The 896,653-nt window shown below is 64.1% G+C and carries 893 protein-coding genes, 13 tRNA genes, 16 pseudogenes and 1 riboswitch (2 of these 923 running past the window's edge); of the genes and pseudogenes, 544 read left to right on the top strand and 378 right to left on the bottom strand.

Annotation, left to right across the window (positions count from 1 at the left end; translation table 11 throughout):
• On the top strand, positions 1-201 hold the 3' portion of the coding sequence (locus tag MTX21_RS00305; RefSeq protein WP_280969968.1) for a hypothetical protein. Its footprint begins 84 nt before the window's first position; the window shows 201 of its 285 coding nt (coding positions 85-285); its start codon lies beyond the left edge, outside the window; its stop codon occupies positions 199-201.
• Between the two features lie 105 nt (positions 202-306).
• Complete coding sequence (locus MTX21_RS00310; RefSeq protein ID WP_280969969.1) at positions 307-561, top strand: hypothetical protein; 255 nt, start codon at positions 307-309, stop codon at positions 559-561.
• A gap of 13 nt (positions 562-574) precedes the next feature.
• Here MTX21_RS00310 and MTX21_RS00315 read toward each other — a convergent pair whose 3' ends face one another.
• Positions 575-808, bottom strand: a complete 234-nt coding sequence (locus MTX21_RS00315; RefSeq protein WP_280969970.1) for a hypothetical protein — start codon at positions 806-808, stop codon at positions 575-577.
• Positions 809-1,374: 566 nt separating this feature from the next.
• Here MTX21_RS00315 and MTX21_RS00320 point away from each other — a divergent pair.
• The 3 genes from MTX21_RS00320 (at position 1,375) to MTX21_RS00330 (ending at position 4,756) form a co-directional block, all read left to right on the top strand.
• Positions 1,375-1,614, top strand: a complete 240-nt coding sequence (locus MTX21_RS00320) for a DUF2798 domain-containing protein (protein WP_280969971.1) — start codon at positions 1,375-1,377, stop codon at positions 1,612-1,614.
• Between the two features lie 973 nt (positions 1,615-2,587).
• A complete protein-coding gene (gene recA, locus MTX21_RS00325; protein WP_280969972.1) occupies positions 2,588-3,676 on the top strand; it encodes a recombinase RecA in 1,089 nt (362 codons plus the stop codon).
• Positions 3,677-3,772: 96 nt separating this feature from the next.
• The gene (locus MTX21_RS00330; RefSeq protein WP_280969973.1) at positions 3,773-4,756 is read left to right on the top strand and encodes a DUF1835 domain-containing protein; all 984 of its coding nucleotides are present in this window, start codon (positions 3,773-3,775) and stop codon (positions 4,754-4,756) included.
• A 4-nt stretch (positions 4,757-4,760) separates the two neighbouring features.
• Here MTX21_RS00330 and gcvP read toward each other — a convergent pair whose 3' ends face one another.
• From gcvP to gcvT, 3 genes are all read right to left on the bottom strand, one after another.
• A complete protein-coding gene (gcvP, locus tag MTX21_RS00335; RefSeq protein WP_280970935.1) occupies positions 4,761-7,628 on the bottom strand; it encodes an aminomethyl-transferring glycine dehydrogenase in 2,868 nt (955 codons plus the stop codon).
• A 192-nt stretch (positions 7,629-7,820) separates the two neighbouring features.
• Entirely contained in the window at positions 7,821-8,189 is a 369-nt protein-coding gene (gene gcvH / locus MTX21_RS00340; protein WP_280969974.1) for a glycine cleavage system protein GcvH, read from the bottom strand.
• A 9-nt stretch (positions 8,190-8,198) separates the two neighbouring features.
• Positions 8,199-9,347, bottom strand: a complete 1,149-nt coding sequence (gene gcvT, locus MTX21_RS00345; RefSeq protein ID WP_280969975.1) for a glycine cleavage system aminomethyltransferase GcvT — start codon at positions 9,345-9,347, stop codon at positions 8,199-8,201.
• A 144-nt stretch (positions 9,348-9,491) separates the two neighbouring features.
• Positions 9,492-9,582: riboswitch (glycine riboswitch) on the bottom strand.
• A gap of 224 nt (positions 9,583-9,806) precedes the next feature.
• Between gcvT and alaS the strand changes: the two genes are divergently transcribed.
• Positions 9,807-12,485, top strand: coding sequence for an alanine--tRNA ligase (gene alaS / locus MTX21_RS00350; RefSeq protein ID WP_280969976.1), 2,679 nt, complete (start codon positions 9,807-9,809; stop codon positions 12,483-12,485).
• A gap of 5 nt (positions 12,486-12,490) precedes the next feature.
• Positions 12,491-13,717: a cyclic nucleotide-gated ion channel gene (locus MTX21_RS00355; RefSeq protein WP_280969977.1), complete on the top strand. Its 1,227-nt coding sequence runs from the start codon at positions 12,491-12,493 to the stop codon at positions 13,715-13,717.
• Between the two features lie 216 nt (positions 13,718-13,933).
• Here MTX21_RS00355 and MTX21_RS00360 read toward each other — a convergent pair whose 3' ends face one another.
• Entirely contained in the window at positions 13,934-15,148 is a 1,215-nt protein-coding gene (locus MTX21_RS00360) for an NADP-dependent isocitrate dehydrogenase (RefSeq protein WP_280969978.1), read from the bottom strand.
• A 335-nt stretch (positions 15,149-15,483) separates the two neighbouring features.
• Here MTX21_RS00360 and MTX21_RS00365 point away from each other — a divergent pair, with 335 nt between their 5' ends.
• Together MTX21_RS00365 and cynS are read left to right on the top strand one after the other, a co-directional pair.
• Positions 15,484-16,683, top strand: coding sequence for a TrmJ/YjtD family RNA methyltransferase (locus tag MTX21_RS00365; RefSeq protein WP_280969979.1), 1,200 nt, complete (start codon positions 15,484-15,486; stop codon positions 16,681-16,683).
• A 167-nt stretch (positions 16,684-16,850) separates the two neighbouring features.
• Positions 16,851-17,339, top strand: coding sequence for a cyanase (gene cynS, locus MTX21_RS00370; protein ID WP_280969980.1), 489 nt, complete (start codon positions 16,851-16,853; stop codon positions 17,337-17,339).
• Here the strand turns inward: cynS and MTX21_RS00375 are convergent.
• On the bottom strand, positions 17,326-18,153 hold the full coding sequence (locus MTX21_RS00375; RefSeq protein WP_280969981.1) for an isocitrate lyase/phosphoenolpyruvate mutase family protein: 828 nt from the start codon (positions 18,151-18,153) through the stop codon (positions 17,326-17,328). The genes cynS and MTX21_RS00375 overlap by 14 nt on opposite strands.
• 111 nt (positions 18,154-18,264) lie before the next feature.
• On the opposite strand from MTX21_RS00375, the gene MTX21_RS00380 reads away from it, so the two are divergent.
• Positions 18,265-19,239 carry a LysR family transcriptional regulator gene (locus MTX21_RS00380; protein WP_280969982.1) on the top strand — a complete coding sequence of 325 codons (975 nt, stop codon included), beginning with the start codon at positions 18,265-18,267 and terminating at the stop codon, positions 19,237-19,239.
• A 5-nt stretch (positions 19,240-19,244) separates the two neighbouring features.
• On the opposite strand, the gene MTX21_RS00385 is transcribed toward MTX21_RS00380, so the two are convergent.
• Complete coding sequence (locus tag MTX21_RS00385; RefSeq protein WP_280969983.1) at positions 19,245-19,568, bottom strand: DUF1476 domain-containing protein; 324 nt, start codon at positions 19,566-19,568, stop codon at positions 19,245-19,247.
• Positions 19,569-19,878: 310 nt separating this feature from the next.
• Here MTX21_RS00385 and purC point away from each other — a divergent pair, with 310 nt between their 5' ends.
• Together purC and purS are read left to right on the top strand one after the other, a co-directional pair.
• The gene (purC, locus tag MTX21_RS00390) at positions 19,879-20,646 is read left to right on the top strand and encodes a phosphoribosylaminoimidazolesuccinocarboxamide synthase (RefSeq protein ID WP_008974302.1); all 768 of its coding nucleotides are present in this window, start codon (positions 19,879-19,881) and stop codon (positions 20,644-20,646) included.
• 15 nt (positions 20,647-20,661) lie between these two features.
• A complete protein-coding gene (gene purS, locus MTX21_RS00395; RefSeq protein WP_280969984.1) occupies positions 20,662-20,901 on the top strand; it encodes a phosphoribosylformylglycinamidine synthase subunit PurS in 240 nt (79 codons plus the stop codon).
• Positions 20,902-20,923: 22 nt separating this feature from the next.
• Here purS and corA read toward each other — a convergent pair whose 3' ends face one another.
• The gene (gene corA / locus MTX21_RS00400) at positions 20,924-21,940 is read right to left on the bottom strand and encodes a magnesium/cobalt transporter CorA (protein WP_280969985.1); all 1,017 of its coding nucleotides are present in this window, start codon (positions 21,938-21,940) and stop codon (positions 20,924-20,926) included.
• Between the two features lie 165 nt (positions 21,941-22,105).
• Here corA and purQ point away from each other — a divergent pair, with 165 nt between their 5' ends.
• Both purQ and MTX21_RS00410 read left to right on the top strand, forming a co-directional pair.
• Positions 22,106-22,807: a phosphoribosylformylglycinamidine synthase subunit PurQ gene (purQ, locus tag MTX21_RS00405; protein WP_280969987.1), complete on the top strand. Its 702-nt coding sequence runs from the start codon at positions 22,106-22,108 to the stop codon at positions 22,805-22,807.
• Positions 22,804-23,778 carry a tripartite tricarboxylate transporter substrate binding protein BugD gene (locus MTX21_RS00410; protein WP_280969988.1) on the top strand — a complete coding sequence of 325 codons (975 nt, stop codon included), beginning with the start codon at positions 22,804-22,806 and terminating at the stop codon, positions 23,776-23,778. The genes purQ and MTX21_RS00410 overlap by 4 nt, the downstream gene beginning before the upstream one ends.
• Positions 23,779-23,787: 9 nt before the next feature.
• Here MTX21_RS00410 and MTX21_RS00415 read toward each other — a convergent pair whose 3' ends face one another.
• Complete coding sequence (locus MTX21_RS00415; protein WP_280969989.1) at positions 23,788-24,744, bottom strand: DMT family transporter; 957 nt, start codon at positions 24,742-24,744, stop codon at positions 23,788-23,790.
• A gap of 74 nt (positions 24,745-24,818) precedes the next feature.
• A complete protein-coding gene (locus MTX21_RS00420) occupies positions 24,819-25,298 on the bottom strand; it encodes a PaaI family thioesterase (RefSeq protein ID WP_280969990.1) in 480 nt (159 codons plus the stop codon).
• A gap of 183 nt (positions 25,299-25,481) precedes the next feature.
• Here MTX21_RS00420 and purL point away from each other — a divergent pair, with 183 nt between their 5' ends.
• On the top strand, positions 25,482-27,695 hold the full coding sequence (gene purL / locus MTX21_RS00425) for a phosphoribosylformylglycinamidine synthase subunit PurL (RefSeq protein WP_280969991.1): 2,214 nt from the start codon (positions 25,482-25,484) through the stop codon (positions 27,693-27,695).
• A gap of 103 nt (positions 27,696-27,798) precedes the next feature.
• Here the strand turns inward: purL and MTX21_RS00430 are convergent, their stop codons facing one another.
• Positions 27,799-28,989 carry an acyltransferase gene (locus tag MTX21_RS00430; protein ID WP_280969992.1) on the bottom strand — a complete coding sequence of 397 codons (1,191 nt, stop codon included), beginning with the start codon at positions 28,987-28,989 and terminating at the stop codon, positions 27,799-27,801.
• Positions 28,990-29,174: 185 nt separating this feature from the next.
• Between MTX21_RS00430 and MTX21_RS00435 the strand changes: the two genes are divergently transcribed.
• The gene (locus tag MTX21_RS00435) at positions 29,175-29,348 is read left to right on the top strand and encodes a DUF1328 domain-containing protein (RefSeq protein WP_027534540.1); all 174 of its coding nucleotides are present in this window, start codon (positions 29,175-29,177) and stop codon (positions 29,346-29,348) included.
• Between the two features lie 199 nt (positions 29,349-29,547).
• On the opposite strand, the gene MTX21_RS00440 is transcribed toward MTX21_RS00435, so the two are convergent.
• Positions 29,548-29,907, bottom strand: coding sequence for a DUF427 domain-containing protein (locus tag MTX21_RS00440; protein ID WP_280969993.1), 360 nt, complete (start codon positions 29,905-29,907; stop codon positions 29,548-29,550).
• A gap of 186 nt (positions 29,908-30,093) precedes the next feature.
• Between MTX21_RS00440 and MTX21_RS00445 the strand changes: the two genes are divergently transcribed.
• Complete coding sequence (locus tag MTX21_RS00445) at positions 30,094-30,330, top strand: BolA family transcriptional regulator (RefSeq protein ID WP_027552574.1); 237 nt, start codon at positions 30,094-30,096, stop codon at positions 30,328-30,330.
• Positions 30,331-30,356: 26 nt separating this feature from the next.
• Positions 30,357-31,550 (top strand): low temperature requirement protein A, encoded by a 1,194-nt coding sequence (locus MTX21_RS00450; protein WP_280969994.1) that lies wholly within the window; start codon positions 30,357-30,359, stop codon positions 31,548-31,550.
• Positions 31,551-31,650: 100 nt separating this feature from the next.
• Here the strand turns inward: MTX21_RS00450 and egtD are convergent, their stop codons facing one another.
• Positions 31,651-32,622 (bottom strand): L-histidine N(alpha)-methyltransferase, encoded by a 972-nt coding sequence (gene egtD, locus MTX21_RS00455; protein ID WP_280969995.1) that lies wholly within the window; start codon positions 32,620-32,622, stop codon positions 31,651-31,653.
• 51 nt (positions 32,623-32,673) lie between these two features.
• Positions 32,674-33,972 (bottom strand): ergothioneine biosynthesis protein EgtB, encoded by a 1,299-nt coding sequence (gene egtB, locus MTX21_RS00460; protein ID WP_280969996.1) that lies wholly within the window; start codon positions 33,970-33,972, stop codon positions 32,674-32,676.
• Between the two features lie 238 nt (positions 33,973-34,210).
• On the opposite strand from egtB, the gene grxD reads away from it, so the two are divergent.
• The 4 genes from grxD to MTX21_RS00480 are packed head-to-tail and all read left to right on the top strand — an operon-like array spanning position 34,211 to position 37,695.
• Positions 34,211-34,543, top strand: a complete 333-nt coding sequence (gene grxD, locus MTX21_RS00465) for a Grx4 family monothiol glutaredoxin (protein ID WP_280969997.1) — start codon at positions 34,211-34,213, stop codon at positions 34,541-34,543.
• A 3-nt stretch (positions 34,544-34,546) separates the two neighbouring features.
• A complete protein-coding gene (locus tag MTX21_RS00470; protein WP_280969998.1) occupies positions 34,547-35,101 on the top strand; it encodes an O-acetyl-ADP-ribose deacetylase in 555 nt (184 codons plus the stop codon).
• Positions 35,102-35,144: 43 nt separating this feature from the next.
• Positions 35,145-36,431: a serine hydrolase domain-containing protein gene (locus MTX21_RS00475; RefSeq protein WP_280969999.1), complete on the top strand. Its 1,287-nt coding sequence runs from the start codon at positions 35,145-35,147 to the stop codon at positions 36,429-36,431.
• Position 36,432: 1 nt separating this feature from the next.
• The gene (locus MTX21_RS00480; protein ID WP_280970000.1) at positions 36,433-37,695 is read left to right on the top strand and encodes a serine hydrolase domain-containing protein; all 1,263 of its coding nucleotides are present in this window, start codon (positions 36,433-36,435) and stop codon (positions 37,693-37,695) included.
• Between the two features lie 3 nt (positions 37,696-37,698).
• Here the strand turns inward: MTX21_RS00480 and MTX21_RS00485 are convergent, their stop codons facing one another.
• The 6 genes from MTX21_RS00485 to murI all read right to left on the bottom strand — a co-directional run bounded on the left by MTX21_RS00485 (position 37,699) and on the right by murI (position 42,734).
• Positions 37,699-38,766, bottom strand: a complete 1,068-nt coding sequence (locus tag MTX21_RS00485; RefSeq protein WP_280970001.1) for a threonine aldolase family protein — start codon at positions 38,764-38,766, stop codon at positions 37,699-37,701.
• 86 nt (positions 38,767-38,852) lie between these two features.
• Positions 38,853-39,470 carry a 30S ribosomal protein S4 gene (gene rpsD, locus MTX21_RS00490; protein WP_212407322.1) on the bottom strand — a complete coding sequence of 206 codons (618 nt, stop codon included), beginning with the start codon at positions 39,468-39,470 and terminating at the stop codon, positions 38,853-38,855.
• 204 nt (positions 39,471-39,674) lie between these two features.
• Positions 39,675-40,454 (bottom strand): acyltransferase, encoded by a 780-nt coding sequence (locus MTX21_RS00495; protein ID WP_280970002.1) that lies wholly within the window; start codon positions 40,452-40,454, stop codon positions 39,675-39,677.
• A gap of 106 nt (positions 40,455-40,560) precedes the next feature.
• Complete coding sequence (locus tag MTX21_RS00500) at positions 40,561-40,944, bottom strand: cupin domain-containing protein (RefSeq protein WP_280970003.1); 384 nt, start codon at positions 40,942-40,944, stop codon at positions 40,561-40,563.
• A gap of 67 nt (positions 40,945-41,011) precedes the next feature.
• Positions 41,012-41,785 (bottom strand): aldolase/citrate lyase family protein, encoded by a 774-nt coding sequence (locus MTX21_RS00505; RefSeq protein WP_280970004.1) that lies wholly within the window; start codon positions 41,783-41,785, stop codon positions 41,012-41,014.
• 151 nt (positions 41,786-41,936) lie between these two features.
• Complete coding sequence (gene murI / locus MTX21_RS00510) at positions 41,937-42,734, bottom strand: glutamate racemase (protein WP_280970005.1); 798 nt, start codon at positions 42,732-42,734, stop codon at positions 41,937-41,939.
• A 179-nt stretch (positions 42,735-42,913) separates the two neighbouring features.
• On the opposite strand from murI, the gene MTX21_RS00515 reads away from it, so the two are divergent.
• Positions 42,914-43,471, top strand: a complete 558-nt coding sequence (locus MTX21_RS00515) for a cytochrome b (protein ID WP_280970006.1) — start codon at positions 42,914-42,916, stop codon at positions 43,469-43,471.
• Between the two features lie 317 nt (positions 43,472-43,788).
• On the opposite strand, the gene MTX21_RS00520 is transcribed toward MTX21_RS00515, so the two are convergent.
• Entirely contained in the window at positions 43,789-44,595 is an 807-nt protein-coding gene (locus MTX21_RS00520; RefSeq protein ID WP_280970007.1) for a cyclic nucleotide-binding domain-containing protein, read from the bottom strand.
• A gap of 384 nt (positions 44,596-44,979) precedes the next feature.
• Between MTX21_RS00520 and MTX21_RS00525 the strand changes: the two genes are divergently transcribed.
• From MTX21_RS00525 to MTX21_RS00535, 3 genes are all read left to right on the top strand, one after another.
• Positions 44,980-46,887, top strand: a complete 1,908-nt coding sequence (locus MTX21_RS00525) for an acyl-CoA synthetase (protein ID WP_280970008.1) — start codon at positions 44,980-44,982, stop codon at positions 46,885-46,887.
• Between the two features lie 176 nt (positions 46,888-47,063).
• Positions 47,064-48,926 carry a caspase family protein gene (locus MTX21_RS00530; RefSeq protein ID WP_280970009.1) on the top strand — a complete coding sequence of 621 codons (1,863 nt, stop codon included), beginning with the start codon at positions 47,064-47,066 and terminating at the stop codon, positions 48,924-48,926.
• A 45-nt stretch (positions 48,927-48,971) separates the two neighbouring features.
• The gene (locus MTX21_RS00535) at positions 48,972-50,825 is read left to right on the top strand and encodes a caspase family protein (RefSeq protein ID WP_280970010.1); all 1,854 of its coding nucleotides are present in this window, start codon (positions 48,972-48,974) and stop codon (positions 50,823-50,825) included.
• Between the two features lie 116 nt (positions 50,826-50,941).
• Here MTX21_RS00535 and MTX21_RS00540 read toward each other — a convergent pair whose 3' ends face one another.
• Both MTX21_RS00540 and purB read right to left on the bottom strand, forming a co-directional pair.
• Positions 50,942-52,114, bottom strand: a complete 1,173-nt coding sequence (locus MTX21_RS00540; RefSeq protein WP_280970011.1) for a M20 aminoacylase family protein — start codon at positions 52,112-52,114, stop codon at positions 50,942-50,944.
• Between the two features lie 109 nt (positions 52,115-52,223).
• Positions 52,224-53,531 (bottom strand): adenylosuccinate lyase, encoded by a 1,308-nt coding sequence (gene purB / locus MTX21_RS00545; protein ID WP_280970012.1) that lies wholly within the window; start codon positions 53,529-53,531, stop codon positions 52,224-52,226.
• Positions 53,532-54,106: 575 nt separating this feature from the next.
• Here purB and MTX21_RS00550 point away from each other — a divergent pair.
• Positions 54,107-54,697 (top strand): TetR family transcriptional regulator, encoded by a 591-nt coding sequence (locus MTX21_RS00550; protein WP_280970013.1) that lies wholly within the window; start codon positions 54,107-54,109, stop codon positions 54,695-54,697.
• Positions 54,698-55,168: 471 nt separating this feature from the next.
• Here MTX21_RS00550 and MTX21_RS00555 read toward each other — a convergent pair whose 3' ends face one another.
• Positions 55,169-55,822: a response regulator transcription factor gene (locus MTX21_RS00555; RefSeq protein ID WP_280970014.1), complete on the bottom strand. Its 654-nt coding sequence runs from the start codon at positions 55,820-55,822 to the stop codon at positions 55,169-55,171.
• A 7-nt stretch (positions 55,823-55,829) separates the two neighbouring features.
• Complete coding sequence (locus tag MTX21_RS00560) at positions 55,830-57,200, bottom strand: histidine kinase (RefSeq protein WP_280970015.1); 1,371 nt, start codon at positions 57,198-57,200, stop codon at positions 55,830-55,832.
• A gap of 188 nt (positions 57,201-57,388) precedes the next feature.
• On the opposite strand from MTX21_RS00560, the gene MTX21_RS00565 reads away from it, so the two are divergent.
• The 5 genes from MTX21_RS00565 (at position 57,389) to MTX21_RS00585 (ending at position 61,715) form a co-directional block, all read left to right on the top strand.
• Positions 57,389-58,150 (top strand): MotA/TolQ/ExbB proton channel family protein, encoded by a 762-nt coding sequence (locus MTX21_RS00565; RefSeq protein WP_280970016.1) that lies wholly within the window; start codon positions 57,389-57,391, stop codon positions 58,148-58,150.
• A complete protein-coding gene (locus tag MTX21_RS00570) occupies positions 58,140-58,811 on the top strand; it encodes a hypothetical protein (RefSeq protein ID WP_280970017.1) in 672 nt (223 codons plus the stop codon). Before MTX21_RS00565 ends, MTX21_RS00570 begins: the two co-directional genes overlap by 11 nt.
• On the top strand, positions 58,804-59,409 hold the full coding sequence (locus MTX21_RS00575) for a hypothetical protein (RefSeq protein ID WP_280970018.1): 606 nt from the start codon (positions 58,804-58,806) through the stop codon (positions 59,407-59,409). Before MTX21_RS00570 ends, MTX21_RS00575 begins: the two co-directional genes overlap by 8 nt.
• 120 nt (positions 59,410-59,529) lie before the next feature.
• Positions 59,530-60,270 (top strand): metallophosphoesterase family protein, encoded by a 741-nt coding sequence (locus tag MTX21_RS00580; RefSeq protein ID WP_280970019.1) that lies wholly within the window; start codon positions 59,530-59,532, stop codon positions 60,268-60,270.
• A gap of 5 nt (positions 60,271-60,275) precedes the next feature.
• Positions 60,276-61,715, top strand: coding sequence for a bifunctional serine/threonine-protein kinase/universal stress protein (locus MTX21_RS00585; protein WP_280970020.1), 1,440 nt, complete (start codon positions 60,276-60,278; stop codon positions 61,713-61,715).
• A gap of 20 nt (positions 61,716-61,735) precedes the next feature.
• On the opposite strand, the gene MTX21_RS00590 is transcribed toward MTX21_RS00585, so the two are convergent.
• The 3 genes from MTX21_RS00590 to rpe all read right to left on the bottom strand — a co-directional run bounded on the left by MTX21_RS00590 (position 61,736) and on the right by rpe (position 62,922).
• Positions 61,736-61,927, bottom strand: coding sequence for a hypothetical protein (locus MTX21_RS00590; protein WP_280970021.1), 192 nt, complete (start codon positions 61,925-61,927; stop codon positions 61,736-61,738).
• Positions 61,928-61,930: 3 nt separating this feature from the next.
• Complete coding sequence (locus MTX21_RS00595; RefSeq protein ID WP_280970022.1) at positions 61,931-62,059, bottom strand: hypothetical protein; 129 nt, start codon at positions 62,057-62,059, stop codon at positions 61,931-61,933.
• A 161-nt stretch (positions 62,060-62,220) separates the two neighbouring features.
• Positions 62,221-62,922, bottom strand: a complete 702-nt coding sequence (rpe, locus tag MTX21_RS00600) for a ribulose-phosphate 3-epimerase (protein ID WP_280970023.1) — start codon at positions 62,920-62,922, stop codon at positions 62,221-62,223.
• Between the two features lie 254 nt (positions 62,923-63,176).
• Here rpe and MTX21_RS00605 point away from each other — a divergent pair, with 254 nt between their 5' ends.
• On the top strand, positions 63,177-63,926 hold the full coding sequence (locus MTX21_RS00605; RefSeq protein ID WP_280970024.1) for an EF-hand domain-containing protein: 750 nt from the start codon (positions 63,177-63,179) through the stop codon (positions 63,924-63,926).
• Between the two features lie 159 nt (positions 63,927-64,085).
• Here the strand turns inward: MTX21_RS00605 and MTX21_RS00610 are convergent, their stop codons facing one another.
• Together MTX21_RS00610 and MTX21_RS00615 are read right to left on the bottom strand one after the other, a co-directional pair.
• Positions 64,086-65,084: a P1 family peptidase gene (locus MTX21_RS00610; protein ID WP_280970025.1), complete on the bottom strand. Its 999-nt coding sequence runs from the start codon at positions 65,082-65,084 to the stop codon at positions 64,086-64,088.
• A 59-nt stretch (positions 65,085-65,143) separates the two neighbouring features.
• The gene (locus tag MTX21_RS00615) at positions 65,144-67,954 is read right to left on the bottom strand and encodes a PAS domain S-box protein (RefSeq protein ID WP_280970026.1); all 2,811 of its coding nucleotides are present in this window, start codon (positions 67,952-67,954) and stop codon (positions 65,144-65,146) included.
• Positions 67,955-68,194: 240 nt separating this feature from the next.
• On the opposite strand from MTX21_RS00615, the gene MTX21_RS00620 reads away from it, so the two are divergent.
• The gene (locus tag MTX21_RS00620; RefSeq protein ID WP_280970027.1) at positions 68,195-68,581 is read left to right on the top strand and encodes a response regulator; all 387 of its coding nucleotides are present in this window, start codon (positions 68,195-68,197) and stop codon (positions 68,579-68,581) included.
• 104 nt (positions 68,582-68,685) lie between these two features.
• On the opposite strand, the gene MTX21_RS00625 is transcribed toward MTX21_RS00620, so the two are convergent.
• From MTX21_RS00625 to MTX21_RS00645, 5 genes are all read right to left on the bottom strand, one after another.
• Positions 68,686-69,804, bottom strand: coding sequence for a branched-chain amino acid ABC transporter substrate-binding protein (locus tag MTX21_RS00625; RefSeq protein ID WP_280970028.1), 1,119 nt, complete (start codon positions 69,802-69,804; stop codon positions 68,686-68,688).
• A 159-nt stretch (positions 69,805-69,963) separates the two neighbouring features.
• Positions 69,964-70,698, bottom strand: coding sequence for an ABC transporter ATP-binding protein (locus MTX21_RS00630; protein ID WP_280970029.1), 735 nt, complete (start codon positions 70,696-70,698; stop codon positions 69,964-69,966).
• On the bottom strand, positions 70,695-71,528 hold the full coding sequence (locus MTX21_RS00635) for an ATP-binding cassette domain-containing protein (protein WP_280970030.1): 834 nt from the start codon (positions 71,526-71,528) through the stop codon (positions 70,695-70,697). The genes MTX21_RS00630 and MTX21_RS00635 overlap by 4 nt, the downstream gene beginning before the upstream one ends.
• Positions 71,525-72,826, bottom strand: a complete 1,302-nt coding sequence (livM, locus tag MTX21_RS00640) for a high-affinity branched-chain amino acid ABC transporter permease LivM (RefSeq protein WP_280970936.1) — start codon at positions 72,824-72,826, stop codon at positions 71,525-71,527. Before livM ends, MTX21_RS00635 begins: the two co-directional genes overlap by 4 nt.
• A 30-nt stretch (positions 72,827-72,856) precedes the next feature.
• A complete protein-coding gene (locus tag MTX21_RS00645) occupies positions 72,857-73,774 on the bottom strand; it encodes a branched-chain amino acid ABC transporter permease LivH (RefSeq protein WP_280970031.1) in 918 nt (305 codons plus the stop codon).
• Between the two features lie 269 nt (positions 73,775-74,043).
• On the opposite strand from MTX21_RS00645, the gene MTX21_RS00650 reads away from it, so the two are divergent.
• Both MTX21_RS00650 and MTX21_RS00655 read left to right on the top strand, forming a co-directional pair.
• Positions 74,044-74,211, top strand: coding sequence for a hypothetical protein (locus MTX21_RS00650; RefSeq protein ID WP_279376904.1), 168 nt, complete (start codon positions 74,044-74,046; stop codon positions 74,209-74,211).
• A gap of 298 nt (positions 74,212-74,509) precedes the next feature.
• Positions 74,510-75,031, top strand: a complete 522-nt coding sequence (locus tag MTX21_RS00655; protein ID WP_280970032.1) for a hypothetical protein — start codon at positions 74,510-74,512, stop codon at positions 75,029-75,031.
• Here MTX21_RS00655 and MTX21_RS00660 read toward each other — a convergent pair.
• The 3 genes from MTX21_RS00660 to MTX21_RS00670 form a co-directional block, all read right to left on the bottom strand.
• Positions 74,993-75,385 (bottom strand): carboxymuconolactone decarboxylase family protein, encoded by a 393-nt coding sequence (locus MTX21_RS00660; protein ID WP_280970033.1) that lies wholly within the window; start codon positions 75,383-75,385, stop codon positions 74,993-74,995. The two genes, MTX21_RS00655 and MTX21_RS00660, sit on opposite strands and share 39 nt — an antisense overlap.
• A 106-nt stretch (positions 75,386-75,491) precedes the next feature.
• Entirely contained in the window at positions 75,492-76,274 is a 783-nt protein-coding gene (gene pcaD, locus MTX21_RS00665; protein ID WP_280970034.1) for a 3-oxoadipate enol-lactonase, read from the bottom strand.
• A 15-nt stretch (positions 76,275-76,289) separates the two neighbouring features.
• Positions 76,290-77,645 carry a 3-carboxy-cis,cis-muconate cycloisomerase gene (locus MTX21_RS00670; protein WP_280970035.1) on the bottom strand — a complete coding sequence of 452 codons (1,356 nt, stop codon included), beginning with the start codon at positions 77,643-77,645 and terminating at the stop codon, positions 76,290-76,292.
• Between the two features lie 171 nt (positions 77,646-77,816).
• Between MTX21_RS00670 and MTX21_RS00675 the strand changes: the two genes are divergently transcribed.
• The 11 genes and pseudogenes from MTX21_RS00675 (at position 77,817) to MTX21_RS00725 (ending at position 87,465) form a co-directional block, all read left to right on the top strand.
• Positions 77,817-78,263, top strand: a complete 447-nt coding sequence (locus MTX21_RS00675) for a carbon monoxide dehydrogenase subunit G (RefSeq protein ID WP_280970036.1) — start codon at positions 77,817-77,819, stop codon at positions 78,261-78,263.
• 134 nt (positions 78,264-78,397) lie between these two features.
• Positions 78,398-78,883, top strand: a complete 486-nt coding sequence (locus MTX21_RS00680; RefSeq protein ID WP_280970037.1) for a (2Fe-2S)-binding protein — start codon at positions 78,398-78,400, stop codon at positions 78,881-78,883.
• Between the two features lie 39 nt (positions 78,884-78,922).
• Positions 78,923-79,729 (top strand): xanthine dehydrogenase family protein subunit M, encoded by an 807-nt coding sequence (locus MTX21_RS00685; RefSeq protein ID WP_280970038.1) that lies wholly within the window; start codon positions 78,923-78,925, stop codon positions 79,727-79,729.
• Positions 79,730-79,792: 63 nt separating this feature from the next.
• Positions 79,793-80,698: pseudogene (locus MTX21_RS00690) on the top strand (MoxR family ATPase); the annotation flags it as partial.
• Positions 80,699-80,706: 8 nt separating this feature from the next.
• Positions 80,707-81,909, top strand: a complete 1,203-nt coding sequence (locus MTX21_RS00695) for a VWA domain-containing protein (RefSeq protein ID WP_280970039.1) — start codon at positions 80,707-80,709, stop codon at positions 81,907-81,909.
• 10 nt (positions 81,910-81,919) lie between these two features.
• Complete coding sequence (locus tag MTX21_RS00700) at positions 81,920-82,243, top strand: XdhC family protein (RefSeq protein ID WP_008564652.1); 324 nt, start codon at positions 81,920-81,922, stop codon at positions 82,241-82,243.
• 2 nt (positions 82,244-82,245) lie between these two features.
• Positions 82,246-82,947, top strand: coding sequence for an XdhC family protein (locus tag MTX21_RS00705; RefSeq protein WP_280970040.1), 702 nt, complete (start codon positions 82,246-82,248; stop codon positions 82,945-82,947).
• Entirely contained in the window at positions 82,944-84,548 is a 1,605-nt protein-coding gene (locus tag MTX21_RS00710; protein ID WP_280970041.1) for a molybdopterin-binding/glycosyltransferase family 2 protein, read from the top strand. The genes MTX21_RS00705 and MTX21_RS00710 overlap by 4 nt, the downstream gene beginning before the upstream one ends.
• A 222-nt stretch (positions 84,549-84,770) precedes the next feature.
• Positions 84,771-85,160: a DUF4189 domain-containing protein gene (locus MTX21_RS00715; RefSeq protein ID WP_280970042.1), complete on the top strand. Its 390-nt coding sequence runs from the start codon at positions 84,771-84,773 to the stop codon at positions 85,158-85,160.
• A gap of 90 nt (positions 85,161-85,250) precedes the next feature.
• Positions 85,251-85,661 (top strand): DUF2000 family protein, encoded by a 411-nt coding sequence (locus tag MTX21_RS00720; RefSeq protein WP_280970043.1) that lies wholly within the window; start codon positions 85,251-85,253, stop codon positions 85,659-85,661.
• A 700-nt stretch (positions 85,662-86,361) separates the two neighbouring features.
• Entirely contained in the window at positions 86,362-87,465 is a 1,104-nt protein-coding gene (locus MTX21_RS00725; RefSeq protein ID WP_280970044.1) for a TIGR03118 family protein, read from the top strand.
• A 218-nt stretch (positions 87,466-87,683) separates the two neighbouring features.
• On the opposite strand, the gene MTX21_RS00730 is transcribed toward MTX21_RS00725, so the two are convergent.
• The 3 genes from MTX21_RS00730 to MTX21_RS00740 are packed head-to-tail and all read right to left on the bottom strand — an operon-like array spanning position 87,684 to position 88,918.
• Complete coding sequence (locus MTX21_RS00730; RefSeq protein ID WP_280970045.1) at positions 87,684-88,097, bottom strand: GFA family protein; 414 nt, start codon at positions 88,095-88,097, stop codon at positions 87,684-87,686.
• A gap of 15 nt (positions 88,098-88,112) precedes the next feature.
• Positions 88,113-88,586 (bottom strand): SRPBCC domain-containing protein, encoded by a 474-nt coding sequence (locus MTX21_RS00735; protein ID WP_280970046.1) that lies wholly within the window; start codon positions 88,584-88,586, stop codon positions 88,113-88,115.
• Positions 88,583-88,918 (bottom strand): metalloregulator ArsR/SmtB family transcription factor, encoded by a 336-nt coding sequence (locus MTX21_RS00740; RefSeq protein ID WP_280970047.1) that lies wholly within the window; start codon positions 88,916-88,918, stop codon positions 88,583-88,585. The genes MTX21_RS00735 and MTX21_RS00740 overlap by 4 nt, the downstream gene beginning before the upstream one ends.
• A gap of 90 nt (positions 88,919-89,008) precedes the next feature.
• Here MTX21_RS00740 and MTX21_RS00745 point away from each other — a divergent pair, with 90 nt between their 5' ends.
• The 6 genes from MTX21_RS00745 (at position 89,009) to MTX21_RS00775 (ending at position 95,463) form a co-directional block, all read left to right on the top strand.
• Entirely contained in the window at positions 89,009-89,710 is a 702-nt protein-coding gene (locus tag MTX21_RS00745; protein WP_280970048.1) for a TetR/AcrR family transcriptional regulator, read from the top strand.
• Between the two features lie 104 nt (positions 89,711-89,814).
• Complete coding sequence (locus tag MTX21_RS00750) at positions 89,815-90,576, top strand: efflux RND transporter periplasmic adaptor subunit (protein ID WP_280970049.1); 762 nt, start codon at positions 89,815-89,817, stop codon at positions 90,574-90,576.
• Entirely contained in the window at positions 90,573-91,511 is a 939-nt protein-coding gene (locus MTX21_RS00755) for an ABC transporter ATP-binding protein (protein ID WP_280970050.1), read from the top strand. Before MTX21_RS00750 ends, MTX21_RS00755 begins: the two co-directional genes overlap by 4 nt.
• Positions 91,508-92,671, top strand: coding sequence for an ABC transporter permease (locus tag MTX21_RS00760; RefSeq protein ID WP_280970051.1), 1,164 nt, complete (start codon positions 91,508-91,510; stop codon positions 92,669-92,671). Before MTX21_RS00755 ends, MTX21_RS00760 begins: the two co-directional genes overlap by 4 nt.
• Before the next feature lie 30 nt (positions 92,672-92,701).
• Positions 92,702-94,009, top strand: coding sequence for an adenylate/guanylate cyclase domain-containing protein (locus MTX21_RS00765; protein WP_280970052.1), 1,308 nt, complete (start codon positions 92,702-92,704; stop codon positions 94,007-94,009).
• A gap of 539 nt (positions 94,010-94,548) precedes the next feature.
• Positions 94,549-95,463 (top strand): PhzF family phenazine biosynthesis protein, encoded by a 915-nt coding sequence (locus MTX21_RS00775; RefSeq protein ID WP_280970054.1) that lies wholly within the window; start codon positions 94,549-94,551, stop codon positions 95,461-95,463.
• Between the two features lie 140 nt (positions 95,464-95,603).
• On the opposite strand, the gene MTX21_RS00780 is transcribed toward MTX21_RS00775, so the two are convergent.
• Together MTX21_RS00780 and MTX21_RS00785 are read right to left on the bottom strand one after the other, a co-directional pair.
• Positions 95,604-96,065, bottom strand: a complete 462-nt coding sequence (locus MTX21_RS00780; protein WP_280970055.1) for a DUF488 domain-containing protein — start codon at positions 96,063-96,065, stop codon at positions 95,604-95,606.
• Positions 96,066-96,074: 9 nt separating this feature from the next.
• The gene (locus MTX21_RS00785; protein WP_280970056.1) at positions 96,075-96,896 is read right to left on the bottom strand and encodes a DUF72 domain-containing protein; all 822 of its coding nucleotides are present in this window, start codon (positions 96,894-96,896) and stop codon (positions 96,075-96,077) included.
• A 117-nt stretch (positions 96,897-97,013) separates the two neighbouring features.
• On the opposite strand from MTX21_RS00785, the gene MTX21_RS00790 reads away from it, so the two are divergent.
• The 4 genes from MTX21_RS00790 (at position 97,014) to MTX21_RS00805 (ending at position 100,653) form a co-directional block, all read left to right on the top strand.
• Positions 97,014-97,391: a hypothetical protein gene (locus MTX21_RS00790; protein ID WP_280970058.1), complete on the top strand. Its 378-nt coding sequence runs from the start codon at positions 97,014-97,016 to the stop codon at positions 97,389-97,391.
• A gap of 149 nt (positions 97,392-97,540) precedes the next feature.
• Positions 97,541-97,744: a hypothetical protein gene (locus MTX21_RS00795; protein WP_280970059.1), complete on the top strand. Its 204-nt coding sequence runs from the start codon at positions 97,541-97,543 to the stop codon at positions 97,742-97,744.
• A 242-nt stretch (positions 97,745-97,986) separates the two neighbouring features.
• A complete protein-coding gene (locus MTX21_RS00800; protein ID WP_280970060.1) occupies positions 97,987-99,144 on the top strand; it encodes a glycosyltransferase family 2 protein in 1,158 nt (385 codons plus the stop codon).
• A 6-nt stretch (positions 99,145-99,150) separates the two neighbouring features.
• Positions 99,151-100,653, top strand: a complete 1,503-nt coding sequence (locus MTX21_RS00805; protein ID WP_280970061.1) for a glycosyltransferase family 39 protein — start codon at positions 99,151-99,153, stop codon at positions 100,651-100,653.
• A 12-nt stretch (positions 100,654-100,665) separates the two neighbouring features.
• Here the strand turns inward: MTX21_RS00805 and MTX21_RS00810 are convergent, their stop codons facing one another.
• The gene (locus tag MTX21_RS00810; protein WP_280970062.1) at positions 100,666-102,555 is read right to left on the bottom strand and encodes an adenylate/guanylate cyclase domain-containing protein; all 1,890 of its coding nucleotides are present in this window, start codon (positions 102,553-102,555) and stop codon (positions 100,666-100,668) included.
• 59 nt (positions 102,556-102,614) lie between these two features.
• Positions 102,615-103,085 (bottom strand): FecR domain-containing protein, encoded by a 471-nt coding sequence (locus MTX21_RS00815; RefSeq protein ID WP_280970937.1) that lies wholly within the window; start codon positions 103,083-103,085, stop codon positions 102,615-102,617.
• On the opposite strand from MTX21_RS00815, the gene MTX21_RS00820 reads away from it, so the two are divergent.
• Together MTX21_RS00820 and MTX21_RS00825 are read left to right on the top strand one after the other, a co-directional pair.
• Positions 102,985-103,353: a hypothetical protein gene (locus MTX21_RS00820; protein ID WP_280971200.1), complete on the top strand. Its 369-nt coding sequence runs from the start codon at positions 102,985-102,987 to the stop codon at positions 103,351-103,353. The two genes, MTX21_RS00815 and MTX21_RS00820, sit on opposite strands and share 101 nt — an antisense overlap.
• Positions 103,354-103,734: 381 nt before the next feature.
• The gene (locus tag MTX21_RS00825) at positions 103,735-104,895 is read left to right on the top strand and encodes a DUF2778 domain-containing protein (protein ID WP_280970063.1); all 1,161 of its coding nucleotides are present in this window, start codon (positions 103,735-103,737) and stop codon (positions 104,893-104,895) included.
• A gap of 7 nt (positions 104,896-104,902) precedes the next feature.
• Here MTX21_RS00825 and MTX21_RS00830 read toward each other — a convergent pair whose 3' ends face one another.
• Together MTX21_RS00830 and MTX21_RS00835 are read right to left on the bottom strand one after the other, a co-directional pair.
• Positions 104,903-105,532 carry a glutathione binding-like protein gene (locus tag MTX21_RS00830; protein WP_280970064.1) on the bottom strand — a complete coding sequence of 210 codons (630 nt, stop codon included), beginning with the start codon at positions 105,530-105,532 and terminating at the stop codon, positions 104,903-104,905.
• An 11-nt stretch (positions 105,533-105,543) separates the two neighbouring features.
• Positions 105,544-106,137 carry a cysteine hydrolase family protein gene (locus tag MTX21_RS00835; protein ID WP_280970065.1) on the bottom strand — a complete coding sequence of 198 codons (594 nt, stop codon included), beginning with the start codon at positions 106,135-106,137 and terminating at the stop codon, positions 105,544-105,546.
• A gap of 124 nt (positions 106,138-106,261) precedes the next feature.
• Between MTX21_RS00835 and MTX21_RS00840 the strand changes: the two genes are divergently transcribed.
• The gene (locus tag MTX21_RS00840; RefSeq protein WP_280970066.1) at positions 106,262-107,101 is read left to right on the top strand and encodes a LysR family transcriptional regulator; all 840 of its coding nucleotides are present in this window, start codon (positions 106,262-106,264) and stop codon (positions 107,099-107,101) included.
• Positions 107,102-107,498: 397 nt separating this feature from the next.
• Here MTX21_RS00840 and groL read toward each other — a convergent pair whose 3' ends face one another.
• Both groL and MTX21_RS00850 read right to left on the bottom strand, forming a co-directional pair.
• Positions 107,499-109,139 carry a chaperonin GroEL gene (groL, locus tag MTX21_RS00845; protein WP_280970067.1) on the bottom strand — a complete coding sequence of 547 codons (1,641 nt, stop codon included), beginning with the start codon at positions 109,137-109,139 and terminating at the stop codon, positions 107,499-107,501.
• Positions 109,140-109,184: 45 nt separating this feature from the next.
• Positions 109,185-109,499: a co-chaperone GroES gene (locus MTX21_RS00850; RefSeq protein WP_027552484.1), complete on the bottom strand. Its 315-nt coding sequence runs from the start codon at positions 109,497-109,499 to the stop codon at positions 109,185-109,187.
• 383 nt (positions 109,500-109,882) lie between these two features.
• Between MTX21_RS00850 and MTX21_RS00855 the strand changes: the two genes are divergently transcribed.
• Both MTX21_RS00855 and MTX21_RS00860 read left to right on the top strand, forming a co-directional pair.
• A complete protein-coding gene (locus MTX21_RS00855; RefSeq protein WP_280970068.1) occupies positions 109,883-110,170 on the top strand; it encodes an usg protein in 288 nt (95 codons plus the stop codon).
• A 168-nt stretch (positions 110,171-110,338) separates the two neighbouring features.
• Positions 110,339-110,884, top strand: a complete 546-nt coding sequence (locus MTX21_RS00860) for a cupin domain-containing protein (protein ID WP_280970069.1) — start codon at positions 110,339-110,341, stop codon at positions 110,882-110,884.
• A gap of 214 nt (positions 110,885-111,098) precedes the next feature.
• Here the strand turns inward: MTX21_RS00860 and MTX21_RS00865 are convergent, their stop codons facing one another.
• Positions 111,099-112,349 carry a nucleoside transporter C-terminal domain-containing protein gene (locus MTX21_RS00865; protein ID WP_280970070.1) on the bottom strand — a complete coding sequence of 417 codons (1,251 nt, stop codon included), beginning with the start codon at positions 112,347-112,349 and terminating at the stop codon, positions 111,099-111,101.
• A gap of 166 nt (positions 112,350-112,515) precedes the next feature.
• Between MTX21_RS00865 and MTX21_RS00870 the strand changes: the two genes are divergently transcribed.
• A complete protein-coding gene (locus MTX21_RS00870; RefSeq protein WP_280970938.1) occupies positions 112,516-113,766 on the top strand; it encodes an MFS transporter in 1,251 nt (416 codons plus the stop codon).
• 262 nt (positions 113,767-114,028) lie between these two features.
• Here MTX21_RS00870 and MTX21_RS00875 read toward each other — a convergent pair whose 3' ends face one another.
• The 5 genes from MTX21_RS00875 to MTX21_RS00895 all read right to left on the bottom strand — a co-directional run bounded on the left by MTX21_RS00875 (position 114,029) and on the right by MTX21_RS00895 (position 119,108).
• Positions 114,029-114,787, bottom strand: coding sequence for an SDR family oxidoreductase (locus MTX21_RS00875; protein WP_280970071.1), 759 nt, complete (start codon positions 114,785-114,787; stop codon positions 114,029-114,031).
• 23 nt (positions 114,788-114,810) lie between these two features.
• Complete coding sequence (locus MTX21_RS00880; RefSeq protein ID WP_280970072.1) at positions 114,811-115,569, bottom strand: proteasome-type protease; 759 nt, start codon at positions 115,567-115,569, stop codon at positions 114,811-114,813.
• 261 nt (positions 115,570-115,830) lie between these two features.
• On the bottom strand, positions 115,831-116,673 hold the full coding sequence (locus MTX21_RS00885) for a transglutaminase family protein (protein WP_280970073.1): 843 nt from the start codon (positions 116,671-116,673) through the stop codon (positions 115,831-115,833).
• A 67-nt stretch (positions 116,674-116,740) separates the two neighbouring features.
• Complete coding sequence (locus MTX21_RS00890; protein WP_280970074.1) at positions 116,741-117,685, bottom strand: alpha-E domain-containing protein; 945 nt, start codon at positions 117,683-117,685, stop codon at positions 116,741-116,743.
• Between the two features lie 4 nt (positions 117,686-117,689).
• Positions 117,690-119,108 carry a circularly permuted type 2 ATP-grasp protein gene (locus MTX21_RS00895; RefSeq protein WP_280970075.1) on the bottom strand — a complete coding sequence of 473 codons (1,419 nt, stop codon included), beginning with the start codon at positions 119,106-119,108 and terminating at the stop codon, positions 117,690-117,692.
• Positions 119,109-119,390: 282 nt separating this feature from the next.
• Here MTX21_RS00895 and MTX21_RS00900 point away from each other — a divergent pair, with 282 nt between their 5' ends.
• The 3 genes from MTX21_RS00900 to MTX21_RS00910 are packed head-to-tail and all read left to right on the top strand — an operon-like array spanning position 119,391 to position 121,393.
• Positions 119,391-120,128: a molybdopterin-binding protein gene (locus tag MTX21_RS00900; RefSeq protein ID WP_280970076.1), complete on the top strand. Its 738-nt coding sequence runs from the start codon at positions 119,391-119,393 to the stop codon at positions 120,126-120,128.
• 37 nt (positions 120,129-120,165) lie between these two features.
• Entirely contained in the window at positions 120,166-120,681 is a 516-nt protein-coding gene (gpt, locus tag MTX21_RS00905; protein WP_280970077.1) for a xanthine phosphoribosyltransferase, read from the top strand.
• A gap of 10 nt (positions 120,682-120,691) precedes the next feature.
• Positions 120,692-121,393 carry a hypothetical protein gene (locus MTX21_RS00910; RefSeq protein ID WP_280970078.1) on the top strand — a complete coding sequence of 234 codons (702 nt, stop codon included), beginning with the start codon at positions 120,692-120,694 and terminating at the stop codon, positions 121,391-121,393.
• 82 nt (positions 121,394-121,475) lie between these two features.
• On the opposite strand, the gene MTX21_RS00915 is transcribed toward MTX21_RS00910, so the two are convergent.
• Together MTX21_RS00915 and MTX21_RS00920 are read right to left on the bottom strand one after the other, a co-directional pair.
• A complete protein-coding gene (locus tag MTX21_RS00915) occupies positions 121,476-121,715 on the bottom strand; it encodes a hypothetical protein (RefSeq protein ID WP_280970079.1) in 240 nt (79 codons plus the stop codon).
• On the bottom strand, positions 121,712-122,734 hold the full coding sequence (locus tag MTX21_RS00920; protein WP_280970080.1) for a methionine synthase: 1,023 nt from the start codon (positions 122,732-122,734) through the stop codon (positions 121,712-121,714). Before MTX21_RS00920 ends, MTX21_RS00915 begins: the two co-directional genes overlap by 4 nt.
• Positions 122,735-122,945: 211 nt before the next feature.
• On the opposite strand from MTX21_RS00920, the gene MTX21_RS00925 reads away from it, so the two are divergent.
• From MTX21_RS00925 to MTX21_RS00935, 3 genes are all read left to right on the top strand, one after another.
• Positions 122,946-123,554: a 2-hydroxychromene-2-carboxylate isomerase gene (locus MTX21_RS00925; protein ID WP_280970081.1), complete on the top strand. Its 609-nt coding sequence runs from the start codon at positions 122,946-122,948 to the stop codon at positions 123,552-123,554.
• Positions 123,554-124,531, top strand: a complete 978-nt coding sequence (locus tag MTX21_RS00930) for an NADPH:quinone oxidoreductase family protein (protein ID WP_280970082.1) — start codon at positions 123,554-123,556, stop codon at positions 124,529-124,531. Before MTX21_RS00925 ends, MTX21_RS00930 begins: the two co-directional genes overlap by 1 nt.
• Before the next feature lie 110 nt (positions 124,532-124,641).
• A complete protein-coding gene (locus MTX21_RS00935) occupies positions 124,642-126,687 on the top strand; it encodes a nitrate- and nitrite sensing domain-containing protein (protein ID WP_280970083.1) in 2,046 nt (681 codons plus the stop codon).
• 131 nt (positions 126,688-126,818) lie between these two features.
• Here MTX21_RS00935 and MTX21_RS00940 read toward each other — a convergent pair whose 3' ends face one another.
• The 9 genes from MTX21_RS00940 to MTX21_RS00980 all read right to left on the bottom strand — a co-directional run bounded on the left by MTX21_RS00940 (position 126,819) and on the right by MTX21_RS00980 (position 138,275).
• Positions 126,819-127,709, bottom strand: a complete 891-nt coding sequence (locus tag MTX21_RS00940) for a crotonase/enoyl-CoA hydratase family protein (protein ID WP_280970084.1) — start codon at positions 127,707-127,709, stop codon at positions 126,819-126,821.
• Positions 127,710-127,834: 125 nt separating this feature from the next.
• On the bottom strand, positions 127,835-129,256 hold the full coding sequence (locus MTX21_RS00945) for an amidase (RefSeq protein ID WP_280970085.1): 1,422 nt from the start codon (positions 129,254-129,256) through the stop codon (positions 127,835-127,837).
• Positions 129,249-130,421 (bottom strand): M20 aminoacylase family protein, encoded by a 1,173-nt coding sequence (locus MTX21_RS00950; protein WP_280970086.1) that lies wholly within the window; start codon positions 130,419-130,421, stop codon positions 129,249-129,251. Before MTX21_RS00950 ends, MTX21_RS00945 begins: the two co-directional genes overlap by 8 nt.
• Before the next feature lie 13 nt (positions 130,422-130,434).
• Positions 130,435-131,940, bottom strand: coding sequence for a M81 family metallopeptidase (locus tag MTX21_RS00955; RefSeq protein WP_280970087.1), 1,506 nt, complete (start codon positions 131,938-131,940; stop codon positions 130,435-130,437).
• An 85-nt stretch (positions 131,941-132,025) separates the two neighbouring features.
• Positions 132,026-133,075, bottom strand: coding sequence for an IS30 family transposase (locus MTX21_RS00960; protein WP_280970088.1), 1,050 nt, complete (start codon positions 133,073-133,075; stop codon positions 132,026-132,028).
• A gap of 232 nt (positions 133,076-133,307) precedes the next feature.
• Positions 133,308-134,957, bottom strand: coding sequence for an ABC transporter ATP-binding protein (locus MTX21_RS00965; RefSeq protein ID WP_280970089.1), 1,650 nt, complete (start codon positions 134,955-134,957; stop codon positions 133,308-133,310).
• A gap of 113 nt (positions 134,958-135,070) precedes the next feature.
• Positions 135,071-135,958: an ABC transporter permease gene (locus tag MTX21_RS00970; protein ID WP_280970090.1), complete on the bottom strand. Its 888-nt coding sequence runs from the start codon at positions 135,956-135,958 to the stop codon at positions 135,071-135,073.
• A gap of 23 nt (positions 135,959-135,981) precedes the next feature.
• Positions 135,982-136,923, bottom strand: coding sequence for an ABC transporter permease (locus tag MTX21_RS00975; protein ID WP_280970091.1), 942 nt, complete (start codon positions 136,921-136,923; stop codon positions 135,982-135,984).
• A 221-nt stretch (positions 136,924-137,144) separates the two neighbouring features.
• Positions 137,145-138,275, bottom strand: a complete 1,131-nt coding sequence (locus MTX21_RS00980) for a M20/M25/M40 family metallo-hydrolase (protein ID WP_280970939.1) — start codon at positions 138,273-138,275, stop codon at positions 137,145-137,147.
• A gap of 271 nt (positions 138,276-138,546) precedes the next feature.
• Between MTX21_RS00980 and MTX21_RS00985 the strand changes: the two genes are divergently transcribed.
• From MTX21_RS00985 to MTX21_RS00995, 3 genes are all read left to right on the top strand, one after another.
• Positions 138,547-140,157, top strand: a complete 1,611-nt coding sequence (locus MTX21_RS00985) for an ABC transporter substrate-binding protein (protein ID WP_280970092.1) — start codon at positions 138,547-138,549, stop codon at positions 140,155-140,157.
• A 227-nt stretch (positions 140,158-140,384) separates the two neighbouring features.
• Positions 140,385-141,968 carry a glycosyltransferase family 39 protein gene (locus tag MTX21_RS00990; protein WP_280970940.1) on the top strand — a complete coding sequence of 528 codons (1,584 nt, stop codon included), beginning with the start codon at positions 140,385-140,387 and terminating at the stop codon, positions 141,966-141,968.
• Positions 141,969-142,390: 422 nt separating this feature from the next.
• A complete protein-coding gene (locus tag MTX21_RS00995) occupies positions 142,391-144,577 on the top strand; it encodes a phospholipase D-like domain-containing protein (RefSeq protein WP_280970093.1) in 2,187 nt (728 codons plus the stop codon).
• A gap of 105 nt (positions 144,578-144,682) precedes the next feature.
• Here MTX21_RS00995 and MTX21_RS01000 read toward each other — a convergent pair whose 3' ends face one another.
• From MTX21_RS01000 to MTX21_RS01020, 5 genes are all read right to left on the bottom strand, one after another.
• Positions 144,683-145,951, bottom strand: coding sequence for a multidrug effflux MFS transporter (locus tag MTX21_RS01000; protein ID WP_280970094.1), 1,269 nt, complete (start codon positions 145,949-145,951; stop codon positions 144,683-144,685).
• 395 nt (positions 145,952-146,346) lie between these two features.
• A complete protein-coding gene (locus tag MTX21_RS01005; protein WP_280970095.1) occupies positions 146,347-146,622 on the bottom strand; it encodes a hypothetical protein in 276 nt (91 codons plus the stop codon).
• Positions 146,623-146,661: 39 nt separating this feature from the next.
• On the bottom strand, positions 146,662-147,336 hold the full coding sequence (locus MTX21_RS01010; protein WP_280970096.1) for a hypothetical protein: 675 nt from the start codon (positions 147,334-147,336) through the stop codon (positions 146,662-146,664).
• A gap of 89 nt (positions 147,337-147,425) precedes the next feature.
• Positions 147,426-147,656, bottom strand: a complete 231-nt coding sequence (locus MTX21_RS01015; protein ID WP_280970097.1) for a hypothetical protein — start codon at positions 147,654-147,656, stop codon at positions 147,426-147,428.
• A tRNA-Leu gene (locus tag MTX21_RS01020) sits at positions 147,614-147,702 on the bottom strand. The genes MTX21_RS01015 and MTX21_RS01020 overlap by 43 nt, the downstream gene beginning before the upstream one ends.
• Before the next feature lie 173 nt (positions 147,703-147,875).
• Between MTX21_RS01020 and MTX21_RS01025 the strand changes: the two genes are divergently transcribed.
• Complete coding sequence (locus MTX21_RS01025) at positions 147,876-148,289, top strand: twin-arginine translocation pathway signal (RefSeq protein WP_280970098.1); 414 nt, start codon at positions 147,876-147,878, stop codon at positions 148,287-148,289.
• 38 nt (positions 148,290-148,327) lie between these two features.
• Here MTX21_RS01025 and MTX21_RS01030 read toward each other — a convergent pair whose 3' ends face one another.
• Positions 148,328-149,530: an FAD-dependent monooxygenase gene (locus tag MTX21_RS01030; protein ID WP_280970099.1), complete on the bottom strand. Its 1,203-nt coding sequence runs from the start codon at positions 149,528-149,530 to the stop codon at positions 148,328-148,330.
• A gap of 18 nt (positions 149,531-149,548) precedes the next feature.
• The gene (locus MTX21_RS01035; RefSeq protein WP_007602543.1) at positions 149,549-149,794 is read right to left on the bottom strand and encodes a zinc-finger domain-containing protein; all 246 of its coding nucleotides are present in this window, start codon (positions 149,792-149,794) and stop codon (positions 149,549-149,551) included.
• A 291-nt stretch (positions 149,795-150,085) separates the two neighbouring features.
• On the opposite strand from MTX21_RS01035, the gene MTX21_RS01040 reads away from it, so the two are divergent.
• Both MTX21_RS01040 and MTX21_RS01045 read left to right on the top strand, forming a co-directional pair.
• Positions 150,086-151,222, top strand: coding sequence for a hypothetical protein (locus MTX21_RS01040; RefSeq protein WP_280970100.1), 1,137 nt, complete (start codon positions 150,086-150,088; stop codon positions 151,220-151,222).
• Between the two features lie 34 nt (positions 151,223-151,256).
• The gene (locus MTX21_RS01045; RefSeq protein WP_280970101.1) at positions 151,257-152,012 is read left to right on the top strand and encodes an alpha/beta hydrolase; all 756 of its coding nucleotides are present in this window, start codon (positions 151,257-151,259) and stop codon (positions 152,010-152,012) included.
• On the opposite strand, the gene MTX21_RS01050 is transcribed toward MTX21_RS01045, so the two are convergent.
• Positions 151,998-153,374: a hypothetical protein gene (locus tag MTX21_RS01050; protein ID WP_280970102.1), complete on the bottom strand. Its 1,377-nt coding sequence runs from the start codon at positions 153,372-153,374 to the stop codon at positions 151,998-152,000. The two genes, MTX21_RS01045 and MTX21_RS01050, sit on opposite strands and share 15 nt — an antisense overlap.
• Positions 153,375-153,650: 276 nt before the next feature.
• Between MTX21_RS01050 and cysE the strand changes: the two genes are divergently transcribed.
• From cysE to MTX21_RS01065, 3 genes are all read left to right on the top strand, one after another.
• Positions 153,651-154,475, top strand: a complete 825-nt coding sequence (gene cysE, locus MTX21_RS01055) for a serine O-acetyltransferase (protein ID WP_280970103.1) — start codon at positions 153,651-153,653, stop codon at positions 154,473-154,475.
• A gap of 122 nt (positions 154,476-154,597) precedes the next feature.
• Complete coding sequence (locus MTX21_RS01060; protein ID WP_007602550.1) at positions 154,598-154,816, top strand: DUF3126 family protein; 219 nt, start codon at positions 154,598-154,600, stop codon at positions 154,814-154,816.
• A gap of 207 nt (positions 154,817-155,023) precedes the next feature.
• Positions 155,024-155,221, top strand: coding sequence for a helix-turn-helix transcriptional regulator (locus tag MTX21_RS01065; RefSeq protein ID WP_280970104.1), 198 nt, complete (start codon positions 155,024-155,026; stop codon positions 155,219-155,221).
• Between the two features lie 182 nt (positions 155,222-155,403).
• Here MTX21_RS01065 and MTX21_RS01070 read toward each other — a convergent pair whose 3' ends face one another.
• The gene (locus MTX21_RS01070) at positions 155,404-156,189 is read right to left on the bottom strand and encodes a hypothetical protein (protein ID WP_280970105.1); all 786 of its coding nucleotides are present in this window, start codon (positions 156,187-156,189) and stop codon (positions 155,404-155,406) included.
• 319 nt (positions 156,190-156,508) lie between these two features.
• Positions 156,509-157,216, bottom strand: coding sequence for a hypothetical protein (locus MTX21_RS01075; RefSeq protein ID WP_280970106.1), 708 nt, complete (start codon positions 157,214-157,216; stop codon positions 156,509-156,511).
• 227 nt (positions 157,217-157,443) lie between these two features.
• Here MTX21_RS01075 and MTX21_RS01080 point away from each other — a divergent pair, with 227 nt between their 5' ends.
• The 3 genes from MTX21_RS01080 to MTX21_RS01090 all read left to right on the top strand — a co-directional run bounded on the left by MTX21_RS01080 (position 157,444) and on the right by MTX21_RS01090 (position 160,230).
• The gene (locus MTX21_RS01080; protein ID WP_280970107.1) at positions 157,444-157,773 is read left to right on the top strand and encodes a hypothetical protein; all 330 of its coding nucleotides are present in this window, start codon (positions 157,444-157,446) and stop codon (positions 157,771-157,773) included.
• A 91-nt stretch (positions 157,774-157,864) separates the two neighbouring features.
• Complete coding sequence (locus MTX21_RS01085) at positions 157,865-158,395, top strand: gamma carbonic anhydrase family protein (protein WP_280970108.1); 531 nt, start codon at positions 157,865-157,867, stop codon at positions 158,393-158,395.
• Positions 158,396-158,535: 140 nt separating this feature from the next.
• Positions 158,536-160,230 (top strand): PAS-domain containing protein, encoded by a 1,695-nt coding sequence (locus MTX21_RS01090; RefSeq protein ID WP_280970109.1) that lies wholly within the window; start codon positions 158,536-158,538, stop codon positions 160,228-160,230.
• A gap of 33 nt (positions 160,231-160,263) precedes the next feature.
• Here MTX21_RS01090 and MTX21_RS01095 read toward each other — a convergent pair whose 3' ends face one another.
• Positions 160,264-160,428 carry a hypothetical protein gene (locus tag MTX21_RS01095; protein ID WP_280970110.1) on the bottom strand — a complete coding sequence of 55 codons (165 nt, stop codon included), beginning with the start codon at positions 160,426-160,428 and terminating at the stop codon, positions 160,264-160,266.
• Positions 160,425-160,655, bottom strand: coding sequence for a hypothetical protein (locus MTX21_RS01100; RefSeq protein ID WP_280970111.1), 231 nt, complete (start codon positions 160,653-160,655; stop codon positions 160,425-160,427). Before MTX21_RS01100 ends, MTX21_RS01095 begins: the two co-directional genes overlap by 4 nt.
• A gap of 95 nt (positions 160,656-160,750) precedes the next feature.
• On the opposite strand from MTX21_RS01100, the gene MTX21_RS01105 reads away from it, so the two are divergent.
• Together MTX21_RS01105 and MTX21_RS01110 are read left to right on the top strand one after the other, a co-directional pair.
• Positions 160,751-161,044: a hypothetical protein gene (locus MTX21_RS01105; RefSeq protein WP_280970112.1), complete on the top strand. Its 294-nt coding sequence runs from the start codon at positions 160,751-160,753 to the stop codon at positions 161,042-161,044.
• A 103-nt stretch (positions 161,045-161,147) separates the two neighbouring features.
• Positions 161,148-161,519, top strand: coding sequence for a hypothetical protein (locus MTX21_RS01110; protein ID WP_280970113.1), 372 nt, complete (start codon positions 161,148-161,150; stop codon positions 161,517-161,519).
• Between the two features lie 197 nt (positions 161,520-161,716).
• On the opposite strand, the gene MTX21_RS01115 is transcribed toward MTX21_RS01110, so the two are convergent.
• The 7 genes from MTX21_RS01115 to MTX21_RS01145 all read right to left on the bottom strand — a co-directional run bounded on the left by MTX21_RS01115 (position 161,717) and on the right by MTX21_RS01145 (position 167,696).
• Positions 161,717-162,211: a hypothetical protein gene (locus tag MTX21_RS01115; RefSeq protein ID WP_280970114.1), complete on the bottom strand. Its 495-nt coding sequence runs from the start codon at positions 162,209-162,211 to the stop codon at positions 161,717-161,719.
• A 283-nt stretch (positions 162,212-162,494) separates the two neighbouring features.
• Positions 162,495-162,686: a hypothetical protein gene (locus MTX21_RS01120; protein ID WP_280970115.1), complete on the bottom strand. Its 192-nt coding sequence runs from the start codon at positions 162,684-162,686 to the stop codon at positions 162,495-162,497.
• 114 nt (positions 162,687-162,800) lie between these two features.
• The gene (locus MTX21_RS01125) at positions 162,801-163,532 is read right to left on the bottom strand and encodes an aspartate/glutamate racemase family protein (RefSeq protein WP_280970116.1); all 732 of its coding nucleotides are present in this window, start codon (positions 163,530-163,532) and stop codon (positions 162,801-162,803) included.
• 4 nt (positions 163,533-163,536) lie between these two features.
• Entirely contained in the window at positions 163,537-164,415 is an 879-nt protein-coding gene (locus tag MTX21_RS01130) for an ABC transporter permease (protein WP_280970117.1), read from the bottom strand.
• 3 nt (positions 164,416-164,418) lie between these two features.
• Positions 164,419-165,378, bottom strand: a complete 960-nt coding sequence (locus tag MTX21_RS01135) for an ABC transporter permease (RefSeq protein WP_280970118.1) — start codon at positions 165,376-165,378, stop codon at positions 164,419-164,421.
• Positions 165,378-166,667, bottom strand: coding sequence for a PotD/PotF family extracellular solute-binding protein (locus MTX21_RS01140; protein ID WP_280970119.1), 1,290 nt, complete (start codon positions 166,665-166,667; stop codon positions 165,378-165,380). Before MTX21_RS01140 ends, MTX21_RS01135 begins: the two co-directional genes overlap by 1 nt.
• A gap of 42 nt (positions 166,668-166,709) precedes the next feature.
• Positions 166,710-167,696, bottom strand: a complete 987-nt coding sequence (locus MTX21_RS01145; RefSeq protein WP_280970120.1) for an ABC transporter ATP-binding protein — start codon at positions 167,694-167,696, stop codon at positions 166,710-166,712.
• A gap of 255 nt (positions 167,697-167,951) precedes the next feature.
• On the opposite strand from MTX21_RS01145, the gene MTX21_RS01150 reads away from it, so the two are divergent.
• The 3 genes from MTX21_RS01150 (at position 167,952) to MTX21_RS01160 (ending at position 172,421) form a co-directional block, all read left to right on the top strand.
• Positions 167,952-168,659: a GntR family transcriptional regulator gene (locus MTX21_RS01150; protein WP_280970121.1), complete on the top strand. Its 708-nt coding sequence runs from the start codon at positions 167,952-167,954 to the stop codon at positions 168,657-168,659.
• A gap of 220 nt (positions 168,660-168,879) precedes the next feature.
• Entirely contained in the window at positions 168,880-170,238 is a 1,359-nt protein-coding gene (locus MTX21_RS01155; protein WP_280970122.1) for an amidohydrolase family protein, read from the top strand.
• Between the two features lie 416 nt (positions 170,239-170,654).
• On the top strand, positions 170,655-172,421 hold the full coding sequence (locus MTX21_RS01160) for a CYTH and CHAD domain-containing protein (RefSeq protein ID WP_280970941.1): 1,767 nt from the start codon (positions 170,655-170,657) through the stop codon (positions 172,419-172,421).
• A 120-nt stretch (positions 172,422-172,541) separates the two neighbouring features.
• Here MTX21_RS01160 and MTX21_RS01165 read toward each other — a convergent pair whose 3' ends face one another.
• Positions 172,542-173,168 carry a transglutaminase-like cysteine peptidase gene (locus MTX21_RS01165; RefSeq protein ID WP_280970942.1) on the bottom strand — a complete coding sequence of 209 codons (627 nt, stop codon included), beginning with the start codon at positions 173,166-173,168 and terminating at the stop codon, positions 172,542-172,544.
• Positions 173,169-173,498: 330 nt separating this feature from the next.
• Positions 173,499-174,110, bottom strand: coding sequence for a PilZ domain-containing protein (locus tag MTX21_RS01170; protein ID WP_027554554.1), 612 nt, complete (start codon positions 174,108-174,110; stop codon positions 173,499-173,501).
• Between the two features lie 252 nt (positions 174,111-174,362).
• Between MTX21_RS01170 and MTX21_RS01175 the strand changes: the two genes are divergently transcribed.
• The 4 genes from MTX21_RS01175 to MTX21_RS01190 all read left to right on the top strand — a co-directional run bounded on the left by MTX21_RS01175 (position 174,363) and on the right by MTX21_RS01190 (position 177,907).
• Positions 174,363-175,037: an HAD family phosphatase gene (locus MTX21_RS01175; protein ID WP_280970123.1), complete on the top strand. Its 675-nt coding sequence runs from the start codon at positions 174,363-174,365 to the stop codon at positions 175,035-175,037.
• 115 nt (positions 175,038-175,152) lie between these two features.
• A complete protein-coding gene (locus tag MTX21_RS01180) occupies positions 175,153-175,914 on the top strand; it encodes a class I SAM-dependent methyltransferase (RefSeq protein WP_280970124.1) in 762 nt (253 codons plus the stop codon).
• 206 nt (positions 175,915-176,120) lie between these two features.
• Positions 176,121-177,272 (top strand): zinc-binding dehydrogenase, encoded by a 1,152-nt coding sequence (locus MTX21_RS01185; RefSeq protein WP_280970125.1) that lies wholly within the window; start codon positions 176,121-176,123, stop codon positions 177,270-177,272.
• A gap of 122 nt (positions 177,273-177,394) precedes the next feature.
• The gene (locus MTX21_RS01190; RefSeq protein WP_280970126.1) at positions 177,395-177,907 is read left to right on the top strand and encodes a hypothetical protein; all 513 of its coding nucleotides are present in this window, start codon (positions 177,395-177,397) and stop codon (positions 177,905-177,907) included.
• A 21-nt stretch (positions 177,908-177,928) separates the two neighbouring features.
• Here MTX21_RS01190 and MTX21_RS01195 read toward each other — a convergent pair whose 3' ends face one another.
• Positions 177,929-178,282 (bottom strand): cupin domain-containing protein, encoded by a 354-nt coding sequence (locus MTX21_RS01195; protein ID WP_280970127.1) that lies wholly within the window; start codon positions 178,280-178,282, stop codon positions 177,929-177,931.
• Between the two features lie 315 nt (positions 178,283-178,597).
• Between MTX21_RS01195 and MTX21_RS01200 the strand changes: the two genes are divergently transcribed.
• The gene (locus MTX21_RS01200) at positions 178,598-180,538 is read left to right on the top strand and encodes a DEAD/DEAH box helicase (RefSeq protein ID WP_280970943.1); all 1,941 of its coding nucleotides are present in this window, start codon (positions 178,598-178,600) and stop codon (positions 180,536-180,538) included.
• A 66-nt stretch (positions 180,539-180,604) separates the two neighbouring features.
• Here MTX21_RS01200 and MTX21_RS01205 read toward each other — a convergent pair whose 3' ends face one another.
• A complete protein-coding gene (locus MTX21_RS01205; protein WP_280970128.1) occupies positions 180,605-181,129 on the bottom strand; it encodes a GNAT family N-acetyltransferase in 525 nt (174 codons plus the stop codon).
• A 146-nt stretch (positions 181,130-181,275) separates the two neighbouring features.
• Here MTX21_RS01205 and MTX21_RS01210 point away from each other — a divergent pair, with 146 nt between their 5' ends.
• The 3 genes from MTX21_RS01210 to MTX21_RS01220 all read left to right on the top strand — a co-directional run bounded on the left by MTX21_RS01210 (position 181,276) and on the right by MTX21_RS01220 (position 182,994).
• Positions 181,276-181,665, top strand: a complete 390-nt coding sequence (locus tag MTX21_RS01210) for a hypothetical protein (RefSeq protein ID WP_280970129.1) — start codon at positions 181,276-181,278, stop codon at positions 181,663-181,665.
• Positions 181,666-182,157: 492 nt separating this feature from the next.
• Positions 182,158-182,649, top strand: a complete 492-nt coding sequence (locus MTX21_RS01215) for a phasin (RefSeq protein ID WP_280970130.1) — start codon at positions 182,158-182,160, stop codon at positions 182,647-182,649.
• A 117-nt stretch (positions 182,650-182,766) separates the two neighbouring features.
• Positions 182,767-182,994 carry a hypothetical protein gene (locus tag MTX21_RS01220; RefSeq protein ID WP_280970131.1) on the top strand — a complete coding sequence of 76 codons (228 nt, stop codon included), beginning with the start codon at positions 182,767-182,769 and terminating at the stop codon, positions 182,992-182,994.
• Here MTX21_RS01220 and MTX21_RS01225 read toward each other — a convergent pair.
• The 3 genes from MTX21_RS01225 to MTX21_RS01235 form a co-directional block, all read right to left on the bottom strand.
• Entirely contained in the window at positions 182,928-183,605 is a 678-nt protein-coding gene (locus tag MTX21_RS01225; RefSeq protein ID WP_280970944.1) for a Crp/Fnr family transcriptional regulator, read from the bottom strand. The genes MTX21_RS01220 and MTX21_RS01225 overlap by 67 nt on opposite strands.
• Before the next feature lie 269 nt (positions 183,606-183,874).
• Positions 183,875-185,008, bottom strand: a complete 1,134-nt coding sequence (locus tag MTX21_RS01230; protein ID WP_280970132.1) for a DJ-1/PfpI family protein — start codon at positions 185,006-185,008, stop codon at positions 183,875-183,877.
• A gap of 189 nt (positions 185,009-185,197) precedes the next feature.
• Positions 185,198-185,752: a PAS domain-containing protein gene (locus tag MTX21_RS01235; protein WP_280970133.1), complete on the bottom strand. Its 555-nt coding sequence runs from the start codon at positions 185,750-185,752 to the stop codon at positions 185,198-185,200.
• Positions 185,753-186,207: 455 nt separating this feature from the next.
• Between MTX21_RS01235 and MTX21_RS01240 the strand changes: the two genes are divergently transcribed.
• Both MTX21_RS01240 and MTX21_RS01245 read left to right on the top strand, forming a co-directional pair.
• Complete coding sequence (locus tag MTX21_RS01240) at positions 186,208-187,014, top strand: rhomboid family intramembrane serine protease (protein WP_280970134.1); 807 nt, start codon at positions 186,208-186,210, stop codon at positions 187,012-187,014.
• Between the two features lie 187 nt (positions 187,015-187,201).
• Positions 187,202-187,630 (top strand): CBS domain-containing protein, encoded by a 429-nt coding sequence (locus MTX21_RS01245; protein WP_280970135.1) that lies wholly within the window; start codon positions 187,202-187,204, stop codon positions 187,628-187,630.
• Positions 187,631-187,637: 7 nt separating this feature from the next.
• Here MTX21_RS01245 and MTX21_RS01250 read toward each other — a convergent pair whose 3' ends face one another.
• Complete coding sequence (locus MTX21_RS01250; RefSeq protein WP_280970136.1) at positions 187,638-188,666, bottom strand: patatin-like phospholipase family protein; 1,029 nt, start codon at positions 188,664-188,666, stop codon at positions 187,638-187,640.
• Positions 188,667-188,904: 238 nt separating this feature from the next.
• On the opposite strand from MTX21_RS01250, the gene MTX21_RS01255 reads away from it, so the two are divergent.
• The 3 genes from MTX21_RS01255 (at position 188,905) to MTX21_RS01265 (ending at position 194,402) form a co-directional block, all read left to right on the top strand.
• Positions 188,905-189,975, top strand: coding sequence for a hypothetical protein (locus MTX21_RS01255; protein ID WP_280970137.1), 1,071 nt, complete (start codon positions 188,905-188,907; stop codon positions 189,973-189,975).
• A gap of 62 nt (positions 189,976-190,037) precedes the next feature.
• Positions 190,038-190,652, top strand: coding sequence for a hypothetical protein (locus MTX21_RS01260; RefSeq protein ID WP_280970138.1), 615 nt, complete (start codon positions 190,038-190,040; stop codon positions 190,650-190,652).
• Between the two features lie 1,287 nt (positions 190,653-191,939).
• Positions 191,940-194,402 carry an EAL domain-containing protein gene (locus tag MTX21_RS01265; RefSeq protein ID WP_280970139.1) on the top strand — a complete coding sequence of 821 codons (2,463 nt, stop codon included), beginning with the start codon at positions 191,940-191,942 and terminating at the stop codon, positions 194,400-194,402.
• On the opposite strand, the gene MTX21_RS01270 is transcribed toward MTX21_RS01265, so the two are convergent.
• The 3 genes from MTX21_RS01270 to thrS all read right to left on the bottom strand — a co-directional run bounded on the left by MTX21_RS01270 (position 194,388) and on the right by thrS (position 198,420).
• Complete coding sequence (locus MTX21_RS01270) at positions 194,388-195,656, bottom strand: serine hydrolase domain-containing protein (protein ID WP_280970140.1); 1,269 nt, start codon at positions 195,654-195,656, stop codon at positions 194,388-194,390. The two genes, MTX21_RS01265 and MTX21_RS01270, sit on opposite strands and share 15 nt — an antisense overlap.
• A 63-nt stretch (positions 195,657-195,719) precedes the next feature.
• On the bottom strand, positions 195,720-196,283 hold the full coding sequence (locus MTX21_RS01275; protein ID WP_280970141.1) for a nitroreductase: 564 nt from the start codon (positions 196,281-196,283) through the stop codon (positions 195,720-195,722).
• Positions 196,284-196,377: 94 nt separating this feature from the next.
• The gene (thrS, locus tag MTX21_RS01280; RefSeq protein WP_280970142.1) at positions 196,378-198,420 is read right to left on the bottom strand and encodes a threonine--tRNA ligase; all 2,043 of its coding nucleotides are present in this window, start codon (positions 198,418-198,420) and stop codon (positions 196,378-196,380) included.
• A 186-nt stretch (positions 198,421-198,606) separates the two neighbouring features.
• On the opposite strand from thrS, the gene MTX21_RS01285 reads away from it, so the two are divergent.
• Together MTX21_RS01285 and MTX21_RS01290 are read left to right on the top strand one after the other, a co-directional pair.
• The gene (locus tag MTX21_RS01285; protein ID WP_280970143.1) at positions 198,607-199,779 is read left to right on the top strand and encodes an MFS transporter; all 1,173 of its coding nucleotides are present in this window, start codon (positions 198,607-198,609) and stop codon (positions 199,777-199,779) included.
• A 91-nt stretch (positions 199,780-199,870) separates the two neighbouring features.
• Entirely contained in the window at positions 199,871-200,245 is a 375-nt protein-coding gene (locus tag MTX21_RS01290; protein WP_280970144.1) for a hypothetical protein, read from the top strand.
• Between the two features lie 41 nt (positions 200,246-200,286).
• Here MTX21_RS01290 and MTX21_RS01295 read toward each other — a convergent pair whose 3' ends face one another.
• Positions 200,287-200,631 carry a GrlR family regulatory protein gene (locus MTX21_RS01295; RefSeq protein WP_280970145.1) on the bottom strand — a complete coding sequence of 115 codons (345 nt, stop codon included), beginning with the start codon at positions 200,629-200,631 and terminating at the stop codon, positions 200,287-200,289.
• Between the two features lie 153 nt (positions 200,632-200,784).
• Positions 200,785-202,098: an alpha/beta hydrolase gene (locus MTX21_RS01300; protein ID WP_280970146.1), complete on the bottom strand. Its 1,314-nt coding sequence runs from the start codon at positions 202,096-202,098 to the stop codon at positions 200,785-200,787.
• 308 nt (positions 202,099-202,406) lie between these two features.
• Between MTX21_RS01300 and MTX21_RS01305 the strand changes: the two genes are divergently transcribed.
• Positions 202,407-203,774, top strand: coding sequence for an amino acid permease (locus MTX21_RS01305; protein WP_280970147.1), 1,368 nt, complete (start codon positions 202,407-202,409; stop codon positions 203,772-203,774).
• A 2-nt stretch (positions 203,775-203,776) separates the two neighbouring features.
• Positions 203,777-204,988, top strand: a complete 1,212-nt coding sequence (locus MTX21_RS01310; protein ID WP_280970148.1) for a hypothetical protein — start codon at positions 203,777-203,779, stop codon at positions 204,986-204,988.
• 3 nt (positions 204,989-204,991) lie between these two features.
• Here MTX21_RS01310 and MTX21_RS01315 read toward each other — a convergent pair whose 3' ends face one another.
• The gene (locus MTX21_RS01315) at positions 204,992-205,204 is read right to left on the bottom strand and encodes a hypothetical protein (RefSeq protein ID WP_280970149.1); all 213 of its coding nucleotides are present in this window, start codon (positions 205,202-205,204) and stop codon (positions 204,992-204,994) included.
• A 91-nt stretch (positions 205,205-205,295) separates the two neighbouring features.
• Positions 205,296-205,634 carry a membrane protein insertion efficiency factor YidD gene (yidD, locus tag MTX21_RS01320; protein ID WP_280970150.1) on the bottom strand — a complete coding sequence of 113 codons (339 nt, stop codon included), beginning with the start codon at positions 205,632-205,634 and terminating at the stop codon, positions 205,296-205,298.
• Positions 205,635-205,889: 255 nt separating this feature from the next.
• Between yidD and MTX21_RS01325 the strand changes: the two genes are divergently transcribed.
• Positions 205,890-206,789 carry a hypothetical protein gene (locus MTX21_RS01325; RefSeq protein ID WP_280970151.1) on the top strand — a complete coding sequence of 300 codons (900 nt, stop codon included), beginning with the start codon at positions 205,890-205,892 and terminating at the stop codon, positions 206,787-206,789.
• Between the two features lie 112 nt (positions 206,790-206,901).
• On the opposite strand, the gene MTX21_RS01330 is transcribed toward MTX21_RS01325, so the two are convergent.
• Positions 206,902-207,357, bottom strand: coding sequence for an iron-sulfur cluster assembly scaffold protein (locus MTX21_RS01330; protein WP_063702939.1), 456 nt, complete (start codon positions 207,355-207,357; stop codon positions 206,902-206,904).
• A gap of 245 nt (positions 207,358-207,602) precedes the next feature.
• On the opposite strand from MTX21_RS01330, the gene folE reads away from it, so the two are divergent.
• The 4 genes from folE (at position 207,603) to MTX21_RS01350 (ending at position 211,384) form a co-directional block, all read left to right on the top strand.
• Positions 207,603-208,295, top strand: a complete 693-nt coding sequence (folE, locus tag MTX21_RS01335) for a GTP cyclohydrolase I FolE (RefSeq protein WP_280970152.1) — start codon at positions 207,603-207,605, stop codon at positions 208,293-208,295.
• Positions 208,296-208,322: 27 nt separating this feature from the next.
• Positions 208,323-208,745, top strand: a complete 423-nt coding sequence (gene hisI, locus MTX21_RS01340) for a phosphoribosyl-AMP cyclohydrolase (protein WP_280970153.1) — start codon at positions 208,323-208,325, stop codon at positions 208,743-208,745.
• Positions 208,746-208,965: 220 nt separating this feature from the next.
• A complete protein-coding gene (locus MTX21_RS01345; RefSeq protein WP_280970154.1) occupies positions 208,966-209,982 on the top strand; it encodes a lytic transglycosylase domain-containing protein in 1,017 nt (338 codons plus the stop codon).
• Positions 209,983-210,208: 226 nt separating this feature from the next.
• A complete protein-coding gene (locus MTX21_RS01350; RefSeq protein WP_280970155.1) occupies positions 210,209-211,384 on the top strand; it encodes a DUF2336 domain-containing protein in 1,176 nt (391 codons plus the stop codon).
• Between the two features lie 128 nt (positions 211,385-211,512).
• Here the strand turns inward: MTX21_RS01350 and MTX21_RS01355 are convergent, their stop codons facing one another.
• From MTX21_RS01355 to MTX21_RS01365, 3 genes are all read right to left on the bottom strand, one after another.
• Entirely contained in the window at positions 211,513-212,091 is a 579-nt protein-coding gene (locus tag MTX21_RS01355) for an Hpt domain-containing protein (protein ID WP_280970156.1), read from the bottom strand.
• Positions 212,092-212,118: 27 nt separating this feature from the next.
• Entirely contained in the window at positions 212,119-212,664 is a 546-nt protein-coding gene (locus tag MTX21_RS01360; protein WP_280970157.1) for a response regulator, read from the bottom strand.
• Positions 212,665-212,763: 99 nt separating this feature from the next.
• Positions 212,764-213,537: an NAD kinase gene (locus MTX21_RS01365; protein WP_280970158.1), complete on the bottom strand. Its 774-nt coding sequence runs from the start codon at positions 213,535-213,537 to the stop codon at positions 212,764-212,766.
• A 283-nt stretch (positions 213,538-213,820) separates the two neighbouring features.
• Here MTX21_RS01365 and MTX21_RS01370 point away from each other — a divergent pair, with 283 nt between their 5' ends.
• Entirely contained in the window at positions 213,821-215,389 is a 1,569-nt protein-coding gene (locus MTX21_RS01370) for a peptidase S10 (protein WP_280970159.1), read from the top strand.
• Here the strand turns inward: MTX21_RS01370 and MTX21_RS01375 are convergent.
• Together MTX21_RS01375 and MTX21_RS01380 are read right to left on the bottom strand one after the other, a co-directional pair.
• Positions 215,379-216,764: a serine hydrolase domain-containing protein gene (locus tag MTX21_RS01375; RefSeq protein ID WP_280970160.1), complete on the bottom strand. Its 1,386-nt coding sequence runs from the start codon at positions 216,762-216,764 to the stop codon at positions 215,379-215,381. The two genes, MTX21_RS01370 and MTX21_RS01375, sit on opposite strands and share 11 nt — an antisense overlap.
• A 115-nt stretch (positions 216,765-216,879) precedes the next feature.
• Positions 216,880-217,422, bottom strand: a complete 543-nt coding sequence (locus MTX21_RS01380) for a tetratricopeptide repeat protein (protein ID WP_280970161.1) — start codon at positions 217,420-217,422, stop codon at positions 216,880-216,882.
• 249 nt (positions 217,423-217,671) lie between these two features.
• Between MTX21_RS01380 and MTX21_RS01385 the strand changes: the two genes are divergently transcribed.
• The 4 genes from MTX21_RS01385 (at position 217,672) to MTX21_RS01400 (ending at position 220,127) form a co-directional block, all read left to right on the top strand.
• Positions 217,672-218,031, top strand: coding sequence for a hypothetical protein (locus MTX21_RS01385; RefSeq protein ID WP_280970162.1), 360 nt, complete (start codon positions 217,672-217,674; stop codon positions 218,029-218,031).
• A gap of 213 nt (positions 218,032-218,244) precedes the next feature.
• The gene (locus tag MTX21_RS01390) at positions 218,245-218,655 is read left to right on the top strand and encodes a hypothetical protein (RefSeq protein ID WP_280970163.1); all 411 of its coding nucleotides are present in this window, start codon (positions 218,245-218,247) and stop codon (positions 218,653-218,655) included.
• Positions 218,656-218,943: 288 nt separating this feature from the next.
• On the top strand, positions 218,944-219,654 hold the full coding sequence (locus MTX21_RS01395) for an outer membrane protein (RefSeq protein ID WP_280970164.1): 711 nt from the start codon (positions 218,944-218,946) through the stop codon (positions 219,652-219,654).
• Positions 219,655-219,887: 233 nt separating this feature from the next.
• A complete protein-coding gene (locus MTX21_RS01400; RefSeq protein ID WP_280970165.1) occupies positions 219,888-220,127 on the top strand; it encodes a DUF6719 family protein in 240 nt (79 codons plus the stop codon).
• 27 nt (positions 220,128-220,154) lie between these two features.
• Here MTX21_RS01400 and MTX21_RS01405 read toward each other — a convergent pair whose 3' ends face one another.
• Together MTX21_RS01405 and MTX21_RS01410 are read right to left on the bottom strand one after the other, a co-directional pair.
• Entirely contained in the window at positions 220,155-220,409 is a 255-nt protein-coding gene (locus MTX21_RS01405; RefSeq protein ID WP_280970166.1) for a hypothetical protein, read from the bottom strand.
• A gap of 301 nt (positions 220,410-220,710) precedes the next feature.
• Entirely contained in the window at positions 220,711-221,097 is a 387-nt protein-coding gene (locus MTX21_RS01410; RefSeq protein ID WP_280970167.1) for a hypothetical protein, read from the bottom strand.
• 120 nt (positions 221,098-221,217) lie between these two features.
• Here MTX21_RS01410 and MTX21_RS01415 point away from each other — a divergent pair, with 120 nt between their 5' ends.
• The 6 genes and pseudogenes from MTX21_RS01415 to MTX21_RS01440 all read left to right on the top strand — a co-directional run bounded on the left by MTX21_RS01415 (position 221,218) and on the right by MTX21_RS01440 (position 225,437).
• Positions 221,218-221,361, top strand: a complete 144-nt coding sequence (locus tag MTX21_RS01415; protein ID WP_280970168.1) for a hypothetical protein — start codon at positions 221,218-221,220, stop codon at positions 221,359-221,361.
• A gap of 11 nt (positions 221,362-221,372) precedes the next feature.
• A pseudogene (locus MTX21_RS01420) lies at positions 221,373-221,852 on the top strand (methyl-accepting chemotaxis protein); the annotation flags it as partial.
• An 84-nt stretch (positions 221,853-221,936) separates the two neighbouring features.
• Positions 221,937-222,656, top strand: coding sequence for a class I SAM-dependent methyltransferase (locus MTX21_RS01425; RefSeq protein WP_280970169.1), 720 nt, complete (start codon positions 221,937-221,939; stop codon positions 222,654-222,656).
• Between the two features lie 17 nt (positions 222,657-222,673).
• Positions 222,674-222,778: pseudogene (locus tag MTX21_RS01430) on the top strand (class I SAM-dependent methyltransferase); the annotation flags it as partial.
• A 102-nt stretch (positions 222,779-222,880) separates the two neighbouring features.
• Positions 222,881-224,719 (top strand): PQQ-binding-like beta-propeller repeat protein, encoded by a 1,839-nt coding sequence (locus MTX21_RS01435; protein ID WP_280970170.1) that lies wholly within the window; start codon positions 222,881-222,883, stop codon positions 224,717-224,719.
• Positions 224,720-225,017: 298 nt separating this feature from the next.
• Entirely contained in the window at positions 225,018-225,437 is a 420-nt protein-coding gene (locus MTX21_RS01440; protein ID WP_280970945.1) for a GFA family protein, read from the top strand.
• Positions 225,438-225,451: 14 nt separating this feature from the next.
• Here the strand turns inward: MTX21_RS01440 and MTX21_RS01445 are convergent.
• Positions 225,452-225,526, bottom strand: a tRNA-Thr gene (locus MTX21_RS01445).
• Between the two features lie 599 nt (positions 225,527-226,125).
• Here MTX21_RS01445 and MTX21_RS01450 point away from each other — a divergent pair.
• On the top strand, positions 226,126-226,611 hold the full coding sequence (locus tag MTX21_RS01450) for a hypothetical protein (RefSeq protein ID WP_280970171.1): 486 nt from the start codon (positions 226,126-226,128) through the stop codon (positions 226,609-226,611).
• A 58-nt stretch (positions 226,612-226,669) separates the two neighbouring features.
• Positions 226,670-227,158, top strand: coding sequence for a hypothetical protein (locus MTX21_RS01455; protein WP_280970172.1), 489 nt, complete (start codon positions 226,670-226,672; stop codon positions 227,156-227,158).
• A gap of 107 nt (positions 227,159-227,265) precedes the next feature.
• On the opposite strand, the gene rlmB is transcribed toward MTX21_RS01455, so the two are convergent.
• Positions 227,266-228,096, bottom strand: a complete 831-nt coding sequence (rlmB, locus tag MTX21_RS01460; RefSeq protein ID WP_280970173.1) for a 23S rRNA (guanosine(2251)-2'-O)-methyltransferase RlmB — start codon at positions 228,094-228,096, stop codon at positions 227,266-227,268.
• 211 nt (positions 228,097-228,307) lie between these two features.
• On the opposite strand from rlmB, the gene MTX21_RS01465 reads away from it, so the two are divergent.
• A tRNA-Tyr gene (locus tag MTX21_RS01465) sits at positions 228,308-228,393 on the top strand.
• On the opposite strand, the gene MTX21_RS01470 is transcribed toward MTX21_RS01465, so the two are convergent.
• The 23 genes from MTX21_RS01470 to MTX21_RS01580 all read right to left on the bottom strand — a co-directional run bounded on the left by MTX21_RS01470 (position 228,356) and on the right by MTX21_RS01580 (position 239,875).
• Complete coding sequence (locus tag MTX21_RS01470; protein ID WP_280970174.1) at positions 228,356-229,489, bottom strand: tyrosine-type recombinase/integrase; 1,134 nt, start codon at positions 229,487-229,489, stop codon at positions 228,356-228,358. The two genes, MTX21_RS01465 and MTX21_RS01470, sit on opposite strands and share 38 nt — an antisense overlap.
• Positions 229,490-229,667: 178 nt before the next feature.
• Entirely contained in the window at positions 229,668-230,147 is a 480-nt protein-coding gene (locus MTX21_RS01475) for a hypothetical protein (RefSeq protein WP_280970175.1), read from the bottom strand.
• 219 nt (positions 230,148-230,366) lie between these two features.
• Positions 230,367-231,089 carry a hypothetical protein gene (locus MTX21_RS01480; RefSeq protein ID WP_280970176.1) on the bottom strand — a complete coding sequence of 241 codons (723 nt, stop codon included), beginning with the start codon at positions 231,087-231,089 and terminating at the stop codon, positions 230,367-230,369.
• Entirely contained in the window at positions 231,086-231,322 is a 237-nt protein-coding gene (locus tag MTX21_RS01485) for a hypothetical protein (RefSeq protein WP_280970177.1), read from the bottom strand. The genes MTX21_RS01480 and MTX21_RS01485 overlap by 4 nt, the downstream gene beginning before the upstream one ends.
• Positions 231,319-231,693 carry a hypothetical protein gene (locus tag MTX21_RS01490; RefSeq protein ID WP_280970178.1) on the bottom strand — a complete coding sequence of 125 codons (375 nt, stop codon included), beginning with the start codon at positions 231,691-231,693 and terminating at the stop codon, positions 231,319-231,321. Before MTX21_RS01490 ends, MTX21_RS01485 begins: the two co-directional genes overlap by 4 nt.
• Before the next feature lie 4 nt (positions 231,694-231,697).
• Positions 231,698-231,982 carry a hypothetical protein gene (locus MTX21_RS01495; RefSeq protein WP_280970180.1) on the bottom strand — a complete coding sequence of 95 codons (285 nt, stop codon included), beginning with the start codon at positions 231,980-231,982 and terminating at the stop codon, positions 231,698-231,700.
• The gene (locus MTX21_RS01500; RefSeq protein WP_280970181.1) at positions 231,979-232,947 is read right to left on the bottom strand and encodes a hypothetical protein; all 969 of its coding nucleotides are present in this window, start codon (positions 232,945-232,947) and stop codon (positions 231,979-231,981) included. Before MTX21_RS01500 ends, MTX21_RS01495 begins: the two co-directional genes overlap by 4 nt.
• 108 nt (positions 232,948-233,055) lie before the next feature.
• Positions 233,056-233,637, bottom strand: a complete 582-nt coding sequence (locus tag MTX21_RS01505; RefSeq protein WP_280970182.1) for a hypothetical protein — start codon at positions 233,635-233,637, stop codon at positions 233,056-233,058.
• Between the two features lie 64 nt (positions 233,638-233,701).
• Positions 233,702-233,995: a hypothetical protein gene (locus MTX21_RS01510; protein ID WP_280970183.1), complete on the bottom strand. Its 294-nt coding sequence runs from the start codon at positions 233,993-233,995 to the stop codon at positions 233,702-233,704.
• Positions 233,996-234,089: 94 nt separating this feature from the next.
• Positions 234,090-234,218: a hypothetical protein gene (locus tag MTX21_RS01515; protein WP_280970184.1), complete on the bottom strand. Its 129-nt coding sequence runs from the start codon at positions 234,216-234,218 to the stop codon at positions 234,090-234,092.
• The gene (locus MTX21_RS01520) at positions 234,215-234,724 is read right to left on the bottom strand and encodes an HNH endonuclease signature motif containing protein (protein ID WP_280970185.1); all 510 of its coding nucleotides are present in this window, start codon (positions 234,722-234,724) and stop codon (positions 234,215-234,217) included. Before MTX21_RS01520 ends, MTX21_RS01515 begins: the two co-directional genes overlap by 4 nt.
• 2 nt (positions 234,725-234,726) lie before the next feature.
• Complete coding sequence (locus tag MTX21_RS01525; RefSeq protein WP_280970186.1) at positions 234,727-235,251, bottom strand: hypothetical protein; 525 nt, start codon at positions 235,249-235,251, stop codon at positions 234,727-234,729.
• Positions 235,252-235,283: 32 nt separating this feature from the next.
• Complete coding sequence (locus MTX21_RS01530; RefSeq protein WP_280970187.1) at positions 235,284-235,517, bottom strand: hypothetical protein; 234 nt, start codon at positions 235,515-235,517, stop codon at positions 235,284-235,286.
• A 48-nt stretch (positions 235,518-235,565) separates the two neighbouring features.
• A complete protein-coding gene (locus tag MTX21_RS01535; RefSeq protein ID WP_280970188.1) occupies positions 235,566-235,766 on the bottom strand; it encodes a hypothetical protein in 201 nt (66 codons plus the stop codon).
• The gene (locus MTX21_RS01540; protein ID WP_280970189.1) at positions 235,763-236,779 is read right to left on the bottom strand and encodes an AAA family ATPase; all 1,017 of its coding nucleotides are present in this window, start codon (positions 236,777-236,779) and stop codon (positions 235,763-235,765) included. Before MTX21_RS01540 ends, MTX21_RS01535 begins: the two co-directional genes overlap by 4 nt.
• A gap of 4 nt (positions 236,780-236,783) precedes the next feature.
• On the bottom strand, positions 236,784-237,704 hold the full coding sequence (locus tag MTX21_RS01545; RefSeq protein WP_280970190.1) for a PD-(D/E)XK nuclease-like domain-containing protein: 921 nt from the start codon (positions 237,702-237,704) through the stop codon (positions 236,784-236,786).
• Complete coding sequence (locus MTX21_RS01550; protein ID WP_280970191.1) at positions 237,701-237,943, bottom strand: hypothetical protein; 243 nt, start codon at positions 237,941-237,943, stop codon at positions 237,701-237,703. The genes MTX21_RS01545 and MTX21_RS01550 overlap by 4 nt, the downstream gene beginning before the upstream one ends.
• Positions 237,940-238,143: a hypothetical protein gene (locus tag MTX21_RS01555; RefSeq protein WP_280970192.1), complete on the bottom strand. Its 204-nt coding sequence runs from the start codon at positions 238,141-238,143 to the stop codon at positions 237,940-237,942. The genes MTX21_RS01550 and MTX21_RS01555 overlap by 4 nt, the downstream gene beginning before the upstream one ends.
• Position 238,144: 1 nt before the next feature.
• A complete protein-coding gene (locus tag MTX21_RS01560; RefSeq protein WP_280970193.1) occupies positions 238,145-238,546 on the bottom strand; it encodes a hypothetical protein in 402 nt (133 codons plus the stop codon).
• Positions 238,543-238,671: a hypothetical protein gene (locus MTX21_RS01565; protein WP_280970194.1), complete on the bottom strand. Its 129-nt coding sequence runs from the start codon at positions 238,669-238,671 to the stop codon at positions 238,543-238,545. The genes MTX21_RS01560 and MTX21_RS01565 overlap by 4 nt, the downstream gene beginning before the upstream one ends.
• Positions 238,658-238,822, bottom strand: coding sequence for a hypothetical protein (locus MTX21_RS01570; RefSeq protein WP_280970196.1), 165 nt, complete (start codon positions 238,820-238,822; stop codon positions 238,658-238,660). Before MTX21_RS01570 ends, MTX21_RS01565 begins: the two co-directional genes overlap by 14 nt.
• Complete coding sequence (locus MTX21_RS01575) at positions 238,819-239,055, bottom strand: hypothetical protein (protein ID WP_280970197.1); 237 nt, start codon at positions 239,053-239,055, stop codon at positions 238,819-238,821. The genes MTX21_RS01570 and MTX21_RS01575 overlap by 4 nt, the downstream gene beginning before the upstream one ends.
• A 91-nt stretch (positions 239,056-239,146) precedes the next feature.
• On the bottom strand, positions 239,147-239,875 hold the full coding sequence (locus MTX21_RS01580) for a S24 family peptidase (protein ID WP_280970198.1): 729 nt from the start codon (positions 239,873-239,875) through the stop codon (positions 239,147-239,149).
• Between the two features lie 87 nt (positions 239,876-239,962).
• Between MTX21_RS01580 and MTX21_RS01585 the strand changes: the two genes are divergently transcribed.
• The 14 genes from MTX21_RS01585 to MTX21_RS01650 all read left to right on the top strand — a co-directional run bounded on the left by MTX21_RS01585 (position 239,963) and on the right by MTX21_RS01650 (position 245,393).
• The gene (locus MTX21_RS01585; protein ID WP_280970199.1) at positions 239,963-240,181 is read left to right on the top strand and encodes a hypothetical protein; all 219 of its coding nucleotides are present in this window, start codon (positions 239,963-239,965) and stop codon (positions 240,179-240,181) included.
• A gap of 95 nt (positions 240,182-240,276) precedes the next feature.
• Positions 240,277-240,870: a hypothetical protein gene (locus MTX21_RS01590; RefSeq protein ID WP_280970200.1), complete on the top strand. Its 594-nt coding sequence runs from the start codon at positions 240,277-240,279 to the stop codon at positions 240,868-240,870.
• Positions 240,871-240,931: 61 nt separating this feature from the next.
• Entirely contained in the window at positions 240,932-241,492 is a 561-nt protein-coding gene (locus MTX21_RS01595; protein ID WP_280970201.1) for a hypothetical protein, read from the top strand.
• 10 nt (positions 241,493-241,502) lie between these two features.
• Complete coding sequence (locus tag MTX21_RS01600; protein ID WP_280970202.1) at positions 241,503-241,679, top strand: hypothetical protein; 177 nt, start codon at positions 241,503-241,505, stop codon at positions 241,677-241,679.
• Positions 241,679-242,131: a DUF1064 domain-containing protein gene (locus MTX21_RS01605; protein WP_280970203.1), complete on the top strand. Its 453-nt coding sequence runs from the start codon at positions 241,679-241,681 to the stop codon at positions 242,129-242,131. The genes MTX21_RS01600 and MTX21_RS01605 overlap by 1 nt, the downstream gene beginning before the upstream one ends.
• Positions 242,131-242,280, top strand: a complete 150-nt coding sequence (locus MTX21_RS01610; protein ID WP_280970204.1) for a hypothetical protein — start codon at positions 242,131-242,133, stop codon at positions 242,278-242,280. The genes MTX21_RS01605 and MTX21_RS01610 overlap by 1 nt, the downstream gene beginning before the upstream one ends.
• A complete protein-coding gene (locus MTX21_RS01615) occupies positions 242,281-242,976 on the top strand; it encodes a hypothetical protein (protein WP_280970205.1) in 696 nt (231 codons plus the stop codon).
• On the top strand, positions 242,976-243,812 hold the full coding sequence (locus MTX21_RS01620) for an AAA family ATPase (protein ID WP_280970206.1): 837 nt from the start codon (positions 242,976-242,978) through the stop codon (positions 243,810-243,812). Before MTX21_RS01615 ends, MTX21_RS01620 begins: the two co-directional genes overlap by 1 nt.
• Entirely contained in the window at positions 243,802-243,990 is a 189-nt protein-coding gene (locus MTX21_RS01625; RefSeq protein WP_280970207.1) for a hypothetical protein, read from the top strand. Before MTX21_RS01620 ends, MTX21_RS01625 begins: the two co-directional genes overlap by 11 nt.
• Before the next feature lie 115 nt (positions 243,991-244,105).
• A complete protein-coding gene (locus MTX21_RS01630; RefSeq protein WP_280970208.1) occupies positions 244,106-244,231 on the top strand; it encodes a hypothetical protein in 126 nt (41 codons plus the stop codon).
• Entirely contained in the window at positions 244,228-244,365 is a 138-nt protein-coding gene (locus tag MTX21_RS01635; RefSeq protein ID WP_280970209.1) for a hypothetical protein, read from the top strand. Before MTX21_RS01630 ends, MTX21_RS01635 begins: the two co-directional genes overlap by 4 nt.
• 91 nt (positions 244,366-244,456) lie before the next feature.
• Entirely contained in the window at positions 244,457-244,678 is a 222-nt protein-coding gene (locus MTX21_RS01640) for a helix-turn-helix transcriptional regulator (protein ID WP_280970210.1), read from the top strand.
• Positions 244,675-244,896 (top strand): hypothetical protein, encoded by a 222-nt coding sequence (locus tag MTX21_RS01645; RefSeq protein ID WP_280970211.1) that lies wholly within the window; start codon positions 244,675-244,677, stop codon positions 244,894-244,896. The genes MTX21_RS01640 and MTX21_RS01645 overlap by 4 nt, the downstream gene beginning before the upstream one ends.
• Positions 244,893-245,393 (top strand): hypothetical protein, encoded by a 501-nt coding sequence (locus MTX21_RS01650; protein ID WP_280970212.1) that lies wholly within the window; start codon positions 244,893-244,895, stop codon positions 245,391-245,393. Before MTX21_RS01645 ends, MTX21_RS01650 begins: the two co-directional genes overlap by 4 nt.
• A gap of 228 nt (positions 245,394-245,621) precedes the next feature.
• Here the strand turns inward: MTX21_RS01650 and MTX21_RS01655 are convergent, their stop codons facing one another.
• Positions 245,622-246,068: a hypothetical protein gene (locus MTX21_RS01655; RefSeq protein WP_280970213.1), complete on the bottom strand. Its 447-nt coding sequence runs from the start codon at positions 246,066-246,068 to the stop codon at positions 245,622-245,624.
• A 243-nt stretch (positions 246,069-246,311) separates the two neighbouring features.
• On the opposite strand from MTX21_RS01655, the gene MTX21_RS01660 reads away from it, so the two are divergent.
• The 19 genes from MTX21_RS01660 to MTX21_RS01750 all read left to right on the top strand — a co-directional run bounded on the left by MTX21_RS01660 (position 246,312) and on the right by MTX21_RS01750 (position 267,391).
• Positions 246,312-246,791 carry a hypothetical protein gene (locus MTX21_RS01660; protein ID WP_280970214.1) on the top strand — a complete coding sequence of 160 codons (480 nt, stop codon included), beginning with the start codon at positions 246,312-246,314 and terminating at the stop codon, positions 246,789-246,791.
• A 542-nt stretch (positions 246,792-247,333) separates the two neighbouring features.
• Positions 247,334-247,465: a hypothetical protein gene (locus MTX21_RS01665; RefSeq protein WP_280970215.1), complete on the top strand. Its 132-nt coding sequence runs from the start codon at positions 247,334-247,336 to the stop codon at positions 247,463-247,465.
• Positions 247,462-247,704 carry a hypothetical protein gene (locus MTX21_RS01670; protein ID WP_280970216.1) on the top strand — a complete coding sequence of 81 codons (243 nt, stop codon included), beginning with the start codon at positions 247,462-247,464 and terminating at the stop codon, positions 247,702-247,704. Before MTX21_RS01665 ends, MTX21_RS01670 begins: the two co-directional genes overlap by 4 nt.
• On the top strand, positions 247,704-249,194 hold the full coding sequence (locus tag MTX21_RS01675) for a hypothetical protein (protein WP_280970217.1): 1,491 nt from the start codon (positions 247,704-247,706) through the stop codon (positions 249,192-249,194). The genes MTX21_RS01670 and MTX21_RS01675 overlap by 1 nt, the downstream gene beginning before the upstream one ends.
• Positions 249,191-249,703 (top strand): hypothetical protein, encoded by a 513-nt coding sequence (locus tag MTX21_RS01680; RefSeq protein ID WP_280970218.1) that lies wholly within the window; start codon positions 249,191-249,193, stop codon positions 249,701-249,703. Before MTX21_RS01675 ends, MTX21_RS01680 begins: the two co-directional genes overlap by 4 nt.
• Positions 249,704-249,799: 96 nt before the next feature.
• Positions 249,800-251,380, top strand: a complete 1,581-nt coding sequence (locus MTX21_RS01685; RefSeq protein WP_280970219.1) for a portal protein — start codon at positions 249,800-249,802, stop codon at positions 251,378-251,380.
• Between the two features lie 273 nt (positions 251,381-251,653).
• Positions 251,654-252,430 carry a hypothetical protein gene (locus MTX21_RS01690; protein WP_280970220.1) on the top strand — a complete coding sequence of 259 codons (777 nt, stop codon included), beginning with the start codon at positions 251,654-251,656 and terminating at the stop codon, positions 252,428-252,430.
• A 16-nt stretch (positions 252,431-252,446) separates the two neighbouring features.
• Complete coding sequence (locus tag MTX21_RS01695; RefSeq protein ID WP_280970221.1) at positions 252,447-253,391, top strand: major capsid protein; 945 nt, start codon at positions 252,447-252,449, stop codon at positions 253,389-253,391.
• Positions 253,392-253,412: 21 nt separating this feature from the next.
• On the top strand, positions 253,413-253,895 hold the full coding sequence (locus MTX21_RS01700; protein WP_280970222.1) for a hypothetical protein: 483 nt from the start codon (positions 253,413-253,415) through the stop codon (positions 253,893-253,895).
• Positions 253,896-253,898: 3 nt separating this feature from the next.
• On the top strand, positions 253,899-254,141 hold the full coding sequence (locus MTX21_RS01705; protein WP_280970223.1) for a hypothetical protein: 243 nt from the start codon (positions 253,899-253,901) through the stop codon (positions 254,139-254,141).
• The gene (locus tag MTX21_RS01710; protein WP_280970224.1) at positions 254,138-254,584 is read left to right on the top strand and encodes a hypothetical protein; all 447 of its coding nucleotides are present in this window, start codon (positions 254,138-254,140) and stop codon (positions 254,582-254,584) included. The genes MTX21_RS01705 and MTX21_RS01710 overlap by 4 nt, the downstream gene beginning before the upstream one ends.
• Entirely contained in the window at positions 254,581-255,165 is a 585-nt protein-coding gene (locus MTX21_RS01715) for a hypothetical protein (protein ID WP_280970225.1), read from the top strand. The genes MTX21_RS01710 and MTX21_RS01715 overlap by 4 nt, the downstream gene beginning before the upstream one ends.
• Before the next feature lie 129 nt (positions 255,166-255,294).
• On the top strand, positions 255,295-255,681 hold the full coding sequence (locus MTX21_RS01720) for a hypothetical protein (protein ID WP_280970226.1): 387 nt from the start codon (positions 255,295-255,297) through the stop codon (positions 255,679-255,681).
• On the top strand, positions 255,678-256,994 hold the full coding sequence (locus MTX21_RS01725; protein ID WP_280970227.1) for a hypothetical protein: 1,317 nt from the start codon (positions 255,678-255,680) through the stop codon (positions 256,992-256,994). The genes MTX21_RS01720 and MTX21_RS01725 overlap by 4 nt, the downstream gene beginning before the upstream one ends.
• A gap of 12 nt (positions 256,995-257,006) precedes the next feature.
• Positions 257,007-257,690 carry a hypothetical protein gene (locus tag MTX21_RS01730; RefSeq protein WP_280970228.1) on the top strand — a complete coding sequence of 228 codons (684 nt, stop codon included), beginning with the start codon at positions 257,007-257,009 and terminating at the stop codon, positions 257,688-257,690.
• Positions 257,691-257,700: 10 nt separating this feature from the next.
• Positions 257,701-260,031, top strand: coding sequence for a hypothetical protein (locus MTX21_RS01735; RefSeq protein ID WP_280970229.1), 2,331 nt, complete (start codon positions 257,701-257,703; stop codon positions 260,029-260,031).
• Between the two features lie 12 nt (positions 260,032-260,043).
• Positions 260,044-260,502 carry a hypothetical protein gene (locus MTX21_RS01740; protein ID WP_280970230.1) on the top strand — a complete coding sequence of 153 codons (459 nt, stop codon included), beginning with the start codon at positions 260,044-260,046 and terminating at the stop codon, positions 260,500-260,502.
• A gap of 98 nt (positions 260,503-260,600) precedes the next feature.
• Complete coding sequence (locus MTX21_RS01745) at positions 260,601-263,699, top strand: hypothetical protein (protein WP_280970231.1); 3,099 nt, start codon at positions 260,601-260,603, stop codon at positions 263,697-263,699.
• Positions 263,696-267,391 carry a hypothetical protein gene (locus tag MTX21_RS01750; protein WP_280970232.1) on the top strand — a complete coding sequence of 1,232 codons (3,696 nt, stop codon included), beginning with the start codon at positions 263,696-263,698 and terminating at the stop codon, positions 267,389-267,391. The genes MTX21_RS01745 and MTX21_RS01750 overlap by 4 nt, the downstream gene beginning before the upstream one ends.
• A 2-nt stretch (positions 267,392-267,393) precedes the next feature.
• On the opposite strand, the gene MTX21_RS01755 is transcribed toward MTX21_RS01750, so the two are convergent.
• Positions 267,394-268,215 carry a methyltransferase domain-containing protein gene (locus tag MTX21_RS01755; RefSeq protein WP_280970233.1) on the bottom strand — a complete coding sequence of 274 codons (822 nt, stop codon included), beginning with the start codon at positions 268,213-268,215 and terminating at the stop codon, positions 267,394-267,396.
• 98 nt (positions 268,216-268,313) lie between these two features.
• Between MTX21_RS01755 and MTX21_RS01760 the strand changes: the two genes are divergently transcribed.
• From MTX21_RS01760 to MTX21_RS01780, 5 genes are all read left to right on the top strand, one after another.
• The gene (locus tag MTX21_RS01760; RefSeq protein ID WP_280970234.1) at positions 268,314-270,596 is read left to right on the top strand and encodes a hypothetical protein; all 2,283 of its coding nucleotides are present in this window, start codon (positions 268,314-268,316) and stop codon (positions 270,594-270,596) included.
• Between the two features lie 63 nt (positions 270,597-270,659).
• Positions 270,660-271,469, top strand: coding sequence for a glycoside hydrolase family 19 protein (locus MTX21_RS01765; RefSeq protein ID WP_280970235.1), 810 nt, complete (start codon positions 270,660-270,662; stop codon positions 271,467-271,469).
• Entirely contained in the window at positions 271,466-271,825 is a 360-nt protein-coding gene (locus tag MTX21_RS01770; protein WP_280970236.1) for a hypothetical protein, read from the top strand. The genes MTX21_RS01765 and MTX21_RS01770 overlap by 4 nt, the downstream gene beginning before the upstream one ends.
• A 2-nt stretch (positions 271,826-271,827) precedes the next feature.
• Complete coding sequence (locus MTX21_RS01775; protein ID WP_280970237.1) at positions 271,828-272,253, top strand: hypothetical protein; 426 nt, start codon at positions 271,828-271,830, stop codon at positions 272,251-272,253.
• A 9-nt stretch (positions 272,254-272,262) separates the two neighbouring features.
• Positions 272,263-272,577 (top strand): hypothetical protein, encoded by a 315-nt coding sequence (locus MTX21_RS01780; protein ID WP_280970238.1) that lies wholly within the window; start codon positions 272,263-272,265, stop codon positions 272,575-272,577.
• 4 nt (positions 272,578-272,581) lie between these two features.
• Here the strand turns inward: MTX21_RS01780 and MTX21_RS01785 are convergent, their stop codons facing one another.
• The 10 genes from MTX21_RS01785 to MTX21_RS01830 form a co-directional block, all read right to left on the bottom strand.
• Complete coding sequence (locus MTX21_RS01785) at positions 272,582-272,770, bottom strand: hypothetical protein (RefSeq protein WP_280970239.1); 189 nt, start codon at positions 272,768-272,770, stop codon at positions 272,582-272,584.
• Between the two features lie 58 nt (positions 272,771-272,828).
• Positions 272,829-273,008 (bottom strand): hypothetical protein, encoded by a 180-nt coding sequence (locus MTX21_RS01790; protein ID WP_280970240.1) that lies wholly within the window; start codon positions 273,006-273,008, stop codon positions 272,829-272,831.
• A complete protein-coding gene (locus MTX21_RS01795; RefSeq protein ID WP_280970241.1) occupies positions 272,995-273,354 on the bottom strand; it encodes a hypothetical protein in 360 nt (119 codons plus the stop codon). Before MTX21_RS01795 ends, MTX21_RS01790 begins: the two co-directional genes overlap by 14 nt.
• A 217-nt stretch (positions 273,355-273,571) precedes the next feature.
• Complete coding sequence (locus MTX21_RS01800) at positions 273,572-273,754, bottom strand: hypothetical protein (protein WP_280970242.1); 183 nt, start codon at positions 273,752-273,754, stop codon at positions 273,572-273,574.
• Positions 273,751-273,939 (bottom strand): hypothetical protein, encoded by a 189-nt coding sequence (locus tag MTX21_RS01805; RefSeq protein ID WP_280970243.1) that lies wholly within the window; start codon positions 273,937-273,939, stop codon positions 273,751-273,753. Before MTX21_RS01805 ends, MTX21_RS01800 begins: the two co-directional genes overlap by 4 nt.
• A 157-nt stretch (positions 273,940-274,096) precedes the next feature.
• Complete coding sequence (locus tag MTX21_RS01810) at positions 274,097-274,453, bottom strand: hypothetical protein (RefSeq protein ID WP_280970244.1); 357 nt, start codon at positions 274,451-274,453, stop codon at positions 274,097-274,099.
• Between the two features lie 25 nt (positions 274,454-274,478).
• Complete coding sequence (locus tag MTX21_RS01815; protein WP_280970245.1) at positions 274,479-274,682, bottom strand: hypothetical protein; 204 nt, start codon at positions 274,680-274,682, stop codon at positions 274,479-274,481.
• 14 nt (positions 274,683-274,696) lie between these two features.
• Positions 274,697-274,888, bottom strand: a complete 192-nt coding sequence (locus MTX21_RS01820; protein ID WP_280970246.1) for a hypothetical protein — start codon at positions 274,886-274,888, stop codon at positions 274,697-274,699.
• A gap of 291 nt (positions 274,889-275,179) precedes the next feature.
• Complete coding sequence (locus tag MTX21_RS01825) at positions 275,180-276,211, bottom strand: LLM class flavin-dependent oxidoreductase (RefSeq protein WP_280970247.1); 1,032 nt, start codon at positions 276,209-276,211, stop codon at positions 275,180-275,182.
• 99 nt (positions 276,212-276,310) lie between these two features.
• A complete protein-coding gene (locus tag MTX21_RS01830) occupies positions 276,311-278,368 on the bottom strand; it encodes an ATP-dependent helicase (protein WP_280970248.1) in 2,058 nt (685 codons plus the stop codon).
• Positions 278,369-278,497: 129 nt separating this feature from the next.
• On the opposite strand from MTX21_RS01830, the gene MTX21_RS01835 reads away from it, so the two are divergent.
• The gene (locus tag MTX21_RS01835; protein WP_280970249.1) at positions 278,498-279,088 is read left to right on the top strand and encodes a TMEM175 family protein; all 591 of its coding nucleotides are present in this window, start codon (positions 278,498-278,500) and stop codon (positions 279,086-279,088) included.
• 5 nt (positions 279,089-279,093) lie between these two features.
• Here the strand turns inward: MTX21_RS01835 and MTX21_RS01840 are convergent, their stop codons facing one another.
• Positions 279,094-279,480: a YciI family protein gene (locus MTX21_RS01840; protein ID WP_280970250.1), complete on the bottom strand. Its 387-nt coding sequence runs from the start codon at positions 279,478-279,480 to the stop codon at positions 279,094-279,096.
• Between the two features lie 202 nt (positions 279,481-279,682).
• On the opposite strand from MTX21_RS01840, the gene MTX21_RS01845 reads away from it, so the two are divergent.
• Positions 279,683-279,868 carry a hypothetical protein gene (locus MTX21_RS01845; protein WP_280970251.1) on the top strand — a complete coding sequence of 62 codons (186 nt, stop codon included), beginning with the start codon at positions 279,683-279,685 and terminating at the stop codon, positions 279,866-279,868.
• Positions 279,869-280,258: 390 nt separating this feature from the next.
• A tRNA-Gly gene (locus tag MTX21_RS01850) sits at positions 280,259-280,332 on the top strand.
• Between the two features lie 95 nt (positions 280,333-280,427).
• On the opposite strand, the gene MTX21_RS01855 is transcribed toward MTX21_RS01850, so the two are convergent.
• The 3 genes from MTX21_RS01855 to MTX21_RS01865 form a co-directional block, all read right to left on the bottom strand.
• Positions 280,428-280,757 (bottom strand): GcrA family cell cycle regulator, encoded by a 330-nt coding sequence (locus MTX21_RS01855; protein WP_280970252.1) that lies wholly within the window; start codon positions 280,755-280,757, stop codon positions 280,428-280,430.
• A 171-nt stretch (positions 280,758-280,928) separates the two neighbouring features.
• Positions 280,929-281,264, bottom strand: a complete 336-nt coding sequence (locus MTX21_RS01860; protein ID WP_280970253.1) for a hypothetical protein — start codon at positions 281,262-281,264, stop codon at positions 280,929-280,931.
• A 255-nt stretch (positions 281,265-281,519) separates the two neighbouring features.
• Positions 281,520-281,735, bottom strand: a complete 216-nt coding sequence (locus MTX21_RS01865; RefSeq protein WP_280970254.1) for a dodecin domain-containing protein — start codon at positions 281,733-281,735, stop codon at positions 281,520-281,522.
• 409 nt (positions 281,736-282,144) lie between these two features.
• On the opposite strand from MTX21_RS01865, the gene MTX21_RS01870 reads away from it, so the two are divergent.
• The 3 genes from MTX21_RS01870 to MTX21_RS01880 all read left to right on the top strand — a co-directional run bounded on the left by MTX21_RS01870 (position 282,145) and on the right by MTX21_RS01880 (position 286,215).
• Positions 282,145-283,545 carry an FAD-dependent oxidoreductase gene (locus tag MTX21_RS01870; RefSeq protein ID WP_280970255.1) on the top strand — a complete coding sequence of 467 codons (1,401 nt, stop codon included), beginning with the start codon at positions 282,145-282,147 and terminating at the stop codon, positions 283,543-283,545.
• Between the two features lie 397 nt (positions 283,546-283,942).
• Complete coding sequence (locus MTX21_RS01875; protein ID WP_280970256.1) at positions 283,943-285,340, top strand: MFS transporter; 1,398 nt, start codon at positions 283,943-283,945, stop codon at positions 285,338-285,340.
• A gap of 47 nt (positions 285,341-285,387) precedes the next feature.
• The gene (locus MTX21_RS01880) at positions 285,388-286,215 is read left to right on the top strand and encodes a 3-keto-5-aminohexanoate cleavage protein (protein WP_280970257.1); all 828 of its coding nucleotides are present in this window, start codon (positions 285,388-285,390) and stop codon (positions 286,213-286,215) included.
• Between the two features lie 127 nt (positions 286,216-286,342).
• On the opposite strand, the gene MTX21_RS01885 is transcribed toward MTX21_RS01880, so the two are convergent.
• From MTX21_RS01885 to MTX21_RS01910, 6 genes are read right to left on the bottom strand one after another with little or no spacing between them, the layout of a single operon-like run.
• Positions 286,343-287,320: a tripartite tricarboxylate transporter substrate binding protein gene (locus MTX21_RS01885; protein WP_280970258.1), complete on the bottom strand. Its 978-nt coding sequence runs from the start codon at positions 287,318-287,320 to the stop codon at positions 286,343-286,345.
• 47 nt (positions 287,321-287,367) lie between these two features.
• Positions 287,368-288,498, bottom strand: a complete 1,131-nt coding sequence (locus MTX21_RS01890) for an iron-containing alcohol dehydrogenase (protein ID WP_280970259.1) — start codon at positions 288,496-288,498, stop codon at positions 287,368-287,370.
• Between the two features lie 39 nt (positions 288,499-288,537).
• Positions 288,538-289,572 (bottom strand): 4-hydroxythreonine-4-phosphate dehydrogenase PdxA, encoded by a 1,035-nt coding sequence (gene pdxA / locus MTX21_RS01895; RefSeq protein WP_280970261.1) that lies wholly within the window; start codon positions 289,570-289,572, stop codon positions 288,538-288,540.
• The gene (locus tag MTX21_RS01900; protein WP_280970946.1) at positions 289,569-290,681 is read right to left on the bottom strand and encodes a four-carbon acid sugar kinase family protein; all 1,113 of its coding nucleotides are present in this window, start codon (positions 290,679-290,681) and stop codon (positions 289,569-289,571) included. The genes pdxA and MTX21_RS01900 overlap by 4 nt, the downstream gene beginning before the upstream one ends.
• A 34-nt stretch (positions 290,682-290,715) precedes the next feature.
• Positions 290,716-292,149: an FAD-binding oxidoreductase gene (locus MTX21_RS01905; protein WP_280970262.1), complete on the bottom strand. Its 1,434-nt coding sequence runs from the start codon at positions 292,147-292,149 to the stop codon at positions 290,716-290,718.
• Positions 292,149-293,054 (bottom strand): dihydrodipicolinate synthase family protein, encoded by a 906-nt coding sequence (locus MTX21_RS01910; protein ID WP_280970263.1) that lies wholly within the window; start codon positions 293,052-293,054, stop codon positions 292,149-292,151. Before MTX21_RS01910 ends, MTX21_RS01905 begins: the two co-directional genes overlap by 1 nt.
• 224 nt (positions 293,055-293,278) lie before the next feature.
• Here MTX21_RS01910 and MTX21_RS01915 point away from each other — a divergent pair, with 224 nt between their 5' ends.
• From MTX21_RS01915 to MTX21_RS01950, 8 genes are all read left to right on the top strand, one after another.
• A complete protein-coding gene (locus MTX21_RS01915) occupies positions 293,279-294,076 on the top strand; it encodes an IclR family transcriptional regulator (RefSeq protein ID WP_280970264.1) in 798 nt (265 codons plus the stop codon).
• Positions 294,077-294,285: 209 nt separating this feature from the next.
• Positions 294,286-295,356: a GDP-mannose 4,6-dehydratase gene (gene gmd, locus MTX21_RS01920; RefSeq protein WP_280970265.1), complete on the top strand. Its 1,071-nt coding sequence runs from the start codon at positions 294,286-294,288 to the stop codon at positions 295,354-295,356.
• The gene (locus tag MTX21_RS01925; RefSeq protein WP_280970266.1) at positions 295,337-296,293 is read left to right on the top strand and encodes a GDP-L-fucose synthase; all 957 of its coding nucleotides are present in this window, start codon (positions 295,337-295,339) and stop codon (positions 296,291-296,293) included. The genes gmd and MTX21_RS01925 overlap by 20 nt, the downstream gene beginning before the upstream one ends.
• A 176-nt stretch (positions 296,294-296,469) precedes the next feature.
• Positions 296,470-296,922: a DUF2231 domain-containing protein gene (locus tag MTX21_RS01930; RefSeq protein WP_280970267.1), complete on the top strand. Its 453-nt coding sequence runs from the start codon at positions 296,470-296,472 to the stop codon at positions 296,920-296,922.
• Positions 296,919-298,253, top strand: a complete 1,335-nt coding sequence (locus MTX21_RS01935; RefSeq protein WP_280970268.1) for a sorbosone dehydrogenase family protein — start codon at positions 296,919-296,921, stop codon at positions 298,251-298,253. The genes MTX21_RS01930 and MTX21_RS01935 overlap by 4 nt, the downstream gene beginning before the upstream one ends.
• Positions 298,254-298,310: 57 nt before the next feature.
• Positions 298,311-298,514 carry a DUF2188 domain-containing protein gene (locus tag MTX21_RS01940; RefSeq protein WP_280970269.1) on the top strand — a complete coding sequence of 68 codons (204 nt, stop codon included), beginning with the start codon at positions 298,311-298,313 and terminating at the stop codon, positions 298,512-298,514.
• A 42-nt stretch (positions 298,515-298,556) separates the two neighbouring features.
• A complete protein-coding gene (locus MTX21_RS01945) occupies positions 298,557-298,727 on the top strand; it encodes a hypothetical protein (protein WP_201724295.1) in 171 nt (56 codons plus the stop codon).
• Between the two features lie 149 nt (positions 298,728-298,876).
• A complete protein-coding gene (locus MTX21_RS01950) occupies positions 298,877-300,082 on the top strand; it encodes an MFS transporter (protein WP_280970270.1) in 1,206 nt (401 codons plus the stop codon).
• A 3-nt stretch (positions 300,083-300,085) separates the two neighbouring features.
• Here MTX21_RS01950 and MTX21_RS01955 read toward each other — a convergent pair whose 3' ends face one another.
• Positions 300,086-301,942: a hypothetical protein gene (locus MTX21_RS01955; RefSeq protein ID WP_280970271.1), complete on the bottom strand. Its 1,857-nt coding sequence runs from the start codon at positions 301,940-301,942 to the stop codon at positions 300,086-300,088.
• Positions 301,943-302,240: 298 nt separating this feature from the next.
• Between MTX21_RS01955 and MTX21_RS01960 the strand changes: the two genes are divergently transcribed.
• Both MTX21_RS01960 and MTX21_RS01965 read left to right on the top strand, forming a co-directional pair.
• Positions 302,241-303,470 carry a CaiB/BaiF CoA-transferase family protein gene (locus tag MTX21_RS01960; protein WP_280970272.1) on the top strand — a complete coding sequence of 410 codons (1,230 nt, stop codon included), beginning with the start codon at positions 302,241-302,243 and terminating at the stop codon, positions 303,468-303,470.
• Between the two features lie 120 nt (positions 303,471-303,590).
• On the top strand, positions 303,591-304,466 hold the full coding sequence (locus MTX21_RS01965) for a 3-keto-5-aminohexanoate cleavage protein (protein ID WP_280970947.1): 876 nt from the start codon (positions 303,591-303,593) through the stop codon (positions 304,464-304,466).
• Positions 304,467-304,471: 5 nt separating this feature from the next.
• Here the strand turns inward: MTX21_RS01965 and MTX21_RS01970 are convergent, their stop codons facing one another.
• Complete coding sequence (locus tag MTX21_RS01970) at positions 304,472-305,467, bottom strand: AraC family transcriptional regulator (protein ID WP_280970273.1); 996 nt, start codon at positions 305,465-305,467, stop codon at positions 304,472-304,474.
• A 283-nt stretch (positions 305,468-305,750) separates the two neighbouring features.
• Here MTX21_RS01970 and MTX21_RS01975 point away from each other — a divergent pair, with 283 nt between their 5' ends.
• The 3 genes from MTX21_RS01975 to MTX21_RS01985 all read left to right on the top strand — a co-directional run bounded on the left by MTX21_RS01975 (position 305,751) and on the right by MTX21_RS01985 (position 309,137).
• A complete protein-coding gene (locus MTX21_RS01975) occupies positions 305,751-308,270 on the top strand; it encodes an autotransporter outer membrane beta-barrel domain-containing protein (protein WP_280970274.1) in 2,520 nt (839 codons plus the stop codon).
• A 161-nt stretch (positions 308,271-308,431) separates the two neighbouring features.
• A complete protein-coding gene (locus MTX21_RS01980; protein ID WP_280970275.1) occupies positions 308,432-308,647 on the top strand; it encodes a hypothetical protein in 216 nt (71 codons plus the stop codon).
• 97 nt (positions 308,648-308,744) lie between these two features.
• The gene (locus MTX21_RS01985) at positions 308,745-309,137 is read left to right on the top strand and encodes a RidA family protein (RefSeq protein WP_280970276.1); all 393 of its coding nucleotides are present in this window, start codon (positions 308,745-308,747) and stop codon (positions 309,135-309,137) included.
• A 3-nt stretch (positions 309,138-309,140) separates the two neighbouring features.
• Here the strand turns inward: MTX21_RS01985 and MTX21_RS01990 are convergent, their stop codons facing one another.
• Positions 309,141-309,812, bottom strand: coding sequence for a TetR/AcrR family transcriptional regulator (locus MTX21_RS01990; RefSeq protein ID WP_280970277.1), 672 nt, complete (start codon positions 309,810-309,812; stop codon positions 309,141-309,143).
• Positions 309,813-310,028: 216 nt separating this feature from the next.
• On the opposite strand from MTX21_RS01990, the gene MTX21_RS01995 reads away from it, so the two are divergent.
• The 3 genes from MTX21_RS01995 (at position 310,029) to MTX21_RS02005 (ending at position 313,358) form a co-directional block, all read left to right on the top strand.
• Positions 310,029-311,264, top strand: coding sequence for an acyl-CoA dehydrogenase family protein (locus tag MTX21_RS01995; RefSeq protein WP_280970278.1), 1,236 nt, complete (start codon positions 310,029-310,031; stop codon positions 311,262-311,264).
• Positions 311,265-311,399: 135 nt separating this feature from the next.
• On the top strand, positions 311,400-312,458 hold the full coding sequence (locus MTX21_RS02000) for a phosphotransferase family protein (protein WP_280970279.1): 1,059 nt from the start codon (positions 311,400-311,402) through the stop codon (positions 312,456-312,458).
• A gap of 273 nt (positions 312,459-312,731) precedes the next feature.
• Complete coding sequence (locus MTX21_RS02005) at positions 312,732-313,358, top strand: LysE family translocator (protein ID WP_280970280.1); 627 nt, start codon at positions 312,732-312,734, stop codon at positions 313,356-313,358.
• Positions 313,359-313,756: 398 nt separating this feature from the next.
• Here the strand turns inward: MTX21_RS02005 and argE are convergent, their stop codons facing one another.
• Together argE and MTX21_RS02015 are read right to left on the bottom strand one after the other, a co-directional pair.
• Positions 313,757-314,929 carry an acetylornithine deacetylase gene (gene argE / locus MTX21_RS02010; protein WP_280970281.1) on the bottom strand — a complete coding sequence of 391 codons (1,173 nt, stop codon included), beginning with the start codon at positions 314,927-314,929 and terminating at the stop codon, positions 313,757-313,759.
• A 1,062-nt stretch (positions 314,930-315,991) separates the two neighbouring features.
• On the bottom strand, positions 315,992-316,777 hold the full coding sequence (locus tag MTX21_RS02015) for an SDR family oxidoreductase (protein WP_280970282.1): 786 nt from the start codon (positions 316,775-316,777) through the stop codon (positions 315,992-315,994).
• A 153-nt stretch (positions 316,778-316,930) separates the two neighbouring features.
• Between MTX21_RS02015 and MTX21_RS02020 the strand changes: the two genes are divergently transcribed.
• Positions 316,931-317,629 (top strand): histidine phosphatase family protein, encoded by a 699-nt coding sequence (locus MTX21_RS02020; protein ID WP_280970283.1) that lies wholly within the window; start codon positions 316,931-316,933, stop codon positions 317,627-317,629.
• A gap of 71 nt (positions 317,630-317,700) precedes the next feature.
• Entirely contained in the window at positions 317,701-318,468 is a 768-nt protein-coding gene (locus tag MTX21_RS02025; protein WP_280970284.1) for an SDR family oxidoreductase, read from the top strand.
• A gap of 194 nt (positions 318,469-318,662) precedes the next feature.
• Here MTX21_RS02025 and MTX21_RS02030 read toward each other — a convergent pair whose 3' ends face one another.
• A complete protein-coding gene (locus MTX21_RS02030) occupies positions 318,663-319,898 on the bottom strand; it encodes a serine hydrolase domain-containing protein (protein ID WP_280970285.1) in 1,236 nt (411 codons plus the stop codon).
• 156 nt (positions 319,899-320,054) lie between these two features.
• Between MTX21_RS02030 and MTX21_RS02035 the strand changes: the two genes are divergently transcribed.
• The 12 genes from MTX21_RS02035 to MTX21_RS02090 all read left to right on the top strand — a co-directional run bounded on the left by MTX21_RS02035 (position 320,055) and on the right by MTX21_RS02090 (position 338,405).
• Positions 320,055-320,130: transfer RNA gene (locus MTX21_RS02035), tRNA-Trp, on the top strand.
• Positions 320,131-320,473: 343 nt separating this feature from the next.
• On the top strand, positions 320,474-320,665 hold the full coding sequence (secE, locus tag MTX21_RS02040; RefSeq protein WP_027520978.1) for a preprotein translocase subunit SecE: 192 nt from the start codon (positions 320,474-320,476) through the stop codon (positions 320,663-320,665).
• Positions 320,665-321,222 carry a transcription termination/antitermination protein NusG gene (nusG, locus tag MTX21_RS02045; protein WP_280970286.1) on the top strand — a complete coding sequence of 186 codons (558 nt, stop codon included), beginning with the start codon at positions 320,665-320,667 and terminating at the stop codon, positions 321,220-321,222. The genes secE and nusG overlap by 1 nt, the downstream gene beginning before the upstream one ends.
• Positions 321,223-321,355: 133 nt before the next feature.
• On the top strand, positions 321,356-321,784 hold the full coding sequence (rplK, locus tag MTX21_RS02050) for a 50S ribosomal protein L11 (RefSeq protein ID WP_280970287.1): 429 nt from the start codon (positions 321,356-321,358) through the stop codon (positions 321,782-321,784).
• A gap of 6 nt (positions 321,785-321,790) precedes the next feature.
• Positions 321,791-322,483 carry a 50S ribosomal protein L1 gene (gene rplA / locus MTX21_RS02055; RefSeq protein WP_280970288.1) on the top strand — a complete coding sequence of 231 codons (693 nt, stop codon included), beginning with the start codon at positions 321,791-321,793 and terminating at the stop codon, positions 322,481-322,483.
• A 102-nt stretch (positions 322,484-322,585) separates the two neighbouring features.
• The gene (locus tag MTX21_RS02060; protein WP_280970289.1) at positions 322,586-323,539 is read left to right on the top strand and encodes a 2-hydroxyacid dehydrogenase; all 954 of its coding nucleotides are present in this window, start codon (positions 322,586-322,588) and stop codon (positions 323,537-323,539) included.
• Positions 323,540-324,118: 579 nt separating this feature from the next.
• Positions 324,119-324,637 (top strand): 50S ribosomal protein L10, encoded by a 519-nt coding sequence (gene rplJ, locus MTX21_RS02065; protein WP_280970290.1) that lies wholly within the window; start codon positions 324,119-324,121, stop codon positions 324,635-324,637.
• A 54-nt stretch (positions 324,638-324,691) separates the two neighbouring features.
• Positions 324,692-325,069 (top strand): 50S ribosomal protein L7/L12, encoded by a 378-nt coding sequence (gene rplL, locus MTX21_RS02070; protein ID WP_279377085.1) that lies wholly within the window; start codon positions 324,692-324,694, stop codon positions 325,067-325,069.
• A gap of 501 nt (positions 325,070-325,570) precedes the next feature.
• Positions 325,571-329,689 (top strand): DNA-directed RNA polymerase subunit beta, encoded by a 4,119-nt coding sequence (rpoB, locus tag MTX21_RS02075; protein ID WP_280970291.1) that lies wholly within the window; start codon positions 325,571-325,573, stop codon positions 329,687-329,689.
• 131 nt (positions 329,690-329,820) lie between these two features.
• Positions 329,821-334,017 carry a DNA-directed RNA polymerase subunit beta' gene (rpoC, locus tag MTX21_RS02080; RefSeq protein ID WP_280970292.1) on the top strand — a complete coding sequence of 1,399 codons (4,197 nt, stop codon included), beginning with the start codon at positions 329,821-329,823 and terminating at the stop codon, positions 334,015-334,017.
• 191 nt (positions 334,018-334,208) lie between these two features.
• On the top strand, positions 334,209-336,263 hold the full coding sequence (locus tag MTX21_RS02085) for an FAD-dependent oxidoreductase (RefSeq protein WP_280970293.1): 2,055 nt from the start codon (positions 334,209-334,211) through the stop codon (positions 336,261-336,263).
• Positions 336,264-336,389: 126 nt separating this feature from the next.
• Entirely contained in the window at positions 336,390-338,405 is a 2,016-nt protein-coding gene (locus MTX21_RS02090; protein ID WP_280970294.1) for an ABC transporter ATP-binding protein, read from the top strand.
• Between the two features lie 62 nt (positions 338,406-338,467).
• On the opposite strand, the pseudogene MTX21_RS40030 reads toward MTX21_RS02090, so the two are convergent.
• Positions 338,468-338,778 (bottom strand): annotated as a pseudogene (locus MTX21_RS40030) (FAD-dependent monooxygenase); the annotation flags it as partial.
• Between the two features lie 672 nt (positions 338,779-339,450).
• Here MTX21_RS40030 and rpsL point away from each other — a divergent pair.
• From rpsL to MTX21_RS02260, 34 genes are all read left to right on the top strand, one after another.
• Complete coding sequence (gene rpsL / locus MTX21_RS02095; RefSeq protein ID WP_007603006.1) at positions 339,451-339,822, top strand: 30S ribosomal protein S12; 372 nt, start codon at positions 339,451-339,453, stop codon at positions 339,820-339,822.
• A 15-nt stretch (positions 339,823-339,837) separates the two neighbouring features.
• Complete coding sequence (gene rpsG / locus MTX21_RS02100) at positions 339,838-340,308, top strand: 30S ribosomal protein S7 (RefSeq protein WP_063701818.1); 471 nt, start codon at positions 339,838-339,840, stop codon at positions 340,306-340,308.
• A gap of 33 nt (positions 340,309-340,341) precedes the next feature.
• Complete coding sequence (gene fusA, locus MTX21_RS02105) at positions 340,342-342,414, top strand: elongation factor G (protein ID WP_280970295.1); 2,073 nt, start codon at positions 340,342-340,344, stop codon at positions 342,412-342,414.
• A 40-nt stretch (positions 342,415-342,454) separates the two neighbouring features.
• Complete coding sequence (tuf, locus tag MTX21_RS02110; RefSeq protein ID WP_280970296.1) at positions 342,455-343,645, top strand: elongation factor Tu; 1,191 nt, start codon at positions 342,455-342,457, stop codon at positions 343,643-343,645.
• An 84-nt stretch (positions 343,646-343,729) separates the two neighbouring features.
• The gene (gene rpsJ, locus MTX21_RS02115) at positions 343,730-344,038 is read left to right on the top strand and encodes a 30S ribosomal protein S10 (RefSeq protein WP_002712302.1); all 309 of its coding nucleotides are present in this window, start codon (positions 343,730-343,732) and stop codon (positions 344,036-344,038) included.
• Positions 344,039-344,089: 51 nt separating this feature from the next.
• Positions 344,090-344,806: a 50S ribosomal protein L3 gene (gene rplC / locus MTX21_RS02120; protein WP_280970298.1), complete on the top strand. Its 717-nt coding sequence runs from the start codon at positions 344,090-344,092 to the stop codon at positions 344,804-344,806.
• A gap of 1 nt (position 344,807) precedes the next feature.
• A complete protein-coding gene (gene rplD / locus MTX21_RS02125; protein ID WP_280970299.1) occupies positions 344,808-345,428 on the top strand; it encodes a 50S ribosomal protein L4 in 621 nt (206 codons plus the stop codon).
• A complete protein-coding gene (locus MTX21_RS02130; RefSeq protein ID WP_018647244.1) occupies positions 345,425-345,727 on the top strand; it encodes a 50S ribosomal protein L23 in 303 nt (100 codons plus the stop codon). Before rplD ends, MTX21_RS02130 begins: the two co-directional genes overlap by 4 nt.
• Positions 345,728-345,739: 12 nt before the next feature.
• Positions 345,740-346,573 carry a 50S ribosomal protein L2 gene (gene rplB, locus MTX21_RS02135; RefSeq protein ID WP_280970300.1) on the top strand — a complete coding sequence of 278 codons (834 nt, stop codon included), beginning with the start codon at positions 345,740-345,742 and terminating at the stop codon, positions 346,571-346,573.
• Positions 346,574-346,585: 12 nt separating this feature from the next.
• Positions 346,586-346,864: a 30S ribosomal protein S19 gene (gene rpsS, locus MTX21_RS02140; protein ID WP_008136357.1), complete on the top strand. Its 279-nt coding sequence runs from the start codon at positions 346,586-346,588 to the stop codon at positions 346,862-346,864.
• A 10-nt stretch (positions 346,865-346,874) separates the two neighbouring features.
• Positions 346,875-347,261: a 50S ribosomal protein L22 gene (gene rplV / locus MTX21_RS02145; RefSeq protein WP_280970301.1), complete on the top strand. Its 387-nt coding sequence runs from the start codon at positions 346,875-346,877 to the stop codon at positions 347,259-347,261.
• 20 nt (positions 347,262-347,281) lie between these two features.
• The gene (rpsC, locus tag MTX21_RS02150) at positions 347,282-348,001 is read left to right on the top strand and encodes a 30S ribosomal protein S3 (protein ID WP_027554155.1); all 720 of its coding nucleotides are present in this window, start codon (positions 347,282-347,284) and stop codon (positions 347,999-348,001) included.
• 30 nt (positions 348,002-348,031) lie between these two features.
• Positions 348,032-348,445 carry a 50S ribosomal protein L16 gene (gene rplP, locus MTX21_RS02155; protein ID WP_008136349.1) on the top strand — a complete coding sequence of 138 codons (414 nt, stop codon included), beginning with the start codon at positions 348,032-348,034 and terminating at the stop codon, positions 348,443-348,445.
• Between the two features lie 5 nt (positions 348,446-348,450).
• On the top strand, positions 348,451-348,657 hold the full coding sequence (gene rpmC, locus MTX21_RS02160; protein ID WP_063701850.1) for a 50S ribosomal protein L29: 207 nt from the start codon (positions 348,451-348,453) through the stop codon (positions 348,655-348,657).
• Positions 348,658-348,670: 13 nt separating this feature from the next.
• Positions 348,671-348,919: a 30S ribosomal protein S17 gene (gene rpsQ, locus MTX21_RS02165; RefSeq protein ID WP_280970302.1), complete on the top strand. Its 249-nt coding sequence runs from the start codon at positions 348,671-348,673 to the stop codon at positions 348,917-348,919.
• An 86-nt stretch (positions 348,920-349,005) separates the two neighbouring features.
• Positions 349,006-349,374 (top strand): 50S ribosomal protein L14, encoded by a 369-nt coding sequence (gene rplN, locus MTX21_RS02170; RefSeq protein WP_008549246.1) that lies wholly within the window; start codon positions 349,006-349,008, stop codon positions 349,372-349,374.
• Positions 349,374-349,688 carry a 50S ribosomal protein L24 gene (gene rplX / locus MTX21_RS02175; protein ID WP_280970303.1) on the top strand — a complete coding sequence of 105 codons (315 nt, stop codon included), beginning with the start codon at positions 349,374-349,376 and terminating at the stop codon, positions 349,686-349,688. The genes rplN and rplX overlap by 1 nt, the downstream gene beginning before the upstream one ends.
• Positions 349,681-350,238, top strand: coding sequence for a 50S ribosomal protein L5 (gene rplE / locus MTX21_RS02180; protein WP_280970304.1), 558 nt, complete (start codon positions 349,681-349,683; stop codon positions 350,236-350,238). Before rplX ends, rplE begins: the two co-directional genes overlap by 8 nt.
• A gap of 46 nt (positions 350,239-350,284) precedes the next feature.
• Positions 350,285-350,590: a 30S ribosomal protein S14 gene (gene rpsN, locus MTX21_RS02185; protein ID WP_280970305.1), complete on the top strand. Its 306-nt coding sequence runs from the start codon at positions 350,285-350,287 to the stop codon at positions 350,588-350,590.
• Positions 350,591-350,604: 14 nt separating this feature from the next.
• On the top strand, positions 350,605-351,003 hold the full coding sequence (gene rpsH / locus MTX21_RS02190) for a 30S ribosomal protein S8 (RefSeq protein ID WP_280970306.1): 399 nt from the start codon (positions 350,605-350,607) through the stop codon (positions 351,001-351,003).
• A gap of 16 nt (positions 351,004-351,019) precedes the next feature.
• Positions 351,020-351,553 carry a 50S ribosomal protein L6 gene (gene rplF / locus MTX21_RS02195; RefSeq protein ID WP_280970307.1) on the top strand — a complete coding sequence of 178 codons (534 nt, stop codon included), beginning with the start codon at positions 351,020-351,022 and terminating at the stop codon, positions 351,551-351,553.
• A gap of 11 nt (positions 351,554-351,564) precedes the next feature.
• Positions 351,565-351,927 (top strand): 50S ribosomal protein L18, encoded by a 363-nt coding sequence (gene rplR / locus MTX21_RS02200; RefSeq protein WP_027554160.1) that lies wholly within the window; start codon positions 351,565-351,567, stop codon positions 351,925-351,927.
• Positions 351,928-351,974: 47 nt separating this feature from the next.
• A complete protein-coding gene (gene rpsE, locus MTX21_RS02205) occupies positions 351,975-352,553 on the top strand; it encodes a 30S ribosomal protein S5 (protein WP_063701840.1) in 579 nt (192 codons plus the stop codon).
• A 25-nt stretch (positions 352,554-352,578) separates the two neighbouring features.
• Complete coding sequence (gene rpmD, locus MTX21_RS02210; protein ID WP_063682061.1) at positions 352,579-352,773, top strand: 50S ribosomal protein L30; 195 nt, start codon at positions 352,579-352,581, stop codon at positions 352,771-352,773.
• Positions 352,774-352,789: 16 nt separating this feature from the next.
• Positions 352,790-353,275, top strand: coding sequence for a 50S ribosomal protein L15 (rplO, locus tag MTX21_RS02215; RefSeq protein WP_280970308.1), 486 nt, complete (start codon positions 352,790-352,792; stop codon positions 353,273-353,275).
• 149 nt (positions 353,276-353,424) lie between these two features.
• Positions 353,425-354,759 carry a preprotein translocase subunit SecY gene (secY, locus tag MTX21_RS02220; RefSeq protein ID WP_280970309.1) on the top strand — a complete coding sequence of 445 codons (1,335 nt, stop codon included), beginning with the start codon at positions 353,425-353,427 and terminating at the stop codon, positions 354,757-354,759.
• A gap of 278 nt (positions 354,760-355,037) precedes the next feature.
• A complete protein-coding gene (locus MTX21_RS02225; protein ID WP_280970310.1) occupies positions 355,038-355,895 on the top strand; it encodes an adenylate kinase in 858 nt (285 codons plus the stop codon).
• 187 nt (positions 355,896-356,082) lie between these two features.
• Entirely contained in the window at positions 356,083-356,451 is a 369-nt protein-coding gene (rpsM, locus tag MTX21_RS02230) for a 30S ribosomal protein S13 (protein WP_027574068.1), read from the top strand.
• Positions 356,452-356,581: 130 nt separating this feature from the next.
• Positions 356,582-356,971 carry a 30S ribosomal protein S11 gene (rpsK, locus tag MTX21_RS02235; RefSeq protein WP_280970311.1) on the top strand — a complete coding sequence of 130 codons (390 nt, stop codon included), beginning with the start codon at positions 356,582-356,584 and terminating at the stop codon, positions 356,969-356,971.
• Between the two features lie 111 nt (positions 356,972-357,082).
• Positions 357,083-358,114: a DNA-directed RNA polymerase subunit alpha gene (locus MTX21_RS02240; protein WP_280970312.1), complete on the top strand. Its 1,032-nt coding sequence runs from the start codon at positions 357,083-357,085 to the stop codon at positions 358,112-358,114.
• A gap of 123 nt (positions 358,115-358,237) precedes the next feature.
• Positions 358,238-358,654 carry a 50S ribosomal protein L17 gene (rplQ, locus tag MTX21_RS02245; protein WP_063682058.1) on the top strand — a complete coding sequence of 139 codons (417 nt, stop codon included), beginning with the start codon at positions 358,238-358,240 and terminating at the stop codon, positions 358,652-358,654.
• Positions 358,655-358,850: 196 nt separating this feature from the next.
• Positions 358,851-359,639, top strand: a complete 789-nt coding sequence (locus MTX21_RS02250; protein WP_280970313.1) for an SDR family oxidoreductase — start codon at positions 358,851-358,853, stop codon at positions 359,637-359,639.
• A gap of 10 nt (positions 359,640-359,649) precedes the next feature.
• Positions 359,650-359,946, top strand: a complete 297-nt coding sequence (locus MTX21_RS02255; protein WP_280970314.1) for a DUF1330 domain-containing protein — start codon at positions 359,650-359,652, stop codon at positions 359,944-359,946.
• 56 nt (positions 359,947-360,002) lie between these two features.
• The gene (locus MTX21_RS02260; protein ID WP_280970948.1) at positions 360,003-361,331 is read left to right on the top strand and encodes a chloride channel protein; all 1,329 of its coding nucleotides are present in this window, start codon (positions 360,003-360,005) and stop codon (positions 361,329-361,331) included.
• 3 nt (positions 361,332-361,334) lie between these two features.
• On the opposite strand, the gene MTX21_RS02265 is transcribed toward MTX21_RS02260, so the two are convergent.
• The gene (locus MTX21_RS02265; protein ID WP_280970315.1) at positions 361,335-362,348 is read right to left on the bottom strand and encodes a zinc-binding alcohol dehydrogenase family protein; all 1,014 of its coding nucleotides are present in this window, start codon (positions 362,346-362,348) and stop codon (positions 361,335-361,337) included.
• Positions 362,349-362,550: 202 nt separating this feature from the next.
• Positions 362,551-364,164 (bottom strand): OprO/OprP family phosphate-selective porin, encoded by a 1,614-nt coding sequence (locus MTX21_RS02270; protein WP_280970316.1) that lies wholly within the window; start codon positions 364,162-364,164, stop codon positions 362,551-362,553.
• Positions 364,165-364,482: 318 nt separating this feature from the next.
• Between MTX21_RS02270 and MTX21_RS02275 the strand changes: the two genes are divergently transcribed.
• The 7 genes from MTX21_RS02275 (at position 364,483) to blaOXA (ending at position 372,689) form a co-directional block, all read left to right on the top strand.
• Positions 364,483-365,889, top strand: coding sequence for a DegQ family serine endoprotease (locus tag MTX21_RS02275; protein WP_280970317.1), 1,407 nt, complete (start codon positions 364,483-364,485; stop codon positions 365,887-365,889).
• Positions 365,886-367,220 (top strand): replication-associated recombination protein A, encoded by a 1,335-nt coding sequence (locus tag MTX21_RS02280; protein ID WP_280970318.1) that lies wholly within the window; start codon positions 365,886-365,888, stop codon positions 367,218-367,220. Before MTX21_RS02275 ends, MTX21_RS02280 begins: the two co-directional genes overlap by 4 nt.
• A gap of 52 nt (positions 367,221-367,272) precedes the next feature.
• Positions 367,273-368,472, top strand: coding sequence for an RluA family pseudouridine synthase (locus MTX21_RS02285; RefSeq protein ID WP_280970319.1), 1,200 nt, complete (start codon positions 367,273-367,275; stop codon positions 368,470-368,472).
• Between the two features lie 436 nt (positions 368,473-368,908).
• Positions 368,909-369,703, top strand: a complete 795-nt coding sequence (locus MTX21_RS02295; RefSeq protein WP_280970321.1) for an ATP12 family protein — start codon at positions 368,909-368,911, stop codon at positions 369,701-369,703.
• 56 nt (positions 369,704-369,759) lie between these two features.
• Positions 369,760-371,391, top strand: coding sequence for a flagellar hook-length control protein FliK (locus MTX21_RS02300; protein WP_280970322.1), 1,632 nt, complete (start codon positions 369,760-369,762; stop codon positions 371,389-371,391).
• The gene (locus tag MTX21_RS02305; RefSeq protein ID WP_280970323.1) at positions 371,388-371,651 is read left to right on the top strand and encodes an EscU/YscU/HrcU family type III secretion system export apparatus switch protein; all 264 of its coding nucleotides are present in this window, start codon (positions 371,388-371,390) and stop codon (positions 371,649-371,651) included. The genes MTX21_RS02300 and MTX21_RS02305 overlap by 4 nt, the downstream gene beginning before the upstream one ends.
• 219 nt (positions 371,652-371,870) lie before the next feature.
• Positions 371,871-372,689 carry a class D beta-lactamase gene (blaOXA, locus tag MTX21_RS02310; protein ID WP_280970324.1) on the top strand — a complete coding sequence of 273 codons (819 nt, stop codon included), beginning with the start codon at positions 371,871-371,873 and terminating at the stop codon, positions 372,687-372,689.
• On the opposite strand, the gene MTX21_RS02315 is transcribed toward blaOXA, so the two are convergent.
• Complete coding sequence (locus MTX21_RS02315; RefSeq protein WP_280970325.1) at positions 372,686-373,171, bottom strand: hypothetical protein; 486 nt, start codon at positions 373,169-373,171, stop codon at positions 372,686-372,688. The genes blaOXA and MTX21_RS02315 overlap by 4 nt on opposite strands.
• Before the next feature lie 134 nt (positions 373,172-373,305).
• Here MTX21_RS02315 and MTX21_RS02320 point away from each other — a divergent pair, with 134 nt between their 5' ends.
• Positions 373,306-373,959 carry a carboxymuconolactone decarboxylase family protein gene (locus tag MTX21_RS02320; protein ID WP_280970326.1) on the top strand — a complete coding sequence of 218 codons (654 nt, stop codon included), beginning with the start codon at positions 373,306-373,308 and terminating at the stop codon, positions 373,957-373,959.
• A gap of 210 nt (positions 373,960-374,169) precedes the next feature.
• Here MTX21_RS02320 and MTX21_RS02325 read toward each other — a convergent pair whose 3' ends face one another.
• Complete coding sequence (locus MTX21_RS02325) at positions 374,170-374,574, bottom strand: DUF4260 domain-containing protein (protein WP_280970327.1); 405 nt, start codon at positions 374,572-374,574, stop codon at positions 374,170-374,172.
• 149 nt (positions 374,575-374,723) lie between these two features.
• Between MTX21_RS02325 and MTX21_RS02330 the strand changes: the two genes are divergently transcribed.
• The 4 genes from MTX21_RS02330 (at position 374,724) to MTX21_RS02345 (ending at position 378,030) form a co-directional block, all read left to right on the top strand.
• Positions 374,724-376,256 (top strand): acyl-CoA carboxylase subunit beta, encoded by a 1,533-nt coding sequence (locus MTX21_RS02330; protein WP_280970328.1) that lies wholly within the window; start codon positions 374,724-374,726, stop codon positions 376,254-376,256.
• Between the two features lie 48 nt (positions 376,257-376,304).
• Positions 376,305-376,652, top strand: coding sequence for a hypothetical protein (locus MTX21_RS02335; RefSeq protein WP_280970329.1), 348 nt, complete (start codon positions 376,305-376,307; stop codon positions 376,650-376,652).
• Between the two features lie 66 nt (positions 376,653-376,718).
• The gene (locus tag MTX21_RS02340; RefSeq protein ID WP_280970330.1) at positions 376,719-377,204 is read left to right on the top strand and encodes an adenosine-specific kinase; all 486 of its coding nucleotides are present in this window, start codon (positions 376,719-376,721) and stop codon (positions 377,202-377,204) included.
• 85 nt (positions 377,205-377,289) lie between these two features.
• Positions 377,290-378,030 (top strand): protein-L-isoaspartate(D-aspartate) O-methyltransferase, encoded by a 741-nt coding sequence (locus MTX21_RS02345; protein WP_280970331.1) that lies wholly within the window; start codon positions 377,290-377,292, stop codon positions 378,028-378,030.
• Between the two features lie 131 nt (positions 378,031-378,161).
• On the opposite strand, the gene MTX21_RS02350 is transcribed toward MTX21_RS02345, so the two are convergent.
• Both MTX21_RS02350 and MTX21_RS02355 read right to left on the bottom strand, forming a co-directional pair.
• A complete protein-coding gene (locus MTX21_RS02350) occupies positions 378,162-378,749 on the bottom strand; it encodes a VOC family protein (RefSeq protein WP_280971355.1) in 588 nt (195 codons plus the stop codon).
• A 156-nt stretch (positions 378,750-378,905) separates the two neighbouring features.
• A complete protein-coding gene (locus tag MTX21_RS02355) occupies positions 378,906-379,562 on the bottom strand; it encodes a glutathione S-transferase family protein (RefSeq protein ID WP_280970333.1) in 657 nt (218 codons plus the stop codon).
• Between the two features lie 187 nt (positions 379,563-379,749).
• On the opposite strand from MTX21_RS02355, the gene MTX21_RS02360 reads away from it, so the two are divergent.
• Entirely contained in the window at positions 379,750-380,064 is a 315-nt protein-coding gene (locus MTX21_RS02360; protein WP_280970334.1) for a hypothetical protein, read from the top strand.
• A 168-nt stretch (positions 380,065-380,232) separates the two neighbouring features.
• A complete protein-coding gene (locus MTX21_RS02365) occupies positions 380,233-380,535 on the top strand; it encodes a twin-arginine translocation signal domain-containing protein (protein ID WP_280970335.1) in 303 nt (100 codons plus the stop codon).
• A 128-nt stretch (positions 380,536-380,663) separates the two neighbouring features.
• Here the strand turns inward: MTX21_RS02365 and MTX21_RS02370 are convergent, their stop codons facing one another.
• The 3 genes from MTX21_RS02370 to MTX21_RS02380 all read right to left on the bottom strand — a co-directional run bounded on the left by MTX21_RS02370 (position 380,664) and on the right by MTX21_RS02380 (position 382,962).
• Positions 380,664-380,897, bottom strand: coding sequence for a hypothetical protein (locus MTX21_RS02370; RefSeq protein ID WP_280970336.1), 234 nt, complete (start codon positions 380,895-380,897; stop codon positions 380,664-380,666).
• 178 nt (positions 380,898-381,075) lie between these two features.
• A complete protein-coding gene (locus MTX21_RS02375) occupies positions 381,076-382,086 on the bottom strand; it encodes an alpha/beta hydrolase (RefSeq protein ID WP_280970337.1) in 1,011 nt (336 codons plus the stop codon).
• 177 nt (positions 382,087-382,263) lie between these two features.
• The gene (locus MTX21_RS02380; RefSeq protein ID WP_280970338.1) at positions 382,264-382,962 is read right to left on the bottom strand and encodes a metalloregulator ArsR/SmtB family transcription factor; all 699 of its coding nucleotides are present in this window, start codon (positions 382,960-382,962) and stop codon (positions 382,264-382,266) included.
• A gap of 199 nt (positions 382,963-383,161) precedes the next feature.
• Here MTX21_RS02380 and MTX21_RS02385 point away from each other — a divergent pair, with 199 nt between their 5' ends.
• Genes MTX21_RS02385 through MTX21_RS02395 form a run of 3 tightly spaced genes read left to right on the top strand, consistent with a single transcriptional unit; the run spans position 383,162 to position 384,713 of the window.
• Positions 383,162-383,470: an NIPSNAP family protein gene (locus tag MTX21_RS02385; protein ID WP_280970339.1), complete on the top strand. Its 309-nt coding sequence runs from the start codon at positions 383,162-383,164 to the stop codon at positions 383,468-383,470.
• A 31-nt stretch (positions 383,471-383,501) separates the two neighbouring features.
• Positions 383,502-383,852 carry an antibiotic biosynthesis monooxygenase gene (locus tag MTX21_RS02390; protein ID WP_280970340.1) on the top strand — a complete coding sequence of 117 codons (351 nt, stop codon included), beginning with the start codon at positions 383,502-383,504 and terminating at the stop codon, positions 383,850-383,852.
• A gap of 51 nt (positions 383,853-383,903) precedes the next feature.
• Entirely contained in the window at positions 383,904-384,713 is an 810-nt protein-coding gene (locus tag MTX21_RS02395) for an isocitrate lyase/phosphoenolpyruvate mutase family protein (RefSeq protein WP_280970341.1), read from the top strand.
• Positions 384,714-384,840: 127 nt separating this feature from the next.
• Here the strand turns inward: MTX21_RS02395 and MTX21_RS02400 are convergent, their stop codons facing one another.
• Positions 384,841-385,218 (bottom strand): hypothetical protein, encoded by a 378-nt coding sequence (locus MTX21_RS02400; RefSeq protein WP_280970342.1) that lies wholly within the window; start codon positions 385,216-385,218, stop codon positions 384,841-384,843.
• Positions 385,219-385,382: 164 nt separating this feature from the next.
• Between MTX21_RS02400 and MTX21_RS02405 the strand changes: the two genes are divergently transcribed.
• Positions 385,383-386,024, top strand: coding sequence for a trimeric intracellular cation channel family protein (locus MTX21_RS02405; protein WP_280970343.1), 642 nt, complete (start codon positions 385,383-385,385; stop codon positions 386,022-386,024).
• Positions 386,025-386,199: 175 nt separating this feature from the next.
• On the opposite strand, the gene MTX21_RS02410 is transcribed toward MTX21_RS02405, so the two are convergent.
• A complete protein-coding gene (locus tag MTX21_RS02410; protein ID WP_280970344.1) occupies positions 386,200-387,411 on the bottom strand; it encodes a c-type cytochrome in 1,212 nt (403 codons plus the stop codon).
• 295 nt (positions 387,412-387,706) lie between these two features.
• On the opposite strand from MTX21_RS02410, the gene MTX21_RS02415 reads away from it, so the two are divergent.
• The 9 genes from MTX21_RS02415 to MTX21_RS02455 all read left to right on the top strand — a co-directional run bounded on the left by MTX21_RS02415 (position 387,707) and on the right by MTX21_RS02455 (position 400,977).
• The gene (locus tag MTX21_RS02415) at positions 387,707-391,198 is read left to right on the top strand and encodes an indolepyruvate ferredoxin oxidoreductase family protein (RefSeq protein ID WP_280970345.1); all 3,492 of its coding nucleotides are present in this window, start codon (positions 387,707-387,709) and stop codon (positions 391,196-391,198) included.
• Positions 391,199-391,643: 445 nt separating this feature from the next.
• Complete coding sequence (locus MTX21_RS02420; protein WP_280970346.1) at positions 391,644-392,801, top strand: thiolase domain-containing protein; 1,158 nt, start codon at positions 391,644-391,646, stop codon at positions 392,799-392,801.
• On the top strand, positions 392,801-393,190 hold the full coding sequence (locus MTX21_RS02425; protein WP_280970347.1) for an OB-fold domain-containing protein: 390 nt from the start codon (positions 392,801-392,803) through the stop codon (positions 393,188-393,190). The genes MTX21_RS02420 and MTX21_RS02425 overlap by 1 nt, the downstream gene beginning before the upstream one ends.
• A gap of 207 nt (positions 393,191-393,397) precedes the next feature.
• Entirely contained in the window at positions 393,398-394,258 is an 861-nt protein-coding gene (locus MTX21_RS02430) for a MaoC family dehydratase (protein ID WP_280970348.1), read from the top strand.
• A 194-nt stretch (positions 394,259-394,452) separates the two neighbouring features.
• Positions 394,453-395,331, top strand: a complete 879-nt coding sequence (locus MTX21_RS02435; RefSeq protein ID WP_280970349.1) for an SDR family oxidoreductase — start codon at positions 394,453-394,455, stop codon at positions 395,329-395,331.
• A 73-nt stretch (positions 395,332-395,404) separates the two neighbouring features.
• A complete protein-coding gene (locus tag MTX21_RS02440) occupies positions 395,405-396,358 on the top strand; it encodes a dihydrodipicolinate synthase family protein (protein WP_280970350.1) in 954 nt (317 codons plus the stop codon).
• Between the two features lie 4 nt (positions 396,359-396,362).
• A complete protein-coding gene (locus tag MTX21_RS02445; protein WP_280970351.1) occupies positions 396,363-397,160 on the top strand; it encodes an NUDIX hydrolase in 798 nt (265 codons plus the stop codon).
• Between the two features lie 81 nt (positions 397,161-397,241).
• Positions 397,242-398,156, top strand: coding sequence for an EamA family transporter (locus MTX21_RS02450; RefSeq protein WP_280970352.1), 915 nt, complete (start codon positions 397,242-397,244; stop codon positions 398,154-398,156).
• Between the two features lie 133 nt (positions 398,157-398,289).
• Entirely contained in the window at positions 398,290-400,977 is a 2,688-nt protein-coding gene (locus MTX21_RS02455; protein WP_280970353.1) for a PAS domain S-box protein, read from the top strand.
• On the opposite strand, the gene MTX21_RS02460 is transcribed toward MTX21_RS02455, so the two are convergent.
• Complete coding sequence (locus MTX21_RS02460; protein WP_280970354.1) at positions 400,978-401,328, bottom strand: GrlR family regulatory protein; 351 nt, start codon at positions 401,326-401,328, stop codon at positions 400,978-400,980.
• A 255-nt stretch (positions 401,329-401,583) separates the two neighbouring features.
• Between MTX21_RS02460 and MTX21_RS02465 the strand changes: the two genes are divergently transcribed.
• Complete coding sequence (locus MTX21_RS02465; protein WP_280970949.1) at positions 401,584-402,078, top strand: hypothetical protein; 495 nt, start codon at positions 401,584-401,586, stop codon at positions 402,076-402,078.
• Between the two features lie 45 nt (positions 402,079-402,123).
• Here MTX21_RS02465 and MTX21_RS02470 read toward each other — a convergent pair whose 3' ends face one another.
• Positions 402,124-402,507: a VOC family protein gene (locus tag MTX21_RS02470; protein ID WP_280970355.1), complete on the bottom strand. Its 384-nt coding sequence runs from the start codon at positions 402,505-402,507 to the stop codon at positions 402,124-402,126.
• 167 nt (positions 402,508-402,674) lie between these two features.
• On the opposite strand from MTX21_RS02470, the gene MTX21_RS02475 reads away from it, so the two are divergent.
• The 5 genes from MTX21_RS02475 to MTX21_RS02495 all read left to right on the top strand — a co-directional run bounded on the left by MTX21_RS02475 (position 402,675) and on the right by MTX21_RS02495 (position 405,680).
• Positions 402,675-403,256, top strand: coding sequence for a hypothetical protein (locus MTX21_RS02475; RefSeq protein ID WP_280970356.1), 582 nt, complete (start codon positions 402,675-402,677; stop codon positions 403,254-403,256).
• 161 nt (positions 403,257-403,417) lie between these two features.
• Positions 403,418-403,906, top strand: coding sequence for a hypothetical protein (locus MTX21_RS02480; protein ID WP_280970357.1), 489 nt, complete (start codon positions 403,418-403,420; stop codon positions 403,904-403,906).
• A 148-nt stretch (positions 403,907-404,054) separates the two neighbouring features.
• Positions 404,055-404,131, top strand: a tRNA-Arg gene (locus MTX21_RS02485).
• Positions 404,132-404,329: 198 nt separating this feature from the next.
• On the top strand, positions 404,330-405,232 hold the full coding sequence (locus MTX21_RS02490; RefSeq protein ID WP_280970358.1) for a sigma-70 family RNA polymerase sigma factor: 903 nt from the start codon (positions 404,330-404,332) through the stop codon (positions 405,230-405,232).
• A 109-nt stretch (positions 405,233-405,341) separates the two neighbouring features.
• The gene (locus tag MTX21_RS02495) at positions 405,342-405,680 is read left to right on the top strand and encodes a YciI family protein (RefSeq protein ID WP_280970359.1); all 339 of its coding nucleotides are present in this window, start codon (positions 405,342-405,344) and stop codon (positions 405,678-405,680) included.
• A gap of 3 nt (positions 405,681-405,683) precedes the next feature.
• Here the strand turns inward: MTX21_RS02495 and MTX21_RS02500 are convergent, their stop codons facing one another.
• From MTX21_RS02500 to MTX21_RS02510, 3 genes are all read right to left on the bottom strand, one after another.
• Positions 405,684-406,652, bottom strand: a complete 969-nt coding sequence (locus tag MTX21_RS02500) for an AraC family transcriptional regulator (RefSeq protein WP_280970360.1) — start codon at positions 406,650-406,652, stop codon at positions 405,684-405,686.
• 150 nt (positions 406,653-406,802) lie between these two features.
• Complete coding sequence (locus tag MTX21_RS02505; protein WP_280971201.1) at positions 406,803-407,000, bottom strand: hypothetical protein; 198 nt, start codon at positions 406,998-407,000, stop codon at positions 406,803-406,805.
• Positions 407,001-407,107: 107 nt separating this feature from the next.
• A complete protein-coding gene (locus tag MTX21_RS02510) occupies positions 407,108-407,383 on the bottom strand; it encodes a hypothetical protein (RefSeq protein ID WP_280970361.1) in 276 nt (91 codons plus the stop codon).
• A gap of 304 nt (positions 407,384-407,687) precedes the next feature.
• On the opposite strand from MTX21_RS02510, the gene MTX21_RS02515 reads away from it, so the two are divergent.
• Complete coding sequence (locus tag MTX21_RS02515; RefSeq protein WP_280970362.1) at positions 407,688-408,149, top strand: host attachment protein; 462 nt, start codon at positions 407,688-407,690, stop codon at positions 408,147-408,149.
• Between the two features lie 39 nt (positions 408,150-408,188).
• On the opposite strand, the gene MTX21_RS02520 is transcribed toward MTX21_RS02515, so the two are convergent.
• Entirely contained in the window at positions 408,189-408,452 is a 264-nt protein-coding gene (locus MTX21_RS02520) for a hypothetical protein (protein WP_280970363.1), read from the bottom strand.
• Positions 408,453-408,744: 292 nt separating this feature from the next.
• On the opposite strand from MTX21_RS02520, the gene MTX21_RS02525 reads away from it, so the two are divergent.
• The 3 genes from MTX21_RS02525 (at position 408,745) to MTX21_RS02535 (ending at position 411,018) form a co-directional block, all read left to right on the top strand.
• Positions 408,745-409,191 (top strand): hypothetical protein, encoded by a 447-nt coding sequence (locus MTX21_RS02525; RefSeq protein ID WP_280970364.1) that lies wholly within the window; start codon positions 408,745-408,747, stop codon positions 409,189-409,191.
• Positions 409,192-409,295: 104 nt separating this feature from the next.
• The gene (locus MTX21_RS02530; protein ID WP_280970365.1) at positions 409,296-410,168 is read left to right on the top strand and encodes a DMT family transporter; all 873 of its coding nucleotides are present in this window, start codon (positions 409,296-409,298) and stop codon (positions 410,166-410,168) included.
• 106 nt (positions 410,169-410,274) lie between these two features.
• Complete coding sequence (locus tag MTX21_RS02535) at positions 410,275-411,018, top strand: hypothetical protein (RefSeq protein WP_280970366.1); 744 nt, start codon at positions 410,275-410,277, stop codon at positions 411,016-411,018.
• Positions 411,019-411,062: 44 nt separating this feature from the next.
• On the opposite strand, the gene MTX21_RS02540 is transcribed toward MTX21_RS02535, so the two are convergent.
• Together MTX21_RS02540 and MTX21_RS02545 are read right to left on the bottom strand one after the other, a co-directional pair.
• Positions 411,063-411,344, bottom strand: coding sequence for a histone (locus tag MTX21_RS02540; RefSeq protein WP_280970367.1), 282 nt, complete (start codon positions 411,342-411,344; stop codon positions 411,063-411,065).
• A gap of 354 nt (positions 411,345-411,698) precedes the next feature.
• Positions 411,699-412,358 (bottom strand): peroxiredoxin, encoded by a 660-nt coding sequence (locus MTX21_RS02545; RefSeq protein ID WP_280970368.1) that lies wholly within the window; start codon positions 412,356-412,358, stop codon positions 411,699-411,701.
• A 383-nt stretch (positions 412,359-412,741) separates the two neighbouring features.
• Here MTX21_RS02545 and MTX21_RS02550 point away from each other — a divergent pair, with 383 nt between their 5' ends.
• Positions 412,742-413,314, top strand: a complete 573-nt coding sequence (locus MTX21_RS02550) for a hypothetical protein (RefSeq protein ID WP_280970369.1) — start codon at positions 412,742-412,744, stop codon at positions 413,312-413,314.
• Between the two features lie 57 nt (positions 413,315-413,371).
• Here MTX21_RS02550 and MTX21_RS02555 read toward each other — a convergent pair whose 3' ends face one another.
• Together MTX21_RS02555 and MTX21_RS02560 are read right to left on the bottom strand one after the other, a co-directional pair.
• Entirely contained in the window at positions 413,372-415,225 is a 1,854-nt protein-coding gene (locus tag MTX21_RS02555) for an alkaline phosphatase family protein (protein WP_280970370.1), read from the bottom strand.
• A 683-nt stretch (positions 415,226-415,908) separates the two neighbouring features.
• Positions 415,909-416,190 (bottom strand): hypothetical protein, encoded by a 282-nt coding sequence (locus MTX21_RS02560; protein WP_280970371.1) that lies wholly within the window; start codon positions 416,188-416,190, stop codon positions 415,909-415,911.
• 280 nt (positions 416,191-416,470) lie between these two features.
• On the opposite strand from MTX21_RS02560, the gene MTX21_RS02565 reads away from it, so the two are divergent.
• Positions 416,471-416,908, top strand: coding sequence for a hypothetical protein (locus tag MTX21_RS02565; RefSeq protein ID WP_280970372.1), 438 nt, complete (start codon positions 416,471-416,473; stop codon positions 416,906-416,908).
• Positions 416,909-416,920: 12 nt separating this feature from the next.
• Here MTX21_RS02565 and MTX21_RS02570 read toward each other — a convergent pair whose 3' ends face one another.
• On the bottom strand, positions 416,921-417,763 hold the full coding sequence (locus MTX21_RS02570) for a GNAT family N-acetyltransferase (RefSeq protein WP_280970373.1): 843 nt from the start codon (positions 417,761-417,763) through the stop codon (positions 416,921-416,923).
• A 109-nt stretch (positions 417,764-417,872) separates the two neighbouring features.
• Here MTX21_RS02570 and MTX21_RS02575 point away from each other — a divergent pair, with 109 nt between their 5' ends.
• Positions 417,873-418,577 (top strand): SDR family oxidoreductase, encoded by a 705-nt coding sequence (locus MTX21_RS02575; RefSeq protein ID WP_280970374.1) that lies wholly within the window; start codon positions 417,873-417,875, stop codon positions 418,575-418,577.
• A 10-nt stretch (positions 418,578-418,587) separates the two neighbouring features.
• Here MTX21_RS02575 and MTX21_RS02580 read toward each other — a convergent pair whose 3' ends face one another.
• The gene (locus MTX21_RS02580; protein WP_280970375.1) at positions 418,588-419,643 is read right to left on the bottom strand and encodes a serine hydrolase; all 1,056 of its coding nucleotides are present in this window, start codon (positions 419,641-419,643) and stop codon (positions 418,588-418,590) included.
• A 348-nt stretch (positions 419,644-419,991) separates the two neighbouring features.
• On the opposite strand from MTX21_RS02580, the pseudogene MTX21_RS02585 reads away from it, so the two are divergent.
• Positions 419,992-420,282: pseudogene (locus MTX21_RS02585) on the top strand (metalloregulator ArsR/SmtB family transcription factor); the annotation flags it as partial.
• Here the strand turns inward: MTX21_RS02585 and MTX21_RS40035 are convergent.
• The 3 genes and pseudogenes from MTX21_RS40035 to MTX21_RS02595 form a co-directional block, all read right to left on the bottom strand.
• Positions 420,282-420,359: pseudogene (locus MTX21_RS40035) on the bottom strand (SRPBCC domain-containing protein); the annotation flags it as partial. The pseudogenes MTX21_RS02585 and MTX21_RS40035 sit on opposite strands and share 1 nt — an antisense overlap.
• A 193-nt stretch (positions 420,360-420,552) precedes the next feature.
• Positions 420,553-421,527 (bottom strand): tripartite tricarboxylate transporter substrate-binding protein, encoded by a 975-nt coding sequence (locus MTX21_RS02590; protein ID WP_280970376.1) that lies wholly within the window; start codon positions 421,525-421,527, stop codon positions 420,553-420,555.
• Positions 421,528-421,563: 36 nt separating this feature from the next.
• Positions 421,564-422,442: an IclR family transcriptional regulator gene (locus MTX21_RS02595; protein ID WP_280970377.1), complete on the bottom strand. Its 879-nt coding sequence runs from the start codon at positions 422,440-422,442 to the stop codon at positions 421,564-421,566.
• Positions 422,443-422,654: 212 nt separating this feature from the next.
• Between MTX21_RS02595 and MTX21_RS02600 the strand changes: the two genes are divergently transcribed.
• Positions 422,655-423,491, top strand: a complete 837-nt coding sequence (locus MTX21_RS02600) for a hypothetical protein (protein WP_280970378.1) — start codon at positions 422,655-422,657, stop codon at positions 423,489-423,491.
• A 5-nt stretch (positions 423,492-423,496) separates the two neighbouring features.
• Here the strand turns inward: MTX21_RS02600 and MTX21_RS02605 are convergent, their stop codons facing one another.
• From MTX21_RS02605 to MTX21_RS02620, 4 genes and pseudogenes are all read right to left on the bottom strand, one after another.
• Entirely contained in the window at positions 423,497-424,708 is a 1,212-nt protein-coding gene (locus MTX21_RS02605) for an ABC transporter substrate-binding protein (RefSeq protein WP_280970379.1), read from the bottom strand.
• A 45-nt stretch (positions 424,709-424,753) separates the two neighbouring features.
• Positions 424,754-425,610 (bottom strand): annotated as a pseudogene (locus tag MTX21_RS02610) (fumarylacetoacetate hydrolase family protein).
• Between the two features lie 24 nt (positions 425,611-425,634).
• Positions 425,635-427,149, bottom strand: a complete 1,515-nt coding sequence (locus MTX21_RS02615; protein WP_280970380.1) for a bifunctional 3-(3-hydroxy-phenyl)propionate/3-hydroxycinnamic acid hydroxylase — start codon at positions 427,147-427,149, stop codon at positions 425,635-425,637.
• 150 nt (positions 427,150-427,299) lie between these two features.
• A complete protein-coding gene (locus tag MTX21_RS02620; RefSeq protein WP_280970381.1) occupies positions 427,300-428,091 on the bottom strand; it encodes a DNA-binding transcriptional regulator in 792 nt (263 codons plus the stop codon).
• A 148-nt stretch (positions 428,092-428,239) separates the two neighbouring features.
• On the opposite strand from MTX21_RS02620, the gene MTX21_RS02625 reads away from it, so the two are divergent.
• Positions 428,240-429,223 carry a VOC family protein gene (locus MTX21_RS02625; protein ID WP_280970382.1) on the top strand — a complete coding sequence of 328 codons (984 nt, stop codon included), beginning with the start codon at positions 428,240-428,242 and terminating at the stop codon, positions 429,221-429,223.
• A 20-nt stretch (positions 429,224-429,243) separates the two neighbouring features.
• Here the strand turns inward: MTX21_RS02625 and MTX21_RS02630 are convergent, their stop codons facing one another.
• Positions 429,244-429,906, bottom strand: a complete 663-nt coding sequence (locus tag MTX21_RS02630; RefSeq protein WP_280970383.1) for a response regulator transcription factor — start codon at positions 429,904-429,906, stop codon at positions 429,244-429,246.
• The gene (locus tag MTX21_RS02635; RefSeq protein ID WP_280970384.1) at positions 429,903-431,303 is read right to left on the bottom strand and encodes a histidine kinase; all 1,401 of its coding nucleotides are present in this window, start codon (positions 431,301-431,303) and stop codon (positions 429,903-429,905) included. Before MTX21_RS02635 ends, MTX21_RS02630 begins: the two co-directional genes overlap by 4 nt.
• A gap of 179 nt (positions 431,304-431,482) precedes the next feature.
• Here MTX21_RS02635 and MTX21_RS02640 point away from each other — a divergent pair, with 179 nt between their 5' ends.
• Complete coding sequence (locus MTX21_RS02640) at positions 431,483-432,361, top strand: DUF3280 domain-containing protein (RefSeq protein ID WP_280970385.1); 879 nt, start codon at positions 431,483-431,485, stop codon at positions 432,359-432,361.
• Positions 432,362-432,376: 15 nt separating this feature from the next.
• Here the strand turns inward: MTX21_RS02640 and MTX21_RS02645 are convergent, their stop codons facing one another.
• Genes MTX21_RS02645 through MTX21_RS02655 form a run of 3 tightly spaced genes read right to left on the bottom strand, consistent with a single transcriptional unit; the run spans position 432,377 to position 435,415 of the window.
• On the bottom strand, positions 432,377-433,408 hold the full coding sequence (locus tag MTX21_RS02645; RefSeq protein WP_280970386.1) for an L-idonate 5-dehydrogenase: 1,032 nt from the start codon (positions 433,406-433,408) through the stop codon (positions 432,377-432,379).
• A gap of 28 nt (positions 433,409-433,436) precedes the next feature.
• A complete protein-coding gene (locus tag MTX21_RS02650) occupies positions 433,437-434,204 on the bottom strand; it encodes an SDR family oxidoreductase (protein WP_280970387.1) in 768 nt (255 codons plus the stop codon).
• An 11-nt stretch (positions 434,205-434,215) separates the two neighbouring features.
• Positions 434,216-435,415, bottom strand: coding sequence for a mandelate racemase/muconate lactonizing enzyme family protein (locus MTX21_RS02655; protein WP_280970388.1), 1,200 nt, complete (start codon positions 435,413-435,415; stop codon positions 434,216-434,218).
• Between the two features lie 183 nt (positions 435,416-435,598).
• Here MTX21_RS02655 and MTX21_RS02660 point away from each other — a divergent pair, with 183 nt between their 5' ends.
• A complete protein-coding gene (locus tag MTX21_RS02660; RefSeq protein ID WP_280970389.1) occupies positions 435,599-436,360 on the top strand; it encodes a GntR family transcriptional regulator in 762 nt (253 codons plus the stop codon).
• Positions 436,361-436,385: 25 nt separating this feature from the next.
• On the top strand, positions 436,386-437,750 hold the full coding sequence (locus MTX21_RS02665; RefSeq protein ID WP_280970390.1) for an MFS transporter: 1,365 nt from the start codon (positions 436,386-436,388) through the stop codon (positions 437,748-437,750).
• 92 nt (positions 437,751-437,842) lie between these two features.
• Here the strand turns inward: MTX21_RS02665 and MTX21_RS02670 are convergent, their stop codons facing one another.
• The 9 genes from MTX21_RS02670 to MTX21_RS02710 form a co-directional block, all read right to left on the bottom strand.
• A complete protein-coding gene (locus MTX21_RS02670; RefSeq protein WP_280970391.1) occupies positions 437,843-438,073 on the bottom strand; it encodes a hypothetical protein in 231 nt (76 codons plus the stop codon).
• Between the two features lie 113 nt (positions 438,074-438,186).
• Positions 438,187-439,446 (bottom strand): arsenic transporter, encoded by a 1,260-nt coding sequence (locus MTX21_RS02675; RefSeq protein WP_280970392.1) that lies wholly within the window; start codon positions 439,444-439,446, stop codon positions 438,187-438,189.
• Between the two features lie 20 nt (positions 439,447-439,466).
• Entirely contained in the window at positions 439,467-440,735 is a 1,269-nt protein-coding gene (locus tag MTX21_RS02680; protein ID WP_280970393.1) for an MFS transporter, read from the bottom strand.
• Between the two features lie 51 nt (positions 440,736-440,786).
• A complete protein-coding gene (locus tag MTX21_RS02685; RefSeq protein WP_280970394.1) occupies positions 440,787-441,398 on the bottom strand; it encodes a hypothetical protein in 612 nt (203 codons plus the stop codon).
• Positions 441,399-441,432: 34 nt separating this feature from the next.
• Complete coding sequence (locus MTX21_RS02690; RefSeq protein WP_280970395.1) at positions 441,433-442,170, bottom strand: hypothetical protein; 738 nt, start codon at positions 442,168-442,170, stop codon at positions 441,433-441,435.
• Between the two features lie 109 nt (positions 442,171-442,279).
• Positions 442,280-443,644: a sigma-54 dependent transcriptional regulator gene (locus MTX21_RS02695; protein ID WP_280970396.1), complete on the bottom strand. Its 1,365-nt coding sequence runs from the start codon at positions 443,642-443,644 to the stop codon at positions 442,280-442,282.
• Positions 443,629-445,083: a HAMP domain-containing sensor histidine kinase gene (locus tag MTX21_RS02700; protein ID WP_280970397.1), complete on the bottom strand. Its 1,455-nt coding sequence runs from the start codon at positions 445,081-445,083 to the stop codon at positions 443,629-443,631. The genes MTX21_RS02695 and MTX21_RS02700 overlap by 16 nt, the downstream gene beginning before the upstream one ends.
• Positions 445,084-445,118: 35 nt before the next feature.
• The gene (locus tag MTX21_RS02705; protein ID WP_280970398.1) at positions 445,119-445,559 is read right to left on the bottom strand and encodes an EamA family transporter; all 441 of its coding nucleotides are present in this window, start codon (positions 445,557-445,559) and stop codon (positions 445,119-445,121) included.
• Positions 445,560-445,775: 216 nt separating this feature from the next.
• Entirely contained in the window at positions 445,776-448,253 is a 2,478-nt protein-coding gene (locus MTX21_RS02710; RefSeq protein WP_280970399.1) for a PAS domain S-box protein, read from the bottom strand.
• A gap of 306 nt (positions 448,254-448,559) precedes the next feature.
• Here MTX21_RS02710 and MTX21_RS02715 point away from each other — a divergent pair.
• The 4 genes and pseudogenes from MTX21_RS02715 to MTX21_RS02730 form a co-directional block, all read left to right on the top strand.
• Positions 448,560-448,935, top strand: a pseudogene (locus MTX21_RS02715) (putative zinc-binding metallopeptidase); the annotation flags it as partial.
• A gap of 179 nt (positions 448,936-449,114) precedes the next feature.
• Positions 449,115-451,130 carry an acetyl/propionyl/methylcrotonyl-CoA carboxylase subunit alpha gene (locus MTX21_RS02720; protein WP_280970400.1) on the top strand — a complete coding sequence of 672 codons (2,016 nt, stop codon included), beginning with the start codon at positions 449,115-449,117 and terminating at the stop codon, positions 451,128-451,130.
• Between the two features lie 157 nt (positions 451,131-451,287).
• Positions 451,288-452,154 carry an isocitrate lyase/PEP mutase family protein gene (locus MTX21_RS02725; protein WP_280970401.1) on the top strand — a complete coding sequence of 289 codons (867 nt, stop codon included), beginning with the start codon at positions 451,288-451,290 and terminating at the stop codon, positions 452,152-452,154.
• Complete coding sequence (locus MTX21_RS02730; protein ID WP_280970402.1) at positions 452,151-452,450, top strand: acylphosphatase; 300 nt, start codon at positions 452,151-452,153, stop codon at positions 452,448-452,450. The genes MTX21_RS02725 and MTX21_RS02730 overlap by 4 nt, the downstream gene beginning before the upstream one ends.
• A 45-nt stretch (positions 452,451-452,495) precedes the next feature.
• On the opposite strand, the gene MTX21_RS02735 is transcribed toward MTX21_RS02730, so the two are convergent.
• Positions 452,496-454,016 (bottom strand): PAS domain-containing sensor histidine kinase, encoded by a 1,521-nt coding sequence (locus tag MTX21_RS02735; RefSeq protein ID WP_280970403.1) that lies wholly within the window; start codon positions 454,014-454,016, stop codon positions 452,496-452,498.
• A 110-nt stretch (positions 454,017-454,126) separates the two neighbouring features.
• Between MTX21_RS02735 and MTX21_RS02740 the strand changes: the two genes are divergently transcribed.
• Positions 454,127-454,225 carry a DUF1731 domain-containing protein gene (locus MTX21_RS02740; protein WP_280970404.1) on the top strand — a complete coding sequence of 33 codons (99 nt, stop codon included), beginning with the start codon at positions 454,127-454,129 and terminating at the stop codon, positions 454,223-454,225.
• 12 nt (positions 454,226-454,237) lie between these two features.
• Here MTX21_RS02740 and MTX21_RS02745 read toward each other — a convergent pair whose 3' ends face one another.
• Positions 454,238-455,092, bottom strand: a complete 855-nt coding sequence (locus tag MTX21_RS02745) for a LysR substrate-binding domain-containing protein (RefSeq protein ID WP_280970405.1) — start codon at positions 455,090-455,092, stop codon at positions 454,238-454,240.
• 115 nt (positions 455,093-455,207) lie between these two features.
• On the opposite strand from MTX21_RS02745, the gene MTX21_RS02750 reads away from it, so the two are divergent.
• A complete protein-coding gene (locus MTX21_RS02750; RefSeq protein WP_280970406.1) occupies positions 455,208-455,636 on the top strand; it encodes a 4-oxalocrotonate tautomerase family protein in 429 nt (142 codons plus the stop codon).
• Between the two features lie 110 nt (positions 455,637-455,746).
• Here MTX21_RS02750 and lipB read toward each other — a convergent pair whose 3' ends face one another.
• Positions 455,747-456,484, bottom strand: coding sequence for a lipoyl(octanoyl) transferase LipB (gene lipB, locus MTX21_RS02755; protein WP_280970407.1), 738 nt, complete (start codon positions 456,482-456,484; stop codon positions 455,747-455,749).
• Between the two features lie 67 nt (positions 456,485-456,551).
• Here lipB and MTX21_RS02760 point away from each other — a divergent pair, with 67 nt between their 5' ends.
• Positions 456,552-456,794 (top strand): FliM/FliN family flagellar motor switch protein, encoded by a 243-nt coding sequence (locus tag MTX21_RS02760; protein ID WP_018647371.1) that lies wholly within the window; start codon positions 456,552-456,554, stop codon positions 456,792-456,794.
• A 134-nt stretch (positions 456,795-456,928) separates the two neighbouring features.
• Positions 456,929-457,013: transfer RNA gene (locus MTX21_RS02765), tRNA-Leu, on the top strand.
• Positions 457,014-457,771: 758 nt separating this feature from the next.
• Here the strand turns inward: MTX21_RS02765 and MTX21_RS02770 are convergent.
• The 3 genes from MTX21_RS02770 to gspD form a co-directional block, all read right to left on the bottom strand.
• On the bottom strand, positions 457,772-459,619 hold the full coding sequence (locus MTX21_RS02770) for an alkaline phosphatase family protein (protein WP_280970408.1): 1,848 nt from the start codon (positions 459,617-459,619) through the stop codon (positions 457,772-457,774).
• Between the two features lie 257 nt (positions 459,620-459,876).
• Positions 459,877-460,404, bottom strand: coding sequence for a tetratricopeptide repeat protein (locus tag MTX21_RS02775; protein ID WP_280970409.1), 528 nt, complete (start codon positions 460,402-460,404; stop codon positions 459,877-459,879).
• Positions 460,385-462,700, bottom strand: coding sequence for a type II secretion system secretin GspD (gene gspD, locus MTX21_RS02780; protein WP_280970410.1), 2,316 nt, complete (start codon positions 462,698-462,700; stop codon positions 460,385-460,387). Before gspD ends, MTX21_RS02775 begins: the two co-directional genes overlap by 20 nt.
• Before the next feature lie 252 nt (positions 462,701-462,952).
• Here gspD and MTX21_RS02785 point away from each other — a divergent pair, with 252 nt between their 5' ends.
• From MTX21_RS02785 to MTX21_RS02830, 10 genes are all read left to right on the top strand, one after another.
• Complete coding sequence (locus MTX21_RS02785; RefSeq protein WP_280970950.1) at positions 462,953-464,608, top strand: GspE/PulE family protein; 1,656 nt, start codon at positions 462,953-462,955, stop codon at positions 464,606-464,608.
• 8 nt (positions 464,609-464,616) lie between these two features.
• Complete coding sequence (locus MTX21_RS02790) at positions 464,617-465,828, top strand: type II secretion system F family protein (protein WP_280970411.1); 1,212 nt, start codon at positions 464,617-464,619, stop codon at positions 465,826-465,828.
• A gap of 75 nt (positions 465,829-465,903) precedes the next feature.
• Positions 465,904-466,362 (top strand): type II secretion system major pseudopilin GspG, encoded by a 459-nt coding sequence (gene gspG / locus MTX21_RS02795; protein WP_280970412.1) that lies wholly within the window; start codon positions 465,904-465,906, stop codon positions 466,360-466,362.
• Positions 466,355-466,819 carry a prepilin-type N-terminal cleavage/methylation domain-containing protein gene (locus MTX21_RS02800; protein ID WP_280970413.1) on the top strand — a complete coding sequence of 155 codons (465 nt, stop codon included), beginning with the start codon at positions 466,355-466,357 and terminating at the stop codon, positions 466,817-466,819. The genes gspG and MTX21_RS02800 overlap by 8 nt, the downstream gene beginning before the upstream one ends.
• Positions 466,791-467,201, top strand: a complete 411-nt coding sequence (locus MTX21_RS02805; RefSeq protein ID WP_348637472.1) for a type II secretion system protein — start codon at positions 466,791-466,793, stop codon at positions 467,199-467,201. Before MTX21_RS02800 ends, MTX21_RS02805 begins: the two co-directional genes overlap by 29 nt.
• Before the next feature lie 164 nt (positions 467,202-467,365).
• The gene (locus MTX21_RS02810; RefSeq protein ID WP_280970414.1) at positions 467,366-467,923 is read left to right on the top strand and encodes a general secretion pathway protein GspJ; all 558 of its coding nucleotides are present in this window, start codon (positions 467,366-467,368) and stop codon (positions 467,921-467,923) included.
• A 59-nt stretch (positions 467,924-467,982) separates the two neighbouring features.
• Positions 467,983-468,861, top strand: a complete 879-nt coding sequence (locus MTX21_RS02815; protein ID WP_348637473.1) for a type II secretion system minor pseudopilin GspK — start codon at positions 467,983-467,985, stop codon at positions 468,859-468,861.
• Positions 468,858-469,925: a PilN domain-containing protein gene (locus tag MTX21_RS02820; RefSeq protein ID WP_280970416.1), complete on the top strand. Its 1,068-nt coding sequence runs from the start codon at positions 468,858-468,860 to the stop codon at positions 469,923-469,925. The genes MTX21_RS02815 and MTX21_RS02820 overlap by 4 nt, the downstream gene beginning before the upstream one ends.
• Positions 469,922-470,476, top strand: a complete 555-nt coding sequence (gene gspM, locus MTX21_RS02825; protein WP_280970417.1) for a type II secretion system protein GspM — start codon at positions 469,922-469,924, stop codon at positions 470,474-470,476. The genes MTX21_RS02820 and gspM overlap by 4 nt, the downstream gene beginning before the upstream one ends.
• Positions 470,473-471,135: a general secretion pathway protein GspN gene (locus tag MTX21_RS02830; RefSeq protein WP_280971356.1), complete on the top strand. Its 663-nt coding sequence runs from the start codon at positions 470,473-470,475 to the stop codon at positions 471,133-471,135. The genes gspM and MTX21_RS02830 overlap by 4 nt, the downstream gene beginning before the upstream one ends.
• Positions 471,136-471,153: 18 nt before the next feature.
• Here MTX21_RS02830 and MTX21_RS02835 read toward each other — a convergent pair whose 3' ends face one another.
• The 5 genes from MTX21_RS02835 to MTX21_RS02855 are packed head-to-tail and all read right to left on the bottom strand — an operon-like array spanning position 471,154 to position 474,691.
• Positions 471,154-471,639: an A24 family peptidase gene (locus MTX21_RS02835; RefSeq protein ID WP_280970419.1), complete on the bottom strand. Its 486-nt coding sequence runs from the start codon at positions 471,637-471,639 to the stop codon at positions 471,154-471,156.
• Positions 471,640-471,685: 46 nt separating this feature from the next.
• Complete coding sequence (locus MTX21_RS02840; RefSeq protein WP_280970420.1) at positions 471,686-472,300, bottom strand: HupE/UreJ family protein; 615 nt, start codon at positions 472,298-472,300, stop codon at positions 471,686-471,688.
• Positions 472,297-472,902: a HupE/UreJ family protein gene (locus tag MTX21_RS02845; protein ID WP_280970952.1), complete on the bottom strand. Its 606-nt coding sequence runs from the start codon at positions 472,900-472,902 to the stop codon at positions 472,297-472,299. The genes MTX21_RS02840 and MTX21_RS02845 overlap by 4 nt, the downstream gene beginning before the upstream one ends.
• Positions 472,903-472,919: 17 nt before the next feature.
• On the bottom strand, positions 472,920-473,897 hold the full coding sequence (locus MTX21_RS02850; protein WP_280970421.1) for a HupE/UreJ family protein: 978 nt from the start codon (positions 473,895-473,897) through the stop codon (positions 472,920-472,922).
• On the bottom strand, positions 473,894-474,691 hold the full coding sequence (locus MTX21_RS02855; RefSeq protein WP_280970422.1) for a peptidylprolyl isomerase: 798 nt from the start codon (positions 474,689-474,691) through the stop codon (positions 473,894-473,896). Before MTX21_RS02855 ends, MTX21_RS02850 begins: the two co-directional genes overlap by 4 nt.
• A 382-nt stretch (positions 474,692-475,073) precedes the next feature.
• Here MTX21_RS02855 and MTX21_RS02860 point away from each other — a divergent pair, with 382 nt between their 5' ends.
• The 3 genes from MTX21_RS02860 to MTX21_RS02870 all read left to right on the top strand — a co-directional run bounded on the left by MTX21_RS02860 (position 475,074) and on the right by MTX21_RS02870 (position 478,232).
• Complete coding sequence (locus tag MTX21_RS02860; protein WP_280970423.1) at positions 475,074-477,056, top strand: hypothetical protein; 1,983 nt, start codon at positions 475,074-475,076, stop codon at positions 477,054-477,056.
• Between the two features lie 146 nt (positions 477,057-477,202).
• Positions 477,203-477,493, top strand: coding sequence for a hypothetical protein (locus MTX21_RS02865; protein WP_280970424.1), 291 nt, complete (start codon positions 477,203-477,205; stop codon positions 477,491-477,493).
• Positions 477,494-477,608: 115 nt separating this feature from the next.
• The gene (locus MTX21_RS02870) at positions 477,609-478,232 is read left to right on the top strand and encodes a putative 2OG-Fe(II) oxygenase (protein ID WP_280970425.1); all 624 of its coding nucleotides are present in this window, start codon (positions 477,609-477,611) and stop codon (positions 478,230-478,232) included.
• Between the two features lie 25 nt (positions 478,233-478,257).
• Here the strand turns inward: MTX21_RS02870 and MTX21_RS02875 are convergent, their stop codons facing one another.
• Entirely contained in the window at positions 478,258-480,504 is a 2,247-nt protein-coding gene (locus tag MTX21_RS02875) for a spermidine synthase (RefSeq protein ID WP_280971357.1), read from the bottom strand.
• 1,056 nt (positions 480,505-481,560) lie between these two features.
• Between MTX21_RS02875 and MTX21_RS02880 the strand changes: the two genes are divergently transcribed.
• Entirely contained in the window at positions 481,561-483,588 is a 2,028-nt protein-coding gene (locus MTX21_RS02880) for a TonB-dependent receptor (RefSeq protein WP_280970427.1), read from the top strand.
• 481 nt (positions 483,589-484,069) lie between these two features.
• On the opposite strand, the gene MTX21_RS02885 is transcribed toward MTX21_RS02880, so the two are convergent.
• The 5 genes from MTX21_RS02885 to MTX21_RS02905 all read right to left on the bottom strand — a co-directional run bounded on the left by MTX21_RS02885 (position 484,070) and on the right by MTX21_RS02905 (position 486,406).
• Complete coding sequence (locus tag MTX21_RS02885) at positions 484,070-484,288, bottom strand: hypothetical protein (protein WP_280970428.1); 219 nt, start codon at positions 484,286-484,288, stop codon at positions 484,070-484,072.
• Positions 484,289-484,337: 49 nt separating this feature from the next.
• The gene (locus MTX21_RS02890) at positions 484,338-484,967 is read right to left on the bottom strand and encodes a DUF1326 domain-containing protein (RefSeq protein ID WP_280970429.1); all 630 of its coding nucleotides are present in this window, start codon (positions 484,965-484,967) and stop codon (positions 484,338-484,340) included.
• Positions 484,968-485,261: 294 nt separating this feature from the next.
• A complete protein-coding gene (locus MTX21_RS02895; protein ID WP_280971404.1) occupies positions 485,262-485,456 on the bottom strand; it encodes a redoxin domain-containing protein in 195 nt (64 codons plus the stop codon).
• Positions 485,457-485,485: 29 nt separating this feature from the next.
• A complete protein-coding gene (locus MTX21_RS02900) occupies positions 485,486-485,983 on the bottom strand; it encodes a hypothetical protein (protein WP_280970430.1) in 498 nt (165 codons plus the stop codon).
• A 165-nt stretch (positions 485,984-486,148) separates the two neighbouring features.
• Positions 486,149-486,406: a hypothetical protein gene (locus MTX21_RS02905; RefSeq protein WP_280970431.1), complete on the bottom strand. Its 258-nt coding sequence runs from the start codon at positions 486,404-486,406 to the stop codon at positions 486,149-486,151.
• Between the two features lie 294 nt (positions 486,407-486,700).
• Here MTX21_RS02905 and MTX21_RS02910 point away from each other — a divergent pair, with 294 nt between their 5' ends.
• Positions 486,701-487,075 carry a hypothetical protein gene (locus MTX21_RS02910; RefSeq protein WP_280970432.1) on the top strand — a complete coding sequence of 125 codons (375 nt, stop codon included), beginning with the start codon at positions 486,701-486,703 and terminating at the stop codon, positions 487,073-487,075.
• A 4-nt stretch (positions 487,076-487,079) separates the two neighbouring features.
• On the opposite strand, the gene MTX21_RS02915 is transcribed toward MTX21_RS02910, so the two are convergent.
• Positions 487,080-488,360 carry a polysaccharide deacetylase family protein gene (locus MTX21_RS02915; RefSeq protein ID WP_280970433.1) on the bottom strand — a complete coding sequence of 427 codons (1,281 nt, stop codon included), beginning with the start codon at positions 488,358-488,360 and terminating at the stop codon, positions 487,080-487,082.
• Between the two features lie 166 nt (positions 488,361-488,526).
• Positions 488,527-489,300: a polysaccharide deacetylase family protein gene (locus MTX21_RS02920; RefSeq protein ID WP_280970954.1), complete on the bottom strand. Its 774-nt coding sequence runs from the start codon at positions 489,298-489,300 to the stop codon at positions 488,527-488,529.
• A gap of 113 nt (positions 489,301-489,413) precedes the next feature.
• On the opposite strand from MTX21_RS02920, the gene mgtE reads away from it, so the two are divergent.
• The 4 genes from mgtE (at position 489,414) to MTX21_RS02940 (ending at position 493,255) form a co-directional block, all read left to right on the top strand.
• Positions 489,414-490,835 carry a magnesium transporter gene (mgtE, locus tag MTX21_RS02925; protein WP_280970434.1) on the top strand — a complete coding sequence of 474 codons (1,422 nt, stop codon included), beginning with the start codon at positions 489,414-489,416 and terminating at the stop codon, positions 490,833-490,835.
• A gap of 184 nt (positions 490,836-491,019) precedes the next feature.
• A complete protein-coding gene (locus MTX21_RS02930; RefSeq protein ID WP_280970435.1) occupies positions 491,020-491,337 on the top strand; it encodes a helix-turn-helix domain-containing protein in 318 nt (105 codons plus the stop codon).
• A gap of 129 nt (positions 491,338-491,466) precedes the next feature.
• Entirely contained in the window at positions 491,467-492,285 is an 819-nt protein-coding gene (locus MTX21_RS02935) for an aldo/keto reductase (RefSeq protein WP_280970436.1), read from the top strand.
• Positions 492,286-492,334: 49 nt separating this feature from the next.
• The gene (locus tag MTX21_RS02940) at positions 492,335-493,255 is read left to right on the top strand and encodes a hypothetical protein (protein ID WP_280970437.1); all 921 of its coding nucleotides are present in this window, start codon (positions 492,335-492,337) and stop codon (positions 493,253-493,255) included.
• Positions 493,256-493,278: 23 nt separating this feature from the next.
• Here the strand turns inward: MTX21_RS02940 and MTX21_RS02945 are convergent, their stop codons facing one another.
• The 4 genes from MTX21_RS02945 to MTX21_RS02960 all read right to left on the bottom strand — a co-directional run bounded on the left by MTX21_RS02945 (position 493,279) and on the right by MTX21_RS02960 (position 497,283).
• Positions 493,279-493,653, bottom strand: a complete 375-nt coding sequence (locus tag MTX21_RS02945; protein ID WP_280970438.1) for a hypothetical protein — start codon at positions 493,651-493,653, stop codon at positions 493,279-493,281.
• 18 nt (positions 493,654-493,671) lie between these two features.
• Positions 493,672-493,935 (bottom strand): hypothetical protein, encoded by a 264-nt coding sequence (locus MTX21_RS02950; protein ID WP_280970439.1) that lies wholly within the window; start codon positions 493,933-493,935, stop codon positions 493,672-493,674.
• Positions 493,936-494,288: 353 nt separating this feature from the next.
• Complete coding sequence (locus MTX21_RS02955; protein WP_280970440.1) at positions 494,289-494,657, bottom strand: hypothetical protein; 369 nt, start codon at positions 494,655-494,657, stop codon at positions 494,289-494,291.
• Positions 494,658-496,563: 1,906 nt separating this feature from the next.
• Complete coding sequence (locus MTX21_RS02960) at positions 496,564-497,283, bottom strand: DUF599 domain-containing protein (protein WP_280970441.1); 720 nt, start codon at positions 497,281-497,283, stop codon at positions 496,564-496,566.
• Positions 497,284-497,404: 121 nt separating this feature from the next.
• On the opposite strand from MTX21_RS02960, the gene MTX21_RS02965 reads away from it, so the two are divergent.
• The 5 genes from MTX21_RS02965 (at position 497,405) to MTX21_RS02985 (ending at position 500,538) form a co-directional block, all read left to right on the top strand.
• A complete protein-coding gene (locus MTX21_RS02965) occupies positions 497,405-498,067 on the top strand; it encodes a glutathione S-transferase family protein (RefSeq protein ID WP_280970442.1) in 663 nt (220 codons plus the stop codon).
• Between the two features lie 31 nt (positions 498,068-498,098).
• A complete protein-coding gene (locus MTX21_RS02970; protein WP_280971405.1) occupies positions 498,099-498,521 on the top strand; it encodes a YidB family protein in 423 nt (140 codons plus the stop codon).
• A gap of 199 nt (positions 498,522-498,720) precedes the next feature.
• Positions 498,721-498,912, top strand: a complete 192-nt coding sequence (locus tag MTX21_RS02975; protein ID WP_280970444.1) for a hypothetical protein — start codon at positions 498,721-498,723, stop codon at positions 498,910-498,912.
• Positions 498,913-499,059: 147 nt separating this feature from the next.
• A complete protein-coding gene (locus MTX21_RS02980) occupies positions 499,060-500,055 on the top strand; it encodes a hypothetical protein (protein WP_280970445.1) in 996 nt (331 codons plus the stop codon).
• A 42-nt stretch (positions 500,056-500,097) separates the two neighbouring features.
• Positions 500,098-500,538, top strand: coding sequence for a DUF1489 domain-containing protein (locus tag MTX21_RS02985; RefSeq protein WP_280970446.1), 441 nt, complete (start codon positions 500,098-500,100; stop codon positions 500,536-500,538).
• On the opposite strand, the gene panC is transcribed toward MTX21_RS02985, so the two are convergent.
• The gene (panC, locus tag MTX21_RS02990) at positions 500,535-501,386 is read right to left on the bottom strand and encodes a pantoate--beta-alanine ligase (protein WP_280970447.1); all 852 of its coding nucleotides are present in this window, start codon (positions 501,384-501,386) and stop codon (positions 500,535-500,537) included. The genes MTX21_RS02985 and panC overlap by 4 nt on opposite strands.
• Positions 501,387-501,666: 280 nt before the next feature.
• Between panC and MTX21_RS02995 the strand changes: the two genes are divergently transcribed.
• The 4 genes from MTX21_RS02995 to MTX21_RS03010 all read left to right on the top strand — a co-directional run bounded on the left by MTX21_RS02995 (position 501,667) and on the right by MTX21_RS03010 (position 505,526).
• On the top strand, positions 501,667-502,590 hold the full coding sequence (locus MTX21_RS02995; protein ID WP_280970448.1) for a division plane positioning ATPase MipZ: 924 nt from the start codon (positions 501,667-501,669) through the stop codon (positions 502,588-502,590).
• A gap of 356 nt (positions 502,591-502,946) precedes the next feature.
• Complete coding sequence (locus tag MTX21_RS03000; protein ID WP_280970449.1) at positions 502,947-503,807, top strand: alpha/beta fold hydrolase; 861 nt, start codon at positions 502,947-502,949, stop codon at positions 503,805-503,807.
• Between the two features lie 135 nt (positions 503,808-503,942).
• Positions 503,943-504,698: a VWA domain-containing protein gene (locus MTX21_RS03005; protein ID WP_280970450.1), complete on the top strand. Its 756-nt coding sequence runs from the start codon at positions 503,943-503,945 to the stop codon at positions 504,696-504,698.
• Between the two features lie 99 nt (positions 504,699-504,797).
• Positions 504,798-505,526, top strand: coding sequence for a DnaJ domain-containing protein (locus tag MTX21_RS03010; protein ID WP_280970451.1), 729 nt, complete (start codon positions 504,798-504,800; stop codon positions 505,524-505,526).
• A 223-nt stretch (positions 505,527-505,749) separates the two neighbouring features.
• Here MTX21_RS03010 and MTX21_RS03015 read toward each other — a convergent pair whose 3' ends face one another.
• Positions 505,750-507,564, bottom strand: coding sequence for a serine hydrolase (locus tag MTX21_RS03015; protein WP_280970452.1), 1,815 nt, complete (start codon positions 507,562-507,564; stop codon positions 505,750-505,752).
• A gap of 391 nt (positions 507,565-507,955) precedes the next feature.
• Here MTX21_RS03015 and MTX21_RS03020 point away from each other — a divergent pair, with 391 nt between their 5' ends.
• A complete protein-coding gene (locus tag MTX21_RS03020; RefSeq protein ID WP_280970453.1) occupies positions 507,956-508,294 on the top strand; it encodes a phasin family protein in 339 nt (112 codons plus the stop codon).
• A 100-nt stretch (positions 508,295-508,394) separates the two neighbouring features.
• Here the strand turns inward: MTX21_RS03020 and MTX21_RS03025 are convergent, their stop codons facing one another.
• The 3 genes from MTX21_RS03025 to MTX21_RS03035 are packed head-to-tail and all read right to left on the bottom strand — an operon-like array spanning position 508,395 to position 510,958.
• Positions 508,395-508,988 carry a TadE/TadG family type IV pilus assembly protein gene (locus MTX21_RS03025; RefSeq protein ID WP_280970454.1) on the bottom strand — a complete coding sequence of 198 codons (594 nt, stop codon included), beginning with the start codon at positions 508,986-508,988 and terminating at the stop codon, positions 508,395-508,397.
• Complete coding sequence (locus MTX21_RS03030; RefSeq protein WP_280970455.1) at positions 508,985-509,545, bottom strand: TadE/TadG family type IV pilus assembly protein; 561 nt, start codon at positions 509,543-509,545, stop codon at positions 508,985-508,987. The genes MTX21_RS03025 and MTX21_RS03030 overlap by 4 nt, the downstream gene beginning before the upstream one ends.
• A 9-nt stretch (positions 509,546-509,554) precedes the next feature.
• Positions 509,555-510,958, bottom strand: a complete 1,404-nt coding sequence (locus MTX21_RS03035; RefSeq protein WP_280970456.1) for a pilus assembly protein TadG-related protein — start codon at positions 510,956-510,958, stop codon at positions 509,555-509,557.
• 486 nt (positions 510,959-511,444) lie between these two features.
• On the opposite strand from MTX21_RS03035, the gene clpS reads away from it, so the two are divergent.
• From clpS to MTX21_RS03055, 4 genes are all read left to right on the top strand, one after another.
• Positions 511,445-511,777: an ATP-dependent Clp protease adapter ClpS gene (gene clpS / locus MTX21_RS03040; RefSeq protein ID WP_280970955.1), complete on the top strand. Its 333-nt coding sequence runs from the start codon at positions 511,445-511,447 to the stop codon at positions 511,775-511,777.
• A 280-nt stretch (positions 511,778-512,057) separates the two neighbouring features.
• Positions 512,058-514,466, top strand: a complete 2,409-nt coding sequence (clpA, locus tag MTX21_RS03045; protein WP_280970457.1) for an ATP-dependent Clp protease ATP-binding subunit ClpA — start codon at positions 512,058-512,060, stop codon at positions 514,464-514,466.
• A gap of 142 nt (positions 514,467-514,608) precedes the next feature.
• Positions 514,609-514,983: a hypothetical protein gene (locus MTX21_RS03050; RefSeq protein ID WP_280970458.1), complete on the top strand. Its 375-nt coding sequence runs from the start codon at positions 514,609-514,611 to the stop codon at positions 514,981-514,983.
• Between the two features lie 151 nt (positions 514,984-515,134).
• Entirely contained in the window at positions 515,135-515,776 is a 642-nt protein-coding gene (locus MTX21_RS03055) for a glutathione S-transferase family protein (protein WP_280970459.1), read from the top strand.
• Positions 515,777-515,949: 173 nt separating this feature from the next.
• Here the strand turns inward: MTX21_RS03055 and MTX21_RS03060 are convergent, their stop codons facing one another.
• Positions 515,950-516,186 carry a hypothetical protein gene (locus MTX21_RS03060; protein ID WP_280970460.1) on the bottom strand — a complete coding sequence of 79 codons (237 nt, stop codon included), beginning with the start codon at positions 516,184-516,186 and terminating at the stop codon, positions 515,950-515,952.
• Between the two features lie 95 nt (positions 516,187-516,281).
• Positions 516,282-517,238, bottom strand: a complete 957-nt coding sequence (locus MTX21_RS03065; protein WP_280970461.1) for a helix-turn-helix domain-containing protein — start codon at positions 517,236-517,238, stop codon at positions 516,282-516,284.
• A gap of 200 nt (positions 517,239-517,438) precedes the next feature.
• Between MTX21_RS03065 and MTX21_RS03070 the strand changes: the two are divergent.
• Positions 517,439-518,447, top strand: a pseudogene (locus tag MTX21_RS03070) (carbon-nitrogen hydrolase family protein).
• A 38-nt stretch (positions 518,448-518,485) separates the two neighbouring features.
• The gene (locus MTX21_RS03075) at positions 518,486-519,526 is read left to right on the top strand and encodes a phenylacetaldoxime dehydratase family protein (RefSeq protein ID WP_280970462.1); all 1,041 of its coding nucleotides are present in this window, start codon (positions 518,486-518,488) and stop codon (positions 519,524-519,526) included.
• Between the two features lie 3 nt (positions 519,527-519,529).
• Here the strand turns inward: MTX21_RS03075 and MTX21_RS03080 are convergent, their stop codons facing one another.
• Both MTX21_RS03080 and MTX21_RS03085 read right to left on the bottom strand, forming a co-directional pair.
• Positions 519,530-520,168 (bottom strand): HAD family hydrolase, encoded by a 639-nt coding sequence (locus tag MTX21_RS03080; RefSeq protein ID WP_280970463.1) that lies wholly within the window; start codon positions 520,166-520,168, stop codon positions 519,530-519,532.
• Between the two features lie 69 nt (positions 520,169-520,237).
• Positions 520,238-521,257, bottom strand: coding sequence for a TRAP transporter substrate-binding protein (locus MTX21_RS03085; RefSeq protein ID WP_348637474.1), 1,020 nt, complete (start codon positions 521,255-521,257; stop codon positions 520,238-520,240).
• Positions 521,258-521,417: 160 nt separating this feature from the next.
• On the opposite strand from MTX21_RS03085, the gene MTX21_RS03090 reads away from it, so the two are divergent.
• The 4 genes from MTX21_RS03090 (at position 521,418) to tsaA (ending at position 524,239) form a co-directional block, all read left to right on the top strand.
• Entirely contained in the window at positions 521,418-522,395 is a 978-nt protein-coding gene (locus tag MTX21_RS03090) for a lytic transglycosylase domain-containing protein (RefSeq protein ID WP_280970465.1), read from the top strand.
• 235 nt (positions 522,396-522,630) lie between these two features.
• Complete coding sequence (locus tag MTX21_RS03095; RefSeq protein WP_280970956.1) at positions 522,631-523,371, top strand: AzlC family ABC transporter permease; 741 nt, start codon at positions 522,631-522,633, stop codon at positions 523,369-523,371.
• Positions 523,368-523,718, top strand: a complete 351-nt coding sequence (locus MTX21_RS03100) for an AzlD domain-containing protein (protein ID WP_280970466.1) — start codon at positions 523,368-523,370, stop codon at positions 523,716-523,718. Before MTX21_RS03095 ends, MTX21_RS03100 begins: the two co-directional genes overlap by 4 nt.
• Positions 523,719-523,747: 29 nt before the next feature.
• On the top strand, positions 523,748-524,239 hold the full coding sequence (gene tsaA / locus MTX21_RS03105; RefSeq protein ID WP_280970467.1) for a tRNA (N6-threonylcarbamoyladenosine(37)-N6)-methyltransferase TrmO: 492 nt from the start codon (positions 523,748-523,750) through the stop codon (positions 524,237-524,239).
• Positions 524,240-524,356: 117 nt separating this feature from the next.
• Here tsaA and MTX21_RS03110 read toward each other — a convergent pair whose 3' ends face one another.
• The 4 genes from MTX21_RS03110 to MTX21_RS03125 form a co-directional block, all read right to left on the bottom strand.
• On the bottom strand, positions 524,357-524,785 hold the full coding sequence (locus MTX21_RS03110) for an HIT family protein (protein WP_280970468.1): 429 nt from the start codon (positions 524,783-524,785) through the stop codon (positions 524,357-524,359).
• Between the two features lie 50 nt (positions 524,786-524,835).
• Positions 524,836-526,077: a GNAT family N-acetyltransferase gene (locus tag MTX21_RS03115; RefSeq protein WP_280970469.1), complete on the bottom strand. Its 1,242-nt coding sequence runs from the start codon at positions 526,075-526,077 to the stop codon at positions 524,836-524,838.
• A gap of 176 nt (positions 526,078-526,253) precedes the next feature.
• Positions 526,254-527,000: a glycerophosphodiester phosphodiesterase gene (locus tag MTX21_RS03120; RefSeq protein ID WP_280970470.1), complete on the bottom strand. Its 747-nt coding sequence runs from the start codon at positions 526,998-527,000 to the stop codon at positions 526,254-526,256.
• 18 nt (positions 527,001-527,018) lie between these two features.
• A complete protein-coding gene (locus MTX21_RS03125; protein WP_280970471.1) occupies positions 527,019-527,486 on the bottom strand; it encodes a RidA family protein in 468 nt (155 codons plus the stop codon).
• Positions 527,487-527,735: 249 nt separating this feature from the next.
• Between MTX21_RS03125 and MTX21_RS03130 the strand changes: the two genes are divergently transcribed.
• Positions 527,736-528,581, top strand: a complete 846-nt coding sequence (locus MTX21_RS03130) for a cell envelope integrity EipB family protein (protein ID WP_280970472.1) — start codon at positions 527,736-527,738, stop codon at positions 528,579-528,581.
• A gap of 180 nt (positions 528,582-528,761) precedes the next feature.
• Positions 528,762-529,163: a RidA family protein gene (locus tag MTX21_RS03135; RefSeq protein WP_280970473.1), complete on the top strand. Its 402-nt coding sequence runs from the start codon at positions 528,762-528,764 to the stop codon at positions 529,161-529,163.
• Between the two features lie 8 nt (positions 529,164-529,171).
• Here MTX21_RS03135 and MTX21_RS03140 read toward each other — a convergent pair whose 3' ends face one another.
• The gene (locus MTX21_RS03140; RefSeq protein WP_280970957.1) at positions 529,172-529,573 is read right to left on the bottom strand and encodes an ACT domain-containing protein; all 402 of its coding nucleotides are present in this window, start codon (positions 529,571-529,573) and stop codon (positions 529,172-529,174) included.
• 305 nt (positions 529,574-529,878) lie between these two features.
• Here MTX21_RS03140 and MTX21_RS03145 point away from each other — a divergent pair, with 305 nt between their 5' ends.
• On the top strand, positions 529,879-530,034 hold the full coding sequence (locus MTX21_RS03145; protein WP_198024740.1) for a hypothetical protein: 156 nt from the start codon (positions 529,879-529,881) through the stop codon (positions 530,032-530,034).
• 17 nt (positions 530,035-530,051) lie between these two features.
• On the opposite strand, the gene MTX21_RS03150 is transcribed toward MTX21_RS03145, so the two are convergent.
• The gene (locus MTX21_RS03150; protein ID WP_280970474.1) at positions 530,052-531,341 is read right to left on the bottom strand and encodes a DNA polymerase IV; all 1,290 of its coding nucleotides are present in this window, start codon (positions 531,339-531,341) and stop codon (positions 530,052-530,054) included.
• Positions 531,338-531,649: a DUF3572 domain-containing protein gene (locus MTX21_RS03155; RefSeq protein WP_280970475.1), complete on the bottom strand. Its 312-nt coding sequence runs from the start codon at positions 531,647-531,649 to the stop codon at positions 531,338-531,340. The genes MTX21_RS03150 and MTX21_RS03155 overlap by 4 nt, the downstream gene beginning before the upstream one ends.
• Positions 531,650-531,890: 241 nt before the next feature.
• Between MTX21_RS03155 and MTX21_RS03160 the strand changes: the two genes are divergently transcribed.
• Positions 531,891-532,256: a response regulator gene (locus MTX21_RS03160; protein WP_280970476.1), complete on the top strand. Its 366-nt coding sequence runs from the start codon at positions 531,891-531,893 to the stop codon at positions 532,254-532,256.
• Positions 532,257-532,266: 10 nt separating this feature from the next.
• Positions 532,267-533,640, top strand: coding sequence for a PleD family two-component system response regulator (locus tag MTX21_RS03165; RefSeq protein WP_280970477.1), 1,374 nt, complete (start codon positions 532,267-532,269; stop codon positions 533,638-533,640).
• 319 nt (positions 533,641-533,959) lie between these two features.
• Here MTX21_RS03165 and MTX21_RS03170 read toward each other — a convergent pair whose 3' ends face one another.
• On the bottom strand, positions 533,960-534,571 hold the full coding sequence (locus tag MTX21_RS03170) for a TetR/AcrR family transcriptional regulator (RefSeq protein ID WP_280971358.1): 612 nt from the start codon (positions 534,569-534,571) through the stop codon (positions 533,960-533,962).
• Between the two features lie 131 nt (positions 534,572-534,702).
• Here MTX21_RS03170 and MTX21_RS03175 point away from each other — a divergent pair, with 131 nt between their 5' ends.
• The 3 genes from MTX21_RS03175 to MTX21_RS03185 all read left to right on the top strand — a co-directional run bounded on the left by MTX21_RS03175 (position 534,703) and on the right by MTX21_RS03185 (position 537,125).
• A complete protein-coding gene (locus tag MTX21_RS03175) occupies positions 534,703-535,935 on the top strand; it encodes an MFS transporter (protein WP_280970479.1) in 1,233 nt (410 codons plus the stop codon).
• A 179-nt stretch (positions 535,936-536,114) separates the two neighbouring features.
• On the top strand, positions 536,115-536,597 hold the full coding sequence (locus MTX21_RS03180; protein WP_280970480.1) for a hypothetical protein: 483 nt from the start codon (positions 536,115-536,117) through the stop codon (positions 536,595-536,597).
• 321 nt (positions 536,598-536,918) lie between these two features.
• Positions 536,919-537,125 carry a hypothetical protein gene (locus tag MTX21_RS03185; RefSeq protein ID WP_280970481.1) on the top strand — a complete coding sequence of 69 codons (207 nt, stop codon included), beginning with the start codon at positions 536,919-536,921 and terminating at the stop codon, positions 537,123-537,125.
• 248 nt (positions 537,126-537,373) lie between these two features.
• Here MTX21_RS03185 and rpmG read toward each other — a convergent pair whose 3' ends face one another.
• The 6 genes from rpmG to topA form a co-directional block, all read right to left on the bottom strand.
• Positions 537,374-537,541 (bottom strand): 50S ribosomal protein L33, encoded by a 168-nt coding sequence (gene rpmG / locus MTX21_RS03190; protein WP_057756569.1) that lies wholly within the window; start codon positions 537,539-537,541, stop codon positions 537,374-537,376.
• Between the two features lie 123 nt (positions 537,542-537,664).
• On the bottom strand, positions 537,665-538,990 hold the full coding sequence (locus MTX21_RS03195; RefSeq protein WP_280970482.1) for an LLM class flavin-dependent oxidoreductase: 1,326 nt from the start codon (positions 538,988-538,990) through the stop codon (positions 537,665-537,667).
• Positions 538,991-539,231: 241 nt separating this feature from the next.
• Positions 539,232-539,981 carry an NUDIX hydrolase gene (locus MTX21_RS03200; RefSeq protein WP_280970483.1) on the bottom strand — a complete coding sequence of 250 codons (750 nt, stop codon included), beginning with the start codon at positions 539,979-539,981 and terminating at the stop codon, positions 539,232-539,234.
• Between the two features lie 31 nt (positions 539,982-540,012).
• A complete protein-coding gene (locus tag MTX21_RS03205) occupies positions 540,013-540,453 on the bottom strand; it encodes a DUF983 domain-containing protein (RefSeq protein WP_280970484.1) in 441 nt (146 codons plus the stop codon).
• On the bottom strand, positions 540,441-542,780 hold the full coding sequence (gene rnr / locus MTX21_RS03210) for a ribonuclease R (protein ID WP_280970485.1): 2,340 nt from the start codon (positions 542,778-542,780) through the stop codon (positions 540,441-540,443). Before rnr ends, MTX21_RS03205 begins: the two co-directional genes overlap by 13 nt.
• 7 nt (positions 542,781-542,787) lie before the next feature.
• Entirely contained in the window at positions 542,788-545,556 is a 2,769-nt protein-coding gene (gene topA, locus MTX21_RS03215; protein WP_280970958.1) for a type I DNA topoisomerase, read from the bottom strand.
• 227 nt (positions 545,557-545,783) lie between these two features.
• Between topA and MTX21_RS03220 the strand changes: the two genes are divergently transcribed.
• Complete coding sequence (locus MTX21_RS03220; RefSeq protein WP_280970486.1) at positions 545,784-546,023, top strand: hypothetical protein; 240 nt, start codon at positions 545,784-545,786, stop codon at positions 546,021-546,023.
• 197 nt (positions 546,024-546,220) lie between these two features.
• Here the strand turns inward: MTX21_RS03220 and MTX21_RS03225 are convergent.
• A pseudogene (locus MTX21_RS03225) lies at positions 546,221-546,785 on the bottom strand (DUF5939 domain-containing protein); the annotation flags it as partial.
• A gap of 119 nt (positions 546,786-546,904) precedes the next feature.
• Entirely contained in the window at positions 546,905-547,372 is a 468-nt protein-coding gene (locus MTX21_RS03230; protein WP_280970487.1) for a helix-turn-helix domain-containing protein, read from the bottom strand.
• A gap of 120 nt (positions 547,373-547,492) precedes the next feature.
• Between MTX21_RS03230 and MTX21_RS03235 the strand changes: the two genes are divergently transcribed.
• The gene (locus tag MTX21_RS03235; protein WP_280970488.1) at positions 547,493-548,266 is read left to right on the top strand and encodes an SDR family oxidoreductase; all 774 of its coding nucleotides are present in this window, start codon (positions 547,493-547,495) and stop codon (positions 548,264-548,266) included.
• Positions 548,267-548,440: 174 nt separating this feature from the next.
• On the top strand, positions 548,441-548,623 hold the full coding sequence (locus MTX21_RS03240) for a hypothetical protein (RefSeq protein ID WP_280970489.1): 183 nt from the start codon (positions 548,441-548,443) through the stop codon (positions 548,621-548,623).
• Positions 548,624-548,693: 70 nt separating this feature from the next.
• Here the strand turns inward: MTX21_RS03240 and MTX21_RS03245 are convergent, their stop codons facing one another.
• Positions 548,694-549,302, bottom strand: coding sequence for an FMN-dependent NADH-azoreductase (locus MTX21_RS03245; RefSeq protein WP_280970490.1), 609 nt, complete (start codon positions 549,300-549,302; stop codon positions 548,694-548,696).
• An 83-nt stretch (positions 549,303-549,385) separates the two neighbouring features.
• Between MTX21_RS03245 and MTX21_RS03250 the strand changes: the two genes are divergently transcribed.
• The gene (locus MTX21_RS03250; RefSeq protein ID WP_280970491.1) at positions 549,386-549,796 is read left to right on the top strand and encodes a helix-turn-helix domain-containing protein; all 411 of its coding nucleotides are present in this window, start codon (positions 549,386-549,388) and stop codon (positions 549,794-549,796) included.
• Here MTX21_RS03250 and dprA read toward each other — a convergent pair.
• Positions 549,793-550,935 (bottom strand): DNA-processing protein DprA, encoded by a 1,143-nt coding sequence (dprA, locus tag MTX21_RS03255; RefSeq protein ID WP_280970492.1) that lies wholly within the window; start codon positions 550,933-550,935, stop codon positions 549,793-549,795. The two genes, MTX21_RS03250 and dprA, sit on opposite strands and share 4 nt — an antisense overlap.
• Before the next feature lie 90 nt (positions 550,936-551,025).
• Here dprA and MTX21_RS03260 point away from each other — a divergent pair, with 90 nt between their 5' ends.
• Entirely contained in the window at positions 551,026-552,270 is a 1,245-nt protein-coding gene (locus tag MTX21_RS03260) for an amidase (RefSeq protein ID WP_280970493.1), read from the top strand.
• Here the strand turns inward: MTX21_RS03260 and MTX21_RS03265 are convergent.
• The 4 genes from MTX21_RS03265 to MTX21_RS03280 all read right to left on the bottom strand — a co-directional run bounded on the left by MTX21_RS03265 (position 552,262) and on the right by MTX21_RS03280 (position 556,500).
• A complete protein-coding gene (locus tag MTX21_RS03265; RefSeq protein WP_280970494.1) occupies positions 552,262-553,479 on the bottom strand; it encodes a patatin-like phospholipase family protein in 1,218 nt (405 codons plus the stop codon). The two genes, MTX21_RS03260 and MTX21_RS03265, sit on opposite strands and share 9 nt — an antisense overlap.
• A 149-nt stretch (positions 553,480-553,628) precedes the next feature.
• On the bottom strand, positions 553,629-554,225 hold the full coding sequence (plsY, locus tag MTX21_RS03270; RefSeq protein WP_280970495.1) for a glycerol-3-phosphate 1-O-acyltransferase PlsY: 597 nt from the start codon (positions 554,223-554,225) through the stop codon (positions 553,629-553,631).
• Positions 554,226-554,245: 20 nt separating this feature from the next.
• Positions 554,246-555,547: a dihydroorotase gene (locus MTX21_RS03275; RefSeq protein WP_280970959.1), complete on the bottom strand. Its 1,302-nt coding sequence runs from the start codon at positions 555,545-555,547 to the stop codon at positions 554,246-554,248.
• Between the two features lie 5 nt (positions 555,548-555,552).
• The gene (locus MTX21_RS03280; RefSeq protein WP_280970496.1) at positions 555,553-556,500 is read right to left on the bottom strand and encodes an aspartate carbamoyltransferase catalytic subunit; all 948 of its coding nucleotides are present in this window, start codon (positions 556,498-556,500) and stop codon (positions 555,553-555,555) included.
• Between the two features lie 246 nt (positions 556,501-556,746).
• Here MTX21_RS03280 and MTX21_RS03285 point away from each other — a divergent pair, with 246 nt between their 5' ends.
• The 4 genes from MTX21_RS03285 (at position 556,747) to MTX21_RS03300 (ending at position 560,935) form a co-directional block, all read left to right on the top strand.
• Entirely contained in the window at positions 556,747-557,517 is a 771-nt protein-coding gene (locus MTX21_RS03285; protein WP_280970497.1) for a M15 family metallopeptidase, read from the top strand.
• A 20-nt stretch (positions 557,518-557,537) separates the two neighbouring features.
• Positions 557,538-559,181 (top strand): acyl-CoA dehydrogenase family protein, encoded by a 1,644-nt coding sequence (locus MTX21_RS03290; protein WP_280970498.1) that lies wholly within the window; start codon positions 557,538-557,540, stop codon positions 559,179-559,181.
• Between the two features lie 84 nt (positions 559,182-559,265).
• On the top strand, positions 559,266-560,036 hold the full coding sequence (locus tag MTX21_RS03295) for a type II CAAX endopeptidase family protein (RefSeq protein ID WP_280970499.1): 771 nt from the start codon (positions 559,266-559,268) through the stop codon (positions 560,034-560,036).
• A gap of 269 nt (positions 560,037-560,305) precedes the next feature.
• On the top strand, positions 560,306-560,935 hold the full coding sequence (locus MTX21_RS03300) for a type II CAAX endopeptidase family protein (RefSeq protein ID WP_280970500.1): 630 nt from the start codon (positions 560,306-560,308) through the stop codon (positions 560,933-560,935).
• On the opposite strand, the gene MTX21_RS03305 is transcribed toward MTX21_RS03300, so the two are convergent.
• Positions 560,932-561,861, bottom strand: coding sequence for an AEC family transporter (locus MTX21_RS03305; protein ID WP_280970501.1), 930 nt, complete (start codon positions 561,859-561,861; stop codon positions 560,932-560,934). The two genes, MTX21_RS03300 and MTX21_RS03305, sit on opposite strands and share 4 nt — an antisense overlap.
• Entirely contained in the window at positions 561,858-562,355 is a 498-nt protein-coding gene (ruvX, locus tag MTX21_RS03310; protein ID WP_280970502.1) for a Holliday junction resolvase RuvX, read from the bottom strand. The genes MTX21_RS03305 and ruvX overlap by 4 nt, the downstream gene beginning before the upstream one ends.
• 43 nt (positions 562,356-562,398) lie before the next feature.
• Between ruvX and MTX21_RS03315 the strand changes: the two genes are divergently transcribed.
• On the top strand, positions 562,399-562,611 hold the full coding sequence (locus MTX21_RS03315; RefSeq protein WP_280970503.1) for a hypothetical protein: 213 nt from the start codon (positions 562,399-562,401) through the stop codon (positions 562,609-562,611).
• On the opposite strand, the gene MTX21_RS03320 is transcribed toward MTX21_RS03315, so the two are convergent.
• Complete coding sequence (locus tag MTX21_RS03320) at positions 562,598-563,488, bottom strand: LysR family transcriptional regulator (protein WP_280970504.1); 891 nt, start codon at positions 563,486-563,488, stop codon at positions 562,598-562,600. The two genes, MTX21_RS03315 and MTX21_RS03320, sit on opposite strands and share 14 nt — an antisense overlap.
• A gap of 96 nt (positions 563,489-563,584) precedes the next feature.
• Here MTX21_RS03320 and MTX21_RS03325 point away from each other — a divergent pair, with 96 nt between their 5' ends.
• From MTX21_RS03325 to MTX21_RS03370, 10 genes are all read left to right on the top strand, one after another.
• Positions 563,585-564,613: a nitronate monooxygenase gene (locus MTX21_RS03325; protein ID WP_280970505.1), complete on the top strand. Its 1,029-nt coding sequence runs from the start codon at positions 563,585-563,587 to the stop codon at positions 564,611-564,613.
• A gap of 103 nt (positions 564,614-564,716) precedes the next feature.
• Positions 564,717-565,793 (top strand): nitronate monooxygenase family protein, encoded by a 1,077-nt coding sequence (locus MTX21_RS03330; protein WP_280970506.1) that lies wholly within the window; start codon positions 564,717-564,719, stop codon positions 565,791-565,793.
• A gap of 76 nt (positions 565,794-565,869) precedes the next feature.
• Positions 565,870-566,157, top strand: coding sequence for an Asp-tRNA(Asn)/Glu-tRNA(Gln) amidotransferase subunit GatC (gene gatC / locus MTX21_RS03335; RefSeq protein WP_280970507.1), 288 nt, complete (start codon positions 565,870-565,872; stop codon positions 566,155-566,157).
• Positions 566,158-566,236: 79 nt separating this feature from the next.
• Positions 566,237-566,449, top strand: coding sequence for a hypothetical protein (locus tag MTX21_RS03340; protein ID WP_280970508.1), 213 nt, complete (start codon positions 566,237-566,239; stop codon positions 566,447-566,449).
• Positions 566,446-567,921: an Asp-tRNA(Asn)/Glu-tRNA(Gln) amidotransferase subunit GatA gene (gatA, locus tag MTX21_RS03345; protein ID WP_280970509.1), complete on the top strand. Its 1,476-nt coding sequence runs from the start codon at positions 566,446-566,448 to the stop codon at positions 567,919-567,921. The genes MTX21_RS03340 and gatA overlap by 4 nt, the downstream gene beginning before the upstream one ends.
• Positions 567,912-568,214: a hypothetical protein gene (locus tag MTX21_RS03350; protein WP_280970510.1), complete on the top strand. Its 303-nt coding sequence runs from the start codon at positions 567,912-567,914 to the stop codon at positions 568,212-568,214. The genes gatA and MTX21_RS03350 overlap by 10 nt, the downstream gene beginning before the upstream one ends.
• Positions 568,211-569,689 carry an Asp-tRNA(Asn)/Glu-tRNA(Gln) amidotransferase subunit GatB gene (gene gatB / locus MTX21_RS03355; RefSeq protein ID WP_280970511.1) on the top strand — a complete coding sequence of 493 codons (1,479 nt, stop codon included), beginning with the start codon at positions 568,211-568,213 and terminating at the stop codon, positions 569,687-569,689. Before MTX21_RS03350 ends, gatB begins: the two co-directional genes overlap by 4 nt.
• 1,439 nt (positions 569,690-571,128) lie before the next feature.
• The gene (locus tag MTX21_RS03360; protein WP_280970512.1) at positions 571,129-571,395 is read left to right on the top strand and encodes a hypothetical protein; all 267 of its coding nucleotides are present in this window, start codon (positions 571,129-571,131) and stop codon (positions 571,393-571,395) included.
• A gap of 94 nt (positions 571,396-571,489) precedes the next feature.
• Complete coding sequence (locus tag MTX21_RS03365; RefSeq protein ID WP_280970513.1) at positions 571,490-571,699, top strand: hypothetical protein; 210 nt, start codon at positions 571,490-571,492, stop codon at positions 571,697-571,699.
• A gap of 153 nt (positions 571,700-571,852) precedes the next feature.
• Positions 571,853-571,946, top strand: a tRNA-Ser gene (locus tag MTX21_RS03370).
• Positions 571,947-572,133: 187 nt separating this feature from the next.
• Here MTX21_RS03370 and MTX21_RS03375 read toward each other — a convergent pair.
• Positions 572,134-574,545 carry a lytic transglycosylase domain-containing protein gene (locus tag MTX21_RS03375; RefSeq protein WP_280970514.1) on the bottom strand — a complete coding sequence of 804 codons (2,412 nt, stop codon included), beginning with the start codon at positions 574,543-574,545 and terminating at the stop codon, positions 572,134-572,136.
• A 281-nt stretch (positions 574,546-574,826) separates the two neighbouring features.
• Between MTX21_RS03375 and dapA the strand changes: the two genes are divergently transcribed.
• The 4 genes from dapA to MTX21_RS03395 are packed head-to-tail and all read left to right on the top strand — an operon-like array spanning position 574,827 to position 577,303.
• The gene (gene dapA, locus MTX21_RS03380; RefSeq protein WP_280970515.1) at positions 574,827-575,717 is read left to right on the top strand and encodes a 4-hydroxy-tetrahydrodipicolinate synthase; all 891 of its coding nucleotides are present in this window, start codon (positions 574,827-574,829) and stop codon (positions 575,715-575,717) included.
• Between the two features lie 50 nt (positions 575,718-575,767).
• A complete protein-coding gene (gene mscL / locus MTX21_RS03385) occupies positions 575,768-576,184 on the top strand; it encodes a large conductance mechanosensitive channel protein MscL (RefSeq protein WP_279377762.1) in 417 nt (138 codons plus the stop codon).
• 59 nt (positions 576,185-576,243) lie between these two features.
• The gene (smpB, locus tag MTX21_RS03390; protein ID WP_027553126.1) at positions 576,244-576,717 is read left to right on the top strand and encodes an SsrA-binding protein SmpB; all 474 of its coding nucleotides are present in this window, start codon (positions 576,244-576,246) and stop codon (positions 576,715-576,717) included.
• 4 nt (positions 576,718-576,721) lie between these two features.
• The gene (locus MTX21_RS03395) at positions 576,722-577,303 is read left to right on the top strand and encodes a peroxiredoxin (protein ID WP_280970516.1); all 582 of its coding nucleotides are present in this window, start codon (positions 576,722-576,724) and stop codon (positions 577,301-577,303) included.
• On the opposite strand, the gene MTX21_RS03400 is transcribed toward MTX21_RS03395, so the two are convergent.
• A complete protein-coding gene (locus MTX21_RS03400; protein ID WP_280970517.1) occupies positions 577,300-577,974 on the bottom strand; it encodes a uracil-DNA glycosylase in 675 nt (224 codons plus the stop codon). The genes MTX21_RS03395 and MTX21_RS03400 overlap by 4 nt on opposite strands.
• Positions 577,955-578,599, bottom strand: a complete 645-nt coding sequence (locus tag MTX21_RS03405; RefSeq protein WP_280970518.1) for an NYN domain-containing protein — start codon at positions 578,597-578,599, stop codon at positions 577,955-577,957. Before MTX21_RS03405 ends, MTX21_RS03400 begins: the two co-directional genes overlap by 20 nt.
• Positions 578,600-578,923: 324 nt before the next feature.
• Here MTX21_RS03405 and rpoZ point away from each other — a divergent pair, with 324 nt between their 5' ends.
• The 10 genes from rpoZ to parC all read left to right on the top strand — a co-directional run bounded on the left by rpoZ (position 578,924) and on the right by parC (position 589,572).
• The gene (gene rpoZ / locus MTX21_RS03410; RefSeq protein WP_027522935.1) at positions 578,924-579,316 is read left to right on the top strand and encodes a DNA-directed RNA polymerase subunit omega; all 393 of its coding nucleotides are present in this window, start codon (positions 578,924-578,926) and stop codon (positions 579,314-579,316) included.
• Between the two features lie 209 nt (positions 579,317-579,525).
• Positions 579,526-581,817: a bifunctional (p)ppGpp synthetase/guanosine-3',5'-bis(diphosphate) 3'-pyrophosphohydrolase gene (locus MTX21_RS03415; protein ID WP_280970519.1), complete on the top strand. Its 2,292-nt coding sequence runs from the start codon at positions 579,526-579,528 to the stop codon at positions 581,815-581,817.
• A gap of 101 nt (positions 581,818-581,918) precedes the next feature.
• On the top strand, positions 581,919-582,671 hold the full coding sequence (locus tag MTX21_RS03420; RefSeq protein ID WP_280970520.1) for a pyridoxine 5'-phosphate synthase: 753 nt from the start codon (positions 581,919-581,921) through the stop codon (positions 582,669-582,671).
• Positions 582,668-583,087 carry a holo-ACP synthase gene (acpS, locus tag MTX21_RS03425; RefSeq protein ID WP_280970521.1) on the top strand — a complete coding sequence of 140 codons (420 nt, stop codon included), beginning with the start codon at positions 582,668-582,670 and terminating at the stop codon, positions 583,085-583,087. Before MTX21_RS03420 ends, acpS begins: the two co-directional genes overlap by 4 nt.
• Positions 583,088-583,336: 249 nt before the next feature.
• Positions 583,337-584,098: a signal peptidase I gene (gene lepB / locus MTX21_RS03430; RefSeq protein ID WP_280970522.1), complete on the top strand. Its 762-nt coding sequence runs from the start codon at positions 583,337-583,339 to the stop codon at positions 584,096-584,098.
• On the top strand, positions 584,095-584,910 hold the full coding sequence (gene rnc, locus MTX21_RS03435; protein ID WP_280970523.1) for a ribonuclease III: 816 nt from the start codon (positions 584,095-584,097) through the stop codon (positions 584,908-584,910). The genes lepB and rnc overlap by 4 nt, the downstream gene beginning before the upstream one ends.
• Positions 584,900-585,826, top strand: a complete 927-nt coding sequence (gene era / locus MTX21_RS03440) for a GTPase Era (protein WP_280970524.1) — start codon at positions 584,900-584,902, stop codon at positions 585,824-585,826. The genes rnc and era overlap by 11 nt, the downstream gene beginning before the upstream one ends.
• Before the next feature lie 13 nt (positions 585,827-585,839).
• Positions 585,840-586,220, top strand: a complete 381-nt coding sequence (locus MTX21_RS03445; protein WP_280970525.1) for a hypothetical protein — start codon at positions 585,840-585,842, stop codon at positions 586,218-586,220.
• Positions 586,221-586,367: 147 nt separating this feature from the next.
• Positions 586,368-587,120, top strand: a complete 753-nt coding sequence (gene recO, locus MTX21_RS03450; RefSeq protein ID WP_280970526.1) for a DNA repair protein RecO — start codon at positions 586,368-586,370, stop codon at positions 587,118-587,120.
• Between the two features lie 193 nt (positions 587,121-587,313).
• Positions 587,314-589,572 carry a DNA topoisomerase IV subunit A gene (gene parC, locus MTX21_RS03455; RefSeq protein WP_280970527.1) on the top strand — a complete coding sequence of 753 codons (2,259 nt, stop codon included), beginning with the start codon at positions 587,314-587,316 and terminating at the stop codon, positions 589,570-589,572.
• Between the two features lie 221 nt (positions 589,573-589,793).
• On the opposite strand, the gene MTX21_RS03460 is transcribed toward parC, so the two are convergent.
• The 3 genes from MTX21_RS03460 to MTX21_RS03470 form a co-directional block, all read right to left on the bottom strand.
• Entirely contained in the window at positions 589,794-590,600 is an 807-nt protein-coding gene (locus MTX21_RS03460; RefSeq protein ID WP_280970528.1) for a hypothetical protein, read from the bottom strand.
• A gap of 69 nt (positions 590,601-590,669) precedes the next feature.
• Positions 590,670-592,055, bottom strand: a complete 1,386-nt coding sequence (gene chrA / locus MTX21_RS03465) for a chromate efflux transporter (RefSeq protein ID WP_280970529.1) — start codon at positions 592,053-592,055, stop codon at positions 590,670-590,672.
• Positions 592,055-592,873, bottom strand: coding sequence for a chromate resistance protein ChrB domain-containing protein (locus MTX21_RS03470; RefSeq protein ID WP_280970530.1), 819 nt, complete (start codon positions 592,871-592,873; stop codon positions 592,055-592,057). The genes chrA and MTX21_RS03470 overlap by 1 nt, the downstream gene beginning before the upstream one ends.
• Positions 592,874-593,073: 200 nt before the next feature.
• On the opposite strand from MTX21_RS03470, the gene dmeF reads away from it, so the two are divergent.
• The 3 genes from dmeF (at position 593,074) to MTX21_RS03485 (ending at position 595,966) form a co-directional block, all read left to right on the top strand.
• On the top strand, positions 593,074-594,051 hold the full coding sequence (gene dmeF / locus MTX21_RS03475) for a CDF family Co(II)/Ni(II) efflux transporter DmeF (RefSeq protein ID WP_280970531.1): 978 nt from the start codon (positions 593,074-593,076) through the stop codon (positions 594,049-594,051).
• Between the two features lie 95 nt (positions 594,052-594,146).
• Positions 594,147-594,974, top strand: coding sequence for an N-acyl homoserine lactonase family protein (locus tag MTX21_RS03480; protein WP_280970532.1), 828 nt, complete (start codon positions 594,147-594,149; stop codon positions 594,972-594,974).
• A gap of 104 nt (positions 594,975-595,078) precedes the next feature.
• Positions 595,079-595,966 (top strand): DMT family transporter, encoded by an 888-nt coding sequence (locus MTX21_RS03485; RefSeq protein ID WP_280970533.1) that lies wholly within the window; start codon positions 595,079-595,081, stop codon positions 595,964-595,966.
• Here the strand turns inward: MTX21_RS03485 and MTX21_RS03490 are convergent.
• A pseudogene (locus MTX21_RS03490) lies at positions 595,967-597,124 on the bottom strand (MFS transporter).
• Positions 597,125-597,305: 181 nt separating this feature from the next.
• On the opposite strand from MTX21_RS03490, the gene MTX21_RS03495 reads away from it, so the two are divergent.
• Positions 597,306-598,565, top strand: a complete 1,260-nt coding sequence (locus MTX21_RS03495) for an adenylate/guanylate cyclase domain-containing protein (RefSeq protein ID WP_280970534.1) — start codon at positions 597,306-597,308, stop codon at positions 598,563-598,565.
• Positions 598,566-598,676: 111 nt separating this feature from the next.
• Here the strand turns inward: MTX21_RS03495 and MTX21_RS03500 are convergent, their stop codons facing one another.
• Positions 598,677-599,918 (bottom strand): MFS transporter, encoded by a 1,242-nt coding sequence (locus MTX21_RS03500; RefSeq protein ID WP_280970535.1) that lies wholly within the window; start codon positions 599,916-599,918, stop codon positions 598,677-598,679.
• A gap of 148 nt (positions 599,919-600,066) precedes the next feature.
• Here MTX21_RS03500 and MTX21_RS03505 point away from each other — a divergent pair, with 148 nt between their 5' ends.
• Entirely contained in the window at positions 600,067-601,419 is a 1,353-nt protein-coding gene (locus MTX21_RS03505; RefSeq protein ID WP_280970536.1) for an Nramp family divalent metal transporter, read from the top strand.
• Positions 601,420-601,453: 34 nt separating this feature from the next.
• Here the strand turns inward: MTX21_RS03505 and MTX21_RS03510 are convergent, their stop codons facing one another.
• The 6 genes from MTX21_RS03510 to MTX21_RS03535 form a co-directional block, all read right to left on the bottom strand.
• Entirely contained in the window at positions 601,454-601,834 is a 381-nt protein-coding gene (locus MTX21_RS03510) for a hypothetical protein (protein ID WP_280970537.1), read from the bottom strand.
• Positions 601,835-601,904: 70 nt separating this feature from the next.
• A complete protein-coding gene (locus MTX21_RS03515) occupies positions 601,905-602,681 on the bottom strand; it encodes an arginyltransferase (RefSeq protein ID WP_280970538.1) in 777 nt (258 codons plus the stop codon).
• Positions 602,682-602,749: 68 nt separating this feature from the next.
• Entirely contained in the window at positions 602,750-603,289 is a 540-nt protein-coding gene (locus tag MTX21_RS03520; RefSeq protein ID WP_280970539.1) for an RDD family protein, read from the bottom strand.
• A 250-nt stretch (positions 603,290-603,539) separates the two neighbouring features.
• The gene (locus MTX21_RS03525) at positions 603,540-604,358 is read right to left on the bottom strand and encodes an enoyl-CoA hydratase/isomerase family protein (protein ID WP_280970540.1); all 819 of its coding nucleotides are present in this window, start codon (positions 604,356-604,358) and stop codon (positions 603,540-603,542) included.
• 40 nt (positions 604,359-604,398) lie between these two features.
• Entirely contained in the window at positions 604,399-605,559 is a 1,161-nt protein-coding gene (locus MTX21_RS03530) for an acyl-CoA dehydrogenase family protein (protein ID WP_280970541.1), read from the bottom strand.
• Between the two features lie 18 nt (positions 605,560-605,577).
• Positions 605,578-606,642 carry an acyl-CoA dehydrogenase family protein gene (locus tag MTX21_RS03535; RefSeq protein WP_280970542.1) on the bottom strand — a complete coding sequence of 355 codons (1,065 nt, stop codon included), beginning with the start codon at positions 606,640-606,642 and terminating at the stop codon, positions 605,578-605,580.
• 252 nt (positions 606,643-606,894) lie between these two features.
• Here MTX21_RS03535 and MTX21_RS03540 point away from each other — a divergent pair, with 252 nt between their 5' ends.
• Positions 606,895-607,680 carry an SDR family oxidoreductase gene (locus MTX21_RS03540; RefSeq protein ID WP_280970543.1) on the top strand — a complete coding sequence of 262 codons (786 nt, stop codon included), beginning with the start codon at positions 606,895-606,897 and terminating at the stop codon, positions 607,678-607,680.
• Positions 607,681-607,905: 225 nt separating this feature from the next.
• Here the strand turns inward: MTX21_RS03540 and MTX21_RS03545 are convergent, their stop codons facing one another.
• Positions 607,906-608,178 (bottom strand): GlsB/YeaQ/YmgE family stress response membrane protein, encoded by a 273-nt coding sequence (locus MTX21_RS03545; protein WP_280970544.1) that lies wholly within the window; start codon positions 608,176-608,178, stop codon positions 607,906-607,908.
• Between the two features lie 117 nt (positions 608,179-608,295).
• Entirely contained in the window at positions 608,296-608,862 is a 567-nt protein-coding gene (locus MTX21_RS03550) for a YidB family protein (RefSeq protein ID WP_280970545.1), read from the bottom strand.
• A 172-nt stretch (positions 608,863-609,034) separates the two neighbouring features.
• Between MTX21_RS03550 and MTX21_RS03555 the strand changes: the two genes are divergently transcribed.
• Positions 609,035-610,042, top strand: a complete 1,008-nt coding sequence (locus tag MTX21_RS03555) for a 2-dehydropantoate 2-reductase (protein WP_280970546.1) — start codon at positions 609,035-609,037, stop codon at positions 610,040-610,042.
• A 28-nt stretch (positions 610,043-610,070) separates the two neighbouring features.
• A complete protein-coding gene (locus MTX21_RS03560) occupies positions 610,071-610,280 on the top strand; it encodes a hypothetical protein (RefSeq protein ID WP_280970547.1) in 210 nt (69 codons plus the stop codon).
• A gap of 214 nt (positions 610,281-610,494) precedes the next feature.
• Here the strand turns inward: MTX21_RS03560 and MTX21_RS03565 are convergent, their stop codons facing one another.
• Positions 610,495-611,115 (bottom strand): hypothetical protein, encoded by a 621-nt coding sequence (locus MTX21_RS03565; RefSeq protein ID WP_280970548.1) that lies wholly within the window; start codon positions 611,113-611,115, stop codon positions 610,495-610,497.
• A 509-nt stretch (positions 611,116-611,624) separates the two neighbouring features.
• Here MTX21_RS03565 and MTX21_RS03570 point away from each other — a divergent pair.
• Genes MTX21_RS03570 through MTX21_RS03580 form a run of 3 tightly spaced genes read left to right on the top strand, consistent with a single transcriptional unit; the run spans position 611,625 to position 614,197 of the window.
• Positions 611,625-613,142 (top strand): AMP-binding protein, encoded by a 1,518-nt coding sequence (locus MTX21_RS03570; protein ID WP_280970549.1) that lies wholly within the window; start codon positions 611,625-611,627, stop codon positions 613,140-613,142.
• Positions 613,143-613,168: 26 nt separating this feature from the next.
• Positions 613,169-613,807, top strand: a complete 639-nt coding sequence (locus tag MTX21_RS03575) for an RraA family protein (RefSeq protein ID WP_280970550.1) — start codon at positions 613,169-613,171, stop codon at positions 613,805-613,807.
• Between the two features lie 18 nt (positions 613,808-613,825).
• Complete coding sequence (locus MTX21_RS03580) at positions 613,826-614,197, top strand: cupin domain-containing protein (RefSeq protein ID WP_280970551.1); 372 nt, start codon at positions 613,826-613,828, stop codon at positions 614,195-614,197.
• Between the two features lie 145 nt (positions 614,198-614,342).
• Here MTX21_RS03580 and MTX21_RS03585 read toward each other — a convergent pair whose 3' ends face one another.
• Both MTX21_RS03585 and MTX21_RS03590 read right to left on the bottom strand, forming a co-directional pair.
• Entirely contained in the window at positions 614,343-614,636 is a 294-nt protein-coding gene (locus tag MTX21_RS03585) for a GYD domain-containing protein (protein WP_280970552.1), read from the bottom strand.
• A gap of 116 nt (positions 614,637-614,752) precedes the next feature.
• On the bottom strand, positions 614,753-615,109 hold the full coding sequence (locus tag MTX21_RS03590) for a VOC family protein (protein WP_280970553.1): 357 nt from the start codon (positions 615,107-615,109) through the stop codon (positions 614,753-614,755).
• A 143-nt stretch (positions 615,110-615,252) separates the two neighbouring features.
• On the opposite strand from MTX21_RS03590, the gene MTX21_RS03595 reads away from it, so the two are divergent.
• Both MTX21_RS03595 and MTX21_RS03600 read left to right on the top strand, forming a co-directional pair.
• A tRNA-Arg gene (locus tag MTX21_RS03595) sits at positions 615,253-615,329 on the top strand.
• Between the two features lie 126 nt (positions 615,330-615,455).
• Positions 615,456-616,595 (top strand): amidohydrolase/deacetylase family metallohydrolase, encoded by a 1,140-nt coding sequence (locus MTX21_RS03600; protein WP_280970554.1) that lies wholly within the window; start codon positions 615,456-615,458, stop codon positions 616,593-616,595.
• 13 nt (positions 616,596-616,608) lie between these two features.
• On the opposite strand, the gene MTX21_RS03605 is transcribed toward MTX21_RS03600, so the two are convergent.
• The gene (locus tag MTX21_RS03605) at positions 616,609-617,754 is read right to left on the bottom strand and encodes an acyl-CoA dehydrogenase family protein (protein WP_280970555.1); all 1,146 of its coding nucleotides are present in this window, start codon (positions 617,752-617,754) and stop codon (positions 616,609-616,611) included.
• A gap of 125 nt (positions 617,755-617,879) precedes the next feature.
• Between MTX21_RS03605 and MTX21_RS03610 the strand changes: the two genes are divergently transcribed.
• The gene (locus MTX21_RS03610; RefSeq protein ID WP_280970556.1) at positions 617,880-618,557 is read left to right on the top strand and encodes an alpha/beta family hydrolase; all 678 of its coding nucleotides are present in this window, start codon (positions 617,880-617,882) and stop codon (positions 618,555-618,557) included.
• Between the two features lie 3 nt (positions 618,558-618,560).
• Here the strand turns inward: MTX21_RS03610 and MTX21_RS03615 are convergent, their stop codons facing one another.
• The gene (locus tag MTX21_RS03615) at positions 618,561-619,535 is read right to left on the bottom strand and encodes a ketopantoate reductase family protein (protein ID WP_280970557.1); all 975 of its coding nucleotides are present in this window, start codon (positions 619,533-619,535) and stop codon (positions 618,561-618,563) included.
• 161 nt (positions 619,536-619,696) lie between these two features.
• On the opposite strand from MTX21_RS03615, the gene MTX21_RS03620 reads away from it, so the two are divergent.
• Positions 619,697-620,500 carry an enoyl-CoA hydratase-related protein gene (locus tag MTX21_RS03620; protein ID WP_280970558.1) on the top strand — a complete coding sequence of 268 codons (804 nt, stop codon included), beginning with the start codon at positions 619,697-619,699 and terminating at the stop codon, positions 620,498-620,500.
• Positions 620,501-620,513: 13 nt separating this feature from the next.
• Here the strand turns inward: MTX21_RS03620 and MTX21_RS03625 are convergent, their stop codons facing one another.
• Together MTX21_RS03625 and MTX21_RS03630 are read right to left on the bottom strand one after the other, a co-directional pair.
• Complete coding sequence (locus MTX21_RS03625; RefSeq protein WP_280970559.1) at positions 620,514-620,771, bottom strand: hypothetical protein; 258 nt, start codon at positions 620,769-620,771, stop codon at positions 620,514-620,516.
• A 78-nt stretch (positions 620,772-620,849) separates the two neighbouring features.
• A complete protein-coding gene (locus tag MTX21_RS03630; RefSeq protein WP_280970560.1) occupies positions 620,850-621,734 on the bottom strand; it encodes a LysR family transcriptional regulator in 885 nt (294 codons plus the stop codon).
• A 112-nt stretch (positions 621,735-621,846) separates the two neighbouring features.
• Between MTX21_RS03630 and MTX21_RS03635 the strand changes: the two genes are divergently transcribed.
• The 4 genes from MTX21_RS03635 (at position 621,847) to MTX21_RS03650 (ending at position 626,004) form a co-directional block, all read left to right on the top strand.
• Positions 621,847-623,211, top strand: a complete 1,365-nt coding sequence (locus tag MTX21_RS03635) for an FAD-dependent oxidoreductase (RefSeq protein ID WP_280970561.1) — start codon at positions 621,847-621,849, stop codon at positions 623,209-623,211.
• Between the two features lie 20 nt (positions 623,212-623,231).
• Positions 623,232-624,233, top strand: a complete 1,002-nt coding sequence (locus tag MTX21_RS03640; RefSeq protein ID WP_280970562.1) for an ABC transporter substrate-binding protein — start codon at positions 623,232-623,234, stop codon at positions 624,231-624,233.
• A gap of 177 nt (positions 624,234-624,410) precedes the next feature.
• Positions 624,411-625,184, top strand: a complete 774-nt coding sequence (locus tag MTX21_RS03645; protein ID WP_280970563.1) for an ABC transporter ATP-binding protein — start codon at positions 624,411-624,413, stop codon at positions 625,182-625,184.
• Positions 625,177-626,004, top strand: a complete 828-nt coding sequence (locus tag MTX21_RS03650; RefSeq protein WP_280970564.1) for an ABC transporter permease — start codon at positions 625,177-625,179, stop codon at positions 626,002-626,004. Before MTX21_RS03645 ends, MTX21_RS03650 begins: the two co-directional genes overlap by 8 nt.
• Positions 626,005-626,058: 54 nt before the next feature.
• Here the strand turns inward: MTX21_RS03650 and hemB are convergent, their stop codons facing one another.
• Positions 626,059-627,120 carry a porphobilinogen synthase gene (gene hemB / locus MTX21_RS03655; protein ID WP_280970565.1) on the bottom strand — a complete coding sequence of 354 codons (1,062 nt, stop codon included), beginning with the start codon at positions 627,118-627,120 and terminating at the stop codon, positions 626,059-626,061.
• A gap of 123 nt (positions 627,121-627,243) precedes the next feature.
• On the opposite strand from hemB, the gene MTX21_RS03660 reads away from it, so the two are divergent.
• The 12 genes from MTX21_RS03660 to MTX21_RS03715 all read left to right on the top strand — a co-directional run bounded on the left by MTX21_RS03660 (position 627,244) and on the right by MTX21_RS03715 (position 637,857).
• Entirely contained in the window at positions 627,244-627,729 is a 486-nt protein-coding gene (locus tag MTX21_RS03660; RefSeq protein ID WP_280970566.1) for a DUF6163 family protein, read from the top strand.
• 506 nt (positions 627,730-628,235) lie between these two features.
• On the top strand, positions 628,236-628,754 hold the full coding sequence (locus tag MTX21_RS03665) for a MarR family winged helix-turn-helix transcriptional regulator (protein ID WP_279377351.1): 519 nt from the start codon (positions 628,236-628,238) through the stop codon (positions 628,752-628,754).
• Positions 628,755-628,955: 201 nt separating this feature from the next.
• The gene (locus MTX21_RS03670; protein WP_280970567.1) at positions 628,956-629,192 is read left to right on the top strand and encodes a hypothetical protein; all 237 of its coding nucleotides are present in this window, start codon (positions 628,956-628,958) and stop codon (positions 629,190-629,192) included.
• Positions 629,193-629,229: 37 nt separating this feature from the next.
• Positions 629,230-629,451, top strand: coding sequence for a hypothetical protein (locus MTX21_RS03675; protein WP_280970568.1), 222 nt, complete (start codon positions 629,230-629,232; stop codon positions 629,449-629,451).
• 268 nt (positions 629,452-629,719) lie between these two features.
• Positions 629,720-631,018: a serine hydroxymethyltransferase gene (gene glyA / locus MTX21_RS03680; protein ID WP_280970569.1), complete on the top strand. Its 1,299-nt coding sequence runs from the start codon at positions 629,720-629,722 to the stop codon at positions 631,016-631,018.
• 15 nt (positions 631,019-631,033) lie between these two features.
• Positions 631,034-631,516: a transcriptional regulator NrdR gene (nrdR, locus tag MTX21_RS03685; protein WP_011087793.1), complete on the top strand. Its 483-nt coding sequence runs from the start codon at positions 631,034-631,036 to the stop codon at positions 631,514-631,516.
• Positions 631,513-632,661 carry a bifunctional diaminohydroxyphosphoribosylaminopyrimidine deaminase/5-amino-6-(5-phosphoribosylamino)uracil reductase RibD gene (ribD, locus tag MTX21_RS03690; RefSeq protein WP_280970570.1) on the top strand — a complete coding sequence of 383 codons (1,149 nt, stop codon included), beginning with the start codon at positions 631,513-631,515 and terminating at the stop codon, positions 632,659-632,661. The genes nrdR and ribD overlap by 4 nt, the downstream gene beginning before the upstream one ends.
• Positions 632,661-633,269, top strand: coding sequence for a riboflavin synthase (locus MTX21_RS03695; RefSeq protein ID WP_280970571.1), 609 nt, complete (start codon positions 632,661-632,663; stop codon positions 633,267-633,269). Before ribD ends, MTX21_RS03695 begins: the two co-directional genes overlap by 1 nt.
• 111 nt (positions 633,270-633,380) lie before the next feature.
• Positions 633,381-633,872, top strand: coding sequence for a 6,7-dimethyl-8-ribityllumazine synthase (gene ribH, locus MTX21_RS03700; RefSeq protein ID WP_280970572.1), 492 nt, complete (start codon positions 633,381-633,383; stop codon positions 633,870-633,872).
• A 3-nt stretch (positions 633,873-633,875) separates the two neighbouring features.
• Positions 633,876-634,373 (top strand): transcription antitermination factor NusB, encoded by a 498-nt coding sequence (gene nusB / locus MTX21_RS03705; RefSeq protein ID WP_063708904.1) that lies wholly within the window; start codon positions 633,876-633,878, stop codon positions 634,371-634,373.
• Between the two features lie 139 nt (positions 634,374-634,512).
• Positions 634,513-635,511, top strand: coding sequence for a thiamine-phosphate kinase (gene thiL, locus MTX21_RS03710; protein ID WP_280970573.1), 999 nt, complete (start codon positions 634,513-634,515; stop codon positions 635,509-635,511).
• 225 nt (positions 635,512-635,736) lie between these two features.
• Entirely contained in the window at positions 635,737-637,857 is a 2,121-nt protein-coding gene (locus MTX21_RS03715) for a sodium-translocating pyrophosphatase (protein ID WP_280970574.1), read from the top strand.
• Between the two features lie 212 nt (positions 637,858-638,069).
• Here MTX21_RS03715 and MTX21_RS03720 read toward each other — a convergent pair whose 3' ends face one another.
• Positions 638,070-639,071, bottom strand: coding sequence for a tripartite tricarboxylate transporter substrate binding protein (locus tag MTX21_RS03720; protein ID WP_280970575.1), 1,002 nt, complete (start codon positions 639,069-639,071; stop codon positions 638,070-638,072).
• A gap of 130 nt (positions 639,072-639,201) precedes the next feature.
• Positions 639,202-639,687: an outer membrane protein assembly factor BamE gene (locus tag MTX21_RS03725; protein WP_280970576.1), complete on the bottom strand. Its 486-nt coding sequence runs from the start codon at positions 639,685-639,687 to the stop codon at positions 639,202-639,204.
• Between the two features lie 98 nt (positions 639,688-639,785).
• Between MTX21_RS03725 and MTX21_RS03730 the strand changes: the two genes are divergently transcribed.
• The 7 genes from MTX21_RS03730 (at position 639,786) to MTX21_RS03760 (ending at position 644,508) form a co-directional block, all read left to right on the top strand.
• A complete protein-coding gene (locus MTX21_RS03730; RefSeq protein ID WP_280970577.1) occupies positions 639,786-640,337 on the top strand; it encodes a ubiquinol-cytochrome C chaperone family protein in 552 nt (183 codons plus the stop codon).
• Positions 640,334-640,903, top strand: coding sequence for a DUF177 domain-containing protein (locus MTX21_RS03735; RefSeq protein ID WP_280970578.1), 570 nt, complete (start codon positions 640,334-640,336; stop codon positions 640,901-640,903). Before MTX21_RS03730 ends, MTX21_RS03735 begins: the two co-directional genes overlap by 4 nt.
• 298 nt (positions 640,904-641,201) lie before the next feature.
• Positions 641,202-642,263, top strand: a complete 1,062-nt coding sequence (plsX, locus tag MTX21_RS03740) for a phosphate acyltransferase PlsX (protein WP_280970579.1) — start codon at positions 641,202-641,204, stop codon at positions 642,261-642,263.
• Positions 642,260-643,240: a beta-ketoacyl-ACP synthase III gene (locus MTX21_RS03745; RefSeq protein ID WP_280970580.1), complete on the top strand. Its 981-nt coding sequence runs from the start codon at positions 642,260-642,262 to the stop codon at positions 643,238-643,240. Before plsX ends, MTX21_RS03745 begins: the two co-directional genes overlap by 4 nt.
• A gap of 132 nt (positions 643,241-643,372) precedes the next feature.
• A complete protein-coding gene (locus tag MTX21_RS03750) occupies positions 643,373-643,714 on the top strand; it encodes an integration host factor subunit alpha (protein WP_280970581.1) in 342 nt (113 codons plus the stop codon).
• Between the two features lie 24 nt (positions 643,715-643,738).
• Positions 643,739-644,311, top strand: coding sequence for a MerR family transcriptional regulator (locus MTX21_RS03755; RefSeq protein WP_280970582.1), 573 nt, complete (start codon positions 643,739-643,741; stop codon positions 644,309-644,311).
• A gap of 119 nt (positions 644,312-644,430) precedes the next feature.
• A tRNA-Pro gene (locus MTX21_RS03760) sits at positions 644,431-644,508 on the top strand.
• 452 nt (positions 644,509-644,960) lie between these two features.
• Here MTX21_RS03760 and MTX21_RS03765 read toward each other — a convergent pair.
• Positions 644,961-645,584, bottom strand: a complete 624-nt coding sequence (locus MTX21_RS03765; RefSeq protein WP_280970583.1) for a TetR/AcrR family transcriptional regulator — start codon at positions 645,582-645,584, stop codon at positions 644,961-644,963.
• Between the two features lie 117 nt (positions 645,585-645,701).
• On the opposite strand from MTX21_RS03765, the gene MTX21_RS03770 reads away from it, so the two are divergent.
• Positions 645,702-646,676, top strand: coding sequence for an alpha/beta hydrolase fold domain-containing protein (locus tag MTX21_RS03770; RefSeq protein ID WP_280970584.1), 975 nt, complete (start codon positions 645,702-645,704; stop codon positions 646,674-646,676).
• 158 nt (positions 646,677-646,834) lie between these two features.
• Here MTX21_RS03770 and MTX21_RS03775 read toward each other — a convergent pair whose 3' ends face one another.
• Complete coding sequence (locus MTX21_RS03775) at positions 646,835-647,002, bottom strand: hypothetical protein (protein ID WP_279377372.1); 168 nt, start codon at positions 647,000-647,002, stop codon at positions 646,835-646,837.
• 368 nt (positions 647,003-647,370) lie between these two features.
• Between MTX21_RS03775 and MTX21_RS03780 the strand changes: the two are divergent.
• From MTX21_RS03780 to MTX21_RS03790, 3 genes and pseudogenes are all read left to right on the top strand, one after another.
• Positions 647,371-647,463 (top strand): annotated as a pseudogene (locus tag MTX21_RS03780) (dihydrodipicolinate synthase family protein); the annotation flags it as partial.
• Positions 647,464-647,639: 176 nt separating this feature from the next.
• A complete protein-coding gene (locus MTX21_RS03785) occupies positions 647,640-648,611 on the top strand; it encodes an SDR family NAD(P)-dependent oxidoreductase (protein ID WP_280970586.1) in 972 nt (323 codons plus the stop codon).
• 250 nt (positions 648,612-648,861) lie between these two features.
• The gene (locus MTX21_RS03790) at positions 648,862-649,977 is read left to right on the top strand and encodes an alpha/beta hydrolase (RefSeq protein ID WP_280970587.1); all 1,116 of its coding nucleotides are present in this window, start codon (positions 648,862-648,864) and stop codon (positions 649,975-649,977) included.
• Positions 649,978-649,993: 16 nt separating this feature from the next.
• Here MTX21_RS03790 and MTX21_RS03795 read toward each other — a convergent pair whose 3' ends face one another.
• Positions 649,994-650,500 carry a MarR family transcriptional regulator gene (locus MTX21_RS03795; RefSeq protein ID WP_279377375.1) on the bottom strand — a complete coding sequence of 169 codons (507 nt, stop codon included), beginning with the start codon at positions 650,498-650,500 and terminating at the stop codon, positions 649,994-649,996.
• Between the two features lie 401 nt (positions 650,501-650,901).
• Here MTX21_RS03795 and MTX21_RS03800 point away from each other — a divergent pair, with 401 nt between their 5' ends.
• Positions 650,902-652,458 carry a porin gene (locus MTX21_RS03800; protein ID WP_280970588.1) on the top strand — a complete coding sequence of 519 codons (1,557 nt, stop codon included), beginning with the start codon at positions 650,902-650,904 and terminating at the stop codon, positions 652,456-652,458.
• Positions 652,459-652,739: 281 nt separating this feature from the next.
• On the opposite strand, the gene MTX21_RS03805 is transcribed toward MTX21_RS03800, so the two are convergent.
• The 3 genes from MTX21_RS03805 to MTX21_RS03815 all read right to left on the bottom strand — a co-directional run bounded on the left by MTX21_RS03805 (position 652,740) and on the right by MTX21_RS03815 (position 654,632).
• Positions 652,740-653,219 (bottom strand): GcrA family cell cycle regulator, encoded by a 480-nt coding sequence (locus MTX21_RS03805; protein WP_280970589.1) that lies wholly within the window; start codon positions 653,217-653,219, stop codon positions 652,740-652,742.
• Positions 653,220-653,292: 73 nt separating this feature from the next.
• Complete coding sequence (locus tag MTX21_RS03810) at positions 653,293-653,490, bottom strand: hypothetical protein (protein ID WP_007603456.1); 198 nt, start codon at positions 653,488-653,490, stop codon at positions 653,293-653,295.
• Positions 653,491-653,690: 200 nt separating this feature from the next.
• Positions 653,691-654,632 (bottom strand): acetamidase/formamidase family protein, encoded by a 942-nt coding sequence (locus tag MTX21_RS03815; RefSeq protein ID WP_280970590.1) that lies wholly within the window; start codon positions 654,630-654,632, stop codon positions 653,691-653,693.
• Positions 654,633-654,806: 174 nt separating this feature from the next.
• Between MTX21_RS03815 and MTX21_RS03820 the strand changes: the two genes are divergently transcribed.
• From MTX21_RS03820 to MTX21_RS03835, 4 genes are read left to right on the top strand one after another with little or no spacing between them, the layout of a single operon-like run.
• On the top strand, positions 654,807-655,574 hold the full coding sequence (locus tag MTX21_RS03820) for a YdcF family protein (protein WP_280970591.1): 768 nt from the start codon (positions 654,807-654,809) through the stop codon (positions 655,572-655,574).
• Between the two features lie 55 nt (positions 655,575-655,629).
• The gene (locus tag MTX21_RS03825; RefSeq protein WP_280970960.1) at positions 655,630-656,412 is read left to right on the top strand and encodes a DUF169 domain-containing protein; all 783 of its coding nucleotides are present in this window, start codon (positions 655,630-655,632) and stop codon (positions 656,410-656,412) included.
• A gap of 10 nt (positions 656,413-656,422) precedes the next feature.
• Positions 656,423-657,601, top strand: coding sequence for a saccharopine dehydrogenase NADP-binding domain-containing protein (locus MTX21_RS03830; RefSeq protein WP_280970592.1), 1,179 nt, complete (start codon positions 656,423-656,425; stop codon positions 657,599-657,601).
• A gap of 29 nt (positions 657,602-657,630) precedes the next feature.
• Positions 657,631-658,803: a saccharopine dehydrogenase NADP-binding domain-containing protein gene (locus MTX21_RS03835; protein WP_280970593.1), complete on the top strand. Its 1,173-nt coding sequence runs from the start codon at positions 657,631-657,633 to the stop codon at positions 658,801-658,803.
• A gap of 123 nt (positions 658,804-658,926) precedes the next feature.
• Here the strand turns inward: MTX21_RS03835 and MTX21_RS03840 are convergent, their stop codons facing one another.
• Positions 658,927-660,123: an FAD-dependent monooxygenase gene (locus MTX21_RS03840; protein WP_280970594.1), complete on the bottom strand. Its 1,197-nt coding sequence runs from the start codon at positions 660,121-660,123 to the stop codon at positions 658,927-658,929.
• A gap of 147 nt (positions 660,124-660,270) precedes the next feature.
• On the opposite strand from MTX21_RS03840, the gene MTX21_RS03845 reads away from it, so the two are divergent.
• Positions 660,271-660,747, top strand: a complete 477-nt coding sequence (locus tag MTX21_RS03845) for a MarR family transcriptional regulator (protein ID WP_280970961.1) — start codon at positions 660,271-660,273, stop codon at positions 660,745-660,747.
• Here the strand turns inward: MTX21_RS03845 and MTX21_RS03850 are convergent.
• From MTX21_RS03850 to MTX21_RS03860, 3 genes are all read right to left on the bottom strand, one after another.
• Positions 660,716-661,972 (bottom strand): O-antigen ligase family protein, encoded by a 1,257-nt coding sequence (locus MTX21_RS03850; protein ID WP_280970595.1) that lies wholly within the window; start codon positions 661,970-661,972, stop codon positions 660,716-660,718. The genes MTX21_RS03845 and MTX21_RS03850 overlap by 32 nt on opposite strands.
• Positions 661,973-662,139: 167 nt before the next feature.
• Entirely contained in the window at positions 662,140-663,687 is a 1,548-nt protein-coding gene (locus MTX21_RS03855; protein WP_280970596.1) for an undecaprenyl-phosphate glucose phosphotransferase, read from the bottom strand.
• A gap of 117 nt (positions 663,688-663,804) precedes the next feature.
• A complete protein-coding gene (locus MTX21_RS03860; protein ID WP_280970597.1) occupies positions 663,805-664,938 on the bottom strand; it encodes a glycosyltransferase family 4 protein in 1,134 nt (377 codons plus the stop codon).
• 195 nt (positions 664,939-665,133) lie between these two features.
• Here MTX21_RS03860 and MTX21_RS03865 point away from each other — a divergent pair, with 195 nt between their 5' ends.
• Entirely contained in the window at positions 665,134-667,383 is a 2,250-nt protein-coding gene (locus tag MTX21_RS03865) for an exopolysaccharide transport family protein (protein ID WP_280970598.1), read from the top strand.
• Positions 667,384-668,419: 1,036 nt separating this feature from the next.
• On the opposite strand, the gene MTX21_RS03875 is transcribed toward MTX21_RS03865, so the two are convergent.
• On the bottom strand, positions 668,420-669,601 hold the full coding sequence (locus MTX21_RS03875; protein ID WP_280970600.1) for a GNAT family N-acetyltransferase: 1,182 nt from the start codon (positions 669,599-669,601) through the stop codon (positions 668,420-668,422).
• 130 nt (positions 669,602-669,731) lie between these two features.
• Here MTX21_RS03875 and MTX21_RS03880 point away from each other — a divergent pair, with 130 nt between their 5' ends.
• Positions 669,732-670,778: a polysaccharide deacetylase family protein gene (locus MTX21_RS03880; RefSeq protein WP_280970601.1), complete on the top strand. Its 1,047-nt coding sequence runs from the start codon at positions 669,732-669,734 to the stop codon at positions 670,776-670,778.
• Here MTX21_RS03880 and MTX21_RS03885 read toward each other — a convergent pair.
• Positions 670,775-670,984 (bottom strand): DUF2842 domain-containing protein, encoded by a 210-nt coding sequence (locus tag MTX21_RS03885; RefSeq protein ID WP_280970602.1) that lies wholly within the window; start codon positions 670,982-670,984, stop codon positions 670,775-670,777. The two genes, MTX21_RS03880 and MTX21_RS03885, sit on opposite strands and share 4 nt — an antisense overlap.
• 97 nt (positions 670,985-671,081) lie before the next feature.
• Here MTX21_RS03885 and MTX21_RS03890 point away from each other — a divergent pair, with 97 nt between their 5' ends.
• Entirely contained in the window at positions 671,082-672,164 is a 1,083-nt protein-coding gene (locus MTX21_RS03890; RefSeq protein WP_280970603.1) for a COX15/CtaA family protein, read from the top strand.
• On the opposite strand, the gene MTX21_RS03895 is transcribed toward MTX21_RS03890, so the two are convergent.
• From MTX21_RS03895 to MTX21_RS03910, 4 genes are all read right to left on the bottom strand, one after another.
• Positions 672,161-672,499, bottom strand: a complete 339-nt coding sequence (locus tag MTX21_RS03895) for a hypothetical protein (protein WP_280970604.1) — start codon at positions 672,497-672,499, stop codon at positions 672,161-672,163. The genes MTX21_RS03890 and MTX21_RS03895 overlap by 4 nt on opposite strands.
• 169 nt (positions 672,500-672,668) lie before the next feature.
• Positions 672,669-673,949 (bottom strand): O-acetylhomoserine aminocarboxypropyltransferase, encoded by a 1,281-nt coding sequence (locus MTX21_RS03900; protein WP_280970605.1) that lies wholly within the window; start codon positions 673,947-673,949, stop codon positions 672,669-672,671.
• Between the two features lie 138 nt (positions 673,950-674,087).
• Positions 674,088-674,672 (bottom strand): CoA-binding protein, encoded by a 585-nt coding sequence (locus MTX21_RS03905; protein WP_280970606.1) that lies wholly within the window; start codon positions 674,670-674,672, stop codon positions 674,088-674,090.
• 134 nt (positions 674,673-674,806) lie between these two features.
• A complete protein-coding gene (locus tag MTX21_RS03910; protein ID WP_280970607.1) occupies positions 674,807-675,631 on the bottom strand; it encodes an enoyl-CoA hydratase in 825 nt (274 codons plus the stop codon).
• An 86-nt stretch (positions 675,632-675,717) separates the two neighbouring features.
• Between MTX21_RS03910 and MTX21_RS03915 the strand changes: the two genes are divergently transcribed.
• From MTX21_RS03915 to MTX21_RS03940, 6 genes are all read left to right on the top strand, one after another.
• Positions 675,718-676,146 carry a PaaI family thioesterase gene (locus tag MTX21_RS03915; RefSeq protein ID WP_280970608.1) on the top strand — a complete coding sequence of 143 codons (429 nt, stop codon included), beginning with the start codon at positions 675,718-675,720 and terminating at the stop codon, positions 676,144-676,146.
• Positions 676,147-676,303: 157 nt separating this feature from the next.
• Positions 676,304-676,768: a 50S ribosomal protein L13 gene (gene rplM / locus MTX21_RS03920; RefSeq protein WP_280970609.1), complete on the top strand. Its 465-nt coding sequence runs from the start codon at positions 676,304-676,306 to the stop codon at positions 676,766-676,768.
• 1 nt (position 676,769) lies between these two features.
• Complete coding sequence (gene rpsI, locus MTX21_RS03925; protein WP_280970610.1) at positions 676,770-677,246, top strand: 30S ribosomal protein S9; 477 nt, start codon at positions 676,770-676,772, stop codon at positions 677,244-677,246.
• 229 nt (positions 677,247-677,475) lie between these two features.
• Complete coding sequence (locus tag MTX21_RS03930) at positions 677,476-678,696, top strand: GGDEF domain-containing protein (protein ID WP_280970611.1); 1,221 nt, start codon at positions 677,476-677,478, stop codon at positions 678,694-678,696.
• Positions 678,697-678,754: 58 nt separating this feature from the next.
• A complete protein-coding gene (locus MTX21_RS03935; RefSeq protein WP_280970612.1) occupies positions 678,755-678,991 on the top strand; it encodes a hypothetical protein in 237 nt (78 codons plus the stop codon).
• Positions 678,992-679,091: 100 nt separating this feature from the next.
• A complete protein-coding gene (locus MTX21_RS03940) occupies positions 679,092-679,388 on the top strand; it encodes an antibiotic biosynthesis monooxygenase family protein (protein ID WP_280970613.1) in 297 nt (98 codons plus the stop codon).
• A 6-nt stretch (positions 679,389-679,394) separates the two neighbouring features.
• Here MTX21_RS03940 and MTX21_RS03945 read toward each other — a convergent pair whose 3' ends face one another.
• On the bottom strand, positions 679,395-680,537 hold the full coding sequence (locus MTX21_RS03945) for an AI-2E family transporter (protein WP_280970614.1): 1,143 nt from the start codon (positions 680,535-680,537) through the stop codon (positions 679,395-679,397).
• 286 nt (positions 680,538-680,823) lie between these two features.
• On the opposite strand from MTX21_RS03945, the gene MTX21_RS03950 reads away from it, so the two are divergent.
• The 6 genes from MTX21_RS03950 to MTX21_RS03975 all read left to right on the top strand — a co-directional run bounded on the left by MTX21_RS03950 (position 680,824) and on the right by MTX21_RS03975 (position 687,280).
• Complete coding sequence (locus MTX21_RS03950) at positions 680,824-681,597, top strand: gamma-glutamyl-gamma-aminobutyrate hydrolase family protein (protein ID WP_280970615.1); 774 nt, start codon at positions 680,824-680,826, stop codon at positions 681,595-681,597.
• A gap of 225 nt (positions 681,598-681,822) precedes the next feature.
• Entirely contained in the window at positions 681,823-682,869 is a 1,047-nt protein-coding gene (gene pdhA, locus MTX21_RS03955; RefSeq protein ID WP_280970962.1) for a pyruvate dehydrogenase (acetyl-transferring) E1 component subunit alpha, read from the top strand.
• Positions 682,862-683,842, top strand: a complete 981-nt coding sequence (locus tag MTX21_RS03960; RefSeq protein ID WP_280970616.1) for an alpha-ketoacid dehydrogenase subunit beta — start codon at positions 682,862-682,864, stop codon at positions 683,840-683,842. Before pdhA (MTX21_RS03955) ends, MTX21_RS03960 begins: the two co-directional genes overlap by 8 nt.
• A gap of 22 nt (positions 683,843-683,864) precedes the next feature.
• Positions 683,865-684,959: a dihydrolipoamide acetyltransferase family protein gene (locus MTX21_RS03965; RefSeq protein ID WP_280970617.1), complete on the top strand. Its 1,095-nt coding sequence runs from the start codon at positions 683,865-683,867 to the stop codon at positions 684,957-684,959.
• A gap of 150 nt (positions 684,960-685,109) precedes the next feature.
• On the top strand, positions 685,110-686,522 hold the full coding sequence (locus tag MTX21_RS03970; RefSeq protein ID WP_280970618.1) for a nodulation protein NfeD: 1,413 nt from the start codon (positions 685,110-685,112) through the stop codon (positions 686,520-686,522).
• A complete protein-coding gene (locus tag MTX21_RS03975) occupies positions 686,519-687,280 on the top strand; it encodes a slipin family protein (protein ID WP_280970619.1) in 762 nt (253 codons plus the stop codon). Before MTX21_RS03970 ends, MTX21_RS03975 begins: the two co-directional genes overlap by 4 nt.
• A gap of 105 nt (positions 687,281-687,385) precedes the next feature.
• On the opposite strand, the gene glnA (MTX21_RS03980) is transcribed toward MTX21_RS03975, so the two are convergent.
• Together glnA (MTX21_RS03980) and MTX21_RS03985 are read right to left on the bottom strand one after the other, a co-directional pair.
• The gene (glnA, locus tag MTX21_RS03980; RefSeq protein WP_280970620.1) at positions 687,386-688,795 is read right to left on the bottom strand and encodes a type I glutamate--ammonia ligase; all 1,410 of its coding nucleotides are present in this window, start codon (positions 688,793-688,795) and stop codon (positions 687,386-687,388) included.
• A gap of 151 nt (positions 688,796-688,946) precedes the next feature.
• On the bottom strand, positions 688,947-689,285 hold the full coding sequence (locus MTX21_RS03985; protein WP_007603495.1) for a P-II family nitrogen regulator: 339 nt from the start codon (positions 689,283-689,285) through the stop codon (positions 688,947-688,949).
• A gap of 377 nt (positions 689,286-689,662) precedes the next feature.
• On the opposite strand from MTX21_RS03985, the gene MTX21_RS03990 reads away from it, so the two are divergent.
• A complete protein-coding gene (locus MTX21_RS03990; protein ID WP_280970621.1) occupies positions 689,663-691,162 on the top strand; it encodes an NAD(P)H-hydrate dehydratase in 1,500 nt (499 codons plus the stop codon).
• Positions 691,163-691,166: 4 nt separating this feature from the next.
• Here the strand turns inward: MTX21_RS03990 and MTX21_RS03995 are convergent, their stop codons facing one another.
• A complete protein-coding gene (locus MTX21_RS03995; protein ID WP_280970622.1) occupies positions 691,167-692,480 on the bottom strand; it encodes a multicopper oxidase domain-containing protein in 1,314 nt (437 codons plus the stop codon).
• Positions 692,481-692,635: 155 nt separating this feature from the next.
• On the opposite strand from MTX21_RS03995, the gene MTX21_RS04000 reads away from it, so the two are divergent.
• From MTX21_RS04000 to MTX21_RS04040, 9 genes are all read left to right on the top strand, one after another.
• Positions 692,636-692,720, top strand: a tRNA-Leu gene (locus tag MTX21_RS04000).
• Positions 692,721-692,898: 178 nt separating this feature from the next.
• Positions 692,899-694,260, top strand: coding sequence for a trigger factor (gene tig, locus MTX21_RS04005; RefSeq protein ID WP_280970623.1), 1,362 nt, complete (start codon positions 692,899-692,901; stop codon positions 694,258-694,260).
• A 276-nt stretch (positions 694,261-694,536) separates the two neighbouring features.
• Positions 694,537-695,172 (top strand): ATP-dependent Clp protease proteolytic subunit, encoded by a 636-nt coding sequence (locus MTX21_RS04010; RefSeq protein WP_280970624.1) that lies wholly within the window; start codon positions 694,537-694,539, stop codon positions 695,170-695,172.
• 449 nt (positions 695,173-695,621) lie between these two features.
• Positions 695,622-696,893: an ATP-dependent Clp protease ATP-binding subunit ClpX gene (gene clpX, locus MTX21_RS04015; protein ID WP_008547851.1), complete on the top strand. Its 1,272-nt coding sequence runs from the start codon at positions 695,622-695,624 to the stop codon at positions 696,891-696,893.
• A gap of 321 nt (positions 696,894-697,214) precedes the next feature.
• Positions 697,215-699,638: an endopeptidase La gene (gene lon, locus MTX21_RS04020; protein ID WP_280970625.1), complete on the top strand. Its 2,424-nt coding sequence runs from the start codon at positions 697,215-697,217 to the stop codon at positions 699,636-699,638.
• Positions 699,639-699,717: 79 nt separating this feature from the next.
• A complete protein-coding gene (locus MTX21_RS04025) occupies positions 699,718-700,122 on the top strand; it encodes a GFA family protein (RefSeq protein WP_280970626.1) in 405 nt (134 codons plus the stop codon).
• 63 nt (positions 700,123-700,185) lie between these two features.
• Positions 700,186-700,262: transfer RNA gene (locus MTX21_RS04030), tRNA-Val, on the top strand.
• A 747-nt stretch (positions 700,263-701,009) separates the two neighbouring features.
• Complete coding sequence (locus MTX21_RS04035; RefSeq protein ID WP_280970627.1) at positions 701,010-701,201, top strand: hypothetical protein; 192 nt, start codon at positions 701,010-701,012, stop codon at positions 701,199-701,201.
• Positions 701,202-701,382: 181 nt separating this feature from the next.
• Positions 701,383-702,243, top strand: coding sequence for a methyltransferase domain-containing protein (locus tag MTX21_RS04040; protein ID WP_280970628.1), 861 nt, complete (start codon positions 701,383-701,385; stop codon positions 702,241-702,243).
• Between the two features lie 145 nt (positions 702,244-702,388).
• Here MTX21_RS04040 and MTX21_RS04045 read toward each other — a convergent pair whose 3' ends face one another.
• From MTX21_RS04045 to MTX21_RS04065, 5 genes are read right to left on the bottom strand one after another with little or no spacing between them, the layout of a single operon-like run.
• On the bottom strand, positions 702,389-703,366 hold the full coding sequence (locus MTX21_RS04045; RefSeq protein WP_280970629.1) for a cation diffusion facilitator family transporter: 978 nt from the start codon (positions 703,364-703,366) through the stop codon (positions 702,389-702,391).
• Between the two features lie 2 nt (positions 703,367-703,368).
• Positions 703,369-706,581, bottom strand: a complete 3,213-nt coding sequence (locus tag MTX21_RS04050; RefSeq protein WP_280970630.1) for a CusA/CzcA family heavy metal efflux RND transporter — start codon at positions 706,579-706,581, stop codon at positions 703,369-703,371.
• On the bottom strand, positions 706,574-707,551 hold the full coding sequence (ihpB, locus tag MTX21_RS04055) for a divalent metal ion exporter adaptor subunit IhpB (protein ID WP_280970631.1): 978 nt from the start codon (positions 707,549-707,551) through the stop codon (positions 706,574-706,576). The genes MTX21_RS04050 and ihpB overlap by 8 nt, the downstream gene beginning before the upstream one ends.
• Positions 707,548-708,822 (bottom strand): divalent metal ion exporter subunit IhpA, encoded by a 1,275-nt coding sequence (ihpA, locus tag MTX21_RS04060; protein WP_280970632.1) that lies wholly within the window; start codon positions 708,820-708,822, stop codon positions 707,548-707,550. The genes ihpB and ihpA overlap by 4 nt, the downstream gene beginning before the upstream one ends.
• A 54-nt stretch (positions 708,823-708,876) precedes the next feature.
• On the bottom strand, positions 708,877-709,185 hold the full coding sequence (locus tag MTX21_RS04065) for a hypothetical protein (protein WP_280970633.1): 309 nt from the start codon (positions 709,183-709,185) through the stop codon (positions 708,877-708,879).
• Positions 709,186-709,389: 204 nt separating this feature from the next.
• On the opposite strand from MTX21_RS04065, the gene MTX21_RS04070 reads away from it, so the two are divergent.
• A complete protein-coding gene (locus tag MTX21_RS04070; protein WP_280970634.1) occupies positions 709,390-710,019 on the top strand; it encodes a cation transporter in 630 nt (209 codons plus the stop codon).
• An 81-nt stretch (positions 710,020-710,100) separates the two neighbouring features.
• Here the strand turns inward: MTX21_RS04070 and MTX21_RS04075 are convergent, their stop codons facing one another.
• From MTX21_RS04075 to MTX21_RS04125, 11 genes are all read right to left on the bottom strand, one after another.
• Entirely contained in the window at positions 710,101-710,628 is a 528-nt protein-coding gene (locus MTX21_RS04075) for a hypothetical protein (RefSeq protein WP_280970635.1), read from the bottom strand.
• A 65-nt stretch (positions 710,629-710,693) separates the two neighbouring features.
• Entirely contained in the window at positions 710,694-711,146 is a 453-nt protein-coding gene (locus MTX21_RS04080; protein WP_280970636.1) for a hypothetical protein, read from the bottom strand.
• A gap of 266 nt (positions 711,147-711,412) precedes the next feature.
• A complete protein-coding gene (locus MTX21_RS04085; protein ID WP_280970637.1) occupies positions 711,413-711,541 on the bottom strand; it encodes a hypothetical protein in 129 nt (42 codons plus the stop codon).
• 9 nt (positions 711,542-711,550) lie between these two features.
• Positions 711,551-714,736: a CusA/CzcA family heavy metal efflux RND transporter gene (locus tag MTX21_RS04090; RefSeq protein WP_280970638.1), complete on the bottom strand. Its 3,186-nt coding sequence runs from the start codon at positions 714,734-714,736 to the stop codon at positions 711,551-711,553.
• Entirely contained in the window at positions 714,733-716,166 is a 1,434-nt protein-coding gene (locus MTX21_RS04095) for an efflux RND transporter periplasmic adaptor subunit (protein WP_280970639.1), read from the bottom strand. Before MTX21_RS04095 ends, MTX21_RS04090 begins: the two co-directional genes overlap by 4 nt.
• Complete coding sequence (locus MTX21_RS04100; protein ID WP_280970640.1) at positions 716,163-716,561, bottom strand: FixH family protein; 399 nt, start codon at positions 716,559-716,561, stop codon at positions 716,163-716,165. The genes MTX21_RS04095 and MTX21_RS04100 overlap by 4 nt, the downstream gene beginning before the upstream one ends.
• A 132-nt stretch (positions 716,562-716,693) precedes the next feature.
• Entirely contained in the window at positions 716,694-717,134 is a 441-nt protein-coding gene (locus tag MTX21_RS04105; protein ID WP_280970641.1) for a hypothetical protein, read from the bottom strand.
• A gap of 143 nt (positions 717,135-717,277) precedes the next feature.
• The gene (locus MTX21_RS04110; RefSeq protein ID WP_280970642.1) at positions 717,278-717,505 is read right to left on the bottom strand and encodes a hypothetical protein; all 228 of its coding nucleotides are present in this window, start codon (positions 717,503-717,505) and stop codon (positions 717,278-717,280) included.
• Positions 717,506-717,715: 210 nt separating this feature from the next.
• On the bottom strand, positions 717,716-718,333 hold the full coding sequence (locus MTX21_RS04115) for a class I SAM-dependent methyltransferase (RefSeq protein ID WP_280970643.1): 618 nt from the start codon (positions 718,331-718,333) through the stop codon (positions 717,716-717,718).
• 76 nt (positions 718,334-718,409) lie between these two features.
• A complete protein-coding gene (gene pepT, locus MTX21_RS04120; protein ID WP_280970644.1) occupies positions 718,410-719,660 on the bottom strand; it encodes a peptidase T in 1,251 nt (416 codons plus the stop codon).
• 114 nt (positions 719,661-719,774) lie between these two features.
• Positions 719,775-720,074: an HU family DNA-binding protein gene (locus tag MTX21_RS04125; protein ID WP_280970645.1), complete on the bottom strand. Its 300-nt coding sequence runs from the start codon at positions 720,072-720,074 to the stop codon at positions 719,775-719,777.
• Between the two features lie 239 nt (positions 720,075-720,313).
• Here MTX21_RS04125 and MTX21_RS04130 point away from each other — a divergent pair.
• Positions 720,314-720,390, top strand: a tRNA-Asp gene (locus MTX21_RS04130).
• A 248-nt stretch (positions 720,391-720,638) separates the two neighbouring features.
• On the opposite strand, the gene MTX21_RS04135 is transcribed toward MTX21_RS04130, so the two are convergent.
• The 3 genes from MTX21_RS04135 to MTX21_RS04145 form a co-directional block, all read right to left on the bottom strand.
• Positions 720,639-720,842 (bottom strand): hypothetical protein, encoded by a 204-nt coding sequence (locus MTX21_RS04135; RefSeq protein ID WP_280970646.1) that lies wholly within the window; start codon positions 720,840-720,842, stop codon positions 720,639-720,641.
• A 143-nt stretch (positions 720,843-720,985) separates the two neighbouring features.
• Positions 720,986-722,281, bottom strand: a complete 1,296-nt coding sequence (locus MTX21_RS04140; RefSeq protein WP_280970647.1) for an MFS transporter — start codon at positions 722,279-722,281, stop codon at positions 720,986-720,988.
• Between the two features lie 61 nt (positions 722,282-722,342).
• Positions 722,343-723,533: an aromatic ring-hydroxylating dioxygenase subunit alpha gene (locus MTX21_RS04145; protein ID WP_280970648.1), complete on the bottom strand. Its 1,191-nt coding sequence runs from the start codon at positions 723,531-723,533 to the stop codon at positions 722,343-722,345.
• A 172-nt stretch (positions 723,534-723,705) separates the two neighbouring features.
• On the opposite strand from MTX21_RS04145, the gene MTX21_RS04150 reads away from it, so the two are divergent.
• The 29 genes from MTX21_RS04150 to MTX21_RS04290 all read left to right on the top strand — a co-directional run bounded on the left by MTX21_RS04150 (position 723,706) and on the right by MTX21_RS04290 (position 752,216).
• Positions 723,706-724,221, top strand: a complete 516-nt coding sequence (locus tag MTX21_RS04150; protein ID WP_280970649.1) for a MarR family transcriptional regulator — start codon at positions 723,706-723,708, stop codon at positions 724,219-724,221.
• Positions 724,222-724,396: 175 nt separating this feature from the next.
• Entirely contained in the window at positions 724,397-726,646 is a 2,250-nt protein-coding gene (locus tag MTX21_RS04155; protein WP_280970963.1) for a TonB-dependent siderophore receptor, read from the top strand.
• A gap of 22 nt (positions 726,647-726,668) precedes the next feature.
• A complete protein-coding gene (locus MTX21_RS04160; protein ID WP_280970650.1) occupies positions 726,669-727,805 on the top strand; it encodes a PepSY-associated TM helix domain-containing protein in 1,137 nt (378 codons plus the stop codon).
• A complete protein-coding gene (locus MTX21_RS04165; protein ID WP_280970651.1) occupies positions 727,805-728,032 on the top strand; it encodes a hypothetical protein in 228 nt (75 codons plus the stop codon). Before MTX21_RS04160 ends, MTX21_RS04165 begins: the two co-directional genes overlap by 1 nt.
• Positions 728,033-728,272: 240 nt before the next feature.
• The gene (locus MTX21_RS04170) at positions 728,273-728,638 is read left to right on the top strand and encodes an NADH-quinone oxidoreductase subunit A (protein ID WP_008136158.1); all 366 of its coding nucleotides are present in this window, start codon (positions 728,273-728,275) and stop codon (positions 728,636-728,638) included.
• Complete coding sequence (locus MTX21_RS04175; protein WP_280970964.1) at positions 728,635-729,219, top strand: NADH-quinone oxidoreductase subunit B; 585 nt, start codon at positions 728,635-728,637, stop codon at positions 729,217-729,219. The genes MTX21_RS04170 and MTX21_RS04175 overlap by 4 nt, the downstream gene beginning before the upstream one ends.
• Positions 729,220-729,230: 11 nt before the next feature.
• Positions 729,231-729,842, top strand: coding sequence for an NADH-quinone oxidoreductase subunit C (locus MTX21_RS04180; RefSeq protein WP_280970652.1), 612 nt, complete (start codon positions 729,231-729,233; stop codon positions 729,840-729,842).
• A gap of 2 nt (positions 729,843-729,844) precedes the next feature.
• Positions 729,845-731,041, top strand: coding sequence for an NADH-quinone oxidoreductase subunit D (locus tag MTX21_RS04185; protein ID WP_280970653.1), 1,197 nt, complete (start codon positions 729,845-729,847; stop codon positions 731,039-731,041).
• Positions 731,038-732,003: an FkbM family methyltransferase gene (locus tag MTX21_RS04190; RefSeq protein WP_280970654.1), complete on the top strand. Its 966-nt coding sequence runs from the start codon at positions 731,038-731,040 to the stop codon at positions 732,001-732,003. The genes MTX21_RS04185 and MTX21_RS04190 overlap by 4 nt, the downstream gene beginning before the upstream one ends.
• A 12-nt stretch (positions 732,004-732,015) precedes the next feature.
• Positions 732,016-732,627: an NADH-quinone oxidoreductase subunit NuoE gene (gene nuoE, locus MTX21_RS04195; protein WP_280970655.1), complete on the top strand. Its 612-nt coding sequence runs from the start codon at positions 732,016-732,018 to the stop codon at positions 732,625-732,627.
• On the top strand, positions 732,627-732,833 hold the full coding sequence (locus MTX21_RS04200; RefSeq protein ID WP_280970656.1) for a hypothetical protein: 207 nt from the start codon (positions 732,627-732,629) through the stop codon (positions 732,831-732,833). Before nuoE ends, MTX21_RS04200 begins: the two co-directional genes overlap by 1 nt.
• Positions 732,834-732,848: 15 nt before the next feature.
• The gene (nuoF, locus tag MTX21_RS04205; protein WP_280970657.1) at positions 732,849-734,174 is read left to right on the top strand and encodes an NADH-quinone oxidoreductase subunit NuoF; all 1,326 of its coding nucleotides are present in this window, start codon (positions 732,849-732,851) and stop codon (positions 734,172-734,174) included.
• Between the two features lie 5 nt (positions 734,175-734,179).
• Positions 734,180-736,255, top strand: a complete 2,076-nt coding sequence (gene nuoG / locus MTX21_RS04210) for an NADH-quinone oxidoreductase subunit NuoG (protein ID WP_280970658.1) — start codon at positions 734,180-734,182, stop codon at positions 736,253-736,255.
• Between the two features lie 10 nt (positions 736,256-736,265).
• The gene (gene nuoH / locus MTX21_RS04215) at positions 736,266-737,333 is read left to right on the top strand and encodes an NADH-quinone oxidoreductase subunit NuoH (protein WP_145928006.1); all 1,068 of its coding nucleotides are present in this window, start codon (positions 736,266-736,268) and stop codon (positions 737,331-737,333) included.
• A gap of 14 nt (positions 737,334-737,347) precedes the next feature.
• On the top strand, positions 737,348-737,836 hold the full coding sequence (gene nuoI, locus MTX21_RS04220; protein WP_100232766.1) for an NADH-quinone oxidoreductase subunit NuoI: 489 nt from the start codon (positions 737,348-737,350) through the stop codon (positions 737,834-737,836).
• A 9-nt stretch (positions 737,837-737,845) separates the two neighbouring features.
• A complete protein-coding gene (locus MTX21_RS04225; protein ID WP_280970659.1) occupies positions 737,846-738,484 on the top strand; it encodes an NADH-quinone oxidoreductase subunit J in 639 nt (212 codons plus the stop codon).
• Positions 738,481-738,789 carry an NADH-quinone oxidoreductase subunit NuoK gene (nuoK, locus tag MTX21_RS04230; RefSeq protein WP_008547737.1) on the top strand — a complete coding sequence of 103 codons (309 nt, stop codon included), beginning with the start codon at positions 738,481-738,483 and terminating at the stop codon, positions 738,787-738,789. Before MTX21_RS04225 ends, nuoK begins: the two co-directional genes overlap by 4 nt.
• Before the next feature lie 8 nt (positions 738,790-738,797).
• Positions 738,798-740,891 (top strand): NADH-quinone oxidoreductase subunit L, encoded by a 2,094-nt coding sequence (nuoL, locus tag MTX21_RS04235; protein ID WP_280970660.1) that lies wholly within the window; start codon positions 738,798-738,800, stop codon positions 740,889-740,891.
• Positions 740,892-742,397: an NADH-quinone oxidoreductase subunit M gene (locus tag MTX21_RS04240; protein ID WP_280970661.1), complete on the top strand. Its 1,506-nt coding sequence runs from the start codon at positions 740,892-740,894 to the stop codon at positions 742,395-742,397.
• A 22-nt stretch (positions 742,398-742,419) separates the two neighbouring features.
• Positions 742,420-743,856, top strand: coding sequence for an NADH-quinone oxidoreductase subunit NuoN (gene nuoN, locus MTX21_RS04245; RefSeq protein WP_280970662.1), 1,437 nt, complete (start codon positions 742,420-742,422; stop codon positions 743,854-743,856).
• Position 743,857: 1 nt separating this feature from the next.
• On the top strand, positions 743,858-744,664 hold the full coding sequence (locus MTX21_RS04250) for a biotin--[acetyl-CoA-carboxylase] ligase (RefSeq protein WP_280970663.1): 807 nt from the start codon (positions 743,858-743,860) through the stop codon (positions 744,662-744,664).
• Positions 744,664-746,334 (top strand): ribonuclease J, encoded by a 1,671-nt coding sequence (locus MTX21_RS04255; protein ID WP_280970664.1) that lies wholly within the window; start codon positions 744,664-744,666, stop codon positions 746,332-746,334. Before MTX21_RS04250 ends, MTX21_RS04255 begins: the two co-directional genes overlap by 1 nt.
• A gap of 66 nt (positions 746,335-746,400) precedes the next feature.
• Positions 746,401-746,805, top strand: coding sequence for a methylmalonyl-CoA epimerase (gene mce / locus MTX21_RS04260; protein WP_280970665.1), 405 nt, complete (start codon positions 746,401-746,403; stop codon positions 746,803-746,805).
• 10 nt (positions 746,806-746,815) lie between these two features.
• A complete protein-coding gene (locus MTX21_RS04265) occupies positions 746,816-747,091 on the top strand; it encodes a DUF1467 family protein (RefSeq protein WP_280970666.1) in 276 nt (91 codons plus the stop codon).
• 34 nt (positions 747,092-747,125) lie between these two features.
• On the top strand, positions 747,126-747,473 hold the full coding sequence (locus tag MTX21_RS04270) for a hypothetical protein (RefSeq protein WP_280970667.1): 348 nt from the start codon (positions 747,126-747,128) through the stop codon (positions 747,471-747,473).
• Between the two features lie 35 nt (positions 747,474-747,508).
• Positions 747,509-748,801 (top strand): S-methyl-5-thioribose kinase, encoded by a 1,293-nt coding sequence (mtnK, locus tag MTX21_RS04275; protein WP_280970668.1) that lies wholly within the window; start codon positions 747,509-747,511, stop codon positions 748,799-748,801.
• A 256-nt stretch (positions 748,802-749,057) separates the two neighbouring features.
• A complete protein-coding gene (locus tag MTX21_RS04280; RefSeq protein WP_280970669.1) occupies positions 749,058-750,089 on the top strand; it encodes a catalase in 1,032 nt (343 codons plus the stop codon).
• The gene (locus MTX21_RS04285) at positions 750,079-750,798 is read left to right on the top strand and encodes a hypothetical protein (protein ID WP_280970670.1); all 720 of its coding nucleotides are present in this window, start codon (positions 750,079-750,081) and stop codon (positions 750,796-750,798) included. Before MTX21_RS04280 ends, MTX21_RS04285 begins: the two co-directional genes overlap by 11 nt.
• Before the next feature lie 5 nt (positions 750,799-750,803).
• Positions 750,804-752,216, top strand: a complete 1,413-nt coding sequence (locus MTX21_RS04290) for a hypothetical protein (RefSeq protein ID WP_280970671.1) — start codon at positions 750,804-750,806, stop codon at positions 752,214-752,216.
• Between the two features lie 54 nt (positions 752,217-752,270).
• On the opposite strand, the gene MTX21_RS04295 is transcribed toward MTX21_RS04290, so the two are convergent.
• Complete coding sequence (locus MTX21_RS04295; RefSeq protein ID WP_280970672.1) at positions 752,271-755,492, bottom strand: adenylate/guanylate cyclase domain-containing protein; 3,222 nt, start codon at positions 755,490-755,492, stop codon at positions 752,271-752,273.
• A gap of 280 nt (positions 755,493-755,772) precedes the next feature.
• On the opposite strand from MTX21_RS04295, the pseudogene MTX21_RS04300 reads away from it, so the two are divergent.
• From MTX21_RS04300 to MTX21_RS04310, 3 genes and pseudogenes are all read left to right on the top strand, one after another.
• Positions 755,773-756,111 (top strand): annotated as a pseudogene (locus MTX21_RS04300) (S-methyl-5-thioribose kinase); the annotation flags it as partial.
• Positions 756,112-756,517: 406 nt separating this feature from the next.
• Positions 756,518-758,365: a BamA/TamA family outer membrane protein gene (locus MTX21_RS04305; protein WP_280970673.1), complete on the top strand. Its 1,848-nt coding sequence runs from the start codon at positions 756,518-756,520 to the stop codon at positions 758,363-758,365.
• Positions 758,365-762,714 carry a translocation/assembly module TamB domain-containing protein gene (locus MTX21_RS04310; protein ID WP_280970674.1) on the top strand — a complete coding sequence of 1,450 codons (4,350 nt, stop codon included), beginning with the start codon at positions 758,365-758,367 and terminating at the stop codon, positions 762,712-762,714. Before MTX21_RS04305 ends, MTX21_RS04310 begins: the two co-directional genes overlap by 1 nt.
• Before the next feature lie 143 nt (positions 762,715-762,857).
• On the opposite strand, the gene MTX21_RS04315 is transcribed toward MTX21_RS04310, so the two are convergent.
• Both MTX21_RS04315 and MTX21_RS04320 read right to left on the bottom strand, forming a co-directional pair.
• Complete coding sequence (locus tag MTX21_RS04315; protein WP_280970675.1) at positions 762,858-765,647, bottom strand: UPF0182 family protein; 2,790 nt, start codon at positions 765,645-765,647, stop codon at positions 762,858-762,860.
• Between the two features lie 111 nt (positions 765,648-765,758).
• A complete protein-coding gene (locus tag MTX21_RS04320; protein ID WP_280970676.1) occupies positions 765,759-766,217 on the bottom strand; it encodes a class I SAM-dependent methyltransferase in 459 nt (152 codons plus the stop codon).
• A gap of 212 nt (positions 766,218-766,429) precedes the next feature.
• On the opposite strand from MTX21_RS04320, the gene MTX21_RS04325 reads away from it, so the two are divergent.
• The 4 genes from MTX21_RS04325 to MTX21_RS04340 all read left to right on the top strand — a co-directional run bounded on the left by MTX21_RS04325 (position 766,430) and on the right by MTX21_RS04340 (position 771,217).
• On the top strand, positions 766,430-767,305 hold the full coding sequence (locus MTX21_RS04325; protein ID WP_280970677.1) for a LysR substrate-binding domain-containing protein: 876 nt from the start codon (positions 766,430-766,432) through the stop codon (positions 767,303-767,305).
• Between the two features lie 182 nt (positions 767,306-767,487).
• Positions 767,488-768,129, top strand: coding sequence for a (2Fe-2S)-binding protein (locus tag MTX21_RS04330; protein WP_280970678.1), 642 nt, complete (start codon positions 767,488-767,490; stop codon positions 768,127-768,129).
• A gap of 2 nt (positions 768,130-768,131) precedes the next feature.
• Positions 768,132-769,109 (top strand): xanthine dehydrogenase family protein subunit M, encoded by a 978-nt coding sequence (locus MTX21_RS04335; protein WP_280970679.1) that lies wholly within the window; start codon positions 768,132-768,134, stop codon positions 769,107-769,109.
• On the top strand, positions 769,106-771,217 hold the full coding sequence (locus tag MTX21_RS04340) for a xanthine dehydrogenase family protein molybdopterin-binding subunit (RefSeq protein ID WP_280970680.1): 2,112 nt from the start codon (positions 769,106-769,108) through the stop codon (positions 771,215-771,217). The genes MTX21_RS04335 and MTX21_RS04340 overlap by 4 nt, the downstream gene beginning before the upstream one ends.
• Positions 771,218-771,472: 255 nt before the next feature.
• On the opposite strand, the gene MTX21_RS04345 is transcribed toward MTX21_RS04340, so the two are convergent.
• The 4 genes and pseudogenes from MTX21_RS04345 to MTX21_RS04360 all read right to left on the bottom strand — a co-directional run bounded on the left by MTX21_RS04345 (position 771,473) and on the right by MTX21_RS04360 (position 775,587).
• A complete protein-coding gene (locus MTX21_RS04345) occupies positions 771,473-772,501 on the bottom strand; it encodes an ABC transporter permease (protein ID WP_280970681.1) in 1,029 nt (342 codons plus the stop codon).
• A 12-nt stretch (positions 772,502-772,513) separates the two neighbouring features.
• A complete protein-coding gene (locus MTX21_RS04350) occupies positions 772,514-774,016 on the bottom strand; it encodes a sugar ABC transporter ATP-binding protein (protein ID WP_280970682.1) in 1,503 nt (500 codons plus the stop codon).
• A 6-nt stretch (positions 774,017-774,022) separates the two neighbouring features.
• On the bottom strand, positions 774,023-775,045 hold the full coding sequence (locus tag MTX21_RS04355; RefSeq protein ID WP_280970683.1) for a sugar ABC transporter substrate-binding protein: 1,023 nt from the start codon (positions 775,043-775,045) through the stop codon (positions 774,023-774,025).
• 141 nt (positions 775,046-775,186) lie between these two features.
• Positions 775,187-775,587 (bottom strand): annotated as a pseudogene (locus tag MTX21_RS04360) (globin).
• A gap of 470 nt (positions 775,588-776,057) precedes the next feature.
• Here MTX21_RS04360 and MTX21_RS04365 point away from each other — a divergent pair.
• The 8 genes from MTX21_RS04365 (at position 776,058) to MTX21_RS04400 (ending at position 785,222) form a co-directional block, all read left to right on the top strand.
• Entirely contained in the window at positions 776,058-776,447 is a 390-nt protein-coding gene (locus MTX21_RS04365; protein ID WP_280970684.1) for a DUF2946 domain-containing protein, read from the top strand.
• An 85-nt stretch (positions 776,448-776,532) separates the two neighbouring features.
• Positions 776,533-779,001 (top strand): TonB-dependent receptor, encoded by a 2,469-nt coding sequence (locus tag MTX21_RS04370; protein WP_280970685.1) that lies wholly within the window; start codon positions 776,533-776,535, stop codon positions 778,999-779,001.
• A gap of 41 nt (positions 779,002-779,042) precedes the next feature.
• Positions 779,043-779,576 carry a copper chaperone PCu(A)C gene (locus MTX21_RS04375; protein ID WP_280970686.1) on the top strand — a complete coding sequence of 178 codons (534 nt, stop codon included), beginning with the start codon at positions 779,043-779,045 and terminating at the stop codon, positions 779,574-779,576.
• A 38-nt stretch (positions 779,577-779,614) separates the two neighbouring features.
• On the top strand, positions 779,615-780,130 hold the full coding sequence (locus MTX21_RS04380) for a YcnI family protein (RefSeq protein ID WP_280970965.1): 516 nt from the start codon (positions 779,615-779,617) through the stop codon (positions 780,128-780,130).
• The gene (locus MTX21_RS04385) at positions 780,130-781,683 is read left to right on the top strand and encodes a CopD family protein (RefSeq protein WP_280970687.1); all 1,554 of its coding nucleotides are present in this window, start codon (positions 780,130-780,132) and stop codon (positions 781,681-781,683) included. The genes MTX21_RS04380 and MTX21_RS04385 overlap by 1 nt, the downstream gene beginning before the upstream one ends.
• A gap of 153 nt (positions 781,684-781,836) precedes the next feature.
• A complete protein-coding gene (proS, locus tag MTX21_RS04390) occupies positions 781,837-783,156 on the top strand; it encodes a proline--tRNA ligase (protein ID WP_280970688.1) in 1,320 nt (439 codons plus the stop codon).
• A gap of 73 nt (positions 783,157-783,229) precedes the next feature.
• Positions 783,230-784,510 carry a lipoprotein-releasing ABC transporter permease subunit gene (locus MTX21_RS04395; protein ID WP_027550658.1) on the top strand — a complete coding sequence of 427 codons (1,281 nt, stop codon included), beginning with the start codon at positions 783,230-783,232 and terminating at the stop codon, positions 784,508-784,510.
• Positions 784,511-784,517: 7 nt separating this feature from the next.
• A complete protein-coding gene (locus MTX21_RS04400) occupies positions 784,518-785,222 on the top strand; it encodes an ABC transporter ATP-binding protein (RefSeq protein ID WP_280970689.1) in 705 nt (234 codons plus the stop codon).
• A 117-nt stretch (positions 785,223-785,339) separates the two neighbouring features.
• Here the strand turns inward: MTX21_RS04400 and MTX21_RS04405 are convergent, their stop codons facing one another.
• Positions 785,340-786,419, bottom strand: coding sequence for a zinc-binding alcohol dehydrogenase family protein (locus tag MTX21_RS04405; protein ID WP_280970690.1), 1,080 nt, complete (start codon positions 786,417-786,419; stop codon positions 785,340-785,342).
• A gap of 120 nt (positions 786,420-786,539) precedes the next feature.
• On the opposite strand from MTX21_RS04405, the gene MTX21_RS04410 reads away from it, so the two are divergent.
• Both MTX21_RS04410 and MTX21_RS04415 read left to right on the top strand, forming a co-directional pair.
• Positions 786,540-787,313 carry a helix-turn-helix transcriptional regulator gene (locus MTX21_RS04410; protein WP_280970691.1) on the top strand — a complete coding sequence of 258 codons (774 nt, stop codon included), beginning with the start codon at positions 786,540-786,542 and terminating at the stop codon, positions 787,311-787,313.
• Positions 787,314-787,370: 57 nt separating this feature from the next.
• Positions 787,371-787,508: pseudogene (locus MTX21_RS04415) on the top strand (GDCCVxC domain-containing (seleno)protein); the annotation flags it as partial.
• A gap of 567 nt (positions 787,509-788,075) precedes the next feature.
• Here MTX21_RS04415 and MTX21_RS04420 read toward each other — a convergent pair.
• The 3 genes from MTX21_RS04420 to MTX21_RS04430 all read right to left on the bottom strand — a co-directional run bounded on the left by MTX21_RS04420 (position 788,076) and on the right by MTX21_RS04430 (position 789,918).
• Complete coding sequence (locus MTX21_RS04420; RefSeq protein WP_280970692.1) at positions 788,076-788,540, bottom strand: chromate resistance protein ChrB domain-containing protein; 465 nt, start codon at positions 788,538-788,540, stop codon at positions 788,076-788,078.
• Positions 788,541-788,947: 407 nt separating this feature from the next.
• Positions 788,948-789,640, bottom strand: coding sequence for a glutathione S-transferase family protein (locus tag MTX21_RS04425; RefSeq protein ID WP_280970693.1), 693 nt, complete (start codon positions 789,638-789,640; stop codon positions 788,948-788,950).
• Between the two features lie 41 nt (positions 789,641-789,681).
• A complete protein-coding gene (locus tag MTX21_RS04430) occupies positions 789,682-789,918 on the bottom strand; it encodes a hypothetical protein (RefSeq protein WP_280970694.1) in 237 nt (78 codons plus the stop codon).
• A gap of 129 nt (positions 789,919-790,047) precedes the next feature.
• On the opposite strand from MTX21_RS04430, the gene MTX21_RS04435 reads away from it, so the two are divergent.
• Positions 790,048-790,968 (top strand): transcriptional regulator GcvA, encoded by a 921-nt coding sequence (locus MTX21_RS04435; RefSeq protein WP_280971359.1) that lies wholly within the window; start codon positions 790,048-790,050, stop codon positions 790,966-790,968.
• Between the two features lie 215 nt (positions 790,969-791,183).
• Here MTX21_RS04435 and MTX21_RS04440 read toward each other — a convergent pair whose 3' ends face one another.
• Positions 791,184-791,435, bottom strand: a complete 252-nt coding sequence (locus tag MTX21_RS04440) for a DUF4399 domain-containing protein (protein WP_280970696.1) — start codon at positions 791,433-791,435, stop codon at positions 791,184-791,186.
• Positions 791,436-791,437: 2 nt separating this feature from the next.
• Here MTX21_RS04440 and MTX21_RS04445 point away from each other — a divergent pair, with 2 nt between their 5' ends.
• A complete protein-coding gene (locus MTX21_RS04445; RefSeq protein ID WP_280970697.1) occupies positions 791,438-791,710 on the top strand; it encodes an SUMF1/EgtB/PvdO family nonheme iron enzyme in 273 nt (90 codons plus the stop codon).
• An 82-nt stretch (positions 791,711-791,792) separates the two neighbouring features.
• Here the strand turns inward: MTX21_RS04445 and MTX21_RS04450 are convergent, their stop codons facing one another.
• Positions 791,793-792,563 carry a Crp/Fnr family transcriptional regulator gene (locus MTX21_RS04450; protein WP_280970966.1) on the bottom strand — a complete coding sequence of 257 codons (771 nt, stop codon included), beginning with the start codon at positions 792,561-792,563 and terminating at the stop codon, positions 791,793-791,795.
• A gap of 317 nt (positions 792,564-792,880) precedes the next feature.
• Here MTX21_RS04450 and MTX21_RS04455 point away from each other — a divergent pair, with 317 nt between their 5' ends.
• Entirely contained in the window at positions 792,881-793,465 is a 585-nt protein-coding gene (locus MTX21_RS04455; RefSeq protein ID WP_280970967.1) for a DUF1349 domain-containing protein, read from the top strand.
• Between the two features lie 48 nt (positions 793,466-793,513).
• Here MTX21_RS04455 and MTX21_RS04460 read toward each other — a convergent pair whose 3' ends face one another.
• The 3 genes from MTX21_RS04460 to MTX21_RS04470 form a co-directional block, all read right to left on the bottom strand.
• On the bottom strand, positions 793,514-795,043 hold the full coding sequence (locus tag MTX21_RS04460; RefSeq protein WP_280970698.1) for a hypothetical protein: 1,530 nt from the start codon (positions 795,041-795,043) through the stop codon (positions 793,514-793,516).
• Positions 795,044-795,202: 159 nt separating this feature from the next.
• A complete protein-coding gene (locus MTX21_RS04465) occupies positions 795,203-795,439 on the bottom strand; it encodes a DUF3551 domain-containing protein (protein ID WP_280970699.1) in 237 nt (78 codons plus the stop codon).
• 1 nt (position 795,440) lies between these two features.
• Positions 795,441-795,740, bottom strand: a complete 300-nt coding sequence (locus tag MTX21_RS04470) for a DUF3551 domain-containing protein (RefSeq protein ID WP_280970700.1) — start codon at positions 795,738-795,740, stop codon at positions 795,441-795,443.
• Positions 795,741-795,996: 256 nt separating this feature from the next.
• On the opposite strand from MTX21_RS04470, the gene MTX21_RS04475 reads away from it, so the two are divergent.
• The 25 genes from MTX21_RS04475 to MTX21_RS04595 all read left to right on the top strand — a co-directional run bounded on the left by MTX21_RS04475 (position 795,997) and on the right by MTX21_RS04595 (position 826,941).
• Positions 795,997-796,725: an outer membrane beta-barrel protein gene (locus MTX21_RS04475; protein ID WP_280970701.1), complete on the top strand. Its 729-nt coding sequence runs from the start codon at positions 795,997-795,999 to the stop codon at positions 796,723-796,725.
• 486 nt (positions 796,726-797,211) lie between these two features.
• Positions 797,212-800,715 carry a DNA polymerase III subunit alpha gene (gene dnaE / locus MTX21_RS04480; protein WP_280970702.1) on the top strand — a complete coding sequence of 1,168 codons (3,504 nt, stop codon included), beginning with the start codon at positions 797,212-797,214 and terminating at the stop codon, positions 800,713-800,715.
• A gap of 458 nt (positions 800,716-801,173) precedes the next feature.
• Positions 801,174-802,478 carry an MFS transporter gene (locus tag MTX21_RS04485; RefSeq protein ID WP_280970703.1) on the top strand — a complete coding sequence of 435 codons (1,305 nt, stop codon included), beginning with the start codon at positions 801,174-801,176 and terminating at the stop codon, positions 802,476-802,478.
• 65 nt (positions 802,479-802,543) lie between these two features.
• Positions 802,544-803,308: an aspartate/glutamate racemase family protein gene (locus MTX21_RS04490; RefSeq protein ID WP_280970704.1), complete on the top strand. Its 765-nt coding sequence runs from the start codon at positions 802,544-802,546 to the stop codon at positions 803,306-803,308.
• 99 nt (positions 803,309-803,407) lie between these two features.
• Complete coding sequence (locus MTX21_RS04495) at positions 803,408-804,199, top strand: GntR family transcriptional regulator (protein WP_280970705.1); 792 nt, start codon at positions 803,408-803,410, stop codon at positions 804,197-804,199.
• Positions 804,196-804,981, top strand: coding sequence for an aspartate/glutamate racemase family protein (locus tag MTX21_RS04500; RefSeq protein WP_280970706.1), 786 nt, complete (start codon positions 804,196-804,198; stop codon positions 804,979-804,981). Before MTX21_RS04495 ends, MTX21_RS04500 begins: the two co-directional genes overlap by 4 nt.
• Positions 804,978-806,402: a dihydropyrimidinase gene (hydA, locus tag MTX21_RS04505; RefSeq protein WP_280970707.1), complete on the top strand. Its 1,425-nt coding sequence runs from the start codon at positions 804,978-804,980 to the stop codon at positions 806,400-806,402. The genes MTX21_RS04500 and hydA overlap by 4 nt, the downstream gene beginning before the upstream one ends.
• 188 nt (positions 806,403-806,590) lie before the next feature.
• A complete protein-coding gene (locus MTX21_RS04510) occupies positions 806,591-807,205 on the top strand; it encodes a DUF1080 domain-containing protein (protein WP_280970708.1) in 615 nt (204 codons plus the stop codon).
• Between the two features lie 348 nt (positions 807,206-807,553).
• A complete protein-coding gene (locus tag MTX21_RS04515; protein WP_280970709.1) occupies positions 807,554-808,294 on the top strand; it encodes a carbonic anhydrase in 741 nt (246 codons plus the stop codon).
• 171 nt (positions 808,295-808,465) lie between these two features.
• On the top strand, positions 808,466-811,006 hold the full coding sequence (locus MTX21_RS04520) for a caspase domain-containing protein (RefSeq protein ID WP_280970710.1): 2,541 nt from the start codon (positions 808,466-808,468) through the stop codon (positions 811,004-811,006).
• A 209-nt stretch (positions 811,007-811,215) separates the two neighbouring features.
• The gene (locus MTX21_RS04525; protein ID WP_280970711.1) at positions 811,216-812,205 is read left to right on the top strand and encodes a 30S ribosomal protein S2; all 990 of its coding nucleotides are present in this window, start codon (positions 811,216-811,218) and stop codon (positions 812,203-812,205) included.
• Positions 812,206-812,339: 134 nt separating this feature from the next.
• On the top strand, positions 812,340-813,263 hold the full coding sequence (tsf, locus tag MTX21_RS04530) for a translation elongation factor Ts (RefSeq protein WP_280970712.1): 924 nt from the start codon (positions 812,340-812,342) through the stop codon (positions 813,261-813,263).
• Between the two features lie 64 nt (positions 813,264-813,327).
• Complete coding sequence (pyrH, locus tag MTX21_RS04535; RefSeq protein ID WP_280970713.1) at positions 813,328-814,044, top strand: UMP kinase; 717 nt, start codon at positions 813,328-813,330, stop codon at positions 814,042-814,044.
• 63 nt (positions 814,045-814,107) lie between these two features.
• Entirely contained in the window at positions 814,108-814,671 is a 564-nt protein-coding gene (frr, locus tag MTX21_RS04540; protein WP_280970714.1) for a ribosome recycling factor, read from the top strand.
• Between the two features lie 10 nt (positions 814,672-814,681).
• Positions 814,682-815,440 carry an isoprenyl transferase gene (locus MTX21_RS04545; protein WP_280970715.1) on the top strand — a complete coding sequence of 253 codons (759 nt, stop codon included), beginning with the start codon at positions 814,682-814,684 and terminating at the stop codon, positions 815,438-815,440.
• Positions 815,437-816,279, top strand: coding sequence for a phosphatidate cytidylyltransferase (locus MTX21_RS04550; protein ID WP_280970716.1), 843 nt, complete (start codon positions 815,437-815,439; stop codon positions 816,277-816,279). Before MTX21_RS04545 ends, MTX21_RS04550 begins: the two co-directional genes overlap by 4 nt.
• Before the next feature lie 5 nt (positions 816,280-816,284).
• The gene (gene dxr, locus MTX21_RS04555; RefSeq protein WP_280970717.1) at positions 816,285-817,508 is read left to right on the top strand and encodes a 1-deoxy-D-xylulose-5-phosphate reductoisomerase; all 1,224 of its coding nucleotides are present in this window, start codon (positions 816,285-816,287) and stop codon (positions 817,506-817,508) included.
• Positions 817,509-817,552: 44 nt separating this feature from the next.
• The gene (rseP, locus tag MTX21_RS04560) at positions 817,553-818,704 is read left to right on the top strand and encodes an RIP metalloprotease RseP (protein WP_280970718.1); all 1,152 of its coding nucleotides are present in this window, start codon (positions 817,553-817,555) and stop codon (positions 818,702-818,704) included.
• Between the two features lie 174 nt (positions 818,705-818,878).
• Entirely contained in the window at positions 818,879-821,434 is a 2,556-nt protein-coding gene (gene bamA, locus MTX21_RS04565; RefSeq protein WP_280970719.1) for an outer membrane protein assembly factor BamA, read from the top strand.
• 125 nt (positions 821,435-821,559) lie between these two features.
• Positions 821,560-822,627 carry a UDP-3-O-(3-hydroxymyristoyl)glucosamine N-acyltransferase gene (lpxD, locus tag MTX21_RS04570; RefSeq protein WP_280970720.1) on the top strand — a complete coding sequence of 356 codons (1,068 nt, stop codon included), beginning with the start codon at positions 821,560-821,562 and terminating at the stop codon, positions 822,625-822,627.
• Complete coding sequence (fabZ, locus tag MTX21_RS04575; protein ID WP_280970721.1) at positions 822,627-823,085, top strand: 3-hydroxyacyl-ACP dehydratase FabZ; 459 nt, start codon at positions 822,627-822,629, stop codon at positions 823,083-823,085. Before lpxD ends, fabZ begins: the two co-directional genes overlap by 1 nt.
• A gap of 301 nt (positions 823,086-823,386) precedes the next feature.
• A complete protein-coding gene (gene lpxA, locus MTX21_RS04580) occupies positions 823,387-824,178 on the top strand; it encodes an acyl-ACP--UDP-N-acetylglucosamine O-acyltransferase (RefSeq protein WP_280970722.1) in 792 nt (263 codons plus the stop codon).
• A 19-nt stretch (positions 824,179-824,197) separates the two neighbouring features.
• Positions 824,198-825,055 (top strand): UDP-2,3-diacylglucosamine diphosphatase LpxI, encoded by an 858-nt coding sequence (lpxI, locus tag MTX21_RS04585; protein ID WP_280970723.1) that lies wholly within the window; start codon positions 824,198-824,200, stop codon positions 825,053-825,055.
• Positions 825,052-826,236 carry a lipid-A-disaccharide synthase gene (lpxB, locus tag MTX21_RS04590; RefSeq protein ID WP_280970724.1) on the top strand — a complete coding sequence of 395 codons (1,185 nt, stop codon included), beginning with the start codon at positions 825,052-825,054 and terminating at the stop codon, positions 826,234-826,236. Before lpxI ends, lpxB begins: the two co-directional genes overlap by 4 nt.
• A gap of 96 nt (positions 826,237-826,332) precedes the next feature.
• A complete protein-coding gene (locus MTX21_RS04595) occupies positions 826,333-826,941 on the top strand; it encodes a glutathione S-transferase (protein WP_341510748.1) in 609 nt (202 codons plus the stop codon).
• A 233-nt stretch (positions 826,942-827,174) separates the two neighbouring features.
• Here MTX21_RS04595 and gltA read toward each other — a convergent pair whose 3' ends face one another.
• A complete protein-coding gene (gene gltA, locus MTX21_RS04600; RefSeq protein WP_280970725.1) occupies positions 827,175-828,476 on the bottom strand; it encodes a citrate synthase in 1,302 nt (433 codons plus the stop codon).
• A gap of 144 nt (positions 828,477-828,620) precedes the next feature.
• The gene (gene gltX / locus MTX21_RS04605; RefSeq protein WP_280970726.1) at positions 828,621-830,045 is read right to left on the bottom strand and encodes a glutamate--tRNA ligase; all 1,425 of its coding nucleotides are present in this window, start codon (positions 830,043-830,045) and stop codon (positions 828,621-828,623) included.
• Positions 830,046-830,188: 143 nt separating this feature from the next.
• Between gltX and MTX21_RS04610 the strand changes: the two genes are divergently transcribed.
• Entirely contained in the window at positions 830,189-831,868 is a 1,680-nt protein-coding gene (locus MTX21_RS04610; RefSeq protein ID WP_280970727.1) for a glutamine--tRNA ligase/YqeY domain fusion protein, read from the top strand.
• Between the two features lie 8 nt (positions 831,869-831,876).
• On the top strand, positions 831,877-832,263 hold the full coding sequence (locus MTX21_RS04615) for an SgcJ/EcaC family oxidoreductase (RefSeq protein ID WP_280970728.1): 387 nt from the start codon (positions 831,877-831,879) through the stop codon (positions 832,261-832,263).
• Positions 832,264-832,575: 312 nt separating this feature from the next.
• Here the strand turns inward: MTX21_RS04615 and MTX21_RS04620 are convergent, their stop codons facing one another.
• The 4 genes from MTX21_RS04620 to MTX21_RS04635 form a co-directional block, all read right to left on the bottom strand.
• Positions 832,576-833,304 carry an SAM-dependent chlorinase/fluorinase gene (locus MTX21_RS04620; protein WP_280970729.1) on the bottom strand — a complete coding sequence of 243 codons (729 nt, stop codon included), beginning with the start codon at positions 833,302-833,304 and terminating at the stop codon, positions 832,576-832,578.
• Positions 833,305-833,322: 18 nt separating this feature from the next.
• Positions 833,323-833,988 carry a phosphoribosylanthranilate isomerase gene (locus tag MTX21_RS04625; RefSeq protein WP_280970730.1) on the bottom strand — a complete coding sequence of 222 codons (666 nt, stop codon included), beginning with the start codon at positions 833,986-833,988 and terminating at the stop codon, positions 833,323-833,325.
• Between the two features lie 161 nt (positions 833,989-834,149).
• Positions 834,150-835,298: a CapA family protein gene (locus MTX21_RS04630; RefSeq protein WP_280971360.1), complete on the bottom strand. Its 1,149-nt coding sequence runs from the start codon at positions 835,296-835,298 to the stop codon at positions 834,150-834,152.
• 37 nt (positions 835,299-835,335) lie between these two features.
• Entirely contained in the window at positions 835,336-836,340 is a 1,005-nt protein-coding gene (locus MTX21_RS04635) for an MBL fold metallo-hydrolase (RefSeq protein WP_280970732.1), read from the bottom strand.
• A gap of 318 nt (positions 836,341-836,658) precedes the next feature.
• Here MTX21_RS04635 and MTX21_RS04640 point away from each other — a divergent pair, with 318 nt between their 5' ends.
• Positions 836,659-837,108, top strand: coding sequence for a YbhB/YbcL family Raf kinase inhibitor-like protein (locus tag MTX21_RS04640; RefSeq protein WP_280970733.1), 450 nt, complete (start codon positions 836,659-836,661; stop codon positions 837,106-837,108).
• Positions 837,109-837,269: 161 nt separating this feature from the next.
• Here the strand turns inward: MTX21_RS04640 and glnA (MTX21_RS04645) are convergent, their stop codons facing one another.
• Both glnA (MTX21_RS04645) and MTX21_RS04650 read right to left on the bottom strand, forming a co-directional pair.
• Complete coding sequence (glnA, locus tag MTX21_RS04645; protein WP_280970734.1) at positions 837,270-838,700, bottom strand: type I glutamate--ammonia ligase; 1,431 nt, start codon at positions 838,698-838,700, stop codon at positions 837,270-837,272.
• A gap of 169 nt (positions 838,701-838,869) precedes the next feature.
• The gene (locus tag MTX21_RS04650) at positions 838,870-839,052 is read right to left on the bottom strand and encodes a hypothetical protein (protein ID WP_280970735.1); all 183 of its coding nucleotides are present in this window, start codon (positions 839,050-839,052) and stop codon (positions 838,870-838,872) included.
• Positions 839,053-839,280: 228 nt separating this feature from the next.
• On the opposite strand from MTX21_RS04650, the gene MTX21_RS04655 reads away from it, so the two are divergent.
• Positions 839,281-839,643 carry an SPW repeat protein gene (locus MTX21_RS04655; protein WP_280970968.1) on the top strand — a complete coding sequence of 121 codons (363 nt, stop codon included), beginning with the start codon at positions 839,281-839,283 and terminating at the stop codon, positions 839,641-839,643.
• Positions 839,644-839,800: 157 nt separating this feature from the next.
• Here the strand turns inward: MTX21_RS04655 and MTX21_RS04660 are convergent, their stop codons facing one another.
• A complete protein-coding gene (locus tag MTX21_RS04660) occupies positions 839,801-841,123 on the bottom strand; it encodes an MFS transporter (RefSeq protein ID WP_280970736.1) in 1,323 nt (440 codons plus the stop codon).
• A gap of 381 nt (positions 841,124-841,504) precedes the next feature.
• Here MTX21_RS04660 and MTX21_RS04665 point away from each other — a divergent pair, with 381 nt between their 5' ends.
• On the top strand, positions 841,505-841,738 hold the full coding sequence (locus MTX21_RS04665; RefSeq protein WP_254095511.1) for a DUF2171 domain-containing protein: 234 nt from the start codon (positions 841,505-841,507) through the stop codon (positions 841,736-841,738).
• 96 nt (positions 841,739-841,834) lie between these two features.
• Complete coding sequence (locus MTX21_RS04670) at positions 841,835-844,117, top strand: ComEC/Rec2 family competence protein (protein WP_280970737.1); 2,283 nt, start codon at positions 841,835-841,837, stop codon at positions 844,115-844,117.
• Between the two features lie 88 nt (positions 844,118-844,205).
• Here the strand turns inward: MTX21_RS04670 and MTX21_RS04675 are convergent, their stop codons facing one another.
• The 6 genes from MTX21_RS04675 to MTX21_RS04700 all read right to left on the bottom strand — a co-directional run bounded on the left by MTX21_RS04675 (position 844,206) and on the right by MTX21_RS04700 (position 849,420).
• Positions 844,206-844,637: a hypothetical protein gene (locus tag MTX21_RS04675; protein ID WP_280970738.1), complete on the bottom strand. Its 432-nt coding sequence runs from the start codon at positions 844,635-844,637 to the stop codon at positions 844,206-844,208.
• Between the two features lie 294 nt (positions 844,638-844,931).
• Entirely contained in the window at positions 844,932-845,630 is a 699-nt protein-coding gene (lexA, locus tag MTX21_RS04680; RefSeq protein ID WP_280970739.1) for a transcriptional repressor LexA, read from the bottom strand.
• Between the two features lie 175 nt (positions 845,631-845,805).
• Positions 845,806-847,017: a gephyrin-like molybdotransferase Glp gene (glp, locus tag MTX21_RS04685; protein ID WP_280970740.1), complete on the bottom strand. Its 1,212-nt coding sequence runs from the start codon at positions 847,015-847,017 to the stop codon at positions 845,806-845,808.
• 236 nt (positions 847,018-847,253) lie between these two features.
• The gene (locus tag MTX21_RS04690) at positions 847,254-847,463 is read right to left on the bottom strand and encodes a hypothetical protein (RefSeq protein WP_280970741.1); all 210 of its coding nucleotides are present in this window, start codon (positions 847,461-847,463) and stop codon (positions 847,254-847,256) included.
• Between the two features lie 170 nt (positions 847,464-847,633).
• Positions 847,634-848,257, bottom strand: coding sequence for an HAD-IA family hydrolase (locus MTX21_RS04695; protein ID WP_280970742.1), 624 nt, complete (start codon positions 848,255-848,257; stop codon positions 847,634-847,636).
• 29 nt (positions 848,258-848,286) lie between these two features.
• Positions 848,287-849,420: an alpha-hydroxy acid oxidase gene (locus tag MTX21_RS04700; RefSeq protein ID WP_280970743.1), complete on the bottom strand. Its 1,134-nt coding sequence runs from the start codon at positions 849,418-849,420 to the stop codon at positions 848,287-848,289.
• Positions 849,421-849,713: 293 nt separating this feature from the next.
• Between MTX21_RS04700 and MTX21_RS04705 the strand changes: the two genes are divergently transcribed.
• Entirely contained in the window at positions 849,714-851,051 is a 1,338-nt protein-coding gene (locus MTX21_RS04705) for a S41 family peptidase (RefSeq protein ID WP_280970744.1), read from the top strand.
• Here the strand turns inward: MTX21_RS04705 and MTX21_RS04710 are convergent.
• The 3 genes and pseudogenes from MTX21_RS04710 to MTX21_RS04720 form a co-directional block, all read right to left on the bottom strand.
• Positions 851,048-853,764 (bottom strand): annotated as a pseudogene (locus MTX21_RS04710) (EAL domain-containing protein). The gene MTX21_RS04705 and the pseudogene MTX21_RS04710 sit on opposite strands and share 4 nt — an antisense overlap.
• Before the next feature lie 218 nt (positions 853,765-853,982).
• Entirely contained in the window at positions 853,983-855,239 is a 1,257-nt protein-coding gene (locus MTX21_RS04715; RefSeq protein WP_280970745.1) for an MFS transporter, read from the bottom strand.
• A complete protein-coding gene (locus MTX21_RS04720; protein ID WP_280970746.1) occupies positions 855,236-856,651 on the bottom strand; it encodes an amidase in 1,416 nt (471 codons plus the stop codon). The genes MTX21_RS04715 and MTX21_RS04720 overlap by 4 nt, the downstream gene beginning before the upstream one ends.
• Positions 856,652-856,787: 136 nt before the next feature.
• On the opposite strand from MTX21_RS04720, the gene MTX21_RS04725 reads away from it, so the two are divergent.
• Positions 856,788-857,381 carry a CGNR zinc finger domain-containing protein gene (locus MTX21_RS04725; protein ID WP_280970747.1) on the top strand — a complete coding sequence of 198 codons (594 nt, stop codon included), beginning with the start codon at positions 856,788-856,790 and terminating at the stop codon, positions 857,379-857,381.
• Between the two features lie 14 nt (positions 857,382-857,395).
• Here the strand turns inward: MTX21_RS04725 and moaC are convergent, their stop codons facing one another.
• Genes moaC through MTX21_RS04745 form a run of 4 tightly spaced genes read right to left on the bottom strand, consistent with a single transcriptional unit; the run spans position 857,396 to position 861,661 of the window.
• On the bottom strand, positions 857,396-857,899 hold the full coding sequence (gene moaC / locus MTX21_RS04730) for a cyclic pyranopterin monophosphate synthase MoaC (RefSeq protein ID WP_280970748.1): 504 nt from the start codon (positions 857,897-857,899) through the stop codon (positions 857,396-857,398).
• Position 857,900: 1 nt separating this feature from the next.
• Positions 857,901-858,725 carry an indole-3-glycerol phosphate synthase TrpC gene (gene trpC / locus MTX21_RS04735; protein ID WP_280970749.1) on the bottom strand — a complete coding sequence of 275 codons (825 nt, stop codon included), beginning with the start codon at positions 858,723-858,725 and terminating at the stop codon, positions 857,901-857,903.
• A gap of 7 nt (positions 858,726-858,732) precedes the next feature.
• Positions 858,733-859,746, bottom strand: a complete 1,014-nt coding sequence (gene trpD / locus MTX21_RS04740; protein WP_280970750.1) for an anthranilate phosphoribosyltransferase — start codon at positions 859,744-859,746, stop codon at positions 858,733-858,735.
• Between the two features lie 16 nt (positions 859,747-859,762).
• Complete coding sequence (locus tag MTX21_RS04745) at positions 859,763-861,661, bottom strand: SurA N-terminal domain-containing protein (RefSeq protein ID WP_280970751.1); 1,899 nt, start codon at positions 861,659-861,661, stop codon at positions 859,763-859,765.
• A gap of 212 nt (positions 861,662-861,873) precedes the next feature.
• Here MTX21_RS04745 and tpiA point away from each other — a divergent pair, with 212 nt between their 5' ends.
• From tpiA to MTX21_RS04760, 3 genes are all read left to right on the top strand, one after another.
• A complete protein-coding gene (tpiA, locus tag MTX21_RS04750) occupies positions 861,874-862,629 on the top strand; it encodes a triose-phosphate isomerase (protein WP_280970752.1) in 756 nt (251 codons plus the stop codon).
• A 150-nt stretch (positions 862,630-862,779) separates the two neighbouring features.
• A complete protein-coding gene (secG, locus tag MTX21_RS04755; RefSeq protein ID WP_280970753.1) occupies positions 862,780-863,166 on the top strand; it encodes a preprotein translocase subunit SecG in 387 nt (128 codons plus the stop codon).
• A 166-nt stretch (positions 863,167-863,332) separates the two neighbouring features.
• Positions 863,333-864,964, top strand: a complete 1,632-nt coding sequence (locus MTX21_RS04760) for a CTP synthase (RefSeq protein WP_280970754.1) — start codon at positions 863,333-863,335, stop codon at positions 864,962-864,964.
• Here MTX21_RS04760 and MTX21_RS04765 read toward each other — a convergent pair.
• From MTX21_RS04765 to MTX21_RS04775, 3 genes are all read right to left on the bottom strand, one after another.
• Positions 864,931-865,590 carry an rRNA adenine N-6-methyltransferase family protein gene (locus tag MTX21_RS04765; protein WP_280970755.1) on the bottom strand — a complete coding sequence of 220 codons (660 nt, stop codon included), beginning with the start codon at positions 865,588-865,590 and terminating at the stop codon, positions 864,931-864,933. The two genes, MTX21_RS04760 and MTX21_RS04765, sit on opposite strands and share 34 nt — an antisense overlap.
• Positions 865,591-865,697: 107 nt before the next feature.
• Positions 865,698-867,074 carry a HAMP domain-containing sensor histidine kinase gene (locus tag MTX21_RS04770; protein ID WP_280970756.1) on the bottom strand — a complete coding sequence of 459 codons (1,377 nt, stop codon included), beginning with the start codon at positions 867,072-867,074 and terminating at the stop codon, positions 865,698-865,700.
• The gene (locus MTX21_RS04775) at positions 867,071-867,745 is read right to left on the bottom strand and encodes a response regulator transcription factor (protein WP_280970757.1); all 675 of its coding nucleotides are present in this window, start codon (positions 867,743-867,745) and stop codon (positions 867,071-867,073) included. The genes MTX21_RS04770 and MTX21_RS04775 overlap by 4 nt, the downstream gene beginning before the upstream one ends.
• A gap of 197 nt (positions 867,746-867,942) precedes the next feature.
• Here MTX21_RS04775 and MTX21_RS04780 point away from each other — a divergent pair, with 197 nt between their 5' ends.
• The 3 genes from MTX21_RS04780 (at position 867,943) to MTX21_RS04790 (ending at position 870,448) form a co-directional block, all read left to right on the top strand.
• On the top strand, positions 867,943-868,269 hold the full coding sequence (locus MTX21_RS04780; protein ID WP_280970758.1) for an NIPSNAP family protein: 327 nt from the start codon (positions 867,943-867,945) through the stop codon (positions 868,267-868,269).
• A 122-nt stretch (positions 868,270-868,391) separates the two neighbouring features.
• Positions 868,392-869,240, top strand: coding sequence for a 3-deoxy-8-phosphooctulonate synthase (kdsA, locus tag MTX21_RS04785; RefSeq protein WP_280970759.1), 849 nt, complete (start codon positions 868,392-868,394; stop codon positions 869,238-869,240).
• Positions 869,240-870,448, top strand: coding sequence for an MFS transporter (locus tag MTX21_RS04790; protein WP_280970760.1), 1,209 nt, complete (start codon positions 869,240-869,242; stop codon positions 870,446-870,448). Before kdsA ends, MTX21_RS04790 begins: the two co-directional genes overlap by 1 nt.
• A 19-nt stretch (positions 870,449-870,467) precedes the next feature.
• Here MTX21_RS04790 and MTX21_RS04795 read toward each other — a convergent pair whose 3' ends face one another.
• The 5 genes from MTX21_RS04795 to MTX21_RS04815 are packed head-to-tail and all read right to left on the bottom strand — an operon-like array spanning position 870,468 to position 876,559.
• A complete protein-coding gene (locus tag MTX21_RS04795) occupies positions 870,468-871,373 on the bottom strand; it encodes a CoA ester lyase (protein ID WP_280970761.1) in 906 nt (301 codons plus the stop codon).
• A complete protein-coding gene (locus MTX21_RS04800; protein ID WP_280970762.1) occupies positions 871,370-872,632 on the bottom strand; it encodes a CoA transferase in 1,263 nt (420 codons plus the stop codon). Before MTX21_RS04800 ends, MTX21_RS04795 begins: the two co-directional genes overlap by 4 nt.
• On the bottom strand, positions 872,616-873,707 hold the full coding sequence (locus MTX21_RS04805) for an ABC transporter ATP-binding protein (RefSeq protein ID WP_280970763.1): 1,092 nt from the start codon (positions 873,705-873,707) through the stop codon (positions 872,616-872,618). The genes MTX21_RS04800 and MTX21_RS04805 overlap by 17 nt, the downstream gene beginning before the upstream one ends.
• A gap of 4 nt (positions 873,708-873,711) precedes the next feature.
• Positions 873,712-875,451 (bottom strand): iron ABC transporter permease, encoded by a 1,740-nt coding sequence (locus MTX21_RS04810; RefSeq protein WP_280970764.1) that lies wholly within the window; start codon positions 875,449-875,451, stop codon positions 873,712-873,714.
• A complete protein-coding gene (locus tag MTX21_RS04815; RefSeq protein WP_280970765.1) occupies positions 875,441-876,559 on the bottom strand; it encodes an extracellular solute-binding protein in 1,119 nt (372 codons plus the stop codon). The genes MTX21_RS04810 and MTX21_RS04815 overlap by 11 nt, the downstream gene beginning before the upstream one ends.
• A gap of 102 nt (positions 876,560-876,661) precedes the next feature.
• On the opposite strand from MTX21_RS04815, the gene MTX21_RS04820 reads away from it, so the two are divergent.
• Positions 876,662-877,321: a GntR family transcriptional regulator gene (locus MTX21_RS04820; protein WP_280970766.1), complete on the top strand. Its 660-nt coding sequence runs from the start codon at positions 876,662-876,664 to the stop codon at positions 877,319-877,321.
• Between the two features lie 103 nt (positions 877,322-877,424).
• On the opposite strand, the gene queF is transcribed toward MTX21_RS04820, so the two are convergent.
• Entirely contained in the window at positions 877,425-877,886 is a 462-nt protein-coding gene (queF, locus tag MTX21_RS04825) for a preQ(1) synthase (RefSeq protein WP_280970767.1), read from the bottom strand.
• A 40-nt stretch (positions 877,887-877,926) separates the two neighbouring features.
• Positions 877,927-878,904 (bottom strand): lyase, encoded by a 978-nt coding sequence (locus MTX21_RS04830; RefSeq protein ID WP_280970768.1) that lies wholly within the window; start codon positions 878,902-878,904, stop codon positions 877,927-877,929.
• Positions 878,905-879,081: 177 nt separating this feature from the next.
• Here MTX21_RS04830 and eno point away from each other — a divergent pair, with 177 nt between their 5' ends.
• The 15 genes from eno (at position 879,082) to MTX21_RS04905 (ending at position 895,973) form a co-directional block, all read left to right on the top strand.
• The gene (eno, locus tag MTX21_RS04835; RefSeq protein ID WP_280970769.1) at positions 879,082-880,365 is read left to right on the top strand and encodes a phosphopyruvate hydratase; all 1,284 of its coding nucleotides are present in this window, start codon (positions 879,082-879,084) and stop codon (positions 880,363-880,365) included.
• Positions 880,366-880,398: 33 nt separating this feature from the next.
• Positions 880,399-881,538 (top strand): zinc-binding dehydrogenase, encoded by a 1,140-nt coding sequence (locus MTX21_RS04840; protein ID WP_280970770.1) that lies wholly within the window; start codon positions 880,399-880,401, stop codon positions 881,536-881,538.
• Positions 881,539-881,646: 108 nt separating this feature from the next.
• Positions 881,647-882,642, top strand: a complete 996-nt coding sequence (locus tag MTX21_RS04845) for an MBL fold metallo-hydrolase (RefSeq protein ID WP_280970771.1) — start codon at positions 881,647-881,649, stop codon at positions 882,640-882,642.
• A 173-nt stretch (positions 882,643-882,815) separates the two neighbouring features.
• Entirely contained in the window at positions 882,816-883,367 is a 552-nt protein-coding gene (locus MTX21_RS04850; RefSeq protein ID WP_280970772.1) for an NADPH-dependent FMN reductase, read from the top strand.
• Between the two features lie 215 nt (positions 883,368-883,582).
• The gene (locus MTX21_RS04855; RefSeq protein WP_280970969.1) at positions 883,583-883,900 is read left to right on the top strand and encodes a septum formation initiator family protein; all 318 of its coding nucleotides are present in this window, start codon (positions 883,583-883,585) and stop codon (positions 883,898-883,900) included.
• A 211-nt stretch (positions 883,901-884,111) separates the two neighbouring features.
• Positions 884,112-885,071 (top strand): GAF domain-containing protein, encoded by a 960-nt coding sequence (locus MTX21_RS04860; protein ID WP_280970773.1) that lies wholly within the window; start codon positions 884,112-884,114, stop codon positions 885,069-885,071.
• Positions 885,072-885,378: 307 nt separating this feature from the next.
• Complete coding sequence (gene adh / locus MTX21_RS04865) at positions 885,379-886,896, top strand: aldehyde dehydrogenase (RefSeq protein WP_280970774.1); 1,518 nt, start codon at positions 885,379-885,381, stop codon at positions 886,894-886,896.
• 297 nt (positions 886,897-887,193) lie between these two features.
• Positions 887,194-888,216, top strand: coding sequence for a pyruvate dehydrogenase (acetyl-transferring) E1 component subunit alpha (gene pdhA, locus MTX21_RS04870; protein ID WP_280970775.1), 1,023 nt, complete (start codon positions 887,194-887,196; stop codon positions 888,214-888,216).
• 29 nt (positions 888,217-888,245) lie between these two features.
• Complete coding sequence (locus tag MTX21_RS04875) at positions 888,246-889,637, top strand: pyruvate dehydrogenase complex E1 component subunit beta (protein ID WP_280970776.1); 1,392 nt, start codon at positions 888,246-888,248, stop codon at positions 889,635-889,637.
• A gap of 3 nt (positions 889,638-889,640) precedes the next feature.
• Positions 889,641-889,946, top strand: a complete 306-nt coding sequence (locus MTX21_RS04880; protein WP_280970777.1) for a DUF5076 domain-containing protein — start codon at positions 889,641-889,643, stop codon at positions 889,944-889,946.
• 2 nt (positions 889,947-889,948) lie between these two features.
• Positions 889,949-890,401 (top strand): nucleoside deaminase, encoded by a 453-nt coding sequence (locus MTX21_RS04885; RefSeq protein ID WP_280970778.1) that lies wholly within the window; start codon positions 889,949-889,951, stop codon positions 890,399-890,401.
• Positions 890,402-890,462: 61 nt separating this feature from the next.
• Positions 890,463-891,821 (top strand): pyruvate dehydrogenase complex dihydrolipoamide acetyltransferase, encoded by a 1,359-nt coding sequence (locus tag MTX21_RS04890; RefSeq protein WP_280970779.1) that lies wholly within the window; start codon positions 890,463-890,465, stop codon positions 891,819-891,821.
• Positions 891,822-892,000: 179 nt separating this feature from the next.
• Positions 892,001-893,422, top strand: a complete 1,422-nt coding sequence (gene lpdA / locus MTX21_RS04895; protein ID WP_280970780.1) for a dihydrolipoyl dehydrogenase — start codon at positions 892,001-892,003, stop codon at positions 893,420-893,422.
• A gap of 213 nt (positions 893,423-893,635) precedes the next feature.
• Positions 893,636-894,877 carry a threonine synthase gene (locus MTX21_RS04900; protein WP_280970781.1) on the top strand — a complete coding sequence of 414 codons (1,242 nt, stop codon included), beginning with the start codon at positions 893,636-893,638 and terminating at the stop codon, positions 894,875-894,877.
• 124 nt (positions 894,878-895,001) lie between these two features.
• On the top strand, positions 895,002-895,973 hold the full coding sequence (locus tag MTX21_RS04905; protein WP_280970782.1) for a tripartite tricarboxylate transporter substrate binding protein BugD: 972 nt from the start codon (positions 895,002-895,004) through the stop codon (positions 895,971-895,973).
• A gap of 29 nt (positions 895,974-896,002) precedes the next feature.
• Here MTX21_RS04905 and MTX21_RS04910 read toward each other — a convergent pair whose 3' ends face one another.
• Positions 896,003-896,389: a response regulator gene (locus MTX21_RS04910; RefSeq protein WP_280970783.1), complete on the bottom strand. Its 387-nt coding sequence runs from the start codon at positions 896,387-896,389 to the stop codon at positions 896,003-896,005.
• A gap of 87 nt (positions 896,390-896,476) precedes the next feature.
• Positions 896,477-896,653, bottom strand: the end of a protein-coding gene (locus MTX21_RS04915; protein WP_280970784.1) for a response regulator transcription factor. Its footprint extends 495 nt past the window's final position; the window shows 177 of its 672 coding nt (coding positions 496-672); its start codon lies off the right edge, out of view; the stop codon is at positions 896,477-896,479.

Here is an 896,653-nt window from a genome sequence, read left to right on the forward strand (position 1 = left end):
GACGGCCCCAGCAAGACCGACGATGAAAAGGCTGCGGATGCCGAGCGCGAGCGGGCCTACAAGGACACGCTGAAGAAGATCCCCGACGCCAAGACGGCCAACGATCCCTGGGGCGGGATGCGTTCCGATCCGCCGAAGCCGGCCGCACCGAAGGCCGCGACCTCGACCAAGAAGACCAAGACCGGCACCGCCGCCAACTGACCGAACTCAGCCGGGAGGGCCGCGGTGATGCGGCTCCCGGCGGGACTCCCCTTCGTCAGCCCCCTCCCTACATCTTTGCCAAGGGTTGCGTCGAGGAGGTGAGACATGGCCGATCGTCCGCGGGATCTCGCCGAGCGGATGGCGCGCCGGCGCAGGGCGGCGGTCCGGTCGGCCGAAGTCGCGGGCGACGGCTATCTGCGCGAGACCTTCACCCTGCCGCGCGAGGCCGCACGCGCGCGAGCACGGGCCTTCTTCGCCCGGTACCCCAAGGCCGGCTATATGAGCGAAGTCGAGACCTGGCGCGAGCTGCCCGGCGGCGACATCGAATTCACCATGCGGCGGCTGCCCAGCGCCGACTAAGGCGTGGATCGCTTTAGTCGAAGGATTCGGCGACGATGCGGATGCGGAACACGGGCTCCTTGGATTCGTCCAGAAGCTCCATGTGCCACTCCGAGTTTTCGCGGAGCTTGCGGGCGATGCCGGATGCCATGTCGGCGCAAACGCTGGTCATCTCCTTCCAGGCTGCATCGCGATTAGCGAATTCCGTTGCTTGGTCCGCGCAGCCGGAATAGCGGCCGTTCCGGATTCGAAAGAAATATTGTGGCATGGCTGACACCGATCGCGTAAGGCTGCGCCCCCCGGGGCCATGAGGCGGCCAGTGCAATCCCAAACCGCAGGCAGATCAATTCCGGACCTCTACGGAATTGGCCCCCGCCGCGGCAGCCCGGACTGGCGGCCCGGAGCAAGCCAACATATTGCCGAGCAACGGGCACTTGGAGGCCGTCGCAATATTCCGCGGACAAGCCAAGCTTGCCGTCAAGTCGTGGAAAGTCCACGGCAATCTTGAAAGCGCGCTCCGGAACAAACGCGATCTGATTTCGAGGAAGCTCTGCGGTAAGTCAGGATGACTGACACAGGAACTCTGTTCATGGCCGGAGAACCACGGGCTATTCGATTGAGGTTCACGGAAAATTAGCCATATGGCGCACGTCCTCGCGGCGAGGACCATCGCGCTTAAGAGCCCCCTAAGTTCCGTGAGCACGTCGCTGAACGAACGGCCGCGGAATCGGGACGGTGACCTCGTGCGGGCGTGCATTCGGAAAGATCGAACCAGCATCGGGACGGCACGTGCCTTGCTTTGCCTGACGACGGTGCACAGCGAGGGCACGCGTCATGCTCGGCATTCCCCGACGCTTCAGTCATTTCGTCTTCGGCGTCATCCAGTCCGGTCTCACGTCGCTGATCGCCGCGGGCATTGCCAGCTTTCCGGCCGCAGAAGCGATGCTGTTCGTCAAGCACTGGCTGCTCTCGTGGATGGTCGCCTGGGCCGCGATGCTGCCCATCGTGCTGCTGGCGGCGCCGGCGATCCGCTCGTTCGCGCTGCGGCTCACGCGCGAGGAGGGGAACGCATGATTTGGCCGCAGCGGTCGAAAAAACCCCGCCAGGGGAGAGCCGGGCGGGGCAAAGGTTATTGGAGGCTGAGGTGCTGGGCTGCAACACCATAGCCACGTCACCCTAGCCGGCTCAGCTTACGGCAGCCTGACATGCCGACGGTCAGAATCAGGATCGGCGGCCGCCGCATCGTCGCTAGTGGACACCAAACCCCGCTCAGGGTAGAGCGGGGTCGACTGGGTATGGAGGCTCGATGTTGGTCCACCGGGCAGGATCACGCTAGAAGAGTCGGCTTACAGGCGCCTTACGGCTCGCAACCATAGCCGCGCCAGAGCGGCCGTATACTGCCTCGCGCCGGTCCCAATTTGGACACCCGATCGCAGAACTAGGGACACACAAGTCGGTGACATTCTGAATCGTTCGGCAAGGCCATGGGGGAAACGTGGCGTGCCGATATTGGGGTGGCATCATGGATAACGTAGAGCGGTCTTTCGCCGCCGCGACGGCGGCTGGCTTTGTGGTGCTGGTCGTCGGCATCATCCTGTTGGCGCTGATGTAGGCGACAGGCGCGACTTGGGGGCGGGCGGCGCGTGGCTCGCCTGATTGAAAGACTACCAGTGGCGCGAAGGATGAGTGAAAGAGCGAAACCAGCTAAGGTGCGCCGGGTTCGAGGAATTTTACCCGTCAGGAGCGGTCACGTCGTGGTCTGTGGCAATTGGAGGGGTGTTCACCCCTACTTTGCATGGGGTTGTTTTCCATAATTTTCGCGATGGCGAGGAGACCCGCCAATCGAAGCGGGCTTCACACGGGGTAGGTCGTCCGTAGGCACCGGCCTTGCCGAGCCTAGCTCATTCGCATTAAGGCATTCGAGGTACTACCCGCGAAAGAACATATTGCGAACCTAGAACAAATGGGGTACATTGCTCCTATCGCCGGCCCGCTTCGCCAACCGTTTGTCCATCTCGCGAATCCCCGCCATAAGGAGCACGACCCAATGTCCGCTACTGCCCTGCGTATCGTCGAAGGATCTTCCATGGACAAGAGTAAAGCCCTGGCCGCCGCGCTGTCCCAGATCGAGCGCCAATTCGGCAAGGGTTCGGTGATGAAGCTCGGCAAGAGCGACCGTTCGATGGACATCGAGGCGGTGTCCTCCGGCTCGCTCGGGCTCGATATCGCGCTCGGTATCGGCGGCCTGCCCAAGGGGCGCATCGTTGAGATTTACGGGCCGGAATCCTCGGGCAAGACGACCCTGGCGCTGCATACGGTCGCGGAGGCGCAAAAGAAGGGCGGCATCTGCGCCTTCATCGACGCCGAGCATGCGCTCGACCCGGTCTATGCCCGCAAGCTCGGCGTCAATATCGACGAGCTCCTGATCTCCCAGCCCGACACCGGCGAGCAGGCGCTGGAGATCTGCGACACGTTGGTGCGTTCGGGCGCGGTGGACGTGCTGGTGGTCGATTCGGTTGCGGCGCTGGTGCCGAAGGCCGAGCTCGAAGGCGAGATGGGGGATGCGCTGCCGGGTCTCCAGGCCCGTCTGATGAGCCAGGCGCTGCGCAAGCTGACGGCCTCCATCAACAAGTCCAACACCATGGTGATCTTCATCAACCAGATCCGCATGAAGATCGGCGTGATGTACGGTTCGCCTGAGACCACGACCGGTGGCAATGCGCTGAAGTTCTACGCCTCCGTCCGTCTCGACATCCGCCGCATCGGTGCGATCAAGGAGCGTGACGAGGTCGTCGGCAACACCACGCGCGTGAAGGTGGTGAAGAACAAGCTGGCGCCGCCGTTCAAGCAGGTCGAATTCGACATCATGTACGGTGAGGGCGTCTCCAAGATGGGCGAAATCCTCGATCTCGGCGTCAAGGCTGGCATCGTCGAAAAGTCCGGCGCCTGGTTCTCCTATGACAGCCAGCGCCTCGGCCAGGGCCGCGAGAACTCGAAAGCGTTCCTGAAGGCCAATCCCGACATCACCGCCAAGATCGAGACCTCGATCCGCCAGAACTCCGGCCTGATCGCCGAGCAGATTTTGGCCGGCGCCCCGGAGCGTGATGCCGACGGCGAAGAGCCGACCGAGGAGTAGGCTTAGAGGCAGATTTTCGCGAGGAGCGGGCGCTGAGGACGTTGAGTTGCCGACGTCTTCGGCGCCCGCTTCGTTTTGTGTGGGGTGCTGAGGCAAATGAAGCGCGTAATCCTGACCAGTTCGTCCGGCCTTTGCCTTATCCCTGCGAACCGCGCGGATGTGGTTGTTTCCCTCATCTTCCGGTTTGTCTGGGGACCATTGCCCTCACAGGATCACTTGGCCGGCCATCTCGCCTCACGCTCGCCCTATCTCGAAACCCACTGGTCGCAGTTTATCCGTGGGCCTTCGCGGGTCAGCCGCCTGCGCAAGAATCGGGCGTTGGTTCACTTCTGTGAGAACTTCGACGTTGTCGAGTTGTGGTTCGATCGGAATCCGAATGATCAATTGCAACTGATTTGGATCCTCGAATACCTGCGTTCTGATCCCGCCACCGCCTCGCGTTTGCGGTTGTGCCTGCCTGATATCGATCTGGCCGGATCGGACAGTCAAGGGCTTTGCACCCGTGCTGTGCGAGATGTCGACGTCACGGAAGACGAGCTTGAGACCGCAAGCATGGCCTGGGAGGCCTACCGAGCACCCACGCCTGAGGCCTGCTTCTATCTATCGGGGAGGAAGCTGAGCGCCCTGCCGCTGCTAAGCCCGACCTTGAGGGAACTGCTTGCAGAACTGCCGTCGTCGACGACGGGACTTGGCGCTACCGAAATGCGATTTCTCAAGCTGATTGCGAGCGGGTGTATCCGCACGAGGCGGCTGTTTGAACTGCGGGGACCCGCCGACGTACATGTATTCGATCAATGGGAATCGGAGGCGTTGCTCGAAGGGCTCGCGTTCGGTCCGATGCCGGCGGTCGCCGGTCTGGATGAGGAACTGGCTACACTTACCCCCGACCACGCGAGACATCGTTACGCCGCCTATCGCCGGAGCCGGCTGGCGCTGACGGAATTCGGCAAAGCGGTCCTTGCGGGTCGGGAAGATTTCCGCCGCCACAATCCGATCAAGCGCTGGTGGGGCGGCACCCTTCTGACCAACGAACGGCTCTGGCGCTGGGATGCACAAAGCGGCTCGCTGGTGGCACCGTGACGGCTTACTCCGCCGCCTGCGCGTAGTCGCTCACCGGCGGGCAGGAGCACACGAGGTTACGATCACCATAGACGTTGTCGACGCGGCCCACCGGGCACCAGTATTTGTCGGTGCGCGAGGTGCCGGCGGGGAAGCAGCCTTCAGCGCGGCTGTAGGCGCGCGTCCAATTGTCGTCGGCGATGTCGTGCACGGTGTGCGGCGCAAGGCGCAGCGGCGATGCCTCGATCTTGAAGCGGCCGGCCTCGACCTCGGCGATCTCCTTGCGGATCGCGATCATCGCATCGCAGAAGCGATCCAGCTCCGCTTTCGATTCCGACTCGGTCGGCTCGATCATCAGCGTGCCCGGCACCGGGAAGCTCATGGTCGGGGCGTGGAAGCCGTAATCGATCAGCCGCTTGGCGATGTCGTCGACGGTGACGCCGGACGTATTCTTCAGCGGCCGCGGGTCGACGATGCACTCATGCGCGACCCGACCCCTGGCATTCTTGTAGAGCACCGGGAAGTGCGGCGCGAGCCGTGCCGCGACGTAGTTTGCGTTGAGGATCGCGATCTCGGTCGCACGCTTCAAGCCTTCACCACCCATCATCAGGATGTAGATGTAGGAGATGGTCAGGATCGAGGCCGAGCCGAACGGCGCGGCCGAGACCGGACCGGTCGGCGCGTCGGCGTTCGTCGCAGGATGGCCGGGCAGGAACGGCGCGAGATGCGCCTTGACGCCGATCGGGCCCATGCCCGGACCGCCGCCGCCATGCGGGATGCAGAAGGTCTTGTGCAGGTTGAGATGGCTGACATCGGCGCCGTAGTCGCCCGGCCGCGACAGGCCGACCTGCGCATTGAGGTTGGCGCCGTCGAGATAGACCTGGCCGCCATGGCCGTGGACGATGTCGCAGATCTCGCGGATGTGCTCCTCGAACACGCCGTGCGTCGAGGGATAGGTGATCATGACAGCAGCGAGATCGTTCGAATGCTTCTCCGCTTTGGCGCGGAGATCGCTGACATCGACGTCGCCATTCTTCTCGCAGGCGACCACGACCACCTCCATGCCGACCATCGCCGCGGAGGCCGGGTTGGTGCCGTGAGCGGAGGAGGGAATCAGGCAGACCTTGCGGTGGCTCTCTCCGCGCGAGGTGTGATAGCCGCGGATCGCGAGCAGGCCGGCATATTCGCCCTGTGCCCCCGAATTCGGCTGCAGCGAGATCGCGTCATAGCCGGTGATGTCGCACAGCCACTTTTCCAGCCGCGCAAACAGCGCGTGATAGCCTTGTGCCTGCTCGCGCGGCGCGAAGGGATGCAGGGAGCCGAACTCCGGCCAGGTCAGCGGCATCATCTCGGTGGTCGCGTTCAGCTTCATCGTGCAGGAGCCGAGCGGGATCATCGCGCGGTCGAGCGCGAGGTCGCGATCGCTGAGCTTGCGCATGTAGCGCAGCATCTCGGTCTCCGAGCGATGCGCGTGGAACACCGGATGGGTGAGGAAGCCGGTCGTTCGCCTCAAGGCGTCCGGCAGCGCTTCGCGCGTCGCTGCGTCGATCTCGGCATAGGACAAGGTGCCGCCGAAGGCGCGCCAGACAGCTTCGACGGTGGCGGGCGTGGTGGTCTCGTCCAGCGCGATGCGCAAGGCCGCGCCACCGAGGCCGAGATTGATCTTTTCGGCGACGGCGCGGGCGACGATCGCGTCGCGCTGCGGGCCGGCATCCACCGTCACCGTGTCGAAGAAGGATTCGGACTGTGGCGCGAAGCCGAGCTTGCGCAGGCCGGTCGCCAGCACCGCGGTGCGGCGATGCGCGGTACGCGCGATCTGCGTCAAGCCTTCGGGGCCGTGATAGACCGCATACATCGACGCGATCACGGCGAGCAGCACCTGCGCCGTGCAGATGTTGGAGGTCGCCTTCTCGCGGCGGATGTGCTGCTCGCGGGTCTGCAACGCGAGGCGGTAGGCCGGCGCGCCGCGCGAGTCCACGGAAAGCCCGACGATGCGGCCGGGCAGCGAGCGCTTCAGCGCATCGCGCACCGCCATGTAGGCCGCATGCGGTCCGCCATAGCCCATCGGCACGCCGAAGCGCTGCGCCGAGCCGATCGCGATGTCGGCGCCGAGTTCGCTGGGTGAGGCGAGCAGCGTCAGTGCCAGCAGATCGGCGGCAACGATCGCGAGTGCGCCCTTGGCGCGCAGTGTCGCAATCGCGGGCCGCAGGTCGCGCACCGCGCCCGAACTGCCCGGATACTGCAGCAGCGCACCAAGCACGTCTGCCTTGTCGAGATCAGCGAGGGGATCGCCGACGATCAGGGTCCAGCCCAAGGGTTCTGCGCGGGTGCGCATCACTGCGAGCGTCTGCGGATGCACGTCCTTGTCGACGAAGAAGGCCTTCGCCTTCACCTGCGAGTGCCGCTCGGCGAGCGCCATGGCTTCCGCCGCCGCGGTCGCCTCGTCGAGCAGCGAGGCATTGGCGACGTCAAGCCCGGTGAGGTCGCAGATCATGGTCTGGAAGTTGAACAGCGCCTCCAGCCGGCCCTGGCTGATCTCGGGCTGGTAGGGCGTGTAGGCGGTGTACCAGGCGGGGTTCTCCAGGATGTTGCGCTGGATGACCGCGGGCAGGATCGTGCCGGAATAGCCCTGGCCGATCAGCGAGGTGAACACCTGGTTCTGCGCGGCGAGCTCGCCCATATGCGCGATCGCTTCGGTCTCGCTCAAGGGCTTGCCGAGATCGAGCGGGGCAATCTGCCGGATCGAGGCGGGCAGCGTCTCCGCCATCAGCGCGTCGACGCTTTTGGCGCCGACGGTGTCCAGCATCGCGGCGACATCGTACGCCGACGGGCCGATATGGCGGCGGACGAAGGTGGCGGCGATCTCGCCGATGGACTTGCGGTGCGCGGTCATCATGGGTCCTCGCATTAGATTTCTCGGTCATGCCCCGCGAAGGCGGGGCATCCAGTAAACGCAACCGTTCGAGCTTGAGCTGATAGGCCGCGGCGTACTGGATCGTCCGCCGGAGCCTGTCGTCCGGCCGGCCCAAGGCCGGACCGGATGGCGGACGATGCCACGGAGAGTTGGGTCAGAGTTCGCGTCATCTCACGCCGTGTGCGCCTTGTAGGCGGCTTCATCCATCAGGCCGCCGAGCTCGCTCTTGTCGGCAATTTTGATCTTGAAGAACCAGGCCTGACCCTGCGCGTCCGAGTTGACCAGCGCCGGCTCGCCGGCGAGGGCCTCGTTGATCTCGATCACCTCGCCCGAGATCGGCGCGTAGACGTCGGAGGCGGCCTTCACGGACTCTACGACTGCCGCGGCTTCCGTCTTCTTGAGCGTGCGGCCGATCTTGGGCAGTTCGACGAACACGACGTCGCCGAGTTGCTCCTGTGCATAGTTGGTGATGCCGACGGTGGCGACATCGCCGTCGATGGCCAGCCATTCATGGTCGGAGGTGTACAGCATCGTGGTCATTCTCGATCCTCAGCGTTTGTAGGTGTTCTTCACGAAAGGCATGGCGGCGACTTGCATGGCTAAGCGCTGGCCGCGCACCTCGGCGAAAAGCTGCGTGCCGAGCGCGCTCTGTGCGGTGGGCACGTAGCCCATCGCCACCGGCGCATTCAGGCTCGGGCCGAAGCCGCCCGAGGTGACCTTTCCGATCGGCTCGCTCGATGTCACGTCCGCAAACAGCAGCGCGCCCTCGCGCACCGGCGCGCGGCCCTCAGTGCGCAGGCCGACGCGGCGGCGGCTCGCGCCCTGATCGAAATGGGCGAGGATCTTTGCAGCACCGGGAAAACCGCCGGCGCGGGCGCCGCCGGTGCGGCGGCTTTTCTGCACCGACCATTCCAGTGCGGCCTCGACCGGCGTGGTCGTGGCGTCGATATCATGGCCGTAGAGGCAGAGCCCGGCCTCGAGCCGCAGGCTGTCGCGCGCGCCGAGCCCGACCGGCAGCACGTCGGAATTGTCGAGCAGAATTTTGGCAAGCCGCTCGGCATCGCCGCCGGGAACCGAGATCTCGAACCCGTCCTCGCCGGTGTAGCCTGAACGCGAGACGAAGCAATCGAGGCCGTCGACCTTGCGCGGCCCGGCATCCATGAACTTCATGGAAGGCGCCTCTGCACAAAGTTTCGCCAGCGCAGCTTCCGCCTTCGGGCCCTGCAGGGCGATCAGCGCGCGCTGGCTAAGCGAATCGATGATGCAGTCGTCCGAGAGGTGCGCGCGCAGATGCGCCTCGTCCTCAGCCTTGCAGGCGGCGTTGACGACCAGGAACAGGTGATCGCCGAAATTGGCGACCATCAGATCGTCTAGGATGCCGCCGTCCGGATTGGTGAATTGGGCGTAGCGCTGTCGGCCCGGGGCGAGCGCCACGATGTCCTGCGGTACCAGCTTTTCCAGCGCCTTTGCCGCATCCTCGACCTTGCCGGATTTCGGTCGTAGTGCGATTTGGCCCATGTGAGACACGTCGAACAAGCCGGCGGAAGCTCGGGTATGGAGGTGTTCCTTCAGGACGCCTGCGGGGTACTGCACCGGCATTTCATAGCCCGCAAACGGCACCATCTTGCCGCCGAGGGACACGTGCAGCCCGTAGAGGGGGGTACGTCTGAGGGAGTTTTGGTCTTCGCGCGCTAGCATCACAGGGGCCCTCGCGGTTCCCGGGGACGATTCCCCGATGGAAACCAGTCGAAGCCCCATCTGTCGCTGTGCCTGAGAGTATTATCCCGTCGGCGGGTGCCACCCGGGCTTCAAGCCCGTCGGCGCCTCTTTCCAGATGCTGTCAAAGCCACGCGGTCCTTTTGCCTGAGAGTTTCCGGGGCGGTTGCTCCTTCGGCGCCGGCTACCAAAAGCCGGTCTCTCCCGACGTGGCCGTACGATACAGGTAGGTACAGAACACGGCACGGCCAAGGCTGTCAACGCGTCCAGAACGCCTATCAACGGTCGATTGCGCGCCTGCGGCAACCCTCTGATCTGCCTGCACAGTTTCTGGACAGTGAAGCTGGCCTTGTCTAAAAGCGCATTCGCCCGCAGATATCAGCCTAAATCTTCCGGTTTGGATGGCGTGAAGCGGGTCCAAGCATACCCGATTGGATGAACATGAGCGGCGTTAACGAGATCAGATCGACCTTTCTGAACTTCTTTGCCAAGAACGGCCACGAGATCGTGCCGTCCTCGCCATTGGTGCCGCGCAACGACCCGACGTTGATGTTCACCAATGCCGGCATGGTGCAGTTCAAGAACGTCTTCACCGGCATGGAGAAGCGGCCCTATCAGCGCGCCACCACCTCGCAGAAATGCGTGCGCGCCGGCGGCAAGCACAATGACCTCGACAATGTCGGCTACACCGCGCGCCATCTCACCTTCTTCGAGATGCTCGGCAACTTCTCCTTCGGCGACTATTTCAAGGAGCGCGCGATCGAGCTCGCCTGGAATCTGATCACCAAGGATTTCGGGCTGAAGAAGGAGAAGCTGCTTGTCACCGTCTATCACACCGACGACGAGGCGGCCGGCTATTGGAAGAAGATCGCGGGCTTCTCCGATGACCGCATCATCCGCATCCCGACCTCGGACAATTTCTGGGCGATGGGCGATACGGGGCCGTGCGGTCCGTGCTCGGAGATCTTCATCGACCGCGGCGAGCACATCTGGGGCGGCCCTCCGGGCAGCCCGGAAGAGGACGGCGATCGCTTCCTCGAATTCTGGAATCTCGTCTTCATGCAGTTCGAGCAGGTGACGAAGGAGGAGCGCGTGCCGCTGCCGCGTCCCTCGATCGACACCGGCATGGGGCTCGAGCGCATGGCCTGCATCCTGCAGGGCGTCGAGAGCGTCTTCGAGACCGATCTTTTCCGCAACCTGATCGATGCGACGGCGTCCGCGCTTGGCAGCGGACCGAACGAGCAGACCGTCGCCTCGTTCCGCGTCATCGCCGACCACTTACGCTCCTCGGCCTTCCTCGTCTCTGACGGCGTGCTGCCCTCGAACGAGGGCCGCGGCTATGTGCTGCGCCGGATCATGCGCCGTGCGATGCGCCATGCGCAGCTCCTGGGCGCGAAAGAGCCGCTGATGCATCGCCTGGTCTGGGCGCTGGTCCGCGAGATGGGTCAGGCCTATCCGGAGCTGGTGCGCGCGGAGAAGCTGATCGAGGAAACGCTCCGGCTGGAAGAGACCCGCTTCCGCAAGACGCTGGTGCGCGGCCTTGCCATCCTCGACGAGAAGTCGGCCTCCTTGCAGAAGGGCGACATGTTCGACGGCGACGTCGCCTTCACCCTCTACGACACCTATGGTTTTCCGCTCGATCTGACGCAGGACGCGCTGAAGTCGCGCGGCATCGGCGTCGATCAAGCTGCCTTCTCTGACGCGATGGAGCGTCAGCGCGAGAAGGCGCGCGCGTCGTGGGCGGGCTCTGGCGAGGCGGCCAGCGAAGCGATCTGGTTCCCGCTGCGCGAACGGCTCGGAGCGACCGAATTCCTGGGATACGAGACCGAGAGTGCCGAGGGCGTCGTCGCGGCGCTGGTCAAGGACGGCAAGGAAACCGACAGCCTCAAGGCCGGCGAGACCGGCTCGATCGTGCTCAATCAGACGCCGTTCTATGCGGAGTCCGGCGGCCAGGTCGGCGATACCGGCGTGATGGTCGGCGAGGGCGGGATCAAATTCCGCGTCACCGAGACCCAGAAGAAGGTCGGCGATCTCTTCGTTCATACCGGCACGCTGGAGCAGGGTGCGTTGAAGATCGGCACTGCGCTGCAGCTCGACGTCGATCACGCGCGGCGCTCCTCGATCCGCGCCAACCATTCGGCGACGCATCTTCTCCACGAGGCGCTGCGCCAGGTGCTCGGCGACCACATCGCCCAGCGCGGCTCGCTGGTCGCGCCCGACCGCCTGCGCTTCGACTTCGTGCATCCGAAGCCGATTACGGCGGAGGAGCTTGCTCGCGTCGAGGACATCGCCAACGATGTGGTCCTGGAAAATGACGAGGTCACGACCCGCATCATGGGCGTCGACGAGGCCCGCGAGGCCGGCGCCCGCGCGCTGTTCGGTGAGAAATATGGCGACGAGGTTCGCGTCGTCTCGATGGGCAAGACCGCGCGCGAGCACGGCGCCAACGCGCTCGGCTGGTCGGTCGAGCTTTGCGGCGGCACTCACGTCAGGCGCACCGGCGATATCGGCCTGATCACGCTGACAAGCGAGAGCGCGGTTGCGTCCGGCGTCCGCCGCATCGAGGCGCTCACGGGGCGTTTCGCGCGTAAGCACGCCAACGACACCATCTCGCTGGCGAAGACCGCGGCGGCCGAGTTGCGCACCTCGATCGAGGACGTCCCGGCGCGCATCACCGCGCTGATGGACGAGCGCAAGAAGCTCGAGCGCGAGCTCTCGGACGCGCGCAGGAAGCTCGCGATGGGCGGCGGCGCGTCCGCCGGCAACGGCGCGGCAGCGGGCGTGCGCGAGGTCGGCGACGTCAAGCTGATGGCGCGCGCGGTCGAGGGCATCGAGATGAAGGATCTCAAGAGCCTCGCCGACGACGGCAAGAAGCAGATCGGCTCCGGCGTGGTCGCGATCGTCGGCGTCACCGAGGACGGCAAGGCCGGCGTGGTGGTCGGCGTCACGCCGGACCTCACCTCGCGTTTCAATGCCGTCAACCTGGTTCGCATCGCCTCCGAAGCGCTCGGCGGCAAGGGCGGCGGCGGCCGGCCCGACATGGCTCAGGCCGGCGGTCCGGATGGCGCCAATGCGGCGGCGGCGCTCTCGGCGATCGAAAAAGCCATGGTCGGCGCGTAGGCGCCGTGCGCCTCGTTCCGCGAGGACGTGGGCTTCGCGATCCCAATTTGAGGGATCGCCTCTACGAATTGCTGGAACATGATCCGTTGGCCTATTCGGCCGGGTCGCGCTTCATCCAGCTCATCATCGGCGTCATCGTGCTCGACGTAATCGCGATGACGCTCGCCTCGGTGCCGGACCTGGACGCGCAGTTCGGTCTGCTGTTTTCGGCGCTTGCCATCCTGTCCGTGATCGTGTTCGCGCTGGAATATGCCGCGCGGCTGTGGACGGTGGCGGGCCACACGCCGCGCACGGGCTCGGCGCTCGCGGACCGGCTCGGCTACGTCTTCTCCGCGCTCGGCATCATCGACCTCATGGCGTTCCTCCCCGCTGGAATCGTGCTGGCGACGGGGCGGCACGCGACGCTGGCCGCGCTCGGCGTGCTGCCGTTCTTCAAGCTGATCCGCTATTCGCCGGCGATGCGCTCGCTGCTTGCCGCTGTGCACGCCGAACGGCGGGCGCTGATCGGGTGCATCGTCATCCTGTTCGGTGTGGTGCTCACCTTCGCTTCGCTGCTCTATGCCATCGAGCGCGACGTGCAGCCGGACAAGCTCGGCACCATCCCGCAGGCGATGTGGTGGGCGATCGTGACGCTCGGCACCGTCGGCTATGGCGACGTCGTGCCGGTGACGCCGCTCGGAAAATTCGTTTCCGTCTTCGCCATCATCAGCGGCTTTGCCATGATCGCGCTGCCGGTCGCGATCATCTCCACCGCCTTTGCCGAAGAGGTGAAGCGGCGCGACTTCGTCGTCACCTGGGGCATGCTGGCGCGGGTGCCGCTGTTCTCGCATCTGTCGGCAGCGGAGATCGCCGACATCATGCGGCTCTTGCGGGCGCGCACCATCGAGCAGGGTGAGATCCTGGTCCGGCGGGGCGATGCCGCCACGTCGATGTATTTCATCACCGCCGGCGAGGTCGAGATCGAGCTGCCGAGCCAGCACGTGCGCCTTGCCGACGGCACCTTCTTCGGCGAGATCGCGCTGCTGCACAAAACCAAGCGCAGCGGCACGGTGACCGCGACGCGCAAGACCCGTCTCCTCGTGCTCGACGCCCAGGACTTTCATGCACTGATCGAACGCATGCCGACACTGGCCGCCCACGTCCGCAAGACCGCCGAGGCGCGGCTGGGGGAGACGGGCGATCTCGCGATGGCCGAGCTGGCGCAGGCGGAGCGCGAGGGCTCCGACCGATGATGCTGCGGCTACATCAACCCTTGCGCAGGAAGATGTACTGGGCCGAGTAGGGCGCGCTCCCGAACTCGCCGGTCCTCTCGCATGCGCCGTCGAGCTTGCCGAGCAAAGGTCTCGTCATTGCGGGGAGTCTTTGCGACGGAGCAATCCAGACTTGTCCCATGGAGGGATTCTGGATTGCTTCGCTGCGCTCGCAATGACGAGGTGGCGGATGGCAGCTTACGCCGCCAGCGCCTTGCCCAGGTTCTCGGCGACCTTGTCCAGGAAGCCGGTGGTCGAGAGCCAGCGCTGGTCGGCGCCGACGAGCAGCGCGAGGTCCTTGGTCATGTAGCCGTCTTCGACGGTGTCGACGCAGACCTTCTCCAGGGTGGTCGCGAACTTCGCGAGCTGCGGATTGTTGTCGAGCTTGGCGCGGTGGGCGAGACCACGGGTCCAGGCGAAGATCGACGCGATCGAGTTGGTCGAGGTCTCCTTGCCCTTCTGGTGCTCGCGGTAGTGGCGCGTCACGGTGCCGTGGGCGGCTTCGGCTTCCACCGTCTTGCCGTCGGGGGTGAGCAGCACCGAGGTCATCAGGCCGAGCGAGCCGTAGCCCTGCGCGACGGTGTCGGACTGCACGTCACCGTCGTAGTTCTTACAGGCCCAGACATAGCCGCCGGACCACTTCAGCGCCGAGGCGACCATGTCGTCGATCAGGCGGTGCTCGTAGGTCAGGCCCTTGGCGTCGAATTCCTTCTTGAACTCGCGGTCGAAGATGTCCTGGAAGATGTCCTTGAAGCGGCCGTCATAGACCTTGAGGATGGTGTTCTTGGTCGAGAGATAGACCGGATAATTGCGCATCAGGCCGTAGTTGAACGACGCGCGCGCGAAGTCGATGATGGAATCGTCGAGATTGTACATCTCCATGGCGACGCCGGCGCCGGGGGCCTTGAACACTTCCTTCTCGATCACGGTGCCGTCCTCGCCGACGAACTTCAGCGAGAGGGTGCCCTTGCCCGGGAACTTAATGTCGGTGGCGCGGTACTGGTCGCCATAGGCGTGGCGGCCGATGATGATCGGCTTGGTCCAGCCGGGAACGAGGCGCGGCACGTTCTTGCAGATGATCGGCTCGCGGAAGATGCAGCCGCCGAGGATGTTGCGGATGGTGCCGTTCGGCGACTTCCACATCTGCTTGAGGTTGAACTCCTTCACCCGGGCCTCGTCCGGGGTGATGGTAGCGCACTTGACGCCGACGCCGACCTTCTTGATCGCCTCGGCCGCATCGATGGTCACCTGATCGTTGGTCTTGTCGCGGTACTCCATCCCCAGGTCGAAATAGAGCAGTTCGACATCGAGGAACGGGTTGATCAGCTTGTCCTTGATGTACTGCCAGATGATCCGGGTCATCTCGTCGCCATCGAGTTCGACGACGGGGTTGGTCACCTTGATTTTTGCCATGATCGGGGAAGCCTCTTGGGAACGGCGCCTCGGGCGCCAACTGGAATGTCCGGCGCCTCATAGCACCGGGAAGCGGCGGGCGAAAGCCAAGTGATTATGCACTTTTAGCCCATCCAGCTTCCGCAGACGGGGAGCCGCGGGCGATCGCCGGCCGCCCCCGCGGATGAAGTTTCAGGCGAGATTCAAAAGTCGATTCTAACCCCGTTATTTCCCTTGAGAATTTTGTCAGGACAGGCAAACGACAGGCGGACGGGGCCGGCCCAAGGGCGCGGCTTGAATCAATTCTTTGGAACGCCTGCGCAAGGCCTTGAGAGATAGCGTGAAAGCAAAGCGAGATGTCGGGGACTGACAAGAGCAAAGCGGGCCTCGCCCTCGACGGTCCGATTGTGATCCTGGTCGAGCCGCAGCTCGGTGAGAACATCGGCATGGCGGCGCGCGCCATGGGCAATTTCGCCCTGAGCCGCTTACGCATCGTCAACCCCCGCGACGGTTGGCCCAACATCGCCGCTCAGCGCGCGGCCGCCGGCGCCGACCACATCCTGGAGCGGGTCGAGCTGTTCGATACGGTCGAGGAGGCGGTCGCCGATCTCGATCTGCTGTTCGCCGCCACCGCCCGCGCCCATGACCAGGCCAAGCCGGTGGTCGGGCCCGAGGCGGCCGCGGCCGAGATTTCGGGGCACATTGCGGCAGGGGGCGCGGCTGGCATCCTGTTCGGCCGCGAGCGCTGGGGGCTGACCAACGAGGAGGTGGGCCTCGCCAACCGCATCGTCACCTTCCCGGTCAATCCCGGCTTTGCGTCGCTGAACCTCGCCCAGGCGGTGCTGCTGGTCGGCTATGAATGGTTCAAGCAGGCGACATCCGGCGCGCTGCCGCACGGCATGCCGGAGCGCTCCGAGCGCGCCTCGCAACACCAGATGCAGGCCTTCTTCGATAACCTCGTGCGCGAGCTCGATCGGGTCGAGTTTTTACGTCCGCCCGAGAAGCGCGACACCATGCTGGTCAACCTGCGCAACATTTTCACGCGGATGGAGCCGACCAAGCAGGACATGCACACCCTGCACGGCGTGGTCATGGCGATCGCCGAGGGACGCAAGGGCCCGGCCAAGGGCGGCGTGCTCGACGGCGAGCAGGCGACGCGGCTGCGCGCGCTTCTGGCCGAGCACGGGCAGAGCGGGCTGCCCGACAGCGGCAGCACGGTGCGCGGGCTCGCGCGACTGCTCCGCCGCAACCCGACCGACGCCGAGCGCCTGCTCTGGCAGGCGCTCACCCGCGACCGCCGCTTCGCCGGCCAGTTCAAGCGCCAGACCCCGGTCGGCCGCCACATTCCGGACTTCGTCTCGTTTCCGCACCGGATCGCGATCGAGCTGGTGAACGTCGGCGAGGGCGAGACCATTGTCGCCGACCGCGCCGCAAGGCGGGCGTGGCTGGAGGCGCGGGACTACCGGGTCATCGAGATGCGGGCCACGGAGGTGGAGCACGATCTGGAAGCGGAGCTGGCGCGGCTGCAAGCTCTCGTGAGTGCAACGAGCGCCTAGAGCCGCCTTCGCGCTTCCTGCTTGCACTCACTCGTGGGGCAGCCTTGGCTCAATCCATTGGCACGTTTCGTGCAATCGAACGCGACACGAAACGACGTTGCTTCTATCCTGCTTCCCGGACGGGAACGGACTGGCGCGACAACTGGCTAGCCAAGGGAGACCCTGACATGAAGCGTTCCGACCTCACCGAAAAATTGCTCGACATCAAGCGCGAGAAGGGCTGGAGCTGGAAGTACATCTGCGAGAAGATCGGCGGCTATTCGGAGGTGCTGATCGTCGGCGCCATTCTCGGCCAGATGAAACTGACGAAGCCGCAAGCGGCCAATGCCGGCGAGCTGTTCGGCCTGTCGAAGACGGAAGTCGCGATGCTGAACGAGACGCCGATGCGCGGACAGGGCGTGCCGATGCCGCCGACCGACCCGCTGATCTATCGCTTCTACGAGCTCGTGATGATCAACGGCCCGGCCTGGAAAGCGCTGATCGAAGAGGAGTTCGGCGACGGCATCATGTCGGCGATCGATTTTGACATGGTGATGGAGCGCCTGCCGAACCCGAAGGGCGACCGCGTCAAGATCACCATGAGCGGCAAATTCCTGCCCTACAAATACTACGGTGCGAGCGGCAACGTGCCGGAGTACGGCTTCAAAGAGGGCTGACCGAAGCGAAGGCCTCGCGCAGCTCCTTGATCGGCGCCATCTCGCGAACAAAGGTGAAGGAGCCGTTCTCCTTCATCTCGCGTGCGCTCCGCAGGAACGCCGCCAGCGCATATCGCGACATGGCGCCGCCGACGCTGATGCGTTTGACGCCGGCTTCGGACAATTGCGCGAGCGTCAGCGTCGGATCGGCAAAGCCCATCACGAGGTTGAAGGGCTTGTTCACAGAAGCGATGACGGTCTTGATCGTGGCAAGGTCATGGACGCCCGGCGCGTAGAGGACGTCGGCGCCGGCAGCCTCGAACGCCTTCAGCCGCCGGATCGTGTCGTCGAGATCGTTGCGTCCGTGCAGAAGGTTCTCCGCGCGTGCCGTCAGCGTGAACGGGATAGACAGCGAGCGCGCCATCTCGACGGCCGCCTGCACGCGCTCGACTGCGAGCGAGAAGTCGTAGATCGGCCGCTCGCCGTCTCCGGTGGAGTCCTCGATCGAGCCGCCGACCGCGCCGGCCTCGGCGGCGCGCCGGATCGCTTCCGCCGCGCGCGTGGGATCATGCGCGCCGCAGTTTTCCAGGTCGACGCTGACCGGCAGGTCGGTGGCTGTCGCGATCGCGCGGCAATTGTCTAGGATGGCGTCGAGGCTGACCGTCGAAGTTCCCTGCAGGTTGGCAAGACCGAGGCTCGTGGTCGCGAGCGCCTCGAAGCCGGCCGCAGCGAGCAGTTTCGCGGTGCCGGCGTCGTAAGGGTTGGGAATGATGAAGGCGCCGGGGCGCTCGTGTAGGGCGCGAAACGCCTTCGCTTTCTCCAACTGGCTCGTCATGGCTCGTCTCCGCTTGACCTCGTCTGCTCGAGCCACCCTTAGGGGCATTCTCGTCATCCGCCAAATTTGTTATTTCTTTTTAGATCATCAGTTTTTTGCATGAGCTCCGCGATGGACAGCGACGCCCTCAACACCTTCCTGGCCGTTCACCGCAAGGGCGGGATCTCGAATGCCGCGAAATTCCTGCATCGTTCGCAGCCAGCGATTTCGCGACGTATCACACTGTTGGAGCAGGAACTCGGCGTGCCGCTGTTCGAGCGGGTGGCGGGCCGCACGAGGCTCAGCGACGCCGGGCGCGTGCTGATCCCCTATGCCGAGCGCGCGGTCGCGGCGGCGCAGGATGCCGAACAGGCGATACGCGCGCTGACTAGGCAGAATTCGGGGCCGGTTGCGCTGGCCGTGACCGGTACGCTTGCCGACGGCCGCCTGTCGGCCATCATGAAGCGATTTGCCAAGGAAAATCCCGATGTCACGCTTGCCTTGCGGACGGCGACCAGCGCGGAAGTGAGCGATCTCATCCGGCGCGGCGAGGCCACGATCGGCCTGCGCTACAACACCGATCGCGCCGGCGACCTCGCGTGCGAGCTGGTGCTCACCGAGGCGCTGCAGGTCGTCTGCGCGCCCGATCATCCGCTTGCGGGAAAGCGCGTGAAGCGCCTTGCCGAGCTTCGTGGCGAACGCTGGATCGCGTTCCCGGAGACGCGTGGGCGCCGCGAGATCGCGGCGGCTCACGTGTTCGCGCTGTTTCTCACGCAAGGGCTGGGCGAGGTGGAGTGGACCGCGGTGGACAGCCTCACTGCGCAGAAGCGGCTTGTGGAGTCCGGCTTCGGCCTTGCGCTATTGGCGCGAAGCCATGTGGCGGAGGAGCTGCGTGCAGGTTCGATCGCGACGATCGCGGTCGGCGATCTTGGCATGGAGCAGGATATCGTTCTTGTGACACGTAGCGGCGGCTTCCTGAGCGCGGCCGCTCAACGCCTGTTGGACACGATTCGCCGCGATTATGGCGCGCTCGATGTAGCGACCAAAAGGGGCGTCAAGAAGGGGTCGCCAGCGCGCAAGGTCATTGCACGCCGGCGCCGGGCCTGAACAGATTATTTCCCCGCCTTCACCTCCGCGGCCGCCACCGCGGTGAGCTCGTTCATCTTGGCGCGAATCGCCAGTTCGGTGATGGCGACATTCTTGGCGGCGAAATCTGTCACGACCTTGCGCAGCACGTCGCCGTCGCCGGCTTCCTCGAAGTCGGCAGCGACCACCTCCTTGGCGTAGGCCGTTGCCGCATCCCCGGTAATGCCCAGCTTTTCCGCCGCCCACAGGCCGAGCAGGCGGTTGCGGCGTGCCTCGGCCTTGAATTTCTGCTCCTCATCAAGGGCGAATTTCTTCTCGAAACCTTCCTCGCGCTTGTTGAACTCGCTCATGCCTCTTCCAATTCCCTGCTGAATCGACCTCCGGGCCCTCGTTGCGGGCGGCCCTTCGCTTGCCTAGATAGAGGGCACGAATCGGCAAAACAACGAGCCGTTAAGCCGCAGGCAAGACGGTATAAGTTGGCGCCAAACGGGCCGGATCGATTGTGCTGGGACAGCCAATCGGATAGGTTGCCTAAAGGCTTGGTTCCTGTTCTGTTTCCATGGGTTCCAGGCCGTTCACGGCAGCTCCGCTGTGGGTCCTAATCCTTGTCAACCGGAGCACACCAAATTCATGGATTTCAACAAAACACGGTACATCCCCATGAGCCGTCGGCGTCGCATTTATGAAGGCAAGGCGAAGGTCCTCTACGAAGGTCCGGAGCCGGGCACCCTGATCCAGCACTTCAAGGATGACGCCACCGCGTTCAATGCAAAAAAGCATCAGGTGATCGAGGGCAAGGGCGTCCTCAACAACCGGATCTCGGAGTACCTGTTTCAGCACCTCAACGACATCGGGGTGCCGACCCATTTCATCCGCCGCCTCAACATGCGCGAGCAGCTCATTCGCGAGGTCGAAATCGTGCCGCTGGAAGTGGTGGTGCGCAACGTCGCCGCCGGCTCGCTGTCGCAGCGGCTCGGCATCGAGGAGGGCACGCAGCTCCCGCGCTCGATCATCGAGTTCTACTACAAGAACGATCAGCTCAACGACCCCATGGTGTCGGAAGAGCACATCACTGCCTTCGGCTGGGCGACGCCGCAGGAGATCGACGACATCATGGCGCTCGCCATCCGCGTCAACGACTTCCTCACCGGCCTCTTCCTGGGCATCGGCATCCGCCTCGTCGACTTCAAGATGGAGTGCGGGCGGCTGTTCGAGAACGAAATGATGCGGATCATCGTCGCCGACGAGATCTCGCCGGATTCGTGCCGGCTCTGGGACATCAAGTCGAATGAGAAGCTCGACAAGGACCGCTTCCGCAGGGATCTCGGTGGGCTGCTCGAGGCCTACACTGAAGTGGCAAAGCGCCTCGGCATCCTCATGGAGAACGAGCGGCCGGCGGGCTCCGGCCCGGTGCTGGTGAAGAGCTAAAGAGGGAATTTTGACGTGAAGGCACGTGTTACCGTTACCTTGAAGACGGGCATCCTCGATCCGCAAGGCAAGGCCATCGAAGGCGCGCTGAAGTCGCTCGGCGTCGACGGCGTCGCCAGCGTGCGCCAGGGCAAGGTGTTCGACATCGAGCTCGCCGGCGCCGACAAGGCCAAGGCCGAAGTCGTGCTGAAAGAGGCCGCCGACAAGCTGCTCGCCAACACCGTGATCGAGAATTACCGCGTCGAGATCGTGTAGCTCTCGGAGCGCCGGCCGGGTGTCACAGCCAGCCGGCGCGGCGGAAGCGCACATAGAGCGCGGCGCATGAGATCGCCATCACGCTCAGCAGCACGTAATAGCCGTACTCCCATTGCAACTCCGGCATGTTCTTGAAGTTCATGCCGTAGATGCCGGCAAGCGCGGTCGGGATGGCGAGGATCGCAAGCCACGAGGCGAGCTTCTTCGAGACCGCGGTCTCCTGCGCCTGGCCGACCAGCAGGCTCGCTTCGAACGCGAAGGCCAGCACCTCGCGCATGGAATCGATGCGCTCCTGGATGTTGCGGACGTGGTCGGTGACGTCGCGGAAAAGCGGCTGCATGGTCGGGCGCACCATCGAAAGCTCATCATGCTCCAGCCGCCGGCACACCTCGACCAGCGGCCCGATTGCGTTGCGCAGTCGCAACAAGTCGCGACGCAGCATGTAGAGCCGCTCGATCTGCTCCTTGGTGATCGCGTGCGACAGCACGTAGTCCTCGATCTCCTCGACCTCCTCGTGAATGCTCTCGAGCACGGGCGAGTAGTTGTCGACGATGAAATCGAGGATCGCATAGAGGATGTAATCCTCGCCGCGGGCGAGCGCCCGCGGGCAGCTCTCACAGCGTTCGCGCACGGTCGTATAAGAGGTCGAGGCGCCGTGACGGACGGTGACGAGATAGCCGTCGCCGATGAAAATGTGGGTCTCGCCGAACGCGATCCGGCCCTCGGCCAGTTGCGCCGTTCGCGCCACGATGAACAGCGCCTCGCCATACTGCTCGATCTTCGGCCGCTGATGGGCGTGGTTGGCGTCCTCGATTGCGAGCTCATGCAGGTCGAACTGCTTCTGCACGGCGGTAAGCAGCGCCATGTCGGGCTCGTGCAGTCCGATCCAGACGACATGACCGGGCTTTGCCCGCCAGCTCGAGGCCTCGCTGATGGCGATATTGGCGACGCGCCGCCCGTCGACATAGGCACCGGCGGCGACGACGCCGTCGGCGGAAACCGGCTCGGCAGGAGATATCGGGCGTGGCGGGACATTCATGGCTTTCATCCCGGCAAATCGTTCGGCCAAATGGCAGGCTATGGCCTGTGCACAACGCTCTCCGGCGAGGCTAGCACTGGTAAAATCCGCGTCAAATGGTTATGTCTCCTGGCGAATTGGCCCCCGCGCCAGCCCGATTCCAATCCTCGCCCGGAACTTAAAACCATGAAAGCCGCCGTCCTCGTCTTTCCCGGAATCAACCGCGAGCGCGACATGGCGCGGGCGCTGAAGCTGATCTCCGGACACGCGCCCGCGATGGTCTGGCACGCCGAGACCTCGCTGCCGGCCGGAACGGATCTCGTCGTCGTGCCCGGCGGTTTCTCCTACGGCGACTATTTACGTTGTGGCGCCATCGCGGCGCGTGCGCCGGTAATGGATGCGGTGCGCGACTACGCGGACAAGGGCGGCCTCGTGCTCGGCGTCTGCAACGGTTTCCAGATCCTCTGCGAGTCCGGCCTGCTGCCGGGTGTCTTGATGCGCAATGCGCGGCTGAAATTCATCTGCCATGACGTGCATCTGCGCGTCGAGCGTTCCGACACGCCGTTCACGCGCGGCTACAATGCCGGCCAGGTGATCCGCGTGCCGGTCGCCCATGGCGAGGGCAATTACGAAGCGGATGAAGAGACCATCAAGCGCCTCGAAGGCGAGGGCCGGGTGCTCTATCGCTACTGCTCCGCCGACGGCGTGGTCGACGAGGCCCACAACATCAACGGCGCGGCGCATTCCATCGCCGGCATCGTCAACGACAAGGGCAACGTGCTCGGCATGATGCCCCACCCGGAGAACCACGTCGAAGAGATCATGGGCTGCACCGACGGGCGCGGCCTGTTTGCAGGGCTCGTCCAGCACCTGGAAAAGGCCGCGTGATTGCATTCGTGTTGAAGCGGCTCTCGGCCGCGATTGTGGTCGCTCTGCTTGCGAGCGCGGCGCTCGCGCAGGATTTTCCCAAGCGTCCGATCACGATGATCGTGCCGTTCGCGGCCGGCGGCACGTCGGACGTGATCGCGCGCACGGTCGCCGAGCAGATGAGCATCGCGCTCGGCCAGACCATCGTGATCGAGAACGTCGCCGGTGCCGGCGGCTCGACCGCACTGGCGCGCGCCTCGCGTGCCGAGCCAGACGGCTACACGATTGCGATCGGCAATGCCGGCACGAACGCCGCGACCTACACGATCTATCCAAAGCTGCCGTTCACGCCGGACTCCTTCGTGCCGATCGCGATGGTGGCGAAGACGTTCGGCATCATCGCCCTGCGCAAGGATTTTCCGGCGAAGGACGTGAAGGAGTTCATCGCCTACGCCAAGGCCAATCCCGGCAAGATCAATCTCGGCCATGCCGGCGTCGGTTCTTCGAACTACCTGATCTGCAAGAGCTTCGTGACGGCGGCCGGGATCGACGCGACGCTCGTCGGCTATCGTGGTGCGGCGCCCGCGCTCACCGACGCGGTCGGCAGCCAGATCGACGGCGTCTGCGATGCCGCCGCCTCCGTCTCGCAGTCGATCAACGAAAAGCTGGTGAACGGCCTCGTGGTCGGCTCCACCGTGCGCCTCGCCACGCTGCCCGATCTGCCCACTTCGGCCGAAGCGGGCCTGCCCGAATTCGAAGCACAAGGCTGGAATGGCCTGTTCGCGCCCAAGGGCACGCCGCCGGCCGTGATCGCCAAGCTGAATGCCGCCGCGCGCACGGCGGTGGAGACCGACGCGGTGAAGAAGCGCTTTGCCGATCTGTCGACCGTTGCGCCAGACGCGGACGAGCACGCGCCGCAGGTGCTCCAGCAACTCGTGACGCGTGACGTCGAGAAGTACCGTAAAATGCTGGCGGACGACGCCAAGCAATAGCGTTCTGCGCTATCGCAGCTTCAGCCGCTCGGCCGGCACCGTCATGGCGGCCACGCCTGCCATGACCAGCAGCAGTCCGAGCGCGAGGTTGGACGGCACGCTTTCGCCGAGCAGCACCACCGACAGCGCAACGCCGATCGGAATGCGCAAATAGCCCTGCGCATTCGTCGTCAGCGTGCCGAGCCGGCTGAGGCACATATAGAACAGCATCAGTCCCAGGGCGCTGGAGACGATCCCCATGACGATGGTGGCTGCGATCGCCTGCGGCGTCGGATGCAGCGTCCACGGCTGGTCGATGACGAGCGAGGGCGGCAGCAGCACGAGGCCGCCGAACAGGAGCGAGCCGGCTGCCACCACCATGGGATCGTAGTCGGACAGCCGCAGGCCGAAGATCGTCGCGCAGGCGAAGGAGATGGTGGCGAGCAGGATCGCGATCTCCGCCACGATCTCGCTGCCGAAGCCACGCAGCGCGTCAAGCCCGACGATAGCGACGGTGCCGACGAGGCCAAGGATCGCGCCTAGGAGCTTCAGGAGGGTTGCCGGCTCGTGCCGCGTGATCAGCGAGATGATCAGGAAGGCAAAGATCGGCGTCGTCGAGGCCAGCACCACCGTGTTCGAGGCCGGCACATATTGCTGCGACCAGGTGATGATCAGGAACGGGAAAGTCGAGTTGATCAATTGCTGGGTCGCGAACAGCTTCCAGGCCTTGGCGTCCGTGGGAATCCGGACGCCGCGCATCCGCAGGATGGCGAACAGGAACGCGGCGGCGATCAGCGAGCGCACCGAAATGAAGGTGATCGGTGGGATCGTATCGAGCGCGAGCTTGGCCAGCGGATAGGTGGAGCTCCAGCAGCAGGCCAGCGCCAGCAGCAGCGCATAATCGCGCCAGCCGCGCGCGGCACCTGCTGCAATGGTCGGTAAAGGCGTTGGCGCGGCGCGACCCGTCCTCGATGTGCTCTGCGGCACCTTTTGCTTGCTCCCCGGCGCGACAGCGCCTCGCGAAGTCTGGGCGAGGGCGCACCGAAAGGGAAGCCGTCGAGCTATGCGTTTGGCCGAGGTAGCGGCTTCCGCTTCACCCGCTTGATCGTGCCGGAGAAGGTGAACAGCGGCCGTCCGCCCGATGTCAGCTTGCCGCGCAGGAAGATCAGCGAGCCGCCGGCGCGGGACACTTCCCCGGTGCATTCGATCAGCTCGCCCTCGCGGGCCGCGTCGAGGAAGTCGCAGGCGAAATTGGTGGTCACGGCCGGCCCATCCAGCTCGTGTGTGGCGATCGCAAACAGGCAATAGTCGGCGAAGGCCATGAAGCATCCGCCATGGACGTTCCCAGCGCCATTGAGGTGCTTCTTCTCGACCCGGAAGGCGCAGCGGACGCCGCCGTCCTCCTCGACCTTGTGCCAGAACGGGCCGATGTGGCTCTCAAAACTGTCGCGAATCCAGGTCCTCCAGCCCGTGAATTCCCCTTCGGTCGCGATGTGCAGGTCGGGGCGGCGGGATAGGGGGGCTTTGGTGAGCTCGTGCAAGGAAATGGGGCCTTCAATTACGGGTCGTTTGCCCTTAAATCCGATCCGTGCGCGCGTTGCAATTCCTGTTCCTGCGGACCCCGGCTGCAAAACGTGGGACAGCGGGAAATTGCGTCATAAAGGGCTTTTCCCGGCCCCCCGATGTTCCTAAGAACGGCCAAACTCGCCGAAAGCCCCGAATCCATGTCGAAGAACGAACCCAAGATCACCCCCGAATTGATTGCCGCCCATGGGCTCAAGCCGGACGAGTATGAGCGCATCCTCAAGCTGATTGGGCGGGAGCCGACCTTTACCGAGCTCGGCATCTTCTCGGCGATGTGGAACGAGCACTGCTCGTACAAATCCTCGCGCATCCACCTACGAGGCTTGCCGACCAAGGCGCCCTGGGTGATCCAGGGGCCCGGCGAGAACGCCGGCGTGATCGACATCGGCGACGGCCAGGCGGTGGTCTTCAAGATGGAGAGCCACAACCACCCAAGCTACATCGAGCCCTACCAGGGCGCGACCACCGGCGTCGGCGGCATCCTGCGCGACGTCTTCACCATGGGTGCGCGGCCGATCGCCTGCCTCAATGCGCTGAGTTTTGGCGCGCCCGAACATGCCAAGACCCGACATCTCGTCTCCGGCGTCGTAGCTGGCGTCGGCGGCTACGGCAATTCGTTCGGCGTGCCGACCGTCGGCGGTCAGGTGCGCTTCCACACCCGCTATGACGGCAACATCCTCGTCAACGCGATGGCCGTCGGCCTCGCCGATGCCGATAAGATCTTCTACGCGGCCGCCTCCGGCGTGAACATGCCGATCGTCTATCTCGGCTCCAAGACCGGGCGCGACGGCATCCACGGCGCATCGATGGCCTCGGCCGAGTTCGATGAGAAGTCCGAGGAGAAGCGTCCCACCGTGCAGGTCGGCGATCCCTTCGCCGAGAAGCTTTTGCTCGAGGCCTGTCTCGAGATCATGGAAAAGGGCTGCGTCATCGCGATCCAGGACATGGGCGCGGCGGGATTGACCTGCTCGGCGGTCGAGATGGGCGCCAAGGGCGACCTCGGCGTCGACCTCGACCTCGACGCGGTGCCGACCCGCGAGACCGGCATGAGCGCCTACGAGATGATGCTCTCGGAGAGCCAGGAGCGCATGCTCATGGTGCTCAAGCCCGAGAAGGAGAAGGAAGCCGAGGCGATCTTCAAGAAGTGGGGGCTCGATTTCGCCGTGGTCGGCTACACCACGCCGAGCAAGCGTTTCGTGGTCAAGCACGGCGGCGATGTCATGGCCGATCTGCCGATCAAGGAGCTCGGCGACGAGGCGCCGGTCTACGACCGGCCGCATGTCGAGTCCGCAGCGCTACCGGTCGTGCACGCCCGCGACGTGCCAGCGCCGATGGGCACCGGCGCCGCGCTGGAGAAGCTGATCGGCACACCCGACCTGTGCAGCAAGCGCTGGGTCTGGGAGCAGTACGACCACGTCATTCTCGGCAACACCTTGCAGCGCCCCGGCGGCGATGCGGCCGTGGTGCGCGTGCAGGACGGGCCGAAGGGGCTCGCGCTGACCGTCGACGTCACGCCGCGCTATTGCGAGGCCGATCCGTTCGAGGGCGGCAAGCAGGCGGTGGCGGAAGCCTGGCGCAACATCACCGCCGTTGGCGGCAAGCCGCTCGCGATCACCGACAATCTCAATTTCGGCAATCCGGAGCGGCCCGAGATCATGGGCCAGTTCGTCGGCTGCCTGAAGGGCATCTCGGAAGCCTGCCGCGCGCTGGACTTCCCGGTCGTGTCCGGCAACGTCTCGCTCTACAACGAGACCAACGGCCGCGCGATCCTGCCGACACCCTCGATCGGCGGCGTCGGCCTGCTCGACGACTTCACCAAGTCCGCCTCGCTCGCCTTCAAGGCTGAGGGCGAGGCGATCCTGTTGATCGGCGAAACACATGGCTGGATCGGCCAATCGGTGTACCTGCGCGACATCTGCGGTCGCGAGGAGGGCGCACCACCGCCGGTCGATCTCGCTGCCGAGAAGCGCAATGGCGATTGTGTGCGTGGCATGATCCATGCGGGCACCGCGACCGCCGTGCACGACCTCTCCGATGGCGGCCTCCTGGTCGCGCTGGCAGAGATGGCGATGGCGAGCGGCATTGGTGCGCGCCTCCTGGCGGCGCCGACCGCGCTGATCCCGCAGGCCTATTGGTTCGGAGAGGACCAGGCGCGCTACATTGTCACCGTGCCGGAAGCGGAGGCCGGTCGCGTGCTCGCGAAAATGCGTGGCTGTGAAGTGCCCTGCGTGCGGATCGGCACCACCGGCGGCGATGCGATCGCGATCGCGGGCGAAGCGCCGGTTGCGATAGCCACGCTGCGCGCCTCGTTCGAGCGCTGGTTGCCGGAGTATATGAGCGGGAAGGCGGCGTAAGCCGCCGCCGCATTCTCAAGACCGTAATCCGGGACTGTTCCCAACGGCGAGAGACCCGGATTTCGCGGAGCCTGTCATCGTGCGGCGCTTTGCGCCGGACGCCTCACAGCACCCTCGTTGCCCCGGGGATCTGGCGCAAGGCGCGCGTCAGCGCCCAACTGAACGCGACTGTCAGCACGAATCCGATCGTCGCCTTGATGATCGCAGGCAGGTCATAGTCGAACAGCCAGTATTGCAGCCAAAGCGCGATCGGGTAGTGCACCAAAAACATGCCGTAGGCGTCCGCCTGCATCGGATCGAGTAGCTTGGCTGAGCCCGATTGTCTGAATCTCTGGAAAAGGGCCAGGATCAGAAACATGATAGCCACGCTGAAGACAGCGAAGCAGATGGCATAGAGCCCCTCATACCAGTTCGGCAGCGGCGACGGATTTCCCAGTATTTCGCGCTTGATGTAGATCAGCACCCAGAGCAGGCAATACGGAACGATCGCCAAGACCATCCAGTCCCAGCTAACCCTCGCCATCCGGCCGTCTGCCGCGAGCAGGCCGCGATCCATATTCGCGACGCCGATGCCGGCACCGAAAAAGAAGTAGCTCGCATAAAGCATCACGCGCCCGTGCTGCACCGAGAACGGCCCGAACTCGAACCAGCTACTTGGTCCATAATACATCAGCCCAGGAACATAGAACGCTGCGGTGACGGCAAGCATGACCGCGAAGAACATTTCGGGCCGACGGCGACCGTGCAGCGAGAGGCGGTTAATCGGATCGAGCAGGGTGGGTGACAGCCGATACAATATGCAGGCCACCACGTCGAAGCCGAGCAGGACCCAAAGGAACCAGATCGGTCCGCTCGGCCACGGGCCCTTCGTGACCATATTCCACCAGTATTCCGAAAAGCCGATCTCGGGATGGTGCCGGAGCGAGATGGCGTAATAGGCGAGCGGAATGACCGTGAACGCGCAGATCACGAACGGCAGGCCAAGCCGTAGCAGGCGATCTGCCAAATAGTTCAGCGGTCCCTTGCGGGCGATGCCCGACCACGCAAACAAGCCCGACAGGAAGAAGAACATCGCCATGAAGAAGCTGTCGGTGGCCAGCACGACCATGTCGAAGCCGAAGAAGAATTTCGGATCGGTGTGACCGAAGTAAGTATATGGGATCACCGCGTGATGCAGCAGCACCACCAGCGTCAGGAAGGTGCGGGCGCGATCGAGTGCCAGGTTGCGCGCCTTGCTCTTCGGCGCTGCGTCCGCCTCGACGCCGATCGTCGCAGACTGTGAGATCGTGATCATGGCCGCCCCGGTTTGCGTTCCTGCCCCGGTCCGACTGTGCCGCCGGGAACCGGATTCAGCAAGGGCAGTTTGCGCCATCGCCCCCGCGTCCCGACGGCCTCAGGAACCAGCGCGGTGTGGCGAAGTTAGGATTCACGAAAAGGTTGAGGCCGCCTGAAGCGGCCACCGACACGTCGGAGCTGGCGATGACCATCCTGAAATGGGCGCTGATCTTCCTGCTGATTTCGATCGTGGCCGGCGTACTCGGCTTCACCGGCATCTCGGCTGCCTCGGCCGACATCGCCCGCTTCCTGTTCTACATCTTCGTCGTGATCTTCCTGGTGCTGCTGATATTGGGTCTCACGATATTCAGGGCGTAGCGGGGCTGCTCCAGCATTCTCAGTCGTCATGCCCGGGCTTGTCCCGGGCATCCACGTGCTTTCGCGTCCGCGATGGCCAAGAAGGTGGATGGCCGGCACCCGGCTCCGCCGAGAGGCTTCGCCGGGCTACTCAGTATTGGGCCGGCGAAGCTTTAGCGAAGACGGCAAGCCCGGCCATGATGGCAGGCCTACGTGGATGTTACCCCACTTCCTCGATCTTCACCTTGTCCGGGTAGAAGGCGAGATGGCCGGAAATCTCGGTCATCGCGGGGTAGGGTGTCTCATAGGTCCAGATCGCGTTGTCGAGTGTCGTGCCGTCGGCCTTGACGCTGTAATAGCTCGCGTCGCCCTTATAGGGGCAGTGGGTAACGCGGTCGGTACGCTCGAGCAGCGCCATGTTGGTGTCCTCGCGCGGCACGTATTGCACGGCCGGATACTTGGCCTCCTTCAGCGTCAGGGCCTTGGCGGTATCCGCGATCACGATGTCGCCCGCCGTCACGCGGACGCGCCGGGGGTTCGGGGTGATGGTGATGGGGTGGTCGGGGCCTGGAAGCTTCATGATTTCACGCCTTTTCGATCAATCTGCCGCGCGCGGCACTTTGTCGTGCCTTTATCCTGGTCGGATCGCGGATATAGTGGCTGGGTGCGTGACCTTGAAGACCGTTCACGCTAAGTTTGGCCCTGCCGGGTAGGGGACCCCGGCAGTGATTCGAAGCCGAACGAGACCAGAAGGAGCGCGACTCGAATGCCAATGGACGCCCGCGATATCGAGGCGATGATCAAAGCAGCGATCCCCGATGCCGAGGTAACCATCCGTGATCTTGCCGGCGACGGCGACCACTATGCCGCGACCGTAATTTCGGAATCCTTCCGCGGTAAGTCCCGCGTCCAGCAGCACCAAATCGTCTATCAGTCGCTGCGTGGCCAGATGGGCGGCGTGCTGCACGCGCTGGCGCTGCAGACCGGAGTGCCCGGGACCTGATTTAATCGCGGGACCGGGGGACGAAAATGGCTGCGGAGAATCCTCGCGGCGCGATGTTTCGTGTCATCGTCCCGAACCAGCACAGCCGCGTGACCTATGCCGAGCTGTTCTTCGATCTCGTCTTCGTCTTCGCGGTTACGCAGGTATCGCACACGCTGCTGCACCATTTCACCCCGCTGGGCGCGGTGCACGTCACGTTGCTGTTTCTCGCGGTGTGGTGGGTCTGGGTCTACACCACCTGGGTTACCAACTGGCTCAATCCCGAGCTGACGCCAGTCCGCATTCTGCTCTTCCTGATGATGCTCGGCGGCCTCGTGCTGTCGACGACGATCCCGACGGCGTTCGAGGGACGTGGACTGTGGTTTGCGATCGCCTATGCGAGCATGCAGGTCGGACGCACGGCATTCTGGCTGTTTGCAACCCCGCCGCATCGCACGCCGGTACGGCACAACGCCATCCGCATTCTGGTCTGGCTCTCCGCCTCCGCGATCTTCTGGATCCTAGGCGGCTTTGCGGATGGCGAGACCCGGCTATGGCTTTGGATCGTCGCGCTGACGATCGAATACGTTTCACCCGCGGCCCGCTTCTGGGTTCCGAAGCTTGGTCTCTCGTCGATCGAGGCCTGGGCCGTTGAAGGCGGTCACATGGCCGAACGCTGCGCCGGGTTCATCATCATCGCGCTCGGCGAAGCCATTGTCGTCAATGGCGCGACCTTCGCCGAGCTGGACTGGACCACAGAGAACATTCTCGCCTTCGTCTCTGCCCTCGTCGGCAGCGTCGCGATGTGGTGGATCTACTTCCACAAGGGCGCCGAGGCCGGCTCCGAGCTGATCTCGAAGACCGCCGAATCCGGCCGGCTGGCACGGCTCGCCTATACCTATCTGCACCTGCCGATCGTCGCCGGCATCATCCTGACCGCGGTCTCGGACGAGCTGGTGCTGAAACATCCGACCGGCCACTCCGACATCCGGATCATCGTGAGTACGATCGGCGGGCCGCTGGTGTTCCTGGTCGGCACGATCCTGTTCAAGCATTCCATCCGCGGCTTCCTCCAACTCTCGCACGGCATCGGCATCGTCCTGCTGCTCGTGCTGAGCTGGTTTGCAGCCGATCTCTCGCCGTTATGGCTGTCGATCGCGACGAGCGTGATCATGATCGTGGTCGCCGTGTGGGAGTCGGTATCGCTGGGGTCGACACCGGCAGAGGCCGAGGAGCATTGAACCGCCGGCTGGCGGATCGACAATATCCGCACCAGGGAACCTGGATATCCTGACGCAACGGCTGACGGCGGCTCGAACCGGCGCGTTCGGCCGGAAGTGTTTACTCGGTGGCCTCCAATGCGTGCACCGAGAACATCTTTGCCGCATCCGTCCAGGTCTCGCGCAACCGCCAGCCGGCGCCCCGCGCCAGCGCAGCGAAGCGCTCGAGGCTGTATTTGTAGCTGCTCTCGGTGTGGATGCTTTCACCCGGCCGGAACGAGAAGCTCGTTCCCAGCATGCGCACGGTCTGGCTCTTCTTGCTGATCAGATGCATCTCGATGCGGTGCCGCTCGCGATTGTAGATCGCGCGATGGGTGAAGCCGGACAGATCGAAATTGCCGCCGAGCTCGCGGTTGATCCGCACCAGCACATTGAGATTGAAGCGGGCGGTGACGCCGGCGGCATCGTTGTAGGCGTCGTAGAGCACCCGCTCGTCTTTCTCGAGGTCGGCGCCGATGATCATCAGCGCGCCCTGACCGAGGATCTCGCGCGCGCTTCTGAGAAAGGCCTGGGCTTCCTGCGGCTCGAAATTGCCGATGGTTGAACCCGGGAAAAACCCGACCTTGGGCATCGATGCGACCGCCCTGGGCAGCTCGAATGGCGTGGTGAAGTCCGCGGCCACCGGATAGATGCTGAGCGAAGCAAAGTCCCGCTTGAGGCCGCTCGCTTGCGCCTTAAGGAAGTCGCCGGAAATGTCGACCGGCACATAGGCGGCGAACTTGCAGTGCTTGAGCAGCAGGCGGACTTTTGTGGTCGCACCTGCGCCGAACTCGACCAGTGCGGCATGCTCCGGAATGATCTTCGCAATCTCGCTGCCGCGCTCCTTCAGGATCGCAAGCTCGGTGCGCGTCGGATAGTACTCCGGCAGGCGTGTGATCGCCTCGAACAATTCCGATCCCGCCGCGTCGTAGAAATATTTCGGCGACAGTTTTTTCGGCTGCCGCGATAGGTCCTCGATGGCCTCGCGGGCGAACGCGGTGGTCTGCTCGTCGGGAAGATGGGCCTCGGCCAAAGCGCTGGCGTGCACATTCATGATACTCTCCTGAACGCGCTGTCCGGCGCGCGGTTGTCGTCGGATGAGAACTCAGTCGTAGTCGGCGAGCCGCAATCCCGTGAATTGCCAACGGTGGTGGGGATAGAAGAAATTGCGATAAGTAATACGGCTGTGCCCGCTCGGGGTTGCAAGCGAGGAGCCGCGCAGCACGAACTGGTTGACCATGAACTTGCCGTTATACTCGCCAAGCGCCCCTTCGATCGCGCGATAGCCGGGGTAGGGCGAATATGAGCTGCGCGTCCATTGCCAGACGATGCCGAAGGCGTCGTTGAGCTGGCCGGCGCGGGCGGCGACCTCCCATTCCATCTCGGTCGGCAGATGCTTTCCGGCCCAGCGCGCGAATGCATCCGCCTCGTAGTAGCTGACGTGGCAGACGGGCGCGTCGGGATCGACCGGCTTAAGGCCGGCCAGCGTCATCATATGCCACGCGCCATCGACCTCGCGCCAATGACCCGGGGCGTCCCAGCCCTCGTTGTTCACGGCGGCAAAGCCATCCATGAGCCATAGCGTCGCGGTCCGATAGCCGCCGTCGCGCATGAAGGCGAGCCATTCGCCGTTGGTCACGAGATTGCGCGCGATCCTGACCGGACCGACGAGCGCACGGTGCGCGGGCTTCTCGTTGTCGAAATGGAAGCTGTCGCCGGCATGCCCGATGCTGTGGATGCCCTCGTTGAGCGTCAGCCACGCCTCGCCCGCCCGTGTTGCAGCCGGGAAGCGCCACTCTGCATCGTAGGCCGGTAGCACCGGATTCTGCGCAAACGCGTGCAGGATGTCGGTGAACATCAATTCCTGATGCTGTTGCTCATGATTGAGGCCGACCTCGAGCAGCGGCGCGATTGAGCGGAGCTTGTCCGCATCGGCCTCGCGGAAGAATTTCACCACCGCTTCATCGACATATTTGCGATATGCGGTGATCTGATCGGCGCTCGGGCGCGTGATGTCGCCGCGGCGATGCCGGGCGTGACGGGGGCCGGCGCTGACGTAATAAGAATTGAACAGGAACGCGAAGTCGCGATGAAACGGCCGGTAGTCGGGACAATGTTCGCCGAGCAAAAACTGCTCGAAAAACCACGTCGTATGCGCCCGGTGCCATTTCGCAGGACTCGCATCCGGCATGGACTGGATCTGCTGGTCCTCGGGCGAAAGCGGCGCGGCACGGCGCTCGGTCTCGCTGCGGACGGCGAGAAACGCCTCCTCCAGTGTCTGGGCGAGGCCGCCCGGCACGGACGATGGTGACGAAAGCGGTGGCGTGGTCGTGGCGGAGGCTTGTTTCGTCACGTGTTTCTCCAGACAGGACAAGAGAACGTTGGTGGCGTAGTCCGGTTCCAAAATTCAGGTTCGTCCTAGATAGGGCCTCCGTTACGGGATAAAAGTCCTCCCCGGCGATGATATTGGCGTCATCAGCCCATCGCCCCGCCGGGCTCCCGAGGGGGCGCCGGGAGCCTCGTCGCCGCCATTTTACTTTGGATGCACAATAGTTTGGGCTACATATATAGGCAGGATCGGGTTAAATCGGCGGAGCCGCCCGAAGCGATTGTTGAGGGCTCCGCCCCAGAAGGACATGGATATGAGCATCGAGGAATTCATCGACAGCGAAGTGAAGTCGAACGACGTGGTTCTGTTCATGAAGGGCACGCCGCAGTTTCCGCAGTGCGGTTTTTCCGGCCAGGTCGTCCAGATCCTCGATCATCTCGGGGTCGGCTATAAGGGTCTCAACGTTCTCGAATCCGCCGAGCTGCGCAACGGCATCAAAGTCTATTCGAACTGGCCGACCATCCCGCAGCTCTATGTGAAGGGCGAGTTCGTCGGCGGCTGTGACATCGTCCGCGAAATGTTTCAGGCCGGCGAGTTGCAGCAGCTCTTCTCGGACAAGGGCGTCGCGGTCAACGCCGCGGTCTGACGCATGCCGGAGCTGACGTGCCGGATTGGCGGCGCCCAGCTCGAGATCATTGTTGCCGACATCACAACGCTGAGCGTTGACGCCATCGTCAACGCGGCCAACACGTCGCTCCTCGGCGGGGGCGGCGTGGATGGAGCGATCCATCGGGCAGCCGGTCCCGAACTCGTCGCCGAATGCCGCATGCTCCATGGCTGCAAGACAGGCGACGCCAAGATCACCAAGGGTTATCGGCTCAAGGCCGCCCACGTGATCCACACGGTGGGACCGGTGTGGAACGATGGTACAAGCGGCGAGGACGATCTGCTCGCCTCCTGCTATCGTCGATCTCTGGCGCTGTGCCGGAAGCATGAGCTGACTTCGGTGGCGTTTCCCGCAATTTCGACCGGCGTCTACCGCTTCCCCGCCGACCGGGCCGCCGATATTGCCGTCCGCACCACGATCGAAGCGCTGCCGGGGGCGCCTTCCGTCACCCGCGTCGTGTTTTGCTGCTTCTCGGAGCCGAGCGCCGCCCTCCATGCCGAGGCACTCAATCGGCACAGCGGCTCTTGTGCCGACTGAGCCGGTCAGTACACTCCGCCGGACCATGTTCCGGGGAGGGGATATGACTTCATATTTTGGGCTGCGCGCGCTGCTTTGCGGCGCCTTGATATCTTTTGGCACAATATCGCTGGCGCAGGCGGAGGGGACTTACGAAGTTCCGGCCGGCGCGCATTTCAATCAGGACAAGCTCGCCAAGATCAGTGAGTTCTTCAAGAACGAGGTTGCCACCGGCAAGATCGCCGGCGCGACGGTGCTGATCCGCCAGCACGGCAAGCCGGTCTATCACGAGGCGTTCGGCGTACAGGACGTCATCAGCAAGGCGCCGATCACGGACAAGACGATTTTCCGCCTGTTCTCAATGACCAAGGCGATCACATCGGTGGTCGCGATGCGATTGATCGAGGACGGCAAGATCAAGCTCGACGATCCCGTCTCGAAATACGTCCCCTCGTTTGCCAATGTGAAGGTCGGCGTCGAGAAGAAGGCCGAGGACGGCAGTAGGTCGCTCGAGCTGGTGCCGCCCAACCGGCCGCTGACGGTGCGCGACCTGATGACGCACACCTCCGGCGTCACCTATGGCTTTTATGGCGACAGCTTGGTCCGCAAGGCCTATCGCGACGCCAATATCTATGCGGGCGATTTCGATCTTGCCGAGTTCGCCGAGCGCATCGCCAAGTTGCCGCTGCACAACCAGCCGGGCGCGCTCTGGCAGTATGGCCATTCCACCGACATCCTGGCGCGCGTCATGGAAGTCGCCACCGGCAAGTCACTGCTCGAGATCGAGCGGGAAAAGCTGCTCGATCCGCTCGGCATGGTCGATACCGGCTTCTTCGTCACCGATCCGGCGAAGCAGAAGCTTCTGGCGCAGCCTGTGCCGAACGACAGCGATTTCCGGGTCGGCCGGATCAACGATCCGACCGTGGTCAAGAAGTGGCAGTCCGCCAGCGGCGGTATGGTCTCGACCATGGCGGATTACGAACGCTTTGCGCAGATGCTGCTCAACGGCGGCAGCCTCGACGGCAAGACCATTCTCAAGCCGGAGACGTTCAAGCTGATGGTGACCGACCAAGTCGGCCCGAACTCGGGCGTCGATCGCGATTACTTCTACTTCCCCGGCGATGGCTTCGGCTTCGGGCTCGGGCTTGCGGTTCGCACCGATCCCGGCAACGCCAAGCCGCCACCGCCCGGCGATCTCGGCGAATTGAAGTGGGATGGCGCCTCCGGCTGCTATTTCGTGATCGACCCCAAGCAGGACATGTTCTTCGTCCTCTTGGAGCAGACCCCGACCGAGCGCCAGCGCGTGCAGCGGACACTGAAGCAGTTGGTTTATGAAGCGATGGAGAAGTGACATGTGCGGGCGCCGCGCGCTCATCGCGGCGCTCGTCCTACTGTTCGGTGCAATCGGTGCGCAGGCGGGCTCCGAGCGACGCGTTGCGCACAATTTCTCGCCCGAAGGGCTGGCAAAGGTCTCCGACTACATCAGGAACGAGATCGCGACCGGCAAGATTCCCGGCGCCATTCTGCTGCTGCAGCAGCACGGCAAGCCGATCTACTACGAGAATTTCGGCGTCCGTGATGTCGCGACCGAGATTTCGATGAGCGCGGACACGATCTTCCGTCTCTATTCGATGTCGAAGCCGATCACCTCCGTTATGGTGATGATGCTGGTCGAGGAGGGCAAGCTCGCGCTCGACGATCCCGTCTCGAAATACATTCCGGCCTTTGCCGGCATGAAGGTCGGCGTCGAGACCGAGGCCGAGGACGGCAAGACCGCGCTGGTATTGGAGCCGCTCAATCGTCCGATCACGATCAAGGATCTGCTGCGTCACACTTCCGGGCTGCCCTATGGCTATTATGGCGGCGGCGCGGTGCACCAGCTCTATGCAGAGGCCAACCTCTTCAACGGCGATCTCACCAATGCCGACTTCGTCGCGAAGATCGCCACGCTGCCACTGGCCGAGCAGCCGGGCACGGTGTGGGACTACGGCTATTCCACCGACGTGCTCGGTCGTGTCGTCGAGGTGATCTCGGGGAAAACGCTGCTGCAGTTCGAGAAGGAGCGGTTGCTCGATCCGCTCGGGATGAGCGAGACTGCATTCTACGTTGCCGATCCCGCCAAATTTTCGCGCATTGCCGAGCCGATGCCGGATGACCGCAACATCAATCCGACGACGCAGGTCCGCGACATCAGGCGACCGCTGAAATGGCAATCGGGCGGCGGCGGCATGGTCGGCACAGTCGGCGACTACGCCCGTTTCGCGCAGATGCTGCTGAATGGCGGCACCTATGAAGGTCGGCGCTATCTGAAGCCCGAGACCATCGCATTGATGGCGTCGGATCATATCGGGCCTGAGACAAGGATCGCGCGCGACCAGAACTATTATCCGGGCGCAACCAGCGGTTTCGGCTTCGGCTTTGCGGTGCGCACCTCGGTGCCGCCGACCACCTCGTGGCCGCTCGGCGAGTATCGCTGGGACGGCGTGGGCGGCACCTTCTTCTTCATCGATCCCGAGGACGACCTGTTCGGGATCTTCATGGTGCAGACCCCATCGCAGCGCGGCCGGATTCAACTGGCGCTGAAGACGCTGATCTATCAGGCCATGGGGCGCTGAGCGCTACGCGCCGCGTACGATCTCGCGGACGTGGCCGATCGTCTCCTCGATCTGGCTCGCGGTGACGTCGAGATGCGTGCAGGCGCGGATGCGCCCATCCATCATCGCGAGCATCACGCCGCGCTGGCGTAACGCCGCAATCATCTTGTCGCCGGGAATGCCGGCGCCGTCCGGCTTGAAGAACACAAGGTTGGTCTCGGGCTCCTGCACGTCGATGCCTGCGATCTGCGACAGCCCGCGTGCCAGCGCGCGTGCATTGGCATGGTCGTCGGCAAGCCGCTCGACGTGATGGTCGAGCGCGTAGATGCAGGCGGCCGCACAGATGCCGGCCTGTCGCATCGAGCCGCCGAGGCGCTGCTTCCACTGCCAGACCGCGTCGATGAAGGCGCGCGAACCCGCGAGCGCGCCGCCGATCGGTGCGCCGAGGCCCTTGGAGAAGTCGATCCAGGCCGAGTCCCAGCCGGCGGTCATGTCGCGCGCGGAGATGCCGGTCGCGACCGTGGCGTTCAGGAGGCGCGCACCGTCCATGTGGGTGGCGAGGCCGTTTGCTTTCGCGATGGCGACGATCTCGTCCAGCGCCGCTTTCTTCCAGATCGTGCCGCCGCCGATATTGGCGGTCTGCTCGACGCTGACGATCGTCTGCGAGGGCTGGTAGCGGGTGCGCGGATGGAGCGCCTTGCGGAACGTCTCCGGCGTGAACTGGCCGTCGGGGCCCTTTAGTTGCGTAACCTGGAAGCCGCCGAGCGCGGCGTGGGCGCCGCCCTCGCGGGCGATGATATGCGCGGTCTCATGCGCGAGGATCTCGTCGCCGGGACGGCAGTGCACCAGCGTTGCCGTGACGTTGCACATCGTGCCCGACGGCATGAACACCGCGGCCTCCTTGCCTAGGAGATCGGCGACGCGTTCGCACAGCGCGTTCACGGTCGGATCATCGCCGACCTGCTCGTCGCCGACTTCGGCGCGCGCGATCGCCTCGCGCATGGCAGCGGTCGGCCGCGTCTGCGTGTCCGAGAGCAGGTTGACGCGCACCGGCGGCGCCTTGGGATCGACGGGGGGAGGGGTGTAGAGCATGGGGCGCCTCCTGACGGCGGGACGGCCACTGAGGTGGCTCTTAAGCAAAAAGGCCCCGGCGAACCGGGGCCTTTCGAATTTCGTTATTAGCGCGAATAGAATTCGACGACCAGATGGGGCTCCATCTGCACCGGGAACGGTACGTCGGAGAGGCCGGGGATGCGCGCGTATTTTGCGGTCATCTTACCGTGGTCGACTTCGAGATAGTCGGGCACGTCGCGCTCGGCGAGCTGGCTCGCCTCCAGCACGTGGGCGAGCTGCTTGGAGGCTTCCTTGACCTCGATCACGTCGCCGACCTTGAGCTGGTAGCTCGAGATGTTGACCTTGCGGCCGTTCACCTTGATGTGGCCGTGGTTGATGAACTGACGCGCGGCGAAGATCGTGGAGACGAACTTGGCGCGGTAGACGACCGCATCGAGACGGCGCTCGAGCAGGCCGATCAGGTTCTCGCCGGTGTCACCCTTGAGGCGGCTCGCCTCGACATAGATGCCGTGGAACTGGCGCTCGGAGATGTTGGCGTAGTAGCCCTTCAGCTTCTGCTTGGCGCGGAGCTGCACGCCGAAGTCGGAGAGCTTGCCCTTGCGGCGCTGGCCATGCTGGCCGGGGCCGTATTCGCGGCGGTTCACGGGGCTCTTCGGGCGGCCCCAGATGTTCTGGCCCATACGGCGATCGATCTTGTACTTCGCCTCACTGCGCTTAGTCATCGCGTCCTCTTAGGGTTCATGATTTGAGGAGACGCGCCCTCCTGTGTGACGGGCTAGCCCGGCACCGACAGGTCCAATCCCCAAAGCTTGGAAAGGAACAGGACCACGGGTCGCGAAACGCTTCGCGGGCCGAAATCGGCCCGCGAGCAGGGGGGCTTTTAGGGGAGTTTGGGCTGTCCTGTCAACGCGAATAGCCCGCCGCCGTCACGTCCTGACTGCCCGGACCGGCTTCGGCTCGGCCGCTGGCCGGGTCCCCCGTAATTCGGCAGCAATTTCAGTGTTCAGGACCTGTTCCAGCTTGGTCAGGACCCGGGCGATCGGGGCGGCATCGGTCACCCGGTGGTCCCAGCGGATCACGACATGGATGGTCTGGTCGCGCCCGACCACCCCATAGCTGACGATGAAGGGGCCGGGCGTGATGGCCTGGAGCTCGCCGCCGCCATAGGCGGCGACCGAGGTCACGGAGAAGCTGCCGAACCAGTTGCCCCGCTGGCGGCCGAAATTCAGCCCCACCGCCCAGGACAGCCGTCGCAGCGGCAGCGGCAGGCGGGTCGCCCGCATGATCTTGCGGAACATCGGCACATCCTGGATCGGCGCCGCCTTGGCATGCCTGATCTGGGCATCGATCTCGGCGAGCGGCAGGGCCTCCGGGGCCGCGACCCGCTGCGGCAGCACGCATTCCTCGCCGTCCTCGGTCCGCGCGATCGCAATCAGCGCCACGCTCTTGGGCAGCTCGTAAAGCGCCGGCCGGGGCCATTTGGCGTAGACCGTGCGCAGGATCGGCTCGTCCCGGGCAACGAGGGCGAAGGCCTTGACGAACATCGCGGCCCAACCGGCTGGCGCCAGCGCGGTGGCGCGCGCCTCGAGCAAGGGACGGATCTGAAGCGGTCGGGACAGGGAAACGAATGGCACGCTCATCGAGGCGCGCATGAGGTCGCAAATCAGACGGCGTGGCAGCGAAATGTGCTTTGGTGTACCGCGCATCGTTCTCCGGTTCCCGCGGATTGAAATGGGGTGCGGCGAGGGGCTCCCGCTCGCCGTCTGCACTAGCACGAACCAACCGGCTGGGGGCCGGTGTCGGTTCGGCCCATCATGGGGCTGGCGTCGCCAGCGGCTTGGTCTTGTCGACGATGTAGATCCCAAGGACTTTCAATGACTTGTCGCCATGGGTCTTGGCGTCATGCACGACGCCGGCCGGGATCTGGTAGGAATCGCCGGCTTTCAGATGCTTGTCCGGCTGACCCTCGATGACGAGGTCGGCCTCGCCCTCCAATACATAGCCCGTCTCGATCCCGGGATGAGTGTGGCGGCCGGCGGCGCCGCCCGGGGGCACTTCGGCGACGGCGGTCACCGTCGTGTAGCCTTCCGGAAAGTCGATCTTCTGGAGCGGGGTGCGCTTGATACCGGATTGCTGGGCGAAGGCCGAAAAAGCGAGGCCTGCGAAGGTCAGAGCGAGCAAAGTCTTCTTGATCATGAAAGTTCCTCCCTGGAGCGGCAGACCCTAGCAGCGCGGCCGTTCCCGGCAAGGCCAGCCCGCCCATTCAGCGCTTGATCCCTTCGAACGCGGCCATGATGCCACGCTGGAACAGCGACCAGTCGAAGCCGAGCGCGATGGCGCGGTAGCCGCGGTCGATCAGCCGGTTAGCCTGCTCGGCGGTGCGCGCGACGCCGCCGATCGGCACGCCACTTCTGAGGATGCCGGCCTCGGCGCGGGCGATCAGCTCGAGCAGCTCCGGATCATCCATCTGCCCGCGCTTGTTGATGGAGGTCGCGAGATCGCCGGGGCCGATCACAGCGACGTCGATGCCGGGCGTGGCCATGATCTCGTCGATGCGGTTGACCGCGTCGACATGCTCGATGGTGATCATGCAGATCATCTCGTCGTCGGCGCCGGCCATGTAATCCGGCATCGACTGGCCCCAGCGGAACGGCGCGTGGAAGGGGCCCCAGAGCCGGTCGCCGCGCGGCGGGTAGCGCACACTGCGCACCGCTTTCTCGGCATCTTCGCGGTTGGTGATCATCGGAAAATTGATGCCGAAGGCGCCGATGTCCATCGGCGCCTTTGCAAGCCACGGCTCGTTGGCCGCGATCCGCACCAGCGGCGTGCAGGGCGTCCCCGTGGTGGCGGCGATCATCGCGTGGGCTTCCGACAGACCGATCGGTCCGTGCTCGAGATCGACGATGATCCAGTCGAGCGAGCGCGCCATGATCTGCACGGTCTGCACGCTCGGGATCGTCGCGATCGCGCCGAAGGCGGGACGGCCCTCGCGCCAAAGCTGGCGGAGACGGTTGAGCGGCGTTGATGGGACCGACATGGGAAACCTGCGGCGGGATGACGACGGCAGAGGCTAGCAGCCCGCCGCGTGGGCCGAAAGTCGGCTCTAAAGCGCGCCGCGCTTTAAAGCCTTAGTTTTGTTGGAGCATGATCTGGTCGGAAAACCGCTGCACACTTTTCCGGATCATACTCTAAGCCGGCACGCGGCCGCCGAAGAACGGTGTCAGCGTGGGCCCAAGCCCATGCGCGCGGTTCGAGGTGAAGATCATCTCGGCGCCGGTCTGGACGAGATCGGCAGCTTTCGGCCCCAGCAGATCCGAGACGCGGCGGGCGATCGCAGGCGCCGGATCGATCCAGTCGACCGGCCAGGGCGCAAGCTTCTTCAATCGTTCGAGCAGCAGCGGATAGTGCGTGCAGGCGAGCACGACCGTGTCGGTGCGCGCAGTCGCGTCCTCGGGGTCACCGACGAAGCAGGGTTTCAGTTCGGCGAGGATGTCGCCGTCGCTGATCGGCTTGCCGCCAAGCGCGGCTTCGGCGAGCGAGGCGAGCTCGGGCGAGCCGACCAGCGTCACCTCGCAGCCTTGCGCGAAGTCGCGGATCAGCGCGCGCGTATATTCGCGCTTCACCGTGCCCTTGGTGCCGAGCACCGAGACGCGGCGGGTCTTCGACTGCGCGCAGGCCGGTTTGATCGCCGGCACCGTACCGACGAAGGGCACGGAATAAGCGGCGCGTAGCTGCGATAGGACCAGGGTGGAAGCCGTGTTGCAGGCGATGACGATGAGGTCAGGATCGTGCGTGCCAATCAGTTCCCCCATCAGCGGCACCACGCGGGCGACGATCTCGTCCTCGCTGTGGTGGCCGTAGGGAAAGAAGGCATCGTCGGCGACATAAACGTAATGCGCGTCGGGGCGCGCGGCCACGACCTCGCGCAACACCGTGAGCCCGCCAAGGCCGGAATCGAACACCAGGATGGTCGGAATATCGGTCACGTCGCTAGCTTAGCCCTCGCATGGTTACCATTCGGTTTTTGGGGCGCTTTTGCGGCCAAGCCGCCAGAATATTGATTTGGAACAATTCCAATTCGTAACTGCCGTCCTATCCCGCTATCAGGAAGCCGTGCTGCGGTGCGGGCGGCGACGACATACCCGCAAATTCCGGGGAAGCTGACATGATCAGAAATACGAATGCCGGCTGGGGCAGCGTCGCCCGATGGCTGCACTGGATCTTGGCGCTGGCGATCATCGGAATGATCGGCTTCGGCTGGTGGATGAACCACATCCCGGCGCGCCCCGACCGGTTCTTTTACCGTTCGATCCACGCCGACATCGGCTATGTGATCCTGCTGCTCACATTCATCCGCCTGGTCTGGCGCGCCATCAACCCCACGCCGGCGCTGCCGGCCGAGACCTCGCGCTGGCAGAAGATCGTCGCCCACGTCAGCCATGGCGCGCTCTATCTCGTCGTCATTCTGGTCGCGATGCTGGGCTGGGCGCATTCCGGTGCGCGTTCGCCCGACTACTCTGACTTCTTCGGCCTGTTTCACGTGCCGCAATTCACCTCTCCCGACCGCGCGGCAGCAGGCGCCTATGAGGACCGTCACATCTTCTTTGCCTATGTGCTGCTTGCGCTGATCGCGTTTCACCTGGTCGCCGCCCTCTGGCACCAGTTCATCCGCCGCGACCGTGTTGTGGCGCGGATGGTGACGGGCGAGGCCGAGGCGGGGTAGGGGCGTTTTCGCGAGGGCGTTGCGAGTGCTGTAGCCCCATACGCCGCTGTCGTGCCCCGGCTTGGCCGGGGCATCCAGTACGCCGCGGTTGCTCCGTATCCTCGCGCCGCCTCTGGAATACTGGATCGCCCGCCCCAGTGCGCAATTGCGCACAAGGCGGGCGATAACAGTGAGATTATGCGACGCGCGCACCCCAATCGCGTCATTGCGAGCGCACCGAAGCACTCCAGACTATCTCCGTGGAAAGATTCTGGATTGCTTCGCTGCGCTCGCAATGACGACACTATTAGTCCCGTCGTCGAACCAGACGGCGCCGATCACGCGATCCTGTTCGTGGTCGCCGCCCGCTCTGCCGCGAGCTGGTCCTGCAGGCGCTGGATGTTCTGCAGCAGGCGCTGGCTGGTGAGGACCAGGAAGTAGTAGCCGAATTGCGGATCCTGGAAGTAGATCTCGAGCAGCCGATCATAGGTGATGGTCAGCACCTGTCCGTCTTCGATGCACTCGACCGTGCCGGTTCGGCGGTTGTCCGGCGTCAGGAAGCCGAGCTCTCCCATCAGGGTTCCGGGCAGGATCTCGACATTGATCTCCTTGACCAGGAATTTTCCGGTGACCGTCAGGTACATTTCGTTCGCGGGATCGCGCAGCTTGAACAGGACATCGCCGCTGCGATATTTGCGCTCGGTCATGAACGGCTTGAGCCATTCGATCGACATGTCGCCTTCCGCTGCATGGCGCGCCTTCTTGACGAGCTTGAGCATCTGCCGCAGGCGCACGGCGTTGATCGGAAGCAGCAGCAGATACAGGAGGAACGTCGAGACGTTCGCGGAGAGCGCGCCGAAGGCGGCGAAGAACACGCAGCCGATCATGTTGACGACGCGCAACGGCACCATCGTCCGCATCAGCAAGGTGGCGACGAAGAAGCCGGCGCCGATGGCCGCGAGTAGATTGGCCAGCGTGATGTTGTGCAGAAAGATCTCCAGCAGCCGATTGAAGATCGCGTCGTAGGTGACGTCGTTGGGATCGAGGCCCATCTGGACCAAAATCTTCGCGATCCTGAGGTTGTCCGTTGCCGCATCGAGAATGCGGTCGAGGATCGTCGAAATGTCTGCGCTGCTGGACGCCATGATATGTCCCCGCGTAAGGCCTTCAGTCCTGATCGATGGTCTTAAGACGTATAGCCGAAATCGAATGACGACCGCTTGAATGGAGTTTCCGGCGGTCCTGCCGCAAGGGGCGAATTTTAACCCGAACGGGAGTTTCGGCAATTGCCCGTTCGTTGCGCCTGTGATCCGAACAGATCGTGATTCGGCAGCGGGAGGGTTGTGAGCCGCACCAAATTCTCCGATCCGGCGTCAGCAGATCTTGTCGCCGCAATGCCGAGGCAATGGACGAACGCCAGTTCATCCATCATTCTGTCCGCGCTCGACCCACAATCGGTCGAGACCTCGCCTGAACCAAAATGTCAACGACAAGGGGCGGGGAATGAACATGAGGGAGGACGGAATTCCATGGCGGGCATTCACGCGCTCGATCGGCTTATCGGCAACGACTATCCGGATCTTTTGACGGACGAGGAGGTCCGGGCCTTCGAGCAGGTCCCGTATGCCGATCGCGTTGCGGCCGAGAGCACCTATGACGCGATCCAGCTTGGAGCTGCGCGCAACCCCGATGGGGCAGCGATCCAGTTCCTGCAAAATGCCGATCCGGCCGACACGCCGCTCGTCGTCAGCTACCGCGACTTCATCGCCCGCGTGACGCAGGCCGCCAACATGTTTCACGCGCTCGGCGCGGGCAAGGACGACGTCATCAGCTTCATGCTGCCGCTGGTGCCCGACGCCTTCGTGACGTTGTTCGGCGCGGAGGCCGCGGGCATCGCCAACCCCGTCAATCCGCTGCTGGAGCCGTACCAGATCGCCGAGATTCTCGAGGCTGCGAACACCAGGATCCTGGTGGTGCTGGGGCCGATGCCGGGCACCGACGTCTGGCAGAAGGTCGAGCAGATCCGCCCGCAGCTCAAACATCTCAAGGCGATCGTGCAGGTGGCCGGCGGCGGCGATCCCGACAAGGGAATCTACGCATTCAGCGACCTGATCAAGCAGCAGCCGTCCGACCGGCTCGTCAGCGGTCGCAAGATTCATCGCGACGACATCGCCGCTTATTTCCACACCGGCGGCACCACCGGCACGCCGAAGCTGGTCCGCCACACCCATGCCAACCAGGTCTATCAGGCGTGGGCGCTCGGTCTGATGCTGAAGTCGAAGCCCGGCGGCAACATGCTGTTCGGCATGCCGCTATTTCATGTCGGTGGCTCGTTGACGCAGGTGCTGCTGACGCTGTCGAGCGGCGGATCGCTCGTCGTGCTGTCGCCGAGCGGATGGCGCAATCCGAATTCGGTGAAGAACATCTGGGGACTGGTCGAGCGCTTCAGGGTGGAGGCGCTGTCGAGCGTGCCGACGGTGCTCGCCGCCGCGCTCGCTGTGCCGCCGGGCAACGCCGACATCTCCAGCCTGAAATACGCCGCCGGCGGCGGCTCGGCGATACCCGTCGCCGTCGGCTCGGCGATCCAGGACAAGCTCAAGCTGCCGGTGGTCGAGGTCTACGGGATGACGGAGACGTCGAGCGTGCACACCCTGGCCTATCCGTCGCGGCCGATCCGGCTCGGCTCGGTCGGACTGCCGATGCCTTACGCACGCGTGCGCATCGTGCAGCTCGATGCCGACGGCCGCCTGATCCGCGACTGCGCGTCCGACGAGATCGGCGTCGTGATCATGGCCGGGCCCGGTGTGTTCGGCGGTTATCTCAACGACGAACACAACAAGGGCGCCTTCGTCGACGAGGTCTGGGTCAATTCCGGCGATCTCGGCCGGCTGGATCCCGACGGCTATCTCTGGATCACCGGCCGCGCCAAGGATCTCGTGATCCGCGGCGGCCACAACATCGATCCGGCACCGATCGAGGAGATCATGTTCCGCCATCCCGCCGTCGGCTTCGCCGCGGTGGTCGGGCAGCCCGACGCCTATGCCGGCGAGCTGCCCGTCGGCTACGTGCAGCTCAAGCCGGGCGCCAAGGTCGAGCCGGGCGAGCTGGAGGCGTGGGTGCGCGAGCGTACGCCGGAGCGAGCCGCCGTGCCCGTGCAGGTCATCCCGATCGATCCGATGCCGGTGACCGGTGTCGGCAAGGTGTTCAAGCCGCAGCTTCGCTGGGACGCTGCGCAGCGCGTGTTCACCAAGGTGCTGGCGCCGATCGCCGAGCGCGGCATCGACTGCAAGGTGCAGGTCGGCGCCCATGGCAGCCACGGCTCGATCGCCACGGTGACGCTCGCCGGGCTCCCGGAGGAAGAGCGCGAGCTGGTCGTCGGCGAGGTACACGCGCTGCTTGCACCGTTCGTGATGCGGCACGAGGTAGTGCACGCTTAGTGCAGGCGCCTCGGATCAGGCCTGGCCCCAGCTCTCGCCAAATTCAGGCGAGGGCGCTTGGGCGCATTATCCATCGGCCCGCTTGGATGACCTTGTGTGACGGATATCACATAGGACGATTTGGCATTCGGCCATGCTGCCACTAGTGTTGTGGAATTGCATCCGGGGGGACTGCAGTGATTCCGTTTCGGCTTTTTGGATTATTGATTTTTGCGACCTGGCTGATTAGCGGACCGGCTCACGCCGAGAAGCGGGTCGCGCTCGTCATTGGCAATTCGGCCTATAGAAGCGTGCCGCAGCTCGCCAATCCGGTGAGCGATGCCGGCCTGATCGGCGGCATGTTCAAGAGGGCCGGCTTCGACTCCGTCGAGGTCAAGCAGGACTTGAGCGGGTCCGAGATGCGCAAGGCGCTGCGCGAGTTCGGCACCCGCACGCGAGATGCCGACGTTGCGGTCGTCTACTACGCCGGTCACGGCATGGAGGTCGATGGCAACAACTACCTCATCCCGACCGACGCCGCCCTCGAAACCGATACCGATGTTTACGACGAAGCGTTCCCGCTTGATCGCGTGCTGGTCGCCATCGAGCCGGCGAAACAGCTTCGCCTGGTGATCCTTGATGCCTGCCGCGACAACCCCTTCGCCAAGACCATGAAGCGGACGGTGGCCTCGCGGGCGATCGGCCGCGGTCTCGCCAAGATCGAACCGACCAGCCCGAACACGATGATCGCCTTTGCGGCGAAGGCCGGCTCGACCGCCTCCGACGGCGATTCCAAAAACAGTCCCTTTGCAACGGCGCTTGGCGATCATCTGCTGAAGCCCGGCCTCGATCTGCGCAAGGCGTTCGGCTTCGTGCGCGATGACGTCCTGAAGGCGACCGGCTACAAGCAGGAGCCGTTCGTCTATGGCTCGCTGGGCGGCGATGACGTGGCGCTGGTCCCGGCAAAGCCGGTCGCCGCCGGCCCGCAGGCCAATCCGCAGGACAGCGTCCGCCGCGACTACGAGCTGGCGCTGCAGGCCGGCCTCCGCGAGGCCTGGGAAGCATTTCTGCAAGCCTATCCCGACGGATTCTACGCCAATCTGGCGCGTGTTCAGTTGAAGAAGATTGCGGCCGAAGAGGAGCGGGCTGCGGCGACCGAGAAGGCGCGCCTCGCCGAACAGGAGAAGACGAGGCTCGCCAGCGAGCGGGCCCAGAAGGCGGAGCTGGAAAAGGCCACTGCTGCGGCGAAGGCTGCAGAGGAGGCGCGCATCGCCGCCGAGAAGGCCAAGCAGGTCGAGCAGGCCAGAGCCGAAGCGGCCGAGCGGCAACGCAAGGCGGCCGAGGCTACCGCCGCGAAAGCGCTCGCGGAGAAGCAGGCGGCGGAGAAGGCCAAAGCCGAGCTCGCCGCCAAGCAGGCCGCCGAGAAGGCGTCAGCAGAGCAGAGCGCAAAGCAGTCGACGGATCGGCAGATGCCTGAGGGCGAGAACCAGAAAGTGGCCGCTCTCTCGCCTGCGCCGGCGTCGACGTTGTCGGCGGCTGATCTGACAAAATCCGTGCAGAGCGAACTGCGCCGCGTGGGCTGCCTGTCCGCTGCCGCCGACGGCGACTGGAGCGCCGCATCGCAGCGCTCGCTGACGATGTTCAACAAATACGCCGGCACCCAGTTCGACGTGAAGCTCGCCAGCGTCGACGCGCTCGATGCTCTGAAAGCGAAGCCGGGCCGGGTCTGCCCGCTCGTGTGCAATTTCGGTTTCAGGGCCGACGGCGATCAATGCGTCAAGATCACTTGCCGCGCCGGCTATCGCGTCAGCGACGACAACGAATGCGAGAAGGTGCAGGACAAGAAGCCGGTCGCAACGCGCGAGAATCCTTCGAGACGCGACGCGGAACGGAAGGCAACCGAATCCTCGCCGTCCAAACCTGAGGCGAGCGGGCAGATTATCTGCAGTTCGACCGGCTGTCGCCCGGTGCAAAAAGGGTGCCGGCTCGTGAGCGGGGTGATCCCCGGAAGGGTCAGTTCGAATGTCACGACTGGCGGGAATTACGAGGTGTGCAATTAGCCGACGGCGAACTAAGCAGTGGACCGGCATCCGCGGGTGATTTACGTGAATATCATTCGTTTTTTCTGTGCATTGATTTTCGCAGCTTTCTTCGCCTGCGCCCCCGCGCAAGCCGAAAAGCGCGTCGCGCCCGTCATCGGTAATTCCGCCTACAAGAGCGCGCCCAAGCTCGGCAATCCCGTGAACGATGCCACCCTGGTCGGCGGCATGTTCAGGAGGGCGGGCTTCGATTCCGTGGACATCAAGCTGGATCTCAACGCCAGCGAGATGCGGCGCATGTTGCGCGAGTTCGCCGGCAGGACCCGCGATGCCGATATGGCGGTGATCTATTACGCCGGCCACGGCATCGAGCTCGACGGCAACAACTATCTCATTCCGACCGATGCCGCGCTGGAGACGGATGGCGACGTTCTCGACGAGACCGTCCCGGTCGAGCGTGCGCTATTCGCGGTCGAGCCTGCCAAGCAGCTCCGCCTGATTATCCTGGACGCCTGCCGCGATAACCCATTCGCGAAGACGATGAAGCGTACGCTGGCTTCGCGCGCGATCGGGCGCGGGCTGGCGAAGGTTGAGCCAACCAGCCCCAATACCATGATTGCCTTCGCGGCAAAGGCGGGATCGACGGCATCGGACGGCGATTCCAAGAACAGCCCGTTCGCCACGGCGCTCGTCGAGCATCTGCCGAAGCCGGGCCTGGACCTGCGCAAGGCCTTCGGCTTCGTGCGCGACGATGTGCTCAAGAGTACGGGCTACAAGCAGGAGCCCTATGTCTACGGCTCGCTCGGCGGCGACGACGTGCCCCTGGTAGCGGCGAGGCCGGCACCGACCGGTCCGCAGGCCAATCCGCAGGAGGCCATTCGCAAGGATTATGAGCTCGCGCTCCAGCTCGCCACGCGCGACGCCTGGGAAGCGTTTTTGGGGCAATATCCGGAGGGTTTCTACGCCAATCTGGCCAAGGGCCAGTTGAACAAGATCGCCGCCGAAGAGGTGCGCGCGGCGGCCGAACAAAAGGCGAGGGCGGCCGAGCAGGAAAAGACAAGACTCGCCAACGAACGCGCCCAGAAGGCCGAGCAGGAGAAGGCGGCTACGGCTGCCAAGGCCGCCGAAGAGGCGCGGATCGCGGCGGAAAAGCAAAAGCAGATCGAACAGGCCAGAGCGGAAGCGGCCGAGCGGCAGCGCAAGGCGGCCGAAGCTGCTGCCGCAAAGGCGCTCGCGGAGAAGCAGGCGGCGGAGAAGGCCAAAGCCGAGCTCGCCGCCAAGCAGGCCGCCGAGAAGGCGTCAGCCGAGCAGACCGCAAAGCCGGTAGCCGATCGACACGTGCCTGAGGGCGAGCAGAAAGTCGCAGCCCTTTCGCCCGCGCCGACGTCCACATTGTCGGCGGCCGATCTCGCAAAGTCCGTGCAGAGTGAATTGCGCCGCGTCGGCTGCATGAAGGCCGAGCCCAACGGCGAGTGGAGCGAGCCAGCGCAACGCTCGCTGATGCTGTTCAACAAATACGCCGGCACCAAATTCGACGTTAAGCTGGTGAACGTGGATGCGCTCGATGCACTGAGAGGCAAGCCGGGACGCGTCTGCCCGCTGGTCTGCGATCATGGCTTCAGGGCCGACGGCGATCAATGCACCAAGATCACCTGCCGGGCCGGCTACCGTGTCAGCGACGATAACGAATGCGAGAAGATTCCGGAGAAGAAGCCGGTCGCGACGCGCGAGGAATCGAAGAAGCGGGATACGGACCGGAAGCAGGTTGAGGCGACGCCATCCAAGCCGCAAGCATCTGGCCAGATATTTTGCAATGCTGCTGGCTGCCGCCCTGTCGGCAGGGGATGCAGAATAGAGCGCGCCGGCACGTCTGATGCGAGCTCAGTGATGTCCGGCCGGACGAAAGAAGTCTGCGATTGAATAGGGTGGGTTAGGCCGTAGGGTGGGTTAGCGCAGCGTAACTCACCACTTCTGCAACCGCGGAAAAGGAAGAGGTGGGTTACGCCTTCGGCTAACCCACCCTACAAGACCGTGCTCTAGCCCGCCGGCATCCTCGTCTCGATCAAACGCACCCAATAGGAGGCGCCGTGGCCGAGGATGTTGTCGTTGAAGACGTAGGCCGGGTGGTGGCACTCGTTGCCGTCGCCCATGCCGACCAGGATCATCGCGCCGGGGCGCGCCTCCAGCATGAAGGAGAAGTCTTCCGCGCCCATCATCGGGATGAACTTGTCGTTGACGCGCTCGGCGCCGACGATGTCGCGGGCGACCTCCGCCGCGATGCCGGCCTCGCGCGGATGGTTCATCGTCACCGGATACATGCGCGTATATTTCGTCTCGGCCGAGCCGCCATAGGCGCGGGCGACGCTGTCGGCGACCTCGCCGATGCGGCGTTCGACGAGATCGCGCACTTCAGGATCGAGCGTGCGCACGGTGCCGCTGAGCTCGGCGACTTCCGGGATGATGTTGAAGGCTGTGCCGGCGTGGAATTGCGTGATCGAGATGACCGCCGATTTCAAGGGGTCGACGTTGCGCGCGACGATCGACTGCAACGCGTTGACGATCTGCGAGCCGATCAGCACGCTGTCGATCGCCTTGTGGGGGCCCGCGCCGGCGTGGCCGCCCTTGCCGTTGACGGTGATCCGGATGTTGTCGGAGGAGGCGAGCATCGGCCCGGGCGTGGTCGCGAAATGGCCTTCGGCGAGGCCCGGCATGTTGTGCATGCCGTAGACCTCCTGGATGTTCCAGCGCGTCATCAGCCCGTCCTCGACCATGGCCTTGCCGCCGCCGCCGCCTTCCTCGGCGGGCTGGAAGATGACAACCGCGGTGCCGTCGAAATTGCGCGTCTCGGCGAGATATTTGGCAGCGCCCAAGAGCATCGCGGTGTGGCCGTCATGGCCGCAGGCGTGCATCTTGCCGGGGATCTTGGAGGCGTAGGGCACGCCCGAGGTCTCCATGATCGGCAGTGCATCCATGTCGGCGCGCAGGCCAATGGTCTTGCCGGAGGCGGACTTGCGGCCGCGGATCACGCCGACGACGCCGGTGCGGCCGATGCCCGTCACCACCTCGTCGCAGCCGAACTCGCGCAACTTGTCCGCGACGATACCGGCGGTGCGGTGGACTTCGTAGAGCAATTCAGGGTTCTCGTGGAAGTCATGGCGCCAGGCGGCCATTTCGTCGGAGAGGGCGGCGATGCGGTTCACGATGGGCATGAGGGCTCCGTCTCTGTTGTTGTAGCCCGGATGAGCGAAGCGACATCCGGGATCTTTGTGCGTGGCTCCCCGGGGTATCGCCGCGCTCACCCGGGCTACGGACGCGCGCTCAGCTCTCGCCGAACACGCGCTTGAAGATCGTGTCGACGTGCTTGAGGTGATAGCCGAGGTCGAACTGCTCTTCGATTTCGGCGTCGGTGAGATACTTCTTCACCTCGGCGTCCTTCTTCAGGAGCTGGAGGAAGTCGCCTTCGCCGCGCCACACCGGCATGGCGTTGCGCTGCACGAGCTTGTAGGCGTCCTCTCGGCTCGCGCCCTTTTGGGTCAAGGCCAAGAGCACGCGCTGCGAATGCACGAGGCCGCCGAGGCGGTCGAGGTTCTTCTGCATGTTGGCGGGGTAGACCAGGAGCTTGTCGATCAGGCCGGCAAGGCGCACCAGCGCGAAGTCGAGCGTGACGGTCGCATCGGGGCCGATCATGCGCTCGGCGGATGAGTGCGAGATGTCGCGCTCGTGCCAGAGCACGACGTTCTCCAAGGCCGGCGTCACATAGGCCCGCACCATGCGCGAGAGGCCGGTGAGATTCTCCGACAGCACCGGGTTGCGCTTGTGCGGCATCGCGGAGGAGCCCTTCTGTCCTTCGGAGAAGAACTCTTCGGCCTCCAGCACCTCGGTGCGCTGGAGATGGCGGATTTCCACCGCGAGGCGCTCGACGGAAGAGGCGATCACGCCGAGGGTTGAAAAATACATCGCATGGCGGTCGCGCGGGATCACCTGCGTCGAGATCGGCTCCGGCGTCAGGCCCATGGCCTTTGCGACATGCTCTTCGACGCGCGGATCGATCTGCGCGAAGGTGCCGACGGCGCCGGAGATGGCGCAGGTCGCGACCTCCTTCCGCGCCGCGATCAGGCGCTCCTTGGCGCGCGAGAATTCGGCATAGGCATAAGCGAGCTTGAGGCCGAAGGTGACCGGCTCGGCATGGATGCCGTGACTGCGGCCGATGGTCGGCGTCATCTTGTGCTCGAAGGCGCGCTTCTTCAGCGCCGCCAGCACCTTGTCAAGGTCGGCGAGCAAGAGGTCGGCAGCGCGGGTGAGCTGGACATTGAGGCAGGTGTCGAGCACGTCGGAGGAGGTCATGCCCTGATGCACGAAGCGTGCCTCGGGGCCGACGATCTCGGCGAGGTGGGTGAGGAAGGCGATGACGTCGTGCTTGGTCTCACGCTCGATCTCGTCGATGCGGGCGACGTCGAAGGTGGCGTTCTTCGCCTTGTCCCAGACCGTCTTGGCGGCCTCTTTGGGGATCGTCCCGAGTTCGGCCAGTGCGTCCGCCGCATGCGCCTCGATCTCGAACCAGATCTTGAACCGCGTCTGCGGCTCCCAGATCGAGGCCATTTCCGGGCGGGTATAACGGGGGATCATCTGACGGCTCCAGGAAGGTGGGGCGGGGCGTCCCAAGGAGAACAAGGGGCGCGGCTCCGGCCAAAATGCTTTTTACGCCGCGATTTAGCAGAGCGGGGAGGGCGAAACAAACGGCTGGGACGAGGTAGCAGGGGATGACCGGCGGCCATGTGCGAAAGCGGCCAGTCCGGACGTAACGAGCCGGGCCAGAAATTAACTGTCAATCACGGATCATTGACTGACAGATATTGAAATCTGTCAGCGAGACGTGTATATCCGTTTCCGGACGCTCCGATTGGGCGTCCCGTGGCTATCTCCCGGGGGCGCCCGACATCCGAAACATCTGCGGATCGAGGGACGTAATTGAAGGGGCAGGAGCCGCGGACGAGTGGAGAACAAGAAAATGACGACCGAAATCCTCAATTTCACCGGGACGATTGGGCATTGGCTCAATTTGCTGGTGGCGCGCCAGATCGCGGCGCAGGCTGCAAAACTGCCTCATTAAGGCGAGAGCTTTCCGAAACGACCGGCAGGGGCGCTTCGGAAGCAGCTCCATCGCCGGATGAGTGAGCCCTTATCGGGAACATGGTGCTGGCATGAATGAAGCCGTTGTCTTGACGCCGGAGCGGATCCTCGAAGTCACTGAGGATGTGCTCAGGCGCTACGGACTTGCCAAGGCCACGGTGGTTGACGTTGCCCGTGCTCTCGATGTGAGCCACGGCAGCGTCTACCGGCATTTCCCGAGCAAGGCCTCGCTGCGCGAAGCCGTTGCAAAACGCTGGCTCGAGCGCATCGACGGACCGCTGCGCCAGATTGCCGAGGACAGCACTGGTCCCGCGCCGGAGCGGCTCGACCGCTGGCTGCGCACGCTGTTCGCCGCCAAGCGCGAGCGCGTCTGCGACGATCCCGAGATGTTCCAGACCTATCTGACGCTGGCGCGCGAAGCCTGCGCCGCGGTGAAGTGCCACAAGGACGGGCTGATCGACCAGATGTCGGCGATCCTCGTTGACGGCGTGAAGCAAGGCGTCTTCCGTGTCACCGACACCAAGGCCACCGCACGCGCGATCTTCGATGCCACCAGCCGCTTCCACCATCCGGCGCATGCCGACGAGTGGAAGGATGCCGATCTGCCGGCACGCGTCGATGCGACGCTGGCGCTGCTTCTGCGCGGTTTGCAGACCGCTTAGACCGACGCTCCCATTCCAAAGTTCGTAACGCCTACTTCACCCTCTCTCCTTGTGAAGAAGGTTTCCATCGCCGTGCGACGGCGAGGGGGCCGCGTGCTTCCGTGCGTGAAGTGCGGCGCCGGTCGATGGCACAACCGACGGGCTTTCCGGGTATACATTGACTGCGATTTCGACTGTGTCCTTTGAACGCTTTCGAAGGCGCGAGAATGTTAGCTCCTGATCGAGCATGGGGCAGCGGAAGTGGACAATGGCCGTATCCGGCAAGCGGCAAAGTTCGTCGATGAGCTCACCTACTGTAATGATCGGGGGACGTGGGACGGCCTTGTGATTAGCCTTACTCATGACATTACTCCTTCGACTCCAGTGCTAACCGGAGCTGAACGGTCTCTGTTCCATTTCGTATAGCAATCGGATGGGGAAGACAGACTTGAAAAGTTATGATGTCACTCAGAGAATCCGGCAGCCTTGCTGCTAGATCTTCGTCAGCCCGCACGTCGCGGCCAGCCGCACGAGTTGCGCGTCCGTGCGCGCGCCGGTCTTGGCCTTGATCAGATAGTGATAGTTCTGGACCGTCTTCACACTGAGATTGAGCTGTGAGGCGATCTGCTCGGTCGTAGCGCCGCCGGCGAACTGACGCAAAATCTCGATTTCCCGTTCACCCAATTGATCCAGCACCGAGCCGGTCGGCGCGAGGCTGTCCTCAGCCAGCACATGCGCGATGTCGTCGCTCATGGCGCGCTCGCCGCGGGCAACGCCCCGGATCGCGCTGACCACTGCGGACGGCTCGCTGCTCTTGGTGACGAAGCCGCTGGCGCCGGCGCTGAAGGCAGCTTTCACCAGCACCGCCTCGTTGTGCATGGTGAAGACCAGAATGCGCGCACGCGGGCTGCGGGCGCGGATGTTGCGGATCGCCTCCAGCCCGCTCGCGCCGGGCATCGAGATGTCCATCACCACGACGTCGGGATCATGCGCCTTGAAGGCGGCATAAGCGTCCGCGGCGTTGTCGGCTTCCGCCACGACACGGAGATCGCCCTGGCTCTCCAGCACGCGCCGATAACCCTGTCGCACGATCGGATGGTCGTCGACCAGCAGCACGGAGATGCCTGTTGTCGCAACCTCGGTCATGCCGGCCTCACGCCGCGAGCGGGATCGTGGCGGCCACGCTGAGGCCGCGCGTTGCGGGGAGGATCGACAGCGAGCCGCCGGCCGCCGCAACGCGCTCGCGAATGCCGGTGAGGCCAAAGCCCGCGGAGCGCGCCACCTGCTCGGCATCGCCGCCGCCGTCATCTTCCACCCGGATCACGAGCGCATCGTCTGCTCCCGAACGGCGCTCGATCCGCAACGAGATCTCGCGCGCCGCGCTGTGGCGCAGCGCGTTGGTCAGGCATTCCTGGGCGACGCGATAGGCGGTGGTTGCGGCCGGGCCGCTGATGTCGGCGAGGTCGCCCTTGAGATCGAGCTGGATCGTCGGCTGCGTCGCGCTCTGCGAGCGCCAGCGATCGACGAGATTGACGAGGCTCGCCTCCAGCCCGAGCTCCTCGGGCAGGGGATTGCGCAGACGCTTCAGCGTATCGCGCAGCGAGGCCATGATGCGGTGGGTGGCCTGCGAGATCATGCGCGCATCCTGCGCAATGCCGTTGTCCTTGCTCTCCTTTGCGCTCGCCGTCTCGATCGTGTTGGCGAAGGCCAGGATGGCCGACAGGTTCTGCCCGAATTCGTCGTGCAGCTCGCGGGCCAGCGCGCGACGTTCGTCGTCGCGGATCTCGATCAGGCGCCTTGTCAGGGCTGCGCGCTGCTCGGTCGCCTCTTCCAGCCGGCCGCCGAGCTCGCCCACGGCCTTGCCGATCATTGCGAGCTCCATCGAGCGGAAACGTGGCAATGGCGTGCGATACTGGCCGCGCGCCATGCGCTGCAGCGCGGTGACGATCGCGCGCGCCGGCGCCAGCGTGTGCGCGATCGCCAGCGAGGCGAGCAGCGCGATCGCCGCCGACATCAACAGCGCGACGTCAATCACGTTGAGGATGTACTCCCAGGCGAGCGAGATCGCGGCCGCTTCATCCGGGGTCGCAACAACCGTGCCGGCCGCGGCTGCGCGGGGACTAACGGGCCGCACCACCTCGGCATGGCTGCCGAGGAACGTGGGCACGATCGCTGCAAACCATCGCGGCGGCGCCTTGCCGATGCCCTGGTTCTGGCCACAGAGCGGCTTTTCGAACGCGGCCGCCGGCTGGAACTCGACGCAGACGCCAGGCGAGATCAGCTTCATCGTCTCCAGCGTGCGCCAATCGGGAACCGGCAGGAGGTGCTCGCGCATTCTGCTGCTGCGCAACAACAGCTCGCGCCAGTACAGTGCCTCCAACGCTTTCGCGACGCGCTGCGCGGATGTCGCGGTGGCGCGGTCGACGCTTCGATAGGCATCGAACGTCGCCCACACCGTCGCTGCCCCGAGGCAGAGCGCGACGATGAGAAGCAGGCGGGCGACGAGCTGGAGCACGAGACGCATGCGATCACCCCCGACGTTTGCTAAGCTCACAGTAACAACGCCGCCGCGCCTTGCCAATTGCAGGGAAGGGCAGGGATGAGGCTCGGGCAAATTTCCCAAGCCAGTTTGGGCATGGCTCTTTGGACCGGGGGCGGTAATTTTGATCTAATCCGCGACGAAAGATCGTTGCAGGCCGGGAGCAATGCAGCATGAGCTCGATCACGATTGGACCGACCGCACGGCAACCGGCCGACCCGTCGGAGCGGAGCGCGCTCCTGTTCTGGATGATCTTCACCGGCCTTTCCGTCTTCGCCGTCGTCCTGTTGTGGCGGTTCGGGCTGATCCATCTGATGCTGACCTCGGACCGGACCTACATTTCGAGCGTCATCGCGGTGCTCTACGTCGCCACCTGCGGTCACTGCTTCCTGCGGACGCGGGCGATCGCGCGTGAGGGGGCGGCGGCGCGGCGCTGCCGCACGGTGCTGGCGGCGGCCGGTGGCAGCAAGGCGCTCGAGGCCGGCGGGGCCTCGCTGCCACGCGGGCTGGTGCGGGATCACATCGAAAGCCTGGTGACGAAGGCCGCCGCGCAGGACTACCGGCCGGTCGACCAGACCCTGCTGCTGCGCACCCTGGCCGACCGCCTGCGCGGCTCCAATGGTTTCGGCGCCTTTGTCTCCGACACGCTGATGAAGCTCGGCCTGCTCGGCACCATCATCGGCTTCATCATCATGCTGGCGCCGATCGCCGGCCTGGACGCCGCCGACAAGGTCGCGATGCGGTCTTCGATGGGGCTGATGAGCGACGGCATGGCGGTTGCCATGTACACGACGCTTGCGGGCCTCGTCGGCTCGATCTTGGTCCGCATCCAATATTACATGCTCGATGCGGCGACCCAGCGGGTGTTCTCGGATGCCGTGGTGCTGACCGAGACCTATGTCACGCCGGCTCTGGAACGCCGTCATGCTGGATGATTTCGGTCTCTATCCGCGCGAGGAGCCGTTCGATCCGCTGGGCGTGATGCTGTTCAAGGCGCTCCAGGTGATCGCCTTCCTGTTCTTCCTCGCCCTGCTCGCGGTCTCCCCGGATTCCAAAGACGGCAAGATCGACTCCAAAGCCGAGTTCATGATCACGCTGGACTGGCCGGACAATCACCCCGACGATCTCGACCTGTTCGTGCAGGATCCCGCTGGCAACATCGCCTGGTACCGGCACCGCGAGGCCGGCTTCCTCACGCTCGACCGCGATGACCGTGGCGGCGCCAACGATTTCATCATGGTCAACGGCAAGAAGATCGCGTCGCCGATCCGCGAGGAGATCGTCACGGTGCGCGGCATCGTCGCCGGCGAATACACCGTCAACGTCTCCCACTTCGTGGCGACGACCGGCGAGCCTGTCCAAGCGAACGTGAAGGTGCAAAAGCTTAATCCGACCGCGCAGGTGATCTTCGACAACAAATTCACGCTCGATCACACCGGCGACGAGAAGACGGCGGTGCGGTTCCGGCTCGATGCCGAGGGCAAGGTGGTCAACGTCGACCAGCGGCCGAAATCGCTGCTGGAGACGTTCCGCAGCAGTTGGCGCAACGGCGGCGACGTCGATCCGAAGACCGGTGTGAGGATACGCCGTGAGTGATCTGCAACTGGTCATCCTGACGCTGTCGGTCGCCTACGCCGTGATCGGCGCGCTGCTGCTGGTCGTGCTGGTCTATGCGCGCCTGCACTGGTCGCTGAAGGCGGTCGCAGTGGTCGTGACCAGCGTGTTCTATGTCGTCAGCTTCGGGGGCATGCGCGGGCTGCTCGGCTGGGCCAGCGCCGAGCGGATGCCGACCTCCTTCAAGCTGCTCCAGGCGCGCATCGTCGAGCCGCATTCGCTCGAGGGCGACCCCGGCTCGATCTATTTCTGGGTCGAGGAGCTCGACGAGGACAATCGCCCGAGCGGCATCCCACGGGCCTTCCGCGTGCCCTACAACGATAGGCTGGCCGACAAGACCCACACGGCGCAGAACGAGATCGCGGCAGGGCATCCGCAAGGCGGCCGCGCCGCCGATTTCGGCGGTGGCGAGGGCAGCTTGATCGACATGGTCCGGGAATATGTGACGCCCAAGACCATCCTCGAGACCAGCGGGGGCGATTCTTCGACCGGCGAATTCAATGCTCCGCCCGCCGGTGCGCAGGGCGCCGTGTTCACACCGCTGCCGCCGCCCCGGATGCCGCCGAAGGACGAGCAATAGGCTCTCCACCGCTGCGACAGCAGGGCGCGCTGGAAAGCAGCCCCGCGCTGGCGCATCTTGTTGATGTCCCTCAAATTGGCTTTATCGGCTTCCAGATAGCCTTTCGAGGGTGGAGGGTGCGTGCTCCTAGCTGTCTTCTCGGATATCCACGGCAACCGGCAGGCTTTCGATGCCTGCCTGAAGGCCGCGCGGGCGCGCGGCGCCGAGCGGATTGTGCTGCTCGGCGATCTCGTCGGCTATGGCGCCGACCCCGAATGGGTGGTGGATACCGCGATGGAGCTGGTCGCCCATGGCGCCATCGCGGTGCGCGGCAATCACGACCAGGCAGTGAATTCGTCGGCCGAGACCATGAATGCCGCGGCGCAGATCGCGATCGAATGGACGCGGGGGCGGCTCGACACCGCGCAGCGCCGGTTCCTCGCTGAGCTGCCGATGCTCGTTGAGGACGGCGACCGTCTGTTCGTACACTCGGAAGCCTCGAGTCCCAAGCGCTGGAACTATATCCGCTCGACGGCGGACGCCGCCAAGAGCCTGATATCGACGCCCGCGCACGTCACCTTCTGCGGCCATATCCACCGGCCCGCGCTCTATTCGATGTCGGTGACGGCGAAGATGACGAGCCTCGTGCCAAAGACCGACGTCTCCGTGCCGCTGCTGCGCGGGCGGCAATGGCTCGCCGTGCTCGGCGCCGTCGGCCAGCCGCGCGACGGCGATCCGTCGGCGGCCTTCGTATTGTTCGACACGGTCTCGTGCGAGATCACCTATTGCCGCGCGCCCTATGACATCGCGAGCGCGGCGAACCGAATCCGCGAAAACGGCCTGCCGCCCTGGCTGGCCGACCGCCTGTCGGAAGGACGCTGACGGCGATGCCGAAACCTCTGGTCAAGCCCGGCGCGGAGATCGACGGCTACACCATCGGCGAGGGCGTCCATGCCGGCGGCATGGCGACGCTGTGGACCGTCACTCATCCCGGCATCGACGTGCCGCTGCTGATGAAGATCCCGCGGGTGTCCGAGGGCGAGGACCCCGCGGCGATCGTCTCCTTCGAGATGGAGATGATGATCCTGCCGAGGCTTGCGGGACGCCACGTGCCCACGTGTTTCGGCACCGGCGATTTCGCCCACCAGGCCTATGTCGTCATCGAGCGTATTCCGGGGACCACGCTTTACAAGCGGCTGCCCGACCTGCCGCTGCCCTACGACGAGGCGCGGCTGCTCGTTGCGAAAATCGCGACCGCGCTCGCCGACCTGCACCGGCAGAACGTGATCCATCACGACGTCAAGCCGAGCAGCATCATGTTCCGCGACAGTGGCGAGGCGGTGTTGATCGACTACGGCCTGTCGCACCACAATCATCTGCCGGACCTGTTGCAGGAGGAGTTCCGCCTGCCTTACGGCACCGCTCCCTACATGGCGCCGGAACGGCTCTTGGGCGTGCGCGACGATCCGCGCAGTGATCTGTTTTCGCTCGGCGTGCTGCTCTATTTCTTCACCACCGGCGAGCGGCCGTTCGGCGAGGGCGAGACGTTGCGCGCGATGCGGCGCCGGCTGTGGCGCGATCCGCATCCGCCGCGCAAGCTGCGCCCCGACTATCCGCCCTGGCTCCAGGAGGTGGTGCTGCGCTGTCTGGAGATCGAACCGGTCTGGCGCTATCCGACCGCGGCCCAGCTTGCCTTCGACCTTGCCCATCCCGACCAGATCAAGCTCACCGCGCGCTCGGAGCGGTTGAAGCGCGATCCCCTCGGCGTCGCCTGGCGGCGCCGCTTCAACCAGGGCGTCACGCAGCCGCGCGCGAAAGCCGATGTCGCGGCGCAGATTGCATCGAGCCCGATCCTCGCGGTCGCGCTCGACACCGCGGAAGGCGCGCCCGAGCTGAACGAAGCACTGCGTGTCACGACCGAACGCATTCTCGCGACGCTCCCGTCGGCGCGGCTTGCCTGCGTCAATGTGCTGAAACTCAACCGCATCGCCATCGACCGGACACTGGACGAGCAGGGCTCAAACAAGCATATCGATCGCCTGGTGGCGCTCAGACACTGGGCCACTCCGCTCAAGCTGGATGAGAGCCGGCTATCGGTTCACGTGCTGGAGGCCGTCGATCCCGCCGCGGCGCTTTTGGAGTTCGCCGAGGTCAACCAGGTCGATCATGTCATCATCGGCGCGCGGCAGGGCTCGTTCAGGCGCACGCTGCTCGGCAGCGTCTCGGCCAAGGTAGCTGCGGAAGCGACCTGTACCGTCACCGTGGTGCGGCCGCCGCGGATGGCTGCGGATGCGGCAGAGGCGGATGTGGGCGAGGCGGCGGGATAGCGCTTCGCCCACAGGCTGGGTCAGGCCGGGTGGCCCGCGTGAGGGGCGCGCTTGCGGCGGATGGGCCAGGAGAAGTGCGGACCGGCTTCGCTATGATCTGCGCTGCCGCCGAAGTACTGGATGATCTCGCGGCAGGGCTCGCAATTGAAGAGGCTGCGCGAAGCGGTCGCCTTGGTCATTTCCTTCAGGCAGTTCGGGCAGTGCGGTTGCATCAGTCAGTCCAAAAAAGTTCGATGCCGGATGCTGCGTGCGGCCTTCACCGGCCCGGCCGATGGGCCAAAAACGACAAATGCACTAAAACCAAGCCACAACGCCACGCCAGTCCATACCAGGGTTGTCGTCATGATGTGCTCCCGCCAAACAGGCAAGACCCACTTGAAGTGATTTGTGCGAATCAGGGAAGTCCGGAGGAGTACGGACTTAGGTTGTAATTTTAAGGATTGCGCGCTGCATCGCGGCTGGAGCCGCGGCTCTCTTGCATCGCGCATGTCGAGCTTGATGCGGCTCAGATCGCTTCGCCGCGCGCTCCGAGCGCGGCGTTACGGATCGCGGCGATGTTGGTCTTGTAGGCTTCCTGCGTGCCGCCCCTGAACACCGAGGTGCCGGCGACGAACGCGTTGGCGCCGGCGGCGGCCAGCGCGCCGGCGACGTCGGGGCCGACACCGCCATCAACCTCGATGTCGATCGGGCGGCCCGCGGTCATCGCGCGGATATCGCGGATCTTGCCGATCGCGGAGGGGATGAAGGCCTGGCCGCCGAAGCCGGGATTGACCGACATCACCAGCACGAGGTCGATCAGGTCGAGGACGTATTCGAGCGCGCTGATCGGTGTGCCCGGGTTGAGCGAGACGCCGGCCTTCTTGCCGAGCGCGCGGATCGCCTGCAGGGAGCGGTGCAGATGCGGACCTGCCTCGGCATGCACGGTGATGTGGTCGCAGCCCGCTTTCGCGAACGCTTCGAGATAGGGGTCGCAGGGCGAGATCATCAGATGCGCGTCGAAGATCTTCTTCGTATGCGGGCGCATCGCCTTGATGATGTCGGGGCCGTAGGAAATGTTGGGCACGAAATGCCCGTCCATCACGTCGAGATGGATCCAGTCCGCACCGGCCGCGTCCACCGCGCGGACCTCTTCGCCGAGCCTGGAGAAATCCGAGGCCAGGATGGAGGGCGCGATCGCCAGGGGGCGGGGGCTGAGGGCTTGGGTCATGGGCGTTGTTTCCCGTGGCGGCCGAAGGAGGTGAGGCCTCGCCTAACATGGGCATTTGCGCCGGGCAATGCAGGGCAGGCGTCGTTCCTGTGGGCGGAAATTTCTGCCCTCTGCGGCATGAATTGCCGATGTTCCCGGGGCTCCGAGGGCGCGGCCAAGCCGGATTTCATTGAGCTTTTCGTGCTGGCACGGTGCTTGCTGACACAAGCGTAAGAACATTGGCCGCGGCATGCCGCATCGGTTGGAGTAGTGCAATGTTGTTCGCCCTCGGTGCCGTCTCGACTGCGCTCGATGCGATCCAGTCGCTGACGAGCTCGAAATCCTCGTCGGCGCAGAAGACGGGCTTTTCGCAAGGCGCGACCAACCCGTTTGCGATCGACAGCGGCAACGGCACGAGCAGCACGGCGACCTCGTCAGTGAACTCGGGCAATTGTCCGCAGATCGCGCCGGAGACGATGAGCGCGCTGCTTGCTGCGCAAGGCCAGTCGTCGGACGGCACGAGCACGTCCGTCAGCTCGACCTCGTCGATGAGCAGGCAGGATGCGCTGAAGGATCTGTTCTCGCAGATCGATGCCGATGGCGACGGCAGTATCACCAAGTCGGAGTTCGAGAACGCACTGGGCGCGGGTGGTACCAATTTGGCGCAGGCCGATGACGTGTTCTCGAAGCTCGATGCAAATTCCGATGGCAACGTCAGCCTCGACGAGATGTCGAAGGCGCTGAAGAGCGGCCATCACGGCCACCATCACGCCCAGGGCGCGAGCAGCTCGGGCGATGCGTCCGGCAGCTCGCAGTCGGGCGGTTCGACCTCGACCACGACGACCAACGCCGATGGCTCGACCACCACCACGGTCACCTATGCCGACGGTTTCAAGGTGTCGACGACGGTTCCGGGCGTGTCGGGCGCCGGCAACGCAGCCTATAACTGGTTCGAGCAGATGATGCAGCGCCAGGGGCAGGCTTCGTCCGCGACCGCATCTTCATCGATGTCGATGAGCGTGTGAGCCTGGGCGTCTTCCGCCAATGACGGTGTCATGCCCCGCGCAGGCGGGGCATCCAGTACGCCGCGGCCTCTCGATTTCACACGACCGTCTCTCGCATACTGGATCGCCCGGTCTTCGCCGGGCGATGACGCGTGACGCGTGGGGAGAGGGGTGTCCCTACTATGCGCCGAACTTATCCCTCCACGCCGGCAGCGCGTCCGCGAACGGCAGCGCGGTGGCACTGTGGACGCCGCGTGCGATCGCGCGCGCGACCACGTTGGCAGCGACCATGCCGAGCTCGGTGAGCTCGACCAGCGGCTCGATCGGTTTCTCGCAGGTGGCCGCCGCAAACAGCACGTCGCCGTCGAGCGGGGCGTGGACGGGATAGATGGCGCGGGCAAATCCGGTCTGCGCGATCATCGCGAGCCGCTTGGCCTGCGCCTTGGTTAGAACAGCATCGGTGACGACGAGGCCGATCGTGGTGTTCTCGCGCGCGCTTGCGGCCGGGCCGCCCTTGATACGCATCGCCAGCATGTCCGGTGTGAACCCGGCCGGCAAGCCGCGCCCGCCGAACTCGCCGTTCTCCTCGAACGGCGAGGCCCAGAACCACGGCCCGTCACCAACTGTGACGCTGCCGACCGCATTGACCACCATGATCGCGGCGACCTTGACGCCGTTCGCCGTCATGGCCGATGCCGAGCCGAGCCCACCCTTGAAGGTCGCCGTGGTGGCGCCGAGGCCGGCGCCGACGCTGCCGAGAGCGAAGTCGGTGCCGGCAGAGGCGGCCGCGGCGTAGCCGAGATCGCGATAGGGCGAAAAGCGGCCCCAGGACTTGTCGCCGCCATTGAGCAGATCGAACACGATCGCGCCGGGCACGATGGGGATCACGGCTTCTCGGATCCTGAACCCGCGGCCCTGTTCGGCGAGCCAGGCCTGTACGCCGCCGCCGGCATCGAGCCCGAAGGCGGAGCCGCCCGACAGTGCGATCGCGTCGACGCGCTCGACCGTGTTGGCGACATCGAGCAGCGAGACCTCGCGCGTGCCGGGTCCTCCGCCGCGGACGTCGATCGCCGCCACCGCCGGGGAATCGAAGATGATCGCGGTCGTGCCGGAGGCGAGCTTGGCGTCGTCGGCGTGACCGACGCGAACGCCGGCAATATCGGTGAGAAGGTTTTTCAAGGACGGCACTCCTGGGGCAGGCGACCTGCCTGAAGCGATAGCGCAGGCGCCGGGCCCGCTCAACTGGCGAGCGCCGTCCTGATCATCCTGGCGAGCTCGGACTTGCGGTAGGGCTTTGCCAGGAGCAGCACGCCGGAATCGAGGCGGCCGTGATGGACGATGGCGTTCTCGGTGTAGCCCGAGGTGAACAGCGTCTTCAGGTCCGGACGCCGGCGTGCCGCCTCGTCGGCAAGCTGACGGCCGTTCATCGCGCCCGGCATGATGACGTCGGTGAAGAGCAGGTCGATGCCGGTATCAGCATCGATGACGGCGAGCGCCTCGGCCGCGTTGGCGGCTTCGAGCGCGGCATAACCGAGGCTCTTGATCTGGGTCACGACATACTGCCGCACCAGGGCGTCGTCCTCGACGATCAGGATCTTCTCGTCGCCGCCGGTGATCGGCACATTCTGCAGCGCCTCGTACTCGGTCTCCTGCACGCCGGTCGAACGCGGCAGGTAGATCTTCACGCTCGTGCCGTGGCCTTCCTCGCTGTAGATCTTGATGTGGCCGCCGGATTGTTTGACGAAGCCGAACACCATACTGAGCCCGAGGCCCGTTCCCTTGCCGACCTCCTTGGTGGTGAAGAAGGGATCGAATACCCGATCGATCAAGTCGGGCGCAATTCCGCTGCCGGTATCGCTGACCGCGATCATCACGTAGTTGCCGGGTGCGACGTCGGCGTTCATGCTGGCATAGCCGTCGTCGAGAAAGACGTTACGGGTCTCCAGTACGAGCGTGCCGCCGTCGGGCATGGCGTCGCGCGCATTCAAGGCGAGATTGAGGATCGCGGTGGTGAGCTGGTTCGGATCGATCAGCGCCGGCCAGGCATCTTCGGTGAGTTGCGGGGTGATGGTGATCTGCTCGCCAAGGGTCGGATGCAGCAGCTTGGCGGCTTCGAGCATCAGCCTGTTGACGTCGATTTCGCGCGGCTGAAGCGGCTGCTTGCGGGCGAAGGCGAGCAGATGCTTGGTGAGCTGCGCGCCGCGCTCGGCGGCATCGTCGATCAGCTTGGTGATGGCGGCAAGCTCGGGACGATCGGCGACGGCATCCGCCAGGATGCCGATCGTGCCGGTGATGACGGTCAACACGTTGTTGAAGTCGTGGGCGACGCCGCCGGTCAACTGGCCGATGGCATCCATCTTCTGGACCTGCCTGAACTGGGCCTCGGCAGCCTGTTTCTCGGTCAGGTCGCGCCCGATGAAGAAATGGCGCTTCACAGGCTCCGACCAGGTGCCCATCCAGTTCAGCGTAACCTCGTGACCATCGTAGTGGTAGTAGCGCGCCTCGAAGCTGCGCTTGATCTGGCCACGTCGCGCCGCGCGCATCTCGTTGCGCGTACTCTCGAGATCGTCGGGATGGATGAACTCGGTCGCGCTGTGCCCGATCATGTCCTCCGGTTTGAGGCCGAGGATGGTGGTCACGCTCGGGCTGACCTGGACGAAATTGCCGTAGCCGTCGGTGACTAGGATCAGGTCCTGCGACGTCTCGAAGATGCGCTGGCGTTCCTCGACCTCCCGGCGCAGCTTCTCCCTGGACTGCATCTCCTCGGTGATGTCATGCGCGATCTTGGAGATGCCGATGATCTCCCCGCCCGCCGCCCTCAGCGGCGAAATGTTGAGCACGACGTCGAGCTGACGGCCGTCCTTTCGCAGCCGCACCGTCTCGTGCTGAGCGATCGATTCGTTGCTGCTGATGCGGTTGAGAATGTTACGGACTTCCGGCTTGCGGTCCTTGGGCACGATGAGATCGATCGGCTTGCCGATAGCCTCGGTGGCGTAATGGCCGAATAGGCGCTCGGCGGCCCTGTTCCAGCCGGTGATGATGCCGTCGAGGGAAGTCGTGATGATGGCGTCATTGGAGGACTCGACGACGGCGCCGTACAGCGCGAGACGCTTGCCATAGAAGTCGCGATCCGAGGCCGACTGCTCGCGCAGCCTGCCGACGAGGTCGACCGTATGCGCCTGGAGACGGACATTCTCGATCAGCAGCGCCGCGAGCACGAAGATTGCAGCGCAGAGGCCGTAGAGACGACCGGCGTAGAAGCCGAGATCGAAACGGGCACTGTTGAAGATCCCCGACAGCGCGATATCGAACAGCCAGGCGCACATCACCGCCATAAGCCAGACGTCGATCACCGCATGCGGCCGCCTGAACCAGAGGCCAATCAGGGCGGCAAAGCTCAAAGACCACACGAACGAGATCACGCCTACCTGCGCCGTCGTGAAGCCGCCGCCTTCCTTCAATAGTGCCGGAAGCAGATCGTGGCGTGCGGTGACGATCCAGGTGACGGCCGCCACCGCGGCGCCGACACCGAGCACGCTGCCGATGATCGCGTTTCGCGTCGGGCCCGAGATTTCGACCCCTCCGTTCACCCCTTTCCACCAGACATAGGCCAGCACGAACAGCGGAAAGCCGCCGTGCCAGATCATATAGAGCCAAGCGGTTGTCTGCGGGCCGGAGCCAAATAGTCCACTCGGCGCGAAAAGGCCGGGAAAACTCAGCGCGTGGACTACAGCGGCTGCCGCTGTGAACAGATAGCCGCTCGAAAGCCACAGCAATGCACGGGTCCGCAACGCGGCGAATTGCGAGAACAAGAGGACTGCCGTGATGACGTCACAGACGGCGAGAGCGGATTGATAGCTCGCGATGAAGGCCGGCACGCGTTCAAGCGGCATACCGGCAAAGGGTACGGCCAGCGCGAACAGGATCGAGGAAACACCGACGATCACCAATGCTGCGGTGTGATCCTTCGATGTGGCCGGCACGGTCGAAAGAAATGTGCTTCGATCGATCGAAGGCACGGTCACCTCTTGCAGACCGGTTTTGCTCATTCCCGCAAAATCCATTCGAGCCGGCAGCCTTGACCTCCATGGTAGCGGGTTCCGGGCGCGCATTCCGAACCGATGCGGCCGCGGCTCAACCGAAGGTTACAGCTTGCTTAATTCTCGTGAGAACACGGAATAGGGTCAGGGTAAGATGCGCTTTACTGGACGGTGCCATAATGCCCATCCGCTGCGGCGGGTTCCAGCTTTGAATCATCCGATTTTGATTTCAGGATCCGGGGTGTTCCCATGACCCGAATTCTCATCATCGACGACCAGAAGGATGTCCGCGCGATGGTCGCGATCCTGCTGCGGGTCAATCGTTACGAGGTGGTGGAGGCCGGTAGCGGCGCCGCCGGGCTGAAAGCCTTCGAGGAAAACTCCTTCGACGCAGCGATCGTGGACATTTTCCTCGGCGATACCAGCGGCGTCGACGTCATTGCGACCCTCCGCGAGTGCGTACCGGCGCTGCCGATCGTCGCGGTATCCGGGATGACCGCGCTCGATTTCATGGAGCAGTCGCCCCACCTCGCCAACGTGGTCTGCCTGCAAAAGCCGTTTCGGCCGAACGACCTGCTGCAGGCGCTGCAGACCGCGCGGGCGGCCGTGCTTGGCGAGGTGCGTGCGGCGGTCTGACCGCACCGCAAAAAGAAACGCCCCGGCAAGCCGGGGCGCTGTCTCGATTGGATGGCGTGAGGGCACCGGCTAAGGCCGGCAGAGCCCTCCGCACGCTGTGTGCTTCAGGTGCCGCCGCCGACGATTTCGGCGTAGCCGCCCTTGGCATCCCACTTGTAGACGACATAGTCGATCTGCTTGATGTCGCCCTTGGCGTCGTACTCGATCGGCCCGATCACCGTGTCCCACTTGCCGGCTTTCATCGCCGCCATGACCTTCTTGGCGTCGGTGCTGCCCGCCTTCTTGGCCGCCTGCGACCAGACCTGCATCGCGGCGTAAGTGTAGAGGGTGTAGCCCTCGGGATCGATGCCCTTGGCTTTGAAGGCCTCGACGATCTTCTTCGCGGTCGGCTTGTTGCGCGGATCGGGACCGAAGGTGAACAGCGTACCTTCGCCGGCCGGGCCGGTGATGGAGGCGTACTCCTTGTCGGCGAGCGCGTCGCCGGCCATCAGCACCGTCTTGAGGCCCTGATCGCGCATCTGGCGCAGAATCAGGCCGCTCTCCTGGTGGTAGCCGCCGACATAGACGAGATCGATGTTGTCGCGCTTCAGGCGCGAGACGATCGCGTTAAAGTCCTTGTCGCCCTTGTTGTAGGACTCGTACATCTTCTCGGTGATGCCGGCCTTGTTGAGCGCCTTCTTGGTCTCATCGGCAAGACCCTTGCCGTAGGTGGTCTTGTCGTTGAGGATCGCGATGTTCTTGCCCTTGAAGTTCTTGGCGATGTACTGCGCTGCGATCAGGCCCTGCTGATCGTCGCGGCCGCAGACGCGCGCCACGTTCCAGAGCTTGCGCTCGGTGAACAGCGGGTTGGTCGAGGCGGGCGTGATCTGCAGTACGTTACCATCGGCATAGGCTTCCGAGGCCGGGATCGACGACGAGGAGCAATAGTGCCCGGCCACGAACGGCATCTTTGCGCTGGAGATCTTCTCGGCGACTGAGCGCGCCTGCTTCGGATCGCAGGCGTCGTCCTCGACGTCGAGCGCGAGCTTCTTGCCGTTGACGCCGCCGGCGGCGTTGATGTCGGCCACGGCCATCTCCGCGCCGTTCTTCATCTGACGGCCGAAGGCGGACTCGCCGCCGGTCATCGGGCCAGCGACTGCAATTGTGACATCCTGCGCGAACGCCGCGCTCGACAGCGCGATCGATGCGCCGAATGCCAGACCGATGAGCTTCAGTGATTTCATGAGATACCTCGCGGGGTGATCGCCTGTGGACGTTGCCGGGCAAGCCCGGCTCAAACCGGCGCCATTCTCGAATGATTTTCGGGAGAAGTCACCGGCAAAATACGGGCAGCGGCGGGGTATCTCGCCAGATTCGGCCGTACTCGGTCGGTCCCGGCGCCGTCAGCCGTGACGGCCGCCCTCCAGATAGGCGGCGCGAATCTCCGAGCGCTGCAGCAACTCGGCCCCGGTTCCGGCCAGCGTGATCAGGCCATTGACCATGACATAGCCGCGATGGGCGAGCTTGAGCGCATGGTTGGCGTTCTGCTCGACGATCAGCACCGTCAGGCCGTCCTGCCGGTTCAGGACGCGGATCGCGTCGAAGATCTGGCGCGCGATCAGCGGCGCGAGCCCGAGCGACGGCTCGTCGAGCAGGAGCAGGCGCGGGCGGCTCATCAGGGCGCGGCCGATCGCCAGCATCTGCTGCTCGCCGCCGGACAGCGTGCCGCCGCGCTGGGCGTAGCGTTCCTTTAGCCGCGGAAACAGCGTGAAGACGCGCTCGAGCGTAGCGTCCCGTTCCGCGTCCGTGCATCCGGTGGCATCCGCTCCCATCTGGAGGTTTTCCGCGACGCTCATGCGCGGGAAGATGCGCCGGCCCTCGGGCGATTGCGCGATGCGCAAATGCGCGATCTCGTGGGTCGGGACATCGGTGATGTCGCGGCCCTCGTACAGGATCTGGCCGGCGCGGGCGCGCGGCTTGCCGAAGATCGTCATCATCAGCGTCGACTTGCCGGCGCCGTTGGCGCCGATCAGCGCGACGATCTCGCCGGCATTGATCTCGATGTCGACGCCCTTCAGCGCCTCGATCTTGCCGTAGGCGGCGCGCAGGCCGCGGATCGCGAGCAGGGGCGCGGTCACGACCCGCTCTCCATCACGGCGATGGCCTCTTCCTCATCGGCGCCGAGATAGGCGGCGATCACCTTGGGATCGTCGCGGATCTCGCGGGGCGAGCCTTCCGCAATCTTCACGCCGTGGTCCATCACCACGATGTGGTCGGAGATCTCCATCACCACCGACATGTCGTGCTCGATCAGGAGGATCGAGGTGCCTTGCTCGTTGCGGATCGACAGCAGCAGCTCGCTCAGGGCGGCGCTCTCGCGCGCATTGAGGCCGGCGGCAGGCTCGTCCAGGCACAGCAGCGCGGGCTCGGTGCACATCGCACGCGCGATCTCGAGCCGGCGCTGGTCGCCATAGGCGAGGTTGCCGGCCGCATCGTCGGCGCGGTCGAGCAGGTTGACCCGTCGCAGCCATTCGGTGGCGAGCTCGATGGCGCTCGCTTCTGCGCTGCGGTAAGTGGGCACGCCGATAAGGCCGAGGAAGGTGAATCCGGAGGCGCGCATCAGCGTGTTGTGCTGCGCCACCATCAGGTTTTCCAGCGCCGTCATGCCGGGAAACAGGCGGATGTTCTGGAACGTGCGCGCGACCTTGGCCCGCTTGGCGATGCGGAAGTCGTTCAGCCGCTCCAGCGCGATCTCTCTGCCGTCGTCGTGGGTGAGACGGATGGTGCCGCCGGTGGGTCTGTAGAAGCCGGTGATGCAGTTGAACACGGTGGTCTTGCCGGCGCCGTTCGGCCCGATCAGCGCCGTGATCTTGCGCCGCTCGGCCGAGAGGGACAGGTCGTGCACGGCGACGATGCCGCCGAAGCGCATCGTGAGCCGGTCGACTTCCAGGATCGTCTCGCCGCTCATCCGTGACCTTCCTTGACGAGGTCAGAGGAGATCGCCTGCGCCTTGGTCAGGTATACCGTCGGCGCGCGGTGGCCGATCAGGCCGCGCGGCCGCCAGATCATGATCAGCACCATCGCCATGCCGAACACCAGCATGCGGTAGGTTTCGAGCCCGCGGAACAGCTCGAAGCCGCCGATCATGGTGAGCGCGGCGAGCGCGACGCCGAGCTGAGAGCCCATGCCGCCGAGCACGACGATGGCGAGTACCAGTGCCGATTCCTGGAAGGTGAAGGACTCCGGGCTGATGAAGCCCTGGCGCGTGGCGAAGAACGCGCCGGCAAAGCCGCCGAACATCGCGCCCGTCGCGAACGCCGTCAGCTTCGTGGTCGTGGTGTTGATGCCGAGCGCGCGGCAGGCGACCTCGTCCTCGCGCAGCGCTTCCCAGGCGCGGCCGATCGGCAGGCGGCGCAGGCGGATCGTCACCCAGTTGGTGAGGAGGGCGAGGGCTAGGATCACGTAGAACAGGAAGACGATGCGGTGCGTTGGCGAATACTCGATGCCGAGCTTGGCGGCGAGCCCGTCGTCGCTGCTGTCGAGCGGGATGCCGAACAGCGTAGGCCGCGGAATGCCGGAGACGCCGTTCGGTCCGCCGGTCAGGTCTTGCCAGTTGATGATGACGAGGCGAATGATCTCGCCGAAGGCGAGCGTCACGATCGCGAGATAGTCGCCGCGCAGCCGCAGCACCGGGAAGCCGAGCATCACGCCCCAGAGGGCCGCGAGCATGCCGGCAAGCGGCAGGCAGACCCAGAACGACCAGCCGAAATTGGTGGCGAGCAGCCCGTAGGAATAGGCGCCCACCGCGTAGAAGGCGACGTAGCCGAGGTCGAGCAGGCCGGCGAGCCCGACCACGACGTTGAGGCCCCAACCCAGCATCACATAGGTGAGGACGAGTATCCCGAGGTCGAGGATGTAACGCTGGTCATAGAAGATCACGGGCATCAGCAGGGCGAAGATCAGAAGCGCCGGCGCGAGAAAGCGGCCGAGGAATGTTATTCCGCTTTGCACCGCAGGCGGCACGAGCCGTTCGGCGCCGCTCGGACCGATCCATTGCCGCAACAGTTCGATCACGATCGAGCCGCCGAACACGACGGCGACGAGGGAGGCGAGCTCGCCGAAGCGCGTCCAGTAGGTGAGCTGGCCGTCGGAGCCGGCCTCGGTGCGGATGCCGACCATCAGCGAAAACAGCACCACCGCGACAGTTGCGTTGATGACGGCGGTTTTCAGGATGGAGAGGATGCCCGCTCTGGGTTTGGCCGGCATGGTGGGGGAGGTTGTCACGCGGCCGGTCCGTCAGACTTTTTCGACTTCGGGACGACCGAGCAGGCCAGTCGGCATGAAGATCAGGACCACGATCAGGATCGAGAATGCGGCGACGTCCTTGTACTCCACGGAGAAATAGGCCGACCAGAACGTCTCGATCAGGCCGATTGCGAGTCCGCCCAGCATCGCGCCCGGCAGCGAGCCGATGCCGCCGAGCACGGCCGCGGTGAACGCCTTGATGCCGGCGACGAAGCCCATGAAGAAATCCACCAGACCATAATAGAGCAGGTACATCAGGCCGGCGACAGCGGCGAGCGCCGCCCCGATCACGAAGGTCATTGAGATGGTGCGGTCGACGTTGACGCCGAGCAGGGCCGCCATGGTCTGGTCCTGCTCGCAGGCGCGCATGTCGCGCCCGAGCCGGGTGCGCGAGACCAGCCAGGTGAAGATCGCCAGCAGCACGATGGTGATGATGACCACCATGATCTGGATGTTCGAGAGCTGGATCACGAAGCCCTCGGGGCTCTCATGCAGCGTGTAGCCGCCGGTGATGAAGGGCGGGATCGGCTTGACACGGGCGCCTTGCGCAACTTGCGAGTAGTTGGTCAGCACGAACGACATGCCGATCGCCGACAGCATCGGGGCGAGGCGGAAGGAGTGGCGCAGCGGCCGGTAGGCGATGCGCTCGATGGTCCAACCATAGAGCGCGGTGATCGCCATCGACACCAGAAGCACCACGAGCAGGATCACCGGCACCGCCGTCACGCCGATCGAGATCAGGATCAGAAAGGTGATCAGGGCGATGAAGCCGCCGATCATGAAGATATCGCCATGGGCGAAATTGATCATGCCGACGATGCCGTAGACCATCGTGTAGCCGATCGCGATCAGGCCATAGATCGAGCCGAGCACGAGGCCGTTGATGAGCTGCTGGGCGAAGTAATCCATAGGCTGCCGTACCAAACCTGTCGCGGCTCAAAGGGAGCTCTTTAGAGAGTTCTTGGGCCCCGGCAGCCCTTGAGCGTTCGTTCGTTTGGTTTTTCTTAACAGGACGGAACTGGCCGCCGCAACAGGCCAGGCCTCAGCAGAAAGGCTTGTACAGAGGTCATTTTTCGCCGCTGGTTCCCAGATGCAGGGAGGAACCCGGTTCCGCGGGCAACCAAAATGCGGGGCGGCCGTTATTTCGCCTCTGACGTCCAACAAGGGAGTTCCCCCGAATGACGAAGCAGCAGAACCAGAATCCGGGCCAGCAGAGTCAGAACCCCGGCCAGCGCACCCCTCAGCAACAGCAGGGCGGCGGTCAGAAACCCGGACAGCAGCAGCAGGATCCGATGCGCCAGGGCGAGAAGCCCGGCCAGCAGGGCGGTCAGCAGGACAACAGGTAAGACTGATAGCCCAAGGATGAGTAAGAATAGGGTGGTCCCGTCGAAGGGCGGGGCCTTTTTTGTGGCTGCCGTCATTCCGGGGGCGCGCGTGGCGCGAACCCGGAATCCATCGGGCCGCAGGCGCTGTGGATGAATGGATTCCGGGCTCGCCGATCGCGCGGTGCCCGGGAATGACGGGAGCGGGGAACAGTTAAGGTAAACAAAGGGTTTAAATTGCCGCCTCAGTCTGATGCGAGTTAGCTCCCGGAAAGATCGCCGCCGTCCGTCGCGGGCCGCGGCAAACGAAGCGGGAAGCGGCATGTTCAGGAATTGGCGGATCGGCTCAGTCAACGGCGCGCTGCTGGCGGCCTATTTCATCCCGGCCTGGTCGCTCGTTGCCTTCAACATCATGGTGGCGCCGGTGCACGGCCTCTACGAGCGGCCGAGCGTCGCGGTCGCGCTGTTCCTCAGCGACCATCTCCAGTTGGCGGGGCTGAGCACGGTGCGTGCCGCCTGGCTCTTGGCACTCGGCCGGGCGACCGTGGTGGCGTTCTTTGCGATCTACCTCGCCCTTCTGTGCATTCCCCGCGCCCGCAAGACCGGCGGTAGCGACGAGGCGCTCGGCATCGCGCTTGCGATCGGCAGCCTGATCTCGTTCACCAGCATGGTGATGGCATCTAAGGTGGGCGAGATGGCCGCACTTCGGCTGCATGCCACCGAGCTGCTGCTGCTGCTCGGTGCTGCGATCGTGATGGTGATCGAACGGCCGGAGGCGCCGCAGGCCAATGAGGCCGCCGCACTGCTAGGTCTTGAGCAGGCCGAGCTCCTGCACAATCGCTGAGGCTTCCTTCACGGCGTGGTTCGCCGCCGGAACGCCGCAATAGATCGCCTGCTGCAACAGGATCTCCTTGATGTCGTCGGGCGTGAAGCCGCCCTCGGCAAGCGCAGCGCGCACGTGCAGGCGGAATTCGTCCCATTGCCCGAGCGCGACCATGGTGCCGATCACCAGCACCCGTCTCGTGCGTTCGTCGAAATGCGGCCGGGTCCAGATCTCGCCCCAGGCATAACGGGTGATCAGGTCCTGGAAGTCGGTGTTGAACGCGTTGCGGTTGGCGATCGACTTGTCGACCCAGGCATTGCCCAGCACCTTGCGGCGCACATTCAGTCCGGCATCGCGGCGCTTCTGGTCGTCCATCCTATCCTCCTCTCCGTCATTGCGAGCGCAGCGAAGCAATCCAGAAATGTGTCCGCGGAAACAGTCTGGATTGCTTCGTCGCTACGCTCCTCGACGCGTTGTGAGATCAGCGTTGCGTCAAGAATCCCACCACCGCGTCGGTGAAGGCGTGCGGCTGCTCGACGTTGGAAATGTGGGCGGCGTCTATGATCGTCATGCTCGCGCCGGGAATCTTGCTGCGGATCAGCTCGCCCGCCGAGATCGGCGTCGCCATGTCGTGGCGGCCGGCGATCACCAGCGTCGGGCTCTTGATCTTCGGCAAGAGCTCGCGCTGGTCGAGCGTCGACAGCGCCTCGCAGCAGGCGAGATAGCCCTCGACCGGGGAGGCGAGCAGCATCGACTTCATGTTCGCGGTGATCTGCGGTTCGCGCTCGCGGAAATCGGCCGTCAGCCAGCCGGCGAGCACGGCATCGGCGACCGCTGCGATGCCGCCTTGCTTCACCGCCTGGATGCGCTCCAGCCATTTGGTCGGCTCGGCATAGTAGCAGGAGGTGTTGGCAAGGACGATCTTGCCGACCCGCTCCGGCGCGTTGGCACCCAACCACTGGCCGACCATGCCGCCCATCGACAAGCCGCACCAATGCACCTTCTCGATGTTGAGATCGTCGAGGATCGCGATCACGTCGCGGCCAAAGCGCTCCATCGAATAGGGGCCCGGGGCTACGCCTGACTTGCCGTGGCCGCGGCGGTCGTAGCGGATGACGCGGAACACCTGCGTCAGGGCCTTCATCTGCGGCTCCCACATCTGCAGCGTGCAGCCGAGCGAATTGGAGAGCATCAGGGTCGGCCCGCCGTCGCGGCCTTCGACGGAGACGTTGAGCAGGCAACCGTCGGCATCGATCATGGGCATGGCGGCATCTCCGTTCTATTCGCGGTCGAGGCTGTCGAGCAGGCGGTCGATCAGGGCCTGCGACGCTCCTTGATAGGCCATCGGCTCGAACAATGCCGCAATTTTTTCCGGCGGCAGATGCGCGGTGACCTGCGAATCGGCTGACAGCACCTCGCGCAGATGCTTCTTCTCGGCGACCGCGCGCTTGCTCGCGGCCTCGACGAGATGATGCGCGTTGCTCTTGCCGACCTTCTCGGCCAGCGCCATCGACACCGCTTCCGCCATGATCAGGCCGTGTGTCGCATCGAGATTGCTGCGCATGCGGCTTGCGTCGACGTCGAGGCCCTCGGCGATGTCGACGATGGCGGCGAGCGCGCCTGAGGTAACCAGCATCAGTTGCGGCAGCGTCGGCCATTCCGCGTGCCACGGGCCGGCGCTGCGTTCGTGATCCTGCACCTGGGCGGCAAGGATCGTCGCGGCGAGCTGCGGCGCCATGGTCGCGGCGCCAAGGGCGCTTGCGGCCGCGACCGGGTTGCGCTTGTGCGGCATGGTGGAGGAGCCGCCCCGTCCTTCGCCGGCGGGCTCGAACGCTTCGGCGACATCGGTCTGCATCATCAGCGAGACGTCGCGGGCGATCTTGCCGCAGCTTCCGGCGAGAATCGCCAAGCTTGAAGCAGCCTCCGCGATCCGGTCGCGATGGGTGTGCCAGGGCGCTTCGGGCAAAGCGAGATTCAGCTCCTGTGCGAGCCGTTCGGCAACCGCGAGGCCTTTGTCGCCGAGCGCTGCGAGCGTGCCTGCGGCGCCGCCAAATTGCAGCGCGAGGCCCTCGCGGCGAAGCCGCCGCAGACGGCAGCGCGCGCGGGCGAGGCTTGCGGCGTATTCGGCGGCCTTCAGCCCGAACGGCATCGGCAGCGCGTGCTGGAGCCAGGTCCGTGCCACCATGGCGGTGTTGCGATGGCTGCGCGCCAACGCGGCAAAGCCCTTGATCGCGCGGCTGAGGTCGGCGTCCAGCGCGTCGCTGCCGGCACGAAGCGTGAGCATGGTCGCGGTGTCGATGACGTCCTGGCTGGTCGCGCCCCAATGCACGTAGCGCGCAGCCTCGCTGTCCGTCTTGGCGACATTGGCGGTCAGCGCCTTGACTAGTGGAATCGCCAGGTTGCCCGACCTGGTGGCGCCTTCGGCCAGGGCCGCGAGATCGAACGAGCCAGCCTTGCAGGCGGCTTCGATCGAAGCGACCGCGGCCGCGGGAATCACACCGATGGCAGCTTCGGCCCGCGCCAGGGCGGCCTCGAAATCGAGCATGTTCTGCAGGGTGGACCGATCATCGCAGACGGCCCGCATGGCGGCGCTCGACAGCATCGGCGCGAGCAGGGGAGAGAGGGATGTGCTCATGTTGCGCGGGACCTAACCATCATGGCCCGGCTCTGCCAATCCAAATCCGCTGGCGCAAGCATTTTGCGGTTGCGAATATGCATTGCACGTGACCGGGCGCCGCCCTTTCCTTTGCGGCGTCCGTGCGTTACTTGAGCAGCACGAGCAGTAATCCGATCCGGGAGGCGCCCCATGGCCATGACAATGAACGGCGAAGTCCAGCTTGCGGCGTCGCGCGAGGCCGTGTGGGCCAAGCTCAATGACCCCGAGGTGCTGAAGGTCTGCATCCCCGGCTGCGAGGAGATGGAGAAGACCGACGACGGCGGTTTTCGCGCGGTGGCCAAGATGAAGGTCGGCCCGGTATCGGCGCGCTTCAGGGGCAAGGTGATGCTGAGCGATCTCGACCCGCCGAACGGCTACAAGATCTCCGGCGAAGGCGAGGGCGGTGTGGCCGGCTTCGCCAAGGGCGGCGCGGCCGTGAAGCTGTCGGACAAGGACGGCGGCACGCTTCTGTCCTATGACGTCGAGGCGCAGATCGGCGGCAAGTTGGCGCAGCTCGGCCAGCGCCTGATCAACGGCGCCGCCAAGAAGCTCGCCGACGAATTTTTCGCGAACTTTGCCAAGGCGGTACAGGGCTAACGGCCCGTCGCCTTCGTCATGGCCGCCTGCGCTTTGGGCGATGTTGCCCGATGGTGGAATGGCCCATATGATGGGCTGGAATAATTATAAGAACCGCTTCGACGGGACCCGTCGGGGCGCTGATAGAGAGTCTTATGGCAAAAATCTCCCTCATCGTGAACGGCAATCCTGTCACGGCCAACATCGATCCCCGCACCCTGCTGGTGCAGTTTCTGCGCGAGAATCTGCATCTCACCGGGACCCATGTCGGCTGCGACACCTCGCAGTGCGGCGCCTGCGTCGTGCACCTCGACGGCAAGGCCGTGAAGTCCTGCACCACGCTCGCCGTGATGGCCGACGGCCACGAGGTCAAGACCATCGAGGGGCTGGCCGCCGATGGTGCGCCGCTGCATCCGATGCAGGAGGCCTTCCGCGAGCACCATGGCCTGCAGTGCGGCTTCTGCACGCCGGGCATGATCATGACCGCGATCGACATCGTCCACCGCAAGGGCCACGAGCTCGACGACCACACCATCCGCGAGGAGCTGGAAGGCAATCTCTGCCGCTGCACCGGCTATCAGAACATCGTCGCCTCGATCGCCGCCGGCGCCAAGGCGATGGCGAAATCCGATCTCGCCTAACTCCGATTCTCCCGCGCAGTCCGCGATCAGGAAGCCCTCATGTACGAATTCAAATATCACCGTCCCGGGACCGTGCGGCAGGCAGCCAATCTCCTGGTGAAGAACGAAGACGCCAAGGTGATCGCCGGCGGCCACACCTTGATTCCCGTCATGAAGCAGCGGCTCGCGAGCCCGCCGCATCTGGTCGACCTCTCCCATATCGAGGGGCTCGACACGATCGAGATGAAGGGCCGCTCGCTGGTGATCGGCGCCACAGCCAAGCATGCCGACGTCGCGAGCTCGGCCATTGTCGGCGAGGCGATCCCGGCGCTTGCGAACCTTGCCGGCGGCATCGGCGATCCGGCCGTGCGTCACAAGGGCACGATCGGCGGCTCGCTCGCCAACAATGACCCGACGGCGGACTATCCGGCCGCAGTCCTCGCGCTCGGCGCAACCATCGTCACCAACAAGCGCCGCCTCAAGGCCGAAGAGTATTTCCAGGGACTGTTCTCGACCGCATTGGAGGCCGACGAGATCATCACCAAGGTGATGTTCCCGCTGCCGAAGAAGGCGGCCTACGTCAAATTCCGCAACCAGGCTTCGCGCTACGCGTTGGTGGGCGTGTTCGTCGCGCGCCGTCCGTCCGACGTGCGCGTCGCGGTCACCGGCGCAGGCTCCGAAGGCGTGTTCCGCGTCACCGCGTTCGAGGAAGCGTTGAAGAAGCGCTTCTCCTCGAAGGTGCTGGACGGCATCAACGTGCCGGCAGAGGGTCTGAACAGCGACATCCACGGCAGCGCCGAATACCGCGCGCACCTGATCGGCGTGCTGACGCGGCGGGCCGTCGACGCGGCCAATGCCAAGGAGTGAGGCTTCCTCACTCCTCGGCTCCAACTTGTCCTCCGGTGAGGGCGTAGCGAGACTGGCTCTTTCATGACTTCAGCGGCCCTGCCGGCATCGGTCGATGCGATGCTCGAACTTCTGACTTCGCGCGGTTACCTCGCGGAGCGGTCGCTCGCCACAGTGACCTATCTCGCGCTGCGCCTGGGCCGGCCGCTGTTTCTCGAGGGCGAGGCCGGCGTCGGCAAGACCGAGATCGCGAAAGTGCTCTCGGTGGCGCTGGGCCGGAAGCTGATCCGCCTGCAGTGCTACGAGGGCCTCGACATCTCCTCGGCGGTCTACGAGTGGAACAGCGCCGCGCAGATGATCGCCATCCGGATGGCGGAAGCCGCCGGCGATACCGATCGCGAGCAACTCTCCAGCGACATCTTCGCCGACCGCTATTTGATCAAGCGGCCGCTGCTCCAGGCGCTGGAGCCGGATGTCGCAGGTCCCCCGGTGCTGCTGATCGACGAGCTCGACCGTGCCGATGAGGCATTCGAGGCCTACCTGCTCGAAATCCTCAGCGACTTCCAGGTGACCATTCCGGAATTCGGCACCGTGAAGGCGCCGCATCCGCCGATCGTCATCATCACCTCCAACCGCACGCGCGAGATTCACGATGCGCTGAAGCGGCGGTGTCTCTATCACTGGGTCGACTATCCCGCGGCCGAGCGTGAGCTCGCGATCGTCAAGACTCGCGTGCCCGGCATTTCCGCAAAACTGTCGCAGCAGGTCGTGCGCTTCGTGCAGGCACTGCGCAACCAGGACTTCTACAAGTCGCCGGGTGTTGCCGAGACCATCGACTGGGCCACTGCGCTGTCCGAGCTCGATGCCCGCTCGCTGACCCCGCAAGTGGTCGGTGACACGCTGGGTGCGCTGCTCAAGTACCAGGACGACATCGTGCGGATGCAGGGCGACACCCTGCAGAAGGTGTTGAAGGACGCGACGAGCGAGAGTGTTGGACCATGGCCATCAACCACCTTGCGCCTGACAAGACCGAGCAGTTCGCCGACAACATCGTCGGCTTTGCGCGCGCGCTGCGCGCGGCGGGCCTGCCGGTGGGGCCGGGCGCGGTCATCGATGCCATGAACGCGCTGCAGGTGATCGAGATCGGCAGTCGCGCCGATGTCTTCACCACGCTGGAGGCGATCTTCGTCAAGCGCCATGAGCATGCGCTGATCTTCAAGCAGGCCTTCAACCTGTTCTTCCGCGCCTCGGAAGAGTGGAAGCACATGCTGGATTCTGTGCCGCTGCCCGATCACGCCAAGAAGAAGCCGCCGCCGGCCTCGCGCCGGGTCCAGGAGGCGCTGTCGCAGCCGCACATGACCGAGACGCCGCAGCACCAGGAGCAGGATCTGCGCCTGTCGGTCTCCGACAAGGAAATCCTCCAGAAGAAGGATTTTGCGCAGATGAGCGCAGCGGAGATCACGGAGGCACTGCGCGCGATCGAGAAGATGCGGCTGCCGCAGGCCGAGCTTTTGACCCGCCGGCAACGGCCCGATCCACGCGGCTTGCGGCTCGACCTGCGCCGCACGCTGCGCGCGTCTTTACGCACCGGCGGCGACATCATCGACCTCCATCATCTCGGCCGGATCGAGAAGCCGGCGCCGATCGTGGCGCTACTCGACATCTCGGGCTCGATGAGCGAGTACACCCGCCTGTTCCTGCATTTCCTCCACGCCATCACGGATGCGCGCAAGCGCGTCTCGGTATTCCTGTTCGGCACCCGCCTCACCAACGTCACCCGTGCGCTGCGCCAGCGCGATCCCGACGAGGCGCTGGCGAGCTGCTCGGCCGCGGTCGAGGACTGGGCCGGCGGCACGCGCATTGCGACCTCGCTGCACAACTTCAACAAATTGTGGGCGCGGCGCGTGCTGAGCCAGGGCGCCATCGTGCTGCTGATCTCCGACGGGCTGGAGCGGGAGGCCGATTCCAAGCTCGCCTTCGAGATGGACCGGCTGCACCGATCCTGCCGGCGGCTGATCTGGCTGAACCCGCTGCTGCGGTTTGGCGGCTTCGAGGCCAAGGCGCAGGGCATCAAAATGATGCTCCCGCACGTTGACGAATTCCGCCCCGTGCATAATTTGAGTTCGATCCAGGAGCTGATCAAAACGCTCTCCCAGCCGCTGCCGCCGCATCACCGCAGCCTGATCCGCTCCGCAGCTTGAGAGGTGGCCTATGCTCGATCGCGACGAGGATATCCTGAAGGCGGCGGAGGACTGGCAGAAGGCCGGTCGTGGTGTTGCGCTCGCCACCGTGGTGGAGACCTGGGGCTCGGCGCCGCGGCCTGCGGGCTCGAGCCTCGTCATCAACGACGAAGGCACGTTCCTGGGCTCGGTCTCCGGCGGCTGCGTCGAGGGCGCCGTGGTCACCGAGGCGATGGACGTGATCGAGAGCGGCAAGCCCAAGATGCTGGAGTTCGGCGTCGCCGACGAGACCGCCTGGAATGTCGGCCTGTCCTGCGGCGGCACCATCCGCGTCTTCGTCGAGAAGGTCGGCTAGCCGTGAAGCTCGAGATCCTGCACGAACTCAATTCCGAGCGCGCCGCGCGGCGGCCGGTGATCCTGGTGACTGACACCGAGAGCGGCGAGCAGCGGCTGGTGAAGGCCAAGGACTTTGCCAGGGATTCCTTACGCGCCGAGCTTGAGAAGCAGCTTCGGATGGGCAAGAGCGCCAACGTCGAGGCCGGGGGCAAGAAGCTGTTCCTCAACGTCTACGCGCCGACCGCAAAGCTCGTCATCGTCGGTGCGGTCCATATCAGCCAGGCGCTCGCGCCATTGGCGCGCTCGCTCGGCTATGACGTCACCGTGGTCGATCCGCGCACGGCGTTTGCGAGCCCCGAGCGCTTCCCCGACGTTCCGCTGGTCGCCGAGTGGCCCGACACGGCGCTGCCGCCGCTCAATGTCGATGCCTACACGGCCTTTGTCGCGGTGACGCACGATCCGAAGATCGACGATCCCGCGCTGCTGCACGCCTTCGAGCGCGGTTGCTTCTATATCGGCGCGCTCGGCTCGCGGAAGACGCACGCCAAGCGCGGCGACCGGCTGCGGGCGCAGGGCGCGAAGGAGAGCGACATCGCGCGCATCCACGCGCCGATTGGCCTTGCGATCGGCGCGGTCTCGCCGTCCGAGATTGCGGTCGCGATCATGGCCGAGATCACGGCGGTGCTTCGGCTGCCTCCAAAAGAAAAAGAAGAAGCGGCATGAAATTCGGCCCGGCGAGCCCCAAGGATGCGATCGGCGGGGTGACCGTCCATACCCTGCGCCAGGGATCGCTGGTGCTGAAGAAGGGCACGACGATCGGCCCTGGCGAGGTCGAGACGCTGGAGCGCGCCGGCATCAAGGACATCGTGGTGGTGCGCATGGAGGAGGGCGACGTCTCCGAGGACGTCGCGGCCGCCAGCATCGCGCTCGCCGTCGGCGGCGATGGCATCCATGTCGAGCGCGCGTTCACCGGCCGCGCCAATTTGTTCGCGGCGCGCCCGGGCGTGCTGGTGATTGACCGCGCCGCGGTCGACCGCATCAACAACATCGACGAGGCCATCACCTTTGCCACGCTCTCCGCCTTCAAGCCGGTGGTCGAAGGCGAGATGGTCGGCACCGTCAAGATCATTCCTTTCGGTGTCGAGGAAAGCTTGCGCGATGCCGCGGTGAAGGCCGCGGGCAAGGACGTGATGACGGTCGCACCCTACGTGATCAAGCGCGTCGGCGTGGTCTCGACGCTGCTGCCGGGCTTGTCCTCCAAGGTGGTCGACAAGACGCTGCGCGTCACCGCCGAGCGGCTCGCGCCGGCTGGTGCCAGCATCATTGCAGAGCGGCGCGTCCCGCACGAGCAGCGGGAACTGTCGGCCGCGATCAATGAGCTGCTCGGGTTAGGTGCCGAGCTCGTGATCGTGTTCGGGGCCTCCGCGATCGCTGACCGTCGCGACGTGATCCCGGCGGCTGTTACGGGAATAGGCGGCGAGATCGAGCATTTCGGCATGCCGGTCGATCCCGGCAACCTCCTGTTGATTGCGCGCGCCGGCGGCGTGCCGGTGCTGGGTGCGCCGGGCTGCGCGCGCTCGCCGGTCGAGAACGGGTTCGACTGGGTGCTGATGCGGCTCTTGGCCGGCATCAAGGTGACGCGTGCCGAGCTGATGGGCATGGGCGTCGGCGGCCTGTTGATGGAGATCGTTACGCGGCCGCAGCCGCGCGCCAAGCCCGAGACTGAGGGCAACAGACAGGTCGCGGCTATCGTGCTCGCGGCGGGACGCTCGACCCGGATGGGCGGACCGAACAAGTTGCTTGCCGAACTCGACGGCAAGAAGCTGGTACGCCTCGCGACCGAGCAGGCGCTGGCGTCGAAGGCATCGGAGGTGATCGTCGTCACCGGCCATCAGGCCGAGCTGGTCGAGCAGGCCCTGCAAGGCCTGAAGGTGAAGTTCGTCCGCAATCCGGATTTCGCCGGCGGCATCGCAAGTTCGGTCAAGGCCGGCATCGCGGCCGTGCCAGAGGCTTGCGACGGCGTCCTGGTCTGCCTCGGCGACATGCCGCTGATCGATTCCGGCCTGATCGATCGCCTTATCGACGGCTTTGCGCCGGACCGCGGCAATCTCATCGTCGTTCCCGTGAGCGAAGGCCGTCGCGGCAATCCCGTGCTGTGGTCGCGCCGCTTCTTCAGCGAGCTGATGACGCTCGACGGCGACGTCGGCGCGCGCCATCTCATCGCAAAGCACGCCGAGGCTGTCGCCGAAGTGCCGGTCGACGGCGAGAGCGCCTTCCTCGACATCGACACGCCGCAGGCGCTTGAGGCGGCAAGACGCGGATAACGGTGCCGTAGGGTGAGTTAGCCCTGCGGCTGCGCGAAGCGCAGTCCACTAAGCGTAACCCACCATCTCACAGCGGAAAGAGAAGTGGTGGGTTACACTGCGCTAACCCACCCTACGAATTCATCCGCGCCTTTCGACTCCCGTTTTCAACCACTCGTTCACCATCTGGAAACGACCGCCGCTTACAGTCGCCGCCACCTGCCTGGGGGGAGGGGTTTTTCCATGGCTTCGAATGTCGTCGCGCGCCGTTGCGCGATGTTTTGCTTTGTCTTTTCGGTTGTTGTCACTGGCGCCCGTTACATCACCGAAGCCCACGCCGCCGGTGCGTTCGCGGTCGGCAAGTGCGGCGCCTACGGCCAGGCTTATGACTATGCCGGCGAGCACGAGGCGCGTGCGGCGGCGCAGAGGCAGTGCAAGGGCGAGTGCACGACGGTGACGATGAAGCGCGCCTGCGCTGCGATGTCGATCGATCTCAGCAATCCCTGCGGTGCCTATGGCTACGCCGTCAAGCCGAAGATCTCGGCCTCGCTGAATGCCGCCACGCGCGAATGCTACAAGTATGGCGGCAAGGAATGCGTGATCCGCGCCTGGGCCTGCGACGCGAAGGGGTGATTCCCCTTGCCGTCATGCCGGGGCGATGCGACGGTACCGCGCGAAGCGCGGCCCGGAGCATCGAACCCGGAATGACAGCGGAAGGAACCGATGCAATTCGACACCAAGATCGCGGTCGTGATCCGGACCGATCTGCAGGCCTGGCAGAAGCTCAACGTTGCATCCTTTCTCACCAGCGGCATTGCGGCGGCGTTTCCGGAATGCATCGGCGAGCCCTATGAAGACGCCTCGGGAACGAAGTATCTCTCGCTGATCGGTCAGCCGATCCTGATCTATGGCGCTGATGGTCCTGCGCTATCGCGTGCGCTCGATCGCGCGCTGTCGCGTGGCGTCACTCCGGCGGTCTACACCGAGGACATGTTCAAGACCACGCATGACGCCGCCAACCGCGAGGCGGTGAGGGCGGTTGCCCGCGCCGACCTCAATCTCGTCGGTATCGCCATGCGCGCCGAGCGCAAGGTGATCGACAAGATCGTCGACGGCTTGAAATTCCATAGCTGAAATCGGCACCGCGCGCGGCGCGTTGTCACTTGATTGTTATCGCGTGGCTTGCAGCAAACATGTGCTGCTTGACTCCAATCAAGGGCTCGCGCGGCCGTTAGCGACACAAAAGCCCAGTACAAAATCGCAAAATAAATCGTGAGTTAGTTTCTGACAGATAAGTCAAGCTGTCGTGGCGTCAAAATGAGATGCGGTCTATCTGCCGTCGACAGTGGTGCACACAAGATCGCTCGGCAAAGAGTGGCGCAAAAAAAATCGGACAGCGCGGGATAGTTTGTACCTTGCCGGGGTTTTATTGGCAGCGATCAGGACCTCACCGCTTGGACATGACAATGCGTGCGCTCGCATTGGCCAGTACGGTACTGCTCGCAAAATCGTCTTGAAGTAAAATCGTCTGGAAAGGGAGTGCAGCGATGAAACGCGTGTCATCAGCCTCTCTCGCAATCGGGCCCTGCCTGTTTGCTTCCGTCAGCATGCGCAGTGTTGAGTGCCGGCCCCTCAACAGGCCACGGCAGAATAGAGCATTTGGCCGGTGATTGCCGCCCATCATTTTACCTCTGCAGTCAAGCACCGAAGCCCTTTGCTGGAGCTGACGACTTCATCGCTATGAATCCGCCAGGCGGCATCGTTTCCGATGTTCTCGGATGAAAGACATCTGCTCGACCATCTCAGTCAGTCGTTGCATCATGGAGGAACAATCATGAAAGCGCCGTTCCACACTGACCCGACGTCCGCCGACGCCGCCGATGCGGCTATCTATGTTCAGACGAACCTGGTCTCGGATATCCCCGGACTCGCCACGGTAACCGATCCGAATTTGGTGAACCCTTGGGGCGTCTCGTTTCTCCCCGGCAGCCCCTTCTGGATCTCGGACCAGCAGACCAACTTGGCCACCGTCTACCCGGTGACCGACAGCACCGATGTCTCTCCCGCGGTTCTCACCGTGAGCATCCCAACCACCGCGACCGGACCCCAGGGCCCCACGGGACAGGTCTCCAATACGAACGCCTCGTCTTTCATCCTGGACGACGACGCGAGCGCCCGCTTCATCTTCGCCGATCTCAACGGGACGATCTCCGGCTGGAACCCCGGCCTCGGGACGACCGCGTCCGTCGAAGTGACGACGCCGGGCGCCGTCTATACCGGATTGGCAATCAACGAGGCTCATACGATGCTCTACGCCGCCAACACCAGCGCCGGGACCATCGACGTCTTCAACAGTAGCTTCGACCCGGTCGACCTAGGCGATCACGCGTTCAAGACCCCGGGCCAGATCGCGGCCCGGGGGCTCGTCCCCTTCAATGCGACGGACATCGGTGGCGAAGTGTATGTGACCTACGCGCCTTCCGGGCGCGATGCGCAGATAGTGGCCGACGAAGGCGACGGGGCGGTGGCCATTTTCAGCGAGAGCGGCAAACTCGAGCCGCATGGAGTGCTGCTCGGCGGCCCTCACACTCCTCTCGCCGCTCCGTGGGGCGTCGCTATCGCTCCGGACAATTTCGGCCAGTTCAGCGGCGACCTTCTGGTGGGCAATTTCAGCTTCCTGCATAGCGAAATCAACGCTTTCGATCCCCAGACCCACCACTTCGAAGGCACCATCCCGATCTCCGTCGGTTCGGGAAACACGCCGGGCGGTCTCTGGGCCCTGACTTTCGGGGGCAGCGGCAACGACGGCAGCCCGAACACCCTCTACTTCACCGACGGCATCGACGGCGAGACGCATGGTCTGTTCGGCGCAATCCAGAGCATGCCGCTAGCTGGGGCATCGACGCTGACGCATCATTCAGACGCGTTGTTGGTCTGATCGACGCAGCAGGGCCCTTCCGGCCCTGCTGGCACGATGCAGCTCACACCCCGAGGCAGCTCATGTCTCGCCGCAAAAGCGTGGTCGGCCGCGAACCGAATGGCAGGCCACAACGCGCGCGCGATCACCCGTCGAGCTCAAACGCCTGCTCGACGGGGCCGCCTCAGGCTTGAAAGACCAGTTCTGGGCACGATGCTGGGGCGCCTAATGTCGGCGCCTCACGCCGGCGGCATGCCCTCGAACTTCGGCAGGCTGGGATCGAGCTGATCCCAGCCATGTCCGCGCGCGGCGTAAGTGACCACCTGGGGCTTGTAGCGAGACGGCTCGTCGAGGCTCGCGGCGCGGATGGTGAAGATGTCGGGCATCGCCGCGAAGGTCATGTAGACCGGCAAGCCGCACACGGAGCAGAAGGCGCGCGTCTTCACATTGCCGCTGTCACCGACCATGTCCCATTGCTTGGCCTCACCTGTCACCGTGACGCCGGCGCGCGCGAAGGTCGCGTACGAGCCGTGACCGCTGCCACTTTCACGCTGGCAGTCCCGGCACTGGCAGTGGTTGGCGAAGAGAGGCTCACCGGAGATCGAATAGCGGATCGCGCCGCAGGCGCAGCCGCCGGTATAGGGCTTCTTCATCGCGATATCTCCCTCTCACTCTTCGCCGCTGACCGCGTCGAGCCTCTGCAGGACCTTGGTCCAGCCATCGCTCATGTTGCGGTAGGCGGTGTCGTTCCTGGGCGTCAGGAAGCCCGAATGCACGAGGCGCACGCGCGTACCGGCTTCGACCGGCGTGAGGGACCAGGTGACGACGGTATTGAGCGGCGAGCCGTAGCCGGTATTGCCTTCGTCGCCGCCCTTCCAGGCGTAGGCGAGGCGCCGGTTCGGCACGACTTCGAGAACGCGGCAATGGATCACGCCATCCCAGGCGCCGGCCGGGTTGGTCTTGAACGTGAAAGTGTTGCCTTCGGTTGCCTCGAAGCCGGTCGGCGGCATCAGCCAGCGCCCGATCAACTGGGCGGTCGTCAGCGCCTTCCAGATCGTCTCGGTGGAGTGAGGGAGGACCTCGTCGATGACGATGTCCTGTGTGTTTTCTTGGGGCTTGGCTTTCAACTCGGCAGCACTCACGGATCGATCTCCTTCAAGAGGGTACGCAGGTTTTGGAAGCGCTCGCGCCAGAACACGCCGTAATGGTCCATCCATTCGACCAGCGGCTCGAGCCCTTGAGGGGCGGCGCGATAGTAGACATTGCGGCCCTCGGCACGCTCGGCGACGAGGCCGGCCTGCCGGAGGGATTTCAGGTGCTGCGAAATCGCGCCTTGGGTCACACCGCTGCCGCGCGTCAGCTCGGCGACGCTGATCTCTTTGCTCTCGAAGACACGCTCGAACACGGCGCGCCGGGTCGGATCGGCCAGCGCGCGCATGACGGTCGTAACCAGGTTTGGGGCGGCTTCGCTCATGGCCAACCAATTAGTCCAGGCTAATGCATTAGTCAAGACTAATGTGTTGGTCCGATTGACTATGACTGACCGGTCAGTCATAATCTAAAAATGGCAAAGACCCCGATCCACATTTCCGCCCCGCCAGACGTCCGCACGATCGCAAAGGGCGGCGCATCCAAAGCAGGTGGCGACGCCGTTGCAGGCGCCTCGAACCGCGCCGCACGGGCGGCTGAGCGGCGCGCGGCGATCGTGGAGGCGGCGCTGGAGGAATTCATCGCGCGCGGCTTCGCGGCGACACGGCTCGACGACATCGCCAAGCGCGCGGGCGTCGCCAAGGGCACGATCTACCTGCATTTCAAGGACAAGGAATCGATGTTCGAGGAGCTGGTCCGCATCGTGATCGTACCGGTGGTGGAGAAGCTCACGACGCTGCCGCCGCCGACCGGCTCGGTGCGCGATCTCGTCGAGTCCTTTGCCAGCAATTTCCTCAAGGAGGTCGCGAACACCAGGCGCGGCGATCTCGTGCGCCTGATCGTGGCGGAGGGGCCGCGCTTCCCGGCGGTGGCCGATTTCTACTATCGCGAGGTCGTCTCGCGCGGGATCGCAGGCATGCGCGCGCTGATCGAGCTCGGCATCGCCCGCGGCGAGATCCAGCAGAAGAACCTCGCACGCTTCCCCCAGATCCTGGTCGCACCGGCGATGATCGCGGTGATCTGGCAGAGCCTGTTTGCGCGGCATGCGCCGCTCGATGCGCAGGAGATGCTGCGCGTCCATCTTGATTTGATTTTTGGTGAACGGAGGACGACATGACGTCGTCGCAAATTATTTCGCACTTCATCCTCATCCTGAGGAGCGCGGAACGCGTGTCTCGAAGGATGAAGGCCCGGCTTTCAGTACGCCAGGCGCGACTTCATATGATCGTGGCCGTCGTGCTCGCAACTGGGCTTGCCGGGTGCATGGAGAAGCGTGATCCCGGCTTCCAGGGCTGGGTCGAGGCCGACATGATTTTCGTCAGCCCCGACGAGGCCGGTCGCGTGATCAAGCTCAATGTCCGCGAAGGTGACGAGGTCAAGGTCGGCGATCACCTCTATTCCGTCGACGACGATCTCCAGCTTGCCGATCTCAACCAGAACAAGGCGACGCTCGCGAACGCGCAGCAGACCTATGATCGCGCGGCCTCGCTCAGCAAGACCGGCTCCGGCACGCAGGCCAATCTGGATTCCGCGGTCTCGGCCTTGCGGGTCGCGGAAGCACGCGTGGCGACATCGGAGACGCGGATGGCGCGGCGCAAGGGCTTTGCGCCGGTTGCCGGCACCATCCAGCAGATCTATTTCCGCGAAGGCGAGATGGTTGGCGCGCAGCGGCCGGTGCTATCCATCATGCCGCCCGGCAACATGAAGCTGCGCTTCTTCGTGCCGGAGGCGGAGCTGCCGAAGCTCGCGATCGGCGATCAGGTTCGCGTGTCCTGCGACAATTGCGCTGATGACCTCACCGCAAAGATCTATTTCATCGCGACTTCGGCCGAATACACCCCGCCGGTGATCTACAGCCTCGATGAGCGCAACAAGCTCGTCTACCTGATCCAGGCGCGGCCCGCGCGGCCGGATGCCTTGCGGGTGGGTCAGCCAATCAGCATCTATCTCAATCCAAAGACTCCAGTGGCGGACAAGCGATGAACGGGACATCCGGCAACGGCATCGCGATCGACGTCAAGGGCCTGACGAAATCGTTCGGCGGCCGCGAGGTCGTGCACGATCTGTCGATGCAGGTGAAGCGCGGCTCGATCTACGGCTTTCTCGGGCCCAACGGCTCGGGCAAGACCACGACCATTCGCATCCTCTGCGGCTTGCTCACGCCGGACAGCGGCGAGGGCACCTGTCTCGGCTACGACATCCGCCGCGACGCCGAACGCATCAAGCGCCAGGTCGGCTACATGACCCAGCGCTTCAGCCTGTATCAGGACCTCTCGGTGCGCGAGAACCTGGAGTTCGTAGCGCGGCTCTACGGCCTGCGCGATGCCCGCAGCGCGGCGCGCGACATGATCAGGCGGCTCGGGCTTTCGGGCCGCGAGGAGCAGCTCGCCGGCGAGCTCTCCGGCGGCTGGAAGCAGCGGCTGGCGCTCGGCGCCTGCACCTTGCCCAATCCTCAACTCTTGCTGCTCGACGAGCCGACCGCGGGCGTCGATCCCAAGGCGCGGCGCGATTTCTGGAACGAGATCCATGCGCTCGCGGCCGACGGCCTCACCGTGCTGGTGTCCACCCACTACATGGACGAAGCCGAGCGCTGTCACGAGATCGCCTACATCGCCTACGGCCATCTCCTGGCGCGCGGCACGGTGGACGAGGTGATCGCGAAATCCGCACTCACCACCTATACCGTGACGGGTGAGGATCTGAACGGCCTTGCGGCCGAGCTCACCGGAAAGCCTGGCGTCGACATGGTCGCGCCGTTCGGCACGTCGCTGCATGTCTCGGGACGCGATGTCGCGGCGCTGGAGGCGAGCATCGCGCCATGGCGCGACAGAAGCGGCCTGCGCTGGCAGAAATCGTCGCCTTCGCTCGAGGACGTGTTCATCGAACTGATGGGCCGCTCGAAGGACAATTTCCAATGACCGCCGTCGATCAGCCGTTCCCAACGCACGAAATCCGGGAGCGCTTCGGTTTCTGGAAGCGCTCCTATGCGATGCTGGTCAAGGAATTCATTCAGCTCAGGCGCGATCGCGTGTCCTTTGCGATGATCGTCATGCTGCCGGTGATGCAGCTCCTGCTGTTCGGCTACGCCATCAACACCACGCCGCACAACCTGCCGAGCGCGGTGCTGCTCCAGGAGGACAGCGATCTCGCCCGCTCGGTGCTGAAGGCGCTGGAGAACACCGCCTATTTCCGCTTCCTTTACGAAGTGCACGATGTCGACGATTTCGACAATCTGCTGAAATCCGGCAAGGTGCTGTTCGGCGTCGAGATCCCACGCGGCTTCGAGCGCGCGGTGCGGCGCGGCGACAAGCCGGCGCTGCTGGTCGCGGCCGATGCGACCGATCCGATCGCGGCGAGCGCCGCGCTCGGCTCGCTCGGCATGGTCGTGCAGACCGCGCTCGCGCACGATCTCTATATCGGCGATCCCCCGGAGATGCCGTTCGAGATCCGGGCACATGCCCGCTACAATCCGGCGGCCGCCTCGAGCCTTAACATCGTGCCGGGCCTCGTCGGCACCATCCTGACCATGACGATGCTGATCTTCACTGCGCTCTCGGTCACACGCGAGGTCGAGCGCGGCACCATGGAGAGCCTGTTGTCAATGCCGATCAAGCCGGTGGAGGTGATGTTCGGCAAGATCATTCCTTACGTGCTGGTCGGCTTCGTCCAGGCCTTCCTCATCATCGGCATCGGTGTCGGTCTGTTCGGCGTACCCGTGCTCGGCAACTTAGTCCTGCTGGCGCTGTTGTCGACGCTGTTCATCACCACCAACCTGTCGATCGGCTATACGATCTCGACGGTGGTGCAGAACCAGCTTCAGGCCATGCAGATGTCGATGATGTTCTTCCTGCCGAGTATCCTCTTGTCCGGATTCATGTTCCCGTTCGCGGGCATGCCGGCCTGGGCGCAATATGTCGGCGAATGCCTGCCGCTGACGCATTACCTGCGGATCGTGCGCGCCATCATGCTGAAGGGCGCGACCATGCAGAACCTGCGCTTCGATGCGCTGGCGCTGGCCGCCCTGATGCTGGTCGCCATGGTCATCGCCGTGACGCGCTTCCGCCGCACGCTGGATTGAGGCAAAATACCCCGGAATCGAGGGGGTGGAATGGTCAGCTTTGCGAGCAGAAGGAAACGGCATCATGCCGTGTTGTCGGAGGATTTCGAGCGCGAGCTGACGCGGGAAGTGCTGCGCACCGAACTCTTGCGGGTGAGGGCGCTGATCATGACGGGATGCGTCATGATCGTCTTCCTCACCGCGATCTACCTGATCGATCCGGCCGTCGTGAACCGGGTCTGGCGCGGAACGCGTGGACTCCTCGAAGAGTACGGCCTTCTGATCGGCTTCATCCTTCTCGAGGTCTGGATCTACACCCAGATCCGGCGCAACCTCAGGCTCAACCGCGATCTGCCGGTGGTCCGGCGCTATATCGGCGCCCTGATCGAGACGTCGCTGCCCACGGTCATCCTCATCCTGCAAATCCGGAGCATGGGCGCGAGCCAGGCGCTCGGCTTCGCCGTGCCGCTGATCTACTTCATCTTCGTCATCCTCTCGACCCTGCGGCTCGATTTCTGGCTCTCCACCTTCACGGGCTTCGTCGCCGCGGCCCAGCTCTTCGCGGTTGCGCTGATCTATGATCCCTCGAGCGGCATCGGCGAACCTCAGACCTATTTCCATGCGGTGCGCAGCATCATCATCCTGGTCTGCGGCGTGCTCGCGGGCACGGTCGGCGCGCAGCTCCGGCGACAATTTGCCGCGAGCATCGCGGCGGCCACCGCGCGCGACCGCGTGACCAACCTGTTCGGCCAGCACGTCTCGCCTCAGGTGGTGGATCGGCTGATGACGCAGGGAACGAGCGCCGGCGGTGACGTCCGCCGCGTTGCGGTGATGTTCGTCGATTTCCGCGGCTTCACCGCGGGCGCGCAGACGCGCTCTCCGCAGGAGGTGGTCGACCGGCTCGACGGCGCCTTCGCGGTGCTGGTCGACATTCTCGACCGCGAGGGCGGCATCGTGAACAAATTTCTCGGAGACGGCTTTCTGGCGCTGTTCGGCGCGCCGCTGGAGGCCTCCGACGCCGCTCATCGCGCGGTTGCCGCAGGCCGCGAGATGCTGACCGCGATGGATCACATCAACGCGCAGACGAGCTGGCCGCTTCGTATCGGCATCGGCATCCATTTCGGCGAGGTGGTTGCCGGCAATATCGGCTCGCCCCGGCGCAAGGAGTACACGGTGATCGGCGACACCGTGAACTTTGCCTCGCGGCTTGAAGCGTTGAACAAGGAGTTCGGCTCGCAGCTCCTGATCTCGGCATCCGTGCGCGAGGCGCTCGGGGACGACGGCGGCGATGCCGTTGCGCTCGGCGAAGTCGCGGTGCGTGGCTACGAGCAGCCGGTGGCGGTATTTCGGCTGGGGTGAGGGGCTTTCGACGGCTTCAGACGCAACTCGCGTTTGGTTGATGAGGCGTGATGAAATTTTTGCCGGAGCTTTCTGCTCCTGCACTCAGGAAGCCGAAACGTCCTCGGCTTTCGTCTGTCACGCGGAGAAAACCAATGACCCGATTGACCTTTGTCTCGGCGGCCTTGATCGCTGCCGCCGTCTATCAAATTCAGACCGCAGCCGCCCGTGACGTCGCCGCGCGGCGCGCCGCACCTCAAACAGCGGCGGATTGTGTGAGGGCTCCAGCGGTGGGCGCGTATGCCTCTGCCCCCTACAAGGAGCCACCTTGCATGCCGAAGCCGACGAACTGACGATGGAGGCAGACGAGGTCGGGCTGGCGAACTCCGCCAACCTGACCTCGCGATCCGCTGCGGCCGGCTCACTATGCCTGTAGTCGCGCCAACAATGATTGCTCCGAATGCTCCGAGTTTTGAGACATGACGAGTAATGCCGCCGGCTTATACAATGCCGGCGGTGCGGCCGGTTGTGGCCGCCATTTGCGTGAAGGGAAGCGAAAGATGCAGCGGCGCTACATCACCGTCGACGTGTTCACCGACCGTGCCTTCGGCGGTAACCAGCTCGCCGTCGTGCTCGACGCCGGCGGGCTTTCGACCACACAAATGCAGGCGATCGCGACCGAGTTCAACTATTCCGAGACAACCTTCGTGCTGCCGCCGCGCGATCGGGACAATGACGCGGAGGTGCGCATCTTCACGCCGGTCAGGGAGCTTCCTTTCGCGGGGCACCCCAACGTCGGCACCGCATTCGTGCTGGCCACGTTCGCGAAAGAGCCGAAGCCGCGCCTGCTGTTCGAGGAGAAGGCGGGGCTCGTGCCGGTCGACATCAGGAGAGAGCAGGGCCGGGTGGTCAACGCCGAGCTGACCGCGCCGCAGCCGCTGTCGCGCCTCGCGCAGCTTTCCGCCGCCGAGGTCGCGGCTTGCCTGTCGCTCACCACGGATGACATCAGGACCGATCGTCACGCGCCGCAGGTCGTCGGCGTCGGAACGCCCTTCGTGGTGGCGGAAGTGCGGTCGCGCCACGCCGTGCGCCGGGCCAAGCCCGATGCCGCAGCGTTCGGCCGGGTGTTGCCGCGTGACGGTGCTTTCGCCATCTATTTCTACACCCGTGATGTCCCTGCGCCGGAGTCGCCCTGTGAATTGCAGGCGCGGATGTTCTTCCCGGGTGCGAGTGGCCTGATCGAGGACCCCGCCACCGGCAGCGCCACGGTCGCCGCGGCGGCCTTGTTCGCCGATCTCGATTCCCTGCTCGAGGGCGAATTGCGGCACACGATCGGCCAGGGCTTCGACATGGGCCGCCCGAGCCTCCTCCTGACGCGCGTGCGCAAGCAGGATGGCAAGATCGTCTCCGCTCATGTCGGCGGAAGCTGCGTGCAGATGATGGAAGGCACGTTCAGCTTGGCGGGGGAGGGGTAACCCTCGCCGCCCGCGCGCGAATTCTCTCCACTTGTCATCCGGGGCGCGCGTAGCGCGAACCCGGAATCCATCGGGCCGCAGAGTTGGTGGGTAAATGGATTCCGGGCTCGCGCTCGCGCGCGCCCCGGAATGACGGGGATCTAGATCTGCCGCCCCGCCAAATTCTTCACCGTCACCCCATCCCGCTCCTCGATGATCTCCGCGATCATCTGCCGGTGGCAATGGGCGTGGTCGCGCTCGTAGCAGAGCAGGCAGACGGGGCCGGCCTTCTTCACCAGCGCAGAGAGCTCGTCGAGCTCTTCCTTCGCCTGCGGCGTCTTCAGGTGCTTTGAATAGATCGTTTCCAGCACGTCGTATTGGCCGCTGCGAGCGGCGAGGCGGCCTTCCCTGGGCGTGCCGAGCGCGGCGAGGTGGACATAGGCGATGCCGCGCTCATCGAGGCCGGCGGCGAGCTGCTTCTTGGAGAAGCCCGGCCGGCGCGAGGAGGTCACCGCGCGCACGTCGACCACGAGCTTGACACCGGCCTGTTCAAGTTCGTCGAGCACGGCCCTGGGCGGTGTCTGCTCATAGCCGATTGTGAAGAGCTTCTTCGCCTTTGCCATCGAGCAATCTCAGCCCACCCGCGCAATCAGTTCCATGGCGCCGGCCGGTGCGCGCACCTTGCCTTCATGGATCACGTAGGCGAACACATCGCGCGGCTCCTTCTTGGGCTTTGCCTTGTCAACCTTCGGCAGGTCGTCGGGTTCGCTTCCCTCGGCCCAAGCTTGAAACCGCTTGCTCCAGGCATCGAGCTCCTTGGGCGGGTAACAGGTCTTGATCTCGTCGTTGCCCTTCTGCAGCCGGGCATAGACGAAATCGCCGGCGACGTCGGCGATCGCCGGATACTTGCCGTGCTCCGCAAACACCACGGGCGTCTCGAATTCGCGGATCAGCGCGACGAAATCCGGCGTGCAGAAGCTGTCGTGGCGGACCTCCACGACATGGCGCAACACGCGCCCGTCGAGCTTGCGCGGCAGGAGCTCGAGGAATTTGCCGAAATCGGCGCCGTCGAATTTCTTGGTCGGCGCGAACTGCCAGAGCACAGGTCCGAGATGGTCGCCGAGTTCCAGCACGCCGGAATCATAGAACCGCTTGATGGAATCGCCGGCCTCCGCCAGCACGCGGCGATTGGTGGCGAAGCGCGGACCCTTGACCGAGAACACGAAACCCTCCGGCACCTCGCTTGCCCATTTGCGAAAGCTCTCCGGTTTCTGCGAGCCGTAATAGGTGCCATTGATCTCGATCGAGGTCAGCTTCGAGGCTGCGTAGGACAGCTCCTTCGCCTGCGCGAGCTTCTCCGGATAGAACACGCCGCGCCAGGGCTCGAAGGTCCAGCCGCCGATGCCGATGAAGATGTTGCCGGATTTTTTTGACGCGGTTTTTGCTTTGGCCACGGAAGGATCTCGGATGGACGGGGAGCGGGCCTTCATCCTAATCAAACGAGTTGTGATTGGCCAGTTGCCGCACGCCTTCTAAGCTTTGCGCGGGATCTGCGAAAAAAGGAGAACAAGATGCGGATGCTGATGGTGGGAGCGGCGCTCGTGATGATGACATCTGCTGCCACATCTACTGTCATGGCGGATGACGATGATGCGCGCGGCGCGCAGAAGCTCGCCATCCAGGGCCGCGACGATTACTGGCATTGCCTGGCGCGCGAGTATTCGCGCGACAGCAATCAGGGCCTGTCGGAGCAGGATTTCAGCCGCTCGGTCGCCAGCGCCTGTCCCTCGGAGCGGCAGTACTATCGTGTGGCGCTGCTCGACTATCTGACCACGCAATATCCGAACATCGATTCCGGCGCCCATCTCGCCACTGCGAACAAGGCGGTCGAGTCGGCGCAGAAGGACATCGTGACCGCGTTCGTCAAGCGCCGGCCGCCGGAGAAGTAGGGGAGTGGCGAATGGCCAGTAGCGAATAGGGCAGGAAAGCCAGCATTCATCATTCGCTACTCGCCATTCGCCCCTCCGCGGAGGGCTCTTCCGGCTCCGCGCTCATCCATGGTATCAGATGGGAACATCTGGAACAGGGATGGGGTCACATGTCGTCTGAGTCGGTGGGTGGCATTTGTGGTGCGATCGTTGCCGCGATCGTGCTGGCGGTCGCCGTCGTCTTCGGGCCGATCGGCCAGTTCGGCAAGCCGCCCAAGCCCGCGAAGGTCGAGCCGGCCCCTGGGGCCGCGCCAGCGGCACCAGCCGCACCTGCGCCGCGAGGTCCCGTGATCCGGGAAGTGCCTAACCAATAAGGGCATGAAAACGGGGGTTTTAGCCCCCTTGCGAAGAACTTTGTCGTTCCTATCTAGTTGACAACGGCGACGTCGAGCGAAGAGCTCCGGCGCCGGAACGACCTTGGAATAGCTTGGGCCTGCGCCGGATGTACGCGCGGTCCGCCGTTCCGGGGTCGTTGGCATTTTAGGGCCTCTTTCGGCCATTTCCCCAGAGAAACCCCGGCTTGGCAGCGCAGGACGTGGCGGATATACGCTCCGTCATGAATGAAGCGATCAGACCGAGCCCCGAAAGCCGGCCACAGGGCCAAAATCACGTCCAAGAGACGGTTTCGCGGTCGCCAGAGCTTTCGGTGGTCGTCCCGACCTTCAACGAACGCGACAATGTCACGGTACTGTACCGGCGGCTCGAGGCGACGCTCGCCGGCATCGCCTGGGAGGTCGTGTTCGTCGACGACAATTCGCCCGACGGCACCTGGGACGTCGTGCGGGCGCTTGCCCAGCACGACAGCCGGGTGCGCTGCATCCGCCGCATCGGCCGCCGCGGCCTGTCGGGCGCCTGTATCGAGGGCATCCTGGCCTCCAGCGCGCCTTACGCGGCGGTGATCGACGCCGATCTCCAGCACGACGAGACGCAACTGCCGAAGATGCTGTCGCTGCTGGTGAGCGGGCAGGCCGAGCTCGTCGTCGGCAGCCGCTACATCGAGGGCTACAAGAGCGAAGGTTTCAACAAGCAGCGCGCCGGCGCCAGCGCGCTCGCCACCGAGGTGGCCAAGCAGGTGCTGCGGGTCGAGATCGCCGATCCCATGAGCGGCTTCTTCATGATCCGCCGCGACCGTTTCGAGCAATTGGCACCAAAGCTTTCGGTGCACGGCTTCAAGATCCTGCTCGACGTCGTCGCGAGCGCACAGGGCAGCTTACGCGCCGTCGAGATTCCCTACACGTTCGGTGCGCGGCAGCATGGCGAGAGCAAGCTCGATTCCATGGTCGCGCTGGACTTTCTCGGCCTCGTGCTGGCGAAGCTGACCAACGACATCGTCTCGCTGCGCTTCATCCTGTTCGCGATGGTCGGCGGCATCGGCCTCGTCGTGCACCTCACCACGCTGTTCATCGCGCTCGAGTTGTTCAGGGTGCCGTTCGCGGAGGCGCAGGCCGCCGGCGCGCTCGTCGCCATGACCAGCAACTTCATCCTCAATAACTTCCTCACCTACCGTGATCAGCGGCTGAAGGGCTTTGCCATTGTGCGCGGCCTGATCGCCTTCTACATCGTCTGCAGCGTCGGCCTGCTCGCCAATGTCGGCGTCGCCTTCTCGGTTTACGACCAGGAGCCGATCTGGTGGCTGGCTGGTCTCGCCGGCGCGCTGATGGGCGTGGTGTGGAACTATGCGATGTCCGGACTGTTCGTCTGGCGCAAGAAATAGCCAGCGATGGGCGGGGCTGACGCGCGGATCGTCCGCAATACGGCGCTGGTGATCCTCGCGCTGATCGCGCTGCGGCTGGTGGCCGCCGCGTTCACGCCGATCACCTTCGACGAAGCCTATTACTGGATGTGGTCGAAGAACCTTGCGGGCGGCTATTACGACCACCCGCCGATGGTCGCCCTCGTGATCCGCGCCGGCACCATGATCGCCGGCGACACCGAGCTCGGCGTCCGGCTGGTCTCGATCCTGCTCGCGCTGCCGATGAGCTACGCGATCTACCGCTCGGCAGCGATCCTGTTCGGCGGCGCGCGCGTCGCCGCGACCAGCGCCATCCTGCTCAATGTGACACTGCTCGCCGCGGTCGGCACGATGATCGTCACGCCGGACGCGCCGCTGCTGGTTGCCTCGAGCTTCGTGCTGTTCTTCCTCGCAAAGGTGCTGGAGACCGGGCGCGGCGCCTGGTGGCTCGCGGTCGGCGCAGCCGTCGGCGCGGCGCTGCTATCGAAATACACCGCGCTGTTCTTCGGGCCGGCGATTCTGATCTGGCTCGCGGCCGTGCCGAAGCTCAGGCGCTGGTTTCTCTCGCCCTGGCCCTATCTCGGCGGCCTCGTTGCGTTCGCGCTGTTCCTGCCCGTGATTCTCTGGAATGCGGACCATCAATGGGTCTCGTTCGCAAAGCAGCTCGGCCGCGCGAGGATCGAGGACTTCCGTCCCGTCTTCATCGCCGAACTGATCCCGACCCAGATCGCCTTCGCCACGCCCCTCGTCTTCATCCTCGGTGCAATGGGGCTTCACGCGCTGACCTGGCGCAGGGCGGGCGCGCTCGCCTCGCGCGTGCTGATCGAGGCGATGTTCTGGACCATCGTTGCCTATTTCGTCTGGCATTCGCTACATGCCCGCGTCGAGGCCAACTGGTTCGCACCGGTCTATCCGCCCTTCGTCGTCGCCGCGGCCGCCGCTGCCAACCTCGTGCAGTGGAAGCCGGCCGAGCGCCGGCTGGTCGATTTCTGCCTGCGCTGGGCCGCGCCCGCAGGCATCGTGATGTTCGCCGCGCTCATCGTGCAGGCCAACACGGGCGTGCTGTCCGGCGATCGTCGCGATGCGACTGTGCGCAGCGTCGGCGTGGGTTGGCGCGAGCTTGCCGGGCAGATCGAGGCCGTACGCGCCCGCCATGGTGCAAGCTGCATCCTCGCACCGGACTACGGCACCACGGGCTGGCTTGCCTTCTATCTGCCGCGCGGCACCTGCGTGCTGCAACAGAGCCAGCGCATCCGCTGGGTCAATATGGGAGAGCCCGATCCGAAGCTGCTCGCGGGCAAGCTCATCTATGTCGATGAGTTGCATCCGGAGGGCCACCCGTTCCTCAACGAGTTGTTTGGAGAGGTGACGCGCGTTGCGGAATTGCAGCGCAAGCGGGGGCCGCTGGTGATCGAGACCTACGGCATCGATTTGCTGGAAGGCGCCAAAGGCGAGGTGCTGGACCGCTCTCCGCCGCCGGAAGCGCGGTAGCGGTTCGAGACTTCAGCCCGCCACGTCGGCTCCAGCCGCCGCCTGTCTCGGCTGTCGCTCATCGCGCCAGAACCAGACCGTCACCGTGCCGGAGCGGCCGCGAATCTGCGTGCGCAGCGGGCCTCTCAGCGTGTTGTCGCGATCGCCGAGGAAGTCGGCGGCGTCCAGCAGCGTATCGCTGAGCGCGAGCTTTGCATCGTGCTGGGCGGCGACTTCCATCAGCCGGCTCGCCACGTTGACGGTGTCGCCCGTCGCGGTGATGTGCTGGTGGCTGCCGCCTAGGCGCGAGGCGACGATGGGGCCGAAATGCGCGCCGATCTTGAAGCTGAGCCGATCCCCGATCGAAGGCGGCAGCGATGCGAGCCAGCCTTGGACGGCGCGATGCAGGTCGACTGAGCATGTGACCGCGCGGGCTGCGTCATCCGGCATCGCGCGCGGCAGGCCAAACAGGATCATGGCGCCGTCGCCGAGAAAGTCCGTGATGATCCCGCCGGAGGAGACTGCCGTCTTGTCGACCAGCGCGTGAAACGCCTTGAGCAGATCGCGGAGCGTATCCGGATCGATCCGTTCGCTCAGCGACGTGAAGCCGGAAAGATCGATGAAGACGACGGCGGCGTTCTGCCGGACCGGCTTTGCCAGGAAATCGGGATCGCGCGCCAGCCACTCCTGCACTGCCGGCGCCTGGAATTGCGCCAGCGATCGGCTCTTGGCGGCGAGATATTGCGTCCGGCGTCCTGTCGCCCACAATTGCACGCCGGCGAAGACTGCGACCGGAGGCACCGCGGCTGCAAGCGTGGTCGCGCCGTTGAGCCAGATGCCGTGTGTGAACGCGAACAGGTTCAGCGCGGCCCAGGCCGTCATCACCGCGGCGGCTGCAATGATGCCGATCGCGCTCCGCCGCCAGGCCAGTAGGCCCACCAGCAGCATCGGCAGCAGGATCGCAGCGAGTGCATCGGCGATGTGGACCCGGCGGTCGCGCACGATGCCGTCGCCGGCAACGAGGTGGGTGATGGCGGTCGAGACGACCTCGACGCCCGGCATCAGGGAATCGAATGGTGTCGGGAAGAAGTCGCCGCCGCCCGCGACGGAGGCGCCGATCACGACGATCCGATCTTCGATCGTCCCGCGATCGAGCGTGCCGTCGAATATGGTCTGCGCGCTCACCGTGCGGATGGTTCGGCGCGGTCCGTAATAGGTGATCGGCAGCGCGAAGTCGGTATCGGTCCGAACCGTGCGATCGCCGAGCATGAGATGGTCCGGTGCGATCGTCAGCGGCTTGTCGAGCGCACGGCTCGCCACCCGCAGCGGAAACGACAGCTCGACCTTGTCATGCGTCCTGAACAGCATCGGGACCGAGAGCGGTGATCCCGATTGTCCCGTCGCGACGTTGACGACCCCGACCTCGGCGTGATCGGTGAAGGCCGCTAGCGGCAGCAGGAAGCGTTCGGCCTGGGGCAGGGTGGCGAGTGGCCCCTCGCTGCTCGTCGCCACGGTATCGCTGGCGGTCGGGAAGATCGCCGCGGCGGCGAGGATGGTGGGACTGGCGGCGAGCGAACGCGCCAGCGTGGCATCGCCGAGCCCGCCGCCGCGATCGACCAGCAGGAGGTCGATGGCGACGACCTTCGGCTTGAACTGCGCGATGGCGTCGACGACGCGCGCAAGATCGGCGCGGGGCAGCGGGTAGCGGCCGCCGCGCTTCACGACGGTATCGTCGATCGCAACGATGGTGACGAGATCGGGAGGGCGCTGCGGGCCGCGCGCCAGCGTACGCAGGTCGGTCAGCGTTGCCTCAAGGCGATCGAGAAACCGCAAATGGCCGTTGGCGTGACCGGCATAGATGCTACCGCCCCACAGCGCAGTGAGGACGAGCGCAACCAGGATCTCAACGCGTTGGCTACTCATACGGCCGTTTCTGCAATCCGCTTTGTCCGAGCCTGTTGTTCCAAGTCGACTGTCCAAGTCTACTGTCCGAGCCTTGCCATCAGCGCGTCGATGCGAGGCTGGCCCCAGCGTTTGACCTCCAGCGTGCCGGTGCTCGTCTCGACGTCGACGCCTTCGCCCGGTTCGAGGACGACGCCGCGTCCGCGAGCCCTGCGGCTCACGCCGACACGTCCGTCGGCGACGAAGACGGACGTCTTCGCGTCGGCAACATCGACCGCCCATTTGGTGCCGCGCACCGCCGCGATCGCCTGCGGCGTCAGCACCTTGAAGGGATTGCCGCCGCGCTTCTTCGGAACCTCGATCAGCAGGGCCTTGCTGCTCAACTCGACGGAGTCAATACGTCCGTCGCGGTTGGCGTCCTTAAGTTCAAACCTGGCGCCATTTTCAGCAATGATCGTGATGCCGTTGTCGCAGCGCCACATCTGCGTGCCGGCGGCGGACGGCGATGATGTGCAACTTGCACTGGCGGGCTGCGCGGCAGCCTGCCCCATCAACAGAAACGACCACGCCAGAGCCAAGCATCCGGCGCGCGTGCCCCTTTTCATGTCAGCCTCCATTGGCGTGGTCGGCACATTTCAAGGCAATGTTGATACGGTACCGTATTACACGCCGAGGCTGCTGAAAAGTGCCGTGCTGGCAGCTATTTTGTCGATCGGCGTATTTCCAGATTGCACGCGATCAACTTTCGGTCAGGCCGGCGTGTCGCGGGAGCTTCCGATAAGCAGCATCGACGGCACGTCAGGTGCTGTTTGTAGATGATGCCCATCATATCGACGCAGCGAAGGGACGGCGGACTCGCCAGCCGCGCGCAACGCCTCGTCGCTATGTTTGGCGGTATTGCAGACCACGAAAACGGCGTAGTTGGATGCGCAATACGCCGCTGCTGGAGACGCCAGATGACCACGCCGAGAGGCATGAGAATTATGGTTAACAGCCCCGCCTAAGTCCGTAGTTCTGCGGGCTTTTCCCTAAATGGGACAGCATTAACGAGTTGCCCTATATCCGCCTGAACTTAATCCGCATTTAACTAAAAGTCGCCTTAATGACGCTCCGACCTCCTGCGAGATGCTGCGGTCTGAACGTGACCAGTAGCGGCACTTCGAAGGGGGACTGAGTGACACCGTCCTGGACGCAAGGCGAATGAGTACGAGTATCGCTGCGCAGAGTAACGCGGCACGGAAGTCCAAGAATTCTTTTCGGAAGTCTTCCCGGAAAAAGACCAGCCCAAACGTGCTTGGCGCCGCCGCGATCGGCTGCCTCGTGCTGGGAGCCGGCTGGACCGTCTACAGCAACATCCTTGCCGCGAGCGTCTATCCGACGGTCGGCAGCACCGGCTACGACGAGCCCGTGATCAAGCGCGCGCCGAAGGTCGCGCTGCGCGAGGCGGGTGAGGCGGTGAGGGAAGCTTTCGCGCTGCTGCCCGACCGGGTGCAGGTCGCCGCGCCGATCTCGCGCGAAATGTTCAACGAGCGCTTTGCCGCCGCCGCTACCCAGGGCGTGGAGTCGAACGCGGCGAGCGCGGCGCTTCAGGCTCCTGCAACCAAGACTGCCGAAGCCAAGGAGACTGCGAAGCCCGCCGCGCCTGTGAAGGTTGCGGAAGCGCCGAAGGCGCAGGGCCCGGCCAAGATCGCGGACGCCGCGAAGGCCAAGCGTGGTGCTGATGCGCCGGTGCAGGTCGCCTCGGCCGAGCCGGCCGAGACTGCGCACCTGCCCGAGGCGAAGCCGAAGTCCTTCGCCGATCGCGCCAAGGCTGCCGTGTTGTCGATCACCGGTCCCCGCCAGTCGATGGTGGAGAAGCTCTGGGGCAAGCGCGAGCCGTCCGGCGGGCTGCTGGCCTATGCGTCGGCCGATGCCAGCGTGACCGCGAGCATCGCGCCGAAGGAGCAGAATCCCATGCTCGGCGGTTCGCCGCCCTATGAGCGCGACACCGCGGTCTACGACATCACCGCAAAGACGGTTTATCTGCCCGACGGCACCAAGCTCGAGGCGCACTCCGGCCTCGGCTCCAATCTCGACGATCCACGCTCCTCGCGCGTCCGTATGCGCGGCGTGACGCCGCCGCACATCTACACGCTGAAGCCGCGCGAGGCGCTGTTCCACGGCGTCCCCGCGCTGCGGCTGACCCCGATCGGCGGCGAGAACGCGATCTATGGTCGCGACGGCCTGCTCGCGCACACCTTCATGCTCGGGCCGAACGGCGACTCCAACGGCTGCGTGTCGTTCAAGGACTACTACGCATTCCTCGACGCCTATCGCAACAAGGGCATCCGCAAGCTTGCGGTGCTGGCGCGGGTCGAGTGATCCGCGTCTAGGCCGCTAGCGTCTTGCGCAGCGCCATCTCGGTGGCAATTGCTTCCCTCACGGCGGGCCGCGCCTGCATGCGTTCGAGATAGCTGACCAGCGACGGCCATTGCGCGATATCGACGCCGGCGGGACGGAGCAGCAGCAACGCCCAGGTGAGATGCGCATCTGCTACGGTGAAGCGATCGCCGACCAGGAATTCGCGCTCAGTGAGATGCGTGGCCGGCACCGACAATATCTGTCCGATTCTTGCGCGCGGCTTGGCGAGCGACGCCTCGTCCTTGTACCAGAAGGTTGGAAACAGGAACCCCTTGTGGATCTCGGCGCCGGTGAAGCTGAGCCACTCCTGCAGGCGATAGCGATCCGGATCGCCGGGCCGCGGCGCAAGCCCGAGCTCAGGCTTCAAATCGGCGACATATTGCAGCACCGCCGCGCTCTCGGTGAGCCGTTCGCCGTTCTCCAGGATCAGCACCGGCACGGCGCCTTTCGGCGAAACGCCGCGGAAATCGCTGCCGTCGTCCACGACCTTCTTGGTCCAGATATGGACGAGGTGATAGCGCGCCTCGATGCCGGCCTCCATCAGCGCGATACGGCTGGCGAGCGAGCAGGCCATCGGAAAGAAATAGAGCTGCAGCATCGTGCGCTCCGTTACTTCAGCGCCTCGCCGCGCGCGATAATTGCGAAGCGATCCGACAGCTCGGCGAGCGCAACCTCGTGGATCGTCCGGGCATCCAGCGTCCCGCCGCGGCCATCGGGCAGGTCGCGAGTGGCGCAGGAATCGGCCGCGATCGTCGTGCGCAGGCCGAGGTCGAGTGCGGCGCGTGCGGTCGAACTCACGCACATGTGGGTCATGAAGCCCGCCAGCACGATGTTCGTGCGTCCGGTCGCGGCGAGCCGCGCCTGCAGGTCGGTGCCGGCGAAAGCGTTGGGCAGTCCCTTCTCGATCACGGGCTCGGTCGCAAGTGGTGCCAGGCTCTCGACGATCGCGCCGCGCTCGGCCTCGCGGTCGAACAGGCCGCCGGCGCGGCCCTTGTGCGCGATGTGGAAGATCGCAGCGCCGCTCTGGCGCGCGTGTGCGAGCAGGCGAGACGCGCGCACGATCGCGGCCTCTGCATCAGGCAGCGCGAGCGGGCCCGCGCGATATTCGTTCTGGATGTCGATCAGGACGAGACAGGTCTCGCCGAGCCGTGGCGGAGTAAGATCTGCGCCGGCGAGTTCGAGCAGGGTCTTTGGAGCGGTCATGGGAGCCTTTCCAGGAGGTCGGACCAGCGCAGCCTAGCGCGGCCGCGGCCCGCGTTCGTGCAGGACTATTGCAGCAGGTGGCTGCAAATTTGCAGGCAAGCGGGCAGCATGCTAATCGGTGCGGATGAACTGGGACGATTTGCGCATCATCGCGGCCGTGCGGGACGAGGGCACCTATGCCGGTGCGAGCGCGCGGCTGCGCATCGACGAGACCACGGTCGGGCGGCGCATCGCCCGCATCCAGCGCGACCTTGGCGTTCCCCTGTTCGAGGCCATGGACGGCGTGCGCCGGCCGACCCGCCACTGCGAGAAGGTGCTCGAACACATCGGTGCGATTGCCGGGCATGTCGCCGAGATCGGCCGCATCGGGGAGAGCCAGCCGGGTCCCGTCGGACGGCTGCGCATCGCCTCGACCAATTCGGTCGCGGAGGAGTTGCTCGCGCCACGCGCCGAGCCATTTTTGCGCGAGAACCCTGGCCTGACGCTGCAATTCCTGACGTCGAGCGAGAACGTCAAGTTCTCGCGCTGGCAGGCCGATCTCGCCATCCGGCTGCGCAAGCCGGAGAAGGGCGACTTCACGATCTCCAAGCTTGCCGAGGTGCGGCTGTATTTCTTCGAGCCGGCGGAGGCCGTCGATGCCGCACCGATCGTCTGTGCCTATCCGGACGAGTTAGATGCGATCCCGGAGCAGCAGTTCTTGCGCGCAAAGCGCCTCAGCGCGGCGCGCTGCGTCACCGACAATGTCCGCGTCATCCAGACGTTGATCAGGTCGCATCGCGCCATCGGTGTCCTGCCGGAGCACAACAGCGCAGCGCTGCTCGCCGATCGCGGCCTGCGCGCGACGCTGCTTCCCAGGCGTCGCGACGTCTGGCTGCTGGTGCAGAACCATCTCAGGCGCGATCCGGCGACGCGCTTGACCATCGACTGGCTGCGGCTGTGCTTCAGGGATCTCGCGCATCGTTGACTGCCGACGGGCGACCGACAGCCGCGTGATGACCGCGATAGGCTTCGTGCCGAAGCTCGAAGAGCGAAGGCGGAAGCGCGAGCCCGGAATCCATACCCCAGGCGGTTGGAATGGTCCACTACGTCTACATCTTCGCCAGCAGGAAGCACGGCACGCTCTACATTGGCTGAGCAGAATCCGAACTGGGATGATCTCTATCCCAGGTTAGCCAACTGACGTTCGTGGTTATGGATTCCGGGCTCGCGCCCAACGGGGCGCGCCCCGGAATGACGAGGGGGAGAGCCGGCAAAAACAAAAACCCCGGCATCGCTGCCGGGGTTCTGCATTTCGTGGAGCGAGATCCCGGCTCTGCGGTGCACCGCTGCGCGCTGCACCGCGTCCGGGACGACTTCGTCGATCAGAAGTCCATGCCGCCCATGCCGCCGCCCGGAGGCATCGCGGGGCCGGCGCCGCCCTTCTTGGGCAGCTCGGCGACCATGGCTTCCGTGGTGATCAGCAGAGCTGCAACCGAGGCTGCGTTCTGGATCGCGGTGCGCACGACCTTGGTGGGGTCGATGATGCCCTTGGTGACCAGGTTGCCGTATTCGCCGGTCTGGGAGTCGAAGCCGTAGTTGTAGGCCTTGTTCTCCAGGATCTTTCCGATGATCACCGAGCCGTCTTCACCGGCGTTGATCGCGATCTGGCGAGCCGGCGCGGACAGCGCCTTGCGCACGATCTCGACGCCGGTCTTCTGGTCGTCGTTCTTGGTGCGCAGGCCCTTGAGCTGCTCGGAGGCACGGAGCAGGGCGACGCCGCCGCCCGGGACGATGCCTTCCTCGACAGCCGCACGGGTCGCATGCATCGCGTCATCAACGCGATCCTTGCGCTCCTTCACCTCGACCTCGGTCGCGCCGCCGACGCGGATCACCGCGACGCCGCCTGCGAGCTTGGCGAGACGCTCCTGGAGCTTCTCGCGGTCGTAGTCCGAGGTGGTCTCCTCGATCTGCGCCTTGATCTGGGCCACGCGCGCCTCGATGTCGGCCTTCTTGCCGGCGCCGTTGACGATCGTGGTGTTCTCCTTGTCGATCATCACCTTCTTGGCGCGACCGAGCATGTTGAGCGTGACGTTCTCGAGCTTGATGCCGAGATCTTCCGAGATCGCCTGGCCGCCGGTCAGGATCGCGATGTCCTGGAGCATGGCCTTGCGGCGATCGCCGAAGCCCGGAGCCTTGACGGCCGCGACCTTCAGGCCGCCACGGAGACGGTTCACGACGAGGGTAGCGAGCGCTTCGCCCTCGACGTCCTCGGCGACGATGACCAGCGGCTTGCCGGTCTGCACCACGGCCTCGAGCAGCGGGAGCAGCTCGTTCAGCGAGGAGAGCTTCTTCTCGTTGATGAGGATGTAGGCGTCATCCATCTCGACGCGCATCTTGTCGGCGTTGGTGACGAAGTAGGGCGAGATGTAGCCGCGATCGAACTGCATGCCCTCGACGACGTCGAGCTCGGTCTCGAGCGACTTGGCTTCCTCGACGGTGATGACACCCTCGTTGCCGACCTTCTTCATGGCGTCGGAGAGGAACTTGCCGATCTCCGCGTCGCCGTTGGCCGAGATGGTGCCGACCTGGGCGATCTCGTCATTCGAGGTGACCTTCTTCGAGTTCTTCTCGAGGTCCGCAACCACGGCTTCGACCGCGAGGTCGATGCCGCGCTTGAGGTCCATCGGGTTCATGCCGGCGGCGACCGACTTGGCGCCTTCCTTCACGATCGCGGCCGCGAGCACGGTCGCGGTGGTGGTGCCGTCGCCGGCCGCATCAGCGGACTTGGAGGCGACTTCGCGCACCATCTGGGCGCCCATGTTCTCGAACTTGTCGTCGAGCTCGATCTCCTTGGCGACGGTGACGCCGTCCTTGGTGATGCGCGGAGCGCCGAACGATTTGTCGAGAACGACGTTGCGGCCCTTCGGGCCGAGGGTGACCTTCACTGCATTGGCGAGGATGTCGACGCCACGCAGCATCTTGTCGCGCGCCTCAACCGAGAATTTGACTTCTTTGGCTGCCATCTGGATTTTTCCTTAAGGGTTTGACTGAGGGAGAGAGAGGGGCTCTTAAGCCGCCTTCTTCTTGGAATCGCTGACCTCGAGGACGCCCATCACGTCGCTCTCCTTCATGATCAGCAGGTCCTGGCCGTCGATCTTGACTTCGGTGCCGGACCACTTGCCGAACAGCACGCGGTCGCCGACCTTCAGGTCGATCGGGATCAGCTTGCCAGCCTCGTCGCGGCCACCGGGGCCAACGGCGACGACTTCGCCCTGGGAGGGCTTTTCCTTGGCAGTGTCGGGAATGATGATGCCGCCAGCGGTCTTCTCTTCTGCGTCGATGCGCTTGACCACGACGCGGTCGTGAAGCGGACGGAATTTCATGCAGTCCTCCTAAGCAGTTGCACGAGTTGAGGATTTTCAGCTTGTTAGCAATCGTTACCAGCGAGTGCTAGCACAAGCGAGGTTGAAATAGGACAGGAATTTTGCGGGAGCAAGGGCTTGTAGCAGAAAAATCAGCACTCCCAAGCGCGCGTTGCCAGCTTCCCTTTTCCATCGTTAACCGACCTGCGGAGCCCGTATTAGCACGGGCGCGCATCTGCTGCTAACGCATTGAATTTCAACAGCTTGTTAAACTTTTGGGCTTGAGATGGATTGTCAGTTTGCGTCACATTTCTCTCATGTGAGCGCATCTCCACCGGGTGGCTCGTCGGGCACACGGGATCGAGCCAGCCCCCTGAATATGCGCTCCTGCAAAGGAGGTTGGCATGGGCTTGCCGGTTGGGGGTGTTTCCGAGGACTTCCGGAAACAGATGCTTGGTTACGGGCTGACGACGGCGCAAATTCTCTATCGGATGCCGGATCATCCCTCGCTGCTGCAGACTTACGTCTGGCAGAACTACGATGTCTTCCCGAAATTCCCGGCGCTGACCGACTTCCTGGCGTTCTGGGAGGAGAAGCTCGACGGTCCGCTGTTCTCGGTGACGGTGGCGCACTCCAAGCTGATCAAGCCCGCGGAGCTGCGCGCCGTGGACGGCGTGTTCAGGCTGAACTGACGCCGGGCTCGGACTCGTAGGGTGGGCAAAGGCGCGCTTGCGCGCGCCGTGCCCACCAACCTCTCCACGATCGCATCTCGCGCTGGTGGGCACGCTTCGCTTTGCCCACCCTACGATTTCCCCAATCTGTGCTAGCCTCTCGCCCATAACAACAACGGGAGGCAACTCATGGCCAAGACCAAGAAGCCGGCATCGCGCAGCGCCGCACAGCCTGCGGTGAAGAAGAGGAGCGGCAGCAAGGCCGCGGCGCGGTCCTCGGCGCGCAAGGCGGTGAAAGCGAAGGCGCGCACGACACCGGCCAAATCGTCCGCCAGGAAGGCTGCGCGGCCGAAGCAGCGCATCGCCGTCAGCCATCACCGCGAAGAAGACTTCAAGGCCGACGGCCTGCGCGCCTACGCCCAGTATCGCGACCTCGGCATCTCCGATGCAACCCATGGCCTCGCACAAGCGCATGTCATCCGCCTCTTGCCACCGTGCAATCCGGCCGAGGTCTCAAAGCTCCACTATCACGACGTCGAATTCCAGATGGTCTATGTGCTCAAGGGCTGGGTGAAGACCTATATGGACGGCCAGGGCGAGACGCTGATGACGCAAGGCAGCGCCTGGACCCAGCCGCCGAAGATCAAGCACATGATCCTCGACTATTCGGATGATGTCGAACTGCTGGAGGTGATCCTGCCGGCGGAATTCAAGACGGTGGAGTTGAAGGCGTAGCCGTTCTCTCGTCGTCATTGCGAGGAGCGCAGCGACGAAGCAATCCAGACCATTTCCGCGGATGAATTTCTGGATTGCTTCGCTTCGCTCGCAATGACGTTCTCTTACCTCAGCCTGTAGCCCGGATGGAGCGAAACGAAATCCGGGAAGGCCGCGAACACCGGAAGCGATGTCCCGGATTGCGCTGCGCTTCATCCGGGCTGCAGGTTCGGCCTCAGGTCATGACCCCCACCACCGCCCCCATCAAACACGTCGTCAGCGTCCCCGATACGATCGACTTCAGCCCGAGCGCATTGATCTCCTCGCGCCGCTCCGGCGCCATCACACCGAGGCCGCCGATCATGATGCCGAGGCTGGCGAAATTCGCAAAGCCACACATCGCGTAGAGCATGATCAGGCGCGAGCGTGCGTCGAGCGCGTCCGGCGCAAGTTTCGACAGATCGACATAGGCGATCAGTTCGTTGAGCACGGTCTTTGTGCCCATCAGACTGCCGGCCGTGACGGCCTGATCCCATGGCAAGCCCATCAGCCAGCACACCGGCGCCATCACGAGCCCGAGCAGGCGTTGCAGCGAGATCGCGGCGCCGCCAACGTTCGGCAGCAGGCCGAGGGTGGCGTTGACGAGATAGACCAGCGCCACCAGCACCAGCAGCATGGCGACGATGTTAAGCAGCAGCTCGAGGCCCGCGCTCGTGCCCTTCACGATGGCGTCCATCGTGCTGGAGACCTCCATCTCGGGATCCTCCAGCGCGCCGCCGGTGCGTTTGTCGCTGGTCTCCGGCACCATGATCAGGCTGACGAGGATCGCGGCCGGCGCGCCCAGCACCGAGGCGATGACGAAATGTGCCGCAGCATCGGGGATCAGCGGCGCCAGCAGCGTCGCATAGAGCACCAGCACCGTGCCGGCGATGCCGGCCATGCCGCCGGTCATCACCAGGAATAATTCGCTGCGCGTCATCTGCGCCAGATACGGCCGCACGAACAGCGGCGCCTCGACCATGCCGAGGAAGATGTTGGCGGCGGTCGACAGCCCGACCGCGCCGCCGACGCCGAGCGTGCGTTCGAGCAGCCACGCCATGCCGCGCACGATCGGCGGCAGCACCCGCCAATAGAACAAGAGCGTCGTCAGCACGCTCATGACCAGCACGATCGGCAGCGCCTGGAACGCCAGGATGAAATCGGCTCCGGGCACCTTGACGTCGAAGGGCGGGGTGCCGCCGCCGACATAGCCGAACACGAAGGACGAGCCGGCGCGCGAAGCCGATGAGATGGCGCCGACCGCGTCGTTGATGGCGCCGAAGGCATGCGCCACGACCGGCAGCTTCAACAGGACGACCGCGGTCACGAAGGTGACGACGAGCCCGATCGCCGCCTGGCGCGTTGAGACCGCGCGTCGGTTTTCGCCGAGCGCCCAGGCGATCAGCAGCAATGCGAAAATGCCGAGTGCCGATTGCAGCCGCAGCATGATGTTCCCAAACCCCCAATGATTATGGCCGCGCGTGCATTGCAAAGGCAATGCCGGAACATGGGCGCGGCCGCCCGCTGTTGACAAGCACGCCTGCGTCGGCCACGCGGAGCCTGTCAATATCGGGCGGATGGTCCAGAAGGTGAGCCAAGAGCTAAGTGAAGGGCTGAGTGAAGAGCTAAGCGAAGAGCGGCCGGTGTCAGCGAATCCGCCGGTCAGTGCCCGCGTGCTGTTCTCCCACCGCGCCTTCCTGTTCTTCCTGCTCTCGCGCAGCCTGTCGCGCTTTTCCAGCCAGATCGCGGCGGTCGCGATCGGCTGGCAGATCTACGATCTCACCGGCTCGGCGTTCGACCTCGGCATGGTCGGGCTCGTGCAGTTCCTGCCCACGGCGCTCCTGGTGTTCGTCGCCGGCCACGCCGCCGATCGCTACGAGCGCAAGCGCGTCGTCCAGCTCTGCCAGCTCGTTGAAGCGGCGACGGCGCTCTATCTCGCCATCAGCACCTATCTCGGTGCGGTCGGCGAGGTGCAGATCTTCGTCGCCACCTTCGTGCTCGGCATCGCCGGCGCCTTCGAGAGCCCGACCACTGCGGCCCTGCTGCCGCTGATCGCGCCGCAGGGGTCGCTCCAGCGCGCAACCGCGATCTCGAGCGGCGCGGCGCAGGTCGCGACCATCACGGGTCCCGCGCTCGGCGGCTTCGCCTATGCGATCGCGCCGCATCTGGCCTATGCCGTGATGGTGCTGTTCTGGATTTTCGGGATGATCCTGACCGGCTTCATCCGGCCGCGCCCGCAGGCGGTCGCCAAGGATATGGGCGCGGACAACATCTTTGCTGGCGTCCGTTTCATCCGCGGCAATCCGGCGATCCTCGGCACCATCTCGCTTGACCTGTTCGCCGTGCTATTCGGCGGCGTCACCGCGCTGCTGCCGATCTATGCCCGCGACATCCTGCAGACCGGCCCGGTCGGGCTCGGCGTCTTGCGTGCGGCGCCGGCCGTCGGCGCGCTGGTCATGACCATGGTGCTGGCGCGTCATGCCATCTCGCGGCATGTCGGCCTGCGCATGTTCCAGGCCGTGATCGTGTTCGGCATCGCCACCGTCGTGTTCGCGCTGTCGTCCTGGATGTGGCTGTCGGTGGTGTCGCTTGCGATTCTCGGCGCGGCCGACACGATCAGCGTCGTGATCCGCTTCTCGCTGGTGCAGTTGGCGACGCCCGACGAGATGCGCGGCCGCGTCGGTGCAGTGAACTTCCTCTTCATCAACGCCTCGAACCAGCTCGGCCAGTTCGAGAGCGGGCTGACGGCCGCGCTGTTTGGCGCCATGCCGGCCGCCGTGCTCGGCGGCGTCTGCACCATCGCGGTTGCGCTCTTGTGGATGAAGCTGTTTCCAAGCCTGCGGCAGGTGGAGCGGCTGGAGTAGGGGACACCTCTCCCCCCCGTCATTGCGAGCGAAGCGAAGCAATCCAGAATCTTTCCGCGGGGACAGTCCGGATTGCTTCGCTGCGCTCGCAATGACGATTGTGAAGGTGGCGCGTGGGTTTGCTTGACTTCACCCCGCTCGCCGGCAGCAGCCACAACCCCCTTGACGTCTACTGTGCATGGGGTTGTTTTTCAGTTTTTGAGTGGGGCGCAGAGTGCCAGCCCTCTCCCCGTAAGAACGAGGAGAGGGAGAGGAGAGACCTTTAGCCCCGTCCCACGAACGGCATCTTGGTCGCCATCACCGTCATGAACAGGACGTTGGCATCGAGCGGCAGGCCGGCCATGTAGGCGACGGCATCGCCGACCGCCTTGGCGTCCATGCGGGGCTCGTGCTTCGTCGTGCCGTCCGGCTGCAGCACGCCGGGGCCGTTGACCATGCGATCGGTCATGGGGGTAGCGGCATTGCCGATGTCGACCTGGCCGACCGCGATATCGTACATGCGGCCGTCGAGATTGCTCGCCCTGGTGAGGCCCGTGATGGCGTGCTTGGTCGAGGTGTAGGCTGCCGAGAACGGCCGTGGCGCGTGCGCCGAGATCGAGCCGTTGTTGATGATGCGGCCGCCGCGCGGGGTCTGGTCCTTCATGATGCGGAAGGCGTGCTGTGTGCACAGGAACGGGCCGGTGAGGTTGGTGTTCACCACCGCCTGCCACTGTTCGAGGCTGAGGTCCTCGAAATTCACGGCCGGTGCGCCCATGCCGGCATTGTTGAAGAGCACGTCGAGCCGGCCATAGGTCTGGCTCACCTTGGCGAACAGCGCGGCGATCGAGTCGGGTTTGGTCATGTCGGCGGTAACGCAAAGGCTCTTGCCGGCCGGACCAAGCTTCGCCGTCTCCTCGAGCATGTCGAGCCGGCGTCCGGTGAGCACCACGGTGAAGCCCGCGTTCATCAGCGCCAGCGCCGCCGCACGTCCGACACCAGTGCCGGCGCCGGTCACCACTGCGATCTTCTTTGCTTCACTCATTGTTTCCTGCCTTTTCTCTGGTGTCAGGTTTTGGGTTCTTTTTCGTTCTTGTAGGGCGGGCGCGGGATGTTCTGGTGCGCCGCGCGCAGCGCCGCGGACCAGCGCGAACGCAGGTCGTGGAAATAGGGCTCGCCCGCCTCGATGCGGTGATTGAGGTCGGCATCGCAGGCATCCGCGCGCACCACCAGCACGTCGATCGGAAGGCCGACGCCGAGATTGGAGCGCATGGTGGAGTCCATCGAGATCAGGCCGGTCTTCAGCGCCTCGTAGAGCTCGACGTCGTAGTGCATGGCGCGGTCGAGCACCGGCTTGCCGTATTTGTGCTCGCCGATCTGCAAATACGGCGTGTCGGTGGTGCATTCGATGAAGTTGCCGGCGGTGTAGACCATGAACAGGCGCATGCGCGCGCCCTTGATCTGGCCGCCGAACAGGAAGGAGACGTCGAACGAGACGTCCTCGGATTTCAGTGCCGGTCCTTCCGTGGCGTGCACGGCGCGGATCGCGCGGCCAATCCGCTGGGCGGCCTGGAACATGGTCGGCGCATTCATCAGCGTCTCGACCTCGCCCGTGTCGGGGTCTTCCAGGCCTTCGGTCAGGGTCGACAGCACCGACTGGCTGATGGCGAGGTTGCCGGCGCTGGCAATCGCCATGATGCGCTCGCCGGGCTTGGAGAAGATGTGGAGCTTGCGGAAGGTCGAGACGTTGTCGAGGCCGGCATTGGTGCGGGTGTCGGCAATCATGACGAGCCCGTCCCGAACCAGGATTCCGCAACAATAGGTCATTTCCGTCCCCGAACGCGTTTGCGCGGAATTACTAGCCAATTTCAAAGGCCGCTCCAACCCCAATTCCCGCGGGCGCTGGGTTGAAACCTTGCGGTAGATGAAGGCCGTAGGCGGCTGGGAGGCGTCCGCTCTCACCCCTCATGGAGAGGAGCGTGCGCAGCACGTGTCTCGAACCATGAAGGCCCCGATCTAGCCCGCGGCCCATCCTTCGAGACGGCGCTGCCGCGCCTCCTCAGGATGAGGGCGTGCGCGCGGCACGCGTCACCCCTGCCATTGCGATTGGGACTGGCCGCCGCGGCCGGCCTGCTCGACCTTGACCGCCACGGTCAGCGTCTCGATGCCGCCGCCATAACGGGTGCCGCGCACGGGCGCCGCGCCGAGATAGTCGAGCCCGATCGCGACGCGGACATGGGCGTCCGTCGAGCAGATGCAGTTGGCGGGATCGAAGCCGATCCAGCCGAGATCGGCTACGTACGCTTCCGCCCAGGCGTGGCCGGCATTCTGGTGGATGGTGCCGTCGGCGCGCAGGAAGTGGCCGGAGACGAAGCGCGCCGGCACGCCGCCGGTGCGGGCGCAGGCGATGAAGATATGCGCGTAGTCCTGGCAGACGCCGCGCTTGAGCGTGAATGCCTCCGCTGCCGAGGTGCCGCTGTTGGTCGGGTCCTCGTCGAAGGTCATGTGCTCGCTGATCTGCGTCATCAGCGTGTGCAGGAAGCCGAGCGTGTCGCTCTCGGCCTCCGCGCGCAACTGCCGCGCGACCGCGGCCATCGCCGGATTGACCTCGGTGAGCTGCGTCGTCCGCAGGAACATGCCGGGCGGAAAGCGTTCGTCGGTGCCGCGCAGCACGCCGCCGGTGTCGTGGGTCTCGATCAGGCCCTCGGCGCTGATCTTGATATCGCCGACGGGTCCGCAGGACAGGACATGGGTGACGTTGCCGAACGCATCCTCGTGGGTGTCGAGCTTGGTGTCGGCCGAGACGTCGATCTGCCATTCCGCCACATATTGCCCGTCGTGGCTGCCGGGCGTCATGCGCAGGACCTGGATCACGCTCGTCGCCGGCGGTTCGTAGCGATAGGTCGTGGTGTGCTGGATTCGCAGGCGCATGGTGGACCATAGTCTTGTGTCGTCGTTCCGGGTTCGCGCTTCGCGCGCCCCGGAATGACGGCATGTATCAGATCAAATACTGCCTCGTGATGATTTCGCCCAGCCTGGAATTGTCCGCGATGAATTCCTGAATGAATTCATGCACGCCATGCTGGAAGATGTCGTTCATGTTGGAGTGCTCCAGCCGGTTGCGGATGCCGCGGGCGTGGCGCTGGGCCGGGCCCTGGCGGCCATAGGCGACGCCGACCTGGTCGAGGTTGCGGACGAGATTGCCGTAGCAGCTCGCAAGCGAGCGCGGCAGCGTATCGTTGAGGATGAGCAGATCGGCGATCAGCCAGGGTTTCAGCGTCTCGCGGTAGACCCAGTGATAGGCGGTGAGTGCCGAGACCGAGCGCAGGATCGAGCTCCACTGATAGAAATCGAGCGGGCCGCCGACATGCTCCTCCTCGGGCAGCAGCACGTGGTACTTCACGTCGAGAATGCGCGCGGTGTTGTCGGCGCGCTCGAGATGCACGCCCATCCGCGAGAACCAGTAGGCGTCGTTGCGCAGCATGGTCCGGTAGGCGGAGCCGTCGAAGCGCAGGGACGTCTCCTGCACGAAGCGCAGGAACTTTGCCAGCTCCTCGCGCGTGGAGGTGCCCTTGCTCCAGACCGCCTGGAGCTCGATCCAGGCCGAGTTGATGGTATCCCACATCTCGCTGGTGAGCGCCGTGCGCACCGAGCGCGAGTTCAGCCGCGCCGCCTCGATGCAGTTCCTGATCGAGGACGGATTGTCCGGCGAGAAGGAGAGATAGTCGACGACGTTGGTTTCGTTGGCTTCCTGATATTGCTGATAGAAGCTCGCGGCGACGCCGGCGGTGAGCAGCGCCGAGTCCCATTCATTGGTCTTGCCGATATAGGCGGCGGGAAGTGCGGTGACGCGCAGCGTCGCATCGATGGTGCGCGCGAGATATTCGGCCCGTTCGACGTAGCGGGCGAGCCAGTAGAGGTTTTCGGCGGTACGCGACAGCATCTCTCTACTCGTCCAGAATCCAGGTGTCCTTGGTGCCGCCGCCCTGGCTCGAATTCACCACCAGCGAGCCTTCCTTCAGCGCGACGCGGGTGAGGCCGCCGGGCACGATGGTGGTGTGCTTGCTGCCGGTCAGCACGAAGGGGCGCAGGTCGACATGGCGCGGCGCGAGGCCTGACGCCGTGCAGGTCGGGCAGGTCGAGAGCGCCAGCGTCGGCTGGGCGATGAAACCTTCCGGCTCGCGCTTGAGCTTCTCGCGGAAGGCTTCGATCGTCGCCTTCGTCGCCGCCGGCCCGATCAGCATGCCGTAGCCGCCGGAGCCGTGCACCTCCTTCACCACGAGCTCGCTGAGATTGTCGAGCACATAGGCGAGGTCCTTCGGCTCGCGGCAGCGCCAGGTCGGCACGTTCTTCAGGATCGGCTCCTCGCCGAGATAGAATTTCACGATATCCGGCATGTAGGAGTAGATCGCTTTGTCGTCGGCAATGCCGGTGCCGACGGCATTCGCCAGCGTGATGTTGCCGGCCGCATAGGCCGACATCAGTCCCGGCACCCCGAGCACGGAGTCGGGGCGGAAGGTGAGGGGATCGAGGAAGTCGTCGTCGACGCGGCGATAGATCACGTCGACACGCTTCAGCCCCTCGGTCGTCCGCATGAACACTTCGTTGTTCTTGACGATGAGGTCGCGGCCTTCGACGAGCTCGATGCCGAGCTTGTCGGCGAGGAAGGAGTGCTCGTAGTAAGCCGAATTGTACACGCCGGGGGTGAGCAGCGCCACCGTCGGCTCGCTCGATGCGCCGTGCGGCGCGACCGAGCGCAGCGCGGCGAGCAGTTCGTCCGGATAGCGCTCGACCGGCGCTACCCTGTGGCGGGCGAACAGGTCCGGAAACAGCCGCATCATGATCTCGCGGTTTTCCAGCATGTAGGACACGCCCGACGGCGTGCGCGCATTGTCCTCCAGCACGATGAAGTCGTTGGCGTCGACCCGGACGATGTCGATGCCGGCGATGTGCACGTAGACGTCGTGCGGCACATGCTGGCCGTTCATCTCGGGACGGAACACCGGGTTCTGGAAGATCAGATCATCGGGCACGATCTCGGCGCGCAGGATGTCGCGGCCGTGATAGATGTCGCGCAGGAACATGTTGAGCGCACGCACGCGCTGCTTCAGGCCCTTTTCCAGCAGCGCCCATTCCTTGCCCGACATGATCCGCGGGATCACGTCGAACGGGATCAGGCGTTCGGTGGACTCGGCCTCGCCATAGACCGCGAAGGTGATGCCGATGCGGCGGAACAGGAGCTCGGCCTCCTGGCGGCGATATTCGAGCGCCTCGGGAGGCGTCTCCTTGAGCCAGCGTGCCAGCTCCTGATAGGCGGGGCGAAGCTCCCCGCCGGGGATATTCATTTCATCAAACGCGACTGCCATAGATCCCGACTGTTCTCCCCAGGCATTGCGCCATTGGACAGGTCGCGTAGGCCTTGGTGAAGACCGCAACGTCCTGTGGCCATGCATCAGAGAGTGCATGACTTCCCTGGGTGGTAGCAAGGGCCGGGCCAGCGCGATAAGCATGGACTGAAGGCATTTGCCGGGGACGACCGGGGGCTTGCCTGAAAAAATGGCTGAGGACTGCTTATTTCGGCAGCAAAAGCGCGTGACTTCAACGCGTTACCTCGGCAAAGTCGGCGCGACAGGTGAGGGACTTAAGTTATGAGCGAAATCGTCACGGCGGGCATACTGGTCATCGGGGATGAAATCCTGTCCGGCCGGACCAAGGACAAGAATATCGGCTTCATCGCCGAATACCTGACTAATATCGGCATCGACCTGAAGGAGGTCCGGGTTGTTGCCGACGACGAGGACGACATCATCGCCGCGTTGAACGCACTGCGGCAACGCTACACCTACGTCTTCACCACCGGCGGCATCGGGCCGACTCATGACGACATCACCGCCGATAGCGTCGCCAAGGCATTCGGTGTCGGCATCGATCACCATCCGGAGGTCGTCGCCCGTTTCCGCGAGCGCTGGAGCGAGCAGGACCTCAACGAGGCCCGGCTGCGCATGGCCCGCATCCCGGATGGCGCCGAGCTGATCCAGAGCGCGACCATCCTCGCCCCCGGCTTCAAGATCGGCAATGTCATCGTGATGGCGGGGGTGCCCTCGATCATGCAGGCGATGATGGATATCGTCTCGCCCAAGCTGAAATCGGGCGTCCGCATGCTCTCCGATTCGGTCCGCGCCAATGCGCGGGAGGGCGACATCGGCAGCCCGCTGCGGGCGATTGCCACGGCCCATCCGGACACGATCATCGGCAGCTATCCGTTCATGGACGAAGAGCAGAAGCCGAACACCAATCTGGTGGTGCGCTCGCGCGATCCGGAGAAGCTCGCGGCCGCGATGGCCGCAGTGAAGGAAATGCTGGCGGGATTGAACATCACCCGCTAGCAGCTAGCTGCCGGACGACGAATGGCAGGAGACGACAATGGCTGGTGAAGCACCGGAACTGAGCGCGCAGAAGGCCTTCCCGGTCTCGTGGGATCAGTTCCACCGAGATTGCCGGGCACTGACCTGGCGGCTCAACGAGGTCGGTCCATTCCACGCGGTGATCGCGATCACCCGCGGCGGCCTGGTGCCGGCCGCGATCGTCGCGCGCGAGCTCGGGGTGCGCGTCATCGATACGGTCTGCATCGCGAGCTACGACCACACCAAGCAGGGCGACCTGCAGGTCCTCAAGGGCATTTCCGAAGCGGCGATGAAGCTCGGCGGCGGCACCGGCAAGGGCCTGCTGATCGTCGACGACCTCGTCGACACCGGCAAGACCGGCAGGCTGGTGCGCGAGATGCTGCCTGACGCGCATTTCGCCACCGTCTACGCCAAGCCCAAGGGACGTCCGCTGGTCGACACTTTCATCACCGAAGTCTCCCAGGACACCTGGATCTTCTTCCCCTGGGACACCGCGCTCTCCTACCACCCGCCGCTGCGCGACGGCGCGGCGTGATGAGTAGCGAATGGCGAATAGCAGCTCGTCCACTCGCCATTCGCTATTTGCTACTCGCCCCCTGCAAAATCGCGTCACGCCGACCGGCGAGATCATCGCCACTCCGCACCGCGGCCTGTTCACCGGCAATCGCGGCATCATCCATGATCCCGCGACGAAGACGCTCCTCAAGAAGCGCTGGTCGACGCCGGCCTGGCTGACCTGCACGTGCGAATTCCGCGGGCACCGCCGCGAGGTGATGGCGACGCAAAGCTGGACCGAGCTGTTTTTCCTCGACGAGGCAACTGCGCTCGCCGCCGGACACCGTCCCTGCTTCTATTGCCGTCGCGACGATGCCAATCGGTTTCGCGCGGCGTGGGAGAAAGGCAATCGTGTGCACAATGTGCGCATGCACGACATCGATACGGTGCTGCACCACGAGCGGCTCGATCGCGGCAGGAAGCGGCTGCACGCGCTGTTGATGCCGCTCGAACAATTGCCTGACGGCGCGATGGTGCAGCAGGGCGAAGAGAGTTTTCTGGTGACGCAGGGCAGGGCACTGTTATGGTCACCGGCGGGCTACGTCGCCGGGACGCGCGAGCTGATTCAGCCGATGCTGCTGACGCCGCCATCGACGCTGCGCGCGTTGAATGCTGGTTATGAAGTTACGCTGCATCCGAGTGCACAGTCCGTTCCCTCCCCCCTTGCGGGGAAGGGCCAGGGAGGGGGGTAGCCCCAAGCGAGAGCGGAGTTCGAGGCTACCCCGCTCTCCAGCTCTCCCTCGAGAGGGCGCAATGTGCTCGTGGCGATACCTGTTACTTCAGCGGCCGCCCTTGCTCGTCGACCGTCATCCGCGCATCGCGCAGGGCCCATTCACGGATCACTTGGCGGCAGCGGGCGAGCTCAGCTTCGCTCGCGGCATTCGAATCCTTGGACGTGCGCTCGACCATTGCCTTGCAACTGAGAAGCACGGAGCGATCCTCCGCGTGCGCCGGCAGCGCAGCCGCCACTAGCAGCGCGAGGCTACATGCAATCCGAAGCAGCGCCGCCATCATCGCAATGTTTCGCGCGCCAGCGCGGCACCGGCGCCGAGCGCCATCAGCTTGGCCTCCGCGATCTCCCGTCGCATCGGCGCCATGCCGCAATTGGTGGTCGCGATGATGTTGTCCTTGGGCACGAATTTCGACACCGCGTCGATCACCTGCACGACGTCCTCAGCCGTCTCGACCGTATCGCTCGCGACATCGATCACACCGGCCTGCACGATCTTGTTCTTGAGCAGCGTAAGCAGGTCGAGCGGCACCTTCGAATTGCGGCACTCGATCGCGACCTGCTGGATCGAACTCGCATCGATCGCCGGAAAGATCTGCTCATACTGCCGCCACTGGCTGCCGAGCGTCTCCTTCCAGTCGGTGTTGGCCTTGATGCCATAACCGTAGCAGATATGCACGGCGGTGGCGCAGGTCAGCCCCTGCGCGGCGCGCTCCAGCGCCTTGATGCCCCAGTCATTGACCTCGTCCATGTAGACGTTGAAGGCGGGCTCGTCGAACTGCACGAGATCGACGCCGTCAGCCTGCAGCGCTTTGGCTTCCTCGTTCAGCAGCTCGGCGAAGGCAAAGGCCATCTTGACCCGGTCGCCGTAATAGCGGTCGGCGATGGTGTCGATGATGGTCATCGGCCCGGGCAGGGTGAACTTGAGCTTTCTCTTGGTATGCGTGCGCGCGACGCGCGCTTCGTCGGCGTGGACGCGGCCCTTGAGCCTGAGCTGTGCGACCACCTGCGGCACCATCGCCTTGTAGCGATCCTTGCGGATGCCCATCTCGACCTTGTGGGCGAAGTCGATGCCGTCGATCTTCTCCAGAAAGCCGTGCACGAAATGCTGCCGGGCCTGCTCGCCCTCGGTGACGATGTCGATGCCGGCGTCCTCCTGAACTTTTACCGCGAGCATCGTCGCGTCGCGCTTGGCGCGTGCAAGCTCGTCGCCCTTCGACTTCCAGGGCGCCCAGAGCATGTTGGGCTCGGCGAGCCATTCCGGCTTCGGCAAGGAGCCGGCGATCGTGGTTGGAAACAGCATGGCGGCCCTCCCGGCGGGTTGTGTTGCGCCCCTTCCTGCCATGTCTTAACGTCGAGGTACAGAACAACAAAAGTCGCCTAGTAACCGGCGGCGTCCATAGGGAAGGCGATGATCGATCTCTACTCGCGCCGACGCCGAGCGGCTGGAACCAGCCCCCACGGAGTACGGGGCAGTGCGACGAACAAAACCAACAACGCAACAAGGAAACGCCATGATCGAGTTCTTCTTCGACTGTTCCAGCCCCTGGACCTATCTCGCCTTCCACAACGTCCAGCCGCTCGCGAAAGAACTCGGTGCCGAGATCACCTGGCGGCCGATCCTGGTCGGCGGCATCTTCAACACGGTCAACCCGAGCGTCTACGCACAACGAGAAAAGCCGGTGCCGCTGAAGGCGCGCTACATGCTGAAGGACCTCGGCGACTGGGCGCGCGCGGCTGGGCTCGCGATCAAGATGCCGCCGACGGTGTTTCCCGTGAACAGCGTGAAGGCAATGCGCGGCTGCATCTGGGTTGGTAAGGACGTGGTACCGTTCGCGACCGCCGTGTTCGAGGCCTATTGGGGCGAGGACAAGGACATCTCGCAGGACGCGGTGCTCGCCGGCATCTGCAGGAAGATCGGTCTCGATGAGCAGAAGTTCTTGGCCGGCATCTCGGAGCAAGGGATCAAGGACCAGCTCAAGGCCAATACGGAAGAGGTCGTGGCCCGCGGCGGCTTCGGCTCGCCGACGATCTTCGTCGACAAGACCGACATGTATTTCGGCAACGATCGGCTGCCCTTGATCCGCGAGGCGCTGCTGCGCCGCAAGGCGAGCGCGGCCTGATGGTGCGGGCTGTCGTCTGTCGCCAACTCGGCGCGCCCGAGACGTTGCGGCTGGAGGAATGTCCGTCGCGGCCGCTGAAGCCAGGCGAGGTGCGCGTCACAATCCGCGCTGCCGGACTGAATTTTCCCGACGTGCTGATGGCCGCTGGCGAGTATCAGCTCAAGCCGGAACTGCCGTTCACACCGGGGATGGAAGCCGCAGGCGACGTGACCGAGTTTGGGGCGGAGGTGAGCGGCGTCGCCGTTGGCGACAAGGTCATCGTCAAGATGCGCCACGGCGCCTTCACGGATGAAGCGATCGTGACGCCCGCGCAGCTCACCCCAAAGCCGTCGACATTCGACTATGCGGAAGCCGCGACTTATCTCGCCGGTCACGGCACCGCCTATCACGCATTGATCGATCGCGGCAGGGTCGAGCCAGGCGAGGTGCTGCTGGTGCATGGCGCCGGCGGCGGCGTCGGCCTTGCCGCTGTCGAAATCGGCAAGCTTTTGGGCGCCACCGTGATTGCGACGGCGTCCAGCGACGAAAAGCTCGCGATCGCCAAGGCGCGGGGCGCGGATCATCTCATCCGCTACGACCGCGAGCCGTTCCGCGATGCCGTCAAACGCATCACTGACGGCCGTGGCGTGGACGTCGTCTTCGATCCCGTCGGCGGCGAAGTGTTCGAAAATTCGATGCGTTGCATCGCGTGGGGTGCGCGGCTTCTGGTGATCGGCTTCACCGGCGGCATCGGCTCGGCGAAGACCAATCTCCTGTTGATCAAGGGCGCGAGCGTGCTTGGCGTGCGCGCCGGCGAGGCCGTGCGCAAGAATCCGGCGCTGGGTGAGGTTCGGCTGAAGGCGCTGCTCAAGTGGGCGGAGGAGGGCAAGCTCCGCCCCAACGTCTCGCACCGCCTGCCTTTGGAGGACTACGCGAAGGCGATGCGATTGCTGCTCGACCGCAAGGCGATCGGCCGCGTCGCGCTGGTGATGGATTGACTTGGGTGCCGCATCCGTGAGCAGGCGTCGCCCATCTTTTGCTCACGCGCATCAAGTGCTTTCTTTACCAGTCCTATCCTATTACGAGCTCGCAAACGCGAACTCGATTGATGTTAAAGAACGCAAGAATTCTTCATCGCATAGCCTTGGCCGCGCTGCTGCCTCTCGCGGCGCTTGCCGCGCTCGCACTCTACGAAATCTCCGTCAAATGGTCCGCGCGCTCGGAAATGGCCGACATGCGGCCGGCCGTGGACGCCGTCGGCAAGCTGAGCCGCTTCGTCCATGAGCTCCAGCGCGAGCGCGGCCTGTCGTCGACCTTTCTAAGCAGCAAGGGCAGGCAACTGGGCGCAGAGCTCCTCCAGCAGCGTGGGCGCAGTGATGCCGAGAGGTCCATAGCGCTCGGCGCGCTCGCCGATCTTGACCGCGAAAGAAGCGGCCCACTTGCGTCCGCAAGCCGGACGGCGACGGAGGGCGTCGGCCGCCTCGATTCGTTGCGGGAGCAGATCGATAACCAGGTGGTTGCTCCGGTCGTGGCAGTTGGCCATCTGACCGATATCATTGCCCGTGTGATTACCGTGATGTCGGGCATTTCGAAGCTCGCCACCGACGACGATGTTTCGCGGTCGATTGCAGCGCATGCCAATCTGGTGGAAGCCAAGGAACGTGCCGGTCAGGAACGTGCCACCGTGGCCGGCGCGATTGCGGCGGGCCGTTTCGAGCCGCAGGCCTATATCCGGGCGATCGGCCTTGCGGCGGCGCAGGACAGTTTCTTGACTTCCTTTCGCGCAGTCGCCTCGTCGCAGGCCAAGGAGCTCGTCGGTTCGCAACTGTCGGGACCTGCAATCGACAAGTTCGAAGGCATGCGCAGGGTCGTCGAAAAGGGCGGACTTGCGGGAGATTTCGGCGGGCTCGACAGTAAATCATGGTTTGATGCGGCGACGGTTCGAATTGACCTCATGAAGAAGGTCGAGGATGGCCTGGTGACGCAGCTCGCCGGCCTGATGGCGAAGAAGGAGGCTGAAGCTACTGTGAGCCTTGGTCTGGTGATCGGTCTGACCGTACTTGTACTGCTGGCGAGCTTGGTGGCGGTCGCGATGATGGCGCGGAGCATCACGGTTCCGATCGGCCAGCTTGCCGACACCATGACGCGCCTGGCCGGCGGCGAGTTCGACCGGCAGGTCGATGCAACAGATCGGAGCGACGAGATCGGCGCGATGGCGCGCGCCGTTCAATTCTTCAAGGAAAACCTGATTCGCACCGTCGAGCTCAACGCGAGGGAGCGCGAAGCGACCGCGCAGCGCACGGCCCGCGCAACCCGCATCGACCAACTCACCGAGCGATTCAACGTCGATATCGCCGAGGTAATCGAGACGGTCATATCCGCCTCCTCGCAGCTCGAAGCCACGGCAGCCCGAATGAACAAGTCGGCCGGTCAGACCAGCGACGAAGCTGCGAGCGTGGCCGGGGCGACGGAGGTTGCTTCCGTCAACATGCAGACTGTCGCTGCGGCGACCGAGGAGCTGTCGAACTCAGTCACCGAAATCGGACGGCAGGTGACGCAATCGGCGCAGATCGCCCAAAAGGCCGCCGTCGAAAGCCGCCGGACCAACGAGACCGTGCAAGGTCTTTCATCCGCCGCGCAAGCAGTCGGCGACGTGCTCAGGCTGATCAATGAGATCGCGAGGCAGACGAACTTGCTGGCGCTGAACGCGGCGATCGAGGCGGCTCGGGCGGGACAGGCTGGCAGGGGATTTGCCGTCGTTGCGGGCGAAGTGAAGAGTCTCGCCGAACAGACCGCAAAGGCAACCGACGATATTCGCGGCCAGATCGAGGCGATCCAGACGACCTCCGGGGAGTCGGTCGCCGCAATCCACGACATTACGGTCACGATCGAGGAGATCAACGAGATTGCCTCTTCGATAGCGGCTGCGGTTGTCGAGCAGGATGCCGCCACGCGGGAGATTGCGCGCAACGTTCAGGAGGCCGCGCGAGGCACCGGCGAGATCTCGGCAAGCATCCGGGGAGTCAGGGTCGCATCGAACGAATCCAGCACGGCCGCGAGCGAGGTGTTTGACGCCTCGGAAGAGCTGACGCGTCAGTCGGAGAACATGCGCCGGTTTGTCGAGACGTTCATCCGCGGCATTAAGGCAGCGTAGCGCTGTCGAGTGGCCGGCCGAAGGCGTACAGCGCTTCTCCGGACGTTTGGATCGCAATGTGGTGGGTCACGCTTCCGCCTTCGCTCTTCGAGCTTCGGCGGACAAAGTCGTGAACCCACCCTGCGAGAGAGCTATTTATACTCCCGCTCCGTCCACCACGGGAAATAGTCCGGCATATCGGTCGACACCTTGTTCTTGAACTGCGCGGGGCGCTTCTCCAGGAACGACACCACGCCTTCCCTGACGTCGTCGGAGCGGCCGCGGGCATAGATGCCGCGGCTGTCGACCTTGTGGGCTTCCATCGGATCGTCCGCGCCCATCATGCGCCACATCATCTGGCGGATCAGCGCCACCGAGACCGGCGCGGTCTTGGCAGCGAATTCCTTGGCAAGCGCACGCGCGGTCGGCAAGAGGTCGTCCGGCGGCACGACCTTGCTGACGAGACGTCCGGCGAGCGCTTCCTGCGCCGGGAAGACGCGGCCCGAATAGCACCATTCCAGCGCCTGCGAGATACCGACGATGCGCGGCAGGAACCAGCTCGAGGCGGCCTCCGGCACGATGCCGCGCTGGGAGAACACGAAGCCGAACCGCGCGGCCTCTGACGCAATGCGGATATCCATCGCAAGCTGCATGGTGACGCCGATGCCGACCGCAGGGCCGTTCACCGCGGCGATCACCGGCTTCAGGCACTTGAAGATGCGCAGCGTCACCTGGCCGCCGCCGTCGCGCACCTGCGGATCGCTGTAGTCGACCTTGCCGTCGGCAAACCGCTTCACCGGCCCGCGCCGCGCATCGCGATCGAAGGTGTTGGCGCCGGAGGAGAGATCGGCGCCCGCGCAGAAACCGCGGCCGGCGCCGGTGACGATGATGGCGCGGATGTCGTCGTCCTTGTCGGCGGCGTCGAACGCGTCGATCAGCTCGGCTTGCATCTGCGCGTTAAAGGCGTTGAGCTTGTCGGGCCGGTTCAGCGTGATGGTGAGAATCTGCTCGGCGACCTCATAGTTGATCGTCTCATACGCCATCGAGTGTTTCCTCTCTTGGTATTCTTGAATCAATTCCGTCATTACCGGGCTTGACCCGGCAATCCATCTTTTTTGAGAAGGATGGCGCGCGGGTCGAGCCCGCGCTTGTGCTGAGACGCTAGATGCTATTTCGCCGGAGGACTCGGCCACGGCCGTTGTGCGCCACGCAGGCCCTCGAACGCCTTGGCCAGGCCGAGTACGCCGATGTCGTCGAAGCGGCGGCCGACAATCTGCACGCCGATCGGAAAACCCTTGGCGTCGAATCCGCCGTTGATGGAGACGGCAGGGTTCTCCGACATATTCCATGGCACGGTATAGCAGATGTGCTCGAACGGCTTCATCGGATCGTTGGTTGGCGATGCGAGCTCCGCCGGAAAGTTCACGTTCGGCGCGGTCGGCGAGATCACGTAGTCGAGCTCGCAGAACAGCTTTGCCGCGGCGGCGCGGATCGCCATGGTCTGGTTGAAGCCGCGGATCACCTCGACGCCCGACAGGCTTGCGCCGGACTCACCCCATTTGAAGATGTAGGGTAGTACTTTTGCTTGCGCGGCGGGCGTCAGCTTCGACAGATCGTCCCACATCCGCGCGCGCCAAAAGTTGTCGAGGCCATCGAGCATCTCGCGGGTCAGGATGCCATCGACTTCGGTGATAACAGCGCCCACGGATTCGAACGCCTTGGCGGCCTTCACCGCGACTTCACGCACCGGCTTTTCCAGCGGCAGCCCAACGCCGAGATCGAGCATCAAGCCGATGCGCAGCTTGCGCGGCGACTTGTCCAGCGTCTTCCAATTGAGGGGCTCGGCGGGCAGGCTCATGCCGTCGCGCCGGTCGGGCTTTGAGATCACGCTCATCATCAGGGCGCAATCGTCGACGGTGCGGGTCATGGGACCGGCGACGCGGCCGACATAGGGCGGATCGATCGGCACTCGGCCGAGGCTCGGCTTCAGGCCGACGAGGCCGCACCAGCCGGCGGGCAGGCGCACGGAGCCGCCGATGTCGGTGCCGAGATGAAGCGGGCCGTAGCCGGCGGCAGCGGCGGCGCCTGCGCCCGCGCTGGAGCCGCCGGGGTTCTTCGAAAGGTCCCAGGGATTGCGCGCGAGCGCATGGAAGCTGGAAAGTCCGGAGGAGAGCATGCCGTAATCGGGCATGGTGGTCTTTGCGAAAATGACCGCGCCGGCGTCGCGCAACCGCGCTGCGGGCGGCGCGTCCCTTTCGGCCGGCACGAGCTTCACGCTCGCTGCGCCCAGCGGCACCGGCACGCCCTTGGTCGCGATGTTATCCTTGATCGTCACCGGCACGCCGTCGAGCGCGCCGGCCGGCTCGCCGCCGGTCCAGCGCGCGGTCGAGGCCTTTGCCGCACCGCGCGCGGTGTCGGGATCGAACGCATACAGCGCCTTGAGGTGCGGCTCCCACGCAGCGACGTGCTCGAGCACGTCCTCCAGCACCTCGCTCGGCGAGAACTGTTTGGCGCGATAGCCCGCGATCAGGTCGACCGCCGAGAGATCGTGCAGCGAGGTGACCGGCTCGTCGGCGCTGTGCTTAGGCATTGCCACCTGCCGGCATGCGCGTCTCGATGATGCGGGCGAACATGCTGGCGCCGATCGGCAGGATCTTGTCGTCGAGCACGTAGCCGGGATTGTGCACCGGCACCGAGCCATCGTGGCCGACCCAGAAATAGGCGCCGGGAATGGTCTGCAGCATGTCGGCAAAATCCTCGCTGCCCATCTTCGGCTGGGTGCGGGTGATGACGTTGGCGGGATCGACGACGGTGCGCGCGACCTCCTCGACCACCTTGGACTGCTCGACCTGGTTGACCAGCACACCAAAAGTGTCGCGGATGTCGGCCTCGATCTCGACCTGGAACGCGCTAGCTACGCCGGCGCAGATCGCGCGCATGCGTTCGCGGATCAGCGCGCGAACCTCGTCGGAAAACGCACGCACGGTACCGCAGAGATGCGCTTCGCCGGGAATAACATTATAGGCCGAGCCCGCATGGATCTGGGTGATGGACACGACGGCGGCCTGGAGCGGCTCGACGTTACGGCTGACGATGGTCTGGATCGCCTGTGCCAGCGTGGTCGCGATCACCACGGCGTCCTTCGAACGCTCCGGCATCGCGCCATGCGCGCCATAGCCGTTGATCCGGAGATCGAAGAAGTCGGCGCCGGCCATCGCAGGTCCCGGCAGGATCGCGATCTCGCCGAGATTGAGGTCGGGCGCGTTGTGCAGGCCGTAGAGTTCGTCGCAGGGGAATTTTTCGAAAAGCCCGTCCTTGATCATGGCGCGGGCGCCGCCGAGGCCTTCCTCGGCCGGCTGGAAGATCAGATGCACAGTGCCGTCGAAGTTCCTGGTCTCGGCGAGGTAGCGCGCGGTGCCGAGCAGCATGGTGGTGTGGCCGTCATGACCGCAGCCGTGGAAGCGGCCGGGAATGGTCGAACGCCATTTCAGATTGGTGTTCTCTTCCATCGGCAGCGCATCCATGTCGGCGCGCAGGCCGATACGCTTGTTGCTCGAGCCCTTGCCCTTGATGACGCCGATCACGCCGGTGCCGCCGAGCCCGCGATGCACCTCGATGCCCCAGCTCTTCAGCTTGTCGGCAACGATGCCGGAGGTGCGCACCTCCTCGAAGCCGATCTCGGGATGAGCGTGCAGGTCGCGGCGGACGGCGGTGAGTTCATCGGCATAGCCGTCGATGCGGTCGATCGTGGGCATGTGTTCTGTCCGGTTAGCGTGAAGGGGGATTGAAGACGGGACCGTTGGGCTTGATGCGAACGCCGGGGCGCAGCTTCGTCCAGGGCAGGGAGGCCGTGTCCGCCGGCATCGCGCCCGGTGCGGCGCAGATCAGGAGTTTTGCCGCGATCGGCTCGAAATCGGCGCGGAAGTGCACGGAGCTCTTGTTGACGAGAATGGCCTGCTCGGTCGGCTCGATGCCGACGTAGCGGTACATCGCCTGGTCGGCGAGCTGCGCCTTGTGCGAGCTCACGACCACACGGACCTCGCCGATGCGAAGGCAGGCGGATGGACCCATCTCCATCTCGCGGCCGCCGTAATAGGGGCCGGGTGCGATGAAGCGGCCGTCCGAGAGCTTTTCGACGACAAAGGTCTCGCGATAGGGCTCGTCGCCGGGAATGCCCGACCTGCCGCCGAGCGAGAGCGTCACGGTCGCACCAGTGCCGGCTGCATGTGCGGCTTTGGCCGACTCCGGATCGTAGATCACGCCGGTCGCAGCGCTCGCCTTGTTGCGCACCAGCGCGCGCAGCATGCCGGTGGTGTCGGAATCGCCGCCGGCGCCTGGATTGTCCTGGGTGTCGGCGATGATGATCGGCTTGCTCGCGCCCTTCGCGAGTTCCATCGCATGGCGCACGCCTTCGTCTGGCGCATAGATCTTGCCGTCGAAATCGTCCTCGTGGCTTTCGATCAGCTTGACGATCGCGTCCGCTGCGCGATCAGCGTCATCTTGCGTCCTGCCATAGGCGAACACGCTCGGCCCGCAATCGCGGAAGTCGGCGGCAGGAAAGCCCGGCGCGAAGGACAGCGTTGGCACGGCCTCGCTTTCGAGCGCCGCAAGCCTTTCATAGATGCCTTTGGTGGGCTGGTCGCTGGTGCATTGCCAACTGATCGGAATCAGGAAGGGCAATTGCCGGAACGCCTTTGCAAAGCGCTGCTTTGTCTCCAGGAGCCGCGCCAAATGTCTTGCGGAGGCCCGGCCGGTGTCGGCCATGTCGACATGAGGATAGGTGCGGTAGGCAATCAGCGCGTCCGCATGCTCGACCATCTCGGGCGTGACGTTGGCGTGCAGGTCGAGGCTCGTGACGAGCGGAACATCCTTGCCGATGATGCGGCGCACGCGCGCCAGGATCTCGCCTTCGCCGTCGTCGAGATGCTCGGTCACCATCGCGCCGTGCAGGTCGAGATAGACCGCATCGAGCGGGCCGGCCGCTTTGATGCCATCGACCATGACCTTCACGATGCGCTCGAATGCGTCCTTGGTGACATGCGCCGAGGGGCTTGCGCCGCACGCAATTGTCGGAATGAGTTCCCATCCGTTGGCTTCGCCGCTCTCGACGAAACCGGCGAGGCCGACATTGATGCGGCGCATCACCTTCAGCACGTCGGCGCCTTGCGTCATCGCCGGCCAGCCGCCGCCATGCTGGAAGTCCTTAAACGTCGCCTTCGTCGGTGCGAAGGTATTGGTCTCGTGCAGGAAGCCGCCGACGGCGATACGGGTCATCAGTTAATTCCAATTGAAAGTGCGCGACGTTAGCCTCGGCCTTGCGGCGAGAGCAAGGTGCGAAGCAATTCGAAAGCGCATGGGGTCAAGCTGTTTTGGGAATGCTGCGGATGCGATCGGAGTTGGACGTAAAGATGCGGCCACACTCTCGGTATCGTCCCGGCGAAGGCCGGGAGGTGGATTCACACTCGAAGTGCAACAGTTGGGAGAAGGCCTCCGCCGGGGTTCTGAAGTCAAGACATTTGCGCGGCGTGTTGTTGTAGGCGGCGATGGACTGGCGGAGGCGTCGGGTTGGGAGTTTTGCGAGGTCGGTCTTGCGCGGGATGAAGCGGCGCATCCGGCCGATGGCGTTCTCGATACCGCCCTTTTGCCAGGGCGCGTGGGGGGCGCAGAAGAAGGTCTTGATCAAGAGGCTCTGCAAGGAAAGGTGACCGGCGAACTCGGTGCCGTTGTCGAAGGTGACGGTCCGCCGCAGCGGCCGTGGCAGGGCTTTGAACAGGCGCACAAGGTGGCCTGCGACACCGGAGGCGAGCTTGCTTTCGAGACGGACGCCGACCAGGAGGCGGGAGGTGCGCTCGTGGACGGCCAGGATCGCCTGACCGTATTTGGAGAACATCATCAGGTCGGCCTCCCAATGGCCGTGGGTCTTGCGATCGGCGGCCTCGATCGGGCGCTGATCCAAGGAAACACGGCCCTCGATGAAGCTTGCGGGGCTTCCGCCGCGCCTGCCACGACGGCCGCGCTTGCTCTTGCCGCGCGGCAGATAGCGCCGCCAGGCGAAGTCCGTGGTTCGAGCGATCTGGGCATAGATGAAGCGATAGATGCTCTCGTGAGAGATCACCTTGCGCCCCCGTTCGCGCGCGAGCCGGCCGGCGACCTGCTCGGGGGACCAGCCGCGGCTGAGGCCTGCCAAGACCGTGCCGCGCAGGCCGGCGTCGTGCTCGAGGCGAGAGCCTTTCCAGCGCCGCGCCCGCGTCTGTTGCTCGGCGTAGCCTGGCTTGTAGCCGACCTGAACGCCCCGGTTGCGCTTCAGCTCCCGAGAGATCGTTGATGGCGAGCGATCCAGAGCTGCCGCGATTTGCCGGATCGAGCTGCCATTGGCTGAAAGTCTGGCAATCTCGCATCGGTCGTCCAACGATAGCTGTCCGTAAGTCCGCCCCATGGCAACACCCCCTGCTGGAAGTGTTGCACTTCGTTTGTGAACTCAGGGGACCCATAACCCCAGGGAGAAGTTTGGCGAAGATTAGTCACCCGGGACTCGCACCGTGCGCAAGTCGATAGATTCCGCGGTATGGGTCCCGGCCTTCGCCGGGACGACGATGGGGAGGCAGGGCGCCTCCACACTTTCACCGTCGCGCGGCGAGACCTTACGCGCTCGCCGCAACACCTTCCGCCACCGGACGGAAATTCGCGAAATCCCAGCCGCGGCCGGGGGCCGCATCCAGCAGTGCCCTGGTGTAGGCCTCCTTCGGATGCATCAGCACCTCGCCTGCCGGGCCCTGTTCGACGACGCGGCCGTGCTGCATCACCACCACCTCGTCGCAGATTTGCGCTGCGACGCGCAAATCGTGGGTAATGAACAGGATGGCGATGCCGAGGCGCTTCTGGATCTCGCCGAGCAGTTCCAGAACCTGCGCCTGCACGGAGACGTCGAGAGCGGAGACCGCCTCGTCCGCGACCAGCACGTCAGGGTCGAGCGCGAGGGCGCGTGCAATGGCGATGCGCTGGCGCTGGCCGCCGGAAAACTGATGCGGATAGCGCGACACCGCGTCGGCCGGAAGACCGACCAGCTCGAGCAGCTCGCGCGCCCGCTTCATCGCATCGGCGCGCGCGACGCCGTAGTTGATCGGCCCCTCGGCGATGCTCTCGCCGACGGTGACGCGCGGGTTGAGCGAGCGGTAGGGATCCTGGAACACGATCTGGATTTTTTGCCGGTGCGGTTGCAGTAACCGGCGCGACAGATCGGAGATCTCGCGGCCGGCAAGACGCACGCCGCCGGAGGTTGGGTCGATCAGGCGGACGATGCAGCGCGCCACCGTCGACTTGCCCGATCCGCTCTCGCCGACGATGCCGAGCGTGCGACCCTTGCGAAGCGTGAGGGTGACCTTATCGGCGGCGACGACCTCGCGGCCTTTGCCGAAGAAGGACCGCTCGCGATAGACCTTGCCGAGGTCGTTGGCCTCCAGCACGATCGGTTCCTTGGTCTCCTCGCGCGCCGCCCGCGGCACCAGGCTCGGCACCGAGGCGAGCAGGTTGCGGGTGTATTCCATGGTCGGATTACGCAGGATGGTCTCGAGCGGGCCGGTCTCGACCAGCCGGCCCTGCCGCATCACCGCGACGCGGTCGGCGATCTCGGCCACCACGCCCATGTCGTGGGTGATGAACAAAACCGCGGTGCCGTGATCGCGCTGGAGGTCGCGGATCAGGGTCAGGATCTGCTTCTGCGTCGTCACGTCGAGCGCAGTGGTCGGCTCGTCCGCAATGAGCAGCTTCGGCTCCAGCACCAGCGCCATCGCGATCATGATGCGCTGGCGCTGGCCGCCGGAGAGGCGGTGCGGGTAGGAGGCGAAGATGCGTTCGACCTGCGGCAGGCGGACCTGCTCCATCATGTCGAGGATGCGCTTCTTCCGCGCCCTCGCGTCGAGATCGGTATGGGCGCGCAGCACCTCATCGATCTGGCGTCCGACCGGTACGACCGGGTTGAGCGCAGTCATCGGCTCCTGGAAGATCATCGCCATCTGCGTCGCGCGCAACTGCCGCAGGCGACGGTCGGTCGCGGTGAGCAGCTCTTCGCCGACCAGTTTGACGCTGCCGCCGGTCGGAACCAGCGAGCCCTTCTGCAACAGGCCCATCACGGTCAGCGAGGTCACCGATTTGCCCGAACCGCTTTCGCCGACCAGGCACAGCGTCTCGCGCTCGCGGACCTGGATCGAGATGCCGTCGATGATCTTCGGCCCGTTCGGTTTCCTGCCGACGGTGACGATGAGATTGTTGATGTCGAGAACGGTGTTGGTCATCAGGTCACTCCGTCGTCATTGCGAGGAGCGAAGCGACGAAGCAATCCGGATGCAGTCTGGATTGCTTCGCTTCGCTCGCAATGACGGAACAAGGGGCAGGGCCGGCGAGACAATCACTTCCCCTCTCGCTGCTTCATGCGCGGATCGAGTGCGTCGCGGGCGGCGTCGCCGATCAGGTTGATGCTGAGGATCGCGATCGACAGCAACAGGCCGGGCCAGAAGATCAGCGACGGCTTGAGCTGGAAGTACTGGCGCCCTTCGGCCATGATGTTGCCCCAGGTCGGCGTCTCCGGCGAAATGCCGGCGCCAAGGAAGGAGAGGATGGCCTCGGTGAGGATCGCGGATGCGCACACATACGTACCTTGCACGATCAGCGGCGCGATCGTGTTCGGCATCAGGTGGCGCCACATGATCTTCGGGAGCGAGGAGCCGACCGAGATCGCGGCTTCCACATAGGGCTCCTCGCGCGCCGACAGCACGACCGAGCGCACGAGGCGGGCCACGCGCGGGATCTCCGGAATCGTGATCGCCACCAGCACGGTCCAGATGCTGGCGCCCGACAGCGACACCACGGCGATCGCGAGCAGGATGCTCGGCATCGCCATCAGACCGTCCATGATACGCATCATCACGGAATCGATCAGCTTGAAGAAGCCGGAGACGAGGCCGATCACAAGTCCGATGACGACTGACAGGATCGCCGAGCCGATACCGATCAGCAGCGAGATGCGGCCGCCATAGATGACGCGGGACAGCAGGTCGCGGCCATAGGCGTCGGTGCCGAGCAGGAATTGTGCGGAGGCCGGCTTCAGCCGCTGCGACGGCGCGAGCTGGATCGGATCATGCGGCGCGATCAGCGGCGCCAGAATCGAGATCAGTACGATCAGCGCGAGACAGACCGTTGCTGCCGCGATGATCGGCGTCGACGTGAGGAAGCCGAACCGTGGCCTGAGCGGCGACGTGATCGGAATGGACGACTGGGGAAGGGTATCTACCGACATTCTTGACCTTGTTTATCCTTGCCTCAGTACCGGATCCGCGGATCGAGCAGGGTGTAGGCCACGTCGATCAAGAGATTGACGACGACGTAGATCAGCGACGTCAGCAGGATCATCGCCTGGATCACCGGATAGTCACGCGCCAGCACCGCATCCACGGTGAGGCGGCCGATGCCGGGGATGTTGAACACGCTCTCGGTGACGACGACCCCGGAGATCAGAAGCGCAAAGCCGGTGCCGATCACGGTGATCACCGGCACCGCGGCGTTGCGCAGCGCATGCCGCATCATGACCGCGACTTCGCTGATGCCTTTCGCGCGCGCAGTTCGCACGTAATCCTCGCCGAGCACATCGAGCATCGCAGCGCGCGTCATACGCGCGATCAGCGCGATGTAGATGAAGGACAGCGCGCAGGTCGGCAGGATGATGCGCTCGAAGAATGGCCCGAAGCCGGTGCTGATGCTCTTGAAGCCCTGCACAGGAACCCAGCGCAGGTCGATGGCGAAGATCTGGATCAGGATATAGCCAACCACGAACACCGGCACCGAGAAGCCGAGGACGGACAGTCCCATCACGAAGCGGTCAATCCAGGTGCCGTGCCTCCAGGCCGCAACCACTCCCAAGGGAACGGCAACGACGACGGCGAGGATGATGGTCGACAGCGCGATCGAGATCGACGGCTCGACGCGCTGACCGATCATCTTCAGGACGGGCAGGTTGGAGATCAGCGAGGTCCCGAGATCGCCGTGCAGCAGCTTGTTCACCCAGGTGATGAACTGCACGATCAGGGGCTCGTTGAGGCCAAGCGAGGTGCGGATGCGCTCCAGCCGCTCTGGCGTGGCGTTGTCGCCGGCGAGGATCGCGGCGGGATCGCCGGGGGTGAGCCGGAGCAGCAGGAAGACGAACAGCGCGACCACGCCCATCACGGGCACGGCGGCGAAAATTCTGCGAACGAGATATCCGAGCAAGTTGGATCCGTCAGATTAGAGGCAAACCGTGGCACCGCTTTTGGCAGGTTGCCACCAGCGTAACATTTGAGCAATTCCCGTGCCATCAGGGCCACAGTTTTTGCAGTGCGGCCAAGACGTCTCACGAACCGCGCCGCTCACACGCACAGTCATTCCGGGGCGATGCGCAAGCATCTCGAGATTCCGGGTTCGCGTCTTCGACACGCGCCGGAATGACGAAATCACTCCAGCGTCGCCAGCAGCCCCGCCATCAGGCGACCGCGTTCGACCAGGCTGTCGACCTCGATATACTCCTCCAGCGTGTGGCCGTTGCCACCACGCACGCCCAGGCCGTCGAGCGTGGGAATTCCCATGGCCCCGGTGAAGTTGCCATCGGAGCCGCCGCCGGCGCTCGCATGCGGCAATTCTGCCCCGAGCGCCTTTGCGATGCCGCGCGCTTTCTCATAGAGCGCCATGGTGCCGGCGTCCGGTTCCCAGACCGGCCGCGTCACGCCGCGCGTCACCTTGAAGGTGACATCATTGGTTGTACCCGAGAGCGCCAGCATCCTCTCGACGCCGCGGTCGAGATCAGCCTGGCGCTTGGCCATCGAGAGCGCTTCGCCGGTGCAGGTCGTGGCGACGCAGTTGACCCATTGTCCGCCATGCACGACGCCGACCGAATAGGTACAATCGTCCGTCGTCATCGCGTCGATGGCCAGGATCTGGCGCGCCATCTCGCGGATCGCCGAGCGCCCCGCCGACAGCGTCGCGCCGGCGTGACTGGGCCGGCCCGTTGCTTCCAGGTTAAAGCGCGCGATCGCATAGCGACCGGTGGTCACGCCGTTGTCGGCGCGGCCAGGCTCCGGCACCAGCACGTATTTGTTGCGGGCGGCCTCCGCCTCGATGATGTCGCGCGTCGAGGGCGTGCCGACTTCCTCGTCGGGCGTGAACAGCACGGTGATCGGCAGCGGGGTCGTGACGGAAGCGCGCAGTAGCTGCCGGATCGCCTCCAGCGACAGATAATTGCCGCCCTTCATGTCGTAGATGCCGGGGCCGTAGCACCTCGCCCCGTCGCGCCGCCACTTCAGCTTCTCGATGGTACCGACGGGATGGACGGTGTCCATGTGCCCGGCGATCAGGATGCCCGGCTGGCCCTGCTTGGGGTGCGGAAAACGGGCGCGGATGACGCCGCCGAAGCCCTGCCGGCCGGCGATGCGCTCGATCGTCGCACCCATGATCGCCATCTCCCGCGCTGCAAGATCGAGCATGCTATTCACGGCTTCCGCGTCCCAGGTCGGGCTTTCGCATTCCACCCAGCGGCGCAGACCCTGGAGCATGGCCTCGGAATCAAAGGGAAGATTGGCTGGATTCATCATCGGGATCTCTCAAGCTTCGAAAGATGGAACGCGCATTGCATCGGCGCAGGCGGGATGAGCGGTTAGAGTTGTAGAGCCAAACCGAAGTTTGTGGAGCCCGTGCGCGCGCCGCCATGGGCTGCAGCGAAACCGGATTGACGCGCTCAAGGCTGTCTGCAAGTCTCGAAAAGATAAAGGCAATTGCATGAGGTTCGTACGCTCAAAGAACGATCCGAATGCTCAACCAATAATCTGCCTTTGAACAGTTTCACGTCAGGAGAAACTTTCCATGTTCCACTTGATGCGCCGGGGGTGTCGCGCGTTCGCCTCCAAGCTTGCGTTGTCGGTCGTCGCGCTTTCGACGGCGCTGGCTTCGCCGGTGCTCGCGGCCGGCAAGACCATCACGGCGGTGATGCATTCCGACCTTCGCATCATCGATCCGATCTTCACCACCGCCTACATCACGCGCGACCATGGCTACATGGTCTACGACACGCTGATCGCGACGGATTCGAACTTCAAGATCCAGCCGCAGATGGCGGACTGGAAGATCTCCGACGACAAGCTCACCTACACCTTCACGCTGCGCGACGGTCTGAAGTGGCATGACGGAGCGCCGGTGACGGCGGAAGACTGCGTCGCCTCGCTGAAGCGCTGGGCCGCGGTCGACGGCATGGGCCAGAAACTCCTGGACTTCACCGCGAGCATCGAGGCGACCGATGCCAAGACCATCACGCTGAAGCTGAAGGAGCCCTACGGCCTGGTGCTCGATTCAATCGGCAAGCCGTCCTCGCGCGTGGCCTTCATGATGCCGAAGCGCCTCGCCGAGACGCCCCCGGACAAGCAGATTCCCGAACAGATCGGCTCCGGTCCCTTCAAGTTCGTGCAGGGCGAATTCCAGCCCGGCGTGAAGGCGGTCTATGTCAAAAACACCGATTACGTGCCGCGCAAGGAGCCGGCGAGTTGGACCGCCGGCGGCAAGGTGGTGAAGGTCGATCGCGTCGAGTGGATCACCATGCCGGACTCGCAGACCGCGGTGAACGCGCTGCAATCAGGCGATATCGACTTCATGGAAGTGCCGCCGTGGGACATGCTGCCGGTTCTTGAAGGCAATTCCGACCTCAAGGTCGAAGTGCTGAACAAGTTCGGCTACCAGACGCTCGGCCGCATGAACTTCCTCTATCCGCCCTTCGACAATCCGAAGATCCGTCGCGCGGCGCTGCTGGCGATGAACCAGAAGGACGTGCTCGACGCGCTCGTCGGCAATCCCAAGTACTACAAGATCTGCGGTGCTTTCTTCATCTGCGACACGCCGTTCGCGACCGACGTCGGCTCCGAAACGCTGGTCAAGGGCAACGGCATGGCGGAAGCCAAGAAGCTGCTCGCCGAGTCCGGCTATGACGGCACGCCCGTGGTGGTCATGGTGCCCGGCGACGTCGTGACGCTGAAGGCGCAGCCGACAGTCGGAGTCCAACTCCTCCGTGAGGCCGGCTTCAAGGTCGACGCGCAGGCGACCGACTGGCAGACGGTCGTGAGCCGCCGCGCCAGCCAAAAGCCGCCGAAGGAGGGCGGCTGGAACATGTTCTTCACCAACTGGGTCAGCGCCGACGTGTCCAACCCGATCGCCAATCTCTCGATCGGCGGTCAGGGCAAGAAGGGCGGCTGGTTCGGCTGGGCGGAAGATCTCAAAATCGAGCAGCTCAAGGACAAATTCGTCCGTGCCACCTCGCTCGACGATCAGAAGAAGATCGCGGCCGAGATCCAGAAGGAAGCCTATGACCAGGTGATCTACATCCCGCTTGGCCAGTATCTGGCGCCGAGCGCGTGGCGGAAATCGCTGACCGGCGTGCTCGACGGCGCGGCGACGCCAATCTTCTGGAACATCGACAAGACGGAATAGGCGCTTCCGCGTCTCTCATCCGCTCCTGGACTTCGAAGGCGCCGCTGTGGTCAGCGGCGCCTTCTCATTTGTCGTTCCCGCTTGGCTGAAAAGGCGTGGAGCTTTTAACCCTTCCAGTTTCCGATCATTGCTATTTGTTTCCATCCTGAAATAAATGTGCCGTCTTCGCGCATTACTTTCCTTGCCTCGATTTGATTCACGTGCCGGTCGATTTTGCATTCCAGGCGATGGCCGCACGGTCGGATCGCTCGCCGACGCGGTGGCGCCGGCCTTTCCTGCGCTGGCTCGATGCCGTCGAGACGGGTTGGGCCGTGCCGCTGCTCCTGGTCTGTTTCGTCGCGATCTGGACGCTGTATCTGGTCGTCGCTTATGCCGGCAGCGGCCTGCACCCCGATACGCTCGAGACATGGACGCAGGGGCGGCATTTCGCGTGGGGCTATCATAAGCATCCGCCGCTGATGGGCTGGGTTGCTGCGGCCTGGACTTCCGTCTTCCCGGTGAGCGACTGGTCGCTCCGATTGATGGCGATGGCGAATGCGGGGCTTGCGTTGTTCTTCGTCGACTTGGTCTCGCGGCAGTTCGTGACCGGGCACAAGCGTATCCTAGTGCTGCTGCTTCTGATGCTCACGCCGGCCTACCAATTCCACGCCCAGCGCTTCAACGCCAATGCGGTGCTGCTCGCGGTTTGGCCGCTGGCGACCTGGTGTTTCCTGCGCGCGTTCGAGACCCGTGCCGCGTTCTGGGCGATTGCCGTAGGCTGCACGACGGCGCTGGCGATGGTCGGCAAATATTATTCCGTCTTCCTCGTCGCGAGCTTTGCATTTGCAGCGCTGGCGCACCCGGCGCGACGAGCCTATTTCACCTCCGCTTCTCCATGGATATCGGTTGTCACCGGGCTCGCAGTCCTGTCGCCGCACATCTACTGGCTCGCGACGACCGGCGCTTCGACCTTCACCTATGCGTTGGCCCACGCCAATGGCAACGCCGCGACCTCGCTCGGCGAGGTCAGGAATTTTCTGCTGGGGCTGGCAGCGGCCATGAGCGTCTCGGCTGCGCTTTGGGTGTTCATCGCCGGCACGCGGCTGAGACAATTTCCAGCCGACTTCGCCGCGATGAGCCCGAGCCTGCGGCTTCTCTTCTACATCGCAATCGGCACCATCGTGCTGCCGGTCCTGACGTCGCTGGCGATGGGCACGGATCTTCCGTCGCTGTGGGCGCTGCAGGGGCTGTTCTTGTTTGCCGTGCTCGTGGTCTGCGGCACGCGCTACCCGATCGAGCGGTTCCATACTGTGAACCTCGCGATCGCCACGGCCGGTGTCGCGCTCGTTGCTGTTCTCGTCGCTGCGCCGATCCATGCCGTCTACCGCAACATTCATGGCTATGAGGAGGGGCGGAATTTCTACGCCCAGGCAGCGAATGAGCTGACGCGCCAATGGCGCGAACTGACCGGCGAGCCGCTCGGCGCCGTGAGCGGCGACGATGCGCTGGCCTTCGCGACGGCGTTCTACAGTCCGGACCATCCGTATTACGCGCGGCCCTTCCAATATCAGTACACCTGGGGTCTGCCGCGCAAGATGACGCTGGATCGCGGTTGGGCCGCGCTCTGCTTCCGCGGCCAAGCCAGTTGCGGCGCGTGGATGGACTGGGTGTCCGCGCGTGCCGGGCACTTCGTCAAGCGCGAATTCACTGTGCAGGCCACGGTATGGGGCGAAGCCGGCATCACGCGAGAGGTTGTCGTGCTCATGGTGCCGCGTACGGTGCCCGAAAGCGCGGCCGACGATTTCAGTGCCAGCAGACGCGGGGCCGAGTAGGGCCCTCGTTCAGCAGTGGCTGTCGCGTATCCGTTCGAGGCCATCGGTCGCGAAGGGTGGAACGAAAACGGTCTGCTCGGGACTGGACGACGAACGCTCCGCTTCCGTGCGTTCAGGAGCGCCGCGGTCTTCGTTGCGTTCCAGTTCCATTAAGCCGACCCTCTCGAATTGCTGCAACACAACATCGAGGGCGCGGGGAAGTTCCCTGCGTCTCGGTTTTACGCGACCGGAAGAACCGTTGTGTTCCACCCTATAATTGCGATCGCCACGAGCGTCGAGCTTGGCCGTGGAGTGTCAGAGGGACTGACGGATGCTCGATCACGTCATCGCCCGTTTCAACGTTTGATTGAAAACATCGGCCTGTCGCCGTAATATGCGAGTGCAATTGCTTTTTCGATATTCATTTTGATTGGGAGGTTGCGTTGAATTTGATTACGCGCGCCGGTGCCTGGTGCAACGGTGAGGTCGGATACATTGCGTGGGACAGCAAGGCGAAGATCGAAAACTGCGCCGGCTTCATGGTGACGCGCGTCCATGAGACAGGAGAGGACGCCGGCCAGCGCCGCATCCTGCCGACCTGGATCGCCTTCACCGATCAGAACAATCCCAACTGGAACGAGCAGGATTCCTCGGTCTGGCCGATCCAGCGCTTCGAGTGGCGCGACCTGACGCTGCGCAAGTCGCGCGACACGACGAAGGTGCGACCGATCGATTTCAGGGTTCACTACGAGATCGTGCCGGTCGGATTGACTGACGGTCCGGGTCGAAAGCCCGTCCCGCCGTCTCCCACCGCGCCCGCGACCGATGCGCACGGGCTGCCGAGCTTCGAGGGGCCCAAGCATCAGCTCTACCAGATCGGCGAACCGGCCAGGACCAATTCGATCGACGTGACGCACACCTATGGCGAGGGGATCTCCGCCACCTTCACCAACGGTATCCTCTCGACACAGAACCTGGTCCGGCAGCTCAGCTCCGTCGGCAAGGCCCCACCGAAGAAGGCCATGAGCGAGGCGGCCTCGCCGAACGCGAAGACGCGCGTTCAGGGTGAGAAGAAGAAGGAGGATCATCTGCTGGCGGTGCTGAAGCGGGAGATCGTCAATCCCAAATCGCAGATCCGCGCCTTTCTCACCGGTGACGTGTTCGCATTCGTAACGAAATTGCTCGACCGCGCCAGGAAGGAAGACGGCGAGGTCTATCTCGCCCTCTACGAGTTGCACGACAAGCCGCTGATCGACCTCCTTGTCGACGGCATGAAGAGCGGGCAGGTCCACATCATCCTCACGACCGCCGGAAACGAAAACCCGAACCCGAAGGGCACGCCGAAGGAGAAGCGCAAGCCTGTCGTCTGGGACACCGAGAACAATGATCCGAGAGCCAAACTGCACGCCGCGGCCGGCAAGAAGTACAGGGATCGCGTGATCGACCGCATGTTCAACTCGTCGGCGCGGATCGGCCACAACAAATTCGCGGTCTACGTCAAGGGCGGCAAGCCGCTCGCCGTCATGACCGGCAGCACGAACTGGACCGAGACCGGGCTCTGCACCCAGTCCAACAACACGATCATCGTCGAGGACGAGGGGATCGCCGCCGACTATTTCGCCAACTGGACTCGCATGAAGAACGAGAAGCTTGCTCCGCGAGAGGCACTCACGGTCAAGAAAGGCACCAAGACGATCGTCGGCGCCAAGCCGAACAACAACAAGCAGGGCGCCGGCATCAGGACACAGAACCAGGCGATACCGAAGCGGCGGCAGCTCCACGGTGGCGGAATCGGCAAGGTCTGGTTCTCGCCGAACACCGATCAGTCGGCCGTCCCCAAGAAGAATCCCGTGCGGCCGGTCGATCTGCAGGAGGTCTATCAGCGCATGGATGCCGCCAAAAAGGCGATCCTGTTCCTGACCTTCCTGCCGAGCCGCGGCGGGGTCAACAGCGTCGTCGGCGAAGCCGCGCAGCTCGCCGAGAAGGCCGGCGCGCTCGCCGACAAGGGGCTGTTCGTCATGGGTGCGATCAGCGATCCCACTGCGCTTCCAGGCTACACCGCCCCTGTAAAAGACGCGCCCAAGCCGAAGGGGATCAAGCTGCCGCCGCCGGCGATCTGGTGGCCGAAGGGCGACAAGAGCCGGATCGCGATGATCCGCGCGGCCGCCGTGCGCATTCCCTTCGGCAATCTTCGTCCCGAGCTGCTCACGGCCGGCCACGCCATCATCCACGACAAGATCATCGTCATCGATCCTCTCGATGAAGAGCACTGCACGGTGATCACGGGCAGCCACAACCTCGGCTACAAGGCCTCGTACTGCAATGACGAGAACCTGCTGATCATCGAGCGCAATCGCGAGCTTGCGATCTCCTACGCCGTGCACGTGATCGATCTCTACGACCACTACGTGATGCGGGCGCGGCTCGAGGAGAAGATCCGCAAGGACATCATCGCCGGCAAGCTGAAGTCCTATGAAGCAGCAGCAGCGGAAGCCGAGCCGCGTGGCTTGCTGACGCTCGGATCGGACTGGCAGGACCGGCATTTCGAGAAGCGGCCGATGTCGAGTCTCGACTACTTCCTCGACGGTACGAAGGCGGCCGCGCCTGCAAACAAGGCCACGGCGGCATAGAGCCAGTCCCAACTCGCCCCGCTTGCGGGGCGAGTCCCGAATGCGCAGCCAGGACGGTCGATGAGGCTACTGCGGGGCTGTTTGCGTCGGCCCCGCGGCAGCGGCTCAGATACCCTGGTCCTGTCCAGCAGCGTTCCGATGATGCGGCCTGAACAGCCGGCCCTTCTCGACGATCAGCACGATCGCCAATGCAAACAGCGTCGACAGGAAGAAGCCGGTCGAGAACGGCAGCAGCGTGCCGTCAAAGCTCTGGCCGATAATCATGCCGACGACGATGCCGATCAAGGTCGTGATCGAGCCGTAGAGCGAGGACGCGGTGCCGGCGATCTGGCCCTGCGGCTCCATCGCGAGCGCCGTGAAGTTGGCGATCATCATGCCGAAGGAGAACATCATCAGTGCCGACAGTGCCATGAACAACGGCAGCGGCAATGCATCGAGGCTCACCGTAAGCAGCATCACGCCCGCCACCGCCGCATAGAGCACCAGCGCGCCGTGCGAGATCACGCGCATGCCGAGGCTGCCGACCAGCCTGGCGTTGAGGAAGGCGGCAATGGCGGTGCCGGCCGCGATCGCGGCGAAGGCGAGGGGGAAGTAGTGGCCGAGATGATAGATGCCGGTGAAGACCTGCTGGGCCGAGAAGACAAAGGCGAACAGCGCGCCGATGACACTGCCGGCGGCGATCGCATAGCCGATGGTCTGACGGTTGGTGACGGTCTGGCCGAAGGCCGCGAGCACCTCGCTCGGTGCGAGCGATCTGCGCTCCGAGGCGGGCAGGGTCTCCGGCAGCCGCAGCACGCTCCAGGCCAGCGCGAGCAATCCGTAGAGCATCAGCACGACGAAGATGCCGCGCCATTCGGTCACCAGCAGCACCGCCTGTCCGAACGAGGGCGCGATCACGGGCACCGCGATGAACACCATCATGGCGAGCGACATCACGCTCGCCATGCGCCGCCCGACATAGCAGTCGCGCACGATCGAGGTCGCGATCACGCGCGTTGCCGAGGTGCCGAGACCCTGAAGCGCGCGCGCCAATAGCAGCGTCTCGAAGGAGGGCGCGGCGACCGCCAGCACGCTCGCCACCGCGTAGACGGCCATGCCGCCGAGCAACACCGGCCGCCGGCCGAAACGGTCGGACAGTGGCCCCATCACGAACTGTCCCGCGCCGAAGCCGATCAGGAAGGTCGACAGCACGAGCTGGAGATGGTTGGCGACGGGAATCTTGAAAGCTGCCCCGATATTGGGCAGCGCCGGCAGCATCATGTCCATCGCAAGCGGATTGAGCGCCATGATGGACGCGATCACGATGACGAATTCGGGAAAACCCATCGGGCGGTGTCCCGAGGACACCCAACTGTCGGCGTTGACGTCGGACAAGGAAGCTTACCTCTGATTTCAGAGGCGGTTGTACCGGGAATGCTGCGCTGCACAACCCATGTTTCGGGATGGGTGGTAGGCGTACGGACAAGAATTGGTGAGTAGGATCTCTCTCGATTGGCGTGGCCTGTCCGCACGCGCGAACCAGCGCAAACTCCATTAGCGACGAGTGCCGACCGTCCGGTCGCGCCATGGAAACCATGGATTCACCATGCTCGCCTAAAGGTAGACCTCTGGCGGAGTCTGTCCGCTGGGCAGGGTGAATCTGAAACGCATCCTCTTCACTGTGGCGGCCGACCGATAAGGCGACGCGCGTTGGCGGCGCCAGGAAACCAGGACAGGCAAGGCATCCGCAGGTGTCCGACGTCTCAAATGCAGCACGATGGTTGGAACCGTCAGCCGATCTCGGCTCGCCGCGGGCGACCTGGCTTGCCTGCCTGATCGCGCTGGTCGCGCTTCTGGTGTTCGGCAATCTCGCCAATGACGCGACGCTCGATGTGAAATACGGCTGGGATGTCCGCGTCAATTGCGCGGCGGTCGAGGCCCATGTCGACGGGCTCGATCCCTATTTCGTCCGGAACTTGAAGGGCACCAGGCTCTCCTATCCCTATCTGCCGGTGACGCTGGACGCCTTCCGCCCGCTCTGCGCGGGCGGCGTCCTCGCCGGTCACTACAGGAGCATCTATCTCGTCCTCGCCGTGCTCTGCGGCCTAGTGCTGCCGGGTCTCGCCGGAAGGCGCACAAGCCTGCGCGAGGTTGCGCTCAAAATTCTCTGCGCGCTCGGTGCGTTCGTCGGCTTCGAATGGGTTTCGGCCTCCGGCAATTTTGCGATCCTTGGCGGCCTGCTGAGCGCGGTTGCGCTGGCGCTGCTGCTTCGCCCCGGCGCGCCCGGCCGGCCCGACGATCAGCGCCTCGGCTCGCGCATCGCGGGCGCCGCGCTGCTCGGCGTCGTGATGTCGTTCAAGCTGGTGTTCTGTCCCGTGCTTGCGGCGCTCTATTTCGTGCCGCTGCCGCGCCGTCAAAAGTTCACTCTGATCGCGGGCGCGGGCCTCGGTTTCGTGTTGCCGATCCTGATCTCGATGCTGCTGTACCCGGATCTGTTTTCGAGCTGGCTGCTTGCGATCAAGGGACAGATCCCCAACCAGCACTCGGTCTATATCGAGGAAGCCAACCCGTCGCTGCTCTTGTTGGCGCGGAGCCTGATGGACCATGTCGGGCTCGCCGACAGCAAGCCGGCCGTGTTCGCGCTCTACGCTTTCGCCGCGGCCGCGCTCGTGCTCGCACCGTTCGCCCTTACGGTGCTGCGCACCGTTGCGAATGGACAGATATCCGGTGAGGAATCGTTTCTGGCACGCATGGACCGCTGGCTGATGGATCACCCGCAAGCGGCCGTGCGGATCACCGTGCTTGCCATGTACGCCTTGTATCTTTGCTCGCCGCGCCTCAAGGAATACGCCTTCTTCGAGCTGGCGCTCTATGCCGCTGTTCTCATCGTCGATCTTCCGGCCGCCGTGCTCGCCGCCGTGCTGACGGTCGCGATCGTCGCACCCACATTGGCCTCGATCTCCGGCAATGCCTTCATGGGCGGCTTCGGCCAGCTCGCGATCGCGCTGGTCTGCTTCTGGATCCTGCTTGCCCGGCAGCTCGTGCCGTCGGACCTCGTGGTGCGGGCAGCCGGGGTCGAACCGGCACAGCGCTTGCGCACCGAGGGATTTTAAGTCCCTTGCGTCTACCAATTCCGCCATGCCCGCTTGATCCAACGAGATCAAACACTTAAAGCCCCTTCAGCCGTCTGGAATTGGCGCTTCGTAAGGCCGGATGGGCGCTTCTTCCTTAAGCGAGCCGGCCGCGCAAGGCAAAGCCTCAATCCGGACATCTGTTGTTGCTTTAGGCATTCTCAATCCAAGGAGACTATTGATCCGGCATGCCTGCTTCGATCCTAAATTGCCTGCGCGCCTGCAGTGCGCTCGCCGCGCTGGTCGCGGCCGGCTTCGCGCTGTCCGGCTGCGCCGGCGTGAGCGACACGGTCTCTCCGGCCTTCGCCGATCCCGGCAAGTACGAATTGTACGATTGCAAGCAGCTCGAGACCGAACGCAAGACGCTCGCTAGCCGCACCGTCGCGTTGCAGAAGCTGATGGACAAGGCTGAGACGGGGGCCGGCGGCGCGGTCGTGTCCGAGCTTGCCTATCGCAATGATTACATCGCCGCGCGCGGGCAGGCGCATTTTGCGGAAGAGGCCTGGCGCCGCAACAAGTGCCGGGAAACGCCGCCGGACGCCACGCCGTCCGTGTCTACTCCGCAGCGACCGGTCATTAAGCCCACCCCCAAAATTCAATAGCGCGGTCCGCTGAGACGCGGCAACCCTGCGCGTTCGCCTCAGTGGCGCCAGCCGTAGATCCAGTCCTGCCGCGCCAGCATGCGCTCCGGCCCGAGCGCACGGATCGCAAGATCGCGCGCGATCGCGAGCGGGCCGGTGAAATGATAGATGCGACCCTGCTGCCGCGCGGTCCGCTGCACGCGGCGGACGCGGGCCTGCCGTGCCCGCCCGTATTGCTTCAGCGCGGCGGCGATGCCGGCCGCGCTCTCGGCAGCCTCGCCAGTCAGATGCTGGGCGAGCACGGCAGCATCCTCGATCGCCATGCCGGCGCCTTGGGCCGCAAATGGCAGCATCGCGTGCACGGCGTCGCCGAGCAGCGCAATCGGTCCTTTGCTCCAGCCACAGCCCTCGGGAAGAGTGAATAACGCCCATTTGCGCCAGCTATCGACCGCGCCGAGCATCATCCGCGCAGAGGGTGGCCAGCGCGGTGCGGCGAAGGCATCCATCACTTCGGACGGATCGCCCGGTGTACTCCAGCCGGGCCTGTTCCATGTTCCCGGCAGCACCGCGACCACATTGATCTGGCGTCCGCCCGCAATCGGATAGGCGACCAGATGGGCGTTCGGGCCCATCCAGAGCTGGACCCGGCGCGCGGTGTATTCCCTGGGGAGCTGCGTGGCCTCGAAAGTGCCGCGCCAGGCGATCAGTCCGGAGAAGCGCGGCTGGACGTCGGGAAAGAGCTGTTTGCGCACCGTCGACCAGACGCCGTCGGCGCCGATCAGCGCGCTCGCCAGATCGTTGCGACGAATCGTACCGCTGCGGTGGACGATGGTCAGCCCCTTGGCATGGGGCGCGACGTCCTCGAAGGTCGCGCCCAGCTTCAGCTCGATGTCCGGATGGTCGGAGACTGCTCCGGCGAGGGCCGATTGCAGATCGGCACGGTGCACCACCCAATAGGGGGCGCCGGCGCGCGTCGATGCGACTTCACCCAGCGGCATGCGCAGCAATTCGCCGCCGGCGCGCGCGCTCATCACGCAGACCGCATCCGGAGTCACGGCCCGCAGCTTCAGCCGGTCCTCAAGGCCGAGCTCGACCAGTACCCGGCTCGCATTGGGTGAGAGCTGCAGACCGGCGCCGACTTCCTCGAGCCGCTCAGCCTTTTCCAGTACGACGACGCGAAAGCCCCTGGCCGCGAGCGCGAGCGCAGCCGTCAACCCTCCGATTCCGGCGCCGGCGATGGCGATCGTTCGGGAGCGGGCCACCCCTGACCGATGAAACGGTCAGGCCACCTTGTCTTTCAGGACGCATTCCGGCGGCCGGGCCTCGCCGGCCTTCAGGTCGGCCGCGAAGCGATACAGCGTCGAGCAATAGGGGCAGATGATCTCATTGTCGTTGCCGAGGTCGAGGAAGACGTGCGGATGATCGAACGGCGGGTTGGCGCCCACGCACATGAACTCCTGCGAGCCGATCTCGATGACGGGGACACCGGCATCGTTATGGAAGTGCGGGACGACATGGTCGGACATCGTAGTTCATCCTGGAGTGGCAATGGCGGCGGACACAATCACTGGTCACACAGCGCTTTTTAACGCGGCGGACCATACTGGGGGGTGCAGATGATTGCTAGTCCAGCGGAACCGAAAGGTTCGCAACTGCCCCATGCTCATTTGCTCATGCAAATTCGACACAATCTTGTCGCCTCGGAGAAGCCCTTCTTTCGTCGGGGACGTTGTGTCGCAAATTTGGCATACTATTTCTGTGGACGGGCACATTTCCGACGAAAGACGAACGATCAGGCGAGCGACCAGGTTGTGCGCATGAGGTGGCTACGAATCAGCACTGCGTTGACCGGCATCGCGGCATGCAGCTTCATGCTCGTGCAGGTGGTGCCGCATGCCCGCGAGGCCGGCGCGATCTTGATCGCAAAGGACGATCCGGCGGTGCTGTCCGAGCTCAAGCTCAACGATGTTCTGCGACAGAATGAGCGTCTGGTTCAGGACAACATCGAGGCCGCGCTTGCAGCGAATGATGCCGATCTTGCCAATAGCTTCGTCGAGCTCGCGCGTGACCGCAACATCGCGCTTCCCGATGACCTCCTGAACCGGGTGAGCGACGCGGTCACGGATGAAAATTCCACCGCGCATTTCGCAAGGCGGTTCGCCACCGGCCTCGTCACCGGCAGCGCGGATGATGTCGCGAGCTTGTCGGGAACGGTCGCCGGCGATCTCTTCGTGATCGGCGACATCAGGGACGTGGTGCGCGAGGGCAAACATCTCGCCATGGGCGAGGATACCGATCGCCTCGTGCTCGGACTTGCTGCCGTGGGCCTTGCAGTGACTGCCGCGACCTACGTGTCGGTGGGCGGCGCAGCGCCGGTGCGCGCCGGGCTGACGCTGGTCAAGGACGCCCGCAAAGTCGGGCGGCTCAGCGAGGGCCTCGCGGCATGGGCCGGCCGGTCCGCGCGTGAGGTGGTCGACACGCCGATGCTCCAGAACGCGGTTGCCTCGGGCTCGGTGCTCCGGCCGCGCGAGACCGCGAGCGCGATCAGGGCCGCGTTCCGTGCCGAGAAGGCCGGCGCGCTGGTCCGGTTCGGCAAGGATGTCACGCGCGTTGCCGAAAAAACCGGCACGCGCGGCGCCATGGACACGCTGCGCATCGCTGAAGGCCCGAAGGATGTCGCGCGCGCAGCCCGGCTTGCCGAAGCGCAGGGCAGCAAGACGCGCGCGATCATCAAGCTCCTCGGCCGCGGCGCGCTGCTGCTCGCCGGCGGCGCGTTCGATCTTGCGCTGTGGCTGTTCGGCGCGGCGATGACGCTGTTCGGCCTGTTATCCTCGATCAAGGCGACGACCGAGCGCCTCACGCAAGGCTGGTGCGATCGCAGGCGGCGGCGGAGGTTACGCCAGGCACAGATCGCGGCTGGGGCCGCTCTGGCGGGCGCGGCCATCAAGGCCTAAGATCAATCTTTCCCCTCACAACGCGGAATATGTGATGCCGAGCTTCCACAACGGCGCTGTCGAAATTGCCTATCTCGACGAAGGCGAGGGCGATCCGATCTTCCTGCTGCACGGCTTTGCCTCCAGCAAGAACGTGAACTGGGTCTATCCGACCTGGGTCTCGGAATTGCGCAAGAACGGCCGTCGTGTGATCGCGCTCGACAATCGCGGCCATGGCGAAAGCTCAAAGCTCTACGAGCCCGCGCAGTATTCGATCCCGACCATGGCCGGGGACGTGCTCGCACTTATGGATCATCTCGGCATCCCGCAGGCCGACATCATGGGCTACTCGATGGGTGGGCGCATGACGGCCTGGCTCGGGCTCAACGAGCCGCAGCGCCTGCGCTCGGCGATCCTCGGCGGCATCGGCATCGGTGGCCTGATCGAGGGTACCGGGCCTGGGGAGAACGTGGCCAAGGCGCTGGAAGCGCCGTCGCTCGACGACGTCACCGATCCGGTCGGGCGCACCTTCCGCGCCTTCGCCGATCAGACCCGCTCCGACCACCGTGCGCTCGCAGCCTGCCTGCGCGGTACCCGTGAGCTCATGACGAGGGGTGAGGCTGGGCGCATCGACGTGCCTGTGCTGATTGCGGTCGGCAGCAATGACGAGGTCGCAGGCTCGGCCAGCGCGCTCGGCGCGATCATTCCCGGCTCGGAAGTGCTCGACATTCCTGGCCGCGATCACATGCGCGCGGTCGGCGACAAGGTGTACAAGACCGGCGTGCTCGACTTCCTCTCACGCCGCGGCTGACGTCCCCTCCGCCGGTTCCTCGTCGCCGAAGTGGCGCGCCAGCGCCATCAGCACCACGAAGGTCGCAAGCCACACCATCCGTGCGCCGTAGCGGTCGTGCGGGCCCGAGATCACGCCGCAGATGAAGGCGTTGCCGAGCAGCGCCAGCGTCGCCGTCGCTCCCAGCAGCGTCAGATCGTCGAGCCGGCGGTTCGCCAGCGCGTGCGCGAGCAGGCCGAGCAGTGCCAGCATCGAGGCCAGCGCAACCGGCACGTGCAACCAATTGACGTAGTCGAAATCGACGCCCCAATGCTGCTGGCGCGCGGCGCGCATCGGCTTGACCTGCGCCGGGATGTAGCGCTCGATGATGCCGTAGGTGTGCGGAATCCAGCCATTGGTGCCTTCGCCGGTCGCCACATGCAGCAATTGCTGGCCCATTGCCCTCAATGCCGCGCCGGCCTGCCAGGCCGGATAGTCGGCGAGCGAGTGCACGACGATATAGCCCATCTCGTCGTTCATCCCCTCGAACCGGCCGAGCGTGTTGAACATGCTCTTGCCCCACAAGAACTCGTCGGCGGTCGCCGGCAGCTCGTTGCGATAGGGACAGAGCTTGAAGCTTTCGCGCGGGCAGTGGTCGTTGAGATAGCGTGCGACGATGCCGTCCTGCATCATGCGGCCGAAGGCGACGCCATAGCCGCCGGGCGTCCACGCCCATTTGCCCGACAACGCATGATTCGCCGACACCAGCATCAGGCCGCCCACGATGATGGTGAGGCTCGCTTGAGCCAGTCCCGACCGCGGAAGACGGCACTTGAGGAACGGCCGCGCCATCCAGCCGACGGCGCAGAGCCCGAACAGCACGCCGAACGTGGCGCTGTGTGTCGCGGCGGCAAAAGCGGTGAAGCCGAACAGCGAGAGTCGTTCGAGGCCCGAGATCCGATCTCCTCCGACGATCAGAAGGAACAGCGACAGCACCGACAGTCCCGCGAAGATGTCGGTGAGCAACATGCTGGCGAGCCAGGGCAGCGCAGTCGACAGGATCAGGAGCAGGCTGATCGCGACGAAGCGGGACGTCTGCATCAGGCCGAGCACGCGCAGGGTAAGCTGCAACAGCCACAACGTTGCCAGCGACTGGAGGGCGAGATTGATCCAGAAGCCAAAGCCCTCGCCATAGTGCAGATACAGTCCGAACACCGTGGAGCGGCTGGGGACGAGGTAACCCTCGTACCAGCGCGCGAGGTAGCCGCCTGTATCCCATTGAAGCAGGGGATAGCCGTTCCAGAATGCCGGCGCGATCATGAGGAGGGGCAGCGCGACCGCGGCCAGCCGGAGCCAAAGCGATCCTGCGGCGCGGGCGCGCGATATTTCGGTGGTGATACTCAAGTCCGGTCCCCGTTCCGTCGGAGAATGCCCGCAATAACCGTTGAGGCGGAATTCACCAATAGTTTGACGCGGCCCGGCTTGAATTTGGCGAAACTCTGACCACCTTGAGCCGACACTGCTACCTGGGGGCGTCAGAATAAGTTGTTTTGATTCAAGGCTTTGGCGAGCTTTCGTGGGTCAAGGCGCTGTTCACTCTCAGGCAAGCCGGTCAGGACTTTGTCGCCTAAGCTGTGCTATAGACCCAGTAAAACGAGCCAATTCGAAAGAGCAGATCCCATGGCAGTGCATCAGGTCAATCCGGGTGGAAAGCTCGCATCCCTCGATCCGATCTGGGATCGGGTGCGGAGCGAAGCCGAGGACATCGTGCATCGCGAGCCGGAGCTTGCGACCTTCATCTATTCGACGGTGCTGCATCACAGCCGCCTGGAGGATTCGGTGGTGCACCGTCTCGCCGACCGGCTCGATCACTCCGCACTCTCGGGCGACCTCGTGCGCCAGACCTATGACGAAGCGCTGCGCGAGGATCCCGATCTCGGCAACGCCTTCCGCGCCGACCTCGTCGCCGTCTATGACCGCGATCCGGCGACCTCGCGCTTCATCGATCCCTTGCTCTACTTCAAGGGCTTCCATGCGATCCAGACCCATCGTCTCGCGCACTGGCTCTATCTGAAGGGCCGCAAGGATTTCGCTTTCTATCTCCAGAGCCGCGCCTCGGCGGTGTTCCAGACCGACATCAATCCCGCCGCGCGCATCGGCCGCGGCATCTTCCTCGACCACGCCACCGGCTTCGTCTGCGGCGAGACCGCTGTCATCGAGGACGACGTCTCGATCCTGCACGGCGTCACGCTTGGCGGCACCGGCAAGGAGAACGAGGACCGTCATCCAAAAATCCGCCACGGCGTCATGATCGGCGCGGGTGCAAAAATCCTCGGCAACATCGAGGTCGGGCATTGCGCGCGCATTGCTGCGGGCTCGGTCGTGGTGAAGCCGGTGCCGCACAACGTCACCGTCGCCGGCGTGCCCGCCAAGATCGTCGGCGAGGCCGGCTGCGCCGAGCCGTCGCGCACCATGGACCAGATGATCAACGCGATGGGGCTTTGATTTTCACAAGGGGCGGGATTTTCCGCCCCGATCGTCCCCAAAATTCTCGGGAATTCATGCTGGCGGTTCGTCGCGTCTCGTCCTAAAACCCCGCCAACTCAGATTTCGATTGGAGACTTGCCGTGGACGTTAAGGAAGTGAGGAAGCTCGACGCGTATTTGAAGCGCGTATTCGGCAATCCCAAGATCCGCGTCGTGCCGCGGCCGAAGAAGGACGACTCCGCCGAGGTCTATATCGGCGAGGAGTTCATCGGCGTGCTCTTCGTCGACGACGAGGACGACGACCGCTCGTTCCAGTTCCAGATGGCGATCCTCGAAGACGATCTCGTCGATCAGGAGTAGCGACGACCGCGTCGTTCAGTCGGGGCCGCGCGGCGCGCGACCCCGTCATTCTATTTCTTTGCAAGAATGCGAGCCGCTCGACGCCAAGCGGCTCTCGCTCGTGACGGAGTTCATCGACGCATCGGTCGAGCGCGATTTCACGGTCGAGGATCTGGCGTCCGTGGCGCGCATGAGGCCGGCGATTTCTCCCGCAGCTTCAAGGCGGCGATGGGCGCGGCGCCGCTCGAATATGTCAGCCGTCAGCGTCTCGATCTCGCCAAGCGGCTATTGTCCACCAGCGATCGCCCGCTGGTCGACATCGCCTATGCCGCGGGATTCTACTCGCAGGCCAATTTCAATCGCGCCTTCCGCAATGCCGTTGGAACGACGCCAAGCCCTTACCGCGCGCAGAAGCTTCGCGACTGACGCGCTGGGTTGGTGATCTGGGGCGCGTGCTCATAAGCTTCGGTCATGTCGGCTTTGCTCCGGTAGCGGCGACTTTTGTGCAGGCGCGGCAAATGACGCGATAGGCCACAAGGCAACATCTGCGAAAACCCAAACTACGGTGATTCGCCAGAAAACCCGACGGATCGCGTCCGGCGCTAGATCTAGACATCGCCCAGTGCGTCTAAAACGAACTTAGTTGGCTCGGGGCGGGGAGCGTGATCAGCCGCGAATGACTTCTTGATCCAGCCTTTCTCTCCATTCACCAGTATCGGCGGGAAGGCGGGAACGTCGAAATGCGCAGCTTCCCAGAATGAAACGAGCTGGTCGCCTTCCTCGGAAACGAGCCTAAGCTCAAGAGTGTCGCCGGCATATACCTTTCCGCCGCTTTGGTGATGGGACGGAGCGGCGGCATCGGTCAGCAAGCGCAAATGTGGCTCTGCGATTTGCGGCGTGGCAGCGAATCGCCGTCCGAGTTTCGTAGCGGAAACGCATGCGGTTGATTCGCGTGCTTCATCCTGTCGATGAAGCGAGAGCGCATCGTAATGAGGCTCAGCGCATACCGACCCCGGTATTCGTTCAAAAGAGTACCAATCGTCGCCAATCAAGCCGTAGGCTTTCTCAAAACGACCAAGTCCAACCAGCGTCTTTGCTATTGAGCCGCCGCTGTTTCCCAATGTCGTAATGAACGTACGAGGCTTGTTATCGCGAGTAATACGCATCCGTTGCCAAGATTCCACCTCGGCTTTACGCGCGATAGGAGCGACGAACCGCGCTTCCACAAACGAATAAAGGTAACTCCCAAACGGAAGAACGGCTATCGCCGCGAGGAAGAGCGCGAACAGATACTGACGACGGTTGATCGCGAGCCAAGAGCCGTAAGCGGCCCCAATGATGAGTCCATAGAGCGGAAGCTGAAAAAGTAGAATCTCGATATAGACATTCATCATCGGCGCGGATCGATCCACCTTTCGATGACCACCAAAACGTAACTTTCTTAATATGAAGCTATTCCAATAGAACGATTGATTGCATTGGGGTTTGAGATCGAAATTGTCCGCTATGGCTGATCCGGTGCGACAGGCCCGAGGTTCGCGATGATGCCATCTTGCCCCTGTTTTGCCCGACGCATCAAGTCTTATTCGAAAAATACGAAATGCATCGTGCCGGCGCCCGGCCACTTTGCATGGGGTTGTTTTCGATATTTTCGGCGGGCGGCTCCGCCCCGTCCTGCAAAGCTGATCTCACGGCAGGGCAGAGAGGCCGCGCTCAGCCCTTCGGCCCGCGGAGCTGCACCGTCAGCCTGTCCATAGCCGACGCCACCTCGCGCCATTGCGACAGCCAGCTCCGCGGAAAGCGGAAGGTGAGATCGGCGCCGTCGGCGCGGCGTTCCGCGAGACACATGCCCGGGGTTGCGGCATCGCGCGTGCAGCGCGCGGTCAAGGCCGGGTTCACGCCGGAAAACAGATCCTCGCTGCCATAGGGGGTCTCGCTGCGGAACATTCGCATCGTCAGCCCATCTTCGGGCATCGTCGTCGCCTGGTCGAGATAGCGCGGATAGATCGTGCTGACGCGCAGTTCAGGCGCCAGCGCATCGTGGTGCGCCGCGATCGACAGGAAGATGCGGTCGATCGGCTGCATCGCCTCGTCCACGGTGTCGGCCGTGACGTGCTTCGGTGCGCCCGGGGGCTCTAGCGAGGGATAGAGGAAGTCGAGATCGATGCGCTCCTGCGGTCCGGAGTGTCGCTGGATCTTCATCCGGATCGCGGCGATCGGCACGTTGAACAGCGTGCCGCCGACGCTCACCGGCAATTTGTCGGGCGCGTTCACCCCGCCAGCGCCCCAGGTCGGCCACAGGAGATAGGCGACCAGCGCGACCGCACTCGCCGCCACGGTGCCGCTGAGCACGATCGGGACGAGATGCGCCCGCGTGCGCATCCTGTGGGAGCGAGGGGAGGCTGCCGAAAACACCGTCATGAACTTGCGCGCGTGAGCCGGGGAAGTCGGCCGATGGCCGACGAATCAGTCGCGACTATGCCATGCGACAGCGGTTTCGCGGAGCATTCCCGGCTGCTGGCAGGCGCGAGGGGGCTCTGCGTACGCCGCCCGGCGCCGTTAACCGTCCCTTAAGGATAATGTAGCGTTAAGGCGCGCTTTTTGTCACAGGAAGGTGCCCGGCGTTGCGTAAGTGCGGAACCGTTCCGATGACACCTGAGACCCTGAATACGTTCTTCTCGATCTGCATCGGATTTGCGCTCGCGGGCGCGCTCGTCAACGGATACCAGGCGATCGCGCAGCGGCCCGCAGGTTTCGGGTTGCTGCAGGAGGGCGTAGCCCCGAAGACCTTCGCAGCGGTGCCGTTCCTGGTGTTCGCCGCCCCCTTCATCATTATGCGCAACACGCTGCGCGGGATGCGGGTGGAAAGCCGCCGCTTTGAATTCGTGATGATGGCGACCGTCATCGCCGGCTTCTGGAGCATGATGAGCGGCACCTTCTTCCTGATGACGCTGCGCGCGGCCGGTGTCCTGGCCTGATAGCCGCGTTCCAGGGGCTGCCGGCACGGCGGCCCTTTGCTTCAAGCCCGCCGTTTCGCTATGCCAGGGTCAGCGTGACAGGAGACCCTCAATGGCGATCTACGAGCTCGACGGGCAGGCGCCCGATCTTCCCGCCGACGGCAATTACTTCATCGCGGAGACCGCGACCGTGATCGGCCGCGTGCGCCTGAAGCCGGGCGCAAGCGTCTGGTTCGGCGCCGTGCTGCGCGGCGACAACGAGTGGATCGAGATTGGCGAGGGCTCCAACTTGCAGGACGGCTCGACCTGCCACACCGATCTCGGGTTTCCGCTCGTCATCGGCAAGAACTGCACCGTCGGTCATAACGTCATTCTGCACGGCTGCACGATCGAGGACGGCGCGCTTGTCGGCATGGGTTCGATCGTGATGAATGGCGCGAAGATCGGTCGCAACAGCATCGTCGGCGCGGGCTCCGTCATCACCGAGGGCAAGGAATTTGCCGAACGTTCGCTGATCATCGGCTCGCCCGCGCGCGCGATCCGCACGCTGGATGATGCCCAGGTCCAGAAAATGGGAAGTGCGGCGAAGTTCTACGTCGCCAACGGTCCGCGCTTCAACAAGGGGCTGAAGCGGATCGGCTGAGGCCCGGCGGTCGCCTTCGGAGCGCGAGCGTGACCACGCACCGCGCGGTTCCGGACCGTAAAAATACCGGTCGGAGTTTTAAGTTCTCACTAGCGTGATCGTGCCTACCCTGGAGCGTTTTCAACCAGGGGGGTGGCGCCATGGATGCTGCGGCGCTCGGATCCGGGATCGATGCCGGAACCAAACTATTGGGCAAGTTCGTTCGTTTCGCGCGCGGTGCAGACACGCTGAGCGTCGCGGAAAAGGTCTACAGCATCGCCGGTTTTCTCGCGATCGTCACCACCTTCCTGCTGGTGATGTCGATCCAGTCCGTGCGGTTGCAGACGACCTATCGACACATGCATGCGTCCTCGGCCGAAGCGGCCATCAACATCGGCCGCATCAACGCGCTGATCTATGCAGTCGTGATGGAATCGCGGGGCATCTACATGTCCGCCGATCGCGGGCGGGCGAAACCGTTCGCCGATGCGCTGCTGCAGCGCAATCGTGAGCTTGCCGAGGTGGTGAAAGGCATGGAGGCAACCATCGGCGACGACGACGCCGAACTGTTCTCCACTTTCCGGCAGCGCATCGCGCAGTTCATCGATTTCCGCCAGGAGCTGGTGCGACGCGGACTGGAGATCAGCACGGCCGCGGCACGCGAATGGGGTGACAACGACGCCAACCGGACGCTGCGCAGCAAACTCAACAGCGATATCGAGGCGCTCGCACGTATCTACAGGGAGCGCGCCCGCGAGGCGGACGAGCTCGCGAACGAGAACCGCTATGCTGCCGCCTATCTGTTCGCGCTTGGACTCGCGGCGCTGCTCCTCGCGGGGCTGAACGTCGTCGTCATGCGTGGCTCGGTGGTGGGCGCGCTGTCCGACATCACGCAGGCGACCGACCGGATCGCCGCCGGCGACGTCAAGAGCGAGGTGCCGCATCTGCGACGCCACGACGAGATCGGTCACCTCGCACGCGCGGTCCAGAACTTCCGCGACGCCGTCGCCCGTATCTTCGAGCTCGAGGAGCTCGAGCTCGGCACCGCGCAGGCGCGCGACGCGGCGATGACCGAGCGCGACAAGTTCAACGACAAGTACCAGGCCAAGAAATGGCAGCTCTCGGCCGCAATCACCAGTATGCCGCAGGGACTGATCATGCTCGACGGCAAGACCAGCGTGGTCGCGATGAACAGCAATTACCGGCGCATCTACAATCTGCCCGAGACGATCCAGGCCGGATCGACGCTCGAGGAGATTCTGCAGCATCGGGTTAGAAGCGGATTGTTCAGCGGCGACGTCACGAAATATGTTGCGGCGGTCCGCGACCGCATCGCCAGGCGCGAGCCGGCGGCCTATGAAATCAACCTGAACGACGGTCGCACCATCAAGATCTACGAGCGTCCGATGGACGGTGGCGGCTGGGTCTCGGTGCAGGAGGACGTCACCGAACAGCGGCAGCAGCAGCGTATCCTCGAGCGGATGGAGCGCTTCCTCGCCACCATCATCGAGAACGTCGCCGAAGGCATCATCGCCAAGGACGCGCGCAACCTGCGCTACGTCTTCGTCAACAGGGCCGCCGAGAAGATGATCGGCATGTCGCGGGCCGAGATCATCGGCAAGACCGCGCGGGAATTGTTCTCCGCGGAGGCAGCCGAATTGATCGAGCGGCGCGACCAGCAGCTTCTCGCGCAGAAGCAGCAGCTCGAGCCGATCGTCGACACCATCGACAATCCCGTTCGCGGGCGCCGCGTGATCTGCGCCCGCCGGATCCAGATCGGCGGGGCCGGCGAGGAGTCCCACATGTTCGTGACCATGGTCGAGGACCGGACCGAGAAGATGGTGGCGGCCGCATAGCGATCGGCGCCTTATCTGATCAGCGGTGACGTGTCAGCTTCCCTCGGACCCGGGTGTCTCTTTTGAGGTCGCCACCTTCTCGTGACCCGCGGCCCACAGCGCATGCTCGTCGCTGCCTTCCTGGTATGGGTTGGTTTCGGCTGGAATGTTTTCGCGCGCGGCGCGTTCGCCTTCCGCAAAGGGATCGCGATCTGTCATCGTGATTTCGCCTTTCTGGCTTTGGGGCGCGCGGTTAGCTTGCTCGATTCACTGTCGAGCCTGGCGCTCTTGCGCAATGCGTCCCTGAGGTCGATGGGAATGCCGTGCTTCTTCAACAGATCGGCAAAGGCTTCATCCGCGAGTTCCTGAAACGTCGCCATCCTGTCGCGCCCCAGTTGCTTCAGCTTGTCGAACGTATCCTCGTCGAACGCGATCAGTTTGCGCATGATCGTGGTTGCCTCCCTGCGTCAAGCGGACGTGACGGGATTTGTTCCGGAACGGGTCCGCGCCGGCATCGTTGACCGGCAAAGGAGAATTTCCGATGACCAGGTCGTCCGCAACCGTTTCAGGCAAAGCCTTGATCGTGATCTGCGGCATCGCTGCAATGCCGGTCGCGTCGCTCGCGCAGGGCACGGGCGGCACCGGATCGGGCGGCGGCGTTGCCAACGCACCGGCGCCGCCGCCCGGCACCAACAGTCTCGGCACAGCCCAATCCTCGGGCCCGAACGCAGCGCGCGGCGTCACGACGGGTACGGGCGAGGGTGCAGATGCTGCGGTCAAGACCGAGAACGAGAAGCTCGACAAGAAGATGAAGAGCATCTGCCGCGGCTGCTGACCCTCGCGTGGAAGTGAGCCAGTACGCCTGTCCCAAAGCTCCAAGGGACATTAGCTTGCCCTTGCTTTGAAGTGTGGACGGTTTCCACACGGAGGGTTGAGCGATGTTACGCAAGATGATCATGGCCGCCCTGGCCGTTGCGGCGGTCGGACTGTCGGCGCCTCAGGCGGCGCAGGCGCGGGGTGGTTTCGGGGGCTTCCATGGCGGCGCTTTCCACGGTGGCGGATTTCACGGCGGCGGCTGGGGCCATGGTTGGCACGGCGGCGGTTTCTGGCCCGGTGTCGCAATCGGTGCGGGTCTCGCCGGCGCAGGGTTTTACGGCGGCTATTACGGTTACGGCTACCCCTATTACGGCGATCCCTATTATTACGGCGCCGGCTATGACGACGGCGGGTACGGCGGCTGCTACGTCGCGCGGCAGCGCGTCATGACGCCCGCAGGATGGCGGATCCGCCGCGTCGATGTCTGCGATTAGGACAGGACGGCCCGTCGCGGCGTAAAAAATAAAAAACAAGGCCGTTGACGCAGTATACCGTCAACGACCTTGCCAGCCCCGGATATTGAAATTGGCTCACGCCATCCGGTACCGGCAAGCATGACGCGGAATCATACGGGCGAATGTGATCCAGTTCACAATTGGCGAAATTTAGGTCGGGGCATTCCGCCGCCGAATCAGCCGCGTGACCTGCGGGACCGGGCGCTCGCATGCGCCCGGCGGGCCGGCTTGCGCCGGGTGACCGTCGGCGTGTCGGCCTCGCTGGCCCGGGTGCTGGCGAAGGACTGCCGCAGCCCATCGACGGACTCGGTTAGGCCCGTGACCTGCTCCGACAGGCGCTTGGTCTCGGCCTGCTGCGCCGCCAGAAGCCGCTTCACGGTCTGGAGCTGATCCTGCACGACCTGTAGCTGATCGATCGACTCCTGCTGGGTGGCTTCCAGCCCCTTGGTTTTCTCGACGAGCTGTTCGGAGGCCTGTGCGGCGCGGGCCTGGAGCTGCCGGGACATCACCACCCGATCGGTCTCCGGCGCGTGGCCAGTGTAGACGCGCCAGATCGCGATCGAAGTGACACCGGCGATCAGCAGCAGAAGGGTTGCGGCAGTCAGCGCGATTGGCTGAGGGCCGAGACGAAGGAGGGGATTGGTCGGTCTATCCTCTGCGAGATCGATCATCGCTGACGACATCCAAATTGAAACTTGGAGGCGAAGACCGGCAACCTGTGGCCGCCGGGAGGTCCCGAAAACGTTACATTTCGGCAAGGAATGGGACGAAAAGGAGGCCGCAGGCCAAAAACGCAATTGTTCCAGTGCCGAAGGGATCGCCTGTTCTGAAAATCGAGACCGGCTTACCCAAAAAAGAACTCCCCGCCCATGCCGGATCCGGCGTAGACGAGGAGCAGGTCGTGTCGTGACGGGGCCAGATCCGGCCGTCACATGAAGCTTGTCACGTCGTCCGCTACGGGCGGGCGGCCTTCATCGAAGGCTGGATGGTCATGCGGTAGGCAATGAATGCTTGACCGTCGAACCTCTCCACGACCTCGTCGCAGGCCGGGCATCGATACTCGCCTTGGCTTGCCGGCGGCGTCGCCAGTTCAAGCCGGCGAAAACCGGCGCCACACGCGGAACACGTGACATCGTTCTTTTTCATAGAAACCCCGTAGAAATACTGGTGCGGCCTCTTAACACAGGTTAGGGCGAAACTTGGGTCGCTTGGTTGTCGCGTGTCAAAAAAGATTCATGAACCGGGTCGTCCGCACAGGCGTTACGGCTGAAACGGTGAAAACGGTCCGGAATAGGTCTTTACGCGCGGCGCCGCATAGGGTCCGAGTCGCGAGGTTTTGAGCCCGAGCCGGACCAGCGATTCCGCCAGCGTCACCGCTGCGGCAACGCCGTCGATCACGGGGAGGCCGTGTGCGCCGGCTAGCTCAGCCGCCAGGTCCGCCATGCCGGCACAGCCGAGCACGATCGCCTCCGCGCGATCGTCGCGGATCGCGGCCGTGATCTCCGCGGAGATTTTTGCGAGCGCGTCAGCATTGCGCTCCTCGAGCGCGAGCACCGGCACCTCCGCGGCGCGGACGCGGGCGCAGCGCGCGGCGAGGCCGTACTTCATCAGATTATGCTCGATCGGCACGATGGAGACACTGAGCGTCGTCACCACGGCAAAGCGTGCGGCGATCAGGCTCGCCATGTGGAAGCCTGCTTCGCCGATGCCGATCACCGGCGCACGTGCGGCCGCGCGCGCGGCATCGAGGCCGGTGTCGTCGAAGCAGGCGATGATGTGGGCGTCAGCGCCGTCGCGATCGGCCTCGCGGATGCAGCCGAGCATGCCGGGCACGGCGAAGGCCTCGTCGTAAAAGCCCTCGATCGAGGCTGGGCCCATCGTCGGCTGGCGTGCATCGATCACCGTATCGGGCAACGCGGAAGCGCGCGCGGCGGCGGCAATCTTCGCCGTCATCGTCGCCGTGGTGTTGGGATTGACGACGTGAAGTCGCATCAGATCAGACAAGTCCCTTGCCGGCGTCCGAACCCTTCGCCGCCTGCCGCTTGTTCAACATATGGATGGTGCCGAGCGCAAGCGTGATCACGGCAAAGGACACCGCCGAGATCACCGTGCCGAGCGCATAGATGTCGGGTTTCGTCACCGTCGTGGTGAGCCCCTGGAGATCGAGCGGCAGCGTGTTCACCGGCCCGATCGCCTGGCTGGAGCGTGCGAGTTCATCCCAAGACAGCGTGAAGCCGAACAGACCGATGCCGATCACCGAAGGCAGGATGATCGGCAGCACGACGTGGCGGAAGGTCTGCCAGGGCGTCGCGCCGAGATCGCGCGCGGCTTCCTCCAGCCTGGGATCGAAGCGGTTGAAGATCGCGAACATGATCAAGAGCCCGAACGGTAGCGTCCAGGTCAGGTGCGCGCCAAGGCCAGAGGTGAGCAGGCCCATCGAGGTCTCGAAATTCTCGTTGAAGTAGCGCTTGATCAGATCGTCGACGATGCGGAATTCGAGGGAGATGCCGAGCGAGGTGATGATCGAGGGAACGATGAGGCTCGCGATCGCCGAATAGAACAGAATGCTCTGCGCCCTGAACCTGCGGCGGAAGGCCATGCCGGCGGCGACCGACAGCACGACGGTGACGGCCATCACCACGAGGCCGAGCAGCAGCGAGCGGCGGAAGGCGGCGCCGAGATCGACGATGCCTGTGCCCTCGAACAGTTTTGCCAGCCAGAAGGTCGATATCCCGTTCATCGGAAAGGTGAGGCCGCCCTGCGGCCCCTGGAACGACAGGATGTAGATCGCGATCATCGGCCCGTACAGAAACAGCACATAGGCCGCGAAGAAGATCGCGAGAACATAGAAGCTGCGCGGACGTCCCTCCTTCATTGCTCACAGCTCCTTCCGGATGTCGACGATGCGCGACATCATGGTGATGATCAGGAAGGTGATCGCGAGCAGGATGACCGCGTTTGCGGCGGCTGCCGGGAATTGCAGCGCGTTCAGCCGCGTCTCGATGATCTTGCCGGCGGCGGCGATCTGCTGGCCGCCCATCACGCCGATGGTGATGAAATCGCCCATCACGATGGTGATGACGAAGATCGAGCCGATCACGATGCCGGGTTTGGCCAAGGGAATGACGACGTTGACGAGGGTCTGGAAGCCGGTGGCGCCGGCGTCATAGGCGGCCTCGATCAGCGACTTGTCGATGCGCACCATCGAATTGAAGATCGGCACCACCATGAAGAAGGTGAAGAGGTGGACGAGCGCCAGCACCACCGAGAATTCGGAATAGAGCAGCCATTCGACCGGCTGATTGATCAGCCCGGTCTTGACCAGTCCCGAATTGACCAGACCGTTGCGGCCGAGCAGCGGGATCCAGGCAATCATGCGGATGACGTTGGAGGTCCAGAACGGGATCGTGCAGAGCAGCGACAGTCCCATCTGCCAGGTCTTCGACTTGACGTGGAAGGCGAGGAAATAGGCGACCCAGAATCCGATGAAGAGCGTGATCGCCCAGACCAGGAAGCAGAGTTTCAGTGTCTTCAGATAAGTCTTGCCGATGGTGCAGAGATCGGGGAGTTGTGCGATGCAGCCCTCGAACGTGTCGGTGTAGCCGCGGCCCGAGAACGCCGGCAGGAGCTGGTATTCGTTGTAGTCCCAGAAGGAGACGATGACGACGAAGACCAGCGGGATCAGAAAGAAGGCGAGAAACACCAGCATCATCGGTCCGGCCTGGAGCCAGGAGATGAAGGACGGCGACAGGCGCGCCGCCTTCGCGGCACGTGCTGTGTCCGATCCCCGGGCAAAGCCCGGGGAAGCCTGCTGCAGGATGTTTTCGGAGGTGTCCATCACGCGGCGATGAACTCGTTCCACTTGCGGACCATGTAATCGTTCTCGTCCATCACCGCGTTCCAGCACGCGACCGCGCCCATGCGGTCCTCGTAGGAGCCGCCGTCACGCACGGCGCCGGCCTTCTCCAGCAGCGAGCCGTCGGGCGCCTTGATGTCCTTCTCGGCCGGCTTGCCTTCCATCCAGTACGCCCACTCGTAGGGCTCCATGTGCGCCTTCGCGGTGGAGAGCACGGCGGAGTAGTAGCCCTGGCGGTTGAGATAGGCGCCGGCATAGCCGGACAGGAACCAGTTGACGAACTCATAGGCCCAGTCGAGCTTTGCGCCCGATACGCCCTTGGACACGCAGAAGCCCGAGGCCCAGGAACGGTAGCCTTCCTTCAGCGGCTGGAAGGTGCAGGCGATGCCCATCGAGCGCACCTTCGTCACCGCCGGCGACCACATCGACTGGATCACGGTCTCGCCCGAGGCCATCAGGTTGACGCTCTCGTTGAAGTCTTTCCAGAACGCGCGGAACTGGCCGGCCTTCTTGGCTTCCGTCATCACCTTCATGGTGAGATCGATCTCCTCCTTGGTCATGTTGCCCTTGTCGGCATATTTGTACTTGCCGGTGGCCTCCACGACCATCGCGGCATCCATGATGCCGATCGAGGGGATGTTGAGGATCGAGGCCTTGCCCTTGAACTCGGGATTGAGCAGCTCGGACCACGAGCTGATCGGCCGCTTGATCAGGTCGGGCCGGATACCGAGCGTGTCGGCGTTGTAGACGGTCGGGATCAGCGTGACGAATTCGGTCGCGGTCTTGGCGAAGGTCTTGGAGTCCTTGCCTTCGAGATAGAGCACCTTCCAGGGCGCGGTGCCCTGATTGCCGATCTTCTTACCGCCGGGCGTCTCGCCCTTGGTGAAGACAGGCGTGATGTTGTCGAATTCCTTGATCTTCTTGGCATCGAGCGCAAGGATGTTGCCCGACGGCACGAGCTTCTTCAGCGAGAAATATTCGGTGTCCAGCACGTCGAACGAGTTCGGCTGGGTCATCACGCGCTTGGTGACGTCGTCGGTGGTGGCCGTGATGTATTCGATCTTGATGCCTGTGTCCTTCAGGCATTGTTTCGAAATGTCGTCGCCTTCGTTCACGGCGGTGCCGAGATAGCGCAGCACCTTCGGCTCGGCCGACATCACGTAGGGGAAACCGGTGATGGCGCCGGAGCCGGCGGCAAGGCCGGCAAGACCCGCGGTGCCCTTGAGTAGCGTGCGGCGGCTGACGCCGGTCGTCCTGGTGGTCTCGGTCATATCAGTCACTCCTCTGTTGCGCATTGTCACGAACGATTGGCGCTATTGCAGGCGCTGCGCCTTGGCGGGGTCCCAGGTGGCGAGCACGCGATCGCCCGGACGGAACGGGTGCACGTCGAAGGTGGCTTCGGGAATATGGGAGAACAGGGCGGTGCCATCGTCGAGCGTGAGCGAGACGGCGACATAGGAGCCCTGGTATTCGGTCTGGGTCAGCAGCGCCGGCGCGCCGAACGCGCCGTCGGCGAACGGCACGATGCCGAGCTGATCGGCGCGCACGGCGATCCTCCGGCCGGCGTCGCTGAGCACGTTGTGACCGCCGATGAAGCGTGCCACGAATTCGGTGTGGGGATGGTGGAAGATGTCGCGGGCCGTGCCCTGCTGCTCGATGCGGCCATGGTTCATCACCACGATGTGGTCGGCGAGCGCCATCGCCTCTTCCTGGCCGTGGGTGACCTGGATGAAGCTGATGCCGAGTTCGCGCTGCAGCCGCTTCAATTCGCCGCGCATCTTCACCCGCAGGAACGGGTCGAGCGCGGAGAGCGGCTCGTCGAGCAAAAGGATCTGCGGCTCGGTGATGAGCGCGCGGGCAAGCGCGACGCGCTGCTGCTGGCCGCCGGAGAGCTGCGCCGGGAGCCGGCCCGCATAGGGGCTCATTGCCACGAGCTCGAGCAACTCGCCGGCGCGTCTGTGCCGGTTCGCGCGGTCGACGCCGCGCATCTTCAGCGCAAAGGCGACGTTGTCGAGCACGGTCAGATGCGGAAACAGCGCGTAGGACTGGAACATCATCGCCGTGCCGCGCTTGGCGGGCGCGAGGTCCGTGACGTTCTGTGCGCCCAGGATGATGTCGCCCGCGCTGACCGCCTCATGGCCCGCGATCATGCGCAAGGTCGAGGTTTTGCCGCAGCCGGAGGGGCCGAGCAGGCAGCAATAGGTGCCCGCCGGGATCTTCAGGTTGACGTTGTCGACCGCCAGCGTCGTATCGTAGCGCTTGGTGACGGCGACCAGTTCGAGGGCTGCGGGAGTGGCCATGACGTGTCCGCGTGGAGAGGGCGATGCTCCGCCTCTCTCCGCAAGGTCCATGCCAACAGCCCTTGGCCGGCCGAATTGCAAAACTGTGCAGCAGAGTCAGATCGTTAGATCGAATCCTGTGCGCCGGGGCGGCGCGCCGCGTTTGCGGGCGTCTGCACACAAAAAGGGCGAAGATTGTATAAAGTTTCGCCTGTGATTGGATACAGCTCGTCGACTAACATTCGTCGTGACCTTTGCCGACCGAGCCTCTCGTCCATGGCTGCCAAAACCCGCTCCAAGCCTGACACGCCGGACGCGAGCGATCGCGTCAGCCGGATCCGGGAGGGCGTGACCGCGGCGATCCTCGAGCATCGTTTGCTGCCCGGCACGAAGCTCGGCGAGGACGAGATCGGCGAGATCTACGGCGCGAGCCGTACGCTGGTCCGCACCGCGCTGCAGCAGCTTGCGCATGAGGGCATCGTCAGCATCGAGAAGAACCGCGGCGCCTTCGTCGCGCGTCCGAGTCCCGCCGATGCGCGAGAAGTGTTCGAAGCGCGCCGCCTGATCGAGCCCACCATCGTCGATCACGCCATCGATGCAGTGTCACCGGCCTGGCTCGATCGGCTCGGTCGGCATCTCGCTGAAGAGCGCGAGGCGGAGCGGCGCGGCGATGCGCGCGCCTCGGTCCGACTCTCCGGCGAGTTTCATCGTCTCGTCGCCGAGATGTCCGGTCACAGCATCTATCTCGGATTCCTCAAGGAACTGATCGCGCGCTCCTCGCTCATCATCCTGCTCTACCGCCGTCACGATACGCCCGCCTGCGGCACCGATCATCACGCCGAAATCGTCACCGCGATCCGCAAGCGCGACAGGGAGGCGGCGCGCGCGCAGATGCTATCGCACCTTCGCAAGATCGAGGCCGAGCTGTTCTTGAAGGACCCCGCCGCCGACGAGCTGCGGCTCGCGGACGTGCTTGGTGCGTGAACGCCCCGCGTCTGCCAGCCTGACGTTACTCACGGCGACATCTCTTTGATTCAATTGCAGTCGATCGCTCCGACCTCTCATCAAAGCAGATGCCAGGACCGCACAATGCCGCCGCGGTTGTAAGTTGACGAAGGCTAAACGTCGGCGTCAACTGGCGGCCAGACGTTGCTTGCCTGTCATCACCCCTCGCGTAGTCCTCCACCTCTGCGGAAGACCGAATATGTTGGGTTTGAGGATGCCGGCCAGAGTGTCCGGAGTCGCCGCATTGCTTGCGGCGATTGGAATGGTTCTCGGCAACCTGTCTTCCGCGCAGGCCCAGCAGGACTCCATGGTCCTGTTCCGCAATGTCCGGATCTTCGACGGCAAATCCAGCACGCTCTCCGCACCGTCCAGCGTGCTCGTCAGGAACAAGACCATCGAGAAGATCTCGACCGGCGACATCGCGGTCACGGGTCAAACCGTCGATGGTGGCGGCCGCGTGCTGATGCCCGGGCTGATCGACGCGCATTGGCACGCGATGCTGGTGCGGCCGACGCCGGCGGCGGCACTCGCAGGCGATGTCGGCTACAACAATCTTCTGGCCGCAGCCGAAGCGACAGCCACGCTGATGCGCGGCTTCACCACCGTGCGCGATATGGGCGGGCCGAGCTTTGGCTTGAAGCAGGCCATCGACGAGGATCTCGTCGCAGGTCCCCGCATCTATCCGTCCGGCGCCATGATCACCATCACCGGCGGCCATGGCGACTTCCGGCAACTCTCCGATCTGCCGCGAACGATCGGAGGAATGCTGAGCCGTATGGAGCGGATTGGCGGTGCCATGGTCGCCGACAGTCCCGACGAGGTCCGCGTGCGTGCGCGCGAGCAGCTCATGCAGGGCGCTTCGCAGGTCAAGCTGACGGCGGGCGGCGGGGTGGCTTCGCCCTTCAGCCCGCTTGATGTCTCGACTTTCACCGAGCCCGAACTGCGCGCGGCGGTCGAAGCCGCTGAGAACTGGGGTACCTATGTCGCGACGCACGCCTACACCCCGGTCGCGATCCAGCGCTCGATCGCGGCCGGCGTCAAATGCATCGAGCATGGTCATCTCATGGACGAGGCGAGCGCCAAGTTGATGGCAGAGAAGGGGATCTGGTTGAGCACGCAGCCGTTCCTGGATCTCGGCGGCGCCGCTGCGCTCGGACCTGCCGAGCAGGACAAGAAGCGGCAGGTCGTCGCCGGAACGGATAGGGTCTATGCGTTGGCCAGGAAATACAAGATCAAGACCGCGTTCGGCACCGACGTTCTGTTCTCGAAAGCGCTGGCGGATCAGCAAGGCGCCATGCTGGCTGCGCTCGCGCACTGGTACACGCCGGCCGAAGCACTGACGATGGCGACATCGACCAACGCGGAACTATTGAGCCTATCGGGCGCGCGAAATCCCTATCCAGGTAAGCTCGGCGTGGTCAAGGAGGGCGCGTTCGCCGATCTCTTGCTGGTCGACGGCAATCCGCTCGACAACATCAGGCTCGTCGAGGATCCCGCGAAGAATTTTGTGGTGATCATGAAGGACGGGAAGATCTACAAGAACAGTCTTGCACACTGATAAAGGCGTGCATCGATTGCGTCCTGCACGCGCGCGAAGGCGTGATGCGCTGAAATTGTTGACCAATCCTAGTCCCGATCGTCCGCAATCGGCTTTCTACGCCGCAGCCTGGTTGCGAAATGAGCGATTGCGATGGTCCTTGAAGAACTTGTCACAATCTCGGGCCTGTCATCCAAGGCGTGACTTCTCAGCGTCTCCAGGACCAGGAAGAATTTTTCCGCTAGCATGAGTCAAGCTCGCTGACGAATTGATCTCCGTATTGAAGTGACCGGATTGTTGATGATTCAATCACTTGCGACGCTGAGCCGCAAACGAATTCAGCTCAGGAACCGTCCCGACTGTTTGATGCCGCTTTCCTAGCGAACGGTGACCGGTATATGTTATCGAACTGTCATTGAAACGTCATGTCACCGGAAATGTTGAAGCGCGACGCAACGTCGGCCCGTAAGAATCCGAACGGGCTGGAGGGGAGTCCTGTCCCGCAGGACAATAAGAGGGCGGCGCAATCCGCCGTCTTCTCCAGTCAACAACTTGCAGAACCCGGCGCCGCGCCGACGCTCATCGAAGACGTTGCGCTGCATGAGGCGCCGTCCCGCAGCGAGACGGCAACACCGGAGCGGCCTCTGCCAAACGGCGCCGCGCACGCCGGCGAAATCGAGCTCAAGCTTCTCGTCGATGCCGATCGCATGGCGCATTTCAATGCCGCTCCGATCATCGCAGCGAACGCGCGCAACAGGGGCGCACGCAAGCATCTCAAGTCCGTCTACTATGATACGCCGGAGCGGGCGCTTCGGCGTGGCGGCTTGAGCTTGCGCGTTCGTCAGAGTGGCGCGCGCTTCGTCCAGACGGTGAAGACCGAAGCCGCAGACGATCCGCTGCGCCGTGGCGAATGGGAGGCGAGCGTCCGGTCGCTTGCGCCCGATCTCACCCTGGCGATGCCCTTCATCCCGGCCAAGCTTCGCGATGAAGTCGAAAGCCAGCCGCTCGAAGCGGTCTTCACGGCCGACATCCATCGCCATGCACGCATCATTGACCTGCCGTCCGGGACGGTCGAGGTCGCCTTCGACCAGGGCATCTTGAAGGCGGGCGATCGATCGATGCCGGTGAGCGAAATCGAGCTGGAGTTCAAGAGCGGCAGCGCGAGCACGATCTACGAGGTCGCGCTGCGACTTGCGGAGCATGGGGCAGTGACACCCTCGATCCGCAGCAAATCGGCGCGGGGCTTCGACCTTGCCGCCGGCACGCCGCCACAGGCAAGACGGCCGCGAAAGCTTCGCCTCGACACGTCAGTTGCCCTCGACGACGCCTTCGCAACGATTCTGCGCTCCTGCTTCCATCATCTTCTTCAGTCGCTGCCGGCTGCCGAGGACGGTCGCAATCCGGAAGGCGTGCATCAGCTTCGCGTCTCGCTACGCCGCCTGCGATCGGCGCTGGACCTGATGCGATCGGTGGGTTCGCTCAGCAACCTCGACGCGCTGCGGTCGGAAGTAAAATGGCTGGCGCAAAGTCTTTCCGCCGCGCGCGACTGGGATGTCTTCCAGCTTCAGACATTGCCGGCGATCGCAGAGGCCTGTCCCTCGGTCGCCGGCTTCGATGCGCTGGAACAGGTCGCGGCCAGGCGCCAGTCGGACGCCTATCGAACGGCACACCAGGCGCTTGATGGCCGTCGCTGCGCGAACTTCGTGATCGGCCTCGGCGGCTGGATCGAGGCGCGCGGCTGGCGCAACGACGTCGTCGCGGAGGATCTCGGTCGCCTCGCCGAGCCCGCCGTCAGCTTTGCAGAGCGCATCCTGTCGGCGCAGCATGCGAAGGTGCTCAAGCGCGGCCGGCGCTTCAAGTTGCTCGAAGCGGAAGAACTGCACCGCTTGCGGCTGGCGACGAAGCGACTGCGTTATCTCAGCGAGTTCCTGCTGCCGCTGTTCGAGGACCGCAAGTCCGCGAGGCGTTTCTCGCGCAGGCTTGCCGATCTGCAGGAGGAACTCGGCGCCTTCAACGACATGGCGATCACCGCATCGCTGCTCGACGGCGTCGCTGCCGAGACGCCCGACAGCGGCACCGCGGTGGCCGCGATCGCCGGCTGGCAAGCCCGCGCGTCGATCGGCGTCGCGCCATCCTTGCGCAGCGCGTGGCGGGATTTCACGGCCGCGCGCGTGCCTTGGTCGCGGCAAGCCCGGCAGGACTGATCGCTCTCGCGTCCAAAAAGGTTGCGGCCAGGCTTTGGGGGAAGCCTGGCCGCGCGCGAACCGGTCTGGGACGGGGAGGGGTGGGGATGTGACCGGGTCGCGTAACTTGTCCTCTCGTAACTACTGGTCTTTGGCGCTGGCGGTGGAGACCGCCGGCCTGGTATCGCCGAGCGAGACCCAGACGTTGGGATCACTCTGCGACTGACGCTTGACGAAGCGGTAGCCGGTCTCCGTCCAGGCAACGACGTTCTCGTTCTGATTGTCGAGAACGAACTCGCCCTTGTCGGTCTTCACCGTCAGCACCGCGTGCCCTTCGCCCTTCTTGTCGCGCACGACGGTGATGAGCAGGGCCTCGCGCGGCCACCCGGCGTCGATCAGCATCTTGCGCTTCAACAGCACGTAGTCTTCACAGTCGCCGTAACCGTCAGTCGGCAGCGACCACTTCTCGATCACGCCCCAGTGCTCCTGGTCGGTCAAAGGCTTGACGGTCTCGTTGACCCAGCGATTGACCTTGACGAGGTCGCGCCACGCCGCCTGCGACATCACGATGTCGCGCGGCTGCGAAGGACCGCCTTGGCATTGGGCGGTATTCTCCGCACAGAACTCGACCCAGCCGATCGGCGCACGGGTGGTGTCGCCGAGGCTTGCGTAGAGCAGACGGCTTTCACCAGCCTGCACTGTCGCGCTGATCCCGAAGAGCATGGCGGCGAACGCTAGCCCTTTCCCCTGTCCCGTGAAGTCGAACATCATGGCCCCCGTTTCTTGTTGGGACCACGATTGCACCGAGCTTTTGAGTTGCCGCTAAGTCGTCCAAGTCAAGTCGAGACGAATACAAGTAAAACGCCCCGCGAATTCGATCTATACTTGAATAGAATTCGCATAAAATGCGAAATTACTGCAATTGATTCAAATTGTAGGGATTAACGTGGAAACGCTGGCGGAACCGGCGTTTCAGCGCGCTGAGGGACCGCGTGTTAACCGCTTTCTAGCGCCGCCCGCGGATACGAAAAAGGCGGCGTCCGCATCACGGAGGCCGCCTTCGAGGCTGGAAAACCAGGGTTTTAGCGCGACTGCGCTTTACCGTGCGGTAACGCTCTCTTCGAGTGTCTCGGCCGGCTGCTCGTGGATGAACTCCAGCGCGAAGCCGTCCTCGAGGTTTCGCACCACGCGGCCCTGGACCCGGCCGAGCATGACCATCGATTTCAGCGACGGCCGGTTTTCCGCGGCGATGGCGGCGCCGGACAGCGACAGGTCGATGATGCGGCAGGTCATCTTGGTGCCGTCCTCGAGCGTCAGCACCGCGATCGGGTTGCGCGGCACGATACGGTCGTGGCGGCGATCCTCCGGCAGGTTGAGGATGTCGCGGTTTGCGAGCCAGGTGAGTTGGGCGGCGAGCTTGTCCCGCTTGCGCGGCGTCGCCCCGATCGTCATGGCGAAGCCGTTGTCGATGATCCGGGTGATCTTGCCCTCGACGCGGCCGATATGGTCGAGATAGGCGACCACGCGGTCGCCGACATTGCCGATGCCCGGGGCCAAAAGCGCGAGCCCGCCCGGCGACATATTGATCACCTGGCAGGGGAATTCACGGCGGTCCGGCAGCATGTAGCGGCCGAGCAGGTGCACTTTCACCCGCTGGAATCGCCGACGCTCCTCGGCGGCCGGAAGAAATTTCTTGTTCGCCAACGCCATTTTCGCTACCCGACCCCCGCCCGGGCGGAGTCCGCACGACCCTAAAGCGCATAGGGTTAACGCGCCGTTATGATTAGCGTGCCGCTGCTGGATTGGTTGGGCCGGCCTGGCGTCGGAGCGCAGCGAAATCCGGGACCGCCGGCCCCGCATTCCGCCTCGCTGCCGCAGCGCGCATCGTAAGATTCGGAATCCAAACGTGAGTTGCGACTCCCATTGCCGGCTCCCACTCTGCGCCCGGCTGGGAAGGGCACAATGACCAGGGCGATCATTTTCGATTTTGACGGCGTCATCGCCGACAGCGAAGTGCTGTCCAACACCGTATTGGCCGAGATCGTGACCGAGCTGGGCGTGCCGACCACGCTCGAGGATGCCTATCGCGACTACATGGGCAAGCGATTTCACGAGGTGATCGCCGCTATCGAGACCGCGGTCGGTCGAACGCTGCCGCCGTCGTTCGGCGAGCACTACCAGGGTCGCACCCTGACGCGGTTCAGGCAGGAGCTTGCGCCGGTCGCGGGCGTGCGGGAGTTCATCACGCGATTCACTGGCCTGTCCCGCTGCATCGCCTCGTCCTCCTCGCCGGACCGCCTCGCCGTGTGTCTCGAGGTCCTGGACATGGCTTCGCTGTTCGAGGGGCGGGTGTTCAGCGCCTCCAATGTCGCGCGAGGCAAGCCGCATCCGGACATCTTCCTGCACGCCGCCGCCGGGATAGACGTACCGCCGCGCGACTGCATCGTCATCGAGGACAGCGCGAGCGGCGTCATCGCCGGGCGCGCGGCTGGTGCAACGGTGATCGGGCTGCTTGCTGCGGGACACATCCGTCAGGGCCACGCCGCCACGCTCAGGGACGCCGGCGCACACTACATTGCAGCGGACTATGTTGAGGTCGAACGGATCGTCGGATGTCTGCTCGCGAGCCAGAATTGACCCGCCGTAGCACGGATGCGCAGCGATATCCGGGTCTAGGTCCTTCCCGGATTCCGCTTCGATTCGTGCCACCTACGAACTTGCTTGGGACGCCTCCTCCAATACAATCGCTCTCATGGAACAGAACAGCCTCTACGATCGGCCCGACCTTTATGACCTAGTGGCTCCGCGAGACCTGACCCTGGAGCGCTTCTATGTCGAGACGGCCCGCGAACGAGGTGGCCGCGTTCTGGATCTTGCGTGTGGAAGCGGCCGCTTGACCATTCCACTGGCGCAGGCAGGCCTGCAGGTCATTGGAGGCGACATCTCTCCCGAGATGCTGGAGCGCGCGGGGAGCCATGCCAAAGCGCAGGCGGTCGAGCTCGATCTGGTTCAACTGGACATGCGCGACTTCGATCTCGGCGGGCGGACCTTCGACACCATCATTGTCGCCATGAACTCGGTTCTGCACCTTCATAGTCCGGACGATTTCAGCGGCTTTTTCCGTTCGGTCGCGCAACACCTTTCGCAGAATGGCAGGCTCGTGTTCGACGCGTTCATGCCGAACGTCGCCATGCTCAACTGCGATCCCGAGAAGCGTCAATTGGTCGGCACAGTGGTCCACGGCACGCTCGGCCCGGTCATTGTCGAGGAGACCGCGAGGTACGATCCGCTGACCCAAGTCCGTCACGTGGATTGGTATTGGTCGACGGAGGCAGAGAAGGATTTCTGGAAAGTCCCTTTGCAGATGCGCAACATCTTCCCGCAGGAGATGCCATTGCTCATCGCATCGGGTGGCCTGCGCCTCATCGAGCGCTTTGGTGATTTTGATCGCAGTCCCTTGGTTGCAGGAAGCCTTCGACAGATATGCGTGTGTGGTCCTAGACTAGCGTCTTGATGGAGACTGAGTGGGATAGTCACGCAGCATCGGCGTTGTTCCGACCGTAGCCCCGATGGAGCGCAGCGGGGGCAGCCGATCCCGCATTCCGCGTTGCTTGATGCGGGCTACGAACAACCGCGGCTTGGCACGATCGCGCATCTCACTTAGGCTTCACCTCAGCCCGCACCATCAATCATAACAAGCGGGCATCGAAGGAAACAGCCATGGAGCAAATCCGCGTCTGCACCCACGCCGGGCCGGGCACTGAACCCATCATTCGCACCGTGCCGTGGCCGAAGGTCGGCCGGAAGGGGGCGCTGATCAAGATCGGCGCCTGCGGCGTCTGCGGCACCGACCTGCACATCCTGAAAGGCCATTGGCCGAAGCCGTTGCCCTGGCCGTTCACGCTTGGACACGAGCTCGGCGGCGTCATCGTCGAATGCGGCGACGAGTTCACCGAAGACTTCATGAGCAGGCCGTTGAAGGTTGGGTCGAAGGTGATGATCCCGCCGCTGATGCCCTGCGGCCGCTGCTACTACTGCATCCACTATCCGCAGACCGCTAACAAATGCCTGACGCCGGTCTATTACGGCCGCTATCTCGGCTTCGACAAGGTGCCGCATCTGTGGGGCGGCTGGGCCGAATATGTCTATGTCGATCTCGACATGCTGCCGGGCACCAAGATCTACAAGCTGCCCGACGACATGTCGCTGCGCTTGGGCGCGCTGTCGGAGCCTCTCACCTCCTGCATCCGCGCCTTCAACCGCGCCGCGCGTGCCGGCGGCTTCACCTGGGGCGACACGGTGGTGATCCAGGGATCGGGCCCGATCGGCATTCTGGCCGTCGCCGCCGCGCAGGAGATGGGGGCAGGGCGGGTGATCTGCGTCGGCGCGCCCGAAGAGCCCAGGCTCAGGCTCGCGCGCGAATTCGGCGCGGAAGCGACCGTCAACATCGAAGAGTTCGGGACTACCGAGGCGCGCATCAGGGCGGTGCGCGATATCGTCGGCGGCTTCGGCGCCGATCTCGTGATGGATTGCTCGGGCCATCCCACCGCCGGCCCCGAAGGCATCGAGATGCTGCGCGACGGCGGCACCTATGTCGAGATGGGCCAGTTCACCGATGCGGGCTCGATCGAGACGTCCTGGCACCGCATCTGCACCAAGGACCTCAACGTGCTGGGATCCTGGGGTTTCACCGGCAACGACCTGCCGCTCGGCGTCGACATGCTCTACCGCACCCGCGACAAATATCCGTGGCTGAAGATGCAGACGATCTATCCGTTCACGGAAGCGGGCGTTGCGCAGGCGGTCAACGATGCAATGGCGATGAAGACGGTGAAGTCGACCATCGTGCCGTGGCCGGAGCTGGTGGGATGATGGCGGCCAAACGCGCAGAAGCGGGACGATGTCCAAAAAGTTCCATCGGGAATCCGCGAGTTATTCACGCTGAGGTGAAACTTAGGCCCAAGTTCCGGCTTTCACTTCGCGGGAGAGGTGCCGTGAAGCGAATTCTGAAACCCGTCACTTACATCCTGGCCGTTATCTACTTCCTGGTGGATGCGGTGTTCATGGCCGTGGCCCGGCCAATATCGCGCTGGCTTGGGCGGCATCTCGAATTCAAGCGATTGCGGGCCTGGATCAGATCACTGCCGCCTTATCCCTCGCTCGCCTTGTTTTCCGTGCCTGTGATTATCCTGGAGCCGATCAAGCCGGTGGCCGCATACCTCGCCGCTACGGGCCAGGTCCTGAGCGGCGCGGTGACTTTCATCATCGGCGAACTGCTCAAGCTCGTGCTGGTCGAGCGCCTGTTTCACCTCACGCGCGACAAGCTGATGAGGATTCCGGCTTTCGCCTGGGCCTATACGAAGTTCTCAGAGGCGAAAGCCTGGCTGCAAGCAACCGAGGCCTGGCGGGTCGTTCGCGCCTTGATCCGCACGGCACGGGACTGGGTTGCGCAGGCAAGAGCAAGGCTCATCGGCAGCTTCAGCAAGCTGGTGACCTCCAGGGATTAAGGACCGATAGAGTCCTACGCTTCAGACGAGCTTGCGTGCTGCGGCGGTTGCCTTGTCGCCGGTGTTCGGCGTGCCGGTCGGCTCGATCAGCAGAAGATGAACCTCCTCGCGTGCCACCGGGCGATGTTCAACACCTCTGGGCACGACGTAGAGCTCGCCCGGACCGAGCGTCACCGTGCGATCCCGCAATTCGATGTCCAAATTGCCTTTCAGGACGAGAAAGAAATCGTCAGTGTCCTCGTGCTTGTGCCAGGTGAACTCTCCCTTCACCTTCACCACCATCACGTCGCAATCGTTGAAGGTCGTGATCGTGCGCGGAGACCAGAGCTCCTGAAAGGTCGCGAGTTTGTCGGCAAGCGATATGCTGTCGCCCATGTGTCACCCGTATCTTACTCTCGTGAGGCACGATTTGGGATCAAATTGCCGACGCGACAAGGCTGGTATCGGTCAACCGGGCGATCTTTAGCCTCCTCACGATATCGGGTGAGCTCAACCTCCGCCGCCACCGCTGCCGACATCGCGCATTGGGCACACCATAGGCATGGTGATTTGTCTCCGCTTGGCGTAAAGCGACCGGATCAAATCGCCATATGCGGCTGGCCGCTTGCCGGGCACGCAGTTTCAGGCCCCCCGGCTCGCCGTTCTGCGCCTGAATTAACCAAGGTTTTCCATCTCGTGTCATTCCCGACCATGAGTCCGCCGCTCGCCCGAGCTTTGGCCGAGCGGAACTACGATCGTCCGACCCCCGTTCAACTGGCTGTGCTCGCCGGCGAAGCGGTCGACCGCGACCTTCTGGTTTCGGCCCAAACCGGCTCCGGCAAGACCGTTGCCTACGGACTGGCCATCGCCAAAGATCTGCTGGGCAGCGCCGAGCGGTTTGAGCCGGCCACCGCTCCGCTTGCCTTGATCGTGGCGCCGACCCGCGAGCTCGCCTTGCAGGTCCATCGCGAACTTGCCTGGCTTTATCAACATGCGGACGGGCGCGTCGTCTCCTGCGTGGGTGGCATGGATCCGCGCCGCGAGCAGCGCGAACTCGCCGCGGGCGCTCACATCGTCGTCGGTACGCCCGGCCGATTGTGCGATCATTTGCGGCGCGGCCGTCTCGACATCTCGGAATTGACGGCTGTCGTCCTCGACGAGGCCGACGAAATGCTCAATCTCGGTTTTCGCGAGGACATGGAATTCATCCTCGAGACCACGCCGGATACGCGCCGCACCTTGTTGTTCTCAGCGACGTTTCCGCGTGGCATCGTTGCACTGGCCAAGCAGTATCAACAGCAGGCCTTTCGGATCGAGGTCGCGGGCGATGAAGGTGGTCATGCCGATATCGAGTACCGCGTCATCCGGATCGCCCCCGGCGATGTCGAGCACGCGGTCGTCAACGTGCTGCGTTTTTTCGAGTCGCCGAGCGCTCTGGTGTTTTGCAGCACAAGGGATGCCGTCAGGCATTTGCAGGCAGCGCTCCTGGAGCGGGGCTTCTCCGTCGTCGCTCTGTCCGGCGAGTTGACGCAGAACGAGCGAGCCCTGGCGCTCCAGGCGTTGCGGGATGGACGTTCCCGCGTCTGCGTGGCGACCGATGTCGCGGCGCGCGGCATCGACCTGCCCAGCCTCGACCTCGTCATTCACGCGGATCTGCCCAAGGACGCTGAGGTCATGCAGCATCGCTCAGGGCGCACCGGACGTGCGGGGCGAAAGGGCGTCAGCGTCCTCTTGGTGCCGCCCGCGCGACGACGGCGTGCCGAACTGCTGCTGAATCTGTCCGGCATCGACGCTGTCTGGGGGACGGCACCCCAGGCGGATGAAATCCGCAAGCTCGATCATGAGCGCCTGCTGAGGGACGCCGTGTTCACGGAAGACGCAACCTCCGAGGATCTGATCCTGGCGCAGGCATTGTTGGCTGAGCGTTCGCCCGAGGATATCGCCGCGGCGCTGGCGCGGCTTTATCGCGCACGACTGCCGTCACCCGAGGACATCATCGATCCGGGCGAGCGCAGCGGCCGCCCGCGCGACGATCGCGGTCGTGACAAATTTCAAGCCGCGGATGGCGACGATCGCCCGGCAAGGGCCCGATCGAAATCGGGAAAATCATCGTCGCGTCACGGCATGGCGGAGGCCAGCGTCTGGTTCCGTGCCGCCATCGGGCGAAGAAAGAACGCGGAGGCACGCTGGCTGTTGCCGATGATCTGCCGTCGCGGCGGCATCGACAAACGTGACATCGGCACCATCCGGATCATGGACACGACCACCGAGTTCGAAATTTCCGAGCGGGTCGCGGAATCCTTCGCCGTCAAGATCCGGCGACCGGACAAGGAAGACAGCATCCGCATCGAGCCGATGGGGGACGCGCGCCAAGGGCAAGCGCATTCGGAGGAGCGGTCCCGCGCGCCTCGGCGCGAGGGCGGCGACAGTGATCATCGTGAACGTCGCGACGATCGCGCGCGCGACGCAGGTGGATTCAAACCACGCGGCAAGGCTCACGGCGAGCGCGGGCCGAAATTCGACCATGCTCCGACGTTCGGACAAAAAAAGAGGCATCGGAACAAGCCAGGCCACGCAGAGCCGCCTTCGGTCACACCGTGGCCCGTGAAGGGCGCGCCGGGAAAGAAGGCGAGGAAGAAGCGCCGAGGCTGAACTGCCGCCGTTCAGCGCAGACAGGTTCGGGGCGTGGCTTCACACCCGCGTGAGCAGTGGTGGAGATCACGTTCCGGCGCTGCCGGAGCGGGCGAGCTCGCGGAGCATGTAGGTCGCGCGCTCGCCGTAAGGCGCGAGCTTCCTGCGCAACGAGACATCGGCTGCGACCGCGCGGAAGCCGAGGCGCTCCCACAGCGATCGCGTGCGGTAGACCGAAACGAGCGCGAGCGTCGCGATGCCTGACGATCGCGCCAGGCTTTCGGTTGCCGCAACATAGGCGCGCGCCGCGCCACCGCCGCGATACGCAGGCAGCATGGCGACATCGTGTACATAGAGACAGTCCGCATCGTCGGGCAGCCTTTCCAGGAAGCCGTCGAGCGGCGGAATCAGGTGCTGCATCCAGGGGTGCGCGAGACCGTAGCCGACAATTTCGTCCTCCGCGACGAGCACCAGGCAGCCGTCCGGGCAGAGCCGCATTTTTTCTGCGAGCACCTCCGGCCGCTCGGGAAGATCGGGATGAATACGCGCGGCGATCGCGCTGATCGCCGGCAGGTCGGACGCGCGCGCGTAGCGCCAATGCGGCTTGTTCATGTTGATCGGTCGCCCCGTCTTGTCGATTCCAATTTATTCCGTTGTGCCGCCACACACAGCGAAAAAAATCCTTGCCGTCATCGCAGGAATACGACGCACCGTGCGGCGTCCTACTCATGCAAGCCATTTGCATGACAGGAGACACCATGACGACATCCTCGATCCGCCTCGCACTCACGCTCGCAGCATCGCTCGCGATTGCTCCCGCCGCGTTCGCTGCGCCGCCGACCAAGACCGGAAAGACGGACAAGGGCACCGTGCTCACCGATGCCAAGGGTATGACGCTCTACACCTTCGACAAGGACTCGGACGGCAAGTCGGCCTGCAACGGGCCGTGTGCGACAAATTGGCCGGTGCTGAAGGCGGGGGCGAGCGACACGCCGGGCGAAGGCTACACCATCATCACGCGCGACGACGGCTCCAAGCAATGGGCTTACAAGGGCAAGCCGCTCTATACCTTCGCCAAGGACCAGAAGCCCGGCGACATCACCGGCGACGGCTTCTTGAACGGCGCCTGGCATCTGGCGATGCCGTGAGCGCTCTGCTGCAAGACGCCAGAGGCACGGTGATGCCTGATCCTTGAGAGCGGACGCGTGCTGCTGGACGCAGCGCAGCGCCTTGCGATGCGAAGCATCGTCCAATGCGCTGCGCTGGTCCCTGCGGCCGGGTGCACACCTCGCACAATAATTCCGGATGGAGCTCAAACGGCGCCAAGGATTGACGCCTTTGCACCGCGCGCCGTCAGTAATCTGAAGTTGGTGCAAGCGATGACAGCAACTTCAAAGAAGCAAGATGTTTGTTTGCGCTGCGTCATCACATGATTCGAATAAAATCAAGCCGAGAGTCAGAAAGCGAACAGAAATCTCGAGTCTCCCTGCTCATAGTTGCTTCCGGCAGGGGGCGAGGGCGGCACATCCGCAGCAGCATCCCACCATCTTGAAAGTAGGGGCACTGGTTTCCCGGTGCGGCACGCACCTGGGAGCGTCGGGGAGCTTCAATCCACTATCTAGTTTCGCTTGAAAGGATGAATGCCCGTGAGTGATGCCAATGTGAAAGCCGAGACGAATGCCGCCCCGCTGAATGGGACGGCGAATGGAAGTGCAAAGCTCAACTTCGACTTACCTTTTTTCAACATCCGGACCATCTTCGGCGATCTCGCCGAGCAGAGCGCCACACGGGCCAAGGCAAATTTCGAGCAGATGAAGGCGGCTTCCGAGGAGATCACCGGAGCCCTCTGCGACGCCTGTTCGACCAATGCCAAGCGTGCCGCCGACTACAACACCAAGGTTATCGAAATATCCAATGCCAATACCACCTCCACGCTGGAATTCCTCTCCCAGCTTGCGGACGCGAGGTCGTTTGCGGATCTCGTGAACCTCTCCACCGCCCACAGCCGCAAGGCGTTTGACGCGGCTTCCGCTCAAAACCGGGAGCTTTGGGACCTCGCCCAGAAAGTCGCGACCGAGACGGCCGAGCCGATCAAGAAGAGCTTCAACCGGGTTCTGCGTAGGGCTGCTTGAATCGAAGCTACTGGCCGCGTGGGTCGGCTGGACGAGCGTCTTCGCAAAAAGAGACGCCGTCCAGCCGGTGCCGGCCTCCCTCACTGTTGAGGTGATGCCAAGCTGGAGGAAATCGGGATGGGTATGGTGATGATCAGGTGCCCGGAAACGGGAAACGCGATTCCGACGGGCATCGAGATGGATCGCGAAAGGTTTCGGTGCAGTGCGGTCTTCTTTTCGCGCACCTATTGCCGGATGTGCGCGGCGACGCACGAATGGTTCGCCAGAGAGGCCTGGGTCTACGAGTCGGTCTTGGCGAACGGGAAGTCCGGAGGCGGGCAGCCGTTCCGCGCCGGCGCGGCGTGAAGGAGCCTTGCGGCATCCTGCGAAACGATCCGATCGATCCGGCGGCTCATCACCTTGTAGCACTCGCAGGCGGCGACCTCGAGCCGTTGCCTGTCGATCTCGAGTTGGCCGCGCCGATTGGATTTCACGGCCCTTGATGCTCGAAGTGCGCGCACGACGTGCGTGACCGTGGTGCGCCGTACCCCGAGCAATTCCGACAATGTCTCTTGCGTCAGGTGCAGGACGTCGCCGCCGTCCGTCCGATCGTGAATGTGAAGCAGCCAGCGGGCGAGTCGCGCTTCGACGGAGTGCAGCGCATTGCAGGCCGCGACGTGCTGGACCTGCGTTAGCATCGCCCTGATGAGAATCTGGACCGCACCTGCGAGGGCGGGACTTCGCTCGAGCGCCGCCTGAAATCGCGCGGGCGAGATTTGCAGTGCGGTCCCCGCCACGCGGACGACCGCTGTCACCGGCGAGCGGAGGGGGCCGAGCGCCGTCATAAGTCCCACGGCGCCGTCGTTGCCGATCACGGCGGTTGCGGCGGTCTGTCCGTTCGGTAACTCCATGATGAGAGCGATTGCACCGCTGCAGGGGAAGTAGAGGTGGTCGATCCGATCACCCGCCCTAATCAGGACCTGATCGTGCTGGAGTGGTACTTTGCGCAAATGGGGTGCAAGCAACGCGAAGTCGGCAGGCGGCAACGCAGCTAACAAGCGATTACCAACTCTGGTCGCGTGCTCCATCATGGGAATCTTCCCTCGACGGAGGCCCGGCGGCTAACAAACGCATCCGGCCGAGCCGCGTTGCCGCATAGACGTTTGCCGCGGCAAACCGGCAACGTCCTCTAGCAGGTAAGGTTCCAGCAGAGGATCGCAAGCCGTCCGCGCCGACGCGGGAGCGGCTATCTCGGGTATTCGAGCTGCATCGCGACGAAATCGGCCGTGTGCTGTCCGTAGCGCGCGTCGATCGCCAGCAGCGTCTGGTCCAGCGCCTGTGCCGGCGGCAATGCGACGGCGGCCGGCGGTGTCTGCGTCGCCGGCCAGTCGGCTGCGATCTTGTCCGGCAGGATGCCGAGGCCGCCGCGGCTCGTCCGCGCGTCGGCCGTCGCCGCGAAGGTGAGGACGCGCGAGCGATAGGTCCGCGACCACGCGTCGGCGATCAGCGCGAGCGACACCTCGTCGATGCCGGGCGTCAGATTGATCCCGAGGTGCTCGCGCTTCCAGAATGTGAGCGCGTTGGCGATGGCGGTCAGAGCGAAGGGGCGCGTGAACTGGAACGCATCGCTGCGGTGACGTGCGTCCCATTCCGCAAGGCCGATGTCGCGGGCGACCGCCTCGGCCTTGCCGCGCCCGGCGATGGCCTCGATCAAGGTGAGCGCCATCGGCATGGATGCGGTGATTCCGGTCGTCGTCGCGACACCGTGGTCGACGACCAGCCTGCGGTCTGCCACATAGCGGATCGCAGAATGCTTTTGCAGGTCGCGCACGGAATACCAGTGGGTCGTGGCCCGCTTGCCGTCGAGTAGCCCGGTGTTGGCGACCACTTTGGCGCCGACGCAGACGCCGATGACGATTGCGCCCTTGCCGGCCTGGGCCCTGATCCATTGCAGAGCCACCGGATCATCCTCGCGCGTCATCGCGGGCACGATGACGTAGTCGGCGCCATCCGGGTGCGCGGCGTCGAATTCAGTGATCGTCGTGTGCGGCTGCACCTTCAGCGCAGGATAGAGCGTGACCGGCCCCGGCTGTGTTGCCAGCGTGAGCACATCGGCGACATCGGCACGCGCGAGGATGCCATACGGCATCAGGTAATCGGTGGTCTCGCTCATGTCGTTGATGCCCACGATGGCGATCAGGGGACGCCGCCGCTTCGGCGGCTTCAGCGCCGCAAGCGTCGCCTCGGATTCGTCCCTGGATATTACAGGCGCAGCTCCCCGCGCCGGCGAGCCGGGCAGCATGAACAGCCAGGTTCCGCCGATCGCCAGCAGCAACGCCGCGCAGCCGAGGCCGCTCCACGCCAGAATGCGCCAGCTCATGTTCACGCCAGAATGCGCCAGCTCATGTTGATGTCATCCGGTCTTCGCCGCTTCACGTGGCGCGGAAGCTACCCGGTCGGGGCGGCATCGGAAATGACGCAAATCCGGCAAAAACGGCCAAGCCGCAGGCGCGATCATTTGTCGCGCGGCGAGCTCTGCGCGAGATGTCTTGCGCCTAGCTTTCGAAGACTACCTCAGCCCCTCATACACCATCAGTCCGCGTGCGATTTGCAGCTTGCGGATGGCACGCGGCAGGAGTTTCTCCGGCTGGTGCAGATAGCGCCAGGAGGTGAGGGTGAACGCGCCGAGCGGGCCGCATTCGTCGTCGAACGGTGCGAGCACGCCGGTGATGCTCACCGGCGTGTGCGGGCGGGCGTTGAAGGGCAGGAGCAGAAGCTCGAGATGCGCTTTGCTGTCGTCCTCGCGCGCGGCGGTGAGGCCGGCGATCGCGCCGAGCGTCTCGTCGGCGACGACCGTAACGATCTCCTCGATCTCGCCGCGGCTTGCCGCGGTGAACCGTGCGGCAAAGCTCTGGTCCTTGAGGTCGCTGCCGGCGAGCGCGCAGACGCGGGTGCCGGCGACGCGGAACGGAAAGCCGAGATTCGGCTCGCAGGACAGGACGAAGATGTCCCCGAGCAGGCCGCGTACGGCGGCCGGATCGATATCGGCCCGGTCCGGCGCCCGGGCAGCGCCGCGCTTTTCGTTCCAATACGCGAAGAATTCGCGGCTCGACGGATGTTTCATGTTTGAACGCTTACCCCCGGGCGCGACCTCGCGGGACACACCTGTCCCGCTTCAGTGCACCCGCGATCCCTTTCGTTGTTGTGCAGGAGGGGATTTGCAGCGTCCATGCCGCGGGCACGTTTTCGGCCGCGTGGGGACCGGTTTTGCGTCGTTAACGTTAAATTAACGATGAGCTTTGCGCATCGGGCGCGGCTGGTATGGTGATCCCGATCGCAAGCCGCGCCGCTTTCAACCAGGTTCTCGGCGGGGCTGTACACAGGGCGTCAAACAGTTTGGTCACTGGCCGCGGGGAGGGGTGGGGATACTCCTTATTCCTCCAGGTGCCGGAAGGCCGACACGGACAGGGAGGGCTTTTCGCAGGGCCCTCCCTTTTCCTTTTGTGCACTTGCACCAGGTGGGCAAAGGCGACTATCTCCAAGCCTGTCGCTCCGTTCGCGCCTGAAAGCGAAGTACCCTTGGACTCCCCGCCAAATCTTCCACCAGACCAACCGGCTGCCATCGAGGAGGCTCCGCGCGAGCCGGTCCTGACGCTGCCGACGGCGCTGACCGTCTATATCGTCCTCTTGGCCTTCATCCATTTGCGGATGCTGCTGCCGGCGGACCTGGAGAACTGGACCATCGACGTCTTCGGCTTCATCCCGAAGCGCTACGATTCCTCGCTGCTCAACCTGCAGATCCCCGGCGGCACCGGGGCAAAGGTCTGGACCTTCGTCACCTATTCGCTGCTGCACGCCAATCTCACCCATCTTGGCTTCAACGTGCTGTGGCTGCTGCCGTTCGGCAGTGCGCTGGCACGGCGCTTTGGCGCGATCCGGTTCTTCATCTTCATGGCGGTGACCGCGGCGGCCGGCGCGCTCGCCCATCTCGTCACCCACGAGCATGCGGTGGCGCCGATGATCGGCGCCTCGGCCTCGGTGTCGGGCGCGATGGCGGCAGCGATCCGCTTTGCTTTCGCGCGCGGCAGCTTCCTGTCGTTCAACCGCGCGGATGCCGAAACTGCAGCAAAGGTTCCGGCGCTGCCGCTGTCGCGGGCGCTGCGCGATGGACGGGTGCTCGCGTTCCTCGCGGTGTGGTTCGGCGTCAACATCATCTTCGGCGTCGGGGCGCTCGGGATCGAGACCGAAGGCGCGAGCGTGGCCTGGCAGGCCCATATCGGCGGCTTCTTCACGGGGCTCTTGCTGTTTGCGCTGTTCGATCCTGTGCCGCGTGCGCGAAGCGATGCTGCGGATGCGTCATCACAGGACATTTCAAACCGTATTTGAAGCGGCGCTTGCGGCGCCGCCCGAATTCATCCATCATCGCAACGAAGAATGTTCCGAAGCAACAAGCCGCTAGCGGCGGTGCTTCGACAGGCGCCTGAAGCATGAACCGGCGCTGTAACTGTTAGTTGAAGACTCGCGAACAAGTCCGGGCCGCGCAAGCGGACGGACGGGATTCAGGGAGGCGACAATGACGGTACGTTCCATTCTTAGCGCCAAGGGCCATCAGATCATGAGCGTCGAGCCCGATGCCAAGCTCGCGACCGTGGTGAAACTGCTCGGCGAGAAGAAGATCGGCGCGGTGCTGGTGATGAATCAGAGCCGGCTGGAAGGCATCCTGTCCGAGCGTGACATCGTGCGCGTGCTCGGCGACCGAGGCGCAGGCGTGCTGGAGGAGCCCGTGAGCCAAGTCATGACCCGCAAGGTCGTGACCTGCAAGGAAACCGACACGGTGGCCGAGCTCATGGAGACGATGACCACCGGCAAGTTCCGCCATCTGCCCGTGGTCGACAACGGCAAGGTGGTCGGCATCATCTCGATCGGCGACATCGTCAAGCGCCGCGTGCAGGAATACGAAACCGAGCAGGAAGCCCTGCGCGACTACATCAAGACCGCCTGAACCGGGCTCAATCGCCGGCCTTCGGCGCGGTGCCGTCGGGCGCCGGCGCCAGAACTTGGATAGCCTCCTGAATCGAATCCAGCGCGCGCTCGGTGGCGCGCGTGCCGAACGCGATCAGATCGTCGGCGCGATGGAAGTCGAACCAGCCGATCTGGCCGACCCGCGGCGTGATCAGCATGTCCGGCGGGTCGCCGGCTAATCTGGCACGGGTGATGCGGTCTTGCATGATGTTGAAGGCATCCACCATCACCGCCGAGATGCCGGGCCGTCCGCCGCCGCCGAAGAACTCGCGCTTCACCGTGCGCTCCGGCGAGAAGAAGCGCGGAAAGCGCCGCTTCGTCGCGGGCTCTTCGGTCACAGGCGCGATCGGCTCGGGTACCGCACCATGCGAATAGATCGTCGTGGAATGGGTGAAAATGTCGCTTGAAAGGTTCGCCGCGATGACGATTTCCGCGCCGAGCGCCCGTGCGGCCGAGACCGGCACCGGGTTCACCAGCGCGCCGTCGACCAGCCAGCGGTCGCCAACCAGCACGGGCGAGAAGATGCCGGGCAGGGCGTAGGAGGCGCGCATCGCGTCGACCACACGGCCATGGGTCAGCCAGATCTCGTGACCGGTACGGACCTCGGTCGCAACGGACGCGAATTTCACGCCGAGGTCCTCGATCAGGGTCGGGCCGATCGATGCCTCGAGCCGGGTTGCGAGCTTCTCGCCCCCGATCAGGCCGGAGCCGTTGAGGCGGATGTCGAGATAGCCGAGGATGTTGCGCACGCCTTGCAGGCTGCGCGCCCAGTCCTCCAGCGTGTCGAGCTGCCCGGTCGCGTAGGCGCCGCCGACCACCGCGCCGATCGAGGTACCGACCACGACGTTGGGCACGATGCCGTTCGCGAGCAGCGTTCTCAGGATACCGATATGGGCAAATCCGCGGGCCGCCCCGCCGCCAAGGGCAAGGCCGATAACCGGTCGGCGAATGCTGCCGAGCCCGATCTTCTCGCCGTTCGAGACGCTTGCGCCCCGACCTTTCAACATGTCCAGCACCGAAACTCTCCTACGCCGGGGCCAGCCGCATCACCAGACTAGGCGCCACACTGCCGCGCCGCCAGAACCAGGACGAAGCATGGTTTATGCCGCTTTGGGAAGGGCACTGGGCAGGAGTATGGCGATGGGCTGTTGTCTTAAGTCTAATCACGCAGGCGTCAATCGGGTTCCAGATGACCGTATTTCCTGGGGTTCCTGAGGCTTGAATTTGCCGCGTTTTCGGTCAAAAGCAGGTGACATGATTAGTGGGGGTGACGGCATCATCAGATGGCGGCGCAGCGTTCGGCTGCTGCCGGCTGTAAGCCTTGCCGCATGCCTCTTGTTTTTCGGCCAAAACGCCGTGCAAGCGCAGCTTTTCTCCGATCGCCCGCCCCCGGTGCCACCGGCCTCGGTGCCAGACCCCGGCGGCGCGGTGAGCCTGGCGCCGCCTTCGGGACCGGGCGCCGCACCGCCCAGCCTGCCGCCGACCCTGACGCAGCCGACTTCCCCGACGATTCCGCCCGCGCTTACGACGGTGCCGCCGTCCGCGCCGCTCAACGTCGCCGCCCCCGGACAGGCCGTGCTCTCGCTGACCGCGAAATACGGCAAGGACCTGCCGGCGATCAGCAGCGGGCTGGTGTGGCGGGTGTTTGCCGACCGGCCGGACGAGAACGGCACCTTCAAGCTGATCCGCGAGGATCGCAACGCCACGCCCAATATCGTGCTGCCGCCCGGCAATTATGTCGTGCACGTCGCCTTCGGTCTCGTCAGCGCCGTGCGCACGGTCAGCCTGAAGGCGGAGACCGACCGTGAATCCTTCGTGCTGCCCGCGGGCGGCCTGCGCATCGAAGGCCGCGTCGGCACCAGCCGCATTCCGCAGAACCAGATCTCGTTCGCGATCTACAAGGGCAGCCAGTTCGAGTCCGGTGAGCGCGCCTCGCTGGTGCCGAACGTCGCGGCCGGCGACGTCGTGCTGCTGCCGGAGGGCACCTACTACATCATCTCCAACTACGGCGACGCCAACTCGGTGGTGCGCTCGGACATTCGCGTCCAGGCCGGCAAGCTCACCGACGTCACCATCACCCACCGCGCCGCCGTGATCACGCTCAAACTCGTCAGCGACAAGGGCGGCGAGGCGCTCGCCAATACCGCCTGGTCGGTGCTGACGCCAGGCGGCGACGTCATCAAGGAATCGATCGGCGCCTTCCCGCGCGTCGTGCTCTCCGAAGGCGAATACCGCGCCATCGCCAAGAACGAAGGCAAGGTCTACGAGCGCGGCTTCAACGTCGTGAACGGCGTCGACGGCGAGGTCGAAGTCGTCGCCCGCTAAGCTGAACGCGGGATACCGCCGGGCGCAACTCGCTGCGCACCCTTTTCCTGCTGATCGTCCGGATGGCCGTGACTGGGCTGATTCCGATCCTGCAGACTTCCGCAATATCGTACCGCACTTCTCATTCAGCGCACCAAATCCAGTTGTGGTGCGGCGAAGCGGCCGCGCAAGGCGATCACTGTTCCTTGTCGCCTGCTGACGCCCGTCATTCCCCGTCATTCATAGCGGTGAGCGGATGCTCACCATCATGTTTTTTGCGTTCTGATGTGAATACGAAACCGCGCGCAACACCTATCGCTGCAGCGCATTCCCAGAGCTGTGCATTCGTCACAGCCGGCCTGCGGCTACGCAATTTCGACAATCAATTTTATTCTCTTTCCGCTCCGCTGCGCTATATGTCGGGCATCGGTCCAAGGGAGCCCGGAGCGCAGAGCATCGACGCCTGCGCCGCCGGCAGTGAGCAGAAGGCCCAGCCCGTCGAGATGTTCGAAGTGGTCCTAACGAGGCGCAAGCGGTTTGGCTGGCGATGGCAAGTCAGCGACCAGTCCGGCAAGATATTTGCGGACGGGTTCGAGCGCACGCGTCCGGCCGCCAAGTATCATGGCGAGCGTGCGCTGTTCTTTCTCCTGTCACAGGCCTATCTGACCAACCGCTCCGCAGCCTCCAGCGAAGACTGATTGCGCGCCCTACGCTGTTCGGTGCGCGGCAGCAGCCGCTATCCCGCAGCCCGGATCGAGCGCATCGAAAGCCGGAATAGTCTCGTAGGGTGGGTTTGCCGACCGCGTCCGCCGTAGCTCAACCAGCGAAGGCGGAAGGCGTAACCCACCACGTCTCGCGACGGGAAGCTAAAGTGGTGGGTTACGCTTCGCTAACCCACCCTACAAGTCCTTGCGCTGCCCGTCGGGCAAAACACGCCAGCGATAGGTCAATTCGCTAGACGAAAATATTCGTCTTTACAGAAATTCTGTTTTGCCGTAGTTTTCGCTCACTCCGGCCCAAGGAAGAGGGGCGTATCGCGATCGTCACGACACGCGGGCCGGGCGGCGGTGGATGCAGGTCACGTCGGCGCGAAGGGCTTTGCAGGGCGGGCGACCGTGAGCGAAGGCATCGCGCACACGACCGGTGTGATCAGCGTACGGCAAAATCGTGTGGTCCTGGCGCCCGGAGTCTGTGCGTCAAGTCTTGCGGAGATGTGGCGGCCCGACCGGACCGCGCGCATCAGCCATCTGCAAGGCGACGGGGGCAATAGTGCATCGCTCCCCGGGGAGAGCGCGACATAAGCCGTTCCAACCACTGCGCAGGGAAGGCCGGGATGTTTTCCGGTTGCCCCGCGGTTTTTCCCGCTGTGCATTGTAGCGCAAACTACTCTTGCGCATGGCGGGCCATGGGAGCCAGCCGGCTCCCGGTCTTCCCTGCGCCCTCTTTCATTGGTGAGGGTGAAGCGACGAAGCAAGCTCGGGCGAAACAAGCCGCGAGAATGCGAAGCTATTTCCGAGACCGACATGCGAATTGAGAAAGCGATGCGTGTCCCCACACTTCGTCATTGCGAGCGCAGCGAAGCAATCCAGAATCCTTCCGCGGCGGCAGCCTGGATTGCTTCGCTGCGCTCGCAATGACGAGGTTGAGGCAGTTGCGTGCAATGCGCCCCACCGTCGTCCTGGCGAAAGCCAGGATCCATTACCCCGGTCAGCGTTATTGAAACGACGGCTGTGGCCACCATCGTGCCGAACAATAACCGCCTGTGGTTACGGGTCCTGGCTTTCGCCAGGACGACGAGGATGCGGCAACGTTTTCATCAGTCTCACAGCGCGTGAAAAGAAACTGTCATAGTCTCTAACGCGCACTAACCAACGCCTGACTTAAAACTGTCATAATCGCCCTTTGCGCGGAACGATCGCACGCTTTTTACATGCCGTTAAGTGGGCCTGCATTGGATGCGGCGGGAAGTTGCGTTGGGGACGATGATGAGTGCCGCAAAGAAAGCGCCGGGGAAATCGGCCACCGAGATGTTCGACGACATGCCGGTGCTTCAGCGCAAATGGCGTGCTGCGCTGCGCCCGGGCGAGCGGCTTCCGCGCTACGAGGATGTGATGCTCGGCAGCCTTGGGCGGCTCGCCGACCATATCGCACTCCTGAAGGGCGACGGCGCGCTCGAACTGTCGCGCAGCGGACGCTACGTGCAGAAATGGCTCGGCGACGAGCGCTGGGACATTCCGGTCACGGAGCTGGCGCCGGACTGCGCCACCGCACTGTCGGAAGCGGTGGCGAGCGCGCTCGAGAACGGGCGGCCGTATCAGGCAAGCGCGCATTGTGTCCGCGACGGCATGGTCAGGACCTACGACGTGCTGGCGCTGCCGACCGCCTCGCGCTGGGGCGCGACGTTGGTCGGTGCCTATGTCAACGAGCGCGGCGCTCAATACAATCTTCTCGACGCGATCTTCTCGTCGACCGACGACGCGGTGGTGTCGCTGGCGACGCTGCGCGACGCTCATGGCCAGCCGTTCGATCTGCAGGTCGTCCATCACAACAGGAGCGCGGAGCTGCTGCTGAACGTCGCGAACCGCGGCCTGTTGTGGCGCCGTATCAAGGAGAGCGGAACGCTGCTGGCCTCAAGCGAGATCATGGCAATCCTGTTTGCGGCGGTCTCCGGCGGCCGCAGCGAGCAGCTCGAGATCGAGGCGGATGGCCGCCATCTGCGCCTGAGCGCCACTGCCTTCGCCGATATCGTCTCGCTGACGATCTCCGACGTCACGGCGCTGAAGCGGCGCGACGCCTCGTTCCGCTTGCTGTTCGACAACAACCCGATGCCGATGTGGGTGTTCGACGCGGAGACGAAGAAATTTCTCGGCGTCAACGACGCCGCGGTCCAACACTACGGCTACAGCCGCGCCACCTTCCTGCGCATGACGCTGCCCGAGATCTGGCCGCAGGACGAGTGGGACAGCCACGCCGAAGCGCTCGAACGCATCGGCGATGCCTATCACTCCTCGCGCAACTGGCGGCATCTCCGCGCCGACGGCAGCGAGATCGAGGTCCTGACCTTCGGCCGCCGCGTCACCTTCAATGATCGCGATGGCTATCTGGTCGCGGTGGTCGATATCACCGAGCGGCGCAAGGCCGAGGCTCGCATCGCCCACATGGCGCACCATGACGGACTCACGGACCTGCCGAACCGCGAATATTTCCAGGACCGCTTGCGGCAGGCGCTCGACCAGTCCGGCGGCAAGCGGGTCGGCGTGCTCTGCATCGATCTCGACCTGTTCAAGAACGTCAACGATTCCTTCGGCCATCCCGTCGGCGACCGCCTGCTGAAGCAGGTCGCCGAGCGGCTCGCAACGGCGATCCGCGGCCCCAACCTTGCCGCGCGGCTCGGTGGTGACGAGTTCGCGGTGATCTTGGCGGCGGACGTCTCGCCGAACGAGGCCAGCGCCTGCGCCACGCTGCTGATCGAGATGCTGAGCGCGCCCTATGACGTCGACGGGCTCGAGACGGTGATCGGCGCGAGCATCGGCATCGCGTTGTCGCCGGGTGACGGCGCGACGTCGGAGGAATTGCTGCGCAATGCCGACATGGCGCTGTACCGCGCAAAGTCGGACGGCGGCGGCGTACACCATTTCTTCGAGCGGGAGATGGACCTCCAGGCGCAGAAGCGGCGAGATATGGAAGTCGATCTGCGCCGTGCCTTCGCCAATGGCGAGTTCGAGCTGCACTACCAGCCGCTGGTGTCGATCGCATCCGATCGCATCTCCGGCTTCGAGTCGCTCCTGCGCTGGCGCCATCCGGACAAGGGCATGATCTCGCCGGCGGAATTCATCCCCGTCGCCGAGGACATCGGCCTGATCACCCAGCTCGGCGAATGGGTGCTGCGCGAAGCCTGCGCCGAGGCGGTGAAATGGCCTGTTGACGTCAAGGTCGCCGTCAATCTGTCGCCCGCGCAATTCCGCAGCCGCAATCTGGTTCAGGTCGTGATCTCGGCCTTGGCGCAGTCCGGCCTGTCGCCGCGGCGGCTCGAGCTCGAGATCACCGAGTCGATCTTCCTCGCCGAGACCGATGCCAATCTCGCGATCCTGCACCAGTTGCGCGAGCTCGGCGTCGGCATCTCCATGGACGATTTCGGCACCGGCTATTCGAGCCTCAGCTACCTGCGCAGCTTCCCCTTCGACAAGATCAAGATCGACCGCTCCTTCGTCAAAGACCTCGCGCAGCGTCCCGATTGCGGTGCGATCGTGCGCGCCATCTCGGGACTCGGACGCAGCCTCAACATCACGACGACCGCCGAAGGCGTCGAGACCGAGGACCAGCTCGACTGGCTGCGCGCGGAAGGCTGCAACGAGGTGCAGGGTTTTCTGTTCAGCGCGGCGCGGCCTGCCGCCGAAATCGCCAAGCTGCTCACCGAGTTCGGCCAGCGCGCCTCACGGGCGGCGTAGTTCGGGAGGATAACAGTCGTAGACGAGGGCCTTGAAGGCAGGCGTGATGCGGCCGCGCTCGTTCTGGGTCTGCTGCATCATGATGTAGACCATGTCGAGCTTGGGATCGACGCCGAAATAGGTGCCGCTGCCCGAGTCCCACTTCAATTCGCCGATCGAGCCCGGCGGCGGCGGCTTCGCGTTGCCGGGATCGGTGCGCACCGCAAGGCCGTAGCCGTAGCCGAAACCGTCGCCCGGGAAATAGAAATAGTCGCGCCCGACGCCGGAGCCCGGCCCGATGTGATCGGTCGTCATGTCCTTGAACGCAGCCGGGCTCAGGTAGCGCTTGCTCTCGAACTCGCCGCCGTTGAGCAGCATCTGCGCGAAGCGCTGATAGTCGGTGATGGTCGAGAGCAGGCCGCCGCCGCCGGATTGCCATTCGGGATGGTCGAGGCGTTCGCGCTCGGCGGCGAGCAGGATGTGGTCGCTCGGCAGCGGACGCGCCATCCGCGCAAGCTCCTCCTCTGTCGCCAGCACGAACTTGGTGCTGCTCATGCCGAGCGGATCCAAGATGTGCTGCTTCAGGAAGTCGTAGAGCCTCTGTCCGGAAATCACCTCGATGACGCGGCCGAGCACGTCGGTCGAGTGACCGTAGCGCCACAGCGTCCCTGGCTGGCGCGCCAGCGGCAGGCGCGCGATGCGCTCGGCGAATTCCCTATTGTCGAACTGGCCCTCGAAGATATTGGCCGCCTTATAGGCCTGCTCGACCCATTTGCCGCCGATATAGTCGTAGCTGATCCCCGAGGTGTGCCGCATCAGATCCTGGATGCTCACGGGACGGTTCGGCGGCACGAGATCCAGCGCCAGCTTGCCGTCGGGCTTGGTGACCTCCAGCCCCACTTTGGTATCGGCAAAGGACGGGATGTATTTCGACACGGGATCGGCGAGCGCGAGCTTGCCGGCATCGATCAGCATCATCGCCCCGAGGCTCGTGATCGGCTTGGTCATCGAGTGGATGGCGAAGATCGTGTCGGTCGTCATGGCAAGACCGGTCCGGACATCGCGCACGCCAAATGTCTTCAGATAGACCGGCTTGCCATGCTGCTGGACCAGGATCACGGCGCCCGGCAGCCGGCCGCTCGTCACCTCATTGTCGAAGAACGCCGTGATACGGTCGAGCTGTTCGGGAGCAGGGGAGGGGACGCTGGAGGCGCGCCCGCGCGCCATCGTGCCGGCCAGCAGTGCCGCTCCGACGAGAAATTCACGCCGCTTCATCCGGGCTTCCTCCCTCGCCGGGATCAAAGCCGCAAGACGCTCAAGGCGTCAACAAGACATCGATTAGAATCGGGTCACGATCTCCGACAGGGCGGGGCGAGGGCGGTCCTCGCTCGGCTTGGTCGGCTTGCCGATATGCACGAAGCCGATGAGCTTTTCGTCCGGCTTGAGGCCAAGCCCGTCCATCACGTCGCGATCGAAGGCGAACCAGCCAGTCAGCCAGCAGGCGCCGTAGCCGAGCGCCGTCGCCGCCGTGAGAATGTTCATGGCGCTGGCGCCCGCTGACAATTCCTGCTCCCACCCCGGCACCTTCGGATGCGGCTTGGTGAAGCTGACGATGCCGATCACCAGCGGGGCGTCTGTGAGCCGCTTCCGCTCGATCTCGATGTCGGCCGCCGCCGCCCCGGGATTCTTCCGGGCGAAAACCTTGGCAATCACCTCGCCGGCGCGCGCACGTGCGTCGCCCTCGAAGATGATGAAGCGCCACGGCGCGAGCTTGCCGTGGTCGGGCACGCGCGCACCGATGGTCAAGATGGTCTCGAGCTCGGCCGGCGAGGGGCCGGGCCCTATCATCTCGCGCGGCTTGACCGAGCGGCGGGTCTTCAGGAGTTCGATGGCGTCCGGCACTTGCGGTATCCTCTTCGGCTGGTCGTCGGGCGTGCAATCCCGAGATAGGCATGCACGCCCGCAACCGAAAGCCGGTTTAGATCGATTAAAGGGATCAGACCGCACCCCGCGCCCGCCGGACGTCCGGCGGGGTCGCCTCGTCGAGGAGCGCGGCGAGCGCCTCCTGCGTCGTCATCACCTTCTGTCCCTCGCTGCCGAGCCGGCGGACGGAGACCGAGTGCGTCTCGGCCTCTTTCTTGCCGACCACGAGCAGCGCCGGGATCTTGGCCAGCGAGTGCTCGCGGACCTTGTAGTTGATCTTCTCGTTGCGCAGATCGATCTCGACCCGCAAGCCAGCGCGCCGCGCCTGTTCCACCACCTGCTTGGCGTATTCGTCGGCCTCGGAGGTGATGGTGGTGACCACCACCTGCACCGGCGACAGCCAGAGCGGGAAGTTGCCGGCATAGTGCTCGATCAGGATGCCGATGTAGCGCTCCATCGAGCCGCAGATCGCGCGATGCACCATCACCGGCGGTTTCTTGCCGCCGTCATGGTCGATGTAGAACGCGCCGAACCGCTCCGGCAGGTTGAAGTCGACCTGCGTGGTGCCGCACTGCCAGTCGCGGCCAATGGCGTCGCGCAGCACGTATTCGAACTTCGGCCCGTAGAAGGCGCCTTCGCCCGGATTGATCTCGGTCTTGATGTGGTTGTTCTGCGACTGGATCTCGCGCAGCACGGTGGCCATCACGCGCTCGGCGTGGTCCCACATCGCGTCCGTGCCGACGCGCTTGTCCGGCCGGGTCGACAGCTTGACGGTGAGATCGCCGGTGAAGCCGAAGTCCGCATAGGTCGACAGGATGAGATCGTTGATCTTCAGGCATTCGTCGGCGAGCTGATCCTCGGTGCAGAAGATGTGCGCGTCGTCCTGGGTGAAGCCGCGCACGCGCATCAACCCGTGCATGGCGCCCGACGGCTCGTAGCGGTGTACCACGCCGAACTCGGCGAGGCGCAGGGGCAGGTCGCGGTAGCTCTTCAGTCCATGCTTGAAGATCTGCACGTGGCCGGGACAGTTCATCGGCTTCAGCGCGAACCAGCGCTTGTCCTCGGCTTCGTCGCCGGCGGACTGCGCCGCGAACATGTTCTCGCGGTACCAGCCCCAGTGGCCGGAGGTCTCCCACAGGACCTTGTCGAGGATCTGCGGCGCGTTGACCTCGCTGTAGTCGCCGGTCAGGCGTCGGCGCATATAGGCGATGAGCTGCTGGAAGATGGTCCAGCCCTTGGGGTGCCAGAACACGACGCCCGGACCTTCCTCCTGGAAGTGGAAGAGATCGAGCTCGCGTCCGAGCTTGCGATGGTCGCGCTTCTCGGCCTCCTCGATCTGCCTGAGGTAGGCGTCGAGATCCTCCTGCTTGGCAAACGCCGTGCCGTAGATGCGGGTCAGCATCGGATTGTTGGAATCGCCGCGCCAATAAGCGCCGGCCACCTTCATCAATTTGAAGGCGTTTCCGATCTTGCCGGTCGAGGTCATGTGCGGGCCGCGACACAGATCGAACCAGTCGCCCTGGAAATAGATCTTGATCGGCTCGTCGCCGGGAATGGCGTCGACCAGCTCGACCTTGAAGGCCTCGCCCTTGTCGCGGAACACCTGCTTGGTCTTCTCGCGATCCCAGACCTCCTTGGTGAAGGGTTTGTCGCGCGCGATGATCTCGCGCATCTTCTTCTCGATCGCCGCGAAGTCTTCAGGAGTGAACGGCTCGTTGCGGAAGAAGTCGTAATAGAAGCCGTTCTCGATCACCGGGCCGATCGTGACCTGGGTGCCCGGCCACAGCGATTGCACGGCCTCCGCCAGCACGTGTGCGCAGTCGTGGCGGATCAGCTCGAGCGCGCGGGGATCCTCACGGCCGATCAGCTCGATCCTGGCATCCTCCTCGATTGGATCGTTGAGGTCGGCGAGCTCGCCGTCGAGCGCCATCGCCACCGTGCGCTTGGCCAGCGACGGCGAGATGCCCTTGGCGATATCGAGGCCGGTGATGCTCTTCTCGAATTGGCGCTGGGCGCCGTCAGGAAAGGTGAGGGTGACTTTGGCAGCGGGGGTCACGGGCTTCAGGTTGCTGAGGCTGTACTGGAAGCCGGATTCGGACTTGTGCTGGTCGGACATTGCTTTTCTCCTGAGGCTCACTCCTGCGAACGAGCGCAGGTAAGCGGGAACGAGCGATATATCAGGCGATTCGGCCCGTGCAATCGGGCATTTCCAAGAAAATGGACGCGTGAACCGTGGGTCTTGCACCAACTATTTCGCGGCACGCCCTTTAACTCGCTGCTGGCGTCCGCTACATGCACCTGCATGCAAAGTGCCCCCGCCGCCCGCCGTTTCGCGCCGACCGCCCTGATGCTTGGAAATATCGTCACCGGCTGCTCGGTGCTGGCGCCGGCGGGGATGCTGCCGGAATTGGCGGCGGGGCTTGACGTCAGTGTCCATGCGGCCGGCCTTCTGATCACCTTCGGTGCGATCACGCTGTGCATCGGCTCGCCGCTGACGGCCTGGCTGACCAGCCGCATCGAACGGCGAATGCTGCTCACCCTGACACTTGCGCTGCTTGCCGCGGGCAATCTGGCCTCGGCGTTTGCCTCCGACTATGCGAGCCTGCTCGCCATCCGCCTGGTGATGCTCGCGGTCGGCGCGCTCTATACGCCGCAGGCCGCCGGCACCGCCGCACTGATCGTGCCGGTCGAAAAGCGCGGCAGCACCATCGCATACGTCTTTCTCGGCTGGTCGCTTGCCGCCGCCGTTGGTCTGCCGCTGATCACCTTCATCGCCAGCCGCTACGGCTGGCGCGCGGCCTATGGCGAGATCGGCGTGCTCGGCTGTGTCAGCTTCCTGTTGTTGCTGCTGCGCCTGCCCGCAGGCTTAAGAGGCGCGCGGGTGGACCTGAAGACCTGGAGTGAGGTCGGCCGCAACCGGACGATCGTGCTGCTGCTTGCGATCACCATGCTGCAGATGTCCGGGCAGTTCGTAGTGTTCACCTTCATGGGACCGCTGCTCACAAAGCTGACCGGTGCAAGCCCTGATGCGATCGGCCTGGTGTTTGCTCTCTACGGCGTCTGCGGTTTCCTCGGTGTCGCCGTCGCCAGCCGGATTGTCGACACTTGGGGGCCCTATCGAACTTCGGTGTTGTTCACCTGCCTGCTGCTCACGGGCATTGCGGGATGGGCGTTGAGTGCCGGCAGCTATGTGATGATGGCCATTTCGGTCGCGATCTGGGGACTGGGCTTTGCCTCGACCAATTCGATGCAGCAGGTGCGGCTGGTTGCGGCAGCGCCGCCGCTCGCCTCGGCAACCGTCGCGCTCAACACCTCGGTCCTCTACATCGGCCAGGCCATCGGCTCCGCCGTCGGCGGGCTCCTGTTTGCCGGCGAACTGCTGCACACGCTCGGCTTCGTGGCCGTCGGCTTCGTCGGCCTGGCGCTGAGCCTGGTCGCGCTGACCCGGCCACGGCCCGCCGCTGCGCCGGCCTAGTCCTTGCGTTTTCGTGTGCGCAAGGCGCTTGGCAAACCGCGCGGGAGAGCGCTAGAAGGCGAGGCATGGGGACCAAAGAGGGTTGACTGAGATGAGGATGATTTTGGCGGTTGCCGCGGTGCTCTATTCAGCGTCCGCGTTTGCGCAAACCGACAAGCCACCGATGGTCGGGGACAAGCCACTGGTGCAGGTCCAGTCCAAGGGGACCAAGCCGGCGGCCACCACCGCGGCGGCGCCGAAGGGCAAGCCGCAGTCGGTCGCGGTGCGGCTCCAGGCCTGCCTCGACATCGACGACGGCACCAAGGACCGCCTCAACTGCTACGACGCGGTGATCCCGCCGGTGCCGAAGCCGAAGCCCGCGAAGGCCAAGGGCGTCGCCGATTGCCGCTTCCTCAAGGAAGAGGACGAGCGGCTGGCCTGCTTCAACGGTTTTGCCGAGAGCATTCCGAAGCTGCCCAAGACCTAAGGTTCACGAGACCTGAGTTTCAAGAGACCTGATGCCGGCGCTCAGTCGCTCAGCCGGCTCAGCACCGCCCGGAAGGCAACGCCCGGCACTTGCAGTGCGCTGCCTTCGAACTCGGCCGTGTCGCCGTCCTCACGGCCGGTGAGCGTCAGGGTGATCCTGTCGGTCCCGAACAGCGGCTTGAAAGACGGATCGTCGTTGTAGCGCTCGGTCGAGATCTTGACCTTGATGCCGTCGCCTTCGCCCGTATAGGTGCCGATGAAGGCGAAGGCGGAATTGCCGCCCCGCATCTTGCCGTCGCTTACATAGACTACGCCACAGCCGGTGCCGTGAACCGTATGGAAGTCGACCTTATAGAGCCCCTGACGCACTGTCCGTCCCCGCAGCATTCCAGTTCCGATTCCGGGCGCACGTTATGGCCGCCGTTGGCGGAAACAATCCGGAGAAGCGCTGATAGGTTCGCCCATCAACATCACACTTTGATCAACGCGTGGAGGAATCGAAGACAGCGCAGCAGGACACTGGCGCTGGCGCTGTGCGGCCTAGCGGCTCGATGCGGATGAATTGGTCGCTACAACACGTGTCAGCGCCAGCGATGGCGTTTCGGACATCTTGACCAGCACGTCCTTGAGCGGATTGCGTGTCCAGGCGTGGGTCACATAATCGCGATGGGTGATGCCGTCGCCGGTTTCGACGAATATCACGCTGCCGGGACGCAGCGGACCGTCCATGGCCTCGGAGACGCTGATGCCCTTCTGACGCAGCATGCTCATCAGCTCGCGGTCGCGCCGGGCGGTGTAATGGGTGTAGGAGCTGACGAAGAAGCCGGAGCGATGGCTCTCGATCCACGACGCGAACTTGTCGAGCTCGCCATAGACGGCATCGAGCAGCACGACGCCGCGAACGCGGTCGCTGATGCCGCCCACCTCGAGGCTCCAGGCGGTGGGCAGGAAGCCGCCGCTGTAGCCGACGATGACGATTGGCATGTTGGCGAAGGCGCGTGCGCTGCTGGGATCGCCGGTGAGGCGGGCAAGATGCTCGGCCGACTCCGCGATGAAGCGCTTGAGACCGCCGGGCTGCCAGAACTTGCCGGCGCTGGAGTCGGCGGCATCGACGGCCATCTGCGGTGCGAGGAGCACGGCGTTGGCGCCGGAATCGGTGATCTGCTGCGGCACAAGCTGCCGGTCGCGCACGTCGCGCGCCAACGTCGCGCCGTTGCCATGGAAGAACACCACGATCACGCCCGGCCTGCGCACGTCGAAATGCTCGGGGACATGCACCAGCACGCGGCTGTCGCTGTAGGTCTCGTCCTGCCAGTAGACCCGTCCCGAATAGCTGCGATGGCCGCGCCGGTCGCCCTTGGAGATGTTCAGGAACGGTGCGTCAGAGGCGGGGTTGTTGCCGAAATACGGAAAGGCCGACGATTTCATGCTGACCAGCGTCGTCAAGTCTTCGCGCTGTGGACGCTGATACGGAACCTGCGGCTCGAGCGACGCCACCTTGTAGGGCGGCTGCTCCGGCTCTTGCTGTACGGCGCGCTTGGGCGAGAAGTCCGACATCTGCCGCTGCAGGAAACTCTCGCTCACGGACGGGAAGCGATCCCTGAACTGCGGGCCAGGGAAGCGATCGTCGAACGTGTCGCCGCTTGCGACCTTGGTCTTGGCGACAACCTGTGGGTTGGCCTGCGAGTTCGCCGCGAGCGCCGCGGGATTGGGCGCGTTGCCGCATTGAACCAGCGTCAGCGAAAGCGTTGTCAAGGCTGAGATCAGGCCGATCCGGAGCGCACGAGCGTACACACCGGACGTCGTCCGGTGCGCACGCGCGTCAACTCTCAGTTTCGGAACGGCCCCGACCATCCACCCATGACCCCGATCCAGCGGCTTGAGGCTAATTGAGCCGACTGGCGTTTAGGTGACGTTAAGTGTCCGGAGAAACTTTCCCCACATCCGGAACGCCGCAAAGGACCATGCAATCGTGTCGTGATTGTGGGAGGGAAAGGCTGATTTGGCGGGCCTCAGGCGCGTTATTGCCCGGAAAGGTGCATGAAAGGTGGTTGGATACCGAGTTGGGCCGCCTCATTTAACCCTTGTTAACCCTGCTTGAATTGACTGGACCGGACTGCACGATGCGCCCACGAGGGCGACGCCTGAGGTTAAGAACCCCGATGACGGCATCAGATGCGGGAACTGCGCCCTGGACTGGCCGCCTGACTGAAGGTGGGGCCGGGGTGTCCGCGCTGGTCGCGACCGCCATCGTCGTTGCGGACATGGTCGGGGTCGGCGTCTTCACCAGTCTCGGCTTCCAGGTCAAGGACATCCCGTCCGGCTTCTCGATCCTGCTGCTGTGGACCGTCGGCGGCATCGTCGCGTTGTGTGGCGTATTCTCCTACAGCGAGCTCGGCGCGATGTTTCCGCGCTCGAGCGGCGAATACAACTTCCTCGGCCGCGCCTATCATCCCGCCTTCGGCTTTCTCGCGGGCTGGGTCTCGGCGACGGTGGGCTTTGCGGCACCGGTCGCGCTTGCGGCCATGGCCTTCGGCGAATATGCGAAATCGGTCTTCCCCGATCTGCCGCCGATGCCGCTCGCCATCGGCGTGGTTTGGCTGGTCTCGATCGTACAGCTCACCGGCGTCAGGCATTCCTCGACCTTTCAGTTGATCGCGACCATCCTGAAGGTCGTGCTGATCGTCGCGTTCCTGGTCGCCGGTTTCGTCATGGGCGCGCCGCAGCCGATCTCCTTCACGCCGCAAGCTGGCGACCTTGCCCACATCGTCAGCGCGCCCTTCGCGATCGGGCTCGTGTTCGTGATGTATTCGTTCTCGGGCTGGAATGCCGCGACCTACATCATCGGCGAGATGCGCACGCCGCAGCAGAGCCTGCCGCGTGCGCTGCTTGCTGGCACGCTGATCGTGTTGCTGCTGTATGTCGCGCTCAACGCGGTGTTTCTCTATTCAACGCCAATCGATGTGCTTGCGGGCCAGCTCGACGTCGCGAGCATTGCCGGCAGCGCCATCTTCGGCGGCATCGGCGGCCGGATCGTCGGCGCGATGATCTGCGTCGGCCTGATCTCCTCCATCAGCGCGATGATGTGGATCGGCCCGCGCGTGATGATGACGATGGGTGAGGACATCCCGGCCTTGCGCGTGTTCTCGCGGCGGTCGGCGAGCGGCGCACCGGCCTATGCCATCCTGTTTCAGCTCGCGGTCGCCAACCTGCTCCTGTTCACGCGCAGCTTCGAGGCCGTGCTGGACTTCATCCAGTTCGCGCTGCTGTTCTGTTCGTTCTTCACCGTCGCAGGCGTCATCAAGCTGCGCATCACCGATCCCGACCTGCCGCGCCCCTATCGCGCCTGGGGATACCCGTTCACGCCGCTGCTTTTCCTGCTCGTGACCGCCTTCATGATGTACTACCTGTCGATGGAGCGGCCGCTACAGTCGCTTTCGGGGATGCTCGTCATGCTCACGGGCCTGTTGATTTACGCTGTTTTCCGCAGGCGGCCGGCCGCCGCTGCCCCTTCATCACATCGCGAATAGACATGTTTCGATCCTTGAAGATTGCGGCCGTTGCTCTTGCTCTGTCGTTCGCGGGCGCTCCCTTCGCGCGCGCCGCCGACGTGACCTTTGACGACACGGCGCGTTTCCTCGCAGGCATGCAGCCTTCGGCGGACTCGCCCCTTCTGCCATTGACGAGGGATCCTGTCTGGCAGCACCACGCAAAATTCTTCGACGGTGCCTTCGCCCAGCTCGAGCAGCGGCAATTGTCGAGGATCCGCAACTGGGCCGAGGTCAATCTTGCCGCGCCGAGGCCGACCATGTTCTACATGTTCAGCGGCCCGGACTTCCTCTACGCCGACGCCTTCTATTCCAAGGCGAGCACCTATGTGCTCGGCGCGCTCGAGCCGGTCGGCGCGGTGCCCGATCTGGCGAAACTGCCGCGCGGTTCGGTCGGTGCCGCGCTCTACAGCGTCGAGCGCTCGCTGAGCTCGATCCTGAGCTTTTCCTTCTTCATCACCAAGCACATGAAGGTCGACCTGCACGCCAACCAGGTCCACGGCACCTTGCCGATCCTCTACGTCTTCCTCGCACGCTCGGGCAAGACCATTCGCAACGTCGAGATGGTGGTGCTCGACGACAAGGGCGGGATGCATACGGGCAACGACAATCCGGGACCTAAGGCCACCCGCGGCATCCGCATCACCTTCGTCGGCAGCGACGGCGAGGTCCGCACGCTCTATTATTTCTCGACCGATCTCTCCAATCCCAGCGCGCGCGCAACGGGATTCCTGAAATTCTGCCAGACGCTCGGGCCCGGCAACAGCCTGCTCAAGAGCGCGTCCTATCTCCTGCATTCCGGCAACTTCACCACGGTGCGCGACTGGCTGCTCGCCAACAGCGCGACCATCATCCAGGACGATTCCGGGATACCGCTTGCGAACTACAATGCGCGGCAATGGCGGTTCTTCCCGTTCGGCCGGTATCTCGGACCGATCGACGAATTTCCCGGCCGCTACCAGGAGCGCTACGCCGAATTGTTCACGCGCGCCCAGCCGATCGATTTCGGCATCGGCTATCGCTGGCGCACGCATGAATCAAACTTGCTGCTGTCGGTGAAGGTGCCGGGAGGTGAGGCCGTGCCGGCGGCGGAGGCGACGTCATCCGCAGAGCCGTCCCCGAAGCCGCCGCGCCCGAAGCGGCTGCGTCCACCCGAGCCGATCCCGCCGCCTGGTCGCTTCTTCTGGTTCCGTTAGTCGCTACCAGTGCACGCTCTGGCTCGGCACGATGAACGCCGTTGTGCTCGGCGGCATGGAAAAGCTCGTCGCCAAGTACCAGCCTGAGCCCAGCACGAGCACCAAAAGCGCGATGATGGCGAGCAGGTCGAGGGTTCTGGGATCGTGGCCCCTCGGGCTAATTCGAAGATGCGAACCAAGGTTGAAATGAAAATGAGGGCTGATTTTCCAGCGCATTGTTGTTTCCTCCCGTGGGAGTATCAAATCAACGCGAGCGGAAAGTTCCGGTTCCGGTCGGAGCAGCGATGCACAAAGCACCGCAATAAAATCAGGAGGCGTTGACGCCGCGCCAGCGGCCGTAGCGCCAGGGCAGGTACCAACGCGCGCCTTCGGGTGCGGTGAGCGGCACGCGATCGATGCCTGAAGTGCCGAAGGGATGACAGCGCAACAAACGCGCGATCGTCATCCAGCCACCGGCCCAGAGTCCGAAGCGTTCAATCGCCTCGTCGCCGTAGACGGAGCAGGTCGGCAGGTGCCGGCAATTGTAACCGACCAATGGCGACAGCGTGTGCCGGTAAAGCCAGATCAGCGCACGGCCAAAATTGCGTGGGAGTCGCAGGAGTGAACCGGCAATTGTGGAACCGACCTCTGATGCTGAATGCTTCATGATGATGTGCGCCCGGCCGCAAACCTATGCCTCGAGCTGCGCGGTTCCTACGCACGGAACAGCAACATGTTGCGCGCGTGCCATATTTTGCCTGTTTTTAGGGAGCAGTGCAGCAAGTCCATATGGACGATCTGTATTCCCCCGGATACCATTTTTGTGACAGCCGTGGGATAGGACATACGTCTGTATGATGGACTCATCGGGCGCGAAGCGGGGATAACTCGCGCAATATCGGGGCTTGGGGAAGGAACCATTTTGAGACTCCTGAAGTCGCTTGATCTTCGCGGTTGGTTGGTCGTGGGAACCGCTGCTTGTTGCGTTGCGCTGGCGGGCGCGGTCGCGACCTTCACCTCTACTGCAAACGCCGGCGCTGCGCTTGAAGAGCGCAAACTGCCGATGAAGTTCAATTGGGTCGCATGCGAGCCGAACTGTCGCGGCTGGGTCAGCGCGGTCGGCATCATCACGGCGGATACGCCGAAGGCCTTCGAGGATTTCGCGCGCGGGCGCCAGCTTGGCGGGATGACCGTCGTCCTCGACTCCAGCGGTGGTTCGGTCAATGACGCGATCACGCTCGGCCGACGTTTCCGCAACCTCGGCGTCATGACCACTGTCGGCATCACGCAGCAGAACCGTGGCGGGCAGGGGGCTCGTCCGGCGGTCGCGCCCGAGGCCTACTGCGAATCCATGTGCGTGTTCCTGCTGCTGGCCGGCAAGAAGCGTTACGTGCCCGAGACTGCGCATGTACGAGTCCATCAGATCTGGATGGGCGATCGCGCCGACGACGCCAAGGCGGCGAGCTACAGCGCGCAGGATCTTATGATCGTGGAGCGCGACATCGGCCGGCTCGCCAAATACACCTTCGACATGGGCGGCGCCGGCGATTTGCTGTCGCTCGCATTGAATGTGCCGCCGTGGGAAGACCTGCACGAGCTCGACGCTGGCGAGCTGAAGCTCACCAATCTCGTGACGACTGACCTGGTGGCCGACGTGCTGCCGAACGTCAACGTCTCGGCGCCCGCGATGGCCGACCTTGCACCAAAGTCGCAGGAGAGGTTCGGCGAGGAACCGGGGCAGCCGCATCCGGCCAAGTCGACCAAGACGGCGGAAGCGTCGGTGCCGACCGGTGCCGCGCCGGTGGCGGCGTCGCAGAAGTAAGATTCTCCTGGTCATTCCGGGGCGTCGCGAAGCGGCGAACCCGGAATCCGGAGATTGCGGCGCGAGATTCCGGGCGTCGCGCTGGTGCGCCCGGAATGACATCAAGAGAGACTCAGCCCTGCGCGGCGGCCGGCTGCTTGGCTTTGGCCTCGATCTGGCCGATGGCATCGACGACGGCATCGAAGGTCAGCAGCGTCGAAGCGTGACGCGCCTTGTAGTCGCGGACCGGCTCGAGGAACTTGATCTCGGCCCATTTTCCGTCCGGCGGCGCGCCGTTCTCCTTCAGCATCTTGCGAACGGTTTCGCGTAACTCACGGAGTTCGCTCGCAGTCGAGCCGACGACGTGACTTGCCATGATGGATGAGGAGGCTTGGCCGAGCGCGCAGGCCTTCACGTCGTGGGCGAAGTCGGTGACGGTGTCGCCATCCATCTTCAGGTCTACCTTGACGGTCGAGCCGCAAAGTTTGGAGTGCGCGGTGGCGGTCGCATCGGGGTCCGAAAGTCGCCCCAGGCGCGGAATATTTCCGGCCAGCTCGATGATCCGCTTGTTATAGATGTCGTTCAGCATGTGATGGAGTCCAGCACTTCCTCACCGGATCGGCCTTGGCGGGCGCCGTCCACGGTCCTATATAGGGGCGGAACTGGCGGAAAAACAGTCCAGCGGTTCGGCGGCGGTGATCCAGAATCCCGTGATCGACGTTAGGGCCGAGGACCTTTTGCGCCGAGATCGGTTGTTCTCTTCAGGCGTCCGGCGGTCCTGCCGCCCCGTCTGCCGGTGACACTCCGGCCGCAGGGCCGTCGAACGGAGTTGACATGGACGCATTGATCAAACCCATCCGCCCCAACAAGCCCGCCGACAAGCAGCCCGAGAGCCGCCCCGCGGAGCTCGATCCTTCCGAATTCCTTGCGGCCGCCGTCCGTGCCGACCAGCCGCGCCCCGCGCGCGCAGAGGCCGAGCAGGCGGTGAAGACGCTGCTCGCCTATATCGGCGAGAACACCCAACGCGAGGGTCTGCTGGACACGCCGCGACGCGTGGTCGAGGCCTTCGACGAGCTCTATCAGGGTTATCACCAGTGCCCGGCCGAGGTGCTCGACCGCACCTTCGGCGAGACCGCCGGCTATGACGACTTCGTGCTGGTGCGCGACATCGAGTTCACCTCGCAGTGTGAGCATCACATGATGCCGTTCTATGGCAAGGCGCACATCGCCTACACGCCGGTGGAGCGCGTCGTCGGCCTTTCGAAACTCGCGCGGCTCACCGACATCTTCGCGCGCCGGCTCCAGACCCAGGAGCACCTGACCGCCCAGATCGCGGCAGCGATCGACGAGATCCTCAAGCCCCGCGGCGTTGCCGTGCTGATCGAAGCCGAGCATACCTGCATGTCGGTGCGTGGCGTCGCCAAGCATGGCGCGATGACGTTCACCAGCCGCTTCACCGGCATGTTCCGCGACAATCCGGCGGAGCAGGCCCGCTTCCTATCCCTGGTGCGAGGCACGCAACGCTGAGCCTCGCGCGTAACTGGCGAGGGCTTCGTGTCCACCCACTCCCATGAGATTGAGGAAGGGCTCTCCTTCCAGCCCCGGTTCGACGCGGCCGGCCTCGTCACCTGTGTGGCGACGGACGCCGCGACCGGCGACGTGCTGATGGTCGCCCACATGAACGACGAGGCGCTCCGCAAGACGATAGCGACCGGCGAGGCCTGGTACTTCAGCCGCTCGCGCAACGCCTTATGGCGAAAAGGTGAGACATCGGGTCAGACCCAGCGCGTGGTCGAGATGCGGACCGATTGCGACCAGGACGCGGTTTGGCTTCGTGTCGAGCAGGTGGGCGCGGCCTGCCACACCGGCCGCAGGTCCTGCTTCTACCGCAAGGTCGAGGCCGAGCGGGCAGGCGCGAAGCTCGTCTTCGTTGAAGCCGAGCGGCTGTTCGATCCGAACGACGTCTATAAGAAATAGCTCTCCGGTCATTCCGAGGCGATGCGCCAGCATCGAACCCGGAATCCATCGCTAGACATTACGCGCGGCTGAGTGGATTCCGGGTTCATCGTTACGCGATGCCCCGGAATGACCGAGAGAGGTCTATTAACTCCGCATTAACCATACCTGTCCCACGGTGAGACGACAGGGCGCCGAATTGCCGGCGCTGCTCAACGCCGCGCGGAGCGGGCACTCCATCATGTCGGTCGACAACTCCAGTGCCATGCAGACGGCCGGTATCGATCCGTCGCGGGCGCGCGTCGCCGGCGCGATCAAGCAGGCCTCCAATCTCTCTGGCGTCAGCTTCGAATACATGCTGACCACCGCCAAGATGGAGTCGGATTTCAATCCGACCGCGGGCGCCACCACCTCGTCCGCGCACGGGCTCTATCAGTTCATCGACCAGACCTGGCTCGGCACGGTGAAGGAGGCTGGCGCCCAGCTCGGCTATGGCAGCTACGCCGACGCCATCACCAAGACCTTGTCCGGCAGCTACACCGTCGATGATCCCGTTCTGAAGCGGTCGATCATGGAGCTGCGCGATGATCCGGAGGCCGCTTCAAGCATGGCTGCGGCGCTGACGCAGTCCAACAGCTTCAAGCTCACCGGCCTGCTCGGGCGCCGGCCGTCCGACAGCGAACTCTACATGGCGCATTTCATGGGGGTCGGCGGTGCCGCCAAGCTGATCGCAAATGCCGAGGACAATCCGCAAGCGGTCGGCGCGCGCCTGTTCCCGAATGCGGCCGCCGCCAACCGCTCGATCTTCTACGCCCAAGACGGCCGCGCGCGCAGCATCTCCGAAGTCTATTCGGTGCTGAACTCGCGCTATGCGAGCGCGGCGAATTCAAAGGCGACGCGGAGCGCGATGGCGATGTATGGCGACACGCCGTCGATGACGCTGGTTGCGAGCACAAACGGTGTGCAGGCCACGCCCGTGATCGACAACGCTGCCTATCTCCAGACTTTCCCGGACACGCGCGCAGTGACGCCGGTCAGCGCAACATCGACAACGACGGTGGCTGACAATGCGCCGACCGCACCGGCGTTTCGCTCGATCTATCAGCCCGGCGACGCGACGCAGCCGGTCTCGACGACGGTGCAGAAATTGTGGGGCAACAATACCTCGCCGACCTCCGTTGCCTCGGCGATGCTGGAGGTGCGACCGCCGCAGCCGCTCGATCTCTTCAGCGATCGCAGCGGCACATTCTCAAGCTAGCATCTACTCTCATGTGCCGGACAAGGCGCAGCGCGCAAGCGATGCGCCGCCGAGCCGGACCCAGCTCGCGCGCGGAGAGTGGTGACAGGCGGTCTTTGTTCCCTTAACAAAACGTCAATAAAACCAGCCAGTTATGGTGAACGCTTTGTTAAGCGTCGTGGTTTATTTTGTCTTGCGGGTGACAAGCCGTCACCATTTTTCGTTGGTTGCGTAAGCCGGAAGGACCATGATCGTTCGGCAGTTCATCAGTTGGATCAGGACGGCGCCCGCTGGCGAGCGGGCAGAGGCAACGCGGGCCTTGGCCCGCGCCTGGTTGATTTCAGACCTTTCCCACGACGACCGCATTGCCGCCGAAGGCGCGCTGTTGATGCTGCTCGACGACCCGTCGCCCCTGGTACGCCGGGCGATGGCGGAAGCCTTCGCGCGCAGCGCCGAGGCGCCGGCGGCGATCGTGCGGGCGCTGTCGGCGGACCAACCGTCCGTCGCGCTGCCGGTGCTCGAACATTCCCCGCTGCTGATCGATGCCGATCTCGTCGACATCGTCGCCACCGGCAATGACGAGGTGCAATGCGCGATCGCGCGCCGCATCGCGCTGCCGGCCTCGGTCTGCGCCGCGATCGCCGAAGTCGGCTGCGCTGCCGCGGCCCTCGAGCTGATCGAAAACCCTTGTGCCGACCTCGCGCCGTTCTCCTGGGATCGCATCGTCGAGCGCCACGGCCATCTCGCCGCGATCCGCGAGGCGATGCTGGTGCTGGAGGATCTGCCGGCCGCGACGCGCGCAGCGCTCGTCGCAAAGCTGTCCGAGACGCTGGCGCAGTTCGTCGTGGCACGGAACTGGATCAGCGCCGACCGCGCCGGTCGCATGGCGACTGAGGCGCGCGACCGCTCCACCATGAACATCGCGGCGCGCTCGCGCGGCGAGGACATGCAGGGCCTGGTGCGGCATCTGCGCGTCACGGGGCAGCTTACGGCGGGCCTGATCCTGCGCGCGCTGTTGTCGAGCAATCTCGAACTGTTCGACGCGGCGCTCGCCGAATTGTCCGATCTGCCGCTGGCACGCGTCTCCGCGCTCCTGCACGACCGTCGCGGCAGCAGCCTGCACGCACTGCTCCGCCGCGCGGGCCTGCCGGAGGCGACCTTCGCGGCCTTCCATGCCGCGCTAGAGGCCTGCCACGAGAATGGCTTCGTCGATACCGACGCCGGAGCCGTGCGGCTCCGCCGGCGCATGGTCGAGCGCGTGCTCACCCATTGCGCGACGGATCGCGGTGCCACCGGGCCACTGCTGATCCTGCTGCGCCGCTTCGCAACCGAGTCGGCGCGCGAAGAAGCGCGGCTGTTCTGCGACGAGCTCGTCGCGGACGAGGCGATCGCGCCGATTTATGATGATCCGATCGCGGCGTAGTTCAACGCTGGCGATGGAGCCGGGCGGGACCCTCGAACTCCGTCATTGCGAGCGCAGCGAAGCAATCCAGACTGTTCCCGCGGAGGGTTCTGGATTGCTTCGCTGCGCTCGCAATGACGAGGGGAGAGTTAATCTCCCGGCACGATGCTCGGCGCCAGGATCGCTTCGAGATGCTCGGGACGATCGCGATTGACGTGGGTGAGATATTCGTCGGCGACCTTGCGCAGGCGGCGGCTGAGCTCGCCGGAGACGCTGAGGCTGTCGAGCCTGGTGTTCTCGTGCACGATCGCCGCGATGGCATTGATGTGGTGCGCGAACAGCTCCGCGGGGACCTTGGCGAGATCGGGCGCATGCTCGATGACCCGACACAGGCTCTCGGCGATTCCGGCCGCCGACGGGAAGCCGAACGTCGCGGCATCGCCCTTGATGTCGTGAGCAGCGCGGAACAGCTCTCCGCGCCGGGCGTCATCGAAGCCGTCTTGCTGGATGGCGGCCCAGGCGGCAGACAGCCGGTTGACCTCGCTCGTCATCCAGTCCTTGAACTCGCCGGAGAGGCCGGCCAGCGCCTGCTCGGCGCGCCCGACCGGATCGTCCATGTCCTTGGCCTCGACCCGACGCAGCACCTTGCGCAGCGGATTGGGCTGCGTGATCACGTGATGGGTGGCGAAGGCCTTGACCTCGATGTCCCTTGCGCTGTTCTTCGCCATGATCCCTGCCTCGCCTGAGACGTTGCGCTAGATGGAGGAGCGGGCCTTGTCGAGCAGCGAGGGCTGCTGGAGCACCTCGTGCTTCTCGCCGACGCGGCGCTCGGGACCCATATAGGCGGAGTTGATGTTGCGGCGGCGGTCGGGCCCGAAATAGGTCTTGGTCTTGATGAAGGGCCGGGGATTGGCGACCACGTTGAGGATGCGCTGATAGAGGGCCTTGGCCGAGATCGGCTTGGCAAGGAATTCGGTGACCCCGGCATCGCGCGCGACCGTGACCCGGCGCTTCTCTGAATGTCCCGTCAGCATGATGATCGGCGCGTAGGGGTTACCCTTGGATTCCGGCTGCCGGATCATCTGCGCAAGCTCGAGCCCGTCGAAGATCGGCATCGCCCAGTCGGTGATGACGATGTCGGGTACGTAATGGCTGTACATTTCGAGCGCGGTCGCGCCGTCCTCGGCCTCATAGACTTCACGCGCGCCGAAAGAATGCAGCAGCGTCCGCAGGATGCGGCGCATGTGCGGATTGTCGTCACAGACGAGGAAGCGCAGCTTGTTGAAGTCGATGCGGAACATGACGCCCGGGCCAAAGCGGTCAACCTTCGTTAACCATATCGTGCCGGGGGTTAACGAAGGGTTGCGACCGGAGCCGGGACGGGCTCTGGGCGAGGCGGCTTAGTAGCCGAACTGTTCGCGCAAAATGCGCTCTTCCAGGCTGTGGCCGGGATCGAACAGCATGCGCATCGAGATCGTCCTGTCGGCGAGCACCTCGACGCGGCGGACGTCGCGCACCTCGTCATGGTCGGCCACCGCCGCGACCGGGCGCTTCTCGCCTTCCAGCACCTCGATCACGACATAGGCCGTGTTGGGCAGGAGAGCTCCGCGCCAGCGGCGTGGGCGGAAGGCGCTGATCGGCGTCAGCGCCAGGAGCGCGGCATTGATCGGCAGGATCGGCCCCTGGGCGGAGAGATTGTAGGCGGTTGAACCCGCCGGCGTCGCCACCATGATGCCGTCGGCGATCAGCTCGGACATGCGCTCACGCTCGTCGATCAGGATGCGCAGGCGCGCCGCCTGGAAGGTCTGCCGGAACAGGGCGACCTCGTTGATGGCATGGTGGAGATGCACACGGTCGCGTACGTCGGTCGCGCGCATCAGGAGCGGATTGATTTCGGATTCATGCGCCGCCTCGAGCCGCGTGCGCAAATCATGTGTCGAATATTCGTTCATCAGGAAGCCGACCGTGCCGCGGTGCATGCCGTAGATCGGCTTTCCCGTATGCATGTTCTGGTGCAGCGTCTGGAGCATGAGCCCGTCGCCGCCGAGCGCGACCACGACGTCGGCATCCTTGGGATCGCAATTGCCGTAGCGTTCGGTGAGCTGGTTGAAGGCGGTCTGTGCCTCGCTGCTCGGGCTGGCGACGAAGGCGATCCGATCGTAGGGCTTGCTCATGATCTTCCGGGCGGATGCCGCTGGCTCGAGGGGGGTGCGCCAGGGTCGTCTATACGACCTGGGCCACCATTGTCGAGGATGACCACCTCGCAAGGCAAGTGGAGGGCGGCCGGCGCGGCGGCCCGTCGCGATTCAGGGTAAAGCCACCTGGATTTGCCCCCGGCCGGCACCCGCGGCGCCGCCGGAGCTCGTGATCCCCCAAACCGTCGCAATTCCTCGCTAGTATTGCGGCAGTCACCGGCACACGACCGATGGGCGCGTATTGCCGGGCAGGGAGACGATTATGGTCATGAGTTTGCCGGCGCTGCGCCGCACGGGGCTGGTGCTGGCGTTCTCGGTTTTCGCACTTGCAGGATCTGCACATGCGGACGATCCGCCGCAGCCGCGTCCCGAGGCGACCGCGCCCGCGGGACAGAAGGGCGGCCGTGGCGGCGGTGCGCAGTCCGCAGCACCGCCTTCGCCCTCCGCTGCCGAACAGCATCGCCTTCCCGCGGATGCGACGACGAAGCAGACGCTCGAGCTGCCCGGGCGAACGCTCGCCTTCACCGCGATCGCCGGCTCGATCCGTTTGTTCGACGACAAGCGCGAGCCGCAGGCCGATATCGCCTACACCTCCTATGAGCTCGACGGCGCCGACCGCGCTACGCGCCCGGTCACCTTCCTGTTCAATGGCGGGCCCGGCGCATCCTCGGCATGGCTCCAGTTCGGCAGCGCCGGGCCGTGGCGGCTGCCGTTCGATGGCGAAGCTCTCTCGCCGTCGGCCTCGCCCGAGGTGAGGCCGAACGCGGAGACCTGGCTCGACTTCACCGATCTCGTCTTCATCGATCCCGTCGGCACCGGCTACAGCCGCTTCGCCGCGAGCGGCGAGGATGCGCGCAAACGGTTCTATTCGATCGACGGCGACGTCAATTCGATCGCGCTGGTGATCCGCCGCTGGCTCGAGAAGCATGACCGGTTGCTCTCGCCGAAATACGTCGCCGGCGAAAGCTATGGCGGCATTCGCGGGCCGAAGGTCGTGCGTCAGTTGCAGCTCCAGTACGGAGTGGGCGTCAGAGGATTGATCCTGCTGTCGCCGCTGTTCGACTTCCGCGAGTTCACCGGCACGAGCCTTCTGCAATATGTCGCGACGCTGCCGAGCTATGCGGCGGTCGCGCGCGAAGCCAAGGCGCCCGTGACGCGCGCCGATCTCGCCGACGTCGAAGCCTATGCGCGCGGCGAGTTCCTGGCCGACCTCATCAAGGGCGAGGCGGACAAGGAGGCCACCAATCGTCTCGCCGACAGGGTCGCTGCCCTGACCGGCATCGATCAGGCGGTGAGCCGCAGGCTCGCGGGCCGCTTCGATGTCGGTGAATTTCGCCGCGAGTTCGACCGCAAGAACGGCAAGGTGACCGGCCGGTACGACGGATCCGTGCGCGGCTTCGATCCGTTTCCGGATTCGGGCAGCTCTCGTTTCGGCGATCCCTCCGGCGACGCGCTTCGAGCGCCGCTCACCAGCGCCGCGGTCGATGTCCTGACGCGCAAGCTCAACTGGCGCCCCGACGGCTCCTATGAAGTGCTGAACGGCTCGGTCGAGCGCGCCTGGGACTTCGGTCACGGCATCACCCCGCCGCAGTCGGTGTCGGAGCTGCGCCAGATCCTTGCGACCGATCCGAAGCTCAACGTGCTGGTCGGGCACGGGCTGTTCGATCTCGCCACGCCCTATTTCGGATCGCAGAGGGTGCTCGATCAGTTGCCGGCCTTCGCGACGTCGCGGATCAAGTTCGTCGTCTATCCCGGCGGCCACATGTTCTATTCCCGCGACGGCTCGCGGCAGGCGTTTCGCGGCGAGGTCGAGGCGCTGGTCAGACAGTAGGCCGACGTTTGCGCGGCGGATATCGGCGCGCGATCTCGCGCGCCACGACGGCCTGTGGTTTGACGTTGGCACCGGCGAGCCAGATGTCGCTGACCTTGCCGCGGCCATCGCGAATGCGGCGCACCGGCTCGCCATGGCTGGCATAGCCGGCGGCCGAGGCGAGTTTGCCGGTGTCGCGGCCGGTCACCTCGATCTCGGCGGCGTCCATGAACGGGTTGTTGAACTGCGGATTCGCGACGAGCACGCGGTTGCCCATCGGCACCAGATCGGTCGCGCCCCAGATCGTCCACCAGCGGCCGGTCCAGTCGCGCAGGCGCCGATGAGGGGCACCACGCGTCTGGAAGGTGCGCAGGATCTGCATCGCGCCATCCATCCAGATCGGCGCCGCGCCATCGATGGAGTTGCTCAAAATGCTGATCGCGACCTCGCACCCTGGGATCGAGCAGGTGCGGGAGATGTAGCCCTGGAAGGCGCCGCCATGGCCGAACCAGTCCCAGCCATCAGTCTTGCCGGCGTTGACGCCGAGACCGTAATAGCCTTCCAGGCTTTGCGGAATGCGCCAATGATGTCGCGTCATTTCGCGGCGGCTCGCAACCGACAGCACGCTCTTTCTGGCATTGGGCGCGAGCTGCGCGAAGAATCGTGCCGTGTCGGCTGCGGTGGCGACAAAGCCGGCGGCAGACGTCATCGCGTGGCCGGGATTGTCGCCTGGGATCACGCATCGCTCGCCCAGCGGCAGTTTTCGCGTGTGGCCGCGTGCAAACGGCGCGCTTTTCGGAAGCGGCGCGTTCGGCTCGGTCTCATGAAGACCCGCGGCCTCGATGATCTCACGCTTGATCCAGACGGGGTAGGGCTCCTTCGTCACCGACTCGACCACGAGACCGATCAGCCCAAAACCATGATTGGAATATTTGAAGCGCGTACCGGCTTCGATCGCGGTGGGCAGTTTCAGCTCTGCGCGCAGCTCCTTCTCGTTGAGGTAGGAGCGGCTGTCGATGAACTGGCCGGAATCGGCGCCGTCTCGCGTCAGCCCGGCGCTGTGCGACAGCACCTGCGCCAGCGTCGTCTCGGCGATTCGTGGATGCAGGCCGGTGACATATTGGCCGACGGGATCGTCGAGCCGCAATCGGCGCTGCTCGCGCAGCTTCAGGATGCCGGCTGAGGTAAAACTCTTCGAATGCGAGGCGATACGGAAGCGATGGCGCGGCGTGAGCTTCTCGCCGGTGTCGAGGTTGGCGCAGCCGAAGGCATGCTCGGCGACGACCTCACCGCGATGCGTGATGGCGATGATGACGCCCGGCTGTTGCGATCCAATCAGTTGAAATTCGATCCAGGAGCCGATGTAGTCGATCGCGGATCGTAGCCACGCGTCCATTGCACACCAATTGCGAGGGAGGGAGAATTGGTGCGCGAAAGCTAGCCGAAAAAGCAGAACCGGCACAACCCCGAGGGGTGTGCCGGTTCGTTTGCCTTCCGACGTCGGGAATATCTCAGTAGACGAGCGTCGTGCCGGTCGGCTTGTCCAGCGCGGCTGCGAGCGAGCGATACTCGCTGCTGTCGGTGCCGGCGAGCGAGGCGATCTTGTTCAGATGATACTGCGCCTGTTCGCGGTTGCCTTGCTCGAGCTGCCAGAGGCCGTAATACTGCCAGGTGCGGACGTGGTTCGGATCGTCCTTCAGCGCCAGCTCGTAATAGGTCTTCGACTGCTGGTAGTCGCCGAGCTTGCGGTAGGAGTAGCCGATCAGATTGGCGACATCGGCGACGTCCTCGCGCTTGAGCGACTTCAACTGGTCGATCGCGCTCGCATAATCGTGGCGGTCATAGATCGTGGCGTAGGCGGTGCGATAGGCGGCAAGGAATTTGGGATCGCTGATAGAGGAGCTCTTCCTCTTCGACTTCTTGCTCGACGAGTCCGACTTCGGCGGCGGCGAGGGGTCGTCGCTGCCCGCGGCGTAAGCGCTCGTCAGCACCGGTCCGGCCGCCAGCGCCATCGAGACGAGTCCCGGTACCAGAAGCATTGAAAGTCTGCGCATCTATCTTCTCCCGTATGGAACGAGGCGATCCTACACGAATGCCTGCTGACGGGAACACCCGGGTCGCGAAAACATTCCCGACCGCCCGGCTCCTCGCTCCGCCGAGCAGATGACAAACTTGTCATCCAGATGAACGGAAGCCTGCGATGCGCTTCAGGATGGGTTCAGCGCGCTCCGCCTAGGCTCTTTCCTACGATCGAAGGGTCGGCGAGAGGGCGCCGCCTCAAGATCCTTCCAAAGGAGACCACCATGCTGAAGACCATTTCCGCAGCTTTGCTCGCAGCCTCCGTGATCGCAGCCCCGGCCTTCGCCGCCGAAGCAGGCAAGACCACCACCCCCGCACCTGTGATCAAAGCGGACCAGACCCAGACCAAGGTGTCGAACACCGCCGCCAAGCCAAACGCCGGCAACAAGGCCGACACGAAGAAGGCCGCTGACGTCAAGGCGGATTCCAAGGCGAAGGCGATGAACGCCAACGCCGCGATCGCGCCCGCCGAGCACAAGTCCGTGCGCACGCATCGCCATCACCACAAGCAGGTGTCGGCGAAGAAGTCGCTGAAGACGCAGCCGGATGTCACCAAGCCGGCGGACACCGACAAGCGTAGCTGACGACTGATCCCGCGAGGCGGCATCCCCCGCATTGCCCGCCGCCTCGCGCGGAGTTCAGGCCGGCCCGTTTCGTCATGGCGTCCACGCGAAAGCGTGAACGCCGTCGCGGCGGGCCGGTGTGCTGTTCTAGCCGGCCGATAAGACCAGCGAATTCCCTTAGGCCAACCTTGGCGCTAGAACATCTCCGAGTCGGATTGGTCGGAGACGTGGATTGTGGGGCGATTGGCAAAACGTGCGGCGGTCCTCGTGCTGCCGCTGGCGCTTGCGGCATGTTTTGGCAGCGAAGGTGATCGCCCGTCGCTGATCGACGCGGGGCCGCAGCCGTTTCCCGACAATATCCGCAGCGACACGCTGGCGCTCATGCGCACCTACCTGAACAATCCGGTCGGCGTCCGCGACGCCAGCATGGCCGAGCCGGTGCTGCGGGAGGTCGGCGGCCGTCCGTTCTATGTGAGTTGCCTGCACTTTACGCCGCGCGAGACCGACGGCAGCTACAAGGCGATGCGCGAGCGGGCCGTCGTCTACGTCAACGGACGGGCGGACCGCGTCTTGGAGCGCGCCAACGAGCTCTGCGCCGGCGCGGTTTACACACCCTTTCCGGAACTGGAAAAGATGACGCGGTAGTGCAAAGCGCGCCTTCATCGCTACATGGTAGGACGAGAACCGCCGGAGCCGCTGGATCACATTTTGGCGAGCTTTGAACGGGCGGTTGGGCTTTGCGACAAACTGTTACGGCACTCCTTGCGCGGACGATAGAATCTGTCGGCCGCAAGGAAACGCGACGGAACAAAAAACGCATCGTTGCCGCCCCGCCATAGTAACGGACGATCAACGTTCCGGCATCGTCGCGAGGCAACCAAATTCACGCCACGTTGTTTGCTGAGGGTCGAATTTGAAAGAACGGGGATGATCATGAAGACGATTTTGCTCGGCGCGGCAGCTCTGCTCGCGCTGGCAACGCCAGTGGCGGCAGCCGACATCCCGGCGCGCACCTACACCAAGGCGCCGCCGCCGGTCACCGCACCGCAGGTAGTGTACAACTGGACTGGTTTTTACATCGGCGGCCATGTCGGCGGCGCGTTCGCCGGGGACAACAGCTTCCAGTCGAGCGACGCCCGCTTCCTGGGCGGCGTGCAGGGCGGCTTCGATTACCAGTTCGCGCCCAACTGGGTTGTGGGTGTCGAGGCCCAGTATTCTTGGCTGCCGACCAACAACAACGGCGTGCTATTCCCGGGCGGCACGCAGGTGACGTCCAACACCGACCAGATCGGCTCGGTGACCGGCCGTGTCGGCTACACTTGGGGTCCCACGCTGCTCTACGCCAAGGGTGGCTACGCCTGGCGTAACAACAACCTCGGTGTCAGCGTCGCCGGTGTGCCGCAAAGCTTTACCACCAGTGGCAACAGCAAGGACGGTTATACCGTCGGCGCCGGCCTGGAATACATGTTCGCGCCGAACTGGTCGGCCAAGGCCGAGTACCAGTACTATAACTTCGGCAGCACCACCTTCACCTCCGGCCCGGCCGACATCGCCGGCGTTCGCGGTCGGGAGGACGAGCATACCGTCAAGGTCGGCGTGAACTACCGCTTCGGCTGGGGCGGCCCGTCGGGTGCACGCTACTGATCTGCCAGCGGCAACTGCGTCTGAAAAAGGCCGGCTTTGCCGGCCTTTGGTTTGCGGGCCGCCCGTCTGGCGCGAGCCTTGCACGCGATCTTTCCGCCAAGCGACCTTTCGACGCGCGCCTTCTCACGCGCGTCATGGGGGTGCGGTAAAGCAAAAATAATTTTTGCGACTTACGGAACTCGCGCTCCGGAGCGCGTTAATATGAAAATTCCCGGGCTGGTGGGACAACGAACATGCGTATCTTGGCGTCGGTGGTGATCTCGTTCCTCGTCGCGTTGCCGTGCTCTGCGCAGACCGTCCTCAAGTCCGAACCTTTGATGCTGGCCCCCTACGAGGTGGCTTTTGTCCGGGACAGCTCCTGTCCCTCCGGCAAGGTGCTGAAGGTCACCGGCGCGATCCGCGGGCTGCATCGCCGCAAGGCCTGCGTGGCTCTGACGGGCGAGCAGGCGTCTCTGGCGACCGCGACGCCATGAGCTGCCGCTGGCCGGCCGCCGGATTCCTTACGTGTTGAACTCGAGCTCCATTCGCGATTGCTGCTCGGCGTCCGCCTTGTTTTTGGCGGGGTCTTCGCCTTGGGCGGGCCGGCAGGGCTTGATTTCGTAGTCATTGTCGAGCACCCGGCGCGGCCCGGGCCGCTCATCGTCGTTGGCCACGTCCACGACCAGCCCGCTGAGCTGTGCGAGCTTCCAGACGTCGGCTTCAGCCGGATAGACCTTGCTGATTTGGGCGTCGTTGCAGAACAGGGCGTAGGGCATTCTTCCCGCTCCAATAATGCCCATTAACGGCTTCGCCGGGGGCGGGGTTCCGAACCGGCTCCTGATCACGGCGCCGTGATCGGGACATGGGTGCCTGAGTCGTAAACGAGTCCTGAATCCCGGGAAAAAGAATCCCTGGGACTCTTCGCTCGGAATCAGCGGATGCTCCCGCCCATGACGACCGACCTGAAAACCTCCTGCGGGCACATGCTCCTGCCGCTGACGCTGGCACTGTTCGGCGCCTGCGCGGCCAATCTCGTCCTGGTGTGGTCGTGGCTGTGACCGGCTGAGGCGCCGCGTCTCACTTTCTGACCGGCGGGCGAGGTGGGACGTCGCGCATGGCCGCGCGGAGCTTGCTCAGGGTTGCCGCACAATATTCCTCGCGTTCGCGTTCGAACCGCTCTTGATGCCTGCGGAAATTGGCGATGCGGGCCTGCATTTCGCTACGGAAATCGCCGCTCGTCCGCGGTGGCGGCGTGACCTCGAGGGGTTGGGGCGGCAGGACAGGCGGTGGCGGCTCGATCTCGGGCGCGGCCACCGGCGGCTGGACGGAGACGATTTCGGTGGGAACGGGCGGCGCAACCGCCGGCGCGTCCGGCCGGCGGAGCCCAGCCGCCTTGCCGGTCACTGATTGGACGAAGGCCATTGTCTGCGCGATCAGGGCGTCGCGCTCCGCGATCCACTTCATGATCCACCTCAGCGAAGCCATTCCAGCAAAGCGGCTGTGACGAATCAAGCTCGTTCGGAAGGGATTGCATATTTTTCCCTATAGCCTGACACTATGCGAATGGTTGCTCAGGACGAACAGTTGGACGAAGCGCTGGGTTTGAGGCTCGTGCGTGCCTTTCTCTCGCTACCGCCCGAGAAGCGGGCCAAGGTGATCGCGTTCGTCGAGGCCTTGGTGCGCGCCCACGGCCGGCCCGAGGATGGTAAGGAAGTGTCCCCAACCTGAAGCGTTTCGCTCGCGCGGGCACCGCCACCGAGCGGGTCAGCGAGCCCTCGGTCGCGGCGACGCGGATCGGCGACGTCGTCAAGCTGATCAATACGATCGCCGGCCAGACCAATCTGCTCGCGCTCAACGCCATGATCGAGGCCGCGCGCGCCGGTGAGGCCGGCCGCGGCTTCGCGGTCGTCGCGTCCGAGGTGAGGACGCTCGCCGAGCAGACGGCGAAGGCGACCGGCGAAATCAGCCAGCAGATTGCCGGCATCCAGAATGCGACCCAGGACTCCGTGAACGCAATCCGGGACATCTCCGCGACGATCGAGCGGTTGTCCGAAGTTCGCGCGGCGGCGTTTCTCCGCCGCATTTCGGCCTATCGCGCCAGCAGAACACCAAGCGCGAGTGCGAACAGCACGGCCGTCATGACGACGGCCGCGACCGCGCCGGCGGCGATCCTGGCTTTCTCTCGGGCGGTGGCAGGGCGCATGCGACGCGCACGTTAGCTCATGTTGAACTTCGATCCAACGTGTGGTTAGTGGCCGTCCCCGCGATGCAAGCGGCCATCATCCATGTCCGAAGGTCGATCCATGAGCGACGATGTCAGCGACGGCTGGGCCGATTCCGCGTCTGCATGGATCCTGGAGCAGGGTGAGGATGGCGACTATGGCCGCCGCTTCGTGCTGGACGCGCCGATGCGGGCGCGGATCGAGGGACGCGGCTTCGGCCGCGCGCTTGATGTCGGCTGCGGTGAGGGGCGCTTCTGCCGCATCATGCAGCGCGCCGGCATCGCCACTACCGGCATCGATCCGACCGAGGCGCTGCTCGCCCGCGCCAGACAGATGGACCCGCATGGCGACTATCGTCAGGGGCGCGCCGAGACGATGGATGTCGATGCATCCTTCGATCTGGTCGTCAGCTATCTCAGTCTGATCGACATGCCGGATCTCAGGCCTGCGATCGCGAACATGGTGGCGGCGCTGCGCCCGGGCGGCACACTCCTGATCGCCAACCTGACGAGCTTCAACACCGCAGGTCAGCCGGACGGCTGGACGCGCGACGGCGAGGACGTCTTGCGCTTCTCGATCGATCACTACATGGACGAACGGCCGATCTGGGTCGCCTGGCGCGGCATCCGGATCCAGAACTGGCACCGTCCGCTCAGCACTTATATGACGCTGCTGCTCGATCACGGCCTCCAGTTGCGCCTGTTCATAGAGCCCGAGCCTACCGGCGGCGCGCCCGAGCAAATCGCCCGCCATCGCCGCGTACCGTACTTCCACATCATGGAGTGGCAGAAGCCGGTTTGAGTGACGTTATCGCGGCAAACGAGCGTTGCAAGGAGGACGGAGGCGGCCGGCGCGACAAGAGCCTCGGGCTCTGGCGGCTGGATGAACTGCCCGGTGAGAGCGGCATTGCGAAGTCCATGTGACAGATGCGGGCGGATCGCCCGTTGCTTCAATGGTCGGCCTCGCGCTACACTTTTGGTTGTGTGAAGCGGGCTCGCATTGCGGTGACGATGTCGGAGCAGGTCATGAGACTGATCGCTGTCGTGGCTGCCCTCCTGATCTGGTGTTGCGCAACCGCGCGCGCGCAACAGGACGGCGCGGCCCTCTACGTGAGGCACTGCGCGCAATGTCACGATGCCGCTGACCCCCAGAGCCGAGTGCCGGCGCGGAGCGCGATGCAGGCGATGTCGTTCGAGCACGTGCTGGGGACGCTTGCGACCGGCAGCATGGCAACAATCGCGAAGGAGCGCAGCGATGACGAGCGCCGCGCGATTGCCGCCTTCGTCACCGGCAAGACCGCAACGAACAGTGCCGCGACCAATGCGCAAGGCCGCTGCACGCAGCAGACCGCCGGCTTTCCGCAGGCGCTCGACGGTCCACGCTGGAACGGCTGGGGCGTCGATGCCAGCAACAGCCGCTTCCAGCCGGCGGAGATGGCGGGCCTCACCGCCGAGCAGGTGCCGCGCCTGCGGCTGAGATGGGCCTATGCCTTTCCCGGAGCTTCGCTGTCCTTTGCGCCGCCGACGGTCGTTGGTGGACTCCTGTTCATCGGTGGCACCGATCGCAAGGTGCATGCGCTCGACGCGAAGAGTGGCTGCACGCTGTGGACCTTTGCGACCGATGCCGCGGTACGCGCCGCCATCAGCTTCGCGCCGCTCGCAGGCACGGATCAGTTCGCGATCTTCTTCGGCGATCTCAAGGCCAACGCCTATGCCGTGAATGCCCTGACCGGCGCACAGATCTGGAAGGTGAAGGTCGAGGAGCATCCGGCAGCCCGGATCACGGGCGCGCCGACGCTTCATTCCGGCGTGCTCTATGTCCCGGTGTCCTCGATCGAGGAGGTGGCCGGATCGCAGCCGAGCTACGAATGCTGCACCTTCCGCGGCAGCGTGGTGGCGCTTGACGCTGCGACCGGCAAGACGGTGTGGCAGGCCTATACAATCCCCGAGGTGCCGCATCCGACCGAGAAGAATACCAGAGGCACGCAGCTCTATGGACCGTCTGGCGCTTCGGTCTGGTCAGCACCGACGATCGATGCGAAGCGCAACGCCGTCTATATCGCGACCAGCAATGCCTACTCGAACCCGCCGGCAACGACCGCCGATGCGATCCTCGCTCTCGATCTTGCGACGGGAAAGCTGCTCTGGAAGCAGCAGGCGACGCCGAAGGACGCCTACGTCGTAGCCTGCTACAGCGCCGACAAGACCAACTGTCCCGAGGATCACGGCCCCGACCACGATTTTGGCCAGTCGCCGATCCTGGTAAGCTTACAGGACGGCAAGCGCATGCTCGTCATCGCGCAAAAGTCGGGCGTGGTGCACGCGCTCGATCCCGATGATGGCGGCAAGATCCTGTGGCAGACGCGGATCGGGAAGGGCGGCCCGCTCGGCGGCAGCGAATGGGGCTCGGCCGCCGACGGAGCTCGCATCTATGTCGCCAACTCCGACGTGCGCTTCCTTCGCGATGGCACGCGGCGCCTCGACGCCACGCAGGGCGGCGGCCTGTTCGGACTCGATCTCGCCAGCGGCAAGATCGCGATGGAGGTGCCGCCGGTCCCTTGCGGCGATCGTGCGCAATGCAGCCCCGCGCTCTCGGCCGCCGTCAGCGTGATCCCCGGCGTCGTGTTCTCCGGCAGCGTCAGCGGTTTCCTGCGCGCCTACGCAACGGGCGACGGCAAGCTGCTGTGGGAATTCGACACCGCGCAAGACTACACCGCCGTGAACGGCGCCCCCGCCCACGGCGGCGCGATCGATGGCCCCGGTCCGGTCGTCGCTGATGGCATGCTCTACAGCAATTCCGGCTACGGCCAGTGGAGCGGCGTCCCCGGCAACGTGCTGCTGGCGTTCGATGTGGGGAAGGAGTGAAGGCGAGGGGCGCGATTGTATTGGGGGCAGGGAAGCACACTGCTGCAACGTTCTCGTCATTGCGAGCGCAGCGAAGCAATCCAGAATCCTTCCGCGGACGCATTTCTGGATTGCTTCGCTGCGCTCGCAATGACGGAGTGTCGTGATAGCCCTCATCCTGAGGAGCGCGGCACGCGCGTCTCGAAGGATGAAGGCCCGCCTGGTTGCCTCGCCCCTTCGAGACGCCGCTACGCGATTCCTCGGGGTGAGGATCGGCTGCGCTTACCCGCGCTACAAGACAGGAGGGGAAGTATCTCCGATGATAAATGCCAGATGCAGTTGCGGCGCTGTCGTGCTGTCGCTTCCGGGGCGATCCAGCCAGGTCGTTGCCTGTCACTGCATTGAGTGCCAGCGCCGGACCGGCGCGCCGTTTGGCGTAGGTGCCTTTTATTCCGCTGACCTCGTCACGATCTCAGGAGCCCCAAAAGGATACGTGCGCGCCGCCGCAAGCGGCGGCATGGTCCGCTCCTATTTTTGTCCCGACTGCGGCTCAACGGTCTATTGGAAGGCCGACAACATGCCTGCGATGATCGGAGTTGCCGTCGGAGCAATGGCGGACACAGAATATCCGGCGCCCTTCAAATCGGTCTTCGAGCAGTCGAAACATCGCTGGGTCGAAATCAATGCCGCTGCCGTTGAGCGCTTCCAACAAAGCAGCGTGCCGAAGAATTCAAACTGACGCGCGCCAAGCGCTGGTGCCGGCTGAGGGGATTGAACCCCCGACCTTCGGTTTACAAAACCGCTGCTCTACCGCTGAGCTAAGCCGGCTAGGCTGATGAAGCGGGGCAGGGCCCGACAATGCGCCGGAGCTGTCCGCCCGCCCGCGGGTCGCAATACCAGAGTTGGCCGGAAAGTGCCAGAACCCGCGCGGACATGAAACAGGCGGCCTTTGGGCCGCCTGTATGCCGCGCTCAACCTAGACTGGCTTACTGGCAGCGATGCCAGAGGCCGTGATCGCCCTTGAAGGAGGTGCCGGGCGTGCAGACGAAACCGTTGCGCTGGGCGTAGGTGCGGGTATCCCAGCCGCGATAGTCAGTTTCAGGCTCGTCATGGCATTTGCTCCATAGATCTGGGACCGTTGCTAAGCGTGGCCGCGACGGAGTCGTTCCGCGGTTTCGAGGGAGCAGGGTCACATCGACGTGATCCCGCAAGGGATGTGCTTTTGTGCCATGCAACCCGGCTGGTTCGGGCAGACTGGCGTGGCGCGTGGGCCCGTGCGCGGCGTTAACGCCTCGATACTGCGCTCGCTGGCATTTGCGCGACGCGCAATCCTTGCGCGTTAGGCTTACCGGAATTTGGCCGAATGGCCTTAACACTCTCTGCGCGGCGATCGGATAGGTTGCGGGCCGATAAACCGGGGCCCCTTCATGCGCGTTTTGGCGCTCGCAGCCTTTCTGATCGGATTGCCCGCGACGGCGCTTGCCGGCGAAGGCTTCGACGTCGTCATTCCCGGCCGTCCCGGTGTGCCCATCATCATCAACGGCATCGACGCGTCCTACGCCGTCGTCGAAGGGACCTGGGGCCTCGGCAAGAACGTCCAGGTGCAGCCGACGATCTATGGCGGACGCTATATCGGCGAGCGGCAGCCTTCCGACGTTGGCCATTATTATCCGACTCTGGGCTTGCGGCCGGGCTATGGCCGCCTCGAGGTCGAGCCGCCCGCCAATCGCAAGCTGCCGCGGCCGGCAGAGAGCTATCACCAGAGCTGGGGCGCGCAGTCCGCGCCACTACCGCCGCAGATGGATATTCCTGCTGATCCGCCGCCGGTGATCCTCGCACCGGAGATCAACGTCAATCCGCAGCACCGTCGACTTCCGCCTCACGCGGAAGGGCCCGGCAGGCCACTGAGGTAACGACCCAAGCAAACAAAGAACGTCAAATCCAACGAACGAAAATCGACAGGAGAGAGTAATGCGTCAAATGATTTCCGGACTGGTCGCGGCGGCTGCCGTGATGATTGCGGGGGCCGCGCCCGCCATGGCCTGCGGCTTTGCGACCTGCGCACCGGTTGCGCCGGTCTATACCGGCTGCAACACCGGCTGCGGTGGCTGGGGCTATGGCGCCGGCTTTGGCGGCTGGGGCTTTGAGTACCTCGCCGAGCCGACCACGCAGTACTACTACGTCAACCAGGGCCCGACCTATACCGGCCCCGGTGCGTTCGCGCCGTATCCGACCTATCGTGAGGACGCGGTCGTCGCGCCGGCCAACTACGGTTACGGCTATGGCTATCGCGCCGCTGCCTATCCCTATCAGCGTCCGTACTACCGTCCGTATCGCTACGGCTACGGTCCGCGCTACGGCTATCTGCCGCGCGTGCACTACGGCTACGGCCCGCGCTATGGCTATCGCCGCGCGCCGTATTACTACGGCGGCCACCGCGTGCTGCGTCGCTATTACTGATCGCTCGATCGGCTGAGTTAGCGAAACGCCCGTCCGCGTGATGCGGACGGGCGTTTTGTCTTTCGTGCGGAACGGGGCGAGGGAGAGCACCTTTGTGGTGGCGCAACTTACCCCTTCATCAATCCCAGCCGGCTCGCACCGACGTAGAGCGAGAGCACGGCGGCGTTGGAGACGTTGAGGCTCTTGATCTCGCCCGGCATGTCGAGCCGCGCCACGACGCTGCAGGTCTCGCGCGTCAACTGGCGCAGGCCCTTTCCTTCCGCGCCCAGCACGAGCGCGAGCGGCTCGCGCAAGCCAACCTCGCTGAGGTCCACGCTGCCCTGGCTGTCGAGACCGACGGTCTGGAAGCCACGCTCGTTCAGCGCAGTGAGCGCACGCGCGAGGTTTTGCACCGTGACCATCGGCACAAGCTCCAGCGCGCCGGAGGCGGCCTTCGCCAGCACGCCGGTCGCTTCCGGACTGTGGCGCGCGGTGGTGACGATCGCCTTCACCGCGAAGGCCGCGGCCGAGCGCAGGATCGCACCGACATTGTGGGGATCGGTGATCTGGTCGAGCACCAGCACCATGCCCTCTTGCGTCAAAGTCTCGATGTCAGGCGAGGGCAGGGGATCGGCCTCCGCAAGTAGGCCCTGATGCACGGCGTCGGGCGAAAGCAGGCGGTCGATCTCCTGGGGGCGGACGATCTCCGGCGCGACGCGGCTCTCGATGTTTTCCTCCGCCAGGCGCCGGGCGGCGTTCTCGGTCAGCGTCAGCTTGCGGATCCGCCGGCGGGGGTTTTGCAGCGCCATGGTGACGGTGTGCCAGCCATAGAGAATGACCGGCCCGTCGGGGTGCGAATCGCGGTCGCGCCAGGCCGGCCGGGGGGACGATTTACCCGGTCTGTTGAAGGGCTTAGCCCCGCCGCGGGGACCCTTGGGGACGAATTTTCGATCCTTCATGGGCTCGCTTGTGTCACGGGTTCCGGAATATGGCAATTTGGCCGTCCATCGGTGCGATTTTAGCTGTTCGCCTCGGTTGACTTTGCCCCACCGCATCGCCCATAAACGCGCCCGGCCGCTGCCCCGATACCGGGCTGTCCGCGGTCTTCACGTCTCCATGGCCGTATTCGGTCCGCCGGCAAGGTCCGGCCCGATTGTGCTGCCGTCGAGCGGGGGAGTGTCCCGAGTGGCAAAGGGAGCTGACTGTAAATCAGCCGCCTCATGGCTTCGAAGGTTCGAGTCCTTCCTCCCCCACCAGCGCTTTTGTATGGTGTTGGAATTGCTTATTATTCTGCTCTGACGCCCGCACTTTTACAAGCGGTGCGGGAATAGATTTCAACTTTTCCGCTGCTCTTTTCGCCAGTTTCGCCCGGTCCGCAGCGCGCGTGTAGTGCGCCGACATACGGCCGCCGGTCCATCCAAAGATGGCGTCGAGTTCGGCTTCCGTGGCGCCGTTCTCGGCCGCAATGGTCGCGGCAATCTTGCGAACACCGTGGGCGCTTTTCTTCACGCCGGCCGCACTGGCGGCCTCGGAGAAGGCGTTGCCGAAGGCTTCCTTGACGAAGGACTTGCCTCGCGGGCCGATGATCCAAGAATCCCGACCTCGAGGGCCGGCAAGCAGGCCGCGCTGAAGAACTGTCAGCATGGGGATGACGACGGGCGTTCCGGTCTTCTCCGTCACGATCGAGATAATGCCATCCTCATCAACGTGCTGATTGCCAACCCGCGCGGCGTCACCTCGGCGCAGGCCGGTATAGAGCAATACGTCGAGCCAGACCCGCTGCGGCGTGCCGAGCGGCCAACGCTTCTGATAGGCGTCCACGTCCTCATGCGTCCACGGCGCGAATCCTGCGTTCCGGCGCCGCTTGGGCGGCTTCACATCGGCAGTCGGATCTCGCCGCACATGGCCCCGTGCCTTGGCCCACTGGAACAGGCCGCGCATGGTGTCGAGGAAGTTGCGGGCGGCCGAAGGCGTGTCCGCGCGACGGTCGAGCCCGGCAACAATGTCCTCACTTCCGATCGCGCCGAAAGGCTCATCCCCTGCCGCCTTCAGAACGTGAAGCATGATGTTCTCGCGCTGTCGGCGGGTCGCAGGTGACAGCGCCTTCCACGGATCAGTCTTGCGGTAGGCATCCCAAAGCCAGCGCAGCGTTCCAGCCGCCGCCTGGCCGCGCTGTGGCAGCTTGCCTTGGATGGCGGCCTCGTATTGGGCGTTGAATTCGTGCGAGCCATACTCCCCCCGAAGCCGGAAGCGTGGTCCTTGGCCTTTGCGCACGTACCAGACATGCGCGCCATGGCGATTCCGCTCGCGATGCAGATGGGGCTTCCTAGGGCGGGGCATGGCGGCGATCAAAGATTGATCCTCCTCCTAGGCGCAAGTTCCTTTTCTTCCTGTTCCCGCTGTTTTGCCGGTTGCGGATCGATCGTGATTGTGCCGTCAGGCATGATCCGGACCCGGCCCGCGCCGCATTGCTGCGCAGCCCGAATGGCTCGGGCAACGTCGGCCTGGGTGACGCGGGCAGGAGTTCTGCTCATTCGGGTTGTCTCAAGTCGTGAAGGGGCGTCAGCCTGTGACGCAGCGCGCGGGCATCCCAAAGCGCGTTGTGCTGGGCGGCGCCGGGAAGGGTGGTCGGGTAAGCGTCAACCCGTTCGACCACGAACTTGATTGATCCCCTGCGGTCGTAGGGCACATCAACCATCTCGCCTGGGCCGGTGATCAGGCACTCGCAGAAGTAACGGATATCGTCCGGCCAATCGGCGACGATTACGGGAAAGGCATCCTCAGCCAGAAAACTTGCGATCTGGTGGCCGAACAAGTCCGTGCGCCAGATGACGGCATCATCAGCACCCGGCGCGAACAGGATTGGGATTACATTCTCCTTCACCCACGGGATAACGTCCGGAAGCTGGTGCGTCACCAGATAGAGCTCGCGGCCATCCTCTCGAACTAGCGCTAAGCTGATCAACTCGCCGCGGTAGCCATTGAACTCTGTGTCAAGGTAGTAGCGCATTAGTCTGCCTGTCGGTTCTGGGAAATGTGCTGCACGACGCCAGCCGTCCACTCCGCGACTCCATGCTGAGCCTGGAGCGGACCGTGGGTGTTCGTGCAGGCAACGCAACGGGTCGCCTCGTGATCTGGCGTCAATGGCCAGCCGGAATAGCGCATCGCGAAGCTTGATCCTGGGGCGCGGCTATTATGAAAGCGACCGCAGCGGTCGCAGCGCGGCATGTCATTCATTGGCCTGTAGCCCCTGTGGGATATGCTCGGGCCAGATGGGCGGATCGCTCATCTTGTCGAAAGCGTTGCGAGCGCGGAGAGCGGCGCAAGTCGCCTTGATGACCTCCCGGCCCTGAAGGAAGTCAACCAGATCGGAAACCAGCGCAAAGTGAACCGGACTCTTTGCCACCGCGATCTGATACCGCCTCGCGATCTCGACCAGCTCCGAGACGTGCAGCATGTCCAGCATCTGAGCGAGCCACGGCCTATTGGCGCGATACGGGCCGCCATCAGTGACCTCGATCTTGCCGGCCGTAACGCCTACGGTCCAGACCTCCACGCCGCCGACCTTGCGGATAATCTGCTGGGTCTCGGTATATTGTGGGGTATAGGACGTGCCGAATTCGAGCTTCTTCTCGATCATCGGAAGTTGTTGATTCCAACACGGAGCGAGCGCCGCGATGATGCGAGCGCTAATCGGCTGGAAGGCGCGCAGCTGGGCCTCCAGGCGATCCATCACGTCACGGCTTGATTTGATCTCGACCGAGATGATCTCGCTTTCCGTGACCGCCGCGAGGTCGATCCGGTTGGTCGAATAGCGCAGCGGTAGCTCGTGGATGATCCGTGCGCTCGGCCATCTCTTGCGCAGCTCGGGGACGATCAGAGCACGCATGTCCAGCTCCTCAGAGGAGCGGTTGAGGCGCTTCGTCGCCTCAATGGTATCGACGGCGGTCATTCAGGCGTTCTCTCTTGCGGAGCGTGAGCGGGCCTCTCGAACGCTTGCGCGTTGCGGACCAGGGCGAATTGGAGCATGTCGGCAAATCGCTTGTCTTCACCGAGCGGTATCAGCTTGTTGCCGAGCTTGAGGAAATACCAATCGCCTGGGCCGACATCTGCAAGCCGGCGCTCGCTGACAATCTCGCAATTGAGAAGCGCATCTTGCATGCGCGAGCCCCACCAATCGCTCATTTGGGCGCTCCCACGGTCGATGAGTTCGAGCGGCTAGCGAGCCAAGCCATCGCGCGCTCGCCGGAGCCGAGTTCGAGGCCGAGCAGATCGTTGATCAGGCCGGAAGCTTCCTCGACCTGATCGCGAAGCTGTTTCAGGTCTGCGCCGATCGTCTCCATCGCGTAGGACGTGATGCGATAGGCGGTCTCGTGGTCGTGCGTCACCAACCGTGCCGCACCCATGATGCCGTTGGCGATGGGGTCGGACAGATCAGGCTCGGACGGGCTTTCGGATGCTGCCGGAGAACCGTTCTTGACGTGGATCGTCGTTTCTCGCGCGACCTTGCCATCGATAGCATCGTTGAGCCCGTCGATAATCTTTTTTCCGCTCATACGGCTATTCTCCTTGCTGTTCAGTTGAATTGCGCGCCTTACAGCGCTCTATGTGCTTCTCAAGACCTGGCAGCGGCTTTATCTCACTGGTCTTAGATCGGCCGGCGGACAGGTTGGTCGAGAGCCTGATCTGGTTGTTGGGAAGCCACCACGGCTCTCCAGTGCTCTCGATAAAGCAGCACCACTGGACGTCGATCTCCAGCCCATGCTCCCAAAGGAACATGCAGACCGCAGAGCCAAGCGGCGTCTCGACGTAGATCGGCGGATTGAGTTGGAGGATACCGCTCATGGCGCACCGGCCTCCGTCGATGTGAGGGCGGCCCTGATCTGAGCAACGGTAAGCTCAGAGTTCATGTAGGGCTGAGCGTCAAGCAGTGCTGTCACACGCTCGACCTGAGCTTCAGCCTGTCGCCGCTTCTCCCGCTCCTCGATCCAGAAACGGTGATAGGAGGCGGATTCCTCTTTCTCGGCCGCAAGCTCAGCCTGAAGGCGTTCGATTTCGCCCGCGGCAGCCTCGTCAAGGAGCGTGCCGTTTTCCCGTAGACGGTTGACGATTCCGTTCGGCCGTTCTCTTCCTGCCGGAGTGCGAGAGGCGGGTGCGGGACAGGCGCCATCTCTAAGGTCGGCCATCAGTTGGTGCGCGGTAGTCAGTTCGGCGCGCAATTGATCGCGCTCCTTCATCAGCGCGATATCGAACTCGGACGGTGCAGGGGCCAAGCCAAAAGAGTTGACGGCCTTGACGATTAGATCGGCGTTCGCTTCGCCGGTTTCGTTGTCCTCTGTGCCGTCGTGGAAGAGTTGGCAAATCTCGATGTTCGGGTCTTTGGTCGAGTAGATCACCCAATCCCACGATCCCTGGCGCGTCGTTGCCGCCCATGGCAGCGGCGTGTGATGCTCGCTGACGGAATCACATTGGGCAGGCTCGACCGCTGCCGGTGAGCTTGAGGCTGGCCGCAGAGCTTCCCTCGCAGCGTCAAGCTTCTCCCGAACTACGGCGTAGTTGGTGTTGCTGATCTCGGCCCGCAGACCATATTCAAAGGCGTCCCAGAGACCCTCAACCTCCGTGATCAGGCTGAGGATTGCTCTGTTCGGCGCATCTTGGGCATGCTCTACCGCTGGCGGAGCGCGAAAGGCGGCAAGAGCATTGCGGATGTCGGCTATTGCCTGGCCGTTTGGAAACTCGCGTCCGATGATTTTCTCTGCCGTCTCCAGCGCTTTTACAAAGTGCGAGAAATAGGGCTTGTCATCGCTCATTTTGTTCTGTCTGCCATGAATGAAGTGAAAGCCAAGAGAGCAAGCGAAACGCCGAGGACGGTGTAGACTATCCAGCGCGGATAAAGCGTGTTGCCGATCCAGATGAGGTCAGTCATGGTCAGCCCCTCCCGCACGTGTGATTATCGAAATGATCTCGCGCAGGTCCCTGCGCACCACTTCGTCTGTGGTGCTCTCCATCGCGCGGGTGAGGCGTTCAGCGATCGGAGCTGCCAGAGTGCGACGATCAACGATCTCCAGATGAGCGCCATCAAGCGCATCCTGCAACTGCTTGTGTTGAAGGCTCCAGACATCCCAGCCAGCGGCAGCCAGGAAGCGCTGCATTACACTGCGCCCCTGAATATCTTGGAGGGGCTCGCCAGCCGCCGGAGTCCGGCTGTCTGCTCCGTTCAGGAAGGCAGCGATTTCGCAATGAAGGCTGTGCGGAACTTGGATGTAGTGGGCCTGGACGCGCTTCAGGAGTTCAAGAGCCGCGTTGCATTGCGCATCTTGGGCAGGCTCGACCGCTGCCGGAGAGCGAGAGGCTACTTCCAACTTATCCGCTATGTGGTGTGCTTCCCGGATCGTGTGGAATAGCTCGCTGCGCGAAGGCTCGCGGAGTTCGTGCGTATTGGCGGAATGGATGAGGGACCGCAACAAGCTAGCTGCTGTCTTTAATTCGGCAGGGGTCATCGAATGCCCCCGAGAACGACAAGAAGCATCAGGAAAAACCCACACAATTGGATTGTTGTGCTGCTCATTTCAGGCACTCCCGAAGCACGTCCAGTGACGGAACCTCGCCAACCTCATACGGTCCTTCGTCATAGGGATTGACGAAGTTATCGACGATTTCTTTAAGCGCGGCACGCGGGACCACCACGAACTCAGATGGACAGGCGTTCGCATCTTGGGCAGATGAGACGAGCCGAGGAGCCAGAACGTCGGCAATCTGCTTGCTATAGGACTCGCCTTTGAACGGACCGTTGAACACGTTCTCAAGCGCCGCCACAGTCGGGCTGTCGATAGCGTTGATCAATTCGTCGCGCGTCATATCATCCCCCAAGAATGCAATTGTCCGAGACCAGCGCCGATCAGGATCAGAAAGACCGTCCAGGCGATGAAGGCCATTGGCACGTTCTGGCTCATCAGCCCGGCCCCCACGGAAGAAGCCACTTGCCGGCCTTCCAGCTCTTGGGATCAACAATCCAGCGAGCGCGATGGGCGCCAACCAACACCGTGACCGCGCCGAGCAATGCGAGTGCGTAGAGAGTCATGGCGCATACGCCAGCGTCGGCGCTCCCTCATGTGCAAACTCGCCTTGGTATTGTTTCTCAGCTTCGCGGCGAGCTGCTATCGCGTCGTCCTTCTTGTCGAAATATCCAATCACGATGGCTTTTCCGGCGACCTGGATTTGAGCCTTCCACTTCTGCTGAGGCTTGAACCAATAGACGCCCTTAACGCCAGAGGTACTGTTCTTCTGCGCGCCTCGGTTGGCGTGGTTTTGCTGGTTGGTAGCCAGGCGAAGATTGTCAATACGATTGTCGGCCTTGTTGCCGTTCTTGTGGTCAACTTGGCGATCGGGCCACTCGCCATAGTGAAAGGCCCAAGCAAGCCTATGAGCGAGGTGCTGCTTGCGCTTAATCCCGATGGTCACGTATCCCTTGGCATGCGGCGTGCCTGCTATTGCGCCAACGCGCGACTTGCCGCTGACCTTCAGCCATGTGAATTGGCCGGTCTCGCTGTCGTAGCTCAGCCACGCTCTCAGTTCTGAAATGTTCATGATTATGGTCCGTAGGCTATGGTTGGCGGTCCTGAATGTTGCGAGTGCCAGATGTACCAACTGTGGTTGAAGCTCGGGCTTCCCTTGGAATCCTCAAACCACTTGATGCGCTTGGTCAGGACGACCTTTTTCGAAAAGACGGGGGAATTGGCGAACAGGTTGGCGCGCGTCTTCGCATGGTCGAAATCAGTTCGCAGCAGCATGGCGACGAAGCCGTTGCACGGCACCAGAGATAAGGCACGCTGGATGAACTCGGTTGCGAGTTCATATGGCGGGTTCGTGATGATCGCGCGGAATGGCCTGGGGCACCCGCGTTCAAGAAAGTCGTGCCCGGAGTCGATGTCCGATGCGGTAACATCGAATCCGATCTTGGAAAGCGCGGAAGACATCTTCCCGCCGCCGGCCGCCGGCTCCCAGACCACACAGTCAGTCGTGGGCAGGTGAGGCATAAGCGCCATCGTCACCCACTCCGGCGTCTCGTACAGATCCCGCTCTTTGCGCTCGTACCCACTATCGCGTTGCGACATTACCCCCTCCGTCAGCGTCCATGTGCTTCGATCTATTTCGGCTCGTAGTATTTGCAGGACGAGAACTCGCGATTGATGCAGTTGCCCTGCTTGCCGGTGAGCTGTTGGAATTTCTTGCAGCGATAAAGCGTTCGCCGGCCGCTCTGCTCGGCGAGAAACACGCACGAGGCGCACGTGGTGGCGAGAGGTCCGGTGCCGGAGAAATGCGCCATGCCAGGCTTCACAGAAGCGCGGGACGGGACACCTTCGATCTGCGTCAAGCTCATGTGAGTTCCCCTTTAAAAACCGGGCCTTAGCCCATCTGCTGTGTGCGACTAACTGCGAGCGCCCGAGTTGTAGAAGCACTCCTCGGCCGAAGTGCACTGACAGCTTCCACCGCGACGACCGCAGGAAATTGTCGCGCGCTGCTGATCTCGCTTGTCCATGCGCCGACCGATGAGAACCCAGAGGACGTAGAACGGCAGAACGAGCGCCAGGCCGAGGATGACGGCGATGGATTGGAGGAAGGGGGTCATGCCGGCGTCCTCATGCTGTCGATCGCGCGCTTGACCTTGCGCTGGAGGGTATTGAACTCGCCATCATTCCAAGCAATCGTCTTTCGCTCGTCGGCCTCGGCGTTCCAGGTCGCCGCGAGTTGATCAGCATCCGTTGCGCCTTTGATGATGTTGTCCCATCGGGAAATGTAGTCAGCCGCCCCGGAGCCGGGGCTGGACGCCTCCGGAGCGGCTGACATCGCCGTTTGCTCAGGCGGCGAAACTGGTGATCCGCCGCGGGCCCACTGAGCGAGCGCGCGGCCGATGGATTCGTCGAGCGGCTTCTGATCGGCGAATAGCTTCTCGAACTGGCAAGGCAACTTCATCATCATGCGTTCGCCGATTTGGTCGCTGCGCCACTGCGGGACGCCGTTGGACTTCGGCGGGAGCAGAGCGTTCACCGTCATTTCGAACAGCAATTCCTCTCCAGCGATCGGCATGAAGCCGAGCTCCTCGATGCCGCCGCCCTTCTTCGGTTTGCTCTTCTCCTTGGCGCGGAAGCAGAAGATGAAATTGACGTTCATCTGGAGGATGCCGGTGATCATCTGCTGGCGCAGGTTTGCCGGCTTGATCCATCCGGCCATCTTGACGCGCTCGCGCTTGGCGTAGTCGTCGCCGGCCATGCGGTTGACCTCGGCCTCCTGGGTGAGGAGATAGCCGCCGGGCCCAATGTGCTCGTGGCTCATCGAGTCCACGACGATGATCTTGGCGCCCTTGTTGACGCAGTGCCGCAGCGCGAGGAGGTAATCGAGCGAACCGAAGGGTGGATCGAACTGGATGTGCCGGAAATTGAACTGATCGGCATAGTGCAGCATCCGGCGGGCCTCGGTATCGATGCCGTAGATGTCGCCGCCGGTGACCTCCTGAATGCCCTTGGCTAGGCGCAATGCGGAATAGGTCTTCCCCGAGCCGGAAGGGCCCATGAGGCCGATCAGAAGAGGCACCTGCTCGCGGACGGCGGGACGGTCGTCGAAATTGCGGATATGCGCGTTCATAGTTCTAACCTGCAAAAATGAGATCGGGATCGTTCTCGGAAGCCTCGTCCATCTCGCGACCCAGCCACTGGCTTTCGGCCCAAGTCGGGAGTTCGGCGGTGTTGATGCGGTTGGGGTAGGCCGGCCAGGTGTTGCGGCGCAGGCAGTGCGTCCAGGTGTTGATCGCGTAGCTGACCTGCTTGCGGCCGATGGTTAGCGCGGCCTCGCCGATCTGGTTGACGGTGAGGGCGAACGGCCCCTCGTTCTCCTGCGCGACATAGAAGAACTTGCGGCGGCCGGCGCCCTTCGGGTCGATCGCGTCGAGGATACGCTCGTGGAAAGCTGCTTGGATGTGCCAGCCGGCATCAGCCATGCGCCGCGGCGTCGCGTAGGGCGATGCTGACACGCCTCCCGTCTTGTAGTCCCATACCTCGCGCAGGTCCGGCGTGATCCAGTCAATCATCGATCGCAGCCAGATGCCGTTCTCGCAATTGGCGATCACCACCTCGGCGTCGCCGTGGGTGAATGCATTCTGTGTGCCGGGGATGCGGGACAGTTGCTCGAGCGCGGCATCGACCATGGCGCCGGCGGCGTCGAAATGCTTGCGCAGGATCGGCTCTTTCCCTTCCTGGAGGGACGCCAGCTTGAATGCCTTGGCCGCGCCGGTGCGCCAGTCCTCGAACTCGCCGACGGACATGTCCTTGCCGCGGTCCAGCATCAGCTTGTGAGCCGCGTTGCCGATCGCGCGCGCCTTGTCGTACTTCTCGCCGTCGTCCTCATCGGCAGGCTTCACATTCAGCCGCGGGTGCTGCTGGAACGCGTGCAACGGGCTCTGCTCGATGAGGACCTTCGCGAGTGACTGCGTGAGGGAGGGCGTGGGTGTGGGGTCACCGAAGTACGCAGCCGTCGGGAAGTCTTTGAAAATGCCAGGACGATCGATAATCATGCGTTCACCTCGAAAACGTGGAGTTTGCGGCCGCGCCCGTTGGCGCTGCTGTTCGGCAGCCGGCGCGTTGTCCGGCGCAGTTCGCGCTGACGTATGAGAGCGGCGACGTAGCCGGAGCACTCGCGGACGGAGAGGCCGGTTTCGTCGGCGAGGTCGAGCGATGTGTTGCAGTAGCCCGACAGCGCGGCGGCGCGGACGAGTGCCTTCTTGCCGGTGCCCTTGGCGTTGACCCTGCTCATGCGGCCCTCGCGGTCACGAAAGGACGCCATCCGCCGGGCGGATAGATCATCCGCAGATGGCCGGTTTTCAGGAGCGATCCGACGGTGCGGTGATCGAAGAAGACTTCACCGCTCGGTCGGCCATAGCCTTTCGGGAAGCGCCGGAGAGGCTGGATTGTCGCCTCGATGATGCAGGCGCGCTGGGTGTCGGAGAGCCGCATGTCAGTCCCCCGAATCCACAGTCATATCGAGGCCGCACTTCTCGCAGTGGCCAGGATGCCAGCCGCGCGAATGGTTCGCGCCGGGACCGTCGACCTTCTTGTGCTGACAGATCGCGAACTTCAGGCCGGTCGCGACAGAGGCGCGCTTCTCATTGTCCCATTTGGTCCAAGCGACGATTCCAGATCCGTAGAGCTGTCCGCCTTGGCCGTGGTCGAGGAAGAAGCTGACGTTCCACTTCTTGGAAGTCTCGCCTGGCAGAAGCACAGAGCAGCCCGACTGCATCGAATTGTAGTGCAGTATGATCGCGCCGATGTCGGCCTCGATCGGCTCCGGATTTGGCAGCGGTACATCGCCCCGCATGATCGGCATCAGATCGGCGTCAAGGGTGTATCGCTTGCTCATGCGCCGGCCCTCAGCGCGGCCCACACGGCGATCATGCCGATGAACAGGGTGATGACGACGACTTCGACCAGCACTGGCAAAGAGACGGCCACAATCTCGACTGGGTCGACCTCAGGCTTTCGCATTGGCCCGCTCCAACTGCGCTTCGATTTCGATGCGGGCGCCGATCGCACGCTGCTTGGCGCCCCAAGTCTGGATCAGCCGCAGGGCGGTGATTTCGTCTGCCTGCCGGACAAGGCGGGCCATCTCGGCGGAATCGCTGGGATACTTGCTCATGCACCGGCTCCCGCGCGCACGGCATCGAGGCGGGCTTCGGAGGCTCTGCTGTCGGCGTACTGATCGATCAGCGCCGCGGCGTCCTCGATGTTGTCCATGCAGCGGCACAGCAGGGCGATGTCGATCGCGGTGCTGATCCTGCGGTCGAGGCGGTGGGGGAGGCTGTCGTGCTTGCGAAGATCGCGCCGGTGATCGTGCGTCTCGGCGCTGTATCGGCGATCGAAATAGGACATCGGGTCGCTCCGTTTGATGGAGCAAACCTATAGGCCTATTCCTCTTCGGTCAATAGGCAAATTCCTACGACAATCGAAATTTTTTTGAGGACTATGGGAAATGATTGCCTACCGTCTTGTGGACGATCTGCCAGTCGCTCTTCTTGAGCGTGAAATCCTTCGGCGGATTGTGCTGGCTGACCTTCCAATGAGTTTCGGTCTGCCCGCGGTAAACTTTGATCATTGCCAGGTTGGTGCCGTCCTCAGCGTGACTACGGAACACGCATGAGTCTCCGGCTCGAGGAGGGAGGTGCGGGTTAACGAGCGCGATGGATCCGTGCTTGTGCTCCGGCGCCATCGAGTCGCCGCTGACGATCATTCCGTAGCCGTCCCTGACCCTCAGAAGTACCGCAGGTCTGACATCCCAATCTACTGCCGCTTCTGACACGATTAGCGCCCCATCCTGCCCGCCTTGAGCGGTGCCAAATATGGGGAAGTCCATATGCGTTCCGAACAATTCAGAACTTGGCACAATCACGGCGGGGGATAGAGACTGTGACGAATGTGTGGTTGCGTCAACGAAACTTTCACGGGAACTCGCGGCTTTCTTCTCGTAGCTGCGAGCGGGCAACGGTGTCGAAGGCCCCCGTAGTTCATCGGGTGAAACTTGAATCAATTCTGCAAGGCGGATCCGGTCTCGCTCTTTCAGCTCAGCGGGAACGCCACGCCTGATGAATTGCTGCAGATAAGCGTGATTACGGCCGATCTTTTTCGATGCCTCGGACAAATCCAGGCCCAATTCCATCAGCCGATCGAGAATCAATTTGCGAACCACGTCCATGCCTCTTTTGTAGGACTTTACCTATATTTTAGGGAAGTAGGAATGAGCCTCTTGACAAAGAGGAATAGGCCTATAGTTTCCGCTTTCATGAAACACCCGGCGCAGACCTTCCTCGAGGAGATCGAGGAATTCCTGAACCGCACCAGCATGCCAGCCTACAAGTTCGGCAGGCTGGCGCTGAATGACCCAAATTTCGTGGGGGATCTGCGGGGAGGGCGCATGCCGAACCTCGGATTGGTCGCCCGCGTGCACAGCTTCATGTCTGACTACGAGAAGACCCGGGCCGACCAAGAGACGGCTGCCTGATCGATGGACGGTGCGCCATGAGCCACATCACGTTCCGCAGCAGCGCTTCCAGTTCGACCGACATTGTTCCCATCCAGTATCCGAGGGCCTGAGCGATGTCGCGAGCATCAGCGACGACGGCGGATTGTGCAAATGCGAGGGGTGCCGAAACGTGCACCGATTTTCCAGGATCGTGCACCGCTATCTCGGAACTTCAGGCAGCGATCACAAATATCATTCGTGCGAAAAACCCCTACAAAACCTGGGCTTTTGTCGCCGATCTGTTCGGCCTCAAGGAACGCTCAGCGAAGCATCGTCTCGCCAACTCGCGCGTTTACACGATCGAGGAACTTCAACTCCTCCTGCAATCGGAAGACGGCCTCGATTATCTCGCTGCGCTCATGGGCGAGGCCGAGCCGAAATGGTGGTGGTGGGCGAAGCAGGTCATGGCCGTCGCTGCGATCAAGCGCCGCCGCGCCGAAGATGAACAAGAAATTCTGAAATTGGAGACGAGCGCGCCGGCCGAGGTCGGAGCTCGCCGTCGCATCAAAGGTGCCCTCGATGCCAACCGATCTCTCAAAGCAAGCATCGACCGGGCCGAAACTGCCCTGGGCTTTCGGCGCCCGGACGTGGATCGCCGAGACGCTGATGCGACGCGCGGAAGCGCTGGCGCACCGCATCGCGCCGTGGCTCAAGCCCAAAGACGATAACGACCAGTAGCAGTGCGTCTCTGGCCCGGGAGTTTCGGGCGCGTCACACAGAGGCCAGATTATGGCAAAGAAGAACGGCGGATCGCCGGGACCGGGACACAATTCCACACTCACCGATGAAGAGAAGCGCGCGCTGACCTTCCATCACGCGAAAGCGTATGAGGTCGCAGATGCGCTGGTCGAGAAGGCCAAGAAGGATCGCTCGGCAGTCGTAGACCTCGCCAAAGCCGACCTCGGCCGCGGCGCCAAGGCTGATATCGTCGACCTGCTGACGGCGAACACACCGGCCAAGATGAAGGCTGTGGTCGAGCGCGTGCAGCGCCTGGCGCGCTGGGCTGGACTCCCGATCGGCTCGCAGCCGCAGCTCTTTGAGCCTGCGCCCGATCAGTTCGAGAACGGCAAGGTCGCCGGCATGCAGGGCGAGAAGTGCGAGCCGCCGCTGTCGCTGCCTCAGGATCAGTTCCAGATGTGGATCGCAGGCTGGCACGACGGCCAAACAATCCTCATGCGCGCCTTCGCCAAGAAGCGGAAGCCGGCCGAGCCTGAGCAGCAGCCCGCAACCGATCCGGCGCAGATGGATCTCAGCGAGCGCAAGGACCTCGACCAGAACGCCGTCCACTGAGGAGGCCGCGATGAACACGCCGCTTCCTCTTTCGCCGTTCGTCGATCCAGATCATCGTTTCGTCTTGGACGAGGACCGCTTCATGGCCGATCTGGCCGAGATGCCGGCATTTCTCGTCAATCCGAGCCCTGAATATCTCGCCGCCATCGACATCCTGCCGGTGTTGCGGGTGATCGCGGGGCATTGATGCGCTGGACCGAAGAACAGCTTGCACAGCATCTGGCTCGGCATGGGGTGCCGTCCAACGCAACCCATGTCGACACCAGCCAGCCGCCGTTCGCCGTCCCTCCGGACAAGCCGGGCGGCGGACGGCTGGCGCTGGGCAGGCTCAAGACCGGCGAGATGAACAAGACCGAGGCGAAGTATGCCGAGCACCTCAAGAGCATCGAGGGCACGGTGATCGCCTGGTCGAAGTTCGAAGCGGTCAAGCTGCGGCTCGCCGACAACACCTTCTACACCCCGGACTTCGCCGTGATGCTGCTCGACGGCACCATGGAGATGCACGAGGTCAAAGGCTTCTGGGAGGACGACGCGCGCGTGAAGATCAAGGTCGCAGCGTCGCTCTATCCCTTCCGGTTCAAGGCGCTCAAGCCGATCGCGGCGAAGCGCGGCGGCGGCTGGGAGGTCGAGGAATTCTGATGAAGAACCCGCTCTCGACCCCGACGACAAGGCTCAACCAGATCCTGCTCCAGGCCGCGATCCGCGCCGAGCGCGTGAACTCGGACAAGTTGTTCGAGCAGCGCGCCCGCGAGAACGCTCAGCGCCTCGACAAGGAGGAGGCCGAATAGATGGCCCGCATCCGTTCAATCAAACCCGATTTCTTCCGCCATGAAGCGCTCTACGAAGCGGAGAAGACAACCGGCATGCCGTTGCGAGTGGCGTTCGCCGGACTGTGGACCGCGGCCGATCGCGAGGGACGTTTCCGGTGGGCCCCGCGCGCGCTCAAGCTCGACTGCCTGCCATATGACGATGTCGACTTTTCACGCGTGCTCGACGCGTTGGCCACGCGTGGATTCATCGTCAAGTATCGCGTCGATGGGACCGATTACGGCCATATTCCGAGCTTCACCCAGCATCAGGTGATCAACAACCGCGAAAGCCAGTCCACTCTTCCGCAACCCACTGAAGAGAATGAGATATCGACGCGTGAGGCACGCGTGGAGCACGCGTCACCCACGCCTCTTGTGCAAGATCAAGGGGAAGGGAAGGGAAGGGAAGGGAAGGGAAATGCACCCGACGCTGACGCGTCGCATTCTCCTGAAGCTGAACTCTTCCGGCGAGGCCGCGAGGTTCTCGGCAAGCAAGCTGGCGGGCTGATCACCAAGCTCCTCGCCGCAAAGCAAAAGAACATCCCACTCGCCCGCGCGGCGATCGAGCAGGCGTCAACCAAGTCGGATCCGCGCGAGTACATCGGCGCGGTCATCCGCGGACTGAAATCCCCGAATGAGCCGAACTGGCTCGATGGAATTCCAGGAGTGCTTTGATGGGCGAGGTGATCGATCTTCCGGACCTTTCGGTGCCCCCCGGCCTGTACACGCTGGCCGACCTGCCGCAGCGCGGCTCGGTCGAGAAGCAGGCCTTCGGCGCCGGCTGGCACGAGCTCGACCAGATCCTGAAGTTTTACCTCGGTCAATTCCTCGTCGTCACCGGCATCGCCGGCCACGGCAAGTCGACGTTCATGCTGAACGTGATCCTCAAGATGGCCCTTGAGCAGAGCGTCGGATCGTTCCTGTACGTGCCTGAGAACGAGGGGCACCTGAAGGCCAAGCTGCGCAAGATTTGGACCGGCAGCCAGACCGCCTTCGATCACTTCTGCCGATCGCAGTGCACGGTGCAGTCAGCGGTGCCTCATCAGCAATACGAGCCCGCGCACACGATCGAATGGGTACTTGGAAAGGCGCAATGGGCCGTGGAGCACCGCGGCGCCGAGATCATCATGATCGACCCATGGAACGAGCTCGACCGCGCCCGCCAGCGCGACGAGATGATGACGGACTACATCGGCCGCTGCCTGATGCTGATCAAGGACTTCTGCCGCACGATGAACGCCATCGTGATCGTGGTGGCCCATCCGACCAAGGCGATCGTGAACAGCGGCAACAAGGTCGTGAGCCTGGCCGACATCGAAGGCTCGATGAATTGGTACAACAAATGCGACAACGGCCTGATCGTTGTGCGCGAAGCCGGCAACACCGCGAAGGTGATCAGCGCCAAGGTCCGCGAGATCGGCGCCGGCAAGATCGGAAGCTGCTCGTTCTACGTCGATCCTCTCACCGGACAATTCACCCCGCAATACGCGAGCGATCACGATGTCGCATGATCTGGAAGCGAAGAAGCGCGAGATTTCGGTGCTGGTCGATGAGATCAACGCCAAGGAACGAGCCCTCAAACTGCCGGTCATCGAGGGCCTCGACGACTACGACCGGATGGAAGCAATGGACATCCTCAACCGCATTGAGCGCCGAATGCGCGCCAACATGAAGGAACCTGCAGCATGACCGACGTCGTCAAGGAGTTCTACATCCGCCATTTCCGCATGCTCGTTGAGCAGGCCGTCCTGGCACTCGGCAAGGCCGAGGTACGCACGATCGTCGACGAGGCCGGGGAATAACGGTGGCCGAGTTCTGGCTGTTCGTCATCGCCGCGATGTGGGTGTCAGACCATCTGATCCAGCTATTCGCGGCGCTGATCCTCGCCTCGCTGTGCGGCGGGATCGCAATCGCGGCGGTGACGCAATGAACGGGGCATACGGCGAGGGGATGGTCGCGTTCGAAATGCTCCAGCAATGGGCAGACGCAGTATGGCCTGTTGCGGTGGGCATTCTGGCATTCATGGCCGGCTATATCGTCGGCGGCATCGTGCAGAGGGGGTAGCTATGGACGGGCAGGGGATGAGCAATCGCGCGGTGTACATCACCATCGCGCTCCAGGTCGTGGTGGTCATCAGCATGGGGATGCTGCTGTCATGAGCCAGCTCACACGACGGGAACGGGAAATCTGCGAGAAGCTGTGCCTCGGCTGGACGTCGAAGGAGATAGCCGAGCATTTCGGCCTCAGCCCGCGCACGGTCGAGGACCATCGATTCCAGGTCATGACCAAGTACAAGGTCCGGAACGCCGTCGAGCTCGTGCGCGCGGTCTACGGCATCAAGGAGTTTGGGCCGACGGCAATGGAAGCGGCGCAATGATCCCGCGCAACGCCGAGCCCACCAGCCACCGCCCGGTCTATCAGCGGATAGGCCGCACCGAGCCAGCGCGGACCGCCCAGCGCGACTTGCCGGAGCAGCCGCTGTCCTACAGCCCGACTGAGGCTGAGCGCGTCTGGCGACTTCTCAGGCAATCTGCCGAAGGATGCAACGCGGCATCCCAGCCCGAAGTCGACACCACCGGATGGGATGCCGCATGACCGATCAGCCGCTCGCCGTCGTCACAGACCACGAATCCCTCCGCGAGGCGTTCAGGGTCGCAAAGGCCCTGCGCAACCTCTCCAATGCGTTCTGTGACGATGCCGGGGACTTCGCGGAGGGGCACGTCGACAAGTGCCTCGGACCGACGGCAGCGCGCGGAATCGGCCCGACCACGTTTGACGAGTTTTGCAAGATGTTCGCAGTCAAGTTCGTGATGGTGCCCGATCTCGAATGCGAGGCAGCTATGCAAGGCGTATGGCAGGGGCGCGAGAATAGGAATGTTCGGGACAATGCTCACCGGATGAGCAAGGAACTCCTTGCGCGCGCCCAGCCCCTTATTTTCAAGGAAATGTCGCGCCGGGCGGCCGCGGCTCGCAAAATCAAGATTGCCGCGCCGTTGCGGGCGAAGATTGCGCGCCGGGCTGCTCGTGCTCGGTGGAAGAAGGCGAGAGCGAAGCTGGCTGCGAGCGACGCCGACACCATGTTCGCCGGCTGATTAGCGCGGCCGCAGTTGCCGCAGTGTGTATTCGTCGAGCTCGACCATGCAGGGGTCGTGAACGGCGCATCTAGGCGGATCGCGGGGTAGTCGAGATCCCAAGTCGACTACTGCTCGCCACGTCAGTAACTGACTGATGATCAGCAGCCCAAATAGGATCAGAAGCAGATTGCGGCGCAGGAAGTCTTTCATCCCGGCACGGTATCTGATTCCCGCGCTTTGGCGCATTCACTGCACTTCAGGTTGACCTGCCGCAGGCGCCTCAGCGTCATGTAGACCGTCCCCGTGTGCTCGCAGGCCGGGCATCTCACCTGCCACACCCTCGGCTCGTTCCACTTCCGATGCTGCGCTGCTTTTCGCTCGCGCTGATCCAGGCTCTTTCGCATTTGCCGCATTGAAGCGCCTCACCGACTTGAGCAAATCTCGCCGCTGTTGTGCCGCTGTGGGTCGCTTCATCCCGCTGCGGCCGGCGAGATAAAGCTCCTCTTGTGTGTGCATCTTCGCGATCAGGCGAAGCCTCATCTCACTCAAGTCGATTCCAGCCTCGCGCAGCCACCGGTTCGCCGTCTGCCGAGGGATCGAGGCGACCAGCATCATCTCGCGCACATTGGCGATCTCGCCCCGCCGAACCCGGGCAATGATGCGATCACGAAGCGGATGACGAGCGGCAACCATGCGTTCCCATATAGAGAACTCTTGGTTTTGGGCCGCAACGGACTGCGATCATTCGCACACCAACGATCGCGCCACCAACAGCCATTGAAATCATTGAATAATCAGGCAGTGCGTTGCGCCAACAGCGCCACATCAAGCATCCACATCGCGCGTCCCGCATCGCGCCCGCGCTTATCCTTCCACAGCGAGCTCTGCGAGCGAGGACCACGACGAAGGCGAATAGCCGAGGACGTACCATCCACCATGTCAGTCCCTGCAACAGTCGAGCAGCAGCCGAGCCACCAAGCCGTTACCGCTCGCGATCGCTCTGCACGAGGCAAGGTCACCGGTCGTCTGCGCAATGCTCTCACGTTCATGGTCTGGGACGGATTGAAGCGCGACGATGCCGCAACCAAGGCCGGTCTCAAGCCACACGCCCTCTACGTCGCCCTCCGAAAGCCTCATGTGAAGGCGTTCTATCTCGCTGAGTTGGACGTGTTGCGAACCAGCGAACGAGCCCGAAATATTCTCGCGCTGACCGAGGTTCGCGACCAAACAGACAACAAAATGGCCCGCGTGGCCGCTGTGAAGGCGCTCGAGCAGCTATCCGACGACGATAATGCAAGCGGATCAACGGCTTCGCACTCGCCAGGCGTGGTGATCCAGATCCTTGCTGCACCTGCGCGCCCCATGCCGGCGGTGCATATCGAGGCCTCGCATAATCACATCACAGAAAACGAATGAGCAATATCAATGACTTACCATTCGCATAGCACGCATTATGGAACATCTCTGTGTGATGAGGGCTGGAGGGGTGCTCGAATTCAGGACCCGCCTGGACGGCCACCCGGGGGGAAAATCGGCGACCGAACTCGAACGCTGGTGCACCGCTCACACACTTTCCCGCCAAATCATCGGGACGTCCATCTGAATTTTTTGGGCCGAAATTTTTCGGAGGTGAGCTGTGTTGACCGTGTTTGAGCGGATCCCGGAGCTGTTTGTGAAGCACTACGACGGGTCGTTTCAGGTTTGGGCGCGAGAGTTTGCGCGTCGGGGGCGGCGGTGTGCGATTCCGTTTGACCGGCCGCCCGGGTCGCCGCCGCCGGTGCTGGGGGCTGATGGGATGCCTGCGGTGCTTCTGGGAGCGTGGTTGGAGGCTGAGGTTGATCTGAGCGTTCCGGCTCGGCCGCGGGTTGTGATCCGGCCTGCGGATGATGCGGCGGAGGCGGCGATTGAGCGGCACACGCGCGAGATGGCGGTGCATTGGGCTTCATGAGGAGGGTGACATGCCGTTGAAGAAGGGTTCGAGCCGGAAGGTGATCTCGCAGAACATCCGGACGGAGATCAAGGCGGGTCGGCCGCGGAAGCAGGCGATCGCGATTGCGATGCGGAAAGCGGGCAAGGCGCGCAAGAAGTGAGCAACGTTGTCGGGCTGCGAGGCGGTGAAATCCGGGCGCCGGGCGAGCCTGATCCGCTTGTCGTTGAGGGGCTGGAGGAATTGCTTGAAGCGGCGCGGTCAGGCGAGATCAAGGGGATCGCGGTGGCGTCGCTGCACCATGACGGGGCGGTGAGCGGGCGCCGGCACGGATACCAGAATTACACGCTGATCGGGATCATGACGCGCATGATCAACGACATCTCTTCGGCGATAGGCTGATGCCGATCTTCAAATTCCACGAGGGGACGAAGAACGCGGCATTTGTGGCGTCGAACAATGATTTCGACGTCATTGAGGGGCCGCTGGGTAGCGGGAAGACGGTGGCGGCGTGCGCGCGGATCATGCGGCACGCGATGGAGCAGGTGAAGTCGCCGATCGACGGGTTGCGGAAGACGCGATGGGCGGTGGTGCGCAACACGCATCCGGACCTGAAGCGCACCACGATCAGGACGTGGCTGGACTGTTTCCCCGAGAACCTGCACGGCCGGTTCAATTGGGGTCAGGCGCTGGTGCACAAGATCGCGTTTGGCGATGTGCGCTGCGAAGTGGACTTCATGGCGCTGGACCGCGAGGAGGACGTGCGGCGCCTGCGGTCGGGTGAGTACACCGGGATTTACTTCAACGAGCTCCAGTACATCATCAAGACGCTGGTCGACGAGGCGACGTCGCGCTTGCGCTATCCGAAGCAGGAGGATGGCGGGCCGACCTGGCGCGGCGTGATCGCGGACATGAACGCGCCGGATGAGGATCACTGGACGGCGAAGATCACGGGCCGGGTTGAGGTGCCGTCTGGGCTGATGCCGGACGAGCGGAAGGAATACGAGTGGCCGGAGGGCTGGGGCTATTTCCTGCAGCCGCCGGCGCTGCTCGAGCACATGGACGAGCGCGGGCATGTGACGGGGTATTCGGTCAATCCGGCGGCTGAGAACCTCGAGAACCTGCCGGCGGACTACTACCAGAAGCAGATCCGGGGCAAGCGGAAGGACTGGATCGACTCGCGGCTGATGGTGCGGGTGGTGCTGGTGGTCGAGGGCTCGCCGGTGTGGCCGATGTTCCGGCGCGAGACGCATGTCGCGGCTGCCGTGGTCGACCCGGTGGATGGCGCCGAGGTTGTGGTCAGCCTCGATTTCGGCCGCTCGCCGGCGGCGACGTTCATCCAGCCTGTGAACAACCGCATCCTGATCCCGGACGAACTGATCGGCGAGAACGAGGGCGCGGTGACATTTGCGCCCAAGGTCAAGCGGCTGCTCGCCAAGAAATACCCGAACAGCAAATTCCGCCTCTACGGCGACCCGAAGGGCGCGGACAAGACGCAGACGGACGAGCGCTCGGCCTTCGATGTGTTCGAGGCGGTGCTTGGCGTGCGGCCGATGGCGCCGCCTGGCCTGAAGCAGAATTCGATCGCGATGCGGGTGGACACGGTCGCGCATGCGCTGAATGAGATGTACGACGGTTCGCCGCGGGTGCGGATATCGCCGAGCTGCCGGACGCTGATTGTCGGCATGGCGGGCCGGTACTTCAACGAGCGCGATGAGACCGGCGAGCTCAAGCCGTGCAAGAACCGCTTCTCGCATGTCTGCGACGCGCTGCAATACGGCATGATCGGCCTCGGGGAGGGGCGGCGCATGGTCGGCAAGCCGCCGATCGGTGACATCAAGCCGGTGCAGGTCTGGAATCGCCGCAAGACAATGCGCCGGGTGATGGCATGAGGGAGGCCGCCGACATCGCAGCCGAGCCCGCGAGCTGGCATGTGGTGTTTCATCGCAAGGCCGAGAACTGGTTCTTCGCGCTGATTGCGCTCGGCGAGTTCAAGCACGTCTCGGCCTTCGCCTGGGTGCCGGAGCTGTCGATCTGGCTATTCTACGACGTCGGCTTCCGGCGCACGCGGCTGTACGCCATGCCTGACGGGAAGGCCGCGCAGGACCTGATCGGGGCGCTGGCGCGCGGCAATTGCATCGTGACGGCAAACGTGCGCACCGACGGATTGCCGTGGATGCGGGCCGGCCTGCTCTGCACCACCGCGATCAAGCACCTCGTCGGAGCCCGCACGGGTGCGTTGCGGCCATCGGCCCTGTATCGCCATCTCGTCGCGTCAGGTGGAACAGTGCGCGATGCAGGCCGAAGCTCCGAAAATCGAGACCGACCCGAACCTTGCGGCCGAGCAAGCGGCGGCGCAGCGCTCGTTGATCGCTGGCCTGCAGACGCAAACGCAGATTGATACCGCGAACATCATGGCGCGTTACGGCACGCGCCTCGCGCTTGCCAATTCCGGCGGCGCCGCGATGGCGGCCGCTCCCCTGGCGAAGGGGGCCTGATGGCGGAAGAGCAGAATCCTCTTGAGCGTCAGGCTGTACAGCGGCTCGCCGCGGCGCGCGCCTGGAAGTCCTACTGGGAGCTCGACTTCAAGGAAGCCTATTTCTTCGCCGCGCCGCATCGCCAGCGCACCATCTCCTCGATGACCGAACCGGCGCAGCAGCGCTTGCTCGACGCGCCCGAACTCAACACCGACGAAGCGTTCATCCTGTGCGGCGATTTCATCACCGAGATCGTCAACGCCTTCATGCCGGAAGCCAAGCCGTGGTGCGAGCGCGGGCCTGGCATGGATCTTCCGAAGGACGTCTGGAAGCAGGTCGAGAAGGCAGTTCGCGAGGGCGATCAGGCGATCTTCGGCGCGATGAAAGCCTCGAACCTTTATTCAGAGGTTGCGAAGGCATTCAATCCGGACCTTGCGATCGGCACTGTCGGCATGTGGATTGACCGGCCGCATCCGGCCTTTCCGATCGTCAATTCCGCGATCCCGCTGCGCGAGCTCGAGATCAACATCGGGCCCTATGGCGACATCGACGACCGCTTCGCTGTCCGCTACACGCGCAATGCCTATGTGCGCGAGCTCGTCGGCGAGGAAATCTGGGGCAAGATCGACGAGAAGTTCAAGAAGGCGATCGAGGCCAAGCCGACCGTCCGCACGCAAGTCATCTGGGGTTTCTGGCGCAAGTGGCAGGAGCACAGCGACGAGTGCTGGCAACATGTCGTGCTAGTCGGCAGCACGCTCGTTCATGACGTCGAGATCAAGGGCGAGGGTTGCTGCCCGCTGTGGGTCGGGCGCTTCAATCCGTCGCCGGACTGGCCGTGGGGCTTGGGCCCGCTGATCCAGGGCCTGCCGACGCTTCGCCAGATCGACGAGATGGAGATGGCGCTGCAGGATCACTTCGACCTGTCGCTGCGCCCGCCGACCACCTTTCCGAGCGAGAGCTTTACGAACGTCGAGCAGGGGCTCGAACCCGGCTTCGCCTACCCGATCCAGCCCGGGCACGAAGGCGCCGTCAAGAAAATCTACGACGTGCCGCCGGCGCAGGAAGGCGTCTACACCTACCAGGACAAGCTGCAAAAGCTGCGCAAGCTGTTCTATGTCGACATGCCCGAGCAGACCGGCGACACGCCGCCGACGCTCGGCCAGTGGCTTGACGAAATGGCACGCGCGCAGCGTCGCATCGGCACGCCCGGCATGCCGTTCTGGCGTGACCTGTCGAACATCTTCCTGCGCTACAAATACCTCTTGGAGAAGGCCGGCGCGATCAAGCCGATCAAGGTCAATGGCACTGCGGTCGCGCTGATGCCGCGCAACCCGGCGCAGGCCGCGGCGGAGCAGCAGGAGCTCGCGGAAGCCGCGCGCACCGCGCAAATCCTCGGCGCAATGTTCCCCGAAGAGTTCAAGATGAACGTCGACGGCCGCAAGACCATCGAGGAATGGATCAAGAAATCGCGCACATCCGGCCTGCTTCAACTGCGGGGCAAGGAGGATATCGCGAATGCCGTCGACCAGATGGCGAAACTCGTCGGCGGCCGCCACACCGCAGGCGTCGATGAATCCGCTACGCCGGGACCGACTGCATGACGCCCGAACATCCGATCACCGATTCCCAGTTGAAGGCCGCGATCGACCGCCTCGCGCGCACCGAGGACGGCCGCACGCTCTACCTGTTTTTGCAGCGCCGTCTGCTCGCTTTGCCGACGGTCGAGAAATCCAGTGCGTTGCGGCTCGACCTTGGGGAACGCAGGTTCGCCGCCAAGTTGATGGCCCTCATGTCAAAGGGAATTGCGGAAAGTGGCGGGCGAACCAGTAGCGACACCTCAAGCAGCGGCGGCACCCGAGCCGGTGACCAGCCCATTGTCTTCGCCGTCGCCGGCCCCCGCCGCGTCGACGCCGGCCGCGGAGCCCGCCGCCGCATCACCTCAGACACCTTCGTCGCCGGATACGACGACCCCGCCCGCGACGCCGGCGAAGGCTGAGCGGCCGGCCTGGCTGACCAATGACAAGCATTGGGACGCCGACAAGAACGAGATCAAGGGCGAGGACTTCGCCAAGTATCTCTCGGAGATCGAAGGCCGGATCGCGGCCGACGACGTGCGCAAGGGTTCGCTGCCGCAGACCGCCGAGGGCTATCAGATCAAGCTGCCTGCCGACTTCACGCCGCCCGCTGGCAGCAAGTTCGAATTCGATGTCAACGATCCCATTCTGGCGCAGGCGCGCACCTGGGCTCACACGAACGGCCTGACGCAGGACCAGTTTTCGCAGGCGCTCGGCCTCTTCGCTGGTGCCAAGATCGGCGAGACGGCGCAGATCGAGGCGGCCCGCACCCGCGAGATCGAGAAGCTCGGCCCGACCGCAGGCCCGCGCGTCGACGCCGTCGTGCGCTGGATGACCAGCATGGACGGCTCGGCGGACAAGGCCGACGCGAAAGCGCTCGCCGGCATGCTCGTGACCGCGAAGCACGTCGAGGCATTCGAGCGCCTGATCACCCGGTTCAGCAACCAGGGCGGCGCTTCTTTCACGCAATCACACCGCGACGTCGACACCGGCAAGGTGAGCGACGAGGCATGGAACAAGATGAGCTACGGCGAGCGCAAGGCATACGCCGAGAAACACGGCGGAAAGGCCGCCTGACGAGGGGAACTGAGCAATGCCTGTCTCTAACCTGATCACGGTCGCCGAATACGCGAAGTCCTTCGCCAAGGAGGACATCCGCCGGCCAATCATCGAAATGTTCGCGAAGTCGACGGACGTGTTTGAGGCTCTGCCGTTCGAAGGGCTGAATGGCTCGGTGTTCGTCTACTACCGGCAGGCGGTGCTCCCGACGCCGCAGTTCCGCGGTATCAACGAGGCGAGCTCGTCCGGCCACGGCACGATCACGCCGCTGCAGGAATCGACCGCGATCATCGACCACGACATCGACGTCGACCGCGCGATCGTTGATCGTCACGGTCCGGAGCGCCGGAACTACGAAGAGCAGATGGGCATTACCGCCTTCGGCCAGCTCTGGGCGACCACCTTCGTCAAGGGCGACCAGTCGACCAACCCGCGCGTGTTCAACGGTCTTCAGGTCCGCGCCAACAAGTACAGCCGCGACATCAACAACTCGGCCGCAAACGGCGGCGCCGCGCTGTCGCTGGCGAACGTCGACAAGACGATCAATGCCGTGAACAACCCGACCCACATCATCGCGCCCTATCAGTCGCGCCCGCTGTGGATCCAGGCCGCACGCAACACATCGCTGTCAGGCTTCGTGATGCAGAACTGGGACGAGGTCGGCGGCCTCAAGCTGTCCTACGCCAACCTGCCTTTCCTGTGGGGCTACCCGAAGGACGATCACCCTTACATGCTCGACTTCAACGAGGTCGGCGCCGGCGGCGGCTCCGCGGTCACCGCATCGCTCTACGTGGTAAGCGTAGGCGAGGGCAAGCTCCGCGGCTTGCAGATCCGCCCGATCGAGGCACGCGACATCGGGCTTCTCCAGGACGGCAAGACCTACCGCACGCATCTGTCGTGGGACGTCGGTCTCGTCGACGAGCACAAATACTGCATGGCCCGGCTCGATAGCTGGACGAATGCGGCCATCGTGGCCTAAGCGCCGGAAGGGACAACGAACATGGCATTCCCCAGCGATCGCGTCTATTCCTTCGACATCAACCTGTTGCTGTCGGACAATACCGCGGCCTACACCTCGACCGGCTTTTCGCAGGTTGCCGGCGCCAACGCCATCCTTGACATGGGAGGCAACCAGGGCACCACGCCGCTTCAGCAGGCGCGCATCGATGCCGTCGCTGTGATCGACGTCACCGCGATCAAAATCTCGGCTGGCAACGAGAGCTATAAGCTGATGCTGCTCGGGTCGAACGATCCGAACTTCGGCGCCGGCAACGTCGACATGCTGGGCGAACTGATGCTCGGCAAGGGCGCGGCCCGTGATGGTGTCAACATGAAGGACAGCGTCGTCGGACGCTACGAACTGCCCTTCATGACCCAGCAGGGCGGCAACATCTATGAGTATGTCGCGCTCTACATCGTCGAAGCCGGCACCGCGCCGTCGATTAGCCTTTCGGCCTTCGTCGCCGTCCTCGTGGAGCCCTAAGCCATGGACAAGCGGTTTCTCTGGCACAAGATCGATCCTTGCGAGCAGTATCCGGAAGGCAAGGACTGGCATCGCGTTGAGCTTCACGCTACCGACGCCATGCACGCGCTGACCGTCGATCCAGATCACTGGAAGGACGAGAAGCCGGAAGGCGAGGCCGAGAGTTTCGGTCCGGCCGAGGAAGGCATCCGGCCGAATGACGGCAGCGACGATGAGACCAAGAACAACGAAGGGGACGCGGCGTGACCGTTCAGATCCATCCGAAGTACGTCAAGCGGAACGATCACGTTGATCTCTGGGATCTTGGGCCGGTGCGCCCGATGCCTCCGGAAGCTCCGGTCGAGCCCGACAAGTCGAAGCTCAAGGGCGCCGATCTGGCGCTTGCGCAGATCCATTATGAGGACTCGTTCGAGACCTACAAGACCGCTCTGCGTCACTACGGACGTCTGAAGGAAGAGCACGCGACCTGGCACAAGGTCAACGGCGGCCCGCTGAAAGTCGACTTCTGGTCGACCGACGCAGTCTCGGCGCTGACGCTCGACCCGGATCGCTACTGCCTCGAGCTGCCGAAGGGCATGAAGCCCGGCAAGGCACAGATCGAGGCCGATCGCCGCGCCGAGATGACCGAACAGGAATTGCAGGAAGCGCGGGAGAAGGACCCGCAGTTTGGAAAAGGAAACCAGCGATGAAGTCCGTCCGCAATCTCTTTTTCGCCGCGCTAGCGCTCGCTGCGGCGTTCGTCAGCGCCCCCGAGGCTCGGGCGTTCCAGAACGTGCTGTGCGCGCCGAATTCGATGACCAGCGTTGCGAAGCGCATGGTCAATCCGAACACCAACAACGCCTATGTTTTGAACGGGCAGGGTTGCGCGGTCATTGCGCAGGCCGACATCGGGTGGTTCGTTTCGCAAGGCTTCTCTGCCGGCCCTCCGTTCGGCCCGAACATCCTGTATGCGACGGGAACGCTTCCGGCCTCCGGCACGGGCGATATCGTCGTCGGTTCGATCCCGCCCGGCGCTTACTTGCAGCACATCGTCATCAACAACCTGACCGCCAACGCCGTCACCGGTGGGCTATCGTTCGGCACCACCGCAAACGGAACCGACATCGTGGCGGCCGCGACCTGCGCCGCGAACTGCCTCGTCACCGTGGCGGATTCGGCGCTGCTCAAGCGGGTCTTCTCGACCACGGCCGCGACGCCGATCCACATGGCGCCGGTCACCTCGTCGAACAGCGCCAGCCTGAACGTAACGTTGGTTTACGGCTACTTCTGAGTTAGTGCCTGGCGTATCCTCCCTAGACTTAATCCCCCTCCGACCTCGCGGCCGGAGGGGTTTTTCTTGGGTGCGTTGCGGGTAGAGGGGCCTCATCGCACGGTCGGGGATCAACAGGATGCCCGCCGCATGATCCGCCTCGCTCTTGCTCTCCTGCTAGTCATGTTTGCCGCGCCGGCTTTCTCGCAGCAGGTCCCCCCTTACGTCTATCCGCTGACGATCGGCACGAGCTCGACGTCGATCCTGCCGGCCAATCCGTCGCGCAAGAAGCTGATCTTTCACAATCCGAACGACACAGCGAAGGTCGCAGTCTGCCCTATCGGCCCGAGCCGCACTGGCTCGCCGAGCACGAATGTCGTCGCCGCTATCAACGGGGCCGGTTGCATCACGATCCTCCCCTATGACCGGGTCGAGATCAGCAGCGGCCTGCCGACCAGCCCGCAGTCGATGCCTTCCGCCTGGGTTGGGGTCGCTAGCGCCGGCGGCTCCGCGCTGACCATTATGGAATTTGAATGATGTTGCGCCGCCTCGCACTGGCCGCCATTGTCGCACTGTTCCCCGGTGTTGCCTTCGCGCAGTTTGCAATCATCGGCCCGACGCAGCCGACGACAGACAACGGCGATCGACTCGCCACGACGGCGTGGGTGAATAGTTTCTTCGCGACTGGACTGCCGCTCTCGCAAGGAAAGATTTTCATCGGCAATGCGAGCAACCTGGCCGCCCAGCAGACGCCATCCGGAGACTGCACGCTATCTGTGGCCGGCGTTATCACCTGCACGCAGTCCGCAGGCAATTTCACCGTCAATGGAAGTCTAACCGTCAACGGTATACTGGTCGACGGGCAGGGCGAGTTGATGACGAACATCGCGGCCCCCGCTACGCCAGCGGTTGGCACGACACGCATCTACGTCGATTCCACGCAGAAGAACCTGACGGCCAAGAACGATGCTGGCACGATCAGCGTGGCAGTGCAGCCGGTTTCCTGCACTGCTGCACAATGGGCATCGGCCATCGCCTCGAACGGCGCTGTTACTTGTTCGGCTATTCCCGCGAATTCTGTCACGCGCGCTATGGAAGCGCAGGGCGTAGCGCGGTCCGTGGTCGGCGTCACCGGAAACGCTACTGCTAACGTTGCGGACATCCAGGGGACCACCAATCAGGTTTTGCGGGTTGACTCTAGCGGAACGACGTTGGCGTTTGGTGCGGTTAATCTTGCATCGTCCGCAGCCGTCACCGGCAATCTTCCCGTCGCAAATCTGAATAGTGGGACGAGTGCGAGCGCGACGACCTTCTGGCGTGGCGACGCGACATGGAATGCGGCAGTTACCTCGGTAGCTTGTGGAAACGGACTATCAGGCGGAACGATTACCGGAACCGGCACCTGTGCGCTGTCACCGCCGATCTTCATGGGTTACCTGTCTGCAGATCAGACCGGCATCACCGATAGCTCCTTCACGAAAGTCGCTATCAACACGGTCATCAAAGACAGTAGCTCGTGGTTCAACACTTCGACAAATACCTACACGCCGTTGCTGGCCGGGACTTACCTTGTGACCGTGAAGATCCGTTGCGGCGTTGCCACATCCGTGACTGCATGCATCGGTGACATCTACAAGAACGGCGCAGACTATGCGCGCGGCGCGGCGGCTTTGCCTGCATCAGGAAACACGACAGCAGACGCTTCCACTACTGCGATCGTTACCATGAATGGTTCAACAGATGCGATCCAGGCATTTGGATTCGTTTCTGGCACCGGTGGCAGTGACAAGTTCGCCGGAGGCACGGCACCAATGTACACCTACATGGCAATTCAGTACATCGGGCCCTGAGAGGAGCTAGAAATGCCTGCTTTTCAGTGGCCCCTCGGCAAGCTCGAACTGATCAACTCGGCGCTCTCGCAGACCGGAGACAATCTCGTCAACGTCGCGGACGATGGCTCGGATGAGTGGAACACCTGCTCGCCTGCCTACGAACGCGGGCTGGCGTTCGTTTGCGAGGATCATTCGTGGTCCTGGCTGACGGCGGTGCGGACGCTGCAACCCGCCGTGAACGCGCCATCTGATGATCAGTTCGACACGGCCTACAATCTGCCGGCCGATCTCGTGCACCTGATCTGGGTGCGGGTCAACGATCAGCCGACTGTCTGGGATCTGCTCAACGATCAGCTTGTGGTCAACGCGCAAGGTGGTCCGCCGCCGCCGGCAACGCCGGCCACGCCTGCGACCGTGACAGTCAAAGGCATTTTCTCCACCAACTCAGACCCATCTTTTGCCACGCCGACTGCGGTCCTCGCGCTGCAACTGTTCGTCATGTCCGGCATCTATCGCGGCCTCCACGAGGACGGTAGCGAGAGCGACAAGATGTGGCAGGCCGGCATGGCGATGCTCGAGCGCGCAAAGTCGCGCCACGATATGCAGAAGCCGAAGCGGGCGCTGTTTAATGGCCGCGTCACTGCTGCGCGCCGCATCCGCCGTCCATGGCCGCCGGTGCCGGGCGGATGGAGCGGCACCGGGACTCCTGGGTGAGGGGTGAGGAATGATCCCCAAAATCACGGGAGCCCAGCGAGATTTTTCCTCCGGCGAGATCGATGTAGCGCTCAAGCGTTCGGATGACCATCCAGCGCGCAAGACCGGTTTGCGCCAGATGGCGAATTTTCGCATCCTCAATTCGGGTGCCATCCAAGACCGCCCCGGGAAGCGCGCTAGTCTCTATTTGCCGACGGCCGGACGCACCGAACGCATCGTCATGTCCCCGGACAATGTGTTCGACTTCGCGTTTGGCTGGAACGGTAACGGGGAAATCCGCATCTACGATGCCGTAACCGGCTTGCAGAAGGCGGCGTTCGGCAATCAAGGCAATGGCGCATTTCTGCCGTGGACGCTCGCGACCATGGGCCAGATCGTCTATGCGGTCTTGCGCAACCAGATTTTCTTCACATTCCCGGGAATGCGTCCGCAAGTCCTGACGTGGGACGGCACGCCGAGCGGATGGACGATCGCGGATTTCGCTGAGCAGATCGTCGGCGGACAGAGGCGAACCTTCTTCTACCGAATTTCTCCGCAGGGCATCACGATAGCACCGTCTGCGCAGACCGGACAAGTGACGGTCACGGCATCGCAGCCGTTCTTCACTGCGGCCCATCTCGGCACGCGAATTCGCTACATTAACCGGCAGTTGTTGATCAACGTCGTGAACGGGCCATATCCGAGCCTGACTTGCGGCGCGCTGGTCGAGGAGGCACTGCCGGGCCACCAGACGATCACGTCGACAGTTGATCCAACGACCATTTTCAGCGTCGGTGATGTGGTGCGAGGATCTGTAACCGGATCGGTCGGACAGGTCTTTCAGATGCAGGGAGCCCCGACCAACTCGATCACGATACAGCTTCTCAATACGAATTCGACGCCGGTAAGCGCGCTTGGATCGTTTCGCGACCCCGGCAGCGTCGGCGGAACATTGGCGTTCACGTCAGCCGATACAATCATCGGCCCCGGCGGTAGCATTCCAGCGACCAGTCCCGGCACGATAGACATTCCGGCTCCGACCACGATCTGGGACGAAGAGGTCATGAACAACATGCAGGGCTATCCTCGCTCTGTATTTGTTGATCAATACCGCCTTGGCTTCTGTGATTTCCCGACCATCCCGGAGGCGATCGGTTGGTCCGCGATCAATGCTCCGACTGACATGTATGTCGGCTCCGATCCATCGAATGCGATTTTCGAAGTCGTTCCGGACAAGTGCCGCGTCTACTATGTGGTGCCCGGCGCGGAGAGCTCGGAATTCGTCTTCTGCGACAAGAAGCTCTACTACATCAAGATCGATGCGCAGAATCCGTTAAAGCCCGGCAGCGTCGGTTTCCAGACCTTGTCGAGCGATGGCTGCGCCCAGGTGCAGCCACGCGCCGCGCAGGAGATGCTGGTCTACGTGAACGCCGGCCGCAACAGCGTGCGTGCGATCGAGGCGCTCGGTGCCTATTACCGGCCCTTCAATGTGCGCGCCCTGACAGACTTCGCCGCTCACCTTTTCAGCAACATTTCTGCACTTGCGGTCCCGACGGCGGATGGAACGTTCAATGAGCGCTATATCTACGTGCTCAACGGCGACAATTCTCTCGTTGTTGGAAAGTATACCGTGCAGGACGGCCAGATCGCTCCGCTTATTGGCTGGGGACCGTGGCCGGATGCAGGCACAATCTTTTGGGTCGCTGCGACGAACGCAGACGTATTGTTCACGACGAAATACTTCAACGCGACGATCTGTGAGATCCTGGACGACAGCAAATACCTCGACGGAGCGATCTTCGTGAATAGCTTGCCAGCGACCTTCACGGCGCCGTTTGGTCAGGGGCCTCTCTGGTGGATCGCCGGGCAGACCGTGTCGCTGATGGATCAGAGCACGCGCTCAATGGGCACGTACAACATCGATGCGAACGGCTTCATCGTGCCGCAGGGCAATGCCGGCGAGGATCTGACGCGCGCCGATCTGGTGGCGGGCCAGCCATGGACTTCGATCGCCGAGCCATTCTGTCCCGATGCTTCTCCAGGCCAGAGCGTGCATCAACGGATGTTCAAGCGCCGGGTGTCGCGCTTCGCCGCTTACGTGATCCAGTCGACTGGCTTCATGATGGCGCGGCTGTTTGCAGGTCCGGTGACCCCGACCTCGGCGGCGCTCGGCACGGTGATGAACGAACGGCGCTTCCCGCCTTATAACCAGGACGACGATCCGACCAAGCCGCCGCCATTGCGCGAGACAGTCGAGCGCACGCGCCCGATCGGCCGCGCTTTCGATCCGCGGGTGGCTGTGATCAAGGACACGCCGGGGCCGATGCAGATTGCCGAATTGGGTGTCGAATGTTCGATCTGATGGGGGCGGACCATGGGTAGCGCGGGAATGGCTGCGGGCGGGACGTCGCTGGCATCGGTCGGATTGTCGGCCTATGCCGATCTGCTGAAGGGCCAGAGCACGGCGACGGCCGACGAATACCAGGCGGCCCGGCTCGACAATGCGGCAGTCTACGGCGAACTGAAGGCCAAGCAGACCTCCGGCCAGATGTCGCGGAGCCTGAACACCACCCTCGGCAACATCGAGGCCGTGCGGGCGGCCGCGAAAGCCGATCCGCTATCACCGACCGGACAGGCGGTGCTCCAGAACCAGGAGGACATCGGCGACGAGCAGCGCGGCATTGTGGTCAACAGCATCCTTCAGCAGGCGCGCCAGGACCGTTCTGACGCGGCCTATTACCGTGATGCCGCCGGCAACGCGCTGACCATGGGCTACGTTTCGGCCGGCGCCGACGTCCTCAAGGGCGTCACGCCGCTGTTTAAGGGGCTGTAGACATGGTCGATCTTCCGCTCGCTTCCCAGCGCATCGTCACCTCCGAAGCCCCGCGACCCAACGTCTCGGCCGGCGAGATCATCCGGCAGGGCGATGCCATGGCCGGCGCGCTGACTAAGGTCGCCGACGCCACCATGGGCGTCGCCGAGCAGTTCGCGCGCGACCAGGCCGGCGAGGACCTGCAGAACCAGAAGGTGGTGCGCAACGCCGATGGCTCGGTGTCAACTGTCAATCCGGCGAGCGCGGTCATCTTCGGCCGGGCGGGTGAGCTCTACAACAAGACGGTGCAGGCCGGCACGCTGGCGCAGCATGAGAACGTGCTGACCAATGAGATGGCCGATCTGCACCGCAAGCATGTAGCGGACCCGGCAGGCTTCAAGGCGGCTAGCGATAGCTTCCTGGAGAACTACGATCACGGTCTCGGGGGCGAGGCCGGCGCCGCGCTGATGCAGCGCGGGCGCGAGTTGCAGACTCAGAACTTCAACGCGATTGCGAACCAGACCGCCAACCTCGACATCGCGAACCAGCAGAAGTCGATCAACGCCAGCATCACCGACCAGAAGAACACGCTGCAGGGACTGGCGCGGCAGCCGGGCGGCACCGACACGCCGGAATTCCGGGGCGCGCTGGAGCGGCTGCAAGCGTCATATCAGGCCCTCGGCACGAACCCGCTATTCAAGATGCCGCAGGACCAGATCGATCTGGAACTGAAGAACTTTCGGTCCTTGCTGCAGGGCGAGGCGCTCGTTGCCCATGTCGACGACACCTTCACCAAGAAGGGCAAGGGCGAAGCGCAGGCGGTGCTCAACCGCGAGATACTGCAGAACCCGAACCTGTCCGAGGCCGACCGGACCCGGCTGTTCAGCCACGGCATGGCCCGGCTGCAGTACCTGACCGCGGACGCCAAGGAGAAGATCGACGCCGGGCGCAAGGCGGTCTCCGAGCTCGAGACGAACATCGCCAACGGCACCATCAAGCCGACGGACCCGATCATCGGCATGGAGATCAAGCAGGCGCAGGACCGCGGCGACGCCGAGTCCGCGAATAGGATCCTCGCGGCCGCGCAGGTCCGGCAGTCCATGTCGGGCATTTCGACCCTGCCGCAGGCGGTGCAGGCGCAGGTGCTCGGCATCGCCAAGACCGGCGTTGTCAACCCGGCCATCCCGCCGGAGGGGCGCGCGCTGCTTGATCGGATCGCCGCAACGGAAAGCGCCGGCCGCTACAATGTCCGGTACGGCGGCGCGGCCGACAAGACGTTCGAGGGATTCGCCGACCATCCCCGTATCGCCGAGCCGATCACCTCGGGGCCAGATGTCGGCAAGACGTCGTCTGCGGCCGGTCGCTACCAGTTCATCGCGCCGACATGGGACGCGCAGGCGAAGAAGCTCGGGCTCAAGGACTTCTCGCCGGCGAACCAGGACGCGGCGGCGTGGGACCTCGCCCAGACCGAATACAAGGCGCGCACCGGCAAAGACCTGCTGGCCGTCCTGAAGTCTGGTGACCAGGCGGCGATCTCCGACGTGCCGCGCCAGCTTTCCGGCCAGTGGTCATCGCTCCCGGGCGGCCGTCAGCCGGCCGGCGAGCGAGTGCTGGCGCCGGCGGCGAACGGCGGCCCCGGCTTCACTGCGGCGGACCTGCAGCGCAACCCATTCCTCGGCTCGGCCTATGTGCGGACGCTGGCGGCCGACGAAAGCCTTCGGGTGCAGGCGGCGACGCAGGCCGCGGCGGGGATCGAGCAGGCCATCAACAACGGCCTGCTGCCGCGCGTCGAGGACGTGGCGATGGTTCGGCAGACCGCGGCCCAGTACCCGGAAAAGTTCGGGCCCGTCGCCGAGAAGATGGATGGCAAGATCCTCGGCGGCGCGCTGTCGCAGATGGAGAGGCCGGAGCGCGAACGCGTACTGGCGGCCTACCGCGACGCCACGAATGGGCAGGACCAGCACCACATGAACGTAGCCGCGGCTGCGCTGTCGCAGTACCAGCAGTCCGAGAAGAACCTTCAGGATAAGCCCTATCAGGAGGCCGCTACGCGGGGCTGGATCAAGCCGGTGTCGCCGATCGTGCCCGACCAGCCGCAGACCATCCCCGGGGCGCTCCAGGAGCGGCTGGCGGCCTCTGAGCGCATCGCCTCGATGGACCACACCCCGGCGCCGCCGGTGATCGCTAAGGATGAGATGCCGGCCTTTCAGGCGGCCATGGACGGCCCCTCCGGCGCCGGTGTGCTGTCGGCCGTGGCGACGACCCTCCGCCCCGACGATCTGAACCGGCTGCTCGACCAGAAAGGATTCGTCGACTCTGTCACCGGCATGATGTCGAGCAAGGACCCGGTGAAGATGTCCACGGCCATGTCGGTTGTGGATAAGCTGTGGCGGGATAATGCGGCCGAGGCTGAGGCGAAGCTTGGCAAGCCAGCGATCACCAAGTTGCAGGCGTGGCAGGGCCTGCGCGGCTCGTTCAACGCGGCCGAACTCGCCGAGCGGCTGAACGCTAGCGACGACCCTTCGACACTCAAGGCGCGCGAGGCGGCCCGGGATGCGGCCGAGAAGGAGACTGCGAACCTCGCGCCCTCCGACATGGCCTACAAACTGGGCTCCGGCCTGCCGCTGATCGGCCGGATCACCGGTGCGACGCCGTCGGCGCCGTTCGACAGCATCAAGGGCGGCGAGCTCGTGGCCGACTTCCGGAGCACCTATTCGGCGTTGCGCGCCTATGGCGTCGATGCAGACAAGGCATCCGACCTCGCCGTGCAGCGGTTGTCGTCGACCTGGGGCGTGTCGCAGGCCGGCGCCAATCAGGTCATGAAGAACCCGCCGGAGCGCTCCTATCCGGCTATCGGAGGCTCGCACGACTGGCTCGGCGAAGATCTGCGCGCGTGGGTGGCGGGGAAGGCTGGTCCGGAGTTCTCCGAGGCCGGGCGCTCGCTCGAGATGGGCAGCTTTGCTGGGTCCGACCGCCGCTGGTCGATCGAGGGCCTGATCTCCGACGGCCAGACCGCGGCCGAGATTGGGCAGGGGCGCCCTGCGTCCTATCAGGTGGCGATCCGGCGCGCCGACGGCACGACCGAAATTCTGGCCGCGCGTGTGGCCTTCGACCCCTCGAACCACGTCGCGAAGTACGGCTCGACGCTGGAGAAGCAGCGCCAGGCCGTCGACTATCTGCGCACCGGCCAGTTTGAAAACGCGATGCCCATGCCATGACCGCTCTCGACGTCGCCAACGATGCCAGTTTCGGCCTGCGGACCGAGCAGGGCGTCGCACCGCAGAACCCGCCGTCTCCCGAGGATGGCGGGGAAGCGCTTTTCCGTGCTGCGTTCCGGCAGACGAACAGCTTCGTCTCGGCCATGCAGTACATGCGCAACTCCGGCTCCTACCAGCCGGTGCCAGGCTACAATCCGCTGGATGAGATCAAGGGCTGGGGCGATCCGCGCTACTTCCTGGAGCACGGGCATTCCTTCGTCGGCTCGCAGTCACAGGCCGAGACGCAGGCCATCAAGAGCCAGATCGATACCGAGGAGGGCGACCGCCGGCTGCTCTCTTCCAACGGCAAGATCGGCTTCATCGCCTCGACCATGGCCGGCATGCTGGACCCCACCATGCTGCTGCCGGGCGGTGTCGGGATCGACGCGGCGCGCGGCGGACTGACCTTCACCAAGGCCGTGACCGACATGGGAAAGGCCGGATTGATGGCGACGGCCTCGCAGGAGGCGATCATGCAGGCCACGCAGCAGACCCGGCCGCTGTCCGAGTCCGCACTCAACGTCGCCAGCGGCACGCTTCTGACAGCACTCTTGGGCGGTGGCGCGGCGTCCCTGCTGGCTCCCGAGGAGCGCGCGGTGCTGGAGCGGGCGCTGTCGGTCGACCGGGCCGAGATGAACGCGCACGCAGGCAATCCGCCGGTGGAGATGCCGGTGGGGCAAATGGGTGGGGATTCTGCCCCAGAAACTGGCACGGGCTTTGCCGTTGCCGCCGGCGCCGCCGCCTCCGACACCCGCAAGCTGGAGTTGGTCGACTTCGGCTTGAACCAGATCCCCGGCGTTCGGCGGGTAGTCGAGAAGACCTCGCCCATGCAGCGGGTGTTCGGGTCCGATAGCGTGTCGGCCCGGCGCGCAGGCGCCGACCTCGCCGAGACGTCGCTGCTGTTCAAGGAGAACGTCGAGGAGGGCAAATCGACGGTCTTCGGCGGCGGCCCGGCGCTCGACCGTGAGGCGGGACTGAAGATCAAACAGGGTCAGGTCGCCGTCGGAGACGAACTAGATCGGCTTTTCACCGAGTATCGCTATGGCGATCAGCTGCCATCCGCTATCACGCGCACCTTCCGCAAGGGCATCGAAAACCTGACCGGCGCACCGGAGGGCAAGCTGTCCTTCGACCAGTTCAAGGAGGCCGTTTCCGACGCCATGCGGAACGGTGACCAGCACGACATCCCGCAGGTGACCGCGGCCGCGCAGCAAATCCGGAAGGTGTTCGATACCTGGAAGGAGCGGGCGATCAAGATCGGCCTCCTGCCCGAGGATGTGGATGTGAAGACCGCCGACAGCTACGTCCAGCGGCTCTACAACAAGCAGGCGATCGCGGCGCAGCGGCCGGAATTCGTCAACCGGGTGACCGACTGGCTGGCCGGGCAGCAGCAAGCCAAGGCCGACGCGCAGGGCAAGATCGGCGCGTATCACGGCGCGATGCAGGTCGCCGTTGACCAGATCGAGAAGCTGCAAGGCCGGATCGCCAAGCTGGAGACCGACGCCGACGTGATTGCGGCGCGCCAGGAGGAAACCACCCGGATCAACAAGGCGGCCAACCAGCGCTCGCGTAAGCTGCGGGAAGGGGCTGACCAGGAGAACCTGCCGCTCCAGAACGCCCGCGGCGGTGCAGTCTTCGAGACGCTCGCCCGCAACCGGGGCAACCTGCTGGCCGACCGCGCTTCGGCGAAGCTGGCCGAGATCGAGGGGCTCGAGCAGAAGCTGGCGTCCGAGGTCGCTAACCGGGACGCCATGCGGGCCAAGATCGAGGAGGAGATCGGCCGCTGGGAGGGCAAGTCGACCGCAGAGGCCAAGGCGGCGCTCAAGGCTCGCGCGGAGGCCGAGAAGGCCCGCCAGGCCAAGATCGAGGCAGGCGAGTCCAAGAGCACCGGCGAGCGCCTGTCGAGCGCCGACAAGGCCGTGGACCGGGCTGTGAAGCGCATCCTGGAGAGCGACCGCGACATGCCGCGGGACGAGCTCCGCGCGCGCGCCCAGGAGATCACCGATCGCATCCTCGGCTCGCCTGATGGCCGGCTGCCCTACGATCTCGGCATGGAGCACGGGACCGGCGGGTTTAGCGGCGGCGAACCGCCCCGCGGCGCGCTGGCGGCCCGGGAGTTCAACATCCCCGACGCCACGATCCGGGACTTCCTGGAGAACGACATCGAACACATCGTCGCCGCGCACCTCCGGACCATGGTGCCGGACGTACTGCTGACCGAGAAGTTCGGCGACGTCCGGATGACCGAGGCGTTCCGGAAGATCAACGACGAATACGCGGCGCTGGTCGATGGGGCAAAGTCCGAGAAGGAGCGGACCCGGATCGAGAAGGAACGGCAGGGCGTGATCGACGACCTCTCGGCGATCCGCGACCGCATCCGTGGGGTCTACGGCATCTCGCCGGACCTGCCAATGCGCAACGTCGCGCGCGCGGCGAACGTCCTGAAGCAGTACAATGTGCTGACCTCGATGGGCTCGGCCGCGCTCTCGTCGCTGCCCGACATGGCCGGGACGGTGCTGCGGCACGGCCTGACGACCACCTTCCGCGACGCATGGGGCCCGTTCTTCAACATGATGACCAGGCAGTCAGACGTGTGGAAGGAGGCCGGCCGGCAGTATCGGGCCATGGGGATCGCGGTGGAATCGGTGCTCGCATCCCGGCACCATGCCATCACCGACGTTCTGGACACCTACCATCCGCAGTCCCGCGTCGAGCGCACCATGCAGTGGGCGACCGGCAAATTCCAGTTCGCCAACATGCTGGCGCCGTGGACGGACTTCGCCAAGATCAACGCCTCGCTGGTCGCCGGCTCCGAGATCCTGCGCGCGGTCAAGGCGTCGGCCGAGGGCACCGCCAGCGCGCGTCAGATCCGCAATCTCGGCGAATCCGGCATCGAGCCGCACATGGCCGCGCGGATCGCCAAGGCATTCGAGGACGGCGGCGAAATCCGCGACGGCGTGCACCTGCCGAACACCGCCGACTGGACCGACAAGGAAGCCCGGCGCGTCTTTGAGGGCGCGGTCGCACGCGATGCTGACATTTCCGTGGTAACGCCGGGTCAGGAGAAGCCGCTGTGGATGTCTCACCCGATCCTGTCGGTGATCGGCCAGTTCAAGAGCTTCACTGCGGCCGCCACGGAGCGCGTGCTGATCTCGAACCTTCAGCGCCGTGACGCCCAGGTGCTGCAAGGCATGATCTTCTCCATGGGCCTCGGAATGCTCTCCTACAAGCTATCGAGCCTGACCGGGGGCCAGCCGACCAGCGACAAGCCGCAGGACTGGATCAAGGAGGCGATCAGCAAGGGCAACCTTCTCGGATGGTTCGAGGAAGGGAATGCACTGGCGTCCAAGGCGACGCGCGGCGGTGTCGACATCTACCGCCTGATCGGCGCCGACAAGCCCACGTCGCGCTATGTCTCGCGATCGGCGCTTGACCAGCTTCTCGGCCCCACCGCCGGCAAGATCGGCGGCATTCTATCGGCAACCTCGGCAGTATCAAAGCCGTCGGAGTGGAACGAGGGCGACACCAAGGCGATCCGCCGTCTGATTGCGGGGCAGAACTTGTTCTGGCTAAGAGGCGCGCTCAATCAGGTCGAGGCTGGCGCGAACAACGCCTTCGGAATCCCGATGAAGATCAAGCCGGAGGGGCATTGACCCTACCAGATGCGGCCGTTTTCTTCCCATTTTTCAAATTCGGCGTCGCTCAAAATTGGATTTGGTGTCCGATCACCACGCTTTTTATCGAGCCGCATTCTGACCGCCGTCTCCATCCATGGTTGCAGTTCGTTTGCCTTCACGACCGCAAATGCGAACTCGTTGCACTGCTTCGGTAGTAGCCGCGCGAACAGCCTGGATGCCGGCTCAATAGCTAGTGCGAACGCTCGCATCAAGCGGTTGCCAGCCTGAGTGAAGCGCTGAACCGGAATGCGCAGATCATAGAAGAAACTGACCGTTGGAGCGTGAGCAGGATCGAAGCTCGCGACTGCTTTTCGTACCTCATCCTCGGTCCATCGATAGATGAAATTCGGAACCGGCCCATTGGCGACGCCGCCGCCGAGACCGTTGTTCATCCTGATGGCGTGGGTCTCGTAATCCTCGGTCAGGCCGAACCGGACCGCGGTGCGGATCATCAGGCTGTCTCTTGCTTCAAAGGCCACCGCGCATTTTCGCGCGACGCGATACATCTCGAGCAGTGCCCGATGCGGCGAATAGCAGTGGTGCAAACCGGCATGCACCACGACAAGGTCAAAGCTGTCGTTCTGGTAGGTCAGATTTTCAGCGTCCTGGAAGTTGCTTGACATGGTGTCATCTAGATTTGTCACGGTCACTTGGCCGAAGCCGACCATTGCCATCACCTTCTCGTCGAGCGGGCCTCCGCAGACGACGAGGACGCTATCCGATTTCGAAACCACGCCTTTGTCGACGAGCCGCTCCAGCACATCGACATAAAACCCCGTCACCACGTCACGCATTTCCATGCCCCGTCTTCCAAAGGGCGGTCCTATAACACTGCAACCCCACGGTGAGCAAGCCTCGGTGCGTTGCGGCAACCTGTGGGTCCCGCACCCTCCGCGGCATGAACATCATCAGCCGCACCATCCTCGCTTTCGCTCTTGCCGCCGGGATTGCCCCGGCCTTCGCGCAAGCCCCGTCGCCCGTTCCTGCGCTGCCCGACACCGAGCGCAGGACCAGCTACACCATCTCGAACACGACCTGCGCATGCGCGGTCGGGTTTGCGCTGTATGGGGATAGCACCGACTACGGCAATTGGGTTGAGGTCTGGTTGAACGGGGCACTCGTCTCGTCGGCCAATTATACAATCACAAGCCCGTCCGGACCGCTGGCGACGCTGCCGCGCCCCATCACCGACGCCGTTCTGACCTTCACCTCTGTACAGACCGGAACCGTTCAAATCGTGGGCGCTCGCCGCCCGCGGCGGACCTCGCAATTCACGGAAAACCGGGGCGTCGCAGCGCGAGACCTCAATCAGGCGCTGACCGACATCGTCGCGCAGAACCGAGAGACCTGGGACCGAACCAATGACGTCGCAGGCCGCACGGTGCGCGTTCCGCCGGGCGAGACCATGGCGACCCTTCCCCCTCTCGCTGGTCGCGCCAATCTTGGAGCCGTGTTCGATGCCGGCGGCAATCTCGTCCCCGGTGCATCGGTGCCGTCCACGACTTTCACGGCGGGTAACGGCATCGCCTTCTCAGGGACCGGGCCGACGACCATCACGAACAACATCGCGGCCGGTGGTGGGATATCGATCACTGGGACGAACCCTCTGACGATCGCGGCAACGGCTGGAGCTTCAGCGCTTTACGTTCGGCCGCAGGACTTCGGAGCTGCATGCGACGGCAGCACCGACGACAAAGTTGCGCTGCAAGCAATGTTCACCGCCTCCGCCGGAAAGACGATCTTCATCCCGGCAGGATCAACCTGCGTCACGAGTGCACCGCTCAACCTGCCTTCCAACACGACCTTGGTAGGTGCAAATACCCAGAGTCCATCGATCAAGGGAATCGGCTCTGCTTGGCCGATTTTGCTCATCAGCAACAAGACAAGCATCTCGATTACCGGAGTGTGGTTTCAGGGATCGGACAACGTGACCTCTTGGACGAGTTCGACCGTCGGCGCCATCCAGTTCGGCCAAAACGGTAGCGCACCCCAGATCGGCTCGAACATATTTCTGAGGAATAACAAGTTCAGCGGCTTCAACAACAACTACTGGGTCAATTTCAACACGCAGGGCAGCACCCTTCCGGCCTCGAATATCATCATCGATGGAAACCAGTTCATCACCGCAACAGCCGACATTCCGACTGATCCCGTCCCTTCAAACAATTCAAACTCCTTGATTATCTTTTTCTCTGGGACTGCTGGCGGTGGGCGGTACGAAAACGTTCGGATCAGCAACAACTTCATGCAGGCAGATGCTGCATGCTTCGGGATCATTTTGTTCGGTGACACATACAAATATCAATTGATCGGGAACCACATTCTCCGCCCTGGGCAGACGAATAGCTCCCATTGCACTAATGGGTTCGGCGCGACCAATGCCTATGGCATCACTGTTTACGATTTGAATTCGGACGGCAACCCGTCGGCTGACGGCATCGTCTCAAACAATTACATCAATTCTCCTGTTGGATCGGGGATTTATTTTGCCGGCAATGGGGCCAGCACGCTTCGCAGCGCCAATTCTGCGCGGACAACAATCGAAAACAATCTCATTGTCGGTCAATCGAGTTTGGACAGCCTGCTTCCGCGTGGTGCTATTTCCATCAACGACACGACGGACATCTCCATCGTCGGAAACTCGATGTACAGCAACGGGACCTGCATAAACGTCGCCGCGCAAAATGCTGGGGACGTGTCGATCTTGTCCAATAACTGCACGTCGGATGCGGGGGGCAGCAATGGATTTCAGCTAACAGCCGGCACCAATGGATCGTCCAACACTGATAATCGGGTAATCAGAGGTAACCACGTCAATGTTATGGGCACCGCCTTGACGATGGCATCGACAGTGGGTGGACAGTTTGCCAACGTGGACATCGCTGGCAACACTCTATTCGGGGTTGGCGGATCGATCAACGCAGGCGGAAACTATTTCGCCGGCGCTCTTACTGTCGGGTCTAATAGACTCTCAGGAACCGCCAATTTCTCATCAATCACTGGCGGATTGGGGTTGTTGCTGAACTCTGGGCTTTCGTTCACTGCGTCGACATTACTAGGTATAGCTGCCGGTAATGGGAGCCAGGTGTTTGTCTCTGACGGGACGCCCGGCTCCGCCTGCACAGGCGGCAGCACCGGATCGATGGCGTTCCGTCAGAACAACGCATGGAAGTGCTTCTGATCCGGTGCGTTGCGGCACTGCCACACTTGAGGCGAGGTCGCCGGTATAGACCGGAGACCCGCCGTGGCTTTCATCAACACCCTGTACAATCTCTGGCCCAATGGGGACCAGAAGATCGACGGCCTTCGGGATGGCATCGCGGTCACTGCTCCTGCGGTCTTCGAAAGCTACAAGATCAACACGCCTCTGCTCGTTGCCCATGTCATGGCTCAAATCAGCCACGAATGCGGGGCAGGGCACGACGTTGTCGAGAGCCTGAACTACAGCGCGCAGCGGATGACCGAGGTCTGGCCTGGCCGCTTCCCGACGGTGGCCTCAGCGGCTCCCTACGCCCACAACGAGGTCGCGCTGGGCGTGAAAACCTACGGCGGCCGCATGGGCAATCGTCCCGGAACGAACGATGGCTATACCTATCGGGGCCGTGGTGGCTCGCAGGTGACCGGCCGGGATGGCTATGAGCAGCTTCAGAAAGCCACCGGGCTGCCGCTCCTCGATAACCCAGATCTCGTCCTCGATCCCAAGAATTTCATGCTGTGCGCAGTCGCGGACTTTGTCGCTTGCGGCTGCCTGCCATTTGCCCTCCAGGACGACATCGCCGGCGTCTCCTCGATGCTCAACGTCGGCCATCTCGTGACTGATACCCGCAAGATCGTCGGGTATCCCGAGCGGGTCGAATGGCTTCGCCAGTGGAAAGCCGCGCTCGGGACCGCGCCGGTCGATTTCTCGCTTCCGCCAGTCCTGTCACCCGCGCCCGGCCCGAAGCCATCCGTTCCGCCGCCGCCTGCGCCCATGCCTGCACCTCAGCCCAAGAAGACCACGATCTGGGATGCGCTCGCTGCATTATTCACCGCCATTTTCAAGAGGAAACAATGATCTGGACCGCCATTCTCGTCGCGCCCGGCCTGGTAGTCGCGTATCTCCTGTTCCTGCGGCCGCGGCTGGCCGCCTATCCGGCCTTCAAGACCTTCTATCAGGAGGCCGACGGCTTTTGGGCCAAGGTCTGGGCGCTCTGCGGCAAGTCGCTGACGATGGCCTGGTCCTACCTTATCGGCGCGATCGGCGCGCTGCTCAACCAGCTCGATACCATCGCCGCAACGCTTGGTGACCCGAACTTCAAGCAGCAGGTTTCCGACCTCCTGCACGCCGATCCAAAGTATCTCGGCTACTTCATGATGGTGGTTTCGGCCTTCACGATCGCCTCTCGGCTTCGCTCGATCGCCAAGGGCTGACCATGGGCTGGCTTTCCATCCTGCTCGGGCTGGCCGATCCGATCGAGAAGATCACCACGGCGATCGTGAAGGCGCGCGCCGACGCGCTTAATGCGACGACCGAGCAGGAGAAGATTGCCGCCGAGGAACGCGTCAAAACGCTCGAGGCTCAACGCGACCTTCAGATGTCTGAAGGGAAGACGTCACGCACCAACATGATCGTGCGCGCCTTCGCGGCGTCGCCTGTCATCATCGTCGTCTGGAAGCTGCTGGTCTGGGATAAGGTCATCGGTTCATTCCTTGGCTGCTCTCAGGCGCCGATCGGAACGTGCAAAATCTTCACCACCGATCCGCTCGACGACAACCAGTGGAAGATCATCGGCGTTGTGTATGGGTTTTACTTCATCTACGAGCTCGGGCTCGGGGTGACCAGGATCATCAAGCGCTGAGGATTGCCCGTGGGAATCACCTTCGAATGGACGATCAAGTTCGGTGACGTGCTGACAGTGGCCGGCGCGTTCATCGTCGCTGCCAGCATCATCTACAAGCGCGGGATCTCGGAGGCGACAAACAGCGCGATTCTGACCCGTCTCGTTGACGACTTCGACGAGATGAAAAAGGAGTTCAAGTCGTTCAGCGCAGCCATGAGCGAAGTCGCGACGCAGAAAATGCAGATCGGCATGCTCATGAAATGGTACGATGAACTGCGCCACGGGCAGGGGTTTGTGCGAGGGAGCCGTTCCAGCGTTGACGGCGAATATCCGCCCTCGTGATCGCTTAGGACTTCGACCGCGCGAACGTCCTAGCCGCCTCAAGCGCCTGTTCGCTGGTCATTGCATCAGGTTGCAGCCGGCGGCTCGGCTCATCGTCGTAATAGAAAAACATGGTCTTGCCGTCGTAGTCCACGCGGTAGCTGCCGGTGCCTGGCACGGCTTCCTTGGTCTTTCTGATGCGGACGCGGGACACGCTGAAACATCCTCAGGGTATCAGCGGGCCTGATTGCCCGCTCGGGGTCACATCCTGCTCAGGTGCGCCAATGTGGATAGGCGCGGTCAAGGTGCTCCTCGATAGCTCTATTGCGCTCGATCGTGTGCGGAACGCCGCCGGCCACCTGACCGCACCATTCGAGGAAATTGAGATAGGTGCAGACGTCGCATTCGCCGCATCCTTCCTCGCCGCAGTCGCTGACTTCAATCTTCGGCATTGAGCACACCATTCGAGACCGAAGGCCCATCGCTCTGTTCGCGAGCGGGCGATGGGGTATCGCACTGAGCAAGGCCGGGTGCGCTCTCAGAGCCGGTTCCAAGCTGTTCGGTTTCTTCGTCCTCAAACCAGAGGTTCACCATGTCGCGGATCGCCTTGCGCTGCTTGTTGGTCAGCGCTGGTCCATCAATCACGATCCAGATTTGGTGCTCCCTCGAAATCGGGGTGCTCAAATGGACGCGGGCGCCACGATAGGCGAGTTTGTCGATTAGGACGTGCTCAGAAGGTGGCATGTAGCCTCGATTCCATGCGTCGTAATCCACGACACTTAGCGGCCTATTCGTCATCAGTCGGTCCTTCATCTTTCATGTGCGACGGGCTATTTCCGCCGCGACCATGGCCGGGGGAATGCGGAAGTCTCTGCACAGATCATTGCGATACTCCGGCGCCGTGCTCGCGATGATCTTAACAAGTGCCTCGATAAACTCGCGATTAGTACGCGCATCGCTCCAGTGCGTATCTCGATAGGATATCATCGTTCGTTCCCTTCCAATGTGATTCAGGCTAGCGGCGCGGATCGTGCCCAACCAGGACTTGCAATTTCTGCTTAGGCTCCAGTTTCCACATCTCGTCGAGCGCCTGCGTCGCTAGCCCCTCGGGGTTGCGGTGGCCGCACTGGATTCGCTCAAGCGCCGCGCGGGCGATCTTGAGCGACTTCTGGAGCTCGATGATCCGGCTTTTGCTCATTCTCTCGCGCCCTTACTGAGGGTGACGATCGCGTACCTTGCGCCTGCGATGAAGGCATACTTCTGGGAATCTGTCATTGTCCCGGCAAGCGATGCCTTGAACTCATCAACTAGGCCGTAGATGAACTCTTCCTTTTCCTTTTCGGTGAAGCTGAAACTACCGGAATAATTGGTTCCCTCAGCCATTTGTATCCTCCTATCAGGTACTCTCGATATTCGATCTGTCCGCTGCACTCTGTCGACTGCAACAGTTCGTCAGAACGTGGGCGGCCACACGCCAAGCACACCTCCCGAACAATATCCCAAGCATGCTGCACGGCGCATTTCCTATAGATGCGAGTGGCTAAATCGCTCGGATGAGGCTACGCCGGCTGACGGGGCCGAATAGCTTCTCCGGTGGCGAATAGAAGCGGCGGCGATCGGCGGGAGCCTCGCGCCAAGCCGTGTCCAGATTGCGGAAGAACTGAGGATCGACCTCAAACGCCTCGGTGAGGCTGTCGAGCATGCTATCCCCGATCAGAAGCCCTTCGCGCTGGACGCTCAGCAAGAGCATCAGCGCCAGCATGTTGCGGGCGATCATGTTCTCGTTGCCTCCGATGCGGATGGCCAGGTCATCGGTATTCCAACCGCGTTCGATCATCTCCTCGCCCAAGAACTCGGCGAGCGGGAAGACTTCGGCCGGTATGCGTTCGTCGCTCATCGTCGCATCCCATTCCAGATGCGGGTTACTGGTCGCCGATCACGGGACCACTGATGCGCCAAGGCCCGCATCCAGCCTGCCAACTCGGCGCGGAAGCCCAATAAGCCCCGCCATCCTTTGCGCGGATCATGATCCGATAGATGTTCGCGTCGCGCTTGGGGCCTTCCAGAACCGTGTAGGGCTTGCGACTGATCATCACCGTGCCGCCCGGTCTTGGCTTCCTGCTCATCGTCTCATCTCCGGTTAGTGAGTCTGGCCGTCGTCGGCCGGCCTCAGCATCAGATCGACCTGGCGCTTCAGGAACGGCTCGACCGCTTCGCCGCCCTCCCGGATCTGGGCCATCAGCAACCCGATCTGCATCCGCTTGGTCGCATCCTTCTCGCGCCTCAGTTGGCAGTCGATCTGGTAGAGGTATTTTTCCTTGCTGCCGTTCATCTGGAAATCTCCGATTGGTGCGGGAGATGCACAAAATAACCTATTCGTTTCAAAGCTCGCTATTCGCCCGCACTTTCTTGTAAGTTATTGCCAAGGCTTGATGATTTGACTTCTTCCTCCCCCACCATCCTGCTTCGCGCTAACGCGCTGCGCAGGATTGCAGCCCGCCAAAGCGAGAAGCAGGATGCCCTCCGAAGCCTTGGCGAAGGAGGGCTGCGCCTTCGCGAAGAAGAGGCTTTGGTGATTGCTGGGCAGTGAAAGCGAAGACGGACTGGCCGCCGTCGCCAAGCGCTAACCCATCATCTCCCGCACCATCGGCACCACCTTGCTCCCGTAGAGCTCGATGCTCCGCATCAGCTTGTCGTGCGGCAAGGGACCCGCCGAATATTTCAACTGAAAGCGCGCGATGCCGAGGGCCTTTGCGGTCGCGGCGATTTTGCGCGCGACGGTCTCGGGCGAGCCGACATAGAGCGAGCCGTGCTCGGCCTCACTCACGAACTCATCGCGCCCCATCGGCGGCCAGCCACGCTCCCTGCCGATGCGGTCGCGCATGGCCTTGTAATCGGGCCACAGCTCCTCGCGCGCCTGCGCATCGGTTTCGGCGACATAGCCGGGCGAATGCACGCCGATCGGTTTTGCCGGGCGGCCGAATTCCTTGAAGGCGCGGTAATAGAGATCGACATAAGGCGCAAAGCGCGCGGGATCGCCGCCGATGATCGCCAGCATCAGGGGCAGGTCGTAATGTGCGGCGCGCAACACTGATTGCGGGCTGCCGCCGACGCCGATCCAGGTCTTGAGCTCGCCATTCTCGACCGGCGGATAGACGAGCTGGTCCCTCAGGGGCGGACGCAGCTTGCCTTCCCAGCTCACCGGTTTCTGCGACAACAGCGCGGCGAACAGGTCGAGCTTCTCCTCGAACAGCTCTTCATAGCGACGCAGGTCGAAGCCGAACAGCGGAAAGGATTCGGTGAACGAGCCGCGGCCGAGGATCACCTCGGCGCGCCCGCCTGAGAGCGCGTCCAACGTCGCAAAGCGCTGGAAGACGCGAATAGGATCGTCCGAGCTCAAGACCGTCACGGCCGAGCCGAGATGAATGCGCTTGGTGCGCGACGCGATCGCGGCCAGCACGGTTTCGGGCGAGGAGATCGCGAAGTCGCCGCGGTGATGCTCGCCAAGGCCAATGAAGTCGAGGCCGAGCTCGTCGGCCAGAACCGCCTCGTCGACGACGTTGCGGATCACCTGCGCATGCGCAAGCATGGCACCGGAGGCGTCCTTGGTGACGTCGCCAAAGGTATCCAGTCCGAATTCTAGCGGTGCGGTCATCGATCAGGTCTCTGTGGGGAGGATCGCCGAGACTTAAGGGATGGCCGCGACGTCACAAGGCCGCGTTTTGGAAATGCTCGGTTTCCGTTCTTTCGACGGCTACCGCCACATCCCCCGCATCCGCGCGCCGATGTCGATCTTCGGGCCTTGCGCGGCGGCGCGCGCTTGGCCTGTGGCAGCGCGCGGCCAGGCGGTGCGCTCAAACAGCGGGACCAGCGACTCCGGGATGAAGCGGGTGCGCGAGGCGTAGACGTGGCGGTCGCCCTTGGCGGCCTGGCCGTGGGTGAAGAAGCGCTGCGGCACGACGAGGTGCAGATCGTCCTTGGCACGCGTCATCGCGACGTAGAGCAGGCGGCGCTCTTCCTCGAGCTCGGCGCTGGTGCCAGCGCCGAGATCGGAGGGCATGCAGCCGTCGACGACGTTGAGCACGAACACCGATTTCCACTCCTGGCCCTTGGCGGAGTGGATGGTGGAGAGGATCAGATAGTCCTCGTCGCGCAGGGGTGGGCCGGATTTGTCACTGGTCGCATCCGGCGGATCGAGCGTGAGCTCGGTCAAAAATCTTTCGCGTGAGACATAGCCGCTCGCGATCTGCTCGAGCTGCATGAGGTCGGCGCGGCGGGTCTCGGAATCCTCGTGGATGCGGTCGAGATGCGGCTCGTACCAGAGCCGCACGCGTTCGAGATCAGCCGGCCATTCCGAATAGCGCAGGTTTTCGACGGTGCGGACGAAGTCGGTCCAGTCCTCACCGGTGCGCGGCGGCACAGGAAGCTGGCCGAGCGCGTGCAGCGGGTCGGTGCTCTCGGCCATCTGGTCGAGCACGCGCTGCGCGGTCGCCGGCCCCACGCCCGGGAGCAGATGCAGGATGCGGAAGCCCGCGACGCGGTCGCGCGGATTTTCGGCAAAGCGCAGCAGCGCCAGCACGTCCTTGACGTGCGCGGCATCGAGGAATTTCAGCCCGCCGAACTTGACGAAGGGAATGTTGCGGCGGGTCAGCTCGATCTCCAGCGGACCGGAGTGCGAGGAGGTGCGGAACAGGACCGCCTGATGCTTGAGCAGTGCGCCTTGCTCGCGGTTGGCCAGCACCTCTTCGACGATGTAGCGGGCCTGGTCGGCCTCGTCGTGCACGGTCACGAGCTGCGGCTTCTGCGCGGAGGTGCGGTCGGTCCAGAGATTCTTGGTGAAGCGCTCGCGGGCGAGGCCAATGACGCCGTTGGCCGCCGACAGCACCGCCTGCGTCGAGCGGTAGTTGCGGTCGAGCGTGATCATTTCCGCGCGGGGTGAGAAGCTCTGTGGAAACTCCAGGATGTTGCGTACGGTCGCCGCGCGGAACGAATAGATCGACTGGGCGTCGTCGCCGACGACGGTGAGCCCGCGGCCATCGGGCTTCAGCGCCAGCAGGATCGAGGATTGCAGGCGGTTGGTGTCCTGATATTCGTCGACCAGCACGTGATCGAAGCGGCCGCCGATTTCTTCGGCGATCAGTGCATCGCTCATCATCTGCGACCAGTAGAGCAGCAGGTCGTCGTAGTCGAGCACGTGCTGGGCCTGCTTGGCCTCGACATAGGCTGCGAACAGGCCTTTCAGCTCGGCGGCCCAGCCGGCGCACCAGGGATAGTGCTGGCCGAGCACCTTCTCGATCTCCATCTCCGCGTTGACGCAGCGGGAATAGATCGACAGGCACGTGCCCTTGGCCGGAAAGCGGCTCTCGGTCTTCGACAGGCCGCGCTCGTGCCGGACCAGGTTCATCAGGTCGGCGGAATCCTCGCGATCGTGGATAGTGAAGGCGGGATCGACGCCGATGCGTTCGGCATATTCGCGCAGCAGCCGCGCGCCGATGCCGTGGAAGGTGCCGGCCCAGGTCAACGCGTCGCGCATGATCGCGGCGTTGTTCTCGCCCAGCACCTTTCGGGCGATGCGCTCGACACGGCCGGCCATCTCGGCCGCGGCCCGGCGGGAGAACGTCATCAGCAGGATGCGGCGCGGATCGGCACCGGCGACGATCAGATGCGCGACGCGGTGGGCGAGCGTATTGGTCTTGCCGGAGCCCGCGCCGGCGATGACGAGCAGGGGGCCGCCCACGGTCGCGCCATCGGCCACGCCATGCTCGACGGCGCGGCGCTGCTCCGCATTGAGCGTGTCCAGATATGTCGCCACGAATCGCCCCGGTGAAAGCGCCAGACTCGGCGATCCCAACGCGAATCGCAATGCGGCTGGACGGAACCGGAATTAGGACCTAGGGACAAGGCAGGCAGAAGTTCCAGTCCCGAAAAAACGCGTGCTGGCATGACCGAGCTCAAGCCCGACCAGTTCGAGATGCGACGACTGGAGTCGCTCAGCAACACCATTTTCGGTGTCGCCATGACGCTATTGGCCTATGACCTGCCCAAGGCCGCGGTGTTCGCCAGCGCCCCTGGCTGGAGCGATCTCGCCCAGGCCTATTCCGGCAAGCTCGCCGGCTTTGTGCTCAGCTTCATCATCGCCGGCGTGTTCTGGATCAGCCATCAGCGGCGGCTTGCGCGCCAGCCCATCGGCAGCCGCGGCGTGGTGATCCTCAACCTGTTCTTCCTGCTCTCGATCGTGCTGCTGCCGGTGACCAACGGCCTCTACACCAATTACGGCATGAGCAGCGCGGTCGCCGTGCTCTACGGCCTGAACCTGACCGCGATCGCCGGCTTCAATGTCGGGCTGTGGTGGACGATTTTGGGCGGCTGGCACCGCGAAATCATGGCCTCGCTGTTTCCGCTGCTGGTGTTCGTGCCGGGCACGGCGGTTGCGGCGGTCGCGCCGCGGGCCGCGCAGTTCGTGTGGCTCATCGCCTTCGGCGGGCTGCTGATCCAGCGCTTCTACGCCGCGCCGGCGGACAAGGGGCCATAGCCGGCTCACCCGTCGGCCGCTGTCGCGCCAAACCCGTCTGCGGGAAGGAAAAGCTTGATCGGGCGGATCTCGTAGACCGCGCTCGGATTGGCCTTGCGCAGCTCGCGCGCCGCGGCGATCGCGCCGTCCTCGCTGTCGAATTCCATGATGTAGAAGCCGAGAAGCTGCTCCTTGGTCTCGGCGAAGGGCCCGTCGAGCACGAGTCCCGCGCCGGGCCCGCGCAGGGTGCGGGCCTTGCGGGTCTCATCGAGCCGGGCGGCCGGCCCGAAATGGCCCTTGGCCCGCAACGGCTCCTGGACGGCCTTCAAATTGGTCATGACGGTCGCGTCCTCTTCCGGCGTCCAGGACAGGACCTCGTCTTCCACGTGATAGGCCAGGATGGCGTAGAGCATCGTCACCTCGTCTGTTTTGGCTGCGCGCGGTTCAAAGGACGTATCACCGCGGCCGCTGCCGACAATCCCAATGCATAAAAATTGCGTCGGAGGCTTGCGGCGAAACCGTCCCGAAACCCGATTGCGGCCTTACGCGGTGAACGCCGCCGGAAGCGGTCGCGACTGATGACCACAAGGAACACGGTCAATGCTGGAGGCGGCAATGTCGGGTCAGACCATCAGGATCATCTGCGACGCGCGGCGGGCGGGACAATCGCAGCCTGCCGATTTGCACGACCAGACCGGCCATCACCGCTACTACGGCAGCTCCGCCGAAAATGGCGGCGAGCGCATCGTCGAAAGCCGCAGGGGAAAGCGCCCGCGCGGGCAGAACGTCTGCGGCTTCTAGACCTTCGCGACGCGCCGACGCACCACATGAGCGCCTTGCAAATATCGATCGCCGCGCCGCCGTTCGGCTGCGCATCCTCAAAAAGTAATAGGCGCGGCGGGAAGTAGCCCGTCGCGCCCGATTTCTTGTCTCGCTGGTCCAGGGCTGAAACCGCCCCGTGGCCAAGCTTCTCGTCAAAGCTCAGCGGGCGATCCCAGCGAGGTGACAGCGCTTGAGATAAGACACTGGATCACCTCCTTTCGTTGGTTTCGGGAGTCTCAGATATAGACAGCGAGCGCGCCGCTGTTAAGGGGCCGCCGGTCGGGTGGGAACAAGCCCTGTTCGCAACGCCGGAAAGCCGCCTTGAGAGCAGTTGAGACCGCCGCCCGGCCGTGTTAGGGAGCGACTTGCGCGGGTGTAGCTCAATGGTAGAGCAGCAGCCTTCCAAGCTGAATACGAGGGTTCGATTCCCTTCACCCGCTCCAATCATTTCGGGCGCTTGGCGCGTTCTCAGGTTTCCATTTGGACAAGCAGGCTGCGCCGTGTCGACGCGGAGCGCAACGACGGTCGCGCTGAGCTCTTAGCCGGTGTTCCTGACCGCCTCGGCTAGAATGGCGTAAAGCTGCCGCTTGCTGAATTCCTGAGGCTGCTGCTTCTCTGCTGTGTTACGCGACACCTTCTTTGCCACTGGGCGGGCACAGGCGGCCGACGACGCCGGCCTCAGCTTCGGGGCCGGCCTTATCTTGGGTCTTGCTGTTGGTGGCTTGTGGCCACGCTTCAGGCCCAAACGGGTGAGCATGCCGCAGACCGCGTTGCGGCTACACCCGAGACGGGGCGCGATCTGCGCCGCGCTCTGTCCTGCGGCCCAGAGCCCTTTGAGCCGTGCTACGTCTTTCGCATCCCAACCCATGGGAGATATTATAGCGCGGATTGCCAGACACGGGCCAGTCTAGTCTTCGTCCGGCTCGCGCACGACCGCCGGGTCGTCGGCGTCATCGAATATGCCTGACGAAGGACTGCGGATGCCCAGGGCACGATCGCTCCAACGCGACGGCGCGTCTGCATCGGCAAGGGGCGGCCCTCACGCAACTGGCGGCGTCTGCGAAGAGCTTATGCTCGGGGACGCATCACGTTCTATGTTCACCAAAACTTCGCCGGTAATGATTTCGGGATCTCCAAGATTGAGGTCAAGCAGGCTTGCTTGAACAAACTCCAGCACTTTGGCGTTTGCTGCAGTGGCGCTTTCGCAGTCCTCGAATATCATCACGGCGACACCAACGCCGTGACCCCCATCCAGCACATAGTAAGATCTAAATCCGGGTGATTGCCTCAGGATCTGACCGATCCCGCTCTTGGCGCGGCGAGCAGCGTCCGCAACCGAACGAACCTTGGTATACTTGCGAATGACCATGTACATGAGGCCACCACGCGTCGCAGTTTCCGGCCTCACGCATCAAAGCATATCGGGCCCCTGCTGGACTAGGGCCTACTTCCAGGAGGCGTCATGGCGCTGGGGGACGGCTGGTGTCCCGGTTCGGTTGTGGGGCGTTGACGGGGATCTCGCGGGGAGAGCAGGTCGTGGCGCAAAGCGGGCTCTTTCCAAATCGTGGTGTCCGTTGGCGGCCGCTCGGTGAGCCATCCTCGCCCCGCAAGCGGGGCGAGGTGTCGAGGCTCAGGAGCCCTCGAACTTGAACGATACGTTGAGCTTGGCGCGATAGGCCTCTACTTTTCCTTTGGCATCCAGTTGCATATCGAGTTTGACGACCTCTGCAACGCGAAGATCTCGGAGAGATTTTGCAGCTTGCTCGACCGCATTGGCGGCGGCCTTCTCCCAGGAGTCGTTGCTGGTACCGACCAGTTCAATGACCTTGTAGACGCTATCAGGCATGTCGTCCTCCTGTTCGGTATGAAGCAGGAAGCAGGTGCTCCCTGCCGTTGTGGAAGCTAGCATCAGGATATCGGCGCTGATACGACGCGATACGGTCTCAGGGACATCGCCCGGAGCCGGGAAGGGGCAGACTGCATTTGGCGGGGAAGGTGCCCCGCGGCCCTTAGCCGAAATCTGACCGGGCATCGGGTCGGGTCTGTCAGTGACGCATAACCGACCAATGGGACGTCACCCGTGGCAGCCGGGCTCTGAGGGCAAGCTGAGGAGACTTTTGAACCTCCGGTTCGCCGCATCGACCTATGTCTTGAGTCATTCGTGCACCGCCGTGAGTGGGTATCGTTTCGCCGGGAGGAGACGATAGCCACTCCGCGCCGCATCCGCGATCAGCCGAACTCCGGGAGGAGAAGGGATGAGCAAAGTCCTGATTTGCGGCGGAGGCGTGATCGGATTATGCGCAGCGACGATGCTTGGTCGCGACGGCCACCGCGTCACAGTGCTGGAGGTTGATCCGGCAGGTCACCCTACGGCGCCCGCCGAGGGATGGGATTCGTGGGAACGCCCCGGAGTTGCCCAATTCAGGCAACCTCATAACCTCAGTTCGCGATTTCGGATGATCAGCGATCAGGAGTTGCCGGGGCTGACGGCTGATCTACTTCGAGCCGGTTGCGTCTGGGTGGACTATCTCGACAGTCTTCCCCCAACCATAACGGACCGAACCCCACGTCCCGGCGACGAGGCCATACGCTTCGTCACTGGCCGCAGGCCCATCATAGAATGGGCCGTAGCTACAATGGCGCAAGCTGCGCCTAACGTGACCATCCGTCGGGGGACCAAGGTTCGCGAATTGATCACAGGTGCATCGGCAATTCCCGGCGTGCCGCACGTTGCAGGGGTACGCACGACATCCGGCGAGGAGATTCGCGCCGATCTGGTTATCGACGCGATGGGACGGCGAAGCGCGGCATGCGATTGGATCGTCAGCGCGGGTGCCCGCAGGCCGATCGAGGAAGCCGAAGATAGCAACTTCGCTTATTTTACGCGATATTTCGCCGGGCAACAGCGGCCTCGCAGGATGGGACGCGCGCTCACGCCAATGGGCTTGTTCTCGATCCTGACTCTGGATGGGGACAATGGCACTTGGTCGATCACCTTGTATACTTCGTCCAAGAACAAGGCGATGCGAGCCTTGCGTGATACGGCGACGTTCCATCACATTGTCTCCGCGTGCCCGCGGCAAGCCCATTGGCTCGATGGCGAGCCAATCACGCCCGTCCTTCTGATGGCGGGAGTTGTCGACCGGTACCGGCGGTTTGTCGTCGATGGTCAGCCCGTCATCACGGGGTTCGCCGCTGTAGGTGATGCATGGGCGTGCACCAACCCGTCCGCCGGACGGGGCTTGAGTGTCGGCCTTCTGCACGCCCAGGTGCTCCGCAATGTTGCCCGCCTGCACATCAACGATCCAGTAGCGTTCTCCCGGCAATACGACGCTGAGACAGAAAAACAGGTCGGCCCGTTTTATCGAAACCAGATCGCCGCGGACCGCGCGCGGATCGCTGAGATGAACGCTCTGGAAGAGGGCGTGCCGGTGCCCGCACCTAACCCGGTCATGGCTAAGCTTCTCGTTGCATCTTCCCAGGACGCAGACGTGCTCCGTGGCATGATTGAAATCGCGATGTGCCTTGCGCTGCCTCAGGATGTCATTGCCAGACCGCAGGTAGCTGCAAAACTTGCCGAATTGGACGGCTATGAATTGCCGCAAGACCCCAACATCATCGATCGACATCGGCTGGCAGCGCTACTGGATGGCTGACTTTGAGTAAGCCAGACCATCCTTCCCGCGTCGGCGCTGCGCGCTGCCAGCCTGCTCCGCTCAATCGATCTTGATCGCGGCTTTCTCGATCACGCTCTTCCAGCGCGTCGTCTCCGAGGCGACGTAGGCTGAGAGTTCCCGCGGGTCCTTCGCGGTCGCATCACGAGATGTCCTCCCTTGGCCTGCGGCAGCACGACCTAACATGATGTTAGGTTTCTCGCATAACAGGGTAATTGTGTTAGCTCGCGGAAAGCCTATTGTCGCGCCGAACCAGACAGGTCTCGGCAGTCGAACAGACGCGTGCGGAAAGTCCGCCGCGCGTTCCGACATTGCTGCCCAACATATCCATGAAGCCCGGTCACGGGACGCCAGCAAACAGGTTGGAGGAAACTTGCAGATGACCACGGCTCGGGCGATCCATGAGGTCGGTCAGTCCAAGAAAGCTGCTGCGAGCGGCTGGATCGGATCGGCGCTTGAATATTATGACTTCTTCATCTACGCGACCGCAGCGTCGCTGATCTTCCCGCAAATCTTCTTCCCGTCGGACAATCCCACCGTTGCCATCGTCGCATCACTGGCGACGTACGGTGTTGGATACGTGGCCCGGCCGATTGGTGCCTTCGTTCTCGGCCACTGGGGCGATACCCATGGCCGCAAAACAGTTCTTATCGTCTGCATGTTCCTGATGGGCATCTCGACGATGGCCGTCGGCATCCTGCCGACGTACCAACAGGTCGGCATCCTGGCGCCGACCCTTCTGGTCATCCTGCGTCTCGTGCAGGGCTTTGCCGTTGCCGGCGAAATCTCCGGCGCGAGCTCGATGATCCTGGAGCATGCGCCATTCGGGCGGCGCGGATTCTATGCAAGCTTCGCGCTTCAGGGCGTGCAGGCCGGACAGATCCTTGCGGCGGCGGTCTTCCTGCCGCTGGCAGCCTACATGCCCACCGAAGCGTTCAATAGCTGGGGCTGGCGGATTCCCTTCCTGCTCAGCTTCTTCGTCATCGTCGCGGGCTACATCATTCGCCGCGAAGTCGAAGAGACCCCCGCCTTTGCCAGGGAAGATGAGCGGGGAGAAACTCCGCGGGCTCCGATCATTCAGGCCATCAAGCTGAATTGGAAAGACATGCTCAGGGTTGTCTGCATGGCACTGATGAATGTCATTCCGGTCGTCGCGACGATCTTCGGCGCAGCTTATGCCGTCCAGTCTGCCTACGGCATCGGTTTCGCGAAGGACGTTTATTTGTGGATCCCGGTTCTCGGAAACATGCTGGCGGTATTCGTCATTCCCTTCGTCGGCAATCTGTCCGACAAGGTCGGTCGCAAGCCTCCGATCATCGTCGGTGCGCTCTGCTCCGGCTTGCTCGCATTCGGCTACCTCTATGCAATCAGCATCAAGAATGTGCCATTGGCGATCCTGTTGTCGCTCCTGATGTGGGGTGTCGTCTATCAGGGCTACAACGCGATCTTCCCGAGCTTCTATCCCGAGCTGTTTCCGACGCGAACCCGGGTTTCGGCGATGGCCATCTCGCAGAACATCGGAACGACTATCACGGCGCTGCTTCCCGCCCTGTTTGCGACTGTGGCGCCTCCCGGCTCGGCCAATATTCCGCTCACGGTGGGAGCGATCGCCTTCGGCATCACGGTCATTGCAGCCCTCGCAGCCGTAACTGCCAGGGAAACCTACCGGATCAGCATTGATGATCTCGGCGATCCGGGTGCAGTTCCGATGCCGAGGGCAGACTATGAGCGCAGGCGTGCGGAGACCGCAAACGCGACTGCCATTTCGCCGGCATGATCGCGATCGTCGCCCGGCTGCACATCGCTGACCCAAGGAGTTGAAGGATGAACCCTGTTGTTGTTGCTGTCGCGATTACCGGTTCCGTTCCGCGCAAGAAAGACAATCCGGCAGTGCCGATCGCGCCGTCCGAGCAGATCGAGTCGACGCACGAGGCCTTCGAGGCCGGCGCGACCCTCGCGCATATTCACGTTCGAAATGATGACGAAACGCCATCCTCGAATCCCCAGCGCTTTGCGGAGGTGCAGGAGGGTATCAAGAAGCATTGTCCGGGCATGATCGTTCAGTTCTCGACTGGAGGGCGCGGCCGCGATCCGTCGGCGCGCGGGTCGGCGCTCTATCTGAAGCCCGACATGGCGTCTCTGTCGACCGGATCGGTGAACTTTCCGACCATTGTCTACGAAAACAGCGCTGCCCTGGTCGAGCAGCTCGCCACCGGCATGAAGGCAGGCGGCATCCGTCCCGAGATCGAGATCTTCGATCTGTCGCACCTGCATGGCGCCCGCCGCCTGATCGAGGCGGGACTGATCGATGAGCATCCCCACGTGCAGTTCGTGATGGGCGTCAAGAACGCAATGCCGGCGGACGAGTATGTCCTCGACATCCTTCTGGGGGAGCTCAAGCGGCTGATGCCGAAATCGACCTGGACCGCGGCGGGGATCGGGCGCCACCAGGCTGAAGTCATGGGCTGGGCGTTGTCGCGGGGAGCCGATGCGGTTCGCACCGGGCTCGAGGACAATATCAGGATCGACAAGGATCGCCTGGCCAGAAGCAACGCGGAGCTCGTGGCCCTTGCTTGCGAGGCGGTCGCGCGTGACGGCCGACACGTCGCCACCCCGGCCGAGGCGCGATCGGCGCTCAGAATTGCAGGGTAGGGCGCGCGGCGAGGGCAACGATCAGGTTCGCTGTTCGCCGCCCGCGAGGGCTTGAGGCGCTCCAGTTGCGCATTGTCATGCGCACTGGCTGGAGGCTACGACAGCCGACGCTGCCGAGCACCTCCAATCAATCCAGTTTGATCGCAGCCTTCTCGATCACGCTCTTCCAGCGCGTCGTTTCCGACGCGATGTAGGCGGAGAATTCCTGCGGGTCCTTTGCGACCGCGATGGCGCCGAGCTCGGCCATCTTTGCCACCGTTTCCGGCTGCTTCATGAACGTGCGGATTTCCTCCGCGAGCTTGTCGACGACCGGCTTCGGCGTGCCTGCCGGCACCAGGAAGCCGTGCCAAGCCACCGCTTCGAAGCCCGGCAGGAATTCGCTCATTGCGGGTAGCTGTGGATCGAAGGCGGCGCGCTCCGGCGTTGCGGTCGCCAGCATCACGAGATGTCCTTCCTTGGCCTGCGGCAGTAGCAGCGGCACGTTGTCGAAGGCGAGGTCGATCTGGCCGCTCAAAAGATCGGTCAGCATCTGGCTCGATCCCTTGTAGGGCACGTGAACCATCTGCGTTCCCGTCATCTGCTGGAACAGCTCGCCGGCGAGATGCTGCGAGGTGCCGACGCCGGCCGAGCCGAACGAGACCTTGTTCGGATTGGCCTTGAGATAGGCGATCAATTCCGGCACCGACTTCACCTTGAGCTTGGCCGGATTGACGACGAGAACGTTGGGCACGACGCTGATCTGCGCGACCGGGATCAGGTCCTTGTCGGGCCGGTACGACAGCTTCTCGCCATAGAGCGTCGGGTTGATCGACAGCGCCGAGGTGCTGGCAAGGCCGATCGTCGCGCCGTCAGGCGCCGCACGCGCCAGCCGCGTCACGCCGAGGATGCTTCCGGCGCCGCCGACATTCTCGACTACGAACGTGCCGCCCCAGGTCTTTTGCAGATGCGATGACACCATGCGTGCGAAGATGTCGGCGGTCCCGCCCGCGGAAAACGGCACGATGACCGAAACGGGCTTGCTCGGATAGTTGTCCTGCGCCTGCACCGGTGCAATCGCCGTCACGGCGCATAGCGCGGCCGCCGCCAGAAATGCTCTGCGTTTCATAGTCTCTCCCTTGTCTTGATGGTTGGAAAACCTCGCGCGCGAGCCGTTCAGAACGCGGCTTCGTACATGGCTAGAATCTCGTCCTTGCCGAGATCGCGCGGATTGTTGTCGAGCAGGCGGCGAATGGCGTGCGCTTCGGTTGCCATCGACGTGAGGTCCTCGCGCGGCACGCCGACCGCGGAGAGCCGCATCTCGATGCCGAGGCCGGCGCAGTAGCGGTAGGTGGCATCGAACGCCGCACGCGGATCGTCGGTCGCTTCCAGCCCGAGCGCCTTCAGCACCTCGCACGTCTTGTCGCGCACCGCCGGCATGTTGAAGGCAAGCGTATGCGGAAAGATCAGCGCGCAGGCGAGGCCATGGGCGATGTGGTGGCGCGTGCCGAGCGGATAGGCGACCGCGTGCCCGGCCGTAGTGTTGACCGGACCGAGGCAGAAGCCGCCATAGAGCGAGGCCAGCGACAGGCCCGCGCGCGCCTCGCGGTCCGAACCGTCCGTGACGGCGCGGCGGAGAAAGCGGCCGACGAGACGGATGCCTTCGATGGCGTAGAGATCGATGGCGGGATGTGCCTTGCGGCTGGTGAAGGCCTCGACGCAATGCGCCAGCGCATCGACGCCGGTCGCCGCGGTGACCTGCGGCGGAACGGTCATGGTGAGATCCGGATCGACCACTGCGAGATCGGCAAGCATGAAGCGGCTTTGCACCGCGAGCTTGTTCTCGGTGGCGGGGTCGGTGACCAGCGCACGGATGCCGCCCTCGCTGCCGGTGCCCGACGTGGTCGGCACCTGCACCAGGAAGACGTCACGGGACGCGACCTTGTCGGGACCGACGACATCGACGAGCTTCTGCCGGCCGCCTCCGAGCACGGCGACGAGCTTGGCAACATCCATCGCACTGCCGCCGCCGAAGCCGACCACGAGATCAGGGCTGGCCGTCTTTGCGACCGCCAGCGCCTTCTCCAGGTTCGGAATGTCCGGCTCCGGCTTGACCTCGCCGAACACGCTGACCTCGCCGGGTAGGCCGAGCACGTCGACACGCGCGGCGTTGAAGGCGTCGGCGATGACGAGCGGGCGTCTCGCGCCGTTCTCACGCGCGAACTGCGCCACGCGCGCGATCGTTCCGGAGCCGAACGCGACGATCTCGGGCTGGATCAGCTCGATGGGGGCGGCAAGCGTGGTCATGGTGTCTCGTTCCAAAGCTGTGATGATGGCCGCGCGCGATCACGCTCGCACGGTGCCGGCGGCAAGCCGCTCGGCATATTCGATCGCCTCGATCAGGCTGCGCTCGTTGGCGATGCCCTTGCCGGCAATGTCGAAGGCGGTGCCGTGATCGACGGAGGTACGGATGATCGGCAGGCCGAGCGTGATGTTCACGCCGGAGAGTTCCTGCCAGCGGCCGGTGGCGGGATCGACTTCGAAGCCGAGCAGCTTGACCGGGATGTGGCCCTGGTCGTGGTACATCGCGATGACGGCATCATACTGGCCGGCGCGCAGCTTGACGAAGACGGTGTCGCCCGGAACCGGCCCGAGCACATTGAGCCCGTCGGCGACGGCCTTGGCGATGGTTGGCTCGGACACATCGATGTCCTGCCGGCCGAACAGCCCGCCTTCGCCGGCGTGCGGATTGAGCGCGGCCACCGCGATCTTCGGCTGCTTCAGGCCAAGCCCACGCAGCGCCTTGTCGGTGAGATCGATGACGTAGCGCAGCCGCTCCGGCGTCAGCCGCTTCGGCACGTCCTGCAATGCGACGTGGGTGGAGACATGGCTGACGCGCATGTTGCCGTGCGCCAGCATCATCACCGAGCCCTTCACGCCGGTCAACTCGGCCAGCATCTCGGTGTGACCGGGATAGTGATAGCCCGCCTTGTTGAGCGCTTCCTTGTTCAGCGGTGCAGTGACGATGCCGCCGATGCGGCCGGCCTGAGCAAAGCGCACGCCGTGCTCGACCGCCTTGAATGCGAAACGGCCGCCATCCGCCGATAGCACGCCCGGCCGGATCGGCTCACCCTCGGCGTCGGCCTGGAGAAAACAGAGATTGGGCCAATCGGCATCATCGGCACGAACCTCGGGAATGTCGATGTTGGCCTGCAGATGAAGAACCGCGTTCTTCAGCGCACCCCCGCTGCCGATGATGATGAGGCGCAGGTCGCCGGCATCGATGCGCGCGCGCAGGCGCTGGCAGGCCTTGATGATGATTTCCGGCCCGATCCCGGCGGGATCGCCCATGGTAATGGCAAGATGGCGAGCGGCGGTCATGAGGCGTGTCTCTCGATGAGCAGATGATTTTCCTGGAGCAGATGTCGCCAGAGGTCTGGCGCACCGAAGGCGCCCGACTTCGATATCACCTCGACGCCGTCCCAGCGCCCGCCTTGAAGCAGCGAGCGGGGCAGGCCGGGAACGATACGCCCGGTGACCTTGAGCGCGCCCGCGCCGAGCGCAAGGCAGACGGCCTTCAAGGTCTCGCCGCCCGCCACGATCAGCGTGCCCGGCGGGTCGAGCGCGGATGTCAGTGCGGTCAGTTCGCGCGCGATCCGCTTTGCCGCTTCGCCGCGGGACAGGTTTGGCGCGAGGTCGAAGCGCACCATGGCCACGCGATCATGCGCCAGCTTGCGGCGGACGATGTCGGCACTGTCGGTGTCCCGATCGCTGAGCGCCACGACGGCGGGACCGCAGGCGTCGAGCTGCGCTGCCGTCGCTCGCTGATCCGAGCCGAACAATCCCAGCACCGGCGTGCGCAATGTCTGCGATGCGACGGCGGAATGGCCGCGCGTGAGCGCGCCGGCAAGACCGCCGCTGCCGCACCAGAGGACCGGAAAGGGCGCCTGCCGGCCGATCGCGGCCACCCGGTCGAGATCGGCATCGCTCTCGGCGTCGAAGACATGGATGCCTTCCGTCAACGGCGCATCGCGCCGCCCGGTGCGGGCCTGCAAGCCTTGCGCCGCGAGCTGCGCCAGAAGGCTGTCGCCGACGGGAGACCAGCGGCCATCCGGCCCCAGTGCGAACTGCTGGCCGCCTTTCGTGCGCCGCCCCTGATAGGCGAAAGCGGGCGCAACGATGCAGGCTGTCCAGCTTCCAGCGCGCAATGTTGCGGCGAGCTCGGCCGCCCATGCGCCGCGCAACAGGCTGTCGACCTTCTTGTAGGCGATCCCGGCTCCGCCAAGGATCGGCGCTAGCCGCTCGACGATCGCAACGCTGTCGGCAAGGTTGCGCTCGCGGGTTCCGCTGTCGATCGCGAGGCATGAGGGCAGGGCGCTCGGCGGCGCATCGGCCCAGATCACATCGAACGGCCCGCACAGGCCGACGAACTCGGCGGCCGTATCCAGCGCGCCGGTAAGGTCGTCGGCAAGGAGGCGTAAGGATGTCATGTTGGACGACATGAGCGGTTCCGGCATCTGTAGTCTAACCGTCCGCGAAGATCTTGCCAGGGTTCATGATATCGGCGGGATCGAGCAGGGCCTTGATCTCTTTCATCAGCTCGATCTCGAGTGGATCGGTCACCCGCGCGAGCCGGCTGCGATTGGTGATGCCGATGCCGTGCTCGGCGCTGATCGCGCCGCCTTGCGCGGCGGTCTCGTCGTCGACGATTTCGTTGATCTCGCGCACCAGCGCCGCGGTCTGCTCGGCGTTTTCGCAGCGGGTGCGATCGAGGATCGCGATGATATGGATGTTGCCGTCGCCGATATGGCCGTGCATGACGACGCGGGCGTGCGGCACCGCCGCCACGATCCGCCGCTCGACATTGGTGGCAAACGCGGCCTGCCGTTCCAGCGGAACGGCGCTGTCATGCGACACCACGTAGCCGCTGCGCTTGTTGCCCTCGGAGACACTGTGCCGCACCGCCCAGATCGCCTTGGCCTGCGCTTCGCTGGATGCCACGATGGCGTCCTTGATCAGGCCGTCGTCGAACGCCTGCGCCAGGACGGCCTCCAGCGGCGTATGCAGGTCGACGCCGGCAAGCGAGTCCGTGAGCTCGATGATGAGATACCAGGGCGTGTCGAGCGCGAACGGGACGGTGACGTCAGGCACGGTCTCGGCGATCACCTCGATCTGACTGCGCGACATGATCTCGAGGCTGCCGAGCCGGTCGCCGACGGTGCCCCGCAGCCGTTGCATCACCTGCAACGCCTGCTCGACGTCCTGCAGCTTCAACAGCGCCAGCGCCGAGCTGCGCCGCGGCGCGAACAGTTTCAGCACGGCCGCGGTGATGATGCCGAGCGTGCCCTCCGCGCCGATGAAGAGCTGCTTGAGGTCGTAGCCGGTGTTGTCCTTGCGCAGCGCGCGCAAGCCGTTGAACACCCGGCCATCGGGCAGCACGGCCTCGAGCCCGAGCACCAGCTCGCGGGTCGGGCCATAGCGCAGCACCGCGGTGCCGCCGGCATTGGTCGAAATGTTGCCGCCGATCTGGCAGCTCCCTTCCGCGCCGAGGCTCAGGGGAAAGTAGCGGTCGGCCGCGGCGGCTGCAGCCTGAATCTCCGCAAGGATGCAGCCGGCTTCGACCGTGATGGAATTGGCGAGCGGGCTGACCTTGCGGATGCGGCGCATCCGGTCGAGCCTGATCACGACGTTTCGCGGGCTGGAATCCGGCGTCGCAGCGCCGCACATGCCGGTATTGCCGCCCTGCGGGACGATGGCGATACCGCGCTCGGCGCATAGTTTCACGACGCCGGCGACTTCCTGTGTCGAGCCCGGCTTGACCACGGCGAGGGCTTTGCCGCGATAGCGGCCGCGCCAATCGACGACATAGGGGTCCTGGTCGTGGCCGGGCGCGATGACGTGACGGTCGCCGACCACCGCTGCGAGATCATCCAGCAAGCGATCGTCGGTCACATCCATCAGACGGATTCCGTGAGCGCGGTGCCGGCCGCGAGCAGCTTGTCGATATTCTCCTGCGGCAGCGGCAACAGCGGCGGCCGAACCCTGCGCCAGCCGTCACGGCCGGTTCTCTGGGCGAGGAGCACCTTGAGCGAAGCGATCTGCGGAAACAGCGATGCACGCTCGCGCGCCTTGATGATGCGGTTTTGTGCGGCCTCCAGTGCCGCATCGCCGTCGTTGAAATGACGCAACACGTAGGCGAGATCGCGCGCGACCAGGTTAGAGGTCGCGGTGATGCAGCCCGCGCCGCCATTCCTGAGCAGCGGAAGCAGCAGCGGATCGGCACCGGCGAGGACGGCGAGGCCGGGGAATTTCTCGATCATCGCCGTCATGTTGGTGAAGTCGCCGGAGGAGTCCTTGATGCCGACGAAGACCGCCGGATACTGCGCGCGCAGCCGCGCGATCACGGCGTGCGAGATCGGTTGATGTGACATCTGCGGAATGTGATAGAGCACGACCTTGAGCCGCGGATCGGCGATACGCTGCACGATCTCGCTGTAGGAGGCATAGACGCCGTCGTCGGAAACGTCCTTGTAGTAGAAGGGTGGCAGCATCACGACGGTGCCGACCCCGAGCGACAAGGCGTGGCGGGTCAGATCGATGGTCTCGGTCAGCGCCGCAACGCCGGTCCCCGGCAGTAGTTGCGAGGGCGTAATGCCGGCCTTGACGGCGCTTTCGAGCAGCGCCCGCCGCTCCGCGCCCGAGAATGAATTGGCTTCCCCGGTGGTACCGAGCAGCGCAATGCCGTCGCAGCCTTCGTCGAGCAGATGGCGGCAATGACCGGCGAAAGCGCCGAGGTCCGGAGTCAGATCCGCATTGAGCGGCGTCAGCGCCGCGCAGAATACGCCTTTGGGCTGAAGGTCCACGGGGGCTCCTCCGATGCGCCGCTTCCGTTCTTGTGTTGATCGGAATGCGAACAATTGTTGCTGATTTCGCTTTTTGTAGGGCGATCGCCACCTTGCGTCAAGCGAGGGAGAATTCCATTTCGCAGGTATCGTTGCGTCTGCTACCAATGCCGGTCGCGGCGGGAGCGCGGGATCTGCCTCGCATCTACTCCAGCGCACCGTCCGAACAACGTGAGTTTGCAGAATTGGCCAAGACCGCGGCCCCGGCCGACAATCCCAAGAACTTCGTCAATTCGGTGGGCAAGGCCTTTGCGGTCCTCAAGAGCTTCACGCCCGAAGAATTCGAGCTGACCATCACCGAGATTGCATCGCGCGCTGGCATGGATCGCGGCACCACGTTCCGCCTGGTGCAGACGCTGGTCAAGCTCGGCTACCTCCATGCAATCGAAGAGACGCGCCGCTATCGGCTGAGCCTGGCCTGCCTCGATCTCGGCTACACTGCGCTCTCCGCCGGTAATCTGCGAGGGCAGGCGGAGCCGCTGCTGCGCGAGCTGGTGCCCGCCTTCGGCGATGCCGCTTCGCTGGGCGTGCTTGATGGCAGCGACGTCGTCTATCTTGCGCGCGTGACCGCCGGGCTCGACCGGCACAAGATCGATCGCCGGCCCGGCAGCCGGATCAAGGCCTATGCGTCGGCGTTGGGGCATGTGATGCTGGCCGGCCTGCCGAAGGAAGAGCAGATCAAGCGTCTGGAGGCCAGCGAACGGATCAAGCTGTCGGAGCGCACCTTGACCGGGTTGAAACCGCTGCTTGCGCGGCTGGAGCAAGTCCGCAAGCAGGGCTTTGCGGTCTCTGATGGCGAGAATGCCTATGGCTTGCGGACGATCGCTGCGCCGGTTTTTGACAAGGGCAGGTCGGTGGCCGCTGGCATCAGTTTGACCGTCGATGCCAATCGTATGGACATCAAGTCGTTCGAAAAGACCGGTCTGCCGGAGGTGCTGAAGATCGCGCGCGTGCTGAGCGAGACGGCCCTGAAGAGCGGTTAGAGCGAACCGCCGCCCCGGGATCATAAGCCGGCGGCCGATGGTCGCCGTCAGTCGCCTGATTCGCGTCATTGTTATGGGGCTTGGGAACAGACCCGATTGCTGCCGTATTGGGTTGACCCCGGCGGTCGATATGTCAAAGAAGGGCGGATCTTCAAGTGCAAGTGGAAGGCAGCGCCCGTCGGGGAGCTGTCGCGGGAGCAAGTGCAGACATGCGTGAGCGCATCGCTTTGATCACCGGCGTGACCGGCCAGGACGGCGCCTACCTCGCCGAACATCTGCTGTCGCTCGGCTATGTCGTGCACGGCATCAAGCGGCGGTCGTCGTCGTTCAACACCGCGCGGGTCGATCATCTGTATCAGGACCCGCATGTCGGCAATGTGCCGTTCATGATGCATTACGGCGACATGACCGACTCGACCAATCTGATCCGCCTGGTGCAGCAGATCCGGCCGACCGAGATCTACAATCTCGCCGCCCAGAGCCACGTCGCCGTCAGCTTCGAGAGCCCCGAATACACCGCCAATGCCGACGCCGTCGGCGTGCTGCGGCTGTTGGAGGCAATCCGCATCCTCGGCATGGAGAAGGAGACGCGGTTCTACCAGGCCTCGACCTCCGAGCTCTACGGCCTCGTGCAGGAGATCCCGCAGAAGGAGACCACGCCGTTCTATCCGCGCTCGCCTTACGGCGTCGCCAAGCTCTACGGCTACTGGATCACGGTGAACTACCGCGAGGCCTACGGCATGTTCGCCTCCAACGGCATCCTGTTCAACCACGAGAGCCCGATCCGCGGCGAGACCTTCGTCACCCGCAAGATCACCCGCGGCGTTGCCCGCATCGAGCTCGGGCTCGAGGACACGCTCTATCTCGGCAATCTCGAGGCCAAGCGCGACTGGGGCCATGCCAAGGATTACGTCGAGGGCATGCACATGATCCTGCAGGCCGATGCGCCCGACGACTTCGTGCTCGCCACCGGCGAGATGCGCTCGGTGCGCGAGATGGTCGAGCGTTGCTTCGCGCAGGTCGGCCGCCGCATCGAATGGCGCGGCAAGGGCGTGGAGGAGACCGGCGTCGATGCCAGGAGCGGCAAGACCGTGGTGCGGATCGATCCGACCTACTTCCGTCCCACCGAGGTCGAGCTCCTGATCGGCGATGCCAGCAAGGCCCGCGACAAGCTCGGCTGGAAGCCGAAGCGGACGTTTGCCCAGCTCGTCGAGGAGATGATGGCGAGCGATCTGGCCGAGGCCAAACGGGACGTCGCCAATGGCAAACGCAGCGTTTGAGCTGAAGGGCAAGAGCGTCTACGTCGCCGGCCATCGCGGCATGGTCGGCAGCGCGCTGGTGCGCCGGCTGGCGCGGGAGGACGTCGAGCTCGTCACGGTGGACCGGCGCGAGATCGATCTCTGCAACCAGGCCGCCGTGTTCGACTGGTTCGCGAAGGTGCGGCCGCAGGTGGTGTTCCTCGCCGCCGCCAAGGTCGGCGGCATCGCCGCCAACGACACGCTGCGCGCCGAGTTCATCTACGACAACATCGTGATCGCGGCCAACGTGATCCACGCCGCGCATCAAAGCGGCGCCGAGAAGCTGATGTTTTTGGGCTCCTCCTGCATCTATCCGAAGCTCGCGAGCCAGCCCTTGCGCGAGGACTCGATGCTGACCGGCCCGCTCGAGCCCACCAACGAGCCCTATGCGATTGCCAAGATCGCCGGCATCAAGATGGCGGAGGCCTATCGCAGCCAGTATGGCAGCGACTTCATCAGCGTGATGCCGACCAACCTCTACGGGCCCGGCGACAATTATCATCCCGAGTACAGCCACGTGGTCGCCGCCCTGATCCGGCGTTTCCACGAGGCCAAGGTCGCGGGCGCCAGATGCGTCACGGTCTGGGGCACCGGCACGCCGCGCCGCGAGTTCCTCCATGCCGACGACATGGCGGATGCCTGCGTGCATCTGATGAAGACTTATTCCGGGGCGGAGCTGATCAATATCGGCACCGGCGAGGACATCACCATCGCCGACTTCGCCCGCCTGGTCGCCGATGTCATCGGCTATCGCGGTGAGATCACGTTCGACACCTCGCGCCCCGATGGTACGCCGCGCAAGCTGCTCGACATCAGCCGTCTCGCGGCACTGGGCTGGCGCGCGACGACGTCGCTGGAGGATGGCTTGAAGCGGGCTTATGAGGCGTATCTGGCCGACGCGCTGGCTCCTGCACGATAGTGCTGCCAAGACGATGTCCTTGCAAAGGGCGGTCACAGCCTGTTGATTTCGGTTGATGCGCAACAGCCGCATTTTCCTGCGCTGTTCGCTTGATGACGGACAAATCCCCTTAGGAACCTTCACTGTAAGCACGAGTTGGCCGGTCGGGCAGGGCGAGACGTCACACGAGGCAGATCGTGCAGGAAGTTGTGCCCGTGCGCTCCACGGCGCAGATCGCAGGCCATCCCATTCATCCGATGCTGGTGCCGATCCCAATCGTGTGCTTCATCGGCGCGCTGCTGACGGACATCGCCTATAGCGTGACCGCCGAGATGATGTGGGCGAATTTCTCCGCCTGGCTCCTGCTCGTCGGCGTCATCTTCGGCGTGCTTGCGGCCATCGCGGGCCTGACTGATTTCCTGGGCAACCGTCTGGTCCGGGCGCAAACGCCGGCCTGGCCGCATCTGATCGGGAACGCCGTGGCGCTGATCCTGGCAATCATCAATGCGCTGATCCACACGCGCGACGCCTGGACATCGGTATGGCCTATCGGGCTGATCCTGTCGATCCTCACCGTCCTCATCCTGCCCGTCACCGGTTGGCTCGGCTGGGCGATGGTCTATCGTCATGGCGTGGGGGTTGCGCGATGACTGCCGCATTTGTCCGCTTGGTGTTGTGCGGTTCGCTGCTGTGTCTCACCGGCTGCAATGACGGCAGCGGCGATCCCAAGGCGCAAGTCGGCACCAATCCGTCCCTGCCGGACATCCAGCAATATCTTCTCCCGCCGATTCACATCGCTCGCATCGTCGGATGGAAGAAGGACGAGACGCCGACCGTTGCGCCGGGCCTGCAGGCCAAGGCGTTCGCGACGGGCCTGCAGCATCCGCGTGTGCCCTACGTTCTTCCCAATGGCGACGTGCTGGTGGTGGAATCCAAGGCGCCGAACGCCGCCGCGATCAAGCGGCCTAAGGAGATCGTGATGGGCCTCGTTGAGTCCTGGGCGACGTCCGGCGGCGATAACGGTGCGAGCAACCGCATCACGCTGCTTCGCGACAGCGATGGCGACGGCGTGCCGGAGACGCAGAGTGTGTTCCTCGATCACCTCAACTCGCCGTTCGGCGTCGCGCTCGTCGGCAATGATCTCTATGTCGCCAACACCGACGCCATCGTCAGATACCCCTACACCGAGGGCGATACCAAGATCACCGCGCCCGGGACGGTGCTGACGCCGCTTCCGGGCGGTCCGATCGATCATCACTGGACCAAGAGTCTCGTCGCGAGCCCGGATGGGGCAACCCTCTACGTCGGCGTTGGCTCCAACAGCAACATCACCGAGAACGGAATGGAGGCCGAGCACAATCGCGCCGCCATCCTCGAGGTCGACCGCGCCAGCGGCCGTTGGCGCGTCTTCGCAAGCGGCTTGCGCAATCCCAATGGCCTGAGCTTCGAGCCGCAGAGCGGCGCGCTTTGGACGGTGGTGAACGAGCGCGACGAGCTCGGCCCGGATCTTGTTCCGGACTACATGACGTCGGTGAAGGAAGGCGGCTTCTATGGCTGGCCCTACAGCTATTACGGCCAGCACGTCGATCCCCGCGTCAAGCCGGAGCGGCCCGATCTGGTCGCGAAAGCCATCGTGCCGGACTACGCGCTGAGCTCGCATGTCGCACCGCTGGGCCTTGCCTTCTACACCGGCACCAGCCTGCCTGACGCCTACCGTGGCGGCGCGTTCGTCGGCGAGCACGGCAGTTGGAACCGGCAGGTTCTGAACGGCTACAAGGTCGTGTTCGTGCCGTTCACCGACGGCAAGCCGAGCGGCCCGGCGCAGGACGTCGTCACCGGCTTCCTGAACAGCGATAATCAGGCGCGCGGACGCCCGGTCGGCGTCGCGGTCGACAAGACCGGTGCCCTGCTGGTCGCCGACGACAGCGGCAACACGGTCTGGCGCGTCACCTCCGCGCGGCCGCAGCTCACGCAACGTTAAGCTCAGCGCCGCGTTGAGAGTTCAGACGATCCAAAAGCCAAGCCGGGAGTTGGACCAATGGGCCTCGCTCAATACGCCGTCGTGCCGATCCAGGATGGATGGGGCGTGCTGCACGACGGCAACGTCAACAGCAAATACGAAACCAAGGAGTCTGCCTTCGAATCCGCGGTGGCAGCGGCGTCGCTGGCACTTCGTGAGGGCCATGAGGTTCATGTCAGCGTGCCCGGCCGCGAGGCGGGTGAGACCGCGCTCGGCGTCTAGTTCGGCCGGGCGTCTTCAAGCAAAGTTTGGATGGAGGCCGTGATGACCAAGCCTCGTGAGCAGAATGGCGTCGAGCCGTCGCGGTCCGAAGAGGACATCCAGCGAGATCAGCTCGGTCCGCGCGGCGTGCCCGGCGCGCCGGACCCGGCCAAGATGACCCCGCAGCGCGACAAGAAGACGCCCAAGCACATCGATCCCGGTCACACGTCCTGAGTGATCCCGAAGTAAGCGTCGCTTGCGGCGGAGCCGATCTGCGGCTGACGCCGCAGTGCCATTCGGAACTGATATTCCCGTTGCCTGCGACTGCGGGTAAGACAGGCCCATCGGCGTGATCTGCACCCTTGGGGCGGGCGACTGGCGGAATGCGGTTCTTGAAATCTGACGGCAGGCTCATCGGCATCCTGCTGGTGCTCGCGATCACCCAACTCATCGGGTGGGGGACGATCGGCCTTCCCGCGATCATAGGCCGCGATCTCGCGGCGGACCTCGGCATGAGCCTGCCGGCGGTGTTTGCCGGCACGTCGGTTCTTTACGTGACCATGGGGCTGTGCGCGCCCTGGCTGGCCAAGGCATTTGCGCGGCACGGTGCGCGCAAAGTCATGATGCTGGGCACGGTCATCGCCGTGCCGGGCTTCGTTGTTCTGTCCGTTGCGCGCGAGCCGATGCTGTATTTCGCCGCCTGGATCGTGCTCGGCATGGCGGGCAGCGCGTCGCTGTCGACCGGCACTTACATCATGCTGAATGAGGTGGCCGGGCGGCAGGCCAAGAGCGCCATCGGCGCGCTCATGCTGGTGACGGGGCTGTCTAGCAGCATCTTCTGGCCGACCACGTCATTCCTGAGCGGTCTCGTCGGCTGGCGCGGGACGTGTCTCGTCTATGCGGCCATGCTGACGCTCGTTTCACTTCCCCTCTATGCCTTCGCGGCCCCACGCCGAAGCGTCGCGAAGGACGATGGCGATGCGCCGGCAAAGCGTGCCGAAGCGCCTTCGATTCCCCGCAGCACATTCGGCCTTGTCGTCTCCGCGATCACCCTCAATGCCTTCGTCAATTTCGGCCTGAGTGCCGTTCTCATCGAGCTCCTGCGGGCGGAGGGGTTGGCACCGGCGCAGGCGATCGCCTTCGGCTCGATGCTCGGCGTGATCCAGGTCAGCGCCCGCGGGCTCGATTTCCTCGGCGGCGGGCGATGGGACGGAATCACGACGGGGCTCGTCGCGGGCACGGCGCTTCCGATCGCCATGCTGCTCCTGATGCTGAGCGAGGGCGCCACCTGGGCGGTCGCAATCTTCATCCTGCTCTACGGCGCCGGCAGCGGCGCGATGGCGGTCGCGCGGGCGACGATACCGCTGGTCTTCTACGACCAGGCCGAGTTCGCCAAGGCGATGTCGATGATTGCGCTGCCGCTCAATCTCGCCTCCGCCATCTCTCCGCCCGTGCTTGTAAGCCTGCTCACCCAGTTCGGCAGCCGCGGCGCGCTGAGCCTGACCTTGGTGTTTTCCTGCGCAACAGTGCTGATCCTGATCCTGCTCGGCCGCCGCCGCCCGCAAATCGCCGCGGCTGGCGCAGCCTGAGGCCTATTTTCCCGTCGCGCTCGCACTGAGGCGCGTCATCAGTTCGCGCTGCTTGCGGAACGCATCCGGAATCGCGCCGTATTTGAGCGACGCCGTGCAGTCGTCCAGCGCCGCCTTCAACTCGCCGAGTTGCATGTAGGCATAGCAGCGATTGTTGTAGCTCACCGCAATGTCCTGTTTGGATGTCACCGCGGTATCGTAGAGATATTTGTACCGGTTGAGGACATCCAAGGCGCTGCCGTTGTCGTTGCGGCGGAAATGGACCATCGACAGCGCGATTGCGGCCGAGCTCCGGAACTGATGCTCGGACTCGGCGACGACAGTCAGATCGCGCGCGGCCGGATCGGCATCGCCTTTGTCACTATGCGCCACGCCGCGCCAGTAATGCGCCGGCAGGTTGCCCGGCCATCGATCGATCGCCTGCGTGCAGGAGCGGATCGCGTTGTCGTAATCCTTGAGTTGGTAATAGGCGAAACAGACGGCATGATCCTGCCCGGTCTTGTTGCCGATGGCGATGGCCGCTTCCTCATAGGCGATCATATCGACGTAGCGATGGAGCTTGTTGGCGAGGTAGGCCATGTGCTCGTAGACGCCGGCAATGGCGAGGTATTTCTCCTCGTCGCCGGGGAACGACATGGCCTCGATGTCGCGCAGCGCTTCCTCGTCTTTTTGCAGGGCGTTGTCGTAGAAGCCCTTGCGGCTCCAGGACTCCGCGACGACCTTGTCGATGACGTAGTTGTTGCTGCCGGGCTTGTCCTGCTTGAGCTGGGTGTCGCTGTGCATACTGCTGGCAGCTAGCTCGAGCATGGCGCCGGTGTAATGCTCACCACCGCTGGTCTTCAGCATGTTGGAGAGCGGCTGCTCCAGCGTCGTGCTGAACTGATATTTGTCGAAGCGGTCGTAGAGGTTCAACGCGTCCACGACCTTGCGCTCGAGGTCCTTGGTAACGACCGCCTGCATGCTGGGAGCGGTGCACTCTGTCATCTTGTCGTTGTCCGGCCAGAAGCGGCTGCAGCCGGTAGCGGCGGTCTCCAGGAGATAGCGATAGAGCGCGACGTGGAGCAGCTTCAGCGGCGAGCCGTCGGCGGCTTCGCCGGCGTAGCGATCGACGAAAGCATACATCGCCTCGACGCTTCCGCCCCATTTCGGCTGGAGCACGACCAGCATGGCCGGATACAGCGGATAGTATCCGGGATATTTGGCGACGCCCGCCTCGAAAGCGCGCATCATCTCGTCGGAGAAGCCATAGCCACGCAGGATCTTCAGCCATAGCTGGAAGCTGTAGGGATTGCCGCCGTCGAGGTGGATCGAGGCTTCGATATCGGTCCGCGCCCGCTCGATCAGGACGCCATAGGCCTCCATGCGGGCGGCGGGCGTCTCGCTGACGAAGTTGCTGCCGCGTTCGAGCCAGGCCTTGTCATGAAGGTAGGCGGCACGGACCAGGAGCGGTATCGCATCATTCTTGTTCCGCGCGACCCAGGCGTCGAGATGTCCTTCGAAGTCCCGGTCGTTCAGATCCGGAATGGCGCCGATGAGATCGCCGAAGGGAAAGAAGCGCCAGGTTTCCACGCGGCTGCTCGCGAGGGCAGTGGCAACGATCTTGTCTACGGCGGGAAAATCCTCCTGCTTGATCGCATTGCGGGCCCGGAGCGCTTTTTCCGACGTCAGCTCAATGGTGCGGGGCTTGAGGTTCAGTGCCGCGATCCTGGCTTTGACCTCGTCGGTGAAGTCGCGGCCGGCTGCCTGTGCTGCGGGCCCACAGCCGAGGACAATGGCGAGCGACAGGACGCTGAGCGCGATGCGTGTCGGCGGCCGGCGGAGCAGGATGGAGAGAAGGCGGGCCATCTTCGAGCTCTTCATGAATGTCTCGTGCGAGAGGTCATAGGCGAGGAGGACGCGCGACGCGTTGTGCGTGGCGGCCCCAATGATGCGGTGAGGCTGTTAAGATTCGCCGGGGGTAGGGCCCCAAAATTTCACCAACATGTCACGGAGGTTGTCAGAAAGCGTTAGCTTTACCGGGGCGGGCGCCCCTGCGGTCGAGCGGGGATGGCCGTATGCCGCCAGTGCAGTGCTCAGCGCGCGAAAATGGTGTATCCGCAAAGAGCGCGGCCAAGGCCTGACGCCGCCGCGCCAAGATCAGTTCCCGGAGGAAACCTACATGTCGGCCTTGCCGCTTTCAGGCATCAAGATCCTTGACCTCACGCGCGTGCTTGCGGGTCCCTTGTCGGCCCAGATGCTGGGCGATTTGGGCGCGGAGGTGATCAAGATCGAACGGCCGGGCACCGGCGACGACGCACGCGCCTTCGGCCCGCCTTACCTGACCGACCCCGAGGGCAAGGCGAACAACAACAATTCGTTCTATCTTTGCGCCAATCGCAACAAGAAGTCCGTCACCGTCAACATCGCCAAGCCGGAAGGACAGGAGATCATCCGGCAGCTCGCGAAAGACGTCGACGTCTTCATGGAGAACTACAAGGTCGGCGATCTCAAGCGCTACGGGCTCGACTACGAGTCCATCAAGGCTATCAACCCCGGCATCATCTATTGCTCGGTGACCGGCTTCGGCCAGACCGGCCCGTACGCGCCGCGCGCCGGCTATGACGCCATCCTGCAGGCGATGGGCGGCCTGATGAGCGTCACCGGCCATATCGACGGCGAGCCAGGCGAGGGCCCGATGAAGGTCGGCCCGTCGATCGTCGACTACATGACTGGCATGAACACCTCGATCGGGCTTCTCTCGGCGCTCTACCATCGCGACGTCAATGGCGGGGAAGGGCAGCATCTCGACGTCTGCCTGTTCGATACCGTCATCGCGTCATTGTCGCACTGGCTGCAGATCTACCTCGTCAACGGCAAGACACCGCCGCGCCGCGGCACCTGGGGCAATGGTGGCATGCCGGCCGGCGTGTTCCGATGCACCGACGGCGAACTGATGCTGGTGGTCGGCAATGACGGCCAGTTCCAGCGTACCTGCGCCGTGCTCGGCGAGCCTGAGCTCGCCAACGACAAGCGCTTCATCAAGAACAACGACCGTGTCGTGCACGGCAAGGAGATCATGGCGATCTTCGCCGGCCTGTTCCTGACGAAGCCGGTGGCCTATTGGCTGGAGAAGCTGGAGGAGGCCGGGGTGCCGTCAGGTCCGATCAACAATTTCGAGCAGGTGTTTAGCGATCCGCACGTCCAGTCGCGTGGCATGCGGGTGAAGGCCAACCACCCCTTCGAGCCCGATCTGTCGCTGATCCGCAACGCGCTGACCTTCTCGGGGACGCCGATCAAGGACTACCGCGCCCCGCCGCTGCTGGGCGAGCACACCCAGGAGGTGCTCGGCGGCAAGCTCGGCTATGATGCCGGAAAGATCGAAGCGCTGAAGAAGCAGGGCATCATCTAGCGGCCCGGCGTGCTCAGGCGCGCAAGTGCGCTGCTGAGCGCGCCACCATCTCCCACAACGGGAGAAGGAAGAGGGCCGGTAATCGCGTTGAGTTACACCGACAAGGGGCGCCATCGCATGATCACCGGCAAGACCATCATCACCTGCGCGATCACCGGCAATCTCACCAAGCCCGAGCAGTCGCCTTACTTGCCGATCACGCCCGAGCAGATCGCGACATCTGCATTGGAGGCCGCAGAGGCGGGCGCAGCTATCGCGCACATCCATGTACGCGATCCCGCGACCGGCCGCCCCTCGATGTCGATCGAGCTCTACCGCGAGGTGATGGAGAGGATCCGCGCGCGCAACAAGAGCCTCATCATCAATCTCACCACCGGTCCGGGCGGGCGTTTCGTCCCCTCGATCGAAGATCCCCGCGTTGCCGGCCCCGGCACCACGCTGCTGCAGCCTGAAAAGCGCGTCGAGCATGTCGAATTGCTCAAGCCCGACATCTGCACGCTCGACCTCAACACCATGAATTCCGGCGGCGAGGTCGTGATCAACACCCCGCGCAACGTCCGCATCATGGCCGAGCGGATGACGGCGGCGGGCGTGCTGCCGGAGATTGAGCTGTTCGATTCCGGCGATTGCCATCTGGCACGCGACCTGTTCGCCGACGGCACGTTGAAGGGACCGGGCTTGTTCTCGCTTGTGCTCGGGGTGAAGTACGGCTTCTCCGCCACGCCTGAGACGATGTTCTATGCCCGCAGCCTATTGCCGCCGGGCGCCATCTGGTCCGGATTCGGCATCGGCCGCGCCGAGTTCCCGATGGTCGCACAGGCGTATTTGCTCGGCGGCCACGTCCGCGTCGGCATGGAGGACAACCTTTATATGTCGAAGGGCGTGCTGGCGAAGACCAACGCGGAGCTGGTCGCGCATGCAGCCGCGATCCTGAAGAGCCTCGGTGCGGCTGTCGCGACGGCCGCCGATGCGCGGGCGATGCTCGGGCTGGCCTGAACGCCTCACTCCTGCTGCTCGCGCCAGGCACACTTCGCGGCCTCGCGAAAATCCGAGGGCCGGCTGCCGAAATGGCGGCGGAAGGCGCGGTTGAAATAGGAGACGTCGCCAAAGCCGCTCTCGTGGGCGATCCGGGCGATGTTGAGATGTCCGAAGCGGCGGTCGACCAGCATGCGGTGGGCCCTTGCCAGCCGCTCGGCGAGCACGAAGGTCGAGAAAGACGAGCCGTCCTGCTCGAACAATTTGCGCACATAGCGCGGCGAGATGCCGTGGCGGGCGGCGATCGCTTCCGTCGACAGCTCGCTATCGCTGAGCGCGGCCAGGATGTCCGACTTGATCGCGCTCAGCCGCGCCGCGGTGCCACCGCGCTGCCGCGCGAGCTCGGCATAGTCGCCATGGGCGCCGAGCGCGAGTGCGGCGAGATCGATCAGGTGCTCGGATGCGCTACGCGCGACCGCCGGATCGGACGGCGGCGCGCCGTTGCCGAGCGCGTCGACATAGCGGGTCAGAAGACGCAGCGCGTCGTTGTCACTCGGGATCGAGCGGCCGAACGCCCGCGTGTAGTGCGGGGCGAGCCGCGCCAGCACCGGCAGCGAGAACAGCAGGGTGACGAAGCTTCCTTCGGTCAGCATGGTGCTGGTCGAGGGATCGAGCGGCGCGATCACGCTCGCGCTGCCGACGCCTGAGATCAGCTCCTTGCCGAACTGGGTCGCACTGGCGCGGCCCGAGCGCAGCACGCTGATGGCGAGGAGGTCCTTGCTCCGCGTCGCGAGCTCCTTGGAGACGCGATAATGCGCCGCCGAGCGCGAGCCGGCCGCGATGCTGACGTTGGGCAGCAGATTGAACGTCACGTCCGCATGAAACGGCTGGTCCCCGATCGGCTCGATGTCGACGCTGGCGATGCCGCGCCCGTAGACCTCCCGCCACATCTGAAGCCGTTTTGCTTCCGGAAAGTCGCGGGTCGAAATGTGTGCGCGCCGGAATGGTCCTGTGTCCTGCATGTGCCCCCCGGGAATCATCGGTACCGCAGCTTTGACGCAGGATGCCAGAGGGAAGTTCGAAGCTGGACCTGGCCGGCCGAAATGTCGGCTGCGCCCGGGTCGATGTCACGTTGAGACAAGCCGGCACGCGGATTTGGTGGCACGGGCGCCACACTGACCGCCGAACCGCCGTGATGTTCCGCCTGGGCCGATCGCGCGTTCCGCCAAGGCCAAGACAGTTGCGCGGCCCTCGGGTCAATTGCCGGCCGAACGGCTGCTTCGGCCGCAAGACTGGGAATGACTGATGACGATGGAAAGCCGCACCGCCGGAATCAAGACGGTGCACCGCCCGACCTCAATGCGCGACAGCACGGGACTGCTGCGGCGACTGGCCGCCCCGTTCTCGCTGTCGGCGGCCGCGGTGGTCGCCTTGCCGGGGGGGCCTGCGGCCGCCGCCTGCGTGCAGTCGGGCAGTGTCGTCACCTGCAGCGGCGCGAACAGTACCGGGTTCGGCTCCGGCCTCGAGAGCAATCTGTCGCTGACGGTGGTGTCCGGCGCCTCGATCACCGTTCCGTCCAACGTGATCGCGATCGACCTCGGCGCCGGCAACACGGCCGTCAACAACGGCGCCATTTCGGTCGGCGACAATGCGGCGGGCATGCAGGGGAGCGGCAACAACAACACATTCACCAACACCGGCACGATCGCCATCGGCTCAAATGCCGCGGGCATCTTCATGCTGGGCAACAACAATAAGGTGTCCAACACCGGCGCGATCACCGGATCGACGCTCATGGGCGTCGGCATCGATGTTCTCGGCACGGGCAACGCCGCAACCAATTCCGGCACTATCACGCTGACCGGCACGGCCTCGACCGGCATCTCCGCCAACGCGACCGGCAACACCATCCAGAATTCGGGGACCATCACGATCGGTGGCGGTAGCGGCACCAACGGCCAGGGCGTCTTTCTGCTCGACAGCAACACTTTCACCAACAGCGGCACGATCCATGCCGCCGGCGACGACAGCGTCGGTGTCAGCATCTGGGGCAACGGCAACACGATCACCAACACCGGCACGATCGTCGCGACCGGCGCCACCGGCATCGCGGTCGGCTTCGGCGGCACCGGCAACACGGTCGTCAATAACGGCACCATCAAGGGCGGCACCAACGGCTATTCGCTGTTCTCGTTCGGCACCACGGGCAATAGCATCACCAACAACGGTACGCTGGACGGAGCCATGTTCTTCATCGGCACCGGCAACAGTCTAACCAACAACGGCCTGGTCACCATCAGCGATCCGGCGACGGCGCTTGCGCCCGGCAACATCGACTTTGGCGGCACGTTCACCCAGTCGGCGCAGGGCACGCTGGCGCTGCGCGTTGACAGTGCCGGCCATGGCGACGGCCTCTATGCCCAGGACCAGGCCAAGCTCGGCGGTACCTTGCGAGCGGTCGTGCAGGCGGGCCTCTACCAGTCGACGACCACCTATACCGGCCTCGTGCAGAGCCCTGGAGCCGTCACCGGACAGTTCGGCGCCGTCACCTCGTCCTCGGCCTTCTTCAACGCGGTCGCGACCTACAACGCCAACTCCGTGGACCTGACCCTGACGCGCCAGGGATTTGGCGCGGTGGCAGGTGAGACGGCGAACCAGCGTGCGGTCGGCAATGCGCTGGAGGCCGGCTACACGCCTTCGCTCACGGGGGTTGCCGCGGCATTCTATTCGCAGCTTCTCGCCGCAGGTTCGGTGGGCGTGCTCGACAAGCTTTCGGGCGAGGGCACCAGCGGCACCCAGAACACGGCCTTTGCCGCCGCCAACATGTTCGGTCAGACCATCGATGGCCAGATGAATGCCTGGCGCGCCGGCACCCGTGGCAGCGCGACGGGATCGGGTGCGCTCGGCTATGCCGAGGCGCGGCCGGCGACCTCGGCGTTCAACGCGCTGAAGGCGCCGCCGTTCGCGCAACCGCAATGGCACGCCTGGGCGTCGGGCTTCGGCGCCGGACAGTCGCTGTCGGGCGATGCGGCGGTCGGCAGCGCAGGCTTCAGCGACCGTGTCGCGGGCGGCGCGGTTGGCGTGGATCATCTCGTTGGTCCGGATCTTCTGGTCGGCATCGCCGCCGGCGGCTCCAGCGCAACGTTCAATGTCGATGATCGCGCCACCTCCGGCCGGCTCGACGGGGCCCATCTCGGCGCCTATGCGATGCAGCGCTTCGGTGCGGCTTACGTCTCGGGGCAGCTCGCCTACAGCCACTTCAACAACTCGACCACGCGCATCATCACCGGCGTCGGTGCTGACGAGATCGCGAAGGGCTCGTTCGGCAGCGATCAATTCGGCGGAAGGCTCGAGGTCGGCCGCACCTATGATTTCGGCACGGTCGCGGTGACGCCGTTTGCCGCGCTCCAGGCGGCAAGGCTGTGGCAGGCGGGCTATACCGAGACCAGCATCACGGGCGCGGGGCCCGGCGTGCTCGGTCTGAGCTACGCGGCGCGGAGCGTGTCGTCGCTGCCGCTGTTCCTCGGTAGCAAATTCGATGCGCGGTTCGATCTCGGCAACGGCATGATGTGGATGCCGTTCGCAAGCCTTGCTTGGGTGCACGAATTCTCGCCGACCCGCGACGTTACCGCGACGCTCGTGTCGATGCCGGTTCCGGCCTTCACCGTCGAAGGCGCGCGGGCCGCCAGCGACGCCGGTCGCGTGGAACTCGGCTCGCGCCTGGTGTTGAACCGCTGGTCGGAACTTTCGGCGCGCTTCACCGGCGAATTCTCGAACGTGGGCCAGATTTATGCCGGCACCGGATCGTTGCGGATAAGCTGGTAGCGCGATGCAACCGCGCGGAACCCGCGTGACGCTCGGGCTTGCCTGGGGCTTGTCCACAATCCCCAGGTGAATCCGGTCCGTAGTCGACCCGGCTTCCTCTTTTCGCCCGACTCTGATTCGATCTTTGCCATCCGTCGCATCAGCGTTCGGGGGGAAGAAGAATGTCCTACACGATCGGGTTCCAGGCCAAGAACCAGAAGGCAATCCTGGCGACAGAAGCGGCCACGGCCAATCAGGCGGTTGCCGTCGTTGCAGCGCTGCAACAGAGCGCAAACGCCATCGAGTTCATCCGCTCGCCTCAGGAAGGCGACATGGGTATCGAGATGCTGCTGCTGCTCGCCAAGGAAGAGGCCGAGGAGATGCCGCAGCGGGTGTAGCCCGCGAGCGCGACCACAGTTCGAGCTCAAGCGAAGCATGCTGGCTGCATGATGATGTAGCCTGTTGCTACCTTGCTTGAACCGAAGGTGGCCGCCCATGAAGCGCGAGGCTCTGCGCGTCGAACCGATCTCGACCTATCTCGACCGCTGGAAGGCGCCGGTCTCGCCGGTGACGCGCGCCGGCGACATGATCTTCGTCTCCGGCCTGCCGCCGTTCGACCCCGAGACGGGCGAGATCGCGGTTGCGCCGATCGAGCGCCAAAGCGAATTGATCCTGGAGCAGATGAAGCTGTGCCTTCAGACGGCGGGCGCCTCGCTCGACAACGTCATGAAGTGCAATGTCTACTGCACCTCAGCCAGGCACTTCGCCGTCTTCAATGCGATCTATGCGCGCTATTTCCCGGAGCAGCCGCCGGCGCGGATCTTCGTCTGCATTCCCGAATGGACCGGGCCTTTCGACATCGAGATCGACTGCATCGCGATGGTCTGAGATTTAACGCGCATCGCGTGCCAGCGCACGCGCCGGGGCCTTGGTCTCGGCCTTGCCGGCGGTCAGCGCCATCGCCGCGACACTGACCACGCGCGCGATCACGTCCTCGACGTCGTCGAGGTCGCATTTGCCCTCCGACAGCTTCGTCAGCCGCTCGCTCTCGCGGATGGTGTGGTGCGCCATAGCGAGCGCAAAGTTGAGACCCCAATAGATATCGATGTCGCTGCGCTCGGGCAGGGACCGTCGCATCGCGGAGACGAATTTCCGCAAATGGTCGATCTCGCGGTTCTTGATGCGGCGGATCGGCGGCACGGACTCGATCGAGGCGCGGATCATGAAGCGCGCCGCGGTCGAGCGCTGGTTCTCCGGACCAAGGCAGCCGCGCAGCGTCGGGCCGACGAGGGCGCGCAAGATCACCTCGATCGGCGCGCGGCCGCCGCCTTCCTCCTCGGCCGCCTTCAATTCGCGCAACCGCTCGCGGTTGGTCGCGATCGACCGCGTCACGAACAGCTCTGCGATCAGCTCGTCCTTCGAGCCGAAATGATAGTTCACCGCAGCTAAGTTGACATTGGCATCCGCGACGATGTCGCGCAGCGTGACGTCGCCGAAGCCGCGATCGGCATAGAGCCGCTCGGCGGCAGCGAGGATTGCGGATCGGGTGTGATCGCTGGCCATGGAGTGCCCTCAGGCGAGGGAGTTGCAATTCAAACAGTTGTATGAAACTATCGTTTGAAGGTCGGAAAAAGTCAATCCGCTTGATGGAATTAGCCGCGCTTGCGGCGTTGGTTCCCTCTCGTATCCGCAACTTGCCGAATGGTGCTTGCGAGCTGCGCGCGGCGGGAGGACAGTCCGGCGCAAAACCGCTTTGTAGAAAGAGACGAGGAGCATCCCATGGATTTCGATCTGTCGCCCAAGCAGAAGGAATGGCTCGACCGCGTGCAGTCGTTCATGACCAAGCACGTGCGTCCGGCGGTGCCGGTCTACAACGAGCAGGACAAGAGCGGCGATCGCTGGAAGGTCATTCCGATCCTGGAAGACCTCAAGAAGAAGGCGAAGGCCGAAGGCCTCTGGAACATGTTCATGCCGCCGTCCGAGCATGAGGACGATGAATTCCGCGGCGCGGGATTGACCAATCTCGAATATGCGCTGCTGTCGGAGCAGATGGGCCACATCTCCTGGGCCTCTGAAGTGTTCAACTGCTCGGCGCCCGACACCGGCAACATGGAAGTGTTCATCCGTTACGGCACCAAGGAGCAAAAGCGCAAATGGCTGCGTCCGCTGATGGACGGCGAGATCCGCTCCGCCTTCCTGATGACTGAACCGGCGGTGGCGTCGTCCGATGCCACCAACATCGAGACCCGAATCGAGCGCGACGGCGACACTTACGTCATCAACGGCCGCAAATGGTGGTCGTCGGGCGTCGGCGATCCCCGCTGCAAGATCGCGATCCTGATGGGCAAGACTGACCCTTCGGCTGCAAAACATCAGCAGCAGTCGCAGATCCTGGTTCCGCTCGACACGCCCGGCATCAAGGTCGAGAAGATGCTGCCAGTGTTCGGCTTCGATGACGCGCCGCACGGTCATGCCCAGGTGCTGCTCGAGAACGTGCGCGTGCCCGCATCCAATATCCTGCTCGGCGAAGGCCGCGGCTTCGAGATCGCGCAGGGCCGCCTCGGTCCGGGCCGCATCCATCACTGCATGCGCACCATCGGCAAGGCCGAGGAGGCGCTGGAGAAGATGGTGAAGCGGCTGATGTCGCGCACCGCCTTCGGCAAGAAGATCGTCGAGCATTCGGTGTGGGAGCAGCGCATCGGCGAAGCCCGCACCAACATCGAGATGACGCGTCTGCTCTGCCTCAAGGCCGCCGACATGATGGACAAGGTCGGCAACAAGACGGCGCAGGCCGAGATCGCCATGATCAAGGTCGCAGCCCCCAACATGGCGCTGAAGATCATCGACGAGGCGATCCAGGCCTTCGGCGGCGGCGGCGTCTCGGACGAGGCGGGGCTTGCCAAGGACTACGCCCACATCCGCACGCTGCGGCTCGCCGACGGTCCGGACGAGGTGCACAATCGCGCCATTGCCAGACTTGAAATCCGGAAGTATGCAAACTCTCCCGGTCATTAAGAGGGAGCGCCCTTTGGTGCTCCCGACTTGAAGAAACGACAGGGCATGATCCGCAAAAGCCGGATGACCGCTTGACGCAAGTGCGTGCGCGGTGACCGGCTAGGATCATGCACCGACTGAAGAGGGAGCGTCATCGTGGCTGACGGCGTCAGGAAAGACGAAGAGTTCTCGGGCACCAAGCCGGTCGAGGAGCGGCATCGTTTCGACGAGCTGCGCCTGGACGCCTGGATGCGCGACAACGTCGAAGGCTATGAGGGGCCGCTGGTCGTCCTGCAGTTCAAGGGCGGCCAGTCGAATCCGACCTACCGGCTGAATACGCCGAGCCGCTCCTACGTGATGCGCCGAAAACCGTTCGGCAAATTGCTGCCGTCGGCGCACGCGGTCGATCGCGAATACCGGGTAATCGCAGCACTCGGCAAGCAGGGTTTTCCGGTTGCGCGTGCCTATGCGCTCTGCCAGGACGACAGCATCATCGGGGCGGCCTTCTACATCATGTCGATGGAGGAGGGCCGCGTGTTCTGGGATCCGACACTGCCGAGCCAGGATCCCGAAGCGCGGCGCAAGATCTTCACCAGCAAGATCGAGACGCTGGCCAAGCTCCATATGTTCGATCCCAACGCGATTGGCCTCGCCGACTTCGGCAAGCCCGGCAATTATTTCGCACGGCAGATCGACCGCTGGACCAAGCAGTATCGGGCGTCCGAGACCCAGCACATTCCTGAGTTCGAGAAGGTCGCCGAATGGCTGCCGAAGACCGTGCCCGAACAGGCACGCGTCTCGATCGTGCACGGCGACTATCGTCTCGACAACATGATTTTCCATGCGACGGAACCGCGCGTGCAGGCCGTGCTCGATTGGGAGCTGTCGACGCTCGGCGATCCCATGGCCGACTTCACCTATCTGTTGATGCAGTGGATCATGCCGGGCCTGCAGGGCGCCGACCTCAAGGCGCTGAACATTCCGAGCCTGGAAGAGGCTGCACAGATTTATTGCAACGTCACCAAGATGAACGTGCCGGACCTCAACTGGTACTTCTCTTACAATCTCTTCCGCCTCGCGGGCATCACGCAAGGTATCGCCGGCCGCATCCGCGACGGCACCGCTGCCAACGCCAAGGCGCTCGAATCCGCCAAGCGCACCGTGCCGCTGTCGAAGGCGTCATGGGAATACGCCCAGAAGGCGGGCGCGGTGTAAGGAACGAAGGCGCGGCCGGTGGCCGCGCCCTTTTGTTTTAGATTGTCGCTGTCGTCACACACTCCGCGTCATTGCCCGCGAAGGCGGGCAATCCAGTATTCCAGAGGCCATGCAGGGATACGGAGAAGCCGCAGCGTACTGGATGCCCCGCCTGCCGCCTTCGCTAAAGCTTCGGCGGCCCAGGACCGCAAGCCCGGCGAAGCCTAGGCGTAGCCGGGTCGCGGGGCATGACGGCGATGTTGCGGTGACGCATCCGCAAGAAGGGCTATCCGCATGATCGATTCATCGACCCTCATCACCTACATCCTCATTGTGCTCGGCTTCGTCTTCATCCCGGGGCCAGCCACACTGCTCACCATGGCGCGCGCCGCGAGTTCCGGCACGAAGGTCGGGATCGCGACGGGAGCGGGGGTCGCCGCGGGCGATCTAATTCACACGAGCATGGCAATCGTGGGCCTCTCGGCAATCATCGCCACCTCGGCGCTGCTTTTCAGCGCCGTCAAATATGCGGGCGCGGCCTTCCTGATCTACCCCGGCATCCGCGCCATGCTCGACAAGGCGCCGATCGATATTGCCGGCGGCGCTCCGCCCATCAGCGCGACGAATGCATTTCAGCAGGCCGTCCTGACCGAGGTGCTCAACCCCAAGACGGCCCTGTTCTTCCTCGCGTTCCTGCCGCAATTCGTCCGGCCGGAGCATGGATCGACCACGCTTCAGCTCGCCATCCTCGGTGTCGTGTTTGTGCTGCTCGGTCTTGTCAGCACGGTCGTGTTTGCCGTCGGCGCCGCCCGCCTCGGCTCTTTGCTACGCCGCCACCCGGCTGTCGTGAAGTGGCAGGGCAAGGTGGTCGGGACCATCTACTGTGCCGTCGGCGTGCGGCTGGCATTGCAGGAGCGTTGAGCCGGTAGGGCGGATTCGGCCCCGCAGCCGGGCCGAGCGCAGCGAGATCCAGGGAAAACTGTCCCGCATGTCGCTTCGCTCATGCGGGCTACACGCTGTCCCCACACTCTCCGCGTCATTGCCCGCGAAGGCGGGCAATCCAGTATTCCAGAGGCTGTGCAAGGATACGGAGAAGCCGCGGCGTACTGGATGCCCCGCCTGCCGCCTTCGCTAAAGCTTCGGCGGCCCAGGACCGCAAGCCTGGCGAAGCCTTGGCGTGCCGGGTCGCGGGGCATGACGCGATGATGAGGAGAGCTCGCACTTCGTCATTGCGAGCGAAGCGAAGCAATCCAGAATATCTCCGCGGCGACGGTCTGGATTGCTTCGTCGCTTCGCTCCTCGCAATGACGAGGGTGCGATTACGACGCCGCGCAATGCGCGATCAGCTTCTCCACAAACCCCGCGCACTTCTCCAGCTCCGCCATCTCCACGAACTCGTCGGGCGTATGCGCCTGCGCGATCGATCCCGGGCCGATCACCACTGATGGCACACCGGCCATGCTGACGAACAGGCCGGCCTCGGTGCCGAAGGCGACCTTGGCGTGGTCGTTGCGTCCGGCGAGCTGTTTTGCCAGCGTGACGATCGTGGCATCGGCGTCGGTGTCGAGGGCGGGATAGTCGAGGATCTCCTCGAAATCGATGCCGCACTCCGGATGCTTTGCCTTCATCGCCGGCTCAAGCTCGGCTTTCGCCCAGGCGATGATCGCGTCCGTCACCTGCTTGGATTCGGTGATGCCGATGCCGCGGCATTCGAACTCGACCGCACAATGATCCGGCACGATGTTGAGCGCAGCGCCGCCATGCACGATGCTGGTGAGGAGGGTGGTGTGCGGGACATCGTAGAGGTCGTCGCGCTCACCACTGCTTGCCAGCTTCACGGCACGGCGACGGATTTCGGTGATCAGCTCGGCCGCATATTCGATCGCGTTGACGCCGTCGGGCGCGATCGAGGAATGACGGGCGAGCCCGCGGAACGTTGCGCGCACGCCGTGCTTGCCCTTATGGCCGACGATGACCTGCATCTGGGTCGGCTCGCCGACGAAACAGCCGAGCGGCTTGACTTTTTTCTTCGCGACCTCGCCGAGCATCGGCCGGACGCCGACACAGCCGATCTCCTCGTCATAGGAGATCGCAAGATGGATCGGCGTCTTCAGCTTCGCCTCCAGCATCTCCGGCACCATCGCGAGACACACGGCGACGAATCCCTTCATATCGGTGGTGCCGCGGCCGTAAAGCCTGCCGTCGCGCTCGACCAATTTGAACGGATCGTGGCTCCAGTCCTGGCCGACGACCGGCACCACGTCGGTATGGCCTGACAGCACGAGGCCCGGTCGATCCTCCGGCCCGATCGTGACCCACAGCGAGGCCTTCTGTGCCGGCTCATCGACGATGCGCTCGGCTTTGACGCCGAGGGCGGCAAGGTAGCTCTCGATGTGGGCGATCAAGGGCAGGTTGGAGCGGTCGCTGACAGTGTCGAAGGCGACGAGGTCGGCGAGGAGCTTTCGGATACGATCGGTTCTTGAACTTGGCATTTCCAGAGTCTTGTCAGAGGTTGCGGAGATAGAAGCTGCTTGCATGAACCATACCAACGGAGCAGTCCGATGGGCAAATCAGACGGTGGTCCGTAGCCGCGATGGTCTCGTAGGGTGGCTAGCGAAGCGTAGCCCACCGCTTGTCTCACCACTGGGTGGAAAGGTGGTGGGTTACGCCCATCGGGCCGCGCTCGCGCGGACCGTTCGGGCTAACCCACCCTACAAGTCCTTGCGCTGCCCGTCGGGCAAAACACGCCAGCGGTGGGTCAATTCGCGAGACGAAAATATTCGTCTTTACAGAAATTCTGTTTTACCGTAGTTTTCGCTCACTCCGGCCCAAGGAAGAGGGGCGTATCGCGATCGTCACGACACGCGGGCCGGGCGGCGGTGGATGCAGGTCGCGTCGGCGCGAATGGCTTCGCAGGGCGGGCGACCGTGAGCGAAGGCATCGCGCACACGACCGGTGTGATCAGCGTACGGCAAAATCGTGTGGTCCTGGCGCCCGGAGTCTGTGCGTCAAGTCTTGCGGTGATGTGGCGGCCCGACCGGACCGCGCGCATCAGCCATCTGCAAGGCGACGGGGGCAATAGTGCATCGCTCCCCGGGGAGAGCACGACATAAGCCGTTCCAACCACTGCGCAGGGAAGGCCGGGATGTTTTCCGGTTGCCCCGCGGTTTTTCCCGCTGTGCATTGTAGCGCAAACTGCTCTTGCGCATGGCGGGCCATGGGAGCCAGCCGGCTCCCGGTCTTCCCTGCGCCCTCCTTCATTGGCGAGGGTGAAGCGATGAAACAAAGCTCGGGCGAAACAAGCCGCGAGGACGCGAAGGTGTGTCCGCAACGGAAATGCGAATTGAAAGAGCGCCGCCGTCACCCACACTCCGTCATTGCGAGCGCAGCGAAGCAATCCAGAATCCTTCCGCGGCAGCCTGGATTGCTTCGCTGCGCTCGCAATGACGAGGTTGAGGCAGTTGCGTGCAATGCGCCCCACCGCCGTCCCGGCCTTCGCCGGGACGACACCGAGGATGGGGCGGCGCCGTACAGGACGAAGGCGAGAACGCGTGTTAAACCGGCTTGCCCGTATACGGCATCGACGCCGTGAGGCCGCCATCGACTGGAAAGGCCTGGCCGTTCACATACGATGCTTCGTCGCTCGCAAGGAACAAGCCCATCGCCGCGAGCTCGTGCGGCTGGCCGGGGCGCTTCAAGGGGTTGAGCTGGCCGATCTTATCGGAGGTGCCGCGCTCCCTGGCGCGATCGAAGATCGGCTTTGTCATGCCGGTTTCAATCAGGCCGGGGCAGACCGCGTTGATGCGCACGCCAGTGCCGGAGAGCGAATAGGCGGTGGTCTGCACCAGGCTGATCACGCCGGCCTTGCTCGCAGCATAAGGATGTCCGCTGGCGCCAGCCTTGAGGCCCGCGACGGAGGCCGTCAGCACGATCGCGCCGGACTGCTGCTTGACCATGTGCGGCATGGCGTACTTCACGGCGAGGAACGGCCCGATCAGATTGACACGCAAGATCTCCTGCCAGTGCTCGACAGTCTGCTCGGGAATAGGAACGAGCCCGCCGGAGACGCCGGCATTGGCCCAGATCACGTCGAGCCGGCCGTGTGTCAGCACCGCCTTGTCGATGACGGCAACGACGTCCTTCTCGGAGCCCGCATCCGCCAGCATCGCTTCCGCGGTGCCGCCGGCCTTCCTGATCTCCTCGACGGTGTCCTTCACCGCTTCGGTCCGATCAACCGCGATCAGCTTTGCACCTTCCTTGGTGAACAACAGTGCAGCCGCGCGTCCGATGCCGCTGCCGGCGCCAGTGATGATGACAGATTTGCCTTGCAGGCGGCCCATGCGCTTCTCCCTTGTGGCTCCCGCGCGACGCTTGCCGCGCGACGGAATTTCAAACAGAATTTCAAACGGCCAAGAAATCTTAAAACGGCAAAGTGTCTTGAGACACGTTCGTTACTCACGTACAGCGACATCAAACGGGATGGAAGGGTTTCGATGGCAGGCGCAGACAAACCGAATGTGGTCACAACACGGTGGTGGTGGGTGCGTCATGCGCCGGTGCGCAATGACGGCGGCAACATCTACGGGCAGAGCGACATCGCCTGCGACACCAGCGATGCCTACGTCTTCGCTGCGGTCGCAAAGGTCCTGCCGCGCAACGCGGTGTGGTACTCGAGCAATTTGATGCGCACGCACCAGACTGCGGAAGCGATCTGGGCGGCGGGCTTTCCGAGGCCCGCGACCATGACATGGGAGGCGGATCTGGCCGAACAACATCTCGGCCAGTGGCAGGGCATGAACCGCGCCGCGTTCGTCGCGAGCCGTCCGGTCGGCTCGAGCTGGTTCGCCGATATCAACGAGCCCGCGCCGGGCGGCGAGAGTTTCATGGACCTTTACAACCGCACCCGCCGCACCATCGAGCGGATCAATGTCGAAGCCGCGGGCCGGGATGTGATCGCGGTCGCTCATGGCGGCACGATCAAGGCGGCGCTGGGACTCGCGCTCGGCGGCCAGCCGGAGCAGGGGCTCGGGTTCGATATCGACAATGTATCGGTGACGCGGCTCGATCATTACGCGAGCGCCGAGCGGGTGGTCTGGCGTCTGCCGATGGTCAACCAGCAGCCGTGGATCGCGGACGAAGCGCACGCCGGGATGCATCAGCCGGCCGGACCGGAAATCAAGAAGCTCGCCTAAGGCCGTTGTCGCTGCGCGCGAGCGCGGCGTAAGCTCCGAGCCAATTTCAAATCGTACTGTGGGAGAGAAACATGACCTTGTTCGACATGAAGGGAAAAGTCGCCGTCATCACCGGCTCGACGCGCGGCATCGGGCTTGCGATCGCCGAGCGCATGGCCGAGCACGGCGCAAAGGTCGTGATCTCCTCGCGCAAGGCCGATGTCTGCGACCAGGTCGCAAAGGACATCAACGGCAAGTTCGGCAAGCATACCGCGGTCGCGATCGCTGCGAACATCTCCTCGAAGGAGAACCTGCAAAACCTCGTCGACGAGAGCAATCGCGCCTTCGGCAAGATCGACGTGCTGGTCTGCAACGCAGCGTCCAACCCGTATTACGGTCCGCTCGCCGGCATCTCGGACGATCAGTTCCGAAAGATCCTCGATAACAACATCGTCGCCAACAACTGGCTGATCTCGATGGTGGTGCCGCAGATGATCGAGCGCAAGGACGGCTCGATCATCATCGTCTCCTCGATCGGCGGCCTGAAAGGCTCGACCATCCTAGGCGCCTACGCGATCTCCAAGGCCGCCGACATGCAGCTCGCGCGCAACCTCGCTTGCGAATACGGCAAGCACAACATCCGCGTGAACTGCATCGCGCCCGGCCTGATCAAGACCGACTTTGCGAAGGCATTGTGGGACAATCCGGAGAACCTGAAGGCCTCGACCTCGCGCTCGCCGCTCCTGCGCATCGGCATTCCCGACGAGATCGCGGGTGCGGCCGTGTTCCTGGGCTCGAAGGCCGGCGACTTCATGACCGGCCAGACCATGGTGATCGACGGCGGCGCGACGATTAGTTGACGCGTTAGCGCGTGGGAATGGGCAAGTATGCAGCCCCCACACCGGCGTCATCGCCCGACTTGATCGGGCGATCCAGTATTCCAGAGGCGGAAGTCGTGCGAACGAACGACCGCCGCGGAGTACTGGATGCCCCGGTCAAGCCGGGGCATGACAGATGAGAGCGGGGAGAGCGCCGCGCGTCCGACGAAGGGTCTTCAATCCACCGCCGCGTACACCAGATTCCGCACCAGCGTGCGGGTGTAGTCGCGCTGGCCCGGGCCCTGGCTCATGAACACCGCGAACGGATCCTCCTTCGGATCGATCCAGAAGAACGTGCCTGCAATGCCGCTCCAGAAATACTGGCCGACGCTGCCGGGGAACGGAGCGATGCCGGCGTCCCTGCGTACGGCGAAGCCGAGGCCAAAACCGTGGCCGGGAGCGAGCAGGGTGCCGTTGGTCGGAACGCCCGGTCCGAGGTGATCGGAGGCCATCAGCTCCAGCGTCTTGCGGCCGATGATCCTGTTGCCGTCGAGCGTGCCGCCATTGCGCAGCATCAGGCAGAAGCGGGCATAGTCCATCGTGGTCGACACGAGGCCGCCGCCGCCGGACTCCATCACCGGCTGTTCCAGCATGTTGAAGAGCGCGACCTTGTCGCCGCTCCAGGGATCGACCGGAAACGGCTCGGCGAGCCGGCGGGCATTGGCCTCAGGGGTCGAGAAGCCGGTTTCGGTCATCTGGAGCGGCGCGAGAATCCGCTCGGCCAGGAACGTACCGAGCGACTTGCCGCTGATGATCTCGACGATGCGACCGAGGATGTCGGTCGAGCGGCTGTAGTTGAATTCCGCGCCGGGATGGCAGACGAGCGGAAAGCTCGCGACAAGGGCGGCGTGCTCGGCGTTGGAGATCTTGCGGCTGCGCACCCGCGAGTCCTGGTAGATCTTGTGCACTGGCCCGTCGCCCTGGTGCTCATAGGTCAAACCAGAGGTGTGGCGGAGCAGGTCCTGCACCGTCATCGGCCGTTTGCTCGGAACCAGTTCCAGCTTGCCGCCGCTGACCACGCCGACCTTCTGGTCGGCGAACTCCGGAATGAATTTTGCGACGGCGTCGCCGAGCAGCAGATGCCCGTCCTCGACCAGCGCCATGATGGCGACGGACACGATCGGCTTGGTCATCGAGAAGATGCGGAAGATCGAATCACGCGCCATCGGCGCAGAACCCGCCGGGCTCTGCCGTCCCAACGCCTCGAACCAGCCGACCTGACCGCGGCGCGCCACCAGTACGGTGACGCCGGGCACGGTTCCCTTGTCGACCTCGCGCTTGAAGGCGTCCGACATGGCCTGGAGACGGGGACGCGACAGCCCAAGCGCTTCCGGCTTCGCCTCCGGCAAAGGCGGCGTTTTCGGCGTGATCGCGGCGTGAGGGGCGGCTTGAACAGTCGCTTGGGCGGTCATGTGGGCACTCCCGGTTGCTCTTTATAATTATCGGGAATGAACTCTGGCCCAGAAGCCGCGGCACAAACAAGCGAAGCCAGCGCGCTTCTCCCTTGCAATCCGGCCGTCCCCTGTGCTTGAAAGCGCGCCTGACCCTAAGGCGACGATAGGGTTCGTAGGAGTGTAGCTCAATTGGTAGAGCACCGGTCTCCAAAACCGGGGGTCGCAGGTTCGAGCCCTGCCACTCCTGCCAGCTAGTCCCGACAATCATCACCGGATCAGAGGCAGGGCGAAGCTCGGATCGCGCTTCATGCCGGCCCGGTAAGCCCTTGATCCGGATTGAGTCTGCGGAAGCCGGGCGTGGGCCGATGCCGTCGGGCGCGGCCTGCCGATATCTTGACCTTTGGCCCCGTCCGCAGTATCTACCCGACACCTGCAGCCGGCCCGTTAGACGCGGATTTCCGGCGCGGCTTTGAAATCCCGAACAAGCGAGCCCGGTTTCCGGCTCATCCTTCACGCGAGGGTTGGGCCAACGGCGGCTGTTCGGATCCCTGAAATCTTTATCTCGTCTCACGACGGACTTTGGACATCAAACGATGGCAGTCAGCCCGTTCAAGTTCTTGCAGGAAGTGCGCTCGGAGACCGCCAAGGTCACCTGGCCGACCCGTCGCGAGACGACGATCACCACCATCATGGTGTTCGTCATGGTCGCGCTGGCATCGATCTTCTTCTTCGCCGCCGACCAGATCATCCGTTATCTCGTCACCCTTCTTTTGGGCATTCACTGATGGCAACAGCCGCCGCAATTCAATCGTCCGACAAGCGCTGGTACATCGTCCACGCCTATTCGAACTTCGAGAAGAAAGTCGCCGAATCGATCCGCGAGCAGGCCAAGCAGCGCGGGCTCGAGGACCTGTTCGAGCAGGTCCTGGTGCCGATCGAGAAGGTCACGGAAGTGCGCCGCGGCCGCAAGATCGACGCCGAGCGCAAGTTCTTCCCGGGCTATGTGCTGGTGAAGATGAGGCTGACCGACGAGGCATTCCATCTGATCAAGAACACGCCCAAGGTGACCGGCTTCCTCGGCGCCGAGAACAAGCCGATGCCGATCTCGGAATCGGAGGCGATGCGCATCCTGAACCAGATGCAGGAAGGCGTGGAACGTCCGAAGGCGTCGGTATCGTTCGAGATCGGCGAGAATGTGCGCGTGGCCGACGGCCCGTTCGCCTCGTTCTCGGGTGTGGTCGAGGAAATCGACGAGGCGCGTTCGCGCGTGAAGGTCGCGGTGTCGATCTTCGGCCGTGCCACGCCGGTCGAACTGGAATTCGGTCAGGTCGAGAAGGTCTGACCGGGTAACGCGTGAAGCCAAAAGCTTCGCGCAAAAAGAGGCCGTGGGAGGGAGAGGGCGGTCGCCAGCCGCATCCGACCCAGACCACGAACCTGAAACCGCCGGCGGTCTGCCGGCACAACAGGAGTGATACATGGCAAAGAAAGTGACCGGATACCTGAAGCTTCAGGTCCCGGCCGGTGCGGCGAACCCTTCGCCCCCGATCGGTCCCGCGCTCGGTCAGCGCGGTCTCAACATCATGGAGTTCTGCAAGGCGTTCAACGCCCAGACCCAGAAGGAAGAGAAGAACACCCCGATCCCGGTGATCATCACCATCTATGCGGACCGTTCCTTCACCTTCGAGATGAAGACGCCGCCGATGTCCTTCTTCCTCAAGCAGGCCGCCAAGATCCAGTCCGGCTCGAAGGCGCCGGGCCGTGACAAGGCCGGCCAGGTGACCAAGGCGCAGGTGCGCGAGATCGCCGAGAAGAAGATGAAGGATCTCAATTGCGATACCATCGAAGCGGCCATGAAGATGGTCGAGGGCTCGGCCCGCTCGATGGGTCTGGAAGTTGCGGGGTAAGCGGTCATGGCAATCGGAAAGCGTTTGAACAAGGCCCGCGAGGGCGTTGACCGCGAAAAGCTTTACCCGCTCGCGGAAGCCATCAAGATGGTCAAGGAACGCGCCAAGGCGAAGTTCGACGAGACCATCGAGGTTGCGATCAATCTCGGCGTCGATCCGCGTCACGCTGACCAGATGGTCCGCGGCGTCGTGACCCTGCCGAACGGCACCGGCCGTACGCTCCGCGTCGGCGTGTTCGCCCGCGGCGCCAAGGCCGATGAGGCCAAGGCTGCGGGTGCCGACGTCGTCGGCGCCGAAGACCTCGTCGAGAGGGTGCAGAACGGCACGATCGATTTCGACCGCTGTATCGCCACCCCCGACATGATGCCGCTGGTCGGCCGTCTCGGTAAGGTGCTCGGCCCGCGCGGCCTGATGCCGAACCCGAAGATCGGCACCGTGACCATGGACGTCACCGGCGCGGTGAAGGGTGCCAAGGGCGGCTCGGTCGAGTTCCGGGTCGAGAAGGCCGGCATCGTGCAGGCCGGCGTCGGCAAGGCCTCGTTCTCCGAGGACAAGCTGGTCGAGAACGTCAAGGCGCTGGCCGATGCCGTCGCCAAGGCGAAGCCCGCCGGCTCCAAGGGCACCTACATCCAGCGCGTCGCGGTGTCCTCGACCATGGGCCCCGGCGTGAAGGTTGAGCCGGGCACTATCCTCGGCTGAGGCTCGCAGGATTAAGATTAAAGAGATGAGGCGAGGGGCGGAATTGGGCAACCGATTCCGCCCCTTCCATTTGTGGGGCGACGCTCAACGGAAACAAGAACAATGGCTGACAAGGTCCTGATCTACTCGCGCTTCCCGAGGACGATGATGACGCGCTTCGCCGAGCGTTTTGACCTGCTCGACACCGGCGGCAAGCCGGCGCAGGAGGTGTTTTCACCCCAGGAGCTCGGCGGCATCCGCGCACTGCTGACCGCCGGCGGCTCTCCGCTCGGCGCCGAAGCAATGGATCTCCTGCCGCAGCTAGGCGCAATCGTCTGCTACGGCACCGGCTATGACGGTGTCGACCTCGAGGCCGCTGCTGCCCGCAACATCGCGGTCGGCCACAGCCCGGGCGCCAATGCAGCCTCGGTTGCCGACATCGCGATGACCCTGATGTTAGCTGCGACCCGGCGGATCCTGGTCGCTGATCAGTATGTCCGCAGCGGCGACTGGGCTGCGTCAAAACAGTCGCCGATGATGCGGCCGCAAACGGGCCTGCCTGGCCGGCGCATCGGTGTCTACGGCATGGGCGAGATTGGCCGCAAGATCGCCGCGCGCTGCGCGGCATTCGAGGCGGAGGTCGGCTATTTCAGTCGCACCAAGCACAATCTGCCCTATCAATACTTTCCAACGCTGGAGGCGCTCGCCGATTGGTGCAGCGTGCTGATGATCGCGGTTCGCGCCGGCGCCGAGACCCAGCATGTCGTCAATGCCGACATCCTCAAGCGCCTGGGAGGGGACGGCTATGTCGTCAACGTCTCCCGCGGCTCGGTGATCGACGAGAAGGCCCTCGTTGCGGCCTTGAGCGACAAGACCATCGCCGGGGCGGGTCTGGACGTCTACGACAAGGAGCCGCACGCGCCCGATGCGCTGACGGCGCTCCCGAATGTCGTGCTCTCGCCCCATATCGGCGGCCACACCCTGGACTCCCACAGCGCCATGCAGAACTGCGTGCTGGCGAACCTGACCGCGTTTTTCACCGGCCAGCCGCTGCCGCATGCGGTCAAAACGGCCTGAATCGGTCCTTTCGGCGCGCGTCAAGGGCTCGGCGCAATCGATTGGAAGTGGTGTGAATTTTGCTCTTGGCAAGCGGGCCCGGAGCGGTTAAAGAACCGGCTCCGGACGCGCTGGCTCCAGCGAGCGCGTCCGTGCGCGCATGCCGAAAACCCGACACGACAGGAGATCATTCCTTTTCAGGACGTCCGTAAGGATTTGCCGGAAAAGGAAAGAGGATCCGTCGGTTGGAGGATGCGAGCAGAGGTCGGGCGGTTCGCCGGCTGACCTTGTCCTGTCCAAGACTGCAGGCGCCCGCGGGGAATTTCGATTTCTCAACGGCTTAATCGCATGGCCTGCATAGACGGGTGAAGACCGGATTTCACTTCGCATCCAGCTTCAGGCGGGTCGCGGAATGGGTTTGGTTCGGACCTCGACACCCCGTGGGCCTCAAAAGGGTTCCGGGAGGGCAGGCTTTGAATTGTCGTCTTGCCCGGCGTGTCCTTGGGGTTTTGGCCCGGAGGTTCAGGTTTGGGTGGGACGATGGGTGCAACCCGGCGGTCCCGCTCTTTTGCGACGACCGCCAACCGGAGAGAGCTTGCTGTGGAACGAGCGGCAAAGAAAGAAGCGGTCGAACAGCTCAATGAGGTCTTCAAGACCACGAGCGTCGCGATCGTTGCTCAATATTCCGGCCTGACCGTTGCCCAGATGCAGAACCTGCGCAAGCAGATGAAGCAGGCTGGTGCCTCGGTGAAGGTCTCGAAGAACCGTCTCGCCAAAATTGCTCTTGAAGGCACTGACGTCGTTGCTATCGGCCCCATGCTGAAGGGGCCGACCGTGATCGCGACTTCGAACGATCCGGTAGCGGCGCCAAAGGTCGCCATCGAATTCGCCAAGGCGAACGAAAAGTTCGTCATCGTCGGCGGCTCGATGGGAAAGACCGTCCTGAATGTCGATGGCGTGAAGGCGCTTGCCTCGCTGCCGTCGCTTGATGAACTGCGCGGCAAGATCGTCGGCCTCATCGTGGCCCCGGCGACCAAGCTCGCTCAGCTCGCCAATGCGCCCGCGGGCAAGCTCGCGCGCGTCATCCAGGCTCATGCCTCAAAGGGCGAAGCGGCCTGACGCCCTTCGCAAAACTCAAACCCGAACCAGACTTACACTCAAGGAAACTGAACAATGGCTGACTTGCAGAAGATCGTTGACGACCTCTCGAGCCTCACCGTGCTCGAAGCTGCCGAACTGGCGAAGCTCCTCGAAGAGAAGTGGGGCGTGTCCGCCGCTGCCGCCGTCGCGGTGGCTGGCCCGGCTGCCGGTGGCGCTGCTGCCGCTCCGGCGGAAGAGAAAACCGACTTCACGGTCGTTCTCGCCTCTGCCGGCGACAAGAAGATCGAGGTCATCAAGGAAGTCCGCGCCATCACCGGCCTCGGCCTGAAGGAAGCGAAGGACCTCGTCGAAGGCGCTCCGAAGCCGCTGAAGGAAGGCGTGAACAAGGAAGAGGCCGACAAGATCAAGGCCCAGCTCGAGAAGGCTGGCGCGAAGGTCGAGCTCAAGTAAGCGCAGCTTACTTGAGCGAGATCCCGGGCGAGCGTCAGCGAGACCCGGGATCTTGGCCCGCGATGCAGATGGCCTTTTTGGCCTCGGCGGACGGGCTGAATGCAAAAGGCGTGCGACGGCGCAGTCCGACGCAAGCCGAACACGAAAAAGTGTGGGGATTTGGGGGCTTACCCCTCGAATCTCCACTATTGTCGCCCCATATCGGGTCGACAGCACGAAAGCGCGGTGGGCAGGGACGCCGGATTTCCCTGTAAGCCGTTGGGAGAGCAGGCTATTTCGGGCTTTTGCAGTCCGTGAAGACTATCGTTGTGACGGGCGGGTGCGCATCTGCGCCCCGCGCGTCGTTTTGCGTTTTGAAGGTCTGAAGAACAGATTCAGGACATCGCGGCCTGAAACTGGGCTTCCGGACCCCAAAACGGGTTCGAAAAATTCAACCCGGGGGCGGTGGCAGCCGCGTCCTGGACGGCGCGCCCAGAGCGGGCGACGAAATGAGAGGCCACGATGGCGCAGCAGACATTCACCGGTCGCAAACGCGTTCGCAAGTTCTTCGGACACATCAAGGAAGTCGCCGAGATGCCGAACCTCATCGAGGTTCAGAAGGCGTCCTATGACCAGTTCCTGATGGTCGATGAACCCACGGGCGGGCGGCCGGATGAGGGCTTGCAGGCGGTGTTCCGCTCGGTGTTCCCGATCTCGGATTTCTCCGGCACCTCGATGCTGGAGTTCGTCCGCTACGAGTTCGAGCCGCCGAAGTACGACGTCGACGAGTGCCGCCAGCGCGGCATGACCTTCGCTGCGCCGCTCAAGGTGACGCTGCGCCTGATCGTGTTCGATATCGATGAGGAGACCGGCGCGAAGTCGGTGAAGGACATCAAGGAGCAGGACGTCTACATGGGCGACATCCCGCTCATGACGATGAACGGCACTTTCATTGTCAACGGCACCGAGCGTGTCATCGTCTCCCAGATGCACCGTTCACCCGGCGTGTTCTTCGACCACGACAAGGGCAAGACCCACTCCTCGGGCAAGCTGCTGTTCGCCGCCCGCGTGATCCCGTATCGCGGCTCCTGGCTCGACATCGAGTTCGACGCCAAGGACATCGTCTATGCGCGTATCGACCGTCGCCGCAAGATTCCGGTGACGTCGCTGATGTTCGCGCTCGGGCTCGACGGCGAGGCGATCCTCAACACCTTCTACAAGAAGATCCTCTACAAGCGGACCAAGGACGGCTGGCGCGTCCCGTTCGACGCCAACCGCTTCCGTGGCTACTCGACCATCAACGACCTGATCGATGCCGACACCGGCAAGGTCGTGCTTGAGGCCGGCAAGAAGCTCACCGTGCGCGCCGCCCGCCAGCTCCAGGAGAAGGGGCTGAAGGCTCTGCGCATGGCCGATGACGAGCTCGTCGGCAACTACGTCGCCGAAGACCTCGTCAATCCGAAGACCGGCGAAATCTACGCGGAAGCCGGCGAGGAGATCACCGACAAGCTCATGAAGGCCCTCAACGAGCAGGGCTACAAGGAGCTGCCGCTGCTCGACATCGACCACGTCAATGTCGGGGCCTACATCCGCAACACGCTCTCGGCCGACAAGAACATGACGCGCGAGGACGCGCTGTTCGACATCTACCGCGTGATGCGTCCGGGCGAGCCGCCGACGCTGGAATCGGCGCAGGCTATGTTCCAGTCGCTGTTCTTCGACGCCGAGCGTTATGACCTCTCCGCGGTTGGCCGCGTCAAGATGAATATGCGCCTCGACCTCGATGCGCCCGACACCCAGCGCACGCTGCGCAAGGAAGACATCCTCTCCGTCATCAAGACGCTGGTCGACCTGCGCGACGGCAAGGGCGAGATCGACGACATCGACCATCTCGGCAACCGCCGGGTGCGTTCGGTCGGCGAGCTCATGGAGAACCAGTACCGCATCGGCCTGCTCCGCATGGAGCGCGCGATCAAGGAGCGCATGTCCTCGGTCGACATCGACACGGTCATGCCGCAGGACCTGATCAACGCGAAGCCCGCGGCCGCCGCCGTGCGCGAGTTCTTCGGCTCCTCGCAGCTCTCGCAGTTCATGGACCAGACCAACCCGCTGTCGGAGATCACCCACAAGCGGCGCCTGTCGGCGCTCGGACCGGGCGGTCTGACCCGCGAGCGCGCCGGCTTCGAGGTGCGCGACGTGCACCCGACCCATTACGGCCGCATCTGCCCGATCGAGACGCCGGAAGGTCCGAACATCGGTCTGATCAACTCGCTTGCCACCTTCGCGCGCGTCAACAAGTACGGCTTCGTCGAGACGCCGTATCGTAAGGTGAAGGACGGCCGCGTCACCGACGAAGTCGTGTACCTCTCGGCGATGGAGGAGGGCCGCTACACGGTCGCGCAGGCCAACGTGCCGCTCGACCCGAAGGGCCGCTTCACCGAAGACCTCGTGGTCTGCCGTCACGCCGGCGAAGTCATGCCGGTGACGCCGGACAAGGTCGACTACATGGACGTGTCGCCGAAGCAGCTCGTTTCGGTCGCCGCGGCGCTGATCCCGTTCCTCGAGAACGACGACGCCAACCGCGCGCTGATGGGCTCGAACATGCAGCGCCAGGCGGTGCCGCTGGTTCGCGCCGAGGCGCCGTTCGTCGGCACCGGCATGGAAGGCGTGGTCGCCCGCGACTCCGGCGCCGCGATCGCGGCGCGCCGCTCGGGCGTGATCGACCAGATCGACGCCACCCGCGTCGTCATCCGCGCCACGGAAGATCTCGACCCGACCAAGTCGGGCGTCGATATCTACCGGCTGATGAAGTACCAGCGCTCCAACCAGTCGACCTGCATCAACCAGCGTCCGCTGGTGAAGGTCGGCGACATCGTCAAGAAGGGTGACATCATCGCGGACGGTCCGTCGACCGATCTCGGCGAGCTCGCGCTCGGCCGCAACGTGCTGGTCGCGTTCATGCCGTGGAACGGCTACAACTTCGAAGACTCGATCCTGCTCTCCGAGCGGATCGTGAAGGAAGACGTCTTCACCTCGATCCACATCGAGGAGTTCGAGGTGATGGCCCGCGACACCAAGCTGGGCCCCGAGGAAATCACCCGCGACATTCCGAACGTCTCGGAAGAAGCGCTGAAGAACCTCGACGAAGCCGGCATCGTCTACATCGGTGCGGAAGTGCGCGCCGGCGACATCCTGGTCGGCAAGATCACGCCGAAGGGCGAAAGCCCGATGACGCCGGAAGAGAAGCTTCTGCGCGCCATCTTCGGCGAAAAGGCCTCCGACGTCCGCGATACCTCGCTGCGCGTTCCTCCGGGCGTGCAGGGCACGATCGTCGAAGTGCGCGTGTTCAACCGCCACGGCGTCGACAAGGACGAGCGTGCGCTGGCGATCGAACGGGAAGAGATCGAGCGTCTCGCCAAGGACCGTGACGACGAGCAGGCGATCCTCGACCGCAACGTCTACAGCCGTCTCGCCGACCTCCTTGAGGGACGGCAGGGCATCGCGGGCCCCAAGGGCTTCAAGAAGGACACCAAGATCACCCGCGCGGTGCTCGAGGAGTATCCGAAGTCGCAGTGGTGGCTGTTCGCCTCGCCTAACGACAAGCTGATGGCCGAGATCGAGGCCATGCGGAAGCAGTACGACGAGTCGAAGAAGGGGCTCGAGCAGCGCTTCCTCGACAAGGTCGAGAAGCTGCAGCGCGGTGACGAGCTGCCGCCCGGTGTGATGAAGATGGTCAAGGTCTTCGTCGCGGTGAAGCGCAAGATCCAGCCCGGCGACAAGATGGCCGGCCGCCACGGCAACAAGGGCGTGGTGTCGAAGATCGTGCCGATCGAGGACATGCCGTTCCTCGAGGACGGCACGCATGCCGACATCGTGCTCAATCCGCTCGGCGTGCCCTCGCGCATGAACGTCGGACAGATTCTCGAGACCCATCTCGGCTGGGCCTGCGCCGGCCTCGGCAAGCGCATCGGCCAGACGGTCGATGCCTACCTGTCGAAGCAGGACGTGAAGCCGCTGAAGGAGACCTTGAAGAAGATCTACGGCGAGGACGAGACGATCAAGACGCTCAACGACGGCGAACTGATCGAACTCGGCCGCAACCTGAGCCACGGCGTGCCGATTGCGACGCCGGTGTTCGACGGCGCCAAGGAGTCCGACATCGAGGAGATGCTGAAGCTCGCCGGTCTCGACGCTTCGGGTCAGTCGACCGTCTATGACGGCCGCACCGGCGATCCGTTCGATCGCAAGGTGACGGTGGGCTACATCTACATGCTCAAGCTGCACCACCTCGTCGACGACAAGATCCATGCGCGTTCGATCGGTCCGTACTCGCTCGTCACCCAGCAGCCGCTGGGCGGCAAGGCGCAGTTCGGCGGCCAGCGCTTCGGCGAAATGGAGGTGTGGGCGCTCGAAGCTTACGGCGCGGCCTACACGCTTCAGGAAATGCTGACCGTGAAGTCGGACGACGTCGCCGGCCGTACCAAGGTGTACGAGGCGATCGTGCGCGGCGACGACACCTTCGAGGCCGGTATTCCGGAATCGTTCAACGTGCTGGTCAAGGAAATGCGCTCGCTCGGCCTCAACGTCGACCTGCACAATTCCAAGATGGGGCCGGCGCCGACGTCGGAAGCGGCCGAGTAACGCGACCATTCATGCCCGGCCGGCTCGGCCGGGCATCGGCGCCCGGTCCGGAGCCTTGAGGGCAGGGCGCCCCGCGAAGTGAGATTTTCGAATTTGCTGCCGGGAGGCGACCGGCACGCGAGGAGAAGACGATGAACCAAGAGATTATGAATCTTTTTAACCCGACGACGCCGGCTCAGGTCTTCGACCAGATCCGGATCTCGATCGCGTCTCCAGAGAAGATTCTGTCCTGGTCCTACGGCGAGATCAAGAAGCCGGAGACCATCAACTACCGTACCTTCAAGCCCGAGCGCGACGGCCTGTTCTGCGCGCGCATATTCGGGCCGATCAAGGACTACGAGTGCTTGTGCGGCAAGTACAAGCGCATGAAGTACAAGGGCATCATCTGCGAGAAGTGCTCGGTCGAGGTCACGCTGTCGCGCGTCCGGCGCGAGCGCATGGGCCATATCGAGCTCGCCGCACCCGTCGCCCACATCTGGTTTCTGAAGTCGCTGCCCTCGCGCATCGGCCTCCTGCTCGACATGACGTTGAAGGATCTCGAGCGGATCCTCTACTTCGAATACTACGTCGTGTTGGAGCCGGGCCTCACCGCGCTGAAGGACCGCCAGCTCCTGTCGGAAGACGAGTATCTGAAGGCGCAGGACGAGTACGGCCAGGATTCCTTCACCGCCATGATCGGTGCCGAGGCGATCCGCGAGCTGCTCAAGGGCATGGACCTCGAGAAGCTCGAGGCGTCCTTGCGCGTCGAGATGCAGGAGACCGACTCCGACATCAAGCACAAGAAGCTCGCCAAGCGCCTGAAGATCGTCGAAGCGTTCCGCCATTCCGGCAACAAGCCGGAATGGATGATCATGACCGTGATCCCGGTGATCCCGCCGGATCTGCGTCCGCTGGTGCCGCTGGACGGCGGCCGCTTCGCGACCTCGGACCTCAACGACCTCTACCGCCGCGTCATCAACCGCAACAACCGCTTGAAGCGGCTGATGGAGCTGCGTGCGCCGGACATCATCATCCGCAACGAGAAGCGCATGCTTCAGGAGGCCGTCGACGCGCTGTTCGACAACGGCCGCCGCGGCCGCGTCATCACTGGCGCCAACAAGCGCCCGCTAAAGTCGCTCGCCGACATGCTCAAGGGCAAGCAGGGCCGCTTCCGTCAGAACCTGCTCGGCAAGCGTGTCGACTATTCGGGCCGTTCGGTGATCGTGGTCGGTCCCGAGCTGCGCCTGCATCAGTGCGGCCTGCCGAAGAAGATGGCGCTCGAGCTGTTCAAGCCGTTCATCTACTCGCGGCTTGACGCCAAGGGCCTGTCCACCACCGTGAAGCAGGCGAAGAAGCTGGTCGAGAAGGAGCGGCCCGAAGTCTGGGACATCCTGGACGAGGTGATCCGCGAGCATCCGGTGCTGCTCAACCGCGCGCCGACGCTGCACCGCCTCGGCATCCAGGCGTTCGAGCCCGTGCTGATCGAGGGCAAGGCGATCCAGCTCCACCCGCTGGTCTGCGCCGCGTTCAACGCCGACTTCGACGGCGACCAGATGGCCGTGCACGTTCCGCTGTCGCTGGAAGCGCAGCTCGAAGCGCGCGTCCTGATGATGTCGACCAACAACATCCTGCATCCGGCGAACGGCCAGCCGATCATCGTGCCGTCGCAGGACATCGTGCTCGGTCTCTACTATCTCTCGATCCTGCGCGAAGGCATGCCCGGCGAGGGCAAGGTGTTCGGCGAGATGTCCGAGCTCGAGCACGCGCTGCATTCGAAGGTCATCCACCTCCACACCAAGATCAAGTATCGGTGGGAAGGCATCGGCGAGGACGGCAAGCCGGCCCGCCGCTGGATCGAGACCACGCCCGGCCGCATCATGCTCGGCAACGTGCTGCCGAAGCACCCCAAGATCTCGTACGACATCATCAACAAGCTGATGACCAAGCGCGAGATTTCGGGCGTGATCGACCAAGTCTACCGTCACTGCGGCCAGAAGGAGACTGTGATCTTCTGCGACCGCATCATGGCGCTCGGCTTCTACAACGCCTTCAAGGCCGGCATCTCGTTCGGCAAGGACGACATGGTCGTGCCGCACGGCAAGTGGAAGATCGTCGACACCACCCGTACGCTGGCGAAGGATTTCGAGCAGCAGTACAATGACGGTCTGATCACCCACGGCGAGAAGTACAACAAGGTCGTCGACGCCTGGTCGAAGGCGACCGAAGAAATCGCCAAGGCGATGATGAAGGAGATCTCCGCCACCAAGAAGACGTCGAGCGGAGCCGATGCCGACATCAACTCGATCTACATGATGGCTCACTCCGGTGCGCGTGGTTCGCCGGCGCAGATGCGCCAGCTCGCCGGCATGCGCGGCCTGATGGCCAAGCCGTCGGGCGAGATCATCGAGACGCCGATCATCTCGAACTTCAAGGAAGGCCTCTCGGTGCTCGAGTACTTCAACTCGACCCACGGCGCCCGCAAGGGCCTCGCGGACACCGCGTTGAAGACCGCGAACTCCGGTTACCTGACCCGTCGTCTGGTCGACGTGGCGCAGGACTGCATCATCACGCAGGACGATTGCGGCACCAAGCTCGGCATCAAGATGCGCGCCATCGTCGATGCCGGCACCGTGGTCGCCTCGCTCGGCTCGCGCATCCTCGGACGCGTGGCCTGCGATGACGTGCGCGACAGCACCGGCAAGGTGATCGTCAAGCGCGGCACGCTGATGGAAGAGAGCCACGTGGATGCCATCCACCAGGGCGGCGTCCAGGAGGTGAAGATCCGTTCGGCGCTGACCTGCGAGCTCGTCAACGGCATCTGCGGCAAGTGCTACGGCCGCGACCTCGCCCGCGGCACGCCGGTCAACCACGGCGAAGCGGTCGGCGTCATCGCGGCGCAGTCGATCGGTGAGCCGGGCACCCAGCTCACCATGCGCACCTTCCACATCGGCGGTGCGGCGCAGCTCAACGAGCAGTCGTTCGTCGAATCCAACTTCGACGGCAAGATCGTGATCAAGAACAAGGCCATCGCCCGCAACAGCGAAGGCCACTTGATCGCGATGGTGCGCAACATGGTGGTGGCAATCGTCGATGCCGACGGCACCGAGCGTGCAACGCACCGTATCCAGTACGGCTCGCGTCTGCACGTCGACGAGGGCGACATTGTCAAGCGCGGCCAGCGCATCGCCGAGTGGGATCCGTACACCCGTCCGGTTCTCACCGAGGTGGAAGGCACGATCGGCTTCGAGGATCTGGTGGAAGGTCAGTCGATCTCGGAAACGCTCGACGAATCCACCGGCATCGCCAAGCGCGTGGTCATCGACTGGCGCTCGACCCGCGGCGGCTCGGACCTGCGTCCGGCCATCGTGGTCAAGGGCAAGGACGGCAAGGTGCTCAAGCTCGCCCGTGGCGGCGATGCCCGCTACATGCTGTCGGTCGATGCGATCCTCTCGGTCGACATCGGAGCCAAGGTCCAGCCGGGCGACATCCTCGCCCGTATCTCGACCGAAAGCGCCAAGACGCGTGACATCACGGGCGGTCTGCCGCGCGTGGCGGAGCTGTTCGAGGCACGGCGTCCGAAGGACGCGGCGATCATCGCGGAAATCGCGGGCACCATCCGGTTCGGCCGCGACTACAAGAACAAGCGCCGCATCTCGATCGAGCCGATGGACAAGACGGAAGAGGCGCGCGAGTACCTGATCCCGAAGGGCAAGCACATCCACCTTCAGGACGGCGACGTCGTTGAAAAGGGCGACTTCATCGTCGAAGGCAACCCGGCGCCGCACGACATCCTGGCGATCAAGGGCATCGAGGAGCTCGCGGCCTATCTGGTCAACGAGATCCAGGAGGTCTACCGGCTCCAGGGCGTGCTCATCAACGACAAGCACATCGAGGTGATTGTCCGCCAGATGCTCCAGAAGGTGGAGGTCACCGACCAGGGCGACACGGACATGATCTCGGGCGAGCAGGTCGACAAGATCGAGTTCGACGCGCTCAACGAGAAGGCCAAGGAAGAGGGCAAGAAGCCCGCCACGGGTACGCCGGTTCTGCTCGGCATCACCAAGGCGAGCCTCCAGACCCGCTCGTTCTTCTCGGCGGCATCGTTCCAGGAGACCACCCGCGTCCTCACGGAGGCGGCGGTCAACGGCAAGATCGATCCGCTCGAGGGCCTCAAGGAGAACGTCATCGTCGGCCGGCTGATCCCGGCAGGCACCGGCGCCTCCATGGCCAAGATCCGCGAAGTCGCCATGAAGCGCGACAAGCTGATCCTCGACGAGCGCGAGAAGCAGGCTTCGATCGTCTCGCCGGCGCCGGAAGCGGAGCCGGTGGCGCTGCCACCCGCGGAATGATGCTTCATCCGTAAGAATACCGAGGACAATGAAAAGGCCGGCGTTTGCCGGCCTTTTTGCTGCTTTCTTTCCTTGTTGCGGTGCGGGGACCGCGTTTGTTCATCTTTCCTTCAGCCTGAAAAGCGCTTTTGCTAGGGCTACTTAGACCGGAGGTCCCGACACGGGGGGCGGCCGGAGACCACGGAACTCACATGCTTGATCTCGCAATCGTAGGCGGCGGCCCCGGCGGGCTGATGAGCGCCTGGTATCTGAAGCGCAAGCTCGGCGATCTCTGCCGCGTCACCATCTTCGAGGCCTCCGATCGGCTCGGCGGCAAGATCGTCACGCGCAAGTTCGATTCTGCCCCCGCGATGTACGAAGCCGGCGTCGCCGAGATCTACGACTACTCGATGACCGGACCCGACCCGCTACGCGAGCTGATCCAGCATTTCGGGTTGCAGACCATTCCGATGGATGCGGAGCAGGTCCAGCTCGGCGGCGAGCTCCTGAACGACGTGGCCGGCATGCGCCGCAAATACGGCGCCAAGACCGCGGCCGCAATCGAAGCGTTCCGCAAGCGTTGCGCCGAGATGATGTCGCCGATCGAGTATTACGAGGGCGTCGGCGCGCACGACAACGAGAACCCCTGGGCCTACAAGACGGCCGAGCAGGTGCTTGACGAGGAAGTCGAGGACGAAACCGCCAAGCGCTTTTTCAAGGTGATGGCGCGCTCCGACATCGCCACCGAAAGCCACAATACCAACGGGCTCAACGCGCTGAAGAACTACCTGATGGACGTGGACGGCTATATCGGCCTCTATTCCATCCAGAACGGCAACGAGCAGCTCGTCGACTGCCTGCAGTCGGAGGTCAGCGCCGACATCCAGCTCAATCATCGCGTGCTCACCGTCGGCAAGGCGTCGACCGGGCGCTATCAGCTCAAGATGATGAACGGCAAGGGGCCGGAGACGCGCGATTTCGATCTCGTGCTGGTCTGCCTGCCGCATTCATGGCTCGCGACCATGAGCTGGGAAGGCGAGCAGCTCCGCAAGTCGATGGTCAAGCACGTGTCTTACTTCGACCGTCCGGCGCATTATCTGCGCGTCTCGATCCTGTTCGATACCCCGTTCTGGGGGGAGAAGATCCCCGGCGCCTGGTTCATGTCGGAAGCCTTCGGTGGCTGCTGTGTCTACAATGAAGGCGCGCGCCACGACGTCGGCAAGCACGGCGTCTTGAACTGGCTGATTCCCGGTTCGGACGCGCTGGCCTTCGCCAACCTCTCGGACCAGGAGCTGATCGACGCCGCGCTGAAATCGCTGCCGGCATCCCTCGGAGATGCGCGCGCGCATTTCATGGAAGGCAAGATCCATCGCTGGCTGTCGTCGGTGAACGCGCTGCCGGGCGGTCTGCCCGTGCGCGACGTCATGACCAATCATCGGCCCGAGCCGAAGGAACATCCCGGCATCGTGCTGGTCGGCGACTATCTGTTCGACTCGACGCTGAACGGCCTGCTCGACTCCTCGGATGCGGCCACCGACATCATCCTGACCGAGATGATGCGCCTGCGCCGCGCGCGCGCGCAAAGCGGAGAGCGGGTCTCCGACAAGATCGACCGCGGCTATTTCGAGAACTATCGTGGGGTCGGCCCCTATCACGAGGTGTGGCGCCAGTTCACCGATCCTGATTATCTCGCCAGGCTGATCGGCATCGTCTGGGGCGGGGCGAAAGGCTCGAAGCTGCTCGTCGCCGGTTCCGCCAGCGGCGAGCTGGTCGGGGCGTTGCGCGAGCGCGGCATCGATGCCTGGGGCATCGAGAACAACCGCGCCATCCATGCCCGGACGCCGACGGCGCTGAAGAAGTACAACAAGCTCGGCTCGATCGTCGACATGCCGTTCAAGGACGACGCATTCGAATTCGTGTTCGAGACCAGCCTGTGCCACGTCTCCCCCAAGCAGGTCGTGCGCGCGATCCGCGAGCTCAATCGCGTGGTCAAGACCGGGCTCGTGTTCGGCTCGATCACCTCCGACATGGCCCCGGCGCTGATCGATCGCTACGACCTGCTCCGCGGCGTCAAGAAGCTCGGCACCTGGTGGGAATGGTCCGAACTGTTCTTCGGCAACGGCTTCGACCTGTCGATGCACCGTAACGATTGCGCTGATGCGCTCTGGGAGGCGACGCTCGCTGCCAACAAGGGGCCAGGCCAGTGGTACGCCGACGCCGACAGTTTGCGCTATTCCTTCTTCGACAAGGTCGAGGACGAGGACTAGTCCTCGCGAATTCGCCAATTGCTTTGCCGAATTCATCTTGATCGCATAGAATCGATGCAATAGCGGTTCGCCGCTTTTTTCCTGATTTCTCTGCGGTCATGCCGGCCGTCAGCACCGGTTGGTTTCATGGCATCCAGGCCTCTCTCGCCCGACAAACAGAAGCTCGCTGCGGAAGAAGCGGCCGAGCTCGAGGACAAGCTCGCATCCGCCACCAAGCCGGAACTCGAAGACGACGAGGGCGACGAAGACGAGGACGACGAGCTGGGGCTCGACGATGATGATGAGGACGAGGACCTCGTCGTCTTTACCGCGCGCGAGGCCGCCGGCGCGCTCGCGACCATCTGGGGTTTCGTCACCCCGTACCTGACGAACTACAAGCGCATCCTGGCGTTCGTGTCGTTCGGCGTCATCGTCGAGACGCTGTTCAACGTCATCATGCCACTCAGCCTGAAGTTCCTGATCGACGATGCGCTCGGCGAGGAGGACTTCCAGGCGCTCTACAAGATCCTCGGCGTGCTCGCAGCCGCCGGCATTTTCACCTCGATCGTCGCCGTCTGGTACGAGCGCTGGGATGCGCGGCTCGCGGCCTGCGTCATCTCCGACGTCCGCAGGCGGCTGTTCGAGCACGTCCAGGATCTGCCGGCGGCCTATTTCGGCCGCACCAAGCGCGGCGAGATCCTGTCGCGCTTCTCCGTCGACCTTTCGGCATTCGAAGGCGCGGTCAAGACCTTCACCAACAGCGCGGCGCTTCCGTTCCTGGAATTGATCGCCGGCATCATTCTGATGGTGTTCCTGAACTGGCAGCTCGCGGTGGTCGCGCTGCTGGTGTTTCCGATCACGCTGATCGGGCCGCGCATTCTCACCCCGAAGGCGGTGCAGGCGAATTACGAGCAGAAGCTCAACGAATCCGCGCTGCTCGGCATGGTGCAGGAGAACGTGGCGGCGCAGGCCGTGATCAAGGCGTTCAGCCTGCAGCGCAAGATGTTCGGCTTCTTCAGCCTCCGTAACGACGAAACGCGCAACAGGATCGCCTCAGCCGCGTTCCTGTCGACCATGGTGGAGCGGACGGTCACGATCTCGGTGCTGCTCCTGCATCTCGTCGTGCTCGCAATCGGCGCGTATCTCGCGACCAAGGGCCAGATCACAATCGGCACCTTCGTCACATTCGAGAGCGCATTCTGGGAGGTATCGTACAACATCGCCCATGTGATGCACTTCATCCCGGTGTCCATCTCCTCGGCTGCCGCCATCCGCCACATCCAGGAGCTGCTGGACGAGCCGACGCGTGGCGCCGATCGCCCGGGCGCACCCGACCTGCCGCGCATCACCCACGACATCACATTCGACCGCGTCACCTTCCAATACGAAGGCAGCCAGACGCCGGTCGTGGACAATCTCAGCCTCAAGCTCAACGTCGGCAAGAGCATCGCCGTCGTCGGCCCCAGCGGCTCCGGCAAGAGCACGCTGCTCAACCTGATCCTGCGCCTGTACGTGCCGGATGAGGGGCGGGTCACGATCGACGGGGTCGACATCCGCAAGGTCACGCTGGATTCGTTGCGCCGGAGCATGGCGGTCGTGTTCCAGGAGAACATGCTGTTCAACATGTCGATCCGCGAGAACATCCGGCTCGGCAAGGAGGGTGCGACCGACGAGGAGGTGGAGGACGCCGCCAAGAAGGCCGAGATCCACCGCTACATCATGAGCCTGCCGCAGCGATACGACACGCCGGTCGGCGAGCGCGGCGATACGCTCTCGGGCGGTCAGCGCCAGCGCATCGCGATCGCGCGCGCGATCATCCGCAATCCGTCGGTGCTGCTGCTGGACGAGGCGACCTCGGCGTTGGACCAGACCACGGAAGCCGCGATCAACCGCACGCTGCTGAAGGTCGCCAAGGGCCGTACCATGATCTGGTCGACGCACCGGCTGACCTCGGTGGTCGAGATGGACGAGATCATCGTGATCTCAGGGGGCAGGGCGATCGAGCGCGGCTCGCATGCCGAGCTGCTTGCCAGGAACGGGGCCTATCGCAAGCTGTGGAACGACCAGATGCACCAGCCCGATGGCGCCGCGGCTCACGCCGGCTTCGATGACGACGAAGACGACCTCGCCGAGGATGATGAGGACGAGGGCGACGAGGAGTGACCGAGGAAGTTCGGCTCCAGATCGAACGCACCTCCAAGCCGTCGCAGCAGTCCCTGAGCTGACAAGGCGATGATGCGCGCCTCGTGGAGGATGTTGAATTGCCGGCTCGGCGCCTTGTCGAGGAGATGGCCGCCGCGCGCGATTCAGTTCTCGCCGGCAAAGGTCGCACGGCGCAGCACTGATTCCCCAATTCCCGTCCGTAAGAAGCGCTCGAGCTGTACCGGGCCGCTGATTTTTTTCGGCCCGAAAATCGGTTGGATAGCTCCTATGCGGGTCGATCAGCGCCGCCGAAATCCCGGCGCGCCCAAGTATTGCGGCGGCGGTCGAGCCGGAAAGTCCCCCCGCCGATGACGGCGATGTCGGTGTAGCGTATGGCGCTCGTCTCTGCCGAAGGCGGCAGATTGACCATGAAGAGAAAAAAAGCCTTGGCGTTGGTTATAAAAGTATATTTTGCCCGGATATAATTTGTTCTGGGCTGGCGGAACGGGTGCCTCGTTCCCATATCCGGCAGACGCGGCGAGTGCGGCAAAGAGACGATTTCTGCAGGCGTCTGAGGCGCTTTGTAACTGTCGTTTCGCCTTGACTTGACCGATTCTCGCTTATAGAAAGCGCCTCACTTAACGACAGGCGGTGAGCATCGCCAACGTCGGAACGGGCCACCCGTTTGATCCTTTTGGGATCGCAAAGGCGGGCACCAACCTCGACGAATGCCGCTCAAACGCTGTCGATTATAGCTAGGCAATGCCAGGACGATTTTAGTTCTCTTGAGCACGTCCTCTTGAGATCGAACTCGGATGCATGACCTCGGTGTGCGGACCGCAGCTTTTCGCTGATCGGGCTAGATACTGCGGTCCTCTGTGGCGTCGAAGCGCTTTCCGCTCAGCAATGGAGCGGTTGGCGCAATTTCGCTTTGCGCGGAGTATTCCGGGCAGGGCGGCCCCGTCGGGCGGGCAGTCCGGCAGAAGAATTTGCGAATCCGGTAACGGTTCGCGGCAAGACAGCGGTCCCGGAAACGGGCCGCGGCAGAAAAAGGGTGAAGGCCAGGATGCCGACGATCAACCAACTGATCGCACAACCGCGTGAAGTGCAGAAGTCGCGCAAGAAGGTGCCGGCGCTGCAGCAGTCGCCGCAGAAGCGTGGGGTTTGCACGCGCGTCTACACCACGACCCCGAAGAAGCCGAACTCGGCGCTTCGTAAGGTCGCCAAGGTGCGCCTGACCAACGGCTTCGAGGTGATCGGCTACATCCCCGGTGAGGGCCATAACCTCCAGGAGCACTCGGTGGTCATGATCCGCGGCGGCCGCGTCAAGGACTTGCCCGGTGTGCGCTACCACATCCTCCGCGGCGTTCTGGATACCCAGGGCGTCAAGAACCGTAAGCAGCGTCGTTCGAAGTACGGCGCCAAGCGTCCGAAGTAAGCGGGAACCACGTCCATGTCTCGTCGCCACTCAGCGGAAAAGCGCGAAGTTCTGCCCGATCCGAAGTTCGGGAACATCGTGATTACGAAGTTCATGAACTCGGTGATGTATGCCGGCAAGAAGTCGGTCGCCGAAGGCATCGTCTACGGTGCACTCGGCATCATCGAAACCAAGACCAAGCAGAACCCGCTCGGCGTGTTCGAGCAGGCGCTCGAGAATGTGATGCCCACGATCGAAGTGCGTTCCCGCCGCGTCGGCGGCGCGACCTACCAGGTTCCGGTTGAGGTTCGCTCAACCCGCCGGCAGGCGCTGGGCATCCGCTGGCTGATCGCGGCTGCGCGCGAGCGCAATGAGAAGACGATGACCGAGCGGCTCTCGGCGGAGCTCTTGGACGCATCGAATAACCGGGGGAACGCCGTCAAGAAGCGTGAAGACGTGCACCGGATGGCGGAAGCCAACCGTGCCTTCTCGCACTATCGCTGGTAACGGCGAAACAATCGGACTCGCAAGGAACACCCCATGCCCCGCCAACATGCCATCGAAGACTATCGTAACTTCGGTATCATGGCGCATATCGACGCCGGCAAGACCACGACGACCGAGCGTATCCTCTACTACACCGGCAAGAGCCACAAGATCGGCGAAGTGCACGAGGGTGCCGCGACGATGGACTGGATGGAGCAGGAGCAGGAGCGTGGCATCACGATCACCTCGGCTGCGACCACCGCCTTCTGGGCCGGCAAGCGCCTGAACATCATCGACACCCCCGGCCACGTCGACTTCACCATCGAGGTCGAGCGTTCGCTGCGCGTGCTCGACGGCGCCGTGTGCGTGCTCGACTCCAACCAGGGCGTCGAGCCGCAGACCGAGACCGTCTGGCGCCAGGGTGACAAGTACAAGGTTCCGCGCATCGTCTTCGCCAACAAGATGGACAAGATCGGTGCGGACTTCTTCAAATGTCTGTCCGACATCGTCGATCGCCTCGGTGCCAAGCCCGTCGCGATCCAGCTTCCGATCGGCGCCGAGAACAACTTCAAGGGTCTCGTCGACCTCGTGAAGATGAAGGGCGTCGTCTGGAACGATGAAGCGCTCGGCGCGAAGTTCGACTACGTCGACATTCCGGAAGATCTCGTCGACCAGGCCAAGGAATACCGCGAGAAGATGGTGGAAGCCGCCGTCGAGCTCGACGACGACGCCATGGCCGCCTACCTCGACGGCAAGGAGCCGGACGAGGCGACGCTGAAGAGGCTGATCCGCAAGGCGGTGCTGACCGGGGCGTTCTATCCCGTGCTGTGTGGCTCGGCCTTCAAGAACAAGGGCGTGCAGCCGCTGCTCGACGCCGTCGTCGACTATCTGCCGTCGCCGCTCGACGTGCCCGCGATCAAGGGCACCGACGACAAGGGCAACGAAGTCGTGCGCAAGGCGGACGACAAGGAGCCCCTGGCGCTGCTCGCGTTCAAGATCATGGACGACCCGTTCGTCGGCACCATCACCTTCTGCCGCATCTATTCGGGCATTCTGGCGTCGGGCACCGGCGTCGTGAACTCGACCCGCGAGAAGAAGGAGCGGATCGGGCGCATGCTGTTGATGCATGCGAACAACCGCGAGGACATCAAGGAAGCCTACGCCGGCGACATCGTCGCGCTGGCCGGCCTGAAGGAAGCGCGCACCGGTGACACGCTGTGCGATCCCGACAAGCAGGTGATCCTGGAGAAGATGGAATTCCCCGAGCCGGTCATCGAGATCGCGATCGAGCCGAAGTCGAAGGCCGACCAGGAGAAGCTGGGCGTGGCGCTGGCCAAGCTCGCCGCGGAGGATCCGTCCTTCCGCGTGTCGACCGACCACGAGTCCGGTCAGACCATCCTGAAGGGCATGGGCGAACTCCATCTCGACATCAAGGTCGACATCCTCAAGCGCACCTACAAGGTCGACGCCAACATCGGCGCGCCGCAGGTGGCCTTCCGTGAGCGCGTCACCAAGCGCGTGGAGCACAGCTACACCCACAAGAAGCAGACCGGCGGTACCGGCCAGTTCGCGGCGGTGTCGTTCATCGTCGAGCCGAACGAGCCCGGCAAGGGCTACGAGTTCGAATCGAAGATCGTCGGCGGTGCGGTGCCGAAGGAATACATCCCCGGCGTCGAGAAGGGCCTGGAGAGCGTGCTGTCGTCCGGCGTGGTCGCGGGCTTCCCCGTGGTCGACGTCAAGGTGCAGCTCGTCGACGGCAAGTACCACGACGTCGACTCGTCGGCGCTCGCCTTCGAAATCGCCTCGCGCGCCTGCTTCCGCGAAGCGCTGCAGATGGGCAAGTCCGTCCTGCTCGAGCCGATCATGAAGGTCGAGGTGGTGACGCCGGAAGACTACACCGGTTCGGTCATCGGCGACCTGAATTCCCGGCGCGGTCAGATCCAGGGTCAGGACATGCGCGGCAACGCCAACGTCATCAACGCGATGGTGCCGCTCATGAACATGTTCGGTTACGTGAATAACCTGCGCTCGATGAGCCAGGGTCGCGCGACCTTCACCATGCAGTTCGACCACTACGCAGAAGCGCCGGCGAACGTGTCGGCAGAAGTCCAGAAGAAGTTTGCCTGATTGTCGTCGGTCTCAAGCTGACGATTGAACGGAGAGTCAAATGGCCAAAGCAAAGTTTGAACGTAACAAGCCGCACTGCAACATCGGCACCATCGGTCACGTCGACCATGGCAAGACGTCGCTGACCGCGGCGATCACGAAGATTCTCGCCGAGACCGGCGGTGCGACGTTCACGGCGTACGACCAGATCGACAAGGCGCCGGAAGAGAAGGCTCGCGGCATCACCATCTCGACCGCGCACGTCGAGTACGAGACGCAGAACCGTCACTACGCCCACGTCGACTGCCCCGGCCACGCCGACTACGTGAAGAACATGATCACCGGCGCCGCCCAGATGGACGGTGCGATTCTGGTCGTGTCGGCTGCTGACGGCCCGATGCCGCAGACCCGCGAGCACATCCTGCTTGCCCGCCAGGTCGGCGTGCCCGCGCTCGTCGTGTTCCTCAACAAGTGCGACATGGTCGACGATCCGGAGCTGCTCGAGCTCGTCGAGCTCGAGGTCCGCGAGCTGCTCTCGAAGTACGAGTTCCCGGGCGACAAGATCCCGATCATCAAGGGTTCGGCGCTCGCCGCTCTCGAAGACTCCGACAAGAAGCTCGGCCATGAGGCCATCCTCGAGCTGATGCGGAACGTCGACGAGTACATCCCGCAGCCGGAGCGTCCGATCGACCAGCCGTTCTTGATGCCGGTTGAAGACGTGTTCTCGATCTCGGGCCGCGGCACCGTCGTGACCGGCCGCGTCGAGCGCGGCGTGATCAAGGTCGGCGAGGAAATCGAGATCGTCGGTCTGCGTGCGACCCAGAAGACCACGGTCACCGGCGTGGAAATGTTCCGCAAGCTGCTCGACCAGGGCCAGGCCGGCGACAACATCGGCGCTCTGCTCCGCGGCACCAAGCGCGAGGAAGTCGAGCGCGGCCAGGTGCTCTGCAAGCCGGGTTCGGTCAAGCCGCACACCAAGTTCAAGGCTGAGGCCTACATCCTCACCAAGGAAGAGGGCGGCCGCCACACCCCGTTCTTCACCAACTACCGTCCGCAGTTCTACTTCCGCACCACCGACGTGACCGGTGTCGTGCACCTGCCGGAAGGCACCGAGATGGTGATGCCGGGCGACAACATCGCGATGGAAGTGCACCTGATCGTGCCGATCGCGATGGAAGAGAAGCTCCGCTTCGCGATCCGCGAAGGCGGCCGTACCGTCGGCGCCGGCGTCGTCGCCTCGATCATCGAGTAATTACGCGAATAAGGATTGGCGAGTAGCGAGTGGATACATTCGCTATTCGCTGCTCGCCACTCTGCTCAAAGAAAGACCACGGCAATGAACGGCCAAAATATTCGTATCCGTCTCAAAGCGTTCGACCATCGTATTCTCGATACGTCGACCCGCGAGATCGTGAACACGGCGAAGCGCACCGGAGCGCAGGTCCGCGGACCCATTCCGCTGCCCACCCGCATCGAGAAGTTCACCGTCAACCGTTCGCCGCACGTCGACAAGAAGAGCCGTGAACAGTTCGAGATGCGCACTCACAAGCGCCTGCTCGACATCGTCGATCCGACCCCGCAGACCGTCGATGCTTTGATGAAGCTCGACCTGGCTGCCGGTGTCGACGTCGAGATCAAGCTCTAAGATTTTGGATCCCGTTCGCGAAAGCGGACAGAAAGAACAGGAAGCAAGCCGATGCGCTCCGGAGTGATCGCACAAAAGGTCGGGATGACGCGGGTCTTCACGGAGACCGGCGAACATATCCCCGTGACCGTGCTGAAGCTCGGCAATTGCCAGGTCGTAGGCCACCGCACCGAAGAGAAGAACGGTTACGTCGCGCTGCAGCTCGGTTCTGGCAGCCGCAAGACCGTTTACATGCCCAAGGCCGAGCGCGGCCAGTTCGCGGTCGCTAAGGTCGAGCCGAAGCGCCGGGTCGAGGAATTCCGCGTCTCCGCGGACGCCATGATCCCGGTCGGTGCAGAGATCCAGGCCGACCACTTCGTCGTCGGCCAGTTCGTCGACGTCACCGGCACCTCGGTCGGTAAGGGCTTTGCGGGCGGTATGAAGCGCTGGAACTTCGGCGGTCTGCGCGCCACCCACGGCGTGTCGATCTCGCACCGCTCGATCGGTTCGACCGGTGGTCGTCAGGATCCCGGCAAGACCTGGAAGAACAAGAAGATGCCCGGCCACATGGGTGTCGACCGCATCACCACGCTCAACCTTCGCGTCGTCCAGACCGATGTCGAGCGCGGCCTGATCCTCGTCGAAGGCGCCGTTCCCGGCTCCAAGGGCGGCTGGATCCGCGTGCGCGACGCCGTCAAGAAGCCGCTGCCGAAGGAAGCTCCGAAGCCCGGCAAGTTCAAGGTTGCGGGCGGTGAAGCCGAGGCTGCGGCCCAGCAGGAGGGTGCGTGAGATGGAATTGAAGGTCACGACCCTTGAGGGCAAGGAAGCCGGCTCGGTCCAGCTCTCCGACGCCATTTTCGGCCTCGAGCCGCGCGAGGACATCATCGCGCGCTGCGTGCAGTGGCAGCTCAACAAGCGCCAGGCCGGCACGCACAAGGCCAAGGGGCGCGCCGAGATCTGGCGCACCGGCAAGAAGATGTACAAGCAGAAGGGCACCGGCGGTGCCCGTCACGGCTCGGCCCGCGTGCCGCAGTTCCGTGGCGGCGGCCGTGCTTTCGGTCCGGTGGTGCGTTCGCACGCCACCGACCTGCCGAAGAAGGTCCGCGCGCTGGCGCTGAAGCATGCGCTCTCGGCCAAGGCCAAGGACGGCGATCTCGTCGTGATCGAGAAGGCCGCGCTTGAGGCGCCGAAGACCAAGGCGCTGCTCGGCCACTTCTCGGGCCTGGGGCTCACCAACGCGCTGATCATCGATGGCGCCGAGCTCAACAACGGCTTCGCCGCGGCGGCCCGCAACATCCCGAACATGGACGTGCTGCCGATCCAGGGCATCAACGTCTACGACATCCTGCGCCGTCAGAAGCTCGTTCTGACCAAGGCCGCCATCGATGCGCTGGAGGCGCGCTTCAAATGACGAAGAACATCGAGCCTCGCCACTACGACGTGATCCTGTCGCCGGTCGTGACCGAAAAGGCGACGATCGCCTCGGAGCACAACAAGGTCCTGTTCAAGGTGGCCGCGAAAGCGACCAAGCCGCAGATCAAGGAAGCGATCGAGAAGCTGTTCGACGTCAAGGTCAAGAGCGTCAACACGCTGGTCCGCAAGGGCAAGGTCAAGGCCTTCCGCGGCAATCTCGGTTCGCAGTCGAACACCAAGCGCGCGATCGTGACCCTCGAAGAGGGCCACCGGATCGACGTCACCACCGGTCTGTAGGGTCGTACGACGATGGCACTGAAGACATTCAATCCCACGACGCCGGGCCAGCGCCAACTGGTCATGGTCGATCGTTCGGCCCTCTACAAGGGCAAGCCGGTCAAGACGCTCACCGAGGGCAAGCTGTCCAAGGGTGGCCGTAACAATACCGGTCGCATCACCGTGCGCTTCCGCGGCGGCGGTCACAAGAAGACGCTGCGCAACGTCGACTTCAAGCGCGAGAAGGTGGACGTTCCCGCCACCGTCGAGCGGCTGGAATACGATCCGAATCGCACCGGCTTCATCGCGCTGATCAAGTACCAGGACGGCGAGCAGGCCTACATCCTTGCGCCGCAGCGCCTGGCCGTGGGTGACACCATCGTCGCCGGCAACTATGTCGACGTGAAGCCGGGCAACGTCATGCCGCTGGGCAACATGCCGGTCGGCACGATCATCCACAACATCGAGACCAAGATCGGGAAGGGCGGCCAGCTCGCCCGTTCCGCTGGGACCTACGCCCAGCTCGTCGGTCGCGACCAGGACTACGTGATCATCCGCCTGAACTCGGGCGAGCAGCGCCTGGTCCACGGCCGTTGCCGCGGCACGATCGGTGCGGTGTCGAACCCGGATCACATGAACACCTCGATCGGCAAGGCCGGCCGCAAGCGTTGGATGGGCCGCCGCCCGCACAACCGCGGTGTCGCGATGAACCCGATCGACCATCCGCACGGCGGTGGTGAAGGTCGTACCTCGGGCGGTCGCCACCCGGTCACCCCGTGGGGCAAGCCGACCAAGGGCAAGAAGACCCGCACCAACAAGTCGACCAACAAATTCATTCTCCTAAGCCGCCACAAGCGGAAGAAGTAAGGAACGCCGGACATGGTTCGTTCAGTCTGGAAAGGCCCGTTCGTCGAGGGTTCTCTGCTCAAGAAGGCAGATGCCGCGCGCGCGTCCGGCCGTCACGACGTCATCAAGATCTGGAGCCGTCGTTCGACCATCCTGCCGCAGTTCGTCGGCCTGACCTTCGGCGTCTACAACGGCCAGAAGCACGTGCCGGTGGCGGTCAACGAGGAAATGGTCGGTCACAAGTTCGGCGAGTTCTCGCCGACCCGGACCTTCCACGGCCACTCCGGCGACAAGAAAGCCAAGAAGGCTTGAGGATTAAACGATGAGCAAAGCTAAGCGCGAACGGAGCCTCGCCGACAACGAGGCCAAGGCGGTCGCCCGGATGCTGCGGGTGAGCCCGCAGAAGCTCAATCTGGTCGCCCAGCTCATTCGCGGCCGGAAGGCGTCTGCCGCGCTCGCCGACCTGCAGTTCTCGCGCAAGCGGATCGCGGTCGACGTCAAGAAGTGCCTGGAGTCGGCGATCGCCAACGCCGAGAACAACCACGACCTCGACGTCGACGATCTCGTCGTGGCGCAGGCTTTCGTCGGCAACGGCCTCGTGATGAAGCGCTTTGCCGCCCGCGGCCGCGGCCGCTCGGGCCGTGTCTACAAACCATTTTCGCAACTGACGATCATCGTTCGTCAGGTCGAAGCCGAAGCGGCCGCCTAACGGGACGCGAGGAGAATACGATGGGTCAAAAGATCAATCCGATCGGTCTGCGTCTCGGCATCAACCGGACCTGGGATTCCCGCTGGTTCGCCGGCAAGCAGGAATACGGCAAGCTGCTGCACGAGGACGTCAAGATCCGCGAGATCCTGCACAAGGAGCTCAAGCAGGCGGCGGTCGCCCGCATCGTGATCGAGCGTCCGCACAAGAAGTGCCGCGTCACCATCCACTCGGCCCGTCCGGGCGTGGTGATCGGCAAGAAGGGCGCCGACATCGACAAGCTGCGCAAGAAGGTGGCGGACATCACCTCGTCCGACGTCGTCATCAACATCGTCGAGATCCGCAAGCCGGAGCTCGATGCGACGCTGGTGGCCGAGTCGATCGCCCAGCAGCTCGAGCGCCGCGTGGCGTTCCGCCGCGCGATGAAGCGCGCCGTGCAGTCGGCGATGCGTCTCGGCGCGGAGGGCATCCGTATCAACTGCTCGGGCCGTCTCGGCGGTGCCGAAATCGCGCGCATGGAGTGGTACCGCGAAGGCCGCGTGCCGCTGCACACGCTGCGCGCCGACATCGACTACGGCGTCGCGACCGCGTTCACGACCTTCGGCACCTGCGGCGTCAAGGTCTGGATCTTCAAGGGTGAGATCCTCGAGCACGATCCGATGGCCCAGGACAAGAGAATGGCCGAAGGTGAGGGTGGTGGTAGCGGTGGCGGCCGGCAGCGTCGCGACGCGGCCGCGGCCTGAAGCCAGACAGGAATTTGAGGGCTTAAAGCCATGATGCAACCTAAGAAAACGAAGTTCCGGAAGGCGCATAAGGGCCGCATCCACGGCGTTGCGTCTTCGGGCGCGACGTTGGCATTCGGCCAGTTCGGCCTGAAGGCGACCGAGCCTGAGCGCGTCACCGCGCGTCAGATCGAGGCCGCCCGCCGCGCGCTGACCCGCCACATGAAGCGCGCCGGCCGCGTCTGGATCCGCGTGTTCCCGGACGTTCCGGTGTCGAAGAAGCCGGCCGAAGTCCGCATGGGCTCCGGCAAGGGTTCGCCGGAGCTGTGGGTCGCCCGCGTCAAGCCGGGCCGGGTGCTGTTCGAGATCGACGGCGTCAACACCCAGACGGCGCGCGAGGCGCTGACCCTGGCGGCCGCCAAGCTGCCGATCAAGACGCGCTTCGTCGAGCGCATTGCGGAGTAGTGGCCATGGCCCAGATGAAGATCGAAGACATCCGCGCGATGAGCCCCGACCAGCAGGATGACGCCATCCTGAACCTGAAGAAGGAGCGCTTCAACCTGCGCTTCCAGCGTGCCACCGGGCAGCTCGAGAACACCTCGCGCCTGCGCGAGGCCCGCCGCGACATCGCCCGCATCAAGACCGTCGCCGCGCAGCAGCGCGCGAAGAAGAAGTAAGAGGCTTACGAAGATGCCGAAACGTACTCTGCAGGGCGTGGTCGTCAGCGACAAGCAGGCCAAGACCATCGTGGTGCGCGTCGATCGCCGCTTCACGCACCCGATCTACAAGAAGACGATCCGCCGTTCGAAGAACTATCACGCGCACGACGAGAACAACCAGTTCAAGCCGGGTGACGTGGTCTGGATCGAAGAATCGAAGCCGATTTCGAAGTTGAAGCGCTGGGTCGTGATCCGGGGCGAACAGAAGAAAAGCGCCTGAGCTGCCGGCATCTAGCCGACTGACTTCAGGGAAATGTTGAGCGCCGGCCAGGCTGGCGCAAAAGAGAAAGAGGACGAGGTGCATCAATGATTCAGATGCAGACCAACCTCGACGTGGCCGACAATTCTGGCGCACGCCGTGTCATGTGTATCAAGGTGCTCGGAGGTTCCAAGCGCCGCTACGCCACCATCGGCGACATCATCGTCGTCTCGATCAAGGAAGCGATTCCGCGTGGCAAGGTGAAGAAGGGCGACGTGATGAAGGCCGTGGTGGTGCGTGTCCGCAAGGACATCCGCCGCGCTGACGGTTCGGTCATCCGCTTCGACCGCAACGCCGCCGTCCTGATCAACAACCAGGCCGAGCCGGTCGGCACCCGTATCTTCGGGCCCGTGCCGCGCGAGCTGCGCGCCAAGAACCACATGAAGATCATTTCGCTCGCGCCGGAGGTGCTGTGATGGCTGCGAAGATCCGCAAGGGCGACAAGGTCGTCGTGCTGACCGGCCGTGACAAGGGCCGCACCGGCGAGGTGTTCGAGGTGCGCCCGGAGGCCGGCACGGCTCTCGTGCGCGGCATCAACATGGTCAAGCGTCACCAGAAGCAGACGCAGGCCCAGGAGGGCGGCATCATCTCGAAAGAGGCGCCGATCCAACTGTCCAACATCGCGTATCTCGGCAAGGACGGAAAGCCGACGCGCATCGGATTCAAGATTCTGGCGGACGGCAAGAAGGTCCGCATCGCCAAGAGCTCGGGAGCTGAGATCGATGGCTGACACCGCCTACGTGCCGCGCCTGCGCGCGGAATATGACGCGAAGATTCGCGGCGCGTTGACCGAGAAGTTCGGTTACGAGAACGTCATGCAGGTTCCGCGGCTGGACAAGGTCGTGCTGAACATGGGCGTCGGCGATTCCGTCAACGACCGCAAGAAGGCTGAGAACGCCGCCGCCGAACTGACCCAGATCGCCGGCCAGAAGGCGATCGTGACCTATTCGCGCATCGCGATCGCGACCTTCAAGCTGCGTGAGAACCAGCCGATCGGCTGCAAGGTCACGCTGCGCAAGGCCCGCATGTACGAGTTCATCGATCGCCTGGTGACGGTCGCGCTGCCGCGCGTCCGCGACTTCCGCGGTCTGAACCCGAAGAGCTTTGACGGCCGCGGCAACTATTCGCTCGGCATCAAGGAGCACATCATTTTCCCCGAGATCGACTTCGACAAGGTCACGGAAGCCCGCGGTATGGACATCACCGTCTGCACCACGGCCAAGACCGACGAAGAGGCGAGGGCCTTGTTGACCGCTTTCAATTTCCCGTTCCGGCAGTGAGACGCTGACCTAAAGCCTCTCAAACGCGGATACCCAGGAGCCAAGCATGGCAAAGAAGAGTTCAGTCGAGAAGAACAACCGGCGCAAGCGGATGGTGAAGAACGCCGCCGCCAAGCGCGAGCGGTTGAAGGCGATCATCGCCGACAAGAAGATCCCGATGGAGGAGCGGTTCGCCGCAACCCTGAAGCTCGCGGAAATGCCGCGCAATTCGTCGGCGACCCGCATCCGCATGCGTTGCGAGCTGTCGGGCCGTCCGCGCTCGAACTATCGCAAGAACAAGCTGTCCCGTATCGCGCTGCGCGAACTTGGCTCCAAGGGCATGGTCCCGGGCCTCGTGAAGTCGAGCTGGTAAGGAGGGTCGTTTAGATGTCTACGCACGATCCAATCAGCGATCTGATCACCCGCATCCGCAACGCGCAGATGCGCTCGAAGACCAAGGTCTCCACGCCCGGCTCCAAGATGCGCGAGAACGTGCTCGAGGTGCTGAAGTCCGAGGGCTACATCCGCGGCTACGCCACGGTCGAGCATTCCTCGGGTCGCAGCGAGATCGAGATCGAGCTGAAGTATTTCGACGGCGAGCCCGTCATCCGCGAGATCGAACGTGTTTCCAAGCCCGGGCGTCGCGTCTACGCCTCGGTGAAGAACCTGCCGCGGGTCAACAACGGGCTCGGCATTTCGGTGTTGTCGACGCCGAAGGGGATCATGGCCGACCACAGCGCGCGCGACGCGAATGTGGGCGGCGAAGTCCTCTTCACGGTGTTCTGAGAAGGATTTTCGATCCATGTCACGTGTTGGCAAAAAGCCTGTGACGGTGCCGTCGGGCGTTACCGCGACCGTCGATGGCCAGACCGTCAAGATGAAGGGGCCGAAGGGCCAGCTTCAGTTCATCGTCCATGACGACGTCGAGGTGAAGCTCGAGAACGGCCAGGTCAAGGTCAAGCCGCGGGTCGAGACCAACCGCGCGCGGGCGCTCTACGGCACCGCACGCGCCCAGGTCGCGAACCTCGTCGAGGGCGTCACCAAGGGTTTCGAGAAGAAGCTCGAAATCACCGGCGTCGGCTACCGTGCCGCGATGCAGGGCAAGAACCTGCAGCTCGCGCTCGGCTACAGCCACGACGTGATCTATCCGATCCCGGAAGGCATCACGATCGCCGTGCCGAAGCCGACTGAGATCATGGTGTCGGGCAGTGACGTCCAGCGCGTCGGCCAGGTCGCGGCTGAGATCCGCGCCTATCGTCCGCCGGAGCCCTACAAGGGCAAGGGCGTGAAGTACGCCGACGAATTCATCTTCCGCAAGGAAGGCAAGAAGAAGTAACGGAGCCGGTCATGTCGAAAGCCAAGGTTACGAATGCCCGGCGCAAGCGGAGTGTGCGGCTGAAGTTGCGCCGCTCCGGAGGCGGCCGTCCGCGCCTGTCGGTGTTCCGCTCGTCCAAGCACATCTACGCCCAGGTCATCGACGACCTGAAGGGCGAGACGCTGGCGTCTGCCTCTTCGCTCGAGAAGTCGATGCGCGACGGTGGCAAGACCGGCGCCGACATCGATGCGGCGAAGGCGGTCGGCAAGCTGCTGGCCCAGCGCGCCGCGGAGAAGGGCGTCAAGGAAGTCGTGTTCGATCGCGGCAGCTACCTCTATCACGGGCGCGTCAAGGCTCTTGCCGATGCGGCGCGTGAGAGCGGGCTGAGCTTCTAACAGAATTTGAGGATTGAGGCGTAAGCCTCTGAAGGATTGGAAAAACCATGGCAGCTGAACGCGAACACCGCGGCGGACGCGAACGGAGCAGGGAGCGCGAGGAGCGCGACAGCGAGTTCGTCGACAAGCTCGTCCACATCAACCGCGTGGCCAAGGTCGTCAAGGGCGGCAAGCGCTTCGGTTTCGCAGCGCTGGTCGTGATCGGCGATCAGAAGGGCCGCGCCGGCTTCGGTCACGGCAAGGCACGCGAAGTGCCTGAGGCGATCCGGAAGGCGACGGAAGCCGCCAAGCGCAATCTGACCCGTGTTTCGCTGCGCGAGGGCCGTACGCTCCATCACGACATCGCCGGCCGTCACGGTGCGGGCCGTGTGTACTTGCGTGCCGCTCCGGCCGGTACCGGGATCATCGCCGGCGGCCCGATGCGCGCCGTGTTCGAGACGCTCGGCGTCCAGGACGTGGTGGCGAAGTCGATCGGCTCGTCGAACCCCTACAACATGGTGCGCGCGACCTTCGACGCGCTGAAGCACCAGGATTCGCCGCGTTCGGTCGCAGCCCGCCGCAACATCAAGGTGTCCACCCTTCAGGCCCGTCGCATCGGCGGCGATGCCGAGGCGGCTGCGGACTAACGGAAGCTTTTCGGAGTAGACTCCCATGGCCAAGGCCGCAAAGACGATCAAGCTCGAGCAGACCGGCAGCGCGATCCGCCGCCATCACTCGCAGCGTTCGACGTTGATCGGACTCAAGCTCAACAAGATCGGCCGCGTGAGCGAACTGCCGGACACCCCGGCCGTCCGCGGTATGATCGAGAAGGTTCACCATCTCGTCCGCATCGTCGACGAGAAGTAAGACAAGGAGAAGGGCGATGAAGCTCAGCGATATCGCCGACAACGCCGGCTCGCGTAAGAAGCGCATGCGCGTCGGCCGCGGCATCGGTTCGGGCAAGGGCAAGCAGTCCGGCCGCGGCGGCAAGGGCCAGACCGCGCGTTCGGGCGTGCGCATCAAGGGTTTCGAAGGCGGCCAGATGCCGATGCATCGCCGTCTGCCCAAGCGCGGCTTCAACAACATCTTCCGCGTCGAGTTCGCCGAGATCAATCTCGACCGGCTTCAGGAAGCGGTCGATGCCAAGAAGATCGACGCCGGCAGCGTCGTGAACGCCGAGGCTTTGGTCAAGGCGGGCGTGCTGCGCCGCTCCAAGGCCGGCCTGCGGCTGCTCGGCCGCGGCGAGCTCAAGGCCAAGCTCAACATCGAAGTGCATGGCGCCTCGAAGTCCGCGATCGCGGCGGTCGAGAAGGCCGGCGGCTCGGTGAAGATCCTCGCGCCTGCCAAGGAAGAAGGCGAGGCAGCGTAACAACTGCGTCATTGGCCCGCGCCTGGCGGGCCTTTACGTATGCTGGACGTTGGACTTATCGAAGCCGAGCACCAGATAATGTCCGGCGTCCGCCCAAGTAGCCCGGCCGCGGGCATGACGGCGCAAAAAGCGGCGGGAGAAAGCCCAAGATGGTCTCAGCAGCGGAACAACTGGCAGCCAATCTGAATTTCGGCGCGTTTGCCAAAGCTGACGAGCTGAAGAAGCGCATCTGGTTCACCCTGGGTGCGATGCTGGTTTATCGGCTGGGCACCTACATCCCGCTGCCCGGCATCGATCCCAATATCTGGGAGCAGGTGTTCCGCTCCCAGGCGGGCGGCATCCTCGGCATGTTCAACATGTTCGCCGGCGGCGGCATTCACCGCATGGCGATCTTCGCGCTGAACATCATGCCGTACATCTCGGCCTCGATCATCATCCAGCTCCTCACCACCGTCTCGCCGCAGCTCGAGGCGCTGAAGAAGGAAGGCGAGGCGGGCCGCAAGACCCTGAACCAGTACACGCGCTACCTCACCGTGATCCTGGCCGCGTTCCAGTCCTACGGTATCGCGGTGGGCCTCGAGGGCGCGGGCAACGTCGTCAGCGACCCCGGCATGTTCTTCCGCCTCTCCACCACCATCACGCTGACCGGCGGCACCATGTTCCTGATGTGGCTGGGCGAGCAGGTGACTTCGCGCGGCATCGGCAACGGCATTTCGCTGATCATTCTGTCCGGCATCGTCGCCGAGCTGCCCTCGGCGCTCGCCAACATGCTGGAACTCGGCCGTCAGGGCGCGATGTCGACCGGCCTGATCCTGGTCGTGATCGTGATGGCGGTTGCCGTGATCGCCTTCATCGTGTTCATGGAGCGCGCCCAGCGCCGGCTGCTGATCCAGTATCCGAAGCGCCAGGTCGGCAACAAGATGTTCGAGGGCCAGTCCTCGCATCTGCCGCTCAAGCTCAACACTTCGGGCGTGATCCCGCCGATCTTCGCGTCCTCGCTGCTGCTGCTGCCGACGACGGTTGCGAACTTCAACGCCGGCAAGGGGCCGGAATGGTTCCAGTGGATCACCACCCAGCTCGGCCACGGCCGGCCGTTGTTCCTGTTCCTCTATCTCGCGCTGATCGTGTTCTTCGCCTTCTTCTACACCGCGATCGTGTTCAATCCGACCGAGACCGCGGACAACCTGAAGAAGCACGGCGGGTTCATTCCGGGCATTCGTCCGGGCGAGCGCACCGCGGAATATATCGACTACGTGCTGTCGCGCATCACCGTGGTCGGCGCGATCTATCTCGCGATCGTCTGTCTGATTCCGGAAATCCTGATTTCCTACGCCTCGGTGCCGTTCTATTTCGGCGGCACGTCGCTTCTGATCGTCGTTAGCGTCACCATGGACACGGTGGCGCAGGTGCAGGGCTATTTGCTCGCTCATCAATACGAGGGGCTGATTCGCAAGTCGAAGCTGCGCGGCGGACGCCGTCGCTGACGCACGGCGGCCCCTTCAGGCCGCCGATCGACGTGTCATCGATTCGCTGCGCGCACACGGCGCAGCGCCTATCGGGCCCGCGCTGAGCGCGCGATTGGCTCGGCCGAGCTGCTCTCACCGCCACGTCATCGCTGATTTCGCAGGCTTTCTTGGTGCCCCGCTGCTCGCTCCCCTATGATATGGGTGGCGGCGCAGCGCTGATTGTGGTTTGCACTGTTTGTTGATCTTCAAATGCAGGTGCGCGACGTATCGCTCACCAATCCGGGGGGCGTACGCCGATGAGAATTATACTTCTGGGACCGCCGGGGTCGGGCAAGGGGACCCAGGCGCAACTTCTGGTGCAGCGCTACGGCATCGTCCAGCTCTCGACCGGTGAGATGCTTCGCGCTGCGGTTGCGGCCGGCACGCCCATCGGCCTCAAGGCCAAGGAGATCATGGCCAATGGCGGCCTCGTCCCCGATGACGTGGTGGTTGGAATCATCTCCGACCGGATCGACCAGCCAGATGCCAAGCGCGGTTTCATCCTGGACGGCTTCCCCCGCACCGTGCCGCAGGCCGAGGCGCTCGACGAGCTCCTCAGGCACAAGCATCTCAAGCTCGACGCGGTGATCGAGCTGCGCGTCAACGAGAGCGCGCTGCTCCAGCGCGTCGAGACCCGTGTGGCGCAGATGCGGGAGCGCGGTGAGGAGGTCCGGGTCGACGACACTCCGGAAGTCCTGACCAAGCGGCTGGCCAGCTACCGCAGCCTGACGGAACCGCTGATTCACTACTATTCGGAGCGGCGGAAGCTCTCGACGGTCGATGGCATGATGGCCATCGACGAGGTCACCCGGGCCATCCATCGCCTCCTGCTAGCGCTCGGGGCCGTCGAGCCCAAGACGCACGCCAGAAGCGCGGCCAAGAGCACGGCCAGGAGCGCCGCCAAGGCAGGGGGCAAAAAGGCCGCCAAAACCGCTAAAAAGCCGGCGAAATCCGCCAAAAAGGCCAGCAAAGCCGCCGCAAAGGCCTCCAAGAAGGCTGCCAAGGGAGGCAGGAAGGCCGTGAAGAAGGCGGCCAAGAAAGCCGTCAAAAAAGCCGCGAAAAAGGCCTCGAAGAAGAGCCCAAAAAAGGTCACGAAAAAGCGAGCCAAACGCTAGCGGCGGTTGACGAAAGCCCCCTGAATCCCTTAATAAGCCCCGCATCCAAGTCGGATAGTTTCAGACGATGCCGGGCCCCAGGAAGACCGGGGGTGGGCGTCGTGTTCGCGTTTGTGAACACCTGCCCGAGAAAGCAAGCACTTAAAGCCCGATTCCTGACAAGGGATCGGCAACAGGAGAGAAGGCCGTGGCCCGTATTGCCGGCGTAAACATTCCCACCAACAAGCGCGTGCTCATCGCGCTGCAGTACATCCATGGCATCGGCCCCAAGATCGCCGGTGACATCATGGAGAAGGTGAAGATCCCCGAGGATCGTCGCGTCAATCAGCTCAGCGACGCCGAAGTGCTTCAGATCCGCGAAGTGATCGACCGCGACTATCTCGTCGAGGGCGACCTGCGTCGCGAGGTCGGCATCAACATCAAGCGTCTGATGGACCTCGGCTGCTATCGCGGCCTGCGGCATCGTCGCGGCCTGCCGGTGCGCGGTCAGCGTACCCACACCAATGCGCGCACGCGCAAGGGGCCGGCCAAGGCCATCGCCGGCAAGAAGAAGTAAATCTGCGGATAGGGAATGGCGAATGGCGAGTAGGGGTTTTCCCTATTCGCTATTCGCCGCTCACCATTCGCTTCCACAGGTGTAGCCGCTGGCATTACGGCGGCGTTTGAGATCTTCAGAAAGGGACTCAATGGGCAAGGAAGCCACCCGCGTTCGCCGTCGTGAGCGCAAGAACATCGCCTCCGGCGTCGCGCACGTGAACTCGTCGTTCAACAACACGACCATCACCATCACCGACGCGCAGGGCAACACGATCGCCTGGTCCTCCGCAGGCACGATGGGTTTCAAGGGCTCGCGCAAGTCGACCCCGTATGCGGCGCAGGTCGCGGCCGAAGACGTCGCCAAGAAGGCGCAGGAGCACGGCATGCGCACTCTCGAGGTGGAAGTTGCCGGTCCGGGTTCGGGCCGTGAGTCCGCGCTTCGCGCGCTGCAGGCGGCTGGCTTCACCGTCACCTCGATTCGTGACGTGACGACGATCCCGCACAATGGTTGCCGTCCGCGCAAGCGTCGGCGCGTTTGATGTGAAGACGCGGACGGTCTCGGCCCTCCGCGAAGACTTTTGCGAAGCCGCGGACGCGATCCGCGGCCTTCTTCAACGCCAGTATTTGAAGTGGCAAATTGACTGGCCTGTATGGGTGAAACAGTGACGATCCAGAAAAATTGGCAAGAACTGATTCGGCCGAACAAGCTCCAGGTAACGCCCGGCAGCGATCCGGCCCGTTTCGCGACCATCGTCGCCGAGCCGCTCGAGCGCGGCTTCGGCCAGACGCTCGGCAATGCGCTCCGCCGCATCCTTCTGTCCTCGCTCCAGGGCGCGGCGGTGCAGTCGGTGCACATCGACGGCGTGCTGCACGAGTTCTCCTCGATCGCTGGCGTCCGTGAGGACGTCACCGACATCGTGCTCAACATCAAGGACATCTCGATCAAGATGCAGGGCGAAGGCCCCAAGCGCATGGTCGTGAAGAAGCAGGGCCCGGGCGTAGTCACCGCCGGCGACATCCAGACGGTCGGCGACGTCACCGTGCTCAATCCCGACCTCCAGATCTGTACGCTCGACGAGGGCGCCGAGATCCGCATGGAGTTCACGGTCTCGACCGGCAAGGGCTACGTGCCCGCCGAACGCAACCGGCCCGAGGATGCGCCGATCGGCCTGATCCCGGTCGACAGCCTGTTCTCGCCGGTCCGCAAGGTCTCCTACAAGGTCGAAAACACCCGCGAGGGCCAGATCCTCGACTACGACAAGCTGACCATGACGATCGAGACCAACGGCGCGATCTCGCCGGATGACGCGGTGGCCTATGCGGCGCGCATCCTGCAGGATCAGCTCAACGTGTTCGTCAACTTCGAAGAGCCGCGCAAGGAAGTCGCCCAGGAGATCATCCCGGATCTCGCCTTCAACCCGGCCTTCCTCAAGAAGGTGGACGAGCTCGAGCTGTCGGTGCGTTCGGCCAACTGCCTGAAGAACGACAACATCGTCTACATCGGCGATCTCGTGCAGAAGAGCGAGGCGGAAATGCTCCGCACTCCGAACTTCGGCCGCAAGTCGCTGAACGAGATCAAGGAAGTGCTGGCCCAGATGGGTCTGCACCTCGGCATGGAAGTGCCGGGCTGGCCGCCGGAGAACATCGACGAGCTCGCCAAGCGCTTCGAGGATCACTACTGATCCGATTTCACCGTCGTGGCCGGAGATTTCCGGCCACGTTTCTTAATGGGCGAACGCAGGAAGCCCACCTGAGCAACTGGTCCGACGAACCGTCGCGGCAGTTCAAACGTAAGGAGTAGTCACATGCGTCACGGCAAGGTTCATCGGAAGCTCAACCGCACGGCCGAGCATCGCCGCGCGATGTTCGCCAACATGGCGGCCTCGCTGATCAAGCACGAGCAGATCGTCACCACGCTGCCCAAGGCCAAGGAGCTTCGCCCGATCGTCGAGAAGCTCGTCACCCTCGGCAAGAAGGGCGGCCTGTCGCTCCGCCGTCAGGCGATCGCCGAGCTGCGCGACGTCGACATGGTCAAGAAGCTCTTCGACACGCTCGCCACCCGCTACAAGGACCGCCAGGGCGGCTACACCCGCATCATCAAGGCCGGCTTCCGCTACGGCGATAACGCCGCGATGGCCGTGATCGAGTTCGTCGATCGCGACGTCGACGCCAAGGGCCAGGACTCCGGCCCGGTGCAGGAGAAGGAAGCCGAGGCGGCATAAGCCGGGCGGCATCAGGTTTCGAAAGCGGCGCCCTTGGGCGCCGCTTTTTTGTTGGCCGTTTGTCGAAGATCAATGGTGTCGTCCTGGCGAATGCCAGGACGACGAGGTGGAGCGTTCTGCTCACGCATCAGTGAGTGCGGATTGCGGCTGCTTGGGCCGCGTCCGATATCTCCATCGACATCAATGGAGATGAGACATGAAGCTCGACCTTTCCGGAAAGACTGCCCTCGTGACCGGCTCGACCGCCGGCATCGGCCAAGCCATCGCCAAGGGGCTTGCTGCCGCCGGCGCGAGTGTCGTGGTCAACGGGCGCGGCCAGGACAAGGTCGATGCCGCCGTCCGCAAGCTGGAAGGGACGGGCGCCAAAGTCCGCGGCATCGCCGCGGACGTGTCGACCGCAGCGGGTTGCAAGGCACTTGTTTCGGCGCTGCCGGAGGTCGACATCCTCATCAACAATGCCGGCATCTTCGAGCCGAAGGATTTTTTTGAAATTCCCGACGAGGACTGGAGCCGCTTCTTCGAGGTCAACGTCATGAGCGGCGTGCGGCTGTCGCGCGCCTACTTGAAGGGCATGCTCAAGCGCAATTGGGGCCGCATCGTCTTCATCTCCTCGGAGTCAGGGCTGAACATTCCCGTCGAGATGATCCATTACGGTATGACCAAGACGGCGCAGCTCTCGGTGGCGCGCGGGCTCGCGCAGCTCACGCGCGGCACCGGCGTCACCATCAACTCCGTGCTGCCGGGCCCCACCATGTCGGAGGGGGTCGAGACTTTCGTGAAGGATCTCGCGAGGCAGAACGGACAGTCGGTCGACGAGGCCGCGGCCAATTTCGTCAAACAGCACCGTCCAAGCTCGCTGCTGCAACGCTTCGCCAGCGTCGACGAGATCGCCAACATGGTTGTCTATGTCGCTTCGAAGGAGGCCTCCGCGACCAACGGCGCGGCGCTCCGCGCCGAGGGCGGCATCGTCAACACCATCGCCTGAGTCGATGCGCGTGGCCGCTTATGTGATCTCCGAAGTCGAGATGCGCGATGTCGCAAGCTTCGAGGCCCATCGCACGCTCGCCGCTAAAACCATCGCGCAATACGGCGGCCGTTACCTCGTCCGTGGCGGCGCTGCCGACGTGGTGGAGGGCGGCCCGCCACCGAGAACCATCATCATCGTGGAATTTCCGTCGATGGCGCGGGCACGCGAATGGTACGCCTCGCCGGAATATGCCGAGGCATTGAAGCTGCGGCGGACAGCGCTGGAGCGGCGGCTGCTGTTCGTGGAGGGCGTGGTTCCGGCCTAGCTGGTCTGCTCGCTTTTCAGCTTCAAATCGCGGCACGACCGGTTAAAGATCGATTGATGATCACGGCTCGGTCTATCCGCAACAAACGTCTCTTCAAGGTCACCTCTGCCCGATGGCAGCGGAGGGCGATCTTCCTGCTGGGCGGAATTGTCGTCGGCGCCGCGGCCGTGGCGCTGGCGCAGCTCGCCGACCTCGCCCAGGACGCCTTCAGGCTGCTGCTCGCGCAATCGCGCTACGCCGTCCTGCTGGTGACGCCGCTTGGCTTCATGCTGTCGGCTTTCCTCACCATCCGGCTGTTTCCCAACGCCCAAGGCAGCGGAATTCCGCAGGCCATCGCCGCGCGCCACCTGAACGATCAGACCGAGCGGGAGCGGCTCGTCTCCTTGCGGGTTGCCGCCGGCAAGATGCTTCTAACCTTGTTCGGCCTGTTGTGTGGCGGCTCCGTCGGACGGGAAGGGCCGACGGTGCAGGTCGGCGCATCTGTCATGTTCGCGCTCGGACGCGTGTCGCCGAGGCGTCAACCCGGATTGATTCTGGCTGGCGCGGCGGCGGGCGTCGCCGCCGCCTTCAACACCCCGTTGGCGGGCATCGTGTTTGGCATCGAGGAAATGAGCCGCGCCTTCGAGACGCGCACCAGCAGCCTCATCATCGCCGCCGTCATCGCAGCAGGCCTGACGTCCTTGGCACTGATGGGCAACTACACCTATTTCGGCAGTAGCGCGATGTCGCTGGCCCGCGGCGTCGACTGGCTGGCGGTCCCGGCCTGCGGCGTCGTTGGGGGCGTCGCCGGTGGACTTTTCAGCCGCATCGTTATCACCATGGCGCGGGGGCTCGCCAACCCGATCGGTCGTGCGATCAAGGCCCACCCGCTGTGGTTCGCGCTCGTTTGCGGGTTTGCGGTTGCGATCTGCGGCCTGGTGTCCGGCGACACCATCTACGGCACGGGCTACGCGCAGGTGAAGCAGGCGCTGGAGCATGGCTCGCCGCTGCCGCAGGACTTCGGCGGCCTTAAATTACTCGCGACGACCTTTGCGGCGGTCAGCGGCATACCCGGCGGCATCTTTTCGCCGTCACTGGCCGTCGGCGCCGGCCTCGGCAGCAACGTCGCGCTCCTTTTCCACGACGCGCCGATCGGCGCAATCATGCTGCTCGGCATGGTCTCCTATTTTGCCGGCGTGGTGCAGGCGCCGATCACGGCCTTCGTGATCGTCACCGAGATGACCGACAATCACGCCATGGTGGTACCGCTGATGACGGCGGCGTTGATCGCCCACTTCGTCTCGCGGATGATCTGTGAGGAGGGGATCTATCACGCGCTCGCCAAGGGCTTTGTCGAGCGGGCGACGCGTCCCCCCGAGGGGGCAGCGTCGCCCGCTTCGCAGTGAGGATTACCACCCCTCCAGCACGATCTTGCCGCGCGACTTGCCGCTTTCCAGCAGCGCATGCGCGCGCTTGAGGTTGGCGGCGTTGATCGTGCCAAAGGTCTGGTCGAGCGTGGTGCGCAGCACGCCCTTGTCGATGAGGTCGGAGACGTCGTTGAGCAGTTGATGCTGCGCGATCATATCCGGCGTCTGGAACGAGGAGCGCGTGAACATCGATTCCCAGTGAATCGAGATCGCCTTGCCCTTGAATGCGCTCACGTTGAATTCCGGTGGATCGTCGATCAGGCCGAACCGACCCTGCGGCGCCATGAACTCTGCGATCGCCTTGTAGTGCTGGTCAGTGAAGGTGAGGCTCGCCACCAGTGCGACCGGCGGCAGCCTCAAGCTCTCGATCTGCTCCTTCATCGGCTTGCCGTGGTCGACCACCGCATGCGCGCCGAGATCGAGGCACCATTTCTGTGACTCCGGCCGCGTCGCGGTCGCGAGCACCGTCAGCCCGGTGAGGCGGCGGGCGAGCTGGATCAGGATCGAGCCGACGCCGCCGGCGCCACCCGTGATCAGAAGCGTCCGGGGATCGACGCTTCTACCCGGCACGGCCCCGAGCCGGTCGAACAGCAGCTCCCATGCGGTGATGGAGGTGAGGGGAAGGGCCGCGGCCTGCGCGAAGGACAGGCTCTTCGGTTTGCGGCCGACGATGCGCTCGTCGACGAGGTGGAATTCCGCGTTGGTGCCCTGGCGAAGGATCGAGCCGGCGTAGAACACTTCATCGCCTACCTTGAACAGCGTGACGTCGGGCCCGACGGCATCGACTACGCCGGCCGCGTCATAGCCAAGGATCTTGATCTCGCCCTCGGGCGGGGCGGCGCGCTTGCGCACCTTGTAGTCGACCGGATTGGCCGAGATCGCCCTCACAGCGACACGGATGTCGCGCCCCTTCGGCTCGGGCGTTGTGGTCTCGAAATCGATCAGTGCCTCCGCATCCTCGATCGGAAGCGATTTTTTGTAGCCGACGGCCTTCATGGCTTGTCTCCATCAGATGGCGTGACGTTCTCGGTGTCGTCCCCGACTAGTGCGCCATTGCGCACGCGGAGGCGGGGCCCATAACCAGAGTTGTGTTGCTGCGAAAGCTCCAACTGCGAACCCTTCGGAACAACAACTCAGGCCTGTGGTTATGGATCCCGGGCTCGCGCTTTTCGCGCGCCCCGGGACGACGCGTGAGAGCCTAGAACGCGAACTGCGTGCGCATTGCGATCGCGTCGAACTTCGAGCCGACGTCCGCGGTCGAGACCGGCGAGGCCTGCTTGGAGACGGTGCCATGCAGGTAGTCCAGCATGAACCGCACGTTGCCGTTGACGTACCAGTTGAGCGCGAGCGTGTAGACGGTCTGCCGTCCGCCGGCGATGCCGGCCGGGGTTGCGAGCTGATTGTTGAGGTCGATCGTCGAGAAGCGCCCCGCGATCTCCCACGCGCCCCAGCCGCCGCCGTCGAGCGAGAACGGATGCGCCGGCTTGACACCGTTATAGGCCGCGTTCGCCGCATTGTAAGTCCGGCTCTCACCTGTCAGCACATAGCCGGCCTGGGCATAGCCGCCCTGGAATTTCAAGCTCGGCAAGCCGGTCGGTACCACTGATGTATTCGCGCCGCGATCGACATTGTACCAGAAATACTCTCCCTGCAGGATGAGAGGTCCATAGGTCGCCGCCGCTTCGAGGCTGTAGACCTGCGCACCTGACACATTGGCGATAGCGCCGGTCGAGACCAGCGTGGTCGGATCGAGGCGCAATTCCGGGCGGTCGCTCAGTGTGAGCGTCTGCGTATTGGCGATCAGATTGCGCGGCGGCTGGATCAGCCACTCCGCATCGGCGCCGAGGTGGATCGAGTAGTCCTTGCCGCTGACGACCTGGCCGGCAACGCGGGCGACAGCGCCATATTGCTCGGACGTGCCGGCCGGTGACGTGCTCGAGGCGGAGTGGATCGCGCCGGTCGACGGTCCCGTGACATAGCCGCCGATCCAGAGCACGTCGTTGTACCAGCGCGTGCCGGCCGCTGAGCGGAAGTCGCCGGCGGCGATGTTGGTGGCGATCACGCCCGGCGAGGCGCGTTCCATGAACATGATGTCGTTGGAGCTCGTGGCCTCATCCATCGTGTAGGGCAGGTCCATTATGCCGGCCTCGATCGCCATCTTGCCGCCGAACGGCTTGAGGCCGGTGTAGCTGAGATAGGCGTTCTCGACGCCGGACACGCCGCCGCCCGGCAGCGATCCCGGCGCCGCACCGCCAAATCCGTCGGACGAGCCGCCGAAATCGTAGATCAGCGCGAAATTCCAGTCGTTGAAGAATTTGCCGGTAACGCCGATGCGCGCACGGCGGACGTTCTCGCCGCTGTCGAGCTTCTGCGGCACCGTTGCCGCCGTATTGGGACGATAGTCATAGCCGCCGACGTCCCAATGCAGGCGGCCGGTGATCGCGACACAGTTCGCCTGGTCGGCGGTGCAGATCGTCGGGCGGTTGTTCGGCATCGTCACCACGACGCCCGACGCCGGCACCGTCGCCTTCACCGGTACCGCCGCATTGGCATTTGCGATCGCGGCTTTCGCCTCCGATCTTGCTTCGGCTTTGGCTTCGGCCTTCGCTTCGGCCTTGGCTTTCGCCGTGGCCGCCGTGTTCGCCGCGGTCTGACTTTGGAGCTTGTCGAGCTTCTGCTCCAGTATTTTCAATTGCTGCTTCAGGAGTGCGATCTCCTGTTCGCTGCTGCTTGCCGATTGGGCCTGGGCCTGCGAGGCCGCCAGCGCGCCGGCGAGACCAATCGCCGTGGCCGCAATTCTTGTCCTGCTCACGTCAGCACTCCATCGGTTGATGAACTTCCTTCCCCAAGTCGCAACGGGAGAGCCTAAGAATGATCGATGACTGCCCCGCGACGGCGCGCCAACGGCTGCGGTTCCCACTGATGCAAATTCGCCGCAACCGAATCCACCATCGGACAGCATGCAAGATGACGGATGTCATGCCAATCCGTGCCGCCAAGTAAAATGAGATGGCGCACGCAGAACTTGCAGGCCGCCTTGGGCGAGGGAGGGGGTGAATATTGCGGCGCGGCGCCCTTCTATTGGCGAGCGAACACGCCTATATTCCGGCGTCTTTTCCGAGAGGTAGGAATGTTTCGACCGATCTGTATCGCTGTCATCACGGGATTGTGCATCGCCCTTTCGGGCAGCCTTGATCCGGCCTCCGCGCAGGACCGCCGGGTGCCGTCCTCGATGGCGGAGCTGCGACTGTCCTATGCCCCGATCGTGCAGCGGGTACAGCCGGCGGTCGTCAACGTCTATGCGGCCAAGGTGGTGCAGAACCGCAACCCGCTGCTGGATGATCCGATCTTCCGCCGCTTCTTCGGCGTGCCGGGCCAGCAGCCCGAGCAGATGCAACGCTCGCTCGGCTCCGGCGTCATCGTCGACGCATCCGGCCTCGTCGTCACCAACGTCCACGTCATCGAGGGCGCCGACCAGGTGAAGGTGTCGCTGTCAGACAAGCGCGAATTCGAGGCCGATATCGTGCTGAAGGATTCCCGCAGCGATCTCGCCGTGCTGCGCATCAAGGACGCGAAGGAGAAATTCCCCACGCTCGACTTCACCAATTCGGATGAATTGATGGTCGGCGACGTCGTGCTCGCGATCGGCAATCCCTTCGGCGTCGGCCAGACCGTGACCCACGGCATCATTTCGGCGCTGGCGCGCACGCAGGTCGGCATCACCGACTACCAGTTCTTCATCCAGACCGACGCGGCGATCAATCCAGGCAATTCCGGCGGCGCGCTGGTCGACATGAACGGTAGGCTCGCCGGCATCAACACTGCGATCTATTCGCGCTCCGGCGGCTCGCAAGGTATCGGCTTTGCCATTCCCGCCAACATGGTGCGCGTCGTCGTCGCCTCCGCCAAGAGCGGGGGCAAGGCGGTGAAGCGGCCGTGGCTCGGCGCGCGGCTGCAGGCGGTGACGCCCGACATCGCCGACAGCCTCGGCCTGCGCTCGCCGACCGGAGCGCTGGTCGCAAGCGTTGTTCCGAACGGTCCCGCCGCAAAGGCAGGGCTGAAATCCTCCGATCTGATCGTCGCGATTGATGGTCAGAGCGTGGATGATCCCAACGCATTCGACTACCGGTTCGCTACGCGTCCGCTCGGTGGCACGGCACAGGTCGACGTGCAGCGCAACGGCAAGCCGCTCAAGCTCACGGTGGCGCTGGAGACGGCGCCCGACGCCGGCCGCAACGAGCTCGTCATCACCGCGCGGTCACCGTTCCAGGGCGCTAAGGTCTCGACCATCACGCCGGCTGTGGCCGATGAGCTACATCTGGACGCCGACACCGAAGGTGTCGTCGTCACCGATATCGGCGGCGATACCGCGGCCGCGAATGTCGGCTTCCAGAAGGGCGACATCATTCTGGCGGTGAACAACCAGAAGATCAGCAAGACCGGCGACCTGGAGAAGGCGGCCGGCGAACGCCAGCGGATCTGGCGCATCACGCTGGTGCGCGGCGGCCAGCAGATCAACGTCACGCTGGGCGGATGAGTCCGAAACGACCAGAGACGCCAACTCTCTTTGCCGCGGCGGGGCTCGATCAGGAAGCTCCTCGTCCGCTGCCGGACCGACTGCGTCCGCGCGCGCTGTCGGAGGTCGTCGGCCAGGACCACATTCTCGGGCCCGACGGCGCGCTGACGCGCATGCTGGAGACGCGCACGCTCGGCTCTCTGGTGTTCTGGGGCCCGCCCGGCACCGGCAAGACCACGGTGGCGCGGCTGCTTGCCGACGCGACCGACCTGCACTTCGAGCAGATTTCCGCGGTGTTCTCCGGCGTCGCCGACCTGAAGAAGGCGTTCGACGCCGCACGTGCCCGGCGCGAGATGGGCAAGGGCACGCTGCTGTTCGTCGACGAGGTGCACCGCTTCAACCGCGCGCAGCAGGACTCTTTCCTGCCCGTGATGGAAGACGGCACTGTGGTGATGGTTGGCGCCACCACCGAGAATCCGTCCTTCGAGCTCAACGCCGCGTTGCTCTCCCGCGCGCGCGTGCTGGTGTTTCATTCGCTTGACGCCGCCGCGATCGAAAAGCTGTTCGCGCATGCGGAAGCGATCGAGGGCAGAAAGCTGCCGCTGGATGCGGAGGCGCGTGCCGCACTGGCGCGCATGGCCGATGGCGACGGCCGGGCCGCGCTGACGCTGGTTGAAGAAGTCTGGCGTTCGGCGCGGGCAGGCGAGAGCTTCAATGCCGCGCAGTTGCAGGACATCCTGCAGCGCCGCGCCCCGATCTACGACAAGTCGGCCGACGGCCACTACAACCTGATCTCGGCGCTGCATAAATCGGTGCGCGGCTCCGATCCCGATGCCGCGCTCTATTACCTCGCCCGCATGCTCGATGCCGGCGAGGATCCGCTGTTCCTGGCGCGCCGTGTCGTGCGCATGGCGGTCGAGGACATCGGGCTTGCCGATCCGCAGGCGCTCGTCATCGCCAACGCGGCGAAGGACGCCTTCGATTTCCTCGGTCATCCCGAAGGCGAGCTCGCGATCGCGCAGGCGGTCGTCTATCTCGCCACCGCGCCGAAATCGAATGCCGTCTACACCGCCTTCGGCGCCGCCGTGCAGACCGCAAAGCAGGCCGGCTCGCTGCTGCCGCCAAAGCACATCCTCAACTCGCCGACCAAGCTGATGAAGTCGGAGGGCTACGGCACCGGCTATGAATACGACCACGACGCGCCTGACGCCTTCTCCGGCCAGGATTACTTCCCCGAGGCATTGGGACGCCAGACCTTCTACGACCCGCCGGAACGCGGCTTCGAGCGCGAGATCCGGAAACGGCTGGAATACTGGGCCAAACTGCGCAAGGAGCGGGGCGGCTCGCGCTGAAAACGGCCATTTCGTCGTGACGAAAGGCCGCTTTTAGGCTACGCAGGCACGCATGAGCCGCCGCATCAAGAGAGCCAACCCAAAACCCCGCGCCCGCGATGAGCGCAAGGAGGCGCGTCCGTTCAAGGCGCGCAGCGCGCAGAAGGCTGGGCCGCGTCCGGGCGGCAAGCCGGGCGCGAAGCCGCAGCGCTTTGCGGGTGAGCGCGCCGAACGGCGTGCGCCGGAGCCTATCCCCGCAAAGCCCGTCGAGGCTTTGCTGCCGACCAAGGTCCAGACCGTCACCGTCACGGCCGACGAGAACAACATGCGCGTCGACCGCTTTCTCGAGGCGCGCTTTCCCGGCCTGTCGTTCTCCCACATCCAACGCGTCGTCCGCAAAGGCGAGCTGCGCGTCGACGGCAAGCGCGTCGACAGCAAGGACCGTCTGGAGGAGGGGCAGAGCGTCCGCATTCCGCCATTGAAGCTTGACGCGCCCAAGCTGCCCGGCGCGCTGTCGGAAGCTGCGCAAAAGACCCTTCAGGCGCTGAAGGAGATGACGATCTACGAGGACGACGACGTCCTCGTCCTCAACAAGCCCGCTGGCCTTGCAGTGCAGGGCGGCTCAGGCATGACGCGGCACATCGACCAGATGCTGGAGGTGATGCGCGACGCCAAGGGTCAGAAGCCCCGCCTCGTGCACCGGATCGACAGGGAGACGTCGGGCTGTCTCCTGATTGCCAAGACACGCTTTGCTGCGAGCCATCTGACTGGCGCCTTCCGTTCGCGTTCGGCGCGGAAGATCTACTGGGCGTTGGTGCCGGGCGTGCCGAAACCGAAGCAGGGCCGCATCTCGACCTTCCTTGCCAAGGAGGAGGGCGAGGAGGACACCATCATGCGCATCGCCCAGCACGGTGACGAGGGCGCGAGCCACGCGGTGACCTACTATGCGATGGTCGAGACCGCCGGCAACAAGCTGACCTGGGTGTCGCTGAAGCCGGTCACCGGCCGCACCCATCAGCTACGCGCGCATATGGCTCATATCGGCCATGCCATCATCGGCGACCCTAAATACTTCAACAAGGAGAACTGGGAGCTGCCGGGCGGGCTGCAAAACCGGCTGCATCTGCTCGCGCGCCGCATCGTGATTCCGCATCCGCGCGGCGGCGTGATCGACGCGACCGCGCCGCTGCCGCCGCACATGCAGCAGTCGTGGAACCTGCTCGGGCTGGATGCAACCAGATTTGATCCGATCGAGAACGCGCCTGAAGAATAGTCAAGTTGACCGGGCGCTGGAGGAGCACAACATATCCTCCATGAAACGGCTCTCGATTTCTCTTCTTGTCTTGGCGTCGCTTTTGGCGGGTCAGATTGCCTCGGCGCAGTTGCTTCTGCCGGGGACCTCGCAATTCAATCCGCCGCCGCCTCCGCCACCCTCTCCGCCCCAGATCGAGGTGCCGAAAGTCCCGCAATTCGACGCGCCGCCGAGCTACAACTACCAGCCGATCCCGCGAACGTCGTTCGGCGACCGCATCTCGAAATGCTTGGAAGACGCCGCCGGCGCAGGGTTAGGGCCCGCCGCTCGGGCGGCCTATTCGCGGAGCTGCGCGAACCAGTAAGGCCCCCATGAGGTGGTGCCCGCGGCTCGCTTTATCGGCCACCGGTCTTATCTTAAAAGTCTGGCATTCAGGAAGCGGGACCGAAAACGTAAGATGCGTGAATTGTTCGATGAGGCTGCGGGGCAATCCCCGCTCGATCCGCATGAAGCGGCCCGCCAGGCCGCACGCGCGCCGCTGCGCAAGCGCTTCTACAAGGAGGTGGGCGTGGCCGAGGCCGAGGGCGGCTTCACTGTCACGCTCGACGGCAAGCCGATCCGCACGCCTTCGAGCCGCCAGGTGGTGATCCCTTCGCGGGGGCTGGCCGATGCCGTGGCCGCGGAATGGGAGGCGCAGAAGGAAGCGCTCGATCCCATGACCATGCCGCTGACGCGGCTTGCCAACAGCGTGATCGAGGGCGTCGTCGACCGCGTCGGTTCCGTCAGCGACGATCTGGCAAAATACTTCCAGTCGGATTTGCTGTTCTATCGCGCCGGCCATCCGAAGGGGTTGGTCGCCCGCGAGGCCGCGCATTGGGACCCCGTGCTGTTCTGGGCCGCCGAAACGCTGGGCGCGCATTTCATCCTGTCCGAGGGCATCATGCACGTGAAGCAGCCGGAGGAGGCGGTGCAAGCCGCGCGCGCCGCGTTGCCGGACGATCCTTGGGCCGTGGCGGCGCTGCATGTGATCACGACGCTGACCGGTTCGGCGCTGCTGGCGCTGGCGCTGGCGCACGGTGCGCGCGATGCCGACCAGGTCTGGGCGGCCGCCCATGTCGATGAGGACTGGAACGCCGACCAATGGGGTGTGGACGAAGAGGCCGCCGGCCGCCGTGCCGCCCGCCTGAGGGATTTTGAGGCCGCCGTGGCGGTGCTCGCGGCCGCGAAGCCGGCCGGGGCCGAAGGTCCTTAACGAGAGGTTTACGACGACGGCCCTAGGGTGGAGGCGCATTCCCCTGGGCCGCCTCTATGCCGACGCCGATAAGCTCGATCGTCCCCGTCAGTTCCGCCGGTCCCAGGGCCGATGCGGGAACGAGCGGGCTCGTGCTCCAGGACGGCAGCGTGGTTGACGCCAAGGTCGTCAGCGTGCTTGCCGATAACCTCGTTCGGATCGCAATCGCCAATCTCTCCCTTGACGTGGTGTCGGAAGTGGCGCTGTCGCCGGGACAGAACCTTCAGCTCGCGGTCTCCCAGAGTGACGGCACCATCCGGCTCGCCGTCGTCAACGGGACAGGCGAGGCGCTGACCGATCAGGTCACGCTGACGCCGGCCGGTGCATCACGGGTGGACAGCCCGCCGCTTGCGCCGTCGCTGAGCGCAATGCGCAATCCCCTGACGCTGGCCGAACAGGTCGCGGTGACCGTGGCCTCGGCCGAGGCCGTGACGAAACAGGGCAGCCAGGCGTCGCTGTTTGCTAACCTCACCGCAGTCGTGACCGGCAGCGATCTGCCGGCGGGTCTAAAGCAGGCGGTGCTGGACGTGCTCGCGCAGCAGACGCCGCTCAACAGTCAGCTCGACGGCGGCGATATCGAGTCCGCCTTCCAGAAGTCGGGTCTGTTTCTCGAGGCCTCGCTGGCGTCCGCCGCGACGCCGTCGTCCGGTACCATGCCGGATTTGAAGGCGGCGCTGCTGGTGCTACGCCAGACCTTGGCCGCGACCTCCGGCACGCTCGAAGCTGGCGCGTCGCAAGCGGCGGCGCAAGCAGCCGCGCCTTCGATGAACTCTGCCGCCCCGTCGCAGGCCTTGCCGGCTCAGGCTGCAGCCGAGGCGGTGCAGGCGGCATTGCCGTCCGCGGACGCGGATATCGCTCAATCGCCGCAAATGCCGCGCAGTGCCAATCTCGCAGCCGCCGTGCTGGCCGATATGGCTGGCGACGCTCCGCAAGCGACGACCGGGCGAACCATGACGGCGGGCCTTGCCACGAGCCTCCTGCAAGAAGTCACGCAAAATCTGCCGCGCATGACGGGCAACGTTCCGGGTTCGAACAAGGCCGTGCCGGACAGCCACGTGTTCGAGGCTGTGCGCACGGCCACGCCGCCGCCGTTCCGCGGCGCGCTGCCGTCGCCGCAATCGATCGTCGCACCGTCGCTCACGCCGGATACCCCGCTGGCTGCGACCGTGCATCGCCTGCTCGACGACACCGATGCCGCTATCGCGCGGCAGACCTTGTTGCAGGTCGCCTCGCTGCCCGATCGCGTCGACGCCAGCGGCCATCGCATCGATCCGACCGTGCCGCAGTGGAATTTCGAAATCCCGTTCGCGACGCCGCAGGGCACTGCGATGGCGCAATTCGAGATCTCGCGCGACGGCGGCAGCGAGTCAGCCGATCCCGCCAAGCGCACGTGGCGCGCGCGTTTTTCGCTCAATGTCGAGCCGGCTGGCCCGGTGCATGCGCTGATCACGCTCAATGGCGACAAGACTTTCGTGCGGATGTGGGCGGAGCGACCCACCACCGCGCAGCAATTGCGCGCCGGCGTCGGTGAACTCAGCCAGGCCCTGACGAAGGCTGAGCTCAAGCCCGGCGATATTATCGTGCGCGACGGCACCCCGCCGCAGCCGGCACCGGCCCGCGCCGGGCACTTCCTGGATCGCGCGACATGAGCAACGACACCAAGCTTGCGATCGCGCTTCACTACGAGAAGGGCAGCGGCGCGCCGGTGGTCGTCGCCAAGGGCAGGGGCACGATCGGCGAGAAGATCGTCGAGATCGCCAAGGCCCACGACATCCCGATCGAGGAGAACGAAGTCCTAGCCGGCGCGTTGTCCAAGGTCGAGCTCGGCGAGGAGATCCCGCCGGACCTTTACAAGGCCGTCGCCGAGGTGCTGGTGTTCGTGCTGCGGCTATCGGGCCGGGCGCGGTAGAGCATGATCCGGACCCGAAGGGCCGCGCTAGCGCAAAGTGGTAGCGGTTTTCCCTCGCGACAAACGCGGAAGGCGTTTGCGCGGGAGATCATGCTCAAACAACAACCTAAAGCGCGATGACGATTCATCCCAATCTCATCGCGCTTTAGCCTGTCATCGTTTCAACACGATAGCGGCTGCATGGTCGCGGCCACTTTCACCACTCAACGGACGTTTCGCTTGCCCACCCGCCGTTCCACCCTCGGCCTTCTTGCCGCAGCCGCCATCCTGCCGTCGCGCGCGCTTGCCAATGTCGCGCCGCCGCGCAACGAGATCCGCGAGAGCCTCGCAAAGCGCTTCACCGATCTAGGTACGGCCGGCACCTTCATCGGCTACAAGGTCGACGATTACCTGATCATCGCCAGCGACAGGGAGCGCTCGGGCGAGGGCAAGCTGCCGGCCTCGACCTTCAAGATCCCGAACTCGCTGATTGCGCTGGAAACCGGCGTGGTCGCCGATCCGGACAAGGATGTCTTCCCCTGGGACGGCGTCAAGCGCCCGATCGAGGCCTGGAACAAGGACCACACGCTGCGCAGCGCGATCGCGGTGAGCGCAGTGCCGGTCTATCAGGAGATCGCACGCCGCATCGGGCAGGAGCGGATGCAGAAATACGTCGATCTCCTCGACTACGGCAATCGGGACATCGGCGGCGGCATCGACCAGTTCTGGCTCACCGGAAATCTGCGCATCGATCCGATCGAGCAGATCGATTTCGTCGACCGGCTGCGCCGCCGCGCGCTGCCGATCTCGAAGCGCAGCCAGGATCTCGTCTGTGATATCCTGCCGGTGACCAAGGTCGGCGACGCCGTCATTCACGTGAAGTCCGGACTGCTGGGCGCCGAGCGCGGCGAGCCGTCGCTCGGCTGGATGGTGGGCTGGGCTGAGAAGGGCAGTGCGCAAACGGTGTTCGCGCTCAACATGGATTGTCGCGAGCAACGTCACATCGACGCCCGCATGACCCTGACGCAGGCCTGTCTCACCGATATCGAGGCGATCTAGCGCCGGTTGAGCGCCAACGAAACGCCGGTGACATTGGTGCCCTGCGGACGGATCGAGACGCTTTGTCGGCTGCCGCGCGTCGTTAGCGACAGATTGGCCGAGAAGTTATCGCCGCGCGCGGCTGCGTCGACATGGTCTGCCGTCGCGCGCCCCGAGATCGTGCCGGAAGCGTTGCGCGTGGCTTCGCTCCATGAGCCCGAAATGGCGCCGTCGCGATATTCGACATTGCCCGCGAGATCGAAATTATAGCTCTGGCTGGCGCATCGCAGATTGAGGCGAAGCTCGCCGCCGCCACCTGCGACGTTATAGGTCGCGCGGCAGCGCAGCCGTTCCTGTGCGCCGTCGGTTGTGCTCAGCGTGCCGCTGCCCGACCATGTGCCGGCCATCGCGGCAAACGGAGATGAAGCGGCGCCGGCTGCACCGTAGGGAAGGCACAGCGCGACGACGATCAAGCCTGCCCGCGCAATACCGGATCTGGACATTGCAGACCTCCATCTTGGGATTCATGGTCGTTCCAACGCGCGAACCGGAAAGCGGTTCTTGGAGTTCCACAATGTCTGGCGTCCCTTGGCGCGCTGGACTAGCCTGTTGGGAACAACCAAAGCGGGAGGAAAAGATGAATTCTGCCTTGTGGGCCTCGTCACTGGCATTGGCTGCCGCGGGCGGCTGGCTCGCCGCCACCACGTTTGCAGCGCCTGCCACCAGCAAGGAGCCGCGCTTTCCGCAGCTCACGATGAATCAGCTCGACGAGAAGCAGAAGCCGCTCGGCGAGCAGATCATGAAGGTCTCGAGCGTCGGCATCGGCGGGCCCTACAATCCGATGATCCGCAGCCCTGTGCTCGGCCAGCGCCTGTTCGACCTGTTTCACTATTTGCGCTGGGAAACTTCGGTTCCAACCAAGCTCAACGAGTTCGCGATCCTGGTGATCGCGCGCCAATGGCGCTCGCAGGTGGAATGGTTCGCCCATGCACCGCTCGCGGCCAAGGCGGGTCTGTCGCCGGATATCATCGCCGAGCTGAAGGCCAACAAGCGGCCGTCGAAGATGGGCGAGGACGAAGCGGTGGTCTATGACTTCGTCACCGAGCTCACCACCACCAAGAAGGTCTCGGACGAGACCTACGCGCGCGCCAAGAAGGTGTTTGGCGATCAGCAGATCGTCGATCTCACCGCGCTCGCCGGCAATTACGTGATGGTCGCGATGCTGCTGGCGATGGCCGGGGAAACCGTGCCGCCTGACAAGGAGGAGCCGTTCAAGGCGGGTGAGCCGTAACGTAAAGGCGAGCAGCTTCTTTGTGGTCACCCTTCGAGACGCCCGCCCTTTGGGCGGGCACCTCAGGATGAGGTATTTGCTTCGCGGCGAAGATGCTAGACCCTCATGGTAAGGAGCCCGCGCAGCGGGGCGTCTCGAACCATGAAGGCCGAGCAGCCAGTAGAATAACCACGACGCGCGCTGTCCCGGCCGCCGCCAAGGGACCGCAGATCAGGTCCCGTCCTGCCGCCCGATCCGCCCGAGATGGGTAAAGCCGAAGCCGGCGGAATATTTCAGGCCATAGCCGAGCGCCCGGTCGACGCCGATATGGGCGAGCCAGATCAAGGCTATGGACAGGGTAAGCGGCGAAGCTAGGCCGAAGCCCAGCGTCATCAGTGTCACCGGCGCCAGGTAGCTGTGGGCGGCGTTGTAGACCATCGCCCCGAACTTCGCGTCCGACAGGTAGGCGAGGAAGCTTAAGTCAGGCACCAGGAAGAGCAGGAGGTAGAGCGTCCAGGAGCCGCCCCAGGCGCCGTAGAGCAGCGTCATGCCCGCGAACAGCGTCAGCCCCTCCAGCCGCAAGAGAAGCCTGACGCCGCCGGTGGCCGCGCCGGTCTCGGTTACGCTCTGATCCATGGTCCGCCTCCCAAGGCAAAACTTTGTAATCGCTCACGCTTTCCGTACCGGCAGGGCAGCCCTGCGAGGCCGAAAGCCGCTTTCCGGCCCGCAAAATGCCGTGTTAGAACCCCCGGCAATCGCATTTAGCTAAGAACTGGCGGGAGCAAATGAAACATATCCTGGACGCCCTTGAAGAACGTCGTGCCGGCGCAAAGCTCGGCGGCGGGGAAAAGCGCATCGAGGCGCAGCACGCCCGCGGCAAGCTGACGGCGCGCGAGCGCATCGAGCTGCTGCTCGACAAGGGATCGTTCGAGGAGTTCGACATGTTCGTCGAGCACCGCTCCACCGAGTTCGGCATGGAGAAGACCAAGGTGCCGGGCGACGGCGTCGTCACCGGCTGGGGCACCGTCAACGGCCGCAAGACTTTTGTGTTCGCCAAGGACTTCACCGTATTCGGCGGTTCGCTGTCCGAGACCCACGCGCTGAAGATCACAAAGCTTCAGGACATGGCGATGAAGGCGAGGGCGCCCATCATCGGCCTCTATGACGCGGGCGGCGCGCGTATCCAGGAGGGCGTCGCGGCGCTCGCGGGCTACTCCTACGTCTTCCGCCGCAACGTGCTGGCTTCGGGCGTGATCCCGCAGATCTCGGTCATCATGGGGCCGTGCGCCGGCGGTGACGTCTATTCGCCCGCCATGACCGACTTCATCTTCATGGTGAAGAACACCAGCTACATGTTCGTCACCGGCCCTGACGTGGTGAAGACCGTCACCAACGAGGTCGTCACCGCCGAAGAGCTCGGAGGCGCTTCGGTTCACGCGACGCGCTCCTCGATCGCCGACGGCGCCTTCGAGAACGACGTCGAGACGCTCTTGCAGATGCGGCGCCTGATCGACTTCCTGCCGTCCAACAACACCGACGGCGTGCCGGAATGGCCGAGCTTCGACGACATCGGCCGCGTCGACATGTCGCTCGACACGCTGATCCCCGACAATCCGAACAAGCCCTATGACATGAAGGAGCTGATCCTGAAGGTCGTGGACGAGGGCGACTTCTTCGAGATCGCGGAGGCCTTCGCCAAGAACATCGTCACCGGCTTCGGCCGCATCGCGGGCCGCACCGTCGGCTTCGTTGCCAACCAGCCGATGGTGCTCGCCGGCGTGCTCGACTCCGACGCCTCGCGCAAGGCGGCACGCTTCGTCCGCTTCTGCGACGCCTTCAACATCCCGATCGTCACCTTCGTCGACGTTCCCGGCTTTTTGCCCGGAACCGCGCAAGAATATGGCGGCCTGATCAAGCACGGCGCGAAACTGCTGTTCGCCTATTCACAGTGCACCGTGCCGCTGGTGACGATCATCACCCGCAAGGCCTATGGCGGCGCCTTCGACGTCATGGCGTCCAAGGAGATCGGTGCCGACATGAACTACGCCTGGCCGACCGCCCAGATCGCGGTGATGGGCGCCAAGGGCGCGGTGGAGATCATTTTCCGTTCTGACATCGGCGACCCCGAGAAGATCGCGGCGCGCACCAAGGAATACGAAGACCGCTTCCTGTCCCCCTTCATCGCCGCCGAGCGCGGCTACATCGACGACGTCATCATGCCGCACTCGACCCGTCGCCGGATCGCAAGGGCGCTGGCGATGCTGAAGGACAAGAAGACGGAAATGCCGGCGAAGAAGCACGACAATTTACCGTTGTGAGGGGGCTACCGGCTGGAGCCAAAGCTCGCGAGGCACCTTGATCTTCCAATGACCGAAGACGATCCTCTCGACGAGATTTCCGAGATCGAAGCGCGGATCGAGGCGTTGGCCGAGATCGCGGAGCGATGCCGGAAGTTCATTCTGGCTTCCAAGATCGCGATCGGCGGCGGGGCCGCATTGCTGCTGATCACGATCCTCGGCCTGCTCGGAGCAGGTCAGGTCGCGGCGCTCGGATCGATCGCCTTGGTGCTCGGCGGGATCGTGTCGCTCGGCTCGAACATCAGCACGTTGCGGCAGACCGATGCCGCGATCAGCGCGGCGGAGATGCGCCGCCTGGAGTTGATCGGCAGGATCGACCTTCGTCTGGTCGCTGATACGCCCATGAAGCTGATGTGAAGCGGCTTGCAATCGTCTGCCGGGGGCCTACCATGACTGGCGTTGGACCCTTGCGGGAGCGCAGCCATGGAACTCGCCGTGGTGCCCATCGTCAAGCCGGACGCCACCAACTTCATCTTCGGCCAATCGCATTTCATCAAGACCGTGGAAGACCTCCACGAGGCGCTGGTCGGTGCGGTGCCGGGCATCCGCTTCGGACTGGCCTTCTGTGAAGCCTCCGGCAAGCGGCTGGTGCGCTGGTCGGGGAACGACGAACCTGCTCTCACCCTCGCGCGCGACAACGCATTGGCCATCGGCGCCGGACACACGTTCCTGATCTTCCTGGGTGACGGATTCTTTCCCGTCAACGTGCTGGCTGCGGTGCGCGCGGTGCCGGAGGTCTGCCGCATCTATTGTGCGACGGCCAATCCGACACAGGTGATCGTCGCGCAAACGGACCTCGGGCGCGGCGTGCTCGGCGTGGTGGATGGCAACTCGCCGCTAGGCATTGAGACCGACGCGGACATTGCGTGGCGGAAAGACCTGCTGCGAAAGATCGGCTACAAGCTGTAACGACTGGATGCCGGCATTGGCCGGCTCCACGCGTTGCGCTCAAGCGGTCGACGCCAATTGCGTATCTCGTGGAGAGCGCACGATCATGAAGGCCTTGCTGCACCTGTTTGCCATGGTTGTCGCGGCGTGGGAGGCGGCCGCACAGGATGCACCACCGGACGACCAATGCGTCCGTGAACGCGCCGCCATGGTCGAAACCATCCGGGCCTACGCCCGGTCCGCCGGAAGTAGCTTGGGACAGCAAGGCCTGTCGGAAAAGGTGCTCGAGGCCATGGCGCAAACCAAACGCCATCTGTTCATCCCCGAGCGATCCTGCGCGATCGCTTACGCCGACAGTCCAGTACCGATCGGCCTCGGCCAGACCATCTCGCAGCCCTCCATCGTGGCCTTGATGACCCATTTGGCCGAGGTCGCGCCCGATCACGTCGTGCTCGAGATCGGCACAGGTTCGGGCTACCAGGCCGCCATCCTTGCGCACCTGGCGCGAAAGGTCTGCACCATCGAGATCATGCCGCAATTGGCCGAGACCGCCACCAAGACTCTGAGAGACCTCGCGTATGACAATGTGAGCGTCAGGCTTGGCGACGGCTACGATGGCTGGCCCGAATGCGGTCCCTTTGACGCCATCGTCGTGACGGCCGCGCTGGAGCATCCGCCACCGCCGTTGATCGAGCAGCTCAAAGTGGGGGGTCGTCTCGTCATGCCGGTGGGAGCCGGTTACACCACGCAGGAGCTCACGGTCGTCGAAAAAGTCGCCCCCGGCAAGACGACGACGCGCAGCGTCGCTCTCGTGCGGTTTGTCCCCTTTACGCGTTCACAGAACTAGAAGCGCGCAACGGTCGAGCTCGAACGCGTAGGGCGGGAGAGGCGAAGCCGTAACCCGCCGCTTTTCTGACGACAGATTGGCGGACTATGTTAGCGCCAATCCGCCCTACGGCTGCGAAGCTTTCTCTTTGTCTACGCGGCCTTGTGCTGCTTCATGGCCTCCGCCGCGCGCTTCTTCAGTTCGGCCGGAGATACGTCCTCGATATGGGTGCCGATGTGCCAGCGGTTGCCGGCCGGATCCGTCACGCCGCCGCTTCGGTCGCCGTAAAATTGATCAGCGGGCTCCATCAACGATGTGCCGCCAGCCTTGAGCGCCTTCTGATAAACTGCGTCGACATTGGGTACGTAGAGATACAGCATCGTGGACGTTGCTTGTGCGCGGTCCGAGGAGTCGGAAATCATCACGACAGAATTTCCGATTTTGAACTCCGCATGCCCAACCTTGCCGTCGGGCCGCATCATCGGCTCGAAGACCGGTTGGGCTCCGAATGCGTCTTTCATGAAACGGATGATTTTCTCCGCGCCATCGACGACGAGATAGGGCGTGACGGTGTGGTATCCCTCGGGAACCGGCTTTACCTTGGTTGCCATGGCTGTCTCTTCTGGTTTGATGAATCCATGCAGGACGACCCAGCCCATGTCGTGTGCGGAATCTTCGACCCGGTCTTTGAATAAAGTATGACGGCTGGCACGCTGCGGTTCAGCGGATGGTCGCGTCAATGCTTGTCCGCTGCCAAGTTCCTCGTTGTCAGCGTTGTCGCCATGCCCGGTTGTGTAGGGTGGGTTAGTCCCGCGGCTGCGCGAAGCGCAAGCCGTTGGGCGTAACCCACCAAGGTCTGCTTCACCGGGATGGAGAAGTGGCGGATTACGCTTTCGCTAATCCGCCCTACGTGCCGCATCTGCCGCAGCGAAATGCGCCATCTGGTCTGCGTGGGCCTTGACGAACGCCGGGCGGGCCGTGGCGCGCGCGACGTAGGCGCGACAGGCCGGATGTCCCGCGAGCCCGTCGAAACGATCGACGGGGCGCAGCACGTCCGACATCAGGATATCGGCAACGGAGAAGGACCCCGCCAGCCATTCGCGACCCGCCAGCACCGGTTCGAGGTGTTTGAGGCGGAGCTTGAGGAAATCGTCCAGAAATTTCCATGCCGGCGTGTCGCCCGCATTGCCGGTGAACTTCAGGATGGACCAGGGCAGGCTGGCCATCTCCACTGAATTGAGCGCCGCGAACACCCACTTCATAGCCTCGCTGCGACCGCGCGGATCGGCCGGCATCAGTGCTGTGCTGCGCTCGCCAAGATGAAGCAGGATCGCGCCGCTTTCGAAGATCGAGATGTCGCCATCGGTCAGCCACGGCACCTGGCCGAAGGGCTGGTGCGCAAAATGCGCGGCGCCCCTTGCGTCGAACGGCACGCTCGCGACGCGATAAGGCAAGGAAGCCTCTTCCAGGGTCCAACGCACACGAAGGTCGCGCACAAAACCCCGCGGCATTTCGGGAACCCAATCGAAGGTGGTCAGCGTGAGGTCGGCCATTCGGCATCTCCATGTCCTGGTTCACCGCAAGGACGGACGAAGGGCCTGCGTTCCGACATCCGCGACGAATATTTTTCGCGGGGCTGCCTCAACTCACGGTCCTCGGGCAGAAGCCGTTCGGCAACCTGTCGTATGCTCTTCCATAAACGGCTATCCTGCGGCCAAACAACCATCGGGAGGACAACCAATGCCCGCCACCTTCTTCGTCGTCCGTGCCACCGTCGCCGATCCTGGCAAGCGTTCCGCCTTCGACAAATGGTACGAGACCGAACATCTGCCGGACGCGGTGAAAGCGTTCGGCGTGAGCAAGGCGTGGCGGTTTTGGAGTCTCGACGAGCCCTCGTTGCATCAGGCGATGTATCAGTTCGCTGACGAGGCGGCGCTCGAGGCCATGCTGAGGGGCGAGGCGCTGAAGCGGCTGACTGCGGACTTCAACCGCGACTGGCCCGAGGTCACGCGCACGCGCGAGACGTTGGTGCTCGCGCAGGAGTTTGGGACGTAGCCACGCATCCCGGAATGACGGCAGCGTTGGCTGTGCTGCGCTCGATACGGGCTACCAAGCTTCGTGCCAGCTTTTCCATGAATCTGAATGCGCGATTCAGCCGCAGTTCATGCTGTCACCCCGACACTTCGCTCTGCATCACTCGCCCGATAGCCCAGAGGACATGTCATGGAGCGCCGGAACTTTTTGAAACTTGCATTCGGTGTCGCGGCTGGAGCGGCCGCGTTCACGGCCACTGCACAGGCCGCGCCGTTGTCGCCGCAGCCGATCGATGACGGCGCTCGCATGTCGCAAGGCAATCCGGACGCCCATCCCGCAGTCACCACCAGCGAGGAAGCCGCTCACCTCAAGCCCGAGCAGGTCGGCTGGCACGGCCGCCATTGGGGCTGGCGTCATCGGCACTGGGGTTGGCGCCGCCGTCACTGGGGCTGGCGTCGGCGCTGGCATCGTCGCCATTGGCGTCATTGGTAAGGTCGCCGCCACCGCAGCCTGCCGACGACAAACGGGGACCGCTTTGCGGTCCCCGTTTTGTTCAGGCATCATCGACAAAAATGGCCGCGCCAGCCAATGCAGCGCGGCCACTTTGCAGTACGAACAGTTCAGAACGGGCGGCAGCGGCCGGCGTACCAGCGGAAGCCGTAGGGGCACACGCGCGGGCGCGGAGCGACCACGACCGGCGGCCGAGGAGCGACCACGACCGGGCCGCGCATCGGGCGGCAGCCGCCATAGGGGCCGCGATACCAGCCGGGGCCGCAGCCGCCGGCGGCGCTAGCCGCCTCGCTGAAGCCGACGACGGCGCTGGCGAGCATCACGGCTGCGAGCAGATATTTCATTTGATCTTCCTTCTCGTCCTTGGGGCAGGCGCTTGGGCGCACAATGAATCAAAAGACACGATTGGACACGTTAAACTTGGTGGAACGTGTCGACACGGCGCGATCCAACTTGGCAATCATGACCTGAATGCGACATGAATGCGCGCCTCGTTGTCGCGTCAGGCGATAGCGACTGGCGCTAGCGGCCGAGGAAGCCGAGCACCAATTCTTTGTACTTGTCGGGCGCTTCCAGGAAGACGAGGTGACCGGTGTCCGGAACCACCTCGGCCCGCGCGTTCGGCATCTTGGCGGCCAGCGTCTTTGCGAGATCGGCGTTGTGTCCCATCTTCGACCGTAGCGCCTCTGGTGCGTTCGGCCGGCCCGGGGCGTTGTGGTCGTCGGCGCCCATGATGAACAGCGTCGGCTCGGAAAGAAGCGGAATCTCGTGTGCCACAGGCTCGCGATAGATCATCTGGCCTGAGCTGACGAAGGCGCGCAGCCAGCGCGGATAGTCCGGGCTGCCCTTGACGTTGAAGCGCGCGTCGACGAACGGCGTGATCTGATCAGGCGGGAGCTTGATCGCATAGTTGCTCTCGAGCTGCTTGCGGTAGCCTTCCGCCGTGAGCTTGTCCTCGGTCTCGATGATCTTCTCGGTCGGCACGGGCGGCACGTAGAGGCGATAGTCTTCCAGCCCGATCGGCGCGGTCAGCACGAGGTGCACAACACGATCCGGATAGGCCCGCGCGATGCGCACCCCTAACATGCCGCCCATGGAATGGGCGACGATGTCGGCCTTGTCGATCTTGAGATGGTCGAGCAGCGCGATGGTGTTGCGCGCCAGCGTGTCGAAATGCAGTTCGCCCTGCGGCTTGGAGGATTTGCCGAAGCCGATCTGGTCCGGTACGACGACGCGATAGCCGGCCTCGCTCAGCATCCTGATCACCGGCGCCCAGTAGCTCGACGGAAAATTGCGCCCGTGCAGCAGCAGCACGGTGCGGCCATTCGGCTGCACTGGCGCCACGTCCATATAGGCCATGCGGACATTCTCGCCGTCGTTGACCAGCGGCAATAGGTTGACGGGATAGGGATAGGCAAAGCCCTCGAGCGCGATGCCATAGGGCTCGCGCGGTGTGGTGTCGGCGGCATGGGTGGAGGCGAGTGGAGAGGCGAGAAGGGCGGCGCAGAGCGTGGCCGACAGGATGCGGTTCATGGAGGTCTCTGATTGGAATTGATGCTGCGAGACACAGTCTCCGTCATGCCCGGGCAAAAGCGCGAAGCGCGTCTTCGCGCAGATGTCCTGGGCATCCACGTGCGAGCCGCAATAAACGCGTGGATGGCCGGGTCAAGCCCGGCCATGACGAGAGTCGCCGTTCACACGCAGTTGTGTTTATTCCCGCCCGTCGCCGAACAGTGCGGCGAACTGCTTTTCGCCGGTTCGGGTGAAGTTCACCACGCGGCTGCCGGGCGTCGCATCGCGTGCGGCCCACTTCAATTCGGTGAAGCGCTTCATCATGGCCGCGCCGAGCGTGCCGGCAAGATGATGGCGCCGCTCGCTCCAGTCGAGGCAGGCCTTGCAGATGGGGCGGCGCGGATGGGCGAGCATGTCGGGCGAGATCTGCAGATGCTTGGCGAGGAAGCGCTCGCCCTCCACCGTCAGTTCGATCTCCTGCTTCTTCTGTTTCACCAGGCGCCGCTCGCGCAAGGAGTCCAGCATCTGCACGCCGAGATCGCCGGCGAGATGGTCATAGCAGATCCGCGCCCGCCGCAGTGCCGGATCCTTCGGCCCCGTTCGCACGCGCATGTGGCCGGCCCGTGCCGCGAGGCCAGCGAGCCCTTCGAGCACACCGGCGACGTCGGGATCGGTGAGGCGATAGTAGCGGTGCCGACCCTGCTTCTCCGGCTCGACCAGCCCGCCGGCCTCGAGCTTGGCGAGATGCGAACTCGCGGTCTGCGGCGTGATGCCGGCTTCCTGCGCGAGTTCGCTCGCGGTGAGCGCGCGGCCGTTCATCAGCGCGGTGAGCATGTTGGCGCGGGCGGGGTCGCCGACGAGCGAAGCGACCATGGCGATGTCGGGTCCTGATTTCATGCTTCGATGATAGCCGAAGCATTGTAGCCGGGCAAGCGCGTAGGCTGTAACCAATTCGTCATTGCGAGGAGCAAAGCGACGAAGCAATCCAGGCTGCCTCCGCGGCCGCACTCTGGATTGCTTCGCGGAGCCTGTCATCGGGCCGCGCTTCGCGCGGACCCGTTGGCTCGCAATGACGGAGAAATGAGGAGAACCCCGCATGTCCGTCACCGTCTTCATCCGCTACCAGCTCGATCCGTTCAAGCGCGCGCAGTTCGAGGAGTATTCGAAGCGCTGGCTCACCATCATCCCGAAATGCGGCGGCGACCTGATCGGCTATTTCATGCCGCATGAGGGCACCAACAACATCGCCTTCGCGCTGATCACCTTCGAGAGTCTGGCGGCCTATGAGGCCTATCGCGCGCGGCTGCGCCAGGATGCGGAAGGCATGGCCAATTTCCGTTTCGCGGAGGAGAACAAGTTTATTCTTAGCGAGGAGCGGACCTTCCTGCGCAAGGTGGTATTATAGGCGGCACCAACACCATCTTGAGGAGATGCCCATGATCGCCGTGATCTTCGAAGTCTGGCCGAAGCCGGAACACCGCCAGGACTATTTCGATATCGCGGCCGATCTGAAGCCGCTCCTGCAAACCATCGACGGCTTCATCTCGGTCGAGCGCTTCGAGAGCCTGACGGAGAAGGGCAAGATCCTGTCGGTGTCGTTCTGGCGCGACGAGGCGGCGGTCGAGGCCTGGCGCAACACGATGGAGCACCGCCGCTCGCAGGCCAAGGGCCGCAGCAAGATCTTCGCCGACTATCGCCTGCGCATTGCCAGCGTGATCCGCGATTATGGCATGACCGACCGCGAACAGGCGCCGAAGGACAGCCGCGCCGTACACGACGCGCACTAGCGCGCGCGTCACTGCGTGCCTATGTCTGCGCGGCCAACAAGGGAGAGAAACATGCACGTCACGACCGCGGACAAGCGCGCGACATTCAGGAAGATGCACGAGAGCGGCTGCTTCATCCTGCCCAATCCGTTCGACGTCGGCAGCGCCAAAGCGCTGCAGCATCTCGGCTTCCAGGCGATCGCCTCGAGCAGCGCCGGCTTCGCCTGGACGATCGGGCACGCCGATAACCGCGTCGCGGTCGACGACGTCTGTCAGCATCTGGCAGCATTGTGTTCGGCCGTCGACATCCCCGTGAACGCGGATTTCGAGGGCGGCTTCGCGGTCGAACCCGACAAGGTTGCGGAAAATGTCGAGCGCGGCGTGCGGACCGGCGTGGCCGGCCTGTCGATCGAGGATTCCACCGGCGACAAGGACAAGCCGATCTATGAGCGTGCGCTCGCGGTCGAGCGCATGAAGGCGGCGCGCAAGGCGATCGGCGACAGCGGCACCATGCTGGTCGGTCGCTGCGAGGCGTATCTGTGGGGTGTGACCGACCTCGAGCTCGTGATCGACCGGCTCACCGCCTATGCCGACGCTGGTGCCGACTGCCTCTATGCGCCGGGCTTGAAGACGCGCGAGGACATCGCGGCAGTGGTGAAGGCCGTGCATCCCAAGCCGTTCAATCTGCTGATCGGCGGCTCCGGACTCTCGTTGCAGGAAGCCGCCGATCTCGGCGTACGCCGGATCAGTGTCGGCGGCTCGCTGGCGCGCGCGGCCTGGGGCGGCTTCATGCGCGCAGCGAAGGAGATGGCGGAGAAGGGGACGTTCGCAGAGCTGGCCGGCGGCTATTCCGGCGGCGAGCTCAACAAGATGTTTAGCTGACGCAAACGGTTTAGCTGACGCAAACGGTTTGGCTGACGCAAACGGTCAAACTAACGACACGCGGCGGGATGTCGGGTCCCGCCGTGTTCGTTCCTGTCGTCATGCCCGCGATGACAGCGTGATGGTGTTACTGCGCCTTGCCGCCGTCAGACGGCGCAGCCGGCTCCGCCGGCTTGTTCGGCGCCGCACCCGTGGTCACGCCCGGCGAGGCGTTGTTCTTCATGCCGGGAGGCGCGGCCGGATTGGCCGGTTGCGTCTGGGCGGTCTGCGCGGGTGGCGCATTGCTGGCCTGGTTGTTCGTGCTGGTGTTGTTCAGTCCGTAGAACACAGCGCCCAGCACCAGCGCGATCGCGACGGCGAACAACGCAATTTTGCCGCTGGAGGCGGGACCTTCGCCGAGCTCGGGATCGGCCTGCAGGTCGGCATCCCGGCGCGCTTGGCGAAGATACTCATCCTCGGCGAGATTCGGGCGGTACGGATCGTTTGGAAAACGGTCGTCAGCCATCGATTGGTCTCCTCGGTTATTGCGGCAGGTCAACCCGTAGCTGCGAGATTCTGTTCCGGATCCTTTATGCTTTCGTCGCAGGTTGCCCACCTCGCGGGAATCGGGAACCTGTTTCATCGGGGAACCCGGAGATGGTTCCGCCACGGACGGAAGGGAACAAAGCGATGTGGAGCCTGCCGCCGAGCGATAGCGTGCTGCATTTCCTTTCCCTGGTTGCGGTGGCCGCACAGGGCATGACCGCGGCGCTTGCGGCCGGCCGGCGCAGCATGGATTGGCTCGGCGTCTGCTTCCTCGGCTGCATCACCGCGCTCGGCGGCGGCACGCTGCGCGACCTCTTCCTCGGACATTATCCGCTGGCCTGGGTCGCTAACCCCATCTATCTCGCGCTGGCTGGCGGCGCGGCCTTCATTACAATCCTGTTCGCGCGCCTCGTGCACAGGCTCAAGGTCGCCTTCATCATGCTCGATGCCATCGGGCTCGTCGTCTTCACCATGGCCGGCTGCGACGTCGCTTGGCAGATGGATGCCTCGCTGCCGATCGTCATCGTCTCCGGCATGGTGACGGGCTCCGCCGGCGGCGTGTTGCGCGACATCCTCTGCAACGACGTGCCGCTGCTGTTCCGCTCCGAGCTCTATGCCAGCGTCTCGGTCGTCACCGGCCTGTTCTATGCCACGGCGTTCGGCCTCAAGCTCAACGCCGAGCTCTGGACCATTTTGATATTTGTGCTCGGCATCGGCTTCCGCCTGCTCGCGGTGGGCTACAAATGGGAGATGCCGAAGTTCGTCTTCACGGGAGATGAGCGGTAGATCTTCGCCTCTCCCCGCGCGCGGGGAGAGGCCGACGCGCGAAGCGCGGCGGGTGAGGGGGACTCTCCGCGCGTTCAAATGTCACCATCTTTGCGGAGGCTGCCCCTCACCCCAACCCTCTCCCCGTAAGAACGGGGAGAGGGAGTGCACTTTCGTCGCCCGGTACTTTCCGCCATCACGGCTCCTGCTTCCGCGCTTTCGCCACCTGTGCCGGCGTGACCAGCGGCGCGGCATTGCCCCAGGAGTTGCGGATGTAGTTCGTCACCGCGGCGATCTGCTCGTCGGAGAGTTGCTTGGCATAGCCCGGCATCTCGCCCGTGTTCGGGGCGCGGGGCGTCGTCACGGTGTGCGCGCCGTCGAGCATGATGCGCAAGGTGGAGGATGGATTGACCGATTGCAGCAGCGCATTGCCGGGCAAGGGCGGATAGATGCGCGGCGCGCCGGAGCCGTCGGCTTCATGGCAGGCGATGCAGAGCCGCGCGTAGACAGCCTGGCCGGCCTTCATCTCGGCATCATCAGGCGGCGTCACAATCGGCTCACGCCGCGCCGCCGGCAGACTCTTCAGATACACGGCCATCGCGCGCACGTCGGCATCGCTCATCTTCGAGGTCGAGCCGACGATGACCTCGGCCATCGGCCCGTCGGCGTGGCTCCTGGCGTTGCGGCCGCTTTGCAGATATTCGGCGAGGTCCTCGACGCTCCAGGACTTCAGCCCGCTGCGCGCCGCGCCATCGAGCCTTGGAGCGAACCAGCCGCCGATGTCGTTGCCGGACAACGCCAGCGCATCCTTGTCTGCGCCGAAGTAGTTCTTCGGCGTGTGGCAGGCGCCGCAATGGCCGAGCCCGGTGACGAGATAGCCGCCGCGATTCCATTCGGTGCTCTTGCCCTGATCCGGCTCGAACAAGCCGGGCTTGAAGTACAGGTAATTCCAGGCCCGCATCAGGCCGCGATAGCCGAACGGCCAGCGCAGCTCCGGCGGCTTGTTGCGGCTCACGACGGGCGGCAGCGTTGCGAGATAGGCGCGGATCGCCAGCGTGTCGTCCTTGGTCATCCGGGTGAAATAGGGGTAGGGGAAGGCCGGGTAGTACAGCGAGCCGTCCGGCGCGGTGCCGTAGCGCAAGGCGCGGGTGAAGTCGGCGTCGGTCCAGGCGCCGATCCCGGTGTCGCGATCGGGCGTCAGGTTCGGGGTGAAGATCGCGCCGAACGGCGTGTCGATGCGCGTTCCGCCGGCAAAAGGCTTTGCAGGATCGGCGGTGTGGCAGCCCGCGCAATCGCCAGCCACCACCAGCGCCTCGCCGCGGGCAATCATCTCCGGTGACGGCTCGCTGGCCGTCGCTGCGCCCACAATTGCACTGCACAAAACCAGGCCCGCCAGAATCGTCCGCATCCTCGGCCTTCTCCCGCGACCAAACGTCGTCATTCCAGATTATAGGGGCGTCACGTCATTTCGCGATGGCGGTGCATGATGACACAAATTGAAAATGCCCAATGCCTTTCCGGCCACGAAATTGCGATTTTTACTCGTCGCCGCTTCCGAGCCAGATTTGTGGTGCGAAGCGTTAAATATCCGACATAAAGTGGCGCAGGTGGTCGGCGCGCCCTAGCTGAAAACAACGGGCAGGCAACGGCTTAAGCGATCTTAAGTGAGCAAGACCTGAATAGGGCGGTGAAACGAGGACAGCATGGGCATCAACCAGGGGCCGATCAGTCTCGATCAGAAATACACCCAGGAAACCGGACACGTCTTCACTACGGGCATCCAGGCGCTGGTCCGCCTGCCCATGGCCCAGATCCGGCGCGACCGCGCGAGCGGCCTCAACACCGCGGGCTTCATCTCCGGCTATCGCGGCTCGCCGCTCGGCGGCTACGACCAACAGCTTTTTGCCGCGCGAAAACATCTCGAGCAGTACAACATCAAGTTCCAGCCCGGCGTGAACGAGGATCTCGCGGCCACCGCAATCTGGGGTTCGCAGCAGCTCAACCTCTCGCCCGGCGCCAAGTATGACGGTGTGGTCGGCATCTGGTACGGCAAGGGCCCCGGCGTCGACCGCTGCGGCGACGTCTTCCGCCACGGCAATGCCGCGGGCTCGGCCAAGAATGGCGGCGTGCTCTGCTTGGCCGGCGACGATCACGGCGCAAAGTCCTCGACCGTGCCGCATCAGTCCGACCACGCCTTCATCTCGGCGCTGATGCCCTATCTCTATCCCTCCAGCATCCACGAGATGATCGAGATGGGCCTGCTCGGCATCGCGATGTCGCGCTACTCGGGCTGCTGGGTCGGCATGAAGGTCATCACCGAGACGGTGGAGACCACCGCCGAGATCGACCTCACCGACGAGATGAAGCCCTTCATCATCCCGACTGATTTCGAGCTGCCGCCCGGCGGCCTCAATCTGCGCTGGCCGGATGACCGCTTCGAGCAGGACCGTCGCCTCCAGGACTACAAGGGCTTTGCCGCGATCGCCTTTGCGCGCGCCAACAAGGTCAACCGCATCACGATGGATTCCCCGAACGCCCGCTTCGGCATCATGGCGTCGGGCAAAAGCTATGAGGATGTACGGCAAGCGCTGCGCGAGCTCGGCATCACCGAGGAGGTCGCGGCTAGAATCGGCCTTCGCCTCTACAAGATCGGCATGCCCTGGCCGCTGGAGCCGGAAGGCGTGCGCCAGTTCGCGGTCGGCCTCGAAGAGATCTTCATCGTCGAGGAGCGCCGCGAGATCGTCGAGAACCAGGTCAAGCAGGAGCTGTTCAACTGGCGCGACGACGTCCGACCGCGCATCGTCGGCAAGATGGACGAGCACGACAAGCGATTCCTGACTTTCGCCGCCGAGCTCAGCGTCGCTTCGCTTGCGACCTCGCTCACCGAGCGGCTGCTTCGACTTAATCTGAACCCCGAGATCGCGGAGATGCTCCGCGCCAAGGCGGACTGGTTCAACGGTCGCCAAGCCACGCAAATGCAGGCAACTGCGCCTGTCTCCCGCACCCCGTATTTCTGCTCCGGCTGTCCCCACAACACATCGACAAAGGTCCCCGAAGGCAGCCGCGCGCTCGCCGGCATCGGCTGTCACTTCATGGCGCTGTGGATGGACCGCTCGACCGAGACGTTCACGCATATGGGCGGCGAGGGCGTGCCGTGGGTCGGCATCGCGCCCTTCACCAACGAAAACCACATTTTTGCGAACCTCGGCGACGGCACTTACTTCCACTCGGGAATTCTCGCCATCCGCCAGGCGATCGCCTCGAAAGCCAACATCACCTACAAGATCCTCTACAACGACGCCGTCGCCATGACCGGCGGCCAGCGCCATGACGGCGATCTGTCGCCGCAGCAGATCACCTCCCAGCTTCACGCCGAAGGCATCCGCGAGATCTATCTGGTCTCGGAGAATCCCGACGCCTATCCGGCCGACACCATCGCGCCCGGCGTGAAGAAATATCATCGCGACGAGCTGCAGGATGTCATGAAGATGTGCCGGGAATACAAGGGCACGTCGGCGATCGTGTTCGTGCAGACCTGCGCTGCCGAGAAGCGGCGGCGCCGCAAGCGCGGCCTGATGGAGGATCCGCCGCGCCGCGTCATGATCAACCCGGCCGTGTGCGAAGGCTGCGGCGACTGCTCGGTGCAGTCGAATTGCATCTCGGTCGAGCCCCTGGAGACCGAGTTCGGGCGCAAGCGCGCCATCAACCAGTCCTCCTGCAACAAGGACTATTCGTGCCTGAAGGGCTTCTGTCCGTCCTTCGTCACCATCGACGGCGGTGCGCCGCGTCACCGCGCCCCGGCAGAGCTCGCTGAGATCGGCGAACTGCCCGAGCCCGCTTCACGTCCGTCGCTGGACAAGCCCTACAACATCGCCATCGGCGGTGTCGGCGGCACCGGCGTTTTGACCATCGGTGCGCTGCTCGGCATGGCCGCGCACATCGAGGGCAAGGCCTCGATGATTCTCGACATGTCCGGTCTGGCGCAGAAGGGCGGGGCGGTGCTGAGCCACGTCCGCCTGTCGGATCATCCCGCCGAGGTGACCTGCTCGCGCATCGTCACCGGCACGGCCGATCTCGTGCTCGCGGCCGACGAGGTGGTCGCGGTCGCCAAGGACGCGATCACGCTCTGTGACTCCGGCCGCACCCGCGGCATCATCAACAGCCACGTCATCCCCACCGCCGATTTCATCCTCAACCGCGACTTCAACTTCCAGACCCGCAAGCTGAACGCGGTGCTGGAAACGGCGCTGCACAAGGACTCGGTGTTCTTCGATTTCACCAAGCCGGCCGAACAGCTTCTCGGCGACTCTATTGCCACCAACATGATGATGATGGGCTACGCCTACCAGAAGGGCCTACTGCCTCTCTCGGCGGAAGCGATCGAGCAGGCGATCGAGGTCAACGGCGTCTCGATCAAGATGAACAAGGAAGCCTTCCGCCTCGGCCGCCTCGCGGTCGCCGATCCCGCGCGCCTTGCGGACATGCTGAAGGGGACTGACGAGGTCGTTGCGCCTAAGACCTTGGACGCAATGACGTTAGACGAGGTCATCGAGCACCGCGCCAAGCATCTGACCGCCTATCAGAACAGCCGGCTGGCAAAACGCTACCGCAAGCTGGTCGACGAGGTCCGAGATGCTGCAGTGAAGGGCGGTTATGACGACGCACTGCCGCGCGCGGTCGCGGTGAACTACGCCAAGCTGCTGGCCTACAAGGATGAATACGAAGTCGCGCGCCTCTTCACCGACGGCGCCTTCGAGCAGCAGCTCCGCGACCAGTTCGAGGGCGACTTCAAGTTCAACTTCAATCTCGCGCCGCCGATTTTGGCAAGCGGCGTCGATGCGCTGGGACGCCCGAAGAAGCGCGCGTTTGGGCCGTGGATGCTCAGGGTGTTCCGCGTGCTGGCGAAGTTCAAGTTCCTGCGCGGCACACCACTCGACATCTTCGGTCGCAGCGCCGACCGCAAGCTCGAGCGCGATCTGATTGCAGGCTACGAGAAGGACGTCGCCACCGTGCTCGGCCTGTTGTCGCCGGTCACCATCGACACCGCGGTAGAACTGCTCTCGTTGCCCGATCGCATCCGCGGCTACGGCCCGGTGAAGGAGAAGGCGGTCCAGGACGCCAAGGCTCGCTACGCCCAACTCGCCGCCGACCTCGCCAGTCCACCGCCTGCGCCGCGTCAGATCGCGGCGGAGTAGGGCAGTCCCGTAGGGTGGGTTAGCGCAGCGTAACCCACCACTTCTTTCTCGATGTGGAAAGTAGAGAGGTGGGTTGCGCCCTCGGCTAACCCACGATTTCTGTTCGAAATCAACCACCGTTCTACTTTGCATGGGGTTGTTTTCGAAAAATGGAAAATCGCTTGTGCCGTCGGGCAAAACACCTTTACGACTTTGTCCGTCCGGGACGTCATTGCGAGCGTAGCGAAGCAATCCAGAAAATGCATCCGCGGAAAGACTCCTGGATTGCTTCGCTGCGCTCGCAATGACGATGCGAAAGACCTTCCCCTGCGCCTCTGGATGATGGAGTGGCGAGTTGCGCCAACCCGCTGCCCTCTCGCCCGACGGAATATTTCCGCGCTTGCCAACGGGGCATTCGCGGTTCAGAAAAACGGAGCAAGAAGAAACGCCAGCGGAGACCTAAGTTTTGACCATCAAGGGCAAGGCCTACATTGCCGGGATCTATGAACACCCGACCCGGCATGCGCCGGACAAATCCACAGCCCAGCTCCATGCCGAGGTCGCCAAAGGCGCGATCGAGGATGCCGGGCTCACCAAGGACGATGTCGACGGCTATTTCTGCGCCGGCGACGCCCCGGGCGGCGCCTGGCCGATGGTCGACTATCTCGGCCTCAACACCAAAAAACTCCGTCACGTCGATTCCACCGAAACCGGCGGCTGTTCCTATATCATCCACCTCGGCCACGCCGCTGAAGCCATCGCCGCGGGCAAGTGCTCGATCGCGCTGATCACGCTCGCCGGCAAGCCGCGCACCGGTCCGATGCCGCCGCGCGCGGCCGGTGCCGAGGTCGATTTCGAGTCCGCTTACGGTGCGACCACGCACAATGCCTATGGCATGTGTGCCATGCGCCACATGCACGACTATGGCACCACGAGCGAGCAACTCGCGTGGATCAAGGTCGCAGCCTCGCATCACGCGCAATACAATCCGCACGCGATGCTCAAGGACGTCGTCACCGTCGAGGATGTCCTGAACTCGCCGATGATTTCCGATCCCTTGCATCGCATGGATTGCTGTGTCGTCTCCGACGGCGGCGGCGCGCTCATCGTGACGACGCCCGAGATCGCCAAGAGCCTGAAGAAGCCGCAAGTGCGCCTGATCGGCCATGGCGAGGCGATGAAGGGCCCGCGCGGCGGCAAGGATCTCGACCTCACTTACTCCGCCGGCGTCTGGTCCGGTCCGCGCGCGTTTGATGAAGCGGGCATCGCGCCGAAGGACATCAAATACGCCTCGATCTACGACAGCTTCACCATCACGGTCTTGATGCAGCTCGAGGACCTCGGCTTCTGCAAGAAGGGCGAGGGCGGCAAGTTCGTCGCTGACGGCAATCTGATCTCCGGCGTCGGCAAGCTGCCGTTCAACACGGACGGTGGTGGCCTGTGCAGTAACCATCCCGTCAACCGCGGCGGCATGACCAAGATCATCGAGGCCGTCAGGCAGTTGCGCGGCGAGGCGCATCCGAAGGTGCAGGTCAAGAACTGCGATCTCGCCATCGCCCACGGCACCGGCGGCCTTTTGGGCGTCCGCCATGCCGCCTCGACCGCCATTCTGGAGCGCGTGTGATGAGCGAAGCAAAAAAGTATCCGGCTCCGGTGACGAACGCCGAGACCGCGCCGTTCTGGGAAGCGGCCAAAGAGAGCAAGTTCATGATCAAGCGCTGCACCGCATGCGGCGAAGCGCATTACTTTCCGCGCGCGATCTGCCCGTTCTGCTTCTCCGACAAAACGGTGTGGGAGGAGTCTTCGGGCGAGGCCACGATCTACACCTACAGCCTGATGCGGAAGTCGCCCACCGGTCCTTACGCGATCGGCTACGTTACGCTGAAGGAAGGCCCGTCGCTGCAGACCAACTTCGTCGATTGCGATCTGACGAAGTTGAAGATCGGCCAGAAGGTGAAGGTGGTGTTCAAGCCCACCGACGGCGCACCATTGCCGTTCTTTACACCCGCCTGACGCGAGCTGCTTTCCCTTCTCCCCTTGTGGGAGAAGGTGGCGCGAAGCGCCGGATGAGGGGTCTCTTTCCGCGGAATGACTCTCTGTGCGGAGCCAACCCCTCACCCAAGTGAGTTTGTTGCTGATATCTCGCTGCCCTCTCCCACAAGGGGGAGAGGGCACATCAACGAACAGCGGCGTCGAAAATCCGGGGAGGAAACCAGAAAAATGTCCGCCAGATACGAAGAACTCAAAGCTCTCAAGAACCTCGGCCAGAAATACGCCTACAGCGATCGCGAGGTGATGCTCTATGCCTATGGCATCGGGCTCGGGGCCGATCCGATGGACGAAAACGAGCTGGGCTTCGTCAACGAGGGCACGCTGACGCCGCGGCCGCTCAAGGTGGTGCCGACCTTCGCTTCCGTCGCGGCCTGGGGCTCGGGCCCCGGCGAGATGAACCTCAACCGCGTGATGGTTGTCGACGGCGAGCGCGACATCACGTTTCATCAGCCTTTGCCGACGGCCGCGCACATCACCGCCGATTCTTCCGTGCTCGAGGTCTATGACAAGGGCAAGGACAAGGGCGTGGTGATCAGCCACCAGACAGTGCTGAAGAACGAGAAGGGCGAGAAGCTGGCGACGCTGGTAGCCTCGCGCTTCGCCCGCGGCGACGGCGGCTTTGGTGGGCCGAACCTGACCCAGCCCGATCCGCACGCGATCCCGTCGCGCGCGCCTGACAGAACCATCGACATCACCACACGCCCCGACCAGGCGCTGGTCTATCGCCTCTGCGGCGATCGCAACCCGCTGCACTCCGATCCCGCATTCGCCAAGAAGGCCGGTTTCCCGCGCCCGATCCTGCATGGCATGTGCACCTACGGCATCACCTGCCGTGGCGTGCTCCAGACTTATGCCGACTACGATCCGTCCGCGTTCCGGCAGCACGTCGCGCGGTTCTCTTCGCCGGTCTATCCCGGCGAGACCGTGACCATGGACCTCTGGAAGGACGGCAACGTGATCTCGTTCGAAGCCAAGGTAAAGTCGCGCGGCGTCACCGTGATCAAGAACGGCAAGACGGTGCTGGGTTAGTAAGGCACTGGCGGCGCACTCCCTCGCCCCGCTTGCGGGCAGAGGGTGGGGTGAGGGGGAGTCTCCACGGGGACGCTGAGAGTTGAGTTCGCGGAGCCTCCCCCTCACCCGGAAATCAAGCTGCGCTTGATTTCCGGCCTCTCCCCGCACGCGGGGAGAGGCGAAGAAAGAAACAAAAACAGGGAGAAGCCACCATGGGACTACTCGACGGCAAGGTTGCGCTGATCACCGGCGCGGGCGGCGGGCTCGGTGAGGCCTACGCAAAACTGTTCGCGCGGGAAGGGGCGGCGGTCGTGGTCAACGACCTCGGCGGGCCGCGTGACGGCTCGGGCGCCGACAAGTCGATGGCGCAGCAGGTGGTCGACGCGATCAAGGCCGAGGGCGGCAAGGCAGTCGCCAACGGCGCCGACATCTCCACCATGGAGGGCGGCCAGTCGGTGTTCGACGACGCGATCAAGCATTTCGGCCGCGCCGATATCCTCGTCAACAACGCCGGCATCCTGCGTGACCAGACCTTTGCCAAGGCCTCCGAGGCCGACTGGGACAAGGTCATCAAGGTGCACCTGAAGGGCACCTTTTGTTGCACCATGCCGGTGTTTCGCTGGATGCGGGAAAACGGCGGCGGCGTCATCGTCAACACCTCCTCGACCTCCGGCTTGATCGGCAATTTCGGCCAGACCAATTACGGCGCGGCCAAGGGCGGCATCTGGGGTCTGTCCAATGTGCTGGCGATCGAGGGCCGCAAATACAACATCCGGATCTGGACCCTGGCCCCGGGCGCGCTGACCCGCATGACCGCAGACCTGCCCCGCTATAAGGAGAACCCCGGTGCGGCGTTGGGGCCGGACGGCATCGCACCGGCCGTGCTATACATGGTCAGCGATTTGTCGGGCGATCAGACCGGCAAGGTGCTGGGCGTGTCCGGACCCCGCGGCGTGCGCGAAATGCGGATGATGGAGATGGAAGGCTGGAAACCGCCGCACACGGGCTGGAAGGCTCAGGACATCGTCGATCACGCCAAGGAGATCTTCTTCTCCGAGGAGCAGATCAAGATGGGCGCGCGGCGGTTTTAGCCACACCGTCATTCCGGGCCTGGCCCTTCAGGCCATCCCGGAATGACGAAGGAAAGATGGACAAGGAAAGACGATGAAACTCACCGCCGACGCCAAGGGCACCTTCGCAATCGCGCCGACGCCGTTCCACGATGACGGCCGGATCGACGAGCGCTCGATCGACCGCCTGACCGATTTCTACGAGGAGGTCGGCTGCGACGGCGTCACGGTGCTCGGCATCCTTGGTGAGGCGCCGAAGCTCGATGCGGCCGAGGCCGAGCAGGTTGCGGTGCGCTTCGTCAAGCGCGCCAAGAAGATGCAGGTGATCGTCGGCGTCTCCGCCCCGGGTTTTGCGACCATGCGCTCGCTGGCGAAGGCCTCGATGGATGCGGGCGCCGCCGGCGTGATGATCGCCCCGCCGCCGTCCTTGCGCACCGACGACCAGATCATTGGCTATTTCAAGCAGGCTGCCGAAGCGATCGGTCCTGACGTGCCCTGGGTGCTCCAGGACTATCCGCTGACGCTGTCGGTGGTGTTCACCCCCGCAGTGATCCGCAAGATCGTCACCGACAATCCGAATTGCGTGATGCTCAAGCACGAGGACTGGCCGGGGCTGGAAAAGATCTCGACCTTGCGCAACTTCCAGAAGGACGGCTCGCTGCGGCCGCTCTCGATTCTTTGCGGCAATGGTGGCCTGTTCCTCGATTTCGAGATGGAGCGCGGTGCCGACGGCGCCATGACCGGCTATGCCTTCCCCGAGCTTCTGATCGACGTCGTCCGTCTCTCGAAGGATGGTAAGCGCGACGCCGCGCATGACCTGTTCGACGCGCATCTGCCGCTGATCCGCTATGAACAGCAGCCCGGTGCAGGGCTCGCCGTGCGCAAATACGTGCTGCAGAAGCGCGGCATCATCGCCTCCAGCGCACAGCGCAAGCCGGGCGCGACCATCACGCCGGCGGCGAAGGCCGAGGTCGATTATCTGCTGTCGCGCGTGGCCCGCGTCGACAAGCGCGCCAATCTCCAGCCGCAATCGAGCGCGGCAGGTTAGTTGCATGGCCGAGATCGCCGCATCACGCCCCGCGTCGACGATCCTGCTGCTGCGCGACGGCGCAGCACGGGAAATCGAGGTCTTTATGATGGTCCGCCATCATCAGATCGAGTTCAACTCGGGTGCGCTGGTGTTTCCCGGCGGCAGCGTCGATGCCGGCGACAAGGAGATCGTCGCCCGGTCCGAGCTGTATTCGGGCGGCGAAGGCCTGAGCGAAGCGGAGCGCGGCTTCCGCATCGCCGCGATCCGCGAGACCTTCGAAGAGAGCGGCATCCTGCTGGCGCGGCCGAAGGGCTCGGGTGTCCCGATCGATGCCAAGCGCGCCGGCGAGATCGCGGACGCGCACCGCGTCGCGCTGAACGAGCACAAGATCAGCTTCCTCAGCATCCTCGCCGACAACGGCCTCCAGCTCGCGCTCGACACGCTCGTGCCTTACGCGCACTGGATCACGCCGGAGGGCATGCCCAAGCGCTTCGACACCTGGTTTTTCCTCGCGGCAGCACCGCCCGATCAGCTCGGCGCGCATGACGGGCGCGAGTCGACGGACTCGATCTGGGTGTCGCCGCGCGAGGCGGTGGAGGGCGGTGAAAGTGGCCGCTTCAAGCTGCCGTTCCCGACCACGCGCAACCTGATCCGGCTGGCGAAGCAGGGCAGTGTGGCCGCGGCGCTCGACCATGCCCGCGGCATGTCCATCGTCACGGTGATGCCGGTCATGACCAAGACCGAAAGCGGCCGTCAGCTCCGTATCCCCCGCGAAGCCGGCTATGACGGTGAGGTGTTCGAGGTGGGCGCCCTCGGCTGACACACTTCGATATGTAGCGAATTATCGGTGATCGCGGCCGCGTTAAGTTCCGTCGCCTGAGAGCAGGACGGAACGCGTGACATGGATAGCCGGCAGGACACCAACATTGCCGTCGAGCTGGCGCTGCTGCTCGCGCTCGCCACGCTCTGGGGCGGCTCCTACACCTTCATCAAGCTCGGCATCGCCACCATTCCGCCGATCACGCTGATTGCCGCGCGCACCGCGATCGCCGGCCTGCTGCTGCTCGCCGTGATGCGGGCGCGCGGCATCGGGATGCCGACGGATGCCGCGACATGGCAGCGCTTCGCCTTCCAGGCCGTGCTCAACAGCGTGATCCCCTGGACGCTGATCGCGTGGGGCGAGCGCCATGTCGATGCCGCCCTTGCCACCATCCTCAACTCGGCGGCGCCGATCTTCACCTTCCTGTTCACCGCCATCGTAACCCGGCACGAAGCGACGACGCCCCGCAAGCTGATCGGCGTGGTCGCCGGTATGGCCGGCATCTGCCTGATCGTCGGGGTCGATGCCTTCCATGACATCGGTCGGGGTCTCATCGCGGAAGCGGCCATCGTCGCCGCGACCATCTGCTACGCCTGCGCTGCGATCTTCAGCCGTGGCTTCAAGGGCCTCGATCCGATGGCGCCGGCGGCCGGCTCGCTGCTTGCGGGGGCGGCGGCCTTGATCCCGGCCTCGCTCATGGTCGAGCAGCCCTGGACGCTGTCGCCCTCGCTGGTCTCGGTGCTGGCGCTGCTTGCGCTCACCGTGTTCTCGACCGCGGTGGCGTTCGCAATCTATTTCCGCCTGATCCAGACCCTCGGCTCCGTCGGGACCACCGCGCAGGCCTATCTCCGCGTGCCGATCGGGGTCGCCATCAGCGTCGCCTTCCTCGGCGAAAGCCTGAGCCGGACCGCCTGGATCGGGCTTGCCTGCGTCGTCATCGGCGTCGCCGCCATGACCATTCCGGCCAGGGGCCCGGCCAGCGTCAAAACGTCCTGATCGGAAGGGTTAACCGAAGACGGAGGGCGCTGCCCGGCCCGCGATGTTAAGGATATTCCGCGGCCCAAGGCATGTTCCCCCGAGGCCGCAATACGTCGTATATTGGGCTTCCCGTAGCCCGGTCCTCAACCCAATGTCCGCCGAATCGACGCCGAATCCCGAGAAGAAGCGAATATTCTCGCTCTCCATCGGCCAGCTCACGTTCGGCAGCTTCCTCCTGGTGCTGGCGGTGATCATCGTCACCTCGACCGCGAGCGTGATCGCGATCCGGCATATCGATTCGACCTTCGCCGAGCTGCAGCGGCTCCAGAGCGTCGGCGATCTCGCCGAGGACATTGACCGGCGCATGAACGAGTTGCGGCTCGCCGCGCGCGACTTCGTTACCGACCCCGGCGCCGGAATCCAGTTCCAGCAGGTCGGCGAGGCGGCCGCGACGCTGAGCGACATCCTGAAGAAGACCCGCATCGAGCTCGCGCCCGAGCAGCAGGACATGATCGACGGAGTCACCGAGCGGCTCGCGACCTACCGTAGCGGATTGGAGCGCATTTCGACGCTGATCGACCGCCGCGCCCAGTTGCTTGCCGGCCTGCCGCCGCTGCGCGAGAGGTTCGATGCTGCGGTCGCCGGAACCGCCGATCGCGAGCTGGCGTCCCGCCTGTCGGAGGCGCAGAGCCGGATCGCGCTGGGATTGCTGGCTCGCAATCCGTCGGCGGCCGAGCAGGCGGCACAGAGCATGCGGACGACGGACATCGCCGACACCAAGCTGAAGGCGGCCGTGAACGACTACGCCGAAGCCATCATCGCGGTGGCCGTCCGCGAACGGCAGATCGCCGATATCGATCGCGAGGTGCTGGGAACCGAGGGCCGGCTGATCGGACGTGTCACCGAGCTGCTGCGCGAGGTCAGCGCGCGGCGCGGTCATGTGCTGTCGCGCGACTTCGCCCGCACGCTGACGGAGGCCAGATGGCAGAGCATCGTGCTCGGTACGATTTGCGTGCTGATCGGCATCGTCGCGGCCGCCTTCGTGGTGCGGCGGACAGTCCGTCCGCTCGCCCAGATTGCAAGGTCGATCCGCGCGCTGGCCGCCGGCGAGAAGAGGACGTCGATCCCGTCCGCCGACCTCGACAACGAGATCGGCGACATCGCCCGCGCGGCCGAGGTGTTCCGCCGTGCGCTGGAGGAGGCCGACACGGCGCGCGAAGCGGCGGTGCGCGCGCTGACCGAGCAGCGCCTCGCCGAGGAGAGCTATCGCAAGCTGTTCGAGGGCTCGGTCGACGGCATCTATGTCACGACGCCGGCCGGTGACCTCCTCAACGCCAATCCCGCGCTGGCGCGGATGATGGGCTACGACAGCCCGCAGCACCTCATCGACAGCATCAGCGACATCGCCCATACCATCTACGTCCATCCTGAGGCACGCGCCGAATACCAGCGGTTGATGGAGCGCGACGGCATGGTGCGAGAGTTCGAGTACCAGGTGCGCCAGCGCAGCGGCAACATCTTGTGGCTCTCGGACAGCGCGAGCGGCGTGCGGGACGAGCAGGGCAAGATCGTTCGCTACGAGGGTACGCTGCGCGACATCACCGACCAGAAGCGCGCCGAAGACGCCATCGCCGAGGGCCGCCGCCTGTTGCAGCAGGTCATCGACACCGTGCCCGCGGTGATCAACGTCAAGAACCGCGATCTGCGCTACGTGCTGATGAACCGCTACATGGCCGGCATCTTCGGCATCGAGCCGAAGGATGCCATCGGCCGTACCACGGCCGACCTGATGTCGCGCTACGGCGCGGCCAAGACCGACGAGAACGACAAGCGGGTGCTGAAGTTCCGCAAAGGGCTCGGCTTCTACGAGGAGGAGTACAAGGATTCCTCCGGCAACATGCGGCAATGGCTCGTCAACAAGCTGCCACTGCTCGACGCCGAGGGCGAGATCGAGCGGATCGTCACGGTGGCGCTCGACATCGGCGAACGCAAGCGCGGCGAGCAGGAGATGCGCAAGGCGAAGGAAGCCGCCGAGACCGCGCTGCGCAATCTGCGCGAGACCCAGGCCTCGCTGATCGAGGCGGAGAAGTTAGCTGCGCTGGGGCGGCTGGTCGCGGGTGTTGCGCACGAGGTCAACAATCCCGTCGGCATCAGCCTGACGGTCGCCTCTGCGCTGGAGCGCAAGACTGCGATGTTCAGCGCCGAAGTCGAGCGCGGCGAGCTGCGCCGCTCGACGCTCAACGAATATCTCAACACCAGCCGCGACGCGTCCTCGCAGCTCGTGTCCAATCTCAACCGCGCTGCCGAGCTGATCCAGTCGTTCAAGCAGGTCGCGGCCGATCGCAACTATTCGGACCAGCGCACCTTCGACCTCGCCGACCTCACCGAGCAAGTCGTGCTGAGCCTGCGGCCGGGGCTGCGCAAGCACAATCTGACGCTCAACGTCGACTGTCAGCCCGATCTGACCATGAACAGCTATCCCGGCCCGTACGGCCAGGTGCTGACCAACCTGTTCCTCAATGCGGTGGCGCACGCCTTCCCCGACGGCCGGCCGGGAATCATCGACATCCAGGTGCGCGAGTCCGGCAAGGACAATGTCGAGATCATCTTCTCCGACAATGGCTGCGGCATGAGCCTCGACGTGCGCCGCCGCGCCTTCGATCCGTTTTTCACGACGCGGCGCGACCAGGGCGGGACGGGGCTCGGGCTGCACATCGTCTACAGCATCGTCACCAACCGGCTCGGCGGGCGTCTCGATCTCGACTCCGAGCCGGGCGGCGGGACGCGCATCCAGATGATCCTGCCGCGCACGGCGCCGCTCGAGCAAGCGGCGGAGTAGCTACTCCACGTCCGCCAGCTTGCGCAGCGTGGCGCCGAAGATCTGGCTCGCCTTGCCGACGAGCGCCGTTCCCGTCATCTCCGCACCTGTGTCCGTGAAGGTCCCGCTGACGCCGATGCCGACTGGGGCCGGGCCGCCGAACAGTGGATTGTCGTCGCCTCGCGGGGAGGTGTGCCGCTGCACCAGCACCTCGCCCTTGAAGGTGTTGTCCCTCACCGTGTAGCTGCCGGTGTAATAGAGATAGGCATCGCCGCCGAGGATCTTGCCGTCGCGAAAAAAGATCACACCGCTGCCCTTGCCGACTCGACCATCGAGCAGCGTCACGTGAATCGAATAGAGGCCGTTCTTCATAACGTCCCGCGGCCGGTCGCTTTCGCCCTTGGCGTACCGGTCCAGCTTTTATGCCAAAGCATGTTCGCCCGCGCAACGCGGCAGTTTGGCGGCCAACGGCGCTCGTCGATGGCGCGAGCCGTAGTTGTCCCGGCTTGTTTGTGACGGGGATATGACGGTCTCATGCTGACGTGGGACCAATCGTGCGAATCAAGTTGGCCCGCGAAATGCATGACCATCATTGCACCGGCCGCGGGGTGCTGGAGCAAGACGAACATGACCCACTGGATCGATTCCGGCGGCGATGAGCCGCGCCTGTACGGTACGCGTCCCACGAATTGCGAAGCAGACCAGGTTGGCAGCGCGGCGACACGCTGGAGAAGTGTGTGCAGGCTCGGCTGTGCGTTCCTGCTCGTCGCCCTCGCTGTCCCCTTGGCGCACGCGCGCGACCGCGGCCAATTCGTCAACACCAATGCCGAATTGAAGGCCTGGTTCGACGGACTGCGAAGCGGCAAGGGGCCATGCTGCTCCGATGCCGACGGTTCGGCGATCTCGGACTCCGACTGGGAGAGCAAGGACGGGCACTATCGTGTCCGCGTCCCGCGCTACGGCTATGTGACCGGCGGCCAGCCGCAGGAGCTCGTCTGGGTCGACGTACCCGAGGAAGCCGTGATCTCGGAGCCCAACCGGGTTGGGCGCACGATGGTCTGGCCGATCTACGGCTATACGGGCGTCACGATCCGCTGCTTCATGCCGGGAAGCATGACCTAGCTCGGCGCGCGACAGCTCTCGTGTCCGATACGCCGTGCGGCGTCGTCAGGCGTACTTCTTGTCGCGCTCGAGCAGCTCGATGGAGATGCCTTCCGGGCCGCGGATGAAGCAGATGCGGACGCCGGGCCGGATGGTCGTCGGCTCGCGCGTGAACTCAACGCCCTTGGCCTTGATCTCGGCGGCGACGGCGTCGATGTCTTTCACTGTGAGGCCGAAATGGTCGAGGCCCTGATGGGGATGCGGGGGCGGCGGGCTGACGGCGCCTTCAGCCTCCAGCGGTGCAATGAAGATCTTGGCGCCGCCAAGGTTCACGTCGATCCGTCCCGGAGCGCGCACGATCTCGCCACCGAGGACATCCCGCAGCCAGGCCGCCGTGGCCTCCGGATCGGGGCTGCGCAAATGGACGTGGTCCCAAGTGACGACTGGCATTTCATTTCCTCCCGACCGGGGCTTGCGATGTTGCAGTGCATGTTAGCGATCCCGGCCGATGATCGCCACCGTCCTTCCCGGAATCGCTTGTGCGCGGGAACCATAGTTCGTCTGCTGTATTAAGGTAAGGAGTGGCCGAATCCATTATCGCTATCGGTGACGCAGCCATGAACGCAGGGTTTGGCCGGGTCGGGTTGAGACGCTTCGCTGGGGTCGGTGATCGCTTGGCGCATGCGGCGACGATCGTGAGCGTCTCATTTGGCCGAAGCCTCCTATGGTTGCTGGCAGCACTTGTTGTCGGATGCGGTGTTTGGATGCTGATGCCGGCCAAAGGCAACGGCGCTCAAGGCGAGCCAGGAAAATCCGAGTTGGCGGCCGTCGATCCCGCGCCGGCCATATCGCCCTCGGCGAACCAGGATGCAACGTCCGCGACGGTTTCCGGCGTACAGGCGGCGGCGGAGCTCGATCGCCTTCGGATTTCGTCGCAGACCTGGCGACGCGGCGGGCTTGGCTCGAAGGCGCTGGTGACCTTCACCCTGCGAAACGACAATGATTATGCCGTAAGAGATCTTAAGATCGTCTGCGCCTTCACCCGGCGCGACGGCAGCCATCTGACCGATCGCAGCCGCCTGCTTCGCGAAACCGTGAGCATGAAGAGCCGCAGGACCTTTGTGCGCATTCCCATCGGCTTCATCAACGTTAATGCCGATCAGGCCACATGCTCGGTGATCGCAGCGCGGCGTGCGTGAAGGGGCGGATGTCCCGGTAGCGGAAAAGTTACCGCCATGTCCGTGCTCGTCAAAAAACCTGGCGTTGCCGTTGAACCGAACGGCCTATCTTGAAACCAAATTAAAGGATCGCCAGTTAAGGCGCAGTGCTCGCGCCTGGAAGCGCGCGCGGAGCGGTGCCAATGCCCATCTTTCGGTATTTCATGTTCGTCGGTGGAGCGTTGCTCGCACTGCTGTTGGCGGCGAATTTCATCTGGCCGACGCCGGCTGCGACGTCGGGCATCGCGAGCGCAAGCAACGACCCGCCGCTGATCCGTATCCGGTCGGATCGACATCTGCCGGAACGTGTCGTTCTCGATACCAGCAAGCCGACGATTGCCCCTCCTGTCGTGCAGGCGGCCGCGGTTGCCGCGCCGCAGCCAGCGCAGGCGAACGCGTCACCCGGCCTGAACGAAATGTCGGCGAAGGCGCGGGTACGCGAGACCTTCGCCCAGTTCATCCCGCCCGGGTCAAAGGCCGAGGCAACATCGGTCAAGAAGACCGACGCCAAGGCGCAGGCCTCGGTTCAGTCCAAGCGCAGGGTCGCCAGGGCCCGGCCGGCGCAGTTCGCCAGACCGATGATGCTGGTGGCGCAACAGCCGCATTTCGGCTTCTTCAACACGACTTGGTGAGCTCCTCCGCTGCCCCAGCGGGGGGCCGGCAGGGCTTTTTATTTTCAAACCTCTCTGCTAAGTCGAACGCATCCGAGCGACGCGCTCGGTGCTGGTCCGCTGGCACCGAACGAGCATGTCTCGGTTGTGGCCCGGCCATCGGGCCGAAGCGCTCGTAGCTCAGCTGGATAGAGCATCGGATTTCGATTCCGAGGGTCGGGAGTTCGAATCTCTCCGAGCGCGCCATTTCGGTCCGCAGTTCGCCGCGACACTCTCCACCCAACAAACCATCGCTCCGCGCCGGCGTGCGCCATCTCCGCCGATTATGAACATCGCCGGCATCCATCCCGGCTGAGCGCGTTGGAACCCGCCCTTCTGCGTTGTCACGCCGACCGGGGGCCATTCGTCATAGTTATGAGGAAGTGCGCCAAGGAAATGTGACCGATGAACGAACAGGAATGGCTCACCGAGCAGTTCGCAGCTCATCGCACTCAATTGCGGAAGGCCGCCTACCGGATTCTTGGCTCGATGGGTGAGGCCGACGACGCCCTGCAGGAATCCTGGCTTCGGATCAGCCGCGCCAACGCACATGGCGTGGAGAATATGGGTGGATGGCTGACGACGATCGTCGGGCGGGTGTGCCTGGACATGCTGCGCGCGCGAGTCCGCAAGTCCAGGCGTGAGGAGTCCTTGGACTCGTTCGGGCCGGACGCGGTGACGAGTGGTGGGAATGTGATCGATCTCGAGCAGGAGGCGATGCTCGCCGATTCCGTCGGGCTGGCATTGCTCGTCGTCCTGCAGAGATTGCCACCAGCGGAGCGGGTCGCCTACGTCCTGCATGACATGTTCGATCTGCCCTTCGACGAAATCGCGTCAATTGTCGGGCGGTCTGTCGAGGCGACTCGCCAGCTTGCGAGCCGTGCGCGCCGCCGTGTTCAGGGAGGCAGGGCAGTTCCAGAGGCCAATCAGGCTCGCCGGCGTCAGATTGTGGAAGCCTTCCTCACAGCGTCTCGCGCCGGCGACTTCGCTGCCCTGGTCGCCGTGCTCGATCCCGACGTGGTGCTCCGTGCGGACGAGACCGCTGCACGCAGCGGAGTCGCAATAGAAATTCGCGGTGCGTCAACGATTGCCAGACGGGCGCTTGCGTTCTCGGGGCGCGCGCCGGCGACACGCCTTCTGCTCGTGAACGGTGCCGTTGGAGCGGCGTGGTTTCAAGACGAAGAACCCGCCATCATCTTTGCCTTCACTGTCGACGATGCGAAGATCGTTGAGATCGAGCTCATCGCCAATCCCGAAAGGCTTCGCAGCATCGACCTGGCAAATCTCGATGAGCAGGGGTCTTCATAAAAGACCGGGCTCCTGACGCGTCCTGTCACGAAGTGGGAGCTCTCTTTCGTCAATAAGGTATGGGCTGATGCCGAAGCCCAGGTTCGAGCAAACCCTGGAGATCAGCGCTATGAAATATCTGATGCTTATCTATCAGCCGAAGGACTTCGACGCGAAGGCGCTCACTGAAAGCGAGTATAAGGCTGTGGCGGCGCAATACGCGGCCGTGACCGCGATGACCAACGTAACGCCGGGACTGCCGGCTGGTCTGCCGAAAGACGCTGTGACCGTTCGCGTGCAAAACGGTGAGACGGTGACAGCGCAAGGCCCCTACCAGGAACGCGCAGTGGGAGGTTACTTGGAATTCGAGGCCGACACGATTGACGCCGCGATCGAATTGGCCGCCCGCATCCCGGCTGCCCGTTTGGGGGGTGCCGTTGAGGTTCGTCCGGCCCAGAAATACTGGTAGGAGCTACGGGGTCTGAATCCTGGCCAACCGGCTGCGCGCCAGCGTCTCCGACGGCGCTTCGTTGAAGGTCGCGCGATAGATCGCGGCGAATTCGCCCATGTGGTGGAAGCCGTGGGCACGGGCGCAGCATGCGACGGTCAGGCTGCCGCCGCCTCTCAGGAGCCGGGCGCGGGCCGCCCACAGCCGCTTCAGCCGGATGTACTGGTGCAGGCTCATCCCGCGCAGCTTCGAAACGGCGCCGCCCAGTGTGCGCGTCGAGACGCCAAACTCGCTGGCGAGCCTCGCCGTGTAGATCGGGGCGGTCGGATGGGCGGCGACATAGTCGTCGAGCCGCTTGACGAGCCTTGACGACCGCGCGTGCGCGATCCGGTTATCGCCGATTGCGCGCGGATCCACATGAAACAGCTCATCGACAGCGAGCAGCAGCCCCTCCTGAATCTGCGCGGCAAGCTCGGGAATCGCGAACAGGCCCGGTTCCGCGCTGGCGGTCCGAAGGATGTCGAGAATGAGCTGGCGCACATGCATCAGGGCGGCGCGGTCCGGGACATAGGATTGGATCGTGTCGGCCCGGTCGAACCAGCCGCGGTCGGTCAGAGCGGGCGATAGGATGATCATCGCGTGAAGGTTGATTGCGGGCTCGATGAAATGGCAGTCATCGTTGCCGCGCAGTGCAACGAAGAAGCGCGAGTCCAGGTCTTCGCCGTTGAGAGTGGCGCGCACATCGTCTGTCAACGGCAGGATCACCATCCCGCCGGGCGCGCGATAGGCCGTATCCAGGATCCGCGCAAAGGATCTCATCACGATGATCCAGCACGCCGGCAGGCAAACGACCGCACGTGCCGCCGCGAAATGCGCGACGTCGAGCGGAATGCTCCTGGCATCCTCCATCAGCTCCGCCGGCCGGAACGCATCGACCTCAGTAAAGGTCGTCAGTTGCAGTGCGGAGGAGGGCGCAAGAGCACTGAACAACATTCGTCTGGCTCACAGCCGTTTCAATGACGCAAATCATATCAATGCTGAAGAGTCTTGATTCCGTAAACCGCGGGGCGGTGCCGTAGTATTGCGGTGTGTCCGAGGCGGGACGCGGGGACGAGGGGAGGCCCGATGGATCCGTCCCGCTCTCTAGCGCTCCCGGGCCATCGGCCGGCCGGAGGCGAGATCGATAAAATGGACGCGCGTGCAGGCGGGACAGGTGAATGCCTCGAAACTCCGCCCCTGCAGTTTCGGCTGCTTCTCCAGATGCGTTTGCACATTCATGCCCGTCTGGGGGCATTGGAAAACGATGAAATCCGCCATCGGCGCAAGCTGCCGCAGCGGCATTTTCTTGCTTTGATCTAGATCAGTTTTGGAATTGCTCTACGCGCAGAGGGCGCAGCCGGGATGGGTCTCCTCGCAAAAGCGAAGGGGCCCGAAGGCCCCTTCAAATCTCACCAGCGGCGATAGCCGCCGTAATAGCCGTAATATCTCGGACCATAGTATCTCGGGCCGTAGTAGGGCGCGTAATATCGCGGACCGTAATACGGGGCGTAATAGTTCGGCCGCCACCAGCAGCGTCCCCAGGCATTGCAGACCATGCGAACCTGCTCAATGTCAGAGACCTGCGGCGCTGGCGCAATCGGCGCAATGGGCATGGCGGACGCCGCCGGCGATGCCATGATGGCACCGAACAGGGACGCGGCAAAGAGGCCAATCTTAAGCTTCATGATGTCTTCCTCCGCAAACGCGATCCAAGATATCGGAGAGGGTTCTGATCAAATTGTGGCGGAACCGAAATGTAATGCTGATGAACAAAGCTTCAGCAATGTCGCCGCGGGCCTGATCAGGCGGCGCGGAAACCGTCCCAGGTCTGGGCTCATAGCCATCCTTGATCCCGCGCAAGTCCGAAGTCCGGCTTCGCTCGTAGTCTTGTCGCCGTGAGCAGTCCGTCGAGGACTTCGAAGGGCATCACGGGCGGTAGAGCCCACATGGACCAGTGGGCCACGCCGGCATGTTGTTTGGAGCAGTTCAATGAACAAGATGAGAATCGACAAAGGCGACTGGCTCGTCGTGTGCGACGGGCGCAAGGCACTCATCCTGGAAAATCTTGGCGACGAGATGTTTCCGAACCTGCGTACCCGCGAGGTGCATGAGCACGCCAACCCATCGACCAGTGCGCAGGGGACCGATACGCCGGGTAGACTCCATGCGTCAACGGGCGGTGCCCGCAGCGCGGTCGAGCAGACCGATTGGCACGACGAGGCCGAGCGTGCGTTCCTGCGGACGCTGGCCGAGCGGCTCGATATCGCAGTCAGTTCGGGCGAGACTTCGGCGCTGACCATGGTGGCCTCGCCGCGCGCGCTGGGCATGATCCGTGCCGACTACTCGGAGGCTGTCCGCAAGGCCCTTCAGGGCGAGGTCGGCAAGGACCTCGTCAAGCTGCCGGTCTACGAGATCGAGAAGCAGTTGCTGCTGTCGGGAGCCGCCAAATAAGGCATGAAGCGAGGCTTGCCGGCAGGAGACGGGTGCCCCTCAGAAGCAGGGGTGTCTCCGGCCATCCTGGCCGATATAGCCGGCCGAGCCCTGATAGCAGTGGTTGTTCGAGGGACCGTCGTAATAGGCGAACCTGCCTTGCGTGACGCCGGGGCCATAATTGTGCAGGTAGCTGATCGGATAGGGTAGCGGGTGGGTGTAATGGCGGTGGTGCCGGTGATGCACCCGGGCTTCCGAGAGGCTGGGGGCAAGGACTGCCGCCGACAGGACGGCGACCGCGGCAACAAGCTTCAACCTGCTCATCTCGATTCTCCGGAACCTGCGCTAACAGACCTGCCACTTATAGCCATTTTGGGCCGGCTGGGCACCATCCGGAGGTCGAAAATCGCCTCCGATCGCGGTTATTCCGGCCGGGTGTGACCCAAAAGCCGGGGAGCGTCCGCGGCCCTGCCCATTTTTGGCCTTTTCGAGATGCTTAACGAATTCCCCACACAAGTGTGACCAAAGAGAATTCCGTCAAGATTCCTTTCGCCGGCCCCTTGGGGGGGAGCTCTTCGAGGCCGGCTCATTGCAAGGCTGTCGCCGTCACTTTGCCATGCGCATCACGCCCTTAAGCCTGCTGTTGCTCTCCGTGATCGCCGCCACGCCTGCGCGGGCCGATCTGCACATCACCCGTGACCACGGCGGCTATGTCGAGGAGTACAAGGCCAAGTACAAGCGCGTCCGTGACAAGGGCGAGCGGGTCATCATCGACGGCATCTGCAATTCGGCCTGCACGCTGGTGCTGGGCATCGTGCCGATGAACAAGATCTGCGTGACGCCCCGTGCGAGCCTCGGCTTCCACCAAGCTTATTACGACAAGGCCTTCACCTTCGGCATCAAGGTCACCAGCGCCGAAGGGACGTCCGATCTGATGTCGTACTATCCCGACACGGTGAAGGACTGGATTCGCCGCAACGGTGGGCTCACCACCGACATGAAGAAGATCAAGAACGGCGTCGAACTCTGGAAGATCATCGACCCCTGTCCGACCGAATGGTGAGGGCCTGAGCCGCACCGCCGCTCTTGTCCGCCCTGCAGCGCAGCATCCCGCAAAGCTGAAATTCGCATTGCCGCACAGCCCCCGGTCGGGCAATGAGGGCGGCAATGAATCATAATCAAGACTCCCCGGCCGCACGTGCAGCGCCGATCCTGTTCGTCGTGCTCTGGAGCACCGGATTCATCGGCACCAAATACGTCGTCAACAACGCCGATCCATTGACCTATCTTGCCATCCGCATGGCTGTGGTCGTCGGCCTGATGGCGGTGATCGCCGCGATCGCCCGTCCAAAGTGGCCGGACCGCATCGGCATTGCCCACAGCGCCGTCGCCGGGATTTTGGTTCATGGCTTCTATCTCGGTGGCACCGCGATCGCTATCGCGCACTCGATTCCGGCTGGGCTCTCCGCGCTGATCCCGGGACTGCAACCGATCCTGACCTCGACCATCGCCAACCGCTGGCTTGGCGAGCGGGTCACGCCTTTGCAATGGGGCGGCCTGGTGCTCGGCCTGGGCGGCGTTGTTCTGATCCTGCACAACCGTCCCATGACGGGCGAAGCCGGTCTCGGCTGGCTCGCCTCGGTGGTCTCGCTGATCAGCATCACGCTCGGCACGCTTTATCAGCGGCGCTACTGCAACCACATCGACTGGCGCGCCGGCAACCTCGTGCAATACGCCGCCGTGACGATTTTCTTTGCGATCGGCGCCTTCCTGTTCGAGGACCGCGTGGTGCACTGGACGCGGGAATTCGTACTCGCACTCGCCTGGCTGGCCGTGGTGCTCTCGATTGGATCGATCGGGCTCCTGTACTGGTTGATCCGCCATGCCGCAGCGACCTCGGTTGCGAGCCTGTTCTATCTGGTACCGGCCGTCACCGCGCTGATGGCTTATGCGCTGTTCGGAGAGAGGCTGGACGCGCTCGCGATCGCTGGCGTCGCGATCTGCGCGGCGGCGGTGTTTCTGGTCAACCGGCGCTTCTAAGGTCCCGGGAGAGCCGGACCCCGGCAATACATCCCTGACGTGTACCGCCCATCCGTGCTAGGCTGGCGCGGCTTATTTCAGTTTCCCATTCAACTTGGTGATTTCCATGAAGAGAGCCAGGCGTGGACTGCTCGGCAGGTCCCTGAAGCCGGTTCGGATTGCCTGCATCAATTACGCGGAGAAGATGATCAGCGATCGGGCTATGGGCAAGCTCACCGCCGCGCTGCAGAAGTGCTACGACGAGCACTTCCTGCCGGTGTGGGGCTATCCGGTCGATCTCTACGTTACGTATAAACCGAAGCAGACGGATTGGCAGCTCGTCTATTTCGACGATGCCTCCCACAAGAACATGCTCGGACGCCACGAACTGACGCATCGCGGCCAGCCGATCTCAAAGATCTTCGTCAGGGCACTCGGCGATGAGCCAATCAGCATGGCGGCCTCGCACGAGCTGTTCGAGATGGTGCTCGATCCCATGGCCAATCTGTGGGCCGACGAGAGCAGGCACACCCAATATGCCTACGAGGTCTGCGATGCCGTCGAGGAGGAGTTCTTCATCGTCAGCGGCTTCCCGATGTCGAACTTCGTCTATCCGTCCTGGTTCGAGCCGTTCGAGCATCCGCGCGGTACCAAGTTCGATCACAAGGGAACGCTGAAGGCGCCGTTCTCGATGACTGAGGGCGGCTACGTGATCAAGAAGGTCAACGGCAGGCGGGTGATCAAGGCGTTCGGCTCAGCCGAAAAGCGGCGGCGCTTCGCCAAGGAGGATCGGCGCGGCCACAGGAGCGAGTTTCGTGATCCAAAAGGGAAGCACCACCCGGGCCGGCGCGCGTCCAAGCGACGCGGGTAGAGCGGAACCTCCGGGCGCGGCGCACCCGGAGGCCGAGGTTGCGATCAGCGCCTGGCTTTCCTGGCCTTCTTTTTCTTGGCAGCTTTTTTGCCGGCTTTCTTTGCCGTCTTCTTCGCGGTCTTCTTGGCCTTCTTCTTCTTCGAAAACTTCTTCGCAGCCTTCTTGGCTTTCTTCCTGGCGGCCTTCTTCGGCGCTACCTTTTTTGCAACCCTCTTGGCGGCCTTCCTGACTTTCTTGACGGCGGTGACAGCGGCGTCGTTGGTTGCCTCCACCGCGGTGGTGATCGTCTCCATCGCCTGTTCGGCTATCGGTTTCTCATCGTCCATATCGTCCCCCAGGGCTTGAACGGAGCGGTGACGATAGCGGGATTCGAAATTGTGTCAAAGCAACGCACAACCTTTGCGGATCTTCGCATAGGGCTAACGCGTGCTCGCGCAGCACCGGATTGAACGCGTGGAAGTAGGCGGCGATTTCACCGCACTGGCGCCGCTCAAGCACTGGAGCTGGCCGGTCGCGTTCGCCGACGTCGGCGCGCGGTGGTGACCGCGATCTCATCGACCGCTGGTCTGTCGGCGGCCGAGCTGGTCATTCCGGGCCGGTGCGCAACGCCCATCCCGGGTTCGCGCTTTGCGCGCCCCGGGATGACGATTGGCGGTTGCTTTTGCGCAAACCGCAGCCCGTCACTTCGGCTGCGGCACGATCCTGATGTAGGGCTTCGGCTCCTTCCAGCCCTGCGGATAGATCGTCTTGGCCTCGTCGTTGGAGACCGAGCCGGCGATGATGACATCCTCGCCCTGCTTCCAGTCGGCCGGCGTCGCGACGCGGTGCTTGGCGGTCATCTGGAGCGAGTCGATGGAGCGCAGGATCTCCTGGAAGTTACGTCCCGTGGTCATCGGATAGACCATCACCAGCTTGATCTTCTTGTCCGGGCCGATGACGAAGACGTTGCGGACGGTCTGGTTATCCGCCGGCGTCCGGGTGAGGGGATCGCCCGAGGTCGAGGCCGGCAGCATCTCGTAGAGCTTCGAGACGTTGAAGTCGGTGTCGCCGATCATCGGGTAGTTGGGGGCGGCGCCCTGCGTCTCCTTGATGTCTTCCGACCACTTCGCGTGGCGATCGACCGGATCGACCGAGAGGCCCATCAGCTTGACGCCGCGTTTGTCGAATTCGGGCTTCAACTTTGCGAGCGCGCCGAGTTCGGTCGTACAAACCGGCGTGAAGTCTTTCGGGTGCGAGAACAGCAAGGCCCAGCTATTGCCGATCCAGTCGTGGAATTTGATCTTCCCTTCGGTGGTCTCGGCTTCGAAGTCGGGGGCTGTGGTGCCGATTGGGAGTGGCATGGTTCTACCTCATCGCATTGAATTTACTGGTAAATTTTCTAAGGCCGTCAAGCTCAGTATATGAGCGTGAACGGTACAAGTGAACCGGCTCAAGTAAAATGTGAATTCCTTCTTTGAAAGACCGATTTTCTAGCATCTTTCTGATAGAGCCGCGCCTGTGGCGAAACAACCCTACCCGGAGGGACGCGGTCTAGATTGCCCCGATAATGCCCTTTATGACCAGCATTACGCGGGCCCTGACTTTTGCTGGAACCGAAATGGTCCTGACAGCGACTAATCGGCAACCATCGAGAAAAGTCGCGATCCTCCTATCGAATCGTTAACCACTCGTTCAGGTCCTGCATGGAAATGCTGGTCGATCAGAAGAAGTTTGGAAGTGAACTATGTCTGCCGTTGCGCCTAACTCCGTCGAGTCTCCCTCTCTCGAACCGTCTTGTCGCGATACCGCGGCCCATGCGCTGACCATCGTGCGCGACGGCGTGATCACGGGTGAGGGCCCGACCACCAAGGGCAGGGTGCATTTCTCCCGCTCGCTCGACGCCGATGACACCGCCTGGTGCACGCGCATCCTGACCGCTGCCGCGGTCAACGACCAGCCGATCAGCCGCGCTGAGGCCGAAGTCCTGTTCGAGATCAACGAAGCCGCGACCGAGCGCACTGATGGTGGCCGGTTCGACGACCTGCTTGCCAAGGCCGTCGCCCATTATGCAGCGAACGCCTCGGGCCTGCCGGTGCCGCCGCGCAGCGTTGCGCTGTCGCCGGACACCGACATCGAGAGCTGGGCACCATCCTACGCCTCCAAGGTCAACAGCGAGATGCTGGAATGGATCGCCGGCCAGATGCGCGGCAAGCGCCACAACAACCGTCGCTTGATGGCGATGGTGGCGACCTTCCTGGGCGCCACCGCGCTGCCCCTGGCGGGCCAATTGCCGAACGTGTTCGACATCGGCATGTAAAGCTTTGGGCGTGTGAGATTTTCGTGCCTCTCGTGAGGACGCGATGAAGCGGCGGGGTTATTTCCCCGCCGTTTTTTGTTTGCCGGCCTCCGGCTCGAGCCCGAGCGTGCGACCGGGGAAGCCGGCGGCGTCGAAATAGCGCTGGCTGCCGACGCGCTGGAAGTTGAGGACGGTCTGCAGTCCGTTCTCGGACATCTTCGACTTCTCCACGGCCTTGTACGCCTTGGGCACGATGCCGTTAGGCAGGGCCTCCGACATCACCCGGCCGACCAGGCCGCCGTTCTGCGACCTGCGCAGCCCCATGATCTGGGCGGCGGTCATGCCGACGTCGGCATTGCTGACCGGTAGCTCGTCGACGAAGCCGGCTTTGAAGTCCGGCCCAATCGCGGCCATGAAGTTCATGGTGTCGCCGCGGCTGAAGCTGCCATGCATGCCCTGGCCCTGGCGCAGCACGGTGTCGGCCACCTGCACCGAGCAGTTGGTTGGCGCCTCGCCGCAATCGCTGGCATAGGAGCGGAAGTTGACGACGATCGCCGGCGTCGGCGTCGCCGCCTTGCCGCGCAGGTTGATGCTCGACAGCGGCAGTGTGCCGGGGAAGCGGCCGAGGGAGTCGTCGACGAACAGGCCGGAGACGTAGTCCTGCTCGAGCAGCGCCTTGACGGTCTTGGCTGCTAGCTTCTTGTCCTTGTTCGGCAGATAAACCAGGTCCGAGCCGCCATTGGTGGCGACGACGAGATCGGGCTTGGTCGGGTCGTTGCCGAGCACGCCGTTACCGGCCTTCGGATGCTTGTTGCCCTCGACCTTCGCATTCTTGTCGTTGGGATCGAACAGCGGCAGATCGAGCGCCTTGGCGAGGTCGAGCGCCAAAAAGCCCATCGGCAAAAAGTCCTTCGGCGTGTCGTCATAGCTGACCTTGGCCGAGGGGCTGGTCTTGCTCTCCTTGGAGATGGTCGAGAAGCCGTGGTCGGCCTGGATCATAATGTTGGTGTTCGCGGCGAGCCCGAGCTCGTCCAGCGCCTTGCGGATCTGGGCGAGGTTGTTGTCGGCGTTCTTGATGCTCGCCATCGTGCTCGGGCCGTTGATGCCGGGCATGATCTGATTGAGGCTGTCGCCCTGGTTATGCTGGGTGCCGTCCGGATCGCGCGACCAGAACACCAGCACGAACGGCTTGTTGCGTGCCTTGAACATCGGCAGCACGGCCTTGGTCGCGACGTCGGCGAGGTAGGCCTGCTGCGCGACGTTGGCGACGGTGGTGCCGGGCGTCTTGGCGTCGCCGGCCTTGGCGTTGTCGCCGCGCGAGGGAGTGGCGAGGGGCAGACCGGCCTTGGTCAGGGCCTCTTTCATTTCGTCCGACAGCGCGACACTGTTCTTGCCGCCGGTGGCGTCGTCGATGACGATCGAATGATTACCCGGCTTGTCCGGATGATCGGTGTGGTCGAACTGATAGGTCGGACCGACCTTGCCGATCGCCGCCGTGCTCAGGCCCTTGTCGCGAGCCATCTTCAAAATGGTCTCCTCGTTGAGATAGTCGCCCTTGAAATGCTCGTCGATGTCGCCGAGAACCGCATCGTTCTCGATGAAGGGGACCACGGTATCGCCGGCGGGCACGGACGTGTAGTTGGTCCAGATCGTGTTGGAGAACACGCCGGTGTCGCCGAGATAATGGCCGGTCGATATCGCCGAGCCGTTGGCCATGGTGAAGGTCGGAAACAGCGAATGGGGATTCTTGAAGTTGACGCCCTTGTCGCGGACCTCCGCCATCGCCGGCGCCGTCTCGGGAGTGACCTTCAGCGCGCGCAGGCCGTCAGGGATGAACAGGATCAGGTTATGAGGCGTGTTGTTCTGCGCGGAGGCAAGTCCGGTGGACAGCACTGTCAATCCGGCGGACAGCAACACCAGTGAATGGCGCATAGATCTCTCCCAGCAGTGAGGCGGCTCGGCGACCGACCGCGGCCGCTGCCTTCGTTTAGTTTTGCTGCATGACAGTTTTGTTACAAGAGCGAAGAGGGATGCAAGGGGGTTGGGGAGGGCGCCGCGCGATGTCTGGCGGCGGAGTGAGGTATTGGCTGGGTGAGTGGCGGTGCTTTGTTAGGAGCACTTGATACGGCCATCCCCAGCTTCGGCGTCGTCCTCACTTTTCGACGATGCGCAAATAGCGCAATCCGCTTTCACGAGCATCGTCATTGCGAGCGCGGGAAGCAATCCAGACTGTCGCAGCGGGACGACTATGGATTGCTTCGCTGCGCTCGCAATGACGGAGTGTACGCAACAGCGTCGCTCTTTCAATTCTCATCGCCAACTGCGGACGTCTCCTTGCGGCTCGTTTCGCGTGATGATCGCGATATCCGTCTCTGCGGCGACCGGAGTGCACAATCAATAGCATAGTTTCAGAATTCGAATAATCAGTATTAGTTGTCGTCGACGTCTTGACGCCGGACTCGTGTTTTGGCCCGCCGTCACTCAGATCGGCAATTCAACGAACACTATCCTGGGAAACGCAGGACATGCTGGACTGGCTGCGCAAACAACAACATGGCCGCTGAAACGCGAGGGCCCACCGTCCGCTGGACGGTGGGCCTGGTGGCGCGCCGATCTTACCAGTAGCTATAGCGACCGCTCAGCGTGCCGTTGTTGTTGCCGCCGGGGCCGACGTCACCTTGCGTCGAACTCGGCGTCGGATGGTTGGTGCCGTTGAGCGAGCCGTACGGCGCCGCAGGCCCGGGGTAGTACATTGGGCCCGGCCGCACCGGTTCATAGGCGGGGCCGCTACGCTCCCATCCCACGCCGTTGCCGTTCCAATCGTAGGCCTGGGCCGACGCGGCGGTTGTACCCGCCATGAGCGATGCCGTGACCAGGCATGCAAGTTTACGTTGCATCGAGATGCTCCCTTGCTGTGTCGGGGCCAACGACCGCAATGCAGCAGCGTTCCGCCGCATCCGGTCAACTCGATCAACTCGCGATCAACAGGTTATGAGACGCGTTCACGGAACGACGTCTTGGCAACGCCCCGGCGGCGGGACGGGCGCGTCTTGCCCGCAGGGCTCGCTCTGTTAATCCCGTTCCTTAACCAATAATTAATTGTACGTTTGCGGGGGAGCTGCGGCCCGGCCTAGCGTGCAGTGGGGAGCTGCCGTAGCCAACGAGTTGGTGCGTATCATGACCTATAAATTGCATGGGGCGTTGCTCGCCTTGCTCAGCGCAACCGCGCTGCTCCTTAGTCCGAACGAGAGTGTTGCCAGGCCTGCGGTTGCCCCCGCCGCGCCCCCGGCGGTCGGCCGTCCAGCGTTCGTGCCGCCCGCAGCCCGGTTCCACCACCGGCGGAACAATCCATTTGTCTACTGGCCGGGCGGGGGCGGGTTCTACTACGACCCCGGCATGACCAACCAGCCCTTCGTCGATGCGGCGCAGCCGCCGCAGTCCACCGACGTGCGCTACACCTACACCTATGATGTCCCCTGGGACTGGGCGCATCGTTTCCCGCCGAACGTCGTGCCGTCCGACCGTCCGTATGTGCCGAGCTGCCCATCGGAGACGGTCACCGTGCCCGGCCGCGGCGGTGGCGAGCACACCGTCAACATCATGCGCTGCTACTGAGCGGCGGATTCTCTAGCCCAGCTCGAAGCTGGTCACGCCGAAGATGCGGTCGAGCTGCAGTGGGCGGATCGGTCCGGTATACATCCGCGCGGTCTCGAACACCGGCGTGAGGCCGAAGGACTCGGCCAATGCAACGGCCTCGCCGTTGATGGCGGGGACGTCGAGAAAGACCTCGCCGCTGCCGGCGCTTGCGAGCAGGGCCCGCAGGATCGTATCCGCGCCGGCGCGATCGTCGGCGACGAGGGGGCCGATCTTGCGGCCGGTCCGGCACGGACGGATCACACCCCATGCCGCAAGCCGGCCGTCGCGCATGAGCGCGCGACCGATATGGCCGGGTGCATCGATCCAGGCACGCAGGAACGCGCGGCGCGGAGCGGGGAAGACGGTGGCATCGTCGGCCTCCACCACTGCTAACGGGATGTTCTCGAGCGCGACGACACCAGCCGGCGGCGAAGGCGGGGCCGCGACGGTGCCGCCGTGGCGGATATTGGCGTAGGCAAGCCGGAAGCCGGATTTTTTGTAATTGTCCTGCTGCGCCACAACGCCGTCGAGCCCGATGACGCGGGATCCCGCATGCGCGATCGCCGCATTCCAGATGCGCAGGCCGTGGCCCGCACCGCGAAAGGCGGCGCGCACGATGTAGAAGCCGAGAAAGGCGAAGGTCTCGCCATAGTTCACGCAGGAGACGGTCGCGACCGGCTCGCCATCGATCTCGCCGAGGAAGAAGCCTTGCGCATCGGGGACGGCGAAACAGGCGGCGTCGGCGAGCCCCGGATTCCAGCCCTCTGCGGCGGCCCAATCGACCGCGAGGGAAGTCTCCCCGGGGCGCATGTTGCGGATCTGCAAGTCGCTCATGATGGTGGCCTGTTGCGATGGTGGACCTATCGGCAATTCTGCTTGTAGAAGAGCCGATGATAGGCCGGGCCGTCGGCTCGCCTCAACGGTATCGCAAGGGATGATCGTCATGGCAGCGGAAAAGGTCGCACTCGTCACCGCAGGCGGCAGTGGCATGGGGGCGGGGGCTGCGCGGCGGCTCGCCGGCGACGGTTTTCGCGTCGCGATCCTGTCGTCCTCCGGCAAGGGTGAGGCACTGGCGGCCGAGCTTGGCGGCTTCGGCGTCACCGGCTCGAACAAGTCGAGCGACGATCTGAAGCGGGTCGTCGACGGTGCGCTTGCCAAGTGGGGACGCATCGACGTGCTCGTCAACAGCGCCGGCCACGGACCGCGCGCGCCGATCACGGAGATCACCGACGAGCAGTGGCATGCCGGCCTCGATACTTATCTGCTGAACGTGGTCCGTCCGACACGGCTGGTCACGCCGGTCATGCAGGCGCAGAAGGGCGGCGCCATCATCAACATCTCGACCGCCTGGGCGTTCGAGCCGAGCGCGATGTTCCCGACCTCGGCAGTGTTTCGCGCAGGCCTGGCCGCCTTCACCAAGATCTTCACCGACACTCATGCGGCCGACAACATCCGGATGAACAACGTGCTGCCGGGCTGGATCGACAGCCTGCCGCAGACGGACGCGCGCCGCGACAGCGTGCCGCTGAAGCGCTACGGCAAGGTCGAGGAGATCGCGGCGACGATCTCGTTCCTGGCCTCGGACGGTGCGGCCTACATCACCGGACAGAACATCCGCGTCGATGGCGGACTGACGCGATCGGTCTGACGCCGTTGTCTCAATGTGACGCGACCAGCCGCGCCAGCGTAGGCAGGATCTTGTAGCGCGCGATCTCGTGCGGATAGTCGCCGCGGTTGGCCAGCAGCGCGATGCCGAGCCGTCGGGCCGGGACGAGGCCGATATAGCCAGAGGCGTTGTTGAGGCCGCCGGGCTTGTCCACGACCGTGAGACCGGGAAGATGCACCGTCTCCCAAGCCATGCCCTGTCCGAATTTCTCGTCGACGCGGAAGGCTTCGCGCTGCGTTATCTGGAGGGCCTCGCGCAGTTGCGGTTCGATCGATCGGCCGTCGACGCAGGCAGCCATGAGGCTCGCCAGATCCCGCGCCGAGGAAAACATCTGGCCGGTGCCGGGGACATCGAAATAGCTCTGCTGGTTGCCGGGCGGGCCGATCGCCATGCCCTGGTCCGAATAACCCTGGACGACGCGCCGCATCCGCGGCGCGTCCATGACGGCGCGATTGTCTGCACCGCGCTCCGGGATGGACGTCGCTTTCATGCCAATCGGCATCAGGACGCGGCGCTCGATGAGCTCGCGGATCGGCTTGCCGTAGCAGCGCTCGAGCACGAGCTGGAGCAGCACGTAGCCGGCATGGCTGTAGATGCGCTGTTTCTCGGGCGCCGCGTCCGCAGGTGGCGCGAAGGCGTCGAGCATGCCGATGAACTGCTCGCGCGTGTACGACTCGTTCGGCCACGGCGGATGGTCGGTCGGCAGCAGCAGGCCCGAGGTATGGGTGGCGAGCTCGCCGACGGTGACGCGGCGAATGTAATCGCCGGTGAGCTCAGGCAGGTATTTCGACACACGATCGTCGAGCCGCAACTCGCCGCGCAGCGCGCCGAGCGCCACCAGCGTCGCCTCGAAAGGCTTTCGCAAGGAGGCGAGATTGAACAGCGTATCCGACGTCACGGGGAGTCGGGTCGTGTCGTCGGCAAAGCCATAGTTGAAGAATTCGACGTGGCGTCCGGCATAGAGCGCGGCGGCGAGGCCGCCTGGATGGTCCGGCGTCGCGGTCGGTGCGAGCTCGGCCGCAACGATGTCGCGCATCAACGCAATCATGTCGGAATCCGCGGCTGCGCGGCGCGGCCGGGCGAGGCAGATCGCGAGCGGTACGAGTGCAGCCCGGGCGAAAGTTCGCCGGGTGAGACGTGTTGATGTGACAAAAGACGGCACGGTCCGAATGTACGATGCGATGCGCCCCCGCTTCGTCTTACAGGGAAGGGCCGCGCATCCCAATTCACGTTTGCGCGCTGTGGGTTCCGCATGACGGCCGTCGTTCAGCTTCGTCGCGCGAATGGAGCGGAGCGAAATCCGCGCTCCGAGTGGATTCGCGGCCGATAGAATTTTACTTAGCCGATAGGATAACAATTGTTGACGCTGCCCGGCGCATCGCCTATAGTTAGCTACATGGCTAACCAATTGACCGGACTGGATCAGATCTTTGCAGCACTCGCCGACCCGACCCGGCGGGCGATCGTGATGCGGCTGTGCGCGGGCGAGGCATCGGTCGGCGAGCTCGCCGATCCCTTCGACATGGCGCTGCCGAGCTTCATGAAACACATCCACGTGCTGGAGACGAGCGGCCTTGTGCAATCGGAGAAGGCAGGCCGCGTGCGCACCTGCCGTCTCAAACCGGATGCACTTCTCGGTGCGGAAGACTGGTTCCAGCAGCAGCGTGCGATCTGGGAGGCGCGGCTCGGGCCGAACCATTGCGGCAGATGTTTTGGATCGGACCACGCCTCGAACACCAGCGCACGCGGCGCGTCGATCGCTCGCGGCCCATGTGGCGACGATGAAGGGGTGATTGCGAACCCTGGAATCTCCAAGTTCGGCGTCCTCGCTCACAGACGATTCGCGGAAACAGATGCGGCCCCGGCGACAGGGAGGACCTCGCCGGGGCCGCGCTCGCGCGCGCATCCTGTCACGGCGCGCGACTGATGATCCGACTATCGCCGCGGGACGTTGAATTCACTCGCCCTTGAGGCCGGCGTCGCGGATCAGCGCGCTCCATTTGTGCGTCTCGGCGTCGATGAACCGGCTGAATTCGGTGGCCGTGGTCGCGTGCACCTCGAGGCCTTGCGCAGAGAGCTTTTGCTTGATGTCGGCGCTATCGAGCACGCGCAGGATTGCGGCTTGAATACGATCGACCACGGACTGCGGCGTCTTGGTCGGCACCATGAAGCCAAACCAGCCGGCGGCGATCACGTTGGAAAAGCCTTGCTCGCGTAGGGTCGGCGCCTGCGGGTAGAGGGCGCTGCGCTCGCTGGAAGCGACGCCGAGCACGGTGAACTTGCCGCTCTGGATATAGGGCAGAGCGGTCGGCAACGCTGTCAGCGTGGCATCGACGCGCCCGGCGAGCAGCTCGGTGTAGGACGCTGCGTCGCCGCGGAAGGGAATGTTGAGGCCTTTAACGCCGGCGTCCCTGAACAGGAGCTCGCCGGCGAGCTGTGGCTGCGAACCGGCGCCGGGCGAGGCGAAGGTCAGTCCGTCCGGCTTCGACTTGCCGTAGGCGATCAGCTCAGGCAACGTCTTGAACGGCGCGTCCGCGCTGATGATCAAGAACAGCGGCGCGATCACGGCCATGGCGACCGTCTGCAGGTCCTTGCGATCATAGGTCAGCTTGCCGAACAGCGCTTCGGCGGTGGCGTAGGGGGCTGCGACATAGAGGAGCGTGTAGCCGTCGCCCGGTGCGTGCGCGACCAGATCGTTGGCGATGCGCGTGCCGGCACCGGGCTTGTTCTCGACGATGAACTGCTGATGCAGGTTCCGGCCAAGCTCATCGGCGAAGAGGCGCAGCGAGATGTCGTTCGATCCGCCCGGCCCATAAGGCGAGATCAGCCGCACCAGTCGCGAGGGCCACGCATCTTCAGCGCGCGCGGACAATGAAACAGCGGGCAGCGAGACGGCGAGGGTGCCCAGCAATGTTCGGCGCGTCATGATCATGGTGGCCTCCCGGACGTGGAGTGCCAGTTGCGTCGTTCATGGCCTGGCCCTCTTCTTGTTTTGTTTACGTGCTTCGATCGACGGCTCCGCAGCGTTGACAATCGCACGGATGTTGTCGGCAAGGGCGGCGATCCGCGGACCGATCTCGCCCTCCAACTGGCCGGGCTGAAGCCGGAACGCGGGGATGCCGCAGTTGATGGAGAAGGACTGTTTCAGCTCGCGCGCATGAAACAGCGGCGCGGCGACGGCATGGATCGAGGCGATGTACTCGCCCCAGCAGGCGCAGAAGCCGCGGCTTGCGCATTGCGCGAGGCCCGCGCGGTAAGTGTCGCGGAACGCCGACCACAGCTCGGCGTCTTCGTTCTTGATACGCTCTTCCAGGAATGCGGCGTCGGCCGGCGGCAAGGTCGCCGCCGCGGCGCGGCCCATTGCCGTCATCACCACGGAAATCGGCATGCCGATGTCGGGGACGTGCGGTCCGACATCGCCTGAGCGCGCAGTCTCGACATAGATCATGGAGGTGCCGTCGAGCAGGCCGATCGACACGGTGCCGCGGACGCTTTGCGCGAGCTCCTGCATCATCGGGCGCGCGACCTGGCGGAATTGCATATCGGCCAGCAGCGGATGCGCCATCCGCAAGGCGCGCGCACCGACGCGGTATTTCGCGCGCTCGGCGTCGTAGCGGAGATAGCCGAGCTCGGCGAGCGTGTGGGTGAGGCGCGCGACAGTCGGCCGCGGAATGCCGGTCAGTGTCGACAGCTCCATGTTGCCGAGCAGCGTCGTTCCAGCCTTGAACGCCTCGAGCACCACGAGACCCTTTGCAAGAGTCGTGGCGAAAGCTGCGTCATCGGCACTCTCGGCCAGCACTGCGGCGGCGGATGAGCAGGTCTGTTTGGACCTGAGAGTTCGAGCCATATGGAATTAATGAACCCGCCAGGCCGATCTGTCCAATAATTTCGCCAATCAGCCAAAAATTGTCCAACATGTGGACGAACTTTCGCGACCGCCGCAGGCCGGGGAGACGGCCGCAAAGCAACGTCAACGCACAGATATTTGTCGTGATTCCATGACGTCCTGTGACAGGATTGTTACGACGATATGTCAAATCGATAACAGCGGAGCGGTTCATGCTGCAGTGGCAGGCGCGGTCAAATCCCCTCGCGTGGTGGTGGGGGGCCCTGACGCTGGTGAGTGCCGCCAACATCCTCGTCTGGTTCATGCTGTACCGCGAGTTCTACCCGACGCCTTCGGCCAGCGTGGGCGGCGGCTCCGACATCGGGCTGATGTTCCTGCTCTGCGCAGCCTATGTGTTCGGCTGCGCCTTCCGCTCCGTGCTGCCGCGCGCCGACGTGCAGCGGATCTGTTTGTTCGACACCTGGCTGTCGAGCGTCTTCGTCGGCCGCTCGGTCGCAACCGTCGCAGAGGTCTGTTTCGCCGCGCAATGGGCCATCATTCTGCACCAGCTCGGCGGCATGGCGGGCGCACAGACGACCATCAACATCGCGCTCGTGATCGTGCCTGTGATCATCATTGCGGAGTGTTTCTCCTGGTACGCGGTGCTGACCACCAACTATCTCTTCAACGCCATCGAGAACTCGCTATGGGCGGTGACCTTCTTCCTGGCCGGAATCGCGCTGTGCCGCTTGATGCCAGAGTTTCAGGGCCCGGTGCGCTGGGCGCTGATCGCCGGCATCGTCGGCATCGCGTGCTTCCTCGCCTTCCTCGTCACCGTCGACGTGCCGATGTATCTCAGCCGTTGGCGGGCAGGGCATGCCGAGGGCAACAAGTTCCTCGGCTTCCTCGAGGGCCTGCATGACGTCAGCACGCGCTGGGTGGTGACCCACGACATCGCGCACTGGAAGGGTGAGCTTGCCTGGATGGCGCTGTATTTCAGCGCCGCGGTGTGGTCGAGCCTTGCGCTCTGCGCACTCTATGCGATGGAAATCACGCGCTATCTCGCCTGATCGGCTTACTTGCCGACCAGGCTGCACTTGCTGCGGTCGAGCGGGCGGAAGGCCTGGTCGGGCGGGATCGTCGCGACCAGCTTGACGAAGTCCCAGGGGCCCTTGGATTCCTCGGGCGTCTTGACCTGCACCAGATAGAGATCATGGACCATGCGTTGGTCCTCGTGGATGCGGCCATTGGTGGTGTAGGCATCCGACACCGGCGTTGCCTTCATCTTCGCCATCACGGTCGCGCTGTCGTCGGAATCGCTGTCCTTCACGGCTTGCAGATAATGGCGCACCGCGGAATAGACGCCGGCCTGGATCTGTGACGGCATCGCCTTGCGGCGCGCATAGAACGCATCGGAGAAGCGCCGGGCGGCGGGCGAGACATCCTCGAAGAACGAGGTGACGATGAGGTCGCCGCGGGTCGCCTTCAACCCAACCGACTCGATGTCGACGTTCTGGAACGACATCGGCACGATCTTCATGCCTTGCGCGGCAAGCCCGAATTCTTCCGCTTGCTTGATCGCGGTGGCGTTGTCGCCGGCGACGTTGATCGCGAGAATCTTTGCGCCCGACGACTGCGCCCGGAGCAGGAACGAGCTGTAGTCGGGCGTGCCGAGCTGCGCCCTGACGCTGCCGGCGACCTTGCCGCCGAGCTCGGTGATGCGAGCGCGCGCGGTCGCCTCGATCGAGTGGCCGAAGGCGTAGTCGCCGGTGATGAAGAACCACGGCTCCTTGCTGGTCTGCATGATGCCGGAGACCACGGCGGTCGCGGTGGAATAGGCGTCCTGGGTCCACTGCACGCTGGTCGGCGTGCAGGCTTCATCGGTGAGCTGGTTGGCGCCGGCGCCCGAGACGAGGAAGATCCTGCCATTGCCGCGCACCAGCTCCTGCACGGCGAGCGCCGCCCCCGAACTGCCGCCGTCGGCGATCGCCTGAACGCCGTCGTTGAACCACTTTCGTGCGAGGGACGATGCGAGGTCAGGCTTGTTCTGGTGGTCGGCCTGCAAAATCTCGATCGGCTTGCCGTTGATCTTGCCGCCGAACTCTTCCGCCGCCATCCGCGCCGCCTCGACCGAGCCAGGGCCCATTGCGGTCGCGAATACGCCGTTCATGTCGGTGAGGACGCCGACGCGGATCGCGTCGCCCTTGATCTCGGCGCGGGCCGCGGAACCGGCGAGCGCGAGCGCGACCAGCAGGGTGGCGGCGGATGTCATGCGGATTGTGCCCATGTCGTTTCCTGATTTTGTCGTCCGTTGATTGATCGGCGTCGGTGGTCAGGCCGTCTCGGCGATGACCCTGTTGCGCAAGATCCCGATGCCGGAGATCTCGACCTCGACGGTGTCGCCGGGGCGCATCCACAGCGGCGGCGTACGCTTGGCGCCAACGCCGCCGGGCGTACCCGTGACGATGACGTCGCCGGGGACGAGCGGGCAGATCGTCGAGATGTAGGCGATCAGCTCCGGTATCGCCGTGATCAGAAGATCGGTGGTTGCGTTCTGCACGACGATGCCATTGAGCCGCGTCTGCAAAGAGAGTTTTGACGGATCGGGGATTTCGTCCGTTGTCACCAGCCACGGGCCAAAGCTGCCGCTTTCTGCGAAGGTCTTGCCGGAGAGGAACTGGCTGGTGTGCCGCTGCCAGTCGCGGATGCTGCCTTCGTTGTAGCAGGCATAGCCGGCGACGTGGTCGAGCGCACGGCTTGCCGGGATGCGGCGGCCTTCCTTGCCGATGACGAGCGCGAGCTCGCCTCATAGTCGAAATCGTCGCTGACATCAGGCTTCACGATCGATTGGAGATGTCCGACCTGGCTGCAGGCGAAGCGGGCAAACAACGCCGGCTTCTCGGTGACGCTGCGGCCGGTCTCGGCGACGTGGTCGCGATAGTTCAGGCCGACGCAGATGATCTTGCCGGGATCGGGGATGACGGGCGCAAAGGTGATCTTGTCGAGCGGATGATCGGGCGCCACCGACGCGGCGAGCTTTGCCGCGTCCGCAAGCCGGCCCGTTTCGAGCAGCCGGCGCAGCGTCGTGCAGCCGTCGGCGGCCATGCGCGCACCGAGATCGACGACGCCGTCGTCCTTGACGGCTCCGAAGGAGGTGCGGCCGTCGGCGATGAATGAGAGCAGTTTCATGAGATGTCCTTGAGAGAGGTTCGGTCAGGCCGCGGACGGCACATGGGTTGGAGGGATGATTGCGGCTATGAGCAGGTCGAGCTCGGCATCGTTGCGGGCTGTGCCCTGAACATAGCGATCGGGGCGAACGAGCGCGGCGGTGATGCCGTGCTCGTGGAGCCAGCGTCCGACGCCCTCGGCATCATCGCCGGAGAGAATCGCGATGCCCGCTTGCGATAGCCCGCTGCGAAGACGGGATGAGAGCGCGGCGGCGCTCTCGACCAGAACAACGTGGGCGTAACCGATCCGATCGTCGCTACGGCTGCCGTCGTTCAACGCGAACTGCGGCGCAAGCTGTCCGACCAATGGTAGATCGTTGAGAGTGAGTCCGGGGCCGAGCAGCGGCTTTTTCACCTCGAGCTTCACTGGCGCGTTCTCGCGCGCTTCGCCGGCGGCGAGGCCCGCTTCGATCGCCTTGGTGTTGATGACGCCGCCGAGGCGAATGGCAAGCTCTATGAACTCGCGCACGTGAGGCAGGCGCTCGCTTTGATACGTGTCGAGCAAAGCGGCGCCGGCGCGGCCGCGCAGGATGGCACCGAGCTTCCACGCAAGGTTCGCGGCATCGCGGATACCGGCGCACATGCCTTGTCCGAGGAACGGCGGGGTCTGGTGCGCAGAGTCGCCAGCGAGCAAGAGCCGTCCGCTCCGCCATTGCTGCGCGATGGTGGAGTGAAAGGTGTAGACCGCGGCACGCTCGATCTCGGCGTCGCCGGGTGCGATCCAGCGCGACAAGAGCTTCCAGACCATTGCCGGCTGTGCGACCTCTTGGGAGTCTTCGTCGGGACGGACCGTGATCTCCCAGCGCCGTCGTGTACCGGTGCCGCGGACATAGGTTGCGGGACGGCGCGGATCGCAATGCTGGATGCTGTAGTCGCCGAGGTCGTCGCGGTTGCGCTTGAGCAGGACGTCGACGACGAGCCAGCGCTCGTGAAAGCCGAGATCATCCATGCCGGACCCGATGAAGCGGCGCACCAGCGAGCGCGCGCCGTCGCAGCCGACGACGTAGCCGGCGCGGATTTCGCTGAGCTTGCCGTTGGAGAGATCTTCATAGCGGACGCGTACGCCGCGTTCGTCCTGATCCAGCGCGAACACGTCGCAGCGGTTGCGCAAGGTGACGTGCGGCCAGCGGTTCAGGCCGCCGATCAGCACGTCCTCCAGGTCAGGCTGGTGGAAACGGTAGCTGAGATTCCAGCCCATCGGCGTCGGCGTTTGCGGACGCGACCAGTCCAGAAGCATCCGGCCGTCGGCGTCGAGGAAGCGCATGCCGGGGCTGAGGATGACATGCGGCAGAATGGCGTCGGCGAGGCCGATGGTCTGGAACACGCGCATGCATTCGTCGTCGAAATGCACCGCGCGCGGCAAATGGTAAGTCCGCGCCTCGCGCTCCAGCACCAGCGTCCGCACGCCGCAGAGGCCGAGCAGGTTGGCGAGCGTCGCGCCGACCGGGCCGCGGCCGACGATCACGACGTCGAAGTGTTTGGGGGCGGATCTATCTTGCATGGGGCTATCTCTTCCCCAAGTTATGCCCCCGCTTCAACGCCACCGCGCCAAGTGTCCGCCCTGCGGACGGATGCCTGGCACTCGTCAAGCCTGGCATGACGGTGCGGAGGAGTCCGCGCGAGAGCGACGACATATGGCTTTGGGTGAGGTCTAAACCCCGACCGGAATCGCGGACGCCGTCTCCTGAAGCTGCGTCGCGAACTGCGCGATTGCCTCGTCGATCCCGAGCGCCGAGCGGATCCAGATGATGGAGATGCAGCCAAGCACCGCGCCGCTGCGGACGATGGGAACGGCGATCGAGGCAGTCTTGGGATTGTATTCGCCTTCGCTGCGGATGGCGTAGCCGCGCGCCCGGGTCTCGGCGATCATGCGGTTGAAGCGAACGGACTCGAGGAAGGGGCGGTCGTCGACCTCGTCGATTCGGCGCAGATGATTGACGATCAGGTCGCGCTCGCGCGCGGGGCAGGCGGCGAGATAGGCGCGCCCCGCAGAGGTGCGCAACATCGGCAGGCGCTTGCCGATCATGCCGCGATCGATCGAGAGCGGGCTGCGGGAATGGGTGGTCTCCTGTACCACCATCGCCGCGTTCTCGTAGGTGGAGAGGTCGACTGGCCAGACCAGGGCCTTGCTGAGCTCGGCGAGAAAAGGCGCCGCCGCCTGGCAGATCACCACGCCGGGGTCGTAGCCGTCGCCGAGGCTGAGGGCGCGGCGGGTGACGCGAAAGCGGTCGTCGCTGGCGCTACGCGCGACATAGCCGAGCTCCTCCAGCGTTTCGAGCAAGCGGTAGACGGTGGGGCGAGGCAGGTCGAGCGCGCGCGCGACGTCGCCGGCGCGGATGCCGCCGGAGCGGTTGACCTCGTGCAGCACGTCCAGTCCGCGCTTGAAGGCGCGGACGCCCTCCGACTGCCGTGGCCGGTCCGGCCGCGTCCGCTCCTTGGACACTTCGAATTTCCTTCCTTGTGCCGCTTCGCCCCGCGACTATCGTCCTTGCGAATGCGAAGCGATGACCGGGACGCCACCGTAGGATCGCGCGCGGCCGGTATCAAGTTCGTCGCAATGCGGCGAACGCGAGACGATCGGGAGGACGTCGATGGAAATCACCGCGCTCGGCTATATCGGGATCAGTTCATCGGAGCTCGACCAGTGGAGCCGAATGGCGACCGGCTTGCTCGGCATGCAGCAGATCGACCGCGGCGGCAAGATGCGCGCCTTCCGCATGGACGATCGCAAGCAGCGGCTGATCGTCGATGGTAGCAGCGATGCTGGCCTGGCGATGATGGGCTGGGAGGTTCCGTCCACCGCCGAGCTCGACCGGCTCGCCGACCGCCTCGAAAGGCACGGCGTGAAGGTGACGCGCGGATCGCGCGCGCTCGCGGACGAGCGGCACGTGACCGAGCTGATTGCGTTCGCCGATCCTGCCGGCAACCGGCTCGAAGCGTTCTGCAAGCCCGAGCTTGCGACCGAGCCGTTCAAGCCGGGCCGGCCGATCTCGGGCTTCCGCACCGGCGCGCTCGGCATGGGACACGTCGTGCTTAACGTGGAGAACGTTGAGCCGCTGTTGCCGTTCTACCGCGACGTGCTCGGCTTTCACGTCTCCGACTTCGGGCTGAAGCCCTATGGGCTCTACTTCTTCCACGTCAACGGCCGCCACCACAGCTTTGCGATGGTGGGTTCGGGGCGGAAGGCGCTGCACCATTTCATGGTCGAGCTCGGCAGCCTCGACGATGTCGGGCAGGGCTATGATCTCGCGCAGATGGACGAGGGCCGCGTCGCCTACACGCTGGGGCGGCACACCAACGACCACATGACCTCGTTCTACGTCAACACGCCATCAGGCTTCTTCATCGAATATGGCTGGGGCGGGCGGGTCATTGATCCCGAGACCTGGCAGCCGCACGAGACCTTCGACGGCCCATCGCTGTGGGGCCACGAGCGGCTCTACATGCCCGAAGAGCAGCGCAAGCGCCTGCGCGACATGCGATTGGATGCGGCCGCGCGCGGGGTCCGCGTGCCAGACCCAAGCGTGCCGCCGCTGAACTGCGCGTGGCTCGACTCGGTGATCTCCCGCGAATGATCCGCCGCCGCGCGCGGCGCTCAGGCTTCCCCCAGGTCGGCCTGCGTCAGCAGGCCCTGGCGCAGGGCCAGCCGGACCAGCTCGATGTCCGAGGCGACGCCGAGCTTGTCCTTGATCAGGGAGTGTAGGTTCGCCACCGTCTTCGGGCTGACGTGGAGCGTTTCGGCGATCTCCTCCGTGCTCCGTTCGGCGAGCAGCAAGCGCAGCACCTCGAACTCGCGTGCGGTGAGGACGTCGGCGGCGGAGCTCTCGCCGGCAAGCCGGCTCAGCGCCAGCTCGTGGTCGATGTCGGGGCTGATGGCGATCTTGCCGGCGAGAATGTCGGTCACGGCGCGCACCAGCGTCTCGGGCGGACTGGTCTTGGTGACATAGCCCCTAGCGCCGGCGCGGATCGCCTGCACGGCAAAACCTGCGTTCTGGTGCATGGTGAAGACGAGGATGCGCGCGCCCTTGTCCCATTGCCTGATCCGCCTGATCGCTTCGATCCCGCCGATGCCGGGCATGCTCAGATCCATGATCACGAGATCCGGTTTTGCCGATTTGAACAGGCGGTAGGCCTCCGCCCCGTCGGAGGCCTCGGCCACGACGCGGAAGCCCGGCTGCTTCTGCAACACCGAGCGATAGCCTTCGCGAACGACGGCATGATCGTCGACCAGCATGATGGCGCAGCCGGCTCCGTTCATGCGGCGCGCTCTATGATGATGGAATCGACCGGTGCGGGGATTACGACGCGCAGCGTCGCGCCGCGAGTCCCGCCCGTGTCGAAGCTGAGCTCGCCGCCGAGCGCGGTGACGCGTTCGCGCATTCCGAGCAGGCCCATGCCGGATTTGACTGCGGCATCGCCGGGGCGGCCATCGTCAGTGATGCAAAGTGCGATGACACGATCGTCGTTCTCCGCAGCCCCGCGTGCGGCTAGTTCGAGGCTGACGCGCGTGGCGCCGGCATGCTTTGCCGCATTGGTGAGCGCTTCCTGCACGATACGGTAGAGCCCGGCACCGACGGCGGCGGGCAGGTTCTCGAACGCGCCGTCGAAGCGGACGTCGAACTTTGGCCGCCCACGGCTGCGCCCGTTCCAGCCGGCGACCAGGCCCTCGAGGCTGGCGACGAGGCCGAGCTCGTCGACATCGGGCGGACGCAATCTGAACAGCGCGCCGCGCAACGTCTCCATCATGTCCGTTGCGGTGCGTGCGATACCGTCGCATTCGGCAAGCAGGGTGGGGCAGTCTTCCGCGGCGGTCTGACGCGCCGATGCGGCGAGGGCGCGGATCGCAGCGAGCGATTGCCCGAATTCGTCGTGCAATTCGCGCGCAAGATGACGGCGCTCCTCGTCCTGGAGGGCGATCAGCTTGCGCGTCAGTTCGCTGCGTTCCGCGAGTGTGGTGGCGAGAGTCTCGGCCAGGTGGTTGAACACCTCGCGAATGGCCGACAGCTCCGCCAGATCGAACGGCGGCAGCCGTGCCGTCAGGTCGTTGGCGGCGATCCGTTCGAGGCCGGCGCGAACCACCTGTGTCGGACGCAACGCGCGGGCCAACGCCGCATAGACGAGGGCACAGAGCAGCGGTAGCGCGATCGCGAGCGCGGTCGTCAGCCGGCCCGCCTCATGCCAGGCTTGCGCCGTGAGCACGGCCGGATCGATCCATGCGACGGCTTCGCCGATCTTCATCCCGCGCGCCTCGACCGTGCGGACGGCTTCGCGGCCCGGATCGAACAGGCTGCGATAGAAGGCGGCGAAGACCCGTGGCGGTTCACCGCCCGCATTGGGTGCACCGCCGCAGAAGCGCTGAACGACATCGCCGTTGCTGCCGCGAAAGGCGAGACAGAGGCCGGGCGCCATCACGGAGGCGGCGACATTGTCCAGGTCGGGAAATTCGGAGCGCGGGTTGTTGACCCATTGGATCTTGTTGCGCTGGAGCTCCAGCGTCTTCGCGGCGAGAGCTGCGATCGCATCGATCCTAGCGTGCACCGAACGGTCGGCCTCGACGAGGAAGTAGGCCGCGATCGCCGCGAAGCAGAGCGCGGAGATCGCCGCCACGCGGAGCGTCAGGCGGAGTTTTAGGTCGGGCTTGGAGCGGTTCCACATCGGCGGACACCCTGACTGGTCTTCGGCCATTTAACGGCAGAACGGAACCGCCGGAAAGCGCCGCTGACGATCCGGGACGACGTCGTGAAATTTTCCCGGGCCTTGCCGGGACATAGATGGCTGCGGGGGCGGGGGCTGCCGGCCTAGCGTCAAGGCCCGTCCATCCCGCGAGGCCGCCCATGCGTCGATCCCCGCCTGTGTTCGTTTCAATTCTCCTGCTCGTTCTGCGGGCCGCTGCTGCGTCCGCCGCTGAGCCTGGTAGCGTTGCCATCGATGATTTCAGCTATCTGGACACGTCGGGCGAGCCCGCCAACCAGACCGCCGCTCACGAGAAGCGGCTGGCCGCGTTCATGGCCGCGCTGCGACGGGACATCGCCGCCGGCGAGCGCTACCGGCTTGTTCCGACCGCGCAGGACGGGGCAGCGTTCAAGATCATCGGCGGCATCCAGAAGACGAGCACGTTGGTGCAATGGGCAAAGGTCGCGGTGATCGACGTCGCTGCCCGTAAGGTCGTGATGGACAAGCTTTACACCTTTCGTGGCGACAATGACGAGGCGTGGGAGCACGCCGAGCGCTTCGTCGCGCGCGAGATCCTGGCGGCGCTCGCTGCACCGGCGCCGATCGCACTTGCGGTGTTCGAGTTCGAACTCGACGACAACACGGCTGCACCCGCGGTGGGCCTCGCGGCCACAGATAGCTCCTATCTGACCGAGGTGACGACTGCGGTGCGCGATGCGCTCGGGCAATCGGGCCGCTATCGCATCGTCGACGTCAGCGGCGTGCGCGAGGACGCCGTAAGATCCCGCGCCTTGCGCGACTGCAACGGCTGCGATGCCGCCATCGCGGCAAAGCTCGGCGCGGATCAATCGCTGATCGGCGTGGTGCGGCGCGTCAGCCGCACCGAATATACGATCGGCTTCCAGGTGCGGGATGCCCGGACTGGCGCCGTGGTGTCGCGCGGCGACAGCGGGCTGCGCATGGGCGCCGACTATTCCTGGAAGCGCGGCGCGGTCCGGCTGGTCAGCGATCGGCTCATCGAAGGCGCCGCGCAGCCCTGAGGCTCGCGGCTGGCCTCAGAACGTCAACTGCACCTTCATCGATTGGGCGCGGTCGCTGGCGAGCTCGAACGCGGCGACCGCGTTCTCGAACGGCATGGTGGCCGTGATCAACGGCTTCACGTCGATCAGGCCTTCGCCCATCAGCCGCACCGCGAGCTCGAATTCGGGATCGAAGCGGAAGGTGCCGCGGAGCTGCAATTCCTTGGCGACGATGGTGTTGATCGGAAGCGTCATCTCGCCGCCGAGGCCGAGCTGCACGAGGCTGGCGCCCGGCCGCAGCAGGTCGAGCGCAGTGCGCAGCGCGGCCTGGTTGCCGGAGGCTTCGAACAGCGTGTCGAACACGCCCTTGCCGGCGCGCCAGGCATCGAGCGCCGCAGCATTGCCCGCGACGTTGATGGCGTGACTGGCGCCGAGCTTCTTGGCGACCGCTAGCGGCGCCTCGGCAACATCCGTCACCACGATCTCCGCGGCGCCGCCGAAGCGCGCAACCAAAATCATCAGCGCGCCGATCGGGCCACAGCCAGTGATCAGCACACGCTTGCCGAGCAGGGGACCCGCCTGCTTGCCGGCATGCAGGCACACCGCGAGTGGCTCGGCGACCGCAGCTTCCGCCAGCGATAGCCTGTCGGCGATCGGCACCGCCTGCGTGGCATCGACGGTCAGGAATTCGCGAAAGCCGCCCTGCACATGCGGAAAGCGCATCGCGCTGCCGAGAAAGCGCATGTCGAGGCACTGGTTGCGCATGCCTTCCTGGCAATGCAGACATTGGCCGCACGGTTTGCTCGGGTTGACGGCAACGCGCGTGCCCGGCTTCACATGGCTGACGCCGTCACCGACCGCCGCGACAACGCCGGCGATCTCGTGGCCCAGCGCCATCGGCTGTTGGATGCGCACGGTGCCGAAGCCGCCATGATGATAGTAATGCAGGTCCGAGCCGCAGATGCCGCCATTTGCGATCTTGACGCGGACCTCGCCTGCACCCGGCGCCGCATCGGGATAGCTGTCGATCCGCAGGTCCTTCGGTGCGTGGATGACGACGGCGCGCATGGCCTGTTCCCTTGTTTCTCGCTCGCGATCACATCGCGGCGATCATGCCACCATCGACATAGATGATCTGGCCGTTGACGTAGGTGGAGGCATCTGAAGCCAGGAAAATCGCGGCCCCAACCAGCTCATCCGGCTTGCCCCAGCGCTTCGAGGGAATGCGGCCCATCAGCCAGTTGTTGAAGTCGGGATTGTTGACCAGAGCTTCGTTCATGTCGGTGAGCATGTAGCCGGGGCCGATCGCATTGGCCTGAATGCCGTGCTGGGCCCATTCCACCGCCATGGAGCGGGTGAGGTTCTTGATGCCGCCTTTGGCGGCGGTGTAGGGCGCGATGGTGGGGCGCGCCAGCTCGCTGCCGAGCGAGCCAATATTGATGATCTTGCCGTGCTTGCGCGGGATCATGCGCTTGGCTGCCTCGCGGCCGATGACGAAGGCGCTGGTGAGGTTGGTCTCGATCACCTTGCGCCATTCATCCGTGGTGAATTCTACCAGCGGCTTTCGGTGCTGGATACCGGCATTGTTGACGACGATGTCGACGGCAAGGCCCTTCTTGTCGAACGCATCGAAGGCGGCGACGATGGCCGCCTCATCGGTGACGTTGAAGGCCGCGCCCTCGGCCTGGTGCCCCGCGGCGCGAAATTCGCCGACGGCTTGCTCGACGCGCTTGGGATCGACGCCGTTGACGATCATCTTGGCGCCGGCCTTGGCCATGCCCTCGGCGATGGCGCGGCCGAGGCCGCGGGAAGAGCCGGTCACGAGCGCGGTGCGGCCGGAAAGGTCGAAGAGGGAGGTGCTCATCTCGAAATTCCTCAGACGTTGGAGCGGCGCACGGTGAGATCGCTGCGGTCGAATACCGCGGGCAGGAGGTCGACGCCAAGGCCGGGTCCTTCCATCGGGAAGACGTAGCCGTCCTTGATCACCGGCATGGTGGTGACGAGCTCATTGTACCAGCCCTTGTAGAAGGCGCGCACCGATTCCTGGATCAGCGTGTTGGGCTGGCTGAAGGACATGTGGATGGCGGCGACGAAGCCGACCGGGCCGATGCAATCGTGAGGAGCAAAAGGCCGGTGATAGGTTTCGGCCATGGCGGCGATCTTGCGGCCCTCGGTGAGGCCGCCGGTCCAGCACAGGTCCGCCATCACCACATGCATGGCGTCGCGATCGAGCATGTCCTTGTAGGGGAAGCGCGACCCCAGCGTCTCGCTGGCGCAGACCCAGACATCGGTCGAGCGCGCATATTCGGCCAGCGCCTGCGGCGAGTTCATCCGGATCGGGTCTTCGTACCAGGTCGGCCTGTACGGCTCGAGCGCGCGGGCGATCTGCTTAGCCGTCGGCAGATTCCACAGCGAGTGGAGCTCGACCATGATCTCCATCTTGTCGCCGACGGCTTTGCGGATTTTCTCGAACGGCTCGATCGCCTGCTTCATCTGCGCCGCGGTGATGAACAGGCCCTTATTCTCCTGCGCCGCCGGATCGAACGGCCAGATCTTCATGGCGGAGATGCCGCTTTCGAGCAGGCTCTCGGCCAGCGCATCGGCGCGGGTCATGAAGGCGTCGAGATCCTCGTATGGTCCTTCGGACTCGCCGAGATTCCAGTTGGCGACCGGGCTGATATTGGTCGAGCGGACGTATTTGGTGCCGGCGCAGGTGTTGTAGATGCGCTGCTTGTCGCGGCAGAGACCGCCGAGCATCTGATGCACCGGCTGGCCGCAGACCTTGCCGAACAGATCCCACAGCGCGATGTCGATCGCCGAAGCCGCGCGATATTCGACGCCGGTCGAGGACTGCGCCATCGGCAGGTTGAGCATGTCGCGGTGGATCGCCTCGATGTGCAGCGGATTGCGGCCGAGCAGGCGGGCGGCAAAGGTGTCGTGGATCTGCGCTTCGATGGCGCCCGCGCCATAGAAGGTCTCGCCGAGACCGATCACGCCGGCGTCGGTGTGGATGCGTACCCAGATGACGTTGGAGAATTCCTCGGTGCGCAAGGTTTCGATCGACGTGATCTTCACGGCAACAGTCCTCCCGTCACGAACGCGTTGCGCCCGTTTGTTGTTGATTTCCGCGCCGCATGAAGCGGCGGTCTCGGCGGGCAGTCTTACGCCTGCTTGTAATATATCACAACATGTTTTAAGAGGGCCACAAACAAGGCGCCGCCCTGCAAGGACGACAATGCGGGCCGACGGGAGGACGACATGGCACGGCGCAAGCGCGCGCTCGAGGTGGTGAGAGACGACGGCGAGGGCCGGCCCAGCCGTCGCAATCGGATCAACTTCTTCGAGCTTGCCTATCAAAGAATTGAGGAGCTGCTCGTCCATTGCGAGCTCAAGCCCGGCCAGTTCATGACCATGCTGGAATTGCAGCAGATCACCGGCTTCGGCCGCACGCCGGTGCATCACGCCGTCAATCGCCTCTCCGCCGACACGTTGATCATCATCCGCCCGCGCCACGGGCTGCACATCGCCCCGATTGATCTGGCGCGCGAGCGCATGCTGCTTGGCCTGCGCCGCGACATGGAGCGCTTCGTGATCCGTCTTGCAGCCGACCGCGCCAGCCTCTCGCATCGCAACCAGGCCCTGCACATCGAGCGGCTGCTGCGCGAGCGGCGTGCGAGCCTCACTCTTGACGAATTCAATAGCATCGATCGCCGCATCGACGCGCTGGTGCTGGAGGCGGCCGGCGAGCCGTTCCTCGCCCACACGCTGCGGCCGCTGCATACGCTCTATCGCCGCATCGGCTTCATCCATCACCGCTTCATGCCGGGCCAGGCCGACCTGTCCGGTACGATCGATCATCATCTGGCTATTCTCAATGCGGTCGCCAGCCGCCGCGTCGATGATGCGGTGAAGGCCAGCGATGCACTGATCGACTACATGGACTTGATGTTCACGGGAATGGAGGCGGGGATCGACCCGCGACTGCTCGATTGCAGCATCGAGCCGCTACTGGGCACGTAACGAGTTTTCAGGAGGACCAGACAACATGTCAACGATGGCCATGCCACAACCGATCGCGAGCGAAGCCGCGGTCCGCTACCTCATCACCAACTACAGTCCGAAAGGCAACAAGGTTGGCTGGCTGATGATGGCTTCGATCCTGGTCGAGGCTTGGGATCTGTATTCGATCGCCTTCGTACTGATCTTCATCCGCGAGCAGTACAATCCCGATCCGTTGATGCTGGGCCTTGCCGCCGCCGGCACGCAGGGCGGCGCGCTGATCGGCGCGCTGCTCGGAGGCTGGCTGTCCGACAAGATCGGCCGCCGCGTGATGTTCCTGGTGACGATGGTGATGTTCATCGTGCTGGCGCTCGCACAGGCCTTCGTGCCCAGCGTCGGCTGGCTCGTCGTGATCCGCTTCCTGCTCGGCATTCCCCTCGGCTCCGACATCTCGACCGGCTACACCTACATCATGGAATCCATGGCCAAGGGCGAGCGGGAGGTCATGGGCAACCGCTGGCAGTTCATGTTCGCGATCGGCGAAGTCCTAACCATCGGCGTCATCGTCATCTTCCTCCTGATCGACATGCAGCACGAGTTGCTGTGGCGCGTGACGCTCGGTCTCGGTGCGGTGCCGGCGCTGATCATCCTGATCATGCGCCACGACGTGCCGGAGACGGCGGTGTGGCTGGTGCAGAAGGGACGCTTCCGCGAGGCCAAGCAGGTCGCGCGCGAGATGTTCAACGACAATCTCGACATGCTGCCGGACCGGGACGTCGAGGTGCCGAAGGTCTCTACCCGCGCGTTCCTCGCCGACCTCAAGAAGGATCCGATCCGCTGGCGCGCCACGATCTACGGCTGGATCGCCTGCTTCGCCCAGGGCAGCGAGTTCTCGACCTTCGCCTTCTACCTGCCAGTGCTGTTTGTCATGGTCGGCGTGTCGAGCGTGCTCGGCAACAACCTGGTGACGATGGGACTGTTCTGTCTTGCCGCGGTGTCGGGCTGGGTCGGTCCGCTGCTGACGCCGAAGATCGGCCATCGCGGCATCGCGATCGCCGGCTTCGGCATCGTGCTAGCCTCGCTCCTGGTCGCGGCCTTCGCGCTCTACACCGACAACAAGATGCTGCTGCCGTTCGCCGCGGCCGCGATGCTGTGGGGCCATTATTGGGATGCCTCGAACTGCATGACGATCCCGACCATGGTTGCGAAGCCAAAATATCGCGGCACCGCGAGCGGCTTTGCCTACATGTTCGTGAAGCTGCCGTCGTTCCTGGCGATCTTCCTGTTCCCGTCGCTGTTCGCGGCGATCGGACAGGCGAATGCCACGCTGTTCGTCGCGATCTTCCCGCTGATCGGATTGCTCGCCGCGATCTTCATCCTGCCGGAAGTCTACGGCTACGAGAACGACTGACCGTGCTCGCGGGCGGATTTGTCCGCCGGCATCGCAATAGTTGATCGCGGCGGTGTCGCCGCGATCAACCCGCTCGACGGGTCTTCGGCGCGTCAGGGGCTCATGAAGATCGGATCGATCGTCGCCGTATGACCGAGCAGGCCGATCGCTTCCAGTGCGGCGCTATGCTGGTCGATCGCCACGATGGCGAGCAGGAGCAGCAGCACCGCGGCCGTGAACGCGAGCAGAGCGTTGGCCTTCTCGGGCTGATGTTCGCCCGGGCGGGCCAAAGCCTGCATCTGGCGGCGCGGCGAGAAGTGCTTCGGCAATTCCTTATTCTGCATGATGGACCTCCTTGCCGCGCCGCATGAGCAGGCGCGACAAGCTGAATGATAGGTCCGTTCTTGCCGGCGATATTGATATGGCGCAAATAGCCGCGCTTAAGCCCAGTGTGCGGCTACCAGATTGCCGCAGCTAACGCCGCGATCAGGGCCGGCGGCGTCACGAGCAGGCCCAGCTTGAGGAATGGCCAGGCGCCGACCTCGATCTTTTCCCGCCGCAGCGCCACCAGCCAGAGGATGGTGGCGAGCGATCCGGTGATCGAAAAGTTCGGCCCGAGATCGACGCCGATCAGGATGGCGCTGACGACGGAGGCCGGCAGATGGTCGCTGGCGACGATCGATCCCGCCACGAGACCGACCGGCAGGTTGTTGGCGATATTGTCGGCGATCGCGGTTGCGATCCCGACGCTCCAGGCAGCTTTCGGCATCGACTGCGCGACGGCCTCGTGCAGCAACGCGGACAGATGGCCGATCACGCCGGTCTTCACCAACGCTTCCACCATGACGAAGAGGCCGCCGACCAGCGGCAGCACGCTCCATGACACGTGCTTCAGCACCGGCAGCGGCGACTGGCGGTTGAGCATGAGAACGAGGCCGGTCGTCACCACGCCGCAGACGAAGGTCGGCAGGCCTAGCTGCTTGTCGAGTGCCGAGGCCGTCAGCAGCACGGCGCCGATCGCAGCAATACCGACAGCCGTCAGCTTGCCGCCGCGGCTGAGCTTCCGGTGCGGCACACGGTGCTCGATGGTCTCCTCCTTCAGCGCCCGATGCTGGGTAAGGCGCAGGACGATGTAGGTCAGCACGATCGAGGCGAGCGAGGGCAGCGCGAACAGGCGCAGCCATTCGGTGAGGTGCGGCATGCGGGAGGCGAACACCACGAGATTGGCCGGGTTCGAGATCGGCAGCACGAAGCTCGCGGCATTGGCGATGAAGGCGCAGACGAAGAGATAGGGCAGCGGCTTTGCGCCGGCCGCGCGCGTCGCGGCATAGACGGCGGGCGTCAGCACGATCGCAGTGGCATCGTTGGAGAGCAGCACCGTCACCAGCGTACCGACGAGATAGATCAGCAGGAACAGCCGCTGCGGCGAGCCGCCGGCATATTCCACGGCAAGCGCAGCGAGATAGTCAAACAGGCCTTCGAGCCGCGCCAGCTCGGCGATCAGCATCATCCCTATCAGAAAGAGATAGACGTCGATACCCTTCGCGATACCGGTGAGCGCGTCGTCCCACGACAGGAAGCCGAACAGCACCAGGCTCCCAGCACCGGCCAGTGCCCAGACCGCCTCCGGCAGGCGAAAGGGGCGGATGATCACGCCTGCGGTCGCCGGCAGGATGATGCTCCAGGCCCAAAGATTGTCGTGCGGCGCGAGTGGCAATGTCGGTCCTCGTTCGATGGCTATTCGGCTGCAATGGTCGAAGCGGGCAGCACCGTCGTCCCCCGTTGCGGTGGTGCTGTATGGGCGATTTGGCGCGTCTCGGGAAGGGCAAAGACGCAGACGACGGCGCCGATCGCGGCGATTGCACCAAGCGTGAGGAATGCTGCGCTATAGCCCGCGCCGACCACGACCAGGCCGGCCAGTGTGGTCGACAGGGCTGCACCCAAGCTTTGCGCCGTGATGACCGCGCCCTGGGCGACGTTGAAGCGGCCGGTGTTGCGCATGAGGTCGGCGACGATCACGGGAAAGATCGCGCCAAAAATGCCGGCGCCGACGCCATCGAGGAGCTGTACGCCGACCAACCAGTACGGATTGTCGGAGAGCGTATAGAGTGCGCCGCGGATGGGCAGGATCAAGAGCGCGGCGAGGAAGAAGTGCTTGTGGCCCCAGCGGTCGGCACAGGCGCCGACCAGCATCGCGAACGGCACCATCACCACCTGCGCCGCGACGATGCAGGCCGACATCAGGCTGGTGCCCATGTTCTTGTCCTGAAGAGCGAGTTTTTGCCCGACCAGCGGCAGCATCGCCGCGTTGGAGAGGTGAAACAGCAGGACGCAGATCGCGAAGACGAGCAAGGGACGGCAGGTGAGGAGCACGCTGAAGCCCGACGGCTGCTCGCCTGCGCGACCGTCAGCCAAACCGCGGGCAAGGTCATGGTCGATGGCACGTTCGGGGACGAGCATGATACTGACGAGACTTGCCAGCGACATGAAGGCGAGCAGGTAGAACACGATGGTTGAACCGAATTGGTAGGCCCCGATGCCCGCAATCGCCGCAGCCGCGGCATTGCCCGCGTGGTTGAACGTCTCGTTGCGTCCGATCCGTGCGGTGAAGGCGCGATGGCCAGCCGTGCCGAGCGATACGGCGGCAAGCGCCGGCGGAAAAATCACGCCGGCGGCATGCGCAATACTTTGCGAGATGGCGACCGGCACGAAGCGCGGGAAGAGCGGCAGCGTCAGTGAGGCGACCGTCACCAGAGTGGCTGCGGCAGCCATCGCCAGGCGCTTGGCCCTGGTCGCATCGATCAGCGCGCCCGCCGGCGTCTGCGCGACAATTCCGGCGATCGCAGCGATCGACATCACAAGGCCGATCCGGGCTTCGTTCCATCGTTGCTCCGTGAGGAGATAGACCGCAAGATAGGGGCCGAGGCCATCGCGGACATCGGCGAGGAAGAAGTTGGCCGCATCCAGCGCGCGGCTGGCGCGTCTGCGATCTGCAGGTGTGGACACGATAGCCTCCAGACCAATGCGGTGCGTTTCGTCCTCGCCGTGAGCGCCCGCCTAGGCCGCACGGACCTCGGCGTGGGATTTGGTCTTGTCTTTGGGTTTGGGCGTCTTGACCGGCTTCAGTGCGTGCGGGCCGGGTCCGATCTCCAGCACATGGATCACCCGACCGTGCTGCGTCTCGGCTCCGTCACCGCGCGCGGCGACCTTTGCACCCGGCGCGAGCAGGGTCGCGACGCTCTCGGCCTCCTTGGGCCCGATGCGAAGAACGACGCCATCTGAAAGCAGTGCGCCGCGAAGCTCGCCCCTTGGGCCGAACAGAGACATCCGTACATTGCCTTCGGCGGCCATCGGCTGATGCTTGAGCTTTGGATGTTTGCGGTCGGGCTCCGGGCCCTCATCGATGATCTGTCGCCCACCGGATGAGGTGATGGCGACGGCGGCGACGAGGTCGGCCCCGCGCGGCCGCACACCCCGAACGCGGACCGTGTCGCCGGGGGAGAGGTGGCGGGTCAGTTCGCTCGCCAGGTGCGGTGGCGTGTGAACCAGGATTACAGTCCGTCCGTCAGGTTTCATGACGAAGCCATCGACCTCACCATGGGGATTGAGAATGAAGCGCTCGAAGGTGCCTTCGACTTCGGGCAGGTAGTCGGGATCGATCCAATGCATTGGTTTTTCTTTCTCGGTTGATTGAACGGACGCATTAGCTGCGCGGGGGCGGAGGAGGTGGAAGACCAGAGCCGGGCAGGGGCGGAGGCGGCGGCGGGCCGCGCCGGTCGGGACCATCCGCGGGACCGCGGGGCGGCCGCGGGCCGGCGAGTTCGCTCATCTGCTCGGGCGAGTTTCCGATCGCCTGCACGTCGACCACTCTGCCGAGTGGCGTGTCGAGGATGCCGCCGCGCACTGAGACGGGTTGACCCTGCCGCAGCCAGTCCTGCAGACGTTCAGCCTCCGGCGGTGGGAGGCGCAGCACTGTGCCGTCCTCCAGCAGCGCGCCGTTGACTTCGCCGCGCTTGCCATGCAGCGGCGCGGCGATCCTGCCGTTGATCATCTGGTCCTGACCGCGATCGCGCCGGTCAGGCGGGCCGCTGTCGACGACGCTGCGGCCGGTGGCGACATTGGTGATCGATGCGGCATCGACCAGGGCCACCGCGCGGGCCCGCAGGCCGCGGATCGAGACCTGATCGCCCGGGTGGATCGAGAAGACCGTTTGTGCTGTCAGATGCGGCGGCAGCTTCACCTCGGTGCCATCGGTCAGGATGATGCCATCGACGTCGCCGCGCGGTGTCAGCGTGTATTGCTTGACCGTGCCGCGCGACTCCGGAAGCTCTGAGGAATCCCATATCGGGCCTGTGGTCTGCGCGTAGGCGGCCGCATTGGCGCCGATCGCCGTGGTGGCGAGCAGCGCATATAACGGCCATCGCATGCGTGCTGTTTTCATGGAACAACTCCTTTCGATTTCGCGACGATGTCGCCTGGCCATGCTTGAGCAAGCGATATGCCAGTCGCGAGATCGTTGATTTCAAAGGAGTTGTTGCAAGGTGCCGGGGTTATTCGTCGTCTTTGCGGACACGGTCCGTCAGGTTTTCTGACGCCTCCGCCGCAATCCCGTAGCGCTGCATCTTGGTGTAGAGAAGCTGGCGGTTGATGCCGAGTCGGCGCGCAGCTTCCGTCCGGTTGCCATCGCACGCAGCCAGCGCGCGTAGGATCATCGTCTTCTCAAGCTGCGCGACTGCGGCCGGAAGGTCCGCATCGGGAGGGGAATCTGGCGGCTGCACGTCGGCGCGGCTGGTGTCGATGTCGCCGGGCCCGATCACGTCGGACCGGGTTAGGATGTAGGCACGCTCGATCACATTGCGAAGCTCGCGGACGTTGCCGGGCCAGCCATGCCGCTGCAACTTCTCGATCGCCGCGGCGTTGAGCCGCTTGTGCCGTCCGCTTGGCGTGGCAACACGGGCAAGGAAGTGCTCGGCGAGCGGGACGATATCCGCCGCGCGCTCGCGCAGCGGCGGAATCGCAATGGGCAGGACGTTGAGCCGGTAGTAGAGGTCTTCGCGAAACTCCTTCGCCGCGACGAGTTTGGCAAGATCGCGATGGGTGGCAGTGATGACGCGCGCGGTGGTGCGCACCGGCTTGCCACCCACGGGGGTAACGACCTGCTCTTGCAGGGCGCGCAGGATTTTCGCCTGCATGGCAAGCGGCATGTCGCCGATCTCGTCGAGGAACAGCGTGCCATTGCCGGCGTCGCGAAACGCGCCGGCCCGGTCTGCGGTCGCGCCTGTGAAGGAGCCCCTCACATGGCCGAACAATTCGCTCTCGAGCAGGTCTTCGGGAATGGCCGCGCAATTGACCGCGACGAACGGATCATCCTTGCGCTTGCCGTAGATGTGGAGTGCGCGAGCCACCAGCTCCTTGCCGGTGCCGGTTTCACCATGGATCAAGACGATCGCATCGCTGTCGGCAGCGAGCCCAATCGCCTTCTGGACGCTGCGCATCGCCTCGCTCGATCCGATCAAGCTGTCGCCGGCCTCGCGCGCGGGTACCAGGATCGAATGCGCGCGTTCGGGCAGGCGCTTCAGTAGCGCCTTCAGCTCCTCGCGGCCGATCGGCTTGCTGAGATGATCGAAGGCGCCGAGCCTCATGGCTTCGATCGTGTTCGCGGCGCTGGCAAACGCCGTCAGCACCACGACCGGCGGCGCATCGCGTTCCGACCGGATTCGACGCAGCACCTCGATGCCATCCATGCCGCCGGGCATGCGCAGATCGAGCAGCACGGCGTCGACGTCGTCGCTGAGCGCGGCAAGGCCCTCCCGGCCGGACGCCGCCAGGCGAGAGGTATGGCCAAGGTCGGTCAGCGCTTCGGCAAGACCCTCGCGCAGCGCCGCATCGTCATCGACAATCAGGATGATCGCCATGGCACCTCGATCTCGAACGTCGCGCCGCGTGGGGCCGGCACGAGCCGTGCTTCGCCGTCATGATTTCGCGCGATCTCGCGCACGATGGCAAGACCGAGCCCGGTGCCGTCCGGCCGTCCGGTGACGAACGGTTCGAACAGGTGTTCGCGCAGCTCGGCGGAAATGCCGGCACCGGTATCGGCAACCCGCAGCACCAGGCTGCCATCCCGGCGGCGGGCGTCGACCGCCACGATGCCTCCGGGCGGGCAGTTCTGGATGGCGTTGAGGATCAGATTGTCCAACGCGCGCTGCATCTGGAAGGGGTCGAACCGTGGCAACTCCCGGCACGCGCCTTCTGTTCCCGCCGTTATGATCAGGTCCTTGGCGGCCGCGAGCTCGCGATGGGCGTCCAACGTCCTTTGGATGAAGGACGCAAGATCGACGTCCGTGAGCTTCGGCTCGTGCACCTGGGTCATATCCAGCAAATCCCGCAACAGAAGATCGAGCCGGTCAACCTGTTGCAGGATGGTGCTGAGAGCCGCGTTGCTGCGTGAGCCGTCAGCGACGGCGAGCGCGTTCTCGGCCTTCAAGCGCATTGCTGCGATCGGATTGCGAATTTCATGCGCAAGGCCGGCCGATAGGCGGCCGAGCGCGGCGAGCCGCTCGGCGCTCGCGGCGCGCCGGCGCTCGAGCGAGAGACGCTCGCCGGTCGCATTCAAGGCATCCACCAGCCGATCGAGCTCGGGCGTGCCGGTACGCGCCAGCTTCGGCAGGTCGACCAGACCGTCCCGCCGGTGGTCAAGCTCGCTCTCGATCAGCGCGATGTTGCGCGACCACGTGTAGAGCAGTCGGGCGAGCCAGAGGGCCGATCCGAAGATCGTCAGGGCCAGAAGCATGAGGCCAGCCAGCAATTGCGTGTATGCGGGTCCCTGCGCGGTGAAGACCCGCGTCATGGTCCAGCCGGTGGCGCCTTGCAACGGGCCGCGCAGCGGGCACGCATGCACGATGAGGACCTGGGATCGGCCGGCTTGCTGGATCGATGCGGGGCGCCCGGAGCGCAAGGCCTCGGAGTTGACCTCGCGAATGGTGTACTGCTCGGCTGCCGGCAGATCGGTCTTCGGGCCGGTCCCTTCGTAGGTCGGAAATGCGTAGGCAAGCGAGCCGGCGTCGGCTTGCCAGATTCCGCCTTCCACACCGGCCGCGCCGGCGAGAGCGGTCTGGGTCACACCGGTCAGCTCGCCTTTGAGCCGATCGTCGATCGGCCCGCCAGACCAGCCCGCGACGAAGAATTGATAGCGGTCGGCGAGATCGCGGCAGGCGCGGGCGACGAGTTCCTCGGACCGCGCCAGGCGCGCATTGGCGGTCTGCTGAAATGACTCGAACAGCAGGTAACCGGTCGCAATGCCGGAGACGACCAGCATGATCCACAGAGCCAGCAGTCGGAAACGAAGAGAGCGCATTGCTGCGTCCTGTGACTTGTCGCCTGATCAATACCTCAAAATTTTATCGCCAGCAGCACCGCGCTGGCGCCGATCATGGCGATGCCGAGCCAGCCCTGCGAGGTCGGGCGCTCGCCGAGAAAGGCGAAGGCGAAGAGGGCAACCAGGACGACGCTGAGTTTGTCGATCGGCGCCACCAGCGTCGCGGGACCGAGCTTCAGCGCACGGAAATAGCAGAGCCAGGACGCGCCGGTCGCAAGTCCCGACAGCACCAGGAATAGCCAGGTCTTCGACGAGATCGCCGAGGGCACGGCAAACTGGCTGGTGAGGAACAGCAGCACGGAGAAGGCGAGCAGCACCACGATGGTGCGGATGAAGGTCGCCAGATCCGGATTGATGTTCTCGACGCCGACTTTGGCAAAGATCGCGGTCAACGCGGCAAAGCAGGCCGACAGAAACGCCCAGGTCTGCCAGGCGGAGAGGAGGGCGGGTTTCACGGGTGGGTATCCGATGCGGTGGCTGTTCAGCGGTCGTTATGCGGATGACTGCAGCCTAAACTCAGGTGTCGTCCCGGCGAAGGCCGGGACCCATACCGCGGAATCTCCCTTGAGGCACGCGCGTCGTCGTTTTCGCCAAACACAATCCTGTGGTTATGGGGTCCCCGGCCCCCGTGCGCAATTGCGCACTAGGCCGGGACGACATTGGGGCTGCACTCACCGCACAACCGACAGCTTCTCCGTGATCGCCTTGCGCAGGATCCGCGACAGCGCTTCCACCGAATACGGCTTCTGGATCAGCTCGAAACCGCGGTGGGCGTTTTCGGCGAGCACATTGCTGTAGCCGCTCGTGAGCACGACGGGCAGGCCCGGATAGCGCTCGCGGATGATGCCGGCGAGCTCGACGCCGTTCATCCCGGGCATGATGACGTCGGAGAAGACGAGGTCGACGGCGAATTCGTTCTCGTTGAGGATTGCCAGCGCCGCATTGGCGTTGGCGACGCGGCGTACGACATAGCCGAGGTCTTCGAGGAGCTCGGTGGAGAAACGGCCGACATCGTCATTGTCCTCGACCACGAGCACGCGGTAACCGCGCCCAGTGGTTGCGGCCTCGCTGGTCAGTGCTGCGGCTTCCCTCTCCCCGGCAGGGCTCTGCGCCTGCGGCAGATAGATGGTGAAGGTCGCGCCGTGGCCTTGCGTGCTCGTCACCTCGATGTCGCCTTCGGACTGCTTTGCGAAGCCGAAGGCCTGGCTCAGGCCAAGCCCGGTGCCCTTGCCGACCTCCTTGGTGGTGAAGAACGGCTCGAAGATGGCGTCGATGTTTTCCGGCGCGATGCCGCTGCCGGTGTCCGACACCGAGATCGCGACGTAGTCCCCGCCGCGCGCCGATTGCGCGCGCAGGCTCGGAATGCCCAAGACCTTCCGGACCGCGATGGTGAGGCGGCCTTCGTCATCCATTGCATCGCGGGCATTGATCGCAAGGTTGATCAGTGCGATCTCGAACTGGGCGATGTCGGCCACGGTGAAGCAGTCGGCGTCCGTGATCTCCACCGCGATCTCGATGCGGCCGCCGACCAGCGGCCGGACAAGCTGCGCCACGCTCTCGACCTGGCTGCCGACATTGAAGATCTGCGGCTTCAGCGGCTGCCGGCGGGCAAAGGCCAGGAGCTGGGCGGTCAGCTTGGAGGCGCGCTCGACGGTCTCGGAGATCGCATCGACATAGCGGCGGCGGCGCTCCTCCGGCAGCTCGCGGCGGCGCAGGAAGTCGGTCGCGGATCGGATAATGGTGAGGAGGTTGTTGAAGTCGTGCGCGACGCCGCCGGTGAGCTGGCCGATTGCCTCCATCTTCTGCGACTGTCGCAGCGCCTCCTCGCCGCGCCGCCGCTCGGTGATGTCGACGGCTTCCGGCACCGCACCGGAAATGTTGCCGTGGCGGTCGAGCACGGGGCGCATGCCGAACTCGAAATCGCGCTCGCCGACGGGAAGACGCAGGCGCATCTCCAGTCGTACGGCTTCGCCTTTGAGCACGGTGTCGAAGGCCTCGCGCACGATGGTGCTCATGCCCTCCGTGGCGGTGAACCAGGGCGTCTCCCAGAACGGCTTGCCGATCATATCGCGTACCTCGGCGCGGATGCCGTCGAGCGCAGTCCGGTTGGCGTAAACCAGCTCGCCTTTGAGATTGACCAGCCCCTGATACTGGTTGCTCGTCTCCAGGATCGCGCGCAGCCGCGCCTCGTTGGACTCGAGCTCTGCGGTGCGCTCGGTGATGCGCTCTTCGAGCGTCTCGTTCAGCCGCCTCAGCTCGATCTCGGCCTGCTTGGCCGCGGTGATGTCGTGGGCGACGCCGATGAAGCCGATGTGCTTGCCGGTCGGATCCCAGCGCGGCTGGGATTCCGAGCGCAGCCAGCGCCACTCGCCATTGGCATTCTTGTAGCGCGCTTCCAGCACGAAGGGCTTGAGCGACGCCTCGCCCTGGACCGATTGCTGCAGCACGCGCGGCAGGTCGTCCGGATGCAGCACCTTGCGCCAGTCGAAATCAATGGCTTGGTCGTAGGGCAGGCCGACGAAATCGACATAGGCCTGGTTCGCGAAGGAGCGCTTGCGGTCGAGCTTGGTCACCCAGATCGGCACCGGCGCGCTGTCGGCGATCAGCCGAAAGCGCTCCTCGCTCTCGCGCAATGTGGCCTGGGCCAGCATTTGGTCGGTGACGTCGAGGTCGGCGCCGACCAGCCGCACCGCGCGGCCGCTCGCATCGCGGTCGATCTTGCCGACAACACGGATCCAGCGCACCTCGCCGTCGTTGGGGCGGATGATGCGGTACGTGTCGGAATAATCGTCGCTCTCGCTCTTGAGGGTGCCGAACAGCCGCTTGATCGTGCGCTCGCGATCGTCGGGATGGATTCGCTGCTTCCAGTCGCCATAGGTCTCGTTGGCTGACTCGGGCGGCAGACCGTGGATCAGGAGATATTCGGGCGTACGCCGGTTCTTGACGCCGTCGCGGAAGTCAATCTCAAGCCCGCCGACGCCGGCGATGCGCTGGATCCGCGCGAGCTCCGCCTCGCGCTCCTGGAGCGCACGATAGGCGTTGTCGCGCTCGCGCGCGATCTCCTCCAGGTGCTGGCGCAGCCTTTCGGCGGCGATGGTCTCGGGCAAGGTGTCGTTCAAGGCGTTGGCCGTTGTGATGCGGGTGCGCACGTGCCGGGCCGATCTTCACACAGACGGGGCGGGATGACCATTGCTCAATGGGAGAGTGCTTAAGGAAAGGATCCGTCGCTGTCGGCGTATCGTGACGTCAGATGGGGAAGGCATGAACGGCCGGCAACGCCGTGTTTGGCAATTTGTTCCGGAGACCGGAACGATCGGGCCTTCGGATGCGTCGTCGCGGGACGCAACAAGCGCGCTCTCGCAAGACTTCGTTTCAGGAGAGGCTAAATCTTGAAGCTCTCTGTCAGGCCTGCGGCAACATCCTCTATTTCGAGAACCGGCCATCGGGGTCGCCTTGGCGCGCCGCCGGACGGGCAGCAGACCCATGTGTCGGCCTACGCGACGATGCACCCCTGGGAGGACTTTGCTGAGACCTTGGCGAACGATCTCCACTTCGTCGACACGCTGGAGATGGCTGCGGAATTCGGCATGGAGGTGCGCCCCCAGGTCGACCGCGACGGGGGTTAACGGCGCCATCCGCTTCACCCCCTATGAGGCCAGAGACGTCCAGGCGCTCGTCAGCGCATGGCTGCCCTTCTTCGCCATCAACAGCGTCAACCGGACAATCGGCCTGTGCGACCTCTATCCCTTCATCCTGTCGCCTGCGGTGGTCGCCAAACGCGGCTTTGTGAATAGCCTCGTGCGGGGCATGGCCACGGCCGGGAAGCCATAGGGGCGGTCCGCAAGACCTCGCCGGGCCCCGTTCGGTCTTGCGCTGGTACGCCAGGGGCGCGGATTTAGACCGTTGCCTCCGGCCCATTTTGCTGTACCACGACAGGCATACGGCCCGTCCCGACCGGCCCGCCACCGGCCAGGGAGGGGTCCCGCCCAAGGACGAAGCTCAAGAAGAACATGTTCAAACGCATTCTGATCGCCAATCGCGGCGAAATCGCCTGCCGGGTCATCAAGACTGCCCGCCGGATGGGAATTCAGACGGTTGCGGTCTACTCCGAGGCCGACCGCGATGCCCTCCATGTCGAGATGGCCGACGAGGCGGTGCTGATCGGCCCGCCGGCTGCGGCCGAGAGCTACCTGGTGATCGACAAGATCGTGGACGCCTGCCGCAAGACCGGCGCGGAAGCGGTGCACCCCGGCTACGGCTTTCTGTCCGAGCGCGAGGCGTTTCCGCGCGCACTGAAGGAAGCCGGCCTCGTCTTCATCGGCCCGAATCCCGACGCGATCGCGGCGATGGGCGACAAGATCGAGTCCAAGAAGGCCGCGGCGAAGGCCAAGGTTTCCACCGTGCCCGGCTATCTCGGCGTCATCGAGGACGACCGGCACGCGGTGCGCATCGCCGACGAGATCGGCTATCCGGTGATGATCAAGGCCTCCGCCGGCGGCGGCGGCAAAGGCATGCGCATCGCGCATTCGAAGGCCGAGGTCGCCGAGGGCTTCAACCTGGCCAAGGCCGAGGCCAAGGCCTCGTTCGGCGACGATCGCGTTTTCGTCGAAAAATTCATCGTCGATCCCCGCCACATCGAGATCCAGGTGCTGGGCGACAAGCATGGCAACGTGATCCATCTCGGCGAGCGCGAATGCTCGATCCAGCGCCGCAACCAGAAGGTCATCGAGGAGGCGCCGTCGCCGCTGCTCGACGAAGCCACCCGCCGCAAGATGGGCGAGCAGGCGGTCGCGCTGGCGAAAGCCGTGAATTACGACTCGGCCGGCACGGTCGAGTTCGTCGCCGGGCAGGACAAGAGCTTCTACTTCCTGGAGATGAACACGCGCCTCCAGGTCGAGCATCCCGTCACCGAGCTCGTTACCGGCATCGATCTCGTCGAGCAGATGATCCGCGTCGCCGCCGGCGAGAAGCTCACCATCGCGCAGAAGGACGTCACTCTGACGGGCTGGGCGGTGGAATCGCGCCTCTATGCCGAAGATCCCTTCCGCAATTTCCTGCCCTCGATCGGGCGCTTGGTGAAATACCGGCCGCCAGCGGAAGCGAGCAGGGACGGCATTACCGTGCGCAACGACACCGGCGTGCAGGAGGGTGGCGAGATCTCGATCCACTACGATCCGATGATCGCCAAGCTCGTCACGCATGCGCCCTCGCGCGCCGCCGCGATCGAGGCACAGTCAACCGCGCTCGACGCCTTCTACGTCGATGGCATCCGCCACAACATCCCGTTCCTGTCGGCGTTGATGAGCCATCCGCGCTGGCGCGAGGGAAGGCTGTCGACTGGCTTCATCGCCGAGGAATTTCCGCGCGGCTTTGCGCCGCATGCGGCGGCGGGCGAGGTCGCCCGCCGGATCGCGGCGGTCGGCGCCGCCATCGATCACGTGTTAGGCGAGCGCAAGCGGCAGATCTCCGGGCAGCTCGGCGGCCGGATTGTGCAACGCGAGCGGCGCCGCGCGGTGTGGCTCGACCGTGACGAGATTCTGCTCGAGGTCGGCCGCGAGGGCGATGCCATCGTGGTGCGCTTCCTCGACGCCGAGGGCAAGGCCGGCAATGCGCATCTGTTGCAGTCGTCGTGGAAGCCGGGCGATCCGGTCTGGCAGGGCACGATCGACGGCCACATCATCGCGGTGCAGGCGCGGCCCATTGCGAACGGCGTCCGCCTCGCGCACCAGGGCGTCGAGGTGCCGGTCTATGTCTGGACCGAAGCGGAAGCGGCCTCGGCGCGACTGATGCCGGTCGTCACGGCCTCCGATACCGGCAAGAAGCTGCTCTGTCCGATGCCCGGCCTCGTGGTCTCGATCGCGGTGACCGAGGGTCAGGAGGTCAAGGCCGGCGAGACGCTCGCGGTGGTCGAAGCCATGAAGATGCAGAACGTGCTGCGCGCCGAGCGCGACGGCACTGTGAAGAAGATCCATGCCAGCGCGGGCGCCACGCTCGCGGTGGACGCGCTGATTTTGGAGTTTGCGTAGGGTGTGAGTGGGGCTCTCAGCCGGGCCCCACAAACTTCGTCATTGCGAGCGCAGCGAAGCAATCCGGACTGCCGCCGCGGAAAGATTCTGGATTGCTTCGCTGCGCTCGCAATGACGGAGTATGTTGCGGCTGCGTCGCGACAGTTGAGAGGGCACCATGGCCTTTCGTTCCCGCCGCGAAAAACTGCGCTCCATACTGAAGGGCTCGGCCTGCATCCGCCCCGGCTCGGTCTACGACGCGATCTCGATCCGGATCGCCGAGGATCTGGGCTTTCCGCTCGGCATGTTCGGCGGCTCGGTTGCCTCGCTCGCCGTGCTCGGCGATCCCGACATCGCGCTGATCACGCTGAACGAGCTCGCCGAGCAGATGCGGCGGATGTCCCGCGCGGCAAGGCTTCCGGTGCTGGTCGATGCCGACCATGGCTACGGCAATGCACTCAACGTGCGGCGCACGGTGCAGGAGCTGGAGACCGCGGGCGCGGCCGGCCTCACCATCGAGGACACGTTGCTGCCGGCCGCTTTCGGCGAAGCCAGGACGCAATTGATCCCGCTTGAGGAAGGTGTCGGCAAGATGAAGGCGGCACTGGACGGCCGCAGCGATCCCTCGCTCGTCATCATGGGCCGCACGGGGGCGGCCTCGATCACCTCGCTCGACGACACGATCCGCCGCGCGCAGGCCTATGAGGCTACTGGCGTCGACGCGCTGTTCTTCACCGGCATCAAGTCCCGCTCCGAGCTCGAAGCGATCGCGGCGGCAACGCGCCTGCCGATCGTGCTCGGCGGTGCGCCGGACGAGCTGAACACGCTCGACTATCTCGCCGGCCAGCGCGTGTGTATCGCGCTCCAGGGCCACGCGCCGATCGCGGCTGCGACGCAAGCTGTCCATGACACGCTCAAGGCGCTGCGTGAGGGCACGCCGCCGAAAAACCTCAAAGGCCTCGCATCGTCGGACTTGACCGGCCGCGTGATGCGAGAGGCCGACATGAAGGCGCGTAGCGCCGAGTTCCTCGGACTGAAAAAATGAGCCGGGCAATTCTCCAGGTCACGATCCGCGGCCGCGTCCAGGGCGTCGGCTATCGTGCCTGGGTCGAGTACCAGGCTGTCACCAGCGGGCTCGAAGGCTGGGTCCGGAACCGGCGCGACGGCAGCGTCGAAGCGCTTTTTGCGGGCTCGCCGAAGCACGTCGCCGACATGATCGCGCTGTGCCGCCACGGTCCGCCGTCCTCGCGCGTCGACAGCGTCACCAGCGAGACTGCCGGCACCGATGAGCTGAACCTGCGCAGGGCAGGGGAAGCGTTCTCGGTGCTGCCGACGGTGTAGGTGCACTCCATCGCCCGCTTGCGGGGCGAGAAGAAGCAGCAGGCTTCACCGCGGCAGCTTGGCGATCGCCTCGCTGAGCTCGTGGATCTCGTAGGGCTTGCGCAGGATCGGGAAATCGCCACGGACATCGGCGGCAGCGTCGCTGTAGCCGGTGGCGAGCAGGATCGGCAGGCGGGGGTGGACCCGACGCAAATGCTGGGCGAGGCTGAGCCCGTCCATCCTGCCGGGCATCACGATGTCCGAGAACACGAAGTCGACACCGTTCTTCTCCAGCTCGCGTAGCGCAGCTTCGGCATCGGCGACCCGGCGCACATTGTAGCCGAGCTGCTCCAGCAGCCCGGTGCTGACCGATGCGACGTCCGGATTGTCCTCCACCAGCAGCACCGTGCCGCTACCGCGGAACGGAGCCGCCTCGCTCGCTTCCCGCGCCGGCGCGTTGCTCCCGCGCGGCAGGAGTATGGTGAATGTCGCGCCCTTGCCGAGCTGGCTTGAAACCTTGACCGTGCCGCCGGCCTGGTGGGCGAAGCCGTGCACCTGGGAGAGGCCAAGGCCAGTGCCTTTGCCGATCGGCTTGGTCGTGAAGAACGGCTCGAAGATCCTGTCGAGTACGTCGGCGGGGATGCCGAGCCCGGTATCGGCAACGCTGATCGCAACGAACTCGCCGACGTGCGGCGGCTCGTCGAGCACGATGTTGCGGGTGCCGATCGTCACCGTGCCGCCGTCGGGCATCGCATCGCGGGCATTGATGACAAGGTTGAGCAACGCCGTCTCGAGCTCGGCGACGTCAGCCGTGATCGGCCAGGCTCCGCGCTCGAAGTCGAAGACGAGACGCACCGAGCTGCCGATGCCGGCGTCGAGCACCTCGCGGATTGCCGCAATGCGCTCGGCGAAATCGATCGTCTGCGGGTTGACGCTCTGCCGCCGCGCGAAGGTGAGGAGCTGGTTGGTGAGTGCGGCACCGCGCTTGGTCGCAGTATCGATCGCGGAGATCGCGCGGTGAAGCTTCGCGTCGTTGTGGGTTCCCCGCTTCAGGATGTGAAGGCTGCCGCTGATGATCATCAACAGGTTGTTGAAATCGTGGGCGACGCCGCCGGTGAGCTGGCCGAGCGCGTCGAACTTCTGTGACTCGACGAGCTGTTTCTGCATCGCCTCGAGCTTGAGCTGCGCATCGCGCCGCTCTGTGATGTCGCGCGTGATCTTGGCGAAGCCGACAAGCTCGCCGTCCTCATAGATCGGATCGATCACGACGCTCGCCCAGAAGAAGGTACCGTCCTTGCGGACGCGCCAGCCTTCTTCCTCGTAGCGGCCCTTGTCCCGGGCAATTCGCAGCGCACGGGCGGGCTTGCCGTTGGCCCGGTCGGTCTCGGTATAAAAGCGCGAGAAATGCTGGCCCAGGATTTCCGAGGATGAATAGCCCTTGATGCGCTCGCCGCCGACATTCCAGCTCGTGATGATGCCGTTGGGATCGAGCAAGTAGAGGGCGTAGTCGGCAAGGCCTTCAACCAGCAGCCGGAAACTGCGTTCGCTATCGAACAAGTCTCTCTGCTGATTGGACTTTTTCACCATGCCCTCGACCCTGCGGCAACCCCTGCAAACGCTCCACGGTGGGGGATTGTTCCCGTATCGTGGGATATTTTTAGGCAAATCGCGCGCGGGGTATGCAGGAAGATCCAACGATGCGGATCAGGGGCGACGTCGGGCCGAACAGGGTGCTGAGCCGCGGTTTCGTGTTCAGATACGAGACGCTGCGCAGCGCATTCGAGGCGATCCTGTAAGAGTGCGCGACGTCAAGTCGTCGCTACGCTTCGGAACGTTGCCGCAATGGTACGCAGCGCCGCCAGTTTTGCGGGATCGCTGACCTTCGAATGCAGCATCACTTTGGAGCTGCCGAGCTTCGGCAGCTTGTATGCCGATCCAACGTCAACCAGCCCCGCAGGCGCGATCCGCCGCGCCAGCGGTGCCACTGCAAGTCCGGCAAGCGCGGCCGCGACCACTGCCGTGACGCCGCCGCCAACGAAACGCTCGCGCCAGGCGATGCCCGCCTTGTCGAGCGCGCGCACGGCGATGGCACGAACCCCGCAGGGCGGGGCGAGCGTGGCAAGCGGCAGCGGCTGACCGCGCGGCAGCGTGAAGCGTTTTGCCGCGAACCAGCCGAACGCGTCCTCGGCAAGCTTTTCGCCGCCGCGCCGGCTGCCTTCCTGACGGACGATCACTGCATCCAGCCGGCCCATATCGTAGGCGTCCTGCACCTCGCGCGAGAAGCCGATGGTGACGGCGAGGGTGAGCTGGGATGACATCGCGTGCAGGCGTTCGAGCAGCGGCACCAGCTCGGGGCCCGCGGCGTGGTCGGAGATCCCGAGCGAGAGCGACTGCGCGGCCGAGGCTCCGTCGGACAGCGCGCGGTCATGCGCCTCCATCAGCGCCCTGGCGCGATCGAGGAACGCAGCGCCATCGGCGGTGAGCCGGACCGCGCGAGGCGAGCGCTCGACGAGGCGTTTTGCCAGCAACGTCTCCAGCCGCTGCAGCTTGAGGCTGACGGCCGCCTGCGTCGTGCCGAGCGCTTCGGCGGCGCGGGTAAAGCTCTGGAGGTCGGCGACCAGCAGGAAGGCCTGGACGGTGGCGATGTCGAGTGTGGCTTTCATTACGAGATGTTATCACTGGTATCAATCTGGATAAGATACCAAAATGACGGCGGGCGGTCTAGCTTTCCACCGACGCCGCGCGAAGCCCGCGCGACAGTTCGAGAGGAGAACGACCATGCCGCTGATCACCGTGTCCTACACCACCTCCCGCCAATCGCCTTCACTGAAGGCAGACATCGCGAGCGCCGTGTCCGAGCTCACCGCAAAGATCCTGCACAAGGACCCCAAGGTCACCGCGATCATCGTCAAGTCGGTCGACGCCAGCGACTGGTTCGCGGGCGGCGCCTCGCTCGCCGAGCAGAAGCTCGCGAGCTACTGGATCGACATCCATGTGACCGAAGGCACCAACACCAAGGACGAGAAGGCCACCTATCTCGCCGCCATGTTCAAGCGCATGGGCGAGCTCCTCGGCCCGCTGCATCACGAGACCTATCTGCATGTCGACGAGGTGAGGGGCGACGCCTACGGCTTCGGCGGCCTCACCCAGGAGCGCCGCTACATCGCCGGCAAGCTCGACGTGGCGCCGGACCGCGCGGCCGCTTAGAGCATGATCCGGAAAAGTGTGCGGCGGTTTTCCCTCGCGACAAACGCGGAACGCGTTTGCGCGGAGATCATGCGCAAACGATAACCTAAAGCGCGATGACGATCGCGCTTTTAGGCCGCCGCTTCCGGCAGCAGCGCTTTGGTCGGGCCGAACAGCTCCTCGAAGGCCTGCCGGAGCGCGATGTCGACGTCGGCCATCGTCACGGGGTGGCCGAGATCGACCAGCGAGGTGACGCCGTAGCGGGGATCGGCGACGCCGCAGGGCACGATCCCGGCGAAATGCGATAAGTCCGGCTCGACATTGATGGCGATGCCGTGGAACGACACCCAGCGCTTCAGCCGGACGCCGATGGCGGCGATCTTGTCCTCGTGGTCGGGCCCCTTGTCCGGCCGCCTCACCCAGACGCCGACCCGGTCCTCGCGCCGCTCGCCGCGGATGTTGAAGGCGGCGAGCGTCCGGAGGATCAATTCCTCCAGGCCCGCGACGTAGGCCCGGACGTCCGGCCGGCGGCGCTTGAGGTCGAGCATGACGTAGGCCACCCGCTGTCCGGGGCCGTGATAGGTGAGCTGCCCGCCGCGCCCGGTGGCGAAGGTCGGAAAGCGCGAATCGAGCAGATCGGAGGGCTTGCCCGAGGTGCCGGAGGTGTAGAGCGGGGGGTGTTCGAGCAGCCAGACCAGCTCGGGCGCTTCGCCCGCCGCGATCGCCGCGACGCGCGCCTCCATGGCAGCTACCGCGTCCGGATAGGGCACAGGGACGTCCGAAATCCGCCACTCCACGGGCGCGCCGGTGGAGGCGGAAAACGGCGTCAAATCGAGGTCTTGGCGGGGGTTTTGACGGTCATTAACCATTGGCTAACCATAACGTGGTGATCATCGCGAGAGCAAATGCGAAAGTCCCAAGTTGCGGCGGTGCCAAGTGCCCACACTCGATAAAGTCACCGTGGATCTCATGGTCGTCCTCGGGACGACCACTATGCCGATCCATCAAGTATTACGTCTTTCCCGCGGTGCCATCATCGAGCTGGATGCGACCGAGGCCGACGAGGTCAAGGTTTTGGCCAACAACCTGCCGGTCGCCTCCGGCGTCGTGCTGGTCGACCGCAACCGGATCGCGGTCGAGGTCAAGCAGATGCTGCCGCGCTCGCCGGGCACCAGATAAGGCCGGTCCGGGCAGATCTTTCCGCGCAAGCTTGTGGAATTCGCCTCCTATGCAGGCTTGTATCCCCCTGATGGATTTGTTAGATCGGCGCCGCTGATCCGGCCGACCTTAAAGCCTCAGGCCGGCATCTCCTAGCGCTCGTGGCGGAACTGGTAGACGCGCTGCCTTGAGGTGGCAGTGGGTAACACCGTGGGGGTTCGAGTCCCTCCGAGCGCACCATAAACCCACGTTTAGCGTTGAAATTCTTACGGTTCTTTCCGGAAGTAACCGATCGGCGTTACTGTTGCGTTCACTGCGCGCAACGGCGTGAAATCCCCGATGTTCTCGTTTTGATTATGGTCGAATGACACCTTCTCCATGCCGCTGGCTCCAGTTTGTCGCGCCTAGCCTTGGTAATGTAGTGGGCCGGCATCTTCAGGTCGGTCCAGCCGGACATCGCCATCATCTGCGCCTCCGTACAGTCGGCATAAGCGGCCCTCGGCTCTCGTCTTGCACACGGTAGGGGCGTGCGCATTGCATTGCGCTGCTTCTGCGCGTTGAGATAGTCGCCGTCAAATGCCGTACTCGGCGATCTGCCCGGCAATGGCCGTATCGACCGCGTCGTTGAACTCCTTGGTGCCGAAGTCGCCCCGGTCCCGATCTTCGGCGGGCCCTTGCGGAACTGCCCGCGATAGCGCAACTGCCCGCGCTGGTTGAGGTCAGCATACCGGTCGCGACGCTCCGGCTGGTCAGGCATCACGTCGACTTTGCGTCGCGGCTTCTGGGGTCTACGGTCACCTGAGCCAGCGCGCGTCGTTGTTGCCATTGGCCTGGTTGTCGCCGAACGTTTCGACCCGCGTAAAGTTCTCGAGCCGCTGTCCCTGTGTGTTGAGCAAGGGCTGGTCGATGCCGAAACAGTGGGCCCGCGGCGGTTCATGTCGCGGGCCTCGGGAGTTGTCTGGTTCAATCAGCGTTGAGCCAAGCGCATGATTGCTGGATCAGCGATCGTCGCGATCGTGATCGCCGTCACCGTCGCGATCGGCAAACGTAAACATGTTCATCAGATCGCCGATCGCTGGACGATTCTTCGGAACATATCGATGATCGTCGCCATCGTGGACCGGATTTGGCAGCCGGTCACGGCTCACGGCTGAGATGGTCGGAAGGTGCCAGTTCCGCTCGATAAATTTCACGATCGACACGTGGTCGTAGTAGGTGTGATCCACGAAACTCTTCTTGGCATAGGGCGAAACCAGGATGAACGGGATGCGGGTGCCGTCGCCCAAGAAGTCAACTGGCTGGACATAACCCGAGTCATAGTAACCACCGCCTTCGTCGGTGGTGATGAAGATGGCAGTCGTAGCCCAAAGCTCCGGATTGGCCTTGACACGGTTGACCAGCGTCTCGAGGAATTTCTCGTAGAGGTCCGTCGTGGAATCCGCCGGATGCCCGGCCAAAGCCTCGAACGGACGGACGAACGAAACCGCCGGCAGCGTGTGGTTCTGGACATCCTTCAGGAACGCGCCGTAATTCTGCAGCTTCGCTTCTTCGGTCGGATTCTTCATGATCTTGAGAAAGCCGGTAAGTGGATCACAGATGCCGCAATAATAATGGTAGGGGATCGCGACGCCGTCCACGGCCGCCGCGAAAGTCGTCACGTCGTCGCCGCGATCAGCGGTGTAGTATTTCCACGAAACACCCTTTGCAGTCATGACGTCGGCAATCGTTGGGGCGCTCTGGGGCGGCAAGACGAACTTGTCCGAGCCGAGCGTCTGCGGATTCGTGCTGTTCTGGTTCCAATACATGTTGTAGTTGTTGACCAGGTAGTAGTGGTTCGCAGAGCAGTTGTTGTTGCGAACGTTGTTCTTGTAGAGCTGCTCGTTGATGGCTGCGACGCCGGGAGCACTGGGGTCGGAGCAGTTCACGTAGGAGCCGCCGCTGTAGCCGTCCTGCGTGTAGTAATTGTTGGTGCCGCGCGCCGGATCTGGATTTTCAATCTGATTGGCATAGGGCACCGCAACAGAACCGTCGAGCGATTCGGGGTTCGTGAAGAAGGCGGCGTGGCCGGTGACCAGCGCCTGGAAGTTTGCGCCCGTTCCGCCCATGATCGCCTGATGATAGTTGTCGCTGATGGCATACTGATCGGCCATCGACTTGAAGAAGGGCGCATCACCCGGCTGCGGCTTTCCGGACGCATCGGTGAAGGGGTTCATATTGTAGAAGCCCATGGAGATGGCGCCTTCCATGGGATTGAAGCCGCCTGCCGGATAGGGCTGGCCGTTCGAGCCGGTGCCGATGGTTTCCTCAACCCATACGAACTTGTCATGCTTGCCGCCGTCGATGTCCTGCCACATCTGGAAGAAGCGGTGCACGGGGTCGCCGGTATAGGCCGCGTAAGGCACGTACTTGCTGATCTGGAAGGGGCCGTTCGGCAAATTCGCCGGAAAGCGCGTGTCAAGCACGTTTTGCGGAAGGCCGGTGCCTGAGGCCCAGGTGGTGTAGGGTTGCGGCAGAGCTGTATAGGCGTCGGTCGAAATTGTCTCGGCATTGTAGCGGACTTCGTCGCGCCCGATCCGTTGCTCTGCCTTCCGGAAATGCGGTCCCGGCGTGCCGTCCTCGTTGACGATGCCCTTGCTCAGGAGATTGTCGATCGTCTGGCCGGCCTTCGGCTTGTAAGTGCCAAATAGATTGTCGAACGTATGATTTTCACCGACGATGATGATGACGTGCTCGATCGGTGTCCTCGTCGCTCCGGCAAATGCAGGTGCGATGCTCGTTACGGTGAAGAACGCTGTTGTTGCGAGGGTAAGCGACTTGAATCGGTCGTTCGCTATTCTCATGGTCATCTCCAAGGGAGAATTGTGGAGGGAGGCGAGGCTTGATGAGCCCGCGGCGAACTATCGCGAGCGCGAATTGCAGTGCGGTGTCGCTTGTGATTCAAAACCGTGAAAGCTTGGGAAAAAACGGCAACTCATCTGCGCAACCGTCGCGTGCTGTCGATGAGAGCTACGTTGTCGTCGATCTCGAACGGTGGCCGCGTAGCGCCGGTTCACGATTGAATTTGCAAGGATCTCGGGAATCGCCCTGCAGTCGGGCGAAGACTTCACCAACGACCGGGGGCCCAGGCGAGCGCAAGAGCCTGTCCCTGGGCGATTTGGTCGACCGACATCTTCGAAGCAACCGCGTTACGCAGGCGGATGTAATAGGCACGCTGCAGCCTTCCCGCACGGCCCGCGGCGAGATTCAACCATTTGTAGGCAAGCACGACGTCGAGCGGCACTCCATGCCCTTTGTCGTACATCAGGCCGAGCATCGCCTGGGCGAACGGATTGCCTGCAATCGCAGCTTGGGTGTAGAGGTCGGCCGCAGCGTCATAGGCTTGCGGCGCTCCGAACCCGTTCTCATACATGAAGCCGAGCATCGCCTGCGCGTCCACATTGCCGCGCAACGCGAGAGGCGTCAGCCGGTTGACGGCCTGCACAAAGTTGCCGCGCGCATATGCACCGCGCGCTGAGGCAATCGGATCGGCGAGGGTGGAAGACCCAGCAAACAGCCAGCACAGCAGCGAAAGGAGAAGTGCGGCCCTTACGAGGCGCATCGAAACCGGGGCGTCAGCGGACGGTCTGGACACGGAGGTCATCGGTGATACTCGCGCCAACCGTGCCGCGAAGCTTCGAGCGCAGCTCCTCGGCTATTTGATGTGCATCACTGCCATCGCGAATGATCTGCGGGCGAATGAATATGATCAGCTCCGTGCGCGTGCCCTTTTTGCCCTGGTGTGAGAAGGCGTCGCCAAGACCGGGAATTTCGTCAAGCAGCGGGATACCGTTGCGACTGCCGTTCTGTTGCTCGCTGATCAATCCGGCCAGGAGCACGGTCTGGCTGTTTGCCACCGAAACCGAGCTCTTCACCTTGCGTTGGGACACGGTCGGAGTGAGGCTGGTTGAGGTCTGGGGCGATACGTTGCTGATCTCCTGTTCGATTTCGAGACGGACGTTTCCATTTGCGGTGATCCGCGGCACGACGCGAAGAATGATGCCGGTGTTGCGGTAGTCGATGGTGTTGACCACAGTATTGCTGGAGGACAGCACGGTCGCACTGCCAGTCGAGACCGGGACGACGTCGCCTACCTGAAGGGTTGCAGTCTGGTTGTTGATGACGACGAGCGACGGATTGGACAGCACTTTGACGCTGGTCACTTCATGCAGTGCGTCGAGGATGGCGGCCGGCTGTGACTCCGACCCGATCAGGAAGTTGAAGCCGGGAAATGCGCGGTTGATCATGGCGCTCGTCACCGTGCTCACGACGCCGGTGGTCGCATCGGTTGTCGTCGTTGTCGATGGCGCCGAGGTTGATTGCGTGTTGAGGATCGAGCCCTGGTTGGCCTTCAGGCCGAGCTGCTTGCTGGTCAGATAAGTCTGGACCCCGTAACTCAGCTCGTTGGTCAGCGTGACCTCCGCGATGGTGGCGTCGATTGCGACCTGCAGCACCGGCTGATCGAGTTGCTGCAGAGTGCTGGAGATGGTTCGATAATTCTCGCGGTCGGCATAGATCAGAAGCGCGTTATTCACGATATCGGGCGTGATGCGCACATTGGGCATGAGCGGCTGTCCGCCGCCGCTTCTCGTGTCGAGCCCACCGCTGGACGCTGCCCCGTTTGAGGAAGTGGATCCGGACGGGGTGGTGGAGCCAGCGCCTGCGGCGCCCTGGAGGCGGTTGGCCGGGCTTGCCGATGCGCTGGACGAGTTGGTGTTGAATGACAATCGTTCGGCAACCGATGTCGTCGTGCCGCCCGATCCGGGAGCGAGCTGGTTCTCGGCGCTGTCGAGCGACGCCGAGGCACTGCCCACGAACATTTCGGTCAGCACCTTGGCGAGCTGTCGAGCATCGCCATAGCGGATGCGATAGACGTGGACACTGGTTCGGGTCGAGTCCGCCTGGTCGAGGCGTCGGATCCAGGTCGCCGCAGCTTGGAGCAGGGCAGGTTTGCGCGTCACGACCATAATGGCGTTCAGCCGATTGACAACCTGGAGCTTGACGAGATTCTGGCTGAGGCCATTCTCACCGGAATCCATGATCTTTTCGAGCTCGGCAATCAGCGGCTCGGGTGCGGAATTGTTGACCGGGAAGATTCCGACTGACTGGCCTCGCATCCAATCGACGTCGAAGCTGAGGGCGGTTTCGACGGCGGTCCGCCGTTCAGCTCCAGTACCCTGGATCAGAAGGAGGTTGCGCGTCGGGTCGGCGCGGACGCTGCCAGCGCGCGTTGCGAAGCTGTCCATCAGCTTGAGGATGGTCTGGGCGCCAACATATTGCAGTGGAACAACCGAGACTCCGTAACCAGCCTCGGGACGACCGGCCGCGGCGTCGACATGACCGGCGCCAACGGCGTCGCCGAGTGGCGTCAGCTTGTATCCGCCCGCATCGCGCACCAGCACGACGCCCGACAGTCGCAAGGCGCTCTCGAGCACGAAGACGATGTCGGATTTGGGCACCGGTCGCGCAGAGATCAGACTGACGCTGCCCTGCACGCGCGGGTCGATCGTATAGCCAAGGCCGAGAATGTCGCCGAGTACCACTTTTGCGACGGTCGCGACCGGCGTGTTTTCAAAGTTCAGGTCATAGCCCGGACCGCTCGAGGTCGGCTGTGGCCGAATCTCGGCGACGTCGGAGATCACCGCGCCCTCATAGGTGCGATTTGTCACGCGCTGCGTCTCGGGACGCGACTGGATCGCAGCGACCGGCTGATCGCCACGCGGCAAGATGTCGAGTGATCGCACCTTGTCGAGCACGTCAACATCAGCCGGCGCCGTAGCCGGCCCACTGATCGTAGCCATGTTACATGACGCGAACAGAAGCATCATCGCGACAAGCACGATGTTGCGGGCAACCGCACCGGACTGGCTTCGATTGCCGAAACGAAACATGGACTTGCCGATCTACTCGCGTTGCTGATCCGATGCCGGAAGGCGCCGCCCAGATCATCGGTCATCCTTAGCGATCAATTATGACAGTTATGTTTTGCGAGCCGAGACGCTCCGCATTTGTGGGCGAGTGCGCCTGCCGCGTGGATACATCGAGCGACGTTCGTACAGTCGTCATATTTCGGATCGATAACGACGTCCGGTCTAGCTGCAAGATGCCAACGGCGTCACGCGCAGGCGCAACCGGATCATGTCATGAGCGGTACATCGTCTTCGCAATTCATCGAGCATCTTCGGCTGATCTTCCCGGGACATCCGGAGAAGGGCGCGGCTATTGGCGAGCGGCCGGCCAGAGCCTGGGAATCGTTCGACATACCGGCCGACACATTCGCGGACGAGGCTGCTCGATTTTGCGGTCTGATGCGAATTGGTCTGCGGGAGATGTTGGCGGCCGCCTCTGCGACCGACGAGTTTTCGCAACGTTTCCTTCGGGAGGTTCTCGCTTTTCCCTGCCGTCTGGCGGACGACACGCCCGTTTTTGCGATGGCGGACCCGACCGATCATGCGGCCAGAAGAGCGGCGGAGCTCGTGCTCGGAGCCCGGACAACCTTCAAGGTGGCGTCGGTCGAAGATCTGGCCATCGTTCTCGACCAAAAGCTTGGTCACTCCGAGGATGGCGAGCAGCCTGCCGCTCAGGACCTGCGCGATGACGATATCGAGAGCCTGCGCGACCTGGCCAGCGGCGCGCCGGTCGTGCGCGCGGTCACCGATCTGATCGAAAAAGCCGTTGAGATGCGCGCCAGCGACATCCACATCGAGCCATTCTCGACCGGTCTTGCGGTTCGGCTCCGGATCGACGGACTGCTCCGTGCCATCCAGCCGCCGGCGGGCGTACTTCCCCAGGCGGTCATTTCCCGCATCAAGATCATCGCCGGATTGAATATTGCCGAGCGGCGTCTGCCGCAGGACGGAGCGGCGCGGATCCGGGCTGGCCGAACCGAGATCGACGTGCGTGTCGCGATCATGCCGACCCAGCACGGCGAGTCCGCGGTTCTGCGCATTCTGCCAAAGGATCGCTCGCAGCTCGTCGCGAGCCGGCTGGGTCTTTCCGAGCGGGACGATGCCATCCTGCGCCGCTTGATTACATTACCTTACGGCATGATCGTCGTCACCGGTCCGACGGGAAGCGGCAAGACGACAACGCTTGCCACGATCCTGTCGATGCTGAACGTACCCGAGCGGAAGATCCTGACCGTTGAGGACCCGGTCGAATACGAAATTCCCGGCATCAATCAGTCCCAGATCAAGCCGGCGATCGGGCTTACCTTCGCAAGCGCACTGCGCTCCTTTGTTCGGCAGGATCCCGACGTGATCATGGTCGGCGAAATCCGCGATTCCGAGACGGCTCATGTGGCCGTCCATGCGGCGCTTACAGGCCATCTCGTGCTCACGACACTGCATACGGAGACGGCCGCGGCGGCTGTGCCGCGGTTGCTGGATCTCGGTGTGGAAGGCTACTTGCTGCGTTCCACGCTACGCGCCGTCGTCGCGCAGCGGTTGGTCCGGCAACTCTGCGAGCATTGCAAGGTGCCGACGCGTTTCCGCCCGGACGAAGAGACCCGGGATACCAGGCTCGATCACCTCGGGCTCCGAAGCGGAGAGACCTTATGGCAGCAGCGGGGTTGCGAACGATGCGGCCAGAGCGGCTATCGCGGCCGGGTCGGGATCTTTGAGCTGCTCGAGCTCAGCAGCGGTCTCCGAGAACTCATCGGGGAGCAAGCCGATGGTCTGGCAATCGATCGTCTGGCGATCCGCGAGGGGATGACGACGATGCTTGACGATGGGGTCGCGAAATGCCGCGCGGGCATCACCACGCCAGCCGAAATCCTCCGTGTGATTGCCGCGCGCTGAGTAGGATCATGCCGAGTTTCCGCTATCGCGCCTTGACCCAGTCGGGAGAGATCGTCGTAGGCTCTCTGGTCGCGCCGACGCGAGCGGAGGTCGAGCGCCGGATTTCCTACTTGCAGCTCCTGCCGATCGAGGCCGTGGAGGAGGCCCGATCGGCTCCGGCGCTGCGCGGCGGATTTGGACTGAACCGCCCGTCCCGCGCGGAGATCACGACCTTCACACGGGATCTTGCGCTGCTGTTGAAGGCAGGAGCGCGTCTTGACGACGCTCTTGAACTGCTGTCGAGCGATTCCGACGTCGGTCGGCTGCGTCCGGTGGTCGGGCGATTGAGGATGGCCGTGCTCGGTGGCGAGAGTTTTGCCGATGCGGTGGCTGCCCAACCCGAACTGTTTCCTTCGATGTATGGGGCACTCATGCGCGTAGGCGAGGCGTCCGGTACGCTCGACCACGTCCTTGAGGTGCTGGCTGGCGAGCGCGAGCGCTCCGAGGCGACCCGGCGAAAGCTCGCCGATGCGATGCAATATCCGACCTTCGTTCTGCTCGCGGCGATCGGCGTCATGCTGTTCTTCATTCTGGTGGTGTTGCCGCAATTTTCATCGGTGCTTCGCGATTTCGGCGGGCGGGCCGACACGGCACTCGGCTTCTTCATGGACGTCTCTGACGTGATGCGGGCCAACGGCGCATTGATTTCGATCTCGTGTGCGGTCGTGCTGGCTTGCGGATGGTGGCTCCTGCGGCAGGCCAAGGTGCGCGCTTCGCTCGTCGCGGGACTTGCGAGACTACCCGGAATCGGCGGCATCTTCATCTTCTATCGCACGAGCCTGTTTTGCCGGAATCTGGGATTGTTGCTCGGCTGCGGCGTAAACCTCACGACGACGCAGCGCATTCTCGTTGATGTCATGTCCGTGACCTCGTCGTCCGCGCCCTGGGTCGAAGCGGCTGATCGCGTTCGGCAGGGCGGCAAGCTGTCCCAAGCGCTGGCGGCGTCGAACGTTCTCCCTCCTATGGCGGTGCGCATGCTGCGACTTGGCGAGGAAACCGGACAATTGCCGGCGCTGGCCGGCCGGATCGCGGAATTCTACGAGGCCAAGCTGCAGCGCAGTCTGGATCGTGTTTTGGGAATCGTCGGGCCCGTCGCCATCCTGACGATCAGCGTCGTCGTCGGAGGCCTGATCGTCTCGGTCATGACGGCATTGCTCTCAGTCACGCAGCTCGTCGGCTGACGGAGCGAAAGGAGGATCGGTATGACAGCGAGGAACCAATCGAGGCTGGGTCGCCCTGCATGGGGATCGAGATTGATGCAGCGCCATTCGATGGCGGCCCGCGATGGCGAGCGCGGCTTCACGCTGGTCGAGATGCTGGTCGTGATCACCATCATCGGTCTGATCATGGGGCTGATCGGGCCAAGGGTCCTCAACTATCTCGGCGAGTCCAAGGTCAAGACGGCGAAGATCCAGCTACAGAGCTTCTCGAGTGCGCTCGACCTGTTCTATCTGGATGTCGGCCGCTATCCCTCGACATCCGAAGGATTGGGTGCGCTGGCGAGCCGTCCTGCCGGCATCACGGCTTGGAACGGCCCGTATCTGAAAGGCGGGGCTCTGCCCACCGATCCATGGAATACGCCCTATGTGTATCGTTCCCCCGGCGAGCACGGACCTTATGACATCCTGTCCTATGGAGCCGATGGTCAGGAGGGAGGTAGCGGCACGGCTGCCGACATCTCGCTCGCCACGCAGAGAAGCGCCCGCAATGAGTGACGACGGTCAGCGCGGCTTTACGCTGCTGGAGATGGTTTGCGTGCTCGCGATCCTCGCGATGCTCGTAACCGTGCTGTTGCCGTCGGTGCCGCGGCAGACCTCGAAGGCAAGGCTGCAGGCTTATGCCCTTGAGGCGGCTTCTATCCTGAAGGCGGACCGCGCTGTGTCGCTCCGCAGCGGCGTGAGAGTGGATACCGAGATCGATACATCGGGCCGGTCGATCCGTTCGGGCGCCGGATCCGCCGCGGTCCGGGTGCCGGACGACGTCGCTTTCGAGGCGGTCCTGCCGCGCAACTGCAACCAGCGCCCAGTGTTCTCGACGATCAGCTTTTTTCCGGATGGTCTATCCTGCGGCGGAGCGATTGCAATCGCGCGGGCAGACCTGCGTCTCGAGATCAGGATCAACTGGCTGACCGGGAGGGTCGACATTGTCTCTCGTTCGCTCGCCAATGGTTGAAGAGGGTGAAGCCGGCTTCACTTTGATTGAGGTGCTGATCGCACTGGCCGTGGTCAGCCTGTCGCTGGCGGCCATCGGCGCGGTCGTGGCGTCGAATATGCGGGCCGTCCGAAAGATCGAGGAAAAGGTCACCCTGATCGAAGATGCGAACGCATCCCTTGTGACTGCAATTCCCGATCGTAGCCGGCTTGTGCCAGGTGCCGCGAGTGGTGAGTCAGCTTCCGGACGGTGGATCATGCGGGTCGCGCCACTCGGCTCGGGCTGGGATCTTGCCGCCGGCCAGGCGGGCTGGATACCCGAGTTGGTGGAGTTGCGAGTCCGCTCCGCCTCAGGAGCAAGCGTCGACGTGCGGACGGTACGACTTGCGCGGACAGCTCGCTGATGTGCTCGGCATCCACTCATCGGGACGACCAGGCCGGCTTCACTCTGATCGAAGCACTGGCCGCGCTGATCGTCGCCGGGGTCGTCCTGTCCGCGCTCGCAACGATCACTTCGCAATGGCTGCCGTCGTGGAATCGCGGTGTCGATCGCGCCCAGCGGGCGGAGATGCTGGGCCTGGCACTGCGCAGAATCGCCGACGATCTCTCGGCCGCCGAATTTGTTCCGGCCAATCGTGAACAGAAGCAACCGCTTTTTGAGGGACGAGAGCTGATCGTCACCTTCGTGCGCAAGGCAATTGGACCGAATGCCGGGCGCGGGCTGGATATCGTACAGATTGGCGAGATGGCCAATGGACGCGATCTTGGGCTCGTGCGGGCCAGAACAAGCTTCGCACCCTTGCTCGTAGGTGTGTCGATGTCCGAATCGCTGCATCTTTCCGATCGTGTGATGCTGCTTGCGTCTCCGTTCCGCCTGTCGTTCGCCTATGCGGATCGGACGCTCACCTGGAAACCGGATTGGCGCGATGCGGACCGGCTGCCTTCTGCCGTTCGGCTGACTGTTCACGACAACAGTCGAGGAGGCGTACCGGTGATGTCGACCGTGGCGCACATCCATGTCGACGCGCCGGCAGTGGGCTGCGACGAGGGCAAGAACGACTGCAGCGAGTCCGGACAGGACCAGCCGAAGACGCCGAATGTCGCTTCTAGCGGAGCGAAGGACTGATGTCGCTATCGATGAGGTATCCGCCACGTCAGGAAGATGCTCGGGATGGATTTATCCTGGTGGCGGCGCTGTGGATTCTGGCGGCGCTGGCGGCGCTCGTCGTGATCTTTTCCCAGCATCTTTCGAGCTCGGCACGCGTGCTGCGCATTGGCGATGAGGCCTTGCAGGCAGACGCGCTTGTCACTGCAGGTGTCGAGCTCGCGGCTTATCAATTGCTCCTGGCCAAGGCGGAGGAGCGCCCGAAGCAGGGCGGATTTCGAGTTCGGCTGGGCGATGACGAGGTTGCGGTCTCGTTCGTGACGGAAGCGGCCCGGATCGATCTCAATGCTGCGCCGAAGGAGATGATTGCCAACTTGTTTGCGACGCTCGGCGCCGATGGCGAGGCGGCGAATGACTACGCGGAACGCGTGGTGGCTTGGCGCACGAAGCCTGCAGACAAGGCGGCTGAGCAGGCGGAAGAGGCACTCTATGCTTCCGCCGGGCGCAATTACGGGCCGAGGCTCGCGCCCTTTGCCCATGTCGAAGAGCTCCCACTCGTGCTCGGTCCGCCGCCCTGGTTGGTCGATCGGGCCATGCCATTCGTCACGGTGTTCAATGGGTCAGCCGGGATAGACGTCTTGACCGCCGCGCCTGAAGTGATCGCCGCGCTGCCGGGAATGACGCCGTTGATCCTGAAGGATTTCCTCGCATCGCGGAATTCATTGTCGGCGGATATTTCGGCAGTCGCGCAGGCTCTGGGGCCAGCGGGTAGCACTGCGACAACGGCCAAGAGCAGGGCCTGGAGACTGCATATCTCCGTGAGCGGGGCGACCGGCTGGCGCCGTGGCTCGGTGGCGGTGATCGCGCCGGGTGAAGGGGATTTGCCTTATCGGGTTTTATCGCAAGAGGACGAGGGTCCGCAAACAAGGAACGCGCGCGTTGCGCGTCGGGCGTCATGAAGCTTGCAACCGACATCGAGGCGGGACTTGCCGCCTGGAGTGCGACGGTGGCCGCGGCGATCGAACAGATGGCGGATCGGTTGCAACGGCGTCGCCAGATCAGCGCCCGCCACAACGGTGCGGACACGCTGACGCTGCGAGTCGCGCAGCAATCCAGAGGCAAACCGCCGCTGCCCGATGTTGAAGTTCGGCTGGCCGACGATCGCGCCTTACCGGCCGACTGGATTGGCGTTCTGCGCGGCTGCGCAATGGACATTCATCTTGCCCTCCACGAGGTTCTGGTTCGACAGCTCGACTTTCCCAAACAGGCAGAACCATTTCTGGATGGCATGGTCCGCTCCCAGATCGATCGCCTGACACCTTGGACCGCCGATCAGGCCTTCTTTGGCTTGAGCGCGCCGCAGTCGGCGCCTAACGAACGCATTGGTCTCATTTTGGCGGCAGTACCGCGCGCCGCCGTCGTACCGCTGGTTCAGTTCGCCGATCGCGCCGGAGCAGCCGCCGTCGCGATCAATGCCGACGACGGATCGGGCTCGCGGTCAATCATGCTGTTCAAGGCCGGTCTTCGCTCGGCAATTGCCGGTGGACGAGATCTTGCTAAGCTGCTGAAGTTCGTTCTCCTTGGTGTTGCGGCCACAACCGCTGTGACTCTGGTCGCGACGATGTTGCTCGGTACTGTCGTGGACGGGGAATTGCAGGACCTGCGCGCCGCGATTGCACGCCAGCGCGCGGCCTTGAGGCTCAGCCCGAACGGGGGCGCGTCCACAGCCGAAACGTTGCTCGCCCGGCGCAAGCAAACGACGCCAGCGAACGTCCTGGTGCTCGATCATCTTTCCAAGCTCCTGCCCGACGGGACCTACGTCACGGATCTGCGTATCGAGGGTGATCGGTTGCAATTGGCAGGATTGACTCAGGACGCGCCGACGCTGATCCGGCTGATTGAGCAGTCACCTCAGTTCAGTCGAGCTACATTCTATGCGCCGACGACCAGATCACCGAACGAGCCTGGCGAGCGCTTTCATATCGAGGCTCACGTGAATGCCTATTTCGGGGAAGGGGCATGAACGGGTCTGCGCTCCTTCGAAAGGTCTTTCTATCGTCTCCTGCTTTGGCTGCCTCGCTCTATGGGCTTGTCGTCATTGCTTTGCTGTGGCTGATCGCAAATTCGCTCGTCGATCTGCTTGCCCGATATGACCAGCGCAATAGCGCTGCCGATATGTTGGCTCAGTTCGAGGGGCGACCGGTGCGGGGCGAACGTCGCGGCAAGAACAACTCGGCGGCGCCGCAAGGTTCGGCGTTTCTTGATGGAAAGACAGTCACGGTCGCCGGCGCTGCACTGGTGCAGCGGGTGGCGGAAGCCACGACCAAGGTCGGCGGCAATGTGCTCTCGACTCAGGTCGAGCTACAATCGAAGGCCGGGTTCGTCAGTGTGGTGGCAAGTTGCGAGATCGAACAGCCGGCCGTGCAGCAGCTCCTCTACGACCTGGAGGCGGGTCTTCCGTTCCTGTTCGTCGATCAGCTCGTGGTGCAGGCCCCCTTGGCTGTCGCGACCACAGGGGAAGGAAAGCTGCGCGTGATGTTGACCGTTTCGGGCCAATGGCAAGGATCCAAATGATGCATCGCCTTGTGGTCATCGGCTGGGGCGTCGCCGTCCTGAGCATGGCAGGTCTCTCGGCCGGTGCGGCAATTGCGCCTGCGACAAGCGACGAGGCGATGGACGCGAGTTCGATTGCATCGCGGGAGAGCCCGTTGGGGGTGGAAAAGCCCGAACGCCCTTCGTTGACCGCTAGCCCGGCGCCGGCATCGAATGAGCCTGCAGCAAAGAGCGCCAATCCATTGTGGGGCATTCCACTGGCCTCCCTGTCGGCGACGCGCGATCGTCCGATCTTCTCGGCCTCGCGACGGCCGCCTGCTCCGGTGGTGGCGCCGGTTGCGACCGTGCGCCCGCCGCCGCCGCGTCCGAAGGAGCCGGAGAAACCGCGCCTCTTGCTGGTTGGGACGGTCATTGGAGAGAGTGAGAGCTTCGGTATCTTCGTCGAGCGGTCCAGCAAAGTATCGCTGCGGTTGCGCCTTGGCGAAGAGCGTGACGGCTGGGTGCTGCGCGCGGTGCAGGGCCGCGAAGTTGTCCTCGAGAAGGATGCTCAGACGGCGATCATCTCGATGCCCCAGCCCGGAAAGGCGAGCGAGGGAGAGGTTCGGATGGCGCCCGCGACCGCCGAGCGCGACGGCTACGACAATAGGGCAAACTCGACGAGGAGCCGGCCGCCGCTATGAGTCTCGACCAAAGACTGTCTAAAGCTGCATCCCATAGCCGTTCGCCTGCAGCGCGAGTACGACCAGTAGACCTGCGGCCAGGAAAGGCCCGAACGGAATCGACGTTCTTGCCGTGACGGCACCCCCGACAACCGGCAGGGAGAGGCAGACGGCCAGCGCCGTGGAGGTCGCCGCCAATAGCAGAACCGGCATGTCCGGGAGCCCGGTCCAGATCGTCGCAGCAGCGAGAAACTTGATATCACCAAGCCCAAGCCCTTGCATGCCGCGCCACCGGAAATAGAGGTGCCTTAGAAGCAGGAGCAGACCTCCGGTCAGCAGGCCCTGGGATGCTGCGATCAGGGCCGTCGAGTGGCCGTCGATGACGAGCACCCGCGCAAGCCCGAGCGCCGCGATCAAGCCGTTGATCCAGTCCGGGATGATGCCGTAGCGAAGGTCGGTCCAGATTAGCCATCCGCACGCGAGCAGGAGCAGCGTGTAACAGGAGATCGTGACCAGGTTGTTCATTCTCGGCTTGTCACGAACCATGCCGGTGTCATGAGATGCAGCTCGTTCACGAAGCGAGCGAGAGGCCGGCCATCATCAGCCCCACGGCGGCGATCCAGCCCCCGAGCGCCCGGATCGCGATCCCGCGCCAGACCATAGGAGATTCGGCTTGCCGAAACGCGACTGTGAGGGCCATGACGAGTGTTATCGCGGCATACCCGATGCAGCCCAGCCCGGCCGCAAACAAGAAGCGATCGGTCTCAGGCGCGAGGTCGCTGGCATTTGCCGCTCCGCGGATGACAGCCAGGGCGAACGCCATGGCGCACAGCAGAAGGGTGGGAATACGCAGTGCCGCTGCAAGCAGCAGCCCGACCAGCAGCGTCATTCCAGCGTTTAGGGCTGAGCCTGCCGACAAGGCGCCAATGGCGTGGGCAGACAGCAGCCCAATCAGCAGTCCCAACGGGAATACCACCATAATCCAGCGGCCTCTTCCGGCTCCGAGCGATCCTGCCAGGACGCCAAGCGAGAACCACAAGACAAGATCTTGAAGGTCAGTTAGGGGATGGAGAGCTCCTGCGTAGAAATCGCCGAGCCGAGAAGAGACGATATGAGCACTCGCTGGCTGAATGCCTGCGACCAGCAGGCCAGCGGCGATGGACATCCGTCGGGTCGGAGCGCTCATGCCAGCGCTCCGATGCTGTGCGCAAGGAAATAGCCACCGAGGATGGCGATGACCACGCCAAGGCCCTGGATGAGGCGTTCTCCCGCAGACCATCGGGTCAATGCACCGATGAGGATTCCGCACAAGTGGAGCAGCCCGGTCGCGACGACGAAGCCGAGACCGTAAGCCAGAGGATTCGCCGAGGTCGGAAGCTCGGCTCCATGCGCGTGACCGTGAAAAATCGCAAAGACAGCTACGATAATAGCCGCCACAGCGAAGGGCAGGCGCAATCTCAGTGCTACCGCCGCGCCAAGCACCAGCGCGGACATAGCGATGACCGCCTCCGGTACAGGCAACGGCACCTTCAGGACACCAAGCACCCCGCCAAGCGCCATCACCAGCGGGAATGTGATTGGCAGCACCCAGATCGCCGGCGCGCCGAGTTGCGCACCCCAAATTCCGACCGCGACCATCGCGATGAGATGGTCGACGCCGGTCAGGGGATGTAGCAATCCCTGCACCAAACCACCACCAACTCCCGCCTGCTCATGCGCAAACGCAGGCTGCGCCAGGGCCAGGATTGCGATAGCTGTCAGAGCATTGATGGTGTGTCGCGTGGACATCGTTTTCCATTGTGTTTTCATGGGAGCGCCAGAACGCGGACCAGCCGGCCAAAGAACCAGAACATGGAGATGGAGCCGATTGCATAGGCCGGGAGTGCTTCGCCCCAGCGCGGCAGGCCCGCGTTGAGCCGTCGATGCGCCCAGATCAGGGAGAGCACCAGCAGCACGAACAGGAGCTGTCCGATCTCGACGCCGACGTTGAAGAAGAGGAGGGCCCTGGGGAGCAGGCGAGGCTCGAGCCCAAGTCCAGCGAGAGCGCTGGCGAATCCGATGCCGTGAACGAGTCCGAAGGTAAAGGCCACGGCCCAGGGATAACGGGCGGTCAGCCCGGGATCGCCGCGCTGCTGTTTGACGATTTCGACGCCAACGAACACGATGCTGAGCGCAATGCAGGCATTGAGAGGCCGTTCCGGGATGCCAATTAGCCCGAACGCCGCCGCCGCAAGGGAGACGCTGTGCCCGAGCGTGAAAGCCGTGATGGTCTGCACCAATTTCCATCCGCCACCGACGATCCAGATCAGTCCGAGCACGAACAGCAGATGGTCCGCCCCAAGCAGGATATGGTCGATGCCGTAATTGACGTAGGTCCTGGCGAGTTCGATCCACGTCTGTAGCGTCGGAGCGGCCGTGCCCAGGACAGACACCACGGGATTGGCGGTCGATATCGTGTAACTGCGGGGCTCGCCGCTCAAGGGAAGGATCTTGATCAAGACGGCCGACATGTCGGCGCCGAGGTTGGTGATGGTGATCGGGCCGACCAACCCTTTCTCGCCGCAGTTCATCTCGGGCAGTCGCAGGAAGCAGTGGGGTGGTACCCGCAGGTCCACACGTGCGGCGCCGATCGACGGCTCCATGGTCCAGAGGCCGATGAATGCTCCGGGCCGGACCTCACGGAATTCGAGCACGCCGAGCGTAGCCTCATGCGCCTGGACATAACGAGGCAGGGCGAGCGCGACGAGAAGAAGCAAGATCGCCTGGCAGGCTCGGATCATCATTGCTCGTATCGCACCTTGTAATTGGCCTTGAGCCGGCCAACCGCCTCCCAGGCCTGCTTGCGCGTTTCTTCGGTGTGCCAGGTCCGTGCGGCCTCTTCGCGCACATCGTCGAAATTGGCGAGCTTGCCGGGGTGGCGGGAATCGAGCCGAGCGACATGCCAGCCGTCTTTCGACTGCAGAATGCCCCACTGTCCCTCCGGCATCGCTAGAAGCCCATCGCGGAAATTTTCGCCAAAGGAGGCGGCAAGGCTTACGACCGGACGTCCCAGTATGGCCCGGGTCTGCTTTCGCAATTCCTCGGATTCGTGTTGGCCCAGTATGTCGTCGAGCTGCTTCTGCGCGGTCGCCCGGTCCGTCGCTGGTGTCAGATAAAATCCCACGCGCTCCTGTTCGTCGAACCGCGCGTGGTTGGCGGCAAACCAGGCGCGGAGCTGCTCTTCGGTCGGTTGTGGAACGCGGACCTGATCGAATATCAGCAATTGCAGCTTGAATGCGACGCGGTCTCTGATCATGTCATCGCCCTTGTCGACACCAAGCGCCTTGCCTTCACGATAGAGAATCTCGCTGGCGACCCAGCTCTCGATCATCTTGTTGAGCTCCGCGTCGGATGGGACGCGCGCTTTGTCCTCGTCGAAATTGTCTATGAAGGACTGGCGCAGGGCTTTGGTCACGGTGATGACCTTGTCGTCCTTGGCCGGTGGATGCAGGGCGGCGTCGGCGCCGAAAATCAACGATCCCAGCAGGGCAAAGTGTAGGAGCGGCTCTCGTGTCAGTGAGCTGATGACGTCGGGCAAGCTTAGTGATCGTCTCACCGAACGTCCTTCGATCGGACTGTCAGATCGATCGGACGGAGTGTTTCCAAGAATCTGTGTGGCGTTTGGCATCGCTGGCGTTGACATATTTCCTTCACATCTCTGACAGCCGCAACGGCGCGCAGCGGCTTATGCAGCGAAGCTCGCACGTTGTCACGCGCAAATCGCGCGAGCTCGTCGAGATAGACTGTAGACGTGAAGATCAGTTGGTGGATTTCTCAGGCGGAGGTACACGCGGAAACAAAACCTTCACGGAACTGTCTCCGAGTTCTGTTTTGGTTGCGCCACTGCAAAATCCGCACATCTTGGCTGCGGCGATTTGTTTTGAATTCCTGACTCGCACAAATCATCAAGGGGCGACTACATGGCTTCGTCTACGAAGAAAATCCTGCTGACGGCAGCGTCGGTCTCGTTGGCTTTGACGCACACGGCGCATGCCGATGACCGCGGCGAAGGGTTCGGACATCGGGGAAATCCTTACGTCGCCGGTGACATGCACAACCACAATACGTGCACCGATGGGTCCGTAGCGGCCGGCTATTCGATTGATCGCGCTGTTGCTACCGGCGTTGCGGCGGCGGGTGGCAATAATTTCGATCTCGACTGGTTCACGCTCGGCAATCACGGCGGCTCGGGCAATCGCGATTGCCGCTTCAGTGATACCAGCGCCAATATTCCGGGTGAGACCACGACGACCTGGAGCGACACGCTCGGCAAGACCATCGACGGCATTACGATCACCAGCCTGAAGGGCACGCCCAACGGCACCGGCACCAGTGCTGCAATGTGGCGCTGGCAGTCGATCCGTGAAGTTGAGTATCCAATCATCGTTGACCGCACCGCGATGTATAACAAGGTGCTGGTGGAAGGCCTCGAGTGGATTGTTCCCGGCCACGAACACACGGACGTCGCCGTCATTGCCGGGCAGAACCCGCGCGGCTACGGCAATGCCGACAAGATGGCTGAGTTCGAATATCGTTTCGATCGGGCCGATACCGATGCGATCGGCCCTGTCGATGTCGGCAACAGTCCGCTCTGGCCGGGCAAGGACAACGTGAACAATTCCGGCACCGCCGGTCACGGCAAGGCCCTTACGGGAATTCAGTGGCTGCAGGCAAATCACCCGCTGCAATCCTATGCAATCCCGACGCATACCGAGCGTCAGGGGCCGTTCAGCGCGTCGTCCAGCAAGGGCTACAACATCGAGCATTTCCGTGATTTCAACAATGCCGGTCCGACCGTGGCGTTCGGCATCGAATCTCCGGGCCACATGGCGCAGGGCACCATCACGGGTGGTTCGGGCTCTTATGAATCCAACGCGGTCGGCGGCGGCACCTACGGAATGTCCGGCGTTTACACCGCAAAGGTTGGTGGCCTGTGGGACGGCCTGCTCGGAGAGGGGCGCAACTTCTTCATGTATGTGAGCTCCGACTGGCACAATCGCGGTGCGGGCGGCGCGCGTGACTCGTTCACGACCTCCGACTTCATCCCCGGCGAATATACCAAGCTCTACGTTCCCAACCGCGAGCGCTTCAGTGCGCAGTCGATCGTCGACGGCATGCGTTCGGGCAATTCCTACTCGGTCAATGCCGACATCATTGGCCCGGATCTCGTGTTCCGCGCCAAGGCCCGCGGCGAAGATTGGAAGACGATGGGTGAAACGCTGGTCGTGAGACCCGGCGAGAGGATTACGCTCGAGATGGAGATGACCCTCCCGGCGAAGAACAACAGCCCGTACAGCTTCAACAACCCCCTCTTGCAGCAGGTTGGCATCAACCAGCCCCTCAACAAGCCGTATCTCGACCACGTTGACCTGATCACCGGGCAGATCACCGGGGTGATCCAGCCGGGCGCGCCGGGCTATGCCGTTCCGAACGCCGCCGGCGTGGCGGGTGCTTCGATCGTCTACAACCAGACGACCGTCATCGCTCAGCAAATTCCGACCAAGGACATGCATAGCGACAGAGAACGGAACGGTGCGACGCGTTACCGGTTCCGCACGACGTTCGTTGCAAGCGACAAGCCGATGTACATCCGTGCACGCGGCACGAACATTCCTGCTGCGACGCCGAATGTGACCGACACGCACGGCAATCCTCTGATCGACCTGACCAATGCCCAGGTTAGCTGCACGGATGCCGCCTGTCCTGCTCATCTTCAGACGGTCAACGGCGTGAAGAAGGTGACCTACGACGTTCAGGCCTATTCGAACGTCTGGTTCTATGCGAACCCGATCTTCATCCGGCCGGAAGGTACGCCGAAGCTTCTGGTGGAAAAGAATGCGGAGCTCGCCGAACGGCTGGCCAGCCGCCGCGCTGATAACGACCACGATCACGGCCACGATTAATCGCGGGTGGCGCGAACTGTAGACGGTTCTGGCGGGGGCCTCGCGGTGCCCCGCCAGAAAGTTTTCGACGAGACTCCTAATGCGATCCCTGCCCAAGCCTGATCAGATCCATGTTGTCGGGATTTAGTCGCCGAGCGTTCGTCCTTTTGCTCGGGCTTTCGGGCCTGGCATCGGGCACCCCAGCCCGCGCCGAGCCCGATCGCGAAGAGTGCGAACTTGCCGTGAAGGAAGCTTCCGCATTGGCCGCTGCTCTGCCGGCAGACAATCTGTCGCGATATTTTGCCGAGCGCGATCTCCATCAGGCCATGGTGGAGGCGGGGAATGGCGAATTCGATGATTGCCTCGAAATGGCGGCGCGTGCGGTTGAAGAGACCAGGGAGAGGCGGCACGAACTGCCGCCCGGTGAGAAGCTGAAAGTCCTCAGAGCCGACGAGTAGCCGCTGTCCGCGCGAGCGAGTTTTTTTGGCGCGCGAGAGATCTCGTCTTTTGTCATCGCCATGTCATGTCCGGCAAATTATCGTCCGGCCATCTTTCAGCACGTTGGATCACGATATGGATCAGATCGAGGCTCTTTTTCCGATTCCGCTCATGCGCTCGCCGGGGCTCTTGAATCCCACGCTCAACGAAGCCGCCGTGGTGGCGATCCGCAATGCCCGTATCGAGGCCAATCTGCGATCCGACCAACTGTTCCACACCGAGGTGGCAGATCCGGGTAACAACAAACTCTTCCGGGAGATCGCGAACGTCGCGATCCCGAAGCTGGAAGAATTCGGCGTCCTGCTTTTCGGCGAAAAGCTCCGTTGGACGGTCAAGGAGATGTGGACCAACATGCTGGAGTCCGGAGGTAGCCAGACGCTGCATTCACATGCCAACAGCTTCATCTCGGGAATCTTTTACCTGACCCCGTCGCATCCGGCGTGCAAGACGGTCTTCGTGCGCCCGCCGGGCGGATTCGAATTCTCGTTTCGGCATCATACCAAGAGCGCCGCGGTCGGTCCCTTCAACGCCGGCAAATACGTGCTGCCGGAGGCCGAACCGGGAGATCTCGTACTGTTCCCGAGCTACGTCTATCATGAGGTGCCCAGGAATCAGGGACCGCAACGCATGACGATCGCCTTCAACGCAATGCCTGATCATCTCGATTGCTGGGGCTATCGGATCAGCTTCGCGCCCTAGGAGCCGCCGACCTGCGCGGCATCCGTCATCGTCCGAATTCGCGGATGAGCAGGTCCTTGGCATCCGTACGCAAGGGCGCGGCTTCGTCGATCGAGCGCAGGAGGCGCGCGGCGGCCGCGTGGTCGGACGCCATCAACGACTTTGCCATACCGATCAGAGGTGCGTAAGCCGGTTCGAACTCGGGACTGAGACGAATCGCGTCGAGCAATCCCGGAGCCGCGGCGGCGATCAGGGCTGCACCGCGGGGATCACCGGGTAACGCCGCGCCCGCTTCGATGAAGCGATTTCGCGCCTGCCAGTAGGCGGTCAGTCGGTCGCTCCAGATCTCATGCTCGGGCGCATCCAACAGTTCTGCTGCCTGGGGCCGAATGGAACGAATTACGGAGAGTAAGAGCGACCAGGGCGGTGCCGACAACGCACGAACGTTTCGCTGCGCGTCGAATGCGACGAAGGGATAGTCGTCCGTGTTGCGCGTCCCCTCTCCGGCGAATGCAGCCAGAGCGCGTCGACCCCCAACAAATTGGCCAAGCAGATCGAGCGGCGTCTCGAATCCGAGGGGGCGAACGGCGGGGCGGACGCGGGGATCGAGCAGGCGGGACGCGAGCGCGCGCGAATCGACGCGGCCTCCGTTGCGGGGGCCGATCAGCGCCAGCATGGGCGTGCGGACGCTATAGTGGTTGAGCCATGCCGAGCCGTCGGGATAGACCTCAAGAAATGCCCGAATGATTGCGCGCAGGGACGGCAGATCAAGCTGGTAGAGCGGCAACCACTGGCAGAAGATGCCGCCGGGCGCCAATCGCTGCTTGATGGCTGCGAAATGCTCGACGGTGTAGAGCGACCCGCTTCCGTCGAGGGCCGGATGAAAGAGATCGGCGACAATCACGTCGTAGCTGTCGGAGTCGGCGGCCACGAACCGGCGTGCATCTGCGACGGTCAACCGAGGCGGTTCACCGGTGACTGCTGGATTGGCAAACCAGGGCAGCAGGTCGATGACCTCGCGCGACAGTTCGACCCCATGCACGTTGGTGCCAGGCATCTGCGCGCCCCCGACCACCGTCGCACCGGTCCCGATGCCTAGAAACAACGCCTTGTGCGGCCGCTCATGCAGCAGCAGCGGCAGCATGGCTTGGCGATAGTCGGAGCGGACGGAGCTCGTGCCTCCCATGCGGAAGCGACCATTGACTTCCAGATAGCGAGCACCCGTTGCATCATCCACGACGCTTGCGGTCGCCATAGGCCCTTCTCTGAGAGCGAGCAGCTTGCCCCCAGGAGGTATCTTGACGAGCGTTGGCGCAGGCCGAAGCAGCAGGACGAGAGCGATGCACGCTGGTATCGCTGACTGCAGCGCCGCAGCGCGCCTGAACGGGAGCAGGAGCAGGTAACCCAACGCGATCGGGATGAGCGAGGTCCAGGCGCCGAATGCTGGGATGAGGATTTGTGCCGTCGTTAGCGGAGCGATCGAGGCGCCTATGCTGTTGATGCCCACCGCCCAGCCGAGCGACCCGCGGCGGTCGCGCACTTGCTGGGCAAGGTGGCCGAACAGCGCCCCCATCGCGGTCGCCGGCAACAGGAACAACGCGATCGCGACCGCCAGCTCGCCAGCGATGCCAGCTTCGACAGCGGTCTCGGCAATTCCTGCAATGAAGGACGTGAGTACGGCGGTGATCAGGCAAGCGAGCGCCGCCGCGGCGAGTAGCCAGGCGAGGCTTCCGTCTCCGGCATTGCGCCCGGCCCGCTGCCAGAGGAGGCCTCCAGCCGCGGTGCCAAGCAAATAAGCCGCCAGAAGACCGGCGAATGTATACACCGTGTCCTGCATGACCTGTGCGGCAAGCCGGACCACAAGGACTTCGAACGCGATTCCGAGCAGACCGGTCGCGAACAGGGTAAAGCTGAGCCGCAAGCCGCCGAAGCCGTGTCGTATCGAGTCTTCGGTTTTGATCGTGCCGCGACCGGAGGTCGATCCGATCATCACTGCCGCGAGGGCGCACAGCCCATTCATTCCGGCAAGGCAGATCAGCGTGCCTGAAAATCCAAGCGAGGGAATCAGGAGAAAAGCGCAGGCGAGGGTACCGGCCACGGCACCAGCGGTATTTGCGCCGTAGACACCGGCGCTGACCTTTGCATCGCTGCGAGCTTCGCGGGTCATTCGCTCCAGTGCCGCGAGGGTCCCGCCCATGGCGACGGTTGCGGGCATGAGCGTGAGGGTCGGGAGTGCGAAGCTCGCCGCCCAGAGCAGCGCCGGCGCCGGCGTGGTGCCGAGCAAGGGAGCCATGACGCGGCCTGCAGCGGGAAGGAGCCAGATCGCGGTCAAGCCCCAGAGGCCGATCACGGCCTCGAGGATCGCATAGACATATCGCGGCGAAGATGCGCGACGGATCAAGCCGTCGAGGGCAAAGGCGCCAAGCGCGAGCCCGGAAAAAAAGCCGGCAATCGCTCCGAGAACCGCCATCATCTCGGTGCCGAGCGCGAGGCTGAGCTGGCGCGTCCACACGATCTCGTAGCCAAGGCCGGCAAATCCGGACGTCGCGACGATGGCTATCAGCGTCCAATCACGATCGGTCCGTAGGTCAGACCGCGAGGCAGATGTCTCATTGATGCCAGTCGTGATGGTAAAGTCACGTCTTGAGTGCCGCGCGTCGACATTCGCGTCGGATTGCATGCCGTCGTCCCTGGTTTACTGCGTGCGGCCGCTGACCTCGCGTCCATCTCACTCGGGGAGAAGAGGATGCAAGCGAGTGGATGAATGTCCTGCGATTATTGTCCGGCCAAGATGCCGGCGGCGATCGCATCAAAGCACCCGTTCGATCGCAGATTATTTCATCGATAATGACGGCCATTTGACAGCCGAGACAATGATCCCCAGATTGCCGATCGGTATGATGTTCATGAGCCGACATCATACTGTCGCGTCGGCTCGGTAGGAGCCCCATGACAGCGACCAGAAAACTCCGAACGGGCCTCAGAGCCGAGCCGGGCAGACGTGGCGCTTTGCAAGCTTCGTAGGGGTAAGGGCGTGTCCGGCGGTTGGCGTCAGTTGTCGTTCGCAGCGATCCTGGTTCTCGCAGTTCAACAGTCGGCTTGGGCCCAGTCGCAGTCCGCCTCCGAGACATCGGGCCCGGACGTCACGGGGGCCACGAAGCCGACAATCCTGCCACCAATCGCGGTCGAAGCGCCGAGCAAGCCCGTCAGGGTCAACCGGTCTTCCAGGCGCATCGTCAGGGCCGACGCGCGATCATTTCGACAACGAACCGCATCCGATCGAGAGCCCGCGCCGGTTGCCGGGTCCGGCGCACCCAACGCAGGCTCCGGCCCTGTCTCGCCGCCGAGCATGGCGAGTCAGATCACGGTGACCGGTGATACCATCAATGCGCGTCCCGTGGCGCGTCCCGGGGAAGTCCTCGAGGCCGTTCCTGGCCTGATCGTGACGCAGCATTCGGGCGAAGGCAAAGCCAACCAATATTTCTTGCGCGGCTATAATTTGGATCACGGCACCGACATGGCGATCTATGTCGACGACGTGCCGGTCAATATGCGCACCCATGCGCATGGCCAGGGCTACGCGGACCTCAATTGGCTGATGCCGGAAACGATCAACGCACTCGACGTACGCAAGGGGCCCTACTTCGCGGACGAGGGCGATTTCAGCTCTGTCGGCAATCTGCACATTTCCCTGATCGATCGCGTCGAGAACAGCTTAGCGCAGGTCACTCTTGGCAGCTTCGGCTACAGGCGACTGTTCAGCATGAGCTCGAGCAAGGTCGGCGATGGAACGCTGCTCGTTGCAGGCGAAGCCGGGACTTACAACGGCCCGTGGGATAGTCCCGACGACACGCGCAAGCTGAATGGTCTGGTGCGCTATACCCAGGGAACGGCGCTGGATGGCCTGTCGATCACCGGCATGGCCTACACCAATCGCTGGAATTCGACCGATCAGATCCCGTTGCGCGCAATCACGTCCGGCGAGATCGGCCGGTTTGGGGCAATCGATCCGACCGATGGAGGCAACACCGATCGCTTCGCGCTCTCGGCGCGTATCGCGGGCACCGATGATACGGGATCGTGGAAGGCGAATGCCTTCGCTGTGAAGAGCACGCTCGACCTCTTCAACAACTTCACTTATTTCCTCGACAATCCCGAATTCGGCGATCAGTTTCACCAGCGCGATGACCGCGTCATGGCCGGCGCCAATGCGTCGCGGACCGTCAACGGCTCATTCGCAGGCCGGCCAATGGAGACGACTTTCGGAATCCAAACCCGCTATGATGCCATTGGTCTCGCGCTGACGGACACCTACCAGCGCAGCTTCCTGTCGAACGTTCGCAGCGACCGGGTCGGAGAAGGTAGCGTTGGCATCTACGCCCAGAACACGGTCCGCTGGACCGACTGGCTGCGCACCACGCTCGGCTGGCGCGGCGATTACTACGACGCTCACGTCACCTCGGTGTTCGACAGCAACAACTCTGGCCACGTCAACGCGGGGATCGGCAGTCCCAAATTCACCATGGTGCTCGGTCCGTTCAACAGAACCGAATTTTTCCTGGGCGCAGGCCTCGGTATGCACAGCAATGATGCGCGCGGTGCGACGATCACGGAAGCACCGGGCGATTCCGACACGAAGCTCTCTACTTCGCCTTTGCTGGTGCGAACCAGGGGAGCAGAGGTCGGGGTCCGCACCAAAATCATCTCAAATCTCGAGTCCTCGCTCAGCCTGTTCCTGCTTGACCAGGACTCCGAGATCGTCTTCAGCGGCGATGCCGGCGACACCTCAGCAAGCCGCCCAAGCCGGCGCTATGGCGTGGAATGGACCAACCATTTCCGGCCCCGTTCGTGGATCGAGTTCGACGCCGATCTCGCGATGACCCATGCCAGGTTCATCGGATATGACAGCGAGCAGGCCGCCGTTTACGATTCGCTTTTAGGATATCCTCTAGCCCAGATCGGCAATGCGCCGGGCAACTACATTCCCAATGCCCCCGCGGTCGTCGCGTCGGCAGGTGTGACGCTCGGCGATAGAACCGGCTGGTTTGGCGCGCTTCGCTGGCGCTATCTGGGATCAACTCCGCTGACCGAAGACAATGCGTTCCGCTCCCAGCCGATCAGCGTGGTCAACGGACGCATCGGCTACCGGACGGACAATGGCTGGCGCGTGCAACTCGATGTGCTCAACCTGTTCAATGCCAGAACAAGCCAGATATCTTATGCCTATGGATCACTGATCAAGTCCGACAGCTACTTCAATCTCTGCTATCCCGTGCAAACCGCTCCGGCCGCGGTATGCCAAAATGGGGTGATGGATTCCGTCATCCACCCGGTCGATCCGCTCGCAATCAGGCTGACGGCCGCTGGGAGCTTTTGAGCTGGTCTAAGTCGTGCTTTGGCGAGATCGACGTCGCGTTTGGCCTTTGCCTGTGGTTTCTTCCGGAACGCATGCCGCACGTGAACAACATCGCCGATCGTGGTCAGGTAGATGATCGGGTAGGCGGATCCGGTAAGCGCCGGACGCCTGACTCGCAGCACTTTTCTGGGACACCTGCAGAACGTTCGGTCTGAAAGGCATTGCCGTGCTTTCAGCTCGTCGGCGCGGACGAAAATCGATCGAGGAACAGTGAGGTCGAATTGCACTTGCAATGTTGCTGCTGGCAATTCGAACTTCTTCACTGCGGCAAGGACACCAGCAGCGAAAAGCCACTCCAGGCGAGGAGATAACCGGCCGCAAACCCGCCGGTCGCGGCGAACGGATTGCCCTGCGTTTTCCCCCCGTTGACCCAAGCGGGCGTACATGAGGATCATGGGCGCTGCCGAGGGCGCCATCATTCCGACCATCATCACCGCCCACATCAAGAACACATATGCGAACTCGATCGCTCGCCATGGCTGGTTGGCCGGCAGCATGATTCCGATCCCATGCCGAACCCGGTCATGTCCATCCCGCCCATGTCCATGTCGTTGGCGAGCCAGAGCACATAGTTCCGTGCCAGCAGGACAATGATGCCGATCGCGCCGCCGATGACCCAGCGATCGCGGCGCAGCACGGTTTCCAGTATGCTGTCGGTCATTTGCGATTGACGTTGCCGGCCTTGTCACAGGCCAGCATCAGGAGTTGCATCAAGCCTGGTTCGACCAGCGGATCGGCGCATAGAGGCCGTTCTTGCCGGAATTATCCCAGCTCATGCCATGATCGCTGAACGTATTGCCGGAGGCGCCGACTGCCAACGCCATCTTGTCGGGGCTAACCGGATGGCCGATGTTCGCCCACATTTCCCCGCTCGGATGCATGGTGGGCAATGGATCGACGGACATGTGCAGAATGCCCGGGATTTCCGCGGACCGCGTCTTGCCGTCGATCCGGAATGTGATCGGAACCTTGCGCACGCCCAGATTCTTGCTGATCAGCGGTGTGAACGCAGCCATCGGACCACCGGCCGCGCCGGTGAAGATCGCGGCCAAAGCCTCGGTCTGCTCATCGTTGGCGCGCTGATCGATATAGGCGGCCACCGACCAATCTCCGTCTGCCATGACCCCAGGTGCGTGGAGGATGACCAGGACATTGAGCCCGTCGAGCGTGATATCGCCGTAGCGGCCGCTTTCGACGTGGAAGATCAGTGGTACGTTGCAGAAGCCCTCGGTCGGGCGCGAGGTCAATGGGGGCGCTGCCGATACGAGGCAGGGACACACGATGCTGCAACTGCAATTCTCGAAGTAGTCACCGGAAAGGTGCCATTGGATGTCCGCCATCGCTCTCTCCCGCTAGGCCGAACCCGATAGATTGTCTTCGAACGAGCTACGTGTGGTTGAAATTATGTCGCGCGGGACGGTATCGCAAGCCGATACCGTATCGATCCGCCGAGGACGGCGAGATGGACGACGTTGTTGGTAGGAAATGCACTTAAACTCCTTGCCCGTCTCCGCAAGTCATTGAAATCGCAGCAAATACGACCTCCTTCCGAGCGCGCCAATGGCAATAAGCTATTGATACGAAAAGTATTCTCGCGATGTCTCTCGCGTTGTAGCTGCAATCAGCTCTAGCATCTAATTCGCGCAAATCTTCGCTGTTTGATTTTGCGCCTTGGTCTTCTGATCGTCGCTGCCTATGACCAGCACAGAGACGCCGCGTTTCTCGAACTCGTCGAGCTTGGACTCAAGATCCTTTAGCTGGCTCTTGCAGATGGGGCAGTGGAGGCCGCGATAGAAGACGAGCGTGAGGTTCGTCGGCTTCTGGTGCAGGCATTGTCAGGTCTGACCAAATCGGATGCCTAGTGCGATCGCGCACTGCGACCGCTATTCCACCGAAGGGCTTCCAATGGGACATGCCTGAACGCTTCAGCCAATCGCTGTCGCCACGGCTGCCTCACCATCGAAAGCCGCCCCTCGAGATGGGCCACTTTCTCGCGCGCCGCCACGGTTTCAATGTTGGCCTTCAGCAGTTCGGCCAGCAGCTTGTTCGTGCGGTCGCACTCTCGCTCGAAGTCGCTCCGGTGACCGCCGGCAACGGTCTTCATCTCCGCGAGATCGGCCTGCAACGTCGCAATATGTTCCTTCAGGGCGGTGACCAGGTCGTGACCGGGCGGCGTTTGGGACGCTCGCGTGACAGGAGAATGGTTGATCTCGGTGAGGTCGACCTGCACCAAGGTCTTACCATCATTCGAGCGGGAGCGGGGCAGCCGATGCCGCTTCACCAGTGCTCTGGCCGCCTCCGGCGAAATTTTGAGTCTTTCGCCCAGCTCTGCGTAAGTCAGCATCTCGACGGGCATGATGGTCGCTTCCGGCTGGCCGGGCGGTCACCACCCGGACATGGCAAACGATAGCGCCCCCGAGTTAACGGGCGGTTTACTACGCTTGCGGGGACGCAACGAGCCGACAATCTCGCTCGATCCCAGCGACCGGGCAAACCAGCCGTTCACGGTGAGCGGGCCGCTTCAGCCATATTCCTCGCCGATCCCGTATTCCCGGTAGATCTCCAGCGGATCGAGGTCGGGGAATAGCCGGCACTTGGCCTGGGCGAGGTGCAGGCTCACCGTCGCCGGCTCCTTGCCGTTCGACAGCATTTTGCGGATGTCGTCCATATGCGCGCGCGGCTGGTGCTTTGCCTCGAGCTGCTCCAGCGCGACCAGCGCGGTCGCGAGCGCCTCGGTAAGGACCCATTCGTCGTGGCCCGTGATTCCCTTCTTCGGCATCGGCAGACCCCACATGCGGTGGCACCGGCAGTGTATCCCGGCTTGCGCCGAATCTCCATTGAGCCGTTGCTTGCGCGGAATGGGCGCGGACCAGGCGGCCGGCTCTCCGCTCTGTCTCTGTCTTGCTTTATGGCCGAGCGTAGATAAAACGCCGCCCCGGTCTTATCTTTGTTGCAACAAAGTGGGCGTAGACCTGCCCGCGCGGCATTCGGGCCGGCCGTTCCGGCCCCGGACCGACTTCCCCGAAATTCGAGAGCGCGATCCGGTTGCGCCGTCCTTGAGGCTGGAGCCAGCATGGCCTTTCTGAGCATCCTCTACCGCTTCATCACCAACTTCGCGTTTATGGCGGTGGTCTATTTCAGCCTGAACTTCATGGAGAAGTATCCGAACCGGGCGATCCTCGCGATCCTGGTGCTGGTCTATACCGCCATGCGTGCGGCCTCGACGCTGCGCGCCTTCTATTTCTTCCAGAAGATCGAGAAGCTGGAGGCCGAGACCAGGCGCCTGCAGGCCCCGATCAACGACGGCTCGGGCGGAACCTCGACGCGCAAGCAGATCGTGACCGACGTTGCGCGGCTGCGCCGCGACGGCGAGCTGAAGTCCTATATGGACCTGTTCTTCCTGGCGCTGATCGTGCTGCTTTGCGTCGCCAACATCGTGCGGCAGTAGACGCCTACTGCGGCCGCTTCTTCAGGCTGGCAAGGCGCGTCGGACGGGGCGCTGTGCCCTTGGCCTGCGGCGCGCGCTTTGCTGCGGGCGCGGCATGCGCGGTCTGACGGTTGTGCGATGAAGCGGCGGCCTTGCCTTTGTGGCCGCGGGCATTCGCGCGCGCCGCACTGGAGATCTCGGCTGCAGCCATCCGCGTCGCGGCGCGCCGGGACAGTGTCGTCGACAGCAGGACCTCGATCGAGCCCTCCGGGATCGCGAACAGGTCGCGCTCGGGCACGGGCAGGGTGGCGGCGATATTCGCCAGCGCCTTCGTCCGGCGCGGCAGCGACGATTGATCGGACGGCATCGCGTTGAGGTCGGCGAGGCTCGGCGCCGGCAGCGTCCTCGTCTGCGTGAACACGAAATTCGGAACGCTCGGCCAGCGCGCGATCGGCACCGTCTCCGACGGCGGATGCAGCAGCCATTCCACCGGCTCGGTCGGCGTCGCCGGCCGGTCGGCGGTCGCGGGCACCACGTGCACGATGCGATAGCCGCGCGCCTTCAGGTCGCGGATGATTTTTGGCAGCGCCGCAACCGTGCGGGGCTGGATGTCGTGCAGCAGCAAGATGCCCTTGCCCTTGGCCTCGAGCCGCTGCATTGCGAGCTGGTAGACGCGATCGGACGACACGTGCCGCCAGTCGTCGGCCGGGAAGTCGGCGCTCCAGACCTGGATGCCGCGGGAGATCAGGTAGTTCTCGACGCCTTCGGCGCGCAGCAGGCCGGGAATGCGGAAGAACGGTGCCAGCGCGGACGGATCGGTCATCGCGGCCGTGGTCCATTCGATGCCGCCATTGATCTCGGCCTCGGCCTTCTCGATCGGCATCTTCTGAAACGTCAGGGGATGGGTCATGCTGTGGGTGCCGACGGTGTGGCCCGCCGCCACCAGCTTGCGCACGCCTTCCGGGTTGGCCTTGGCCTGGCCGCCGATGATGAAGAAGGTCGCCTTGATGCATTCATCGGCCAGGATCTGCAGTACCTGGTTCGAGTATTTCGGCAGCGGACCGTCGTCGAAGGTCAGGACCACCTCATGATCCTTGAGCGGCAGCGTCTCGCGGTACTGCATGGTGCCGATACGCGGATGCTGGCGCGGATCGACGACCAGGGTGCGGGAGGTGCCGAGCGCGTCCGGGTGGCCGGGACAGTTGGCCGCATAGGCCGCCGGCGAAGCGGCGGTCAGGAAACCCAACACGCCACCAAAGCACACGACCCACGATCGCGTCCGAACAGAAACGCTACTCCCGATCATGAATCCCGTCTGCCTCCATACGCGTTGCGGATGTGTCCAACGTTGGTCGGAGACGGCCCGAAACGGTTCAGGCGCAGGTCCCCTGTCATCATTGCATAGCCTAGCATGAACAGGGGCTTAACAGGCCCATTTTACCCCATTTTGCGCCTGGCGTGACATTCCGGCATCAACGCGCGTCGGCGCTCTTCTGCGTCGGCGCTGCCGGGACCACGTGGACGACGCGGTAGCCGTTCTCCCGCAAATACCGCAGGAAGGCTGGCATGATCGCAGCCGTGCGCGCCTTCGGGTCGTGGAACAGGATGATACCCTTGCCGGCGGCGGCAAGGCGCTCGGTCACGAGCTTGAGCTCCTGCTCGGGGGTTATCTCGTTCCAGTCGCTGGCCCAGAGATCGGCCCCGAACACGACGATGCCGCGCGACTGCAGCAGGTCGAGCTGCGCGGGCGTCGACTCGAAATAGGGGAAGCGGAAGAACGGCGTCGATGGCGTCGTCGTCGAGCTGCCGTGCAGGGCCATCTCATCGGCCGCGATACCTCGATCGATCTCGCTCTTCGCCTTCTCGAACGGGATCCGCGCCATGAACGGATGCGACCAGGTGTGATGGCCGATGGTGTGGCCCTCGCGCACGATCCGTTTCACCATCTCGGGATGCTCGGAGGCGTGCAGGCCGATCAGGAAGAAAGTGGCGCGCACACATTCCTGCGCCAGCGCGGCCAGCACCTTCGACGTGGTCGGCGGATACGGGCCGTCGTCGAAGGTGAGCACGACCTCGTGATCGGCCAGCGGCAGCGTCTGCGGAAAGCTCTTCAGGCCGATGCGCGGGGTCGCCTTGGCGTCGACGCTCAGCACGCGCGAGGTGCCGAGCGCATCCTTGCGCGGACAGTCGGCGGCTTCAGTCGAGCCGGCGCCGACGAGTGCGGCGATGACCGCGCCCATCGACATCAGGATCCATTTCGGCCGACGTATCTTTGCCATTGCGCTTGCAGTTGCCTTGTGTATTGCCTGAGCCGATAGCCCAAACCACCTGATCCACCTGTCAAACGGCGAGGCGCGCCATGGATGAACAAATGGACGTTGCCCCATCCGCCGCGGCCTCGGTACTCGACCACGTGCCGATGCGCAATGAAGAGGGCGAAATTCGGCACGAATTCGTCGAGGAGATTGCGCGCGCGATCGAAGCCGGCGACTCGACTCTGCTCCGGGCCATCGTCGGCGAGCTGCACGAGGCCGATCTCGGCGATCTGATCGGGGCGCTCGAACCCGACAACCGTGTCCGCCTGGTCGAGCTGACGGGACGCGATTTCGACTTCTCGGCGCTGAACGAGGTCGACGAGGCGGTGCGCGAGGAGATCCTCGAGGAGCTGCCGCCGGAAACGGTCGCCGAGGGCGTTCGCGAGCTCGAATCCGACGACGCGGTCGAGCTCCTGGAGACTCTCAACGCCGCGGACCAGGAAGAGATCCTGGAGAAGCTGCCGCTGCCCGAACGCGTCGCGCTCGAGCGCAGCCTGCTTTATCCGGAGAATTCCGCCGGCAGGCGGATGCAGACCGAGTTCATCGCCGTGCCCCAGGATTTCACCGTCGGCCAGGCGATCGACTACATGCGCGAGACGCCGGATCTGCCCGATCGCTTCTACGAGATCTACGTGGTCGACAAGGAGCAGCATTGGCAGGGCGCCGTGCCGCTCGACGTGCTGCTGCGCGCGCGCCGCCCCGTTCCGCTCGCCGACCTCTGCGACGAGGATCGCCGCCGCGTCTCCGTCCTGGAGGACCAGGAGGAGGTGGCGCGCATGTTCGGCAAGTACAATCTCGTCGCCGCGCCCGTGCTCGACACCCAGGATCGTCTCGTCGGCGTCATCACCGTCGATGACGTCGTCGACGTCATCGAGGAAGAGGCGGACGAGGACTTCAAGGCGCTCGGCGGCGTCACCAGCGACGAAGAGCTGTCGGACAAGGTGCTGACGATTGCGCGCGGCCGCTTCAACTGGCTCTTGGTCAATCTTGCCACCGCGTTCCTGGCGTCCTCCGTGCTCGGCCTGTTCGAGGGCCAGCTCGAGAAGATGGTGGCGCTCGCCGTGCTGGCGCCGATCGTGGCGAGCCAGGGCGGCAACGCCGCGACCCAGACCATGACGGTCGCCGTGCGCGCGCTGGCGACGCGCGAGCTCGGCTCATCCAACGCCTGGCGCGTGGTGATGCGCGAGAGCCTCGTCGGCCTCGTCAACGGCCTCGCCTTTGCCGTAATCACGGGAATTGCCGCAGTGGCCTGGTTCAAGATCCCGGGCCTCGGCATCGTAATCGGGCTCGCCATCATCTGCAACCTCGTCGCCGGCGCGCTCGGCGGCATTCTGATCCCGATGGGGCTCGACCGCGTACGAGCCGATCCGGCGGTGGCGTCCGGCACCTTCGTCACCACGGTGACCGATGTCGTCGGCTTCTTCTCCTTCCTCGGCATCGCGACGCTCTGGTTCGGATTGAAGTAGGCAAGTTTGAGGCGCCGCGCTCTCGACCGTCGTCATTGCGAGCGCAGCGAAGCAATCCAGAGTCTTTCCGCGGGGACAGTCTGGATTGCTTCGCGGCGCTCGCAATGACGGAGTGTGAGCAACGGCAGCCCTATCGTTAATCCGAACTTAAGCGGCCTCGCGCATGATTCCCCCGGCTTAGGGGATGAACATGCGGTTGCGGTTGAAGGCGGACGGACGGATCGTCGAATTGCGGAACGGGCAGGAATTTCCGGTGCAGCCCGCAGCTCGGAGTGCGCCGGGCGAGGCAAGCGCGCTCGAGGCAGCTCCGCTCGCGGTGCGCGACCTGCGCCGCCGCGCCTGTCTCACCCAGATGGAGTTCGCCGCCAAGTTGGGGGTTCCCGTCGAGACCATCCGCAATTGGGAGCAGGGCAAGCGCGCCCCGCGCGGTCCTGCCCGGGCGCTGCTCGCGGTCATCGCGCATGCGCCGGACACGGTGTTCCAGGCGCTCGCCAAGGTCTGACGGCAAGATAACCCATCAAGACCTCGTCAGCCTGATCTGGATATCCTGCCTGCGTGCCGCCGCCTCGGTTGGCAGTGCCATGGGCGAGGTCCATAATGCCACTGGGGCGAACGTGGAATCGGATTCCTCATGCTGTTCGTCGAGACCAATGGCGCGAAGATCCCGGCGATCGGGCTAGGGACGTGGGAGTTGAGCGGCCGCACCTGTGCGCGCGTGGTCGAGCAGGCGCTGCGGCTTGGCTACCGTCACATCGATACCGCGCAGGTCTATGAGAACGAGCGCGAGGTCGGCGATGCCTTACGCGCCTCCGGCGTGCGCCGTGACGACGTGTTCGTGACCACGAAGGTCTGGACCAATCATTTCGCGCCCCACGACCTGGAGCGCTCGGTCAAGGAGAGCCTGGCGCGGCTGCGGCTTCCGTCCGTCGACCTGGTGCTGCTGCACTGGCCCAATTCGCACGTGCCGCTGGCGGAGACGATGGGGGCGCTGGCGCACGCCAAGCGTATGGGCCTGACGCGGCACATCGGCGTCTCTAACTTCACCGTGGCCCTGATCGAGCAGGCGGTCGCGCTTTCGCCGGAGCCGCTTGTCTGCGACCAGGTCGAATATCATCCTTATCTCGATCAGACCAAGGTGAGAGCGGCCTGCGACCAGCACGGCCTCGCGCTCGTCGCCTACAGTCCGATCGCCAAGGGCCGCATCAAGACCGACCAGACGTTGGTCGAAATCGGCCGCGCGCACCGCAAGACCCCGGCGCAGGTCTGCCTGCGTTGGCTGGTGCAGCAGAATGTCGCCGCGATCCCCCGGACCTCGCGCGTCGAGCGGCTATCGGAGAACATCGAGATCTTCGATTTCGCGCTGTCGGACAAGGAGATGAGCCGGATTTCCGGGCTCGCGCACCCCAGGGGCCGCCTGACCGATTTCGGCTTCGCGCCGAAATGGGATTGAGGGGTCGGTCGGGTATGCTAGGACCGACGCGGCAACCCAAGATCAGGCAATGGAACTGCGGCGGATCATACGGACGGACATTGCAGCGTCGGCGATCGCCCATCTGACGCTGGTGGGGCTGATCATCCTGATCAGCGAAGTTCATCCGTTCCATGCCGCGCCGCCCGAGACGGTCTCGGTCGACATCGTCACGCCGGAGCAGGTGCAAGAGACGGTAAAGGAGCAGGAGTCCAAAGACGAGGCGAAGGAGAAGCCGCCTGAGCCGCCGCTCCCCGACCTGAAACTGCCCAAGCTCGATTTCCAGGAAAAGGCGGAGGCAACAGCTCCGCCGGCCAAGCCGTCGGCACCGGCACCATCGCCGTCACCGGCACCGCAGGCATCGCCCGAACCGCAGCGGCAACAACCGCAGCCGCAGCCCCCATCGGCGCCGAAGCAGCGCGAGGCCAATGTGCAGCCGCAAGCCCAAGCGACGCCGCAACCGCAAGCAGCGCAGCAACCGCCGCCCGCGCCACCGCCGCCAGCCGACAAGCCGGCCTATGCGCCTCCGGAGCCTGACGTCACCGTCAAATACGGCGTCATGCTCGGCCTGCCGCCGGACTTGTCGCTCGCGCCGAAGGACGCGCCCAAGGACGACGGCGGCGATGCCAAGGATTCGATTGCGGCCAAGCTTCCGCCCGAGGTCATCGCGGAGTTTCGCCGTCACCTGAGGAGCTGCGCAAAACTGCCGGCCGGGGTGGCACCGGGCGACAACGTGCACATCAAGCTGCGCGCGGTGATGGCCACCGACGGTACGCTTGCACGCGCGCCGATCCTGATCGAGGCCAGCGCATCGGCCAAGGGCCCGCTGCTGATGCAGTCGGCGATGCGCGCGCTCCAGGCCTGCCAGCCCTACAAGATGCTGCCGGCCGACAAGTACCAGGAATGGAAGGTGATGGACCTTCCGTTCACGCCGCGGGATTTTGGGTCGTAGGCTTACGACTCAGGCGCCTGAATTCACCCGGCGGGGAGTGGATTCGACTCGAACAGCGAGCCGGCATCCAAAAGCGCCCGTTGCTCAGCGTCACATAGGCGCATTTCGTCGAGACCGCGCAACGCTGCATAGCGGCGATCAATTTCGCGCAGGTGCGCACAGACGTCGGCCGGAAGCGGATGGACGGAATCCATCGTGCAGATGGCGCCATCACCGGCGGGGCAGGTCGCGCCGGTCACGCGATCGAAGGAATAGCGTTCCTGGGTCGTTATGGACCTCGCCGATAGCCTCACATCCTCGACCGAAGTCACGATGCAAATCCTCACCGCTCCGTTCGGGAACCTCGCGTGAAACAAGTCTCCAGGCTCGAGTTGGGCCATCAGGTCCTGGCGTGCCATCACCTACTTTGTCCTAACTCAGTGCGCGCCGAGCGTTCCGGTTACCTTTATGGGCTCGGCCTGCCAAAGCCGCCTTCTCACGAGCCGGACAGCATCGATGTAGGGATTTGACGCGCGATGCCGCTCTAGATCAGAGCAAAGCGCATCGACTGCCGCCTTGTCAAAATCGATTTCGGGAGGGTCTAGCTGCAAGTCGGTCTCGACCACCAGAACCTTTTTCGTGCCATTCGCATCAATGACGTACTCGACATCAACGGACAGAGCGTTTCGGTCGGTTATCATATGAACCTCATGACTAAGTACGCAGGATGGTAGAGCGAAGCGAAACCCATCATGCTTCATCGTCGGAAGATTTCGGTGGGGTTCGCTCCGCTCTACCCATCCTACGAGCTACGGCTGGACCGGCGGTCGCAGCTTCGCTGGAACGATATCGGGAAACAGGGCATGCAAGGTGAGAGGTCGAATAGTCCAGCCATCGACTGCCCGATTGACTTGACGAATCTGGAATACTCCTCGTCGGACAGATTGTTTTTCATGTAGTGAGCAACGCCGTCCAGGTTGGCTAGCGCCCCAAAAGCATTCCGTCGATTCTGATCGCGATGTCTCTTTCCATAGGTACCCCTGCCGACCAGTCCTCATGCAGGACTGCCAGCTTGATAAGCTGAAATCGATACCGACAGGCTAAACTCCGCCAGCATTGCAATAAGCTCATTGTCAAACGCTACGCTTTTCGACAGAGGCCCATCCATTACGATTCCGATATCAAGATTCATTGCCTCTACCTCCTCCCGGCGCTGAAGCGCGTACGCAAAACCCTCTCTGTTTTCGACAAGAAACTGCTTAACTTGGCTCAAGAGCTCAGCTCTGCTCGACGCATCAGCGACATCGTAGAACAACTGTTCACGCCCATCGTCTAACATTTCCTTCCGGTAGAACGGCTTCGCTAGGTGCCTAGACATCCCATTCTCAAGGGAGGTGCCCTCGATTTGCAAAACGCACAGCATAGATTCCTCCTACAGCCGTCCTCCACCTCCTCCGGGCATCCCAGGCCGCGGCCCCATTGGAAGCGGAATGATCGGAGGCGGTGAAAATTTAAAGCCTCGGTCGCGCTTATTGTCAGTACGTAGGATGGGTAGAGCGAAGCGAAACCCATCATGCTTCATCGTCGAAGAATTCGATGGGTTTCGCTTCGCTCTACCCATCCTACGAGCTACTCAATAAGAGTGATTGTGCAGTCGTGAAGATTGCCAAGCCTGGTCAGGAAGTTGCTGAAGTCCTTCATCAGATTCATTCTAATACACTGGCGTCGATCTGTTCATGTACTCTCGCTCTTCTGAACCCTGCGACAGGAACACCTCGCACGCAAAATTGCGTTGAATGCCTGCGTCGCGTTACAGGCTTGAAACCCACTTTCGTTGCCTTAGCGTTTCCTCGATCATGCTCAGAGTGACTTCCCGATAACGGCTGTAAACTCGATCAACAACTCGTCCCAGCCCGATCGCACGGAGAGGTCTCCTGGCCGTGATGATCAGGGCACCCCATGACGTTTCGCCCGGGAAGTAATCTTCGAATTTAAACTCGGACAAGTCGACACCGAAGTCGCGATGCAGAATCTCGAATTCGTCCCAGACATCATCGCCACACAGGCCAAGATCGTGGAGAAGTCTTGTATCGCTGGTGCAAGCCTCGATCTGGGCCGCGGAATAGCGGCACCGTCGCAGATATGTTGTGGTTAGCTCTCCCAAGGAATGCATGCGCGTCGCGATTTGTGAGTTCCAGATGTCTTGAACGCAAAGACGACCGCAAAGGGCTGTTCATCGCTGCGGGTGATTGCCGGATAGATGGACGAGAGTGCGTTGTGAGTGCCGCGCGCTTTGGTTGTAGCCGGGATTTGCTAAGGCTTGGTGATGCCGGTGGTCCGTTTTTTACGTAATTGGCCGGCGACACCCGGCCTAGTTGCCCGACGGGCAAAACACCGGCGCCTTTTCCAAAGCCTGTCAAGTCGCGCATATCAAAATATTCCGCTTTACCGAAATTCGGATTTGTCGTATATGTGGCCCATCCCGGCCCACCAAGAGGGGCGATCGTACGTCGTCACGTTTCGCGGGCCGGGTTGCGGTGGACGCGGCAGCGTCGGCACGAGAGGCGCGGGCAGGGCGGGTCGTCCCTGTGAGCCCGAGGCCACGTGCAGACGAGCGGCGCTGCAAGGTTCGTCTCGCCAACGCTCTCCGGCGCGTGTGCACACTGCCGGTGACTTGTGGCGATCAGCGAACGCGCGTACGGCAAAACCGTGTGGTCCTGGCCGTCGTTGCTACGGTCAAGCCTGTCGCGGAGGTGCATGCGAGCCCAACCGGGCGGACGGCACCGTCAATTCGCGGGGCGAGGGAGGCCAGAGGGAAATCGGCTCCCGGGAGAGCGCGGCATAAGCCGTCAAACCACTGCGCAGGGAAGGCCGTGTGTTGGGCTTCACCTGTTTGCCGCTGTGCATCTTTTTTGCGCTACATGCGCACAGCGGATCTATGGGTGCCAGCCGGCACCCGGCCTTCCCTGCGCCCTCTTGGATTAGAGGGTGGAGAGACGAAGCAAAGCTCGGGCGAAATCCGCCGCGAGAATGCGAAGGTGTGTCTGCTAGTTGAGATGCAAGTTGGAGGATGGCGGCGCCACATCTTGCTCCGTCATTGGGGCACGCGCGCTCCTCGATCTCACCGTCATCGCCCGCGCAGGCGGGCGATCCAGTATTCCAGAGACTGCGCGAGGATACGGAGAAGCCGCGGCGTACTGGATGCCCCGGTCAAGCCGGGGCATGACGGCGGTGTGCGGGGCGCGCAGCGAAGCAGTCCAGACGGCCACCGCGGAAAGACTCTGGATTGCTTCGCTGCGCTCGCAATGACGCTGTGGAGAGAGTCTGGGTCAATGACCGCGCTTCTGCGCCTCGCCATCCACCGCCAAAACCTCCGGCGCCATCGCCGCCCAGGCGCTGGATGCGAACTGCCGCCGCCATGTCACGATCACCACCGCTGCCGTAGAGACGAACAGCACCCAGGGGCTGACGAACCAGCCGAGATAGCCGAGCGCGAAGAAGAAGGCGCGCTGGCCGCGGTTGAAATGGCGGCCGGCGGATTCGAATACGCGCGTGGTGCGGATGACGTGGGCTTCCGCCTCCGGCGTGTCGCGCTGGGTGGCCGGCGGCATGCCGCCGAACAGGATCGCGACATAGTTGAACAGGCGATAGGCCCAGGCGAACTTGAAGAAGGCGTAGACGCAGATCAGGACGAGGCCGACGCATTTCAGCTCCCACAGCGCGGGCGAGGGGCTGAGGTCGATCGGCAGCTTGCTCAGAATCGTGATCGCGTCGCTGGTGGCGTGCAGCAGCGCCAGCGCGCCGCCGATTGCGAACAGGCTGGTGGAAGCGAAGAAGGCGGTGCCGTTCTGCAGCGAGGCCATGATCTGCATGTCGACCATGCGCGTCTCGCGCTCGAGCAGGCGGCGGACCCAGACCTCGCGGTAGCGGTTCATGCGCGCCGACAGGCTGCCCCGGCCATAGGCCGAGTGCTCCAGCGTCAGGGCGTAGACCAGCCATTCGATGATGAAGAAGCCGACGGCCGCGACGTCGACCCAATATCCGTGCATCCTGATCCCCTCATTCGCGGAAGAATTGCCATGCATGTTCGCGCGCGGCAACGATTGATTGGCGGCAGGCGATGGCGCTACAAGCAGCACGCATGATGGAGCCCCGAGAAGGACTGGTCACATGGCTGCGCTGAAACTCGCAATCGGCAACAAGAACTACTCGTCATGGTCGATGCGGCCCTGGCTCGCGCTGCGCGCCAATGACATCCCGTTCGTCGAGACAGTGATCCCGCTCTACACCGACAATCCCGCGGACAAGGAGCGCATCCTTGCCTTCAGCCGCGCCGGCAAGGTGCCGGTGCTGGTCGACGGCGACATCACGGTGTGGGATTCGCTCGCGATCATCGAATACATTGCCGAGCGCTATTCGGAAGTGAAGCTGTGGCCCGATGACGTTGCGGCCCGCGCGCATGCCCGTTCGGTGTGCGCCGAGATGCATTCCGGCTTCATGCCCTTGCGCAACGAATGCGGCATGAACCTGCATCGCCCCGTGCGCCCCGTGACGCTGTCGGCGGATGCGCTAGCCAACGTCGCACGCATTCAGGAGATCTGGCGCGAATGTCGCAACCGCTACGGCGCCAAGGGACCGTTCCTGTTCGGCCGCTTCGGTGCGGCCGACGCGATGTATGCGCCAGTGGTGCACCGCTTCCGCACCTACGCGATCGAGGTTGCGCCGGACACCAAGGCCTACATGGACACGATGATGGCGCTGCCGGCGTTCCAGGAATGGACCCGCGACGGCCTCGCCGAAACGCTTGTCATCGATAGGTTCGAGAACGTCTGATCGCGATTGTGATTGGGCGCCGCTTGACGGCATCACGGCTGGCGGCGCTCAATCGCAGTCGCGATCGGCAAGGAGAGGGACGGCCATGGGAATCCTGGACTCACTGGAAAACAACCCCGCATTCCGCAGCGCGCTAGGCCAGCTCGGCGCGGCGGTGCTGCCGGCCGTGCTCAGCGAGGTGCTCGGCAGCAACAACCAGGGCGGCCTCAGCGCGATCATCGCAAAACTCCAGCAGGCCGGCTTCGGCGACCAGGTGAAATCCTGGCTCGGCAACGGCCAGAACCTGCCGATCTCGGCCGACCAGCTCCGTGCGGTGCTCGGCAACGACACGGTCCGCCAGCTCGCCGCCAGATACAACATCCCGGTCGACCAGCTCAGCCAGATCCTGGCCCAGGAGCTGCCCAAGGCGGTCGATCAAGCGAGCCCCGACGGCAAGCTGCCCCACACCGCCTGACGGCCCGCAATCCGGCGGTATCATGGCCGGGCCGGTTTCCCCAGTATCGCCCTGAAAACATTGCAAAATTGATACGTTTGCTATGCCGGATACCGCTGGCCAAAAAGGCCTAGCGCTGCTATAGAGCGCACCGGGTTTCCGGCCGGCCATCGCAGTGGGACAATGGGCGAGGCAGGCGCTGTTTGAGTAGGAGAGGGTGTTGAAGCACAAATTCCCCGTGGGAACGCTCGTATTTTTCACGGCCAGCAACGTCGCGCGCCCGGCTGCCAGCGGGACGTATGAAGTCATCCGCCTGCTGCCGACGGAAGGTGACGACTGCCAGTATCGGATCAAGAGCTCGACCGAAGCCTTTGAGCGCGTTGCCAAGGAAAGCCAGCTCGCAATCTCCTGAGAGCTGAAGCGCGGGCGTCGGCGGCGAATCTGTTCGTGCCGCCGTCAAAAAGGCCCGGTTCATCTTAACAAGGTGAATGGGGCGGTTGCCGACTCGCGGCGCTTGCCTTGATAATTCGCTGCTTGCTCGCGTGAGGGGACGTCGCGCATGAACTCGTCATGGGCCGACTCGCTCGACCAAATCTGGCGCTCGGCGGCCGCTCCGATGTGGCTGACCCTGGCCGCCGCCGGCTTTTTCGGCCTGATCCTCCTGATCACGCTGGTGCGCGCCGAGAAGTCGGTCGCCAACGGTGCGCTGACCGTCATTACGCTGCTCTCCATCGGCATCGCGGTCGCCGCTACCATGCGCGTCTACGGCCCGACGGGACAAAGCATTGCGAGCGCAGCCCCCATGCCGGCCACGGCGACCGCAAGCCTGCCGGCACTGTCCTGCCTCGACGATCTCGCCGGCGATGCCGTGGCTCTGGGGTGCGAGAAGGCGCTGTTCGGCACGCCTGATGCGGCCGCCGCCGCCGTCTCTTATACCGCGGCGCGGATCGACCGGTTGACGGCACTCGGCGATGCCGCAACCGCCGACAGCAGCATGACGCTGGAATTGAAGGCGATGCGCAAGGCGCTGGAGCACGACCGCTACGGCTTCGTCGCGCAGGTGTTGGTCGTGCGCAACGGCTGCACGAAGTCCGATTGCGCGGCCTTCCGCTCGCTGACCGATCAGCAGCAGATCGCCGCCAATATGGAATCCCATCTCTACGATGCGCTGGTCGCGCGCTATGCGCCGACCTGGAACGCGCCCGGAGCGGCGGGCCTGCCGGCCACGGGGGCGCTCGCTGGGTTGCCGCCCTCGATGCCGACGGGCAAGCCGACCAATGCGGAGTTCCCGAGCGCCTCATCGACGCCGGCCGTGAGCATCATGACGCCGGAACCGACGCGTCAGGCGCCCGCCGCGAACGCGAATGCGAACGCCGCGCCGCCGCCAGCCGCTCGTGCCCCGGCCGCGGCATCGGCACAGGCCGCAGCGCCGGCCGCAAAGAAGCCGCCCGCGCCGAAGGCGGCGCGCGCTCCCGCCGCCGCGCCGGTTCCACTCGCGCCGCCGGTGCCGGCCCAGGCTCAGGCACCGGCTCCTGCGGCTGCGGATAACAACTAGTTCGACTTTCAAATGCGCAGCCGGCCCGCTATTGCTGGGGGCATGCCGCTACATCTGATCAAGCTCGCCGTTGGCTGCGACTCCGTGAAGGAGCTCAGGCAGTGGGTCGCCGAACGGATGCAGGCCGCCAAGAAGAAGGGCCTGCCGCAACATCACGTCCATATTACCCGCATGGTGCCCAAGCGCGGCGATGAGATTCTCTCGGGCGGATCACTCTATTGGGTGATCAAGGGCGAGATCGCCGCGCGCGAAAAAATCATCGGCATCGAGCCGTTCCGCGACAAGGACGGCATCGGCCGCTGCCGGATCGTGATGCAGCCCAAGGTGATCTCGGTCTCGCCGCGGCCGATGCGTCCGTTCCAGGGCTGGCGCTATCTCACCGAAGATGCCGTGCCGCCCGATCTCGGCAAGGCCGCCGCGGGCACCATCGCCGCGATGCCGGAGCCGATGCGGCGCGAGCTGCGTGACCTCGGGCTGCTCTAAACCGCAATATTGTCGATCAGGCGGGTCGAACCGAGCCTTGCTGCGACCAGGATCCGCAGGGGTCCATCCTTGCGCGAGGTGACCGGGGCGAGCGTCTCGGCATGGCGGACCTCGAAATAGTCGAGCACAAAGCCGGCGGCCTCGATCATCTCGGCTCCGCCCGCCATCGCGGCCGCGATCGCATCGCCGGCGCGGATCCGCACCGCGCTCTCCTTCATGACGCGGTAGAGGGTGGGCGCGATCCGCCGCTCCTCCGGCGACAGGTAGACGTTGCGCGAGGACATCGCGAGCCCGTCGCGCTCGCGCACGGTCCGCGAGCCGATGATCTTGACGCCGAGATCCAGATCCCGCGCCATCCGCGTTACCACCCGCAATTGCTGAAAGTCCTTCTCGCCGAAGATCGCGACGTCCGGCCGGCACTGCGTGAACAGCTTGCCGACCACGGTGGCGACGCCGCCGAAGAAGTGCGGGCGGAAGCGGTCCTCGAGCCCGGCCACCGCCGGCCCCTCCGGCACGATGCGGGTGGCAAAGCCCTCCGGATACATCGCCTCGACGCCCGGGTGCCAGACGATGTCGACGTCCTCGGCGGCGAGCTTGGCGATGTCCGCCTTCCAGGTCCGCGGATAGGCGCCGAAATCCTCGGTCGGGGCAAACTGAGTCGGGTTCACGAAGATCGAGACCACGACCCGGCTCGCGCGTCGCTTGGCGAGGCGCACCAGCGACACATGTCCGTCATGGAGTGCACCCATGGTCGGTACCAGCGCGATCATGGCTTTTCGCTTGCGAAGATTGTCGACGGCGCGGCGCAGGGCGGGGACCGTGCGGGCGATCAGGGGGCTGCGTGACATCGGGACTCTGGGAGGGTTGGGATTCGGCGGGACCGCACGGTCTGCCGCGCGGCCGCTGACCTTAACAAGCCGCGGTCGTGGACGCCATGCATCCGCATGCGGCGGAGCATCCCGCGCCGCGCCGTGAAGGACGCCGCGACGTCGTGGGCAGACGCGAGATGACGATGCGATTCATGATTGAAGAACGGCGCACCGCGATTTGCATATCCTGTCACGCATTTCACTTGACCACAGACGCGGTCAACTCGAAGATATTTCGCAGGGGTGTTGAGGATCACTAATGCTTGTGCAGGCTAGCCAAGGCCAATCCGGCTCGGCGCATGTTGTTGTGCTCGGCAATGAGAAAGGCGGCTCCGGCAAATCGACGACCGCCCTGCACATCGCGGTCGCGCTCCTGAAGGCCGGCCAGCGCGTCGCTAGCATCGACCTCGATTGCCGTCAGCAGAGCTTCACCCGCTACATCAACAACCGCGCCGCCTGGGCGCGCCGCACCAAGCTCGACCTAGAGCTGCCGGTGCACCGCTGCATCAAGCTCGGCGAGACCATGCAGATCGCCGACAACGAGAGTTCCGAGTTCCAGCAGTTCGTGGAGGCGGTCTCGGCGGTCGAGAGCAGTTTTGACTTCATCGTCATCGATACGCCCGGCACCGACAGCTACCTGATGCGGCTCGCCCATTCGATGGCAGACACGCTGGTCACGCCGATCAATGACAGCTTCCTCGACTTCGACGTGCTCGGCACTGTCGATCCCGCCAACTATGCGGTCACCGGCGAGAGCCACTATGCCGAGATGGTGCGGGACACCAGGCGCAAGCGCCGCCAGCTCGACGGCTCGACCACCGACTGGATCGTCGTGCGCAACCGCCTGTCCATGCTCGGCTCGCGCAATAAGCAGCTCGTCGCCGACGGCTTGAAGGAATTGTCGCTGCGGCTCGGCTTTCGGTATGTCGATGGCTTCGCCGAACGCGTCGTCTATCGCGAGTTCTTCCCGCGCGGCCTGACCGCGCTCGACGAGATCGACGAGGCCACGCTAGGCGTGCGGCCCAATCTCGGACATCTCACCGCGCGAGAAGAGGTGACGAGTCTGCTCCGCCAGCTCAAGCTGCCGCTCGACGAGCGCGGCCGCCGCCGTGCTGCCAACCGCGCCGAATGGTTCAGCCAGGTCGACAAGCCGCTTGAGGTTCACGACATCATCGTCGCTTGAATTGCGACGGTATGTCGCTACTTCCGGTCGAAGATCTTTTAAGCAGAAACCGCCGGTTCCCATGGAACCGAGCGAGCGCAAGACGGTTTCTACACCGCAATTACCCTGAAATCGGACCCGAAAGAGAGAGGTTGTGTTCAAACCACGGCTGCACCCTGACGTAGCGGTGCGGGAATAAGGTGCCCAAGGAGCGTGTGCGCCGCACAATGAAAGGGCTGCCAGCTCACAATATTTAGCCTTCCTGTCACGTGCCTGTGACATATATTAGGGAATAGGCGACAAGGGGCCACCGAGAGCCCTCTACCAACGATTTTCAACAGGGATTCAGGTCAGAAGACCTGAGGCTGAGGACGAAAATGAAGCGTGGAATTGCCGTTCTGGTTTCGGTCGGTGCCCTCTGCGGCGTTGCTTATTTCACCGCGAGCAAGTGGGCCATCAAGCACGAGACCATCACCTTTTACGACGCCTCGCGCGACAATCGTCCGGTTCCTGTCGATATCGCGATTCGCCGCGACAAGGAAATGCAGGCCAATGCCGGCATGATCACGCTGCCGGTCGCTGTGATCAATCACGGCAACACCGTCAAGAACACCGAATACGGCTTCCTCGCCAACATTTTTGCGGCGCGCGGCTACCTCGTCGTTAGCCCGCAGCACGACCTGCCGACCGATCCTCCGATGGTGACCAAGCCCGGCGAGCTTTATGTCGGCCGGCTGCCGCAGATCCTGCGCGGCGTTGCCAACATCCATCTGGCGATGCAGGAAATGAAGAAGGTCCAGCCCAACGCCGACTACGCCCAGGTGACGATGGTGGGCCACTCCATGGGCGGCGACATCACGATGTACTTCGCCAAGCAGTATCCCGACGAGGTCAAGAAGGTCGTCACGCTGGACAATCTCCGCGTGCCCTTCGTCACTGCCGGCAAGTTCAAGATCCTGTCGTTCCGTTCGCACGATCCGCAGTTCAAGACCGATCCGGGCGTGATCCCGACCGACGACGAATGCGAGAAGGCCGGGATCCAGGTCGTGAAGACCGAATTCCAGCATAACGACATGCGCGACACCGGTCCGGATGACGCGAAAAGCTCGATCCAGGGCATGCTGGACAAGTTCCTGAGCGACACCGACAGCGACATCGCGCCGGTCGATACCCGCTCGGCGCCGCCCAAGATTCTTGAGCCTGGTCCAGTCGCCTTGATGGCGCCCGCCAAGAGTTGATCAAGAGCTGATTGCGCCTCTCAGCTTAAGCGCGACTTCCGAAGCCTCCGCCGGCCACCGCCCGCGGAGGCTTCGTGCATTGACCGTACGCGGCTCGCTCTCCACATTAACCGCTCTGGTGAGATGCGAGCAGACATGTCCGGCGAACCGACCAAACCGCGCGGCCGCGAAGCTGCCTCGGCGAAAGATGAGAGAAGCGACGGGCTACCGCAGGCGCAAACGTCAACAGCAGACGATATCGCCGCCTTCGTCGCCAAGGCCCGCGCCACGTCCCCGCATGCGCCCGGCGCGAAGGGCCGGTTGATCTTCGCGCTGGATGCGACGATGAGCCGGCAGCCGACCTGGGACATGGCCTGCGCGCTCCAGGCGGACATGTTCCGCGAGGCGGCGGCGCTCGGCAGCCTGGACATCCGGCTCGTCTACTATCGTGGCTTCAACGAGTGCCGCGCGACCGGCTGGATTTCGGACAGCACCAAACTTGCCACGCTGATGAGCAGGATCGATTGCCGCGGTGGCGACACCCAGATCGGCAAGGTGCTGAGCGAGGCCCGGCGCGAGGCGGTCGCTTCCGGCGTGCGCGCGGTGGTTTTCGTCGGCGATGCCATGGAGGAGAAGGTCGACGAGCTCTGCGCCAAAGCCGGCGAACTCGGTATGCTCAAGGTGCCTGTCTTCCTGTTTCAGGAGGGCCATGACGCAGTGGCTGAACAGGCGTTTCGCGAGATCGCGCGCCTGACCGGCGGTGCCTGGTGCCGGTTCGATCCTGGCGCGGCGACGCAATTGCGCGACCTCCTGCGCGCCGCCGCCGCCTATGCCGCCGGCGGCCGCGATGCACTGTTGAAGTTATCGAAGACAACGAGCGGCGCGGCCCTGCTGATCGGCCAGATGAGGTAGCCGGACGTTCCGGCGAACGAACGTCTCGTGTCGTCGCCGGTTGCGGACACGCGGAAAGACCGCAATGCATTTTGCCGACAGGGCGATTATATTCGGGCCATGCCGACCCTGATCGCTGGCGCTGTTGCCGTCATCACTTTGTATCTGCTGCTCCAGATGTTCCGCGCGGCCAATCCGGCGGTGCTGGCGCGTGCCATCAAGATCGGCGGCGGCGTGGTGGCGCTGGCGGTCGCAGCATTCACGGGCATCAGGGGCGAGCTTGCGGTGGCGATCCCGCTCGGCATTTTCGGCGCCGGGCTGCTTGGCTGGACCCCGCTCGCGAACACTGGTTTTGGTAATATTGGCGGGCTGTTCGGCGGCGGCGCGACGCGCGCGTCCGGCCAAAGTTCACGTGTGCGCTCGCAGTTTCTGGATATGCAGCTCGATCACGACAGCGGCCAGCTCACGGGCCAGATCGTTGCCGGGCCGAACGCCGGGCGCAGTCTCGGGGAGTTCGATCTCGCTGCGCTGCTCGCGATGGCCCCAGAGTTCGACGCCGAGAGCGTGGCCTTACTTGAAAGCTATCTGGACCGCCGGTTTCCCGCTTGGCGTCAGAACGCGCAAGGCAATGCGACAGGGGGGCAGCGCCGCGCGGCGGCGGGCGGCAAAATGACGGCGGAGGAAGCCTATCAGATCCTTGGCCTGCAGCCGGGCGCGGGGCGCGACGACATCAGCCGAGCCCACAAATCCCTCATGAAGAAACTGCATCCCGACCAGGGGGGCTCGACGTACCTCGCTGCCCGTGTAAACGAGGCCAAGGATACTCTGCTTCGCACGCATAACGGCTAACTCCGGCACCACGCTACAAACGCCCGTACCGCGTGAGCTCCGTTTGCTCCGTTTGCCGTCGCCTAATGCCCGCCGTTGTCGGCGTGGCCGATCCCTTGAGCAAAGTTTTAACCGTAAATCCTTGACGAGAGGTTGTTGCGGAACGGACTTCGGATCACGCCCCCGACAAAACGAAAATGCCCGCGGAAGGCGCGGGCATTCGGATCGCAACAGCGGAAAAAAATCAGTTGCGGACGGTGATACAGGAGATGTCGGCGCGCTTCAGCGTGCGGCACACCGCTTCGGCCTGATCCCGCTCGAGCCCGGCAAAGCGGGCACGGTAGAGCTTGCGGTTGTCCTTGGCGACGACCTCGGTGAACGGATCGGCCTTGCTGAGCAGGCCGCGGGCCGAGCTGCGCGCAGCTTCGATGCGCTGCTGGGCTTCGTTCTCGCTCTCGAGCGCGCCGACCTGCACGATCCAGCCGCTGTGGGTGACCATCGGCCTGGTGGTGCTGCTCATCTGGATCGGCTGCGGCGCCGGATCGTTGGAAGCGACCTTCGGGGCTGGCGCGGGAGCGTTGGCGGCCGGGAGCACGCCGAGGATGCCGTTGCCGGTGCCAAAGCCCGGCGGCTGCGGCGGCAGTTCGGCGCGGGCCGGGGCCTCCGGCTTGCTGATGACTTCGGGCTTGTTGACGAGGTCCGCCCGCGCGACGACTGCGCCGGAGGTCTCGGCGACATCGGCACGCGGCTGAATGGTGTTGGTAACCGGCGGCGCGGCTTGCACCGGGGCGGCGGAGGCGACCTTCACTGGGCCGGCCTTCACTTGGACAGTCTTTACGCGGACCGGCTTCATCGGCTCGGAGGAGCCCGGGATGATCGACAACGGCTGGCTCGCGATCACGCCATTGGTAAGCGGGGCAGGCTCGATCCTGGCTTCGGCAGGCTTGGCCTCAGGCCGGGGCTGGGCCGGCGGCATCGCGGCCGTGGCGGCAGCAAGCGCCGACAGGCGCGAGGCTGGACGCGGCGCGGCCGCTTCGGAAGCAGGAGCGGCCGCGGCCTGGATCTGCGGAGCGGAGCGGGCCGGGGTCTCGGAGGCGTCGGCAATATCAGTGTCGGAGCTGGAGCCGTTGCGCTCGGTGATGGCGGCAACGGTGCGGGTAGCCGCCCCCTTATCGAGGTTCTCCGCGAGCAGGTTGCGCATGATGGCGTCACGCGAGCCGCCGCTGCGGCCGCCCAGGACCACGCCGATCAGGAAGCGGTTGCCGCGGTGCAGTGAGCTCACGAGATTGAAGCCGGAGGCGCGGGTGTAGCCGGTCTTGATGCCGTCGATGCCCTCGACGCTGCCGAGTAGGTGATTGTGATTGCGGATCGACTGCCCACGGAAGTTGAACGAGGCGGTCGAGAAATAACGATAGTAACGCGGGAAGCGGTCCTGGATGGCTCGACCGAGAGTGGCTTGGTCGCGGGCCGTCGTCACCTGCTCGTCGTTCGGCAGGCCCGAGGCGTTGCGATAGACGGTCCTGGACATGCCGAGCGCGCGCGCCTTGCGCGTCATCATCTGGGCGAAATCGTCCTCGTCGCCGCCGATCGCTTCGGCAATGACGACGGCCGCGTCGTTGGCAGAACGGGTGACGAGACCCTTGATCGCGTCCTCGACGCGGATGCTCTGGCCCGGACGCAGGTTGAGCTTGGTCGGATCCTGGTCGGCGGCGTGCTGGGACACCGGCATTTCGGTGTCGAGCTTCATCTTGCCGGACTCCAGACGCTCGAACAGCAGATAAAGCGTCATGATCTTGGTGAGCGAGGCGGGATGGCGAAGCCCGTCCGGGTTCGTCGACTGCAGCACCGCACCGGAATTGCCATCGACGATGATCGACGCGAATTTCGTGCTGGAGCTCTCGGACGCATCGCGCTGCACCCGGTGGTGCGCGTACTGACGATGCCGATGGCGGCGCGCCTCGGCGGCATCGGTGGTGACGATGACCGCGGTGGTGACTGTAAGAAGCCCGAAAACCCCAACCCGCGCCAAGCGCGAGGAAGACAAGCTTTTACGAAGCATGGAAACCCCGTCCCCGTTTCTGACTTGATCACCGGCCCGTGAGGCGAAATTGTGCCCAATGGACCCGGGACCATTACCTGCTCAAGCCGTCCTCCCGCCGATGCGTGCTGCGAGAGCGGTGGGCCTGAGCCGCTGTTCTGGCTAAGGTTATGTTCTCGAACGGCTTTTGACCGTCTGCGAAAGCTGAACACGTCCAGGGAATCAGGGTAGGGGCGCGCGGTTTCCAAAAGCTTAAGGAACCCTTGCGGGAAAACCCGGAAATCATCGCAACGTCTATCGAATTTTGTGCGACGCACCAAGATTCTTGACTTTTTTGTGCAATGCACTAATTGTGGGCAAATGTCAGGGAGCCGGGGCTTCCCGACGCATGCCAGGGAAAAAGGATTCCGAAATGTTCAAGGTTGAAGACTTTCAGAACTACGGGAAAGAGCAGTTCGAGCAGTGCGTTGCCTCCGCGACCTCGGTGCAGCACGGCCTCCAGGCGATCGCCAGCGCATATGGCGACTACACCAAGAAGTCATTCGAGGACACCAAGTCCTTCGTCGAGAAGCTGTCCGGTGTGAAGTCCCTGGACAAGGCGCTCGAGGCGCAGACCGATTTCGCCCGTTCAAGCTACGAGACCTTCGTCGCGGAATCGCAGAAGATCGCCGGCCTCTACAGCGACCTCGCCAAGCAGGCGTTCAAGCCGGTCGAGACCATCGTGGCGAAGTTCACCCCGGCCGCTCAGTAATTTTCCGCAAAGTCCTGGAATCAGAAGAGCCCGGCTCGTCGAGCCGGGCTCTTTTCGTCGGTGTCGATCTGCACGGTGATGCTGAGGCCGCGAGGGCACGTCAAGAGCTTGGACAGGACGTCCCTGGGACGGGCGGCGTTGTCCCGCTTGTGATGGTCGGGACGAAAGCCGTTTGGCGCGGATACAGGTAGTAGCGATCGCCGAGCGCAACTGTCCCGCTGATCGTGTAGCCGAGGTTGGGCGTATAGAAATACGTCGCCTCGCCAAGGATGAGCCCGCTTGTGGTCGGCACCCCCGCCAGGGACGTCGGCAGGTTGACGCTTGTCCCGGCGGTCCTCGCCGTGCCGTTGAGCGACTGGCTCCATATCACCTTGGCCGTGGCGTTGTCGCCGTTTGGCTGCACCTCCGAAACGGTCACGACGGCCTTGGTGATGTCATAGGGTGCCAGGACTTTCGACGACGCGTTGAGAATGCCGGTGACGTCAGCCGTGGTCACGCACTTGTTCTGCGAAAGGATGTCGGCGACGGTGTGAACCGTATCCGTCAGCTTGACGTTGATCGCGAGGCCGTTGCCGAGCTCGATCCCGCCGATGCAAAGCAGCAGCATGAACGGCAGCACGATGGCGAACTCGATTGCCGCCACGGCATCTTCGTTGGCCCGGAATTTCCCGAGACGTACGGACAGGGGGGTCATTGATAGGGCTCATTCTGGAAGGCGGCGGACGCCGTGATCTGGCGATTGCCGTTCGGCAGGTTTGACAGCGTAAAGCCGAGCGGCCCGCCAAAGACCGGCCATTGGTAGATGACCTCCAGGATCACCTTGTCGGTCGGGCCTCCCGGGTTGTAGGGCCAGGTGTTGTTGACATTGCCGTTGGCATCGAAAGTCAGGGTGGGTGCAGCCGCGCTCAACGTGGACCAGTCGCTAGATGACTGCACGCTGATCATCAATTTGTTGCAGTCGAAGATGATGCGCACCTGCGAGCAGACGACGCTCGCAAATTGAGTCTTTGACATCCCAGCCGCCTGCACCTGGCCGGTCATGATCTGTCGAGCCGACTGCTGCACGACCTGCTGGAGCAATTGCTGGCCGAAGAAGACCACAAAGATCTGGATGATTCCGACCAACAAAGCGATGAACGCCGGCGCGACGAGGGCGAATTCGACCGCGTTCGCGCCTTTCGTATCTTTGAGGAAGGCTGCGAACGTCTCCCGAAGGCGCCGCTTTCCGAATGCTGCTCGCGACTGGGGCATGACGTTGACTCAGTTGGTCAGGTGTGGGGCCGTTTGCACGACCTTCAGGAATAGGGCCTTCAGCGCTGCGGTGATGTCACCACCCGATTGTACGTCATAGAACAGGCCGGGTGATGCGCAGGATTGCGCATTTTGTGCGATCTGCCCGGTGGACGACGAAGGGTTGTTGAATGGCGCGATATAGGTATTGTACCAACTATTGGTCGGTAGCGGCAGGTACTCGGTATAGAGAACCGCGATGCGAATTCCCCGGTTCTTGATCGTTGTGCATATCGACGTGTTGATTGGTTGCTGGCACCGATATTTGGAGCCAACAGCAATCGGCGTACCGCTGCAGGACGAGCTGAACGATACGATCTTATCGTCAACCCCGTCGGTGACGAGGAATACCACTTCCTGAGGCGTATCTCCGGTTTGATTGGTCCCGCCTCCGGGCGTGGGCATGAGGGCGTTGACCTTCGTTAGCGCATTTTCGATGTCTGTGCCGTAGTCTGTAGTGCAACTACCCGAGATGACGCAGTTCTGATGGTCGACCGTGAGAAGCGAAATGTTATTGGCGGCTTGGATCGCTGCGGTCGACAGATCGGCGGATGGCAGCCCCGACGGGGCATAAATTGTGTTGAAGCCGTAGTCGAACGTATAGATCGCAGCCTTATAGGTGTTGTTCTGCGTCGCTTCCGTGGCTAGCGCCGTGCTCATGAGGCTCGCTGTGGCTTGGGCAACGAGGTCAATCCGCAGTGTAATATTGTTGTTGCGTGCGATGGTGAGGTTATCCTTGGTCGTAGAGGATGCACCGCTGTCGAGATTGGGATGCGCTTCATGGCAGGCGAATGCACAGTTCGCTGAGCCGGAAGGTTGATTTTTTGTAGCGGTGATCAGGTTGGCGATATCGGTCGAGGTCGCTGCGATCCCCATCGAAGGCGAGTCGTCAAGCAGCAGATAGAAATTGATATTCGGCGCGCCTGAGGCGCTGGCCGTCGCTGCGCCCTTGATCGGCCACGCGGGGGCGCCGAGCAGGCTCGGGAAGTTGTTGGTGGAGTTCGCGGTGTAGCTGACGGTCGCAGTCCGCACCAACCCGACATTGCCGACGGTCACCGTCAAATTCGGCGTCCCTGTCAGGCTGCCGGCGATGGCGTTCGCGGTCGCATTGAAGATGTTCGTGGCGGTCGTCTGTGCGACCGTCGTGCTCTGCGACATCATCGACGGCGTCACGGCCGCGATGGCAGCGGCATCTGCTGCGGCGTTTAGCTGCGATTGCCGGCGTTGGGCCTGGGTATAGTCGAGCGCCATGCCCAACAGATAGATGGTTGGGAACAGCATGATCGCAAAGATGACGGCGACGTTGCCTTGCTCGGCGGCTGCGAAATGGGCCAGGTGCCGGCGGAGCCGACGGACAACGGGCAGGCGAGACATGGGGATCCCCGGAATCTTGGTTTTGCCCAATTTCGAGCCATGCGATTGAAGACCGGGTAAACTCGACCGTAGAAAACCGGGGATATGGGCGCGCCGATTGCCGCGGCCCGGCAAAGGATGGTTTCCTGGTAAATGTTCCCTCAGTTGGCCTATCTATTTTTTGTCAAATCGGTCCGGATTGATTAACCTTGCCCCGGATCGCCGGACCGGGAATCGGCGAGCCCGCGGCCGCATCGGCTTGAGTCTCTGCACGCTTGCGGCGGGCGGGGAGCCGGCCCATATTCTCACTTGCCGACCCGGCCGAGACCGGACCGGATCGGTCGGGAACGGCGATTCGACGTAACGGTGCGCCTCAGCGAGGCCTCGAAGAGCGAGGCAGCGGGCGAGCCGCGATCCGCTTCCGTGGGGATTTTGAACGCCTGTGCCATGCCGCTATTGACCAACCGCCTCGATCCGTCCACGTCAGCCGTCACCCGTGCTCCCCGGATGAGCAATGAGGAAAACCGTCCCGGCAATGGCACGGGGCCGACCACCTCGGTCATCACCAAGGTCAAGCCCAAGACCAAACGGCCGAACCTTTACCGCGTCCTGATCCTGAACGACGACTACACGCCGATGGAGTTCGTCGTGCATGTGCTGGAGAAGTTCTTCAACAAGGACATCGAGGCCGCGACCAAGATCATGCTGCACGTCCATCATCACGGGATCGGGGAGTGCGGCGTGTTCACCTACGAGATTGCCGAGACCAAGGTCACGCAGGTGATGGATTTTGCCCGCAAGCACCAGCACCCGCTGCAATGCGTGATGGAAAAGAAGTAACCGCACCTTCGAAACCGGGTCCTTCTTCCGCGGCATTGATCGGTGCGTACGCGTCTTCCTCCCGGCCGGCAAAACTACGGGAAGATGCGTCGGCGCCAAACTTGGCCAAATCCTTGCCCAAATCGGAACGGGTTTTGCATCGAGAATTCCCTGGATGCGTAAGCCCTCAAGTCGCGGAACCGGTCTTTTGCCGCGATCTTGTATAACTATATGTGACAAAGGTTGTTGTTGCCTGACCGGGCGATGGCGATCATGATGGTGGGGGCCATAGAGGACGCGAATGCCGACTTTTTCCCAAAGCCTTGAACAATCCCTGCATCGTGCGCTGGCGATCGCAAACGAGCGTCATCACCAATACGCGACGCTCGAACACCTTCTGCTGTCGCTGATCGATGACTCGGATGCGGCTGCCGTGATGCGTGCGTGCAGCGTTGATCTCGACAAGCTGCGCACGAGCCTCGTCAACTATCTCGAGACCGAATTCGAAAATCTGGTGACGGATGGTGCCGATGACGCCAAGCCGACCGCCGGCTTCCAGCGCGTGATCCAGCGCGCGGTGATCCATGTGCAATCCTCCGGCCGCGAAGAGGTGACCGGCGCCAACGTCCTGATCGCGATCTTCGCCGAGCGCGAGAGCCATGCCGCGTATTTCCTGCAGGAGCAGGACATGACGCGCTACGACGCGGTCAACTACATCAGCCACGGCATCGCCAAGCGTCCAGGCGTCTCGGAGGCGCGCCCCGTTCGCGGCGTCGACGAGGAGACCGAGGCCAAGGGCAACGAGGACTCCAAGAAGAAGGGCGAAGCGCTCGAGACCTATTGCGTCAACCTCAACAAGAAGGCGCGTGACGGCAAGATCGATCCGGTGATCGGACGCAATTCCGAAATCAACCGGGCGATCCAGGTGCTGTGCCGCCGGCAGAAGAACAATCCTCTGTTCGTGGGCGAGGCCGGCGTCGGCAAGACCGCGATCGCCGAAGGCCTTGCCAAGCGCATCGTCGACAGCGAGGTGCCGGAAGTCCTGGCGGCCGCTACCGTGTTCTCGCTCGACATGGGCACGCTGCTCGCGGGCACCCGCTATCGCGGCGACTTCGAGGAGCGCCTGAAGCAGGTGTTGAAGGAGCTCGAGGCCCATCCCAACGCCATCCTGTTTATCGACGAGATCCACACCGTGATCGGTGCCGGTGCGACGTCGGGCGGGGCGATGGATGCGTCGAACCTGCTCAAGCCCGCGCTGGCCTCGGGCACGATCCGTTGCATGGGCTCGACGACTTACAAGGAATACCGCCAGCACTTCGAGAAGGACCGCGCGTTGGTGCGGCGCTTCCAGAAGATCGACATCAACGAGCCGACCGTCGAGGACGCGATCGCGATCCTCAAGGGTCTCAAGCCGTATTTCGAGGATTACCACCGGCTGAAATACACCAATGAGGCGATCGAGGCCGCCGTTCAGCTCTCCTCGCGCTACATCCACGACCGCAAGTTGCCGGACAAGGCGATTGACGTGATCGACGAATCCGGCGCGGCGCAGATGCTGGTCGCCGAGAACAAGCGCAAGAAGACCATCGGCATCAAGGAGATCGAGACCACGATCGCCTCGATGGCGCGGATCCCGCCGAAGAGCGTGTCGAAGGATGATGCCGAGGTGCTTAAGCATCTCGAGCAGACTTTGAAGCGCGTCGTGTTCGGTCAGGACAAGGCGATCGAGTCGCTCGCCGCCTCGATCAAGCTTGCACGTGCTGGCCTGCGCGAGCCGGAGAAGCCGATCGGCTGCTACCTGTTCTCGGGTCCCACCGGCGTCGGCAAGACCGAGGTCGCAAAGCAGCTCGCGGCGTCGCTCGGCGTCGAGCTGTTGCGCTTCGACATGTCCGAATACATGGAGCGGCACACCGTGTCGCGCCTGATCGGCGCGCCTCCCGGCTATGTCGGCTTCGACCAGGGCGGCCTGCTCACCGATGGCGTCGATCAGCATCCGCATTGCGTGGTGCTGCTCGACGAGATCGAGAAGGCGCATCCCGACCTCTACAATGTGCTGCTCCAGATCATGGATCACGGCCGGCTCACCGACCACAACGGCAAGCAGGTCAACTTCCGCAACGTGATCCTGATCATGACCACGAATGCGGGCGCGTCGGATCTCGCCAAACAGGCGTTCGGCTTCACCCGCTCCAAGCGCGAAGGCGACGACCACGAGGCGATCAACCGGCAGTTCGCGCCGGAATTCCGCAACCGCCTCGATGCCATCGTCTCGTTCAGCCATCTCAGCGTCGAGGTGATCGGCACGGTGGTGGAGAAGTTCGTGCTGCAGCTCGAGGCCCAGCTCGGCGACCGCGACGTTACCATCGAGCTGTCCGAGCCGGCCAAGGCCTGGCTGGTCCAGCACGGTTACGACGAGCAGATGGGCGCGCGTCCAATGGCCCGGGTGATCCAGGAGCACATCAAGAAGCCGCTGGCCGACGAGGTGCTGTTCGGCAAGCTCAAGGGCGGCGGTCACGTCCGCGTCGTCCTGGTCAAGGACGAGGCCGACGAGACCAAGGACAAGATCGGTTTCGAGTTCGTCGAGGGCCCGGTCACGCCGAAGCAGGAGAAGCTGCCCGGCACCCGCAAGCGCCCGCCGGGCAAGTCCAAGCCGGGCGGCCCCGGCGGCTCCAAGGGACCGACGTCCAAGGGTCCGCTGGTCAAAGCCTGACAGCGCGCATCATGAATCGAAAAGGCCGGCTGCAAAGCCGGCCTTTTTTCTGGCCTGCACGCGGACCAGACTAGGACGCGTACTCGAGGGCATGCGCCTCGCGGGAGTGCACGAAAGGGAGACGTCCGAAATGAGGAGTACTATGCGGTTCTTCAGGATCGTGACCTTCGCACTCATCGTTGGAGCAACAAACTCAACGTCGGTGCCATTAGCGCTTGCCGCTGCTGAATGTTCAAAGCTGGCAGGACTGGCGGATTTGGGGGAGAACTCCACTGCCGATATTAGCGTCGCATCAGGAGGAAGTTGTCAGTTTTCGATCCCCGTGCGGGGCACCGTGAGTAGTTCCGACATTTTGCAGAAGCCGGCACACGGCAAACTGAAAAAGCTCAATCCGACTACTTACGAATACAAGTCCAAACGTAGATATAAGGGGAGCGATGCATTCGTTATCAAGGCTATGGGACAGGGCTCGAAGGCTTCCGCATCGGTAGTTAATGTGAACGCGACGATCAACTAGGTTGTGAACCCATAAAGTGGGAAGGGCCCGCACAGTAGGATGACGAATATGCGCCAAGCGTTGAGTGCATTATGCGCCATCGATAGTCCGTTGCGCGACTGGCTTACCTCTGCGAGTTAGTACATCTAGCCCAATCCAGGAACGCTTAACTATGCTCACCGTCTATGGCGAAGGTCGTGGCTTCCGTGTTGTTTGGCTGCTCGAGGAATTAGGATTGGCTTATCGGCTGCGCCCGGTCGATCTGCTCGCAGTCGAGAATGATCGCGATTTCCTCGCGATCAACCCCGCCGGCTTCATTCCCGCACTGCAGGACGGCGAGACGATCATGGTCGAATCGATCGCGATTCTTGAATACCTGCTCGCCCGCCACGGCTCAGGTTCGCTTGCCGTCGCGACGGACGATCCCGCCTTCGCTTCCTATCTGCAATTTCTCCACTTAGGCGAGGCCGGGCTCGCCGGGCCGATGAACGCCGTCTTTGTCGGTCGCGAACTGGCGCCCGAAGCCGAGCGAGATGCCCGGGTTACCCGTTGGGCTCTCGAGACCTTCGAGAACCGGCTGGGGTTGGTTATCCGCCGCCTGGCGGATTGCCCCTATCTCGCTGGCGACCGATTCACTGCTGCCGATATCTCGGTGAGCTACGCCCTCCTGCTCGGCGTGCGAACTGGCAACTATGTCCCCGGTTCTACCGAGCGGGACTATCTCGCCCGCACGACGGCACGCCCTGCCTACGTCCGAGCGATGGAAAGCTGCCAGGCCACCAAGGCTTGGGCGGCGAGATCACCGGGATTGTAGTGGTCGCTTCATCGGAGCGGCCAAGCGCCTGGTTGAGTAGTTGCGAAGAGTTCCTCATGGGCGCCTACCAATTGGGGGCTTCCAGCTTGCACTGAACTCTGATTCACGCGCGGCATGACCCGATATGATCTAACCGACTTCGAGTGGCATACCGGCCTTGCGGAGCAATGGCCCTAGTCGTGCCGGAGCATGTCGTCCAACGCGGAATCTCCGACTTGCAAGCTCGTCACCTGCGGCGAAGTCTGTGCTTCGATCCTTGTTGCGACCGAGGGAGTGCAAGCGAACTCGCCATCACGAGCGTGCCGCGGCAGCAGAACGAGGCTCCAGCCTGCCAGGACCAGCACCGCGAGCCGGATCGCGGTCGCCGTCAGCAACATTTCCGATCCGCTCATCGTGGAGTCGGTCTTCATGCGCACCAGCTTGATGCATGCCGCCGGGCAAGACAATCTGGAATTGCCGAGCCCTGTCTTCGTCCGGAGCGAAGGCAAAGACGGATGGCTCGCGGCTAGTGCCGCAACAGGCTCTGCCTGAACTCGCGCGGCGACATGCCGAAGTGCTCGCGGAAGACGCGGCCGAAATGCGAGAGGTCGTTGAAGCCCCAGGCGAAGGCGATCTCGCTGACGTGGCGGTGGGCAAGCAGCGGCGAGGCGAGGTCGCGCCGGCATTGGGCGAGACGCTCGGCCAGGACGTGGCGCTGGAACGAGGTGTCCTCGTCTGCGAGGAGATCGTTCACGTAGCGCGGTGAAATGCCAAGCGCGGCCGCGGTTTCCTGCAGCGAGAGGTCGGGATCGGCGAGGTGCGCGCGGATGTGTGCTTTCAGCCGGTAGAGCAGCGCCGAGCGATGGGTCGAGGAAGGCAGCGACGTCTTGCCGAGCCGCTCACTTAGGGCCATTGCCAGCAGGTCGACGGCTTGCTCGGAGAGGATGGCGGCGTTGCCTGGATCGATCCGGTCCGCGCTCTGGCACAGTCTGTAGATGAAGTCGTAGGTGATCCGTTCGAGCGGTGCGTCCGCGCCGAACGATATCGCCGTCAGCGTCTCGCTCCCGCCGAGCCGCCGCTGCAACATCTGTCGCGGCACCATAAAGATCGTCTGCGTGAAGGCGTGGTCGAACTTCAGTTCGTAGGGACGTGTGGTGTCATAGAGCGCGAATTCACCGGGACGGATCACGGTCTCGCGGCCATCCTGCACCACGCCGCCTGCGCCGCGATCGCCGAGTGCGATCAGGATGAAATCCTGGTCCGAGCGCGCGATGCGGGAGGGCGTGCGGAAGACGTGCTGGCGGTCGGAACGGACCTCGGAGCACACCGCCTTGCCGAGCGCGCCTCGCGTGACCGAGCCGTGAAAGGCGCTGCCGAGGTCGGACTTGCAGTCGAGCCCGACGAAGACGTCGCAGACGATATCCTGCCAGAGGGCGAGGCGCCGGTGACCGGGGCTGCCGTCCGTCGTGAACTGGATGGTCATCAGCGGGCCTCCCTTTCACATCTCAAACCGCATGCAGGCGTCGATGCCGGCTGCAAATTCCGGACCGCCGTTCCGGTCGAATTTTCATGCCGTGGCGGTCGAGCGGGCGCCGTCCGGCCGTGGCCCAATAGACTGCATCGGGCGTGTACCGTGATCAACCGGAAAGCGGTGCTGTCCCAGTGCATATGATGGAGGCGGGAATGGGCATCGAACATCCGAAATACAAGGTCGCCGTGGTGCAGGCAGCATCCGCATGGCTCGACCTCGACGCGTCCGTCGACAAGTCGATCGCGCTGATCAGGGAGGCCGCCGAAAAGGGTGATCGCCTTTCCGGAGGCCTTCATCCCCGGCTATCCCTGGCACATCTGGCTGGACTCGCCGGCCTGGGCGATCGGCCGCGGCTTCGTGCAGCGCTATTTCGACAATTCACTGGCCTATGACAGCCCGCAGGCCGAGAAGCTGCGCGAGGCGGTGCGCAAGGCCAAGCTGACGGCGGTGCTCGGCCTTTCCGAGCGTGACGGCGGCAGCCTCTATCTCGCGCAATGGCTGATCGGACCCGACGGGGAGACGATTGCCAAGCGCCGCAAGCTGCGGCCGACCCATGCCGAGCGCACGGTCTATGGCGAAGGTGATGGCAGCGACCTTGCCGTCCACGCCCGGCCCGACATCGGGCGCCTGGGCGCACTGTGCTGCTGGGAGCATCTTCAGCCGCTGTCTAAATACGCAATGTATGCCCAGAACGAGCAGGTGCATGTCGCGGCCTGGCCGAGCTTCTCGCTCTACGATCCCTTCGCGCCGGCGCTCGGCGCCGAGGTGAACAATGCCGCCTCGCGCGTCTATGCGGTGGAGGGCTCCTGCTTCGTGCTGGCGCCTTGCGCGACCGTCTCGCAGGCGATGATCGACGAGCTCTGTGACCGGCCCGACAAGCATGCGCTGCTGCATGCCGGCGGCGGCTTTGCCGCCATCTACGGACCCGACGGCAGCCAGATCGGCGACAAGCTCGCGCCCGATCAGGAGGGCCTTCTGATCGCCGAGATCGACCTCGGTGCCATTGGCGTTGCCAAGAACGCCGCCGACCCTGCCGGGCATTATTCGCGCCCCGACGTGACGCGCCTGCTGCTCAACAACAAGCCGTACAAGCGCGTCGAGCAGTTCGCGCTGCCTGTCGACACCGTCGAGCCCACGGAGATCGCTGCCGCGGCGAATTGATCCGCCGCGGCCGCAAGACATCACGGGAGGGCATGAGCATGGAATCCGCAATTCCTCCGCATCTTCAGACGGAGCGCTCGCGCCACAAGCGCGTGCCGGACGACTATCGGCCGCCGTATCCATCGTTCGTGGCGCGCTACAAGCCGAACGTTGGCCGCGTCGTGATGGCCTATTTCGGCGTGCAGTATCGCGGCGCGCCGCCGGCCGCCGCGACCGACGCGCTGGCCGAGATCGACCGGCGTTTCGTTGCGACCGATGGTCCGTCACATTGGGATCGCGCGCATTATGTCGACCAGTCCGGCTATGCCAACGTGGTCTCGGTCGCCTATTGGGACGACATCGCGCGCTTCGACGCCTGGTTTGCGCCGGCACGCGAGGCGTGGACCGGCAGCGCACGGGAAGGCATTGGCACCTTCATCGAGGTGTTGCGGCCGGCCGTGGCACGGCACGAGACGCTGTTCTCCTCACTTGGCCGGCCCGAGGGCGTCGCTGTCATCGCGGATAGCATGAGCGGCGAGGTGCAGGAGCACGCCTATTGGGGCGGCATGCGCGACCGCATTCCGCTATCGCAGACCGACGCGATGGCACCCGGCGGCGATCCAAAACTCGTCCGCGACGGTGCGCGGCTGCGCGTGATCGCAAACGACAATCTCTGCCTGATCCGGTCCGGGCAGGACTGGAGCGACACCGAGGCATCGGAGCGAAAGCTCTATCTCGATGATGTCGAGCCGGTGCTGCGCGAGGGCATGGATTTCCTGCGCGACGACGGGCTCACCATCGGCTGCTACGCCAACCGCTACATGCGCGTGCTCGGCGCCGACGGCAGGCCAAGCGAAAAGTCCTATGGCCAGAGCTGGTGGAAGAGTCTTGCCGCGCTGGAGCGCTGGGCGGAATCCCATCCGACCCACGTCCGGATCTTTGGCGCGGCGATGAAGTATCTGTCGACGCTGGGGCCGTCAGCAAAGCTGCGGCTCTATCACGAGGTCACGGTGGCCGCCGCGGATGAACAGTTCTTCGAATACCTGAACTGTCATCCCAAGACCGGCATGCTGGCGGCCGTCGAAACCGTCGGCGCGTGAGGTTTATGCGATGCAGTGACCGAGCAGCTCCGGGTGCGCGGCGCAGATGTGATGCGCGCCGGCATCCCTGAGCTCGGCCTCGCTGCCATAGCCGTAGAGCACGCCGATGGCGGTCATGCCGTTGGTCCTGGCGCCGACCACATCGTGGCTGCGGTCGCCGATCATGATCGCGCTGTTAGGATCGACCTTCGCCTCGTCGAGCGCGTAGCGCAGCAGGTCGCGCTTGTCGACCCGCGTGCCATCGAGCTCGGAGCCGAACACGCGCTCGAAATAAGGCCGCAAGCCGAAATGATCGATGATGCGGTTGGCGTAGACTGCGGGCTTGCTGGTGGCGACGAACATCCGCTGGCGTGTCGCTGCAATCCTCGCCAGAGTGTCCTTGATGCCGGAATACGCCTCGTTCTCGAACAGGCCGACTTCACTGAATCGCTCGCGGTAGAGCAGCAGCGCCCGGTCGGCGAGCTCGTCGGTTCCGGTAAGCTTCTTCAGGCTGGCATGCAGCGGCGGCCCGATGCACCAGGTCAGCTCGTCCTCGCTCGGAACAGGCTTGCCGAGTCGCTCCAGCGCATACTGGATCGAGCGGGTGATCCCCGGCTTGGGGTTGGTCAGCGTGCCGTCGAGATCGAAGTAGATGGTTTGCATCCGGGCCGAGCCTAAGTTGATGTCGCCCCGTTGCTAGTTGCATCGGCTTTCAAGTCAAGAGCCGATGCGTCATTGCTGCCGGGCCCATTCGACGATCGCTGCGGCATCCGCGCCGGCCTGGGTCTCCCAGGTGGTGATTGCGGTCGTCGCCGCCTTCCGGAGCGCCGCGATGAGGGACGGCGGCGCCGGCTCAGCGATGCGGACGCCATTGTCGCGCATGCGCGCATAGTTTTCGGAGGTGCGATGGGTGAGTAGCGCGAGCTGGCTTTGCTCGGTCTCTTCAGCCGCAGCCAGCACCTCGCGCTGAATCGGCTCGGACAGCTCAGTGAATGCATCGCTGCGGACGAAGGCGATCGAGACCGGCATCGCGTAGTTGATGGCCGTGAAGTAGGGCAGAAAATCCCAGAGCTTGCGTCCCGCGCCGCCATCGCCGGAGGTGAGGAACGCATTCAGCCGATGTTCCTTCAGACCCGCGAGCGCGGCGTCCATCGGCAGGAACTGCGCATTTGCGCCGGCCGCGCGCATGACCTCGCTGGAATTAGCATCGTAAGCCCGCAAATTCAGCTTCGGCAGGTCGTCGGCGCCTTCGAGCGAACGCTCCGACCAGAGGCCTGTTGCCGGCCAGATCGTCACATAAAGCAGTTTGAGGCCGCGCGCCGCGAGCGCCTTTTCATAGAGCGGGCGTGCCCGCAAGTTGGCGGCACGGGCGGCGTCAACCGATTGCACGAGGAAGGGCAGGGTGGAAAGACCGAGTATCGGGTCGATGCCGGAGAGCGCGCCTGCAAAGGCGTCGCCGCCGACGATCCGGCCGTCCTGCGCGGCGCGCGGCATCTCGCCCGAGCTGATCTTGAGCTCGTTGTCGAAGGCGTTGGTGACGGTCACGAAGCCGTTGGTGCGCGCGGCGACGCGGCTGGCGAATGTCGTGAGCCCGATCCCGGAAATGTTGTTCTGCGGGTATTCCGTGGTCATCCGCCAGGCAACTTGCGCGGTCGCCGGGACGACGCTGAGGACGACCCAGAGGAAGAGGGCGAGGATGGTGCGGATCCGTTTGGCGGGGAAAAGCATTGGGAGGGGCAGACCAGGGAACATTCGGCGACGTCTCTAAGCCATGTCACGATGCCACAGTTTGGCACAGTACCTTGTGGCACGCCGCGCACGCGCATGCCACAGATATGCTTGCGCTCTGTCGAGGCGGATTGCATTCTTCTCGGGCCGCTCACTCCGGCTGGCAGCTCTCGGGACCGCGCGCATGCCACCTCTCTCCGCCGCGCGCAGGCCGCTGCGCATGTTTGCCGCACTGCTCCTGTCGGCGACGCAGGCGCTGGCAGAGGATGCGTCGCCCGCAAAGACCGATGTCGCTGTCCCAAGCGTCGAGGAGCTGGCGCGGCCGCCGGAAAAGCCGGCTAGCGCGCGAGAGAGCGATACGCGGGAGTCGATCTGTCTGATCATCGAGGCCGCGGCGCGCGACGCTAACCTGCCGCTGGAATTCTTCGCCCGCGTGATCTGGCAGGAGAGCCGCTTCCAGACCGACGCGGTCGGGCCCGTGACGCGCAGCGGCGAGCGCGCGCAGGGGATCGCGCAGTTCATGCCAGGCACGGCGAGCGAGCGCGGCCTGCTCGATCCCTTCAACCCGGTCCAGGCGCTGCCGAAGTCGGCCGAGTTTCTCAACGACCTGCGCAACCAGTTCGGCAATCTTGGCCTCGCTGCCGCCGCCTACAACGCAGGTCCGCGGCGGGTGCAGGAGTGGCTTGCGGGCACCGGCGGCATGCCGGAGCAGACGCGCCACTACGTCGTCGCCATCACCGGCGCGACCGTCGAGGACTGGGCGAAAGCGGGCAGCGCCGGAAAGGGACCGCCGAGCGCGCCGCCGACAAGCTGCCGCGACCTGATGGCGCTCTTGAAGCGCGCGCCAAATCCCTTCGTCGCCGAGCTCGAGCAGCATGTGCAGCTTGCCGCCGCAAAAGTCTGGGGCGTGCAGCTTGCCGCCGGGTTTGATCGCAACAGGGCGCTGGCGATGTATTCCCGTGCGGTGACGCGCCTCAGCGCCGTGATCGGTGACCGCGATCCAAGCATTCTGAGCTCGGTGATGCGCAGTCGCGGCACGCACGCTTTCTACCAGGTGCGCATCGGCGCCGATACGCGCAGTGAGGCGGACGACCTCTGCAACCGCATCCGGAAGGCAGGCGGCGCCTGCTTCGTGCTCAAGAACCGGGGCGTGAGCGGGTAGGGGAGTCTCTCTCCGCAGTCATTCCCGGGCGCGACGAAGTCGCGAGCCCGGAATCCATTGTGCACCGATCCCAGAGGCCTAATGGATTCCGGGCTCGCGCCAAGGGGCGCGCCCCGGAATGACGGCGGTGGTGATTGTGGCCCGCGTGCATGCCAGCCCCGCCGCCCGCTTCCTTGACGCCAGCCTGCGCATTGCCCGTTATGCGGGCACGATTCCTCACCCCGGCCAAACTCCCGTGGCGCTTCCTCCGCTCGATTCTCCTCAATGGCACAGCCCCTGGCGCGCCTTTGCGTGGGGGCTGCGCTCGATCACGCAGACGATCCTCACCATCGTCCTGTTCGTGACCTATCTCGGCATCGGCGCGCTCGCCCATGACACCCATTTCAGCCTGCTCTGGGCGCTGGCTTCGACGCTGTTCGTCTGGGCGGGGCCGGCGCAGATCATTCTGATCACAACGCTCGGTTCGGGCGCGACCATCATCCAGTCGGCGATTGCGGTCACCGTCAGCGCGATCCGCCTGTTTCCGATGGTGGTCTCGGTGCTGCCGCTGATGCGCACGCCAACGACGAAACGGCGCGAGCTGATTTTCGCCGCGCATCTCACCGCCGTGACGCTCTGGGTCGAGTGCCACCGCTTCCTCCCGCAGGTGCCGCGAGAGCGGCGAATCGCCTTCGTCCACGGGCTCGGCTTCGGCTTGGTCTCGGTGTGCCTCACCGCCAATACGGTGGGCTATTTCCTCGCCGCCAACCTGACGCAAACACTGGGCGCGGCGATCCTCCTGCTCACGCCGCTGTCCTTCCTGTTCTCGACCGCGCGCAACAGCCGCGAAATCGCCGACGTCGTCGCGCTCGCGCTGGGCATCGTGCTCTATCCGTTGGCCGCGAAGATGAACAGCGGCCTCGATATCCTCGTCAGCGGTGTTGCGGCCGGCACGATTGCCTATGGCGTGCATTGGTGGCGCGAGGTGCGCGCATGAGCCTCTCCCAGCTCATCGGCGATTGGCACGCGCTCGCTGTGCTGTTCGTCGCCGGCGTTATTCCCAACCAGATATGGCGCATGCTTGGCCTGTGGTTCGGCGGCGGTATCGACGAGGGCTCCGAGCTCCTGGTCTGGGTGAGGGCGGTCGCGACCGCGATTCTCGCCGGCGTCATCGGCCAGATAGTTGTCGAGCCGCCGGGCGCGCTGACGAGCGTGCCGGACGGCTTACGCTACGGCGCAGTAGCCGCCGGCCTCGTCGTGTTCCTGTTGACCCGCCGCTCGATTTTCGCCGGCGTCGTCACCGGCGAAGTCTTCATGCTGGCCGGACAGTGGTGGCTGGGCTAAAACCCTCGCGAACAGCAAGGAACGACACAATGGTTCGCGAAAACGAACTCCGCGAGGGCGAAGTCGCCATTGAGCTGCCGCCGACGGAGGATGCCGGCCTCGTCTTCATTGGCCGAATCCGCACGCCATGGAGCTCACGGCTGGAGACGCCGCGGCAGGGCCGTCTCGACGGCCCGGTGTGCCGGCTGGAGATCTTCGAGCCGTTCGTGCCGGCGATCAAGGGCGTCGACTTCTACAGCAATCTCGAAGTGCTGTACTGGCTCGACCGCTCCCGGCGCGACATCATTCTGCAAAGCCCCAAGAACAACCAGAACACCCGCGGCACCTTTTCGCTGCGCTCGCCGGTCAGGCCCAATCCGATCGGCACCTCGATCGTGAAGCTGGTCGGCGTCGAGGGCAACACGATCCTGGTGCGCGGGCTCGACTGCATCGACAACACGCCGTTGATCGACATCAAGCCTGATCGCTGCGAGTTCACGCCGCTTGCCGCGCCGCAGCCGGGGGATTTTGAGACGGAGTGAGGGTACGCCGGCCCAACCTCGTCATTGCGAGGAGCCCTTGCGACGAAGCAATCCACAGTGTCTCCCACGGAAGATTCTGGATTGCCTCGCTTCGCTCGCAATGACGAGTGGAAAAACCTAACCCGCTTTCAGCTCCGCGATTAGCTTGGCCGCGTGCTCTTCCAGCACCTTGCCGTCTTCCTTGCGGCTCGCGGGCGGAAGCAGCGCTACACCGTCGTGACGCGGCATCACGTGCATGTGCAGGTGAAACACTACCTGACCGCCGGCGGGCTCGTTGAACTGTTGCACCGTGATGCCGTCGGCCTCGAACGCCTTCATCGCGGCGGCCGCGATCTTGTGCGTGGCGCGGGCAACATGGGCGTAGTCGTCCGGGTTGATGTCGAGAATGTTGCGGGCAGGGGCTTTTGGGATGACGAGCGTATGGCCGGGCGAGCGCGGCATGATGTCGAGGAAAGCGAGCACGTGCTCGTTCTCATAGACCTTGTAACACGGGAATTCGCCGCGCAGGATTTTCGCGAAGATATTATTGGGATCGTAAGCGGTCATACGGCTGCTCCTGAAGTTGCGGCCTTACTGTCATCACCTCGGAGAAGCCGTCAAGGCGCCTCGTCCGCGTCCTTCCGGAACGGCCCGAGCTCGGCGAGCTCGCGGCCGGCTTCAGCGACATAGGCGCGCTCGCGCTTGAGATAGTCGTCGATGGCGCGGCGGAGGCCGGGATCGGCGATGAAGTGGGCGGAATGGGTCGTCCGCGGCAGGTAGCCGCGCGCGATCTTGTGCTCGCCCTGCGCGCCGGCCTCGACATGCGTGAGGCCGTGTTTGATCGCGAAATCGATGGCCTGATAGTAGCAGACCTCGAAATGCAGGAACGGATGATGCTCGACTGCTCCCCAGTTGCGGCCGAACAGCGTGTCCGCGCCGATGAAGTTGATCGCGCCCGCGATCCAGCGGTGATTGCGCCGGGCCATCACCAGCAGCACGTCGTCGCTCATAGTCTCGCCGATCAGCGAGAAGAATTCACGCGTCAGGTACGGCCGGCCCCATTTGCGCGAACCGGTCTCCATGTAGAACGCGAAGAACGCGTCCCAGGCATCCTCGGTGATCTCATTGCCCCTAAGCCAGTGGATGCTGACGCCGGCGGCGAGCGCATCGCGCCGCTCGCGCTTGATCGATTTGCGGTGGCGGGAGTTCAGCGTGCTGAGGAAATCATCGAACGTCGCGAACCCCTGGTTGTGCCAATGGAACTGCTGGTCGGTCCGCTGTAGGAAGCCGTGGCTTGCGAGCAGCTTCCACTCGGCCTCGCGCGCGAAGGTGACGTGCACCGAGGAGGCTTTGCTGACGCCGCACAGCGCCACCAGCCCGCTCGCCAGCGCCTCCGCAATGCGGCCGCGATCGACGCCGTCCCGGATCAGGAGCCGCGGTCCGGTCGCCGGCGTGAAGGGAACCGAAACCTGCAGCTTCGGATAATAGCGCCCGCCGGCGCGCTCATAGGCATCCGCCCAGCCGCGGTCGAAGACATACTCGCCCTGCGAATGCGATTTCAGATAGCAGGGCACGACGCCGGCGACGCGACCGTCGATCTTGGCCACGAGATGCCGCGGTCCCCAGCCGGTGCGCGGGGTCGCCGAACCCGAATTCTCAACGGCGGAGAAAAACGCGTGTGAGACGAACGGGTTATAGGTGGGTTTTGAGAGAGCAGCGGAATCGCCTGAGAGCCCGGATGAGGTTCCCGGGCCAGACCCATTGCATCTCCCGCCCGGGTTGGCGCATGCGTCCCAGTCCTCCGGCGAGATTTCGCCAATGGATGGTACGGCCTCAAGCGTGATTTCGGATGATGCCATCGCGTGTCTTGAAAATCCCAAGCCCAAGATCGTGCATCGCAGCAGCGACTTCAAGGGGGCGGGAACTCGAGGGCTGCGAATGCAATGTCTCGCTATTCGCGCAGCCCCAACCAAGCGTCGTCCTGGCTGAAAGCCAGGACCGACTTTGGGGAGGCGCTCGCAATGGCAACGGGCCCTTACGGCACGAACCCCTCAAAGATCATCTGATCCGCATATTGCCCGGCGCGCGCGCGCTGTTCGGGCGTGCGCACGGTCCAGCCGAGCAGGGCGCAGCCGAACACATTTCGCGCGATCCAGGGCGCGGGCGCGGGGAGGTGGTCGACCTTGAAGGCGACGAAATGCGGCTGGGTCTGAATGCCGTGGCGCAGATACAGCATGCTGTCGCGCTGCCCTTGCGTCAGGTAAGCCCAATACTCGTCCTCATAGGTCCGCTGCGCGACGATGCCGCGCGGGCGCGAGGGCAACAGCTCGCGCAGCGCCAGTACCTGGTCGGGATCGAAGGACATGCCGACGGCCGGACCGTCATAGGACGACAGCACCTCTGCCATCCGCTTCACCAGCTTGCGGTCACCGGCAAAATGGCTCTTCACCTCGATCACCAGCGGCGCGCGGCCGGCGACGAGGGCGCAGAGATCGGCCAGCGACATCATCCGCTCGGACGTGTCCTTGAATGCGACGGCCTTCAGTTCCGCCGCGGTCTTCTTGATCAGCTCGCCGGTGGCCTCGGTGAGACGGCCGAGCGCATGGTCGTGATGCACCATGGCTTCGCCGTCGGCGCTGAGCTGGATATCGACCTCGATGGCGAAATTGCCCGCGATCGCCGCCTGCACCGCGCCCGGCATGTTCTCGACGACGCCGCGCGAGATGTCATGCAGGCCGCGATGCGCGACCGGCCGCGCTGTCAGCCAATCCGGGGCTCGCACGCTGCTTGCTCCCTTACGTCAGGCGACCTCGAACAGGCCTTCGACCTCGACCGCCGCATCGGCAGGCAGGGAGGCGACGCCGACGGTGGTGCGGGCGTGGCGGCCCTTGTCACCGAACGCCGCGACCATCAGATCGGAGGCGCCGTTCAAAACCTTCGGTCCGTCGACGAAATCCGGCGCCGAGTTGATGAAGCCGCCGATGCGCACCACGCGCACAACCTTGTCGAGGTCGCCGAGGGCAGCCTTGACCTGGGCAAGCAGGTTGATGGCGCAGCCGCGCGCGGCCGCCGCGCCCTGTTCGATCGTCACGCCGGCGCCGAGCTTGCCCTTGGCGATCAGCTTGCCGGCGGGGTCGAAGCAGACCTGGCCGGAGACGAACAGCAGGTTGCCGCTGCGCACAAACGGCACGTAGTTGGCCACGGGGGTGGGGGCCTCATGCAGCTTGATGCCCTGTTCCGCCAGTTTCTGTTCGACCGTGCCAGCCATGTTCGACCTCAATGTCCAAGTCCGAGAATTCATCCGCCCCGACGCTCTTGGCTTGCGGCCGGGCCGGGCCTGTTTCGCCCATTGCGCAGCCACATGCAAGCAAGCCGACGGGGCGGGTGGGCGATGCATTTTGTTGAGGCAGACCAGGAGGTTCAAGGCGAGGGCGCAACTTTACGTGAAACGGCCGCAGTTGCGACGCAATGGGACGGTCATTAAGCTGTCGAATCTGTATTTCCCCAGGGAATAGACATGGTGCACCTTTTCCGGACTTCGCTCGGTGTGATGGCGCTCGTGGCGGCCGCTTTCGGTCAGAGCAGCGGGGCACACGCCGCCGGCGGTTCATTCCTCGCGCACCAGGCGCTCTATGATCTGAGCCTCGTCAAATCGCGCTCGAACTCGGTCAACAGCGCGCGCGGCCGCATCCTCTACAATTTCACCGGCAATTCCTGCGAGGGCTACACCTCCGAGTTCCGTCAGGTCTCCGAGCTCGATAGCGGCGAGGGCAAGGTAACCCTCAGCGATCTCCGCTCCAATTCCTGGGAGGATTCGGCCGGCAAGAGCTACCACTTCAAGATCGAGACGCGGATGAACGAGACCGAGGCCAGCAGGGTCGACGGTTCTGCGGAGCGCGATGGCGACCATATCAACGTCAAGCTGAAGCTGCCGGCGCCGAAGAGTTTTACCCTCGACGGCAAGATCGTGTTCCCGACCGAGCAGATCCAGCGCATCATCGCCGCTGCCAAGGACGGCAAGTCGCTGCTCGAGCTGTCCGTCTATGACGGCTCCGACGACGGCCAGAAGGTCTACAACACGCTGACCGTCATCGGTCAGCCGATCCCCGCCGACCGCGTCACATCGTCCGACCCGTCGACCACGGACGAGCACATGAAATCGCTCAAGCGCTGGCCGGTCACCGTGAGCTATTTCGACCGCGACGTTCAGCAGAAGGAAGGCGAGCAGACGCCGGTCTATGCGATGTCGTTCGAACTCTACGAGAACGGCGTCTCCCGCCAGCTCGTGCTCGACTACAACGATTTTGTGATTTCCGGCGCGCTCGGCAAGTTCGATGTGAAGGACAGCAAGCCGTGTAATTGACGGCTTCAGCGTCCGCTCTTCCACCGTCATTGCGAGCGCAGCGAAGCAATCCAGAATGCCACCCCGGACAGATTCCTGGATTGCTTCGCTGCGCTCGCAATGACGAATCCGATGGGCTAGCCCTCCGCACCATCACCCGCTACGCTCCCTCCCAACCACAAACCTCCGGGAGGCAGCACCATGCCCAAGCTCGACCATCTCCGTCCCAGCGGCCTGCATCACAATCCGGCTTATTCCCACGTCGTCACGGCCTCCGGCGCGCGCACCATCTACATTTCCGGACAGGTCTCGGTTGACGAGGAGGGGCGCGTGGTCGGTGAGGGCGATCTCGCCGCGCAGACCACGCAGGTGATGCAGAATCTCGGCCTGGCGCTGAAGGCGGCCGGCGCGAGCTACGCCAACATCGTCAAGATCACGACCTTCGTCGTGAACTACAAGCCGGAGCTGCGTCCCATCATCGGCAAGGCCCGCTCGGTGTTCTTCGAAGGCATGGAGCCGCCCGCCAGCACTCTCGTCGGCGTCTCCGCACTCGCCGCGCCGGAATGGATGATCGAGATCGAGGCGGTGGCGGTTGCGGATTGAATCTCAGACTACACGTGCTTCGACATCGCTTGCAGGACTGCCAAAGCTTCATCGGCCCTGTCGGTAGGCACGAACAGATGGTCGTGATAGAAGGCCGAAACCGCATTCACGCTGATGCCGGCTTCGGCCAGACAAGCAGTCATCGCCGCCAGGAACCCCACCGCGTCCAGTGCGGAATGAGCAGTCAAGGTGATCAGGCGCGAGGCGAACGCGTAGCGTAGTCCTGCGGCTTCGGCCTCTTCACGCCGGATCACGAGCGTGGTTCCTTCGCGCTCGCGGAACGTCAGCAGTGGATTGAGCGCCGCCGGAATGCTCTCGTTTGGCGGAATCGTGCAAAACACGAACGTGCCCGGCTGCATCTCCGGCTTCATGTCCCTCAGCAGCGCGTTGAGATCGCGTTCGCCTGTCATGGTTGTCAGCCTTTCACGAAATTCCGGCGGCAGGCCGTTCGAGCGCACCATGTTTCCCAATTTCGTCCTGGCGAAAGCCAGGACAACACCGAGGGTGTGGTCGATGGCCTCGTGCACAACAAGCGCGTAGGACGAGGGTGCACCTTGCGAAACCCATCAGCGCCGCAACTGACAGAGTCCTCGCCAACATACCTTTGTATATCTCTTCTATTCCTTCTCATACGATGCTCTTACGCTTGTACAATTGAGCGACGGCGGGCGATTCTTTCATTCTGAGCCCACTCGGGTCAGTGCGAGGAGGCTCAATGAACGTGATCATTCGACAGCTCAACGGCTTGTGGCACCTCATCGTCGGGTCTTGCCAGATCCGAACTCCGTTCCTGGCGACCCAGGACCGGCATCTGGTCGTTCAGTATGCCCGCCGCGTCTATCCGGGCGCCAGGATCTTCGAACACGACTGACTTCAGCCGGGCTAAAGTCACTCCTGCGCCTTCTCGGGCCCGTCATACGCGATGCCGCGGATCACCGCGGCGTTGCCGAATTTCTTGCGCAAGCCGTCGATCGCGCGCTCGGCGTGCGCGGCGCGGCGGTCGAGCATATCGGTATCGTCGGCGGCCGAGCCGGTGCGCAGTGCGCTGACGCCGGCCCCCATCAGGCGGAACGCGGTGCCGTCGATCTCCTTGGCCAGCATCTCGCGGCAGATTGCGAAGATCTTTGCGGCGAGCTGCGTCGGCCCCGCGATCGACTGCGAGCGCGTGCGCTGGCGGAAATCGGCGGTCTTCAGCTTCAGCGTGACGGTGGTGCCGGCAAGCTCGCTGCCCTTCAGGCGCGACGACGTCTTCTCGCAGAGCCGCCACAGGATCCGCTCAAGCGTGGCGAAATCGCGGATGTCGGTCTCGAACGTGGTCTCGCTGGAGATCGTCTTGGCGCCGCGGTCCGGCTCGACGCGGCGGTCGTCGATGCCGCGCGCAAGCCGCCACAGCCTGCGGCCCTCGCTCGGAAACTGCCGCATCAGCTCGATCTCGTCCGCCTTCTGCAGATCGGCGATGTTGCGGAAGCCGCGCTGCGTCAGCCGCTCCTGGGTGGCCGGTCCAACGCCGAAGATGAAGCCCACCGGCTTCTCCGCCAGCATGATCCGCGCTTCGTCCCGGTCGAGCGCGGCAAAGCCGCGCGGCTTGTCGAGGTCGGAGGCGATCTTCGCCAGGAACTTGTTGCAGGACAGGCCGACCGAAACCGTGATGCCGATATCGCGCTCGACGTCCCGGGCGAAGCGCGCCAGAACCTTGGCCGGAACCATGCCGTGAACCCGCTCGGTGCCGGAGAGGTCGAGGAAGGCTTCGTCGATCGAGAGCGGCTCGACCAGCGGCGTCAGCGCCTGCATGGCCTGGCGTACCTCGCGGCCGACGCGGACATATTTGGCCATGTCGGGGCGGATCACGGTCGCATGCGGGCAGGCCTCCAGCGCCTTGAACATCGGCATGGCCGAGCGGACGCCAAAGGTGCGCGCGATGTAGCAGGCGGCTGACACCACGCCGCGCTTTCCCCCGCCAATGATGACGGGCTTGTCGGCGATCTCAGGATTGTCGCGCTTCTCCACCGTCGCGTAGAAGGCGTCGCAGTCGATATGGGCGATCGTCAGCGTCGAAAGCGCGCGGTGGCGGACCAGGCGAGGGGAACCGCAAGTCCCACAGCGCCGCGCGCCCATGTCCAGATCGGCCAGACAATCCCGGCAGAAGCAGCGGGGCCCGGCCGCCTCTAGGCTGCTCACGGCACGTCGCGCTCCCAGGACCGGTCGCCGAGCGCATCGCCCAGCACCTGCCGCGCTGCGGCAATATTGGTCGGATGCAGTTCCGAGGCGGCCGCGAAGGCCTTCACAGTCGCATCATCGCGCAGCACGAAATCGAGCACGCTGAGGAGGAAATTCGGGTCCGAGGCGGCGCTGCGGAGCGTCTCCGGGCCGACGCCTGTCTCGGCCAGGAACAGGCCCAGCCGCTCAGGCTCGCCCGCCACGAAAGAGAGCGCTTGAATTGCAACGATTTCAGCCACTTCGCGTGGGTTTTGAACTGGCTTTTTCAATGGCCCGATTTGCCTTTCCGTTAACTTTCGGTCTCTAATTTGGAATCATCATGCCCGAGTCTCGTGCCTGAGTCTTGCGACCCCAGACAAGCAACTGGAAACCACATCGCAGAAAGTCGGCCCTCGGGTTTAACGAAACTAGAGCGAATCTGGGGCTAGTTTGATTCCAGTTTTTGAAGCGCCGATGAGAGGCGCCTGAGGCGTCATATGTATCGGTCTCCTTGCCAATCGGGAGGACGGGATGGCTAAGACCGTCCTGATCGTGGAAGACAACGAGCTCAACATGAAGCTCTTCCGCGACCTGTTGGAGGCGCACGGCTACCAGACGTCGGGCACCAGCAACGGGTACGAGGCGCTCGATCTCGTTCGCAAGATGCGGCCCGACCTCGTGCTCATGGACATCCAGTTGCCGCAGGTGTCGGGCCTGGAGGTGACGCGCTGGATCAAGGACGATCCGGAGCTGCGCACCATTCCCGTCGTCGCGGTCACGGCCTTCGCGATGAAGGGCGATGAAGAACGCATCCGCGAGGGCGGCTGCGAAGCCTATTTGTCCAAGCCGATCGCTGTCGGCAAATTCATCGAGACGGTCCGGCGTTTCATCGGGTAGGGAGTGAATTGTGTCCGCGCGTATCCTGGTCGTCGATGACGTCCCTGCCAACGTCAAATTGTTGGAGGCCCGCCTCTCTGCCGAATATTTCGACGTGATGACCGCCGCGAACGGCGCCGAGGCGCTGGCGATCTGTCGCCGCGCCGAGTGCGACATCATCCTGCTCGACGTGATGATGCCCGACATGGACGGTTTCGAGGTCTGCCGCCGGATCAAGACCGATCCGGCCACCCATCACATCCCGGTCGTCATGGTGACGGCGCTCGACAGCCCCGCCGACCGCATCCGCGGGCTGGAAGCCGGCGCCGACGATTTCCTCACAAAACCCGTCTCCGACGTCGTGCTGATCGCGCGCGTGCGCTCGCTGACGCGGCTGAAGATGATGACGGACGAGCTGCGCATGCGTGCCATCACCTCGCTCGAGATCGGCGTGCAGGCGCCTGAGCGTAGCGCGGTGGCCGACACCGGCAAGGGCGGCCGCATCCTGCTGGTCGACGACCGGCAGTCCTCCTATGAGCGGCTGGCGACGCTGCTCGCCGCCGAGCACACCGTCGATGTCGAACCCAGCCCGACGGAAGCGCTGTTCCATGCGGCCGAAGGCAATTACGACTTGCTGATCGTCTCGCTCGATCTCAATAATTTCGATGGCCTGCGGCTATGCAGCCAGGCGCGCTCGCTGGAGCGCACGCGGCACGTGCCGATCCTCGCGATTGCGGATGCCGATAACTCGACGCGGCTGCTCCGTGGCCTCGAGATCGGCGTCAACGACTATTTGTTGCGCCCCGTAGACAAGAACGAGCTCTTGGCACGGGTGCGCACCCAGATCCGCCGCCGCCGCTACACCGATCACTTGCGCGACAACGTGCAGAACTCGATCGAGATGGCGATCACCGATGCGCTCACGGGCCTGCATAATCGCCGCTACATGGAGAGCCATCTGGCGACGCTCGCCGAGCAGGCCTCGACCCGCGGCAAGCCGCTCGCGCTGATGATCCTGGACATCGACTATTTCAAGTCGATCAACGACAATTACGGCCACGATGCCGGCGACGACGTGCTGCGCGAGTTCGCCGTGCGCGTGCGCAAATCGATCCGCGGCATCGATCTCGCCTGCCGCTACGGTGGCGAGGAGTTCGTCATCGTTATGCCCGAGACCGATCTCCACGTCGCCGGCATGGTCGCCGAGCGCCTGCGCCGCTCGATCGCGGGCGAGCCGTTCGCGATCCACAAGGGCACCAAGCGCATCGAGGTCACGATCTCGATCGGGCTGACCACGCTGGAGAAGAAAGGCGAGGTGGTCGCCGATGTCCTCAAGCGCGCCGACACCGCGCTCTACCGCGCCAAGCACGACGGCCGCAACCGCGTGGTGTCGCAGGCGGCGTGAGGCGGGGCGGCACAAAAAAGTGCGAAAACAACCCCATGCACAGTAGCCGACGCTAGTCGGATCAATGGCTTATGCGGGCAGCCAGCCGTTTGACACGTCGGGCAAAACACCGGCATTTTGCTATCATCGCGCATTGGTTCCGACGCCGTAGCTCCGGGGAGGGGTGTGGTGCGAAGCTCTTTCCACAAGCTCCGCTGTCATTCCCCGCGTAGGCGGGGAATCCAGTACGCCGCGGCTTCTCCGTATCCCACGACGGTCTCTGGAATACTGGATCACCCGCTTTCGCGGGTGATGACACCGCACGATTCGGTAACAGCCGCTACGATCGCGCCGGCTTGCGTCCCTGCACGGCACGCTTCGCTGCATCATCCCCCACATCCACCCCTGCATTGCGCAGCAGCACCTTCGCAGCCTCCTTCGCGGCGCGCGCCATCGCAGGATCATCGCGCACGAGATCCTGCGCGATCGAGCCGTCGACCAGCAGTACGAGCTGGGTCGCCAGTGCCTCCGCATCCGCGACGCCGAGCTCGTTCAGCCGGTTGCGAAACCAGACGCGGCGGCTTTCCTTGAAGGCGACTGCGATCTTCTTCACCGCGCGGTCTTGGGCGCCGAGTTCTGCCACCGCATTCACGAACGGACAGCCGCGAAAATCCTTGGCCGCAAAGCGCCGCTCCAGCGCATCGAAGGTGGCGAGGATCTGCTCGGCCGGTGGCTTGTCGGACGGACGCGGCTGCACGAAGCGGCGCTCCAGATAGGCCGCGATCAGCGCGTCCTTGGACGGGAAGTGGTTGTAGAGCGTGCGCTTGGAGATGCCGACCTCGGCCGCGATGGTGTCGACGCCGATGGCGCGAATGCCTTGCAGATAGAACAGCTTGTCGGCGGTCTCGAGAATCCGCTCCTTCATCGTCTGTTGCTTGGGCGGGGGAGCCATGCGGCGGTGAACGTCCTCTTCGCTTGACAGCACCTGCCTTCTTATAGCCTAAGTACACAGATCTGTGTAACCAAAATCAACGGGAATCTCAGACGACGGCACTCGCGCCGCGCCCATGAGGGAGAACAAAAATGCCCCTGTTGCAGGTCCTGCGTCCGACGTTGCCCATCCTGATCGGCGCCTCGATCATGCTCACGCTGAGCATGGGGCTGCGGCAGAGCCTCGGCATCTTCCTGCAACCGCTGACGCATGACATCCAGATCTCGGTGTCGGATTTCACGCTTGCGCTGGCCGTGCAAAATCTCGCCTGGGGCTTTCTCCAGCCGCTCGCCGGCGCGCTCACAGTGCGCTACGGCTTCCGTCCGATCATGATCGCGGGCGCGCTGATGTACATTGCGGGCCTCGCCTTGATGGCGGGCGCGGGCGGCCTCGTCAGCGTGATGATCGGCGGCGGCGTGCTGATTGGAACGTCGCTGGCCTGCACCGCGGCCGCAATCGCGATGTCGGTCGCGGCGCGTGCGGTGCCCGAAACGGTACGTTCGACCGTGCTCGGCATCGTCTCCGGCGCGGGCTCGCTCGGTGCGCTGTTGTCGGCGCCGATCGGGCAGGTGCTCAACGAGGGCTTTGGCTGGCGCATCGGGCTCGCCGGATTCGTCGTCATGTCGGTGCTGATGATTCCCGCCGCCTGGTATGCCGGCCGCATCGACAGGATTCCGCTGCCGAAGCCCGCCGCCGACGACATCGGCGATGCTTCCGCCGCGACGGCAGCGAGGGCAGCGTTCGGCAATGCCTCGTTCGTGGTGATGACTTGCGCCTATCTCGTCTGCGGCATGCAACTCGTGTTTCTCACCACGCACTTGCCGTCCTACCTCGCGATCTGCGGTCTCGATCCGATGCTGAGCGCGCAGACGCTCGGCATGATCGGTGGCTTCAACGTGCTGGGGTCGCTGTTCTTCGGTTGGGCCGGCCAGCGCTGGAACAAGTTGGCGCTGCTGGGGGCGATCTACATCCTGCGCTCGCTCGCGCTCGCCTCGTATTTCATGCTGCCCGCGACGTCAGCCTCGACGCTGCTGTTCGGTGCGATCATGGGCTTCCTGTGGATGGGCGTCGGCCCGCTGGTCGCAGGCGCTGTCGCCGAGATGTTCGGCCTGCGCTGGCAGGCGATGATCCAGGGCCTTGCCTTCATGAGCCACCAGATCGGCAGCTTCCTCGGTGCCTACGGGGGCGGGGTGCTGTACGACGCACTCGGCTCCTACACCATGGCCTGGCGCATCGGCGTGGCGCTGGGCCTGGCCGGCGGTATCGTGCAGGTCGCGTTCGCACTGACCCGGCCGTCGCAGCCGCCGGTGTTGAAGGTGGCGTAGGCTGGCGTGCTCTCATGAGCGTCCGCTTAGAGTTTACAGCGGACGCAGCGCTGCTTGTCCGCGCCACTGCCTGCCGCGCGTCGTCGCGATATCTCCCGTCATGCAACTATTTAACCATCCGTTAACCATAACTATTCATGATAGTGCTCGGGTATGTGTTCGCGACGAGCTTAAACTGCATGACGCAGCGTGGTTCCAGAGCGCTAGTTGGAGGGGATGAGGACGTCCTGAGCTTTCCCTCAGCGCTGGCGCCAGACAAGGGAGCAACAGCCCTCGGTCTGGTATATCAAGCGGCCGATGTGTTCCGCGATATGGAGAAGCGCGCCCGCGAGACCGAAGCCCGTGCGCAATCGCTTTGCACGAACGCCTTAGAACGATTGCGGCTGGCCGAAGCGCGCGCGGAGGCCGCCGAGCGGGCACAGCGTGAACTCACCGTTACCGCCGAACGCAAGCTGCAAGATGCTTGCCGAGCGCTGGAGCAAGCCCAGTGCTGCATTGAAGCTCAGAAGGATAAGTTGACGGCCGTAGAGCTTCGCGCCGAGGTTGCGGAAGCCGAAGCGCGACAAGCCAAGGAAGCACTCGCGCTCGTTGAAGAGGCCATTCGCAAGCGTCTGCTTTGCGCAAACCCGCATGCCGACGGCAGGTTGGCAGCGGTAGCCTGATCGATTGCGGACTGCAATGGCTCACTGTGTTCTACCGCGCGCGCAGGCGCCGCACGGGCGAACTCACCCCTGCTGTGAGCCTGGCGGTAGCCGCCTCCTTTAGCATTTGAAATCGGGTGGGATGGGGAGCGACTCCAATAGGGTCCAGTGCGGCCTGAGGCTCATTTTGCTTGCGGGACCAAACGCGCTTGACCCGCGCACCAATTCACGCGACGGAGCCACACGATAACTAATTGTTAACCATGTTGGGCTATCTGGAGAACTGGGCATTCGGGGCGCGTGTGCTGGCTTGGTGCCAGCCGGTAGTGTAGGCGTGGACCCATGGCCCTTGACCCAGAAGAGCTCGTCACCCTGACAGATCACGGCTCGATGAAACTGCGCGCGGCAGTATTGCGCGCGATGACGTTGCTTCCCAAGGAACGCAAGCGGACGACAATCGTCCGCGAGGGTGAACCAGCGATCCTCAATTTCGAGCAGATCAAGAAGCTTGCGGCGCAGTGGGACACACGACTCGTGCCAATCGACTGACTAGTTTAGCTGTACTGGTCTCAATCGGGAGGTGCATCGCCTCCAACCCGTGCACGGCCGCACGACCCCACCATTGCAGTCGGAGAAGACACGGTCGGGGCCCATATCTCCGCATCGCGCTGTGTTGCTTTCTGGGTCCCGGCTCAGCGGTGCAGCGTTACACGCTGCGCCGCGTCCGGGACACGAGAGAGGTAAAATAAAAACGGGGCCCGAGAGGGCCCCGCAAAAGTCTTCAGCGTACCGCGATCTTACTTGATCTTGGCTTCCTTGAATTCGACGTGCTTGCGCGCCACCGGATCGTACTTCTTCTTGACCAGCTTGTCGGTCATGGTGCGCGAATTCTTCTTGGCGACGTAATAGAAGCCGGTGTCAGCCGAGGACACGAGCTTGACCTTGATGGTGACCGCTTTGGCCATGTTCAGGACCTCTGAAAATATGGGAATCTGGAGCCGGCCAAACGGCCCGCGTTGGTCGGCAACCTAGCCAGAAACCGTCTGATGTCAAGGTTTAGGGGCGGAAAACCGCTCAATTCGGCCGGATCAGGCCTCGAAGAAGCGGCTTTTCGGCCGCGGCAGGCCCAGATTCTCCCTCAAAGTGGCCCCTTCGTACTCTTTCCGGAAAATCCCGCGCCGTTGCAGCTCCGGGACGACCTTGTCGACGAAATCGTCGAGGCCTGCAGGCAGGAATGGGAACATGATGTTGAATCCGTCCGAGCCACGTCCCACCAGCCATTCCTCCATCTGATCGGCGATGGTTTTGGCGGTGCCGACGAAGGAGAGCCCGCCATAGCCGCCGACGCGCTGGGCGAGCTGGCGCACGGTCAGCTTGTCGCGGGCGGCGAGATCGACCAGCCGCTGCCGGCCGCTCTTGCTGGCGTTGGTCTCTGGGATTTCCGGCAGCGGCCCGTCGGGATCGAAGCCGGATGCGTCGGTGCCGAGGATGACGGAGAGCGATGCGATGGCGCTGTCGTAGTGCACGCGGCTGTCGAGGAGGGCACGCTTCTCCTTGGCCTCGTCGACGCTGTCGCCGACCACGACGAAGGCGCCGGGCAGGATCTTCAGGTGCTCGGGATCGCGGCCGATCTTCTCCATGCGGCCCTTGATGTCGGCATAGAGCTTTTGCCCGTCGGCGAGGCTGCCGCCGCCGGTGAACACCGCTTCCGCCGTTTCGGCTGCGAGCTGCTTGCCATCCTCCGAGGCGCCGGCCTGTACGATCACCGGCCAGCCCTGCACGGGGCGGGCGATGTTGAGCGGGCCGCGCACCTTCAGATACTTGCCGTTGTGGTCGAGCACATGCATCTTCGAGGGCTCGAAGAACAGGCCCTCTTCGACATCGCGCACGAAGGCATCGTCGGCGAAGGAGTCCCACAGGCCGGTGACGACATCGTAGAACTCGCGGGCGCGCTTGTAGCGCTCGGCGTGCTCCATGTGATCATCGAGGCCGAAATTCAGTGCCGCGTCGGGGTTCGACGTGGTGACGATGTTCCACCCCGCACGGCCGCCGCTGATGTGGTCGAGCGAGGCGAAGCGGCGCGCAACGTGATAGGGCTCGTCGAACGTCGTCGAGCCCGTCGCGATCAGGCCGATCCGCTCGGTCACGGCCGACAGCGCCGACAGCAGCGTGAACGGCTCGAACGACGTCACGGTGTGGCTGCGCTTCAGCGCATTGATCGGCATGTTCAGCACGGCGAGGTGATCGGCCATGAAGAAGGCGTCGAACTTGCCGGCCTCGAGCTTCCTGATCAGCGTCTTGATGTGGCCGAAATTGAAATTGGCGTCCGGCCACGCCCCTGGATAACGCCAGGCGCCGGTGTGGATGCTGATCGGGCGCATGAACGCGCCAAGCTTGAGTTGCCGTTGTGCCATCGCGCCGTGTCCGTTCTGGGTGTCGGTCGATATGACATAGGTGCGCTCGGGAACTCCGCCATCGTCGGAGCCGGGAAGATTATTTTGTTTTTCGATGCACTCTCAGCACGTCATTCCGGGGCGCGTTCGCGGCGAGCCCGGAATCCATCGTGCAGCGGGTTGTCGAGGCATGGATTCCGGGCTCGCGCCAAGGGGCGCGCCCCGGAATGACGGGAGTAGGAAGCTCTCCAGTGAGAGCTGATCAGCCCAAGATGTCCTTGTGCATCTTGCCGCCATAGAAATGGAAGAACGGCACCGGCGCGTCGTGGCGAAGCGGGCCGGTGGCGAGGCGGGTGTCGAGCTCGTTGAGTACGTTGCGCGTCATCGGATGCAGGTCGGCGAGCGGCTGTGAGCCGAGCTCGACCCATACCAGCTCGACGAGCTCCGCATCCGCATGCACCACGCCCTCGACGCGGTGGGCGATCGCCGAGGCATCCGCGGTGAAGAAGCGGGTATCGAAGCGCTTGACGCGGCCGGGCGGGGTGATGGCGCGCGCGATCAGGAACAGTCCGGACGGGTCAGGCAAGAGCCCTGCGTCCGCGAACGGCTTCCACGGCCCCTCGAGCTTCGGCGCCTTGCCCTCGGCCCTGCGCCCGAGACAGAGGCCGGTCTCCTCGCACGCCTCGCGGATCGCGGCAATTGCGAGCGATTTTGCGCGCGAGGCGGGCGTCTTCGGGCTGCCTTTGGCGAGATTGGCTTCCAGCTCGGCGGTGACTGGTGCCGCACATGGCACGCGATAATCGGCCTTGTCGACGCGCCCGCCGGGGAAGACGAACTTGCCGGGCATGAACACGACGTTGTCGTGGCGCTTGCCGACCAGGACCTTTGGGATGGTGCCGCTGCGATCGACCAGGATCAGCGTCGCGGCATCCTTGGGACGGAAATAAGGATGATGATCAGGCTCCTTCTCGTCGTGAACCTTCGCTTTCTCCGCCTGCGCCGTATCCGTCATTTCCTCACCCAACTGCTTTGCGTCTTCTTGATTACACCGGCGGAATACCATCCGGAGGGCTGTCGTCAAAGCCGTGCATGCGCAGAGCCCATTGCAATCCGACCACGGCGCCCTTCACCGGCTGCAACAGCGCGAGCGAGGCGAAGAACGTGAAGGGCAGGTAAGCCGCGAAGCTGAGCCAGACCGGCGTCGTGTAATTGGTCTCGATCCAGAGAATGGTCGGCACCACGATGTGGCCAACGATGACGATCACGAGATAGGCGGGCAGATCGTCGGCACGATGCGGTGTGAAGTCGAGGCCGCACGTCGCGCAATTGTCTGATGTCTTGAGAAATGCGCGGAACAGCTTGCCTTCGCCGCAGCGCGGGCAGCGCCCGCGAAAGCCGCGCTTCATCGCGCTCCAGACGTCGCGCTTCTCGACGAGGCCGGTCTCGCGCGTCCAGACTTTCGGGGCCGTGCTCATCGCGTCCATGCCTTGCCCTTTGCGCCTTTGCCCTTCCTGCCCTTGCCGGATTTCTTCTGCTTCTCCGGCCTGCGCTTCTTGTCCTTCGGACTACGTCCGGGATGCGCCTTGAGCGATTTACGCTGGGGACGGAAATCCCCGCGGCTTCGCGGCGCGCTCTCGCCCGCCGACAACAGCTCGAAGCGCAGCGCACCGGCAACCGGAGCCGCTTCTATCAGACGGACGTCGACCACGTCACCCAACTGGTGCATGGCACCGCTGCGCGTGCCAACGAGAGCGTGGCGGCTCTCGTCATAGTTGAAATATTCCGTGCCGAGGGATCGGATCGGGATCAGTCCGTCGGCGCCGGTCTCATCCAGCTTGACGAACAGGCCGGCGCGCGTGACGCCGGAGACGCGGCCCTGGAAGGTCGCGCCGATGCGGTCGGCGAGATGATGTGCGATCAGCCGGTCGACGGTCTCGCGCTCCGCCTTCATCGCGCGCCGCTCGGTCAGCGAAATATGTGCGGCAACCTCGCCAAGCGTTTCCGGCGTCTCGCTCTCGGGCAGCGCACCTTCGCCAAGGCCCAAGGCGCGAACCAGCGCACGGTGTACGATGAGATCGGCGTAGCGACGGATCGGCGAGGTGAAATGCGCGTAGCGGCGCAGGTTCAGGCCGAAGTGGCCGTAATTCTCCGCTGAATATTCGGCCTGTGCCTGGGCGCGCAGCACAACTTCGCTCACCAGCGGGAAGTAGTCGTGGCCCTCGAGCTGAGCCAGCACGCGGTTGAACATCGTCGGGCGCAACGCACCGGCCTTTGCAAATGGTACGTCCAGCGTTTGCAGGAATTCCTGGAGCGCGTGGACCTTTTCCAGTGTTGGCTCGTCATGCACGCGGTAGATCAGCGGCAGGGACTTCTTCTCCAACGTCTCTGCTGCCGCGACGTTGGCGAGGATCATGAATTCCTCGATCAGCTTATGTGCATCCAGCCGATCCGGCACGATGACGCGATCGACCGTGCCGTCGCTCTTGAGCAGGATCTTGCGCTCGGGCAGGTCTAGGTTGAGCGGGTCGCGCTCGTCTCGCGCGCGCTTGACGCAGGCGTAGGCGGCATAGAGCGGCTTGAGGATCGGATCGAGCAGGGGGCCGGTGACGTCGTCCGGCCGGCCGTCGATCGCGGCCTGCGCCTGCGCATAGTGCAGCTTCGCCGCCGAGCGCATCAGGATGCGGTGGAATGTGTGCGAACGCTTGCGGCCATCCGGGCCGATCACCATCCGCACCGCGAGCGCGCCGCGCGGCTCGCCCGGCACCAGCGAGCAGAGATTGTTGGAGATGCGCTCGGGCAGCATCGGCACGACGCGGTCCGGGAAATAGACGGAATTACCGCGGTCGAGCGCATCGCGGTCGAGCGCAGTGCCCGGCCGGACGTAGAAGCTGACATCGGCGATCGCGACGTTGACGATGAAGCCGCCCTTGTTGTTGGGATCGTCATCCGCTTGCGCATGCACCGCATCGTCATGATCCTTGGCGTCGGGCGGATCGATGGTGACGAGCGGGACGTCGCGCCAATCCTCGCGTCCCTTCAGGTTGGCGGGCTCCGCTGCCTCCGCCTCGCGCTCGGCGGCGGGCGAGAATTGCAGCGGGATGTCATGGGCGTAGATCGCGATCAGGCTGATCGCCTTCTCCGACTTGACCGAGCCGAGCTTCTCCTTGATCCGGCCCGAGGCGAGGCCGAAGCCGCGCGAGCGGACGATATCGACGCTGACGAGATCGCCGTCCTGTGCTCCTTGCGTCTCGGTCTTCGCAATATTCAGCTCGCGGTCGGCGAACTTCTTGTCGACCGGGATCAGCCGTCCGCCGCCTTCGGGAAGGCTGCAGAACACGCCGAGGATGCGGCTCTTGGCCTTGTCGATGACCTTGATGATGCGGCCGCGATAGGCGGGGCCTTCCTCCTCGTCCGAACGCTCGACGCGCAGCAGCGCGCGGTCGCCGACGCCGGCCGTCGTGCCTGGCTTGGGCCGGCGCGGCATCTCGATGAGGATCTTTGGCGGTTCGCCGCTTTCGACCTCGTCCCATTCGGCGGGGGAGGCGATCAACTCGCCGTCGGGGTCGCGGCCGGTGATGTCGGCGAGCAGCGTCGGCGGCAGGCTCTCCGGCTCTGAAATCTTGTGACGCTTCTTCTTGATGACACCCTCGTCGGCGAGCTCGCGCAGCATGCGCTTGAGCTCGACGCGATCGGCGTTCTTCAGGCCGAACTCGCGCGCTATCTGGCGGGTCCCGACCTTTCCCTGATTTGCCTTGATGAAGGCGACGATGGCATTCCGGTCGGGAAAGCCACGGTCATTCTTGCGTTTCACTTAACCTCTAATTCTTGCCGGCACTCTTCTTGGCCGGAGCCTTGTTGGCAGATAATTTGGCGGCGCTGGCTGCCTTGGTCGCCGACGTCTTGGCCGTCGAGGACACGGCAGCGCGCGCCTTGCTGGTGGATTCGGATTTGGTTTTGGCCGCAGCTTTTTTCGCGGCCGGTTTCTTGGTCTTCGGCGCGGCTTCCTCGCCATCGGCGCCCTTGGCAGCCTTGGTCGCCTTCTTGGTCTCCTTGGTGGCCTTCTTCGCCTTGGTCTTGCCGCCACCCTTGGCTGCGCGCTCGTCGATCAGCGCGATCGCCTGCGGCAGCGTGATCGCGTCTTTCTCGATCTCGCTCGGGATCGTGGCGTTGACGCCACCGGCGGTGACGTAGGGGCCATAACGGCCGCTCTTCACGGTGACCGTGCCCAGCGTCGGGTGATCGCCGATCGCCTTACCGGGATCGGCGCCGAAGCGGCGGCTCGGACCCTTGGCGGCCTTTTCGGCAATCAGCGTGACCGCGCGATTAAGGCCGATGTCGAACACCTCGTCGCCGGCCTCTAGGCTGGCGTAGGTCTTCTCGTGCTTCACGAACGGCCCGAAGCGGCCGAGACCTGCGGTGATCGGTTGACCGGTTTCCGGATGCTTGCCGATCTCGCGCGGCAGCGACAGCAGCTTGAGCGCGAGCTCGAGGTCGACGTCGCCGGGCGAGGTGCCCTTCGGGATGCCTGCGCGCTTCGGCTTCTCGCCTTCGGCATAGTCCTTCTGCTCGCCGAGCTGGATATAGGGTCCGAAACGGCCGGCCTTGACCGAGACGTCGAAGCCTGTGTCGGGATCCTGGCCGAGCGAACGGTCGGCGCTCGCCTCGCTGTCGGCGGCGAGCTGACGGGTGTAGCGGCACTCCGGATAGTTCGAGCAGCCGACGAAGGCGCCGAACTTGCCGGCCTTCAGGTTAAGCCGGCCACTGCCGCAGCTCGGGCACTGCCTGACATCGCCGCCATCCGCTCGAGGCGGATAGATGTGCGGCCCCAGCATCTCGTCGAGCACGTCGAGCACTTGCGCCACGCGCAGGTCCTTGATGTCGTCGACGGCGCCGATGAAGTCGCGCCAGAAATCCTTCAGCACCTGCTGCCAGGAGATTTCGTTGTTGGAGATGCGGTCGAGCTGTTCCTCGAGATCGGCCGTGAAATCGTATTCGACATAGCGGCTGAAGAAGCTCTCCAGGAACGCGACCACGACGCGGCCCTTGTCCTCGCCGTGCAGGCGCTTCTTCTCGAGCTTGACGTAGCCGCGGTCCTTCAGGACCTGGAGGATCGAAGCATAGGTCGAGGGCCGGCCGATGCCGAGCTCCTCCATGCGCTTGACGAGCGAGGCCTCGGAGAAGCGCGGCGGCGGCTCGGTGAAGTGCTGGGTGACGGCGAGCGACTGCCGCTTCAACGCTTCGCCCGCGCTCATGCCCGGCAGGCGGCGGGAGTCCTCGTCCTCCTCGTCGTCGCGGCCTTCCTGATAAAGTGCGAGGAAGCCGTCGAACTTGACGACCTGGCCGGTGGCGCGAAGCTCCAGCGTGCGACCGCCGGCCTTCGCCGTGATGTCAACGGTGGTGCGCTCGAGCTCGGCCGCTTCCATCTGGCTCGCAATGGTGCGCTTCCAGATCAGCTCGTAGAGCTTGGCCTGATCGGCATCGAGCTTGCGGGCCATAGCGGCCGGGCGGCGGGAGAGGTCGGTCGGGCGGATCGCCTCATGTGCTTCCTGCGCATTCTTGGCCTTGGCCTGGTACTGGCGGGGCGCGTCCGGCACGTAGGCGTTGCCGTAGTCCTCGCCGATCACCTTGCGCGCCTGAGTGATCGCTTCGGTCGCGATCTGCACGCCGTCGGTACGCATATAAGTAATGAGTCCGGTGGTCTCGCCGCCGATGTCGATGCCCTCGTAGAGCCGCTGCGCGATGCGCATCGTGTGCGCCGGTGCGAAGCCGTATTTGCGGCTGGCTTCCTGCTGCAGGGTCGAGGTGGTGAATGGGGCCTGCGGATTGCGCCGGGCCGGCTTGGCGTCGACCGCAGTGACCGCGTAGCTAGCGAGTTCCAGCGCCTTCTTGAAGTCTTCGGCTTCGGCACCGGTTCCGATGTCGAGCCGCTGGATCTTCCTGCCGTCGGCGCCGACCAGGCGCGCCTCGAAGGCTTCGCCGCGCGGCGTGAGCAACGTTGCGATCAGCGACCAGTATTCGCGGGGCACGAATTTCTCGATCTCGAGCTCGCGGTCGCAGACGAGCCGCAGCGCCACTGACTGCACGCGGCCGGCCGAGCGGGCGCCCGGCAGCTTCCGCCACAGCACGGGGGAGAGGGTGAAGCCAACCAGATAGTCCAGCGCGCGGCGCGCCATATAGGCGTCGACCAGCGCGCCGTCGATCTGGCGCGGGTGCTTCATCGCTTCCGAGATCGCCTGCTTGGTGATGGCGTTGAACACGACGCGCTCGATCTTCTGATCCTTCAGCGCGCGCTTCTCTTTCAAGACCTCCAGCACGTGCCAGGAGATCGCCTCACCCTCGCGATCAGGGTCGGTGGCCAGAATCAGGCGCTCTGCGCCCTTCAGGGACTTGGCAATGTCGTTGAGCCGGCCGGCCGCCTTGGGGTCGACCTCCCAGATCATCTTGAAATTCTCGTCCGGATCGACGGAACCGTTCTTGGCCGGGAGATCGCGGACGTGACCGAATGAGGCCAGAACCTCGTAGGACGAGCCCAAATATTTGTTGATCGTCTTGGCTTTCGCCGGCGACTCCACGATGACGATATTCATGTAGTTCCAGTAACTTGCGGGAAAATCTTGGGCCGAATTCGAAAGGACTCGCATCGGCCGTTTCGACCCGAACATGGGTGGTGAGGCCCCCGGTGTCAAATCGAGGGGTGTTGAAAGCCCTTGAAACGAGAAAAATTTCATATCCCGAAAGTTGTAAAATACCACCTTGGAGTTGCGGTTCTTATCGGCGTAAAGTTTCCGTGGGCATGGATTCGGGGTGGGGTCTGGTGGCGAAGCCAGCAAGGAAACGGGCGCGCGCGGCTTCAGGCGCGCACAGGCGCTCGCGCAGCGAGGAACCGGGCGAGGGTGGAGCGGATGAGGCGGTTGCCTTCATCGCCGAGCAGGTGGCGGCGCTGCGCAAGCTCGCCGATCGCCACAAGCTCGATGTGCTGCGTCATCTTCTGGGCATGACGCAGCTCGAAGCCGACGAGCATCTGAGACTGCGGACCAAGCGCAAGCTGTCGTGAGGCGGCGGCGCTTTTGAGGCGGCCAATGACGTCTCCCCAATCTCGTCATTGCGAGCGCAACGAAGCAATCCAGAGTCTTTCCGCGGTGACGGTCTGGATTGCTTCGCTGCGCTCGCAATGACGGAGCAAGATGCGACAGCGTCATTCTCCAACTCGCATCAGCGTCCTTCGCGCTTACGTGTCCGTCACGCGATAGACGCACGCATTTCCGTGGTCGAGCCCGGAGGCAGGAACGAAATACCGCGAACGAGGCTGCGCAAAACGTCAAGCAAGCGGATCGGCTGACCAGGCAAGCGCGCGTCGGCGAGAAAGCGGGCCTTCCAGTGGAAATCTTCGACCGAAAGCTGCTCGAGATCGTGGAAGGGAAGTCTGCGAAGCTGCGGCGACACCGTGAAGGTCACTTCGATGAAGTCATCGAGGTCGGTGTCGCCGCTGACATCGCACAGACCGCAGACGTAGTGGGTTTTCAGGGTTCGCAAGGCGCCGAAGCTGTCGAGCACCATGCCTGATTGGGGACAGACGACGTCCCAGCTCATGTCGAACAGACCGCTGCGCGTGGCATGGAGAAACAGGTCGATGCTCTCTTGCTTCGCTGATGGCGCGGTCGCGTGCAAAGCTAAGCGGATTGACGCGATAAAGAGCGAGGTCGTCGCCACCCCGGATCAAGCTTTCGAATTTGGAGATGACGCGCGGGCTCCACGAGCGCGCCTGCTCGATCTCGGTCATCCTGCTTTCAAGGAGCCTCTCTTGAACGTGATGCATTTTCCCACCCAGGTCATCGACGAGGTTGAACGGGACTTCACGCGTCAGCGAGGAGTAGAAGACAATAGCATAAAACCCGAGGGACAAATGCATGCCCGGGTCCGAGCCCGGGGCAGGAACTAACCTGCGCTCCGGCTCCGCCGCGGCCTTGGCTTCAGCGTGGTGTCGGCAGGGCTGAGCACCCGGCCATCCTCCGCGCGCAGCTCGAGCTTCCGGACTGGGCGGCCCTTGTCGCGATCGACCAGTATGGTCGCGATCTCTTCAGGGCGGTCGTCGAACTCCTCGCTCCATTGCCGCAGCGCCACCAGGATCGGGAAGACGCCGCGGCCCTTCGCCGTCAGCACATATTCAGAATAGGCGCTGCCGTCGGAGGCGGGGGCGGTTGCCAGGATGCCGTGGTCGACCAGCGCGCGCAGCCGCACGGCTAAAATGTTCTTGGCCATCCCGAGCTTGCTCTGAAACTCGCCGAAGCGGCGCACGCCGAACAACGCCTCGCGGATGATCAGGAGCGACCACCAGTCGCCGATCGCTTCCAGCGATCGTGCGATTGGGCAGGCATCGCCTGCAAAGCTCGTTCGTTTCACCATTGTCTTGGTCCCGTCGCGTCTGCCGGTCCCGGCAGCGATCACGCGCTTGTGTGGTTGCATTATAAAACCACCTGCCCTAGATCGCAAATTAGTTTCATTATGCAACCACTGGAGGCGAGCGTGAGGCTGAAGAACAAGACGGCATTCATCACCGGCGGCAACAGCGGCATCGGACTTGCGACGGCAAAACTGTTCGTGGCCGAGGGCGCCAGGGTGACGATCACCGGGCGCAACAAGGAGACGCTGGCGGCTGCCGCAAACGAGCTCGGCCCGAACGCGCTCGCCGTCGTTGCCGATGCTACTGACATCGCCGCGACCGAAGCCGCGATCAAGCAGGGCGCCGAAAAGTTCGGCAAGTTCGACATTGTGTTCGCCAATGCCGGGATCGCCGGCGGGACGCCGCTCGGCTCGGCGACGCGCGAGATCTTCGAGAAGGTCATCAGCATCAACCTGACCGGCGTGTTCTTCACCGTTCAGTCGGCATTGCCCTACCTCAATGACAACGCCTCGATCATTCTCAACGGCTCGGTGATCTCCGTGCTCGGCATTCCCGGCTACTCGGCCTATGGAGCCGCGAAGGCCGGCGTGCGGGCGATGGCGCGGATCATGGCATCGGAGCTGTCGCCGCGTGGCATTCGCGTCAACGTGGTCGCGCCCGGTGCGATCCGTACGCCGATCTGGGGGCCAGCGACTGCGACACCGGAGGCCGAAAAGGCGTTCGAGAAACGGATCGCGCTGTCGACGCCGCTCGGTCGCATCGGTGAAACGGATCAGGTTTCGAAAACGGTGCTGTTCCTTGCCTCGGATGATTCCGCGCATGTGCAGGGCCAGGAAATCTTCGTCGACGGCGGCGCCGTTGCCGCTCCGAGCGGCGCGCCGATTTATCGCGGTTGATCGTCTCAAGCTAAAATTGAAATGGCTCGGCGCAACGCGTTCGGTTGCGCCGGCCTGCTTCCGCGTCTGCGGCGTGTATTTGCTGAACCTTCCGTGATGCGTTGAACCTTCGCGCAAGCTGCACAGACATTTTTACGGGCAGGGGGTCATGAGGCCCATTTGAGGGAGCCCATTATGCCAAAAGCAGCTCGCATTTTTTCTGCGATTTCAGCACCACGCATTTACACTGAAAAATCCGCCATTCCGGCGAAGCGCTCCGATACCTCCGAACTGGTGGCGATCGCCATCTTCTCCGGCATCGGCCTGTTCGTCTCGCTGATCGCCGTTATCCTCGGCATGCAGGGAGTTTGGTTTTAGCTTTGCCGAGCGCGCCGGCCGATCAGCCGCCGCGGGAATTTTGGCGGCGGCTGATGATGTCGGCGTGGCCTCAGGCCGCGCGCAGGCTGGTCGCCGCCTGGAGGGCGCCCGCCAGCGCTTTCTCACGATGCTCAGGGCCAATCTGGATGCCATCGGCGACGATGAATTCGGGGTTTGTGATGCCGATGAAGGCAAGCACGCCGCGTAAATAGGTCTCAAGGTGCTCCAGCGCCGCAACCGGCGAGCCCGCGCCGTAATAGCCGCCGCGCGAAATCGCCACGATCACGCGCTTGCCACCCGCGAGCCCTTGGGGTCCCGCCGCGTCGTATTTGAAGGTCCTCCCCGCTACCAGGATACGGTCGATCCACGCCTTGAGCTGGCTCGGAATCGTGAAGTTGTACATAGGGGCGCCGATCACCACGATATCGGCATCAAGGAACTCGTTGAGCACGGCCGCGCTGGCTGCGAGGTCGGGACCGAGTTCTGCCGGTGCCGGCGCACCTTGCGCGACCGCGAGGTGCGATCCGGAAAGATGGGCGAGCGGGGTCTGGGTCAGGTCGCGATAGGCGACCTCGAGCGATGGCGTCGCCTGCCGCAGCCGGTCGACGATGGCGGCGGAAACCTGCCGGCTGACGGAGTGGGGGCCGAGCACGCTGGAGTCGAGATGGAGGAGTTTCATTAGAGTCACCCATGGTATAGATTTGTAACCCGCACTACATGAGTGACTGCCGAAATCCCCGCAAGAACGCACTTTTTTGAGCCATGGGCACATCTTTGAAACCGACACACACCGCTTTGCCTGCCACGCCGATGCCGGATCCGAACCATGCGGACTGCCGCGGGGTCGCCTCCGTGCTGTCGCGCGTCGGCGACAAATGGAGTGTGTTCGTCATTATGATGCTCAGTGACGGGCCGAGGCGCTTCAACGAGCTCAAGCGCATGATCAACGGCATCTCGCAGCGGATGCTGACTCTGACGCTGCGTGGGCTCGAGCGCGACGGCCTCGTCACGCGCACGATCTTCCCGACCATTCCGCCGCGGGTGGACTACGAATTGACCGATCTCGGCCGCGGGCTGTCGCAGCCCGTGGAGGCGCTCGGCAAATGGGCGATGGAGCACCTGGCGCAGATCGAGGCGGCGCGGACGCGCTTCGATCAGCGCAACGATAGCTAGATCAGCGAGACCAGCCCGCCGCCGTGACGTTCGAGTTTTCCAGCAAGCTCGAGCTCCAGCAGCACCGTGCGCACGATCGCGGGTGATGCGCCGGACATCCGCACGAGATCGTCGATCGAGATCGGGGTAGGGCCGAGCAGGCCAGAGATCTGATCCCGGTCATGGGCCTGCGGATCGCTTTCGAACGGCTCGCTGTCGGGCTCGCCGGCCGGATGCATCAGCGGCCGCTCCATGATCGGCTGCACTGCATTGATGACGTCGGCGGCCGCAGTGACGAGCGTCGCGCCCTGCTTGATCAGATCATTGGTGCCGGCGGCGCGCGGGTCGAGCGGCGAGCCCGGCACCGCGAACACCTCGCGGCCCTGTTCGGCCGCCATGCGCGCGGTGATCAGCGAGCCCGAACGGTGCGCGGCCTCCACGACGATGACACCGAGCGACGCGCCGGAGATCAACCGGTTTCGGCGTGGGAAGTCGCGGGCGCGTGGCTCGTGGCCGAGCGGCATCTCGGAAATCGCCGCGCCGTTCTGCGCGATGATGGCGACGAGCAGGTCGCCATGCTCGGGCGGATAGATGCAGTCGTGGCCGCCGGCCAGCACCGCGACCGTGCCGCTCGCAATGCTCGTGCGGTGCGCGGCCTGGTCGACGCCGCGGGCAAGCCCCGAGATGATCACGAAGCCGGCGTCGCCGAGCTCGCGGGCGAGCTGGCCGGCAAACTTCAGTCCCGCGCCGGAGGCGTTGCGCGAGCCGACGATCGCGATCATCGGTCGCATCAAGCTTGCGCGATCGCCTCGTACGGCCAGTAGCGGCGGTGCATCGTCGAGCGTCGCCAAGCGTGCCGGATAGCCGTCCTCGCCGGGCGCGAGCCAGGCGATGCCGCGCCTTCGGCTCGCGGCAAGCTCGGCCTCCGCCTCATCCGCACTACAGATGCGTCCCGATCGCGCCGCGCCGCCGCGGCGCGCCAGATCGGGCAGCCGCTGCAGCGCGGCTCGCGCGGTGCCGAAATGATCGACCAGCGAACGGAAGGTGCGCGGGCCGACATTGTCGGACCGGATCAGCCTCAGTCGGTCGATCCTGTCGGCCTCGGTCAGGTCCACGTTGGAATTGATCGCGTCCACGGCGTCTCCTTGCGGGCAGAGCATGGAACAACCTGAGGGCGTGAGCAACAGGGGCTTAAGCTTGCGCCGCCTCGGCGCGATGCTAAAAGCGATCCCAATAAGAAGGATTTCCCCATGATTTCACTCGCCGACCTCCAGCGCCGCATCGAAGCCGGCGAGTTGTCACCCGGTGCCGCGATCGCGCAATCGCTCGGGGCGATCGAGGCGCGGGAGAGGGATGTCCGGGCCTTCGTCCGCCATGACAAGTCCGCAAGAGCGCAGACGTCGGGTCCGCTGCGCGGCATCGCGGTCGGCATCAAGGACATCATCGACACGGCCGATTTCCCGACCGAGATGGGCTCACAGATCTATCGCGGCTGGCAGCCCCGCGGCGACGCGCCGGTCGTGATGATGCTCAAGCGCGCGGGCGCCACCATCATCGGCAAGACCACGACCACGGCATTCGCCTCGCGCGACCCGACGCCGACGCTCAATCCGCACAATGCCGGCCACTCGCCGGGCGGCTCCTCGTCCGGCTCGGCGGCAGCCGTCGGCGCCGGCATGATTCCGCTCGCGCTGGGCACCCAGACCGGCGGCTCGGTGATCCGCCCCGCGGCCTATTGCGGGGTTGCCGCGATAAAGCCGTCGTTCCGCATGCTGCCGACGGTCGGCGTCAAGTGCTATTCCTGGGCGCTCGACACGGTCGGCTTGTTCGGGGCTCGCGCCGAGGATCTTGCACGCGGATTGTTGGCAATGACCGGTCGCACCGAGTTCTCCGACATTGCCGCCGCCAAATCGCCGCGCATCGGCATCGTCAGGCAGGACTTTGCCGGGCCGGTGGAGCCCGCAGCCGAGCAGGGGCTGCAAGCTGCGATCAAGGCTGCCGAGCGCGCCGGCGCCAGCGTCGAGACCGTCGACATGCCGGAGGCGGTGCGTGAGGCCTGGCGCATTCATCCGATCATCCAGGATTTCGAGGCGCATCGCGCGCTCGCCTGGGAATTTTCCGAGCGTCACGACGAGATCGCGCCGATGCTGCGCGCCAGTCTCGATGCAACGGTCGGCCTGACGCCGAAACAATATGACGAGGCGCGCCGGATCGGACGGCGCGGCCGCCGCGAGCTCGGCGAAGTCTTTGAGGGCGTCGACGTGCTCTTGACCTACTCCGCGCCAGGCACCGCGCCAGCGAAGGAGCTCGCCACCACGGGTGACCCCCGCTACAACCGGCTCTGGACGCTGATGGGCAATCCTTGCGTCAACGTGCCGGTGCTGAAGGTCGGAGGCCTGCCGATCGGCGTGCAGGTGATCGCGCGTTTCGGCAACGATCCCGGCGCGCTCGCGGTTGCGCGTTTCCTGGAAGAGGCGCTGGCGAAGTCAAACTAGCGCGGGCTCGGCGCGAACGGCCTTCTGATCGGGCGCTTTGGGCGAGGACTTGCTGACGCCCGCATCTTTCCGCAGCCAACGCTCCGCGGCTTCGCGGCCGCTCCGGTGCAACAAACGGATGAAGCCGCGGCCGAGATCGGCGGATGAGCGTTGCGCCAATCCCTCGATCTCATCTTCCGCTGCAAGCCGAAACAGGCGCAAATCCGGTGCGGCGTGCGGCCGCGCCCATTCCAGCGCCGCGACTTCTGCATTGAGGGCGGCATTGGCCGCGATCTGATCGAGCCGGCGATCGATCGCCGCGAGCGTGATCGGCACATAGCTGTCGCGTGCCGGCGTGACCTGGACCAGCAGGAGGTCGGAGGCCGTCGAATGCTGCGCCAGCCGCAGCAGCGGCGGGTTGCCGCCAAAGCCGCCGTCCCAATAGGCCTCGCCGTCGATCTCGATGGCGCAGTGAACCAGAGGCGGGCAGGTCGAGGCCAGCGCGACATCGGCGGTGATCGCGTCATTGCCGAAGATCTGCTGCTGCCCGTCGCGGATCCGCGTCGCCGCGATCAGGAGCTTTGGGCATCCCGCCTGGCACAGAGCGGCAAAATTGATGTCGCGCGACAGCGCCTGCCGCAGCGGATCGAGGTCGAACGGATCGAACTGTCCGGAGCGAAGCGTCGGCCCGAACGCGACCGAGCTTCCCGCCGGCGAAAACCCGCCGACCAGCATCAGCGAACGGAACGAGGCCTCATGCATCAGCCGGACCCAGAACCGGTTCAGCCGGGCGCGGGCAGCTTCGCGTCCGCCCTCGGCGAGACCGGAGGCGAGCAGCAGTGCGTTGATGGCGCCCGCACTGGCGCCGCTGATGGTGTTGATCTCGATGGCTGGCTCTTCCAGGAGCCGCTCCAGCACGCCCCAGGTGAAGGCGGCGAAGGTGCCGCCACCCTGGAGCGCCAGCGACAGTTTTTGCGGAGGCCATTGCTCGGAGCGGACTCTCGTCGGCGTGCGCGCGGCGACGGCGGTCACGGAGACGATCGGAGCAGGTGCCTGCACCACAGGATCAGGCGTCCGCTGGTGCGGCGAGGAGGGAGCTGGCACCGGAGCGGGGGATGGCGAGGGGGCGCCGGACCAGATGTCTGCTGCGGCGAGCAGCATGCTTGCAGGCGTGCGCGCGGCACCCTGCAAACCACCTTCGTCATGCGTGCCGACAATCTTCTCGCTCATTCTGAGCTACCGCGTAACGCCATCTTCGCCGTCAGGATGACAGGCCCCGAACCCGTTGGCCACTCCAGCCGGGAATCGGCCGCGAGTTGCGAACAGGAATTGGCATATAATGCGGAGGGGGTGCGGCGATATCCGTACTTTTTCAGGCCTTACGTTTTCTGCCCGATCCGGCTCTCGGTGCCGGACTGCAACCGCTTGATGTTCTCCCGGTGCATGTAGAACAGCAGCAGCGTCAGCACCGCGGCCAGCGATGCCAGGGCCGGGTGGCCGAACCACCACAGGAACAGCGGCGTGACGAAGCTCGCGACCAGAGCCGACAGCGAGGAGTAGCGCGTGGTGAAGGCGGTTGCGAGCCAGAGCAGGCAGAACACCACGGCACCCGGCCAGAACAGGCCGAGCAGGATTCCGATATAGACCGCGACGCCTTTGCCGCCTTTGAACTTGAGCCAGACCGGGAAGAGATGGCCGAGGAAGGCGCCGAGCCCCGCCAGCATCGCGGCATTGGGGCCTGCAACGGAGCCCGCGATCACCACTGCCGCAGTACCCTTGAGCGCGTCGAGCAACAGCGTCGCCGCAGCGAGTCCCTTGCGGCCCGTGCGCAACACGTTGGTGGCGCCGATATTGCCGGAGCCGATCGAACGCAGATCCTGCGTGCCGGCAAGCTTTGTCAGGACCAGTCCGAACGGGATCGAGCCGAGGAGATAGCCGATGACAAAGGCTACGGGGAGGAACGCTTCAAGCCCCATGGTCCACTCTCCATGCCAGCCTAGACATGCTCATAGACCGTCCGCCCGCCGACGATGGTACGCATCACGCGCCCTGTAAAGCGGGCTTCGTCGAACGGGGTGTTCTTGCATGGCGATTTGAGATCGACGGGATCGACGACCCAAGGCGTATCGGGATCGACCACGATGACGTCCGCCGGCGCGCCCGGGCGCAAGGTTCCACCCGGCAGGCCAAGCAGCTCGGCAGGCCGGGTCGACATCGCGCGGATCAGCGTCTTCAGTTCCATCTCGCCATTATGCACCAGCCTGAGACCCGCCGGCAGCATGGTCTCGAGGCCGACGGCACCGGAAGCGGCCTCTGCGAACGGCAGGCGCTTGACCTCGACGTCCTGCGGATTGTGGTCGGACATGATGACATCGACGAGGCCCGAGGCCACCGCCGCGACCAGCGCGCGGCGATCGTCCTCAGTGCGCAGCGGCGGCGACAGCTTCAGGAAGGTGCGGTAGGGCCCGATGTCGTTCTCGTTCAGCGCAATGTTGTTGATCGAGACCGAGGCGCTGACGGAGAGCCCAGCGTCGCGGGCGCGCTTCAAAATGTCGAGGGAGTCGATGCAGGACAGCGAGGCCGCGTGGTAGCGGCCGCCGGTCAGCGCGACGAGCCGCATGTCGCGCTCCAGGATCACCGCTTCTGCGGCGTTGGGGATGCCCATCAGTCCGAGGCGGGTCGCGAATTCGCCTTCGTTCATCACGCCTTCGCCGACGAGATCGGGGTCCTCGGTGTGATGCACGATCAGCGCATCGAAATCGCGGGCATAGGTCAACGCGCGGCGCATCACCTGCGCGTTGGTCACGCTCCTGTCGCCATCGCTGAAGGCGACGGCGCCGGCGGCCTTGAGCAGGCCGAACTCGGTCATTTCCTCGCCGCGCAGACCCTTCGTCAGTGCGGCCATCGGCTGGATATTGACGATCGCGGTGTCGCGGGCTCTGCGCATCACGAAATCGACGGTTGCCGAATTGTCGATGACGGGCGAGGTGTCGGGCTGGCAGATGATGGTGGTGACGCCGCCGGTCGCGGCCGCCTGGCTTGCGGAGGCGAAGGTCTCGCGGTGGCTGAAGCCCGGCTCGCCGACGAAGGCGCGCATATCGACGAGGCCCGGGGCGACGATCTTGCCGGAGCAGTTGACGATGTCGGTGCCTTCGGGGACGCCGGCTGCGCCGATGCCGCGCCGGGTCTCGCGGATGATGCCATCGGCAATCAGGACGTCGCCGATGCCGTCGAAATCCCGTGAGGGATCGACGACGCGGGCGTTGGCGAGCAGGATGGGGCGGCGGTCGATCAGCATCGGCATCACGCGTTCGGCAAGTTGCGGGCGAGCGCTTCCAGTACGGCCATGCGCACGGCGACGCCCATTTCCACTTGTTCGCGGATCAGGGACTGCGCCCCGTCGGCGACGGCGGAGTCGATCTCCACGCCACGGTTCATGGGACCGGGATGCATCACGAGTGCGTCCGGCTTGGCGTAAGCGAGCTTCTTCTGGTCGAGCCCGAAATAGTTGAAGTACTCGCTTGACGACGGCACGAAGGAGCCGTTCATCCGCTCGCGCTGGAGCCGCAGCATCATGACGATGTCGGCGCCCTCCAGCCCCTCGCGCATGTCGCGCGCGACCTCGACGCCCATCCGCTCGATCCCGGGCGGCAGCAGCGTGGAGGGGCCGACGACGCGGACACGGGCGCCCATGGTGTTGAGCAGGATGATGTTGGAGCGGGCAACGCGCGAATGCAGCACGTCGCCGCAGATCGCGACCACGAGTCCCTCGATCCGGCCCTTGTTGCGGCGGATGGTCAGCGCGTCGAGCAGGGCTTGCGTGGGATGCTCATGCGCGCCGTCGCCGGCATTGATCACGGAACCGTCAACCTTGCGCGCCAGCAGTTCCACCGCGCCGGAGGCGTGATGGCGCACCACCAGGATGTCCGGATGCATCGCGTTCAACGTGACCGCGGTGTCCATCAGCGTTTCGCCCTTGCGGATCGAGGACGATGACACCGACATGTTCATGACGTCGGCGCCCAGCCGCTTGCCGGCAAGCTCGAACGAGGACTGGGTCCGGGTCGAGGCCTCGAAGAACAGGTTCACTTGCGTCCGTCCACGCAGGACGGTGCGCTTCTTGTCAACCTGGCGGTTGAGCTCGACATACTCTTCGGACAGGTCGAGAAGGCCGGTGATGTCGGCCGCGGAAAGGCCCTCGATGCCCAGCAAATGCCGGTGGCCGAGGACGAAGGTCGATTTCGATGTCATTAAAAGCAGAGCTATAGGCGGGGATGGGTGAGGGGGCAAGGGCCAAAGCTGAGGAAGTGAGTTATCCCCCGATCAGTCCCGGGTGTCGTGCGGCGCGCCCCTATCTGATGTGTCGCAGCTCTCCGTCATGCCTGGGCTTGTCTCGGACATCCACGCCCTTTTTGCGTCAAATGCGATAGAAGATCGTGGACGGCCGGGCATAGGCGAGCGGAAGCGACGCCGTCCTTCGGACGGCTATGCCCGGCCATGACGATGTGGGGGCTTTCGTTGAAGACAACTCTGACAGCGCTCTTGGCCGCAATAACGATCAGCGCAGCCCACGCCCAGTCGCTGCCCGGCGGCTTCGTCTATTTACGCGACATCGATCCCACGATCATCCAGGACATCCGCTACGCCTCCGCCAACAATTTCGTCGGCCGTCCACTCAATGGCTATGGCGCGGGCGAGTGCGTGGTGAAGCGGGAGGTTGGGATGCGGCTGAAGGCGGTTCAGCAGGAACTCGCCAGCCAAAATCTCTCGCTCAAGATGTTCGACTGCTACCGGCCGGCGCGCGCGTCCCTTGACATGGTCGCGTGGTCGCAGAACGGGCGGGAGACGGCCGCCGAGCGGCGCTACAATCCAAAAATTCCCAAGACCGAGCTGTTTCGCCTCGGCTACATCGCGAGCCGCTCGCAGCATTCCACCGGCGCCGCGCTCGACCTGACGCTGGTCGATCTCAAGGCCGACAATTCCGCCAAATTCGATCGATCAAAAGCCTATGCCGACTGCACCGCGCCGGTCGAGGCCCGGCCACCCGAAGGCAGCGTCGACATGGGCACCGGCTACGACTGCACCGATGTGAAGGGCCACACCGCGGCACGGTCGATCACGCCGGAGCAGCGCGCCTGGCGCAAGAGGCTGGTGGCCGCCATGGCCAGGCAAGGCTTTGTGAACTATTCGAAGGAGTGGTGGCATTTTTCCCTGCCGGGGGCAGGCGGGGCGGCCTATGATTTCCCGATCCAGCCGCGGCGGAACTGATTCCGGTCCGAGGACACGCCATGACCCAGCCGAGCTTCGCAACCCACGAGGTCTTCAACCAGTCGCCGCCCTTCGAGGACGTCGATCTCTTTGGAACGGACCGTCCTCTGGTCGAGGCGGTGAAGGGCAATGGCGGTGCCGCCGCGGAACAGGAGCTCTCCGACTTCGGCAAGCACTGGGGCTCGGCGGCGATGGCCGAGCGCGGGCGCGTGGCCAACGAGAACACGCCAAAGCTGCGCACCTTCGATTCCAAAGGCAACCGCCGCGACCAGGTCGAGTTTCATCCCGCCTATCATGAGTTGATGGCGCACAGCGCGCATGCCGGCGTGCACAATTCCACCTGGACTGTGGATGGGAAACCTTCGGGCGATGCTGCCGAGGTCATCCGCGCGGCAAAATTCTACATCGCCGCGCAGGTCGAGACCGGCCATCTCTGCCCGATCACGATGACGCGTGCCTCCGTCGCAGCGTTGGCGCTGCAACCCGACTTGCTTGCGCGCGTGATGCCGGTGCTGTCGACGCAAAGCTATGATCCTGCCTTCGCGCCATGGTGGCAGAAGCGCGGCATGACGCTCGGCATGGGCATGACCGAGAAGCAGGGTGGCACTGACGTCCGCGCCAACATGAGCCGCGCCGCGCGCGATGGGAACGCCTATCTGATCACGGGCCACAAATGGTTCATGTCCGCGCCGATGTGCGATGCCTTTCTCGTGCTCGCGCAGGCCGAGAACGGGTTGACCTGCTTCTTCATGCCGCGCTTTGCACCGGACGGATCGGTGAACGCGCTCCAGTTTCAGCGGCTGAAGGACAAGCTCGGTAATCGCTCGAATGCCTCATCGGAGGTCGAGTTCGTCGGCGCCTATGCCGAACGGGTGGGCGAGGAGGGCAAGGGCATCCGCACCATCATCCAGATGGTGCAGCTCACGCGGCAGGATTGCGCGATCGCCTCCAGCGGACTGATGCGTTCGGGCCTTGCCCACGCGCTGCACCATGCACGTCATCGCAGCGTGTTCCAGAAGCATCTGGCCGATCAGCCGCTGATGCAGGCGGTGCTGTCGGACATGGCGCTGCATGTGGAAGCGAGCGTCGCCTTGGTGATGCGCCTCTGCCGCGCCTTCGATCGCACGCCGCGCGATCCGACCGAAGCCGCCTACATGCGGCTGCTGACGCCCGCGATCAAATACTGGACCTGCAAGACCGCACCAGGCTTCCTCTACGAGGCGATGGAATGCCTCGGCGGCAACGGCTACGTCGAAGAGGGCATTTTGGCGCGCCACTATCGCGAGGCGCCGGTCAACGCGATCTGGGAAGGTTCGGGCAACGTGATGTGTCTCGACGTGCTCCGTGCGCTGGCGCGGGAGCCGGATGCGGCGATGGCGGTCCTGCAGGGGCTCGTTGCGGAGGCAAAGGGCTTGTCCGGAGCAGGTGAGGCGGCCGCTTTCATCGGCAACACCTTTCGCCGCGCGGATGGCGAGCGCGTCGCGCGCCTTGCGGTCGAGAAGCTTGCACTGCTTGCCGCCGCCGCCGCGCTCAACGGCGTCTCACCCCGCCACGCCGAGCTGTTCGCCGCCACGCGCCTCGCCGCGAACCACGCCAGCATGTATGGAGCGGTGGAGCTGGAGAGCGGAGATGTTCGGGCGCTGCTGGAACGGGCGCTGCCGTGAATTCTCCGGCGACTTGTTGCTCCGTCTTTCCGGGTTCGCCCTTTGGGCGCCCCGGAATGATTGCTTCCTAACGAAAGCCTCCTGATGGACACCCTCAATCCCCAACACCCGCCACTGATCATGTCGCCTGCGGACCACAAGCCGCGCGTCTGGAAATTCTGGGGCACGGCGCTGTGGGGTGTCCTCGTCTTCGTTGCGATGTTCGTCGGGCAGGTCGGGGCGATCGTCGTTCTCGTGGCGCTTCGCGGCCACCCGATCGACCTGGCCTCGATTGAGCTCGTTGGCCACGAGCCTCAGGCGCTCGCGCTGTCGGTGATCATGGGCCTGCCGGCGACGCTGGCGGCGGTCTGGCTCGCCGTCTGCCTCAAGCGCGCATCCTTCGTCGACTATCTCGCGCTGCGCTGGCCGTCCTGGAAGCAACTCCTGGTCGGCGCCATCGGTCTCCTCCTGCTGGTGCTGGCCTGGGAGACAATGTCGCGGGCGCTCGGCCGCGAGGCGACGCCGGGGTTCATGACCGATCTCCTGAAATCGGGCCGCGACAAGGGAGCAGCAGTGTTGCTGCTGCTCGCCTTCAGCGTCGCCGCGCCGATGTCCGAGGAAGTGCTCGCGCGCGGTTTCCTCTATCGGGGCTGGTCGGCAAGCTTCCTGCGCGTGCCCGGCGCGATCATCCTGTCGTCGCTGGTCTGGACGGTCGTGCATCTGCAGTACGACATGTACTTCCTCGCAGAGGTCTTCACGATCGGCGTGTGGTTCGGCTATATGCGCTATCGCGCCAACTCGCTGTGGCTCACCATCGTGCTGCATGCGCTGAACAATATGACCGCGGTGGTGCTGACGATGTGGCTGGGCAGTTAGGCGGGCGCTTGCCACAAGTTCTGTGACGATCCGATAGGTACCTCGCCGCCACCGGCGCCATTGGTCATTGACGGCCGGCAAAACGGTTCTGTACTCTGGGTAGAGTAAATATTTTACTCTCTTAAGAGTTGTCTTTTATGACGGATCTCAAAAACGTTAGCGGTCGCGTCCCAGTCTCGCCGTTGGCGCGTCGGACCTGGGACTTCTGGGAGACAACGCTCATAGCCTTGATCGCAGATGGCGCTTTCGTTCTGACGGGCGGAGTGGTCGTGAGCATCATCCTGGCCGTCAAAGCCGGGCCGAAGATATTAGCTCCAGGGGAACTCCAGGCGTTGGCGTCACAGGGGCGTTGGTATGGCGTCTGGCTCATCGCGGGGACGTTGCCTGCCATCGCGGTGCTCTGGATTGCGATCCGCATGGCCGGCAGAGAGTTTGGCGAGTATCTCGCTCTGAATTGGCCAACCGGCGGCGAGATAGTGCGCGCCCTCGCCATCACGACGATCTTTTTGTCAATCGAGGGATTCGTGCTCTCGAAGATGGGTGCGGCAGGAGGATATCAGCCCGATCCCATGCTCGTTGTCGGAGGGGCCGCGGGATTGCTCGCGTGGCTCATTGGAGGCTGTATCGCTGGACCTCTCGTCGAAGAGTTTGTTGTTCGCGGCTTCTTGTTCCGCGGCTGGTCGCAATCTTCTCTGGGCCCGATCGGGGCTATTGTCCTGACATCCGCAGTATGGGCAATGAACCATACCCAGTACGATTGGTTCGGGCGCCTGCTTATTTTCGCTTTCGGACTTGTTCTTGGCTACCTTCGATGGACCAGCAATTCCACATGGCCCACGGTGGTGGCCCATTCGGCCTGCAACACCTTCATCCTTTTTACATTGGGGCGCTACGTCTAGCGCGCAGCAACCAGCGCGATCGTGATCGGCATCGTCACCGCTGCCAAAATCGTCTGCAGCGTGATGATCTGCGCCAGCAGCGGCGCGTCGCCGCCCATCTGGCGGGCGAGCACATAGGCGCTGGGCGAGGTCGGCACCGCGGCGCAGATCGCGACGATCGCGAGGCTGTTGCCGGTCAGGCCGAACCAGGCGGCCAGCGCCAGTGCGAGCACGGGCATCAGCACCAGCTTGAACACCACGCCGATCGCTGCGCTCGCGCTGGGGCGAAGCAGGCCTTTGAGGTGCAGGCCGGCGCCGGTGACGAGCAGGCCGATTGCGAGTGAGGAGCGGCTCAGCGCATCCGCGACATCGTGCCAGATTTTTGGTAGCGGCAAATGGACGAGGTTGATGAAAAGACCGATGGCGCAGGCCCAGATCAGGGGATTGCACGCCACCGTCATGACGATGGCGCGCGCCGATTGCTTTTCCGGCGCGGCGTAGTGCGCGAGCACGGCGACGCTGAACACGTTGACCAGCGGAATGATTGCGACCATCGCCACCGAGGCGAGCGCCAGCCCGACATCGCCGAACATATTGGCCGAGACGGAGAGCGCCACGTAGGTCTGCCAGCGGGTCGCGCCCTGGAAGATCGAAGAGAAGGCCGGGCCATCGATCTGGAGCCGCGCCAGGGCAGGGCGCAGCGCGAGGCACAGCAGCGACATCGTGAGCACTGACAACAGCAGCGCGCCTCCGACGCCGGCGACCGGCACCTTGCCGAGATCAGCCCTCACCAGCGTCTGGATCAGGAGCATCGGAAACAGCACGAAATAGGTCAGCCGCTCCAGCCCGTGCCATTGCGTGTCGAGCGGCATCAGGGTGCGCTTGAGCACGACGCCGAGCACGATGAGGATGAAGACCGGCAGAAGTGCCGCGATCACGACAATCATTGATCAGCCGGTCCCGAGGCTGCGCGGAGATTGGCGAGCCTGTCGAGCGCGCCCTGCAGGATGAAGATCGCGGCGTGCTCGTCGATGACCTCGGCGCGCTTGGCGCGGCTGACGTCCATGCCGATCAGCTCCCGCTCGACCGCTGCCGTCGAGAGGCGCTCGTCCCACAAGCCGATCGGCAGCTCCGTGAGGCCGGCGAGGTTGCGGGCGAAGGCGCGGGTCGATTGCGCGCGTGGTCCCTCGCTGCCATCCATGTTGATGGGCAGTCCGAGCACGAAGCCGGCTGCCTTGCGCTCGCTCGCGATCGCAAGCAGCCGGCCTGCGTCCTGCTTGAACGCCTTGCGCTGGATGGTCTCGACCCCGGTCGCGAGCCGGCGGTCAGGATCGGAGACGGCGACGCCGATGGTCTTGGTGCCGAGGTCAAGCCCGATCAGCGCGCCGCGCGCGGACCAGTGGGTTGCAGCATCGACCAGGGACAGGATAGGAGCCGGCATGGCATCAGCGCATAGCATGCGTCGCGCCGCGGAGTGAAGAACAATGGATGCGCTGACCCTATTCGGCCTGTTTGCCGTGACCGCGATGCTGGTCTGCTATGCGATGGAAGACCGCAGCCACTGGTTCGTGCTGCTGTTCGCCGCCTCTGCGCTCGGCTCGGCCTACGGCTTTCTGCAGGGCGCCTGGCCGTTCGGCCTCGTCGAGGCGATCTGGGCCGTCGTCGCACTGCGGCGATGGCATCTCAGGCCGCGATGACATCGTCGTCCGCCTTGAGGCAGGACACGAAACCGCTGAGCGCGCTGTATTGATGTCCGCTGCGGCGCTGGATGAAGAGCGTCTCCACGTGGGCGTGCGCCGGGTTCAGCGCATGGATCGATACGTTGCCGATCATCGCACTGCGTTCGACCACGGCGCGCGGCAGCAGGCTCACGCCCATGTCGGCGGCGACGCAGCCGATCATGCCGTCGAGGGTGCCGAGCTCGAACCGCGCTGCCGACGGCCAGCCGAACTCGACGAAGATCTGCTCGAGCCGCTGGCGGTAGGTGCAGCCGGTGCGGAACACCAGCGCCGTCGGCCCTGACTCGGGCGTAGCGGCGCGCAGCTCCTTCAGCGACGTCCAGCGCCGCGCGCTGACCAGCACCAGCTCTTCGCGGAATGCGATGACAGTCACGAGCTCGGCGTGCTCGATCGGTCCGGCGACAAAGGCACCGTCGAGGACGCCGTCGAGCACGGCGGCGACGAGGTCGGCGGTGGTCGCCGTGCGCAGCGTCAGCCGCACCGCGGGGAAGCGGCGGTGGAAATCGGCGAGCAGCGGCGGCAGCCGCACGGCGGCGGTGGTCTCCATCGAGCCGATCGCCAGCGGCCCCTTTGGCTCGCCATCGTCCCGCGCGGCGAGCACAGCCTCATGCGACAACGCCGCCATCTTCTGTGCGTAGGGCAGAAGACGCTTGCCGGCGGGGGTCAAAGTCATGCCGCGGCTGTGCCGCTCGAACAGCGGCGTGCCGATCTCGGCCTCCAGCGCCTTGACCCGCTGGGTGACGTTCGACTGCACGGTGTTGAGCTCTTCGGCGGCGCGGGTGATGCCGCCGGCGCGGGCCACTGCGGCAAAGGTTTTGATATCGCTGAGTTCCATGGTCTCGTTTCGATTCCGAGATGGCACCGTTCACAAGAATTCAATTTTCGAGAATGCTATTCGCGCCTAGTCTTGCTGTCCAGAGCGGGAGGACCCATGCCGATCACCACGCCGCTGACGGAGCTGCTCGGGATCACGCATCCGATCCTGTCGGCGCCCATGGATACGATCGCGGGCAGCCGGCTGACCCGCGCCGTCAGCGATGCCGGCGGTTTCGGCATCCTGGGTGGCGGCTATGGCGACCGGGCCCGGCTCGAGGCCGACACCGCCAGGCTGAAAGGCTTTGCGCCGTTCGGCATCGGCTTCATCACCTGGAGCCTTGCAAGGCAGCCCGATCTTCTCGATATCGCGCTCGACGCTGGGCCGCAGGCCATCATGCTGTCGTTCGGCGATCCCGCGCCGTTTGCGCCGCGCATCAGGGCGCGCGGTGCGCGATTGATCTGCCAGGTCCAGAGCGAGGACATGGCGAAGCAGGCGCTGGACGCCGGCGCGGAGATCCTGATCGCGCAGGGCACTGAAGCCGGCGGCCATGGCGCATCGCGCACCACCGTCGACATCGTGCCGGCAGTCGTCGATCTTGCGGCCGGGCGCGTGCCGGTGGTTGCGGCGGGCGGCATCGCCGATGGTCGCGGCTTGGCGGCGATGATGATGCTCGGCGCGTCCGGCGTGTTGATCGGGACGCGCTTCTACGCGAGCGTGGAGGCCGACGGCGCGGAGGAGGCGAAGCAGCGCATTCGCGCGGCGAACGCCAACGACACCGTGCGCGGCGTCATCGTCGATTGGTCACGGAGCCTGTTCTGGCCGGCGCCGTTCACCGCACGCACGCTGGTCAATGATCATATCCGGCGATGGACCGGCCGCGAGATCGAGCTCATGCAGCGAGCAGGCGAGGTCGCCGTGGAGTATGCTGCGGCGAAAGCCGCAGGCAATTTTGAGATCGCAGCCGTCTTTGCCGGCGAGGCCGTCGGCTTGATCCATGATATTCCGCCCGCCGCCGAGATCGTCGAGCGGATCGCGACCGAAGCAGAGCAACTTCTTGCCGGCCAGCGCAATTCGGCGGGAGGTGCCTTTCCTTCTCCCCTTGTTGTGGGAGAAGGTGGCGCGGATGCAATCCGCGCCGGATGAGGGGTCTGTCTCCGCGGATACAAACCCCTCACCCGGCGCCTTCGGCGCCACCCTCTCCCACAAGGGGAGAGGGTTTGCAGCGAGCCAACTAGAGAGAAAAACCATGTGGCCTGACCGTCGACTGATCGATCTCTTCAAGACCGAATTCCCGATCGTGCTGGCGCCGATGGCCGGCGTGATGGATGCGGAGCTTGTGATCGCGGCCGCGCAAGGCGGTGCGCTGGGTTCGCTGCCCTGCGCAATGTTGTCGGCAGAGAAGGCGCGGGAGCAGGTTGGCGTCATCCGTCAGCGCGTCGCTGCGCCGGTGAACATGAACTTCTTCTGCCACACGCCGATCGATCTCACGACTGAAGCCGAAGCACGCTGGAAGCAGCGGCTAGCGGGCTACTACACCGAACACGGCCTCGATCCGGCCGCGCCGATCAATGCGGCCAACCGCGCGCCGTTCGATGCGGCCTTCTGCGAGGTGGTGGAGGAGCTGAAGCCGGAGGTCGTCAGCTTTCATTTCGGCCTGCCGGAGGAGACGCTGCTCAAGCGAGTCAAGGCGGCCGGATGCATCGTCATCTCGTCGGCCACAACGGTCAAGGAAGCGGTCTGGCTCGAGCAGCACGGCGTCGACGCCGTGATCGCGCAGGGCGCGGAGGCGGGCGGTCATCGCGGCATGTTCCTGACGGAGAATATCAGCGAGCAGCCCGGCACTTTCGCGCTGGTGCCGCAGGTCGTCGACGCCGTGAAGGTACCGGTGATCGCCTGCGGCGGCATCGCCGATGGACGCGGGATTGCCGCGGCCTTTGCCCTCGGCGCATCCGGCGTGCAGATCGGCAGCGCGTATCTGCGCTGTCCGGAATCCAAGGTCACGCCCGGGGGCCGCAAGGCGCTCGCCGAGGCGCGGGACGATTCCACCGTCATCACCAATGTGATGACCGGCCGGCCGGCGCGCGGGGTCCAGAACCGACTGATGCGCGAGGTCGGCCCGATCTCGCCGGACGCGCCCGCCTTTCCCCATGCCGCGACCGCACTGGGGCCGCTCAAGGCGGCGGCCGAAAAGCAGGGCCGGGTGGATTTCACCAATCTCTGGGCCGGCCAGGCGATCGGCCTGGGCCGCGAGCTGCCGGCGGCCGAATTGACCCGGGAGCTCGCCAAAACGGCGCAGGGCCGCCTGAAAGCGCTGACCGGCTAGGCACCTGCGCCGGTTGCGGTGCAAAACAGGCCTCTGCTATACGGCGGATAGGTTTTGCCGTGAGAGGCCTTATATAATGTCCGTCGACGCTGCTATCGTCCGCCGCATCGCGCATCTGGCGCGTATCGCGGTTTCCGACGACGAGGTTCCGCACTTGCAGGGCGAGCTCAACGCTATGCTCGCCTTTGTCGAACAGCTCTCGGAGGTCAATGTCGAGGGCGTCGAGCCGATGACCTCGGTGACCCCGATGCAGATGAAGAAGCGTCAGGACGTGGTCAACGACGGCGAGATCGCCGACGATATCGTTGCCAATGCGCCGGCGACCGAAGGTCACTTCTTTCTGGTGCCGAAGGTCGTCGAGTAACATAGCGTTTTCAAGCGAAGTGGATTCCGGTTCGCGTGAAGAAAACGCGTCAAACAAAAGACCGCTAGGAACAGGTCCGATGTGCCTGCTATGCGACGATGAGAAGGCCTACCAGGCCTACATGAACTATCTCGACAAGATGGAGCGGCAGGGCAAAGCTGCCGATCCCAACGTCGCCGTCAATGCCGTGCTCGACGAGCTCGAGGCGGCGGCGAAAGCCTCCGCCAAAAAAGACGACCCGGCCAACGACAAGACCCTGTCTCCGTTCTTCTGCAGCCCGATCAATAAATGACCGATTTGACATCGCTGACGCTCGCCGAGGCCCGCAAGGGGCTCGCCGACAAATCTTTCACGTCACTGGAATTGACCGACGCGCATCTCGGCGCGATGGAAGCCGCGCGCGTGCTCAACGCCTTCGTCATGGAGACGCCGGACCAGGCGCGCGCCATGGCCCGCGAGGCCGATACCAAGATCGCCAAGGGCGATGCCGGCCCGCTCGCCGGCATTCCCCTCGGCATCAAGGACCTCTTTGCGACCAAGGGCGTGCGCACCACGGCGTGCTCGAAGATCCTCGGCAACTTCGTGCCGACCTATGAATCGACGATCACCTCGCAGCTCTGGCGCGACGGCGCGGTGATGCTCGGCAAGCTCAACAACGACGAGTTCGCAATGGGCTCGTCGAACGAGACCTCCTGCTTCGGTCCCGTCGGCAATCCGTGGCGGCGCGATGGCTCCAACACCACGCTGGTGCCAGGCGGCTCGTCCGGCGGCTCGGCGTCGGCGGTGGCCGCGCTGCTCTGCATGGGCGCGACCGCGACCGACACCGGCGGCTCGATTCGCCAGCCGGCAGCCTTCACCGCGACCGTCGGTATCAAGCCGACCTATGGCCGCTGCTCGCGCTGGGGCATCGTCGCCTTTGCCTCCTCGCTCGATCAGGCAGGTCCAATCGCGCGCAGCGTGCGTGACGCCGCGATGCTGCTGCGCTCGATGGCCGGTCACGACCCGAAGGATACGACCTCGGTCGACATCGCGGTGCCGGACTACGAGGCTGCGATCGGCAAGTCCGTGAAGGGCATGAAGATCGGTATCCCCAAGGAGTATCGGCTCGACGGCATGCCGGCCGAGATCGAGAAGCTCTGGAGCGAGGGCGCGGCCTGGCTCAGGAGCGCCGGCGCCGAGCTCGTCGAGGTGTCGCTGCCGCACACCAAGTATGCGCTGCCGGCCTACTACATCGTAGCGCCGGCGGAAGCCTCCTCCAACCTCGCGCGCTATGACGGTGTGCGCTACGGCCTGCGCGAGCAGGGCAGGAATATCATCGGGATGTACGAGAACACCCGCGCCGAAGGCTTTGGCGCCGAGGTGAAGCGGCGCGTGATGATCGGCACCTATGTGCTGTCGGCCGGCTACTACGACGCCTATTACCTGCGCGCGCAAAAGGTGCGCACGCTGATCAAGAAGGACTTTGAGGATTGCTTCGCCAAGGGTGTCGACGCCATCCTCACGCCGGCAACGCCGTCGGCCGCCTTCGGCATCGGCGAGAAGGGCGGCGCCGATCCGGTCGAGATGTATCTGAACGACATCTTCACGGTGACCGTGAACATGGCGGGCCTGCCCGGCATCGCCGTGCCCGCGGGCAGGGATGCGCAAGGTTTGCCGCTCGGCTTGCAGCTTATAGGCCGTCCCTTCGACGAGGAGACGCTGTTCTCGCTCGGCGAGGTGATCGAGCAGGCGGTCGGCCGCTTCACGCCCGTGAGGTGGTGGTGAATTTGGCGGCGTACATCGCCAGCCTCGACGGCGCCGCGCCCGCGCCGGATCTCAGCGCGCCGCTGGCAGGCCTCTGGTGGGCCGCCAAGGGCGACTGGGACCAGGCGCACAAGATCGTTCAGGACGAGGACAGCCGCGAGGCGGCCTGGGTGCATGCGTACTTGCACCGCGTCGAGGGCGATCTCGGCAATGCCGGCTACTGGTACCGCCAGGCGGGCCAGCCGGCGGCAAAAGATTCATTGCAGGCGGAGTGGGAGCGGATTGCTGCCACGCTGCTCGGGAGCACGACATGAGCACGGCCACGCACAAGCTTCTCAAAGGCGCCACCGGCGACTGGGAGATGGTCATCGGCATGGAGATCCACGCCCAGGTGACGTCGAGCTCAAAACTGTTCTCGGGCGCATCCACCGCGTTCGGCGGCGATCCGAACACGCACGTCTCTCTCGTCGACGCGGCGATGCCCGGCATGCTGCCCGTGATCAACGAGGAATGCGTCAGGCAGGCTGTCCGGACCGGGCTTGGCCTGAACGCGAAGATCAATCTGCGCTCGGTGTTCGATCGCAAGAACTATTTCTATCCAGATTCACCGCAGGGCTACCAGATCAGCCAGTACAAGTCGCCGGTCGTGGGCGAAGGCGAGGTGCTGGTCGAGCTCGACGGCGGCCGCAGCGTCACCGTCGGCATCGAGCGGCTGCATCTGGAGCAGGACGCCGGCAAATTGCTGCACGACCAATCGCCGTCCATGTCCTATGTCGATCTCAACCGCTGCGGCGTGGCGCTGATGGAGATCGTCTCCAAGCCCGATATCCGCGATGCCGAGCAGGCCAAGGCCTATGTGACGAAGCTGCGCTCGATCCTGCGCTATCTCGGCACCTGCGACGGCGACATGGAGAAGGGTAACCTGCGCGCCGACGTCAACGTCTCGGTGCGCAAGCCCGGCGGTCCGCTCGGCACCCGCTGCGAGATCAAGAACATGAACTCGATCAACTTCATCGGCCAGGCGATCGAGTACGAGGCGCGCCGCCAGATCGAGATCCTCGAGGACGGCGGCGAGATCGAGCAGGAGACGCGGCTGTACGACCCCAACAAGGGCGAGACGCGCTCGATGCGGTCCAAGGAAGAGGCGCACGACTATCGCTACTTCCCCGACCCCGATCTCTTGCCGCTCGAGTTCAGCCAGGCCTTCGTCGACGAGCTGAAGGCGAAGCTTCCCGAGCTGCCGGACCAGAAGAAAGCGCGTTTCGTCGCCGACTTCGGCCTCTCCGCCTACGACGCCAGCGTGCTGGTCGCCGAGCGCGAGAGCGCTGTGTTCTATGAGACGGCGCTGGACAGGCTCGCCAACCGCGCGCGCGACGGCAAGCTGGTGGCGAACTGGGTGATCAACGAGCTGTTCGGGCGTCTCAACAAGGAAGGCCGGGACATTGCGAGCTCACCCGTCACGGCCGAGCAGCTTGCCGCGATCGTCGATCTGATCGGCGAGGGCACGATCAGCGGAAAGATCGCCAAGGATCTGTTCGAGATCGTCTGGCAAGAAGGCGGCGATCCCCGCGCGCTGGTCGAAAGCCGCGGCATGAAGCAGGTCACCGACCTCTCGGCGATCGAGAAGGTGGTCGACGACATCATCGCGTCCAATCCCGACAAGGTCGCGCAGGTGAAAGACAAGCCGCAGGCGCTCGGCTGGTTCGTCGGCCAGGTGATGAAGTCGTCCGGCGGCAAGGCCAATCCCCAAGCCGTCAACGATCTGCTAAAGTCCAAGCTCGGCCTCTGACATGTCGCGGTGACGGCGCGCCGTCACCGCGAGCGAGCCTCCGCGCATCCGTCTCGCGCACACGACGACAGCGACCATCGCCCCGATCACGCTCTTCAAGCCCAACCGAATCGCCGTCTTCGATTCGCGTGAAAGGCGGCTTCGAACGCGCGCCGGGGAGCGCCGGCGGCGTTAAGCATGAAAATATTTTCGTTGCCAAAAGTCACGACTCAGAGTCCGCGCAATGCCTTTCCCGCGCCTTCGAGCGAGTCGCAGCGCACATCTTCGCAATGATCGCGTGCGAAGCACGAGTGCAGAAAAATACTTGCTGCATAGGGTTTTCGTGCAATCGCAATGCACAGCGACGATGAGGCTGCAGGCGCCTTCTGCAATCGCAAGCGTGCGTCCTGCGGCGCGTTCACACCAAGCGCGCAAGGCGTACGCGGCTTGCTGCGTCAACACTTCCTTAAGCGAGACGCTGTTTTTTTCGTTGTGTTGGTGTATTCGGGATGAAGTGCATTCGATCCCCGAATGCACGCAGCGATTAAAGCCATCTCACACATCGGAGGGCAACATGGCCAAGAAAGCGAAGAAGGCGAAGAAGGCGAAGAGCGCAGTGAAGAAGACTGCGAAGAAGACCCGCAAGGTCGCGAAGAAGAAGAAGTAACTTCGCTACTGAAGTTGCCGGCTCCTCGATAGCCGGCACGTCATCAGCGCCTACGGGCTCTGGTCGACGATAGAGGGTGTCGGCGAGACATCAGGTCAACGGTCGGATCATTCGTCTTTCGCAAGCGCGCGAAAGTCAGGTCCGGCAGAAGAAACCGAGTTTTCTTCGTTCGGTGTGGTCTCCCTCAAGGGGCTCCGCAATTTCACAAGCGGCCTGCTGGCCACAGTGGAATCTGGTCCTGACGTGTTCGCCGACGCCCTCGTTCCCTTGAGCCGGCATCCTGGCCGGCATTTCATTTCCCGACATTTCGATACGACGCGCGGTAACGCTTGCCAGCGAGCAGGCGATCGTCGCCCGTGACCATCGCGCCCATGTGCGGGCGCCGTCGTCCAGGCTGGGCGTTTCCCTTATTCCAGAAGCGGCCGTCGGCTCACTGAAGCGCAACGCCTCGGCGTCGCAGATTCCCCGCTTTCGCCGGCCGCGGGGACGCGGCGCGGTTGCCGCTCGTGCTTCCGACTGCGCATGATGGTTATCGATGTCCGAAAATCACAGGGTAAACCAACTCTGACGAATCGCAGAAGTGTCTGTGAATCGGGGGCTTCTTGCATTCGCCTCACCGGTCTCGCGCCTTCGCGTTTACGTCTCCTTCATCGCGATACTTAAACTGCCATTCAAAATTGCCCGCCATCATCTCCTCCAACAAGCCGGCAAACGGCATGGGGACGAGTTGAACAGTTGGACGGGAGCCGCGCTCGGGGGAACGAGGCGGCACAATGATAAAAGGGGATGCGACATGTTTCAGGGGACCTTCGATCTGGAGACGGCGACGCCGATCGGCACAAGCGCGTTGTCGGACGTGCTGTTCGAGCGCGGACTGTATTGGGCGAGCGGCCGTGCCGGCCTGGTCGACCTCGTCGCCGCGCACAAATGGTTTAACCTTGCCGCGCTGAAGGGCCGCAAAGACGCGATTGCGCTGCGCCAGGAAGTCGCCGGGCAGATGTCGGAAGCCGAAATCTCCGCCGCGCAGCGCGAGGCGAGGGCCTGGGTCTCCACGCACTGAGCTGATGAATCGCGCGGAGGTCGGTGTATTCACGGCCTGACCTCGTTGCGCTGAATCAAGTTCATGCTTCGTGCCACGGGTTAGACCGCACGGCATGAGCGATACCGACAACACGGGCCAGTGGCTGCCGATTCAGATCGCGCCCGATGAATGTGATCTGGAACTCGGACGGCTGCACAAGACCGGCATCGTGCCCTGGACTTTTCCATGCCGGCGCAAATCCGGCGTGTGGTTCAATGTCTGGGCCGGCGAGGCGGTGCTGATTTCGCCGTCGCATTGGCGGGTCTGGCGATCCCGCCGCTAGTTGCGGACATATCAACACGGGGGGGAGGCGTGGGGGCCGGCTTGGCGCGCAGCTCCTGGGTTGAAATGCGGAGCTGGCTTTCAGGTGAAAGAATGCGCCGAGGCAAATCTGCCGCTTGCGGCTCGCCGCTGTGTCGGGCATACCCCCCGTATTGGAGACGTGGCCGAGTGGCTGAAGGCGGCGGTTTGCTAAACCGTTATAGGCTTGTAAAGGCCTATCGAGGGTTCGAATCCCTCCGTCTCCGCCAGTTGAGATGCCCGGCCTGAGCCTCGAATCGCCCTCACGGCGTGTCCCAGGACGGCAATCCGATCACAGTTTCGTGTTTCTGGCCGACACCCGTCGGAGAGTCCACGCCATAGGACCGATTCGGACCGTTCTCTTGCCGCTGTGATCGAGCCGCCCGTCTGACCAGCGAAGCTGCCAGCTCTCGAGGGCTATTCCACGCTGCCAGCGCCGCGACGCAGATCAGCTTCGATCTGCAAGCGCGTGCCTCCGCCGAAGCGGGCGCGGTAGACCTGAAGATTCTCCATGATCCGCTGCACGTAGTTGCGCGTCTCGGAGAACGGGATCAGCTCGACCCAGTCGACCGCATCGACCTTCGGGTCACGCGGGTCGCCGTAGCGGTCGATCCACTTCTTCACGCTGCCGCGGCCGGCGTTGTAGGCAGCAAACGTCATGATGTAGGAGCCGCGATAGTCCTCGAGCAGTCCACCGAGTTCGGCGGCGCCGAGCGTGGCGTTGTAGGCCGAGTCGTTCTTGAGTCGGGACAGGTCGTAGGTCGCCCCGTGCCGTTTGCAGACATAGCGCGCGGCATCCGGCGTCACCTGCATCAGACCATAGGCCTGCGCCGGCGAGACCACGGAGGGATTGAACGCGCTTTCCTGCCGCGCAATGGCGTAGACGATGCTGCGCTCGACCTCGGGGCCGATCTGAGTGAACTGCGGAATGCCGTTGACCGGGTAGGCGTAGAAGTCGAACGGCAGTCCCCGATTGAGCGCGGCCTTGCCAAGCAGCAGCATGCCGCGTGCGTCGCTGTAGCGCTGGGTGAGCTCGCCGAGGCCGGCAAGGGCCTCCGGATCGCCGTTCTCACCCATGTCGGCGAGCATCGGCACCGCGAGCTCGCGCTCGTCGAGCTCGTAGAGCAAGTGCGCCGCGCGCACGATCTCGAGCCGTTCGGCGCCGCGGCCCCGCGGCGCGCTGTTGAGCGCGATCTGCGGCAGGCCGAGCTTGGCGCGGGCGAGCTGCCCGTAATAGCTGGTCGACTGTTCTGCGGCCCGCGCGTAGGCGTTGCGCGCCTCCTGCTGGCGGCCCGCCGCTTCCGCCGCGCGGCCCTGCCAGTAGCCGGCGCGCGCCAGCGTAGTCGGATTGACGCTGCCGACCCCGATCCGTGCAAAATGCTGGGCGGCGGTCGAGGGATCGTTGAGGAAGCGCAGCGCGATCCATCCCGCGGTGAATTCCTGCTCGGTCTTGTAGATGTCGCGCGAGGGCAGCGCGGCGTCGCGCGCGATGAGATAGGCGCTACGGAATTCCTCCGTGTCGATCATCTTGCGCGCCAGCAGGCGCCGCTCGATCCACCATTCGTCGAGATTGTAGAGCCGGTTCGGATCCTTCGGCGCCGACAACATGAGCTGGGCGGCTTCCGCAAACTTCTCCTCGCGACGCAGGAGCTGGATCTTGCTGAAGATGTAGCCAGGGTCGCCGTGCAATTCGCGCGGCACGGCCTCGAGCAGGGCGCGCGTGTTGGGTGCCTTCCTGTAGGCGGCGATGCGGGCCTTGGCGAGCGCGACATAGCCGGCGCCGAGGCGCTTGGCGGCGCGCAGCGCAGCCTCATGCTCGCTGCCGTAGAGCAGCGTGTCCATCCGCGCCTTCTGGTCGCCCGGGGTGAGCAGGGCGCCGAACTGATCGAGTGCGTTGTTCTCGGTCTCCTCCGACATCGAATCGCTGCGCCAGGCCTCGCGTACCAGCCGCTCCGCATTGGCGCGGTCGCCGCGCGCCAGCATCGCCTTGGCGAGCGAAAAGCGGCCCTTCGCCGAGATCGGAGACTCGTTCTCGAACCACGACCACGCGACCGAATCATCGCGCCTGTCGTCCCACATCGCGGCCTCGAGGCGCCGGCGCAGGAAGGTCTGCGACGGCCAGCTCGGATTGGCGGCGAGGAAGGCGCGGTAGCGCTCCACGCTCGCGCCGTTGTCCTCGCTGCGCAGGATGATCCATTCCGCGAGCTTGCGCGCGACGGGGTCGGCGATGCCGGCTGCGGCGTTGGTTGCATCGGCGGCTTTGCGCTTGCGCACGAGCTCGATGACGTTTTCCAGCGTGTCCTTGTCGCCTTGCGAGGTCGATGATGTCGCGGCGACCGCGGCCGGCAGCACCGGCTTGCGTGGCGCCGCATGCTGGCGCGTTGCCGGAGCCAGCACAGGGGCTGCGACCGGTCTGACGGCGGCCGGGGCGGCAGGTCTGACGGTGGCCGTCGGGGCCGGCGCGGGTGAGGTCTGGGAGGCCGAACCGTTGGCGGTCGGTCGTGATTTTGGCGCCGGCGCCGCAGCCTTAGGCTTGTGCTTGTCCTTCGCGGGTTCCTTGCCGGCATCCTTGGCGGGTTCCTTGGCAGGTTTCTTCGCGGCATCCTTGGCCGGGATGCTAGCGGCTCCCTTGCTCGCTCCCTTCGCTGCGTCCTTGCCTGTTTCCTTGGCCGATCCTTTGGAAGCTCCCTTCGCGGTATCTTTGGGGGCCTGCTTCGCGGTTTCCTTGGAAGTTTCCTTGGAAGTTTCCTTGGCAGTTTCCTTGGCCCCGTCCTGGGTCGTCTCATTGGACTTGGCCCAGGCGGCACAACCGACCGACAGCCCTGCCATCAGGCACGCGAGCAGACCGGTAGATCGCCATGTGGCGCGACGAAAGGAAATCACGGCGTCACATCGCCCCCGAATCAGTCAAGTCGCTGAAGACCTAGCAATATTTGATTGAATATGCGGACAAATTACCAACAGCCGCTTACCTCCGCCGGCTTTGCACCATCACCGCGGCAAAATCGCGGCCTAAACGGTGCGTCACCGGGCTGCGGCCCTTTTACCGGCCGGATAGACCCGATATGTATGGGGCTTGCTCTCAAGCTCGCCGCGTACGGAGGAAGTCCATGGCAGCCAAGACGAAATTCCGGGGGTCGTTCACCGCCTTGGTCACGCCGTTCAAGAACGGCTCGCTTGACGAGGCGGCGTTCCGCTCGCTGGTGAACTGGCAGATCGCCGAGGGCACCCACGGCCTCGTCCCCGTCGGCACCACCGGCGAGAGCCCGACGCTCAGCCATGACGAGCACAAGAAGGTCGTCGAATGGTGCATCGATGAGGCCAAGGGGCGCGTGCCTGTGATCGCCGGCGCCGGCTCCAACTCGACCAAGGAAGCCATCGAGCTCGCGCAGCATGCCGAGAAGGCGGGCGCGAACGCCGTGCTCGTCGTGACGCCCTACTACAACAAGCCGACCCAGGAAGGGCTTTACCAGCACTTCAAGGCGATCAACGATGCAATTGGAATTCCTATCATTATCTACAACATCCCGCCGCGCTCGGTGATCGACATGTCGGTCGACACCATGAAGCGGCTGTGGGACCTGAAGAACATCGCCGGCGTCAAGGACGCCACCGCCAGCATGGTGCGGGTGTCGCAGCAGCGCGCGGCGATGGGCGAGGACTTCAACCAGCTCTCGGGGGAGGATGCGACCATCCTCGGCTACATGGCGCACGGCGGCCATGGCTGCATCTCCGTGACCTCCAACGTCGCGCCGCGGCTGTGCTCGGAATTCCACGCGGCCTGGCAGAAGGGCGATCACGCCACCGCCCTGAAGCTGCACGACAAGCTGATGCCGCTGCACAATAACCTCTTCATCGAGAGCAATCCGGCTCCGATCAAGTATGCACTGTCGCTGCTCGGCAAGTTGGACGAGACGCTGCGGCTGCCGATGGTGCCGGTCTCCGAGCCGACGCGCGTCGCGGTGCGCAGCGCCATGGTGCACGCCGGCCTGATCAACTGACGCGTTAGCGTTTGGGAGGTTTCATGAGCGTCCAGGACAAGGGCATGCGCATGCTCAAGGAGTTCCGCGAATTCGCCATGAAGGGCAACGTCGTCGATCTCGCGGTCGCCGTCATCATCGGCGCGGCTTTCGGCGCCATCGTCAATTCGCTGGTCGGCGACGTGATCATGCCGATCATCGGTGCCGCCACCGGCGGGCTCGACTTCTCAAACTACTTCACCCCCTTGTCGAAGGCGGTCACCGCCACCAACTTGGCCGATGCGAAAAAGCAAGGCGCCGTGCTGGCCTGGGGCAGCTTCCTCACGCTGACGATCAACTTCATCATCGTCGCCTTCGTGCTGTTCCTGGTGATCCGGCTGATGAGCCAGTTGAAGCGCAAGGAGGAGGCGGCGCCCGCAGCACCACCGAAGCCGTCTGCCGAGGTCGAGCTGCTCACCGAGATACGCGATCTCCTCAAGAAGTCTTGACGCGCGCGCTTCATCCAAACTGTTAGCGTTGATGCGCATCTCGATCGGATTTGTCTGCCATGGCCGATAAGAACGAACGTCCTATCAAGGTCGTGGCGGAAAATCGCAAAGCCCGCTTCAACTACGCGATCGAGGATACGGTCGAGGCGGGCATCGCGCTGACCGGAACCGAGGTCAAGTCGATCCGCAACGGCAAGAGCACGATCGCGGAATCCTACGCGGATTCGAAGAACGGGGAGATCTGGCTGATCAACGCCAACATTCCCGAATATCTCCAGGGCAATCGCTTCAACCACGAACCGAAGCGGCCTCGAAAGCTGCTCCTGCACCGCAGGCAGATCAACAAGCTGATCGGCGCCGTGGATCGCGAAGGCATGACGCTGATCCCGCTCAAGCTTTACTTCAATGAACGCGGGCGCGCCAAACTGCAGCTCGCGGTTGCGAAGGGCAAGAAGCTGCACGACAAGCGTGAGACCGTGAAGAAGCGCGACTGGGGCCGGGAGAAGGGCCGGCTGATGCGGGCAAGGGGATAGCGAGATGAACCAGAGAAACCTGACCGAGGTCGACTGGAGCAAGATTCCCGCACCCACCGATGACGGCGGCGCCGCGCACCTGAAGGGCAGGGCGCTGCCTCCGATCAGCCTGCGTGCGACCAATGATACCTCGGTGACGCTGTCGACGCTGCGCGGGCGGAGCGTGGTGTTCGCCTATCCGCGCACCGGCGAGCCCGGCAAGATCGCGCTGGTCGACGACTGGGACATGATTCCAGGCGCGCGCGGTTGCACGCCGCAGACCTGTGCGTTCCGCGATCTGTTCTCGGAGCTGAAGGCCGCCGGCGCCGCGCACGTGTTCGGCCTGTCGACCCAGAGCAACGATTACCAGACCGAGATGGCTTCGCGGCTGCATCTGCCGTTTCCGGTGCTTTCGGACGAGCGGCTGGAGCTCACGAGCGCGCTGAACCTTCCGACTATGGATGTTGCGGGGCTGACGCTGATCAAGCGCCTCGCGCTCATCATCGACGACGCGCGCATCACGCACGTGTTCTATCCGGTGTTCCCGCCGGACCGGAACGCTGGCGATGTTCTGGACTGGCTGAAGGCCAATCCATCCGGAGTCTAGCCGAGGTCGGCCTTTACTCGCGCGAACACCTGGCGGAACATCTGCGGCGTGAGCACGCCCGTGTTGGTGTTGTAGCGGGAACAGTGATAGCTGTCGTACAGCCTGATCGCGTCGGCCTGATGCACGGCGCCGTGGCCGAAGGGAGCCTGCGAGCCCTTCAGGTTCAGCGGCTTGAGCACGGTGTCGTGCGCAATCCGCCCGAGCGCGACGATCGCGCGCAGGTTCGGCATCGCCTCGAGGTTTGCTGCGAGAAAGTGGCGGCAGGTGTTGATCTCCGCCGGCAGCGGCTTGTTCTGCGGTGGTACGCAATGCACCGCATTGGCGATCCGGCAGTCCACCAGCTTCAAGCCGTCGTCGGGCCGCGCCTGATAGGTTCCCTTGGCAAATCCGTATTCGATCAGCGTCGCATAGAGCAGGTCGCCGGCATAGTCGCCGGTGAAGGGACGGCCGGTGCGGTTGGCGCCCTGCATCCCCGGCGCGAGGCCGACAATCAGCAGGCGTGCCTTGATGTCGCCGAACGGCGCAACCGGCGCGTTGTGCCAGGACGGCTCGCGCGCGCGGTTCGCCTCGCGAAAGGCAACCAATCGCGGACAGAGCAGACAATCATGGTCGGGTATGACGGTGGAGGCCTGGCGGCTGGACCGGTCCGCCTCAATCGTCGAAGTCGTCATCGCCCCTCGGCGCCATCGTGGTCGCGCGCTGGAGGAATTGCGGGGCGTGGTGCCGCGCCTCGCGCTCGCCACGATCGCGCGGGGCAGGTCGTTCGGACGGGTCGCGGCCGAGCTTGGATTGCAGCTCGACGAGGTCGGTGAAGACGTCAGCCTGGCGGCGCAGCTCGTCGGCGATCATCGGAGGCTGGCTGGCGATGGTGGAGACCACGGTCACCCGCACGCCGCGGCGCTGGACGGCCTCGACCAGGGAACGGAAATCGCCATCACCCGAGAACAGCACCATCTGATCGATGTGCTCGGCGAGCTCCATGGCATCGACCGCGAGCTCGATGTCCATGTTGCCCTTGACCTTGCGGCGGCCGGAGGCGTCGATGAACTCCTTGGTCGCCTTGGTAACGACCGTGTAGCCGTTGTAGTCCAGCCAGTCGATCAGGGGGCGAATCGAAGAGTATTCCTGATCCTCGATGATCGCGGTGTAGTAGAACGCCCGCAAAAGCGTCCCGCGGCTCTGAAATTCCTTCAGCAGGCGCTTGTAATCGATGTCGAAGCCCAGCGTTTTGGCCGTCGCATAGAGATTGGCCCCATCGATGAAGAGCGCGATCTTGTTGGTGGGAGAAGGTGACATTCAGTTGCTCGCGTCGTGTTCGGATGAATCGTTTATTGTTGGCGCGGCAGCAAGCCGCGCAGGTTCAAAGTGCTGCCAAGACCCGTCGAAACCGCAAATCCGGAGAAGTCGGGGCAATCAAGGTATAGTTATGGCGGTGGCGCATCAGTCCGATGCTGCCCTCGATGGCAGCCCGGAAAACCACCCATCCCAGCCCTAATTTGGGGGTAGCAGAGCCGTTTGGCGAGGCCAAATCACAAAATGATCTTGCGAAACCGCCCAGGCCCCTATAACTAGCCCGCATCATCCACATATTTGGTCCCACCCAGAGCGGAGCGACAGTCCATGGCTCGCGTCACCGTAGAAGATTGTATCGACAAGGTCGACAACCGGTTTGACCTGGTCCTGCTGGCCGCCCACCGGGCCCGCATGATTTCGTCCGGTTCACAACTAACGGTTGACCGCGATAACGACAAGAACCCTGTTGTCTCTTTGCGCGAAATCGCCGACCAGACCATCTCGCCGGAGGACCTTCGCGAGGAGCTGGTGCACTCCCTCCAGAAGTTCGTCGAGGTCGACGAGCCCGAGCCCGATACGGTGCCCCTGATCGGTTCCGCGGGTGCGAGCGTCGATGCGGACGATACCGAAGTTGCTGTCGAGCGCATGACCGAAGAGGAGCTCCTGAAGGGCCTCGAGGGCCTCGCACCGCCGGAGGAGCAGCCCGAGGAGGACGAGTAATCGTCCCATCGCTGTCGTCGAATTCTTGTGATCGTATCAGAGGCCCGAACCCGCGTTCGGGCCTTTGCTTTTGTTGACCTTTTCGTGGTTACCATAGTGTTGTCGGATCGCGCGGCCCGCGCTGGGACCGAATTGATCGGAACCGCGTGGGATCGGGGCTAAGGTGTATACAACGGGCGTTGTGGTGACCCGTTTGAAGGCAGGAAGGCATGGTGTATCGGCGCCGGGGACAATGGCAGATGCAGGCCGCAACCGAATCGGTTGCCGTGGCCCCGACTGCGCCGGCAGGGGTGCGGCCGGCGAGGCCGCGGGCGCGCATGATGCGTCAATATGACCTCGTCGAGCGCGTTCGGTCCTATAATCCCAACACCAACGAGGACCTGCTGAACCGCGCCTATGTCTACGCCATGAAGGCGCATGGCTCGCAGACCCGCGCCTCGGGCGACCCGTACTTCTCGCACCCGCTCGAAGTGGCGGCGATCCTCACCGACCTGAAGCTCGACGATGCGACCATCGTGGCGGCGCTGCTCCACGACACGATCGAGGACACCGAGGCGACCCGGGCCGAGATCGACCAGATCTTCGGGCCCGAGATCGGTGCGCTGGTGGAGGGCCTGACCAAGCTGAAGCGGCTCGAGCTGGTGTCGCGCGAGGCCAAGCAGGCCGAGAATCTGCGCAAGCTCTTGCTTGCGATTGCCGACGACGTCCGCGTGCTCCTGGTGAAGCTCGCCGACCGCCTGCACAACATGCGCACGCTGGAATTCGTGCCGCCGGAATCACGCCGCCGCATCGCCGAGGAGACGCTGGACATCTATGCGCCGCTCGCCGGACGCATGGGCATGCAGCAGATGCGCGAGGAGCTGGAGGATCTGTCCTTCCGCATGCTCGATCCGGAAGCCTATTCGGTGGTGATGCAGCGTCTCGATGCGCTCGCCGAACGCAACCGCAATCTGATCGGCGAGATCGAGACCCAGCTCTCGAATAACCTGCGCCACAACGGCCTCGGCGCGCGGGTCTATGGCCGGCGCAAGAAGCCGTTCTCGATCTGGACGAAGATGGAGCGCAAGTCGGTCGGCTTCGAGCAACTGTCGGATATCTTCGGTTTCCGCATCGTGGTGACGGATGTTGCCGCCTGTTATCGCGCGCTGGGCATCGTCCACACCACCTGGCCGGTCGTGCCCGGGCGCTTCAAGGACTACATCTCGACGCCCAAGCAGAACGATTACCGCTCGATCCACACCACGGTGATCGGCCCCGGCAATCAGCGCGTGGAGCTGCAGATCCGTACCGAGGAGATGGACCAGATCGCCGAGCGCGGCATCGCCGCGCACGTCTTCTACAAGGAGGGCGTGGGCTCTCCGACCGAATTCCTCAAGCGCGAGTCCAACGCATTCGCCTGGCTGCGCCACACCGTCGGCATCCTGTCGGAAAGCGCAAATCCCGAAGAGTTCCTCGAGCACACCAAGCTCGAGCTGTTCCATGACCAGGTGTTCTGCTTCACCCCAAAGGGCAAGCTGATCGCCCTGCCGCGCCACGCCAACGTGATCGATTTCGCCTATGCCGTGCATACCGACGTCGGCAACAGCGCGGTGGGCTGCAAGATCAACGGCAAGTTCGCGCCGCTGTCGTCGGAACTCCAGAATGGCGACGAAGTCGAGGTTCTGACCTCGGAAGCGCAGTCGGCGCCGCCCTCGGCCTGGGAATCGCTCGCGGTCACCGGCAAGGCGCGCGCCGCGATCCGGCGCGCCACGCGCACGGCCGTGCGCGATCAATATGCCGGTCTCGGCCGGCGCATCGTGGAGCGCCTGTTCGAACGCGCCAAGATCGAATATGCCGACGACAAGCTCAAGGGCGCGCTGCCGCGGCTCGCGCGCGCCTCGATCGACGACGTCATGGCGGCGGTCGGCCGCGGCGAGATCAAGGCCTCCGACGTCGCGCGTGCCATGTACCCCGACTACAAGGAAGAGCGCATCGCGCGTTATGCCGGCAAGAAGGGGCTCGCCACCAAGCTCAAGGACAAGGTGGTCCCCGAGGTGCCGCGCAGCCCGGCTGCAATTCCGATCCGCGGCATCAATTCCGACCTGCCGGTCAAGTTCGCTCCGAATGGCGGCGCCGTGCCCGGCGATCGTATCGTCGGCATCGTCACGCCGGGCGAGGGCATCACCATCTATCCGATCCAGTCGCCGGCGCTGAAGGATTTCGAGGAAGAGCCTGAGCGCTGGCTCGATGTGCGCTGGGACATCGAGGACAGCGCCCCACAGCGCTTCCCGGCCCGCATCAAGGTCGAGAACGTCAACGAGCCCGGCGCACTGGCGCAGATCGCCACCGTGATCGCCGAGCATGACGGCAACATCGACAATATCAGCATGCAGCGCCGCTCGCCCGATTTCACGGAGACGACGATCGACCTCGAAGTCTACGATCTGAAGCACCTGAGCGCGATCATAGCCCAGTTGCGCGCGAAGGCAGTCGTCGCCCGCGTCGAACGTGTTAATGGATGAAGCTCGTCGTTGCCGGGTTTGACCCCCGCAACCCATCTCTTCGACCAGGATGGATGCCCGTGCGTGACGAGTTGAGAAATGTCAGCTAAGTGAGCCCAGCAATGTCCGCTCCTCCGCTTCGCCTCGGCATCAATGTCGACCACGTCGCGACCCTGCGCAACGCGCGCGGCGGCCGCAATCCCGACCCGGTCCGCGCGGCGCTGCTCGCGATCGAGGCCGGCGCCGACGGCATCACCGCGCACTTGCGCGAGGACCGCCGACACATCCGCGACGAAGACATGGCGCGGCTGAAGGCCGAGATCTCAAAGCCGCTCAATTTCGAGATGGCGGCCACCGATGACATGCTGCGCATCTCGCTCGCCACCAAGCCGCACGCGGTGTGCCTGGTACCCGAGCGCCGGCAGGAGGTGACGACCGAAGGCGGCCTCGACGTGGTCGGCCAGCACAACGCGCTCGCGCCATACATTACGCGATTGAATGATGCCGGCATACGCGTCTCGCTGTTCATCGCCGCCGATCCCCCTCAGATCGAGATGGCAGCGCGGCTGCGCGCTCCCGTGATCGAGATCCACACCGGTGCCTGGTGCGATGCCGTGGTCGACGGCCACACCGAGAAGGCCGAGGCCGAATGGCAGCGGATCGTGACGGGGGCCAAGCTCGCGCGAGCGGCGGGGCTGGAGGTTCACGCGGGGCACGGGCTGGACTATGCGACGGCGGAAAAGATCGCCGCGCTGCCCGAGATCGTTGAGCTCAACATCGGCTACTACATGATCGGCGAAGCCGTTTTCGTCGGTCTGGCCGAGACGGTCCGCAGCATGCGCGCGGCCATGGACCGCGGCCGGGGCCGGGCATGATCATCGGCATCGGCTCCGACCTGATCGACATCACGCGCGTCGCCAAGGTCATCGAGCGCCATGGCGAGCGTTTCCTCGATCGCATCTTCACGGAGACCGAGCGCGCCAAGGCCGAGCGGCGCGCCAAGAACGATAAGATGGTGGTGGCGACCTACGCCAAGCGGTTCGCCGCCAAGGAGGCCTGCTCGAAGGCGCTCGGCACCGGCATCCGGCGCGGCGTCTGGTGGCGCGACATGGGGGTGGTCAACATGCCGGGAGGGCGGCCGACCATGCTGCTGACCGGCGGGGCGCTGGCCCGGCTCCAGGCGCTGACACCCCAAGGTTTCGAGGCGCGCATCGACGTTTCGATCACCGACGACTGGCCGTTGGCGCAGGCCTTCGTTATCATTTCCGCCGTTCCGCTGGCGAAGTCCTGACGGGTCGGCGGTCGTTTTATAATTCATATTAAAAATCAATGTCTTATGCGGTTTTGATGCGATCCTTGATTGCGTGGACCCCAACAACCGTCTAAAAGTCCGCGGGCGCAAATCAGCCTGGGTGAATTCGGCTTTACGCCGGAATTGGCCCTCACTATCAGAATCAGGACAATCTCCTTGCGCCGCGAACCGATGGGCTGTTCGCGGGGGGAGGGCGCTCTGTGACCGCCGGCCGAAATTGAGAGAGCAATGAGCGTGACTTCGGGAACAAAATCTGAGAGCGGCCTCGGCGAAACCATCCGGGTCGTGATCCACGCTCTCCTAATCGCGCTGGTGATCCGCACCTTCCTGTTTCAGCCCTTCAACATCCCGTCCGGCTCGATGAAGGCGACCCTGTTGGTCGGCGACTATCTGTTCGTCTCCAAGTATTCCTACGGCTACAGTCACTACTCGATCCCGTTTTCGCCCCCGTTGTTTTCCGGGCGCATCTGGGGCTCGGACCCGAACCGGGGCGACATCGTCGTGTTTCGCCTGCCGAAGGATGACTCGACCGACTACATCAAGCGCGTGATCGGGCTTCCCGGCGACCGGATCCAGATGAAGGACGGGCTGCTCTACATCAACGACACGCCGGTCGAGCGGCAGCGCATGAGCGAGTATGTCGGCGAGGATCCCTGCGGCTCCGAGGGCGGGACCGCGCGGGTCAAGCGCTGGAAGGAAACGCTACCGAACGGCGTCTCGTATGAGACGCTGGACTGCGCCGACAACGGCTACATGGACAACACCAACGTCTACACCGTGCCGCCAGACCACTTTTTCATGATGGGCGACAACCGCGACAACTCCACCGACAGCCGCTTCCTCGGGCAGGTCGGCTACGTGCCGAAGGAGAACCTGATCGGCCGCGCTCAAATGATCTTCTTCTCCATCGCCGAAGGCGAGCATGCCTGGATGTTCTGGCGCTGGCCGTGGGCGGTGCGCTGGAATCGTTTCTTCAAAATCGTCCGATGAAAGACGAAGCCAAGGACATCGCAACCCAACCGATCGAGGCGCCAGTGGGCCCTGAAGGCGAAGCTGCTCCCAAGCCACCCGCGAAGAAGAAGCGGGCGCGGAGCGGCAAGGCCAAGGGGGCGAACGCGGCGCTCGAGGCGCGCATCGGGCACAGCTTTGCCGATCCGAACCTGCTGATCCAGGCGATCACGCATGTCTCGGCGCTGAAGTCCGGGCGCAAGCGCGGCGACAGCTATCAGCGGCTCGAATTTCTCGGCGACCACGTGCTCGGGCTCGTCGTCTCCGACATGCTCTACCACGCCTATCCGAACGCCGACGAGGGCGAGCTGTCCAAGCGCCTGGCCGAGCTCGTGCGCAAGGAGAGCTGCGCCGACGTCGCCAAGTCGCTCGGGCTGCTCGACGACATCAAGCTCGGCTCGGTCGGCCCCAGCGCCGACGCCCGCCTGCGCAAGAGCGTGCTCGGCGACATCTGCGAAGCCGTGATCGGCGCGATCTTCCTCGACGGCGGCCATGCGGCCGCGGCCGAGTTTGTCAAGCGCAACTGGACCGAGCGCATGCACAAGCCGCGACGGCCGCTGCGCGATCCCAAGACCGTGCTGCAGGAATGGGCACAGGGAAAGGGACTGCCGACGCCGGTCTACCGCGAGGTCGAGCGCACCGGCCCGCATCACGATCCGCAATTCCGCGTCGCCGTCGACCTGCCGGGGCTCGCGCCGGCCGAAGGCATCGGCGGCAGCAAGCGCGCGGCCGAGAAGGTGGCGGCCTCGGTCATGATCGAACGCGAAGGCGTCGGCGGCAGCAATGACGGTTGACACAAGCGGCGATACGCCCGCCGCGACGCGCTGCGGCTTCGTTGCGCTGATCGGCGCCCCCAATGTCGGCAAGTCCACGCTGGTCAACGCGCTGGTCGGCGCCAAGGTCACGATCGTCTCGCGGAAGGTGCAGACGACGCGCGCGCTGATCCGCGGCATCGTCATCGAGAACAACGCGCAAATCATCCTGGTCGACACGCCCGGCATCTTCTCACCCAAGCGCCGGCTCGACCGCGCCATGGTCTCGACCGCCTGGAGCGGGGCGCATGACGCCGACCTCGTTTGCGTGCTGCTCGACGCCAAGACCGGGATCGACGAGGAGGCCGAAGCGATCCTCGCCAAGGCTTCAAGCGTCGGTCACGAGAAGATTTTGGTGATCAACAAGGTCGACCTGGTCCAGCGCGAGAAGCTCCTGGCGCTGGCTCAGGCCGCCAACGAGCGCGTTCGCTTCGCCAAAACCTTCATGATCTCGGCGCTGTCGGGCGACGGTGTCGACGACATCCGCCACGCGCTCGCCGAGATGGTGCCGCCGGGTCCGTTCCTCTATCCCGAGGACCAGATGTCGGATGCGCCGATGCGGCAGCTCGCGGCGGAGATCACCCGCGAGAAGATCTATCAGAAGCTGCATCAGGAATTGCCGTACCAGTCCACGGTCGAGACCGACAAGTGGGAGGAGCGCAAGGACAGGTCGGTGCGCATCGAGCAGACGATCTTCGTGGAGCGCGAAAGCCAGCGCAAGATCGTGCTCGGCAAGGGCGGCGCCACCATCAAGTCGATCGGTGCGGAGTCTCGCAAGGAGCTGATGCAGATCCTGGACGTGCCGGTGCATCTGTTCCTGTTCGTCAAGGTGCGCGAGAACTGGGGCGACGATCCCGATCGCTATCGCGAGATGGGCCTGGAATTCCCCAAGGAATAAGCAGCGGGATCCGATGAACGTGCCTCACAACGTCCAGCGCTTCGAAGCGCTGCTGTATGCATCGCTGATGCTGGATGCCCTGTCGGTTGCGGTGCAGGACCGCACGCCCAATGCCGAGATGACGGAACCGATGATCACGACGGCGACGCTGCTCGCCGGCGGGATGATCCTGCTCTTGGTCTATTTCGTCTGGCTTGCGGCGAGGTGGCGGAAGAACTGGCCGCGCTGGGTGCTGGTGGCGGCACTGGTATTGTCAGTGATCCAGCTCGCGCAGATCATCGGTGTGAAGGGGATGGAGCTGGACAGCGCCATCGAGATCGTCTCCTGCGCGCTGACGACGGCCGGGCTGTACTTCTCCTTCACCGGGGACGCGCAGGGCTGGTTCAACGCGTGAGATTTCGCGCAGTGCAGTAGGGTGAGCAAAGGGGGGCGCGCCCTGGCGCGCCGTGCCTACAATTGACGTCGCTCTGTGGATCAAAATTGGTGGGCACGCTTCGCTTTGCCGACCTACGATCCCCCGAAATACGCTAGACTTCATCCCATGGAATGGACCGACGAAGGCATCGTGCTGGGAGTGCGACGGCATGGCGAATCGAGCGCCATCGTCGAGCTCCTGACGCGCGAGCACGGTCGGCACCTCGGGCTGGTGCGCGGCGGCGCCAGCTCGCGGATGCGGCCCCTCTTGCAGCCCGGCAACAGCGTCAGCGCGGTGTGGCGGGCGCGGCTCGACGAGCATCTCGGCACCTATGCGATCGAGGGCCTGAAGCTGCGCGCGGCGGCGCTGCTCGCCTCCTCGCATGGCGTCTACGGCGTCACGCATCTCGCTTCGCTTGCGCGTTTGCTGCCGGAGCGCGATCCGCACGAGGAGATTTTTGCGCTGCTCGAACATGCGCTCGACGATTTCGACGACATCGGCGGCGCGGCCGTGCACCTCATTCATTTCGAGCTGGCGATGCTCTCTGAGCTTGGCTTCGGGCTGGCGCTGGAGAATTGCGCGGTGACCGGGGAGACCACGGACCTGATCTACGTCTCGCCCAAATCCGGCGGCGCGGTGTCGCGTACCGCGGGCGAGCCGTGGCGCGACCGGCTGCTGCGCCTGCCGCCGTTCCTGCGTCAGGGCGAGATGCACGGCGATCTCACCAAGCAGGACCTCCAGGACGGGTTCCGCCTCACCGGGCTATTCTTGCTGCGCCACGTGCTGGAGCCGCGCGGGCAGGCCCATTCCGACGCCCGGGCGGGCTTCATCAACGCTTTGATGCGACAGCAGACGCGGGCGGCGATATCAGCGTCGTGAGCTTTTCGCGGTACTGATTACCTTCGGACAGCGAGTTCCCCCCGGAACCAAAGCGGCTCGCTTGAAGTTGGCCGGCAGGTTCCACAATGGGGACAAGACCGAGCCGGTGACCGCGGGCTGGGCCGGGCAATAGCGGCCCACAGGGAACCAATCCATCCTTGCCCGATTCGCTTCCACGGTTTAACCGGGCGGCATGGGAAAACGATTGATTCCGCCGGAGGAGCCGGCCGAAATTCACGAGGTGCCGCTGCGTGATGCGCTGGAAGAGCGCTATCTCGCCTATGCGCTCTCCACCATCATGCACCGCGCACTCCCCGACGCGCGCGACGGCTTGAAGCCGGTGCACCGGCGCATCCTCTACGGCATGCGCCTGCTCAGGCTCGACCCGGGCTCCGGCTTCAAGAAATCCGCCAAGATCGTCGGCGACGTGATGGGCTCGTTCCATCCGCATGGCGACCAGGCGATCTACGATGCCATGGTGCGCCTCGCGCAGGATTTCTCCTCGCGCTATCCGCTGGTCGACGGCCAGGGCAACTTCGGCAATATCGACGGCGATAACCCCGCCGCCTACCGTTACACCGAAGCGCGCATGACCGACGTCGCGCGGCTTCTGCTCGAGGGCATCGACGAGGACGGCGTCGAATTCCGCGCCAATTATGACGGCCAGTCGAAAGAGCCCGTCGTGCTGCCCGGCGGCTTCCCGAATCTGCTCGCCAACGGCGCGCAAGGCATCGCCGTCGGCATGGCAACCTCGATCCCGCCGCACAACGCCGCAGAGCTCTGCGACGCTGCTCTGCATCTGATCGAGAAGCCCGACGCGAAATCCAAGTCGCTGCTCAGATGGGTCAAGGGCCCCGATTTCCCGACCGGCGGAATCATCGTCGATTCCAAGCAGGCGATCGCGGAAGCCTACACGACCGGCCGTGGATCTTTCCGCGTCCGTTCCAGGTGGTCGGTAGAGGAGGGCGCCCGCGGCACCTGGGTCGTCGTTGTCACCGAGATTCCCTGGCTCGTACAGAAGTCGAGGATCGTCGAGAAGATTGCCGAACTGCTCGACCAGAAGAAGCTGCCGCTCGTCGGCGAGGCCCGTGATGAATCGGCCGAGGACGTTCGACTCGTCATCGAGCCAAAGTCGAAGAATGTCGATCCGGCGCTGATGATGGAATCGCTGTTCCGGCTGACCGAGCTGGAAAGCAAGATCCCGCTGAACCTCAATGTGCTGATCAAGGGCCGCATCCCCAAGGTGGTCGGCCTTGCCGAAGCGTTGCGCGAATGGCTCGACCATCTGCGCGATGTCTTGATCCGCCGCAGCAACTATCGCAAGGCGCAGATCGAGCACCGGCTGGAAGTTCTCGGCGGTTTCCTGATCGCCTATCTGAACATCGATAAGGTGATCAAGATCATCCGCACCGAGGATGAGCCCAAGCCCGAGCTGATGAAGGCGTTCAAGCTCACCGAGGTGCAGGCGGAGGCCATCCTCAACATGCGCCTGCGCTCCTTGCGCAAGCTCGAGGAAATGGAGATCCGAACCGAGGACAAGAACCTCCGCAACGAGCTGAAAGGCATCAACGCAGTGCTCGCCTCCGAAGCCGAGCAGTGGAAGAAGGTCGGCGAGCAGGTCGGCAAGGTCCGCGACATGTTCGGGCCCAAGACTCCGCTCGGCAAGCGCCGCACCAGCTTTGCGGACGCACCCGAGCATGATCTCGCCGCGATCGAGGAAGCCTTCGTCGAGCGCGAGCCGGTGACCATCGTCGTCTCCGACAAGGGCTGGATCCGCACAATGAAGGGCCATGTCGAGGATCTCTCGGGGCTTACCTTCAAGCAGGACGACAAGCTCGGGTTCGCCTTCTTCGCCGAGACGACCTCGAAGCTTTTACTGTTTGCCACCAATGGCAAGTTCTACTCGCTCGATGTCGCGAAACTCCCGGGCGGCCGCGGTCACGGCGAGCCGATCCGCCTGTTCATCGACCTCGAGCAGGAGGCCGCGCCCGTTGCGCTGTTCGTCAACAAGGGCGGCCGCAAATTCCTGGTCGCGAGCCACGAGGGCCAGGGTTTCGTCGTCAACGAGGACGACTGTGTCGGCACCACCAAAAAGGGCAAGCAGATCCTCAACGTCGAGATGCTGAACGAGGCGCGCGCGATCACCGAGGTGACGGGCGATACCGTCGCGGTCATCGGCGAGAACCGCAAGATGCTGATCTTTCCGCTCGACCAGGTGCCGGAGATGGCGCGCGGCCGCGGCGTGCGCCTGCAGAAGTACAAGGACGGTGGCCTGTCCGACGTCGCGGTGTTCGATGCCAAAGCGGGCCTCACCTGGAAGGACTCCGCCGGCCGCGAATTCAGCGCGACTATGAAGGAGCTCGCCGAGTGGCAAGGCACCCGCGCCGACGCCGGCCGCCTGCCGCCGAAGGGATTCCCGAAGTCGAACAAGTTCGGACGGGTGATCGGGTAGGGCGGCTCGCGGGAATAGGATGAAGCCGAACTGTTGCCGTCCACACCGTTGTCATTCCCCGCGAAAGCGGGGAATCCAGTACGCCGCGGCCTTTCCGTATATGTCACCGTCTCTGGAATACTGGATCGCCCGCCTTCGCGGGCGATGACAGTGAAAGTGTGGAAAGGCTATCGTTCGACGTCGGGCGGTGAATGTTGCTTAGCGCGAGATACGGCACGTCACTACTGCTCGACAAAGGCCTTCCATCGGCTCAGCTCCGACTGTCGCAGGCTCGCCCTTTCGCCGTCGAGCTCGGACTCGCGTTTGGCGGCGTCCGTCATCGCGGCCGCAGCACGATTATAGCCGTTGGCCATGGACTGGAAGGGAAACACGAACTGGCCGTTCTCAATCCTATAGGTACCGAACTCGCGCATCAGCAGGGCCGCGCATTTCTCGTAGGCATTGTAATAATCTGCGCTTGCGGCGAGTCTTTTCGAGGCGAGCGCGATCCAGACCGTATGCTGCTCGTCGATCATCGCCATGAAGGACGACAATCGCTCGTCGCCGACGTTCACTGACCGGGCATCCTTCTCCACGTTCTCGCGCGCAGACCTGAGCTGCTCATTGTAGCGCGCCGCGGACGCCGCGACGTTGGCTTCTGCGGTCTTCAGGTCGCGCCGAAGTGCGTCAAGGTCATCGCGGCTGGCTGCGCCGAGATCGCCGAGACTCGGAAAGGGCCTTGGCGCGGCTTCATCAAGCAGCTTCTGGGCGGCAGCATCGATTTCGTTCATGTCCCTGTTTGCGAGTGCGACGAGCCTGAGGAGCTTGTTGGACGGATACTGCTCGATGGCTTGATCGAGCTCTCCAGGATCCGTCACGCCGCGCAACGCGGTGCGGCCTTCCCGCGCGGCCACGACGGTCTGAAGCTTGGACAGGTCGCCGGCGTAGTAGATAGCCCCCAGGCAGACAGCCGCAAGCAAGCCGAAGAGCAACAGGACGACTAGCAATCGTCCGCGTGGTTTGGCGACCTGATCCGAAGCCGATCCCACGAGGCGTGGACTCCTCTCGAACAACACCTCATATTACCGTCTTTCGCAGGGCCAGAGGAGTCCGTCTCCCTAAATCACCCCGACTAGGCGCAGCGCCACGCCCGCCGCGCATGAGCCCGCCAGCACCGTGAGCATGCCGAGCTTGAAGCGGAAGAGCGCGGTCGCGGCGCCGATCGACAGCACTAGCGCCGGGACGTCGACGCTCGACAGCAACGGTCGGTCGAAGGACAGCGGAAAGACGTTCACCGGTGCGGTCTCGCGGAACAGCGTGTGCAGCGCGAACCAGATCGACAGGTTGAGGATCACACCGACGACGGCCGCCGTGATCGCACTGAGCGCGCCGGCGAGGCCCGTGTTGCCGCGCAGCCGCTCGATGTAGGGCGCGCCGACGAAGATCCAGAGGAAGCAGGGCGTGAAGGTGACCCAGGTCGCGAGCAATCCGCCGAGGGTCGCCGCGAGCATCGGCGGCAGGCCGCTCGGTTCGCGGAAAGCGGCCATGAAGCCCACGAACTGGAGCACCATGATCAGCGGGCCCGGCGTGGTCTCGGCCATGCCGAGCCCGTCGAGCATCTCCTGCGGTTTCAGCCAGTGATAATGCTCGACTGCCTGCTGGGCGACGTAGGCCAGTACGGCATAGGCGCCGCCGAAGGTGACCAGCGCCATCTTCGAGAAGAACAGAGCGATCTGGCTGAACACGTTGGCCTCACCGAACGCGGCGAGCAGCGCTATCACCGGCAGCAGCCAGAGCGCAAGCCATACCGCGCCGACCCGGATGGTGCGCGCGGTATCGGGACGAACGTGATCAGGCACCGCTTCGCCGAGCATGCTGTCGATCGCGGCCGTGTTGCTGCCATGGCCGTGGCCGGCCGGCGCGAATTCCGGGCGGCCGCTCCTGGCGCCGACATAGCCGATCAGGCCGGCAGCGATGATGATGATCGGGAAGGGAACCGCGAAGAAGAAGATCGCGACGAAGGCGATCGCGGCGAGCGCGATCATGATTCGGTTCTTCAGTGCGCGCTTGCCCACGCGCACCACCGCCTCGACGACGATGGCGAGCACGGCGGCCTTCAGCCCGAAGAACAGCGCCTCGACGAAGCTGACATTGCCGTAAGCTGCATAGATATAGCTCAAGCCCATGATGGCGATGATGCCCGGCACGATGAACAGCCCGCCCGCCACCAGCCCGCCGGCGGTGCGATGCAGGAGCCAGCCGACATAGATGGCAAGCTGCTGCGCCTCCGGTCCCGGCAGCAGCATGCAGTAGTTCAGCGCATGCAGGAAACGGCCCTCGGAGATCCAGTTCTTCTCCTCGACCAGGATGCGGTGCATCACCGCGATCTGGCCCGCCGGCCCGCCAAAACTCAGGCAGGCGACGCGGACCCAGACGCGAAAGGCTTCGCTGAAGCTGATGCCGTGACCGGCATCAGCTCCTGCTTGAACAGCGCGGGTATCCATTACGCCTTCACCTTGTTGGTCGGCCAGTTGTGGGTCTCGGTGGTGGCGTCGCGGCACCAGCGGTAGAAGGCGTCGTAGAGCGTCATGCCGGCTTCAAGCTGCGCGAGGTCGTCGTCATACATCCGCGACAGCCCGAGGGACGCAGCGAGCAGGCCGGCCGCCTCCGGAGCGAGGTCGGGGCGCGCCGTGTCGGCGCCGCGCACGAGCGTTGCCAGCCGCTGCAAGGGTGGCGTGGCGAGCCCGAACTCCTCCACCATCACGTCGAAGGTGCAGAGCTCGCCGCGATGGCTCCAGAACACGTTTTCGATGTCGAAGGGCGCTGCGCCAAAGCGCTCGCCGACGCCGACCACTTCGGGTGGCGTCACGTACAGGAACACCGCATTGGGATCGACGAAACGGCGGATCAGCCAGGGGCAGGCGATGCGGTCGACCTTCGGCCGCGCGCGCGTCACCCAGATGGTCCGCCCCCTGTCATCACGTGGCGGCAGCTTGCGTGTGTCGACCAGCGGCAGTTTTGCTGCCTTCCAGCCCTCGAAGCCGCCCTCGAGCGTCTCGGCCAGCACACCGAGCTGGCGGAGCCACGCTGCGGTGCCCTGCGCAAGCTTTTCGCCGCGCAGGCAGGAGACGATGGCAGAGCGGCCGGCGAATTCGCCGCCCCAGTCCGGAACGTTGTCGGGACTGAGCTTGATGGAGCCGGGGATCAGCCGCCGGTCGGCGGCAAAATCCTCCTCCGTCCGCACGTCGATCAGGGTGGGGGTATTGGCCGTGCCGATCAGGCGCGCCAGCTTGTCGGATGATATCGTCGTGAAAGTAGACATGATGCGTCCTCGCAAGAACCGAACGGGACGCGATACTTGGGCATGTCGCCTCGTGGGGAGATCGCTCAAATCCCCATGGTTCTAATTACAGCGAAACCGCGCTGGTCTGTCAATCGCCGGTTTCGCCGGCAATCAGCGTTAGTAAGGTATGCTGTCAGGGCCTATATTAGGCGCAGAAATCCGCGCCTGGAGATATCACGATGCATTCACATTCCATCGAACAATGGACGCATGATCACGCGTTCCTGGGCGAGCGGCACGACGAGAATGAGCGGCGCACCTGGTTCGTGGTCGTCCTGACGCTGGTGATGATGGTCGGTGAGATCCTGGCCGGTTCCCTGTTCGGCTCGATGGCGTTGCTCGCCGACGGCTGGCACATGGGCACCCATGCGGCAGCCCTCGGCATCGCCGCGTTCGCCTACCGCTTCGCGCGCCGGCACCTCGGGAACGCGCACTTCACGTTCGGCACCGGCAAGTTCGGCGATCTTGCCGCCTTTTCCAGCGCGATCATTCTGGGATTGATCGCGGTGGAGATTGCCTATGAGAGCGTGCTGCGGCTGATCACGCCGGTGCCAATCGTATACGGTGAGGCGATCGCGGTTGCGGCCCTTGGCCTGTGCGTCAACCTGGCGAGCGCGTGGCTGCTGCGCGACAGCCATGACCACCACCATCATGGCCATGATCACGGCCACAGCCATGTGCATGATGATCACGACGATCATGACCATGATCATCACGGCCATCACCACCATCACCACGATAACAATCTTCGCGCCGCTTACGTCCATGTCATGGCGGATGCCGCGACCTCGGTGCTGGCGATCGCGGCACTCGCCGTCGCGATGTATTCGGGATGGGTCTGGGCCGATCCGGCCGTCGGCCTGATCGGCAGTGCGGTGATCGCGAGCTGGGCGTTCGGCCTGGTCAAGGCCTCGGGCGCGGTGCTGCTCGACGTGCGCGCGGACGAGAAGCTGGAGCGAACCATCCGTGCGCGGATGGAAGTCGGCGACGACCGCGTCACCGATCTGCACCTCTGGCAGGTCGGGCCCGGCCATTGCGCCGTGCTCGTCTCGGTGGTGTCGGATGCTCCCAAGCAGCCGGCCGTCTACAAGAGGCGGCTCGCCGGCCTGAAGGGGCTGAGCCACGTCACGGTCGAGGTCGAGACCTGTCCGCACTGATGTGATCCGCTGCTTCGGGAATTTTCGCCCCGCGCCGGGTTTGGTCCTGAGGTCGACACGCGACCACGCGCGTCACGGTGAAAGGAACAGGAACAATGCGTCGGATCGGCCTTGCGTTCTCCGCCATCGCCCTTGTGCTCGGCTCCACGGCGGCTCCTGTGCAGTCCCAGAAATCCGGCGTAGAAAAGCTCTACATCCTCAATTGCGGCGAAGGCACCGCCGGCGACATCTCGCGTTGGACGCCGGGCCTGAACGAACGCAAGTCGATGGACTTCGTCGACACCTGCTATCTCATCAGGCACGGGCAGGACTGGTTCCTGTGGGACACCGGCATTGCCGATGCCGTCGCCGCTATGCCCAATGGGCTTGCGCCCGCCGATCCCAAGGCCGTCACCTGGCGGCGTCCGAAGACGCTACAAGCCCAGCTCGAGCAGATCGGGGTGAAGCCGGCCGACATCAAGATGATGGGCGTCTCGCACACCCATCCCGATCACATCGGTAATGTCGAAATGTTTCCGCAGGCCATGCTCTACGTGCAGAAGGCCGAATATGACTGGCCCGGCGCCAACAACGAGCCGCGCTTCAAACCCTCGCATCCCGTCGAGTTGCTCGTGGGCGACAAGGACGTGTTCAGCGACGGCAGCGTGACCATCCTGTCGACGCCCGGGCACACGCCCGGACATCAATCGCTGCTGGTGAAATTGCCGAAGACCGGCGCGGTGCTGTTGTCCGGCGACGCCGTCCACTTCAAGGACAATTGGGACAACCGCCGCGTGCCTAGCATGAACGTCAACAAGGACCAGAGCTCGGCCTCGATGCAGAAGATCGCCGATACGCTGGGCAAGGAAAAGGCGCAGCTCTGGATCAACCACGACAAGGCCCAGCGCGACGGCCAGAAGTTGGCGCCGGAGTTTTACGACTGAGGTCCCGCAAGGACCGCGATCCCACGGGGGAGCTGATTCTGCTGCCATGACGGTGGCAGCAGAGCCGTGCTAGGCGCCCGCGTCTAGCTCCGTGAGGGAACGCCGTGGGAGAGTGGATCGGGGTTGCGATCGCGCTGGCGTCCAGCAGTCTCGGCGGCACTGCGGCGGCGATCACCCGCTATCTCGTCGGCGGAGGCGACCCGATCCTTCTTGCGATCCTGCGCTGGGGCATCGGCTTTGTCTGCCTGTTGCCGAGTGCGCTCCTGATCGGCGTCCGCTGGCCGTCACGGCGCGACCTGCCGGCCGTGGCGCTGCTCGGCGTCTGCTTCTTCGGCTTGTTCTTCATCTTCTACAATATCGCAGTGTCCTACACGACCGCCGCGCGCGCCAGTCTCGCGTTGGCCACGCTGCCGCTCCACACCATGGTGGTCGGCGCGCTTCTCGGCGTCGAGCGGCTGACGGCGCGCAAGATCACCGGCGTCGGCATCGCAGTGGTCGGCGTGGCGGGGGCGCTCGCGGCGGGGCTGGCGCTAAGCCCGCCGGGTGCCTGGCGTGGCGAGCTGATCATGACCGGAGCCGTGTTCTGCATGGCGTTCTACAATGTGCTGTCGCGCCCCTTGATGCAGCGCTCCAGCGCGCTCGGCTTTCTCACGGTCGGCATGGGCGCGGGCGCCGTCGCGCTGATCCTGGTGGGCTTTCTGCGCGGCAGCTTTGCGGCGCTCGATCATTTCACGGCGGCACAGTGGACCGCCGGCGTCTATCTCGGCGTTGGCGGTGGCGCGCTCGCCTTCATCCTCTGGGTCAAGGCGCTGGAACGTGCGACGCCGACCCGCGTCGCCAATACGATGACGGTCAATCCGATCGCGGCAGCCTTGCTCGCAGCGCTGCTGGTCGGCGAGCCGATCACGCCCAATCTGCTCGCCGGGCTCGTCGCAGTGTTCGCCGGCATCTGGATCGCGACCAGCGAGGCAAAGAGCTGGCCGCGGGTATGATCAATCCGGCCGGTCCTCGGCAGGGATCAGAAACAGCGCAGCCAGCGCCGAGAGGCTGAGCGCGGACGAGACGATCAGCACCTTGGCTCCCATGACGTCGATGAGCAGACCGAAGGCGAGTGGCGCTACCGCCTGCGCCATGCGCGCCGGCGCGCCGATGATGCCGAGGCGATAGCCGAAATCCTTCGGGCCGAAGATCGCGAGCGGCAGCGTGCCGCGCGCAATGGTCAAAATGCCGTTGCCGGAGCCGTGGAACAGCGCGAAGGCGCTCGCCGCGGCGCCGCCGAAGATCGCCACGATCACCGCGCCGATCGGGTGGGTGAGGCAGGCGAGCCGCGTCGACCACAGCGGATGGAAGCGGCTGAGGAAACCCGCTTCGAGAATGCGCGCGCCGACCTGTGCCGGGCCGATCAGCGCGCCGGCCGCGATCGCCTCGACGGGCGTCGCGCCGGTGGTCTCGAGAATGCGCGGAAAATGCGCCGCCATCGCACCGGTCACGGTCCAGACCGCGGCGAAGATGAAGGCGAGCAGGATCATGGTGCGGTCGAGCGGCAAATGCGGCTTCGTCGCGGTCGCCGCGGCCTGCTTTGCGCCCTTGATCGCCGGCAGCATGAAGAAATTCAGGGGCAGGCCGATCAGGATGTTGGCGGCCGCCCAGGCAAAACAGGTATCGCGCCAGCCGATATGCGATAGGCCCCAGGCGGTGAGGGGCCAGCCGACGGTCGAGGCAAACCCCGCCATCAGCGTGATGCCCGTGATCGAGCCGCGTGCCTCGGTGCCGTAGATGCGGCCAAGCGCGGCGAAGGCGGCATCATAGAGTCCCATCGCCATGCCGATGCCGAGCACGAGCCAGGCGATCGCCATCACCGTGATGGATTGCGAGAACCCAAGCAGCACGAGGCCGGCGGCAATCGTCACGTTGGAGGCCGACAGAACCTGCCGTCCGCCGACGAGGTCGATCTGTCGCCCGATGCGCGGGCCGAGCATCGCGGAGATGATGAGCGACGCCGAGAACGCGCCAAAGATCCAGTTGGAGGAGACGCCGAGGTCATGCGCCATGGGATCGGCGAGCAGCGCTGGCAGTTAGTAGCTGGAGGCCCAGGCCAACGTCTGCGTGGTGCCAAGCGCCAGGATAATCGGAAGCTGTCGCTGGCTCATATCCTGGCGTTTCTGGTTCGAGTCGGCGGCGATGTCATCGATCGCATTTGCGGCCCGCGGGCAGAGCGCGTCAACCGCGCCTGCGGCATATTCGGCCTGCAGTAGGCGAGAGCCTTGAGGCTGCACGGCCTGCGAGCGGCTTCCGCCTTTCGCTCGTCACGAATGCACGCCATAATGGCGCATGCAATTGACCTCCCGCCTCGAGCTGATGAACTGGCTGACCGGCCAGGGTCTCACCGGCCTGCCCGAAAACGAACTGCTCCGCGGTTTCTGCGAGCGCTGCCGCGCCGAAGGGCTGGAACTCTCGCGTGGGCTCGTCGTCATCGACACGCTGCATCCGATCTATGAGGGCCGTGGCTTTCGCTGGAGCGACCGGCCGAGCAATGAGAGCGACGTGTTCGAATACGGCTCGACCGCCGAAGGCGATGCCGCCAGGAGCTGGCGCCGCTCGGTGTTCTTTCACATGCTGGAGCACGGCCACGATGAGATGGTGATCGATCTCGCCGATGCGGCGTCGCTCGATTTTTCGCAGATCGGCGAACTCGCCGAAAAGGGACACCGGCACTATCTCGCCTTCGTGCACCGCTTCGGCGAGACTGGTGCGCTCGGCCTGATGGATTGCCTCTATTCCTGTTGGACCACGCGTCGCGCCGACGGCTTCAGCGAAGCCGAGCTCGCCGCGCTACGCGATCTCGTGCCGGTGCTGGGGCTCGCAATCAAGTCGGCACAGCAGGTCGACATCGTGCGTACGCTGGGCCGCGTCTATCTCGGACGCGATGCCTCCGAGCAGGTCTTGCGCGGGCGCATCTCGCGCGGCGTTACCGAACGCATAAACGCCGTGCTGTGGTACTCTGATTTGCGCGGCTCGACCGGAATCAGCGAGAGCATAGGGCCGGACGAGATTATCCCGTTCCTCAACGACTACGCGCAGGCCGTGATCGATGCGATCCACGATGCCGGCGGCGATGTGTTGAAGCTGATCGGCGACGGAGTGCTCGCGATGTTCACCGACGGGGACATGGCGGCGGCGCGCCGTGCGGCGCTGCGGGCCGAACATCTGTTCCGCAAGAACGCCGTGGCATTGAATACGCGGCGGGCGGCCGACGGCCGTCCGACCACGTCGGCCTATATCGGCCTCCATGTCGGCGAAGTCTTCTACGGCAATATCGGCAGCGAGGACCGGCTCGACTTCACGGTGGTGGGGCCGACCGTCAACGAGGTCAGCCGCATCGCCTCGATGAGCCGCTCGGTCGACCGCGAGCTGCTGGCATCGGCGGAATTCTACCAGGGCTTAGATGCCACCGGCCGCCGCTATCTCGTCTCCACCGGCCGCTACGCGCTCCGCGGCATCGGTCGCGCCCAGGACCTCTATACGCTCGATCCGGATATCGATGCGAGCGAACCGGTGACGGGGAGCTACGAGCGGTATCTGGCGGGTTAGGCCCGGCTATCTCAACACACTCCGTCATTGCGAGCGCAGCGAAGCAATCTAGAGTCTTTCCACGGGTGCATTCCTGGATTGCTTCGCTGCGCTCGCAAGGACGAGGTGGCACTAGCATGCGCGCACCGGTGCGCCGTCCTCCACCATGTCCGGCTGCCGGTCCAGCGCCACGGCGGGCGAGAGCAGGATCACCAGCGCCTGCACGGCGAACACTGCTGCCGCGAGATAGAGACATGCCTCCGCGCTCCAGAAGCCGCCGACGACTGCGCCGAGCGCCGAGCCGAGCGGGCGGGCGCCGTAGCTCATGATGTTGATTGCGGAGACGCGGCCGAGCAGGCGCGGCGGCGTCACGGACTGGCGCAAGGTTGTGGTCGAGATCACCCAGAGAATCGGCCCGACGCCGAGCAGGAAGAAGCTCAAGCCTGCAAGCCAGGGCGAGGGGACCAGCACCGTCAGTGCCATCACCACCGCGGCAATGAGGCCGGTGACCGGGCCGAGGCCGATGACGGTGCCGAAGGCGATGCGGCGCATCACGCGCGTCGCAACCAGCGCACCGATCACCATGCCGACGCCGTACATCGCCAGCACGATGCCGACGCCCGTGGCCGACAGGCCGAGATGGCGCACGGCATAGGGGACGAACACCGCGAGCTGCAGGAACCAGCCGGTATTGAAGATGAATTGGGTGACGAACACCGGCCGCAGCAGCGCGTGGTGGAACACGAAGGCGGCGCCTTCGCGGATGTCCTGGAACGGATGGCGCCGCGGGGTGGGCGCACGGGCGGGTTCGTAGAGGCCGGAGAGCAGCACCACGGCGATGGCCGAAAGCGCAGCGGCAAAGGCGAAGGCGGGGCTCGCCCCAAGCCAGCCGACCAGGGTGCCGCCGAGCGCAGGACCGCTGGCAAAGGCGATGGTGCGCGCGAGTTCGATCCGCGCATTCGCTGCCGGCAACAGCTCCGAACTGACCAGCGAGGGCACCAGCGCCGGGGCGGCCACGCTATAGACGACGGTGCCGCACACCGCGGCAAAGCCGAGCAGCGCGAGCAACGGCAGGTTGAGCGCGCCGAGCCAGAGCAGCAGCACGATAGCCGCGAGCGCAGCCGCCCGCAGCGCCTCGGCGCCCGCCATCAGCGAGCGCCGGGAGATGCGATCGGCGAGCAGGCCGGCCGGAATCGCAAACAGCACGAAGGGCAGGGTGAGCGCGGTTTGCAGCAGGCCGGTCTGGCCTTCCGCGACGCCGAGCGTCAGCACGGCCACGATGGGCGCGGCCGCGAGTGCGATCTGCTCGGCGGACTGCGCCGCCAGGTTGGACCAGGCGAGGCGGTTGAACGTGTCGGGAAAGGTCGTTGTCATGGCACATGTCCTGCAAAGTCGATCACGTGCCAGTATTCCCTTCAGGGGACCGCCAAACCCACCCGCTTCCCGACAGCATCGGAACAGGTGTGCCTAGATGCAGTTGCAAATGAGTTGCAATAAGGTTCGACTTCGGTATTCTGCCAGCATGGATGCCCGTTCGCCCGATTTGACCCCTGACGCTGCCGGTTGGCGCACTGATGCGCCCACCGCCAAAAGCCTTGCCGAGGTGAATGCCACGGTCGCCGTTCCGGCCGCAGGCCGCTGGTGGCGACGACTGCTCGCTTTTGTCGGTCCGGGCTACCTCATCTCGGTCGGCTACATGGACCCGGGCAACTGGGCGACCGACCTCGCCGGCGGGTCGAAGTTCGGCTACACGCTGCTGTCTGTCATCCTGCTCTCGAACTTGATGGCGATCCTGCTGCAATCACTCGCGGCAAGGCTCGGCATCGTCACCGACCGCGATCTCGCGCAGGCCTGCCGCGCGACCTATTCGCCTGGTGTGAACTTCCTGCTCTGGCTCGCCTGCGAGGCGGCGATCATCGCCTGCGATCTCGCCGAGGTCATCGGCACCGCGATCGCGCTGAAGCTCCTGTTCGGCATTCCCCTGATCGGCGGCGCGCTGCTCGCCGCGCTCGACGCCTTCCTGCTGCTGCTTCTGATGAACCGCGGCTTCCGTTTCCTGGAAGCCTTCGTCATCGCGCTGCTTGCCGTGATCGCGATCTGCTTCGCGGTCCAGATCGCGGCCGCGGCGCCGCCGGTCGCGGAGGTCTTGCGCGGCTTTGCGCCGAAGGCAGAGATCTTCACCAATCCGGAGATGCTCTACCTCGCGATCGGGATCATCGGCGCCACCGTGATGCCGCACAATCTCTATCTGCACTCCTCGATCGTGCAGACGCGCGCCTATGAGCGCAACGATGCCGGCCGGCGCGAGGCGATCAAATGGGCGACGACGGACTCGACCGTCGCGCTGATGCTCGCGCTGTTCATCAATGCCGCGATCCTCGTGGTCGCAGCGGCGACCTTCCACAGAAGCGGCCATTCCGACGTCGCCGAGATCGGCCAGGCCTTCGAGCTGCTGTCGCCGCTGCTTGGCCTCGGCATCGCTTCGACGCTGTTCGCGGTGGCACTGCTCGCCTCGGGCCTCAACTCGACGGTGACGGCGACGCTGGCGGGGCAGATCGTGATGGAAGGCTTTCTCGACCTGCGCCTGCCGAGCTGGGCGCGCCGCCTGCTCACTCGCGGCATCGCGATCGTTCCGGTGATCATCGTGACGGCGATCTATGGCGAGCGCGGTACGGCCGATCTCTTGGTGTTCAGCCAGGTCGTGCTGTCGATGCAGCTTCCCTTCGCGGTCATCCCCTTGGTGCGCTTCGTCTCCGACCGCCGCAAGATGGGCAAGTTCGCGATTTCCGCGTCCGTCGCGGCAATCGCGTGGATCGTCGCGGGCGTGATCGTGATTTTGAACCTGAAGCTGCTGTTCGATACGATGTTCGGGTAATTGCGCAGCGGCCGCACCGAAGCCCGGTTGTCCGTTATGCCTTACGACGAGCCTTTCGGGGCTTGGACGGTTGGGACACCACGCGGCGTCGCGGCTCATATGGGCTGAACGGATTCACATCGAGATCGACAATCTTCACGCATTGCTGGCGCTCGCGATGACTTGAGCCCGCGTGCCATTCACCGCTGCGGAGTTCGACGTTGCGCATCTCGGCGACCTTGAGGCACTTCCATTCGCCTTCGGGCGGCAGACCTTTGCTGGAGCCCCCAGCAAACTGAAAGGCAAGCGTGTATTCCTGGCCATCGGTATGGCCCAATATTGCGGGGCAGATTGCGCGCGGGTGGCCTTGATAGAAGCAGAGCACTTGCTGTCGCTCGATCATCGCCCGTGCGATCAAGTCATAGGTGCTCGACAAGGACGCCTCCTTGGCCGTTGCGACCTTTCACGTTTTCCATTGAACGGCCCCGACGAGACCGGCGCGCCGGTCAGTCCTGCGGCTCGGACGCATCATCTCCCTGTGCGTCGACGCGCAGCCAGCCCGACGGCGCGAGGCGCTGCTGCGGCAGGAAGCGGGCCTTGTAGTCCATCTTCTTCGAGCCTTCGATCCAGTAGCCGAGATAGACGTAGGGCAGTCCCTGGCGGCGGGCGCGGGCGATGTGGTCGAGGATCATGAAAGTGCCGAGCGAGCGGCTGACCTGGCTCGGCTCGAAGAAGGAATAGACCATCGACAGCCCGTCGCTGAGCACGTCGGTGAGTGCGACTGCGAGCAGCTCCTCGCCACGGCCGGTGATGCCGCTGTCGGGGCCGCGCCGACGGTACTCGATGATGCGGGTCTCGACATGGCTGTCCTCGACCATCATGGCGTAGTCGAGCACGGTCATGTCGGCCATGCCGCCGTGGCGGTGGCGGGCGTCGAGATAGGCACGGAACACCGAATATTGTTCGGAGGTCGGTACCGCGCTGCGCTGCTCGCCGATCACGTCGGCATTGCGCGCCAGCACTTTGCGGAAATTACGGGAGGGACGGAACTCGTTGGCGATAACCCGGACCGAGACGCAGGCGCGGCACTGATCGCAGGCGGGCCGATAGGCGATGGACTGACTCCGGCGGAACCCACCATGGGTCAGGAGGTCGTTCAGGTCGCCGGCGCGATCCCCGACGAGGTGCGTGAACACCTTGCGCTCGTGCCGGCCTGGCAGATAGGGGCAGGGGGAGGGCGCCGTGAGGTAAAACTGGGGGGTATCGCGCGAGTGCTGGGTCAAGGTGCGTCGTAGGCCTCCGAAGTAGATATAAGCATCGCGCTACGGAGGCCGCCGGTCAATCGATTAGCTCAATAGGTTCGCGCCGCGTGAGGGGCGGGTGCGCGAACCGAATTGTTAATCACGACGGTTCCGAGCACGACATCGTGCAGCAGGCGCCGGCGGCCGTTGAACAGGCCGACCAGGACCACGAAGGGTGAAAGGAACGAGACCGACACCCAGAACAGCACGGCATGCGTGGCGCCGAGCACGAAATAGCCGGGCGCGCCGTACCAGGTGCGCAACTCCAGATCCATGACCCGCATGCCGATCGTCGCCGATGACGGACCACCGATGCAGGCGCCGTAATAGACGATGGCCCAGACCACCGATGCCGGCCAAGCCAGCCAGAACAGCGCCCAGCCGAGGCCGAGCGTGACCACGCCGAACACGGCGATGAAGAGGTAGCCGAGGATGACTGGTACCGAAATCACGATCAGGTCGATCAGGAAGGCGAACACCCGCCGCGTCGCAACGCCGCGGAACAGTTCCGGGTGCAAATAGGGATCATAGACATGCGGCTGCACGCCGCCATCATTGCGCCAGGCACTGTCCGGGTCCGAATACGACATGGTCGGTCCTCTCAAGGGAAAACTCCCGTGCCAGGACATGGGAACAGGCCGTCCTCGTGCCAAGGGTGCCCGGGTATTAACAAGCGGAAATATTCCGGCGATTCCGCGCTTGACGCCGCGAGTCGGCTCGGTCGGTCTCCCGCCCATGCTCTCTATCAACTTGAACAGTTGAACGAGGCCGCGCCGCCGGTACGACCCAAGAGAGTGCAGCAACGGCGCAACGATGCGGCTAGCGAGCTGACGACAAAACTCACCGCCCCTTGAAGTTCGCCATGCGCCGCTCTTCCGTTGCCTTGACGCCTTCCTTGAAATCTTCCGTGGCGCGCAGCCGCGTCTGCTCGGCGAGCTCATGGTTGGTCGCGGCCAATACGCGGTCGGCCAATCCTGCGCGCATCGTGGCGCGGGTGGAGATGAGGCCGAGCGGCGAGCACTCGGCGATCTCGCCGGCGAGCTTCATCGCGGCGGATTTCACCTGGTCCTGCGGCACCAGCTCGTTGGCGAGGCCCCATTTGTAGGCCTCTTCGCCGGTGACGCGGCGGCTGGTGTAGAACATCAGCTCGGCGTTGTTCTTGCCGATCAGCTCGGGCAGCGTCACCGTCAGGCCGAAGCCGGGGTGGAAGCCGAGCTTGGTGAAGTTTGCGGCGAAGCGCGCCTCGGGGCAGGTGACGCGGAAATCCGCGGAGACCGCGAGGCCCAATCCGCCGCCGATGGCCGCGCCCTGCACGGCCGCGACGATCGGCTTCTTGGCGCGGAAGATGCGCACGGCCTGGATGTAGAGATGGTTGATGGAGCCGAGGCTGTCGGCCGGATCGCCCTTTGCCGTTCTCTCGGCCGCGCGTGCCTCGTGCTCTTGCCGGGCCGGGTCGTTGAAATTGGCGCCGGCGCAGAACGCCTTGCCCTGCGCCGACAGGACGGACGCGCGGATCTCGATGTCGCGATCGAACTCGTCGAGCGCGTCCGCGATCTGGTTGATCAGCGAAATGTCGAAGAAGTTGAGCGGCGGGCGGCGGATCTCGATGGTGCCGACGTGCCCGACCTTCTCGACGCCGATATCGTTGTAGGTGCTCATGATGATCCTCGAATGATTAGCGCAGGCCAAGTCCGCGCGATTAGCGCAGACCGAGCCCGCGGGCGATGATGCCGCGCAGCACCTCGGTGGTGCCGCCCTGGATGGTGAGTTTCGGCGCGGTCTTGATGGCGAAATCGAGCTGCCGCTCCAGCGTTTCGCGGTTGGTCGCGGTCTCCTCGACGAAGGCGGCGAGGTCGCGCACGCGGTGCGGAAGCTGCTGCTCCCACACCGTGCCGATGTCCTTGACGATGGAAGCTTCCACCACCGGCTCCTTGCCGGCCTGGAGCATGCCGGCAACGGAGACCGACATGCGCCGCATGGTGTGGAGCTGCGCCACCAGCCGGCCGATGCCTTCGGCGCTGCGCGTGTCCGGATCGCTGCCGACCGCGCGCACCAGCTCGGTCAGCACGTAGTAGGTCTCCAGGAAGCGCTCGGGGCCGCTGCGCTCATAGGCGAGCTCCGATGTCGCCTGCTTCCAGGCGCCATCGACTTCGCCGAGCACGTGATCGTCTGGGATGAAGTAGTCGGTGAAGACGACCTCGTTGAACTCGTACTGACCGGTGATCTGGCCGATCGGGTTCACCTTGATGCCCGGCTGCTTCATCTTGACCAGGAACTGGGTCAGGCCGTGGCGGCGGTTTTCCTTGGTCGGCGGCGAGGTGCGGAAGATCGCGATCATGTAGTCGGCGATATGCGCCGATGAGGTCCAGATCTTGGTGCCGTTGATGAGATAGCCGCCATCGGTCTTGGTCGCGCGCGTCTTCGCCGCGAACAGGTCTGAGCCCGAATTCGGCTCGCTCATGCCGATGGCAAAGCACAGCTCGCCGCGACAGATGCGCGGCAGGATCTCCATCTTGATGTGCTCGGGAGCATACTTCAAAAGCACCGGCCCGCTCTGGCGGTCGGCGACGAAGAAGCGCCGCGTCGGCGCATTGGCGACGCGCATCTCTTCCGTCACGACATAGCGCTCGAGGAAGGAGCGTTCCTGGCCGCCATATTTCTTCGGCCATGTCATGCCGAGCCAGCCCTTGGCGCCGACCCGGCGGGAAAATTCCGGCGCGTCGGTGTCCTCGCGGTTGGGCTTGTGCGGATCAAAGGTGCCGGCGGCGATTTCCTCGGCGAGGAAGGCGCGCACTTCCTTGCGGAGCTGCTCGCATTCGGGCGGCAGGCGGATCGGATCGAAACGGAGGGCAGCAGTCATTGATGTCTCGTCCTCTGATCAGCGCGAAGCCACGAGCGGCCACAATTCATCGGCGCCGCGACTGGCAACCAGCCTGCCGAGTTCGACGGCCCAGTGGCTCTCCGAGCCGAAATCGTCGCGCCAGGCCAAAGCCCGCAGCGAGTAGCGGTGCAGGATGTGCTCCATGGTGAAGCCGATCGCTCCGTGCACTTGATGCGCGATGCTGCCGCCCTTTTCCGCGGCTTCGGCGCAACGGATCTTTGCCGAGGCGGCCTCGAGGTAGACCTCGTCATCGAAGGCTTTTGCATTCGCGACGGCGTCGGCGGCTGAGGTCGCAGCCGCGAGCGCCGCGGCGGACTCGCCGGCGAGGCGGGCGAGATTGTGCTGCACGGCCTGGAATTTCGAGATCTTCTTCTCGAAGGCGACCCGCTCGTTGGAATAGCGCACGGAAATGTCGAGCATCGACTCCAGCGCACCGGCGATCTGTAGGCTGCGCGCGACGCCGCCGATCAGCATCAGGGTGATCTGGTCAAAAGCGTTTGGCGCCGGCTTGATGGTGACGGGATCGACGTTGTCGAGAGTCACTGCGTCGCTGTGGTCGTAGCCGACATTGAGTCCGGCTTCGATCCGCACTTTGGCCGCGTCGACCAGCGCGATCGAGACGCCGTCCTTGCCGTGCACCAGCACCGCAAAATGCTTGGCCGCCTTCGCAAAGGGTACGCCGCGGGCGCGGCCGGAGAGCGAACCGTCGGCGTTGAGCGTGATGCGGTCCTTCGGGCTTGCCGGCACGACCGTCATCTCGCCGTCGGGGGAGGCGATCTTCGCTTGCGCGAGCAGCCAGCCCGCGAGCATGGTCTCGGCCAGCGGAACCGCGATCGCAAAGCGTCCGGCCGCATTGAGCAGGGCAAAGCCGTCGGCAAGGCTCGCGCCGGAGCCGCCGAGATCCTCGGGCACCCAGGACAGCGGCAGGCCGGCTTCGCTCAGCGCCTGCCACAGCGGCGTCTTCCACGCGTCCTTCTTATCGTTATTGATGGTTTGCGGATCGGCGAGATCGGCGAAGATCTTCTCCGCGGTCTCGACGACGATATTGTCACTCTCCGCCACAGCGTTCCCCGTGTTTTGCCATTGGCACGCCCGGCCCGGTGGCAGGCGCGCGGGTCTCTTCTTGCGCCCGATGATCGGAAAAAGCCATGGCCGTGACAAGCGTTGATCGCAGGTCCATCTGCGGCGCGGGCATGGGCAGAAAGACTAATTCCGCTTTGCGGAGTTTGGTCGATTTGCAGGGCGCGGCAAACTCGCTAAACAGAGCCCCTTACATCCAAGAGCTTGCATTCAACTCAGGGGAAGGAAATCGGGATGGCAAAGGACGGCTTGTGCGCAATCGTGACGGGGTCCGCATCCGGCCTCGGGGCGGCGACCGCGCAAATTCTGGCGCGGAGCGGCGCGCGGCTCGTCATCAACTATTCCTCCAGTCAGAAGGAAGCCGAGTCGACCGCCGAGGCCTGCCGCAAGGCGGGCGCGGCGGAAGTTGTGATCGTACAGGGCGATGTCTCGCGCGATGAGGATTGCCGCAAGATCGTTGCGGCGGCCGCGCCCTGGGGGCGGCTCGACGTGCTCATCAACAATGCCGGCACCACCAAGCACGTCGCCCATGGCAATCTCGACGGGCTCTCCTCGGAGGATTTCCAGCGGCTGTTCGGCGTTAACACCATCGGACCGTTCCAGATGGTGCGCGCGGCGCGCAGCCTGCTCGAAGCCGGCGCGAATGCATCGGGGCGGCCGTCGGCGGTGGTGAACGTGTCCTCGGTCGCCGGCATCAGCGGGGTCGGCTCGTCGATCGCCTATGCCGCGAGCAAGGGTGCACTCAACACCATCACGCTGTCGCTGGCGCGCGCGCTTGCGCCGCTGATCCGCGTCAACACGGTCTGCCCCGGCTATATCGATACGCCCTGGTTCACCAAGGGCCGCGGTGAGGAAGGTGCCAAGCAGGTTCGCGATAATGTGGTGGCGAAGGTGCCGCTGAAGGTCGCGTCAACGGCAGAGGACATCGCGCAGCTTGTCTGCTTCCTCGCAACGCCGGCGTCGAGCAACATGACCGGCGAGATCGTGCGCATGGATGCCGGGCTGCATTTGATTACGTAACTCGTCATTGCGAGCCAACGGGTCCGCGCGGAGCGCGGCCCGATGACAGGCTCCGCGAAGCAATCCAGAAGGTATCCGCGGTGGCAGTCTGGATTGCTTCGTCGCAAGAGCTCCTCGCAATGACGGTGTATGAGGGTTGCTGCGGAGAACACAACGTGGATGCCCGGGACAAGCCGGGGCATGGTGATGACGCGGCAACGCGCCGTTCTTCAGCAAGTAGCGTCGCTACCCCTTGATCACGCCGCTCGCGACCAGGCGGTGCCAGATGAACAGCACCACCACCGCGCCGATGGTGGCGGTGATGAAGCCGGCGCCCTGGTCGGGGCCGTAGTGGCCGATGGCCTGGCCGATGAAGGTGGCGAGGAACGCGCCGGCGATGCCGAGGACGGTGGTGAGAATGAAGCCGCTCGGGTTGTTCGGTCCCGGCGCGAGCCAGCGCGCGATGAGGCCGGCGATGAAGCCGACGATGATGATCCACAACAGGCCACCCACGCTCATGTCAGTGCTCCCCTTCCTGAACGCCTAAAGCATGATCCGGACCCGAACGGCCGCGTTGGCGCAACGCGTGCAGCGATCTTCCGAAAAGATCATGCTCAAACCAACCTAAGACTTCGATTAGATTCTGCCCGAGATCTCGTTCTCGGTCGGCAGCCGGCCGTCCGGCGTCAGATGGTCGATCACCTGCGGCAGGTACTGGCTGAGGCCGGAGAGCAGCTCGTCGCGCGACAGGCCGCTCTGGGCGGAGAGGCTCTCGATCTGGTCGGCGCCGAGCGCGTTGGCGAGATCGCCGGGAGCGATGGGCTTGTTTTGACCCTTGCCGACCCAGGAGTTCGCGGTCTCGCCGTGGCCGCCCTGCTGGAGCTGGTTGAGGAGATCGCCGAGGCCACCGCTGAGCACGGTGCCGGCCGCGCCACCCGCGAGCAGGCCGCCAAGGCCGCCCTTGAGCACGTCACCGAGTCCGCCGCCCGCACCCGCATTCACCGGCGGGGGCGCAGGGGTCGGCGACGGCTGCGGCGCGGTGCCGGACTGGTTGGTCGTCAGATGCTTGAACGCCTTCCAGGCGAGCAGGCCGAGGATCGCCATGGTCATCGGCGACATGCCGCCGGAGGATTCTTGTGAGCTCGGCGTGCTCGGACCGCGCGGGCCGTTCTGCATGCCGTTGAGGACGTCGAGTAGACCCATGGTGCTCTCCTTTGGCGTTCTCGATCGGCGAGTTCTCGCCGGTGACAAGCCCCCGGGGCGAAAACATATGGGGCTCTCATGACGGTTACAAGGCAGATGCGACGCAACCGGACGGTGGGCAGCCGGCCTCGCCTCTGCTATCGAGACGGCGGTTCATCCAAGGAGAAGGGGCGTGGTTACGGATCGACCGATCGCGGTGGCCGGCGCGGGCGCCATCGGCTGTTTTGTCGGCGGCATGCTGGCCGCCGGTGGCCGCCGGGTCGCACTCCTGGTGCGGCCGCGGGTGAGGACCGAGATCGAGCGGTTCGGCCTGCGGCTGACCGATTTCGACGGGTCCGAGAACAAGCTCGGCGCGGCCAAGCTCGCACTGTCGGAAGACCCTTCGATCTTCGACAGCGCCGGCATCGTGCTGGTCACGGTGAAAAGCGCCGACACCGCCGATGTGGCTGACCAGATCGCGCTGCATGCGCCGCAGGACGCCGTCGTCGTCTCACTGCAGAACGGTGTCGGCAACGTCGCGGTTTTGCGCGAGCGTCTGGCCGGCCGGCGCGTGCTCGCCGGCATGGTGCCGTTCAATGTCATCGCGATGGGCGATGGGCGCTTCCACCGCTCGACCTCCGGCGATATCCATGTCGAAGCGGACGAGGCGAACACGGCTCTCGCGCTATCGGTGCCGGGCCTCGCGATGCGTGCGAGCCGCGATATCACCGGTGTGCAATGGGGCAAGCTGATCATCAACTTGAACAACGCACTCAGCGCGCTGTCCGACATGCCGCTCGCCGCACAGCTCGCGAGCCGCGAATGGCGGCGGCTGTTCGCAGATCAGATTGAGGAGGGGGTGGCCGTGATGAAGGCCGCCGGCATCATGCCGGTGTCGGCAACGCCGATCCCGCCGAAATGGATGCCGACACTGCTGCGGCTGCCGGATCCGATCTTCAACCTGATCCTGGGACGAACCATGAAGATCGATCCGGAGGCGCGCTCCTCGATGTGGCAGGATTTGAAGCAGGGACGCACGACCGAGATCGACTATCTCCAGGGTGCAATCATCTCGCTTGCCGAGCGCAACGGCGTCGATGTGCCACTGTCGCGTCGCATTGTCGCGCTGATCAGGGAGGCCGAGGCGGCGGGGAAGGGACCGCCGAGGTTGACGCCGCAACAGATCCGCGGCGGGGCGTGATCTCGCGCAGGCTGATAGGAGGAGCGCGATGAAACTTTGTTTGGCAATCGGGCTCACGCTGGCCGCACTCTGCGGCGCATCCACGTTCGCCCAGGCCCGGCCGCCGACGGTCACGGTATCGCCCGGCTACGATGCACGATTGCAGCAGAGCCGGTCGGCGCTGAGCGGGACCACGACGACGGCGAACCCGACAGTGGCGAAGTCCTCGCACAACAAAAAGAAGAAGCATACGAACTGAGGCGCCGCATCCTCAATCGTCGTCCTGGCGAAAGCCAGGACCTATGCCGCGGAATCTATCGATAGCGGACGGTAGGAGTACCGAACGATGTGTCTTCGCCAAACTCCACCCTGGGGACCAGGACGACGATGAAATGTGCTGCGGCGGCGGAATGCCAATTAAATCATTCCGCTTTCACTCGCATCGCGCGGCCCGGGACGACACCAGCAACAGCTCAACCCTTCTTCGCCGGCTTGCTCGGCGTCGGATTGAACAGCTTCTTCAGCTCGTTCAGCCCCTCCGACAGTCGCGGCCATTCGCAGGAAAACGCGCCTTTGGTGCAGGCTGCGCCCTTCGGTCGCGGCCGCGCGTCGGCGCCCGCCTGCTGGACTTTCGGCCGTACGACCGGAACGGGCACGCGCTCGACCTCGCTGCGCAGCGCGATCTGCTGGAGTTGCTGTTCCTGCTGCTCACGCTGCTGGCGCGCTGTCGCTTCTGCTGCCGCATTGCTGCGGCGCTGATTGGCGAGATAGGCGGTGTAGGATTGGTCGATCTTCTTCTGCTCCTCCGGCGTCGGATTGGGGCCGGCAATGTCGAAGGTGCGGTCCTGCAGGAAGTCGTAATAGGTATAGCCGCCGCCTGGCTTACGGCGACCGGCGAATTTCGCGTTGCATTCGGCAAGCGCCGTTGTCTTCTCCGCCTTGGTGGCGGACTTCTCGGCGGCGTCAGCGCATTCCTCGAAGTCGACCGGCGCGCGCTTCCACCATTGGGCGTGGCCATGCGACATAGGCAGGACCAATCCTGCCACAGCAACGACGGGCAGCGCCGCACGACGCAATGCAATCACGGACGACATTCTTCCAAGGGTAATTTCTAGAGGACTCAACCCGAACTGAATCGGACCGGATTTTTGCCCCTTTATAGCCGGCTTGTCACCCGTGGAACCCGGGAATTTCATGGCTGGGATGCTGACATTTTTTGCTTGACGTGGCACGTCGATCACAGCTCGTGATGCAATGCGCGGATAGTTTGGCGGCTTCGCAAATCGAAGAGCAAGAGAGAGAGGATAACAGGGTAGCGTGTTCGCTGCGAACGGGGCGGCGTCCAACGGCAATCTGGTGAAGACCGTTACGCACGCACGTCTCGCGATCGATCCATGCGCGATCATCGCGCGGGTACGGGTCCCGGCGCAATGTTTTCACCGGCGTTGCAACGGCGACACGATGCTCACTCGTTCGATCTGTTGAGCTTGCGCGGCGGAGCGATGATGCGGATGGCTTGAAGGAGCTGCCGTGGCTGTTACACTTTGGCTCGTGAGCGCCTCACCCTCGCGGCGACACCAAGAAGACGAAGTGGAAACGCCTGATGCTGCTGCCCCTGTCCGACGTGCCGCGCTGGTACGCTGAACGCAAACCGCAAGGCACGATCGCCGTCCGCCATGGGCAGGATACGCTGACATGGGACGAACTCGAGCGCGGCGCCAACCGGCGCGCGCGGGCGTTCGCCGCCAGGGGTGTCAAACCCGGCGATTTCGTCGCGATCGGGCTTCCCAACGGCAATGCGTTTTTCGAGACCAGTTTTGCGGTGTGGAAGTGCGGCGCGACGCCGACTTCGCTGTCATGGCGGCTGCCGCGCGGCGAGGCGGCGGCGGTGCTGGACATCCTGAAGCCCGCGCTGGTGGTCGGCGGCGAGGCCGACTGGAATGCGCCGAACCGTCTCCCTGCCGATTTCGTGCCGCAAGGATTCTCCGATGAGCCGTTGACACCGCCGGTGGCGCGCTACTGGAAGGCGATGACCAGTGGCGGCTCGACCGGCCGGCCGAAGGTGATCCTCGATCATCATCCTGCCGTGACCGACACTGCCGCGCCGCCGCCGCTCGGCATTCCCGTCGGCGCCTCGCTGCTCAATCCCGGGCCACTCTACCACAATGCGCCGTTCATCCTGTCGCATTACGCGCTGTTCGCCGGCGGCAAGCTTACCGGCCTCGTCAAGTTCGATGCCGAGGAGACGCTGCGGCTGATCGAGCGCGAGCGCGTGCAATGGGTCAATTTCGTGCCGACGATGATGCACCGGATTTGGGCGCTGCCGGAGAACGTCCGCAACGCCTACGACCTATCGAGCTTGCAGATCGTATTCCACATGGCAGCTCCGATGCCACCCTGGCTGAAGGAAAACTGGATCGCCTGGCTCGGCCCGGAGCGGATCTGGGAGCTCTATGGCGGCACCGAGCGGCAGGGCTCCTGCGTCATCTCGGGTACGGAGTGGCTCACGCACAAGGGCTCGGTCGGCAAGATCGGCGACATGGCAAAGCTGCGCATCATCGGCGAGGATGGGTACGACGTCGCGCCGGGCGAGACCGGCGAAATCTATTTCCTCAACAATGACGGCACGGACGTCACCTATCACTATCTCGGCGCCGAGCCGAAGCGCCGCGCCGATGGCTGGGAGTCGCTCGGCGATATCGGCAGGCTTGATGCGGAGGGTTATCTCTATCTCGGCGACCGGCTCGCCGACATGGTCCTGCGCGGCGGCGCCAACATCTATCCGGCCGAGGTCGAGGCCGCGGTCTCCGCCTGTCCCGGCGTGCGCTCCTGCGTGGTCGTGGGATTGCCCGATCCGGAGTTCGGCCAACGCGTGCATGCGATCATCGAGCCGGAGGCCGATGCAGACGGGCAGGCGATCGCCGACGGCATGGCGGCATTCCTGAGGGACAGGCTGAGCCGCTACAAGCATCCGGAGAGTTTCGAGATCGTCGGTACCCCGCCGCGCGATGATTCCGGAAAAGTCCGCCGCACGCTGTTGCGCGACGAGCGCGCGGCGTGGATGAAGGAAGGACGCGCCTTCCGGATTCTGCCGTCGAAGGCGCCGGCGCACGCCGACTGAGAGAATCACGGAAGGACTGGACTTTCATGACCATCACCATCGCTGCGAAAAGCGTGCCGAAACCCCCTGCCGACCTGATCGAGGGATTTCGGAACGCGCCGACTTCAGTCATATCAGACAATCTCGGCCGGCTGCCGGGGGCCGTTGGGCCGAAGCCGTTTCATCGCAGCGGCAAGCTGGTGGGGACGGCCTTCACGGTGCGCACCCGGCCCGGCGACAATCTCGCCATCCACCGCGCGCTCGAGCTGGTCGGGCCTGGCGATGTCATCGTGGTCGACGGCGGTGGTGACGAGACGCGGGCGCTGGTCGGCGAGATCATGAAGAACATCGCCGAGTGGCGCAAAGCGGAGGGCTATGTCATCGACGGCGCGATCCGGGATGTCGCGGCCTTCGCCGCCTCCGACTTTCCCTGCTTCGCCCGCGCGGTGATCCACCGCGGCCCCTACAAGAATGGTCCCGGCGAGATCAACGTGCCGGTCTCGATCGGCGGCTCGGTGGTCTCGCCCGGCGACATCGTCGTTGGCGACGGGGACGGCGTGGTGTCGTTTCCCGCCGCGATTGCCGCGGGCCTGCTGGATGCGGTGCGCGCCCAGGTCGCGCGCGAGGAGGAGACGCTGAAGGCGATCCGCGAGGGCCGCTATCAGGGTTCCTACGGCAAATCCTGATCGAGAGGGGAGGACGGCGTGAGCCAGAAGGACGAATTCCACAATCTCGACAATCCAAGCGACGGCCTGTTTCGTGAGCTCGCGCCGGGCCTGACCACGCGCATCTTCTCCGGCGAGCAGGCGATGCTGTCGGTGGTGACGCTGGCGCCGCATGCGGAAGGCACGCTGCATCATCACCCGGAAGAGCAATGGGGCGTTCTGCTCGAAGGCTCGGCGATCCGCGTCCAGGGCGGCGAGGAGATTGCCGTGAAGAAGGGTGACTTCTGGCGTACGCCCGGTAACGTGCCGCACACGATGCGTGCCGGCCCCGACGGCGCCCGCGTGCTGGACATATTTAGTCCGCCGCGGCCGGAATACAGGAAACCGGGATCCGGCTTCGGGACGACCTAAAGCGCCAAAATGCAAAAGCCAGGCGCAAGGCGAAGGGGGAGGGGAAACATTACGATCACACGACGCGACAACAACATCAGGGCATGAGAGGCCTCTTCCCGGGATTGCAATCCCGGGTCCAGGTACGCTCGCGCGGGCTTGAGCGTCAGAGCATCTTGCCGACGATCTTTGTCATGTCTGCTGCCGAAAACGCGCGCAGCGTTTCGGTACGGACATTGCCGAGTGCGCTGAGACTAAGGCTGAGCGACATCGCGGCGGCCTCGTCTGGAGCCTCGAGAACGGTCACAAGGTCATATCGTCCTTGCGTCCAGACGATCTCCTTCACGGTCACCCCGAACGTTTTGGCCATCTCCTTGAAGGCGTCGGCCCGCTTCGGCGAGTCCTTGACGTTGCGGACCCCCTGATTAGTGAAGTTCCCCAGCACGACATAAGTTACCATGGTCATCCTCCCTGGTTAGAACCCAGATAGAATTCTCACTTGAGGAAACCGCGCCGAGCTTGCCACGGCGGCCGAGACAGCGCTACTTGCGCGTTGGGAGCGTCAGCGGATGTGACTTACCGAGACAACGGCCGTGCGAAACTGAGCTCATGGCTGTCGGGATCGGTGAGATGGAAGTAGCGCTCACCCCATTCTGCATCGCGGGGCATGGTCGATGGCTGCCACCCGGCGGCGCGTGCGCGCTCGTAGGTCGCGTCGACATCGGCGACGTAGAAGATGACGCGGCCCCACCAGGACCAGCGCTTGTCGTCCGATTGCGCCGTCAGGTTGAGATAGCCGGTGCCGGCGCGAAAGCTGGTGAATACCGCGGCTTCGCCGCCATACAGCAGTTCGAACCCCAGTGAACGATAGAAGTGCACGGCGCGCCCCATGTCATGCGTGCCGAGCGTGATGGCGCTGATGCTTTCGATCATGTGAGCGGCTCCGCGTAAGAGAGATCCGGACGCGATTGTACAGCCGCCTTGTTCAGGTTGACGATAACCTGGCCCGCCTTGCGGCTAGCGAACCGCATCCTGCTCTGCTATGAGGGGCCGAACCCGCAACTTGCGGGTTCCGCGGTCCCGTAGCTCAGCCGGATAGAGCGGCGGTTTCCTAAACCGTAGGTCGGAAGTTCGAGTCTTCCCGGGATCGCCATTTTCGTCATGGGTCATCGTCCTCGTTTGCCAAGCTCCCCGGCGCGAAAATTGCTAGAAGCAGGAGGCTTCCTTCCTTGCTCGGCTGACTGACGGTCGGCCGCCTCACTGCCATTCGGAGATGATGATGCCTTTCGACTTGATCCTGCGCGGGGGGCGGGTGATCGACCCGTCGCAGAAGCTCGATGCCGTGACGGATGTGGCCTTTGCGGGCGGCAAGGTGGCGGCGGTGGGCAGCGGGCTGAAGCCGGATCCGGGCACGGAGGTGCGCGACGTCTCGGGCTATATCGTGACGCCGGGGCTGATCGATCTTCACACTCATGTCTATTGGGGCGGCACTTCGCTCGGCATCGACGCCGAAGAATTCTGCCGCACCTCGGGCGTCACCACCGCCGTCGATACCGGCAGCGCCGGTCCTGGCAACTTCGCGGGCTTCCGCAAGCATGTGATCGAGCCGAGCCAGGTTCGCATCCTTGCCTATTTGCACGTCTCACATGCCGGCATCTTCGGCTTCTCGCACCGGGTGATGGTCGGCGAGAGCGAGGAATTGCGGCTGATGAATCCGATCGATGCGGCCAAGGTGGCGGATGCCAACCGTGACCTCATCGTCGGCATCAAGGTGCGTGTCGGACTGCATGCCTCGGGCACCTCGGGGACGATACCGCTCGACATCGCGCTTCAAGTCGCCGACGAGGTCGGCATGCCGCTGATGGCGCATATCGACCATCCGCCGCCGAGCTACGAGGAGGTACTGGCGCGCCTGCGCCCCGGCGATGTGCTTACCCATGCATTCCGGCCTTTCCCCAACACGCCCGCGACCGCGCAAGGAACGGTGAAGAGGGCGGTGCTGGACGCGCGCGAGCGCGGCGTGCTGTTCGACATCGGCCACGGCAAGGGCTCGTTCGCATTCAAGACCGCGCGCGCCATGCTCGCAAACGGGTTCTATCCGGACACCATCTCCTCCGACATTCATCTGCTCTGCATCGACGGGCCGGCCTTCGATCAGGTGACCACCATGTCGAAGTTTTTGTGCATGGGCATGCCGCTGTCCGACGTCATCGCCGCCACGACGGTGAACGCCGCGATGGCGCTGCGGCGCCCCGAACTCGGCAGCCTCAAGCCCGGCAGCGTCGGCGATGCCACGCTGATCTCGATCAAGGAAGGTCGGTTCGACTACGAGGACGTCGTCGGCGAGCACCTGATCGGCGATCGCAAGATCGCCTCCGAGGGCGTCGTCATCGGCGGTCGCTGGTGGTATCCGAATTGAGCGGCGTGGAGAGCTAGAGCGACCGCGCGATCAGGAGCTTCATGATCTCGTTGGTGCCGCCATAGATCTTCTGGATGCGGGAATCGATGAAGATGCGCGAGATCGGATATTCCTGCATGTAGCCGTAGCCGCCGAACAACTGGAGGCATTCATCGGCGGTCTGGACCTGCTTTTCCGAGCACCAGTATTTCGCCATCGAGGCGGTGACGGTGTCGAGGTCCTTGGCGACCAGGCGCTCGATGCACCAGTCGACGAAGACGCGCGCGATCATTGCCTCGGTCTTGCGCTCGGCGAGCTTGAAGGCGGTGTTCTGGAAATCCATCAGCGGCTTGCCGAAGGCGGTGCGCTCCTTGGTGTAGTCGGTGGTGAGCTTGACCGCGCGCTCCATCGAGGCGACGGCGCCGACCGCCAGCGCCAGGCGCTCCTGCGGCAATTGCTGCATCAATTGCACAAAACCCTGACCTTCCTCCCTGCCGAGCAGGTTTTCCGGCGGCACCACGACATTGTCGAAGAACAATTCGGACGTGTCGGAGGCATGCAGTCCGATCTTGTCGAGGTTGCGCCCGCGCCGATAGCCTTCGGCGGCCGCGGTCTCGACTACGATCAGCGAAATGCCCTTCGCGCCTGCCTCGCCGGTGCGGGCGACGACGATGACGAGATCGGCGGCCTGGCCGTTGGTGATGAACGTCTTCTGGCCGTTGATGACGTAGGAATTGCGCTGCTTCTTCGCGGTGGTCTTGACGCTCTGCAGGTCGGAGCCGGTGCCGGGCTCGGTCATGGCGATGGCGCCGACCATCTCACCGCTGGCCATCTTCGGCAGCCAGCGCGTCTTCTGCTCGTCCGAGCCGTAGTTGAGGATGTAATGGGCGACGATGGCGCTGTGCACGGAGACGCCGGTCGTCAGCTCCGGGACCGTGCTTTCGAGGTCTTCCAGCACGGCGGCATCATAGGCGAAGGTCGCACCCAGGCCGCCATAGGCCTCGGGCACGCTCGCCAGCAGCGCTCCCATCTCGCCGAGACCACGCCAGGCGAAACGGTCCACCATCTTCTGCTCGCGCCATTTCTCGGCATGCGGCGCCAGGTCCTTGGCGAGATATTTCCGGAACTGGTCGCGGAAGACGTCGAGCTCTTCGGTCATCCAGGAGGAGCGGTAGGACATTGAAACCTCGGTTGATGCGGCTGCCGGCTTGGTAAGCCAGCGGATCGCGGCAATTATTGTGTTTTCAGGCTGCGCCGGTGAAGCTAACAAGGCGGCCGGATTCGCGTCTGTTGGGGTATCTGATTTTGGCCACCAAAATCCAAGAGCTCAAGCTCGACATCGAACGCATCGGCTCCGTCTCCGCTATTTTGATGCTGCCGGCCAATGTGCGCGCCTGTTACGTGCTGGCCCACGGTGCGGGTGCCGATATGCGGCATCCGTTCATGGACAAGGTTGCCGCGGGCCTCGCGGACCGCGGCATCGCGACGCTTCGCTTCAATTTTCCCTATATGGAGAACAACCAGCGCCGCCCCGACCAGCCGGCGGTCGCGCACGCCACCATCCGCGCGGCAGTCGAGGAGGCGGCGCGGCTCTGTCCCGGTCTCAAGCTCGTGGCTGGTGGAAAGTCCTTCGGCGGGCGGATGACCTCGCAGGCGCAGGCGAAGGCGGCGCTGCCGGGCGTGAAGGGCCTCGCCTTCCTCGGCTTTCCCCTCCATGCCGACAAGAAGCCCTCGGCCGATCGCGCGGAGCACCTTGGCAGCGTTGCCATTCCCATGCTGTTTCTCCAAGGCACGCGAGACGGGCTCGCCGATCTCAGCTACCTCAAGCCTGTGATCGAGGCGCTGGGCCCGAAGGCCAGGCTGCATGAGGTCGCTGGCGGCGATCACTCCTTCGCGGTACTGCGAAGGTCCGGCCGCACCAATGAAGAGGCGCTGAAAGAGGTGCTCGATGCGCTTACCGCCTGGATCGACGAGATTGCCTGAGGTTCAGGCGGCATAGAGCCCCTTGTCGCGCGCCTTCCGGATTGCCAACGCGGCGATCAGGTCGAGCGTCGGCGTCGACAGGCCCGCGGTGCGGGCGAAAGCGGCGGGCGCCTTCACCAGCACGTCGATCTCCATGGCGCGGCCGAGCTCGTAATCCTGGAGCAGCGACGGCTTGTGGTTGGGGGCGGGGCCGCTGCGCGTCACGCGCTTGACCTCGGGAATGTAGTGCTGCGCGATGTCGTTGGCCTCGTTCAGCATGCGCGGAATGACCTCGGCAAAGGCGGGGTCGTCGCGGACGCCGCGCGCGGTCTGTCCGGTCAGCAGGCACAGCACCGACAGCGACATGTTGGTCAGTAGCTTTGACCAGATCGCCTCGCGGATTTCGGCGACCGGCGGCGACTCCAGCCGCGCATCGTTGAAGATGCCGCGGAGCTTTGTGATGCGCTCGCAATTGCGGTCATCGCATTCGCCGATCAGCAGGCGGTTGCGGTCCGGCGTGAGGTTCTGCACGACTCCCGGCGCGACCACCTCGTTGGAGGAGAAGATCACCCCGCCGATGATCCGCTCTTTCGGGATGCAGGCGCGCAGCCGCCCACCCGGATCGAGGAAGCTGATGTCCGGCGGCGTCGGATGCCGCGGCGGCAGGCCGATCCCATACCACCAGGGAATGCCGTTCTGCGCGAAGACGATCGCGGTGTCCTCGCCGAGCAGCGGCTTGAGGCCGGCGATCAGCCCCTGCAGCGCCGTGGCCTTCAGCGTGCTGATCACGACATCCTGCGGACCGAGCTGGGCCGGATCGCCGGAGGCGTTCACCTTGGCGCCGACCTCGGAATCGCCGACGCGCAGCCTGAGGCCGCCTGCGCGCACCGCTTCGAGATGCGCGGCGCGCATCACGCACGAGACCTCATGGCCGGCGCGTGCGAGGCGTACCGCGAGGTGGCTGCCGACGGCGCCCGCGCCGAAGATGCAAATGCGCATGGTGTGATGTCCCGTCCCTGGATCCCGTGCCTGCCGCCCGCGGCCAGCATGGCACAACCCGCCATGCGATGGGCGCGACCGCCCCACCACGGAAAGATATGGATCAGGGCGCGCGGCCTCGGCCATAGTGCGTGGCAAACGAAATGACCGGAGGATCGCCGATGACCGCTAACCCTGTCCTGTGGACCCTCGATGAGCGCGGCGTCGCGACCGTTACGTTGAACCGCTCCGAGGTCAACAACGCCTATGACGGCGCGCTGATCGCGGGCGTGCTCGCGGCCGTGGACGAGCTGGGCCGGAAGCCCAACTTGCGCGTCGTCGTGCTCCGGGGCAACGGCAAGCATTTCCAGGCCGGCGCCGACCTCAAATGGATCAACAGCGTGCGGCCGCAATCGCCTGAGGCGAACGAGGCGGCGTCGAGGGCGACGTTCGAGGCAGTGCAGCGGCTCAACACGCTGCCGGTCCCGACGGTCGCGCTGGTCCAGGGCGGTTGCTTCGGTGGCGGTACCGGCGTCATCGCGGCCTGCGATGTCGTGATCGCCGCCGACAACGCGCTGTTCTCGATCACCGAGGTACGCTGGGGCTTGACCGCCGCGATCATCATCCCGCAGCTCTGCGACGCCGTCGGCGTGCGCCAGGTACGCCGCTATGCGCTCACCGGCGAGCGCTTCGGCGCCGAGGACGCCCGTCGCATCGGTCTCGTCCACGAGGTGGTGCCGCTCGCGGATCTCGATGCTGCCGGCGCGAAGGTGGTCGAGCAGTTGCTTGCCAACGGACCTGAGGCGATGGCCGAGACCAAGCGGCTGGCGCTGGAGAGCTCGTTCGGCGGGATGGCCGTGGACGACGCGGCTTACACGCGGCTCGTCCATTTGCATTCGGTGAAGCGCCAGAGCGCGGAGGCGGCAGAAGGGCTGGCGTCCTTCGCCGAGAAGCGCGCAGCGAATTGGGGACCGCGCGAGGCGTGAGCGTGCTACCGCGTTAGCAGCCGCGGCAGATGTTGTGGATACTACGGTAGACGGCTTCGTCGTCCTGGCGCATCTGCCGCAGCGACTCGAGCGTCTTGCTCTCGCCCGTTGGCGGCGCCGGCTTGCGCCGCGCCGCCAGTTCTTCTTCCTGGCGCGTGTAGCAGGCCTCGCGATCAACCTTGGCCTGGATGAAGCGGCAGTTCTGCTCCAGCGCTGCGGCGGAGCCGACAGAGAGCAGCAGGGCGATCAGGGCAGGCAGGGCGAATTTCACGGGCGTCGAATCCATCCGCCCTTCTCTCAGGTCCGTTTGCCCGGAGCAACCGCCATCTTCTGATGACGGACAGTGGTCTCACAGCGCCGGCGCGAGCGACGATCTGAGCAGGGTGAGCAGCGCCTGCACCGCGGCCGCATTGCGCCGCCGCTCGGGGATCGCGGCCTTCACCCACAGCTCGGGAATCGGAAACTCGCGCAACACCGGCTTGAGCATGCCGTCGCGTAAAGAGTCCGCGACGAGATAATGCGAGATCAGCGCGATGCCGTTGCCGGCGATCGCGCTGCGCGCCAGCACATGTCCCTCGTTGGAGGCGAGCAGCGGGCTGACCTGGACGCTGATGCGGCCGCGTGGTCCGTCAAAAATCCACTCCGGTCCCGTCGGCAGAAAGCTGAGACAGCGATGATCGACGAGATCGCGCGGATGCTTGGGCGTGCCGTGCGTCCTCAGGTAAGCTGGTGAGGCGCAGAGCAGCCGCTTCAGCGGACATAGCGGCTCGTCGACGACGCCGCCAAAGGAGTGTGGAAAGGCGCCGATGGCGATGTCAAAGCCTTCGGTCACGGGATCGACCGGGCGATCGATTAGCACGATCTCGAGCTTCAGTCGCGGGTTCTGCGTCTGGAAGGCGCTGAAGGCATCCGCAAGCCGCGCCACGGTCAGCGAGGTCGGTGCCTTGATGCGCAGATGATCGACGAGGTCGTGGCCCTTCTCGCCCATGCGCGAGAGCAGGTCGGTGGCGTCGGCGACGACGCCGCGCGCGCGATGCACATAACGTTGGCCGGCTTCGGTGAGCCGCAATTGCCGCGTCGAGCGGTGGAACAGTGGCATGCCGATCCGCGCCTCCAATTGCGTGACGCGCTTGGCGACCACCGAGGTCGAAATGCCCAGTTTTCGCGCGGCGGCGGAGAAGCCGGCCGTATCCGCGGTGGCGAGAAACGCCTGTAGATTCACCAGGATGTCCATTCCGACCTTTCTCGATTCGCGAAAGCTGATCGCATATTTTGGTGGATTGTAGCCTCACCCGCGTTAATTCATAGTCGGTCCCAAGCAAAGGATTTTGGGAGCAGGACGCGCCATGCGGGCCATGATGATCGAAGAACCAGCACGCAAGGTGCCGCTCTACGGCGAATATGAAGTCGTCGTGCTCGGCGGCGGCCCTGCCGGCATCGTGGCGGCGGCCTCCGCGGCGCGCGCCGGGCGGCGGACGCTGCTGATCGAGCGCTACGGCTTTCTCGGCGGCATGGGTACCGCGGCCGGCGTCACCAATTTCTGCGGCCTGCACGGCAATGTCTACGGCAAGGCCCATCGGCTGGTGCAGGGCATGGCGTCCGAGCTGCTGGCCCGGATCGATCGGTTGAACGGGCTGAACGCGCCGCATCTGATCCTCGGCAAGGTCTTTGCCCAGGCCTATGACACCGCCGCCTACAAGATCGCGGCCGACGAACTCCTTGCAAGCCACAAGGTGCACATCCTCTTCCACGCGCTCGGCGCCGGCGTGGTGATGAGCGACGACCGCCGCATCGATGCGCTGATGGTCGAGACCAAGGCCGGACGGCAGGCGGTGCGATCAGAGATTTTCATCGACTGCTCCGGCGACGGCGATCTCGCGGTTTGGGCCGGCGCGCCGTTCGAGGTCGGCGACGAGCACGGCCATCCGCTCTACCCATCGATGATGCTCCGTCTCAACGGCATCGATCCCGAGCGGGCGGGCGATGCCTGGCGGACCATCCCGCAATTGATGGAGAAGGCCATCGCTGCCGGCACGCATAAATTCCCGCGCAAGAGCGCGATCGTGCGGCCGCAGAAATCGGGCATCGAATGGCGGGTCAATTTCACGCAAGTTGCACGCGAGGACGGCTACGCCATCAACGGCATCGAGCCGGACGATCTCACCCGTGGCGAGATCGAGGGCCGCAAGCAGGCGCTCGCCGCGTTCGAATTTTTGCGCACCGTGCCGGGCTTTGAAAAGTCCTACATCGTCGACCTGCCGCCGCAGCTCGGCATCCGCGAGACTCGCCGCATCAAGGGTGGCTATCAGCTCAGCGGCGAGGATGTGCTGACTTGCGCCTCGTTCGAGGATTCGATCGGCGTCAATGGCTGGCCGATCGAGGCCCACGTTCCCGGCGATGTCGTCTTCACCTTCCCGCCGATCCCGGAATCGCGGGGCTATAACGAGCTGCCCTACCGAATGCTGGTGCCCGAAGGCATCGACAATCTCCTGGTCGCCGGCCGCTGTGCCTCCATGACCCATGAGGGCCAGTCGGCGGCACGGGTCTCAGGCGCCTGCTTCGTGATGGGCGAGGCGGCCGGTTCCGCCGCGGCGCTGGCGCTCGCCGCAAACCGGATCCCGCGTGACATCCCGGTTGAAAAATTGCAGGAAACGTTGAAACAACAGGGCGCCTTCATTGGGCGGGACCAGACCGTGCCCGAGGGGCTGTAAGAAACGACGGAGGAAGCCTGATGGGTTGGGTTGCGCGGTTCGCTGTAGCGAGCCTGTTGACGCTGACGACGATTGGAGCAGCGCAGGCCGAGGAGGCGAAGGCCAAGATTGGTGTGCTCAGGCTGTCGTCCTCCGCGCCCGTCTTCATCGCGCAGGACAAGGGCTACTTTCGCGAGGCCGGCCTCGACGTCGAGCTGAAATTCTTCGATGCGGCACAGCCGATCGCGGTCGCCACCACCTCGGGCGATGTCGATTTCGGCATCACCGCTTTTACCGCCGGTCTCTACAATCTCGCCGGCAAGGGCACGCTGAAGGTGATCGGCGGCATGAGCCGGGAGAAGCCCGGGTATCCCCTGATCGGCTATTTCGCCAGCAACAACGCCTATGCGGCCGGGCTGAAGACGCCGAAGGACCTCGCGGGTAAGCGCGTGGCGGTGACACAAGTCGGCTCCTCCTTCCACTATTCGCTCGGCCTGCTCGCCGACAAATACGGCTTCAAGCTTCCGGACGTGAAGATCGTCCCGCTGCAGTCGCTGTCGAATGCGGCCGCGGCGCTCAAGGGCGAGACGGTGGATGCTGCCTTGCTCCCGGTCTCCACCGCGCGAAAGCTGATGGACGAAGGTGGCGCAAAATTCCTGGGCTGGGTCGGCGACGAGACGCCCTGGCAATTGGGCGCGGTATTCGCCTCGCCGAAGACGCTGACCAACAAAGCGTTGGTGACGAAGCTGCTCGGCGCCCTGGCAAAAGCCGATCGCGAATATCACGACGTCATCCTCGCCGCGATGAAGGACGGCGTCGCGCCCATCAACGACAAGACCAAGCCGCTGCTGGAGATTGTCGCGAAATACACCAACCTCCCGGTCGAGCAGGTGGTCGGCAACTGTGCCTACATCGATCCCGACGGCAAGCTGGATGTGAAGAACGTCGACAACCAGATCAAATGGCTGCAGGAGCAGGGCTTTGCCGACAAGGGCTTTGATGCGAACGCGATCATCGCCAAGGATTTGGTGAAGGCGGATTGATGATGCGCGCAGCCCTCTTTCCCCGTCATCCCCGCGCAACGGCGAAGCCGTTGTTGCTGGAGGAGCCGCGAAGCGGCGTCTCGAAGGATGAACGGCCCCTCTATAGCTCGGTCGTGCATCCTTCGAGGCTCGCTTCGCGAGCACCTCAGGATGAAGGGTCGAAGGGAAGCGTGTGAGATGGACCTGATCTCCAATCACATCACCCATCGTTTCGGCGACCTCGCCGTCCTCGACGACGTCTCCTTCACGGTCGGCGCGGGCGAGGTGGTGGCGATTGTCGGGCCGTCGGGCTGCGGCAAGAGCACGCTGCTGTCGATCCTGGGCGGACTGCTGCAGCCGACCTCGGGGGCGTCTGAGCTGCGCGGGGCGCCGCCGGCGGATAGTCTCAATCCTCTAACCTTCGTGTTTCAGGATTTCGCGCTGCTGCCCTGGGCCACGGTGGAGGAGAATGTCGAATTCCCGCTGCTGCATACCCAGCTCTCGCCCGCGCAGCGCCGCGCGCTGGTCGACGATGCGCTGCGCCGCACGGGTCTGACCGATTTCCGCAAGACCTATCCAAAGCAGCTCTCGGGCGGCATGCGCCAGCGCGTCGGCATTTCGCGCGCGCTTGCGGTCAAGCCCGCCATTCTCCTGATGGATGAGCCACTCTCGGCACTGGATTCGCAGACCCGCGAATTGTTGATGGAGGATTTCGTTCGCCTGCTCGCCGACGGCGGCATGGGCGCGGTCTATGTCACCCACAATCTCGAAGAGGCCGCGCGCCTTGCCGACCGCATCGTGGTGCTGTCGCGGCGGCCGGGACGCATTCGCGAGGTCGTGACGGTGCCGATGACCCGCGCGGCGCGCGGCGAAACCGAGGCGCGCGAAAAGCTCCTCGCGCTTCAGAACCAGATCTGGTCGCTGATCCGCAACGAGGCGATCGATGCCGAGCGTGAGGTCCAGCATGCTTGATCGTGCGGCAACGACGGAAACGTCTGCGAAGGAAGAAGCGACGCGGCGCGTCCGTTTCCGCGGTGCAGGCTTCGTGCCGGCCAGCAGCCGTTTTGGCGGCTGGATCGCGCTCGCGCTCGTTATCGCGGTGTGGCAGGTGGCCGGCAGCGCCGGTCTCGTCAACCCGCTGTTTCTTCCCGCGCCGTCGGCGATCGCGCGCGCGATTTATGAGCTCGCCGTTTCTGGCGCGCTCTGGCAGCATCTTTCCGCCTCGCTGCTGCGCATCGGCGTCGGTTGGGTGCTCGGGACCGCGGCCGGCGTGGCCGTCGGCTTTGCCATTGGCCTGTCGCGGCTCGCGCGCAGTGTCGGCATCACCTTCATCTCCGCGCTGTTTCCGATTCCGAAGATCGCGCTGCTGCCGCTGTTGATCCTCTGGCTCGGCATCGGCGAAGAGCCGAAGATCGCGACCATTGCCCTCGGCGTGTTCTTCTCGACCGCGATATCGGTCTATAGCGGCGTCGACGCCGTGCCGCGCAATCTCATCCGCATGGCGCAGAGCTTCAACGTGCCGTTCGCGACCATCGTCCGGAAGGTGATCTGGCCCGGCGCGCTACCCTCGATCCTCGCCGGCTTCCGCATCACCGCCTCCGTCGCGCTGCTGCTCGTCGTCAGCGCCGAGATGATCGGCGCGCAATACGGCATCGGCGCCTTCGTGCTCCAGGCCGGCAATCTCATGCAGACGGACCAGTTGCTGGCGGGCGTCGTGATCCTGTCGCTGTTCGGGCTTGCGGTGGGGAAGGTGATCAATTGGCTGGAGACGCGGCTGTTGCATTGGCGGTGATGAAGGTGCCAAGCGTCGGCCCGATCATCGCCAGGATGCGGAAGCAGCGTGCCCTTACACCTGCGCTCTGATCTTCTCCGCCGCTTTCGGTGCAAAATAGCTCAGCACGCCGTCGGCGCCGGCGCGTTTGAAGGCGAGGAGGCTTTCCATCATGGCGCGATCGCCGTCGAGCCAGCCGTTGTTTGCGGCAGCCATGATCATCGCGTATTCGCCGGAGACCTGGTAGGCGAAGGTCGGCATAGCGAAGGTGTCCTTCACGCGCCGTACGACGTCGAGATAAGGCATGCCGGGCTTCACCATCACCATGTCGGCGCCTTCGGCGATGTCGAGCTCCACTTCGCGTAGCGCTTCATCGGTGTTGGCGCTGTCCATCTGGTAGGTGCGCTTGTCACCGGTCAGCGTCTTGGCCGAGCCGATCGCGTCGCGGAACGGGCCGTAGAAGGCGGAGGCGTATTTCGCCGCATAGGCCATGATCTGCACGTCGATGAGGCCCGCACGGTCGAGCCCCTCGCGGATCGCGGCGACGCGGCCGTCCATCATGTCGGAGGGCGCGATGATGTCGCAGCCGGCTTCGGCCTGCACCAAGGCCTGACGCACCAGCACGGCGACCGTCTCGTCGTTGAGGATCTTGCCGTCGGCGATCAGGCCGTCATGGCCGTGGCTGGTGAAGGGATCGAGCGCGACGTCGCAGAGAATGCCGAGATCGGGAAACTCCTTCTTGATCGCGCGCACCGCCTGGCAGACCAGATTGTTCGGATTGGTGGCTTCCGAGCCTTCCTCGTCGCGCAAGGACGGATCGGTGTAGGGAAACAGCGCGATGCAGGGGATGGTGAGCTCCATCGCACGCTCAGCCTCGCGCACGGCCTGGTCGACGCTGAGGCGATCGACGCCCGGCATCGAGGCGACCTGCTCGCGCTTGTTGCTGCCGTCGATCAGGAACAGCGGCCAGATTAGATCGTCGGTCGTGAGTACATTCTCGCGCACCATGCGCCGCGCCCATTCGGCTTTGCGGTTGCGGCGCGGGCGGACGGTCAGATCGAGGGCGGGGGAGGCGACTGCGCCATCCCGGCGAGCGACCTCGCGCAGTTCGATCGGACGTCCGTATTTCATCGCCATTACTCTTCCTCCGGCTGGAATTATTCTTATACCAGCTCGCACGGTTCCCGTCACCGCGGCTTGACCTGCCGCAAGGGGATGGCAGCCGATTGATTTTGCGGAGCAAAGCAGCCAGAAGGGGCCATGTCCGAAATCTCAACCCGCGATGCGGCCCGCGACAGCACCAGGGACAATGCCAGAGACAAAGCCATGTCGGTGGCTGCGATCTCGTCGGAGCGTACCGAGTCCGACGAGAATGTCTGGACGCGCCGGCTCGTGCTGTTCCTGCGGGTGATGGCGCTGCTCTCGATCCTCAAGGGTCTCTACCACTGGGCGCAGGTTACAGGCTTCGTGGGCGGCGAGGACGAGGCATTCGAGAACCAGCCGATGGCCTGGCAGGCGGCGACGGTCTATTTCGCAGTGATCGAGCTCGTCGCCGCCGTCGGCCTCTGGTTAGCCACGCCCTGGGGCGCGGTGGTGTGGCTCACCACCGTAGTGTCGATGGCGGTGATCGAACTGATGTTCCCGGGCATCTACGGCGGCAGCCTCATCGTGGTTGCGGTCGAAGCCTTGATGCTCGCCGCCTATCTCGCGCTCGCCTGGATGGCTGCGCGCGAACGGCCGCCATAAGCAACTGCAACTGGCTCTCGTGCCCCGGACGCAGCGCAGCACGCAGTGATGCGCTGCTGAGCCTGGGCCCACTCTTTCAGCAATCTATTGGCTGTCTGGGTCGCGGCTCTGCGATGCACCGCTGCGCGCTGCATCTTGTCCGGGACACGAGGATGATCGCGAGTTCGTGGTTGACCGATCGTTGCGTAAAATTCGCCGTAACTTTTTGCTAACCGGGCATGTTCCGCCACAGCCGTTACGCGCTCGTTTCGAAACAGGGCAGGGCTGTTCTGGAATGCGACAGAAGGGGCGGACGGAGGGTGAACAGGACCTTGCAACGGTCAACAGACGGTTGCGAAAAGTCCTTGCAGCACAAGCTTAATCCGCAATTCACTGTCCTAAATTCATGATCTCTTTATTGTCTTATTTAAGCTGATCTTCAAACGGCCCCCTTAAGTTGCACCTATCAGGCGGGACACAAGTTTCGTCGAATAAGTGTCGATAAAAACGACAACAGGGGAAGTGTCATGATGAAAGCCGTCGCAACTGCGGCAGATACCGCAGAGCGCGTCGCCGGCCAGCAGGGGTCGGTGCAGTCGCTCTATCTGGAAGCATTGACTCTGGTGGAGCGGCTGCATCGCCGTCTCCTCGACGTCATCAAGGACGAGTTCGATCGCCGCGGTCGCGCCGACATCAACTCGGTGCAGGCGCTCTTGCTCTACAACATCGGCGACAAGGAGCTGACCGCGGGCGAGCTGCGCACGCGCGGCTACTATCTCGGCTCCAACGTCTCCTACAATCTGAAGAAGCTCGTCGAGCTCGGCTTTCTCGATCATCAGCGCTCGCGCGTCGATCGCCGCTCGGTGCGCATCCGCCTGACCCCGCAGGGCCAGGAAGTCCGTCGCATCGTCGATGCGCTCTACCAGAAGCACGTCAAGACGGTGGAGCAGGTCGGTGGCATCTCGGGCGACGAGTTCGCGACCCTCAACAAGTCGCTGCACCGTCTCGAGCGGTTCTGGACCGACCAGATCCTGTACCGGCTCTGAGTTCTTTCGGAGGGATCAAGGCCAAGCCGGCCACAACAAGACCGGCAAGCCTCCCGAACGTGCCTAACTTCCCCAATCGCACCGGCCCGGCTCTGCCCGGACCGGTGCGTTTTGTCTTTTTGCACCCGCGAAAAAAAGCTGGCCACCCCAGGGAACGAGTTCCCAGCTCGGCACTTATCCCTTCCCGATCGGAGGACGACGATGCTGGTCGAGCGCGGACTGGGCGTGATGAACGTGGAACTCGTGAGCGAAGCCTATGCCATCGCCGCGAACTACCTTCGTCGCTCCGGTGCGATTCCCGACACGCTCGCCACCAACGAACGCCTGCTCGAGATCATCATCAAGCTGCTCCAGCACGGCGAATTCAACAAGATCAGGCTTGCCAACAAGGCCATTGCCAGATTCGAGGCGCAGCCCGAGGCGCAAGCGTTTGCCTGATCAAGACCCCCAAAATCCGGACCAACCAGAGGGTGCCATGGAAGCTGCCATCGATCGCATCATGAAGACCTATGATCTGCTCGCCAACCGCACCGCGGCGGCCAGCGAGGAGGCGAGGGCGAAGGTGACGACCTACCTCAACACGTTGATGGAAGCCGGCGAGAAGGACCCCCACAGGTTGACCGTGTGCGGCCTGACGTACTTGCGCGAGCTCGACGGCAGCATCGACCCCGTGAAGGCTGGGTATACCGGGCTGTAGAAGCAAGGGGTCCTCGGTCGACGCGCCGGCGCGCGGCTGAATGGTCCGAAGCGGTCCTTCCTGGATGCTTGGCGCGCCGGCGAATCCTGAGGGGCGCCGGGGCGCCAAATTCCCCCAATCCCCACCATATCTTGCATAAATATCGTCCCGGACCCGCAAATGCTTGGCCGGGGACGGGCGATGTGGTAGATCGCGCTCGCCGCTTCCGATCGCCACACCAGACCGCCCGTAGCCGCCAAAAGGCTGCGGCGGTGGAGATATTCGCAAGATGACGTCTGCCAAGACCGCCTCCGCGCCCGATTCGTTTTTCACCGCCTCGCTCGAGCAGGCCGACCCGGAAATCGCCGCCGCCATCAAGGGCGAGCTCGGCCGGCAACGCCATGAGATCGAGTTGATCGCCTCCGAAAACATCGTCAGCCGCGCCGTGCTGGAAGCGCAGGGCTCGGTGATGACGAACAAATATGCGGAAGGCTATCCGGGCGCGCGCTACTACGGCGGTTGCGAGTGGGTCGACGTCGCCGAGAACCTGGCGATCGATCGTGCCAAGAAGCTGTTCGGCGCGAACTTCGCCAACGTGCAGCCGAACTCGGGCAGCCAGATGAACCAGGCGGTGTTCCTGGCGCTGCTCCAGCCCGGCGACACCTTCATGGGCCTTGATCTGGCGGCCGGCGGCCATCTCACCCACGGTTCGCCCGTCAACATGAGCGGCAAATGGTTCAAGGCCGCGCACTACACCGTGCGCCGCGAGGACCAGGTCATCGACATGGACGCGGTGGCCAAACAGGCGGAGCAGGTCAAGCCGAAGCTGATCATCGCCGGTGGCTCGGCCTATTCGCGCGCCTGGGACTTTAAGCGCTTCCGCGAGATCGCGGATAGCGTCGGCGCGTATCTGCTGGTCGACATGGCGCACTTTGCCGGTCTCGTCGCCGGCGGCGTGCATGCTTCGCCCGTGCCGTACGCCCACGTCACCACCACCACGACGCATAAGTCGCTGCGCGGCCCGCGCGGCGGCCTCATGCTGTGGAATGACGAGACGCTGACCAAGAAGCTCAACTCGGCGATCTTCCCGGGCCTGCAGGGCGGCCCGTTGATGCATGTGATCGCAGCGAAGGCGGTCGCCTTCGGCGAGGCGCTACGTCCGGACTTCAAGGTCTATGCGAAGAACATCGTCGAGAACGCCAAGGCGCTGGCCGAGACGCTGAAGGGGCACGGGCTCGACATTGTCTCGGGCGGCACCGACAACCATCTGATGCTGGTGGACCTGCGGCCGAAAGGCCTGAAGGGCAATGTCTCGGAGAAGGCGCTGGTCCGCGCGGCCATTACCTGCAACAAGAACGGTATTCCCTTCGACCCCGAGACGCCCTTCGTCACCTCGGGCCTGCGCCTGGGCACGCCGGCAGCGACCACCCGCGGCTTCGGCGTTGCCGAGTTTCAGCAGGTCGGCGGTATGATCGCCGAAGTGCTCAACGCGATCGCGCAGTCCTCCGATGGCAAGGCGCCACTGGTGGAAGCCGCGATCAAGGAGCGCGTCAAGGCACTCACCGATCGGTTCCCGATCTATCAGTAAGGCTGGGCCAAGCGGATGCGCTGTCCGAACTGCAACAGTCTCGATACGCAGGTAAAGGACTCGCGTCCGACCGAGGACTCTTCCGTGATTCGCAGGCGGCGCGTGTGCGTCGCCTGCAATTTCCGCTTCACGACCTTCGAGCGCGTGCAGCTTCGCGAGCTCACCGTGATCAAGCGCAACGGCCGCCGCGTGCCGTTCGACCGCGACAAGCTGATGCGCTCGGTGCAGATCTCGCTCCGAAAGCGGCAGGTCGAGCCGGAGCGGGTGGAGAAGATGGTCTCCACCATCGTGCGCGAGCTCGAGACGGGCGGTGAGGCCGAGATCTCCTCCGAGGTGATCGGCGAGACCGTGATGGAACATCTGCGCACGCTCGACGACGTCGCCTATGTGCGCTTCGCCTCGGTTTACCGCAATTTCCGCGAGGCGAAGGATTTCGCCGACGTGCTCGGCGAGCTCTCCGGTGAGGAGGAAGCGCGGCTCGCCGCGATCCGCAAATGATCTTCCGCATCCTGGAGGATCAGTTCGCGCAAAAAGCCCGCGAGTCCAAGGACGCCGATCGCCGTTTCATGCACCTTGCATTGGCACTCGGTCGGCGCGGGCAAGGGCGCACCTGGCCGAACCCGGCCGTCGGCGCCGTCATCGTCAAGGACGGGGTGATCGTCGGGCGGGGCTGGACGCAACCCGGCGGACGTCCGCATGCCGAGCCCGAAGCGTTGCGGCGGGCAGGCGAGGCGGCACGGGGTGCCACGCTCTATGTCACGCTCGAGCCGTGCTCGCATTTCGGCAAGTCGCCGCCTTGTGTGGACGCGGTGATCGCCGCCGGCATCAAGCGGGTGGTGGCGGCGATCGAGGACCCCAATCCAGAGGTTGCAGGGCAGGGCCATGCGCGCTTGCGCGCCGCCGGCATCGCTGTTGATGTGGGTCTGTGCGCGGCAGAGGCCGCTTTCGACCACGCCGGCCATTTCCGTCGTATCCGGGACAATCGCCCGCATGTGATCCTGAAGCTCGCGGTCTCGCCTGACGGCAAGATCGGTGCAGCCGGTGGCAAGCCGGTGGCGATCACGGGGGAAACCGCGCGCAATCGCGTGCATCTGCTGCGCGCGCAGAGCGACGCTATCCTGGTGGGCATCGGCACGGTGCTGGCGGACGATCCGCTCCTCACCTGCCGCCTGCCGGGCATGGCGGTACGTTCGCCGGTGCGCGTGGTGCTCGACCAGAGTCTGCGGATTCCGGGATCGAGCCAACTTGTCGGTACCGCGCGCGAGACACCGCTCTGGGTGGTTGGCTCGGAGCTTGCGGAAGCGGCGGCCGCCACCCGGCTGGGCGCGGCCGGGGCGCAGATCGTCCGCGTGCCGCCCGGCAACGCAACGGGGCTCGATCTGCCGGCCGTGGTGCGTGCGCTCGCCGAGAAGGGCGTCACGCGGCTGATGGTCGAGGGCGGCAGCCGTGTCGCGGCCTCGTTCGTCACGGCTGACCTCGTCGACGAGGTCTGGCTGTTCCGCGGAGCGGAAGACGTTGGCGAGGGCGGCGTCGATGCGCTCGATGCATTGCCCCTGTCGAAAATCACGCAGTCGCAGGTCTTCAAGGTTCATGCTAGCGAGACGTTCGACAAGGATACTCTCACGATCTACGAGCGCGCCTAATGTTCACCGGCATTGTCACCGATATCGGCGAGATCGTCAGCCTGACGCCGACCGCGCAGGGGCAGTTGCATCGCCTGCGCGTCGCCTGCCGCTACGATCGCGCGACCATCGCCGATGGCGCCTCGATCGCGTGCAACGGCGTCTGCCTGACGGTGGTTGCTTCCGGCATTGATGGCGACAGGACCTGGTTCGATGTCGATGCCGCCGCCGAGACGCTGGCGCTGACCACGGCGAAGCATTGGAAGGTGGGCACCAAGCTCAATCTCGAGCGCGCGCTCAAGATCGGCGACGAGCTCGGCGGCCATATCGTCGCCGGCCATGCCGACGGGATCGCGACGATCGTCAGCCGCGAGGACCTGCCCGACATGGCGCGGTTCGAGCTGCGCACGACGCGCGAGCTTGCACGCTTCATCGCCACCAAGGGCTCAATCACGCTCGACGGCGTGTCGCTGACGATCAATACGGTGGCCGACGTGACCTTTTCGGTCCTGATCATCCCGCACACGCTGACGGTCACGACCATCGGCGGCTGGAAGGCGGGGAGCGAGGTCAATATCGAGGTCGACCTGATGGCCCGCTACGCGGCGCGCCTGACGGAAATGAAGTGATGGTGACCAAAGATCGTCATGCGCGGGCTTGACCCGCGCATCCATCCTCTTAAGAGGTCTTGACCCGATGGATTGCCGGGTCAGGCCCGGCAATGACAAAGCAGGTTTAAGATGGCAGACGCGCGGCGCGCACCCCTGAAGGACCAGACCGACATCTCCGGCGCGCGCGCGCTGATCGTCGAGGCACGGTTCTATGACGATCTGCAGGATGCGCTATTGGAGGGCGCCGTGGCCGAGCTGAAGGCGGCGGGCGTGACCCATGACGTGATCACGGTTCCCGGCGCGCTGGAGATTCCGGCGGCGGTCGCGATCGCGGTCGACGCGGCTGCGGCGAACGGCAAGCCCTATGACGCGGTGGTCGCGCTCGGCTGCGTGATCCGCGGCGACACCATCCATTTCGAGATCGTTTCGCAGGAATCCTCGCGCGCGCTGATGGATCTTGCGGTTTCGCGGAAACTGCCGCTCGGCAACGGCATTCTTACCGTCAACACCGAAGCGCAGGCCTGGGCGCGGGCGCGAGCAAGCGAACTGAACAAGGGCGGCGATGCCGCGCGGGCCGCACTGGCCATGCTGCGCATCAAACGCCGCCTGGCGCGGGCCTGACACATGGCTGACAATGGCAAAAAGCAGGCCGGCGGTCTGGAGAAGAAAGCGAACCGGCGCGGTGCGGCGCGGCTCGCCGCGGTCCAGGCGTTGTACCAGATGGACATCGCGGGCGCCGGCATCAACGACATCTTCGCCGAGTTCGAGAGCCACTGGCTCGGTAACGAGGTCGAGGGCGACAAGTACCTGCCGGCGGAAGCGGCGTTCTTCCGGGACGTCGTCTCGGGCGTGGTGCGCGACCAGAAGAAGCTCGATCCCCTGATCGACGAAGCGTTATCGAAGGGCTGGCCGCTCAAGCGCATCGAGGCGATCCTGCGCGCGGTGCTGCGGGCCGGGGCGTATGAGCTTCAACACCGCAAGGACGTTCCGGGTCGCGTCGTCGTCTCCGAATATGTCGACGTCGCCAATGCCTTCGTCGATCGCGAGGAGACCGGCATGGTCAACGCGGTGCTCGACCAGATCGGCCGCCAGTTTCGCGGTGACGAGTTCGGGCGGGGGTAGTTGTACGTTCCGCTGTCATCACCCGCGAAAGCGGGTGATCCAGTACGCCGCGGCAGCGGTAATTGATATCCGGCGTCTCGGCGTACTGGATCGCCCGGTCAAGCCGGGCGATGACAGTGGAGTGTGGGGCTAGCGTCAAATGACTAACACGCGAGACACCTCGGCCGAAGACTCCCTGATCGCGCGCTATTTCAAGCCGCTGGCGACTGATCCCGGTGCGTTCGGCCTCGTCGATGATGCCGCCATCCTGAGATCATCCAGCGAGGACATCGTCGTCACCACCGACGCCGTGGTCGAAGGTGTGCATTATCTTGCCGACGATCCGCCCGGCACCGTCGCACGCAAGGCGCTGCGGGTGAATCTGTCCGATCTCGCCGCCAAGGCGGCGGTGCCAGCCGGCTTCGTGCTGACGCTGGCGCTACGCAGCAAGGAGGATGCCTGGCTCGGGGCGTTCGCGGATGCGCTCGGCGAGGACGCGAAGGCGTTCGCATGCCCGCTGCTCGGCGGCGACACGGTGTCGACGCCGGGACCGCAGATGATCTCGATCACCGCCTTCGGCCGGGTGCCGCACGGACGGATGGTCAGCCGCACCGGTGCTAGGCTCGGCGATCGCATCCTGGTGACGGGGACGATCGGCGATGCCGCGCTCGGCCTCGACATTCTCAAGGGCGGGGCGGCTGCCCAGGCGCTGGCCTCCGATCCGCGTGCGGAGGAGATGCTGGTGTCGCGCTATCGCGTGCCGCAGCCGCGCAACCCGCTGGCAGAGGCAGTGCGCGACCACGCGACCGCAGCGATGGATGTCTCGGACGGGCTGGCCGGCGATTTGACGAAGCTCTGCGCAGCATCGGGCGTCTCGGCGACCATTGAGGTCGCGAGCGTGCCGCTGTCCGCTGCAGCAGCCGGCTTGGTTGCGCGCAATGCCGTCGGCATCGAGACGCTGCTTTCCGGGGGCGACGACTACGAGGTGTTGTGCACTGTCCCGGCCGCCCAAAGCGATGCGCTGATTGCCGCGGGGCGGGCGGTGGGCGTTGCGGTGACGGCCATCGGCACGATCGTCGAAGGCTCCGAGCGGCCGCGTTTCCTGGACGGCCAGGGCAAGGAACTGGTGCTGCAGCGGCTGTCCTACAGCCACTTCTAGGAACGTCTCCAGATCTGGCGCCTTCGCCCTAAATACGTGCTGAGATCGGCGTTTTCGGCCGCTTCCGGCGTTGCACCATCAATTTGATTTTGGCAAGCTCATGACCGACTGGGGCCGCCCCTTCGGGCAAGGGGCGGCCCTGTTCAACATCAAGGCGCCGCACCCGCATGACGGAAAAACACAAAGGCGCCGGGGGTACATCAAGGATCTGAGGCAAAAAATCACATGACAGCATTATGGTTGATAGTGCTCTGCGGAGTGCTTTCCGTCGTCTACGCGATCTGGGCGACGTCTTCGGTGTTGGGCGCGGATGCGGGGTCACCGCGCATGCAGGAGATTGCGGGAGCGGTGCGCGAAGGCGCACAGGCCTACCTGCGGCGCCAGTACACCACGATCGGTCTCGTCGGCATCGTCATCTTCGTGCTGCTTGCCTATTTCCTCGGAGTCTATGTCGCGATTGGTTTCGCCATCGGCGCCGTCCTGTCGGGGGCGGCCGGCTTTATCGGCATGAACGTCTCGGTCCGCGCCAATGTGCGCACCGCCCAGGCCGCGACGACGTCTCTGGCCGGCGGCCTCGAACTCGCCTTCAAGGCGGGTGCGATCACTGGTCTCCTGGTGGCGGGTCTCGCGCTGCTCGGCGTGACCCTCTATTTCGGCTTCCTGGTCCATTCGCTGAAGCTCGCGCCCGATAGCCGCACCGTGGTTGACGCCATGGTGGCGCTCGGTTTCGGTGCCTCTCTGATCTCGATCTTCGCGCGTCTCGGCGGCGGCATCTTCACCAAGGGTGCGGACGTCGGCGGCGACCTCGTCGGCAAGGTCGAGGCGGGCATCCCGGAGGACGATCCGCGCAACCCGGCGACTATCGCCGATAACGTCGGCGATAACGTCGGTGACTGCGCCGGCATGGCAGCCGACCTGTTTGAGACCTATGCGGTGACCGCGGTCGCCACCATGGTGCTGGCGGCGATCTTCTTCGCCAAGACACCGATCCTCGCCAACATGATGACGCTGCCGCTCGCGATCGGCGGCATTTGCATCATCACCTCGATCATCGGCACCTTCTTCGTGAAGCTCGGGCCGAGCCAGTCGATCATGGGCGCGCTCTACAAGGGCCTGATCGCTACTGGCATCCTGTCGTTGATCGGCATCGCGCTGGTGATCTACTACCTGATCGGCTTCGGCAAGCTCGAGGGTGTCGAGTACACCGGCATGGCGCTGTTCGAGTGCGGCGTCGTCGGCCTCGTCGTCACCGCGCTGATCATCTGGATCACCGAATACTACACCGGCACCGACTATCGCCCGGTGAAGTCGATCGCCAAGGCCTCGGTGACCGGTCACGGCACCAACGTGATCCAGGGCCTTGCGGTCTCGATGGAGGCGACCGCACTGCCCGCGATTGTCATCATCGCCGGCATCCTGGTCACCTACAGCCTTGCCGGCCTGTTCGGCATCGCGATCGCGACCGCCACCATGTTGGCGCTGGCCGGGATGATCGTCGCGCTCGACGCCTTCGGTCCCGTCACCGACAATGCCGGCGGCATCGCCGAGATGGCGGGCCTGCCGAAGGAGGTGCGCAAGTCAACCGACGCGCTCGATGCGGTCGGCAACACCACCAAGGCGGTGACCAAGGGCTACGCGATCGGCTCCGCCGGTCTCGGCGCCCTGGTGCTGTTCGCAGCCTACAACCAGGACCTCAAGTTCTTCGTCGCGGGGTCCGCACAGCACGCCTACTTCGCCGGCGTCAATCCGGACTTCTCGCTCAACAATCCCTACGTCGTGGTGGGCCTGCTGTTCGGCGGCCTGCTGCCGTATCTCTTCGGCGCACTGGGCATGACCGCGGTCGGCCGTGCGGCCAGCGCGATCGTGGAGGAAGTGCGACGTCAGTTCCGCGAGAAGCCCGGCATCATGCAGGGCACTGACAAGCCGGACTACGGCAAGGCGGTCGACCTGCTCACCAAGGCGGCGATCAAGGAGATGGTCATCCCCTCGCTGCTGCCGGTGCTGTCGCCGATCGTCGTCTACTTCGTGATCTACGCAATTGCGGGCGGGGGGGCGGCCGGCAAGTCGGCCGCGTTCTCGGCGGTGGGCGCGATGCTGCTGGGCGTGATCGTGACGGGTCTGTTCGTCGCCATCTCGATGACCTCGGGCGGCGGCGCTTGGGACAACGCCAAGAAGTACATCGAGGACGGCCATTTCGGCGGCAAGGGCTCTGACGCCCACAAGTCCGCGGTGACCGGCGACACCGTCGGCGATCCCTACAAGGATACGGCCGGCCCGGCGGTGAACCCGATGATCAAGATCACCAACATCGTGGCGCTGTTGCTGCTCGCGATCCTGGCGCACTGATCGGCGTCTTCGGTTCAAGACAAAACCCCGCGGCGCGAGCCGCGGGTTTTTTGTTTCTGTCTTGAGCCAACGATTCCGATGATTGCTTCCTCATCCTGAGGAGCGCGGAACGCGCGTCTCGAAGGATGAAGGCCCCGCTGGTGGCCCTCGTGCTTCGAGACGGCCGCTGCGCGGCCTCCTCAGCGTGAGGGAGATAGACCGGCGCGGTTCGCCTACTGCACGTCCATCTGCAGGCCTTCCTTCTGGATGATGCCCGCGAACTTCTTCGTCTCGGCGTCCACAAAGCCGGCAAACTGTTGCGGGCTGCCGTAGTCAGCACGGGCGCCCATGGCGGCAATCTGCTTCTTGATCTCGTCGCGTTCCAGCATCGCCTTGACCTGGAGGTTGAGCGCCTCGAGCACAGGGGCGGGGACGCCCTTCGGCAGGAACACCGCGAACCAGGACGACACGTCGAAATTGGCCAGCTCCGGCGCGCTCTCGCGCATGGTCGGCAGGTTCGGCGCGAGGTCGCTGCGCTCGGTCGTGGTCACGCAGAGCCCGTTGAGCGCGCCGTTCTGCACCTGCGGCAGGCTAGGATAGAGGTTATCGAACAGGATCTGGATGTCGCCGGCAAGGGCGGCCTGCAGCGCGGGGCCGGCGCCGCGGAATGGGATGTGCGTCATCTTCAGTCCCGTGAGCTGCAGGAACCAGGCGCCGGTGAGATGCGGGCTCTGGCCGACGCCGGAGGAGGCGTAGCTGAGCTTGTCCGGATTGGCCTTGAGATAGGCGATCAGCTCGTCGACCGACTTGATGCCGGTCTTCGGATGCGCCGACACGATGTTCGGGATCCGGATCATGTTGGAGACCGGCTGGAGCTGGTCCGGCTTATACGAGAGATTCTTGAAGATGCTGTAGGCGATCGCGTTCGGCCCCGGATTGCCGATCAGGATGGTGTGGCCGTCCGGCTTGGCGCGGACCACTTCCGCCGTACCGATCGTGCCACCGCCGCCGGAGCGATTTTCCACGAAGGCCGACTGGCCCCAGGCGGTTTGCAAATGAGCGGCGAGCAGCCGGCCCATGACGTCGGTCGATCCGCCGGCCGCGGCCGGCACGATGAGGCGGACATTCTCGGTCGGCTTCCAGTCCGCAAGGCTCGATCGCGGCAGGATGGCTGCGGCCGAAAGACCGGCAGCACCGGCGAGCACGCTACGGCGGGACAACAACAATTTGGGCACGAATCCACTCCCTGCTTCTTGTTTTGCAGGGAGCCTAGGGAACACGGCGCGCATCGGCAAGCCGCGCGCGACGGCATGTGCCGCGCCGAGGGCGGCACGACGCCGCAGGCCAAAACCTGAGCTCGAGGCCTCAGTTGAAGCTGAGCAGCTTGAACAGCGGCGTGAGGTAGCTCATCTCCTGGCCCGAGGTCGGCGTGGTGCGGCTGATGAAGTCGAAGATCTTGCCGTCCTGGAGGCCATAGTTCGCAAGGCGGCGCACGCGCCGGTTCTTGTCGAAATAGATCGCGATCACGCGCTGGTCGACAACCTTCTGGTTCATGAAGGCGACCGGGCGTTCGGAGCGCTGGGAGATGTAGTAGAAGACCTCACCGTCGAGGGTGGCGACCGTCGAGGGTGTGCCCATCACGATCAGCACCTGGTCCTGGCTCGCGCCGATCGGAATCTGCTCGAGCGCGCCTGGCGGCAGGATGTAGCCCTTCTGGAATTGCTCGCCGGTGCAGCCCGCAAGCGCCGCGCCGACGAGGGCGGCGGCCGCAAACAGGCGCAACGCGCGCCAGCGCGCATGAAGACCGCGCGGCTCACTTGCGCGCAGGCGGGTCTGATTCATTGTCGTCATCGTGGAACTGATTCCGTCCCCTTGCGTCGCGCGAGGCGCTGAAGTACCGGGCGGAGGCTGCGATTGCAACACGCGCACGCCCCCTTGCGGAGCCCACAATGGTTTGGCCGTTCAATCACTTCAGGAAACCCCGGCTAGCCCCGCGCGGCACCATTGAAGCCATCTATGGCATGATCGTGACGCAGGCGCGAGAACCCATATTTTACCGGGAGTTGGGCGTCCCGGATACGGTTAATGGCCGATTCGACCTGTTGCTGCTGCATTTGTGCTTGTTGCTGCGGCGCCTGCGGGCGGCCCGGGACGGTGCGGCGCTGTCTCAGGCGCTGTTCGACCGCTTCTGCGAGGACATGGACGACAATCTGCGCGAGATGGGCGTCGGCGACCAGACCGTCCCGAAGCGGATGCGCGCCTTCGGCGAGGCCTTTTATGGCCGCGCACAGGCCTATGACCGGGCGATGGATGAGGGCGGCGAAGCGCTGGCATCGGCGATTTCAAAGAATATCTTGAATGGCACCGGGATGGAGCAGGCGCGCCAGCTTGCCGCTTATGCCCAGGCGACCGAGGCTGATCTCGGCCGGGCCGACGAGTCGGCGCTGCTGCTCGCGTCATTCGAATTTCCACCACCGCTTCGGGAGGGTGCGACACCATGAGCCGACCGAACGCCGGACCCGAGCCCGACCCTTGGCGCGTGCCCGTCATCGTCGCGCAAATCCCCGATGTGGGTCTGCACCGCGAGCTGGAGGCATCAGTCGCGCAGCGGCAGGCCTTGGCCGATACTGCCGGCCTGCGCGAGATCCTGTCCGCCCATGCCGCCTTCGACCTGACGCCGAAGAGCGGCGGCCGGGTCCACGTTACCGGCCAGGTCCGCGCCCGGATCGGCCAGACCTGTGTGGTGACGCTCGACCCGATCGAGAATGATATCGACGAGGAGATCGACCTGATGTTCGCGCCCGAGGCCGAGGCGCGGCGGCTGGCCGACCTGATCGAGGAGGGGCAGGACACCGAGGAGCCCCCTGAGGTCGCCGACCCGCCGGAAGCGATTGTGGGCGGGATCATCGACCTCGGCCGGCTTGCCACCGACGCGCTATTCCTCGCGATCGATCCCTATCCCCGCAAGCCGGGCGCCGTGTTCGAGACCGATGTCACCGGCCCCGATCCGGAGGATCATCCGTTTGCCGCGCTTAAGGCGCTGCAGGAGGGGAAAAAAGGCCAATAGGCGCGCCCGCCGGGCCGCGTGGCCTTGCGATCCGGCGTGAGGCGATTGGGGCGATGCGTTGAGAGGTCGGCGTAGCTATATGATTTCCATGCATTTTCTGGGAATTTTCGCCTCCGTGACCAGATCGCCCGAGATTCAAAAGACTGGGGGCAAGAGGTTGTTTCAGGATGACAAAACGCTATTGTCGCGGCCGGGTCCGGGTGCGGCGTGGCGCTTGACCAATCGTCATATTCGTGGCGAACCCATTATGCGGCCCCGCTAGTTTACGACCGCACGAGACCAGGTTTCCGGGACGTTTATGCCAAGCAAGGTTCGCATTGCGCTTGACGCCATGGGGGGCGATGTCGGCGCCCCCGTGGTCATTCCCGGTGCCGCCATCTCGCTCGCCAGGCACCGCAACACCGAATTCCTGCTGGTCGGGGACCGCGCCAAAATCGAGCCCGAACTCGACAGGCATCCGGAGCTCAAGGCCGCCTCGCGGATCATCCATACCGACGTTGCCGTCAGCATGGAGGACAAGCCGAGCCAGGCGCTGCGGCGCGGCCGCAGGAACTCCTCGATGTGGCTCGCCATCGACGCGGTGAAGAAAGGCGAGGCGGATGCCGCGATTTCGGCCGGCAATACCGGCGCGCTGATGGCGATGTCGCGCTTCAACCTACGCACGTTGCCCGGCATCGACCGTCCGGCGCTCGCCTCGCCCTGGCCGACCATGCGTGGCCATTCCGTGGTGCTCGATCTCGGCGCCACCATCGGCGGCGATGCCGACCACCTGGTGGCGCTCGCGGTGATGGGCGCGACGATGGCGAGCGTGCTGTTCGACAAGAAGCGACCCACGGTCGGCCTGCTCAATATCGGGGTCGAAGAGATCAAGGGCCACGAAGAGATCCGCGAGGCGGGGGAAAGGCTGCGCACGCTCAACCTTCCCCAGCTCGACTATATCGGCTTCGTCGAGGGCGACGGCATCGGTAAGGGCTTAGCTGATGTGATCGTCGCCGAGGGTTTCAGCGGCAATATCGCGCTCAAGGCCGCCGAGGGCACCGCGCGGCAGATAGCGGAAATTCTCCGCAACGAGATCCAGCGGACCTGGATGTCCAAGCTCGGTTATCTCTTCGCGCGGAGCGCCTTCCGAACCCTTCGCGACAAGATGGACCCGAACAAGTCCAACGGCGGCGTGTTCCTCGGATTGAACGGCGTCGTGGTTAAGAGCCACGGTGGAATCAACGCCGAAGGCTTTGCCTATGCGATCGAGGTTGGCTATGAGATGGTCCAATACGATCTCCTGAACAAGATCAATCAGATGCTCAACCGCGACGGGGGCGCGCTTAAGTCCGTGCCGACCGCGCAGGAGGCTGTTTCGTGACTCAAATTCGTTCGGTCGTGCTGGGCTGCGGCGCCTATCTGCCGGAGCAGGTCGTGACCAATGCGCAACTCGCCCAGCGCATCGACACGTCCGACGAGTGGATCGTGCAGCGCACCGGCATTCGCGAGCGGCACATCGCCGCCGACGGCGAATTCACCTCGCATCTCGCGATCAAGGCGGCACAGGCCGCGCTCGCTGACGCGGGCGTGGACGCGCAGTCGATCGAGCTGATCGTGCTGGCGACCTCGACGCCCGACAACACGTTCCCGGCCACCGCGGTCGCCGTGCAGCAGGGGCTCGGCATCAACCATGGCGCGGCCTTCGACCTCCAGGCGGTCTGCTCCGGCTTCGTATTTGCGCTCGCCACTGCCGACAATTTCCTGCGCACCGGCGCCTACAAGCGCGCGCTTGTCATCGGCGCGGAGACCTTCTCGCGCATCCTCGACTGGAATGACCGCGGCACCTGCGTGCTGTTCGGCGACGGCGCCGGCGCGGTCGTGCTGGAGGCGCAGGAGCAGCCGGGCAAGGCCGCGACCGACCGCGGCGTGCTGACCACGCATCTGCGCTCCGACGGCCGCCACAAGGCCAAGCTGTTCGTCGATGGCGGCCCGTCCTCGACCCAGACCGTCGGTCATCTGCGCATGGAGGGCCGCGAGGTCTTCAAGCACGCGGTCGGTATGATCACCGACGTGATCGTCGATGCGTTCGAGGCCACCGGCCTCAATGCCGAAGACATCACCTGGTTCGTGCCGCACCAAGCCAACAAGCGCATCATCGACGCCTCGGCGCACAAGCTTCATATCGCACCGCAGAAGGTGGTTCTGACGGTGGACCGCCACGGCAACACCTCGGCGGCCTCGATTCCGCTGGCCCTGTCGGTGGCGCGCAAGGACGGCCGCATTAAGCGCGGCGATCTGGTTCTGCTCGAAGCGATGGGCGGCGGCTTCACCTGGGGCTCTGCGCTGGTGCGCTGGTAGCCACAGTCGATAAAATTTTGCCCGAATCATCTCCGATTGTCGATGCGTCTGCATGGATGAGCGGTGTTGACCGCCGTCCCGTAACCTCCTAATTTTAGACAACAATTGTTCGCCGTGATGTGGGGCAGGGCGATGACCGAGACTAGTAAAACCGTAACGCGTGTTGACCTCTGCGAAGCCGTCTACCAAAAGGTCGGCTTATCGCGCACTGAGTCGTCTGCGTTTGTGGAACTCGTGCTGAAGGAGATCACCGACTGCCTGGAGCGGGGCGAGACGGTGAAACTGTCCTCGTTCGGCTCATTCATGGTGCGCAAGAAGGGCCAGCGTATCGGCCGCAATCCGAAGACCGGCACCGAGGTGCCGATCTCGCCGCGCCGGGTGATGGTGTTCAAGCCGTCTGCGATCCTCAAGCAGCGGATCAACGCCCAGCACCGTGGCAACGGCGATGGCACAAAGGCTCAACCGGAGGCGTAATCGCCCGCGCAAAGGATTTTGCATTTGGACAAAGCGCCGGATGCGTTCCGCACCATCAGCGAAGTAGCCCAGGAACTCGACATTCCGCAGCACGTGCTGCGCTTCTGGGAGACGCGCTTCTCGCAGATCAAGCCGATGAAGCGCAGCGGCGGCCGCCGCTACTACCGCCCCGACGACGTCGACCTGCTCAAAGGCATCCGCCGGCTCCTCTACGGGGAGGGCTACACCATCCGCGGGGTGCAGCGGATATTGAAAGAACATGGCGTCAAGTCGGTGCAGGGCCTCGCCGACAGCGCGGCCGCGGTGTCGTTCGGGGCGATTGAGGACGCCATCGGCCAGAGCCTGATGGAGACCGATGACGAGGCGCCCATCCGCGGCGTCACTGACGCCGACGACGACGACTACCAGGGCGAGGAGGAGGAAGGCATCGATTTCCGCTTCGCGGAGATCGATGACGAAGAAATCCTCACCACCTTCCGCAAGGGCGGCACCGAGCGCGCCGGTCCCAGCGCCGCGGACCGGGAGCGGTTGGAACGGGTGCTCACCGACCTCGTCGCCTGCCGGGAATTGCTCGACCAGGCGCTAAAGGACGGCTGAGCGGCGGTCCGTCGTCTTTGTCGCTATCCCGGAGATCAGTTCCGGGGACGCGAAGCGGGCAGCAAAATGGTGCGGCTCGCCTTGCGCAAAGCGGCGATCCTAGCTAATGGAACGACATTCGGAGCGTGGCGCAGCCCGGTTAGCGCACTAGTCTGGGAGACTAGGGGTCGGAGGTTCAAATCCTCTCGCTCCGACCAACTTTTCCAATTTCTTTCAATGTCGTTTTGAGAAGGTCGGTCCGCGTAGGGCCGGCCGGCCGCACGCGCCTGAGAGCCCTCTGCGGGCTCAGCATTCGTCGTCTGGCTGCGCGTTTGGTCTGCCTGCCTGCTCGCATATCTCGCAATCATCTCACGAACTTCGCAGGACTGATTTTGGAGCGCTGCGTGTCGCGCGGACGGCCCGTTCGATATCCACTTCTGTGACGAAGTAAGCGAACCAGTGCCGCTGGACTTTTTGTTCTTCTTATGTTCTCTTTATCGTTGGAGGTGACCCATGGACATTGAGAAGCAGCGTGAAGCGATCCGGCTTTGGAATCAGCTCAGGAAGGTCGAGGGACCGGTGGCGGAAGAACTTCGCATCCAGATCCTCGAGTGCTTTGCCGAGCGGGGCAATGCCAAGCGACCCAGAAGCTCTGCCGGGGCATCGACTGCTATTGCAAATACCCGACCACGAGCCGCGTCGTCTCATCGATTAGCGTCCTGACCATCTTGTCCGACAGTGTGTCGGCCTGATTCAGGACCGCGTTGTGCGCGACCGCTTCGATCGCGCTGACGCAGACGAAGGCTGCGAGGCCCGGATCGAGCTTGCGCAGCTCGCTGCGGCGGCTCTCGAGATAGGCGCGGACGAGGGAGAGGATCTCGCGGTTGAAGGCCTCGACATCCTTGAGCTGACCCGTACGCGGGATCTGCTCGGCGAGCACGCGATGCAGCTTTGGGTCGATCTGATGCGCCTCGATTGCGACCGCGACGAGCTTGCGCACGGCCTTCTCGATTGGCAGTACGGCGGCTTCTGCGAGCACGGCGCGGACGATTTGCATGATCTCCTGATTGTGGCGATCGATCAAGGCGGCGACGAGCGCCTCCTTGCCCGGAAAATACTGGTAGAGTGAGCCGACGCTCACGCCCGCCAGCTCGGCGATCCGGTTGGTGCTGGCCTTCTCGAATCCTTCGCGGACCAGAATGCGAGCGGTTGCCTCGACCAGCGCGTCGACCGTGGCGCGCGACCGGCTTTGCGAGGCATTTTTCCGGGGTTTTGTGAGCGGCTTGCGCGCCATGTCATGCGGTCCGAATGCGAGTATGAAAAGCGAGTGAACGCTCGCATTATATGCGCGAGCGGCGACGGATGGATAGAACCGTCGTGCCGGCCGGCGCAGCAGGGCGAGGACATGAGCATGAGCGTTGCGAAGATGTTGTCGATAGGGCGGGTGCATGCGGGCAGCAACCTCGCGCGGGATTCGCTTTCGAACGATGCCAGGCCAAGCTTGCAGAGCAGGTGCTTCAACGTGCTGCTGCGGTGCCTGCCGTTCAAGAAGCAGCTCGCGTCGGCCGAGGCCGTGCAGGCGCATGTGCGAAAGCTGACCTTGCAGCCGGCATCGCATCAGCCGACCGGACTCGGCCGCGGCGTCGATGTGACCCTGACGAAGATGGGAGGATGGCCAGTCTACTACACGGCACCGTCCGCAGGCCACGAAGGCGGCAACCATGTCATGTTCCTGCATGGCGGCGGTTTCATCAACGAGATCGTTCCCGCGCATTGGCGCTTCGTCGGCGAGATGACGCGAAAGGCGCGCATCAGTTGCGTCGTGCCGATCTATCCGCTCGCGCCCGGCGTCACCGCGAAGGAGGTCGTGCCGGCGACGGCCGAGCTGCTGCGGATGCTGCTGGAAGATGCCGGATCCGCCAAGGTTACAGTGGTCGGCAATTCGGCTGGCGCGGGATTGGCGCTCGCGGCGTGCCAGTGGCTGCGCGATCGCGGTCACCGGCAGCCAAGTGGCTTGGTGCTGATCTCGCCGGCCGCGGATGCATCGATCAGCCGCCCGGAGCAGGTGGCGCTCGCGGCGCGCGATCCCATCCAGGACATTCCGGGCATCATCGAGGCGGCGCGCCTCTATGCCGGCGAGCTCGATGTCGGCCATCCCTTCGTCAGCCCGTTGAACGGCGCGTTCCGTTCGCTCGCGCCTTTGATCATCTTCTCCGGGACGCGTGATCTGTTCTATCCCGACAGCGTGGATCTCGCTGCAAGGGCAAGGGCGGCGGGCGTGGCGGTCGAGCTGCATCTCTTGCGTGACCAGCCGCACAATTTCGTGCTGATGCCGACGCCGGAAGGCCGACAGGCGCGCAACATCATCCTGCGCGCAGTGGCTTAAGCGCTGGCGCAATCGCTATCAGACCAAGAGCGGTTTGTCGGGGTGACATGGCGGCTTCTGCCGCGCGTCGGCGGCGGGGTGGGACTGCCTCTCTCGCTGTCCCCTTGATGGCCCCTTTGGGGCGTTTCCTCCGAACCCGGATTCTTGCGGGCCTGGCCTTACGCGTGGCCCTTGATCTCGTAGTGGCCGGGCACGCATTTGTAGCGCTCGATGCGCCAGTTGACGTGATAGATCGGATGCTCGCCCATCCATTTCGCAAGGCCTGCCTGTGCGCCGATCGCGCACTGCATCATCGAAATCTCGGGCGTCATGTTGCTATCAGTCACGATTTCCTCGACGCAGCTACCTGAGGCAGCCCCGCCAAGTCGGCAGAGTACGGCTACGACGGTCACAAACATGCATGTCACCTCTTTGGTTGTTTCTGGCCACGAGGAGGATGCAAGCGGAGTGCCACAGCCTGTGTCTGCAGCGACACGCCGGACAGGCGGACATGAGCCAGCTTCCGAATCTCATTTGACGATTCGGATTGTAAAAAAATGCCCCTCGAGCCGAAGCCGGACAAATACGGGGAACCAACAGGAATGAGTGATCGTAAGGGCTGGGTCGCGGCAACAGCGCTTCTTGCAAGCCCGGCAAACGTTAGGCTCGGATACCCGCCAAAAGAGTGGGGCCGCCACGAATGATCAGGAAACGCGTGCCGTGGTCGTACGTTTCGCCGGCGCTGCTCACGCGGATCATGACCAAGGTGCCGCTGGTCGTCGGCGTCAAGCAGAGCGCGAGTGATCTCAGCCACATTGCGGCGGCCGAATAGTCCGCCCGTCGAAATAACCGACGTTCCGATGCAGCGCCCATCCGCTTTTACCTGCGGATGCGGCGCTGCTACATTTTGCGCCTGGTCCGGCACGGCCGGTGCCGACGAACGAGGGTGAAGAAACAAGCCGATAAGGGAGGGGCAGACGTCCCATGAAGGATTTTGCAGGAAAGATCGCCGTCATCACCGGAGGCGGGACAGGGATGGGACGAGAGCTCGCGCGCCAGCTCGTCGCCGAAGGCTGCAACGTCGCGATGTGCGACGTCTCGGAAGCCGCGATGGCCGAGACCAAGCGGCTGTGCGAGGTCGAGAAGCTGCCGCAGGGTCTGCGCATCACCACGCATGTCGCCGACGTCTCGATCGAGGATCATCTGAAGCGCTTTCGCGACGAGCTCGCCGAGCAGCAGATGACCGACAAGATCCATCTCCTGTTCAATAATGCCGGCATCGGCGGTGGCGGCAGCATGTTCACCAACACGCGCGAGCAGTGGGAGCGCACCTTCAACATCTGCTGGGGCGGCGTCTATCTGGGGGTGCGAACCTTCCTGCCGATGCTGGTCAAGGCCGACGAAGCCCACATCGTCAACACTGCCAGCGTCAACGGCTTCTGGGCCTCGATCGGCATGAACCAGGCACACACCGCCTACAGCTCGGCGAAGTTCGCTGTGAAGGGGTTTACCGAAGCGCTGATCAACGATCTCCGCCTGCACGCCCCGCATGTCAAATGCTCTGTGGTGATGCCGGGCCACGTCGGCACCTCGATCGTGTCGAACTCGCGCAAGGTGCAGAGCGGCGACGGCTCCGACCGCCTCAATCCCGACGAGGTCGCGCTGACGCGCACGCGCATGGTCGCCGCCGGCGTGCCAGATGCTGACAAAATGTCGGATGAGGATATCCAGGCGACGTTCGCTGAGCGAGCCCGCAGCTTCCTCGAGGACGCGCCGACGACCGCAGCGCAGGCGGCGCGAATCATTCTCGACGGCGTGAAGGCAGAGAGGTGGCGCATCCTGGTCGGCGAGGACGCAAAGCGTCTCGACGAACGCGTGCGCGCCACGCCCGAACAAGCCTATGACCGCACCTTCTACGAAAGCTTCACGCAGGAGGTCGGCTGGCGGCTTGGCTGAGACCGCCGCGCGAGCGCAAGCGATATAGGTATGATGTCCATCATGGCAAGAGGCGCGCCTGTGAATATCCTTGCTGAACATCGCGCGCGATCGCCTTCGTATGAAGAAACGGCATGTCACGCATGCGACATGATCGGTGCGTTCAAGCGATGGTGATCTCAAACGGGCTTCTGTTGAACCGCGCCAGCTTGGTCGGCGAACTAAAATAGTTTAGTCAATCAATCGCAATACCAGCGACGAAGCGCTCCCGATGATACCCGCATGCCTCTCCGATGACTGGACCCTGTGGCCGGAGAGGGAGGACCTTTCCGCCGAATTCACACGCCTGCTCACGGCAGCCCAGGAAGGCGGCGCCACCATCGCGGAATGCCTGCTGATCGCACGCCGCTTGCGGCGGGGCGATGAAGTGTCCTGGCATCGGGAATGGAAGAAGCTCGCGCGGGTCAATCGCCAGCGCGCCGAGGCGGCGTTCGCCGAAGGCCACAGAGCGAGCGCGCAGCGCAACTGGCTGCGGGCGATCAACTACTACAGCGCCTCGGCCATGCCGCTCGATCCGGCCGACGATCGTCGCTGGGTCGCCGTGCTCGCGATGCAGGAATGCGCGCGCAGCTACCTCGCCGCGCGCGATCCAGCCGGCGAGGTCGTCACGCTGCCTTGGGCGGACGGTCATTCATTGCAGGGTTACTTCGTGCCGGCGCCTTCGGCGACGGGGCCGACGCCGACCGTGATCTGCATCGGTGAGCCCGGCCATCGGAAGGAAGAGTTCCTGTTCAAGCTTGCGCCGCATGCGCGCGAGCGCGGATTGTCGCTGCTTGCGATCGATCTGTTCGGCGAGCAGCGCGACGATTATCTCGACGAGTTGCTGCGGCGCCGCGACCTCGAGAGCTCGATCGCCAGCGTCATGGACTATCTGGGAACGCGCAACGACGTCGATTTCGGCCGTGTCGCGATTGTCGCTGACGGTTGGGGTTCGTCCTTCGTGGCGCGCGCGGTCCTGCAGGAGCCACGGCTTGCCGCCGCCGTCTGCGATGGCGGTCTGTGGGACCTCCACGAGCGCGCGTTCCTGGCGAGCCGCTTCGCGATGAACGACGTGAGCATCGTCCCGGTGCCGCATTCGCCGCTGATGGCCAGCAGCCTCGATTGTCCGGTGCTGATCACCATCGGCGACGAGGGCTGGCTGAAGCCGGAGCGGGCGCGACAAATTGTCCGGCAATCCCGGCCGGGCTCGCAGGACATCATGCTGAAGGTATTTTCGTCGGAGGAGACCGGCGCGGCGCAGGCACACGCCGACAATCCGACGCTCGCCAACGAGTTCATCTTCGACTGGCTCGAATCGCGGCTCGGGCTGGCCGGCCGGCGCATCTAAAGCGCTAGCGGCAGCGTCAGAGGTCGTGGGAGATCCGGACGCAGGCCTTTTCGAGGCGCATCTTCAATGTCGCGAGCCTTGCGGTGAATTCGGTCAGCTCGTGCTCGTCGAACTCCTGGAAGACGAATTCGCGGATCGTCTTGTATTGTTCGTTGAGGCTGGCGATGTGCTTCTGAGTCTTCTCGACCAGAGACAGTCGCACCACCCGGGCATCGGTCGGTGACGGCCGGCGGCGCAAGAGGCCCTTCTTTTCGAGCAGCTTGGACTGGGTGGTGACGAACGATGGATCGACGTGCAGTAGTTTCGAGACCACGTTGACGGGCACGCCGTCGTCCTTGTCGAGATCGGAGATGGCCATCAGAATCAGCCATTGTGGTCCGCTGATGCCGAGCGTCCTGGCCCAGAACTGCCGCAGCTCCTCGAGGTACATGTTGATCGAGGATATCTCCCAGGTGAAGCGCCTGATGATATCCAGATTTCCGATGGAGCGCAGGCGCGCTCCCTCCTTCCTCGTCGCGGACACAGCGTCACTCCCGTGATCTGATTCTTCTGGCCGGTGTCATCTGCCGCCATACTTCACGCAAGTCTGCCCTGACGCAAGTGCAGAGCAAAGTAATTGTGTCACGAAAATTACACAAGTGACCAGCTCAGCAGATTGACTCAAGCTGGGTGTTGCGCCGGGAACACAGGGGTAGTGAATCTGCAAAGATGATCTAATAAACTATTTTGATTAACGGAACGACGCAGGCATATTGATGGCCGACGGTGGGGGTTCTCAATCGTCCCGTTGCAGGTGGTTCGCTCAAGTCCCTCGCGTTCAAGCGGGTGTGTCCGAAGGCGCGAAGCGGCCGAGCGGTTTTTTGAGGCGGGGATCTGGGGGGCCTGACGGTCCGTCTCCGCAAAATGAGCAACTTGGAGGTTTAAATGAGAGTGGTGAAGAGCCTTTTGCTCGGCACTGCGGCGGGTCTGATCGCCGTCGGCGGAGCTCAGGCGGCCGATCTTCCGGTCAAGGCCAAGGCGGTCGAATACGTGAAGGTCTGCTCGCTGTACGGCGCGGGCTTCTACTACATCCCGGGCAGCGACACCTGCGTGAAGCTGGGCGGCTATCTGCGTGCGGAAGTCGCGCTCAATGCGGGCGGCAACTACAGCGCACAGTACAACAACGTCTTCGCGGCGAACAACCGCCTGACGAACTACTACTCGATGCGTGCTCGTGAAGATCTGAACATCGATACGCGCACCGCGACCGAATATGGCGTGGTCCGCACCTATTTCGATGCGGTCTTCACCTGGACGACCGGCAACTATGTCGGCACCGGCAGCGCAACGGGCGCAACCCAGTATAGCGGAACGCTCGGTCTCAATGCCGCCGGCACCGGCTTGGTCGGCTCGAGCAGTGGCGCCGTCAACGGCACCGACGGCAACCTCTCGGGCGGCGCGCTCGGCGTCTACTACGCCTTCATCCAGTTCGCCGGCTTCACGATGGGTAAGTCGGTGTCGCAGTTCGACGCGCCCTGGATCAACTATCCCGGCAACAACTTCGACCAGCTCGTCGGCGGCAGCGGCACGACCAACGGTGTGAACCAGTTCACCTACACGGCCGATTTCGGCCAGGGCATCACGGGCGCGATCTCGGTGCAGGACCAGACCCAGGTCTTCCAGACCGCGATCTGGAACACCGCCGGCATGACGACCTCGGGCGTCCTCGGCGGCGCTTACGGCTCCAACAATCTCGGCGGCAGCAGGTCGCCCGACATCGTCGGCATGATCCGTGTCGACCAGGCCTGGGGCCTGTTCCAGGCGTCGGTCGCGGCGCACGACAACCACGCCGCTTACTATGGCGCGACCGAGGCGACGGGCCATCCGGAGGACAAGTGGGGCTGGGCCGTTCAGCTCGCTTTGTCGATCAAGAACATCCCAACCGGCGCAGGCGACGTGATCAACGTGTCGGGCGTCTACACCGAGGGTGCGAGCCGCTACAACTTCCAGGAGCTGGCGGCGACCAGCTACTCGATGTTCGGCAGCTCCAGCAACGCGTATCAGAGCATCGGCTTCGCCGGCGTGTCGGATGCGGTGTTCGGTCCGGGCGGCAACCTCGAGCTGACGAAGACCTACGGCTTCCGTGGTGCCTACACCCACAACTGGAATCCGTACTGGAACACGGCGCTGTACGGTGCATGGGCCGCTGTCAACTACAACGGCACGGCGAAAGGCCTGATCTGCGGCAGCGCCGCGTTCGCCACGCTGACCGGCACCTGCAACCCGGACTTCAACATCGGCCAGGTGGGTGTCATCACCCGCTGGACGCCGGTGAAGGGTCTGACCTTCTCGGCTGACTTCACTTACAGCCATCTCGACCAGAAGTACTCGGGCGTGATCACGGCGCCGGCGCAGACGGCTGTCGCCAAGCCGGCGGCCGCGTACGAGCTGAAGGATCAGGACACCTACAGCCTCCTGCTGCGCGCCCAGCGCAACTGGTAAGTTCGGGTCCGCGGATCTGACGAAGCCTCGGCGGGAAACCGCCGGGGCTTTCCTTCAAGAAGGCGAGAGGCTTCCGGAAAATCGGAAAGCCTCTCACGCAAGCGACGAAGACGAGCTATGCGATTCGACCGTCGTCAAACTTATTTACTTACCTGAGTTACTAAGCTATAAAGCCGTTAGCCGATTACGAAAGTCACGGCTCTTAGCTTCATGCTAAGCCTCCAGAAACCTCCGGCAATGCCCTGCCGGAGGTTTTTAATTTTGGGGAGTTGGCGTTCGCCTTAGCCGCGGATGAAGCGCGCGCGTGAATTCGGCCGATAGGCGAGGCGGCTGTGGCCGGTGCAATAGGACTGGCCGTCGGGCGCGACATTGCCGCAGAAGCAGAAATCGGCCGCGCCAGGCGTTGAGATCGGCCAGCGGCAGCGATTCTTGCCGAGCTCCATCAGCGAGCAGCGGTTGGCCTCGTCGATCGGCTCAAAGATTACAGGACGTTCGGTCTCGCCGTAGATCGTGGCGAGCATTTCGTATTGCAGCCGCGGCACTGCCTTCGATGCGCGCGCCGGCGCAAAGCTCTTGTCCGGGAGCCTGCGCTCGTCGCTCGTCCGGCCGCGCGTGAGATTGAGCCGGGACAGCTTGCCGATCACGGCATTGCGGCTGACGCCGATGTCGGCGGCGATCTCGCGGCAGGAGAGGCCGGCCTCGAAGTGCTGTCTCAGAAGTGCGATTCGTTCGTCGGTCCAGGTTGGTGAAGGTGCAGGCATCGGTGACGGTCCCAGGTTGCAGATGATCGCCGGCCACCTCCCAAGTTCTGTCCGCGTCCCTCGTTCCTGCGCCTCACGTCCTCCCATTGTCGCGAATCGACAGCAAGCCGTCCTTAATGGCGAGACGGATGCCTTCCTCGATCAATGTCCGCGCGACGCCGGGAACGCTCGTGCCGTGGGTGCCCTGTCTCACCAGTTTTTCGAGATACGTGATGGTCGAGAGCGCCAACGTTACGGGTATGCGGTCAGTCTCGGCTTTTTCGGTGGCCATGGCCCGAACGCTAGCCTCTTACTCAGGTACATAAAAGTAACGATTAAGACTCTATTTAGGTTCGTCTGGATGTCAAATCCGAATCGTAACCAAGCCTGAGGTCGTTGGAATCGCTGGAGAAAAAGCCTCGCACGCAAGCGCGCCGCGCGGAGGTGCCGGGCGGCGGACAAGCGGGAGAGGAGGGAAGGAGGCGGGGTGGCCTAGCCGTGCACGACCGATTTGGCGATCATACAGTGGATGCCCTTTGAGCCGTTGACCGTCTGCGTCACGCGCAAATCGGCGGCCAGGCTGCACAGCGTATAGGCGTCCTCGCGCGACAGGTTTCGCTTCTCGCCAAGCAGCGCGATCATGTCGCGCAGCGCGCGGACCACGCACTGGTCGAGGTCGGGGTCCATCGCCATGGTCATGTAGTGCGACGGCGTTTCGGCGCGCGGGTAGGCGAGCTTCATGTCCTTGCGCAGCGTGAGACGGAAGCGGCCCTGCAGTGCGGTCTCGATCGCGGTGACGCAGACCTCTCCGTCGCCCTGCACGCCATGGCCGTCGCCGCAGGAGAACAGCGCGCCCGGCACGAACACCGGCAAATACAGCGTTGCGCCCGGGACCAGCTCCTTGTTGTCGAGATTACCGCCCATCGCGCGCGGAATGAGCGAGGAGATGCGGCCCCACGCCGGCGGCGGTGCCACGCCCATCACGCCGAAGAACGGTTTGAGCGGCAAGTCGAGGCCCCAGGGCAGGCGGCCGACCATGCGCGACCGATCCAGAGGGATGTTGAGGATGCGCGGCTCATGGAAATCTTCGGGCAGGGTACCGGACAGAGGCCGGATCAGATTGTAGCCCCAGTCCTGCCGAAGCTGCACGTCGAGGATCTCTACCTCGAGCACGTCGCCTGGTTCGGCGCCGCCGATCGCGATCGGACCGGTGAGGATGTGGCCGGGCAGCATGCGCTCGGACTTTGCGTGCACCTCGAGCAGCTCGGGCGGAATATGAAATCGGTTGCGGTCGGGCACCACGTCCGGGCCGCCGCTGATGGTGTCGATCGTGACCTCATCGCCGCTTTCGATCGTCAGCACCGGCCTGAGTTTGGCCTCAAAGAAGCCCCAGTGGCAGGTCTCGGCACTTGCATGCAGGTGGTGATGGTTCATCGATCACATCCGGTTTTCATCAGAACTCGCCATTGCCGGGCTTGACCCGGCAATCGAACCTCTTTCAAGAAGATTTCTGAAGATGGATGGGCAGGTCAAGCCCGCGCGTGACCGCTCGATCATTCCTGCGAGGCTCCCCTGTTTTTCGTCCTGTCCAAGACGCTCGGCGTCGCATTGTTGCCGATCAATTTCATTGTCGAGCTCGGAATCCTGTCGCTCGTTCTGATGGCGACGCGCTATGCGGCGCTCGGCCGCAAGCTCGCCGGCACCGCGCTCATTCTGCTGGCGCTCGCTGCTTTCTCGCCGCTCGGCAATCTCCTGCTTTATCCGCTGGAGTCGCGCTTTCCGCCGTGGGATCCGTCGCGAGGCGCGCCCGACGGCATCATCGTCCTCGGAGGTTCGGTCGACCCGGACTTGTCGGCCGTGCATGATGCGCCGATCGTGCGCCACGCAGCCGATCGCATGCTGGCGCTGGCCGAGCTGGCGCGGCGTTACCCGAAAGCGCGGATCGTCTTCACCGGAGGCAACTCCGACCTGATCTCGGGCGATGCCAAGGAGGCCGATTGGTCTGGCATCATCCTGGAAAATATCGGCATTCCCAAAGAGCGCCTGATCATGGAGCGGAACTCGCGCAATACCTACGAGAATGCGCTGTTCACGAAGGAGCTGGTCGCGCCGAAACCCGGCGAGCGCTGGCTTCTCGTCACCTCGGCCTTTCACATGCCGCGCTCGATCGGGCTGTTCCGCGCGGCCGGATTTGATGTCGAGGCCTATCCGGTAGACTGGCGGATGGGAGGACGCGAGGATCTCTTCACCTTCACCAATTCAAGCAGTGACGGGCTGACCCGCACCGACGTTGCCGTGCGCGAATGGATCGGACTCGTCGCCTATCGCCTGGTGGGCCGGACCGCGGATTTGCTTCCGGGACCGGCCAAGGATTAGAAACGACGACAAAACGAAGATGACCGGCGCAGCGATCGCCGGGCCGGAGGACGCCATGCAGCGAGAGAGTGCAAAGACGATCGATCTTGCCGGCCTCGTGGCCGATCTCAACAGCCTGTTGCGGCTGAAGACGACCGTGATCGGCATGAAGCTGTTCGCGCGCGCCGCCGACATGGAGGCAGTCCCGAAAATCCGGCGGCCGAACGCGATCCACACCACCGACCAGATCGTCAGCATGGCAGCGCGGCTTGGATGGACCGTCGGCATCACTGCCGACGATCTCGTCGGCGCCCAGTGCCGCGCGGTGATTGGCCTCGCACCGCAGGACGAGCAATGGCTCGCCGGCGAGAACTATGTCGGCGTCTGGCACGGCACGGCGGAGGATGCGCGCAAGCGCCAGGAGGCGCTCGACGTCGTGCCGTTCGGCCAGTACCAGGCGCTTGCGGTGAGCCCGCTCGCGAGCGGCCGGCTGAATCCGCCCGACATCTGCCTCGTCTATGCGACGCCGGGGCAGATGATCATCCTCATCAACGGGCTGCAATATACCGGCTACAGGAAGTTCGAATGGGGCGTCGTCGGGGAGACTGCGTGCGCGGATTCCTGGGGGCGGGCGCTGAAGACCGGCGAGCCCAGCCTATCCTTGCCATGCTATGCCGAACGGCGCTATGGCGGCGTGCCGGACGAGGAGATGCTGATGGCACTGAAGCCGGATCATCTCGCCAAGGCGGTTGAGGGCATGAAGGCGCTGGCCAAGAACGGCCTGCGCTATCCGATCCCGCCCTATGGCATTCAAAGCGACGTCCGTGCCGGCATGGGCGTGAGTTACGGAAAGAAGTAAGGGCCGCACCATGAGTTCTGCGAAATTCGACATCGTCGTCTACGGCGCGACCGGTTTCACCGGCCAGCTCGTCGCCGAATATCTGGCCGCGCACTACAAGGACGACAAGGCGCTCAAATGGGCGATGGCCGGGCGCAGCCTCGACAAGCTCAAATCAGTACGTGACGCAATCGCTGCGCCCACGGACACGCCGCTGATTGTCGCGGATGCGGCCGATTCGGCATCGCTGAACGCGATGGTGGCCCAGACGAAGTCGGTGATCACGACCGTCGGACCTTATCAGCTCTATGGTGAGGAGCTGCTCGCCGCCTGCGTTGCCACCGGCACGGATTATTTCGACCTCTGCGGCGAGCCGGTCTGGATGCGGCAGATGATCGACAAGCACGAAGCGGCGGCCAGGACGAGCGGTGCGCGCATCGTATTCTCCTGCGGCTTCGATTCCGTGCCGTTCGAGCTCGGTGCGTTCTTCGTGCAGGAAGAGGCCAAGCGCGTGTTCGGCGCAGCCGCCTCGCGCGTGAAGGGCCGCGTGCGCGACATGCGCGGTACGCTCTCGGGCGGCACCGCGGCGAGCGCAAAGGCAACATTCGATGCCGTCGCCAAAGATATCAGCCTCGTCGCGATCCTGAACGATCCGTTCGCGCTGACGCCCGGATTCACCGGCCCGAAGCAGCCGAAGGGCAACAGGTCGATTCTTGAGGAGGACCTGCAATCCTGGGCCGCGCCTTTCATGATGGCGCTGATCAACACGCGCAACGTCCATCGCTCCAACATGCTGATGGGTTTTCCCTACGGCAAGGAATTCGTCTACGACGAGATGGTCCTGACCGGTCCCGGTGAGAAGGGCGAGGCGAATGCGAAGCGTGTGATGGCCGCCAATGCTGAGAAGACGGGCCCGAATGCGCCGAAGCCGGGCGAGGGGCCTTCGAAGGAAGAGCGGGAAAACGGCCGCTTCGATCTGCTCTATGTCGCGATCGCGCCCGACGGCCACCAGGTTCGCGCCGGTGTCACCGGCGACCGCGATCCCGGCTACGGCTCGACCTCGAAGATGATCTCGGAATGCGCGATCTGTCTGTTGCGTGATGCACACGACGTGCCCGCGGGAATCTGGACCCCGGGCGCAGCGATGCAGCACAAGCTGATCAAGCGGCTTCAAGATCACGCCGGGCTGACGTTCAAGGTGGAAAGCTAAGCTCGAGGCCGTTGCAGGAAACCCGACCCGTGTCGTCGAAGTTTGACATCGTCGTTTACGGCGCGACCGGATACACCGGCCAGCTCGTCGCCGAGTATATCGCCGCGCAGTACGCGGGCGACAGCGCGCTGACATGGGCGATGGCCGGGCGAAGCAGGGACAAGCTTGCGTCGGTTCGCGACGCGATCGGCGCACCCAGTGACACGCCGCTCATCGTTGCCGATGCGTCCGACCCCGTCTCGTTGCGCGCGTTGGTCAACCAAGCCAAGCTGGTGATCACCACCGTCGGTCCGTACCAGCTCTATGGCTCCGATCTGCTCGCCGCCTGCGTTGCGTCGGGCACCGACTACATGGATCTCTGCGGCGAGCCGATCTGGCTAAAGCAGATGATTGACAGGCACGAGGCGGAGGCCAAAGCGAGCGGCGCGCGCATCATGGTCCCCTGTGGCTTCGACTCGGTGCCGTTCGAACTCGGTGTATTCTTCGTGCAGGAGGAAGCTCGGCGCGTGTTCGGGGCGCCGGCGCCACGCGTCAAGGGGCGCGTCCGCGACATCAGTTGGAAGTTCTCCGGCGGCACCTCGGCGAGCGCAAGGGTGACCTTCGAGGCGGTTGCGCAGGACCTCAGCCTGGTGTCGATCCTCAAAGATCCCTTTGCATTCACGCCCGGCTTTGAGGGTCCGAAGCAGCCGCGCGGTAACAAGCCCGTCTTCGAGGAGGACCTGCAATCCTGGGCCGCGCCATTCGCGATGGCTACGCTCAACACGCGCAACGTCCATCGCTCCAACATGCTGATGGGCTTCCCGTATGGCAGGGACTTCGTCTACGACGAGATGGTGCTGACTGGGGCAGGCGAGGAAGGGCAAGCCAACGCGAAGCGCGTGATGGCTGCGAACAGCGAAAAAACCGGCCCCGAAGCGCTCAAGCCCGGCGAGGGCCCTTCGAAGGAAGAGCGCGACAACGGTCATTACGACCTGCTCTATGTTGCGATCGCGCCCGATGGCCGTCAGGTCCCCGCTATCAAGGGCGATCTCGATCCTGGCTACGCATCGACGGCGAAGATCATCTCCGAATGCGCGATCTGCCTGTTGCGCGACACGCCGGACGTGGCGGCCGGTCTCTGGACACCGGGCGCAGCGATGCAGCACAAGCTGATCAAGCGGCTTCAAGATCACGCCGGGCTGACGTTCGCGGTGGAAGCATAGGCGGCACGCTGTCATGCCCCGCGACGGCGGGCCATCCAGCACGCTGCGGCCTCTCGGTTCATCACGACCGTCCCTGGAATACTGGATCGCCCGCTTTCGCGGGCGATGACATCGTGATTGCCGCTACACCGCCCGCGCGTCATACGCGTACATGAACTCCATGCTCTTCGCGCCGAGTGGCAGTAGCCATTTCATCATCTGATTGCGGACCCACGCGCCGGTGGCGCTGAATTCGCGCTTGCTGTTGCCGTTGCGACGGGCAATCGCGACGATCTTCTCGGCGCGCGGGCGGCGCTCGGTCTCGAAATTCTGGAAGGTGAGGCCGAGCTCCTGGCCGTCCTGCATCAGCCGCGCCAGACGCATCGCGTCCTCGAGCGCGAGCGAGGCGCCCTGGCCGGCATGCGGGCTCGTCGCATGCGCGGCATCCCCAATCAGCAGCGAGCGCTTGCGCGACCAGGTCGGCAGGGTCGCAACGTCGAGCGTATCCGTCACCACGATGTTTTCGGCGGCCTCGATGATGGCCGGGATCGGATCGTGCCAGCCCCGGTGGAAGTCGCGCAGATGTTGCTTAATCGTTGCCTGATCTTGCGCGCGGAACATCGCCGCGTCCATGCCGTGCGCGGGCTGCGTGCTCCACCACATCGCGCCGTCATTCGGATCCGGACTGCAAAAGGCGTAGCCGAAGAAGCCGCTCTGCCCGAACGTGGTGACGACGCGCTGGCCGATCGCTGTGCCGTCGAGGACCGCGCGCGGCACGAAGCCGCCGAAACCGATCAGGCCGGTGTCGAAGGGGGCCGGCCCGTCCGGGATCACCTGGCGGCGTACCATGGAGTGCACACCGTCCGCGCCGATCAGGAAATCGCCTTCGGCGGTGGTGCCGTCGGCGAAATAGGCGATGATCGGCTGGTCGCCGCGATCCTCGATCTTGATCAGCCGCTTCTCGAAATACAGCGACACGCAGGAGCACCAGGCCTTGTCGATCAGCATCTCGTTCAGCGTGGCGCGGCAGACGTTGACCGCAGGCTGGCCGAAGCGGCGCTCCATGTCGCGGTTGAGCGAGCCGAGCCTTTGGCCGCTCTGCGAGCAGAGGTCGAAGGATTCCGCGACCGAGCCACGGCTGATCAGCTCACCGGCAAGGCCGATCTCGTCCATCACTTGCATGCCGTTTGGCGCGATCTGCAATCCGCCGCCGATCCCCGTGGAGTACGGCCAGGCCTCGTAGATCTCGGATTCGATGCCGGCACGGCGGAGGAGGATGGCCGCGACGGGCCCGGCAATGCCGGCGCCGATGATCAGGGCCTTGCGGGGACGGTTGGACATGGCTTGCTCCGGACGTTTCCGTGGTGCTAGGAGAAATTACGGTCGCTAAATCTCTTAGTGACTAAGATATATATCGAATAAGAGAAGAGGTCGGCCTTGTCAAGGACGAAGGCGCGCGCGGCGTTGTTGCAGGAGTTGGAAGAGGCGATGCGGCGGTCGTCCGCGCAGGGCGTGCTCTATGGCCAAGCCGTTGCGAACATGGCGGGAATTGCCAATTCCGACCTCGAATGCATGGACATCCTGTACCTGGAAGGGCGCGTCACCGCCGGCCGGCTCGCCGAGGTCACCGGGCTCACAACAGGCGCGATCACCGGTGTGGTGGACCGGCTCGAGAAGGCCGGCCTCGTGCGCCGCGAGCGCGACGATGCAGACCGCCGCAAGGTCTTCATCGCGGTCGTGCCCGAGGCTGCCATGAAGATCGGCCAGTTCTACGTGCCGATGCAGCAGGCGATGGAAAAGGTGTTCAATGCCTATTCCGACGAGGAACTGCGCCTGCTGCTGCGCTTCGCGACTGAAGGCTATAAGGGCGTGCTCGCGGCAACCGAAGCGCTCAAGGGCCTTCTCGATACGCCGCCGGAAAAGCGGCCCGATCTCAAGCTGAAGAAGCTTCGTCGCCAGTCCTGATCTTGTAGGCCTGGGCGGCCGCGATCATGCCCCACATCGCGCCCAGCATCATCCAGAAGTGACGCCAGTGGTCGGTGTCGATCACGAAGCTCTCGCCGACGGTGCCGACGAACGCGGAGAAGATCGCCAGATAAGCCCGCTGCCAGGGCACGCGGACGAAGATATGGCGGAAGCCCATGATCACGGTGGTGAAGACCAGCGCGGGATAGCAGATGCCGGACAGCCAGCCGCCCGACATGAAGGCGTTCAGGTAGGAGTTGTGGGTGTCTTCGGGGAAGTAGCGGTGGAATTGCAGCGGTCCGATGCCGAACGGCAGGTCCAGCGCCATCTCGGCGCCGAGGATGTGCCGGCCGAACCGGCCGAAGCGGCCTTCGTCATAGCTCTGGTCGAAGCTCGCGCGCTGCTTGAACATCTCCGCGACGGAGTCGAATGACAGGAGGATCGCGATCAACGCGAGCCCCAGTACGGCGGCGACCAGAGCCATGATGATGATGCGCGAACGCTGCGCGTTGCTCCGGCTGGTCAGCACCATCAGCGCCAGCATGAACGCGGAGGTCAGGACCAGGCCACCCCAGGCGGCACGGGAGAAAGCGAGCAGGATCGCCAGCGCCATGATGCCGAAGGCGATGACGTTGCGGAACGACTTAGACAGACCGTCGGAGACCACGCTCTGGAGCGAGAACAGCGCCGGCAGGATCAGGAAGGCGCCGAGCACGTTGGGATCCTTGAAGGTGCCGCGCGCGCGCTCGTAGAGCGTCAGGAGGTCGTGTCCGCCGGGGACGAGGTTGAAATAGCCGGCGATGGCGGAGAGCGAGGCCACCATCGCGCCGACCACGAGTCCGCGGCGGAGCATGTCGAGCCGCGCGGTCGTGTCCTCGGTGGTGACCATGGCGAAGAACACTACGGTGACCGCCATGTACCAGGACGTCGCGATCCAGCTTGCGACCTCGGACTTTTCGAACAGCGGGATTGCGCTGATGGTGTAGCCGACGTTGAGCAGGACCAGCAGCAGCACCAGCGGCATGAGCACGAGCCTCAAGCGCAGGCCGGTGGCGAAGAAGGTGACGGTGGCGAGCAGCGTCACGATCTCGTAGGGGCTCGGCTCAATGAATACGACCGCACCGGAGGCGCCGACCAGCCAGACCAGCGCGCGCTGGAGCGCAAGCACGCCGGGCGCAGCCGGTGCGGCTACGTTCAGTCTCCCGGCTGTCGCCGCATACGCCATCACACGCTCATACGCCTACGCAACTGGTACACACAAACTTCCGCCGTCATGCTCCGCGAAGGCGGGCATCCAGTAACCCGCGCTGCCAGTGGCAGCCTCCGCTGCCGGTGATTACTGGATCGCCCGGTCAAGCCGGGCGATGACAGCGCGGTTCTGGCACGACAATCTCAATACGCGTTCTCGCTCTTGGTCAGCAGCGAGACCGGGGTCTTCAGGAGAATGTAGAGGTCGAACAGCACTGACCAGTTCTCGATGTAATAGAGATCGAACTCGACGCGCTTCTGGATCTTCTCTTCATTGTCGATCTCGCCGCGCCAGCCGTTGACCTGGGCCCAGCCGGTGATACCGGGCTTGACGCGGTGGCGCGCGAAATAGCCGTCGACGGCCTCGTCGAACAGCCGGCTCTGAAGCTTGCCCTGCACCGCGTGCGGACGCGGGCCGACCAGGGAGAGATTGCCGGAGAAGACCACGTTGAAGAGCTGCGGCAGCTCGTCGAGGCTGGTCTTGCGAATGAAACGGCCGACGCGGGTGACGCGCGGATCGTTCTTGGTGACGACCTTGGCGGCGAGCGGATCGGCCTGGTCGTGATACATCGAACGGAACTTGTAGACGTCGATGCGCTCGTTGTTGAAGCCGAAGCGCTTCTGGCGGAACAGCACCGGGCCGCGGCTGTCGAGCTTGATCGCGATCGCCACCAGCGCCATCACGGGGAGCGCGGCGAGCAGCGCGAGGCTGCCGACGATACGGTCGAACAGCCATTTCATCACCAGATCCCAGTCGGTGATCGGCGCCTCGAACACGTCGAGCGTCGGCACCTCGCCGAGATAGGAATAGGAGCGGGGGCGGAAGCGCAGCTTGTTGGTGTGCGCGGAGAGGCGGATGTCGACCGGCAGGACCCAGAGCTTCTTCAGCATCTCCAGGATGCGCGTCTCGGCCGAGATCGGCAGCGCGAACAGCACGAGATCGACCCGGGTGCGGCGGGCGAACTCGACGATATCGTCGACCTTGCCGAGCTTGCGCGCGCCGGCGCAGGTGTCGAGCGCGCGGCTGTCGTTGCGGTCGTCGAACACGCCGAGCACGTGGATGTCGGAATCCTCCTGCGCGTTCAGCGCCTCGACCAGCTCCTCGCCATTGCGGTCGGAGCCGACGATGATGGTGCGCCGGTCGAGCCGGCCCTCGCGCGCCCAGCGGCGCACCAGCGTACGCAGCACCAGGCGCTCGACGATCAGCACGGCAAGGCCGAGAAAGAAAAACGCGGCGAGCCACAGTCGCGATACCTCACCGCCGAGCTTGGCGAAGAACGAGGCACCGATGAACAGCAGGAAGACGAACGACCAGGACGAGATCATCCGCGTCATCTGCCGAAGCTGTCCGCGGAAGAGCTGGACCTGGTAGATGTCGGCGGACTGGAAGCAAACCACGGCGGCGACGGCAACACCGACGATCGCCGCGAGATACTCCCAGCGGAAGCTGGTGAGCGGTACGACATAGCCGACATAAAGCGTGACGCCGACGAGGCTCAGCAGCACGAAATCGGCCAAGCGCACGAAGCCGGCGATTACGATCGGCGAATAGGCGCGGGCGACCTTCTGGTTGACGACCTCCAGGGCCGCCGGCGAGAGGCGGCGACGGCGTTCGACGAAGGGCTTTTCAGCAGGTTTTGCCGCGGCACTGGTCGCGGCATCGAGCATCGAGCGTGCGTTGAGCGGTTCCACTAGCGTCCACGTCCATTCCAACAAACCCGCGGCGCGACCGTGCACCCGGGCGAGCATCCCCCGGCACTTCGCTTATCGGACAAATCGGAAGATTTTCTAAAGCGGCCTTAAGAATGGTTAATGATTGGCAAATGCATCGCGGTAGCCCGCGAGCACACCATCGACCATCGCCTGCTGGGAGAAATGCGCCGAGATGCGCTCACGCAAGGACGCGGCGCGCCGCGCGGTCGCCTGCGTGTCCTCGAGCGCTGCCGAGATCGCCTCCGCCATCGCGTCCGCGTTACTGGGCGCGAACAGGGCCGGGCTCTCCGGGCCGAAGATCTCCGGAATGCCGCCGACCCGTGCCGCGATCATCGGAATGCCGGCCGCGCCCGCCTCGATCACGACATAGGGCATGGAATCGCCACGCGAGGGAACGACGAGCAGCCGCCCCTTGGAGAAGCCGTAGCGCGCCTTGACGTGGCCGATGAAGCGGATCGCACCGGTCAGGCCGAGTTTCTCCACCTGTGCCTTCAGCGCCGCCGTCTCCTCGCCGTCGCCGCCGAGCGTCAGCGTGACCTTGCGGCCCTGGGCATGCAGGCGCGCCACCGCATCGACCAGGAGGTCGGCGCCCTTGATGCGTCTGAACTCACCGACATAGGCGAGGTCCGTCGCATCGTCGGCGGTGACGACGGGTTCGAACTCCTCGGGCGTGACGCCGTTGAAGACGCAGTGGACCACGCCCTTGGGCGCGCCGACGATACGCTGATAGGTGTCGCGGGCAAATGCGCTCTCGAACAGGAACAGGTCGGTACTGTCCATCAGCGCGCGCTCGAGCCGCGCGTAGAACTCGCCCTTGAACGTGTGCAGCGGATAATGCAGCGAGCCGCCATGCGGCGTGTAGATGCGGATGGTGTCGTCGGTGCGCCGCCGCATGCGGATGAAAGCGCCGGCCTTGGCGCCGTGGCCATGCATGACATCCGGCTTGAGCTTGGCGATCAAGCGCCGCATGCGCAGCCACACGAGAAAGTCGTCCGGTGACGGCTCGCGGCGGATCGTAAGCCTGTGCACACCGAGCTTCAGCCGCGGCGCGAGTTCCGTGAGCGCCTTCTCGGCGCGCTCGCCGCCGGTGAGACTGTCGGCGAGGATCCCGACATGATGTCCGCGATCGACCTGGCCATTGGCGAGGTCGAGGATGTGCCGAAAGATGCCGCCGACGGGCGCGCGCACGGCGTGCAGGATGCGAAGCGGCTGGTCGGAAGAGGGAGGCATGATCAGAACCAGCGCTCGAAGGCGAACAATCCACTCAAATACGATGAGGATTAAGGGGCCTCGTGGTTAACAAACGGTGTTGGCGAGGAGAGCGCCGCTCTCGCTGCGGTGCGTGATTAACCCAGCGGCAACCTTAATGGAGTGTAATTGTCGCGGTCGAGGTAAGGTCGCGGCGTTGCCCTGCGGGAGTGTGAGATGCGTTTGGCGTTCTGGCGTGCCGGCAAGGACAAGGCCGTGGTCGAGCGGGCTGTCTCGAAGACCAAAGCCAAGCCCGAGGCCAAAGCCAAGGTTGAAGTCCAACCCGCGTCCGCCGCGGTGAAGCAGGCGCCAGTTGAATCCGGCGACATCGATCTGCACGCGCTGGGCGCAGCACTGGCGCGCAAGCGTGGCTGGATCGTCGTGCCGACAGTGTTGGCGCTCGTATTGTCGGTCGCCGGCGTCAATCTGGTGACGCCGCGCTACAAATCCGAGTCGCGTATTCTCATCGACGGTCGCGAGAACGTGTTCCTGCGACCGAACAGCGAGCGCACCGAGGAGCGGCAGGCGCTCGACCCCGAGGCCGTGACCAGCCAGGTACAGCTCGTGCTGTCGCGCGATCTCGCTCGCGAGATCATCAAGAAGAACAAGCTGGCGGAACGGCCCGAATTCGATCCGGTGCTGCAAGGCATCTCACCGCTGAAATCGCTCGCGGCGTTGGTCGGCATCGGCCGTGATCCGTTCTCGATGACGCCGGAAGAGCGCGTACTGGACGCCTATTACGACCGCCTCCAGGCCTACGCCGTCGATAAGTCGCGCGTAATCGTGGTCGAGTTCCAGTCGACCGATCCGGAGCTCGCCGCGCGCGTCGCCAATTCGATCGCCGAAGGCTACCTCGTGCTGCAACAGAATGCCCGCCAGGACCAGGCGCGCAATGCGAGCCAGTGGCTGGCGGGCGAGATCGAGAATTTGCGCAAGAAGGTCTCCGACGCCGAAGCCAAGGTCGAGGATTTCCGTTCCAAGTCGAGCCTGTTCGTCGGCACCAACAATACGACGCTGTCGAACCAGCAGATGGGCGAGGTCAACACCCAGCTCAACAATGCGCGCGCGCTGAGGGCCGACGCCGAGGCCAAGGCGAGGCTGATCCGCGAGATGCTCCAGAGCGGCAAGCCGATCGAGGCATCAGAGGTCCTGAACTCAGAACTGATGCGGCGGCTGTCCGAGCAGCGCGTGACGCTGCGCGCCCAGCTCGCCGAGCAATCCTCGACGTTGCTCGGCAACCATCCGCGCATCAAGGAATTGAAGGCCCAGCTCGGCGATCTCGACACCCAGATCCGCGATGAGGCCGGCAAGATCTCGCGCTCGCTGGAAAACGACGCGCGCATCGCCGGCGGCCGGGTCGACAGCCTGACCACGAGCCTCGAGCAGCTCAAGAAGCAGGCGACATCGACCAACGGCCAGGACGTCCAGCTCCGCGCGCTGGAGCGCGAGGCCAAGGCACAGCGTGACCTGCTCGAGACTTATCTCGCCAAGTACCGCGAGGCCAACACCCGCGAGACCATCGATACCGCCCCGACCGAGGGCCGCATCATCTCGCGGGCTATCGTCTCGAACACGCCGGCCTATCCGAAGAAGCTGCCGATCGTGCTGATCGCGACGCTGGCGACGCTGCTGCTCTCGTCCGGCATCGTCGTCACCGGCGAGCTGCTGCGCCAGACTGCGCCGCGCGCGATGGCCGCACTCATCCCGTCGCCGCCGGAACCGGTGCGCCATGAGCCGGTCATTGATGCCAAGGTGACGGACGATTCCGTGGTTGCGGAGTCCGCGCCGCTGCAGCCGGACATGACGCCCGATGCGGACATCGCTGAATTTGCCGAGATCGAGCAACTGGCGGAGCGCCTGCGCGCCGCGGGCGTGACGGCGAAGAAGATTGCGGTGCTCGGCACCGCGGCTGGCGAAGCCATTACGCTGTCGACGCTGACGCTGGCCCGGCACCTGGCGCGGGACGCCCGGGTTGTCGTGGTCGATCTCGCCGCGTCCTCGCCGACGATTGCCGCCGTGTCCGTCGATGCTTCGGCGCCCGGGCTTGCCGAGCTGATGCAAGGCGATGCGTCGTTTGCGCAGATCATTACCAAGGACAAGCTCTCCCGACTGCATCTGGTCATGGCCGGCCGCCCGGGTTTCGATCGCAGCCTGCTCCAGTCGCCGCGGGTGACGCTCGCGATCGATGCGCTGCTCAGGGTCTACGACCACGTGCTGCTCGATGCGGGCAGCGCCTCCGACCTGCCGGCCGAACTGCTGACCACCAATGCGCGCGCCGTCGTGGTGCCCGATGCCTCGATGGGCGCAGACGCGCGCACGCTGATGTGCGAGCAGCTCAAGGCTGTCGGCTTCAGCGAGGTGACGATGCTGAGCAAGCCCGTGCAGCCGTCGGATGCGCCGGAAGCGCTGCGCGTGGTGGCGGCGTAGGCGTTCTTATACCCTCTCGCCGAAATGCCGTCTGCGCTGCCGCAAAGCGTCGCCAAAGCTGTGCGGGCGCGGATGATCGCGCGTCAATTGAAGTAGGAGCTGTCGCGGGTCGTTCTCGGCGCCGCAATCGGCTTGGGCTCGAGGCGCGGCAAATCGAACGCAATGTGATCACATCGATGTCGCGCCAATGACACGCTTTGCGCAAGAACGGGTGTCGTAATGACAAACATCTGGATCGGATGGCACGGCGGACGTAACCGGCTTGACGATCTTGAAGGGCCCCGACGTGCGACATCGTCGGGGCCCTTAGTCTTCTCCTTGACGTTCGGGCGGGTCACGACATGCGGCATTTCGTCGATTTTATTGTTCATCCGTTAGTTGCGGAACTTAGCACCAGCGGCACTGTCCCCAGCGCGTGCAGCCGCCGCCGCACCCACCGCAGTCACGCCTGGCCCGGCAACCGCCACGACCTCGGCAGTTGTAATCGCGAACGAATGACCTTCATTCGGGGTAGCTAAAAATCGACACGCGCGGCGCCCGGCGTTTCCTGACGACGAAGCGGCTTCGGGCAGCATGTTAGCTAAGTTGGTCGTTGAAGCCCGGGAGAGTTGACCCACTCGTCGATGCGAGCTGCCGTGTCAGCTTGGCTGGCCTTTCTCGACAATTCCTCCCTCTCCCTACCAGGCATTCTCTTCGCCTGCTCGCGACCCTCCTTCGCGAGCTGGTCTTGAAGAGATACTGTCGGTCCAAAAGGGTTTCGCATGACGCTACTCCAGCGTGTGGATGGCGATTGCAACTTTCGGGTGCTCGGCGGAGGTGATGCTCGCAAATTGGAGTTTCTACCTTCTTGCCCACGAAGGCCAGTCTCATTTTTGTGAAAGACCTGGAAGGAGCTTACCTTCGATATTCCGTCAGAAGTGGTGTCACGATATTTCGCAACAGGCGCAGTTCAATCCACGTCGCGCTAGGCTACCTGTCGGCTTGCTGAGAGCCGTGCAAGCTTGTCAATAGCGCTAGATTGCTGACGCGCTCTCCGCTACCCGAACGCTCGCCGCAGCTTTCGTGCGAGATCGAACAGCATCTGGTTCTGCTTGACCAGGCGCTTGCCGTGGCTCAGCGACGACATCGCCATCGCCGCGAGCCTGCCGCGCGAAGTCAGCGGGATAAAGCTGTCGAAAATCTCTTCGTCGTCCTTGCAGAACATCCGCTTGTAGTCGTCCGAGCCGATGCCGAGGTCGAGCGCGCGGTAGCCGCGTTCGGCGCCGCGGTCGATGATGTAACGCATCAGGATCAGGCCGGGGCTGTAGCGCGCATGGTCCGACAGCGTGTAGGTGTTGAACATCATCGAGAAGCGCTGGTTATCGGCCACGCCCGCAAAGACAGCGATCACCTCGTCGTCGCATTCGAGCGCATGGATGTCGATGATGCGGCCTTCACCGCGCGGCATCAGGCATGCGCTGCGGATGAACTCTTCGACGCCGGGTTCGGCGAAGACGTTCGGCAGCTTCTGTTCCGCCATGCGCGCCGGCTTGATGCGGAAGAACCAGTCGAGCAGGCGGGTGACGTCCTCGTCCGTGGCGGCGAGGTGATAGCGATACCCCGCGAGCGTCTGGAGTTTCTTCTCCTTGCTCTTCAGGCGGCGGCGGAAAGAATTGCTGATCCGCGACTCCGGCGGACCGCCCGGCTCCATCACAAGCACCGGGCAGCCGTTGATCGCGCTCTGCCGCGGCAGCAGCGCGAACGGGTTCTGCTGATCGTGCCAGCGTAGCGGCTGCTGCGTCAGCGCCAGCACATCGACATTCTCGTGCAATGGTGCAAACAGCGCGTCGAGATCGGCGGTGACGGCCTGCGCAGCGAACTCGGCGTTCCACAGCCCCATGTTGAAGGTCGAATGCTTGCCGCCCATGAAACAGACCGTGCGTACGCCATGGCTCTGGCGCAGCGAGAGCGGAAGCAGCACCAACGGCCGACGCTCGGCGTCGTAAGCGATCACGATGAAGGGGCGGGCGGCTTCGTGTTCGCCGACCAGCCGCTGCCACGGACTCAACAGATCGAAGCGCTGATAGGGTGTCGAGAGGTGGCCCGGCTCCTCGAAAGCGCGCCAAACCGGCTCGGCCTTTCCGAGATCACTGACGACGTCGACATGGGCGATGCGGCTCGCTTTCGACCGCGCTGGCGCTTCTGCCGTCCGGCTTTGCATCGCCGCAGCCATGGTCATTCGCGAAACCTGTCGAGAAAACGAAAATTTGCGTATTTCGGCCTGTGGCCGACCTTTGCAAACAAATGTCAACAAAGGGTAAGGACAATGGCGGGGGGCGCCGCTGGCGGACGTGCGGGAAGGTGGGACTTTGGCATCCGACGACAGATGGCTGGAGCGGCTGCGCCTTGAGCTGGCCTGGTTCACTGGCAGGCCCCTGCTGCGCGGGCGCGGTGCCGGGGCCATCCTGCGCTTTGAGCGCGTGCGGCCGCGGCGGCGCGGCGCGTTCCAACCGCTGCGCGCCCGTGAGATCACGCCGCAATTCCTCGACCGTGCCATCGGCGCGCTCAAGCGCTGGAAGTTTGATTTCCTCGGCATGGAGGACGTCTGCCGGCGCGCGGTCACGCTGCCGGAGAAGCGACGTTTCGTGGCGCTGACCTTCGACGGCACCGATAAGGGCCTGATCAACTTTGCCTATCCGGTGCTGGCGCGTCATGGCGTGCCATTCACGGTTTACATTCCGACCGCCTTTCCCGATGGCGTGGGTGAAGCCTGGTGGCTCGCACTCGAGCAGATGATCGCGCGCGAGAGCCGTATCAGCCTGATGATGGGTGAGAAGGAGCAGCGCTTCGTCGTCACCAAGCTTGCGGACAAGCAAGCACTGTTCACGTTCATCGAGAGCTGGCTGCGGACGCTACCGCCGGCCGACCTGTCGGCCGCGGTCCACGACCTCTGCGCGCGCTACGGCATCGATCTCGCCGCCATCTCGCGCGAAGCATCGATGGACTGGCAGGATCTGGCGAAACTCGCGGCCGATCCGAACGTCACTTTCGGCAGCGCGACCGTCAATTATCCCGTTCTAGCCAACATGAAGGATCCAGCCGCACTGCGCGAGGTGACGATGGGCAAGGCGGTGGCGGAAGCGGCCTTTGGCCGCGAGATCCGACACCTTGCATTCCCGTTCGGCGATCGCACCTCGTTCCGGCGCAGCCATGTCGTGATGGCGGAGCAGGCGGGCTTTGCCAGCGCGGTATCGACCATATCGGGCATCGTGGATGCTGAAGGGCGCACCAACCTGCACGCGATGCCGCGGATTTCGTGGGACGGCCGGGTGCGCTCGCTGCGCGTGCTGCGGGTGCTGGTGTCGGGCGTCGCCTTTGCGCCGATGAGACCGACCGGCAGCGGGCAAGCGGACTAGGCGCGGTCGGGCCGCTGCATCCAGCTCACGATCGGCATCGCCGGCAAGACCCAGCCCATGCCCGCCACGACGTAATAGATCGCCTGCCGCCAGCCGGATTCGGCGATCCACGGCATCTGTGCCAGCGCCATGCCGAGCAGGGCCCAGACGGCGGCCAGCACCAGGAGCGCGATGGTGCCGAGGAACTTGCGGGTGCGGATCGTCATGACGTGAGCTTTGCGGCCTTTTGCGTAACTTGCGCGGCGGGAGCGGGGGACTATAAGGGGCACGCAGTCCCGTTCAAGCCTTGGTTTTGCTCCTGAAATGACGACGGTTTCCGCCCCGACCAAGTTGCATCGCGCCCTGCGCTGGTGGCTTATCTGTGTGGCCGCGCTGATCGCGCTGATGGTGCTGGTCGGCGGTGCGACACGGTTGACCGAGTCCGGGCTGTCCATCGTGGAATGGAAGCCGGTCACCGGTACCATGCCGCCGCTCTCGGAGGCGCAGTGGACCGATGCGTTCGAGGCTTACAAGAGGATCCCGCAATATCGCGAACTCAATGCCGGGATGACTCTCTTCGAGTTCAAGGAGATCTTCTGGTGGGAATGGAGCCATCGGCTGCTCGGCCGTTTCATCGGCGTCGCCTATCTCCTGCCGTTCCTGTTCTTCCTGTGGCGCGGGGGCCTGCCCGGTGACCTGAAGCGGCGGCTATGGCTGCTGTTCGCGCTCGGCGGGCTCCAGGGAGCGGTCGGCTGGTGGATGGTGGCCTCGGGCCTCTCGGAGCGGGTCGAGGTCTCGCAGTATCGGCTGGCGACGCATCTGGTGCTCGCGCTCCTGATCTTCGCCGGTATCGTCTGGACCGTGCGGCGGCTTGCCGAGCGGCCGCAGATCGTTGCGCCGGTGCGGCTGAGGCTGACGAGCGCCTTGCTCGTGGTCCTGACCTTCGTGCAGATCTATTTCGGCGCGCTGGTTGCGGGCCTGCGTGCCGGGCGTGCCTACAACACTTGGCCCGAGATCGACGGCACGTTCATCCCGTCAGCGGACCGGCTGTGGTTCGAGACGCCGTGGTGGCGCAACATGTTCGACAATGTGCTGACGGTGCAGTTCGAGCACCGCATGACGGCGTACGCGCTGTTCGCGCTGGCGGCACTGCATGCCGTCGACGCGTTGCGGTCCCGCGCCGGGACGGCGGCGCGCGGCGCGCTGTGGCTGTTTGCGGCCGTGAGCCTGCAAGCGGTGCTCGGCATCCTCACGCTGCTCAATCAGGTCCCGATTGGCCTTGCGCTTGCGCACCAAGCGGTTGCGATCGCCGTGCTGACGCTTGCGGTGATGCAGGCGGAGCGGCTCGCCGCGCGGCAATCGGCGGAGGCGCAGCCGCGCGCGGTGCCGGTCGGTCAGGCCGGTTAGCAATAGCCGTAGACGCCGCAGGCGTAGGGCAGCCGCCAGAAATAACCGACCTGAGGCCCGCCGTAATACGCGCCTTGATAGTCGTAATCCCAGGGGCGGCCGTAATAGCCCGGCAGCGTATTGGAGCCCGGCAGCAGCGGCGTGCCTGGCAGGTTGCGGACGTAGCTGCCGATGCCATAGGCCGGCGAGATCAGCGCGTCCGGATCGGTCTCGACATAGACCTTCGGCGGTGGCGGCGCGACGGCCCGCCGCCTTGGTGTGGCCGCAAGATCGGCGGCGCCGGCACTCGAAACTGTCAGCATCGCCACGAGGGCGGGCACCATCCAGCGCAGCATCGTCGGCTCCGAATCAAAGGGGCGGTCCACGGATAACGTATGCAACGGATATGGTTAATGACTGTTAACTAGCGTCGTCATTCCGAGGCGGCTCGCAGAGCCGGACCGGAATCTCGAGCACTCAGGTGCGCAATTGCGCGCCTGAGTTCGCGCTATGTGACACTGAACATCAAGCGCTGAGCGCCTGCTCCAGGTCGGCAATCAAATCTTCCTTGTCCTCGATGCCGACAGAGAGCCGCACGACGTCGGGGCCGGCGCCGGACTTGATCTTGGCGGCGTCGTCGAGCTGGCTGTGCGTGGTCGAGGCAGGGTGGATGACGAGCGAGCGGGTGTCGCCGACATTCGCAAGATGCGAGAACAGTTGCAGCTTCGACACCAGGCTGACGCCGGCGTCGTAGCCGCCCTTCAGGCTGAAGGTGAACACGGCGCCCGCGCCCCTCGGCGCATATTTGCGCGCGAGCTGGTTGTACTTGTCACCCGGCAGACCCGCATAGCTCACCGAGGCCACTGCGGGATGGCCGGCGAGGAATTCGGCAATCGCCTTGGCGTTGTCGCAGTGCTTCTGCATGCGCAGCGGCAGCGTCTCGATGCCGGTCAGGATCATGAAGGCGTTGAAGGGCGACAGCGCGGGGCCGAGATCGCGCAAGCCGAGGACGCGGCAGGCGATCGCGAAGGCGAAATTGCCGAACGTCTCCTGCAGCCGGATACCGTGATATTCCGGCCGCGGTTCGGACAGCATCGGATATTTGCCGCCCGTGGACCAGTCGAAGGTGCCGGCATCGACGATGATGCCGCCGAGCGAATTGCCGTGGCCGCCGAGAAACTTCGTCAGCGAGTGCACGACGATGTCGGCGCCGTGATCGATCGGGCGGATCAGGTAGGGCGAGGCCAGCGTGTTGTCGACGATCAGCGGCACGCCGGCCTTGCGGGCCACCGTCGAGATCGCCTCGATATCGGTGATGCTGCCGCCGGGATTGGCGATGGACTCGATGAAGATGGCCTTGGTCCGCGGCGAGACCGCGCGCTCGAAGGTCGTGATGTCGTCGGGATCGGCCCACACCACGTTCCAGCCAAAGCTCTTGAACGCATGCGTGAACTGGTTGATCGAGCCGCCATAGAGTTTTCGTGCGGCGATGAACTCGTCGCCGGGCTGGAGCAATTGCTGCAATACCACGACCTGCGCGGCATGGCCGGACGCGACGGCCAGAGCCGCGGTGCCACCTTCGAGCGCGGCGACGCGCTCTTCAAGCACGGCGTTGGTGGGATTGCCGATGCGGGTATAGATGTTGCCGAACGACTGCAATCCGAACAGCGAGGCGGCATGGTCGGCGTCATTGAAGACAAACGAGGTCGTCTGATAAATCGGGGTCGCGCGCGCACCGGTGGTGGGGTCGGGCTGTGCACCGGCGTGCACGGCAAGGGTCGAAAATCCCGGAAGGCGATCGCTCATTCGTGGCGTCCTGTTCTTGTGGTCTGAAATCGCGCGGCATGCTGATCGGCGCCGCGTCTGCCGTCAAGGCACGGCGTCAGATCAGGATGATCGTGCTGCGCATTGTCGCGTTCGCGAAATGAATGCTTCGCGCGTGCGTCAGCTTTGCTCGCTCTTGTTTTTGGCGGCGCGATCCGATGCTGCGGTGTCGCCGCCGCCGACGCTCATCCGGTTGAGGGACAGTCGCATGCCTTGCGTCGGTGCCGGCGGACGCTTCGAACTCAGCGTGCGCGAATTGACGCCCATCCAGGAGATCTCCGACGACAGGCGGCCATATTCGATCTTCGGGCAGCGGTTCATCACGACCTTGATGCCGGCGGCCTCGGCCTTCTCTGCGGCCGCATCGTCACGCGCCCCGAGCTGCATCCAGATCACCTTCGGCAACGGGTCGAGTGTCAGCGCTTCCTCGACCACGGGCATGATGTGGCTCGAGTTGCGGAAGATGTCGATCATGTCGATGGGGCGGCCGAGATCGCGCAGCGAGGCGACGAACGGCTTGCCGAGCAGCTCCTTGCCGACATGACCGGGATTGACCGGAATCATGTCGTAGCCGCGCTGTGCCAGATATTTGAACGCAAAGTAGCTCGGCCGCACGTTGACCGGCGAGGCGCCGACCATCGCGATCGACTTCACGCTGTTGAGGATGCCGCGGATGTAATTGTCGGGATAGGAGTCGTGGTTCATCTTTTCTTTTTCCTTGTCATTGCGAGGAGCGAAGCGACGAAACAATCCAGTCCGTGGTGGGATTTCTGGATTGCTTCGCGGAGCCTGTCATCGGCTCGCGCCTCGCGCGGACCTGTTGGCTCGCAATGACGATTTCACTCATCCTTCCATGTCGGCGCGCGCTTCTCGATGAAGGCGCCGATGCCTTCCTCGGCGTCGCGCGCCATCATGTTCTCGGTCATCACCTCTGCCGCATAGCGATAGGCTTCGGCAAGGCTCATCTCCGCCTGGCGATAGAACGCCTCTTTGCCGAGCTTGACGGTGTAGGCGGATTTCAGCGCGACCTGCTGCGCCAGCGCGATCGCGGCGTCGCGCTCGGTGCCGGCGGCGACCACGCGATTGACGAGGCCGATCTCGCGCGCGCGTGCGGCCGGGATCGGCTCGCCCGTTAGCAGCATCTCCATCGCCTGCTTGCGCGGCACGTTGCGTGACAGCGCCACCATCGGCGTCGAGCAGAACAGGCCGATATCGACGCCGGGCGTGGCGAAGCTTGCGGCCTCCGAGGCGACGGCGAGGTCGCAGCTTGCGACGAGCTGGCAGCCGGCTGCGGTGGCTATGCCCTGAACGGCAGCGACCACAGGCTTGGGCAGACGCACGATCGCCTGCATCATCGCGCTGCAAGCCGTCATGACCTGCGCAAAATAGGCCCGGCCGCGATCCGGATCGGTGCGGCGCGCGGTGAGTTCTTTCATATCGTGGCCGGCCGAAAAAGCGGGGCCGTTGGCCGCGATGACGGCCGCGCGGATGCGCTTGTCCTCCGCGATCGCGTTGAGGCTCGCATGTAGCTGTCCGATCATCGCCTCCGAGAGGCTATTGCGCGCGGCCGGTCGGTTCAGCGTGAGCACGGCAACGCTGTCGACGATCTCGCGCAGCAGGATCGGCGGCGGGGGAGAGGGGGCGCGGGCGGCTTGGACTGACATTGAAGCGATTCCGCTTGGATTATTGCAGTTGGATGATGCAGATAACTTAATGTAACAGGCGGAGTGAAGCGAGGGTGGGGGACAGCATGGCGTTAGCGAAAATGAGCGTGGCGGACCTCGAACAGTTCCTCCGCGACGAGTTTCCCCAGGCGTTCAGCGGTGACGACATCACGATCGAGAGCGCGGACGGCCAGACCTGCCTATTGCGCCAGCGCTACAGCGAAAGGATGCTGCGGCCGGGTGGAACCGTGTCCGGCCCGACGCTGATGGCGCTCGCCGATTTCGCCATGTACGTGGTCCTGCTGTCGGCTATCGGGCCCGTCGGGCTAGCCGTCACCACCAACCTCAACATCAACTTCCTGCGCAAGGGCCAGCCGGGGCAGGATGTGCTCGCCGAGGCCCGGCTGCTCAAGCTCGGCAAGCGCTTGGCCGTCGGCGAGGTGAATCTCCTGTCCGGGACCTCGGCCGATCCGATCGCGCACGTCACGTCGACCTATTCCATTCCAAATGTTTGAGCTTTTCGATGGTATTATAGAACCATATTTTTAAGTTATTGATTTTACTGATGTAATTTCCGACAGAGGGCATTGACCGTTGCGCGTCGGTTCTCTAGAAAGCCGCGCAGTCTGGCGCTGTGTTCGCGCCGATGTCTCCTTCCACGGAAATTCTGACATGAAAACCTTTTCGGCAAAGCCGGCCGAGGTGACGAAGAAGTGGGTGCTGATCGACGCCAAGGGTCTGGTCGTCGGCCGTCTCGCCACCATCGTCGCCATGCGGCTCCGCGGCAAGCACCTCCCGACCTACACCCCGCACGTTGATTGCGGCGACAACGTCATCATCATCAACGCCCAGCATGCGGTGCTCACCGGCCGCAAGCGCGAGCAGAAGACCTACTACAAGCACACCGGCTATGTCGGTCACGTCAAGGAGCGCACCGCGCGCCAGATCCTCGAGGGCCGTCATCCCGAGCGCGTGCTCGAGAAGGCCGTCGAGCGCATGATCCCGCGTGGTCCGCTCGGCCGTGTCCAGATGAGCAACCTCCGCGTCTACGGCGGGGCCGATCATCCGCATGAGGCGCAGCAGCCGGAGAAGCTCGACATCGCCAAGTTGAACCGCAAGAACACGAGGGCCGCATAACATGGCCGAATCCATCCAGTCGCTCGACCAGCTCTCGCAGCTCAAGACGGCCGCGCCCGAGGCGCCCAAGCACGAGAAGAAGGTCGACAAGCTCAATCGCGCCTATGCCACCGGCAAGCGCAAGGACGCGGTCGCCCGCGTCTGGATCAAGCCGGGTGCCGGCAAGGTCATGGTCAACTCGCGCGAGGTCGAAATCTATTTCGCCCGTCCCGTGCTGCGCATGATGATCCAGCAGCCGTTCGTCGCGGCCCAGCGCGCCGGCCAGTACGACGTGATCTGCACCGTCGCCGGCGGCGGTCTGTCCGGCCAGGCCGGCGCCGTTCGTCACGGCATCTCCAAGGCGCTCACCTATTTCGAGCCGGAGCTGCGTACGGTGCTCAAGAAGGGCGGCTTCCTCACCCGCGACTCCCGCGTGGTCGAGCGCAAGAAGTACGGCAAGGCGAAGGCGCGCCGGTCGTTCCAGTTCTCCAAGCGTTAATCGCTTCGGTAATATTCGCCGCGAAAGCGGTTTCAATGAGATGCAAAAGGGCGCTGGTTTCAGCGCCCTTTTTGTTGTTCGTTTGTATGCAAATTCATGGATTCTTTCGTGAAAACTTGCCCCCGCATGAAAACCTGAATGGAACCCGCGGGACATAGCGTCGCATCTGGAAGGGCGCGCAAGTCGGCTGAGCCGATCGCGTAACTGCTATGTTTTAAAGGGGGCCGACATGATGTCGCTCGATAGCATCACGCTCTATTTGGTCGCCACGATGGTTGCCGCACTGCTCGGCGCCATGATGGTGTTTTTCGGCAAGCAGGAGAACAGCCCCGCGCTGAAATGGTGGGGCATGTCATATCTGCTCGGCGCGGCCTCGGTGGCGCTGTGGACGGCGGCCGGCGACAGGCTCGGTCCGCAAGTGTATCTAGCGCTGAACGCGGCCGGCTTCGTCGCCTGCGGCATGGTGTGGAACGCCGCGCGCGTTTTCCACGGCCGCAAGCCGAACTGGCCGGGCCTCGTGATCGGTGCACTCGCGTGGGTCGCGGCGGTGACGCTGCTCGATCCCGCCGCATCCACGCTGCGCATGGTCATCGGCGCCGGCATCGTCTCAGTCTATGCGGCGCTGACTGCGAGCGAGCTCTGGGTCGAGCGGCGCAAGAGCCTGCAGCGGCGCTGGCCGGCCGTTGTGGTGCCGGTGATGCACGGCTGCGTGCTGATGCTGCCGATCCTGATCGGTGGCTTCTTGCGGCCAAACGATGCAAGCTTCTCGGCCAGCATCTGGGTCACCATGTTCGCGGTCGAGCTCGTGCTCTATGCCGTCGGCACCGTGTTCGTGATCTTCATGCTGGTGTCGGAGCGTACGGTCACGGCGCACAGGACCGCGGCTTCCACCGATCCCCTGACCGGCATGCTCAACCGCCGCGGCTTCTCGGAGGCCTGCTCGCGGGTGATCGAGCGCGAGGCCAAGGGTGGACGGCCGGTAACCGTGATGATCTTTGACATCGATCACTTCAAGTCGATCAACGACCGCTTCGGCCATCCCGCCGGCGACGAGATGCTGAAACTGTTCTCAACCGTCGTCGTCAGCAATCTGCGCATCTCGGACCTCTCGGGCCGCATCGGCGGCGAGGAGTTCGCGGCGCTTCTGCCGTGCTCGCTGGAAGAGGGCGTGCTGGTCGCCGAGCGCGTGCGCGAGGCATTCGAGACCTCCGGCGTCGTGGTCGAGGAGGGGCCGGTCGACACCACCGTCAGCATCGGTGTGGCGGGTGGTCCGGCCGGCACCGAGCTCGAGGTGCTGCTGGCGGCCGCAGACACTGCGCTCTACCAGGCCAAGCGTGGCGGCCGTAACCGCGTCGAGGCAGCGGAAGAGCTGCCGCTGTCGCTGGAGAACTGGCGCCGCCAGAGCGCAGCGCGGGTCGGCGTGCCGCGGACGCAAACGGCCACGGTCTGAGGTGCAGGAGGGCTTGCGGTAATCCTCTGTTTACCATTCGATCCCTACCATTCACACTATGGAATCGATCCGTCGACAGAATCCGCAAACTGCCCTGATGTCGCTCGAAGCTGCTGCGGCCTCGGCTCGCGGCGGCTTTGCCTGTCTGTTCTCCACCGCCGACGAGTACGAGACCGCTGTCATCAGCGAGCGCCGTGCGCAGGGGCGCTATACGCAGAGCCGCAGCTACTGGCCGTTCGGGCTGTTTGCCGGTTGCGCGCTCATCGTGGCCGGCACCGTGTTGCTGTACGTCTGAGAGCGCTGCATTTTCCTGTCAGTAGGGCGCCGTTTCGGCGCCTTTTTCTTTTTCCCCGGCTGCGGTAGACACGCCCATCAAGCAAGAAGGGTGGAAACCGATGATTACCGAAATCGCACAAATCGACGTCAAGCCGGGCAGCGAGAAGGATTTCGAGGCCGCTGTCGCCAAGGCCAAGGCCGCGTTCGGCCGCGCCAAGGGCTTTCACGGCTTCGAGCTGCACAAGTCGATCGAGAACCCGCAGCGGTACCGGCTGATGGTGAAGTGGGCGACGTTGGAAAATCACACCGTTGATTTCCGCAACTCGGAGAATTTCACCGAATGGCGCGGCTTGGTCGGCCAGTACTTCGCTGCGCCGCCGGAGGTTGAGCATACCGAGACCGTGCTGACGACCTGAGCGGATTCACGCCGCTTCGACTTGGGCGGGCGCCGTGGTCTCATAGGTCTTGAAGTGATCGATCATGACCTTGGCGATGGCGACCAGCGGCAGCGCCAGCGCGAGGCCCCAGATTCCGAAGACCACCCCGAGCAGGATCTGGAACGCGAACAGCGTCGCCGGTGGAATGTCCAGCGCCTGGCGCTGGAGGATAGGCGTCAGCACATAGCTCTCCATCGCGTGTACGCCGAGGAACAGGAGCAGCGCGGATAGCGCTGGGATCCAGCCCGAGGCAAGGCTCGCCAGCACGACGACGAGGCCGGCGATGATGGCGCCCACCGTCGGGATGAAGGCGAGCAGGCCGGCCTGAATGCCGAGAATGAACGAGCCGGGGATGCCGATGATGGCGAGCCCGATCCAGGTCACGACCCCGACCGCGATCATGACGATGATCTGCGCGATCAGCCAGCGCTCCAGCGTCTCGCTGATGCGATCGATGATGAGAGTCGCCCGGATGCGGTGCCTCGCCGGCGCGAGGAACAAGAGGCCCTCGCGGTAGAGGCTTGGCTGGGCGGCGAAAGCCAGCCCCAGGAACAGCACGATGAAGATGTTGCCGACGGCGCTGATCGTGCCGAGCAGCAGCTTGAAGGTCTGGCTCACGATCGCCCCGCCGCTGGAGGCGAGGGCGCCCGCGCCCGGCAGCGGGCCGTGCGGAACCGGGCTTGGGGCGGGCACCGTCTCCGAGGCTGCGTTGGTGGAGGCGGGCGTCGCATTGCCGATGTCGAAGAAACTGGTGTCGATGCCGTGGCTCTCGAGGAAGGACCTGACGTGCGTGATCTGCGACTTGATGGTGTTGCTGAGCGCCGATGCCTGTTCGGCGATGGTCGCGCCGCCGAGATAGGCGACGCCCGCGAGCAACACGGCAAGCGCCATGCAGACGATCGCGAGCCGGACCGGATGTGGCCAACGAAAACGGCGGCCAAGCGCATTGGTCAGTGCGTTGAGGCCGAGGCCTAGCAGCATGCCGGTGAAGATCAGGAGCAGCGTAGCGGCAAAATACCAGGTGAAGATGAGCAGCGCGGTGAACAGCACGACGCCCATGCCGCCGACCGTGATCGCCCAGGCCAGCTCGCTGCGCGTCCGGGATCGTTCGTCTGCTGGGATGCTCACATCGTTTCCTCTTCGAAGGCAGCGCGCACGGCACTCTTTCGCGAAATCGGCCCTCGGATCAAGCCGGGGCTGCGGGCCGGTTTGATAGTGACGGCGGCGACCGACCCGGGGGTGCGAACCGCGCGGCGACAGGCTGCCGCCATCGCGGACGGGCGACCTCAATTGCCGTCAGGCGGGACATTTAAGCGAAAATAGCATTGCCGTCCCGCAGTCTCCTCGGTTGAATTTGTTCCATCCGACGGGCATGTTTGGAGAATCTTCTTCGGCGGGGAGGTCGGAACGGGAGATGAGAAAGCCGGTCGTCGGCGTGATCGGGAATTCCCATCGCGTCGAAAATCGATTTCAGGTCCAGATGGTCGGTGAGCGCAATTTACGCGCGATTGCCGAAGTCTCCGGCGGCTTGCCGCTGATGTTCGCGGGCTCACCCGACATTACCGACATCGCTGCGCTGCTCGATACCGTCGACGGTGTCATCCTCACCGGCGCCCGGGCCAACGTCCACCCGACGCGCTTCAACGTCGATCCCTGCGAGAAGCACGAGCCTTACGACATCCATCGCGACGAGGTGGCGCTGGCGCTCTCGGTGGCCTGTGTCTCGCGCGGCATCCCGCTGTTCGGCATTTGCCGCGGCCTGCAGGAGATGAACGTGGCGTTCGGCGGCTCGCTGCACCCCGAGATCCGCGAGCTGCCCGGCCGGATGAACCACCGCATGCCGCGGCTGGAGAACGGCGAGATCCATCCCGATCCGACCGTGGTATTCGCCGACCGCCATGACGTCGCCCTCACGCCGGGCGGAGCTTTCGCCAAAATCCTCGGCTGCGAGACAATCCGCGTTAATTCGCTGCACGGCCAGGGCATCCTGGAGCCGGGCAAGCGCGTGCTGATCGAAGGCGTCGCCGAAGACGGCACCATCGAGGCAATCCGCATCGCGGAGGCGCCGAGCTTTGCGCTCGGCGTGCAATGGCACGCCGAGTACGACCCGCAGCGCAATCCGATCAACCGGAAGATATTTGAAGCGTTCGGCGAGGCCTTGGTCGAAAGGCAGCGCGCGACGGCGTAGTGCACCCGCGCGGCCCGTTGTTGCGCCGTTTCCATGATTGCGTGAATCGACCGCAAGCGGCGATACGGCAAGGATTGCAGGCGCTTCGGAGTAATCCTTTGGCGGTATTGCATCGTCTGGCACAAACACCACCTGAATGAGTTGTAGAGGCACAATCGCTCCGGGAGTGAGAGCGTGGCCAGCCGTAGGGTAAATCAGGATCTCCCCGTCATTGCGCGCTTCGAGGTGCGTCACCGTAATTACCTCGCGCCGGACGGCTCAATCCAGCGGCCGCTTCCTGCCTTCGCCTCTAACGCCAAGCTGCTGATTGAGCTTTACCGGTCGATGGTGCTGCTGCGCCTGTTTGACCGCAAGGCTGTTGCGTTGCAGCGCACGGGCCGGCTTGGGACTTATGCCGTTTCGCTCGGCCAGGAGGCTGTATCGGTCGGGATCGCCAGTGCGATGCGGGAAGAGGATGTGCTGTTGCCGTCGTATCGCGACAACGGGGCTCTGCTCTGGCGCGGCGTCAGGCTGGAGGAGATCCTCCTGTTCTGGGGCGGCGACGAACGCGGTAACCGGTTTTCAGGACCGGTCCACGATTTCCCGTTCTGTGTTCCGGTCGGATCCCAGGCGCCGCATGCCGCCGGTGTCGCCTACGCCCTCAAGCTGCGCAAGCAACCGCGCGTCGCCGTATGCCTGTTCGGCGATGGAGCCACCTCGAAAGGCGACGTCTACGAGGCGATGAATTTTGCCGGCGTGCACAAATTGCCGCTCGTATTTGTGGTCGCCAACAATCAATGGGCCATATCGGTACCATTGCGACAGCAGACCGCGTGCGAAACGCTGGCCCAGAAGGCGATCGCCGCAGGTTTTGTCGGTGAGCAGGTCGATGGGAGTGACGTGGTGGCGATGCGCGCCGCTAGTGAGGAAGCCATTGTCGCCGCCCGCGACGGCAACGGACCTCGGTTCATCGAGGCGGTCGCGTACCGGCTCGGCGACCACACGACATCCGACGACGCGGCGCGCTATCGTCCGGCCGAGGAGGTCCAGGCGCATTGGAAGCAAGAGCCGATTGCGCGGCTGAGGGCTTATCTGGTCGCTCAGAAAATGTGGGGCAAGGCGGACGAGGAGCAACTCGCCACCGAATGCCATGCGCGGGTCGAGGCGGCGGCCGAACGCTATCTGGCGACAGTGCCGCGCCGTCCCGAAACCATGTTCGATCACCTGTATGCTGATCTGCCTGAGGTCTATGCCGCGCAGCGCCGCGAACTTGCGGGAGAGCACGATGCCTGAGGCAACGTTGGTCGAAGCCATCAACCTGGCGCTCGCTCGCGCCATGGAAGATGATCCTGACGTCGTTGTGCTTGGCGAGGACGTTGGCGTCAACGGCGGCGTCTTCCGCGCAACCGCAGGCTTGCAGAAGCGGTTTGGGGCGGCGCGGGTCCTCGATACGCCGCTTGCCGAACTTCTGATCTCCGGGCTCTGCGTCGGCATGGCTGCGCAGGGACTGAAACCGGTCGGCGAGATTCAGTTCATGGGATTCATCTATCCTTGCCTGGATCAACTCGTGAACCATGCATCTCGATTGCGCAATCGGACTCAGGGACGGCTCACCTGTCCCATGGTTCTGCGCACGCCGCACGGCGCCGGCATCCGCGCGCCCGAGCATCATTCCGAAAGCACCGAGGCAATGCTCGCCCATATTCCCGGGTTGCGCGTCGTCATGCCGTCCTCGCCCGAACGTGCCTATGGATTGTTGCTCGCGGCCATCCGCGATCCCGATCCTGTCGTGTTTCTCGAGCCGACGCGCCTGTACCGTGCGGCCAAAGGCGAAGTGGAGGACAATGGCGAAGCCTTGCCGCTGGATGCCGCTTTTGTCTTGAAGGAAGGTCGCGATCTGACGCTGATAAGCTGGGGAGCCATGCTGAAGGAAACCATGGCCGCGGCGGAGGCACTGTCGGCCGAAGGCATCGCGGCGGAGGTCATCGATCTCGCCACGCTCAAGCCCTACGACGAAGACACCGTGCTCGGTTCGGTCGCCAAGACCGGCCGTTGCGTTATCGTGCACGAGGCAGCACGCACCGGCGGATTTGGCGCCGAGATCGCCGCGACCATTGCCGAGCGCCGCCTGCCCTCGCTGCTTGCGCCTGTGACCCGCGTCACCGGCTACGACACCGTCGTTCCGATGGCGCGTCTGGAGCAACACTACATGCCTTCGGTCGAACGCATCATGACTGCCGCCCGCAAGGTTTGCCAGTTCAGCTAGATGCCAATGGACTTTTGGGCCCATGCGCCAATTCACGCTGCCGGATCTTGGAGAGGGCCTCGAGGAGGCGGAGATCGTGAGCTGGTATGTCGGTGAGGGCGATCATGTCGTCACCGATCAGCCGCTCGTCTCCGTCGAAACCGACAAGGCGGTCGTTGAGATACCATCTCCGTCCAGTGGGCGCATTGCGCGCGTGTTTGGCGCCAAGGGCGATATCGTCAAGGTCGGTGCGCCGCTCGTCGAATTTGTCGAGGGTGCTGAACAGGACACGGGCACCATCGTTGGCGAGCTTGGCGGCGGCGGACATCGGCCCGCCGAGGGAATGCCTTCCGGCCCCCCGGCCGGACCGCAGGTGTTTCCGGCTGTGCGTGCACTGGCGCGCAAGCTCGACGTCGATCTTGAAAGCGTGGAGCCCACGGGGCCCGGCGGCACCATCACACGCGCCGATGTCGAGCGGGCCGCGAAGACTGTGTCCCAAGCCGGTAGCGCCGAGCCCCTGCGGGGCGTGCGGCGCGCCATGGCCCAGCGCATGGCAACAGCCCATGCGCAAGTCGTTCCCGCCACGGTGAGCGATGAAGCCGATATCGACGATTGGCCGACAGGCGAGGACGTGACGATCCGTCTGGTGCGGGCCATCGCTGCCGCCTGCAGGGCAGAGCCCGCGCTTAACACCTGGTACAATCCCGGCGCCGGAGAGCGGCGTCTCATGGCGCGTGTCGATCTCGGCATTGCGGTGGATACCGAGGGCGGCCTGATTGTTCCTGTGTTGCGCAATGTCGCGGAGCGCAGCGTATCGGACTTGCGGATGGGACTTGACCGGCTGCGGGCCGACGCGATCGCGCGCTCGATACCGCCTGAAGAGCTGCGTGGCGCGACGATTACACTGTCGAACTTCGGGATGATCGGCGGCCGGTTCGCAAATCTGATCATCGTGCCGCCCCAGACGGCCATCATCGGTGCCGGACGGATTTCGCCGGGCGTCGTCCCGCATCGGGGACAGCCTGCTGTGAGGCGCACGCTGCCCCTGTCGCTCACCTTTGATCATCGCGTGGTGACGGGCGGTGAAGCCGCCCGCTTCCTGGTCGCACTCAAGTCAGACCTTGAGCAGATGTCGTGAACGCTGTTTGCAACGCGCTCGCACCAAAAGTCCTTCGGCCGCCTCAATCCATCGCATCGCACAACGACGCCCATGAGTCCCCTTTATGCCTTATCCGGGCATTGAGGTTCCGGAACGGGGCGCCATATCTTTGGCAAGGGAGTGCTTGCCGTGCAGACCGTAAAGGCGGCCTTCATTGCGACGATGGCCATCGTTGCTCTGGTTGTCTCCCATCTTCCCAGCTCAGCGGAGGAGAGCGGCGGCCGTCTTGCACTGACTGTTGCGATCGACGGAGCCATCGGCCCTGCGTCGGCCAGTTACGTGAAGGAGGCTTTGGCCAAGGCGAGCGAACGGCACGCCGAGGTCGTGCTTCTGAGAATGAACACGCCCGGCGGTCTCAATTCCAGCATGCGCGAGATCATCGCAGACGTGCTTGCCTCGCCCATTCCCGTCATCGGCTATGTTGCCCCCTCCGGCGCCCATGCGGCGAGCGCCGGGACCTATATCCTTTATGCGACCCACATCGCGGCGATGGCGCCGGGCACCAATATCGGTGCCGCGACGCCGGTGCAGATCGGCGGACCGCTGCCGGGTCTGCCGAGCGGCACTCCCGACAAGGGCAGCAAGGACAAGAAAGACGGTGACCAGCAGGGCGAGCCCAAGGATCAGCCCAAGGATGCCATGACGGCAAAGGCGACCAATGATGCGGTCGCTTTCATCCGCAGCCTTGCGGAACTGCGCAACCGCAATGCGGATTGGGCGGAGAAGGCGGTCCGTGAGGCTGCCACGCTCTCTGCCAACGGCGCGCTGGAGGCCCATGCCATCGATCTCGTCGCGCACGACACGGCTGAATTGCTGAGGCAGCTCGATGGTCGTGTGGTGGAGGTAGCGGGCGACAAGACGCAACGCCTCGCGACGAAGGATGCCGTCATTGAAGCCATCGATCCCGGATGGATATCCCGCTTCCTGGGGGTCATCACTGATCCGAACGTGGCTTTCATTCTGCTGATGGTCGGCATCTACGGCCTGATCTTCGAGTTCATGTCTCCCGGTGCGGTCGCCCCGGGCGTCGTCGGCGCGATCTGCTTGCTGATTGGCCTCTATGCACTCAATTTGCTGCCGATCAACTATGCCGGCCTCGCTCTGATGTTGACCGGAATCGTGCTTCTCACAGTCGAAGCCTTCAATCCGACTGTGGTGATCGGTCTCGGAGGGATCATCGCTTTCGTGCTGGGGGCGCTGATGCTTTTCAGGGTCGAGGCGCCCGGCTACCACCTGTCGTGGTGGGTGATCGGCATCACCGCGGCTGTGTTCGTCGGCTTTGCTCTCGTCGTGCTTGGCTCGCTTCGGCGCGCCGCCAAGGCTCCTGCACGGGTCGGCGCGCAGGCCATGCGAGGTTTGCCTGCCGAAGTTCTCGACTGGAACGGGAACGAAGGTCATGTGTTCGCCCATGGTGAGCGCTGGCAGGCGCGCGGCGCCGAAACGTTCGCGCCCGGAGAGAGAGTCGAGGTCGCCAACGTCGTCGACCTGACGCTGCTGATACGGCGCGGGCCGGCCCGGACCGGCGAGGGAGGTACATCATGATGCTGGAATATTTGACCTATGCGGCGCTTGCGCTGCTTGTCATCATATTTCTATCCCAAGCAATTCGAATTTTGCGCGAATACGAGCGTGGCGTCGTCTTTACGCTCGGCCGCTTTACCGGCGTGAAAGGCCCGGGCCTCATCATCCTCGTTCCGGTCGTGCAGCAACTCGTAAAGGTTGATCTGCGCGTCATGGTGCAGGTCGTGCCGCCCCAGGACGTGATTTCGCGGGACAACGTGTCCGTCAAGGTCAACGCCGTTCTGTACTTCCGCATCGTCGATCCCGAGCGTGCCATCATCAAGGTCGGTGACTACATGGCCGCGACCAGCCAGCTCGCCCAGACCACGCTGCGCTCGGTGCTCGGCAAACACGACCTCGACGAGATGCTTGCCGAACGCGACAAGTTGAACGCCGACATCCAGGAGATCCTCGACAAGCAGACCGACGTCTGGGGCATCAAGGTGACCGGCATAGAGATCAAGGACGTCGATATCAACGAAACCATGGTGCGCGCGATTGCCAAGCAGGCCGAGGCGGAGCGGTTGCGGCGCGCCAAGGTGATCAATGCGATGGGCGAGCAGCAGGCCGCCGAAAAGCTCGTCGAGGCCGGCCGGATTCTCGCGCAGGAGCCGCAGGCGATGCAGCTACGTTATTTCGCGGCTCTGCACGACATAGCGGGCGAACGGTCGTCGACTGTCGTCTTTCCGCTGCCGGCGGGATTGCTCGATCATTTAATTCCGCGGCGCGACACCCCGTAGCCGGAAACACGCGGAAACGTCGGGCGTGGCGAAGCCCGCCGCTTTCCCAACCGAAAAGGCGCCCCTTTCGGAGCGCCTTTGTTTGTCGCAAGCCGTTCGAGCTGTTTAGCCCGAATAGTACATATCGAACTCGACAGGGTGCGGGGTCATCTCGAAGCGTTCGACCTCGGTCATCTTCAGCTCGATATAGCTGTCGATGAAGTCGTCGTCGAACACGCCGCCGGCCTTCAGGAAGGCGCGGTCCTTGTCGAGATTTTCCAGCGCCTCGCGCAAGCTGCCGCACACGGTCGGGATCTGCTTCAGCTCCTCCTTCGGCAGATCGTAGAGGTCCTTGTCCATCGCCGGACCCGGATCGATCTTGTTCTTGATGCCGTCGAGGCCGGCCATCAGCATCGCGGCGAAGCCGAGATAGGGATTGGCGAGCGGATCAGGGAAGCGCACCTCGACGCGCTTGGCCTTCGGCGAAGCGGTGTAGGGGATGCGGCAGGAGGCCGAGCGGTTGCGCGCGGAGTAAGCGAGCAGCACGGGAGCCTCATAGCCCGGGACCAGACGCTTGTAGGAGTTGGTCGACGGGTTGGTGAAGGCGTTGATCGCCTTGGCGTGCTTGATGATGCCGCCGATGTAGTTGAGGCAGGTTTCCGACAGGTCGGCGTATTTGTTGCCGGCGAACACCGGCTTGCCTTCCTTCCAGATCGACTGGTGAACGTGCATGCCCGAGCCGTTGTCGCCATAGACCGGCTTCGGCATGAAGGTGGCGGTCTTGCCGTAGATGTGGGCGACCTGGTGGATGCAGTACTTGTAGATCTGGAGGTGGTCGGCCATCAGCGTCAGGGTGTCGAACTTCATGCCGAGTTCGTGCTGGGCGGAAGCGACTTCATGGTGATGCTTCTCGACCTTGACGCCCATCTTGGCCATGGCGCCGAGCATCTCCGAGCGCATGTCCTGCACGGAGTCCTGCGGCGGAACCGGGAAGTAGCCGCCCTTGGTGCGGACGCGGTGGCCGAGATTGCCGCCTTCATATTCGGTGTCGGAGTTGGTCGGCAGCTCCGAGGAGTCGAGGCGGAAACCGGTGTTGTAGGGAGTGGAGGAGAAGCGCACGTCGTCGAACACGAAGAACTCGGCTTCGGGACCGACGAAGACGGTGTCGCCCACGCCCATCGACTTCACCATCGCCTCGGCCTTCTTGGCGATGCCGCGGGGGTCGCGGTTGTAGGGCTCGCCGGTGGTCGGCTCGAGCACGTCGCAGGTGATGACCATGGTGGTCTCGGCGAAGAATGGATCGATCGTCGCGGTCACCGGATCGGGCATCAGGCACATGTCGGACTCGTTGATCGCCTTCCAGCCGGCGATCGAGGAGCCGTCGAACATCGTCCCTTCGGCGAAAATATCTTCATCGATCATGCTGACGTCGAACGTCACGTGCTGCCACTTGCCGCGCGGATCGGTGAAGCGCAGGTCGACGTATTTGACGTCGTTGTCCTTGATCGATTTCAGGACGTCTTTGGCGGTCTTCATGCATACCCCTTTTGGCTCTGCGGGTCGGTTTCCAGACTTCGAGCGACCGTGTCCGCGCTCTTTGACTTGCGCGATTGCACAAACGAAATCAGGCCGCCGAAGCAGCCTTATTTCCTGTTAGAACGTCGCAGAACGCGGGATAGCACCCGCCTTAAATAGCGTCCAGCCCGGATTCGCCGGTTCGGATGCGGATCGCCTCTTCGATGTTGGAGACAAAAATCTTGCCGTCGCCAATGCGCCCGGTCTGAGCGGCGCGGCGGATCGCGTCGATCGCACGCTCGACCAGATCGTCGCCGATCACGATCTCGATCTTCACCTTGGGCAGGAAGTCCACGATGTATTCTGCGCCGCGGTACAGCTCGGCGTGACCCTTCTGACGTCCGAAGCCCTTGGCCTCGGTGACGGTAATGCCCTGGAGGCCGACTTCCTGGAGCGCTTCCTTCACCTCGTCGAGCTTGAACGGCTTGATGATGGCTTCGATTTTCTTCACTGAGCGCCTCCCGGCCTTTCGATCAAATAGCAACGTCTTTGTCAGGATGCGCTTTTCTTAACGCATGGGCTTATCTTCGCTGTGCCGGGGCGCCTGACCAGCCCGGCGACGGCCGGCACCTTGATTGTAGTCCAGGGAGCACGACAAACCGAAGCGGCTTCCTCGAAAGCAGGGTCTATGCCAAATTGCAAATACCCTGATTATTGGAGCGTTATCAGCCTTTTAACGAGCATCTCGGATAGGTGGAGCCGACCCGCTCAAAATAGCGGAGACTACGAAATAGGCAAACGGTTCAATCTCTGTGCAGATCCACGTTTTTTGTTTCGCCTCGGAACAGAAAATGCCTGTTGAAGAGGCGTTTGTACCAGGGAAGTGGCATGGAAGTTCTGACCAACGCTGAAATGCAGCGGGCCGACCAGCTCAGCATCGCGGCCGGCACCCCCGGCTTCAAACTGATGCTGAGCGCCGGCCAGGCGGTCGCCGAAGCGGCCCAGGCGCTGGTGGAGGAGGGACCGATCCTGGTCGTCGTCGGGCCCGGCAACAATGGCGGCGACGGCTTTGTCGCGGCCGCCGAGCTCGCCGCTCAGGGGCGCGAGGTCTCGGTGATCCTGATGTGCGAGCGCGATCAGCTTCACGGCGATGCAGCCTCCGCCGCACGCGGCTGGAAGCACCCGGTGCTGCCGTTCAATCCGCAGGCGATCGGCAGGCCGGCTCTGATCATCGACGCGCTGTTCGGTGCGGGCCTGAGCCGTACTGTTGACGGCGAGGCGCACGAGATGATCGCGGCCATCAACGCCAATGGCGCGCCGGTGCTCGCCGTCGACCTACCGAGCGGCATCAACGGCACCAGCGCGAGCGTGATGGGTGTTGCGGTGAATGCCACCGAGACCGTCACCTTCTTCCGCAAGAAGCCGGCGCACCTGCTGCTGCCGGGCCGCGTGCATTGCGGCCGCGTGCGCGTCGTCGATATCGGCATCGACGCGCAGGTGCTCGATGAGATCCAGCCGCAGATCTTCGAGAATGATCCCGATTTCTGGGGCACTGCCTTTCCGGTTCCGCGCATCGACGGCCACAAATATGCGCGAGGCCATGTGCTGGCGGTCTCCGGTGATGCGGCCGCCACCGGCGCAGCGCGGCTCGCCGCACGCGGAGCGTTGCGCGCCGGCGCCGGCCTCGTGACGCTCGCGAGCCCACGCGATGCGCTCGCGATCAATGCCGCCGCGCTCACCGCGGTGATGGTCCGTCCCGTCGACACCGCGGTCGAATTCGCCGAGCTCCTCGGCGACAAGCGCTACAGCACCTGCATGATCGGCCCCGGCGCGGGCATCGGCGAGCGCACCTGCGACATGGTCCACAGCGCGCTCTCGGCGCAGCGGCATCTGGTGCTGGACGCGGATGCGCTCACCAGCTTTGCCGCAAAGCCCGAGCGGTTGTTCGAGTCGATCAGGTCATCGCAGGACACCGCGGTGGTGCTGACGCCGCACGAAGGTGAATTTCCGCGCCTGTTCTCCGACCTCAGCAACAAGCACCCCGGCCGCTCGAAGCTCGAGCGTGTCCGCGCCGCGGCCGAACGCTCGAGCGCGGTCGTGCTGCTGAAGGGCCCGGACACCACCGTTGCCGCGCCCGATGGCCGCGCCGCCATCGCAGCCAACGCACCGCCATGGCTCGCCACCGCCGGCGCCGGCGACGTGCTCTCCGGCATCGTTGCCGGCCTTCTTGCCCAGGGCGTACCGGCGTTCGAGGCCGCCAGCATCGGCGTGTGGATGCATGGCGAGGCGGCCAGCGAAGCGGGCCCCGGGCTGATCGCGGAAGACCTGACCGAGACGCTGCCGGCCGTGCACCGGCGGATCTATGACGCGCTGGGGGTGGAGTACTGAAGCTTCACTCCACCGCGTACCAGCGCACGAGGCGCGGCGCGGCCCAGTCGGTTGCGACGGACTCGATCAGCCAGCGGCCGGGCGTGCTCGTTGCGAAAGCAATGCGCTGGGTCTGGCCGGGCTCAATCGCGAGCGTGTCGAGCCAGTAGGGCTTCCAGCCGTCGTCGAGTCGATCGAGCAGGCGGAAGTGGTGGCCGTGCAGGTGGAAGACGGTCGCGATGGCGGCGATGTTCTTCAGTGCCAGCACGACAGTGCGGCCGGCCTTGGCGCGGAAGGCGGGGGCTGCCGAGGCAGAGAAGCTCGACGGGCGCACCCAGCCGGTTAGCCCCAGCGCGACATCGAACCGCAGGGCGCCCCCGAGGTCGAGATTGGCAGGGAGGCCGTTGGAGGGCAGCGGGGCCGGGGGCGAAAGGCGGCTCGGGCGGAGCGGCGGCTCGGCTGACATCAGGAGCCGGGCGATCGGACGGGCCTCCTTGCCATCATGCAGCAGGATCGGCGCCGTGGAGCCCGGCGCCGTTGTGCCGTCGAGAAAAACGTCGGCCCGGCCGCCGGGCGCCAGCACCAGGGCGCCGTTGCGGGCGGTGAAGGGTTCGGCCGGCTGGCCGTCCAGGGCCATGACCAGGACGTCAGCGCCCTCGAATTTGACCGCAATGACAGCGCGTTGGCAGCCGTTGATCATGCGCAGCCTGAGCCGCTCGTTCGCTCGGAGGGTGAAGTCCGGCGCAATCTTGCCGTTGACGGTGAAGACCGGCGCGATCTCGCCCCCGGCGGCGCCCGGGAGAAGTGCGGTGCCGTCCGGGGCCAGGCGCCAGTCCTCCACCAGGAAGGGCTCGTCACGGTCGACCTCGGACGGCTCGGACTCCTGAACAATAATGGGAAGTGGCCGGACCGGCTGGTTCAGACCATCGTCCAGCAGGCGAAGGTCGGCCATCAGGATTCCGGCATGAGGCATTGAAAGAATTGAGGTTTCCGTCCCTCCTGAGGTGACCGTTGAGCCCGCGAGCAGCGGTTCGGCCGCGCTTGCCCCGTCGAGCCCGTACCAGGCCGGGGCAACCGGGACAGGCAGGTCGTTCCGGAGTGTCACCTCGCAGCGCTCGCCGCGCTTGAGACGGACGTCGCCGCCGGGATTTAAGGCTGCCAGCTCCCAGATCGGTGTAGCCGGCTGAGCCGACCTCAGTGCCAGCGTTGCCGGCCTGGCCTGGAGGGCGAGCCGGGCAGTCGCGGCTGAAGTTGCGCCGCCGGCAATCAACCCCGCCGCCGAGGCTCCCAGGCCGGCCAGAACATCGCGTCGGGTGGGCGCAAAAAATGTTGTCGTCATGGCCCGATGCGGATCACGCTGCGCTGGATAAGTCCAGCCGTCGTGCCTACTTGAACTGTGCCTCCAACCGGCCATTTTTTTGCTGCGAACAGTCGGGCGCATGCTATAAGCCCGGCCGCCCGCGGCATCGCGGCCGGTCTTGATGCAAATTTCACGCGGGCGTGGCGGAACTGGTAGACGCGCTGGATTTAGGTTCCAGTGACGAAAGTTGTGGGGGTTCGAGTCCCTCCGCCCGCACCAAGCGCTTTCAGCGTTTGCACGGATTACCGAAGGGCCTGCTTCCTCGCGGATATTTTTCCGTCGGCGGCCAGGTCCGATGAACCACCGGCGGGAGGCGTTAGCCTTCACGCCGGATCGATTGATGACAACGTCCCGACGCAATGCGCGCCGGGACCGAACGAGAAGAAGATTGGACGCCATGCAGGTCACAGAGACCCTCTCGGAAGGTTTGAAGCACGAGTTCAAGATCAGCGTTCCCGCGTCTGATCTCGATGCCAAAGCCGATGCCAAAATCGTCGATCTCAAGGACAAGGTCCGTCTCAACGGCTTCCGTCCGGGCAAGGTGCCGGTCGCTCACCTCAAGAAGGTCTATGGCCGTTCGGTGATGGCCGAGACCATTGACCAGACCATTCGCGATACCAACACGCAGCTATTCTCCGAGCGCGGCTTCCGCCTTGCGACCGAGCCGAAGATCACGATGCCGACCGAGCAGAAAGAGGTCGAGGAGCTGCTCTCGGGCAAGTCCGACCTGACCTACACGGTCGCGATCGAAGTGGTGCCGCCGATCGCGCTCGCCGACTTCAAGGGCTTCCAGGTCGAGAAGCCCGTCGCCGATGTCTCCGACACTGATGTTGACGAGGCGATCAAGCGCATCGCCGATTCCAACCGCGGCTATGCCGCCAAGGGCGAGGGCGCGAAGGCCGCCTCCGGCGACCGCGTCACCGTCAACTTCAAGGGCAGCATCAACGGTGAAGCCTTCGAGGGCGGCACGGGTGAGGGCATCCAGGTCGTGATCGGCTCCAACACCTTCATCCCGGGCTTCGAGGAGCAACTCATCGGCATCGCGGCGGGCGAGACCCGCACGCTGAAGGTGTCGTTCCCCAAGAACTACATGAACGACAAGCTCGCCGGCCAGCCGGCCGAGTTCGAGACCACCGCGACGCTGGTCGAAGCGCCGCAGGATGTCGCCATCGATGACGAGTTCGCCAAGTCGCTCGGCCTTGAGTCGCTGGACAAGCTGAAGGAGGCCGCGCGCGAGCGGCTCGCCGCCGAGTTCGCGACCGCGACGCGCCAGCGTGTCAAGCGCGCGCTGCTCGATCGCCTCGACGAGGCGCATCGCTTCGACGCGCCGCCCTCGCTGGTCGACGAGGAATTCAATCTGATGTGGAACTCGGTCAAGGCCGAGATGGACTCCGCCGGCAAGACCTTCGCCGACGAGAACACCACGGAAGATGCGGCGAAGGAGGAGTACCGCAAGATCGCCGACCGCCGCGTGCGGCTCGGCCTCGTGCTGTCGGAGATCGGCGAGAAGAACAAGATCACCGTGACCGACGACGAGGTGGGTCGCGCCGTGATCGAGCGTGCTCGCCAGATGCCCGGCCGCGAGAAGGAGGTCTGGGACTTTTACCGCAACAACGCCAACGCGCTGGCCCAGCTTCGTGCACCGATCTATGAGGACAAGGTCGTCGACTTCATCCTCGAGCTCGCCAATGTGACCGAGAAGAAGGTTTCGCGCGAGGATCTCTACAAGGATGACGAGGCGGACAAGACTGCTGCCTGAGAGCTTTGAGGCAGTCTTCTGTTAAGGATGATCGGCACAAGAGGTCCAGCTAGCCAGGTGGCCGGCTGGGCCTCTTTGCGCGAATCAGCTTCAACTCCCGCGTGGATTAAGCCTTAATTCGGTCCGCACTTGTCTGGCGCGAATTGGGCTATATCTGTGGCTTCATCCGCTACCCAAGCCTTCTACGAAAGTTCCTGCATCACGGGACATTCATCGGCCTTCCGGCAAATCCAGCGAGAGCTGGCGATGTCCGTCTCCGAAAACCCTAGGTGACTCATGCGCGATCCGGTTGAAACCTATATGAACCTCGTGCCCATGGTGGTCGAGCAGACCAACCGTGGCGAGCGCGCCTACGACATTTTCTCGCGCCTGTTGAAGGAGCGCATCATCTTCGTGACCGGACCAGTCGAGGACGGCATGTCGACGCTGATCGTCGCGCAGCTCCTGTTCCTTGAGGCGGAAAATCCGAAGAAAGAAATCTCGATGTACATCAACTCGCCGGGCGGCGTGGTGACGTCGGGCCTTGCGATCTACGACACCATGCAGTTCATCCGCCCGCCGGTCTCGACGCTGTGCACCGGCCAGGCGGCCTCGATGGGCTCGCTGCTGCTTGCCGCCGGCGAGAAGGACATGCGCTTCTCGCTGCCGAACGCGCGCATCATGGTGCACCAGCCCTCCGGCGGCTTCCAGGGCCAAGCCACCGACATCATGCTGCACGCCCAGGAAATCCTGAATCTGAAAAAGCGGCTCAACGAGATCTACGTCAAGCACACCGGCCAGACCTACAAGTCGATCGAGGACGCGCTGGAGCGCGACAAGTTCCTGACCGCCGTCGACGCCAAGGAGTTCGGTCTGGTCGACAAGGTGATCGACAAGCGCGCCGAGGAGCCGGCGCCTGCGAAAGCCCCGTAGGATTACCACCATTGCACCGGCGATCCCTGCAATTGCAGGGGATCGTCAGGGCCGCGTTCACGTTAAGGACGTGTTCGCAAGGGCGCAAAACGGACTTTTGCGCCCTGCAGCAAGCAGAAAGTTCCGCTTTCGTGCTTGTTTTTCGTGGCAATCCAGCAACGCGCGCGCGATTTCGATCACTTCTTCCGTGCCAAGACGTGAAATCACGGTATTGTCACGGGTAGCCAGCGACTCCCTGATTAGCGAATTCTTGATAGTCGGGTGACAGCATGGTTGGCTACGCTTGATCGGCTATGATCGCGGGAGAATCGAGTGACCGTGATTCGCACGGGATGTAACGCGTAGGGTCTTTTTTGGTACGGAATTTGCTCTATTTGAACCTTATGCCGGCGAGTGTGTCGGGGTGAGGCGATCGAGCGGACGGGATCGAACCGCGGACGGAGACAGGAATGAGTAAGGTCGGCACGAGCGACTCCAAGAACACGCTATATTGCTCGTTCTGCGGCAAGAGCCAGCACGAAGTCCGCAAACTGATCGCGGGTCCCACGGTCTTCATCTGCGACGAGTGCGTCGAGCTCTGCATGGACATCATCCGTGAGGAGAACAAGTCCTCGCTGGTGAAGTCGCGCGACGGCATCCCGACGCCGAAGGAAATCTGCAAGGTGCTGGACGATTACGTGATCGGCCAGAGCCATGCGAAGAAGGTTCTGTCGGTCGCGGTGCATAATCACTACAAGCGCCTCAACCACCAGACCAAGCACAACGACGTCGAGCTCGCGAAGTCGAACATCCTGCTGATCGGCCCGACCGGATCCGGCAAGACGCTGCTCGCGCAGACGCTCGCCCGCATCCTGGACGTGCCCTTCACGATGGCCGACGCCACGACGCTGACCGAGGCCGGCTATGTCGGCGAGGATGTCGAGAACATCATCCTCAAGCTGCTGCAGGCCGCCGACTACAACGTCGAGCGCGCCCAGCGCGGCATCGTCTATATCGACGAAATCGACAAGATCAGCCGCAAGTCCGACAACCCCTCGATCACGCGCGATGTATCGGGTGAGGGCGTGCAGCAGGCGCTGCTCAAGATCATGGAGGGAACGGTGGCTTCGGTCCCGCCGCAGGGCGGCCGCAAGCATCCGCAGCAGGAGTTCCTGCAGGTGGATACCACCAACATCCTGTTCATCTGCGGCGGTGCCTTCGCAGGCCTCGAGAAGATCATCTCGGCGCGCGGCCGGTCGACCTCGATCGGCTTCGGCGCCCAGGTACTCGCCCCGGAGGATCGCCGTACCGGCGAGATATTCCGTCACGTCGAGCCTGAGGACCTGCTGAAGTACGGCCTCATCCCGGAGTTCGTCGGCCGTCTGCCCGTGGTGGCGACGCTGGAGGACCTGGACGAGACCTCGCTGAAGAAGATCCTCACCGAGCCGAAGAACGCGCTGGTGAAACAGTACCAGCGGCTGTTCGAGATGGAGAACATCGAGCTGACCTTCGCCGACGAGGCGCTTGGCGCGGTCGCCCGCAAGGCGATCGAACGCAAGACCGGCGCGCGTGGGTTGCGTTCGATCCTCGAGGCGATCCTGCTCGAAACCATGTTCGACCTGCCGGGCCTCGAAGGTGTGGAAGAAGTCGTGATTTCGCGCGAAGTCGTGGAAGGTACGGCGCGTCCGCTCTACATCTATGCCGATCGGTCCGATCGCGCCGTCGAGAATGCCAGCGCCTAAATTGCGGCGCTGGCACGCTCCAATCGTCTCAATCTGAACTTATGGCTGCGGAATTCTCCGCAGCCAATGTTGCGTCGCTCACTTGTGTCGTAAGCGCCGAATGGCGCGCATTTTTCAATGACTTGACACCCCCCGGGGCGATAGCCACCTAATGTCGGCGGCGAGTGAGATTTCTCTTCAAGATTCGCCTCAGTTACGATCCGGCGATGCCGATCCGTCTGACAAGGACCGACCGGTTTTGCGGATCATCTCGGCACCTTGTGGCGGTTGCGCATAAGCAAGCGGACTGCGTGCAAGGGGGCAAAGCAAAAGGAAAAGGCCATGACTAATCCCAAACCCCGGCCAACCATCGTACATGGCGAAGCGCACGCTTATCCCGTGCTGCCGTTGCGCGATATCGTCGTATTCCCGCACATGATCGTGCCGCTCTTCGTCGGCCGCGAGAAGTCGATCCGCGCTCTCGAAGAGGTGATGAAGAACGATGCCCTGATCATGCTCGCGACGCAGAAGAACGCGTCCGACGATGATCCGGCGCCCGGTGCGATCTACGAGACCGGCACGCTCGCCAGCGTGCTGCAGCTCCTGAAGCTTCCCGACGGCACGGTGAAGGTGCTGGTCGAAGGGCTCGAGCGCGCCCACGTGCAGAAGTACACGGACCGTGCCGACTATTACGAGGCGACCGCCGTTGCGCTCGCCGACACCGATGCGAAGTCGGTTGAGGCCGAAGCGCTGGCGCGCTCGGTCGTGTCCGACTTCGAGAGCTATGTGAAGCTCAACAAGAAGATCTCGGCCGAGGTCGTCGGCGTCGTGCAGGCGATCACCGATTTCGCCAAGCTCGCCGACACGGTCGCATCCCATCTCGCCGTCAAGATCGCCGATCGCCAGGGCATCCTGGAGACGCTGTCGGTCACGCAGCGCCTGGAGAAGGTGCTGGGCCTGATGGAGAGCGAGATCTCGGTGCTGCAGGTCGAGAAGCGCATCCGCTCGCGCGTCAAGCGCCAGATGGAGAAGACCCAGCGCGAGTATTATCTCAACGAGCAGATGAAGGCGATCCAGAAGGAACTCGGCGACGACGACGGTCGCGACGAACTCGCCGATCTCGAAGAGAAGATCTCCAAGACCAAGCTCTCCAAGGAAGCGCGCGAGAAGGCGCAGCATGAATTGAAGAAGCTGCGCCAGATGTCGCCGATGTCCGCGGAGGCGACCGTCGTGCGCAACTATCTGGATTGGCTGCTGTCGATCCCGTGGAACAAGAAGTCCAAGGTCAAGAAGGACCTGGAGGCAGCGCAAGCCATCCTGGACTCCGACCATTACGGGCTCGAGAAGGTCAAGGAACGCATCGTCGAGTATCTCGCGGTGCAGTCGCGCGCCAACAAGCTGACGGGGCCGATCCTGTGCCTCGTCGGCCCTCCCGGTGTCGGCAAGACCTCGCTCGGCAAGTCGATCGCGAAGGCGACGGGGCGCGAATTCGTGCGCGTCTCGCTCGGCGGCGTGCGCGACGAGGCCGAGATCCGCGGTCACCGTCGCACCTATATCGGTTCGATGCCCGGCAAGATCATCCAGTCGATGCGGAAGGCGAAGTCGTCCAATCCGCTGTTCCTGCTGGACGAGATCGACAAGATGGGCGCCGATTTCCGCGGCGATCCGTCCTCGGCGCTGCTCGAGGTCCTGGACCCCGAGCAGAACTCGACCTTCAACGACCACTACCTCGAGGTCGACTACGATCTGTCCAACGTGATGTTCATCACGACCGCGAATACGCTCAATATTCCCGGGCCGCTGATGGACCGCATGGAGATCATCCGGATCGCCGGCTACACCGAGAACGAAAAGGTCGAGATTGCGCGCAAGCACCTCATCCCGAATGCGGTGTCCAAGCACGGTCTGGAGTCCAAGGAGTTCTCAATCGATGACGACGCGCTCTTGCTTCTGATCCGCCGCTACACCCGCGAAGCGGGCGTGCGTAACCTGGAGCGTGAGCTCTCGTCACTCGCCCGCAAGGCGGTGAAGGAGCTGATGATCTCCAAGAAGAAGTCGGTCAAGGTCACCGAGAAGACTCTGGAAGAGCTCCTCGGCGTGCCGAAGTACCGCTTCGGCGAGATCGAGAGCGAGCCGCAGGTCGGCATCGTCACCGGCCTTGCCTGGACCGACGTCGGCGGCGAGTTGCTGACGATCGAAGGCGTCATGATGCCCGGCAAGGGCAAGATGACGGTCACGGGCAATCTGCGCGACGTGATGAAGGAATCGATCTCGGCGGCGGCGTCCTACGTCCGCTCGCGCGCGATCACCTACGGCATCGAGCCGCCGTTGTTCGACAAGCGCGATATCCACGTGCACGTGCCGGAGGGGGCGACGCCGAAGGACGGTCCATCCGCCGGCGTGGCGATGGCCACCGCGATCATCTCGGTGATGACCGGCATCCCGGTCCGCCACGATGTCGCGATGACCGGCGAGATCACGCTGCGCGGCCGTGTGCTGCCGATCGGTGGCCTCAAGGAGAAGCTGCTCGCCGCTGCGCGCGGCGGCATCAAGACGGTGCTGATCCCCGAGGACAACGCCAAGGATCTCACGGAGATCTCCGATGCGATCAAGGGCGGCATGGACATCATCCCGGTCTCTCGGCTGGACGACGTCGTCGCCAAGGCGCTGGTGAAGAAGCCGGTGCCGATCGTCTGGGAAGAGGACACCAAGGTGACGGTGAAGCCGGAGGGCGAGGAAGCCGCCGGCGGCCTGACCGCTCACTGAGGTTCAGCGAAAGATGATAAAACGGCGCCTTCGGGCGCCGTTTTTGTTTTGGAGGCGATTTCCTAGGGAGGGCAGACCCATGCAGATCGACGGGCAATGCCATTGCGGCCGGATCACCTATGAGGCCGAGATCGACCCCGACGCCGTCTCGGTCTGCCATTGCACCGATTGCCAGGCCCTGAGCGGCTCGCCGTTCCGGGTGACCGCGATCTGCTCCAGGCAGGCGATCCGGCTGACCAGCGGCACGCCAAAGGTCTACGGCAAGCACGGCGACAATGGCCGGATGCGCTTCCAGCACTTTTGCGGGAACTGCGGGGCTCCGCTGTTCACGAGCGGCGAGGGCGACCAGGCCGACGATTGGGGCATTCGCTGGGGCAGCATCCGCCAGCGCGATGCCTTGCGGCCGGTCAGGCAGATCTGGTGCCAGTCGGCCGCGGCGTGGATCGATTCCGTTCCCGGCCTGCCGGGCCGGCCGCAGGATTGACGTCGAGGTCGCTAGGGCTGGGCACTTGCCCCTTCGGGGCACGTAGGGCTAAAGAGGCGGCGAGGGCGGTTAGCTCAGCCGGTTAGAGCATCTCGTTTACACCGAGAGGGTCCGCGGTTCGAATCCGTGACCGCCCACCAGCCTTCGCTCGCTTCGCGAGCTACGGCTGGGCAAGCCAGCCCCAACACCGATGTCGCGAAGCGAGCAAAGGCTGCCGCGCCGAAGGCCAACGGGTGAAGGCGGGCTTTTCGCCGCGAGCTGCGGCCGGGCGAACCAACTTTCCTTCCCGCGCGTCCTGGATTGGCAGGCCAGCACCTGGTGTGGCAACAAAAAGAAGACGGACACCGGCGCTCGCGCGGCGAGCCTCAATGGCTGAGTTCCGCCTCGACCGCGCGCAGTCCGTCGGATGTAATCCTGTACTGATCGCCTTGCGCCGTCATCCATCCGGACCTGACCATCTCACGGGCTGTATGTATCGAACAGACCGGGTGACTGGCTCCGGGGTGGTACAGCCTGTCGCTTCGGACAATCAGGTGTCCATAGAGCTGCGCTTGACGCAGTGCTCGGCACATCGTCGGCGAAGGCTTGTCCATCTCTGGTCAAGCGCGGCCGCAGCGAATGTTCCTACGGCGTCGGTGCTTTTGAAGCATCTGGAGTTTGATTCGTGGGAGCCTGTCCTTGCTCAGCGAGCTGCGGCTGATGAGGCAACCACGGCCCGATTGATCGGCCCACTAGGCAGCCGGCGGCCGTCCTTCCTCGCCGAGCCTGGGGCCCGACGCCCGAAAGAGGCCTTCGGGACGTCCAAAATTACCTTTTTTCGGTCATCTTTTCGATCGCCGTCCGAACCACGGTTTTGGCTCCCTGCATCAGCGTGGAGTATCGCCGAGATGAGTGATCTTCGCATCAAGCTGGAAAGGTACGAGGCCAAAGCCGCCCACTGCATGAAAGCGGCTCAAGAAGCTCCTGATGAGGCCGGTCGGGCCTTTTACGAGGAGCTTGCTCACTACTACGACGAGCTGGCAACGGACTTCCGCCGTGTCCTTGCGAAGCGTACCGGAGTCTCGCTGGCGGCCGAATGATCGGCGTAGCGCAGGTCGGCAGTTAAATCCTCTCGCCGTCTCTCAACCTCTGACGCCGTGCCGCGCGGCGTGAGCGCAAGAACGTCTCGCTGACAGGTGGACCGAAGAGGCCGCCGTCAGTTGACGGCGTCTTTGTATTTCGGCATCGGGGTCGTTCGACCAAGTTGCCGGAGGGACTTCCATGGAACAGCCAAGCGGACACGCGGAGAACGCCGACCAGATCGCCTATTGGAACGGACCGAGCGGGCAGCGCTGGGCCGATCGCCATGCGGCGCAGGAGAGTTTGCTCGGGCCGATCGCTGACGTGCTGATCGACCGCGCCAAGCCCAGGCCGGGCGAGCGCGTCCTTGATGTCGGCTGCGGCTCCGGTGCGACGACCTTCGCATTCGCGAAAGCGGTGGCGCCGAACGGGTTCGCGCTCGGCCTCGACGTATCAGACCCGATGCTGTCGCAGGCGCGTGCGCTGGCGCCCAAAGGCCTACCGCTCGATTTCGCGCTCGCGGATGCGACGGTCTATCCGTTCGAGCCGGCGAGCTTTGATCTCCTGGCCTCGCGCTTCGGCGTCATGTTCTTCGCCGATCCGATCGCATCCTTCACCAACCTTCGTCGTGCGTTGAAGCCGACCGGGCGGCTGGCCTTCATCTGCTGGCGCGAGCCGCGCGAAAACCCCTGGATGATGGCACCGCTGATGGCGGTCTACAAACACGTGCCGAAGATGCCGCCGGTCGGGCCCGAGGAGCCCGGTCCGTTCGCCTTCGCGTCGGAGGAGCGCGTGATGCGCATCCTCAGAGGCGCCGGCTTCGTCGATGTGGCGATGGAGCCGCACAATCTCGCGATGGACATAGCGATCGGCGGCGGGCTCGAAGCGGCCGTCGACGGTGCCTTGCAGATTGGCCCCGCCAGCCGCGCGCTTCAGGGCCACCCGCCGGAGACATATGCGGCCGCCAAGGCCTCGATCCGCGAGACGCTCGCGCCGTTCGTGAAAGGGCAGTCGGTGGCCTTGCAGGGGGCGATCTGGACCGTCACGGCGAAGGCGGCGTAGAGGCCGCTGCTCACGCCGCGCCGTCATTACGAAGTAGAGTGCCGCCGTGGTGACAGACTGGATTGCTTCGCTGCGCTCGCAATGACGATGTGGATGCGTTCTTACGCTATGTTCTCTGCCGTCATGCCCGGGCTGAGCGAACCCCTCACACCACATCATCCGGCGCGAGCGCGCAGCCGTTGTCGGCTCCCGTCTCCACTTGAAGCGTGGTGTGGCCGATGCGGAAGGAGGTCTTCAGCAACTGCGCCGTTTCCATCAGGAATGCATCGCCCGCAGCGCCGCCGGGCATGACGAGGTGACAGGTCAGCGCCGTCTCGGTGGTCGAGATCGGCCAGACATGGAGATCGTGGATCGCTGATACGCCGGGGCGGTTCAGGAGGAATGCCCTGATGGCATCGAGGTCGGTCCCCTTCGGCGCGGCGGCCATCGACATGTCGATGGAACTGCGCAGCAGGCTGGTCGTGCTCCAGAGGATGGTGGCGCAGATCGCGAGGCTGGTCACGGGATCCAGCCAGAGCCAGCCGGTCCAGATGATCAGCGCCGCCGAGACGACGACGCCGAGCGAGACCGCGGCGTCGCCGGCCATGTGCAGAAAGGCGCCTTCGATGTTGATGTCGTCTTTCCGCCCGCGCGCAAACAGCATGGCTGTGGCGCCATTGATCAGGATGCCGATGCCGGCGACCACCATTACGGTCACGCCGGCGATCGGCTGGGGCTCGCGCAGGCGCAAGATCGCTTCCCAGCCGATCGCGCCGGTCGCGACCAGCAGGAACACCGCGTTGGCCAGTGCCGAGAGAATGGTGGACGCGCGCAGGCCATAGGTGAAACGGCCGCTCGGCGCGCGCTTTGAGGCCACCGAAGCCCCCCAGGCCACGACCAGGCCGAGCACGTCGCTGAGATTGTGGCCGGCATCGGCGAGCAGTGCAGTGGAATTGGCGATATAGCCGTACACTGCCTCGGCCACGACCAGCGCGGTGTTGAGCGAGATGCCGATTGCGAAAGCCTTGCCGAAATTGGCCGGCGCATGGGCATGGCCGTGGCTGTGATCATGGCCATGATAATGACCTTGTGCGTGGCCGGCATGGTCATCGTGATGACCGGCATGATGATCGTGGCTTGCCACGTCTATCGCTCCTCCGAAGCGGCCAAATCCGCGCCCATTGTAGGCGCTTCGCTCGTTCCGTCGCGGCGGAACAGCACATAAAGCGCCGGCAGCACCAGCAGCGTCAGCATGGTCGAGGAGATGATGCCGCCGATCACCACGGTCGCAAGCGGCCGCTGCACCTCGGCGCCGGCGCCGGTGGCGAGCGCCATCGGCACGAAGCCGAGTGAGGCGACCAGCGCGGTCATCAGCACCGGGCGCAGGCGCGTCAGCGCGCCCACGCGCACCGCGTCCGCGACGGAGCGTCCCTCGCGGCGCAGCCGCTCGATGAAGGCGATGATGACGAGGCCGTTGAGCACGGCTACGCCCGACAGGGCGATAAAGCCGACGCCGGCGCTGATCGACAGCGGGATGCCGCGCAGCAGCAGCGCTGCAACACCTCCGGTCAGCGCCAGCGGTACGCCGCTGAACACCAGCAGCGCATCGGCGGCAGAGCCCATGCTCATGAACAGCAGCAGGAACACCAGGAGCAGCGCCACCGGCACGACGATCGTCAGCCGCTTGGTCGCGGAAACAAGCTGCTCGAACTGTCCGCCCCAGCCGATCCAGTAGCCCGGCGGCATCTTCACCTTTTGCGCTACGGCGGCCTCGGCTTCAGCGACGAAGGAGCCGAGATCGCGTCCGCGGACGTTCGTTGCGACCACGACGCGGCGCTTGCCGTTCTCGCGGCTGATCTGGTTCGGTCCCGGCGCGACCTCCACCGTGGCCAGCGAGGAGAGCGGTACGTAACGCAGCGCCGCGCCGGTTGCTCCCGTCCACGCTGTCCTGGTCAGTGCCGTACTCTCTGGTGCGGGGGGCAGGGAAATGGGGATGGCCTTGATGGCATCAAGGTTGGCACGCAGGTCCTCCGGCAAGCGCACGATGATATCGAAGCGGCGATCGCCCTCGTAGAGCTTGCCTGCAGGCTTTCCGCCGACCGCGATTTCGACCACGTTCTGTACGTCGGCGACGCTGAGGCCGTAACGCGACAGCGCTTGCCGGTCGAGCTTGACGGTCAGGATCGGCAGGCCCGCGACCTGCTCGGTCTTGATGTCGGCGGCGCCTTCAATGCCACGCAGGACGGATTGCACCTGCTGCGCGATTCCGAGCAGGATATCGAGGTCGTCGCCGAATATCTTGACGCCGACGTCGCTGCGCACGCCCGCGATGAGTTCATTGAAGCGCATCTGGATCGGCTGCGTCATGCCGTAGGTCGTGCCCGGCAGCGTGTTGGCGACGCGCTCGAGCTCCTCGACGACATCGGCCTTGGACTTGTCGGGGTCGGGCCATTGCTCCTTTGGCTTCAGCATGACGTAGGTATCGCCGGCGTTGGGCGGCATCGGATCGTTGGCAACCTCCGCGATGCCGAGCTTGGAGAACACGGTGGCGACCTCAGGGACCCGCTTGAGTGTGCTCTCGAGCCGAAGCTGCATCTCGACGCTTTGCGTCAGGCTGGTTCCGGGAATCCGGATCGCCTCGATCGTCACGTCTCCCTCATCCAGATTCGGGATGAATTCGCCGCCCATCCGGGTTGCGGCAAACAGGCTGCCGGCCACGATCACGAGAGCGGCGAGGACGACGCCGGCATGGTGACGGATGACCCGGTCGAGAAGCGGGACATAGACCCGCCTCGCACCGCGCATGAAGATGTTCTCCTTCTCCGAGACCTTGCCGCTGACCAGGATCGCGATCGCGGCAGGAACGAAGGTGACGGACAGCAGCGCGGCGCCAGCCAGCGCCATCAGCACGCTGAGCGCCATCGGCGTGAACATCTTGCCCTCGGTGCCGGTCAGCGTCAGGACCGGGAGATAGACCACTGCGATGATGAGCGTCCCGAACAGGCTCGGCTTGATGACTTCGCTGGCTCCGGCGCGGATCGTTTCGGTCCGTTCCGTGAGCGACAACAGGCGTCGCCGCCTTTGTTGCTCTTGCGCAAGCAGGCGCAGGCAGTTCTCGACGATGATGACGGCGCCGTCGACGATGATGCCGAAGTCGATCGCGCCGAGGCTCATCAGATTGGCACTGACCCTGGTCTCGACCATGCCGGTGATCGTCAGCAGCATGGACAGCGGAATGACGCAGGCGGTGATCAGAGCCGCGCGGATGTTGCCGAGGACGAGGAACAGGACGGCAATGACGAGGGCGGCTCCCTCCAAAAGGTTCTTCTGAACCGTCTCGATCGTCGCTTCCACGAGATGCGTCCGGTCATAGACCGCGTGCGCGACGACGCCATCCGGCAGCGACTTCGCGATCTCGCGCAGCTTGGCCGCGATCCGCTGCGCGACAGAGCGGCTATTTTCGCCGATCAACAGCATCGCTGTGCCCAGCACGGTCTCCTGGCCGTCGACGGATGCCGCGCCGGTCCGCAGGTCTTTGCCTTCCTGGACGTCGGCGACGTCGCGAACGCGAACCGGCACGCCGCCGCGGGATCCGATGACGATATCGCGGATTTCATCGATGGTTGCGACCTGGCCGGGCGCACGGACCAGATATTGCTCGCCGTTGCGCTCGATGTAACCGGCTCCGACATTGGCATTGTTGGCAGCTAGGGCGGTGAGCACGTCCTGGAAGCCAAAATTGTAGGCCATCAGCCGGCCCGGATTTGGCAGCACGTGGAATTGTCGCTCGTAGCCGCCGATCGAGTTGACCTCGACCACACCGGGGACGGTACGGAGCTGTGGCTTGATGATCCAGTCCTGGATGGTCCGGAGCTCGGTTGGCGTGTACTCGCGGCCATTCGCCGATTTCGCGCCCGGCATGGCGCTGACGGTGTACATGTAGATTTCGCCGAGACCGGTCGATATCGGTCCCACCGCGACCTCGGTTCCGGCAGGCAGTTGATCCTTCACCTGCTGAATGCGCTCGCCCACGAGCTGGCGGGCGAAGTAGACGTCGGTGCCTTCCTGAAACACGACCGTGACCTGGCTCAGGCCATAGCGGGAGATCGAGCGCGTATAGTCGAGCCTGGGCAGGCCGCCCATCACGGTCTCGATAGGAAAGGTGATACGCTGTTCGGCTTCGAGCGGGGAGAGGCCGGGAGCGTTCGTATTGATCTGGACCTGGACGTTGGTGATATCCGGGACCGCATCGATCGGCAGGCGTGCGAAATTCGAGGCGCCGAAGGCGCCGGCCGCGAGCGTGAGAAGAACCACCAACCAGCGCTGACGGATGGAGAAGGCGAGGAGACGCTCAATCATGATCGGCCTCTCCCTTGCCCATCTCCGCCTTCACGACAAAGCTGTTCTCGGCAACGTAGCGCTCGCCTGCGGAAAGGCCTGCGCGGATTTCGACGAATTTCGGATCGGACTCGCCGAGCTCGACCGGGCGCGCCTCGATCTTGTCACCGTCCTCGCGAACGAAGACGATCGTTCTGTTCTCCAGCGTCTGGATCGCGGCCTTTCGAACCGCGACGGCAACGTTGCGCGCGGCCAGGATCAGCCGCGCCGTGACGAACAGCCCGGGCCGCAGCCTGCCGTCGGGATTTGGCAAGACGACGCGTGCGAGCGCGGTCTGAGTCTCGCTCGAGCCGATCGGCGCGAGGTAGGAGATCGTGCCCTGGATCTCGCCGCGGCGGTCGTCCGGATCGATCAGCACCGCGTCGCCGAGGCGAACGCGCCGGAGGTCCTGGCGATAGATCGAGAGATCGACCCAGATGGTGGAGAGGTCGGCGACGACGAAGGCCGGCTTCTGCTCGGAGGCGTATTCGCCAAGCGAGATCTGCCGCTCGATGATGGTGCCGCCGATCGGCGCCTTGAGCTCGTAAACCGTTAGGCTCTGGTTGCTCTCGATCGCGGCGAGCAGGTCGTCCTTGGCAACCTTGTCGCCGATGCGCTTCTGGATTGATTTGGCGATGCCGGGAAAACGCGGCGTCACCTGCACCACTGCTTCCTGGTTGGCGTGCAAGGTACCGTTGAAGGCGAGGGTGTCCGTCAGCGTGGCGCTTGCGGCCTCGGCCAGGACCACGCCGGCGGCAGCGAGCTTGACGTCGGAGATCCGGATGCGGTCGGCGCCGTGCTCGTCCTGCTCGACGTGTTCGTTCGGCTTCCCGGGCTTCCTCTCCTCGTTGTGAGCTGTCGGCTCGACCCTGGCGGGCGCGAGCATCGCGTAGCCGTAGGCGCCGAGCGCGGCGGCGATGAGTGCGACGAGGATGGCGGATGACGTCTTCATCTTGCGCTCTCCCGGGCGAGCGTGAAGGGATTGCCGACGAGGCCTTCAATGGTCGCAACGCCGGCGTGGAAATTCTGCAGCGCCTCCTGCTCGCGCAGGCGCGCCTGGGTGACGCTTGCCTGGGCGTCGAGCACTTCGAGCAGCGTGAAGCGGCCCTGGCCGTAGCCTTGCGAGATCGCTTCCGCAGCTTCAGTCGCCTTCGGGATCGCGGTCTCGCGCAACACGGCAAGCTCGCGCAGCGAGCCCTCGAGCGAGTCGTAGGCACGGCCCGCGACCACGATCAGCGTGTTGCGGTTGGCCTCGCGCTCGGCGCGGGTCTTGGCAAGACTCTCCTGCGCCGAGAGGATATTGCCCTGGTTCTGGTCGAACACCGGAATCGGCACCGAGACGGTGAGGCGCACCGCGTCGTCATTGGTTTCGTTGAAATGCCGCCAGCCGGCGGCGATCCGCACGTCCGGATAGGGTTTCAGCCGCGCCAGCAGCAACTCGGCATTGCGCTGCGCATAGACCGCGGTCCAGCGCACAAGCTGCGGATTGGCGTCGATCGCGGCGACCACCGACTTGAACGAGGGCGGGCGTCCGGTGGTGTCGAGCCGGCCGGAGACCTCTTGGAATTTCGCCGCGGGATCGCCCATCAGCACGGCAAGCTCTCGTCGAGCGCTGGCCAAGGTTGCCTTGAGACGCTCACGATCGGCCTTGACCAGCGCAGAGGCAACCTCGGCGCGGCCGGTTTCGGCGGGCGAGGAGGCGCCGGCTTCGACGCGACGGCGCAAGAGCGGCGTCAGCCGGTCGATCGCGGCAATCTGCTCGTCTAGGATCTGGATGCGCCGCTGCGCGCCGAGCACGTTGAGGAAGGCGATCGCGGTCTCCGACAGCACCTCGAGCCTGATGGCCTTGCGCTGGATCGCAGCGACCTCGACGCCGGCCGCACCGGCGGTGATCCGCGCCTCGCGCTTGCCGAACAGCTCGAAGGCCTGGCTGATCTGGAGGGTGGTTTCGGCCGATTTTGTGCCGCGGTAGATGCCGGAGCCGAACGAGTTGTCCTGCTCATAGGACAGTTCCGGATTGAGCAGCGCTCCGGCCTGGATGCGCTGGCCCGTCGCGATGCCGACGTCGCGCTCGGCCGCGGTGAGCCGCGGGCTGGCCGCGAGCGCGCGCGTCAGCGCTCCCCGCATCGTCAGGGTCTGGGCGTGTGACGTCAGCACAAGGAATGGGCTGATGAGAAAAGCCATCGCGCATGCCATGCGCGCGGCCGTTCGCCTGCAAAACATGAATACGACCTGTGAAGGAGGACCGATGGGCGCATGCGGCGCCCGGCTATCCGCTCAGGTCAGATGCTTGGGAGGCGGGGAGTCCGTATCGGGCGCAATGCCGGCAAGCGCGGCTTGAAGCGGCAGCGGCGGCTCCGCAGGGAGGTCGGCAACGCCGTCCGGCTGCGCCGGCTGGACCACCGCGACCGAGAAGCAACCGTGGCAGTGATGGCCGGCGACGGCCTTATGGTCGCCATGTCCAGCAGGGCCATTGTCGAGGATCGAAGCGATCTCCGAGCCGCCGGAGGGACTGGTCACGTCGATGTCAAGCGCACCATGCAGCGCGCCCGCGAGCAGGTACATGGTCGAAACGAACACGGCCACAAGCCCGCGCCAATTGCGCGGGTGAAAGAATCCTCGAGGCCTTCGGATCGAAGTCACGACATCACTCAGGTTTTCGATCCGCATGCGGTAGCATGGCGGCGGGAACAGTGTCGACCCGCAATAATGTTACGTGTGGGGAACTCGATGTCGCGGGGGCAGAACGCCGCAATTGTCCGGGTAACACGATCGTCTTATCCTACCGGCATGGCCGACGCCTGCTGTTCACCCCCACCGCTGAATCTCGATCGCCATCGCGACAAAGGGGCCTATCGCCGCGTGCTATGGGTGGTGCTTGCCGTCAATGCAGTCATGTTCCTGGCCGAAATCGGAGTGGGCCTTGCCGCCGGATCGGCCTCGCTTCAGGCGGACGCTCTCGATTTCCTGGGAGACTCCGCGAACTACGCCATCAGCCTCTTTGTGGTCGGGATGGCGCTGCGTTATCGCGCTGGAGCGGCCCTTGCGAAGGGGCTGACGATGGGCGCCTTTGGGCTCTGGGTCGTCGGTACGGTCGTCTGGCACGCCGCCCACGGCACGCTGCCGAACGCATTCGCCATGGGTGCGGTCGGAGTGGCCGCCCTTGCCGCGAACGCTGCTTCGTTCGGGTTGCTATGGGCCTATCGCAAGGGCGACTCCAATATGCGCTCCGCCTGGATATGCACCCGCAATGACGTGCTCGGAAACATCGCCGTGCTGCTGGCCGCGCTCGGCGTGTTCGGGACCGGTACGGGCTGGCCCGATGTCATCGTGGCTGCCATCATGGCCGGCCTCGCGCTTCAGGGAGCGGTTGTCGTGGTACGGCACTCCCGAATGGAGCTGAACATCGCTCCAGCCTAGAACAAACCCCGGTTGATGTCGTGACCTGCTGGAACAAGTCGCGCCGGCGGATAGGAACGTCCGTTAGGCCGCTAGGGTTCGTTATTCCTCGTGGTGGTGGTGCATCGATGCGCCTCCCGCGTAGCCGCGCAATTCGGCGTACCTATCCAATTGAGGCTTGTCGAGAACGGCCCGCGTAAGCAGATGGTACTTGAGATGTGCGTTTCGAAGCTCGCCCTGAATGAATGAGATTGCGGCCGTCGCCGCTCTGAGGCTTTCGGGGGTTACGCTTCCGCTGGCGAATTGCTGGTCTAACTCGCCTTCCTTGTCGATCAGCCGGCTTCCGAGAGGGATCGCTTCAGACCTCATGGCGGCAAACATCTCCTGCACCTTGCCCCGTTGCTCGGAGGTCAACCCCAAACGGTCCGCAAGCTCAAGAACATGGGAAGGCCCAGGATAGCCGTTGATCTCGGCAGCGAGCGCCAATCCCATGCCGCGGCCAGCGCGCAAGTCTGCGATCTCTTGATCCGAGAGCGCCTTTATCTGGCGGAGCTGCATCCCGGCATAGGGTGTCTGCGCCCACAGCGATGCCGAGACAAGGAAAATGACTATTGCAGCGATGAACTTCATGTCGATATTCCTTCCGGCTTAGACAATCTGTAGCTTGTAATTCGTGGTCGAGACCAACCAAGAGCTCAGCAGTGATCTTCTATCGTCTTGGAGATTTCGCTTGGCGCAGCGAAAATGACGTCCGCCCGATCACCCATCATTCCGGCTGACACGATAGCGGGCGCGCCGCTCTGCGGTCCGTCCTGGCTGGAATCCGTTTTCAGACGCAGATTGCGCTCCCAGTAGGGGCGCGTCTTGCCGTCGGCCGTTGTCACGCGATAGGTGTCGCGACAATGACTGATGCCGGTCACGCGCTGTGTGGGATCAAGGGCCTTCAGATTGGGCGCGCGCCCGCCGCCCATCATCCCTCCCATCATGCCGCCCATCCCGTTCATGCGGTTTTGCGCAGTTCGCTCCGGCGCGGCCCCCGGTTTGGTGGCCTCCTTGAGGAACGCCAGTAGATCGGCGCGAACGCGTGAGTCCTTGATGCCCTCAAACGGCATCTCGTTGTCCGGCACCATCCGCGCGGGATCGGTCAACCAAGCATCCAGCGAGCGGTCGTCCCAAATGATCGCCGAAGCTTTCAGCGCGTCGGAGTAGCGGTCGAAGCTCGGCAGGCTTCCCGCCTTTCTGCCCCAGAGGTTTGCGAGACTTGGCCCCGTCATGTTGCGGTCTGTCTCGAGTGAGTGACATGCCGCACAGACGCGAAAATCGTGCTCCCCGCGAGTTATGCTGTCCTGTTGCGCGCGGGCCGTCGGGGAGGCGAGGATAGCCGCGAGAGCCGCAAATAGAATGCGATGCATGTTCAATCTCTCCGGTTTGAGAAGAACAGGTATTTGATCAACGCTGCCGCCCCTAACAAAAGAACGAGGACAATCAGGACGGCCGTAAGCCCCATGTAGCCCATCATTCCCGACATCATGTCGTGCATCATTGGCTCACCTCATTTGGCAGGCTCCGGGATTCGCAATTTCGTGACGATCGCTTTCGACTTCGCCGGCGGTCGTGGTTTGCCCGCAGGAGGCAAACGGAAGCCCTTGACCAGCCCGAAGATCGCCGGGATGACGATCAACGTCAGCAGCGTCGACGAGATCATGCCGCCGATCATCGGCACTGCAATGCGCTGCATGATCTCCGACCCTGTGCCGCTGCTCCACATGATCGGAAGCAGGCCGGCCATGATCGCGACCACCGTCATCATCTTCGGCCGGACGCGCTCGACGGCGCCTTCCATGATGGCGTCGTAGAGGTCGCCGCGGCTCATGGCCCGGCCTTCGAGCGCGCAGCGCGCCCTGATCTCGGCAAGTGCCTGGTTGAGGTAGATGAGCATCACTACGCCGGTCTCGGCGGCCACGCCGGCAAGCGCAATGAAGCCGACGGCGACCGCGACCGAGAGGCTGAAGCCGAGCCACCGCATCAGCCACAGCCCGCCGACGAGGGCGAACGGCAACGACAGCATCACGATCAGGGTCTCGGTGAGCGAGCGGAAATTGAGGTACAGCAGCAGGAAGATGATGAGCAGCGTCGCCGGCACGACGATCTTCAGACGGGCCATGGCCCGCTCGAGATATTCATACTGTCCGCTCCAGACCACGTAATAGCCCGGCGGGAACTGGACGCTCGCCTGCACCGCGCGCTGCGCCTCAGTGACGTAGCCGCCGAGGTCGCGGTCGCGGATGTCGACATAGATGTAGGTCGCAAGCTGTGCGTTCTCCGTCCGTATCGATGTCGGACCGCGTGCGAGTTGGACGGTCGCGACTTCGGCGAGCGGGACCGCACCGCCGGCCGGCATGGGAACGAGGATGTCGCTTGCGATCTTCTTCGGATTGTCCCTGAGATCGCGCGGATAGCGCATGTTGACCGTGAAGCGCTGGCGACCCTCGACGGTGGTGGTGACCGCCTGGCCGCCGAGCGCGGTCGCGATCGTGTCCTGGACGTCCTGGACCATAATTCCGTAGCGGGCCAGCGCGGAGCGATCGGGCGTGATTTCCAGGTAGTAGCCGCCGATGCTGCGCTCCGCGTAGGCGGACGAGGTCCCGGGCACCGCCCGCAGCACCTGCTCGATCTGCTTGGCCAGCCTGTCGATCTCGACGAGATCGGTGCCGATGACCTTGACGCCGACGGGGGTCCGGATGCCGGTCGAGAGCATGTCGATGCGCGCCTTGATCGGCATCGTCCACGCGTTCGACACGCCTGGGAATTGCAGCGCCTTGTCCATCTCGGCGATCAGCCCGTCTATCGTGAGGCCTGGCCGCCACTGCTTCCTTGGTTTGAGATTGACGACGGTCTCGAACATCTCGGTCGGCGCCGGGTCCGTCGACGTCGACGCGCGGCCGGCCTTGCCGTAGACGGACTCCACTTCCGGAAACGACTTGATGATCCGATCCTGCGTCTGCATCAGTTCGGCCGCCTTGGTGACCGAGATGCCGGGCAGCGTCGTCGGCATGTAGAGCAGCGTGCCTTCGTTGAGGTTCGGCATGAACTCGGTGCCGAGCTGACGTGCGGGCCAGATCGTGACGGCGAGCACTCCGATCGCGATCAGGACGACGAGGGTCTTCGCGCGCAGCACGCCCTTGATAACCGGGCGGTAGATCCAGATCAGCAACCGGTTGAGCGGGTTTCTGTGCTCGGGAACGATCCGTCCCCGGACGAAGATCACCATCAGCGCCGGCACCAGTGTGACCGACAGCAGCGCCGCCGCGGCCATTGCGAAGGTCTTGGTGAAGGCGAGCGGGCTGAACAGCCGGCCTTCCTGCGATTCCAGCGTGAAGATCGGCATGAACGACACGGTGATGATCAGCAGGCTGAAGAACAGCGCCGGCCCGACCTCTGAGGCGGCATCGATCAGGATCGCGATCCGCGACCTGCCGGGCTCGGCGCGCTCCAGGTGTTTGTGGGCGTTCTCGATCATGACGATAGCGGCATCGACCATGGCGCCGATCGCAATCGCGATGCCGCCGAGACTCATGATGTTGGAGCCGATTCCGAGCAGCTTCATCGCGCCAAAGGCCATCAGCACGCCGACTGGCAGCATCAGGATGGCGACGAGCGCGCTGCGGACGTGCAGCAGGAAGACGATGCACACCAGCGCGACGACCACGCTTTCCTCGACCAGCGTGTGCTTGAGCGTATCGATGGCGGCGTAGATCAGGTTCGACCGGTCGTAGACAGGAACGACCTCGACCGACTTCGGAAGGCTGGTGGCGATCTCCTTGAACCGCTTCTTGACGTTCTCGATCACGTCGAGCGCGTTCATGCCGAAGCGCTGCAGCACGATCCCGCTGGCGACTTCTCCATCGCCGTTGAGCTCGGTGATGCCGCGCCGCTCGTCCGGCCCCAGTTCGACCCGGGAGACGTCCCGCAGCAGCACGGGCGTGCCCTTGTCCGTCTTGAGGACGATGTTGCCGAGATCGTCGATGCTCTTCAGATAGCCCTTTCCGCGGATGACGTATTCGAACTCCGACAGCTCGACGGTACGCCCGCCGACGTCGGCGTTGCTGGCGCGGATCGCGTCCCGGACCTTTTGCATGGTGATGCCGAGGTCTCGCATGCGCTGTGCGTCGAGGATCACATTGTACTGCTTGACGAAGCCGCCGACGCTCGCGACCTCCGCGACGCCCTCGGCCTTCGCGAGCGCGAATTTGAGATTCCAGTCCTGAATCGTCCTTGTCTCGGCCAGATTCAGTTCCTTGGACATCACCGCGTACTGGTAGACCCAGCCGACGCCGGTCGCGTCCGGGCCGATGGTCGGCGTCACGCCTGCCGGCAGCCGCGACGTCGCACTGTTGAGGAATTCGAGAACGCGGGAGCGCGCCCAATAGATGTCGGTGCCGTCCTCGAAGATCACGTAGACGAAGGAAACTCCGAAGAAGGAGAATCCGCGCACGACCTTGGATTTCGGGACCGTGAGCATCGCGGTAGCGAGCGGATAGGTGACCTGGTCTTCGATCACCTGCGGCGCCTGCCCAGGATACTCCGTGTAGACGATGACCTGCGTGTCGGAGAGGTCGGGGATGGCGTCGAGCGGCAGATGGACGAGCGCGTAGATTCCGGCGGCAGCGGCGAAGCCGGTACCGAACAGCACCAGCAGCAGGTTGCGCGCCGACCAGGCGATGACGCGTGCGATCACGGGCGCGCCTCCATGCTGCCTACCGCCGGCTCGGCCGGTTTCTCGTTCGCCTCGGAAAATCCCTTCAGTGCAGCCTTCAGATTGCTCTCGGCATCGATCAGGAAGTTTGCCGAGGTGACGACGGCCTCGCCTTCCGACACGCCTTGGGCAACCTCGACGAAGCCGCCGCCCCGACGACCGAGCTTCACTTCGCGCGGCTCGAAGCGCCCTTCGCCTTTGTCGACCAGGACGGCCTGGCGGCTTCCGCTGTCGAGCACGGCGCTTTCCGGCACCGCCAGCACCGGTCCCGGCGTGCCGACCTCGATCTCCGCATCGACATACATCTCGGGTCGCAGCAGTTCATCGGGATTGGGCACCTCGATCCGAATCCGCGCCGTGCGCGTCGCTGCGTTGAGATGAGGATAGATCAGCGCCACCGTGCCGCCGAAGCTCTGGCTGGCGAGCGCGCGCGGCCTGACGGTTACCTTCGTGCCGACAGCGACCTGCGCCAGATCGCGCTCTGCGACATCGATGAGCACCCAAACCAGACGGTGGTCGGCGATCCTGAACAGGACGTCGCCGGGGCCCGCACGCATGCCGTTCACGGCGTTGCGCTCCAGGATCTCGCCGTCCTGCGGCGCGAGCCAGGGAATCGACAGCAAGATTTCCCGGGTGCGTTCGAGCTCCCTGATGGCCGGCTCCGGGGTGGCCAGATTTTCCAACCTGCGGCGCGCGCCCTTCAGCTCCTTCCCGGTCGCGCCGGCGTTGATGGCGGAGAGATATTCGGCGGCGGCGCTGGACAGCGCCGGGCTGTACACGTTCATGAGCGGTTGCCCCTTGTGGACGTGATCGCCCGTCGTGACGTTGGCGACGCTCTCGACGAATCCCTCGAAGCGCAGCGCGACCACCGAGACGCGTCTCTCGTCCTCCTGGACGGTCCCTGGCGCCCGGATCAGCGACTTCACGAGCCGCCTCACCACCGGCTCCGATTTGACGCCGGTGCGCTGGATCTTGCCGGGCGACAGTTTGATTGAGCCGTCGTCACTATCGTCGCCCTCATAGACGGGAATGTAGTCCATCCCCATCGAGTCCTTCTTCGGCACCGGGGAGGTGTCGGGCAGGCCCATCGGGTTGCGGTAATATTTGACTTTGCGATCGCTCTGCGCCTTTGCCGAGTTCTTGGCCGCGGTCATCGTTGCTGGCTGGTCGGGCGTATCGGCGGTCGCCGGCACGGCGACATAGTCGCGGCCGTCCTCGGTTTTCTTCGGCGTCGGCGAATAAAGCGGTTTGCCGTCGGGGTCCTGATAGTAGAGCGGGGCGCTGGCGTCCGCTGCACCGGCAGCGGACAGCAAGGGGCCGACGTTCGGCGGCAAGTTGCTGCCGGCGAACAGCGCGACACCTGCCGCTGCGAGGATCGCAGCAGCAGTGCCGATGAGGCGGTTGCGGCTCATTGCTCGGCCGTGACGACGAGCTTATTTTCGACCGTTCCGGTTTCGCCTTGCACCTTGGCGCCAAGCGAAAGCTGCCATCGTCCAGCCATGCCGAAGGTCGCCTTGAATCGGTAGGTGCCGAGCTCGGTCGCCGGCATGGGCGTGACCTTGGTGGCCATCTCCTGCATGCCGTCCGGAGCCATGTCGAGCCGGCTGGCGAAGACCACCGCGTCGGGCACGGCCTTGCCGGTGGTCTTGTCGACAAGTCGCACCGCCACGATGCGATCGTCTCCGGCCTTTACGGTCGGCTGAACGAGCCGGAACTCGTAATTCTTGATTTCGGCATGCGCAGTACCCGTGAGGGCAGCGCCGATCAGCACGGCCACGGCGGCGCGCGCGACGTTGAACGTTGTCATGAATTCAATTCCTCGATTGGTCTGATGGAGCCGCCAGGGCCGCACGCGACAAGCCGCAATGCAGCCAGGCGACAGGCAGCAGTTGCGCGCGCCGGCTTAGACGCGCGGGATCATCAGGCGCGTGAACGCCGATCAGACCTGGGTTCGAGGGGGATGGTCGGGCGGCTTTGCGCCGAGTCCGTCGACGAGAGGATCATTACGCAGCACAAGCGCGCTGTGCCGGGCCTGGCGCTCGGTCAGCGCAGCAGCTCCAGACGGCGCGGGGACCGAGATGTTCAGCAGGCAGAGCGCCACGAACGGGCAGGGACCGTCATCCTTGCCCTTGGTCTGTCCTGGGCAGCACGGCATGTCCGCCATCGCTTGCATATCATCCGACAAAGCCTGCACGTCGCCCGGCATAACCTGCGTGTCGTCCGACATCGCTTGCATGTCGTCTGACATGCCCTTCATGCTCTGGTAGTGCGCGGCGCCGGAGACGGGCACGGCAAGCGCAGGGGCGGCCAGCGGCGCGAGCAGAAGCCCGAGCGCGACCAACAGCATGACCAGAGCGTTGGCGAACCGTTTCAGCACCATACCCGATTGTCGCACGTCGTGACGGAACCTGCAAACCGTGCCGCCATCACGATTTGGCCAGACACAAACGCGGCGGGCGTTTTTCCTGTCGGGAAAAATTTATTCGTGTTGTGCGAATTTGGACTCTCTTAACGAGAATGCGATCAGGCGCGGCGCTCGGATCGTTGCGACAGGAGTGCGTCGGCTGCCGCGTCTTGAACGAGCCAGTCCTCCCTGGCTTCGACCGTGACCGTCACGTGACAACTCGCCTCCATCGCCCGTTCGAGCCATTTGATGGCTTCGTCGATCCACTGGTCATGGTGCGCGGGATCGGCGATGGCCTTCTCCCGAAATGCGTTGGCCTGGTTCAGGCAGGCGGTTCTGCGGTCCACGCGGCTCTCCGATGTTCCGCCCCGAGCGCATCTTTGAGCATCAAAGGAAGGGCGTCGTTAACATAGGACAGGCGGCGCGGCGCAAAAACGATAAGACCAAGCTCCGGCGCGAACCGGAGCTTGGGGCGACTGATAACCTGGATCGTGAGGGTTCGTTCCCGCCGACGATGCCGGTCTTCGGGCATCATTGCGGGCGCGGCAACGCGGTTGTTACGGGTGTGGGACGGCCCGACCTTCATACATGAACGTCATCGGCTTTGGTCCCCGCATGTAGCCGACATTGAGATCCTCGACGGCGAAACCGTTGCTGCGGATCAGGTCCGCGATGGCACGATTGAGATGGCAGCCGCCCGCGATGACCTTCCAGGGCGGGGTCAAATGATCCTGCCACCATTGCACGCTGGCCTCGGGCGCACGGCCATGCTCAACGAATAGGAGCTGTCCGCCCGGCTTCAGGATGCGCCGCGCTTCCGAGAGCGCGCGACTGACGTCGGGGATGCTGCACATCGTCCACGTTGTCACGACGGTGTCCACGCTTGCATTCTCCAGCGGAATGGCTTCCGCGGAGCCCTCGATCAGCTCGAGGTGGCTTGCGTGCCGCCGGCCGGCGTCGCGCGCGATCTCCAGCAGCTTTGATGATGGATCAATGCCAATGATTTGCGTCACGCTCGGCCCGTAGAAGCCGAGATTGAGCCCCGGACCTATTCCGAGCGCGAGGACGCGGCCCGTCGCGGCGGATGCTACCCGGGTACGATACGGCACGAGCTGGGCTTGGCGCATCGCGAGATGCGTCAGCCAAGGCAACATCCTGTCCTGATAGAAGCTCATACGAGTCCCCGGACATCGTGTTCTTTACCGCTGCCTCGCGGGGCCGTGCCGGGCCCCGCGTCTTGCCGCGGTGAACCTACGCGCGCTCTTCCCAGATCATCGCGAGATGCACGATGGTCTGTACCGCCTTCTCCATGTCCTGCCGGCTGACCCATTCCAGGCGCGAGTGGAATGCGTGCTCGCCGGCGAAGATGTTGGGACAGGGCAGGCCCATGAATGACAGCCGCGAGCCGTCCGTGCCGCCGCGGATCGCGGTGCGCATCGGACGCAGGCCGGCGCGGCGGATGGCCTCGATGGCGTATTCCAGGATGTGCGGGTGACGGTCGATCACCTGCTTCATGTTGCGGTACTGCTCTCTGACCTCGAACCGGTAGGTCGAGCGCGGATACTCCTTCATCACGTCCTTGACGATGCCTTCGAGCAGGGCCTCCTTCTCCTTCAGGCCCTCTTCGGTGAAGTCGCGCACGATGAAAGCGAGCGCCGCCTGCTCGAGCGCGCCGCTAATGCCGATCGGATGCAGGAAACCATGCTTGCCTGACGTGGTCTCGGGCGAGCAGCCTTCCTTTGGCAGCCGCTCGATGATGGCGGCGGCGATCTTGATCGCGTGCTCCATCTTGCCCTTGGCGTAGCCGGGATGGGCGCTGACGCCATTGATGGTGATGGTGGCGCCGTCGGCCGAGAAAGTCTCATCCTCGACGCTGCCGGCGCTCTCGCCGTCCATGGTGTAGCCGAAGTCGGCTCCCAGCTTCTTCAGGTCGACATTGTCGACGCCGCGGCCGATCTCCTCGTCGGGCGTGAACAGGATCTTGATGGTGCCGTGCTTCACGTCGGGATTGTTGATGAAGAAATGCGCGGCATCCATGATCTCGGCGACGCCGGCCTTGTTGTCGGCCCCCAACAGCGTGGTGCCGTCGGTGGTGATGATGTCGTTGCCGATCTGGTTCTTCAGCGCCGGGTGCTCGGCAAAGCGGATCACCTGGGTGGGATCGCCCGATAGTGTGATGTCGCCGCCGCGATAGTTCTTCACGACCTGCGGCTTGACGTCCTTGCCGGAGCAATCGGGCGAGGTGTCCATGTGCGAGCAGAAGCAGATCACCGGCACTTTCTTGTCTGTGTTGGCCGGGATCGTCGCATAGACGTAGCCATAGTCATCGAGATGGGCATCAGTGACGCCCATGGCCTTGAGCTCGGTGACGAGCACGCGGCCGAGATCCTTCTGCTTCTCGGTCGAGGGCGAGGAGGGAGATTCAGGATCGGATTGGGTGTCGATGGTGACGTAGCGCAGGAAGCGCTCGGTCACGGTATGCGTGAAGGTGAGGGAGGACATTTTCTGTTCAAACCGCCGGGTCAGGTGAGCAAGGCGGTATACCAGAAAAGCGTCATTCCGGGGGCCGCGTTGAGGTCCGCGCGACGCCGGATCAGGCTTAACGAAACGTAGCGCTCAGATCGCCTCTTTGAGTTCCTTGACCGGGCGGAATGCGACCTTCTTGCTGGCCTTGATGTGGATCGGCTCGCCGGTGGCGGGATTGCGCCCGGTGCGCGCGGCGCGCTTGCGGACCTGGAGAATGCCGAGGCCCACGATCCGGACACGGTCGCCCTTCTTCAGGTGCTTGGTGATCAGGTCGACCATGTTGGTCAGGATCGCCTCGGCATGCTTTTTCGAAAGCTCCTGGCCTTCCGCGATGGCGGCGGCGAGGTGCTTGAGCGTGATGGTGGCTGGAGCGGCTGCCTTCTTCGCCATGTCTGGCCTCCTTGTTTCTTGCCGGTGTTCTGAGGGAAGATGGCCTCGAAACCGCGCAAGTTCCGGAACGCGTAGACGATTCGGGACTGGACTGACTACGCCGCCGGCGCGACCGTTAAGCATGGTCTGCATGCGCCGCTGGTAGAAGTGCGGACGTTGCGACTAACGATGCAACGTCCTTGACTTCACCAAGTCCCGCCTTTAAGTCCCCCCTCGTTCCGCGGACATCTGCGCGTCACGCGGGAGTAGCTCAGTTGGTTAGAGCGCCGGCCTGTCACGCCGGAGGTCGCGGGTTCGAGCCCCGTCTCTCGCGCCATTTTTGGCAACATCTTCATCCCCTTCGCTTTGAACCTTGGTCTCGACGGCGTCCGCATTGGACCGTCGATGCGCCTTTCCGATGTTTGAATCGTGCCAGTGCTAGCGGAAAGGCCGTGTGCTGAGCTTCGGTTTCATAGATTTTCTTGTTAAATCAAATCTTTGCCAGCAGATATTGAGCCTTTGCCAGAAAGCAAAAGGCCGCCCGGAGGCGGCCGTTTTGTCTCAAACCGGACCTTTCTCGCGCCGTCAGCGAATCTCCGAGGAGCCCGAGCTGGTGACCACCACCGGCTTGCCAGCCTTGATCACTTGGGTCGACTGGGCGGTCTGGCTGTAATCGCCACCGGTACGGGCTGCGATTCCGAAGGCGGCCACCGCGATACCAGCCACCAGCGCCACCACCACGATCTTCAGGTGGGTCGCACGATCAGCAGAGTGAATTGAGTGGTTCATCTGAGCCTCCCGACGGCCTTTGCGGCCGTCTGTTGGCTCTTCTCTTACGGACCATCTGTTTCTGGATGGTTTCGCCGGTTCCGCAAAATGGTTTCATGAGGCTGCCGGGTTGGTTTCGCCCCCGGCGGCCGTGGGAACCGGTTTCAGGCCGCAGCGCGAGCGATATCCGCTCTGATCGGGCGGGCCGCCCAGACGAACAGGAGGGCGCCGAGGGTGGTCGTGATCGCGGCCGAGAGCAGCGAATAGCGCACCGCATCGGTGCCATAGCTGCCCTTCAGCGCGTCATTGACCATTCCCACCGCGAGCGGGCCGACACCCTGGCCGAAGCAGGTCGCGGTCAGCGCGATGAGGGCGGAGGCCAGCGCCCGCATGCTGGGTTTCGCCACGGTCTGCGCGATCGCGAAGATCGGCCCGAGATGAAAGCCGACCAGGAACGAGGTGAGCGCCAGCATGGCCACCATCATCGCGAAATCCTGCGTCAGCATGCACAGCGCGAACACGGGCCCGGCGAGCCCTGAGGTGATCGCGGGCGCCCACAGCTTCCAGCGATCGTCGCGGCGACTCACTTGCGCCACCACGAAGCCGCCGAGCAGGGTCCCGGCCATGCCAGCGAGTCCCTTGAAAGTGCCGGCATAGGTGCCGATCTCCACGCTCGACAGATGATGCACGCGGGCGAGGAACGGCGGGATCCAGGCCGCGGTCGCGTAATTGGTGTAGGTGGTGAGGCAGAAGCCGATCAGCACGATGACAAAGCTTCGTTGCGAGGCGAGGAAGCGCAGCGTCGGGCCGAGCGGTTCGGGCACGAAGTTCTCCTGCATCGCGCCGCGCTTCGGCTCGGAGATCGTCAGCCACAGGATCGCGGCGAGCAGGACGCCGGGCAGGCCCGCGACATAGAACGCCATCCGCCAGCCATAGTGCTGACTGACGTAGCCGCCGACGAAATAACCGAGAAAGACGCCGAGATAGGTGCCGATGGCGTAGATGCCGAGCGCGCGCGGACGCTCGTTCTTGGCAAAGAGATCGGCGACGATCGATTGCGAGGCCGGCGAGCCTGCGGATTCGCCGATGCCGACGCCGATTCTGGCCAGCGCCAGCGAGGTCACGCTCGAGGCCGCGCCGCACAGCGCCGTCATCGCGCTCCAGAACGCAAACGCCATCGCGACGATGTTGCGCCGGTTGAGCCGGTCGGCCACGCGTGCGATGGGGATGCCGAGCAAGGAGTAGAACAGCGCGAAGCCGAAGCCCGCGAGCAGGCCCATCATGGTGTCGCTGAGCGCAAACTCCTTCTTGATCGGCTCGATCAGGACATTGAAGATCGTGCGATCGAGGAAGTTCAGCGCATAGATGATGGTGAGCAGTCCCAGCACGTAGTAGCGCCGCGCCGAGGGCTTTGCCGCGGCGGCCGTTTGCACCGGCACTTGTGACGTCACATCGACCATCGCTTCCCCCCAATGTGTCTTTGTTGTTGTCATAGGTCCAGCTCTCAATGGAGCCGGCCGCTCAGCCTTCGCGGATGTAATTCCCCGCTTCGAACTCGACCGCCGGCGCGCCTTCTTCGAACGAGATACCCACCGGATCGCGGCCTGCCGCAAGCGCCTCGAGCTGGTCGCTCAGCATCCGGCGGATCATCAGGATGCCGCGGTCGCTCTGGCCGAAATGCTCCTCGGAGTGGACGGTCACCGGGCCCTGGCCGACCTGGGCTTCGTAGTCGCCCGGGAATTGCTGGTGCTCGGCCTCGGTCATGTCCCACCAGAACTTGCCGTTGAATTTCGAACGCATGCGGCCGATGTCACCGGCATTCTTGACGCGGCCGGCGACATAGATGCGGAACGAAGTGTCGTCGATCGGCAGCGTCCAGCCGATCGACTCGACCCGGGCGAACTGCGCCACGCGCGGATTCGGAACCACGCGCAAGGTGGGGAGGGCGGCTTCAGTGACGCGGTAAAACACCTTGCCGTCGTCCTGCTTGCGGATCGAACGTACGGCAATGCCGCGCGGCGTTTTGTCGAACTTCACCTCCGGCATCGAGGCCATCATGTTGGTGAATTGCGGACCGCTGAACGAGCCGTGCAGCACCGGCACGTGGTAGGGATCGACCACGTTCTCGAAATGCTGCAGCCAGTTGCAGGGGATGATCGCGGGCCCGCCGCCGCCGATCGAGGAATCGTCCGCTTCGACGAACTCGCCCTCGTCCATGGTCTCCAGGCACTCGTAGCGCGGCAGCACCGGGCGTTTCTCGGCCGGGCCCATGTAGGCGAAGATCAGCCCGTAGCGTTCCTCGACCGGGTACCACGGCTGGCGCACCTTGTCCTTGAACTGGCCGCCGTCGGGCTCGCAGGGTTGCTCGAGGCAGTGGCCTTCGGTGTCGAACTTCCAGCCGTGATAGCAGCAGCGGATGCCGTCTTCCTCGACCTTGCCATAGTAGAGCGTGGTGCCGCGGTGGCAGCAGCGGGCGTGCAGGAGTCCGACGCGCCCATGCTTGTCGCGGAACAGGATCAGATCCTCGCCCAGCGCGCGCACTTTCTTCGGCGTGTCGGTGGCGTCACCGGCGAGGCCGACCGGATGCCAGTAGCGGCGGAGCAGTTCACCCATGGGTGTGCCACGGACGACAGAGGTCAGCTCGGTGCGCGTGCGCGCCGGCTTCATCGCATAGGCCGTGCCGAGATCGCGATCCCGCTGAGTGTTGCTCATGATGTTCCTCCCGCCCGGCCTTCAAGGCCGGGTCGTCTTTGAAGCGTTGACCAAGTCAACGATAGATCGATGACAATGTCAACGATTTTCAAGATGCCTCTTAGTTGCAGTTGGGGGGGGGACGCCGAGGCCTGGACTTGGCAGGCCGCGGCTTTCTTGGCAGAGGTGGGCCATGAGCAAGACACAGGGCAAGGGCGGGTCGACGTCGCCCGCAGCGGACGAAAGCGAGCCGGCGGCGCCGATCACAGTGATGCTGTCGTCGCGGTTGATGGTGCTCGCCAACCTGCTCAAGCGCGGCGCCATGCTGCGCTACAAGCGCCTCGCCGGATTGTCCTCGGTTGAGTTCGGTCTGGTGGCCTCGCTCGGCCGGCGGCCGCCGATGAGCGTCGCGCGTCTTGCCGAGGCCGTGGGTCAGGACAAGGGACAGATCAGCCGCGCGCTCGCAGACCTCGTGTCGCGCAAGCTGATCGCGAAGTCGGCCAATCCAAAAGACAGTCGCGAGGTGCTGGTCTCGCTGACCAAGGCGGGGCTCGCCGCGCATGATGCGGTCGTCGCCGGCGCGCAGGAGCGCAACCGCCGCCTGCTGGAACATCTCAGCGAAGACGAGTTCCGTACACTGCTGCGGCAGGTCGACGCACTCACCGCTATCGCGGCCGAGATGCTCGAGGCCGAGAAGGCTCTACGCTGATCCCTTGGAAATCTCCGGAAATATTGAATCGCTTCTAAGAGTCTTTCTAAGAACTTTTCAATTAGCGAGATCGCGCTCACTCACATAAAGCGTCGTCACAACGCATGTCGTCGTGGGGCTGACGGCATGAGGAATGAACTACGCAGTTTGGGGTGGCGCGTTGAACAGTCTTCGTATGCTGCGGTCGGCCGTGTTGGCGACCGCATCCGCTTGGGTCTTGGCTCCGCAAGCATCATTCTCACAATCTTCCACGCAGACCGGCGCACAGAATCTGCCGCCGGTGACGGTTGCGGCACCGGAAGCGCGCCGCCGCACGGCGACGGCCGCTCCGCGCCGCGCACAGCGTTCGGTGCGGACCGTCAGCAACCCAAAGCCCCAGCCGCAGCGGAGCGTCGGATTCGTCGAGACCGCGCGCGGCCCGGTGCACGGCTACGTCGCGGGCCGCAGCTCGTCCGGCACCAAGACCGACACGCCGATCATGGAGACGCCGCAGTCGGTGTCGGTCATCGGCGCGGAGCAGATCCGCGACCAGAAGCCGAACAAGCTCGACGAGGTGCTGCGTTACACCGCCGGCGTGCGCGCCGGAACCTTCGGCGCCGACACGCGCAACGATTGGTGGCTAATCCGCGGCTTCAAGTCGGATGACGTCGGGCTGTTCCTCGACGGCATGCAGCTATTCTATACGTCCTATGCGAGCTGGAAGCTGCAGCCCTTCAACATGGAGCGTGTCGAAGTGCTGCGTGGTCCGTCGGCAGTGCTCTATGGCGGATCGAGCCCGAGCGGCATCGTCAACGTCATCAGCAAGATGCCGCCGGCCGAGCCGATCCGCTACATTGAAACCGGCGTCAACAATTTCGGCAATGCCTATGTCGGCTTCGATGTGGGCGGGCCGGTCGCGACCAGCCCCGAGAACGGCAAGCTATTCTACCGCGTCGTCGGCGAGGTCCAGAACGGCGCCACGCAGGTCAACTTCACGCCGGACAACAACTACTTCATTGCACCGTCGGTCACCTGGAAGCCGGATGCCGACACGACCTTCACGGTGCTGGCATCGGCCTCGAGGCAGGACACCCGCGGCATCAACTTCTTGCCTTACCGGGGCACGGTGACCAACGCCCCGTTCGGTAAGATCCCGACCAGCTTCTTCGTCGGTGATCCCAACGTCGACAAGTTCACGCGCGAGCAGGAGATGCTCGGCTACCAGTTCGAGCGCAATCTCACCGACGACCTGACGTTCCGGCAGAATGCTCGCTTTGCGCATGTCGACATCACCTATCGCGGTTACGTCGGCAACGGTTGGGCCGATATCAACACGGCCACTCTCGGCCGCTACAATTGGTACGCGAAGGACACCGCCAACCAGGCCGATCTCGACAACCAGCTCGAGTACCGCATCAACACCGGTCCGGTGCAGCACACGATGCTGTTCGGAGTCGACCTGAAGGGTTATCAGATCGACGACTATCAGGCCTTCGGGTTCGGAGTGCCCTCGATCAACGTCTTCAACCCCGTCTATGGGTTGAGCGAGGTTCCACTACCCGCTCCGTTCCGAAACTTCCTCATCACGCAGAAGCAGGCCGGCACCTATCTTCAGGATCAGATGAAGCTGGGCAACTTCACACTGGTGCTGAGCGGCCGCAATGACTGGGTCGAGACGACGCAAGCCGCCCGTGACACCGGCGCCATCGTCAGCAGTCGCGATGACAGCACGTTCAGCGGGCGCGCCGGGCTGATCTACAATTTCGACAACGGCATCGCGCCCTACGTGGCCTATGCGACGAGCTTTAACCCGATCATCGGCCTCAATGCCCAGAACCAGTTGTTCCTGCCGGAGACCGGCAAGCAGGCAGAAGTCGGTCTGAAGGTCGCGCCCAAGGGATTCGACGGCTATTTCACGGTCTCGGCGTTCGATCTTGTCCGTCAAAATGTGCCGACGACGCTGCCGGGCAGTGTTCCGATCTTGCAAACCCAGACCGGCGAGGTGACCTCGCGCGGTATCGAGCTCGAAGCGGTGGCCAATGTCACACGTGAGCTGAAGCTGGTCGGCGCCTTCACGTCCTATCATCTGTTCACCAGCAAGGACCTCGATCCGACACTTGTCGGCAAGACGCCGACCAACACGCCCCAGATGCTGGCGTCGGGCTGGGCGGACTACACCTTCAAGGATGGCCCGCTTGCGGGATTCGGCTTCGGCGGCGGTGTGCGCTATGTCGGCTCGTCGTGGGCCGATGCCGCCAACACGCTGGAGGTTCCCGCCGTCGTGCTCGGCGATCTCGCGATCCACTACGAATGGCAGAACTGGCGCACGGCACTCAACGTGATCAACGTGACGGACAAGATCTACGTCGCGAGCTGCGCATCGGATACGTCCTGCTTCTATGGCGACCGCCGGCGCGTCACCGCGAGCGTCTCCTACAAGTGGTAACGGCAGGCGAGGGGAGTCCGAGGTGAAAGCGCGCACGATCAGGCTCTGGTCCGTGGTCCACACCTGGACCAGCCTGGTCTCGACCGTGTTCCTGCTGCTGCTCTGCGTGACGGGCCTGCCGCTGGTCTTCCATCACGAGATCGATGAGCTCCTGGGCTATGCCCCCCAGCCCGAAGCTCACGCGAGCGCGGCGCGTGCGACGCCCCAAAGCATCGCCGACGCCGCGCTCGCTGCCGACCCTAGCCGGGTGCTGCAATATATCTCCTGGGACAAGGATCAGCCCGGGATCGTGATGGCCTTCACCAACAGCGCCCCCGACGGCGCTCCGGACAATGCCACCGTGCGCGCCTTCGATGCCGTGTCGACGAAATTGCTCGGGCCGGTCGGCGTCGGCCCGATGCTGATCGTGCTGAAGCTGCACACGGACATGTTCGCCGGCCAGGCCGGAAAGCTGTTTCTGGGAGCGATGGGCCTGTTGTTCTCAGTGGCTATCGTCTCCGGCGTTGTGCTGTACTGGCCGTTCACCCGCCGCTTTCGCTTTGCCACCATCCGCGACAGCGCCTCCCGCCGTGTCGTCTGGCTCGATTGGCACAATCTGATCGGGGTCGTCACGGTGGCCTGGGCGCTGGTGGTGGGGCTGACCGGTGTCGTCAACACCTGGGCGGAATTGATGCTGAATCAATGGAAGGCCACCGAGCTCGCCAGCATGGTCGCGCCCTATGCCGGCAAGCCGCCGCCTTCGCATCTTGCCTCGCTCGACAAGGTTGTCGCAGGCGCAAGGCAGGCTGCCCCGGGCATGGAGATCGCCTTCATCGCCTTTCCAGGGACGCCATTCACCTCCACGCACCATTTTGCCGCCTTCATGCGCGGGGATACGCCGCTCACCTCACGGCTCCTGAAGCCGGTCCTGCTCGACGGTGAAACGGGAGAGGTCGCAGACAGCCGGGCGCTGCCGATGTACCTCCAGGCGCTCCTGATCTCCCAGCCGCTGCATTTCGGCGACTACGGCGGCATGCCGCTCAAGCTGATCTGGGCTGCGCTCGACGTGCTGACGATTGTCGTGATCGGCAGCGGTCTCTATCTTTGGCTGGCCCGGCGGCGGAGACGGACGTCCGCCCGCGCTAATGCATTCGCCAAACGAGCCCCGGTCCCGACGTGATGCATGGCTCGATCAACCGTCCGCGCCTGTGGATACGTGTCTTTGGTGCACCGATCCTGCTGGCGGCGGCGACCTTCATCGGCCTCCTGAGTGCGCTGCTATGGGCTGGGTTTGGCCAATATGTCGCCTGGGTGACGGTGGGAGCTCCCGTGTTGGTCACCGCGTGGGCGTGGGCGCGCCGCCGCACCAGAAAAACCGGGCATTTCGGGCAGACGACACGCGGCTGACGAGCGCCTGGAGCTGTGCACGGGCTGCCACTCTGCTGGATCGTGACCACCCTTGCTGGGCTGGCCGATCTGCTCCATACCAACGCGGGGCGATTCCGGGATTTCCACCGTCCGGGGAGCGGTAAAGGGCCTAAAAACAGCGTGTCTTGCGCCCATTGGTGCACTGCGCTAAGGCTCAGAATAATTCCAAATCGGACGAATCCGTGGCTGTCCCGAGGCCGCGGGAACAAGGGCTCGCCAATGAGCGGCATTTTGCAGAACTATCTTCCACTCGTCGTCTTTATAGGGGTAGCAGGCCTCATCGGCCTCGTGCTGCTGATCGCGCCGTTCATTGTCGCGTTCCAGCAGCCGGATCCCGAGAAACTGTCGGCGTATGAGTGCGGCTTCAACGCCTTCGACGACGCGCGAATGAAGTTCGACGTCCGCTTCTATCTGGTCGCCATCCTCTTCATCATCTTCGACCTCGAGGTGGCGTTCCTGTTCCCCTGGGCGGTGGCGTTCGGGAAGCTCGGTGCCACCGGCTTCTGGTCGATGGTGGTTTTCCTCGCCGTGCTCACGGTGGGATTTGCCTATGAATGGAAGAAAGGGGCCCTGGAATGGGATTGAACCCTCCCACGCAGTCCTTGGGTCCGGTGGTCGCACCGGCGCCAAAGGGCATTTTGGATCCGTCGACCGGCAAGCCGGTCGGCGCCAATGACCCGTTCTTCCTCGAGGTCAATCACGAGCTGTCCGACAAGGGCTTCTTCGTGGCCGCGGCCGACGACCTGGTTACCTGGGCCCGCACGGGTTCCCTGATGTGGATGACCTTCGGTCTTGCCTGCTGCGCGGTTGAGATGATGCAAGTCTCGATGCCGCGCTACGACGTCGAGCGCTTCGGCTTTGCGCCGCGTGCTTCGCCGCGCCAGTCCGACGTGATGATCGTGGCTGGTACGCTCACCAACAAGATGGCCCCGGCGCTGCGCAAGGTCTACGACCAGATGCCCGAGCCGCGTTACGTCATCTCGATGGGTTCCTGCGCCAACGGCGGCGGCTACTACCACTATTCGTACTCGGTCGTGCGCGGCTGTGACCGCATCGTGCCGATCGACATCTACGTGCCGGGCTGCCCGCCGACGGCGGAAGCGCTGCTCTACGGCGTGCTGCTGCTGCAGAAAAAGATCCGGCGCACCGGCACCATTGAACGCTAAGGTTTTACGTCATGGACGACGGCAAGCTCGAGGCCCTTGGGCAAACGATCGTTAGCGCGCTTCCGGGCGCCGCCACCGCTCACTCGGTGGCCTTCAACCAGCTCACGGTGGAGGTCGAGGTCAGCAAGATCGTCGAGGTGGTCAAGTACCTCCGCGACGATCCGAACTGCCGTTTCGTCAACTTCACCGACGTGACGGCGGTCGATTATCCGGAGCGCGAGAAGCGTTTTGACGTCGTCTATCATCTGATGTCGCCGACACTGAACACGCGCATCCGCCTCAAGGCTCAGGCCGACGAGACCACGCAGGTGCCGTCGCTGATCGACGTATTTCCCGGCGCCGACTGGTTCGAGCGCGAGGCCTACGACCTCTATGGCGTGTTTTTCGTCGGCCATCCCGACATGCGCCGCATCCTCACCGATTACGGTTTCGAGGGTCACCCGCTGCGCAAGGATTTCCCGCTCACCGGCTTCGTCGAGGTCCGCTACGACGACCAGGAGAAGCGGGTGGTGTACGAGCCGGTCCGGCTCAACCAGGAATTCCGCAAGTTCGATTTCCTCTCGCCGTGGGAAGGGGCGGACTATCCGCTGCCGGGCGATGAAAAGGCGGGGCCGAAGGTCTGATCATGAATGAACAACCGGAAAATCTCCGCAACTTCACGATCAATTTTGGTCCGCAGCATCCGGCAGCGCACGGCGTTCTGCGCCTTGTGCTCGAATTGGATGGTGAGGTCGTCGCGCGTGTCGACCCGCATATCGGCCTGCTTCACCGCGGCACCGAGAAGCTGATCGAGCAGAAGACCTATCTCCAAGCGATTCCTTACTTCGACCGGCTCGACTACGTCGCGCCGATGAACCAGGAGCACGCCTTCTGCCTCGCCGCCGAGAAGCTGCTCGGCATCGAGGTGCCGCGCCGCGGCCAGCTCATCCGCGTACTCTATTGTGAGATCGGCCGCATCCTGTCGCATCTGCTCAACGTCACCACGCAGGCGATGGACGTCGGCGCGCTCACCCCGCCGCTGTGGGGCTTTGAAGAGCGCGAGAAGCTGATGGTGTTCTACGAGCGCGCCTCGGGCAGCCGCATGCACGCGGCCTTCTTCCGCGTCGGCGGCGTGCATCAGGACCTGCCGCCGAAGCTGATCGACGACATCGACGCCTGGTGCGATCCGTTCCTGAAGGTGGTCGACGACCTCGATCGCCTGCTCACCGCCAACCGCATCTTCAAGCAGCGCAACGTCGACATCGGCGTGGTGCCGTTGAAGGAAGCCTGGGAGTGGGGCTTTTCGGGCGTGATGGTCCGCGGCTCCGGCGCGGCCTGGGATCTGCGCAAGTCGCAGCCTTATGAGTGCTACGCCGAGATGGATTTCGACATTCCGATCGGCAAGAACGGCGACTGCTACGACCGCTATCTGATCCGCATGGAAGAGATGCGCCAGTCCGTGCGCATCATGAAGCAGTGCATCGAGAAGCTGAGGGCTGCTGACGGGCAGGGCCCGGTCGCCGTCGCCGACAACAAGGTGTTCCCGCCGCGTCGCGGCGAGATGAAGCGCTCGATGGAGGCGCTGATCCACCACTTCAAGCTCTACACCGAGGGCGCCCGCGTGCCCGCCGGTGAGGTCTATGCCGCGGTCGAGGCGCCGAAGGGCGAGTTCGGCGTCTATCTGGTCTCCGACGGCAGCAACAAGCCGTACAAGTGCAAGATCCGCGCGCCGGGCTTTGCCCATCTCCAGTCCATGGATCACATCTGCCGGGGCCATCTGCTCGCCGACGTCTCGGCGATCCTCGGCTCGCTCGACATCGTGTTCGGAGAGGTCGATCGGTGACGGCGCAGGCGCCAATTCAGTTTGACCGCGCCTCGGGGGCCCTTGAAGGGGCCAACCTGTGGGAGCGGACGGCTGCCTTGGCGCTGGTGACGGGATCGAAGATCTCGTCGCACTTCTCGCATATGGGCTACATCGCCTGCGCCAATCTGCTGCGCAAGGCGCTGGCCGAGCGCAACATCGCGATCAAGCTCAACCCCGACGCGGTGTTCGAATTTCCCTATGGCGACGGCTATTGGAGCAAGCTGCTCAATCGCTCCTACAATTACGAGGACGAGCTGGAGTTGCTGTTCGCCAATTCCGCCGACGTCGACTACACGCTGATCGATTGCGGCGCCAACTACGGCTACTGGTCGGTGCTGGTCTCGAGCGCGCCGTTCGGCGCGCACAAGGTGGTGGCGATCGAGCCGTCCTCGGACAATTTCGCCAAGCTCTCCAACAACGCGGCAGTGAACGGCCATCGCTTCGAATGCATGCGTGTGGCGATCGGCGCCTCGCGCGGCACGGCGCGGCTGTCCGGCACCAAGCACGAGAAGTTCAGCATCGCTGGCGAGCTTTCGGGAGGCGGCGAGGAGGTGCCGGTCATCGCCCTCGACAATCTCATCGACGACGGCAAGGTTGCATCCAGCGGCAAATATCTGATCAAGCTCGACGTCGAGGGGGTCGAGATCGAGGCGATCAAGGGCGGCGCCCGGCTGCTCCAGGCCGACAGCGTCATCATGTGCGAGGAGCACGGCAGTGACCGCTCGCATGCGGTGTCGCGCTACATCCTCGAGGAGACCCCGCTGAAGCTGATCGTGTTCGATCCGCGCAGCAGCCGGCTGGAGACCGTGACCGAGCTGTCGATCCTCGACCGCATCAAGGTGTCCACCCACGTCGGCTACAACGTTTTCGGCACCGCAAGCGCATTCTGGCAGGACAGGATCGATGCCCTGAATGCGAACACCGCGCGCCGCATGCAGTGAGAGATTGAAGAGATGTCCGTCCGCCGATTAGCGCCCAAGGAAGTCCAGCCCGCGAGCTTTGCGTTCACGGAGGAGAACCTTGCGTTCGCCAAGCAGCAGATCGCGAAATATCCGGCCGATCGCCAGGCGTCCGCTGTCATCGCGATCCTCTGGCGCGCGCAGGAGCAGAACGAGGGCTGGGTGTCGGAAGCCGCGATCCGCGTGATCGCCGACATGCTCGACATGCCCTACATCCGCGTGCTCGAGGTTGCGACATTCTACACGATGTTCCAGCTCGCCCCCGTCGGCAAGAAGGCCCACGTCCAGGTTTGCGGCACCACGCCGTGCCGCTTGCGCGGTGCGGAGGATCTGATCCACGTCTGCGAGAGCCGCATCCATCACGAGCCCTTCCATCTCTCCAAGGACGGCAATTTTAGTTGGGAGGAGGTGGAGTGCCTCGGTGCCTGCGTGAACGCGCCGATGGTGCTGATCGGCAAGGACACCTATGAGGACCTGACCAAGGACAGCTTCGGCAAGGTGCTCGACGGCTTCGCCTCGGGCAATCCGCCCAAGCCCGGCCCGCAGAATGGCCGCCAGTTCTCCGCGCCCATCACCGGGCCAACCACGCTGAAGGAGACCACCTGATGCGTGATCTCATGACGCAAGCGATCGGAGGGAGCGGCGCCGTGAAGAAGTGGGGCTACGTTGCCATGCACGCCGCCGTCGCGGCCGCATTCATCTTCCTGCTCCAGCGGTTCGCGCTGAACGCGACGCTGGAAGCCAGTCTGCTCTGGGCGCTGACCTTCGCGGTCTGCGCCGCCGGGCTTGCCTACAAGCAGGCCAACCGTTGATCGGAAAGCACTGAAATGCTCGAGGACAAGGACCGCATCTTCAAGAACCTCTACGGCCTCCACGATTGGGGGCTCGAGGGCGCGCGTCGCCGCGGCGCCTGGGATGGCACCAAGGCCATCATCGACAAGGGCCGCGACTGGATCATCAACGAGATGAAGGCCTCCGGCCTGCGCGGCCGCGGCGGGGCGGGCTTCCCGACCGGCCTGAAATGGTCGTTCATGCCGAAGGAATCGACCGACGGCCGGCCGAGCTATCTCGTCGTCAACGCCGACGAGTCCGAGCCCGGCACCTGCAAGGACCGCGAGATCATGCGGCACGATCCGCATCTGCTGGTCGAGGGCTGTCTGCTCGCGAGCTTCGCGATGAACGCCCACACCTGCTACATCTACGTCCGCGGTGAGTTCATCCGCGAGCGCGAGCGTCTCCAGGCCGCGATCGATCAGGCCTATGAGGCCAAGCTGATCGGCAAGGACAACGTCAACGGCTGGCCGTTCGACCTTTATGTCGCGCATGGCGCCGGCGCCTATATCTGCGGCGAAGAGACCGCGCTGCTCGAAAGCCTCGAAGGCAAGAAGGGCCAGCCGCGCCTGAAGCCGCCGTTCCCGGCCAATGTCGGCCTGTTCGGCTGCCCGACCACCGTCAACAACGTCGAGTCGATTGCGGTCGCGCCGGATATCCTGCGGCGTGGCGCAGCCTGGTTCGCCAACATCGGCCGTCCGAACAATGTCGGCACCAAGCTGTTCTGCATCTCCGGCCACGTCGAACGGCCCTGCAACGTCGAAGAGGCGATGGGCATTCCGTTCCGTGAGCTGATCGAGAAGCATTGCGGCGGCATCCGCGGCGGCTGGGACAATCTGAAGGCGGTGATCCCCGGCGGCTCCTCGGTGCGCATGGTGCCGGCGGAGCAGATCATCGACACGCCGATGGATTTCGACAGCCTGAGCAAGCTGCGCTCGGGCCTCGGCACCGCGGCCGTGATCGTGATGGACAAGTCGACCGACCTGATCCGGGCGATTGCCCGCATCTCCTATTTCTACAAGCACGAGAGCTGCGGCCAGTGCACGCCGTGCCGCGAGGGCACGGGCTGGATGTGGCGCGTCTTGACCCGCATGGCCGAGGGCCGTGCCCACAAGCGCGAGATCGACATGCTGCTGGAAGTCACCAAGCAGGTCGAAGGCCACACCATCTGCGCGCTCGGCGACGCAGCCGCCTGGCCGATCCAGGGCCTGATCGCGCACTTCCGTCATGAGATCGAAGCGCGCATCGACCAGTATTCGCACAAGGCCGACATCGACGATGCCGGCGTCCGCGATCCCGAGAACATGGTCGCGGCGGAGTAGGAAGAATGACCAAGCTCATCATCGACGGCAAAGAGATCGATGTCCCGCCGGAGTACACGCTGCTCCAGGCGTGCGAGGCCGCCGGCGCCGAGATTCCGCGCTTCTGCTACCACGAGCGGCTGTCGATCGCCGGCAATTGCCGGATGTGCCTCGTCGAAGTGAAGGGCGGCCCGAAGCCGGTCGCGAGCTGCGCCTGGGGCGTGCGCGACTGCCGTCCGGGTCCCAAGGGCGAGCCGCCGGAAATCTCCACGCGTTCGCCGATGGTGAAGAAGGCGCGCGAAGGCGTGATGGAGTTCCTGCTGATCAACCATCCGCTGGACTGCCCGATCTGCGACCAGGGCGGCGAGTGCGACCTGCAGGACCAGGCGATGGGCTATGGTGTCGACACCAGCCGCTTCGCCGAGAACAAGCGCGCGGTCGAGGACAAGTATCTCGGCGCGCTGGTCAAGACCTCGATGAACCGCTGCATCCAGTGCACGCGCTGCGTCCGCTTCTCGGCGGAAGTCGCCGGCGCCCCCGAGATGGGCGCGACCGGCCGCGGCGAGGACATGGAGATCACGACCTATCTCGAGCATGCGCTGACCTCGGAATTACAAGGCAATCTCGTCGACATCTGCCCGGTCGGTGCGCTGACCTCGAAGCCCTATGCCTTCGCGGCGCGGCCCTGGGAGCTCGGCAAGACCCAGTCGATCGACGTGATGGACGGTCTCGGCTCGGCGATCCGCGTCGACACCCGCGGCCGCGAGGTGATGCGCGTGCTGCCGCGCATCAACGAGGCCGTGAACGAGGAGTGGATCTCGGACAAGACCCGCCACGTCGTCGACGGCCTGCGCACCCAGCGGCTCGACCGGCCCTATATCCGTGAAGGCGGCAAGCTGCGTGCGGCGAGCTGGACGGAAGCCTTTGCGGCGATCGCGGCCAAGGCGGCCCGCACCGACGGCAAGCGGATCGGCGCGATCGCGGGCGATCTCGCCGGCGTCGAAGAGATGTTCGCGCTGAAGGACCTGCTCGCCAAATACGGCTCGGGCAATCTCGCGGTGCAGGGCGGCGACGCCTTCGATCCCGCGCTCGGCCGCGGCGCCTATATGTTCAATCCGACGCTCGCGGGCGTCGAGCAGGCCGATGCGCTGCTGATCATCGGCGCCAATCCGCGCAAGGAAGCGGCCGTGTTCAACGCGCGCATCCGCAAGCGCTGGCGTGCCGGTGGCTTCAAGATCGGCGTGATCGGCGCCAAGGCCGATCTCACCTATGACTACGATCATCTCGGCGCGGGCACCGAGACGCTCAGCGAGCTCGCGGCCGGCAAGCACTCCTTCATGGACGTGCTGAAGAACGCCAAGAACCCGATCATTCTGGTCGGCGCCGGGGCTGCCGCGCGCCATGACGGCGCGGCCATCCTCGCCGCCGCCGCTAAGCTGGCGCTCGACGTCGGCGCGGTGAAGGACGGCTGGAACGGCTTTGGCGTGCTGCATGAGAGCGCCTCGCGCGTCGGCGCGCTCGACATCGGCTTTGCGGCCGCCAGCGGCGAGCTGAACGCGGCACAGATGACGACGTTCGGCACGCTGGATCTGTTGTTCCTGCTTGGCGCCGACGAGATCAAGGCACCGGACGGCACCTTCGTCGTCTATATCGGCACCCATGGCGACCGCGGCGCGCATCGCGCCGACGTGATCCTGCCGGCGGCTGCCTATACCGAGAAGTCCGCGATCTACGTCAACACCGAAGGGCGCGTGCAGATGACCGGCCGCGCCGCGTTCCCGCCGGGCGAGGCCCGCGAGGACTGGGCGATCATCCGCGCGCTGTCGGAAGCGCTCGGCAAGAAGCTCGCCTATGACTCGCTCGCAGGCCTGCGCCAGGCGATCTTCAAGGCCGTACCGCATCTGATCCGTCTCGATCAGATCGAGGCGGGCACGGCCGACCAGGTCAAGAAGCTCGCGGGCAAGGGCGGCACGCCGGAGAAGGCACCGTTCAAGCCTCTGATCGAGGACTTCTACCTGACCAATCCAATCGCGCGTGCATCGGCCGTGATGGCTGAGTGCTCGCGGCTTGCCTCCGGGCAGATGCTGACCGCAGCGGAGTGAGCGTGATCTGATGGAATTCTTCGAAAGCGCATTCTGGACCGGTTTCCTCTGGCCGTTGATCATCATGGTCGCGGAGAGCGTGCTGGTGCTCGTCGTGCTCCTGGTCGCGATCGCCTACATCCTGCTCGCCGACCGCAAGATCTGGGCGGCGGTGCAGATCCGGCGCGGTCCCAACGTGGTCGGGCCCTGGGGCCTGTTCCAGTCCTTCGCCGACCTGCTGAAGTTCGTGCTCAAGGAGCCGATCATCCCGGCCGGCGCCAACAAGGGCGTATTCCTGCTGGCGCCGCTGGTCTCCTGCGTGCTCGCGCTCGCGGCCTGGGCGGTGATCCCGACCAATCTCGGCTGGGTGATCTCCGACATCAATGTCGGCGTCCTCTTCATCTTCGCGATCTCTTCGCTGTCGATCTACGGCATCATCATGGCCGGCTGGTCGTCGAACTCGAAGTATCCGTTCCTGGCCGCGCTGCGCTCGGCGGCGCAGATGGTGTCCTATGAGGTCTCGATCGGCTTCGTCATCATCACGGTGCTGCTCTGCGCCGGCACGCTGAACCTGTCGGCCGTGGTCGAGGCGCAGCATGCGCGCGGGCTTGCCAGCCTGATCGGGCTGCCGCAGCTCACCATACTGAACTGGTATGTGTGGCCGCTGTTCCCGATGTTCGTGGTGTTCTACGTCTCGGCGCTGGCGGAAACCAACCGTCCGCCGTTCGACCTCGTCGAAGCCGAGTCCGAGCTCGTCGCCGGCTTCATGGTCGAATACGGCTCGACGCCGTATCTGCTGTTCATGCTCGGCGAGTATGTCGCCATCGTCACCATGTGCGCGTTGGCGACCATCCTGTTCCTGGGAGGCTGGCTGCCGCCGGTCGACCTGCCGCCCTTCAACTGGGTGCCGGGGATCATCTGGTTCTCGCTGAAACTGTTCTTCATGTTCTTTCTGTTCGCGATGGCGAAGGCGATCGTGCCGCGCTACCGCTACGATCAACTGATGCGTCTCGGCTGGAAGGTGTTCCTGCCGCTGTCGCTCGTGATGGTGGTCGTGGTGGCCGGCGTGCTGCATTTCGCCGGCATCGCGCCGAAGTGAGGGCCGTCATGGGTATCAACGTCAACGCCACTGCACGCTCGCTTCTGCTGTCGGAATTCGTCTCGGCGTTCTTCCTCGCCATGCGCTACTTCTTCCAGCCGAAGCCGACCATCAACTATCCCTTCGAGAAGAACCCGATCTCGCCGCGTTTCCGCGGCGAGCACGCGCTGCGCCGCTATCCCAACGGCGAAGAGCGCTGCATCGCCTGCAAGCTGTGCGAGGCGGTGTGCCCCGCGCAGGCCATCACCATCGAGGCCGGCCCGCGCCGCAACGACGGCACCCGCCGCACCGTGCGCTACGACATCGACATGGTGAAGTGTATCTATTGTGGCCTCTGCCAGGAGGCCTGTCCGGTCGACGCCATCGTCGAGGGCCCGAACTTCGAGTTCGCGACCGAGACCCGCGAGGAGCTCTATTATGACAAGGCCAAGCTGCTCGCCAATGGCGACCGCTGGGAACGCGAGATCGCCAAGGCGATCGAGCTCGACGCGCCGTACCGGTGAGGTGAGGGCATGATCCTTCCCGCACTGTTCTTTTATCTGTTCGCCGGCGTCTGCGTCGCCTCGGCGGTGATGGTGATTGTCTCGCGCAATCCCGTGCACTCCGTGCTGTACCTGATCCTGGCCTTCGTCAACGCCTCGGGCCTGTTCGTGCTGATGGGCGCCGAGTTCCTGGCCATGATCCTGATCGTGGTCTATGTCGGCGCGGTCGCGGTGCTGTTCCTGTTCGTGATCATGATGCTCGACGTCGACTTCATCGAGCTGCGCGAGGGCTTCATCGAGTATTTGCCGGTCGGCCTCGTGATCGGTGGCATCTTTCTGTTCGAGCTGCTGCTCACCGTCGGCTTCTGGGTGATCAATCCTGGCGTCGCCAAGACGATCACCGCGGCGATCCCGACCAACGTCTCGAACACCGAGGCGCTGGGTCTCGTGCTCTATACGAAGTACATCCATTACTTCCAGCTCGCCGGCATGGTGCTGCTGGTCGCGATGATCGGCGCCATCGTGCTGACGCTGCGGCACAAGGCTTCCGTGAAGCGGCAGGACATCAACGTTCAGAACGCGCGCACGCCCGAGATGGCGATGGCGCTGCGCAAGGTGGCGTCGGGGCAGGGGCTGTCCGATACCGACGCGGCGGAGTGGGTGAAATGACGATCGGCCTCGGACATTACCTCGCGGTCGGCGCGATCCTGTTCACGCTCGGGATCCTCGGCATCTTCCTGAACCGCAAGAACATCATCGTCATCCTGATGTCGATCGAGCTGATCCTGCTCTCGGTCAACATCAACCTGGTGGCGTTCTCGACCTTCCTCGGCGACATCGTCGGCCAAGTCTTCGCGCTTCTGGTGCTGACGGTAGCGGCCGCTGAAGCCGCGATCGGTCTCGCCATCCTGGTGGTCTATTTCCGCAACCGCGGCTCGATCGCGGTTGAGGACGTCAATCTGATGAAGGGCTGAGCTCAGTCATGGTTCAGGCAATTGTCTTTCTGCCTCTGCTGGGCGCCATTCTGGCTGGCCTGATCTCGTTGGTCGGCGCGCATGGGCGCAACCCCAGCGGCGACACGGTCGAGCATCACGACGACGCGCATGGTAATGGCGCGAATAACGGTCATGTTTCCGCTGCCTCCATCGAGGAGGTGGGAGGCGTTATTCACGAAAGCCATGACGAGCCGGGCCATCACGACCACGAGCCCGCGGCGGCAGGCTCGCGCGCGGCCGAGCTGATCACGACGGGGCTCCTGTTCGTGTCGGCGGCGCTGTCCTGGTTCACGCTGGTCGACGTCGGCTTCCTGCACCACGACGCGCGGATCCAGCTTCTGCCGTGGATCTTCTCCGGCGACCTCCAGGTCTACTGGACGCTGCGCGTCGACACGCTCACGGCCGTGATGCTGGTCGTGGTCAACACGGTGTCCTCGCTCGTGCACCTCTATTCCATCGGCTACATGGACGAGGACCCGAACCGGCCGCGCTTCTTCGGCTATCTCTCGCTGTTCACCTTCGCCATGCTGATGCTGGTGACGGCCGACAACCTCGTGCAGCTCTTCTTCGGCTGGGAAGGCGTGGGTCTGGCGAGCTACCTCCTGATCGGCTTCTGGTACCAGAGGCCGTCGGCGAACGCGGCGGCGATCAAGGCCTTCGTGGTCAACCGCGTCGGCGATTTCGGCTTCGCGCTCGGCATCTTCGCGATCTTCATGCTGGCCGGCTCGACCGATTTCGAGACGATCTTCCATGCCGCGCCCGGCCTCACGGGCAAGACCATCAACTTCCTCGGCTGGCACGCCGACGCGCTGACCTTGACCTGCCTGTTGCTGTTCATGGGCGCGATGGGCAAGTCGGCGCAGTTCCTGCTGCACACCTGGTTGCCGGATGCGATGGAAGGCCCGACCCCGGTCTCGGCGCTGATCCATGCCGCAACCATGGTCACCGCCGGCGTGTTCATGGTGGCGCGCCTGTCGCCGCTGTTCGAGCTCGCGCCGGACGCGCAGGCCGTCGTGATGTTCTTCGGCGCGACGACGGCGTTCTTCGCCGCGACCGTCGGCCTCGTCCAGAACGACATCAAGCGGATCGTCGCCTATTCGACCTGCTCCCAGCTCGGCTACATGTTCGTGGCGATGGGTGCAGGGGCCTATTCGGTCGGCATGTTCCACCTGTTCACCCACGCCTTCTTCAAGGCGCTGCTGTTCTTGGGCTCCGGCTCGGTGATCTATGCGATGCACCACGAGCAGGACATCCGCAACATGGGCGGCCTGTGGAAGAAGATCCCCTACACCTATGCAGTGATGGTGGTCGGCACCCTGGCGCTGACCGGCTTCCCGCTCACCGCCGGCTACTTCTCCAAGGACGCGATCATCGAGTCCGCCTACGCCTCGCACAATCCGTTCGCGGTGTACGGCTTCCTGATGACGGTCATCGCGGCAGCCCTGACCTCGTTCTACTCCTGGCGCCTCGTCTTCAAGACGTTCCACGGTGAGCCGCATGACGAGCATCACTACGAGGCGGCTCATGAGAGCCCGATCTGGATGCTGGTTCCGATCGGTGTGCTCGCCGTCGGCTCGATCGTCGCGGGCTTCCCGTTCAAGGAGCTGTTCGCCGGCCACGGCATCGAGGAGTTCTTCCGCGAGTCCGTGAAGATGAACCCGCATATCATCGAGGAGATGCACCACATCCCCGAGAGCATCGCCTTCCTGCCGACGGTGATGATGGTGCTGGGCTTCCTGGTGTCGTACCTGTTCTACATCCGCCGGCCATATCTGCCGGTCGAACTGGCGAAGACCCAGCCGATGCTGTACCAGTTCCTGCTCAACAAATGGTACTTCGACGAGCTCTACGAGGTCATCTTCGTCCGGCCGGCGAAGTGGATCGGCTACCAGCTCTGGAAGAAGGGCGATGGCTTCATCATCGACGGCTTCGGCCCCGACGGCGTCTCGGCGCGCGTGCTGGACGTCACCCGCAACGTCGTGAAGATCCAGACCGGCTATCTCTATCACTACGCATTCGCAATGCTGATCGGCGTCGCCGGCCTGATCACCTGGTTCATGTTCGGCTTTGGAGGCCAGTAAATGACAACCTGGCCCATCCTTTCCGTCACCACCTTCCTGCCGCTGGTCGGGACGCTGATCGTCTATCTCAGCCGCGGCGACGACGAGGCGGCGCAGCGCAACTCGCGCTGGATCGCGCTGTGGACCACGCTGATCACCTTCGCGGTGTCGCTTATCCTGGTGGCGCGCTTCGATCCCTCGACCGCCGACTTCCAGTTCGTCGAGAAGGCGAACTGGCTCGCCACCGGCATCACCTATCACATGGGCGTGGACGGCATCTCGCTGCCCTTCGTGATCCTGACCACCGCCTTGATGCCCTTCTGCATCATCGCGAGCTGGAAGGTCACGAGCCGGGTCCGCGAATACATGATGGCGTTCCTGATCCTGGAAACGCTGATGGTCGGCACCTTCGCGGCGCTCGACCTCGTGCTGTTCTACCTGTTCTTCGAGGGCGGCCTGATCCCGATGTTCCTGATCATCGGCGTCTGGGGCGGCCCGCGCCGGGTTTATGCGTCCTTCAAGTTCTTCCTCTACACGCTGCTCGGCTCGGTGCTGATGCTGCTCGCCATCATGGCGCTGTACTGGAACGGCAACACCACCGACATTCCGACCCTGATGCACACGGCCGTGCCGCGCAGCTTGCAGACCTGGGCGTGGCTCGCCTTCTTCGCCTCCTTCGCGGTGAAGATGCCGATGTGGCCGGTGCACACCTGGCTGCCCGACGCGCACGTCGAAGCGCCGACCGCCGGCTCGGTGATCCTGGCGGCGATCCTTCTGAAGATGGGCGGCTACGGCTTCCTGCGCTTCTCGCTGCCGATGTTCCCGCTGGCCTCGCACGACTTTGCGCCGCTGATCTTCGCGCTCTCGACCATCGCCATCATCTACACCTCGCTGGTTGCGATGATGCAGGAGGACATGAAGAAGCTGATCGCGTACTCTTCGGTCGCGCATATGGGCTTCGTCACCATGGGCATCTTCGCCGGCACCCTGCAGGGCGTCGCCGGCGGCGTGTTCCAGATGGTCTCGCACGGCATCGTCTCCGGCGCGCTGTTCCTTTGCGTCGGCATCGTCTACGACCGCATGCACACCCGCGAGATCGCGGCCTATGGCGGCCTCGTCAACCGGATGCCGCTCTACGCCATGACCTTTATGGTCTTCACCATGGCTAATGTCGGTCTGCCCGGCACCTCAGGCTTCGTCGGCGAGTTCATGACGCTGCTCGGCACCTTCAAGACCTCGATCCCGAGCGCGTTCTTCGCCACGACCGGCGTCATCCTGTCGGCGTGCTATGCGCTCTGGCTGTACCGCAAGGTCGTGTTCGGATCCTTGGTGAAGCCATCGCTGATGACCATCAAGGACCTCACCTTCCGGGAGTGCCTGACGCTGTTCCCGCTGATCGCGCTGACGATCCTGTTCGGCGTCTATCCGAAGCCGGTGCTCGACATGTCGGCCGCCTCGGTCCAGCAACTCGTCAACAATTACAACACCGCGGTGACGGCCGTGAAGGCCGCCGCACTGCTCCAGTGAGCGGGCAGGTCAGGATATCGCCATGAGCTTTGAGACTGCAGGATATCAACTGGCGCCGGTCGTGCCCGAGCTCGTGCTCGCGGTCGGCAGCATGGCGCTCTTGATGCTGGGCGCTTATCGCGGCCAGGGGACGACCAGGGCGATCAACGTGCTTGCGGTCCTGCTCCTGATCGTGGTCGGCGTGCTCGAATATTTGCAGCCGGCAGGCAAGCACGTGACCTTCGGCGGCAGCTTCATCGTCGATGATTTCGCGCGCTTCATGAAGATCCTGGCGCTTATCGGCTCGGCTGTGACGCTGATCCTGTCGACGGAGTTCCTGTATGACCCGTCGCGCCGCATCTTCGAATATTCGATCCTGGTGCTGCTCTCGACCCTCGGCATGATGGTGCTGATCTCGGCCGGCGACCTGATCTCGCTCTATCTCGGCCTCGAGCTGATGTCGCTCGCGCTCTATGTCGTTGCGACCTCGAACCGGGACAATGCCAAGTCGAACGAGGCAGGCCTGAAGTATTTCGTGCTGGGCGCGCTGTCCTCGGGCATGCTGCTGTACGGCGCTTCGCTGATCTACGGCTTCACCGGCACGGTCAGCTTCACCGGCATCGCTACCGCCGCGACATCAGCGAATGTCGGCCTGGTGTTCGGCCTCGTCTTCCTGCTTGCCGGCCTCTGTTTCAAGATCTCGGTGGTGCCGTTCCACATGTGGACGCCCGACGTCTATGAGGGCGCGCCGACGCCGGTCACGGCCTTCTTCGCCTCTGCGCCGAAGGTTGCCGCACTCGCCGTCTTCACCCGCGCGACGCTGACCGCATTCCCCGGCATCGTGCCGCAGTGGCAGCAGATCCTGGTATTCGTGGCGATCGCCTCGATGGCGCTCGGCGCCTTCGCAGCGATCGGCCAGAGCAACATCAAGCGCCTGATGGCCTATTCCTCGATCGGCCATATGGGCTTTGCCCTGGTCGGGCTTGCCTCCGGCACCGTCGAGGGTGCGCAGGGCGTGCTGATGTACATCGTGATCTATGTGACCATGACGCTCGGCGCGTTCTCGGTCATCCTTGCCATGAAGCGCAACGGCCAGGCGGTCGAGCAGATCAGCGATTTCGCCGGCCTGTCGCGGACCAATCCGCTGCTTGCCTTCTTCTTCGCGATGCTGCTGTTCTCGCTCGCCGGCGTTCCGCCGCTCGCCGGCTTCTTCGCCAAGTGGTACGTCTTCGTCGCTGCGATCAAGGCCAACCTGTTCACGCTCGCGGTCATCGGCGTGCTGACCAGCGTGGTGGGCGCCTACTACTATCTCGCCATCGTCAAGACGATGTATTTCGACGAACCGGCCGGCCAGGTCGATCCGGTGCGCGTCGAGGTGCGGACGGTTCTGGCGGTCGCGGGCCTGTTCAACATCCTGTTTGCGCTGTTCGCGGGCCCGGTGGTGAGCGTGGCCTCCGCAGCGGCAAAGTCGCTGTTCTAGGATGGGGTTCGCGCTCGGTCCTCGCGCATCGTCCGCGGGCTACCGGCTCGCAGCCTTCGATCAGATTGGCTCGACCAATACCGAGGCGCTGGAACGCGCCCGCGCCGGCGAGCGCGGCCCGATCTGGTTCGTGACCTCCGAGCAGACGGCGGGACGCGGCCGGCGCCAGCGCGCCTGGATCGCGCCGCGCGGCAATCTGGCGGCCAGCATCCTCGAGGTCATGGACGTCGCGCCTGCCGTGGCCGCGACGCTGGGCTTTGCGGCCGGGCTGGCGGAGGAGGCGGCGCTGGAGAAGGTCAGCGTTGAGGCCGCGCTGCGCCTTGGCCCGGACCGGCCCCGCTACGCCCTGAAATGGCCGAACGACGTACTCGCCGGCGGCAGGAAGCTCGTCGGCATTGGCCTTGAGGCCGAAGCCGTCGGCGACCGCCTCGCAGTGGTCGTCGGCATCGGCACCAACGTGGTTGCTGCGCCCGAGGGCACACCCACCCCGGCGGTGTCCCTGGCCGCGCTCGGCGTGCAGATCAGCGCTGAGGAACTGTTCGCCGCGCTGTCGGACGCCTGGGTGGAGTTCCGCGACATCTGGGACAATGGTCGCGGCTTTGCCGAGATCCGCCGCCTTTGGCTGGAGCGCGCCGCCGGCCTCGGCGAGAAGGTCGCGATCCACACGGGAACGATGACGCTCGAAGGCGTCTTTGACACGATCGACGATACCGGCTGCCTGATCGTTCGCACCGCGGAGGGCCGGCGCGTGCCCGTGGCCGCGGGCGAGGTGTTCTTCGGCGCGGCCGCCTCCGTGGGAGCTGCCTGATGGCGAGGCCCGACGAACTCGTATTTGCGCCGCTCGGCGGCGTCGGCGAGATCGGCATGAACCTGTCGATCTACGGGCTTGGCAACCGCCACCAGCGTGCCTGGCTCGCGATCGATCTCGGCGTGTCCTTCGGCGACGAGGAGCACCTGCCGGGCATCGACCTGATCATGCCTGACGTCAGCTTCCTGGAGAAGGAGCGCAAGAACCTGATGGGCCTGGTCCTGACCCATGCCCATGAGGACCATTTCGGCGCGATCATCGATCTCTGGCCGAAGCTGCAATGCCCGATCTACGCGACGCAGTTCAGCGCGGCGCTGTTCGAGGCCAAATGCGCGGCCGAGCGCAATCCGCCCAAAATCCCGGTGACCGTGGTGCCGTCCGGCGGCCGCGTCGACATCGGCCCATTCAACGTCGAGTTCATCCCAGTCGCGCACTCGATCCCGGAATCGCACGCGCTGGCGATCCACACCGAAGCCGGCACGGTGCTGCACACCGGCGACTGGAAGATCGACCCGACCCCGATCATCGGTCGCCCCACGGACGAGCGGCGGCTGCGCGAGCTGGGCGAAGAGGGGGTGCTTGCCCTGATCGGCGATTCCACCAATGCGGTGCGCGACGGCCGCTCGCCCTCGGAAGCCGAGGTCGCCAAGACCATCATCGAGCTGGTCAAGGCCGCCAAGGGCCGCGTCGCCGTGACGACGTTCGCCTCCAACGTCGCGCGCATCAAGGCCGTGGCCGATGCGGCGAAGGCCGCCGACCGCGAGGTCGTCGTGGTCGGCCGCGCCATGGACCGTGTGGTGCAGGTCGCGCGCGAGACCGGCTATCTCGACGGCGTGCAGAATTTCCGCTCGCCGGAGGTCTACGGCCATCTCCCGCAGGACAAGGTGCTGGCGCTGTGCACCGGCAGCCAGGGCGAACCCCGCGCGGCGCTGGCGCGTATCGCCAATGACGACCACCCCGAGATCACGCTCAACCGCGGCGACAGCGTGATCTTCTCCTCGCGCACCATTCCCGGCAACGAGAAGGCGGTCGGCTCGATCGTCAACAACCTGGTCCTGCAGGGCGTCGAAATCATCACCGATCGCGACCATCTGGTTCACGTCTCCGGCCATCCCCGTCGCGACGAGTTGCGTGACCTGATCGCCTGGACCAAGCCGAAGCTCCTGGTCCCCGTCCATGGCGAGGCCCTGCATCTGCACGAGCACGCCAAGCTCGCCCGCGCCGCCGGCGTGCCCCGCGTGCTGGTCTGCCGCAACGGCGATCTGGTGAAGCTCGGTCCCGGCGACCCCGGCATCGTCGGCGAGGTGCCGGCGGGGCGGCTCTACAAGGATGGGACGATCCTGGAGGACTCCAAGTCGCGTGCGGTGGTCGAGCGGCGCCGGATGGCGTTTTCCGGTTGCGCCTTCGTCGCCATCGCCATGACCGAGCAGGGCGAGCTTGCCGACGACCCCGAGGTTGATCTCGTCGGCATCCCCGAGAAGAATAAAGCGGGCGAGCTCTTCGACGACCTCGTCTTCGACGCCGTCGTGTCGACAATCGAAGGCCTGCCCAAGTCGCGCCGCCGCGATCCCGATGCTCTGGCTGAGTCGGTGCGGCGCGCGGTGCGGGCGGTGATCAACGAACACTGGGGCAAAAAGCCCCCCTGTCTGGTACATGTGCTGACAGTCTAATTTAAGCATGATCCTTTCGGAAAACCGCTTCATACTTTTCCGGATCATGCTCGAAGGGAGAGAACCATGCTGGGCCGGCTCAACCATGTCGCGATCGCGACCAAGGATGCCGCCAAGGCGGCCAAGATCTACGGCGCGGCGTTCGGAGCGCGGATCTCGGAGGCCGTCGCCTTGCCCGAGCATGGCGTGACCACCGTTTTCGTGACGTTGCCCAACACCAAGATCGAGTTTATCGAGCCCTATGGCGAGGCTTCGCCGATCGCAAAGTTCCTCGAGCGCAATGCCGACGGCGGCATCCACCACGTCTGCTACGAGGTCGTCGACATCATTGCCTCGCGCGATTTGCTGGTGAAGGAGGGCGCGCGGGTACTCGGCGACGGCGTGCCGAAAATCGGCGCCCACGGCAAGCCGGTGCTATTCCTGCACCCGAAGGATTTTTCCGGGGCGCTCGTCGAGATCGAGCAGGCATAAAGGCCGGGCCATGGCCTACCAGATATCAACCGCGCTCGCGATCTACTTTGTCATCTGGTGGATCGCGCTGTTCTTGACGCTGCCCTTCGGCGTGCGCAGCCAGCATGAGGACGGCGGTGGCGCTCCCGGCACCGATCCCGGGGCGCCGATCCTGGCGCGGATGGGGCGCAAGCTGATCTGGACCACGATCATCTCCGCCGTTGTATTCGCGATCGGCATGGCCGCCTACCACGCCGGATATTTGTCGATCGAGCGATTGTCGAAATTGATGGGAACGCCGTTCTAGAATTTCCTTGAAGCGGCGCTGATTGGGGGGACAAATGGCTTTTCAGCGGATCGTCATTGCGCTTCTGGTGCTGATCGTCGCAGGGCTCGGTGCTATCGGCTATGTCGAGTGGAAGACGGCCGTGCAGACCCGGACGTTGAAGGCGTTCGTCGAGGGCTACGTCTTCAACGAGGCGGTCATGGCTTGCGAGCGGGCGCAGAGCTCGACGCCGTTCAAATGGAACGGGGGCAAGAGCACCTCGGTCATCGGGCTGAACTCGGTCAAAACGGACAAATACAACGTCAGTGCCAGCTACACGCTGGTGGCGGACAGCGTCTATTGCGATTACGATCCGATCAAAAGAAAGGCCGAGATCGGCTCGAGCTTCCTGGAGCGGGAGTAACGATCCGGCCATGACAAGCATGGGATGGGATCGTCATGACCGAGCAGCGGGCAGGGGGCTATCGGATTCTGCATGAGGCGGCCTTGCGGGATTATCTCGCAGGCCTGCCGGACCTGGCCGCGGCCCTCGGCGGCCAGCCGGCTTCCTGGTCGATTCTTGAGGTCGGCGACGGCAATCTTAACCTCGTCTTCATCGTGAAGGGCACGCGCGGCGGCATCGCCGTGAAGCAGGCGCTGCCTTACGTCCGCCTCGTCGGCGAGAGCTGGCCGCTGCCGCTGTCGCGGGCCCATTACGAATATCTGGCGCTGTCGCGGCAGGCCCAGCTCGCACCAGGCCTCGTGCCGGCATTGCTGCATCACAACGAGGCGCTGGCGCTGACGGTGATGGAGCTGTTGGAGCCCCACATCATCATGCGCAAGGGGCTGGTCGTGGCAACGCAATATCTACGCTTCGCCAGTGACATCACCACCTTCATGGCGCGGACGCTGTTCTTCAGCTCCGACCTCGCGCTCCCGGCCGCGGACAAGAAGGAGGGCATCGCCGCCTTCGCCGGCAATCACGCGCTGTGCAAGATCACTGAGGACTTGATCTTCACCGATCCCTATCGCGTCGCCGAGCAGAACCGCTGGACCACGCCTTACCTTGATTCCACGGCGGCGAGCCTGCGCGAGGACATGGACCTGCATGTCGCGATCTCGCGGCTGAAGCTGAAGTTCATGGCGAGCCCGGAGGCGCTGATCCATGGCGACCTCCACACCGGCTCGATCATGGTGACGGACCGCGAGACGCGGGTGATCGATCCCGAATTCGCGTTCTACGGTCCGATGGGGTTCGACGTCGGCGCCGTGCTCGCCAATCTGCTGATGGCCTATTTCGCTTCCGCCGGCCACGAGCGTACGCCGGGTGAACGGCGCGCCTTCGAGGGCTGGATACTCGAGACGGTTGAGCAGGTCTGGAGTGAGTTCGCGCGCAAATTCCTCGACCTGTGGCGGACCGAGGCCGCTGGCGATGCCTATCCCGCTTCGCTCTTTGCCGGCGAAAGGGGCGCCGCGTGCCTGGAGATCGAGCGGCAAGCCTACATGCAGCGTCTTTTCGCCGACACGGTCGGCTTTGCCGCCGCAAAGACCATCCGCCGCATCTTCGGCCTCGCCCATAACATCGATTTCGAGCTGATCGAGGATCCACGCAAGCGGGCGATCAGCGAAGCCCGAGCCGTGCGCCTCGCGCGGGCGATGATGGTGGAAACAGGATCATTTCCGACGATCGCGGACATCACCGGCGCAGCGCGAAAACTGCGCGACTGGCAGCCGGAATTCGCGAACGGCTAGGCCGTGTACTCGTAAATCGGCGGCTTGGCTCAGGCACGTCTGGTGCGCGCGGGCACCATCGGGGGTGTCGAACCCTGCTATGCGATTCGAATTGTGCGGCGCTGCATTCGGCTAATTTTGTGAACCACATCACACGTCCGACCGGCGATCGAATGTAACCTTCTGCCGAAGGGCACAGGCTGAATTCGATCGACAACGCTAGCGCACGGGGTGCATCAACGGCAGCCTCGGCGGTCCGTCCATGATGGAGAGTGGCATGGTCGATGATGCATCAGTAGCAAAGCAACTCGTCGAAGCCATCATTGCCAATTTGCCGGCTCCCGTCCCCGGGAGGAGGCCGGTTCACACGATCGGTGTGGGCGTGAGGGGCAAATTCGTGGCGTCGGATGCGGCGCGCACCTATTGCATCGCAGAGCACTTCAACGGACAGCCCGTCGACGTGTCGGTGAGATTCTCCAACGGATTGGGAGGGCCGGAGCAGCATGATGGGTGGTCCGATGTTCGGGGAATGGCGACCCGCTTCCATCTTTCGGACGGAACGGGAAGCGATCTGATCGCCACGACGCTCGGCGAATTCTTTGTCCGCAACGTCGAGGACTTTTTCGAGTTCGCCAAGGTCGCGAAGCTCGAGACGTATCGAAGACGACGCTGGTGGCTGAAGCTTTGGGACATCCTGCAGCTCAAGGTGCCTCCTCGCAACCCTTACCCGAACGAAACCAGGAGTGTCGATGCGGGAGCACTCCGTTACGCCAATCGGCACCGGTTCGCTCAGTTGGGAGTATTCCAGATCGGTCTGATCGGCGCACCGGTGAGCTATGCCCGCGCGAGCTATCATGCCGTCCACACCTTCATGGTGACGGCCCCCGATGGAGTTCGCCGCCCGGTTCGCTTTTCCTGGCAGCCGGTCGCAGGCGTTCGCAACACAGATCCCACGGCCGTGCCGCGCGACAAATATCTGTTCGAGGAGCTCAAGAAACGCCTGCAGCGATGGCCGGCCCGATTCCTGCTGATGATGACGATCGGCGAAGCGGGCGATGCGCTCGACGATCCCACAAAGCCCTGGCCGGGGACGCGAATCCGGGTGGTCATGGGTACCCTTACGCTCACCGAGGTCCCCGCGGATCAGGAAGCGGCAGGCGAACGCATCAGTTTCAATCCCTGCCGTCTCGCGCCCGGCATCGAAGTCTCCGGGGATCCCATCCTCGAGGCCCGCCTGGGCGCCTATGAAGTCTCGCGTAAAATGCGCGGCGGGTGTCCCTTCAGGTGGAGATCGGACGATGCCCAGTGACGAAGGTTTGCTCGATCGTTTTGTGGACTGGTTGCCCACGACCCTCGTGTTCAAGCGCATGGCGTCATGGACCCTGGTGCCTTTCTGGGCGCGACGGACACCGGTGAAGCCTTTGCCCGGTGGTCCCCACCCGTCGTTCCAGTCCGGTGACGGTGTTCAGTGCATGATGAATCTGATCATGCCGCTCAAGATCAAGTCGCCGATCGGACGAGCGGAAGCCGCGCTGGCGATCGCGCAAAACAAGGATGCGATATATGCCGGATTGAACAATGTCGGCACGGTGCACTTCGCGCGCTTCGTCATCGTCGGCGATAATATTTGCATGTTCTCCGTCTATGACGGGGATTTCACCAACTACATTCGTGACTTTATCGCCACGATCGGCAGCGTGTTCAACGCCGTGGTCGAGCTCGTCGAAGGCGGGGAGGAGGTGCTCCCTTGCGAGGAGAATGTCGAGGCATTCATCCAATGGGTGCATGAGCGCGACCTGTACCAGGTGCCGGACACCGCCACCGATTTCCTGAGAGACCAGGAAGCCTTGAATGGAGACAGGGCCGTATCACCCGTCCAAGACGATCTGACCCTGCTTCCGCGCAAACTGGTGCTGCAGCTTCGCGCCAATGCGAACGTTTCGCTCGGCAGCGGCTACCGGGCCTATCCCGGGTTTTCGGTGGCTCAGGTCCGCAAACAACTGGGGCTAGGCTGGTGAGTACTATGTTCGACCTCGCTGATCTGCAGGGCAACATCTTGCGTGGCTACACCAAGAAGCCGTGCGTGCGTTACCTCATTCTTGAAGTCGCCGATCGCATCGCGGCCCGGCGCTGGCTCGCCGCCTCCATATCCGGCCGTGATCACGGCGTTCCGCAGATCACGACCGGGAATTGGGGGGCAAACAAGCCGGAAACCTGTTTCAACATTGGCCTGACCTACGAGGGACTGCGTGCCCTCGGTACGCCGAGTTCTTCGCTTGAAATGTTCCCCAACGAATTCATAGAGGGCATGACCGCCCGCGCCTTGAAGCTCGGGGATATCGGGCCGAGCGCGCCGGAAACCTGGCCATCGCCCTTCGATGAGCCCAGCCGGATCCATCTCATCGCAACGATCTACGCGGACGATGTCAGGCAACTGGACCAAGTCCAGCAGCACGCGCTCGACCGAAACGCCCTGACGCTGCTCGGTACACGCGAGGGCCGCAATTTCCGAGACGACTACGTTCACTTCGGTTATCGCGACAACATCATGCAACCGAGGTTCGAGAGGGTTCACGACCGGCAGCGCCATGCCGACGGACAACCCAGGGCGCCGCTCGGCACCGTGTTGCTGGGACATCCGACCAACCTGGAAGGTTTGATGTGGCGGGTTCCTCAACCCGCGGCGTTGGGACACAACGGCACGTTCAACGCCTTTCGCGTGCTGAAGCAGGACGTGGTGGGCTTCGAGGCGTATCTCGATCAGGCCGCATCCGAGTTGCTCGAGCACCCGCAAGTCGACGAGTTGCTGCCGCCCGGCGCTGAAACGAAAATTGCCCAGGTCATGTCAGTCGCAGGCCGTCATGGTGCCTTGCGCGAGATCGTCGCCGCCAACCTCTGCGGCCGATGGCGCGATGGCACGCCGCTGGCGCTGTCGCCAGACGCACCTGATCCCAGCGTGAGTCAGTCGAATTTTGACTATGACGGTGAGTCCCGCTGCCCCTATGGCGCCCATATCCGCCGGTGCAATCCGCGGGGCGGGCAGATCGTGCAGCGCGTAGCGAACAACAGTCGGCGCCTTGTGCGGCGTGGCATGCCCTATGGACCAGCCTATGATCCGGCGAAGCGTGATCGGGACAAGCCCGAGCCGGAACGGGGCCTGCTCGGAAACTTCATAGGAGCCAGCCTCGGCGCCCAGTTCGAGGCCATGTCCTGCGACTGGCTGAACCTTGGCCTGCAGGATCCGCGCATCACCGGCTCCAACGATCCGATCGTAGGCGCCAACGATCCCAAGACGAGCTGGTTCGACTTGCCGCTCAAATCCGGCCGCGCGATCCGGCTGCGGGGATTGCCCCGATTGGTCTGGACGCGGGGCGGCGCCTATACATTCCTGCCGAGCCTCTCGGCGATCCGTTATCTGGGATCGCTGACGACGTGACTCCAACGTCCGTTCACTCCCGAGGCGCGGACATGTCTGGTCGACCTTGATTCACTAGTTCAACACTTTCACCAGGTCATCAGCCTCGCGCAGATCGCGGGACGTTTCCGCAGATGCAAATTTCGCCCGGGTCGATATCAGCAGCTCTCGTGCTTCGGCGCGTCCGGATGCGCTCTCGCCGGCGCTGACCAGGCGCCCGATGCTGATCGCCGTGCGCAATTCCCAACCGACCGCCCCAAGCTTCCTGGCAGAGGTAAGCGAACGCTTGAACAAGCGCATGGCAGCGCGGTCGTCTCGCAATGGTTCGCAACACAATAGCGAGCCGTGAATCCGATAAATCTCGGGAGCTGCCCAGCGCTCGCCGGTTTTCTTCATCAGCGCCTCAGCCGAAGCAGCGAAGCTTCGAGCCCTTTCCATCTGCCCGATCCGTCCGAATTCTGTGGCGAGCAGAGTTCGATAGAGTGGAATCTGAATGCACCGAGTCTCGGCAGGTAGCCTGCCGAGCAAGCCGCATAATTGTTCGAGCACTTCCGGCGCGGGGCCTCGTGCCGCCAACGCAGCGGTTGCCCACAATGGGCCGATGACCCGGTACATCGGATAGCCGTACTCGTCAGCGACCTTCAGGCCGCGCTTTACGCTGGCAAGGTTGGCCGCAAGATCGCCCTCATACCAGTGATCGGCGACGCCAAGAATGGAGGCAAAAGCTTGCATGAACGGATGCCCGATCTCGTTCGCGAGCTGACGCGCCGTCACACAGCACTCCCTGGCTCGCCCCGGGCGGCCCAGCAACCATTCGATGTGTCCGGAATAGACAAGCGATACGATCAATGGATCATGCTGATAAATCTGGACCAGCTTGCCATGCTCACGCGGATTGTAGCGAGCGCTGACCAGAGCCGCGAGCTCGCTCGCCTGCTCCAAACGACCGAGAAAGAAATTGGCGATTACGGCAGCGGTGTAGGCCATGAGGGCGGCCTCGTCATCGCGCCACGCTTCTGCCCGCCGGACGAAATCCTGCGCGTGTTCGAGGCCCTTGGTGAGCTCGCAGTTGACCAGCTTGGCTATAGTACTTCCCCACAGCACCGTCGCCTTCTCGCGAATGGTGCCATGGCTCGCGCAAAGCTTGAGTGCACGACTGTAGGGGCCATAGACGTTCGGATCGGACCATCCGGCATTGGCCGTGTACGCCATCGCCAAATTGGATTGCAGTGCGATTTCGGCCTCGAAGCGCCGTGGTGACGCCGGCATCTTGGGTATCAGCGAGAGGCCTTCGCGAAGATGAGCCACGGCTTCCTTGGTGGCAGAGCTGCGGAGCGCGGATTTGCCCGCCTGAAGCCAAGCCTCGATCGCTTCCGGAATGTTGCCTGCGCGTGCATAGTGATAGCCCAACACCGCCGGCTGGCTGCTTTCTCCAATGCCGGCTTCCTGGAGCAGCCACGATGCGACGCGCGCATGGAGCTCACGCCTTTCCTCCTTGAGCAACGAGGAGTAGGCGACTTCCTGTATCATCGCGTGCTTGAACGTGAAGACCGTGCCTTGAGACTCCTCGCTACGATACACAATCCCGGCTCTCTCGAGCGCCCGCAACGAGTGTTTCAGCGTTTCGTCTTGACCTGGAAGCACGCTGAAAATGCCGTCATAGTTGAAGCGCCTTCCGAAAACTGAGGCGATCTGGGCGACGCGCTTGGCAGGTCCGAGGCGATCAAGGCGCTCCATCAGTGAATCGTGAATGCTTGCCGGCACCAGAGGTTCCGGCAACCTCCCGCTCGGCACAGGGCTCTCAGCGGCCAGCGGGACCGCGCCGGAATCGACGACGGCCCGCGTAAACTCCTCGACGAAGAGTGGCACGCCGTCGGTTCTTTCCACGATCTGGCTGGTAATCCGGCGCGGTACGAGATCGCTGCCCGCCACGGCTGCGACCATCTGCTCGCATTCATGCGCCGCCAGCTTTTGCAGAGAAATCCGTCGAATTGCCGGGCCTGACAACCAGTCGGCGCTGTAATCATCGCGATGCGTGATCAGGACCATGATCCGCTCGCCAGGACATTGAGCTATCACGCGCACCATCAGTTCGATGGTGGTCGGGTCCATCCACTGGACGTCCTCGACGATTCCGAGGACCGGCCGCTTGCGCGAGGCCGCGACCAGAGCATCGATGAACACCTGCAAGGCACGCTCGCGCTCCGAGGGAGATCCGAGATCCGCGGGTTCGTATCCCGAGCATGCGGGTATCGACAGCACCGCTCCGTAGTAACGAAGCGCCTGCTCGACATCGGTCACGGCTCTTGCCAAGAGCGAACGCAACTTTGCCAATGCGAGTTGCGCGTCGTCGGTGTCCTGGATGCCGGTCGCACGTGTGAGCCGCTCGATTTCCGGGGCAAGCGGCGTGTTGACGTGGAATGGTGAGCATTGCAGCGACAGAACATCGCGCGGAGATGCATCAAGTGAACTGCGAAACTGGCGGATCAAACGTGATTTGCCGATGCCGGGTTCACCGGAAATCACGCCGACCTGTCCCGAGCCGGCTACGCTTTGCTGCCACATCTCGGCAAGCAATGCGCTTTCGCTGGTTCGCGCTATCATCGGAGCAAGAGGCGACCTCCGCGCCCTATCGAACCTGCTTTCGTTAGACGCAAGCGCCTCGGCGCGCCAGGCTTCGACCGGCTCCTCGACGCCCTTGAGCGGTCGTCTGCCAAGCGGCGCGTAGCTGAACGTTCCGCGGGTCAGCTCGTAAGTGCTCGAACCGACCACGACGCCGTTCTCGCTGGCGAGCCCCTGCAGACGGGCAGCGATATGTGCCGAACTGCCGAACACTTCCCGCCGATCGGGCGGCTCGCCGGGCACGCTGCCGACGACGACTAGCCCGGTATTGACCCCAACGCGCACGCCGAGGCGGACGAAACTGCCATCCGACAGCAGAAAGTTGTGATCCTTGATCGCCGCGGCGACCGCCAGCGAAGCGCGGACCGCGCGCTCTGGGTCATTTTCGTGGGCTTGCGGGACGCCAAAATAGGCCAGCAATCCGTCGCCAATCATTCTGGCGATATGACCGCCGTAGCGGCGAATCTGCTCGTCGCAGATATCGCGGTAGGTTCTGACGACCGCGAAGAACTCCTCGGGATCGATCCGCTCGCTCAGGGGTGTCGACCCGACGATGTCGATAAACACTACGGTGAGTTGCCGGCGTTCGGCATGCAGAGCTTCATTCTCGACATTCGGCGGCGCCGGTGTCCGCTGAAGTCCGCCCGAACGATCGGGCTTCGGCTGGCTGCTCATGACCCACCGTGTTCAGTTTCCGCCGTACCGGCCGCGAGGCAAGATCGACGGCGAGCCGCGTCAGGTTGACGCTGCCGAGCGGCCTGTGCTCGGGCAGACAGTTCCAAGGATTGAACACCATGTAATCGCGGTCGTACAGCGCATTCTGCGTCAAATTCTGCCCTGGAATGGCAATACTTCCCAGCCGCATATCTTGAGGACGCGTCTATCACCGCGAGGCGTCCTCGACGTCATCCGACGTGGCGACGTGTCGTACCGGTATGGAGAAATCGAGCACGATGCCATCGCCGCCTTGATGGCCTATTTCGTATCAAGCGGTCACGAGCGCTCGCCGGGCGAACGGCGCGCCTTCGAGGCCTGAGTGCCGGGGACGGTCGCGAAGGTCTGGGGCGAGTTCGTGCGCAAATTCCTCGACCTGTGGGTGGCTGGCGATGCGTATCCCGCCTCGCTCTTTGCCGGAGAGAAGGGCGCCGCGCCCTTGGAGGCGGAGAGGCAGACCTACACGCAACAACGCTTCGCCGATATGGCCGGCTTCGCCGCTGCAAAGGCCATTCGCCGCATCTTCGGCGTCGCCCATAATATCGATTTCGAGCTGATCGAGGACGCGCGCAAGCGGGCGCTTTTTTCGTGGAGCGTATTCGAAACGCAGAGCGTTTGTGAACGTCGTGCTCTTTGTTCAATGAGAGACTACGAAGGGGTTCTCTGTTGCTGCCCTACATTGTCCATCATGATGTCTATCAATTTCGTGTGTGCGGCAGGGAGATCGTGAAGCGTGAGCGGCAGAGCCTCGGGTTGAGCCGATCAATGAGTGTGGGAGTGGAACTATCAAAAGGACCGTGGTGCAACGATGTCTGCCGCCTTTGCCGGGGCGGGCAGGGCGACGATATTGTTCCGTTGCGGCGCGACGCATTCTGCGTTCGGGCTGTGTCGCCATCGTCGGTTGGTCTCTGTGCGAACAGGCTCACGCACTCGATTTCTTTGGCCTCTTCGGTTCCGACGATCCGCCGCCGGTCAGCGCCACGACGTTGTCTTATGGGCTCGAGATCGAAGCCAAGACGCCGGATGGCAAGAACGATAGTGATGCCGAGCAGGTGTTGCGCGATGCCTCCGGCACCTATCGGCTTCGACAGGAATCACCGCCGGACGGCGAAGGCCTCGTGCGCCGGCTTCAGGCAGACATCAATCCGCTGCTCGATGCCCTCTGGGGGCTTGGCCGTTACAATGCCCAGATCGATGTAACGCTGGATGGAGTTCCAATCTCCCTCGACGAGACCGGGCTCGCCGCCGCTGCACGCCGGGCCGACGGCTTTCGCAATCGGACCGCTGTTCCAATCAAGGTCACCGCACGACTCGGTCCGTTGTTCAAGCTGCGCAGCGTCGATGTGGACGTCGATGTGGACTATGCGCACGACGAAGCGCCGCATGGGTTGCCGCGCCGCGCCTTTGCGCTGAAATCCGGCGATCCAGCGATCTCGGCCGACCTGCGCGCCGCGCAGGTGAAGCTTGTTGACTGGTTCCGCAGCAACGGACATCCGTTTGCGAAGATCGGCGACGTCAAGGCCACCGTCGATCATGCGGCCGCCGCAATGGACTTTCGGTTGCGGGTCGAAGCGGGCCCCAAGGCCGGCATCGGCGCTGTCACGATCTCGGGCGGCGATGTCGACCCGAGAGTGGTGGCCACGCATGTCCACCTGAGGGAAGGCGAGCCTTATTCGCCCGAGAGGCTGGCCTTGACGAAAACTTCGATCGCCAGGATCCCAGCCGTCGGAGGAATACGCATCCGCGAGGCCGACAAGCTCGATGCCAATGGCAACCTGCCGGTCTTTATCGATTTGACGGAAAGGCCCAGGCACGCGGTCGGCCTCTCGGCGAAATATTCCAGCGTCGATGGTCCCGGCATTGCAGGCTATTACGAGGATCGGAACATATTCGGCGGCGGCGAGCGCCTGAGGCTCGAAGCGTCCGCCTCGCTCTTGCAACGGGTCGACGGCACTTCGTTCAACGGCTTCAACAATCTCCGCGCCTCGGATTTCGGCGCGCGATTTACCGGTACCTTCATCAAGCCAGGCTTGTTCGGTACGGCCAACGATCTTCTGATCGAGGCCACTGCGTTCCGCGAGCGTGTCGGTAACAACGACCTCGGCGGTTACGCCGACGATACGGTGCGCGGCACGTTCGGCGTGATCCACCGCTTTTCGGAGGCGGCTTCGCTGCAGGCCGGTCTTCAGGTCGAGCAATCGAAATCGCAGGACGTGCTGGGGCGGGTCGATGCGACGCTGATCGGCTTCACCGCGACCGGCCGCTACGACACCACCGATAATCCGCTCGACCCCACGCGCGGCGTGCGTCTCTGGGGGGCCGTCAACGCCTATTCCAAGTTGATGGGCTCCACGATCGACCTCTTTGAGGGCCGCTTCGCGGGCTCGGCCTATTACGCGCTCGACGACCAGGCCGACTACGTGCTGGCAGGCCGGCTGGCCATGGGCTCGCTCACGGGCGCCCCGCTGGCCGAGATTCCGGATGCGCACCGCTTCTACGCGGGCGGCGGCGGATCCGTGCGCGGCTTCGCCTATAACACCATTTCGCCGATGCTGTTCGGCCAGATCACCGGTGGCCGCAGCCTGATCGAAGGCTCCGCCGAAGTGCGCGTGAAGATCACGCCCACCATCGGCCTCGTGCCATTCTTCGATTTCGGCACCGCCTCCAGTTCCTCCCTGCCGAGCTTCAACGACTTTGTCGGCTACTCGGCGGGGCTCGGCCTGCGCTATCTCACGCCGGTTGGCCCGATCCGCCTCGACGTCGCGATGCCGCTGAACCCACGCCCCGGCGACAGCCGCTACGCGATCTATGTCAGCATTGGGCAGGCCTTCTGATGCGCTTACCACGGTCCTTCCTTGTCCGTTCCGCGATGGCGGCCCTAGGGCTGGCCGGTGTCACGGGGCTCGGTGTCGGTCTCTACGCCGCGATGAGCGGGACCGGCGAGAACCAGCAGGACGTGCTCGCCAGCCTCGTCTCGCGGACGCTCTCGACTCCCGCGACCCAGGTCCATATCGGCGGCGTCGACGGAGTGTTGTCCTCGGACGCCACGGTTCGCGACGTCACCATCACCGACAAGGATGGAGTCTGGCTGACGCTCGACAAGGCGCGTCTCGTCTGGCGGCGCAGCGCCTTGTTGATGGGACGGCTGGAGATCGAGCGCCTTGAAGTCGGCACGCTCGATATCAAGCGGAGGCCGTTGCCGTCCGACCAGCCTGTCGAAAAATCCGACGAGCCAATCCTGCCCGAACTTCCCGTGAAATTGCAGGTGAAGGCGTTCAACCTGCATGCCCTGACGCTGGGACAGTCCATCCTGGGCGAGGCGCTGAACGTCACGGCGACCGGAAATACCGAACTAGGCTCGCCCGCCGAAGGGCTCGTCTTCAATCTCGACGCCACCCGCAAGGACTTTGCAGGCCGCTTCAAGGCCGCTCTCGCTTACGTTCCGCAGGGAAATGCGCTCACCCTCGACGTCACGCTCGACGAGCCGGCCCACGGGCTCATGTCGAAGCTCGGCCATCTGCCGGGCGAGCCGCCCGTCACATTCGCACTGGGCGGCCAAGGCACGCTCGACAGCTTCCGTGGTGCCCTGAAGTTGCAGGCCGGCCCCACGATCGATGCGACAGGCACGATTGCGCTTGACCGAAACGGGGCGGGCCGAGTGCTCGCAACGCGCCTTGCTAGCCATCTCGGACCGTTGTTGCCGGCGATTGCCGCGCCGGTCTTTGCCGGTGAAACCAATCTCGACAGCACGACGCGTATTGGTGACGACGGCAGCGTCGCCCTGGACGGGCTGACGCTCACGAGCCGTCTTGCGCGGCTCGACGCGAAGGGCCTGCTCGGAGCCGACAAGGTCGTGGATTTCGCGGCCTCCATCCGCGCCTTGCCAAGCAACGGCGACGTGACCGAAACCGACCACGGCTCGATCCGCAGCCTCGTCTTCGACAGCCGCGTCAACGGCCCGATCAAGGCTCCCACAGCATCGGTCAAGCTCGCGCTGTCGGGCGCTCATCTGCCGGACGGCGACGTCGAGACGCTCGACGCTTCCATCACAGCCGTCCCTCGCGCCGAAGCCAGCGATCCCGCAACGCGCATCATCCTTGACGCGAACCTGCGCGCCTCCGGCATTGCGCCGCGCGACGCAAGTCTGGCGGCCGCGATCGGCAACGCCGCGTCTCTCGTGCTCCACGGCGATACGGACCTGGGCGGCCGCGCCAGGATCGAGCGTCTCGAGATCGGCACGTCCACGGTTCAGGCGACCTATACAGGTGATGTCAGCGCCGATCGCCTGCATGGCCGTGCAACCGGAGCCGTGCCCGACCTCGGGTACTTTGCCGACCTTGCCGGGCTGAAGCTCAAGGGCTCGGTGGCGATCGGCCTCGATCTCGACGCGGACCTGCAACGTGGCAGCTTTGATGCCCGAATGTCTGGCACCGGCGAGAGGCTTGCGACGGGACTTGCGGCGCTCGATGGGCTCGCGGGGACGCGGCTCGCACTCGCAGCCGATCTCTCTGCCGATGGCCGCGACACCTACACGGTCCGCGGCGCGTCGCTCGATGGAGCAAACGTCGCGGTTCGCGCCAAGGGAACGGTGACGCGCGAGACGAGCGACCTGTCGGCGCATGTGGACCTGCCAGATCTCTCGGCGGCCGATGCGCGCCTCACCGGTGCGGGAGCTCTCGACGTCGGCCTGACCGGCGGGCTCGCGCATCCCGGCGTTTCGTTCGGGGCCTCGGTGGATCGCGCCACCGCGATGCGGCGCCCCATTCCGCATCTGGAGCTCGCCGCGACCGTCAACGACATCAACGGGCTCTGTGCCGTCGACGCCAAGCTCAACGGCTCCGTCGACGGCAACCCGGCGCGCGGGATTGTTCAGGTGAGCCGCCGATCGTCGGAGCGTGACGATCGCGGAGCTCCGGCTTTTGCCGGATGGGAGGCAAAGACCGTCGACATCGCGATCGGCTCGGTGTCCCTGAAGGGCTCAGGAACGGTCGACGCGCAGGGATTCGCACGCGGGCAGATTCGCTTCGCAGCCGGGGCGCTCGCCGACCTCTCACCGCTTGCTCTCACAGAACTCGCCGGTTCGGCCTCACTCGATCTTGCCGCTTCGGCCGATGGCGGCCAGCAGTCCGTCCGTCTCGTTGGCAAGGGCGCGGGGATCCGTGCCGCCGGTGTGGCCATCCGCAGTTTCGATGTGCGCGCCGATGGCGCCGATCTCTACAGCCATCCGGTCCTCAATGCGGATACCCGGGTCAACGATGCCAAGTTCGGCGGCCAGACCGCCTCCAACATCGCGCTGACGGCCAGGGGCAATGCCGATACGAGCGTGATCCGTCTCTCCGCCAAGGCTGCCGGCTTCGATCTCGATGCCGCGGGTGCGTTGACGTCCAGGGAGCGGACGCGGTTCGATCTCAATCGTTTCACCGCGCGGCGTAGCGCCAACGCGATCGCGCTGCAGGGGCCCGCAGGCTTCACGCTCGACGACGGTACGGTGCTGATCGAGCATCTGGCCCTCGGAATTGGGAGTGGCCGCTTCACCGTTGATGGCAAGGCCGGCAAGGCGCTCGACCTCAAGGCCGTGGCAAGCGCGATTCCGCTCGGCGCGGCCGATGTCGCGATGCCCGGTTTGGGGCTCGCCGGGACGCTTGACGCTTCAGCCACGATCGCCGGCTCCGCGACCGCGCCGATGGGGCAATACAAGGTGGCCGTCAAGCAGCTCACGGCGCCGCAGACCAGGAGCGCGGGCTTGCCACCGATCGACATTGCCGCGGACGGGCGGCTCGATGGAGGCCGCGCGAGCCTGAACACCACGCTTGCCGCGGGAAAAGCCGGCACGATCACGACGTCGGGCACACTGCCGCTCGACGCCACGGGTCCGATCGCGCTGACCGCGAAGGGCCGCCTCGATGCCGCCGTCGCCAACGCGATGCTCTCCGCCTCCGGCCGCACCGTGTCCGGCAGCGTCGCGCTCGATGCCCGTGTCGGCGGCACGCGCGCGAAGCCCCAGATCGGCGGTGTCGCCACCGTGAGCGGAGGTACCTTCCGCGACAGCATGCTTGGCACACGCCTCGAGGCCATCGAGGCGAAAATCACCGCCGAAGGAGAACGGATCGTCGTGGAGCGCCTGGCCGCGGTGACGCCCAACGGGGGTACGTTATCTGGCTCCGGCCAGGTGCGGGTCGCTCCGGATGCAGGCTTCCCGGGCACAATCTCGATCCGTGGCCAGCAGGCGACGCTCGCCGCCAGCGCGCTGGCGACCGCTCAGGCCAATCTCGCCCTCGACGTCACCGGCGCCCTGGCGCGCGATCCGCGGATCGCCGGTCGCATCGACTTGACCCGCGTCAGTGTCGATATTCCGGACCGCCTGCCTTCGACGCTCAAGCCGATCGACGGCATCAACCATGTGAACGCCTCGGGCCAGGCCGCTGCACGCCTTGCGGCTGAGCGCAAAGCGGAGACGCTGAAAGGCAACAAGGGGAGCCCGGCGCTGTTCAACGCTTCGCTCGACGTGACGGTCTCGGCGCCGAACCACGTCTTCATCCATGGCCGCGGGGCGACTGCGGAGCTCGGCGGCTCCATTCACGTGGGCGGCACGACCAACGCTCCGGTGCCGAAGGGCGCCTTCTCCCTTTTCCAGGGCAAGCTGGTGGTGCTCGGAAAGACGTTGACCTTCACCAAGGGCAATCTCTCCTTTAGCGGAGATCTTGCGCCCGAGCTCGATTTCGCGGCAGAGATGCAGGCCTCCGACATCACCGCACAGGTCGGAATCTCGGGACCGGCGGCCGCGCCGGTCTTCGCCTTCCACTCGCAGCCCGAGTTGCCGCAGGATGAGATCCTGTCGCGCATTCTCTTTCAGAAAGCTTCGGGCAGCCTGACCACCTCGCAGGCCGTGCAGCTCGCAGGGGCCGCGGCCCAGTTCGCAAGCGGTGGTGAGGGGACCGTGGACCGCATGCGCCGCTCGCTTGGGGTCGACAATCTAGACGTGGGTGCCGGGGCGGGCGGTCCGGCGGTCGGCGCCTCGCGCGCGATCGGCGACAGGCTGAGCGTGGGTGTGCGGACGGGCGCGAGCCCCAGCCAGTCAGGAGTGTCGGCCAATGTCGACGTGACGCGTCACATCCGCGTCGAGTCGGATGTCGATGCGAAGGGCTCGACATCCATCGGGGTCGGCACGCGATACGAATGGTAAGCCGCTGGCACGAGTCGTTCACTCCAAGCATGCCGCCGATGCCGGAGCAGACCGCCGAGATCACCATCACCGCGCCGAGGATGAGCTTGACGTTGAGGCCGGAATATTCGGCGGCCTCGCGAAAATAGCGCTTCTCGGGCACCTCAGCGATTACCCGATTGCCGACGGATATCTTCCAAAATACCGCGCATCACGCCGATCTCTTTGCCGAAGTCTGTCCAATCGCCGGATTTCAACCGCTCCATGGCGTGATTGTAGTGATCGAGGGCCTCCTGCGCGCGCCTTGCCGCGGACCCTTCGCTGGGCGATTCCGCGGTCGCACCCGGCGCCGGCGCGGGTCCGTCGTCCACGAAGAGTGCCGACAGGGCCTCAGCAAGAGTCTCCTTCATGACGACGTGCTCGCCATAAGCGGCAATCACCCGCTTGAGCTCCGGCAAATGTCCTTGCTCGGCCCGCAAATACAGCGGCGACACGTAGAGAATCGAATTCTCGATCGGAATCACGAGCAGATTTCCCCGGATCACCCGCGACCCCATCTGATTCCACAGCGATATCTGCTGGGAGATCTCCGTATTCTGATGAATTCGCGCCTCGATCTGGAAAGGCCCGTAGACCAGCTTCTCTTTGGGAAATTCGTACACGATCAGCTTGCCATAGCCGGGCTCGTCGCAGCGCGCGGCAAGCCAAGCGATCATGTTGTCGCGACGGCTCGGCACCATCGGGATCATGATGAAGAACTCGGCTTGCGCCTCTCCGGGCAGCCGCATGATGATGTAGTAGGGGGCCATGGTGGTGATGCCGTCCATTGAAGAGACGCCATCACCGGCCGGTTGACGCGGAAATTGCCAGAGGTCCTCCCGGTTATAGAAAACATCGGCGGCTTCCATGTGGTAGGTCTGGAAAAGTCGCGCCTGGATCAGGAAGAGGTCTTCGGGATAGCGAATGTGCTTCTGAAGATCGGACGGCATGGCCGCGAACGGCTTGAACAGGTCCGGGAAGATTCGCTGATAGGTCGCGGCGACCGGGTCGGCTGGGTCCATCAGGTAAAAATCGACGGTGCCGTTGTAGGCGTCGATCACGACCTTCACGGAGTTTCTGATGTAGTTGAGATTGAGGCCGGGCGCGGGCTGCGCGTAGGGAAAATATTCGCTGGTCGTGTAGGCGTCCTGCATCCAGAACACGCGGCCCTCGCTGATAATCAGATAGGGATCGCGGTCCAGCGTGAGGAACGGGGCTATAGCGTCGACCCGCTTCTGGATGTTGCGCCGGATCATGATCCGGCTGCCGCCGCCGATGTAGTCTGAAAGGAGCAGGTTCACATCGTTGAAATGGTGGGCGAAGATCAGTCGCCGCACCATGCTCGACAGCGGGACGCCGCCGGAGCCGTCATAGGACGCATAGACATTCTCCTTTCCCTTGGGATAATCGAATTCTCGCACGGTTCCCTTGACGATGACGTAGTCCTCGGTCTGCTGCCCGTAATAGATGCGGGGCTCGCGTATGTCGGGACCTCCCTGCGCAACCGGAGGAACGTCGTGCAGGTAGAGGAGCGGAAGTCCTTCGCCGCTCTTCTGGGTGACCGGACTCATCACCGCGCCATTGCCGTGGGTGAACAGGATATGGCGGTTGACCCAGGTCTGCGCGTTGGGCGGCAGCAGTTCGGAATTCAACTCGCGTGCCGAGAGCATCACGCTCTGGTAGATGTCGCCAAGCCAGTATCGATCGACATCGAGGTTGCGCAGCTTGTAGTAGGTGCGGATCTCCTGCAATTGCGCGTAGGTGTCGGCCAATGGTTGCCAATCCCATAGCCTTATGTTTTCGATCGTGGCCTTGTTGGCCTCGAGCGTGCTGAAGGTCAGGGTCTGATCCGCAGGGAACGGCCTCGGTGTGATCCGATGGAGATTGTAGGCCTCCCGGGTCAGCGCGATGTTGCGCTCGATGTAGGGACGCTCCCAGGCCAGCTCGTTCGGCCTGACGTAGAAGTGCTGAAACACTGCGGGGATGATGCCCGACAGCAGGAAAGCGGCGCCGAACAGCAGCGCAATCGCAGCGGTGGGGAGGCGGTAGGTGCGGACCCACAGGTTCGCCCATGCAGCCAAGGCGGCGACGATCGACAGCGCGATCAGGATCCACAGGACCGGTAATTCGACGTTGACGTCGGTATAGCCTGCGCCGACCACCACGCCGTTGTCGCCGAACAGCAGGTGGTAGCGATCGAGGCCGTAGGACCACGCCTTCACGGTGAAGAAAACGCCAAGCAGCGCCGAACCGTGGGAGATCGCCGCCGGCGACATTCGCCGGGCCCGGTCCTTGATGTCGCCATTCACCCAGTAGATGGTTCCGGCGAACAGTGCGCTCATGACGAGCGTCAGCATTGCCCAGTTCTTGACGGCGACAAACGCGGGCAGGGAGAACAGGTAGAAACCGATATCCTTGCCGTACAGCGGATCGGTGCTGCCGTAGGGCACCTGATAGATAAACCGGAGCAGCGTGGCCCAGTTGCCGACCTCGGCCCAGGCGACAAGTAAGGCGAAGAGGCCGCTGCTGGCGGCGATCACGCCACGCCACGGCAGCCGCTCGCGCAGGAATTCAAGCGGATCAGGCTGAGCCGCCGCGGCCGCAAGCGTTGGGACAAAGGCCGCAGGCAACCGGGTTCGCCGCCCGGCAAGACCAAGTGCAGTCCGCGCGTTCACCCACAAGATGGTGGCCGTCGCTGCCAAAACGACGAGGAAGCCCGCGGTTTTGGCGCCGATCGTGATCCAGAAGACCTGTTTGTAACTGACCGAGGCGAACCACATCCAGTCGACCAGGATGTCGCCGACGAGAGCAAGCAGGATCAGGCCGATAGCGACGATGATGGCCGCGATGATGAATCCCGCCACGGCGCTTCGCCCTGGTGCCTTCCGTTCGGGTCCGGAAATCCCGATCGTCATAGTGACATTATAGCAGAACGACGGACGTGGCGCGCCTGTCGCGGGGGGCGTCGCACCTGCTTTTTGCTCCGCACCCCTACAATAGGCGGAGGAAGGCATAGGATTGGGCTATTACATGTGCCCGAGGATGGCGGCATCCAGCGAGGAAGTGGGGAGGCGGGGGTCGTGTGGTTCGGCCATCGCGAATGTGACGTTTATCAGCCCCAGTTCTTCCGTTCGCCTGCGGAGCTCGACGAGGTAATCCCGCATGACGCCCTGGGCGACGACAGAGCCGCTGGGGCCGACGAAGTGTGAGAGACGGACCGTGTAGTAGCCGCTGCCCGCACCAATATCGCTGACCGTCATGCCTGGTCTCAGCTCAAGAAGGCGTACGACCTCACCGACCTCATTCAGGGAGTCGCGGTGCTCGTCGGCGGAGCGGCTTAGGCTGGCGATCGGCGCAACCGGACGCCGAGGTGAAGGAAATTCATTTGCAGGGATTCCTGGTGGGGTCAGATAACCAATGTCAGCGGCGCCTGCGCAAGTTGCACCCAGTGCCACGACAATCGTCACCGTGCGGACCAGCGTCATTGTGGATCCGCCAAGAACCGGTAGCAAAATGGTTCCGATACCGTGGACTGCCGCGGCATTGGCGCGCAATATATTCGCGGGGCGATACTCTTTTATTCGTCGGCAAAGTGCGGCGCGAGAGATGTCTCCCCTTCGCGTGGGACGAATTTGCCTGTTTCTGGCATGAACGAGGCGCCCAGACGCGAGCCAGGACGCGAGAGGGAATTGGCCGCATGAATTTTCGACAGATCGAGACGTTCGAGGCCGTAATGAAGTGCGGTACGGCGTCGAGAGCGGCGGAGGTCCTTGGCATAACACAGCCTGCGGTAAGCCGGAGCATCGTTGAGCTGGAGCGATCGGTCGGTTTTCTTCTCTTTGCGAGGGTCCGCAACCGTCTGGTTGCCACGCCTGAGGCCCGCATGCTTTATGACGAAGTCAAAGCAGCTTTCCTCGGCATTGATGCGATCCGTGCCGCCGCTGCTCGAATTCGCGATCACGGGTCTGGGGAGATTCGCGTCGCGTCCCTTTTTGCGGCCAGTCACTCGATCGTGCCGAAGACGGTCGCAATATTCCGAAGGAAACATCCGAACGCCCGGGTTACCTTGCTCGTCCTGCCATCGCGCGACGTACGGCATCTGGTCGCCTCCGGCCAATTTGACCTCGGCCTTGCAGCAGACCTGGTCGATACGACCGGCGTTATCCATGAGACCTTCTTGGCTCGCGACGCGCTCTGCGTTCTTCCGATCGGACATGATCTCTCCTCCAAGAAGGTCATCGAGCCAATGGATTTGCATGATGTGCCCTTCATTGCATACCTTTCGGAGGATCGTTTCAGGCAAAGGATCGACGCAGTCCTGGCAGCGGCCGGTGCGGTCCCGAGGACCGTTGTCGAGACCGCTCTTGCTCCCACTGCCCTCGCTTTGGTTGCAACAGGCGTCGGAGTGACGCTTGCCAGTCCCCATGCGATCAGCGGATTTGATCGCTCGAAGATTGTGGTGAAACAATTTCGACCAGCCATAGAAGTCCGCGTCTTGCTGTTGCTCCCTTCAGACCGACCGAAGTCGCTGTTAGTGCGCGACTTCATTGATGCCTTGATGGCCGCTCGCTAACCGCTCTGGCGGCCGCACATCATAAGTTCTGCGCATAAACCTATAACACTGGATCAGTTGTGCGCTCCGGCTCCTCCGGTATCGTGGTGTGAAATCACAACGAGCAGCCTTGAGACGCTCCGAAGAGAAACCCGGCGCGGAGCTCGCTCGCGCGCGCCATAGGTGCACTAAGAGGAGAAGCAATGCGCAGTTTTGCTGAAGGGCAAGCGAGCAACAATGCCGTTGACCCGTCGGGTGCTTCCGGTCTCGCTCGCCGCGATGTGCTCGCTTTAAGCGGTGCTGCCGCATTGGCTGCAACGACACCGGCCTCTGGGGGATGCGCGGCCCCCGTCAGCACGTCGGCCGCGATCGAACCGACCTCGACGGCCACGATCCGGCTCATCGTCAACGGCAAGGAGGCTTCCATCGAAGTGGATCCCCGCCGCTCGCTGCTCGATGTGCTGCGAGAAACGCTTAATCTCACGGGTACCAAGAAGGGCTGCAATCAGGGCGCCTGCGGCGCTTGCACCATCCTTCTAAACGGGAGGCGGATTGTGTCGTGCCTGACGTTGGCAGCAATGCATGACGGGGCGGAGATCGAGACGATCGAAGGCCTTGAAAAAGATGGCGAGCTTCATCCGCTCCAGGGTGCATTCATCGAGCACGATGGCCTGCAGTGCGGCTTCTGTACCCCGGGGCAGATCATGTCGGCTATCGGCTGCATCGCCGAAAGCCATGCGGGCTCGCTGGACGACATTCGGTTCTGGATGAGCGGCAATATTTGTCGCTGCGGGGCCTATCCGGGGATCGTCGCCGCCGTCGCCGACGCTGCCAAGAGGACCTGACCATGCTCCCGTTCACGATCGAGAAGGTAACCTCTGTCGAGGCTGCCATCGCTGCCGCATCCTCCGGCCGCCGTCTTATCGCCGGCGGCACGACGTTGATCGATCTCATGCGCGACGAGGTGGAGCAACCGGAGCACCTTGTCGACATTAATGCGCTTCCGCTTTCCGAGATCCGCGTCGACCGCTCCGACCTCGTCATCGGCGCGCTTGCGCGGATGGCCGACGTGGCCGCCCATCCTGATGTCCAGCGTCTGCAGCCACTGATCGCCGAAAGCCTGATCGAGGGCGCCTCGCCGCAACTGCGCAACATGGCCTCGATCGGTGGGAACCTGCTCCAGCGCGTCCGCTGTCCCTATTTCCGGATGCTCGATGCGGCTTGCAACAAACGGACCCCCGGCTCAGGTTGCGCGGCGGTCGACGGCCTCAATGTCGGGCACGCCATTCTCGGAACGAGTGATCATTGCGTGGCGACGCATCCTTCGGACGTCGCTGTCGCGCTGGTCGCTCTCGACGCCACCATGCGTGTCAAAGGTCCGGAGGGGGAGCGCAGCTTTCCGGTAGCAGAACTCTTTCGTTTGCCGGGCGATACCCCCCACCTCGAACACACGCTGCTGCCCGGCGAGCTCATCCTCGAGGTGCGGATCCCCGGCGGTCCGAACAGCCGCCGGGCGCGCTATCTCAAGGTACGCGACCGCGCATCCTACGAATTCGCGCTGGTGTCCGCGGCCGCGGCGCTCGACGTTGCGGATGGCGTGATCCGCGAGGCGCGGCTCGCGGTCGGCGGTGTCGGCACTCGGCCCTGGCGTATGCGCGCGGTGGAGGCGGCTCTGACCGGCAAGGCGCCGGATCGGCATGTGGTCCAGGCGGCCGCCCGATTGGCCGTGGAAGGAGCCCGTCCGCTGTCGGGCAATCACTACAAACTCGAACTCCTGCCGCGGACGATTGTTCGCGCCTTCGAAATGACGGGAGGAATCGCATGACGACGAACATCATCGGACAGCCGCTGCCACGGGTGGAAGGTCGCGCCAAGGTCACGGGCGCCGCACGGTACGCGGCCGACTTCAACCAGCCTGGTCAGGCCTATGCAGTGATCGTCAGCGCCACCGTGGGACTCGGGCGCGTGACCGGCATAGAAAGTTCGCAGGTCGAGAAGATGCCGGGCGTCATTGCCGTCATCACGCACGGGAACGCGCCACGCCTGGCGTATGGCCCGCACAAGAGCTACATCGATCCGGCGACAGGCGAGCGGCTGCATGTGCTGCAGGACGACCGCGTACACTTCCATGGCCAGCCGGTGGCGCTCGTTGTTGCCACAACGATCGAGCAAGCGGAGCGCGCTGCCGCGGCGCTGCACGTGGCCTACTTGACTGAGCGGCCGATCGTCGACTCCGGCGACCCGGAGGCCCGGCCCATCGTTCCCGAGGCCGGAAAGCAGCCGGATGCCCGGCTGCCGGCCGACACCGCGCGCGGCAGCGCCGACAGCGCTCTCGCCGACGCGCCAGTGAAGGTGGACGAGACCTATGGCATTGCGCGCGAGAACCACAATCCGATGGAGCCGCACGCGACGATCGCCGCCTGGAGTGGCGATCGGCTGATGCTCTGGAGCAAGAGCCAGTTCGTCGTCAACGAGCAGGCGGAGATCGCGGCGATCTTCGGCCTGCCGCCCGAAAACGTGCAGGTGATCTGCCCGTTCATCGGCGGCGCCTTTGGCACCTCGCTCAGGACATGGCCCCACGTGACGCTCGCGGCCATGGCCGCGCGGCACGTGGGCCGCCCCGTCAAGCTCGTTCTGACGCGCAAGCAGATGTTCTTCACGACGGGCCATCGGCCGCGCACACTGCAAAGGATCGCTCTCGGCGCCTCAGCAGACGGAAAGCTTACCAGCGTGGTTCATGAAGGCATGGGCGAGACGAGCCGCTATGAGGAATTCATGGAGGCTCTGACCTCGGTCACGACCTTCCTGTACTCCTCGCCCAACGTGCGGACCCGCTACCGCCTGCAGCCACTCGATATTGGCACGCCAAACCACATGCGCGGTCCCGGCGAGGCCAGCGGCGTATTTGCCCTCGAATGCGCAATGGATGAGTTGTCCTACAAGCTCCGCCTTGATCCCATAGATCTACGCCGCCGCAACGAGCCGGAAATCGACGAGGGAGAAAACAAACCCTTCTCCAGCCGATCGCTGCTGAAATGCTACGATCTTGGCGCGGAACGGTTCGGCTGGTCGCGACGGGTACCCGAACCGCGCTCGATGCGCGATGGCCGGCTGCTGATCGGAAAGGGTGTGGCATCGGCGAGCTACCCGGCCTTTCATGCACCGGCCAGTGCGCTAGCGAGGCTGCTTCCGGATGGCACGGCCGAGGTCGAGGTCGCGGCAAGCGATATGGGGCCGGGCACCTACACGTCGATGACACAGGTTGCCGCCGAGACCCTCGGGCTGCCCGTTGAGCGGGTGCGCTTCAGTCTTGGCCGCTCGGACTATCCGCCCGCGCCATCCCATGGCGGTTCATGGACCATGGCATCGGTTGGCTCCGCGATCCGCGCCGCCTGCATCGCGGTGCAAGAGCAGGCTGCGAAGGGCCGCAACGATCGACCGATCGAGGCTACAGCGTCTTCTGAGCGCGATCCTCAGGCCGCTGCGCGCTTCTCCATGCACTCCTTCGGAGCGGTCTTCGTCGAGATAGCCGTCGACCCGGACATCGGCACGATCCGCGTGCGCCGTGCGGTGGGTACTTATGGCATCGGCCGTGTCGTCAATCCAAGACTCGCTCGCAGCCAATGTACGGGTGGCATGATCGGCGGCATCGGCATGGCGCTCATGGAGCGCACGGTGCTCGATACTCGCGATGGTCGCCCGGTAAACGCGCATATGGCCGATTATCTGATGCCCGTAAATCTGGACGTCCCCCAACTCGAGGCGCATTTCGTCGAGGAGGTGGATCCACACGTCAATGCCCTAGGCGTCAAAGGACTGGGCGAGATCGCCCTCGTCGGCATGGCGCCGGCCATCGCCAATGCCGTCTTTCATGCGACGGGCAAGCGCGTGCGTACCTTGCCGATCCGGATTGAAGATATGCTGACCGCGTAGCTCCGGCCCCGCGGTCTCGCGCGGCACTTCTCGGCGCAAAGCGAAGATCTCGATTCCCGCGAGGCCGCCATGATGGCGTTGTGCTCCTGTTTTGCCCGACGTGTCAAACGCGTTCGCAGCAGCAGCTCAAGCCACCCCGTGCCAAATTCCCCAATGATTTCTACTTTGCATGGGGTTGTTTTCGCATTTTTTGTGGAGCGACATCGTGCGGCCTCTCTCTTCACCTCGCCCCGCTTGCGGGGAAGGGAAAATACTTCACTCCGCCGCCTTCTCCCGCAGCCGCTGGGCGTAGACGTTGATGATCAGCGCCGCGAGCAGGATCAGGCCGCGGATCAGGATCTTGAGGAAGCTGTCGATGTTGACGTGGTCGAGGCCGTTGTTGAGGACGCCGAGCACGAACAGGCCGACGATGGTGTTGCCGATGCCGCCGCGGCCGCCGAACAGGCTGGTGCCGCCGACCACCACGGCGGCGATGGAATCGAGCAGGTAGGTGTCGAACTCGTTCTGCTGCGCGCTGCCGAAATGGGCGACGCCAAGCATGCCGCCGATGCCCGAGCACACTGCCGAGATCACCATCACCGCGCCGAGGATGAGCTTGACGTTGAGGCCGGAATATTCGGCCGCCTCTCGGTTACCCCCGACCATGTAGACGTAGCGGCCGAAGCGCGTATAGGTCAGCACCAGATGGCCGCCGAGCAGCATCACCGCGGCGACGATGACGATCCAGGGAACGCCACTGACCGAGCCGGAGCCGAGCGTGGCGATCAGGTCTGGTACCTTGTAGGCGATCTGGCCGCGCACCAGCAGCGCGGAGATGCCGGCCGCAATCTGCATCATGGCGAGCGTCATGATGAAGGAGGGGATGCCGATCATTGTCAGCCCCAGCGCATTGATCAGGCCGAGAAACGCGCAGAGCAGGATGGAGAGCACGATCGCAGCGACGCCCGGCAGCGGCACGTTGGCGATGTTGACGTAGGATTCCTGCAGCGTGAAGTAGGCGACGGCGATGCCGGTGACGTTGGCGATGCTTGCGATCGAGAGATCGATCTCGGCGCACAGGATCACGAAGGTGAGGCCGACTGCGATAATTCCGGTCACCGACACCTGGGTCAGGATGTTGCCGAGATTGTCCAGCGTCGCGAAGGAGGGGCTGGCAAAGGCGAAGAAGGCGGACAGGAAGATCAGCGTCAGGAACGGCGCGATGTTGCGCATCTGCGAGCGCAGGAAAGGCGCAAGACCTCGCGCGCGCTGACCCGCCGCCGGGACTGTTTCACTGCTGGCCATCATGCTTCTCCGTCACGCCGCCTCCAGCAGGCGGTCTTTGCTGACCGGTTCGTTCGCGAATTCCCGCACCACCGCGCCACGCTTGAGCACCAGGATGCGGTCGGCCAGCGACAGCACGGTCTCCGGCTCGGTCGACAGCACGATGATGGCAAGCCCCTTGGCGCGGAGGTCGCGGACGATGTTGATGACGTCGTTCTTGGCGCCGACATCCATGCCGCGGGTCGGCTCGCACAGCACCAGGAGCTTTGGCGGATAGGTCAGCCACTTTGCGAGTGCGACCTTCTGCTGGTTGCCGCCCGAGAGCATGCCGAGGTCGAGACCGACGACGGGCGGCCGGATCTGCAATTGCTCGACCTGGCGCTTGGCGATATCACGCTCCTGCGTCGGCTTGAGCAGCAGCGCTGAGATGCGATCCAAAATGCTGATCGAGATGTTCTTGTAGACCGGCTCCTGGTGGAACAGCATGGCGCGCCGGCTTTCCGGGACCAGCGCCACACCCGCGCGCCGTGCCGCGGCCGTGCTGGCGAACGCCTTTGGCGTGCCGCCAACGGCAAGCCGGCCGCTGTCCGGCTTCAGCTTGCCGAACAGGATGCGCGACAGTTCCTGCTGCCCGCAGCCCATGAAACCGTAGATGCCGAGCACTTCGCCGGCGCGCGCTTCGAAGGAGACATCCTGCAGGCTGCGGGCCAGCGAAAGCTGATCGACCTTCAGCACTACCGAGCTGTCGCTGGGCCGGGGCAGCATCAGGTCGTCGGTATAGCTGTGCTCTAGGACTTCGCCGCCGCGGCCGATCATGGCTTCGATCAGCGCGCCCTTGCTGGTCGCTGAAGCGGCGGTCTCGGCGACCTTCCGGCCGTTGCGGAACACGGTCACCGTATCGGACACGCGCAAGATGTCCTCGATGAAATGCGAGATGAAGACGATGCTGGTGCCTTCCTCGCGTAGTCGCCGCAGCGTCGCAAACAGCCGCTCGACCTCGGGCGGGGAGAGGGCGGACGTGGGCTCGTCCAGGATGACGATGCGCGCGCCGGAGAACAGCACGCGGGCGATCTCGATGAGCTGCTGGAGCCCGATCGGAAGATCGCCGAGCCGTGACATCGGATCGACGTCGATGCCGAAGCGGGCGAGCTGCTCGCCAGCCTCGCGCGCCATGCGCCGCCATTGCACGAGACCGAAGCGGTTGGTCGGCTGATTGCCGAGGAAGACGTTTTCCGCGACCGTGAGGTCGGGCGCGACGCTCAGCTCCTGGTGCACCATGGCGATGCCGGCCGCATGCGCATCGCGGGCGGAGCGGAAATGCGTCTCTCGCCCGTCGATCAGGAAGCGGCCGGAAAATTCGGTGTGCACGCCGGCGATGATCTTCATCAGCGTGCTTTTTCCCGCGCCGTTCTCGCCGACGAGACCATGGATCTCGCCGGGATAGAGCGCGAAGTCGACACCACGAAGCGCTTCGACGCCGCCGAAGCTCTTCGTGATGCCCTGCAGTTCCAGGATGGGCGGACGAGCCTCGGACATGGAGGCTCAGATCAGGAAATGATCCTGCATCCACTGCATGCCGGCGGCGTTGGCCTTGGTCACGACCGGGCCGTCGGTGACGACGTTCTTGGGAATGCCCTGTCCGCTCTTCTCGCCACCGACCACCGCGGCAACGCCGGCGATGATGGCGCCGCCATGGATGCGGCAGGACGGATTGCGCACGGTCGCAAACATGCGGCCTTCGCTCACCGCCTGGATCGCCGGAGGCATCGCATCGACGCCGCCGATCAGGATGTTGGTGCGGTTGCGCGCCTTCATGATGTTGTAGGCGGCGAGCGCCATATCGTCGTTGTGGAAGAACGCCGCGTCGATCTGCGGATATTTCGTCAGATACGTCTCCCACAGGCGCGCGGTCTTGGAGACATCCCAGTCGGCCGGCTGGGTATCGAGCACTTCGATGTTCGGGAACTGCTTGACGACCGTATTGAAGCCCTTCGCGCGGCCCTGCGCCCCGGTGTGGCCGAGGGCGCCTTGCGTCATGATGATCTTGCCCTTGCCGCCCATGGCGTTGCACAGCGCCTGCGTCACCGAGGCGCCCATGAACTCGTTGTCGGGAGCGAGGAAGGAATGGACGTTGATTTGATCGAGCGGAGCAATCAGCGTGTCCATGTCGATGACGGGGGTGCCGGCGTCGATCATCTTCTGCACGGGCTGGGTGAGGGTGCCGATGCCGAAGGCTTGGATCGCGACGAAGTCCCATTTCTGCGAGGCCATGTTGTCGATCGCCGCGCGCTGCTTCACGGCATCGAGCTGGCCGTCGAACCAGGTCACCTCCACATTGAATAGCTTGCCCCAGAATTCGGCGGCCTGCTTGCCTTGCGCACACCACGTCGCCTGCAGGCCTGCATTGGAGAACGCCGCCTTCAGCGGTTTCTCGGATCGGCCGACTTCGGCTGCAAGTGCGGGGTTTATGCCCATGCTGCCGAGGATGGCAGTCGCGGCGCCGGCGGTCGCTGCCGCCTGAAGAAGATCGCGCCTCGTCGTGGAGAAGTCTTTCGTCCCGGACATCGCTCGCTCCCATAAATCTTGTCGTCGGCGCGTCATTGTTTGTGCGGCCGAGCAGAAAGTCTCTCACAATCGATGAGTTCACGCTACCCAATCTGCAATTGCGCGGGAAATCGGCGCGGCGCGTTGGTGCAGCGCAAAGCGCTAGGCCGAAACGCCGGCGAGCGCGTCGATCTCGACGAGCAAATCGTCCCAGGCTTGCGCGATGTGGGGCGACCATTCGTCGCCCAGCAGGTCGCGCAGCGTATCCCTGATGACGGCAAAGAAGGCGACGAAGAGCTCGCGCGGCGTGCCATAGGCGTCGTGCGAGGCGACCTCGCAGGCGATGATCCGGAAATGCCCGCTGCGTGTCCCGGCGAAGTCGAGGATGGCTTCGATCGTCAGCGCGAGCATCGATCCCTTGACCAGCTCGCTTCCCTGCGAGCGGAACATGGCCTGCGCTTCGGGATGCTCGCGAAACAGCCGCTGATAGACCAATGGTGTGAGGTCCGCGCAGCGCATCGCCGCGAGATCAAAGCTGTGCTCGGATTAGGGGAAGCATTCATCGGCATAGCGGCCGCGCGCGCAAAAAAAGAGCGGGGCCCTAGCCCCGCTCAAAAATTGTGTCGACCCTATTATCCCCGATTCTAAGATTTGATCTTGATTGACGGGGCGACGCTGCATTTTGCGCGTCAGGGGCTCCTCCCGAGACTTGGACCACCAGACTTCGACCTCGCGGCCAGCCTGAGCGAGACGGATGCTAGATCAACTTTTCTCACTTGTCATCATTTTCGGCAACGATTGTTCAAAATTCGAGCAGTTGACGAAATGATCGGGCTGCTCCAGTCCTAAGCATATGACAAATATAAGAAATCTGTGGATATGCGCGGGGCGCGACGGCGGCCTGAACGGCCGCATCTTTGCCCGGGCCGGGGCCTTCGAACACAGTTTTCCGGAATTTTGCCCTAGGACAAAAAGCCGGCCGGCGCGACCTCGACTCGGGCTCCCCCGCGGTGTTTAGTTAGCAGGCGAACGAATGGTTCGGCGGATGCGTGCGCGGCTGCAAAAATTCCTACCCATCGTCCTGATCGCGCTGGTGATGCAGGTGCTGGCGCCGATTGCCGCGTGCTGGGCGGCAGGGCAGGCCGTTGCCGATCCGCTCGGGACCGCCGTCATCTGCCACAGCACAAGCGAGCAGGGCGCCGGTCTCGATGACCAGACCGGAGCGCCGGCAGGGCACGCCGGTGCGTGCGCGCTGTGTTGCCTCGCGCAGGCCAACGCCTCGCTCGATTCGCCGCTGCAGGCGACGTTCTCGATTCCATTCCGCCACGCCGAAAGCTTGGTCTGGCATGACGCGGCGGATCATTTGGCCGCACCTGATCGCGGCTCGACCGCCCAGGCGCGCGCGCCTCCGCAGTTTTCCTGACGACCCTCACGGTCGCCGCGGTCCGTCCGCCGGCGATTGATGCCGTCAATTGGCCGGCGAGAGCTGCCGGCGTCAGGAATGCCCCATGTTACATAGTCATGCCGTTCGCGGCGTGAGTGCCGTGGCCGTTCAGGCCGCGGTGCTCGCGTGGGCGAGTGAGGCCTCTGCCCAAAGCGGCGCGAATGTGCTGCCATCGGTCACTGTCGAAGCGCCCGCATCGGCAAGACCCAAGCCACGCAAGCCGGCGGTGCATACGGCCGGAGCCACGAGCCGGTCGGCAAAGCCGGTCGCATCCGCGGAGCGAACCGCACCTCCGGTTGCCGTCGGCGATCAAGGCGCCGGTACCGCGCACCCTTCGTTGGAGGCCCCGGCCGCGGTGACCCGCTATCAGCTACCTCAGCGCTCCTTCAGCATTACGGCGAAAGAGGTTGAGGAAACGATCAACCTCAAGGACCCCGAGGACGCCGTTAAATACATGCCGAGCCTGTTCGTGCGGAAGCGCAACGACGGCGACAACAATGCGGTGCTGGCGACGCGGAGTTGGGGACTGAACTCCAGCGCACGCACGCTGATCTACTATGACGACCTCCTGATCTCGGCGCTGATCGGCAACAACAACACCAATGCCTCGCCGAAGTGGAACCTGATCTCGCCGGAGGCGATCGGGCGCGTAGACTACCTCAACGGTCCGTTCGCGGCCGCCTATCCCGGCAACTCGATCGGAGGCGTCCTCCTGATCACGTCAAAGATGCCAGACAAGCCGTTCGCGGTCGCCAAGGAGACGGTATCGGTGATGCCGTGGAATCAATACGGCACCAGGGACGTCTATCCGACCAGCCAGACCAGCGCGGCAGCCGGCGGCCGCGACGGCAAGCTGTCCTGGCTCGTCAGTGCCAACTATCTCGACAGTTTCCAGCAGCCGCTGACCTATACGACGAACGGCAGCATTCCGGCGGGCACCAGGGGCGCCTTCCCGGCAAGGAACAAGGTCGGGCAGGAGGCCGATGTCGTCGGCACCGGCATTCTCGCGCGTTCGCAGCAGACGTCCGCCAATCTGCGGCTCGCCTACGACGTGGCGCCGCTGGTGCAGGCGACTTACTCGCTCGGGATCTGGAACAATCATCAGGTGTCTGATCCACAGACCTATCTGCGTTCGACCGCGACCGGGCTGCCGACCTTTGCCGGCATCAGCACATTTGCCAGCGGCAAGTACATCTGGGACCAGACCCATTTGAGCAATGCGGTCGCGATCAAGAGCGACACGAAGGGACTCTTCGATTTTGACCTCTCCGCGTCGAGCTACAACTATCTCGAGGACACCCAGCTCAATCCCTACACCGTGGCCGCCGCCGGCGTTGGCTTCTCGCAGAATGGCAAAATCACGCGCATGGACGGCACCAACTGGCAGAATGCCGACGCCAAGGGTATCTGGCGTCCGTTTGGCTATGGCGGTCCGCACGAGATCAGCTTCGGCGTGCATGGCGACCGGTACAGCCTGGAGAATCCAACATACGGGTCGGCAGTCTGGTATCAGGCCGCGACCGCTACGGGACAGCTCTACGCGAACAGTCAGGGCGAAACCCGCACCGGTGCGGTGTGGCTCCAGGACGCCTGGAAGATCCAGCCCGATCTCAAGCTGACCCTCGGCGGACGGCTGGAGAGCTGGCAAGCCCTCGACGGCCAGAACGTCGTGACCTTGGCGAACGGGGCGGGTGCCATCACCTCGTCGTTCACGGCCAACCAGCCGGGTCTTGCTTCGACGAATTTTTCGCCGAAGGCCTCGATGTCCTACGACCCGAACAAGGATTGGAACGTCACGGCCAATTTCGGCGAGGCCTATCGCTACCCGACAGTTCTCGAGCTCTACCAGAACGTGACCGTCGGCAACACGATCACGGTGGCCAATCCCTTCCTCAAGCCCGAGCAGGATTTTACGGGCGAACTCAACATCGAGCGCCACTGGAACGATGGCCGGGTGCGGCTGACCCTGTTCAGGGAGCGGACCAACAACGCCATCATCTCGCAGACCAATGCGATCAACGCGACCCAGACGGCGACGACGTTCAGCAACGTCGACGCCATCAGGTTGCAGGGCGTCGAGCTGTCTGCCGACAAGGACAATGTCCTCGTCCAGGGGCTTCAGCTCTTCGGCAGCGTGACCTATGTCGATTCCCGGATCCTGGCCGATGCGAACTGGGCCGGCAAGGATCCCCTGACGGGCATTCCGACGACGGTGGTCGGCAAGCGTGTGCCTTACGTTCCCGATTGGCGTGCCAAGTTCGGCGTTACCTATCGGCCAAACGAGAGCTGGGCGTACACGGTCGCAGCGCGCTATAGCGGCAAGCAGTATTCGACGCTCGACAACACCGATATCGTTTCGCACGTCTATGGCGCTTTCGATAACTTTTTCGTTGTTGACTTGAAGATCCACTACAACGCGACGAAGAATTTCGCGTTCGACTTCGGGATCGATAATCTCTTCAACGAGCAGTATTTTCTGTTCCATCCATTCCCGGGACGAACTTTTGTTCTTGCCGGCAAGTACACGTTCTGACGGGTGGGGCGATGTTAACGACGACAAGAAAGGCAAGTCTGATGAACAAGCTCTCACGCATTCTAGCCCTCGTGGCGCTCTCGGCCGCCCTCATCGCAGCCCCCGCGCGCGCCGACGACGTCAAAGCCGGCGACCTCGTGATCTCGCAGGCCTGGAGCCGTGCGACGCCGAGCGGCGCAAAAGTCGCCGGTGGCTATCTCACCATCGAGAACAAGGGGACGGCACCTGACAAGCTGATCAGCGTTTCGACGGAGATTGCGGGCAAAGCCGACGTCCATGAGATGGCGATGGACAACGGCGTGATGAAGATGCGCGCGCTCGACAAGGGGCTTGCGATCGATCCCGGCAAGACCGTGAAGCTCGCGCCGGGCGGCTATCATTTGATGCTTCAGGAGTTGAAAGGGCCGCTCAAGCAGGGCGACAAGGTGCCTGTCACGCTGGAGTTCGAGAAGGCCGGTAAGGTCGCGGTCTCGCTCGACGTCCAGGGCGTCGGCGCGCAGGCGCCCGCCGATGCCGGGCATTCCGGCCACATGGAGATGAAGAAAATGCCGGATCATTCGGGAATGAAGATGTGATGAGCATGATCTGCGCTTTCGGGAGACCGAACATGAATATCTCGAAGCGATCCTGCCTGATCCTGTTGGCTGCGCTCGCCGCATCGCCGGCGGCGGCGCATGTCACGCTGGAGACGAAGCAGGCCGCCATAGGTGGATCGTACAAGGCCGTCTTCGCCGTGCCGCATGGTTGCGCGGGCTCGGCCACGGTGAAGATCCGCGTGCAGATCCCAGAAGGCGTGATCGCGGTGAAGCCGATGCCGAAGGCAGGCTGGAACGTCGACGTCGTCGAAGGCAAATATGCCAGCGAATACGATTTTCACGGCAACAAGCTCTCCTCCGGCGTCAAGGAGGTGATGTGGTCCGGCGGCAAGCTCTCGGACAAGTACTACGACGAGTTCGTCATGCACACGGTCCTGACTGACTCGCTCAAGCCGAACACGACCTTGTATTTTCCCGTCGTCCAGGAGTGCGAGACCGGCGTGAGCCGCTGGATCGAGATCCCGGCGGAGGGAGCAGGGCATTCGGAGAGCAAGTCGCCGGCGCCGAGCGTAAAACTCTTGCCGAAACCTTGATGCGCTTTCTCGCCGCGCTACTTCTGGTCGCCGGCTTCGCGACCGGAGCATCGGCGCACGCGGCGCTCGTCTCGGTCGAGCCGGCGAGCGGCAGCATTCTGGCGAACGCGCCAAAATCAGTCGAGCTGCGCTTCAACGAGGCCGTGACGCCTGGCGCGATCCGGCTGATCGATGGCGCGGGCAGGGCGCGCGATGACGCGCGCGTCAGCGCGTCCGGCGAGACGATTTCGGTCGCCATGCCGATGGACCTGCCGCAAGGCACGGCGGTGGTCAGCTATCGCGTGATTTCGCAGGACGGCCATCCCGTCGCGGGATCGGTGATCTTCTCGGTTGGTGCGCCGACGGCAACGAAGGCGCCGGCCAATGCCAGCATCGGGTTGAGCGCCCTGATCTGGCTTGCGCGGATCGGGCTCTACCTCGGGCTCTTTGTCGGCGTCGGCGGCGTGTTCTTTGCGCGCTGGATCGCCGGATCGACGGTCGGAACGGAGGCGCCGTGTGCGGCGCTTGTCATCGGGCTGCTCGCGGCCGCGGCCTCGCTTGGTCTATTGGGGGCAGATCTCCTGGGGCTCTCGTCCGGGGCACTGCTCACGCCGGCGCCCTGGGAGGCTGCATTTGGGACGAGCGCCGGACCGGCATTACTCGTCGCCATCGCGGCCTTGTTGATCGCCCTGATTGCGCTCCTCTGGGCGGCGTATGCACGTCTGTTGACTGCTATTGCATTCGCTGGCGTCGGCCTGTCCCTCACCATGACCGGACACGCTGCAAGCGCACCGCCAGAGGCGTTGACGCGGCCTGCGATGTTCATGCACGGCCTTGGCGTCGCCTTCTGGATCGGCGCTCTTGCGCCGCTTGCCGTGCTGGTGTCGAAATCGACGACCGTCGCGCTGCCCGTCCTGAACCGCTTCTCCCGCACGGCCATACCCGTGGTCGCAATGCTGGCGCTGACCGGCCTTGCGCTCGCGATCATCCAACTCGAAAAACTGTCCGCGCTGGTCGAGACCCGCTACGGCCTCATTCTCCTGATCAAACTCGCGCTGGTTCTGGCGCTGCTGGCGCTTGCGGCGCTCAATCGCTTTCGGCTGACGCCGGCCCTGGCAGCAGATCCCAAGGCCGCGCCCGCGCTGAAGCGCTCCATCCTGGTGGAATGCGCGATCGCGCTTGCCATCTTCGCCGTGGTGGCCGGCTGGCGCTTCACGCCGCCGCCGCGGGCCATTGTTCCGGAGACGCCGCTGGCGATCCACATCCACAGCGACAAGGCGATGTTCCAGGTGCTGGTCTCGCCGGGCAAGGCCGGAATGAACGATTTCGTGCTCCAGCTCATGACCGGCGAGGCGACGCCGCTGAAGGCCAAGGAGGCGGCGCTGACCTTGAGCCTGCCCGAACGCGGCATCGAGGCGGCGGAGCGCGCCGCCGAACCCGGACCGGACGGCTACTGGCATGTGCCTAGAGTCGAGCTTCCATTCGCCGGCCGCTGGCATGTGCGGATTGACGCGCTTGTGACCGATTTCGAGAAGATCACGCTGGAGGACGAGCTCGAGGTCGCGCCGCCGTAAAAGGGCCAGCCCGGAGGCTCAAGCTGAACCTGAAGTCGACGGAAAAATGACAGGAATCCCGTTGCGTTAGCGGCTTTTCCTCATTCCTGGTCTTGTGTTTTCGCTCCCAATCCGGTTTCACTGCAACTTCTCACTGATTCTTCGAGTGTCTCCATGCGGTTGTCGCGGTTCTTTCTGCCCATCCTGAAGGAAAATCCGAAAGAGGCGGAGATCGTCTCGCATCGCCTGATGCTGCGCGCCGGCATGATCCGGCAGGAAGCGGCCGGCATCTATGCCTGGCTGCCGCTCGGCTTTCGCGTGCTGAAGAAGATCGAGCAGATCGTGCGCGAGGAGCAGGACCGGTCCGGCGCGCTGGAACTGTTGATGCCGACGCTCCAGCTCGCCGACCTCTGGCGCGAGAGCGGTCGCTACGACGCCTACGGCCCGGAGATGCTGCGCATCGCCGACCGCCACAAGCGCGAGCTCCTGTACGGGCCGACCAACGAGGAAATGGTCACCGAGATCTTCCGCGCCTACGTGAAGTCGTACAAGAACCTTCCTCTCAATCTCTATCATATCCAGTGGAAGTTCCGCGACGAGCAGCGCCCGCGCTTCGGCGTGATGCGCGGCCGCGAGTTCCTGATGAAGGACGCCTATTCCTTCGATCTCAGCGAGGCGGGCGCGCGCGTTGCCTACAACAAGATGTTCGTCGCCTATTTGCGCACCTTCGCGCGGATGGGGCTGAAGGCGATCCCGATGCGCGCCGAAACCGGCCCGATCGGCGGCGATCTCAGCCACGAGTTCATCGTGCTCGCCGAGACCGGCGAATCCGGCGTCTTCATCAATCGCGACGTGCTGGACCTGCCGGTGCCGGGCGAGGACGTCGATTATGAGGGTGATCTGGCGCCGATCATCAAGCAATGGACCTCGCTCTATGCCGCGACCGAGGACGTCCATGACGCCGCGCGCTTCGAAAAGGAAGTGCCCGAGGACAAGCGGCTCAACACCCGCGGCATCGAGGTCGGCCAGATCTTCTATTTCGGCACGAAATATTCCGAGCCGATGAAGGCGCTCGTGGCGGGACCGGACGGCGCCGAGGTGCCTATCCATGGCGGCTCCTATGGCGTCGGCGTCTCACGTCTGCTCGGCGCCATCATCGAGGCCTGCCATGACGACGCCGGTATCAAATGGCCGGAGCCGGTAGCGCCGTTCCGTGTCGTGATCCTGAACCTCAAGCAGGGCGATGCCGCGGTCGATGCCGCCTGCGAGAAGCTCTATGCCGAGCTCAGCGCCAAGGGCGTCGACGTGCTATACGACGACACCGACCAGCGCGCCGGCGCCAAATTCGCCGCCGCCGATCTGATCGGCATTCCCTGGCAGATCATGATCGGGCCGAAGGGGCTCGCCGACGGCAAGGTCGAGATCAAGCGGCGCAGCGACGGTGCCCGCGAGACCATGTCGCCGGCCGACGCGGTCGCTCGCCTGGTCGGCTGAATATTGTTCATCGCGCGATGTCGAGGCCGCCAATCCGGCCACAATTGACCCCGAATCATGGGATTATCGAGCGATGGATGAGGCCATGACCGAAACCGTGCAAACCGCGCCTTTCGCGCCATTCGAGTGGATGCTGTCGGCGCGTTACCTGCGCGCGCGCCGCAAGGAAGGATTCATCTCGGTCATCGCGGGGTTCTCCTTTCTCGGCATCATGCTCGGCGTCGCGACGCTGATCATCGTCATGGCGGTGATGAACGGCTTCCGCAAAGAGCTGCTCGACAAGATTTTGGGCCTGAACGGCCATATCCTGGTGCAGCCGCTGGAATCGCCGCTGACCGACTGGAAGGATGTGGCCGAGCGCATCAGCCAGGTGCAGGGCATCCGGCTCGCGGCGCCTGTCGTCGACGGCCAGGCGCTGGCGTCCTCGCCCTGGAATGCCTCGGGCGTGCTGGTCCGCGGCATCCGCGCCGACGACCTGAACAACCTCACCTCGATCGCCAAGAACATCAAGCAGGGCTCGATCGAGGGCTTTGACGAAGGGCAGGGTGTTGCGATCGGCCGGCGCCTCGCCGACCAACTCTCGCTGCATGCCGGCGACAGCATCACGCTGGTTGCCCCGAAGGGCGCAGTCACGCCGATGGGCACGACGCCCCGCATCAAGCCCTACAAGATCGTCGCCGTCTTCGAGATCGGCATGTCCGAATACGATCTCGGCTTCGTGTTCATGCCGCTCGCGGAAGCGCAGGCCTATTTCAACCGCAGCAACGACGTCACCTCGATCGAGGTGTTCACCACCAATCCCGACCGCATCGACGCGTTCCGCAAGTCGGTGACCGAGGCCGCGGGCCGCCCGGTGTTCCTGGTCGACTGGCGGCAACGCAACTCGACCTTCTTCAACGCGCTCCAGGTCGAGCGCAACGTGATGTTCCTGATCCTGACCATGATCGTGCTGGTCGCGGCGCTCAACATCGTCTCCGGCTTGATCATGCTGGTGAAGGACAAGGGCAGCGACATCGCAATCCTGCGCACGATGGGGGCCTCGCAAGGCTCGATCATGCGGATATTCCTGATCACGGGAGCCTCGATCGGCGTGGTCGGCACGCTTGTCGGCTTCATCGTCGGGCTGGTGATCTGCCTCAACATCGAGTCGATCCGGCAGTTCCTGTCCTGGCTGACCAGCACCGAGCTGTTCTCGCCAGAACTCTATTTCCTCTCGAAGCTGCCTGCCGAGATCGATATCGGCGAGACCACGGCGGTGGTCATCATGGCGCTGACGCTGTCCTTCCTGGCGACGCTCTATCCGTCCTGGCGCGCCGCACGCCTCGATCCTGTCGAAGCGCTCCGGTACGAGTGAGGGGCTGATGGAGCAGCAGCAGGGGGCTGAAGATGTCCCGGTCATTTATCTCCACGAGATAAAGCGGCAGTATCTGCAGGGCGAGGTGCCGCTGACGATCCTGGACGGCGCCAAGCTCGCGCTGTGGGCCGGGCAGTCGGTCGCGCTGGTGGCGCCGTCGGGCTCGGGCAAGTCGACGCTTCTGCACATCGCAGGGCTGTTGGAAGCGCCCGATTCCGGCGAGGTCTATGTCGGGGGCACGCCGACCTCGCAGCTACCCGACATCGAGCGTACCCAGCTTCGCCGCACAGACATCGGCTTCGTCTACCAATCGCACCGGCTCCTGCCCGAATTCTCGGCGCTCGAGAACGTGATGCTGCCGCAGATGATCCGCGGCCTGAAGCGCTCCGAGAGCATCAAGCGCGCCAAGGAGATCCTGTCCTATCTCGGCCTCGGCGACCGCATCACGCATCGTCCGGCGGAGCTGTCGGGCGGCGAGCAGCAGCGTGTCGCGATCGCGCGCGCGGTTGCAAATGCACCGCGCGTGCTGCTCGCGGACGAGCCGACCGGCAACCTCGATCCGCACACCGCGGACCACGTGTTCCAGGCCCTGATGCAGCTCGTCAAGGCGACCAAGGTCTCGATGCTGATCGCGACCCACAACATGGAGCTCGCCGGCCGCATGGACCGGCGCGTGTCGCTGTCGAACGGCCAAGTGGTCGAGCTCGAGTAAAAAACGCGAAAACAACCCCATGCACAGTAGCCGGCCGCTGTCGGTGTGACGCTTGTCAGCCATTTGATATGGCGGGCGAAACAGCGGCAACGGCGCATCGTCGCCGCAAGCCGCCGGTTAAGGCTTCAGCACCGTCATCTTGAACGGCCCGGCGTTGGCCGCAGCATAAGCCACCGCCTCGTTGGCGTGGTCGAGGTCGAACGTCTTCGCCTCGTATTCCTCCAGCCGCAATAGCCCCGCCCGCACCAGCGCGATCAGCCGCGTCGCCGCGTCCGGCGGATACATCCAGACCCCGTGGATGCTGACGCAATTGCGCATGATCCAGGGGTAGGGCAGCTCGAGCCCCGCGCCGCCGGCCATGCCGACGCCGCCCATCAGCACGACGCGTCCGTAAGGGCGCACCGTCATGATCGCGGCACGCACCACATTCGTGCTGACCGAGGGCGGCATGATGTCGAAGACGACGTCGATCGGACCGGGTGCTGCGCGCTTCATCTGCTCGCCATCATCGCTCTCGTTACCGGACAGCTTGACGGTGCGCACCCGGTCGCCGAAACGGCGGACGAGGTCGGCGAGCACCTTGTCGTTGCGGCCGGGCGCCACCACGCAGGCCGCGCCCATCGCGAGCGCGACCGCGACGGCCGCGCTGCCGAAATTGCCGGTGGCGCCGCTCACCAGCACGGTCTCACCGGGCTGCAGGTTGGCGGCGAGCAAGCCGCCATAGGGCACCAGCAGCGTCCCCAGCGCGCACCATTGCGTCGCCTCCGCAGCCGTGATCGCGCCGAGCCGCTTCACGTTCTCCGTCGGCACCATCATCTGCTCGGCGAAGGAGCCGTGGCGAAAGTGCTTTTGCAGGCGCATGCCGCCTTCGTCGCGGGCGCTCCAGCCTTGCAGCGTGATATCGGGCGCCATCGCGTCGTCGCGGGAGCGCACGGTCGGATCGCACATCACCCAGTCGCCGACCGCAAGCTTGGTCGCATCCGGCCCGATCGCGCGGACGCGGCCGACACCGCCGGGGCCGGGGATGACGGGCAGGTCGAGCGCGTAGTTACGCATCCCGCTGAAGACTTCGTTGGCGTAGGACAATACGCGCGTCGCGACGACGTCGACGATCACCTCGCCGGTGCCCGGCACCGGGTCGGGGACGTTCTCGATCGTGAGCGGCGATCCGAAGGATTTGAGCACGGCAGCTTTCATGGTTTCGACCTTCTCTTTGCACCTCATAATCGGGTGAACGGCATATGTGCCGGCTTTCAGGACGCAAGAAGGCCTGGTATTATCCTAGTATTCACCGGACCCTCCATCGCGGGAGCAAGCATGACCGATCCCCGGCGCGTCGAATTCGGCGATTTCCTCAGGTCACGCCGCGAGAAGCTGTCGCCGAAGGCAGTCGGGCTTCCCGCAGGGCGGCGGCGACGCACCGCGGGCCTGCGCCGCGAGGAGGTCGCGCAGCTCGCCGGCATCGGCGTCGATTGGTACATCCGGCTGGAGCAGGGGCGCACCGTCAGCCCATCGGTCACTACCGTCGATGCGCTGGCGCGCGCGCTGCGCCTCAGCAAGACCGAGCATGCGCATTTGAAGGCGCTTGCGCGCGACGGCGACAAGCGTGCGTTCACACCCGAGATCGTGCCGCTGCCCATTCGGCGGATGATCGAGAGCCTGAAGCAGCCGGCCTACATCACCGGGCGGCGCTGGGACGTGCTGGCCTGGAACGAGGCCGCCGAGGAAATCTTCGCGTTCGGACAGTTGCCCGAGAACGATCGCAACACGCTGCTCCTGGTGATGACGAACAAGCAGACGCGAAAATTTTACGGCGCGAGCTGGACGGACGTCGCCAAGAGCATGGTCGCGATGTTCCGCGCCACGCACGACGTCTGGGCGGGCGATCCCGCCTTCACGGAATTGCTGACGCGGCTTCGCGAGGGCAGTCCGGAATTCGTCAAATGGTGGGAGGCGCACGAGATCCGCAGCACCGCGTCGGGGCTCAAGACCATGAACCATCCGACCAAGGGCGTGCTCCGGTTCGAGCACACAAGCTTTCAGGCCAACGACGATCCCGCGCTGAAGCTCGTGATCTACACGCCGGTGTAGGCCGTGGAAGGACGATGGCCCAAGCGTCAGCTTTGGAGAGCCAGGCTGAAACGCTGCATCGGTCGGCGCGGAAACGCCTGCGACCCTCAGCCGCCCTGCGTTTTACAGCTCGCACGGCTTAAGCCGAGATCCGGGGACTGCTGCGTTTTCTGCTCATACGGAACAGTGCCATGTCCGCCGATACAGGTGGGTGCCAAGGGCGGGTTTTGTGGCGCGACAAGCGGCGCTATGATTTCTTGCGCTCAGTCGAGAGGGAGAGCGAGAAAGTTCCTGTTGTGTTTGCGGGGATATTCTCGGGAGCTGCTGCGTCGAAGGCGCCTATTGCTGGCACCCATCTCCAGAATTCGCGCCGGTCGCCTTGTTCTTGAATTCACCCGGAGTGGCAGCCATGGTGCAGAACCTAGTAGCCGGATTGGTCGTGGTGGCTTTGATCATCATGGGCGTGCTCGCTTATGCCCAAAAACATGAGGGGTGCTTGCGCGGGCACTCGCTCCAAACCTTCAAGCCCTGCGGATCAGTTGGCGTTGACATGTAGCGCTGGTCGCGACGCTGCGGCCGAGCTTCAGGCCACCGGCGATCCCGCGCGGGAGCTCGTGATCTACACGCCGGTCTAGGGCGTGGAAAGCAAAGGCCAAGCGTCAGCTTCTGACCGCCAGGAGGAAGCGTTGTGTCAGCCTGTGCGGACAAGCTGCCTGTTGAACTATCCGAACTGCGTCCCGCATCTTGGGCTTCGCACCGCCCGGGCCGATCTCGGTCGCGTCGCTAGTTCGCAAACTTCCCGGCCGGTTTGCCACCCTTCACCATTTCCTGGGCATAGGCGTAGAGCGCGTCATAGACGATCCACTCCGCAGCGTTGAGCGCATGATCGTCCTTGTAGCCGAGGTGGCGGAAGCCTTCGGCCACCGCCTGTAGCCCCGGGCCTTCGGCCTGGCGGTAAAGCGAATTATCGGTGTCGGCGCCGTTCACGATCCTGCCGAGCAGGACGAGCGCTGGATCGTTCGCCAGATCGTATTTCTTCAAGATCGCTTCGAACGAACACTCCTTGCCGTGGTGGCCGAGCTCGACGTCCTTGACATCGTAAGGAATGGCGTCGAGCCGCTTTGCCTCGGCCATTACCTTGTCCGCCGGCGCAAAGACGAACTCGGCATCCTTGTCGACGAACTTCCTGATCAGCCAGGGGCAGGCTACGCGATCGACTTTGACGTGTTCTCGGGTAATCCACTTCATTTGGTCCTCCTGTTCGACTTTGAGTTTGGCAGATCTCGCATCCGCCAGAGCGAGAATCCCGCCATGCTGCTCTGGTCTGGATAGCGGTGCCGGTTCACGGATATTTGCGACGACGACACGCCGGGTCTTGAGATCGAATGCGGTGTGGTCGAAGACACCGTCTGCGGCGCCTCGGATCTTGATGATGCCCAGGCTCGTCAAAGGCATGGCGATGTCAGATCGCTACGCCGCCGAGAGCGGGCAATCCGTCTGCAGAATTGAATGAATACTGCGTCCATGTGCAATCTCCCCGAAAATCGAGCGTTGCACAGAGCTTGGACGGTTTCGCCGTCTGGCGGGGAGTCTGTGTTTCCCCGTTACGTTAACTTAGGCCTTGCAAGAGAGTCCGGCAAGGTCGGATCGCAAGGTCAGTACTTTGGGCGGTGCGAGTTCGCCCACTCGCGGGCATGCGCAATGGGCTCGCGTGGTGGCAGCATCGCGCGAAGCTTCTGGGTCGTCGGTAAGCTCTCCATGCGCTCCCGCCATCGGCAGAAGGCCGGATATTTCGGGTACATGACCTTACCTTCTTCGGTCAGGCTGAATGCAAACGTGCTCGGCAACAGGAAGAAATCCGCGAGCGTAACTTCTGAACCCAGCAAATAGTCCTGACCATGCCCGAGTTCGCGCTCGACGATCGTGAGCGCCGTTTCGACCTTTGGCAGCGCATGCGCGACGACCTTTTCGTCGGAAGCGATCCCGAGCTCCGGGAAGACCAGTCGCTCATGCGTCATGTGATAGATCATGTAAGGGTAGACGTAGGAGTTGACGACGCTGATCCATTGATTCATGCGCGCCCGCGCGCGTGGGTCATGCGGCGTCAGCGGCGCGCCGTTGAATGCCTCATCGATGTAGCTGACGATGGCGCTTGTCTCATAGACGATGAAGTCTCCGTGCCGGAAGATCGGGACGCGGTTGAACGGATGCAGCGCCAGATGTTCGCTCTTGCCCATCACCGGCTCGAGGTCCTGGAAGGTGTAGGCCACGTCCTTGTGGGTCAGCACGAGCCGCACGATGTTGACAAACGTACTCCGGGGAAAGCCGTAAACAATGACCTCAGACATCTTCTCCTCCAGTTCCTTCACTTGCGACAGATCGAGTTCGATCAGCGCCAGAACGGCAGATCGGCCTGCTCCAACGCTTCCTCCCGGGTAAGCCCGAGGTCGGCAAGGAGGTGGGGATCATCGGCAATCGCGCGGAGGTCGGCGCGCTGGTGCATCCGCTCGCTGCTGGCGAGCCAGCGGTCGAGCGGTACGAGCCATGAATTTCGTTGATGATCCGCCATTGTGGCGTTGCGGCGAAGTCGCGCCGGAATGTAGCTATTGGCAAAAAGCGTTGACATTTCGTCGCTCCAAATCCCATGATTTCGTATTGTCGCCGCCTGCATAGGGCCGGCGCGGCGCAGTCCGCAAAGCATCGTTTCTCAGCCCTGCCCCAATTTTTCTCATGAACTCTGTCGAGGTGGTTTGGAATGCGTCCGCACTTGCCGCCGCTCAACGCACTGAAGGCCTTCGAAGCTGCAGCGCGGCATGAAAGTTTTACGCGCGCCGCCGAAGAGCTGTGTGTCACTCAGGGTGCGGTGAGCCATCAGGTGAAAGCGCTTGAAACAGAGCTTGCGATCAAGCTCTTCAACCGTGAGCGGCAGCGCTTGATCATCACCGAGGCGGGCAGGGACTATCTCGCCGTAGTACGGGATGCGCTGGATCGTATCGCTGCGGGTACGGAGCGTTTGCTCCAGCGGCAAAGCGCGGGCGTTCTCACCGTCAGCACCTCGCCGGATTTCGCCGCCAAATGGCTGGTGCACCGGCTCGGCCATTTTGCGGAGGCCCATTCCGGCATTGATCTCCGGATCTCGGCCACGATGCATCACGTCGATTTTGCCCGCGAAGAGGTCGACCTTGCGGTGCGCCACGGCGATGGCAATTGGCCGGGTCTCGATGCCGTAAGGCTCTGCCCGGAACGGCTCTTTGCCGTGTGCAGTCCAAAGTTGCTATCGGGTCGCCGCCGGATCAGCGGGGTCGCCGATGTCCTGAAATTTCCGCTGATCCACCTGGACAGCCGATCCGACTGGGCGAATTGGCTGCGCGGGGTCGGCATCGATGACGCCGCAGTCACACACGGGCCCGTGCTCAATCGTGCGAGCATGGTTATCGATGCCGCGATCAATGGACAGGGTATCGCTCTGGCGCGAACGACGTTGGCGGCGTGGGATTTGATCAACGGGCGGCTCGCGTTGGCATTCCCGGAGTCCTCGCCAGTGTCGAAGACCTATTGGATCGTTTGCCCGAAGGCGACTGCGTCGCTGCCCAAGATTGCGACTTTTCGTGACTGGCTGCTCGCAGAAGCGTCAAACGACCTAAGGCAGCTCAAATCGCTCGCCGCGACCAAGTGAAAGTTCCGATACTCCGGGATATTTACTCCAAATTCGTATCGGGACGTGCTCCAGTTCGAGCACACGAGCTTTCAGGCCAATGACGATCCGGCACTGAAGCTGGTGATCTACAAGCAGGGTGTAGGGCGCAGGCACAAAGACCGAGCGTGCCGCCACGCCAAGCCTGCGACAACACGTGCTAGGGAATTCGCAGTAACCCAGGTTGATTGTTTTCCCTATCGCCGCGCTATTCGGTGATTTTTTCGAACCGGCTTGCGTCCGTTGGCGGTGACCACAACATGGATCGGCTTTGAATAGACCGGAGGGTCGTGTGCCATGTGGTTTTCGTCGGCCAGGACGAGCTGTAACGTGTGGCGGCCTAAGGGCAGGGTGACCTTGGCTTCGGTTTGACCGGCGCCGAAATGGAGATGGTTGAAGTCATTCGGTATCGGCTGGTCGAATGGCGGGAGGCTGGTATCGATCAGCAAATGTGGGATCATTCAAACCAAATGCATTCGTTCTTTATGACATGGCCGGCAATGCCGCAGAGTGGGTCGAGGATTGCTGGAGCGAGGGCTATCGTGGGGCGCCGACAGACGGATCCGCCTCGGTCAAACTAGGTTGTCGCGAGCGGGTGCTTCGCGGCGGCTCATTCAACAACGACCCAAAATATCTGCGTTCGGCGGCGCGCTTCAAATACGACTTCAACGTGCGATATCTCGCAAATGGATTTCGAGTCGTTCGCGAGAAAGACGGCGATTAGCTCAACGCCGCAATTTCTACTTGTTGGGCGAGCCGGCAGTCGCAGGATTAAAGGGCGGCTGGCGCCGAGCGCAAGCGCTGGATCAGTCGGAGGCGACGACGGCGCCTTCCCGGAACGGCGCGTGGGCAGGCGGCTGCGCCGACAATTCCTGGCAATAAATCCGATCGATCTTGCGCTGCATGAGCGCATAACAATCGCATGCGACCCTCTCGAGCCGGGCCCGATCGATCTCTACGAACCCACGCCGGTCGGACGTGACGGCGCCGGCCTCGCGCAGCTTGCTCATCGTCAGGGTCACTGTCGTCCGCCGCACCCCGAGCAATTGCGCAAGCGCCTCCTGCGTCACCGGAAGGAGATCAGCGGGAACGCGGTCGTGAAGCTGCAGGAGCCACCGCGCCATGCGGCCATCCACCCGGTGCAGCGCGTTGCAAGCGGCTACGTGCTGGAGCTGCAACAACACCGTGCGGGCGTGGACCTGCACGACATTCCTGATGGCTGCGCTTTGCGCATAGGCAGTGCGAAATTTGGCGGCGGAAATCAGCGATGCCGTTCCGGCCACGCGAGCAACCGCGGTCACGGATGAAGGCGACGGGCCGAGCACGGAGAACGAGGACAAAGCGCCCTCCCGCCCCATCAAGGTGGTTGCGACCGTTTGCCCGTCCGGCATATCGAGCATGAAGGCGATTGCGCCGCTATGGGGAAAATAGACCGGGTCGAGCTCATCGCCCGACCGCACCAGGACGGCATCGGGTTCGAACGAGACCTTCTGGAAGTAGGGTGTGAGCAAGCCGAGATCCGCTGGTGGCAAGGCCGCCAGTAGCCGATTCCCGATGCCGGAGCGGTGATCGGTCACGCTGCTGTCTGGTGAACGAGCCCCCAGTGAACGGCGGTATCCATTTTTTTCATCCACCATGATTATCCGAAATACGAATTGCCGAACGAAACTATCCAAACAGAGCCATTCGTCGAGATCAAGCACGGACAACTGCGGAACCTCGCCGGCGTTCTCGCCGCGGACCTTGCATACATCATACTATTCGCGATCTTACACACGATGGTCGTCAGAGATCCCTAGCCAGCCCGGTTGCCTCCTCGATCTCGATTTGCAGAATGCCATGCTTGTCCAGCGGAGGGCCCAACCCTTTGCCGACACCGCTCCCGAGGTTTGAAATGATTCTCTGCAGAAGCGACGGCGTATGGCTGAACGAACCGGAACGGTGGACGGCAGATGGCGACAGCCTTCAGGTAATTACCGACAAAGCCACCGATTTCTGGCGCGAAACCCATTACGGGTTCAATCGCGACAGTGGCCATTTTCTGGGCTTTCCGGCTGGGGAGGCATTCACCGCCGAACTGCGTGTCCAGGGTGACTTCCAGGCGCTCTACGATCAGGCGGGCATCATGGTGCGCATCGACGCGCACCATTGGGTCAAGGCCGGGATCGAACTCTCGGACGGGAGAGCCATGCTTGCGAGCGTGCTGACTGATGGACGATCGGATTGGGCGACGGCGCCCTACGAGCACAATTCCGACGACTTCTGGGTGCGCGCAACGGTCGCCAACGGCGTCCTTCGGCTGCAGTTTTCGGCCGACGGCAAGCTCTGGCCGCTCATGCGGCTGGCGCCGTTCGCGAGGGCGAAGTCCTACCTCGTGGGACCGATGGCTTGCACACCCGAGCGCGCCGGATTGAAAGTCGTGTTCTCAACGTTTCGACTGACACCGCCGCTTGGCAAGGATCTCCACGATCTGGGCTGACGAGCGGCGCGATCCGCAGCGCGCTTCAAAGCGGAGCTTCAACCGCATTTAGTCGATGGGAGCCTTGATGATGCGGATGAACTCTGGCCTGACCCATCGCATCGGTCCTATCCCTTGACCGGACAGCAGGCCCAGATTGTCCTGGGTCGCGGCGACGGTCTGGAACAAATTGGCCGTGCTATTGTCGGCGGGCCAAACCATCGCCGCCGTGGCGTTGTACGGATTGATCGATGAGTCGAGTTTTACCACGGGCACGCCGAGGAAAAAGGCATCAGTATCCCCGTAGGACGCATCAGCCTCATTTGACATCTCCCAATCGACCTCGTTTGTCTGCCACGATCCAAACTGGAAATAGCTTATCTTGTCCGGGGGCCAGAGATAGTAAAAGCGCGGCGTCATGCCGGCTGGAACATCCAGCACTTCCTTGCTGAACATCTTGTCGTCGAATCCCGCCCGTCCGCTAAACTTGACGCGCACCAGCTTTTCTTTGCCGGGACGGAACGTGGCCAGTCCAGCGATGGTCGTGCCGAACGGAAGCTTCAGTCTCTTGATGTCCGTCGGCGCTCTCGGTTTCAACCATATTCTGTCGCCGACGTCGGATCTGCCTGCAGCGATGCGTGGTCGCGATTGCGCGTCGCGCAAGGCATCGTCGACGTTGAGGCCATAGCCGACCTGAATGCTTTGGAAGATCGTCACCGTATCAATCGCACTCTCCTCATCGCCTTGGTTCTTCGCATAGGAAATCAACACCAAGGCGCCGAGTTGGGGGTCCGCACTGAGTCGCCGCGTCACTTCGGGGAGCCAATGTGACGTCCACTCGGCTTCGAAGCGACGGGCCTGGATGGCATTGTTGATCTTTTGCAAGACAAAATTGGCGCCCTGAAACGCCAGAGTGGCCCCCTGGAATTTGGCGTCTCCGCGCGCATTGGGACCGAACTCCTGCACGGGCGCGATTGGTGTCCCGACCTCACTTGTCGTTTTTTCCTTCGTTTGCGCGCCGCCGGACGGCGGACTGGAAGGACCGCCCTTGTTGGGGCTGGTCTTGACTGGGCTACTCTGCATCATGCTCAACGGTTTCAATCCCATGAGCTTCCTGGCCTGCGCGATACTTTCGGTGCCGCCCTTTCCCTTGATCTGGGACTCCCGGGCCAGCGGGACTCCCAGGTTCGCGGCTTGTTTGGCGAGCCGTTCATCGAGGGTCCACAAGCGTGCGTTCATGCTCTTCGCTTCTGCCGCGATGAAGGCGTCGCCAGGCCTTGTCTTGCCTTTGCCTCCGTATTCCTTGACGGGACCTGGCTCTCCTACCTTGGGCTCGTGAGTGATGTTGTCGGCGTAGAAATCGCCCCGATCCTTGATACTGGAGGCAGTCGCTGGCGGGGTCGTGATCTTCAGGTCCTGAAGCAACTTCTCGTAGCCCATGCGCGTCTCGATCGGAGAATCCAGCACCAATTCGTTGTATGCCGCGTGCGCGATGTAGACCGGCTCTCCCGACCCAAGAACGCGCTGCAATGCCTGAGCCACGGCTACGTTGCCCCGCGCAACATCCTTGATGACGTTCTTGTCTAGAAGAATGGCCATGTTCGATGCCTCCGCGCGAAGACGTCGGGTTCCCATCGACCGAATACAGACGTGGCCCGAGAATGAGTTGCTCCAACTTTCGGAGCGGTTCGATTACCAAGCCGTGATCACCAGGCAGACCTCGCGCGAGCGGTATGAGCTCGCTCTCACTGCCGCGCCTCACCGGCGGTCGGTCGGTTTCCTCTGCGTAAAATACGGATTCTCGAGGCATGCCGCGGAGCGGCCGACAGCGAGATATCTGCACTGTTGCAGCGAGGTGTAGCGGCAGTCGAGATAGCCGACGGGGCCGTAGATCTGCATGCACACCGGGTAGCGCGGATCATAGGTCTGGGCGTGCGCATGGCTGCTCACGAGGAGCGCGCCGATCGCGACGAGTATCAGGCAAGCGCAACGCATCTCAGCGCGGCCAGGAATCGTTCGGCGGGTAGCCAGGTGTCAGGACGCGCGGACGATTCTGATAGGCGTAGGGATCGTCCGACTGGCCGACGAAATACGGGTTCGCAATGCAGGTGAGGGCGCGGCCCGATGCGCTCGCCTGACACTGCGCGTAACTACCGAAGCGGCAGTTGCTGAGGCCCGGCCATTCATCGCCCGTCATACAGGGGGGATGATTGACGCCGTCGGCACGCGCGGGCGCGCTTGCGAAGAGCGCGAGCGCAAATGTGGCAACAATGGGGAGAGCGACGAGTCCGCGCATACGAATCTCCGATCACGTGCTTGTGCATGCGTCGATGCTCCACACGCATGCGAAGCCTATGTCGCTTAGTCGATGTTGGGAACTCCTGAAAACCCTTGTTTCAAAGGGTTTCCAGCGCGCTCTGGTAAACGTTCATTAATGCACAGGAGGCCCTTTGGGCCCGACTGTTGCGCCAGGGTTACAGCAATTCCGTCGATCGCTGTTATGAGGTGCGCACGGCCGGGGGGCCTACTGAAGAAACTGGAACGGGAATCAAATGAAGAAGAGTTTGTTGCTTGCCGCTGTGAGCCTCGTCGCGCTCAGCGCGGCTGCGCCCGCGGTGGCTGCTGATCTCGCGGCGCGGCCGTACACGAAGGCGCCGCCTGCGATGGTCGCTGCGATCTACGACTGGAGCGGCTTCTACATCGGCATCAACGGTGGTGGCGGTTCGTCGCACGCGACCTGGGATAGCTTCGGCGTGCGCGAAGCCTCGCACGATGCGACCGGTGGCACGGTCGGTGGCCAGATCGGCTATCGCTGGCAGTCGGGCCAGTGGGTGTTCGGCGTGGAAGGGCAGGGCAACTGGGCCGACTTCTCCGGCAGCAGCGTCAGCGCGATCGACGGAAACACTGATCGCACCAAGATCGACGCGTTCGGTCTGATCACCGGTCAAGTCGGCTACGCCTGGAACAACGTCCTCGTCTATGTGAAGGGCGGTGCGGCTGTGGTTGGCAACAAGTTCGACGTCCATACGCCGGGCGGCGCCTTCGTTGCGTCGTCGGATGACACCCGCTGGGGCGGTACGATCGGTGCGGGCCTCGAGTTCGGCTTCGCTCCGAACTGGTCGGTTGGCGTCGAGTACAACCACATCTTCCTGGGTGGCAACGATCAGACCCTGACCAATGGCGGCGTGCTCGTTCAGACCGACCACATCAAGCAGGACGTCGACATGGGCCTCGTCCGCCTGAACTACAAGTTCGGCGGCCCGATCATCGCCAAGTACTAAGGCAAGCCGCTTCGAGCGAAGCGATTGTCGAAAGCCCCGGCCTTGTGCCGGGGCTTTTTTGTTACGTGAATTCAGCGGGTTAACCATCCTGCTTTGCGATCGCCGAGATGGCTTGACTCCCGGGAACGGAATGAGAACAATGTTCTCCATACGTTCTAGCGATGGAGCAAGGCCATGTTGAAGATCTTCGTGGAAGAAGCCGCCGCACTGGCGTCGATCGCGCTATTCGTCGGGATGATCGCGATCTGGGCGCAGGTGATTCCCCAGCTCTGAGTCAGAGTGTTCAGGGCCGCCGATGGCAGTGCCTTCCGGTCGATGCAGGTGCCCCTGGGGAAAAGCCGGACGACGCGGCCAATGTGCCGGTCCGGCGTGGACTCTCGGCTTGCGAGGCACCACCATTATGAGGCGAGTCGGCCGTACGAGTGCATGACGCCTTGAGGAGCCGGCGACCGCTCCATCTCATCTGCAAGAGGCCGTCAAGCGACCATGCCGAGCGCCGGATTTGTCCACCTTCACGTTCACTCGGCCTATTCGCTGCTCAAGGGCTCGATCAAGATCGCCAAGCTGGCCGAGCTCGCCAAGAAGGACCACCAGCCGGCCTTGGCGCTGACCGACACCGACAACATGTTCGGTGCGCTGGAGTTCTCCGACAAGATGGCGGGCTCCGGCATCCAGCCGATCGTCGGCTGCGAGCTCGCCATCGATTTCGGCGACCAGGATCCGAATGCGCGCAACGCGCTTCTGCCGTCGCGCGTGGTGCTGCTGGCAGCGCAGGAGCGCGGCTATCGCAGCCTGATGCGGCTGAATTCGCGCGCATTCCTGGAGACGCCCGACACTCACGCCTCCCACATCAAGTTCGACTGGCTCGAGGGGGAGACCGAAGGCCTGATCGCGCTCACCGGCGGCCCGGACGGGCCGATCTCGCTGGCGCTTGCCGCCGGCCACGCCGAGCTTGCGGCCACACGCTGCGAGCGTCTCGCGAGCCTGTTCGGCGACCGCCTCTATATCGAGCTGCAGCGCCACGGCATCGACAAGGAGCGGCGCATCGAGAGCGGGCTGATCGACATCGCCTACACAAAAGGCCTGCCGCTGGTCGCGACCAATGAGCCGTATTTCGCTGCGACGGACGACTACGAGGCGCACGACGCGCTGCTCTGCATTGCCGGCGGACGGCTGATCGCCGAGACCGATCGCGTGCAGCTCACGCCGGATCACCGTTTCAAGACGCGCGCCGAGATGGCGGTGCTGTTCGCCGACATTCCGGAGGCGCTGGCCTCGACGGTCGAGATCGCCGAGCGCTGCTCGTTCCGCCCGATGACGCGCAAGCCGATCCTGCCGTTCTTCACCGTCGGTGCCGCGGCCAGCTCCGACGCCGCCGCGGTGGAGGCAGCCGAATTGAAGCGGCAGGCGGAGGAGGGGCTTGCCAACCGCCTGCGCGTCCACGGCTTGGCGCCGAACACGACGGAGGAGGACTACAACAAGCGCCTGGCATTCGAGCTCGACGTCATCATGCGGATGAAGTACGCGGGCTACTTCCTGATCGTGTCCGACTTCATCAAATGGGCGAAGGCGCACGGCATCCCGGTCGGGCCGGGCCGCGGCTCCGGCGCAGGCTCGCTCGTCGCCTGGGCGCTGACCATCACCGATCTCGATCCGATCAAGTTCGGCCTGCTGTTCGAGCGCTTCCTCAATCCGGAACGCGTCTCGATGCCGGACTTCGACATCGACTTCTGCCAGGACCGCCGCGGTGAGGTGATCCAGTATGTGCAGCAGCGCTACGGCCGCGACCAGGTCGCCCAGATCATCACCTTCGGTACGCTGCAGGCGCGCGGCGTGCTGCGCGACGTCGGCCGCGTGCTGCAAATGCCGTATGGCCAGGTCGACAAGCTCACCAAGCTGGTGCCGCAGAATCCGGCTGCGCCCGTGACGCTGGCCGCCGCCATCGAGAGCGAGCCGAAGCTCCAGGCGTTTCGCGACGAGGATCCGGTGGTGGCGCGTGCCTTCGATATCGCACAGCGCCTCGAAGGCCTGACGCGCCACGCCTCGACGCATGCGGCCGGCATCGTGATCGGCGACCGTCCCTTGAGCGAGCTCGTGCCGCTCTATCGCGATCCCAAGTCCGACATGCCGGTGACCCAGTTCAACATGAAATGGGTCGAGCCGGCCGGCCTCGTGAAATTCGACTTCCTCGGCCTGAAGACGCTGACGGTGCTCGACGTCGCGGTAAAGCTGCTCAAGCCGCGCAACATCCATGTCGATCTCGCCACGCTGCCGATCGACGACGCGGAAAGCTACCAGATGCTGGCGCGCGGCGACGTGGTCGGCGTGTTTCAGGTTGAAAGTCAGGGCATGCGGCGCGCGCTGATCGACATGCGCCCCGACCGTTTCGAGGACATCATCGCGCTGGTCGCGCTGTACCGTCCGGGTCCGATGGCGAACATCCCGACCTATTGCGCCCGCAAGCACGGCGACGAGGAGCCGGAATATCTGCACCCCGTGCTGGAGCCGATCCTGAAGGAGACGTTCGGCGTCATCATCTACCAGGAACAGGTGATGCAGATCGCGCAGGTGATGTCGGGGTACTCGCTCGGCGACGCCGACCTGCTCCGCCGTGCGATGGGCAAGAAGATCCGCGCCGAGATGGACAAGCAGCGCGACATCTTCGTCGCCGGCGCGGTGAAGAACGGCGTGCCGAAGGCGCAGGCCGAGACCATCTTCGAGCTGCTGGCGAAATTCGCCGACTACGGCTTCAACAAGAGCCATGCGGCGGCCTACGCGCTGGTGTCCTACCACACCGCCTACATGAAGGCGCATTATCCGGTGGAGTTCATCGCGGCGTCGATGACGCTCGATCTCAACAATACGGACAAGCTTTCGGAATTCCGCTCCGAGGCGCAGCGCCTCGGCATCAAGGTCGAGCCGCCGAATGTCAACCGGTCAGGGGCGACCTTTGATGTCGGCGACAAGACGATCTACTACGCGCTCGCAGCCCTCAAGGGCGTCGGCCTTCAGGCGGTCGAGCAAATCATCGAGGAGCGCACCAGGAATGGGCTGTTCACCTCGCTTGCGGATTTCGCCGCGCGGGTAAATCCCCGTGCGATCAACAAGCGCATCATCGAGAGCCTGGCTGCCGCCGGCGCCTTTGACACGCTGGAGCCGAACCGCGCCCGCGTCTTTGCCGGTGCGGACGCGATCCTCGCGGCCTGTCAGCGCGCGCATGAGGCGGCCACCATCGGCCAGAACGATATGTTCGGCGGCGCTGCGGACGCGCCCACCATCATGCTGCCGCAGATCGAGGCCTGGCTGCCGGCCGAGCGGCTGCGCCGCGAATACGACGCGATCGGCTTCTTCCTGTCGGGCCATCCGCTCGATGACTACGCGACCGTGCTGAAGCGCCTGCGCGTGCAGTCCTGGGCGGAGTTTTCGCGTGCGGTGAAGACCGGCGCGACCGCCGGCAAGGTCGCGGCCACCGTGGTGTCGCGCATGGAACGGCGCACCAAGACCGGCAACAAGATGGGTATCATGGGCCTGTCCGATCCGACCGGCCATTTCGAGGCGGTGCTGTTCTCCGAAGGCCTCGCGCAATATCGCGACGTGCTGGAGCCGGGCGCCGCGGTGCTGCTCCAACTCGGCGCGGAGCTCCAGGGCGAGGATGTGCGCGCGCGCGTCCTGCACGCCGAGCCGCTGGATGATGCGGCTGCCAAGACGCAGAAGGGGTTGCGCATCTTCCTGCGCGATACCAAGCCGCTGGAGTCGATCGCCAAGCGTCTTGCCGGACCCGAGATGGCTGCCTCGAACGGTGCAGCGCCAAAGGTGGGCAGCCCAGGCATCGCGCCCCGCTCCAACGGCGACGGCGAGGTCTCGCTGGTGATGATGCTTGATCTCGAGACCGAGGTGGAGATGAAGCTGCCCGGCCGCTTCAAGGTCTCGCCGCAGATCGCCGGCGCGATCAAGGCGGTCGCAGGCGTCGTCGACGTACAGCAGCTCTAAGCCGTGTACTCATAAATCGGGGCAATTGGTGCGGCGCGCCCGATTTCCGCTCGTCAGCCAAGAGCGGCGCGAAAGCGGACGTCGGCGGAGGTCGCAAAAGCGCCAAATCCGGACGTCCATCCAAACGTGGTCGAGCGCTTGAGCTCGGGGCCCGCAGAGCATCGAAAATTTAGATGACCGGATAGGGCGAATGGTGGACCGCCGTCGAGGCGCAAAGCTTTGCCGTTGCTGCGGTAAATTCGCTTTCGAGTTGGGTGCTGCGCGCGTACCTGACTTGCTGACGATGTTGGTCGCTTGAAATACGATATATATCAATGTGTTGAAAAATATTGCATGCAATATGCAATTTTTCGATTGAGCCTACGTTGCGATTGCCCTAGACCAGAAAGGGCCCACGCCTCCCGCCACAGAGCGGTCACGAGAGCAGAAGGATGGGAGCAAACCGACGGAGGATCAGAATGGACGGGCGTGCGACGACGGCAAATGGTGTTTTGGCGGCGAGGCGGACGAACGTCCGCTGGAAGATTTTCTTCCTGATGTTGTTCCTGATCGCGATCAACTACATCGATCGCGCTTCGCTCTCGGTGGCGATGCCGCTGATCGCGAAGGAGTTCAATCTCGATCCTGCGACGCAGGGACTCATCCTCTCTTCGTTCTTCTGGACCTACGCCTTCATGCAGGTCCCGGGCGGCATGCTCGCGGACAAGTTCAAGCCGCGTATCGTCATCGCCGCCGCGACCATCGGCTGGGGCTTCTTCCAGGCGATCGCCGCGGCGTCCACCAACTGGGTGATGCTGCTCCTGACGCGGCTCGGCCTCGGCGCCACCGAGGCGCCGATCTATCCTGCGGGCGGAAAGCTGAACGCGATCTGGATGACGCAGAACGAGCGCGCCCGCGGTGCCACGCTGCTGGACGGCGGCGCGCCGCTCGGCGCTGCGCTCGGCGCAGTCGTCATCGCCTGGCTGATCGCGGCATTCGATTCATGGCGCGCGGCCTTCCTGGTTGCCGGCGTCGGCACGGTCCTGTGCGGCCTCGCGGCCTGGTGGTACATCCGCAATACGCCAAGGGAGCATCCCTCCGTCGACGACAGCGAGGCGCGCTTCATCGAGGCGGCGCATGCCGAGGAAGACGCCCAGGCACCGGCCTCGCGCGGCGGCGGCGCAGGCGCCTACTTTCGCTTCCGCTCGGTCTGGTTGATGTGCTGCGGCTGGATGTTCTTCAACACCGTGTTCTACGGGCTGTTGACCTGGATGCCGACCTACCTGTTCAAGGTGCACGGTTTCGACATCAAGACGCTGGGCGGCGCGTCCTTCATCATTTTCTTCGCCGGCTTCATCGGCGAACTCGTCGGCGGTTTCATCGGCGACGCGTGGCGCGCCCGCGGCGGCACGCCCAACCTCGTGTTCCGCTCGCTGTTCGGCCTCGCGGCGCTGATCGCGACGGCCTCGGTCTTCGCCGTGGCTTATGTCCGCGATCCCGTCATCGTCGTCGTGCTGCTGTCGACCACGCTGTTCTTCCTGCGCTGGTGCGGCATGTACTGGGCGATCCCCTCGATGCTCGCCACGCGGGACCGCGCCGGCTTGCTCGGCGGCTGCATGAATCTCGGCGGCAACATCGCCGGCATCACCGTGCCGATCATCGTCGGCTTCATCGTGCAGATCACCGGATCGTACTTCCTGGCCTTGATGTTCTTCGCCGCGGCCGGTGTCGCTCTGTTCGCCTGCTCGACCGCGATCGATTACAGCCGCAAGCTGCCGGTCTGACGACGTGTTCGCCCGCTTTCCCGGCCAGTTCGGGAGCGGGCGACAAAAACCTGAGGAGCACGATGATGACACGACGCGTTCGCCTGGGCATGCTGACACCATCGTCCAACACCGTGCTCGAGCCGGTGACGATGGCGATGTTGGCCAGCCTGCCAGGCGTCTCCGCGCATTTCTCGCGCTTCAGGGTCACGGAGATTGCGCTGTCCGAGCAGGCGCTCGGCCAGTTCGACGATAGCGAGATTCTCCGCGCGGCCGAGTTGCTCGCTCATGCCAAGGTTGACGTGATCGCCTGGAACGGCACCTCGGCAAGCTGGCTCGGCTTCGACCGCGACGAGCGCCTGTGCGAACGCATCCGCGAGGCGACCGGGATTGCCGCCTGCACCTCCGTGCTGGCGTTCCGCGAGATCTTCGAGCGGACGGGGGTTCGGCGCGTCGGTCTCGTCACGCCCTACCGCAGCGACGTCCAGTCGAAGATTATGGCGAACTGGCAGGCCTCCGGGTTTCACTGCAGCAGCGAGCGGCATGCCGGCTTGCAGGACAATTTCAGCTTCGCCGAGGTGACCGAGCAGGAGGTCGCCGATCTGGTGCGCGCGGTGGCGCGGGAAGGGTGCGACGCGGTCGCGATCGTCTGCACCAACATGCGCGGTGCCGGCCTCGCCGCGCCGCTGGAGCGGGAGCTCGGCATTCCCATCTATGATTCGATCGCGACGACGCTCTGGAAAAGCCTCGACGTCGCGGGCGTTCCGCCCGCGCGCATCGAGGGATGGGGCCGCCTGTTTCAGGACGATCGGCTGACGCCGCGGCGGGAGGCCGCGACGGCATCTCGCTGACTCCGGACGTCTATTTGTGAGCGGCGTGGGATGCGATTTCGATACTGGGCCTGAGCGAGGACATTATAAGTTATAGGTGTGCCTCTCCGGAGGAATGGGATGGCGGAACGCAAGAAAGCAAGGACAGACGGCAAGCGCGGCCGCTCGACGGTCGTAAAGCGCCGTTTGCGGCTGCAGCGCACGGGCCTGCACGAGGATGCCACAGCGCGACTGCGCAGCCTGATCGTTCGCGGCGACCTTGCGCCCGGTGAACCCCTGATCGAGGCGGATCTCTCCGAGGCGCTCGGCATTTCCCGTACGCCCCTGCGCGAGGCGCTAAAACTCCTGGCGTCCGAAGGACTGGTCCAGCTTCGTCTCAATCGCAGCGCGATCATCGCGCCGATCCGCCAGGACGAGGTCGAGGAATTGTTCGAGGCTGTCAGCGGCATCGAGCGGGTTGCGGCCGAGCTGGCCGCGCTGCGCATGACCGAGCGCGATCTTGAAAAGCTCGATCATCTGCAGGAGAGGATGGAACGGCTGCACCACACCGGCAAGCTACGCGACTATTTCGAGCTGAATCAGCAGATCCACAGCTTCATCGTCGCCTGCTCGTGCAACCGGGCGCTGAAGGCCACCCACGATTTGCTGCTCGGCCGAGTCGAGCGCGCGCGCCTGTTCGCCCTGTCATCGCAGGAGCGATGGGATGAATCCGTGGAGGAGCATCGCGCGCTGCTTGCCGCATTGAAGCAGCGCGATGCTGATCGCGCCGGACGGGTGCTGGCACGGCACGTGGTCCGGACCGGCGTTGTGGTTCGGGAAATTCTCGACAGCCGGCGCGATGGCGCAGAGCAACCTGTCGACGAGGCGGCGGCGCACAACGATCGCGCCGCCCAACGAGAGGACCATGTATGAGGATCCTGCTGCTCAACCCGAACACTAGCATGGACGTGACCGATCTCCTGCTGTCGGCTGGCCGGGAGGCGGCGTCAGCGAGAACGGAGATCGTTCCTCTCACTGCGCCCCGCGGCGTGCCCTATATCGCGACCCGCGCCGAGGCGCAGATCGGCGGGGCGATCGCGCTCGAAATGCTCGCAGAACACAGTCGCAATGTTGACGCGGCGATCATCGCCGCGTTCGGCGACCCCGGCCTGTTCGCAGCGCGCGAGCTGTTCGATATCCCTGTTGTCGGCATGGCGGAAGCTGCGATGCTCACTGCCTGCATGCTGGGCCGGCGCTTCTCGATCGTTACTTTCGCGCGCGCGCTCGGCCCCTGGTATCAGGAATGTGTCGAGATGCACGGGCTACGCGAGCGGTGCGCCGGCATTCGCATGCTCGACGGCGCATTCCGGTCGATCTCGAACGTGCAGGACGAAAAGGAGGCGTTGCTCGTCGAACTCGCCAACCGCGCCGTGCGCGAGGACGAGGCCGACGTGATCATCCTGGCCGGCGCACCGCTCGCCGGTCTCGCGGCCAAGGTCAAAGCGAAAATCCCGGTTCCGGTGGTCGATCAGGTTGCGGCGGCCGTCAAGCAGGCGGAAGCGCTCGTGGCGCTCGCGCCCAGGAAGGCGACCGCAGGAACGTTCCGCCGGCCCGATCCCAAGCCGACGGTCGGTCTGCCGGACGCGCTGGGTCGTCACATCGAACATCGCAACGGGAGCGAGGCGGGAACATCGCGCAAGGAGAAGCGGCCATGAGCGGGCTCGACGTTATCATCCGCGGGGGCACTATCGCCACCGCCTCCGACACGTTTCAGTGCGACGTCGGCATCCGCGATGGGCGCGTCGTGGTGTTGGGTCAGGAACTCGGTCCGGCAGGCAAGGTGATCGATGCAACCGGCAAGCTCGTCCTGCCCGGTGGCATCGACAGCCATGTCCATTTCTCCCAGCCCTCCGGCCCCGATATCGTCATGGCGGACGATTTCGAAAGCGGTACACGGTCCGCCGCGTTCGGCGGCAACACGACGGTGCTGCCGTTCTGCCTTCAGGAAAAGGGCCATTCGCTGCGCGAGGCAGTGAATCGGTACCATGAGTTGGCGGATGGCAATTGCTACGTCGACGTCTCGTTTCACCTGATCATTTCGGATCCGACCGAGCAGGTGCTCGGGCAGGAGCTGCCGGCTCTGATCGAGGACGGCTACACCTCCTTCAAGGTGTTCATGACCTATGAGGATCTGGCGTTGTCCGATCGCGAGATTCTCGAAGTGATGTCGGTGGCGCGCGAGACCGGCGCGCTGGTGATGGTGCATGCCGAGAATTACGACGCTATCCGCTTTCTGACGGATCGCCTGGAGCGCGCCTCGAAGACCGCGCCTTATTATCACGCGGTCTCGCGCCCGATCGTCGTAGAGCGCGAGGCGACGCACCGCGCGATCTCGCTCGCGGAACTGGTCGACGTGCCGGTCATGATCGTCCACGTGTCGAACCGCGAGGCGATGGAAGAGATCCGACGAGCCCAGCAGAAGGGCCTGAAGGTCTATGGGGAGACTTGTCCTCAATATCTCATGCTCACCGCGGACGACCTTCAGGGGCTCAACATGGAAGGCGCCAAATATGTCTGCTCGCCGCCGCCGCGCGACGTGGCCAGCCAGGGCGCTTGCTGGGAGGGCATCCAGACAGGTGTGTTCTCAGTGTTCTCGTCCGACCATTGTCCGTTCCGTTATAACGATCCGCAAGGCAAGCTCGCGCCGAAGGGCCGCACCAGCTTCCGCTGGGTGCCGAACGGCATTCCAGGCGTCGCTACGCGGCTGCCGATCCTGTTCTCGGAAGGAGTCGCGAAGGGCCGTATCGATATCAATCGCTTTGTTGCCCTAACATCCACGAACCACGCCAAAACCTATGGTCTCTACCCGCGGAAGGGTACGATCGCGGTGGGCGCGGACGCCGACATCGCCATCTGGGATCCGGATAAGCGCGTTGTGATCACCCACGACCTGCTTCGCGATGGCTCCGACTACACTCCCTATGAAGGGCGCGAAGTCACCGGCTGGCCCGTCATCACGATGGTAAGGGGGCAGGTCGTGGTCAGCGACGGCGAGCTTCTTGGCACGCGGGGCCATGGCTCGTATCTGTCGCGGAATAAATCCTCCCTGACGACCTCGGATAGTTCTCGCTCCTGACAGGCCCCAGTTCTGCAACGGGTTACGAGCGGCTGGATGTCCGCTTGCGAGATCGGCTTGCCTCGTCCGTCGATGCCTCCCTTATCTTCGTTGAATGTGAGCGAGGAGCCTAGCCAGAATTTGCGCGAGGCCCTATCATCGGCTACCGCCCGGAGAGACAATCGGCGGACGACCAGGAGGAGACAATCATGCCAAAGACGTTACGGCGTTCTTTGCAATTTGCTCTTGCACTCGTCGCCTCGGGTTTTGTCGTGAGTCTGGGGCTGCCGCAGGCTAAAGCTCAGGAAGCCGGGTGGATTACGCTGTTCGACGGCAAGGACCTCGAACAATGGGATCACGTCGGGAAGTCCAATTGGCATCTTGCGGACGGCACGGTGATTGCCGACAAGATGGAAGACAAAGAGGCCGGTTATCTCGTTAGCAAGAAGCCGTACAAGGACTTCGTGCTGCGCGTCGAATTCTGGCCGAGCGATGATGCAAACAGCGGCATTTACTTCCGCTGCCTCGATGCCAAGAAGATCACCGACCGTACCTGCTACGAAGCAAATATCTTCGACCAGCGGCCTGATCCGAGTTACGGCACTGGCGCGATCACACGCTACGTCGAGATCAATCCGATGCCGAAAGCCGGCGGCAAATGGAATACGTTCGAGATCACGGCGAAGGGGCGTGACATCACGGTCGTGCTCAACGGACAGAAAACGGCCGAAATGCGGAACGGAATGTTCGATGAAGGCTCGATCGCCCTGCAGCACGGCGCCGGAGCGATTAAATTCCGTAAGGTGGAGATCAAGCCTTTGTAAGGCGGGTTTAAGCTACGGCGCGACACTGCTGCACCGCGAAATGTCGATTAGGCGAATGTCGCCTTGAGTCAAAAGCAGCAGTCAACGCAGCCCTCGAATGAGGTCCGGTCTCACGTAGACAGTCGACATGGCGGTTGCTGCCGCGTTGCTCCAGCTCAGGGCCCCGGAAGCGGACGCCGCATCGTATGAGTACACGCCTGGCTGGGCAGCCGCGAGCACTTGCGGTTCGGCCTGCGCCTTCAGTGCGGCAGAGATGTTGTGGTGCCGTCAGGTCATTGCGGCTATGATCGCGGCGATGCAGCTCGTTCGCGCGGTGATTTTCGAACCGCGCCCGGGAGGAAACGAGACATGTGCCACAGATGCTCTGAATCCCTACAGGACACGATCGTGCCGTCGCGGCGGTCTGCGATGCTGCTTGCCGCCTCGGCGCTTGGCCTCGCGCTCGGTGGCGCGGCCTTCGCCAAGGAAACCAAGACGCCGCCGAAGCCACAGAACGTGCTGTCGCCCGACGCGGCGTTGAAGCGGCTGATGGAGGGTAACGCGCGTTACGTCGACGGCGTGTCGCGGCGCCACGACTTCAGGCACGAGCGCGAGGCGCTGGCCAGTGGCCAGAACCCGTTTGCTGCCGTGTTGAGCTGTGCCGACTCGCGTATCGCGCCTGAATATGCCTTCGATACCGGCCGCGGCGATCTCTTCGTCTGCCGCGTCGCCGGAAATTTTGCCGGCGACGAGACCATCGCTAGCCTGGAATACGCGGTGGCCGTGCTCAGCACGCCGCTGATCCTTGTCCTCGGCCATGACAGTTGCGGCGCTATCGACGCGACGCTAAAGGCGCTTAAGGACAACAAACCACCGCCGGGACACATTCCCTCGCTGGTCGATGCGATAGCGCCCGCCGCCAAGGCGGCGATGCAGCAGGGTGGGGACGTCCTCGACAAGGCGATCCGGCAGAACGTGACCGACAACGTTGCGAAAGTGAGATCGGCCGCGCCGATCCTCAATGCAGCCGTGGAACAGGGCAAGCTCAAGGTCGTGGGCGGCACCTACCGTCTCGCGACGGGGACGGTCGATCTGATCGCGCAGGGCTGAATGACTTGGCTGTCGCGCGCCATCTTCGCGTCGCGAAGCTTACGCGGACCTGACCTCGAAAGGCGCGGCCATGCCGCCGCCTCAATCCGAGCCTTTCGTTCAAGCGCCGTTCAGCCTGTCGCGCGCCTGATGCGCGGCAGCAAACTCACAACAATAGCGGGCAAGCAAGCCATGCGTGGCACACACAAGGCCTTCATCTGCCTCCTCCTGCCGATCCTGTTCATTGCGGTGAGCGGGCTCGTCGATCCGGCCCGGGCACAGCAGTCGGAAAAACGTATCGCGCTGGTGGTCGGCAATGGCGCCTACGCCAAGTCGCCGCTGGCGACGACCGCGAACGATGCAGGCCTGATCGCGCAGACATTGCAGGCGGCAGGCTTCGACGTCGTCGGCGCGCGCGACCTCGACGGCGACACGCTGCGCAAGAGTTTTCGCGACTTCATCCAGAAGGCGCAGGCCTCAGGGCCGGGCACGGTCGCGATGATTTACCTGGCCGGCTATGGCGTGCAGCTCGCCGGCGAGAATTATTTCATTCCGGTCGATTCCAGCATCACGCGCGACACCGACATTCCGACCGAGGGCTTGCGCATCAGCGACTATGTGCGCCAGCTCGCCGCGATTCCGCTCAAGGCGAACATCGTCGTGCTCGACGCCGCGCGGGCGCAGCCCTTCATCGAGGGCGGCCAGCCGATCGCGAGCGGCCTTGCGCTGGTCGAGCCCGAGGCGAACATGCTGATCGCCTTCAACGCGGCGCCGGGCACGGTGGCGCCCGAGGAGTCCGGATCGTACGGTACCTATGCGCAGTCGCTCGCCGAGATGATCCGCACCGGCGGCCTGTCGCTGCCCGAGGTGTTCGACCGCGTCCGCTTGCGCGTTAACGAGGCCAGCAAGGGCGCGCAGGTGCCGTGGGACGATCAGAAGGTCAGCGCGCAGTTCAGCTTCTTCGAACGCGCGCCGGACGCGCCGCCGCCGCAGACCGCACCGGATCAGGTCGCCGCGATCCGCAACAAGCCGATCCGCGATCTCGGCGTGCAGGATGCCTACGCCGCCGCGCTCGAGCGCGACACGCTGCCGGCCTATGAGGAATTTCTGACGGCCTACCCCGATGATCCGATGGCGAAGCGGGTGATGGCGATCGTCGCGGCGCGCCGCGAAGCGATCACCTGGCGACGGACCTATCGGACCGATACGCCGGAGGCATACTGGTCGTATCTGCGCCGCTATCCGCGGGGACCGCACGCTGCCGATGCACGCCGACGTCTGGCGATCCTGACGGCACCGGTCGAGCCGCCGCCGAGCTTTGCGATGATCGACTACGACGTGCCGCCGCCTCCGCCGGCCGAGGTGGTTTATGTCGACCGTCCCGTGCTGTACTTCAGTGACCCGGATTTCGGCTTCGTGCCGCCGCCGCCGCCGCCAGTCTATTTCTGCCCGCCGCCGCCGCCGGATTTCGTCGTGTTGCCGCCGCCGCTGCCCGTGGTCGGATTGTTCGTGCTGCCCCAGCCGGTGTTCGTGCCGATCCCGGTGTTCGTGCGGCCGCCGGTCTATGTCGCGCCGCCGCCGAACAACATCATCTATCAGAACATCCACAACACCACGGTCATCAACACCGTGATCAACCAGCCGCCGGCACCGGCCCCGGCGGCGGGCACGGCAGCGGGACCTGCCAGCCTGGCACCGGCCGTCGCCGGCCGTGCGAATCCGGCTGGTCCCGCCGTGCCGCAGGCGGTCGTGCAACGCGCCGCGCTGATCCAGCAGGGCAAGGCGCCGATGCCGCCGAGTGCAGCGATCCATCCGATGGCGAGGCCAGGGACGCCCGCGCCAACGCCGGCGAATGTCGCGCCGACTGCCGCACCGACCACCGCGCCGCAGACCAAGTTGCCCGCGGCCAATGCGCTGCCGGTCCCGGGTGCCCATGGTGGTCCGCCCGCGCCAGCAGGGGCAGGGCCGCTGCCCAACGGCAGGCCCGCGCCGACCGCGACGGCACCAACCAACAACGCGGCCCCAGCCCACCCGCCGGGACCTGCGACGGCCACCGCGCCCGCCGGGACCGCGGTCACAGCGCCTGGCCAGCCGTCGAAGCCGCCTGCAGGGCAATCCCCGGCGGCAACGGGGCCGACCAACCACGCGCTTCCGGGCCATCCGCCGGGGCCGGCGACGGCCACGGCGCCCGCCGGGACCGCGGTGACGGCGCCGGGCCAGCCGCCAAAGCCGCCCGGCGCGCAGCCTCCGGCTGCCACGGGGCCGGCCGATCGTGCCAAGGCGGCCACCCGCGAGCCAGCCACCTCTGTGCCCCCGCCGGGGGGACCGGCGGCCGTTAAGCCTCCGCCTTCTGCCGCAAGGCCGGTCGCGCCGCCGCCCCCGGTCGCCCGGGAGCAGATCAGGCCGCAGAATCAGCGATCGGCATCACCGCCGCAGGCGGCCCGGCCGTCGGCCCCGCCGCCGCGGCCCCAGGCCGTGGCGAGGCCCGCGCCGCCGCCTCCACCGCGGATTGCTGCGCCCCCGCCGCGGGTGGCAGCACCTCCGCCGCCACGGCCGGCGCCGCCACCGGTAGCCGCTGCGCGGCCCGCGCCGCCGCCGGTTGCACGGCCGGCACCGCCTCCACCGCCGCCCAGGGTTGCCGTGGCACCGCCCCCGCCGCGTCCGGCCGCGCCTCCGCCACGCCCGGCTGCCCCGGCGGCCAAGAAATGCCCGCCCAACCAGCCGAAATGCTAGGGATCAGGGTGGAATTCGGGGAAGGGGCCCTTCGCGGACCGTAAGCGTCCCGAAAGGCCCTTATTTCCTTGCTTCTGGCCGAAATGGCGCTATATAGCGCGCCATCTCACACGGAAACATGGCTCACAAGGCCGTCCGGTGGCAGCCGGGGCGAGAACGCTCCGATTTGCTCACACGTTTCCGGAGGAACCAACCGGAGAATTAGATCTATGGCGCTACCCGACTTCACCATGCGTCAGCTCCTCGAGGCTGGCGTGCACTTTGGTCACCAATCCCACCGCTGGAATCCGAAAATGGCGCCGTTCATTTTCGGGACCCGCAACAACATCCACATCGTCGATCTCGCCCAGACCGTGCCGATGCTGCACCAGGCCCTGCAGGCCGTCAGCGATACGGTGGCAAAGGGCGGCCGCATCCTGTTCGTCGGCACCAAGCGCCAGGCGCAGGACGGCGTTGCTGATGCTGCCAAGCGCTGTGCGCAGTACTTCGTCAATTCGCGCTGGCTCGGCGGTACGCTGACCAACTGGAAGACGATCTCGGCGTCGATCAAGCGTCTGCGCCATCTCGACGAGGTGCTGTCCTCGGGCGAAGCCAACTCCTACACCAAGAAGGAGCGTCTGACGCTGCAGCGCGAGCGCGACAAGCTCGACCGTTCGCTCGGCGGCATCAAGGACATGGGCGGCTTGCCGGACATGATCTTCGTGATCGACACCAACAAGGAAGACATCGCGATCCAGGAAGCCCAGCGGCTCAACATCCCGGTCGCGGCGATCGTCGACACCAATTCGGATCCGAAGGGCATCACCTATGTGGTGCCGGGCAATGACGACGCGGGCCGTGCGATCTCGCTCTATTGCGATCTCGTCGCGCGCGCGGCGATCGACGGCATCTCGCGGGCCCAGGGCGACTCCGGCATCGACATCGGCGCAGCGGCCCAGCCGCTCGCCGAGGACCTGCCGACCACCGGCGCCTTCCAGGGCCTTGCCGGTCCGCGCGGCACCGCCGACGACCTCAAGAAGCTCCCTGGCGTGTCGGGCGCGATCGAGAAGAAGTTCAACGACCTCGGCATCTTCCACTACTGGCAGCTCGCCGAGCTCGATCACGACACCGCGCACAAGATCGGCGAAGAGGTCGGTTTGCCCAGCCGTGCGGACGCCTGGGTGGCCAAGGCCAAGGCGCTGACCGCGGAAGCGGAATAGTCAAAAAGAGTGATGGGTTGGCCGGATAGGTTCCGGCCACCATTTCAGTTGACGCGAATTCCTGAGATGGACCGCGGCGGGGCAGTTTTGGCGCCACGCCGCGGCAAACCGGCAGGCAAGAAGGATTTTCAACGATGGCAACGATCACAGCAGCGATGGTCAAGGACCTGCGCGAGTCCACCGGCGCAGGCATGATGGACTGCAAGGCCGCGCTCACCGAGACCAATGGCGACATGGAGGCGGCGCAGGACTGGCTGCGCAAGAAGGGCCTGTCGAAGGCCGCCAAGAAGTCCGGCCGCGTCGCGGCCGAGGGCCTGATCGGCGCGCTCACCAAGGGCACCAAGGGCGTCGTGGTCGAGGTCAACTCCGAGACCGACTTCGTTGCACGCAACGGCCAGTTCCAGGGCCTCGTCAAGATGATCGCCCAGGTCGCGTTCGACGCCGGCGCCGATGCCGAGAAGATCAAGGCCGCCAAGGTCGGCGACGTCACGATCGAGACCGCAATCAATGACGCGATCGCCACCATCGGCGAGAACATGACGCTGCGCCGTGCTGCCTCGCTCGAAGTGAGCCAGGGCGTGGTATCGAGCTACGTCCACGGCGCGGTCGTCGACGGCGCCGGCAAGATGGGCGTGATCGTGGCGCTGGAATCGGCCGGCAAGGCCGACGAGCTCGCAGTGCTCGGCCGCCAGATCGCGATGCATGTGGCTGCCGCCAACCCGCTCGCGCTCGAGCCATCCGGCCTCGATCCGGCGGTCGTCAAGCGCGAGAAGGACGTGCTCGCGGACAAGTATCGTCAGCAGGGCAAGCCCGAGAACGTGATCGAGAAGATCGTCGAGTCAGGCCTCAAGACCTACTACAAGGAAGTCTGTCTGCTCGAGCAGGCCTTCATCCACGACACCGGCAAGTCGGTGGCGCAGGCGGTGAAGGAAGCTGAGGGCAAAGTCGGCGGCCCCGTGAAGATCGCGGGCTTCGTGCGCTATGCTCTCGGTGAGGGAATCGAGAAGCAGGAAAGCGACTTCGCGGCCGAAGTCGCAGCGGCCAGCGGCAAGAAGTAAGCGCCGGAACGTTCCTTCCGGCGTGCCGCCGGAAGCGGCGCCCGGACAAGGAAAGTGCTCGCTCATGACTGATCCGGTCTATCGTCGCGTGGTGATCAAGCTGTCCGGCGAATACCTCGCTGGACAGCAGGGGTTTGGCATCGATCAGCCGACCGTCGACCGGGTCGCCGATGATCTGATCGCCGCGCGCCATCTCGGTGCCGAGGTCGCGGTCGTGATCGGGGGCGGCAATATCGTCCGCGGCGTCGAGGTGTCCGCCCGGGGCGTGTCACGCCCGACCGGCGACACCATGGGCATGCTTGCCACCGTGATGAACTGCCTCGCGCTGGAAGCGGCGATCGAGCGCAAGGGAACGCCGGCGCGCACTCTCTCGGCGTTCGTCATGCCCGAGATTTCCGAACTGTTTACCCGCACTGCGGCGCACAAATATCTCGCCGAAGGCCGCATTGTGCTGCTTGGCGGCGGAACCGGCAATCCGTTCTTCACGACCGATACCACCGCAGTGCTGCGCGCTGCCGAGATCGGCGCGCAGGCGGTTTTGAAGGCGACCAATGTCGACGGCGTCTACTCGGCCGATCCGAAGAAGGACCCGGCCGCCAAACGATTCGACCGCCTGACCCATTCGCAGGCGATCGAGGGCGGCTACAAGGTGATGGATGCGACCGCCTTCGCGCTTGCCCGCGAGACGTCGCTGCCTATCATCGTGTTCTCGATCGCCGAGCCCGGTTCGATCGGCGCCATTCTGCGCGGCGTCGGCCACGGCACGATCGTCGCCGGCTGACGGCCCAGCGGGCGCCCAAGTTGGGCGCGGGGCACGCCGCCAGGTTTTTGAAGGAGAAGCGTGATGGCCACGGGTAATTTCGACATCAACGAATTGAAACGCCGCATGCAGGGCGCCACCCAATCCCTCAAGCACGAGCTTGGCGGCTTGCGCACAGGGCGCGCGTCGGCATCGATGCTGGACCCGGTCCAGGTCGAGGCCTACGGCAGCCACATGCCGCTCAACCAGCTCGCGACCGTCAGCGTGCCGGAGCCGCGGCTGATCTCGGTGCAGGTCTGGGACAAGTCGATGGTCAAGCCGGTCGAGAAGGCGATCGTCGATTCCAATCTCGGTCTGTCGCCGGCGACGGAAGGGCAGGTGCTGCGCCTGCGCATTCCCGAGCTCAACCAGGAGCGGCGCAAGGAGCTGGTCAAGGTCGCGCACAAATATGCCGAGGCCGCCAAGGTCGCGGTGCGCCACGTCCGCCGCGACGGCCTCGACGTTCTCAAGAAGCTCGAGAAGAATCACGAGATGTCGGAGGACGATCAAAAGCGTCACGCCGATGAGGTGCAGAAGGCGACCGACGGCACGATCGCCGAGATCGACCAACTCCTGGCTGCCAAGGAAAAAGAAATCCTCACCGTCTAAGGCTGCCTTTATGTCCAACGCCGCCGCGCCCGTTACGAAAGGACCCGATCGGTCAGAGGCGCCTGCGCATGTCGCCATCATCATGGATGGCAACGGGCGCTGGGCGGCTGCGCGCGGCCTGCCGCGGGCCGAAGGCCATCGCCGCGGCGTCGAGGCGTTACGCCGGGTCGTGCGTGCGTCGCACGAGCTCGGCATTCGTTACCTCACGATCTTCTCCTTCAGCTCGGAAAACTGGTCGCGCCCGGCAAGCGAGATCGGCGATCTGTTCGGCCTGCTGCGGCGTTTCATCCGCAACGATCTCGCGACCCTGCACCGCGATGGTGTCAAGGTGCGCATCATCGGCGAGCGGGAAGGCCTGGAGGGCGATATCTGCGCGCTCCTGAACGAGGCCGAGGAGCTGACGCGCAACAACACGCGCCTCACGCTCGTCGTCGCGTTCAATTACGGTTCGCGGCAGGAAATAGCGAAGGCTGCGCAAAAGCTCGCGCGCGAAGTCGCGGAGGGCCGGCGCGATCCGGCCTCGATCGACGCCGAGACGCTCGGTGCCCATCTGGATGCGCCCGACATTCCCGATCCCGACCTCATCATCCGCACGAGCGGCGAGCAGCGCCTGTCCAATTTCCTGATGTGGCAGGCCGCCTATAGCGAGCTCGTTTTCGTGCCGATCCACTGGCCCGACTTCGACAAGGCGGCGCTCGAAGGCGCGATCGCGGAATTTGCCAGGCGCGAGCGCCGTTTCGGCGGTCTGGTCGCGAAAACCGCCTCGTGAGCGAACGCGACGCCGCACCGGCGGGCTCGGCGCCGGCCTCAAGCAATCTCGTGATGCGGGCGGCCGCAGCGATCGTGCTGGCGCCGCTCGCGATTGCGCTCGCCTATGCCGGCGGCTGGCTGTGGGCGTTTCTCGTCACCCTGGTGTCGATCGGACTGTTCGCGGAATGGCTCATGGTGGTGGGAGCAGGGGCGGTCGCCCTGACCGCCGCCGGGACGATTGTCCTTGCCATCATCGGGTTCTGCGTCGCCTTTGGCGCGCTCAAAGCCGCCGTCATTATCGGCGTCATCGGGGGCGCGGTGATCGCGTTGCTCGCCGGAGGCAAGCGTGTCTGGGCCGCCTCAGGCTTTGCCTACGCATCGGCTGCGCTGCTCGCCTCGATCCTGGTGCGGCAGGATCCCGTCAATGGCTTCGTCGCGTTGATGTTCGTGCTGCTCGTGGTGTGGGCGACCGATATCGGAGGCTATTTCGCCGGTCGCGGCATTGGCGGACCGAAGCTGTGGCCGCGCGTGAGTCCCAAGAAGACCTGGGCCGGGGCGCTCGGCGGCTTTACGGCCAGCCTTGTGGTTGCGGGCGGCTTTGGCGCCGCCGGGCTCGGAAAGGCGGTTCCGCTTCTGCTCGTCGGCGCCGTGCTGTCCGTGGTCTCGCAACTCGGCGATCTCTTCGAATCCGCAGTGAAGCGGCGCTTCGGTGTCAAGGATTCCAGTCACTTAATTCCCGGCCATGGCGGACTTTTGGACCGCCTGGACGGCTTTGTCGCTGCCATCCTGGTGGCATGGATCGTCGGCTTCCTACGCCATGGTGTGCATAGCGCTGGAAGCGGTCTTATGGTTTGGTGATGAACATGAGCGCAGTTCCTTTGCGTAACAACAAGGCTGCGGCGGACGCCGCGCGCAGCGTGACCGTCCTCGGCGCCACCGGCTCGATCGGTGACAGCACGATGGACCTGCTGCGGTCAGCTCCCGAGCGCTATCGTGTCGAGGCGCTGACGGCGAACGGCAACGTCGCGGCGCTGGCAAAGCTCGCCAAGGAGTTTTCCGCGCGCTTCGTGGCCATCGCGGACACCTCCAAGCTTGCCGAGCTCAAGGCCGCGCTGGCCGGGACCGGCACCGAATGCGGTGCCGGCGAAAGTGCGGTGATCGAAGCCGCCGCGCGTCCGGCCGACTGGGTGATGGCGGCGGTGAGCGGTGCGGCCGGATTGAAGCCGGCGCTTGCTGCGGTCGATCGCGGCGCGCATGTCGCGCTCGCCAACAAGGAGTGCCTCGTCTGCGCCGGCGATTTCTTCATGCAGCGTGCCGCCAAGGCGGGCGCCTGCGTCCTGCCCGCAGATTCCGAGCACAACGCGCTGTTCCAGGCGCTGAGCTCGGGCAATCGCGACGAGCTCGTACGCGTCATCATCACGGCCTCGGGCGGCCCGTTCCGGACTTGGAAGCCCGCCGATATCGAGCAGGCAACGCTCGAGCAGGCCCTGAAGCATCCGAACTGGAGCATGGGCCAGAAGATCACGATCGATTCCGCCTCGATGATGAACAAGGGCCTCGAGGTGATCGAGGCGTCCTATTTGTTCGCGCTGACGCCGGACGAGATCGACGTCCTCGTTCACCCGCAGTCGATCATCCACGGCATGGTCGAATTTTCCGATCGCTCAGTCGTGGCGCAGCTCGGCGCGCCCGACATGCGTACGCCCATCGCCCACTGCCTCGGCTGGCCCGACCGCATCAAGGGACCGGCGGCCAAGCTCGATCTGGCCAAGATCGGCCAGCTCACCTTCGAGGCGCCCGATTTCGAACGCTTCCCCGGACTTCGCCTCGCCTATGATGCGCTCCGGACGGGGAAGGGGGCGACCACGGTCTACAACGCCGCCAATGAGGTCGCGGTCGCTGCCTTCATCGCCGGAAAGATCCGGTTCGGCGCCATCGCGCGGCTGGTCGAAGCCACGCTCGACGACTGGGTCCGCGGCGGGAATCAGGCTCCTCTGACGTCGGCGGACGATGCAATTTCCGTTGACTATGTTGCGCGAAATAGGGCCGCCGCCCTATTGCCTCAAATTGCCTTAAAGGCATCCTAGTTGGTTCGAGGCCAGCGCCTTGCGGCGCTGGATAAGGGGAATCGATGTCTGACTTTTTCCTGCATGGTTTCAATACGTTGAGCCACGGGCTCCTCGGCTACGCGGTCCCCTTCCTCTTCGTCTTGACCATCGTCGTGTTCTTCCATGAGCTCGGCCATTTCCTGGTCGCGCGCTGGGCGGGCGTTCGCGTGTTGACCTTTTCGCTCGGTTTCGGTCCTGAGTTGGTCGGCTTCAACGACCGCCACGGCACGCGCTGGAAGATCTCCGCGGTCCCGCTCGGCGGCTACGTCAAGTTCTTCGGCGACGAGAGCGAAGCCTCGACGCCGTCCGCCGCAACGCTCGAGGCCATGACCCCCGAGGAACGCGCCGGCAGCTTCCATCACAAGAAGGTCGGTCCGCGTGCGGCCATCGTCGCAGCCGGGCCGATCGCCAATTTCATCCTGGGCGCCCTGATTTTCGCGGGCATGGCCCTGTATTACGGCAAGCCGAGCACGATCGCGCGTGTGGACGGCGTCGTGGCCGATGGCGTGGCCGCGGCGGCTGGTTTCAAGGTCGGCGACGTCGTCGTCCAGATCGATGGCAAGCCGATCGAGAGCTTTTCCGACATGCAGCGGATCGTCGCAATGAATGCGGGGTCTGCGCTCGTTTTCCAGGTCAAGCGGGACGGGGCCGTCGTGACGCTCGACGCGACGCCGGCGCTCCAGGAGCGTAAGGATCCGTTCGGTAACAAGCATCGCATCGGGGTGCTCGGCGTCGAGCACAAGTCGCAGGCCGGTGAGGTCTCGACCACGCCCGTCGGCTATGCCGAGGCTCTCAAGATCGGCGTCGAGCAGGTCTGGTTCATCATCTCCAGCACGTTCAAATTCCTGGGCTCGCTGTTCGTGGGGACCGGCAATCCGGGCGAGGTGAGCGGCGTCATCGGCATCGCGAAGATGTCGGGACAGGCGGCCAGCGCCGGGTTCCAATTTGTCATCAACCTCTGTGCGGTGCTGTCGGTCTCGATCGGCCTCTTGAACCTGTTCCCGATCCCACTGCTCGATGGCGGCCACCTTTTGTTCTATGCGGCGGAGGTGGTGCGCGGGCGGCCGCTGTCGGAACGGACACAGGAGATGGGGTTCCGAATCGGGCTCGGACTTGTACTGATGTTGATGGTGTTTGCGACCTACAACGACATCCTGCGGATGGCGGCTTCCTGATAGGGGCTTTTTTGTGACGTTGTTTTTAAGCAACGTCTTGGAACGAAATTGAAATCGTGGCGCGCGCGGCCGTTTGCGACGTCGGGGAAATTAGCTACAAGCGGCGTGAAACTTGGGGAATCTCCCAGACCGGCGTTGGGGTTGGGTCTGGTACGGAATGAGGGCGCGTTGCGCATGAAGTTTGGACTGCGACTCCGGGGGGGCCTGCTCGCAACCCTGATCATGTTCGGCGCGCCGGTGGTTGCCCCGGTTGGGGCTGTTTTGGTGTCTTCGTCTGCGCTTGCCCAGACCGTCCAGTCGATTTCCGTCGAAGGAAATCGCCGGGTCGAGGTGGAGACGATCCGCTCCTATTTCAAGCCGGGCCCGGGCGGCCGCCTGGATCAGGCGGCGATCGATGACGGCCTGAAGGCGCTGATCGAGACCGGCCTGTTCCAGGACGTGAAGATCAACCGCGGCGCCGGCGGCCACCTCATCGTTTCGGTGGTCGAAAACCCCGTGATCGGCCGCATTGCCTTCGAGGGCAACAAGAAGATCAAGGACGAGCAGCTCACCGCCGAGGTCCAGTCCAAGGCGCGCGGTACGTTCTCCCGCGCCATGGTGCAGTCCGACACGCTGCGAATCGCCGAAATCTATCGCCGCTCGGGCCGCTACGACGTGCGCGTCACGCCCGAGATCATCGAGCAGCCGAACAATCGCGTCGACCTCATCTTCACGATCGACGAGGGTGCGAAGACTTCGGTCAAGTCGATCGAGTTCGTCGGCAACACCGCCTTTTCGTCCTATCGCTTGCGGGACGTCATCAAGACCCACGAAACGAATCTGCTGAGCTGGCTCGGCAGCAACGACATCTACGATCCGGATCGCGTCGAGGCCGACCGCGACCTGATTCGCCGCTTCTACCTGAAGCACGGTTTCGCCGACGTGCAGGTCGTCGCCGCGCTCACCGAATACGATCCGGAGAGGAAGGGCTTCCTCGTCACCTTCAAGATCGAGGAAGGCCAGCAGTACCGCGTCGGCACCGTCGATTTCCGCTCCAGCATTCCCAATTTCGATGCGAGCTCGATGCGTAACTATTCGCGCGTCAGTGTCGGCTCGCTCTATAACGTCGAATCGGTCGAGAAGTCGGTCGAGGAGATGCAGATCGAGGCCTCCCGGCGCGGCTACGCCTTCGCGGTGGTGCGTCCCGGCGGCGACCGCAATTTCGAGGCGCACACCGTCTCCGTCGTGTTCAACATCGACGAGGGACCGCGCACTTACATCGAGCGGATCAACATCCGCGGCAACACGCGTACGCGCGACTACGTGATCCGGCGCGAGTTCGACATCTCCGAGGGTGATGCCTACAACCGCGCGCTGGTCGATCGTGCCGAGCGCCGCCTGAAGAACCTCGACTTCTTCAAGAGCGTCAAGATCACCACGGAGCCGGGCTCCTCCAGCGACCGCGTGGTCCTGATCGTCGATCTCGAGGAGAAGTCGACCGGTGACTTCTCGATATCGGGCGGTTACTCCACGACCGACGGCGCGCTGGCCGAAGTCTCGATCTCCGAGCGCAACCTGCTGGGGCGCGGTCTGTTCGCCAAGGCGGCGGTGACCTACGGCCAGTATGCGCGTGGCTACTCGCTGTCGTTCGTCGAGCCATATCTGCTCGATTACCGCGTTGCGCTGGGTCTCGACCTCTATCAGCGCACCCAGCTTGCCAACAGCTTCATCTCCTACGGCACCAAGACGCTCGGCTTCAGCCCGCGCCTCGGCTTCAGCCTGCGGGAAGATCTGGCGCTCCAGGTGCGCTATTCGGTCTACCAGCAGGAAATCACGCTTCCGTCCTATCTGGCGAACTGTAACAACGTGCAGTTCCTGGCTGATGGCAGCCCAAATCCGGCCTTCAACCCGAGCCCTGCCTTTGCCAATGCCAACGGTATCAGCCTTGCCTCGACCAACGGTCTTGGCTGCTACAGCGACGGCGAAGCCTCGCTGCCGGTGCGCAAGGAGCTCGCAGGTGGCAAGACGCTGACCTCGGCGCTCGGTTACACGCTGAGCTACAACACGCTGGACAACAACAAGAACCCGACCGACGGTCTGCTCGTCGACTTCCGCCAGGACTTCGCAGGCGTCGGCGGCGACGTCACCTACCTGAAGTCCGCCGTCGATGCGAAGTACTACCAGTCGCTGGTGTCGGATCTCGTCGGCCTCGTCCACCTCCAGGGCGGCGTGTTGACCAAGATCGGCAACAATGAGATCCGCATGCTGGATCACTTCCAGATGGGACCGAATCTGGTCCGCGGCTTTGCTCCGAACGGCATCGGCCCGCGTGACCTCAATCCCTACGGCACGCAGGACGCAATCGGCGGCACCAAATATTGGGGTGCTTCGCTTGAATTGCAGATGCCGTTCTGGTTCCTGCCCAAGGAAGTGGGTCTGAAGGGTGCGGTCTACGCCGATGCCGGCGGCCTCTACGACTACCAGGGCCCGACGACGTGGCTGGCGACTAACGAAGTCACCACGACAAGGAACTCGAACTGTATCCCGTCGACCATCAATCCGACCGCGACGCCGGGAACTTGCACGGGCCTCGTGTACGACGACAGCAAGGTCATCCGCTCGTCGGTCGGTGTGGGCTTGATCTGGGCCTCGCCGTTCGGTCCGCTCCGCTTCGACTACGCGGTGCCTCTCACCAAGGGCAAGTACGACCGTACGCAGGAGTTCAGGTTCGGCGGCGGCACCTCGTTCTAGTTCGATTAGCAGGGCACGATCCGGAGGAGTGGATCCGGTTTACGAGGGATCGTGCCCAATCCATGAAAATGTAGCATGATGCGGTTTGACCGCATCATGCCCAAGCCGGACCGCGACGGAGTGGAATGGCGCAGCCGACCTTCTTCAGGAAACCGCCTGCCTCAGCGCTGGCTGATGTTGCCGCGCTGGCGAAGGCGCAACTGGTCGATCCCTCCAGGGGCGGCCATATCATCAGGGGTCTCGCTTCGCTCGACGAAGCCGGCCCGATGCACCTCGCTTTCTTCGACAATCTGAAATATGCGGATCAGCTCAAGGCGACCAAGGCCGGCGCGTGCCTGGTGAGCCCGCGCTTCGAGGCCGAGGTGCCGGCGCATGTCGCCGTGTTGCGCGTGGGGCAGCCGTTCCGCGCTTTCGTCAGGATCGCCTGGGAATGGCACGGCGATGCGCTCCGGCCGCAATCCTCGGTCGGCAATGACGGCATCTCGCCGTCGGCCATCATCGACCCCACGGCGCGGCTGGAGGACGGCGTCGTCGTCGACCCTCTCGCCGTGATCGGCCCGGAGGTCGAGATCGGCAGCGGTACGGTGATCGGCGTCGGCGCGGTGATCGGACCCGGCGTCAAGATCGGCCGGGACTGCGATGTCGGCGCCCGCACGGTGATCCAATGTGCGCTGATCGGCAACAACGTCCTGATTCATCCGGGCTGCAGCATCGGCCAGGATGGCTATGGCTTCGTGTTCTTCGGGCCCGAGGGACACCTGAAGGTGCCGCAGACCGGCCGGGTGCTGATCCAGAACGACATCGAGATCGGCGCCGGTACCACCATCGATCGCGGTTCCCTCCGCGACACCGTGATCGGCGAGGGCACCAAAATCGACAATCAGGTCCAGATCGGCCACAATGTGACGATCGGCCGGCACTGCCTGTTGGCCGCCCAGATCGGGCTCGCCGGCAGCCTGACCATTGGCGACAACGTGGCGTTGGGAGCGAAGGTTGGCATCAACAACCACCTCAAGATCGGCGACGGAGCCCAGGTGACGGCCATGAGCGGCGTCAAGGACGACATCCCGGCCGGCGGACGCTGGGGCGGCTTTTTTGCCAAGCCGACCAAGCAGTGGTTCAAGGAGATCATCGCGGTGGAGCGCCTGGTGCACGACAGCAAGGCGGATCGGAAGGACGAGGGACAAGCGTGATGGAGGAGGCACCGGTCAGGTTCGAGCTCGTGGACATCAACATGATTCTACAGACGCTCCCGCACCGCTTTCCGATGCTGCTGATCGACCGGGTGATCAACATCCGCACCGATTACAGCGGCATCGGTATTAAGAACGTCACCTTCAACGAGCCGGCCTTCCAAGGGCATTTCCCGGAGCGTCCGGTCTATCCCGGCGTCATGATGATCGAGGCGATGGCGCAGACTGCGGGCGTGATCGGCATCAAGTCGGTCGAGGGCACGGAGAAGCCGCGGGCGGTGTATTTCCTCACCATCGACAAGTGCAAGTTCCGCAAACCCGTGCTGCCCGGCGATACCATTGAGTACCACATGCGTTCGCTCGGACGCCGCAAGGCGATGTGGTGGTTTCACGGTGACGCCAAGGTCAACGGTCAGGTCGTCGCGGAAGCCGATGTCGGCGCCATGCTGACGGACTGAGTGCGGGGCTCGGCATCGCGGGCGCAGCCCACTACGCAGCTCGCAACGTGCCAACGCGACGAGGGTGGCTACGTGGCGGTCGAATCTTCGGCGGCCGTTATCTTGCCCCGTCATTCCGGGGCGCGACAAAGTCGCCAGCCCGGAATCCATTGGGCCTCAGTACAGGCGGTGAAATGGATTCCGGCCTGCGCGCTTCGCGCGCTGAAACAGGCCGATATGATACGTCACTGGACAGATCGGGCAAAGTCGCGCTAACCACCGGAAAAACCCAGCGACTTCAACACACAATCAGACCTTCTTGATGAGTAAGATTGATCCCACCGCGCGGGTGGAAGACGGCGCTGTGATCGGCGAGGGCACCGAGATCGGGCCCTATTGCATGATCGGCCGGCATGTCGTGATCGGAGCGAACTGCAAGCTGATCGGGCAGGTCACCGTCATCGGCCACACCTCGATCGGGGACGACTGCGTGATCTCGCCGTTTGCCGTACTCGGCGGTGCGCCGCAGGATCTCAGCTACAAGGGCGAGCCGACGAAACTCGAGATCGGCTCCGGCTGCATCATCCGTGAAGGCGCGACGATGAACGTCGGCACCGTCAAGGGGGGCGGCCTGACGCGCGTCGGCAACGGCGGCTACTTCATGAACAACAGCCATGTCGGCCATGACTGCATGGTCGGCAACAACGTCATCTTCGCGACCTCGGCGACGCTCGGCGGCCACTGCGAGATCGGCGACTCCGTCTATATCGGCGGCCTGTCCGCGGTGCATCAGTTCACGCGCATCGGCGCGCAAGTGATGGTCGGCGGCCTCTCGGGCGTCCGTGACGACATCATTCCGTTCGGGCTCGCCAATGGCCAGTACGCGGTGCTGGAGGGCCTCAACCTCATCGGCATGAAGCGGCGCAAGTTCACCAAGCAGCGGCTCGCGACCGTGCGCACGTTCTACCAACGACTGTTCCACGGGCCCGGCATGTTCGCCGAGCGGCTCGAAGCGGTGCAGCCGCTCGCCGGCGAAGATCCGGCGATCGCCGAGATCCTCGGCTTCATCGGCAAGGGCAAGCGCCCGCTCTGTCTTCCCACCATTGCGAAGTGATCGGGGGGATGGCCGCATCATGACGTCAGCGGCTCCTGAGATTGCATCTCCTGTCGGCGTCGTCGCCGGCGGCGGTGCCATGCCGTTCGCGGTGGCGGAGTCGCTCGCGGCCCGCGGCATCACGCCGGTGCTGTTTCCGCTGCGCGGCGCCTGCGATCCGGCGCGGGTGGAGAAATTCCGCCATCGCTGGATATCGGTCGGCCAGCTCGGCCGTGCGATGCGGCTGTTTCGCGAGGAGGGCTGCCGCGACCTGATCTTCATCGGCACATTGGTGCGGCCTTCGCTTTCCGAGATCCGGTTCGACGTCAAGACGCTGAGGTTGCTCGGCAACGTCATCCGCGCCTTTCGTGGCGGCGACGATCATCTGTTGTCCGGCGTCGGGCGCCTCCTCGAGCAGGACGGTTTTCGCATGGTCGGCATCAAGGATGTCGCGCCGGATCTGCTGATGCCCGAGGGCTGCATCACGAGGGCCTGGCCGGCCGACAACGCCAGGAGCGACATGGAGCGCGGACGTGCTGTGCTGACCGCGCTCGGTCCATTCGACATCGGCCAGGCGGCGGTGGTGATCGACGGCCATGTCGTGGCGGTCGAGGACATCGAGGGGACCGATGCGCTGCTCGCACGCGTCGCGCGCTTGCGCGAGGAGGGGCGCATCCGTGCGGCGACGGGGCGCGGCGTGCTGGTGAAGGCGCCGAAGAGCGGGCAGGATCTGCGCTTCGACCTGCCGACGATCGGCCCGCGCACCATCGAGGGCGTCGCCGCCGCAGGACTCGCCGGCATCGCTGTCATAGCCGGGAACACCATCGCCGCCGAACCGCAGGCGATGATCGAGCTCGCCGACGCAAAATACCTCTTCGTCATCGGTTTGCCCGCGTGATGCAGGGGCGCGATCCAACGCGAAAGATCTTTCTGATCGCGACGGAGGAATCCGGCGACCGGCTAGGCTCGGCGCTGATGAAGGTGTTACGCCAGCGGCTCGGCGATGCCGTGCAGTTCGAGGGCGTCGGCGGCCGCACCATGGCCCGCGAAGGCCTCAACTCGCTGTTTCCGATCGAGCAACTGTCGATCGTCGGCTTCGCCGCGGTGGTGCAGCAATTGCCGAAGATATTGCGGCTGATCCGCCAGACCGCGGATGCCGTGACCGAGACGGCGCCCGATGCGCTCGTGATCATCGACAGCCCGGACTTCACCCATCGCGTCGCCCGCCGCGTGCGTGCGAAGAATCCGGCGATCCCAATCGTCGACTATGTGTCGCCGCAGCTCTGGGCCTGGCGACCGGGGCGTGCGCGCACCATGCTCGGCTATGTCGATCATGTGCTCGGCCTTCTGCCGTTCGAGCCGGAGGAATATCGCAAGCTGCGCGGGCCGCCATGCAGCTATGTCGGCCATCCCCTGATCGAGCAGTTGTCGTCGCTGCGGCCGAATGCGGAGGAGCAGAGGCGCCGCGATGCCGAGCCGCCGGTCCTCCTGGTGCTGCCCGGCAGCCGGCGCAGTGAGATCAGGCATCATCTCGAGGTGTTTGGCGCGACGCTCGATCGGTTGCAGGCCGAAGGGCGCGCATTCGAACTGATGCTGCCGACCATGCCGCATCTGGAAGCGACGGTGCGCGAGGGCGTTGCGAACTGGCAGACTAAACCGCAGATCGTGGTCGGTGAGGCCGAGCGGCGCGCCGCCTTCCGCATCGCGCGCGCGGCGCTAGCGAAATCCGGCACGGTGACTCTCGAGCTGGCTCTGTCGGGCATTCCGATGGTGACGGCCTATCGTGTCAGTGCGGCCGAGGCCTTCATCCTGCGCCGGGCGATCCGCGTCTCCTCGGTGATCCTCGCCAATCTCGTGATCGGCCGGGACGTAATCCCGGAATTCCTGCAGGAGAACTGCACGCCGGAAAAACTCACGCAGGCGCTGTCCGAGGTGCTGACGGATTCGCCGCTGCGCCGGCAGCAGGTCGAAGCCTTCGCGCAGCTCGACACCATCATGTCGACCGGCAATAAATCGCCGAGCGTGCTCGCCGCCGATATCGTTCTTGCGACGATGCGGAAGGGGCGGGCGTCGAGGTAGCGCATTCGCCGAAGTCCGCGAGTTGCTGACATGACGGTGTCAGCAGCCGGCGAGGATGATCCCGACAATGATCGAGCGCGTGCTTGGGGCTGAGCGATGGCGCGATATCGGCTACATTGTGTGGGTGCGTCCGGCAACTCGTTCAAGGTCGCGCTGTTTCTCAACTGCGCCGGGGTCGACTGGGACCCAGTCGGCGTCGATTTTGCCGGTGGTGAGACCCGTGACGCCGTTTGGCGCGCCGAGATCAACGAGATGGGCGAGATCCCGGTGCTCGAAATCGACGGACTGCGCCTGAGCCAGTCGGGTGCGATCCTATCCTGGCTGGCCGAGATCCACGGCGTGTTTGGTCCCGCGAATGCGGAGGAGAGGTTCGAGACGGCGCGCTGGCTGTTGTTCGACAATCACAGGTTCACCGGCAATTTCGCCGCTCACCGGGTGCTGCAATCCATGACGGCGCCGCCGCCGAATCCCGACGTGCTGGCCTATGTGAGGTCGAGGGTTCAGAGCGCCTTCTCGATCGTCGATAAGCATCTCGTCGATCGATCTTTCATCTTGGGCGACCGGCCAACCATCGTCGATTTCTCGCTCGTTGGATATCTGTACTATCCGGTTGAAGAGACAGGTTTCGATCTTCCCACGGCTTTCCCGGCGATCAATGCATGGCGCGCGCATTGCGGCCTTGCCGGGCTGGCGGCCGCCCTATGAGATGATGCCAGTAGGAAACTCGTTGCAGGTGATCCGCTTTGCGACTGAAGGAGTGCGCTCATAGGCGGGCGACATCGTCGTAGGGTGGCAAAGCGCAGCGTGCCCACCATTCCTATCAGTTTGGCAGAGGCGGTGGGCACGCTGTGCTTTGCCTACCCTACAATGTCCGCGCAAAACGAAAACGGCGCCACCGCGAGTGGCGCCGCTTCGAAAGGCCTGATGGCCGATCTTACTTACCGCTTGTCGATCGGCACGTAGTCGCGCTTGGCGACACCGGTGTAGAGCTGGCGCGGACGACCGATCTTCTGGTGGGGATCCTCGATCATCTCGCTCCATTGGCTGATCCAGCCGACGGTGCGGGCGACGGCGAATAGCACGGTGAACATCGAGACCGGGAAGCCCATCGCCTTCAGCGTGATGCCCGAATAGAAGTCGACGTTCGGGTAGAGCTTGCGATCGATGAAGTACTGGTCGCTGAGCGCGATTTTCTCGAGCTCCATCGCCACGTTCAGCATCGGATCGTTGCCATGGCCGGTCTCCTTGAGCACGGCATGACACATCTTCTGCATGATCTTGGCGCGCGGATCGTAGTTCTTGTAGACGCGGTGGCCGAAGCCCATCAGGCGGACTTCGCTGTTCTTGTCCTTCACCTTGGCGATGAATTCCGGAATCTTGTCGACCGTTCCGATGTCGTAGAGCATGTTAAGCGCGGCTTCGTTGGCGCCGCCATGCGCCGGCCCCCACAGGCAGGCGATGCCGGCCGCGATGCAGGCGAACGGGTTGGCGCCCGAGGAGCCGGCGATGCGGACCGTCGAGGTTGATGCGTTCTGCTCATGGTCGGCGTGCAGGATGAAGATCTTCTCCAGCGCGTCGGCGAGCACCGGGCTGACCTTGTAATCCTCGCAGGGCACCGCGAAGCACATGTTGAGGAAGTTCTCGGCAAAGCCGAGCGAGTTCTTCGGATACACGAAGGGCTGGCCGACGGTGTACTTGTAGGCCATTGCCGCCAGCGTCGGGATCTTCGCGATCATGCGCATGGAGGCGATCATGCGCTGCTTCGGATCGTTGATGTCGGTGGAGTCGTGATAGAACGCGGCGAGCGCGCCAACGGCCGCCACCATGATCGCCATCGGATGGGCGTCGCGGCGGAAGCCCTGGAAGAAGCGGGCCATCTGCTCGTGCACCATCGTGTGATGGGTCACGCGATAGTCGAAGTCCTTCTTCTGTGCGGCTGTCGGCAGGTTCCCGTAGAGGAGGAGATAGCAGGTCTCCAGGAAGTCGCCATGCTCGGCGAGCTGCTCGATCGGATAGCCGCGGTATTCCAGCACACCCGCGTCGCCGTCGATATAGGTGATCTTGGACTGGCAGCTCGCGGTGGAGGTGAAGCCCGGATCGTAGGTGAACAGACCAGACTGGCCGTAGAGCTTGCCGATATCGATGACATCAGGCCCGACGCTGCCGCTGAGGATCGGGAGATCGTAGTTCTTGTTTCCGACCGTCAGCGTCGCGGTCTTGTTGCTTGGTTTTGCGTCCATCGTAGGTCCCCGATGTGTGGTGAAACGGACCGGACCCGGAGGCCCCGATGAGATGGCGGGGCAGGCCGGATATTCCAGAAGGTACGGGTGAGATGGGTATATTATTGCTGTGTGCGCTGCAAGATCGCCGCACGCATGGTCGACTTACGTCGTAGACTGATCCCTAAGTCGGCCGAGGCTTTCCTGGCGCCCCAGGACGTCCAAAACCTCGAAAATCCCGGGTGACGTCGTCCTTCCCGTCAGCGCTGCCCGCAGCGGCTGGGCGACCGCGCCCAGCTTGAGACTATTTTCCTCGGCGAAAGTGCGCAGCGCCGCTTCGGTGCTGGCAGCGCTCCACGTCTCGACTTTCTCCAGCGCGGAATGAAGCTGGCCGATCAGCTTTCGGTTTTCGCCCGTCAGCAGCGCGGCCGCCTTGGCATCGGGCTCGAGCGGCCGGTCTGCGAAGATGAAATAGGCGCCGTCGATCAGCTCGATCAGAGTCTTGGCGCGCTCCTTCAGGGCCGGCATGGCCTTGAGCAACTGCGCGCGCGTGGTGTCGTTTAACTTGGCCTTAAGCTCGCCCCGGCCTGGCACGTAGTCGAGCACGTCCCCGAACATCTTCACGAGTGATTGATCGTCGGCGTGGCGGATGTAGTGGCCGTTGAGACTTTCCAGCTTGGCGAAATCGAAGCGGGCGGCGGCGCGGCCGACGCCTGAGAGGTCGAATGCCGCGATCATCTCCTCGGTCGAGAAGATCTCCTGGTCGCCATGGCTCCAGCCGAGCCGGACGAGGTAATTGCGAAGCGCGGCGGGCAAATATCCCATGGCCCGGTAAGCGTCGACGCCGAGCGCGCCGTGGCGCTTGGACAGCTTCGAGCCGTCCGGGCCATGGATCAGGGGGATGTGCGACATGCTCGGCAGCGGCCAGCCCATCGCATCGTAGATCTGCTTCTGGCGCGCGGCGTTGATCAGGTGATCGTCGCCGCGGATGACGTGAGTGACGCCCATGTCGTGGTCGTCCACTACCACCGCGAGCATGTAGGTTGGCGTGCCATCGCCGCGCAAAAGGACGAGGTCGTCGAGGTTCTCGTTCTGCCAGACCACGCGGCCCTGGACCTGGTCCTCGATCACGGTTTCACCGGTCTGCGGCGCGCGCAGCCGGATCGTCGGCTTCACGTCACTTGGTGCCGTTGCCGGATCGCGGTCCCGCCACAAGCCGTCATAGAGGCGGGTGCGCCCTTCCGCGCGCGCCTTCTCGCGCATGGCGGCGAGCTCCTCGGCCGTGGCGTAGCAGCGATAGGCCTTGCCGTCGGCGAGCAGCTTCTCGGCGACCTCGCGATGACGGGCGGCGCGGCTGAACTGGTAGATGACGTCGCCGTCCCAGCCGAGCTCCAGCCATTTGAGGCCGTCGAGGATGGCCTCGATCGCCTCCTTGGTGGAGCGCTCCCGGTCGGTGTCCTCGATCCGCAGCAGCATCTTGCCGCCGTGCTTCTTTGCATAAAGCCAGTTGAACAGCGCCGTGCGGGCGCCCCCGATATGGAGGAAGCCGGTCGGCGAGGGGGCGAAGCGCGTGACGACGGAATCGGTCATTCTTGGCAGGGCCTATGCGTTGGAGGCGGTGGTGTATAGCAGGAACGGTGCATAACTAAAGGGCTACGGCGGACCCGCTAAGGCCTTGGCTGAGGCCGGCGAATTTGGCAGAAGGGCCGCTGATTTCCCTACAGGATTTTCGGATGAGCACAGAACCGGTGGCGACTGAGGTTGGGCGCGATTTCATTCGTGACATCATCCAGGCAGACCTCGATCAGGCCAAATACAAGGAGATCGTGACCCGGTTCCCGCCGGAGCCGAACGGCTACCTGCATATCGGCCACGCCAAGTCGATTGCGCTCAACTTCGGCATCGCCCAGGAGTTTCCCGGCCGCTGCCACCTGCGCTTCGACGACACCAATCCGGTCAAGGAAGAGCAGGAATATATCGATTCCATCCAGGCTGACGTGCACTGGCTCGGCTTCGACTGGGGCAAGAACCTGTTCTTTGCCTCGGACTATTTCGACCGCCTGTACGAATGGGCGGAGAAGCTGATCGGCGACGGGCTTGCCTATGTCGACGACCAGACCCAGGAGGAGATCCGCACCTCCCGCGGCACGCTGACCGAGCCCGGCAAGAACTCGCCGTTCCGCGGCCGCACGGTCGAGGAGAATCTCGACCTGTTCCGGCGCATGAAGGCGGGCGAATTCCCGAACGGCGCGCGCGTGCTGCGGGCGAAGATCGACATGGCCTCGCCCAACATCAACCTGCGCGATCCCGTAATGTACCGCATCCTGCATGCGCATCATCCGCGCACGGGCGACAAGTGGTGCATTTATCCGAGCTACGACTACGCGCACGGCCAGTCGGATGCGATCGAGAGCATCACGCACTCGATCTGCACGCTGGAGTTCGAGGATCACCGGCCGCTCTACGACTGGTTCATCGAAAAGCTGCCGGTGCCGTCCGAGCCCCACCAGTACGAGTTCGCGCGGCTGAACCTGACCTACACGCTGCTGTCGAAGCGCGTGCTCACCCAGCTCGTCCGCGACGGCCATGTCGCGGGCTGGGACGATCCGCGCATGCCCACGATCGCCGGCCTGAAGCGACGCGGCGTGCCGCCGGCTGCCGTCAGGGAATTCGTGAGGCGCATTGGCGTCGCAAAGGCCAACAGCGTAGTCGACGTCGGCATGCTCGAATTCTGCATTCGCGAGGAGCTGAACCGGACGGCGCAGCGGCGCATGGCGGTCTTGCGCCCGTTGAAAGTGGTGATCGAGAACTATCCGGAAGGGCAGGTCGAGGAGATCGAGGCGATCAACCATCCCGACGACCCCTCCGCCGGCGCGCGCAAGATCGCGTTCGGCCGCGAGATCTATATCGAGCGCGACGACTTCATGGAGAACCCGCCGAAGAAGTTCTTCCGCCTGTCGCCCGGCAACGAGGTGCGGCTGCGCTACGCCTATTTCATCAAGTGCACCGGCGTCATCAAGAACGAGGCCGGCGAGGTGGTCGAGCTTCGCTGCACCTACGACCCCGCGACCAGGGGCGGTAACGCGCCCGACGGCCGCAAGGTCAAGGCGACGATGCACTGGCTGCCGGCGGCCACATCGAAGCCGGCCGAGATCCGCATCTACAATCAGCTCTTCTCCAATCCGAGCCCGGACGCCTCGAACTTCGCCGCCGACCTCAATCCGGACTCGCTGGAAATCCTCTCTGACGCGCGGATCGAACCGTCGGTCGCGGAGAGCAATTCCACCGAGCCGATGCAGTTCGAGCGGCAGGGCTATTTCGTGCGCGACAAGGACTCCACGCCCGGCAAGCCGGTGTTCTCCAGGACGATAGGTCTGCGCGATACGTTTGCGAAGGAAGTCGCCAAGGGCTGAGGAGCCGCATGCGGGCTGAAGCCGACGTCGTAGTTTCTGCGATTGTGACGAAGTGGTCCGCCGCCTTCGGGAAGCTCGATGCCGGCGCTCTCGCTTCGCTCTATTCGAAGAGCGCCTTCTTCTTCGGCTCCAACCCGACGCTATATCGGGGCAGAGACGGAGTTGCGGCCTATTTCAATAGCCTGCCGCGCTGGCGCTCGCCGAGCGTCCGCTTTTCCGAGGTGGCTGCAGCGCAGGTCGGGCCCGATGTGATCAACATGGCCGCGATCGCCTCGTTCGACCTCGGCGAGGAGGCCGCGCCGCTGTCGGTCAAGCTCACCTGGGTGATCGTGCGCGAAGATGGTGACTGGAAGATCGCGAGCCACCACGTGTCGTCCAGGGCTGCGCTGATCTAACGCCGGACGCGTACCTGATCGCATCCTGCTTCGTCCAGCCACTATATGGCCGCGCTCCTGGTGGGAGAGCTATGCAATTCATGTTAGGCCGCCGGAAAGCGATTGCAAGCCGCGCAGGCAGCGATCGCGATTACCGCACCCGATATTTGCTCGCGTAGTGCTTGCCGAGAATCTTGCGGGTCTGATCGGCCAGCCGCATATTGCTAGCCGCCGGCGGCCTGACGTGGCGCGTCTTCGGCTTTGGCCAATCCGATCTTGGGCTCTGCTTCCTTGGCGTGCGCATAGCTGCAGACCACGTTGCGACATAACCATCTAAGGGACGATCTCGACCGGGCTCCCGGTCGAAAGGCCAAGATCGCGGTCCGCACGGCCCTGGTTGACGGCGATTTCGGCGAGCCCGTTCGAGTTCTCGTACCAGAAGGCTGAGCCTGGCGGCCGATCGCTGAAGGTTCTCTCGCGCTCCAATATGTGACCCGCCAAGGCAAGCCTGGCGTTGGGCGGCAGCACGGCGGCTCTCAACCCAGTCATAGCATTGCCGAAGTGGTCGATGTAAACGATCTCGCAGAGGTCGTCGGGCCAGTCCGTGCGGCGATCCCCGCCATTCCCTCGCGGCTGCCCGGGCGGCGGTTCGCCGCGCGCCAGCATGGCTGCGACCGGTGCGAAGAGGTCGCGCCCGTGAAAGCTGGCCGAGAGGCGCTGCGGCCTCCAGTCGATGTCCCAACTGCGCGTCCTTGCGGCGCGGCGCTGGACCAACTCAAACAAGCCGTTGCCGGGGCCGACATACCACCGGCCGTCGGCCTCGAGCACAATGGCCGGGCGCGTCCCGCCGACGCCGGGATCAACGACGCAGAGAAAGACAGTTTCCGGCGGAAACCAGGCGGCATAAGCCGCCAGGAGGTACGCCGACGCCTTGGGATTGCCCATGGGCGCATCGGTGAAGAGGTCGATGGCGGGTATGCCAGGCGCCATCTGGTGCAGCACGGCCTTCATCTGGCCCGTATAGGGGCCGTGCAATCCGAAATCCGTGAACAGAACGATCATGATGTCAGCTGCTCCACACTATGGCGGTGCCGCCGCCCGAGCCGCTTCGTGGAACCGGCGGACTCGATCCAGGTCCTTGGCATGCGATCCGTCCTGATCCGTTCTCGTCTTGGAATCAACACCGGCTGGACGGACGGTTCGGATCGCTTCTGCGACGTTGTCCGGTCCAAGGCCACCGGCAAGGACCACAGGAACAGGGGCAAGGTCCACGATCCGGCGGCTGATACCCCAGTCGTGCGTCACGCCGAGCGCGCCGATCTGCTTGTCCGTGACTCGATAGCTGTCGAGAAGCAGAAAGTCTGCAATGCCAACGTAGCTGCGGGCAATCGCGACGCTCTCCTCGCCGAACACAGGTATGCTTCTCATCACGACGATCCCGGGCAACATGCGTTTGAGCGAAGCAACGTCTTGCGGCGAAAGCAATTCGGCGCTGGCACCCAAATGGACGATCGCGGGGTTGAGTTCGCGCGCCCATGACGCAATCAAGGAGAGATCGCAGGTCAGAAACAGCGCTGAGAACCTCGATGGCGGTACAATCGCCGCGCCGATATCGGAAGCTGCTGAGATCGACAGCTCGCGCGGAAATCGGCCGTCTCCGACGAGCACGCCGATATGATTGACGCCAATGGCTGAAACAGCGGACGCCTCTTCGATGGTGGAGATTTCATAAACCTGGGTCAACATCGGGCGTAACCTCCGGCGGCGGACATTGAGCATAAGACATCCGAGGGCGGCCTTTGGCAAAGCCACAGCATGCGTCGGCTAGCGGGAGTCGAAGATTAGGTCAGCTGCCGGGCGGGGACGCAGTCCCAGGCGCGCCGGCCCGCCAATTCTATCGCGGAGAGTCAGGTCGTTGCCCTCTGAGCGACACATGAAAGCTGCTGTTCGGATTCAAAAATGACCCTTGTTCCGAACGGCTGACATTCCCTGTCTAGTGTTTGCTGGATCCATTCGATGTCGCGCCGCGATGGAATGGAGAGACGAAAGTTCTTGATCTGCATGGGAACCAGCTTGAGCGCATGGAGGATTCCACTGGTTGGATCCAGGTCGGCGAAATACATCAACGCCAGGTCGTCGCGGTAGCGCTCGTAACCACGGATCCCCTCATAGTCGTTCAGAAAATCACCGCAGCCATAGAGTATGAGGCGGTCTCGATAGATTTCGATCGCTCTCGGATGATGCGAAGAATGCCCGTGAACGATCGACACGCCTGCCTTGTCGACCAGGGCCCGGGCAAAAATCCTCTGCTCATCGGGAATGTCATATCCCCAATTGGATCCCCAATGGATCGACACCACCGTGAGATCGCCCGGCCTTCTGGCCGCCATGACCTGGTCAGCCAGCTCTGACGCGCTCGCCCCGCTGAGGTCAGGCAGCAGGTTGACGCCCGGAGCGTCTGACATCGCAACCCACTTGAACGGAATTCCGCTCGATGGCGATCCGAACGCAAAGATCAGGAGCCGGGCCTCGGCGAGGTTGAGCACTGCGGGTGCGCGCGCTTCCCGATCATTGCGGCCTGCGCCCGCCACCCTGATGTTGAGCTTCTGCAAAGTCGTCAGCGTCTCTACCAGGCCGGCGCGGCCCCAATCGAGCACATGGTTGTTGGCCAATAGACAGCAGTCGATCCCCGCGGCCGCGAGACAGTCTGCGTTCTCGGGGCTCATTCGGTAGTTGATGCCCTTGTTCGCGCGGTGGTTGCTGCCCGTCACAGCCGTTTCGAGATTGATGATCCGCGCGTCCGGCTGCATGGACTCCAATTGGTCCAGTGCAGTGCCCCAGACGTAGGACGATCCATTGCGCCGCGGAATAGGCCCGTTCGCCTGCTCGGCGAGCAGCACGTAGCCCGCCGCCGATCGCATGTAATCTTCGTAAATCTCGGGGCTACAGGGATGCGCCAGCACCTGGTCGATGCCGCGGCCGCACATGACGTCTCCGCATAGGAAGAGCCGCACCGGTTTCCGATACCCAGTTGGCAGATGTCGTTCCTCGGCCATGATTTTCCACTCAGGTCCTGCCGCTCAGGTCTTTGCGTCAGGCGCGAGATGTCATGAAAGCCGCCATCACCTCCGCCAGCATCCGCTCCTGCTCTCCCGCATAGCGCGGAGAGAAGTGAAAGGGCTCGATGCGCCGTACATTGGCTTCCCGCGCGATTTCTCCGGCAGCCGTGGTGGTAAGATGACCCCGCTCCCGCGCCAATGTAGCGTCGGCCCCCGCAAACGCCGCCTCGATGAACAGGATGTCCGCATTCTCAATCAGCGCCGCGATGGCGGCACGATTGGCCGGCGTGTCGGCGACATCGGTCACATAGGCGATTTTCTGGCCGGCTGTGATCGTCAGGAGATCGCGCAGGCTGGCGAGTGGGACGAGGTGGTCCGCCGTTGCTGCTTCACCGATACGAATCAAATGATCGTCGGCGCGACGCTCGACGACGGCCTTCTTCAGCGAGAGCAACCAGGGACCAACGGGCAGTCCGCGCTCCAACAGCCGGTTCTTCCATACGTTGACATGCGCTGCCTCCTGCAGCGCAAAGGCGAGGCAGGGCGTGCCATGTTCAAGGATCGCGGCTGACACGCGATGGGTCGGCTCATCGCAGAGTACGCCGCCAAAGGTCTTACGAGAGACTGATGGCTTTGCTGCGAACGCCTTCCTCAGGTGGAACCGCGTGGTCAAGATGGAATCCGCCGTTCGGAGTTCGCTTACATCGAAAACGAGCTCGCAGGGATAGGTTTCGACCAGGTTCCAGCAATAGGCCTGAAGCTTGTGAAAGACGTGCTCGGCAAAGCCGGACGGACCGAACAGCTGCACCGATTTCTCATGCCCGACGAGCAAGCGAAGCAGATGGTCGAAGCCCACGAAGTGATCGATATGTGCATGCGAGACAAAGACCCGGTCGACGCGCCGTATCCTCCGCGGCGCTAGTGAAGCAATCTCTCCGACATCGAACAGCAGACTTCGCTTTTCGAACAGCGTTTCGACATAGACCGTCGGGTCGCCGTAGCGACCGTTGACCAGGCTCGGATGGAAAAGTGGTCGCATGGCAAACTATTCTGCTGCAACAGCGCTCGATAGATTTCCAGTATTTAGCCAACGTTGATGGATTCCGCACCCGGCAAGATCGAGTTAGACTACAAGTTGGATCGCACTCGTGCCGGGCATCATCAAGGGCATGCGGTCGGTATTGCGCAGCACCATTGGTTCCTCGCCAGAGCGCAATTGGTATTGAGATCGGCGGTCCGGTCCCGCTCGCAGGCGCCGACTTTCGATCCGTGGTTCGGCTGCGTCAGCCGCGGGCCGGATCTTGAAAGATCTCGTCAAGCGCGAGCCCGATGTGTCCCGCAGCCCGAGGAGAGATCCATGAAACTCGTTTCAAGCGCCTTCGCCGATGGTGCCGCAATTCCGCGACGGTTTACTTGTGATGGCGAAAATCTTTCGCCCCCTCTGCAATGGTCCGACGCGCCAGAGGGGGCGCGGAGTTTTGTCCTGCTATGCGACGATCCCGATGCTCCCGCCAGTACATGGCATCATTGGGCAGTTTACGATATTCCGCCAACCGTAACAGAGTTTGCAGTCAACACCGCGCAGAACACCAGACTGAAGCAGGCGGTCAACGATTTTCGCAAAGTGGGCTATGGCGGCCCGTGTCCACCGCATGGCCATGGGCCGCATCACTATCACTTCCGGCTGCTGGCCCTCTCGATGGAGGACCTTCCCGCAAAGGCCAATGCGTCTTGTCGTGACATTGAACGAGAGGCGCGCAAGCACGTCATCGCGGAAGCGATCCTTGTCGGTTGGTATGAGAGGTAGGCCGGCGAAAGGCCAGGGGCGGTGCACGTAAGTAAGCTGCGCACAATCCTGGCCGATCCCTCTGTTCTTGCGTGGCTGCGCCGGGGCTGTGCCTGGACAGGGGGTACGAGGCGAACATGTATTTTCGTCCACCGTGGACGATCCCACAGTGAGGACCGCCGCTAGATGTCGTAGTAAAGATGGAACTCGTAAGGATGCGGTCGCAGCCGGATCGCATCGACTTCCTTCTTTCGCTTGTAGTCGAGCCAGGTCGCGATCACATCGGCGGTGAAGACGTCGCCGCGCAGAAGGAATGCGTGGTCGCGCTCGAGCGCGTCGAGCGCCTGATCCAGCGATCCCGGTGTCGACTTCACCTCCTTGGCTTCGGCGGGTGGCAGGTCGTAAAGATTTTTGTCGATGGGGCTGCCCGGATCGATCCGGTTATCGATACCGTCGAGGCCCGCCATCAGCATTGCGGCAAAGGCCAGGTAGGGATTGCAGGAGGGATCGGGCGAACGAAACTCGACGCGCTTTGCCCGTGGATTTGGCGAGTACATTGGAATCCGGCAGCAGGCCGAGCGATTGCGCTGGGAGTAGACTAGGTTGATGGGAGCCTCATAGCCCGGCACCAGACGCCGATAGGAGTTGGTCGTCGGGGCGCAAAGCGCGCACAACGCCCAGGCGTGGTTCAGGAGCCCGCCGATGTAATAGCGGCCGAGCTGGCTCAATTCGGCGTAGTCACCCTTGTCGTAGAACAGGTTGGTGTCGCCCTTCCACAGCGACTGGTGAACATGCATGCCCGAGGCGTTGTCCTCGAACAGCGGTTTCGGCATGAAGGTCGCGGTCTTGCCGTGCTGATGCGCAGTATTCTTCACCACATATTTGTAGATCATCAAATTGTCCGCCATGCGGGTGAGGCTCGTGAAGCGCATGTCGATTTCGTTTTGGCCGCCGGTTGCGACCTCGTGGTGATGAGCTTCGATCTGGATACCGAGTTGTTCCATGGTCAGCACCATTTCGGTGCGTAGCGCCTGCATGCTGTCGGTCGGAGGAACGGGAAAATATCCCTCCTTCGGGCGCGGCTTGTGCCCGAGATTCGGCGCTTCCTCCGCGCCGGTGTTCCAGCTCCCTTCGCCGGAATCGATCTCGTGCATGGCATAGTTGATGCCTTGACCGTAGCGCACGTCGTCGAAGACGAAGAACTCCGCCTCCGGGCCGAAGTAGCTCGTGTCGGCGCGCCCAGTGCCCTTGAGATAGGTTTCAGCCTTCTGGGCGATGTAGCGAGCATCCCGGCTATAGGATTGGCCGGTCACGGGGTCGCGGATGTTACAGATGAGGACCAGCGTCTCTGCCGGACTATAGGGGTCGACGAAGGCCGTCGCTGGATCGGCGACGACCAGCATGTCGCTTTCCTGAATCTCCTGAAAGCCGCGGATCGATGAGCCGTCGAACCCGATGCCCTCCTCGAGCGCATCAACGCTCACCGCGCTCGGCGGGACGGAAAAATGTTGCCATACCCCCGGCAGGTCAGTGAACCGCAGATCGATCATCTGGACCTTCTCGTCCTTGATCGCCTTCACGAGATCTTCGGCTGTTGCACATTTCGGAAACATGGCTCGCTCCCAGCATCATTGAGGTGCACGTCTTGCGGGTCGCGTTGCCGTTCAGCCGCAGCCGAACGGCTTGCGACGGATTGTGGTCCATATTCTGTGTTGCCGCCCCTCCAACCTCAATCCGGTTTGGCGGCATTTGCAGTCAGGCGGCTACGCACGCCGGCTGCTTTCAGCTTTGGTGAGGTCCGCGCATCAGCTTCATGGCGTCCTCGATATGCCGCCAGGTCTTGGCAAGCTCGAGATCGCCCTTTGCCTCGAGATCGATCGCGTTCCGGGCTGCTTCCGCAATGGCCTTGGGGCCATGTGCTTCCAGCAACTGCCGCGCATAGTCGTGGATTTCGATTTCTCGCATGGCGTCACTTCCCTCTTGTCCGGGCGCCACGCGAACTCGGTGGGGCCGGGAACGATAGACGTCGACACCTGTCAAGCGCAGCTAGTCTGCATCCTGGTGCAGCGCACTCGCAAGGGCCCTTTCCGGGGCATGGGCCGCAGCTTCAGTAGCGGCAACACCTGCGCGGGTTGGAGGGATGTATTTTCTCGGCTGCCTCCCCACTTAACTGGGAGAGAGGAGGTGAGCATCATGCGCATCCAACATTGGCAAGACGCTGCCAGCCTCCTGGTGGGCCTGTGGCTGGTCCTTTCGTCCTTTATCCTCGGCTTGTCCGGGGCGGCTGTCTGGGTCTCCATCGTGCTCGGGCTCGGCGTCATGCTGTTTGCCATCGAGGCATTTGTCGTCCCATCCTATCTGGAAGAGTGGGGAGAGATGCTGCTGGGCCTGGCTTTGCTGCTGGCACCTTGGACCATTGGTTATGAGTCGGTATCGGCCACGGTGAGCAGCGTAGCGTCCGGCATAGTGGTGATCCTGCTCGCTGTCTGGGAGTTGATGACCGATCGCGACTTCAGCACCTGGTGGCACGATCGCTGGCATCACCTGGCCGGCTGAGGAGAGGTGTTAGCCGAGCGTTTTGCAGACCGCTATCTGCTGGCGGTCGGGGGCTCGAAGTCGACCCGCTCGGGCGCGGCGCCGAGGGGAACGATCGTCACTGCGCGCAGACACGTCTCCGGTGCAGGGCCATGCGGTCCTGCACCGGATCAACCCATCACAATGCGGCTCTCGGCTCGATCGGCTGCCAGATGCTGATTTTGCGCGTCTCCGGCATCAGGAAGACGGCAAGCACGAAGCACACCGCGGGAACTACGATCGGGTAAATCAGCGCGTAGCCGACGCTGCCGGTCGCAGCGAATGCCGCCGACGTAATGAACGGCACCAATCCGCCACCCCAGCCATTGCCGATGTGGTACGGCACTGAGACCGATGTGTACCTGATCCTGGCGGGGAAGAATTCCGCCAAAAACGCGCCGACCGGCCCATACACCATCCCGACATAGCAAACGAGGATGAAGATGATGAAGCTCGCGACCGGATAGTTGATGTTTCCGGGCTGCGTGACCGCCCCCAGCCACAGATAGAGCGGATAATACGTGATCGCAGCGAGCAGCATGCCGCCGAGTATCACAGGCTTGCGGCCGATCAGATCCGACAGCCAGCCAAAGAAGATCAGGCTCGGCGTTGCAATAAGCAGGGCTGCTCCCACGATGTAAGAGGAGGTCAGCGCGTCCACCTTGGAGACCTGCTGCAGGAAATACAGCGCCCAGAACTGACCGCTGTACCAGACCACGCCCTGTCCGATCAGGACCACAATTGCGATCCCGATATATTTGATGTTCGAGCTGAGGAAGGCCTCCTTCCAGGGATTCCTCGTCATCTGGCCACGGGACCTGATCTCCTGGAAGATCGGTGTCTCCTGGAGCTGGAGCCGTATGTAGATCGCAATCGCCACCAGCAGGAAGGACACCAGGAACGGAACGCGCCACGCCCATTCGTCGAAGGCCTGGTTGCCGGCATATGTCCGCGTGAGGATGATGACGGCCAGCGACACCACGATCCCGAGAGTAGGCGAGGTCTGCAGCCAGCCGGTATAGTAGCCGCGCCGATCGTCCGGCACATGCTCGGCCACATAGGTGATGGCGCCACCATATTCGCCGCCCAGGCACAGGCCCTGGATCATGCGCAGGCCGAAGAGCACGAAGGCGGCCGTTAGACCAATCGACTGGTAGGTCGGGATCAACCCGATCGCTCCCGTGCCGAGTCCCATTCCGCTGAGGGTAATGAGAAAGGTATACTTGCGGCCGACCCGGTCTCCCATCCATCCGAACAGGAAAGCCCCCAGCGGACGGATGAGAAATCCTGCCGTAAAGAGCGCGATCGTGCTGAGGAGGGCTGCAACCGGGTGGGATTGCTCGAAGAACTTGACCGATAGAACTGCGGCCAGGCTGCCAAAGATATAGAAATCATACCATTCGATGATGTTTCCCACCGACGCAGCGATGATCACGCGGCGAAAATCGCTCGGTACCTGCATGTGCGACTCCTATGGTTTCAAAACGTCTCCTCGCTTGTTTCAGCGGTCGATCTTCTCGCGGAGAGCGTGATGCGCGGCGTTGCAGGCGCCAATTCAAAAAGTTGCGTCGGCAACGTCTGATCTCAGGCGCGCTTTGCGCCACCTGAGCTCCGGCGGCCTTAGAACCGCGAGCCACCCCTGCCTTGCCCATCTGTCGGGGAGGCGGGGAACCGTAGTGTAGTCCCACCACGGGCCGACAACTTATGAGACTTTCGGCTCAATTTGACCACGGGACGTTTTGCGAAAGCGATCGCAAGGGCTCGAATTCTCCGCGACTTCTGGTGGAGCGGCGAACGGAAAAGCGTCTCAGGCGTTGTGAGGGATCCAGAAAGGGGTCCGATCATGCAGACGATCGCAGAGCATATGGAAGTCATCGGCGCCGACGGCGTCCACATCGGCACCGTCGACCGGGTCGAGGGCAACCGCATCAAATTGACCAAGAAGGACAGCGGCGAGGGCAGCCACAAGGGCCATCATCATTTCATCGACAAGGGCCTGGTCGCCGACGTCGAGGGCAATAAGGTGCGGCTCTCCGCCAAGGCAGCGGTGGCCGTGACGATGGAAGAGGAAAAGTAGGGGCTCCCCCGGTCCGTTCCTGATCCGTACCGCTATTCGCGCGCCTGCACGTTCCGGTAGCCTCCGCCCCCATCGCGTATCGCAAGGTGCAGGGGAATGGCGGAGCCGGGCCGGCCAGTGCGGTCCCAGGGGGTAGTAGCCGGAACGTGGCCGGTCGGCCGCGCCGCACCAGCCGGTGGCCTGGTGCCGGCGGACCTCGGCCGCTGGTCGTTGCTTGCGGACACATTGCGGGCCTGGGCGCGTGCCGAAGCGGGCGCGGGGCGGCTGCTGCCGTGGGTGCCCGTGGCGTTCGGCACCGGCATCGCGCTCTATTTCGCTGCCGATCACGAGCCGGTGCTCTGGGCGACCGCGACCATGGCCTTGCTGCTGATGGTTGGCGCCGTTCTGTTGCGCCGCAGCCGGCTATTTGTCGTGGCAATCATGGTCGCCGCCGCAGCGGCCGGTTTTGCCATGGCGACCTGGAAGACCGCGCGCATCGCGCACACCGTGCTGGCAAAGCCGCTCTATTCCGTGTCGTTGTCGGGCTTCGTCGAGACCCGCGACATCCGCGAGCGCACCGACCGTTTCGTGCTGCGCGTCACCGGCATGGAGGCCCAGCGCAGCGACGTCACGCTCGAACGCGTCCGCCTCTCGGTGCGCAAGGGCACTGCGCCCGAAGTCGGCAGCTTCGTGCAGTTGAAGGCGCGGCTGATGCCGCCGCTCTCGCCCCTGCGTCCCGGCAGCTACGATTTCTCCCGCGACATGTTCTTCCAGGGTATCGGCGCCTCCGGCTTCGTGATGGGTACGATCACGGCTTCCGCGCCGCCCGACGGCGGAGGCTTGCGACTGCGCTATGCAGCCTTCATGCAGGGGCTGCGCGATGCCATCGATGCGCGCATCCGCGCCACGCTCGACGGCGACAATCGCGCGATCGCCACTGCGCTGCTCACCGGCCGGCGCGATGCGATTACCACGCCGGTGAACGATGCCATGTTCATCTCCGGCCTCGGCCATGTGCTCTCGATTTCGGGTTATCACATGGCGGTCGTCGCCGGCGTCGTCTTCTTCGCGATCCGCGCATTGCTCGCGCTGATCCCGGGTCTGGCCGTCAGCTTTCCGATCAAGAAGTGGTCGGCCGCTGCCGCGCTCGTCGCCGCGGCGTTCTATCTGTTGCTCTCCGGCGCGGAGGTCGCGACCCAAAGATCGTTTTTCATGACCGCAGTGGTGCTGATCGCGGTCATGGTCGATCGCCGAGCCATCACGTTCCGCACGCTGGCGGTGGCCGCGCTGATCGTGCTTGCGGTCGCGCCGGAGGCGCTGGTGCATCCGAGCTTCCAGATGTCGTTTGCGGCAACGCTTGGGCTGGTTGCGCTGGTGCAGATCGGCATGCCGAACCTGTTTGCCTCACCCGATCATTCGGCGACGGCGCGGATTGCGCTGTGGGGCGGCCGTGAGATCGCCATGCTGTTCCTGGCCTCGCTGATCGCGGGCTTTGCGACCACGCCCTATGCCGCCTTCCACTTTCACCGCGTCACGCCGTTCGGTGTGCTCGCGAACCTCGCGGCGATGCCGGTGGTCTCGGCGCTGGTGATGCCGGCCGGGCTGTTGGGATTGATCGCAGCGCCGTTCGGGCTCGACGGCGTGTTCTGGTGGCTGATGGGTGTCGGCATCGACTGGATGGTCGTGGTCGCGCAGTGGGTTGCGAATCTTCCGGGCGCGGTCGGCCGCATTGCCGCTTTCGGCATCGCCCCGCTGATCGCGGCGAGCATCGGCATCGTCCTGATGGGCCTGTTGCGCACGCCCTTGCGCTGGACCGGTGCGCTCGTGCTGGTCGCAGCGATTGTGTGGGCGGTGTCCGTGCGCCAGCCGGACGTCCTGATCGCAGGCGACGGGCGTAACATCGCAGTGCGCGGCAGCGACGGCCGCTTGCATCTCATCGCGGCGAACAAGGACGCGTTCCTCGCCAAGGAGTGGCTTGCGGCCGATGCCGATCCGCGCAGCGCCGGTGATGCATCGCTCGGTAGCGGCGTGTCATGCGACGAATCCGGATGCGTGACCCCGCTCGCCGACGGCCGCCTGATCGCGCTGGCGCTGCGCGTGGATGCGCTCTCGGATGATTGCAGCCGGGCTGCGCTGGTGGTGACAGCGAGACCCGCGCCGCCCGATTGTGCGGCGATGGTGGTCGACCGGGATCGTCTCATGAGCCAGGGCGGCTTGGCGCTCGCGCGCCGCGGCGACGGCTTTGCGGTGCAGGCGGTGAGGGCGAGGGGCGCAAATCGCCCCTGGTCGCCGGCAATCGCCGGCGATGGCTATTATGAACCAAACCTCGCGCCACGGCCGGCCGCACCGCGCTCCAGGGACGCAACGCCGTCGGAGGCCGACCTTCAGGTCGAGGACTGACGCATGATCCGGAAAAGTGTGTAGCGTTTTTCCCTTCGCGACAAACGCGGAATGCGTTTGCGCGGAGATCATGCTCAAATATTACGCGTCAGCCGATCGGCAGGCGCGTAACGGTCGGCTGCGGCCTGTCAGCGGCGACTTGCGGCTTGTGCTCACCGGCCGGCTGGGTCACCGGCAATTGCAGCACGGTTGCGCGCTGGCCTTCGACGAGCTGCGTCACCAGCACATATTTGCCGTCGGGGAATTCGATCGCGTCATGATGGCGATCGGGAATGTGCGGATCGACTTTGCCGAACTTGCCGACGCGGGAGTTGATGGTGCGCGTCCAGATCCAGCGATTGTCGTAGCGGACGTTGTCGGCGAAGGCGAGCTCCGTTCCCGGCAGCAGGCAGACCGCGACGGAGAGATCGGCTTCCGAAGCGAAGCCGCGCGTCGAGGTGCCGCGGAAGGTTGTCGTGACGATCGTCTCACCGACCTGGGCGGGACGGGTCGCGACGGCATGCAGGCTGTAGTCACACATCGCAAGTGCTCCTCATAAGAGATAGCGACCCGTGCCCCCGGAGGCCCAGGCCTCTATCAGGAAGGCTCCGATGATATGCGATGTTGAGGGCAAATCTGCGACTTGCGTGCAGACCTGCCGATCACATTATCTTTTCTGCGTTGAGCAAGAGCCTTTGGAACAAAGCAGGCTCGTGCGAATTTTCTTCTGTTGCGCTCGTCGAGATCAATCCTGAATTCACCGGCGCTGCACAACACGCGGCGGAGGTCGATTGCTCCACGCGACTTGCATCGGCTCACGCCTCGCCGAAGACGCTCAGTATTTCCGGTACAGCCCGATCAGCTTGCCCTGAATCTTTACGCGGTTCGGCGGCAGGATGCGCACCTCGTAGGCCGCATTGGCCGGCTCGAGCGCGATCGAGGCGCCGCGCCGGCGGAAGCGTTTCAGGGTCGCTTCCTCGTCGTCGATCAGGGCCACCACGATGTCGCCGGTGTCGGCGCTCTCGTTGCGCTGGATCAGCGCCATGTCGCCGTCGAGGATGCCGGCCTCCACCATCGAATCGCCGCGCACTTCGAGCGCGTAATGCTCGCCCGAGCCGAGCATGTCCGGCGGTACGCTGATGGTGTGGCTGCGGGTCTGCAAGGCCTCGATCGGCGTGCCCGCCGCGATGCGGCCCATCACGGGCACAGCGACCGGACGTTCACCCTCGTCCACGGGGGCGCTGGAGCCGCGTACCTTACCGAGATTGCCTTCGATGACGCTCGGCGTGAAGCCGCGCCGATTGCCGGCCGCGGCCTGAAGCTCGGGCAGCTTGATCACTTCGATGGCGCGGGCACGATTGGGCAGGCGGCGGATGAAGCCGCGCTCCTCGAGTGCGGTGATCAGGCGATGGATGCCCGACTTCGAGCGCAGATCGAGCGCGTCCTTCATCTCGTCGAAGGAGGGCGGCACGCCGCTTTCCTTCAGGCGTTCGCTGATGAACCGCAGAAGCTCGTATTGTTTGCGCGTTAACATCTCGACCAAATCCCCCGGTTGATGTCGTTCGATTCCGAGACGCTGAAGTTAGCGGCGCACCGCTAGATGCTCGAAACAAATCATGAACGGACACTATATGTTCGATATGTGTTCCGCAACTGCTTAATTTTGCGTGAACACGATAAACTTCGCGGAACACGCGCGGCCGGCTCGTTCAAGCGGGCAGCCGCAACACCTCGCAGGGCGCGCCTGCTTCGGCCTTCGGCGCGAACGGCGGCCGCACGAGAAGTGCCTGTGCCGCAGCGAGATTTGCAAGCAGAGAAGAGTCCTGATTGTTGACGGGAACCGCGACCAGCGTGCCGTCGTCGCGCTCTTCGAGGCGCACGCGAAGATAGTCCTCGCGCATGTCGTTGGCGGCGAGCTCGCCCCCGACTACGGCGCGCTCGCGGCGGTGGTGAACGGGCTGACGGCCCGCAAGCGCGCGAATCAACGGCACCATGAACAGGAAGGCGCAAACGTAAGACGAGACCGGATTGCCGGGCAGGCCGATCACGCGCATCGCGCCGAGATGGCCATGCATCATCGGCTTGCCCGGCCGCATCGCGATCTTCCAGAACGCCATCGCAATGCCCTCGGCCTTGAGCGCCTGCTGGACCAGATCGTGATCGCCGACCGACGCACCGCCGGTCGTGATCAGGACGTCGGCGCCGGTTTCGCGGGCGGAGCGGATACCGGCGGTGGTGGCCTCCAGGGTGTCGGCGGCGATCCCAAGGTCGATCGTGTCGGCGCCCTCCCGGCGCGCCAGCGCGTGGATCGCATAGCCGTTGGAATAGACGATCTGGCCGGGGCCGGGTGTTGTGCCCGGCATCACCAGCTCATCGCCGGTGGCGAGGATTGCGACCTTCGGGCGGCGGCGGACGGGAAGGTCAGGATGGTTCATACCGGCGGCGAGGGCCAGGCTTCGCTCGGTGAGGCGGGCGCCTGCCCGTAGCAGCACGTCGCCCTCGGAAAAGTCGACGCCGGCGCGCCGGATATGCCGTCCGGCGACGGCGGCCTCCTTGATCGTGATGCGCTTGCCGTCCGCGACCGTGTCCTCCTGGATCACGACGGCATCTGCGCCGTTGGGAATCACGCCGCCGGTGAAGATCCGGACCGCCTCGCCGGCACCCAGCGTTGGCGCGAACGGCCGGCCCGCCGCGACCTCGCCGATCACGCTGAGCTGCGCATCGACCTTGGCCGCATCGCTCGCGCGCACGGCATAGCCGTCCATCGCCGACATTGCCTGGGGGGGCTGCGTACGCCGGGCGGTGACGTCGCGTGCCAGTACGCGGTGAAAGGCGCCTTCCAGCGCGATCATCTCTTCGGATAGCGGCTCCACGCCGGCCAGCACCGCGGCAAGCGCGTCAGAAACCGGCATCAGGGCCACGGGCGAAATCTCCTGCTTGGCAAGTCGATTGGCAAATCGAACCGTCTCGGCGTCAAGGGTTCTAGCCGAGCGCGTGCGCCGAAGCAAAACCCGGCGTCCGGACGAACGATCGTGCCGGCTTCTACGCTTGTGAGATGATTGGATTCAGGTCCGGTGCGACATGATCTGGATGACGCTGCAGACTGGCACCCGCGCAGCGATCGCAAGAACGAAAGCAACAAGGGCCATGGTCAACATCAATCCGCTCCCGTCGGCTCGTTCCGACTAGCATCCTTGGCCACATCGGGCGCGTTGGGACTTTGATCCTTGTCGGGCAGGGGATCGGCCTGCGATTTCAGATCGGCGGCCTTGCTAATCAGCTTGGCTGAGAGATCCGAGTCCGACGTGGTTCTGGCGAATTCGAGCAGGAGAGAGGCTTGCTTGGTGAGGTAGGCTTTACCCAACACGACGATCAGTCCGATGTAGAAATCCCCGACGAACTCAAGAGTCCGGAATCAGGCATTCCGTTCCAGGAACTCTGCACAAAAATGCACAAAGTGATTTGGTTCCTCGTCGCGGGCCGATGGGTTCCCGTGAACGTCGGCAGGATCAAGCAAAGCCACCAGAACGCCGGCCCTCAGATCCCCAGCGCCGTCAGCGCATGTCCGACGTCGGTGGGCGAGGTCACGTGTACCGCCGTCAGTCCGCGCGCCCGCGCCCCTTCGATGTTCTCGGCGAGGTCGTCAAAGAAGACGATCCGCTCGGCCGGCACGCCGATGGCGCCCACCACATGGTCGAAGGCTTCGGCGTCCGGTTTGCGCAGACCGATGCTGGACGACAGGTACAGCTCGCGGAAATGGCCGAGCAGGTCGGCATATTCCTTCGAGAAATAGTCCACATGCGGCTGGTTGGTATTGGAGAAGGCGTACAGCGGCATGTGCTTCGCCGCACGCGGCAACAGCTCCGCGATGTCGGGCATCTCCCCCGTGAACACCGCGTTCCAGCCCTCCAGGAACTGCGCGTCCGAAAGGCTGATGCCGAGCGATGAGCGCAGCGAGTCGAAATATGCCGCGTCACTGAGCTTGCCGACTTCGTGCAGCTTGTAGGCCTCGTCACGCACATAGCGCGCGACGATGGCCTCGGGCTTGCAGCCGGCATGTCCCGCCCAGCAGGCGATCGTCCTGGAGAAATCGATGTCGAGCACGACGCGCCCGAGATCGAAGAGGAGGGCATCCGCGCTGCCGGGAGAGAGCGATGTCATTGCGTCCTTTCAGGTCAGTATCGGCAAGATCAATACCGATAGGGCTCGATGTCGAGCAGCGGAAATGCGCTGAACACGCTGGGCGCGTTGGTGGCGGTCGCCGGATGCAGGCAGGACTTGTCGATCTCGGCGAAGGAGGTGGCGCCCAAGAGGCCGAGGCAGCGCAGCACTTCGTCCTCCAACAGCTCCAGCATCCGCGTCACGCCAGCTTCGCCCGCGGCCGCCAGCGCCCAGCATTGCAGCCGGCCGATGCCGACCATGTCGGCGCCCGCCGCGATCGCCTTGACGATGTCGGTGCCGCGGCAGATGCCGCCATCGACCATGATCTTGGCGCGTCCTTTCACTGCCTCGACGATTTCGGGCAGCACATGCATGGCGCCGCGGCCGTGATCGAGCTGGCGGCCGCCATGGTTGGAGACGTAGATCCATTCGACGCCGTGATCGAGCGCGATCAACGCATCCTCGGCGGTGGCGATGCCCTTGAGGATCAGCGGGATCTTGAACTTGTCCTTGATCATCTTCACGGTCCGCCACTCCAGCCCCTTCTGGAAGTCGCCACCGGTGGCGCGCAGGCGGCTCTCGCGAACATAGCGTTTGGCGATGTCACGCTCACGGCGGCTGTAATGGGCGGTGTCGACGGTCAGGCAAAAAGCGGCATAGGTGTTCTTCACGGCCCGGCTGACGACATCCTCGACGAAGGCGTCGTCGCCGCGGACATAGAGCTGATAGAAGCGTAGCGCACCGGGCGCGGCCTCGGCAGTCTTTTCCAGGCCCGGGTCGGATACCGAGCTCAGCATATGCGCTGCCCCGAACGCGCCGGCGCCGCGCGCCACGCTGGCCGCGCCATGCGGATCGAAGATCTCGAGCGCTCCGACCGGCGCCAGGACGACCGGCAGGCGCATCTTCCGGCCGAACAGCTCGACGGAACCGTCGACTTTGCGGACATCGCGCAGAACGCGCGGCCGGAACGCGATCTCGTCGAGCGCCATGCGGTTGCGGCGCATGGTGGTCTCGGTCTCGGCGGCGCCGACGATGTAGTCCCAGGCGTTCTGGTTGAGGTTGGAGCGCGCCTTCCGGATAAATTCGTGCAGGTTCTGGAACGGCTCGTTGCTGGCGCCGAGTTCGACGTTCCGTTCCGGCCGGATGCGGGGCGCTTCGTTCATTGTTATCCTCCCGAGAATTTGAAGCCTTAAGTCATCGCCTATCCCGTTCGGCCCTCCAAAACCATCCTAAAATCGCATAGCTGCGAAGCGTGGTCCGGCGGCCGATTCTCGCATTGCGCGAAACGGTTTCGGAACGTTGCCAAAAATTTAGGCCGGCACGAAGCGGATTTTGCGGTGTACCCGCCGGCGTGTCAGGCCGGCCTTGAAGAAACCAGAATGGTGTTGTGAGAAGCGGGTTGGATCGCCATTTGCATGGCGCCTGCCAACCGCCAGCGAAAAAGGCCAATCAATCCATGCGGAAAACCCTGCTGTTTCCCCTCGGCGCGCTCACCGGCGCGTGTCTGACCCTTCTGATGACCGGTCCGCAGGGCGGACACTGGGCGGCGAGGGCGGCGGCGAGCGTGGACGACGCCTATTCCCAGCTTAACCTGTTCGGCGAGGTCTTCGAGCGTGTAAAGGCGACCTATGTCGAGAAGCCCGACAACGCCAAGCTGATCGAGGGCGCGATCACGGGGATGGTGACCTCGCTCGATCCGCATTCGCGCTACATGAACGACAAGTCCTGGACCGAGATGCAGGAGACCACCTCCGGCGAGTTCGGCGGCCTCGGCATCGAAGTCACCATGGAGGACGGCCTGGTCAAGGTCGTCTCTCCGATCGACGACACGCCGGCCTCCAAGGCCGGCATCCTGTCCGGCGACCTGATCAGCAAGATCGATGGCGAGGCCGTGCAGGGCATGACGCTCGAGCAGGCCGTCAACAAGATGAAGGGGCCGGTCGACACCAAGACCAAGCTGACCATCGTGCGCAAGGGCGCAGATGCTCCGCTCGACATCGCCATCACGCGCGAGATCATCCATGTGCGCCCGGTGCGATTCCATGTGGAGAACGGCGACATCGGCTATATCCGCGTCACCTCCTTCAACGAGCAGACCACCGACGGCCTCAAGAAGGCGATTGCCTCGATCTCCAAGGAGGTCCCGCAGGAGAAGCTCGCCGGCTACGTGATGGACCTGCGTAACAATCCGGGCGGATTGCTCGACCAGGCCGTCTCGGTGTCGAGCGCGTTCCTGCAGCGTGGCGAGGTGGTGTCGACCCGCGGCCGGAATCCGGAAGAGACCCAGCGCTTCACCGCGCATGGCGGCGATCTCACCAAGGGCAAGCCGCTGATCGTCCTGATCAATGGTGGCTCCGCCTCGGCCTCCGAGATCGTGGCCGGCGCGCTGCACGACCACAAGCGCGCGACGCTGATCGGCACGCGCTCGTTCGGCAAGGGCTCGGTGCAGACGATCATTCCGCTCGGCTCCGGTAATGGCGCGCTGGCGCTGACCACGGCGCGCTACTACACGCCGTCGGGCCGTTCGATCCAGGCCCAGGGCATCGCTCCCGACATCGAGATCCTCCAGGACGTGCCGGCGGAGCTGAAGGGCCGCGTCGACACCATGGGTGAAGCCTCGATGCGCGGCCATCTCTCCGCCGTCGGCGGCTCCGAGCAGACCGGTTCGCAGTCCTACGTTCCGCCGGAAGAGAAGGACGACAAGGCCCTGCATGCGGCCTACGACTTCCTGCACGGCGTTACGGTGAATGCGGCGGCTGCGAAGCCCGCGCCGAAGGCGGCGGTGCCGAACTAGCTCGCCTCGCGGCGGCGGCCCTGATGGCCGCCGCGCCGCGCGAGCCGGCTGCGGTGCAGCGCGAATAGCTCCAGGACCTTGTCGGCCGATTTCGCGGCGCTGAACAGATAGCCCTGCATCTCGGAGCAGCCGAGCGTGCGCAACAGGCGCTGCTGCTCCTCGGTCTCGACGCCCTCGGCCGTGGTGGTCATGCGGCGGGCGCTGGCGAGGTTGACGACGGCCTGCACGATGCTGGACGAGCCGTCGGGACCGGCGATGTCGTTGACGAAGCAGCGGTCGATCTTGATCTTGTCGAACGGGAAGCGGTGCAAGTAGCTCAGCGACGAGTAGCCGGTGCCGAAATCGTCGAGCGCGATGCGCACGCCGATCGCGCGGAGCTGGTGCAGGATCGCAAGCGCGGTCTCGTCGTCGCGGATCAGCACGGCCTCTGTGATCTCGAGCTCGAGCCGGCTCGCGGGCAGGTTGGACGCGGCGAGCGCCGCCATGATCTTCAGCGCCAGCGTGCCGCTCTTGAACTGTACCGGCGAGACGTTGACGGCGAGACGGATGTCGTCGGGCCAGCTCGCCGCGTCGCGGCAGGCGGTCGCCAGCACCCATTCACCGATCTCGTTGATCAGGCCGGTATCCTCCGCGATCGGGATGAACTCGGCCGGTGAGACCATGCCTCGTTCGGGATGGCGCCAACGCACCAGGGCCTCGCAGCCGGTGATGCGGTCGTCCTTCAGGCTGAGGCAGGGCTGGTAGTAGACCTCGAGGCCGCCATGGGCGATGGCGTGGCGCAGATCGATCTCGAGCTGCCGCCGTTCGCGCACGCATGCGTCCATCTCCGGTTCGAAGAAGCGATGGGTACGCCGGCCCGCAGCTTTGGCGGCGTACATCGCCATGTCCGCGTTCTTCAGGATCTGGTCCAGCGCCGTCCCGTGCCGCGGCGCCTGCGCAATGCCGATGCTGGCGTCGGTGGTGAGATGGTGGCCCATGCAGTCGAACGGCGTGCGGATCGCGGCGAAGACCCTCGCGACGAGATCGTTGACCTGGTCCACCGACGTCACCGCGCTCTGCACGATGGCGAACTCGTCGCCGCCGAGGCGCGCCACGAAATCGCCAGGCCCGGCGCAGCGGTCGAGGCTGGTCGCGACCGACTTCAGAAGCTCGTCGCCGACGAGATGGCCCAGCGCGTCGTTGACGCCCTTGAACTCGTCGATATCGATGTAGTGCACCGCGATCTCTTCGCCGTCGACGAGGCCGGACAGCGCCGCGCGCAGGTGCTCGTGGAACATAGCGCGCTTGGGCAGGTCGGTCAGCGCGTCGTAATGGGCGAGGTGCGTGATGCGCTCCTCGATGCGCCGCCGCTCGGTGATATCCTCGTGCGTCGCCACCCAGCCGCCATCCGCAAGCGGCTCGTTGAGGATCTGGATCGAGCGGCCGTCGGAGGTATCGATGACCATGGAATTGCGCAGGTGGATGTCGCGCAGCACCCGCGCGATATATTTGTCGACATCGCCGGTGAACGAGCCCGTAGCCTTGCGGTGCGCGATGATGTCGTGGAAACTGCAGCCGGGCTTCACGACCTCGGCCGACAATCCGTACATTTCGATGTAGCGCTCGTTGCAGACCACGAGGCGCTGCGACGCGTCGAACAGCAGGAGGCCCTGGCTCATGTTGTTCACGGCGCGGTCGAGGCGCTGCTTCTCCAGCGTCAGCCGCCCGCGCGAAAGGCGGTGCTGTTCCAGGAGCTTGCGCACGATCGCGATCAGCACGCCTGCGATGGCGAGCGCGGAGGCGGCTGCGACCGAGATCAGGATGCCGATCTGCTCGCGCCAGTCGGTCAATGCCGCCGCGCGCGTGGTGGTGGCCATCATCAGGATCGGGAAGTGGGGCAGGGCGCGCGCGGAGATCAGCCGGTCATCGCCGTCGACCGGACTGATGATGCGCCCGGCGAAGTGATCGAGCCCGAAGATCCTCTGCTGCTCGAACGGACCGGCTTTGAAATTCCTGCCCATCATTTCGCTCGAATGGGGATAGCGGGCGAGCAGCGTGCCGTCACGATGCAGCATCGATATCGTGGCGCCTTCGCCGAGGACCACGGTCTCGAAGAACTTCTCGAAATTGGCGGGCTCGATGCCGCGTCCGATGACTCCCATGAACTCGCCGTTCGGCCCTACAATCCCGCGGACGATCAGGATGGTCCAGGCGCCGGAGATACGGCTGTGCAACGGCTCGATCAGACGTCCGGCGATTGGGGATCATACCTGAAGGTCCGGAAATAGGCGCGGTCGGCGACGTTGACCTTTGGAGCCGGCCACGCCGTCGACGAATTGATCACATTGCCGTCGGCATCGATGATGTTGATGCCGCCCATATAGGGCAGTGCCTCGATCTTCGAGCGTAGCATCCGGTGGATGTCCTGGCCGGAGAGGCGCTTGCGATAGTCCTCCGCGCTCGCGATGCCGGTCAGGCGCACGTGGTCGATGAAGTCCTTCTGGATGACCGCGAAATCCTGCAACTGCTGATCGAAATGATGGGCGAGCAACAGAGCGGTGTTTTCCAGCTCGCGGCCGCTGTTGCGCAGCGCGCGCTCGCGGAAGTTCTGTGCCATCAGTGTCGCGCCGATGGCAATGGCCGCGATCAGGAGTGCGCCGCCCACCACCAGCCAGCGGATCGGTCCGCTGCGGACGAATACCTGGTCGAGGAGGCGGCTGCGGTATCTCGTCATGATCTCGATCGCTGTCGTGCACACGCCAGGATCAGTGCTTGAGCCCGGAGACATCCGTTGGTTTACGGGAACGGTATGGAGGCGACGTTAGGAAGCGCGGTTAATGCCGGGTGAATCGGCACGTGCAAATGCAAGCGATGTGAGAACCACCGGATCGATGAATCCGGTGCGGCCGCGATTGAATACGGGCTCCAAGCTCAACACCAAGTTCGGATCGATCAGCGCTTCGCTGCGCTGATCGCGTACGTTCCGCTGCGCTCCAGTATCGCCACTACGATCAGCGCCGCGACGACGTTCGCGCCGGCGCTGAGCAGGATAGGCAGCGTGTAGCTGTGACTGACGTCGTAGACGAAGCCTGCGGCGCTCGGGCCGACCAGCGTGCCGAACGCAACGCTGGTGTAGAGAATGCCGATGATGCCGCTGACGTTGCGTCCGCCAAAATAGTCCATCACCACCGTCGGCAGGACTGCAACCCAGCCGCCGTAGAACACGCCATAGACGAAGGCGAAGGCGGCGAGGCTCCAGACATCGCTCGCAAAGGCCCAGATCGCCATGGCGAGCGCCATGCCGATCAGTACCATGATCAGCGAGCGGTCGCGGCCCATCCGGTCGGCGATGGCGCCAAGAAAGAACCGGCCTGCGGTGCTGCCGGCCCCGATCATCCCGAGCAGCAGCACGGCGGAGGACGCCGCGACCCCGTGGTCGCGCGCATAGGGCACGAGATGGACGAACGGGACGAATGCGCCAAAGGAGCAGACCAGGCACGACACATAGAGGCCGACGAACCGGATCGACCGGACGGCCTCGCGCACCGAAGCGCCGCCGGCGTGGGTTGCGCCCGAGGCCTCGCGGGGCGGATCGCCGTCGGGACCGAGGCCACGGTCCTTCGGGTCATTCTCGATCAGCAGCGACAGCGCGCCACCCACCACCAGTGCAATCGCACCCAGCGCCAGATAGGCACCGCGCCAGCCCACCGATGCGATGAGCAGGGAGGCGAGCGGCGGCATCGCCAGCGTGCCGAGCCCGATGCCGCTGACCGCGAGCCCCGAGGCAAAGCCGCGGCGCCTGACGAACCAGCGTTGCACCGCGCCGAGCGCCGGAACAAAGGCGCAGCCCATCCCGACGCCGACACCAAGGCCGTAGGCGAGATAGACCTCGACAAGCGAGCGCGCAGCGCTCGCGGCCGCGAGGCCGGCCGCGAGCAGGATCATGCCGGCGACGGCGAGCGGCCGTGAGCCGAACCGGTCGGCGAGGGGACCGCTGACGAGGCCGAGCGCGAAGTAGAGGAAGCCCGCGATCGAAAACACCAGCGAGATCGAACCGCGCGAGGCGCCGAAATCGCGCTGCAGCGGCTCCAGGAACGCGCTGAACGTATAGGCAGAGCCGAAGCCGACGAACATCACGGCGAATGCCGCGGCGACGACAAACCAGCCATGGAAAATGCTCCGCTGAGGGAGCGTGGATTGAATGGTCATTGTTGCCTCCGCGAGGTGAGGGAAGGATGGCGACGATGCCAGGACGTGGCGCGCTGGAACGCAGCGCCGGCGCGCACGAGCATGGCCTCGCCGAGATGGGCGGCAACGAGCTGGAACGCGGTCGGCAGTCCGTCCGCCGATGCGCCACCCGGTAGCGTGATCGTGGGATGACCGGTCATGTCGAACGGGCAGGTGTAGCGCTGCAGCTTCGCGATCAGATCCGGCTGCTCGCCGAGCGTCCGGATCATGGCCAGCGTCACAGGCGGGAACGGGTGCACCGGGATCAGCAGCAGGTCGATGGTCTCGAACAGCGCAGCCACCCGGCCGCGCAGCGCCAGCCGCCGCAGTAGGATCTTCTGATAATCGAGAGCAGAGAGCGCGCGACCGGCCTCGATCACCGAGGCGAGGATCGGACCATACTCATCCCTGCGGGCAGGATAGGTCGCCTCGTGCGCGACCGCAGCTTCGACCGCACAATTCGGCATCCAGTCGGCGATCGCCTGCGTGACGTCGGGAAATCTGACATCGACGATGTCAGCGCCAAGCGCGCGGAAGGCATCGATGGCGTCTGCCAGCACGCGTTGTGTCGCGACGTCCACGTCGTCGTTGTTCCAGACGGCGTCGACGCCGATCCGTAAGCCCCGCACGTCCTGTGTGGCCGCGGTCAGATAGTCGGGCACCGGATCGAGCAGCGACGTCGGATCGTTCGGGTCGTGTCCGGCGATGGCGCCGAGCAGTGCGCCGACATCGGCAGCGCTGCGGCCGATCGGCCCGACATGGTCGAGCGTCGCGGCCAGCTCGAACGTACCGTGGCGGCTGACGCGACCCCAGCTTGGCTTCAGCCCGGTCAGGCCGTTGGCGGCGGACGGCCAGCGGATCGAGCCGCCGGTGTCGGAGCCGAGCGAGCCGAAGCAAAGTCCGGCGGCCGTCGCGACCGCTGGGCCGCTGGATGAGATGCCCGGCCAGTAAGCCGGATTCCACGGATTCTTCGGCGGCGTCACCGACGGATGGTGATCGGAATAGGCACCCTCGCTGAGCTGCACCTTGCCGAGCACCACGGCGCCTGCGTCCTTCAGCCGTTGCACGACGGTCGCGTCTTCATTGGGACGAAAATCGCGATGAAGCGTGGTGCCGGCCGCCGTCGGAATGCCTTTGGTCCAGAACAGATCCTTGAGCGCAATCGGCACGCCATGCAGCGGACCCCGATAGCGGCCATGCGCGATTTCGGCGTCGGCGGCTTTCGCATCAGTGATTGCCGTTTCCGCCATCACGTGAACGTAGCTGCCGAGTTCACGGTCGAGGGCGTCGATACGGTCGAGTTGCGCACGCGTCAGCTCCAGCGCGGAGATCTCGCGCGTCTTGAGGCGTGCAGCGAGCTCGGTGAGTTCGAGATAGTGCAGGGCGTCGGCCACGGCTCGCGTTCTCCATTTTCTATCGCAATGACGCTCGATTTCCGAAAGATCAACACCAGTATAATTAAGATACAGGTGTTTGGTTGCCGTCAACCAGTAAATATGTTTTACTGGTGTTCCAATTTCTGGTGTTCCGATGTCGAAAGAGTCGCGCAAGTTCAAGGTTCCCGACGCGCTGGCGAACGTCTATGATTTCGCCAACACGCTCGATGTCCGCCATTTCACGCATTTCGGCGTGGAGCATCCGCAGAGCGACGGGCTCGCCGGGCCGAAGCAACTCGCAGACTGGATGCGGGAACGCGGCCTCGGCACTGAGGGCGGACGCATTACGCCGGCGATGTTCGAGGCCGCGCTGCGGCTGCGCACCGCCTTGCGCGCCTATCTGCAGTGCGATCCGGCCGAGCGGCGCCGGAACCGGGACATTCTCGGCGCGCTCGATGACGCGCTCGCGCCGTTTCCGCTGCGGGTCGAGGCTCGCGCCGGGCGCGGCGCAGTATTATCGGCGGCGCGCGAGGATGCGCTGGCCGGCCTGTCAGCAATTGCGATCGAGCTTCATGACGCAACGCTTGTGGGAACGCTTGACCGGCTGAAGATGTGCGCGTCGGAGGAATGCCGTCGGGTATTCTTCGATCGGTCGAAACCATCGACGCGGCGGTGGTGCATGTCGACGCTGTGCGGCAACCGGATGAAGACGCGCGCCTATCGCGAGCGGCAGCGCGAGGCGAAATAGACCAGATCGGGCGATCAGGCGCGGTAGTGGCCGGACTTGCCGCCCATCTTCTCGATGAGATGGATGCGCTCGATGCGCACGCCGCGCTCCACCGCCTTGATCATGTCGTAGATGGTGAGGCAGGCGACCGACACCGCTGTGAGCGCCTCCATCTCGACACCGGTCGGGCCGGTCACCTTCACGGTGGCGCGAACGAGGCAGCCCGGTAGTTTGGCATCGGGCTCGATGTCGACCGTGACCTTGGACAACGCCAGCGGATGGCAGAGCGGGATCAATTCCGAGGTGCGCTTCGCCGCCATGATGCCGGCGATGCGTGCGGTGCCGAGCACGTCGCCCTTCTTGGCATTGCCGGAACGGATCAGGTCGAGCGTCGCCTTGCTCATGACGACGCACCCCTCTGCTACCGCGACCCGCTCGGTCGCGGGCTTATCCGAGACGTCCACCATCCGCGCCTCGCCCGAGGCGCCGATATGGGTGAGGGCTGGCTTGGCCTTCGTGTCCGTCTTGGCGGGCGCCATCTCAACGCGTGCCCGTCGTGCGCGCCGCATCAACGCCGCGCGTGAGCAGCGCACGCGTGGCGGCGGTCACATCCGCCTGCCGCATCAGGCTCTCGCCGACTAGGAAGGTCGACATGCCGACGCGCTCGAGCCGGGTAAGGTCGGCCGGCGTGAAGATGCCGCTCTCGCCGACCATCAGCCGCTCCTGCGGAATCAGCGGCGCCAGGGCCTCGCTGGTCGCGAGCGTCGTCTCGAAGGTGCGCAGGTTGCGGTTGTTGACGCCGATCATCGGCGAGCGAAGTTTTAGCGCCCGGTCGAGCTCGGCGCGGTCGTGGATCTCGATCAGCACGTCCATGCCATAGGCAAGCGCCGCGTCCTCGAGATCCCAGGCGGCCGCATCGTCGAGCGCCGCCATGATAACCAGGATGCAGTCGGCACCGTGTGCGCGCGCCTCAGCCACCTGATAGGTGTCGAACATGAAATCCTTGCGCAGTACCGGCAGCGACGTCGCCGCGCGTGCGGCCACCATGAAGTCGAGATGTCCCTGGAACGAGGGCGCATCCGTCAGCACCGACAGACATGCGGCGCCGCCCGCCTCGTAGGCCTTGGCAAGCCGCGGCGGATCGAAATCGGCACGGATCAGTCCCTTCGAGGGCGACGCCTTCTTGACCTCGGCGATCAGCGCGTAATCGCCATTGGCATGCTTGGCCTTGATCGCACGTACAAAGCCGCGCGGCGCGGTTTGCGCCTTGGCCTTCGCCTCGAGGGCCGACAACGGCTGCGCGCGCTTGGCAGCGGTGATCTCCTCGCGCTTGTACGCCTCGATCTTGGTCAGGATGTCCGACATGCCAGGTTCAGTCGTTGGAGACGGCGATCAGATGTTTCAGCCGCGCGTTCGCTGCGCCGCTGTCGAGCGACGTGGCGCCGATCGCGACGCCTTCCCTGAGGTCCTTGGCGCGTCCGGCCACGACCAGTGCGGCCGCCGCATTTATCAGCGCGACGTCGCGGTAGGGGCTCGGCTTGCCGTCCAGCACGCTTTGCAGCGCCGCCGCATTGGCATCGGCGTCACCGCCCCTCAGCGCGCCGGCCGCACAGCGTGACAGGCCGGCTTCCTCCGGCGTCACCTCGAAATTCCTGATCTCGCCGTTCTCGAGCGCGGAGACGAAAGTCGGGCCGGTGAGGGTGATCTCGTCGAGGCCGTCGGAGCCGTGCACGACCCAGACGGATTCGGAGCCGAGATTCCGCAGCACCTGCGCCAGCGGCTGCACCCATTGCCGCGAAAACACGCCGACCATCTGCCGCTTCACGCCGGCCGGATTGGACAGCGGTCCGAGCAGATTGAAGATCGTGCGGGTCGCGAGCTCGACCCGGGTCGGACCGACGTTCTTCATGGCGGGATGATGGGCAGGGGCGAACATAAAGCCGATGCCGCATTCGCGTACGCAGCGCCCGACCTCGTCGGGTTTGAGGTCGATCTTCACACCGAGCGAGGCGAGCACGTCGGCGGCCCCAGAGCGCGACGACAGCGCGCGGTTGCCGTGCTTGGCCACCGGCACGCCCGCGCCAGAGACGATGAAGGAGGCGCAGGTCGAGACGTTGACCGAGCCCGAGCCGTCGCCACCCGTGCCGACGATGTCGACGGCGTCGCCGGGCGCCGTGACCTTGAGCATCTTGGAGCGCATCGCCGCGACCGCGCCGGTGATCTCGTCCACGGTCTCGCCGCGCACGCGCAGCGCCATCAGGAGGCCGCCCATCTGCGAGGGGGTGGCCTCGCCGGACATCACGGCGTCGAAGGCGGCAGCCGCCTCGTCACGCGACAGGCTGGCGCCGGTCGCCACTTTTCCAATGATCGATTTCAGGTCGTCCATCGCGTGCTTTCACTGATTACTGGTTCGCGCCCGTCACCTGCGCGAAGGCGGCCTGATTGATGCTGGTTCCGATGTTGGTTTCAAGCTTGTTGACGTAGGAGGCGACCTGCTCCTCGGTCAGCGCGCGGTCGATCGTCTCCTTCAGCTTCTTCACGGCGTCGGAGGCGAAGTCGACCTTCGGGTCGACGATGTCGGTCACGCGGAAGACGATCACGTCGCTGCCGCCACTCACAGGCGCTTGTGCAACGCCATCCTTGGCGGTGCGAAAGGCGGCGGTGACGACGACCGAGGGCACGCCGGCCGGCGAGTCGTCGCGCTTGAAGCCCGTTGCGGTCTCGACCTTGGCGCCGATCGCGCCGGCCTCGTCGGCGAGCTTGCCGCCCTGTTCGAGTTTTTTCACCATCTCGGTCGCCTTGGCCTTCAGCTTGGTGGCGATCTGGTCCTGGCGCCAGCGCGCCTCGACCTGGTCGCGGACCTCGTCGAGATTGCGGTCGCGCGAGGGCGTGACGGCGAGCACGTCGTACCAGACGTAGCCGCCCTGGAACGAGATCGGATCGTTGTCGACGCCGACGTCGCTGTTGAAGGCCTGAGATACCACGTCGAGGCCCTGCGGGATGTTGGCGACGGGCTGGCCGTTCGGCGCACGGCCGGAGCGGTCGACCGCGTCGATGGTCACGGCGGTGAGCCCGAGCTTCTGCGCCGCATCGACCACGCTGGCGCCGCCGCCGCGCTCATCCTCCATCTTGTCGCGGAGGTCCGCGACCTTGACGCGTGCGCGCTCGGTCGCGATCTCCCGCTTGAGGTCGGCCGCGACGCTGGCGTAGTTGGCCTCAACGCCCGGCTCGATCTTGTCGACCTTGACGATCGCGGTGCCGAGGGGCCCCTGGATCGGCTGGCTGATCTCGCCCACGGGCAGCGCGAAGGCGGCGTCCGCAACCGTGGGATTGAGCGCCGACTTGGTCACGAGCCCGAGATCGACATCGGCGGCGCTCAGCCCGCGCTCCTTGGCGAGGTCTTCGAAGGACATCCCGCCAGTCAGGCGCTCACGCGCGGCCTGCGCTTCGGCGGCGTTCGGAAACACGATCTGGTGGATCTGCCGCTTCTCCGGCGTGCCGAGGCGATCCTTGCGTTGCTCGAACAGCTTCTTCGCGTCGTCGTCGGAGACCTCGCTCCACTTGCCGATTTCTTCCGGCGAGATCACCACAAAGGCGATCTTGCGGTATTCGGGCGCGCGGAACTGGACCTTGTGGTCCTCGAAATAAGCCGCCAGCGTCTCAGGCGAGGGCGCATCGATGGTGCCGGCCTGTGCGGCGTCGAGCCTGACGAATTCGATCGTGCGCTGCTCATTCTGGAAACGCGTGAGAGCGTCGATCAGCGCCTTCGGCGGCTCGAGCCCGGCGCCGATCGTGCCGGTGATCTGACGGCGCTGCGAGACCTTGCGCTGCTCGGCGACGTAGCGCTGCTCGGTGTAGCCGAAATTGCGGATCACGGCCTGGAAGCGCTGGGGATCGAAATTGCCGCCGACGCCCTTGAAGTTCGGGTCGTTCATGATGAACTGGCGGATCTGCTCGTCGGACTGGCCGAGCCCGAGCCGCCGCGCCTCTTCGTCCAGCGCGGCCTCCGCAATCGTCTGCTGCAGCACCTGACGGTCGAGCCCGAAAGCGCGGGCCTGGTCAGGGGTCAACGGACGGCCGAACTGGCGGCCGATCTGCTGCAGGCGATCGGTGTAGATCTGGCGGAATTCGTTCAGCGAAATCTCGGTGCTGCCCACCTTGGCTACCGTAGACTGCCCGAAGCCGCGGAAGATGTCGGCGATGCCCCAAATGCCAAAACTGATGATCAACACGCCCATCACCACGGCCATAATGGTCTTGCCGAGCCAGTTTGATGAGGCCTTGCGCATTCCTCGAAGCATTGGGTCCAACTTGTTTGGCAGGAAGGGAACCGGAGCGCGCCTTAAAGCAGATTCCGCGAAAGGGCGTCACCGAATTGATATGGCATCATAAAGTGGCGGCTTTTCCCCCGCAACCTGCCGCGGCCTTAAGCTGTGTTAACGGATCGCGGTCTCTGGAACTGAGACGCTCGCTCTGCTAGCGCATTGCAAACCCAATTTCGCTGGAATCCGACATGACCGATGCCATCCGACCTCTGATCGCCGGCAACTGGAAAATGAATGGCCTAAAGGCCTCGACTGCCGAATTCGACGCCATGCTCAACGGTGCGGCAGACGTGACCGCGAAGGCCGACCTGTTGGTCTGTCCGCCGGCGACCCTGGTCGCGGCTTTTGCGGAGAAGGCGCGCGGGAAGGCGGTGGCCGTGGGAGCGCAGGATTGCCATCCCAAGGCCTCCGGCGCCCATACCGGCGACATCGCCGCGGAAATGCTGGCTGATGCGGGGGCGACTGCCATTATCGTCGGCCATTCCGAGCGCCGCGCGGACCATGGCGAGAGCGACCTTCTCGTGAAGCAGAAGGCGGAAGCGGCTTGGCGCGCCGGGGTAATCGCGATTGTCTGCATCGGCGAAACCCAAGGCCAGCGCGACGCCGGCCAGACGCTGGACATCCTGCGCGGTCAGCTCAACGGCTCGCTGCCGGATGGGTCGACTGCCGCCAATCTGGTGGTGGCCTACGAGCCGGTCTGGGCGATCGGCACCGGCCTGACCCCCACGGCCAAGGATGTCGAGCAGATTCATGGCTTTATCCGGGAACTCCTGACCTCCCGGTTCAAGGCCGATGGCGCCAGGATGCGCATCCTCTATGGCGGTTCGGTCAAGCCCTCGAACGCAGCCGAACTGATGGCGGTCAGCAACGTCAACGGCGCGCTGATCGGTGGCGCCAGCCTGAAGGCCGCCGATTTCCTTGCGATTGCCAAGGGCTGCCCCTAGCTAAAGGCGAAGCGCGGCGGGTCAAAGTACTGCCCGATCGGGGGTGGCAATGGCCGTTCCGATCGTGTAACACCGCGCAACTTCAGGAAAACCCGCGAAGCGCGATGGGCCGCCGATCTCGGCGCTGTCGGCTTGTGACGGAAGGGTACAATGCACACTGTTGTCATCGTCATCCACCTCATGATCGTCGCCGTGATGATCGGCGCCGTCCTGCTTCAGAAGTCGGAAGGCGGCGGCCTCGGCATGGGAGGAGGCGCGGGCTTCATGTCGAGCCGCGGCACCGCGAACCTTTTGTCGCGCACGACCGCGATCCTCGCCGCCGGCTTCTTCCTCACCAGCCTGTTCCTGTCCTGGTATGCAGGCTACGACCGCAAGCCGTCGTCGATCATCGGCCAGCCGGCGTCGCAGACGCAGCCGGCCGGAGGCGCGCCGGTCGCGCCACCGACCTCGGGCGGCATCCTGGATTCGTTGAAGAAGGCTGACGAGCAGCAGCAGAACCAAGCGCCTGCTGGGCCGCAGGTTCCGCGGTCGCAATAAAGCAGGGGGGCCATGCAGGGCGGCGGCTACCGTCCTGCATCAACAAGCCCCATCAAGGCTCTGTCACCGCTCTTAGTTTTGGCTCACCCACAGGCCCGCAGAATCTTTGGGGCGGAAGACGAATCGCTTTGGCGAATCGAATTCGGGGGATTAAAGGTTAAGTCCCATGGCGCGGTACATATTCATCACCGGCGGCGTGGTTTCTTCGCTCGGAAAGGGTCTGGCTTCAGCGGCACTCGGTGCCCTCCTGCAGTCCCGCGGGTACAAGGTCCGCCTCCGCAAGCTCGACCCCTATCTCAACCTCGATCCCGGAACGATGTCGCCGTATCAGCACGGCGAAGTGTTCGTGACCGATGACGGCGCGGAGACCGATCTCGATCTCGGTCACTACGAACGCTTCACCGGCCGTCCCGCAACAAAAGCCGACAACATCACGACAGGCCGGATCTATCAGGACATCATCACCAAGGAGCGGCGCGGCGATTATCTCGGCGCGACGATCCAAGTGGTCCCGCACGTCACCAATGCCATCAAGGAGTTCGTCCTCGACGGCAATGACGACTACGATTTCGTGCTGGTTGAGATCGGCGGCACCGTCGGCGACATCGAGGGCCTGCCGTTCTTCGAGGCGATCCGCCAGCTCAAGAACGAGCTGCCGCGCGATCATGCCGTCTACATTCATCTCACGCTGCTCCCCTACATCCCGAGCGCCGGCGAACTGAAGACCAAGCCGACGCAGCATTCGGTGAAGGAGCTGCGCTCGATCGGCATCCAGCCGGACATCCTGCTCTGCCGCACCGATCGCGAGATACCGAAGGAGGAGCGGCGCAAGCTCGGGCTGTTCTGCAACGTACGCGAAAGCGCCGTGATCGAGGCGCGCGACGTCGACAACATCTATGCCGTGCCCGAGGCCTATCACGCCGCAGGCCTCGACGACGAGGTGCTCGCCGCCTTCGGCATCGGCTCGCGGATTCCGCCGGCTCTGCAGAGCTGGCAGCAGATCAACGAGCGCATCCGCAATCCCGAGGGTAACGTCACCATCGCGATCGTCGGCAAATATACCGGGATGAAGGATGCCTATAAGTCGCTGATCGAGGCGCTCTCGCACGGCGGCATCGCCAACAAGGTGAAGGTCAATCTCGACTGGATCGAGAGTGAGATTTTCGAGAAGGAAGATCCCGCGCCGTTCCTCGAGCACGTCAACGGCATCCTGGTGCCCGGCGGCTTCGGCCAGCGCGGCGCGGAGGGCAAGATCCGCGCGGCGCAGTTCGCGCGCGAGCGCGACGTGCCGTATTTCGGCATCTGCTTCGGCATGCAGATGGCGGTGATCGAAGCCGCACGAAATCTCGTCGGCATCGAGGAGGCCAATTCCACCGAGTTCGGCCCGACCAAGGAGCCGCTGGTCGGCCTGATGACGGAATGGTTGCGTGGCAACGAGCTCGAGAAGCGCTCCCAGGCCGGCGACCTCGGCGGTACGATGCGGCTTGGCGCGTATCCCGCGGCGCTCAACCGTGGGAGCCGCGTCTCCCAAGTCTATGGCGGCGCGACCGAGATTTCCGAGCGCCACCGCCACCGCTACGAGGTCAACACGGCCTACAAGGACCGCCTCGAGCAGCACGGCCTGAAATTTTCGGGCCTCTCGCCGGACGGCGTGCTGCCGGAGATCGTCGAGTACGAGGACCATCCCTGGTTCATCGGCGTGCAATTCCACCCCGAGCTGAAGTCGCGGCCCTTCGAGCCGCACCCGCTGTTTGCGTCGTTCATTCAGGCGGCGGTGGTGCAGTCGCGGCTGGTCTGACGATTCGGCTTGACCGGCGCTGAGGATTCGGGCGCAAGCAATCCGGTGATGACCTTCATCTGCGGCCGCCGCGTGAGCCTGTAAACGGCGGCAGGGGGCACGTTGAGCATCGCGCGATCCACCAGCTTGGCCCGTAAGCCCAGCCGGTCGAGCACGGGTCGTGGCACCGGGCAGCTCATCCCATACGTGAACTGGTAGAACGCGCCGCCTGGGCGGATGTAGGTGAATGCCCCGCCGATGATCGAGACGACTTTGCGCGTCGACATGTTGAGCAGCGGTAAGCCGCTGACGACGGCGCCGACGGGGGCGCCGTCATAGAGACGGTGCGCGGTGAGCCGTGCTGCATCCATCCACAGGACGCGTGCGCCGGGAAAACGCATTTGCAGGAGCTTCATGAAGTCGGAGCCGTATTCGATGAGCGTGAGGTCTTCCTGACGGACGCCGCGCTTCAAGAGCTTATAGGTGAAGGCGCCGGTGCCGGGGCCGAGCTCGAGGATCGGGCCGGTCGCCGCGGTGATCTCGCGCGTGATGAGATCGGCAAGCGCCGCGCCTGACGGGGCGATCGCGCCGACCCGACGCGGCGCCGACATCCAGGCAAGAAAGAACGAGAGAAGATCGTTGGGCATGCGCACTCCGGCGTTTTGATTCGCGCCTCGCAATGAGAGGTGAGGCCGCTTGCAATGTCGCGGGAGTGCATTGCGACAGCATTGCGGGCGCGGAATGCGGACTAAAATCAATTGTCGCCAATCGGTGGCAGCGTAATTTTGAAGCGAGCGCCGCCATTAGCGCCGTCCAGCACCGAGACGTGGCCGCGATGCAGCAGCATGATCTCGCGAACCATGTTGAGGCCGAGGCCGGCGCCGTGATCAAGCGGGGTGAGCCGATAGAAGGGCTCGAAGATCATCTCGCGCTGATCGGGCGGAATGCCGGCGCCCTCGTCGGTGACTTCGATGCATGCGGGCTTGCTGACGCGGATGCCGATCGTGCCGCGGCGAGGCCCGTGCTGGATCGCATTTTGCACGAGATTGGTCAGCGCGCGCTCCAGTGCTGCGGCATCGCCGAGCGTCTCGATCCGCGTCTCGGGCGCGTCGAGGGCCAGTTCGTAGCCAGCAGCGATCGCCAGCGGCGCAAGCTCGGCCGCGACGCCCTGAGCGACAGCGACGAGGTCGACGCGTGTGAAGGGATGTCCGCAGCGGTCGAGCCGCTGGATGTCGAGCAGTTGCTCGGCGAGCGTTGCGAGCCGGGCGGCATCCTCGATCAGGCGGGTTTTCTCCGGTCCCGATGGAAGCGACTCCAACCGCGTGTTCAGGATTGCGATCGGCGTGCGCAGCTCATGCGCGGCGTCCGCGACGAACCGCTTGTGGCGGGCATAGCCTTCATCGAGCCGCGCCAGCGCATCATTGACCGCAGTCACGAGCGGCACGACCTCGAGCGGGATGCGGTCCACCGACAGCCGCGCGCCGCGCTGATGGATGTCGATCCGGCGCGCCTGGTCCGCCGTCATGTCCAGCCCTTTGAAGGCGCGCTGCACGATCATCGGGGTCGCGATGAATGTCGCCGTTCCCATCAGTAGCAGGCCGGGCAGGGCGATGCCGAGGAACATGAGCGAGGTCATGAACACGGCCTTGGCGCCTGTGAGCCTGCCTTGCGTCGCCGTGATGACCTGCACGTTGCCGGCATCCGTGTCGACGCGCTTCAGCCGTGCCGGCGCTTTGCGCGGATCGTCCTCGAAAAGCTGCCATCCCAGCCGCGCCTGGCTGATCTGGTCGAGCGCGCCGCCGATGGCGGCGAACTCGGCCGGCACGGAGCCTTCGCTGAGCGAACGGCCCTGTCGGTCCCGGACCAGGAACCAGAGGTCGGGCGTCTCTGCGCGCAATTGCTTCAGCTCCGCCGTCGACCGTAGTATCAGGCCGCCCTGCGCATCGCGTGCGAGCGCATGCTGCACCACGTCGATCACCCGATCTTCGTCGCGCTCGGCGAGCACGAAGCCCGATGCGCACAGCGCCAGGATGATGACGGCTACCAGCGCAAGGAGCAGTGCGGCCTGGAGCGAGAGTAGGCGCCAGCTCAGCCGCGAGCGCAGGCAATATGGATCGGCCTGCTTGCTCACGGCAGTTTCTTCAGGAGATAGCCGACGCCGCGGATGCCGTGGATCTCGACACCCGCATCCGCCTCGGCAAGCTTGCGGCGCAGCCGCGACACATGAGTGTCCAGCGCGTTGGACTGGATCTCGTCGTCGAAATTGTAGACGGCTTCCTCCAGCGCCGAGCGCAGGACGGTCCGGCCCATGCGGCGGACCAGGGCTTCGAGCACCAGGAGCTCGCGTCGCGGCAGCTCGAACGGGCAGCCGTCGATGCTGGCCTCGCGGTGGCCGACATCGAAGGCGAGGCGGCCCGCTCGGATGATGTCGGGCGTGAGGCCTGCGGGCCGCCGCAACACCGCGCGCAGGCGCGCCAGCAATTCCTCGACCGCGAAAGGCTTGGCCAGATAGTCGTCCGCGCCGCTGTCGAGCCCGGCGACGCGGTCGGCGAGCTCGCCGCGGGCGGTCAGGACGATGATCGGGACGCCGTCGGCGCGCGCCCTCAGCTTCGGGATCAGGGTAAGGCCATCGCCATCGGGAAGCTGGCGGTCGAGCAGGACGGCGGCGTGGACGGCGGCGGAAATCGCCTCTTCCGCTTCGGCCAGCGTCGGCGCGTGGTCCACTACCATGTCATAGCGCGTCAGCGCCGAGGCCAGCGCACCGGCCATCTCCGCCTCATCCTCGACGAGCAAAATCCGCATGATCCGGCACCTCAACCTCAACCGAGCTGTTCTAGCCGCCGTATCATTGCGGCAGCATTGCGGGAACCGGCTGCGACCGGGTGGCCGCGAAAGGCTGCCAGCCATGCGCGGAATGCCACCGGGGGAGCCGGGCGGGGCTCAAGACAGCTTCATGGCCGGCCGCTATAACCGCCGGACTTGATCAGGGAGGAACCAGGATGATCTACGAAATGCGTCAGTATCGCTGCGTGCCCGGCCGTCTGCCGGCACTGCTCAAGCGATTCGAGACGGTCACGCTGAAGCTGTGGGAGAGGCACGGCATCCGCCAGGCCGGTTTCTTCACCACGATGATCGGCGAATCCAATCAAGAATTGACCTATTTCCTGGCCTGGGAGTCGCTTGCCGAGCGTGAGAAGAAGTGGGGCGCGTTCATGACCGATCCCGACTGGCTCGACGCGCGGGCGAAATCGGAAGCGGACGGGCAGATCGTCGCCAACATCGTCAGCCAGCTCCTGACGCCGACCGCCTTCTCGGTGGTGAAATGATCTCCGGCCTGCCGGCGCGCGCAGCCCGGGCGCAACCCTGATATTCGAACGGCTAGGGGCCGAAGAGGGTTGATCCGACCCTCATCGCCGCTATGGTCGCGCCGAAACGAGGGAAATTGGCCTTGAGCTCTTCACCGTCAGCAGCGCCGGTCGTCACCATTGGCACGGTCAAATTCGGCAATGATCTGCCGATCTCGATCATTGCCGGGCCGTGCCAGCTCGAAAGCCGCCAGCATGCGCTGGAGGTGGCGTCCGCGCTGAAGGAGATCGCCGCGCGGCTGAAAGTCGGCCTCGTCTACAAGACCTCCTTCGACAAGGCCAACCGCACCAGCGCGTCTGCGGCCCGCGGCCTCGGGCTCGCCCAGTCGTTGCCGATCTTCGCGGAGATCCGCTCCTCAGTTGGTCTGCCCGTGCTGACCGACGTGCACGAGGCCGCGCAATGCTCCGAGGTGGCGCAAGCGGTGGACATCTTGCAGATCCCGGCCTTCCTGTGCCGGCAGACCGATCTCCTCCTCGCCGCGGCTGCGACCGGCAAGGTCGTCAACGTCAAGAAGGGCCAGTTCCTGGCGCCGTGGGACATGGCCAATGTCGTGACCAAGATCACGAGCGCGAACAATCCCAACGTGCTCGTCACCGAGCGCGGCGCTTCGTTCGGCTACAACACACTCGTGTCCGACATGCGCGCGCTGCCGATCCTGGCGCGTACCACCGGTGCGCCCGTGATCTTCGATGCCACCCATTCGGTGCAGCAGCCGGGCGGGAAGGGGACCTCATCGGGCGGCGAACGCGAGTTCGTGCCTGTGCTGGCGCGCGCAGCGGTGGCCGTCGGCGTCGCCGGCGTATTCATCGAGACTCATCCCGATCCCGACCATGCGCCGTCGGACGGGCCCAACATGGTGCCGCTGCGGGAGTTCGAAGGCCTGATCCGCACGCTGATGGCATTCGACGCGCTCGCAAAGAATCAGAGCTGATGTCGCAACGCGAAGTGCGGCCGTACGACCACGGCTTGCCGGCCGCGCTCTATGTCATTTCCGGTGCGAGCTTCGCCGCGGCGCTGTCGGCGCGCGCCCTCGATCCGGTGCTGCCGCACATCGCCGAGGATTTCAGCGTCAGCATCGCCACCGCTGCGGGCTTTTCGGCGGTCTTTGCCTTCACTTTCTCGATCATCCAGCCGCTGATCGGTGCTGCCGCCGATCTTTTCGGCAAGACGCGGCTGATGATCGGCTGCCTTGCGCTGCTCGGCCTCGCCAACATCCTCGGCGCGCTCTCGACCTCGTTCTCGCTGCTGTTCGCCACTCGCATCCTTGCCGGCATCGGCTCAGGCGGCGTGTTTCCGATCGCGCTGAGCCTGACCAGCGATCTTGTCGGCCCGGAGAAGCGTCAGGTTGCAATCAGCCGCACGCTGGCCGGCGCCATGACCGGCAATCTACTCGGCGCCTCAGCCTCGGGCCTGATCGGCGACTTCCTCGGCTGGCGCGGCGTGCTGGCGGTGCTCGGCGCGCTGGTGATCGTCGCCTCGATCGCGGTCGGCGCAGGCTTTCACGGCGCGAAGATCAAGCATCCGCCGAAGACGAGCCTGTCGGCCCTGAAAGCCGGCTATCGCACCATCTTCACCAATCCGAACGCCTATGTGTGTTACTCGGCCGTGTTCGTCGAGGGCTGCTGCGTGCTCGGCCTGTTTCCCTACATCGCCTCGTTCCTGTTCGATCTCGGGCAGACCTCGCTATCCATCGCCGGCATCGTCATCGCGGGCTTCGCGGTCGGCGGTCTGTTCTACACGCTGACGGTGTCGCGCCTGCTGCCGCGGCTCGGCGTCAAGGGCATGATGATCGCCGGCATGACGCTGGTGGCCTCGCAACTCGTCGCCGTCGCCTTCGGCCCGCGCTGGGAAGTCCAGACCCTCAATCTCATCGTCATGGGCTGGGGCTTCTATATGGCCCATGGCTGCCTCCAGGTCTTTGCCAGCGAGCTCTCGGTGGAGGCGCGCGCGACCGCGCTCTCGCTGCACTCGTTCTTCTTCTTCATGGGGCAGACGGTCGGCCCGCTCGCCTACGGCCTTGGCCTGCAACATGCCGGCAAGATGTCGACCCTGGTCGCGAGCGCCATGATCATGGTGGTGCTGGGCCTCGTCTGCGCGCAGTTGCTCAGGCCGCGCGCACCGTCTGACGCGCGCGCCTGATGCGCTGAGGCCGACACAATCAACGAGGCCGATGCGCGCGTGCGGCGATCGCTTGCGCGCGCTCGAGCAGCGCTTCTGCCCGCTGAACGATAGGGATATCGATCATCTTGCCATCGATGGCGAAGGATGCGCGCCCCTCGGCAGCCGCTTGCTTGTTGAGGGCAACGACGCGTTCGGCGTCAGCCACATCCTGTGGTGATGGGCTGAAACCCGCGTTGAGGATCGGCACCAGTGATGGGTGAATGCAGGCAGAGCCCACAAAGCCAAAATCCGCCGACCGCCTCACGATCCTGGTATACCCGTCCAGATCGGAGAAATCCGCCACCGAGCCGATGGTGCCGAGCGGCATGATGCCGGCGGCTCGCGCCGCTTGCACCACCTGTTGCTTCGGCATCAACAAGGTCTCCTCCGTCGGTTTCGCGCCGATGGCGGTCGCATAGTCTTCGGCACCCAATGAAATGCCCGCCAGCCGCGGGATCGATCGTGCGATGTCATGGGCTCTGGCGAGCGGGCCGGGCGCCTCGATCAGGCCAACAAACCAGATCTTGCCGGGTGGCAATCCGCGATCGATCTCCAATCTTGTCACCATCTCGTCGAGCAGGCGCAGATGCTCGGCGCCTTCGACCTTGGTGATCTTGATCGCGTCCACGCCCGGGATGACGGCCGCCTCCAGATCGGGCACCGCCAATTCGAGCGGCTGGTTGATCCGCACCATGACGTCCGAATTCCCGGTGTCGCGAAAGCGCTGAACGATGCCCGGTATCAGCGCGCGGGCGGTCGCTTTTTCGGCAAGCGGCACGCTATCCTCGAGATCGATGATCAGTGCGTCCGCGCCGCGCTCGACGGCTTTGACGACGAACCGCTCTACGTTTGCGGGTACGAACAGCGCAGATCGCCAGACGGGGAATTTTCGCTGAATTGTCATTTTCTGGTTTCCTTCACGACGCCCGAGGCGAGAGCGGCATCGATATCTTCAGGGCTAAGGCCGGATTCGGCCAGAATGGTGCGGCTGTGCTCACCAAGGCGGGGCGCTGGCGTCCGGATGCTTCCGGGCGTCTCGGACAGGCGCACCGGGACGGCGTGCATCGGGAACGTTCCCATATCGTCGTCAGGATAATCGGCCAGCAGTCCGCGGGCCTGCACGTGGCGGTCGTTCATCAATCGGACGGTATCGTTGACCGGACCGATCGTGACCTCGGCCGCTTCGAAGAAGGCCACGTTGTCTTCGACCGTCCGCGTCGCAATGAAATCGCCGATAATCTTGTCCAATTCGGCAACATGGACGAGCCTCTGTTCGTTGGTCTTGAACCGCGGATCATCGCAAAGTTCGGGGCGGCCGATCGAACGCAGCACCCGCATGGCCATGCCTTGCGTGGAAGCCGACAGGCAAACCCAACCGCCATCGAGTGTACGGTAGACATTGCGCGGTACCGAGCCGCTCGAGCGGCTCCCGCTGCGCGGTTTGACCACGCCGGTCAAACGATAATTTGCCGCCTGGGGCCCCAGCGAGTTGACGATCGGGTCGAGCAGCGGCAGATCGATTACCTGTCCTTTTCCACCGTTGATTTCGACCTCCCGTAACGCGGCCATGGCTGCGAACGCTCCGGTGAGACCGGACAATGCGTCGGCCAGATACATCGGTGGCAATACCGGCTCGCGATCAGGGAATCCGTTCATCTCGGCGAAGCCGGAAAAGCCTTCCACCAGCGTCCCGAAGCCGGGCCGGCGATGATAGGGGCCGGTCTGCCCCCATCCCGATATTCGAACGATCACGAGCTTGGGCTCGAGCCGCAGCAGTTCTTCGGGAGAAAGCCCCATCTGCTCGAGCGTACCTGGACGGAAGCTCTCGATCAGCATCGCGGCGCCGGGAATGAGCTTGCGGATCAACGGCACCGCATCATCGTGACGAAATTCGAGGCAAATGCTGCGCTTGTTGCGCGAATGTATCTTCCAGTTCGTTTCGACGCCCTTTGTGCGCCAACCGCGCAGGGTATCGCCTTCGCGCGGCTCGACCTTGATGACGTCGGCGCCGAAGTCGGCGAGATGTTGGGTGAGCAGATTACCCGCAACCAGCCTCGAAAGATCGATGACGCGGAGCCCTGTCAGTGGGCCGCGGACACCGGGTGTATAGTCAGCCCGATGCAGTCCGCCTTCGGGAGAGGTGGCGTCAGTGGGATTTGCCATGGTTCCGTTCTGTAAACAGGATGCCGCCGGTTACAGGCAGCCACAGGCGCAACTGGCGGTCAGTCGTTGCATCCTGGGTTTCGATGCGGATCTGATTTCCGCCGACGCTCAATCCGATCTGCCAACGACCGCCAACGTAGGAATGGCTGACCACGTCCGCTTCGATGATCGAACCTCCGATCGCCTGGTCATGGGCCGCTGCCAGGCGCATCTGCTCGGGGCGATAGGCAAACGTGACCTTGTCGCCCAATGATGGACGTTTGTCGGACTTGATCAGGACGCGCTGACCGTCGGCGAGACTGACCAGCGTCTGTCCATCGCCATCGGGTGCCCCGACGACGTCGCCGTTCAGAAAATTTGTCGTTCCGATGAAGTCGGCCACGAAACTGTCTGCGGGCCGGGTGTAGATCTCCTGAGGCGAGCCGATCTGATTGATCCGGCCGCCATTCATGACCACGATGCGGTCGGACAAGGCCAGTGCTTCGACCTGGTCGTGCGTCACGTAGATTGTCGTCAAGCCGAGACGCGTGCGCAGTTCAGCGAGCCAGGCCCGGGCACGGTCGCGCAGCTTGGCGTCGAGATTCGACAAGGGTTCGTCGAGCAAGAGGATTTCGGGTTGGTAAACCAGTGTTCGCGCGAGCGCGACACGTTGCTGCTGTCCGCCCGAGAGTTGATGCGGATAGCGATCCTGAAAGCGCTCCATCTCGACGAGAGTGAGACTCTCCTCGACGCGGCGCTTGCAATCGGCGGTCGACACTTTCCGCAGCTTGAGCGGAAACACGACGTTGTCGTAGACCGTCATGTGCGGCCACAATGCGTAGCTCTGGAACACGAGTCCGCAATGGCGGGCTTCTGGCGGCAGAAAGATGCCCTTTTCGCCGTCGAAATAGGTCTTGTTGCCGACGCGGATACGTCCGCTCGTCGGCTGATCCAGTCCGGCAATGGCGCCGAGCGTCGTTGACTTGCCACACCCGGACGGACCCAGCAGCGTGATGAACTCACCATCCGCAACGTGGATGTTGACGTCGTCGATCGCTTTGACCGGTCCGAACCGCTTATGCAGGTTCTCGATCAACAACTCAGCCATAGAGCTTCACTCCGAGAAAAGCACGCGCCGCCGTGACACAGACTCCGATGACCAGGATCTGTACGGTTGCCAGCGCGGACACCAGACCGACCTCGCCCTGCGTCCAGGCCTGGAGCAGCGTGGTCCCGATCACTTCGCTGCCGGGAGCGAACAGGAAGATCGCGGTTGTGTACTCCTTGAAGAACGTAATGAAGAGGATGATGAAGCAAGCAACGAGCGCCGGCCGCAGCAAAGGCAAAACGATCCGCCGGCTCGTCGTCCACCAGTCCGCGCCCTGCGTCCGCGCGGCGCGATCGAAATCCGGGCTCATCTGCATTAGCATCGGCGCAACCGCCCCCAACCCCACGGGGATGAAGTGCATCGTGAAGGCGGCGATCAGAATCCAGATCGTGTTTCGAAGTCCTCCCAGGCCCGGAACAAGCGCAAACGCATAGAAGAACCCGATGCCCGCGACGACGCCCGGCACCGCGCGAGGAAACAACGCGATGTAGTGCAGCGGCGCTCGCCAGCGGAAATCTGAGCGCAGAACGATGATTGCGATCAGGGCGACCATCGCGGTGGCGATGACGCCACCGAGCGTGCTGACGATGAACGAGTTCCAGATCGAGCGCGGGTAGACCGGATACTCGAGCATGTTGGCGAAGTTGCCGAGAGTCAGCACCTCGGTGATCGGCACCATCGGCGACAGCAGGCTGGTGAAGGCGCGCAGCAGCAGCGCGCCGATCGGCATCACAACTGTTGCCGTGATGTAGATCGCCGAGACGATGCAAAGCGGCCAGCGCAGACTGCTCAGGCGGAAAGGGCGCGGTCGCGTGGCCTTGCCACCGAGTGTGACAAAACGCCGGGTGCTGCCGAGCAGGCGTCCTTGCAGCCAGACCAAGACGCAGACAACGGCAAGCATCAGCACGGCTGCCGTTGCCACCAGCCCGTGATCGGGGCGCGCCGACGCCACGCCGTTGTTGTAGAGGAACGTAGTCAGCACAGTGATGCCGGCGGGATCTCCGAACACCAGCGGAATCGCGAGCAGTTCCAATCCCACCGTGAAGTTCAGCACCGCACTATAGGCGATCGCCGGCATCAGCAGGGGCAGCGTGATCCGCCACAAGGTCCTCAAGGTGCCGGCGCCAGCCACGCGCGCGGCTTCCTCCAGCGTCGGATCGGTAATCGAGGCCGAGGACATGCAGTAGATGTAGGCGACCGGCGCTTGCGAGACGCCGGCGATCATCGCCATGCCCGGCAGCGAGTAGAGATTCCACGGCGCGCCGTCGAAGATCGACTGAACAAGAAGCGTCAAGTAACCGGCCGGTCCGTAAATCGTGTACCAGCCGAACGACAGCACCAGCGCCGAGAGATAGATCGGCCACAGGAACAGCTCGCCAAACAGCCGCGCAAACGGCATGTCGGTGCGGCCGAACAGCACCGCTGCCAGCGTGCCAAGCGCCTGCGAAATCACGGTAGTGAGGGTGGCGAAAACAAACGTGTTCCAGATGACGAGTGCAAAGCCGTCGGTGCGAAGCAGGCGGCCGAAGTTGCTCAGCGTGAGCTGCTGGCCGGAATCGTAGAGCGCGCGATCCAGCATAGATTGATAGAGAACGGGAAGCAGAGGCGCTGCGATCAGAACAACTGTCAGCAGCGCCATGCCGTACTGGATGACCGTATCGCGGCCGGGCAGCGGCTTCGGCAGTGCGTCCGTAGCCGTCGGCGCTAGCGCGCTGCTTGCGTCAAGCGACATTGAAAGTCTTTTTCCAGCGCGCCAGGAAGCTGTCGTAGTCCCGCAGGGCGTCCCGATCGTAGCCGATGTAGCAAATGTTCTGCTCGCCGACGGCTTGCACGATTGACGAGTATGTATGGCGGATGCCGTCGCCCGGCTGCACACCTGGTCGCGCCGGCGTCAGGCCACCCCGTCCGAATGCGCGCTGACCGTCCTCCGAGATGATGTAGTCGAGCATCAACTTGGCGGCGTTGACGTTTTTCGACCCCTTCGGAATGGCGACGCCACGCAGCACAACCGGCTGACCATCGCCGATGAAGCTCCAGCCGAGGATGCGAGCGCGCGCCGGATCATTCAGGCGGGGCCAGAAGGTGATGGCCGAAACAAACCAGCCCGTGGCGTATTCGCCGGAGGTCACCTTTTCGGTCATCGGCCCGCCGGAGCGCTCGAACCGAGGCGAAAGCTTCGCAAGCTGAGCGAACCAGTCCCAGGCCTTCTCGCCGTGCTTCTTCACGAACGCGTAGCTGATGCCATAGCCGAAGGTGGTTTGATGCACGCCGTAGCTGGTGATGCGGTTGCGCCAGGCCTTCTCGTTTGTCACCGCAAGCTCGACGAACTCCGCAAGCGTCTTGGGGCGCTTGCCGTCCGGCACCAGCGTGTTGTTCCAGATCAGCGCCATCGGATCGGACGAAACGGTGTAGACGCCGGGAAACGGCTTCGACCAGTCCGGCCACGCCTGCGCCTCGGGTGACGCATAGTCGAGGATTTCACCGCGCTCCTGGAAGTCGATCCATCCGCCCGGATCAGCCGTTGCGATGAGGTCGCAGGTGCGGCTGTTGGTGCTCCGCTCGGCCAGATAACGTTCAAAGCTCTCGCGGGACGCGGGCAGATCCAGCGTCTCGACCTTGACCTTCGGGTAGAGCTTGTTGAAGCCTTCAATCACGGGCCGCCAGTTTTCGGGCGACATGATCGAATAAATGAGTAGGCTGCTCTCGTTCTGGGCGTCCTCGATGATCTTTTGATAATTCTCAGGATATCCGTTCGGCGCAGCCTGCGCCGTGCCCCGGAGTCCTACAGTCGCGCCGAGGACCGACATCACCATCAAGCTTCTACGATCGATGCCCGACATCCATGTTCCTCCCGCCGCCGCGATTTGTTATGCACATTTATTGGCGCCAATTTGTGCGCAACTAGCTTTGACAAGTCAAGCGCTCCGAAAAGGGAAGCAGCCATGAAAGTACGGAAGGAGCAGAAGAGACTGTTGGCGGTGGAAATCGGTGCCGCCATCCTGCAAGGCGACTATCGGCCGGGCGAATGGTTGCGCCAGATCGACCTGGAGGAGGCCTTCGTTGCGAAACGTTTCGACGTCCGAAGTGCACTGACCCAACTCGCCGCAAGCGGGATGGTGACCCATGTCGAAAATCGTGGGTACCGGGTCGCACAACCCGACCTGAATGTGGTTCGCGAGATATTGGAGATCCGCATGTTGCTGGAGGTTGAAGCGGCAACGCAGGCGTTACCGAATATCGGCCCCATCGAATTTGGAAAAATCAAGCAAGCCCAGAAACTCTTTGAAGATGCTGTGGCGCGCGGCAGCAAAGCGGACCAAGCAAATACTAACGCAGCCTTTCACGACGAGATCTATCGCCATGCAGCAAACCAATCGCTCGCCAGGCTCATCGTCGAAATCCGAAATCGCGCCAGACCAGGACCGATCGCCTTGTGGCCGTCGAATGCCGAGTTGCAAAGAAGTGCTGCACACCACGTCGAGATTGTCGATGCGATCGAGTCTCGCGATCTCGCTGCACTCATTGCAGCAGTGCGGCGCCACATTGCCGAATCCGGCGCCAACTATCCGGCGCGCGATCACAGTCCGACCAAGAAGACCTGAGCAACCTTCGATTAAATTAATGGAGAGAGAGCTGAGGTGTGCTCCCGTTGGTTTGACGCAAGTTTTGGCGTGGCGCGCTGATTCAATCCGTGCCTGAAAGAAACTAACCCCGCCCGCGATAGGGCGCGACGCCCTGCTCGGGTACCCAGAGGCCCCTTGGCACGCGGCCGGTCTGCCAGAATACGTCGATCGGAATGCCGCCGCGCGGGTACCAGTAGCCGCCGATGCGCAGCCATTTTGGCTTGATCTCGGAGGCGATGCGCTTGCCGATCATCACGGTGCAATCCTCGTGGAAGGCGCCGTGATTGCGAAAGCTCGCGATGTAGAGTTTGAGCGACTTCGACTCCAGCAGCCACGCGCCCGGTGCGTAATCGATCATCAGATGCGCGAAATCCGGCTGGCCCGTGACCGGGCAGAGCGAGGTGAATTCCGGCACGGTGAAGCGCACCAGATAGTCCGTACCCTTTTGCGGATTGGGCACGCGGTCGAGCTGGGCTTCTTCCGGTGTGTGCGGCCACTCGACCGCGCGGCCGAGCTGGAGAGATTTTTTCGCCATCGTCGTCATCCTTTTGCGGATGTCGGGATGGACGCAATTGTGGCCGTCGTCAACCGGCGGCGATGGTCTGGATCATGACGATCCGGTCGTTGCCGGATTCGCAGCCCCACAGCTCGCCCGGCCGGCCGTCGAGCTGACGGACATTGGCATTCGCCTTGTCGCTGGCGAACACGTTGAACTGCTCGCTCGCCGGATCAAACCGGAGAATCGCGTTCGCCGAGAAGTCGGTCAGCCAGACCTTGTCCTTGTCGTCGACATAGACCGCGTAGGTGCGGGGGCGCTCGCCCGGCAGCTTCCAGCTCTTCCATGAGCCGTCGGCGGGATCGTGCACCGACACATGCCCGCTGTTCCACTCGCTGACCCAGATCCGGCTCTTCGAATCCGACCAGACGCGCCGTGCCCCCTGGTTCGGCGTCGGCGGCTCGACGACATGAGCATTGCCGGTGGCCGGATCGATCTTGGCGATATAGCTCCCCGCAAGCGAGGCGTACCAGATGTCACCCTTGGGCGTGGCCGTGATGCCGTAGGGACCGACGCCCTTCGGCGCCTTGAACACGCTCATCTCGCCGGACTTCGGCGCGAGGCGGCCGTAGTAACCGGATTGTCCGGTGAACCAGTAGGTCCCGGACTTGTCGAACACGCCGGTGTTGAGATTGGCGGAAGCGAATTTCTCAGGCAGGCGGAACAACGTGACCTTGAGGTCGCTAGGGTCGACACGCGCGATCGCGTTCTGGCCGCCCTCAGTGATCCACGGCGCGCCGTCGGGACCGATCGTCACGCCGTGGGGCGCTGCGCCTTGTCCGAGGCTGACGGTCTCGTACGAGCCATCCTTCGGATCGAGCCTGCCGAGCATGCCCTTGCCTTGTGCGGTGAACCAGATGCGGCCATCGGGCGCCGGCGTGAGATCGTGCAGGCCGATGCCGGGGCTGATGGGGAAATATTTCGTCCGGAACGGGGCCTCTTGGGCAAAACTTGGGCGAACCGTGAGAAGGGCGACACTCGAGGCAAGAAACTGGCGACGATTCATGGCGTTACCCCGACTGTTTCAGATTGAGGTTGGACGCGCAGATCAGATGCGGTCGAGCTTAGTCTGAGGCACTTCACGCGTCAGTCGAAGCGGCCGGTCCAAGCGTTCACATTTGCTTGCGCTCCGTGTAAGACGCGCGGCGAACCGATCAGCTCCAACGAACGGAAGTGCAACATCATGACCGCCATTGTCGACATCATCGGCCGCGAAATCCTGGACAGCCGCGGCAATCCCACCGTCGAGGTCGACGTCGTGCTGGAGGACGGCTCGCTCGGCCGCGCCGCGGTGCCGTCCGGCGCGTCCACCGGTGCCCACGAGGCGGTGGAACTGCGCGACGGCGACAAGGCCCGTTATCTCGGCAAGGGCGTTTCCAAGGCCGTCGGTGCCGTCAACGGCGAGATCTTCGAGGCCTTGAGCGGCATCGATGTCGAGCATCAGGTCCAGATCGACCAGATCATGATCGACCTCGACGGCACGCCGAACAAGAGCCGGTTAGGTGCCAACGCCATCCTCGGCGTTTCGCTCGCCTGCGCCAAGGCGGCCGCGAACTCGCTCGACATGCCGCTCTATCGCTATGTCGGCGGCACCTCGGCGCGGCTTCTGCCGGTGCCGATGATGAACATCATCAATGGCGGCGTGCATGCCGACAATCCGATCGACTTCCAGGAATTCATGATCCTGCCGGTCGGTGCGCCGACCTTCGCCGAGGGCCTGCGCTACGGCGCCGAAGTCTTCCACACGCTGAAGTCCGAGCTGAAGAAGGCCGGCCACAACACCAATGTCGGCGACGAGGGCGGCTTCGCCCCGAATCTGCCGTCGGCCGACGCCGCGCTCGACTTCGTCGTGAACGCGATCGGCAAGGCCGGCTTCAAGGTGGGCAGCGACGTCGTGCTCGGCCTCGACTGCGCCTCGACCGAGTTCTTCAAGGACGGCAAGTACGTCTATGAAGGCGAGGGCAAGACCCGCTCGGTGTCCGAACAGGCCAAGTATCTCGCCGATCTCGTCTCGCGCTATCCGATCGTCACCATCGAGGACGGCATGTCCGAAGACGACATGGACGGCTGGAAAGAGCTCACAGACCTGATCGGCAACAAGTGCCAGCTCGTCGGCGATGATCTCTTCGTCACCAACGTCAAGCGCCTGTCGGACGGCATCAAGGCAGGACGCGCCAACTCGATCCTGATCAAGGTCAACCAGATCGGTACGCTGACCGAGACGCTCGCCGCCGTCGAGATGGCGCACAAGGCCGGCTACACCTCGGTGATGTCGCACCGCTCCGGTGAGACCGAGGATTCCACCATCGCCGATCTCGCGGTCGCCACCAATTGCGGTCAGATCAAGACCGGCTCCCTTGCGCGCTCCGATCGCACCGCCAAATACAATCAGCTCCTGCGCATCGAGCAGCAGCTCGGCAAGCAGGCGCTCTATGCCGGCAAGGCGGCGCTGAAGGCGCTGGCATAAGCCGGCGCTTTGACAGAACACGGGAGGATCGACATGAGCGACGGCAAGACCGGACTGCAACTGCGTTCGCTGATCAAGGCGAGCGGTGAGCTGGAAATCTCGCTCGTCGACGTGCCGACCCCCGAACCCGCCGCGGACGAGGTCGTCGTCCGCGTCGAGGCGACGCCGATCAACCCGTCCGACCTCGGCCTGCTCGTCGGCGCCGCCGACATGAGCACGGCCAAGGCCTCGGGTACGAAAGCTTCGCCCGTGATCACCGCACAGGTGCCCGCAGCCGCGCTGCGGGCGATGGCAGGCCGGCTCGACCAGTCCATGCCGGTCGGCAATGAGGGCGCCGGCGTCGTCATCAGGACCGGCTCGTCGGATGCTCCGAAAGCGCTGATGGGCAAGACGGTGGCGATGATCGGCGGCGCGATGTACGCGCAATATCGCACGCTGAAGGTGAGGGAGTGTCTGCCGCTGCCGGCCGGCACGACGCCCGCCGAAGGCGCATCCTGCTTCGTCAATCCACTCACAGCGCTCGGCATGACCGAGACCATGCGTCGCGAAGGCCACAAGGCGCTGGTGCACACCGCGGCTGCCTCCAATCTCGGGCAGATGCTGAACAAGATCTGCCTCAAGGACGGCATCCCGCTCGTCAACATCGTGCGCAGCAAAGAGCAGGCGGACATCCTGAAGAAGATCGGCGCAAAGCATGTCGTCGACTCCACCTCGCCGAGCTTTCTTGGCGATCTCACCGACGCGCTGGTCGAGACCGGCGCCACCATCGCCTTCGACGCCATCGGCGGCGGCAAGCTCGCCGGTGACATCCTCAATTGCATGGAAGCCGCGATCAACAAGACCGCGAAAGAATATAGCCGCTACGGCTCCAACGTGCACAAGCAGGTCTATGTCTACGGCGCGCTCGACACGCGACCGATCGAACTGCCGCGCGGCTTCGGCATGGCCTGGGGCGTCGGCGGCTGGCTGCTGTTTCCGTTCCTGATGAAGATCGGGCAGGCCGATGCCGCCAAGCTGCGTCAGCGCGTGGTCGACGAATTGAAGACCACCTTTGCCAGCCACTACACCAGGGTGGTCTCGCTCCAGGAAGCGCTCGATCCGGCCAACATCGCCGTGTACGCCAAACGGGCTACCGGCGAAAAATTCCTCATCAACCCAAATAAATCTTCGTGATGTGCTAGGGCACGTCGCCCAAAGAAGGTCTTGCCTTCTGAGCGAAGCGGGAGAACATTCGCGCCGCAATTGAAAGCGGGACAAACCGCACGCAAAGGGGACATCTCCATGACAGATCTCAATCGCCGCCACTTGCTCGCGGGCGCGGCCGCCGTCGGCGCGGCTGCCGTGACCGGACTGGGACCGACCGTTGCCAATGGCGCAGTGCCGCAAAGCGGAGCACAGGCGCCGGGCTTCTACCGCTACAAGATCGGCAGCTTCGAATGCACCTCGATCAACGACGGCGCGCGCAGCTTCCCGATGCCCGACAAGTTCGTCGTCAACGTTCCGAAGGAAGAGGCGCTCGCCGCCGCCGATGCCGCCTACATGCCGAAGGGCATGGTCACGATCCCGTTCAATCCGCAGCTCATCAACACCGGCTCCAAGCTGGTGCTGATCGACAGCGGCAACGGCGTTGCGAATTTCGAGGCGAGCAAGGGCGCGGTCGGCCGTACCCTGCAGAACCTCGCGGCCGCCGGCGTCGATCCCAAGAGCATCGACATCGTGTTGCTGTCGCATCTGCATCCCGACCATACCAACGGCATCCGTTTGGCCGACGGCTCGCTTGCCTTCCCGAATGCGGAGATCATGGTGCCGGCGAAGGACTGGGAGTTTTGGGCCAGCGAGGAGAACGCGGGCAAGGCCTCCAGCGACATGATGAAGAACTACTTCGCGAACGTGAAGAAGACGTTCGCCGGGCTCGAGTCGAAGGTGACGAAGTACGAATGGGGCAAGGAAGTTGCGCCCGGCATCACCTCGATCGCGACGCCCGGCCATACGCCTGGCCACACCTCGTTCGCGGTTGCCTCGGGCAACGCGAAAGTGCTGATCCAGTCCGACGTCACCAACATTCCGGAGCTGTTCCTGCGCAATCCGGATTGGCACGTGGCATTCGACACTGATGCAGCGCTGGCGCAGGAGACCCGCCACAAGTTCTACGACATGGCGGCGGCGGAGAAGGCGACTGTGGTCGGCTTCCACTTCACCTTCCCCTCGGTCGGCCATGTCGAGAAAGACGGCGCGAAATATCGCCTGATCCCGTCGGCCTGGAATCCGACGATCTGATCGCGCACGCCATCGGAAACATCAGGCCGCCTTCGGGCGGCCTGATTGTTTTGGGCAACAGTTCAATTCCGTGAACGCAGCGTTTCCAAATCGGCACGGTTCATGCACTTGCATCCACTGATGCAGCCGGATTAAGTGCGCGACTATCCCGCTGGAGATTAAGGACACAAACCATGGCCTATCACATCGTCACGCTCGTCGGCAGCCTGCGCAAGGAAGGCTTTTCCATCAAGATCGCCAATGCCCTCGCCAAGCTTGCCCCGAGCTCGCTCTCGCTCGAAGTGGTGACGCCAGCGGGCATTTCCTTCTTCAACCAGGACCTCGAGGGCGCGCCGCCCGCCGACTGGCTGGCCTTCCGTGAAAAGCTCCAGAAGTCGAACGGCGTGCTGTTTGTCACCCCCGAATACAACCGCTCGATCCCGGGCGTGCTGAAGAACGCCATCGATGTCGCCTCGCGGCCCTATGGCAAGAGCTCCTTCAACGGCAAGCCGGCTGGCATCATCTCCAACTCGCCGGGTCCGCTCGGTGGTGTCAGCGCAGCCAAGCATCTCCAGAACATCCTGCCCGGCATTGCCGGCCCGATCCTCCAGCAGCCGGAGATTTACCTGAACGGCGTCGGCGACGCCTTCGATGCCGCGGGCAACCTGACCAAGGACTCCCTGAAGACCGTCCTGCAGCAGTACCTCGACGCCTTCGCCGCGCACGTCGCGAAGAACCAGGGCTGACGTAAACACTGCCCGCAACATCGTAGGTCCTCATCCTGAGGAGACCGCGAAGCGGTCATCTCGAAGGATGGCCGCGGGAGACAGCCGGGCCTTCATGGTTCGAGACGGCGCTTCGCGCCTCCTCGCCATGAGGGTCTGGTCGCGTGGTCGGGCAGGGGTAGGCCAGCAAGCTGGAATTAGCACTCCCTTAACCAACCTGTCCCATCTTGCCGGACATGGTCTCCCGCGCGCGCCTGAAGTCGATCCTGACCGGCCTTGCTCTCTACACGATGGCGGCCGCCATCGTCGGCTATTTCGGCATCAATGCCTATACCGGCAAGTACGGCCTGAACGCGCGCCAGGAGCTCGACCAGGAGATCATCGCGCTGACCAGCGAACTGGCGCAGCTCAAGCGCGAGCGCGCCAGGAGCGAGCAGCGCGTGTCACTGCTCCGCAGGGAAAAGATCGACCCGGATATGCTCGACGAGCGGGCGCGCTTCCAGCTCGACTACGTCAATCCGCATGATCTCGTTCGGATGAACCCGACGAACTGACGCTTTCCGAAACTTCCGCAACTGGTGTCGAAAGTCGGCGTCGACTTCCGATAGCCTCGTACCGAAAGTCGTAAGGCGTTGTCGGATTGTCGCCTTGACGGCGGCGCGGCGCTGGGTTCATGGCATGGGCTGCGTGCAGGGCCGGCCAAGGTTGACGCAGATCAATCGGGCTGTGCCGCCACCGCGTAGACTGTTCTCGGAGGAAACAGTGATGAATGGGCCAATGTCCCGGCATCACGCGGCCCGCGTCGAGGCCGCCATCGTATCAGGCCAGGCGGCCCGCTCCGCGCTCGTGGCCTCGTGGCGGCGCGCGTCCCGACTGCATCACCTCGATCCTGGCGGCCGCAGCCCGCCGCTGCGGCTGAGCGACGCCGAATTGCGCCAGGCGCGCGAGCGCATCGGGCCGCTTCTGGCGGCCGCGCAAGCCGCGATGGACCGGCTTTATCAGGCTGTGGGCGCAGCCGGCTGCTGCGTGCTGCTTGCCGACGGGAAGGGCGTGCCGGTCGACCGTCGCGGCACGCCGGCCGACGACGCGACGTTTCAATCCTGGGGCCTGTGGACCGGCGCGCTGTGGAGCGAGGAGCACGAGGGCACCAACGGCATCGGCACCTGCGTTGTCGAGCAGCGGCCGCTGACGATCGACCGCGACCAGCACTTCTTCACCCGCAATACGCTTCTGAGTTGCACCGCCGTTCCGATCTACGACCATAACGGGATGTTTGCCGGCGTACTCGACGTCTCCTCCTGCCGCGCCGACCGCACCGACGCCATCTCCAGCCTGATCGCGCTTGCGGCGGGCGAAGCGGCAAAGCGCATCGAGGCCGATCTGTTTCGCCGCGCCTTTGCCCATGCCCGCATCCTGCTGACGCCTGCCTCCGACGGCCAGGGCGGCGGTCTCGTCGCGGTCGATGCTGATGATCTCGTGATTGGCGCGACCCGATCCGCCCGGGTGGGACTCGGGATCGCGCCCGGTCGCCCGTTACGGCCGATGCCTGCGGCCGATCTTCTCGGCGGCGATACGGCGCACGATCATCTTGCCGGCGGTCAGCGCGCGGTGCTGCAGCGGGCGCTGCTGCGCGCGGGCGGCAATGTTTCGGCGGCCGCCAAGGCCCTCGGCGTCAGCCGTGCCACGCTGCATCGAAAGCTTAAGCGGTTTGAACTGAAGCACTAAGCCCCAGTTCCTTTCCACGCACATAACTGAACCCTCATGGTGAGGAGGCGCGAAGCGCCGTCTCGAACCATGAAAGGCCCCGCTGTCGCCCGCGGCCATCCTTCGAGGCGCCCAACGGGCGTGCTCCTCGGGATGAGGCCGGGGTATCTTGTGGCCACGTCACCTGTCGCAGAACTGCGACAGGTCGGCCTGACCATCGCTTCCGCCCGGGCTGACAGGAAATCGCTCCCGCGAGATCGTCGGTGCAAGTCGCACAGGCGCAAACGCACGCGACGAATTGCGCAAACAGCAACATCGGGAGTGATCAATGAACAAGGTGGAATTCCTCAGCGTCACCAAAGTTCCCTTCGCCGCACGCTATGACAATTTCATCGGCGGCAAGTTCGTCGCGCCGATCTCGGGGCGGTATTTCGACAACGCCTCGCCGGTGAATGGCCAAGTCGTCTGCAAGATCGCGCGCTCCGACCATCAAGACGTCGAGGTCGCGCTCGACGCTGCGCACGCCGCCAAGGCCGCCTGGGGCCGCACCAGCGCCGCCGGACGCGCCGCGATCCTGAACAAGATCGCCGACCGCATGGAGCAGAATCTCGAGCGCCTTGCGATCGCCGAGACCTGGGACAATGGCAAGCCGATCCGTGAGACCCGCGCTGCCGACCTGCCGCTCGCGATCGATCACTTCCGCTATTTCGCCGGCGTCGTGCGCGCCCAGGAAGGCTCGATCGGCGAGATCGATCACGACACCATCGCCTACCATTTCCATGAACCGCTCGGCGTCGTCGGCCAGATCATTCCCTGGAATTTCCCGTTGTTAATGGCGTGCTGGAAGCTTGCGCCGGCGCTCGCCGCCGGCAATTGCGTGGTGCTCAAGCCCGCCGAGCAGACGCCGGCCTCGATCATGGTGTGGGCCGAGATCATCGGCGACCTTCTGCCGCCCGGCGTCCTCAACATCGTCAACGGCTTTGGCCTCGAAGCCGGCAAGCCGCTCGCCTCGAGCCCGCGGATCGCCAAGATCGCCTTCACCGGCGAGACCACGACGGGCCGGCTGATCATGCAATATGCCAGCCAGAACCTCATTCCCGTCACGCTCGAGCTCGGCGGCAAATCGCCGAACATCTTCTTCAAGGACGTGGCTGCAGAAGATGACGACTTCTTCGATAAGGCGATCGAAGGCTTTGTGATGTTTGCGCTCAATCAGGGCGAGGTCTGCACCTGTCCGAGCCGCGCGCTGATCCATGAGGATATCTACGACCGCTTCATGGAGCGGGCGTTAAAGCGTGTCGCTGCCATCAAGCAGGGCGATCCGCGCGAGGCCGATACGATGATCGGCGCCCAAGCCTCCGGCGAGCAGTTGGAGAAGATTCTGTCGTATATCGACATCGGCAGGAGCGAGGGCGCAAAGGTTTTGGCCGGCGGTGGCCGCGCCAGCCTGAGCGGCGATCTCGCCGGCGGCTACTACGTCCAGCCAACCGTATTCCAGGGTCACAACAAGATGCGGATCTTCCAGGAGGAGATCTTTGGGCCCGTCGTTTCGGTCACGACCTTCAAGACCGACGATGAGGCACTCGCGATCGCCAACGACACGCTCTACGGCCTTGGGGCCGGCGTCTGGAGCCGCGATGCCAACCGCTGCTACCGCTTCGGCCGCGCCATCCAGGCCGGTCGGGTCTGGACCAACTGCTATCACGCTTATCCCGCGCACGCAGCGTTTGGCGGCTACAAGCAGTCGGGCGTGGGGCGCGAGACCCACAAGATGATGCTCGATCACTACCAGCAGACCAAGAACCTGCTCGTCAGCTACAGCCCGAAGAAGCTCGGCTTCTTCTGACAAGGACTTGATCGGCAGAGCCGACAAGGACTTGATCGATCGGCGGAGCGGAGAGGGCGGCGCCGTTGCGGCGCCGCCTTGCTCCAAATCGATACCTCGCACCTTGACGCGGTCTCGAATCTGGTCCGCACGCCGCGGCGATTAGATTTGTTGCCCGATCGGCGCCAAACATTTTGCAATATTTCGGCCACGTTGCAGTGCGGCATAAATGAAAGCCGCGCCGCGGCGCCGCAGCGCTTTCGCATGCGTTTGACTTGGGTTAGAGAGGGCGAAAGTTTTCTCTGACCCGGAATTCCCATGGCCGCACCCAAGAAAGCCGCCGCAAGCGCTCCACAGGACAAGACCAACGGCGGCTCGCCACCGGGATTCACGAAGGAACAGGAGCTCAAGGCGCTCCGCGACATGCTCCTGATCCGGCGGTTCGAGGAAAAGGCTGGCCAGCTCTACGGCATGGGCGCGATTGGCGGCTTCTGCCATCTTTATATCGGCCAGGAGGCCGTGGTGGTCGGCATGCAGATGGCCCTGAAGGACGGCGATCAGGTCATCACCGGTTACCGCGATCACGGCCACATGCTCGCCACCGGCATGGAGGCCAAGGGCGTCATGGCCGAGCTCACCGGCCGCCGCGGCGGATATTCCAAGGGCAAGGGCGGCTCCATGCACATGTTCAGCGTGGAGAAGAAGTTTTACGGCGGCCATGGCATCGTCGGCGCCCAGGTCTCGCTCGGTGCGGGGCTCGCCTTCGCCAATCACTATCGCGGCAACGACAACGTCGCCGTCACCTATTTCGGCGATGGTGCTGCCAATCAAGGCCAGGTCTATGAGAGCTTCAACATGGCGGAGCTCTGGAAACTGCCGGTGATCTTCGTCATCGAGAACAATCGCTACGCCATGGGCACGTCGGTCTCGCGCGCCTCGGCGCAGCAGGATTTTTCCAAGCGCGGCCTGTCCTTCAACATCCCCGGTCATCAGGTCGACGGCATGGACGTCCGCGCGGTGAAGGCCGCCGCCGACGAGGCGGTCGCCTGGTGCCGCGCCGGCAAGGGTCCGGTCATCCTGGAAATGCAGACCTACCGCTATCGCGGCCACTCGATGTCCGATCCCGCAAAGTACCGAACGCGCGAGGAGGTCGAGAAGGTTCGCCACGACCAGGATCCGATCGAGCAGGTGCGCAACCGCCTGCTGGCGGCCAAGGTGAGCGAACAGGATCTCAAGGCGATCGACGCCGAGGTTCGCGACATCGTCAACGCCTCCGCCGACTTTGCCCAGCATGACCCCGAGCCGGATGCTTCCGAGCTCTGGACCGACGTTTACCGCTGAACGCGCGCAAGCTTTCTTTTGGAGTCGATATGCCAATTCAAGTGCTGATGCCCGCGCTCTCGCCCACGATGGAAAAGGGCAACCTCGCCAAATGGCTGAAAAAAGAGGGCGAGCAGATCAAGTCGGGTGATGTGATCGCCGAGATCGAGACCGACAAGGCGACCATGGAGGTCGAGGCGACCGACGAGGGGACGCTTGGCCAGATCCTGATCCCCGAAGGCACCGCCGACGTTGCCGTGAACACGCCGATCGCGACGATCCTTGCCGACGGCGAGAGCGCCGCTGATCTTGCCAAGGCACCGGCGCCCGCCAAGCAGGAGAAGGCCGCGGAAGCGCCGCCTGCCGCAGCGAAGGCCGAGGCGCCGCAGCCGAAGCCCGCTGCGCCCTCCGCGCCGCGGGCCGTCGCCGAGCCCGATCCGGAAGTGCCCGCCGGCACCGAAATGGTGACGCAGACCATCCGCGAAGCCCTGCGCGATGCCATGGCCGAGGAGATGCGCCGCGACGCCGACGTCTTCGTGATGGGCGAAGAGGTCGCCGAATATCAGGGCGCCTACAAGGTCACCCAGGGCCTGCTCCAGGAATTCGGCGCGAGGCGCGTGATCGACACCCCGATCACCGAGCACGGCTTTGCCGGTGTCGGCATCGGCGCCGCGATGGCCGGGCTGAAGCCGGTCGTCGAGTTCATGACCTTCAACTTCGCCATGCAGGCGATGGACCAGATCATCAACTCCGCCGCCAAGACGCTCTATATGTCCGGCGGCCAGATGGGCTGCTCGATCGTGTTCCGCGGACCCAACGGCGCGGCCGCCCGCGTCGCCGCGCAGCACAGCCAGGATTACTCCGCCTGGTACTCGCACATTCCAGGCCTGAAGGTGGTCGCGCCTTATTCGGCGGCCGACGCCAAGGGTCTGCTCAAGGCCGCGATCCGCGATCCCAATCCGGTGATCTTCCTCGAGAACGAGGTGCTCTACGGCCATACCGGTGAGGTGCCGAAGCTCGACGACTACGTGATCCCGATCGGCAAGGCGCGAATCGTGCGCTCGGGCGGCCACGTCACCATCATCTCCTGGTCGAACGGCATGACCTACGCGCTCAAGGCCGCCGACGAGCTTGCCAAGGACGGCATCGAGGCCGAGGTCATCGATCTGCGCACGCTGCGGCCGATGGACACCGAGACCATCGTCAACTCGGTCAAGAAGACCGGCCGGGCGGTCACGGTGGAGGAGGGCTGGGCGCAAAGCGGCGTTGGCGCCGAGATCGCCGCCCGCATCATGGAGCACGCTTTCGACTATCTCGACGCGCCGGTGACGCGCGTCTCCGGCAAGGATGTGCCGATGCCCTATGCCGCGAACCTGGAGAAGCTTGCGCTGCCCTCGGCGGCTGAAGTGGTCGAGGCCGCCAAAGCGGTCTGCTACAGGTAGACCATGGCGGGCCCGAAGGAGCAGCCATTACCGCCCGACGTTATCGCCCGCGAGGACGCGGTCGAGATCCTGCGCGTGTTCGTGCTGGAGGGCGGGCTGTCGATGGCATTCCAGCGCGCCTTCGAAGAGCCCGACATGTGGGGTCTTTTGCTGGTCGATCTCGCCCGCCACGCCGCACGCGCCTATGCCCGCGAGAGCGAGTACACCGAAGAAGAGGCGCTGGGCCGGATCCTCGACATGTTCCAGGCCGAGATCGACCGGCCGACTGACATGGGCGCCACCACGCCGCGCGGACAGAAGGGGCACTGAGCGTGGCGGTCGAATCCCATCACTATGATTTCATGCTGGAGGCGATCCGCGAGGCGGAGGCTTCGATCGCGCAGGGCGGCCTGCCGATCGGTGCCGTGCTGACACGCGACAAGAAGATCATTGCCCGCGGCCACAACAACCGTGTGCAGGAAAAGAACGTCATCCTGCACGGCGAGATGAGCTGCCTGCGCGACGCCGGCGTGATCTCGTTTCACGACACCGTCATGTACACCACGCTGTCGCCATGCTCGATGTGCGCCGGCGCGCTTGGCCTGTTCAAGGTCTCGCTGGTGGTGATCGGGGAGTCCGTCACGTTTCCCGGCTCCAAGGACATTCTCGACAAGTTCGCCATCCCCTGGATCGATCTTGCCGACGACCGCTCCATCACCATGATGAAGACGTGGCGTTCCAATCCCGCCAATGAGCGCCTGTGGCAGGGCGACATCGGCAACTAAACCTGGTCTGTTCGTCTTCCTGTGGAGGACGACGTTTTGAGAAGTTCTTCGTGAGGTCAGCATGCCCATCAACATCCTGATGCCAGCTCTCTCGCCGACGATGGAGAAGGGCAACCTCGCCAAGTGGCTGAAGAAAGAGGGCGACAAGGTCAAATCGGGCGACGTCATCGCCGAGATCGAGACCGACAAGGCCACCATGGAGGTCGAGGCCATCGACGAGGGCACGATTGCCAAAATCCTTGTGCCCGAAGGCACCCAGGACGTCGCGGTCAACGACGTCATCGCAGTTCTCGCCGGGGAAGGCGAGGACGTGAAGGCCGCGAGCGCGGGCGCTGCGAAGCCCAGCGCCTCGGCCGTACCGCCCAAGGCACCTGAGAAGGCCGCCGAAGCACCGGCTCCCGCGCCTGCGCCCGCTGCGCCGAAGGCTGCACCGCCCGCCGCTTCGCCGGCGCCGCAGGCCGCAACACCCGCCGTGCAGGGCAACGGCCAGGGCGGCCGCGTGTTCTCGTCACCGTTGGCGCGCCGGCTTGCCAAGGACGCCGGCATCGAGATTGCGATGGTGACGGGCACTGGCCCGCACGGACGCGTAGTCGCGCGCGATGTCGAACAGGCCAAGTCCGGCAAGGGCCTGAAGGCGCCCGGAGCCGCGCCGTCCGCCGGTCCCGCAATCGCGCCAACCATGTCGGACAAGCAGATCCTGGCGTTGTTCGAGCCCGGCTCCTACGACATCGTCCCGCATGACGGCATGCGCCGCACCATCGCGCAGCGCCTGACCGCATCGGTGCAGCAGGTCCCGCACTTCTACCTCACCATCGACTGCGACATCGGCAAGCTGCTCGTCGCGCGCGAGGAGATCAACGCGGCCGCTCCAAAGGACAAGGAGAAGAAGCCGCTCTACAAGATCTCGGTCAACGACTTCGTCATCAAGGCGATGGCGGTCGCGCTGCAGAAGATCCCGAACTGCAATGTGAGCTGGACCGAGTCCGGCATGGTCAAGCATCACCATTCCGACGTCGGCGTCGCCGTGGCGATGCCCGGCGGCCTGATCACGCCGATCATTCGCAAGGCGGAGACCAAGACACTCTCGACCATCTCCAACGAGATGAAGGATTTTGCGGCGCGGGCCCGCTCACGCAAGCTGAAGCCCGAGGAGTACCAGGGCGGCACCACGGCCGTGTCCAACCTCGGCATGTACGGCATCAACCACTTCACCGCTGTGATCAACCCGCCGCACGCGACCATCCTCGCGGTCGGCACCTCGGAAGAGCGCCCCGTGGTCCGTGGCGGCAAGATCGAGATCGCGCAGATGATGAGCGTGACCTTGTCGTGCGATCACCGTGCCATCGACGGCGCGCTCGGCGCCGAGCTGATCGGCGCCTTCAAGCAGCTCATCGAAAACCCCGTCATGATGATGGTGTGACGACGAAAGCATCCGCGTCGTCATTGCGAGCCATCGGTTCTGCGTAAAGCGCAGCCCGATGGCAGGCTCCGCGAAGCAGTCCAGGGCGCTACCGGCAGGCTGGATTGCTTCGTCGCAAGAGCTCCTCGCAATGACGGTCTCGAACATTCAGGCCGGTCGAACGGGAACGAGCGTACAGCATGGCCGATACATCCTTCGACGTCATCATCATCGGCTCCGGCCCCGGCGGCTACGTCACCGCGATCCGTGCCGCGCAACTCGGCTTCAAGACCGCGATCGTCGAGAAGTCCTATCTCGGCGGCATCTGCCTGAACTGGGGCTGCATTCCGACGAAAGCGCTGCTGCGCTCGGCCGAGATCTATCATTACATGCAGCACGCCAAGGACTACGGCCTGTCGGCGGAGAAAGTCTCGTTCGATGCGAAAGCCGTGGTGCAGCGCTCGCGCGGCGTCTCGAGCCGGCTGAACGACGGCGTCGGCTTCCTGATGAAGAAGAACAAGGTGAGCGTCATCTGGGGCGCCGCCTCGATCGATGCGCCGGGCAAGATCACCGTGAAGAAGTCCGACGTCGAGGCACCGAAGGGCGCGCTCGGCGAGGGGGCCTATCAGGCCAAGCACATCATCGTCGCGACCGGGGCGCGGCCGCGCGTGCTGCCCGGGCTCGAGCCGGACAAGAAGCTGGTCTGGACCTATTTCGAGGCGATGGTGCCGGAGCGGATTCCGAAGTCGCTCCTCGTCGTCGGCTCCGGCGCAATCGGCATCGAGTTCGCTTCCTTCTTCCACACCATGGGCTCCAATGTGACCGTGGTCGAGGTGCTGCCGCAGATCTTGCCCGTCGAGGACGCAGAGATCGCAGGCCTTGCGCGAAAGCGTTTCGAGAAGCAGGGCATCAAGATCATGTCCTCGACCAAGGTGACCAAGCTCGAGAAGAAGGCCGACAGCGTCGTTGCGACCATCGACGACGGCAAGGGCAAGCCGGTCACCACCGAGTTCGAGCGTGTGATCTCGGCGGTCGGCGTCGTCGGCAACATCGAGAATCTTGGGCTCGAAAAGCTCGGCGTCAAAACCGACCGCGGCTGTATCGTGATCGACGGCTACGGCAAGACCAACGTTCCCGGCATCTACGCCATCGGCGACGTTTCCGGGCCGCCGATGTTGGCCCACAAGGCCGAGCATGAGGGCGTGATCTGCGTCGAGGCGATCAAGGGCTTGCATCCGCACGCCATGGAAAAGAACATGATCCCGGGCTGCACCTATTGCCATCCGCAGGTCGCTTCCGTCGGCCTGACCGAAGCCAAGGCCAAGGAGAATGGCCGCGAGATCCGAGTCGGCCGCTTCCCCTTCGTCGGCAACGGCAAGGCGATCGCGCTCGGCGAGGACCAGGGGCTGGTCAAGGTCATCTTCGACAAGAAGACCGGCCAGCTCCTCGGTGCGCACATGATCGGCGCTGAGGTCACCGAGCTGATCCAGGGCTACGTGGTCGCCATGAACCTGGAGACGACGGAAGAGGAACTGATGCACACGGTCTTCCCGCATCCGACGCTATCGGAGATGATGAAGGAAGCCGTGCTGGATGCCTACGGGCGGGTGCTGAATATTTGATCGGGCTGAAGATCCGCGTCGCGCGGCGATAGCAGTCCCGTCATCCTGAGGTGCGAGCTGCGCAGTGCATCGCAACGCGCTGGGCGCCTCGAAGGATGAACGGCCAGGATTCCGCAGGCGGGCCGTCGGCCTTCGAGGCCTCAGCTTCGCTCCGGCACCTCAGGGTGACGGATTGAGTAGGGAATAGACCAGAACAAGAAGAGGGACGAACCCATGCAAGACAACGACAACCTCACCATCGAACGCCCGACCTTCGTCACCCATCTCGAATGCGCGATGGAAGGCGACCATTATCCCGCCGACCAGGTCCACAACCTCTCCAAGGCCGGCAAGCCGCTTTTGGTGCGCTATGATCTCGCCGGCGTGAAGAAGGCGCTGACGAAGGATGCGCTGGCGCAACGTCCGGCGGACATGTGGCGCTACCGCGAGCTTTTGCCGGTCCGCAAATGCAAGGACATCGTCTCGCTCGGCGAGGTCACCACGCCATTGATCCGGCTGCCGAAGCTCGGGGCAAAACTCGGCGGCGGCGAGATCATCGTCAAGGACGAGGGGCGCCTGCCGACCGGCTCGTTCAAGGCGCGCGGCTTGGTGATGGCGGTGTCGATGGGCAAGGCGCTCGGCATCAAGCACATGGCGATGCCGACCAACGGCAACGCAGGCGCCGCGGTCGCGGCCTATGCGACGGCCTGCGGCATCAAGACCACGATCTTCTGCCCGGCCGATACGCCCGAGGTGAACGTCAGCGAGATCGAGCTCCAGGGCGCGACCGTCTACCGCGTCAACGGCTATATCGACGATTGCGGCAAGATCGTCGGCGAGGGCAAGGCCAAGGTCGGCTGGTTCGACACCTCGACGCTGAAGGAGCCGTACCGGATCGAGGGCAAGAAGACTATGGGGCTGGAGCTCGCCGAGCAGCTCGGCTGGGACGTGCCCGACGTGATCTTCTACCCGACCGGCGGCGGTACCGGCCTGATCGGCATGTGGAAGGCCTTCGATGAGCTCGAGAAGATCGGCTTCATCGGTGCCAAGCGCCCGCGCATGGTCGCGGTCCAGGCGTCGGGCTGCGCGCCGATGGTCCGCGCCTATGAGGCGGGCACCGAGCATGCGACGCGCTGGGAGGATGCCCACACCATCGCCTCCGGCATCCGCGTGCCGCAGGCGATCGGCGATTTCCTGATCCTGCGCGCCGTGCGCGAGAGCAAGGGCTTTGCCATCGCGGTCGACGACGACAAGATTTCGTCCGCGCTGAACGAGGTTGCGCGCGAGGAGGGGCTGTTGCTGTGCCCGGAAGGCGCCGCCACCTACGCCGCCTACAAGCAGAGTCTGGCCGACGGCCGCGTCGGCAAGACCGATCGCGTGATGTTGTTCAACTGCGCGACCGGTCTGAAATATCCGCTGCCGCCGGTCACCCGCACGCTCGATCGCCACAAGCCGATCGACTACTCGCAGTTCTAGCGCGGGACCAAGCGGCCGGAGCGCGACGAACGCGCTCCGGCGCGGCAATACGTCACGAATGATCCCTCTTCCCCTACGCGGGGAGAGGACAAAAAATAAGAATGACATTGCTGGGGAGACGACAATGAAGAAGGCCGTCTGGGCCGGGCTGATCGGCATTCTCGCGTTGACGGGCGTTGCGCGTGCCGACGATTTTCCCTCACACCCCATCACCATCATCGTGCCGTTCGCGGCCGGCGGCCCCTCGGACGCGATGGCGCGGGTGCTTGCCGAGCGGATGCGGGTGACGCTCGGACAGGCCGTGGTGATCGAGAACGTCACCGGGGCCGGCGGCTCGATCGGCGTCGGCCGTGCCGTGCATTCGCCGCCCGACGGCTACACCATCTCCTTCGGCCATCTCGGCACCCATGTCGCCAACGGCGCCGTCTACAAGCTCAACTACGATTTGGTTGCCGATCTCGAACCGGTGGTGTTGCTGCCGAGCAACCCGATGATCGTCGTCAGCAAAAATGCCGTGCCTGCGACCTCGCTGAAGGACCTGCTGGCCTGGCTCAAATCGCGGCCGTCACCCGCGACCGCCGGCACGGCCGGCGCGGGCTCCGGCAGCCACATAGCCGGCGTCTATTTCGAAAGCGTCACCGGCATCAAGCTGCAATACGTACCGTATCGCGGCACCGGCCCCGCCCTGAACGATCTCATCGCGGGGCAGATCGACATCATCGTCGACCAGACCTCCAACTCGATCAACCAGGTCCGCGCCGGCACCATCCGCGCCTATGCGATCAGCGACGACAAGCGCCTGTCCTCGGCGCCGGAGATTCCGACCGCGGCAGAGGCGGGTCTTAAAGGCTTCAACATGACGCTGTGGTCGGGAATGTGGGTGCCGAAGGGCACGCCGAAGGAGATCGTGACCAAGCTCAACGCCGCGGCGGTGGAAGCGCTGAACGATCCCGCGGTGAAGAAGCAGCTTGAAAACCAGGGCCTGGAGATGACGCCCAAGGATCAGCTCACCCCAGAAGCCCTCGGCGCACGCCAGAAAGCCGAGATCGCAAAATGGTGGCCGATCATCAAGGCCGCCAATATCAAGGTGGATTGAGGCGCCTCGCCAGGGCGAGTGTGGCCGCATCAGATGGCGGCGTCACCGGGCGCCGACAGCGCCGTCTCCAGACATTGAATCAGGGCGGGCGTGGAAAATGGCTTGGCGAGAAAGCAGATCGCGCCGGCTCTCAATGCGCGGTCACGCACGGCATCGTCCGGAAAGGCCGTCACGAAGATGAAGGGCGTGCGGCGGCCGAGGCCGCGCATATGCGTCAACAGATCAACGCCGCTCATGGCCGACATCTGTACATCCGCGATCACGCAGGAGGTCGTGTTGAGTTCGGCCGATTGGAGAAATTCGCGAGCGGAGCCAAAGGTGTAGACCGTGTATCCCCGCGACGTCAGGAGATTGTTCGTCGCAAGGCGGACGGATGGATCATCGTCGACGACAGAAATGATCGAAGGGACTGACAAGAAGATCGCTCCTGATCGGGGAGCCGCCGACCTTGGCGCAGCCGCCCACTGGAAAGTGGGCCCCCGGAGCGAACTTGAAAAGCATACTTAGGTTTGCAGGTTCCCCCTGGTGCGAGAGATCCCGAGTGCCTCCGTCATTCTGACGAGATCGGCCAATGACTTCGCGCCCATCTTCCGCATGATCTGCCCGCGATAGATCTTGACGGTAATCTCCGCCAAGCCAAGCTCGGCAGCGACCTGCTTGTTCATCAGGCCGGACGCGAC

The organism is Bradyrhizobium sp. ISRA430 (assembly GCF_029909975.1).
Classification (GTDB): Bacteria; Pseudomonadota; Alphaproteobacteria; order Rhizobiales; family Xanthobacteraceae; genus Bradyrhizobium.

What these genes read in the sequence shown, in the direction of transcription:
- MTX21_RS00310 (WP_280969969.1), top strand. Translation starts at nt 307, where the DNA reads ATGGCCGATCGTCCGCGGGATCTCGCCGAGCGGATGGCGCGCCGGCGC.
- MTX21_RS00315 (WP_280969970.1), bottom strand. Translation starts at nt 808, where the DNA reads ATGCCACAATATTTCTTTCGAATCCGGAACGGCCGCTATTCCGGCTGC.
- MTX21_RS00320 (WP_280969971.1), top strand. Translation starts at nt 1,375, where the DNA reads ATGCTCGGCATTCCCCGACGCTTCAGTCATTTCGTCTTCGGCGTCATC.
- recA (WP_280969972.1), top strand. Translation starts at nt 2,588, where the DNA reads ATGTCCGCTACTGCCCTGCGTATCGTCGAAGGATCTTCCATGGACAAG.
- MTX21_RS00330 (WP_280969973.1), top strand. Translation starts at nt 3,773, where the DNA reads ATGAAGCGCGTAATCCTGACCAGTTCGTCCGGCCTTTGCCTTATCCCT.
- gcvP (WP_280970935.1), bottom strand. Translation starts at nt 7,628, where the DNA reads ATGACCGCGCACCGCAAGTCCATCGGCGAGATCGCCGCCACCTTCGTC.
- gcvH (WP_280969974.1), bottom strand. Translation starts at nt 8,189, where the DNA reads ATGACCACGATGCTGTACACCTCCGACCATGAATGGCTGGCCATCGAC.
- gcvT (WP_280969975.1), bottom strand. Translation starts at nt 9,347, where the DNA reads ATGCTAGCGCGCGAAGACCAAAACTCCCTCAGACGTACCCCCCTCTAC.
- alaS (WP_280969976.1), top strand. Translation starts at nt 9,807, where the DNA reads ATGAGCGGCGTTAACGAGATCAGATCGACCTTTCTGAACTTCTTTGCC.
- MTX21_RS00360 (WP_280969978.1), bottom strand. Translation starts at nt 15,148, where the DNA reads ATGGCAAAAATCAAGGTGACCAACCCCGTCGTCGAACTCGATGGCGAC.
- MTX21_RS00365 (WP_280969979.1), top strand. Translation starts at nt 15,484, where the DNA reads ATGTCGGGGACTGACAAGAGCAAAGCGGGCCTCGCCCTCGACGGTCCG.
- cynS (WP_280969980.1), top strand. Translation starts at nt 16,851, where the DNA reads ATGAAGCGTTCCGACCTCACCGAAAAATTGCTCGACATCAAGCGCGAG.
- MTX21_RS00375 (WP_280969981.1), bottom strand. Translation starts at nt 18,153, where the DNA reads ATGACGAGCCAGTTGGAGAAAGCGAAGGCGTTTCGCGCCCTACACGAG.
- MTX21_RS00380 (WP_280969982.1), top strand. Translation starts at nt 18,265, where the DNA reads ATGGACAGCGACGCCCTCAACACCTTCCTGGCCGTTCACCGCAAGGGC.
- MTX21_RS00385 (WP_280969983.1), bottom strand. Translation starts at nt 19,568, where the DNA reads ATGAGCGAGTTCAACAAGCGCGAGGAAGGTTTCGAGAAGAAATTCGCC.
- purC (WP_008974302.1), top strand. Translation starts at nt 19,879, where the DNA reads ATGAGCCGTCGGCGTCGCATTTATGAAGGCAAGGCGAAGGTCCTCTAC.
- corA (WP_280969985.1), bottom strand. Translation starts at nt 21,940, where the DNA reads ATGAATGTCCCGCCACGCCCGATATCTCCTGCCGAGCCGGTTTCCGCC.
- purQ (WP_280969987.1), top strand. Translation starts at nt 22,106, where the DNA reads ATGAAAGCCGCCGTCCTCGTCTTTCCCGGAATCAACCGCGAGCGCGAC.
- purL (WP_280969991.1), top strand. Translation starts at nt 25,482, where the DNA reads ATGTCGAAGAACGAACCCAAGATCACCCCCGAATTGATTGCCGCCCAT.
- MTX21_RS00430 (WP_280969992.1), bottom strand. Translation starts at nt 28,989, where the DNA reads ATGATCACGATCTCACAGTCTGCGACGATCGGCGTCGAGGCGGACGCA.
- MTX21_RS00435 (WP_027534540.1), top strand. Translation starts at nt 29,175, where the DNA reads ATGACCATCCTGAAATGGGCGCTGATCTTCCTGCTGATTTCGATCGTG.
- MTX21_RS00440 (WP_280969993.1), bottom strand. Translation starts at nt 29,907, where the DNA reads ATGAAGCTTCCAGGCCCCGACCACCCCATCACCATCACCCCGAACCCC.
- MTX21_RS00445 (WP_027552574.1), top strand. Translation starts at nt 30,094, where the DNA reads ATGCCAATGGACGCCCGCGATATCGAGGCGATGATCAAAGCAGCGATC.
- MTX21_RS00450 (WP_280969994.1), top strand. Translation starts at nt 30,357, where the DNA reads ATGGCTGCGGAGAATCCTCGCGGCGCGATGTTTCGTGTCATCGTCCCG.
- egtD (WP_280969995.1), bottom strand. Translation starts at nt 32,622, where the DNA reads ATGAATGTGCACGCCAGCGCTTTGGCCGAGGCCCATCTTCCCGACGAG.
- grxD (WP_280969997.1), top strand. Translation starts at nt 34,211, where the DNA reads ATGAGCATCGAGGAATTCATCGACAGCGAAGTGAAGTCGAACGACGTG.
- MTX21_RS00470 (WP_280969998.1), top strand. Translation starts at nt 34,547, where the DNA reads ATGCCGGAGCTGACGTGCCGGATTGGCGGCGCCCAGCTCGAGATCATT.
- MTX21_RS00475 (WP_280969999.1), top strand. Translation starts at nt 35,145, where the DNA reads ATGACTTCATATTTTGGGCTGCGCGCGCTGCTTTGCGGCGCCTTGATA.
- MTX21_RS00480 (WP_280970000.1), top strand. Translation starts at nt 36,433, where the DNA reads ATGTGCGGGCGCCGCGCGCTCATCGCGGCGCTCGTCCTACTGTTCGGT.
- MTX21_RS00485 (WP_280970001.1), bottom strand. Translation starts at nt 38,766, where the DNA reads ATGCTCTACACCCCTCCCCCCGTCGATCCCAAGGCGCCGCCGGTGCGC.
- rpsD (WP_212407322.1), bottom strand. Translation starts at nt 39,470, where the DNA reads ATGACTAAGCGCAGTGAGGCGAAGTACAAGATCGATCGCCGTATGGGC.
- MTX21_RS00495 (WP_280970002.1), bottom strand. Translation starts at nt 40,454, where the DNA reads ATGCGCGGTACACCAAAGCACATTTCGCTGCCACGCCGTCTGATTTGC.
- MTX21_RS00500 (WP_280970003.1), bottom strand. Translation starts at nt 40,944, where the DNA reads ATGATCAAGAAGACTTTGCTCGCTCTGACCTTCGCAGGCCTCGCTTTT.
- MTX21_RS00505 (WP_280970004.1), bottom strand. Translation starts at nt 41,785, where the DNA reads ATGTCGGTCCCATCAACGCCGCTCAACCGTCTCCGCCAGCTTTGGCGC.
- MTX21_RS00515 (WP_280970006.1), top strand. Translation starts at nt 42,914, where the DNA reads ATGATCAGAAATACGAATGCCGGCTGGGGCAGCGTCGCCCGATGGCTG.
- MTX21_RS00520 (WP_280970007.1), bottom strand. Translation starts at nt 44,595, where the DNA reads ATGGCGTCCAGCAGCGCAGACATTTCGACGATCCTCGACCGCATTCTC.
- MTX21_RS00525 (WP_280970008.1), top strand. Translation starts at nt 44,980, where the DNA reads ATGGCGGGCATTCACGCGCTCGATCGGCTTATCGGCAACGACTATCCG.
- MTX21_RS00540 (WP_280970011.1), bottom strand. Translation starts at nt 52,114, where the DNA reads ATGCCCATCGTGAACCGCATCGCCGCCCTCTCCGACGAAATGGCCGCC.
- purB (WP_280970012.1), bottom strand. Translation starts at nt 53,531, where the DNA reads ATGATCCCCCGTTATACCCGCCCGGAAATGGCCTCGATCTGGGAGCCG.
- MTX21_RS00550 (WP_280970013.1), top strand. Translation starts at nt 54,107, where the DNA reads ATGAATGAAGCCGTTGTCTTGACGCCGGAGCGGATCCTCGAAGTCACT.
- MTX21_RS00555 (WP_280970014.1), bottom strand. Translation starts at nt 55,822, where the DNA reads ATGACCGAGGTTGCGACAACAGGCATCTCCGTGCTGCTGGTCGACGAC.
- MTX21_RS00560 (WP_280970015.1), bottom strand. Translation starts at nt 57,200, where the DNA reads ATGCGTCTCGTGCTCCAGCTCGTCGCCCGCCTGCTTCTCATCGTCGCG.
- MTX21_RS00565 (WP_280970016.1), top strand. Translation starts at nt 57,389, where the DNA reads ATGAGCTCGATCACGATTGGACCGACCGCACGGCAACCGGCCGACCCG.
- MTX21_RS00570 (WP_280970017.1), top strand. Translation starts at nt 58,140, where the DNA reads ATGCTGGATGATTTCGGTCTCTATCCGCGCGAGGAGCCGTTCGATCCG.
- MTX21_RS00585 (WP_280970020.1), top strand. Translation starts at nt 60,276, where the DNA reads ATGCCGAAACCTCTGGTCAAGCCCGGCGCGGAGATCGACGGCTACACC.
- MTX21_RS00590 (WP_280970021.1), bottom strand. Translation starts at nt 61,927, where the DNA reads ATGCAACCGCACTGCCCGAACTGCCTGAAGGAAATGACCAAGGCGACC.
- MTX21_RS00595 (WP_280970022.1), bottom strand. Translation starts at nt 62,059, where the DNA reads ATGACGACAACCCTGGTATGGACTGGCGTGGCGTTGTGGCTTGGTTTT.
- rpe (WP_280970023.1), bottom strand. Translation starts at nt 62,922, where the DNA reads ATGACCCAAGCCCTCAGCCCCCGCCCCCTGGCGATCGCGCCCTCCATC.
- MTX21_RS00605 (WP_280970024.1), top strand. Translation starts at nt 63,177, where the DNA reads ATGTTGTTCGCCCTCGGTGCCGTCTCGACTGCGCTCGATGCGATCCAG.
- MTX21_RS00615 (WP_280970026.1), bottom strand. Translation starts at nt 67,954, where the DNA reads ATGAGCAAAACCGGTCTGCAAGAGGTGACCGTGCCTTCGATCGATCGA.
- MTX21_RS00620 (WP_280970027.1), top strand. Translation starts at nt 68,195, where the DNA reads ATGACCCGAATTCTCATCATCGACGACCAGAAGGATGTCCGCGCGATG.
- MTX21_RS00625 (WP_280970028.1), bottom strand. Translation starts at nt 69,804, where the DNA reads ATGAAATCACTGAAGCTCATCGGTCTGGCATTCGGCGCATCGATCGCG.
- MTX21_RS00635 (WP_280970030.1), bottom strand. Translation starts at nt 71,528, where the DNA reads ATGAGCGGCGAGACGATCCTGGAAGTCGACCGGCTCACGATGCGCTTC.
- livM (WP_280970936.1), bottom strand. Translation starts at nt 72,826, where the DNA reads ATGCCGGCCAAACCCAGAGCGGGCATCCTCTCCATCCTGAAAACCGCC.
- MTX21_RS00645 (WP_280970031.1), bottom strand. Translation starts at nt 73,774, where the DNA reads ATGGATTACTTCGCCCAGCAGCTCATCAACGGCCTCGTGCTCGGCTCG.
- MTX21_RS00650 (WP_279376904.1), top strand. Translation starts at nt 74,044, where the DNA reads ATGACGAAGCAGCAGAACCAGAATCCGGGCCAGCAGAGTCAGAACCCC.
- MTX21_RS00655 (WP_280970032.1), top strand. Translation starts at nt 74,510, where the DNA reads ATGTTCAGGAATTGGCGGATCGGCTCAGTCAACGGCGCGCTGCTGGCG.
- MTX21_RS00660 (WP_280970033.1), bottom strand. Translation starts at nt 75,385, where the DNA reads ATGGACGACCAGAAGCGCCGCGATGCCGGACTGAATGTGCGCCGCAAG.
- pcaD (WP_280970034.1), bottom strand. Translation starts at nt 76,274, where the DNA reads ATGCCCATGATCGATGCCGACGGTTGCCTGCTCAACGTCTCCGTCGAA.
- MTX21_RS00670 (WP_280970035.1), bottom strand. Translation starts at nt 77,645, where the DNA reads ATGAGCACATCCCTCTCTCCCCTGCTCGCGCCGATGCTGTCGAGCGCC.
- MTX21_RS00675 (WP_280970036.1), top strand. Translation starts at nt 77,817, where the DNA reads ATGGCCATGACAATGAACGGCGAAGTCCAGCTTGCGGCGTCGCGCGAG.
- MTX21_RS00680 (WP_280970037.1), top strand. Translation starts at nt 78,398, where the DNA reads ATGGCAAAAATCTCCCTCATCGTGAACGGCAATCCTGTCACGGCCAAC.
- MTX21_RS00685 (WP_280970038.1), top strand. Translation starts at nt 78,923, where the DNA reads ATGTACGAATTCAAATATCACCGTCCCGGGACCGTGCGGCAGGCAGCC.
- MTX21_RS00695 (WP_280970039.1), top strand. Translation starts at nt 80,707, where the DNA reads ATGGCCATCAACCACCTTGCGCCTGACAAGACCGAGCAGTTCGCCGAC.
- MTX21_RS00700 (WP_008564652.1), top strand. Translation starts at nt 81,920, where the DNA reads ATGCTCGATCGCGACGAGGATATCCTGAAGGCGGCGGAGGACTGGCAG.
- MTX21_RS00710 (WP_280970041.1), top strand. Translation starts at nt 82,944, where the DNA reads ATGAAATTCGGCCCGGCGAGCCCCAAGGATGCGATCGGCGGGGTGACC.
- MTX21_RS00715 (WP_280970042.1), top strand. Translation starts at nt 84,771, where the DNA reads ATGGCTTCGAATGTCGTCGCGCGCCGTTGCGCGATGTTTTGCTTTGTC.
- MTX21_RS00720 (WP_280970043.1), top strand. Translation starts at nt 85,251, where the DNA reads ATGCAATTCGACACCAAGATCGCGGTCGTGATCCGGACCGATCTGCAG.
- MTX21_RS00725 (WP_280970044.1), top strand. Translation starts at nt 86,362, where the DNA reads ATGAAAGCGCCGTTCCACACTGACCCGACGTCCGCCGACGCCGCCGAT.
- MTX21_RS00730 (WP_280970045.1), bottom strand. Translation starts at nt 88,097, where the DNA reads ATGAAGAAGCCCTATACCGGCGGCTGCGCCTGCGGCGCGATCCGCTAT.
- MTX21_RS00740 (WP_280970047.1), bottom strand. Translation starts at nt 88,918, where the DNA reads ATGAGCGAAGCCGCCCCAAACCTGGTTACGACCGTCATGCGCGCGCTG.
- MTX21_RS00745 (WP_280970048.1), top strand. Translation starts at nt 89,009, where the DNA reads ATGGCAAAGACCCCGATCCACATTTCCGCCCCGCCAGACGTCCGCACG.
- MTX21_RS00750 (WP_280970049.1), top strand. Translation starts at nt 89,815, where the DNA reads ATGATCGTGGCCGTCGTGCTCGCAACTGGGCTTGCCGGGTGCATGGAG.
- MTX21_RS00755 (WP_280970050.1), top strand. Translation starts at nt 90,573, where the DNA reads ATGAACGGGACATCCGGCAACGGCATCGCGATCGACGTCAAGGGCCTG.
- MTX21_RS00760 (WP_280970051.1), top strand. Translation starts at nt 91,508, where the DNA reads ATGACCGCCGTCGATCAGCCGTTCCCAACGCACGAAATCCGGGAGCGC.
- MTX21_RS00765 (WP_280970052.1), top strand. Translation starts at nt 92,702, where the DNA reads ATGGTCAGCTTTGCGAGCAGAAGGAAACGGCATCATGCCGTGTTGTCG.
- MTX21_RS00775 (WP_280970054.1), top strand. Translation starts at nt 94,549, where the DNA reads ATGCAGCGGCGCTACATCACCGTCGACGTGTTCACCGACCGTGCCTTC.
- MTX21_RS00780 (WP_280970055.1), bottom strand. Translation starts at nt 96,065, where the DNA reads ATGGCAAAGGCGAAGAAGCTCTTCACAATCGGCTATGAGCAGACACCG.
- MTX21_RS00790 (WP_280970058.1), top strand. Translation starts at nt 97,014, where the DNA reads ATGCGGATGCTGATGGTGGGAGCGGCGCTCGTGATGATGACATCTGCT.
- MTX21_RS00795 (WP_280970059.1), top strand. Translation starts at nt 97,541, where the DNA reads ATGTCGTCTGAGTCGGTGGGTGGCATTTGTGGTGCGATCGTTGCCGCG.
- MTX21_RS00800 (WP_280970060.1), top strand. Translation starts at nt 97,987, where the DNA reads ATGAATGAAGCGATCAGACCGAGCCCCGAAAGCCGGCCACAGGGCCAA.
- MTX21_RS00805 (WP_280970061.1), top strand. Translation starts at nt 99,151, where the DNA reads ATGGGCGGGGCTGACGCGCGGATCGTCCGCAATACGGCGCTGGTGATC.
- MTX21_RS00810 (WP_280970062.1), bottom strand. Translation starts at nt 102,555, where the DNA reads ATGAGTAGCCAACGCGTTGAGATCCTGGTTGCGCTCGTCCTCACTGCG.
- MTX21_RS00820 (WP_280971200.1), top strand. Translation starts at nt 102,985, where the DNA reads ATGATCGTGATGCCGTTGTCGCAGCGCCACATCTGCGTGCCGGCGGCG.
- MTX21_RS00815 (WP_280970937.1), bottom strand. Translation starts at nt 103,085, where the DNA reads ATGGGGCAGGCTGCCGCGCAGCCCGCCAGTGCAAGTTGCACATCATCG.
- MTX21_RS00825 (WP_280970063.1), top strand. Translation starts at nt 103,735, where the DNA reads ATGAGTACGAGTATCGCTGCGCAGAGTAACGCGGCACGGAAGTCCAAG.
- MTX21_RS00830 (WP_280970064.1), bottom strand. Translation starts at nt 105,532, where the DNA reads ATGCTGCAGCTCTATTTCTTTCCGATGGCCTGCTCGCTCGCCAGCCGT.
- MTX21_RS00835 (WP_280970065.1), bottom strand. Translation starts at nt 106,137, where the DNA reads ATGACCGCTCCAAAGACCCTGCTCGAACTCGCCGGCGCAGATCTTACT.
- MTX21_RS00840 (WP_280970066.1), top strand. Translation starts at nt 106,262, where the DNA reads ATGAACTGGGACGATTTGCGCATCATCGCGGCCGTGCGGGACGAGGGC.
- groL (WP_280970067.1), bottom strand. Translation starts at nt 109,139, where the DNA reads ATGGCAGCCAAAGAAGTCAAATTCTCGGTTGAGGCGCGCGACAAGATG.
- MTX21_RS00850 (WP_027552484.1), bottom strand. Translation starts at nt 109,499, where the DNA reads ATGAAATTCCGTCCGCTTCACGACCGCGTCGTGGTCAAGCGCATCGAC.
- MTX21_RS00855 (WP_280970068.1), top strand. Translation starts at nt 109,883, where the DNA reads ATGGGCTTGCCGGTTGGGGGTGTTTCCGAGGACTTCCGGAAACAGATG.
- MTX21_RS00860 (WP_280970069.1), top strand. Translation starts at nt 110,339, where the DNA reads ATGGCCAAGACCAAGAAGCCGGCATCGCGCAGCGCCGCACAGCCTGCG.
- MTX21_RS00865 (WP_280970070.1), bottom strand. Translation starts at nt 112,349, where the DNA reads ATGCTGCGGCTGCAATCGGCACTCGGCATTTTCGCATTGCTGCTGATC.
- MTX21_RS00875 (WP_280970071.1), bottom strand. Translation starts at nt 114,787, where the DNA reads ATGAGTGAAGCAAAGAAGATCGCAGTGGTGACCGGCGCCGGCACTGGT.
- MTX21_RS00880 (WP_280970072.1), bottom strand. Translation starts at nt 115,569, where the DNA reads ATGACCTATTGTTGCGGAATCCTGGTTCGGGACGGGCTCGTCATGATT.
- MTX21_RS00885 (WP_280970073.1), bottom strand. Translation starts at nt 116,673, where the DNA reads ATGCGCCTGCGAATCCAGCACACCACGACCTATCGCTACGAACCGCCG.
- MTX21_RS00890 (WP_280970074.1), bottom strand. Translation starts at nt 117,685, where the DNA reads ATGCTGTCGCGTACCGCCGAAAACCTCTACTGGCTCGCCCGCTACGTC.
- MTX21_RS00895 (WP_280970075.1), bottom strand. Translation starts at nt 119,108, where the DNA reads ATGGCAGTCGCGTTTGATGAAATGAATATCCCCGGCGGGGAGCTTCGC.
- MTX21_RS00900 (WP_280970076.1), top strand. Translation starts at nt 119,391, where the DNA reads ATGAGCGAAATCGTCACGGCGGGCATACTGGTCATCGGGGATGAAATC.
- gpt (WP_280970077.1), top strand. Translation starts at nt 120,166, where the DNA reads ATGGCTGGTGAAGCACCGGAACTGAGCGCGCAGAAGGCCTTCCCGGTC.
- MTX21_RS00910 (WP_280970078.1), top strand. Translation starts at nt 120,692, where the DNA reads ATGGCGAATAGCAGCTCGTCCACTCGCCATTCGCTATTTGCTACTCGC.
- MTX21_RS00915 (WP_280970079.1), bottom strand. Translation starts at nt 121,715, where the DNA reads ATGATGGCGGCGCTGCTTCGGATTGCATGTAGCCTCGCGCTGCTAGTG.
- MTX21_RS00920 (WP_280970080.1), bottom strand. Translation starts at nt 122,734, where the DNA reads ATGCTGTTTCCAACCACGATCGCCGGCTCCTTGCCGAAGCCGGAATGG.
- MTX21_RS00925 (WP_280970081.1), top strand. Translation starts at nt 122,946, where the DNA reads ATGATCGAGTTCTTCTTCGACTGTTCCAGCCCCTGGACCTATCTCGCC.
- MTX21_RS00930 (WP_280970082.1), top strand. Translation starts at nt 123,554, where the DNA reads ATGGTGCGGGCTGTCGTCTGTCGCCAACTCGGCGCGCCCGAGACGTTG.
- MTX21_RS00935 (WP_280970083.1), top strand. Translation starts at nt 124,642, where the DNA reads ATGTTAAAGAACGCAAGAATTCTTCATCGCATAGCCTTGGCCGCGCTG.
- MTX21_RS00940 (WP_280970084.1), bottom strand. Translation starts at nt 127,709, where the DNA reads ATGGCGTATGAGACGATCAACTATGAGGTCGCCGAGCAGATTCTCACC.
- MTX21_RS00945 (WP_280970085.1), bottom strand. Translation starts at nt 129,256, where the DNA reads ATGCCTAAGCACAGCGCCGACGAGCCGGTCACCTCGCTGCACGATCTC.
- MTX21_RS00950 (WP_280970086.1), bottom strand. Translation starts at nt 130,421, where the DNA reads ATGCCCACGATCGACCGCATCGACGGCTATGCCGATGAACTCACCGCC.
- MTX21_RS00955 (WP_280970087.1), bottom strand. Translation starts at nt 131,940, where the DNA reads ATGACCCGTATCGCCGTCGGCGGCTTCCTGCACGAGACCAATACCTTC.
- MTX21_RS00965 (WP_280970089.1), bottom strand. Translation starts at nt 134,957, where the DNA reads ATGACCAACACCGTTCTCGACATCAACAATCTCATCGTCACCGTCGGC.
- MTX21_RS00970 (WP_280970090.1), bottom strand. Translation starts at nt 135,958, where the DNA reads ATGTCGGTAGATACCCTTCCCCAGTCGTCCATTCCGATCACGTCGCCG.
- MTX21_RS00980 (WP_280970939.1), bottom strand. Translation starts at nt 138,275, where the DNA reads ATGAATCCAGCCAATCTTCCCTTTGATTCCGAGGCCATGCTCCAGGGT.
- MTX21_RS00985 (WP_280970092.1), top strand. Translation starts at nt 138,547, where the DNA reads ATGTTCCACTTGATGCGCCGGGGGTGTCGCGCGTTCGCCTCCAAGCTT.
- MTX21_RS00990 (WP_280970940.1), top strand. Translation starts at nt 140,385, where the DNA reads ATGGCCGCACGGTCGGATCGCTCGCCGACGCGGTGGCGCCGGCCTTTC.
- MTX21_RS01025 (WP_280970098.1), top strand. Translation starts at nt 147,876, where the DNA reads ATGCCTGCTTCGATCCTAAATTGCCTGCGCGCCTGCAGTGCGCTCGCC.
- MTX21_RS01035 (WP_007602543.1), bottom strand. Translation starts at nt 149,794, where the DNA reads ATGTCCGACCATGTCGTCCCGCACTTCCATAACGATGCCGGTGTCCCC.
- MTX21_RS01040 (WP_280970100.1), top strand. Translation starts at nt 150,086, where the DNA reads ATGAGGTGGCTACGAATCAGCACTGCGTTGACCGGCATCGCGGCATGC.
- MTX21_RS01045 (WP_280970101.1), top strand. Translation starts at nt 151,257, where the DNA reads ATGCCGAGCTTCCACAACGGCGCTGTCGAAATTGCCTATCTCGACGAA.
- cysE (WP_280970103.1), top strand. Translation starts at nt 153,651, where the DNA reads ATGGCAGTGCATCAGGTCAATCCGGGTGGAAAGCTCGCATCCCTCGAT.
- MTX21_RS01065 (WP_280970104.1), top strand. Translation starts at nt 155,024, where the DNA reads ATGGGCGCGGCGCCGCTCGAATATGTCAGCCGTCAGCGTCTCGATCTC.
- MTX21_RS01070 (WP_280970105.1), bottom strand. Translation starts at nt 156,189, where the DNA reads ATGATGAATGTCTATATCGAGATTCTACTTTTTCAGCTTCCGCTCTAT.
- MTX21_RS01075 (WP_280970106.1), bottom strand. Translation starts at nt 157,216, where the DNA reads ATGACGGTGTTTTCGGCAGCCTCCCCTCGCTCCCACAGGATGCGCACG.
- MTX21_RS01080 (WP_280970107.1), top strand. Translation starts at nt 157,444, where the DNA reads ATGACACCTGAGACCCTGAATACGTTCTTCTCGATCTGCATCGGATTT.
- MTX21_RS01085 (WP_280970108.1), top strand. Translation starts at nt 157,865, where the DNA reads ATGGCGATCTACGAGCTCGACGGGCAGGCGCCCGATCTTCCCGCCGAC.
- MTX21_RS01090 (WP_280970109.1), top strand. Translation starts at nt 158,536, where the DNA reads ATGGATGCTGCGGCGCTCGGATCCGGGATCGATGCCGGAACCAAACTA.
- MTX21_RS01095 (WP_280970110.1), bottom strand. Translation starts at nt 160,428, where the DNA reads ATGACAGATCGCGATCCCTTTGCGGAAGGCGAACGCGCCGCGCGCGAA.
- MTX21_RS01100 (WP_280970111.1), bottom strand. Translation starts at nt 160,655, where the DNA reads ATGCGCAAACTGATCGCGTTCGACGAGGATACGTTCGACAAGCTGAAG.
- MTX21_RS01105 (WP_280970112.1), top strand. Translation starts at nt 160,751, where the DNA reads ATGACCAGGTCGTCCGCAACCGTTTCAGGCAAAGCCTTGATCGTGATC.
- MTX21_RS01110 (WP_280970113.1), top strand. Translation starts at nt 161,148, where the DNA reads ATGTTACGCAAGATGATCATGGCCGCCCTGGCCGTTGCGGCGGTCGGA.
- MTX21_RS01115 (WP_280970114.1), bottom strand. Translation starts at nt 162,211, where the DNA reads ATGATCGATCTCGCAGAGGATAGACCGACCAATCCCCTCCTTCGTCTC.
- MTX21_RS01120 (WP_280970115.1), bottom strand. Translation starts at nt 162,686, where the DNA reads ATGAAAAAGAACGATGTCACGTGTTCCGCGTGTGGCGCCGGTTTTCGC.
- MTX21_RS01125 (WP_280970116.1), bottom strand. Translation starts at nt 163,532, where the DNA reads ATGCGACTTCACGTCGTCAATCCCAACACCACGGCGACGATGACGGCG.
- MTX21_RS01130 (WP_280970117.1), bottom strand. Translation starts at nt 164,415, where the DNA reads ATGAAGGAGGGACGTCCGCGCAGCTTCTATGTTCTCGCGATCTTCTTC.
- MTX21_RS01135 (WP_280970118.1), bottom strand. Translation starts at nt 165,378, where the DNA reads ATGGACACCTCCGAAAACATCCTGCAGCAGGCTTCCCCGGGCTTTGCC.
- MTX21_RS01140 (WP_280970119.1), bottom strand. Translation starts at nt 166,667, where the DNA reads ATGACCGAGACCACCAGGACGACCGGCGTCAGCCGCCGCACGCTACTC.
- MTX21_RS01145 (WP_280970120.1), bottom strand. Translation starts at nt 167,696, where the DNA reads ATGGCCACTCCCGCAGCCCTCGAACTGGTCGCCGTCACCAAGCGCTAC.
- MTX21_RS01150 (WP_280970121.1), top strand. Translation starts at nt 167,952, where the DNA reads ATGGCTGCCAAAACCCGCTCCAAGCCTGACACGCCGGACGCGAGCGAT.
- MTX21_RS01155 (WP_280970122.1), top strand. Translation starts at nt 168,880, where the DNA reads ATGTTGGGTTTGAGGATGCCGGCCAGAGTGTCCGGAGTCGCCGCATTG.
- MTX21_RS01160 (WP_280970941.1), top strand. Translation starts at nt 170,655, where the DNA reads ATGTTGAAGCGCGACGCAACGTCGGCCCGTAAGAATCCGAACGGGCTG.
- MTX21_RS01165 (WP_280970942.1), bottom strand. Translation starts at nt 173,168, where the DNA reads ATGTTCGACTTCACGGGACAGGGGAAAGGGCTAGCGTTCGCCGCCATG.
- MTX21_RS01170 (WP_027554554.1), bottom strand. Translation starts at nt 174,110, where the DNA reads ATGGCGTTGGCGAACAAGAAATTTCTTCCGGCCGCCGAGGAGCGTCGG.
- MTX21_RS01175 (WP_280970123.1), top strand. Translation starts at nt 174,363, where the DNA reads ATGACCAGGGCGATCATTTTCGATTTTGACGGCGTCATCGCCGACAGC.
- MTX21_RS01180 (WP_280970124.1), top strand. Translation starts at nt 175,153, where the DNA reads ATGGAACAGAACAGCCTCTACGATCGGCCCGACCTTTATGACCTAGTG.
- MTX21_RS01185 (WP_280970125.1), top strand. Translation starts at nt 176,121, where the DNA reads ATGGAGCAAATCCGCGTCTGCACCCACGCCGGGCCGGGCACTGAACCC.
- MTX21_RS01195 (WP_280970127.1), bottom strand. Translation starts at nt 178,282, where the DNA reads ATGGGCGACAGCATATCGCTTGCCGACAAACTCGCGACCTTTCAGGAG.
- MTX21_RS01200 (WP_280970943.1), top strand. Translation starts at nt 178,598, where the DNA reads ATGAGTCCGCCGCTCGCCCGAGCTTTGGCCGAGCGGAACTACGATCGT.
- MTX21_RS01205 (WP_280970128.1), bottom strand. Translation starts at nt 181,129, where the DNA reads ATGAACAAGCCGCATTGGCGCTACGCGCGCGCGTCCGACCTGCCGGCG.
- MTX21_RS01210 (WP_280970129.1), top strand. Translation starts at nt 181,276, where the DNA reads ATGACGACATCCTCGATCCGCCTCGCACTCACGCTCGCAGCATCGCTC.
- MTX21_RS01215 (WP_280970130.1), top strand. Translation starts at nt 182,158, where the DNA reads ATGCCCGTGAGTGATGCCAATGTGAAAGCCGAGACGAATGCCGCCCCG.
- MTX21_RS01220 (WP_280970131.1), top strand. Translation starts at nt 182,767, where the DNA reads ATGGGTATGGTGATGATCAGGTGCCCGGAAACGGGAAACGCGATTCCG.
- MTX21_RS01230 (WP_280970132.1), bottom strand. Translation starts at nt 185,008, where the DNA reads ATGAGCTGGCGCATTCTGGCGTGGAGCGGCCTCGGCTGCGCGGCGTTG.
- MTX21_RS01235 (WP_280970133.1), bottom strand. Translation starts at nt 185,752, where the DNA reads ATGAAACATCCGTCGAGCCGCGAATTCTTCGCGTATTGGAACGAAAAG.
- MTX21_RS01245 (WP_280970135.1), top strand. Translation starts at nt 187,202, where the DNA reads ATGACGGTACGTTCCATTCTTAGCGCCAAGGGCCATCAGATCATGAGC.
- MTX21_RS01255 (WP_280970137.1), top strand. Translation starts at nt 188,905, where the DNA reads ATGATTAGTGGGGGTGACGGCATCATCAGATGGCGGCGCAGCGTTCGG.
- MTX21_RS01260 (WP_280970138.1), top strand. Translation starts at nt 190,038, where the DNA reads ATGGCCGTGACTGGGCTGATTCCGATCCTGCAGACTTCCGCAATATCG.
- MTX21_RS01265 (WP_280970139.1), top strand. Translation starts at nt 191,940, where the DNA reads ATGAGTGCCGCAAAGAAAGCGCCGGGGAAATCGGCCACCGAGATGTTC.
- MTX21_RS01270 (WP_280970140.1), bottom strand. Translation starts at nt 195,656, where the DNA reads ATGAAGCGGCGTGAATTTCTCGTCGGAGCGGCACTGCTGGCCGGCACG.
- thrS (WP_280970142.1), bottom strand. Translation starts at nt 198,420, where the DNA reads ATGTCCGACCAGCACAAGTCCGAATCCGGCTTCCAGTACAGCCTCAGC.
- MTX21_RS01285 (WP_280970143.1), top strand. Translation starts at nt 198,607, where the DNA reads ATGCAAAGTGCCCCCGCCGCCCGCCGTTTCGCGCCGACCGCCCTGATG.
- MTX21_RS01290 (WP_280970144.1), top strand. Translation starts at nt 199,871, where the DNA reads ATGAGGATGATTTTGGCGGTTGCCGCGGTGCTCTATTCAGCGTCCGCG.
- MTX21_RS01295 (WP_280970145.1), bottom strand. Translation starts at nt 200,631, where the DNA reads ATGCTGCGGGGACGGACAGTGCGTCAGGGGCTCTATAAGGTCGACTTC.
- MTX21_RS01300 (WP_280970146.1), bottom strand. Translation starts at nt 202,098, where the DNA reads ATGGTCGGGGCCGTTCCGAAACTGAGAGTTGACGCGCGTGCGCACCGG.
- MTX21_RS01305 (WP_280970147.1), top strand. Translation starts at nt 202,407, where the DNA reads ATGACGGCATCAGATGCGGGAACTGCGCCCTGGACTGGCCGCCTGACT.
- MTX21_RS01310 (WP_280970148.1), top strand. Translation starts at nt 203,777, where the DNA reads ATGTTTCGATCCTTGAAGATTGCGGCCGTTGCTCTTGCTCTGTCGTTC.
- MTX21_RS01315 (WP_280970149.1), bottom strand. Translation starts at nt 205,204, where the DNA reads ATGCGCTGGAAAATCAGCCCTCATTTTCATTTCAACCTTGGTTCGCAT.
- yidD (WP_280970150.1), bottom strand. Translation starts at nt 205,634, where the DNA reads ATGAAGCATTCAGCATCAGAGGTCGGTTCCACAATTGCCGGTTCACTC.
- MTX21_RS01330 (WP_063702939.1), bottom strand. Translation starts at nt 207,357, where the DNA reads ATGCTGAACGACATCTATAACAAGCGGATCATCGAGCTGGCCGGAAAT.
- folE (WP_280970152.1), top strand. Translation starts at nt 207,603, where the DNA reads ATGGACGCATTGATCAAACCCATCCGCCCCAACAAGCCCGCCGACAAG.
- MTX21_RS01345 (WP_280970154.1), top strand. Translation starts at nt 208,966, where the DNA reads ATGTCGGTCGACAACTCCAGTGCCATGCAGACGGCCGGTATCGATCCG.
- MTX21_RS01350 (WP_280970155.1), top strand. Translation starts at nt 210,209, where the DNA reads ATGATCGTTCGGCAGTTCATCAGTTGGATCAGGACGGCGCCCGCTGGC.
- MTX21_RS01355 (WP_280970156.1), bottom strand. Translation starts at nt 212,091, where the DNA reads ATGGCGAAGAACAGCGCAAGGGACATCGAGGTCAAGGCCTTCGCCACC.
- MTX21_RS01360 (WP_280970157.1), bottom strand. Translation starts at nt 212,664, where the DNA reads ATGTTCCGCATCGACTTCAACAAGCTGCGCTTCCTCGTCTGTGACGAC.
- MTX21_RS01365 (WP_280970158.1), bottom strand. Translation starts at nt 213,537, where the DNA reads ATGAGCAAGCCCTACGATCGGATCGCCTTCGTCGCCAGCCCGAGCAGC.
- MTX21_RS01370 (WP_280970159.1), top strand. Translation starts at nt 213,821, where the DNA reads ATGGTCATGAGTTTGCCGGCGCTGCGCCGCACGGGGCTGGTGCTGGCG.
- MTX21_RS01375 (WP_280970160.1), bottom strand. Translation starts at nt 216,764, where the DNA reads ATGGACGCGTGGCTACGATCCGCGATCGACTACATCGGCTCCTGGATC.
- MTX21_RS01380 (WP_280970161.1), bottom strand. Translation starts at nt 217,422, where the DNA reads ATGCGCAGACTTTCAATGCTTCTGGTACCGGGACTCGTCTCGATGGCG.
- MTX21_RS01385 (WP_280970162.1), top strand. Translation starts at nt 217,672, where the DNA reads ATGCTGAAGACCATTTCCGCAGCTTTGCTCGCAGCCTCCGTGATCGCA.
- MTX21_RS01395 (WP_280970164.1), top strand. Translation starts at nt 218,944, where the DNA reads ATGAAGACGATTTTGCTCGGCGCGGCAGCTCTGCTCGCGCTGGCAACG.
- MTX21_RS01400 (WP_280970165.1), top strand. Translation starts at nt 219,888, where the DNA reads ATGCGTATCTTGGCGTCGGTGGTGATCTCGTTCCTCGTCGCGTTGCCG.
- MTX21_RS01405 (WP_280970166.1), bottom strand. Translation starts at nt 220,409, where the DNA reads ATGCCCTACGCCCTGTTCTGCAACGACGCCCAAATCAGCAAGGTCTAT.
- MTX21_RS01410 (WP_280970167.1), bottom strand. Translation starts at nt 221,097, where the DNA reads ATGAAGTGGATCGCGGAGCGCGACGCCCTGATCGCGCAGACAATGGCC.
- MTX21_RS01425 (WP_280970169.1), top strand. Translation starts at nt 221,937, where the DNA reads ATGAGCGACGATGTCAGCGACGGCTGGGCCGATTCCGCGTCTGCATGG.
- MTX21_RS01435 (WP_280970170.1), top strand. Translation starts at nt 222,881, where the DNA reads ATGAGACTGATCGCTGTCGTGGCTGCCCTCCTGATCTGGTGTTGCGCA.
- MTX21_RS01440 (WP_280970945.1), top strand. Translation starts at nt 225,018, where the DNA reads ATGATAAATGCCAGATGCAGTTGCGGCGCTGTCGTGCTGTCGCTTCCG.
- MTX21_RS01450 (WP_280970171.1), top strand. Translation starts at nt 226,126, where the DNA reads ATGCGCGTTTTGGCGCTCGCAGCCTTTCTGATCGGATTGCCCGCGACG.
- MTX21_RS01455 (WP_280970172.1), top strand. Translation starts at nt 226,670, where the DNA reads ATGCGTCAAATGATTTCCGGACTGGTCGCGGCGGCTGCCGTGATGATT.
- rlmB (WP_280970173.1), bottom strand. Translation starts at nt 228,096, where the DNA reads ATGAAGGATCGAAAATTCGTCCCCAAGGGTCCCCGCGGCGGGGCTAAG.
- MTX21_RS01475 (WP_280970175.1), bottom strand. Translation starts at nt 230,147, where the DNA reads ATGCGCTACTACCTTGACACAGAGTTCAATGGCTACCGCGGCGAGTTG.
- MTX21_RS01480 (WP_280970176.1), bottom strand. Translation starts at nt 231,089, where the DNA reads ATGACCGCCGTCGATACCATTGAGGCGACGAAGCGCCTCAACCGCTCC.
- MTX21_RS01485 (WP_280970177.1), bottom strand. Translation starts at nt 231,322, where the DNA reads ATGAGCGATTGGTGGGGCTCGCGCATGCAAGATGCGCTTCTCAATTGC.
- MTX21_RS01490 (WP_280970178.1), bottom strand. Translation starts at nt 231,693, where the DNA reads ATGAGCGGAAAAAAGATTATCGACGGGCTCAACGATGCTATCGATGGC.
- MTX21_RS01495 (WP_280970180.1), bottom strand. Translation starts at nt 231,982, where the DNA reads ATGAGCGGTATCCTCCAACTCAATCCGCCGATCTACGTCGAGACGCCG.
- MTX21_RS01500 (WP_280970181.1), bottom strand. Translation starts at nt 232,947, where the DNA reads ATGAGCGATGACAAGCCCTATTTCTCGCACTTTGTAAAAGCGCTGGAG.
- MTX21_RS01505 (WP_280970182.1), bottom strand. Translation starts at nt 233,637, where the DNA reads ATGACCCCTGCCGAATTAAAGACAGCAGCTAGCTTGTTGCGGTCCCTC.
- MTX21_RS01510 (WP_280970183.1), bottom strand. Translation starts at nt 233,995, where the DNA reads ATGACGCGCGACGAATTGATCAACGCTATCGACAGCCCGACTGTGGCG.
- MTX21_RS01515 (WP_280970184.1), bottom strand. Translation starts at nt 234,218, where the DNA reads ATGACTCTCTACGCACTCGCATTGCTCGGCGCGGTCACGGTGTTGGTT.
- MTX21_RS01520 (WP_280970185.1), bottom strand. Translation starts at nt 234,724, where the DNA reads ATGAACATTTCAGAACTGAGAGCGTGGCTGAGCTACGACAGCGAGACC.
- MTX21_RS01525 (WP_280970186.1), bottom strand. Translation starts at nt 235,251, where the DNA reads ATGTCGCAACGCGATAGTGGGTACGAGCGCAAAGAGCGGGATCTGTAC.
- MTX21_RS01530 (WP_280970187.1), bottom strand. Translation starts at nt 235,517, where the DNA reads ATGAGCTTGACGCAGATCGAAGGTGTCCCGTCCCGCGCTTCTGTGAAG.
- MTX21_RS01535 (WP_280970188.1), bottom strand. Translation starts at nt 235,766, where the DNA reads ATGACCCCCTTCCTCCAATCCATCGCCGTCATCCTCGGCCTGGCGCTC.
- MTX21_RS01540 (WP_280970189.1), bottom strand. Translation starts at nt 236,779, where the DNA reads ATGAACGCGCATATCCGCAATTTCGACGACCGTCCCGCCGTCCGCGAG.
- MTX21_RS01545 (WP_280970190.1), bottom strand. Translation starts at nt 237,704, where the DNA reads ATGATTATCGATCGTCCTGGCATTTTCAAAGACTTCCCGACGGCTGCG.
- MTX21_RS01550 (WP_280970191.1), bottom strand. Translation starts at nt 237,943, where the DNA reads ATGAGCAGGGTCAACGCCAAGGGCACCGGCAAGAAGGCACTCGTCCGC.
- MTX21_RS01555 (WP_280970192.1), bottom strand. Translation starts at nt 238,143, where the DNA reads ATGCGGCTCTCCGACACCCAGCGCGCCTGCATCATCGAGGCGACAATC.
- MTX21_RS01560 (WP_280970193.1), bottom strand. Translation starts at nt 238,546, where the DNA reads ATGAGCAAGCGATACACCCTTGACGCCGATCTGATGCCGATCATGCGG.
- MTX21_RS01565 (WP_280970194.1), bottom strand. Translation starts at nt 238,671, where the DNA reads ATGCGAAAGCCTGAGGTCGACCCAGTCGAGATTGTGGCCGTCTCTTTG.
- MTX21_RS01570 (WP_280970196.1), bottom strand. Translation starts at nt 238,822, where the DNA reads ATGAGCAAGTATCCCAGCGATTCCGCCGAGATGGCCCGCCTTGTCCGG.
- MTX21_RS01575 (WP_280970197.1), bottom strand. Translation starts at nt 239,055, where the DNA reads ATGTCCTATTTCGATCGCCGATACAGCGCCGAGACGCACGATCACCGG.
- MTX21_RS01580 (WP_280970198.1), bottom strand. Translation starts at nt 239,875, where the DNA reads ATGGACGTGGTTCGCAAATTGATTCTCGATCGGCTGATGGAATTGGGC.
- MTX21_RS01585 (WP_280970199.1), top strand. Translation starts at nt 239,963, where the DNA reads ATGAAACACCCGGCGCAGACCTTCCTCGAGGAGATCGAGGAATTCCTG.
- MTX21_RS01590 (WP_280970200.1), top strand. Translation starts at nt 240,277, where the DNA reads ATGTCGCGAGCATCAGCGACGACGGCGGATTGTGCAAATGCGAGGGGT.
- MTX21_RS01595 (WP_280970201.1), top strand. Translation starts at nt 240,932, where the DNA reads ATGGCAAAGAAGAACGGCGGATCGCCGGGACCGGGACACAATTCCACA.
- MTX21_RS01600 (WP_280970202.1), top strand. Translation starts at nt 241,503, where the DNA reads ATGAACACGCCGCTTCCTCTTTCGCCGTTCGTCGATCCAGATCATCGT.
- MTX21_RS01605 (WP_280970203.1), top strand. Translation starts at nt 241,679, where the DNA reads ATGCGCTGGACCGAAGAACAGCTTGCACAGCATCTGGCTCGGCATGGG.
- MTX21_RS01610 (WP_280970204.1), top strand. Translation starts at nt 242,131, where the DNA reads ATGAAGAACCCGCTCTCGACCCCGACGACAAGGCTCAACCAGATCCTG.
- MTX21_RS01615 (WP_280970205.1), top strand. Translation starts at nt 242,281, where the DNA reads ATGGCCCGCATCCGTTCAATCAAACCCGATTTCTTCCGCCATGAAGCG.
- MTX21_RS01620 (WP_280970206.1), top strand. Translation starts at nt 242,976, where the DNA reads ATGGGCGAGGTGATCGATCTTCCGGACCTTTCGGTGCCCCCCGGCCTG.
- MTX21_RS01625 (WP_280970207.1), top strand. Translation starts at nt 243,802, where the DNA reads ATGTCGCATGATCTGGAAGCGAAGAAGCGCGAGATTTCGGTGCTGGTC.
- MTX21_RS01635 (WP_280970209.1), top strand. Translation starts at nt 244,228, where the DNA reads ATGAACGGGGCATACGGCGAGGGGATGGTCGCGTTCGAAATGCTCCAG.
- MTX21_RS01640 (WP_280970210.1), top strand. Translation starts at nt 244,457, where the DNA reads ATGAGCCAGCTCACACGACGGGAACGGGAAATCTGCGAGAAGCTGTGC.
- MTX21_RS01645 (WP_280970211.1), top strand. Translation starts at nt 244,675, where the DNA reads ATGATCCCGCGCAACGCCGAGCCCACCAGCCACCGCCCGGTCTATCAG.
- MTX21_RS01650 (WP_280970212.1), top strand. Translation starts at nt 244,893, where the DNA reads ATGACCGATCAGCCGCTCGCCGTCGTCACAGACCACGAATCCCTCCGC.
- MTX21_RS01655 (WP_280970213.1), bottom strand. Translation starts at nt 246,068, where the DNA reads ATGGTTGCCGCTCGTCATCCGCTTCGTGATCGCATCATTGCCCGGGTT.
- MTX21_RS01660 (WP_280970214.1), top strand. Translation starts at nt 246,312, where the DNA reads ATGTCAGTCCCTGCAACAGTCGAGCAGCAGCCGAGCCACCAAGCCGTT.
- MTX21_RS01665 (WP_280970215.1), top strand. Translation starts at nt 247,334, where the DNA reads ATGCCGTTGAAGAAGGGTTCGAGCCGGAAGGTGATCTCGCAGAACATC.
- MTX21_RS01675 (WP_280970217.1), top strand. Translation starts at nt 247,704, where the DNA reads ATGCCGATCTTCAAATTCCACGAGGGGACGAAGAACGCGGCATTTGTG.
- MTX21_RS01680 (WP_280970218.1), top strand. Translation starts at nt 249,191, where the DNA reads ATGAGGGAGGCCGCCGACATCGCAGCCGAGCCCGCGAGCTGGCATGTG.
- MTX21_RS01685 (WP_280970219.1), top strand. Translation starts at nt 249,800, where the DNA reads ATGGCGGAAGAGCAGAATCCTCTTGAGCGTCAGGCTGTACAGCGGCTC.
- MTX21_RS01695 (WP_280970221.1), top strand. Translation starts at nt 252,447, where the DNA reads ATGCCTGTCTCTAACCTGATCACGGTCGCCGAATACGCGAAGTCCTTC.
- MTX21_RS01700 (WP_280970222.1), top strand. Translation starts at nt 253,413, where the DNA reads ATGGCATTCCCCAGCGATCGCGTCTATTCCTTCGACATCAACCTGTTG.
- MTX21_RS01705 (WP_280970223.1), top strand. Translation starts at nt 253,899, where the DNA reads ATGGACAAGCGGTTTCTCTGGCACAAGATCGATCCTTGCGAGCAGTAT.
- MTX21_RS01715 (WP_280970225.1), top strand. Translation starts at nt 254,581, where the DNA reads ATGAAGTCCGTCCGCAATCTCTTTTTCGCCGCGCTAGCGCTCGCTGCG.
- MTX21_RS01720 (WP_280970226.1), top strand. Translation starts at nt 255,295, where the DNA reads ATGATCCGCCTCGCTCTTGCTCTCCTGCTAGTCATGTTTGCCGCGCCG.
- MTX21_RS01725 (WP_280970227.1), top strand. Translation starts at nt 255,678, where the DNA reads ATGATGTTGCGCCGCCTCGCACTGGCCGCCATTGTCGCACTGTTCCCC.
- MTX21_RS01730 (WP_280970228.1), top strand. Translation starts at nt 257,007, where the DNA reads ATGCCTGCTTTTCAGTGGCCCCTCGGCAAGCTCGAACTGATCAACTCG.
- MTX21_RS01735 (WP_280970229.1), top strand. Translation starts at nt 257,701, where the DNA reads ATGATCCCCAAAATCACGGGAGCCCAGCGAGATTTTTCCTCCGGCGAG.
- MTX21_RS01740 (WP_280970230.1), top strand. Translation starts at nt 260,044, where the DNA reads ATGGGTAGCGCGGGAATGGCTGCGGGCGGGACGTCGCTGGCATCGGTC.
- MTX21_RS01745 (WP_280970231.1), top strand. Translation starts at nt 260,601, where the DNA reads ATGGCCGGCGCGCTGACTAAGGTCGCCGACGCCACCATGGGCGTCGCC.
- MTX21_RS01750 (WP_280970232.1), top strand. Translation starts at nt 263,696, where the DNA reads ATGACCGCTCTCGACGTCGCCAACGATGCCAGTTTCGGCCTGCGGACC.
- MTX21_RS01755 (WP_280970233.1), bottom strand. Translation starts at nt 268,215, where the DNA reads ATGGAAATGCGTGACGTGGTGACGGGGTTTTATGTCGATGTGCTGGAG.
- MTX21_RS01760 (WP_280970234.1), top strand. Translation starts at nt 268,314, where the DNA reads ATGAACATCATCAGCCGCACCATCCTCGCTTTCGCTCTTGCCGCCGGG.
- MTX21_RS01770 (WP_280970236.1), top strand. Translation starts at nt 271,466, where the DNA reads ATGATCTGGACCGCCATTCTCGTCGCGCCCGGCCTGGTAGTCGCGTAT.
- MTX21_RS01775 (WP_280970237.1), top strand. Translation starts at nt 271,828, where the DNA reads ATGGGCTGGCTTTCCATCCTGCTCGGGCTGGCCGATCCGATCGAGAAG.
- MTX21_RS01790 (WP_280970240.1), bottom strand. Translation starts at nt 273,008, where the DNA reads ATGCCGAAGATTGAAGTCAGCGACTGCGGCGAGGAAGGATGCGGCGAA.
- MTX21_RS01795 (WP_280970241.1), bottom strand. Translation starts at nt 273,354, where the DNA reads ATGACGAATAGGCCGCTAAGTGTCGTGGATTACGACGCATGGAATCGA.
- MTX21_RS01800 (WP_280970242.1), bottom strand. Translation starts at nt 273,754, where the DNA reads ATGAGCAAAAGCCGGATCATCGAGCTCCAGAAGTCGCTCAAGATCGCC.
- MTX21_RS01805 (WP_280970243.1), bottom strand. Translation starts at nt 273,939, where the DNA reads ATGGCTGAGGGAACCAATTATTCCGGTAGTTTCAGCTTCACCGAAAAG.
- MTX21_RS01810 (WP_280970244.1), bottom strand. Translation starts at nt 274,453, where the DNA reads ATGAGCGACGAACGCATACCGGCCGAAGTCTTCCCGCTCGCCGAGTTC.
- MTX21_RS01815 (WP_280970245.1), bottom strand. Translation starts at nt 274,682, where the DNA reads ATGAGCAGGAAGCCAAGACCGGGCGGCACGGTGATGATCAGTCGCAAG.
- MTX21_RS01820 (WP_280970246.1), bottom strand. Translation starts at nt 274,888, where the DNA reads ATGAACGGCAGCAAGGAAAAATACCTCTACCAGATCGACTGCCAACTG.
- MTX21_RS01825 (WP_280970247.1), bottom strand. Translation starts at nt 276,211, where the DNA reads ATGACCGCACCGCTAGAATTCGGACTGGATACCTTTGGCGACGTCACC.
- MTX21_RS01835 (WP_280970249.1), top strand. Translation starts at nt 278,498, where the DNA reads ATGACCGAGCTCAAGCCCGACCAGTTCGAGATGCGACGACTGGAGTCG.
- MTX21_RS01840 (WP_280970250.1), bottom strand. Translation starts at nt 279,480, where the DNA reads ATGCTCTACGCCATCCTGGCCTATCACGTGGAAGACGAGGTCCTGTCC.
- MTX21_RS01845 (WP_280970251.1), top strand. Translation starts at nt 279,683, where the DNA reads ATGTCGGGTCAGACCATCAGGATCATCTGCGACGCGCGGCGGGCGGGA.
- MTX21_RS01855 (WP_280970252.1), bottom strand. Translation starts at nt 280,757, where the DNA reads ATGGGTTGGGATGCGAAAGACGTAGCACGGCTCAAAGGGCTCTGGGCC.
- MTX21_RS01860 (WP_280970253.1), bottom strand. Translation starts at nt 281,264, where the DNA reads ATGTACATGGTCATTCGCAAGTATACCAAGGTTCGTTCGGTTGCGGAC.
- MTX21_RS01865 (WP_280970254.1), bottom strand. Translation starts at nt 281,735, where the DNA reads ATGCCTGATAGCGTCTACAAGGTCATTGAACTGGTCGGTACCAGCAAC.
- MTX21_RS01870 (WP_280970255.1), top strand. Translation starts at nt 282,145, where the DNA reads ATGAGCAAAGTCCTGATTTGCGGCGGAGGCGTGATCGGATTATGCGCA.
- MTX21_RS01875 (WP_280970256.1), top strand. Translation starts at nt 283,943, where the DNA reads ATGACCACGGCTCGGGCGATCCATGAGGTCGGTCAGTCCAAGAAAGCT.
- MTX21_RS01880 (WP_280970257.1), top strand. Translation starts at nt 285,388, where the DNA reads ATGAACCCTGTTGTTGTTGCTGTCGCGATTACCGGTTCCGTTCCGCGC.
- MTX21_RS01885 (WP_280970258.1), bottom strand. Translation starts at nt 287,320, where the DNA reads ATGAAACGCAGAGCATTTCTGGCGGCGGCCGCGCTATGCGCCGTGACG.
- MTX21_RS01890 (WP_280970259.1), bottom strand. Translation starts at nt 288,498, where the DNA reads ATGACCACGCTTGCCGCCCCCATCGAGCTGATCCAGCCCGAGATCGTC.
- pdxA (WP_280970261.1), bottom strand. Translation starts at nt 289,572, where the DNA reads ATGACCGCCGCTCGCCATCTTGCCATTACCATGGGCGATCCCGCCGGG.
- MTX21_RS01900 (WP_280970946.1), bottom strand. Translation starts at nt 290,681, where the DNA reads ATGACATCCTTACGCCTCCTTGCCGACGACCTTACCGGCGCGCTGGAT.
- MTX21_RS01905 (WP_280970262.1), bottom strand. Translation starts at nt 292,149, where the DNA reads ATGGATGTGACCGACGATCGCTTGCTGGATGATCTCGCAGCGGTGGTC.
- gmd (WP_280970265.1), top strand. Translation starts at nt 294,286, where the DNA reads ATGCGTGAGCGCATCGCTTTGATCACCGGCGTGACCGGCCAGGACGGC.
- MTX21_RS01925 (WP_280970266.1), top strand. Translation starts at nt 295,337, where the DNA reads ATGGCAAACGCAGCGTTTGAGCTGAAGGGCAAGAGCGTCTACGTCGCC.
- MTX21_RS01935 (WP_280970268.1), top strand. Translation starts at nt 296,919, where the DNA reads ATGACTGCCGCATTTGTCCGCTTGGTGTTGTGCGGTTCGCTGCTGTGT.
- MTX21_RS01940 (WP_280970269.1), top strand. Translation starts at nt 298,311, where the DNA reads ATGGGCCTCGCTCAATACGCCGTCGTGCCGATCCAGGATGGATGGGGC.
- MTX21_RS01945 (WP_201724295.1), top strand. Translation starts at nt 298,557, where the DNA reads ATGACCAAGCCTCGTGAGCAGAATGGCGTCGAGCCGTCGCGGTCCGAA.
- MTX21_RS01950 (WP_280970270.1), top strand. Translation starts at nt 298,877, where the DNA reads ATGCGGTTCTTGAAATCTGACGGCAGGCTCATCGGCATCCTGCTGGTG.
- MTX21_RS01955 (WP_280970271.1), bottom strand. Translation starts at nt 301,942, where the DNA reads ATGAAGAGCTCGAAGATGGCCCGCCTTCTCTCCATCCTGCTCCGCCGG.
- MTX21_RS01960 (WP_280970272.1), top strand. Translation starts at nt 302,241, where the DNA reads ATGTCGGCCTTGCCGCTTTCAGGCATCAAGATCCTTGACCTCACGCGC.
- MTX21_RS01970 (WP_280970273.1), bottom strand. Translation starts at nt 305,467, where the DNA reads ATGCAGGACACAGGACCATTCCGGCGCGCACACATTTCGACCCGCGAC.
- MTX21_RS01975 (WP_280970274.1), top strand. Translation starts at nt 305,751, where the DNA reads ATGACGATGGAAAGCCGCACCGCCGGAATCAAGACGGTGCACCGCCCG.
- MTX21_RS01980 (WP_280970275.1), top strand. Translation starts at nt 308,432, where the DNA reads ATGTCCTACACGATCGGGTTCCAGGCCAAGAACCAGAAGGCAATCCTG.
- MTX21_RS01985 (WP_280970276.1), top strand. Translation starts at nt 308,745, where the DNA reads ATGAAGCGCGAGGCTCTGCGCGTCGAACCGATCTCGACCTATCTCGAC.
- MTX21_RS01990 (WP_280970277.1), bottom strand. Translation starts at nt 309,812, where the DNA reads ATGGCCAGCGATCACACCCGATCCGCAATCCTCGCTGCCGCCGAGCGG.
- MTX21_RS01995 (WP_280970278.1), top strand. Translation starts at nt 310,029, where the DNA reads ATGGATTTCGATCTGTCGCCCAAGCAGAAGGAATGGCTCGACCGCGTG.
- MTX21_RS02005 (WP_280970280.1), top strand. Translation starts at nt 312,732, where the DNA reads ATGATCGATTCATCGACCCTCATCACCTACATCCTCATTGTGCTCGGC.
- argE (WP_280970281.1), bottom strand. Translation starts at nt 314,929, where the DNA reads ATGCCAAGTTCAAGAACCGATCGTATCCGAAAGCTCCTCGCCGACCTC.
- MTX21_RS02015 (WP_280970282.1), bottom strand. Translation starts at nt 316,777, where the DNA reads ATGGGCCGCCTGCAAGGCAAATCTGTCATCATCACTGGCGCCGGCAGC.
- MTX21_RS02020 (WP_280970283.1), top strand. Translation starts at nt 316,931, where the DNA reads ATGGCAGGCGCAGACAAACCGAATGTGGTCACAACACGGTGGTGGTGG.
- MTX21_RS02025 (WP_280970284.1), top strand. Translation starts at nt 317,701, where the DNA reads ATGACCTTGTTCGACATGAAGGGAAAAGTCGCCGTCATCACCGGCTCG.
- MTX21_RS02030 (WP_280970285.1), bottom strand. Translation starts at nt 319,898, where the DNA reads ATGACCGCCCAAGCGACTGTTCAAGCCGCCCCTCACGCCGCGATCACG.
- secE (WP_027520978.1), top strand. Translation starts at nt 320,474, where the DNA reads ATGGCAGTCAGCCCGTTCAAGTTCTTGCAGGAAGTGCGCTCGGAGACC.
- nusG (WP_280970286.1), top strand. Translation starts at nt 320,665, where the DNA reads ATGGCAACAGCCGCCGCAATTCAATCGTCCGACAAGCGCTGGTACATC.
- rplK (WP_280970287.1), top strand. Translation starts at nt 321,356, where the DNA reads ATGGCAAAGAAAGTGACCGGATACCTGAAGCTTCAGGTCCCGGCCGGT.
- rplA (WP_280970288.1), top strand. Translation starts at nt 321,791, where the DNA reads ATGGCAATCGGAAAGCGTTTGAACAAGGCCCGCGAGGGCGTTGACCGC.
- MTX21_RS02060 (WP_280970289.1), top strand. Translation starts at nt 322,586, where the DNA reads ATGGCTGACAAGGTCCTGATCTACTCGCGCTTCCCGAGGACGATGATG.
- rplL (WP_279377085.1), top strand. Translation starts at nt 324,692, where the DNA reads ATGGCTGACTTGCAGAAGATCGTTGACGACCTCTCGAGCCTCACCGTG.
- rpoB (WP_280970291.1), top strand. Translation starts at nt 325,571, where the DNA reads ATGGCGCAGCAGACATTCACCGGTCGCAAACGCGTTCGCAAGTTCTTC.
- rpoC (WP_280970292.1), top strand. Translation starts at nt 329,821, where the DNA reads ATGAACCAAGAGATTATGAATCTTTTTAACCCGACGACGCCGGCTCAG.
- MTX21_RS02085 (WP_280970293.1), top strand. Translation starts at nt 334,209, where the DNA reads ATGCTTGATCTCGCAATCGTAGGCGGCGGCCCCGGCGGGCTGATGAGC.
- MTX21_RS02090 (WP_280970294.1), top strand. Translation starts at nt 336,390, where the DNA reads ATGGCATCCAGGCCTCTCTCGCCCGACAAACAGAAGCTCGCTGCGGAA.
- rpsL (WP_007603006.1), top strand. Translation starts at nt 339,451, where the DNA reads ATGCCGACGATCAACCAACTGATCGCACAACCGCGTGAAGTGCAGAAG.
- rpsG (WP_063701818.1), top strand. Translation starts at nt 339,838, where the DNA reads ATGTCTCGTCGCCACTCAGCGGAAAAGCGCGAAGTTCTGCCCGATCCG.
- fusA (WP_280970295.1), top strand. Translation starts at nt 340,342, where the DNA reads ATGCCCCGCCAACATGCCATCGAAGACTATCGTAACTTCGGTATCATG.
- tuf (WP_280970296.1), top strand. Translation starts at nt 342,455, where the DNA reads ATGGCCAAAGCAAAGTTTGAACGTAACAAGCCGCACTGCAACATCGGC.
- rpsJ (WP_002712302.1), top strand. Translation starts at nt 343,730, where the DNA reads ATGAACGGCCAAAATATTCGTATCCGTCTCAAAGCGTTCGACCATCGT.
- rplC (WP_280970298.1), top strand. Translation starts at nt 344,090, where the DNA reads ATGCGCTCCGGAGTGATCGCACAAAAGGTCGGGATGACGCGGGTCTTC.
- rplD (WP_280970299.1), top strand. Translation starts at nt 344,808, where the DNA reads ATGGAATTGAAGGTCACGACCCTTGAGGGCAAGGAAGCCGGCTCGGTC.
- MTX21_RS02130 (WP_018647244.1), top strand. Translation starts at nt 345,425, where the DNA reads ATGACGAAGAACATCGAGCCTCGCCACTACGACGTGATCCTGTCGCCG.
- rplB (WP_280970300.1), top strand. Translation starts at nt 345,740, where the DNA reads ATGGCACTGAAGACATTCAATCCCACGACGCCGGGCCAGCGCCAACTG.
- rpsS (WP_008136357.1), top strand. Translation starts at nt 346,586, where the DNA reads ATGGTTCGTTCAGTCTGGAAAGGCCCGTTCGTCGAGGGTTCTCTGCTC.
- rplV (WP_280970301.1), top strand. Translation starts at nt 346,875, where the DNA reads ATGAGCAAAGCTAAGCGCGAACGGAGCCTCGCCGACAACGAGGCCAAG.
- rpsC (WP_027554155.1), top strand. Translation starts at nt 347,282, where the DNA reads ATGGGTCAAAAGATCAATCCGATCGGTCTGCGTCTCGGCATCAACCGG.
- rplP (WP_008136349.1), top strand. Translation starts at nt 348,032, where the DNA reads ATGATGCAACCTAAGAAAACGAAGTTCCGGAAGGCGCATAAGGGCCGC.
- rpmC (WP_063701850.1), top strand. Translation starts at nt 348,451, where the DNA reads ATGGCCCAGATGAAGATCGAAGACATCCGCGCGATGAGCCCCGACCAG.
- rpsQ (WP_280970302.1), top strand. Translation starts at nt 348,671, where the DNA reads ATGCCGAAACGTACTCTGCAGGGCGTGGTCGTCAGCGACAAGCAGGCC.
- rplN (WP_008549246.1), top strand. Translation starts at nt 349,006, where the DNA reads ATGATTCAGATGCAGACCAACCTCGACGTGGCCGACAATTCTGGCGCA.
- rplX (WP_280970303.1), top strand. Translation starts at nt 349,374, where the DNA reads ATGGCTGCGAAGATCCGCAAGGGCGACAAGGTCGTCGTGCTGACCGGC.
- rplE (WP_280970304.1), top strand. Translation starts at nt 349,681, where the DNA reads ATGGCTGACACCGCCTACGTGCCGCGCCTGCGCGCGGAATATGACGCG.
- rpsN (WP_280970305.1), top strand. Translation starts at nt 350,285, where the DNA reads ATGGCAAAGAAGAGTTCAGTCGAGAAGAACAACCGGCGCAAGCGGATG.
- rpsH (WP_280970306.1), top strand. Translation starts at nt 350,605, where the DNA reads ATGTCTACGCACGATCCAATCAGCGATCTGATCACCCGCATCCGCAAC.
- rplF (WP_280970307.1), top strand. Translation starts at nt 351,020, where the DNA reads ATGTCACGTGTTGGCAAAAAGCCTGTGACGGTGCCGTCGGGCGTTACC.
- rplR (WP_027554160.1), top strand. Translation starts at nt 351,565, where the DNA reads ATGTCGAAAGCCAAGGTTACGAATGCCCGGCGCAAGCGGAGTGTGCGG.
- rpsE (WP_063701840.1), top strand. Translation starts at nt 351,975, where the DNA reads ATGGCAGCTGAACGCGAACACCGCGGCGGACGCGAACGGAGCAGGGAG.
- rpmD (WP_063682061.1), top strand. Translation starts at nt 352,579, where the DNA reads ATGGCCAAGGCCGCAAAGACGATCAAGCTCGAGCAGACCGGCAGCGCG.
- rplO (WP_280970308.1), top strand. Translation starts at nt 352,790, where the DNA reads ATGAAGCTCAGCGATATCGCCGACAACGCCGGCTCGCGTAAGAAGCGC.
- secY (WP_280970309.1), top strand. Translation starts at nt 353,425, where the DNA reads ATGGTCTCAGCAGCGGAACAACTGGCAGCCAATCTGAATTTCGGCGCG.
- MTX21_RS02225 (WP_280970310.1), top strand. Translation starts at nt 355,038, where the DNA reads ATGAGAATTATACTTCTGGGACCGCCGGGGTCGGGCAAGGGGACCCAG.
- rpsK (WP_280970311.1), top strand. Translation starts at nt 356,582, where the DNA reads ATGGGCAAGGAAGCCACCCGCGTTCGCCGTCGTGAGCGCAAGAACATC.
- MTX21_RS02240 (WP_280970312.1), top strand. Translation starts at nt 357,083, where the DNA reads ATGGGTGAAACAGTGACGATCCAGAAAAATTGGCAAGAACTGATTCGG.
- rplQ (WP_063682058.1), top strand. Translation starts at nt 358,238, where the DNA reads ATGCGTCACGGCAAGGTTCATCGGAAGCTCAACCGCACGGCCGAGCAT.
- MTX21_RS02250 (WP_280970313.1), top strand. Translation starts at nt 358,851, where the DNA reads ATGAAGCTCGACCTTTCCGGAAAGACTGCCCTCGTGACCGGCTCGACC.
- MTX21_RS02260 (WP_280970948.1), top strand. Translation starts at nt 360,003, where the DNA reads ATGATCACGGCTCGGTCTATCCGCAACAAACGTCTCTTCAAGGTCACC.
- MTX21_RS02265 (WP_280970315.1), bottom strand. Translation starts at nt 362,348, where the DNA reads ATGAAGGCCGTCGGCTACAAAAAATCGCTTCCGATCGAGGATGCGGAG.
- MTX21_RS02275 (WP_280970317.1), top strand. Translation starts at nt 364,483, where the DNA reads ATGTTTCGACCGATCTGTATCGCTGTCATCACGGGATTGTGCATCGCC.
- MTX21_RS02280 (WP_280970318.1), top strand. Translation starts at nt 365,886, where the DNA reads ATGAGTCCGAAACGACCAGAGACGCCAACTCTCTTTGCCGCGGCGGGG.
- MTX21_RS02285 (WP_280970319.1), top strand. Translation starts at nt 367,273, where the DNA reads ATGAGCCGCCGCATCAAGAGAGCCAACCCAAAACCCCGCGCCCGCGAT.
- MTX21_RS02295 (WP_280970321.1), top strand. Translation starts at nt 368,909, where the DNA reads ATGCGTGAATTGTTCGATGAGGCTGCGGGGCAATCCCCGCTCGATCCG.
- MTX21_RS02300 (WP_280970322.1), top strand. Translation starts at nt 369,760, where the DNA reads ATGCCGACGCCGATAAGCTCGATCGTCCCCGTCAGTTCCGCCGGTCCC.
- MTX21_RS02305 (WP_280970323.1), top strand. Translation starts at nt 371,388, where the DNA reads ATGAGCAACGACACCAAGCTTGCGATCGCGCTTCACTACGAGAAGGGC.
- MTX21_RS02315 (WP_280970325.1), bottom strand. Translation starts at nt 373,171, where the DNA reads ATGTCCAGATCCGGTATTGCGCGGGCAGGCTTGATCGTCGTCGCGCTG.
- MTX21_RS02320 (WP_280970326.1), top strand. Translation starts at nt 373,306, where the DNA reads ATGAATTCTGCCTTGTGGGCCTCGTCACTGGCATTGGCTGCCGCGGGC.
- MTX21_RS02325 (WP_280970327.1), bottom strand. Translation starts at nt 374,574, where the DNA reads ATGGATCAGAGCGTAACCGAGACCGGCGCGGCCACCGGCGGCGTCAGG.
- MTX21_RS02330 (WP_280970328.1), top strand. Translation starts at nt 374,724, where the DNA reads ATGAAACATATCCTGGACGCCCTTGAAGAACGTCGTGCCGGCGCAAAG.
- MTX21_RS02335 (WP_280970329.1), top strand. Translation starts at nt 376,305, where the DNA reads ATGACCGAAGACGATCCTCTCGACGAGATTTCCGAGATCGAAGCGCGG.
- MTX21_RS02340 (WP_280970330.1), top strand. Translation starts at nt 376,719, where the DNA reads ATGGAACTCGCCGTGGTGCCCATCGTCAAGCCGGACGCCACCAACTTC.
- MTX21_RS02345 (WP_280970331.1), top strand. Translation starts at nt 377,290, where the DNA reads ATGAAGGCCTTGCTGCACCTGTTTGCCATGGTTGTCGCGGCGTGGGAG.
- MTX21_RS02355 (WP_280970333.1), bottom strand. Translation starts at nt 379,562, where the DNA reads ATGGCCGACCTCACGCTGACCACCTTCGATTGGGTTCCCGAAATGCCG.
- MTX21_RS02360 (WP_280970334.1), top strand. Translation starts at nt 379,750, where the DNA reads ATGCCCGCCACCTTCTTCGTCGTCCGTGCCACCGTCGCCGATCCTGGC.
- MTX21_RS02365 (WP_280970335.1), top strand. Translation starts at nt 380,233, where the DNA reads ATGGAGCGCCGGAACTTTTTGAAACTTGCATTCGGTGTCGCGGCTGGA.
- MTX21_RS02370 (WP_280970336.1), bottom strand. Translation starts at nt 380,897, where the DNA reads ATGAAATATCTGCTCGCAGCCGTGATGCTCGCCAGCGCCGTCGTCGGC.
- MTX21_RS02375 (WP_280970337.1), bottom strand. Translation starts at nt 382,086, where the DNA reads ATGAACCGCATCCTGTCGGCCACGCTCTGCGCCGCCCTTCTCGCCTCT.
- MTX21_RS02380 (WP_280970338.1), bottom strand. Translation starts at nt 382,962, where the DNA reads ATGAAATCAGGACCCGACATCGCCATGGTCGCTTCGCTCGTCGGCGAC.
- MTX21_RS02385 (WP_280970339.1), top strand. Translation starts at nt 383,162, where the DNA reads ATGTCCGTCACCGTCTTCATCCGCTACCAGCTCGATCCGTTCAAGCGC.
- MTX21_RS02390 (WP_280970340.1), top strand. Translation starts at nt 383,502, where the DNA reads ATGATCGCCGTGATCTTCGAAGTCTGGCCGAAGCCGGAACACCGCCAG.
- MTX21_RS02395 (WP_280970341.1), top strand. Translation starts at nt 383,904, where the DNA reads ATGCACGTCACGACCGCGGACAAGCGCGCGACATTCAGGAAGATGCAC.
- MTX21_RS02400 (WP_280970342.1), bottom strand. Translation starts at nt 385,218, where the DNA reads ATGGCTGACGACCGTTTTCCAAACGATCCGTACCGCCCGAATCTCGCC.
- MTX21_RS02405 (WP_280970343.1), top strand. Translation starts at nt 385,383, where the DNA reads ATGTGGAGCCTGCCGCCGAGCGATAGCGTGCTGCATTTCCTTTCCCTG.
- MTX21_RS02410 (WP_280970344.1), bottom strand. Translation starts at nt 387,411, where the DNA reads ATGCGGACGATTCTGGCGGGCCTGGTTTTGTGCAGTGCAATTGTGGGC.
- MTX21_RS02415 (WP_280970345.1), top strand. Translation starts at nt 387,707, where the DNA reads ATGGGCATCAACCAGGGGCCGATCAGTCTCGATCAGAAATACACCCAG.
- MTX21_RS02425 (WP_280970347.1), top strand. Translation starts at nt 392,801, where the DNA reads ATGAGCGAAGCAAAAAAGTATCCGGCTCCGGTGACGAACGCCGAGACC.
- MTX21_RS02430 (WP_280970348.1), top strand. Translation starts at nt 393,398, where the DNA reads ATGTCCGCCAGATACGAAGAACTCAAAGCTCTCAAGAACCTCGGCCAG.
- MTX21_RS02435 (WP_280970349.1), top strand. Translation starts at nt 394,453, where the DNA reads ATGGGACTACTCGACGGCAAGGTTGCGCTGATCACCGGCGCGGGCGGC.
- MTX21_RS02440 (WP_280970350.1), top strand. Translation starts at nt 395,405, where the DNA reads ATGAAACTCACCGCCGACGCCAAGGGCACCTTCGCAATCGCGCCGACG.
- MTX21_RS02445 (WP_280970351.1), top strand. Translation starts at nt 396,363, where the DNA reads ATGGCCGAGATCGCCGCATCACGCCCCGCGTCGACGATCCTGCTGCTG.
- MTX21_RS02450 (WP_280970352.1), top strand. Translation starts at nt 397,242, where the DNA reads ATGGATAGCCGGCAGGACACCAACATTGCCGTCGAGCTGGCGCTGCTG.
- MTX21_RS02455 (WP_280970353.1), top strand. Translation starts at nt 398,290, where the DNA reads ATGTCCGCCGAATCGACGCCGAATCCCGAGAAGAAGCGAATATTCTCG.
- MTX21_RS02460 (WP_280970354.1), bottom strand. Translation starts at nt 401,328, where the DNA reads ATGAAGAACGGCCTCTATTCGATTCACGTGACGCTGCTCGATGGTCGA.
- MTX21_RS02465 (WP_280970949.1), top strand. Translation starts at nt 401,584, where the DNA reads ATGACCCACTGGATCGATTCCGGCGGCGATGAGCCGCGCCTGTACGGT.
- MTX21_RS02470 (WP_280970355.1), bottom strand. Translation starts at nt 402,507, where the DNA reads ATGCCAGTCGTCACTTGGGACCACGTCCATTTGCGCAGCCCCGATCCG.
- MTX21_RS02475 (WP_280970356.1), top strand. Translation starts at nt 402,675, where the DNA reads ATGAACGCAGGGTTTGGCCGGGTCGGGTTGAGACGCTTCGCTGGGGTC.
- MTX21_RS02480 (WP_280970357.1), top strand. Translation starts at nt 403,418, where the DNA reads ATGCCCATCTTTCGGTATTTCATGTTCGTCGGTGGAGCGTTGCTCGCA.
- MTX21_RS02490 (WP_280970358.1), top strand. Translation starts at nt 404,330, where the DNA reads ATGAACGAACAGGAATGGCTCACCGAGCAGTTCGCAGCTCATCGCACT.
- MTX21_RS02495 (WP_280970359.1), top strand. Translation starts at nt 405,342, where the DNA reads ATGAAATATCTGATGCTTATCTATCAGCCGAAGGACTTCGACGCGAAG.
- MTX21_RS02500 (WP_280970360.1), bottom strand. Translation starts at nt 406,652, where the DNA reads ATGTTGTTCAGTGCTCTTGCGCCCTCCTCCGCACTGCAACTGACGACC.
- MTX21_RS02505 (WP_280971201.1), bottom strand. Translation starts at nt 407,000, where the DNA reads ATGCCGCTGCGGCAGCTTGCGCCGATGGCGGATTTCATCGTTTTCCAA.
- MTX21_RS02510 (WP_280970361.1), bottom strand. Translation starts at nt 407,383, where the DNA reads ATGAAGCTTAAGATTGGCCTCTTTGCCGCGTCCCTGTTCGGTGCCATC.
- MTX21_RS02515 (WP_280970362.1), top strand. Translation starts at nt 407,688, where the DNA reads ATGAACAAGATGAGAATCGACAAAGGCGACTGGCTCGTCGTGTGCGAC.
- MTX21_RS02520 (WP_280970363.1), bottom strand. Translation starts at nt 408,452, where the DNA reads ATGAGCAGGTTGAAGCTTGTTGCCGCGGTCGCCGTCCTGTCGGCGGCA.
- MTX21_RS02525 (WP_280970364.1), top strand. Translation starts at nt 408,745, where the DNA reads ATGCGCATCACGCCCTTAAGCCTGCTGTTGCTCTCCGTGATCGCCGCC.
- MTX21_RS02530 (WP_280970365.1), top strand. Translation starts at nt 409,296, where the DNA reads ATGAATCATAATCAAGACTCCCCGGCCGCACGTGCAGCGCCGATCCTG.
- MTX21_RS02535 (WP_280970366.1), top strand. Translation starts at nt 410,275, where the DNA reads ATGAAGAGAGCCAGGCGTGGACTGCTCGGCAGGTCCCTGAAGCCGGTT.
- MTX21_RS02540 (WP_280970367.1), bottom strand. Translation starts at nt 411,344, where the DNA reads ATGGACGATGAGAAACCGATAGCCGAACAGGCGATGGAGACGATCACC.
- MTX21_RS02545 (WP_280970368.1), bottom strand. Translation starts at nt 412,358, where the DNA reads ATGCCACTCCCAATCGGCACCACAGCCCCCGACTTCGAAGCCGAGACC.
- MTX21_RS02550 (WP_280970369.1), top strand. Translation starts at nt 412,742, where the DNA reads ATGTCTGCCGTTGCGCCTAACTCCGTCGAGTCTCCCTCTCTCGAACCG.
- MTX21_RS02555 (WP_280970370.1), bottom strand. Translation starts at nt 415,225, where the DNA reads ATGCGCCATTCACTGGTGTTGCTGTCCGCCGGATTGACAGTGCTGTCC.
- MTX21_RS02560 (WP_280970371.1), bottom strand. Translation starts at nt 416,190, where the DNA reads ATGCAACGTAAACTTGCATGCCTGGTCACGGCATCGCTCATGGCGGGT.
- MTX21_RS02565 (WP_280970372.1), top strand. Translation starts at nt 416,471, where the DNA reads ATGACCTATAAATTGCATGGGGCGTTGCTCGCCTTGCTCAGCGCAACC.
- MTX21_RS02570 (WP_280970373.1), bottom strand. Translation starts at nt 417,763, where the DNA reads ATGAGCGACTTGCAGATCCGCAACATGCGCCCCGGGGAGACTTCCCTC.
- MTX21_RS02575 (WP_280970374.1), top strand. Translation starts at nt 417,873, where the DNA reads ATGGCAGCGGAAAAGGTCGCACTCGTCACCGCAGGCGGCAGTGGCATG.
- MTX21_RS02580 (WP_280970375.1), bottom strand. Translation starts at nt 419,643, where the DNA reads ATGATTGCGTTGATGCGCGACATCGTTGCGGCCGAGCTCGCACCGACC.
- MTX21_RS02590 (WP_280970376.1), bottom strand. Translation starts at nt 421,527, where the DNA reads ATGATCATGACGCGCCGAACATTGCTGGGCACCCTCGCCGTCTCGCTG.
- MTX21_RS02595 (WP_280970377.1), bottom strand. Translation starts at nt 422,442, where the DNA reads ATGGCTCGAACTCTCAGGTCCAAACAGACCTGCTCATCCGCCGCCGCA.
- MTX21_RS02600 (WP_280970378.1), top strand. Translation starts at nt 422,655, where the DNA reads ATGCTGCAGTGGCAGGCGCGGTCAAATCCCCTCGCGTGGTGGTGGGGG.
- MTX21_RS02605 (WP_280970379.1), bottom strand. Translation starts at nt 424,708, where the DNA reads ATGGGCACAATCCGCATGACATCCGCCGCCACCCTGCTGGTCGCGCTC.
- MTX21_RS02615 (WP_280970380.1), bottom strand. Translation starts at nt 427,149, where the DNA reads ATGCAAGATAGATCCGCCCCCAAACACTTCGACGTCGTGATCGTCGGC.
- MTX21_RS02625 (WP_280970382.1), top strand. Translation starts at nt 428,240, where the DNA reads ATGGAAATCACCGCGCTCGGCTATATCGGGATCAGTTCATCGGAGCTC.
- MTX21_RS02630 (WP_280970383.1), bottom strand. Translation starts at nt 429,906, where the DNA reads ATGAACGGAGCCGGCTGCGCCATCATGCTGGTCGACGATCATGCCGTC.
- MTX21_RS02635 (WP_280970384.1), bottom strand. Translation starts at nt 431,303, where the DNA reads ATGTGGAACCGCTCCAAGCCCGACCTAAAACTCCGCCTGACGCTCCGC.
- MTX21_RS02640 (WP_280970385.1), top strand. Translation starts at nt 431,483, where the DNA reads ATGCGTCGATCCCCGCCTGTGTTCGTTTCAATTCTCCTGCTCGTTCTG.
- MTX21_RS02645 (WP_280970386.1), bottom strand. Translation starts at nt 433,408, where the DNA reads ATGCGCGCCGTCGTCATCCACGCACCGAAGGACCTGCGGATCGACAGC.
- MTX21_RS02650 (WP_280970387.1), bottom strand. Translation starts at nt 434,204, where the DNA reads ATGAGCACCTCCCTCTTCGACCTTTCCGGCCGCACCGCGCTCGTGACC.
- MTX21_RS02660 (WP_280970389.1), top strand. Translation starts at nt 435,599, where the DNA reads ATGGCACGGCGCAAGCGCGCGCTCGAGGTGGTGAGAGACGACGGCGAG.
- MTX21_RS02665 (WP_280970390.1), top strand. Translation starts at nt 436,386, where the DNA reads ATGTCAACGATGGCCATGCCACAACCGATCGCGAGCGAAGCCGCGGTC.
- MTX21_RS02670 (WP_280970391.1), bottom strand. Translation starts at nt 438,073, where the DNA reads ATGCAGAATAAGGAATTGCCGAAGCACTTCTCGCCGCGCCGCCAGATG.
- MTX21_RS02685 (WP_280970394.1), bottom strand. Translation starts at nt 441,398, where the DNA reads ATGCATTGGATCGATCCCGACTACCTGCCCGAAGTCGAAGGCACCTTC.
- MTX21_RS02690 (WP_280970395.1), bottom strand. Translation starts at nt 442,170, where the DNA reads ATGAAAACAGCACGCATGCGATGGCCGTTATATGCGCTGCTCGCCACC.
- MTX21_RS02695 (WP_280970396.1), bottom strand. Translation starts at nt 443,644, where the DNA reads ATGGCGATCATCCTGATTGTCGATGACGATGCGGCGCTGCGCGAGGGT.
- MTX21_RS02700 (WP_280970397.1), bottom strand. Translation starts at nt 445,083, where the DNA reads ATGCGCTCTCTTCGTTTCCGACTGCTGGCTCTGTGGATCATGCTGGTC.
- MTX21_RS02720 (WP_280970400.1), top strand. Translation starts at nt 449,115, where the DNA reads ATGTTCAAACGCATTCTGATCGCCAATCGCGGCGAAATCGCCTGCCGG.
- MTX21_RS02725 (WP_280970401.1), top strand. Translation starts at nt 451,288, where the DNA reads ATGGCCTTTCGTTCCCGCCGCGAAAAACTGCGCTCCATACTGAAGGGC.
- MTX21_RS02730 (WP_280970402.1), top strand. Translation starts at nt 452,151, where the DNA reads ATGAGCCGGGCAATTCTCCAGGTCACGATCCGCGGCCGCGTCCAGGGC.
- MTX21_RS02735 (WP_280970403.1), bottom strand. Translation starts at nt 454,016, where the DNA reads ATGGTGAAAAAGTCCAATCAGCAGAGAGACTTGTTCGATAGCGAACGC.
- MTX21_RS02740 (WP_280970404.1), top strand. Translation starts at nt 454,127, where the DNA reads ATGCGGATCAGGGGCGACGTCGGGCCGAACAGGGTGCTGAGCCGCGGT.
- MTX21_RS02745 (WP_280970405.1), bottom strand. Translation starts at nt 455,092, where the DNA reads ATGAAAGCCACACTCGACATCGCCACCGTCCAGGCCTTCCTGCTGGTC.
- MTX21_RS02750 (WP_280970406.1), top strand. Translation starts at nt 455,208, where the DNA reads ATGCCGCTGATCACCGTGTCCTACACCACCTCCCGCCAATCGCCTTCA.
- lipB (WP_280970407.1), bottom strand. Translation starts at nt 456,484, where the DNA reads ATGGTTAATGACCGTCAAAACCCCCGCCAAGACCTCGATTTGACGCCG.
- MTX21_RS02770 (WP_280970408.1), bottom strand. Translation starts at nt 459,619, where the DNA reads ATGACCATGAGAATAGCGAACGACCGATTCAAGTCGCTTACCCTCGCA.
- gspD (WP_280970410.1), bottom strand. Translation starts at nt 462,700, where the DNA reads ATGTTTCGTTTCGGCAATCGAAGCCAGTCCGGTGCGGTTGCCCGCAAC.
- MTX21_RS02785 (WP_280970950.1), top strand. Translation starts at nt 462,953, where the DNA reads ATGAGCGGTACATCGTCTTCGCAATTCATCGAGCATCTTCGGCTGATC.
- MTX21_RS02790 (WP_280970411.1), top strand. Translation starts at nt 464,617, where the DNA reads ATGCCGAGTTTCCGCTATCGCGCCTTGACCCAGTCGGGAGAGATCGTC.
- gspG (WP_280970412.1), top strand. Translation starts at nt 465,904, where the DNA reads ATGCAGCGCCATTCGATGGCGGCCCGCGATGGCGAGCGCGGCTTCACG.
- MTX21_RS02800 (WP_280970413.1), top strand. Translation starts at nt 466,355, where the DNA reads ATGAGTGACGACGGTCAGCGCGGCTTTACGCTGCTGGAGATGGTTTGC.
- MTX21_RS02810 (WP_280970414.1), top strand. Translation starts at nt 467,366, where the DNA reads ATGCTGGGCCTGGCACTGCGCAGAATCGCCGACGATCTCTCGGCCGCC.
- MTX21_RS02820 (WP_280970416.1), top strand. Translation starts at nt 468,858, where the DNA reads ATGAAGCTTGCAACCGACATCGAGGCGGGACTTGCCGCCTGGAGTGCG.
- gspM (WP_280970417.1), top strand. Translation starts at nt 469,922, where the DNA reads ATGAACGGGTCTGCGCTCCTTCGAAAGGTCTTTCTATCGTCTCCTGCT.
- MTX21_RS02830 (WP_280971356.1), top strand. Translation starts at nt 470,473, where the DNA reads ATGATGCATCGCCTTGTGGTCATCGGCTGGGGCGTCGCCGTCCTGAGC.
- MTX21_RS02835 (WP_280970419.1), bottom strand. Translation starts at nt 471,639, where the DNA reads ATGAACAACCTGGTCACGATCTCCTGTTACACGCTGCTCCTGCTCGCG.
- MTX21_RS02840 (WP_280970420.1), bottom strand. Translation starts at nt 472,300, where the DNA reads ATGAGCGCTCCGACCCGACGGATGTCCATCGCCGCTGGCCTGCTGGTC.
- MTX21_RS02845 (WP_280970952.1), bottom strand. Translation starts at nt 472,902, where the DNA reads ATGTCCACGCGACACACCATCAATGCTCTGACAGCTATCGCAATCCTG.
- MTX21_RS02850 (WP_280970421.1), bottom strand. Translation starts at nt 473,897, where the DNA reads ATGATGATCCGAGCCTGCCAGGCGATCTTGCTTCTTCTCGTCGCGCTC.
- MTX21_RS02860 (WP_280970423.1), top strand. Translation starts at nt 475,074, where the DNA reads ATGGCTTCGTCTACGAAGAAAATCCTGCTGACGGCAGCGTCGGTCTCG.
- MTX21_RS02870 (WP_280970425.1), top strand. Translation starts at nt 477,609, where the DNA reads ATGGATCAGATCGAGGCTCTTTTTCCGATTCCGCTCATGCGCTCGCCG.
- MTX21_RS02875 (WP_280971357.1), bottom strand. Translation starts at nt 480,504, where the DNA reads ATGGCTCCCTTGCTCGGCACCACGCCGGCGCCGGCGCTGCTCTGGGCG.
- MTX21_RS02880 (WP_280970427.1), top strand. Translation starts at nt 481,561, where the DNA reads ATGGCGAGTCAGATCACGGTGACCGGTGATACCATCAATGCGCGTCCC.
- MTX21_RS02885 (WP_280970428.1), bottom strand. Translation starts at nt 484,288, where the DNA reads ATGACCGACAGCATACTGGAAACCGTGCTGCGCCGCGATCGCTGGGTC.
- MTX21_RS02890 (WP_280970429.1), bottom strand. Translation starts at nt 484,967, where the DNA reads ATGGCGGACATCCAATGGCACCTTTCCGGTGACTACTTCGAGAATTGC.
- MTX21_RS02900 (WP_280970430.1), bottom strand. Translation starts at nt 485,983, where the DNA reads ATGCCCGTCGAGATGCTGACTTACGCAGAGCTGGGCGAAAGACTCAAA.
- MTX21_RS02905 (WP_280970431.1), bottom strand. Translation starts at nt 486,406, where the DNA reads ATGCCGAAGAAGGGAATCACGGGCCACGACGAATGGGTCCTTACCGAG.
- MTX21_RS02910 (WP_280970432.1), top strand. Translation starts at nt 486,701, where the DNA reads ATGGCCTTTCTGAGCATCCTCTACCGCTTCATCACCAACTTCGCGTTT.
- MTX21_RS02915 (WP_280970433.1), bottom strand. Translation starts at nt 488,360, where the DNA reads ATGATCGGGAGTAGCGTTTCTGTTCGGACGCGATCGTGGGTCGTGTGC.
- MTX21_RS02920 (WP_280970954.1), bottom strand. Translation starts at nt 489,300, where the DNA reads ATGTCGATGGGCGCGGTCATCGCCGCACTCGTCGGCGCCGGCTCGACT.
- mgtE (WP_280970434.1), top strand. Translation starts at nt 489,414, where the DNA reads ATGGATGAACAAATGGACGTTGCCCCATCCGCCGCGGCCTCGGTACTC.
- MTX21_RS02930 (WP_280970435.1), top strand. Translation starts at nt 491,020, where the DNA reads ATGAACATGCGGTTGCGGTTGAAGGCGGACGGACGGATCGTCGAATTG.
- MTX21_RS02935 (WP_280970436.1), top strand. Translation starts at nt 491,467, where the DNA reads ATGCTGTTCGTCGAGACCAATGGCGCGAAGATCCCGGCGATCGGGCTA.
- MTX21_RS02940 (WP_280970437.1), top strand. Translation starts at nt 492,335, where the DNA reads ATGGAACTGCGGCGGATCATACGGACGGACATTGCAGCGTCGGCGATC.
- MTX21_RS02945 (WP_280970438.1), bottom strand. Translation starts at nt 493,653, where the DNA reads ATGGCACGCCAGGACCTGATGGCCCAACTCGAGCCTGGAGACTTGTTT.
- MTX21_RS02950 (WP_280970439.1), bottom strand. Translation starts at nt 493,935, where the DNA reads ATGATAACCGACCGAAACGCTCTGTCCGTTGATGTCGAGTACGTCATT.
- MTX21_RS02955 (WP_280970440.1), bottom strand. Translation starts at nt 494,657, where the DNA reads ATGCTGTGCGTTTTGCAAATCGAGGGCACCTCCCTTGAGAATGGGATG.
- MTX21_RS02960 (WP_280970441.1), bottom strand. Translation starts at nt 497,283, where the DNA reads ATGCACGGATATTGGGTCGACGTCGCGGCCGTCGGCTTCTTCATCATC.
- MTX21_RS02965 (WP_280970442.1), top strand. Translation starts at nt 497,405, where the DNA reads ATGGCTGCGCTGAAACTCGCAATCGGCAACAAGAACTACTCGTCATGG.
- MTX21_RS02980 (WP_280970445.1), top strand. Translation starts at nt 499,060, where the DNA reads ATGAACTCGTCATGGGCCGACTCGCTCGACCAAATCTGGCGCTCGGCG.
- MTX21_RS02985 (WP_280970446.1), top strand. Translation starts at nt 500,098, where the DNA reads ATGCCGCTACATCTGATCAAGCTCGCCGTTGGCTGCGACTCCGTGAAG.
- panC (WP_280970447.1), bottom strand. Translation starts at nt 501,386, where the DNA reads ATGTCACGCAGCCCCCTGATCGCCCGCACGGTCCCCGCCCTGCGCCGC.
- MTX21_RS02995 (WP_280970448.1), top strand. Translation starts at nt 501,667, where the DNA reads ATGCTTGTGCAGGCTAGCCAAGGCCAATCCGGCTCGGCGCATGTTGTT.
- MTX21_RS03000 (WP_280970449.1), top strand. Translation starts at nt 502,947, where the DNA reads ATGAAGCGTGGAATTGCCGTTCTGGTTTCGGTCGGTGCCCTCTGCGGC.
- MTX21_RS03005 (WP_280970450.1), top strand. Translation starts at nt 503,943, where the DNA reads ATGTCCGGCGAACCGACCAAACCGCGCGGCCGCGAAGCTGCCTCGGCG.
- MTX21_RS03010 (WP_280970451.1), top strand. Translation starts at nt 504,798, where the DNA reads ATGCCGACCCTGATCGCTGGCGCTGTTGCCGTCATCACTTTGTATCTG.
- MTX21_RS03015 (WP_280970452.1), bottom strand. Translation starts at nt 507,564, where the DNA reads ATGCTTCGTAAAAGCTTGTCTTCCTCGCGCTTGGCGCGGGTTGGGGTT.
- MTX21_RS03020 (WP_280970453.1), top strand. Translation starts at nt 507,956, where the DNA reads ATGTTCAAGGTTGAAGACTTTCAGAACTACGGGAAAGAGCAGTTCGAG.
- MTX21_RS03025 (WP_280970454.1), bottom strand. Translation starts at nt 508,988, where the DNA reads ATGACCCCCCTGTCCGTACGTCTCGGGAAATTCCGGGCCAACGAAGAT.
- MTX21_RS03030 (WP_280970455.1), bottom strand. Translation starts at nt 509,545, where the DNA reads ATGCCCCAGTCGCGAGCAGCATTCGGAAAGCGGCGCCTTCGGGAGACG.
- MTX21_RS03035 (WP_280970456.1), bottom strand. Translation starts at nt 510,958, where the DNA reads ATGTCTCGCCTGCCCGTTGTCCGTCGGCTCCGCCGGCACCTGGCCCAT.
- clpS (WP_280970955.1), top strand. Translation starts at nt 511,445, where the DNA reads ATGAGCAATGAGGAAAACCGTCCCGGCAATGGCACGGGGCCGACCACC.
- clpA (WP_280970457.1), top strand. Translation starts at nt 512,058, where the DNA reads ATGCCGACTTTTTCCCAAAGCCTTGAACAATCCCTGCATCGTGCGCTG.
- MTX21_RS03050 (WP_280970458.1), top strand. Translation starts at nt 514,609, where the DNA reads ATGCGGTTCTTCAGGATCGTGACCTTCGCACTCATCGTTGGAGCAACA.
- MTX21_RS03055 (WP_280970459.1), top strand. Translation starts at nt 515,135, where the DNA reads ATGCTCACCGTCTATGGCGAAGGTCGTGGCTTCCGTGTTGTTTGGCTG.
- MTX21_RS03060 (WP_280970460.1), bottom strand. Translation starts at nt 516,186, where the DNA reads ATGAAGACCGACTCCACGATGAGCGGATCGGAAATGTTGCTGACGGCG.
- MTX21_RS03065 (WP_280970461.1), bottom strand. Translation starts at nt 517,238, where the DNA reads ATGACCATCCAGTTCACGACGGACGGCAGCCCCGGTCACCGGCGCCTC.
- MTX21_RS03075 (WP_280970462.1), top strand. Translation starts at nt 518,486, where the DNA reads ATGGAATCCGCAATTCCTCCGCATCTTCAGACGGAGCGCTCGCGCCAC.
- MTX21_RS03080 (WP_280970463.1), bottom strand. Translation starts at nt 520,168, where the DNA reads ATGCAAACCATCTACTTCGATCTCGACGGCACGCTGACCAACCCCAAG.
- MTX21_RS03085 (WP_348637474.1), bottom strand. Translation starts at nt 521,257, where the DNA reads ATGTTCCCTGGTCTGCCCCTCCCAATGCTTTTCCCCGCCAAACGGATC.
- MTX21_RS03090 (WP_280970465.1), top strand. Translation starts at nt 521,418, where the DNA reads ATGCCACCTCTCTCCGCCGCGCGCAGGCCGCTGCGCATGTTTGCCGCA.
- MTX21_RS03100 (WP_280970466.1), top strand. Translation starts at nt 523,368, where the DNA reads ATGAGCCTCTCCCAGCTCATCGGCGATTGGCACGCGCTCGCTGTGCTG.
- tsaA (WP_280970467.1), top strand. Translation starts at nt 523,748, where the DNA reads ATGGTTCGCGAAAACGAACTCCGCGAGGGCGAAGTCGCCATTGAGCTG.
- MTX21_RS03110 (WP_280970468.1), bottom strand. Translation starts at nt 524,785, where the DNA reads ATGACCGCTTACGATCCCAATAATATCTTCGCGAAAATCCTGCGCGGC.
- MTX21_RS03115 (WP_280970469.1), bottom strand. Translation starts at nt 526,077, where the DNA reads ATGGCATCATCCGAAATCACGCTTGAGGCCGTACCATCCATTGGCGAA.
- MTX21_RS03125 (WP_280970471.1), bottom strand. Translation starts at nt 527,486, where the DNA reads ATGGCTGGCACGGTCGAACAGAAACTGGCGGAACAGGGCATCAAGCTG.
- MTX21_RS03130 (WP_280970472.1), top strand. Translation starts at nt 527,736, where the DNA reads ATGGTGCACCTTTTCCGGACTTCGCTCGGTGTGATGGCGCTCGTGGCG.
- MTX21_RS03135 (WP_280970473.1), top strand. Translation starts at nt 528,762, where the DNA reads ATGCCCAAGCTCGACCATCTCCGTCCCAGCGGCCTGCATCACAATCCG.
- MTX21_RS03140 (WP_280970957.1), bottom strand. Translation starts at nt 529,573, where the DNA reads ATGACAGGCGAACGCGATCTCAACGCGCTGCTGAGGGACATGAAGCCG.
- MTX21_RS03145 (WP_198024740.1), top strand. Translation starts at nt 529,879, where the DNA reads ATGAACGTGATCATTCGACAGCTCAACGGCTTGTGGCACCTCATCGTC.
- MTX21_RS03160 (WP_280970476.1), top strand. Translation starts at nt 531,891, where the DNA reads ATGGCTAAGACCGTCCTGATCGTGGAAGACAACGAGCTCAACATGAAG.
- MTX21_RS03170 (WP_280971358.1), bottom strand. Translation starts at nt 534,571, where the DNA reads ATGGCTCCCCCGCCCAAGCAACAGACGATGAAGGAGCGGATTCTCGAG.
- MTX21_RS03175 (WP_280970479.1), top strand. Translation starts at nt 534,703, where the DNA reads ATGCCCCTGTTGCAGGTCCTGCGTCCGACGTTGCCCATCCTGATCGGC.
- MTX21_RS03180 (WP_280970480.1), top strand. Translation starts at nt 536,115, where the DNA reads ATGACGCAGCGTGGTTCCAGAGCGCTAGTTGGAGGGGATGAGGACGTC.
- MTX21_RS03185 (WP_280970481.1), top strand. Translation starts at nt 536,919, where the DNA reads ATGGCCCTTGACCCAGAAGAGCTCGTCACCCTGACAGATCACGGCTCG.
- rpmG (WP_057756569.1), bottom strand. Translation starts at nt 537,541, where the DNA reads ATGGCCAAAGCGGTCACCATCAAGGTCAAGCTCGTGTCCTCGGCTGAC.
- MTX21_RS03195 (WP_280970482.1), bottom strand. Translation starts at nt 538,990, where the DNA reads ATGGCACAACGGCAACTCAAGCTTGGCGCGTTCATGCGCCCGATCAGC.
- MTX21_RS03200 (WP_280970483.1), bottom strand. Translation starts at nt 539,981, where the DNA reads ATGACGGATACGGCGCAGGCGGAGAAAGCGAAGGTTCACGACGAGAAG.
- MTX21_RS03205 (WP_280970484.1), bottom strand. Translation starts at nt 540,453, where the DNA reads ATGGACGCGATGAGCACGGCCCCGAAAGTCTGGACGCGCGAGACCGGC.
- topA (WP_280970958.1), bottom strand. Translation starts at nt 545,556, where the DNA reads ATGAATATCGTCATCGTGGAGTCGCCGGCGAAAGCCAAGACGATCAAC.
- MTX21_RS03230 (WP_280970487.1), bottom strand. Translation starts at nt 547,372, where the DNA reads ATGGTGAAACGAACGAGCTTTGCAGGCGATGCCTGCCCAATCGCACGA.
- MTX21_RS03240 (WP_280970489.1), top strand. Translation starts at nt 548,441, where the DNA reads ATGCCAAAAGCAGCTCGCATTTTTTCTGCGATTTCAGCACCACGCATT.
- MTX21_RS03245 (WP_280970490.1), bottom strand. Translation starts at nt 549,302, where the DNA reads ATGAAACTCCTCCATCTCGACTCCAGCGTGCTCGGCCCCCACTCCGTC.
- MTX21_RS03250 (WP_280970491.1), top strand. Translation starts at nt 549,386, where the DNA reads ATGGGCACATCTTTGAAACCGACACACACCGCTTTGCCTGCCACGCCG.
- dprA (WP_280970492.1), bottom strand. Translation starts at nt 550,935, where the DNA reads ATGCTCTGCCCGCAAGGAGACGCCGTGGACGCGATCAATTCCAACGTG.
- MTX21_RS03260 (WP_280970493.1), top strand. Translation starts at nt 551,026, where the DNA reads ATGATTTCACTCGCCGACCTCCAGCGCCGCATCGAAGCCGGCGAGTTG.
- MTX21_RS03265 (WP_280970494.1), bottom strand. Translation starts at nt 553,479, where the DNA reads ATGAGCGAGAAGATTGTCGGCACGCATGACGAAGGTGGTTTGCAGGGT.
- plsY (WP_280970495.1), bottom strand. Translation starts at nt 554,225, where the DNA reads ATGGGGCTTGAAGCGTTCCTCCCCGTAGCCTTTGTCATCGGCTATCTC.
- MTX21_RS03275 (WP_280970959.1), bottom strand. Translation starts at nt 555,547, where the DNA reads ATGCTGATCGACCGCCGCCCCATCCTGCTCGCCAACGCCCGCGTCGTC.
- MTX21_RS03280 (WP_280970496.1), bottom strand. Translation starts at nt 556,500, where the DNA reads ATGACATCGAAATCGACCTTCGTCCTCGGCCACCGGCATTTGCTGGGC.
- MTX21_RS03285 (WP_280970497.1), top strand. Translation starts at nt 556,747, where the DNA reads ATGACGATGTGGGGGCTTTCGTTGAAGACAACTCTGACAGCGCTCTTG.
- MTX21_RS03290 (WP_280970498.1), top strand. Translation starts at nt 557,538, where the DNA reads ATGACCCAGCCGAGCTTCGCAACCCACGAGGTCTTCAACCAGTCGCCG.
- MTX21_RS03295 (WP_280970499.1), top strand. Translation starts at nt 559,266, where the DNA reads ATGGACACCCTCAATCCCCAACACCCGCCACTGATCATGTCGCCTGCG.
- MTX21_RS03305 (WP_280970501.1), bottom strand. Translation starts at nt 561,861, where the DNA reads ATGATTGTCGTGATCGCGGCACTTCTGCCGGTCTTCATCCTCATCGTG.
- ruvX (WP_280970502.1), bottom strand. Translation starts at nt 562,355, where the DNA reads ATGCCGGCTCCTATCCTGTCCCTGGTCGATGCTGCAACCCACTGGTCC.
- MTX21_RS03315 (WP_280970503.1), top strand. Translation starts at nt 562,399, where the DNA reads ATGGATGCGCTGACCCTATTCGGCCTGTTTGCCGTGACCGCGATGCTG.
- MTX21_RS03320 (WP_280970504.1), bottom strand. Translation starts at nt 563,488, where the DNA reads ATGGAACTCAGCGATATCAAAACCTTTGCCGCAGTGGCCCGCGCCGGC.
- MTX21_RS03325 (WP_280970505.1), top strand. Translation starts at nt 563,585, where the DNA reads ATGCCGATCACCACGCCGCTGACGGAGCTGCTCGGGATCACGCATCCG.
- MTX21_RS03330 (WP_280970506.1), top strand. Translation starts at nt 564,717, where the DNA reads ATGTGGCCTGACCGTCGACTGATCGATCTCTTCAAGACCGAATTCCCG.
- gatC (WP_280970507.1), top strand. Translation starts at nt 565,870, where the DNA reads ATGTCCGTCGACGCTGCTATCGTCCGCCGCATCGCGCATCTGGCGCGT.
- MTX21_RS03340 (WP_280970508.1), top strand. Translation starts at nt 566,237, where the DNA reads ATGTGCCTGCTATGCGACGATGAGAAGGCCTACCAGGCCTACATGAAC.
- gatA (WP_280970509.1), top strand. Translation starts at nt 566,446, where the DNA reads ATGACCGATTTGACATCGCTGACGCTCGCCGAGGCCCGCAAGGGGCTC.
- gatB (WP_280970511.1), top strand. Translation starts at nt 568,211, where the DNA reads ATGAGCACGGCCACGCACAAGCTTCTCAAAGGCGCCACCGGCGACTGG.
- MTX21_RS03360 (WP_280970512.1), top strand. Translation starts at nt 571,129, where the DNA reads ATGTTTCAGGGGACCTTCGATCTGGAGACGGCGACGCCGATCGGCACA.
- MTX21_RS03365 (WP_280970513.1), top strand. Translation starts at nt 571,490, where the DNA reads ATGAGCGATACCGACAACACGGGCCAGTGGCTGCCGATTCAGATCGCG.
- MTX21_RS03375 (WP_280970514.1), bottom strand. Translation starts at nt 574,545, where the DNA reads ATGGCAGGGCTGTCGGTCGGTTGTGCCGCCTGGGCCAAGTCCAATGAG.
- dapA (WP_280970515.1), top strand. Translation starts at nt 574,827, where the DNA reads ATGGCAGCCAAGACGAAATTCCGGGGGTCGTTCACCGCCTTGGTCACG.
- mscL (WP_279377762.1), top strand. Translation starts at nt 575,768, where the DNA reads ATGCTCAAGGAGTTCCGCGAATTCGCCATGAAGGGCAACGTCGTCGAT.
- smpB (WP_027553126.1), top strand. Translation starts at nt 576,244, where the DNA reads ATGGCCGATAAGAACGAACGTCCTATCAAGGTCGTGGCGGAAAATCGC.
- MTX21_RS03395 (WP_280970516.1), top strand. Translation starts at nt 576,722, where the DNA reads ATGAACCAGAGAAACCTGACCGAGGTCGACTGGAGCAAGATTCCCGCA.
- MTX21_RS03400 (WP_280970517.1), bottom strand. Translation starts at nt 577,974, where the DNA reads ATGACGACTTCGACGATTGAGGCGGACCGGTCCAGCCGCCAGGCCTCC.
- MTX21_RS03405 (WP_280970518.1), bottom strand. Translation starts at nt 578,599, where the DNA reads ATGTCACCTTCTCCCACCAACAAGATCGCGCTCTTCATCGATGGGGCC.
- rpoZ (WP_027522935.1), top strand. Translation starts at nt 578,924, where the DNA reads ATGGCTCGCGTCACCGTAGAAGATTGTATCGACAAGGTCGACAACCGG.
- MTX21_RS03415 (WP_280970519.1), top strand. Translation starts at nt 579,526, where the DNA reads ATGGTGTATCGGCGCCGGGGACAATGGCAGATGCAGGCCGCAACCGAA.
- MTX21_RS03420 (WP_280970520.1), top strand. Translation starts at nt 581,919, where the DNA reads ATGTCCGCTCCTCCGCTTCGCCTCGGCATCAATGTCGACCACGTCGCG.
- acpS (WP_280970521.1), top strand. Translation starts at nt 582,668, where the DNA reads ATGATCATCGGCATCGGCTCCGACCTGATCGACATCACGCGCGTCGCC.
- lepB (WP_280970522.1), top strand. Translation starts at nt 583,337, where the DNA reads ATGAGCGTGACTTCGGGAACAAAATCTGAGAGCGGCCTCGGCGAAACC.
- rnc (WP_280970523.1), top strand. Translation starts at nt 584,095, where the DNA reads ATGAAAGACGAAGCCAAGGACATCGCAACCCAACCGATCGAGGCGCCA.
- era (WP_280970524.1), top strand. Translation starts at nt 584,900, where the DNA reads ATGACGGTTGACACAAGCGGCGATACGCCCGCCGCGACGCGCTGCGGC.
- MTX21_RS03445 (WP_280970525.1), top strand. Translation starts at nt 585,840, where the DNA reads ATGAACGTGCCTCACAACGTCCAGCGCTTCGAAGCGCTGCTGTATGCA.
- recO (WP_280970526.1), top strand. Translation starts at nt 586,368, where the DNA reads ATGGAATGGACCGACGAAGGCATCGTGCTGGGAGTGCGACGGCATGGC.
- parC (WP_280970527.1), top strand. Translation starts at nt 587,314, where the DNA reads ATGGGAAAACGATTGATTCCGCCGGAGGAGCCGGCCGAAATTCACGAG.
- chrA (WP_280970529.1), bottom strand. Translation starts at nt 592,055, where the DNA reads ATGGATACCCGCGCTGTTCAAGCAGGAGCTGATGCCGGTCACGGCATC.
- MTX21_RS03470 (WP_280970530.1), bottom strand. Translation starts at nt 592,873, where the DNA reads ATGTCTACTTTCACGACGATATCATCCGACAAGCTGGCGCGCCTGATC.
- dmeF (WP_280970531.1), top strand. Translation starts at nt 593,074, where the DNA reads ATGCATTCACATTCCATCGAACAATGGACGCATGATCACGCGTTCCTG.
- MTX21_RS03480 (WP_280970532.1), top strand. Translation starts at nt 594,147, where the DNA reads ATGCGTCGGATCGGCCTTGCGTTCTCCGCCATCGCCCTTGTGCTCGGC.
- MTX21_RS03495 (WP_280970534.1), top strand. Translation starts at nt 597,306, where the DNA reads ATGCAATTGACCTCCCGCCTCGAGCTGATGAACTGGCTGACCGGCCAG.
- MTX21_RS03500 (WP_280970535.1), bottom strand. Translation starts at nt 599,918, where the DNA reads ATGACAACGACCTTTCCCGACACGTTCAACCGCCTCGCCTGGTCCAAC.
- MTX21_RS03505 (WP_280970536.1), top strand. Translation starts at nt 600,067, where the DNA reads ATGGATGCCCGTTCGCCCGATTTGACCCCTGACGCTGCCGGTTGGCGC.
- MTX21_RS03520 (WP_280970539.1), bottom strand. Translation starts at nt 603,289, where the DNA reads ATGTCGTATTCGGACCCGGACAGTGCCTGGCGCAATGATGGCGGCGTG.
- MTX21_RS03525 (WP_280970540.1), bottom strand. Translation starts at nt 604,358, where the DNA reads ATGAGCACCTACAACGATATCGGCGTCGAGAAGGTCGGGCACGTCGGC.
- MTX21_RS03530 (WP_280970541.1), bottom strand. Translation starts at nt 605,559, where the DNA reads ATGACTGCTGCCCTCCGTTTCGATCCGATCCGCCTGCCGCCCGAATGC.
- MTX21_RS03540 (WP_280970543.1), top strand. Translation starts at nt 606,895, where the DNA reads ATGGCAAAGGACGGCTTGTGCGCAATCGTGACGGGGTCCGCATCCGGC.
- MTX21_RS03545 (WP_280970544.1), bottom strand. Translation starts at nt 608,178, where the DNA reads ATGAGCGTGGGTGGCCTGTTGTGGATCATCATCGTCGGCTTCATCGCC.
- MTX21_RS03550 (WP_280970545.1), bottom strand. Translation starts at nt 608,862, where the DNA reads ATGGGTCTACTCGACGTCCTCAACGGCATGCAGAACGGCCCGCGCGGT.
- MTX21_RS03560 (WP_280970547.1), top strand. Translation starts at nt 610,071, where the DNA reads ATGAAACTTTGTTTGGCAATCGGGCTCACGCTGGCCGCACTCTGCGGC.
- MTX21_RS03565 (WP_280970548.1), bottom strand. Translation starts at nt 611,115, where the DNA reads ATGTCGTCCGTGATTGCATTGCGTCGTGCGGCGCTGCCCGTCGTTGCT.
- MTX21_RS03570 (WP_280970549.1), top strand. Translation starts at nt 611,625, where the DNA reads ATGCTGCTGCCCCTGTCCGACGTGCCGCGCTGGTACGCTGAACGCAAA.
- MTX21_RS03575 (WP_280970550.1), top strand. Translation starts at nt 613,169, where the DNA reads ATGACCATCACCATCGCTGCGAAAAGCGTGCCGAAACCCCCTGCCGAC.
- MTX21_RS03585 (WP_280970552.1), bottom strand. Translation starts at nt 614,636, where the DNA reads ATGGTAACTTATGTCGTGCTGGGGAACTTCACTAATCAGGGGGTCCGC.
- MTX21_RS03590 (WP_280970553.1), bottom strand. Translation starts at nt 615,109, where the DNA reads ATGATCGAAAGCATCAGCGCCATCACGCTCGGCACGCATGACATGGGG.
- MTX21_RS03600 (WP_280970554.1), top strand. Translation starts at nt 615,456, where the DNA reads ATGCCTTTCGACTTGATCCTGCGCGGGGGGCGGGTGATCGACCCGTCG.
- MTX21_RS03605 (WP_280970555.1), bottom strand. Translation starts at nt 617,754, where the DNA reads ATGTCCTACCGCTCCTCCTGGATGACCGAAGAGCTCGACGTCTTCCGC.
- MTX21_RS03615 (WP_280970557.1), bottom strand. Translation starts at nt 619,535, where the DNA reads ATGCGCATTTGCATCTTCGGCGCGGGCGCCGTCGGCAGCCACCTCGCG.
- MTX21_RS03620 (WP_280970558.1), top strand. Translation starts at nt 619,697, where the DNA reads ATGACCGCTAACCCTGTCCTGTGGACCCTCGATGAGCGCGGCGTCGCG.
- MTX21_RS03630 (WP_280970560.1), bottom strand. Translation starts at nt 621,734, where the DNA reads ATGGACATCCTGGTGAATCTACAGGCGTTTCTCGCCACCGCGGATACG.
- MTX21_RS03635 (WP_280970561.1), top strand. Translation starts at nt 621,847, where the DNA reads ATGCGGGCCATGATGATCGAAGAACCAGCACGCAAGGTGCCGCTCTAC.
- MTX21_RS03640 (WP_280970562.1), top strand. Translation starts at nt 623,232, where the DNA reads ATGGGTTGGGTTGCGCGGTTCGCTGTAGCGAGCCTGTTGACGCTGACG.
- MTX21_RS03645 (WP_280970563.1), top strand. Translation starts at nt 624,411, where the DNA reads ATGGACCTGATCTCCAATCACATCACCCATCGTTTCGGCGACCTCGCC.
- MTX21_RS03650 (WP_280970564.1), top strand. Translation starts at nt 625,177, where the DNA reads ATGCTTGATCGTGCGGCAACGACGGAAACGTCTGCGAAGGAAGAAGCG.
- hemB (WP_280970565.1), bottom strand. Translation starts at nt 627,120, where the DNA reads ATGGCGATGAAATACGGACGTCCGATCGAACTGCGCGAGGTCGCTCGC.
- MTX21_RS03660 (WP_280970566.1), top strand. Translation starts at nt 627,244, where the DNA reads ATGTCCGAAATCTCAACCCGCGATGCGGCCCGCGACAGCACCAGGGAC.
- MTX21_RS03665 (WP_279377351.1), top strand. Translation starts at nt 628,236, where the DNA reads ATGATGAAAGCCGTCGCAACTGCGGCAGATACCGCAGAGCGCGTCGCC.
- MTX21_RS03670 (WP_280970567.1), top strand. Translation starts at nt 628,956, where the DNA reads ATGCTGGTCGAGCGCGGACTGGGCGTGATGAACGTGGAACTCGTGAGC.
- MTX21_RS03675 (WP_280970568.1), top strand. Translation starts at nt 629,230, where the DNA reads ATGGAAGCTGCCATCGATCGCATCATGAAGACCTATGATCTGCTCGCC.
- glyA (WP_280970569.1), top strand. Translation starts at nt 629,720, where the DNA reads ATGACGTCTGCCAAGACCGCCTCCGCGCCCGATTCGTTTTTCACCGCC.
- nrdR (WP_011087793.1), top strand. Translation starts at nt 631,034, where the DNA reads ATGCGCTGTCCGAACTGCAACAGTCTCGATACGCAGGTAAAGGACTCG.
- ribD (WP_280970570.1), top strand. Translation starts at nt 631,513, where the DNA reads ATGATCTTCCGCATCCTGGAGGATCAGTTCGCGCAAAAAGCCCGCGAG.
- MTX21_RS03695 (WP_280970571.1), top strand. Translation starts at nt 632,661, where the DNA reads ATGTTCACCGGCATTGTCACCGATATCGGCGAGATCGTCAGCCTGACG.
- ribH (WP_280970572.1), top strand. Translation starts at nt 633,381, where the DNA reads ATGGCAGACGCGCGGCGCGCACCCCTGAAGGACCAGACCGACATCTCC.
- nusB (WP_063708904.1), top strand. Translation starts at nt 633,876, where the DNA reads ATGGCTGACAATGGCAAAAAGCAGGCCGGCGGTCTGGAGAAGAAAGCG.
- thiL (WP_280970573.1), top strand. Translation starts at nt 634,513, where the DNA reads ATGACTAACACGCGAGACACCTCGGCCGAAGACTCCCTGATCGCGCGC.
- MTX21_RS03715 (WP_280970574.1), top strand. Translation starts at nt 635,737, where the DNA reads ATGACAGCATTATGGTTGATAGTGCTCTGCGGAGTGCTTTCCGTCGTC.
- MTX21_RS03725 (WP_280970576.1), bottom strand. Translation starts at nt 639,687, where the DNA reads ATGACGACAATGAATCAGACCCGCCTGCGCGCAAGTGAGCCGCGCGGT.
- MTX21_RS03730 (WP_280970577.1), top strand. Translation starts at nt 639,786, where the DNA reads ATGGTTTGGCCGTTCAATCACTTCAGGAAACCCCGGCTAGCCCCGCGC.
- MTX21_RS03735 (WP_280970578.1), top strand. Translation starts at nt 640,334, where the DNA reads ATGAGCCGACCGAACGCCGGACCCGAGCCCGACCCTTGGCGCGTGCCC.
- plsX (WP_280970579.1), top strand. Translation starts at nt 641,202, where the DNA reads ATGCCAAGCAAGGTTCGCATTGCGCTTGACGCCATGGGGGGCGATGTC.
- MTX21_RS03750 (WP_280970581.1), top strand. Translation starts at nt 643,373, where the DNA reads ATGACCGAGACTAGTAAAACCGTAACGCGTGTTGACCTCTGCGAAGCC.
- MTX21_RS03765 (WP_280970583.1), bottom strand. Translation starts at nt 645,584, where the DNA reads ATGGCGCGCAAGCCGCTCACAAAACCCCGGAAAAATGCCTCGCAAAGC.
- MTX21_RS03770 (WP_280970584.1), top strand. Translation starts at nt 645,702, where the DNA reads ATGAGCGTTGCGAAGATGTTGTCGATAGGGCGGGTGCATGCGGGCAGC.
- MTX21_RS03785 (WP_280970586.1), top strand. Translation starts at nt 647,640, where the DNA reads ATGAAGGATTTTGCAGGAAAGATCGCCGTCATCACCGGAGGCGGGACA.
- MTX21_RS03790 (WP_280970587.1), top strand. Translation starts at nt 648,862, where the DNA reads ATGATACCCGCATGCCTCTCCGATGACTGGACCCTGTGGCCGGAGAGG.
- MTX21_RS03800 (WP_280970588.1), top strand. Translation starts at nt 650,902, where the DNA reads ATGAGAGTGGTGAAGAGCCTTTTGCTCGGCACTGCGGCGGGTCTGATC.
- MTX21_RS03805 (WP_280970589.1), bottom strand. Translation starts at nt 653,219, where the DNA reads ATGCCTGCACCTTCACCAACCTGGACCGACGAACGAATCGCACTTCTG.
- MTX21_RS03810 (WP_007603456.1), bottom strand. Translation starts at nt 653,490, where the DNA reads ATGGCCACCGAAAAAGCCGAGACTGACCGCATACCCGTAACGTTGGCG.
- MTX21_RS03815 (WP_280970590.1), bottom strand. Translation starts at nt 654,632, where the DNA reads ATGAACCATCACCACCTGCATGCAAGTGCCGAGACCTGCCACTGGGGC.
- MTX21_RS03825 (WP_280970960.1), top strand. Translation starts at nt 655,630, where the DNA reads ATGCAGCGAGAGAGTGCAAAGACGATCGATCTTGCCGGCCTCGTGGCC.
- MTX21_RS03830 (WP_280970592.1), top strand. Translation starts at nt 656,423, where the DNA reads ATGAGTTCTGCGAAATTCGACATCGTCGTCTACGGCGCGACCGGTTTC.
- MTX21_RS03840 (WP_280970594.1), bottom strand. Translation starts at nt 660,123, where the DNA reads ATGTCCAACCGTCCCCGCAAGGCCCTGATCATCGGCGCCGGCATTGCC.
- MTX21_RS03845 (WP_280970961.1), top strand. Translation starts at nt 660,271, where the DNA reads ATGCGGCGGTCGTCCGCGCAGGGCGTGCTCTATGGCCAAGCCGTTGCG.
- MTX21_RS03850 (WP_280970595.1), bottom strand. Translation starts at nt 661,972, where the DNA reads ATGGCGTATGCGGCGACAGCCGGGAGACTGAACGTAGCCGCACCGGCT.
- MTX21_RS03860 (WP_280970597.1), bottom strand. Translation starts at nt 664,938, where the DNA reads ATGCCTCCCTCTTCCGACCAGCCGCTTCGCATCCTGCACGCCGTGCGC.
- MTX21_RS03865 (WP_280970598.1), top strand. Translation starts at nt 665,134, where the DNA reads ATGCGTTTGGCGTTCTGGCGTGCCGGCAAGGACAAGGCCGTGGTCGAG.
- MTX21_RS03875 (WP_280970600.1), bottom strand. Translation starts at nt 669,601, where the DNA reads ATGACCATGGCTGCGGCGATGCAAAGCCGGACGGCAGAAGCGCCAGCG.
- MTX21_RS03885 (WP_280970602.1), bottom strand. Translation starts at nt 670,984, where the DNA reads ATGACGATCCGCACCCGCAAGTTCCTCGGCACCATCGCGCTCCTGGTG.
- MTX21_RS03890 (WP_280970603.1), top strand. Translation starts at nt 671,082, where the DNA reads ATGACGACGGTTTCCGCCCCGACCAAGTTGCATCGCGCCCTGCGCTGG.
- MTX21_RS03895 (WP_280970604.1), bottom strand. Translation starts at nt 672,499, where the DNA reads ATGCTGCGCTGGATGGTGCCCGCCCTCGTGGCGATGCTGACAGTTTCG.
- MTX21_RS03900 (WP_280970605.1), bottom strand. Translation starts at nt 673,949, where the DNA reads ATGAGCGATCGCCTTCCGGGATTTTCGACCCTTGCCGTGCACGCCGGT.
- MTX21_RS03905 (WP_280970606.1), bottom strand. Translation starts at nt 674,672, where the DNA reads ATGAACCACGACTCCTATCCCGACAATTACATCCGCGGCATCCTCAAC.
- MTX21_RS03910 (WP_280970607.1), bottom strand. Translation starts at nt 675,631, where the DNA reads ATGTCAGTCCAAGCCGCCCGCGCCCCCTCTCCCCCGCCGCCGATCCTG.
- MTX21_RS03915 (WP_280970608.1), top strand. Translation starts at nt 675,718, where the DNA reads ATGGCGTTAGCGAAAATGAGCGTGGCGGACCTCGAACAGTTCCTCCGC.
- rplM (WP_280970609.1), top strand. Translation starts at nt 676,304, where the DNA reads ATGAAAACCTTTTCGGCAAAGCCGGCCGAGGTGACGAAGAAGTGGGTG.
- rpsI (WP_280970610.1), top strand. Translation starts at nt 676,770, where the DNA reads ATGGCCGAATCCATCCAGTCGCTCGACCAGCTCTCGCAGCTCAAGACG.
- MTX21_RS03930 (WP_280970611.1), top strand. Translation starts at nt 677,476, where the DNA reads ATGATGTCGCTCGATAGCATCACGCTCTATTTGGTCGCCACGATGGTT.
- MTX21_RS03935 (WP_280970612.1), top strand. Translation starts at nt 678,755, where the DNA reads ATGGAATCGATCCGTCGACAGAATCCGCAAACTGCCCTGATGTCGCTC.
- MTX21_RS03940 (WP_280970613.1), top strand. Translation starts at nt 679,092, where the DNA reads ATGATTACCGAAATCGCACAAATCGACGTCAAGCCGGGCAGCGAGAAG.
- MTX21_RS03950 (WP_280970615.1), top strand. Translation starts at nt 680,824, where the DNA reads ATGAGAAAGCCGGTCGTCGGCGTGATCGGGAATTCCCATCGCGTCGAA.
- MTX21_RS03960 (WP_280970616.1), top strand. Translation starts at nt 682,862, where the DNA reads ATGCCTGAGGCAACGTTGGTCGAAGCCATCAACCTGGCGCTCGCTCGC.
- MTX21_RS03965 (WP_280970617.1), top strand. Translation starts at nt 683,865, where the DNA reads ATGCGCCAATTCACGCTGCCGGATCTTGGAGAGGGCCTCGAGGAGGCG.
- MTX21_RS03975 (WP_280970619.1), top strand. Translation starts at nt 686,519, where the DNA reads ATGATGCTGGAATATTTGACCTATGCGGCGCTTGCGCTGCTTGTCATC.
- glnA (WP_280970620.1), bottom strand. Translation starts at nt 688,795, where the DNA reads ATGAAGACCGCCAAAGACGTCCTGAAATCGATCAAGGACAACGACGTC.
- MTX21_RS03990 (WP_280970621.1), top strand. Translation starts at nt 689,663, where the DNA reads ATGGAAGTTCTGACCAACGCTGAAATGCAGCGGGCCGACCAGCTCAGC.
- MTX21_RS03995 (WP_280970622.1), bottom strand. Translation starts at nt 692,480, where the DNA reads ATGACGACAACATTTTTTGCGCCCACCCGACGCGATGTTCTGGCCGGC.
- tig (WP_280970623.1), top strand. Translation starts at nt 692,899, where the DNA reads ATGCAGGTCACAGAGACCCTCTCGGAAGGTTTGAAGCACGAGTTCAAG.
- MTX21_RS04010 (WP_280970624.1), top strand. Translation starts at nt 694,537, where the DNA reads ATGCGCGATCCGGTTGAAACCTATATGAACCTCGTGCCCATGGTGGTC.
- clpX (WP_008547851.1), top strand. Translation starts at nt 695,622, where the DNA reads ATGAGTAAGGTCGGCACGAGCGACTCCAAGAACACGCTATATTGCTCG.
- lon (WP_280970625.1), top strand. Translation starts at nt 697,215, where the DNA reads ATGACTAATCCCAAACCCCGGCCAACCATCGTACATGGCGAAGCGCAC.
- MTX21_RS04025 (WP_280970626.1), top strand. Translation starts at nt 699,718, where the DNA reads ATGCAGATCGACGGGCAATGCCATTGCGGCCGGATCACCTATGAGGCC.
- MTX21_RS04035 (WP_280970627.1), top strand. Translation starts at nt 701,010, where the DNA reads ATGAGTGATCTTCGCATCAAGCTGGAAAGGTACGAGGCCAAAGCCGCC.
- MTX21_RS04040 (WP_280970628.1), top strand. Translation starts at nt 701,383, where the DNA reads ATGGAACAGCCAAGCGGACACGCGGAGAACGCCGACCAGATCGCCTAT.
- MTX21_RS04050 (WP_280970630.1), bottom strand. Translation starts at nt 706,581, where the DNA reads ATGATTGAGCGTCTCCTCGCCTTCTCCATCCGTCAGCGCTGGTTGGTG.
- ihpB (WP_280970631.1), bottom strand. Translation starts at nt 707,551, where the DNA reads ATGAAGACGTCATCCGCCATCCTCGTCGCACTCATCGCCGCCGCGCTC.
- ihpA (WP_280970632.1), bottom strand. Translation starts at nt 708,822, where the DNA reads ATGTTTTGCAGGCGAACGGCCGCGCGCATGGCATGCGCGATGGCTTTT.
- MTX21_RS04070 (WP_280970634.1), top strand. Translation starts at nt 709,390, where the DNA reads ATGGCCGACGCCTGCTGTTCACCCCCACCGCTGAATCTCGATCGCCAT.
- MTX21_RS04075 (WP_280970635.1), bottom strand. Translation starts at nt 710,628, where the DNA reads ATGAAGTTCATCGCTGCAATAGTCATTTTCCTTGTCTCGGCATCGCTG.
- MTX21_RS04085 (WP_280970637.1), bottom strand. Translation starts at nt 711,541, where the DNA reads ATGATGCACGACATGATGTCGGGAATGATGGGCTACATGGGGCTTACG.
- MTX21_RS04095 (WP_280970639.1), bottom strand. Translation starts at nt 716,166, where the DNA reads ATGAGCCGCAACCGCCTCATCGGCACTGCTGCTGCGATCCTCGCAGCG.
- MTX21_RS04100 (WP_280970640.1), bottom strand. Translation starts at nt 716,561, where the DNA reads ATGACAACGTTCAACGTCGCGCGCGCCGCCGTGGCCGTGCTGATCGGC.
- MTX21_RS04105 (WP_280970641.1), bottom strand. Translation starts at nt 717,134, where the DNA reads ATGGTGCTGAAACGGTTCGCCAACGCTCTGGTCATGCTGTTGGTCGCG.
- MTX21_RS04115 (WP_280970643.1), bottom strand. Translation starts at nt 718,333, where the DNA reads ATGAGCTTCTATCAGGACAGGATGTTGCCTTGGCTGACGCATCTCGCG.
- pepT (WP_280970644.1), bottom strand. Translation starts at nt 719,660, where the DNA reads ATGTCCTCCCTCACCTTCACGCATACCGTGACCGAGCGCTTCCTGCGC.
- MTX21_RS04125 (WP_280970645.1), bottom strand. Translation starts at nt 720,074, where the DNA reads ATGGCGAAGAAGGCAGCCGCTCCAGCCACCATCACGCTCAAGCACCTC.
- MTX21_RS04135 (WP_280970646.1), bottom strand. Translation starts at nt 720,842, where the DNA reads ATGAACCACTCAATTCACTCTGCTGATCGTGCGACCCACCTGAAGATC.
- MTX21_RS04140 (WP_280970647.1), bottom strand. Translation starts at nt 722,281, where the DNA reads ATGGTCGATGTGACGTCACAAGTGCCGGTGCAAACGGCCGCCGCGGCA.
- MTX21_RS04145 (WP_280970648.1), bottom strand. Translation starts at nt 723,533, where the DNA reads ATGAGCAACACTCAGCGGGATCGCGATCTCGGCACGGCCTATGCGATG.
- MTX21_RS04150 (WP_280970649.1), top strand. Translation starts at nt 723,706, where the DNA reads ATGAGCAAGACACAGGGCAAGGGCGGGTCGACGTCGCCCGCAGCGGAC.
- MTX21_RS04155 (WP_280970963.1), top strand. Translation starts at nt 724,397, where the DNA reads ATGCTGCGGTCGGCCGTGTTGGCGACCGCATCCGCTTGGGTCTTGGCT.
- MTX21_RS04165 (WP_280970651.1), top strand. Translation starts at nt 727,805, where the DNA reads ATGCATGGCTCGATCAACCGTCCGCGCCTGTGGATACGTGTCTTTGGT.
- MTX21_RS04170 (WP_008136158.1), top strand. Translation starts at nt 728,273, where the DNA reads ATGAGCGGCATTTTGCAGAACTATCTTCCACTCGTCGTCTTTATAGGG.
- MTX21_RS04180 (WP_280970652.1), top strand. Translation starts at nt 729,231, where the DNA reads ATGGACGACGGCAAGCTCGAGGCCCTTGGGCAAACGATCGTTAGCGCG.
- MTX21_RS04185 (WP_280970653.1), top strand. Translation starts at nt 729,845, where the DNA reads ATGAATGAACAACCGGAAAATCTCCGCAACTTCACGATCAATTTTGGT.
- nuoE (WP_280970655.1), top strand. Translation starts at nt 732,016, where the DNA reads ATGTCCGTCCGCCGATTAGCGCCCAAGGAAGTCCAGCCCGCGAGCTTT.
- MTX21_RS04200 (WP_280970656.1), top strand. Translation starts at nt 732,627, where the DNA reads ATGCGTGATCTCATGACGCAAGCGATCGGAGGGAGCGGCGCCGTGAAG.
- nuoF (WP_280970657.1), top strand. Translation starts at nt 732,849, where the DNA reads ATGCTCGAGGACAAGGACCGCATCTTCAAGAACCTCTACGGCCTCCAC.
- nuoG (WP_280970658.1), top strand. Translation starts at nt 734,180, where the DNA reads ATGACCAAGCTCATCATCGACGGCAAAGAGATCGATGTCCCGCCGGAG.
- nuoH (WP_145928006.1), top strand. Translation starts at nt 736,266, where the DNA reads ATGGAATTCTTCGAAAGCGCATTCTGGACCGGTTTCCTCTGGCCGTTG.
- MTX21_RS04225 (WP_280970659.1), top strand. Translation starts at nt 737,846, where the DNA reads ATGATCCTTCCCGCACTGTTCTTTTATCTGTTCGCCGGCGTCTGCGTC.
- nuoK (WP_008547737.1), top strand. Translation starts at nt 738,481, where the DNA reads ATGACGATCGGCCTCGGACATTACCTCGCGGTCGGCGCGATCCTGTTC.
- nuoL (WP_280970660.1), top strand. Translation starts at nt 738,798, where the DNA reads ATGGTTCAGGCAATTGTCTTTCTGCCTCTGCTGGGCGCCATTCTGGCT.
- MTX21_RS04240 (WP_280970661.1), top strand. Translation starts at nt 740,892, where the DNA reads ATGACAACCTGGCCCATCCTTTCCGTCACCACCTTCCTGCCGCTGGTC.
- nuoN (WP_280970662.1), top strand. Translation starts at nt 742,420, where the DNA reads ATGAGCTTTGAGACTGCAGGATATCAACTGGCGCCGGTCGTGCCCGAG.
- MTX21_RS04250 (WP_280970663.1), top strand. Translation starts at nt 743,858, where the DNA reads ATGGGGTTCGCGCTCGGTCCTCGCGCATCGTCCGCGGGCTACCGGCTC.
- MTX21_RS04255 (WP_280970664.1), top strand. Translation starts at nt 744,664, where the DNA reads ATGGCGAGGCCCGACGAACTCGTATTTGCGCCGCTCGGCGGCGTCGGC.
- mce (WP_280970665.1), top strand. Translation starts at nt 746,401, where the DNA reads ATGCTGGGCCGGCTCAACCATGTCGCGATCGCGACCAAGGATGCCGCC.
- MTX21_RS04265 (WP_280970666.1), top strand. Translation starts at nt 746,816, where the DNA reads ATGGCCTACCAGATATCAACCGCGCTCGCGATCTACTTTGTCATCTGG.
- MTX21_RS04270 (WP_280970667.1), top strand. Translation starts at nt 747,126, where the DNA reads ATGGCTTTTCAGCGGATCGTCATTGCGCTTCTGGTGCTGATCGTCGCA.
- mtnK (WP_280970668.1), top strand. Translation starts at nt 747,509, where the DNA reads ATGACCGAGCAGCGGGCAGGGGGCTATCGGATTCTGCATGAGGCGGCC.
- MTX21_RS04280 (WP_280970669.1), top strand. Translation starts at nt 749,058, where the DNA reads ATGGTCGATGATGCATCAGTAGCAAAGCAACTCGTCGAAGCCATCATT.
- MTX21_RS04285 (WP_280970670.1), top strand. Translation starts at nt 750,079, where the DNA reads ATGCCCAGTGACGAAGGTTTGCTCGATCGTTTTGTGGACTGGTTGCCC.
- MTX21_RS04290 (WP_280970671.1), top strand. Translation starts at nt 750,804, where the DNA reads ATGTTCGACCTCGCTGATCTGCAGGGCAACATCTTGCGTGGCTACACC.
- MTX21_RS04295 (WP_280970672.1), bottom strand. Translation starts at nt 755,492, where the DNA reads ATGAGCAGCCAGCCGAAGCCCGATCGTTCGGGCGGACTTCAGCGGACA.
- MTX21_RS04310 (WP_280970674.1), top strand. Translation starts at nt 758,365, where the DNA reads ATGCGCTTACCACGGTCCTTCCTTGTCCGTTCCGCGATGGCGGCCCTA.
- MTX21_RS04315 (WP_280970675.1), bottom strand. Translation starts at nt 765,647, where the DNA reads ATGACGATCGGGATTTCCGGACCCGAACGGAAGGCACCAGGGCGAAGC.
- MTX21_RS04320 (WP_280970676.1), bottom strand. Translation starts at nt 766,217, where the DNA reads ATGACGCTGGTCCGCACGGTGACGATTGTCGTGGCACTGGGTGCAACT.
- MTX21_RS04325 (WP_280970677.1), top strand. Translation starts at nt 766,430, where the DNA reads ATGAATTTTCGACAGATCGAGACGTTCGAGGCCGTAATGAAGTGCGGT.
- MTX21_RS04330 (WP_280970678.1), top strand. Translation starts at nt 767,488, where the DNA reads ATGCGCAGTTTTGCTGAAGGGCAAGCGAGCAACAATGCCGTTGACCCG.
- MTX21_RS04335 (WP_280970679.1), top strand. Translation starts at nt 768,132, where the DNA reads ATGCTCCCGTTCACGATCGAGAAGGTAACCTCTGTCGAGGCTGCCATC.
- MTX21_RS04340 (WP_280970680.1), top strand. Translation starts at nt 769,106, where the DNA reads ATGACGACGAACATCATCGGACAGCCGCTGCCACGGGTGGAAGGTCGC.
- MTX21_RS04345 (WP_280970681.1), bottom strand. Translation starts at nt 772,501, where the DNA reads ATGGCCAGCAGTGAAACAGTCCCGGCGGCGGGTCAGCGCGCGCGAGGT.
- MTX21_RS04350 (WP_280970682.1), bottom strand. Translation starts at nt 774,016, where the DNA reads ATGTCCGAGGCTCGTCCGCCCATCCTGGAACTGCAGGGCATCACGAAG.
- MTX21_RS04355 (WP_280970683.1), bottom strand. Translation starts at nt 775,045, where the DNA reads ATGTCCGGGACGAAAGACTTCTCCACGACGAGGCGCGATCTTCTTCAG.
- MTX21_RS04365 (WP_280970684.1), top strand. Translation starts at nt 776,058, where the DNA reads ATGGTTCGGCGGATGCGTGCGCGGCTGCAAAAATTCCTACCCATCGTC.
- MTX21_RS04370 (WP_280970685.1), top strand. Translation starts at nt 776,533, where the DNA reads ATGTTACATAGTCATGCCGTTCGCGGCGTGAGTGCCGTGGCCGTTCAG.
- MTX21_RS04375 (WP_280970686.1), top strand. Translation starts at nt 779,043, where the DNA reads ATGAACAAGCTCTCACGCATTCTAGCCCTCGTGGCGCTCTCGGCCGCC.
- MTX21_RS04385 (WP_280970687.1), top strand. Translation starts at nt 780,130, where the DNA reads ATGCGCTTTCTCGCCGCGCTACTTCTGGTCGCCGGCTTCGCGACCGGA.
- proS (WP_280970688.1), top strand. Translation starts at nt 781,837, where the DNA reads ATGCGGTTGTCGCGGTTCTTTCTGCCCATCCTGAAGGAAAATCCGAAA.
- MTX21_RS04395 (WP_027550658.1), top strand. Translation starts at nt 783,230, where the DNA reads ATGGATGAGGCCATGACCGAAACCGTGCAAACCGCGCCTTTCGCGCCA.
- MTX21_RS04400 (WP_280970689.1), top strand. Translation starts at nt 784,518, where the DNA reads ATGGAGCAGCAGCAGGGGGCTGAAGATGTCCCGGTCATTTATCTCCAC.
- MTX21_RS04405 (WP_280970690.1), bottom strand. Translation starts at nt 786,419, where the DNA reads ATGAAAGCTGCCGTGCTCAAATCCTTCGGATCGCCGCTCACGATCGAG.
- MTX21_RS04410 (WP_280970691.1), top strand. Translation starts at nt 786,540, where the DNA reads ATGACCGATCCCCGGCGCGTCGAATTCGGCGATTTCCTCAGGTCACGC.
- MTX21_RS04420 (WP_280970692.1), bottom strand. Translation starts at nt 788,540, where the DNA reads ATGAAGTGGATTACCCGAGAACACGTCAAAGTCGATCGCGTAGCCTGC.
- MTX21_RS04425 (WP_280970693.1), bottom strand. Translation starts at nt 789,640, where the DNA reads ATGTCTGAGGTCATTGTTTACGGCTTTCCCCGGAGTACGTTTGTCAAC.
- MTX21_RS04430 (WP_280970694.1), bottom strand. Translation starts at nt 789,918, where the DNA reads ATGTCAACGCTTTTTGCCAATAGCTACATTCCGGCGCGACTTCGCCGC.
- MTX21_RS04435 (WP_280971359.1), top strand. Translation starts at nt 790,048, where the DNA reads ATGCGTCCGCACTTGCCGCCGCTCAACGCACTGAAGGCCTTCGAAGCT.
- MTX21_RS04455 (WP_280970967.1), top strand. Translation starts at nt 792,881, where the DNA reads ATGATTCTCTGCAGAAGCGACGGCGTATGGCTGAACGAACCGGAACGG.
- MTX21_RS04460 (WP_280970698.1), bottom strand. Translation starts at nt 795,043, where the DNA reads ATGGCCATTCTTCTAGACAAGAACGTCATCAAGGATGTTGCGCGGGGC.
- MTX21_RS04465 (WP_280970699.1), bottom strand. Translation starts at nt 795,439, where the DNA reads ATGCGTTGCGCTTGCCTGATACTCGTCGCGATCGGCGCGCTCCTCGTG.
- MTX21_RS04470 (WP_280970700.1), bottom strand. Translation starts at nt 795,740, where the DNA reads ATGCGCGGACTCGTCGCTCTCCCCATTGTTGCCACATTTGCGCTCGCG.
- MTX21_RS04475 (WP_280970701.1), top strand. Translation starts at nt 795,997, where the DNA reads ATGAAGAAGAGTTTGTTGCTTGCCGCTGTGAGCCTCGTCGCGCTCAGC.
- dnaE (WP_280970702.1), top strand. Translation starts at nt 797,212, where the DNA reads ATGCCGAGCGCCGGATTTGTCCACCTTCACGTTCACTCGGCCTATTCG.
- MTX21_RS04485 (WP_280970703.1), top strand. Translation starts at nt 801,174, where the DNA reads ATGGACGGGCGTGCGACGACGGCAAATGGTGTTTTGGCGGCGAGGCGG.
- MTX21_RS04490 (WP_280970704.1), top strand. Translation starts at nt 802,544, where the DNA reads ATGACACGACGCGTTCGCCTGGGCATGCTGACACCATCGTCCAACACC.
- MTX21_RS04495 (WP_280970705.1), top strand. Translation starts at nt 803,408, where the DNA reads ATGGCGGAACGCAAGAAAGCAAGGACAGACGGCAAGCGCGGCCGCTCG.
- MTX21_RS04500 (WP_280970706.1), top strand. Translation starts at nt 804,196, where the DNA reads ATGAGGATCCTGCTGCTCAACCCGAACACTAGCATGGACGTGACCGAT.
- hydA (WP_280970707.1), top strand. Translation starts at nt 804,978, where the DNA reads ATGAGCGGGCTCGACGTTATCATCCGCGGGGGCACTATCGCCACCGCC.
- MTX21_RS04510 (WP_280970708.1), top strand. Translation starts at nt 806,591, where the DNA reads ATGCCAAAGACGTTACGGCGTTCTTTGCAATTTGCTCTTGCACTCGTC.
- MTX21_RS04515 (WP_280970709.1), top strand. Translation starts at nt 807,554, where the DNA reads ATGTGCCACAGATGCTCTGAATCCCTACAGGACACGATCGTGCCGTCG.
- MTX21_RS04520 (WP_280970710.1), top strand. Translation starts at nt 808,466, where the DNA reads ATGCGTGGCACACACAAGGCCTTCATCTGCCTCCTCCTGCCGATCCTG.
- MTX21_RS04525 (WP_280970711.1), top strand. Translation starts at nt 811,216, where the DNA reads ATGGCGCTACCCGACTTCACCATGCGTCAGCTCCTCGAGGCTGGCGTG.
- tsf (WP_280970712.1), top strand. Translation starts at nt 812,340, where the DNA reads ATGGCAACGATCACAGCAGCGATGGTCAAGGACCTGCGCGAGTCCACC.
- pyrH (WP_280970713.1), top strand. Translation starts at nt 813,328, where the DNA reads ATGACTGATCCGGTCTATCGTCGCGTGGTGATCAAGCTGTCCGGCGAA.
- frr (WP_280970714.1), top strand. Translation starts at nt 814,108, where the DNA reads ATGGCCACGGGTAATTTCGACATCAACGAATTGAAACGCCGCATGCAG.
- MTX21_RS04545 (WP_280970715.1), top strand. Translation starts at nt 814,682, where the DNA reads ATGTCCAACGCCGCCGCGCCCGTTACGAAAGGACCCGATCGGTCAGAG.
- dxr (WP_280970717.1), top strand. Translation starts at nt 816,285, where the DNA reads ATGAGCGCAGTTCCTTTGCGTAACAACAAGGCTGCGGCGGACGCCGCG.
- rseP (WP_280970718.1), top strand. Translation starts at nt 817,553, where the DNA reads ATGTCTGACTTTTTCCTGCATGGTTTCAATACGTTGAGCCACGGGCTC.
- bamA (WP_280970719.1), top strand. Translation starts at nt 818,879, where the DNA reads ATGAAGTTTGGACTGCGACTCCGGGGGGGCCTGCTCGCAACCCTGATC.
- lpxD (WP_280970720.1), top strand. Translation starts at nt 821,560, where the DNA reads ATGGCGCAGCCGACCTTCTTCAGGAAACCGCCTGCCTCAGCGCTGGCT.
- fabZ (WP_280970721.1), top strand. Translation starts at nt 822,627, where the DNA reads ATGGAGGAGGCACCGGTCAGGTTCGAGCTCGTGGACATCAACATGATT.
- lpxA (WP_280970722.1), top strand. Translation starts at nt 823,387, where the DNA reads ATGAGTAAGATTGATCCCACCGCGCGGGTGGAAGACGGCGCTGTGATC.
- lpxI (WP_280970723.1), top strand. Translation starts at nt 824,198, where the DNA reads ATGACGTCAGCGGCTCCTGAGATTGCATCTCCTGTCGGCGTCGTCGCC.
- MTX21_RS04595 (WP_341510748.1), top strand. Translation starts at nt 826,333, where the DNA reads ATGGCGCGATATCGGCTACATTGTGTGGGTGCGTCCGGCAACTCGTTC.
- gltA (WP_280970725.1), bottom strand. Translation starts at nt 828,476, where the DNA reads ATGGACGCAAAACCAAGCAACAAGACCGCGACGCTGACGGTCGGAAAC.
- gltX (WP_280970726.1), bottom strand. Translation starts at nt 830,045, where the DNA reads ATGACCGATTCCGTCGTCACGCGCTTCGCCCCCTCGCCGACCGGCTTC.
- MTX21_RS04610 (WP_280970727.1), top strand. Translation starts at nt 830,189, where the DNA reads ATGAGCACAGAACCGGTGGCGACTGAGGTTGGGCGCGATTTCATTCGT.
- MTX21_RS04615 (WP_280970728.1), top strand. Translation starts at nt 831,877, where the DNA reads ATGCGGGCTGAAGCCGACGTCGTAGTTTCTGCGATTGTGACGAAGTGG.
- MTX21_RS04620 (WP_280970729.1), bottom strand. Translation starts at nt 833,304, where the DNA reads ATGATCGTTCTGTTCACGGATTTCGGATTGCACGGCCCCTATACGGGC.
- MTX21_RS04625 (WP_280970730.1), bottom strand. Translation starts at nt 833,988, where the DNA reads ATGTTGACCCAGGTTTATGAAATCTCCACCATCGAAGAGGCGTCCGCT.
- MTX21_RS04630 (WP_280971360.1), bottom strand. Translation starts at nt 835,298, where the DNA reads ATGGCCGAGGAACGACATCTGCCAACTGGGTATCGGAAACCGGTGCGG.
- MTX21_RS04635 (WP_280970732.1), bottom strand. Translation starts at nt 836,340, where the DNA reads ATGCGACCACTTTTCCATCCGAGCCTGGTCAACGGTCGCTACGGCGAC.
- MTX21_RS04640 (WP_280970733.1), top strand. Translation starts at nt 836,659, where the DNA reads ATGAAACTCGTTTCAAGCGCCTTCGCCGATGGTGCCGCAATTCCGCGA.
- glnA (WP_280970734.1), bottom strand. Translation starts at nt 838,700, where the DNA reads ATGTTTCCGAAATGTGCAACAGCCGAAGATCTCGTGAAGGCGATCAAG.
- MTX21_RS04650 (WP_280970735.1), bottom strand. Translation starts at nt 839,052, where the DNA reads ATGCGAGAAATCGAAATCCACGACTATGCGCGGCAGTTGCTGGAAGCA.
- MTX21_RS04655 (WP_280970968.1), top strand. Translation starts at nt 839,281, where the DNA reads ATGCGCATCCAACATTGGCAAGACGCTGCCAGCCTCCTGGTGGGCCTG.
- MTX21_RS04660 (WP_280970736.1), bottom strand. Translation starts at nt 841,123, where the DNA reads ATGCAGGTACCGAGCGATTTTCGCCGCGTGATCATCGCTGCGTCGGTG.
- MTX21_RS04665 (WP_254095511.1), top strand. Translation starts at nt 841,505, where the DNA reads ATGCAGACGATCGCAGAGCATATGGAAGTCATCGGCGCCGACGGCGTC.
- MTX21_RS04670 (WP_280970737.1), top strand. Translation starts at nt 841,835, where the DNA reads ATGGCGGAGCCGGGCCGGCCAGTGCGGTCCCAGGGGGTAGTAGCCGGA.
- MTX21_RS04675 (WP_280970738.1), bottom strand. Translation starts at nt 844,637, where the DNA reads ATGTGTGACTACAGCCTGCATGCCGTCGCGACCCGTCCCGCCCAGGTC.
- lexA (WP_280970739.1), bottom strand. Translation starts at nt 845,630, where the DNA reads ATGTTAACGCGCAAACAATACGAGCTTCTGCGGTTCATCAGCGAACGC.
- MTX21_RS04695 (WP_280970742.1), bottom strand. Translation starts at nt 848,257, where the DNA reads ATGACATCGCTCTCTCCCGGCAGCGCGGATGCCCTCCTCTTCGATCTC.
- MTX21_RS04700 (WP_280970743.1), bottom strand. Translation starts at nt 849,420, where the DNA reads ATGAACGAAGCGCCCCGCATCCGGCCGGAACGGAACGTCGAACTCGGC.
- MTX21_RS04705 (WP_280970744.1), top strand. Translation starts at nt 849,714, where the DNA reads ATGCGGAAAACCCTGCTGTTTCCCCTCGGCGCGCTCACCGGCGCGTGT.
- MTX21_RS04715 (WP_280970745.1), bottom strand. Translation starts at nt 855,239, where the DNA reads ATGACCATTCAATCCACGCTCCCTCAGCGGAGCATTTTCCATGGCTGG.
- MTX21_RS04725 (WP_280970747.1), top strand. Translation starts at nt 856,788, where the DNA reads ATGTCGAAAGAGTCGCGCAAGTTCAAGGTTCCCGACGCGCTGGCGAAC.
- moaC (WP_280970748.1), bottom strand. Translation starts at nt 857,899, where the DNA reads ATGGCGCCCGCCAAGACGGACACGAAGGCCAAGCCAGCCCTCACCCAT.
- trpC (WP_280970749.1), bottom strand. Translation starts at nt 858,725, where the DNA reads ATGTCGGACATCCTGACCAAGATCGAGGCGTACAAGCGCGAGGAGATC.
- trpD (WP_280970750.1), bottom strand. Translation starts at nt 859,746, where the DNA reads ATGGACGACCTGAAATCGATCATTGGAAAAGTGGCGACCGGCGCCAGC.
- MTX21_RS04745 (WP_280970751.1), bottom strand. Translation starts at nt 861,661, where the DNA reads ATGCTTCGAGGAATGCGCAAGGCCTCATCAAACTGGCTCGGCAAGACC.
- tpiA (WP_280970752.1), top strand. Translation starts at nt 861,874, where the DNA reads ATGACCGATGCCATCCGACCTCTGATCGCCGGCAACTGGAAAATGAAT.
- secG (WP_280970753.1), top strand. Translation starts at nt 862,780, where the DNA reads ATGCACACTGTTGTCATCGTCATCCACCTCATGATCGTCGCCGTGATG.
- MTX21_RS04760 (WP_280970754.1), top strand. Translation starts at nt 863,333, where the DNA reads ATGGCGCGGTACATATTCATCACCGGCGGCGTGGTTTCTTCGCTCGGA.
- MTX21_RS04765 (WP_280970755.1), bottom strand. Translation starts at nt 865,590, where the DNA reads ATGCCCAACGATCTTCTCTCGTTCTTTCTTGCCTGGATGTCGGCGCCG.
- MTX21_RS04775 (WP_280970757.1), bottom strand. Translation starts at nt 867,745, where the DNA reads ATGCGGATTTTGCTCGTCGAGGATGAGGCGGAGATGGCCGGTGCGCTG.
- MTX21_RS04780 (WP_280970758.1), top strand. Translation starts at nt 867,943, where the DNA reads ATGATCTACGAAATGCGTCAGTATCGCTGCGTGCCCGGCCGTCTGCCG.
- MTX21_RS04790 (WP_280970760.1), top strand. Translation starts at nt 869,240, where the DNA reads ATGTCGCAACGCGAAGTGCGGCCGTACGACCACGGCTTGCCGGCCGCG.
- MTX21_RS04795 (WP_280970761.1), bottom strand. Translation starts at nt 871,373, where the DNA reads ATGACAATTCAGCGAAAATTCCCCGTCTGGCGATCTGCGCTGTTCGTA.
- MTX21_RS04800 (WP_280970762.1), bottom strand. Translation starts at nt 872,632, where the DNA reads ATGGCAAATCCCACTGACGCCACCTCTCCCGAAGGCGGACTGCATCGG.
- MTX21_RS04810 (WP_280970764.1), bottom strand. Translation starts at nt 875,451, where the DNA reads ATGTCGCTTGACGCAAGCAGCGCGCTAGCGCCGACGGCTACGGACGCA.
- MTX21_RS04815 (WP_280970765.1), bottom strand. Translation starts at nt 876,559, where the DNA reads ATGTCGGGCATCGATCGTAGAAGCTTGATGGTGATGTCGGTCCTCGGC.
- MTX21_RS04820 (WP_280970766.1), top strand. Translation starts at nt 876,662, where the DNA reads ATGAAAGTACGGAAGGAGCAGAAGAGACTGTTGGCGGTGGAAATCGGT.
- queF (WP_280970767.1), bottom strand. Translation starts at nt 877,886, where the DNA reads ATGACGACGATGGCGAAAAAATCTCTCCAGCTCGGCCGCGCGGTCGAG.
- MTX21_RS04830 (WP_280970768.1), bottom strand. Translation starts at nt 878,904, where the DNA reads ATGAATCGTCGCCAGTTTCTTGCCTCGAGTGTCGCCCTTCTCACGGTT.
- eno (WP_280970769.1), top strand. Translation starts at nt 879,082, where the DNA reads ATGACCGCCATTGTCGACATCATCGGCCGCGAAATCCTGGACAGCCGC.
- MTX21_RS04840 (WP_280970770.1), top strand. Translation starts at nt 880,399, where the DNA reads ATGAGCGACGGCAAGACCGGACTGCAACTGCGTTCGCTGATCAAGGCG.
- MTX21_RS04845 (WP_280970771.1), top strand. Translation starts at nt 881,647, where the DNA reads ATGACAGATCTCAATCGCCGCCACTTGCTCGCGGGCGCGGCCGCCGTC.
- MTX21_RS04850 (WP_280970772.1), top strand. Translation starts at nt 882,816, where the DNA reads ATGGCCTATCACATCGTCACGCTCGTCGGCAGCCTGCGCAAGGAAGGC.
- MTX21_RS04855 (WP_280970969.1), top strand. Translation starts at nt 883,583, where the DNA reads ATGGTCTCCCGCGCGCGCCTGAAGTCGATCCTGACCGGCCTTGCTCTC.
- MTX21_RS04860 (WP_280970773.1), top strand. Translation starts at nt 884,112, where the DNA reads ATGAATGGGCCAATGTCCCGGCATCACGCGGCCCGCGTCGAGGCCGCC.
- adh (WP_280970774.1), top strand. Translation starts at nt 885,379, where the DNA reads ATGAACAAGGTGGAATTCCTCAGCGTCACCAAAGTTCCCTTCGCCGCA.
- pdhA (WP_280970775.1), top strand. Translation starts at nt 887,194, where the DNA reads ATGGCCGCACCCAAGAAAGCCGCCGCAAGCGCTCCACAGGACAAGACC.
- MTX21_RS04875 (WP_280970776.1), top strand. Translation starts at nt 888,246, where the DNA reads ATGCCAATTCAAGTGCTGATGCCCGCGCTCTCGCCCACGATGGAAAAG.
- MTX21_RS04880 (WP_280970777.1), top strand. Translation starts at nt 889,641, where the DNA reads ATGGCGGGCCCGAAGGAGCAGCCATTACCGCCCGACGTTATCGCCCGC.
- MTX21_RS04890 (WP_280970779.1), top strand. Translation starts at nt 890,463, where the DNA reads ATGCCCATCAACATCCTGATGCCAGCTCTCTCGCCGACGATGGAGAAG.
- lpdA (WP_280970780.1), top strand. Translation starts at nt 892,001, where the DNA reads ATGGCCGATACATCCTTCGACGTCATCATCATCGGCTCCGGCCCCGGC.
- MTX21_RS04900 (WP_280970781.1), top strand. Translation starts at nt 893,636, where the DNA reads ATGCAAGACAACGACAACCTCACCATCGAACGCCCGACCTTCGTCACC.
- MTX21_RS04905 (WP_280970782.1), top strand. Translation starts at nt 895,002, where the DNA reads ATGAAGAAGGCCGTCTGGGCCGGGCTGATCGGCATTCTCGCGTTGACG.